The following is a 922,746-nucleotide window of genomic DNA, read 5'->3' on the forward strand; positions in this document are numbered from 1 at the left end:
CTTCCTGGATCAAAATTTCTTTTTGCTTGCTGCCCATCAGGTCAAAGTGGGGAAAGGGCTGCCGCCGATGAATGTATCGCCCGTCCAACCCATGATCGTTGCACCAACGTTCGAGACGTTCCAGATCTGCACAGCCCACTTTGGTGACACTGGTGATACCGGGAAATCGGTTGTCAATCCAGAAATGAGTGAGGTACGCAATCTCACCCCGAGCCACTTGTTCCTTCCACGCAGCAAGCTCTTGTCGTTTAATTCCAAATGCCATAGATGCAAGTTCCTTTCCAAACGGGTATTGTCCTGAGCATATTGTAACATCTTATATACAGAATCCATCAGAAATCTTTCATTCAGACTGGTCTGAGACGAGTTTAATGGGTATATGAATATGACAACATTTTTATAATAAAGGTTGGATTATGTTAAAATAAACCTATACAACAAAGGTTTCACCACTTCTATAGCGGAAAGGGATTGTCATCATGGAAATATTTATTGCCGTACTTGTGTTACTGGTACTGATTGGTTTATCCAATATTTTAAACCGGTTTGTACCCTTTATTCCCATTCCGCTCATTCAAATCGTGCTTGGTGTAGCTATAGCTTTGCTTCCCGCAGGTGTTCACCTGCCGTTGAATCCGGAATTGTTCTTTGTACTGTTCATCGCTCCTTTGTTATACAACGATGGTAAGCGAACGCCAAGGAATGAATTATGGAATCTGCGTGCACCGATACTTCTGCTTGCACTAGGGCTTGTATTCGTGACGGTGGTTGTGGCGGGATATGCCATTCACTGGCTGATTCCTTCGATTCCGTTACCTGCTGCTTTTGCTCTTGCAGCCATACTGTCCCCGACAGATGCTGTGGCCGTTGGCGCCATGGCGGGCCGGGTGCATTTGCCCAAAGGCATACATAGGCTTCTTGAGGGTGAAGCATTAATGAATGACGCATCCGGCCTGGTCGCCTTCAAATTCGCAATTGCAGCCACAGTTACAGGTGTATTTTCCCTAGCGCAGGCAACCTTCAGTTTTATTCTGATTGCGATTGGTGGACTTCTTGTCGGGGCATTGTTATCTTTTCTGTTAATCAGGCTAGGGGTATGGATCCGTAGATTGGGCATGGAAGATGTGACCATTCACATGCTTCTGCAAATCCTGACGCCATTTATCATCTATCTGGTGAGTGAAGAAATTGGGGTATCAGGTATTCTTGCGGTAGTGGCAGGCGGTATTATCCACGCCATTGAGCGTGACCGCGCTGAATCGGTTCAGTTGAAAATGCAGGTGGTATCTGCGAGCACATGGTCAGTCATTTTATTTATACTAAATGGTCTGGTGTTTGTTATTTTGGGTGTACAGGTACCGGATGTGTTGAGTACCATCTTTGAAAATGTTTCGTTTAATAATCTGCAGGTGTTGGGATATGTGGGCTTGATCTCGGTGCTACTGCTGGTTCTACGTTTTCTCTGGATCTATCTGTTCTGGCAAGGGAATGAATTGCTGCGTACCAAATCCTCTATTGGCAGGCCCAGATTCAAGGATATTACGATCATTTCTCTCTCTGGGGTGCGGGGGGCTGTAACATTGGCTGGTGCGTTCTCCATTCCTTATGTGCTTCAGGATGGATCACCTTTCCCTGAACGGGATCTGATTATTTTCCTCGCGGCAGGGGTTATCCTCTTCTCCCTGATTGCGGCGAGCGTGTTTCTTCCAGTTCTGGCCAAGGACGATGGGAAATCTACAGAAGAAACACCGCAGAAGTCAGAACGAAAAGCACATGACATTATGCTGAATGCGGCAATACGAGCTGTCAAATCCGAAATGAACGATGAGAACAAAGCTGCGGCACTCGCGGTTGTCTCCGACTTGTCCAAGTACATCAGACAGGCCGCAGGTCAGCTTACCGCCGATAAACGCAAAGATATTCAGAAACAAGAAACGGCGATTAACCTGATTGCCACCCGGGCGGAGCGTAAAGAAGTTGAAGTAATGTTAGACGAAAATGCAATTGCTTCTGATGCGGCCTTCAAATGTGACAGCTGGCTGGATCGCAAGGAAATGATGCTGGCGAATCGTGCAAACACTCAGTTCATGACATCGATCAGCGAGATCGGTCGTGTGTTAGGACATCTGTTCACCAACCGGTCCCAGAAGCCGAATCAACCATTTATGCTTGAAAATGCAGAACTGTTCCGTCAGGTGAAGCTGCGCACCTCTGAAGCGGCAATTAAGGCTATTCGTGCTCATATGAATGATGGGAATCGAGTCGTCGCACTGTCGGTCATTGCCAAGTATGAGCGTGTAATTGCCAAATTGCGCACCTGGAACCAGGGTAAAACGGAAGATCCGTTTAATCAGGAGAAATTGGAGTTGCAGATGGTAGCTATTCAGGAACAGCGCAATACGGTTCAGCAACTGTATGAAAACGGCGAAATCACCCGTGATGTGGCTGCGAAACTGCGCCGGTTTATTAACGACGTGGAAGCAACTGCGCTGAAAAACACCTAATCCGATAAATCCGATATTTTAAATATGCTAAATGGTTTGATATAATATGTAACAAGAAACATGCATCATAACAGAAATGTACTTATATCGATCAGTGAAGGAGAGATGAGACATGGCAGAACAACAAATTCGGTTGGGCAAGACGGATCTGATCGTGAATCCCATTGGACTGGGTGCGAATGCAGTAGGAGGACATAATATCTATCCGGACATGCTGAATGATGAGACGGGTAAGGAAGTGGTTCGGACAGCTTTGAAACAAGGTATTAACTTTGTGGATACGGCATACATCTATGGACCGGAGCATTCCGAACGACTGATTGGTGAAGTACTGAAGGAAACCGGTCAGCGGCAGAATACCATCATTGCAACCAAGGCAGCTCATAAATTAGTGGATGGCAAGATTGTCATGGATAACTCACCTGCTTTTCTGAAAACATCCGTGGATGAGGCGTTGAAACGTCTGCAAACCGATTACATTGATCTGTTCTACATCCACTTTCCGGATGAACATACGCCTAAGGATGAAGCGGTAGATACGTTAAAACAATTAAAAGACGCTGGTAAAATTCGTGCCATTGGCGTATCTAATTTCTCCATTGATCAGTTGCGTGAAGCCAACAAGGACGGGCATGTAGACGTACTGCAATCTGAATATAATCTGTTCAAAAGAGATGCGGAGAAAGAGCTGTTGCCGTATACGGCTGAGCATAACATTTCTTTTGTTCCTTACTTCCCTCTGGCAGCGGGACTGCTGGGCGGGAAATATAATCGTGATACAACCTTTCAGGATGGACGGGCAAAGAACCCGCTGTTTACAGGTGAAGCTTTCATTGAAAATCTCGATAAAGTTGAGCAACTGCGCAGCATAGCACAATCCAAAGATGTTGAGGTCGCGCATCTGGTTCTGGCCTGGTACCTGACTCAGCCTTCCATTGATGCATTGATTCCGGGTGCCAAGCGACCGGAGCAGGTCATTAACAATCTGCAAACATTAAATGTGGAATTAACTGCTGAGGAAATTGCAGTCGTGGATCAGATCTTTCGTTAATGAGTTCGGGTGAATCGGGAAATGCTAACAGGGAGTTTACGTATGAAGACAAAGTGAGGACACCACATGAACCTGAAGGCAGCCCGAGTCATCGGAATGTTCACGCTAATTATTTTGCTGGGTAGCAGTTCTGCCTATGCGAAGCCTGTACAGAAGAACCGTCAGTATTATGAGGAACGAGGAGAGATTGTGTGGGAAGTTCCCACACAGGATAAACTCATCGCCCTTACCTTTGATGATGGACCAGATCCGATTCAGACTCCGCAGATCCTGGCTTTGTTACAGCAGTATCATGCTAAAGGAACTTTTTTTGTACTTGGCAAATGGGCAGATAAATTTCCTAAACTGATTAAGCAGGAACAGCTCGAAGGGCATGAAATCGCCAACCATACGTATGCGCATACGTATGCAGTTCGATCCACTAGTGCGGACAAGTACATGAAGGATATGAACGAAGCGGAAAGTTCCATCATTAAAGCAGGTGCGGAGCGTCCCCTGTTGTTCAGGCCACCGGGCGGCTATTACAATGACATGGTCATCCAGGCTGCCAAACAAAAAGGGTATACCATTGTACTCTGGTCTTGGCATCAGGATACACGGGACTGGGCTTCTCCAGGTGTATCGGCTATCGTTAACAAAGTGTTGAAGAACGCACGTAATGGGGATATTGTACTTTTTCACGATAAGGTGGAAGGCAAGTCGCATACGGTAGCAGCACTCAAAACGATCCTGCCGAAGTTACAGCAACAGGGGTACCAATTCGTTACGGTGTCTGAGCTACTTGCTGTGAAAGCACGCGAAGCCGCGAAGGATGGAACTTCGCCTTCGTCTATTTTGAAGCATGTGAAGCCCTGAACATGGTAATCCAATTAGAAACCGTAGGTCTCAGATGAAGAGACCTGCGGTTTCTTTATCTTGGTCTTCATGTCAACCATGGAATCAGGCGTAGGAGGTTATTGCCGCGTCCCTTTTGTTTTGAAACCAAAACGTCTACAATAGATGGAGCTTTGTGTTTAAGGGTTATATAGTATGCAAGATATGAATTACGACATAGAGGAGAGTGAATATAATGAATGGACAACAACGTGTAAATATTAAGCCAGGTCTGGAAGTGGACATTGTGCTGAAGCAGGATCAAGCTACAGGTAAGCTGACACGTGGCATTGTAAAGGATCTGTTAACCAAGTCACCTACGCATCCACACGGAATCAAAGTACGACTGACTAGCGGTCAAGTGGGACGTGTGAAACAGGTCATTACAGGAGGCTCGAACTAACTGTGGCCCAAGGCGGGGAGATGAGTACTACCGCAGAAGTAATGGCACATCTGGCTTCGGGTAATGCACGTCAGCAGGACGCCTATCATGTGTTACAGAGCAGTGGATTGCTCGATATATTAGCTGACTATCACCCATATCCAGCAGGAACGGTACCGATTGATATTGATATACCGGGCAGTGATCTGGATCTGCTGTGTTATGCAGAGGATCTGGACGTGTTTGAAGCTGAGATACACAATCGAATCGGAGCCGTTGCTGAGTTTGAATGTGTACGTTGCGGGGATCTTCCAGACCAACGTCCTTATGTGACTTGTAATTTGCAAGTGGGACATTGGCCTGTGGAGATTTTTGCCCAATCCGTGCCAGTTTACAGGCAGAATGCATACCTACATATGATCGTAGAGTGGAGATTGTTGCAACTGTGGGGAGATGCGGGACACCGTGAGATCCGCAGACTGAAACAGGCAGGGTGGAAGACGGAGCCTGCTTTTGCTTCTGTACTTGGATTAGAGGGAGATCCATATGTGGACATGCTGCATCTGGCAGAGATGAAACGTGAAGATCTCTGGAACTGGGCGCGTTCACGCACGTCTTTTTAAAATGTCTATTTGAGATGAACTAATCATTTACACGATAACGGAGAGGACAGAAAAAACCTGAAAAAGCGAAGCGGTCGCCTAAAAGCTTTCTGAAAGAAAGCTGCATCGGAAGCATACGCTATTACCGGATTTTCCCTTGAGAAAGGGGATCAAAAAAATCTGGGAATAACAGCGATTGGAAGGTGCTTCTGTCATCGTAGTGTCAGTGTAAATAACCTTTGGTCAGATCAGAAAGATGGCTACAATTGTTGTTACCGTAAGTCCCAGCAGTACAGGCTTCAGGTTGCGTCTTGCAAGTTCAAAAGGATTGACTCCGCAGATAGCAGCAGCAGGAATCAATGCCCATGGAATCAAGGTTCCGCCACCTACCCATATGGCTGCAACCTGACCTAATGCTGTCAGTACAGGTGCGGAATCTGCCGATCCTGCAAACATGGACGCAATCGAGCCAACCAGGGATATCCCCGAGAACCCCGAACCATCCATTCCGGTAACTGCTCCGGTCACCGTCATTGTAATGGCGCCCACCGTATCATTCAGTGGCACCAGTCCAGCAAGTGCGACCCCGAGATCATTCACAATCCCGTGTGAACCTTCAGGCAGAGGGTTGATGAACAACTCCGTAATCGCAGCATCTCCCAGATAAAAAAATGCGGCTATGGGAATAACCGGTCCAAACACCTTGAAACCAAACTGAAATCCTTCTATTAAATAATTGGTCGTTTCCTCTGGTCCCGCATGTCGATGTGAGGCAAGGGTAACGGCGATCAGTATAACCACAGCGGTTCCGCCAATCAGAGCGGTTGCATCGCCGCCCTGCAACTTCAATACAAACATCAGAATCACATCAACTGCGAATAACAGAGGGATAAGCATAGCGAACGTCTTTTGCAAACGGGGCGACATGACTTGACGTTGAACAGGCTGATCAGTAGGTAGGGAGGTGGACACAGGCTCTGATGAGGAAGAAGGTTCCGTGCTCGCGGTACCTGATGTAACGTTTGGGGAATGAACAGGTGTACCTGATTTCATCTCTTTGCGCAGCATCCAGAAGGCTGTAAGTGTAGATACGGTTCCCATGACAATGACCAAAGGAATGCTGGCCGTCATGACGGAAGTAACGGGTAGACCTGCTGCATCGGCTGTAAGTTTGGGAGCCCCCTGAATAATGTAATCTCCCGACAATGCAATCCCATGTCCGAACAGGTTCATGGCAATAGCAGCTCCAATCGGAGGAAGACCTACACGCACGGCTACAGGAAGCAGTACTGCACCGACAAGTGCTACGGCTGGGGATGGCCAGAAAAATAGTGATACTACCATCATGATCAATCCGATACCCCAATACGCGACCTGAGGAGAACGGATAAACCGGGTGACGGGTGTTACCATGACCTCATTAATGCCGGTTCTGATCAGAACACGGCTCATCGCCACAATAATCGAGATGATGAAGATCGTACTCAACAATTCTTTTGTTGCATAGATAAAACTGCTGAAGATCCCGGCAACTGACCCGCTTAAGGTTTCGGTTGCCAGAAGTCCAATGGTCATAATACCTGCGACACAGATGATCGTGGTGTCCCTGCGCCGGATCATAACTGCGATGATCAAGACGATAAATGCCAGATAGACATAGTGTAACGCAGTGAGTTGAATATTCATCGAACAGGCCTCCCTACATCCTAGTGACTAACCCGAGGAGTGATATATCGTATGCATGTCAAGATCGGGCGTTCGTGGAGTCCGGGGCTTGCCGCAGCATTTATTTTTAGGGAGAAGCTTCTGAGTAATAATGAAGGATTTTTTTTACAACTGGAGAATTTATTACTACATGAAGCTTGTTACTCTTGAAATTGGAGTGGATGGAAGTCACCAGAATTGATATGTGAAGGTCACGGGACACCATAGACAATGGCAAGCAGGGGTGATTACAATAAACATGCCATCATAAGGAAGAAAATAGAAAAAACTATGTTGAAATAAAGTGTGTGTTCAAAAAGTCTGGTTTTCAGTACCGAGAAGATGGAATGAAGATAGAAATGGAGTAGCGGAGCGTAGGGAAACTACGTGAGCAACGGACATTTCGGCTGAATTTCATATTCGAAGCTGATGATGCCGCTAGGCATAATTCGTAATCAAAAGCGGACTTTTTTAACTACCTCTAAAAGGGCGGGAATCCATAATCCATGAATTTGATCCGTTCACTTCGTTTTAAATTTATAGTGGGTCTTACATTGATCATGCTGCCATTATTCATGCTGCTTTATTACAACAACGTCTACGCCATGAAAGTTGTACGTGACAAAGTATCCCTCACCAATATGAATCATCTCGCCAAGAGTGTGGAGCAGAATGAACGTGTATTACAGGAGACAAATCGGTATTTGTATAGTTTGGGCGAGCGGGACCCGGATATTATCTCTCTGTTTTTTCTGAAATACGGCAGTGGTGATTATATCATTGCAAAGCAACGGATTATGAACAAATTCATGACAGATATCGGTTTTTATAATCTAATCGATTCTTTTTTTCTATATGATGCCGTGAATGATGATCTGCTGCTCGCCACTTCGGGCAATTATGATGTCAAAAAGTCGGTTGTGCAGGAGAGTATGCCAGTCCAGATGCAGCAATTGGAAGGGGATATCCAGAAGCCGGAATGGAGCATCGTGCGAGGCGGGACGTGGAATGCGCTGGTGAAAACGGTGCGAATCAACCAGCAGTTCTATGCAGGTGCACTTGTTGATATGAATGCACTGAATCATACACAACAATTCACTGAATCCGGAGATCGGGGAGGCGCAGTCATTGTTGGAACAGACGGTGGGGCACTATCGGATTCCACATTAAATACTGCACAGATTCAGCTGGCTGCAGCGCATCTTCCCGGCCTGAAGGATCCGTATCAGGTTATCTCTGAAGTTGTGAACAAGGGAGAAGCACGTCAATATTTGATGTTGGGTATTGCATCGGCCATGTCCGAGATGAATTATATCGTGCTGCTGCCTGAGGAAGACATGATGCGTAACCTTCCGTTTTTCCAGCAGATCATTCGTCTGCTTCCCATTGGTGCGGCAGTAATTCTGGTTACTGCACTGATCTTTTTGCGGCATCTGTTATTCCGCCCGATGAATGCGTTGATTCGAGGCATGAGAAGGGTGAGTCGTGGAGATCTCGATGTGAAGCTGGACCCGCCATCTTCTTCGGAGCTTGAATTTATGACACGAAGTTTCAATCAAATGACCAGTGAGATCAGGCATCTGAAGATTGATGTGTATGAGGAACAGCTGCGGACGCGGGAGGCAGAGTTCAAACAACTACAGATGCAAATTAATCCTCATTTTTACCTGAATTCACTCAATATTATTCATAGTCTGGCTTCCTTGCAAAAACATGAGTTGGTACAGCAGATGGCTGGTCATCTGGCCGATTATTTTCGATTCAGTCTGCGTGCAGGCAAACGTGTTATTCGTCTGGATGAAGAGCTCGAGCACATTCGTCATTACTTGGAAATTCAAAAGCTGAGGTTTCCAAGCAGATTCGATTTTGAACTGGATGTTGAGTCGAATCTGGGACATTATGTGATTCCGCCATTAACCATTCAGCCTTTTGTGGAGAATGCCATTATTCATGGATTTCAGCGCCGGACACAAGCCTTTGTCATTCGGATCGTGGCGCGCCTCGGTGAGAAGTCGTCCGGTCAGGACGATGGGACGGTGCTTCAACTGATGATTGTGGACAATGGTGTCGGATTTGAAGAGGAATTGTTGGGGCGTCTGCAACATGGACAATACGCTGAAGACCCGAGTGGACAGCATATCGGTATATGGAATGTGGCTCATCGGCTTTTAGTGAAGTATGGTGATCAAGCCAGTTTGCAGTTTGGCAATGAGGTGGATCATGGCGCCAAAGTCATCATTGATTTACCCGCTCAGACCGAAGAGGAAGAAGGGGGAGCCTATGCGGAACCTGTTGATCGTGGATGATGAAGTGTATGCATTACAAGCAATGGTGGAAGGAGTCGATTGGCAAGCAGCAGGCATTGACCAGGTATACAGTGCTGGTGATGCCGAAGAGGCAAGAAAGATTTTAAAGGCTAATGCTATTGATATCATGATCTGTGATATCGAGATGCCTGGTGAAACAGGGCTTGACCTGCAAAGTTGGGTGTTAAAACATGATCCAGGCATACTGACCATTTTCCTGACAGGGCATGCTTTATTCGATTATGCTCAGACAGCCATTAAGCTAAGCAGCTTTGATTATGTGTTGAAGCCGGCTCCAGCGGATCAATTGATTAAGGTAGTAACTCAGGCAGTGGAGAAGATCAAGGATGGAGAGCAGCGTACCCGTACCAACGAAGTTTATGAGACCGTATACAAACGCTGGAAAACCCATAAACCGCTACTGACGGAACGCTTCTGGAAGGATGCCATCTCTCAGCGTATCACGTTAACCGAACAACGGTTGCAAGAGCTCGCAGAACTGTATGGTGCCGAGATTGATCCGCAGGCTCGTGTGTTACCCATTGTGATCTCGGTGGAGGAATGGGTGCGTGATTTTGATTTGCGTGACGAAGAGGTATTGGAATATGCCCTTCGTAATGCAGCCAAAGAGATGCTGCTAGGCGACAAGCCCGGTGAGGTGTTCCAGGATCAAAGTGGATTAAATATTGTGCTTGCTTACGAGCAAGATGGCATCATTCCGAGTGCGAGCGAAGTGGCACAACGTTGTCAGGGGTATATCCAGGAATGTGGTACGTATTTCTACTGTCGGTTGTCCTGTTATGTTGGTGCCCCGGTTGCTGTAACTGAGTTGCAAGGCATGTTAAATGAACTGATGGATATGGAACGGCGCAATATTAAGGAGCTTGAAGAAGTTTTTGTCTATGATGAGCGGGGAAGAGATCAGGAAGATCGCTTTTTGCCTATTCCATGGTTTTCGGAATTATCCATTCTTTTTGAGACGGGTAAAGTAGGGGATTTGCGAGAACGTGTGGATGAGATTTTTGAGTTGCTTGCTGCGCAGGAGGGTTTGTCTCCTGAAATGCTGCATCTCTACTATCATGCCATGCTGCATGTGGTCTACCCGTTGCTTCATCAGAAAAACGTGTCAATACGGAGTCTTTATCCGGGTGAACGGGAGCCAGAAGAGGGTATGGTGACAAGGTCGTTGCCGCAGTTGAAGCAGTGGACGTCGGATCTGATTGATCGTGTTATTCCGGTGTTGTACCCGGACGATCATAGCCCCATGACCATTGTGGATCAGTTGTGCGTTTATATTGAAACTCATATTGGTGAAGAACTTATGCGAGAGGAGCTTGCAGCTTTTGCCGGATTCAACCCCGCTTATCTATCACGTCTGTTTCGGAAAGAGAAGGGGATGTCCCTATCTGAGTTTATCCTGCAGGGCAGAGTAGCCAAAGCGAAGACATTGTTGTCCCAGTCCACCGTCAAAGTGACGGATATCGCTGGCAAGGTGGGGTACTACAATTACTCACATTTCACCAAAATGTTCAAAAAGTGCACGGGTATAACGCCACAGGAGTTTCGAAAACAGTCACGTACCGTATAGTTCAGGGCGCAGCATGCTGCGTCTTTTGTTTTTTTTGGATCTAGGACGTGTCTTAAAACTCGCTGAAGTGCATCTTTTACCGCCTTTTCGCCCCCTCCTGCGTCACTTTCCCTTGACGTGCCCCGGCACGCCTGCGGAAAACTTCCTTGCTTGGAACGAAAACTCGGAAAAATCTGCTTCCTTCGGAGTTTTGAGACACGTCCTAAAGTCATAATTTGATAAGTCAACAGGTCACCACAGCAGATAGAGGTCTTACTCGCCCCGCCGTATACTTGAACCACAGGAGCCGCAACGGAGCTTCATCCTGAGGAAGAATTCAAGAGGAGTGAGGGAGAACAAGTTATGAAGACACAACCCCAGGCGGGTAAGGGAGTACGGATATCGGAAATACCGGGAGAAACAGTCCGAAAGCGCAAGTCTGTGTGGCACAATCTTGGCAAATTCAAGGTGCTGTATCTCATGTTCTTGCCAGGCGTCTTGTTTCTGCTGGTGAACAACTATATGCCGATGTTCGGCGTTCTGATCGCATTCAAAAATGTAAACTATGCTGATGGTATTTGGGGTAGCCCATGGAGTGGGTGGGACAATTTCAAATATTTGTTTTCAACCAGTGATGCATGGGAAATTACCCGAAATACACTCGCGTATAATACCGTGTTTATTGCACTGAATCTCTTTGTAGGTGTCGGGCTTGCTATTCTGCTCAATGAAGTGAAGAACAAGGCAATGTCCAAGTTATATCAATCACTTATGTTATTACCGTATTTCCTGTCCATGATTGTGGTCAGTTATCTGGTACTGGCTTTCCTGGGCAAGGATTCAGGTTTCATGAACTCAACGATTCTACAGATGTTCGGCGGTCAGCCGATCGATTGGTATTCAGAGCCGAAGTATTGGCCGTATATTTTGCCACTGGTGAACACATGGAAGAATATTGGATATTATGCCGTCATTTATCTGGCAGCTGTCGTGGGTATCGATGAAGAATATTATGAAGCAGCTGTGCTTGATGGAGCAACAAAATGGCATCAGATACGTTTCATCACCATTCCGTTTCTCGTCCCATTAATCGTCATTATGACGTTATTGCAAATTGGCCGTATATTCTATGCAGACTTCAGTCTGTTCTATCAGGTTCCATTGGAATCGGGAGCGCTGTTCCCTGTAACGAATGTACTGGATACCTACGTATATCGTACGTTCCTTATCGGTGGAGATATCGGGATGTCATCAGCAGCCGGTCTATACCAAGCAATCGTTGGATTTGTGCTGGTTCTTGTATCCAATACCATCGTAAGGCGAATAGATAAAGATAATGCATTATTTTGAGAGGAGGCAAGTCAGCTGTGAAATCACGTGATCCACTAGCCGTATCGAAGCGTTCCGCATCCGTTATTCATGCGATGTTTCTATTCTATGCCATTGCCTGTATCGTGCCGATCCTGCTTGTCTTCGCCATCTCATTTTCGGACGAGACAACAGTCATTGCCAATGGATATAAGCTTATTCCAGAGAAGTTCAGCCTGACGGCTTATGAGTTTCTGTTCAGAGATATGGATCAGATCATTCACTCGTATGGTATATCCTTTATCGTTACCGTTGTAGGTACCATTACAAGTGTTGCGCTGACCGCATTGTATGCGTATCCGCTCTCACGGAGAGATCTGCCTTACCGGGGCTGGTTCGCCTTTTTCATCTTCTTCACGATGTTGTTCAACGGGGGTCTGGTACCTTGGTACCTGGTCTATGTCAACGTATTGGATCTGAAAAACTCCCTACTGGCACTCATTATGCCGCTACTGCTATCTCCATTCTTTGTACTGGTCATGCGTACATTCTTCGCGAACTCCATTCCGGTGTCTATTCTGGAATCGGCTCGGATTGATGGTGCGGGAGAATTGAGAACGTTTGCACGTATCGTGCTTCCGCTCTCTCTTCCCGTAATGGCAACCGTTGCGTTGTTCAGTACATTGAATTACTGGAATGACTGGTACCTTAGCATGATTTTTATATCAGATAACCGGACGATCAGCCTTCAGTACCTTATGTACCGGACGCTGCTCGATATTCAATATTTAACAACCAACTCCAACGTCTCTTCACAGATTTCGTCGCAGGGTGGATTGCTCAATCTGCCTAACAAAACTCTGCAAATGGCGATGGCTGTAGTCGGTATTGGTCCAATTGTACTGGCATATCCGTTCTTCCAGCGTTATTTCATCAAAGGTCTTACGGTTGGCGCTGTGAAGGGATAACTCTGAACCGGTTAGCGGAGTGGGCAAGGTAAATGAAGATGGACTGAAAGGGCATATACAGAAGTAGTTATCGGTTTATTTGTGAATTGGGGAATTCGGTTGAATGTTTCAACACATGACAGGAGGGGTTCAATTGGTTAGATCATTAAAGGTATGGTCACGCATGATGGCAACGGTTATGGCGCTGAGCCTGGTGCTGGCAGCTTGCTCATCAGACAAGGGTGGAACAACAACACCTGGCGCAGAAGGCGGAGGAGCAAGTGAAGGTGGGGGCAAACCCTATGAAGTGACACTGTTCTACCCAGGGACACCACAGAAGGATGTCGCTCTGGTGGAAGCCGAGATTAACAAAAAGATGGAACCAAAGATCGGGGCCACGCTTAAGATCAATGCGATTGACTGGGGACAGTGGGATAACAAGCTGAATCTCATGATTTCCTCAGGTGAAAAATCAGACATTATCTTCACAGCGGCTTGGCAGAACTACACGGTGAATGTAGCTAAAGGCGCATTCTTGCCCTTGAATGATCTGCTTGATGCACATGGTCAGGATATTAAGAAAAACCTGGACCCTGCCTTTCTGGAAGGTTCCCAGGTGGACGGCGTGAATTACGGCGTTCCTACGAATAAGGAACTCGCTGCCACACGTGGTGTGTTGGTACGTAAAGATCTGGCTGACAAGTATAAGCTGGACCTGACAGCTGTAAAAACTTGGGCTGATCTGGAGCCTCTGCTCAAAACAATCAAGGAAAACGAGCCAGCCATCACACCATTCTATATGTCCAATACCAACGGTAACGGGCTGTTAGAGAATCTGGATTGGGATTATCTCGGTGATGCTTCCGTACCTGGAGTCATCTCCAAAACAGCAGGCGGAACAACGGTGCTGAATGAAGTGGAGACCCCAGAATTCAAAGAAGCGGCTGAACTCGCTCGCAAGTGGTATCAAGCGGGATATATCAACAGTGATGCTGCTACTTCTAATGTGTTCCCGAAAGACCAGGCGAAGGCTGGAAAAGCGTTTCTCTGGACAGATGGCATGAAGCCAGGCAAGGATAAAGAAGAAGAAGGGTATGTGGGTTTCCCACTCACTCAGATTGAGATGACACAGCCAACAATCACGACGGGTGATGCATCTGGAGCGATGCTTGCAATCTCCCGTTCTTCCGAGCAACCGGAGAAAGCGATGCAGGTCATTAACCTGCTGCATTCCGACAAGGAAATTAACAACTTGCTAAACTTCGGAATTGAAGGTACACATTATGTGAAAAAAGACGGACAGGATAATATCATTGCTCTCCCTGATGGCGTAGATGCCAACAGTCGTACCTACAATCCAGGTGCACAATGGCAACTGGGTAACCAATTCCTGAACTTCCTCTGGGATAATGAAGATCCACAGAAATGGGAGAAGTTCAAAGAGTTTAACGCCAAAGGTGTGAAGTCGCCAGCACTGGGCTTTACGTTCAACAGCCAATCTGTCAAAAATGAAATTGCTGCGGTCAACAACGTGAACAAACAGTTCAAGCCGGGTATGACATCGGGCGCAGTTGATCCAAATGAGATGATTCCGAAATATCTGGAGAAATTGAAAGCAGCGGGAATTGATAAAATTATTGCAGCCAAACAGGAACAACTCGATGCATTCTTGTCTAAGCAATAAATGATCGTCAGCCATGACAGAGAGACTTGTGTTATTACAAGCTCTTGTCAGCGGTGAAAATGGAGGGCGTTTTCGGTGAACAACCGAAGACGTTCTTTTATTGTTGTTTTTTGATTTGGATTGTTAATCATAAATAGGAAAAATATGATATAATAAGGTGGTTGATTAGGGGGTGTTCGTGTGTCGAGAACCAGACTTGTGTTCTCAGGGGCTTTATTGCTATTTGCTATCATCTTTACATTTAACCATCATCTTGGTTTTTCTGTTGGAGATACCATGCTGTCAGCAATAGGTATATCACCGTATACTACATCTTACTTGAGTGGAGTTCATATCACACTTTTCCTCGGATTGGGGATATTCGCGTGTGGATTCTACCTTACTCGCAAAGAGATTGGGAAATCATTCCCCGGTCTTGCAAAAGGGTTATGGATCGTAGTTATCGCTATCGTTCTCAGTTATTCGTACATGACGGATAAATTCATGTATGTAGCCAAGTGGGGAGCTTCAGGCATTAATGCGGTATCCTATGTACAGAATGCAAGCTCTTGTACCTTTAATGTGCTGAAAACGGGTGAGACCCGAGCAACCTGTGACCTGACACTCAAAAATTACGGCAGAGATTCCGTATCCGCCGTGTTATTGCCTGATCTCGCGCGCAGTTATAAGTTTAAGGACGATCCACTATTGGAAGCCTTGCAGTCTGTCCAATTAAGGCCCGTACATGTTGAGATTGAACGCCGAGGAACGTTTACAGGTAAGTTGGAGTTTTACGGTAAAGCGGAATCCCCTCTGTTCGTCAATGGGAAACTTATGGATATTGTGCTGGATGTAGGCGTGGATGGAGCGAATACGGTATTTGATTATGATATTCCTTAGTTGATATTTTCATAGAAAAAAAGAATAATTACATAAACAAAAGTGGAATAAAGTTTGAGTTGAATAGAACGATTAAAGATATATACTGAAATTAGATAGAGAGCTGGCTAATCGCTGGCTCTTTTTGTGCGTGGAAGTTGCATTTAGTGCAGAAATATTGGTTTTATCTCCTTCCCCCTTGAATTGGTAACGCTTACGCTAGATAATGAATCGGTTTGTCTCAAAAAAAATAGTTTGTCTTTACCGCTTACATCATTACAATTAATGTCACGACAAATTAAGACAAGGTGAGATGAAAAGATGTCATATCGGACAAACCTGTTTTCCAAAATGGTCATTCTTATTCTGATTATGCTGATTCCTGTAGTGCTTTTGTACTGGTACTCCAATCACAAAACAACAGCTGTTCTCAGAGATGAGTTGAATCGATCGAATAGTAACCAGCTTGAATTTTTCCAAAATCAAGTGAACACACACATCGAACTGTTATCCTCATGGCCGAATCTGCTCATACATGATCCTGATATTGGCAGCTTCCGGCGAATCTATGCGGACAGTAACTACTTTGATCTGGATGCGATCAACCTGGTCAAACGTATTCAGAATAAGCTGAGTATTCAGGAGAGCTCATCCAATTGGGCCACGAAATTATATCTGTATTCTCCTTCGCTGGGCAGGGTGGTTTCCGAAAGGGACGCACGTTCTTACGATAAAGAAGCGCTAAGGGAAAATATCATTTCCGGCTGGGATGTACGCAAAATTCAGGATGGGGAAGATGATCGGTTCATGTTTAGCTGGATTACGGTATCTCCATACGGTATTAAAGACCCGGCTAATAATGCGGAAACGATTATTAAACTGGAGTTTGATAGTGATAACATTCGGGATATGCTCGACAAATTCAAGGACGATGGCAGGCATGATCCCTTCTATTTCCGAGAAGAGTCGGGGGTTATCTATAACCGGACTTCAGATCGTTCATTAACGAATCAGTTGATGGAAGAACTGTCCGTCCATAAACTTCAGGACGTTGATAATCGTACAGTAGTGATCGGGAACGAGCCTTACATGGTCAATACCGTGAAATCCAGTACAACAGGCTGGTATTTGGTGGACTACATGCCTCTGTCAGATATTCTGAAGCCCATTCATCAATCCAATATGCTGTTTTATTCTTCCATGATTTGTTTGTTGTTAATGAGTTTTGGTGTGGCGTATTTGTTCTATGTACAGGTGCAGGTACCAGTAAAACAACTCATTCGCGGATTCCAGCGGTTGAAGCAGGAAGATTATTCCGTGAGAATTAAGCCAAAGGGCCGCAATGAATTCAGTTTCCTGTCCGAACGTTTCAACTTGATGGTGGAGCAGATCCAGCAGTTATTTGAACACGTTTATCTGGAACAGATTCATGTGCGTGAAGCCCGGTTGAAGCAGCTGCAATCGCAGATTAACCCGCACTTTTTCTATAATTGTTTCTCCTTCATTACAAGTATGGCGAAGCTGAAGCGTATGGACGCGGTTGTAGCGATGTCGCATAACCTATCGCGATATTATCGGTATACGACAAGACAGGAGCGGGACGTGGTACCGTTGACAGAAGAGATTGAATTTGTCAGCTGTTATCTGGAGATCCAACGGATGCGTATGGATCGGATTCATTACAAGATTGATCTGTCTGATGAGATGTTAAGACAGGAGGTACCGCCACTTATCGTGCAACCACTAGTGGAGAATGCGGTGATTCATGGTATCGAAGCGGACGCGGAAGCCGGAGAAATAAGAGTATCCGGGGAAAAACAGGGCGGTGTCATGGTTCTTGTGGTTGAAGATGATGGGCAAGGCATGACACAGGAGGCACGTGAGATGCTTCTGAATAAGCTTAGGGGAACGATGGATCAGGAGATGGGCTGTGGCCTGTGGAATGTGAATCAGAGACTCCAGCTTCGATATGGGGAGCAGGCAGGGCTTGATATAACGGAATCGGAACTTGGTGGATTACGCGTTACGCTGTCGTGGCCTGCCGAGCAGCAGTTTCTTCTGGAGAATGAAGGATAAGCACTTGGAAAGTGTAGCGCATGATGAACGATGGAATCCATTTGCAGAATGAACGAAATAGGGAGTGAATCACTTGATTGATATATTACTGGTAGATGATGAGACATACGTAACAGAAAGTCTGGAACTTACAATCCCCTGGGGAGAGCTTGGAGTAACGACTGTGCTTCGTGCCGCTTCGGGTAAAGAAGCACTGGAAATTATGGAGGAAAATGCAGTGGATATCGTGGTGACCGATATTCGCATGCCTGGCATGTCCGGACTGGATCTGATTGCAGAGGTAAGCAAACGTTGGTCCCACATTCGCTGTATCTTGCTGACGGGTCACAGTGATTTTACTTATGCGAAGAAAGCGATTCAATTGCAGGCGGCGGATTATATCCTGAAACCTGTAAATGATGATGAATTTATGAGTTCCGTGTCGGCAGCTATCACATCTCTTCGCGATGAGTGGGATGAATTCGATAAATATCACCGGCTCTTGTACAGTCGGAAGTCTGATTATAAAATTTTACGGGAAAATCTTATGCATGATCTGCTGTTGGGGCGTGAGATCACGGCGCGGGCACTTCGGGAACAACTGCAACAATATGAGATTCATATTGACCCGGAACAATCGGCTGTGATGATGCTGATTCGCCTTACAGGACGCTTCTCATCAATGGACCAGCAGTCTCTGGATCTGATGGATTTTGCGGTAGGTAATATTGCAGAGGAAGTACTTGGAGAGCAATTTAACGTGTGGTTTGGTCGCGGACCCCATGAGTGTCTGGTAATGTTTTTGCAGAATCAAGAACAGATCGAAGCTCCGCAGATGAACTTGGAGACGTTGAGAATCTCAGCTGAAACTTTCCGTGAACATGTTATTCGATATTTGCAGGGAGACCTGTCCATGGTAGTTACACCGTCATTTCCCTTTAATGAATTGACAGTAGCTTATCGAAAAAGTCTGGGTTCGCTTGTCCTTTCAGGACCAGAAGAACACAAGATTATATATATGGACATGGATCAGGCACTCGGCAAAAGACCGGAGAATGATGCAACGCAGGCGCTCGAAGAGCTGTACAAACCACCTGTACTTCCACAATTGCTTGAGACCAAGCAATGGGAAGCGGCGGCGCGTAAGCTGAACACGGTTTTTGACGAGGCAGAACAGGTACGATTGTCCAGAGAACATGTGTATGAGATGTATCTGTCGGTAACTAATGCATTTATGTATATCGCACATAAACAGGGGCATCTGGTGCATGAGATTGATCATGCGGGATTCGATCTGCTCCTTGCGCATCAGTTGATTCAATCCCCCGAGAAGCTGCGGCGCTGGGCAACCGAGATGCTGGCGAAGCTTCAGGAAGAGTTGTCCGATCAGGAAGGTGTGCAGAGTCGCAGACATGTGATCAAACAGGTTCAGGAGCTGGTGACAAGAGATACAGGACAGGATCTGTCGGTGAAGATGATTGCGGACAAGGTATATCTACACCCCGTATATCTATCAAAAATTTACAAGGCAGAGACAGGGGAAGGTCTTGGGGACTACATGATTCGTATGCGCATGGAACGTGCTCTGTATCTGCTTAAGAATAGCAACAAAAAAATATACGAGATTACAAGTGAGCTTGGCTATCAAAATCCGCAATATTTCAGCAAAATGTTCAAAAAACATTATGGTATGACACCAAATGAATTTCGGGATCAGGCATAATTACAACAACATTCCAGAATATAGGTTGGCAAAGGTGCAGAAATCTTGATTTCGTATCATAGGCTCAAAGGCCTGGTCAGCCTATAATGAAAGGGTAACCAAAACGATTTAAGGGGGAACAACATGAGAGCGCAATCAACGAAAAAGAGATTCTTGTCGCTTCTCGCTACAACGCTGTGTCTGACTGTCGTTCTTGCAGGATGTTCAGGCGGCAGTGGAGGCGGAGATAATGCAGCTTCAAACACAACAGGAACTGAAAACGAATACAAAGAGAAATACGATCCGCCAGTTACGATTACAACAGCCTGGGGAATTGATCCAGAGCTAAAATTCAAAAATGGCGAATCCATGGAAAATAACGTGGCAACCAAGTGGGCCAAAGATCAATTCGGTATTGAAATCAAATCGTTGTGGTCAGTAACAGACACAAATGGAGCATTTGCAACCAAGCTTCGTCTTGCCATGTCATCAGGACAGGAAATGCCTGATATTGTAAACGTGGGTGATAATCTGCTTGCTCAGGATCTGATTGATTCTGGAATGTATCAAGAAGTAGGTCCACTGTTCGATAAGTATGCTTCGGACACATGGAAAAAAGCAATTGAACAAGATCCAAACGTATGGAACCAATATAGCCGTGATGGCAAAAGAATGGGTATCCCTGTTTTGGACTACGCATACAACAATGATTACTTGCTCTGGATTCGCCAGGACTGGCTGGACAAGTTGAATCTGAAAGCACCAAAAACAATCGATGAGCTGGAAACCGTTATGGAAGCATTCAAAAACAATAACCCTGACGGATTGGCTCCTGATAAAGTCACTCCGCTCAGCATTGGATTCAAAACTTCCATGAATACATGGATGGGAGACCCATCTTGGATCTTCGGAGCATATGGAACATTGCCGTTCCAATGGAATCTGGGGGAAGATGGCAAGCTGGAGTATGGCTCCATCAATCCGGGTATGAAGCAAGGTCTGACCAAATTGAGCGAATGGCTCAAAAAAGGATATATCCCGCAGGAAGCAGCTCTATGGGATGAGAACAAAACAGCAGAACCAGCAGTTGCAGGAACTGCCGGCATTATTCCAGGACCTTACTGGATGAGTGGATGGCCACTTCTGGATACAGTGAAAAATGTACCGAGTGCCGTATGGAAACCGATTGAAATTCCGTCTGGTCCTGAAGGCAAAGCGATGCGTCACGGAACTCAGTTCGTTAATGGTGTTACGTTGATCAAAAAAGATATGGCACACCCAGAAGCATTCTTTACGTACCAGAACTACCTGTTTGACAATTATGCAGACCCAGCACCAGGTAGCCCTTATGATAACGGTCTGTTTGCAGGTTATGACTATCAATTGGATGCAAATGGAAAACAAATGCCGATTGACGAAATCGAAGGCGGATACGTGAACGTTGTACGTTATTTGCTTGTTCGTGACGGTGCTCGTATTCCAGATGCACAGATGAAAGCTCTGATGAACTTGGCCAATGGTAAAGAGCCTGAAACCAAGCTTGAAAAAGATGTTGCTGTCAACTACGGTAAAGAGACTCCAGCAGCAGCGAAAGTGTTGCTAAGCCAAGAAGAAATTTCCTTCAAGAACATGTTCACAGGTCCGACAACAAAGACGATGAAATCCAAGTTGGACTATCTGAACAAAATCGAGAATCAAGCATTTAACGAAATTATCTATGGTAAAAATCCGGTTGATGCGTTTGATACGTTTGTACAAACGTGGAAATCGGGTGGCGGTGACCAAATCACACAAGAGGTTAACGAATGGTATGACAGTGTGAAAAAATAGTTTTAAACGGCGCACAGACGGTACTCGTCTGTGCGCTTTTTTTTATGTGTATTTAGGATGAAGGGAAGTGGTTGAATTTGTGCCATTTATATTGCTTTTATGTGCTGTTTGGACCCCGTAAAAGGTTGATATAATCGCATTATAAGCCACTCAGGGAGTACTTGAGTAGGAAGAAATACAGGGGGAGCAATCATGAGAACTTTGAAACGCACTTGGCCATTCCACGTTATGCTGTTGCCAGCCATTATCTTTCTGATTATCTTCAGTTATGTGCCTATGGGCGGAATCATTATGGCGTTCCAGAACTACAAGCCATGGCTTGGGATTAGCGGTTCTGAATGGGTTGGGCTGGACAACTTTAGATATCTGTTTGAACGTGAAGACAGCTTACAGGTCATCTGGAACACATTGATTATTGCTGTACTTAAACTGATTTTTAATTTATTTGTTCCATTTGTTTTTGCCATTCTTTTAAATGAGGTTCGCAAGATGGCTGTACAGCGAACGATTCAAACACTCGTATATTTACCTCACTTCTTGTCCTGGGTCATTCTGGGCGGGATTTTGATAGATCTGTTGTCAACAGGCGGCTTGGTTAACCGGGTTCTGGGAACCTTTGGACTCGGGCCATATTTCTTCCTGGGAGACAACAGTTGGTTCCGATCTACGGTCATTCTGACAGATGTATGGAAAGAATTTGGCTATAACATGATTGTTTTTCTGGCTGCCCTTGCCGGAATTAATCCAGCATTGTACGAAGCAGCAGAAATTGACGGAGCAGGACGCTGGAAACAGACGCTGCACATTACAATTCCTTCGCTTGTGCCGATGCTGATGGTTGTAGGAACACTGGCGCTTGGTAACGTACTGAATGCCGGATTTGACCAGATATTCAACTTGTATAACCCGCTCGTATATCAAACGGGTGACATCATTGATACATTTGTATATCGTTCCGCAATGCAGAATGGTGAGATGGGCTTTGCAACCGCGATCGGATTGTTCAAATCGGTTATTAGTATGATCTTGATTCTTGTATCGTACAGCTTAGCCAAAAAATACGCTGGATATCGCATATTCTAAACGAAAGAAGGGACCACGATGTATCATAAATCATTGCCTTATCGCGTGTTTAATATAGTCAATACCTGCTTTCTGATTTTGGTGGCCATTATGTGTATCGTACCAATGATTCATGTACTGGCAGTATCCTTTAGTACAAAGGCTGCTGCCGACGCCAATCTGGTCAATCTCTGGCCCGTAGGTTTTTCACTTGAGGCTTACAAAAAGACGATGAACAATCCAATTTTCTTGAACTCGCTCTGGATTTCACTTCTACGTACAGTAATTGGTACAGCTATTACCTTGCTGATTACGTTCCTGGCGGCGTATCCGTTGTCCAAAGAGAATAGTGAATTCAAAGGCAGAACGATCTACTCCTGGATTTTTGTATTCAGTATGATTTTCAACGGGGGACTGGTGCCATTCTACATGGTTATCCAGAAGATCGGGTTGATGGATTCCTTCTGGGTACTGGTACTCCCAGGAGCAGTTAACACATTCCTTGTCATTCTGATGCTGAACTTCTTCCGTGGTATTCCAAAAGAGCTGGAGGAAGCGGCGCTGATGGATGGAGCTAACCATTTCAGAACATTGTTCAGTATCTTCCTTCCCATTTCGATGCCGTCCATTGCAACAATTGCATTGTTCAGTATGGTGTTCCACTGGAATTCCTGGTTTGATGGATTGCTCTACATGAATAACGCCAAGGATTACCCGCTTGCTACATTTATGCAAACGGTCATTATTGGACGTGATATGAGTAGCATGAGCATGAATCCAAAAGAAATGGAAGCTCTCTCTCAAACCACGGTAAGGGCAGCTCAGATCTTCATCGGAAGTGCACCGATCTTGATTGTGTATCCTTTCCTGCAACGTTTCTTTGTTAAAGGTATGACATTGGGCTCAGTTAAAGGCTGAGCCTGTACCCCAAATTAATGGAGGTTGATACAGTGAGCAACTTGACGGAAAAGACATTCATTCTGGGAATGGATGTGTCCTTTATGGATGAAATCGAACAGCATGGCGGGAGTTATAGTGATGTGGATGGCAAGGAACAAGACTTGCTGTCCATCCTGAAGATTAATGACGCTAACGCGATACGACTTCGAATCTGGAATGATCCTGTTGGTGGATTCTGCAATCTGGAGCGGACGGTGGAGATAGCCAAACGGATCAAGGAACAGGGCTTGAAATTTTTGCTTGATTTCCATTATTCTGATCGCTGGGCTGATCCAGCCAATCAGTGGAAGCCGAAAGCATGGGAGCATCTGTCCTATGAAGAGCTTCAACGTGCGGTATGCATGTATACGGCTGACGTTCTGAGAACCTTGAAGGAACACGATGCGCTTCCGGACATGGTGCAGGTGGGCAACGAGATTACACCAGGCATGTTATGGAGTGAGGGACGTGTTGGTGGAGAAGAGCATGATACGGATGAACAGTGGGAGCGTTTTGCAGGCCTTGTGAAGTACGGAATTGCTGCGGTCAAATCCGTTGACGCGGATATTCAGATTATGATACATATTGATCGCGGTGGAGATAACGCCGAGAGCCGCAAGTTTTACGATCGCTTTGAAGCACTGGGTGTTGAGTTTGATGTCATTGGTCTCTCGTATTACCCTTGGTGGCATGGCACACTCGACGCGTTACGTGACAATCTTCATGATCTGGCTGAGCGTTATGGCAAACCGATCAATGTAGTTGAAACCGCTTATCCATGGACGCTGGAGCAGCCGGAAGGCATTGAATGGATTTTGAATCAGGAAGATATGTTGTTACCAGGATACCCTGCAAGTGTAGAGGGACAGACCAAATATCTGAAGGATCTATTGCAGATTATTCGCGAAGTTCCTGGTGGTTTGGGGCACGGATTCTATTATTGGGAACCTGCCTGGATACCAAGTAAAGAAGAATGGTCCGTCGGTCATCCGAATAACTGGGGCAACCTCACCATGTTTGATTTTAAAGGTCGCAAGTTGGAATCGTTTACAGCACTTGCTACTGTTGAAGAATCAGATGTCGTGACATACGTGTAATCTAGCGTAATACGTATCGTTCTGTAAAGTCGTTGTTATCGTATATAAACTAAAAAACAGTAATTAATTAATGCAAGGGAGTTGTCCTTATGACATACAAATTTCCACCTGTAAGTTCCAAAGCCCCGCACATGTTGCATGGTGCAGACTATAACCCGGAACAATGGCTCCGCTATCCTGAAGTTCTGGAAGAAGATATTCGCTTGATGAAGCTTGCCAAGTGTAACGTGATGTCCATCGGTATCTTCTCATGGGTATCCCTTGAGCCGGAAGAGGGCGTATACACGTTTGAATGGCTGGATCAGGTGTTGGATCGTTTTGCAGCAAACGGCATCTATGCATTCCTCGCTACACCAAGTGGTGCCAGACCTGCCTGGATGTCCGCGAAGTACCCGGAAGTGCTCCGCGTATCCGAGAAGCGTGTCCGCAATCTGCATGGTTTCCGTCACAACCATTGTTATACTTCCCCGGTATACCGTGAGAAGGTTACTGCGATCAACACAAAACTGGCAGAACGTTATTCGGATCATCCGGCTGTAATCGGCTGGCATATCTCGAACGAGTTCGGCGGAGACTGTCATTGTGATTATTGTCAGGAAGCGTTCCGTGGTTGGGTTCAGAAGAAGTATAAAACACTCGATGAATTGAATCATTCGTGGTGGACGACATTCTGGAGCCATACGGTTACAGACTGGAGTCAAGTGGAATCTCCGGCTCCACACGGTGAGACACAGGTACACGCGATGAATCTGGACTGGCGCCGTTTCGTTACGGATCAGACAGCTGATTTTATCGTGCATGAAACAAAACCGTTGAAAGCTAAGAATCCCGATCTGCCAGTCACAACAAACCTGATGGAATTCTATGGCGGTCTGAACTATTGGAAGTTCGCTGATATTCTGGATTTCCTCTCTTGGGACAGTTATCCGACTTGGCATGATGCAGATGACGACGCGAAACAGGCATCCCGGATCGCCATGATGCATGATATCGTTCGTTCTATCAAAGGCGGTCAGCCGTTCTTGCTGATGGAGAGTACTCCAAGTTCGACGAATTGGCAAGATGTCAGCAAGCTGAAAAAACCGGGCATGCATCTGCTCTCTTCTCTCCAGGCTGTGGCACACGGTTCCGATAGTGTTCAGTACTTCCAGTGGAGAAAAAGCCGGGGGTCCAGTGAGAAACTTCATGGTGCGGTGGTAGACCACGTAGGAACGGAACACACTCGAGTGTTCCAAGATGTCACCGACGTAGGAACGGCTCTTGAAGGCATGGAAGCTATTGTAGGAACAGCGGTTCCGGCAGAAGTTGCAATCATTTTTGATTGGGAAAACCGCTGGGCCGTTAATGATTCCCAGGGTCCGCGTAATATCGGTGTGAAGTATGAGCAGACCGTGGAAGAGCATTACGAAGCGTTTTGGAAAAAGGGAGTCGCTGTAGACGTTATTGATATGGATGCAGATCTGTCCAAGTATAAGTTGCTGATTGCGCCAATGCTCTATCTGGTACGTGAAGGTGTCGGGGAACGTATTGAGAAGTTTGTAGAACAAGGTGGTACGTTTGTAGCAACTTACTGGTCTGGTATTGTTAACGAAAACGATCTGTGTTTCCTGGGTGGATTCCCAGGCCCGCTGCGTAAGACACTTGGCATCTGGTCCGAGGAAATTGACGGATTGCATGATCGTGATCTGAACGGAATCATTCCGGAGAAGGGCAATGAGCTTCAGCTCAATACAGCGTATGATGCAATTGAACTGTGTGATCTGATTCATCTGGAAGGCGCGAAGTCCCTGGCTACGTACCGTTCTGACTTCTATGCCGGACGCCCTGCATTGACGGTTAACCAGTTGGGTTCAGGGAAAGCATATTATGTAGCGACACGTCTGAAAGCACCATTCTATGATGATTTCTATGCGAAACTAATCGCTGACCTGAACATTGAGCGTGGACTTGAAACCGAGTTGCCTGCCGGAACAACGGCACATACACGTACAGATGGTACAGCAGATTATGTGTTTGTACAGAACTACACGCCAGATGAGAAGCTGGTTGAACTAGATGGACAGTCCTATACCGATCTGCTCAGTGGTGATGCTGTGGAAGCAAGTCTCAGCTTGAAGCCATATGACATTTGTGTTCTGCGCAGACCGGCTGCTCGAAAATAATATAGGTTCATCCTTACTTTATAAACGGAGTTAGAATAGACAAAGAGTGCCCTGAACGCCTGCATTGGTGTTCAGGGCATCTTTTTTATTTTATGCATTTGGGCTGTTGAACCACTTTTTCTGGACAAGATAAAGGATAAACGTGTCCGCGTAGCGAAGACAAACACGTAACATGTAACTCAAGACTTTCAGTCTGGGAGGAATGGAAATGAATCAAAGGAATCTGGATGGTAACAGCATTATTATTCGACTGGAAATGACAACTAAGGATATCAAGTTTGGCGAAGTGGCTTCGGCCATCTCGGAAGCTGGGGGAGACATCATTGCCATCGACGTGATTTCCACCAATCAGGATGTAAGCGTGCGCGACTTGACGGTCGCAGTTACAGATGCACAAGATAACAGTAAAATTATAGAAGGGGTACGCCAACTTAAAGGTGTGTCCATTATTAATGTATCGGATCGGACGTTCCTGCTTCATCTGGGCGGTAAGATCGAAGTAACACCAAAGACCCCGATTCAAAACCGGGAGGATCTGTCACGTGTGTACACTCCGGATGTGGCTCGTGTGTGTTCAGCCATTTCAGAAGAACCCGGCAAAGCCTTCTCATTGACAATTAAACGGAATACAGTGGCCGTCGTATCTGATGGCAGTGCGGTACTTGGACTGGGCAACATTGGTCCCCGTGCAGCGATGCCTGTCATGGAAGGTAAAGCGATGTTATTCAAACAATTTGCAGGTGTGGATGCTTTCCCAATCTGCCTGGACACACAGGATACCGAGGAAATCATACGTACTGTGAAAGCGATATCACCTGGTTTTGGCGGCATTAATCTGGAGGATATCTCGTCACCGCGTTGTTTTGAAATTGAACGTCGTCTGAATGAGGAATTGGACATTCCTGTATTTCATGATGACCAGCATGGCACAGCCGTTGTGTTATATGCCGGTCTGATCAATGCGCTCAAACTGGTGGGCAAGTCCATTGAAGATGTGAAGATTGTGGTCTGTGGTATCGGTGCAGCAGGTGTAGCATGCAGCAATATATTATTGTCCGCGGGAGCCAGCCGGCTTATAGGTGTCGATCGTGAGGGTGCAATTGTGCGGACACAAACCTATGAGAATGAAGTCTGGAGTGATTATGCAGCTCGTACTAATCCCGAACTGGAGACTGGATCGCTGCGTGATGTCATTCGTGGAGCCGATGTATTCATTGGCCTGTCCCGCGGGAATCTGTTAACTCGCGAAGATGTTCAAACCATGGCAGAAGATCCAATCGTGTTTGCAATGGCAAACCCGGTACCTGAGATTATGCCTGCCTTGGTGGAAGATATTGTAGCGGTAATGGCAACAGGACGATCCGATTATCCGAATCAGATCAACAACGTTTTATGTTTCCCAGGCATCTTCAGGGCAGTTCTGGATTGCCGAGCCACCGAAATTAATGAAGAAATGAAGCTGGCAGCCGCTCAAGCGATTGCTTCGGCCATAACGGATGAAGAGCGTACACGTTATTACATTATTCCGAGTGTGTTCAATGATAAAGTGGTCAAATCGATGCGCAGTCGCGTGATTGAAGCAGCTATTAAGACGGGTGTAGCTCGGCGTATTCCGCGTGAACAGGCCCGTGAAGGCGGGGAATCGTAAGATGTCAGAGAACCCTCTTCAACCTGGTGGGAATCTGCAGGAATTAGGGCACATGCATAAAATAGATGGAATAACGGCAGGAGAGGCTATTCTGCGCGCCACCCGATCCTTTGTCCAAGGGGACTCATCCAAGCATAGTGATGGTCATGACTGGCCGCACATTGAACGGGTAACGGCACTTGCGGTTGAACTCGCTCACCGCATGGGTGCAGATCCATTTGTCTGCGAACTGGCCGCATTATTACATGATGTACCGGATGAGAAGCTGAATGAGAGCTTGGAAGCCGGGATGGCCAAACTGAATGACTGGCTGGATACCCAACCTCTTGACCCGGATATGCGTAATAAGGTCGTGGGTATTATTAGCACCATCTCATATGCGGGAGGCCAGCGTCCTGCGGTCAGTTCGCTTGAAGCACAGGTTGTTCAGGATGCGGATCGACTGGATGCACTGGGTGCGATTGGGATCGCGCGAACCTTTGCCTTTTCAGGCGCCAGAGGGCGCGAGATGTACGATCCGTCCCTTCCCCCACGGGAGCAGATGACCCGTGAGGAATATCGCAATGGGCGTAGCACAACGATAAATCACTTTTACGAGAAGTTGTTCAAGCTCAAGGATCTGATGAATACCTCCTATGGCAAGGAGCTGGCGGAGCTGCGTCATGATTATATGGTGCAGTTTGTGGACCAGTTCAAAAGGGAATGGGAGGGTACGGACCGTTAGGCAGGCATAATAAGCATGAGCATTCCACAGAAGTATCATAAGTAACAGAGGCGAATCTTTGAAGTGGCGAAAATCCATTTTGAAGATTTGCTTCTTTTTGGGTTAATAATGTGTATTAACATACATAAAGAAATCAATTTCATAATACCTCTGACTTATGACATGGCAACGGAAGACCTTACATGGTACAATAAATCGTTCTCCTGAATGAATTCAGGCAAAAAAAGAAATATGGGGTAATAATGAACATGATTATCAAATGTAAAATTTCAGGTTCGGTAAAGAGGAGGGGTCACCACCATGTCGTTTGGTGCACGTGTACTTAAGACGGGGATCGCGGTCACGCTTGCCTTGTACCTAAGCAGCCTGTTCTTGAACCCGCAATCTCCCGTGCCTGCCGCAATCGCGGCTATATTCGCCATGCAGCCTTCCATCTATCGTTCCTGGAAATACTTCCTGGATCAATTGCAAACGACCACGCTGGGAGCTATTGTGGCCTTGGTGGGAGGCATGGTGTTGTCTAATGAGCCAATCGCCGTTGGATTAATTATTGTACTTGTCATCATGATCTGTCTTAAATTGAATATGGGTGAGACGGTTGGCCTGACACTGGTCACGGTTGTATCCATTATGGAAGCCTCGGGTGACTGGCATTTTGCACTTAATCGTTTTCTGTTGACACTGGTTGGTATTGTATCGGCGTTTCTCATCAACATTACGGTATTTCCTCCGAAACCGAAGGTTCAGTTCGTGAAGCAGATCCATAGTGTATTCAGCGGTATGTCATTGCTTCTGCGAACTTCGATCTCGGATGAGATCAAGGAAGTTGTATTCCGGGAGGAGAAAAGCAACCTGGGCGGTTCCATTAAGTCTTTGTCCGACAAGTATAACTTGTTCGAAGAGGAACAGAAAAAGATGAAACGTTCGAAATTCAGCGAAACTCGGCAGATGGTGGTCTACAAACAAATGCTGCTGAGTCTGCAAAAAGGGTATGAGGTGCTGGATTCGGTGGAACGCCACTATTTCCAGGCACCGCGGACAACGGCCATGGATCAGTTTTTTGACTCACATCTTGAACTGGTTATCAAATTCCATGAGCATGCACTGCTCAAGTTCGAGGATAAGCTGAAACCTAATGGGGAAGAGGCCGCACAGTTTGTATTGGATAATGATCGTTTCATGGAGCAGGCGATCACCCAGTTTGATATCGACAAGGAAGGGATGTTACGATTGTCCATCGTGGCTGCTGCCATTTATGATTACGGATATCAACTGGAACGTTTGAATCGACTTGCCGAACATGTGCATAGCGCCAGTGAAGACAAAGAATCACAGGACAAAATTTTGAATTGGCTTAAGTGGCCTTAGGCATGATTCGTAATCAAAAGTAGACTTTTTGAACAACCTCTCTAAGTGCGAATTGCGCACCTGCTTGGCGATCATATACAATGTAGTTACAACATAGCCCGGACAATCGTGTCCGGGTTGTTTTGTCATACATATGGCTGAAGGGCATGAATGAATATTAACGAACTGAGGGATAGAGACATGATTATAGAGGAATTGGACGCTGAACTAATGGAATGGTTGAGTGGGACAAATCTGGAGCATAAACAGCATGAAGCCATGCAACTGCTGACCGTATCTGAGGATCAGTGGCCGCATCAGGCGATGATCAGTATGGGGGAAGTGATTGCGATAAATCCGCATAAGCTCAGACTTGCTTTATGGCAAGGAACACAGACCAGTATGAACATGAGCAAAACAGGCAAGGCTACCTTGATTGCGGTTCAAGGACATCGATTGTTGCATATCCGTATAGAAGTAGAACGGCTGCCTGAGATGAAGGGGGCTGTTCATCCGAGAGATCGTTTTGAAGCACAAGTGCTCCAGGTACGTGTAGATCACGCGCCATATGCGGAGATCACTTCAGGAATAACCTTTCAATTAAAAGATGAACTTGGAGCAATTACACGCTGGAAAGAGACGATTGAAGAATTACGAAAGTAGGCAGGAGTAGCCAGGTCAGTTGAGGACCCGGTGATTGGGTAATAATGAAGAAGAAAACAACAAAAAACGCCTCCGCTTGCATCGGGACGTTGTCACTGGTACAATAAAAAATGGTTTTCAGAAAATTAGAACTAATTAACATATAATTAAAATGTTTACTTTCTAATAATTATACCATTGCCTTTTCGGGCTTGTCAAATGGGATTTTGAGGACACAATCCGGGGAAAGAGGGGCTATTAACATATGAGTACAGATCAGCAATGGAATGAGGAACAACAACGGGTCAATACCGTGACCGATCAGATTGAACGCAAGATCACAACGCTGGAAGATGAAGTTGGTTCCTTCCGTGACGAAGTGGTTGGCATGAGAAAAGACTTCTGGGACGAAGTCACGATGAACTTTAGCGAAGCGGATGATGTCGGGGAGACTTCAACCAGCATGCGGCAGCAGTCACAGGTATTGTCCGATCGGGAGCGTAGCCATCTCAATACAGCGGCTGCGTTGGATAAAATGAAACGACTGCATCATTCACCGTATTTTGGACGCATTGATTTCAAAGAAGATGGGTATCCAAATGCAGAACGCATTTATCTCGGCATTGCATCGTTGCTGGATGAGAAGGAAGAATCTTTTCTGGTCTACGACTGGCGTGCGCCAATCTCCAACCTGTATTATGACGGAGCACCGGGTCCAATCACGTATCATACACCAAGCGGGGAGATCAGCGGTGATATAGAGATGAAGCGGCAGTTTGTCATTCGGGACGGTCGTATCCGGTTTATGTTTGACACAGGGGTTACGATTGGTGATGAGTTGTTGCAGGCCGTGCTCAGTCGAACTTCGGATGCACAGATGAAGAGTATTGTAGCGACCATTCAGAAGGAGCAGAACCGGATTATCCGTAATGACCGGACACGTATGCTCATTGTGCAAGGCGCAGCCGGCAGTGGCAAAACATCGGCGGCGCTCCAACGTGTGGCATATCTTCTTTATAAATACCGCGAGCATCTGCAAGCGGATCAGATGGTTCTTTTTTCACCAAATCCAATGTTCAACAGTTATGTCTCCACGGTACTGCCTGAGCTTGGGGAGGAAAACATGTTGCAAACGACCTTCCAGGAGTATCTGGAGCGCCGTTTGGGTCGTGAATATCAACTGGAAGATCCGTTTATTCAACTCGAATATGTACTTACGGGGACGGAAGATCCCGATTACGATGTTCGCATGTCCAGCATCCGCTTCAAGTCATCCGAAACTTTCCTCAAGGTTATTACACGTTATAAGAAAAGTATGTTGTCAGGTGGCATGAAATTCAAGCCGGTTCGCTTCCAGGGCCGAGCGATTGTCACGTCAGAGGCTATGGCTGAGAAGTTCTACAGCTTCGAGTCATCCGTTAAGCTGGTGAGCCGACTGGAGATGTTGCGGGACTGGATGCTGAAAGAACTGTCTGCCTTTGGTAAAGGTGAACTGGATGCGCCTTGGGTGGACCAGCAGCTTGATCTGATGGAGCCGGAGGATCTGCAACGTGCGTATCAACGGTTGAAGCGCAAGCAAAAAGGAAAGACCCATACGTTTAATGACTTTGAGCAGGAAAGAGAAATTCTGGCACGTATGGTGGTCAGTGACCGACTCAAACCATTGCGGAAATGGATCAAGTCCTTACGATTCGTTGATATAAGACAATTATATGCACATCTGTTCAACGATCAGGCTCAGATGGAGCGATTGCTGGGTGACGAAGCGCTGCCTGCTCAATGGGATGAAATCTGTAAGATGACTTTACGCAGATTGAAGCTTCAGGAGTTGGCATATGAAGATATTACGCCATACTTGTACTTGCGTGAGCTTATGCTTGGATTCCATATTAACTCCAATATTCGCCATGTCATTATTGATGAAGCCCAGGATTATTCTGCGTTTCAGTTGGCATTTATGAAGAGATTGTTCCCACGGGCGAAAATAACAGCACTTGGTGACTTTAATCAGGCCATCTATGCCCACTCTTCAGTACTTAGTGGAACAGGACCCTTGACTAACCTGTACGGACCAGACAACACGGAAGTCATTGAGCTGACCAGAAGTTATCGATCTACCCGGGAGATCGTGGAGTTTACACGTGGCATGGTGCCTGGTGGGGAAGAGATTATTCCATTTAACCGCAGCGGTGAGAAACCTAAAGTGATCGTTTCTTCTGATTCAGAGCGTCATATGAATGTCATCACGATAGACCTCAAGCACTTGATTAAGGAAGGGTACGAATCGGTTGCAGTTATCTGCAAAACCGCCGAAGAGAGCAGAGACGTCCATGCTGCATTGAGTAAGGCGCTGCCCACAGCACCGAAGTTAATCAAGAAAACAACGCTGGCTTTTGAGCAGGGTGTTCATGTGATCCCGGCGTATCTGGCCAAAGGTGTGGAATTCGATGCTGTCCTGATCTATGACGGCTCTGCGGAGCAGTATGCTCAGGAGCATGAACGCAAGTTGTTCTATACGGCTTGTACACGAGCAATGCATCTACTGCACGTTTACTGCGTGGGCACACCAAGTCCGTTCATTACCGCCCAGTCGGAAGAACAGTATGATCTTGGCAAGGTGTCTGCTGCGCAAGTGGACTGACATAACACTTCATATGCATGAAGAAGGCTTCCGTTCAATGGAACGGGAGTTTTTCTGTATATGATACATATATCGGGAAGAAGCTAGCTTAGCGAGGGAAGTGTACATGATGAGGTTACAGCCATATAGGTGATCGTATTAAATGAAAACGTATTGAATGATAATACCTAACGTGAATTCGTAAGGATTGGGTCCCGTGGATAAATATGACTTGATAATTTGTATTCAAGCACAATGGATGTGATTTTTCTTTACACATGAGGTCTGGACTCATATAATCGTAACAATATATTTTTTTTGGATCGTTTATTAAAGGAGGCAACCATATGAACAAATCATCTTTTGAACGGCCACTTATGGCCGATTGTGTACCGGATCTGGTCGCTACAGCACGGGGAGATTTGCCAGCGACTTTGGTCATTCGGGGAGGTACGCTGGTCAACGTGATATCGGGTGAGATTTTGCCAGAGATGTCCATAGCTGTACAGGGAGCTCGAATCGCTTATGTCGGTAAAGATGTAAGCCACACCATCGGAGAACATACCCGGATTATTGAAGCAAACGGTAAGTATATTGCTCCTGGTTTGCTGGATGGACATTGCCATATTGAAAGTACACAGATGAAAGTAACCGAGTTTGCGAGAGCGGTCTTGCCTTCAGGCACGACCGGAGGTTTCTTTGACCCGCATGAGATCTCTAACGTGCTTGGTCTCAAAGGTCTGAGACTGATGCTGGATGAAGCGCGGACCACACCGATGGCTGCTTATATGCAGGTGGCTTCCTGTGTGCCTTCCACCCATCCAGGACTGGAGACAACAGGTGCCTATATCGGGCCTGAAGAGGTGGCAGAGGCTCTTTCCTGGGGTCCGGACATGATTGGTCTTGGTGAAGTGATGAACTTCCCTGGGGTAGTCTATGGGGACGAGACGATGATCGGTGAGATACAGGCGACCCTCCGAGCAGGTAAAGTGGCAGATGGTCATTTCACCTGGGCAGCAGATGACTGGCGTCTGCCAGCGTATGCAGCGAGTGGGGTTACAGGGGATCATGAATGTGTAACCAAGGAAGATGTGGTCGAACGTCTGCGACTCGGGATGTACGCGAAGATGCGCCAAGGTTCGGCATGGCATGATGTGGCTGAGACAATCAAAGCTTGTACCGAGCTTGGACTGGATACACGCCGGATGATGCTGGTGACCGATGACCGAAGCTCTGAATCCCTTCTCAAAGAAGGACATATGGACTTTGTTGTTCGTCTCGCAATCTCCCAAGGTGTGAAGCCGGTTACGGCTTTCCAAATGGCGACCATTAACACAGCTGAGCGCTTCGGTGTTGCGCGTGACATTGGTGCAGTGATTCCGGGCAATATAGCAGATATTATTCTGCTGGACGGTCGTTTGGCGGATGTACGCGTGGGCATGACAATTGCTGCCGGGCAAGTTGTAGCCGAGAATGGGAAAATGACGGCGGTCTGGGACAGCTTCACGTATCCTGAGGAAGCACTGAACACGGTGAAGTTGGAAGCTAATATTCAGCCAAAGGATCTGGAGCTGGCTGCACCCATCACAGAGGGTACGATTGGTGCCAAAATCATTCATGTGACAGAGAACCATGTGGATACGAAGGAGAAACACCTGCCTGTTACCGTAGAGAACGGCAAGGTTGTGGTTTCAACTTCAGGGGAAGTATGCAAAATTGCGGTATTGGAGCGTCACAAACAAACCGGGAACCGAGCGGTAGCGCTTGTTGGAGGCATCGGCTTCACATCACCTGCGGCGATTGCGATGACAGTTGCTCATGATAGTCACAACCTGTTGATTATCGGTAATGATGATGCGCTAATGGCTGAAGCCGGTAATCGCGTCATTCGTATGCAGGGCGGGGTGGCCGTGGTAACGGCGGAAGGTGTAACCGAATTCCCGCTGCGGATTGCAGGTTTGATGTCAACCGAGCCATTCGAAGTCGTTGCAGCCCAATCGGCAGCAGTCAGTGAAGCTTTACAGTCCGCAGGATGTACGTTGAATAATGCGTTCATGACGCTTTCGTTGCTCGCGCTGGTTGTGATTCCAGAATTACGTTTGTCCGACAAGGGGCTTGTGCGGATCTCGGCAGAAGGTATTGAACTGGTGTCTCTTTTCGATGAAGTGGTTGACAATACACCGGTAGCTACATCGGGTAATGAATGAACGGAAATGTCGACTAAACATCATTAAATAGTGGTTCCATATAAAGCCGCCTTAGGGCGGTTTTTTGGTGTGTTTTGAGAGAAAACGCTTTCTAGGTCTTCTGGAGCTTGGTGTACATATGGCAATAATGACTGAAGTCATGCTGGAATAAGGATTGAATTTGAAAATAATGAATAATTGTGACTTTTGAACTATACATACAGAACTACGAATTCCCGAAATATAGTTATATGATTCTTTCGTCGTAAGTCTTAAAGATGATATTGCATATAAAAGCAATCCGAATTCGTCGTACCTAATAAGTATCCATTAAATGAATATGAAACGACACAATTTCATCCAGATTTGCACGTCAGAGCTGATAACTTCAGAGGGAGTGTACAAATATGAAAAGCAAAAGAGGTTACCGTTTTATTTTATTATTGAGTTGTTTGATCCTGTGTGCGAGTACAGCCTGTTCTTCCAAAGCCATAGCGGATGGTTCGGTCGACAGTTATGCAACGATTCATGGAAAACTTGATGTACCGGTGAGAGCGACTTGGGTGTGGGATACCACCCAGATCCGAAGTAATCCTCAAGACGTGTTAAATTACGCTACAGCGAACAAGATCAATACGATCTATCTGCAGATGAACCGGGATATAAAAATTCCTGAGTATAAAAGTTTTATCCGCCAGGCGAGAGCCAAGAACATTGCAGTTGACGTCATGGATGGAAGATCAGCCTGGGGATTGACGGAAAGTCGGGAGCAGATTGCATCTTTCCTGGACTGGATCGAGGCATATCAGGCACAGGCGTTGTCCAATGAGAAATTTGCTGGTATTCATCTGGATATTGAGCCACATGTGCACCCGCAGTGGAAAATCAATCAAGCCAGTGTGATTACCCAGTGGCAAGGAAATGTGGAGTACATTGTTGAGCGAGCATCACGGATGAAAATGCCGGTAGCGGCTGATCTGCCTTTTTGGCTGGATAACTACAAAATTCCGGGTTCAACAATGGCCGTAAGCAGTTGGATGATTCGCAAGTTTGATTCCATCACCATCATGGCTTACCGCGATACAGCTGCTGCAATCTATAGTGTAGCGAAGGATGAACTTGCAGAAGCAGCTCTGCTCGGCAAGACGATCTCGATCGCCGTGGAAACAAAGCAAAGTAAGGAAGGCGACTTCATTACTTTTTATGAAGAGGGATCTGCTTATATGGAAGCACAATTAAAATTGGTCGAAAAAATGGCTTCAGTACATGCGTCCTTTAACGGTTTCTCCGTACATGAGTACACTTCATGGAAGACACTGAAAAAGTGAGGCCAATGTTAAGCTTCAAAGCGTAAGGCTGATAGTAGCGAATGAGATGAGTTCTAACTGAGCCAATGTGGCTCAGATCAGATCGTTACCTCACTCGTTAGCAGGAAAGTTGATGAAGAAGATAAAGAAGGTGCTTGCAGCTGAATAGCTGTGAGCACCTTCTTCTTTTACACCTGAACTAGGGCAGACTCCATTCCTACGTTCTCATAGAACATTTTGCGATACTGTGAAGGTGTGGTGGCTTTATGCTTTTTAAATGTAGTGATAAAGTAGCTTAGATGCTCAAAACCCACATCCATGGCGATATCAACAATTTTGTGATCCGTATTCTCAAGCTGAACGCAGGCCTGCTGAACACGGTAATAGTTAATGTAATCAACAGGTGTTTTCTGCACCATTTGTTTGAAGAAACGACAGAAGTGCCCTTCACTCATATTGGCCTCATCGGCCAGTTCTTTCAGCTTCAATGGTTCAGGATACCGTTTGTGAATATAACCGAGCACGGATTTCAGGCGCTCTACCTTGTCATGACTCCCTGTAGCCACAGTGCCTTTGAGCGTAGCAGGTCTCATATGTTCGAACATTCGGGCAAATATGAGGTACAGGTAGGCTTTTGTTGACATTTCACACGTTTCGGTTCGGCTAGCATGGTCTGCAAATATACGTTTCAGGAGATCCAGAATTTCTTGTCCCCAATCTTCATCTGCCTTGATATGACTGGGGGGAATCACCGTTTTGCGTACCAGTGGACCGATGAATTTCTCTTGGACCGTATCAAAGGTACGGCTGCCAAGCAGCTCGGGATTAAATACAATGGAAGAGAATACGCAGGGCACATCGCCCTTCAGATACCCCGCATGAATCTCACCTCGATTGATGAAAATGGCTTCTCCAGCTTGAACTTCAACGGTGTTCATATCAATCTGAAAGACGGCGCAGCCCTGGGTCACCATGGTGAACTCCATCTCATCATGCCAGTGGCAATCGAGAATGCTATCCCCGTTCAGTTGTTGAATATCCGGGTACACACTGACGGGATACATGGCATTGCCGTGAATCCGGTCTTCCCGTAATCGTTCACGTTCCATATAAGATTCTCCTTTTGTATCATTATTAATGTAATCGTTTCCATAGATTGGTGATGATGTTCAAGAATCGGATGTTTATTATCAAAATAGTGATATATTTGGTCAAAATAAGAGAAGAAATTCGTTATTAATATCAATATTATTATAATATAACCAAAGGGGGAAAGAAAACATGAAATTTACTGATGGATTCTGGATGACTCGTGAAGGGTACCAGATTCAAAACCCAACTGACATTCGTGATATTGTGCAAAAAGAGAATTCTGTGACCGTATATGCGGCAACTAAATATATTCGTTCCAAAGGCGACACGTTGAACGGTACATTGTTGAAAGCAACGTACAGCTCACCAATGCCTAACGTTATTCGTGTGACCTTGAATCATCATAAAGGCGGCGTGAAAAAAGGGCCTGTATTTGAGCTTAACACACAAGAAGCCAACGTTGAGATCTCAAAAAATGAACAAGGTGCTGTTTTGAAAAGTGGTAATCTGGAAGTTCAAATCGACAAAACAAACGGTTGGGATATTAGCTTCCTGTATGGAGGAAAACGGATTACAGGTAGCGGTCAAAGAGCTGCTGGTTATATTACAGGTCCAAGCAAGGAAGCGTACTTCCGGGAGCAACTTGATCTCGGTATTGGTGAATACGTTTACGGACTCGGTGAGCGCTTCACACCGTTTGTTAAGAATGGTCAAATCGTAGATACCTGGAATGAGGACGGCGGTACAAGCAGTGAGCAGTCCTATAAAAACATTCCGTTCTATTTGTCCAATAAAGGATATGGCGTATTTGTAAATCATCCTGAACGCGTATCGTATGAGATTGCATCCGAGAATGTATCTAAAGTGCAGTTCAGCGTAGAAGGCGAGACGTTGGAGTACTTCATTATCGGCGGTGACAATCCAAAGGATGTACTTGATAATTATACGAAATTAACAGGTAAACCAGCGCTTCCACCGGCATGGACTTTTGGTCTGTGGCTGACAACTTCATTCACAACGGATTATGATGAAGCAACGGTTAACCATTTCGTAGATGGTATGGCTGAACGTGATCTGCCACTTTCTGTATTCCATTTTGACTGCTTCTGGATGAAGGAATACCAATGGTCTGATTTTGTATGGGATGAAGCGATGTTCCCAGATCCAGAAGGCATGCTTGCACGTCTGAAAGAAAAGGGTCTTAAAATCTGTGCTTGGATCAATCCATATATTGCAGAAAAATCCTACTTGTTCGATGAAGGTATGGAGAACGGTTATCTGGTGAAAACAGCCGATGGCAGCGTATGGCAATGGGATATGTGGCAAGCAGGTATGGCTCTGGTTGACTTCACGAATCCGGATGCTGTGAACTGGTATAAGAGTAAGCTCGAAGTCCTGCTGGATCAAGGTGTAGATTCCTTCAAGACCGACTTCGGCGAAAGAATTCCGACCGATGTTGTGTACTTCGATGGTTCTGATCCGGTTAAAATGCACAACTATTATACACAGCTCTATAACAAAGCTGTATTTGAATTGCTCGAAGAGAAAATTGGCAAAAACGAAGCTGCCCTGTTTGCACGCTCTGCAACAGCAGGTGGGCAACAATTCCCGGTTCACTGGGGCGGTGACTGCTCTTCCACGTATGAATCCATGGCTGAATCGCTTCGCGGTGGCCTCTCGCTCGGACTTTCCGGTTTCGGATTCTGGAGCCATGATATCAGTGGTTTTGAAAGCACAGCGAGCCCTGACGTATACAAACGCTGGGTACAATTCGGACTGTTATCTTCACACAGTCGCCTGCACGGAAGCACTTCGTATCGTGTGCCTTGGCTGTTTGACGAGGAGTCCGTGGACGTTGTTCGTGACTTTACCAAACTCAAAATCAGCCTGATGCCGTACCTGTACAATTCTGCGGTAGAGTCAACGGTAAAAGGTATTCCGATGATGCGCGCTATGCTGCTGGACTTCCCAGAGGACCCAACAACATATAGCCTGGATACGCAATACATGTTTGGTGACTCGATTCTGGTGGCTCCAATCTTCAACAAGGAGGGAGATGTTCGTTATTACCTGCCTGAAGGAACTTGGACGAACTATCTGACAGGAGCGAAAGTAGAAGGTGGACGCTGGATCAGTGAAAATCATGACTTCAAAACACTGCCAATGATGATTAAGCCAAACAGTCTGATCGCTGTGGGTGCTGTGGATAGCAAACCGGATTACGACTTTGCAAATGATGTGTCCTTGCACTTGTTCGAACTGGCTGATGGCCAAACGGCTCAAGCGGTCGTTGTGAACCAAGCGGCAGAGAAGGAGCTGACAGTTAACGTTACACGTAATGGATCAGTGCTGGATGTTCGTGCTGAAGGTGCAGGTAAACCTTGGAACATCGTGCTTCGCGGTATTGAAAGTGTATCCAGCGTTGAAGGTGGTTCCCAAGTGTCTGGTGCAAATGGTGTCGTTGTTACAGCAGCCACAGGCGCAAGCGCGCTTACAATCCAACTGTAAAATGATATAGTAAAAGAAAAGGACGGTGCCGAAAGGTGCCGTCTGTTTGTCTACGATGATAGGAGATTGAATGAAATGAGTACAATGAATTCCGGTTTGCATTGCACGATATCAGCAGAGAAGCTGCATCATCTGGTAGAAAATAATTTTGGAAGCGATACCAAAGTGAAGCAGTTTGGTCTCCTGCAAGGTGGACTTTTTAATACAACCTATCGGATTCAACTTGAACATACATCCTATACGGATGTGATTTTACGTTTGGCTCCAGAGCCGGGAGAGATGGCGACTGATTCTGCGAGTGATCCACTCTTTTCTTTTGAACGTACGATGATGGCGGCTGAACCGATTGTGTATGAATATTACCGTAAGGCCGGCATTCCTGCTCCCAACATTATCGCCTGTGATGACAGCGGATCCATCATTCCAAGAACGTACATGTTTATGGAGTTTATCCCGAGTAAGCAACTGGATCACGAATCGATTTCAGGTATAGACAAAGAGCGATTGTACGATCAGCTTGGCGCCTATACGGCCATCATGCATCAGATCGAGGGTGCATCGTTTGGTTGGCCGCAGGGGGACGGTTCAATTAAAGGCTCGGATCAATGGTCCGAGGTGCTGCACTCTTTTGCAGAAGAAACGGCACTTAAAGCGGCACAAGTCGGTTATATGTCAGGTGTGGGGGAAGAAATCGCTGCTATTTTCATCCAAAATAAAGACTTATTTGATCAAGTGACCCGTCCGGTACTCGTTCATAATGACCTGTGGGAAGCAAATGTACTTGTTCATCAGGAAAATGGTGAGCTGAACATTGCGGCCATCATTGACGGGGATCGTTCCATGTTTGCCGACAGGGAGTATGAAGCTATATTGTCGACAGAATCGGTGGCTTTTCAAGAAGGATATGATCGTCCACTGGACTCATCCGCTGAAGGACAGGCACGCAGGCTTGCCTATCGAATACTGTCTTCGTATTTTAATGCCTACGTTCATGAACATCAGGTCAATCAACCTGAAGATGGTCAGAAGTATCATCAGCGCACGCTGGATTTACTGGAGCAATGGAAGCAACTTGGACTTAACTAATTCGCAGGGGGAATGAAGGATGAAGGAGTATCGTCAATACCCGATGTGGGATGCGTCACTTTCACTTGAGGAAAGATTGGATGACCTGATTGCACGATTGACAACGGAAGAGAAGATCCGACTAATTCCTACACGCGAAGCAGCTATACCAAGACTGGGCATTCCAGCCTACAACGTTGGGGGCGAAGCTGCCCACGGGGTTGCATGGAAAGGGGAGGCAACGGTATTTCCGCAACCGCTCGGTCTATCAAGTACCTGGAATACAAGGCTCATGTGGGAGATTGGTTCCGTCATTGGCGATGAAGCGAGGGCATACCATCACCGTGATCCTGAGGTTCACGGGTTAACATTATGGGCACCAACGGTTGATCTGGAACGTGACCCACGCTGGGGCAGAACGGAAGAGGGGTATGGCGAGGACCCAGTCCTCACGGGAGAAATGTCGGCAGCTCTCGTCAAAGGTATGCAGGGAAATGATCCTTTTTATCTGAAAATGGTCGCGACCTTGAAACACTTTTTTGCCAATAATAATGAGAAAGATCGGCTGAATTGTTCATCCAGCATCGATCCGCGCAATCTGCGGGAATATTATTTAAAAGCATTTGAGACACCATTTGTGGAAGGTGGAGCCTTGTCCATGATGACAGCTTACAATTCCATCAATGGTACACCTGCCATTGAAAGTCCATATGTGAATGATGTGGTTAAGGGTGAGTGGGCGATGCCAGGTTTCATTGTATGTGATGGTGGAGACCTGTCACAGACGGTGGACTATCATGGTTATCATACCAGTCATGCCGAGTCAGCAGCAGGTGCATTGAAGGCAGGAGTGGATTGTCTTACAGATGAAGTTGATCTTGTCGTATCTGCTCTGGAGGGGGCTCTTGACCGGAATCTGTTGGAGGTCGCTGATTTGGACCGAGCAATCCGCAACATCTTTGGTGTGCGAATGCGACTTGGACAACTGGATCAGTCCGGGCTCAATCCATATGCGTCTATTCCCGAGTCGGTATTATGTGCACCGGAACATGCCAAACTTAGTTATCGTGCCGCTGCCGAATCGATTGTTTTGCTCCAAAATGATGGATTGCTTCCGTTGCAGCCAGAAGCGTTGCAGAAAATCAGTGTGATTGGACCACTTGCGGATGTTGTCTATACCGATTGGTACAGTGGCACACTGCCCTATCGTGTATCCGTCCTCGATGGACTGCGTAATCGACTACCTCAATCAGACATAACGTATGCAGATGGGAATGACCGTATTCAGCTGAAGACAACAGACGGTCAGGTTATAACCTTGGGTGCGGAAGGTACACTCGTCGCTGTGCCGGAAGCCAGTGCACCTACAGCCGCCGAATTTGTACATCAGGATTGGGGTTGGGGAAGTCATACGCTGAGAAGTGTGAACAATAATCGATACGTTAGCTTAACCGAGCAAGGCATCTATCAGGCAAACGCACCAGAGATTGGTGGCTGGTTTGTGAAGGAAGTTGTTAGCATAGATCCTCTAACGGATGGAAGTAACACCTTGCGGACGTGGAACGGTATTCCTGTTGGACTGAGCGAATATCAGGGACAGTCTGCTGTATCACCACCACGGCCACAAGGAGAACAAACTACAGCTACAGGTACAAATCCGAATGATGTTGGTGACTCTGGACACGCAATTCAGTCACCAGGCAATACACAGATACCTTCTGCATTCAATATTGATATTGTGACCAGCGGAATACAACAAGCCGTAGAAGCCGCACGTAGCAGTCAGGCATCTGTCGTTGTTGTTGGCAACAGCCCATATATCAACGGCAAAGAAGAAATTGACCGCCCAAGTCTGCTGCTTCCGCCGAGTCAGGTCGAGCTTGTCAAAGCCGTGTGTGAAGCCAATCCCAATACGGTGGTTGTCATTATGGGCAGTTATCCATTTGCCTTGCAGGAGTTAAAAGGCATTGCCCGCGCAATCGTTTATATGACACATGCAGGTCAGGAATTGGGGAACGCGCTTGCAGATGTGCTGTTAGGTTATTATGCCCCGGCAGGCAGATTAAATATGACATGGTATGAAGACGAATCACAGCTTCCTGACATGATGGATTATGACATCATTCAGAATGGCATGACTTATATGTATCATGAAGGACCAGTTCAATATGCATTTGGTCATGGTCTGACCTATTCGGAATTCGAATATGAAGCGATTCGTGTAAGTCGAAGTGCTTCGGCGGAAGCCACCAGCACAGATCAATTGAAGATTGAGGTGGAGGTACACAATAAGGGTGAACGTAACAGTGATGAAGTCGTTCAGATTTATGGATATTCACATACCTCGCGTGTGAAACGTGCTCAGAAGCAACTGCTTGCTTTCCGTCGTGTTCATGTCAAAGCAGGGACGCGTGTTACGATAAGTTTCGAAGTCCCTGTTCAGAAGTTGGCATTATGGGATGTTACCCGAGATCGATACTGCGTGGAGACAGCGACCTGGGCCATCCTGGCAGGGCGTTCTTCCACAGATATACGTCAATCGGCTGATATTAAAATTGAAGGTGAGACGATTCCGGATCGTCCGCTGCACTTGCTTACCTTTGCCGAGAATTACGATGCTTGTGCAGGTGTTCTACTGGATGAATGTCTGGAAGGGCGTTCGGCAGTTCGGGCAATCACTCCGGAGGAACCGTTATATCGAGAGGGTCAGTCGTCTTGGATCTCTTTCAACCATAATGCTGTTCAAGAAGTACAAGGATTTGAAGCCAGAGTGGCAGCTTTTGGAGAAGAGGGCAGACTGGAGATTCGTTCCGGAGGACTGGAAGGCGAACTGCTCGGTGTGTGTGAAGTTTCTGGACCTGGAGGCAGTGTGAATGGGAAAGATATCAAGTGGGCAACGGTCCAGTGTTCGCTTGAGGCGTCACATAAGGTGAATGAGCTATATATTATTTTCAAAGGTGGAGCAGCGTTACGGCACTTTAGATTGTTGTAGTTGTAGCTGTAGACATCATTGAACCAAAGAAGCTGTCTTGCACGAATACGTGCAGGCAGCTTTTGTATGTGAACAAGCGGTAACATCCAACATGTCCTGAATAATCAACCTCCGAAACAAGCACAATAATGCTGTTGTGTGTAGAATCTGTAAAGGTGGTTGTGGTATGAACGATAAAAAGTGGGACCTCGTCGCACTTGCTTCCATCCCTTTAATTATGACCTTGGGTAATTCCATGCTTATACCGATCCTGCCACAGATTGAACGTGAGTTAAAGGTATCTGCATTTAAGGTCAGTATGCTCATTACAGTCTACGCTGTAGTTGCCATCCTGCTTATTCCTCTTGCAGGGTACTTGTCGGATCGTTTTGGCAGAAAAGCAGTTATCATTCCCAGCCTCGTTATTGCAGCCGTCGGAGGTGCTGTCGCTGGTGTGGCAGCATGGATGCTGAACGGAAACTTAGCTTACTGGACCATTCTGGGTGGCAGGTTATTGCAGGGAATAGGTGCTGCCGGCGCATTTCCTATTGTTATCCCGTTGGTTGGGGACATGTTTAATGATGAGAATGAAGTAAGCAAAAGTCTGGGTATCATTGAGACCTCGAATACGTTTGGTAAAGTCATAAGTCCGATTCTGGGTGCAGCGCTGGCGGTCTGGTTGTGGTATGCGCCATTCATGGCTATTCCTATCCTTTGTGTGCTTTCGCTGGTTCTTGTTATTTTCCTGGTGAAGACTCCTCGGAAAAAAGAAAAGCCTCCCACCTTTCCTGAATTTGTGGCATCCATTCGTGACGTATTAAAACAAAAGGGACGCTGGTTGTATGCGTTGTTTGCAATTGGCGGTATTTGCATGTTTGTCATCTTTGGTGTGTTATATTATCTATCCGAGACGCTGGAGAGCGAATTTGCCCTGAAAGGTGTACTTAAAGGACTTGTCCTTGCGATTCCGCTGGCAGCGTTATGTCTGTCTTCTTTCCTGGCAGGGAAGTGGATTGGGAAGAACAAAACGCGAATGAAATGGCTTGGCTTTGCAGGACTTGCGCTTCTGACGGTTTCCCTTGGCGTTATAGGTTTATTCGATAATATCTATGTGGTAGTAGGTCTTTTCACATTGGGAAGTGCCGGAATAGGTGCAACGTTACCATGTCTGGATGCCTTGATTACAGAAGGCGTGGACAAAAAACAGCGGGGCACAATCACGGCTCTGTTCAGCAGCATGCGATTCATTGGGGTATCTCTCGGTCCACCTGTCGTTTCTTTGCTGATCGGTTCTCATCATTTCCTGCTTTTTGGTGTGCTCGCTGCGTCTGGCGCAGTGGGCGGATTGCTCACCTTATTCGCAGTTAAGCCGGATAAGGGAGATCAACCTACTTCAGGAAGCAAGCAGAAACAGGATGAAACATCTATGGATGTGATCGAGACGAGTAGAAGGTATACTCCCATAGGTCGCAAGAAAAGTCCATTTTAGATAGACGGTGTTGAATGCTACATTCATTTCCACGCTGTCTTAACTTTAACATTCAGATCTGTCCAATAAAAAACGCGTTTACGCCTAAGAAAGCGGATGAATTTGCTTTCTCGGTGTAAACGCGTTTCTCGTTTCTATGTTCAGAATGACCTTAACCAATCATTCGTGTTTACTTTTATTAGACTGGCTAGTTTCAGTGTTGCCTGCTCCAGATTCTGAATTCTTGGATTGAGCTTGAGGTGATTCCGTTGCAGTGATATGAGTATGAGCGAGCAGAGCATGAGGTTCAATGGAGAAGCTGCCGCTTCGTTTTCCCTGAATCAGATATATAAGCAAGAACAGAATCATAAACATCACGGAATATCGATACATATCGGTATAACTGGTTATGGCCGCAATGGCGCCAAGAAGAAGGGCACCGGTCGCAATCCCCAGATCCAGCGAGTTCAAAAACATACCATTAGCCATACCCCGTTGAGTAGGAGATACAACTTGAATCATCCAGGTCTGCAGAGACGACTGCATGGAACCATAACCGATTCCGTAGATAAAGGCAGCAATGAACAGGAGGGACATGGAGGTTGCATACGAGAGCAGAATGAGGCCGACAGCAACGAATATTGCCCCTGGAATGAGCAGTGCTTTTGGACCTTTATTGTCATAGATCCGTCCTGCAAATGGTCTAACCACTAACACGGCGAGTGCATTGAACAAAAAGAACAGCGCAGGATTGGCCAGATTGGCTTCCTTACCATACAAAACGATGAATCCGACAAGCCCACCATAGGTGATGGATAATAGGCAATTCAGCACACTGGGCAGAATCAGCTTGCGGTTGAAAGGTGTCTTCTGTTTCGGGTTGGACCCTGAAGCACTTGTTGTGGCTTGTGGCATGATGGTTGTACTGTTATCGGTTCTGACTGCTTTTTTGCGTGTCAGCGAATAACTCAGTGGATAGATCACAGCGAGAACACCCGCAGTACATAACATCAGGGTTACAAAACCTGCACCCTGGAGCAGAGTGACCCCAATGATTGGACCCATAGACATAGCCAGGCTAGTCGATAGACCAAAGTAACCCATACCTTCACCCATTCGTTTGACGGGCACAATGTCCGAGGCCATCGTTGGAAAAGCGGTACTGCTCATACCAAACCCGATACCAAACAACATTCTCAGCAACAAGAGCACAGCTATACCAGCAGCAAAATAATAGCCGAGTGTTGCCAGCAGGGCTACGGACAGGCCTATATAGATCATGGCGTTACGAAGACCCTTCTCCAGTGCTTTCGCGGAATAGAGACGGGCTGCAATGGCACTTAGTGCAAACAGACAGGTGAATAAACTTACTTCAAACGCATTGGCGTGAAATCGCTCCTGAACGTAGGACGGAAGCGGAGAGACAATCATGTGCAGCTGCAAGAACAACAAGAAGTTGCACAGCATCAGTAGTATAAAATCGGTAGTCCATAGTCTAACTTGTTGTGTAGATTGTTCTTTCATGATGATGTATTCCCCCTGAGTTGTGATTCATTACAAGTTGCGGTTAATGAGGGAAAGAGTATGTTTAAATGCTTCCATCTGGTCTTCGGATATACCTTCAGCAAGTTCTTTATTCATTTCTCTTTCAATCGGAACGAGGATATCAATTAACGCTTTGCCTTCCGTGGTGAGATATAACAGATAGGCTCTGCGATCCTGTTCGCTGGTCCGGCGTTCTACCCAGCCTTTTTTCTCAAGCAGATCAATAATCCGCGCAGTGGTGGGTTGGTCTTTGAAGACACGTGCAGCGAGCTCCTTCTGATTCACACCTTCACCGCGGTCAACATTAAAGAGAACAGAAAATTGCTCTGTCGTAATATCATAAGGTTTGAATCGCGTTGCAAGTAAAGCTACTGCTTTACGATGTGTGAAACCCAGCATGAATCCAACAGATTTTTCCAGTGTATAGTCCATGTGATTGCTAGACCTCGTTTCCATAATAAAATGTCCCAATTAATTAGTTGTTACAACAACTATATGTCAAACAAGTATTTTTGTCAAAATGAAATATTCTCATATCGAACGTACATGTGCGCTGTGCAATGATCCAAAAATACTGTTAGAATAGTGATGAAACCGCTTTTATATAATCCATGTCTAGCGTGCTTGAAGAATGGAGAAAACCAATTTGCTCTAACTGATGTTGGAGATGACCAAGGAGAGCTGTGTATGCTAAAGAATATACCCGCAATAATACCTCCAGAGTTACTCAAAATCATGTCCGAAATGGGCCATGGAGACGAGTTGGTTCTGGCGGATGGCAATTTCCCCGCAGCCAGTCATGCCAAGCGACTGGTACGCTGTGATGCACTGGGAGTCGTTGAACTGCTGGATGCCATCCTGCAATTATATCCACTGGATACCTATGCTGAGCGTCCCGCTGCTGTCATGCAGGTTGTGAAAGGGGATCAGGTGATCCCGATCATATGGGAAGACTATCGCCGGTTGATTGAAGAATACGAAGGCATTACGGATGCTTTTGATCATGAAGAGCGATTTGATTTTTATAAACGTGCTTCGAATGCCTATGTGATTGTTGCAACTGGTGAGCGAGCGCAATACGCCAATCTGATTTTGAAGAAAGGTGTCATTTTCCCCGATGCTGATCCTGGTCAGGAACAGCAGAATGCTGAATCGAACTGAATAATTACGGCGACGGAGCAGTGGATGCTTTGGTCGCCTTTTTATTTTTGCCAATACGAAGTAAATATAACAAAACGTACAGAATTGGTATGGACTAGATAAGCAAGATGCAATCTGGAAGCGCGCATGAACGAATGTCAGCTCACTGCTCAAGATACTACAAACTTTGATGCAGATGATGAATGGGGAAAAGGAAAGGACTGTTTTACAATTGAAGAAAAATATAAACGAAGGAGTTGAGTGAAATGCAGCACCGCATCAGACAAGCAGGTCTTCCTGATAGTAACGAAGTGGGACAATTGTTCAATGAGTACAGGATGTTCTACAACCAAAATGCTGACATTGAGGCAGCACGTCAGTATATTAGAGAACGAATGGAACGCCATGAATCGGTGATTTTGGTAGCAGAAAAGCCAATCTCGAATGGCTTAATTTGCACCGGATTCGTTCAGCTGTATCCCAGTTTCAGTTCAGTATCGATGGGGCCTGTCTGGGTGCTAAATGATCTATATGTGCATCCGGATTATCGTCAGCAAGGCATTGCCAGGAAGCTCTTGCAAGCAGCCAAGCAATTGGCATCTGAGCGAGGAGTTCTTCGTATATCACTCTCAACTGGGTTAAGTAACAAACAAGCGCAGTCTTTATATGAATCCGAAGGATATGCACAGGATACCAAATTCATGTATTATGAACTTAATGTATAAGAGGTTGCTCAAAAAGACGCACTATATGAATGAATGGCACACTCGTGTCGTCGGCAACAAGGGAGGGGAGTCGCAACATGATGCAGTGGATTGCCATGATCACGATGTTAATTGATCATATAGGGGCTGTCTTTTTTCCACATATTATAGAGTTGAGGATCATAGGTCGTATCGCCTTTCCAATCTATGCTTTTGCAGTGTATATCGGTTATAAACATACACGAGACGTACAAAAATACATATGGCGGCTGTTCTGGATCGCGATCATATCACAGGTGCCGTTCATGGCTGCGTTTAATCATTATTCTCTAAACGTGGTGTGGACATTGTGGTCAGCCCTGTTGGTATTATTCGTTATCGATAAATTGCCATCCAAACTACTGGGGATTCCGATTGTAATTGGAGCAGGTTGGTTCATGGAAATTAGCCAAATGGATTACGGGATGTACGGGTTGTTATTGGTTCTGTTATTCCGTTATTTCCAGGGTCCTGTGCTTGTCGTGGCACATGTCTTGTTAAATGCACTATATCTTCTGCTGCATAACAGCTCTGTGCAAATGTATAGTGTGCTCGCAACCGCCGGCATTGCTATTGCTCAGTATTACCAGGCGGGATTCCGTATGAAGGGGCCACGTTGGGTCTGGCGTTATTTCTATCCAGCTCATCTTGCCATCATTGCAATTATCCGATGGGTCTAAAAGAATGATCCAAAATGCGAAGTAAAGAAGCCATCTTATCGTCAGTGAATGACGATAGATGGCTTCTCTTTGTGTGACCTTATTTATTAATTAATTGTTAATGACAGAGTGAACTTTATTCCATTGCTGTAGAAGTGCCCTTATGGTCCCGAATTGCGGCGGGGAAGTACCCAATCTGAACAGCGTAGTCTAACATGGCGGAGATGAAGCGATCATCTGTTCTCGCACATGAGATACCGGCTGGTTCCACATAAGCCGTTGTGACAGGGCAAGCATAGACATATGCTGAATCCTTCGCACCGTCGCCTTCAAGCTGTGCAATAGCCAACTGAAGAGCCTCAGGCTCCTTGCTAATGCTTGCATCGAACAACCAACGTGTGTAATCCGCAAAAGGTAGCGTTTCGACTTCATAACCAGCCCGATTTACAGAACGGATCAGCTCATCATAGCGGATGGGCTCTGGATTACAGATGTGGAATACACGGCCAGCTGTATCCTGACGTAAGGCCAGATGAACGATAGCTTCACTCGCATAGTTAATCGGTGTAAAATCAACCATCCAGTCAGCCGCAGGAGCCTTGCCGAGCAATAACATCGCTTTGATCATACGATAAAAGGCGTTGCTATCAATATTGGACTGGAAGCGTCCAGTTTCGGAGTGGCAAGTGAGATTACCTGCACGATAGATGCTGACAGGTACACCTTCCTCTGCCGCAATCATGAGCACTTTCTCGGCTTCAAGCTTGCTGTCCGAATACAGGTTGTCCACATGCAAGTCAGCCGGGAACCGATCATATTGCAGGGAGGATTCCCATTGTCCGCTGAGTGCGAGGTCTTCCGGAATCCCCATCGTGGATACATGGTGGAAGGAGGCCCCAGGTTTGCTGCGAATCAAGTCTAGCAATGCGACCGTTCCTTCCACGTTTGTTTTGGCGAACTGATCGGCATCTCCGAAATGACGTACGTCTGCAGCGCAGTGGATGACACGGTCAATTCGTTCTTGGACATAAGCCCTTTGTTCAGCAGACAGACCGAGATTAGGTTGTTCGAGATCCCCTTCAATAATCTCCAGGCGAGTGGAGAGTTGGTCAGTCAGTTGTTTGCCGAAATAACCTTCAAGCACGTTAGTCAAACGTTCCATTGCAGTTATTCCATTGGATGGTCGACGAACAAGGGTGTAGATTCGTGTACTGGAATTCAGAATTAACTGTTGCAGCACATGAGAGCCCAGATAACCGGTTGCTCCAGTCAGCAACACATGCTCAGGTTCACGAATGAGCGGATACCCCAACTGGGATGTTAGCTCCACAGGGTGTTCGGATAATTGTGTAATCATACCTTCGGTCATCACTGAATCCGTAACTTCTGCAGCACTGAGAGACAATACTTCCACACGACGAGCGAGAGCACGGACTGTTTTCTCGGCAAAGAAGTCGGCAATTTTCAGTTGCGGATAATGTGGCTTCAGAATGACCAGTACATGAATGACCCGGAGTGAATCCCCACCGATATTGAAGAAGCTGTCTTCGACACCGAAGTCATCGTGCTGAAGGATTTCTTTCCATGCGTCCAGGATAATGGATTCCGTCTCCGTCTCAGGCATGACCCGGTCAGGACGATCTTCATGTCGTTCCACATGAGGCAGGGATACCATCGCTTTGCGATTGATTTTTCCAGTTGGCGCAATCGGCATTTCATCCAGCTGACAGATCCACTTTGGTACAAAATAAGAAGGAAGTTTCTCCGTCAGTTCTGCCTTGATGTCCGAAACAGAGAGGGTACTGCCATCTTTCGATGTAAAGTAACCAACCAGCATATTTTGTCCATCGGATTCTTTCTTCGGAATGACCGCAACGTTCTGAATCTGATCAAGCCGTGCAAAGTGATCTTCAATCTCCCCGATCTCAATCCGGTGACCACGAATTTTTAGCTGAGAGTCACTGCGACCAACATACTCCAGCAACCCGGTATCCAGCAATTTGGCAATATCGCCAGACTTGTAGATTTTCTCACCTATCGCAAACGGGTTCTCAATGAATGCTTGCTCAGTACGTTCTGGCTGATTCAGGTAACCTTTGGCCAGTGCAGGGGTAGCAATATATACCTCACCAGGTACACCTGCCGGACAGAGTTGTTGTTCTTCATTCACAATGTATACTTTGTAGTTATGAATCGGTTTACCGATAGGGATGTTCACCACATGTTCCGGAACCTGCTCACTGATGCGGTGAGTAGCTGTGGCTACTGTACATTCGGTAGGTCCGTACACATTAACAATATCAATCTGGTTTCCAAATTTGCGCTGGAAGGCACGAACCTGCTCTCCATATAACGCTTCTCCGGCTACAGTAATGATTCGGACTTTGGCCAGCTTGTGGAAACCTTCATCGGATAAGTAGGAAGCAAGCTGATTGAAGAAAATCGTAGGCAGTATCGTAATAATGTTTGTTCCTGTTCGTTCAATTGCACTTGCGAATTCTTCAACGGATACACGTTCTTCCGCAGACAACAGATATAATTCTGCTCCATAGAACAAGGCGCCAATGGTATCCCACACGGATGCATCAAAGCTGTATGTAGCAAACTGGGTTAATACATCACCTGGTTGAATGTCACAATCACGTTGAACCACACTGCCAAGATTGGTTACACCCCGATGGGCTATCAGTGCACCTTTGGGCTTACCGGTCGACCCTGATGTGTAAATAATATACGCAAGATCGTCTGGCTGAATATCCAGATTGGGGTTACTTGCTGCAAATCCGGCTAAACGACCATCCACAGCGAGAATCTGACGTACCGTAGCTATACTGGAGAACAAGCTGGAAGCTTGGGCATAAGAAGCTTCCGTTGTCAGCACGAATGAGGACGCCGTATCTTCCACGATATAACTGTTACGTTCTTGTGGATGCTCAGGATCGATCGGAACATATGCACCACCTGCCTTCAGAATACCAAGTAGGGAGATGATCGTCTCCAGACTTCGATCCATAAAGATACTGACGAATTCACCTTTCTGCAATCCATTGGATAACAGAACACGTGCAACCTGATTAGCTCGTTCATTCAATTCCCTGTACGTATAACTTTTGGATGGCGATGTTATCGCCGGTGAATCCGGATATGCCGCTGCCGTTGCTTCGAACCAGCCATGAACCGTCTGATTCTCTGGTTCGAGAACAGAAGTATCATTCATTTCACGGTAAAGCAATCGATCTGAGGCGGAAAGAATATCTACCGTACCGATTGCTTTCTCACCGTCACGCACAAGGGAGAGTAGAAGAGTCTGATAATATTCTGCATATCTCAGCACGGTAGACTCTTTTAACAGTGAACTATCATAGAACAGATCGAGGATGAGCATGTTCTGATCATCTCGAACGTTCCAATTTAATATTTGAGGAGCTTGAGGCAACTGTACACTATTCAGCATAAAAAACGATTCAGGGTATCCACCGTTTTGCAACGTGTATTCAATCTTGAGCTGCTCTGAAACCTGATGACATAGTTGGCTGAAGGTCAATTTCCCATGAATCTGTAATGAAAGGTAGGAAGCTGCCTGATCGGGGGAAAGTATACCTATGGCAAGTTCCTGTTCAGCTGACAATCGGAATAACAAGGCTGCATAAGCTGAGAGGAGTACCGGGTACACCATCTGTTCTCCATACTTCTGTTTAAGTTCACGGCTCAGAGAAGCATGTAATGTGATTTGAGCAGACTGATAAGAGAATGATTGTTGACGTCGCCCAAAATCCAGTGGAATCTGCAGAACTGGCAAGCTAGATTCCATGGAATGGGAAGAAGATGGTTGGTTTTCAATCACTTCAGTTATTCCTCCTTGGTTCAAACCGAATGTTTGTGGATTTGAATTATTGTTTGCTTACATTGAAATGAGAGATCAGTTCTTGGAGTTCCTCGGACATGCTGTTAAGGCGTGTAGAGGAGTCTACCAGTGTTATCAAAGATGCTTTTTGCTCATCAACAGATGAGGAAATTTGTTCACTGCTGTTTGCTGTCTTACTTACGCTTGAAGACAAGTCATCTGCTGTAGCGGTCATTTCCTCCGTACCCGCAGAGATTTCTTCCGTCGCGCTTGATACTTCCTGAATCTGATTAGATACTTTTTTCGCTGCTTCTAAAATATCTTCGAACAGTTGTCCTGTTTGATCGGCTACGCTGAGCCCTGTATCTACTTCTGACGTACCTTGTTCCATAGCACGTACAGCTTGTTTAATTCCAGCTTGAATCTCTTGGATCAATACGCCAACCTGGCTGGTTGCTTGTTCAGACTGCTCGGCAAGTTTGCGTACTTCACCTGCAACAACTGCAAATCCTCTTCCTTCTTCACCAACACGAGCTGCTTCAATGGATGCATTAAGAGCAAGCAAGTTAGTCTGGCTGGAGATTCCCGAGATGATATTGAGAATATCGCCGATTTCCTGTGAACGACTCTCCAGAACCTCAATGGCAGAAGCGGTATTCTTAACCGATTCCGTAATCAGATTCATCTGTTCAGATACCTGACGGACAACGCTGTTACCTTGTTGCGAACGACGTTCCATCTCATAGGCTTCATCCGCTACACTTGCCGAGCTGCTGGCAATCGTCTGGATTACGGTAGCCATCTCGGACATGGCACGTGCACTATCCCGGGTTGCCTGTTCCTGTGAACGAATGTTGGAAGTGATTTGAGTCACATTATTATTGATAGAATCTGCATTCTCACTGTTGCGCTCGGAAACTTCATATAGCTCTTTGGCAGACTGATTTACTTCTTGTGATGTGATTTGCACTTTAACGATAGTATCGTTGATTTTGCGAACCATGGTGTTGAACTTCTCGTTAACGAGTCCCAGATCGTCTTTGCCTGTCGGAATGTTGACATTCAAATTGCCCCGACTTACGTCATCAATTCCTTTGATCAAGTGACGGATAGGGGAAAGTGTGTTTTTAACTACAAGGTATTGGATAATCAGGAATAACAGCAAGAAGGCCACAAGGATGATAATTCCGTTTTTGAGCAAGGAGTTTAGTCCCGCGGGTACGGCTGATGCATCTGCATCAATGGCAAAATATGAGAAAATCTTTCCGTTGCTGTCTTTGATTGGATATGCAATGGTTGTCCATGTTCCGAAATCATCGGAATAAAATGTTGTGAATGTTGGGCGATCCGTATTAAGCATTTCTTTCAGTGCATTGGCTACAACGACCGGCTGCTCATACATGTCACCAATATTTACGTTCTCACTTTGAAAAGCCTCTCTTAGGTTGGTCGGCATCGCTACAAGGGAAGTTAATCTCTTGTTATCGCCACCGAGCTCAACACCGAAGATGTAGGCTTGTGCAATGTTAGGATAATATTCTTGCATCTCATCGAAATACGCTCGTAATTTCGTTTGTGTTGCTCCATCATAGCTACCTTCCGCAATAGCAGCTTGTACCTCGGTAGGATTGATATCTTCAGCCCACTTTTTGGTAATTTGTTCCACCTGTCCATGCAGCTGATCAACAAGAACTGTTTTTTGAAAGTAGTAACTGCTTGCGATAAGTGCTACCCCGATGATGATGATATTAGTAAATGAGAGTAACAAATTTTTGGAGAAAAACGACATGCTTTTCCAACTTAATGATTTCACTAAATTCCACTCCTGATCTTCTTTAAATTAAGAAACTTTAGGGTTGCTTTGGTACAGTGAACTAGATCATTCCGTGATCCCCTCCAAAGGAAATTTATGCGACCATGGTCTTGGTTTATCAGTCGCTTTCGTAGAGACTTATGTACCGTATGAACCATAGGTGTCTAATTATTAAAACACATCTATAATTAATATGTCGTATAAAATGTCGTTAAATTGAATAGTATCGTTAAATTTTTTTTAATATTTTACGTATTTATGGACATATCAGATGGTTTATAGGTATTTAGAACTGTTTATTTTAAAATTTCCCATTTTTTAGCTTCATTCTGTATTCTATAACATGGTGGGTAAAAATACATCCTTCAACAAAACAAAAATATGATGGAAAAGATGCAACAGAAGGCACGGATATACATCGGAAGCGGTTTTATCTATAATAACTACATATGCATTTCTCAAATTATGAGCAGCGGGGGTTTATAGATGAATCTTAAACAGATAGCAGCAGAGCGTGCGGCAGAATATGTTGAAGATGGAATGAAGGTTGGATTGGGTACAGGTTCAACAGCTTATTATGCCATCTGCCGAATCGGTGAGCGGGTACGTGATGGATTGAACATTCAAGCGGTTGCCACTTCAGAGGCTTCGGACAAGCTTGCCCGTGAATGGGGGATTCCCATCGTCCCATTTGACCAGATTGGACGTCTGGATCTGACCATTGATGGCGCTGATGAAGTAGATCCCGATTTTAACCTGATTAAAGGGGGGGGCGGGGCTCTTTTGCGTGAGAAAATCGTAGCAGCCAATAGTGACAAATTGATTATTGTAGCGGATGGCAGCAAAGCCGTGCAAAAGTTGGGAAAATTCCCGCTTCCAGTTGAGGTGGTTCCATTTGCTTCTGAGTGGACCTTCCAGGCGCTCGAAAAATTGGGGTGTCAACCGCAATGGCGGATGGATGGACAGCAACGTTATCTGACAGACAACGGAAACCTGATAGCAGATTGCCACTTGGAGGCGATTGATCACGCTGCGGATCTTAATGTTCGATTGAACATGTTACCAGGTGTTGTTGATAACGGACTATTTGTGGATATGGCTAGTACAGTCATTCTTGCCAATTCGGACGGAAGTATCGAAGAGCTTCATCGTTCTTAATATGGAAGAGGGTGCTTTGCATCGTATGAAAGAACTGCCAATCGTTGATGGTGAACTTGTACTCAGGTGTGTGGAGAAACAGGATCTGAAAGAACTCTATGAATTGATCTACAGTGATGACGTACCTGAATGGAAGCAATGGGATGCACCCTATTACCCACTTAAACACGAAAGTTATGAAAGTTTTGAACAAGGTATGCTCAAACGTATGAACGTTGATCCAGGCGATTCCAAACCCGTATCAATCCGTATTATTGAATCCGACAGACAAATTGTGGGTACAATCAGCTATTACATAGAAGATGAGTTATCCATGTGGCTGGAAATGGGGATTGTAATATACAGATCTGTCCAGTGGGGACGCGGGGTTGGCACACGCTCACTTGTCATGTGGTCAAGTCATTTGTTCGAACAGATGCCTTTGGTTCGGGTTGGATTGACTACTTGGTCTGGGAATGAACGTATGATGCGTGCGGCTGTGAAAGCAGGATTACAGGTGGAGGGGCGAATGCGGAAGTGTCGTATCGTTCGCGGGCAGTACTATGATTCAATTCGTATGGGGATGCTCCGTGAGGAGTGGGAGCAGAAGCTGGCCTCTCATACGAGCCGAAATGTAAACAACTGATGGAGGATTATTGAAATGCTGAACACGGAGGACAACCGGGAACTGTCTTTACAATTATTCGTGGTTCTTGTTCGGGCCTACAATTCTGTGACCTCACGTTCCAATCGGGACATCCAGAGTCACGGACTGAATACGACAGAATTTGGTGTGCTTGATTTGTTATATCATAAGGGACCGCAGGCATTGCAAAAGATTGGTGAAAAGGTGTTAATGTCCAGTGGAAATATTACGTATGTTGTAGATAAGTTGCAAAATAAAAATCTGCTGTTTCGTCGACCATCCAAGGAAGATCGGCGTGTCATTTACGCTGAGTTAACCGAGGAAGGAAGAGAATTATTCACACAGATATTTCCTCAACATCATCAGGTCATCATTGATGCTTTGGAAGGACTTGACCCTTCCGAGAAAGTGGATGCGATTAAGATGTTGAAGAAGCTGGGATTGGCGGCAGAAGGGAAAACTGACTTGCGTTCATAACGCAGGTCAGTTTTTTTTGTGGAACTCGAAAAGTACAGGCATATACTGGCTGACTGACTTGCAAGGCCCTCCATAATATAGGAAGATTGTTCTATACATTCATCGTGTGTAAAACATGATCATCGAAAGTTCATGTATAATGGAACAGAACGATTAAGAGCGGAATGGATGGATTGGATCAAGTAGAAGAACCTATCCCGATTGCAAGTTAGCTAACATCGATCTCATTCTGGATTAGTCACGAATGATGATGGAGATGTGATGCGGGTAGAGGAGAGGTGCATCTATGAGTCATCAAGAAGCAGGAGAACGTTTGCTCCAAGAATCTGCGAACTTAGCTGATAAAATAACGGAGAAACAGTATCTCAGACAGCCCGATTTACTTGAGCGATTTGGCGAGAATGGAAAAATGCGCACCAAACAGGATTCGGAGTATAGCTTGAACTATTTGGCAGAAAGTGCGCTCGTACAGAGTCCAGGTCTGTTTACTCAGTATATTGCCTGGCTGAAAGTTCTACTTGAGGGTTACAAGGTATCACCAGAAGACCTGGTGATTAATCTCAATCTGATCAAAGAGACATTGGAAGAAGAATTTGACCATCCGTCAAAGGCACTTCTGCTCGAGTATCTGGAGATGGGAATATATAGAACAACACATATGGAGTCACAGACGGGTTACATCAACGAATCCATGCCATATGGAGATGCCGCGCAATCGTACTTACAGTGTTTGCTTGAGAATAAACGGAAAGAAGCCTTCGAGATCATTGAAGCCGAGTTAGAAGCTGGGGTGACGATTCGTGATATTTATCGATATATCTTTCAGCCCACCCAATATGAAATTGGACGATTGTGGCAATGCCATCGTATCAGTGTGGGGCAAGAACACTTTTGTACGGCAGCGACCCAGTCATTCATATCACGTCTTTATTCTCGCTGGCTGATTCATACGGGTCAGGATAAAAAACTAGTGGCTACCTGTGTAGGCAGTGAGCAACATGAGATCGGACTGCGTATGCTCACAGATGTGTTCGAGATGGAAGGTTGGGATACGCACTATCTGGGAGCCAATGTTCCCAATGGAAGTGTAATAGAGGCTATAGAGCGGCATCAGGGCGATGTTGTTGCGATTTCAGTTACGATGACGTATCACCTTCATCTGGCCAAAGAGTTGATTCATCTGATCCGTCATCATCCGGCAACGGCACATGTGAAGATTATGGTTGGGGGATATCCCTTTAATATTGATCAGGAGTTGTGGAAAACGATAGGAGCTGACGGTTATGCTCCAGGAGCCGATGAAGCGGTAGCGGTTGCAGAACAATTACTGGCTCAGCCAGCTACATGTAATCAGCTTGATATGGTTAGGGATTAAGAGAGGGATGATGTGATGTCTAATGAGAGCGGAGAGATACAGAGGCTACGTAGAACGATTGAGCAGTTATCGGATCAGATGATTCGGAGTAAAGAGCAAGAGGAACGGACACTTTCAGAATTCTCGGATATGAATAATGAACTGGTGACACTCCAGCGTCTGCTTGCAAAGAACAATAACAGTCTTGAAGCTGCACGTCAGCAAGCAGTAGATGCAGGTGATTCAAAAATCGCATTTATTGCAGGTATCAGTCATGATTTTCGTACACCATTAAATGGCATATTGGGGATGGCTGAGATGCTTAAGTTGTCTCCCTTGTCTGAAGAACAGGAGAATTCAGTTTCCGTTATACAGGATGCTGCCAAACTGCTGCTTAAGCTGATTCAGGATCTTCTGGATCTGTCCAAACTTGAGGCGGGTCAGATGCGACTTGAACTGGGAGAAGTGGATCTGCAAGAGACGATAAACTATATTGTTCGTTTGCTCGAACCCCAAGTCAGAAAGAACGGAAATCAGTTATCGATAGACTGTGACTCCAGAATCTCTACTCTTCTTGAAGGGGATCCAACGAGGATTACACAGATACTGATCAATCTAATTCAGAATGCGAACAAATTCACATCAGAAGGTACGGTGCGGATACGAGTCGCCCTTATGAAAGATGATGAGATTACACAAATGATCCGATTTGAAGTTGAAGACACGGGCATTGGTATCTCGGAAGAAGATCAGAACCAGTTATTTCAACCCTACGTGCAGACTGAACGAGGACGCTCAAGTGAGTATGGAGGAACGGGCCTTGGATTATCGATCTGCAAGTCGCTCGTTACACTGATGGAAGGTCAGATTGGAGTAGACAGTCAGGAGGGTGAAGGATCAACATTCTGGTTCGAACTTACACTTGGTAAGAAAGACGGTAACCAGTCTGTTGCTTCCGCTCAAGAGCATCAAGAGCATCAAGAGCATCAGGGGCAGGATATGGATGATGAAGCTCCTTCTGTATCTGTATTGCTGGCCGATGATAACGTCATCAACCGGCAGCTTGTTATGTTGCAGCTCAAAAAACTGGGAATAACCCAAGTGGAAGCTGTAGTGAATGGGGAAGAGGCAATAGCTGCTTTTCTCAGCAAAAAATACAGTTTGATTCTCATGGATTATATGATGCCAGTGATGGACGGTTTGGAGGCAACACGCAAAATCCGATCGATAGAAATGGATGAAATGCGCCATACCACACCAATTATTGCAATGACAGGTAATGTCATGCAGGGAGAGAAAGACAAGTGTATGGAAGCCGGGATGAATGACTTTATTGGCAAACCCTTCACGCTGGAAATTCTGAGCAAGATGATCGAGAAGTGGCAGCAATCCTCCGAACCGACAGAGGTATTAAATATGAGCATCGTACATGAGATTGCGGAATTAAACACCGATGGCGATCGTACACTCCTTGGTATGTTGTTGGATATGTATCGTACCGAGACACCCGGCAAGATTGAGGTGCTGCGCAGACATATTGTGTCCGGCGACCATGTTGCTGCAACCGAGGTAGCCCATGATCTGAAATCAGGGAGTCTGAGTCTGGGGATTCGTTATTTATCAACTTTGTTTGCCCAGATAGAGCAGTTTGCGAAGGAAGGTCAATCACGGAAAGCAGAACCTTTGCTGGATGCTTTGTTACCCGCCTATCAAGCAGCATGTACATCACTGCAACGAGTAAGTAAAGATTGAATATATCTTAATAAGGAAAGAGGGTAGGGCTCGTTCATGTTATTCTACGTACTTGCAGCACTGGTACTGATCGTTCTTGCTCTTCTATGGGCAGGAGGGCTTTATTTTTTCAAAACGGCCATTCGCCGTACGCCAAAAACGTTTTTGGTAGATAATCCAAATCTGATGCCTGAACCGGACAATGAAATCATTAGCAGTGCTTCTGACCTGAAGTGGCTGGATACTCAGCCTACAGAAGAGATATCTCTTCAATCACATGATGGATTAAAACTGTATGGTACATGGCTCGGTTCCAATAAAGGGTCGGATCAGACGGTTATTCTGGCACATGGTTATTCGGGTAGAGGTAGAGAAATGGCTGGATTTGCCCGGTTTTATGCGGAAAAGCATGGTTATAACGTACTCATGCCAGATGATCGAGGTCATGGACAGAGTGAAGGGGATATCATCGGTTTTGGCTGGTTAGATCGGAAGGATTATGTCCAGTGGACCAACTGGGTGCTTGAAAAAATGGGTACACAAGGGGAAATCATTTTGCACGGCATATCCATGGGAGGAGCAACCGTACTGATGACAGGTGGTGAAGTCCTGCCGACTCAGGTTAAAGCGATTGTGTCTGATTGTGCGTATACATCCGTGGAAGAAGAACTGACGTTCCAGTTAAAGCAATTATACAAGCTACCTGCATTTCCGTTTATACCTGTCACAAGTCTGATCTCCCGCTGGAAAGCAGGGTATTCCTTTAGAGAGGCTTCGGCTCTCAAGCAGCTTGCCAAAGTTAACGTTCCCGTGTTATTCATCCACGGTGAGGCTGATACGTTTGTACCAACGAAAATGGTGTACAGGTTGTATGAAGCTTGCCCAACCGAAAAGGAATTGCTGACCGTCCCCCGTGCGGGTCATGGTACAGCGTTTCAAGTCGATCGCACCGGATATGAGGCGGCACTGGAATCCTTTATGAAAAAGAATCTGTCGCAACCAGAATCCGTAATCAATTGATTCTCGTATTGTATTATGGGTATTCATTGATAGGACAGATGTGGAAGGAGGCGTAAGTTGGCGCGCACACAAAGGAAATGTTCTTACTGCCATGAAGGAATGGCAGAAGATGAGTTTAAGTGCAAATCTTGCGGTAATCTGGTTGCCACCAAAACGGCATTGCCTGAACAACCTTATATGACCGAATATGAAGAATCGGTATTGGATCGTTATTCCATCATTTTGCTTGTACTGATTACACTTTTTCTCGCTCCGGTGGCTATTTCTATTGGTGGAGTTATGTTATTTAACGACAGTTCATACAAGAGGGATACGGGTAAATTGATTGTAACGGCTGGATTCGTCATCATGATCATTTTTTCAATTATTCTATTCGCCGGTACTGGGACATTGACGTTTAACTTCTAATTGATGGGGGTGCTTTGATGGGAAACGAACAATTTGAGGCTGCGCGAAAAGCAGAGGCAGGTTATCATTCCAATTTCTATCAGAATAATGAATTATTCGCCTCCGGCACCTGGATGTCGAGGCCCATGCCTATGGTGATGGATATGCTGGAACGTCTACTTGCTCACAAGGAGGAGTTGCGTGTCCTCGATCTGGGATGCGGAGTGGGAAGGCATACGATACCGATTGCACAGCGCCTTGCAAAAACGAACAGTGAAGTCATCGGTGTGGATTTACTGGATGAGGCCGTAGACGGACTTCGCAAGTATGCGAAAGAATATCAGGTTGAACATATCGTACAGGCAGTGAAAGCAGATGTTGAGCATTATGCTGTGGAGTCAAACTATTTTGACTATATTGCTGCATGTTCTTGTCTGGAACATGTCTCAAATAAACAAGCCTTCATGGAAGCGATAGACCGGTTACAGGCCGGAACTCGCACAGGGGGCATTCATTGTATTACGATGAGTACCAATGTGGAGGAAAAAGAAATCAATACAGGCAAGGAGATTAAACCATTAATTGAGCTGAACCTGCCCACAGCCGAGGCGATTGCTATACTGGAGGATGCCTACAAAGGCTGGAATATTCTGCTTCAGGAACATGTTACACAGACGATTGAAGAGGAAAAGTATGATGAACCGACACAATTTCGTTGTGAACTGCTTCGTTTCGCTGTGCAAAAGCAATAAACTCTCTGCCGGGACCTGACAATGGACCCGGCACTCTTAATGTGTGGTCTGAAGGGAGATGGTTAAGGATGAATACATATGTAATAGGGATGGATGGAGGAGGGAGCCACACGCGTGTGGCTGTCGCAGATCAGAACGGGAAGATTTTATCCTATGTGCAAAAGAATGGTTGCAACCGCTATCACGATACCCATGCTGAGCAAAATGTGCTGGAGGGTATCGCTGAAGCGATAACTCAAGCCGGGCTCAAGTCGAGTCAGATCGCCTCCATTCAGGCAGGAATGGCGGGTCTGAATCGGCCTGAAGATACAGTTTGGGCGGTGGCATTACTCGCTCGTACGGGGATTACAGGCAGGATCAGTGCGGTAAACGATACACACATCGCACATACAGCGGCCTTCGACGGTGAGCCAGGTATTGTTGCTATTGGAGGAACAGGATCTCTGATCCTTGGCAGAACCGAACAGGGAGCTTGGCTCCGCAACGATCAGTTCGGTCATTATGCGCCGACAGCAGCACGTTTTCTGGCTTACGACACGGTTCATTCCATCCTCGCGGGACGTTATGGGCCGCAGGACCAAGCATGGATTGAGCAGGTGTTGAAATATTGGAATGTTGCCTCAATTCGAGAGCTCGCTGCGCTGGGGATAGCCGGTTTTGCCGAAGATAAACAGATGACCAACCGGAAATTTGGTCAGATGGCGTCTATCGTGACTGAAGCTGCTGCCCGGAATATTCCCCTCGCAGTTAGGGTGTGCGAATCGGCTGCTGACACGGCCGTTGTGGGCATCCTGATGCTTGCATCCTGTTTCGATCAGCCCACAGTGTCCATGACGCTTACCGGAAGCTGTCTGAGTTCACCATATATGGTGGAGGCTGTTCAGAAAGGACTGGATGCTGCCAATAAGCGCGAAGGGAAAAAAATTCAATACATAACCAGTAACTTGCCAGCAGTTGGGGGCGCACTGCTGGAGGCCTATCATTTGGCGCAGATCAACGTATCGGATAAAGTCTCAACTGTGCTTCAATCGGAGCTGAATCGGCACACGACTTGAACTTTTAGAGGCTAACGACTACAATACGATAACGGAAACAAGCAAGGTATAGGAGGAATCAAGGTGTTAATTAATCTGAAATCACGCATACAGGAGCCGGAAGTACAGGAACTATTGTCCTACTCGGTCTTTCCTGATCCGGATCACTTGAACCGTGCGTTGCAACAATATGTAGAGAAAGACGAATTGCAAATGGGCGGTTACGAAGATGAGGGACAATTGATCGGTCTGATTGGATATGAGAAGACTGGAACAAGTGAGGTTACCATTCATCATATCTCGGTTTTGCCTGAAAACCGCTTTAAAAATTATGGACGTGGTATGATCTCACAACTGTTGGCAACATACAATCCTGATAGACTGATTGCTGAGACCGAGCTGGAAGCCGTCGAGTTTTATCGGAATACGGGGTTTGTGGTATATAGTCTGGGTGAATTATACCCAGGTGTGGAGCGATTCCGTTGTGTGCTTGAAAAAGAGGAAGATACGGACGAAGAGTAGCACAGAGACCTTTTATTACTTTAAGAAATATATGGATTATCATCAGTACAGGATGTTGGATTTGGCAATGAGCTGAGTCGGACGTCCTGTTTTTTTGTCGTTTTCATCAAAAAAGCAGGAAAAAAGTATTGCTTTGTAAGATTGTTTCATTATAGAATAGTTTCACAGAAGAATAGTTCGTTAAGTGAACTATGTAGATTTGGGAAAGGAGAATGAAGAATGAATACACCGGATGCAAAAAGTTTGGTGAACCGCTATTTGGATGCTTCCTTTATGGTCAATAAGCGGTTTGATACGCGGATACGCGAACAAGTGGGGCAGACCATAACGACCGATCAGTTCTGCGCACTTCGTCTGATTGAAGAGAAACCTTCCTGCACGCCCTCTGATCTGGCAGAGCTTCTGTGCATAGGCAAGAGCAGCATTACCGCTTTGGTCAACAAGCTGGTGGATCGCGATCTGGTTCATCGGGCCGGAGATGAACGTGACCGCCGCGTTGTATATCTGACACTGACGGATACCGGACGACAAGTATACAGGGAAACAGAACAGGAAATACAGCAGATTCTGGAGCCGTATCTGGTTCATTTTAAACCGGAAGAAGTCCGAATTTTCATTGAATCTTTTGAGAAGCTTGCAGCTTTGCTATCGCATGAAGGAGGACGGGAGAACGAATGAGAACGATACTAAAAGCAAGATGGTGGTTAATGGGGCTATGGGTTGTTGTAGCTGCCGTGTTGATGTTTACCGCCCCTAACATGAGTGAACTGATTCGGGAAAAGGGACAGTTTTCGGTTCCGGAAGGGTACTCTTCCACCCAGGCAGCAGCAATTTTGAATGAAGCTGCAGCACAAAAAGGAGAGCAGCAAGGCAGCCAGATCGCTCTTGTATTTTATAATCCGGATGGTCTGGGTACCACGGGAAAACAAGAGGCAGAGAAGGCTATTAAAAACTTGGAGGCCGACAAGGAGAAGTTGGGCATTCTGTCCATTCTGGAACCTTTCTCTCAGCCTGAATTGTCCGAGAAGATGATCTCAGCTGATGGCAAAACGATTCTAACATCGCTATCCATTGATCAGGGAGATCGTACGGTCAAGGAAATGCGGGAAGACCTGAATGAAGCATTGAAGTCCGTCAATGTGGAGCACTACATAACCGGTAAAGGTCTGATTGATGAAGACACCATTGAAAGTTCCCAAGAGGGGCTTAAGAAATCGGAATATATTACAGTTGTCTTTATTTTACTCATTCTGTTCCTGGTCTTCCGTTCGTTTGTAGCTCCGTTTGTCCCGCTGCTGACGGTGGGGATCAGTTACATTGTATCGCAACAGATTGTTGCATTCCTGGTGGATGGGCTGGACTTCCCGATATCCACATTTACACAGATCTTTATGGTCGCCGTCATGTTTGGGATTGGTACGGATTACTGCATCCTGCTGATCAGTCGGTTCAAGGAAGAACTGGCTCATCATGAGAATACGTGGGATGCCATCATTGCCACCTATCGTACTGCCGGTAAAACAGTACTCTTCTCAGCACTAGCTGTGCTGGTTGGATTCATTGCGATTGGCTTTGCCCAGTTTATGTTGTACCGTTCTGCGGTTGCCGTAGCTGTAGGTATTGCTGTGATGATGCTTGCCTTGGTGACCATCGTGCCATTCTTCATGGCGGTGTTAGGCAAGAAGTTATTCTGGCCGTCGAAGGGTTCACTTGAACATGCCGAGAGCAAGATCTATGGTGCAGCTGGTCGCTTTTCACTTAAACGTCCATGGGCTGCGCTGCTCATCGTTGCAGCTGTCTGTGTGCCTCTTCTGGCAACCTACGATGGCAAACTGTCGTTCAATAGTCTCGATGAGATTGGCGAGAAATATGATTCCGTAAAAGCATTCAACATTATCTCTGACAGCTTTGGTCCGGGTGAATCGCTGCCGGGTCAGATCGTCATCCAGAACGATGAAGCGATGGATAATGGGAAATATATGGCCGTTGCCGAGAAAATTAGCCGGGAAGTAGAGAAAGTAGCCGGAGTCTCTGGTGTCCGCAGTATGACACGACCTACGGGGGATGAGATTAAAGATTTTGAAGTTACACAGCAAGTCGGAACATTATCGGATGGACTGGGTGAAGGCAAGACGGGTCTGGACAAAATCCGTGATGGTCTGAGTGAAGCCAGCAGTCAGCTAAGTAAAAATGAACCACAATTAAAAGAAGCTGCTGATGGAGCAGGTGAACTTACCAAAGGAACCTCCCAGTTGCAATCGGGTATCACGCAACTCAGTGAGGGACTTGGGCAGATTGAAAAAGGCATTCGAGATGGTTCCGCAGGTGCGGGTGATCTGAAAGCCGGACTTCAGCAAGCCAAAACGAGTGCAGATCAACTTGCGCAGGCAAACAATCAGTTGCTTGAAGCCTATCGTCAGGCGGGAGCAGGGGTCGCTGCACTGGGGGATGGAACCCGCGAACTGGAACAACAGCTGAACGGGGTTTCAACAGCTCTAACCAGTCTGTCCGAATCCTTCACAGCACTTGAAGAGCGGTATCCTGAATTACAGCAAGATGCTGATTACCAACGTATCAAAGGTACGATTGGTGAAACAGGTTCTGGCACGGCGCAGCTTGCGCAAGGTTTGGGTCAAATTAAGACCAAACTTGGGGAAGCCGCTGCTGGAATTAATCAGGCCAATGAAGGGTTTGCCTCCGCAGCAGCCGGACAAAAGGCGCTTGCCGATGGCCTGGGCCAGATTGTAACGGGAATTGGTCAGTTGCAATCCGGTCTCAAACAGGCTGCGGATGGTCAGGGCAAAGTGATTAGTGAAATTCCTTCCATTCAGGATGGACTTGGCCAGCTTCAGGGTGGTCAGGAGAAAATCCAACAAGGCTTCTCGGATCTGAGTGGTCAGCTGACACAACTGACAGATGGACTGAATCAAAGTGTCGATGGTATTAAACAGGTATCCGGTGGACTGGATTCAGCGCAGGACTACCTGACGCAATTGCAAAATTCACCAGATTCCGATCTGGCAGGCTGGTACGTTCCTGATGAAGCACTGAACAGCAAAGACTTCACACAGGTATTTGATACGTATCTGTCTGAAGATCGGAAAACGATGACGATTGATGTTATTTTCGCCGAAAATCCATACGGAACAGAAGCCATTGATCGTGTTCCTGACATTGAGGCGGCAGTACATCGCGCGGTACAAGGCAGTACACTTGAAAAAGCAGATATCGCCATAGGTGGCGTTACCAGCACGTTTGCAGATTTGCAGGAGATCTCGAATAACGACTATACACGTACTGTAATGCTGATGCTGGCAGGCACATTTATTATTCTGGTAGTACTGCTTCGCTCGGTCATTATGCCATTGTATCTGATCGTTTCCTTATTACTGGCTTATTTCACATCGATGGCGTTAACCGAAGTGATCTTTGTTAATATCCTCGGATTTGCAGGCATTAGCTGGGTTACTCCGTTCTTCGGATTTGTTATGCTGATTGCACTTGGTGTGGATTATAGCATCTTCCTGATGGACCGTTTCAATGAGAACAAAGGCATGAAAGTACAGGATGCGATGTTGTACGCGATGAAGAACATGGGCACCGTTATTCTATCTGCCGCGGTCATTCTGAGCGGTACATTTGCTGCCATGTATCCATCCGGTGTTCTCTCGATGATGCAGATTGCCACAGTAGTCCTTAGCGGACTGATATTGTACTCTCTGCTGTTCCTGCCATTCTTCGTCCCAGTGATGGTGAAGATGTTTGGCCGGGCCAACTGGTGGCCGTTCCCGAACAAGGAACAATCAGATTCCGTTGATTCGGATCGGACCATAGGCATGTAATGCATTGCAATGGATTAGGCTCTGCCGCGTTATACGGCAGGGCTTTTTTCTTTTTTTACCTCTACAGAGAAGAAATATGGTTTTATGCAAAAGAAAGGTACATGCCTAAGGACACCATCCCGCGCCTTGTCTTGCCACTCATCATAAGATATAGAGCAGTTCATTATTGTTCAGAGAAATCACAGCAGAGAGGGGCGACGGGATGGTATATCGATATGTGGCTATAGGAGATTCATTAACGGTAGGTACAGGAGCGTTGCTGGGCACCGGCTTTGTTCCTTTATATCGGCGAATGGCGGAAATGAATGTTCGTACGTTTGTATCCATGGAGAATATGGGCGTGAATGGACTGACGTCGGGGGAAATGTTGCAGATGATCTCTTCGCATCCCCGAGTGCGGCAATCGCTCCGTGAAGCGGATATCATTACCATATCCATTGGCGGGAATGATCTGATTCGTACGTTCAAAGCAAGTAATGGCATTCCAAATGCCAGCAAAATGACACAGGTACTCGGAGAAACCCGCAGTAATGTATCCCAGATCATGCGGCACATTCGGCAGTTAAAGCGCAACAATGAGTATATGGTCCGATCCATCGGATTGTACAACCCGTATCCACAAGCGACGGAAGCTGCGTACTGGGTGCGCCAATATAATTCGTTTCTGAATGGAGCGGGATCGGGCAACTATGCGTGTGCTCAGGTATATGACAGGTTTGAAGGTCGTGAGCGTGAACTGTTGTTCTGGGACAGAGTACATCCCAATGCAAGAGGATATCGTGTCATTGCAGAGCAGCTTAATCGGACTGGATACTATCCATTCTCTTGATAGTTTCGGAACTGAACTAGACCGAGCGATGGACTTCCTTTAAGATAAATAAAAGACAGTTCCATTTTGTGAGATAAAGGGGTTAATTTTTGGTGCAAAACATCGATTCCGGTTCCCTCCATCCTTCAGAGCAGCAGCGTATATCCGAAGTGTTGGCCTTATATGGTTTCACATCGGACTGGAAAGGCGAGCGTGGAAAGGGTGGGATGAATAATTCTACTTACATGCTCCATGTAGACGGGACTAATTACGTCATGAGACAATATGAAACACATAATGATCCGATGAAAATCACCTTTGAACACGAGGTGCTGGAAGCCCTCCAACGTTCGAACTTTAAGCTTGATACACCTTCACCTGTAAGGCGGTTATCTGGTGAGAGAGGTACATTTCTTTCTGTAAAAGATACCCTGACAGGTCATACCAAAATCGTGACTCTGTTTCATTATAGGGAAGGCGTCAATCCCATCTGGCATACACCAGATCAATTGATAGGGCTCGGTAAAGCGGCGGGGGCCCTGTCTTCTGTTATGGCTACCCTGGATATACCACTTGAACCTGTGTATCCACCATATTATCGAATTCAGGATGCGTATCCGCTCTGTTCACCAGAACGATTATTACAGCTGTGCACATCGCCGCCAGAGCAACTGGCCGCATGTGCAAATGAGTTGAAGCAACTGAGAGATGAGCTGCCAGATCTGTTTGAAGCCCTGCGGGGTATGGAACATCTGCCGCATCAAATGGTTCATGGGGATGTGAATGCCTCGAATGTATTGGCAGATCAGCAGGATGGTGAAATCTGTGCCATTTTGGATTTTGAATTTGCGACATGGGATTTGCGGGTAATGGAGCTGGCTGTTCCGATGTCTGACCTCCTTACCATGGACAAGAGTGAAGATTGGATGTGGCAGGCACAGGAGGGATTGATCAGGGGATTTCGGGAACAGGTCAGCCTGAAACCGGAAGAGTTGCTGGCCATACCTCGATTGATTTTGCTGCGCAGTCTGGATGTGGTCATGCATTTCATCAGTCGGATGTTTGAGGGTACAGATGAGCCGGAAGTGGCTGTGGAGCAGATTGTGAAACTCAAACAGCGGATTGACTGGATGCGTCTTCATGAAGAACGACTGCGTGAGATATTGGTGTATTAAAATCGTTGTTAAGAATAAAGTGCACTGGTTCTGCTCATACGAGGGCAGAGATCAGTGCACTTTTATTGGTTAGAAAAGTGATATATGAAGATTACGGCGTATAGCGGATGACATTACAATCCACGTTTGCGGAACCAACTGCGGACAGCCCAGCGGCGCTCCTGACGTTTTTTGTATTTGGGCAACGAACGATACACGTTCAACGATTGCTCGTATGCCTGCTTCGCGTCTGCATTGCGTCCGAGGGAACGGTGAACCGAGCCGAGCAGATAATAAGCTTCACTGGAAGAGGAGTGAATCTCCTGAAACTGATGCACATAATCCAGCGCTTTGTCTTCATGCGTATCTTTGAAGGCTCCAGCAAGGGTTAGGTACGGGCGTCCGTACTTGACTCTGGGGTTGATCTCGAGGGCTTGCAAAATATGACGTTCGCCTTTTTCGATGTTGCCCAAATGAAGCTCAGTCGTCCCTAATGCCTCCCAGTACTCAGCCGATTGTTCGTATGGGCGCTCCAGTTCAAGCAATAAGGCATGTGCCTCACTGTAACGCTTGCGCTCAATTAACAGGCGAGCCAGTTCCAGCTTGGAAGAAACTTCATTGGGACTCATGGCAAGCTGTTGCCGAAGCCGGGAGATGTTACGCATACGCTTGAGAGGTTTCGTGAAGCTTGGGAACACCCCGACGTAACGACGATCCAGAAAATACAGTATAACGAGTAAAATGAGGATGGCAATGAACGGATTACCTACAATCCGCCATAAAAGGCCAAAGATAAGAAATTTAATAAGCACAGGTTCAACTCCATTTATGATGTAATCGCGTTTCGTACACTTAAAATATATTTCGACTGATCCAGCGGGTTAACTCCTCTGCGTTTGCGAGTATGATTCACATCCGCAGGACAATCTTGGTATCCGGCAAACGAAGTCGTAAGCACTCCGCGGCCGCTTGTCTCGGAACGCAGTTTCACCGGATAATCCATTGAGGTGGCAAGAGGCATAACTCCTTCAATAATACAACGTCCGCTACCAATGACGGGGGCTTCGAAGGTCGCCCGCATATGTACCAGATCGCTAAGGGCCTTACCGCCGTATTCTTCCGGGACCGTCAGCCGGAACTGAAGAAGGGGTTCCAGCAACGTGGTACCTGTTCTCGACAATCCATCCATGATTCCCATAGGCGTGGCTACAACAAAATCCAGCGGATGTGTATGCCAGACATGATGTTCCCCTTCCACCAGCGTGATGCGCAGATCGGTTACTTCCCAACCGAGCATACCTTGAGACAAGGCTTCCGGAATTCGTCGTTCAACTTCATTCTGATAACGTAACAGCAGATCATCTGTCCTTACGGTTGAGGCATAGATCAGACCGCTTCCGCGAGGCAAAGGTTCAATCTTGAAGCGGAGGATGGCCCAGCAGGGCTTAGGCATCGTATAGGCGATGTAACCTTCTCCGGCTGTGCGTGGTGTCTCCTTATAGATAACGGATGGCGGATCAAACACGACATCCAATCCATAACGACTCAGCAACAGGCTGGATAAAATCTCAAGCTGAATGGTTCCCATGACCTTGAGATGCAGTTCTCGTTCCTCCGGCAACCATTGCAGGTCGAGTAAGGGGTCTTCATCCGTCAACTCTTGCAATGCTGCGACAAGATCGGGGTAACGTGCCGGGTCCTTGCCATGTACTTGTACGGTCAGCAAAGGCACAGCCATCTGTGGCAGAGGAGGTACACCTTCAGGATTGCCGATAATGTCACCCACATGTGTGCCACTCAGTCCATACAGCGCAGCAATCTGCCCCGCGTGAACAGCACCGGTATCCGCCCATTTCCGTCCATCCATGCGGCGAATCTGCGTCACTTTCTCTTCAAGCTCCCGCGTCGAATTATGGATGGTATCCCGATTGTGTAAGCTGCCACCATACATACGGACGTAAGCCGTGCGTCCCATCGTACGGTCACGTTCAATTTTGAACACAACACCGGATACGGGAGAATCCACTGGTTGTTCAGGTGGGGGCAGGAATGCAAGGACTGCGTCCAGCAATGCCGTGACGCCAATTCCTTTGCCGGAAGCACCATAACACACAGGGAACATCTCACCCTGATGTACATACCGCAGGAATGCTTCATTCAGTTCCCTTTGCGATAACGGAGTCTCCTGGATGTAGGCTTCCATGACCTGTTCGTCTAGCTCAGCAAGTATCTCGACCAGACCTGGAATGGAAGGTGTGCCATCTGACAGAGAATCTTGATTCGGGTTCCATAGCGAGTCGATGCCATGAAATGAATCTTCGTGGAACTGATACGTTTGGATTTCGCATGCAAAAGGGGACAGGGTGGAACGAATCTGCTCCATTACCGCTGGGGCAGACGCGCCAATCCGATCCATTTTATTAATATAAATGATGGTTGGGATGCGAAGTGAACGAAGGGCATGCCAGATGGCTTCACTCTGGGACTGAATGCCTTCTACTGCCGACAGAATGAGAATAGCGCCATCCATTACCCGAAGTGTTCGCTCTACTTCGGAGCTAAAATCAATGTGACCAGGCGTATCAATGAGGTCAATGATGGTGTTCTTCCAGATCAGAGAGGTCATGGCTGCCTGAACGGATATGCCACGTTCTTTCTCAATGTCCAGGGAGTCTGTGGCTGTTGTTCCGTCATCTACACGTCCCGGACTGCGGACGACACCACTCTCAAATAACATATGCTCGGTGGTAGTTGTTTTCCCTGCATCCACATGGGCGAAGATGCCGATATTCCTGCGATTTAAATCGTTTAACATGGAATGTTAAGCTCCTCTGACAACGGAATGCAATGTTTCCGACAAGTAATAATCTAGATTATCATACCACATCTTCCATATGGAAGAATATGTGGATATATATGATTAGACTCAGGAACCTACGTCCAGTCTGGTTCTATTTTAACGTGAACTGTTCATGGTTCTGCGGTAAGCTGCGGGCGTTGTACCGGTTAATTTTTTGAATTGACGGTAAAAGTGGGGCAGGCTGTCGAACCCGCAAGCATCGGCCACGGCTGCCATCGTCTCATCACTTTGGACCAGATGCTCTTTCGCCATAATGACCCTTCGCGCTAATGCATAATCCGTTAGAGTCATACCCGTGTATCGTTTGAATGCACGACTGAAATGGGCAGGGGATACAGAGGCGTACTGTGCCAGTTCAGGGAGGGACAGGCCATTCCGAAGGTTATCGTCAATATGAGAGATCGTAGAAGAGAGCCAGGAGGGACCTGGAGCGGATTTACCCGGATTCGCAGGTCCAGCAGCTTCCAGACGTTCCAGAAAAATGAGCAACAGTTGCAGCCTTAACAGGGCCGCATGTGCGCTTAGATGATGACCGAGCTGGAATTCGGTCTGAATATCATCAATGAGGGCGGCCACCTGTGATTGCTCATCTGTGTTCAGATGCCTCTTATACACGCGTTGTTTACGACAACGTTCAAACAGGCTTAGCAAAGAAGAAGCAGCACCTCCGGCGGTGGATGCCAGCAAGCCCGGGCTGAAGAATAATGCGGAAGATGTGACAGGATTGCCTGCATCCGGCAAGGCTCGATGAACCGTGCTGCCCGGTATAATGAACAGATCTCCTTCCTGCATATTCTCAAGTCCCGTATCAATAAAGATGCTTCCCTGACCGCGATATACATAGATAATTTCATGCCAGTCGTGAAGGTGATCTGGCAACTCGTTCTGAGGGGATTTGGTATCGTTGTACACCAGGCGGAACGGAATACCGGATTCTGCTTGAATAGTCGTACGAACAGGTGAACGTTCCATAAAGACTCCTTTCCAGACGATCGTCTTCAACGAGATGTTATACCTGGTCATGAGAGAGTATATTTACCGCAATATAAGCAATTTAATTTCCTTTTATTGATGATACAATGAATTTAAAGCGTTTACAATAAAAGGGTGCAGAGCCTTCGAGCTGCATTCCGGCAGTACAAATAATCGATGAGGTGAGTGTCCATGTCGGCGAGCACGAAACGGCCAAGGTTGAAGCTGAATTTACTGGGGAGCGATGGTCAGCGCAAGTGCAAGGAGATTATGGAGCGTCCCGTGAAGGTTTTGCAGATTGGAGAAGGTAATTTCTTGCGAGGATTTGCAGACTGGATGCTTCATGAGAGTGCCAGACAAGGCAAATTCCATGGAAGTGTAGCTGTTACCCAACCACGACCGGGAGGCAAAGCCAAGCTGGAGCAGATTCGTGATCAGGACGGATTATATACGATGATTACGCGAGGGCTTTCTCAAGGGAAGCCAGTTGAGCGGACAGAGTTGATCTCCATTTTCTCACAGTGTATCAATCCGTATGAGGAATGGGATGCCTTTCTGAACTTGGCGGAACTGCCTTCACTTGAGTTCGTTATTTCCAATACAACCGAATCAGGATTGAAATATACGTATGCGGACTATATCGAGGGTGAACCCGTCCAATCATTTCCGGGGAAATTAACGGTTTTCCTGCATCAGCGATATTTGAAATTTGATGGTGATCCATCCAGAGGTTTGATTCATCTACCATGTGAGCTGCTTGAAGGCAATGGTGACGTGCTTCGCAGTTGTGTCCTCCGTCATAGTGAGGATTATGGGTATTCGGATGGCTTCCGTTCATGGATCGAGAACCATAATCACTTCTTGAACAATCTGGTAGACCGAATTGTCACAGGTGCGCCGACCCAGGAGGAAGCCGATTCCCTGACGAATCGCTGGGGTTATGAGGACCAGTTGATTAATACGGCAGAGCCATATCATTTCTGGGCCATTCAGGGTGATGAATCTTTGGACAAAAAACTTCCTCTCAAGCAGGCAGGTCTCAATGTACATTGGGTGAAAGATCTGAAGCCTTTTCAGGTACGCAAAGTTCGTATTTTGAATGGGGCACATACCTTAATGTCATCCCTCGGCATTCTGCAAGGCAAGCAGCATGTGAGAGAAACGATGGAAGATACACATTTTGGCTCATGGATCAGGGAAGCTGTGCATCAGGAGATCGTGCCTGCTCTGGATATGCCCGATCATCAGCTGGACCAGTATGCAGAAGAAGTGTTCGAACGGTTCCTTAACCCGTATATTGATCACAAATTGCAAGATATTGCTTTGAATACGATCGGAAAATTCAAGGTTCGTGTGCTGCCAACACTTTTGTCTTATGAGCAAAATCAGGGAAGTTGGCCAGAACGTTTAATTCAAGGGTTTGCTGGATTATTGTGTCTCTATCGTCCGGTAAATACGCCAGAAGGTTACAAGGTTCAACGACTGAATGGAGAGGACATTTTGCTGCGGGATGACCCGGATGTCCTGGCTGTTTTGGCTGCACACTGGGACGGTTATGACACGCTTAACAGGGATCAGAAACAATTGGATGACCGGGTAGCGGCTGTGTTGTCAGATACCCTGATCTGGGGCGAAAATCTGGATGCAAGAGAAGGGCTGCGTGCAGCACTTGTTCGTGAAATCGGATTGTTGGAAGGTGAAGGAAAATGAACACAACAAGTACAATCAATGACTGGATTGCCATTCAACCACAGGATGATGTCATTATAGCGCTTCGGGATTATGCCAAAGGAGAACGTATTACATTGCCAGACGGTGTTTCCTTTACATTGCTCGATGACGTGCCGAAGGGGCATAAGATTGCTGTGCATACGCTGGCACCAGGTGATGATGTAATGAAGTATGGTTTCTCCATCGGGATTGCCCAAGAGCAGATCGAGCAGGGAAGCTGGATTCATAGTCACAACCTGAAGACGGGGCTGCACGGATTGCTTGAATATGAGTACCAACCGGGAGCCCAGGTTCAGACAGACATGCCTCCGGAACATCTGCGCTCATTCGATGGATATTTGCGCCCCAATGGTGACGCAGGTATTCGTAATGAGATCTGGATTGTGAATACGGTTGGATGTATCAATAAAGTGTGTGAAGCATTGGCACGTATGGGGCAGTCCCAGTTTGGAAGCCGGGTAGATGGTGTATTTCACTTTCCACATCCATTCGGGTGTTCACAGCTTGGTGATGATCTGAAATATACACAACAGTTGCTGGCCTCCTTGGTGGAGCATCCGAATGCAGGAGGCGTGCTCGTCATCGGTCTGGGCTGTGAGAACAATCAGGTCGATGAATTCCGTGAGTGTATTGCTCCAGAATACCGCGGTAAAGTACGGTTTCTCAAAGCACAGGAAACGGATGACGAGCTTGAGGAAGGGCTTCGACTGATGGAAGAACTTGTGGAGATCGCTGAACATGAACAACGGCAGCCGCTTCCGCTCAGCAAACTCAAAATTGGTTTGAAGTGTGGCGGTTCCGATGGTTTATCTGGCATTACAGCCAATCCGCTGGTCGGTGCAGTTGCTGATATGCTGGTTGCTGCCGGGGGTACGGCTATTCTGACGGAAGTTCCGGAGATGTTTGGTGCGGAGACGATCTTAATGAACCGGGCTGCCAATGAGCAGGTATTTCACGATTTGGTGGACCTTGTGAACGGATTCAAGCAATATTTTGTGAACCATGGCCAGAACATCTATGAGAATCCTTCACCTGGGAATAAGGCTGGTGGCATCACAACGCTGGAGGAAAAGTCACTTGGATGTACGCAAAAGGGAGGACGTTCTTCCGTAGTCGACGTTCTGCGTTATGGCAAACGTGTAACTCAAACCGGTCTGAACATTGTAGAAGCACCGGGTAATGACCTGGTATCTGTAACGGCACTGTCTGCGGCGGGTGCACATATTGTGCTCTTCACAACAGGGCGGGGGACTCCCTTCGGAGGTCCGGTACCTACCGTCAAGATTGCGACCCAATCCGATCTGGCGAATCGCAAAAAACACTGGATTGACTTCAACGCAGGCCAGCTGTTGGAGGGGCAGACGATGGATGAGGTGAAAGTACAGCTGTTCAGCCAACTGATTGATATTGCTTCAGGACGGTCACACACACTCAGTGAGCAGCATGGATTCCGGGAGATTGCCATATTCAAGGATGGAGTAATTCTCTAAATCGTTCTGGATGGAGGCTGTTTATCGTCTGGGTTACATTATATGGTGAACCACAGCCAATTCCGGTTGAAATTTGCACTACAACCGGGATTGGCTTTATTTAGATTCCACGGATGCCAAGCGCTTTGGCGATGCTTGATAATGCGGCTGGTGAGGCATGTTGTTGCAGTTGTGCAACCAGCAGTTCACGCGCCTCTGCAACGCTACCTTCAAACGGCTTAATGCCGTGACGTTCCATCCAGTGACCAGCAGTCTCGTATGCGGAGCTGTTCCATGCAACTTTGCCTTCTGCTAGCCCTTCTTTTTCTTTGGTGCCACTGATCACAATGGCTGCACAGCCCTGAAGGTCCAGAAGTCCACGGTCAAATGTTTTTTTGTCCTCTTTTGCCCCGAAACCAGCTTGTGATCGCAAGGCACGTCCATCGATGCCTTCCTGTTCTGCAACTAACGCATGGAGTTTGAACGCTTCACGGGAGAGCAGACCCGCTTCATACTGTTCCTTGATGGTTTTGGAGTCGGCAAGCAGTCGGTGTACCCAAGGGAAGTACTCAGATGAGACAAGAAGCGCTTTCTTTTTGACGAACTTTCCATAAGCAGCAATGCCCTCTTCAGCCAGACGTGAACGCCATAACCAGGGATCCAATTCATCATCCTTGTGCCAATGTTCTTTGGGGGTTAGCGATGACAGTGAAGGGTATTCGGCAAATAGTGGTGCCAGAGGCAGCAGCCCTATAGACTGGATACGCTGTACTGCTTCTTCGTACGTTATAACGGCTTCATATGTCATGATATCAGTAGGCTCCTTTTTGTGTGTAGTCATGCTACGACTTGGTTGATGCAAGGTATCTCCGGCTCACTTCCTCGGCATGCTGACGAATCTCACTGCGAAGTTGGAGGGGTGCGATCACTTCGGCTTCACGTCCCAATCGGTAAAAGAATCGTACGGCCCAGTCCCATTCCTCTGGTGGACAAAGGAATGATAATTCCCAGAGATCCGGGGCAATTTCAATCATCTTTTCACCAATATGCTCGTCCTGTTCAGCTTCAATCATTCCCCGATAACTCAGTTGTGCCTTAACCAGGGTTGGCGGCTGTTCTGGAGGGATCGGCTTGCTCTGCTGTTGCTCCGCCTGTTCCTTAAGCACCTGTGCATCCTGTGTTTCGATCGCTTTGACTTCGATAATTCGGTCAACCCGGAACAGACGTTGTTCACCATGTTCGAGGGAATATGCTTCACAGTACCAGAAGCCAGAGGAAGCATATACCCGTGTGGGACAGATATGCAACCATCGCTGACGTGATGCGGAGCGATACAGCACACTAAGCCACCCGTGTTCGGGTATACATGCCAGCAGTTCGTCCAGATGAGGAAGAATGTAATTGCGGTCTGGAATATGATGATGCAGCTGTTTGAGCATGGGATCAATTCGAGACATAATATCATCCGGAATGATGGCCTTAACTTTGTTCATCAGGGTCCAGCGTTTCTCATGAAAGGGTGTGTCGGCGTAGCGACTTAGACCTTCAAGAGCGAATAGGAGCGTCGCTGCTTCTACCGGGTCCAGCTGTAATGGGGGTAATACGTAACCCTCCATAAGACTGAAACCGCCTCCCGGACCGGAAATGGCAATAATGGGCACATTCATCTCGGAGAGGGACTGAATATCCCGGAGAATCGTGCGACGGGAAACCTCAAATTTCTCTCCTAATGAGTGTGCCGTTTCGTGACCATGCTGTAATGCCATTACAATGGCAGCAAGCCGATTTGTTCTGTTCATGTCAGCCACTCCGTTTCGATCTGCGCCGCCGGAAAGTGATGTCGTAGTTATATTTCTATTGTAACAACGATTAAGTGACATCATGAGTGTCACCAATATTTCAACTGTTCATTATTTTATAATGGATCAGCATCAGGATTCACAAGCATGTTCCGGCAGGCTTTGTTAAAATGTGTTTCTCGTCCAATTCGCTTTACATACTGATATTTCCTTCTATCAAAAAGACCACAGATCATGCCAAAAACCCGTATCCGGTGTAGACGGATACGGGAAGTAGCAGCTTTTGGCTTACAGAAGACGATAAAGGTCTGAAATCTATACCAATATCCTCGCTGAAGACAATAACAAGTATAAAAGGAATGAATATGTGACACTTTGTATCACAGGTATTTCTATTACATTATATTATTCCGAATGATTCCAATTAAGCGAAATCGCTTATTTCATTTCGAGCAATTGCACTCCACGGGCTTCAATCTCAACACTTCCCGAAAGCTCACGATTGGTGAGCAGATCATGTGCCTTAGCTGTTCCCAGATCATAGGATTGTGTGGTTGCGTTATGGTTCATGACAAACAGGTAGGGTTTGCCGTCTTTGGTTCGTGCGCTTACTTCAACACCTTCTGGTGTCTCAAGCAAGGATTCTACGTTCTTGGCTGCTGCAAGCTGTCCCAGCAAACCATCCAGGAAGCGTTCATCCGGGTCGGATGCAACGTACCAGGCTTCACCTTGGCCAAAGGTATTACGTGTCACAACAGGCATGCCTTTATAAAAGTCATCTCCATACTCCGCGATGACTTCGGCTCCTTCACTGTGCAGCAGGTCACACAGCATGCCGCAGCCATACTCTCCTTGAAGATCACCGTAGGTTTCTTTGAGGACAATGCGGTTCTTTTGCTCAGGTAGCAGGGCATCAATCTCTTCCACCCAGATTCCGAGCAGTTTACGGAGTTCTCCCGGATATCCACCTGTAGTCACGAGGTCGTTCTCGTTGACAATGCCGCTGAAGAAGGTCGTCAGGAATGTTCCACCTGCTTCAACATACTTCTCCAGTTTGGTGGCAAACCCTGGTTTAACCATGTAAAGGACAGGGGCAAGGACAATGTCGTATTTGCTCATATCCGTATCCACACTGATGATATCCACTTGTATGTTGCGGCGGAAGAAGGCTGCGTAGTATTTATGGATCTGATCCACATAGTTCAGGGCAACCGTAGGTCCGCTTGATTTTTCAATGGCCCACCAGTTATCCCAGTCGAACACAATGGCTACTTTGGATTCAACAGATGCATCTAGCGTGGTATCTCCAAGGATCTGCAATTCCTTGCCCAGCTCAGCGACTTCGCGGAATACACGTGTATTCTCATGCCCAGCATGCTCAATAACTGCACCATGATACTTCTCACAAGCACCGATGGAGCGGCGAAGCTGGAAGAACATAATGGTATCGGCCCCGTGCGCAACAGATTGATAACTCCAAAGACGCATGACACCTGGACGTTTCAGGGAGTTATATGGCTGCCAGTTCTGCTGACTTGGTGTTTGCTCCATCAGCATAAACGGTTGACCATCCTTTAGTCCGCGCATAAGGTCATGAGCCATTGCCGTGAAGCTGACGGGTGTTGCGAGACCGGGATAGCTGTCCCAGGAGACAATATCCAAATATTTTGCCCATTTGAAATAGTCCAATTGCTTGAAGAATCCCATCAGATTGGTAGTCACAACGGAATCCGGAATATGTTTTTTGATCGCATCGTATTCCAACAGATAACAATCCAGCATGCTGTCGGAGTTGAAGCGAGAATAGTCCAGCGAGATTCCCTGGAAGGTTGAATTGTTGTTACCCCAATGCTCGCTCAGGTTGCTCGGTAATACAATCTCGTCCCAATCGTAGAAGGTATGCCCCCAGAAATTCGTGTTCCATGCTTTGTTGACCTGTTCCAGAGTCTGATAGCGTTCTTTCAGATACACGCGGAACGCTTTCTCACAGTTGTCACAGTAGCACTCACCGCCATATTCGTTGGAGATGTGCCATACGAGAACCGCGGGGTGATCCTTGTATCGTTCGGCCAGTTTATCCGCAATCTTCTCAGCGTATTTGCGATAGGTTGGGCTGTTGGGACAGGAATTATGGCGCCCACCGAATTTGCGTTTGTGTCCATCGGCATCTACACGAAGCACGTCTGGATATTTCTTTGCCATCCAAGCCGGATGGGCAGCAGTGCTTGTTGCAAGGCATATATAGACACCATTTTCATATAAACGATTAATGAGTTGGTCGAGTTCTTCAAAACGATAAGTAACTTCATCAGGCTGAATCAGTGCCCATGAAAATACGTTGATTGTGGCAATATCAATGCCTGCCAATTGGAACATGCGCAGGTCTTCAAGGTGGGTTTCGTGATCCCACTGTTCCGGGTTATAATCGCCCCCGTAGAACATTTTGGGCAGTTTGCTGCTAATCAATGTGTTCACCTCTTGTATAAGAATAATCCTATACTATATGATACATATGACTTTTAAAATATAATAAAAGTAATGACTCATATAGGAATACGGAAGTGTATTTCAACTTATATCCAAGGGGGCATCCCATGTTTATCTCACCACGACATCAACGATATTTCATGACATCACGTGATCAGCCGCTGCCCCTTTATATTGAGAGCCTAGGTTATAACGGCAATCAGGAGAAGGTGTCCAGACCTGTGGGGTATCCCTGTTACCATTGGCTTCAGACAGTAAAGGGAGCCGGAGAATTCAAGTTTGCCGGGTCCACCGTCATACTGGGGGAAGCATCCGGTATTTTGTTACCGCCGAATGAACCGCATGAATATGTGCGCGCCCAAGGAGAGTGGGAGACATTCTATATTACATTTGGCGGTTCCCAGTGTCCGGCAATCTTGGAGTCACTTAGTCTGGGTGAAGCAGCGTTGCATCAGTGGGAGCAGAGCAGTCCGTTCAATGATTACGGCCAGGAAGTGCTGGATTCGATCAGAAGTGATCAGGATTTGTCGGGACTCGAGGCGTCAGCGGATATATACCGATTTCTGATTTTGCTCAAAAAACATGGCATGACGGGCAATCGTTCTTCCATCTCACATGCCGTGGAGAGACTCGCTCCGCTCATTGCATTCATGGAACAGCATTATGCGAATCCCGAGATTGGTCTCGAACATATGGCTGTCGTAACGGGGATCTCATCCAGACATTTGAACACCTTGTTCAAGCAGTCCTTTGGCATGACGGCCTATAGTTATTTCATTCTGCTGCGTATTCGCAAAGCCAAGGAAATCATGACCGGGGATACCGCCCTGACGATTAGGGAAACTGCAGTTAGGGTAGGGTTTCGAGATGCAAGCCACTTTGTAGCAACTTTTCGTAGGATTGAGGGGGTGACTCCTGAACAGTTCCGTAATTTGTACTAACATGTACCCAAATGAACAAAAAGTGATGCCAGGAAGGTATTGATGCCTTAGGGGCATTACCGTTATGATGGTATCGATTCCTGAGATTCGAAAACGTTTAAACGGACCCATGGTTCCGTTCTACTTGGAGAGGATGAATGAAGATGACAACAACGATACCCTTATGGGATCATGCTGCACCTTATGCAGCCCAGGGCCATGAAGACGAAATGCCACATTTGATTCCATTTATTCAGCCCGGTTCCGAGAGCGCTGTCATTGTGTGTCCAGGAGGCGGCTATGGATTTTTGGCTGATCATGAAGGTGCTCCAATAGCCGAATTGTTGAACCGTGCAGGCATTAGTGCATTTGTCCTGAAATATCGGGTGGCGCCTCACCAGCATCCTGCACCGATAACAGATGGTCAGCGTGCCATACGTTATGTTCGTGCGCATGCTGAGCGGTATGGCATCAACCCTGCCAAGATTGCAGTACTTGGTTTCTCCGCAGGCGGACATCTTACTGCAACACTGGGAACGCTGTATGACGAGGGACAACCGGATCATGAGGATCCGATTGAACGTCAAAGTTCACGCCCGGACCGAGTCATTCTCTGTTATCCGGTCATTACGATGGAGTCCTATGGACATGCCGGTTCCCGTGAGAATTTGCTTGGGTCTGATGCGTCTGCCGAGCAGATCAAGGCTTTCAGTGCGGAGCAGCAGGTAAGAGCGGATGCTCCCGAAGCGTTCATCTGGCACACCAGCGCTGACCAGGCAGTGCCTGTAGAGAATAGCTTGCGTTACGCACTTGCATTGGGCGAGCATGGCATTCCCTATGATTTGCACGTTTTTGAGAAAGGTTCACATGGTCTTGGATTGGCTGAGGACAACCATGCGATTCGGGTATGGTCGGATCTGTGTCTCACATGGCTCAAGAATCAAGGCTGGTAATCACTGAATGATAACAAGTTAACGGTCCTGACTAATCAATTATTCTTATATTAGCGCCTTGGAGCGAAGGAGAAAATGAAGATGAAATTGCAGAAAAATGACAAGCTTCTGTTTATCGGGGATTCGATTACAGATTGTGGTCGGGAACATCCTGTAGGTGAAGGCAGTTCAGGTCTGGGCCATGGTTACGTAGCGCAAGTCTATGCGCTCTTGCGGTCCATCTATCCGGAATTGATGTTGCGTGTCCAGAATGTGGGTAATGGTGGAAATACGATTCGTGATCTGAAACAGCGCTGGGATCGTGATGTGCTTGACCTTAAACCGGACTGGCTGACGATCATGATTGGCATTAATGATGTATGGCGTCAGTTCGACAACCCATTGTCAACAGACTCACATGTGTTTCTTGAAGAATACGAATTCACATTGCGTGAACTGGTGGCTTCGGTTCGTCCCAACCTGAAAGGTCTGGTACTAATGACGCCTTATTATCTTGAGGCCAATCCGGAAGACCCGATGCGGGCAACGATGGATATCTACGGAGAAGCGGTACGCAGGGTAGCCAGTGAGTATGATGCAGTGTATGTGGATACACAGGCTGCATTTGCTCCATTTTGGGATCATTTCTATACGTCTGTGTTGACTTATGACCGGGTACATCCGGATGCAACGGGCCATATGGTACTGTCCAAAGCATTCTTGGATGCCATCGGATTCGAATGGTCAGGCGGCGTCAAATCTGAATAAGGACGTGATGGCATGAGCGACGTAACTGTAGCAGTACAAACCCCGGCATTACTGGGGGAAGGTCCAAGCTGGGATGCGGAGAACAATCGATTATTGTGGGTAGATATTGAAAGCTTCAAGGTGCATGTGTATGATCCGGCTACAGGGCAGGATCAGGCTTATGATGTCGGTGAACATGTCGGGGCGGTTGTTCCCTATCGTGGTGACGAAGTTTTGGTTGCTTTACGCAGTGGATTCCATACATATCACCTGCTTACGGGTGAGCTGCATGCCATTGAGGACCCTGAACAAGATAAGGATACCAATCGTTTTAATGATGGAAAATGTGATGCGAAGGGCCGCTTCTGGGCAGGCACGATGAGCATGAATAATGAAAGCAAAGCCGGATCGTTGTATTGTTTGGAGCAAGGGCAACCCGTTCGCACAATGGTACAAGGTGTGTCTACATCCAACGGCCTGGGCTGGAGTCCGGATCGCCAGACCATGTATTACATTGATACCCCGACACGTTCTGTTGACCGGTTTGATTTTGATCTGACGGCAGGTACGATACAAAATCGGACAAGTGTCATTCACATACCGGAGGAATTCGGTTTTCCGGATGGGATGACGGTTGATGGTGAAGGCATGCTGTGGGTTGCGCATTGGGGCGGAGGAAGAGTCACGCGTTGGAACCCGCATACATCAGAACTGTTGCAACAGATCGAGGTGCCGGCAGATCAGGTAACATCCTGCTGTTTTGGTGGACCGGATCTCGAAGAGTTATACATTACAACAGCACGTATAGGGATTAAGGAAGAACGTCTGAAAGAGACACCGGATGCGGGCTCACTTTTTGTCATCAGACCGGGAGTTAAAGGGCAGGAAACTCACGCTTATGGTAGCCAGCAATAAACAGGTGCCAATTATGTAGTGAACCTTAGTGAACCTCTGTCTGGTTTGTCAGGTAAGAAACGATTCCATTTTTTAATCTTATATAAACCGTCGAAAGGTGCTGTTCTAACAGCATCTTTTTTTGTTGCATAAACGAGTTTAAACACTGAAAATATTTTACAAAAATCGGAATTTCGACAGAGGGGTTTGGAGATTGCCAGCGAATGTTATTTATTGAAAGTATTATCCAGATAACCGCGAATCAAGAACAATTATGTAAGCGCTTAACAATATGACTGGAAGGGGGTGAGGCTTCTTGTATCAAAAGATGCATTGATTCGTCTGGCACGCCATCATCAGCACGATGAGACAGCGGGGATAGACCGAAATGCAGTAACGAAGTAGAAGAGGAGGATAAGTTGATATGAGAACGTTTATGGGGAAATTACGAATGATGAGCCTGACGGTTGCCGTAGTAACCGCCTCGCTGGGAGGACTTGCTGGAACGACAGCGGCGGCACCAAGTGAAGCCTATGAGTGGAAAAATGTGGTGACGGGTGCAGGAGGCGGGTTTGTACCGGGCATTATTTTCAACGAGTCGGAAAAGGATCTGATCTATGCCCGTACGGATATCGGGGGAGCCTATCGCTGGAATGCGGCTGACGAGAGGTGGATACCCTTAACGGATTTTGTCGGCTGGGATGACTGGAACAAGAATGGTGTGGACGCACTGGCTACGGACCCGGTTGACCCAGATCGGGTGTATATGGCAGTTGGGACGTATACGAATTCGTGGGACCAAAATAATGGCTCCATCTTGCGCTCTACGGACCGGGGAGATACATGGCAGACCACAACACTTCCGTTTAAAGTGGGCGGCAACATGCCGGGACGTTCAATGGGAGAACGTCTGACCGTGGACCCAAATGATAACAGTATTCTGTATTTCGGTGCACGAAGTGGTCATGGGTTATGGAAAAGTACCGATTACGGTGTGACCTGGAACGAAGTTACTAGCTTCCCGAATCCGGGAAATTATGTGCAAGATCCCTCGAATGAATATACCAGTGACATCGTAGGTCTGGCATGGATTACGTTTGACAAAACAACAGGTTCGGCAGGGCAAGCAACCCAGACAATCTATGTGGGTGTTGCGGATAAAGCTCAAAGCGTGTATCGCAGCACAAATGGCGGCCTGACCTGGTCAGCTGTTGCTGGTCAACCTACAGGTTATATCCCGCATCATGGTGTGTTTGATTCAGACGGAAGCCTCTATATTACGTACAGCGATGGTGTTGGACCCTATGATGGGGAAAAAGGTGACGTGTGGAAACTGAACACGTCGACAGGTGTCTGGACCAATATCAGCCCTGTTCCAAGCAGCAGCACGGATAATTATTTTGGATATGGTGGGTTAGCTGTTGATGCACAGAATCCAGGTACATTGATGGTTGCGACATTGAATTCCTGGTGGCCGGATGCGACCTTGTTTCGTAGTACAGATGGCGGAGCGACATGGACACGCATATGGGAATTTGAAGGATATCCGAACCGGAAGTTGCGTTATACACAGGATATTTCGGCAGCGCCATGGCTCACATTTGGCACCAATCCTGCCCCACCTGAAACAACCCCAAAATTGGGTTGGATGATCGGTGATCTGGAGATTGATCCGTTTGATTCGGATCGCATGATGTATGGAACGGGTGCTACGATCTATGGCACGAAGAACCTGACAGACTGGGATGATGATGAAAAAATCAATATTTCAGTGATGGCGAAGGGGGTTGAGGAGATTGCCGTACTGGATCTGATCAGCCCGCCAAGTGGTGCACATTTGATAAGCGGAGTGGGGGATGTCTCCGGATTCCGTCATAACAATCTGGACCAGGCTCCAGCTACCATATTTACGAGCCCGAACTATCCTTCCACAGAAAGTCTGGATTTTGCAGAGTTAAGTCCAAATACGATGGTTCGCGTAGGTAAAGCAGATTATGCTGCTGATCCAAATGCAAAATCCATTGGTTTGTCCAGTGACGGAGGCACTACGTGGTATAAGGCCAATGCAGAACCTGCCGGCACAACCGGAGGGGGGACCGTAGCGATCTCTGCGAATGGTAACCGACTCGTATGGAGCACATCAGATAAAGGCGTACATTATTCGACTGGCGGCAATTCATGGACGGCAAGTACGGGCATACCTGCACAGGCAAAAGTGATTTCGGATCGTGTCAATCCAAACAAATTTTATGGATTTGCAGCGGGTAAAGTCTATGTGAGTGTGAATGGTGGTGCTACCTTCACGGCATCATCTGCGACCGGACTTCCGATGGAAGGAAATGCCGATCTGGATGCCGTTCCAGGTGTTGAAGGCGAACTCTGGTTTGCAGGTGGTAGTGAGGAAGAAGGTCCTTACGGATTATGGCATTCCACAGATTCAGGAGCAACATTCACAAAGCTTGCCAATGTTGAGGAAGCAGACAGTATCGGATTTGGTAAAGCGGCCCCTGGGCAGAACGTTGTTGCGTTATACACGGTTGCACAGATCGATGGAACACGTGGATTCTTCCGCTCCGATGACGGTGGTGCCAATTGGGTTCGTATCAATGATGATCAGCATCAGTATGCTCGTGTAACCACAATTACGGGTGATCCGCGTTTGTATGGAAGAGTATATCTCGGAACAAATGGCCGCGGAATTTTGTATGCTGATCGTGTTGGAGGTAACAATGGCGGAGGAGACGGCGGGGGTACTCCAGTGACCAACTCTGCGATTACACCGGTTACAGCGGAATTTGATCGCAAAGCAGACAATCAGGTTAATATTCCAGTCACGTTAACACTTAACGGCAATACACTTGCATCCATTCGCAACGGGAATGCAGCGCTGGTTTCAGGTACAGATTACACGTTGACAGGCAATGAGGTCGTATTAAGTAAAAACTACCTGGCTTCACTGCCAAATGGCGCAGCGACGCTAACCTTTCAATTCAGCGCAGGCGCTCACGCGACCTTGAATCTGCTCATTAAAGACACGACAGCTGCACCTGTTGGAACCATACGCATTGAGATGTTTAACAGCAACACTTCAGCGACGGGCAGCTCGATTAGTCCCAAATTCAAACTGACAAATACGGGTACTACAGCCTTGAATCTGTCTGATGTGAAAATCAGATACTATTACACGATAAACGGTGAACAGCCTCAGAACTTCTTCGCTGACTGGGCGACTGCCGGCAGTGCGAATGTGACAGGCACGTTCAGTGCACTCAATCCGGTACGGACAGGTGCTGATCACGTGCTTGAGATTGGATTCACAGCTTCAGCTGGAACTCTGAATGCGGGACAAAGCACGGAAATCCATACGCGCATCTCCAAGAACAATTGGACCAACTATACGCAAACGGATGATTATTCTTTTGCAGGTAGTCAGACTTCCTATACGGACTGGTCCAAAGTCACTGGTTATATCGCGGGAAGTCTCCAATGGGGAATTGAACCATAAGTGAGTGATTTAACGAAATAAAGGATTGAAATAGGGGTCCTGATTCGCCAGATGATCAAATGGCGAATCGGGGCTTCTTATTTTGTCGAAATATAGTGTAAACTATAGATAGTTACCATTGCTTAAAGGATCGTTTTAGGATATAAAAAGATGTACAATTAATTTAGAATTAATGTAACCGCTAACACTGGAAAGTGTTTATAACCGATATATATAATAGTTGGTATAGCCTATACAGATATAGAGGAAAGATTAGACAAGGGGGTCGCGATCATGAACCGGTTGTGCAAGGTGCTGATTGTTGACGATGAGTTTCTGGTAAGACAGGGCATAAAGCACCATATGAACTGGGAATCGGAAGGATTTATCATTGTGGGTGAAGCTTCCAACGGTGAAGAAGGATTACAGCAGGTGAACCTGTTAAAACCGGATATTGTGATCACCGACATTGTCATGCCTGTCATGGATGGCGAAACGTTTGTCCGTACACTAAAAGCCAGTAATCCGCAGATTGAAGTTATTGTACTTAGCAGCTTCAGTGAATTCGAGTATGTACGTTCAACGCTTCAGCACGGGGCAGCCGATTATATACTGAAACCCAAGCTGGATACAAATGAATTATTGCAGGTCCTTCAACGCACAGCGGGTAAAATTCCGGAGCTACAGTTCGAGCCGTCGCACGATGGCTGGAGACTTGGGCAACTGATGGAGAAGATGCTGTCCGGATTTACATTGGATGAAGATAGCGAAATGTCGATCATCCGAGATACCTTTCCGTATGAATCCTTTCGCTTGCTTGTGTATAAACCCGTGGGTGCTGGAGGGAATCCACTGAAGCTGGATCAGGAACAGATTGAAACCAAGCTCCGCAGTGATCTGCCTGAAGTAGAATGTGCAATGCTTCCTGCAGAGGGTACATTACCTGTGATGCTTCTTAATGTTGATCCTGCGAGAGATGAATGGATGCTTGCACGGATCAGACAGTTGGCCAGTGAAAATGCAGCAGGAGAAGGCAGTCCTGGTTGGGTGCTTAGTGAAAGCTTTACTTCATTTGAACAGATGGGTGTTGTTTACCGGGAACATCTGATTAAGCTGATTGAATATCGCTTCTATTATAAGGATCGACCAATCCTGGTGTATGGTGAACTGCCTCCAATGCATCCCGCAGGTTACCAGTTTAATGTGAATATGTTTTTGCAGCATGTGAAGCGTAACCGGATCGAAGCGGCAAGGGAGTATTTACAGGATCATGCAAAAACACTTGGACGGGATTATATTGCCGATGTGTTTGAGATCAAATCATTTCTCGGTAACTTGATCTTCAACGTGACCATTACCCTCGCGGATATGGATGTCCAGTCTGCCGGGCTGGAAGAGAGCAAATATACGTATTTTAAAAATGTGGACGGGGCTTCAAGTCTGGACGAAGTCATGACTGTGCTTGATCAATTCATGACCGAAGTTCAGGAGTGCACCGTTGGTGCGGGTGGAAAACGAAGTGATCCCAACATGAAGATGCTGCTGGATTACATGCATGAGCACTTTGATCAGCCGCTCGGGCTTGCTGAAGTAGCCAAGCACTTTCATTTTAATCCATCGTATTTATCCAGTTATTTCTCATCTCACAAAAAAGAAGGATTTAATGAATACTTAAACAAAATTCGGATTGAAAAAGCCGAGGAACTGCTCCGATCCGATGATGTAACGATCTCTGAGATTAGCAGTATGGTAGGCTATTCCGATCATAGTTACTTTTGCAAAGTGTTCAAAAAATTCACCGGACTATCACCAAGCCGATACCGGCGCAAATTCTGGGCATAAAGTCAGAAGGATAAGATCATGAAGAAATGGATGAACCAATTATCTCGTCTCGGATTGTTTCCCAAGTTGTTTCTGGTTATGGTGGTCAGTATTGTCCTCGTTTCTGTACTCATCTTATGGACTACCATTCACATGTCAACCAATCTGTTTACTGAGACGTTCAGTATCACAAACTCCAAGGTGCTTAATCAGATCAAAACAAATTTTGAATCCTTTAATGAGGCCATTGCTGCCGTATCGAATAATGTGACGCAGAGTGGATCGATCCGAGGATTCCTGTCCGAAGGAGATGCCGATTCCCTCACGATGGCCAAATCCTTCTATAATATGAGGGAAACGATGGATCGAGTTCAATCCATCACAGAATCCTACGAAGTTGGGATAACAATTATCGGGATTAATGGACGGAGCTATTCCACGAATCGTGCTCACCTTCAGTTGTCCGTGGATGAATTGAAGCAGGAGCCAATTACGATGGAAGCCGCTGAGACGCCGAGTCGTCTTATCTTTGATGTTTATCAAAACGAGGCAACGCTCGGGAGTCAGCAGATGATCTCTGCGACGAAAGCATTGACGGACCGAACACGCAGCCGGATATACGGTACGCTCTATGTCACGATGAGAGAAGACATATTCCGGCAATTTTACAGCAGCTTTACAAGTCGTGGCAATGATGTGGTCATTATGAATGAAAAAGGTGAGATTGTATCATCGAATCGTGAAGACTGGATCGGAACAACTCAGCTGGATTTGCTATCGTATGCCCGGGATATGAACAACAACTCTCCGAGAAGTATTAATGCTCGTGTGATGGATCAGGATAGCGTTGTGCTATCCGAGTATTTACCGTTCTATCGGTTTTATATTGTCAATGTAGTGGATAAGGATCTGGCGATGGGGCAACTTATCGACATGAAGACGGTTGCCCTGATCTGTGCAGCTATCGTTGTGGGGGCACTCATCCTTGTGTTTCTCATCACCAGCCAGATTACCAAGTCACTGCGCAGACTTGTGAAGCAGATGTCCAACATTACAAAAAGTGATCTGGACAACTACATTCCGGTGAGCGGAAGCTACGAGAGCAGGCAGCTTGGTCATGCTTACAATTACATGCTTGATGAACTGCATGATTATGTGGATCAGTTAGTACAGACACAGCATGAACAACGGAACGCAGAGCTTGCGGCATTACAGAGTCAGATTAACCCTCACTTCTTGTACAATACACTTGCATCTGTCAAAGTTCTGGTGCAACAAGGCAACAAAGACAGGGCTGCGGAGACGATTAATGCATTAATTGGATTGTTGCAAAATACGATCAGTGATGTGAGCCAGACTGTTACAGTGGAACAAGAAGTCGAGAATTTGAAAAATTATGTCTTCATTAATCACGTCAGATATGGTGGCCGAATTAAAGCAGCTTTCTACGTGGCTCCGGATTGTACACACTATCATGTACCCAAACTGGTAATCCAGCCGTTTATCGAGAATGCATTTTTCCATGGATTTATCAAGAAAGAAACGGGTACGATTCATGTCATGGTTTCCAGAGCGGGAGAATCACTCATCTGTGAGATTATGGACAACGGGGATGGAATTGAAGGGCTTGTCATGGGAGAAACGTTGCCCAATCCAAAGAACAATCGTCAACTATTCAGTGGTATCGGTATTCGCAACGTACATGACCGTATTGAGTTATTATATGGTTCACCTTATGGTGTCACCATTATGAGTACGGTTGGGGAAGGAACGAGAGTCACCGTTACACTACCTTTAATCACGAGTTGAATCGAAACCCGATTCGATTAAATACACTTAAAATCGAGATCCCTCGCTTCTGTTTTCTACAGAGGCGGGGGATTTTCACGTGTCAGAGGTAAAGCGGGTGAAATCATTTTTGTACTATTTCAAGATCAAGAAATTACAAAATCAAAAGAAATTACAAAAAGCCAAATTTAATGCAAACGGTTTCTGTAAAGGTTTTCATTGTGGCAATAAGATGACAAATCCGTACAAAATTATTACTAACGAATGAAGATATGGGAATGATAAGATGAATACATCGAAAGCAACCGCTTTCAGAAAACGCAAACAAATTACACACAAAGAGGTCGAAGGGGAGTTGAATATTTTGAAAAAAATGTGGGTATTGATGCTCGTTACAGTACTGCTGTTGTCCGCATGTTCATCCGGTGGCGGAGGTAATTCCGCTAGTGGTGGTGACGAAAAAACAAACGAAATTACGGTCTGGGCTTGGGACAAAGCTTTTAACGTAGCTGCAATGGAAACAGCAAAAGAAGCATATCAAAAAGCAAATCCTGATGTGAAAATCAACATCATTGAATACGCTCAAGCTGATATCATTCAGAAACTGAACACAGGTCTTAACTCCGGAACTGCGAGCGGTCTTCCAAACGTAGTTCTGATTGAAGACTATCGTTCACAAAGCTTCCTGAATGCATATCCTGATGCGTTCAAAGATCTGTCTTCCAGTATCACGGCTTCCGATTTTGCAGATTACAAACTCGGACCAACAGCGTTTGATGGCAAACAATACGGAGTACCATTTGACTCCGGCGTTGCTGGTTTGTACTACAGAACAGATCTGCTGGAGCAAGCTGGCTACAAAGCAGCTGACCTGCAAGACATCACTTGGGATGACTACATCCAAATTGGTAAAGACGTAAAAGCTAAAACAGGTAAAGAGCTTCTTTCTCTTGACCCGAATGACCTTGGTTTGATTCGTATGATGATCCAAACTGCAGGTAAATGGTATTCCGCAGAAGATGGTAAAACACCTGACATTGCTAATAATGCTGCTCTGAAAGAAGCGTTTATTACTTACAAAGCAATGATGGATGCCAACATTGTTAAATTGCACTCTGACTGGAGTCAATTCGTTGCCAACGCCAATAACGGTAGCGTAGCAACAATTCCTACAGGTAACTGGTTCTCACCATCTGTACGTCAAGAAGCTTCCCAATCCGGTAAATGGGCTGTAGCTCCAATACCGAAAATGGCTGGTCAAGCAAACTCTGTTCACGCATCCAACTTGGGTGGTAGCTCTTGGTATGTTATGAACAACGTTCCTGGTGCAGATCAAGCAGCTGATTTTGTAGCAAAAACATTTGGTTCTGACAAACAATTGTATCAAGATCTGTTGAACAACATCGGCGCAATTGGTACGTACAAACCAGCAGTTGATGGTGACGCGTATGCCAAAGCAGACGAGTACTTCGGCGGACAAAAAATCTTCACAGACTTTGCAAATTGGACGAAAGAAATTCCAAGCGTAAACTATGGTATCAACACATATGCCATTGAAGATATTCTGGTTGTAGAAATGCAAGCATTCCTGAACGGTAAATCAATCGATGACGTTCTGGCTGATGCACAAAAACAAGCTGAAGCACAATTAAACTAAGATACCCAAGGTAACTTATAGAACCCTAGGAAACATCGGAGCCGTCTCCCATGTCCGGCGCAAGTCGAACCGGATATGGCGAGAGGCTCCGTGGGTTCTACCCATGTTCCATGGAGAGAGAGGAGCCATACTGTGAAAGCCATGAATACAGGAGACAGTCTCCAAAAGAAAAATAATTTGACTGGATGGGCTTTTGTTTTGCTGGCTGTTGTCGGGATTGTTGCATTTTACTTCTACCCGATGATCCAAGCGCTGCTCTTATCGTTCAAGTCTGGTGTAGGAGCCAATCTTGAATTTTCGGGCCTTTCTAACTACAAAAGATTGTTAGTTGATACAACGTTCCGTACAGCATTATCGAATACATTTATCTACTTGATTATTCAAGTGCCTGTAATGATCATTCTTGGTTTGTTTATTTCCGTATTGCTGAATGACAGCACACTACGCTTCCGGAGCTTCTTCCGTACAGCGATTTTCTTGCCTTGTGTAACTTCATTGGTAGCGTACTCTGTTGTATTCAAATATTTGTTTGCACCAGATGGAATGGTGAATCAATTCCTGATGGGCTTGCACATTATTGGCGATCCAATTCAATGGATCACAGACCCGTTCTGGGCTAAAATTACGATCATAATCGCCGTTACTTGGCGTTGGACCGGATATAACATGATTTTCTATCTGTCATCCCTGCAAAACATCGATCAATCGATCTATGAAGCTGCAAGAATTGACGGAGCGAATGCTTTTACACAATTCTTCAAAATCACTGTACCTTTGCTTAAACCGATTATCCTTTTCACGTCCATCACATCAACGATTGGTACATTGCAAATCTTCGATGAGATCATGAATATTACCAAAGGTGGTCCAGGTAATGCGACCATGTCGATTTCACAATACATCTACAACCTTTCGTTCAAATATTCACCGGACTTCGGTTATGCAGCAACAGTGTCGTATTCCATCGTAATCTTGATTATTGTATTGTCCATCATCCAGTTTAAAGTGGCAGGTGATAATAAAAATGGCTAAAGCTAAAGCAAAACGGATTTTCACGTATGTGTTCCTATCCATCGTCGCCTTTGTATCCATTTTCCCTTTCTTCTGGATGCTGGTCAGTTCAACAAATGCATCAGTCGATGTCACCAAGGGTAGACTGCTGCCCGGTTCAGCTTTTATTGATAACTTCAACAAACTGATTGATTCGACAAATCTGGTACAGGCTCTCGGAAACTCGGCGATTATCTCTGTGGTCTCGACTCTCTTGGCACTGTTTATTGGTTCCATGGCAGGTTATGGCTTCGAGGTATATCGCACGAAGTCTCGTGACATTGTGTTTAATATCCTGTTGTTATCCATGATGATCCCGTTTGCAGCGATCATGGTACCACTGTATCGTATGTTCGCAACAATCTCGGGAGTTGCACCGGTTATCGGAATCAACACGATGGCAGCAGTGATCCTGCCAACCATCGCAACAGCGTTCCTGATCTTTTTCTTCCGTCAGAACACCAAAATGTTCCCGAAAGACTTGCTGGAAGCTGGACGTATTGATGGTTTGAGTGAACTCGGCATCTTCTTGAAGATCTATATGCCAACCATGAAAACAACATATGCAGCGGCAGCAATCATTACATTCATGAGTAGCTGGAACAACTATCTGTGGCCACTCATTGTATTGCAAACACCTGACCAACAAACGATTCCACTGTTGATCTCAAATCTGGGTGCTGGTTATTCTCCGGATTACGGAGTAATCATGACAGCAATCGTGATTGCAACACTGCCTACAGCAATCGTTTTCTTCATCATGCAGAAACATTTTGTTGCAGGTATGGTAGGTTCCGTGAAGTAATGAAAACAGCATAATCCGTGCAAATGACGGGTGCAGGAGAGAAGAGAGGGCGCTGTTATGGCGTACCTCTGTCTTTTTTGTATATGTAAAGCAAAAGGAAATCCAGAGTAAACCTTGAATAAGTCAAACTATAACGTTTTAAAGGGAGAGAGAGCCGATGAAAGCAACAAAGGCAGATATCAACTGGTTGGGGGACGTAAGTGTATTTGAGGTGAACCGTCTGCATGCTTATTCCGATCACCGTTATTATCAAACGATGGATGAGGCTGTAGGTTCAGGCGCGATGTCCATGCGTTATGATCTGAATGGTACGTGGAAATTCAACTATGCGATTCGTCCAGACAGCCGTTCTGAGTTTTTCTATACATCCGATTTTTCCAGTGAAGGCTGGGATGATATTGAAGTTCCGGGGCACATCCAGCTACAAGGATACGGACAGATTCAATATGTAAATACACAATATCCTTGGGATGGCCTGAACGACATTCGTCCGCCGGCATTACCACAGGATAAAAATCCGGTTGGAAGTTACATTCGCACATTCCACCTGCCGACAGGTTGGGAGTCGAATCCGGTATATATTTCTTTCCAAGGTGTAGAGTCTGCATTCTATGTATGGCTTAACGGACAATTCGTAGGATACGGGGAAGACAGCTTTACGCCATCTGACTTTGACCTGACGCCATTCCTACAGGATGGAGAGAACAAACTCGCAGTTGAGGTGTATCAACGCAGCACAGGCAGCTGGCTGGAAGATCAGGATTTCTGGCGTTTCTCCGGTATTTTCAGAGATGTGTATCTGTATACCGTCCCAGCTGCACACGTACGTGATGTTCATGTGCGCACAGATCTGGACAAGTCCTATACGAACGGTACATTGCAACTAGATTTGAAACTGGAAGGAAAAGCGGTTGCTGGAGCACGTGTAGAGGCTGAACTTCGTGATCGTGAAGGTAATACCGTTAAAACGTTTGAATCCAAGGTTAACGATGGACAAGTAAGTCTTCGTGAAGATATTGGTACAGTGAATCTGTGGAGCGCAGAGATTCCATACTTGTACCGTCTCTATATTCGTGTATATGATGCTGCGGGTACACTGGTTGAGGTAGTTCCTCAAGCCGTTGGTTTCCGTACATTTGAAATGATTGATAAAGTGATGCACATCAACGGTAAACGTATCGTATTCAAAGGTGTGAATCGCCATGAGTTCAACCCGCGTCGTGGACGTGCAGTTACGAAGGAAGATATGCTGTGGGATGTTCGTACGATCAAACAGAATAATATGAATGCTGTACGTACGTCACACTATCCAAACCAAAGTCTGTGGTATGAGCTGTGTGATGAATATGGATTGTATGTTATTGATGAGATGAACCTGGAGACACACGGATCTTGGCAGAAACTTGGTGCCGTTGAGCCTTCATGGGTTATTCCAGGTGACAAACCGGAATGGCATGATATCGTTATGGACCGCGCTGTATCCATGGTGGAGCGTGACAAAAACCATCCGTCCATTCTGATCTGGTCTTGTGGTAATGAATCACATGGTGGTGAAGTCATCTACAAAGTATCCCAATACTTCAAATCGGCTGATCCAACACGTCTGGTACATTATGAAGGTGTATTCCATGATCGTCGTTTCGATGAGACAAGTGATATGGAGACCCGCATGTATGCCAAACCGGCGGACATTGAGGAATTCCTGAATGCAAACCCGACTAAACCTTATATTAGCTGTGAGTACATGCACGCTATGGGTAACTCTATTGGTGGTATGCACAAATATACGGAGTTGGAAGACAAATACCCGATGTATCAAGGTGGATTCATCTGGGATTACATCGACCAATCCATTTATAAAAAAGATCGTTACGGCAAAGAGTTCCTCGCTTACGGCGGAGATTTCGGTGATCGTCCATCAGACTATTCGTTCTGTGGCAACGGTATTGTCCATGCTGACCGTAAAGTAACTGCGAAAATGCAGGAGGTTAAATTCCTGTATCAGAACATCAAGCTGTTCCCAGATCGTGAAGGCGTTAAAATCGTGAACGGTAATCTGTTCGCAGATACATCTGCGCTGGAACTGGTATACAGCCTGGAGCGCGAGGGATATGAAGTGCTGCGTGGAACATTGGAAGTGAACGTGGATGCACAAAGCGAGACGGTAGTGAAACTTCCGCTGGGTGCAGAAGCTCTGGCTGGCGGCGAGTACGCTGTGAACACTGCATTTGTGTTAAAAGAAGCTACAATGTGGGCTGATAAAGGCGAAGAAGTGGCATTTGGACAGTTTATTTTCACACAGGATCAGGTAAATGATGCAGCCGAGACGGACCTGAACCTTGTAAGTGATGTACAAGTTATCGAAGGTGACGTTAACATTGGTGTTCGTGCAGGTAAGACACATGCGCTGTTCTCCAAACAGTTTGGGACACTGGTTTCCCTGAAGTTGTCCGGTCGTGAGACGATTGCTGTACCACCTGCACCGCTCTTCTGGCGTGCAATGACGGATAATGACAAAGGTATGGCGATGGGCTTCGAACTGGGCGCCTGGTATGCAGCGAGCTTGATGCCACGTTCTGTAGAGTGGAAAGCGGAACAGAAACCGGATCAATACCGGATCGAGTTCACGTACAAGCTCAACATTTCGGAGGATGTACAAGTGAAAGTGGTATATACCGTTCATGCAGATGGAAGCGTACGTGTTCATAATACCTACAAAGGTACAGCCGGATTGCCAAACCTGCCAATTCATGCATTGTCCTTCAGAACATCACCTGACTTCGAAAACGTGGAATGGCTCGCGATGGGACCCGAAGAAAACTATGCAGACCGCGCATTTGGCGCACGTCTCGGTATCCACGGCAGCAAGGTAGCTGATACCATGGCTCCATATCTGGTACCACAGGAATCAGGCAACCGTACGGGCGTACGTTGGGCCAAATTGACAGACAACGCGGGACGTGGCTTTAAAATTGAAGCATCCGGAACTCCGGTTGAGCTGAATGTCTCACCATATACAGCATTTGAGCTGGAGAACGCACAGCATGTGTACGAATTGCCTCCTGTGCACTATACGGTCGTGACTGTAGCGGGTAAACAAATGGGTGTTGGCGGTGATGACAGCTGGGGTGCTCCGGTTCATCCGGAATACCTGATCCCTTCGGACGGCGAACTGACATTTGAATTTGTCATTCGTGCACTGTAAGTAAAAGGATCGTACAGAATAAAGAATGTATTCAATAAAGAACAGAGGTCTTCGCTCATCGGAGGCCTCTGTTTTGTTCTGTCAACGAACAGCTTGAGAGGCATTGTGTGAAACCGTTCTCTCTCCAACCTCGTAATGTACGAGACAGGAAACATAAGAGGGGGGTTCAAGATGAGTAAAAAAGCAAAGACAGGCATATGGGTGACGGTGTTAGTCTTCTTGGGTATCATTGTTGGATGTTTCATATGGTATTTCAATACCGCTTCAGGTGAACGTGCACTCAAAACGATGAGGTCCAATAACTCGGGTGGCCTGGAGAGGGTTGTTAAAGTGTACAGTAATAATGGTGAATTGATTCAGACCTATGATGGCAAAATTGACGTGGAAGATACGGAATACGGCAATAAAGTATTATTCGATCTCAATGGGAAACGTGTCGTAATCTATAATGCAACGATTGTTGTTGAAGAGAAGTAAAGCGTAATTCGCCAGTCTTGAAGAAGTACTGGTTTGGAATTAGGAATGACACCCTATTGCTTATATGGTAAAATTAAGGAAATGATATAAGGGTCGGGTGAGATTTTTATGGTGGATATGTACCTCATAATCACTGTTGCAATTTTGGGGATGATCCTGTTCTATAGCTTGATCGCTTATTTCTTAATTCGTTTCATTTCGAGAAAAGCATTCAAGCTTACGTTAACCAAATATGAAATGATGGAGATTATAACCTGGCTCGCAGTGCTGTTTATTACCTTCATGATGATTAAGACGGGTTCGATAAATCTTCTTTTGCCGGTTGTTTTACTTATCATTCCATTGATCAATTTGCGACTTTCCAATCGGAAACATCGAGAGCTGAACTCGTAAGGTCTTGCTACGTTGGGGTAAGGCACAAGAAGGATGAACATAGGAAAGGTTGACGGAGATAACATCACTAGTCAACCTTTTTTAGTTTCATTACGAATGTTGAAAATGAACGGGAGGAGTTCAATAATGATCTTCGGAAAATCAACGGATACTTCAGGTTTAACGCAAGTTGCCAATCTTTCGGATGAGTTGCAGTCTGTTTTTGATCAAGCAGAAAGCAAATATGAGCTAGTTGATATTGAACTCTTCTTTGTTTTCAGGTGTCTTCCTGAAGAATATGAGAGGAATTCGACGGTCAGACATGTGAAGAAGGAGAATGTCATCTATTTTGATATGGTGGTCAGTGAGGATCGGTATGAGACATTAAGCAAAAGCAAACAACGGTATGCGTTAAGCCATGAGTTTTATGCTTTTTTGAGTGAAAAGATCCAAAAATACAAGATTGAACATCTAAACGCCAAGCAATTTATAGCAGATATGGGCATGTGGCTGAGGGAGATTGGATGGTTGCAGACCGAAGAGGAAGCCGAAATAAGTGAATTTGAAGAAAAGTATAACTAGCAAAATAAATTAAAACATAAACAACAAAAAGAAGCCCTCTTTCGAGAGCTTCTTTTTCATGGGAGAGGAGAAACCGGACGAAGAGCTTATGGGGAAACGTAAGTCTTCTCCGCGGTTGTCTACGACACTTGTGATGTCGATAATTATAGAATCGCCCGATTGTTTCCTTTTTATACATATGCGTCAACAATTCGTCAACAATTTTCCAAGGGAAATGAAGACCGCACATTTTTCAAACCGAACCCGAATGTGGTACGATAGTCGTATCAATAAACTTACATAGAGAAAAGGTGACTCGTCAAGTGAGAGTGGTATCTGGGAGTGCAAAAGGCAGGCCGCTGAAGGCTGTTCCTGGCACGGGTACGCGGCCGACCACCGACAAGGTGAAGGAAGCGTTATTTAGCATGGTTGGTCCTTATTTTGAGGGCGGTACAGCATTGGATCTGTTTGCAGGCAGTGGGGGTCTCGGTATTGAGGCGCTGAGCCGCGGCATGGACAAGGCTGTTTTTGTTGATTTGGAATCGAAAAGTATTGAAGTTATCCGCATGAATCTGAAGGCGACCAAGCTTGAAGACCAGGCGGCCGTATATCGTAATGATGCAGGTCGTGCGTTGAAGGCACTCGCCAAACGAGGCACAACGTTTGATCTGGTGTTTCTCGACCCGCCATATCGCATGAAGAACGGGCACGAGTTAATGCTGACCATGCACGAACTGGAACTTTTGGAACCGGAAGCAACCATCGTGCTTGAATATGAATCCAAACATGATTACCCTGAGCAATTCGGCCCGTTTGAACAAACGCGCAAGGCTTTGTATGGGGAGACGGCAGTATCCATCTATTATTATGCGTCTGAAGCAGTTGAAGATGGAGAATCCATTACACCGGAAGAGGAGGCTCCTCATGACTGAAATGATACATCGACAGGAACGGATCGCCGTATATCCTGGAAGTTTTGATCCCGTAACGATGGGACATCTGGATATTATCGCCAGAGCGTCAAAGCAATTTGATCGCGTCATTGTGGCTGTGTTGAACAATATGAGCAAAAATCCGCTGTTTACGGTGGAGGAACGCAAAGAACTGATTACGGAAGTAACCCGCCATCTACCCAATGTGGAGGTGGATAGTTTCCGCGATCTGACAGCCAATTATGTCCGGCAAAAGGAAGCTCAGGTCATCGTTCGTGGTATACGTTCGGTAACTGATTTTGAATACGAGTTGCAATTGGCATCGACCAACAGCAAGTTGAATCCGGATGCGGAAACGATATTTATGATGACAAATCCGAAGTATTCCTATTTAAGTTCCAGCATCGTCAAAGAAATCGCTCATTATCATGGAGATGTTACAGATCTTGTCTCACCTGAAGTGGAAGCTGCGCTCCGTCAGAAAATCAGCGAGAAAACCAGCGGTTAAACCAAAAGGTAAGACCCGATAGACTAACCATGACTGCAAGAAGTAACGCAAGACCCATGCATGCAGCAGGGAAGACACTCCAAATGGTGTTGATTGTGTATGTGTTACCTGGACTATGTATGAATAGCCAACCGAATGGTGTTGAGAGGTCCTGCTCTGCATTCGTCTGTAATGTGGTCCAGACTTCTGTGCTATAACGGCTGAACGGCATCCATAGGAACAGACTGATGAAAAAGGCGACTAATCCATGAGTCAGACGAACTCCCGCAAAGTACAACATCGATTTGGTGCTTGGACCAGTTGTTTTCAGCACAGCAGAGACTTGCAGATGGGAGCATAAACCACCCCATCCCAGAACGGCTGCAAGTAGAGATATGAGCAGCGCGGGTGTAAGTGAAGTCTGGCTCAAATGATAGGTGCCCAGATGAAGCTCAAAGAAGGCTGGCCACAGCGCAGCAGAGGACCCGGGAGTCAGATAAAGGGAGATCAGCCGGATAAACACGGCAAAACCGATCATGTATCCTCCAGTCATCATTAAGGTCTGCACAGCTTGAGATACGGTGTCACCTAACAGTTTGCCAAATCCTCTTCCATCACGACTATGGGCTTCCCTGGCTGCAATCATCATATCAGACCATATACTGCTTCGTTTGTTCGTAGCGTGGTGGGGGGCAGATGAGCGACTTGTGGAACTTGCAGGACTTGCAGGCTGAGAATCAAGAGAGCTGTTATCTGCTTGCACGGCTGTCGAGCCAACCCTGTCTTTCTGGTTACCCGGTGCCGGCAGGAGACGTGTGGCAAGAATGGCAGCAATCCAGCCGCTGATCCAGTGGACCACGAGCAGAAAATAACCGGCCGCTGGCTGGTGGAGAAAAGCCGCACCGACGACCAAAATGATCATCATTGGATTGGCAAAATGAGATGCCGCCGCAAGGACAACCGCCTGCTTGGCGGTAATTTGTCTATCCTGAAATAAACGGGATACCGCATCTGCTCCTGCGGGGAATCCGCCGCACATGCCAACGGCAATTGCCAGACCTGCGTTGCCTGGGAGTCTAAACCAGCGTTGCATTAACGGTCCGAGCAAGGCGCCGATCGCGTGGGTGAAGCCAAACGCAGTGAGCATTTGGGATAACATGAGGAACGGGAGCATGGCAGGGAAGATGATTTTCCACCATATATCCAGACCTTGAATAGAGGCGTCAAACGCTTCTTTGGGGGAAGCAACTACCGCAATGACCAACATTAAAGCGCCGGTACTTAGGATTATCGTTCGTAACGGGCCAGAATCTCTAACCTCGCTCTGTAATGTCATCGTTTCACCTCATATCAGATAACGCCGATTCGGCATCTGAATCGTTATGGACGGCCGAATGACGCCCGAAGGGCGGTTCGGCCTTGACCGGACAGGCTATTGTATACAGCGGCCTATCCGGCCTGTACCATTGTATGCACAAGGACCAGAGTGTTAGACTTGAAAAAAATGAATAAACAAGATGAGCTGAGTATCTGCATTACAAGGAGCGTGAATCTAACCGACGAATGGAAGTATTCACAAGGTGGAATTACGATCGCTGGTTAGTGTAGAGTTCAGCTTATATAGAGATACAAAGAACGGAGGCTCATGCGATGAATCGGATTCGGAAATCTGGCGGATTCAGAGCTTCGATCTTTGTGATCGTGGTGGCTCTGGTCGTCTATGTTGCCGTGTACATGCCAACGCCGTATATCATATATATGCCTGGCAGTGCAGATGAAGTAAAACCAATGGTAACCGTTAAGGGTGGAGACCAGGAAGAACGCGGTGTGTTCATGATGACGACCGTGTCGGCAACATATGCCAATGTGTTTTTGCTAGGAACCTCTCTGTTCAATAAAAATGCTCAAGTGGATAAAAAGGAAGACCGACTGCGCGGCAAAAGCGAAGCGGAATACTCTGCCGAACAGGTGTGGTTCATGAGTGACTCACAATCCTCCGCAATGGAGGCTGCATATGAGCAGGCTGGTGTGACTTACTCTATTGTACCTGAACATATCTTTGTATTTGGACTGTCCGAAGACCCAAAACCGGAAGGAGACATTGCTCCGGGAGATATCATTCTGGGAGTGAACGGAACAGCTACGCCGGATAACACGGTGCTTTCTGCCCAGTTAAAAGATAAAAAGGTCGGAGATACAGTCGAAATGCAATTGGAACGTGGTGGAGAGACCATTAGCCGGGACGTGAAACTGATCCAGGTAAAAGACAATAAAACAGGTGAAACCCGCCCGGGACTCGGAGTAATGATTGGTGCGGTTCAGAAGGTGAAAGCTGAAGATCCGGACAAACAGATCTCCTTCACCGATACTCAGGTTGGTGGTCCGTCTGCCGGCTTGATGTTTACGTTGGAGATCTATAACCAGTTAACACCTGGAGATCTGACCAAGGGGCATCGAATTGCGGGTACAGGTACCATTACCAAGGACGGTGTGGTGGGTGCAATTGGTGGTGTAGTGCACAAGATTGTAGCTGCTGATCGAAAAGAAGCGGAGATCTTCTTTGTACCCAAGGATAACTATAAGGAAGCAGCAGCCAAGGCTGAACAGATCGGCACCAAAATGAAACTTGTGCCTGTGAGCACGGTGGATGATGCGCTGGCTTATTTGAAAACCTTGTCCGTAAAATCATAGGATTTAAAACGAGCGGGAAGAGATCGAGCCAACGTTGAACCGGATAGATAAAGAACGGATAAAATCGGAATAATTGATTACAGTGGAATGAAGTGTGATCAAGAGATTTGAGAAGATCAACAGACTCACTAGACCCAAAGGGGTAGAGATACCCAAAAGATTTAAGAGAAAAAGAATTAAGAGAACAAGAGAAGTGAATAAGGAAATCCCCTTGTTGCGAGGTGCTTGAGAGGCGCGCAGCAAGGGGATTTTTTAATTGTATATTTGATTAACGAATAGTGGATATCAAATGATCAGTTTGATGATGGAATAAAAAGCTCTATAGAGATGAAGCCTTATGGTCAAAAGCGGATTACAGTCTGACAGGTGACTCATAGTAGTCACTGAACATCTTGCGTGTGTCCCTATGCTCGCAAGCGAGCCCATACGCAACCTGAGCTTGTATATCCAGTTCCAGCTGATTGTGTGTGAACGTCGACGGTTTCAGTACAACTGGAAGCGATGCGGTTTTCTTCATTTGTTTAAGCAGGCTCTGCCCTTGAGCATTAAATCCGAGGACTCGGAGATATCCAGGTCCGGCAGCCAATTGCTCTGGTGAACACTCGGCTTTGGTGTGATTCAGGAGCAGGTGGGCGAGCATACGCTGGAGTTTGGTGCGTGTGTATCGTTTGGTCTTCAGTGCATTCAGGAGTGTTTCGACTGAAGGCTCCGGGAGCTGAGCGAGTGCACGGCTCAGCCGGTGTTCCAGGCCTTCCGTGACTTCGGCGATGCGTTCCAGCTCGGAGGCACGGCGGGTGGCCGCAAGGTGAAACAGCGGCTGCGCAAAGCGCTCCCAGTGTATGGGAGCGCGCCCTTCCTGCCATTCGCGATGCAGAATGGCAAGGGTTGCCGCCGGCACGTATGGCGCGGCGGCGTTGGGTCCGTCCGCCATCAGCAGGCGGCGGACGGCTGTTGCACTGGCGATCGCCCCCGGCCCGGGCGTCGCCTCATGATACGCGGCACCGGTACGCGCCGCCGTAAAGGGCTGTATCGCGCTGCCAAGTCGTTGCAGCGCGATCAGGTAGTGCAGCCCAAGCGAATTGTTGGGCTGCTCCAGCAGTGCAGCGGCGTCGTGAGCATCGACGCCGCCGGGCGCCAGCGCTGCCGCCGCGCCTGCGTACGCGGCGGGGTAGCTGGCGCCTTCCCGCAGGCGGCGCGCGATGTCCTCGCGCATCCCTGCGGGCTCTACAGCCAGCACGCGCGCAATGCGCTGCAGGCTGTCCAGGTCGCCGGACTCGCTGCCAAAGCACAGCGAGTCCACAACGCCGGTGCGGTGCAGCAGTGATACCGCACCGAAGGCAAACCACTCTGCCGGTTGTACTGCGTACGCCACCGGCAGTTCCAGTACCAGATCGGCGCCTGCGTGCAGCGCCATCTCGGTGCGGGCCCTTTTACCGACGATGGCGGGTTCGCCACGCTGGAGAAAAGGGCCGCTCATAACGGCAACAACGGCGTCTGCGCCGCTTAGCCGCCGAGCTTCCTGCAAATGATAAACATGTCCATTATGCAAGGGATTATATTCAACAATGACGCCTACGGCTTTCATGATTAGACGTACTCCTTTCGATTGGATAACCGAGTATGTATAACATCCATTCCATCATAGGGGATGTCATGTATTAGATCAAATCATGCACCAATTCAGACAAGAAAAAGGCACAAATCCAACATCAACGGATGTCAGACTGTACCTGCAAATCTATTGTATATTACATATTTTCGATAATGGGAGAACGACCTCTTCAACTTAATAAATCAGAACGCTTAGACACTTTCCGGCGCGGGAGATAAACTTGCTTTGGGCCCAAAAAATTCATAATGAATGTTGTCCGCTGCAACACCAAGCGCCTGAAGTTCCGTATACACTGCCCGCATGAACGAAACCGGTCCGCACAGATAATAAGTGGAATCCAGTTCATCGATCACTTGACGAAGCCAGACCGCATCCATATAACCTGCCTTATGAAAATACTCATTTTCACGATCAGCATCCTCAGGTTGAGTATAACAATAATAAGCTTTAACGCCCTGATTACGTTTGGCCACACTGTTCACATGATCACGGAACGCGTGCGATTGACCATTGGGACTTGCATGCAAAAATGTAATTGTACGATTTTCATTCAAGTTAACGAGCGTATTTAACATGCTGATCATGGGCGTTAGACCCACACCACCACTCAGGAGAACAACAGGCCGTTTATCGTCTGCATTCAGCGTGAAGTCGCCAGCAGGAGCGGATAGTTCCACCAGACTACCTTCTTCAATGTGATCGTGGAGATACGTGGATATAACTCCGTCAGGACGCTCTAACACACCTCGCTCACGCTTAACGGAAATGCGATAGTAAGGTTTACCCGGGGTGTCTGAAAGGCTATACTGACGAATCTGGGTAAATGACTGTGCCTCTGGCTGGATTTTGATACTGATGTATTGTCCCGGTTCATAACTGGAAATGGGCTGACCATCGTTTGGAACGAGGTAAAAGGACGTGATGATTTCACTTTCCTGTACTTTCTTGGCAACCTTGAAGGTACGAAATCCTTCCCAGCCACCCGTCTGGTTTTCCGCTTCCGTATACATGTTCTGTTCGATCCCGATAAAGGCGTCTGCAATGACATTGTAGGCTTCGCCCCACGCCGTGATGATTTCATCCGTTGCCGCGTCTCCAAGCACATCTTTGATGGCTTGTAGCAGATAGGTACCGATAATCGCATATTGCTCGGGAACGATACCCAGGCTGCGATGTTTATGTGCAACTTGTCGAACGGCAGGCAGGATGGAGGACAGATTATCGATATGCAAGGCAGCGGTGTATACCATATTGGCGAGGGTGGCTTGCTGTCGTCCCTGTTTCTGATTTGCATGATTGAAAATATTCAGTAGTTCCGGATGAGCTGCGAACATCGTTTCATAGAAATGGCGTGTGATCGCTTCGCCGTGGACTTCAAGTACGGGTACTGTAGACTTAATGACTCTAATGGTGTGCTCGCTTAACATACATTTTCCCTCCCGATATAATATGAAATAGTTGGATAATAAATCGGTCATGGAGCTGATCGTGCTTTGGTTTATAGCAAGTATAGATAGGGAGCAAGCGGGTCTGTGTGACATAGATCACACCAAACGTTAACGAAATGTGACCGCTATTTGCAAGGAGCAACAACTAAAATGACGACTTGTGATTTATCTTAAAGTGAGTCTATAATAGACCAGATGGAGTAAACGGTTCTGGGCCATTGTTTTTAAAATAGGGTGTAAAGTTAAAAGTGTTGACAAACGTCTTGAAAAATCGGTATAATGATTTTTGTTTGTTAAGTCAATTTCATAATACTTTTAACGAAGATTCGTCAGAATACATACAGTCAGGATTTATTGCTTTACAAAAGCAGGCTTGACCTGTATAACTGTCGTGATACGTTTGATACGAATTATGAAATTGGTTTCGTTTGGAGTGATGGAAATGTTAATGCCATTTCGCAAAGTGGCTACCAGTGATGGTCCCCTGAAGTTTAACGAACAGTGGGAGATCAAGGAACTGGTTTCTAACCGACAAGATATCACAGCCGTTACCCCGCTGACTGCGGACTTATCTGCAGAATTCAGAGAAGGTGACGTTGTGGATGTTCATGGCAAGCTGACTGTAGGAGTGGACATGTTGTGCTCCCGTTGTCTCAAGCCAATCAATGAACATTTTCATATTGATTTTCATGAGCAATTCAAGCAGGGAAAACAGCCAGAGGGATTACACGAAGACGATGATACGCTCTATGTGGATGGAGATAGCGTTGATCTGAAGAGTTATGCCGAGGAAGCTTTTCTGCTGGATCTTCCGTTTATACCGCTATGTAGCGATACATGCAAAGGGTTATGCCCCAAGTGTGGCCATGAGCTGAACGAAGGTGACTGCGGTTGTGATAACGAGGTTATTGATCCGCGGCTTGCAGGGCTCAAGGATTTTTTTAAATGAGCATGATTGAAAATCGAACATTTTAAGACTACCTGCAAAGGTTGATTTTGATAAGGAGGTGGGAATAATGGCAGTACCTCAACGGAGAACGTCCAAGACGCGTCGCGACAAACGTCGCACTCACTTTAAATTGGCTGTACCGGGCATGGTGAAATGTGAACAATGTGGCGAACTTAAACTTAGTCACCACGTGTGCAAAGTGTGCGGAACGTACAAAGCAAGAGAGATCATCTCTCAATAATAGTTGGACATTAAGTAGCACTTCATTTCGATGAGGTGCTACTTTTTTTGGATTAGAGAGTGTAGGTAGAGTGAGCTAACAAGCATGAAATCCTTGCACCAGAAGGGTGAATTGTTTTTGTTAGGCCAGTCTTTCTTTTTGACACGGGATGAGATATACTATAGTTTAGTACCAGGTTCTAAGATTTGACGTTACATATAGATGAACCATAATCCGTTTGAGAACGACCCTGGTGACCAGGGATGCAACTATAGAAGCAACACGAAAGAATGGTTGAACTGGCCGGACGGGACGGTTCCGTAAACGATACAGCGGGGGGTGTCAGGCATCGAACGTGTACCGAAGAGACAGAGGCAACAGCAGTTAACCAAAATGATAGAAGAGAACCCGTTTGTGACGGATCAGGAACTTACACGCCAATTGAAGGTGAGTATTCAGACGATTCGTCTTGACAGGCTGGAACTTGGAATACCCGAACTTAGGGAGCGGATGAAACTGATGGCAGAGCTCTCGTATGATCAGGTACGCTCGTTGCCCTTGCATGAGATTATCGGTGATATTGTGGATCTGCAACTGGATAAGAGCGGGATTTCCCTGTTTGAGATTAAGGAAGAACACGTTTTTTCCAGAACAGGTATTGCACGCGGACACTATGTCTTTGCACAGGCTAACTCCTTGGCTGTAGCAATTATTAATGACGAGATCGCGTTGACTGCATCAGCAGACATTCGCTTTGTCCGTTCGGTTCATTTGGGAGAAAAATGTATTGCAAAGGCTTATGTGAGATCGATTCCGGGTCAAAAGGGCAAAGCCAAAGTGGAAGTATTCACTTATGTAGGTGAAGAAATGGTGTTTCAAGGCAACTTTGTAATCTACCATTCAGGTGGAGAAGACAGCGGAGAAGGAGGTCATTTGGAATGAAAATCGTCATTGATGCCATGGGAGGCGACAATGCACCTGCATCAACGGTAGAAGGTGCGATTGCCGCAGCCACGGAATGGGCGGATACACAGATCGTCCTGATCGGCGATGAAGCCAAGCTGGAGCCTCTTTTGAGTCAGTCAGGTGTTAGACCTGCCAATCTTACGGTCCGGCATGCTTCCGAAGTTATTGGTTCGGATGATGAACCCGTCAAAGCAGTGCGTCGCAAAAAGGATGCCTCCATGGTGGTCGCAGGCCGCATGCTGAAAGAGGGCGAAGCGGACGCGATGATCTCGGCGGGCAATACTGGAGCGCTCATGACAGCGGGTTTGCTTGTTGTAGGTCGCATGGAAGGCATTGAACGTCCGGCGCTTGCGCCTATGATTCCAACGATTGATGATGTAGGTGTGCTTGCGCTGGATCTAGGAGCGAATATGGATGCCAAACCGGAGCATCTTGCACAGTATGGTCTGATGGGCAGTTTGTATCGGCAAAAAGTACAGGGCATTGAGTCCCCACGAGTGGGCTTGCTCAATGTAGGAACAGAGCCAGGTAAGGGAAATGAGTTAACCAAACATGCATACCCTTTACTGGAACAACTCCCAATTCGTTTTGTCGGTAATGTTGAGGCACGTGATGTGCTGACTGGTGCTTGTGATGTGCTTGTATGTGACGGTTTTGCAGGGAATATCCTGCTGAAGTCGCTGGAAGGCACAGCAGGTGCCATTTTCGCCTTGCTTAAGGAACAATTTTCATCTTCTCTCAAAAGTAAACTGGCTGCAGCTGTACTAATGCCTGAGCTGCGTGGGTTGAAACGAAAGCTGGATTATACGGAGCATGGCGGAGCGCCACTCCTCGGTTTGAGCAGACTGGTTGTGAAAAGTCATGGATCTGCTGATGGCAATGCCATCAAAAATGCTGTGCGCCAAGCTCGGATTGCAGTGCAGAATCAGCTGGTAGAGAGCATATCTAAGGAAATTAGCGGGAAGTGAGTGACGATATGAATAATTTGCGCCCAGTAGGGATTATTGGTACAGGGAAATATGTGCCTGAGAAAATTTTGACAAATAGCGATCTGGAGAAAATGGTCGATACCAATGACGAGTGGATCGTCAGTCGTACAGGAATCAAAGAGCGTCACATCGCTGCACCCGATCAGGCAACTTCTGACCTGGCATATGAAGCGGCGATTAAAGCCCTTGAATCTGCAGGTATGACAGGCAGTGATCTTGATCTGATTATTGTTGCAACGATTACTCCGGATTCTTCGTTCCCATCGACAGCCTGCATCTTACAGGACAAATTGGGTGCAAAAGGTGCCGCGGCATTTGATCTGTCGGCTGCTTGTTCCGGATTTGTATACGGTTTGGCTAGTGCTACGAGCTTCATCCAAAGCGGTATGTACAACAATGCACTTGTGATTGGTGCGGACTGCTTGTCTCGTATTACGGATTATACAGACCGTAACACTTGTGTCCTCTTTGGTGATGGAGCAGGCGCGGTAGTCGTTGGTGAAGTTCCGGAAGGTCGCGGATTCAAAGCATTCGATCTCGGTGCCGAAGGTGCTGGCGGTAGTCTTCTTCAGATGGAAGGTGGCGGTTCCCGTCTGCCTGCTACTGCAGAGACCGTTGAAAATAAAAAGCATTACATCAACATGAACGGTCGTGAAGTGTTTAAGTTTGCGGTACGTGTCATGGGGACGGCTACCATTGAGGTATTACGCAAGGCTGGTATGGAGCGTACGGATGTGGATCTGTTTGTTCCTCACCAAGCGAATATTCGGATTATCCAATCTGCGATGCAACGACTTGAACTTCCTGAAGAAAAGGTTGTAGTCAACGTGGATAAGTATGCAAACACATCTGCTGCTTCCATACCGCTTGCTCTGGTAGAAGCAGCGGAGGAAGGTCGCATGAAAGCCGGAGATACCGTTCTGATGGTTGGATTCGGTGGCGGTTTGACATGGGGTGCATCGGTACTCGTTTGGTAAAATAGACATCTGGGAGATGAATGAGATGGGTAAAATAGCATTTGTATTTCCCGGACAGGGATCACAGGCTGTAGGCATGGCCAAGGACGCGTATGAGTCCGTGCCTGCGGCAACCGAAATTTTTCGCACAGCAGATGAAACATTGGGTTTCTCGCTGAGCAACCTTGTATTTGAAGGACCGGAGACCGAGTTGAAACAGACATCAAATACACAACCGGCTCTGTTGACAGCAAGTATTGCCTTGCTTGAAGCTTTCAAAGAAAAAGGAATTCAGCCTGACTATACGGCTGGACACAGTCTGGGAGAATACAGTGCACTGGTGGCAGCGGGCGTTCTTTCGTTTGCTGACGCAGTGAGCACTGTGCGGGCACGTGGTCAGTATATGGAACAGGCAGTACCGGGTGGACAAGGAGCGATGGCTGCTGTGTTGGGTGCGGATCGGGAAGCGCTGGGGGTGCTTTGCCGTGACGTATCTGAAAGTGGTCATGCGGTTGAACTTGCCAACATTAATTGTCCGGGACAAATCGTCATTTCTGGTGTGAAGGAAGGCGTAGCTGCTGTCGCGGAACGAGTGAAAGAAGCAGGCGGTAAACGCGCCATTGCATTGGAAGTAAGCGGTCCGTTCCACTCTTCATTGATGAAGGGTGCAGCTGAGAAGCTGGCAGAGAAACTGAAAACCGTTACGTTCTCACCGGCAGCGGTCCCTGTAGTTGCTAATGTGACTGCAAGACCTGCAGAGGATGGACAGGTTCAGGATTTGTTGACAGCTCAGGTCTATTCTCCTGTATTATGGGAAGACAGTGTGACATGGCTTATTGAGCAAGGCGTGGATACGTTCATCGAGATTGGATCTGGCAGTGTATTGACCGGTTTGATTAAAAAAACAGATAAAACCGTAAAACTGTACAATGTGAACAGTCTTGAAACGCTCGAAGCAACGGCAAGTGAATTAGAAGGAATTATATGAGTTAAACTAAACTTTTTACACGAGAACGGAGAGGACAGAAAAAACCTGAAGAAGCGGAGTGTTCGCCTTTATCACCGGATTTTCCCTTTAGAAAAGGGAATCAAAAAATCTGGGGATAACAGCGATCGGAAGGTTATTCTGTCATCGGAGTGGCAAGTGTAAACATTCTTTGGTTGAACTGATATAGATTTGGGGAAAGGAGGAATGATTATGTCTAAACCATTAGAAGGTAAAAATGCACTCGTTACCGGGGCATCCCGGGGCATCGGGCGCAGTATTGCACTGGCACTTGCAGAAGCTGGAGCGAACGTAGCCGTGAATTATGCGGGTAGCCAAGCGGCAGCTGAGGAAGTGGCGGAAGAGATTCGTGCCAAAGGAGTCAAGGCGATTACACTTCAAGCCAATGTTGGCCTGATGGATGAAGCTGAACAAATGGTCAAAGCTACACTCGAAGCATGGGGCAACGTTGATATTCTGGTGAACAATGCTGGAATTACCCGTGATAATCTGATCATGCGTATGAAAGAGGAAGAATTCGATCAGGTTATTGAAACCAATCTCAAAGGTGTGTTTAACTGCCTTAAGGCGGTTACACGTCCAATGATGAAACAACGGTCGGGAAGAATTATCAATATCTCCTCGGTTGTAGGTGTGCTCGGTAATGCTGGACAAGCGAACTATGTTGCTGCCAAAGCAGGAGTCATTGGCCTGACAAAGGCATCTGCTCGTGAACTGGCTTCTCGTGGAATCACAGTTAACTGTGTTGCACCAGGTTTCATTGAGACAGATATGACAAAAGAGTTGTCCCAGGAGCTGGTGGACGGTATGCTAAGTGGTATTCCGTTGTCCCGTTTGGGTCAGCCGGATGAAATCGCCGGTGTAGTCACGTTCCTGGCTTCACAGGCTTCATCTTATATGACAGGGCAGACACTGCATGTTGATGGTGGCATGTACATGTAATTCTTCCCGGACTTGAACAATAGTCGGGGAACAGGCGCTGGACGATCCGAAATGCCGGAAAAAGGCCGGGTTCCCCGGCCGGGAGCCGCATATGTCTTCTATGGCATTTTGCCTGCGATTCTCGTATAATACCAAAGAAGGAGGTGAACCGGATGTCCGATGTATTGGAGCGTGTAAAACGCATCGTCGTCGACCGCTTGGGCGCAGACGAAGCTGAAGTTACACTTGAAGCATCTTTCAAAGAAGATTTGGGTGCTGATTCTTTGGATGTAGTGGAATTGGTCATGGAATTGGAAGATGAATTTGATTTGGAAATCTCTGATGAAGATGCAGAAAAAATCACGACCGTAGGTGAAGTTGTAAACTACATACAATCTCATACCTAAAGTCATTTTTAGTCCCGCACATGTTTTCGAACAGGCGGGACTTCTCATCATTCATTGGTTTTTCTCATTCCGCAAGCAGCTATACTCAAACAGGCCTATCTTGGTTGAGTAGATGTCTGTTTGCGGATATTCCCACAAAATACTTGCGTAATGCAGTCGATATAGAGGTGACTCGGTTTGAAACAAAGAGTAGTAATTACCGGAATGGGCGTAATGACATCGCTCGGAAAAGATTTGGAAACGTTCTGGGGCAGTTTAATGGCAGGAAAGTCCGGAATTTCTCAGATTGAGGCGTTTGATGTTAGTGAATACACGACACAGATTGCAGCCGAGATCAAGGATTTCAACCCGGAAGAATATATGGATCGCAAGGATGCTCGCAAAATGGATCGTTTTGTACAGTTCGCTGTGGCAGCCGGCTTCAAAGCCGTTGAAGACAGTGGTTTGAAAATTAACGAGAATATTGATGCAGAGCGTTTCGGTGTATCCATCGGATCAGGTATTGGTGGATTGGGTACGTGGGAGGACCAACATAATGCATTGTTGCAAAAAGGTCCAAAACGGGTAAGCCCATTCTTTATTCCCATGATGATCTCCAACATGGCTTCAGGCCAAATGTCCATTTCCCTTGGCGCCAAAGGTCCTAACATTAACGTTGTTACTGCTTGTGCAACAGGTACACACTCCATCGGAGATTCCTTCAAGCTGATTGCCAATGGTGATGCAGATGCCATGATCTGTGGTGGTGCGGAAGCAACAATCAGACCAACGGGTCTTGCAGGGTTCTGTGCGATGCGCGCAATGTCTACACGTAATGATGATCCTGCGAAGTCAAGCCGTCCTTTTGATACAGAACGTGATGGTTTTGTTATGGGCGAAGGCGCTGGTGTTATGATTCTGGAATCCCTGGAGCATGCTCAAAAACGTGGTGCACGCATTTATGGTGAAGTGATCGGTTACGGTCTGACAGGCGATGCACATCATATGACAGAACCAGATCCGGACGGAGCAGCACGTTGCATGAAGATGGCACTTCGTAATGCGGGTATTGAGCCTGAAGAAGTGGACTACATTAATGCACACGGAACTTCGACGCCTGTAGGCGACAGATCTGAAACACTTGCGATCAAAAAGGCGTTTGGTGATCATGCGTACAAGCTCGCCGTGAGTTCCACTAAATCCATGACGGGCCACATGCTTGGCGCTGCTGGTGGTGTAGAAGCGGTTATCTGCGGATTGTCACTGACACATCAGACACTGGCTCCAACGATTAACCTGGAAAATCAGGACCCGGAATGTGATCTGGATTATGTACCAAATGTTCCACGTCAAACCAAAGTTAATATTGCCATGTCCAATTCATTTGGATTCGGCGGTCACAATGCCACCATTATTCTCAAAAAATTTGAAGCATAAGGGGCTAGTTCGTTTGAGTGAAGATCTGAAGCAGTTACAACATAAACTTCAAATCAAATTTGACAACAGGCAGCTTTTAAAACAAGCGTTTACCCATGCTTCTTATGTAAACGAACACCGGTTCAGTCAGCATCAGGACAACGAGCGTCTGGAATTTCTGGGCGATGCCGTGCTGGAACTGACTGTATCGGAGTACTTGTATCATTTGTATCCTAACCGTCCGGAAGGTGAATTAACTAAGCTGCGGGCATCCATTGTCTGTGAGCCTTCCCTCGTCAAATTTGCTGAAGCGTTGGGTTTTGGGCAGTATGTACTTCTTGGTAAAGGTGAGGAACTAACTGGAGGACGGACACGGCCGGCTCTGCTGGCAGATGTGTTTGAATCTTTCATTGGTGCATTATATCTGGATCAGGGGCTTGCGCCTGTTCGGACATTTCTCGACCAGCATGTCTTCCCATTAATCGTATTGGGCAGCAAGCTGCAAATGAGTGATTACAAAACGGAACTGCAGGAACTTACTCAGCATCACAATATGGGAGCTTTGGAATACCGTATCGTTGAGGAACGGGGACCTGCCCATGAACGTGAGTTTGTCTCGGAGGTCCATATGGGTCAAGAAAGGCTTGGCAGAGGTACAGGACGTTCCAAAAAGGAAGCGGAACAACAGGCTGCATCTGCAGCACTTGATCGACTGAAGCTTCCGGAAGCCGGAGCTTAACCGATAGCGCATAGACAAACGAAGAGCAAAGAGCAGCCCGCGGGTCCGCCCCGGCGGAAGTAATCGGCCGGACTGCTTTTTGCTCTTTTTTTTGTAAACAGGTTCAGGGGGAGTTAGCCTGATCGTTAACTAAATAAGTGAACCTTATTTTACACAAAACGAAGAGTGCAGAACCAATCTGAAGAAGCGAAGCTAAAAGCTTTCTGAAAGAAAGCTACATCGGAAGCATCTGCTCCGCATTTATCAACGGATTTTTTCCTTGGATAAGGGAATCAAGAAAATCTGGGGATAAGGGCGATCGGAGGATGGTACTGCAATCGAAGTAGTCATGTGTAATAGCAATGGTTCAATTTATTTAGGCGCTGGAATGCAATACTTGAAATTTGCAAGAGGAGGTGACGAGAAACCCTATGTTTTTAAAACGGATTGAATTGGGTGGATTCAAGTCATTCGCCGACAAAACGGAGATGGAGTTCGTTCGTGGCATTACGGCTGTTGTAGGTCCGAACGGAAGTGGAAAGAGTAATATATCGGACGGAATTCGCTGGGTTCTGGGTGAACAAAGTGCCAAGTCGCTGCGTGGTGGCAAGATGGAAGATATCATCTTTGCAGGCAGTGACGCACGGAAGGCCGTTAATTTCGGTGAGGTGTCGCTAACGCTTGATAACGAGGATCACGCACTTGCATTGGATTTCGGTGAGGTGACAGTGACTCGTCGTGTACATCGCAGCGGAGATAGTGAATATTTTATCAACAAACAATCTTGTCGTTTGAAGGATATCACGGAGTTGTTTATGGATACCGGCATCGGTAAGGAAGCCTACTCGATTATTGGACAGGGGCGGATCGAAGAGATTCTGAGTACCCGTTCAGAGGATCGCAGAGGTATCTTTGAAGAAGCTTCAGGTATCGTTAAATATAAATCCCGCAAGCGGGATGCGACGCGCAAACTGGATGAGACAGAGCAGAATTTGCTGCGTATTCATGATCTGGTAACCGAACTGGAAGATCAGATTGGTCCGCTGAAGGAACAATCGGAGAAAGCGATCCATTATAAGGAACTTCGTTCTCAGCTCAAATCGCAGGAAATTTCCATGTATGTGTACCAGATCGAACAGATTCATGCGTCCTGGAGTAAGGCGAACGAGCGCCTGCAATCGCTAAAACAGGAAGAGGTTGGACTGGCGGCGATTGTCTCTACGCATGATGCCAAGCTGGAAAATGATCGGAATGCGCTGCGTATCCTGGAAACAGAGACAGAGCAACTGCAAGCCGCTTTATTACAATTCAGTGAAGCGACAGAGAAAAGTGAAGGGCTTGGAGAATTGCTCAAGGAGCGCTCCCACCATCTGCAAACAAATCAGGAGCAGCTTAAAGTAACGCTTGCTGCCAGTGAAGAAAGACATCGCGAACGGGAAACCGAGCTGCTTGCACTGCGTGAGAAGTTTGGCAAACTTGAGCATGAACTGAATGATGTGAAAAATCAGTTGTCTCAGGAAGAAGCCAAACTCATCGGTGTTACAGGCGGCATTAGTCAACAGCAAGAGGAAAGTCTCAAAGGCAACTTGCTGGAACTGATGAATCAGATGGCTCAGACACGCAATGAAATTCGTTATGTGGATCAGCAGAAAGAAACGCTGGAGCGCAGAATGAATCGCGCTGCTGAGGAATCGGGCAAATGGGAAGATCAAAAAGAGACACTGGAAAGTCGTAAAGCGGACATTGAGAAAAAAGTTGTTCGTTTGGGCAAAGAAATCAGTGATCTACGTGGTGGATATATTACGGAAAGTGAACGACTCCAGTCGCTGCAGAAGCTGCTCGAAGAAAGTCGGGGTACGGTCCGTAAATGGGAACAGAAGCGTGAAGCTCAAGTTTCCCGCCGCGATACGATGAAAGAGATGCAGGATGATTTTGACGGATTCATGCTGGGTGTCAAGGAAGTCCTCAAGGCTTCACGTAAAGGTACGCTGAGCGGTGTTCATGGAGCTGTAGCTGAACTTGTCAAAGTTCCCGAGAAGATCGAACTTGCGGTAGAAACAGCAATGGGAGCATCCTTGCAGCATGTAGTCATGGAAAATGAATCAGTTTCCAGACAGGCAATTGCTTTTCTGAAGCAACGCCAGTTGGGGCGTGCAACGTTCCTGCCTTTGGATGTCATTCGTCCTCGTGCCATTGGAGCGGCTGAACGTTCCATGATCGAAGGTATGGAGGGTTTTGTGGGGATCGGTGCTGATCTTGTACAATTCGAATCCAAATATGCTTCAATCATTGGCAGCTTGCTCGGTAATGTTATTATTGCCGAAACGTTGGAGGTCGCCAATAAAATTGCGGCTCGCTGCCAGTATCGATTCCGGGTTGTGACCCTTGAAGGTGACGTCGTCAATGCGGGTGGTTCCATGACGGGTGGTAGCCAGCACAAGAAAAATGTGAGTCTGCTCAGTCGGAAACGGCAGCTGGACCAGCTCGACCAGGATATTTTGGATACCGAAAATCAGATCGTGAAACTGCATCGCAGTGTGGATGATGTAAAAGTTCAATTGGAGCAGTGTCAGGACAAACTGGATGAACTTCGTCAGTCCGGTGATGATACCCGAAATGCAGAACAGCAGGCTTCGATGGAAATGAAGCAGGTAGAGCATGAGCTTCGCCATGTGCTTGAACAGGTTGCCGTTGCCGGGCAGGAGAAGAGCGGCTTTACCGAAGAGATCAAAGAGCTGGATACGGCTCGCATCGTCGCTGTGAAGAAGCTGGAGCAGCTTGAAGAGGAAGAAAAAGCGACTCATCGTGCCATTCATGCAGCTGAGTTTGCTCGGAAAGCCAATGAATCCGCGAAGGAAGAATTGCAGAGCCAACTCACCGAATTGAAAGTGCGCGAAGGCAAGCTCGATCAGGAGCGATTCTCCAATGGGGAACAATTGCGACGTCTTGAGCGAGAAGTGGAGTCGTTGGTGAAAGATCTTCGTCAGAATCGCACGTTGCTGGCTTCGATGGAAGCAGATCTCAAGAAAACACAGACCGAGAGTGTCAAGCAGATTGAAGATCTGAACCAGTACAAGCTGAAAAAAGCGGAAGCTTCCCAAGAGCTGGACTTCAAACGTGCTGCACGAAGTGAGTTGTCTAAAAAGCTTGAGCTTGCAGAGAGCGAAACGAAGGAACAGCGCACGCAGTTAAAAGCTGTGGAAGAGCAGATGCGACAGACGGAAATTTCCGTGAACCGGCTGGATGTTGAGCTGGAAAATATACTGCGGAAACTGACGGATGAATACGAACTGGGCTATGAACTGGCCAAAGAGCGTTATCCTGTGCCGGAAGATGTGGAGCATACACAGGCAGAGGTACAGAAGCTGAAGCGCAGTATATCCGCCCTGGGTGATGTTAACCTAGGAGCGATTGAGGAGTTCCAGCGAGTCAATGAGCGATACGAGTTCCTGAGTGAACAGAAGAATGACCTGGTGGAAGCTAAAACGACGTTGTATCAGGTTATTCGGGAAATGGAAGACGAGATGGCGAAGCGATTCAAGATTACGTTTGATGCCATCCGCCGTGAGTTCGGTACCGTGTTTACCAAGCTGTTTGGCGGGGGACGTGCTGACCTTGTTCTCATGGACCCGGAGCGCTTGCTTGAAACGGGAATAGATATTGTGGCTCAGCCACCAGGCAAGAAACTGCAAAACCTGCAACTGTTATCCGGTGGGGAGCGGGCTTTGACGGCGATGGCTTTGTTATTTGCTATTCTGCATGTCAAACCGGTACCATTCTGCGTGCTGGATGAAGTAGAGGCAGCACTGGACGAAGCTAACGTGGTACGTTTTGCTCAGTACTTGCGTGAATTCTCCGAACAGACACAGTTTATCGTTGTTACCCATCGTAAAGGTACGATGGAAGAGGCTGATGTGCTGTACGGTGTTACAATGGAAGAGGGCGGAGTATCCAAGCTCGTTTCGGTTAAATTGGAAGATGAGGAAGCAGTAATTGCCTGATCTGATCCAAACCTGCGAGACAAATGAACTCATTGTAATCATTGAAAATCATTCAGATTGAGCATTTTTGCAAAAGCGCTTAGATTATGTACACGATGGAGGGGCTTTATGAGTTTTTTTAAAAAGCTGAGAGACAGCATTGCAAGCAAAACGGAGTCGGTCACCAAACAGTTCAAGGATGGATTGGAAAAGACACGTAAAGGGTTAGTGGAAAAAGTGTCGGATCTCGTAATCCGCCGCAAAAAAATCGATGAAGAGTTCTATGAAGAACTGGAAGAGATTTTGATCGGAGCAGACGTTGGCGTGAATACAGTCATGAATCTGATCGAAGACCTGCGCGTTGAGGTGAAAAAACGCAAAATTGAGGATGCGGCTGAGCTGCAGCCTGTATTGTCCGAGAAACTGACGGATCTTCTTCGCGGTGAACAGAACAATGAATTGAAAATGAATCCGGATGGCATTACCGTCATTTTGTTCGTTGGTGTTAACGGTGTGGGTAAAACAACAACGATTGGCAAGCTGGCACATCGATTTAAACAACAAGGTAAAAAAGTCATCATGGCAGCTGGAGATACGTTCCGTGCCGGAGCCATTGAACAGCTGGAAGTATGGGGGCAACGTGCCGGTGTTGATGTGATCAAACAGCAATCTGGTTCTGATCCAGCAGCGGTTATGTATGATGCGGTACAGGCAGCGAAACAACGGGGTGCGGATGTTCTGCTCTGTGATACAGCAGGTCGTCTGCAAAACAAATCTAACCTGATGGACGAGCTTAACAAGATCTATCGTGTCATTCAGCGTGAAATTCCGGATGCTCCGCATGAAGTACTGATGGTACTGGATGCAACAACAGGTCAAAATGCTTTGAACCAAGCCAAACTTTTCGGTGAGAAAAGCGGTGTAACTGGCCTCGTACTGACGAAACTGGATGGAACAGCCAAAGGGGGGATCGTTGTTGCGATCCGTCAGGAGCTGGACTTGCCTGTGAAGCTCGTAGGACTGGGTGAAAAAATTGATGATCTGCAGCCGTTTGATTCGGAGCAATTTGTGCATGCTTTGTTCGCCGGATTGATCCAGGAACAGCCAGCGGAAAGTGCTGAAGAAGAGGAAGCTAATTCCTAGAATCATTAATAATAGAATGAATTAATATAATGTTAACCGTATTGCCAGTGATATACGTGATAAGTGTCACGTGTAATGTCACTGGCAATACGTGTATAATGGAGGAATAAAGAAGGCAATGTTAAAGGGTTAGAAAGGACGGTTGAAAATGGCCAATACGTATACCTATTCTCGCCGTGAAGAAGTCGCCAATGCGGTGACACATGGAATCGGCGCTGCACTCAGTGTAGCTGCACTGGTGATATTGATTGTATTTTCAAGTATGAAAGGCACGGCTTGGCATGTGGTCAGTTTCACGATCTACGGAATCACCATGCTGCTGCTCTATACAAGTTCTACACTCGTGCATGCATGGAAAGATGGAAAAGTGAAAGATTTATTTGAGATTTTCGACCATTCTTCCATTTATTTGTTTATTGCGGGATCGTACACTCCGCTTTTGTTTATTGCTGTTCGCGGTACACTTGGATGGACCCTGTTTGGTATAATCTGGGGTATCGCATTATTCGGCGTGATCTTTAAGGCATTTTTTACGAAAAAGTTTCTATTCATGTCCACGATTTTTTATATTGCGATGGGCTGGCTGATCGTTATTGCCTGGCAACCGCTTATGGCTGCCATTCCTACAGGCGGTATTGTGCTGCTGGTTGCTGGAGGCCTGATGTATACACTGGGTACGCTCTTTTATGTATGGCGTGGATTTCCGTACCACCATGCGATTTGGCATCTCTTTGTGTTAGCAGGCAGTATTCTTCATTTCTTTATGGTACTGCTGTACCTGACACCACTTCGTTAGAACGCCATAAACGGATGCATCTCAACGGACTGAGACGCATTCGTTTTTTCTTCTACATAGAGGTGGATCGCAGAGATACAGACAGGATTTGCTGGTTGTAAAAAAGGGTATAAACCACCCGTTAAACATCGAAATAACATATCATCAGAGCTGTTTTTATTGTGACAAGTATTTTTGCTTGACAACCTGATTTGTTTTAGGTATTATTAGGAACGTTGCAAGAGTGTAAAGTGTTTTTCCTTGACGAAGGGAGTGCCCCGATGTGAGTCAAGAAAATCGGCTTGAGAAGACAAACCGGATTAACTTGCTGTTTGCTTTTTATGAATTGTTACTTACCGAGAAACAGCAGACTTTTCTAAAGTATTACTTTCATGACGATTTCTCACTTGGTGAAATTGCAGCCGAGTTTGAGATCAGCCGCCAGGCGGTATACGAGCATATCAAGCGTGCCGAACAAGTGCTGGAAAATTACGAAAGCAAGCTGGGCTTGCTGGAAAAGCATGAACGGCGTAATCGCAATCTTGAAGATTTGCAAAATGCATTGGAACGCGCAGGCGTCTCCATTGATAACAACAAACAAATACACGATATCGTTGCTCAGCTTAGTGAATGAAAATTGGCAGAGCGGAACGTATCGGTCTTGAAAACAGTATTAAAGCTTAAGGAGGTGGGATCATGGCATTTGAAGGATTAACGACCCGATTACAGAATGTGTTCAGCAAGCTGCGCGGCAAAGGCAAGGTGTCTGATGAAGATGTAGCCGAGGCTATGCGCGAGGTACGTCTGGCATTGCTCGAAGCGGATGTAAACTTCAAAGTGGTCAAGGAATTCATCGCCAAGGTGAAAGAGAAGGCTGTTGGCAAAGAAGTGATGGAGAGCTTCACGCCAGGAATGGTCATCATCGACATCGTTAACAAGGAACTAACGGATTTGATGGGTGGAAGCCAAGCGAAATTGGCTAAAGCGAACAAACCGCCTACGGTGCTGATGATGGTTGGTTTGCAGGGTGCTGGTAAAACAACCACATCGGGTAAACTGGCTAAAATGCTGCAAAAGCAAAACAGCAGACCATTGCTTGTTGCAGGCGATATTTATCGTCCGGCAGCGATCAAACAGTTGCAAGTACTTGGAGAGCAGATCAAAGCGCCGGTATTCACACTGGGAGATCAGACAAGCCCTGTTGAGATCGCACGTCAAGGTCTACAACATGCCAAAGATAATGGTAATGACTATGTTATTATCGATACAGCTGGACGTCTGCATGTTGATGAAGAACTGATGGAAGAACTTCGCCAGATTCACAGCGTAGTGAATCCGGATGAAGTACTACTTGTTGTAGACAGCATGACAGGTCAGGATGCGGTTAACGTAGCAGAACACTTTAACCAGCAGCTTAATCTGACCGGGGTTGTCCTGACCAAGCTGGATGGAGATACTCGTGGTGGTGCTGCGCTTTCCGTCAAAGCAGTTACGGGTTGTCCAATCAAGTTTGCTTCCCTTGGAGAGAAACTTGACGCGTTGGAGCCGTTCCACCCGGAACGTATGGCTTCACGGATCCTGGGTATGGGTGATATGTTATCTCTGATTGAGAAAGCACAATTAAACATTGATACCGATAAAGCCAAGGAAATGGAACGGAAGATGCGTAATGCAGAATTCACGTTTGAAGATTTCCTGGAGCAGATGGATCAAGTGAAAAAGCTGGGACCAATCGATCAGATCATGGATATGATCCCCGGCATGGGCAAGATGAAACAAGCCAAGGATCTGAAGGTTGATGATAAACAGATGGGCCGGATCGAAGCGATCGTTTACTCAATGACGACCGAAGAGAAACGTAACCCGGACATGATCAACCATAGCCGTCGGAAGCGTATTGCTACCGGAAGCGGAACATCTCTGGCTGAAGTAAATCGTCTGATCAAGCAATTTGATGAGATGCGCCGCATGATGAAACAGTTCTCGGATATGATGGGACCTAAAGGCGGCAAAAATAAAGCGATGAAGCAGCTTAAAGGTATGGGTAAAGGAATGAAGTTTCCTTTCCGTTGATTTAAGCGAAGCTGGATCATATACAGATTTCATTGAAGGAGGTGAATTTTCAAATGGCAGTTCGTATTCGTCTGAAACGTATGGGTGCTCACAAAGCTCCTTTCTACCGCGTAGTGGTATCGGATTCCCGTTCCCCACGTGACGGTCGTTTTATCGAGGAGATCGGTTACTACAACCCGGTTGAACAACCGGCTGTTGTTAAGATCGATGAAGATAAAGCATTGGCATGGCTTCAAAACGGTGCACAAGCATCTGACACTGTCCGCAACTTGCTTAGCAAAGCGGGCGTGATGAAGAAGTTCCACGAGTCTAAATTATCTAAATAAAGTGCTGATTCGGAGGGTCATCTATGGAAGAATTAGTAAGCATAATTGCTAAGGCTTTAGTCGATCATCCGGAAGATGTGACGGTTCGGACGGTTGAGAAAGACCGGCTTGTCGTTTATGAGTTAACCGTTCATCCTGACGATGTCGGGAAGGTAATTGGTAAACAGGGACGAATCGCGAAATCACTTCGTACGGTCGTCACATCAGCAGCAGTTAAGATGGATAAACGGGTTACCGTTGATATCATATCTTAAAGATATACGAAAGGGGGTTAGGATGCATGTCCTAGCCCCTTTTCGTGCATGCTGAAACTTAAATAATATGATTGAAATAGCTCGTTAAGTATGATTATTTGCGGAAGTAGTGAAGGGTACGGAATCGATTCTGAAGAAGCGTCAGCGCTCGCCTTTATCACCGGATTTTCACCTTTAAAAATAATTAAAAAAATTAGGGGATAACAGCGATCCGAAGAACGATCCGTAACCGGAACGGTCGCATGGAGATCATCAAATATGAGTACCATATGAATGGATTTTAGGAGGATTTATGGCAGAGTTTATGAATGTAGGTAAAATCGTTAATACGCATGGAATTCGCGGTGAGGTGAGAATCATGCCTATAACCGATTTCCCAGAAGTGCGTTTCGCGAAAAATGCAGAGTTGTTTTTCTTTACACCAGATAATCATCCAGTCATGGTTAACGTGGAATCTGCACGTTTGCATAAAAATATGTACATTCTTCGTCTGAAAGAGTATGGCAATATTAATGAAGTAGAGAAGTTTAAGGGCGGCATGGCCAAAGTGTTGAAAGAGAATCTGGCTGAATTGGAGGAAGGTGAATACTACTTCCATCAAATCGTTGGGTGTTCGGTTATCACCGAAGAGGGTGAAACGCTTGGAACCATCTCTGAAATTTTGACTCCGGGTGCCAATGATGTATGGGTTGTCAAAACGCCAGCAGGTAAAGAAGTGCTGATTCCCGTTATTGATGATGTAGTACTTGATGTGGACATCGAACAGCAGCAAGTGAAGATTCACCTGATGGAAGGGCTGCTGTAACATGAAAGTGGATGTATTAACACTATTCCCGGAGATGTTTGACGGTGTATTCGGAGCAAGCATTCTGGGTAAAGCCCAAACGAAGGGGCTGGTGTCCCTCGGTGCAACCAACTTCCGTAATTATGCGACCAATAAGCACAATACGGTCGATGATGCTCCTTACGGTGGGGGTGGAGGCATGGTGCTGAAACCAGATCCGATCTTTGCTGCTGTTGAAGATGTACTGGAGCAACGCGGAGAAGCCGCGGCAACCATGAAAGCTCCACGTATCATTTTAATGTGTCCGCAAGGTGAGACGTTTACACAGAAAAAAGCAGAAGAACTTGTACAGGAAGATCATCTGATTTTTATATGTGGACATTATGAAGGTTACGATGAGCGAATTCGCGAATTTCTCGTGACGGATGAACTATCCATTGGTGATTACGTACTCACGGGTGGGGAGTTACCTGCTATGGTTGCGATCGACAGTATCGTACGTCTTATACCTGGTGTGCTTGGCAATGAGACAAGCGCAGTAACCGATTCATTCAGCACTGGACTACTCGAATACCCACACTACACACGTCCACCCGAGTTTAGGGGCATGAAAGTACCGGATATGCTGTTGTCGGGACATCATCTGAACATTGAGGCGTGGCGTAGAGAACAGTCGTTGCTTCGTACGCTCGAGCGCAGACCGGAGATGTTGGAAACGGCTGATTTGACGGATAAAGAACGTATATGGTTGAAAAAGATACGCTCAAACCGTAAACATAACACAGAGTAAGTATATGTATCGTATATGTTTCGTATAAACACGGAAATATTATTTTCCAGAGTTCGAAAGGGCCTACCTTGATACTAAAGGTTGGCTTTTTTGTGTACATTGAAAAGAATACTGGATTTTCATTAGTATATTCTATAAAATAAAAAGTATGAATAATGAAACTAAGTTTCATTAAGTGAAACAAAAGGCGGTGTATGAATGACTTACAATATTATTGGTCTTGATCATATTCAGCTTGCAGCACCAGAAGGTTGTGAAGCGGAAGCACGTCATTTTTTCAATAAAGTACTGGGCTGGACGGAGATTCCCAAACCTGAAATTCTGAAAAAACGGGGTGGTGTATGGTTCGAGTGTGGCAGACACCAAGTGCATATTGGGGTACAAAAAGACTTTATTCCCGCCACAAAAGCTCATCCGGCATTTCATGTACAACAATTGGATCAGTTACGTGATCATCTCATTCATAACCAAATTCATATTGTCGATGACGAAGCAAGGACAGATGAAGGTGTAAGACGTTTCTATATAAATGATCCTTTTGGCAATCGCCTTGAGTTTTTAGAGTGGGCTTAAATCATTTGTTTAAATCGTTTAATTACGTAGGCACTTTTTTGCAGCTTTGAACATTTTTGCATGAGCACATAATAGGGTTGTAAAAAACAGGGGTTTTCTTTATGGTGAACTCAGCTGGAATTGAATAATAAAGATAGCTGAGGAGGAAGGTTATGAATCATCAGCCTTATGAAATCGCTAGAGTAGATATTAGCCAAGCTGGAGAACGCTGCAAAATGCTTTTGGGAGATCTAAACGGGGATGGCAGACTTGAAATGTTGCTGGTACAGGCAGATGGGGGTATAGACGATCGGTATGTCCCGCATCAGGTATGTTGTTTGACTGCGTTTGATCTGGAAGGAACATTACTATGGCAAATTGGAACTCCTGATCCCGATGCAGGTGGTCCGGGTTCAGACTATCCCGCTCAGATCGCAGATTGGGATGGAGATGGAAATAATGAAGTATTGTGTGTCATGGACAAACAATTTCTCGTGTTGGATGGCCGGACCGGAGAGATCAAAGAAACACGTGATCTGCCAGGTGATGAAGCACATGACTGCATTATTCTCGCCAACCTGACTGGTAACCAGCAGAGAATGGACATTATTCTGAAAGACCGCTATAAGACGTTATGGGCACTTGACCATGATTTTAATTTGTTATGGAAGCATGAAGGGAACCCAGGACATTTTCCATGGGTATATGATATCGATGGAGATGGGAAAGATGAAGTGATGGCCGGATATGACATGCTGGATCATGATGGGACGTTGTTATGGTCTTGTCATAATCTCGAGGATCATGCCGACTGTATATGGTTTGGCGACGTTGACGGTGATGGGCAAGTTGAGGTTGTTATCGGTGGCAGTGTCACGGTCATGATGGACCGCTATGGTAATGAGAAGTGGCGTTATGAAGATTCGATTGAATCACAGCATATTGCATTGGGTCATTTTTGTACTGGAATGGAAGGTTTACAGATTGCAGGCCTGGACCGGATTGTCCGAGGGGATGAGCGTGGTAAGGATGGAATGTTCATGCTGGATAGCGCTGGGAAGGAAATATGGAAAGAAAACCGCACGACTCGTGGCTGGTTAACCATTATAGAGCCTGTATGTAACTGGGATGAAGGTGGACTCGATTATATTCTGGCGTATCGCCGAGGTGGAGGCGTGTTGCCTTCTTTGGTAGATGGAAATATGAATACGGTTACTGAATTCCCAAAAGAGGGATATGCGGTGCATGCAGACCTGGTTCAGACGGGGAAAGAACAGATCATCATCTATGACGCAGAGGAAGCAGTGATTTATTCCAGCTCTCCGATGACATTATCACTTACCGATGCAAAAAGAGCCAAGCCACAGCTCAAAAGGCTGTATAGCTCGACTCTGTATCCAGGCGGTGAAGTTAAAATCTAGGTTTCACTGGTCATTCTCCGATGCAGATGATTCGTTCTGTGGACTGGATTCGGGTTGAAGCAAGGTCGCCAAATCAGTACCTGTCGTGACCGTCAAGCGAGGCAGCTTCATGGGGTGATCTCCTGGATGCACAAATCCAGACTTTATGGTAAAGGCCATGCGATATCCATGTTGCTGTAACTTGTAGATCATCTGTGTACTGGTATAACCAAAAGGATAGGCCAAATAAGGTGTGTCTATTCCGGTTTCCTTCATTTGCTGGATATCATCATCCAGAAGGCTGGTGTCCAGACCGACAGGTACGCTGTTCCCACAGCGCATAAATCCCTTATGATGCAGGTTATAGGTATGGCTGTTAAACTCAAATACGTCGTTTGCTGCCTGCATCTCTGGCTTGGAGATGAAACTGTTGATGGCGGGCTCAAATACCGAAGGTTGATCCTGAATCTTACTGCCTATGACAAACAGCGAGGCATGAAAATTATATTTCTGAAGCACAGGGTAAGCTAAAGTATAATTGTTCTGGTATCCATCATCAAAGGTAATTACAATGGACTTTTGCGGTAAAGATAACTTCCCGTTAACATATTGTTCAAGCTGATCCAGTGTAATCGTTTGGTAGCCTTCATCATGCAGGTATTTCATATTTTGCTCAAAATCCTCCAGATTAATGATGGATTTATTATCTGTCTCGTGATTATTCAGTTTGGGCTCTATGTAATGATACATCAGCACAGGAACTTCTGTAGCAGTACCTTGTTCGATCTTGAAGGTAGAACGATCCAGCGCAGATTGGTTAGAGAAGTCAGTGTGTGACAGCTCGAATGCTTTGCGTTTGACTATGTCCCAGGATGTACAGGCTTTGTGTGACATTGCATTCGTTGGATGAGTTACGGCATATGCATACAATGTAATGGAGCATATGAGCATGGCGAGTAGGGCAAGTGTGATCTTTTTCCAATATTTCATGAGTCTTGGGATTCTCCTTTTAAAGTGGTCAATAAGTTATATCATAGACGATATTACTACATCGGAAGTTACAGTATTTTTTCCTGTATCAGGTTGACTTGCAGATGAGAGCGTTGATTCACGGTCCATATGAGAGAATGTATTTTAGAATGAAGTCAACATGTGATGGATGAGTATCAGCGATGCTGATGATCAATAGGCATTTGTTTAATTTCTCTTGTGTTTTGATATGCTGCGTGATACAATAAGTCTGTTATGTGGAATACGGCGGTCCTCTATGGATAATGAAGGAGACAAGGTGATCTCTGGAAGAAGTATGAACGCCTGTACGGAAGGAGGGAGTCATAGATGAATATCGTTCAAGCGATTACACAAGAACAACTTCGTAAGGATATTCCGAGTTTTCGTCCTGGTGACACTTTGAAAGTGCACGTTAAGGTAATCGAGGGAACTCGTGAGCGTATCCAATTGTTCGAAGGTGTTGTGATTAAACGCCGTGGTGGTGGAATCAGTGAGACTTTTACAGTTCGTAAAATTTCTTACGGTGTAGGTGTGGAAAGAGCTTTCCCGCTTCATTCCCCTAAAATCGATAGAATCGAAGTGGCTCGCCGTGGTAAAGTTCGTCGTGCGAAGCTTTATTATCTTCGTGAACTACGCGGTAAAGCAGCGAGAATTAAAGAAATTCGTTAATATAACGGATACCGGGAAGGGCTTGGAGACAAGCCCTTTTCGTTTTTGTCCGGGAAAAGTTGAACCGGAGGTACACTTCCGAGTAAAATGGTATGGCAACACATGCGGTGAATAGTCCGGGAGGCTTGTAAAATCAGTTATTGAAGTGCGTGTTCAAAAGACCGGTTTCAGTACCGACTTTTTGAACAACCTCTTGAAGGCATTTGAATTGTGGATTAAATGTACTGTAATGCTTGGTGTAAGATTACATAACTGATGTGAATGTTTTGTATCCATCCATTGAGTTACTGGAACGATACAGAATGCTGGATGTGTGTACTGCTATAAACATGTACTGTGAAGAGAGGAAGATCTTGAATGGAACAAGAAGTTCAACATGACCGGGGCAATCCTGCCGAAGAGAAAGACAGTCGATCCAAAAAAGCCAAAAATGAAATTGTTGAATGGCTTAAAGCCATTGTTATCGCATTAGTTCTCGTCATTCTGATTCGGTGGTTGCTCTTCAAACCGTTTGTTGTGGACGGTCCGTCCATGCAGCCGAACTTTGAAACGGGTGAACGTGTGATCGTCAACGAGATCTTATATGATATCAGAGAACCGAAGCGCGGTGAAGTTATCGTCTTCCACGTACCATCCGAAGGTCGAGATTTCATTAAACGTGTTATTGCTGTAGAAGGTGATACAGTTGAGGTTCAGGACGATACCGTGATGGTTAACGGTAAAAAGGTTGATGAAACGTATATTCAAGGAGCCATTGATGCAGCTGAAGCAAATGGTGGAACCTATAACGTGAAGGATTTCCCGAATGAACAGTTCCCTGATGGCAAAGTGCCGGCAGGTCATGTGTTTGTAATGGGAGATAACCGTCCAAATAGTACAGACAGCCGTATGATCGGTTATGTTTCGTTAAAAGATATTATTGGTCGTGCAGATGTGATTTTCTGGCCGATCGGTGAGATTAAGTGGATCAACCACTGAAATTGAAGTAAATAATGAGGTGAAGACAAGTTGACGATACAATGGTTTCCAGGTCATATGACTCGAGCCAGACGCCAGATTCAGGATAAGTTAAAGCTCATCGACGTGGTCATCGAACTATTGGATGCCCGTCTGCCTGTCTCCAGCCGTAATCCAATGATTGACGAAATATTGCTGGATAAACCCCGGATGATTTTGTTGAACAAATCGGATTTGGCAGATGCAAAAGTGACGCAAGAATGGATTGAATATTTCAAAAAAGAAGGAATTACCGCTTTTCCTGTAGATGCTTCGACGGGAACCAATGTTAAAGATATTCCCGTGCAGGCCAAGCTTCTTCTTAAAGAAAAAATTGACCGTCAAATTGCTAAAGGGATTAATCCTCGTGCGGTTCGCGGGTTGATCGTAGGGATTCCCAATGTAGGTAAATCAACACTGATTAACCGACTTGCTGGACGGAGTATTGCGTTAACAGGAGATCGTCCTGGTGTGACGAAGGGGCAACAGTGGATCAAGGTAGGCAAAGAAATGGAGTTATTGGATACTCCGGGTATTCTTTGGCCTAAGTTCGAAGATCAAAACGTAGGTTATCGTCTTGCCGTAACAGGTGCAATCAAAGAGGAAATTCTGAATGCAGAGGATATCGCTTTTTTTGGAATCAGTTACCTGATGCGTTATTACTGGGACGCTTTGGAAGAGAGATACGGACTTCAGGAGTTCTCCAAGGATGCAGATGATTCAGACAGTGTTATTGCGATTATGGAGCAGGTCGGCCGTATACGTGGTTGCATTGTAAGCGGTGGACGCATTGATCTGGAAAAGGCATCACGAGCATTTCTGCGTGAACTGCGAGCGGGTAAAATGGGACGTTTCTCTATGGAAGCTCCCTATTAAAAATGTGGACTCTACACGATGGAGATCATTATCTTTATCTGTTCATTTCATATATATAAGTGCCGAAAGAAGCGGCCGTTACCGGATTACCGGGAGCGGTCGTTTTTTGTGTATACAAACGCGGAAGTAGAGCTGGAACATACGTCGAAAACGATAAAATGGAAGAGGTTTGAAGAACAGTACGCTTTATGGAATTGGCTGACCTATATATCAGGTGTATCTAAATCGTGCTATGATGAATGGTGGTGCAATTTAAATTAGACGAGGTCTGATATATTCAATTTAAACCATCAAATACCGATAAATGAAGACATCACTATCTTTATATTGTAAATCTCAAGGAAAAGTTTTGTTGAGAGTGACAGGTTGTACAGAACAAAAGACAGAGGATCTACGTCTATATTATAAAAAGGTTGTAAGTGATACGCATGCTGAAAAAGCGTGGGTAGAGGAGATGAGTATTATGTTTGAAAATAATGAAGAGATCGGGTTGAATCTACTGGATACCCCGATTGGACCAAAGAAGAAAAAAGAAGCCAGTGAACCTCGAGACCTGTTGCTCTACGAGCGGGAGTATTGGGACAGTGGATTTGAACGTATTGCTGGCATTGATGAGGTAGGACGGGGCTGTTTGTTTGGGGATGTTGTTGCAGCGGCGGTTATTTTACCGAAGGATCTCATCCTGGAAGGTGTGAATGACTCCAAGAAATTAACGGAGAAAAAACGAGATGCATTATATGACGTCATTATGGAAAAAGCGCTGGCCGTAGGTATCGGGTACGCGGATGCAGAGACAATTGATCGGCTTAACATCAAACAGGCTGCGAGACTTGCGATGAAACGTGCGGTTGAAGCATTGGGAGAAACTCCTGATTATATGCTGGTGGATGCCGAGAAGGTGGATGTGAATGTACCTCAACTGTCCATTATTAAAGGTGATGCTAATAGTCAATCGATCGCAGCGGCATCTATTATTGCCAAGGTAACGCGAGATCGGCTGTGTAAGGAAGAATGGGATACGTTATATCCGGAATATGGTTTGTCGATACATAAAGGATATGCAACAAAAGTTCATCGGGAGCAAATTATGGCATTGGGGGCAACCCCGATGCATCGGCGCAGTTTTCTGGGCAACCTGCTTGGAGAGCAGCAATCTTTGTTTTAACATAGGTTTGAAGAAAGGAGGGGGAGAGATTTGAATATTGGTTCCATGATAAAGGGGTTAATGGGAGACAGTAAGCCCGGCAATGCCAAACCGCTTGAATTAAAGGAAGGTCAGGTGGTTCGTGGCTCCGTCGTTAGTGTATCCGATGATGGGGGAGAAGCAGTTCTGCAGATTCAAGGTGTGCAAGTGCGCGCCAAGTTGGAGACTCCACTCCGTCCGGGTGAGACCACGTTGCTTCAAGTGCAGCCTCCAGGTGAAAATGGCATAACGGTAATGAAACCTATGACGGGTACACTTGCTGAGCTGCCACAAGCTTCGCTGAACAACCTGCTTAAGGATGTAGGACTGCCGGATACAAAAGGGAACCGGGAACTGTTACTTGCCATGCAGCGTAGCGGATTGCCGCTAACGAAGGATAATGTGGCTATGGTCCAAAATATGATGACTGCCAAACCCGCACAGGTACCTGTGGAAGAATGGGTGCAGGCGACAGGGATTGCTTTTCAGCGTGGCCTTCCGGTTACGGCGGAAACGGTAAAAGGATTACACCAGACGGTGTTTGGCCCCCCTCTGCACCAGTTGTTAAGTGGGTTGGCTGACCAGTTGGAAACGATGCTTACTCAAACAACAGGTAAACCGGTATTGCCTGGAGAACAATCTGCAACGTTGAAACCAGCAGTCATGGCTGGTGCACCTGTTGTACCGAATGCTTCACAGACGGAAGAAGGATTGGGTGCATCAGTCAATGGTCGTCAGGTTACTGGAACCGGAACACCTGCTCTGTCAACGCAACAAGGACAAGCGGCGTTGGCAGGATCTATATCCATGACGGATGGCGGGACAGAGGATGCAGGTACTGCGGTGAAAGGAAATGTGCAGACCGGCGGAGGCACAGGAAATGCTGAAGCCGGGGCCAAGGCAGTTGCCAGCAACGTTGAAACGGCTGGCAAAGGGGGCGCAGGTATTCCGTCTGGAACCGGAATACCTGGAGAGAGCCCGCGCGGGGCTGACGCGGGGCAAGCTGGAAGCCGCCCGGGTACACCGGGGGCGGCAGCTGAATCTGTGGCTGGCCGTGCAAGTGCAGGCCAGCCTGAAACAGGCGCGGCCGGGCGGACTGACGGCCGCGCTGAAACGCCTGCTGCTGCGGGGACGCCGTCCGCAGCAGGCCAGGCGGCGCCAGCAGCGCCTACGGCAGCGCAGCTGGCGCCCAAGCTGCTGGCGCTGCTGGACGCCCTGCGCAGCGCGTCCACTGCCGCACCGGCACAGCCTGGTGCGGCAGCACAGGCCGCCCCTGCATCGCAGGGCGGCCAGGCGGCTGCGGCTGCCGGAGGCGTGCCGCAGCCGTTGCCAGCCGGCGCTGATGCGCCGCCGGCTGGCGGTAGTGCCGCAGCACCTGCGGGAGCTGCGGCAGTGCACGCGCCTGTCACCCACGAGGGGGACCCGTGGGTGGGGCGCGTGCTGAAGCTGCTCGGTGCGGAGCACGAGCAGCAGGCCGTTCACGGCGCGGCAGCGCAGCCGCGCGTGGGGGATGCGGCGAGTCCGGCAAATGCGGACACGCTGAAGGGCTTGCTGCTGCAGCTTGCCAGCAGCGAAGGTGCACCGGCGGCGCTTAAGGATGCCGCCGGACAGGCCGTGCAATATCTGACAGGTCAGCAGTTATTGCTAACAACAGATCGCAGTGCTACCTTTGCACAGATGCACTGGTTTATTCCGATCACTGGACCGGACGGGGAAGAAACGGCGTCTGTTCAGATTCAATCACGTCGTGGACCTCGTGGAGAGCTGGATGCGTCCAACTGCCGTCTATGGTTCGATCTGGACATGAAAAGTCTTGGGCCTACTCTGGTAGATGTCCATGTGGTTAATAACATTGTCAGTCTGCGTGTATTAAATGATCGCGAAGGGATGGGGCCGCTTCTGGAGAGCGGACGAGAGGTAATCCATCAGGCATTGGACAAGTTGGGTTATCAATTGCTGACCTTCAAGGCGGAACCATGGCCTGCGGGCCAGGAGCCGGGCGCGGAACGAAAAACGAGGGCCTCGGACTATAGTCCTGAACGATACAAAGGGGTGGACTTGAAGGTATGAAAGACGAGTCGTCACAACCGGACCTGCTCTCCAAAAAGGCGGTTGCCCTAAAATATGTCCCTGGAGAGAGCGAAGCGCCTGTTGTTGTAGCCAAGGGGCGCGGCAAAGTGGCAGAAGCCATTTTGGATAAAGCCAGAGAAAACGGTGTGGCTGTTCAGGAGGATGCAGCACTTGTGGAGGTGCTCTCCAAGTTGGATCTGGATGAACAGATTCCAGCTGAACTGTATCAACTGGTCGCGGAGGTGCTAACGTATGTCTACCGTGCAGATCGAATGGCCTCAGGACGTGAGGAACATGAGTCATGGTAGAACGTAGATTGGGCCGGGGGCCGGATCTGAAGCTCACACGACAGCAGAAGGGTCGATTAGGTGAAGAGGCTGCCTGTCAATGGCTGCGAGAGCACAATTATCGAATCATTAGACAGAACTGGCGTTGCCGTAGCGGTGAGATTGACATCATTGCTTCCTACGAGGGCCTGATTGTCTTTGTAGAAGTAAGGAGCAGAAGTGGAGCCACTCAGTACGGTACACCTCAGGAATCGGTTGATATGCGTAAAATGCAGCAGGTGCGTTCAACCGCATCCGTGTATTTGCAAATGAAGGGAGAGACGGAACTTCAGATCCGTTTTGATGTAATTGCCGTAATGCTTGATCAAGCAGGAGAGACTGTCTCTGTGAATCATATTGTTAATGCTTTTTAAGAATTACACTAAAAAGTTATTGCTGTATTTATTGATACGAAATGTATCTTTTTAATGTGGGTTGGTCAGTTATTTCGAAGTACAAGTTTAATTATGTCTTATCTTTTCATTTGTTTTAGTTTTGAAATTAGTTAATATAATAAAGTCGTAGTTCCTCTTCATACAGGAGCTGCGGCTTTTTTTGTTTTAACTATGAAATCACCAAACAGAGGATAGAGCATTGATAATAAAATCAGTGTATTTCATAAATTTATAGATACAAAATGTATCATTTGTAATAAACTAAGAAAGTTGAAATTTAAAGAGAGGTTGGTGGGATGTATGAAAGAGCTTCAGAATACTTCGAACAACACAGTAAAACAAGTATGGGAGTGCCCTCGGATGGAAGTGCTGGATATCAGCGAGACCATGAACGGTGGACAGGGGATTTGGCAATATGTTTGGGACGGAGAATTCTGGAAGCTTGAACTTATGGTCAGTTAATTTAAGAGGTTAAAGAGGAATGTTTGATCAATAAAATAAATGGTGAGGTGTAGTGAGAAGATGCAGACAAGTATCAAATGGATAGTTCGACTAAGTACACTATCTTTATGTTTCATTTTGTTTGGAATTATGTATTCCGGAGTTTCTTATGCAGCCGATCCATCTAGCCAGGCAACTGTATCAGGTAAAGTTATTGATCGTCAGGGATTACCTGTCAAGGACGCTACTGTCAAGTATTGGCTTAATTATCGTGGGGATACGTCAGAGAAAAGCGTGAAGACGGATGGGAATGGGCGGTATCGTATTATAGAGTCCGTTGAAGACAATACGGAAATTACTTTTGTAGTTGAAGCAGAGGGTTATGTGACGTACAGACACTATGGCTCCTACGGATTGTCCGGTGGAGAACAAATACAGCTAGATTTTCGTATTTATGAACCTTCCACGATTGTGGGAACAGTCAAAGATCAGGCAGGCAGACCTGTTCCAGATGCTCGTATAAAAGTATCAAGTATCTTTGATCGTATAGTGAAATCTGATCAGCAAGGTCGATATGTGGTTACAGGAATTGATTACGCCTATAATCCAAACACTGCAATATGGGTAGATGCCGATGATTATATGTTATATGAACAGGATCGCTTGAGTGTCCGGGAGGGAGGAACTTTGAGAGTGGATGTTGTTTTGGCAGAGGCGGCACACGTGCGGGGAAAAGTTGTAGATGAGTCGGGCAATCCAGTAAGTGGGGCTAAAGTTAATGCTGGAGGTTCGGCAACAACAGATGCTCAAGGCAACTATTTAATAAAGCGCGTGCCAACAGGGGCTAGAACGATAACTGGAGAAGCAGCAGGATATCTAAAAACGAGCCTGAGCGTTACTCTTGTAAAAGGAGATCATAATACGTTTAATATCGTACTTAAGAAAGATGCAGATATTACACCTCCAGTAACCAAGTACAGATTAGTTCCTATTACAGATACTATGAACGGGAAAATATACATCAAAGGATTTACATTCAGACTTCAGGCAACAGACGAAGTCAAAGGTTCGGGCGTAAAAACAACGCAATATCGAATCAATGGGGGAGAATGGAAAAACTATGAAGGACCCGTCAAGTTTTATGCCCCTGATGTCAAGGTGGTAGAGTACTATAGTACAGATATTGCAGGTAACCAGGAGAAGTACAACAAAATGGATTTTGTTAATGGCACATTTGAAGGGAATGGCGCGTTTGAAGGGGCGAGTTACGACGATTGATTACTCGTTGATATGATATGTGAATGAATAAATTGAGAATAAAAGACGGTTCTGACTTGATGATCCCTCGTGGTGAATCAAGATTCAGAGTCGTCTTTTCTGTTCGTAATGACCTTAACGGTAAATGACCTCTGCCGCCCCTTTGAATCTCGTGATCAGATGGGTGTATAATCAAGAAGGTAAACTGGTATTTTTTTATGTCATAAAGAAATTATATTGAATGTACAAAGCCGCGAATCACTATTGCGGTTGCAAATGATTTTATAAACAGGAGGTACGGTCGATGAGTAAAACTACGAAAACAACAAATGAAGTCAGAAATGCGATTCAAAACCGTCGTACGGTGAAAAAATTTAAAAAAGAAGCTGTTCCAACACAGCAGATTATAGAATTGCTGGACACCGCAGTCTGGGCTCCTAACCATAAACTGCGTGAACCTTGGAGATTTTTGTTGTTTACCGGAAATGGACGGAAGAAACTGGCTGAGGCTATTGATGCAGAAATGGGAGAAGACAACAAATTCTCAGCCAATATTATGCAAGTTCCATCCGTTATGCTTGTTGTGCTGGAAGAAGATCCAAGACAGAATATCTGGGACGAAGACTTCGCTGCGGTCAGTGCATTGGTTCAGAACTTTATGCTTGCAGCCTGGAGTGAAGACATTGGAACGTTCTGGGTGACCAAGCCATTTTTGTACGCTCCCAAATTCCGCAAACCGCTTGGAATAGAGGCGGGAGAGAAGATTGTAGGTATGATTTATATGGGATACCCTGATGTTATTCCTTCTGCCAAAGAACGCACACCAGCCAAGGACAAACTCACTCTTTTTGAATAATATATTATTGTAGACCTTAGCTATATACGATCCCTTATGTTTCAGGGAGATCCACGTACAAGTACCTTTCTTCACAGAAGAGAAGGGCTTGTACGTTTTTTGTCATGTTGGCGTATCCGCATTGTAGAAACTGCATAAGAAATCCTTCTCGATCTTCCTCTGCTGTCTGCAGTTTCATGCCCATTTCACTGCCTTTGGGTAAATCGGCCTGTTCTTTCCTCCATATGCTTCTAAAATAGCTTCAAAATAAATTAAGATCCAATTGACGATACTGGATGGCTTCAGCCACATGAGCTGTCACAATTTCACCTTCATGGTCTAGATCGGCAATGGTCTGTGCCATCTTGATAATTCGATCATGTGCACGCATGCTCAGGTTTAACGTTTGCAGCGTTTGCTCTAACAGTTGCTCTGCCTCTTGGGGGAGATGGATCGTTCGTCGCAAAAGCGTGCCCGAAAGCTGGCTATTCCAACGAACCGAACTTTTGGCATAACGTGTAGCCTGAATTTGATGAGCGTGAATCACTTTTGCCTGCATTTCTTCAGAGGAAGGGGAAGCAGCAGACTTGCGCCACTCGCCTGGTGGAGGAACCTCAACCTGAAGATCAATGCGGTCCAGCAGTGGTCCTGAAATTTTGGCTCGGTACGCGGCAACACGGGCTGGACTACATATGCAGCGTTGCTCCTCCGAATGAGCGGACAAATATCCGCAGGGACAGGGATTCATGGAACATGCAAGCATGAACTGGGCCGGAAAGGTGAATGCAGCCCGTGCCCGACTAATTGTCACTGTGCGATCCTCTAACGGCTGCCTTAATACCTCCAGCACTTGACGCTGGAATTCAGGTAATTCATCCAGAAACAATATGCCACGGTGGGCAAGGCTCACTTCACCCGGTTTTGGGATACCACCGCCTCCAATCAGACCAGAGGTGGATATTGTATGGTGAGGCGAGCGAAAAGGTCTATCTGCAATCAGGCCTTGAGGCGCTTCTTTCAATTTGCCTGCGGCACTTAATACTTTGGTTACTTCTAACGCTTCATCTTCTGACAAAGGTGGAAGGATGGTAGGCAAACGTTTGATTAACATCGTTTTGCCCGTGCCTGGCGGTCCAACGAGCAGTATATTATGCATGCCAGCTGCAGCAATCATAAGCGCGCGTTTTACATGGTGCTGCCCCAGAACATCACTATAGTCATCTGCAAATAATAGTGTTTGTCTCGGCTTCCTATCCGCCATCTTATGAGTCTTATCGGTTATAGGAGCAGCGAGGTGAGCATAATTTTTCAACACGACTGGTCCTGCATTTGTATTATTTGGTATTCCCACTGAACTAGCGGGTTGATCTGGATTTTTCGGAGCAATATCCTGTAAATGACGAATGCCAAACACCTGGATACCTCGAATCAGTGACGCTTCCTCCACGTTATCCAAAGGCAGGAGCACGGAAGTAAAGCCTTGTCGTTTGGCCAGATCCACCATGGATAAAATGCCCGGCACGGACCTGATCGAACCGTCCAACGCCAGTTCGCCAACCACTAGTGTTCGTTCCCGGGGAGGAAGTACAAGCTGGCCGCTTGTCATAAGTAAACCAATAGCGATGGCTAGATCAAAGGAAGATCCTTCCTTGCGTAGATCAGCGGGGGCCAGATTGATTGTGATCCGCTGTAAAGGATACTGATATCCGCAGTTTTTAATCGCTGCACGGACACGTTCAACGGCCTCACGAATGGCTGAATCCGGTAAACCGATGATGGATGTCTGTGGCAGACCATTGGATAAATCGGTTTCCACCTCGATCAGAACACCATCGATTCCGTACAAACACGCACTGTGTAATTTTCCGTACATAACAAAGAAACACCTCACTCGATTCTTGACTCCGCATAATACGGGCCAGTCTACGAATTAAGGTGCTTCCTCAGCTTCTACTAGCATTTTATATAAAAGGAATCATGGAGTCAACCTGTCATTATCATTGCTGTAGTCATCTTTCCTGATCCCTGAATTTTATTTCTGGAAGGAAATCATTAAATAGCTTTGGCGAAAATGGTGCGTGAATCTGTTCGATGGACTTATCTATTATTGTTGTTAAATCATGGGGATGAACTGCTGATTATCTACCTGTATTTATATTTTACACAATCTAATTTATCATAATTAAATTGAATAGTAAAATCATTTGTGCTCAATTATTCTGTTTTTTTTCTATTTTGTGATAGTATAGATCTATAGTTCCTGTATTATTAGGAATAGATTGCACAATAGGCAGGTGAGAAAGACATATGCAGACTGACAGTTTGAAGCTGGATAACCAATTATGCTTTGCCATATATGCTTGTTCACGTGAGATTACGAAGATGTACCAGCCTTATCTGGAGGTACTTGGCGTAACGTATTCCCAGTATTTAGTGTTGATGGTGTTGTGGGAACGTGAAGAATGTACGGTTAAGGAGATCGGGGAGGCACTCTATCTCGATTCGGGAACGTTGACACCACTTCTCAAACGTTTGCAGTCAGCAGGACTTATTAATCGCGAACGCTCGGCTCAGGATGAACGAAAAGTATTAATTACATTAACCGACTCCGGCCGTGAGTTGCGGAACAAGGCATTATCCATACCTGAATCCATTCAGGGAGATGCGTGTTTGAACAGTACAGAGTTTGAAACATTGCTGGGTCAGTTCAAAGGATTACTGGAGAAAGTTCACGAAACCAACACTAACGCAGCCAAAAAATAAAATGTAGTTTTACATCAAGGAGACCTTAGCTTTTAGCTGAGGTTTTTTTCCATATATACCCAAGCATTCACAATATGGGATCATACTCATATCAAAATACTGTCTATTAAACATTAATTTTTTAAGGAAAGCGTTTTAAAAACGTGTTACAATGAATTGGGTTTAAGTGAAAATAGTCAACATTTGTCTTTTGTTAGTCTACCAACCCGCCTTGTTGCAGTCATGTTGATAGGAGGATTCGAGAATGAATATCCATGAATATCAAGGAAAAGAAGTACTGAAACAGTATGGAGTTACCGTTCCAAACGGAAAGGTTGCTTATACAGTCGATGAAGCGGTTGCGGCCGCAGAGGCACTGGGCAGTCCGGTGACTGTTGTTAAAGCGCAAATTCACGCAGGTGGCCGGGGTAAAGCCGGCGGCGTAAAAGTGGCAAAGAGTACGGATGAAGTTCGTGCCTATGCTTCCGAAATTCTGGGCAAAGTATTGGTAACACACCAGACTGGACCAGAAGGTAAAGAAGTGAAACGTCTTCTGATTGAAGAAGGATGCGATATCCGAAAAGAGTATTATGTGGGTGTTGTTGTGGACCGTGCCACAGGCCGTGTAGTTATGATGGCTTCCGAAGAAGGCGGTACTGAGATTGAAGAAGTAGCTGAAGCTACACCTGAGAAAATTTTCAAAGAAATCATTGACCCTGCCATTGGGTTGCAAGTGTTCCAGGCCCGTAAACTGGCTTACAGCATTAAGATTCCGAATGAACTGGTGAACAAAGCTGTTAAGTTCATGCTGGCGCTGTACACTGCATTTGTCGAAAAAGATTGCTCTATTGCCGAGATCAATCCTCTCGTTGTTACCGGAGATGGAAACGTTATCGCGCTAGATGCGAAATTAAACTTTGACTCCAACGCCCTGTTCCGTCATAAAGACATTTTGGAACTGCGTGACTTGGATGAAGAGGATGAAAAAGAAATCGAAGCTTCCAAATACGACCTCAGCTACATAGCACTTGATGGCAACATCGGCTGTATGGTCAATGGTGCGGGACTTGCGATGGCAACGATGGACATTATCAAATACTACGGTGGAGACCCGGCCAACTTCCTTGACGTTGGGGGCGGTGCGACAACGGAGAAGGTGACTGAAGCATTTAAGATCATCTTGTCCGATGCCAAAGTAGCTGGAATCTTTGTTAACATCTTCGGTGGCATCATGCGCTGTGATGTTATCGCCAATGGTGTTGTTGAAGCCGCGAAGCAGCTTGGCCTGACCAAACCGCTGGTTGTTCGTCTTGAAGGAACTAACGTGGAGCTTGGCAAACGTATTCTGGGTGAATCTGGCCTGAATATCGTTCCTGCTGATTCCATGGCCGATGGTGCACAGAAAATTGTTGCCCTCGTAAAATAAGTTCATTCCTTAGTACCGGAGCTGTCCGGGAATTGAAAAATAACCGTAAGGATGTGAAGCAACGTGAGTATTTTGATCGATAAAAATACAAAAGTCATTACGCAAGGCATTACGGGTTCAACGGGAATGTTCCACACGAAGGGCGCATTGGACTACGGAACCCAGATGGTAGGCGGAGTTACACCGGGTAAAGGCGGAACTAATGTGGATATCACGTTGGAAGACGGCACAGTAGCTAGTCTGCCGGTGTTCAACACTGTGCAGGAAGCGAAGGAAGCTACAGGCGCAACAGCGAGCGTCATTTACGTTCCTCCTGCATTTGCAGCAGATTCCATTATGGAAGCTGTTGATGCTGAGCTGGACCTCGTAATCTGTATTACAGAAGGTATTCCGGTTCTTGACATGATCAAAGTTGACCGCTTTATGGAAGGTAAAGATACTGTCCTGATCGGACCAAACTGTCCAGGTGTCATTACACCAGGAGAATGTAAAATCGGTATCATGCCTGGTTATATCCATATGGCAGGGCACGTAGGCGTTGTTTCCCGTAGTGGAACACTTACCTATGAAGCCGTTCATCAACTGACGACACGTGGCATTGGACAATCTTCTGCTGTAGGAATCGGGGGAGACCCTGTAAAAGGCTCCGAGTTCATTGATATCCTCAAACGGTTCAATGAAGATCCACAGACTCATGCGGTCATCATGATTGGTGAGATTGGTGGTACAGCTGAAGAGGATGCTGCAGATTGGGTACGTGAAAACATGACCAAACCGGTTGTTGGCTTTATCGGTGGCGTAACAGCGCCTCCAGGCAAACGGATGGGCCATGCTGGCGCTATTATCTCTGGCGGTAAAGGTACAGCCAAAGAGAAGATTGCGAAGCTGGAATCATGTGGAATCAAAGTAGCACCAACTCCTGCTGAGATGGGTTCGACTTTGGTGAGTGTACTTGAGGAACGCGGTATTTTGAATTTGTGCACGACACATTAATTCTTTTTCGTTATAATAGAAGAAACGGCTCGGAAATGATTTATTTCTGGTAGACCGACTATTATGGTTACGGAAAAGGTAAGCAACCTTTTGTCCTTAAACAGGGCGAAGGGTTGCTTTTTTGCGTTTTTTTTACGGGAAAAGGGGGAGGAATTGTCCCTCATCTGCGTAAACGCTTGCATTCCGTGGTCACTTAACACACAATATGAGGGAAGATCTCTTCCCGCTTTGGGAGGTTTATGGTATGGAAGAAAGATGGATCTTGTTTGGGTTACATGAGATGGAGGGTATTGGCAAGAAAACAATCTCGAAACTGATTCTGGGACAACATGAATTACCCGATCTATTGAATTATGGGGAAAGCGACTGGGTCGCAGCAGGCTTGCGCAAAGATCAAGCTGCACGTTTGACTAGCCAATTTACTATCGACTGGATTGAGAGTAAAAGAGAACACGTTTACAATCAGGGGATAGAGGTTATTACTTATCTGGATCAGAATTATCCCATATTAATGAAGGAAACCGTTCAGCCTCCCTGGGTAATGTATGCTCGAGGGGATGTTAGTTTGCTACACGATTCGTCTATTGCCATGGTGGGAACTCGTATGCCGACCGTGTATGGACGCAAAGTTGGAGAAAAGCTGGCAGAGCAATTATGCAATGCAGGACTGACGATTGTAAGCGGGCTTGCCCGCGGTATTGATAGCGTATGTCATGAGGCAGTACTACGTGCTAAAGGAAAAACGATTGCAGTATTCGGAACAGGGATTGATAATATATACCCACCCGAAAATACAAGCCTTGCTGAGCGAGTTGCGGAGACGGGGTTGCTTTTGTCGGAATATCCACCAGGTACGAGAGCGCGCCAAGGATTATTTCCGGAACGGAATCGAATCATTGCTGGCCTGACACTGGGAACATTGGTTGTTGAGGCTGACATTCGCAGTGGTTCACTCATTACAGCAGATGCTGCGCTTGAAGCAGGCAGGGATGTATTTGCAGTCCCTGGACCTATTACATCGCCGAAAAGTCGGGGAGCACACAATCTTATCCGTCAAGGAGCCAAATTGGTCACATGTGCAGCAGATGTATTGGAAGAGTATCGATTGGGCTTGCCAAATGCAGAACAACTTCCTTACAATAGAGGACGTTCGACCGAAACAACCGAGCCTTCCGAGCGAGGGATATTCGCTGAGGTTAAGCTCTCTCCAGATGAACAACGCGTAATTTATCTGTTGGAACAGGGAGAACAATCATTGGATCAACTGGTTGAGCTGCTTGGTTGGGATTTTGGACATTTGCATTCAGTTCTGTTATCTTTAATCATAAAAAAGCAGATTAGCCAATTACCAGGCACCAAATACGCGAGGGTATGACGAAGCTACAACCTACGTAGTGCGTGGAAATATATAATTAGCAGAAGTTATTAACTATGCATAAGCTTACAGAAACAGTTTCATGACAGTTTCATGACTGAGAGGAGGATGAACCTATGGCGGATGCACTCGTAATCGTGGAGTCGCCCTCAAAGGCGAAGACGATAGGCAAATATTTAGGCAGCAAGTTCATCGTAAAAGCTTCGATGGGGCATGTTCGCGATTTGCCAAAGAGTCAGATCGGCGTTGAGGTAGAGAATGATTTTAATCCGAAATATATTACGATCCGCGGCAAAGGTTCAATCTTGAAAGAACTGAAGGATGCACGGAAGAAAGTGAAAAAAGTGTATCTCGCAGCTGACCCGGATCGCGAAGGTGAAGCTATCGCATGGCATTTGGCCCATGCCCTTGAACTGGACGATACGGCAGATTGCCGGGTTGTATTTAATGAAATTACAAAACAGGCGGTCAAAGATGCGTTCAAAACGCCGCGGAAAATCAATATGGATTTGGTTAACGCGCAGCAGGCAAGACGTATTCTGGATCGACTCGTTGGATATAAAATTAGTCCGTTATTATGGAAGAAAGTGAAAAAAGGTTTGTCTGCAGGCCGGGTTCAGTCCGTGGCTGTTAAAATCATTTTAGATCGTGAAAATGAAATTGATGATTTTGAGCCGGAAGAATACTGGAGCATTACCGCCAAACTGACAGCAGACGGCAATCCGTTTGAAGCCAAGTTTCATAAACTGAACGGGGCCAAAACAGAGCTGGGCAGTGAAGCGGAAGTGCAAGCGATCCTGAAACAGATCGAAGGGGCAGACTTTACGATCAAGGAAGTTAAAGAGAAAGAACGGAGCCGTAACCCTTCCGCCCCGTTTACGACGAGTTCTCTGCAACAGGAAGCGGCGCGTAAATTGAATTTCAGAGCTTCCAAGACGATGTCGGTCGCCCAACAACTATATGAAGGTGTAGACCTTGGAAAAGAAGGCACAGTAGGTCTCATCACGTATATGCGTACGGACTCCACACGAATTGCAGCATCTGCACAAGAAGAAGCCAAAGAATATATCGTTGGTAAGTATGGTGAGCCATTTGCACCTGAGACTCCACGAAACTATTCCAAAAAAGCAGCTAATGCTCAGGATGCGCATGAAGCGATTCGTCCAACTTCAATTCTGCGTGATCCTGACTCAATCAAGTCGTTTATGAGTCGTGATCAGTTCCGGTTGTATAAACTGGTATGGGAACGTTTTGTAGCGAGCCAGATGTCTTCGGCTATCCTGGATACACTCTCTGTAGATATTGCTGCGGGGGACACCATTTTCCGTGCAGCAGGTTCGAAGGTACGGTTCCAAGGTTTCATGAAGGTATATGTTGAAGGGAACGACGATGGTACAACCGATGAAGATCGTCTGCTGCCTCCGTTGAAAAGTGGAGATGTGCTTGAGAAGCAGGAGATTGAGCCAAAACAGCATTTTACACAACCGCCACCACGATATACGGAGGCAAGGTTGGTTAAGACGCTTGAGGAATTGGGTATAGGGCGTCCGAGTACATATGCGCCAACACTGGAGACCATTCAGAAGCGCGGATATGTTGCAATTGAGGAAAAGAAATTCATGCCGACCGAGCTGGGTGAACTGGTCATCGAACAGATGGAAGAGTTTTTCCCGGAAATCCTGAATGTAGAGTTCACCGCAAACATGGAAGGTGATCTTGACCATGTGGAGGAAGGTTCCGAGGATTGGGTCAAAGTACTCGCAGAGTTCTATGAATCTTTTGAGAAACGGCTTGAATTTGCGGAAGAAGAAATGAAAGAAATCGAGATTGAAGACGAAGTATCGGATGAGATCTGTGAGAAGTGCGGCAAACCGCTGGTTTATAAACTCGGACGTTTTGGCAAGTTTCTTGCGTGCTCTGGCTTCCCTGATTGCCGGAATACCAAACCGATTATCAAGGATATCGGCGTGACTTGTCCGAAGTGTAAGGAAGGTCATGTTGTTGAGCGTCGCAGCAAAAAAGGACGTATTTTCTACGGTTGCGACAAATATCCTGAATGTGATTTTGTCTCATGGGACAGACCTTCAGCCAAACCATGTCCAAGTTGCGGATCGCTAATGATTGAAAAGCGGAACAAAAAGGGAGCACGGTTGCAGTGTACTTCATGTGATCATCAGGAGCCGGTGGATGAACCGGATGACGAATCAGCAGATTAATATATATGTGAATCAATTCAATTATAGTGAAATATGAAATTGCTTTATGGGGGTAAATGATTTTGACGAATGAACAACAAGTAACCGTTATTGGTGCCGGGCTGGCAGGAACAGAAGCGGCCTGGCAGATTGCAAGTCGCGGCGTACGCGTGAAATTATACGAGATGAGACCTGTTGTGAAAACGCCAGCTCATCATACGGATAAATTTGCAGAACTGGTATGTAGCAACTCGCTGCGTGCGAATGGATTGACCAATGCAGTGGGTGTGTTAAAAGAAGAAATGAGAATGCTCAATTCTCTCGTATTGTCAGCAGCAGACAAACATGCAGTTCCTGCAGGTGGGGCACTTGCTGTGGACCGGGATGGATTTTCAGGTGAGATTACATCCACGTTGCACCAGCATCCGCTCATCGAAGTGGTGAATGAGGAATTAACTTCTCTGCCGGAAGATGGCATCGTTGTTGTTGCAACGGGGCCGCTGACTTCACCAGCATTGTCTGAGCAAATTAAGGCACTAATGGGGGAAGAGTATTTCTACTTCTATGATGCAGCTGCACCGATCATCGAAAAAGATTCAATTGACATGAACAAAGTGTATCTGGCTTCACGTTATGATAAAGGCGAAGCGGCATATCTGAACTGTCCGATGACAGAAGAAGAGTTTGATGTCTTCTATGAAGCTCTCATTACTGCTGAAGTCGCTCAATTGAAAGAGTTCGAGAAAGAAATCTACTTTGAAGGCTGTATGCCAATCGAAGTGATGATGAAACGCGGAAAACAGACGGCTCTGTTTGGTCCAATGAAACCGGTAGGTCTGGTTAACCCTCATACAGGAGAGTTGCCACATGCGGTTGTTCAGCTTAGACAGGACAATGCAGCTGGAACCCTATATAACTTGGTGGGCTTCCAGACGCATCTGAAATGGGGAGAACAGAAACGTGTCTTTTCCCTTATTCCTGGACTTGAAAATGCAGAGTTCGTTCGTTATGGTGTAATGCACCGTAATACATTTATTAACTCTCCTAAACTACTGCTTCCGACGTATCAGTTTAAAGAGCGTCCAAACCTGTTCTTTGCAGGTCAGATGACGGGTGTAGAAGGATATGTGGAATCTGCTGCATCAGGGCTGATTGCCGGCATGAACGCAGCCAAAGCAGCACTTGGGCAGGAACTGGTAGTATTGCCGGTAGAAACAACACTTGGCAGTATGGCTCAATATATTACAACTGCTGACTTCAAGCACTTCCAACCAATGAACGCAAACTTTGGTTTGTTACCGAAGCTGGAAACAAAGATTCGTAACAAAAAGGAAAAAAATGAAGCTCTTGCACAGCGTGCCCTGGATGGCATCACCAGTTTTGCTGCGGCAGAAGGTCTAACTGTTCCAGAACGCGTATAAATTATTCGTGGGAGGATGCTGATATCATGGATATGTCATTTCATGCTACAACGATCTGTGCTGTTCGTCATAATGGTAAGGCTGCAATCGCAGGAGATGGTCAGGTGACCATGGGCCAAAGTGTTGTGATGAAGAATACAGCCAAGAAGGTAAGACGTTTGTACCGCGGACAGGTTGTTGCTGGCTTTGCTGGTTCTGTGGCGGATGCGATCACCCTGTTTGAGAAATTCGAAGGTAAGCTCGAGGAGCACCATGGTAACTTGCAACGTGCTGCTGTAGAGCTTGCCAAGGATTGGCGTCAGGATCGGATCTTGCGTAAGCTTGAGGCACTCTTGATTGTGATGGACAAATCAGGTATGCTGCTCATTTCAGGCGGCGGGGAGATAATTGAACCGGATGATGACGTTATTGCTATCGGATCAGGTGGAAACTTTGCCTTATCTGCTGCGCGTGCGTTGAAACGTCATGCAGTAAACCTGGAAGCGAAAGATATTGCCCGTGAATCACTTCAGATTGCCTCGGAGCTATGTGTATATACCAATAGTAATATTATTGTAGAAGAGTTATAAGCCAAAGAAATCTCCCGTAGTGGAGCATGATTCTGTAATCTGCTCCAGGACGTCTAGGGGATTCTTTGTCCTTGTTAGGAAAAAATAAATTCAACATACTGGTAGGAGGGAAGCAATATGAATACTCAAGCGTTAACACCGAGACAGATTGTTGCAGAGCTTGACAAGTATATTGTAGGTCAAAAGAAAGCTAAAAAATCGGTAGCGGTGGCTCTTCGTAATCGTTATCGGCGTAGCCTTTTGCCTGAGCACACTCAGGACGACATTGTGCCTAAAAATATCTTGATGATTGGACCTACCGGTGTGGGTAAAACGGAAATCGCTCGTCGCCTCGCTAAACTGGTAGGTGCGCCATTTGTGAAAGTGGAAGCTACCAAGTTCACTGAAGTAGGTTACGTTGGCCGTGACGTTGAATCGATGGTGCGTGATCTGATTGAGACATCACTGCGGATGGTGAAGCTGGAGCGGACTGAAAAAGTGAAGGACAAAGCTGAAGAAGCTGCCAATGAGCGAATTGTACATATTTTGGCTCCTTCACAGTCTAAGTCCAAGAGTCAGCGTAATCCCTTTGAGATGATCTTTGGTAATAATGGCAACAACGTTCAGGAACAGGATGAGCCAGAACCGGATACTGGGGTTGCTGAACGCCGCCGTAAGATCAAGTTTGATCTGTTGTCCGGCAAGTTGGAGGATGACATCATTGAGATTGATGTCGAAGACACTGCGCCTAACATGATGGACATGTTTGCTGGTCAAGGTAATGATCAGATGGGCATGAACATGCAGGAGATGTTTGGCAGCCTCTTACCTCGTCGTACGAAAAAGCGCAAGCTCGCCATCAAAGAAGCGCGCAAAGTGTTGACCCAGGAAGAAGCAGGCAAATTGATCGATATGGATGATGTTACCCAAGAATCCATTCGCCGGGCGGAGCAGACAGGTATCATTTTCATAGATGAAATTGACAAGGTCGCCAGTCAAGGGCGCGGTAGTGGTCCTGATGTATCCCGTGAGGGTGTGCAACGTGACATACTGCCTATCGTAGAGGGCTCTACAGTAATGACGAAATATGGCCCTGTCAAAACGGATTATATTCTGTTTATGGCAGCTGGCGCATTCCATGTCGCCAAACCCTCTGATTTGATTCCTGAGCTTCAGGGACGCTTCCCAATTCGTGTGGAACTAAGCAGTCTAACACTGGAGGAGTTTGTATCCATTCTGACTGAACCCCAAAATGCACTGACCAAGCAGTATGTTGATCTGTTACGCACAGAGAATATTGAGATTGAGTTCTCGGATGAGGCCATTCGCGAGATTGCCAAATTGGCTGAATCCGTCAATCAAAATACAGAAAATATAGGTGCTCGTCGATTGCATACGATTCTTGAAAAGCTTTTGGAGGATTTATCCTTTGAGGCACCTGAGCTTACACTGGAACGTATGGTGATTACTCCGGAGTATGTCCGGGAGAAATTAAATGATATTGCGCTTGATCGTGATTTGAGTCAGTATATCCTGTAAAATGCCGCTAGCCATGTAGTTGTTAAAATGATGTTATAAATGAACGGTATGCAAGAGAGTAGAGAACATTTGTGTGATCCACAAAGGGAAGCAATCCTTTAGCGAATCACAAACGCCCTCTACTTAACGCATATCGTTTATTTTTGTTTCTATCTAAAGGATTTTGATGTTACAACCGATAAAAGATGTGTGGTTGTTATACGGATCGACAAAACCTAGGACTTGTGCCGCATGTATACGGAGTTAAAACCTATCGGAGTGGTAGTTACTCTTCCATTCCATACCCAATGATTTCCATTAAAAGAATTTTCCTTATTCCAAGTCTGGTCATCGGTTTAGTCGATAGATTGGTAAATGTTGCGTAAATGCGCAAAATGATGAATTGTTGAAAAGTTTGAAGTCACTAATTGTTTTCTTAAAATTAAAATAAATAGACCCCACTTAATTGTTAAGAAAGTGTTGTGTGGGCAAGACGAGTTTTCTTCATTCTTGAAAGATAACTTGTCAATTGATTAATATACAGCTTTGTATGTATACCTACCATATTGTCCATAAACCCTTAGTATAACGGCAAAAAATTCTAACATTATCAACTATGAAATATTCGGAAATATACATAATTACGTGCGGTATAAGCTCATGTTGAGACTTGAAAGTTTTTTTTTATTTTAAGAATGTTTAAGAACAATAAGGAAGAGTATTAACATAATTTTGTTTTGGGCCCGAACATTTACGAAAAAATTCATAATTTGCAGAAAATACACAAAAAGCCCTGTCTTTCAGAAAAGATAGGGCTTTTTTCTTATTGTAATAAATCCCAAACTCGAAGAAACTTATGTTATACGACAACATCAGAGTTAATTCTACTTAAGTCCTAGAAAACCGTGTAAAGACGAATGTTTTTGTCGAAAAAAACATAAGAATTTTCAAGGGAAAAGATACAATATTTTTCCATAACTTCTAAAGAGAGGAGGGGGATTGTGAATCTTTTAAACGATATCAGCTTTAAAAGATTGCAAGGTGCACTCGATGCGTCCAATATCAGACAACGAACAATTGCTGACAACATCGCGAACGCCGATACCCCGTATTTCAAGCGCTCGGACGTTTCTTTTGAAGAAATGTTGCAAGGGCAAATGAATGGAGATATGCCTGTTCTTAAGGGTAAAGTAACTGATGCAAGGCATTTTGTCATAGGTCCTTCCTCTTCCGTACCCACGCCAGTAGTTAATATGGACCAGTCAACCTCCATGAATAACAACGAAAACAATGTCGATATAGACAGAGAAATGAGTCTTCTGGCGGAGAATCAGTTGCGTTATAACGCTTATATTCAGCAAGTGAATGAACAAATTAAAATCATGCGTGTTGGCGTGGAAGGGAGATAATCTAAATTGAACATTAGTAATAGTTTTAGTATCAGTAGCTCAGCTCTGACAGCCCAACGGTTGCGGATGGACGTTATATCTTCCAACATTGCCAACGCAGAGACGACGCGCGCGAGCGTATCCAATGGTGAAGCGGTCCCTTACAAACGTAAAATGGTTGTGCTTGAGCCGAATAAAACGTCATTTGGTACGATGCTGCAAAATCAGATGAGAGGTAGCGGTTCAGGAGATGGCGTAAGAGTAACGGAGATTCGCGAGGATCAGTCACCTTTGAAACCTGTGTATGACCCTTCTCATCCGGATGCAAACGCAGAAGGATATGTATTTATGCCTAATGTGGATATTGCGAAAGAAATGGTGGACATGATCTCTGCTTCGCGTTCATATGAAGCAAACGTAACAGCACTGAATTCAACCAAAGCGATGATCTCCAAAGCTTTGGAGATTGGAAGATAATCTGCTTAGAAATGAAAATAAGAAAAATACAAACCAGGGATGAAGGGGAGGGACATTAATGATTCAGAACAACATGTTTAGCACACAGGGGATACAACCGCTACAGATGAAGAGTGCAACCGAAAGTAAGCCTTCTACACCAGCCGAAACCATTCAGAGCTTCGGTACATACTTACAGAATGCATTAGGGTCCGTTGCAGCACAGGAGGCTCAATCGCATGAAATGTCGAATCAATTTTTGGTCGGCAAAGCGAATGTGGATCAGGTGATGATTGCTTCAGAACAGGCCTTGTTAAGCCTACAACTCACAACTCAAGTCCGAAACAAAGTGGTCGAAGCATACCAAGAAGTTATGCGAACGCAGTTATAAAATAACCTACTTGCGCTTCGATAATAGCGCTGATCATTACAACAAAGCAGCTGCGATGCTGCTCCTGATCGTCAACCTATGAAACGGCTAGGGTTGAGTAAGGACAGACTAAGCAAAGTTTCGGATGGGGTGACAGAGTGAATGAGAGAATCGCCCAGTACAGGGATAAGGCATCCCAGTATTGGAATAGTTTTAGCAAAAAGCAAAAAATATTATTTATATCCACCTTCCTGTTCCTGATTTTGGCTGCAGTTGTACTCACGATGCAATTGTCCAAGACAGAATATGAAGTTGCTTTTACAGATTTGAATGCAAGTGATTCAGCGGGCGTGATCAGTTATCTCGATTCATCTAGCATTCCGTACAAATTAAGTTCAGATGGTAAGACCATATCCGTACCGAGTACAAGTGTTGCAATTGCAAAGGTGAACGTTGGATCTCAAGGGATTATTCAGAATGGTTCATTAGGGTATAAGTCATTCGAGGAGTCATCATCCCCCATCGGGATGACGGATAAAGAGTTTGATGTAAAGTACAACAACGCTATAAACGGAGAAGTTGAACAGTTACTTCAGCGGATGCAAGGGATACAGGATGCTAAAGTACTCGTGAATATGCCGAAAGATAACATCTTTGCTGGTTTAGAAGAACAAGACAAAGCATCAGCGTCGGTAGCTCTCCAATTCAAACCGGGTTATCACCCAAATCAGGCAGCGGTTGATGGCTACTTTAACTTGGTCAAAACTGCAATTCCTAATCTGCCTGTTGAGAACATCACGATTACAAACACAGATGAAGCAGAATTGATTCCAACTGCCCGAGGTGGCAGTGGCGGGTTGTCTTCCGAAGTTCAAGAGAACATGGCACTACAGAAAAAGTTTGAGAACGATGTCCGTAATAACGTAAAGCAATTCCTTTCTCAGATTGTAGGCGAAGACAAAGTTAATGTTTTGGTAGCCTCCAAGCTTAATTTTGACAAAGAAACACGTAAGGAAAATCTGGTCACACCTGTTGATGTAGATAATATGAAAGGCATCGAGATCAGTGTGCAGGAGATTCAAAAGAGCTACACTGGCGCAAGCAATCCAACAGGTGGTGTTGCTGGCACAGGACAAGAGGAAGTTCCGGGTTACCCATCATCTGATGCAACCGGTAACTCTACCTCCGAAGAATCATCAAGCACTATAAACTACGATGTTAATCGAATCGCCAAGGATATTATTTCCAGTCCGTATACTGTAAAAGACTTAACCATTAACGTTGCGGTTGAACCACCGAATGGAGAAACAGAATTACAGGGACCGGTTCAGGACGCAATTGAGAATATTTTGGTTAACATTGTTCGTGCTTCACTGGCAGACTCAGGCACTGTAATAAGTGACGCCGATCTGACAAAGAAAGTTTCAGTCATGTCACAAGGCTTCCAGACTGCCTCTGCAGACAATACAGGTTTCCAACTTTCCTCAACGATGATGTGGGGTGGAGGCGCACTCATAGCGGCATTGATCGCAGCGGTAGTTATTTTGTTAGTACGCCGTCGCCGCAAACAAAACGAAGTCGAAGAAGAAGAGATTCCTCTTCCAATAGCAACAGAGTTCCCGTCCATTACGCTGGACAGTGTAACGAACGAAAGTCAGGTGCGCAAACAATTGGAGAGTTTGGCCAAGAAAAAGCCAGACGAATTCGTCAATCTGCTGCGTACATGGCTGGCTGACGAATAGAGGTGAGCGCATTGGCAAAGGCAAGCAGTCAAGGTTTGACTGGCAGACAAAAAGCAGCAATATTGTTGATTACATTAGGTCCGGAAGTATCGGCTCAGATTTTCAAACATCTGCGTGACGAAGAGATCGAGCAACTTACGTTGGAGATTGCCAACGTTCGCAAAGTTGATTCTTCCGAAAAGGATATGATCATGGCCGAGTTTCACCAGATCTGTCTGGCGCAGGAATATATCTCTCAGGGCGGTATCAATTACGCCAGAGAAATCTTGGAGAAAGCTCTGGGTTCATCAAAAGCACTTGAAGTCATTAATCGTTTGACAGCTACGCTGCAAGTCAGACCATTTGACTTTGCGCGCAAAGCAGATCCGAACCAAATTTTGAACTTTATTCAGAATGAAAGCCCGCAAACGATTGCCTTGGTTCTGTCTTACCTGCAATTCGAACAGGCAGCAGCGATTCTATCATCCTTGCCGCAAGAGAAACAGGCAGATGTCGCTCGCCGGGTGGCTGTTATGGATAGTACTTCGCCGGAAGTCATCTCTCAAGTGGAGCGGGTTCTGGAACAGAAGTTATCCTCTACCGTAACGCAGGATTACACCAATGCTGGTGGTATCGAATCGATCGTTCAGATTCTGAACGGAGTCGATCGGGGTACAGAGCGTACTATTTTGGACTCGCTTGAAATTCAGGATCCGGAGCTTGCAGAGGAAATCAAAAAACGCATGTTTGTATTCGAAGATATCGTCAATGTGGATGATCGTTCGATTCAGCGCATTATTCGGGATATCGACAACGCAGATTTGCAACTCGCACTCAAAGTGGCAAGCGAAGAAGTTCGGGATGCCGTGTTCCGGAATATGTCGAAACGGATGTCCGAAACATTCAAAGAAGAGATGGAATTCATGGGACCTGTGCGATTGCGTGATGTTGAGGAAGCTCAGACACGTATCGTAGGAACGATACGCAGATTGGAAGAAGCCGGTGAGATCATTATCGCACGCGGTGGAGGAGATGATATCATTGTCTAATTTGATTAAGTCTTTCCAGTATGTACCCGTTGATGACCGTAAAAAACTTGAAAATCATCATCATTATGGTGGTACTGAGGAGTCTGAAACGGAATTATACGGTGATAGTGCTGAAGGTTCTGAAGCAGAAACGCTTCAAGCACGCGTGGACGAAGAAACACAACGTCTCACCGCAGAGATGCTGGAAGATGCCAAGGAGTTTGCAGAAAAGCAAGTACGTGAAGCTTCAGAAGAAGCGGAGCGCATGCTTCAAGAAGCCCGTGAACAGATCGATAGCTGGTGGCAGGAACAACGACAACAGGATGAACATCTGACCGAAGCACTTCGTTCACAAGGTTTCCAACAGGGTTTTGAAGAAGGCAAAGTACAAGCTGAACTGGATCTCCAGGTGCAGATCGAAAAGATGATGAATGAAGCCCAGGAAGTGCTCAAGGAAGCTTATGTAGCTAAAGATCAGATCATTCAGGAAGCCGAACCGTTCCTCGTGGAACTCGCTTGCGGGATCGCTGAGAAAGTCATTGATAAGCAACTTACCATTGAACCCGATCATACATTGGAACTGATTCGTCAGAGTTTGTCACGTAAGCGGGAGCAGGGCTTGATCACACTTTGTGTGGCACCTGATCAGTTTACATTTGTACAGGCAGCTCGTGAAGAATTGTCTCTTTCCATTGACTCTCAGGCAGAATTGCAGATTTTGCCTGATTCAACGGTCAAAGATAAGGGATGTGTCATTCGTTCTTCGTTCGGAAGTGTAGATGCGAGAATTGATACACAGCTTGCTGAGATTAAAAAAGAACTGGTCCGCATAGCACTTGAGGATGAGGAGCGAAAAAATCAACATGAAGGTTCTTAGTTCACAGCGATATATGGAACATTTGCGCCAATTCGATCCTGTTCGTATTAACGGCAAAGTTACTCAGGTCATTGGTCTTATGGTGGAGTCAGAAGGGCCAGATGCAAGTATCGGTGACGTATGTTATATCTATCCTGGTAAATCAGCCAAGCCTCTTCAGGCCGAAGTTGTTGGGTTTCGAGATAACAAAGTGCTGCTTATGCCACTGGGTGAACTTCAATCCATCGGTCCTGGTTGCGATGTAGTAGGTACGGGTAAACCACTCGGCGTTCAGGTAGGCTCCGAATTGCTCGGTAAAGTATTGGACGGACTTGGACAACCGCTGGACGGTTCCCTCCTTCCATCCAGAATGCCGATGTACTCTACCTCCAATACACCGGTTAATCCAATGGATCGTCCGCGTGTACTTGAAACGATGGGTGTTGGTGTAAGAGCTATCGACGGATTGTTGACCGTAGGTAAGGGACAGCGTGTAGGTATTTTTGCCGGTTCTGGTGTTGGTAAGAGTACATTGATGGGCATGATCGCTCGTAATACAGCAGCAGATGTCAATGTCATCGCGCTTGTGGGTGAGCGTGGACGTGAGGTACGCGACTTTATTGAACGGGATCTGGGTCCGGAAGGACTGGAACGTTCAGTAGTCATTGTTGCAACATCAGATCAGCCTGCCCTGATTCGGATTAAGGGAGCAGTTATTGCGACCACTATTGCAGAGTATTTCCGAGATCGTGGAATGAACGTGATGCTCATGATGGATTCGGTAACCCGATATGCGATGGCACAAAGGGAAGTGGGTCTTGCCGTAGGTGAACCTCCGGCAATGAGAGGATATACGCCATCGGTTTTTGCAAGTTTGCCCAAACTGCTTGAACGGGCGGGTACAGGGCCTACCGGCTCGATTACAGCCTTTTACACCGTTCTGGTCGATGGGGATGACATGAATGAACCGATTGCGGATGCGGTAAGGGGTATTTTGGATGGACACATTGTGTTAAATCGATCCATTGCAAATAAAGGTCATTTTCCAGCGATTGATGTGTTAGCCAGCATAAGCCGTGTTATGAAGGATATTGCTCCAGAAGAGCAGTTGGAAGCCGTTAATAATATGAAACGTTTGATGGCTGTGTACAAAGAATCGGAAGATTTGATCAATATTGGAGCTTACCAGCGGGGATCAAATGCAGCCATAGATGAATCGATAGACCAGATTGATAGTATATGGAACTTTACCAAGCAGAAAGTCGACGAGAAAGTCACTTTAAGTGAAGTACAGGAACGTTTGATTCTTGAATTTGCAAGGAGATGAATGGGTAAACGATGAAATTTCGATATCATTTCCAGAAAGTTGTTGACCTGAAGAGTAATGAAAAAACACAGGCAGAGTGGATGTTATCCACAGCGATCGGTAAACTTCAGACGGAGGAAGAACATCTGATACAACTTCTTAATGATAGAAGTAATCTGATCGGCATTATACAATCTGCTACGGAAAATACAGCGTCTGTAAACAGTCTGCAGGAGATGCAGCGTTATGTACATCACCTTGACGAGTGCATTTCACGCAAAAACAGTGATGTTAAACATGCTCAGGTCAATGTGCAACGGAATCAGACGTTTTTGAACGGTAAGATGGTTGATGAAAAAGTATGGCTTGGAGCGAGAGACAAGGCAAAAATCAAATTTCAGCAGGAGATGCTCCTCCGGGAACAGAACGATCTGGACGAGATGGCTACTGTACGCTTCGCTGCCAAAGCCGGACGCGCGAATTGATGTGAGCCGGACGCGAAGTTGTCTCGTGAAGGAGGAATGAACGATGGCTGTTAAAGATGATAGCGACATGGAAAAAGAGTCGGGAGGCGGTTGGGAAAAGTTTCTCATGATTTCAATCCCGATTGTATTCACCGTAGTATTGCTAGGTGTACTACTTACGCTATTTAATGTAGATATTCGTAATAATTTGTTTGAATTCGCCAACAAGATACCGGTAGTCAAGGAATGGGTACCTGATCCTGTACTGGATCCGGAGAAGGAGAAGCTGGAGAAGAGTGAGCAGCAGGTTGAAAGTGCTGAAGCCACAATCGAAAAGCTGAAATCCCAAGTAACTGCCAAAGAAACAGAGCTCAAGGCAGCACAGGAAGCGACAACAACCGAAGCAAAGAAGGCCACGGACCTTCAGAAAAAGTTGGATGATGCGGAAAAAGCGGCTGAAACGGCTACAGCAGCAACGCCCGAAACGGAATCTGATTATCAGAAACAAATCAAAGATTTGGCTAAAATGTATGCTGACATGAGCCCAAGCAAAGCTGCACCGATTTTGCAAAATATGACGAATGAGGAAATGGTACTGTTGTTGAATGCCATGCAGTCATCTGCTCGGACCAAGGTACTTGAAAAGATGGACCCGAAAACAGCAGCCGATGTCACCATGATGATGAAGGATGCTAAACCGTCCGGAGATCTGGCACTGGATGCGCTGCAATCCAGATTGAAGAAAGAAACCGCAGCAACTTCAACTGCATCCACAACCACAAGCAAAAACCTAGATAAAAACCAGCTTAGTCAAACATTTGCTTCGATGTCTGCTTCAAGTGGTGCCAAGCTTTTATTGGAAACATACAAGTTAAGTCCTGACAAAACATTGACCATCCTGAATTCAGTAGATGATGCAACACGCTCTCAATTGCTTGAGAACATGTCTTCAGAGGATTCGGTTGAAACTGCAAAAATTTTGAACAGATTAATGGGTAACAAGTAGAGCTGATTACACTGTATAACCGAGAGGAGGTGAAAATAAATGTCGATTGTATATCAAATGGCATCCACAGCATCTGCAAAAGCAACGGGAACAGGTCAGACAACCGGAGCACAATCGAAAGGTTCAGCTGCAGGTGCTAGCGGTGAATTTCTCCAAACTCTTGCACAATCGCTATCTGGAGGAAACACAGAAGGTGATAGTTCAAGCGCTACCGGAAGTTTAACTGCCAATCCGTTGGTGTTTTCCTTTGCTACAAGTGAAGAAGGAGAAGCGGCATCAATCACGGCAGTACTGAATTCGTTGTTCACGGACTTGGATGTGCTTGACGAAGCTTTGGAAAATGACCCAGCTCTACTTGCAGGTTTGCAAACTCTGATTCAACAGATGTATACACAATTAAGTAATCCTTCAGGTACTAATGCAGAAGGTTCCGACGAGTCTTCGAACGGAGCGGAAAGCGTAAAAACAGTACCCGCAATTGAACTGTCGCAGCATCCAGCAGCAGTACGTTTTGTTCTACAAGATATGCTTACACAATTAGTAGCTGGAATGAATGATCCTGAGAGTAACGTTGCGAAGAACGCTCCTGAATTCAAACATTTGTTACAATCTCTGCAGAGTCAGCTTCAAGAGGCTGGAGTGGATACCACTAGTAACAAAGGATGGACTGAACTGAAATCCATACTGGATACATTGACTGCAGTTAAGGATCAGACTGCACAGGTCGCTCCAAGTACTTCGCTTCAAACATCCAAACAGGATTCGGTCGTACCACAAGTTCTTGTTGCGGCAGTGGCGAATTCTGGAACCCAGGTGAAAGCTGAGGCTGAGACAACATCTGCTTCAAATGCAGGTGGAGAAGTGGAACACTCAACCATCATTACTGCAGGAGAGTTGTCCTTGCGTTCATCAGGTACAACAGCAGGAAAACCGGCTGAACCTGTAATGCAAACATCACAGTTTGCCAAGGAAATGACACAGTTTGTTGTTAACAAGCTGGATATTGTCCAGCAAAAAGGATTTTCCGAGGCGACCATCTCACTTCGGCCTGAGCATCTTGGTAAATTGGATGTTCAAATTACCTTGCAGAACGGGCAGTTGGTTGCACGGTTTATGACTGAACATACGATGGCTAAAGACATGCTTGAACAACAAATGACGCAGCTGCGTTCTTCACTTCAAGCCCAGGGGATTCAGGTGGAACGACTTGAGGTTACTCAGAACAGTTCAATCGGATCACAGATGTATCAGGATGGAGGCCGTCAGCCGGGAAGTAACTCTCAGCAACAACGCCGTTCGCGTGAGCGTGAGGAACAATCGGATGATGCTATAGCTACAGCAGGGATTCAAGAAGAATTGCGTAACTGGCGTAGCGAGCAAGTCGAAGGAAACGAATTACAGAGAGATACGTTTAGTGCTGAGGCTTAAACAGAAATGAGGTGAGTAAATGGCTAATGAAAATGTTTCAATGAACAATACCTGGCCGAACTATTCGGCAGCCAATAAAGCAACCACAAGTGCTGCAACAAAAGAATTGGGTAAAGATCAGTTTCTAAAAATCCTGATTACCCAGCTGCAAAATCAAGACCCGATGCAGCCAATGGAGGATAAGGAATTTATCGCTCAAATGGCACAGTTCAGCTCAGTGGAACAACTGGTCAATATTTCTACGCAGCTTAAAACATTGAACCAGTCCCTTGGTGCTGTATCCGGTATGATTGGCATGGAGGTAAGTTGGCTTTCTTCTAGTAAAGATGATAACGGAACTCTTCGTCAGGGTATTGTAGATTCCATCATTGTAAGAGATAGCGTTCAATACGCAAAAGTGGGCAACGACGAGATTAAGCTGGATGAGATCATTCAGGTGAATTATCCAAAACAGGCAGAAGAGAGTCAAACTCCAGTACAGAACGTTCAGGATGTAACTCCTGAAACGAACGAGAGCCAGGAAGTTGAATCATCCGCTGAAACGGGTGATACGGAAGATAGCGGGAAAACGATATGAGTGATCGCATAACGGTTGGACAATTATACGCAGGCCCGATTACACCGAATATGCTTCAAAGACCCAAAACGGGAGAAGCATCGGCTACACCCGAAAAACCTTTTGCAAAGGTGCTGGAAGATAATCTTCTGAAATTGAGCAATCATGCTGCCAAACGATTGGAACAGCGTGGTATTGAACTCAAGACTGAGCAAATGGAACAGATTGGTTCTGCTTTGGACAAAGCTGCTGCCAAAGGAGCCAAAGAGTCATTGATTTTAATGCAGGATATGGCTTTTATCGTCAATGTCAAAAATCGTACTGTGGTTACAGCTATGGATAGTGAGAGCATGAAGGATAATGTGTTCACTCAGATTGATAGTGCCGTAATCATTTCTTGACCGGCTGGCCCTTCTCGGGAGCCGGAATGCCGCTGACCGACTGATGCGGTAACCAAATGAAGACTGGGAGGATTTTTAAAAATGTTGAAATCAATGTACTCAGGCGTTTCCGGGATGCGGGGTTTCCAAACAAAACTCGACGTAATTGGTAATAATATTGCGAACGTAAACACGGTTGGCTTCAAAGGCAGTCGGGTTATGTTCAAAGATATTATGAGCCAAACCACTTCAGGTGTGACTGCACCTGGTGATGCAACCGGTGGTGTGAATGCAAAACAAATTGGTCTAGGTGTATCTGTAGGCTCTATTGATACATTACATTTGGCGGGAAGTCCAATGACAACAAACAACCCAACAGATATGCGGATTAATGGAGATGGATTCTTCTTGGTACGTTTGAGTGAAGATCAGGAAGTACCTTACCTGACTCGTGCGGGGGATTTCCATGTGGATGCTGCACGTAACCTTTTGACATCTGATGGATTGTTTGTTCTGGATAACGGTGGTGGAAATATCACGATACCTGATGATGTTGTTTCCTTCACGATTGGTCAGGATGGTACGATCAATCAAACTATGGCGGATGGAACAGTTGAAGCGGGAGCACAACTTGGTATCGGAAAAGTGGTCAATCCGGAAGGTTTAGAGAAGATCGGCGGTAATCTATACCGTATGACAGCAAATGCTAATCCCGATGGTGAGCTTGAAATTTTGACAGCGAATGATGCCGAAAATGGAACTGGCTCTATTATCACAGGACAGCTCGAAATGTCTAATGTGGATCTGACAGGCGAGTTTACTGAGATGATCGTAGCTCAACGTGGATTCCAGGCAAACTCCCGGATCATTACAACGTCGGATGAAATACTTCAGGAAGTTGTTAACCTGAAACGTTAATAGCTGATTAATGAGTTTTTAAAACGTGGGGGAGCTTGCTCCTCCCACTCTGATTAAGGGGGCTTAGCATGATTTCGGTTACGCGGTTAAATGGTTCTCCCATGTGGTTAAATGCGCTGATGGTTGAAATTGTGGAAGAGACGCCGGATACGTATATTACTCTGGTAACTGGAAAGAGACTGATTGTGCTTGAAAAAGCCGCTGACGTTATTTCCAAGATTAAAGATTACAACCGTGAAATCGGGGTTCAGGCAGCCACTATTAAAGTGCAGCAAACGGAGGAATCCTGATGAAAAAAATGATGCCCTGGCTTGCAACAATGTTGCTGGCGATAACACTCATTGTGGTGGTTGTGTTTGTATTTATGCAAGGACAGAACGGGAATAAGGACGACACACATACGGCGGCAGCTGCTGAAGAAAAAAAAATGACTGCGGATGAAATTGTAGAAGTATCGTCAGAGCTTGCACAGATTAAAACGAATCTGGCCGATCCGGATCGTATTATTATGGTTAGTTTTTCTTTCAAGTTATCTGACAAAACAGCCAAAGAAGATTTTGAAAAAATCAAAAGCATTACGGTGAAGCCCATTATTATTCAGGCACTTGCAGACACCAAGGCTGAGGAACTGAGTTCGGCCAAGGGTATGAAACAATTCAATGAGAAACTGACAGGTCTAATTAATGAGGCATTGCCTGAGCCGAAATTGAAAAGCACTAGTTTTTCAGACATTGTTATAGCACCAATGTAAATGAACAGAACACGCTGTAGACCTGTAAGGGGGTGAGAACATGGTGGATGTATTATCACAAAATGAGATTGACGCCCTATTAGCAGCCCTTTCTTCTGGTGAAATGGACGCAGAAGAATTGAAGAAGGAAGAAACTCAGAAGAAAATCAGATCGTACGATTTTAAGCGGGCAGTGCGTTTTTCCAAAGACCATATCAGAAGCTTGACTCGTATTCACGAAAACTTTGCACGCTTTCTCACCACTTATTTTTCAGCCCAACTGCGGACGTTCGTTCAAATCAATGTCGTTCAGGTCGAACAGTTGCCTTATGATGAGTTTATCCGTTCTATTCCTAAGATGACGATATTGAACATTTTTGAAGCGGAGCCACTACAGGGACGAATGGTGATGGAAGTCCATCCAAACGTGGGATATGCGATGTTGGATCGCCTTCTTGGTGGAACCGGAACTGCTCCAACCAAGATCGCATCCATGACGGAGATTGAGACGACCATCATGGAGCGGATATTCAGCCGAGCATTTGAAAGTTTGCAGGAAGCATGGAAGACTGTGTTGGATATTTCCCCAAGGATGGAAGCGCTCGAGACCAATCCGCAATTTATGCAGATTGTATCTCCCAATGAGACCATTGCTCTGATCTCGCTCAGTACCAAAATTGGTGACACGACAGGCATGATCAATCTATGTATACCGCATGTCGTTCTTGAACCTATTATGTCACGGTTGTCAACTCATCAGTGGTTTGTTTCGGAGAAGAAAACGAGAGCTCCGGAGGAGTATGATGCTCTAAAAGAGCGTGTGAACAAAGCCAAGTTACCAATCGTTGCGGAATTGGGAGAATCGAGAATTTCAATTGCAGAATTTCTGGGTCTGTCCGTTGGTGATGTCATTACATTGAACAAACCAGTTGATGAGGGACTTTCCATTAAAGTGGGTGACAAACTGAAATACATGGGCAGTCCGGGGACAATCAAAGACCGTGTGGCTGTGCAAATAGACAAGATTGTCACCGAAGGAGTTGAAGAATTTGACGAGTAAGGATTATTTATCCCAAGAAGAAATCGATGCTTTGCTCAGGCAATCGGAATCGATAAACAGCTCGGAACCCGCTGAAAAGACGGTTGATGATTTTTTGACCGAGCTGGAGCAGGATGCCTTGGGGGAGATTGGTAACATTACATTTGGTAGCGCGGCAACAGCCTTGTCCACGCTATTAGGCCTCAAAGTAGATATTACAACACCTAAAGTTTCTATCATTAGTCGAACGCAGTTTGAAGAAGCTTTTCCTAAGCCGCATGTTGCCGTTCATGTGAACTACGTGGATGGATTCGAAGGCATTAACTCACTTGTTATCAAGAAGAGAGATGCTCAAGTCATCGCTGATTTGATGCTGGGTGGCGAAGGAAATCCGGTCGATGAAGAACTGAATGAAATCCATATTAGTGCAGTACAGGAAGCGATGAACCAGATGATGGGTTCCTCTGCAACCTCAATGTCCACGATTTTTAATCGTTTTGTGAATATTTCCCCTCCGGGAATCGATATTCTCAATCTGGAGAGTGGAGAGGGTGTAAGTAATCTTCCAGCAGATGAGACCCTTATCCAAGTTTCATTTCGTTTGTTAATCGGGGATCTGATCGATTCCAATCTGATGCAGTTGCTTCCAGTACATTTTGCCAAAAACATGGTAGATATGCTGATTGGAGGCGCTCAGGAGTCAACTGCCAGCGCACCAGTGGCATCAACACCTGAACCTGCGCCAGCAGCTGTACCAGCAACGCCACCACCGGTTGCGGAGCAGCCGCCCGTTCAGCACCAACAGGCTCCACAGGCTCCACAACAGCCTGCTCAGGACTATAACGGATATGGACAGGCCCCGATGGGTATGCCTCAAGGAATGCCGCCACAGCAGCCGTATGGCATGCCACCGCAGCAACCTTATGGTGCACCTCAACATTACGGTGGAATGCCAAATAGGAATGTTAACGTACAACCAGTTCAATTCGCCAATTTGCAAAATGGGGCGTATGGTCAGGTAGACGAAAACAATTTGAATTTATTGATGGACATTCCCCTTAAGGTCACCGTAGAATTAGGAAGGACCCAGAAGCAAATTAAAGATATTTTGGAACTGTCACAGGGTTCGATTGTCGAACTGGATAAGTTAGCCGGGGAACCTGTCGATATTTTGGTGAATAACAAACTGATCGCCAAGGGAGAAGTTGTCGTTATTGACGAAAACTTTGGTGTTCGTGTTATAGATATCGTTAGCCAATGGGACCGAATTCAGAAATTACAATAAGCACAATTTAGGGAGGACTTGAATCAAGATGGCAAACCGAATTTTAGTCGTAGACGACGCTGCATTTATGAGAATGATGATCCGGGACATTTTGTCCAAAAATGGATATGAGGTTGTTGGTGAGGCACAGGATGGCTCACAAGCAATTGAGAAATTTAAAGAGCTTCGTCCGGATCTGATCACAATGGATATCACGATGCCTGAGATGGACGGCATTGCAGCTTTGAAAGAAATCAAGAAGATTGATGCTAACGCTAAAGTAATTATGTGCTCCGCGATGGGTCAACAAGCGATGGTAATCGACGCTATCCAAGCAGGTGCCAAAGACTTTATCGTTAAACCGTTCCAATCTGACCGGGTTATCGAAGCGATCAGCAAGACACTGGGCGTTTAAGAGACATGATGATGGCTCAGGGTGATATTCCAGGAGGAGCTGGCGTGGGAAGTAATTATTATTTACAGCTTGTATGGGTGATTGTTGTCCTGGCCGTCATCCTGGCCCTTATTGTTTATCTGATCCGTTTTTTAAACAAACGGAATCAGCAAATGTTCCGGCACGGCACAATTCGTACCCTGGGCGGGGTTGGACTGGGGCAAAACAAGTCGTTGCAGATTATGGAAATTGGTGGATGTGTATATCTGCTTGGTGTAGGTGAAGACATCCAGTTGATAGATAAGGTTTCGGATCTGGAAGAGGCTCAAAGAATCATTGATTCCTTCGAACGAGATGCTGCTGCACAACAAGGAAATCTCTCACCTCTCATTGCCAAGCTCACAAAACGTTTCCGTAAAGAAGAACCGCCGCGGGAAATGGAACTAGAGGACACAACTTCTTTTCACGAAATGTTTGAATCCAAACTTCGGCAGATGCCTAACCGTAAAGAGAAGATGGAAAAGCTCCTGGATAAAGACAATACTACAGATCGGTCGAGGGATTCATGAAGAAAAAGATTTGGTTAGCGTGTTGTTTATTAGGACTTATCAGTCTGGCATCTGTAACGGTTGCCTTTGCCGAACCCATTCCGAATATTGATATTCAGATTGGAAACGGTGATGGAGGGACACCAAGCACGAGTTCACTGTCCATCATTCTGTTAATTACGGTGCTTAGTATTGCTCCAGCAATGCTTGTACTGATGACCAGTTTTACTCGGATTGTAATTGTGCTCGGTTTTATACGTACATCTTTGGGTACACAACAAATGCCACCCAATCAGGTGCTGGTCGGTTTGGCGCTATTTCTGACACTTTTCATTATGTCGCCGACGTTGTCTTCCATAAATCAGGTAGCGCTTCAGCCCTATCTTCAGGGAGAGCTTACGCAAACCGAGGCACTTGAAAAAGCAGCGGATCCCATGAAGAAATTTATGTTTAGTCACACCAGAGAAAAAGATCTTCTGCTGTTTATGAAGTACAATCAGACTGAACAACCAAAGACCTATCAGGATATCCCAATTACTGTTATGGTGCCGGCATATGTAATCAGTGAGTTGAAGACAGCATTCCAGATGGGGTTTATGATTTTTATTCCGTTTCTGGTTATAGACATTGTTGTCGCGAGTACACTCATGGCAATGGGGATGATGATGCTTCCGCCGGTCATGATCTCATTACCTTTCAAAATACTGCTCTTTGTCCTTGTGGACGGGTGGTATCTGGTTGTCAAGTCACTGTTACTGAGTTTTAACACTTGATCCGGAAAGTTAAAGGAGGACGGTCATGACTTCGGAATTTATTATCGGTCTGGCCGGGAAAGCGGTATACACGTCATTGCTGGCCAGCGCACCCATGCTTATACTAGCTCTGGTTGTAGGACTTGCAATCAGTATTTTTCAAGCGACAACTCAAATTCAGGAACAAACATTAGCTTTTGTGCCCAAGATTGTTGCCGTACTTCTGGCAGTACTTTTGTTTGGACCTTGGATCTTAAATATCTTGGTCGATTTCACGTTTAACATTCTCGATAATCTATACAGATACATAGGGTAGGCTTTAGCAGATGGAGACATTGTTGCAAAGTTTCCCTGTCGCTCTGCTTATGTTTTGTCGAATCACATCATTTTTTGTAACTGCGCCAGTTTTTTCGGCTCGAAATGTGCCGGCTTCAGTTAAAATAGGTATCTCTGCATTTGTCACATTATCTGTCTATCTGATTTACGGAATAGACCAGACCGTACCCACAGACCTGAGTTATGTCTTATTGATCATCAGAGAGATTCTAATTGGCCTCCTTTTAGGTTTTGTGGCTTATCTGTTGATGACGGCAGTTCAGACTGCCGGGACCTTTATCGATCTACAGATCGGTTTTGGTATGGCCAATGTATACGATCCAATGACAGGTGCTTCAGCTCCACTTACGGGTAACTTGAAGTATGCATTTGCTATGCTTCTGTTTCTGACGATGAATGGTCACCATTATTTGCTGGATGCGATAGTTTACAGTTACCGGTGGGTACCATTATCTAATGTGTTTTTCATACGGTTGGCAGATGGAAGTATTGCTGAATTTTTGATTCAGACCTTAGGTCAATCATTTATGCTGGCTTTTCAGATGTCGGCTCCGATTGTAGTTGCGTTGTTTTTGACGGATGTTGGATTGGGTTTTTTGGCCAAAACTGCTCCTCAATTTAATGTATTTGCAGTTGGGTTGCCGCTTAAGTTACTCGTTGGTCTTGCTATTTTGCTTTTGCTGGTTCCCAGTTTCTCCTTTGTATTTAGTCAATTGTTCGAAGCGATATTCAGATCGATGGAAAAATTGCTTGGAACCATTGGACAAAGGCCCGGCTGAGTGAAACGGAGGAAAAGACACGGATGAAACTTCAACTCGACCTCCAGTTGTTTTCAGGGGAGAAGACGGAGAAAGCTACCCCGAAAAAGAGACAGGATACACGAAAAAAAGGACAGGTTGTAAAAAGCGCTGAACTATCTGGCGCATCCATTCTCCTAATCGTATTTTTGATCATGATGGTATTCAGCAATTTCTATAAAGAACGTATAGTTCGTCTGTTTACAGATATCTTCATCAATCGATTGAGTATGGATATCACCGGAGAGAATGTGATGGCGCTTATGATGCGCTATGGCATTGAAGTTTTGTTATTGATCGCTCCCATTTTGCTGGGTGCGTTCCTGGTTGCTTTGATCGTTAACTACATGCAAGTTGGTTTTCTTCTTGTAGGGGAAGGATTGAAGCCAAAACTTGAGAAACTGGACCCCATTAAAGGTTTCAAAAATATATTCTCTCTCCGCTCATTAGTGGAATTTGCTAAATCAATTTTGAAAATGTCGATTATCGGTTATCTCGTTTACAGTACAATTAAAGGCTACCAGTCAGATATTGCTTCACTTTCTCATTTTTCATTGGATGCTATTTTACATTTTGCTGCGTCGATTACTTTAAGTCTTGGTATCAAGATTGCAGTGGCATTAATGATACTTGCGATATTTGATTACATGTATCAGAAGTATGACCATGAGAAGAAGATTCGTATGTCCAAGCAAGACATCAAAGACGAGTACAAGAAAATGGAAGGTGATCCGCTGATCAAAGGTAAAATCCGGGAACGCCAGCGTCGTATGGCTATGCAGCGTATGATGCAGGAAGTGCCAAATGCGGATGTAATCATCACGAACCCGACCCACTTTGCGGTTGCGCTAAAGTATGAAGGTTCCGAGATGGAGGCACCACAGATTATTGCCAAAGGTCAGGATTATGTCGCCTTGCGTATTAAGGAAATTGCCAAAGAAAACGGTGTTATTACGATGGAAAACAAGCCGCTGGCACGGGCATTGTTCCAGAGAGCCGAGATTGGTGACGCTATACCGGCCGATTTGTTCCAAGCGGTAGCTGAAGTGCTGGCTTATGTATATAAACTAAAGGGCAGAACGAAATAAAAGGGGATCGGAGGCCGTACATTCATTGAAGATTAAAGATATAGCTGTCCTTGCGGGTATCATTGGCATTGTGTTGATGATGATTCTTCCGATCCCGACCTGGCTGTTGGACTTGTTGCTGGTCGTCAATATTTCAATTGCACTGATGATACTCCTTGTTGCAATGAACAGCAAAGAAGCGTTGCAGTTTTCTATTTTTCCAGCTTTGCTGTTGATCACTACACTATTCCGACTGGCTCTGAACATTTCGACTACCAAGCTAATTCTTGGTGAAGGGGATGCTGGAGCTGTAGTTGCTACCTTTGGTAGCTGGATTGCTGGAGGACAAATTGCAATTGGATTTATCGTGTTTTTGATCCTCGTTGTCGTTCAGTTTATCGTTATTACAAAGGGGTCTGAGCGCGTAGCCGAAGTTGCTGCCCGATTCACCCTTGATGCGATGCCTGGTAAACAAATGAGTATTGATGCGGATCTGAATGCGGGTCTGATCAACGAGCAACAAGCTCGTGAGCGTCGTTCCAAAATTGAACGTGAAGCCGATTTCTATGGAGCGATGGATGGAGCAAGTAAATTCGTAAAAGGTGACGCAATTGCAAGTATTATCATCCTCCTGATTAATCTCATTGGTGGATTTATAATCGGTATGACTGTGCATGGGATGGCTTTTGCAGATGCAATGTCAACGTACTCTGTACTGACTATCGGAGATGGATTGGTAAGCCAAATCCCTGCTTTGCTTATTTCCACAGCAGCAGGACTTATCGTCACCAGAGCGTCATCAGAAGGAAACCTGGCAGATGATATTACGGGGCAACTGTTTACATATCCAATACTAATTTATATCGTAGCTTTCGTTATTGCCATGCTCGGTTTCTTCACACCAATTCATGTTATTACTACGCTTCCGTTGGCAGGTGTGTTGGCATATGCCGCGTGGCGTATGCAGAATAATCTGAATTTGAAACAAGTAGCGGAAGAACAGTTGGAAGAAGAACAGCAGATTGAAGAGGTTAGAAGTCCTGAAAGTGTAATTAACCTGCTTCAGGTGGACCCTATTGAGTTTGAATTTGGTTATGGTTTAATCCCGCTTGCTGATAATCAGCAGGGTGGGGACTTATTGGATCGGATCATTATGATTCGTAGGCAGTGTGCTCTTGAACTGGGGTTGGTCGTTCCGGTCATACGGATTCGAGATAATATCCAGCTCAGACCCAATGAGTATGTTATCAAAATCAAGGGTAATGTGGTAGGCGGCGGAGAACTGTTGTTGAATCATTACCTTGCCATGAGTCCTGGCTATGATGAGGAGTCTGTGACAGGTATTGAAACGACAGAACCTGCTTTTGGACTTCCGGCACTATGGATTGATGAAGTAACCAAAGACAGAGCCGAACTTGCAGGATATACGGTCGTTGATCCGCCTTCCGTAGTGGCTACACATCTGACGGAACTGATTAAGAAACATGCGCATGAGTTACTTGGAAGACAAGAGACAAAAGCACTTGTGGATAATCTCAGAGAGAACTATTCTGCCCTTGTGGATGAACTGATCCCTTCTCTGCTTTCCATTGGTGATGTACAGAAAGTGCTTGCCAAGTTATTGCGTGAGAAAATATCTATTCGGGATATGGTGACCATCTTCGAGACACTGGCTGACTATGGTACGTATACGAAAGATCCTGATGTGCTGACTGAATACGTCAGACAATCCCTCTCACGTCAGATTACTCAGCAGTTCTCACAGAAAGGTGAGACACTTCGAGTAATCACGGTTGGACCTGGTCTTGAGAAGAAAATTGCTGAAAGTGTGCAACAATCGGATCAAGGCAGTTATCTTGCGCTAGACCCTGTATCTACACAAAGTGTATATCAGAAGCTCAGTGAACAAGTGAACCGTTTGATTCAATCAGGTCAACAACCTGTTGTATTAACTTCTCCAACCATTCGGATGTATCTGCGTCAGGTTATTGAACGTACTATGCAGGACATTCCTGTGCTTTCCTACAGCGAGTTGGAGCCGAATGTTGAAATTCAAAGTATCGGGGTGGTGAACTTATGAGAGTAAAACAATACGTTGTTGAGACCATGCCCGAAGCTATGCTTCAAATTCGCAAAGACCTGGGAAGTGATGCCGTTATTCTGTCCACCAAAGAGATTAAGGTGGGCGGTGTAATGGGAATGTTTCGCAAAAAACGGATCGAAGTTGTAGCTGCAGTGGATAAGGAAGAAAACAAGCAAACAACAAAGCCAGTACAAAATCAATTCACACCTGTACCTCGTGCATTTGTACCTGAGGCTTATCGGCAAACAGCTCGTTCGTTTGTTGCGGCTTCTGATGAGTCGGTGACAACGAATACAGCTGATCAAAGTGTACAGGACCAATCTGCGGCTGCACCGTCTGTGTTTGAATCGCGTAATATCGGTTCAAACATAGACAGCGGCTCAGGTTCTTCAAGCACGGATCATAAACCGCGACCGCAAGGGGCGGATTTTTCGGGTTCAACAACTGGTCCGAAGCCAACAGGTTCAGACCTGCATCAGGATAAGTTGATGACTGAATTGCAGGATCTTAAACAGATGGTGACCAGGCTTTCAAAGCAAGGTACTTCTGCGGATCCTGTGCCAGAGGAACTGCATACGATCCGAGAACGTATGACAGAACAAGATGTTTGGCCTGAAGTATGGGAATCCTGGTTTGATTCAATTCAAGCAAAATGGTCTGAGGATGGATTGAAAGAACAGGATGTTGAGCAAATAGTGAAGCTTGAGGTCATGCACTTTTTGGAGCAACGTATTGAAGAAGGCATTCTTCCTACCACGCGAATCGTCTATGTAGCTGGACCAACCGGTGTAGGGAAAACTACGACAATTGCAAAATTGGCTGCTGAACAAATGTTCAAAAAACAGCGTAAAGTTGGATTCATTACATCAGATACGTATCGGATCTCGGCGGTAGAACAGCTTAGAACGTATGCATCTATACTGAATGTTCCACTTGAGGTGGTACAATCGCCCGGTGATACACAACGTGCCATTTCTCGATTAGAGAATTGTGATTTGATCTTTATGGATACAGCGGGTAGAAACTACAGAAATGAATTACTTGTTTCAGAACTGCAAAGTTTGCTTGCTCCTGTAGAGAATAGCGAAACCTTTCTGGTCATGAGCATGACTTCCAAAAGTGCTGATATGGTGCAGATCACGGAACATTTCAGTAAATATGGTCTGGATAAGGTGATTTTCACCAAAATGGATGAGACTGGGAGCTGCGGTCCGCTATTTAACTTGTTACACCGTTTTCCACTCAAGCTCGCATATGTGGCAAATGGACAAAATGTTCCGGACGATTTGTTGAAACCAGATGCAGATTCGTTGTCTAAACAGTTGCTGGGAGAATGGTCACAATGAAGGATCAGGCAGCTGCACTTCGAAGTATGGTCTCCGCGCCATTAGAATTGGAAGGCATTGAGCGAGATATTCGATCCTCGAAAATCATTACTGTGGCCAGTGGTAAGGGAGGTGTTGGCAAATCCAATTTCACACTGAACTTTGCCTTGGCATTGCAGGCTTTGGGGCAAAAGGTACTTGTATTTGATGCCGATATTGGAATGGCTAATATTGATGTTCTTATGGGTACGTCTTCTTCCTATAATCTTTACCACCTGTTGTACCGACAAAAATCCATAAGGGAAATCATACAACTGGGTGCCAGTGGCTTGCCTTACATTGCTGGAGGATCGGGCATGAAAGAGTTGTTCTCATTGTCTGATCGTGATCTGGAGTTTTTCGCCAGTAAAGTCGAGGATATTGCCCAGGAAATGGATTATGTCATCTTTGACACTGGGGCAGGACTCTCCAGAGAGAATATGAAGTTCATCGGTGCTGCTGATGAATGCCTGATTATAACTACACCTGAACCGACTTCAATAACCGATGCTTATGCTTTAGTCAAAGTTATGCACGGCCAGGAAAATGCTACGCCCTTTCGAATGATCGTTAACCGGGTGGAAGACGAACGAGAAGCGGAACGGGTGGCAGAAAAAATAGCTGGAGTGGCGAGGCGGTTTTTGCAGACGGATATTCCGCTGCTTGGGTATATTTCAGAAGACGCCCAGGTAGTCAAGGCGGTTAAAAGGCAAATGCCCTATAGTCTGGCTTATCCGAATGCCAAAGCCTCTAAAGATATAGAGAAACTTGCTCTTCGTTATCTGGCTGTACCTGCAACTCCGGGATCCGGAACCTTGACAGGAATCAGGGGATTTATGAATAAGTGGCTTAAACGGACAACATGATTTCTGAATAAAGGAAACAGGGGTGACACAACATGGCGGCGTATCAAGTATTGGTTGTCGATGATTCCGCTTTTATGCGTAAGATTGTTACGGATTTGATCCAAGCGGATCCGGAATTCAAGGTTACGGCAACGGCATCAAACGGTAGAGAAGCGATTCAAAAATCACTAGAATTGAAACCCGATATTATTACAATGGACGTTGAGATGCCCGAAATGAATGGGTTGGATGCATTAAAATCAATTATGAAGGAATCTTTCGTTCCTGTGATTATGCTCTCTGGTATCAATGAACAAGGCATGAAAGAAACCATTATGGCGCTTGAAGCCGGGGCATTTGACTTCATTCGCAAACCATCTATTTCACATGACCAGGATATTGCTCAAGTTGGTAAAGCCTTGGTTGAGCGCATGCGTGCTGCGATGAATGAGATCAAAAGAAAAGCTGATCGTGAGTTATCCATGAAAAATAGAGACATGTTGCGAGGAGCAGTTGCTCCCCCAACTCAGCCAGTGCAGAAAGAACTGCCGGCTAGGGATCGAGCGGAGCCTGTGATTAAAACGATCGAACCTGTCGAGACGATTCAACGCTCTCTTCGAGAGCGGACTGAAGCCTTTCAGGCCAAAGCAAAGAAACCAATGGAACCATTGTCACCTTCAAAACCAGGTCGCGTAGAGAATAAACCGGAGCCTTTGCCAAAGGCTGAGCGTAATTTGGGGACGAAGGCAGAAAAAGCAGTGAGGTCAGCTAATCCAGTACAGACTCCAAAGGAAGTTCGACTACCTAATGCAGCTAGAGTGGCAGCTGATCAAATAGCGGCAACTTCTGCCTCTGCAAAAGCCAAGGATGTAACCAAGCCTAATCCTGTTCCCAAAGGTGGAGGGGGGCTGGAAGGACCATTCAACAAACTTGTGGCAATAGGTTGTTCTACGGGTGGACCGAGAGCTCTCAAGACATTGCTCGAGCAGTTGCCTGCTGATTTGCCTGCACCGGTCATTATTGTGCAGCATATGCCGCCCAATTTCACACGTTCTCTGGCTCAACGATTGAATACATTCAGTCCACTGCATGTGGTTGAAGCTGAAGAGGGCATGGTTCTGAAAAAAGGAACCGCCTATATAGCACCCGGCGGATTCCATGTGAAAGTTAACAAAACAGCAGACGGGAAGTTTACCGTGAAGTTGACTGAAGATCAACCAGTGAATGGACATAGACCTTCAGTGGATACGATGTTTGAATCACTTCTGCCGTTTACATCTTTACAAAGGCATCTTGTTTTGCTAACGGGAATGGGAAGTGATGGAGCACGTATGATGAAGAGATTATACGAAGCTGGAGTTACATCAACCTTTGCCGAGAATGAAGAAACATGTGTTGTATATGGTATGCCGCGTTCTGCTGTAGAGCTGCAATGCGTTCGTCATCTTCTGCCATTGCAGGAGATTGCTTCTAAACTTGTTCAAGCAGTGAAATAACGGAGTGTAACTCACGGAGGAGGTGCCTCACAATGGACATGAACCAATATTTATCCATGTTTATTGATGAGTCTAATGATCATCTGCAATCGCTTAACGAAAACATGCTTCAACTTGAAGGCAATCCGGAAGACCTGGGCATAGTTCAGGTTATATTCCGCTCTGCTCATACCTTGAAGGGTATGGCAGCAACTATGGGCTTTGAAGATTTGGCATCACTGACACATAAAATGGAAAATGTGTTGGATCTGGTTCGTAATGAGAAGTTGAAAATGCAGGATTACATTTTTGATACCATGTTCAAGAGTTTGGACGCTTTGGAAACCATGGTTCAGGATATTACCGAAGGTGGACAAGGTAAAGCAGATGTGTCATCAATCGTAGCTTCACTTCAAGCCATTGAAAATGGTGAAATGACAAACGGAAATGGACCTGCTACAGAAACAAACAAGCCTGCTAACGCTTCAATCTCTTCGGCTGTGGAGCTGGATGAATTCCAATATTCAGTGCTGGATCAGTCGATCGCCGAAGGTCATCGTGTGTTTTACGTGGATGTGCTTGTTAGCGAGCATAGCCAGTTAAAAGGTGTACGGGCTTATATGGTCTTTGATATGCTGGAACGTTCAGGTGAAGTCGTTAAGGCTTACCCATCCGTTCAGGATATTGAGCAGGAAAAGTTTGAGCGCAGTTTCTCGTTGTATTACATAACAACTAAAGAGGCGCACGAACTGGAAGAAGGCATCATGAGTATCTCTGAAATTGAAAGTGCAAAGCTCATTCAACTGGATCAGGAGACTCTTCAGCAGATGGCCAATCAGGTAGCAGCTACAGTTGAAGCGCCACCCGCACCAATAGCTGTAGCTGAGGTTGCTTCGCCGGATAAAAATTCTGTACTCAAAGAAGAAACCACAACGGCACCAGCTAAAACAGCTGCACCGAAGCAAGCTGCTGCACCTTCACGTACCATTCGTGTGGATATTGAACGTCTCGACGTATTAATGAACCTGTTCAGTGAATTGTTGATTGACCGTTCACGTCTGGAGCAACTGGCCAGTGAAACAGGCAACAATGATTTATCCGATACAGTAGCTCATTTAAGTCGAGTTAGCACAGATTTGCAAAATATTGTACTGAAATTGCGGATGGTTCCGGTAGATACCGTATTTAATCGATTCCCGCGCATGATCCGTGATCTGGCTAAGACACTTGATAAAAAAATCGATCTGGTGATTACAGGTGCTGAGACGGAACTGGATCGTACGGTAATTGATGAGATTGGTGATCCGCTTGTTCATTTACTGCGTAACGCGGTTGACCATGGTGTGGAATCCATTGCAGAGCGTGTAGCTGCAGGTAAACCAGAGATGGGTACAGTAAACCTGCGTGCCTTCCACAGTGGAAATCACGTATTTATCGAGATTGAAGATGATGGTAAAGGCATCTATCGCGACAAGCTTTTGAAAACCGCGATCAAACGTGGTGTTGTAACCGAAGAGCAAGGTGCCAAGATGAGTGACGATGAAGTGAATCAACTGTTGTTCGCACCTGGTTTTAGTACTGCTGATATTATCTCGGATATCTCTGGCCGGGGCGTTGGCTTGGATGTAGTAAAATCGAAGATCACTTCTCTTGGCGGTAATGTAACGATTCATTCAACTCCAGGCAAAGGCACGAACTTCTCTGTTCAGCTTCCGTTGACACTATCCATTATTGCTGCAATGCTTGTACGACTTGGTTCAGAGAAATATGCTGTTCCGTTGTCCTCCATTGTAGAGACGGCCATTGTACAACGTGAGCAAGTTCGTAATATTCACGGCAATAAAATGATCACGTTCCGTGAGTCACTGATTCCGTACTTGTCTTTGAGCGAAGTTTTCTCGGTACCGGATTTCAATGACGCTGATGAGCAAGAAACAGAAATTGTCGTGATTCGCAAAGGCGACCGTCTTGCAGCCGTAGCTGTTGAAGAATTTATTGGACAAAGTGAGATTGTTCTCAAATCAATGGGAACCTATCTTCCTGCTATTGAAGGAATCTCTGGAGCAACCATTCTCGGAGATGGACAAGTAGCCCTGATTCTTGATCCTAATGCATTTATTAAATAAGCATAGAGCTAAGTCTTACATTTAATAGGGAGGTTTTTTACATGGAAGAAGAGTTGAAAGTCATCGTCTTTAAATTGGGTTCCGAAGAGTATGGTATTGAGGTAGACAAGGTTCAGACGATTGAGCGCATGATGCCAATTACCCGTGTTCCCAAGACACTTTCCTTTGTAAAAGGAGTTATTAATCTACGCGGTGTTGTAATTCCGGTCATTGATCTACGCGGTCGTTTCTCCCTTCCGGAAACGGAATACACGGATCAGACTCGTATTGTTATCGTAGGTGTAGACGACATGCAAGTTGGCTTTATCGTAGATTCTGCCAATGATGTTATTGATATCAAGAGCAGTGCGATCGATAGCCCACCAGAAGTGGTTGGCGGCGTCAAAGCGAGATACCTGCGAGGTGTTGCTAAATTGGAAGATTCACGCTTGTTGATCATGCTCAACCTAAACGAAGTATTAAATAAAAGCGAGATTGTACAGCTGGAAAGTGTTGAGGGCTAGTACCGTGGAGATGTTCAACCGATTTGAGGTATTCCAGATGGATGTGCTCAAAGAGGTCGGTAACATTGGAGCAGGCAACGCCGCAACGGCGTTGTCTCAACTCCTCAACAGACCGATTGACATGGGTGTACCTACAGTACAAATGCTCCCTTTTGAAGAAGTTGCCGAAAAAGTGGGCGGAGATGAACGCATCGTGGTTACCGTGTTTCTTCGTGTAGAAGGCGAAGCACCGGGAAATCTTTTCTTTATGATGACACCAGAGGCTGCTAAAATGTTGTTAAATAGACTTGCCGGATTTGATCTAAAAGAAGGACTCGATTTTACAGATATGGAACAATCAGCGCTTTCCGAGATTGGAAATATTTTGGCTGGATCCTATCTTTCTTCTCTGGCAGATTTCACGAAGTTGTCTATGTATCCAACTGTCCCTGGACTTGCCATCGACATGGCAGGTGCCATTCTAAGTTATGGCTTGCTGCAATTTGGCGAGATGGGTGACGCTGCATTGTTGATTGACACATCTTTCTTTGAAGGTGAAGATCAAGTTGAGGGTCAGTTTTTCCTCATTCCGGATCCACCATCCTTTGCAAAGATATTTGAATCGCTAGGGGTGCCACTGAGCCATGATTGAGGACAAAAGCGTCGTTAAAGTCGGTATGGCGGATTTAAACATCGCTCATCTTCCTGGTGTAATCCGTACGACTGGCTTGGGTTCGTGTGTGGGATTAACAATGTATGACCCACATTTGAAGCTGGCTGGAATGGCGCATGTCATGCTTCCTACTTCAGAGATTGCCCGTGAAGGGAAACTGAACACTGCGAAATATGCGGATACGGCGTTGCCTGAGCTTTTGGAAAAGATGATTAAACTAGGCGCTTCTCACTCACGTATTGTGTCTAAAATGGCCGGAGGCTCTCAGATGTTTGCCTTTGCTGGGGCTGGAGATACAATGCGTATTGGACCAAGGAATGCAGATTCTTGTCGAGAGTGGCTTCAAAAACTCAATATCCCTCTTCTAGCAGAAGATACGGGTGGGAATTATGGACGAACGATTGAGATGGATTGTGAAACTGGACTTTTGACTATTCGAAGCGTACAAATGGGTGTAAAGGAACTATAAGACTATGATAGGAAACTACCGCATTAATCTTGGAGCAGGCATCGTTGGGTTTATTCTTACTTTTTTTGTAGCATACAGCAGCAATGTGCTGATGACCAGTTTAATTCGCGGATTGATCGGATTCGTAGCCTGGTTTGTCCTTGCATATGGTTTACGCTGGGGATTGGGATTGCTGCTGAACCCTCAGATCGAGGGAAATGGGTATGGTTATGATTCACCAAGTGCTCAAGATCAAAGAGGTTCACAGGTGGACATTAAAATCGAAGACGATGGACAAGAGCTGAATGATTTGCTCAAGAGTGGACCGAACGCTTCATCTGGGGACGATCTTCCGCCATCTGAGACGAAAGCTCCAACGGGATTCGCCCCTTTGGATCCGCCTAAACTTGTCCGGACCAAGGATCCGGAGGAATTGGCGCAGGCCGTTCGTCACCTGACAGACAAATAAGGAGGGTGAAAGCAATTGAACGAGCGTAAAGCTTCACATTTGAACCATTCTGATCTGTGGGAAAAGTGGAAAGAACATGGAGATCTTGAAGCCAAGAAAACTTTGATTGAAAAGTATCTTCATATTGTAAATTATGTATCCGGTCGACTGGCTGTTGGTTTGCCCAAAAATGTTCCCAAGGATGACTTGGAAAGCAATGGCGTTATGGGTTTAATTGATGCATTGGAGAAGTTCGACTATGAACGTGGTCTGCAATTTGAAACTTATGCATCATGGAGGGTCCGCGGAGCCATTCTTGACGGTCTGCGTCAAGGTGATTGGGTTCCGCGTTCTGTGCGGGAGAAGGCCAAGCGAATTGAAGACGCCTACCAACAGCTGGAACAAAGTTATCTCAGGTCTGTTAGTGATGAGGAAATGAGTGAGTACTTGGACGTATCCACTAAAGATTTTCAACATATGCTTCAGGAAGTGGCAGTCATGTCACTTTGCTCGCTGGAGGACCCAATTCGTGAGGAAGAGTCTGAGACTCGTCTGTCTTTGATGGTGGATGAGAAAGCCAAAAATCCGGATTATAAAGTGAATGAGTTTTATTTGAAGGAAGCTTTGGTGCAAGGGCTTGACAAGTTGACGGTAAAAGAGAGAACGGTTGTTTCACTCTTGTATTACGAAGATCTTTCTCTTAGTGAAATTGCTGAGGTTATGTCTCTTTCTCCGTCTCGTATATCCCAGTTACATTCCAAGGCAATATTACGATTACGCGGCACGTTGGACAAACAGAAAGATTTGTTGATGCGTAAAGATTAATAGAGAGAAGTAATATCATTGGAGTTTGGGGAGTGGAAAGTCTAAAAGGGGGAAGAATTGCGGTGACACAGCGGACTGCTTTGGAACAATGTTTAAACATTGTTTTATCGGACGACAAATGCACAGCCTACCTTGAATTTTCCAAAGAGGAAGAAGGCTTTGCCTGCACGATCGATGAACTTGAACAATTTGTGGCAAACAAGGGCATCAAACAAGGTGTATCGCGAGAGGCATTATTACTTTTTGTGAACAACCCTGAAACCTATTTGAAAGATAAATACAAAATTGCAGAAGGTGTCGCTCCCATTCAAGGAACAGATGGCTTCATCAAGGTTCTAGTTGGAATGGACGATACGAATGAACGACGACCACTGGAATCGGAAGATGGAACTGTCGATTACAAAGAAGTGACCCGGTTAAACAATGTCCGTAGTGGTCAGATTATTGCAGAGCGGATCGCTCCTAGCGATGGCATACCAGGCAGGGCAGTAACGGGTGAGGAAATTCCTTATCGACCGGGAAAAGAAGCTCGGTTTAAAGTTGGGAAAAACGTTGTGATTAACCCGGATGGTTCTGCGATGTATGCTGCACTGGATGGGCTGGTTACCAAAACGGACGGTAACAAACTGAATGTGTTTCCGGTTTATGAAGTCAATGGTGACGTTGACTACAATAACGGTAATATCGACTTTGTAGGCACAGTTGTCATACGAGGCAATGTACTTACCGGATTTAAAGTAAAAGCAGCAGGTGACATTCGTGTCGTCGGAGGTGTCGAAGGAGCTGAACTGGAAGCAGGCGGCTCAATCGAAATTACCGGTGGTATTATTGGTTATAACAAAGGACTGGTACAAGCAGGCCATAATGTTAAATGTACTTTCATTCAAGAAGGCAACGTAGATGCCGGTGAAGATGTTCTGGTTTCCCAAAGTATTATGCATTCCAATATTCGTGCTGGCCATGGTGTCATCTGTGCGGGAACCAAGGGTCTTATCGTTGGTGGCTCGATCCAGGCTGGTCAGAACGTCTCAGCGCGTGTTGTGGGCAACAGCATGTCCACGGTCACTTCCATTGAAGTTGGTGTGCTGCCAAAGCTGCGTAACGAACTCAATGATTTGCGCAAGGAAGTCAGAGAGCAGATGGATTCCTTGGACAAAACGAAGAAAGCTTTGACATTGCTGGATCAATTAGCTGCCGCTGGACAACTAACTCCAGATAAGATGTCGATGCGAATCAAGCTGAATGCTACGCAGAAATCTGCTCTTCGTATAAGTGAAGAAACGAAAATGCGTATCTTTGAAATTGAAAAGGCACTTGAAGATACAAGTAAGGCTCGTGTTGATATTCTGAAGATGATTTATGGAGGCTCTAAAATAGTTATCGGCAGATACACGAAATTTATTAAAGATCCAGTGAGTCGAATTTCATTTTATTATCACGATGGTGATATTACGATGGTTCCATACGTTTAAGTACAGCATTCAGGCACAGGAAGAAATCCATTCGAAACCGTGAGGTGAGCGTATGAGTTTCAAAGCAGTGGAGTTGCAGATTGCGGTACCACGAACAAGTGAAGCGGGACGTTATCAAAGTGAAGCCCAGCAGCGACCGATTACGGATCAGAATCTTTTGGCAGAGCAAACGTCGAAAGAAGCAAATGAAGCAAGGCAACGAAGTGAAGCAATGGACGAAACTTCACAGACTTCGGTGCGTGATGGTCATACCCATGAGGGGGATCAGCAGAGTGGTTCCGATGGACAGGAGACTGCTCAGGCTCAAGAAACTGTTAAACCTGCAGAGCACCCGTACAAAGGAAAACACATAGATCTGTCTTTATAATAAATGGTTGTTATGGACATGCAGTCTTGCGCACCGATGGTTGAATCAGAAGGAGAGAACCCAATTTGTCACCATGGATCATTATTGTCATATTAGGGGCTTGCGCCATCGCCTACGCTTGTATCATGCCTCGTAAAAACAAGGCGCAAGAGCCTGGGCATCAACTGGTGCAGGAGATGGAATCTACGCTTGAACACTACATGACCGAGATCGAAAATGATAATGATGCTCTTATTCAACGTGTGGCTGAAATGAAGGGAGAAGCGACAGCAGCCGATCAACGTATGCAATTGCAACTTCAGGAATTACAGCAGCGGTTGGATCAGCTGGAGCAGAGCAAAAAGAATGAACCTGTCGCATCACCTGTTCCACACTCCGGTAATGTATCCGTACAATCTTCCGAAGGTTTGCAAGCACAAGCGCTCGTGAAAAGTGTACAAGCAGAGGCGGCCCAGCAGGCGTTAGAAGCAGACCAACAGACCAGTGAAGTCGAATCTTTGCCTGGGCGTGAATCGATTAAAGATCGATATGCAGAACTCTTTACTCTACATGCTGAAGGTAAGTCGATGGATGCCATATCCAAGCAGACAGGCATTCAGCGTGGTGAGGTACAGTTAATACTGCAACTGGCAGAACGGGAGGAAAGCTAAGTCATGGACAAGCGATCCTTATGGATTGGTCTGGGGAGCGGCATGATTATTGGTGCAGTTTTGCTTCAACTGGCCACAGTCGGACAAAATGCATTATCCGATAGTAATCTGGACCCCGAGCAGACTGCCAATATGACCAAAGAACAGCTTGAAACGGCCGCAAAAACCTTGGATATGAAGTTGGTCGGTTCTGAAGAGGAACTATACACAGAAGCAGAGTGGGTAGCAAAGAAAAAGCAGGAGAGCAGTGAGTTGCAGGGGAATACAGCAACGCCACCTGAGACAGTAACCTCTACGGAGACACCTGCAGAGCCTGAGAAGCCACAAGAGCCTGCTGCAAGTGAAGTTGAAGGGCAGAAAGAGATAACTGAGCCGAAGACAACAGAACCTGTAACGCCGAGCAATCCGAAAGGCGCAACAGTATCATTCAAAGTACGTTCAGGCAATAGTCTGGCGATCGTTGCAGCAAATCTAAAAACCGCGGGAATCGTAGATGATGCTCAAGCATTCATAAAGGCTGGCAAAGCTGAGCGAATCAATACCAAAATCCAAGTGGGTACTTATGCGCTTGAAAAAGGTGAAAGTTTCAAATCCATTATCACAAAAATTACGAAAGAACCGTCAAACTGAGCATGCTCGGACAGGGCGGTTTTTGCGTATTAAACGGTGCATTTTCAAAGCTTGATAATAATTAGTGTTGATTTACATATCAAGTTTAAAATGATTCGATACTAGCAAAAAGTAAAAAGTAGATTTTAGCTTCAAAGACTGTTGCATCAGACAATCAGTTGTGATATATTAGATAACGGTGTTAAAACACACGCATGTGCTAATTTTGTTGAGGGTGCTTTCCTTATGGAGAGTCTTGGCGAAAAATGATGCCGGCGGAGGACACAATAAAAACCATATTAGGAGGTGTGTGAAGATGGCAGTAATCTCCATGAAGCAGCTTCTCGAAGCTGGGGTACACTTCGGTCACCAAACTCGTCGTTGGAACCCAAAAATGGATCGTTATATCTTCACTGAAAGAAACGGAATTTATATCATCGACTTGCAAAAGACGGTGAAAAAAGTCGAAGAGGCTTACAACTTCGTTAAAGGAATCGCAGGAGAGAATGGTACAATTCTTTTCGTGGGTACTAAGAAACAAGCTCAAGATTCCGTTAAAGAAGAAGCTGAACGTGCTGGTCAATTTTACATTAACCAACGCTGGCTTGGCGGTACCCTGACTAACTTCCAAACTATTCAAAAACGTATTGATCGTTTGAAACAGTTGGAAGCTTGGGAAGAAGACGGTACATTCGCTGTATTGCCTAAAAAAGAAGTTATCTTGCTTCGCAAAGAAAAAGATCGTCTGGAGAAATTCTTGGGCGGTATTAAAAATATGAAAGGCCTGCCAAGCGCCCTGTTCATCATCGATCCACGCAAAGAGCGTATCGCTGTTGCGGAAGCTCGCAAATTGGGTATCCCAATTGTTGGTATCGTTGATACTAACTGCGATCCGGATGAGATCGATTATGTTATCCCAGGTAATGACGACGCGATCCGCGCTGTTAAATTGCTGACAGGTAAAATGGCTGATGCTGTAATCGAAGCTAACCAAGGCGAAGAAACTTCCGCTTAATAGATTCGAACATATGTTATAAACTAAATGAAAAGGGTGGTTGGCAGGTGGATAACCTCTCACTGCCCTTTTTTTAGAGTGTACGTACAATACTTAATGTTGGAGGGAATTTATAATGGCAGTTAATGCGAGTGCAGTAAAAGAACTTCGCGAAAGAACGGGCGCTGGTATGCTCGATTGCAAAAAAGCACTGGAAGAAGCAAACGGTGATGTAACAAAAGCAGCTGAATTGTTGCGTGAGAAAGGTCTTTCTGCAGCAGCAAGCAAAGCAGGCCGTGCAGCAACTGAAGGCGTTGTTGAATCTTACATCCACGCTGGTGGACGTATTGGTGTCTTGGTTGAAGTTAACTGTGAAACAGACTTCGTTGGTAAAACGGATCAATTTAAGGATTTCGTTAAAGATGTAGCTATGCAAATCGCTGCAGCTAATCCTAAATTCGTTACACGCGAAGAAGTTCCTGCAGATGAGCTGGAAAAAGAAAAAGAAATCCTGAAAGCTCAAGCTCTTAACGAAGGCAAACCAGAGAAAATCATTGAAAAAATGGTTGAAGGCCGTATCGGTAAATACTACGAAGAGTACTGCCTGCTGGAACAAACTTTTGTTAAAGATCCAGACAAAACGATCTCTCAATTGCTGAACGAAAAAATCAGCCAAATTGGTGAAAATATCTCCATCCGTCGTTTCGTTCGTTACGAACTGGGTGAAGGTCTTGAGAAAAAAGTAGATAACTTCGTAGAAGAAGTTATGTCCCAAGTAAACAAATAAGACGGTTTCTATAAACCGGCGAGCAGAATTGATTTTCGAAGATATAAGAATGATGAAACTTCGAAGCGTAAACTCCCTTATATCTCAGGAAAACAGTGCCTTACCGGTTAAACGTTTTTCCTAAAAGAGCGGAACACAACTGTGTTCCTTTCTTTTTAAGCAGGAGGCCATGCGCGAGAAGTTTTGTTGGTTGAACACCAAGCGTGTTCGATTCAAAGTGGAGGGTGAATAATTGGAACAGCCAGTATTTAAACGTGTTGTCTTAAAGGTCAGCGGAGAGTCTCTTTCCGGTCAAAACGGCTACGGTATTGATGCAGATACGATCTCGTCGATTGCCCAACAGGTAAAAGAGGTTGTTGCACTTGGTGTACAGGTTGCTATTGTATGTGGCGGCGGAAACATCTGGCGTGGAATTGCCGGTAGTGAAAACGGCATCGATCGTGCAACTGCCGATTATATGGGTATGCTGGCAACAGTAATGAACTCGCTGGCACTGCAGGATGCTTTGGAACAGATTGAAGTGCCTACGCGTGTACAGACATCTATTGCAATGCAACAGATTGCAGAGCCTTATATTCGTCGTAGAGCTATTCGCCATCTGGAGAAAGGCCGGGTCGTTATTTTTGCAGCAGGTACAGGTAACCCGTTCTTTTCCACGGATACAACAGCAGCACTGCGCGCAGCGGAGATTGAAGCAGAAGTTATCTTGATGGCCAAAAATAAAGTTGATGGTGTATACTCAGCAGATCCGTTTAAGGACAGTACAGCTGTGAAATTTGATCAGTTGACTTACATGGATATTCTTAACAAAGACCTTGGTGTAATGGATTCAACGGCATCCTCGCTTTGTAAGGACAACAACATCCCGTTGATCGTATTTGCCATTACGGAACAAGGTAACATCAAACGTGTTGTTCTGGGCGAACGTATCGGAACAATCGTTAAAGGGAGTGTAGATTAATGCCACAAGCGGTTAAACAACATGCCGAAGAGCGTATGGAAAAAGCAATTCAAGCATTGCGTCGTGACCTGGCTACTTTGCGTGCAGGCCGTGCAACTCCAGCTCTTCTGGACCGAATTCAGGTAGAGTATTATGGAGCAATGACGCCATTGAATCAACTCGCTAATATCAGTACTCCGGATTCCCGTACACTGATGATTCAGCCTTGGGACAAATCCTCCATGGGTGACATCGAGCGTGCCATCATGAAATCGGATCTGGGTCTTACTCCAGCCAATGATGGTAGCATGATCCGTTTGTCTATTCCGGCATTGACGGAAGAACGTAGAGCGGAACTTGTTAAGCTGACGAAGAAGTTCGGTGAAGAAGGTAAAGTAGCGATTCGTAACATTCGCCGTGATGCGAATGATGACATCAAAAAATTGGAAAAGTCAGATATTTCCGAGGATGAATCCCGGAGACATCAGGACGATATCCAAAAATCGACCGACAAGTTTATTGCTGAAGTCGATAAGGTACTCGCTGCCAAAGAAAAAGAAATCATGGAAGTGTAAGACAAGCGCAGCCCCTCCAATACGGTGGGGTTTTGTCTCTTTTTCCAAGCTTCAGATAAAGAAACTTCAGGGATTTTGGAGGAACAGGAATGATCAAACGGGTTCGGTCGTGGTGGAATGGGGCTGACAAGCAGGAAACGCTGACTATATCCGAGGACAATATCCCGCAGCACGTCGCCATCATCATGGACGGCAATGGACGATGGGCCAAACGTTTGGGACTCCCGCGTATAGCCGGGCACCAAAATGGCATGAAGGCGGTCAAACGTGCGACCATCGCGGCGGATGAACTGGGCATCAAATATCTGACGATGTACGCTTTTTCGACAGAAAACTGGACGCGTCCAAAAGAAGAAGTGGATTTTCTGATGCGACTTCCGCAAGAATTTCTAGCCATAGAGCTGGATGAACTTATAGAAAAAAATGTGCGCATTCGCATGATGGGTCAAGAGGAACATTTACCTTCTCATACCATTAATGCCTTGCGGGAAGCCATTCGTCTTACGGAACATAATACAGGTCTCGTTTTGAATTTTGCAATGAACTATGGAAGTCGTCGTGAAATGACGGACTGTGTTAAACAGATCGCTCTGCAGGTGAAATCGGGGGAACTATCGGCAGAGGATATAACACCTGAACTCATTGATAGACATATGCTGACGGTTGACATGCCTGATCCGGATCTGCTGATCCGGACGAGCGGAGAGTTGAGATTAAGCAACTTTATGCTTTGGCAGCTTGCATATAGTGAATTATGGTTTACGGATATATACTGGCCCGAATTTGGCAAAAAGCATTTGCTTGAAGCAGTAGCCGAATATCAGCGCAGAACAAGGCGTTACGGCGGTTTGAAATAGATGGAGGATGAAGCCGTTGAAACAGCGACTAACGACAGGAATCATAGCAGGTGTGTTGTTTTTAGGTTTTTGCATGCTGGGCGGACCCTGGTACCATGGTTTGGTATTGCTTATGGCTCTCATCGGTTATTATGAATTTGTTAAAATGACCGGGGTGATGCCTTTTTCAGGTGTGGCCCTGATTGGATATACTGGTGTGTTTGCCATTGTGTTTCCTTGGGAAATGCTTTGGGAGGCAAGACCGCTATCCTTATTTCAGGTCATCTGGATAGTAATGCTTGTACTGATGACAGCTTCGGTTGTCACCAAAAATAAGGTTCCCGTGAATACAGTAGCGATGCTTTTCCTTGGCGTATTGTATATAGGGATCGGTTTCTATTACATTGCAGAATCCAGACATCTGCTTCATGGGTTGTTCTGGACGTTCCTGTTGCTGGGCTCCATATGGGCCAGTGATGCAGGAGCTTATTTTGTAGGGAAACTCATTGGTAAAAACAAACTGTGGCCTTCCATCAGTCCAAACAAGACTATAGAGGGTGCACTGGGTGGCATCGTAATTGCAATTGTTACTTCTGTTATTTTTGCATTAGTATCAGATGGTTTGCTTTCCTGGCAGAGAGCGATTGTGATCGGAATTGCCTGTGCAGTTGTAGGTCAGATGGGTGACTTGATCCAGTCTGCATACAAACGTGTATATAATATCAAGGATTCAGGCAGTCTTCTCCCAGGGCATGGAGGCATTCTTGATCGGTGCGACAGCTGGATTGTTGTTTTTCCATTCGTACATATACTAATGCTACTGCCCTACTAAAGAAGAACATGAGTCTGAGATAACAGCATTGTTCGCCGTAGGCATTGGATAATTAAAGATGAGGTGCAGCATGAAAAAAATTGCGATTCTCGGGTCAACCGGTTCCATTGGAACCCAGACACTGGATGTAGTTGACATGCATCCAGAACTCTTTCAAGTGGAGGGACTGGCTGCCGGAGGCAATACAGACCTGCTGATTGAACAAACCAAACGTTACCGGCCGAAGAAAGTATCAGTGGGGTCCAAAGAACTGGCGGAGAAGATAGCTCCACATTTGCCAGCAGGAACGCAACTATTTTATGGCAACGAAGGACTCGTAGAAGTTGCGGCAGGAACCGATGCGCATACGGTTGTTACAGCGGTGGTGGGCAGTGTTGGATTGGAGTCAACGCTTGCTGCCATAGACGCAGGCAAACAGATCGGACTGGCCAACAAGGAGACATTGGTTACAGCGGGGCATATCGTCACGACAAGAGCGGCTGCCAAAGGAGTCTCTTTACTGCCCGTTGATAGTGAGCACTCTGCGATATTCCAATGTTTAAATGGTGAAAACAGAGAACGCCTGACAGGCATCACGCTCACCGCTTCAGGCGGATCATTCCGTGATCTTACCCGTGAACAGTTGAAGAGCGTGACTATAGAGGATGCACTTAAACATCCAAATTGGTCAATGGGCTCCAAAATCACGATAGACTCGGCAACGATGGTTAACAAGGGACTTGAGGTCATTGAAGCACATTGGTTATTTGGTCTTCGATATGATCAGATTAATGTATTGCTTCACCCAGAGAGTGTTATTCATTCCTATGTGGAATTTGATGACACAAGCATCATCGCACAACTGGGGAATCCTGATATGCGTGTGCCCATTCAATATGCACTGACTTACCCTGACCGCTTGCCATCACCGGCACAGCGCCTGTCTCTTGCTCAAGCTGGGAAATTACATTTCCGTGAGATGGATTTGGAACGGTTCCCGTGTTTAAGAATGGCATATGAGTGTGGTAAAATGGGAGGAACCGCAACAACGGCGTTTAATGCAGCCAATGAGGTTGCTGTAGCCCGTTTCTTGCGTAAAGAGATTTCATTCCTTAAAATAGAAGATATTATTGCTTCTGTGCTGGAAGCACACCACAATGTGGACGAGCCTGATCTGCAGGAGATCGCGCGTTGTGATCAGGAGAGCCGTAAGCTTGCGGCCAGTCTGTAATCTCTTTTTTCATTACAAATTGGAAGAAGTGATTCTCTTGTGCGGCATCAGAGAATAATGATAATCTAGAGGGACAGACTGCGGTATGTGCCGTGAAGGAGGATGGATAGGGATTGGAAACCATACAAGTGGTATTTCTAACGGTGCTCATGTTCTTTGTCATCGTGACGGTTCATGAATGGGGGCATTATTATTTTGCCAAACGCGCCGGTATTCTTGTACGGGAGTTTGCGATCGGTTTTGGTCCCAAATTGTTCTCATATAAAAGAAACGAGACCCAGTTTACATTGCGTTTGTTGCCTTTTGGTGGATATGCACGGATGGCAGGGGAAGATCCGGAACTGGTAGAGATCCAGGAAGGACAGACCATTGCGGTAAGATCAGCGGATGACCAGGTGAAGATGATCTATCTGGACCAGCTGGATAACCGTAAAAATGTAATACGTGGTGAAGTCATCTCCATTGATATGGAGAGAGCGCTGAAGCTTCAACTCGATGTAGATGGAGAGATTCAGGAGTATCGTATTCATCCTCAAGCAATGTTGGTAAGTCGTGGTAAACAAACGCAGATTGCACCGAAAGATCGTCAATTCGGCAGCAAAACTGTTGGACAGCGTGCATTGGCTATTTTTGCGGGCCCACTCATGAACTTTATCTTGGCCTTTGTGCTGTTTGCTGTATATGCGCAAATGGCAGGAGTTCCGGTGGAAAATCCAAAAAATCTTGTAATTGGTGAAGTGCTTGAAGGTGGAGCAGCCGATCAGGCGAACCTGCAAAAGGGCGATATTATCGAAACCATCAATGGTACTGCTATTGGTACAGATTCACAAAAAATGGTGTCGATGATTGCCGATTCCAAAGATAAGCCGATGGAATGGACGCTGCGCCGGGGTTCGGATACGTTTAATATAACGATTACTCCACGTGCTGTAGAAGGACAAGAGGGCGGTAAAGTGGGAATCGTACCTACGTTACCAACCCGATCTGTTGGATTTGTAGAGACATTTAAAGTCTCAGGCGTGGCCATGGTTGATACAACCAAAATAATATTTGAAGGTTTTAAACATCTGATCAATCAATTCAACATGGATGATATTGGTGGTCCAGTTCGTACATTTGAAGTGACAGGGCAAATTGCTAAACAAGGGATTGAGCAGTTAACGAGATGGGCAGCGATTTTGAGTCTATACCTTGGGATTTTCAACCTGCTACCAATACCTGCACTGGACGGCAGTCGTCTGGTATTTTTGGGAATTGAAGCGCTGCGCGGCAGACCTGTTGATCCCAATCGCGAAGGCATGGTGCATTTCATCGGATTTGCGATGTTGTTTGTGTTGATGCTGGCAGTAACTTACAATGATATATTACGTTTAATTAACGGATAATTACGGTTGGACTACGCTCTGGAAATTCAGAGATAGTCGTTATGGGAGGACGCTGGAGTCTTATGTCAAAGGAAAATGATAAACAGTTCGTGACTGAAATCACACCACAGGGTGAGGATTTCTCACGCTGGTACATTGATGTTATCAAAAAAGCTGATCTCATGGACTATGCACCCGTACGCGGTTGTATTGTGTTCAAACCAGACGGATTTGAAATCTGGGAACATATTAAGGATGAGTTGGATCGTCGTTTCCGGGAAACGGGTCATCGCAACGCATACTTCCCGATGTTCATTCCTGAGAGCTTCTTTCAAAAGGAAAAAGAGCACGTGGAAGGTTTTAACCCTGAATTACCATGGGTAACGGAAGCTGGCGGAGAGAAGCTGGAAGAACGTCTGGCAATCCGTCCTACATCCGAAACGATTATTGGTCACATGTATTCCAAGTGGATTCAGTCTTATCGTGATCTTCCGGTACTGATCAACCAGTGGGCTAACGTAGTTCGTTGGGAAAAAAGAACGTTGCCTTTCCTTCGCACAAGTGAGTTCCTGTGGCAGGAAGGTCATACAGCGCATGAGACGGAAGAAGAAGCACGTGAAGAAACGATGAAAATGCTGGAGATTTATCGTGAAGTGGTTGAGGAATACTTGGCTATTCCTGTAATTGTGGGTCAGAAAACCAAGTCCGAGAAGTTTGCGGGTGCGGTGGATACGTACTCGATTGAAGCCATGATGAAGGATGGACGTGCTGTACAAGCAGGTACATCTCACTATATGGGAACGAACTTTGCAAAAGCATTTGAAATCCAGTATCTTAGCCGGAATAATGTGCTCGAGCTAGCTTACACTACTTCATGGGGAGTAAGCACACGTTTGATCGGTGCATTAATTATGGTTCATGGAGATGACCGTGGTCTCGTACTTCCTCCTAAAGTAGCACCGACTCAAGTGGTCATGATTCCAATTGGACCTCCGAAAACGCGTGATGCTGTGGTTGGGCGTGCAGATGAATTGTTCACTGAGTTGAAAAAAGCTGGAGTCCGTGTGAAAATGGATGATCGCAGCGATGTTCGCCCGGGTTGGAAATTCAATGAATACGAGATGCGCGGTGTTCCGATTCGTCTGGAGATTGGTCCACGTGATATGGAAAATGGCGTTTGTGTACTCGTATCACGGATCACAGGTGAGAAGAAAGTGGTAGAACAAGCGAACCTGGTAGAAGAGATCCAGGCTATGCTGACACAGATCCAGGTAGATATGTTAGAGCGTGCTCGCACATTTATGTCGGATAACTTCTACTCCGTGGATACACTCGATGAGATGAAAGAACTGATGGAAAATAAACGCGGGTTTACACTGGCCGGATGGTGCGGTTCGGAAACTTGCGAAGATAAAGTAAGAGAAGTTACAGGTGCAACAAGCCGGAACATTCCGTTCCAGCCTGCGGAAGAAAAGCATACGTGCCTGGCTTGTGGTGAACAGGCAGAACACACGGTTGTGTTTGCAAGAGCATACTAAGTCAGGTTAACTTGACGAAAAGCACTTATTCACCGTTTAAGTAATGAATGGAGAGCTTCTGTCGGATAAAATGAGTCGGTGCGAGTTCGGATCGGTGACATTTTTGAATGCAGGGGCTTTTCATGCTTTAAGGGGGTACAAGGAGGAACACGATGAGCGGATTCGAGGAGAAGAGAAAACGGTTTGAGTTGTTGATGAAACAGGCAGAGCTTCCGGCTGGTCTGTTAGAGCCCTATTTTTTGGATGGATGGATTGAACAAGTAGAGACCAATCGAAGTAATCGGGAATGGAATATTCTGATTGCAAAGGATACGTTGGTACCCGCTCCAATCTATCGCACATTTTGCCTGCATATTCAAGAGAAGATGAATCATATCGCCAAAATTTCATTTGGCTTCAAATACACGGACCAAGTACAAAATGGTGATATCGTCAGTGAATATTGGAATCTGTTTCTGGAGTGGGTTACCCGTGAGATTCCATCTGTAAATGGTTGGATGAACCGGACAACCTTTGAATGTGAAGAGGATCTCCTACAACTGACAATGAGTGATGCAACGTCGATGGAATTGGCTCGTAAGAAACAGATTGATCAGGCTATTACAAAATTCTATGACAAATACTTTCATTTACCTCTTCGTATCAAGATGCAAGTGGGTGAAGTGGGCAGTAATAAAGAGGCCATGGAACAGTTCCAGGCCCAAAAACGTGTAGAGGAACTTGAGGTCATCGAGAAGATGATGAGTGAAGTGGACACAGAAATCCCGGTGGATGAGGAGCAGGGTGATCTGCGTTTGCAAATGGGTTATGACATCAAGGAGCCAGCAGTACCCATGCAGGAAATCCAGGATGAAGAGAAAAAGGTCACGCTTCAAGGTTCAGTGTTTGGACTGGATCGTAAAGAATTGCGAAACGGAAATACGTTGTTTACCTTCTACCTAACCGACTTCACGGACTCCATGCAAATGAAGATGTTTGCCAAAACAAAAGAGGATGTAAAAATTCTCAGTTTGCTGGCTAATGGTAAATGGGTGAAGGTGCGTGGTCGTGTAGAATATGACCGGTTTATGCAAATTCCTGAACTGGCCATGATTCCATCGGACCTGATTGAAGTGAAAGCACCGCCGTCTCGCAAAGATAATGCACCAGAGAAACGGGTGGAGTTCCATTTGCACTCTACGATGAGTACGATGGATGCTGTAACTTCAATCGACAAATACGTGAAAATGGCAGCGGAGTGGGGACATAAAGCGATTGCTGTCAGTGATCATGGTGGGGTGCAGGTATATCCCGAGGCTTCCAAGGCTGCTAAGAAAAACGGGATTAAAATGATCTACGGCCTTGAGGCCAATGTCGTGAATGACTCTGTTGCCGTTGTAATGGCTCCTCAGCCATTGGATCTCCAAACAGCAACATACATCGTATTTGATATCGAGACCACAGGTTTGTCGGTAACACAGAACAAAATCATTGAGATTGCAGCCGTGAAGATGCAAGATGGTAAAGAAATCGACCGGTTTGCAACGTTTGTGAATCCGCATGAACGCATTCCCTACAACATTCAGCAGTTGACCAATATTAATGATGACATGGTAAAAGACGCACCTGAGCTGGAGCCTGTTATTCGTGAGTTTGTGCAGTTTGCTGGTGATGGTGTGCTTGTTGCGCATAATGCACGTTTTGATATGGGCTTTATCCAGGCTTCCCTGAAGCAAATTGGATTGCCAGAGCTTCCTAACCCGGTCCTTGACACATTGGAACTGGCGAGATTGTTATTTCCAAAAAATAAGAACCACCGTCTGAATACGATGGCGGATAAATATAAGGTCGGACTCGAAAGTCATCACCGTGCCATTGATGATACGGTTGCACTCGCGGGTATACTGATCGGATTATTAAATGATGCTGCTCAGATGAAAGGGTTAACGAGGCTTGATCGCTTGAACGATTATGTAGGTGTCGACTTGTCGAATACAAGACCTTTCCATTGTGGAATCTATGCATTGAATGATGTCGGTAAGAAAAATCTATACAAGCTGGTATCTCTCTCTCATACGGAACATTTCAAGCGGGTACCGTGCATTCCCAAATCAAAACTGATTAATTTGCGTGAAGGCCTTGTTATTATATCGGGCTGTGAAAAAGGGGAGTTTTTCGAAGCGGTGCTTAACAAATCGCTCGAAGAAGCGGAAGAGATCGCTGAGTTCTATGACATACTGGAGATTCAACCACTTACCATGTATATGCATTTGGTGGATAAAGGGTTGGTGGCTACACCCGAAGAAATCAAAACAGCGATCCGTAAAGTCATTGATATAGGCGCAAAATTTAATAAACCAGTCATAGCCACAGGTAACGTGCACTATTTGGAACCGCGTGACAAGTTATATCGGGATATCACCATTCATGGAATTACAGGTTTTAGTCCGCTCAAAGATCAACGTAAACCGGATGCACATTTCAGAACGACAGAGGAAATGCTGGAAGAGTTCCAGTTCCTGGGCCAAGATAAAGCTTACGAAGTCGTTGTTACAAATACGGTGGAGTTGTCTGATCGATTTGAGGAAATTAAGTTATTCCCGGACAAACTGTTTACTCCAATTCTGGAAGGTGCGGACGAAGAAATCCGTAATACCTGCTATGACACTGCCAAGTCTATCTATGGCGAGGAATTACCAGAAGTAATCGTTGCACGACTAGAGAAAGAGCTCATTCCAATTATTAAATACGGTTTTTCTGCCAACTATCTGATCTCGGAACGCTTGGTTAAAAAATCGAATCAGGATGGTTATCTGGTAGGTTCGCGGGGATCGGTTGGCTCCTCTGTTGTTGCTACATTCCTGGGTATATCCGAGGTTAATCCACTACCTGCTCATTATATTTGTGTGAATTCAGAATGCAAACACAGCGAGTGGTTCCTGGACGGCAGTGTTCGAAGTGGATTTGACCTTCCAGAGAAAGAGTGTCCGGATTGTGGTGGCACACTTAAAGGAGAAGGCCAGGATATTCCGTTTGAGACCTTCCTTGGATTTAAAGGAGATAAAGTTCCCGATATTGACTTGAACTTCTCTGGTGATTATCAGCCTCACGCACATAACTACACGAAAGTGCTATTTAGTGAGAAAAGTGTTTTCCGTGCAGGGACCATTGGTACGGTGGCTGAGAAAACAGCATTTGGTTTTGCCAAGAAGTATGAGGAACAGCATCAGAAGAAATGGCGTGGAGCTGAATTGAATCGTTTGGCCTCTGGCTGTACTGGGGTGAAACGGAGTACTGGACAGCATCCCGGCGGTATTGTCGTAGTACCTGATTATATCGAGGTCGAAGACGTTACACCTGTTCAGTTTCCGGCTGACGACGTTAATGCGGAGTGGAAAACGACACACTTTGATTATCATGCTTTTGAAGAGAACTTGCTGAAACTTGATATTCTGGGGCACGATGACCCAACTATGATGCGGATGTTGCAGGATTTGACAGGTGTCGATCCAACGACCATTCCGATGAATGATCCGAAAGTCATGAGCATGTTTAACTCAACCGAAGCTCTGGGTGTTACACCGGAACAGATTAGGTCGCCAGTCGCAACGTTTGGCGTGCCAGAGATGGGAACGAAGTTTGTACGTCAGATGCTTGTTGAATCCCAGCCGACGTCTTTTGCCGATTTATTGCAGATTTCCGGATTGTCTCATGGTACAGGGGTATGGCTTGGAAACGCTCAGGATCTGATTAAGAACGGAACGTGTAACATTAAGACGGTAATTGGTTGTCGGGATGATATCATGTTATTCCTGATCTATAAAACGGGAATGGACGCAAGTTTGGCCTTTAAGATTACCGAGAGTGTTCGTAAGGGACGAGGTCTGCCACAGGAATGGATTGACGAGATGAAGAATTGTAAAGTGCCTCAATGGTACATTGATTCGTGCCTCAAAATCCAGTACATGTTCCCGAAGGCTCACGCGGCCGCTTATGTTATTTCCGCAGTACGTACGGCATTCTTCAAGCTATATCATCCGATTGAATATTACGCAACCTACTTTACGGTACGGGCGGATGAGATCGATATCGAACTGATGTGTCAGGGATATGACGCGATCTATCGCAAAATTACGGAAATTGAGCAATTAGGTTTCCAGGCACCTCCAAAAGAGAAAAACATGTTACCTGTCCTTGAAATGGGTCTGGAAATGGCAGCTCGCGGATTCTCGCTGAAACCTATTGACTTATATCGTTCGGAAGCGACGAAGTTCATCGTTGACGGAAAATCACTAATCCCTCCATTTTCAGCTTTGGCAGGAATCGGGGATAACGCTGCTCGCAATATCGCTGCGGCAAGAGATCATGGTGAATTCCTGTCGGTGGAAGACTTCCAGCAGAAGTCGAAAGCAAGTAAGACCATTGTTGAACTCCTGTCGAATATGGGATGTTTCCGTGGCTTGCCAGAGAGCAATCAGCTTTCCCTTTTCTAGGATTGAATTTGGATCTAACGATAGCGATTGTTGGGGGAACGTAATTTTTCCTTCATTAGTAAGTAAACTGCCTGAAGCATCGCTTACTTGTCACTATTACCAGACTATGTTATAATTTTTGAAGTGAACGAGATAGTACGAATTTCTAAAGAGTGGGGAAACCCACTCTTTAGTCTTTGGTATACAAGAATCTTGGGTATTGAATAATCTGCCAGTGCTTTTTTGCTGGTGTAACCTAAGTTGGAGGTTATTGGTTTTGAGCACAACGAACATTAAATCTACCGTGGAAGAAATGATCCAACCCTACTTGAACGAACAAGGCTTCGAGCTGGTTGACATCGAATACGTCAAAGAAGGCAGCAACTGGTTTTTACGGGTGTATGTCGACAAAGAGGGTGGCATCGACATCGACGATTGTGTCTTGATCAGCGAAAAGCTGAGCGCTAAGCTGGATGAGAACGATCCGATTCCAACCATCTATTTCCTTGAAGTGTCTTCTCCCGGTGCGGAGCGTCCACTGAAAAAACCTGAGGACGTTACCAAAGCTGTAGGCAAAAATGTTTTTGTTACAACCTACGAGCCGGTGAACGGATTGAAGGAATTTGAAGGCAAGCTGCTTTCCTTTGATAACGATGAACTCGTGATCGAAGCAGGCAAAAAACAGCATGCCATTTCTTATGATAAGGTTGCCAGTGCGCGCCTAGCTATTTTGTTTTAAGTGCCTTGTTCACTTTATTAATGAAAAAGACACATCTCACGATAACGGCAAGGTGCTCATGAGTTCAGAGCCTTTCGCCGTTTTACGTATGAGATGCCATGTTTGAAAGGGGGATCAACATTCATGAGTATGGATTTTATTGAAGCAATGAATGAATTGGAACGGGAAAAAGGGATCAGCAAGGATGTGCTGTTTGAAGCGATCGAGGCTGCACTAATTTCCAGCTACAAGCGGAATTTCAACACGGCCCAGAATGTGCGTGTTGACATGAACCGTAATACGGGAGTTATTCGGGTGTATGCCCGTAAATTGATCGTGGAAGAAGTCCTGGATTCACGTACCGAAATTTCATTGCCTGCTGCACGAGAAATCAACCCACACTTCCAGTTGGAAGATATTGCGGAGATTGAAGTTACGCCGCGTGATTTCGGACGTATCGCGGCACAAACTGCCAAACAGGTAGTGACCCAGCGGATTCGTGAAGCCGAACGCGGCCTGATCTACAACGCTTTCGTAGATAAGGAAGAAGATATCGTTACGGGAGTGGTGCAGCGTCAGGATTTGCGCAATATCTACATCGATCTGGGCAAAATCGAAGCGGCTTTACCGCTGACCGAATTGATGCCGAACGAGAAGTTTGTTCATGGTGACCGTATTAAGGCGTATATCACCAAGGTCGAGAATACGACAAAAGGGCCGCAAATCATTTTGTCCCGTACCCATCCGGGCCTCTTGAAACGTCTCTTTGAACTGGAAGTGCCTGAGATCTTTGACGGTGTAGTTGAAATTCGCTCCGTCGCTCGCGAAGCAGGGTTCCGCTCCAAGATTGCCGTTCACTCCCGCAACGAGGAAGTTGATCCAGTTGGATCTTGTGTAGGTCCTAGGGGAATGCGCGTGCAGACCATTGTGGGTGAGCTGCGCGGTGAAAAAATCGACATTGTTCGTTTCTCCGATCAGGTAGACGAATATGTTGCTAATGCACTGAGTCCTTCCAAAGTATTGGAAGTTCATGTATTTGAGGAAGAAAAGATGGCTCGGGTTATCGTTCCGGACTATCAACTGTCGCTCGCAATTGGTATCAAAGGCCAAAATGCCAGATTAGCAGCCAAATTAACCGGCTGGAAAATCGACATTAAGAGCGAGAGCCAGGCGGAACAGGAATTCGGCAGAGAAAAAGATTCTTCTTCTGAAATGCATCAGGATTCCGTCTCCGTCGACTAAAGTAAAGTACGGGGGGCGCTGACGTATGAAACCAAAAAAAGTGCCGCTGCGCAAATGTGTGGCATGCCAAGAAATGATGCCCAAAAAGCAGCTGATTCGCATTGTTAAAACGCCAGAGGATGAAGTGCTGATCGATTTGACTGGCAAAAAATCCGGACGTGGTGCCTATTTATGCGGCAAAGAGTCCTGTTTTAAGCTCGCACTCAAAAACCGGGCTTTGGATCGGGCGTTAAAAGGCAAAGTCTCACCTGAAATTTACGAGCAATTAGCAGCTGATTTCATCGCGGTTGAGGATGAATTCAAAGCAGCACAGGAGCGTGAACATGACTAATATTAAAACGCTGTCTTATTTGGGACTCTCTATGCGTGCAGGTAAACTTGTAACAGGTGAAGAAATTGTACTTAAAGCGATCCGTTCTTCCGAAGCTAAAATGGTTATTGTTGCGGGTGACGCCTCAGCCAATACACAAAAGAAATTTCGCGATAAATGCGGAACTTATAAGGTTCCTCTGTTGATCGGATTTGACCGGGATAGTTTGGGTTCAAGTATCGGTAAAGACACGCGTGTTGTTCTTGCAGTAACGGATCGAGGGTTTGCAAAAATGATCTCCAAGCAAGTCGGTATAATGTCGGAGGTGGAGTATATTGAGTAAACAGGAAAACAAGGATAAATTGCGAGTTTATGAATATGCGAAGTCCCTTAATATGAGTAGTAAAGAAATTATAACCATTCTTAAAAAGCTGGAAATTCCCGTAAACAATCATATGAGTGTCATGGAGAATGGTTCAGTCGGTAAGGTGGAACAATTTTTTAAAGATATAAAATCCACTGCTGCTTCGAAACAAGGCAACGATGCAAAACCAGTTGCTACTTCGGCAGTGCGCAGTGACAAACCAGTGGACAGCAACAAGCCGGCCGGCGGAGTGAACACGCCGAAGAGCAGTAACCCATCCGGTAGTCCCGTACAAACAAAAATACAACAGGAAAAGCAGGTAGGTATGAACAATAGACCAAATTCCAACAATAACAATGGCACCCAAAGACCCAGCGGCCAAGATAGCCGTAACAGAACGAACTCTTCCCAAGGCTCAAGCCAAGGAGGACAATCAACTAACCGTCCAAGACCAGCTCAAGGTGGACAAAGCAGTACTGCATCCCGTCCGCAAGGAACGGGTCAACGTCCGAATAACAGCGGTGGCGGTCAAGTAAGAACTTCAGGCCCTAACAGCGGTGGTAATACAGGTACTGCTGGCAACCGTAGTGGTGGCCAAGGTCAGAGCCAAGGACAAGGCCAACGTAGAAGCGGCCCAGGTGGTACTACTGGCAACAACAACAATAGTGGTAACCGTTCGAACAGCGGTGGCGGTGGACGTCGTTATGATGACAACCGTGGCGGCAACTTCCGTGGTAACCGTGGTGGCAAGAATAACCGCAACAGAAATCAACAACAGTACCAACAACGTGAGAAAATTGATAACACACCTAAGAAAATCATCGTTCGTGGTGATATGACCGTTGGTGAAACAGCGAAGTTGCTCCATAAGGATGCTTCCGAAGTTATCAAAAAGCTCATCGCTATGGGCGTTATGGCAACAATCAACCAAGAGCTTGATATCGAAACGATCCTTCTGCTTTCAGGTGAATTCGGTGTTGAGGTTGAAGTGAAGATTGTGCTTGAAGATGACCGTTTCGAAACACTGGAAGAGAATGATGATGCTGCTGACTTGCAGGCTCGTCCACCAGTAGTTACGATCATGGGTCACGTTGACCATGGTAAAACTACTTTGCTGGATGCGATTCGTTCCACGAATGTATCCGATGGCGAAGCAGGCGGAATCACGCAACATATCGGTGCATATCAAGTTGAAATTAACAACAAAAAGATCACGTTCCTGGATACTCCGGGTCACGAAGCGTTTACAGCGATGCGTGCACGTGGCGCACAAGTTACGGATATGACAATTATTGTCGTAGCTGCGGATGACGGTGTTATGCCACAGACCATTGAGGCGATTAACCATGCCAAAGCTGCTGGGCTACCAATCATCGTGGCTGTCAACAAAATTGACAAGCCGGGCGCTGATCCAGACAAAGTGAAACAAGAATTAACCAGCTATGAACTCGTTCCTGAAGAGTGGGGCGGAGATACCATCTTTGTTAACGTGTCAGCGAAACAAAGAATGGGTCTGGAAGGTCTGCTTGAAATGATTCTGCTGGTTGCAGAAGTGAACGAATACAAAGCGAACCCGGACAAACGTGCCCGTGGTACAGTGATTGAAGCCGAGTTGGATAAAGGACGTGGCCCAGTTGCACGTATCCTCGTACAGCACGGTACATTGAAAGTCGGCGATGCTTTCGTTGCAGGTAACTGCTTCGGTCGTGTTCGTGCGATGGTCAATGACAAAGGTCGCAAATTGAAAGAAGCTGGGCCTTCAACACCTGTAGAAATCACAGGTCTGACTGAAGTTCCAGGTGCGGGAGATCCATTCATGGTGTTTGAAGATGAGCGCAAAGCGCGTTCCATCGCTGACAAACGTTCGATCACGCAACGCGAATCCGATCTGGGTACGCATACTCGTGTGACGTTGGATGATCTGTTCCAGCACATCAAAGATGGAGAGATCAAAGATCTGAACGTAATCATCAAAGGTGATGTACAAGGTTCGGTTGAAGCATTGAAAGGTTCCCTTGCGAAGATCGAAGTTGAAGGTGTACGCGTGAAAATCATTCATAGCGGCGCTGGTGCAATCACAGAATCCGACATCATTTTAGCTGCAGCATCCAATGCTATCGTGATCGGTTTCAACGTTCGTCCTGATAACCAGGCGAAATCAACTGCAGATCAAGAGCAAGTAGACATTCGTCTGCATCGCGTGATCTACAGTGTTATCGAAGAAATTGAACAAGCGATGAAAGGTATGCTTGATCCGATCTACAAAGAAAAAGTTATCGGTCATGCTGAAGTTCGGAGCACGTTCTCCATCAGTAAAGTGGGTACCATCGCTGGTTGTATGGTTACCTCGGGTAAAATTACGCGTTCTGCGGAAGCACGCCTGATTCGTGATGGCATTGTCCTTTACGAAGGTAAGCTGGATTCCCTGAAACGTTATAAAGATGATGCCAAAGAAGTAGCACAAGGTTACGAGTGCGGTATCACACTTGATAAATATAATGATCTCAAAGAAGGCGACGTTATCGAAGCTTTCATTATGGAGACCGTACAACGATAAGCAAGGAAGCATGAGGTGAACAACAATGGCTAAGATTCGTACAGGTAGAGTGGGCGAGCAGATTAAGAAAGAAATAAGTCTGCTCATCCAGTCTGAACTGAAAGATCCACGTATCGGCTTTATTACGGTAACGGGAGTCGAAGTGACAGGAGACTTGTCGCAAGCCAAAGTTTATCTGAGTGTCTTCGGTGAACAGGAACAAAAAGATAACACGCTGAAAGCTCTGGCAAAAGCAAATGGATTTTTGCGTTCCGAGCTGGGCAAACGTATCCGGTTCCGGCATGTTCCCGAGTTGATATTTAAGATTGACGAATCCATCGCTTATGGCAGTCGAATTGAGAAGCTGCTTGGCGATATTGGTTCCGACAAGAACGAATCCCAGTAACAGAATAGAGGAGACGGCAATGCACACTTATGAACAGGCGCTCCAGGCCGGAAAGCAATTTCTGCTGGAGCATGATGATTACCTGGTCGTGTCGCATGTACAGCCGGACGGTGACGCAGTCAGCTCGACGGTAACGGTGGGCTGGCTGCTGTCATGTCTGGGTAAGACATTCACGATGATTAATGAAGGTGAAATCCCCGGGCGCATGCAATTTTTGTGGGAAGCAGGCAACATTGTGAACATGACCGAACAACCACCGCAGCGAAAATATAAAGCTGTTATCTGTGTGGATTGTGCAGACTTTGCCAGAGTAGGTTTGACACGTCATTATTTTGAAGATGATGCTGTTATCTTGAATATTGATCATCACCCTACAAATGACGGTTATGGTACAGTCAACATCATTAAGTCTGATGCTGCTGCAACGGCTGAAATCTTGTTCGATTTTCTTAACCTGTTCCAAGTAACATGGGATAAAGATGTTGCGACGGCAGTTTATACAGGATTGCTTACCGATACAGGTGGATTCCGCTATGCGAACACCAGCCCAAATGTAATGACAACGGCCTCCAGACTGCTTGAACATGGCGTGGATGGACCCTATCTCGCCCAGACCTTGTTGGAGCAGGTGACCCTTCCGCAAGTTCGGATTTTGAATCAGGCACTATCAAGCCTGCAGATGACAGATGATGGTAAGATAGCCTGGGTTGTTATCACACCAGATGATATGGTGGCTTGTGGAGCAGCTAATGAAGATCTTGAAGGGGTAGTGAACTATCCGCGCAACATTCAGGGCGTGGAAGTTGGTATCTTTTTCAAAGTCATCAACGAGAATGCAGTCAAGGTTTCTTTGCGTTCAGCTGGTAAGATTGATGTTGCTGCACTAGCACAGACCTTTGGCGGAGGCGGGCATGTGCTCGCAGCCGGATGTCGTCTGGAAGGCAGACTTGATGATATTGTCGCAAAAGTACTGAAGCAGGTGAATTCACAATGGTAAAGCCATTTGAAGGTGTACTTCCGGTATATAAACCGGCGGGATTTACTTCTCATGATGTTGTAGCCAAAATGCGTCGCATTCTCAAAATGAAACGCATTGGGCATACGGGCACACTTGACCCACAAGTTACAGGGGTTCTGCCGCTCTGTCTTGGACGGGCGACACGTGTGGTGGAGTACATGCAGGAGCTTCCGAAGGAATATCTGGCTACGCTGAGATTGGGACTGTCTACTGACACAGAGGATATGACAGGGGAAGTCATTGAGCGGGCTGAGACAACTGTGGAAGTAACACAGGAACAGGTTCAACAGGTGCTTGAGCAGTTTCTGGGCACGATCTCACAGGTACCACCCATGTATTCTGCGGTAAAGGTAGACGGCAAACGTCTTTATGAGCTTGCTCGTGAAGGTAAGACGGTAGAGCGTAAGAGCCGTGAGGTCACAATCTATGAGCTCGAACTTACTGGGATTGAGACTCAGGGTGAGACCACCGATATATCCTTCCGGGCCTTATGTTCAAAAGGAACTTATATTCGGACATTGTGTGTAGACATTGGTCGGCAACTCGGATATCCATCCACCATGGTTCAACTGGAGCGTACGATATCGGCAGGTATCTCTGCAGATCGTTGTCTGCGTATTGAAGAAGTGGAACAACTTATGGCTGACGGGACTTTGGCGGAGGCGCTGATTCCTGTTGACGAGGCTATTGCTTCAATTCCGGCCCATAAGGTTGGAGAAGAACAGACCAAAGGAGCACTTCAAGGTCAGAAACTGTCTGCGCGTCTTCTGGAACCGCCTGTAGAGCAACCTGGTCTATTGCGGTTGTATGCTCAGGATGGTACGTTTCTGGGGATATTTGAACGGGATGAACTAAAACCAACGGTGAGGGCAGTTAAAGTCTTTTTGCCGGAATAAAGAGGTTTCGGGCTTGAAGTTGTGGTGATGCTCAAGCTTGGCCTATCTAGTGAAATGCAGGTGAATGATTGTGAAAACCGTAATGCTAACCTATCCGCAGACGTTACATTCGACTGAGCTGAGCACACTGCCCCAAGTGCTTGCGATTGGTCAATTCGACGGACTGCATCTCGGACATGCAAGTGTCATTTTATCAGCTGTCCGCATTGCGCGGGAAACGGGCATGCAGGCAGCGGTCATGACCTTTCATCCACATCCGAAGGAAGTTATGCGCAAAGGGGATTACGAGGGTTATTTAACTCCCTTGAGAGATAAAGAAGACATCTTGGCAGGAATGGGCGTTGATGTACTCTATGTGGTGGAGTTCAATGAAGATTTCTCACGGTTGACGCCGCAACAATTCGTACACGACTTGTTGATTCCTCTTCAGACACGAACAGCGGTGGTTGGTTTTGACTTCCGTTTTGGTCACAAGGGTGCAGGGGATGAACAACTTCTTCGTACTTTGGGAGAAGGAGAGATGACGGTGGAAACCGTTCCTCCTTTCTTGTTAAATGGTGAAAAAGTGAGCAGTTCTCTCATTCGTGGCCTGTTGAAGCGTGGGGAGATGGATGAGGCCAGTCAGTGGCTTGGCCGACCTTACAGCATCAGAGGAACCGTCATTCACGGGGAGAAGCGTGGACGAACGATTGGATTTCCTACAGCCAACCTTGAACTCACGGATCATTACGTTACCCCGTCGAAGGGTGTTTACGCTGTTCGTGTGCAGTATGGCGAACAGGAACTGCATGGCGTAATGAATCTCGGTGTGAAACCTACGTTTCACGAAAGTGGGATGAAACCTACGTTTGAAGTGCACCTGCTTGATTTTGATGGACACTTGTATGACCAGGAACTAAAGGTTGAGCTCGTTCACTATATTCGTGCAGAACGAAAGTTTGACTCCATTGAGGCATTGATTAGCCAGATTCGTGAAGATGCATTAACTGCCGGCCGCCTGTTATCTTAAAGGTTCAGGATTAAATGCATGTTTACATTTACTTTAACTAGGCAATTATGATATACTGTACTACGTTGTCGATTGAGGCAACATTAACCTTGGCTTGGTTGCTTGCTCTCACCGGCGGTGACGAGGCTAATGGCGATTATATTGAAGGAGGTGAACAGGATGGCATTGACTCAAGAACGTAAACAACAACTGATCGACGAGCACAAAACTCACGAGTCCGATACAGGATCTCCAGAGGTGCAAGTTGCTATCCTTACGGAAAACATCACAAGTTTGACAAACCACTTGCGTACGCACAAGAAAGACCACCACTCACGTCGTGGACTTTTGAAAATGGTAGGTCAACGTCGTAAGCTTTTGGCTTATGTGAAAAACAAAGATGTTAAACGTTACAGCGCACTGATCGAAAAACTCGGATTGCGTCGTTAATTATCGTACATGTTTTCAAAATCAACCTGGCTGTTATCCGTCATTCTTTTGTCTAAAAGGACAAGCGGAACCTACAGCCGGGTTGTTTTGTAGATGAACATGTTGCCATATATTTGTAGATGGGGCTCCGTGAGGAGCTTTTGTTGTGCAGGTTAGCATGTTGAAAGATCCATACATAGCTAATGAATGCAGGACAAGCAGGAAATACTGTAAATATGCAGAATCCATTGAATTAGGAACGAATAAAAGGAGGGGTTTCATGGAACAGCGTGTTGAAATGCAGCTTGGTGGAAGAAAGCTTACGCTTGAGACCGGGCGTTTGGCCAAGCAGGCTAATGCTGCCGTTAAGGTAACATACGGGGATACCGTGGTATTGTGTACCGTGACAGCATCAAGTGAGCCGAAAGATCTGGACTTTTTCCCATTAACGGTGAACTATGAAGAAAGATTGTACGCCGTAGGTAAAATCCCGGGAGGATTTATTAAACGTGAAGGCAGACCGAGTGAGAAAGCCATTCTTTCAAGCCGTCTGACAGACCGTCCAATTCGTCCTTTGTTCCCGGAAGGCTTCCGGAATGATGTACAAGTTCTGAATATCGTTATGAGTGTGGATCAGGATTGCGAACCGCAAATCGCTGCAATGATTGGTACATCGGCAGCATTGAGCATTTCGGATGTTCCATTCAGCGGACCGATTGGTGGCGTGAAAGTTGGACGTATTGATGGCGAGTTCATCATTAACCCAACGATTGCACAGCTTGAAGTCAGTGATATTGAACTGGTCGTTGCAGGAACCAAAGATGCCATCATGATGGTTGAGGCCGAAGCAAACGAAGTGCCGGAAGAAGTGATGCTCGAAGCAATCATGTTTGGACATGATGAGATCCAAAATATTATTGCTGTAATCGAACAACTTGTGCAAGTTGCTGGAAAAGAAAAAATGGCTGTTAAGTTGCGTACCGTTAATGCTGAAGTTAACAGCAGTGTGCGTGAATTCGCCAGCGCTCGTCTGGTCGAAGCGGTTAAAATCGCCGAGAAGCATGCTCGTCAAGATGCAATCGATGTAGTGAATGACGAAACCGTTGCTCACTTTGAAGAGAAATATATTGAAAGTCCGGAATTGTTCAAAGACGTGAAGGAAGTTCTGCACGATATCGTCAAAGAAGAAGTGCGTCGTCTGATCACGCATGATAAAGTTCGTCCGGATGGACGTGGACTTGCTGAAATTCGCCCAATCGAATGTGATACATCTCTGCTGCCACGTGCACATGGTACAGGACTGTTTACGCGTGGTCAAACGCAAGCACTTAGCGTTTGTACACTTGGTGCACTGGGTGATGTTCAGATTTTGGACGGAATCAGTCTTGAAGAAACGAAACGATTCATGCATCACTATAATTTCCCACCATTCAGCGTAGGCGAAGCGCGTCCATTGCGTGCTCCAGGCCGTCGCGAAATCGGACATGGTGCTCTGGGTGAGCGCGCGCTTTCCAAAGTGATTCCTTCCGAAACGGATTTCCCATACACGATTCGTTTGGTATCTGAAGTTCTGGAATCCAACGGCTCATCATCTCAGGCAAGTATCTGTGCCAGCACTTTAGCTATGATGGATGCAGGTGTACCAATCAAAGCTCCAGTTGCGGGTGTAGCTATGGGTCTGATCAAAGATGGAGATCATGTATCCATTCTGAGTGATATTCAAGGTATGGAAGATCACCTCGGTGACATGGACTTTAAAGTAGCTGGAACACCTGAAGGTGTAACTGCAATCCAAATGGACATCAAAATTGCTGGTATTAATCGTCAAATTTTGTCTGATGCATTGGCGCAAGCCAAAGAAGGCCGTATGCACATTTTGGGCAAAATGAACGAAATTTTGAAAACTCCACGTGAGCAGTTATCACAATATGCACCTAAAATTACAACGATGCATATCAATCCGGACAAAATCCGTGATGTTATCGGTGCAGGTGGTAAAATTATCAATAAAATCATCGAAGAAACCGGTGTTAAAATTGATATTGAACAGGATGGACGTGTCTTTATCGCTTCTTCTAACCAAGAGATGAATGATAAAGCCAAAGCGATCATCGAAGGTATTGTGCGCGAAGTATTGGTCGGCGAGATTTATGTCGGCAAAGTAAAACGCGTAGAGAAATTCGGTGCATTTGTTGAAGTACTTCCGAACAAAGAAGGTCTGGTACACATCTCGCAACTGTCAACTGAACGTGTTGCCAAAGTGGAAGATGTTGTAGCTATCGGTGATTCCATTACGGTAAAAGTAACAGAAATTGACCCACAAGGTCGAATCAACTTGTCCCGTAAAGCAGTTTTGACTGCTGAAGCTCCGGCTCAATCCTAGGATACCGAAGCGACAGGTTATAAATGGATAGATTGAATGAAGAGACAGAATGTGAATTTCTGGCTCTTTTTTTAACGTTTAAATACGTAAAGCAAGGATGAAACCATGGCTCAGCATTCATATTTTTGCCCTTGTCCTCATATGATGGGGACAAAGACGGCGGGAGGATGGAGCTGTGGGAAACCAATCCAAAAAGCTGGCGGCTGTTCTGGCGGGTGTGACTGCGGTCATATTGATCGGACAAGTTGGCAGTGTACGTACATACATTACGGAGATCCGTGATGGGCCAGGTACGCAAAATGCTTTTGACATGTTTAAGGAGGCAACTGGAGAAGATGCGCTGTTGTCTGCGATTCGGGATAAAGCGGCTGAAACGAAAATTGCTCCGGTAAATGCCAGAGTGGATCGGGTATGGAAAGCGATTCCTGGTTATAATGGCATGGAGATTGATGTGGAAGCGACATACCGTAAGGCGCTGAGTGGAACATTGAATACCAAAATAGCGTATGTCTACCGTCAGATTGAGCCGGAGATTCAGCTTAAGGATTTGGGTGCACATCCGATCTATCGGGGGAATGCAAACAAACCGATGGTTTCTTTTATGATTAATGTGGCCTGGGGGAACGAATACATCAAACCGATGCTGGATACGCTCGATGCCGAGAAAGTGAAGGCTACTTTTTTTCTGGATGGAAGTTGGTTAAGCAAAAACGTTGAACTGGCCAAAGAAATACAGAAGCGTGGGCATGAGATGTCCAACCATGCATATTCTCACCCTAACATGAGTCGATTGAGCGCAGAACGGGCCAAGCTGGAAATTAGCAAAACCCAGGATCTGCTCCATAAAACACTGGGCGTAGAGAATCGTTGGTTTGCTCCGCCATCCGGTGACTTTAATCAGAAGACCGTTGACATTGCTTCATCCATGGGACTGCAAACCGTGTTATGGACAGTAGATACTGTGGATTGGCGTAAGCCAAGCCCGGATGCCGTTGTTGCCAAAATTGCTAAAAATACCGAGGCTGGAACGTTAATTCTAATGCACCCTACAGCTGCTTCTTCGGGAGCTTTAAAGGGCATGATTCAATCCATACGGGCCAAAGGTCTGGTGCTCGGAACAGTAAGTGAGACGCTGTCTTCGGAACGTGTAAACACCTCTGCGGTTGAGTGAACGTTGTTTTTTTGTTAATATCAAACAGTTGGAACCAAATGTCGATTTCAATTTCAAGGTTGAGATCAAGGCAATTATAGAGATGTAGGAGGGCCAACCATGAAAAAAATTCAGCTGGGCAATGGCCTCAGAGTTGTCATGGAACAGATACCGACCTGCCGTTCTGTGTCTTTCGGAATATGGGTCAAGACAGGTTCGCGCAATGAGCAACCTGCAAGTAACGGAGTATCACATTTTATTGAACACATGTTATTCAAGGGAACAGATCGTTATGATGCCAAGGCGATTGCGGAGCAGTTCGATGCGATTGGTGGTAACGTGAACGCGTTCACTTCCAAAGAATACACGTGTTATTATGCTAAAGTATTGGATGAACATTTGCCGATTGCGGTTGATGTATTGTCTGATATGTTTTTCCGCTCCAAAATGGATGATGGTGAATTGATCAAGGAGAAAAACGTCATTCTGGAAGAAATCTCGATGTATGAAGATACGCCTGATGATATGGTACATGATCTGATGGCCTTGGCCGCCTATGGTGAGCATCCACTCGCATACCCAATCCTGGGTACGGAAGAACGTCTCAAAGCGATGGATTCCAGCCATCTGCGTGCATATATGAAGGAGCACTACACGATTGAGAACACGGTCATTAGTATCGCGGGTAATATTGATGACAGTGTAATCGATCTGATGGAGAAGCATTTTGGTGCTTTTGATGTAAATGGAGTATCGGAAGCAGTCACGATGCCAGCCTTCCAAAGCGGACAGCTCTTTCACAAAAAGAAAACGGAACAGAATCATATCTGTATCTCGTTCCCGGGCTGTAAAATCGGAGATCCGCTGCAATTTGCTATGGTTGTTCTGAATAACGCCATAGGTGGAGGCATGAGCTCCAGGCTGTTCCAGGAAATTCGTGAGAAACGGGGTCTTGCGTACTCCGTGTATTCCTATCATAGCTCTCATGCGGACAGCGGACTTTTCACGATATACGCAGGTACAGCACCGAAACAGACCAAAGAAGTGCTCGATCTGACCAAAGAGGTTCTAAGAGACTTGGCTGTTAACGGCTTGTCCGAAGATGAACTTCGTAAAGGAAAAGAACAGCTGAAGGGCAGCTTGATTCTAAGCTTGGAAAGCACAGGCAGTCGCATGAATCGTCTGGGTAAAAACGAACTTATGCTGGGCAGACACCATACGCTGGATGAGATGATCACCAAAATTGAGCAAGTTACCATGGACGATATTAACGCGGTACTTGATCTGATGTTTGCTGAACCTTTTGCACTTGCTATGGTTGGCGCTTCAGATAAGACGATCGCTGGATTGAGAAGGGATGATTTTGTTGCATTACGTTCAAATACAGAAACTGCCGGGCAATGAAGATATTAAACTGCCTCAAAAAATGTCGGAGCTGGCATCCGGCTTTGATGTAGTAGCTGCACTTCAGGAAGATGTTGTACTGCAGCCGGGTCAGCGTACGCTGATTCCTACCGGACTTGCGATGGCAATGCCAGCTGGATTGGAAGCACAGATCCGTCCTCGGAGCGGACTGGCTTTCAAACATGGTATTACTTGCCTCAACACACCGGGGACCATTGATGCGGATTATCGCGGAGAAGTTAAAGTGCTGTTGATTAATCTGGGTCAGGAACCGTTCACGATTGTACGGGGAGAGCGCATCGCACAGATCGTCTTCCAGACCGTGCCTGCGGTTGAATTGACTGAAGTGAATGAACTTTCGGAAACGGTACGTGGCGAAGGTGGATTCGGTCATACCGGGAAATAAGCAGCGTAAATATACCTATTCTTTAGAGTCGTCCCTGACAGGGGCGGCTCTTTTTTACATTTGAGAAACGGATGGTGGAATGCAATTATTGTTTTCACCCCCCTGTGGGCCCCTGCATACGATAAGGCATACATGTGGTGAAAGGAGTGACGTCCCGATGCTGACCGGAGTCCGGATTGTAGTCCTGGGCGGAGATGCGCGGCAGCTTGAAGTCATTCAAAAGTGCGCTGAGCTGGATGCAACGGTAAGTGTGGTGGGTTTCGATAAAATAGAGCGTTCCATTCCAGGGATCGAGCACCAGGAACTGGAGGATGAAGTGTTTGCTTCCGCAGATGTACTGGTACTGCCTGTTGTCGGTTGCGATGACCAGGGAAAAGTAAGTACTTCATTCAGTGACACACCGATCTATTTGAAAAAGGAGCATATTGCAGCATTACCAGAGCATTGTATTGTGTTCACAGGTATGGCAAAGCCGTTCTTGCGCGAACTTTGTCTTGAAAATGGGCTGCGACTTGTTGAAGTACTTGATCGTGATGATATTGCACTTTATAACTCTATTCCAACAGCTGAGGGCGCCATCGCCATAGCTATTCGGGAGACGGACTTCACAATCCATGGTTCGGAATGCATTGTGCTTGGCATTGGTCGAACAGGATTCACAATGGCCAAAACATTGCAGGGACTTGGAGCAAATGTACGGGTGGGAATCAGGCGGGAAGAGGATGCTGCCCGCGCTACAATAATGGGCTGGAAGCCTTTCATGACAACGGATTTGGCCGCTCAGACCGGGGAAGTTGACTTGCTTTTTAATACGATACCGACTATGATAATCACAGCACAAATCCTGTCCAGAATGCCGCAAAAGGCTGTCATTATCGACCTCGCATCCGCTCCTGGCGGCTGTGATTTCAGGTATGCCGACAAACGCGGTATCAAAGCGCTACTTGCGCCTGGCCTCCCCGGCATTGTTGCTCCCAAAACGGCTGGCGGCATTATTGCCGACGCGTTGATCCGTTTGCTTTTGGAAGAACAGAACGCACGGGAGGTTAAATCATGAACTGGCAGGGAAAAACGGTAGGTTATGCAATTACGGGTTCTCATTGTACGTTTGAAGAGGTTATGCCGGTAATTAGCCGCTTCGTAACTGAAGGTGCCAACGTCATTCCGATTATTTCGAATTCGGTTCTGACGACGGATACACGCTTTGGTACGGCGCAAAATTGGCAAAAACAGTTGAAAGATATAACAGGTAATGATATCATTTCTACAATTGTTGAAGCGGAGCCATTAGGGCCTTCCAAGCTGCTTGATGTGCTGGTTATTGCTCCATGCACAGGGAATACAACAAGCAAGCTGGCTAATGCGATGACCGACAGTCCAGTGCTAATGGCAGCCAAAGCGCAGATGCGCAATCAGCGTCCGCTTGTGCTCGCGATTTCCACGAATGACGGTCTGGGCTTGAATGCTGCGAATATCGCCAAATTGCTTGTGGCTAAATACTTGTATTTTGTGCCATTTGGGCAAGACGATCCAGTGAAAAAACCAAACTCGTTAGTCGCCAAAATGGAATTGATTCCAGAGGCTTGCTGGAGTGCTCTTGAGGGCAAACAGTTGCAGCCGATGATTGTGGAGCGTTCTTCACAGGCTTGATGGAACAATGATTTGGTGACAACGTTTATGCGCTTGGAGAAATGAAGAAGGGTTCGAGAGACAAAGAAAATCATGGGGGACAATATGCTGGATTGAACAGCTACTATGTCCACGTTCCTGTCTATAAGGCATTCCTGCTTGCGGGCAGTACAGGTTAAGCAAGCGGGAGAGGTCTATTGTGAATGTATGCATCATGACCTCGATAACAACCGCGACCTTTGATTTGCGATTGTCCCAGACAATTACAAAAAAATAAGGAGCGGCATGGAATGCCGTATAAAATGCTGAAATTATCGCATCAGAACGCTCCCTAGAGTGATCCATTTGTTGATTTGACCCGTGTCCAGTCTTCTTGCGTACACAAATGGAGGAATAAAGATGCGTATCATGGTACAGAAATTCGGAGGCACGTCTCTCTCCACTGTTCAGGCGAGAGAGCATGTGCTCCGTCATGTTAAACGTGAACTTGAAGCAGGATTGAGTCTGGTCATCGTTGTGTCTGCGATGGGGCGCCGCGGCGAGCCATATGCGACCGATACGTTGCTGGACTGGGCTGCACAGAACGGAAACGCACTATCCGCACGCGAAAAGGATTTACTGCTGTGCTGTGGTGAAATCATATCGGCGACAACGTTGAGCAGTTTACTCGAACATGAAGGCATTCCAACTACAGTGCTGACCGGTGCACAAGCAGGTTTTGTGACGGACGACAATTTCGGGAATGCCCGGATATTGGATGTCCGTCCTGTTCGTGTGTTGGAGCAGCTTCAGCTTGGCCGTGTCGTTGTTGTAACCGGATTCCAGGGGCAGACAGAGAACGGAGACTTCACGACATTGGGTCGTGGGGGAAGCGATACGTCTGCTACAGCTCTCGGTGCAGCATTACGTGCTGAAATGGTGGATATCTACACAGATGTGAACGGGATACTCACCGCTGATCCGCGAATTGTTGAGGATGCACGTCCACTGACTGTTGTGAGTTATGCAGAGATCTGTAACATGGCCCACCACGGGGCCAAGGTAATCCATCCACGTGCGGTTGAGATTGCGATGCAATCCCAGATTCCAGTGCGGGTAAGATCTACTTTTGCAGACACGGAAGGAACGCTGGTTACGCATCCGGAAGGATTCCAGGATGTGCAGACAGGCATTGTTGACCGTTATGTAACAGGCATCGCCTACGTGAGCAATGTAACGCAAATTACGGTGGATGTGCCTGGTGGTGGTGCAGATCGATTGCAACTAAAAGTGTTCAAAACCATGGCTGAGAATTCAATCAGCGTTGATTTTATTAATGTTACCCCCTCGGGAGTTGTCTATACGGTTTTTGACAGTGAATCCGAGAAAGCCATACAGGTATTGCAGGAGATAGGTCTCAAGCCACAAAGTCTGTCCGGTTGTGCCAAAGTGTCCGTCATTGGCGGAGGCATTAATGGTGTACCTGGAATCATGGCTCGAATCGTGGAGTCCTTGACACTGGCAGACATTCAGATCCTGCAATCGGCAGATTCGAATACAACGATCTGGGTACTCGTAAAAAAAGAAGATATGGTTCAGGCCCTGAGGGCACTTCACGCCTCATTCGAACTTCATTTGTAAATAACTGAAGTTAGAGGAGCCAAACCTGTTTTGAAGGAGGAATCGAATTGGACTTTGGAAGATTGATTACAGCAATGGTCACTCCGTTCAATGAACAAGGAGAGATTCATTGGGAGGAAACGGCACGTCTAATCGACTATCTGATTGTAGATCAAAAGTCGGAGACGCTTGTGGTTTCTGGAACAACAGGGGAGTCTCCAACACTTAGTGATACTGAGAAAGTTCAATTATTCGAATTTGCAGTGAAACATGCGGCCGGTCGGTGCAAAATTATAGCCGGAACGGGAAGCAATAACACGGCACATTCCATCCATTTGACACAGGAAGCTGAACGTGCCGGAGTGGATGGCATTTTGTTGGTTGTTCCGTATTACAACAAACCTAGCCAAGAAGGTTTGTTCAAACATTTTGAAGCGATTGCAGGCTCCACCGAGCTGCCAATTATGCTCTACAACGTGCCTGGGCGTACAGTAACCAGCCTGTCAGCAGAGACAACGCTTCGTCTTGCACAGATTCCTAACATCGTCGCTACGAAGGAATGTGCGTCTATGGAGCAGGTTACGCTGATTGCAGCAAGTGCTCCAGAAAATTTCAGAGTTTATTCCGGTGATGATGCTTCAGGCTTACCAGCGATTGCGGTTGGAGCACATGGAATTGTCAGCGTGGCCAGTCATGTCGTAGGGGCAGAAATGAAGAAAATGATTGACGCCTTCTATGGCGGAGCACCTCTTCAGGCTGCTCAGATTCATCAGCAGTTGTTCCCAGTGTTCAAAGGCCTGTTTGAGTGTCCACAGCCTCTACCAAACCCCGTAGCGGTGAAATATGCGCTGACATTGCGTGGTCTAGACGTTGGTTCCGTACGGTTGCCCCTTATTCCGCCAACGGAAGAGGAGCAAGTTTATATCAAAGGTTTACTTAATTTGTAATCATTTTGGTTGTATATGGCACTATTTTATTAATCATGGGAATATCCTTCAGATCAGCAAAAGAACCGCTCCTCTTCGTAGAGGCTGCGGTTCTTTTTTTTACGAGTAATGTGAGGTTTCTTTTCCATTGCTAAGGGGAAACCTACAGGTTAACGAGAGAGTGACTTGTTTTTTTTGTTTTTAATCATGTATAATGATGTCAAGTGACTGGGTGCGGTATTTTTTTGAAATTGAAAGCGACATCGTTTTGTGGTGTAGCTTTGCGGTGAAAAAGGAAGGAACGGCTAAGAGGGAATTTCAAATCCAACTTGTTGGTCAAAGGGAATAACTTCGAAGAACTTCTTCCAAATATCGTGAATAAAGGTGTTCTTTTGCATTCATCCCGATAGGTGGGTATGTGATGTATGGACTACTTTTCTTAACTTACAATAAATAATAAGGTACGACGTCCAACTACCATAGGAGGTTTAGATTCATTTGTCTAAGAAAAATAATAACGATAAACTGATGATTTTTGCTTTGGGCGGCGTAGGCGAGATTGGTAAAAATATGTACGTCATCCAATACGCCAACGACATTGTAGTCGTAGATGCTGGTCTTAAATTCCCGGAAGAAGATATGCTTGGTATTGATATTGTCATCCCTGACATTTCTTACCTGACTGAGAACCGTGACAAAGTAAGAGGAATCATTCTTACTCACGGACATGAGGATCACATTGGTGGTCTGCCATATGTTCTCAAACATCTGAATGTTCCTGTATACGGAACAAGACTTACGCTTGGACTTGTAGAAAACAAGTTGAAAGAAGCGAATTTGCTGGGTGAAACAAAACGTATTCTGATTGATGCTGATTCTGAGATCCAACTTGGATCTGTTCTGAAAGCATCGTTCTTCGCTACTAACCATAGTATTCCGGATTCTGTTGGTGTATGTGTCGAAACACCGGAAGGTGCAGTTGTTCACACAGGTGACTTCAAATTCGATCATACTCCAGTCAATGGTCAATATGCAGATCTTCAGCGTATGGCACAGATCGGAACAAATGGCGTGTTAGCGCTTTTGTCCGATAGTACAAACGCTGAGAAACCTGGATTCACACCATCGGAGAAAAATGTGGGTATCGTTCTGGAAGATATCTTCCGTAAAGCTAGTCAACGTGTTGTTGTAGCGACATTTGCTTCTAACGTACACCGTATCCAACAGGTGATCAATGCAGCAGAAGTGACTGGACGTAAAGTTGCAGTTATCGGACGCAGCATGGTGAACGTGGTTGGTATTGCTTCAGAACTGGGTTATCTTGAGATTCCGGATGGCATGATCATTGAACCTGAAGAAGTAGGCAAGATGGCAGCTGATCGTGTCGTGATTCTCTGCACAGGAAGTCAAGGAGAGCCGATGTCAGCACTGACACGTATGGCTCGTTCCACACACCGTAAAGTGGACATCCTGCCAGGTGACACCGTCATTATCGCAGCAACACCGGTTCCAGGTAATGAAAAATATGTAGGCCGTACGATTGATGAACTGTTCCGTCTGGGTGCTAACGTGCATTACAGCGGTGCTAACAGTGGCGTCCACGTATCTGGTCACGGTAGCCAGGAAGAGCTGAAACTGATGCTCAACCTGATGAAACCGAAATTCTTCTTGCCAATTCACGGTGAATTCCGTATGCAGCGTCGCCACGCGGTTCTTGCTGAATCTGTAGGGGTAGAACCTGAGAACATTTTCATCACGGATATCGGTGAAGTGATTGAAATTCAAGGTGGAGCAGCACGTAGAGCAGGTAAAGTTACTGCAGGTAATGTGTTGATCGATGGCTTGGGTGTAGGCGATGTGGGTAACATTGTACTTCGTGACCGCAAATTGTTGTCACAAGATGGTATCCTTGTTGTTGTGGTAACACTGAGCAAACAGGATGGAAAAATTGTTTCCGGTCCTGACATCATCTCTCGCGGATTTGTGTATGTACGTGAATCGGAAGGACTACTGGATGAGGCCAACCGGATCGTTAGCAGCACATTGCAGAAGTTGATGAGTGAGAACGTTAACGAGTGGGCTTCACTCAAAACAAATGTTAAAGATGCACTGGGACGCTTCCTGTATGAGCAAACTCGTCGTAGACCGATGATTTTGCCAATCATTATGGAAGTTTAAAATAAGCTAAACAAAAACATATATTCAGGCACACAGTCGCCCCTTCTCTACGAGTAATATTGGACGGTTCCTCGTAGAGAAGGGGCTTTTTTTGCGTTTTCAGGAAGAACTGCAATAGCGTCAATATGTGAAGCAATTTGATGTAGCGGGTATAAGGCGGTTGGAAAAATCCCCATACTAAGGAAATACATTAAATGTTTATGGAGAAGGGGATTATTGAAATGAATGAACGTATGAATGGCAAGCAGGCGTCAAGATCCAATCAACCGGAAGTTGAAGCGCCGGAAATTCCGATTCAGGAGGAAAAGGCCATCTCTCCCGTGACAGAGACTATTCAGCAATTTGGGCAGACACAGTCTCCTGCAGGTGAGTCGAATATTTTCTGTATGACCATTATTGGACAGGTCGAAGGGCATTTGATTTTGCCGCCACAAAATAAAACAACAAAGTATGAGCATATCATTCCACAGCTGGTGGCCGCAGAACAAAATCAGCGTATTGAAGGTATTCTGATCATTTTGAACACGGTAGGTGGAGATGTAGAGGCGGGTCTGGCCATTGCAGAGATGATTGCTTCTCTAAGCAAACCTACGGTGACTGTGGTCATTGGAGGCGGGCATAGCATTGGAGTACCGATTGCTGTAGCTTCAACATATTCCCTGATTGCGGGAAGTGCAACGATGACGATCCATCCGATTCGGATGAACGGCCTTGTCATTGGTGTACCTCAAACGTTTGAGTATATGGAGAAAATGCAGGAGAGGGTTGTTCGATTTGTGACTTCGCATTCGAATATCTCTGAAGAGATGTTCAAAGAACTGATGTTTAAGACAGGTGAGTTGAATCGGGACATTGGTACAGCTGTAGGAAGCGCAGATGCAGTGAAACATGGATTAATGGATGCAGTGGGCGGGATTGGACAGGCTATTGCTCAGTTAAATCAGCTCATAGGAGACAAGAGACAGACTCTGCAGGCGGGAGGTTATACCCAATGACACTATATACCGTGATGCCTCCTGAACAACTCTGGTCGGGAATGTGGAAAGAGGGCGAAGATACGAGGGAGATCAAAATGAATGGTTTGTTAATGCAGGTGAGACCTGTTAATGACAATGAAGCCGTTATTGTACGTTTGCTGGATTGTCCACTTGAAGCCTATCTCAATCCTGCTAATATGCCCGGTTCGACCATTCCGCTTTCAGGTAACTTGGGATCAGCATAACGCGACGAATTCAGACAAATTGAGCAGAAAAAGAACATATGTACGGATTATATTTGTATGGTATAATATTCTTCTGGGGGTGACCTGATTTTGGCCAGAAGAAAAAAGAGGAAAAAAAAGGGCGCTGGTTTTAGTGGCGTTTTAAAATATGAAATTTACGGGATTGTGCTTATTACTCTTGCTGTCATAGCATTATCGGGTGAAGCCACCGTTGGACGTTCGCTTTCCAAGATGTTCGGACTGATGCTTGGTAAGTTTTATTTTGCGATTCCACTTGTTGGTATTTATTACGGTCTCATGGTGATGATTCATCGGAAATGGCCGAGTGGCTGGACCACACGCAAGACAGGACTGGTATTGCTGGTCTTTGCCTTAACCTTGATGAGTACTGTCTCTGCAATGCACCAGAAGCTCATTCCGGTTGGTGCGCTTGAGCCTGGTGCTGTGATTACGCAGGTACATAATGATATGCAAACCGAGTTGCTAACCCCTGCTGCGCCAGGTGAGAGGGACTCCATGCTTAACAAGGACATCAGCGGTGGTTATCTCGGAGCTGGGCAATTTGCTCTTTTCCTTTGGCTGTTCGGCAGCCTGGGGGCGAGACTCATCATGATTGTCATGTTTATCATCAGTTTTATGCTGATTACGAGTCTATCTTATGTGGATTTAATTCGAATATTCCGTACAAAGATTTGGGATGCCGGGAGTTCGATGTACAAGAAGCTGGAGTCGAGACCGTCTGCACGTTCTGCTTCAGCATCTGATGGAAGGAAGAAAGGTAACGCTCGTAAAGTGGTGCCTGTTCCTGTTGAAGATGACGAAGACGAGTATGAGGATGAATTAGAGGAACAGCATCTGCCAAAACGAAAAGCGCCCATATTCTTCCAACTTTTCGGAAAATGGGGAGCTAAACGAGAACAGGCGACATCAGGACGTGAAATGGATGAGGTCGATTCGGAAGAAACAGAACAAATTTTATACCGCGCCGAACAAGATCGCAATCCAGAGGCGTGGCAGGATGCAACCGAAGACGTAGCGAACAAATCAGCTTCATCACGTGTTCCTGTTCAGGCTAAACCTAATTCAGCGCCCATCATTCGAGACTTTTTCGAGCACGTCAGAACAGAAGAGGCAAGCATTGAAGATGATCTGGACGATGCTTATCCTTTCCCGGATAATCTGGCCGATCCAAACGTAGTACAACAGGGTGAGCATGCCATTAAAATAACGGATGAACTGGTAGAGACAGAGTGGTCTGCATCCGATGCGGGTACAAACGGGATGAATGCTGTGGATGAGATTCAGAGTGGAGAAGAAGTACCTAATGATGCAATGCAGGGAACAGATACTCCAACTCCTGAAGGGCAGGACACACAACCTGTGAAACCACCATCGCCACCTCCTAAGCCGTACAAGCTGCCATCATTCCGTCTCCTTGCCAAGCCAAACAATGGGGGCAAGGCGGGTGACCAGAAGGATTATATGCAGACAGCACGAAAGCTGGAAGCTACACTGGAGAGTTTCGGTGTTCGCGCCAAGGTGCTTGAAGTGGTCCGGGGCCCTGCCGTTACAAGGTATGAAATTCAGCCTGATATTGGTGTTAAGGTCAGCAGGATTGTCAGCCTAACTGATGATATCGCGTTGGCTTTGGCGGCAAAAGATATTCGGATGGAAGCACCGATTCCCGGAAAGTCTGCTATTGGTATCGAAGTACCTAATGGCGAGGTATCGGTTGTAACGATGCGTGAAGTAATGGAGACAGCAACGTTCCAGGATGCAGAATCCAAAGTGACCATTGCATTTGGCCGAGATATCTCGGGACAGACGATTATTGGTAACTTGGCTCGTATGCCCCATTTGCTGGTCGCGGGTGCTACAGGTTCCGGTAAGTCGGTGTGTATTAACGGAATTATTACCAGCATATTGTACAAAGCCAAGCCGGATGAAGTGAAGTTCCTGATGGTCGATCCCAAGATGGTTGAGTTGAACGTATATAACGGAATTCCACATCTGATGGCCCCAGTAGTAACTGATCCTAAACGAGCGTCTCTTGCTCTCAAAAAGATTGTGGTTGAGATGGAGAAACGATATGAACTGTTCTCCAAATCAGGCACGCGTAACGTCGAGGGTTACAATAACCTGATGAAAGATAATCCTGCAGCTGTTCTGCCTTATATCGTTGTCATTGTGGATGAGCTTGCAGATCTGATGATGGTTGCAGCCGGAGATGTAGAGGATGCCATTGCACGACTCGCTCAGATGGCTCGTGCAGCCGGAATCCATCTGATTATTGCCACACAACGTCCTTCTGTTGACGTTATTACCGGGGTAATCAAGGCTAACATTCCATCGCGGATTGCCTTCGGCGTATCCTCCCAAGTCGATTCCCGAACGATTCTGGATATGGGTGGTGCTGAGAAACTGTTGGGCCGTGGAGACATGCTGTTCATGCCAATGGGCGCATCAAAACCGGTTCGTGTACAAGGTGCATTTATGAGCGATGAAGAAGTCGAGAATATTGTAAACTATGTACGTGGTCAAGGTGAAGCGCAGTATGATGAATCCATTGTACCTGAAGTGGATGATTCCATTCAGGCAGCAGATGAAGTACAGGATGAGTTATATGAGCAAGCTGTACAGATTATTTTGGAGGCAAAACAAGCTTCAGTCTCCCTGTTGCAACGTCGTATGCGGGTTGGTTACACACGTGCAGCACGTTTAATTGACTCCATGGAAGCCCGGGGTGTAATCGGTCCTTACGAGGGCAGCAAACCAAGGGAAGTACTGGTTTCGCTTGAACAGTATCAGCAGAATAAAATAAGCTCGTAGTGTAACATGTAACATGGTTACAACGAATCGTTTAAGCCCTCAACCGTATTGGTTGAGGGCTTTTTGCTTGCTCAGCAGACTGAAGTTTTGCCATCTACTCCAAAGATCGGATGATTTGGTGCATAGGAAACAAGCAGGCTTGTCATAATAACCTTAGCGATTCTGTTAATCCCACAAGAGAAAGGTAGAGCACAGTCGATGCGAAAAATGAACCTATGGCTTTTCACTGCTATTTTGCTGATATCCGCATTGGGAATTCGTTATTTGCTTCCTGGGAATGCAGCAACTGAAAGTTCAGCCGAGCGTACACCGCAGGTAGAAGAAAAGGCCTTGCCTACGTTTAGCAGCAATACAGTGAAATATGGAAGTTACGGTCAGGATGTATATGAGCTTCAGGGGCGTCTGAAGTACCTGGGATTTTACAATGGTAAAATCGACAGTAATTTTGGCAGCAGCACACTGAAATCCGTTAAATGGTTTCAATCCGAGTTTGGCATGAAGGCAGATGGTGTGGTTGGAGCTGAGACCAAGCTCAAGCTGTACAATGCGTCAACCAAATGGTCGCCAACAGAGCCGCCGCTACACAAGGAATCCTCAGGTGGGGGTGGAGGCAGCAACAATACGGCAGATAAAGAGCAAGACAATATGGGATCTGCCAATGCCCTTGGTCTCTCAGAGAATGAACTCAAGATTATGGCTAACGCTGTATATGGTGAAGCCCGGGGTGAACCGTTTGAAGGTCAAGTCGCAGTAGCAGCAGTAATTTTGAATCGCGTAAATTCACCAAGTTTTCCAAGTACACCTTCTGGTGTAATTTTTCAGCCAGGTGCATTTACGGCTGTAGCGGACGGACAGATCTATCTGGAACCAAACGCACAAGCCAAAAAGGCAGTTGAGCAGGCCCTGAATGGATGGGATCCGTCCGGTGGATGTCTCTATTATTTTAACCCGAAGACAGCAACATCCAAATGGATCTGGACCCGCCCACAAGTGAAAACAATCGGACAGCATATCTTTTGTATGTGATGATGTTGGAAGCAACCAGAAGGCGTGACTTCGGTTGCTTCTTGCCTTTTGAATGGGTTAAAATGGTTGTTACGTTTAAGCTTAATATGATTGCATGATAAATGACGCCGTAAAGGGGTTTTAACATTTGAATACATCAGGATTCGAACGAGGTAGCAAGAGAGAGTTTCGTATACATGTGCTTCCGACTAAACGTTTTAAAACGTTTGCTATATCGTTATATGCAGGAGTTCCCTTACGGGAAGATACAGTAACCAAAGTAGCGCTGACACCTTTTGTTCTGCGACGCGGCACGGAGTCCTATCCGGAAACAACGCAATTTCGTGAACAACTGGAGCATCTGTATGGAGCAGGTTTTGGTTTTGACGTTTATAAACGCGGGGATTACCAGATTGTACAGTTCCGAATGGATACCATTAATGATTCCTTTGTTGGAGGGGATGAACAGCTACTGGATCGTTCATTTGCCTTCCTAGGAGAGGTTCTTACCCGACCTGCACAGGAGAATGGACATTTCAGGACGTCTTATGTACAAGCAGAGCGAGAGACTGTTCGTAAAAAGCTGGAGTCCATCGTGAATGATAAAATGCGCTATGCCGCTGAACGCAGTATTGAGGAAATGTGCAAGAATGAGCCGTACCGTCTTCATCCATTGGGTGAGCGAAAGGATCTGCCCGGGATTGAGCCCGACACACTGACTGCGTCTTATCAGGAGTGGCTGCAGCACTCGAGTATGGATCTGTACGTGGTAGGGGATACGACACTGGAGGAGGTCGAGAACCTTGTTCAGCGTCATTTCAATGTAGATCGAACGTCCTCCTCCGATTACCAGACACAGGCAGCGGTTCGAGGAGATAAGGAAGTGGAGACCGTTGTTGAGCGACTGAATGTGAGTCAGGGAAAACTCAATATGGGACTCCGTACATCTATCACTTATGGAGATCCTCAGTATGCCGCAGCACTAATGTACAACGGGATTCTCGGTGGTTATCCGCATTCCAAACTGTTTGTAAATGTTCGTGAAAAAGAAAGCCTGGCGTATTACGCGTCTTCGCGATATGACGGACATAAGGGAATTGCAACGATTCAATCCGGGATTGAAATCCCTAATTATGAGAAGGCTGTTACTATCATCAAGCAGCAGCTGGAAGAAATGAAAAGCGGTACAATCAGTGATCTGGAAATGTCCCAGACCAAAGCAATGATCCGTAACCTGCTTAAGGAAATGCAGGATTCTGCTTTTGAGATGATCGCTTATGACTTCAATGGACAGTTGTCTGGCAAAGAAAGAACGGCTGAAGAATTGTTGGCTCAAGTAGAACATATTAGCAAGGAAGATGTGCGTGAGGCGGCAGAACAATTCCGTCTGGATACGATTTATTTCTTGCGGGACGAGAAGGAGGAATAATCGGTGGAGAGCATTCGGTATGAGCATTTGCAGGAGACACTATATTACGAAGTAATGGATAACGGACTGCATGTCTATATTTTGCCTAAACCGGGGTTCCAGAAAACGTATGCTACGTTTGCAACCAAGTATGGATCGGTGGATAATCATTTTCAGGTTGAAGGACAGGAAGAAGTAAAGGTTCCGGATGGGATTGCTCATTTCCTGGAGCATAAAATGTTTGAAGAACCAACAGGCGATATTTTTGCAACATTTGCGTCTCACGGTGCCTCAGCTAATGCATTTACGAGCTTTGATCAGACGGTTTATTTGTTTTCAGCGACCGAACATGTGAATGAAAATATACAAACATTAGTCGACTTTGTGCAAAATCCTTACTTCACGGATCAAAATGTGGAAAAGGAAAAAGGCATTATCGGACAGGAAATTGACATGTATGCTGATAATCCGGATTGGCGTGTTTATTTTGGATTGATTGAAGCCATGTATCAGAAACATCCGGTGCATATCGATATAGCAGGAACGGTGGAATCCATCCGTACGATTACCAAAGAGATGTTATATGAGTGTTATAACACCTTCTATCACCCGAGTAATATGCTCTTGTTTGTGGTGGGTGGTGTAGATCCACAAGAAGTCATTGATATGGTTCGATCGAACCAGGAGCAGAAGGATTATAAGCCACAGGGGAGCATTCAACGTTTCTTCGAACCGGAGCCTGAGCAAGTAGGAGAAGCCAGACGGGAAGCGAAACTGGCTGTTTCACTGCCCAAATGTCTGTTTGGATTCAAGGAGACGGACCTTGGACTTACCGGAGAAAAATTGTTACGGCGAGATATGACAACGCAGCTGATGATGGACCTTTTGTTTGGTTCAAGCACACGATTATTTCAGAAGCTCTACGATGAAGATCTGATCTCGGACAGCTTTGGACATGAGTATAACAGTTCGCCGCAATATGCGTTTTCAGCCATTGGTGGTGATACAAAAGACCCGGATCAACTGCTTGCGCGTATACGTGAAGAAGTGGATGCCATTGTAGAAAAAGGGTTCGAATCCACAGATTTTGAACGTGCACGCAAAAAGAAAATAGGCGGATATTTGCGTATGCTCAATTCACCAGAAAACATTGCGCATGAATTTACACGTCAGCAATTCCGTGGCGGTGATTTTTTCAATATGCTCCCGCTCTATGAATCGATTACACTGGAAGATGTTAATCTCAGACTGAGAGAGCATATTCGCTGGGATCAACTGGCTGTATCGCTAGTCGTGAGTCCTTGATATGGAGAGGGGAACAGGACAATTGAAGGCAATCGGGGAAATGACTGTACTGGTAACTGGCGCAAGCGGTGGTATTGGAGCGGCTATCGCAGAACGCTTCGCCAGAGTGGGAATGAATGTTGTTATACACTATATGAAATCGCATGAAGCAGCGAATGAAGCCGCCAGGCGGTGCATGGAACAAGGCAGTGGAAAAATCATGACTGTGTCTGCGGATCTTCGCAGCCGGGAACAGATTGAGCGCATGCGTGAGAAGCTGGAGTCGCACAATCTCATGCCAGATATCCTTGTGAACAACGCAGGAATCTCGCACTATGGGATGTTGGCTGATGTTACAGAGGAGATCTGGGATGAAGTGATGGCGATTAACCTCAAAGGCACGTTTATGTGTACACAGGAAATGATGCCTCACATGATCTCCCAAAGGTATGGCCGAATCATTAATGTATCGTCAATCTGGGGACTGTCTGGTGCTTCTTGTGAGGTGCTGTATTCCACAACCAAGGGTGGGGTGAATGCATTTACCAAAGCGCTTGCGAAAGAACTCGCACCTTCCGGAGTAACCGTAAATGCCGTTGCTCCTGGCGCCGTTCAGACATCCATGCTGAACCATCTGGATCAGAGTGAACTGAAGATGCTGGAAGAGGAAATTCCGGCAGGAAGACTTGCTCAACCTGATGAAATCTCATCACTGGTTTATTTTCTGGCCCTCCCTGAATCGGGTTATATCAATGGGCAGATTATTAGTCCGAATGGCGGTTGGTTAACGTAAAACAGCAAGAAACTTGACTGGTTGTAGACGAAACAGGTGAAGATTGCCTGGAAGCAACCGTTTCTAGATTATTTTCAAATTGCTCGTATATAAAATGTCTCGAAAGCACATATTACAACTGTTGATTTTAAATCTCATGCGTCATCTAAGGAGGATTTATCATGTCAACAGAAAAAACAGTGCTCTCCAGCTTTGACACATGGAAGAAGTTCCTGGGTGACCGCGTACTGCAAGCAGAGAAGATGGGGATGAGTGAAGAAACCATCAACAAACTTGCGTATGAAATCGGCGACTTCCTTGATGAGAAAGTCGATCCGGCGAACCATTCCAACCGGGCATTGAAAGAGTTATGGGATGTCGGCGATGCAGATGAGCGTCGTACGATTGCGTGCCTGATGGTCAAATTGGCCAAACAAAACGCATAAGATTACAGATGAAGAGCTCCCGCAAGGGGGCTTTTCTCTAATGATTACAAACGGATTACAGAGCTGTTCTTGTAATTCATTTTCATTTTATATATCATTAACGTGACCCATTTTTAGAAGATGTCTCAGATTGTTGTCCAGTGGACACGTTCTGTTGCTGTCGAATAATGTGGAATAATGCATTACGGGGTGTTGAAATGGAATCTAAACAATGGTACATGGAATATAAAATACATAAGAACAGACCCGGTCTGTTAGGCGATATTGCCTCTATGCTGGGGATGCTTGAAGTGAATATATTGACCATTAACGGTGTTGAAGGCAAAACTCGAGGCATGCTGCTTGAATCGGATGATGATGAAAAAATCCGTTTGCTTGGTGAAATGCTTGGCAAAGTAAACAGCATCACCGTCTCGGCTTTGCGGCAACCTAAATTGGTGGATATTTTGGCCGTGCGTCATGGCAGATACATTGACCGTGACTCGGATGATCGCAAGACATTTCGTTTCACACGAGATGAACTTGGGTTACTTGTGGACTTTTTGGGTGAAGTATTTAAGAGGGAAGGTAATCAGGTCATCGGTTTGCGCGGAATGCCTCGTGTTGGCAAAACGGAATCCATTATTGCGGGCAGCGTATGTGCAATGAAGCGATGGACGTTTGTTTCCTCCACACTTCTTCGTCAGACGATAAGGAGTCAAATGTCCGAAGACGAATTGAACCCGAACAATGTCTTCATCATTGACGGAATTGTAAGTACGATTCGTTCCAGTGAGCGGCATTACAATTTGTTGCAGGATATTATGTCCATGCCTAGCACCAAAGTTATCGAACATCCGGATATTTTTGTACAGGAATCCGAATATGATTTTAATGATTTTGATATTATTATTGAACTTCGCAACAATCCGAATGAAGAAATTATTTATGATACGTTTACGGCTAGTTACACCGACGAATTGTAAGGAACCGTACGGAATCATGAAATAGATTAGCAACAACTCAAGAGATAAACATAAGGAGGAGATGGCATGTCTGAACTGGGTCAGCAGTTAAGGGAGGCCCGGCTGCAAAAAGGGATGAGTCTTGACGATGTACAGGAAATGACAAAAATTCGCAAGAGGTATCTGGAGGCCATAGAAGCAGGAGACTATAAAGTGCTGCCGGGCAGCTTCTATGTGCGAGCTTTCATCAAAACCTATGCGGAGACCGTGGGACTGAACCCTGATGAGCTGCTGGAGGGACACAAAAAAGACGTACCCGCAGAAGAGACGGAAGCAACGATGGAACCGGTTATTCAGAAGCGTTCCAGCCGTCCGGTTGAGCGTAGTAATCGGTGGATGTCTGTCGCGTTGATGTGGACATTCCCTGTTTTGATCGTAGTACTGTTGTATGTATATGTGGTGTATAACAATGGTGATGAATCAGATAATCCGGGGCTTGATTCAGTCAAAATTACAGACAGTCAACAACAGCCTGAGGATAAACCGGATCAACCTGCCGACAACGGACAGGCATCTAATCCGCCTGCGACAGATTCAGGTACTGACAGTACTGGTGAGGGCGACGCTGGTGGTAACGGTGGCGGTACAGACACGGAAGGACAGACGGACGGTCAAACGGATGGCCAAACTGATGGCCAAACTGATGGCCAAACGGACGGACAGACGGATGAAACTGAGGAAGAACCAACTGACAATTCCCCGTCTAATGTGACTGTTGCAGAAGATGGGAAATCAGGAAATATTACGAACTTTAAAGTTAACGGTAGTGCAGGGCAACCTGTAACGGTTACGATCAAAGCAACAGGCCATAGCTGGCTTGAAGTGTACAAAGGCGAAAACTCCAGTGGAGAGAAGTTGGAGTATGGTAACACAGCCGAAGGTGACAGCTATACCTTTGAGCTTGATAGTACAGGCATGTATATTAAGTCTGGTTACGCTGCAGCGACCACGATTGAGGTTGGCGGGCAAGTTGTAACGGATGGCAAGGCGACCAATCGGATCCGTCTAAAGCTTGGTGAAGACAGCAGTAACACTACTTCTTCCACAGGTGTTGAAAATGGATCAACGGACGTTACAGGCGGTACCACTGGTAGCGAATAACCGGGTCAACTGCAGGAGACAATAACCGTGTCTTAACTTGCAGTTAACTTTTGGTGAAGTGAGGTGGATGGCTGTGACAGTCAGCTGGATCGTAACAGGTTTAGGGATCATTGTCAGCCTCCTGGGTTATTACCTGACTCCAAGTGCTTGGGGTTACGGAATATTGGGTTTTGGACTTGCACATGTACTTTTGGGTGTGCTCGATATGTTCAGACAGCCCAACCGCAGCCGCTATTAGGTTGGAAGCTGGACCAGCAAGCATTTTTGGCAGCCACTTGAAGTGGAAGCCAAAAATGCTTTTTTCTTTGTGTAAAACAGCTTGAAATTAGACTTTTGCTTAAGGTATCCTCTATAATGTTACAGAACATACGATTAACTGAAAGGGTGACTGGTTTGAGCTCAGAAAATTCATTTGATATCGTGTCCAAAATGGACTTGCAAGAACTGACAAATGCCGTTACACAAACCGAGAAAGAAATTGGCACTCGTTATGACTTCAAGGGCAGCAAGAGCAGCCTGAAACTGGATAAGGATGCGTTAACGATCGTATCTGATGATGAGACCAAACTCAAGGCTGTCATTGACGTGCTGCAATCCAAAATGGCGAAGCGTGGTCTACCATTGAAAAACATTGATTACGCAAAGGTAGAGCCAGCGTCTTCTGGTACAGTCCGCCAGCGTTTGAATTTTAAACAGGGGATTGATCAGGACATCGCCAAGAAAATCAATATTCTGATTCGGGATTCCAAGATGAAGGTGAAGAGTCAGATTCAGGGAGATCAACTTCGGGTAACTGGTAAGAGTAAAAATGATTTGCAAGCTGTCATGCAGCTGCTAAATGGTGCTAACCTACCTTTGGATTTGCAATATACAAATTTCAAGTAATATGGCCTTTTTTAGCAAAAGTGTTTTTTGACACGGTATTGGGCGTATATTATACTAAGTGTGCATTGCTGGCAGTCAAGCATCAAGTCCAGTCCTCATCGTTTGCTGACTTTGTGAAAAGCAGTACATCTTCTGGAAGTCACCGGAACGTTTAAAGCGTTTTGCTTTTGAGCGGTTGACTTTATTTTTTGCGTTTCTACATAGTGGGATCATGTTAATATGGATTGACATTGAAACTGTACATTTCATGTTCCGGATGATGATAACGGGATTATGATGATTGTTTGGAGTAATGGAGGATATGAGGGAGGGCGTCTTGTGAATTTACCCAACCGGATTACGCTTGCACGAATTTGCTTAATCCCTTTTTTGATGGTGTTCCTGCTCGTGGATTTTCCATTTTATCCAGAGCCGTTGCAGCTTGGAAGCTTGTCGCTTCCGTATAATCAACTGATTGCTGCTGTTATTTTTATCATCGCCGCAAGCACAGATGGAATTGACGGATACCTTGCGCGGAAAAATAACATGGTTACCAATCTGGGGAAACTGCTCGATCCACTCGCAGACAAGCTGCTGGTTACTGCAGTTTTGATCTCGCTTGTGGAGATGGGCAAGCTGGATTCCTGGATTGCAGTTGTGATTATTAGTCGTGAATTTGCAGTTACCGGCTTGCGTCAAATTGCATTGCTGGATGGTTCGGTTGTTGCCGCCAGTGCTTGGGGCAAGCTGAAGACTGTAGTGCAGATTGTGGCGATTGTGCTGTTGCTGTTGAACAATTTCCCGTTTTCATACACGGGTATTCATGTCGATATTATCGCGGTATGGGCAGCAGCGCTTATTACCATCTGGTCGGGTATCGATTACTTTATCAAAAACAAAAACCTGCTTCATTTAACAAAAGCATAATGGTTTGTTCTTAAATGGGTAATCATGAAGGAAGCATTGGGTCAGGGGCAATAGGAAATTATCCTATTGCCCTTTGATCACTCACCACGTGTACAGGAGGATGCTCAATGAAGGCAGAAATCATTGCAGTTGGCACAGAGCTACTGCTTGGACAAATCGTCAATACCAATGCCAGATACCTATCCCGTGAATTGGCTGCGATGGGGATCGATGTATATTTCCAAACGGTGGTTGGGGATAACCTGAACCGACTTAGTGAAGCTATTCGCATTGCGCAGAGCCGTGCAGACGTTATTTTATTTTCCGGTGGCATCGGACCTACCCAAGATGATCTGACCAAGGATGCGCTCGCAGCTGTTCTTAACCGGAAACTGCATACAGATCGAATGGCAATGGACAAAATTGAGAGCTTTTTCAGAGATCGTAATGTGGATATGACAGAGAATAACCGACGTCAGGCGATCGTTATTGATGGCGGAACACCTCTGGCCAATGAAACGGGCCTTGCGGCAGGAAATGCGATTTCTGACAATGACAAATATTATGTTGTGATGCCTGGACCACCTAAAGAGTTGATTCCAATGTTTGAACAGGAAGTCAAACCTTGGCTGTTCCAGCATGTACTCACAGAAGAGATGCCGATCTATTCCCGAATGCTCAAATTCGCAGGTATTGGTGAATCTGCTCTGGAAGATCGACTTCTGGATCTGATTGACGCGCAAACAGACCCTACGATTGCTCCTTACGCGAGCGAAGGCGAAGTTACGGTACGTGTCTCCACAAAGGCTGCGAGTGAGGGAGAGGCGAAGCTGAAGCTGGATGCGATGGAGGTTCAGATTCGGGAGCGTTTGACAGAACATCTCTACGCGAACGAGGATGTGCCTATAGAGTACACGATTGTAACCATGATGTCTGACATGGGGCTGACGCTCAGCGCTGCTGAGAGCTGTACAGGAGGGCTTGTCATGCAAAGTCTGACCTCTGTACCCGGAAGTGCGTCAATGCTCAAAGGTGGAATTGTTTGTTACTCCAATGAAATTAAAGAAAAGCTGCTGAATGTGCCTCATGATTATCTGGAAGGTGAAGATGCACCTGGGGCGGTGAGTCCTGAGGTTGCAAAAGTGCTTGCTGAGCAGATCCGCATGATTGGCGATGCTGATTTTGGCTTGGCTGTTACCGGTGTAGCTGGACCGGGATATTCGGAACGTAAGCCACCCGGACTTGTCTTCATCGCTCTTGCTGAACGTGGAAAAGAGACGGAAATTCATGAGCTGCGTATTAATGGTAATCGCGAGACGGTTCGCATTCGTTCAGCCAAAGCGATTCTCTATCGCTTATGGCAAAAACTTGTGGCGATGGATTGATTAGTTAATAGCTTCGATTGCATTTACAGTTCCAAGCAAGTATAATTAAGGAAGACGGAAGAACCGTAGAATTAGGCTTTACAGCCTTGTTTACGGTTCTTTTTTCTGTTTAATGGAAAGTTTCCTTGAGGAAGAGGCGCCTCGGCCTTTACAAAAAAACGAATGTATGTTCGAAAAAAAGCTTGGCAAACGTGTTAAAACAAGGTATCATTATCTTATAAACAGTAAAGGGTGTGAGCTTATTGTCAGACCGTCGTGCCGCGCTTGATATGGCGCTCCGTCAAATAGAGAAGCAATTTGGTAAAGGATCCATCATGAAACTGGGTGAGTCCACTCATATGAATGTGGAAATTATTCCCAGTGGTTCCTTGGCTTTGGATATTGCATTAGGAACAGGCGGCTTGCCTAAAGGCCGTATTGTTGAAATATATGGACCTGAATCCTCTGGTAAAACAACCGTAGCATTGCATGCTATCGCTGAAGTACAAAGAGCGGGTGGACAAGCTGCATTTATCGATGCCGAGCATGCTCTTGACCCACAATACGCAAGCAAACTTGGTGTTAATATTGATGAATTGCTTCTGTCTCAGCCAGATACGGGTGAGCAAGGGCTGGAAATTGCAGAAGCTCTTGTGCGCAGTGGTGCAGTAGATATCGTCGTTATTGACTCTGTAGCCGCATTGGTTCCAAAAGCAGAGATTGAAGGCGAAATGGGTGATTCACACGTTGGTTTGCAAGCGCGTTTGATGTCTCAGGCGCTGCGTAAACTGTCTGGTGCAATCAGCAAATCCAAAACAATCGCAATCTTCATTAACCAGCTTCGTGAGAAAGTCGGCGTTATGTTTGGTAACCCGGAAACAACACCTGGTGGTCGTGCTCTGAAGTTTTATTCCACAGTACGTCTGGATGTGCGTCGTATTGAGAGTATCAAATCAGGCAATGACATGATTGGTAACCGTACTCGTATTAAAGTTGTGAAAAACAAAGTGGCACCTCCGTTTAAACAAGCGGAAGTGGATATCATGTATGGTGAGGGTATTTCGAGAGAAGGCAGTATCATTGACATTGGTACAGAGCTGGACATCGTTAATAAAAGTGGTGCATGGTACTCCTACGAAGGCGAGCGTTTAGGACAAGGCCGTGAGAACGCAAAGCAGTTCATGAAAGAGCATAAAGATATTGCTGACATCATTGAACAAAAAATTCGTGTAGCCAGTAACTTGGTTACTGCTGTTCCTGCGCCAACTAGTGAAGAGCAACAAAAAGAAGCAGAAGAAGAACAAGAATTGTTTGAAATCAACGAGTAATCTCTCAAAACCTCCCTTGTAGGGAGGACCCTGAGGGTGTTCCCCATTGGACTCCGTAAACTTATCTGATTGAGCTTGGATCAATCTGGATAATGGATTGTAGTGGGAGTACTCGTGCTGTCTAACAGCCCCTGTCCCAATGGACAGGGGCTGTTAGCACGCTAACTGTGAAGTAAAGGCCGGGCAGAGTTCCCGGTCTTTTGTATTATTAGTGTTCTTTGTCTTATGTGAAGGTGTGTTTGGCGTAGTCAGAATGAAAATGTTATGAAAGGGGAGACCAGAATGGATCAACATGACGAGGATTTATATGAAGAAGCAGAACAGGATGGCCTATCCCAATTTCCGGACAACGAAGAACTTATTATTACACGTGTAGAACGAACGAAGAGCAGGCAAGCTCGTTATCGAATCACTTTTGGCATCCACTCCATTACGGTTCTTGAAGATGTGATGATTAAATACAGGATGACTCAAGGTAATACGTTTATGAAGAAGGATCTGGAGGAAATCATTGTAGCTGACGAGCGACAGCGGACGTATGCACAGTCTCTGCGTTTTTTGGAGCATAAGCCACGTACGCGCCATGAATTAAGTCAGAAACTTCGTCAGAAGGAGTTTGCTGCACCTTTGATTGAAGAGGCGCTGGATCGGCTTGAGCGGGAGAACCTGGTGGATGACGATCTATTTGCGAAGGAATGGACAAGACAGCGTATGGAGGGCAAGCGGAAGGGAAAACTGTGGATAAGGCAAGAGCTGCGTCAAAAGGGCATTGCCAATGATCTCATTGTTGAGGCACTAGAAGGGATCAGTACAGATGCAGAATTTGAGACTGCCTTGAGTGCAGGACGCAAAAAATGGAATCAGGTCAAAGGGGACGTCAAAGAGAAGAAAAATAAAACGCTTCCCTTCCTAATGAGACGTGGTTTTTCAATGGATATGGTGCGCCGGGTCGTGAATTGTTTAATTGAAGAAGATGAGGCTGGGGACCCTGAAGATGACGAAGCGTTGTTATGGGATTAGCAGACTAGAGTCTCTATACTGCATTCTCTTGACAATTTCTTTCGTCAAATACTAAAATGGACATGAGTCTGTAAGAAATGGACAACCCTTTTTCCTTCCAAAAAAGCGGTTTCGGTTTCTTAAGATTTATACCATTCTTAATTATGGGTTCGCTGGAAACAGTGAATAGTACGTGGAAACATGTACATGTGAAATGAAAATCGGCGGGGGATCGCCGTGAGTATTCGTTATTCCCAAACATATGTAAGGTTTGAAAACTGCAAATTGACCCAAGGAATGCCTTGGAGGAACCAACGAGGAGGTGAACAGTATGAATCCTGCAATCACGATCGCTCTCGTTGTGGCCGCGCTAATCATTGGGTTCGGAGTAGGGTATTTTATTCGCAAATCTCTTGCAGAGGCTAAAATCTCTAGTGCGGAACAAGCTGCCGTACAAATCGTGGAGAACGCGAAGAAAGAGGCAGAGGCACTGAAGAAAGAAACGGTGCTGGAAGCGAAGGATGAAATCCATCGCATTCGTGCTGAAGCTGAAAAAGACACTCGTGAACGTCGGAATGAAATTCAACGACAAGAAAGACGATTGTTGCAAAAAGAAGAGTCGCTGGATAAAAAATTGGAATCACTCGAACGTAAAGAAGAGCAAGTGGCTAACAAAGAGAAACGAATTGATGAGACTCAGCAGCAGATCGAAATGATTTACAAAAACCAGGTGACAGAGTTGGAACGTATATCCAACCTCACCATGGAAGACGCACGCAGTATCATACTGTCCAACGTAGAACAGGAAGTCCGTCATGAGACGGCTCAAATGATCAAGGACATTGAACAACAAGCGAAGGAAGAAGCGGACAAGAAGTCCCGCGAGATTATTACACTCGCCATCCAACGTTGTGCGGCTGACCACGTAGCGGAAACAACGGTATCTGTTGTTACCCTGCCAAATGAAGAAATGAAAGGCCGGATTATCGGTCGTGAAGGACGTAACATCCGTGCGCTTGAAACCCTTACAGGGATTGACCTCATTATCGATGATACGCCAGAAGCTGTTATTCTGTCGGGCTTTGACCCGATTCGCCGTGAAATCGCCCGTACTGCCCTGGAGAAACTGGTGGCTGATGGACGTATTCACCCGGCACGGATTGAAGAGATGGTTGAGAAATCCCGCAAAGAAGTGGATGAGCGTATCCGTGAATACGGTGAGCAAGCTACCTTTGAAGTGGGCGTGCATGGTCTGCATCCGGATCTGATCAAAATTTTGGGCCGGTTGAAGTTCCGTACAAGTTACGGTCAGAACGTCTTGAAACATTCCATGGAAGTCGCTTATCTGGCTGGACTGATGGCTGGCGAACTAGGAGAAGACGTAACTCTGGCAAGACGTGCAGGTCTATTGCATGACATCGGTAAAGCGCTGGATCACGAAGTGGAAGGATCACACGTCGAAATTGGCGTGGAACTGGCGAAGAAATACAAAGAACATCCGGTTGTAATCAACAGTATCGCGTCCCATCACGGAGATTGCGAAGCGACTTCGGTCATTGCCATGTTGGTTGGCGCAGCAGATGCGCTCTCCGCAGCAAGACCAGGCGCACGCCGCGAAACGCTGGAAACGTATATCAAACGACTGGAGAAGCTGGAAGAAATCTCAGAGTCCTTCGAAGGTGTCGAGAAATCGTACGCCATTCAGGCCGGACGCGAAGTTCGCGTTATGGTACAGCCTGAGAAGATCGATGATGCTGAAGCCTTCCGCTTAGCCCGTGACATCACGAAGATGATTGAGAATGAACTCGACTATCCGGGTCACATCAAAGTCACCGTCATCCGGGAAACCCGTGCGGTTGAATACGCAAAATAGAGCATTACGGAAAAGTGGCCGCAGTAGTGGGCCACTTTTCCTGTTGATAGCCTGTTAAAAGGCAACTACACATCATGGAGCATGAGATAGAGTCCTGCAAAGGTTCAACATTTGAAGTAAGAGGACTTTGCAGGAATTGAGGAGGCAGTAATCAATGAAAGTTTTGTTTATTGGTGACATTGTAGGTAACGTGGGACGTAAGGCATTAAAAGAAAATTTACCGTACCTGAAATCGAAGTATAAGCCACATGTAGTGATTGTGAATGGTGAAAATGCGGCAGCAGGTCGTGGCATTACCGGTGCAATCGCAAATGAGTTTTTCAACTGGGGTGTACATGGTATTACACTTGGTAATCATACTTGGGACAATAAGGATATTTTTGATTTTATAGATGATGAGCCCCGCATGATTCGTCCAGCGAACTTTCCACCTGGCACACCAGGACGAGGATACACGGTTGTCAAAGGCGAAGGGAAAGAGCTAGCGATTGTCAATCTTCAAGGAAGAACGTTCCTGCCTGCTCTGGATTGTCCATTCCGTGTAGCTGATGAAATTGTAGATGAGCTGCGCCAAGACCATAAATGTATTTTGGTCGATATGCATGCTGAAGCAACGTCAGAAAAGATTGCCATGGGATGGCATCTGGATGGACGTGCGTCTCTCGTTGTAGGTACACATACGCATGTACAGAGTAATGATGATCGGATTTTGCCTGGAGGAACAGCTTACTTGACGGATGCAGGCATGGTAGGGCCTCGTGACGGCATATTGGGCATGGAGCGTGAGGCCGTGCTGCGTAAGTTCTACACTCAGCTACCTGTACGTTTTGTTGTGGATGATGGCAAATGGCACTTCCATGGTGTTTTTGTTGAAATTGATGAAGCCACAGGTGCGGCAACACGCATCGAAAAAATTCGTCTGATGGAGGACGAGTGGCGCATGGAATAGGGGTATTGTCCCAATTTGCAGGGAAACCCGTCTAAAAAGAAGGAATTTTTTTGCCTCCCGCGAATAACATCTAGTAAGTGGAAACAAACTTTCAACATTCCCAGGGAGGTACTTACCATGGATGTATTAAAAGTTTCAGCAAAGTCCAATCCTAATTCTGTAGCCGGCGCTCTTGCAGGGGTTCTTCGTGAACGTGGAAATGCTGAACTGCAGGCAATTGGAGCGGGAGCACTGAACCAAGCCATTAAAGCGGTAGCGATAGCCCGGGGATTTGTAGCACCAAGCGGAGTTGACCTGATTTGTATTCCAGCTTTTACAGACATTGTGATCGACGGCGAGGACCGAACGGCCATTAAGCTGATTGTGGAGCCCAGATAATACATGCAGTATGCATTGAACCTGTTTACGATGTAGACAGGTTTTTTTGCGTTTTTTTTGCAATCACATATTGAGGAGGGTTTAAGATGTCCATGTCTGATTGGCGTGTAGCTGATTTTCACTGTGATGCACTTAGCAAAATTTTGATGCAGCCTGCCCTTTCATTTGAAAATGCTCCACAACTGGATGTGAACTTGAAACGTTTGAAAGAGGGGAATGTAGGGTTGCAGGCGTTCGCCATCTATTTACCCGAAGTACTTGGCAGAGGCAAGTTTGAACATGTGATGGGGCAGTTGGAGATCTATCGTAGACGTGTGGAGAGAAGTCAGGAGCGGCCTGGCGGCACACAGACGTTGTTATGGCGTGAACAGGTGGCTCAGGTGGGGCAAACAGGGGGGCCGTGGGGATTAATCACACTGGAGGGTGTGGATGGCCTGGAGGGCAACCTGTTCTATCTGGAGTTATGTTATCAGATGGGCGTTCGAATTATTGGACTAACGTGGAATTATGCCAATTGGGCGGCTGACGGAGTCATGGAGAAGCGTGGAGCAGGTCTGACCGAGAAGGGGAAAGAACTGGTGCGCCAGTGTAATGAAATCGGAATGCTGCTCGACGTGTCACATCTGACGGAGAAAGGGTTTTGGGAACTGGCTGACTTGAGCAAACGTCCGTTTATCGCCTCCCACTCCAACAGCTATAGCGTATGTCCCCATGTGCGTAATCTGAAAGATGATCAGATTCAGGCCATCATTGCCCGGGAAGGGCGGATCGGACTGACGTTTGTACCCTGGTTTGTAAAGCAGGAGGGTGAGGTACGTATAGAGGACCTGCTGCCTCATATCGAGCAGATCTGTTCTCTCGGCGGGCAGAATCATCTGATGATGGGGTCTGATTTTGATGGAATTTCAACGTATATTCAGAGACTTGAACACTCAGGACACTATCCGAGAGTGACTGAAATCCTACTCAAGCATTATGATGAACAACTGGTACGGGGCTGGTTGTGGGGGAATGCGATGAGTTATCTGGGGGAACACTTGCCAGAGAGCAATCCGAAGATGCAGATGAAGGGGAATTCCATGAAATAGTGAACTGGTGTGTGCGTTGAATGGTTTGAATTGAAACTTGTTTTCCAAATAAAGGAGGCGAATGATGGTGAAATAAGTGTATTTCATGAATTTTCACCAGTTCGTTTTCATTTCACTCCAAAAAGGGGTATAATACCATTGGATTGTTAAGAGCCTGAGTACAGGCCATAGATAAACAAGGAGTGAATTTACAATGAGTAAAACAGTACCTGTGGGCGTATCTGCCCGTCACATTCATGTATCCCAAGAGCACGTTGAAATTTTGTTTGGCAAAGGTTATGAACTGACTGAATTTAAACCTCTGTCCCAGCCTGGCCAATACGCTGCTAACGAAACAGTAGCGGTAATTGGTTCGAAAGGACAGTTTGATAAAGTGCGTATCCTTGGACCTGTTCGCCCTGAAACGCAACTGGAGATCTCCATGACAGATTCATTTGCGATTGGTGTTAAAGCACCTGTACGTGAATCTGGAAGCATTGAAGGTACACCAGGAATCACAATTAAAGGCCCTGCTGGCGAAGTAACGATTGATAAAGGTGTTATCGTTGCTGCTCGTCACATTCACTTCCATACTTCTGATGCTGCTAAATGGGGTATCGAGGACAAACAAATGTTGAAAGTTCGTCTGGGTGGAGATCGCGGTCTTGTACTGGAAAATGTACTGGCTCGTGTATCCGATTCTTTCGCACTGGACATGCATATTGATACAGATGAAGCTAACGCTGCTGGCGCTCGTAATGGCGACACGGCTGAAATCATCGACTAATTACATGTAATAGCTTCAGCCCCCAATTATGGCGGTCTGAATAACATATAAACCTGAGCACAGCCAACAGGGGCCGGTTAATTCCAGCCCTGATGGCAAGGCTCAGGTTTTTGTGTTTTCTGAGTGTTCTTCTGAGCATGGCATGTTTCGGATTAGACGAAGGGATATGCGCTTTGGATGTGGAACTACAGCCCAATTCATGCTATAATTTGCTGTAATGCTCTTTTAATGTTCCAAGCAAGATTTTCATGTGGAACAGGGATGAATGAACGATTTTTTATTAATAGAGGCTGTAAGGAGTGACCGAAGGAAATGGCTAAAGACTCAAAAAAGGATTACTCCCAATATTTTGATTTCTCCGATGCCAAAGTAATTTCGCAAGATGAATTCAGCAAAAAGATAAGAATCCGGGGCCGTGAGATTAACATCAAATCGGAACCCAATCATCGTCAGGAGAAACAGCGGGGCAAGGAAGACGTCCAGGTGCTTTACGAAAATGCCGTTCCCGATGAACTGAAAAACATAGGGAAAGGCAAACACTATATTGTATATACGTATGGATGTCAGATGAACGAGCATGACTCGGAGACCATCAAAGGCCTGCTTGAGTCTATGGGATATCAGGCTACAGAGAATCGCAAAGAAGCTGATATTATTCTGCTCAATACGTGTGCCATACGGGAAAATGCGGAAGATAAAGTATTTGGTGAGCTGGGTCACCTGAAAACATTAAAACTCGAACGTCCGGGATTGTTACTTGGCGTATGCGGGTGTATGTCCCAAGAAGAAGGTGTCGTCAACCGAATCATGCAGAAACATGGATTTGTGGATATGATCTTTGGTACACATAACGTGCATCGACTGCCACATCTAATTAAGGAAGCATTGTTCAGCAAAGAAATGGTTGTTGAGGTGTGGTCCAAGGAAGGCGACATCATTGAGAACCTGCCGAAGAAACGTGAGGGTATGCGCGGCTGGGTGAATATTATGTATGGCTGCGACAAGTTCTGTACATATTGCATCGTTCCGTTTACACGGGGCAAAGAACGCAGCCGTCGTCCGGAAGATGTCATTGCCGAAGTTCGGGATTTGGCACGACAAGGCTTTAAGGAGATCACGTTGCTTGGTCAAAATGTGAATGCGTACGGCAAGGATTTCACCGACCTGAACTACAGCTTTGGTGACTTAATGGACGCCATTCGCCAAATTGATATTCCGCGAGTACGGTTTACAACCAGTCACCCACGTGACTTCGATGATCGCTTGATTGAAGTCCTGGCCAAGGGCGGAAATCTGGTGGAGCACATTCATCTTCCGGTGCAATCTGGCAGTTCGGAAGTACTCAAACGTATGAGCCGCAAGTATAACCGGGAACACTATCTGAAACTGGCTGACAAAATTAAAAAGGCCATCCCGGATGTTGTGTTGACAACGGATATTATTGTTGGTTTTCCAGGTGAAACGGAAGAACAGTTTGAAGATACACTTTCCCTTGTCCGTGAAGTAGGGTATGATTTTGCCTATACCTTTATTTATTCCCCGCGTGAAGGTACACCGGCTGCGGTGATGGAAGACAACGTACCGATGGAAGTGAAGAAGGAACGTTTGAAACGCTTGAACGAAACGATCAACGAATACAGCCACCGAAGCAATGAAGAGCAACGCGGCAAAATCGTTGAAGTACTCGTTGAAGGCGAGAGCAAGCGGAATTCTGAAGTTCTGGCAGGACGTACACGCAGCAACAAGCTGGTGCATTTTGAAGGATCCAAAGAGTTGATCGGTACTTTCGTACAAGTGGAAATCACCGATCCGATGACTTTTTATATTCGGGGCAACCTGCTCTCTGAGCCGGTAGCTGCCAATCAGTAATAGTAATACACACACCAATAAGATGAATGATTTTTTGCACTTAGCGGGGTTACGCCGAGCGTAGCGAAGGTGACGGAATCGATTCTGTAGAAGCGAAGCGTTCGCCTTTGTCTCCGAATTTTAACCTTGAACAATCTCAATCGAAAAAATTCGGAGACAACAGCGATCAAAAGAACGATCCGACACCGCAGCGGTCACTCAGCAGTCAACTGAGCTTAATGCAACATTGAGTATTCATCTTATATCATCTCATAGAATGGAGCGATTTCAGTGGCGCAGGAAGAAGTGCAGTACAACCATTATGGAATGCCAACCTACGATACGCGCAATCTGGTCATACGCGACGACATTATGGGAAAAGCCAAAGAATTGGCTGATATGCTCGGAACGAGTGAGGAAGTTAGACAGTTTCAACAGGCTGAAACCAAAATTCGGGATCATGAGCGCATCCAGCAGTTGATTGCAACGATCAAGAAAAAACAAAAAGAGATTGTTGCTTTTGAAAGCTTCAAAAATGTGGATATGGTCAGTAAAATTGAACAGGAAATTGAAGATCTGCAAAGCGAACTGGACAGTATTCCATTGGTTACGGAATTCCAGCAGAGCCAGAGCGACATCAACTACTTACTTCAACTAGTGATCTCTGTAATCCGGGATACGGTTTCTGAAAAAGTAAACGTGGAGGCTGGAACGGATTCACCTCCGACCAGTTGCGGTTAAATGACGGAAGGGTGCGGACGCTGTCCGCGCCTTTTTTGACATTACATAACCGTAAACGTGGAGTGGCTATCGCCAAGTACTCGGAATATAATTCCAAGCAAAGCTCCACGCTGTGGGGTTATTTTGTGTGGCGCAGCTGATTTTTAATGATAAAGGCACATGACATCAAGAGAGCTTGATACGTACAGTGAATAAAGGAGAAATGAATAATGAGTATTTTGGACAAAATGGTGGAAGACGGAGACGGACGATTCTGGGGATTTCTAGGCTGCCGTTATATTAAAGGAGACGGCAAAGAAGTACAGATCGCGTTGACAGCAGGCGAACATCATACCAACTCCATGGGGATTATTCATGGAGGTGTATTAACTTCACTGATGGACCAGGCGATGGGTATGGTTGCAACAGCAGCAATGGACGTAGACGGCTGTGTGACAACAAATCTGAACGTACATTTTCTCGCACCAATGAAACAAGGGGAGTTAACGGTGACAGCTACGGTACTGCATCAAGCAGGACGCAGTGTTACGACTCAATCGGAGGTTCGCGATGCATCGGGCACGTTGGGATGTATGGCTACGGCGACATTCCGCATAGCACGCCCGAGAACGTAACGCACGAATCCTGCGGTTGACAAAAGATATTATTATGTCATAATGAAATTATCAAAATGAAAATAGTCGGTGGTGCCCATGAGCGAAAACTACGAACACTTCAATGCAGAGAGCGACGAACAAGCAGCACGTGCTTATAGTTCCAAAAAATATCGTACCCCCGATGGTGTTCCTGCGGATATCGTTATGTTTACCTTGACCAAGCGGGAACGCAAGACAGTGACGAAGACACTTCCCATTCGGGAACTGAAAGTGATGCTGATCAAGCGCAAAGGCTGGCCTTTTGCAGGCAGATGGGCATTACCCGGTGGATTTTGTCAGGAGAATGAATCCATCTATGGTGCAGCTAAGCGTGAGCTGATGGAAGAGACAGGTGTAGATGGTGGACATCTGGAGTACTTGAATGTATACAGTCAGCCGGGTCGTGACCCGAGGGGCTGGATTATCTCCCACGCGTTTTTCGCGCTTGTGGAAGAATGGATGTTGGATCAACGCCAAGCAGCAGATGATGCTGAGGATGTTGGATTGTTCACCATTCAGGAGGCGCTGCAAGAACTGGAACTGGCCTTTGATCACAGAACAATCATCGAAGACGCTTATCGACGTATTCAACAGCAGATGCTGGAAACGACGATTGCTCGTCAGTTCCTGCCACGTGATTTTACATTAAGTGAATTATATCAGGTTATTCAAAGTGTTGTACCGGATTTTGAAGAACCAAACTTCATTCGCAAGATTACGTCTACCCGCAGCCGTAAAGGCATTGTGGAAGAAGTAAGAGATGAAGAGGGGAACCTGGTGAGTTCCAACCAGTACTCGCAGCGTCCGGCGCAGTTATATCGTTTTACAGAACTCGTACCACGCCTGTCCATCTATACGTAATAAGGTGTAGATGTGTCAATCTGATTGAATCAGGATCAACCATTTCTGGGCTGAGGGAGTGTTGACGATGAAAGCACTGATTGTCATTGATTTTACGAAGGATTTTGTGACAGGTTCTTTGCCTGTAGGTCAGCCGGCAGTAGAGATCGAAGAGACGATTGCAGCTGTAACCGAGGCCTATTGTAAGAACAAACATGAGGTAATCATGGCTGTGGATCTACACGAAGAAAATGATCCGTATCACCCGGAGACTGTACTTTTCCCACCTCATAACATCAGAAATACGGAGGGAAGACAGTTGTATGGTCGTCTTGCCCAAGTGATGGAAGAACGGAAAACAGATATACAGTGGATGGATAAGACGAGATATAGTGCATTCTGTGGGACCGATCTGGAACTCAGACTGCGTGCACGTGGTATTACGGATATTGCACTAATTGGGGTATGCACGGATATTTGCATATTGCATACCGCAGTGGACGCTTACAATAAAGGTTTTCATATTACGGTATATGAAGATGCCGTTGCCAGCTTCAATCCGGCAGGGCATGAGTGGGCACTCGGACATTTTCGTTCCAGCCTTGGTGCTTCGGTGGTTAAGGCGAGCGAGACAGTCTTGACTTAAATTTTCTCCATAGTCATGTTTGGTTAACTCCATGTTAGGAACCGGATGAATGTGGTGAATGGTGTATAGAGTTTTTTACAGGAGACTTGTTTGTTTAATACAGATGAACAGAATCATGAAGAATAAGTCTCCATATGTTAACCCGTGTTCACAGATGAAATCTGGGGGCATGAGCGGAAGTCAGAGAGGATGAGACAAATGCAGACAACTAGCCTGGCTTTACATACGGATAAATATCAGATCAACATGATGTACGCCCATTGGGTGAATGGTACTCACAAGCGGAAGGCGGTATTTGAAGCCTATTTCCGTAAGCTTCCTTTTGGCAACGGATATGCGGTATTTGCCGGATTGGAACGTATTGTGAACTATATCAGCCAGCTTCGGTTTACGATGGACGACATCAAATTTTTATCCAAACAAGAGGAAAATTACGATCCGGTCTTTCTGGAAGAGTTGCTCCAGTTTTCATTTCAGGGGACGATTCATTCCATGAAGGAGGGTGCAATTGTTTTCCCTGACGAACCGCTCATTCGGGTAGAAGGCTCCATTATGGAGACACAATTGGTGGAGACGGCGATACTTAACTTCATGAATTATCAGACGTTGATTGCAACCAAGGCTTCGCGGATCAAACAGGTAGCACAGCAGGATATTTTGCTCGAATTCGGCACACGGCGTGCACAGGAAGCGGATGCTGCTATCTGGGGCGCACGTGCCTCGTATGTAGCAGGTTTCCATGCAACGTCCAATATGCTTGCCGGAGAGCGCTTCGGAATCCCAACAGCAGGTACACATGCCCATTCCTGGGTACAGAGCTTTATGAGCGAACAGGAGGCGTTTGACGTGTATGCCAAAGTGTTGCCTGATCAGGTTACGCTGCTGGTTGATACCTTTGACACGTTAAACAGTGGGGTACCTCACGCCATCAAGACAGCCAAGAAGTTGGAGAGCCAAGGCAAAAAGATGAATGCGATTCGTCTGGACAGTGGTGACCTTGCGTACTTGTCGATTCAGGCACGTCAGATGCTGGATGAGGCTGGGCTGGATTATGTGAAAATTGTAGCATCCAATGATTTGGATGAAAATACGATTTTCAACCTGAAGGCTCAAGGAGCACGGATTGATACATGGGGTGTTGGTACACAGTTGATTACGGCTTCTGACCAGCCATCTTTGGGTGGAGTGTACAAATTGGTGGAGCGTGAAGTAGACGGTGCTATGCTGCCTACGATCAAAATATCTGCCAATCCTGAAAAGGTGTCCACGCCAGGTAAAAAGGAAGTGTTCCGGATCATTGATCCGAAACATGGCAAAGCGATTGCAGATTATATCTGCTATCCAGAGGAAGAGCAGCCGCTACAGGGCGGACCGCTCAAGCTGTTCAACCCGCTACACCCTTACCTGAAAAAGACGGTCACCCGCTACGAAGCGGTGAATATGCTGGAGCCAATCTTTGTGAATGGACGTAAAGTGTATGAACTGCCTAATCTGGATGAGATTCGGGCGTATCACCGGGAACAGATGAACCTCTTCTGGCCTGAATACCAACGGAAGCTCAACCCGGAGATCTACCGTGTGAATATCAGCCCTGCGGCATGGAATATGAAGCAGAAGCTCATTGCGGAACATGTGAAATCCACAGAGGAATGATCTACACATAAGAATTACAGAGAGGCATAACCAGTGAGGCATACTGGCTTATGCCTTTTTGATGCCTATAAAATGTATACGTTCTTAGCGGAGTTGAACGATTCGATGATCGCAAGCAAAATTTCCGCTATACGCGTTCTGTCTTCTGTGAAAGTACGCCGATAGTCTATAGACGTTATTCTTATATGATCCTTATGGGATGGACCAGTGATGTAAGAAATCTCATGGACAGACTGCCAAGGTAGCAGGCTATACTGGATAATAGTCATGCCCAATTCAAGAGGTTGTAGGGGAAAAGTAGTAATTATTTCTCGGGAAAGCGCAGGAGCCGCCAAATTCTGCATCATTCCAAATTTAAATTTGCTTAATTATATTAGAGCAGTTCCTTCAGTTCCAGTTAAGTATCCTAGCATTGTTTCAATCCTGCAGCTGTAGGGGATGAAAGTAAGAGGAGGTGCAGACATGAGATGGATATTAGGACTGGTCTGGATCGCTTTTATTGCCTATGCATTGTTGTTAGCACCGGGGCAGTCACCTGGAAGTGATCCGATATTCAAAGAACTGATTACAATGCAAAGCAAAGAACCTTGGTTACTTACGGTATTTTCGTGGTTAGGTATTTTCCCGGCAGTTTATGCCTGTATGCTGTTAAGAACATCTGTGAAAGAACGAGGCCGTGTACCGACTTGGCCTTTTGTTATACTTTCTTTCGGACTGGGTGCCTTTGCGCTGCTTCCTTATTATGCATGGTCGTCATCCGCGAATAGATCTTCGGGTTACGCAAGCTTACATTTTGGTCGTCAGCGGGAGTCGGGAATTGGACGGGTAGCAGCCCACAAGCTGACGCATGTAGTCCTTCTGCTGTTGACGCTGGGGACGGCATTCTATGCCGTGACGCAAGGTCATCCGGATGTATATATGGAAGCATTCAATCAATCTGCCTTTGTACATATCATGACGATTGATTTTGTACTGCTGACCTTACTTTCCATGATTGCGATATACGGGGATACTGAAGTGAGTCGACGTTCACCAGCTTGGGCCGCAGCGGGGATCATCCCTATTGTGGGTCCACTAATCTATCTGTTGACGCTCAGGAGAGACAGAGCTTGATCATTAACATGAGGAAGAATCCACAGGTAAAAGGAGCCGTTAAGCATGAATACGAACAATTCATGTGCTTAATGGAAAAATATACAAAATCCAAAAAAGGAGTGGCTATCGATGAAAAACCATTTTAACGCATATGTTGTCCGTAAAGAAGAACAGGGCGGAGTGAAAGCTGCTATAGAGCAACTGAAGAAGGAAGATCTGCCAAATGGAGATGTAACGGTACAGGTGCAGTATTCCAGTGTCAATTATAAAGACGGACTCGCTACCCTTGAGAAAGGCGGTGTCGTTCGTGAGTACCCGATGGTACCGGGGATTGATCTGGCCGGAACGGTAGAGGAGTCGGTCAGTGGACGTTTTGCACCAGGAGATCGGGTGATCAGTACAGGATTTGAACCTGGCGTATCCCATTACGGAGGGTACAGCGAGTATGCTCGTCTGCGCAGTGAATGGCTGGTGCCTCTGCCACCAGGTCTCAGTGAGAAAGAAGCCATGGCAATTGGAACCGCAGGATTTACGGCTGCACTTTCGGTAGATGCGCTGTTACAGGCTGGAGTGACACCGGAGATGGGCAAGGTTCTGGTTACGGGTGCAACGGGTGGTGTTGGCAGTATGGCAGTTGCCATTCTGGCGAAACTGGGCTTCGAAGTAACAGCCAGCACAGGAAAGAAGGATCAGGAGGAGTCATTGCTACGAAACTTGGGCGCCTCAGAGGTTATTACTCGTGAAGAAGCTGATGCTCCAGCTAAAGGAGCGATGGGGAAACAGCTATGGGCGGGAGTTGTTGATCCAACAGGAGGACCGGCTCTTGCGGAGCGATTGAAACAGATTCAATACGGAGGTGCGGTAGCGGTATCCGGGTTAACTGGAGGCACAGCTTTTGAATCCACGGTACTTCCGTTTATTTTGCGTGGCATCCAGCTTATTGGTATAGACTCTGTATATTGTCCGATGGAACGTCGGGAACGGGTATGGAAACTGCTGGGCGGAGAATGGAAACCGGAGCGTGCGTTGGAACTGGGAATCCGGGAAATTTCTTTAGACCAGTTGCCTCATACACTGGAGACGATACTCCAAGGTGGTGCAGTAGGTCGTACGGTGGTCAATACGATATCAGATCTGCCATCCGCATAAGATTCTAAGTCCTTAGACATGCTAATTCTACCTGATTGGGTCACAGTACACGTGGCTGGAAAGGAAGGATTGGCATGTGGTTTGGTAGAAAAGGGCGAAGTCTGGTTGGAAGAACAATGAAGTTGGTACTTGTAAGTGGCGTGTTGATTACGAGTGTCTGGTCCCTGGTGGCTTGTTCGGCATCATCCATTGAACAGGAGCGGAAGGTCTACACCCGCGAAGCGACAGATGAAGGAAATATGCGGGCACAGAGTCAAGGACACGGATTAAACGGTGAATTGGTGAGTGAGATCAGTAAGAGTTTTGAAGCAAAAGGCATTCAGCTGATGAATAACATGTCTGCCGATGACGGCCATGGTGGGATCTCTTATATGTATTTGTTGAATGGAAGTGGCAGACACATCGTGAAAGTCCATATTTTCAGTGATACGACAACCCGGGCTGCCAGCATGGAACAAATGTATAGTGAGAATCGTGATGAGGCTGTCTTGGAGAATGCGCTTGGCCGGACAACGATTCGCAGCAAAGGGTACGTCTCACTCGTTTATACAGCTTCTGGTGGGGAAAAGGACAAGTATGAACAGGATGTGTTGCAGGTGTTCCAACATGTATTGGAGCAATTAAGGTAGGAGAATATGGGAGCACAGAAAACTTTCAATCTTTACCTTACAGCTGAAAATAAACCCGAAAAACCCGTCTGATCTTTCAGACGGGTTTATATATTTCACGCATCACATGCCGCAGCTCGGGCAAAATGAGTTTTTCCATGGCCAATTTGACAGCTCCTTTGGAGCCCGGCATGGAGAATACCGCTGTGCGTCCAATTGTACCAGCGACGGCTCTGCTCAGGATGGCAGCGGAACCGATATCTTCGGTGTAACTGAGAAAACGGAAGATCTCACCAAAGCCCGGAAGTTCTTTGTCGAGTAGTGAAGACACCGCTTCGTAGGTTGTATCTCGGGGTGCAATCCCTGTTCCGCCGCTAAGTAACACGGCTTCGATATCATCACGAACAGCTGCATCTTGCAGGATGCTTCGAATGTTCTCCGTTTCATCTGGTGTGATGATGTATTCAACGATCTGATAACCTGCTTCATTCAGAAGCTGGTGCATGAGCTGGCCACTGGTGTCAGTGTCTTTAGTGCGTGTGTCCGATACTGTAACAATCATGCACGATACCGTGTCAGGGGCTTCCTGGCGATGTTGTTCCACTGAATTAGTCATGAAACTTCCTCCTTCAATCAACATGTCCTCATAGCATAGACTATCCGGTAGAATCAGGCAATGTACTGGGGAAGAGTTGAACGTTATTGCACAACGAATGCGGGATGGTGTACACTCGCTAGATATAGATAGATCAGGTTACAAGAAGGACAATCAGAGAGGTGTATACGCATGAATGAAACGATTTTAAAAGAACAATCCATACCTGTATATATACTGTCAGGTTTTTTGGGGAGTGGCAAAACAACACTGCTTGTTCAGTTGATCGAACATTGGCAACAGCAGGGTTTGCGTCCCGCAGTGGTTATGAATGAGTTAGGCGAAGTTAATCTGGATGGTCAGATTGTGGATTCCACCGTTCCGATGACAGAGATGTTAGGTGGCTGCATCTGTTGTACCGTACGTGGTGACTTGGGATTGCAACTTGCTGATCTCGTTCAAGAGGAATCACCGGATGTGATCATCATTGAAGCAACCGGTGCGGCGAATCCAATGGAGATTCTGGATGCGGTAACGGAGACCTCACTCTACATGCGACTGGAACTGAAAAGTCTCATTACTGTTGTGGATGCAGCACATCTGTCTGGTCTGTATCAGGAGCAGAAGGGGCAGACCTTCAAACTAATGCAGGAGCAGATTCGTTGTGCGTCTGTGCTTCTTTTGAATAAAACGGATCGGGTGAGTGCACAGGAACTGAAGGATCTGGAGCAGCTTTTGGCAAAATGGAATGGCTTCGCACCTGTAATTCCTACGGTGAAATGTGAGGTGGAGATGGATCTGTTGCTTCGCAGCGGGGCAGACGTACACGTGCGTGATTCAGCTTCTGAAGCAGGTAAGCCGGCTCACCAAGAGCATCATGTGCATACGGAAGCTTGTGGTACACATGGCTGCAATCATGGTCATGAACATACAGATCATACGGTCCAAGACGATGCTACAAATACTGACGCATCCCATAGCCATGTCCATGACCATGGTCACGAACATTCCGCGCCTCATGCATCACACGAACATGTTATGGTGTATACGCATTATTTCAGTCATCCGGTGAACAGCGAAGCATTTGAACAATTTGTATCTGCTTTGCCACGGGATGTATATCGAGCAAAAGGTATCTTATCGTTTAGTGACACGGCGAGCCGCTTCTGGTTCCAGTATGCCTACCGTGAATCGGATTACATGAAGATTACACCTCAGGGAGATGTCCCTAATGTTGCAGTATTTATAGGTGAACATTTTGACCAAACTGTCATTCGTGACCAATTACTGGAATTGGAAGCGATAAAGTAGGTTAGATGATTCAATATTCCTCCGAACTGGGTATTAAGATGCATAGCAAACTTTGCCTGGGAGGTAACTTTAAATGACACAACAACAATATCAACAATGTATCGATGCTTGCTTGGAGTGCATGAATGCATGCAACGTATGTTACATATCGAGTCTGAAAGAATATGATCTGGCGATGTTGCGTGATTGCATACGTTTGAATCGGGAATGTGCGGAGATCTGCAGTTTTGCTGCACAAGCCATGACACGTGGAAGTGATTTCATTGCTGAAATATGTGAATTGTGTGTGAAAGCTTGTGAAGCTTGCGCCGCTGAGTGTGGCAAACACCACCATGATCACTGCCAAGCATGTGCAGAGGCTTGCCGCAGATGTGCAGAAGCTTGCCGGTTGATGGCAGCAGTAGCGTAAATATTATTTCACTGGAATATATAATTAAAACCGATAATGACCGTTGTCCCCTAAGGGAAGGCAGTGAACACAAGCATCTGAGACGATGTGCCTATGTGTTGCCTTTCAGTAGGGGATTTTTAATGCAGGTTGCCAATTCTGATCGTGGTATGTATAATGATGGCAATGAATTGAAACGAAGAATATCAATGATCGGGAGAGTAGCCAGATCCATACATGACAGCGAGCCGGGAGAGGTGGAAGCCGGTATGACATGACCTGAGTGAACCGCACCTGTGAGATGGTTATCCGAAAAGATGTACGTATCCCGATTGGGATAGGCCATATCTGTCTGAGGGTAACCCGGCTTGCGACCGTTATACGCATCGAGCGGAACAGGTTCTACTGGTATACATGTTGATGCATATTAGGAGTAGCTGTTCACCTAGAGTGGTACCGCGGGAACTGTTAATTCAGCTCTCGTCTCTTATTTAGAGACGAGAGCTTTTTTGTGTTTATTTTCAGCCAATAATGAATGGATAAGGAGTGTTTGACATGTTGATGAAGCAGGCTGCGGCCGATATTACCCCTTTAACGGGTTTGAATGAAGAAGAGGTTCTGAGATTACTGGAAGTCCCACCACAGGCGGAGATGGGTGATGCAGCATTCCCTTGTTTTGTATTAGCGAAGTCATTAAAAAAAGCACCGGCAGTCATTGCGACCGAGCTCGCAACGGGATTGCAGGCATCTGGAATTGAAGCGACTCCCGCCGGGCCGTATGTAAATATCCGTTTCAATCGGGAGAAGCTCGCGCCGAATCTGCTGAAAGAACTGGGGAATGCGGCATTTGGTAAGCTTCAGCTTGGTCAAGGTTCACGTGTTGTGATTGATATGTCTTCCCCTAACATCGCAAAACCCTTCGGAATCGGGCATTTGCGTTCTACTGTAATCGGTGCAGCACTGTATCGGTTGTATAACGAAGCGGGTTATACCTCTGTAAGTGTGAATCACTTGGGAGACTGGGGAACCCAGTTTGGCAAGCAGATCGCAGCATACAAACGGTGGGGCAATGATGAAGCGTTGCAGGCAGACCCGATCCGTACGTCCCTGGAACTGTATGTGCGCTTCCACGATGAGGCGGAGAACGATCCTTCACTGGAGATTGAGGCACGCGAGTGGTTCCGCAAGCTGGAGCAAGGGGATGATGAAGCACAGCGGTTATGGGCGTTCTTTGTGGAAGTGAGCATGAAGGAATTCAACCGGATGTATGAACGCCTGAATGTACAGTTCGACCATACGTTGGGAGAAAGCTTTTACAATGACAAGATGGGCGCAGTGGTTGAAGAACTGAAGGCAAAAGGTTTACTTGAAGAGAGTGATGGTGCACTCGTGGTACGTCTGGAAGATGAGAACATGCCCCCATGCCTGATTATCAAAAAAGATGGAACAACAATCTATCCTACTCGGGATTTGGCTACGGCAGTCTATCGTCATGAGGTGATGAAGGCAGATCGGTTGTTATACGTGGTCGGAGGCGAGCAGAAGTTACATTTCCGTCAGGTATTTGCGGTCCTATCCCGGATGGGGCATGAATGGTCTGCGAAGTGTGAACATATCCCGTTTGGCTTAATGCGTTTTGAGGGAAGGAAAATGTCTACCCGCCGCGGTAAAGTCGTCTTTTTGCAGGAAGTGTTGGATGAGGCAGTTGCTCGTGCTTTGCAGATTATTCAGGAGAAAAACCCGAATCTGGAGAACCCTCAGAAGGTGGCTGAGGCTGTTGGTGTAGGTGCCATTGTCTTCGGTGATCTGCGTAATAGTCGGTTAAACGATGTGGACTTCTCATTGGAAGATGCGGTGAGTTTTGAAGGAGAGACCGGACCTTATGTGCAGTATACCCATGCCCGGATTCAAAGTGTGCTTGCCAAGGCAGAAGAAGCGATCCGTATTGAAAATGAAAACCCTTTGACTAAACCCAACCTTGCGGAAGGTGAGAATAACACAGTAACCACTCCATCCCTTATCGGAGATACCTCATGGGCATTGCTGAAACTGCTTGGTGAATATCCCGAGTATCTGGAAAAAGCAATTCATCGGAATGAGCCTTCGGTCATTGCCAAATACACAATAGATGTCGCTCAAGCATTCAACCGTTTCTATCACGCCGAACGGATTGCCGATGCGTCATCTGATGTAAGATCCTTCCGGGTGGCATTGGCCAAACGGACTGCCGAACGCCTCGCGTACAGTTTACATTTGCTAGGTGTGCAAGCTCCAGAGCGGATGTGATCCCAGGTGATAAGGAGTATACGTGGACTTTTCAAGAAAGCCGATCAAGATGTACCAGACTCATCAGGTCGAGGTATGTTGCTTCAACAAGTGAGCAAGCGATTAGGCAATGCTCAAGTACTTGATGAAATTAATCTGGAAGTGAAACAGGGAGAATGTGCTGTGCTTGTTGGCAGAAACGGCTCGGGCAAAAGCACGTTACTACGTATGTTGGCAGGTATTTTGTTACCCGATACAGGATCGATCCAGCGCACAATGAAGAGTTCTGATGGGTATGCAGTAGATGGCCTGCCACGTTTACCCTTTACCTCTGGAGAGTATTTGTGGGACATGGGACGGATTCGGGGCATTCGCCCCGAAATACTGCGTGAGCGGATTAGAGAACTTAGTGAACTTTTATATCTCGATACCGCGATCGATCAGAAGTTACCCTTATTATCGAAGGGCACACTGCAAAAAGTAAATTTGATTCAGGCCCTGTTACCTGGACCGGGTGGTCTTTTGCTGTTGGATGAACCGTTATCAGGCTTGGATATTCCAGCTCAAGAGGCCATTGTATCCTTATTGGGACAATGGAAGGATGAAGGGACATCCATCGTTACAGCTTGTCATGAACCGTTGCTTATTGAACGTTTGGCAGACCAGGTAATTGTGTTGAAGAAAGGCGGCGTGCTCCGCTACTGGAGTCGTGAAGATATACTTCAAGCTGGCGAACCCGTTGTACGTATTCAAAGTCTAACGGAAGCCGGAGAGGATCTGGCCAACGATCCATCCATGGTACAACAACAACCGGGAGTACTGTCTTTAGTTCGTAATACAAGCTCAGGGATATCCAATTCTTGGTTGTGGGATTGGAAAGTGGTTCAACAATCAACAGATGATGTCCTCAGAATAATTCTGGCATCCGGAGGTTCGGTTGTGTCTGTACAACAGGAAGAAAGTCAATTACATATGGAAAGTCTGCTGGAAGGACAACATCCAGCTGTACATGCGAGTCTTAGAGGTGTCACAGAATCTGTGGACTTAAGCTCTTCCATGGATGATGCGGGGGGAGAAGCACAATGATCTATCTGACCCGATATTTGTTAAGGCATCACATTCGCTCACAGAAATATTTTGCACCGGTTATCTTTTATATCATCGCCATGCTGCTGATCTATTCCTACAAACCCAACCCAATTGCGGACAGTTACAGTGTTACGGCTATGCTGTTATTTCTGGCAGCTGCTTGGCTCGGAGTAATGGTGATGAATACCGAACCTGCAAAGCAGTATCAATTACTCGTCCTTCATGCAGGAAGCAGGCGTAAGGTTGTAATAAGTCAACTCATCTGTGCCTGGATAATGCAATTCATGCTCACCGCAATCACTGTGCTGTATCCCGTGTTCGCGGGAATGTTCGAAAGACAACCCACAGGTGAGGAGTGGATGATGACTTGGTTAGGACATCTGGGGTTATCACTGCTGGGATTAGGCATCAGTGTATTTTTTCAAAAATCGTACATTCCCTTGCTTAGTCGAAGTATGCCTGCCCTCATTATTGTATTATTACTATCGTTTATCCAAGGTTCCTTAAGTGAACGTTTACCTGAATCGTTAGAATGGCTTGGCCGCATTCTTCCACCAGCCTTTTATCTGGTTCGTGAGATGATGTTATTTGATGAATCAAAGATGGACTCTTTTGTTTCGGTTATGCTGTGGACTGTGCTCTATGCATTAGGGTTACTAATCATCCATGTGTGGCTGTCCGGAAGAAGAGATCTGCGGAGTTAGAAGACGCGCTTCCCGATAACTTGAATGTTGCTCTTGGTTTGGTTAGGATAGAGGGACATGGAATGGTTAACATTGTACGGTTGAAGGGGGCGCTCGCATATGCAAAATACAGATATCCAGAATGGTGACATGCTGGACAGCGAACACTCCAGGGAATTGTTTGCCTATTACGGATTGGCAGTGTACTACGGGCAGGCGCTTGAACAGCAGCTGGTCAATCTGATTTTATTAATGAAAATGTCTCAGGGCAAAGCCGTGTCTGAAGAGGATCTGGAAGATCTGTACGAACGAAAAATGAGCAGTTCACTGGGGCAGCTCATTCACGAAGTGCGCCATCATTTTACATTCTCTGAGGAAGAGACTCGCCAGTTGAATGAATTATGGCAGCAACGTAACCGTATTGTACATCATTATTTCAAGGAACGAATTCATGAGACATTCAGTCCGGAAGGACGATCACGCATGATTAAGGAATTGGAGGATTTCAAAGACCGTGCACAGGAGTTGGAGATCCGTCTTCAGCAATATACGGGTGCCTGGATTGCAGAGCTTGGTCTGGATGCCGAATCCGCAGCAGCTCTGCAAACGCTGGAGCGTATGCATACCGAGAGTATGCAAGCAAGGGCTTTGGAAGAGGATGAATGACAAGCAAACGGATAACGAAACGCTGGATATTAATTACGGCTCTGGCTGTAGTATTGGTTGGAATCCTGTGGACTGTGGTTACCGCAATACGTATATCTGCATATACGGATGAGGATTCATCCAGGATATCGGACGCAGCAATCATTCTGGGCGCAGCCGTGGCGGGGGATAACCCTTCACCTGTATTTCGCGAACGTATTGAACACGGGATTGAATTATACCGTCAGGGTACCGTTCGTAATCTGCTTTTCACAGGTGGATCAAGTGGTGATGGAGCACATACGGAAGCTGAAGTGGGTCAGAAGTATGCCATCGCACATGGCGTAGATCCTGCGGACATTCGCATCGAGACCAAATCCAGAATTACCGAGGAGAATCTGGTCAATTCAATTCCGATTGGTGAACAGGCCGGTTATCAAACCTATACGATTGTGAGTGATCCATTACATATGAAACGGGCCATGAAGCTGGCTGCCGGACTGGGTATGGATGCCGTACCTTCTCCGACACGAACAACGGCGTATCGAACCTGGCGCAGCAAGTTTCCTTTTCTCGCAAGAGAGACCGTGATGTACATGGGATATACGATCAAAGGATGGATAGACAATCCGCAGCAGCCATGAGGTTGCACGCGGATTGTTTTTTTGTCTGGCCGAAATAAACAGTAACGGAACATGCCTCCAGATGAAAATACAAAAAAACCGATTTACACCGCAAACCCTGAGGTAGCTGTGTAGATCGGTTTTTGTTTTGCCGTCGAGTACATCATTTTGATTGGTTACTTAAAGAGCTATCTGTTTTACTCTGTTATGCATTGCCTCCGGCAAAGGAGGTTGAGGTTGGAATGATCTCACCCGACGGATTCTCGCTGGTTGCACTCGCTGCTGCTTGCGCACCTTGCTGGAGCTGATACATTTTATAATAGCGGCCTTTAAGCTCCATCAGTTCATCATGTGCACCTTGCTCAACGATACGCCCGCGATGCAGAACCAGAATCTGATCTGCCGAACGAATGGTGGAGAGACGGTGAGCAATGATGAAGGTGGTACGTCCTTTTTTGAGGACTTCGAGTGCATTCTGAATCAATGCTTCCGTTTCCGTATCAATATTGGCAGTCGCTTCATCCAGAATGAGGATGGCCGGATCAAACGCCAGTGCCCGAGCAAAGGAGATCAATTGACGCTGTCCAGCAGACAATGTGCTTCCTTTTTCGATGACAGGTTCGTCAAAGCCTTGAGGCAAATGAGCCAGGATACGTTCAGCGCCTACATCACGCAGCGCCTGTTCAATTCGTTCACGAGAGATCTTCTCATCGCCGAGACTGACGTTGGAAGCAATGGTGCCTGTGAACAGATACGGGTCCTGCAATACAATCCCCATATGCTCGCGAATCCACTGTTTAGGCAGATCTTTGACGTTCTGACCGTCAATCGTGATCTTGCCTTTTTGTGGATCATAGAACCGGAATAGCAGGTTGATGATTGAGCTTTTACCTGAACCGGTGTGACCGACCAGAGCGACCGTCTGACCTTGGGATGCTTTAAACGAGATATTGTTAAGCACGTAATCTTTTTTATAGGCAAAGGATACATCATCGAAGACAACATTCCCTTTGTATCTTGGCATAGAGCCATCGGTTACAGCTTCTCCCTTTTCATCCATCAGCTCAAAGACGCGACCAGCGGATACGAGGGAGGAGTCCAGGTTGGCGAGCTGATTCACCATGCCGGTAATCGGCTGGAACAAGCGGCCCAGGACATCAACGAAGGCATACAGAACACCCAGGGAGATAATACTTGTGCCATCCAACACACTGGAACCGAAGTACCACAGGACAACCGCAAAGGCGATATTCCGTAATACGTTAACCAGGTTGTGTGAGGTGAAGGCATTCAGGTTCAGCATTTTGTTCTGGTGTTTCATATAATCATCATTTAGATCTTCGAATTCCTGTTTGGTTTGTTTCTGATGACGGAATACGCGGATAATGGACATCCCCTGAATGGACTCGTTAATGATTGCATTGATCTCACTCAGTCGGGATCGAATGATCGTGTTGTAGCGAGTAGCGAATTTGCGATAGAGCACAATCCATGTAATGAGCATCGGCACAACGAATAATGAGATTAGACCAAGGCGGACATCAAGCAGGAAGAGTGCGACATACACACCTGTAATCGTGATGATTCCTGAGAAAAAGTTCGAAAGAACGGCAACGAACAGATCCTTGACGGCTTCTGTATCGTTTGTGACCCGAGATACAACTTTACCTGCGGGCAGGTTATCAAAAAAGTGCACCGGCAGTCGCTGAATATGGGCATACACATCGTTACGCAGTCTTTGAATGACTTTGTTGGCCGAGGATTGCAGCCAGAAAGTTTTACCAAACTCCATAATGACCGAGATCACGAGGAAGATCATGTAATACACAATTAATTGATAGATGCTGGGCATCTCCGGTTTGTAAAAAGCAAACAGTTCACCAGCGGACAGGGGTGTTGCCGCATATTGGCCTGTTACCTCACCTGCGCGTGTAACCGTGAGGGTTCCATCCGTATATGTGCGGTCCCCGTCAGGTGCGCTTACCGGTTCGTTTACAAAATAAAAACTTCTGCCGGCTTGTAATACCCGCACTTCGGAACCTTTGTTTTCATCCGGTTCGAACAAGCCTTCGCGTTTGTAGTTCTTACCGTTGTAGACTGCGGCTTCATCTGAAGCTGTCGTCTCATAGAAAGGCTGCTCAATCGCGAGCAAGTGATTGTCGATCATGGATTTGGCGATGAACGGCCCCGCAAGCTCGGCCGCAACCCCAATGGTAAGCATAATTAATGCAGCGATAAATGTTCCTTTGGCTTTCAAGGCGTAATCAAGCAGCCTTTTGCCTGTATTAGACTTCAATGAATTGACCTCCTACGTGGACAGATTGGACTCGACCTGTTGCCGTTCATACTGTTCACGGTACCAGCCGTTCATGGCTAACAATTCCTGGTGAGTGCCTTCTTCCGTAATTTTCCCGTGCTCCAGTACGATGATTCGGTCAGCATGTTCAATAGCAGACAGGCGATGAGTCGAGATCAGCGTAGTTTTGCCCGAGCGTTTGTTGCGTATATTTTCAATGATTTTGGCTTCAGTACGTGCATCGACAGCAGATAAGGCATCATCGAGGATCAGGATATCAGGATTAGCAATAAAGGCACGCGCCAGCGATACCCGCTGTTTCTGTCCACCAGACAGAGAGATTCCTTTTTCACCAACGAGTGTATCCAGTCCATCGGATAAGGTTCCCAGATCCCCGTCAAAAGCGGCGGTACGAATGGCTTCCATGATGACTTCATCACTGGCCCCAGGTTGACCAAATTGAATGTTTTGACGAACTGATTTGGAGAAAAGAACTTGTTCCTGTGGTACGTACCCAATCCAGCTGTGCAAGTCATCTTTGGCAATATCCTGAATCGGATGACCCGAGATGCTTAATGTGCCCGAACCGGCAGGGTATTCGTGAAGCAGTTGTTTGAGCAAAGTAGACTTACCGCTACCCGTACGACCCACAACACCCAATGTTTGACCCCGCCGCAGCGAAAAGCTGATATGACTGAGATTGTCGACAGTGGAACTTGGGTAACGGAATGTAACATCCTGCATCGCAATTTCTTCCGGATTCGTAACGTGGGCAGGTTGCTCCACATCTTGTACGGCAGGTTCTACGGATAAAGTCTCGTTGACCCGATCAAGCGAAGCGCTACCACGTTGCATCAGGTTAATTAATTCACCGATGGCAAACATGGGCCAGATCATCATCCCCAGGTACATGTTAAACGATACGAGATCCCCCAGGGTGATTTCATTATGGAATACAAGATATATGCCGTAGGCAAGTGCAATCACATAACTGAGTCCAACGAAGAGGCGGATGGTGGGTTCAAATAGGGCATCCATTCTGGCAACAGCCAGGTTTTTGCGATACACATCCTCGGTCACGTCGGCGAACCGTTTCTCGTCCAGACGTTCCTGCACATAGGCACGTACGACACGAATACCGGCGATGGATTCCAGCACCTGGTCATTCATATCTCCAAATGCATCCTGTGCCAGGGTGTAACGTTGATGTACAGCTTTACCATAGATCATCATGGCAATGGCGATAAAAGGTAAAGGCAGAATTGCCGCCAGGGTCAGTTTCCAACTAACCAGGAAACCCATGGCGAACAATACGGTGGCCAGAAAGGCTGTAGAGTCTGTTAAGGTCAGCATGCCGAAGCCTGCTGTAGTGGCAATGGAACGAAGATCATTGGTGGCCCGAGCCATCAGATCTCCTGTTCTGTTTTTCTCAAAAAAGGGAGGAGTCATCCGTAGCAAGTGGTCCATGAAGCGTGAACGAAGCAGCCGCTCCACCAGATTGGCACCACCAAACAGTTTGTGCATCCAAACGTATGTAACCAGATAGATAATGATGACCGTTCCTAGAATAAGCAAAATATAACGCGTAAGTGAGGTGCCGGTAATGGAACCGCGCACAATCTCGTCGATGGCATTACCAAGAAGACGAGGAGGCAGCAGTTCGGCAATGCCCACCAGAATAAGCAAGATGACACCGGTTAGGTATCGTTTGCGTTCCAGCCGGAAGAACCAGGCCAGGTTTTTAAGTACAGAGAACAAGAGTTATCCCTTCCTTTCGATGTCCGAGAAATGCAGATTCCGTTCATGTATGCCGAAATGTACCCACAAAAAAAGACATACCGCACGCAGGCGGTATGTCTTCATATAATCATACGGCAGCATGGCTCAGAGAACAGAGCCGCCACCATATATAAGTTCGATTGTGAGTAAACATCACAGAGGTTCTAATGAAAGATCGCCTGTCATGCCGACTTATGAACGGAATAATGATTTCGGGTGTGCTCCGGTATTTAGTTGTGTGTTGAATTGACCTATCATATGTTTGTTAAACACCGTAATCACCCTTTCTTTTTTTGGAAATAAATACAATGTAGACCTCGTATGTTTGCATCTTAACACCGGCTTTTACAATCTGTCAAACATTTTTCACAACTTATTTTGTCTTTATGTGGTCACTCGGGTTTGTATTCAAGTCCCTGTCGAGATATGATGGAACATATATATACAGAAGGAGCTGACACCAAATGAGTACCATACATGTATCCGATCAAGCTGCTCGCTGGTACAAGGAAGAGCTGAATTTGAACGAGGGAGACAGCATTCGTTTTTTTGCACGTTATAGCTCTGGCGGAGGTCTTCACCCTGGATTTTCGCTAGGTATTGCTGTGGAGAAACCAAGACATCCTGCGGATCAAACCGAAGTGTCGGGGATTCAATTCTTTATGGAAGATCACGATTATTGGTATCTGAAAGGGCACCAACTGCATGTGGATATCGTTGATGAAGGTCAGGATATCGAATACCGTTATACGGAAGTCTAATCCTTGAAGTATTCTGCTAAGCAATAGATGGATTACAGGTCGCCACCGGCTTCCGAGTAGGAGGAGGGGATAAGCAGTGAATCTGCCACCACGAGATTTGGCCCAGTATATCGCAAAACGCTCTCATATTGTTGTAAAAGCGGCGGTGCGGGCTGAGAACGAAAAAGGTGAATTACTGCTGATTCAGCATGCTGAACATGGTCACTGGCGGTTTCCAGCAGGTGAGATGCGCCCGGGTGAGGCTATTGAAGATGCTGCACATCGGGAGTTATGGGAAGAGACAGGTTGGACTGCTGATACCATGACACTGGAAGGTCTCTATTCGGGGCCTGACCTTCGGTATTTGCATTCAAGCGGAGATGAAGAGTATTATGTCATTGCCCTGTTCCGGACAGTGATCATTCAGGATGACCTTGTGGAGTCGCGTGTAAATAGTGATGCAGGTCTGAAGTTTTTTGCTTTGGAGTCGTTACCACCTCTTAATCAGATTAGCCGAGTCCTGTTAGCGCGGGATATTGCAGAATAAAATAAGTGTTGACGGAAAAATGACCTTGGCATGCACGATACAGTGGATGCCAAGGTCATTTTTTTTAAAAAATCCGATTTAAGTGCACAGAGCATGAATTACACCTGATCCAGTGGTTCATCATCCATCGCAAAATCAAAATCATCAATATCAAATACCTGTACAGGTGATTCAGACTCAATTATGCGTGCAATCAGTTCAACCTGATCGGTGAGAATCGGGATACTCAGGCGCTGAGATGTCAGCAGCAGTTCGGTCTCAATGGGATCGAAATACTCCCCGTACTGTGCCGTATCTATTGCATTGATAATGGCAATGGATACTTGGTCACCAAATAAAATGGAGGGGCTTTTAGCCCATGGAACAAGTAACGCACGCTCTATTTTTTTCTTATTCAGCGGTTCCTCGAAATAAGAAATCATTTCATTGATTTTGGATTTTACATGCTGATCATCTGCCGGGTTATCCATCATGGGATCAGGACTGGTCTGGAATTCATATAGCTCAAGGATGGTGGTATAAGGAACAATATATTCAACAGGCGCGGGCGGCGCTAGCAATTGACCGTAAATGGCCACCATCACGGCTTCTGTAATAAACTGACGTGACATGGTTCCTTAATCCTCCTGCGCCATTAATAGTTGCAAAGTGAATCTATACGTTTATGCAACAGCATAACCATAATAGTACGTGTTCAAATAGGACGGTTTTCAGTACCGAGAAGATGGGATGAAGCTAGAAATGGAGTAGCGGAGCGTAGGGAAAACTACGTGAGCAACCAAAATGTTTCCTTCGGAAACATACTTCGTAAGCCTCCCGCTTATTTCGGCTGAATTCCATATTCGATGCTGATGATGCCTCTGGGCATCCTTCGTAATCAAAAGCGGACTTTTTGAACAACCTCTAATGTGGATTATTCTGCTGTAGACTCGTGTACATGATTTGCATGAATAGAAGTATATCACACAACGGTGGGAAATACAGCCAATCTGCACAGCATGTCAGGTTACAACCTTCACAACTTGAATCAGGATTTGCCCAGTAGTAATGATAAAATTCCCGCCGCAATCAATGGACCCACAGGTACACCCTTGAATAGGGCAACCCCAAGTACCGTTCCGATTAACAGCCCGGCAACGACAGTTGGCTGTGTACCCATCAGCGTAGCGCCACGTCCTCCGAGATATGCCACCAGTAATCCTACGCCAATGGCGAGCAGGGACTTCCAGTGCAGGAAAGACTCACCGATCGTCTGCAAACTCATCTTGCCACTGGCAAGAGGTGCCATCACGCCAATGGTCAGAATGATAATGCCCAGTGTAAGTCCGTATTTTTCAAGCCATGGGAATGCCTGATTCAGGTTCAGGACTCGTAGCAACAACAGAAATACCATCGCTACGGTCACAGGTGTGTTGCTGCTGATAATCCCGAGAGCCGCAAATACGAGCAACAGCAGGGAAGTCATATCCATTGTTTTCATTTCCCTTCAGTCTGTCCACGTTGTTTGCTAACGATATGTTCCGCAATGTAACGTCCATGCCAGCGCCCGGATTCAATAAAGACTTCATTGGCATTACGACCCGAAGCGATGACTCCGCCCACATATACACCAGGTACGCTGCTTTCCATCGTTTGTGCATCATATAGAGGTTTATCCATATCATCAGACATCTCCACACCTACCGACGTGAGTAGTTGACGATCTGGACGGAAACCGGTCATTGCCAGTACGAAGTCATTATCCAGTTCCCGAGTGGAACCGTCCGTGTGTATCAGACGAATCGAATCATCGAGTATTTCATTCACGCGTGATTCCAGGTGGAGTGTGATATGACCTTTTGTCACCATGCTCTCGAATAGCGGACGTACCCATGGTTTAATATGCTGGGACAGACCACTGCCGCGATAAACCATATCAATATGTGCTCCGACCCGAACCAATTCCATGGCCGCATCCACGGCTGAGTTGCTTCCGCCAATAATGGCGACACGTGTACGGGTATACGGGTGGGCTTCCCGGAAGTAGTGGGTTACTTTATCTTTATCTTCTCCAGGGATGCCCAGATAGTTAGGATGGTCAAAATAACCGGTAGCTACAACTACATTGCGTCCAACATGTACGATGGCCTCCCCGCGGCGATTGAGCGTATGTACCTCAAACGTACCATCATCCTTGCGTTTAATTTCACGGGCTTCCTCATAGTTATGAACACGCAGACCAAAATGTTCGGCTACCCTGCGATAATAGGCAAGTGCTTCATAACGAAACGGTTTATCATTAGGTGTGCTGAACGGAACGTTTCCGATCTCAAGCAGCGGGGCTGTGCTGAAAAACTGCATATGGGTTGGATACAGATAAATAGATTGAACGATATTGTATTTCTCAACGATCACAGCGGACAGTCCCAGCCGCTCACATTCAATGGCAGCAGACAGACCGCATGGGCCTCCGCCGATAATAATGACATCTTCCATGTTCTTAATCCTCCTTATTTCAAGCAATATAATCCTACCGTAAATAACGAGCCAATGCCAGTTCAAGCGTGGAGTTTAATTAGACAAGCTTACTTGAAACCAAAGGAGTTGACGTGCAGAGAAGAAAAGACTAATATCAAATTAGATGTATATCTAATTGAAAGCGAGATGAACGATGATGCAGCTGGAGAAAATTGTGGCTTATCATAAAGCGTTGGCTGACCCGACCCGGCTTCGCATGCTGCTGTTGTTGGCACAGGGTGAACTGCACGGACAGGCACTTGCCGAGCGGCTGAATCTGTCACAGCCAACCGTGACACATCATGCATCCAAGCTGAGAGAGGCGGCGCTGATTAAGGAACGACGGGAGAAAAATACAGTGTATTTCACACTCAATCCTTCGTTTATCCGCGAGAATGCACAGGCTTCGGTTGATTTTATCTTTAATCGAGAGGAGGTCACGGATATGAGTGATGTGAACGAAGCATTGAAAGCGTCGGTCATGAGGAATTTTTTCTCCAAAGATGGACGACTGCGTCAGATTCCGGCTCAATACAAGAAAAAACTGATTGTACTTGGTCATCTGGTCGAGCAACTTGAATTTGGTCGGAAGTATACGGAAAAAGAAATCAATACATTTATAAAGCAATACCATGAAGACTTTGCCACGATTCGGCGGGAATTTATCATGCATCAGTTCATGTATCGGGAAGAGGATATCTATGAATTGAATCCAAAGGAAATGTGGACACGCTGGGATCAGGTCAAATAGAGTAGCTGGTGGTAAAAAAGTTTGGGCTTGACAACTGTAAAGCTCAGTGTGTAACATAATGGATAATTCTACAAGGGAGGCGATTGTTAATGACAAACTTAAATGCAGTATACGTTAATTTGAATATGAACAGCGTCTCCGGAACGGATCAAAGCATGTAATCTTGCGTTAGCTGGATAGCAGTATCCATTGTAACGTGAAGTATCGCATGCTCAGATGAAGCCACGGGTGACGCACCCGTGGCTTTTTTGTTTGCCGATAAAGGGTGTTCCTGAATTGTTTATATCGGAGTGTTAAGTATTTTATCCGGTAGATCTACAAGAAGGGATGATCTTTAATTCGGCTAACTCCTTATTGCCGCGGGTGTATTTCTACTCGTGGTTTTTTGTTTTGATCTGAACCGGAGATGATTGTTCACTCGGCTTGAACGAAGTAAACAAACTTATTTTGGGAGGAATTTTTATTTTAGATAACCATATTGAGAAGTACGGCTGGTCTGCAAAGTGGCAGGAACTGTGGCAAGAGACAGGGATGGAAGAGCAGGAGAAAAAGCCAGCCAGAATTATCGCAGACCATGGACATCTGCAACGTTTGATTACAGAAGAGGGCGAATGCTGGGGAAGAATTTCGGGCCGAATGCGTCATGATAGTCTGGAGACCAGCTTGGTACCAGCGGTTGGAGATTGGGTGGCCATTACAGGTCAGGCAGGTGAAGAAGCAATTATTCACAATCTGGTGCCCCGTCGGAGCAGGGTATCGAGACAGGCGGCAGGTCCAGTGACCAAGGAACAATTAATCGCCGCAAACGTAGATACACTGTTAATCGTGGCTGCACTTAATCATGATTTCAATCTTAGACGACTCGAAAGGTACGTGATGATGGCTTGGAATGGTGGCGTAAGGCCAGTCATCGTCTTGAGCAAAAGTGATCTGTGCAACAATGTGGAAGAACAGATCCGAAGTGTAGAAGGAATAGCCCCGGGCGTTGAAGTGCTTGCGATATCTGCAGTGGAGGGTCAAGGTAAATCCTTACTGGAACGATACTTGCAGCCAGGGCTGACTGTTGCGCTCACAGGATCTTCTGGCAGTGGCAAGTCTACGCTGGTGAACTGGATGATGGGTGAGGATGTGCAGCTTACGCAATCCGTCCGCGAGGGAGACAGCCGTGGGAGACATACGACAACACACCGGGAGATGTTTGTACTTCCACAGGGAGCCGTATTGATCGATACTCCAGGAATGCGCGAGCTTAATCTCTGGGATGAGGGCAATGATGGGCTGTCACATGCGTTTGGAGAAATTGAAGAACTTGCGGCCACGTGCAGATTTCTGGATTGCAGTCATACGCGGGAAGCTGGATGTGCAGTGAAAGAGGCCATACAGGATGGTTCATTGGATGAAAAAAGACTGAATAATTATCTGAAAATGCAGAAGGAATTGCAATATCAGCAACGCAAGGAAGAAGTGGCATCCAGAAGGCGTACTGCTTCCAGCAAACCGGCCAATAGTCGCAAACCCAAGCACTCCCGTAGTGTGAAAGAGTGGGAGGAAGCCTGAAATCAGGCGGGCATCATCCGGTATCTTGCATAAGATAGGTCAGGAGGGATGTCATTATGCCAGATTACAGGATTATTGTAGATCTTTCTGACCACATGTTATATCTTCTGGACGGCAATCAGGTGATTAAGGGCTATCCCGTAGGCACCGGCAAGATGCTCACGCAGACTCCAAACGGGGAGTTCACTATTATTAACAAACAATCGAATCCAGGTGGGCCATTTGGCGTATTCTGGATGGGACTGTCTGCTCCCCATTATGGGATACACGGAACCAATGAGCCTTGGTCTATTGGCAAATCCGTCTCCCATGGTTGTATACGCATGTACAACTCGGATGTACTGGATCTGTCTTCCAAGGTATCTGTAGGCACGAGGGTAACGATCCGGCCGTAGGGCCGGATTTTACTTTATAAGAGGTAGTTCAAAAAGTCTACTTTTGATTACGAATCATGCCTAGCGGCATCAGGACTGAAGTGGATGAATTTGGAATTATAGAAATAAGAACATATAATATGGTAAAACTACGGCAGTTACGAGAGAAAGCGAGTGATAGCTATGCTGATCAGGCGGGCGCGTGAAGGGGATGCGGAGGGGATAGCCCATGTACATACGGAGAGTTGGAAAACAACGTATCGGGGAATTGTGCCCGACGATTTTTTGGATCATTTGACTACAGAATCAAGATTGTCCCAGTGGGAAAAGAATATTCGCTCTGGCGAAAAGGATCAGATTCTGGTAGTAGCTGAACAGCCTGATGGGAACATTGTCGGATTTGCTTGTGGGGGTAAGGAGCGTGAAGGCAAATTAGCTTATGATGGAGAGCTGTACGCCATATATTTGCTGAAGGAAGTGCAACAAACGGGCATAGGTCAGAGACTGTCTACACATGTGGTTAATCATCTGCGAACCCTTAATATGAAACGTTTGATCATATGGGCTTTGGAGCGTAATTCAGCTTGTCGCTTCTATGAAAAGATGGGAGGCACTCCAGTCCAAACACAGTCCACCCGCATCGGTGGTCAAGATCTGATCGAAGTTGGCTACGGATGGGAAGACTTGAGCCTCTTTGGAGAGAAGAGCCTGCCCGACTGTTGAAAGACGTCCAGATGCTGACAGAATAGTGGGGGGTTGTATTGTTTCCCTTAAGCTTAAAGAATGGAAGAGCTAATTCAGGTCTTCACGTTTGCGTAATTCTGAACAAGGTTAATGATGTATTACACCGTTGTGCAGGTGTGACATTTAATCTTGATCAGGAGGCGTATTCACATGACTTTAATGGACACTGAACATACAACATGGACGAAACAATATATTAATGGCAGCTGGGTAGATGGCTCCGGTGAGAAAACAATGGAGAATATCAATCCTTATTCGGGAGAAGTTATTGCCACATGGCGCTCTTCCAATAAGAAAGACATAGATAAGGCTTATGAGTCAGCTCAGAAAAATTCGATTGAATGGGCGAAGTCATTACCTGCTGCGAAAGAAGAGGTATTGCGTAAAGTTTCATCCCTGATGGCGGAGCGAAAAGAGGAGATTATTCAGCTGCTGATCACGGAATCCGGGAGTACCCGAATCAAATCGGAGGCGGAGTTTGCAGCGGCTAAACGCATTGTGGACGAAGCATCATCTTTTCCTTATCGCATGAGGGGTGAGATCATCCCGTCCAATACCCCTGGCAAAGAGAACCGTGTGGTTCGTGAGCCGAAGGGAGTGATTGGTGTTATCGGGCCATGGAATTTCCCTTTGCATCTATGCCTGCGATCTGTAGCTCCAGCGATTGCTCTTGGTAATGGTGTAGTGATTAAACCAGCATCGGACACTCCAATTACGGCAGGTTGGCTTATTGCCGATTTGTTTGAACAGGCCGGTCTGCCTAAGGGCGTGCTGAATGTCGTTGCCGGAAGTGGCAGCGAGATCGGGGATTACTTTGTTGCTCATCCGGTTCCCAAAGTGATTTCATTCACGGGTTCCACAGAAGTTGGACAAGGGATCGGTAAACTGGCGGGTGAACATTTAAAAGAAACGGCACTGGAACTAGGTGGCAACAACGCGATGGTTGTGCTGGAAGATGCGGACATTGAACGTGCTGCCGAAGCGGCGGTCTTTGGTAAGTTTCTGCATCAGGGACAGATCTGCATGGCTCTGAATCGTATCATTGTGCATGCCGATATTTACGACCAATTCGTCGAATCATTTGTTGCCAAAACGAAGAATATCCAGGCAGGTGATCCGGCGGATGCTAACACACTCGTGGGTCCTCTCATTCGGGAAAAAGAGGTAGAACGATTGCTGGAGCTTGTGAACAAAACCAAGGCCGAAGGTGCACGGTTATTGCTCGGGGGGACCAGTAAAGGCAGCGTGCTGTCTCCTACTGTACTTGCCGATGTTAAACCTGAACAGGATATCGTGCAGCAGGAATTGTTTGGCCCAGTGGCAGTGATCATGAAGGCTCATGATGAGCAAGAAGCTGTACGTTTGGCGAATGATACTCCTTATGGACTTAGTGGTTCTGTATTCACCAAAGATCTGAATCGAGGATATCAGGTTGCCCAGCGCATTGAATCGGGTATGGTGCATGTAAATGATCAGTCTGTGAACGATGAAGCGCATGTGATGTTTGGCGGTGAAAAAGCTTCAGGGATTGGACGTTTCGGTGGGGATTGGGCCATTGAGAAGTTTACACGTACTCGTTGGATCAGCATTCAGCACCAATATCGGGAATATCCGGGAGTGAAATAAGTCGAAAAAGAGTGAACTAGCAGGGGCATTTATGAATGTTTAGAGTGGGTTATAAAAAGATCGACAAATCATGCGAAAGTCCGTCTCCAGCTTGGTGGGACGGGCTTTTTGCACAATATTACACCTTGGCAAAATACGGCTTAATATAAGAGTTGAAAAGCTGTTTGGGGCTGACGCTATCTGGTTATTTATGGATACACGGAAGAATCGATCCGTAAATCCAATGGCAAAGGGGCTTAAATTCATGTCCATTGACCGCTTTATTCTGAGGAAACTGAATACCTGTCAGGAAGAACATACACGTGCCAATTTGGTTCGGCTGTTTGTCATTCGTATTCGTAAAGCCGAGATTGCGGAAGAACATGATGCCGCCTATGTCCTGAGCAAACTGCACTGAGTGATGGCTGATATAAATTCGATCCGCTGTTAACGTGTATACAACTCAAAAAAGGAAGCTTGTCTATAACGACAGCTTCCTTTTTCATGTCTTGTAATGAAAGTAGCTTGAATGACTCCTTTTAATATAACGATAAAGCAAGGGAGTCATTTTCACTTCGACTGTGGAGAATGGCTTCTCCATTAACAATCTCAATACTAATTAAAGAATGCAGACATTTTTGAATGGCGCGTTTACCGTTGCTAATTTTATGCTCAAGAGCACTGCTAAGCAATCTTAATGTCTTCTGCATAGGTTGTTTGTTTTCTTGATTAAAATATACAGGGATTGATTTGTTTTGAAAGGTTATTAGGGTTCTCACTTGAAATCACCTCACGGTTGTTATTTCATACAGCTAATATTAAATTCCAATGCTTAAAATTACCTTAAAATCAGCTTATGAAAACATAAAGGTGGGTAATGTTTGAAAAGTGTTCACAATTCAATTGTGAGCGAAGGAATAAAAGTCCTGAAAAACGTAACTTAATTACCATTTAAATGGAACAAAAAACTAAAGTTTTCGTATCCTCGCAATAATTAATTGCATAACTGCCACGAAAGTTCTGAGTCGAATGTACGATATTTTAATATATACGTGGGTCATATGTAACAAAATTACAGGTGGTACATTGCAAACAGGGTGTTTATGTAAGAAAATAGGGTTGATATAACGATTCATTCTCTTTTTTTTGATTTAATCTGACATTAGGACAATTTACATATGAGACCATGGGAGGGATTCGGATGATTCTAACCGTGTATTCCGGCCGCGAGGAAGGAGAATGGTTCGACATTGATGTTCCGGACGAATGTACCATTGAACATTTGAAGACATTACTCGGCGTTCGCATTTTTGGACAGGCACCGGGAGACGGCATTCAGTACATCCTTGAAGCCAAGTTTCCGGAAGGTCTGTGGTTCTCTCCGCAGAACGCACAGCAGTTAATGGAAACAGGGCTGCGACAAGGCAGTTGCGTACGTGTCCAGCGGGCTTTTTCAACGACTTCGGAAGAAGCGCCTGTATATGGAAGACGTTCATTGTTTCAGCAGGACAGCAACGAATAGGGCTTTTGAACGTATACATTCATTATTGAACGAACTAAAGGAGGTCTTCTCTTCGTGAATGTGTTATATCAGCGTTCTCCAAGAATGACACCGGTTCTCAAGGAAGAGAGACTCGAAATACTCAGGCCTCCAACAGAACCGAGCAAACCCACGTTTTCCATGATATCCATTATTGTGCCGATCATGATGACTATGGTCAGCATTGGTTTCTACGTATATATCAATATGACCGGCAAAATGGGCAACAGCAATTATATGATGTTTCAGATGATGACGGTCATGATGATGCTTACTTCTTACACCATTCCATTCTTCGTGTATCTGAGCAACAAGAAAACATATCGCAAAAAATTGGAAGAACGTAAAACAATGTATCTTGCCCAACTGGACAAACACCGGGAAGAACTGAAGGAAGCTCAGGCGGAGCAAGTGAAAAGCCTGTATGAAATCCATGGTGATCCGGGTGTATGTCTTCAAGTGGTGAAGAACCGGAACAGTTCCTTGTGGGAGCGTTCACCAGAGGATGATGATTTCCTTCAGGTGCGTATTGGTACAGGAGAGATTCCATTCCGCATCAAACTTCAGGTTCCGCGGATTGATGGTTACGAGAAAGATGAACTGATTGAAGCGGCCCATGAACTTGCGGCTGAATTCCAGACGGTACCGGATGCTTCCATTACATTACCTTTGTTCCAATCGAAGGTTGTGGGACTTGTCGGTGATCGGGAGGAAGTGCTTGCTTCCCTGCGAGTCATCATCTCACAACTGACGGTACGCCATTCCCCGGATGAATTGAAGCTTGCTGCTTTCTATGAAGAAAAGGACAGCAAGGAATGGGACTGGCTTCGCTGGATGCCCCATATCTGGGATGAAGACCAAGGACAACGCTATATGGCCGACAGGCACAGCGGTGCGCATCAATTGGCGGACAGCTTGTTTTCCGTGTTGAACCGGCGTCGTAACAATAAGGAAGACCGCTACAAGAAAAGCGTACAAACACCATGTTACGTTGTAATTCTCTCCGATACGCAATTAATTGAAGAAGAACCGTTGCTTCCGCTGCTGCTGGAGTCGGCTCACGAGATTGATGTATGCACCATCATACTGGCAAATCGCAAAGAGTCTCTACCGATGCATTGTCAGTTGATTATGGATGCCTCCAAAGGCAAAGGGGTGTATATCAAAAAAACGGAAGATGCGGATGTTATTCAACAAACGTACAAGCCTGATGTGATCTCTAAGAAGATGGCAGAGGCTCTTTCCCGTTATATGTCACCGATCCGGTTAAAGCGGTCATCTGCTTCAGATATCCCGCAAGTTCTTCCGTTATTCGATATGCTGAGCACATCACGCGTGGAAGATCTGGATGTGGTGTCCAGGTGGGGACAGACGAGATATCCTGATACGCTGCCCGTACCAATGGGTGTACGCGCTGGTGGCAAAAAAATTGCGATAAACCTGCATGACAAAATTGAACGTCAGGGTCATGGTCCCCATGGTCTGATTGCAGGTACAACTGGTTCAGGTAAAAGTGAAGTCATCCAGTCCATCGTAGCTTCACTCGCTGCTGAATTCCATCCACATGATCTGGCCTTCATGCTGATTGACTATAAAGGTGGCGGTATGTCCAATACATTTGTTGATCTGCCTCATGTGGTAGGGACAATCACCAATCTGGATGGGAATCTGATCGAGCGGGCGAATATTTCACTTCGTGCCGAACTGGTCAGAAGGCAAAAAATATTAAATGATGCGGGAAACCTCCAGCATATTGATGAATATTACAAGATTCTGCGTTCCAGACATGAACAGCCACTTCCACATTTGGTTATTATCATTGACGAGTTTGCTCAATTGAAGAGGGACCAGCCGGAGTTCATGGATGAATTGATCAGTATCGCGGCCATTGGCCGGACACTTGGGGTTCATCTAATTCTGGCAACCCAAAAGCCAGCCGGTGTTGTGGACGATAAAATATGGAGTAATTCTCGTTTCCGGATCTGTCTTCGCGTACAGAGTGAGGGAGACAGCAGGGACATGATCAAGATTCCAAATGCTGCCTGGATCACAAAGCCTGGTCGCGGATATTTCCAGGTTGGTAGTGATGAAGTATTTGAAGAAATGCAATTCGCCTGGAGTGGTGCACCTTATAACCAGCAGGAGGATTCAACAACGGTATTGCCTGTTATGGAAGTGCGCCTTAACGGTAAGCGGGAGCCACTGTTAACTGGAGAGCGCAGAGCCGTTCTCAAAGGTGAAGATGTTCCGAAACAGCTTCAGGTATTTATTGATTATGTAGCGCAGTCTGCAGCGGATGCGGGTATCCGACGTTTGCCAGGACCATGGTTGCCACCTTTACCAGAGACACTGGAATGGGAAGGTCTTCAGGACTGGCAGGAAGAAGAGAATCGGGATCTGCTGCTTGATGGCGGAGCCAGTGGTCTGAAACCACTGGTTGGTTTGCTGGATGATCTCCCTAATCAGCGCCAACAACCGCTCGCGTTGCCTGTGGATCAAGGACATCTGGTCGTGTACGGCATGCCGGGTCTGGGAAAAACAACATTTGTTCAGACCTTGCTTATGTCCCTGGCCCGTTCCCATAGAACTGAGCCTTGGCATGGTTACATTATCGATATGGGCCGTATGATGAAAGACTTTGCAGCATTACCTCAGATCGGTGGCGTGATGATGGCTGAAGAGGAAGACCGGATCAAGCGGTTATTCCGCTATATTCTTAAGCTGTCAGCACAACGTAAAGATATCATCTCGGAGGCGGGGGTTAAAACGATTTCGGCCTACCGCCGGACAGCTCACGCGGCTGTCCCGCAGGTTGTGGTCGTTATTGATGGTTATCTTTCATTCCGCAATGCCTATCCGGAAGAGAATGAACTTCTGGAGACGATCTTGCGTGAAGGCGGAAGTCTGGGTATCACCTTTGTGCTCACCGCCAATCGGGTAACAGATGTATTTGAAAAATTCAGAAGCAATATTCCCAATGCGGTTTCATTTGAGTTATCCGATCCAAGCGATTATTATTATGCCGTGGGAAGACCTTCCAAGGCGCCAAGCCAACTTCCGCCAGGAAGAGGTCTGGTCAAAGGGCAAGTGCCTCCGTTAATGTTCCAGGCGGCATTACCTTCTTCCGGGGCAGATGAGGGCAAGCGTTCATCGGCACTGCGCCGTACGATTGCTGAGATTCGCCAAGGCTGGACAGGGGAAGAAGCGCCGCAGATTGCTCCACTTCCGGAAGAGATTAAACTGAAGGATCTGCTCATTCGGACAGGAACATATGGTCAGGCTTGGGATACATCGTCTGTAACTGTCCCTGTGGGACTGCTTACGGATGATCTGGAACCATTCGAGCTTAATCTGCGTGAAGGTCCGCATTTCATGGTAACGAGTCCGATGGAAGGCGGCAAAACGACATTTTTATTGACATGGATGTTATCACTGGCTTATCATGCTTCTCCGGAAGCTGTGCAAATATACACAGTAGATATGCGTTATGGCTCAGGTGGGCTGGGGGAAATCAGCAGTTTGCCCCATGTCCGTGGACATGTATCGCGAGAAGAACAGCTTGCACCTGTCATTCAACAGTTGTACGATGAAGTTCTGAAAAGAGGCGAGATTTCCGGTGGACCGGAACTTGTGCTCGTCATCGACGATGCGGACACTTTGTCCAAGCAGCTAAACGATTTTAATGTAAAAGATCAATTGGGAGCGATTGTTCGTCAAGGAAGGGATCGCGGTGTACACGTGATTCTATCCGGAGTTCCGGCAGACTTCCCAACCTTTGGTTCTGACTGGGTAACGGATGTGAAGGCTTCCCAGAGCGGAATGCTGTTCGGGACTTTAGACCCTAACGATCTCTCGTTCTTCCGTATACCTTATTCCGAATCTGGAGGTAGTTCAGGTGGGCTGAAGGTACTGCCTCCGGGTCAAGGTTATTATGTAAAACGTAAATATTCCAGGGTTAAAGGTGCAGTTCCATGTGATGACAGCTGGAAAATGACCGATTGGATTTCTGAAATTCGTGACCGATGGCATGTTGTAGTTTGAGGGGAGGTGGCTCATAATGTTGACGGTTCATGATTCTAAGCAAAAGGTAGTCACGTTGCAAACAAAGGAACTTTTTTTCCTGGCTGGTATTCTCGGTTCAGACCGACTGCTTGGTGTGGAAGATCCGTTTCGCGGCTATATGGCGGAAGATATCGCGATGGAGTGGGAGCGTGTCAAAACCTCCCTGCTTGACAAAGGATATCTGATTCGGGATCAGGATACCGATGAGCTGATCATGACACCGACCGTTTTCTCGAGGGTAGCCATTGCCGGATTGTCCGACAGAGCTTGTTGGATTCGCTACACGATCAACGGCAAGTCGTATGAGAGTTATATACATTGCACGGATGAGCGGGTCGTTGAAGTTTCCCGTGTTGACGACGTACCGGACTCGTTCCGGCTCAGCGATCTGGGAAGTGTTCGTGAAGCTATCGATGTTCTGATAGAGCGGATGAAATGGAGCGGCCATTCTCCTGCGGAGAAACCGGCCCTAATGTGCTCCAAGAAAAAATTTTATGATGTCATGAATGAGCTCGAAAACAGCGGAGTACAGACCGTAGCAGCGGAACTCGAACAGGAGACAAGTGATCCTGAGGGCTCACTTGCACTGGCACGCTGTCTGGTGGGTAAGGAGTCAGACGGGGAGCTTAGGTTGCTTGTATGGAATGAAGACGGGTGGAAGTCGCAGTCCGCAGCATTTGCTGCAAGTGCGGTATCCAACTGGTTGTTCCGGATGAGCACTGCGGCTTCAGATGATTGGCTAGTTGCAGCACTGACGACTAGAGAACAGTTTCACGAGATGCTGCTGGACTGGCTTAAACAGCCTGCAGGGGAAGAGGAAAGGTGATGGTAAATGCGCATTCGTGTGGAACCGGATGTGCTTCGGGCACTGAGCAAGCAGATTCAGTATGCAGCGGAGCAAATACAGCAAAAGATGACAGTGTTGGATCAGGCGATTCATTCGCTGGAGTGGGAGGTTGAATCCCGCGCAGCGGTGATGAATGAATGGAATCACAGTAAACGACTGGGCGAGGATGCGCTGCGTCGATTAATGGACTTAAGCGTACAGCTGGGACGCAAAGCGTTGTTATTCCAGCAGGCAGACATGGAGTATCGTTCCGTGCTGAGTCATGTGAACACAGCCTATGGTAATGCGGTCAATATGCTGAATGTTCTTCAGAACAATCGTACAGGAGAAATCATGCCTGCACATTCTGCAACTGTAGCTGTAGTATCCGATCCCCTTTCCGCAATGGCGGCCGTATATCGTGTACAGGATGCCGCTCCGCCTGATGGCTCCCCGGCTACATTAGTCCAGGCTATGCAGCCTGAGCCTGTAGCTTGGAGATTCACAGATCCTTCCTTTCGGGGAAGAAGAGGGACCGAGCCTGTGGTTTCCTGAACAGGGTGAATAAAAGTAACAGCAGAAAGTGAATCTTTTTTTGTAAATAGGCTGTTAGGAGAAGTTTCAAGTGCTGAAAATGGGGTAAATAGGATTAGGTCCTTCGGCTTTTGTCCGATCGATCCTGGTATAGTACAATTTGAACAAGTAAAAATTTAATTGCACAAACCAAGGAGGAATTTACCAATGGCAGGACGTATTTTAGTTACCCCAGAGCAGCTTGATCAGGTTTCCAACCAATTTAAACAAAGCGGTGAGCAAAGTCAGCAAATCGTATCTACATTGACTCAATCCATCACAAGCATGGAAGGACAATGGGAAGGTATGACAAAGCAACGCTTCTTCCAAGAGTTCCAAGAAGCTAGCAAACAAATGCAATCATTCGTTCAAACGCTGAACAGCATCAGCGCTGAACTTACAGCTATTGCTAACAAATTCCGTACAGCTGACCAAGCTCGTTAATCTGCTTTACATAGATCAGGCCGATGTGAAGAAGTCTGAATTCGTCCTGAATTATAGGTGGATAGCAAGCTGAAGATGTACAACTACAGCAAAAACCGGGCGTTGTCACAACACCCGGTTTTTGCTGCAACTATGACACTAGGACAGAGAGAGGGATAAGCATGTCTTTTCAACCAAATCCCGGGGATGAAGTGGTGATTAACGACATTGCCTATACGATTGGGCAACATCCGGCAGCGCCGGGTCTGGCTTATGCCCAAGCCGGAAGGCAGGGGATTGTTTATCAGTTGTTACCCCGAAATGGTTCCATTCATGGGGCCAAAGCACTAAAAGTCTTTTTTCCTAAATTCCGTATTCCGGCTATGGTATATCAGTCTGAGCATATGGAGTCTTATAGTGAACTGCCAGGTTTGCAGGTATGCAAGCGTGATGTGCTCACTCCGGAAAGAAACGGAGCGCTCATTGGAAAACATCCCGATCTGTTATATGCGGTGTTGATGCCATGGGTGCAAGGTCAGACCTGGTTCGATGTAATCAGTGATCAGAGACAGTTGACGGCTGAGGAGAGCCTGAAGCTGGCTAGAGCGCTTGCTGGAACAGGTTCGGCTATGGAACAACGTGGACTGGCTCATTGCGATATGTCCGCTCCCAATGTAATGATTCCGTTTTTTTCCGAAGTGGAGAACCTGGGGAAGACGTCTGCGGTAGAACTTGTGGATGTCGAGCAGATGTACGGTTCCAAAATGGATCGTCCGGATGCCCTGCTTGCCGGGTCACCCGGTTATGCAGCCCATCGAACAGTGCACAGCGGTTTGTGGAGTTCATATGCTGACCGATTTGCCGGAGCTGTTATCATTGCTGAAATGTTAAGCTGGTCGGACCCTGTGATTGTAGAGAAGGCGTGGGGCGAAAGTTATTTTGACCAGCATGAAATGCAAACAGTGAGTGAACGGTATTATGCGATGCGGGAGTCCCTTGAGAAGCGTTGGGGTTCCAAACTGTCCGATCTGTTTATTCGAGCTTGGGAAAGTCACGATCTGAGCAGCTGTCCGACGTTTGGTGAGTGGTATGTTGCATTGGCTGCGGTAGACGTGGATCAGGCCAATGCAGCGGCTGCTGTGACAGCGGAAGAAGAAGCTGCCAATTCGTCCGAAGCTGATGTGAATCTGAAAAAGAGCTCAGAACCAGTAAGTGAACCGGTGAATACGCAAGACGGGAACCGTCCTCAAACGCCGCACTCTCCCGATCAGGAAGCGGTTGTGAACCGTCTGTTCCTGCAAGCAAGAGCCCTGGAGGATGAAGATAAACCGGCTGCAGCACTGGAAGTGTACCGCTCGCTTTATCATTTTATTCCTCATAACAGCGCGATGCAGATGGAAGTCGAGGCTGCAATTAAGGAACTGGATGCAAAGCTTAATCCAAAAGAAGACACAGACAAACCTGTACCTGTGCCATTCTACAGATCCAAAAAGTTCATGATTTCCTCCGCTGTGCTTATTGTATTGCTGGCAGGTGGCGTGCCAACGGTCAAAATACTCGCCGATCAGGCAGAGGTGAAACAGAAAGAACAGCAGGAAGCCACACGACTGGCAGATATCAAAGCTGCGGAAGAGGCTGAAGCAGCAAAGGCAGCTGCGCTCAAACAGCAGGAAGAGCAAGAGAAACAAAAGGCCGCAGATGCTGCAAAACTGGACGCAGAGGAAAAGAAAAAACTTGCTGAAGCCAAGCAGAAGGCAGCTGAAGCAAAGAAAAAAGAAGAAGAACGTAAGGCGTTACAGGCCAAGTACGACAAACAGGCGAAATATGAGGCCTTTCTGGTGAAGCAGGAACAGCAGAAGAAAGAAGCGGCTAAGAGAGCGGAGCAGGAAAAATACGATAAACAGGCGAAATATGAAGCTTATCTGGTCTGGAAAAAAGAGAATGATGCCAAGCTTGCAAAACAGGAAGCGGAGCGTAAAGCGGCAGCTGAAGTTAAACGTCAACAGGAGATTGCTCAGAAAGCAGCTCTGAAGAAAAAACGTGCCCAGAATGTGGTCACGCTGATTGCTCATTACAATAAAACGTATAACGCGCAAAAAGGCAGAAAAATTGAAAATGCGGAAGCGTATGCCCGTGATTTTAAAAATCTCTACAATACAGATGCTTCCTATTTCAAAGGTGTCGGCAAAGTGGCCGCTCGAATGAGTGCCATTAACAAATTCCTGAGCAACAACAGTTATACGTTGCCCAACTTATAGTACGTGTTCAAAAAGGACGGTTTTCAGTACCGAGAAGATGGGATGAAGCTAGAAATGGAGTAGCGGAGCGTAGGGAGAACTACGTGAGCAACTAAAATGTTTCCGAAAGAAACATACTTCGTAAGCATAAGCTTATTCGGCTGAATTTCATATTCGATGCTGCGGATGCCTATAGGCATCCATCGTAATCAAAAGCGGACTTTTTGAACAACTTCTTATAAAATAACATGTGAACGATGGAGGTGACTCACCCTAGATGAACTACACGATTCAAGCATCACAGCGTACACCTGCACTTATTATATATCTAATTGATATTAGCGCCTCCATGAACATGGTTCTGGAAAATCGTCGACGGATTGACGTCGTCTATGATGCCTTATCTCTCGCGATCCGCCAAATGGTATTTCGGTCTACAAAGGGAAATCGTCTGACACCTCGCTATCGTATAGCCATATTGGCTTACAGCGATGATGTATATGACTTGTTGAACGGAATCAAAGGAATTGATGAGATCGCTGCCGTTGGTTCTTTGCCTGACCTGACTCCGAGACGGTTTTCAGATTCTGCGAAGGCTTTCCTGCAGGCGGAAAAGATTCTACAGGCCGAAATTCCGAATATGCAGGACTGTCCTGCGCCACTTGTATGCCACATGACCGATGGGGTAGCCACAGGTGAAGATCCCGAACCTATTGCCAAAAGAATCATGGGTATGAGTGTACCTGACGGCAATGTACTGGTGGAGAATATTTTTATATCGGATCATTTGCTTGAAGGACCAATTGCTGAACCTAGAAGATGGAAGGGAATCTCTTCGGAAACGAATCTACAGGATGAGCATGGAGAGAAGCTGCGGAATATGTCATCTGTCCTGCCCGAAAGTTATCGGGAAATGCTTGTTGAAGCTGATTATTTGCTTGCACCCGGTGCACTCATGATGCTGCCAGGTACATGTGCAGAATTGGTATCAATCGGTTTCCAGATGTCCGCTGCTACGCCTGTGAGATAGGAGGGGAATCATGAGAGCGATGCGTTTGGCAACATTGTCTGCTGGAGATAAGGGGGGCCATGCCGAGCAACGGCATGGCAACTTTCGCTATGTGAGTGTACAGACCGGGGAACAGCCGCTAACTCGCTATCAAGGCACATTTAAGTGCAGATATGGTTATGGCAGAGCGGCTGAGACGGTACATCAGGGAGATACCGGACAGGACTTTGCTGCGGTACGTATGAAAGGGAATATTTGCAATTTTGTTTTGTGTGATGGCGTAGGCATGAGTTACCTGGGCGATTTTGCAGCGCGTTTTCTAGGGAATGCTTTGCTTGATTGGTTGGAAACGACGCAACACACAACGGTAGAGGGTGTTGAGCGTCTTCTCCGTGATCTTACCCTTCCCGCATCGGAGCAATTGGAGAAATTACAGCCACTGGAAAGTTCCCCTTTGTTGCTGCGTGAAGTGTTGATGGATAAGCGAAGTCGGGGCAGTCAGGCCATGTATGTCTGTGGGCGGATTGAGCTCACGGGAGGCGGCCGCAAAAGTCGGGTGTGGCTTGCGTGGCAAGGAGATTCCCGTATTCGCCTGTGGCGTAATGGTCAGGAACAGTCTGAATTATTTCAGACTCACTGCAAGACAAATGAGCGTTGGTCTACCCTTGAAGGACCTGTTGGTGGTAAGCCGCACATCTGCGAGATGAAAGGGTCCGCAGGAGATTCACTGCGTCTTCAGTTATATACGGATGGACTGAACGACCTGGATGCCATTCAAGCCTATGTCCCGGATGAACACATTCAGGTATTGCTGGATGCGACACATACCGGCGGTCTTGAAGATGATGCCGCTTTCATTGAGCTGGAATGGTGAGTGCGGGATATCAAGATGTGGATTGATCCTGATGAAGCTGTGACAGCGGCGAAGATCAACTGTGAAAAAACTTGCTGGTGTTGATTTAAAAGACACTCTTTTTGGGTAATCTTGTGAAGAATTGACTTTAAGTACGACCTCTTTAACGATGAGCTTGAACGTACATTCTTACATAATTGCTAAAATGAAGGAGTGGGATGGATAATGACACAGCATAACGGCAAGTCACGGTTCCAAGGCAAGGTTGCGATTATTACCGGAGCAGGCTCCGGAATTGGGAAGGCCACTGCGGTCAAGCTGGCTAAAGAGGGTGCACATGTTGCATTGTTTGATCTGGTGAATGATCGGATCTCGGAAACGGAAGCAGAGATTAATGCGCTGCACCCCGGTGCGGCAAGAGCATTTGATGTAGACATTTCCGACCCGGCACGTGTGGAAAAGGCTGTACTGGAAACCGTTGAGTTATTCGGCGGTTTGGATATTGTTTTTGCCAATGCGGGCATTAACGGTGTATCGGCACCCATTGAGGAGATTCAGGTTGAAGATTGGCAGCAGATTATTACAACCAACCTGAATGGTACATTTTTCACCATTAAATATGCATTGCCTCACGTGAAAAAACGGGGTGGAGGCAGTATCATCATCACGAGTTCGATTAATGGCAATCAACGCTTCTCAAGCTTTGGCATGTCGGCGTACAGCACGTCCAAGGCAGGGCAGGTTGCTTTTGCGAAGATGGCTGCGCTTGAGCTGGCGAAGTTCAAAATACGTGTGAACGTGATCTGCCCAGGAGCAATTGCGACGAATATCGATCAAAGTACGGTCAAAACGGATGATCTGCAACAGATCATTATTCCGATGGAGTTCCCGGAAGGACAGCAGCCGCTGGCGGACGGGCCGGGTCAGCCGGAACATGTTGCCGATCTGGTGAGTTTCCTCGCATCTTCCGAATCCAGACATATTACCGGAGCAGAGATCGTCATTGATGGTGCCGAGTCATTGCTCAGCTAAGTGAGCATTCTGGATAGATTCCATTTTACTTAAGTCGTGTCTTAGGATATGTCTGCGATAGTCGTTCCTTTGGAACGGCTTTTTTTGTTATAATGCTAACATTCGAATAGAGATACTGAAGAGCAGTAGGGTACATTCATTAGGAGCGATCATATGCATATAGAGTTACCTATACAAGAGATTATTCCTGAGTTGAGACAGTTATTTCGGGATCAAGATACAGGTGTGTTAATTGCAGAGCCAGGAGCGGGAAAAACGACGGTTGTACCGCTGGCTTTGCTGGAGGAGCCGTGGGTTGCGGGACGGAAAATCATTATGCTGGAACCCCGAAGGCTGGCTGCGCGTTCGGCTGCATCGAGACTGGCGGCTACGCTAGGGGAAAAGGCGGGTCAGACTGTAGGATATCGTGTACGCATGGATACCCGGGTGAGTCAGGGGACACGCATTGAAGTTGTGACGGAAGGGGTATTGACCCGGATGTTACAGCAGGACCAGGGTCTTGAGGATACGGCGATGATTATATTTGATGAATTCCATGAGCGGCATCTACACGGGGATTTGGGCTTGGCCCTTGCATTGGAATCCCGAGCGATGTTACGTCCAGATCTGAAATTGCTGGTGATGTCGGCGACCCTTGATCCTGTTCCCGTCTGTGCATTGCTTGGTGAAGGCACAAAATCAATTCACTGTCCGGGTCGCACGTTTCCGGTGGAAACACGATATGTGCCAAGACCGGCAGCTATGCAGCTGGAACAATTCACGGCTCAGACGGTGAACAAGGCATTAGCTGAACAGGAGGGGGACGTGCTTGTTTTTCTTCCAGGAGCAAGAGAGATACACCGTACAGAGCGGGAGTTATCGAATGGGTCTCTTCCTGGACATGTGAAAGTTCATTCTTTGTATGGCAGTATGCCGGTGGAACAACAGGATGAGGCCATACGTCCGGCGGCTGAGGGCTCGCGCAAAGTGGTATTGTCCACCTCCATTGCGGAATCCAGCCTCACACTCGCTGGAGTTAAGATTGTGGTGGATGCAGGGCTGAGTCGTGCATCAGCATTCTCGCCTCGCACAGGTATGAGCCGACTTGTCACCCTGCCGGTGTCCAAGGCGTCAGCCGATCAACGGCGGGGTCGTGCAGGGCGAATTGCCCCGGGGGTGTGTTACCGGCTATGGAGCGAAGAGGTTCATGGGGGACTGCCTGAGGCAGCTCGCCCGGAGATCACCTCCGCGGATCTTGCGCCGCTGGCGCTGGAGCTTGCCGTCTGGGGTGTCCAGTCCCCAGCAGAGCTACAATGGCTGGACACCCCGCCTGACGCCGCCTACGGCCAGGCACAGGCGCTGCTGCGCCAGCTGGGCGGCCTGGACGACGCAGGCCGCATCACGCCCTTCGGGCGGCGGATGAACACGCTTGGCGTGCATCCGCGACTGGCCAGCATGTTGCTCCGCGCAGCGGAGCTTGGGCTGGCCAGCTACGCCAGCATGCTGGCGGCACTGCTGCAGGAGCCTGCCGGCCTCCGCAGCAGTGGCAGTGCAGGCGCGGGCACGGACCTCCGCCCGCGCGTAGAGGCGCTGCTGACCGCGGACAGCAGCGGCATGCCGCAAGCGGCAGCGGCTGTCGCAGACGGCGCGGCCGTGCGGCGCATGCTCCAGGAGAGCCGCCAGCTGCGCTCGGCGCTCGGCCCGGCGGCCGATCCGGTGCGGCCGGATGAGGACAGCTGCGGATTGCTGCTGTCCTTCGCCTATCCGGACCGGATCGGGCAACGCCGGGAGGACGGCCGCTATCTGCTGAGCAGCGGCCGCGGCGTACGGCTCGCAGCGACAGAATCGCTGAGCCGTTCAGCGTATCTGGTCGCAGCCGAGGCAGACGACCAGGGCGCAGATGCGCGCATCCTGCTGGCTGCGCCGCTGCAGGAGCAGACATTGGTGCAGGCAGGTCAGCACTTGCTGCACAATGAAGTGCAAGTGGCCTGGGATTCCAATACTCGCAGCGTGCGGGCACATAAGAGACTTCGGATTGGAGCCCTTGTGATTAAAGAGAGCAGTATTGCACAGCCGCCTGAAGATCAGGTGCTGGAAGCACTGTTAACCGGGATACGGATGGAAGGGCTGGATTGTCTGCCCTGGACAAAAACGTCCAAACAACTTGCGGACAGGTTGCGGTTCCTGCATCTCCATCTACCTGAGTGGCCCGACCTGATTGAAGATGATCTGACCGAAGAGCTGGCAGAACATCTTACCCCTTATCTGACAGGCATGCGATCGGCAGCCGACCTGAAGAGATTGTCGATGCAGGATGTATTACTTGGTGGATTGAGCTGGACGCAACGACAACAACTGGACGATGAAGCGCCGACGCATATACAGGTGCCCAGTGGTTCTCGTATTCCTGTGGACTACAGTCGTCCAGAGGACCCTGCGCTGGCGGTAAGATTACAGGAGATGTTTGGACAACAGGAGACACCGCGTATAGCGGGTGGGCGATTCCCGTTGACCATCCACTTGTTATCGCCAGCTCAGCGACCTGTACAGGTTACACGAGACTTGGCCAATTTCTGGCGAGAGACGTACTTTGACGTCAAAAAAGATCTGAAAGGTCGTTATCCGAAGCATTACTGGCCGGATAATCCACTTGAAGCGGTCGCCACAAATCGGGCTAAACCACGGGGCAAATAGATGAATTACTTCGTTTTTTCAGATATCAACGATTTGGCTCCCAAAGGGCGCTCTTCATCAGGGTTAGACTCTGCTGAACAACAGTCGGTTTTGTAGCTGATCTTAATCATTCTCTGCCTTAAAGAATCACCTTTAACTAGGACGTGTCTCAAAACTCGCTAACGTGCATCTTCTATTATCTTTTCGCTCCATGTTACGTCACTTTGCCTTTTCGTCCCATGCTGCGTCACTTTCCCTTGACGTGCCCCGGCACGCCTGCTGAAAACTTCCGGCATGGAACGAGAATTTGGAAAAATCTGCTTCTTTAGAGGTTGAAGGCACACCCCAGAGCGTATCTTCAAACCTGCCGAAGCCGAAGCGTAACTGGATGTGCCTGGGGCTGAACATGAAGCACAGAAACATGGAGCGGAACGCTAAAGAACCTGTGAGGTCTTATTCAACGATTTAAAGCGCCCGCAGTAATCTAAGGAATCTGAAACACGCTATATTTGAATAACCAGCCAATTACAAAGGTTTGTCAGGTGATTTTGGTAAATAACGTGTCTCATGTTCCTTACAAACTAAAATGAAGACCCGAAGGCTAAATAAGACGTCCTCGGTTCCTTAGAAAATCGTCTGGACAATTCGCCAGGATCAGCCAGGCTGTACTTCAAGATGTTTTGGACGCCCGCGTCCTTCAAAGTAGAGCATGCCTGACAACGTATCACATACCTGAGTTTGAAGGCACACCCTGATGAGGATTAAAAAGCAATGAACCTCAGTAATTTTTTACTATCAACACATAGTATATTGACTTGCAAACGTTTAAAAGAAACTTAGGCGGGTAATAACATAGCGAACCACTCAATAATATGAGGAGGGATTCACTATGCAGAAGAAAATCGTAGGTGTGTTTAATACAGAACGTGAAGCATCGCAGGCTATCGAGGGTCTGAAAGCACAAGGATTTACTTCAGACGAAATCTCCGTTGTTACACAGGATCGGGATGAACTGAAGGCAATTCGGGAAGAGACAGGTACCAAAGCCCCTGAAGGCGTGGCTGCTGGTGCAGCAACAGGTGGTGTACTTGGTGGCGTAGCCGGTCTGCTCGCAGGTATCGGTGCACTAGCCATACCCGGCATAGGACCCATTCTGGCCGCAGGCCCTATCGCAGCAGCATTTACCGGTGCAGCTGTGGGTGCAGGAGCTGGCGGATTGGTGGGTGGACTTGTGGGTCTTGGTATTCCGGAAGAGGACGCTAAACAGTATGAGGAGTATGTACAGAATGGTAAAATCCTGCTGCTCGTAGATTCTACGGATCGGGACTCCGATGTGTATGATGTGTTCAGTGGCAACAGCCAGCTTAACCGAGACAGAGCCGAAGCAGCTCATCGCGGGGATGTGCCAGCCGAACGTCCCGATCTAGATATGGAAGAACGCAGATTGGAAGCCCAAAACAAGGCAGCGCGATTCGGTAACAATACATTCCTGTAATCTTGCCGCGAATTTAATCGATATGAAATAAAACCCAATGACTTATTATCTGCAAAATGGAATGACATATATGATCCACCAGATGGTCATTAGCCGGTTTCCTTAAGGGAAGCCGGCTTTTGTCCCTGTGTTGCATATGGGTGGGTGTCAATAATGTCGGAAGGTGTTTTTACCCAGTCAAGCAGGGAATAACAATACATATAACAGTACAGCCAAAGCGAGTCCAATCACCAGTAGCATCATGGTAAGAAACCGGATTAATCCGGTCGATGCCTGAAACGTCTGTTCATTGATTTGTGTACGCTTCCGATGATACGCTGCTGCCGAATACACAATGATGGATATGCCGCCAATCAGAGAAGTGATACCCGTAATAATCGCCGCAATATGTGCAAGTTGATCATACGCCGACGAATTGAAACCAAATCCGGCAGCAAGAAAGCCGATGCCCGCCATGGCAATACCCGTGCGCACCCAGGCCAGAAAAGTTCGCTCGTTAGCCAGATGTTGTTGGACATACTTGGAATCGGTAGTAGTTACGTCTTTGTCTGTTAAAGAAATGTGAATCAACTCCGTTCATTAAATATACGGCTTCATTTTCATTATATCTCTTATCGTAAAACCCAGAAAGGATGGCTGAATGTATGCCTCGCAAAGAACGAATTACAGAAATAGAGAGCTTAAGGGGAATTGCCTTTGGAGCGGTAGTTCTCCAGCATTCCATCGCACATTACTCTCTGGTCCCGGAAACGAAACTAGAGGATGGCGTGTTACTGGCCATACTGCTGATGCTCTCCAAATTTGCAGTTCCTTTATTCATATTCATAACAGGGATGGTGCTGTTTTATAACACGGGAGACAAGCTGCATTACGGCAAGTTTATGAGAAAAAGAGTAAACGACGTGATCGTGCCTTACCTGATCTGGTCACTCATTTATTTTACACTTGCACCGCGGGGCTGGACCGGATTTGGATGGAATGACATCCCAGACCTAGGCCTGAAGTTGCTTACGGGCAAAACGACTTCACACTTTTGGTACATTATTATGCTGATCCAGTTTTATCTGTTATTTCCGCTCTTCTTGCGTGCAATTCGTTATGTATATAACCGATATGAGGCCAAGGGGCGTATGATTGCATTATTGATTTCTGGCGTGGTGTATCTGGTGCTTGCAGATCAATTAGGAAACATCGCCAAATTCATGGAACGGCTGAATATCCCGGTGCTGACAGAAGCTTTTACAACGTATGCAGACCGCAATTTCCTCTATTTCTTTATTTATTTTGTGCTAGGTGCAGCCGCGGGGTTATCCGTCCAGCATTGGAATGAATGGATTCATCGATTGCGCTGGATATACTGGACAGTGTTTATTGTTCTGGGTCTGCGGTTTACTTATTTATTAATGCTGGAGTTTCAGAAGCCGGAAGGAATCAAAATTACATTCTACACAGTCAGCTTGATCCGCCCTGATATGGCACTCTTTCTGATCGCTTCCATTATGGTCATGTACCAGCTGGCCGGGAAACTGCATAACCTCAGGGTTACACGATTGCTGGGATGGATTGGTGGTGTATCGTATGGCGGTTATCTGATGCATATGTTGATGCTGCGGTATAGCTACATTCCGGATGAGTTGTTTTACGTTGCTATGGGCTGGAACCCTGTCGTTCGAATGATCATCACCTGGTTGTTGGCTCTTACATTATCCTGTGTACTGACATGGCTTATCTCGCGTGTAAGCTGGGGCAAATGGATTGTGGGAACCGTACCGAAGTCTGTTCGCGATAAATGAATCCATCAACATATGAAAAATTCATAATAGATCACCACAGCCGCACAGAAGTGTACGGGAGTAAAGAACACAAGATACAGGAGCACAGGTAGTAAAGCTTTTACAGCTTGTGCACAGTCTTTCTTATTATTAAAATTCGATCTCACGACTCCCTGAGCCCTGAAATAAACAACTTTTGAATCAATTTCATAACTCACTAAAAATGGATTTCTGTAACTGGATATAGACAAATTGAACCGTTTCGATCTATATCCAACCTTGATTGAAGCAGCTAAAGGTATTATGAAATTGATTCTTTTGAATAAAAATTAAAATTTCATTACATGAAAAATTCACAACAGAAAACCTTTTTCCGTGCTTCCCCCAGGCTAACGCGTATTCAAACGATTTCTTGCTCGCCCTCCTTGAAGATGGATAAAAGGGAGGCAAAGCGGAGAAAGATGGCAGAACCCGAACATAAGTTTTATAATACTAGATATATAGGTTCTGACAGGAGGGGAATGAACGTGGCTTTTATGATTGCACAGCGGGCATTTATCAAGCTATATCTAATTACAATGGTTGAACAGCACAGGGGGTATGGTTACGAGATGCTGGAGGCGATGAAGCAGGAATTCAAAGACTACGGTTATGTACCACCCCAGAGCGAGGTATATCGGGCACTGCATGAATTGGTACAGCAAGGTGTTTTTTATCGCACAAAGAAGCTGAAGGGCAATGATCCAAAGGTCGATTTTCAGGAAATCGTTCTATATCATTTCACGGATGATGGTGCGGAGAAAGCTGAATTATACAAGAAACAGGTCAAAACGGATCTGGATCGTTGTCTCGGCATGTTACACAAGGCAGAAGAGGACAATTACGGTACGAAAGGAAGATGAGCATGAACAGACATTTACAGTGGGGAGTACTCGGTACGTCAACCATTGCCAAAAATGCAGTCATTCCGGCGATCCAGCAGTCCGAACGTGGTGAGGTGCTGGCGATTGCCAGCCGCAGCAAAGAAAAGGCGGAAACCCTTGCCGAAGAACTGGGCATTGCCAGATCGTATGGCAGTTATGAAGAGCTCATCGCTGATCCGGACATTGAAGCCGTCTATATTCCTTTGCCTAACCATATGCACAAAGAATGGACCATCAAAGCGGCACAGGCTGGCAAACACGTGTTGTGTGAGAAACCAGCTGCCCTGAATGCAGATGAATCGGCAGAAATGATCGAGGCGTGTGAGCAGCATGGCGTTCTTTTTGCAGAAGCAATTATGTATCGATATCATCCCAAGCACAGACGTGTGCAAGAGATTATAGCTAGTGGAGAGATTGGCATCGTCAGAGCCATCCATGGTAACTTTACCTGTAATACCGCTGATGACAAGGAAAATGTAAGGTTCAAAAGAGAGATGGGCGGCGGATCATTATTCGATCTTGGCGTGTATCCGATCTCGGCGGCCCGGATGTATCTGGGACAGGAACCGGAAGCGGTAACAGTTCACGCTCTATTCTCGGACGAGCATGATGGCGTGGATATGATGGCGTCGGGACTGGTAGAATTTCCGAATTCGGTAGCTTTAACTTTTGACTGTGGCATGTGGGCTTCAGGTCGAGCGGAGATGGAGATTCTCGGGACGGAAGGGCGGATTGAACTGCCAAAAGTGTTTGGCTGGGAGAACAGCGATATTCCACCTCAGATTATTGTGCACACCGATTCGGTCAGCCGTGAGGAACGTGTATCCGTGTCGAATTCCTATGTGCTTCAGGTGGAGACGTTTGCAACGGCTGTGCTCGAAGGAGAGGCCTTACCTTTCAGTCCGGAAAATACTATTCAAAACATGCGCGTGATTGATGCGTGCCTGGAATCGGCTCGAACTCGTCAACGTGTGCAACTGATCGATTAGGTAGGTCAGTTTAAACATACTAGAATAGTAGACTCCATCTTCAGGGATGAGAGTCTTTTTTTCTGTCTTAAAATGTTACAATTATAATATTTTACAATTTAAACGTCTGAATTTGATATTTCTACCAAATTGATGTGATATAAATAGTCATGAGATGACTTGTTTACTATAATCTAGCAGAACGCACAACTAGAAGATTACAGCTTGCAGGATGCATATCGTGACAACGTTCATCTACTTTGAGGGATCGGGAGGCCGGATTGATGAAAAAGTTGATATCCACCGCATTACTGGCATTGTTGTTAACGTTTGTTTTCCTCACAGGTTCACAGTTCACTCCAGTCGGACAGCAGAAGGCATCTGCTGCAACATGTACCATCATCAATACGTTTACAGGTGTAGCTAACTATTTGAGTGCAAACGGAACGTTGCCATGTAACTTTATTACCAAATCACAGGCAACAGGACTCGGCTGGGTAGCTTCACAAGGAAACTTGGCTGTAGTGGCTCCTGGGAAAAGCATCGGCGGAGACGTATTTGGCAATCGGGAGGGGCTTCTGCCTTCAGCAAGTGGACGTACATGGCGCGAAGCAGATATTAACTATACTTCCGGCTTCCGTAATTCGGATCGGATTGTGTACTCCAATGATGGACTCATCTACAAAACGACAGATCACTATGCATCATTTACACGCATGAAATAGAGGAAGGAGTAGCCATGAACACCGTGATTCTGGATGGAGAAGACTTTGCTAGTAGCGCTGAACTTCATCAGCAATTAAAGGATAAGTTGAAGCTGCCAGATTTTTATGGGGGTAATCTCGACGCTCTATGGGATTGCCTGACGGGTACAATTGAACTTCCACTAGAGCTAAAATGGACCAACTACCAAATCAGCGAAGAACGACTAGGGAATGAAGCCAGCCGGGTACGTGATTTGATGTTGGAGGTTCAGGCTAAACAGTCTGGATTTCAATTGCGTGTTGAGATGTAAGCAGCAAATAAAGGCAGTTTAAATACAATCCGTCTAGCCGAGCAGATCACATGTGGTCTGTTTTTTTTTGTGTTATAGGAGGTTGTCCAAAAAGGTTGTTCAAAAAGTCTTTGTGTTGATTACGAATTATCTGAAAGTAGAGCGAGATTTTACTTTGCTTACTTGTCGTTAAAATTATTTTCACGGAGGTATTGATTTCTTCATAACTTACGTTAAAATAAAATTAACATGAAAAATATTTTAACGTTGAGGAGTGAAAAGGGATGAGCGATAACACAGCAGTTGGCAAGCAAGGTATGGGTGAGTTAATACGAATCAGACCGTACATGCAATTTATGCTTAGTAAAGTTGTATCCAGATTTGGTGATTCGATTGACTCGATTGCCTACAGTTGGATGGTGTACATTCTGACCGGTTCGAAAGTGCTGATGGGTACGTTGCTGGCGGTGAATTTTTTGCCCAATATCCTTCTGGGTCTGTTCGCCGGGGCTTTGGTTGATCGCATGTCTCCCAAAAAAGTGATTGTGATTACGAATACCGGTCGCGGGTTGTTTGTGGGGATTACAGCTCTGCTGTTTGGATTGGGTCAACTTGAAGTCTGGCATCTGTTTGTCATTACAATTCTGAATTCTTTGCTGGAATGTTTCACTACTCCTGCGGAAGTGTCCAGTGTCCCCCGATTGCTTCCCACATCGATGCTGCTTTCGGGTAATGCCATGTCCTCTTCCGCAACCAGAGTAGCCGAACTCGCAGGACTTGCAGTGGCGGGTGCCCTTATTGCTACAATAGGCATTGCCTGGACGATCCTGATTGATGCCGGGTTGTTTGCGCTAAGTGCTTTAATTATGAGCCGAGTGGGCTATTCTGAAACCTTAACATCTGCTAACAATGATGATAGGACATCAACTGAAATAGATTCTCTTCCATCCGACAAAAGTAGTATATTCTCCGAAATGGCGGAAGCTTTTCATTTTCTCCGTAAACATGCCTTATTGTTAATTGTCTCCATCCTGTTTGCCTTCGTTAATTTCTGCCTGATGCCGTTTAATGTTCTCCGTACACCCTATGTCATTGAAACGCTGCATGCTGGCGCTGGGGGTTTAAGTCTGCTCAGTGGGCTGATGGTGGGAGGTATGTTGCTTAGCGGTGTATGGTTGACACAAAGGGGAGCGAATTATCGTAAAAGTGTGCTGGTCATCAGCGGTATTGTCTTGTTGGGTCTCAGTTATGCGATGACGGCACTACCCGCTTATATGACTTCCTTCCAACTGCCGGTTGCAGCGGCCTTTTGTCTACTGATGGGTATGGGGATTCCGCTGGCTACAACACCGCTTGGTACCTATCTTATGGAAGTTACCCCTTCGGAGATGCTGGGCAGAGTGTATGCCCTTCAGACTATGCTTGTCTTGAGTGTTGCACCACTTGGGAGTCTGGTTTCGGGAGCACTTGCAGATTGGCTGACCATGCCGGTTCTGTTTATCGTTTTTGGTATTATGCTTGCCATGTCAGCAGGTATGCTGTTACTTAGCAAAAGTTTTCGAAGTGCTCTGTGAAGATATTCAGAAGTGATCATTAGCCGATTTTCTGTATCAAGTTATTTCCGCCTCGTTTTGACCGAAGTCCTGACGCAGCGGTATAATAGAGACATCGATGGACAACAGGTACCCCGGAAATGAGGATACAGGGATGGCGCACAAGGTTCTTTCAACAATTGAAGAAATTAAAATCTACTCCGATCCGTATCGGATACAGATTATGAATATGTTTAACAAGCAGGGCAGACCATCCACGGTCAAAGAGATCGCCGACCAGATGGGTGAGGTGCCAGCCAAAGTTCACTATCATGTAAAAAAGCTGGAGAAAATTGGTCTGTTGACGATTGTTTCCACGCGTGAGATTAATGGGATTATCGCCAAATATTACGAACCATTCACCGGAGAGATCCATCTCCGTCACGAAGATGAAGACAAGGAAAACTCTCCATTGAAACAGGTGTTTCGGTCCGAGACGCTCAAATTATTAAATGAGATGTTCGAACAAAGTCGTCAGCGATTCATGCATCAGGCGGAAAACGAAGATCGGATGTTTCTCTCGGACATCACGCTGTATGCAACCCGTGAGGAAGTAGAGCAGTTGTATAAAAACATCATAAAACTCTGTGAACCCTATACAACGAAAGAGAATCGACAGGGCGAACATGAGGTCTTTCAGTTATTCTCTGCTCTCTCTAAACCTATAGTGAAAATACCTGCTTCTAAGACAAATGCAAAAGAGAAAAAGAAAGCTACGTCTGATAAGGGCAAATCAACTCCGAAAACGTCTCGATCTGTGTCTAAGCGGCAGGAATCTGCATCATCTGATAGTGAATCGAAAGAATAAATGGATGGAATCCATGGGTTCAGCGTTATCGCTGGAAGCAAGTAACGGCAAACGTGAGAGACTGCTTAGGAGAAAACTAGAAAAAGCCGCCCAATGGCGGCTTTTTAATGCGTGATAAGGAAGGCTAATGGTGGAGCAGCCTATGGAATCCAATTCAATTTTGTCGCTTACCGTTTCAGTTCATAACGAAGTTACATGTTCTCATCGTAGCCCTTTACATCACGTTTGGCTGCGGTTGCGGGGGAATTAGATGTGCCATATTCTTCAACCGCTTCCCAGGCATCTGCGTTGTCGAACTTGCCGGCCCGCTGCTGTCTTCCTTCTCCAGCACCACTCGGAGGCATAGTCATTACTTCTTCTTCAACAGGCCGATCGTTGCTGATCTCCCGATTAGGCGTGTCGTCAATACAGTAAGCGGTATAAGGGATAGCCTCAAGTCGTTCGAAGGGAATTTCTTCTCCGCACGTAACACAGGTTCCATATGTACCTTGCTCCATACGTTCCAATGCGTCGTTCACTTGATTGAATTCGTCTGTTAATGTATCGTCAATCGCCAGATCACGGCTACGTTCAAATGTTTCCGTACCAGCATCTGCCGGATGATTATCATAGGAGGACAGCTCACCGGTTGAATCTTTCAGCGACTCGACTGGAGCACCGTCTTCCATGCTGGATTCAAAATGACGCTGCAAGTTTTCACGTTGCTCCAAAAGGGCGTTTTTCAGTATTTGATGTTGATCTTTAGTTAATGTACTCATAAGGACATGCTCCTTTCCCGTTGTGGGGTGTAGTGAGTCTTTACCCGAATTGGATGAAAAGCAATCATTTTCGTGAGGAATAGGGCTGTATCGTTTTATATCTGACGGATTATGTGTTATAAAAAATAGAGAGAGAAAATGCCGTATGATCTTTACAGGAAATAGAACCACGGCTTGGCTTATAATGGAGGTTGTCAATATGGATGAACATATGAAACGAAGATTGGATAAACAGAGACAATTGTTTAAACAATTGGGAGTGCAGCTAGATGCGTTATCGATACATGAAAAACAATTTAATTATAAACTTCGTGGTTATGATCCGGATGAGGTAGATGCTTATCTTGATCTGGTCATCAAAGATTACGAACGTTTCTATGCCAATATTGCAGATCTGATGGACAAATGGCAAGAACAGCAGTTAACGATCCGTGATCTCAAGTCGTCCGCGAAACCGGTGGAAGATCCAACCAAGATTGATCGCAAACAACTGGATGATATTGTAAAACAACTAGAATACAGTGTGCGACAGCTCAAGATCAGAGCACGTCCCGAAAAGGATCTGTTCTCTGAATAAGGTCAGCATATCCTGGATTATATTAAATAAAGGTGGTTAATCATGAGTACTCATTTTTCGGTCAGTGTGCATTGTTTGTTGTTATTGTCACTCAGCGCGCCTGAACGAATCACGTCTGCACATATTGCAGGTAGCGTGAATACCAACCCTGTCGTCGTCAGACGTATTCTGGGCGGGCTGAAAAAGGCAGGATTAGTGAACTCCTCTCCTGGAACAAGAGGCTTTTACCTAGCAAAGCCATCCAATGAAATCACATTAGCCATGATCTATCAGGCTGCCAAGGACGAAGGCCCATTGTTCCCGATTCACGGCAATTGTAACCCGGATTGTGAAGTGGGCTTGCATATAGACAGCTTGCTGACCAATCTGTATCAGGTTGCCGAGGCGAAGGTGGAGCAGTTCTTTGCATCCATTACACTCGAAGATATGGAACGTTCCTGTACTCAGATGCAAGCTGTTCCATCACAGACAGAGTAGATTGCAATAAGACTTAAAGTGCATGTTCATAAAGGCTTAAAGGAAAGGTGGGTTGTTATATGAAAATTGTAGTAATCTCCGACACACATTGTTCACGTAAATCACGGAAGTTACCGGCTAGGCTCTTGGATGTATTGCCGAGTGCCGATCTCATTCTTCATGCCGGTGACTGGTCGGATTGGAGCGTATACCCATTGCTTAGTGAGTATGCACCAGTTGAAGGGGTAGCTGGTAATACGGACCCGTCCGAAATCGCTGAAAAACTGGGATATTCCCGTATTGTTGAAGTGGAAGGACTTCGTCTGGGTCTTGTGCACGGTCATCTGGGATCAAAGGGTACGGAGCAGAATGCAATTCATACCTTTGCAGGCCAGCATGTGGATGCTGTGATCTACGGACACTCACATATCCCGGTGATGCATACCGTCGATAACACGCTGGTATTTAATCCGGGGTCGCCTACGGATAAACGTTTTCAGAAGCAATACTCATTTGGCATCATGACAATAGATCAGGGGAAAATACAGGCTGAACACGTGTTCTTTGACCGGGATTAGAGAGATATTCGCTGTTTGCAAGTTGGACGAGTACAAGAGCCAGAACCAGCTACTGAAGTCGCGACTGGATAACTGATAGGGAACCTTTTCCTTAAATTTCATCTTATCTATATGATTATTGTACAAGGCATCTTTGAGCAGAATTCAAATCTGTTCCAGGGATGTCTTTTTTGATTTTTGATCACATCATTCTTTTGGAAGTTATCTCTGAATGGGGAATGTGCTCAGTTCGTTATCTGTCATTCATCTGTTGGCGTTTTCCCCTATGGTGACGTTCAGTGGAGTGATACAATGCCTTTACGACATGAAATGAATACGTTTACATAAGGAGATGGATCATGATGAAACTGTCTGTATTCACCGTGGCTACCCCTGATCTGAATGCAGAAGAATTGGCATCGGCTGCGGCTGCAGCGGGGATCGATGGAATTGAGTGGAGATTCCGTGGAATTCCTGAAGATGCTATGTCTGAAGAGCCGTCTTACTGGAGGAATAATCGATGTTCGGTAGATCCGAGTCGCTGGGAGGAACAGGTTCATGTTTTTCGTGAAGCAGCGTTAGGGCAAGGTAGAAAATCCATCGCACTTGTACCGTATCTGAACTGTGGAGATCTGCCTGCCACCGAACAGGCGTTTCAGGCTGCGGCTGGGTTAGGAGCTTCAATGATGCGTGTGGGTGTTCCTGGATATGATCGCAAGACCCGTTATCCTGAGTTGTATCGTAAAGCCGTGGATTACCTGAGTGAAGTACAAGATCTGGCAAAACAGTACAACATCAAGGCGATTGTAGAGACGCATCATCAGACGATAGCACCGACGGCATCACTGGCCTATCGGCTTGTGCAATCGCTCGACCCGCAGCATGTGGGTGTCTTGTACGATCCAGGCAATATGGTACATGAAGGATATGAGAATCATCGAATGGGACTTGAGTTGTTGGGTCCTTACCTGGCTCATGTACATGTAAAAAATGCCGGGTGGTTTGAAGCAGAAGGGAAAGAATCGCAAAAGGTTAATGTGACTGAGAAGAGCAGCGGAGTGACTCTGAATACAGCCTGGAAATGTCACTGGACGCCGCTGACTGAAGGCATGGTCGATTGGGTACAGATGGTGCGGGATCTTCGTGCCGTCGGGTATGACGGATACTACGGAATTGAGGACTTTAGTGGTGCCTTGGAATCCAAGGCGATGTTACAGCATTTTGCAGACGTTTTCGCCGAAATTGAGCGTTTTGTGGACGAGGAGGAGAAGTCATGAGTATCGTACGAGTAGCTGTGATTGGTATAGGAAACATGGGAGCAGCACATGCCAGAACGTTGGTGGCTGGAGAAGTACCCGGTGCAGAGCTGGTCGCCGTATGTGATGTAAGAAGAGAGATGGAAAGCTGGGTATCCAGCCATCTTCCGGCAACGGTAACCTATTGGCAGGATGCTGAGCAGATGATGGCTTCGGGTACGATTGATGCAGTCATTATTGCAACGCCGCACTATGACCATCCGGAACAGGCCATTCAGGCTTTCCAGCATGGCTTGCATGTCATGATCGAGAAGCCGGCCGGTGTGTATACGAAGCAGGTACGCAAGATGAATGAAGCGGCCGCAGCCAGCGGTAAAGTCTTTTCCATGATGTATAACCAGCGGACCAACCCACTCTACATTAAACTAAGAGACTTGATTGCGTCGGGGGAACTGGGAGAGGTACGTCGTACCAACTGGATTATTACGAACTGGTACCGATCCCAGAGTTACTATGATTCCGGCGGCTGGCGGGCAACTTGGGCAGGGGAAGGGGGCGGTGTACTGATTAACCAGGACCCGCATCAACTGGATCTGTGGCAGTGGACCATTGGTATGATGCCGGTACGAATGCGTGCTTTCTGTTCGTTTGGCAAGTATCGGAATATTGAAGTAGAAGATGATGTAACCGCTTATGTAGAGTATGAAAATGGAGCAACAGGTGTCTTTGTAACGACTACTGGTGAAGCACCAGGTACGAACCGATTTGAGGTCAACGGAGACCGAGGTAAAATCGTAATCGAAGATGGAAAGCTTACGTTCTGGCGACTTCGCGAATCAGAGCCTGAATTCAATCAGCGGTTTACCGGAGGTTTTGGACAGCCAGAATGTTGGAAGTGTGAAATCCCGATTACAGGTGTGGAAACGGGGCATCCGGGTCTGATTCGCAATTGGGTTGATGCGATTCGTACAGGCGCACCACTTATTGCTCCCGGTGAGGATGGTATACACGGATTAACATTGTCGAACGCTATGCTGCTGTCCACCTGGACGGATAACTGGGTGGATCTGCCGATCGATGAGGATCTGTTCTATGAGCATCTGCAGGAACGCATTGCTGGTTCCACGACGAAGAAAGACAAGGCATTCAGTGGCAGTCAACCTGCTGATCTGAGTCAGACGTTTAAATGAAGACGATTTGTTATAAAAGACGAGTTCATTGTAATCAACATTTTATAAAAAGGATGGGATGACATGGCTAAAGACGGGATGTTCTATGCACCAAAAAGTGTTACAAAAGAGGTCGTATGTGGTCCGGGTGAGTTCACTATTGCTGCTGTTGCGCTGGATCATGGACACATCTACGGCATGGTTGGGGGATTGTTGGAGGCTGGAGCTACTCTCAAGTGGGTGTATGATCCGGACCCGGCGAAGGTAGCGGCATTTCAGAAGCAGTTCCCACAGGCTCAAGTCGCTGGATCTGAAGCGGAGGTGCTTGCAGACGATGAGGTGTTATTGGTGGCAAGTGCAGCAATCACTTCAGATCGTGCACCGCTTGGTATGAGAGTTCTGGCCGCAGGCAAGGATTATTTTACAGACAAAGCCCCATTTACCACGCTGGAGCAATTAAAGCTTGCACGAGAAGAAGTGAAGCGAACAGGCAAGAAGTACATGGTGTATTACAGTGAACGACTGCATGTAGAAAGTGCGATCTATGCGGGGCAGCTCATTGAACAAGGGGCAATCGGCAAAGTAGTGCAAGTTATGGGTACAGGCCCGCATCGCCTGAATGCTGGAGGAAGACCCGACTGGTTCTTCAAGCATGAGCAGTATGGCGGCATTCTCTGTGATATCGGGAGTCACCAGATTGAACAATTTCTGACGTTTGCCTCATGTACGGACGCTGAGGTAGGGTTCAGTCGTGTGCATAACTTCAATCACCCGCAGTTCCCGGAACTGGAAGACTTCGGTGAAGCTTCTCTGATCGGGGACAATGGAGCTTCCGGTTACTTCCGAGTGGACTGGTTCACACCGGATGGTCTGGGCACATGGGGCGATGGGCGTACAGTTATTCTGGGAACGGACGGTTATATCGAGCTGCGGAAGTATATCGATGTTGCGAGAGAACCTGAAGGAGATCAGGTCTATCTGGTAAACCATGAAGGGGAGTACCGCTACAATGTAAAAGGCAAGGTCGGTTACCCGTTCTTCGGTCAACTCATTCGCGATTGTCTGGACCGCACCGAGACAGCGATGACACAGGAACATGCATTCAAAGCGGCAGAACTCTGTCTGATTGCACAGCATAAAGCGATGAGCGAGCGCGTGGTGTGGAGTGGCGGAGCGAAGTAAATGTTTTAGGTGAAGGGGAGCAAAGGTGGGGCACTAAAGATTATCCGTAATTCTTCTATTGTTGAGTGAAAAAGAGCAGCCCAAATGTTAAACTGCATCCAACAGGTTAGTCTTGTCTAACGAGTGGAGCAGTTCGCACTGGGGCTGCTTTTTTTGAGTATGTTCGTGACTTCGCATATGGATTAATATGGGTTATATTATATGTAGTTCGGATATTCGTTAAAAAGAAAGGTATTTACGAAGTTCTTAAATATGATGTTATCCGAAATACCTGAAATGGGGAATTGAAAATGGAGTACTTGAATACAAGAAGAAAAAGGTTTATGTTTGCATGTTTGCTCATCGTAGTAATTTATTTTTCTCTTTCTGGATGGATTAGCATGGAAGTGAAAAAAATAGTAAGAAGTGTATTGCTAACTGAAGATTTTATAAAGAATGAAAAAAATATAAAGAAAGAAGCATTTGATAACTTTTTGAGATTTAGCGGTAGGGAAGTTTATCCGTTATATAACAAAAATGATGTTGAGATAGATGTTGTTGTAAGTCAACCTATTTCAATTCATTATTTTGTTGGGGGATATGCATGGATGACTTATAGATATAGAGGAATTGACAAGAAGACTAATGAAATACTATTTGGTGCAAATGCTCCAATAAGAATAAAAGTAGATCTGGTTAAGGGTCGATGGAAAATCATTAAGAAATGGGAAAAACCGTGAATGAGAGTAATTCAATGAAGTCAGGTACATCGGATAACAATACATTCCTACTGTGGGCATTCGCCCTTGATCGCTTAGAAGGATTTTCAAGAAGATTATTCAGGCGATACATTCAACCAGCTAAGTCTGACGACCCGTTCCCTGCGGTCACTTAAGCTGCTTGAACGTCAGGAATGCCAAACGTTATAGGAAATCAGCGAAAATTCAAGTAAACAAAATATTTATTATTGAAGGAGCTTGTATATGATCTCTACCTACGTTCGACGCATTCAAGAAGTTTACCCAAATTTACATATTCAAGATGTTAAACAAAATGAGATCGGACAGAATAATAACGTATTTATTCTTAATGAATCTCTCGTTTTTAGGTTTCCTAAGTATAAGGAAGGATTAGAGAAATTAAAGCGAGAAACCGAGATGTTAGAAACTATTAGTAAGACTGTAACATTGCAGATTCCCTATCCAGCTTATAAATCCATTGATAAGATGGAGGTAGGTAAGGCTTTCATGGGCTATGAGCTGATTGAAGGTGCTCCTTTTTGGAAGGAAGAATTATTAACCATCAAAAGCCAAGACCTAATGGTTACAATTGCCTCACAACTTGTTACTTTTCTTATTGAACTCCATTCTATGGACATACCGAAAGCAGTTGTTATTCAAAAACAACATGAAAGTGTACATAGAATTATAGAAAATCTGTTTATTAGAATAAGAGAGAAACTCTTTCCATTTATGCGTGTAGATGCGCAAGAAAAAGTAGTAGATAACTTTAATACATTTTTAAATAATACTCATAATCAGAATTTAGAGAAAACCTATATTCATGGAGACTTTGGAGCAGGCAATATCATATGGAATCGAAAAGAAAACAGAATTGCAGGAGTTATTGACTTCGGAGGCTCAGGACTTGGGGATCCAGCATATGATTTCGCAGGAATTCTCTCCAGTTACGGAGAAGAGTTTTTTGAAATATGCACTAATCTGTATCCGGGTGGAAAACAAATTTCAGAACGAGTTCACTTTTATAGAAGCACCTTTGCTTTACAGGAAGCTTTACATGGGATAGATCATAATGACCAAGAAGCTTTTGAGAATGGAATTAAAGAATTTAAATAGTTCAAAGAGGGCTGACATCCTATAACATAATATCTACGCTGCGGGCCGTTCGGCCCTTGGTTCGCGAGAAGTGGAAAGCGGAGAAGTTGAATCAGCGAACAACCCTGAGAGGCTAAGTCCGTCAGACCCGGTCGCTGGTGCTCCCTTAAGCCTCTCGAGTTCGTAGATACAGGAACGTTATACGCAACCCCTTAAGAATGTTAAAACATGCAACCAATTAATAACAAATAATAAATATAGGTGAAAGAATACATTTACAACGTAGCAGTTGAAAACCAGGATGAACGGAATATTAGAAGGTGTACCATATAACAATAAATTTCCACATCGTTAGTTATGCTCCTTGGTCATCAAGAGGAATACCAGAGAAGCGGATACATAATAAAGTGCAAACTAAAGAATATTTCTATTATGCGAAAGAGAGGATCAAATGAATTATCATTTTGGTTTTTCATGGAAGGGTCTGATCATCTTTTTATTGCCAATGATACCAAATATATTTTATTTTTTAATCCCTGCGTCAGATATATCAGGAAACCATGCAAATAGCCATTTGATTTTAGATGTTTTGGAGCACGGAAGTCAGGCGATATTTTTCTTTCTTCTGATATTTGTTGTAAGAAAACAAGCATCTGAAATGCGATGTCCGTATATAATTGGTATGGCAATAATGTTGATTTTTTATTATGGGCTATGGATATTGTATTTTACAGGCAACGCAAACTCGATTATTTTTTTGGGGATGGCCGTTCTCCCGGTAGTATATTTTATATTAGCTGAGATTTGGCTTCAAAATTATCTGGCTATTATACCAACAGTACTTTTTGGTATTGTGCATGTCATTAATACATATTTGACTATTGCGAATTAAAGGGAGGACAACAATCCTCTTAAATTTTGATTGTGCGTTCAGCATCTATTCTATATCAAGGATTAAGTCCCGAATGGTGAGGGTAGAAGTAAGCCATAGCTTAAGGCAGGGGTGTCCAACGTGGGCAGGAATCTAAATGAAGCCATCGGCAAATCTCCGGTCCGAGGAACACGAGCCTCTTCTAAGGCTAGCGTTCATTGGATGAAGTTATTACACAAACCAAAGTTGATACTGCTGGAGGCGTACGAGAGTAAATGAGGGGATCTTTCCAATGCGGAAACGGATTTGATAGGAGCAAAAGATAGAACCAAAAGATAAAACACGTAAAGACATATTAAATACATAAAACACACAAGACATATAAGGATGTGGAATCGAAGAAGAAGGGGCAGCGTATAACAATGTATTTTTGCTTCGTCGCTGACGCTCCTCGGTCTTCAAGAGGGATTTCGGAGAAGTGGAATCAAACGACACATCCAGCCGGCTAAGTGGCAAAGCACCCGGACCTTCGGTCCTTAAGCCGTTTGGACGTCAGAAATGCGCAACGTTATAGGAAATCTGCTTAGAGCTTAAAACCCACAATATTAACAATAAAATGGAGGTGTTCTCATGGAGATGATCTATAAAGATTATTTAATTTCTGATGATAAATCTAAGCTTGACAAGCAAGTGATTTTAGATTTTTTAGTCCAAAGCTATTGGGCTAATAGGAGACCACAAGAACGTATATTAAGATCTATAGAAAATTCACATTGTTTTGGAGTTTATCATAATGACAAGCAAATTGCTTTTGCAAGAGTAGTTACAGATAATGCTACTGTCTATTATCTCTGTGATGTATTTGTATTGAAAGAATATCAAGGTCAGGGGATTGGAAAGAAATTGGTAGAACAAATTGTAAATTCTGATGAATATGAATGGATGAGTGGAATTCTTGGGACATTAGATGCACATAGTTTATATGAACAATATGGATTTGAAAGAGACTTAGAACGATCAATGAGAAGAATACCTCAGGGAAGAAAAACAATGTGAGCAATTAAAGAAGACACAGACTTCATATAACATTATATCCACTCTTCGGGCCTAAAAGCCCTTGGTCCGCTAGAAGCGATTGGCAGGGAAGCAGAATCAGCGGACACATCCGCACCGACTAACCGCTCGCGGCCGGCACCTGGCGGAGCCTTAAGTCGGTAGTACGTCGTGGATACAGGAACGTTATGCGTAAGATCTGGAAAATGAAAATTATATTAGAAAGAGAGATACTTAATGAATATATTTTCTATAGATATGCAGACAAGTAAATATGTCAATGTAGAACATCCTGTAATAACGATTGATGGAATTCCGTTTGATTTATATCTTCATAATTTGTATCCAGATAATTTATATTTAGGTTTAATTCCGACAATTACTGATTGGATTGGACTGAAGGAAGAAGCAGAGTTAGTACTAAGACGTTTTCTTTCAGAAGAAGAGATTGTTATTTTACCAATATTAATGTGTCTGGATGATTGCGATTTAACATGTACACTAATTGTTGCTGAAGTTTTAAAATTAAATGATCAAGTGATTTGGAGACGGATTGGAGTGGATTCTAGTAATCTAGGAATACCATATAATTATGAGTTAGTCGGGAAAGAAGTTACCTGGTTAGATTTAGTGCCCAAAATGAAATTTAGCAAGGATAAATATATTGAGAATCTTAAAACCATTTATAAACATAGTATCTCGTAGAAGTCAGGTACTACGCATAACATAATATTCACGCTTCCGGCCATTCGGCCCTCGGTCTGGCCGGAGTCAGAAGTGGATTCGATGGTGCTATTCGCAGTAGCGGGTAAGTGAATTCAGCCAGACACATCCGCACCGACTAACCGCATCGCGACCGATCCCGTTGGTCGCTTAAGTCGGTGGGACGTTGTGAATACAGGGAACGCTATGTGAAATTCCCTAAGGGCTTTAAAACATAATGACACTTTTTGGAGGTTAATTGATGGGAGCATGGGGAACTGGGATTTTTGAGAACGATGATGTATTAGATTGGAAGGCAGATTTACTTGATTCTGATGACATCGAATTAATTGAAGAGACGATTGAAGAAGTATTAGAAGAAGAATATATTGACTCAGATTTAGCTTCAAATGCTCTAGGCGCAATTGAGATCCTTGTAGCATTACAAGGTAATCCTGGAAAAGAAATATTGAATAATCAAAGTAATACAGAGGATCTATATGACTGGATCAATAGACATAAAGGTAAAGGAAAAAAACTCATTTCAAAAGCTAAACGAGCAGTTAAGAAAATTAAAAAAGATTCAGAACTAAAAGAGCTATGGGAAGAATCAGAAGAATATCCGATCTGGTTAAATACAATAAATGATTTAGAAAATCGATTGTAAAGAACTTGATAGCTTTTCGAGAAAAGGGAACTTCACATAACAAAATATTCAAGCAGCGGCTCCGATGAAGTCTTGGTCTGCGGGAAGGATTTCAAAGAGGCACTTCGGTAGACAACCCCTTGGGGGTTCGTGAATACAGGAACGTTATCCGAACTTAACAAAGAACTATTAAAAACAAAATATAATTGGAGTGAAATCTTTGATTGAAACGAATATTCAAATTCGAATAGCAGAGGCAAAAGATGCAAAATATCTCGCTAAACTTAATGTTGAATTTAATGGAGTAGGAATTTCTGAAGAAGAAATCATTGCAAGCTTATCTGATTCAAATGAGATTGTTGTAATAGCCTTAATCAATGATTTACCAGTTGGATTTGCATGTGCCCAGTATTTTAAATCAATCTGTTATTCAGAACCGTATGCAGAAGTAACCGAATTGTATATTATGGGTGACGCTAGAAGGAAGGGAATTGCTACAAAGGTATTAGACTTTGTTGAGAAAGAACTCATATTAAAAGGCGTTAGATCGGTGAAAGTGCTCACAGGTAAAAAGAATGAAACAGCGATAAAAACATATGAAAAATCAAATTATATAAAGAAAGAGGAGCAAATACTACAAAAGAAAATATAAATAAAATAGAACAATAAAGATGTATTGAACCTAAAGGTTATAAAGAATGTGAAAGTAAGTTCAAGAAGTCGTTAACATCGGATAACATAATATTCATGCTACGGCTCCGATGGAGCCTGGGTCTACGAGAAGGAATTCGGGGAAGTATTTCAGTAGACAAGCCCTTCGGGGGTCATGAATACAGGAACGTTGGGTGAAACTACTCAAAATTAATTGCATAATTATATGCAAATTAAGGAAGGGGATAGATTTAATGATTTTTAATTTTGAACTAGCGGATATTTTAGAAAAATCTGAAATTAATTATATGGTTGATCGAATGACTGCAATTAGAGAACGAGGAGGAAACCCTGAGGAGATTGAAATAAAACGATTCGGGGAGAGCACGGCGTTTTATAGCAAAACCATGCCCTGGGGTCTATTTAATAATGTAATGGGAAGAATTTCTGAAGATGTCATTGAAGATATCTTAGACTTTTATAATGAGCGGGAGAGGAATTTTGAGATTCAAGTCATCCCCGGTAAGATAGATCAAAAAGTAATGAAAACGCTCCATAATAAAGGCTTTTATCAATCAGGATTTCATACAACGCTTTTTTGTGAACCTGGAAATCTAAATTCGTTTGATCATCATAAACTGGAAATTCGTGAACTACTTGAAGATGAGTTTGATACATATGCAGAAATTCATTGCTTAGGTACAGGATTATCTCTTGATGGGAAAGAACACGTAGCTGCAAATAACCGAGTACTGTTTTCCCGTCCTGGATGGCACTATTATTTGGGGTTGGATCAGGGCTATCCAGTTGCAGTAGCTGTAATGTATATAGAGAACAATGTTGCTTCATTAACATTTGCGACAACACTACCTGAATATCGAAATAAAGGATTTCAAACAAATTTATTACTTAGACGAATTCATGATACCTACAACAATTGTAATCTCGTTGTTAGTCAGTGCTCATTTGGCTCGCAAAGCCATCGGAATATGGAAAGAGTGGGTATGAGAATTGGATATACCCGGGCAACATGGACAAGGAATTAACTGTGAGGGGAAATTTAGGCTGGCATCGCCTAACATAATATTCAAGCAGCGGCCCTTCGGAGCCTTGGTCTGCGAGGTGGATTTCGAAGAGGCATTTCAGCAGACAAGCCCGTTGGGGTTCATGAATACAGGAACGTTATCTGACATAAACCTATTACATTTAGGAGCAAATAATGAAGATCACTTTCTCGAAATGGGTTCAATATTATCGAAGAAATAATCAAAATCTCAAATATATTCATTGGGATGACAACTATAAATTAACAACTAATGAAAGAGAAATAATCATTAAGTCAATTCAACAGTTTCAATTAGGAGAAAACTCTGAAGGTAAATATCTAATTAAACGTGCACAAGAATATGTACATCAGACACAAGATCAGGATTACTATGAAGCGCTTATAGAGTTCATTAAAGAAGAACAAAGGCACGCTAGAGATCTGGGCAGATTTATGAAGGTACAGGGAATCCCACTCCTTCGTAGACATTGGGTGGACAATGTATTTAGAAGATTACGTCGATATGCGAGTCTAGAACAATCAGTCATTGTTCTATTAACTGCTGAGATCATTGCTAAGTTGTACTATAAAGCCTTGCAAAAATCTACAAAGTCAGAAGTATTAATAGATTTATGTAATCAGATTTTAAGTGATGAGGAGAAACATGTTCAGTTTCAAACCGAAACACTTCATAAATTTGCTCAAAATAGAAACGTTCTCTTTAACAGAATAGTTTATATCCTTCGTAGAATCCTTTTTGAAGGAACGCTAATTATAGTGTGGTATCAACATAAGCCTGTATTTAAAGCTGGGGGATATAAACTCAAAAGTTACTACTATGAATGCCGTCATGAGTTTAACGTAACAAAGAAGATTATAGCTAATTCACAGTAGAGGTTTACGTCAGATAACATCATATCCAAGCTATGGGTTCTGACGCTCCCAGGGTCAGCCCGGAGGGAATTGGCAGGGAAGTGGAATCTGGCTGACACATCCGCACCGACTAACCGCATCGCGGCCGTCTTTTGACGGAGCCTTAATTCGGTGGGACGTCGTGAATACAGAACTTTATAAATCAGCGTAAAAACAATATAACAATTCATTATTTTATTTTTGAATAGGAGTGAAATCATGCTGGAAGCGGTTATTTTCGATATGGATGGTACACTATTTCAAACAAACAAAATCTTAGAGTTATCGTTAGAAGAAACGTTTTCTGTCTTGAGGTCTCGTAATGAATGGTCGAGTGAAACTCCAACTCAAAAATATCGTGAAATTATGGGAGTTCCTCTTCCAGTAGTTTGGGAAACGTTACTACCGAACCATTCAAACGAAATCAGACGAATTGTGGACGAAATCTTCTTGGAGAAGTTAATTGCAAATATTAATTATGGCAACGGTGCACTTTATCCGCATGTCAAAGAAGTTTTTGATTTTTTAAAACAGGAAGGCTGCTTAATTTTTATTGCAAGTAATGGACTAATCGAATACCTCAATGCTATCGTTAACTGTTACAAGTTAAATAATTGGGTGACAGAAACCTTTAGCATCCAACAAATAGAGACTCAGAATAAAGATGAATTAGTTAGATATATCCTTATGAAATATCACATCAACAATGCTGCTGTAGTTGGCGACAGGATCTCTGATATCAATGCAGCAAAAAACAATGGATTGAAGGCTTTTGGTTGTCGATTTGACTTTGCCCAAGAATGGGAGCTTAAACAAGCGGATTATATTATTGATGATTTACTTGAACTAAAAAAATATATTTAGACATCAGGGAAAATAGAATGCTTTTGTAATTATATCGATGAAGGCGCTGAAATCCTATAACACCATATTTAAGCTGCGGTTACCTCTTGGTCATTATGATGTTTTTGGCAGGGGAGTTGATTCATGTGACAAATTGCTGCGCAAGTTGGTGAATACAAAAACGTTATAGGACATCAATAAAGGTAGTTAACAGATAAATAATTAAAAGCAGGTGAAAACAATGACTACAGATTTCATCATTCTACATGGCTCAGCAGGAAATGGGAAGACAACATTGTCTCGGAGACTACATGAACATTTAAGATCTCCATATTTTGAATTTGGATGGATACCAGAATTCCGTTCTCTATCTCCTTCAGTTCAAATCACGCAGAGGGAAGAAGAGCAATTGTCATTTGAGAATTTGATGTTAGTTGTTAAAAACTATAATCGACATGGATTTAAGAACATTATAATTACAGACTTGGATGACGCACGCATACGGGATATTCCTATTCAATTTGAAGGATTCAATTATATTATTTTTACACTCTATAGTGATGAGGACGAAGTAATTAGACTAAGAATTCAGAACAGAGATAATGGGAATAGCTATTCTGATTGGGAACAATCTATTAAATTGAATTCGCTCATTAGGGGGAGAAACAAACTGCCAAATGAATATCGTATTTTGAATTCAAGCAAGGATGTCGAAAGCACATTAAAAGAACTATTAAATCATTTGGAAGGCCATCTCCCATCACGAAATAATAAAATACAAGTAAGTAAAAATGATTTCTATAGTTATATAAAAGATTGAACAAACGCGTTTTACCTAATTCTAAGAAGACGCTGACATCCTACAACAAAATGTTCACGCATAGGGCATCCGCCCTCGGTCGCAGTAGCGACTTCGGAGAGTAGTTGCTGCGGACACACCCGCATTCGCCGAGCGTCGTGAATACAGGAACGTTAGCAGAAATCAGGGGATTGCTTAATTAAAGATTAGATAAACTATTAGTTAAGGACGGTGATTTCAATGAGTAGCTTGTTACTAACCTCTTGTGGTTTTTATACTGAAGATATTAAAAAGCAATTTCTGGATTTTATTGATGGAGATATTGCTCAATTAAAAGTCTCAATTATTACAACAGCATCCCCTTCAAAAGAAACAAATAGATATGCACAAAGAGCAATGCAAGAGTTTAAGGAAATGGGATTTCAGCATATCAATTTTGTAGATATAGAATTTGATGACCCGCAAATTCTCTTACATAGAAATGTTATATATATCAATGGTGGAAATCCATTTACATTATTGTATTACGCGAAGAAAAGTGGTGCTGATGAAATTATCAGAACACTGGCTGCACAGAATGTAATTATAGTTGGAGTAAGTGCAGGAACGTTATTACTGGGGCCGAATATTAACATTGTCCATTTCTTTACTCCACAGATGAACACAATGAATTTAAAGGATTTTAAGGCATTAGGTGTAACCGACAAGCTTATTTTTCCTCACTATGATCGAGAGGACATATTTAAAGATAGTACTAATAAAACAATTGAAGAGAGAATAGTAGAATTTGAATCCAATGAGAACTGTAAGGTGACAAGGCTTAAAGATGAAGAATATATCTCAATCTTAATGAACCAAGCACATTGAATGTCGTAAATTCATTGAAAGTTGCTCGAATCCGTTATACTAAATTTCAAAAAGTGCGGAGGAAAATATGAAAGAAGACAACCATTCAATCAGTGTTCAGAACTATAAAGATTTCATTGATGGATTAGTCGAAATTCGGCCTGGAGTATTATCAAGATGGGTATTGACTACTGGGTGGCCAAAGACAGAAGAGAATATAAAAGTTAATGAATTTATTGGTTCGCTGTCTGGAGAACAAAAACAATTACTTGCACAACTCATTCAACAATCACGAGATGGTGGTATACATGACGTTTTGGTTTACTTAAATGATGAAATAAACCTTAATGGAATGAAATTGATAAAAAAATGACATTGAAATAGCAAAGGAACCTTTTGATTCAGAGATGTATTTCGACTGGGTATGTAGAAGAGAAGGAGATCCGTGGCCGGATTCGGAGAAGTAGTGACGCTTCGCATAACATTATATTCACGCTTCGGACGCTGGCGCAGCCTTAAGTTGGTGAGACGTCGTGAATACAGTAACGTTATGTGAAAGAACCTTATATCGTAAGAAATGAGGGGGATAAATGAAAATTATAGATGAGAAGTTCAATCGATATGGTGACCAAGATTACGACAAAGAATATATCAAATGGGGTTTCGATGATCTTGAAATCCAGATCGTTATGGCTGAAAAATTGCAAAGGCTATTCCCCGAGAATTCTACCAAAATTCTGGACATTGCATGTGGAATATCTAGGTATCATCAAGTATGGTTGGAATCAGGTTATGAGGTTACAGGTATAGACATTTCAAATACTTTCATTGAATATTCAAGGGATTACAACAAAGCTTTTGAAAAGGGAAGTTATTTTGTTTGTGATTTTAATGAGTTAAGTTTTGACAACGAATTTGATGTAGCGATTTGGACTGATCCTGTTGGATTAACAGGGGTATCAACGAATCGAGTGTTCAACGCTTTAAAGCCAACCGGTATCTTTATCTATGAGATGTGGAATGAAAATTATTTTAAATACCATACTGATGAACGACACAATGACTGCCGCACTTGGACATATCACGATGGAATTTATCGCTTGGTACGACACGAATATAATAGAGCGACATGTGTTTCGGAACACGAAGAGATCATATTTGACATACCCAATGATACGATGATTCATAAGACAGGATTGGGTGCAAAGAGTGTAAACAGTTATTGTTATGTACAAATTATGGAGGCCGCAGGTTTTAAGAATGTGAGGTTTATAGACTATGAGGGGCAACCATTTAATACGGAAAACCAACAGATTAAACAGTTTTTTATGATTGGTGAGAAGTAAATACAACAACGTTAGCCGAAAGAAGTTCTTATTTTAGGAGGAGTCTATATGATATTAGAAAAAGTTATAAATAGAATTGCAATACAAAGTGAATATAAGGATTTGGTTGATAAGTACGTGGATCATATTCTTAACGAATTCAAAGATAAGATTCATAGCATTTATATGTGTGGCTCGATTCCCAAAGGAACAGCTCAACCTTTTAAGTCAGATGCAGACTTTACTATTGTATGTGCAAATCCCAGCGATATTGATTACGAAAGATTGTCAAATATCAAAGACAGGCTTTTGGAAGAATATCCATTCGTCACCAAGATGGATACGATCATTTGCTCGATTGATGATGTATTAAGTAGACCGAACGATTGGGGTTTTTGGGTTAAGATCATTTGTGTTTGCATACATGGGGAGGACATTGGTGAAAAAGTACCCCCGATCATAATTTCTCCAGAATTCATTTTAGACTTAAATACAGATACCAAGGAGGAAGTAGATCGTGTACATCGTTCACTTTCCAATGTTAGTGATCACTCAATGAAAACTAGATATATTAAAGGTTACTCTAAGAGATTAATTCGTGCATTATACTCTTTGGTTTTAGAAGATACAGGGGTATGGGAAGATGAAATCATTAAGATGAAAAATGCCATATTAAACTATTGTGAGATTAACTCCGCTTTAGTTGAGTATCTATATGCTTGTTACTTGGATAGTAGCAATGTACTTGTTGAAGAGTTTTTGAGAATTGCAGATGAAGTATATCGCTATTTTGAGAACGCTTTAAATACAATGGCTGCTTCCAGAAATTCATTTGGCTAACAGCATATTGACGCTACTGTTGACTCTTAGAAGCGAGTGACTACATCCAGCCCCTAAGCTCCGTGGGGGCATCGCCAATACAAAACGTTATCTGAAACTGGCAAGATTGAAAGGAGAAACTATGATACTTGGGTTGTATGAAGCACATTTACCAGTGAGTAACTTACATCAATCAATCGAATTTTATTCTAAATTAGGATTAGAGCTGGCCTGGAGAGATGAAGATACAGCGTTCTTCTGGATTGAAAAAGAAAAGAGTTGGGTCGGTCTATGGCAAGGCGAAGAGTATAAAACATCTTATCATCCATCATTAAAACATATAGCATTTCGAGTGAGTTATGAAGATCTTCGAGACAGTGTGAAATGGCTTCAAACCATTGAAATAGAGCCAGTCCCGTTCGGGAAGAGAGATTCAATAGATCCCTTTGTTAGGCCTAATCAAGGAAATGCTTCGGTTTATTTCAATGATCCAGATGGAAATAGTTTAGAATTAATGTGTTTTGTAAGTGTCCCTGAAAACTTGAAGAATATATCCAATAAATTATCAATCGAAGAATGGGAAGATCTTTTGAAAGATAAAAACTAAAGAATGTATGGGGTATTTAAAAGAAGTATCAGCATCAGATAACATAATATTTACGCTGCGGCTCCTACGGAGCCTTGGTCTTGTAGATGGAAGCGCTTCAGCAGACACATTGAACTACGTTGGACGATGAATATAGAAACGTTAAGCGAAATAATTGCTAGTGGAAGGAGATTTAAGTGCATATTAGAGGAATAATTCTTGAAGGATACTCCAATGCCGGGAAGACTTCAGTATTAAAAGCAATTAAACGTTATCAATCACAAGAAGAATCCTCAGAACGGAGCGTAGTTATCCTTGGAGAACATTATACTCAAATTTTGAATAATAAACATGGAGAATATGTGAGTCTAACGCGAGAAGAACACATGGAGTTACTTAAAGAGCGAGTTGAAATGCTCAAGAAACTTAACGATTGGGCAATTCAACTTGGTCCTGCATCTAGAGGATCTAGGGGACTATTTTATGTTCTGGAAAGGTTTCACTTAAATCAAAGAGCTGCATTTGTAGATTCGGATTTGGATGAGATAAATAAAATAGAAGAACAGCTTGAGTCTTTAGGTGCCAGGTGTATTCTGCTTACAATCTCGCCCGAAGTCGTAGAAGAAAGAATTAAAAGTAGACAACCAGAAGAATGGATCTATAAAACAGAAGAAGAAGTAAGATCGTCGGTAAGTGAATTATTAAAAATCCAAAATGTATTAAGACATCAAGCTCAAATCTCAAGAGTGCCAACAATAGAAATCAATACAGATGATAAGAATTGGGATGAGTATGTAAGGGTAATCATGGAGGGCAACGACATTGCCTAACAAGATGTTCAAGCATCGTCGCTAGTACTACTTGGTCGGGTAGAGACTATAAGCAGAAGAATGTATTTAACCAGACGTATCAGGCATTCCCCGGTCGTCGTGAACACAAAATGTTAGATGAAATCAGTTAAAATCAAAATTAATATGAGGTGCGTAATGGATCGTAAAATTATTCAAACCGCAAAAGAGATTGCAATAAAAATTATACGCGAAGCAGGTCTAATCTCTAAAGAGAAGTTTGATAACTTTGTTGAACTGAGATCTAAAGATGATTTTGGGGATGTGGTCACTGAAGTAGATCATATCTGTGAAGAAATCATTATCAAACAAATACAAGACGTATTTCCGAATCATCAGATACACAGTGAAGAGGCAGGGCTTATCGGAACTAAGCACGATTGGTTATGGTTAATTGATCCTTTAGATGGAACTAATAATTTTGCGATTGGTTTACCTGTTTTTGCGATATCAATTACCTTAATGTACAAAAGAGAGCCTGTGCTTGGAGTGGTCTATGAACCTCTAACAGAACGTTTATTTGTATCTGTTATTGGTGAAGGTACAAGCTGTAATAATCGACAAATACAAATTAAGAGTAACTCGAATATATTCAAAGGAAATATAGGTTGGATTCAAGGTCACAGAGTACAAAACGACTCACAAGCAGTAAAATTAAGACAATACATTGATATTAGATTTAAACGAATGTTAAGATTATGGGCTCCAACGCTTCAATGGTGTATGTTGGCCAAAGGAGATATTGATGGAATTGTTCTGTACAATTCTGAAGGTGATGACTTGTATTCAGGTATCTTAATGGTTAAGGAAGCAGGGGGACTTGTTATAGATTTTGATGGAAATAAGTTTAACGGAATGAAAGAAGAACCTTATTTAATTGCATGTCACCCAGACCACAAAGAAGAATTATTGCAAATTGTAAGAGAAGGATTGAGTTAACGCTAAAAGCAACTGACATCATCTAACATTATATCCACGCTCCGGAGCTTGACAGCTCCTCTGTCCACGAGAAGCGATAGGCAGGGAAGAGAATTCAGCGACACATCCGTACGACTAACCGCATCGTGGCCGCTCCCATTGGTCTCTTAAGTTGGTGGGAGGGTCGTGGATACAGGAACATTATGCGCCATTAAAGGAGATAATTTATGAAAGGTAAGATACTCTTATTAGTTTTTATTACAATAGTGTTTTCATCTTGCCAAAATAGTAGTCAATCGACTACCTTGAACAGCGAAACTAAATCAAAAATGAATTCTGAATTGCCTCCTGATGAAGTGAGTACAGGTAATGGAACAGAACCGAAAGAAATAACTGAAGGTCGATCAGATACTGCTAACAATAAAAAAATATTACCTATGAGCATTGGGAACCTTGATTTAAAAGGAGAATTTTATGATGAAATGCTTCGAAATCCTATAGATCATGATTATGAAGTGGAATTTAATGAGGCTCAAAATTCAAAAGAGATTATTACAACAATGGGATGGGGGGCGTTGGAAAGCAAATATATAGAGATTTGGGATAAAGAGTTGAATCAAATATATAAAAAGCTTCGTTTTAAGTTGGATAGAGAACCAAGAGAAGCACTAATTGAATCGCAGAAGGAATGGTTACAGTATCACTTAAAGGAAACAAAATTTGTAGAGAAGACATTTATTAATAATGGTTATCTTGGATCAAAAGGATCGGTAAGCCTAGGCACGGTTATACGGGAGAGAATTAGGGAAAGAACAATGCAATTATTTGAATATCGATATTTGTTAGATGGTGAAGTTGAGTTTTTATACCAAAGTAAAAAATAGAGTTGGAATCTGGATCAAAGGTTTTAGGTGATGCTTCGAAGCAGTAACGGCACATAACATTGTATTCAAGCTGCGGGGATACCACCCTTTGGTTGTAAGATGTATAATCATGGAAGAACATTCAGAAAACATGACTCAGCCTAAGATAAGAGCTATCTAAGGCTGGGTATTTTCGTGAACGTGCAGGACGTTATACAACAGAATCAAAAACAATAGAAAAAGAGGGTCATATAACCCTCTATATACTAGAATTCTGCAATTCACTAAATAGTTGTAGGGCATCTTTGAAACCTTTTATGTAGATACTTCTTTCTAGGATGGATTGGAGTGAAATTTGTGCGTCTTCGTAAAGAAAAACAGTGTGTTGAAGTTGATCGGGCAAAGCATCACGAAGTGTTTTAAAATATTCATTTGTCTCAGCAGAAAGCTGAGTGTACTCCCTATGACACTCCAGAAGCTTAGTATAGAGCAATTCTAAACGTATTCTTATCAGTGGTTTTGTTGATGATTGCTAATATGAAAGATAAGATAGAATTATGGAGGGGAAAAGATGAACATAATCAAGTGTAATATACGAGAACTCATGGCAGAACATCGAATAGATGATATAACAGAATTGATGGCAAAATCGGGCTTAAGCCGGAATTCGATCAATAAACTCTATAGGGAAACAAATATAGAAACAACAAAGCTGGAAACCTTATTCAAGCTATGCGATACATTTAATTGTAAATTATCTGATTTGATTGAATACGTACCAGGAGCAAAATAAATAGTGAAGGTCGATTTGAGAAACGATTCCGTCCTATAACATAATATTCATGCATTGCTACTTCGGAGCCTGGGACTGCGGATGGATTTCGAGAAGAGTTTCATCAAACATCCCCTTTGGGGTTCATGAATATAGAAACGTTGTCCAATACTCTTAATCAAAACAACAAGCATAGGAGCAATATTATGACAATCATTTTCAAAGAAATAAAAGACATTGATACACAGGCAATTCAAGAACTGTTTCATTCGGTGGACTGGAAATCAGGAGATTTCCCAGAAGATCTGAGACAAGCAATAAACAACTCGCATACGGTTATTACAGCATGGAATGATACTAAATTAGTTGGCTTAATAAATGCATTGTCTGACGGCGTGATGACAGTATATTTTCATTACATGTTAGTACACAAAGAATATCAATCATTAGGAATTGGAAAGAGAATGATGGAACAAATGCTTAGTCGATATTCTAATATCAAAACAAAAGTGCTTATATCTTATGATAGTGCAGAAAAATTCTATGGATTATTTGGATTTAAGCCAGAAGAAGGAACTAAAGCCATGTTTATTTCAGATATGGTATAGCGTTTTGTGAGCTTATCAAAGAAGGCGGTAGAATCAGATAAAACACGTTAATACGTAGGGGCATCGGCCCCTTGGTCCGAAGGAAGTTGTATGCTCCTTTAAGGTGGTGGGACGTCATAAACACATCAACGTTATGTAAAATCATATAAAACTTTATAGAATGGATGAATTTACATGGATAATTTAGCGCTAAAAGGCTGGATTGATACACACAAAATTATAGACCGAACCTTGAAAGGTTTTTGGGTAGCATTTAATAACTACATAAAAGAATCACCTGAAGAAATTGATTTGTTTTTTAATGAATTCAATATAAAAGATATTAAAGCTTCAATAGATACGATCGAGCATAAAACCATTTTTCATCCTGATTATCAGATTGTAGATAGTGTCTATTCTCAGCAAGTTATATCTACATTAGATATTTACTACATCAATGAAAGAATAGGCTATTATAGAATGTTCTTTCATACCAATGGGGAATGTTTTGACGATAGCCTAGTGACAGAATGGACAGGCTGGTACATCACTCTAAAACTTGAAGCACTAACTGAACTTCAAAAGGAAATTAAAACTGAACTAGTGAAGAATAGAGTTGAAGAAGATAAGATCGAAAAAATTTACGATTTAATAAGTAAACAAATTTCTAAAATCAAAGATCAAATCCATAAATAATTGCAGATAAAAATTACAAAGAAGAAGTAGCATCACATAACATAATATTCACGTTTCTATCCACCTAGCTCTCAATTGGATGATATATTTAATTCATTATGTAATTGAAGAGTATCCTTAACACCTGTAAATAGATTTCACGTTCTAATATTGTATGAACAAAAAGGTCTGCGTCATCATAAAGAAATAGAGTTCTACGCATGTCCTGAGGTAAAAGCTCATGTAACCTTTTGAAGTAAAGATTCCGATCAAATGAGAATTGATTATTGATGGAGTTGTTTTTGAGAAGGTCGCTATACAAAGCTTCAATTCGGAAATGAAGGGGTACCAGATGATAAGTTATAAACCATTTCAAAAATTATTAATTGACAGGGATATTAAGAAGCAGGATTTATTGAAAATGACGGGGATTTCATCGGCAACGATGGCAAAGCTTAATACGAATGAGTATGTATCGTTAGAAGTAATCGATAAATTATGTACGGCATTGGGATGTCAGCCTGGAAATCTATTGGAGCATATAGCAGATTCGAAACTCAGTTGAAGAAGTAAATACTATGTTAGTCAAATCAGAGAACCGATTCCGCCGTATAACATTATATTTATGCTGTGGCTCCTACGGAGCCATAGTCTGCTGGGAGTGTATTTTATGGGAGCGCTTCATCATACATATTTAAAAACGCTGAACGTCGTGAGTACGGAAACGTTTTGTGAGATTATCGTTAATGTTAAAAGCAGGGAGGAATAACAGTGGTTTGAAGACAGACTTTAGCTAGATTTAGAATCAATTCTTAGATGTTTTCCAAGAGATAATCTTAATGTTGGTCTCGAGTGGTGATTACAGAAACGTTATCGTAAAGCTTAGTGAAGGTGTATTTATAAATGATAAAAATCCGATAATTGGAGGTTAATTATGAGAGCATTCACTGTAGAAGCAGTTTTTATCGATCGTGATGGAACGATCGGTGGTTCAGATGAAGTCCTTTACCCGGGGGAATTTGAATTGTTTCCATACACTAAAAGATCTCTGGAAAAATTAAAAGCACTTGGAATTAAACTGTATGGATTTACGAACCAGCCCGGTATTTCAAGAGGTGAAGCTACAAAAGAAGCATTTGTAAGAGAAATGATAGAATTTGGCTTTGATAATGTTTTTATATGTCCGCATCAACATATGGAGAGATGTGAATGCCGCAAACCGAACCCAGGAATGTTACTTGACGCTGCTAAGAAAAACAATTTAGATTTAAGTAAATGTATTATAATTGGCGATCGATGGTCTGATATTTTAGCAGGTCATCATGCTGGATGCAAAAAGATATTAGTTTTGACTGGAGCAGGAAATGAAGCTTTAAATAAATACAGACATAAATGGTCAAACACAGAAGCGGATTTTATTGCAAGTGATTTCGAAGAAGCAGTTAATTATATTATTAGTCTGGAAGGAACGATTGAAGCGGACCTAAGATAGGAACTATCTAAGGTCTGCTTGTGTTGTGAATATGGGAACGTAATATCAGATAGATACTAACAGAAAAACTTGGAAAAGAGCCTATAAAAACTATGTTAGATGTAGAAATAAGACATTTAAGAATAGTAAATATTGGATTTTATTTGTATAATTATTAAAAAAATAATTTTATAGGAGGAATTAGAATGAAATTTATCGTTTCTGCTAGTGTAATCGTTCTAAATGAACATAATGAGATTTTACTTATGAAAGGTCGAAGAGGTTGGGAAATGCCTCAAGGTTGTGTTGAAGAAGGAGAGACTATTAGACAGGCAGCAGTTCGAGAAGTGAAAGAGGAAACAGGAATTGACATCGAATTAATTAAATTTTGTGGTTTGTATCAGAACATAACGCGTGGCGTATGCAACAATATATTTACTGGAAAACCGATTGGTGGAGCTTTAACTACCAGTGATGAAAGTGAAGAAGTGGGCTACTTTACTTTAGAAGAAGCTCGACAAATGATAACATGGGGAAATTTCTATGACAGAATTCATAATGCATTAGATGAGAAAAGCCATCCTTTTTTGATTGAATTTTCAGAATAAGGTCACTCATTAGATCACAATAAATTCATGTATCGGACATTCCTCCTTGGTCCGGCATTCTCCGGACACCTTGCGTAAGCTGGTTAGTGAAAACAGGAACGTTAGATGAAACACTCCGAAACTCACACTTGAATGAAATAACATTGAAGTAGAAAAGGAGAATCATTTTGGTTGGTAATGAAATACTTTCTCAAGCAGCTGATTCATTTGGATTTGATACTAATACGTTAAAGTTCGTAAGCAACTCGTGTAATGAAGTATACAGGTTTAATAAAGGGCATAAGGAATATTTTTTACGTTTATCTGAAAAACCAGTAGAATTTGAGCTTAATATTAAGGCAGAAGTCCATTGGGTACGGTATTTAGTTGAAAGAGGCATTCATGCATCTTTGCCAATCCAAACTATAGAAGGTGAATTAACTGCTGTGTGTAAGCACTATGAAAAGTGCTATATTGCAACTGCGTTCGAAGGAGCCTCTGGCATTTTTTTCGATAACGATCCGCAATTATGGGGACAGAGCTTGTTTAAAACATGGGGCGAAACAATGGGGTCAATGCATCGGTTGACAAAATCTTATGATCCTGGCGATTTGAAAAACAAAAGGATGGAATGGAATGTAGCGGAAATAAACAATCCACATTTACATTTTGGTAATTATCAAATACTCCTCAATAAACTCAGAACAATTGAAAAGGAAATGAAAAACCTGCCTAGAAGCAAAGAATCATACGGTCTGATCCATTATGACTTTCATCCTTACAATTTTCTTATCGATCAAGGCAAGATAACTGTTTTTGATTTTGATGATTCGTTGTACGGGTGGTTTGCACTTGATATTGGAATCGCAGCTACTCACGCTGTTTGGTGGGGTTCAGATTATAAGGCTTGGGGATCGAAACATGAATTTGCAAAGCATTTCTTAAATGAATTTCTAGAAGGTTATATCAAGCAGAACAGCATGGGGCAAGAATGGATCCAGAGGATCCCTTTGTTTATGGAATATAGAAATATTAGTTCCTTCTTTTGGTGGCTTAACAATTGGAATGGGAAGGAAGAGAATCTTACTGATTTTCAAAAGAATGCTATTATTGAAACGGTAAAACTGATTGAAAGTGACAAACCTCTCGATGGATGTGATATCAAATTATAGGATGTGAGGGCTGACGTAAAGGAATAATGAGGGTCGTCTAACACTACATTAGCGCATCGGACTTACTTCCTCGGCTCGAAGACGAGACCTCAATAAATTGGAGAGAAAACTGCTCCTTACAACACTCCTTAAAGCTCTGCATTATGATAGACTCGACCTTAAAGTCGCTCCTCTCTTGGTTAATGATGTTCTAGACAAACACCTTTCGACCCAAGATAGGGGCGATTTTTATATGCTTGTGCCCATAACTCAGGTTTAATTGCGCTAGTTTTCTAATCAAAATACAGATATGAGAGTAGTTTAATATAAGGAGCAGCCCGGGAACAAAGGTTGCTTCTTTTTTTGCTTTTACACTTCGCAAATGGAACATTGTGGGTTATATTGGATATGATTTGGTACTATAGTAGAGAAACGGAGAGGTGGACAACCTTGGATGAAAAAATACGCTTTCCGATAGGACACTTTGAGCCAAGTCTTAAATTCTCTAATGAGGACCGAATCCACATCATAGGTCAAATTTCCGGAATTACGAAGACCTTAAGAGAGATTACACAACATCTCAATGATGAACAACGTTGTACTCCTTATCGTAATGGCGGTTGGACAATCACACAGATTGTGCACCACCTGGCGGACAATGACATGAACGCTTATATCAGATTTAAGAGAGCCTTGACTGAAGATGAACCGATGGCAAGCTCATATCGAGAGGATTTATGGGCATCATTACATGATTACAGGAATACGCCAATTGAAGATTCAATTTTGTTGATGGAGATACTGCACAAGCGATTCCTCACGTTGCTGCAAGGGCTACATCCCGATCAGTTTAGACGAAAACTCCGAACAGAAGTGTTAGGTACAATTTCATTGGATATGGCGATTCAAAGATTTGTATGGCACGGGCAGCATCATATTGCTCAAATTAAATCTTGTATAACATCGCAGGGGTGGTAGGTCTTATACATCTCAAGTGTGGAGGTAACATATGGGGAATGGAAGGATTCTGGGCATAGCATATAATGTAATTCCAGTGAAAGATTTAGAAGTGTCAGCCGCCTGGTTTGTAAAACATTTTGGATTTAACATACGCCACCAACGCGAAGGATATTTGAGTTTATTTCGGGGTGATCGCCCAATTTTGGACTTGATCCAAAGCGATAATGAAACACGAGCGACATTTGAAGTTCATCAGAAAAAGAGATGGGTCATTACATTTTTCACTGATGACATTGGTTCTTTACATGACTACTTAACATCAGAGAATGTGAAAGTAGGGGCTATTAGTGATGAGGGACAGTATGGGAAGTTTTTTGTGTTAGAAGATCTGGACGGTAACTTATTTGATGTGTGGGAACACCCTGACTGTGAATTGAATTTCTAATGAGGAGCCTTAGTCTGCAGCTATCAATCACCTAGGATCTGTATGTAAACGGATTCAGAATTAGATTAGGGGGATGCAGATGTTGATTGAAGATGAGAACGTATACCCTGACTGTTCAGTTGAAATTAGAATAGTAGACGTTGGCGGTTTAACAAAACCACAGCTTATACAGAAACTGGACCAACACTCTATTTTATTGAATAAATATGGAGAACAGTTGTTATATGATGATAGATTTATAGTTTCCAGTACAAAGCGAAGCTTGCAAACGGTTGAGTTGACCGTCAGACAACTTGGATTTTCGGATGGTGCTACGACTTTTCAGCTCTTTCGAAGAGCAAATGATCTTGGGTTAGAATGTTGTCCGGTTGAGTTAGGACCTTATCTAAGAATGCAATATTTGGATCAGCCTGAGATATGTTCTACCAATATTTCAGAGGGTAACAAAGCTCCGTCCGGCTCCATTACGATAGCATCTGCAGCCCTTACGGAGGATAATGAATTTCTAAAAGGTTTTTATCTCAGACGAATAAACGACAAGTTATGGTTACGAGGATATCTTGCCGACGATTTGCATATTTGGAGTCCTCATGATCGTTTTATCTTCTGTAGGTCTCAGCTTTCTATAGCATGAAGATCAGAAAGGTATTTTTGAAAACAAAGGAGTGAAAGACCAATGGATATCAAAAACAAAAGCGGAGATGTGCTTGGAAAAATTCAAATTGAATCCTTACGCAATGATCATGCGATTGACCGGATAGTCATTGACTTAAAGCCTGGTGACGGGAAGGCGATTTACACCGCAGATGTTATAGAAAATCAATTCACGCAACAGACCAATTATGCAGCCATTCCATGGGAAGATGGTCTGGAGCTATTGCAACGGCATTACTCTCCATGGCAGCCGAAATTTCCGATTGATTCTGATATAGATGCCATTCATGTGTTTTATGGATTTGATAATTTAACTCCGCAAGAAATCGATGAAATGATTGAAGAAAGTAACAGGTCAGGCAGAAATGTAGTGATAAGAGACCTGAAGCCCAATAAGAAGGTTGTGGGCATCAGCATCACATATAAAGAATACGGTGGTTATAAACTTAATATTTTCGGGACAACAAAGAGCCGGATCGCATTGCCTGATCATGATGGTACTAAGGTTAAACAGGTAGCCATACGTGGCGTCGAAGCATTTTATATTTTCAATAACGAAACTTCCCAATTGATATGGATCGAAGAGGATGTGCATGGGAAGGCGCTACAATACGAGATCATTGGCGGAAACATGTCAGAAGATCTTGTGATGAAGATTGCGAAGTCAATGAACGGATAAATTTTATATTAAAACTGTTCTAAAAGGAGTTATTATGAATCGGACAATAATGATTAGCGATATCCATGGCTACATTGATCCATTTAATCAGTTATTGGATGATATCAATTACAATTCGAAATATGATCAACTAATTTTGCTCGGTGACTATGTGGATCGAGGTCCTAACAGTAAAGAAGTGGTCAAAGAGGTTATCAGATTAGTAAAAGAAAATCATGCGATCGCATTAAGAGTTAATCACGATCAACGATTTGTTGATTTTATAAATGAGGGAAGTTCATTAATTAAAGCCAAGTTTATTGAACATGGAGGTCTTCAAACGCTTCAGAGCTATTGTAATATTGAAGGCGAAATTTCTGATGAAATGCTGGACCAAGCGAGAGAGGCAATAAAAATAGATTACGGTCATCATATTGATTTTTTGAGTGAATTACTTCTATATCATGAGGATGAAGCTCATATTTACGTTCATGCCGGATTAAACCCTGATTACATAGAATGGTGGAAACAACCAGATCATGATTTTATGTATATCAAAGATAAATTTATTCATCATACGTTCACCAATCTACACAAAAAGATCGTCTTTGGACATACAATTACGATAGACATTCATGGATCTGCGGATGTTTGGTTTGGTGAAGACAAGATAGGCATTGATGGTGGATGTGCCTATGGAATGCAGCTGAATGGTTTGATTTACCAAAATGGTTCTTACGTAACTTTTGATTCAAAGTTTAATCTGAGTGAGGTGCAACGATGAGTTACAAAGCTATTCTCATAGACCAATTAAACGCCTGTTATCATGACAAGAGCTGGTTTATTCCGCTTCATGATATTTTGACAGACCTCAATGCGGCGGAGGCCGCTTATGTAAAGAATGAGGGGGAGCACTCCATTTGGGCGATCGTCAATCATCTTATTTTCTGGAATGAGAGGTGGCTTGCGAGATATGTTGCCGAAAAGGTCGACGGGCAGCATTCAGTGAATAATGAGGATACATTTGACATAGATCTGTCTAACTTGAATGATGTGGAGTGGGGCAAGACATTACATAGACTGAAAACCGTCTTTGGTGATTGGAACAGGGCACTAGAAGACAGCGAAGAACATAAATTGACCCGTGAGATCCCTTCCTATTTCAACGCGCCATGGTGGGGAGTTGTATCAAATCTATGTATTCATAATGCCTATCATATTGGCCAAATCATGCTGCTCAAAAAATCAATGAAACACACGTAGAACACGCTGTATTACATTTATAAAACTATACTTAAGCAAAGGAAGATGACTATCATGGAAAAAGGAAAAATTATATTTTTGAACGGTGTAACCAGCTCTGGTAAAACTTCAATTGTAGAGGCGATGCAATCATACGATGATCCGTTTTTCTATGTTGTGGCTAATGATTTATTTGAAAATACGATCGGTGATAAACATCTACAGACGGATTACTGGAAGTATCTGAGTGAAGCGATTGTAATGATGTATCATACGGCAAAAGTGTTTTCAGACCATGGCAAGCATGTTCTGATTGATGGCATTCTTGTGGAAAGACCGGAGCTCGCGCCGCATTATGAACAAGTCAAACAGATTTTTGAAGGGTATCCACTGGATATCGTTGAGTTATATTGCCCCCTCGACATCTGCCGTCAGCGGAACATCGAACGTGGGGATCGAAGAGAAGAGCAATCGGATGAGCAGCATCAAATCATGGCTTCCGACATTCAGTATAGCTACTCGGTGGATACGAGTCTGCATACACCTGAGGAATGTGCCGAGATGATTATCAATACGCTGTTTAAAAGTGAATAAAGGTTCACTGTATAAATTGAAGAGAATGTAAAAAGAAGCTGGGGCGTGGGGATGACATTGCTTTCTTCATATTGGAGGTACTTTTTATATGTAACTGAACATAAATTGAATGTTTTAATCGAGTGCTGGCATGAAGGTTTATATGTACAGGGGCTGCTTCATGATTTATCCAAGTTTTGTCCTCAAGAATTTATCCCTTATGCAATCAAGTTTTATGCGGGCCGTAAAGATGAAGATACAGAACTAAGATGGAAGAACGCATGGTTACATCACCAGAATCATAATAAACATCATTGGGAGTATTGGATTGTAAACAGAACTACAGAAGAAGCTTTGCCTATGCCAAAAAAATATTTTATAGAAATGGTATGTGACTGGAGATCTTTTTCAAGAAAATGGGGCCGCAGAGTCAAAGATTCCAATTTGGCAGAACGTATGATGAACTCGGAAGATGTTATTCTGCATCCAATGACGAGAGAAGCGCTTATGCAGTACTTATTAGAGAGGTGAATAATGATGATCCAAAATGATATGCGGTTTTTGGAATTGGCCATAGGAGAGCGGGCTGCCGTAAAACGAAAAATGCTGAAAGAATGGAATGTTAGACGGGGAATTATCAATACAGCATGGGATGAAAAGTTCATATGATAACAGCTGGAATTACAAAAAGTACGCTCATTAATGATTTAAGAGGCTTAGGTGTTAAGAAGGGCATGACGATAATCGTTCATTCCTCCTTCAAAGCAATAGGTAAGGTTATAGGTGGCCCGGTAAGTGTTATTTTAGCTCTGGAAGAAGCCGTTGGAACCAATGGAACCATTGTCATGCCCACTCAAACAGAACATCTTTGTGAACCTTCAGAGCATGACGCGAACCTGTCTTCAGAGGACATTGAGTTCATCAAAGACAATATGCCTATTTATTATCCTGATCTAACCCCAACCTCGTATATGGGCATCATTCCTGAGGTGTTTCGGAGGCAAGATGGTGTGTTTCGAAGCTCACATCCGCACATGTCTTTTGCTGCCTGGGGGAAAGACGCAAAACGGATAATGGAAGATCACAACTTGCATTATGCATTAAATGAGAAATCTCCGTTAGGAAAAATCTATGATTTGAGTGGATACATTCTGTTACTTGGTGCGCCTACAAATAGTAACACCTCCTTACACCTGGCAGAGTATAAACAGCAGAATACATTTGTTAAGCCAAAAGTCTGGGGAGTAAAAATGCTGGTGAATGGGATTGAACAATGGACTACATACGATGATATTAACAATGAATCGGATGATTTTGAATTGATTTTTAATGAGTTTAAGATCCAGACTAACGCTGTTACCGAAGGAATGGTAGGGAAAGCAGTGAGTTATTTGATACCCCAAAGAGAGATGGTTGATTATGCTTTGGGATGGATGAATCGGAACCGAAGAGAACATATAGAGCAGTGAATCATTTCAAAAAGAAAGAAGGGGGAAATGTAATCATGACCAAAGAGATTGAACATTTGCTTCAAACCTTTGAAGAATGGGCGTTGTTTGTCAAGACGATGACTCATCTCGAGGAGAGCATATGGAATTCAAGCATGGAAGCAGGGAAATGGACGATAAAATCCATCGTCAGTCATATCATGTTATGGGACCGATATTTTTACAAAGAAGCGATTGAGAAGATTGCTCTGAAGCAGCCAGTTACGTTGAAACATATGAATTTTGAAGAGTTTAATCGCAAAGCTATTGAGTATGGTAACCGAACAGAGACGTCCGAAATCGTAAATAAGGCTATCACGTACCGCCATAAAATTATGAATGACATTCGAGGGTTATCGGAGGAACAGCTTCATCAGACGTATTTGGACGCAGAGGGTAATGTATTTTCTATTCCCCAATACCTTAAAGATTTTATATGGCATGACCAGCATCATATGGAACCGTTGAAGAAATATCTTGCCAACCTTGAAGCGTAAAGGATTTAGCAGGCAGGGGGTGACACGGAACACAGCATGTTGCTTGCTTTGAATATAATATGTATCCCAAACCAGGGAGGGATTGTAGTGAGTAGTCATACGATTGAATTAACTCAGGAAAATCTGATTGGTTCATTTACCAATGAGGTAACTCCCATTTTGAGCGTGAAATCTGGTGATTCTATTCGTTTTCAGACGCTGGATGCGGGCTGGGGAACGGGTGTGAGTTATACGGAACGCATGAAACCTTTTGATCGACAAGGTGAAAAAGATGGAGGTCATGCCTTAATCGGTCCGATCTATATCGATGAGGCGAAGCGAAGACAGACGTTGGAGATTATTTTCAATGAGATCGTACCCGGGAGATACGGGTTTACTTCCGCTGGCGGATATCCGAACTGGCAGAACCAGAAGTTACATCTAACAGAGGTTGAAGAACTGTCGCTGAATTGGACACTTGATCGTCAAACGATGAATGGAACTTGTGAAATACACGGGAAATCCTTTACGGTGTCTCTCTCGCCGTTTATGGGTGTAGTGGGCATGCCGCCAGAGTCAGGTGGAATTCATACGACTTGGCCGCCTCGCTATTGTGGAGGAAACATCGACTGCAAGGAACTGGTGCAGGGAAGTAAATTATATTTACCTATCCCCGTAGACGGAGGTTATCTCGCGATTGGTGACGGTCATGCACGGCAGGGAGATGGTGAAGTCAGCTGTCAGGCCATTGAATGTGCAATGGAGCTTGTCGATATCACGATCAACGTGATTGATGATATGATTTTGACCAATCCTCGAGCACATACGCCGTCAGGCTGGCTTACCTTCGGTTTTCATGAAGATTTGAATGAGGCTACCGTTCAAGCATTAGACGGCATGTTAAATCTGATGGGTGAGTTGTACGGACTAGATCGAGTGGAAGCGATTGCACTTGGAAGCGCGGTAATTGACCTGCGTATCACCCAAATTGTGAATGGCGTGAAGGGTGTGCATGCTGTCCTTCCACATGATGCCTTTAAGTAACTTGAGGTCCATTACGTCGTATTAGATGAACTTGGGGGTCGATAAAATGAAAGGCAGACCACAGATCGTTTTAGATATCGCAGGTGTTTTGTTAAGTAATATGTCGTTGACGTGCTGGAAAGATATGATTCAGGAAACCAACCTATCCGCAGAATCTTTGAAAGTACATTTTGCAGGAATCAAACGAAAGCTCTGGACAGGAATGATGAGGGAAGAAGAGTTCTGGCAATCGTTGAAGGAGTTGTATCCCGAATTATCAATCAGCCGAGCGAAAGACATTTTGTACAATTCAATTATTCCCTTACCAGCCGCTCAATACCTTGAGCGATGGAGTGAGTTCGCAGATATCCATCTACTCAGCAATCATTGTAAGGAATGGATTGAGCCGAATCTTAGCCGTTTAAGCTCATTTACCAAAAGTGTAACCATCTCTAATCAAGTGGGTTTATGCAAACTGAGATTGAGATATACCAACGGGTAGAAACCTTCCTGGTAGCTGGGGAAGAGGTTCTATTTATAGATGATCAAGAGAAAAATTTACATTCTGCTAAGCTACTTGGCTGGGAGACTTTACTGGCTGACGAAGAAGGAGATTGGGTTAATGAAGTTGAGTCATTGCTAATTTAGACCGTGCATAACCGCTAAACTCCAAATTGCTTTAGATGATGATCTAAATGCTTGTATATGCCTTTACCCCATTGCTCGGCTGTTAATTTTCCGAAGAAGGGATGGGGGTGGCGGGAGAATTTTTCTGAAGCACCTTGTTGAAAAATCTTAATCTGCTGCTTAAGCTTTTCTTTTTCTGCCACAAACTGTCGTTGGTCATCAATAATGATTGTCGGGATCGTAGACATATTATGGGGCAAGGGCTTGTCATTATAAAACATTGGTTTTGCCAACCGTCCTATAAGTCTCCCAAGTAATCCTCTAGGTGGAAAAGCATTTCCTAAGGGGATATCATGAAATGCTGAACAGTGAGCCAGCATTTGAGAGACCTGCATCGTGCCCCATTTAGGGATGGAATTTTCACTTAGTTGATCCATGCGCTCTGTAATTTCAGCGGCATTCATCGTATCAAATATACTTTTCACAAGAACACCTCATTCCTCTAGGATATAAAATTTGAACTTAAACTATCATCATTCTCTTATTGAAAGGTTTATCCTCTTACTATCAAGAATAATAAGATATGGTAAGTTTAGTCAATGTACTATGGGAAAATCATAATTGAAATGGGGGCTGCTGAAATGGAAAATAAGGAAACGTTTAATCTCGTAACACATGAATATGAACGATATAGACCCGTCTATCCGAGTGAAATGTTTGATGATATTTTTACATACCTGAATCTTAATAACGAGGATTCCATTCTAGAGATTGGCTGCGGAACAGGGCAGGCCACTGGCGGATTGGTGAGCAAGGACTATACAAACATCACGTGTATTGAATTATGCAGCAACTTGGCTGGAGCGCATCAAACATTCCATTGATGCTACAGGTGGAACGATAGAGAAACAACATAAGGTTGCTCTTTTTCTAGGGAAGAAAAAGGTCTAAGAATATATGTTTTTATTAATCTACTGAAGAACAGGAGGGAATATATGAGTGATCCGCGTTCAACATACAGTATCCAAACGGCAGTGTTAAGTTTACAAGAGGAATTAGAGAGGTTAAAGATACAGGCGGTAATGGGGTGGTCCAAAGAATTCCGAAATCTAGAATGGTATGGTTTGAAAAATGGAATGCGTGTATTGGAGGTCGGAAGCGGACCGGGTTACATTACAGAGCAACTATTGAACAGTCTGCCGGACAGCGAGCTTACCTCGCTTGAGATTGATCGTTCACTGCAAGCACAAGCCAAAGAACGGCTGAAAGATATTCCTTCCACGCGATTACAATTTGTAGAGTCTTCCATCTACCAGATGGATCTGCCTGATGATTCTTTTGATTTTGTCGTGGCAAGACTGATCTTTCTTCACTTGAACAATCCAAACGAAGCTGCACAAGAGATATATCGTGTACTGAAGCCTGGCGGCCGTCTTGCCATTATTGATGTGGATGACGGCGTTTTTGGAGCAGTGAATCCTGATGTTCCTGCTTTGCATACGGTATTAATGAAAATTTCGGACTATGTAGCACAACACGGTGGTAATCGCTTAATTGGCAGAAGTCTGCCGCGTCTCCTTTCTGAGAGCGGATACATCGATGTTGACATTGATTCTGTCCTTCAACATAGTGATCTGTTAGGCATAGAAGGGTTTAAGCACCAGTTTAATCTTAATCGTTTTGTACATTTTGCTGAAAAAGGTGTGATCAGTTCGGAGGAATTTGCTCAGCTGCAACAAGCATCTGAAGCGATAAATCATTCGCCGGAAGCCTATGCGATGATGAATTTCATTACAGCTTGCGGCACGAAGCCATTGACATAGCTGTGTTGAAACTAATTAGGGACGGAGGATGGGGATGAATATCGTTCAATCTTTTCAGGAATTAGTAGTTCGAGGGGATCATCAGGGTATGATTGAGTTACTGAAAAACTTCGAACAATCCAGGAAATTGTCTGTCCATGAACAAGGCTGGGTCTACTGGAATATTTCAGATAGTTATGCCTTGTTAAGAGAGCCGAAACCGCTTTATGCCAATCACCGGGAATTCTTCAAATGGGGGAAAGAAAATCTCGCCCCGGAGCAGTTACACTGGATCGTTTCGGATTCGACACAAGCGTTGTCGTTATCTCTGGGGAACTACTTTGATCATTGGATGGACTGGTACCAATATGCTTGCGATAATGCTCCGAAGTTGGATACCAACCGAGGTGTTCGATTCGAGAGCCATCGGGCTTTGGGTGGTTCGCTTTGGGTTTTGGAGAGATACAGTGAAATGGACAGTGTGCTTGAAAATATGAACCAGCTTATACAAGAAGATGAGACATGGTCCAATATTCTTTTTGCCCGAATTACATACAACAAACAGCGTCTGGCCTATCTGTATCATGCCGGGGAGGTTAGAGAAGTAAATCTGCTTCTGGATGAAACGCTGAATTTGATAAACAAGATCGACTGGTCAGCATTAGATCAAATAAAAAATCAGGAAGTTGTAGGTAGCTGGAGACAATTGAATTCATCCAGTAACTCACAGAGAGATGTTCACATCGCGATGAACAATCTGGCATGTATTTTGACAGATATTGAAAAGGTAGAGGAAAGTGTGGGGTTATTCAGACGGCTACAGGACAGTGGATATGCTTTGAATGGGTATGCTTTTTCTAAATATGTCTGTTCGGTCTGGAAGTCAGAGGGGGTTGAAGCTGTTAGGGAAGTGTTAGGTGCCAATAAATCTTTTGAAATCGCTGAACTGATTAAACATAGCCCTGTGCTTTCAGAGATAGAAGATTTGGTTTGAGCTTGTATAAAAGGGACTGCACTTCAAGGACTAAGAAAGAAGGAATGCATGAAGTGAACCAAGACATCTTGTTAAACAGATTTCCGAATGTGAACATCGTTGAACTAACAGGTGGTTATACCAATACGACCCTTTTACTTGAGGGAACTGATCCGCAGATGATTGCTAAAATCTATCATGTAGAAAATACAGATGCAAGGACAGAAATAAGCGCGCTAAGGTTGTTAAATCATTCTGGCGTGACTCCGCGAGTGCATGATTGCTTTGAAAAAGAAAACTGGCTGTTTGTTATGATGGAATATGTTCCAGGAATAAACGCACAGAGGCTGCTGGATCAAGATGGACGTGACCAAGGCAGGAAAATTTATGAGCAACTTGGTATATATCTCGCCAGAGACGTGCACACAATCAAACGAGGTGACTGCGAAGCAGAGCTGCCAGTCATAATGAAGTCCGCTAATGATGTTGAGGAACTTGAGTTTGTACCCTCCGGAATCAAAAGCATGGTAAAAGAAGTGTTGGACATTTCCGATCATGGGGAGCAAACTCTGATTCACGGAGATTACGGACCACATAATGTCATGTTATCCAACGATTCAATGTTCATTTTGGACTGGGAGTGGGCAGGTTGGGGCAATCCGTTGTTTGATATCGCATGGGTGGTCTGGTTTGTGCATCTTCATTACCCTCACATGGCAAAGGATCTGTCAGAAGTCTTCTTAAATGCATATACAGAACGTACAAATATTGATGTAACAAATGATCTAATTCGGGCATATTCCACATCCAAAGTAATACAGATCATGAACCGAATCAAGAATGCTCATCCAGATGTACATAGGGAATGGCTCCGCAGATTAGAATGGACACTGCAAGCGAGCTTTAACAAGTCTTAATCGTGAAATTTCGTTGAAAAGCTGAAATATACGTGAGAGGAGTGATGTGATATGAGAAACAATACGAATCTGAAAAGTAGAAATGAAGTTACAAGAGGTGTTTTTGTCTAGCGCAGAGGACCCCTAAGGAAGGGTTCCGAGGGATTCCTCTGTGTAATTTTCACGAGGAGGAATTTCAATTTATGATTCATTTAAAACGTGTATCGGTGGATAATTGGTATGCATGTACTCAACTGAATGTAACGGAAGAACAGAAAAAAAGTTTTCCCGCTCCGGTTGTATATTGGATTGCTGAATCCAAAGTAGTGGAAGACTTTCAACCCATGACCATCTATTTTGATTCGGATCTGGTTGGTTTTGCTGTGTACTCAGATAAGGCGGATCATGAGGATAACTACTGGCTTCTTGCTCTAATGATAGATACAAAATATCAGGCTAGAGGTTATGGAAGAGAAGCGTTGAGGAAGTTAATTGATCTAATGAAAGAAGCACTGAATTGCAAACGCATCATGATTGGACACAGGCCGGAAAATGGTATCGCCGGAAATCTGTATGAATCACTTGGTTTTCAGAGAGTAAGTGAAGGGCTGATTGATGGCGAAGTCGTTCGGCTTCTAAGATGCAAGTAGTGCCAAAACACACGCGATTTGGATTGTAAAGGAGGTAGCTTTTCTTTGAAGCATGTATACATTATTTTCTCATTACTCTTTATCATGTTAGGAATTGTGATTATTACGATCTCGAAAATGATTGAAGAGGTGATTCCCAAGCTAGGCTATGCAGCATTCCAGTCAGCAGCAGCTGGCAGTTATACTCCGAGTGATTATCAAGTGAATTTTGCACTGAATTATTGGATAGGTGCGATATGTATTTTGGGTGGAGTTATCTGTTTAATTAGTACAATGAATGTTGTCAGAAACTACATTCATGAAATGAATATAAGAAACAAAGCGTTTGATGAAACTCATAATTATGACGACACAAGAGAACTGAAATAAGATATGATATGACATAAAAAAGAAGGGGTGGATATACATGATTACATTCCAATACTTTGAACCGGAAGATTTTGATCAACTGATCGAATGGAGTGGGGATGAAGCATTTCTGCTCCAGTGGGCTGGCCCGCAGTTCCATTATCCACTTTCCAAGGAACAGCTAGCGGATTATTTGCAAGGTGCGAATGATAAGAACACTTCGAATAAGTTCATTTATAAAGTGATGGATGAATCGACTCAGGAGATTGTAGGCCATATTGCTCTTGGTGGTATCGATCGATATAATCGTTCAGGGCGTATCGGTAAGGTACTTGTTGGTAAGTCATATCAGGGTAAAGGTTATGGGAAGCAAATGATCGATGAGGCACTTCGAATTGGATTTGAAGAGGAGAAGTTACACCGGATCAGTCTGGGCGTATTTGATTTTAATGTCTCAGCCATCCGATGTTATGAAAAAGCGGGCTTTGTACAAGAAGGACTTATTCGTGATGCGAGAAGGCATGAAGATACCTTCTGGAATCTTATCGAGATGAGCATATTAGAAAACGAATGGAAGAAATGACTTCTCAAAAGGAACATCATACTTGAGAGTCATCTTTCTTGAGAAACACTTCGATGAACGGATGTAATAACTACGTGTACGAAATTTAAATGGGGATGTTCACCTGTCATCTGAATGACAGGCGAACATCCCCTTAATTACTACCTTCCTGATTTATTTCAATGATCCCCGTATCAATAAATTCCTTCACAGGCACACCGTCGCTAGCGAGTAACAGGATCTCCATCATTTTTGCACCCCAGACTCCTTCATTCTGCGAAATAACGGCAGACAATTGACCGTTGAGCAACCCGTTTTCACTGGTCGGGCTATCACCGAACGCGATTAAATGCCGGTTAAGGCCTTTTGCTTTCCAGATCAGGGTAGAGGCAGAGACAGAAACAAAATCGAGCCCGATAATCGCATTGAAGTGAGGGTGAGCCTGAATCATGTTCTCCATATCGGACATGGCTTGATCTTCATTCCCTTGATGATAACGAACTTCCAAGATTTCGATGTCTGTTTCACTGCGGATGTAATCAATGAATCCATTAAGCCGCTGCTGCAAACCTTGCATCTCCTCCAAACCATTCTCGACAAGAATCATGCCTTGATTATGCAGAAGTCTTGTAGTCGTCATGGCGAACTGCTGGCCAGTACGGTAGTTATCGGCGCCCACATAAGCGATTCGATGACTGGATGGGACATCTGACTCAAATGTAATGACAGGAATACCCGCGGCTTGGGCTGCATCAATAACGGGTGTAAGTGCAGCAGCATCCACAGGAGATATAGCTATCCCGTCCACATGCTGTTTGATCATATTCTCCATGATACGGATCTGTTGTTCGGTATTGGCTTCATCAGGTGCGTTTACAATTAACGTGATATTGTGTTTCCCTGCATACTCCGTTGCATCCTTCGTGATCATCTCATAGGTTGGATACGTCATTGGATAGATAATACCAAAAGTTTTGCTCGCTGCAGATTTCTCTACAGGTGAAGTCGCAGGAAGTGCTGTAGCCATCTGTTGTGGGCGAATGTGTGCCGAACCGGATGAAATGATCATCGGGAACACAAGGATTAGTGTAAGTAAAAGTGCTAATCTGGCTTTATTCATACATTTGCTCTTTTCTCATATCTGCTGGTCTGGCCTGCGATTCCTCGGTCCCTTGAGTTCGGTATTCTCTTGGTGTAAAACCTGTTGTTTTCTTGAATATATTAGAAAAATAGTGAGAATCGTTGTAACCAACTTTGTAAGCAATCTCAAAGGTTTTGTTGTTGGTTGTTTTCAGCAGCTCCTTGGCTTTGCCGATTCGAATCTGGGTTAGATACTCCGTTATCGTTTGACCAGTTTCCTGACTAAAAATCTTGCTTAGATGACTTGGACTGATTCTGACGTGTGCAGAAATCATCTTCAACGAGACCTGTTCGTTATTGTATTCACGGGATACATAAGCTTTCACCTGATCAATGACATCACTGTATTTACCGGAGCAGGCTGCTCTTCTCTGCCATAACAAGTTAAGCAGGGAGCACAGATATTGGGTGCAATCCTCCCAGCACGTAATCTTCCGAATCGTCTGTTGTAGGGAAGTAATGTTCTCATCCGAATGGTCACTCATGCGGAACAACTGATTCGCGAGCCGAAACGACTCCAGCGTAAGATCATTCAACAGATAGAAGCCATACGAGGAGGACTTCCAGTCGAAGGACTGTAATGGAGCGGCAAACTCTTGCACAAAATGGTCACGCAGATTGGGGCTGCCGATTTTGAGAAATTCAAGAAACGAATTCCTGTCGAGAAAAAGAGTCGTTTGCTCATCCAGGTTAATGTCATGTAGAGAAGCTCTGTTCTGAAGGGTGAGTCGATTAATATATTTATCCTCCTCCGCTTCCAGATAAGAGACATGAATTCCTTGCAGACGCTCCTGCTGACTGCCAATGCCCAGAATAATATTACAATTGAACGTATGCTCAAGTTCCATACGAATCCGCCCGCGAAGCTGCTCCAGATATACGGATATGTTGTCATCGGAGTGGTACTTGAGCAGAAGCACCAACTCGGTCCGGCTTCGAATATAAGGAAGAAGTTCAACGTGGGGATCACGAGTTTCCTCCAGTATGGGAAGCAGCTTCTTCATCAGGGATTCCGGGTCCCGGGAATCATCTGTTAATCTAACGTCGATAATGACAATTGTATAATACCTGGCCGAGAGAGGAAGTGAGAGTTGTTTAGCTGATTCAATCGCATCAGTTGTACCGATGAGTCCTCCGCACAGATCGGCCAGCAGTTTTTCTTTGGTGATCGTCCGGTTTGTCATGCGTTGATGTTCTTCATCCATTTGTTTGCTGACCTTATGAAGCATTTGGATTAGCTCTACTGCGCTAATGGGCTTTAGACAGTACTCGGTCACACCAAGTCGGATGGCCTCCTGGGCATAGCTGAACTCATCATGACCGCTCATAATAATGATTTTGATATCAGGTTGTTGAGTGCGAACGATGGAGGTCAGTTCCAATCCGTTCATAAATGGCATTTTGATATCTGTAATCAAAATATCCGGAGCCCATTCATGAATTAAAGGTAACGCAAGTTCGCCGTCGGGTGCATCCCCGCAATAGTGAAAACCTTCCTTTTCCCAATCGATGCAGCTGCGTATATTCTCCCGAATTCCAATTTCGTCATCCACGATCATCACCTTTTTCAACGGTTAACCTCCTTGCTTTTGGGGATACGAATCATAAATGTGCTGCCTTCCATATACGTACTTTCCATTTCAACACCATAAGCTGGTCCAAAATAGAGTCGAATCCGGTGATGTACATTGAGCAGACCAAATCCGCCTTCCTGCTCGTCATCTTGGGGTGAACGGGAATCTGCCGGCTTCTCCAGCTCTTCACGTAATTGTGCCAATCGATCCGCAGACATGCCAATTCCGTTATCCTGTACGGTGAGAATGATGCTATTGTCCTCTACATACCCGTGTATGGATATCAGCCCTTGACCGCGTTTGTTCTTGATCCCATGATAGAGCGCGTTTTCAATCAGGGGCTGCAGCGTCATTTTCAAAATGGGATAATCCTGAAGTTCACGATCAACGCTGATCTCGTAGGTGAGAATATCGTGGTACCTCATCTGTTGAATAACCAAGTAACTCCGCGCATGTTCAAGCTCGGTTTGAATGGATACCCAGTCGAATCCTTTGTTCAGACTCAAACGAAAGAATTTCGAGAGGGCCTGCACAAGCTTGATTACATTTTCTTTTTTCTCTGCTTCAGCCATCCATAGAATGGATTCCAACGTGTTATACAGGAAATGAGGGTTGATCTGAGCTTGCAACGTGCGTAGTTCAGCTATTTTCACCTGTTCATTCTCTCGAATGCTCTTTTCAATTAGTGTTTTGAGCTTATCCAGCATCACATTGAAACTTTTGCCCAGATCAGCAATTTCGTCCGAGCCGTGTGGTGTGACTTTGGCTTCCAAGTAACCGTTTGCAGCTTTACGCATCTTGTTCATCAGAATCCGGATGGGAAGAATCAGTCGATTATTCAGGAAAAAATATAACGATATCGCAAAGAAAGCACTTAACAAAACCGTAATGATGATCAATTGGCGAATGCTATTGGCCTCTGCAATGATTTCCTGATAAGGAGCTACCCCGATCATTTTCCATCCGGTCTGTTTTGAGGTGCTGTATACAACAAACTGGGGCTTGGATCCTGTAGACAGGATAAAGCTGTCGTGCTGTAGATGTAAAGGGACCGATCGGATCTGATCCATCATGGTTATGGATGCCGGGGTGGCATCCGGCCTGAAGAGTGTATTTCCGTATTGATCACTAATATAGAAAAAACCGGAATCCTTAATAGGGGTATTCGTCAAAAAATCATCAATGAACGAATCATTCAAATCAATTACGATGAACCCGATGACCTCATGCGTAATTCGCTCTTTGACCGTGGTTATAATTGAAAGCGCATTCTGTTTAGGGTAAGCAAACCCATCCAGCCTGTTATATTCGGCATAGGCTGCAGAATGAGGGATGCGCAGAATGGCATCCGGATACTGTATAAGATACTTGAAGTACGGGTTACGCAGCGGATTTCGTTCCAGCTTGAACACGCCTTTTCGTTCACTTATGCCTTTTCCATAGAAATTCACGAACGAGATATTAAGGACCTTGTCATACTTGTAGGTTTCCCGATAAAGATTGTATGTCTGAAGGATGGCTTTGGCTTCCGGGTAGGACTCCGATTGAGAATACAGGTATTGAAGCACTTGCGGGTTCTTGCCCAGTTCGAGCAGCCGTTCCGTATCCTCAAACAAGATGTCAATGTTCCTGGCAAGCTGGTCGGCAACCAGCTGTGTCGAGGCCTTGTTATGATTGGATACGACCGTATAGGATTTGTGGTAAGAAATCAATCCAACCACGATCAGTGGTACTGAACTGAGGATGATAAACATGCTGAGTAATTTAAGCCTGAGGCTTGAAGCAATCCATTGAATGAGTTTCAACGTATTCCACTCCATCTGAAGGGATCAAAAATGTATCATTAGTATAACATGATTTTCTAATATGTAAGAGAATCGCTAAATACTACACAATTAAACAAAGAAATTACACTTTCTAAACTCCATTTTTTGAAATTACTAAATTATTACATAAATAAAGTATGAGACTCCATATAAGCTCGGAATGAAAGCGTTCTATAATGTGGTCACACCACAAGGTGAAACGAAAAAGGGAGGATCACAACATGCGAACCAAAAAAAAGTGGGGACTTGCCATAACATTGGCTATGGTAATGCTGGTCAGCACGGCATGTAGCAGTACCAATGGAGGAGCAGGCTCCGATAATGAAACTTCAACGAGTGGGAATGGCAGTACACCTGCCAGCGCCAAAACAATTACGCTTGGTTTTTCGCAGGTTGGTGCGGAGAGTGGCTGGCGTTCGGCGAATACCAAGTCGATTCAGGATTCAGCCAAAGAAGCGGGTTATGATTTGAAATTCTCCGATGCGCAGCAGAAGCAGGAAAATCAAATTAAAGCTTTGCGATCCTTCATACAACAGAAGGTGACGGTGATTGCTTTTTCCCCTGTTGTAGAATCCGGTTGGGATACCGTATTGAAGGAAGCGAAGGATGCAGGCATTCCCGTGATTTTGACGGACCGTGCTGTGGATTCGCCGGATAAAACCCTCTACAAAACCTTTATTGGCTCCGACTTTGTAGAAGAAGGACGCAAAGCAGGTCAGTGGCTTAGTGACCAATACAAGGACACACAAGACGAGATCAACATTGTTGAGCTGCAGGGTACAACAGGCTCCGCACCAGCGAATGACCGTCAAGAGGGCTTTATGGAATTGATTGCTTCCAATTCGAAGCTTAAAGTGATTGCATCACAATCAGGTGACTTTACACGTGCCAAAGGCAAAGAAGTCATGCAAGCTTTCCTCAAAGCACATAAAAAAATAGATGTTCTCTATGCACATAATGACGATATGGCACTTGGTGCAATTCAGGCCATTGAAGCGGCAGGACTGAAACCAGGCGTAGATATCACCATTATCTCTGTGGATGCCGTGAAGGATGGGATGCAGGCTGCAGCTGATGGCAAAATCAACTTTATCGTTGAATGTAATCCGCTGTTAGGACCTCAATTAATGGAAGCGGTTCAAGCGGTAGTGGACGGGAAAGACATTGAACCCCGAATCGTAACGGATGAGACAACTTTCACATCGGAGCAAGCCAAAGAAGCATTGCCAACACGCGAATATTAAAAGATAGATTCGTATAACACCGAAAAGTCATTTTTCGACCAGGCTGTCGCTAAATGACTTTTTTCCATAACAAAGGAGAGGGTTATATGGCCGAGCAAGCACCCATTTTGCAAATGACAGGCATCACCAAACAATTTCCCGGGGTTAAAGCGCTGTCCAGCGTCAGCTTTCGCTTGTTTCCGGGCGAGATTCATGCCTTGATGGGTGAGAACGGAGCGGGGAAGTCGACACTTATTAAAGTTCTGACCGGCGTTTATTCCATTGACGAAGGAACGGTAACGATGGATAACCGGGATCTTTCGATCTCCGGTCCGCTTGAAGCGCAAAAGGCGGGAATCAGTACCGTTTACCAAGAGGTCAATCTCTGTCCAAACTTAACGGTTGCTGAGAATATTTTCATCGGGCGGGAGCCGATGCGATTTGGCAAAATCAATTGGAAGCAAATGAACAAAGATGCGGAGAACCTTCTGCGAGACAGATTACATCTGTCCATCGATGTTAAGGCTCCTTTACAGACCTATTCGGTGGCGATTCAACAACTGATTGCAATTGCAAGAGCACTCAGCATCTCGGCAAAAGTGCTCATACTGGATGAACCCACATCCAGTCTGGACAAAAACGAGGTTCAGCAACTGTTTCGTATTATGCACAAATTAAAGAGTGAAGGTCTCGCGATTCTTTTTGTTACTCATTTTCTTGATCAGGTATACGAAATGTCGGATCGTCTCACGGTGCTCCGTAACGGGGAATTGGAAGGAGAGTACATAGCCGCAAAACTTCCACGCATGGAACTGGTGCTCAAGATGATCGGCAAGGAGCTTGAGGTGCTTGAGGAGCTTCCGAAGGAAGCGGATGCTGCCCAGGCGGAGTCGGGAGAACTGTTAATTACCGCTAAGGCACTTGGACGCAAAGGAGCAATTGAGCCGTTCGATCTGGACATTCGCAAGGGAGAAGTCGTGGGCTTGGCTGGGTTATTGGGGTCTGGTCGTACTGAGATCGCTCGCCTTTTCTTTGGTGCAGATCGTTCAGATGTAGGCAAGCTGCTCGTTGTAGATACAGGAAGTACGGTCAAGTCGCCGCGTCATGCAATTGATCAGAATATTGCTTTTTGCTCCGAGAACCGTAAAACCGAAGGCATAATCGATGATTTGACCATTCGGGAGAACATTATTCTGGCTTTACAAGCGACACGAGGCTGGTCCAAACCAATCTCACGCAAGAAACAGGATGAGATCGCCGAAAAGTACATCAACCTGTTAAATATCCATCCGAAAAACCCGGAGCATTTAATTAAAAATCTGAGCGGCGGTAATCAGCAAAAGGTGTTGCTTGCACGGTGGCTGCTGATGAACCCCGATCTGTTGATTCTCGATGAACCTACGCGTGGAATTGATATCGGTGCCAAGACTGAAATACAGAAGCTGGTGCTCTCTCTGTCGAAGCAGGGCATGGCCGTGCTGTTCATTTCGTCCGAGCTGGAAGAAGTGATTCGTGTCAGCCACCGGATTGCCGTAATCCGGGACCGCAAAAAAGTGCAAGAACTTAGCGGGGATCAGATCCATCAACAGCAAATCATGAAAGCAATGGCAGGAGGTTAAAGAGATGGCGGGCAAGATGCGTAAACATCATTTGTTTTGGCCGTTATGTATGCTTGGTTTACTTTTAATCTTTAATTTGCTGTACTCTCCGGATTTCTTCTCCCTCGTCATGCGTGAAGGGAATCTGTATGGCAGCTTGATTGATATTCTCAATTTTGGAGCGCCCTTAATTCTGGTATCGATCGGTATGACACTGGTGATTGCGACCGGAGGTATCGATTTGTCCGTGGGCTCCATTGTAGCGATCTCCGGTGCCGTGGCTTGTATGAGCATCAGCAGAGGAGTGGATCAGAATTCGCTCGGGCTTATGTTGGGCGCACTTGGATTATCTATAGGTCTCTCCCTGATCTTGGGCATATGGAATGGGGCGCTGGTTTCGGTTGCCCGAATCCAACCCATTATTGCAACGCTTATTCTGATGGTAGCTGGACGTGGGATTGCGCAATTGATTACGAGTGGACAGATTATTACTGTATCCAACGCAAACTATGCCTATATCGGGGCAGGTTCGCTTGCAGCATTGCCTTTTTCCATCTTCATCGTATTAACTGTGCTGCTTGTTGCCTCACTGTTGACGAGAAAAACGGCACTGGGACTGTTTATTGAATCGGTCGGAAGTAACGCAAACGCGAGCCGACTGGCAGGTATTCGTTCAAAAACGGTTATTCTCACGGTATATGTCTTCTGTGGTCTGTGTGCCGGCATTGCCGGGCTTATTCTCAGCTCGAATGTATCCAGTGCGGATGGAAACAACGCGGGTCTTTGGTATGAACTTGATGCCATTCTTGCTGTAGTCATCGGGGGTACTTCGCTCAATGGTGGTCGTTTCTATCTAATGGGTACCGTCGTTGGAGCACTCATTATCCAAACCTTAACAACGACGATCTATATGATTGGAGTCCCGCCAGAAGTTACGTTGGTTGTCAAAGCCTTCGTTGTACTGGCCGTTTGTTTAATTCAATCCGATTCATTCCGCAATTCCATGGTGATCCGTTGGAAAAAACGGAAGTTTCCAGCCGAACAGGGGGTTAACCGCCATGTTTCTTAATCGTAAGTATCTCCCGGTTTTTGTCACCTTCGGCTTGCTGGCCGTAATGTTTGCCATAGGCTCTTTCCGGTATACGGGGTTCTTCTCCACTCAGGTAGTGCTTAATCTTCTCATTGATAACGCCTTTCTAATTATCACAGCGATTGGCATGACTTTTGTGATTGTATCGGGAGGAATCGACCTGTCGGTAGGATCTGTCATTGCGCTGACGACCATCATTAGCGCAAGTCTGGTCGAGAAGCAAGGATGGTCGCCTGCGATCGTTATACCAATGGTGCTTGTCATGGGTGCGTTGTTTGGCACAGTCATGGGGGCGATCATCCACTATTTCAAAATCCAGCCTTTCATCGTGACACTGGCAGGCATGTTTTTGGCGCGGGGGCTGTGTTATGTCATCAGTCTAGACACCATTACCATTACGAATCCATTTTACACACAGGTTGCACAGGCGAAAATTTCCCTGCCAGGGGGCAGCTTTGTCTCCATTAATGTGATTATTGCACTGGTTATTGTACTGCTCGCGATCTACCTGGCACATTACACCCGGTTTGGGCGCAACGTTTACGCCATCGGCGGAAGCGAGCAATCCGCGCTGCTCATGGGACTGCCGGTTGCACGTACCAAAATCCTGGTGTACACGTTCAGCGGTTTGTGCTCCGCGCTTGCCGGTGTTGTCTTTACCTTCTATATGTTATCCGGTTATGGATTACACGCCATGGGTCTTGAACTTGATACCATCGCGGCTGTTGTAATAGGAGGCACCTTGTTAACAGGTGGTGTAGGGTATGTGGCAGGAACCTTTATTGGTGTATTGATCCAGGGGGCTATCCAAACTATAATTAGCTTCGAAGGTACGCTCAGCTCATGGTGGACCAAGATTGTAATTGGCCTGATGCTATTTGTTTTTATTTTGTTCCAGCGACTACTTAGCGGGCGGCGAGTATCCTCGAAATCACTGCATTAAGTTGATCGAATTAAAATGATATTGAATACGGATACCGAAACAATGATATAACAATATGCGCTCTGCATTGGTGAATGCTGAGCGTAACATGGAGATGGGGGATACGTGAGTGAGAAGACATGTGAACTGGTTGTGTTTGTTCATTCTACTGCTGCTTGTCGGCTGCACAACCCCTGAGTCTGGATCTGTTGCTCCTCCCATCTCGTCTAACAACTTCGAAACTCTTCCCTCCGTTGAGGAATGGATGGAATCAGCGGTAGCAAGGGATACCTCTACGAAACCGATTGTCTTGGGTTTTTCACAACTGGGCAGAGAGAGTGCCTGGCGTCTGGCAAACTCCACGTCTATTCGGAATGCTGCGGCTGAATCGGGAATATCCCTTGTGATAAAAAATGCAGAACAGTCTCAGACAAAACAGTTCGAGGCTGTTCGGTCGTTCATCAGGCAAAGGGTGGATGTCATTGCCATTGCACCGGTCGTGGAATCGGGCTGGGATGGTATTCTTCAGGAGGCCAGGGATGCAGGTATACCCGTGATTATCGTAGACCGGTCAGTTGATGTCAAAGACACTTCACTTTTTGTGACAACGATTGGATCGGACTTTTATGAGGAAGGTGTGAAGGCTGGGAAGTACGTTCAGGATCGGATGCGAAATCACCCGGGTTTGATACGGATTGCCGAACTGCAAGGCACGAGTGGTTCTACGCCTTCCATCCAGCGTGGCGAGGGATTTAGAAGCATTTTCGAAACCAGAGCAGATATCATCTTCTCACAAAGTGCTCCTGCCGATTTTACGGAGGACAATGGGAAACAAGTCATGAAAGAATTCCTTCAGGTCCCGGAAGACAAACGCCCGCAGGTTCTTTTTGCCCATAATGATGAAATGGCGTTTGGCGCCATACAAGCGATAGAAGAAGTTGGGCTGAAGCCGGGAGAGGACATTATCATTGTCTCAGTGGACGGCTCCCGCAAAGCACTTGAAATTCTGGCGAGTGGGAAAATCAACGCTGTGGTGGAATGTAACCCGCTGCTTGGTCCTCAGCTTATGCAGGCTACAAAAGAAATTATTGCAGGGCGTACACTCCCGAAGCGCATGGTGCCCCCGGAGGACATCTTTACACAGGAGAGTGCTAAACGGGAGATGTACAACAGGCGATTCTAGAATTCGTGAATAAATAGAACATTTTGGATAAAATTCAATTTACTTTAAATAAACTTTTCGTTTATACTGAACTCACCTTGAACTAAAAGCTCTTCTCTATGAGAAAGGACGTAGCGGATTACATACTTTTGAAAGCGCTCTTTTTCAAGGGGTGAAAGTTTGATAAAGAGAGGGAGTGTAGAAGGTATTATGCTGTGAATATAATATGAGGAGGTAATTTTATGTTCAAAGTTAAGCTGGCAAAGGCGGTAATATCTCTCGCACTTTTCGGTACCTTGTTTTCTATTCCGGCGGTGCCCGATGCTCGTGCTGCAGATGCAAGTTGTCCGAATGGTTATGTAGGTCTGACCTTTGATGATGGCCCATCTGGAAATACAACAAACATGCTTAACACGTTGAAGCAGGCTGGCTTACGGGCAACGATGTTCAATGTTGGACAAAATGCACAAAATAATAAATCTCTGGTTACTGCACAGGTGGCAGCTGGTATGTGGATTGGCAATCATTCCTATACACATCCAAACATGACTACATTAAACAGCTCTCAGATGTCGTCAGAGATTACTCGGACACAACAGACGATCCAGTCCATTACCGGAAGTTCACCTAAACTGTTCAGACCTCCTTACGGTGCGACAAATGCGACCTTGAAATCCGTTGTGAGCCAAAACGGTCTGAAGGAAGTACTGTGGAACGTAGATTCCCAGGACTGGAATGGTGCCAGCGCAGCCCAGATTGTGGCAGCTGTGAACACGATGAAAAGTGGTGACGTCATTCTAATGCATGATCAGTACCAGACGACACTTCAGGCCATTCCGCAGATTGCACAAAATCTGAAGAATCGTGGCCTTTGCTCCGGGATGATCTCATCAACTACCGGTCGGGCAGTCGCACCCGATGGTAGCACTACGAATCCCCCGAGTAACGGAACCAAAGTGGAAGCTGAGAACATGACCAAAGGTGGACAATACACCGGCAATATCAGTTCTCCTTTCAATGGTGTGGTCCTTTATGCCAACAATGATTTGGTTAAATACACTCAGAATTTTGCAACGAGCACTCATAATTTCTCGCTTCGTGGAGCTTCAAACAATGCCAACATGGCTAGAGTTGATTTGAAGATTGGCGGACAGACAAAGGGAACCTTTTACTTTGGCGGAAGCGCTCCAGCGGTTTATACCCTGAATAATATCAGTCATGGGACGGGAAATCAGGTCATTGAGTTGGTTGTAACAGCCGATGACGGGACATGGGATATATATATCGATTACTTGGAAATACATTAACAAGCTTAGGTTGATTGAAAAATAATGCACTATAATGAAATCCCGTTGGGTTGACCCAATGGGATTTCATTATGTTTTTTGCCATTTTGTAACACAAAAGTGGAAGGAAAACATTTATAATGGATGAAATTGTATATGAGAAGAATTTGGTTTCTATTGAAAAATTTCATTGAATGGGAGTGAAAGGATCAAATGATCATCATGATTAACGGAGCGTTTGGTTCGGGAAAAACTTCTGCAGCAGAAGCACTTCGGCCCTTAATTGCCAACAGCATGATCTACGATCCTGAAGAAATAGGTTATATGCTCAGAAAACTTCTTCCGGAGAATTGTAGAGAGGAAAGGGAACGTACGGATGATTTTCAAGATATCGATCTTTGGAAAATTCTAACCGTAAAGACGGCAAAAGAAGTAAAGCAGAAATACAACAGACACTTAATTATCCCCATGACCATCTATAAAGAGGAAAACTTTAATTATATCTATAACGGGTTGAAAGAGATCGATCAGGACATTCATCATTTTTGCCTTACGGCTACAGAAGAGACAATTTATCATCGTTTGGCTAAACGCGGAGATGAATATGGAGGCTGGCAGTATCAACAAGCACCAAAGTGTGTTGAAGCTTTCAAGGATGAACAATTTCAAACTCGCATTATTACCGATCATCTGGAGACTAGTGAAGTCATAGAACTCATATTGAAAAAGGTCCTATCCAAATAATTATCATTTTTTAATAGGAGGGTTTTAGGATGATGATTGTACATGTGCTCTTAAGAACAGAATGGGAAGACGCGTTGATCAATGGGGTATACAGAGCAGCATCTTTAGAAAAGGAAGGTTTCATTCATTGCTCACCTGTGGATAAGATTGTAGCTGTGGCTAATTATAATTACCACGGGACAAAGGGCTTAGTATTACTTTGCTTGGATGCATCTAAAATAAAGTCAGAAGTTATATGGGAAGATCTGTATAATGAAGGCAGGGAATATCCTCATATTTACGGTGAATTAAATCTAGACGCGGTATTTCATACATATGATTTTGAGCCTGATACAGAAGGGGGATTTTCGCTACCTCCTGATTTAGAGAACATACGGTGATGTCGGATTTCTTGGATAGACACTGGTATCATTGAAGAAAATGAATTGAAGAGGATGGAACCTAATTGACGACTGTGACTTTTGAAGAGGTAACCGAACAGCACCTCCCTGAAATTAGAGAGATTTATAACTATTATGTAATGAATACAACGATTTCGTTTCATACGGAGGAATTAGATCTTGATCAGATTAAATCCTCTGTCATGAACAAAGATACACGGTATAAAACTTATGTAATGCTTGAAACCAATCAAATGATGGGTTATGTTCTGATCACCCAATATAAGAGTAAACAGGCATATGATATTTGTGGTGAAGTCACCATATATTTAAAGCCCGATATTTTGGGGAAAGGCTTGGGGAAACAAGCACTTTATTTTATAGAGAAGATTGCAAAAGAACAAGGATTCCATACCTTAATTGCGACGATTTGCATGGAGAATACAAGAAGTAAATCATTATTTGAGAGAAATGGTTATGAACAATGTGCTCTGTTTAAAGAGATCGGATATAAATTCGATAGAAAGCTGGATATCGGAAGTTTCCAAAAGATATTGTAAGGAGAATAGAGAATGAGTAGAAACCTATATATTATATCTGGCCCCCCTGGAGTAGGGAAATCTACAACTTCCAAGCTGCTGGTTCAGACTTTAGATAAAAGTGCTTACATTTCTGGAGATGCGGTTAGTCACTTTCCGGTTAAAGGGCGAGGTAAACCCTGGCTTGATAAGGATACACACAACTTAACTTGGAAAAATATATCTAGTCTGGTGAAAAACTTATTGGATTATAAATACGATGTAGTGCTGGACTATGTGGCCTTTCCGGAAGACGTTGATGGATTAATGACAGAATTGGCAGACTATCATGTTCGCATAATCTATGTTGTACTGATGGTTGATCGTCAAACCATTATTCGTAGAGACCGTCTAAGAGCAGAAGAATATCAAATGAAAGAAAGAAGTATAATTCTGCTGGATGACTTTGAAAATCATCTGGATTTGAGAAGTGATAACAAGCTGTATACGAATCATTTTACAGAAGAACAATTACCTGAAATAGTAAGTGAAATTATAAATAATGAGAAATATCGAGTGAAATAACTGTACTGTTATTATGCTTCGAATTGTAAAAATGCACGAGCGTTAAATAACTAATACAAGGTAGAAATAAGCATTAGATTTTATTAAGTAGGTTGCAAAAGAAAAAAATCGTTGGGGGGATTATCGATGTCTCGTATTTATGGAGAAAGGATTGTGTTAAGAGAATACCAGGATTCTGATTTGGATTACATCAAACAATGGGTGAACGATCCGGAAATCACAGGGACATTATCAGATAATTTTTTGTATCCTCATTCGAGTTATGAGACGGAAGTCTTTTTCAAGACAATGGTTGAAGGCAAGTCTTCAAATAAAAGTTTTGTTATCGGGTTAAAGGATTCGCTAGATTATGTAGGTCAGATCGATCTGTACAAAATTGATTACAAAAACCGCTTTGCATGTTTAGCAATTGTAATAGGGAGAAAAGAATTTTTTGGTAAGGGTTATGGGAGTGAAGCAATCCGTGTACTACAAAAGTTTGTCTTCGATGAGCTGAATTTAAACAGATTAGAACTTGAAGTGTACGAGTATAATGAAATTGCTTACAAATGTTATTTAAAATGTGGCTTTAAAGAAGAAGGAAGATACAGAAAGAAGATATATAAAAAGGGGAAATACTGGGATAGTGTTTGCATGAGTATCTTGAAAAATGAATATGAGCAGTCATAGTCTCCGGAGGAATAAATTGGAAAGTGAATCTCAATAGCTTTGTTCAGTTGTATTCCTTATTAATTTCGATTACGTTTTCCAAAAATCAAAAGATAATGTACTAATATATATGAATAAAAAGGGTGAGCAGATGAACAGAGGAATACGTTTTGAAATACCAAATGCCTATGGTCGTTTTCTTGGGGAGATTTTAAAACCAATGGAAGTATCTAATTTTGATTGGTTTATTGGTGAGGAGGAGTCCTATTTCGTTGTTGATGATACGTTAGGGGATGATCTTTTTCCGGATATGATTATGGGTATGAATGGAGAAGAATTACAGAAGATTATTGATAACAACGAGTATTATTTAATATTTGCGAATTTAAAAGCATTTCCAAAAGGCGCACAAATAACAGATGTTATCACCTATGAAGATTATATGTTGAGTGACTGTCAGATGGTTCTTCTTGTGATCGATAGTACCTACGTCACGGTTTATTGTAAAGATTTAGAGAAAGTCGAGGAATTATATAATCATATAAATAGGCAGGGATTTGAATCTCTCGCATATATAACAGATGTGAATGATACGAGGACAAAACTATCGGTCTGGTGATAAAGGAGCTTGGGATTAACTGTTAAGGTTTGATAGAGATCCCATGCTTTCGTTGATATGCGTTAACATAGCGTTGAGTTTAGTGTTAGGGGTTAGTGCTAACGAACCTGACACGTCTTATTCGGGAATTTGAAACGCCCTCCGAAATCTAAGGAATCTGAGACACGTTATATCAGAAAAAATAGCCTTTTGTAGCGTTTTTGTCAGATGATTTTGAGAAATAAGATGTCTCATGTTCCTTACAATTTTAAAAGAGGACTTGAGGGCCGAATAAGATGTCCTGTGTTCCTTAGAAAATCGCCTGGTCATTCGCCAGCATCAGTCACCCTGAACTTCAGCAATTTTCGGACGGTAAGCTGGCACCCATCATCGTTTACTTGCCTGAGTTTGAAGACACACTCTAGTCCGTTTCCCCATGATATTTGAATTTTTATGAATACGATTACATCTTATGAATGAAGAAGGAGTTGAGAGGAAGATGGAGACAGAACGACTTATATTTCGGAAATATACTAAAAATGATTTCGATTTACTTTTTGAGATGACACGTGAGCCAAATATGATGAAATTTATAAGACATGGAGGACCCTGGACGAAGGAAGAAACCATGCAAAGCCTGGAAAAGTTCATCAACTGGAATAAAGACGATAAAGGGCTGTTCCTCGCATTTAATAAAGAGGATAACAAGTTAATTGGAACCTCTGGACTGATTCCTCAAATCATTGAAGGCAATGATGAGCTTGAAGTTGGTTACTGGGTCATAGAGCAATACTGGGGAATGGGTTACGGATATGAACAAGCAAAAGCGTGGAAAGAATATGGCATGGATCACATGAAGCAGAAAAGATTAATATCTTTAATTCAACATGGCAATGTGGGTTCTATGAAAGTCGCGCAAAAGAATGGCATGAAACACGAGAAGGACGTAGACATAATAGGGAAAAATGTAGCAGTGTACTCGATTGAGGTGAATTGAATATGACTCTATTTCCTGAACTAGAAACCAAAAGATTGCTGTTAAGAGAGATTAAACAGAGTGATACTCAAGACATACTTCATATTTTTTCTTCAGATGAAGTTACAAGGTTCTACGATGTAGAAAGTTTCACGAATACAAAACAAGCAGAAGAACTCATACAAAGATGGACTGAACGATTCGAAAATGGTCAGGTCATCCGCTGGGGAATTGCTTTGAAATCGGACAACAGAATTATTGGAACATGCGGGTTTCATGGTTGGATGAAACAACATCATAAAGCTGTGATGGGATATGAGTTAACACCGGAGTTTTGGCGGCAGGGTTACATGACCGAGGTAACTCAGAAAATCGTTGAATATGGATTCAAGAACCTTGAATTAAACAGAATTGAAGCATTTGTCGAGCCAGAGAACGCGGGATCAAGGAAGTTGCTTGAGAAAATTGGGTTCAGTGAAGAAGGCATATTGAAAGAACATTTTATTTGGAAAAATCGATTTGTAGATAATGTCATCTATGCATTTTTGAAGAAAGAATATGTATGAGAATACGAATTATTGGATCTTGCGGTAGTGGGAAATCAACATTAGCCAAGGAATTGTCGGATAAATACGGTATTCCTTCCTATGAATTAGACAATCTCATATGGGACAGAAGCGCCGACGATCTGAGATATCCTGAAAGTGTTAGGGATGAATCCATTCAATCTATTGTCTGTTCAGAGGCTTGGATCATAGAAGGAGTGCAGTGCAAAGATTGGACAATTAAGTCCATCCAGGAAGCGGATTTGATTTTTGTATTAGATCCAAATGTTTTCATTAGAGATTATCGGATTATAAAAAGGTTTGTCTTGTCCAGAATGGGCTTGCAACCGTGGAATTACAAGCAGTCATTCAAGAACTTATGCAAGATGATTGTGAAATGGAACCATCAATATAATATAGAAGAAGTTATATGTACAATTAACCAAAACAGTAAGACTGCAACAATCACGAAGAATAAAAAACAAGTTATTCAGTTGATTGAACATCATTGGGAAGTGGTTGTAAGTGAGAGTGAAAAGAACTTTAGAGGTAATCAAAGATTATCGAAAGAGGAGATACAGTGGTGAATATAAAAATACAACCAGTCACACGAGAAAATTGGGAAGAAGCACTGAAGATCTCTTTGTATGAACACCAAGCGTCATTAGTTCCATCCGTTGTTGAGGGGATCGCTTACGCCTATATAAAACCGTGGGATGAAGCATTTGATCCTTACGTACTTGAGATTGATGGGAAGGTATTTGGTTTCTTTTATCTAAGTTATACGCCAGATAGTACAGATAATTACTGGATTGGTGGTTTTCAAATCGATCAATCCTATCAAGGTAAAGGAATGGGAAAGAGCGCTTTAAGAGTCATTCTAGATTACATTACGAAACAGCATCCGGTATGCAAGGTTATTTCATTAACGGTTGAACGGGATAACGAAATAGCACAGAATTTGTATAAGAGCATGTCCTTCTTTAGTGAGAACAGAACCAATTCAGATGATGAAGTGATCTACAGGTTGGAAATAAAATGATAGACTCAGCATTTCAGAGGGCAATATATCTTTGTTAACCAAAAGCGAGGATTGGTTGCGGTATTCACAACGATTATATCCGATGATAGCTTGTTACCACTTCAATGGTTTGACAATTATATATTGAAAGAATAGTTGTTTATGGGAGAGATAACATGAGCCACTGGTTTGATCTAGATGAATTTGATCCAGAGTTAATCAAATTTGCAGTTATGATCGCGAAATACAATAATAAATTCATCATTATAAAAAATAGGAAAAGAGGAGGTTGGGAGATTCCAGGAGGCAACAAAGAAATAGGGGAAACACTTTTACACACGGCAAGTCGAGAACTCTATGAAGAGACAGGGGCAGTACGCTTCGAATTGTTACCATATGGTGTATATGAATGGAATGGGAGCTTTGGTATGGTTTCTTATGCTGAGGTTAATTTGCTAGAGAGCTTACCGGAGTCTGAAATCGATGAAATAAAGCTTGTGGATGTATTACCTGAAGGGATGAACTTCGGAGATATGTTTTATCGTTTCTCAGACAGATGGGATGGACTTGAGAACCATAAGCTTAAGAAATACACTATCGAAATAAATCATTTGAATGAGTTACCAGTAATTAAAATAAGCTAGTTTTAGATGGAGGAACTCTTTTTGAAGCTAAAGGAGATGAAAAGAACTAGTGAATAAGAATAAGGGACTCATCATGTCACTATTACTTTTATTGCTTTTAATTTTGTTATGGGATTCCTTTCGAACTTCAATTTTTGAAGCAGTTACTGTTCAAAAGATTAGTGAAAATGAAATGACTGTAATTAATTTTAATAATCTTGAAAGAACAATATCCGTTCCAATGGATATGTCAAAACTAATTGAAAAGAACAAGGAATACACTATTTTGTACGATAAAAGGGTCTTTGATAAATACAGACTTCGATCAATAAAGCCATAGGATCTTAGAAATAACATGGGGAAGGAGAGATGGCAACGATCATGATAACGTATAGAACGTTGACACTTGATGATGTGAACCAGCTGCAGGAAATAGATCGCTCGGAACATATTGATCTCATTTATGAAATGAGAGAGAACCGATTGGTTGATCTTGAACAAAATCATGAGTGCTCAAACTGGGATGAGATGCTTTTGAAGGAGATTCAAAATCGATATGTGTACGAATTAGAACAAGGTGGCACGGCATATGGCGCGTTTGCTGACGATCAATTAATCGGATTTGGTGTGCTGGCACATCAATATAGAGGAAAAGAACGAAATCAATTACAAGTTGACTTGATGTATGTCTCACGCGGGTACAGAAGACAAGGTATTGGAAAACGTATTCTAAACGAGTTAGGTGAAGAGGCTAAGAAACGTGGTGCACAGTATCTGTATATCTCCTCCACAGAGACGAAATCAGCGGTATCCTTTTATAAAAGTCAGGGCAGTCAGATTGCAAGCGAGATTGATCAAGAACTTTATGACAAAGAGCCGAAAGATATACATATGATAAAGGAGCTGGGCACATGACAACGGTTGGGATACTCGGCCCATTCATATGTATCGTTGGAGCCGATCATAATTACATCTTCCAAGAAGAGCTGATGATAGAACCCGTTGAATTGTTGTATCCGTTACGATAAAGGAACCGTTGGTAGAATTAAAAATGAAACTTATTATTTAAGGAGCATTACATGCGCAAAAAAATACGTAAAACACTCAAATACAGCATACTTAGTATTATTTTAATAATTATAGTAGCTCTGATATTTCCCACATGGACACCCAAAATTAAAGGTGAAAACAGCATCAGCATGTTAGAGCAGGTCGAAATTAACGGTACAGGACATGAAGTCATGATCAGGGGTGTTGATCGGACTAACCCTATCCTGATTTTTGTGCATGGCGGGCCGGGATGTTCGGAGATTCCGTACGTAAGGAAGTATCAGAAAGAGCTTGAGCAACACTTCACGGTGGTGCATTACGATCAACGTGGGAGTGGCAAGTCCTATCACTTTTTTGAGGATTACTCGAATCTGACAACAGATTTATTAGTAGATGATTTGTTAGCGTTAAGGAATTATGTATCTAAGGAGTTAGGTCAAGAGAAGGTTATATTAATTGGTCATTCATTTGGTACATACATCGGGATGAAAGCTGCGGCTAAAGCACCCACTCAGTTTCACGCTTATATAGGCATTGGACAGATGGCTAATACACTTCAGAGCGAACTGGAAAGTTTGGAGTACACGTACGAGCAAGCGAAACAAGCCGGTAATGCAGAGGACGTTAAAAAACTGGAGCTAATTCGCAGCTCGATCGAGCAAGGAAAGGAACTTACGCCTAGAATTTTGTTGCAAAAATACGGTGGTGCAGCCAGACTCATCAACGAGAATAGAGATTATATTTCAGGATTCCTTTTTAATCCCGAATATAATGGGCTGGATATGATTCGCTTTTATACAGGGATGTTCAGTTCACAAGACATCTTACTGAAGGAAGCATTTGATCAAAATTTACCTGATATTGTTGATCATCTGGAGATTCCTACCTATTTTGTAACGGGTAAATATGATTATATGACCACTGCGAATGCAGCACGTGATTATTTTGACGTATTGGATGCACCGATCAAAGACTTCATTGTATTCAACGAGTCGGCGCATTACCCACAGTTTGAAGAGAAAGAAAAATTCGTAAAGTGGTTAAATGAGCTATTTTAATATGGATTGAGAGGAGTAAGATCATATTGTTAAGTGAATTCATTGAGCTTGAAGAAGAGAGTGATGATAGTTACCGGTGTTACACTCTGCAAAATACAGTACAAATATTTAAACATCGCATACAGGATGAGGATTTAAATGACGTCCGAATATATGTGTCCACTAATACACCGTTAGATTCAATTGTTCATAAAATAGAAGACTACATTAAGTGGTTTTCAACTTGTGAGACTGTCTTTCGAGAATATTATGAGAATGAACTTCATGAAAAGGTACATCAGAATTGGTTTAATGAGATTGAAGTCTATCGTGTGGATATCGCATTTAAAAGTATAACCGACTACGGCGCAACAATATCTTGCGGGGATAATATCCTGCACGATCACATCATGATGATTGATTTTGATAGAGAACAAATTCAAGCAATACACTTAAACGGATAGTTGGATTATTTTGTAGTAAATCGTCAAAAAAGAGCAATAAAGATATCGCTTTATTTTCCATATATGTGTTATTATGTTGGTGCGAGACGGAATTTTCATTTGTTTGATCGACAGGAAAGGAGGCGCGAATTCTCGAATCATTCAATCTGTATCAATAGATTAACTGCACTGCTTGTTAAAAATAATAGAATAAGCGGAGGTATGGTTATGTTCAAAAAATGGAAAAAATTCAGCATCAGCAGCTTGGCACTGGTATTAGTGGCTGCGGTAGCCTTTACTGGATGGAGCCCCAAAGCATCAGCAGCAGACGCTTCGCAAGTGGTGGCTGAGATGGGTGCAGGATGGAATCTCGGCAATCAGCTGGAAGCAGCGGTGAACGGTACACCGAGTGAGACAGCTTGGGGCAATCCTACGGTGACTCCGGCGCTGATCCAAAAAGTGAAAGTAGCGGGCTTCAAGTCTATTCGTATTCCTATCTCCTATTTGAATAACATTGGAAGCGCTCCCAATTATACGATTAATGCGGCATGGCTGAATCGAATTCAGCAAGTTGTGGACTATGCGTACAATGAAGGTATGTATGTGATCATCAATATTCATGGCGATGGGTACAATTCCGTTCAAGGTGGATGGCTGCTCGTAAATGGTGGCAATCAGACTGCCATTAAGGAAAAATATAAGAAGGTGTGGCAGCAGATTGCGACCAAGTTTAGCAACTACAATGATCGTCTTATTTTCGAATCCATGAACGAAGTGTTCGATGGCAACTATGGCAATCCGAACTCGGCTTATTACGCCAACCTGAATGCCTACAATCAGATCTTTGTGGATACGGTTCGTCAAACTGGAGGCAACAACAATGCCAGATGGTTGCTGATTCCAGGTTGGAATACCAATATTGACTACACTGTTGGTAATTATGGCTTTGCTCTTCCGACAGATAATTACAGATCCTCAGCAATTCCTAGTTCGCAAAAGAGAATCATGATCTCGGCACACTATTACTCTCCTTGGGATTTTGCAGGTGAGGAAAACGGTAATATCACACAGTGGGGTGCAACTTCTACGAACCCTGCCAAGAAGTCTACTTGGGGCCAAGAGGATTATCTTGAATCGCAGTTTAAGTCCATGTACGACAAATTTGTAACTCAGGGCTATCCTGTAGTGATTGGTGAGTTCGGTTCCATTGATAAAACGTCCTACGATTCCAGCAACAATGTCTATCGTGCTGCATACGCCAAAGCAGTTACCGCAAAAGCTAAAAAATACAAAATGGTTCCTGTTTATTGGGATAACGGGCATAACGGTCAACATGGATTTGCATTGTTTAACCGTTTGAACAATACCGTGACTCAGCAAAATATCATTAATGCAATCATGCAAGGTATGCAATAGTTTATTGTCTATCTGTATACGCGCAAACGGCGTGTTCCTTCAAAAGGGACATGCCGTTTTTTGTGCTACCCGGAGATAAAGTTGAACAACATTTACCAATGCATTTTACATAAGCCACATACAGAATTCATTAAATCCCACAATAGCTTTTATATACTTAATTTGCTTGATATAGCGAACTAAAAGGACTAGGTGGTAGACAGAATGTTAAAAAAACGTGATTTGCAGGAATGCCATTCACTGTACAGCTTAATGATGGACCCCGCAGTTTCTCCTTACGTTCGTTATGCATGCCAATCGTATGAGGAATATCTATTCCTGACCAAACAATTGATGGCTGAAGAAGAACAAGAAACGGTGATTTCCCGAACGATTTTGAATGAAACAGGGCAGCCTATTGGAACTATTGATCTATATCATATCGAGCATCAAACCGGTTTTTTAGCCACATGGATTGGTTCACCGTTTTTTGGAAATGGGTATAGCCAAAGAGCCAAATCAGCCTTCTTTGTTGAATTATTTCTGGAACATGGGATTGAAACGGTATTTATGAAGATACGCAAGCAGAATATAAGATCCAGAAAAGCAGTACAAAAGCTGCCTTATGTGAAGTTAGCCAATGGTGTGTATCCAGATGTATATCAACGGATTAATATGAATGAACAGATGTATGATCTGTATTGTGTTGAACGGTCAGCCTTTTTCGAAAATAGTATGGATCTGCACCAAGTGGTAGCTACGTAACTTATTCAGAGAGCATCAACAGCGGCGTCAGTGATGACGCCGCTATTTGATATGATGATATAGGAACAGACCGTGAATATAACATGCAGGAATATAGACTAGAGAATCGAAAGACATTAAGTAGATAACCTCATAAAAAGTGGACGGTTAATCAAGGAGGCATGAAATGAATAATATTAACAAGATTTTGGGTGTAGTCCTCATGCTTGGCAGTGTGTTTATCTCAACGATGGAGAGAAATTCAATCCGAGTCTCTGTCGCTATAGTAGAAGCAGGATACGCGTCAGGAGGGACGAACGTATCCCAGTTCGCTCAGATGAACGAGCATTCAACAGGTTTACTCGTATACTTCATGTTTTTTGTTGGATTCATACTATTGGTCGCGGGATTCCCGGGGAGTTATAAGAAAAATCGTAATCATGGGCATAGCAAGGAAGTTTAGCTTGAGGAGGGATGAAAGTGGCCCAACAGGAGGAAGTGTTATCGGGAGGTAATGTGAACCAGGTCGTCAGAATAGGTGAGACGGTTCGCCGGCATGCCAAACCAAATCCATATGTGGTTGAACTGCTTTTACATCTCGAAAAAGTTGGTTATGATCATGCCCCTCGATTTCTGGGAATAGATGAACAGGGGCGAGAAATACTTTCTTACCTCGAAGGCATCGTTCCAGGCAATGACTACCCTGATCTAGAAGAGTACATGTGGTCAGACGAATCTTTGATTGAAGTCGCAAAACTGTTGAGAAGTTACCATGATGCGACCGTTGGATTTACAACAACGTCAGTATCAACGAACACATATCCAGGCATAACAGAAGATGAAGTTGTATGTCATAACGATTTTGCGCCGTATAATGTGGTGTACAAGGATGGCCGTCCTCAAGGCATCATTGATTTTGATATGGCGGGTCCGGGTCCGCGAATGTGGGATATCGCCTATGTCTTGTATACATCCGTTCCACTCGCAGATTTCTCACCAGAGATGGACGGAAAGAGTGTAATGCCATACGCCAGCCAGGCGCACGGAACTGTTCGAAAAGAACGGATTGCCTTATTCATGGCAACGTACGGGCTGAGTGTTCCAGCAGATTTGAAGGATTGGGTCATATCCCGTATCCGTTTCATGTGTAAAACACTGACTGATCGTGCGGCTGATGGAGATGTCGCTTTTATGAAGATGGTCGAAGAGGGGCACCTGGCCCACTATGAGAAAGAAGTCATTTTTCTTGAAAACCATTGGGATGAATGGGTTTGAAAGGTAATGCTAATGGACCGCGTGATAGCCTACGGGCTGGACAGCGGTTTTTTTGTTTCCATCTTCGAATCCCTATGAATTCCATTCTAAACATTTTCAACAATTGTGATCAACAATACAGCAATATAGTTCAGATTAGATCGAAATAACTGTGATACAATTCATTGTAAAGCGCTATCATTGTAAATTATTAAACTATATTGCTTTTTATATTCTGGGAAGGGAGATCTTACTGATGCTAACCATACACATCCCGACGAATATTGCTTTGCAGGAAAATGAAGTTTATGTGCGATCAGAAGCAGATAATTTTCAGGATGAATGGCCTGTTCATACGCATAATGGGTATGAGATACATTATTTTATTCAAGGAGATGCAACCTTTTTAATCGGTGACCGAATATATAAGCCGCTACCTGGAGATATGTTTATATTCAGAGGCGGTGTGCCCCACCGAATCAATCCTTCAAGAGAAATCGTGTACAAGCGAAGTTTTGTCAATTTCACGGAATTATTGCTTTTGGACATGCTTGCTGTAAGTCAGTTGGAGAATCTGATGTCCATATTCCGTCATCCCAATGGGTTATTGGTGCATTGGCCTCCGGAGGAGCGTGAGCATATCACAGCTATATTTAAAGGAATCAAGGAGGAGATGGGGGCAGGGAATACAGGGTACAAAACAATGGTCAAATTAAGTCTTACCCAATTGCTACTGCGGATTTACCGGAAAACAACCAGTGAGCAATCCGCCAATCCTATCTTATGTTCTTCCCAGAAGCAAACAAGCGTAAGCCGGGTTCTTCATTATTTAAACCAGAACTACACGGAGAATGTTTCATTGGATGAACTGTCCAAAACACTCCATTTGAATAAATACTACATTTGTCATTCTTTCAAAGAGACGACGGGATATACCATAAGCAACTATGTTATACGGAAAAGAGTTGCAGAGGCCAAAAAATTGTTGCTGTCTACGGATGCACCGATTTTGTCCATATCTGAGACGCTAGGTTTTAACACACCTGTATATTTTAGCAGGGCCTTTAAACAATATGTGGGTGTATCACCACAGTTATTCCGTAAAAGTGAATTGCTCAACGAAGCCAAAATTCATTAGAACCTTCCAAGGAGATGTTGATATGACAAGAAGAACAACGTTTAAGCTCATCACTAGCATGGTATTGGTCATGTTACTCATCGTATTGACTGCTTGCGGAAATTCAGGTACCAATGCTAATCCAAAACAAACAACCCTGGATTTCCTGTGGTTCTCTGACGGAAAAGAAGGAGAAGTCATCAAGGAAATCATTAAAGATTATGAGCAGACCAATACCAAGGTTAAAATCAACCTGATTGAAGTTGGCTTCAAGGATATCCAAACCAAATTAAAAACAATGTTATCCGGTGGAAAGCCACCTGCCCTGAGCCGGGTCACGGATACCGGATCATTTGCTAATCAGGCGGTTGATCTGACACCTTACGTGGACAATGCGGACCAATTCGAGGATCAATTTATTGACTCACTTAAACCTTATTATGTTATTAATGACAAGCTGGTAGCGGCGCCTATGGATGTTACAGCGAATGGGCTTATTTATAACAAAACCTTATTTGATAAAGCGGGCGTCAAAGTACCAACCTCTCCTGACCAGGTATGGACGTGGGATGAATACACAGCTGCGTTAAAAGAGGTTATGGACAAAGGTGGAGCACGTTATGGCATGGTATGGGATGTCACACCGCATAGATGGTCCACTCTTTTGTATCAAAATGGCGGAAGCATCTTAACAAATGATGGCACTGCGGCAGCGATTAACAATGAAGCCGGAATCCGTAGCATGGAGCAGTTCAAGCAGCTTCATCAAGAAGGGATCATGCCCGAATCCGTATGGCTCGGAGGGGAAAATCCGAACAACCTGTTCCGTTCCGGGACGGTGGCTACCCACTGGGCTGGCAACTGGATGATCAGCAATTACAAGGATATCACTGATTTTGAATGGGGAGTCACCTATATGCCAAAAGGAACACAACGTTCTTCAGTACCAGGCGGGAAGTTTCTGATGGCATTCAAAGGCAGCGGATATGAGCAGGAGTCAGCAGAATTTATTGAATACTTAACGTCAAAAGAAGTGAATTCAAAATATAACCAGGAATCATTGTTTATGAGTCCGCGGAAGGACAGCTCTGTATTAAATTATGAATTCGGCAAGGAGATGTTTGAAATTTTCGCGGATGAACTGAAGAACAGTTCGCCTCTTGCAGCTAATGACTGGTCCAGACAGACCATTATATCCAAAATTTCAACGGACCTGAAAAATAATATTGTTGAGGTTTTATCCGATAAGGCAACTCCGCAGGAGGCATTGGATCGAACAGCCAAACTGATTAACGAGGCTATTGGCAGTCAATAAACGTAAAGCGCTTTGGTTAATTCGTATACGGGGGCTTACCGATTCCTGTGAAGCCTCCCTTTCGAATAACGCATAAGGAAGGGGCAAGCAGATGAGTGAAGGACAACGATTAAACAGGAATACGCTGGCAAAACAGAACAGGAAGCTCGTTATTGCTCCTTATCTGTTTATACTTCCCAACCTCCTGATCTTTGGAACTTTTATCGTATTTCCCTCTTTATTGGGCCTCTATTATTCCTTCCATGTCTATGATGGATTGAACCCGATGAAGTTCAACGGGCTGGATAATTATATCAAAATTATAGGGGATCGGGAATTTTGGTCGACCATCGGACGAACGGGGATTTATGCAGCAATTGTTGTCCCGCTAATATATGCAGCAGCGTTAGGTATTGCTTTGCTGCTTGCGCGCGAGATTAGAATGCGCGGGTTCTTCAGGGCCGTATTTTACTGGCCGACCATGATTTCTTACATTATCGTAGGATTGACCTGGAAGTGGATTTTCGGAGATTCATTTGGCATTTTGAATCATCTGTTAACCGTGGTTGGTGTGGAACCTGTTGGTTTTTTAACTTCTTCCTTTTGGGCAAATACGGCTGTAATCATCGCGACGGTATGGTCACGTGCAGGTTTTTTCATGGTCATTTTTATCGCGGGATTGCAGGCTATACCTACGGATTATTATGAGGCTGCCCGCTTGGACGGGGCAACGGGAATGAAGGTGTTTCGCTATATCACGCTTCCGTTGTTGAAGCCCACAAGCTTGCTTGTTGTTATGCTGACTCTGATTGACGCGTTCAAAGCATTCCCACTTATGTTTGCGCTTACAGGTGGTGGTCCGGGCAAAGATACTACCTATATTGTTCAATATATTTATGAGATTGGCTTTAACAGACAGGAGCTCGGTCTGGCCAGTGCCATGTCGGTGATACTGTTTATCCTTATTGGTGGATTCTCGGCTCTGCAATTCCGTCTATCGAAAGGAGGGGCTACGTAATGGTCATGAAGCCTATGGTCAAAATCTTCATCTACAGTCTGTTAAGTGTTGCCGCAGTGGTGTGGCTCCTGCCTGTCCTGTGGGTCGTGATTTCTTCTCTGAAAACGAATAGCGATCTGTACAGCTTCCCTCCCAAGCTATGGCCGCAGCCAATCACCTTCGAGCATTTCAAGGAGGCATTCAGTAAAGGCAATTTTGGCTTGTATTTTATGAATAGTACGATCGTAACTGTAAGCTCAACGCTGCTACTGTTATTGATTAACTCCATGGCAGGTTTTGCACTCGCGAAATATCGCTTCCGCGGAAGCGCGATCATATTAATCGCTTTTGTCTCAACACTCATGATTCCGATTGAGGTAATTATGATCCCCATATTCAAGGTGCTGAGCGCACTGGGGCTGTATAATAGCCTACTCGCGATTATTATCCCGCCAGCAGCAACCCCGACAGGTGTGTTCCTTATGCGGCAGTATTTGTTGTCCGTACCGGACGAGCTGTTGGAAGCTGCCCGGATGGATGGAGCGGGCGAGTGGAAAATTTACTGGAGCATTATTCTTCCGATAGCGAAGCCGATTCTTGCGGTGCTCGCAATCTTCTCCTTCATGTGGAGATGGGATGATTTTGTATGGCCGTTAATTGCGATTAGTGATCCATCGAAATATACGATTCAGCTTGCACTCTCTAATTTTATTGGTGAATACAACGTGGATTGGGGAAGTTTGCTTGCGATGTCCGTCATCACGATGCTTCCGGTACTCATTGTTTTTATGGTTTTCCAGCGGTATTTTGTCAGCGGTATGATTACTTCAGGAATGAAAGGATGAGTTGAATGTCAGATACCACCCGGAGTGGGATGGATACCTTGAATTATAAACCTATGAAATTAGGTCACAATCAGGTCATTAATCATTGGATGATCAGCGGCATATATACAAAGCCTGTTGCCTTTGTTCCAACAACGATGGAGGGAGATATTAATGATTGGCTTATCGATGGTTTTGCCATTCATGAGAATCCATGCAGAAAGGAATTTGTAGAACATAGGAGAACGCGGCCTCTGAACCGATTTTTTGATCAATGGAGCGAGTTTCCTAGCCCGGGAGACGACTTCGTTGGAGAAGAGAACGGAATGCCTTGGGCACTGTATTCTCCTTGGAATAATCCACGGGTGGAGCAATCAGGATTTTGGTTTGTACCGACACATCTCCGCAGTTACGCGGCGACAAGACTCATTTCTCCGACTGCTCATACCGCTTCTTTGCGGATTAAGACCTATGGCAGTCTGACGTTGTGGGTGAATGGGGAAATGGTAACGGATTTTGCGCCACTCATGCGTAACAAGGAGCAGGAAATCGTAATTAAAGCTGAACTTGTAGCTGGAATCAATGAGATCTATGCCTGCTGGGAGGATCTGGCTGAGCGGGATACCATGTATGCTTTTGCGGTGGAATACCTGGGAGACGAGGAATTGGTGATTTCCCTGCCTATTGCTCCTCATTTGGCGGAGTCTGTAAAATCCGCAGAGAAAGCCCTCGAACAGGCTTATTTTCCTTCGGATCTCTTCAGAGGTGAGCAGATTAAGCTCAAGCTGCCGCTTCCCTTGCCGGACATCGTTAGAGAGGTTGATATTCAGTATGGCAATTTTTTTGACGGTACCGAAAATAAGACGATACACATCGCCGAAAAGGAAACGGACCTGGTCCTGGCACATACGAATCAACTCGGTCATCATTACGTATATTTCACGCTGGCTATTTCAGTTTCAAATGTTGTACTAACCAAGAAGTTTGGCTGCCAATCCTATGATACGAGCTATGATGAGGCTGCTCAGCAAGCTGCGGATATTGAAGCTCGCAAATCCCTGGCTCTGCGATGCATTGCCGAGAAGGGCAGTCCCAATATTCATAAGGCCATCGCCATGCTCAAAACAGGAGGCAATCTGCAAGAAGCGGAGAACATTTTGCTTGAGGGTGTGGAAGGGATTGAGCAACGGAAGGATTGCAGTGACTTCTATCTGGTGGGGCTGTTCCGTCTTTGGAGAGATGAGCGAAATAGCGGTCTGTTCAGTGAATCGTTCTGGGATCGGGTGAAAGCAAGCATTCTGGGCTATCGGTATTGGATAGATGAACCTGGCGATGATGTAATGTGGTTCTTCAGTGAGAATCATGCCTTGTTGTTCCATACCAATGAACTGTTAGCCGGACAGCTGTTTGGGGATGAAATGTTCAGCAACAGTGGTGAATCCGGTGAAGTACACCGTCAAAAAGCAGAGCAGAGGCTTGCATTATGGTTTGAGCGCTTTTTGGATGAAGGATTGGCAGAATGGAATTCAAGTGCATACATTCCGATTGATGCGGTTGGGTTGTTGCATATCTATGAATTTGCCCATAATGAACAGCTCAGACAGCAAGCCAAAAAGGCAATGGACCTGTTATTCTATTATATTACCGTTCAGATGCATCAAGGCGTCTTGTCCACAACGTTTGGGCGCAGCTATGAGAAGGAACTGCTGGGTGGTTATGCAGCGGGAACCACTTCAATGTGCTGGATCGCTTATGGCGTTGGCAATGTAAACAATTATTCAATAAGCAATGTTGCCTTGAGTTTATCGGATTACAGTCCTCCAGCAGCATATCAGGAGCATCTGTTGCTTGGGGAGAAGCAGCAGTTAGTGTTCGCCAATCAGCAGGGCAAGGGAGGTTACGCCAAGCTCTATCACTGTCGGACCAGGGAATACTCCTTATCCTCCATCATTCGCTTCCGTCCAGGCAAGCCAGGTTATCAGGAGCATGTCCAGCATTTATCTCTGTCACCTGAGGCGCTGATCTGGGTGAATCATCCGGCAGAAATATACAAGCATGGGGATGGTCGACCTTGCTTCTGGGCTGGGAATGGGATATTGCCCGATGTTGTTCAGCATGAGGGGATCGCTTTGATGATGTTTGATATTCCTGCGGATAACAACTCTGACTGGACACATGCTTATTTTCCTACTCACTCCTTCACGGAATGGGTAAGGCATGAGAACTGGCACTTTGCCCGTTTGGATGAGGGTTATGCAGCTATATATGCGGCCAACGGGACGAGTATGGAGAGCAGCGGGGTGACAAGAGAACGTGAGCTTATTTCACCTGGCTTGCGTAACGCCTGGATTATAAGAGCAGGAAGCGAGCAGCAATTCGGGTCATTTGACGCTTTTATCAACCAAGTTCGTTCTGCAAGTCCGCAATTCGATAATCAAGCTTTAACTCTCACTCTAACAGACCCGGTATATGGTCCAATTCAATGGGGAATGAACAAGCCTTTTCTTATTAAAGAAGAGGAAATTATACACGAAGGTTATGGAGTGAAGGGACAACTGAAGTTACTGGACATGGAGCGCTGAATCGTGTGCAAGAAACCAAGGGAGTGATAACCAACATGCCGAATCAAATGTTGTTACAGGAGAGAATAAGCAAGGTATCCCAAGCGATGGAGTCTATGAAAAACACAAGCATCAATGAACAGTTTCCCATCGGACTAATCGACATACATCTATGGGAATGGCCGCAAGGTGTTGGTCTGTATGGCTTGCTTCAGCTCCATGAGGCAACGAAAGATCCTAAAGTGCTGGAATTTCTCGAATCATGGTACAATGCAAGGCTGATGGAAGGATTACCGGAAAAAAATGTGAACACCTGTGCTCCGCTCCTTACTTTGATCTCACTATGCGAGCTGACCGCAAACAAGGAGTACGAACAGGTCTGTGAGGAGTGGAGCAGTTGGATCATGGATGGACTGCTGCGAACCGGAGATGGTGCGTTTCAGCATATGATCACGGGAGACGCCAATGATGGTCAAATTCTGATTGATACCCTGTTTATGACGGTGCTATTTTTGGCCAAGGCAGGGGTATACTTCAAGAAACTCGACATGGTGGAAGAAGCCAAACGACAGTTCCTTGTGCATATCAAATATCTATATAACAAGAAAACCGGATTGTTCTATCATGGCTGGGATTTCAACGAAAATCATAATTATGGTGCTGTTCATTGGGGAAGAGGCAATGCATGGTATACGGCGGGAGTTATGGATTTCCTGAATATCATTCCGATCGAAGACGGGCTAAAGGCCTATCTATTGGATACAGCAACCGCTCAAGTCAGAGCACTGAGCAAGCTTCAGGGTGAGGATGGCATGTGGCACACTGTGCTGGATGATCCAACCTCTTACAAAGAAACCTCGGCAACAGCAGCGATTGGATACGGCATTCTTAAGGGAATCCGGTATGGATACCTGGATGAATCCTATCGCCAGAATGGCTTGAGTGCGCTTGAAGCGGTGTTGAAACATATTGATGATCACGGAGTTGTACAGCAGGTGTCCTATGGTACACCTGTGGGGCAGGATGCTCAGTTTTATAAAGATATAGCGATCAGTCCGATGGGTTATGGACAAGCACTTACGCTGTTTATCCTGATTGAGGGCTTGCGGGTTCCAACCGCCGAATAGAAGAAGGCGTACTTGTACGGAGGATAGGGGATACAGTTTCCTGTATCCTCCTTTTTGTTTTAGTAAGCTCGAATCTCGATTAATTCGGCATATCTACTGCCATTTGTGGCATCAATTATGATTCTCAGAGCCTGAGCTGACACAGGGACATCCAGGGAATGAATAACTTTTCTTTTGTGATTTTCTTGAACACTTGCGACTTGTGTCCATTCGCCAGCAGGAGACAGTACATCCACGTGATAATCACGCACCAGCTCAGGCATCACACGGAATGTTGTGTGATGGTGATGTAAATTAACCAGATCCTCGTTCACATCATCATTAAACGTCAAGTGCAATTCAGCCAAGGTTTGTGGCTCTTCCCATGTCAGTTGTACCCATTCTGGCTTCCCAGACTGCATCGGCTGCGACATCCACTGCTGCGGCCCACCGTAAGGGCGATGATAACCGTTGATTGTGTTGTCCGATGAATAGGCCGAAGTCTCAGAGAGGGTACGACAGCAGAATGGCTGACGCGCCAACCCCTGCATGGACCATAATACGACAGGCTGATCCGTGGCATGATCCTCCAGATTTTTGGACACGTGGTTTTCTTCTGTTTTGAAGAAGATTAGCACCCCGCTGTATGCTTCTGTCGAATGGTAGAGTGAGACGGTTTTATTGGAGCGGATGATAATAAAAGCATTCTGTGGTTCTTCCGGTCGCCATTCGAGCGGAAACTTCACCCACTGGGCAGTTCCTGTTGTAACGTTAACAGTCGCCGTAACTTGTAACGAATGCGGGACGTAGTTCTCCTTACGCCCCGTATCCCACAGCTCTACCGTCAGCGCGGTATCGCTGGATGCATCCAGCAGCAGCTCCAGGTCGCTGAGCACTGGATGCACAGGCAGCAGCAGGGCAACATCTGTACCCAGCGGGTACGTCTCGCCAGGCTGCTCAAGGGCGATGCCCGTCAGCGTGCTGGAGGCTGTAGCCGTGGCACGCCGGGCCAGATCCAGCTCATCGTGGCTGCGCACCCCAATGATGGAAGCGTCCTGCCGCAGCAACGTCTGCTGCAGTACCGCCAGATGCCTCGCGTGCAGCTCGCGCGGCGACACCCCCATGGACGCGCAGAGCGCCGCGCCCGTACCCGCGGCTTCGCCGATGACCGCGCATGTTGCCATGACGCGCGTTGTGCCGAAGGCGACATGTGATGCACTGATGTCGCGCCCGGCCATGAGCATATTCCGCACATTTGCGGAATACAGCGAGCGGAACGGCACGTGATATACGCCATCGGCATGCATATGCTTCGAGCCGCTCGCTTCGGCGTACATGCCCTGCGGAGGATGCAGGTCAATGGACCAGCCGCCAAAGGCAACGGCATCCGGGAATTCCCGCTGGCTAATAATATCGTTCTGGGTGAGCACATAGTCACCCGTGAAGCGGCGGTACTCCCTTTTGCCAGGCAGCGAACCAATCCACTCCAGCGTCATATGATCTGCATCAAACTTGCCGGAGTTCTTGATATAGTCCCAGATCCCGTAGATCACGGACCACAGTTCATCACGGATCAGCTCATTGTCATGAACGGTGTCATGTTCACCGCCCCATTCAATCCACCAATAATGACAACCGGAATCCCCGCTGCGAATGACCCGGCGAATTGGAATGCTGGTCTGTGTAATATCCTTGGCAAAAGAAGGCGGGATATAACGGACAGGCGCACCAGCATCCTTGGTATAAAAGAGAAGTGTACTGCCCAGCGTGATCTGATCAGCCACCTCTGGTGCCCATTCTTCACCATATTCGCTACGGGCTTCCCGGCCGAGTGCAAACTTGGCTCCAGCCAGAAAGCCGACCAATCCATCGCCCGTACAGTCCAGATAGATCTGACTTTCGAATCGGATTTTGCGCTCAGAACCCATCATCCATCCGGTAACGGAGGTGATCATGCGTTCATCTCCATCCCCAGTGGCCTCGACTTCATGTACATCCGTGTTCAGGTACAGGCTGATGTTGGATTCAGCTCGAACGGCTTCCAGAATGATCAAATCCCAGAGATAAGGATTGCCCTCTGGATTACGATACTGATTCTCTACAAATAGTTCCCCCATAATACCCGTTTCCCGGGCATAACGGTTAATCCCGTGGGCGGTGGCACCGCACACCCAGACCCGAACCTCGCTGCTGGAATTGCCGCCAAGCACGGGGCGGTTCTGCACCAGCGCCACCTGCTGCCCCATGCGGGCAGCGGCTATCGCGGCGCATACACCAGCAAGTCCTCCGCCGATGACGGTGATGTCGTATTGTACATGCTCTTGTTTCATATCTGTGACCTCCTTAACTGAAGTTAGATCCACCTTGACTCCAACTACATATCTATAATTTCATCTTAGATTTATATATTCACTTTTTAAATGCACTATACTATCATCAAACATATACTTTATTTCACAGAAAGGGTGGTCAAGTCATGGAGCTGCTTAACCACATCTACTGGAAGCAAAAAGGGGAATTTGCTCTTACGGAAGATATCTATACGACTTGGGTGGCTTTTGCCGTCGAAGAGGGAATATTCCATTATGAGATTGGGGGTCAGATCGGAGAAGCGAGTTTTGGCGATCTGGTGCTGTGCCCCCCGGCGGTTCCTTTTCGGCGGACAGTCATTACCCCGCTGACATTTCACTATTTACAGTTTAGCAGTAGCCTGGAGGAGGAGGAGCTTCTGCCACCAGCCGGAAAATCGCTGATTAATGACACGAAGCGGTTAGCCTCGACGTACGCTTATTTACGCCAGGACAGTGAGGAGAATAAGGGGGAAGTTGCCCGTTGGAAGACACATTTTATGATGGATTTGTGGCAGTTGTATCAGGTGGAACGCAGACAGAATCGCTTAAAGGAGCGGAGATTTACCGAAGACGCACGAATGGCTGAAGCGGCAGCGCTGCTGGAGGAGCGGGCGGAAGAGGAGATCAGCCTTCAGGAATTGGCACAGCGACTGGCCTTGAGTCCGGTGCAGTTGACAAGGCGTTTCCGGGAAGCTTTTCAGGAGACGCCATCAGGCTATCTCAAACGGGTCCGTCTGAAAAAAGCGCAGAACCTCTTGGCTGACAGCAACCTGACCCTTAACCAAATTGCCGAGCGATGCGGATATGAGAACGGTTTTTATCTGAGTAGAGTGTTCTCCAAAACGTTGGGCATAAGTCCATCTGAGTATCGCAGGAGACACAGGGTGTAAGCTGAAAGAAGTGAGCAGAAAGCTTTGAAGACAACTTTAAAGACAACTTTAAAGACAACTTATGAAGCCAGCGGAGCACCAGGTATACACCTTCGTTACGGGTTGCCCAGATTATGGAGGAGCTGGTGTGAATGAGTGCAGAAGCAACGGATACTGCATTTCTAACCGAAATTAGAGGGGAAGTACATTTCAGTTGTAGATCATGGACAATTTATACTATAATTTACCATATGTAGTCCTTATCCGAACGTATGCCCCCGTATCCGTTTGAATGAGGACTTTGATTTTATAATTAAAACCAAGGAGGTGGATATGGCCTTAGCCTTTGGAATAAGGAATTCATCCTAATATTCGATAAAGGAGAATGGAAGCGATGAGAAAAATGATATTTTTGAAAACGCTTAAATTTGTTTTGATGATAACTTTGTTAGTTCCTTTGTATTGGGTAGCTCCATCTGTTCATGCGGCAGAAGAGGAGAATACCTTGATTCTGAGTCATGATTTTGAAGATGGCACGGTCCAGAACTGGAGCGGACGCGGTGAAGTAGAAACGCTTCGTGCAAGCGCCGTTGCAGCGCGTACCGGAGATTATGGACTGGAGGTGAGTGGGCGTGCTATGACATGGCATGGGCCAGCGCTGGATGTGACAGAACTTTTGGAGGTGGGACAGACGTATGTGTTCACTGGCTGGGTGAAGCTTCCGGCGGGAGCGTCCAGCACAAACCTCAATATGTCTTTACAGCGTACCCTGCCAGATACAACACATTATGAAAATTTAACATTCGGTACCGCATCCGCAGGCGGATGGACCAAGCTTACTGCACAGTTTAAAATGCTGGAACCAGCGAATCAGTTATCGGTTTATTTTGAAGTGCCAGACCGTGCCACAGCTTCTTTTTATGTGGATGATTTCCGATTGGAGAAGCTGCCAGATCTCGGACCCATTGTGATCGAAGAAGACATTCCTTCCCTACAGGATGCTTTTGCGGGCAAGTTTCAAATTGGGACGGCCTTCACGAACAATGAACTGCTGACTGAACCGGACAAGCAGCTGCTTACGAAGCATTTTGATAGTCTGACACCAGGCAATGTTCTGAAATGGGACAGTACCGAGCCGCAAGAGGGTATGTATAATTTCAGCGGGTCGGATGCCGCAGTCGCTTTTGCAGCAGCGAACGGACAAGAGATACGCGGGCATACCCTCGTTTGGCATACACAAACTCCGGATTGGGTATTCCACGATGCCAACGGCAATCTGGTGAGCAAAACGGTGCTGTATGAACGGATGCAGCAGCATATTGAGACGGTAATGGAGCGTTATCAAGGCCAGATCTACGCTTGGGACGTTGTGAATGAAGTCATTGATGCCTCCGAGCCGGATGGCCTGCGGCGCAGTCTGTGGTACCAGATTGCCGGGGAAGAATATATTGAGAAAGCATTTGAATTCGCCCATGCAGCCGACCCGGATGCCAAGTTGTTTATTAATGACTACAATACCCATGAGCCGGCCAAAAGCCAGGCCCTCTACAATCTGATCACTCGCCTTCAAGCCAAGGGTGTGCCTATTGACGGAGTCGGCCATCAAACACACATCAGCCTCTTCTATCCAAACCTTTCGGAAATTGAGAGTTCCATTGTCAAATTTAAGGCGCTGGGCCTCGAAACACATATTACCGAGCTTGATGTAAGTGTATATTCCAATGATTCGCAATCTTATGATATCTTCCCGGAAGAACTGAAGACACAGCAGGCGGCGCTGTACAAGTCCCTGTTCCAGATCTTCCTGAGGCATACGGACACAGTCAAAAATGTTACCTTGTGGGGCAAGGATGATGCCAATACCTGGCTACGAACCTTCCCGGTCGCCCGAAACAACTGGCCGCTGCTTTTCGACGAGCGACTCCAGTCCAAGCCAGCCTATTGGTCCGTATTAGAGACAGTCCAGGTCGAGGCAGTACCAGCCGCTCCGCAGAATCTGACCGCCACTGCGGTTAGCGACAACAGCATCAATCTAAGCTGGAGTGCATCTGCAAGTGCGACCTCCTATACGGTAAACAGGTCGCTGACAGCAGCCGGACCGTATACATCTGTGGCCGCTGTATCGGGAACAAGCTATAAGGATATGGCGGTATCTGCTGGAACCACCTACTACTATGTGGTGAATGCGGTTAACAGCGTTGGGAAGAGTGTGAACTCCGTTCAAGCTTCCGCAAAGGTCCAGGGTGGAGGGCCGCCAGAGCCTGCTGGCAATCTGACTCTAGCCTATCGTGCAGGGGATACAAATCTGCTCGATAACCAAATGAAACCGCAGTTTGTCATTCACAACAACGGTACCTCCACAGTTAGCCTGAATGAACTGACAATTCGTTACTGGTATACAGTGGACGGGGAGAAACAACAATCCTTTTTCTGTGATTATGCACAGCTTGGAGGCAGTCAGATCAGCGGCAGCATAGTGAAACTGCCTGCACCTGTTCCTGGAGCGGACCATTATCTGGAACTGAAGTTCGGTACCGGAGCAGGCGTGATCCCGGTCGGAGGAACCTCTGGGGAGATACATACCCGGTTGCACAAAGCAGACTGGTCCAATTACAGCGAAGGGGATGATTATTCCTTTAACCTGCTGCAGACCTTTTTTGCCGATTGGACCAAGGTAACTCTTTACCGGAACGGCGAGCTTGTCTGGGGAGTGGAGCCTATATCCTAATTTGCTAAGTTGTTATATCTAGCCTAGCCGGAGATCCCAGATCTCCGGTTTTTTTAATGCAATAGAACAAATCTGTGTATCCCTATCCCGTCCCTGGCAACTGGTATCACATATCCATGCGAATGAGCCCGGCCCCGGCCGAAGCGGGGGAACTGATGGTATAATGATCTCAATAATTGCAGGGGGAGCGCTGAGGGGATGACAAAGCCCGACTGGAAGACCTTTTTGCCGCATAAGCTCAGGTATCGGCTGTTTGGTGCGTTTGTGGTGTTGATTCTGCTGCCATTCAGCGTACTTAATGTCTACAACTATGGACAGATCGAATCTCTGGTTGAGCAAAAAATCAGCGAACAGAGCCACGAGCAACTGGTGCAGATGTATGGTTCTCTGGAGGACCAGATGAGTATTGCATTCAAAACCCTGATTTTTCTGGAACAGGATTCAGCCGTAAGAAACGTCCTGACTTCTCCAGACAATCGTTCTCCGCTTGAGAATAAGTCGTTGGTGGAAGAGAAGTTCAAGATGATCAACAACAGCTTTTTTCTATATAATCCTTCCGTGTACTTCACACTGTTAGATTTTCATGATAACGTTTACACTTCGTATTTGCCCAAAAAAGCTCTGGCCTATGGTCCTTATCGGGAACAATTTCGCAAGCATCTTGGAGAAATGACCTTCATCAAGGGCAACACTGATTCAAACTCGTTTCCATCAGAAGAGTTGCTCTACCGCTGGGATGCCCGGGATACCAACCATGTCCTGCGGGAGCTATCCTCCAGCCCGTATCTGTTGTCCCTCTATGCGTATATGAAGGACAGTGGCGGCAAAAGGTACGGAATGGCACGGATCAGCATCGATTATTCGTACTGGTTTCAGTCTATGCTGAAGGATTCGCAGAGCAATCAGGAGTATTTCCTGATTACTGGCAATGGGGAAACGATTGCCCGCTCGTCCGAAAAAGCGGTACTTTCCCCAGACGTGACCCGGGAAATTGCACTTCATCCGGAAGAGGCCTATCTGACGGATAATGATTCAGATACGCTGATTAACTACGTATACATCGAGTCACTGGACTGGTACATGGTAAATCGTATTCCACTAGCTGTGTTGTTTACGGAGATATCGGGGCTTAAGCAGCGCTATTTTTTAACGTTTTTTGGCTTCACAGCAGCATTTGTGCTCATGGCCTTTATGATCTCGGCGACATTCACTCGGCCTTTATCACATCTGCAGAACCAGATGAAGGAGGTTGTACGCAAAAACCTCAAGGTCCGTATCCCTGAAGGCCGCAGCCGCGGAGAAGTACTGGAACTGACCCGTACGTTCAATACGATGCTGGATGATGCCAATCAGATGATCAACAGACTCAAGGCGGAAGAACGCCAGAAGGAAGCGGTACATTTTCATATGCTCCTCGCCCAGATGAATCCGCACTTTCTCCTGAATACATTGAATACAATGAAATGGAGTGCGATCCGCAGCGGGAATGAAGAAATCTCCGAGATGTGTGTTTCCTTGGGCAAATTACTGGAGGTCAGCCTGAATTCACAGGTCGAATTGGTATACCTGAAGGACGAGATTGAGTTGGTTCAAGCCTACCTTCATATCCAGCGGATTCGTTACCGTGATAGCTTTGAGGTGACTTGTGAATTTGACGAAAAACTTGAGTATGCGCTCGTGCCCAAGCTGAGCTTGCAGCCACTGGTGGAGAATGCCATTCACCACGGTGTCGGGCCACTGGAGCAGCTTGGTCAGATCCGCATCGGAATCTACAGGCAAGACACAGGAAAGCTGATGCTGGAGGTGGCAGACAACGGAATTGGAATGGAGGAATCCCGGCGTCAGCAGATGACCCGCACACGTCCAGGGATTGGTCTGTCCAACCTTAAGGAACGATTGCGATTATTGTTCAAAGGCCAAAGTGAACTTGAAGTGATTGATAATCAACCAGGGACATTAGTGAGGTTCAGTATTCCTTTTTTATTGTCGACGCCTTACTTACAGAAGCGGTCAGACTAGAGGACTGGAGAGGGGAATCTGGAATGTGGAAGGTATTACTTGTGGAAGATGAAGTATTTGTACGTGAGTCGGTACGAGAGATTATTTCCTGGGAAGAGCTGGGTTTCACGGTCATCGGAGAATCCGGTAACGGGACCGAAGCGCTGGCGATGATTATACAGGATACACCGGATCTGGTACTGACCGATATTGTCATGCCAGGTATGGATGGTCTGGAATTACTCAAACAGACCCGTCAGGCCGGGTTAAAAACCAAGTTTGTCATGCTCACCTGTATGGGGGAGTTCGAATATGTACGCCGTGCAATGGAATACGGGGCTTCCAATTATATTCTGAAGCTGTCGATGAGTGTGAATTCACTGCGTGATACACTCCGTAAAGTAAGTGCAGAACTGGGAGCTTTAACTGAAGCCCGGACAGAGACAGATCATCATGAAGTGCCACCTTCCACACCGGTTCTCACATCAACGCCTGATTTGCCTAATTCTCTCACGGTCTCTTCTGCGCCCCCGTCTTATACGGATCTTCCATTTACACCTGTTCGTGAGCCGATTGTGAAGCATCCGGAGATTAGCAAAATAATTCAGTATATCGGGCAGCATTACGACCAGGACATCACCGTCAAATCCATGTCACGATATGTGATGATGGGCGAGAATTATGTGAGTGCTTTGTTCAAAAAGAAAACCGGCCATACCCTGATTCATTACTTGCATGGGGTACGGATGGAGAAAGCGGCTGAATACTTGCGCGAGACGGACCTTCCTGTACAGGAGATTGGTTACCGGGTAGGGTTCGGAAGTGATAATTATTTCATTAAAATATTCAAGCGTTGGACCGGTTGCACGCCCAGCCAGTATCGCCATCGTTCGTGACTCACAGGATGAGTAGAAGGAATATGTGTACCGAGTGCTCAGGCAAGCACAAGTAAATCCGTATTTTTGTTCAATCCGAATCATGGATATGTATCTTATGAACCCAGCAAGGTCCCTGCTACGATGTAACGGAAGGTACACTTCAATTCAGGGAGGTCATGTGACCAGATGAGAATCAAAAAAGGATTAACCGGGTTAATCGTAGGTGCGCTGATGCTGGGCTTGCTTGCCGGCTGTGTTGGTAAAAATGAAACGAACGGTGGAGATAACGGAGGTGGAGCGGCAGGGGGAAAAGTGAAGCTCACCATGTGGGGCGCGGTGCCGCCCGAGAATGGTCCACAGGAAGTGGTGGATACCTGGAATGCGGAGCATCCTGATATTCAGGTGGAATATGTGCGGTTTGTGAATGACGATGATGGCAACCTGAAGCTGGATACGGCGCTGTCCACCGGGCAGAACGTTGACCTGTACGTCAACTATACGCTTACAAATCTGGATAAACGCATCAAGGGCGGTACAGCACTGGATCTGGGCGAGTTCACCGACTACAACATTGATGAGAAAATGGGTGAAGATGCGGCTTCTTGGAAAGTGGACGGCAAATATTACGGGATGCCAACTAAGAAAAACGCTGCCTTCTTCGCTTTAAATATGAAAGCGCTTGATCAGGCCGGACTGAGTGTACCGAAAGCCTGGACATGGGAAGAAGCCCGTGAATATGCACTCAAACTGAAGACAGCTGGCTTCAAGTACGGATTGGTGCAGCATACCGCTTCCTATGTAGACCCGCTCGATTCCGTTCTGGTGAAGAACGGGTATGTTAAGGCAGACGGTACTTCCAACCTCGATGATCCACTCGTTACCAAATGGCTGGAGACGTTGAACGGAATGATGAAAGAGGATGCAACCACGCCACCACTTGGCGAACAGCTGACTTCCAAAATGCCGGTGGAAAACATGTTCCTTGGCGGTGAGTCTGCCATGATTAATATCGGCGAATGGCTGATCCGCACATCAAACAATATGACCGAGTTCCCGCGGGATTGGAAAATTGCCTTTGCCCCTGTACCGAGACTGGCTGCACAAGAAGCAGATATGGTGAAGAGTGGAGGACTTGGTGACTTTATTGCGATCAATTCCAAGTCGAAAAATAAAGAAGCCGCATGGGAGTTCCTGAAATGGTACGCCGATGGAGGAATGATGCCGATGGCTGCGGGTGGACGTTTGCCTTCCTCCAATGCGGTTGATCAACAGACTGCGATCGATCATCTGCTGGGCGATTATGCCGATTCTTATGATAAAGAGTCTCTGGAATTTGTGTTGTACGGTGACGAGACACCTACGTTTGTCCGCAGCATTGCGCAGGAAGTCGTCGATCTGCGTGCACAGGAGTATGAAAAGTTCTTCCTCGGTAACCAGACTGCCGAAGTTACGGTACAGAACATGGTCAAACGCCATAATGACTGGCTGAAGCAGAATCAATAGATTGCAAAAGCAATGAGTCCAAAATCCGTCCCAATGGGGCGGTTTTTTCTATATAAGCAATAGAACAATTCCATGTTATTTCTCTCCCGAAAGTCACTGCCGAAATACATATATCTGTGATATCAGGTACAGGGTTATGTTCCTTAAATGTTAGAGGACATCTTGTTATGCTTAATTCCAGAACAGATGTTAAGGAGTGGGGGAGCATATGCATAAATCCTGGATGAAACGGCAGAGCAGGCTCGGGTATCTGTTTATTGGGCCCAATATGATTGGCGTGCTGTTGTTTTTTATTATACCGGCTGTCTATTCGTTCTATCTCATGTTCACTGATTACAAATTCATGAGCCCGGAGACGAATTTCGTCGGGCTGGACAATATCCGCCGGATGTTGAATGATGATCTGTTTGGCGTGGCGCTGCGAAATACATTTGTATTTCTGTTAGCGGTTCCGGTATCAATGGGGTTGGCATTTATCGTGGCGGTGGCGCTGAATAAGTCGGTTTACTGGCAAAAAACGCTGCGTGCCCTCTATTTTATGCCCTATATCACCAGCGGCGTTGCCATCGCTTTTGTCTGGATGCTGCTGTTCCAGCCAACATCGGGGCCCATTAATGGCTTCTTGCGGGGAATCGGTATTACGAACCCTCCCGGATGGTTATCGACAACGGAATGGTCCATGTATGCGATTGATATCATCTGGATCTGGTTCATGCTGGGTTACAACATGATTATTTATCTGGCCGCATTGCAGGAAATTCCGGAGGAATTGGTTGAGGCTGCACGGATTGATGGAGCCCGGCCTTGGCAGACCATACGCCAAGTGATCTGGCCGCTTGTGAGCCCAACTACCTTTTTATTGCTAATTACGGGGCTGATTATGACCATCAAAAACTTTGGTATCATTCAAGCGATTACCCAGGGCGGGCCAGGGAACAGCACAACCGTGCTGTCGCTCTTTATTTATCAAAATGCCTTCCGCTACTACGAGATGGGCTATGCTGCTGCCATTAGCTGGGCGCTCTTTGCCATCATTATGGTCTTCACTGTATTGCAGTGGCTTGGTCAGAAACGTTGGGTTCACTACTAGGAGAGGAGGGATCGTTATGGAGAAACAAATTGCCGCGAATGCGAAGTCCACAACTCCACAGTCACCTAAAGTTAAAGTCCGCATGGAGTCCTTGACGCAGATTCGAAAAATCATACTGACACTTCTGATGTCCGGGTTTGCTTTGCTGATGATTATGCCGTTCATCTGGATGATCAGCACGTCGTTTAAATCTCCTGCGGACGTATTTACCTACCCCATCCAGTGGATACCCTCCAGCCTGAACTGGGAGCATCATATCAAGGTCTGGAGTGGGGCGGACACCTTTGCCACGTATTATCTGAACTCGTTGAAAATATCGCTAATTAGCACGGTCGGAGCTGTTTTTCTCTCGGCTTTTGCTGCCTATGGCTTCGCACGGATTCAATTCAAAGGTCGGGAGACATTGTTCCTGATCTATCTCTCGATGATGATGGTGCCACCGCAGGTGCTCTTTGTACCAAAGTTTCTGATGTTTGAGTGGGTTGGCATATATAATACGCATTGGGCCTTGATCCTGCCTGGAATGTTCACGATTTTTGGGGTGTTTATGTTGCGGCAATTCTTCCTATCAGTGCCTTCAGAGATCTCGGAAGCCGCGTTCATCGATGGTGCCGGTCATCTGCGCATATTCTTCAGACTGATTCTGCCTTTGGCGAAGCCAGCGCTGGCTACCCTGGCGATCATCGATTTCTCATGGCATTGGAATGACTATGAAAATGCGCTAGTGTTCCTGATCGACAAAGACCTGTACACCGTGCCACTCGGACTGCAGAACTTTATTCTGGAGAACAATGTGGATTACAACGGCATGATGGCCGCTGCCACGGCAGGTATTATTCCGATGATCATCGTTTTCCTCGTGGGACAGCATTATATTATCCAGGGCGTGGCCGGAAGTGCCGTGAAGGGCTGAAGCTGCTGTCACTGTGATCCCATATAATAACCCTTTTGCTGAACGAAGAGATTTTCGCGGCAGAAGGGTTTTCTGTTGAAAGGGAGAATTAATCTTCCCCGATACAATAGTTCAAACTTCGTATATAATTAACAATGACATATGATGCTGTATGACTACATAACTATCGCGAGGTGCACTAGACTTATGCCAACCATCTACGACTTTACCGTAACCAGAACCAGTGGAGAGCGTTTCCCGCTCTATCAATATGAAGGAAAACCTGTGCTCATCGTAAACACGGCAAGTAAATGTAAATATACACACCAGTTTGATGACATGCAGAAGCTGTATGATCAGTACAAGGATCAAGGGCTTCAGATTATTGGTTTCCCGTGTAACCAGTTTGCAGAGCAAGAGCCTGGAAGCAGTTCGGAAGCGGAATCGTTTTGCCAGATTAACTATGGTGTGAAATTTCCGATGTTCTCCAAACTGGATGTGAATGGAGAAGCGGCGCACCCGCTCTACGATTTTTTGAAAAGATCAGGGCCTTTTGCTGGCTTTGATGAAACAGATATACAGGCCAAATTATTGAAATTAATGGTGGCTGAGAAGGCACCGGAATGGTTACATGGAGATGCAATCAAATGGAATTTCACTAAATTCCTGATTGATGCAGAGGGTCGTGTGGTCAGACGCTTCGAACCTATCGACTCCATCGACGAGATTCAAGAGAGTATTAAACAGCTTCTATAATTTCACTTTCATATATCCTACAGGGGCATGACACAAATCGTTTCCCTCTTCCGAACAGGAGGTGCATGAATGTGCCGAGCATGATGCAATTTAGTGCTTCACTGGAGTATAGTTACCGATCCACCAGCACCTTTAACCCAGGCAAGTCAGATGGATTCCATTCACATCCACATTATGAGATTTATTATTTTCATGATGGAGAATGTACCTATATCATAGGAGACCGGGTATATAACCTGGAGCCGGGTGATCTGGTGTTAATGCATGGCTTGACCCTTCATCGACCACATCCGAAGCCAGGCAGTGCTTACGAGCGAAGTACACTGCATTTTGATCCGTCTGCAATCCGCAGCAGCCTGCATCCGGACCGTATGGCTGAGGTCCTGAGACCATTTGAAGAACTTAGAAATTGCCGGGTCAATCTGAAGGGAGATAACCGCTCTGAATTCGAAGCTCTATTGCATGATCTTCATCGTCTGTCTCAAAGTCAGAGCAATTTCAGGCAAGAGCGAATGAATGTCAGACTGTGTGATCTGTTGTATTTTGTAGCAGAGATCTGCCAGGGTGATGTCCAGGAACAACTTCCCTCATCGGAGAGGGAACGGCATGTCCAACACATTATTCGTTATGTGGATACCCATTATATGAAGGACATTGGTCTGGATGATCTGGCACTGGAATTACATCTGTCCAAGCCATATCTGGCAGGTATGTTCAAGGAAATGACAGGTTTGACGATATTTAAATACCTGTATGACCGTCGCATCAATCAGGCGAAGCTTTTGTTTCAGTTTCAGCCTGAGATCACCGTGACAGAAGCAAGTCGATTGTCCGGTTTCAAACGCCTTTCGCATTTTAGTCGGATGTTCAAACAAAGTGTGGGATGTTCGCCTGATCTGTACCGTACCCAATTGCATCGCCAATCATAGAAGCCTTCTGTGAGCTGACCAGCTTGTCTGGTTGGCTTTTTTTGTTGATTTTCGTTTGTGGAATACATCCCACTGTGTTTAGAGGACACGCAGAACAGGTAAAGAAAGGTAATGAACCCAGAGGAGGCGAATATGAATGAAACAGCGCACACCGGATCAGAATAACAACGATACCCATCAGGAACAATCCCGTGACAATCCTGAACAATATAAGACAGAGCACGAAAGTCTGCTTGACCGACATGAAGAAGAACAGACTGTAGATCCAATTCCGATGGAAGATCTGAATATGGAAGCTCAGGAAGAGAAGAATAAAGATCAGACAAAAAGTAACTCGTCTACTGAAGAGAAATACCGGGCGGATTATCGCAAAAAGACGGGCGAAGGATAATTTCAATTGCTGTATTGGGCAAACTTGTTGAATTGTTTTCGGTGAATGTATATTTAGTGAAAATAAATTAGTTTGTTGACTAATGTAGGTTACTATATTATAGTTACTATGTTGGCAATTGAAAAAAAATTTGGGAGGCGAATAAGAATGACAACTTTTTTTGATGCGTTGAAAAACAGAAGATCTTATTATGGAATCAGCAAGGAATCTACAATTTCGGATGCTAAAATCCAGGAAATCGTAGAAGAAGCGGTGAAATATACACCAACTTCCTTTAACTCACAAACTTCCCGTGCCGTTGTATTGCTCGGTGAACAACATGATAAATTGTGGAATCACACAGAAGAAATTTTGCGTGAAGTAGTAGGCAATGAAGAAGCCTTCAAATCCACAGCAGAAAAAATGACTGGATTCCGCAGCGGATATGGTACGGTTCTCTTCTTCGAAGATAACAATGCGATCGCACAGCTTCAACAAAACTTTGCAGCTTATGCAGATAACTTCCCAATCTGGGCTAACCAATCCAACGGTATGTTGCAACTGGTAATCTGGACTGCTCTGGAGCAAGAAGGTCTGGGTGCATCTTTGCAGCACTACAACCCGTTGATTGACGAGAAAGTGAAGCAAGAATGGAACATTCCTGAGAACTGGAGACTGATCGCTCAGATGCCATTTGGTAAACCAACGGCAGCACCGGGTGAGAAAGAATTCCAACCCATTGAAGAGCGCGTAAAAGTACACAAGTAAGCTTCGCATTTCCCAACATTTAACCACATACGGCCTCGCTTCAATTTGATACGATGATAGTTGATCGTAATCCAATGAAGCGAGGCTTTTTGATGTGAATAATAGATTAAAAGACATAACGAACCAACGGATATGGAAAATGGCTTTATGCGGGTTATTAACACTTGGATCAGTGGCTGGATACAGCTCTACCGTTCAGGCCGCGACCGTGCAGCAACAGTTTCAGGATACGCGTACCAGTTATGCCAAGGATGCCATTACACATCTGGTGGATAAAGGTATTGCTGCCGGTACGTCAGAGACTACGTTTGAACCAAAGAAAGCCGTTACTCGTGCAGAATTTGCGACGTTTGCGGTGAGATTACTAGGTTTGAAGCCCGTTAAAAATAATATTAATCCCTATCAGGATATAAGCATGAATGCTTGGTATTACGGCAACGTTGCCGCCATGACGAATCTTTTTATTCTGGAGGGAAAGGGTCAGGGAACGTTCCAGCCTAATGCTTCCATTACGCGTGAAGAAGCGGCTGCCCTTCTTGTTCGAATGTTGAAACAACAACCCTTAGAGACATCACTCTTATCTTCAACCTATTTTGACGCAGATGATATCTCAGGCTGGGCACGCCCTTATGTGCAGACGGTATATCAGCTTGGACTGATGAAGGGAAGCGGAGGCGTGTTCCGACCACATGACCAGGTAACGCGAGAAGAAGCAGCCGTAATGCTCGATGCCATTTTACAAAAGAAAACATGGTCTGAGCAGTTACAACGTGGGGATGAACTTGGCGTTCAGTTGGGCTGGCAATACAACTCCACTACAGCTGAATTCAAGAAGCAAGTGGAACAGTCTGAAGTGAATACGCTTGTCCCACGCTGGTTTTTCCTGAACAGCAGTATGAAAGTAACAGATCACGCGGACCCTGCATTGATCTCTTGGGCATCCGCCACCGGCAGGCAGCTATGGCCATTGCTCGGTAATCGTTCGGATTCGGCACTTACCCATCAGATGTTATCCAGTTCGGCCAACCGAACGGCAGTGATCTCACAGGTAGCCGCTTATGTCAAAACCTATAAACTGGACGGTATTAATGTGGACTTCGAGAATGTTGATCCTGCGGATCGTGAAGGGCTGACGGCATTTGTGACCTCTTTGACGGCTACGTTGCACGCACTCGGTGCTGTAGTGTCCGTGGACGTTTCGCCCGACCTGGGTACTGATTGGACGGATGCATTTGATTATGCCAAACTGGGCGCTGTATCCGATTATATGGTGCTGATGGGATACGAGGAACACTGGAACGGTGATCCGAAAGCTGGATCAGTGGCGTCTCTTCCATGGGTGGAAAAGGCTTTGGATACCATGCTCTCCGAGGTGGTACGTGCCAAAACCATTTTGGCCCTTCCGCTGTATACACGGGACTGGTCTTCCGTGAATCCGGCAACCAGTTCTTGGGACATTACATTGGCAGACCAGGGAATGCGTGCGCATGCTACGGGATCTGTAAGACGATGGGATGCAAGTCTGGTTCAATATATTATCGGGTACAACAGTAATGGTAAGCCAAGATATATATGGGCAGAGGACAGTCGTTCTTTATCGGCCAAAGTGTTAATGAGTGAGCAACGGCAAATCGCTGGACTGGCTTACTGGTATATGGGCGGCGAAACAGCGGATGTATGGAACGCCATCTCGAATGCATCGCGATTTGAATCGTATAACTTCTAAATATTCATGAATCTGATAGACTCAAGCGAACCGGGATGCTGCCGGATGGTTTGGGTCTGTTTGTTTTGGTATAAGATAAGCAATATGAGGAATCGTTTAAGCTTGGCTGAACGGTTTAATGTATATAAGGACAAAATATATATAGATTGAGCTAAACATTTACACAAAACGGAGAGGACAAGAAAGAGCCTGAAGAAGCGAAGTGTTCGCCTAAAAGCTTTCTGAACGAAAGCTGCATCGAAAGCATACGCTTATCCCCGGATTTACCCTTTGTAAAAGGTATTAAAAAAATCTGGGGATAACAGCGATCGGAAGGTTGTTCTGTCATCGGAGTGACCAGTGTAAATATTGTTAGTTCAATATATAGTTCAGGAGGAGAAGGAGCATGCGAGAGGTTGATTGCATAATTGTAGGTGGAGGGCTCGCAGGGCTTCAGGCAGCCATTCAGCTTGGACGTTATTCAGCTCATCAGGTGTTGGTAATCGACGCGGGAGAAGGCAGATCGACGTTGTGCCGGACTTATCATAATATCCTCGGTTTCCCCGATGGGGTATCCGGTGAGGAGCTTAGAGAACGAGGCAGGATGCAGGCAGAGCGGACTGGTGTATCTTTTGAGAAAGACCGTATCATTAAAGCGGAACGTAAGGGAGAACATATTCAATTATTCGGTACTTCCGGATCTGAATATGGGAGCAAAACCGTGTTATTGGCAACGGGGCTCACGGATAGAGTTCCAGATATTCCGGGTCTAACCCCTACGCTGGGCCGAACGGTGTATGTCTGCCCTGATTGCGATGGTTATGAGATTCAGGATCAACGTACGGTACTATTGGGATCTGGCGAACCAGGTGCCAATATGGCGATGATTTTAATTCAGCGTACGAATGATCTGTTATATATTAATCATGAGCATGCTCCCATATCTGCAGAGCTTCATCGCAGCATGAAAGAGGCGGGAGTTCGTTATCTGGAAGCGGCTGTTCAGGAAGTACAACAGATTGAGGATGGCCATATCACCGGTGTTCTGACCGAAGATGGACAGATTTTTGAGTCTGAGCGTGGGTTTATCGCATTTGGAGGCAATCGAGTGCACTATGAATTGGCGGAGCAGCTTGGAGCTGTAATCGCAGATAATAAACATGTAGAAGCTGATTCACGGACCTTACAGGCAGCGACGAATGTGTGGATAGCCGGGGATCTGGGACTCCACGCAGAACAAGCAACCGTTGCGATGGGTGAAGGTTCCATTGCCGCGATCTGGATTCATAAAGCATTACAGCAGATGACAAAAGATTCACGTTGAATTGCACCTCCAGATATGAGGTTGATTGTTCCATTATTCATTACCAAAAAGTCCTCCCAAGCCATGCATGTGGCAGGAGGACTTTTTGAGTTATCTTTTGCTAGGGAGAAAAAAGATTACTCTTATTTGTCTGATGAATCCGTTGACTTGGAAGAAGACGTCTTGTCCTTCGAGTTATGGGAGAAGTCTTTGCGAATGTTGTCCACGATATCGCCAACCACGCCTTCGATCATATCGGTTGGTCCGGGATTATTCTTGTCTGGATGGATAACGGTATTCACTCCTGGTTCAAGTTCATCGTTTGTCTTCTCATGTTTGGTTTTATCACGCATGGAAATCCCTCCTGGTTCGATATTGTATAAGGTGTTCATTAACATATCCAAACACCGTTACGTATATGTAAACGATTAACCGCTGTAGTTCTTTTGAAACGTGTACTTGCTCATATATAGAAGATATATACAGAATTAAACGTACTGATTAAACTTCAGCAATACGTTTATATTATAGATAACCAATGAGTATTAAGTTTAAAGTTTGAAACCAATAAACAACTATTATGCAGGAGGTTATTCAAATGAATGAAGAAAATCATGTAATCCATAAAGATGGCCAAGTTTCAACTGATAAGGTGGATAATGCAATCCAGAAGATTGCGCCGGAAGAAAGAGAACAGATTCTACAGAACTTTGATGCATTCAAAGAATACCTGGGTAAGCGAATTGCCATGGGAGAATCGATTGGACTAAGTGAGGAGCAGATGGCTAAAATTGCCGAGAAAGTAGCGGATTATCTGGCAGCTCGGGAGGAACCCCGTAATCGTGAAGAAAAACTGCTTCAGGAGCTGTGGAATGTCGGCAAGGAAGATGAACGCCACAAGTTGGCTCATATGCTCGTTCGTTTGGCGCAAAGCTCCACACCCAATCATTAAGATTAGCATGTATGCGTAAGCATAAATACTTTTGGCTGGTCTTCAAACCTGCCAAAAGCTGAAGCGTAACTCTGAACGTGTCTGGAGCAGGGCATAGAGCGGGGAGCGCTAACGAACCTGTGACGTCTTATTCAGGGGTTTGAAAGCCCCGCAGCAATCTAAGGAATCTGACACACGCTATATTGGTATAAACAGCCGTTGCTAGCGTGTTTTCAGGGAATTCTGGAAAATAACGTGTCTCATGGTCCTTACAAAATAAAAGAAGCGCCAGAAGGCCAAATAAGACGTCCTCGGTTCCTTAGTTGTCTGGACCATTCGTCAGGACTAGGCAGCTTGGACTTCAAGATGTTTGGGACACAGACATCCTTCAACGTATCACTTGCCTGAGTTTAAAAGACACACCCTAGTAAATAACCACTGAATGGCGATGCCTTCAGTGGTTATTGCCGTTTACGGAGACTACAGACAGGAGTGATGACGCACATTGTAACTATTTTTAATCTGGCTGATACTTTTATAATCCCTGTTCGAAGTATGATAGGAAAAGAAAGAACGTTGGAATCGATAGTTCACATGAGCGTTTGAGAAGCAAGACTTCCGGTTAAGGAATAGTAACGTTCATATTAAGGAGAGATGTTACCTATGAAGAACGCGACAAAACAATGGAAACTAGGAATGATCGGTGCAGTTGTTGCTTTACTTGGCATGATTGTGCTGACTACATATTTACTTACCCCTGCTAATGCTCAAGGTAGTACGGACGCTCAACAAACTTCTGCGAAAGAAGCTCAAGTTGCAAACTCCGAGATGTTTACAGCCTATGTTGAAGGTATGCATATACAAGACGGCAAATTGTTTATGACAGTGGACAAGATTGGCTGGTATCAGGGTGAAGAAGCCGATGCGATTTTTGCACAGCGCAATCCGGAAGCCGGTATAGACGGTGCTCCAGATGGTTACTATATTGTCAACGATAGCAAAGAGCAGGAACAAGTTGAAGTTAGTGCCAATGCTGAAGTGTTGATGCAGTTGTATGATCGGGATGGTACGATGCAGGGCGCAGACATTCAGTGGAATGAACCCGTGACATTATCGAAGTTCGAATCGTTGTATGAGAATACCCGTATTCTTGATCTGTCCGTATTCCCGTATCATCTGACGGTGCAGGACGGAAAAGTTACTAAAATTGTGCAACAATACATCCCATAAAATAAGATGAAATTCATCATCAAGCATTCCTCCTGTTCATTGGAACGGTGAGGGATGCTTTTTGGTTATGACAAATTCATGAAAGCGATTGTAATTAATGGTAGGTACATGTATCATTATTGGAATGGCGTTTTTACATAGTTCAGGAGGAGCCTCATGCTTAAAGACATGATTGCATTAACTAAGCCCGGACTTCTAAGGTTAAATGTGTTTGCGGTGGCGGTAGGATTCTGGGTAGCTTCAAAATGGGATATCAACTGGTTATCTCTGCTCATGGTCGTGATTGGATCAACCTTGGTTATTGCTTCAGCTTGTGTAATCAACAATTATTGGGATCGTGAATTGGACCAAAAGATGGAGCGCACCAAAAAAAGGATGGATTACATTAACCATCTGAAGCCAGGGTTTGTCCTTGGCTATGGCATTATCCTTGGTGTTGTGGGACTAGCAGTACTGTATCTCCTAGTGAATCCGTTATCAGGCTGGATGGCACTGCTTGGGTGGTTCGCTTACATCGTGATTTACACGATGTGGTTGAAACGAAGTTCAACGTGGAGCACGTCGCTGGGTGGAATTGCAGGAGCGATGCCGCCTGTCATCGGTTATACGGCTGTAACGAATGAAATTGATGCAGGTGCCTGGTTGCTATTTGCACTATTATTCTTATGGCAACCACCACACTTCTGGTCATTGGGTATTCGCCGGGTAGAGGAGTATCGTGCTGCCGGTTTTCCGTTGTTGCCAGTGGTTAAAGGGGTGAAACGCACCAAGTTTCAGATGATTCCTTACGTTTTTCTGCTGCTTCCTGCTGTATTTCTGTTGTATTATTACGACTACGTAGGTCTGGTATTTCTGATTGTATCTCTGGTCGGTGGACTGATCTGGTTCGTGCATACACTTAGCGGACTGAAGACACAGGATGATGAGAAATGGGCAAAAGTGAACTTTCTGATCTCGGTGAACTATCTCATGATAGTATTTATTGTCATGGTAGCGAATACGGTATGGTCTTAATTAAGTGATGAACAGATCATTTTCAGAGAGATTTCAGCTTAAGCTATATAAATTGAACTAAACATTTACACAAAACGGAGAGGACAGAAAGAACCTGAAGAAGCGAAAGCGTTCGCCTAAAAACTTTCTGAAAGAAAGCTACATCGAAAGCATACGCTTATCCCCGGATTTTCACCTTTGTTAAAATGATTCGAAAAATCCGGGGATAACAGCGATCGGAAGGTTGTTCTGTCATCGAAGTGTCCAGTGGAAATATGCTTTAGTCCATTTTTTATAACAAGCTGCATCGAATGAAAAAGCACACGATGGAATAGCGTTTGGACAACCTTGAGTTGTTACAACATATTCTCTGGTGTGCTTTTTTGGTATAATAAAACAATTGAATCATATATGTGGAAATTATAATGCAAGATGGGAAGTGACAGCATGAGTAATTTGGAACAGGCCGTGCGATGGAGACAAGAAGGCAAGGTGAAGGAAGCGATTGAACTACTGCAAGAGATTACAGTCCAGGAACCCGAAAATGCGAATGTCTGGTATCAGCTGGCTTGGGCACATGATTCGCTTGGATTGGAGCGGGAAGCTGTCCCGCATTATGAGAAGGCACTGAGTCTTGGTCTTTCTGGTGAGGACAGAGCAGGGGCGATACTCGGGCTGGGCAGCACATATCGAACGCTTGGACAGTATGAGCAGGCAAAGGTTTGGTTTGAAACGGGCATGAAAGAATTCCCGGTGTACCGGGAATTTGAGGTTTTCTATGCCATGGTGCTCTACAATCTGGGTGAACATGCAGAAGCGATGCAAAGACTGCTCGTGCAACTTGCGGACACATCAAGTGACAAGAGAATCAATGACTATAACAGAGCAATCCGTTACTACGCAGATCAGCTCGATCGGGTGTGGGAATAGATAGAATACGCAGAAAAAGGGAGATGGATGAATGAACTCCAATCAAGATCTGAAACAGGTAAATGAAAGGTTGGATCAAATTGAGCGAAAATTGGATAACCTGGGAGGCAGCCATCAGAACAAACGCTCACCTGGCGTGCGCTTCCTGATTGGTTTTGGCATCACGATTGGGATTATATCTGTACTGATATTGACCCTCGGCGTTATCCAATTTGTGAGTAACGGATAGGAGAAATCGATCTTAACGACAGAGGTAGTGAGTTCTCCAAATTTACATTACCTGGCCGAGCCACTGTTGTACCTCTTCAATGAAACGCCGCGTAGCTGGCGATAGATTGCCCAAAGACGGGCAGGCCATGCCAATCGTGCGATAAGGATCTCCAGTGAGTGGTACAAGCGCGAGCGTATCAGTGTGATTTTGAAGTACCATTTCCGGCAGCAAACTGATTCCGAGACCATTACGGACCATCGCCATAATGGCTTGATCCTCGGCTACTTCATAGACGACATTGAGCTTGGCCGCATACTGCCGGATCAGTCGTTCAATCTCGTTATCTCCACCCCACTTGGGCAGAATAAAGGGTTGCTCCAGTAGAACATCAAACGAAACAGATTCCTCTGAGGCGAGAGGATGATCCAAAGGCAGGATACACATCATCCTGTCTTTTTGTAATGGGATCGTCTCAAATGGTGATGAGTCGCCGAGGGACAGAAATCCGAGATCGATGGCACCTCCAGCCAGCCAGCCCTCAATCTCAGCATAATCGCCTTCCCACAGCTTGATCTCAATTCCTGGATGACGCAGGCGAAATTGTTTCAGGATACCCGGCAACCATTGTGTGGAGACACTTGCGAAGGTACCAATACGCACCGTACCAATCTCCGCGCCGCGAATGAGGGAAATTTCCTGGTTCATGAGTTCAGTCCAGCGCAGAATCTCACGTGTGTATCCTAGAATACGTTCACCTTCAGCGGTAACCCGCACACCGGAGCGGCTGCGATGGAGCAGGGAAAAACCATATTCTGTCTCAAGACTGGCGATGGCATGGCTGACTGCGGATTGGGTGATGTTCAACGCTTCTGCCGCTTTGGTGAGACTGCCATATTCCACAACGGTATTCAATATTTCGTATTTGATCAGTGACATGAATGATCCCATTCCTTCCCATTTTCAATGCATTAATTTATTTCATATAATCCATTATAAATATTCATTTTTATAATGCAAAGAGATCGTTTATACTTGCCAAGGCGAGTTAGTTTGACGCACGATCACACAGCTCAGAATACATAGAATGAAGGTTGAAGCAAGATGAATGGTGTACATGTTAATCAAGGTCAGGCAACAAGAAGAGCGGACTTACAGATGCTGCTCGCAACGGTTATATGGGGATCATCCTATCTGTTTATGAAATCAGGTCTGGAGTCCATGCAAGAATTGAATCTGGTCGCATTTCGTTTTGGAATTGCCTTTATTGCGGCAGGACTTCTTTTTCATCGGCGGTTGTTTAACATGGATCGCAGAACACTTGTGGCAGGCGCTATTATGGGGACAGCTTTATTCGCTGCATTTGTATTCATCACCTATGGTGTGCAACGAACCACGACATCCCAAGCGGGATTCCTAATAAGTTTGGCCGTTATTTTTGTACCGATCCTGACGACGATCCAGCATCGTCGTATGCCGGATAAACGATTGACACTCAGTATCCTGGTTGCCGTTACCGGGCTTGGCTTGCTGACGCTTCAGCATCAGCTTAGTCTGCACACGGGAGATATTCTCTGCATACTAGCAGCACTTGTGTATGCCGTCTATATAATGATTGCTGGCAAGTTCACACCTAAGCATGATCCGTTAACATTGGGGACAGTTCAATTGGGTGTTGCAGCGATGTGGGGAATTGCAGCTACATTTATGCTGGAAACGCCACGTATGCCCGATACGGCTGAATCCTGGGCAGCCATTCTTGGCTTAGGTGTTTTGTGTAGCGGCTTGGGGTATATTCTGCAGACACTCGCACAGCGCCATGCTTCTCCCACGAGAACAAGTCTGATCTTCTCACTCGAACCACTGTTTGCAGCGGCCTTTGCATTTACCTTTCAAGGGGAATCACTAACGTTACAAGGATATGCAGGAGCAACGCTGATGTTGGTCGGTGTTCTCATCACAGAGATCAAACTTCCACAGCCAATCTTCTGGCGTAGAAAACGCCCGGTTTTACAGTCGGAACTCGGCGATCAGCGAGCACCAGGCGTATAATTGGCGGACAAAGGGTCCTTTCGTCATCTTCTATGGAAGGTGGGGAGGGGGCTTTTTTTGGTTATGTCGCAAACCTTGTGAAACAGATAAACAACTACCTAACAAAAACAGAATAACATAACCTTGTTTTGTTGATTTTTGTTTTTTATGCTACACTGAATGGAAAATTAGGAAAAACGGGTGAGTAGGATGGCCAAAAGAGTAACGATGCAGCAAATTGCGGATGCTGCGGGGGTGTCCAAATTCGCAGTCTCCCGTGCGCTGACAGGCAAGCCTGGTGTGAGTGAGCATACACGCGAGATGATTGTCAGAACGGCGGGGCAGCTTGGGTATTTCAGAACTGAGCCTAAGCGTTATCCGGGGGAGAAAGAGATATTAGTGGAGATGAAGCCAGAAGCGGAGCGACAAGGCACGATATTGATTTTGTTTCCTAACGTTCGTTCTCAGAATCGATCTTCCTTATACTGGGGGCCAGTATTTGATGGCATTTCTGAGAGGTTGAATGAGAAGGGAATGGATATTTTAACGCTGACAGAACCCTCTTCAGATCGGATGTTCTCGGTCCTTAATCCCGAAGCAATCAGCGGAGTCATTACCGTGGGCACCATCTCGACATCGGTATTGCTGGAGATTTACAGACTGCGTATTCCGCTTGTCATGGTGGATCATGAAGACCCTGCCATATACGCAGACTCGGTTTTTACGGACAATATGAAATGTATGAAAGAACTGGTTCTCATGCTCGTTGGAAAAGGGTATAGAAGATTCCAGTTTGCCGGGCAACTGCCCGATGCGGCAAGTTTTAGAGAACGCTGGCTTGGATATCGTACGGTGCTGGAAGAGAAACAGTTGGAGGGGAAACAGCAAGAAGGCTTGCTGGGACCAGAGTATGATCAGATCCGGAAATCCATTGCTGAAATGGAGCTGGAGGATATCCCTGAAGTTATTGTGTGCGCAAATGATCATACAGCTGTCATTGTCATTCAGGCACTCGAAAGTCGAGGCATTAAGGTGCCTGAACGCTGTGCCGTAACCGGATTTGACAATACGCAGACGGATGAACCCATTCTTGCTTCGGTACATATTAACAAAGAGAATCTGGGAACGAGAGCAGTAGATCAGCTATTGTGGCGGATGAAACATCTGGATGAACCTTATGAACGCAAGCTGATCTATTCGGAATTAATTATTCGTGATGAATATAACGCCAGTATACAGTAATGGGATATGAACTTAAGGGTCATTTTAACAATGATCATACGGGTAAATGAAATCAGGTGAAAGACATGGAGAGGTTAGAGCTTCATGTCTTTTTGGTATGCAGAAACCATTTAACAAATTAAATTACAAAACAGATTGACTATAAGAAGCATATCGTGTTAATTTTGTTTTGTAAGTTATTTGTTTTTATAATAACAAAACCTAACAAAATATTATTTACCAACTCTAACAACAATGGAGGCTGTCATGAGCACAATACAATCACATGTTTTTCAGAATTGGACGTTCAAGGCTTGCGAAGATCAAGAGTGGATGCCGGCTCAGGTGCCCGGCTGTGTGCATACAGATTTGCTGAAGCTGGGCAAGATTCCAGATCCTTTTTATGGAACAAACGAGAAGGAAGTACAATGGATTGATAAGATAGATTGGGAATATCAGACGAAATTTGACGTTGCCGAAGGGTTGTTCTCGCAGGAACATCTGGAACTGGTGTTTGATGGTCTGGATACATATGCGGATGTGTATGTGAATGATGTGCATGTGTTATCAGCAGATAATATGTTCCGGGTATGGAAGGCGGATGTGAAGGCCATATTAAAAGGGAAAGGCAACATTCTTCGAATACGTTTTCGGTCACCAATTCAGGAAGATCTGCCGAAGCTGGAGAAGCTCGGATATGCATTACCGGCATCGAATGATCAGTCCGATGTTGGCGGACTTGGAGACAAAAGAGTAAGTATTTTTGCCCGTAAAGCCCCGTATCACTATGGTTGGGACTGGGGTCCGCGTTTTGTAACCAGTGGGATCTGGCGTGAAGCACGTCTTGAAGGTTGGACACAGGTACGAATCAATGATGTGTATATCCAGCAAAATGAAGTAAGCGCTATCTCAGCTTCATTAACTGCTGTTGTGGAAGTCGAGACATCACAAGCGGTAGATACGATTATTCGTATCGGCGCAGATGGACAGAGATGGGAAAGATCCGTATCACTACAACCCGGAACTCAGACTGTGGAAATTCCAATCTCTATTGATGAACCAAAACTGTGGTGGAGCCGTGGGCTTGGTAATCCGCATATGTACACCTTCCTTACCGAAGTGCTTCAAGGTGAACGAGCTGTGGCTGAATCTACAGTGAAGACTGGGCTTCGTTCCATTCGCTTGGTACGTGACAAAGATAAAGCGGGAGCATCCTTTTATTTTGAATTAAACGGGGTTGCGGTCTTTGCCAAAGGGGCCAATCACATTCCGAATGATAGCTTCATCACCGAAATTACCCGTGAACGTTATCGTCATGAGATCGTATCCGCAGCCGAGTCTAATATGAATATGCTACGCGTGTGGGGTGGCGGAATCTATGAGCAGGATGTGTTCTACGAACTGTGTGATGAATACGGAATCCTGGTATGGCAAGACTTCATGTTTGCTTGCAGCATGTATCCAGGAGATGAAGCGTTCCTGAACAGTGTGAGACATGAGGCGATTGATAATGTGAAACGTCTGCGCAACCATCCAAGTATTGCACTCTGGTGTGGGAACAACGAGATTGATTCGGCTTGGGCTCACTATGTTGAGAATGGTGGCTGGGGTTGGAAAAAGGAATTTACTGCCGAGCAGCGTGAAAGCATCTGGGCCGATTACGAAGCCATCTTCCATGATCTGCTGCCAGAAGTTGTTGAAGCGTATGCGCCAGGTGTGGATTACTGGCCTTCCTCACCACTGGTATCACTGACAGGGGATGAGACGCAACATGCGCACCCATCCACAGCTGAAGGGGATATCCACTACTGGGGCGTGTGGCACAATGTAGAACCGTTCGAGAACTACAACGTGCATGTGGGTCGTTTCATGAGTGAATACGGATTCCAGTCTTTCCCGGAGTACAAGTCAGTACGCACTTACGCGGAAGAAGAAGATCTGGCTCTGGAGTCGGAAGTCATGCTGGCTCATCAAAAGAATGGGGCAGGCAATCGTCTGATCAAACAGTACATGGATATGTACATGCATGAATCGAAGGACTTCCCATCGTTCCTGTATATGAGCCAGGTGCTTCAAGCGGAAGCGATGAAGACAGCCATTGAAGCGCACCGTCGCCGCAAACCATTCTGCATGGGCACACTTTACTGGCAAATGAATGACTGCTGGCCGGTGGCTTCATGGGCAGGTATGGACTACCTTGGTCGTTGGAAAGCATTGCAATATTATGCGAAACGCAGCTTCAGCGATGTGTTGGTATCGGTAGATGGAACAAAAGAAGATACAACAGATATATATATCATCTCGGATCAATTACAACCTGTAAAAGGGCAGTTACAGATTCGTTTGCTCGGGTTCGATGGAACGGTACATCGTGATGAAACACATGACGTGACTTTGGCACCTAATACAGGTGATCGAGTGCTGTCATTACGTAACGCGGAATGGCTTGAAGGTCATGATACAGCTAACACGCTGCTGCGCCTGGATCTGAAACAGGAAGGTGCGGCGAATATCGTACAGGAACACTATTTTGTACCGTCCAAAGACCTTGCTCTGCAGCCTGCAAACATCAATGTAAGCGGAGGAGCGGATGAGAACGGCGTTCATCTGGTACTGGAAAGTGACGTGCTTGCTAAACAGGTATGGCTATCTTCGGATGTGGAGGGTGTCTTCTCAGATAACTTCTTCGACTTGATTCCTGGCATTCCGGTGAAGGTGCAGTTCACTTCCAGAGAGGGATTGCAGTCTAATGATGTGATATCAAATCCGGGACCGATCGAGGTTCGATCCATGATTGATTTTATTCGTTTGACCTAGAAGAAACGGTTGGAGTCTCTCGTAAGAGAGATTTCAACCGTTTTTTTATTGAAACCGGACCCCATTTATATTTCGTAATGGTTTCGTAATACTTCGCTTAGAGAATCGTAAGCTGTCTTGCTTATTGTAATCCATGTAAGTAATAAACGAATGGAGAGTGATAAGAATGATGAAAACGAATAAGAGCAAAAAAGTGATGGTAGCAGCGGTATTGATAATGTCTATGGCCTTTTCTGGATTGGCAAGTGCTGCAGATATGAAAACGATTAAAAAGGATGGCATGGAACTTGTTCAATTGAGACAGGCAGCGAAAATGTATGATTACAGCATTATGTGGGACAGCAAGGATAGATCTGTAACTTTGATGTATATGGGCAAAATGGACGACAAGATGATGAAAGACGACAACATGATGGAAGACGATATGAAGATGAAAGACGACAACATGATGGAAGAAACGATGATGCCTGCGGGGAAAACGATTAAATTGTGGATTGGATCGAAAAAAATCACGGTAGACGGTATGCAAGTTAACTTGAAATCGATGCCTGTCATCCATGAAGGGAATTCGTATGCGGCTGAGTCTGTAATTGAACAATACATGATGCCACCCATGGGAATGAAGTAATTTAAGGGCTAAGCATCGCCATCACCATATGATATGATTGGCTCAAATGTATTTTCTGGAATATGGGGTGGGTTCGTTTGAATGAATGTGTACTTGTTGCGGATGATGATACAAATATTACGGACGTTTGTCGCAGGTATCTGGAACGGGAAGGTTATCTTGTCGTGACGGCTAAGGACGGTTTGGAGGCTATTGAGCTGTGGCACAGCCAAACGCCAAGCTTGATTGTGCTCGACCTGATGATGCCACATAAGAATGGTTGGGAAGTTTGTAACGAGATTCGGCAAACCGAGGATGTGCCCATTGTAATGCTGACGGCCCGGGGTGAGGAACAGGACCGTCTGATGGGACTGACGATGGGGGCGGATGATTATCTGACCAAACCATTCAGTCCGAGAGAACTTGTGCTGCGTGTGAAGGCAATCCTGCGGAGAATGCGAATTGCGCAGGCATCACCTGTTACAACATCTGAATATACGATCAATTATGAAGGGCTTACCATTGATTTTACCAAGCGTGAAGTGCACATCAGTGGGCAGGCCATTGAATTGACCGTTACAGAGTTTGACATGTTGTATTTGCTGGCAAGTCACCCGGGCCAGGTGTTCTCCCGTAACCAGATGTTAAGCAAGATTTGGGATTTTAGCTATGAGGGAGATACAACAACGGTGACTGTACATGTTCGGAGATTACGAGAGAAGATCGAACAGAATCCTTCTGATCCAAAATATATTAAAACAGTTTGGGGTATAGGCTACAAGTTTGCGGGTGGCAGTTCATGAAACTTCGCACATACTTGGTGTTGTCCAGTCTCACAGGCATTGGCGTATTATTAATTTGTTTGTTCATCAGTTATTCCAAAATGCTGCTTACGATCGAACAATTGTATTGGTTATCGGCTATAACAGCAGGGGTAGGCTTACTTTCGTTTATTCTTCAATATTTGCTGACTAAACCATTAGAAAAATCAATTGCGCGAATTACACAGCAGACAATACGCATTGCCGAAGGGGATTTCCATACGGAAGTCCCTCTCATCGGTACGCAGGAATTTAAGCTCCTAGCACAGCAATTTAATGAAATGAGTTCTAAGCTGAAGGAAAGCTTTGATCATCTGCATCACTCAGAAACTGCGAGACGAGAGTTGATCGCTAATGTTTCCCATGATTTACGAACTCCCTTGGCATCCATTCAGTCATTCGTCGAAGCGTTGGAGGATGATGTCATTCAGGATAAAGAAACCTTTCAACGTTACCTGAACACGATACGACTTGAAACGAAGCGTTTGGGAGGGCTTATTCAAGATTTGTTCGAATTATCCAGCCTGAAAGCGCAAGGGGAGGTATTTGACCCTCAGCCTTGTCACGTCGATGAGTTGCTGCTCAGTACGTTGGAGAGTTTTTCGTTTCATCTCGCTGAGAAAACGCTGAACGTTGAAATCGATTTGCCCGATAAATTACCAGCCGCGGTCATGATGCCTGCACAAATGAAGCGGGTCCTTTCCAATTTGCTGCAAAATGCCATTCAATACTCTCCTGTTGAAGGAAAAATCATTCTGGCTGCCGAAGAAAAGGGGCCGTTTATACGAATTTCAGTTACGGATGAAGGGGAAGGCATTGAAGCGGAGGAAACTTTGCGGATATTTGAACGTTTTTATCGAATTGACAAATCACGTAGCAAGAGCAATGGGGGGGCTGGGCTTGGCCTTGCCATCGCTCAATCGATTGTGGAACTCCATGGTGGCGAGATCGGGGTTCAGAGTACAAAAGGAGAAGGAAGCTGCTTCTGGTTCACGCTTCCGATCTACGTCAGTCGTTAACCTTGGTTAATCAAACGCAGTATTTATTCAGGTGGTGAATGACTTGACCAGTGATTTAGTATTTCTTTTCGGCGTTTTTGGTGCAGGATTGTTATCGTTTTTTGCGCCATGTATTCTGCCACTGATCCCGGTATACGTGTCTTATCTATCCGGAAGCATGGTCAACGGTACGAATCAGCAGCAGCCTGACACCAATTCGGTTCGGTTGCGGTCCACACTTGTTTTGCGGACTTTATTATTTGTTCTTGGGCTGTCCCTGGTATTTGTATTACTCGGTTTTGGTTCAGGCATCGTTGGTAATTTGATCTCAAGTCCTGTGTTTCTTGCGATCTGCGGAGCCATTGTGGTGATATTTGGAATTTATCAAACCGGGTTGATCCGACTATCCTGGCTGGAACGGGAGAGAAAGCTGTCAAACAATCATGCCAGGCGAGGAGGATATGTCGGAGCGTTCCTGCTGGGTCTGACGTTTAGTTTTGGCTGGACGCCTTGTATCGGGCCTGTGCTGGCGGCCATTCTTGGTATCGCCGCAGGAGAAGGCTCTCCACTGTATGGCGGGTTTCTCATGTTCCTGTACACCCTTGGGTTGGCGATTCCTTTCCTGATTATGTCCGTTTTTTCGGAATATGTTATGAAGCGGATACGTCGTTTATACAGGTACATGGGCGTCATCAAAATAACTTCCGGCTGTATTCTTATTGTCATGGGACTATTGTTAATGACAGACCGGCTAAACAGCTTGGTGACCTGGTTTCAATAATCATTGGAGGAATTTGGTATGAAGACGGCACGGAAATGGATGGTATCTGTAATCGTATTCGCTGGAGCCCTGTTGATCTTGAGCGCATGTGGATCACAGCAAACAGATACAAAACAAACGGGGTCATCATCAACCCCAGCATCAACATCCGATATGAGTTCGTCAACCATGATGAACAAGGGCGAGACGGCTCCTGAATTTTCATTGCGTGATCTGAAAGGAAACACGGTTGGACTTTCTGATGTTCAAGGCAAGAAAGTGTATGTGAAATACTGGGCTTCCTGGTGTTCCATCTGTCTTGCCGGTTTGGAAGACCTGAACAATCTGGCTGGTCAAAACAATGATTTTCAAGTCATTACGATTGTGACGCCAGACTACAAAGGAGAGAAATCCTCCCAAGCGTTTACTAAATGGTTTGACCAACAGCCATATGATAACATAACTGTTCTTTTGGATGAGGAAGGTGTATGGGCCAAGGAATTTGGTGTAAGAGCGTATCCTAGTTCCTTTTATATTGGCTCTGATGGTATTTTAGCGAAATCGCAGCCAGGGCATGCATCCAATGAACAGATCATGGAATCATTACAAGAGATTTTGTGAGAAGGGAGGAAGTGTCATGAAAAGGACGCTGCTGGGCCTGTGCCTCCTTGTTATAGCGATAGTTGTGTCTGCTTGTGGAAACAGGGCTGAGAGCCATTCAGCTGCATCTTCATCTTCATCTTCGTTATCCACTCAACCTGTCAAGGCATCGAGTGTCTCCGAGGAAAAACTGAGTAACCTGTACTTGGCAGGAGGCTGTTTCTGGGGTGTGGAGGCATATATGGCTCGTATTCCGGGGGTTCAGGATGTGACTTCCGGTTATGCCAACGGGGAAGGAGAGAATCCAACCTATGAGGATGTTATTCGCGGGGACCAGGGGTTTGCGGAGACTGTTCATGTAAAATATGATCCGCAGCAAGTATCTTTGCAGAAATTGCTTGAATCTTATTTTCGAGTTATTGATCCTACCAGCTTGAATAAGCAGGGCAATGATCGTGGCATTCAGTATCGGACAGGAATCTATTATACGTTGGCTGAAGATGCCAAAATTATTGAACAGGCTGTAGAGGCAGAGCAAGAAAAATATGACCAACCCATCGTAACGGAGGTAATGCCTCTGCAGAATTATTATTTGGCGGAGGAGTACCATCAGGATTATTTGGAAAAAAATCCGAACGGATATTGTCACATTGATATGACTGTCCTGGATGACCTGGAGATTGGAATTGATCCCGCTCAATATCCACGTCCAACAGATGAACAATTAAAGGAACGTTTAACAGATGAACAGTATGCGGTTACGGTAAACAATGATACGGAGCATGCATTCAGTAACGAATACTGGGATAATGAGGAGCCAGGTCTGTACGTGGATATTGCCACGGGAGAGCCGTTATTCACAAGCCGGGATAAGTATGATTCTGGTTGCGGGTGGCCGAGTTTTACAAAACCGATTGTACCTGAGGTTGTTACCTATACAAATGACATGAGCTTTGGTATGGATCGCACGGAGGTACGAAGCCGGGCAGGAGACATCCACCTTGGGCATGTGTTCGATGATGGTCCCGAAGATCGCGGCGGCAAACGTTACTGTATTAACAGTGCATCGATCCGGTTTATTCCGTTAGACAAGATGGAGGAAGAACGATACGGATATTTATTGTCTTTTGTCGAGTAGAGAAGGGCAGCTGACTTTATTAAAAGATAATAAGGCCATAATTTAGAACGGTTGAGATCTCTCTATGAGGGATTTCGACCGTTTTTTATTTTGCGGCATCTAACAAAAAACAGAGGTAGTCTTCAAAGATGGTTGCATCATTGTTATAATTGATAATCATTATCATTTATAGGTAGGTTTTTAGTCACAATGCCAAGGTATTGTGTGTGTTTGATCGCTTAGGAGAGGGAGTTTATATGGGAATTCAGAATGACATCAAGCTGTGGGATCAGGTTCAGGTTCGCGTGCTTGATGTGCGTCTTATATCACTCGCAACACACGAGTTCATACGCAATTATGTGTTACCAACCAGTGCATTTGTGTATGTTCAAGGCAGGGGTCAGGTCTGGCTCGATGAAGAGGTATGGACTACAAACCAGTTCTTGCTGCTGCATGGGGGAAAAGGAAGACGTCTGACACTTGAAACGACAGGGGTTATGGAGGTACATCTGATTTTGTACAAATCAACCTTGCCCTCTAACGTGCTTGTGGAGTACCGAATGATGCTTAACCAGCGTAATCCGTTTGAAGAGTCCTGGGCGACAGTGCCGGATCATACACTTGAACTACGTGAGCTTGTGCGGAATATACATGAATGCTGGTCAGGGCAGGAGCGAGTGGGCAAAATTCAGGTCAAAGTGTATTTCTTTCAACTGGTACAGCTTGTCTTGTTACAGCGGAGTCGCATGTTTAACGAAGTTCAGCAGCCTTCCCTTACCGATCAGGTTTTGCGATATATCAAAGCTCATTACCGGGAATCGATCTCACTTGATTCGCTTGCCCAGTCCTTGAGTTACAGTCCGCAATATTTATCACGCAAATTCAAGGAGCAGACGGGATGTACACCGACAGAATATGTGATTCGGTTACGAATGGCTGAGGCAAGGAGTCTGCTTGCGTCCACAGAAGCTTCATTACAGGAGATTGCTGCGTATGTGGGTTATATGGACCCGTTTTATTTCAATCGTATATTCAAAAAAGAGACCGGTATCACACCAGGGCAATATCGGTTGAAGCAGCAGGAAAACTCGAAATCAGTTTCAAAAAGTACATTAAATGCAACAAATGAATCCATTGTAACAGGAGGGGATCAACGTTATCCTTTAATTGATGATGATAATCATTATCAATATAAGGGAGATGAGGAAATCAACATGTTTAACCATTTTAAATCAGCGATCATGTCGCTTGCGCTTGTACTCACATTGAGTGCTTGTGGAACAGCCCAGCAGGGGGCAGAAACATCCGAAGTTGCGGCTGAACCCGAACAACCGGCAGTCGTGGAAACCCAAGTGGTAAATACGACCTTTGGTGAGGTAGAAATTCCTGCACATCCTGAGCGAGTTGCTGCCATAGATTATCTGGGAACGGTGCTTGCTCTTGGTGTCAAACCGATTGGTGGAGGCCAATTTCTAATGAACAGTCCTTATCTGGAAGGTCACATGGATGGTCTTGAAACGATAGGGGATTCCGTTGAACAATTGATGGAGCTGGAACCTGATCTCATTATTACATTGAATCCGGACAAGGCCGCTTATGAGAAATACAGCAAGATTGCTCCGACCGTTTCGATCGCATCCATCACTTTTCCGACACTCAAGGACGAAGTAAACTATTTCGGTAAAGTCCTTGGCAAAGAAGCGGAAGCAGAGAAGTGGCTGGCTGATTTTGATGAGGAGATTGCCAAAATCAAGCAGGATGTGCAGAGTGTTGTTCCAGCTGAAGCTACATTCTCTGTTATGCAGGAATATGATCGCCAAGTCTTCATTTTTGGTAATCAGTCGGGCCGGGGAGGACGTAACATCTATGAATTGCTTGGTTTGCAAGCACCAAAGAACATTCCATCCGAGTTGATGCAGGGCGCCTATCATGAATTCTCTATAGAACTGCTCTCCAAATATGCGGGAGATTACATTGTGCTGACCAGCAAGTCTCAGTTGAAAGATCTTCAGGCAGATCCGATCTGGGGTTCATTGCCTGCTATCAAAAATGGAAAAGTGTACATATGGACGGAAGAACAATCCTGGTTCCGTGACCCTATCGCCTTGTTGAAACAGACACAGGATCTGGCTGAATGGATTATTGGACTTAATACACCGTCTAAATAAGGAACTTCAAAAAACCGTGCCGCCCAGTTTGCTGAGCAGCACGGTTTTCATATTCTTATGTAGGACTGAACAGTAGAGGGGATTAGCTGCCTGTACGGAGATGAAATAACAGTGTGATTACCTAAGAGTTTATTCGCTCTTTTGTTCGTTCTGAATTTCTTGCAGATCCTCCAGTTGCAGTGTGAGGTCATTCTCGGGATTTGCACTCACAATGACTTCTGACGGTGATTGTTGCTGACCCGGCTGGTTCGACTTGGCGGCAGGTTTGATCACGTAGAGACTCTGAACGGAGTTGAGCAGGCTGGCAGGGGTGTCTTCATACGTTTCCAGGAAGAGTACATAGTCTTTGGTAGGAATCAGCTTGAGGTTGTCATCATTAATAATCTCGGTGTTGCCTAGTTGTCCGCCAAGTTGCTTCACTTCAAGTTTTTCCCCGGCAGTGTAACCGCCTTTATAGGATTCAGCGACCTGAATCGTGTGGATCGTATAAATTTTGTCAAAAGAAGATGGCTCTCCGCCCGGATCGGACGCGGGGTTTAACTCGTTTTCATTGGCAGCATCGGTAACTTGTACGATATCGTTTAAAGCTTCCACACGAGTCTCAACAACACTGCCTTTCACAATCGTATTTGCTCTCTCGGACAGGTCGCCAATGCTGGCATAACTCGGGTAATCTTCAGAAGCAATAATGGTCATGGGTGCATCGGATGGGGACGCGGTAGGTGTAACAGAAGAACATCCAACAGCAGATAAAATGAAAATGGAAGAGAGAAGCAGCGTTAATACTCGATTTTTGTTCATGGACAGGAATCCTCCTTGGATTTTTGGGATAAGTTCGTAGCGGATTAGTACTTGGATTTTACGTTATTGATATCAAAAGTTTGGGGTTGGGTCATGGAATTGCGGTTACGGGAGTAAGACATAATGGAAGGACTGCTTGTTGTCGGGTTGTCACCGAGCCAGATGGAGTGTCCGAGTTCGTGGACAAATACGCTTTGAATGAAGTTGGATAAGTTGGTCGCGTCAGGGGTGATTGTGGATGCATTGAGTTCGATGCGGAAGCTTACGACTTGACTGCCGGATACGGAGGCGTAGTTGACACCATATGCTGTATTATTGAAGTTTCCTGCGGTGATGGTGTTTGGGGAGTTACTTGTTTTGGTGAATTTAACTTTGGCACCTGCATTGTTCCAGTTGGTAAGGGAAGCGTCCATGGGAGTCTGCCATGCGGCGGCGTAATTATACGTACGAATGGGGATGGTGGTACTGGGATAACCGTAGGTTAGAAAGGTTGCCGCATAGATGGTACTGCCAAACATCGCAATCGCTGAGAACAACATGATGCTCATCAAAAACTTCCTTTTCATACTTAAAACCTCCAATAAATGTATTTTATTCTCTATTATAGTAACAAGTAATATTGGAGTTGAAATGAGTCCGAGGTCGTTGTTTTTGTCGTGAAAAACCTAAAATATATCTTGATCCGACCCTAATGGTGTCAAAATAAGTCATTTTCTGTTCGATGTGCATGCATAATTTCCCTAAAGTTACAAACAATACATCCAACTTACACAGGGAAAGGTAGTGCTTGAGCATGTGCAACCGTTTTTCATTGGCAGCCGATCTGGACGAGGTCAGAGATCATTTCAAGATTCAGCGGGTGATGTATTATTATAAAAACCGATACAATATCAGCCCAACCCAGCATACGCCAATTATTTTGCATCAGGATGGTGAGCGTGTATTGGATGAATTTCGGTGGGGGTTCATTCCATTCTGGGGTCGTGATGCCGTTAACGCGAACCTCATGACGGTACATGAGAATCCTTCCTATTACAAACTGGTAGAAACCAAGCGCTGCGTCATTCCCTGCAATGGATTATATTACTGGCGGCAAGAGGGCAAAAAAAGTTATGCGGTTCGTGTGGTCATGCCGGATCGTGGTCTATTCGGCATTGCTGGGTTATACGAGGTGTGGAGAGATACACGGAAAGAGCCGCTTCGTACCTGCACGATGCTTATGACAGGCGCAAATATGGTTACACGTGAGTTTGGTAGCAAAATGCCAGCCATTCTCTCCGAAGAAGAGATCAACACCTGGCTTGACCCGGCTAATACACGGGTGACTCAGTTGTTACCGCTATTGAAATCGTATAACAGTACAGAGATGAATCTGTATCCAGTCACCCCAATGGTCGCTAACGATGAACACGATTGTTACGAATGCGTAGAAGAGATGGATCAGAAGCTGGCTTACGTTCGGAGTTTCTGAGTATCTTTTGGATGATGTGAAGAAAATGAAGAGGGCTGAGAGTCTGGAGACACTCTGCTCTTTTTTTCCTTTCAGAAAATGAAAAGTTGCAATTGCAGTGAAACGTAACTATAATCATTACAGTAAGCGAACGCATATATTCATATATCTATTAAAAGAGATATTTATAATCAGGAGGGAACCACGAATGAATCCAAAGTTTAACCAGATGTTTGAACAAGTTTCACTACCGACTGGCATTACACTGAAAAACCGTATCGTGCTCGCTCCCATGACTCATATGTCCTCGAATACTGATGGTACGATATCCGAAGCTGAACTTGCTTATTATGCACGTCGCACCGGTGGTGCTGGCATGTCAATTACGGCTGTAGGGCATGTAACAGAGACGGGCATTGGTTTCCCGGCTCAATTTGGTGTTTATGATGACCGCTTCATTCCTGGTCTGAAAAAACTGGCTGAGACCATTAAACAACAGGGCTCCGTAGCCGTATTGCAAATTTTCCATGCGGGCCGTCTGACGCCTGAACAAGCTGTACCTGCGGGTCAAGTAGTAGCTCCTAGTGCAGTTGCAAGTGAGCGTCCAGGATCACCTGAACCCAGAGAGTTGACGGATGCCGAGATTACTTCGATTATCAAAGACTTTAGTGAAGCGACACGTCGTGCAATTGAAGCTGGCTTTGATGGTGTTGAGATTCACGGTGCTAATGGTTATCTGATCCAGCAATTCTTCTCCCCGCATTCCAACCGACGTGAAGATCGTTGGGGCGGAAGTGTAGAGAAACGTCTTTCTTTCCCACTTGCTGTTGTGGATGAGATTCAGAAAGTGGTTGCCGAACATACCAAACTGCCGTTCATCATTGGTTACCGTTTCTCCCCGGAAGAACCGGAAACACCGGGACTCACAATGGAAGATACGTATGCATTGGTGGATGCGCTGAAAGATAAAAACCTGGATTACCTGCACGTTTCCCTGAACGAATTCTGGTCCAAGCCAAGACGTGGCGAAGCAGATACGCGTTCAAGAATGGAATTCATCCTGGATCGTGTGAACGGTAAATTGCCTGTGATCGGCGTAGGTTCAATTCATACGGCAGATCAGGCCGCTGAGGCACTCCAAACGGGAGTACCATTGCTTGCCATTGGACGTGAGTTGATTATTGAACCGGATTGGGTTGAGAAAATCGAGAGCGGACGGGAAGAAGATATTGAGACGATTCTGACCAAATCGGATCAGGAACGTCTGGTTATCCCTGACGGATTGTGGAATGCAATCATCCACACTCCCGGCTGGTTCCCTATGGCAGAAGATAAATAAGATACACTTCAGGACTGGATTAGAGGGGGCGAAAGCTCCCTCTTTTTGCACATGGTCCAAATTCTCCTTGTCATCGCTCTGTGGTATGATGGATGAACAGGATTAACTGGATAATCAACGGTTTGGAGTGAAGGAATATGCTCGTAGCTGAACGGTATGAGAAAATAGTGGAATGGGTGGATACGCAAGGCAGCATGCGTGTGACCGAACTTAGTGAGCGCTGCGGGGTGACAGAAGAGACGATTCGTCGTGATCTGGACAAGCTCGAACAGGCGGGCAGGCTCAGACGGTCCCATGGCGGGGCGGTCAGCGTAAAATACAAGGATGAGTTACAGTCGGAGATTCCGTATCCGGAACGGGCTGTAGCCCATGCAGAAGAGAAGCGCAGAATTGCAAGCGAAGCGGTGAAAATGGTGGAATCCGGCGACCGGATCGCCCTGGATGCAAGTTCAACGGCGTGGTATATGGCGGCAGGATTGCCAAACATTCCCCTGACGGTATTAACCAACTCGATTAAGGTCGCCGCTGAGCTGAGTAACAAGGAGCAGATTCGTGTGATTGCCACAGGTGGGCAATTGGCTTCGAAGTCACTGTCTTTTGTAGGACCGCTGGCCGAACGTTCGCTTGATGCCTATCATGTGGATAAAGTATTTCTCTCTTGCAAAGGAGTACACCTGACCAAAGGCATCAGTGAATCCAATGAATTACAGGCCTTGGTGAAGCAGAAAATGATCCATATTGCGGATGAGGTCATTTTACTTGCAGATTCCAGTAAATTTAACATACAGGCGTTTACCAGAGTTGCTGAGATGAGCAGTGTGGGCAAAGTGATTACAGATCAGGGTGTAGATGAAGATCACGTTAGCGCATTGATTGAGCAGAATATTACGTGTATACGTGTGTAAACAAGAAAGGAATGAATGTCATGAAACATCCTTTTCATCTGAAAGCGATATGGAATGGTGGGCGTAACAGTGAGGGAACTATCGATGCAGGTGGATTAAAAACGGTCATATCGATTCCGCAGGAGATGGGCGGACCTGGTACGGGAACTAACCCGGACGAGATGCTGCTGGGTGCAGCCTCCACCTGTTACCTGATCACGTTGGCAGCGATGCTGGAGCGTTCGGATATTACGCCGGATGAATTGACGCTTGAATCGGAAGCAACGGTAGATGTTACGAATAACGTATTTACGTACGAACGGATCGTACATAGACCCCGGATTGTACTCAGCCAAGATGCTTCAGAAGCGGATCTGACCAAGGCTGAGCGCTTGGCGCATAAGGCTGAATCTTCCTGTATGATCTCCCGAGCGGTGGCAGGTAATGTCAAGATGGAGACACAACCGGTCATTGTTACTACAGGAGCTAACGCGGTGTGATATACTGAAGAATAGACGATTCAAGTTGTCATTTGTGTAAAATAAGGAGTAATTCGGTATGAACACACAGAAGCGCAAGACTAACCGCTGGGTACGTTTAACACGTGCTATGAAGCTGAATTTTCTCAAATTGTTACGTGCTCCCGGAGGTGCCCATAAAGTATCTACCGGATTTGCTATAGGGTTCGGACTGGAACTGATCGTGATCTCGACCGCTTCCCTGATTTATCTCGTATTTTATCCGATTGTGCGACTGTCTGGGGGTTCGGTGCCAGCAGCGATTGTTGGCAATGTGATCGGGAAACTTACGTTTTTACCTATTATTCTGATGCCACTTGCCAAACAAATTGGCTCATGGATTTTGCCTGCTCACAGCATGGGACAGGGACCGGTACATGAGAGTGCATTCATGGAGCTGTTTCGCGGGAACTGGTCGGCCGTGAGTGAATTGTTGCTTGGTGGACTGGATATTCTGGCAGGCATGTCCGTGTTTGGTGTCATTCTGGGTGTGATTTCGTACTTTGTCGTGAAATTCTTCTACGTCAGAGCGCTCAACCGGCGTTATGAACGCCGGTTGGAGAAACGCCGACAAGCGGATATCGCTTCGGTATCACCTCCGGTATTAATCAGGAAGCCATCACAATCATAATGGGCAGCATCAACATGGATGCAGCGGTGGTCCACAGAATACAGCGGGATACAAACTGCGGAGAAGCATTGAACTGTTCAGCCAAAATAACGGCGTTCACTGCGGTCGGCATCGATGCGAGGATCAGCAGCACACTGAACAACGTACCTTCGACCTGAAGAGCGGTCAGAATCAGCCAGGACAGGATCGGCGCAGCTGCGAGACGGACTACAAGTCCGGTCCAGAAAGCTCGGCGTACATTGGGCAACCAAGGCACCGTTGCACCTTTTGGTCTGAGCATCTGTGCTCCCAGAATAGCGAGAACGACAGGAGAGTAGCCCGCAGCCAGCATGGAGATCCCTCCATCCAGTGCTTCAGGCAGGCTCAGATTGGACGCACGCAGCACAATGGCGATGCCAGCAGCATAAATGGATGGCATGCGGAAAACGGAAAGGATCGCATCTTTCACCGTGAATTCGGATCTCGCGGCAAAAAAGATACCTACCGTATTAACAATGATCATCTGTCCAATGACGTAGACGGAAGCCTTGTCCAGTCCAAGCTGACCAAAGGCAAGCAGTACAAGCGGGAGCCCGTAATTCACGCAGTTTGTAAACGTGGAGACGAGGGTAAGACCCGCTTTTTCGCTTGCACCCAGACGGAAAATCCGGCTTAACAGCTCGGCGAGTGCCCACAGAGCAATCAGATTAATAATAGAAAACCAGAACGTGCTGGTGACATCCGTCCAGGTAATCTCTGCATGCAGCAATGTATTGAAGATGAGCGCAGGGCTCAAAATATAAAGGGAAAAGGTCGAGAGCGACCGGGTATCCCAATTCTTGAAGCGTTTTAACAGAATACCTCCGATCACGGGAAGTGATATCGGCAAGAACACATGGTATAACGTGAGTAAAAATGAGTGAAGCAATGCAATTCAGTCCCTTCTGGTTGAAAAACCTATCTTATCATAGCAGAAGATGCATCTCATATGAATGGATTTCAGTATGATGATGTGTAGTAATCGCCTTGCTTAACTAAGGATTTTCCTGATGGGCAGCGACAGCGGATTGCTATTTTGATATGGCAGATTTATTATAGAAGAGGTGCAACAAGATTACATACACATAGAGGAGGAAACTGTAATGAGTGAATCAAAACGCTTGCTCGTACTTGCCGGCTCTTACGCCGAAGCGGAAAATGAGGGCATTTATGCATATGAATTGAATGAGGATACAGGCAGCTTGTCCAAGCTTGACGGCATCGCTGGTGTGAAAAACCCAACGTTTGTCAACGTGGATGCTGAAGGTAACAAACTGTATGCGATTGGTGAAACAGCGTCAGCTGAAGGCAACAAAATGTCTGAAGCTGTAGCTCTGAGCATTGATCCTTCTACAGGAAAATTAACGTTGCTGAACCGGAATGACTCCATTTCAGCTCCACCATGTCATATCCAGCGTGATCCTTCCGGCAAATACTTGATCCTGTCCAGCTACCACGGTGGCCTGGTAGGTCTGCAAGCCTTGACGGATAACGGTGAAGTTGGAGCGCTTCTGGACGAGAAGAAACATGAAGGACAAGGTGCGCATCCTGAACGTCAGGACAAGCCACATGTGCACTCCGCATTCTTCAGCCCGGATGGTAAATACATGATGGTACAGGATCTGGGCGCAGATAACATCGCGATCTATTCCATTGATGCAGACAAAAATGAACTTGTGCTGCACAGTGAAACCAAAACACATCCGGGAGCTGGCCCACGTCACTTGGCGTTCCACCCGAATGGTCAGTTCGCATATGTCATCAATGAAGTGGATTCTTCCATTACTTCGTTCAAATATGATGCAGCAGCGGGTACGTTGACTGAATTGTCTACAGTATCCACACTGCCTGATGGATATGATGGCAAAGAGAATACAACAGCCGAAATCACTGTTTCCAATGATGGACGTTATGTATATGGTTCTAACCGTGGACATGACAGCATCGTTGTATTTGCAGTAGATGCAGACAAAGGTCACCTGTCACTGGTTGAACATGTATCTGCAGAAGGTGAGCACCCGCGTCACTTTGCTCTGACACCTAACGGCAAATTGCTGATCGCAGCTAACCGTGATACGAACAACCTCGTGACATTCACGGTAGACCAGGAGAGCGGACGTCTGAAATACACAGGTCACAGCACAGGTGTATCCAAGCCGGTATGCGTGAAACCTGTATATCTGTAAAATGATAAATTTCTAAACCAGCTTTGGCTGGATTGAAAATGAAACGATAAAGATAAAGACCTTGCCATGTGGCGGGGTCTTTTATATTGAATACATAATTGGATGATTAGGCTGCTGTTCTGCTGTAAGCGTGTGGATTGGGATAGAGGATTAATTCTATATTTGATTCACCTAACAACGAAAAATTATCAATAGTATCGCCCAAGTAACTACCCCACTTCAAAGTGCGTACTTCCTGAATGGATAGTCAGGGTCTACAATGAGTGAGTAGCCAAAACAAACACTGCATGCATCTGAACAGACAAATTGGTGCAGGCTAAATATCGGATTATTATTTTTACAGGAACGAATCATACTTGAACAACAAAGGAGAAATAAATGATGAAATTGCAATTGGCACTCGACTTGGTAAACATCCCTGAAGGTATCGCACTGGTTAAAGAGGTTGAACAATATATTGATATCGTTGAGATTGGTACTCCAATCGTTATTAATGAAGGTTTGCACGCGGTAAAAGCGATGAAAGAAGCATTCCCTAATCTGCAAGTTCTTGCAGACCTTAAAATCATGGACGCTGGTGGTTATGAAATCATGAAAGCAGCTGAAGCTGGTGCGGATCTGATCACTGTACTTGGGGCAACCAATGACAGCACGATCAAAGGTGCAGTAGCAGAAGCGAAGAAACAAAACAAACAAGTTCTTGTGGACATGATCAACGTGCCTAACCTTGAACAACGTGCTCGTGAAATTGATGCGCTTGGCGTAGATTACATCTGTGTACACACAGGTTATGATTTGCAAGCTGAAGGACAAAGCCCGTTCGAAGATCTGCAAACGATCAAAGCAGCTGTGAAAAACGCTAAAACGGCTGTCGCTGGTGGAATCAAGCTGGAAACATTACCAGAAGTAATCAAAGCACAACCGGATCTGGTTATTGTAGGCGGCGGTATCACAGGACAAGCAGACAAAGCGGCAGTTGCAGCTGAAATGCAACGTCTCGTTAAACAAGGGTAAGCAGATGAGCAAAACACAGTACGCAGCTGACATCTTGAAGGAGCTGGAACGTACGTTAAGCCAGATCGACGATGCAGAGATGCAAGCGATGGCTGAGCACATTCTGGCTGCGGAACAGATTTTTGTAGCAGGAGCAGGCCGGTCAGGACTTATGGGGAAGGCTTTTGCCATGAGACTGATGCAGATGGGGCTTCGTGTATATGTGGTGGGCGAGACCGTAACACCTGGAATCAGCTCGAAGGATTTCCTCTTGCTGTGCTCTGGCTCAGGAGAGACAGGCAGTCTGGTAGCCATGGCTCAAAAGGCTAGTCAAGCTGGTGCGCCTGTAGGTCTCATTACGATTAAGCCAGAGTCCACGATTGGGAAATTGGCAACTACGGTAGTGCGCCTTCCGGCTTCAGCCAAAGAGGACACAGCAACTTCCGGAGCGGCAGTAACCATTCAGCCGATGGGCTCGTTGTTCGAACAAGGACTGTTAATCGGCATGGATGCTCTCATCCTTACGATGATGGAAATGAAGGGTATGACCGGAGCGGATATGTTTGGCCGCCACGCGAACCTGGAATAGTGAATAGATGAAAGACCGGAATCCTTTGATTACGAAGGGTTCTGGTCTTTTCTGCGATACATAGTCATTCATGTGTATAGGTTTTATCCGTGATTTACAGTTAAACTTTGCATCCCGACCAGGCTGTAGTAGAATTAATAGATAGCTGTATCGAATGAATGTACTTATTACATCATGCATGGAGCGGAAAGCTTACCTCGTGTGAAGTGTCCCCGTGATATGTGTAATATACCCGATATAAGATTGAAGATGAGGGGGCTCGGAGCCATGGCGTCCGAAGTGAAGGAACGGATTAATCTGAAGGAAATCAACTGTGAGAAGGAATTGACCCTTGCGGTGATCGGTGGCAAATGGAAACTGATTATTTTGTGGCATTTGGGTCTGGAAGGTACCAAACGTTTCAGTGAGCTGAAACGCCTAATCCCTCATATTACACAGAAGATGCTGACTAACCAGCTTCGTGAGCTGGAGGAAGACAAACTGATTGAGCGCAAGGTGTACGCAGAAGTGCCTCCACGGGTGGAGTATACATTGACAGATCACGGTCAGAGCCTGATGCCCGTCCTGCATGCGATGTATAACTGGGGTAAAAATTACGGTGAAAATGTAATCTGGAAAGAAAGCTAAATAAGTAAGCTCTATAATGAACCGCCGGGTAAATGGATTCTTCCATTACCTGGCGGTTTTTTTATTTACTTTCAGACCATGGTCACATGAACAAAAGTTTATACGAAACGTAGAGGACAGAAATAGACTTAAGAAGCGGAGCTAAAAGCTTTCTGAAAGAAAGCTACATCGGAAGCATATACTGGCCTTTATCCTAGATACCCCTTTTATATAGATGGAACTAAACATTCACACGAGAACGTAGAGGACAGAAAGAACCTGAAGAAGCGGAAGCGTGCGCCTTTATCACCGGATTTTCACCTTTGAAAAAGGGAATCAAAAAATCTGGGGATAACAGCGATCGGAAGGTTGTTCTGTCATCGGAGTGGGAAGTGTGAATAATCTTTAGTCCAATCTATACTTCCCTGAACCATTTTAGTAGATGTCATGTATAGATGCGCGGAATATGATACGATGAGAGATATTGGAAAATGCAAGGAGGATGACAACTAAAGATGGAAAAAATACGTACACGTGCTGAGGTAAATCAGGAAACAACTTGGGATCTGAAAGACTTGTTTGTAACCGATGTAGAGTGGGAGCAGGAGCTTCGATCACTTCCTCAGGCTGCTGCCCAGATCGAAACGTTCAAAGGGCGTCTAGGCGAAGGCGCTGAACAATTGCTGGCTTGTCTGGATGCGCGTGAAGCTTTGCAAGAGCGGATCGGCAAGACGGCTTCTTATGCCCGTCTGAAGCAGTCAGAGGACAGCACCAATCCGGTTAATATTGAGAATTCAGCTAAAGCAGGAGATATCCTATCAAATCTGTCATCGTCCTTGTCTTTTGTCAATTCGGAGATCGTTGATCTGCCGGATGGAACTGTAGAGCGTTATATTCAAGAACTTCCGGGATTGGAGCCGTATGCCCGCAGTTTGGAGCGTTTGATTCGAGAAAAAGCACATCGGCTCACGCCTGAGACCGAGAAGGTACTTGCTTCACTTGGAGAGGTGCTGGATTCGCCATACCGTATCTATCTGCGCGGTAAACTGGCAGACATGACGTTTGACGATGCTCTTGATGGAGAGGACAATAATCGTCCACTGTCCTGGTCATTCTATGAAAATAATTATGAGATGTCGTCTGATACCAAGCTGCGCCGTTCTGCTTATGCTGCATTCAGCTCGACATTAAATGATTACAAAAATACGTTCGCAGAAGGTTATGCAACCGAAGTGAAAAAACAGGTTGTTTTATCCAGGTTGCGTGGTTACGACGATGTTACAGATATGCTTCTCAGCCCACAGCAAGTGAGCAAAGAGATGTACAATAATATTCTGGATATTATCCAGCAGGAACTCGCACCTCATATGCGCAGACTGGCGGCTCTCAAGAAACGTGAGCTGGGTCTGGACAAACTGATGTTTTGTGATCTGAAGGCGCCGCTTGATCCTGAATTTAGCCCTGCCATTACATATGATGAGGCGTGCATACTCATTCGAGAAGCACTTGATGTGCTTGGGCCGGAGTATGGCGAGATCGTAGAGCGCGCATTCAGTGATCGTTGGGTGGATTACGCAGATAATGCAGGCAAATCCACAGGGGCATTTTGCTCCTCTATATATGGTTCACACTCCTATATCTTAATTTCATGGGCAAACAATATGCGCGGAGCATTTACGCTTGCCCATGAAGTGGGGCATGCGGGCCACTTCATGCTTGCGGGACGTTACCAACGGCTCACGAACACACGGCCATCTCTTTATTTCATTGAGGCACCATCGACGATGAATGAAATGCTGCTGGCAGATCATCTATTGAAGCGTTCCGATAATCCGAGAATGCGTCGCTGGGTCATTTTGCAACTGTTGAACACGTATTACCATAACTTCGTTACACATCTGCTGGAAGGTGAATTGCAGCGCAGGGTCTATGCACGCGCAACCAATGATGAGCCCATTACGGCGAAGACGTTAAGTCAGCTCAAAGGAGACATCCTTTCCGAATTCTGGGGACCTGATCTGGTAATTGATGAAGGGGCCAAGCTGACGTGGATGAGACAGCCTCATTATTATATGGGACTATATCCGTATACCTATGCGGCAGGTTTGACGGCTTCTACAGCGGCTGCACAGCAGATTCGGGAAGAAGGACAGCCTGCGGTAGATCGCTGGCTTGAAGCACTCAAAGCGGGTGGAAGTCTCACGCCGCAGGAGTTAATGAAGCTCGCGGGTGTGGATATGTCCGGACCTGAGCCGATTCGTTCTGCAGTTGCTTATGTCGGCAGTCTGGTCGACGAACTTGAACGTCTGTATTCCTGATCTGGTTCATATAGTATACGGACAAGGCAGAACGGGTTGTCTGCATGCACCGCCTTCCTTGCGTGGGGGGCGGTGCATCTTATTTTTGCAAGGGGAAAGGAACGATGAAGAATGGCGTTAACGAGCGTGTCCTCATCGCTGGGCCGATTAAGCGTAGACGGCTTTGGTGTGTTTGACGACATGAATGGGGTACCAGGTTTTGAAGGCAATCAGGGTGGTTTTTTTTCGGGATTTAATGAGTTTGCTACAATGAATGCATTTGCTTCGATTTTCATTGGCGCCATATTTCTCATCATTGCGGGAGTCATTGTTTTTGTTATTTTTTCAGGCATACGCTCAGGGATGTCAAATAACGCAGCAGCCTTGTTAACCCTGCACTCAACGGTGGTGGCCAAACGAACGGAAGTCTCAGGTGGCAGCGGCGATAGCAGTGCGACTACCCGGTATTATGTTACATTTGAATTCGACAATGGGGAGCGCACTGAACTGATCGTTGGCGGAAACCATTATGGCATGATGGTGGAAAATGATCGAGGGATGCTGACGTATCAGGGGACACGATTCAAGCATTTTGAGAGAGATGTACAGCCCCAGTCGGGGGTAAGCAAAGGTCAATTTTATACGTAAAAAAGAAATGCGGCTCCTCCCAGGTGGGAGAGAGTCGTTTTTGGTATACCCAAAAGAAAGAAAAACCGCAGGGTATTCAAACGCTTACAATGGTGATATACTCGTAAAATAAAGTTAAACAGTATTAAACAAAAACAAACAAACAACAAATACAGAATAAAGTACAGGGTTACGGACTGAATCAAGTGATACCGTTTGGAAAATAGGATTGGTTCGAAAGGTTGGTGAAGCGCGGTGAGTGTGCTGGCTTATGATTTGGGCGCTGGGAGCGGGAGAGCGTTACTGGGACATCTGAATGATCGAGGGATCGAAACAAGCGAAATTCACCGGTTCAAGAATGAACCGGTGAAGGTTGGCGAGCGGATGCACTGGGATATTCTGCGATTGCATCATGAATTGTTGCAAGGGCTTACGCTTGTGAAACAGCAGGGAGAAACTCCAGAGAGCCTGGGGATCGATTCCTGGGGCGTTGATTTTGGTCTGCTTGGCAGTAAGGGTGAGTTGCTTGGTAACCCGTATCATTACCGTGATACACAGTTTAACGGCATGATGGATCAGGTACGCCAAGAACTGAGCTCCCAGCGAATCTTCGAACGTACAGGGATTCAGTTTCTTAGCTTTAATACCTTGTATCAATTGGCGACGCTTCAACGCAGCGGTTCCCCGTTACTTCATGAAGCAGAGCGTTTTCTCATGATTCCGGATTTGCTACGTTATTTCCTGACAGGGGAAGCGGTGAATGAGTTCACCAATGCAACCACAACACAATTATACAATCCATCAGCGGGGCAGTGGGATAGTGAGTTGCTGGCGCATATTCGTATTTCGGAGAAACTGTTTGGTGAAGCCGTGCTGCCAGGTACCCGTGTTGGACAATTGCGAAGCAGTATCTGTAACGATCTGGGATTGTCCCCGATCCCCGTGATCGCTGTTGCGGAGCATGATACGGGTTCAGCCGTTGTGGCTGTTCCTGCAACGGAGCGTTCATTTGCTTATCTGAGCTGTGGAACCTGGTCCCTGATGGGTACGGAGATAGATCATCCTGCGATAAGTAGCCAGAGTCTGGCTTTGAACTTCACGAACGAAGGCGGGGCGGGCGGAACCTTCCGTCTGCTGAAGAACATTATGGGCTTATGGATTTTGCAGGAAAGTATGCGGGAGTGGGATCGTCAGGGGCAGGGAATTAGCTACGATGCGTTGTTGGCGCAGGCGGAACAGGCAGCTCCATTTGCCAGTTTGTTTGATCCGGATGATGAACTGTTCATGCCAGCAGGAGATATGACGACCCGTATACGCCAGTATTGTCGTGATACAGGGCAAGTGGTGCCAGAGGATCAGGGCGCTATTGCCCGGGCAATTCTGGAGAGTCTGGCATTGAAGTATAGAAGAGTTCTGGAATGGACGGAGCAATTGTCGGGTCAGACGTTCAACGGATTGCATATGGTCGGTGGAGGCATCCAGAACCGCCTGTTATGTCAGTGGACTGCAAATTCCATTGGCAAACCGGTATGGGCGGGACCGGCAGAGGGAAGTGCCATCGGGAATATGGCTGTGCAATGGATGGCGAGCGGAGATTTTAAAGATATCTGGGAGGCCCGTAAGGCCATTCGAGATTCATTTCCGGTAACTGCGTATGAGCCGCAGGACAGGTCAATCTGGGAAGATGCTTACGGCAGATTTCTGCGTGTGATGGCTTCATCTAATTCACAAGCGGGGAGTGAGGTGTAACATGCTGGCAGCCGAGCGGTATGACCGAATTGTGGAGATGGTGAACGTAAAGGGCAGTATGCGTGTATCCGAGCTTAGTGAGCGCTGCCGGGTGACGGAGGAAACCATCCGGCGTGACCTGGATCGCCTGGAACAGGCAGGACGACTACGCCGATCTCACGGTGGTGCAGTGAGTGTAAAGGAAGATCAACCGGAGATCCCTTACCGGATCAGGGAGACAACCCATGCGGAAGAAAAAAAGCGGATTGCACAAGCGGCTCTGGCGATGATTAATCCGGGTGATCGCATTCTGTTGGATGCGAGCACAACGGCAGGTTATATGGCAGCGAATATGCCGGATTTCCCGCTGACGGTCTTAACCAACTCGATTCAAATTGCCACTGAACTCAGCAGCCGTGACAAGGTTGAGGTCATCTCAACAGGGGGCCAGCTGGCATCGCGCTCGTTGTCTTTTGTTGGGCCGCTCGCGGAGCGTTCTCTGGAAACGTATCACGTGGATAAAATGTTCATGTCGTGCAAAGGTGTACATCTCGAAGGTGGCGGAATCAGTGAGTCCAATGAACTTCAAGCAAGGCTGAAGCAGAAGATGGTTGGCATATCTGATCAGGTCATTTTACTTGCAGATGCCAGTAAATTTGGTGTACGTGCTTTCGCCAGAGTATCCGGGTTAAATGCAGTCCATACGATCGTTACCGATCAGCCATTGGAGGCTGAACAGACAGACCGTTTGAGCGGATACGATATTGGTATCATCACGGTTTAAGCTTTGAATTTTTTAATATAAATTGAACTAAACATTTACACGAAACGGAGTGTTTAGTGCAAATATTCTTTAGTCAATTCATCTACTAATCAGTTAATAGGAGCGTGTAATTATGAAGGTCTCCTTATTCATTACCTGCCTCAGCGATGCCATCTATCCCCAAGTGGGGGAGGCCATGGTCAGATTGCTCGCCGCTCATGGCGTTCGGCTGGATTTTCCGCCGGTGCAGACCTGCTGCGGTCAGCCTTCCTACAATAGCGGGTACTGGGATGAGACTCGGGTAGCGGCCAAGACAATTCTTGAAGCATTTGACGACAGTGATTTTGTGGTATGTCCTTCGGGATCGTGTACGTATATGATTCATCATTATCCCGAGCTGTTCGCGGATGAACCAGTATGGTTGGAGAAGGCAAAACGATTGGAAGCCAAGGCTTATGAGTTTACTCAATTCCTCGTACAAGTACTTGGGATAACCGATCTGGGCGCACATTTTCCGCACAAAGTAACCTATCATCCATCCTGCCACGGCAGCCGTCTGCTTGGTGTGAAGGATGAACCGATGGCGCTGCTCTCTCAAGTAAAAGGTCTGGAATTGGTTCCGCTTCCTTTCGCGGAGGATTGCTGCGGGTTCGGGGGTACGTTTGCCATTAAAATGTCCGATATTTCAGGAGCGATGGTGACGGAGAAGGTCGATCATGTCAAAGAGACACAAGCTGAAGTGCTGGTGGGGCTGGACATGGCCTGTTTGATGAATATCGCAGGTAATCTGCGTTATCGGAATGAACCGGTGCGTGTAATGCATCTGGCGGAACTACTGTATGAGGGGGTGCGAACAGGATGAGCCAACCGGGAGCCATGGATACTACGGTCAAAGAACGTGCCGGACTGGCCTTGAATGATGATTTTCTGCGAAAAGCAGTCAAATTCACGACAGAACGTTTGCGTAACGGGAAGAAATCTGCCTCAGAAGAACATGGAAACTGGGATGAATGGCGGGAGCGTGGCCGTCAGATTCGTCTGCATACGATTGCGTATCTGGATTATTACCTGAATGAATTTGTGAATAACGCCCGTGCGAACGGGGTTCATATTCATTTTGCAGATACATCGGTGGAAGCAGCGGCGATTGCGCTGGATATTGCGGCGCACAAGCAGGCTTCTACGGTAGTGAAGTCCAAATCGATGGTGTCGGAGGAAGTGCACCTGAATCATGTGCTGGAGTCGGCGGGCATTGAAGCTATCGAGACTGACCTGGGTGAATATATCATTCAGCTGGCAGGCGAAGCGCCTTCTCATATTGTCATTCCAGCTATCCATAAGAACCGCTATCAGATCGCAGAGTTGTTATCGAAGGAAGCCGGCGAAATTTTGGAACCGGATACAACGGTACTTGCCGGATTTGTACGCAAAAAGCTGCGTGAGAAATTCCTGGAAGCGGATATCGGCATGACCGGCTGCAATTTTGCGATTGCAGAGACAGGTTCCATGGTTTTGTTCGAAAATGAGGGTAATGCCCGTATGGTATCCACTGTTCCAAAAACGCAGATTACACTGATGGGCATGGAGCGGATCATCCCGTCGTGGACGGATCTGGAGGTCATGGCAACTTTATTGCCGCGTTCTGCAACAGGTCAGAAACTGACGATGTACATGTCAGGCATCACAGGTCCTCGCCGTACAGCGGATGCGGATGGGCCGGATGAAATGCACATTATTATCGTGGACAACGGTCGATCCTTACAGCTCGGTGATCCTGAATTCCAGGAGTTGCTGAATTGTATTCGCTGTGGTGCTTGTCTGAATGCTTGCCCGGTATATCGCCATATTGGAGGTCATGCCTACGGTGGAACATACAGTGGTCCGATTGGCGCAGTACTGACTCCTGCACTCAATGGCAACATTGATGAATGGAACGATATTGCGGGTGCTTCGAGTCTGTGCGGAGCCTGTTATGAAGCATGTCCAGTTAAAATTCCATTGCATGATATGCTCGTTTATCTACGCAGGCGTAAAGTGGAAGACGGCCTTGGAAACAAAATGGAAAGCATGGGCATGAAGGGATTTGCCGCTGTTGTATCCAATTCCAAACGTTTCAGTGCGGCCATACGTCTCGGACAGATCGGGCAGAAGGCAGTTGTACGCAACAACGGCATTTCTCTCAAGCTGGGTCCTCTCAAAGGCTGGAACAATTATCGGGTTGCCCCAAGTCTCGCCAAGAAATCTTTCCGGCAGCAATGGAACAAGCTGGATCAGGAACTGAACCAGGAGCAATCGGCTATGGATTCTTCCGTTCGCAGCCGTATGGAGCAGATTATTCGTGAACGAGAGGAAGGGGAGGGTACTAAGCATGGTCACTGAACATCAGCAATGGCTTGCACAATTGGAGAAGAAGTCCATTGATAAACAGGAGCAGTTCATGAATGACATTGCTTCGAAATTGAGGAGACCAAGGCAACGCCATGCGCCGACCCAACCTTTTCGAGGAGCACCCGACTTTTGGACTGAGGTGGAATGGGATGAAGAGAAGCGTATTCAAGCATTTACAGATAACTTTGTGAGTGTAGGCGCCCACATTGCCCGGGTTCAGAACATGGAAGAAGTGTCTCAATTCATTGCCAACAAATCGCATGAGCTGAGTGCGAAATATATCATTCGTCAGAATGAACAGGCGTTAAATGATCTCGGATTGGAAGGGCAGTTACCGGATGTGCAGATCTCAGTCTGGAATAGTCAAGCGGATGAGAACTGGAGGGCACGTGCAGCTGAGGCTGATATCGGTGTGGTCATGGCGGATTATGCAACAGCATACACAGGTTCGGTCACTGTACTTTCTTCACCGGAAAAAGGTCGGTCAGTGAGTCTGTTGCCTACGGTACTCATCATCATTATTCCAGTGGATCGACTGTACACCAGACTGGGTGAGACGCTGAATCGATTTGACGAAGCGGGAAGAGAGAATCTTCCGGCAGGCATCCACTTTATTTCCGGGCCAAGCCGCTCTTCCGATATTGAAAATGATTTAACCATTGGCGTACATGGACCAGGCATTGTATATGGTTTGATTATGGGTTAACGGTGTGTTGATCGTGATAGCGCATCATGATTTTGATAACTGTCCTAGATGCAGTATTTGACTGCAGAGGGCAGTTTTTTATTTATTTACTATAGTTAAAAGCTATTAAAATTATATTAATTATATATTTCACCTATTAATAATGGAGGTGTATAATCCATTTCAAGAGAAAATTCATATGAGATACAAAAGAGAAAGAGGAGGAGAAGCACAGATGAGTATATTTTCTTACCAAGTTCCGTTTATGGATGGACACGAGAGTGATTTTTCTGCTTTTAAAGCGAAAGTTCTGCTTATTGTGAATACAGCAAGTCGGTGTAGCTACTCCCGCCAGTTCAGTGAACTTCAGCAGATGTATGAGAAGTATGGTGAACAGGGGCTGGAGATTCTGGCTTTTCCTTGCAACCAGTTTAACGAGAAAGAACCTGGCAGTAGCGTTGAGATTGCCGAGTATTGCAGGAGTCAGTTTCAGATATCCTTTCCGATCCTCGAGAAGGTTGAGGTCGTTGGGCAATCGATGCATCCGTTGTTCCGTTATCTGATTGAAGAAGCGCCATTTCAAGGTTATGATCTGGACACGAACGAAGGAGAGTGGATGGACACCTTTGTGAAGGAGAAGCATCCAGAATTGTATCAAGGAGACGGGATCAAATGGAATTTCACCAAATTCCTGATTGATCGTAATGGGGACGTCCATGGCCGTTATGAAACGACAGTAGCTCCATTAGAGATGGAGTCGGTTATTCAGAATCTGTTGAAGAAATCATAGGTATATCGTAATCCCTGTCCTGAGGTCCTATGACTTTGGGACTGTTGAAGATTAGAACTGGAAATGTTAGGGTAAAAGAAGATAACGAGGTCCTCCATTTTTTTTAATCAAAACTGACCAATATACCATTTCGGTCAGTTAGTTCTTTGATGGTTTTATCGTTATCTGGATGAAATATGAAAATGTGCAAAAAATAACTTGAATCTGTTGATCTGAAGAGTAAGTGTAATCGCGTCTGTAAATCAAGTCATTATTTTTAGTTGTATAACTCTTAACTTGGAAAGAAGGAGTGAGCGTCATGCCACCAATTTCAGTGCCTCAACCGAAAACATTTGGCCCACTGGGCAATTTGCCGCAATTGAACTTTGAAGAACCGGTGCAATCCCTGGTGAAACTGGCTGAAGAATATGGACCGATCTTTCGTATGGAGTACCCTGGGCGAAGTGAATTGTATATTTCCGGTCACGAGCTGGTCGCTGAGGTAACGGATGAATCCAAATTCGACAAACGGGTGTGGGCACCCCTTGCGAAGGTTCGTGCTTTTGCAGGAGATGGACTGTTTACGAGTTGGACCGAAGAACCGAATTGGAAAAAAGCCCATAACGTGTTGCTGCCAAGTTTCAGTCAACGTGCGATGCAGGGATATCACAACAAAATGATTGATCTGGCTGTGCAGCTGGTTCAGAAATGGTCACGGTTGAACCCGGATGAGACGGTTAACGTTCCGGATGATATGACACGTCTTACGCTTGACACAATTGGCTTGTGTGGGTTCAACTATCGGTTTAACAGCTTCTACCGGGAGGAACCACATCCATTCATTACGAGCATGGTTCGGGCGTTGGATGAATCCATGAGTTCATTGCAGCGACTGCGTCTGCAAGACAAGTTGATGATCACCAAAAAGAAACAGTTTGAACAGGATATCCGTTCCATGTTCTCGTTGGTAGATCACATTATTGCCGAGCGTAAAGAGAAACCGCAGGAAGGGGCAGACGATCTGTTGTCCCACATGCTCAGCGGCAAGGACCCGGAAACGGGAGAAACACTGGATGATGAGAACATCCGTTATCAGATTATTACATTCCTGATTGCTGGACATGAGACCACAAGTGGACTGTTATCCTTCGCCGTTTATTATCTGATGAAGAATCCGGATACGCTGGCTAAGGCCCAAGCAGAAGTGGATCAGATTCTGAAAGATCCGGTTCCCACGTACAACCAGGTTCGCAATCTGAAGTACGTTCGTATGGTTTTGAATGAAGCATTGCGGTTATGGCCGACGGCCCCGGCATTTTCTCTGTATGCAAAAGAGGACACCGTACTTGCGGGTCAATATCCTTTGCAAAAAGGAGACAGCGTCAGTGTACTTATTCCCAAGTTGCATCGCGACCGCGAAGCCTGGGGAGACGATGTAGAGGAATTCCGCCCGGAACGGTTCGAAGATCCGAGCAAAGTGCCGCATGATGCCTATAAACCTTTTGGTAACGGTCAACGGGCCTGCATTGGTCAGCAGTTTGCACTTCAGGAAGCAACGCTGGTACTGGGCATGGTGTTGAAGCATTTTGACTTCATAGATCATTCTGATTATCAGTTAAAAGTGAAAGAAACGCTGACGCTTAAACCGGATAACTTCACAATTCGTGTACGTGCGCGTGGCGGGCAACCAGTCATGGCCGTTCCGGGTGTAGCGGTCGAAGAACCAAAGCCGGTTGCCAAAAGAACAGAGCCGGATGCAGCAAATGCCCACCACACACCGATGCTTGTTCTGTACGGTTCCAATCTGGGCACCGCTGAAGGCATTGCACGTGAAATTGCGGATACCGCCAGATATCAGGGTTTTCGGAGTGAGGTCGCTGCGCTGGATGATCGTGTTGGCAAACTGCCAAAGGAGGGTGCCGTCATTATTGTCAGTGCATCCTATAACGGTCAGCCGCCAAGTAATGCCAAGATGTTTGTCGAGTGGATTGAACACGCGGATGCCAATGAATTCAAAGGTGTGCGTTTCGCCGTTCTTGGATGTGGTGACCACAACTGGGCCAGCACCTATCAGCGTATTCCGCGTTTAATAGATGAACAATTGTCTTCTAGGGGAGCAGAGCGCTTATCGCCGCTGGGTGAGTCCGATGCCAGTGGAGATTTCGAGAAACAGGTGGGGGATTGGACGGAGCAATTATGGCCGGATCTCGCACGAACGATGGGATTGAAGCTAAACACAAGCTCCAATAGCGAACGCAGCTCCCTATCTGTACAGTTTGTCAGCGGGCTCGCTGTAACACCGCTTGCGGATACGTATGATGCTCATGTGGCAGAAGTACTTGAGAACAGGGAGCTTCACGACGCGGGCAGTGAACGCAGCACACGTCACCTGGAGATCAAATTGCCTGAAGGCATAACCTACAAGGAAGGGGATCACCTGGGCATTCTGCCGCAGAACCCACCGGAGCTGGTGGAACGTGTATTGCGTCGTTATGGCTTCACCGGAACGGAGCATCTCGTTCTGGATGTATCCGGTCGCAGTGCCGCGCATCTGCCGCTGCATCAACCGGTGAACCTGTATGATCTGCTCAGTCATAGCGTTGAGCTTCAGGAGGCGGCAACTCGTGCCCAGTTGAGAGAAATGGCAGCATACACAGTATGTCCACCGCATAAGAAAGAACTTGAAGCTCTGCTTGATGAATCTGTGTATATGGATGAAGTGCGGAACAAACGGATCTCCATGCTGGATTATCTGGTGAAATATGAGGCATGTGAACTGCCGTTTGAGCGTTTCCTTGAATTATTGCCTTCATTAAAAGCCAGATATTATTCTATCTCCAGTTCACCGCGTGTTCAGCCCGATCAAGCGAGTATTACGGTTAGTGTTGTGCGTGCCCCTGCATGGAGTGGGCAGGGAGAATACAAAGGTATTGCGTCCAACTATCTGGCTAACCTGAAGTCGGGTGACGAGATCGTCATGTTCACGCGGACACCGGAATCCGGGTTCCAACTGCCGGAGGATGCACAGGTTCCCGTTATCATGGTAGGGCCGGGTACCGGTGTTGCTCCATTCCGAGGTTTCTTGCAAGCAAGGCATGTATTGAAGGAACAAGGTCAAGAGGTTGGCGAAGCCCACCTGTACTTTGGATGCCGGAATCCCGAGCATGATTATCTGTACAAAAATGAATTGGAAGCAGCCCAGCAAGAAGGGCTTGTGAAGCTTCATACTGCCTTCTCCCGTGTAGACGGGGAGGAGAAATGTTATGTACAGCATCTGATGAGAGACGATGCCCGTCACCTGATTCCTTTGTTTGAAGAGGGTGCGCATCTGTATATCTGCGGTGATGGCAGCAAGATGGCACCTGATGTGGAAGCTACACTCCAGCAGGCATACGCTGATATTCATGGCAAGTCCGCGAAGGAAGCAGAAGATTGGCTTAATAAGCTTCAGCAGGAAGGTCGTTATGCCAAGGATGTATGGACAGGCATCTGATATACACATGTGAAGGGTCAGCTTGATCCGTAACTGGCTGAGCGGTGAGATACAGAAGCAGTTCTGTTCTCACCGCTTTTTGACATAAAATGATTCTTCAGCAGATAAGTGGTTGCATGGGTTATAATTATATATTGGAAGGGAGCACCCGTATGCAGACATTCGGGAACCATTATATGGCTTGCGAAAAGAACCAGCTTTACTTCCGCCTACAAGGCCGTTTCAGGTTTTTTCTTCCGGTGGTTGGCCGATAGATTGACTCGACGCTGGAGAGAGGAAATAATATACGGGAAGGGACTCTGCCTTTTCCCTGGAGTTCAAGATAATCCAGTCCCACGCCCACAAGTCTGATATTGTTAAATGCATTCCTGGAAGGGAAAGTCGTGCGGATTCCCACTCTGACGCCTCGCCGTGTTCGAGGAATATCAAATACCCGAATGGAATTCAGACTGAGTGGAATGAATAACTGCCGGTTTACTTTGATAAACTGCTTTGGATAGACACGACGAATACGTCCCGGTTCCAACCCGGAGAGTGGAGTATTCAGTTCTGCAAGGTGCCCCTGGAGTTCTGCCAGGCGCTGCTGAAGTGTTTTTCCAGTATGGAGATGCTGCCAGCTCATAAGTATTCCTCCGTTCGCCATTTGTACCTAGTATATGAAGGAACGGGGTAGGAAGGTGTACGTTTGATAGCCCATGTTCGTTACGGCTAACGGGGTTTCTTTTATAATAGAGGAGTGATTCACATGATCGTAGAGATGTATAAAGACCTCATTAAGGATGAGCGTGGCAATTATTATATGGCAGTGCAGATCGAGGGCAATGAGCTTACGCTCGTTAATGCTTTCGTCGAAGCGGCATTCACGCCTGAACTGATCTACAATGAAGAGTTTCGTACCAAGCATAAGGAGATGGAAGGCGGGTTTGTAGGCAAAATTGCGATGGACCTGCTAAGGCATGATGTGGTCATGGGGATGAAGCAAATCGACCGCAAACTGTTGAACTTGTCGGATGTGGAACAGCAGTTCACGGTAAATTATATTGATACGATTGAATTTTATCGTCACCCGGCGTGGAACCGGAAGGTGTAAGGTGAAAGTCATCTCCTCTGTAACCAGAGAGAGAATGATTTCCGAAGTGGTCGTCAATTTCTATCTTGTGTCCTTATGAATAAGAAATAAAGAAATGTAAACACGCATAAGTGAAAAGCGCAAGTGCAGGGGCAGTGAGCCTCCGCAACTTGCGCTTTTTGCATACAAACAATTAACGATACGTAGGATAGATGATGCCAATATCGCGCTCGGTTCTGAAACTTCCATCAGTGTAACGCTGCATTTCATTTCCTTTGATCCGAATCGGGATGTGCTCTCCTTGATAGAAAAGTTCTCCCTCGACGGTGCGAACGGTCATTCCGATGACTGCCTCCAGATGTCCACTATGATCCGTCACCAGTCGGATCCCTGACGGGCCGTCCAGATGAACCTTGCCTTCCAGATATACCGTCATGCGATCTGGCGTGTTGACCAATTCATATTCTACTCCTTTGACTTTTCGGCTATAAGCCGTGTTGCCAGATACGATCTCGCCATGATCCATATCGATGGGGAGCAGTCCGGTAAACCAGAGCTGATTCGATCCAACAGGCATAATTCCGCATAGTCGCTCCACATAATCAAGGAGACAGAGGATGGAGGGTGAGTAAGTCTCGGTAAAACCTTGTTCTCCGGTCCACGGGCTTAGTACCTGACCAAATCGCTTATCTTTGGATAGAGCGGACAAGATTGGCTGCATTACCCAGGTCAACTCCACATATCGATGATGATACTCAAATGCGTGTGGTGCCCGGATCAGACTCAGGAAATTGGAAGCCCCTCCCCAGCTGTTATAGGAGGAAAAGGGATCAAATCTGGGATCATCCATTGAAATCGATGTAAAGGGATATTTAGCGAAAAACTTGCTTGTATTCAACAGGTAGCGACGCAGCAGGTTATCGAATAATTCACGATCGCCGACTTCGCAGGCCATCACGCGTAGCAGCACATCGGATTGGACTCTGACGAATTCGTCATTGCGATCCCGATCATAGAAGAACATATCCTGTTCGTTGTAACAATAACGGAAGAGACTTTCCAGGCTGGACTGGGCTTTTGCTTTCCAATCCGTTCCTGATTCCCCCAGCTCCTCAGCCATGCGGGACAGATACAAGCGCTGACAATAGATATTGGCAGTCAGATCTGGTGCCAGAAAAGGCAGAATCGGAGAATCCGGGTGATAGGCAGAAGCATCATTCATGTAAGGTGTATCCGGAACATGCCAGAAACGGGGGGATAAGTCATGTCCGGTATCAAACGTACTGAAGGCTTCTACACAGCCGGTTCTTCGGGTATTACGGTTGCGTGCAATCCACTCATCGTAACGAACCATAGCCTTATACATCGTATTCAGGAAAGGCGAGTGCTTACCATGATTGTCATGAAGCTGATAGTGGTTCCATACACTGCGTGCCAGCGGAGTTACCAACTGGATTTGCCGGAAAGAGGGTCCGTTTGCCGTGAGTTTATACGGAAGCAATCCATCATCTCTTTGCTGCTTGGCAAATGCGAGGTACGTTGTTTCGGATACGGAAGGCAGCAGGCGAGACAGCAGCTCCGCATTGATGGTACCTGTACTCTCTAACCAACATCCCAGATAGATGCCACCTTCTTGTAAAATAGGATCGTTGTCTCCCATGGGCAGGATACAAGCAAGCAATTTCTCCACAGCTGCAACATACGTAGCTTCCAGTTGTCCGCCCGATGCCGCAAACCGGATACCCGAGGCATGCCATTCCTGTAATAACTGCTGATCTTCCGGTTTAACTGGCTGAACTTGATCCATAATCGAAATGTTGCGCAGCCGATTTAATATCTCTTCTGTCATATGTTCCTCCTCACAGTGTCTGGTTTCTAGTTATTGATTCGATTCAAAAATACGAACGGTCCCGTTATAGAAGTCGGAGACAGCTTGCTCCACACTTTTTCGTCCAAATCCGATCTCCTGATTCGTTGTCTGAGCTAACTTGGAGAACTCTGCAAACCCAGGTGGGTTGTAACTCACGTCAAAAGGTTCAGTCTTCGTAGCTTCAGAGACAAGGTTTGTATAGTTATAGACAATCTCCTCCACAGGGCCTGCACCCTCCTGAAGAAGATTTCGATTGGCTTCTGTAACGGGCACGCCACGGTCATTACCAAGGATTTTGGCTGCTTCAGGATCATGAATCCAGAAATCCATTAACGTTGCCACTTCCTTCGGATGTTTGGTATTGGCATAACCTGATAATCCCTGACTGGATTCAAATACAACACCCGTTCCCTTAGGGCCTCGTGGTACAGGGAGTAACACCAGAGGATCTTCCGTCAAACTCTGGAATGCAGCAAGTTGGTTGGATGGTAGTAGAGTCATGGCTGCTTTGCCTGTGATTAACAGGGACTTACTGGTGTCATCATGCGGGTTGGATACCTGCAATTCCGGTGTAACTACACCGCCGGATGCCGAAGTCTTTTCCCAATACTGGAACCATTCCAGAATATCTTCTTTGGCGAATCCGAGTGTGCCGTTTTTCATGTCATATAGTTGTTTACCCCGTTGTTTTAGAAAAATATCCATTCCGTCGACGGTAAAATTGTACGTTCCATAGAAGCCGTCTCCGAGCTTGTCGGACAACTCCTTGCTAATGGCGGCATAGTCCGCCCAGTCCCAATCTGAAGCTGGCAAAGGCACGCCGGCTTTCTCAAAGAGTGCCTTGTTAACAACAATTCCTCGTGCGTTCGCACCGGCAGAAATATGTTGCAGCTTCCCGTCGAGACGTCCGTATTCGATCATGGTTTCATCCATACCATCCAGATTCAGTTCGTTGCCTACATACGGGTCCAGATTAAGCAGGACATCTTTTTTGGCATAGTCTACGACATTTCCACCGAGAAAAAAGATATCTGGTGCTGTGCCTGATGCCAATTGGGTATTCAGCTTGTCGAAATATCCGGAGGAAGGTGCAAATTCTCCTACAATTTTAATATCCGGATGTTTCGCCTGAAAGATCTTCAGGGCTTCATTCGTAATATCTGCCCGTTTCTGGTCACCCCACCACATGATGCGAAGTTCGACCTGTCCGCCCTCGGTAGTTCCATTATCATTACCATTGCCTGCATTATCATAAGCCCCTGTATGGTCTGTTCCAGAGCAAGCTGTTACGAATAACAAAAGTGAATTGATCATACCGATCATGAAACGTTTGAACATGGTAAATCCCCCTGTCTATGGATAATGAGAAACGTATTGTTACTTCAGACCTGTCGTTGCAATGCCCTCAAGGAAATATCGTTGAAACAATAAAAAGATGATGGTCACGGGAAGCAGTGACAGGGTGGACATGGCGAGTAATGCGCCCCAATCGGATTGTCCTGATGGATCAAAGAGAGATCGAATGCCCAACTGCACGGTGAACAGATCAATTTTGCTCAGATAGATCATCTGGCTGAAAAAGTCATCCCAGCTCCACAGGAAGGTGAAGATCGCGGTTGTAATCAGTGCTGGAACGAGCAGAGGCACTACGATTCGGAAAAAGATCTGTGATTGCCCGCAGCCGTCAATGGTTGCACTCTCGTCCAGCTCTCGCGGTATACCGCGTATGAATTGAACCATAAGCAAGATGAAGAAGGAATCCTGCGCAAGCCACTTGGGCAGAATCAGCGGGAAATACGTATTAATCCATTGAAGCTCATTATAGAGAATGTACTGGGGCACCAGAGTAACATGGTAAGGCAACATAATTGTGACCAACATCATGCTGAACCACAGGCCTTTGAATCTAAACTTCAATCTGGAGAAGGCGAAGGCTGCAAGGGAACAGGAGATCACATTGCCCAGCACACTCATGACCGAGATCAGCACGGAGTTGCTGAAGAAACGGCCGAAGGAGATGCCCTGCAGACCTTTCCAGCCATTAATATAGTGCTCCAGCGTGAAGCTGGTTGGGAAAAGACTGCCACTGGTGAAGATGAGATGATTCGGTTTAAACGAACTGAGAATCAACCATAGTACTGGATATAACATCAGTAGACCGAGGAGTATAATGGCGGCATGCCTCCCGGCCTGAACCAGTTGTCGTTTGATTGGCATATGCATTACCTCCCCTCCTGATTATCCCCGTAGAACACCCAAAATCGGGATGTGACAAAGACGATTGCGGTAAATACTCCGATAATGACCAACATGATCCAAGCCAAAGCCGAAGCATAACCCATATCAAAGAACGAGAAACCTTTCAGATACAGATACAAGGTATAGAACATCGTTGCGTCGAGTGGACCCCCGCGGCCATCCCCGATCACATAAGCTGGTGTAAACGCCTGGAAGGAATTGATCATGCTCATGATCAGGTTAAAAAAGATAACGGGGGAGAGCATGGGCAGGGTAATTCCGAAAAATTGACGTATCTTTCCCGCCCCATCGACATCGGAAGCTTCATATAAGTCTGTCGGGATCTGTTTCAAACCAGCAAGAAAGATGACCATGGCAGACCCGAATTGCCACACGGATAGTGTGATGATGGTATAGACCACATAATCCGGATGCGCAATCCAGGATGGACCTGAGATACCAAACCAGCTTAAAAACTGGTTAACCAGTCCGTTCCCCTCAAAAAGTTGCCGCCAGACGATTGCAATCGCGACGCTGCCGCCCAAGAGGGAAGGGATGTAATATACAGTCCGGTAGATGCCAAGGGCTCGAATACCTTTGTTCAGCGCCATCGCCACCAGTAAAGCAAAGGCGAGCCTTAGTGGAACGGATAGAAAGACATAATAAAACGTCAGCCCGAGGGACCTGCGAAAGGTATCGTCCTCGGTAAAGATGTGAACATAGTTGCTAAGTCCGGTCCAAGTCGGTGATGACAGCAGGTTGAATTTGGTCATGGATAAGTATAGGGACGCAACCATTGGTCCTAGTGTCAGACAGAAGAGTCCGATCAGCCAGGGTAGAAGAAACAAGTAGGCTGTGGTATTGTGCTGACCGTATAAGGGCTTGGTCTGTTTTCTCATCATGTGCCTCCCTTCTGAATGGGTAAGAATAATGGTTACCAATTATGAATCCGCTTACAACATACGGCTTTCTCTTGGTAACCACATCATACCGGGGAAGGGGAGCAGCTTGAATCTCATTTCTTCGGATCATGGCTATCGATTTTTTCGGAATGCTGCAAGCGATAGTCTGAAGGACTCATGTTGAACATTCTTTTGAATTTCGAGCTGAAATAACTTGGCGAACTGAAACCGGTCAGTTCTGTAATATCCCACACGGTTAATTGGGTTTCCTTCAGCAGTTGCAAGGCGTGTTTCATCCGAACGCCCGTCACATACTGAATAAAAGAGGTACCTGCACCTTCCTTAAACAATTCGGAGAAATAGGTAGGATAATAGTTAAATCGTTCAGCGAGTAACGTTAACGTTAGCTCCTGCATGTAGTTCTCCTCGATATATCGCTTGGCTAAATCTATAACCGTCCCATCCCCATCTTCTGAAGGAAGTTGTCGACTCAGGAAGTCTTGAGCCCATTGCATTAATAAGCGTTCTGCTTGATCTGGCGTCTTAAGCCACAGTATCCATTCCGGGGCCATAGGAAAATTCATCAACAGTGACATTTGAAAAATGCTTCGTGTCATTCGGGAGGGAGAAAGCTGGAATGCCTCGTGAAGTTCCTTGCGGATGATGCTGCGGAAGGAGTCCAGTTCCCCTCGAATGAGGCAACGATGCAGCAGGCGTGTCGTTTCTTCAGGAAGTAATGGACTATAATCTGTTCCTGCCTGAGGGTTTGGCCCGCTGCCAGCCCGTTCAGCTGAATTCCATGCCAGAAGGGAATGTATATAACCTTCTTTCCAGTGCTCAAGTCCAGAACCAGAAAGCCCCACCCCAATCTTGAGTTCCATGGAAAAAACAGATGCCGTATGTCCCGTGAGCTGTTGGATGAATTCATGCTGCATACCGTCTTGTACCATGAAATGCATGATCCCTGCGTGTGCCGAATCATGAAAAACCTGGACATTGTCTGAATCAGACTGGGCGATTTCATAACATACCATCTCGAAAGGAAGATGCATCTGCTCGTGTAAGCGATCTTTTCGAATATCCTGCTTGTCCGATTGACTTATACTCGCGGTGATGAAACAGATCTTCTGATCCTGCCATGATTCGAGATGAAATAATCTGAGCCGTTCTGGCATGGAGGAAGGCGGTAGGCGATTGCCTTTGACGAGATCAAGAAGGAAACGTTCCTTCATTTCCCTGTAATACTGAGAGAGTCGCCATTGCATCAATTCGGAATCGCCTCGTATTTTACGTTGTACATCCAGATTTTCTTTGATTTTGCCTAATGTCGCTTTCAGTTCATCACGAGTTACAGGCTTCAGTAAATAATCCATCACCTGGCTGCGGACCCCCGCTCTGGCATATTGAAAATCTTCATAACCCGTGATAATGACAATCTGGATAGAAGGATTATAACTGCGGCAGACATCCAGTAATCGGACACCGTCCATGACAGGCATGTTCATATCGGTAATCAGCAGGTCAAAATGTTCAGATTTCAAAAGTTCATCCGCTTCGATCCCGTTAGAGGCTTCTCCTGTTATGACAAAACCCATGCCATGCCAATCGACTTTCAATTTCAAGCCTTCGCGAACTTCGATCTCGTCATCTGCGATTAATACGTTGTACATCATATTCCTCCTGTACGGGTAGAGTCAGTTCAATACATGCGCCTCCGTTTTCATCGTTTTCCATGTGGACCGTGAACAAGCCACCATAATGCAGACGGCAACGAGCAATGACATTGCCCAGTCCAATATGCCAGCCTTCATTATGCAATATGGATTCCAATGAGGAGGGAGCAACCGGATGTTGCAACTTATTGATTATTTCTGCTGGAATACCTGGTCCGTTGTCTGAAACGCTAATGTGCAGACGATCATACATCCGGTTGATCCGTATCTGTACCTGAGCTGTTGTCTGATGCTGGAAGCTGTATTTCACTGCATTTTCAATAAGTGGTTGAAGAATAAACTTGATGATGACCACGGAGTTCAGTGTGCCTTCTAACATTACCGAAATGTCGAGCTTATGACCGAAACGAGTCTGCAAAATGGAGATATAACGCTGCACATAATCCAGCTCTTCGGTTAGGGGAACACGGTCGTCAGTGGTATTGATAGAAAAGCGCATCATTTTACCCAAATCCTCAATGACCTGAACCGTATCATCCGTTCTACGCTGAATGGCAAGACTGCTCACCAGCTCCAGAGTATTAAACATAAAATGTGGATTAATCTGTATGAGAAGTGCTTTGTACTCTGCTTGCTGGCGAAGAAGTTTCAGTTCAAATTCATTCTGGATATGCTGCCGCAGCTGACTGATCATATAACGGAAGGTGAAGATTACATAACTGATTTCGCTCTTTACATTTTTATCCGGAGGAAGAAGTGAATCCGCTTGGTCAAAAGCACCTCGTTGAACCTGTCTCATCGCCAGTACCAGTCTGGTCAAAGGTTTGGTTACGCCATGAGATAACCATGCAGCAGCCAAGAGGGAGATCAGAATCAGGGCAATCGTCACCACCACAATCGTGCTTTGGAGCTTATGGAGAGAGAGGTACATTTCCTTTTCCGGTGCCAGCCCCGCCAACATCCAGCCCGTACGTCCCAGTTTCTTGAATACAAGAATGTCTCGCTGTCCTTCCTGGTTTGTGAGATATGTGACGCCGGATTTGAGCGGGCTGTTTCGAATACGATCGATCTCTGCGGTAGCTACAGCACCCAACGTGTCTACCTGCTGTGAGAGAATAGGATTTCCTTGCTCGCCCAGCAGAAAAATAGTGCTACTCTCCGCAAGATGTATGCGACGGAGCGGCTCCAGAAAATAGGATTCACTGACATTTACCTTCATGACACTCTGCGCTGTAGCATGATGAAAGGTGCCTATGGGCATCAGCAGACTGACCACCGGATTGCCATGATCTCTCACACGTTCATGTTGGTCGGTGTGTGCAGGTAACCAGCGTTCCCCCAACGTGTAGAAATTCGTATACCATGATTCTTGTTGAAAGGCAGGATCATACGCTACCTGATTCTCACTGCCAATTCGCAGTCCATTCCGTCGATAGATGGATACATCCGAGATACTGGTGTAACTGTTAGTTGCCTGAGTGAGAAAACGGCTCATCGCGAGGTTGGCCAGCATCTTTTCTCCTTCCGAAAGATTCGGATCTCCGATCGCATTATCCCAGTTTTTGCCCATATCACTATTGAAAACAAGAGAGGCGACATCATAGATCTGCATCTGTACCATGTCTACATATGAACCGTACTCCTCCATTTTCTCAAGAGCAGAGGATTCGATGTAAGAGCGAATGACCGTGCGTGATTCCTTGAAGAGTAGGTAGGAGAGTGTGCCAAAAGCGAGGACAAACAGGACAACGATAAAGGCAATCAGGCGGTTTTTTAAAGAGAAGAACATGGATTTCCTCCTTCTACCGAGTCGACGTGCAGATTAATTATAAAAATATAAAAAAAGACTGCGTGATATGCGCAGCCTTTAAATGAAATTAATAATGTAGTGCAGACCTGGGAGACTTAGAAACGAACCAGATTATTGACATTGACAGGCAAACCCGTGGCGATGGCGCGATTGGCAGCAATCCCAGTCAGAATGGATCTGGCACCGTCCACGTGGTTAGCAGCGCGATGGAACGGATCTTCTATAGGCTCTCCAAACAGATCATTCAGCAGAACCGGGTCACCTCCGCCATGTCCACCTGCTTTCTCTTCCACTTCAACCTCATATGGCGCATCAAACATTGGAAGAACGCGCAACGTTTTACCGATTAATGCACCTTCTTTACTTTTGTCACCCAATGAATTGACATAGGATTGCTCCACAATGTTCATCTCAATCCGGCCTTTGGTGCCATTAATGGCAATGCGGTAACCTTCCCATGGCTGGTAGGCAACGAGGGAGTAGGTCAGAATGGCTTTGTTCCGATACTTCACAAGAACACCCATCGTATCCTCAATGTTGATGCCATCCCCAAATACACTCTGATCGCGCTGGTAACCATCTTCTGATTCGGCATCCAGATACATGGACTTCATATGTGCGTCTGAATCCAAATGCAGTGCAAAAGGATCATCCTTTGCGATCGGGTTGCCGGTTGCCCGGTTGTAGAACTGCGTTACACCGCGTTCTTCTGCGTTTTCTCTGCCGTAATACATCAGATCACCAAATGCAAACACGGTATCTGGTTGCGAGCCGATCCAGAAATTCACCAAGTCGAAGTGATGGGTGGATTTGTGAACGAGCAGTCCGCCGCTATTACGCTTGTCCCGATGCCAACGGCGGAAATAATCTGCCCCGTGGCGGGTATTCAGCAGCCATTCGAAGTGAACGGAAGTGACTTTCCCGATGGTATCATTCAGAATAAGTTCCCGAATCTTAGTATGGTGCGGTGCATAACGGTAGTTAAAGGTGACTCTTACGTTCTGGCCAGTCCGCTTGACAGCATCCAGAATCTCCTGACATTTCTCCTCATCAATGGTCATCGGTTTTTCGGTGACAACGTCACAACCCAGTTCCATCGCGCGAATGATGTACTTGTGATGAGTACGGTCAACGCTCGTTACGATGACATAGTCAGGTTTCTCGTTCTCAATCATCTGATCAAACTGATCTGCAGGATAAGTGGGTACCTCAGGATACTCGTACTTTTCCTTTAATAGTTGATTCGCGTAGTTCATGCGGACTTGATTTATATCACAAAAGCCGACAAGCTCGGATGTATCCCTGTAATCCCGGGTCAAAGCACCATAAAAAAATTCGGCGCGGCCGCCAGTTCCGACTAATACATAACGTTTCTTGTTACTCATGTCTATCGCCTCCTTGAATATAGCTCTAGACTATAACAAGGGAGTACTTCTTTCGCCGCATTTTATGCGTAATCGCTTTCAAATGCCGCATATTTTGCTATAATTTATGAAAAGGAGAGAGGGCGATATGACAGAACCTTTCAGTGCAGATTTTCATGATCCCACGGATTTGCTGCACATCGAATATGATCGTCGCATTGGATATTTCTCGATGACGGATGACCATCTGCATGATCATTATGAGTTATATTATCTTTTGTCTGGTGAGCGTATCTATTTCATTAAGGACCGGACCTACCGGGTAAAGGCCGGTGATCTGGTGTTTGTTGACCGTAATACGGTTCATAAAACATTGGAGAGTGGCATGCCTGACCATGAACGGATGGTGCTGTATTTGAAGCCTGAGCTTTTTGCAGCCATAGCTATTTCCGCAGAGTTAGTTGAAGGCTTGAAGGAACCCTTCTGTTGGGAGATTCCTATTGTAAGGTTTCCATCTCAAGTCACTGAGGTTCTAGAACGGATGGTTAGCGAAATGGTGGATGAAATGCTTTGTCCTCAACCTGGAAGCAACCTGTTGCTCCGTCACCGGGCTGTTGAATTGTTGCTCCATGCCTATCGGAATCAGCATCTGGGCAGATTATGCTCCGATGATCGTGAGCCTGTTCTTCATCCCAAGACACAGGCCGTCGTGCGTTACCTGAATGAAAATTATCAGAAACCACTGACATTACCGGAGGTGGCGGGTATGTTTCGCATTAGTCCGCATTATCTGAGTCGATTGTTCAAACAAACGACGGGGTTTACCTTCAGTGATTATCTGAATCTGTTACGGGTGAAGGAAGCACAGCGTTTGCTGCGGGAAAGTGAGGAATCCGTTACGGATATCGCCTGGCTTGCGGGATTCAGTAACTTCTCTCATTTTGGCAAGATGTTCAAACGTACCGTTCAGGTATCACCAAGAGTCTACCGACAGGAATACAAGGAATCGGGTTCCCTGAGGACCGTAAAAGAGGGAGAGAATATACGATGATTGAAGCAAGATTAAATGAACTGGGGATCATTTTGCCACAGGCGAGTGCCCCCGCAGCGAAATACGCCAATGCCGTTATTGTGAATGGAATCATGTATGTATCCGGAAAAGGACCTGATACCTCCGAACGCGGCAAACTGGGATCAGACTTCACAACAGAACAGGGATATGAATTTGCCCGGAATGCTGGACTGGAGGTGCTTGCTGTTGTTCGAGATGTGCTGGGTTCATTGGATCGGGTGAAGAGAGTGGTTAAAGTGCAGGGCTTTATCAATGCGTCCGCTTCATATCAGGAGCATCATAAGGTGCTGAATGGTTTCTCGGATCTGATGATGGAGGTGTTCGGGGAACAGGGGGTACACGCTCGTTCAGTATTCGGTGCAGTGTCCGTGAGAGATAATTTGCCGCTGATCATTGATTCTATTTTTCAGGTGGAGGAGTAGGTATAACGTTGACAGAATCGTCTTCATTTAATCCGATTATGCTAACGATACCCGAGAGCTTCCATACGGAACGCCTCACAATTCGAGCATCTTATATAAAATGGATTCTCCACTCAATGTAGTCCAGAATGAAGACAACATTGCCTGATTAACAGCAGATCTGTCATGGCGATTTTCACCCTGATAATGTTATGCTCAGTAAGGCTATGATCCATACTGGGGGTCAACGATTGGATGACTGGTATGTCGGGGTGATCCTGCGGGTGATGTGGCTCGAAGCTGGGTAATATTAATGAGCGGCACATTGCCGGAAGATACAGAGCCAGTTATACAATAGTTTAACTTCAATAAATGAATCTAATCATTTTATATAAGGGTAGAGAAAGAGGGGACTTATTCATGCTGCATTCATTAAAGGCCATACAATCATACAAGTCAGGAAACACGCCGGAAGTCCAGCAGCTATGGTTGCAACTGCTGGCAGCTGCAGAGAAGCCCCATATTAACCTCGAACGTATTCATTCCATTGCCGAACTTGAGGGAACAAATCCGGTGCTGGATTACACAGAGCGTACACTTCACGTGCTGGAGGAGCTTCAGGTTTCTTTTTGGGTGCGAGAAATTCTGGAGGAAGTATTAATCTGGTCAGAGACAGCGAAGGCCGGATCACGGGAGCAACGGCGGGTATGGCAAAAGCAGGGCGTTAACTTGTTTGTACACAATGTGGGGTCCGCTCAGTTATATGACTTATACGCAGTGGCAGAGCACCTGGATAATGACATCGGTAAGACCAAGGAGACGAGTATATATCAACTTGGTTCTCCGGGCGATGCCTTAAGTAAGAATGCGGATATAAGCGAGCATGATGCGCTGAATACACACACTCCAAGGCATGAGATTATACGTACTCTAATTGCTACGCATGGACTTATTGGTCAATACATACGTGGAGAGATTCCATTTGCTGAGAATGCTTCGCTCCACGCCTTGATCGTCAAAGGATGGCTTACTACAGATGAATTGCACACTATACTGATGGCATTAAATGAATGCATTATTGCAGGCGTTGATCCAGCGTTATGGAATCAGGTTCAGGTTGAGGTACAGCGCATTGTAGGCTGGATTATCGCTGGACCAGATCATGAGGACTGGAGCGTGAAGGAACGGTTATCCCGCTTAAGAAGTTTATCCATTCGGCAGGGAGAAGCTATGGATAAGGCTTACGCCAAGCTCCAAACGGAACTGGATGTAGAACAGGCGCTGGCTCCGCTGGCTCATCGTACGCTGTGGTATGTGGAGTCTGCCCTGCAGGATTTTTCGTTGCAGGAGATGGTAAAAGTGTTCCTGTTGACGCTTCGCAGCGAGAGCATGCATCCAACATCCATGGAGAGTCGATCTGAAATCGTTCGCCATATCAGCTTCGAACCATTGATGAATACGATGTATTACGACTACAAAGGCGTCAAGAAGCTCAATATTTACAAGAAACGAATGATTGAAAAATATTTGGAACAGTATACATGGGAACAGATTACGGCAGGGGAGCAGATCGTCTATCCCCATCTAACCCATCGCATTGAACGTCATACGGATCTGCCCGATACACTGTTTGTGACCTTTGAATTTTCCCCAGCGGCTGAGAAGCTGATTGCATTCTGTATTGAAGCGGAAAAGTCACCATTATACGAGAAGGCTGTACTGCTGTTATTTGACCTGTTCGGATTGCGCCGGGATGCCTATGACCGTTTCCACAACGAAGAGACGTATTTGTCCGATATGAACAGCTCCGGTGATTATAAAAAAGTACTGCTTGACTATATCGTTGGTAAACGGGTACTGGATATTGGTCCAGGTGGAGGAATTCTGCTGGATCTGATTGAGCAGGAAAAACCGGAAGTGGAGCCTATTGGTATCGATATCTCAGCCAATGTCATTGAAGCGTTGGAACGCAAAAAACAACGTGAGGGACATCGCTGGCAAGTGTTGAAGGGCGATGCCCTGCAACTGGAGCAATATGTGCAGCCGGGCACCGTGGATACGGTTATTTTTTCATCCATTCTGCATGAACTATATTCCTATATTGAACTGGACGGTCGAAGATTTAATTCCGATACGGTTGTGGCCGCGCTGAGAAGTTCATTCCGTGTGCTGTCACCTGGAGGAAGAATTCTGATTCGGGATGGCATCATGAGTGAACCGGAGGCACAGAAGCGCCGGATTCGTTTTCTGGAACCGGATGGAATGCGCTGGCTGGAGCGGTATGCAGAGGATTTTCAAGGACGTGCAATTCAATATGAGCGGGTCTCAGACAATGAGGTTGTATTGCCGATCAACGATGCGATGGAATTTCTCTATACCTATACGTGGGGGGAAGAGGCATACGTGCATGAAATTCAGGAGCAGTTCGGTATATTCACGCCGACAGCCTATGAGAACTGTATTCGAGCAGCGCTGGGTGAACAAGCCGAGATTATTACGCTCCGACATTTCCTTCAGGAGGGGTACACGGAGGCACTTGGTGAACGAATGATCTTCATGGAGGAAAATGGTGAGCCTGCGCCTTTGCCAGACAGTACCTGCCTGATTGTCATTGAGAAGAAAAAAGGGTTGGCGGATGGATGATGAGCGAAGCCAGTACGTTTTTGTATTTTGTCAGACATGCGGAGTCTCGATATGATGAAGGACAGGAACGCGAGCGTGGACTGACAGAGCAAGGTCATCAAGATGCGGGAACGGTTGCCAATCTGCTCCATGGGGAGCGGATTCAACTGTTCTATTCTAGCCCTTACAGGCGAGCGGTAGATACGATTCAAATACTGGCAGATCGGTCAGGTGGAATTGTGGTGACAGAGGAAGATTTGCGGGAACGCCAGTTGTCGAGTTCAGATGTGAAGCATGATAATTTTCGTGAAGCCAAACAGCGGTTGTACCGTGATCTTACGTATGCGTATCCAGGTGGGGAGTCTGATGAACAGGCTCACTCAAGGGCAGTAGCGGTGATTGAGAAAATTTTGGATAAACATGTGGGTCACAAGGTAGTCATCGGAACCCATGGAGATGTCATGACACTTATTTTACAACATTATGATTCTTCCTACGGTTACGATTTCTGGGAGAAGACTACGATGCCGGATATTTATAAGTTGCAGTTTGATGGAACGCGCAAGTTGGTCCAGGTCACCCGATTGTGGGAGTAACAGAGTTCTATATAAGAAATGCATCAGCCAGAATGATAGTGGAGAGGAGTGAGTTGGACGGATGAAAATTACGCTGTTGCCTGATACATACTTTATTGAAAATCTAAGCGTATCTTCATTACAGGATAGAATGTACTGCATATTTGATCTCGAAGGTACGGGCATTAACCCTGTGGTGGAGAGTGTGACTCAATTTGGTGCGATGCATTACCAAAGAGGTCAACAATGCAATACAACATTTTCTTCACTTACACGTGCGAACAAACCTATACCGGAACCTGTGGCCAAGTTAACAGGCATTTCGAATGAGGATATGTTGGAAGCTCCTTCGTTTGTAGAAGCATTTCAGACCTTTCAGGAATTCATTGGGGATAACGTTCTGGTGACACAAGCCGGATATGAGTATGACCTGCCCATCTTGAAGCGGCATTGTGATGAGTATGGTCTCCCGATGTTGACTAACCCGGTGCTGGATACAAAAGCGATGTTCACCTACATTCATCCTGAGATTACCGAGGTCGTCTCTACGGATTTTCTGATTCGGTATTACGATCTGAATACAGATGGAATTCACAGGCACAATGCTTTGGCAGATTGTGGTGTGATTGCTCGTATCTTTGAAAGTATCCTTAGCGAATATGAGGAACTTCAATTGGATCATTTTACAGCCGATTCTAATCGAATGATGAAGCGTTTTGTTATACCTGAGATGTATCTGACATGATGATGAACTGGAGGGGAGATCAATGAGCAAAACGGATGTGGAGAAGCTACTGTTTGATCTTAACAAGGGACGGATTCTGACCCAGCAGACATTCGAAGGATTGGATGTGGAAATTTACTTGGATGAAAGGGATGCTTCTGCATTTGCTGACGAGTGGATGCAAGCTTTTGAACGATGGGCTCAAGATACCGCGGTAGCTGAAGAAGAGGTGCTGCGCGCATGCAGGGAACAGGCGTTTAAACAGACCTTGGCTCTCACCGGCGAACCTGAGTTAGCGGGATATGTGAGTGATGATATAGGTTTAATTGGCGCTGCACTGTTACAGGATGTGATGCAAGATTCCTTTGTGAATCAGCTATTGGAGAGTTATCGTCAAGGTCGGTTGCCCCTGCGATAAGCGGGGAGCGATCAATATGGTTGTTTTCGTTTGTATAAAAAAATAGCATCAAATGTACATTGTGAGTCGGCTGAAGCATGAGTTACAATTCACCTAGGCAATAGATGAGAATGATAATCATTATATGTATAACATTCTCACGGTTACATCAACAGATCACATAGGGGTGAAGGGTAACATGGTAGGTTTTATTAAAGGTTTCAAAGGGTGGGCGATCACATTATTGCTCATGGGTCTAGTTATTTCAGGATGTAGTACAAATACCGCTACGAATGCGGAACAGACTCCTGCAACTGAAAGTGCAGCTTCTGGAGAAAATACTACTGAAACCGAGACAGAGCCTGCTACACGGGTTGTACAGGATGAATTTGGAGATGTGACGATTCCGGTTCAACCAGAGCGGATTGCTGGAATATATGTGGAGGATTATCTGAAGGCGCTAGATATTACACCTGTAGTGCAGTGGTATCATCCGTTGTGGGGTGTACAGGATTATTTAGGACTGGATGTTCCGCAATTTGACACCACAGGGAGCATTGAAGCTTTGTTGGCATATGATCCGGATCTCATCATTGTAGATGGTGGAGTGGATATGGAGAAATATGAGATGTATTCCAAGGTGGCACCAACCTATCGCTTGCCTGAGAGCGTATTGCAGGATTCGAATCAAATTTTGAAAACCATTGCCGATGTTGTGGGTAAACCGGAAAAGGGTGAAGAAGTTGCTACGGCATTCGGAGCTAAGGTTGCAGATGCTAAGGCGAAGTTGCAGGAAGCGGTTGGAGACGAGACCGTCGCAGTTGTCCGGCTGAATGTTAACGATGATACACTGGCGTTATTCGGTGTGAAGAATCGATTTACCGGATTTATTTATTCTGAGCTTGGTCTAACACCTCATCCTCTGGTTAGCAAGATGGAAGAATATCAGGAAATCTTGTCTGAGGAGGCCATCCCGCAACTTGATGCGGATCATCTTATTATTTTCCCTTCCAATGGTGAATGGTCTTCCCCCGAGAACAAGGAAGCTTTGAAGGTACTTGACAGCAAGTTGTGGCAGTCTCTTCCGGCGGTTAAGAACAATCAGGTGTATATCATGGAAAGAGCACATTGGCAATCAGGTGCGATTACAGCGAATTCCATGAAAATTGATGATCTGTTGGAAAAAATGACTCCATAAGTGAATCAATTTCATAAGACCTTAATCCATTTTTAGTGAGTCATGAAATTGATTCGAGCATGATCCCATAAGAAAGTTCTTCAGCCAGGGTTGAAGAGCTTTCTTTTTTCGTATACACTATTTTAAATGATAACAATTCTCAGTTAAGGAAGATGAACATGTGCCCCACGATAATACAATGGGTTCCCAAGCCCTGGCTATGCACGCTTCAACATATGGAATACGTAGATCACAACACATCACATATTAATAAACGTTTGCTATACAGAATATCGTCTTCCCACTCTCTATTCGTTGTAACGTCTGGGAAGGGTTCGATGCTTTGCTCAGATCGGGAAGTTCATTTGGAAAAAGGAATGATTATGTTTGTTCCCGCTGAAACATCCATTAAAATAGAAGGTTCTACTTCGATAGAAAGTGATTTGCAATACTATAAGCTTGATCTGATGGTGGCTGAGTTAAGCGAAGAGACTTCGAACGCTTTGTCTATAAGAAACACGGAGGAGCAGCAGGAACTTTCCCAAAGTCCAGATTCTCCGACATTATTACCTCTTATGCAACTCAGTTACAGTCCGTGGAGTTCCTGTCTGGAAGCCTTGGAACAAATACTGCGTCAACATGTCACTGATGATTGGCTGGAGCAATGGGAGGTACAGCTTCGTTTTCAGGAGTGGTTCCGTGCCTTGCTTCGCCAGAGTGCCCCCGAAACAGAAGTACCTGATGATCGTGCCCGTCTTCAAAGTTCAATTCGTTATATTGGCGACCATTATGATCAGAGCATAACCGTGGATGAGCTCGCAGCAGATATTGGTCTAACAAGAGCCAGCTACACTCGGCAATTTAAAAGGATTACAGGCAAGCTTCCGCTTGATTATGTAAATGCGGTTCGTCTGGAGCGCTCGAAACAACTATTGCAGCTGACGGATGATCGCATCCATGAAATTGCACAGAATGTGGGCTTTAGCAGCGAGTATTATTTTGGCCGCCGATTTAAGCAATACGCTGGTATTTCACCTGGGTTATATCGCCGTCATTACCGTCAAGAGGTTCGTGTCTTTGCTCCGTATCTGGAGGACTTTGTGTTGGCTCTTGGCGTAAAACCCGTATTGCAATGTTCGCATCATTCCTGGGGCAGACAGCATTATTTGGGATTGGATGATGTACCCGAATTCGATGTGAGCCAGCAGGATGCGCGGTTTAATCTGGGCAATGTACCTGACTTTATTATGCTGGACAAGGGATATGATCGATGGAATCTGGACCGGTTCGAACAGGTAGCACCTACGTTTTACGTAGAACATCTGGGAGAGGATTGGCGCTCCATTTTGAGATCGACAGCCGATGTGTTAGGGAAGGTGAATCGGGTTCAAGATGTAATTGGTGCGTATGAGGATAAGGCATTGGAAGCTAAGAGTCGGTTAGCACGTTATATGCGTGGTCAGACGGTAGCTTTTTTACGCATATCTGCTTCGGATATTACTCTCTATGGGGATCAGCAGGGTTACGTTGGCCCTGTAATTTATCAGGATCTTGGACTGACTCCGCACTCCCGTGTGCAGCAATGGACAAGACACGAGCGGAGGATTTTCATTGGATTGGACCAGTTAAGTCAGCTTAATGCGGATCATTTGTTAATTACATTTGACACTGGAAATTCTGCTAAACCAGGAGATGAGCGCGAACTGCTCGACAGGGACGAATGGAGGCGCCTGCCTGCGGTGAAGAGTGGCAATGTGTACGAAGTGGATTTCATGAGTTGGATGAACTACGGTGTGATCTCTCATGGGAAGAAGATTGAGGATGTACTGAGGTTTATGGCTTGATAATGAATGGTCTGTGAGATGTTTTTCGAAAAAATCAAGAAAACCATATAACTTTCAAAGCTATCAAAATTTTGTGATGTAATTCACAGGCACTCTATGAATCTGTTTAATAGACTAAATAAAGGAATTTCAATTAGATTGAGGAATATCTTATAACAGATAGGATATAACCTAAAGGAGCAGATTAATGATCAAGGATAAAATTCCAATTTGGTTCTGGTGTACCTCGGTAGTATTTGTCATTATGCTAGTATATAACTTGTTTCAAGTAGATTCTCGTATTAACATGCTTGCACTAGGCATTCTAAATATTGCTAATGCCATTCGGATGTGGAAGAAATATCGAGGCTCAGCAATTATATTTTTGATAATAGGTGTTCTTTGTGCAGTTTTATTTTTCAAGTATCTATTTCAATAATCAGAAGCCTGGCCGTCATATATCTGGCGGTCTTTTTCGTTTTTAAAAATTAAAACAGTGGAGGAATTACAATGAGCGACAAACTACAAAATAACAAACACGCTGGATTCAACATCAGAGAAAATATTATAACATTCCATTTTAATGTATAATATAGGAAAAATAGAATTGGAGAAAGGAACTTCCTATGCGGAAAAAAATCTTGGCCGTACTTTTAGTAGTAGCTGTTATTGGGATGATTCCTGTTACAGTAATATCGTCGACTACGGTTGCCGAATCGCATGAAATTTCGGGTGAAGATCTTCCTGAAAGCTTACGATATGATTCTAACCATCCAGATATAATTTATGTGAAGGATTGTGGGGTCTTCGAGAAAGTGGATTCGAGTTTAGTAGATTACGGCGAAGAAGAAGTTGTGTTCGATGATATACAAAAGGTAACAGATAAAACGAATGTAATTGTTGCTTATGATGCAACTTACATCAAAAAAGGTGAATGGGAATAGCTAATTCATTAGATTTACAATCTGGAAGCGCAAGGAGAGATTTATTCTTCTTGCGCTTTTTTATATCCAATAAAAAAATAAAATTTCAAGAATTCGACCTAAGCATGAAAGAAGTAAATGATTTCATCGGTTGGTATGAAGCCAAGCAAGCTGGAAGCGGAAAAGCATCGTATGCGATCGATAAACACGACAACAACAAAGGACCTTTTAAGAGTCGGAAGGATTATATCCTGTTTGATCGGGTGCTGACGTTTGAGGTAAGTGAATACTAAAAAATGTGAAGTTCCTTCAGCTTAGGCTAAAGGGGCTTCTTTTTGCTTCACAGTGATGAATGAGCCAATGCAACTGCTCGAAAGGCTGGTTTCATCTTATTTTAGTGTAGCGTTTACAAAAAAACAGGATAACGAGCACAAAATGCAAAAGCGGATGTCCTTGACTGAACGATTGTGACATACCATTAGAGTGAAGGCTGATCTGTAACGCAGGGATTGAAGTCTTCAAGCATAGCCATGAATGGCGGATGGGAGAGCTGTAATGACAAAACGGGTAATTCTGTTGGAAGAAGGTACGGCAGAGATGAAAGGGCTAATGGGCAGTAAAGGGGCTGATCTTGCAGAACTTATCCATGCAGGGTGGTCTGTCCCAGCCGGATTTGTGGTCACAACGGAATGCTGTCGCGAGTTCTGTACCCGTCTTGGACATCTTTCCGGTGAAGGAGAGGAAGAGATTATTAACGCGATCCGGCATCTGGAACAGCAAACCGGGAAGTTCTTCGGACATTCGGAGAATCCGCTACTACTCGCGGTACGTACGGACCAGGATCGAGCCTCAGCAACTGCGACACGATCACTGCTCAATGTTGGTCTGAATGATATTACTGTGGAAGGACTCGCACGTCAAACCGGTGATCGGTTGTATGCACTCCAATGTTATCTAGATTACTTAAAGGAATATGGACAGCTGGTATATGCAATTCCGTCTGAATTTTTCACAGAAATATCGAGTCACGTCAAGGGTCGGGATGAAACGGAACTTGAATTAACCATTACCGAATTTAAATATTTAATTGAAGGGGAGGGGCGTAACCCTTTTCCTCAAGATGTTCAAATTCAATTCAAAGAAGCAGTACGTACGGTATATCATTCACAGTGTGTTAAAGCATCCAGATCTCAGAACGAGATCATGCGTAAATCATATTACATCTCTTCGGAGCAAAGTGCTCCTGTTCTTATACAGACGATGATGCATGGAAAATGTGGAGAATCAAGCGGGACCGGAACAATATATACGTGTAACCCACTTACAGGAGAAAAGGGAATTACAGGACAATACGTCCCAACCGGGAACGCGAGCCAAACAGATCACAGCCTGGAGCGTTTACGGAATGACGAACCTGAGCTGTACACAAGTTTGCTGGAGATAGGTAGCCAGCTGGAGACGCATAAAGGAGAAGTGCAGGAAATCACCTTTGTGATTGAATCCGGCGCGTTGTATGTTGTGCAGACCCAGCCCGCACGATTATCCTCCACAGCCACACTGAGGAGTACTGTGGATTTTGTCCGTGAAGAACTCATCACCAAGGAGGATGCACTTCTTCGCATCCAACCTGCGCATATCACGGAAGTACAGAAGCTTTACACAAATCCTAGTTCTAACAGCGAAGCGAGCAATGGACATCTGCCCAGACAGATCCAGCCAGTAACTATTGATGAATGTCCAACTTATAACAACTCAGATTCACCTTATTCATCAGATCTGCAACTACTGCTCAATTGGGCTGATGAAGTGAGAGAGCTGAAGGTACTGGCCAATGCTGATCGACCACAGGATGCCATGACATCACGGCTACTAGGGGCTGAGGGAATAGGTCTGTGCAGGACGGAGAACATGCTGTTATCACCTGCGCGGTTACCTTTTGTACAAAAAATGATCTTGGCAGACAGCGAATCCGAACGCAGGCGTGGTTTGGAGCGTCTGTTACCGATGCAACAGTCTGATTTTGAACAGATATTTGAAGCGATGGATGGATACCCGGTAACGATACGTTTGCTCGATTCGCCGTTGCATGAACTGCTACCGGATCTGGGAATGTTGGAAAAACGACGTGAGTGGTTACAAGCAGAGGAGTGGCAGGAGCAAAAAGACCATCAGATTGAACTGGAGGAGCTGGAGCGTGTCATTCGCAGAGTCAGTGAATTGCATGAACATAATCCGACATTGGGGCAACAGGCTTGTCGGCTGAGTACGGTGTTCCCGGAGATCGTTGATATGCAGCTTGAAGCGATATTCCGCGCAGCGGTGAAAGGTATCCGGCAAGGCTGGTGGGTACGTCCCGAGATTATGATCCCGCAGATCGGTCATGTGCATGAACTTCAGGTGATAAGAGATCTGGTGGATCATGTGGCTGACCAGGTGCTGGGTGAGGAGAAGCGGCATTGTCTCTATAGAGTGGGGGCGATGATCGAAGCTCCGAGAGCGGCGCTGACGGCGACTCACATTGCTCGCCAGGCTGACTTTTTCTCGTTTGGCACGGATGAGCTGACAGAGATGACGTTTGGATATAGTCGTCATGAAGCTGAGAAGCGGCTCCTTCTCCTTCAACGTGATACGGACTCTCGTACGGTAACGAATAATCCATTTCATGTGCTGGACATTGAGGGAGTTGGACAACTGATTGAGATGGCGGTAGTCCAAGGTCGAATTCGAAAACCTCATCTGAAGACAGGGATCTGTGGAGAAAATGTGGTGGATCTGGAATCGATTTCGTTCTGCCACCGTATTGGTCTGGATTACGTAAGCTGTTTGCCTGAACAGATCCCTTATGCACGAATTGCTGCTGCACAAGCAGCCATTAAGGCACAGAGAGAGGGAGCGGACACGCAGAACACGGATATCTCTACAATTGCGTAAAGCTCACCCTGCCCTACACGGAACTTCCATGGAATAGCAACCAGAAAACTGTTATACTGAAATATGCGTTTTGTAAAATGAACGTAAAATTTCAGGGTAAGGGTTGAAAGCGACCATGTATAATTCCAAAAATGAACGAACTTCATCACGGACCTTATTTGCCGTGTTATTCATTCTTATGCTGCTGAAGTTATCACTGCTGCGGTATTTCTTTTTCCAGGGTCTGTCCGGCATCGGTCTGTTAACTGACGCATTAGGCGCACTAACTGTGGTATGCCTGCTGGATCTGATCGTGCCCAAAGGCTGGAAGCGAGCAGTATACGGAGGATTCAATATTCTGTTTTCTCTGGTGCTGTTCGCGGCTACGCTGTATAACGTTCATTTCAGTTCGGTACCCACCTATACCGCGCTTAGTGAACTAGGGCAAGTTGCCCAAGTACGGGGAAGTATCGGACCACTGGTACGACCGGAGCACTTTCTGTTTTTTGCAGACATCGTACTGACATTGCCAATATGGTTGATTATGCGCAGACGTGCTGGAGGGCGTAACCACACCAGTTACCGCGATAGCGGTTTGACGTTTGGCAGAATTCGCAGACGTTACTGGGGCAAGCTCGGCGTTGCGCTTACCGCTGCATTCTGCATCGTGCTGTCTGGCAGTTTTATTGTCAAAGGTGAAACGATTGATAACGAGTTGGTGCGAGCCGAGAATCTCGGTTTCCTGAACTATCAGGTATCGTCCGCCATTCTGACGAGCAAAGAAAATGAGGCCATTGCGAATGGCAACATTAACGAAACGATCGCCAAGATCAATGAGCTGGTTAGCAAGTACCCGTATCAGGATAAATCAAGTAACGGCTCAGCCGTGAAAGCCAAATATTTTGGTCAGGCCAAAGGTAGTAACCTGATTGTACTGCAACTGGAGTCCTTTCAGAATTTCCCGATTAATGCATCATTGGATGGTCAGGAGTTAACACCGGTACTGAATGATCTGGCCAAAGAAAGCTATTATTTCTCTCATTTTTTCCAACAGATTGGACAGGGAAACACATCAGACGCGGAGTTCATGTCGAACACGTCTATCTATCCAACCGGAGTTGTTCCCATGTCAGCAGGGTACAGTGACCGCGAACTGCCGAGTCTTCCCAAGTTATTGGGAAAAGAGGGATATGAGTCCGAGACGTACCACGTCAATGACGTCACCTTCTGGAACCGGAATAAAATGTATCCGGCACTCGGATTCACTCGTTACTTCGACAAACCCAGCTTCGAGAATGACAGATTCAATGACTTTGGACCATCGGATGAAGAGCTGTACCGTGTAGGTGTGGAAAAAATGACTGCGCATCAGGCTGCGAATCAGCCGTTCTATGCTCAGTTCATTACGGCATCGAGCCACTCGCCGTTTACGGTTCCCGCTGATCGTGCACGAATCACGATTCCTGCGACTATTACGAACAAACTGCTTTACGATTATCTGCAAGCGATCAATTATACGGACTATGCCATCGGTCAACTCATTAATGAGTTGAAGGCAAACGGATTATGGGATAACACAACGTTAGTGCTCTACGGAGACCACTTTGGTCTGCCTGCTGACGAAGAGATTACACAGCAGATTCAGGCCAATCTGGGCGTCCCTTATGACGGTAAAGTAAGTCGATTCAACATCCCGTTAATGATTCATACGCCGAAACAGACCAAAGGACAAGTGATTGAGCAGCCAGGCGGTCAGTTGGATATGTTGCCAACGATCATGAACCTGATGGGAGTTTCGCTCCAGGATGAGAAATTCACTGCCTTCGGACATGATCTGCTCAACATGGACCATAATGCCTTCGGTATCCGGTATTACTTGCCAACGGGTTCATTTGTCAACAATGACATCATGTTTATACCGGGTGCGGGCTTTGACGATGGAACAGCCTATTCGCTGAAGACATATGAACCGGTAACGGATTTGGAACCATATCGTGCCGACTATGAACATGTGCTCAGCCTGATGAAACTGTCTGACGAGTATGTGAAATTGTTACCGAAACGTGCGCCATAAATCAAATTTCTCTTCAATTAGGTTAGATCAGAACGTCACCAGTTCAAAAGCTGGTGGCGTTTTTTTGCATGTTTCTTGTGCAAGTGTGGTAATAAAGAGAATAACTAAAGTTTGAAACTGTAATAATTAATGTTACAATGTAATGAGCAAGAATGAAGTGAGCAAGAGCGCGTAATATTCGCAGAACTCATATTCACAGTACTTATGAATCTAACAGACGAGAGGATTGAATATATATGAAACTGAGTGTACTCGAACATGGACATATCAATGAAGGACGAAGTGTACAGGATACGTTGCAGGAAACGGTGAAACTCGCACAACATGCGGATCAATTGGGGTACTCCCGTTTCTGGATGTCGGAGCATCACGGTAGTGGTGCGCTGTCTTTCTCCAGTCCTGAAGTTATGATTGCACATGTGGCTGCACATACGGATCGGATTCGCGTAGGTTCCGGTGGCGTTATGCTGCCTCATTATAGTGCCTATAAGGTTGCAGAGAATTTCCGTCTGCTGGAAGCTTTGCATCCGGGGCGGATTGACCTGGGGATTGGCAGAGCACCAGGCGGCATGCCGATTGCCAGCAGAGCTCTGAATGAAGGGAAATCATCGAATGTACAATTCTTTCCGCAACAGATCGCGGATCTGGGCGGATATTTCCACGAGCAGTTGCCCGAGGATCATCGGTTTGCATCTCTGGTAGCCGGACCATCGGTTCCCACGGTACCCGAAGTGTGGTTGCTGGGTTCCAGCTCCGAAGGTGCGAGAATTGCTGCAGCGCAAGGGACATCGTATGCGTTTGCCCAATTCTTCGGAACACCAGGCGGCGAAGAAGCGATGAAACATTACCGCAGACATTTCAAGCCGTCCATCCTGAATGACAAACCACATTCAATGATTGCTGTCTCGGCATTCTGCGCGGAGACAGAGGAGGAAGCCACTGAACTGGCGCGCAGCAATGAACTTTTCTTCCTGCGCCTCGGACGAGGTCTTGAACAAAGTTCCTTCCCATCCCTGGAGACGGTGAACAACTATCCATTCACAGCGATGGAGATGGAACAGATCCGTCAACGTCGTTCTTACTCCATTGTGGGTACACCAGATCAGGTGAAAGATAAAATTACTGCAATGGCTGAACGCCATGAAGCAGATGAAGTCATTATCGCGTCAGCGGTCCATTCGTTTGAAGCACGTCTGCGCTCATTCGGCTTGATTGCAGAAGCCTTTGGACTCAAGCAGGACTAATGGTGAGCAAGCGGGAATAACTACTCTGAACAGACTGGAATCTTGCGCTTGCAAGGTTCCGGTTATACTCTTGCGTGATCAGGGAGAGGAGGGATTCACATGCGCAGATGTGTCATTAGTGATATTCATGGCTGTTACGATGAATTTAATGCACTGCTTAAGCTTGCAGATTATAATCCGCAGCAGGATGAATTGATTTTACTCGGTGATTATGTGGATCGCGGTCCAAGCAGCAAACAGGTCATCGAACAGATTATGCAGCTTCAGCAACAGCACCATATTATGGTGATTAAAGGCAATCATGATGCCATGATGGTCAAGGCGTTAACCCAGGATGTTGAGCAATATGATCAACACTGGATCCGTAATGGTGGTTTACAGACGATGGCAAGTTATCTGGATCTGGAGCTTACTTATGATGAGCAACAGATAGATTGGGAAGCTTATGCTGAAGCCAAAAAGTGGATACGTACCCACTATGAACACCATCTTCGTTTTCTGGAACAGCTTCCGCTGGTGTACGAGATTCCGGGTTATATTTTTGTGCATGCCGGGATCAACCCTGACATTGAGGATTGGAGAAGCCAGTCCGAGCGGGACTTCATTTGGATTCGTGAATCATTCTATTCCAGACCAACGACGATTAGAGAGACGGTCGTATTTGGCCACACCCCCGTGAAGCATTTGCATGATGAGACAGGCATTTGGTTTGACCCGAGCGGAGACAAAATTGGCATTGACGGTGGTTGTGCCTACGGAGCGCAATTGAACCTGCTGGAGATTAGCGAAGACGGCAGTCTACAGACCTTTTTTGTACGACAAGGGCAGAGCGCGGAAGAGCCTGAGATTTAATGTTTTCGTTGCGTATCAGGGTTTCGTATGCTAATTTTATAAGGTTGTACGTTGAATAAATACGATACATATCATATCGACTTGAGGGTAATGAACCAAGTTTGGCTATTTTCCAAAATGACTTACCTGAGAATGATTTGCAATCAATTCGCTGTAAAAGGATTGGAATTAAGCCTTATTAGCGCTATAATCAGTAGGGTATGATTAAAATATGACATGTATTATTCTAAATGAGAATTGACGGAGGGCTATAAATATGGAGAAAGCGTTAATCTTCGGTCACAAAAATCCCGACACGGATACGATCTGTTCGGCAATCGCCTATGCGGATCTCAAAACAAAATTGGGTCAGGACGTTGAAGCTGTGCGTCTCGGCGAAGTCAATGGTGAAACCCAGTTTGCACTGGATCAATTCAAAATTGCAGCACCACGTCTGATTAAAACAGCTGCAAATGAAGTAAACAAAGTTATTCTGGTTGACCACAACGAGCGTCAGCAAAGTGTAAGCGATATTGAGGAAGTGACTGTCGTTGAAGTTATCGACCATCACCGTATTGCTAACTTTGAGACAAGCGGACCTCTGTATTTCCGTGCAGAGCCTGTAGGTTGTACAGCAACCATTTTGAATAAAATGTACAAAGAAAATGGTATCGAAGTGAGTGCGCCGATTGCTGGCCTGATGTTGTCTGCGATTATCTCCGATTCCCTGTTGTTCAAATCCCCGACTTGCACAGAGCAGGACGTAGCTGCTGCGCGTGAACTGGCTGCCATTGCTGGTGTAGATGCAGACAGCTATGGTCTGGACATGCTGAAAGCCGGCGCGGATCTGAGCCAAAAAACAATTGCTGAACTAATTTCCCTGGATGCAAAAGAATTCGTAATGGGTCAATCCAAAGTGGAAATTGCACAGGTTAATGCTGTTGACGTGAATGATGTTCTCGTGAAGCAACCTGAGCTTGAAGCAGCTATTGATGCGATCATTTCCAGCAAAGGTCTCGACTTGTTCGTATTTGTCGTAACTGACATTCTGAACAACGATTCCGTAGCTCTGGCATATGGTACATCCACTAAAGCCGTGGAGAAAGCCTACAATGTGACGCTGTCTGATAGCAGAGCTATCTTGAAAGGCGTAGTATCACGCAAATCACAAATTGTACCGGTTCTGACGGAAGCATTCAACACGCTGTAAATCAAGCCGATTGGCGTATTTGTACGCTGATATGTATTACAAATAAGTAGCAACACCATCCTAGCCTGCTCTGATCCGTAAATGGTCAGGACAGGCTTTTGATGTAGAGGAGGAAGAATCATGATCAAAAATGAAAAGATCAAAGCAGCCGAAGTGCAGCTTACGGGTCTGAATGGTGAAGATCTGGGTGTGATGTCCACGCAGGAAGCACTTCAACTTGCGAAGCAGCATAAAGTAGATCTGGTGTGCTTGTCCTTGATGACGAGTCCACCGCCTTGCAAGCTGATTGCAGCTGGAGCGGCCAAAGCAGAAGCGCAGCAGGCGAAGAAAAAAGCGAGTAAATCCCCCGATAAACGTAAAGTAAAGGAAATTCGATTAAACCTTGCGATGGAGGATCATGACCGGGATACGAAGCAGTCTCAGGCGGAGCGCATTCTGAAGAAGGGTGATTCGGTAAAACTCGTCATCCAGGTGCATGGAGCCAAAGAAGGAGTTGCAGGCAAGGAGTGGGCTGAGCAACTGAGCAAATCGCTGGCTGAATTCGGTAGCAAAACGACAGGTGTTCAGGTAAGTGGTAAACAGGTTGTCGTGCAACTGGACCCGAATGCGTAAACTGCCTGGAGCGATCCTCGATGCAGCACAAAGGTAAGGCGAATTTCGATATAGTAATGATCTTTTGGATGTAAAGAAAGCCCAATGAGGTGGCAGGCTAACTGCTGCTGTATTGGGCTTGTTTGTCATCACTTGGGTTGAGGTATTGTGCGCAATTTAATGCAAAAGCCGTTTCCGTTTCAGTAGTTCAACTGCGTAAATAACGGCTGCCACCAAGTCGTACATATAACTGTCCGGGTAATACAGGCGTAGAACCAGCGGCCATATTATTCTGGCTGTTTTTGGCGAATCGGGATAAATAAAAGAAGTCCGGATAGATCACCATATCCATTAAGTAGGCGGAGACCCGGCTACCTGGAACCCGGAACTGATTCAGGGTACGTATAATCTCTTCGCCGCTTGCAATACCAATGCCATGACCATAATACCAGTTCTCACGAAGCATGAACGTATTCTCTCCCTGCCACTCGGGGGTTTCCGGAGAAACATCCGGATTTTTGAAATACAGCACATCTCCTGGAAGGGCGGTTTCGCTACCGTTTTTTTCGGTTAATCGCAGGTCACTGTCATAATGCCAGTCAAAGAGTAACAGATTTCGAAACAGGGAATTAAAGGCGTCTTCTCGAATGCTTCCCAGCACGCCACCATACAGCACAATAACGGTAGCTGTTGCACATTCAAAGGCATATAAGTGTCCATTCCTCCAGATATCCCGGATACCGTCGGCGGGGGTCACGTTTGATCTTAGCTCAAACCCACCTTCCGCATTACGATTCCAGTAGGCGGGATTACATCTGGATTTTTCAAAGGATGCAAAACTCACACCGCTTCGATCCAGTCCTTCCGCGGCTTCCACGAGAGAGCCCCTCAAGTCCCATTCAAATCGAAGATGATCCATGGATTGGTACACATACCTCGTTGGACGATTCTGGAGTTGCTGTAACCAATACCATTCAAAATCAGACCATTCCGAGCGGTTCAGCTGGACGGGTTGATTAGCAACAATGATCATGATCCATAACCTCCGTTCCTATTCGAATATTCAACATTGTATAATCGGGAGAGCACGGGTATTGTGTAGTATATGACGTGATGTGTTCGAATTGGTATGTACACAATGAAAGTTGTCAGCATTCAAAATTAAAAATGTCGATTCATACAGGGATTTTGTCCGATCTCGTTTATCAATCATGGCATTTGGGGTAGTACTCTATAGATGAAGTTATGTTCAGGTCGATCTATTCATACGGAATACATTCAGATTCTCATAAAGGAGGACATGTAATGTCGAAATCCATTACAGAGAGCCGATCTCTGTTCGAACAATTGTATACGCACGCACCAATCGGCATTGCTGTCGCATCGCATGTAAATGGACGGTGGTTGCAGCTTAATCCTGCATTTTGCGAGATGCTTGCATACAGTGAAGATGAACTGATCGATACTTCGGTCATACATATGATCTACGAAGAAGATCTGCATATGGAGGAATTCCGCAGCAAGTTCTGGGAAATGACTCATGAAACAAGTCCGATGTACGAGACGGAGGTTCGTCTGAAACGAAAGGACGGTTCGTTATTATGGGCAACCATTAGAGCTTGCATTGTTAGGGATGAAACGAATGGTGAGCCCTTGTATTTGCTGGTACAAGCTGCTGATATTACGAAACAAAAAGATGCAGAGGAAATCCTCATTGTGCAACGTAAGCAATTGGAAGAGAGCAGTCGCATCTCTCGCCTGCTGGCGGAGTCTTCACTAGACCTGATTGCAATACATGATGCCGATTCAAGTCGTACATTTAAATATGTATCAAATGCATGTAAAAGCATGTTGGGCTATGAGTTGGAAGAAGTTATAGGTAAGCCGGGAACATTTGTGATCTATCCGGAGGATGTGCCTTTGGTTGAAGCGTACGTAGAAGAGCAGAGAAAGGGTCTGGCTCCCAAACGGCTCAATTATCGCCTGTTACATAAGGATGGATCTACGGTATGGGCAGATACGATTACGCACTATGTATATGACGATTCAGGTGAATTAATAGAGATGGTCGCCGTAACCCGGGATATCACAGCCAGCCAGCAACAACAGTTAAGCATGCAGGAGTACAGATCGTTATTTGACTGTAATCCCCTAGGTGTGGCTTCTCTTGATCTGGAAGGCAATCTGCTGAAAGCCAATATGGGTCAGGAACAGTTGACAGGACACACCAAGGAGGAGCTGCTGAGTCGTCCTTTTGATCACCTCATTGATCCTGTGGATCTGGAGAAGACTCGATATCATTTTGAGGAAACGGTGAAGGGCAATGCACAGAGCTACGAGATAGGCCTAATTCACAAAAATGGGCAGCGAATTGAAACAAATGTGATTAATGTTCCTATTATACTTGAGGACAAAGTTGTTGGGGTCTACGGGATTACCAGTGACATTACAGAGTCCAAACGTTACGTCGAGGAAATCGAGAATCTTAGTTATGAACGGGCATTGATTCTGAATGGCATGTCTGAAGGTGTTATTGGACTGGACCTGGAAGGGAATCTGAACTTTGCCAATCCGGCCGCTGCGGAGATCATGAACTTCTGTCCAAGTGAATTGAATGGCAAACCATTAGAGCAGATGATGATCCAAATGCAGAGCGAAGGCATCCCCTACCCATCCAAGGATACACCAATTCTACAGGCCGTTCGTGAGGGACGAGGTCTGCCGCGTACCGAATCCGTATTCTGGAGACCGGATGGATCCAGTTTCTTGGCGGAGTTCCAATTGAAGCCGATTATGGATCAGGGTAGAACCCGCGGAGCAGTGTTGGTTTTCCGTGATATGACATCTGTTAAGGACATCATACGTGCCAAGGAAGCAGCAGAGCATGCAGACCGGGCAAAGTCCGAGTTTCTCGCCATCATGAGTCATGAGCTTCGTACGCCATTAAACGGCATCATGGGCATGGCCCATCTGTTAATGGAAACCGAACTGGATGATGAACAGAAAGGTTTTGCGGAAATCATGATTGATAGCGGCGAATCCCTTTTGTACATTTTGAACGAAATTTTGGATTTCAGCAAAATCGAAGCAGGCAAAATGGATCTTGAGCGTGCACCTGTAGATATTAAGGCGATGCTGGGTGGGGTGATCGAGCTGTTTGCACTGAAGGCATCAGAGAAAAATATTGAACTCTATTGTGAAATGTCGGATCACATTCCTGAACGCATTCGAGGGGATGAGACACGAATCCGGCAGATTTTGATTAATCTGGTGGGTAATGCTGTTAAATTCACAGAGCAGGGCTGCATTATGGTGAGTGTAGGTGCTGATTTCTCAGATGAGCATGGTCAGGATAAGCTGATGTTGACCTTTAAGGTGAGAGATACGGGGATTGGCATTCCAATAGAAAAGCAGCATCAGTTGTTCCAATCCTTCTCACAGCTTGATCCGGCCATCAATCGCAAGTTTGGCGGGACAGGTCTGGGCCTTGCGATCAGCAAGAAACTGGTGGAGTTAATGGGCGGAGCGATTGGCGTACAGAGTGAGCTCGGTGAGGGGGCAGAATTCCAGTTCACCCTCGTAGTGGAGCGGTGGTTAGAGGAAAGTAATGACCCGATTGAAATCACTGCGAATGATGAACTGCAATTGGATCGAGCTAGTCTTGCCCATGACATCAAAATTTTGATTGCTGAGGATCAAGCGGTCAACAGTCATCTGTTGGAGGAGATGCTGCGCAAGTTTGGCGGAGTATGTGATATCGTTGAGAATGGTGCACAGGCCGTCGATTCATTGAACAAGATTCAATATGATCTGGTGTTTATGGATATTCAAATGCCAGTTATGGATGGGATTGAAGCGACCTGCCACATCAGACAGACCCACCCAGAAATACCGGTTATTGCAGCGATTACAGCTTTTGCAGGCGCCGGTGACCGTGAGGAGTGTCTGAAATGTGGGATGCAGGATTTTATCAGCAAACCGTTTCATTCCACGGAGATTAGCCGCGTACTGAATACATGGGTTCCATATATCCGCTCTCAAAGGGTAACGTAACGAAAAAATAACCTGCACCTTGATATTCAAGGTACAGGTTATTCTGTCATTTACGACCAGCCTCCGATTAACCCGGAGAGAGTCACACATTCGTCATCTTCCAAATCTGCAATCAGAGTGAGTTCTTCGTTGTCTTGTGGATCAACGGAGAATAATTCACGGCGTCCGTCCTCATGCACAATAATGACTAACTGATGGCCGCCCTTTGTATCAAACTGGTACTTAACTCCAATACCAGGTAGTGGGCATTCGCGGATATTCATGAAACCTGTCACCTCTTTAGCTTTGCTTAATAAAAAATTAACCGTTCACACAGTACGGATGTATTCTACTATCCATAACACCGTTTGGCAAGTCACAAATAAAATTGGTGTTAAGAATTAATTTTTTCCGCGATGTGATCTTGCACTATGACGCTGTCTGGCCCGTCTGCGACGAACAAAAAACCAAATGAGCAGAGCAGCGATTAATAATAGACCAATGACTGCGATTATGATGATATTCCGGATATTGGGAACCTGTACAGTCAGATCCAGTTTATTCATCTGGAGGGGTGAAACGTGCCAAATGAGTGTTTTTCCGCCATCCTCTACTTGATCCGCATTGGAATCGGCTGCCTTGATGGGCAAGGACAACTTGAAGTCAAAGTTAACATCTTTTAACAAGAGGTTTTTAAGAAAGCTAGGCACCTTGTTAATCTGATTTTTAATCTCACCATCTGGCATGGACTCCATGAGGTCGGCTTCTGCTGTAATGTGCATCTTGGAAGTGAAGAAGCCGGGTGAAGTTGATTGTTCAACCTTGATCCCTTGTGGTAACTCGGATGTATCAAAGCTGGTCGTATTGTTTTTTTCAAAATGAGTGGTCGCTGTGAGTTGCTTCAGATCGCCCTGTTCCGAAACCTCTGCCTGGAAGTTATTTCGATTCAATGCATCTGCGATCAGAGGCATGAGATTGTCTTGTCCAATCTTTCCAAGAGCGGAGTTCTTTACGTTGAGATTGAGATCCAGATCCGTTGATCCGTCCATATTCACCGTTAGATGGGCTTCTCCATCCGCACAGGCGGTTAAAACAGATAACATAAGGGCTAGTAAAATAGTAAGAAATAGCTGACGTAAGGGGATGCGAGTTGACATGTCTTTCAACCTTTCTGCGTAAAAATCCAAATTCCATTTCATAGAAGTATAGTATACACCGTAAACATGGCGGATGAAACTTCGCACCGTGCAGCCAGGTACGTATGATTTAGTGTGTTCGGGGAAATAATCCATTTATTAAAATTAAAGATTTCGTATTTTTGTCAATGTTCGGTCAATTCAAACGGCGCTTCACCGTGTACACTAGTAGTAGTGTGATGAATATACGGAAGCAGGGAGGTTACATTCATGACATATATCATTATTATGGCCGTTATTATGGTCGTGGGCATGGTCGGAATGGGCTGGTTCTATCAGATTATGGATAAAGACCAAAGCTAGTATTTTTTAAATGTGAAAAGAAGAGAGACAACCTATAAGCTGGCTTCGCTAACGCGAGGCGGGCTTATTTGTGTGGGGAATATTTTTGAGGCACTGACCTTACATAAGTACGTAATATATGTAACCATTCATGTTGTACAATTTGACCGATGGACAAATATTTTTCGTAATTATGGGATTTTTTAGCTGCTCTTTTGTATAATAGGGGGTAGTTTAACTCGGGATACTCCCGAAATTCTGCCAAACAGGAAAGGGTGTACATAAATGAAATTTAGTGAGTATACGTATACACGTCCGAATCTGGAACACATCAAGACATCTTTCCGTAAGCTGTTGAGCGGTTTTGAAGCTGCGGCAACGGTTGAAGAACAGAGTGGGTTCATGGATCAGATTAACGCGCTACGCAGTGATTTTGAGACACAAGCCCAATTGGTCTACATCCGTCATTCCATTGATACCAATGATGAGTTTTACAAGGCGGAGAACGAATTTTTGGATGAGAATGCACCAATTGTACAGGAATACATCACGGATTTTTACCGTGCATTGGTTAACTCCAAATTCCGCAACGAGTTGGAACAAAAATGGGGTTCACAGCTGTTCCAACTGGCGGATCTTTCACTGAAAACATTCAGCCCAGAAATTATTGAAGAACTCCAGAAGGAGAACAAACTTTCCACAGAATACAATCAATTGATCGCATCCGCTAAAATTCCTTTCGAAGGTGAAGAGCGTACGTTGCCACAGCTTCATCCATTTGAACTGTCCACGGATCGCTCCATGCGGGAGCGTGCTTCGGAAGCCAGATACACTTTCATGGCTGAACATGAAGCTGAATTCGATCGCATTTACGATGAACTGGTTAAAGTGCGTACACAAATCGCGAAGAAACTGGGTTATCCAAGCTATGTAGAACTCGGCTATGATCGCATGAACCGCACGGATTACAACGCAGAGATGGTTGCTAACTTCCGGGCACAAGTTCGTGATTATATTGTACCTGTGGCGACCAAGCTCAGAGAGCGCCAGCGTAATCGGATTGATGTGGATACGCTGTATTATTACGATCAGGGATTCAGCTTCAAGACGGGTAACCCGACACCTAAAGGTGACGCGGACTGGATTATCGATAATGGTAAAAAAATGTACGCTGAATTATCACCAGAGACAGATGCATTTTTCCAAATGATGACCGAAAACGAGCTTATGGATCTGGTAAGCAAAAAAGGTAAACAGGGTGGCGGATATTGTACGTTCCTGAACGATTACAAAGTGCCGTTTATCTTCTCCAACTTCAACGGTACATCCGGTGATATTGATGTATTGACACATGAAGCAGGTCATGCTTTCCAGGTGTATGAGAGCCGTGATTTTGCAGTGCCTGAATACAACTGGCCGACATATGAATCGGCTGAGATTCATTCCATGAGTATGGAGTTCTTCACATGGCCGTGGATGCAGTTGTTTTTCAAGGAAGATACGGACAAGTACAAGTTTGATCATCTGTCTTCCGGTCTGTTGTTCATTCCGTATGGTGTAGCTGTGGATGAATTCCAGCATTTTGTGTATGCGAACCCGGATGCAACTCCAACGGAGCGTAAGCAGGCTTGGCGCAACATTGAGAAGACCTATCTGCCACACATCAATTATAAAGATAATGCGTATTTGGAACAAGGTGGCTTCTGGCATAAGCAGGGTCACATTTTCTCATCGCCATTCTATTACATTGACTATACGTTGGCACAAATCTGTGCATTCCAGTTCTGGAAACGCAGCAATGAGGACATGAAGTCCGCATGGGCCGACTATCTGACATTGTGCAAAGCGGGAGGAAGCCTGTCCTTCACCGGATTGGTTGAACTGGCTGGATTGAACTCTCCTTTCGAGGATGGCTGTGTATCCTCCGTAATTGGTGAGATTGAGGCATGGCTTGACGGCGTGAACGATAAGGCGCTGTAAGCCTTCGTAAGGATGCTTTTAGTGTAAGTACCTGCGGTAAGGTATAAGTAGTGGATAAAGCTTTAAGATAGATAAGTAAGACGGCTTGGAGACCTTCGGGTGTCTGGGTCGTCTTTTTCATTACGGGGAAAAATCAACCTCAAGTGTAACATTTATCGGACTCATTGTGATTTATTTCACTATATCTGAAAACGGATTCAGTTACAATGGAGATAGTAAATCAGGGGTTACAGGAGGCTGGTTCAAATGGCAACACATGCATATTATGTTCCGCCCGTGAACTTGATGGGTAGAGGATGTTTACAAGAAGCAGGTCGGATGATTGAACAGATGGGTATCCGCAAGGCGCTGGTTGTAAGTGATCGTCAATTGATTACTTCAGGCGTTGCTGAACAGGTACTGTCTATATTAAGAAAATCAGGGTTAGATTATGTAGTATATGATGAGGTTCAGCCTAATCCAACATGTCAGAATGTACATGATGGACTTCAAGTATTCCAGGATCATGGCTGTGACGCCATTATATCGATAGGCGGAGGTTCACCGCAGGATGCTGCCAAAGGCATTGGTATTGTAGCTACGAACGGTGGGCATATCCGCGAATATGAAGGATTTCATCAATCGAAACATAAGTCCGTGCCACTTGTGGCTGTTAACACAACGGCTGGCACATCAAGCGAGGTGACAATAAACTACGTGATTACAGATGAGGAACGTAAAGTGAAGATGGTGATGGTGGACCGCAATAGTCTGGTCTCCCTGTCGGTTAATGATCCGGAGCTGATGCTCAGCAAACCTGCAAGTCTCACAGCGGCCACAGGAATGGATGCGTTGACACATGCCGTAGAAGCGATGGTTACACCGGGTGGATTTACAGTGACAAGCGCGACAGCTGCAGCAGCTGTTGAACTGATCTTTGAATACTTGCCAAGAGCCGTGAGAGACGGCAGTGATCTGGAAGCGCGGGAACATATGACGTATGCGTGTTTCCTTGGCGGGATTGCTTTTAATAATGCAGGATTAGGTTATGTCCATGCGATGGCGCATCAACTGGGTGGCGTATATGATCTGCCGCATGGTGTGTGCAACGCAATGTTACTCCCCTATGTAGAGGAGCTGAATGCCAAGCATGTACCGGGCAAATTTCGTCATATTGCCAAAGCGATTGGTATGGATGTGAAGGGTAGAAGTGATGAGGAGTGCTCCGATTACGTCATTGAGGCCATACGTCAGCTATCGAAGGAAGTCGGCATTCCTGAGAAACTGTCTGAACTGGGTGTAAAAGATCCCGATGTGGAACTGCTTGCCGATAACGCGATGAAAGATGCCTGTGCACCAGGCAATCCCTATCAACCGTCCAAGGATGAAGTGATGGAGTTGTTCCGCAAAATTATATAGACTGTTTCAGAAACGGATACACCAAAGTACGATCCTGTTGAAGTTAGAGGATCATGGACCAAGCATGGTCAGAAAATAACAGACAAAATGAGCCGGGATCGAAAGTCGGCTTTTTTGTCATGTGAACTCACGCTTTTTACTTATTTTTCCACTTAATGATTGCACAAAAACTAAAGGATTTTGCTTCTCTATTATCGAATACAATATAAATAACAGCGGCACGAGAAAGGGTAATCTTACCTGCAACTTGATGTCGATGTTTTCCAGTCAGATTCCCCAGTCCGTTTCGTGTTTAATGTTAAATAGGAGTAGTCTATTTCATTTGCACGAGCTACACCTTAAGTTCTGCATCTAACATTCACCTCTGTAAGACAGTCAAGCAATTCTACACCAGCATCATCTCTATTTCAGGCTTTACAATCCAAGAAGTTCAACTGCAACAAAGATTCACCGGTTACACATCTGTACAGCAAGCTCCTAATCAAGACAACAGTGTCCACACAACAGAATATCGATTATGGGCTCTGAAATGAATCAGAACGAATGCACGTGGAGGAGGCTGTAATGATGGCGAAAAAAGAAGTTGTAGCGATGCTACTTGCCGGAGGGCAAGGTAAGAGGTTAAAAGGATTGACCAAATCACTGGCTAAGCCGGCTGTGTATTTTGGCGGCACGTACCGAATTATTGATTTTCCGCTGAGTAACTGCTCTAATTCTGGTATTGATACAGTGGGTGTATTGACCCAATATGAACCACTTGTCTTACATTCCTATATTGGCATTGGCAGTGACTGGGATCTGGATCGGAAAAACGGCGGGGTATATGTACTTCCTCCACATGAACGTGAAGACGGTAGCAACTGGTACCGGGGTACAGCGGATGCGATCTTCCGCAATCTGAACTTTATTGAACAATTCGATCCTGAGCATGTGCTCATTCTGTCAGGGGATCATATCTATAAGATGGACTACGAAAAAATGCTCCAGTATCACAAAGATAAAGATGCGGATTGCACCATATCGGTCATTGATGTTTCATTGGAAGAAGCCAGCCGATTCGGGGTGTTGAACACCAATGATGACTATAGCATCTATGAATTTGAAGAAAAACCTCCTGAGCCCAAGAGCACACTCGCTTCCATGGGTATCTATCTCTTCAAGTGGGATGTACTGAAACGTTTCCTGATCCAGGATGAACAACAGGCATCCACCTCCTATGATTTTGGTAAAGATATTATTCCTTTATTGCTTGAAAATGAAAAATCCTTATATGCGTATCCATTTGAAGGTTATTGGAAAGACGTTGGTACCATTCGCAGTCTGTGGGAATCCAATATGGACCTGTTGGACGAAGACACACCGTTTAATCTGAATGATCCGGACTGGCGTATTTTCACACGTAATCCGAACCAACCTGCACAATACATCTCACCTTCGGGTAAGGTACGGAATTGTATTATTAGTGAAGGTACTGTAGTTCATGGTGAGGTCAATCATTCTGTTCTGTTCTACGGAATTGAAGTTGGTGAGAACAGTGCTGTCATCGATTCGGTGATCATGCCAAGAGTGAAAATCGGGCAAAATGTGCGCATTTACCGAGCTATTATCGCAGAAGGATTAGTTATTCCTGATGGAACACAGATTTCGCCTGCACCGGGAGATGAGAGTGATATATTGCTCGTGGATCAGGAAGAACTGGAACGTCAGCTTCGCCAAGGAATAACCAGCAAGGCCTAATTGAAGTTAAAAGGACGGTGCATGCGATGAAACAATTGATCGGAGTTATTAACCTTGACCATGAACTTGAGGAATTGAAGGAATTGACGTATTTTCGCTGCGGAGCCGCGGTGCCTTATGCCGGGCGTTACCGTCTGATCGATTTTGTTCTATCCAATATGATGAATGCAGGCATTGAGAGTATTGGTGTATTTGTACGGCGAAAATATCGCTCGTTGATGGACCATCTTGGTGACGGTAAACCTTGGGATTTGGATCGCAAGCATGGGGGTATGTTTATTTTGCCACCAGACTGGAACGATCCAACAGATACATCACAAGGGGACTTGCAGCATTTCCATAACAATTTAGACTTTTTCCACAGAGGGGCAGGACAATATGTTGTGCATGCGGGCAGTCGCCATGTGACCAAAGCAGACCTCCAGGATGTCTACAGATATCACATCAGTAAGGGAGCGGACGTTACACTGGTCTGCAAAAAAGTAGATCAACTGCTGCCTGAGCATGACGCCTGTGTCAAAGTTGAACATGACGGGGACGGTAACGTGGTGGACATTCACCAAAGCGCTAATCACCCGAATATATATACAGAAATTTTCATCATGGAAAAAGAATTGTTCCTGCGCCAGGTGCAACGCTGCATTGATCATGGCGAGAGCCATTTCTTCCGGGATGTGATTCAAAAAAATCCGGATGGATTGAATATCGCTGCGTATGCATATGATGGCTATCACGCAGTCATCAATTCCATTGACAGTTATTATCGCAACAGTATGGATCTGCTGAACACAGGGCAATATGAACAACTGTTCAAGGAAGATCCGATCCAGACCAAAATTAAATATGAAGCCCCTGCCAAATACCTGGATACCGCCGATGTTAAACATTCACTTCTCGCGAATGGCTGTATCGTAGGTGGAGAGGTGGAGGACAGCATTCTGTTCCGTGGTGTGCAGGTGGCCAAGGGTGCCAAAATAAAAGGTTCCATCATCATGCAGAAATGTTACATTGGTGAGGGGACGGTCCTTGAGAATGTCATTCTCGATAAAGACGTGAGGCTGACCGGAGGACAGACGCTGATCGGCGACCCGTCGAATCCATACATTTTAGCGAAAAGTACTATTATCTAATGCCCACACGTAACCGATATCTTCTATAAATATATATAAAATAAAAATCCTGTAGGATGGATTTAAGGTTCATGGACGAAAGTTGTTTGATAAAGAGCTAGGCAGTAAGTGAAGGGGACGAAATCGATTCTGAAGAAGCATAGCGGTCGCCTTTATCACTGTATTTTCACATCTAAATAATAAAATCAAAAAATACAGGGATAACAGCGATCAAAAGAACGATTCGTAACCGTAACGGGCGCATGCTCAAACCAAAATGTTGAGTGTATGAACCGCCACCATCCTACAGGATTTCCCCGGGAGGAACCTACTTTTGTTTGACAACAAGGAAACGTTCAAGAGTATCTTTACACGGAATCTGGTCAGCAAATTGGGCAAACCGATTGAAGAAGCAACACAGGAAGACGTGTACCATGTACTGGGAAGCATGATCCGTGAATATGCAGGCCAGGATTGGGCAGCGTCGAATCAGGGGTTCAAGCAGCGCCAGGATAAACAGGTCTATTACTTCTCGCTGGAATTCCTGATTGGACGTCTGCTCGGCAACAATCTGTTGAATGTGAATGAATTGGAATTGGTGCGTGACAGTTTAGCTGAGCTGGGCTTCTCCTTGGAAGAGATAGAAGAACAGGAGGCGGATGCAGGACTCGGTAACGGAGGTCTGGGACGACTCGCTGCCTGTTTCCTGGATTCACTCGCATCACTACGATATGCAGGACATGGTTGCGGGATTCGATATAAATACGGGTTGTTCGAGCAAAAAATCATCAATGGTAATCAGGTAGAGTTACCCGACAATTGGCTGGATAAGGGCAATGAATGGGAAGTCCGCCGTCCAGACAAAAAGGTGGAAGTACAGTTCTGGGGCCGGGTAGAAGCTCATGAGCAGGATGGAGAATATCAGTTTGTTACAAAAGATGCCGAATCGGTTGTCGCCATTCCCTATGACGTGCCTGTCATCGGTTATGGTCAAACCCATGTGAACACATTGCGTCTATGGAGTGCCGAGCCAAAGCGCGAGACTTCACTCGACACCCCTTCGAACTACTATGGTTATCTGGATTATAGTCGTTCGGTTGAATCGATCTCGGAGTTTCTATATCCGGACGACTCCCAGTATGAAGGAAAGTTGCTGCGATTGAAGCAGCAGTACTTCATGTGTTCAGCAGGTGTACAGAGCGCTTTGCGTACGTTCAACAAGCTGGAGCTACCATATGATCGTTTGCCTGATAAAGTGGCCTTCCACATTAATGACACACATCCAACCTTGGTTATTCCAGAACTGATGCGCATCCTTATTGATGTGAAGGGTTACGGCTGGGATGAAGCATGGGATATCACAACCCGCACTGTATCGTATACCAATCATACAACGCTTAGTGAGGCTCTTGAGAAATGGCCTGTATCCATGATCAGCAGGCTGCTGCCACGAATCTACATGATCATTGAAGAGATCAACAAACGTTTCTGTGGCATGCTGCTGGACCGGTATCAGGGAGATCAGGATCGCATAGGGCATTTGGCTATTGTTGCAAACGATCAGGTACGGATGGCACATCTGGCGATTGTAGGCAGTCATAGCGTGAATGGTGTTGCTGCTTTGCACACCGAGATTTTGAAAGAGCGCGAGATGGCTCCGTTCTATGAACTGTATCCAGAGCGTTTCAATAACAAAACGAATGGTATCACCCATCGCCGCTGGTTGATGCATGCCAATCCGAAACTGTCGGATCTCATCACGGATACAATCGGTAACGAATGGATAACAGAGCCGGGCAAGCTGGACCAGTTGGCTGGTTTTGCGGATAATACATCATTTCAGGAGCAGTTCCGTTTGATTAAGCGGGATAACAAAGAGCGGCTTGCTGCGTATATTCTGGATCATACCGGGACAGCAGTGAATCCGGATTCCATCTTTGATGTACAGGTGAAGAGACTACACGGGTACAAACGTCAACTGTTGAACATTCTGCATGTTATGCATCTGTATAACCGGCTTAAGAATGATGCTTCGTTTGATATGGTGCCACGTACGTTCATCTTTGGTGCCAAGGCAGCGCCGAGTTATTATTTTGCCAAGAAAATTATCAAACTGATCAACAACGTGGCTGACACAGTAAATCGGGATACAGCGGTGAATGACCGCTTGAAGGTATTTTTCCTCGAAAATTATTCCGTCTCTCTTGCAGAGAAGATCATTCCCGCTGCGGATGTTAGTGAACAGATCTCAACCGCAGGTAAGGAAGCTTCCGGTACGGGCAACATGAAATTTATGATGAACGGTGCTTTAACGATTGGCACGATGGATGGAGCCAACGTGGAGATGGCGGAGCAGGTTGGGGAAGAAAATATGTTCATCTATGGTCTGCGTGCAGACGAAGTACTTGAGTATTATCGTTCCGGTAGCTATCGTCCGAATGAGATTGTGCAGCACGATGAACGCATTCGCGAGGTCGTAGAGCAACTGGTACATCCAGGCGCATTCTGTTATCGTGACGGAGAATTCTGGGATATCTATGACTCGTTGCTGGCTCACGGTGACGAATACTTTGTATTGCGTGATTTTGCTGCTTATGCTGACGCGCATGCTGCCATTGACCAGGCGTATCGGGATATTCCCGGCTGGACTCGGAAAGCGATATTAAACACGGCACATTCCGGCATATTCTCCAGTGATCGTACCATTAGTGAGTATGCGACAGATATCTGGGGTATTCATCCCGTGTCCGGGAACTGGAAAGGTTAAGAATAGATTGTTAAACAAACAAGTCCCCTTGTTCACAAGAGCTATCTCTGCTGGTAAATCAACCAGCGTAGAGAGCATCTCCTTGTAGAACAAGGGGATTTTGGCATAGAGTGTATCATAGTGTCATTCAACATGATGAGAAGTGCAACTCACATATTTCCATCATACAAGTTCGCACACAAAATCAAAAAAAAGATCTGGATCTCAGTCATACTACATAAGAAATCGTTTGATATTTTGAATTAGATAGGGGAGCTGTCACTATGGATCATTACACACGAATTCAGCTTGCTATTGAGTATTTGGAGCAGCATTTGCAAGATGATTTTAATATCAGAGAGACGTCCGCTGCTGCGAGCTTTTCGGCGTTTCATTTTCAGCGTTTATTCCAGGCAATCACGGGATTCACGGTACTGGAATACGTGCGCAGACGCAGATTAACGGAGGCTGCTGGGATGCTTCGGGGCACATCGGAAGGCATATTGGACATTGCGATGAGCTTTGGCTATCAATCTCAAGAGGCATTTACCCGTGCATTTTCAGCCTACTTTGGAATGACACCCGCGAAGCTGCGCAAGCTGGAAGCGGATCAGTTGTCTTTTTTGAAGATGCAACAGAGCATTGATTTTAATGATTATCGAACTTCGCTTGGTGGAACATTCCACATGAACACACCCCGTCTAGTCACATTGGAAACGAACTGGATTGTCGGCTATGAATATAAGACCAACCTGAATGACAATCAGCATTATGCTGAAATACCCGGATTTTATCACGATTTTGGCATGGAACAGAAATTCATGGCGATCCCGGAGAGGACACGCCCTGATATGGCTTACGGTGTGGCCTGTCATTTTGAAGAGGATGGAGCATTTTCTTTTATTGTGGGTGAAGAAAGCAGTGGAGCATCACAGGTACTTGAACCCGGTTTTACTTCGATTGAAATTCCGGGCGGCTTCTATGCAGAGTTCACCGTGGAAGGCTCCGGGCAGGATATTCGGAAAATGATCTATGGCAGCTGGCTGCCGCAGTCTAACTATGAACGGAGGGAAGGGCCTGACTTTGAAGTGACGGATGTCTGGAAATCGACCCCTGAACAACTGGACATGAAGATCTATATCCCGTTAAAATAGACCTTACCGCTTCGCGGAATTCAAGGTCGGAGGACGGATGAATGAGCGAAAAGTCATGGCTTCACTCCAAGTGGATGCTGACCATTGTTGCTTGCATGGCAGCGCTCTACATACTGATTATGGGCATTTTACTGTTTGTCAGTGGACGAACACCAGGCATGTATTATCAATATAATCTCGTACCCTTCGAGACGATTCGTCCACTTCTTATGGAGAGGGAGAGGTACAATACAGATACCTGGGTCAAAAACCTGTTTGGCAATATCGTATTGTTCATTCCGCTGGGCATCTGGATTCCATGGTTGTTTCGGAGGTGTCGTACGTTCCTGACCTTTACATCTACAGTTGTTTTGCTTCTGCTGGGTGTTGAGGTCACACAATTGATTACACGTGTAGGTTCGTTTGATGTGGATGACATTATTCTGAACACGATCGGTGCCTGGATAGGTTACGCCGGATATAAGTTAATTTTATGTTCACGAAGAAGGACTCGGAAATGAGCCGCAGAGCGCGGCCATGACCGGGTCTTTTTGCATAAGATACCTTTCAAATGTTTACAAGGGAATCTTTTCGGATAAAACATATTAACGGCTTAATACAGTGAGCAGAGATTATATATATAAATTGAACTAAACATTTACACGAAACGGAGAGGACAGAAATAACCTGAGGAAGCGAAAGCGTTCGCCTTTATCCCCGGATTTTCCCCTTATAAGGGGAATTCATAAAATCTGGGGATAACAGCGATCGGAAGGTTGTTCTGTCATCGGAGTGTCCAGTGTAAATATTCTTAGTTCAAATTATATAGTGGACAAAGATGAGAGCGAGGTGGGCGATATCGTTTGGTGGAAAGAGAGTGTGGTATACCAGATTTACCCGAGCAGCTTTAAGGATTCGGACGGGGATGGATATGGCGACTTGCAGGGAATCTATGAGAAACTCGATTATTTGGAGAATTTGGGCGTAGATGTGATCTGGCTCTGTCCCATCTACGATTCACCAGGACATGATAACGGATATGATATCCGGGACTACTACGGCATTTTACGCAAGTATGGCACGATGGAGGATTTTGATCGATTATTGGCAGAGGCACACAAGCGTGGCCTCAAGATCATGATGGACCTGGTGCTGAATCATACGTCAGATGAACATGCTTGGTTTGCTGAATCGCGTTCATCAAAGATGAATCCGAAGCGGGATTATTATATTTGGCGTTCAGGCAAAAATGGGCAGGTGCCAAATAATTGGGAGTCCTATTTTGGAGGTTCGGTGTGGAAGCATGATCCCGAGACGAATGAATATTATCTGCATCTGTATTCCGAACAGCAACCGGATCTTAACTGGAACAATGAACAGATGGCAGAAGAGATGTATGAGATGGTGCATTGGTGGCTGGAAAAAGGGGTAGACGGATTCCGTTTTGATGCAGTAGCGCATATCGCCAAGGCAGAGGGTCTGCCAAGTGCCCACAATCCGGATAATCTGCCGGTAGTTCCAGCGTATCAGCTCTTTTCCAACCTGGAACAGGTACACTCCATCCTGAAGAGACTGAATAACATGATTTTGAAACCTTATGGACCCATGACGGTTGGCGAGACTTCGGGACTTGGGCCTGAGCAGGCGCTGGCTTATGTGGGAACGGATCGTGACGAGCTTAATATGGTATTCCAGTTTGAGCATATGTTCGTCGATGCCAAATCTTCCGGCATTGGTAAATGGAACTATAAGGAATGGAAATTGACAGATCTCAAAGAAATCATGAGCCGGTGGCAAACGGTTTTGCATGGTAGAGGCTGGAACGCCAATTATATGGGGAACCATGATCAGCCACGTCCGGTTTCCCGTTTTGGTGATGATGGTAAATATCGGGTGCGTTCCGCTCAGATGCTGGCGACATGGATGCTTACACTCGAAGGGACCCCCTACATCTACCAAGGAGAAGAGATCGGCATGACCAATGTCGCTTTCCCGAATATCGAACAATACCGGGATATCGAGACCAAAAATTATTTCAATCATTACATTGGTCAAGGTAAGTCGAAGCATGAAGTCATGCAGGCAATCTGGCTGAAGAGTCGCGATAATGCCCGCACGCCGATGCAATGGGATGAGACGGAACACGCAGGTTTTACCCAGGGTCAGCCGTGGATTCAGGTGAATGATAATTATCCTGAGATTAATGTGGCTGATGCCGAAAGTGATCCGCAATCCATTTTGCATTATTACCGTAAGTTAATTACGCTTCGCAAACAACATAAAGTGCTTATCTATGGTGCGTATGAATTGCTGTTGCCGGATGATCCGGATATCTATGCCTATACACGAACGCTGGATGATGAGCAGATGCTGGTCATTCTGAATTTCCGTGGGCAAGAACCTGAGATGCACTGGCCGGAAGGCTGGGATTCTGAGCATGCCAAGCTGATCATCAGCAATGTAAGCAGACGTTATTCTACCGATGAAGGTGCCATTCAGCTTCAGCCGTATGAAGCAAGGGTATATCGTAAGCAGCGGTGACACGGAGGCTAGCGTAATTTTGCGTTGGTGAAGAGCTATGATTTATAATAAATAGTGGTTTCAAAATAATCAAATCATATGTCGGGAGGAATCCAAGTTGTTGAATATTACGTTCCACGGTCACTCCAGTGTACAGCTGGGCACAGAAGAAAAGTCTCTGATCATTGATCCCTTCATGCGTGGCAACGAACTTGCCGTCACGAAGCCTGAAGATATTAAGACAGATGTTGTGTTGCTGACACATGCACATATGGATCACATCCTCGATGCTGAACCTATTGCCAAAGCGAATAACGCCAAAGTTGTGGCTATTGTGGAATTGGCTACATATATGTCTTGGAAAGGTCTGGATACACTCGGCATGAACATGGGCGGAACGGTAGATCTTGATTTTGCTCAAGCTAAAATGATTCAGGCGTTCCACACTTCCGGGATTGTGCTCGAAGAAGAACAACGGATCATGTATGCAGGTTTGCCTGCTGGATATATCATTACTATTGGTGGTAAAACGATTTTGCATGCCGGAGACACAAGTCTCTTCGGGGATATGAAAATGATCGGTGATCGTCATGATATTGATGTAGCTTTCTTGCCGATTGGTGGATATTTCACCATGGGACCTGAGGATGCGTTGCAAGCGGCCGAATGGTTTAATGCCAAACTGACGATTCCGGTTCATTATGATACATTCCCGGTGATTCGTCAGGATGCAGAACACTTCGTGCAACAACTGGCTGCAAAAGGGTTGGAAGGCCGTGTGCTGGCCCCGGGAGAATCTATTACCCTGTGATGCACATTTAACCCCTGTTCAATAATAAATGGATTTATGGATAAAGACGAATATCACGTCAAGATAACTGACGCGATATTCGTCTTTTTTCGGTTTCAGGTTCAATTTTCGCCGATAGAGTTGGTACAAATGACAAAAACATTGAAATTCCATTGTTGAACTCCTGTTTAGAATGATATAAAAAGTTACACGGAAACCAAACGGAAATCCGAATTGACCGCAAACAGGGGGAGCGTTCATGTCATTTATGAAATCATTATTTTTTCAAATTATTGTAGCGGTAATCATCGGGATTGGCGTAGGCATTCTGTGGCCGGATCTGGGTAGCCTGCTGCAACCGCTCGGAACAGGTTTCATCAAATTGATCAAGATGATCATCGCACCACTGATTTTCATGGTGATTGTGACAGGTATTGCCAAGATCGGTGATCTGAAGTCGGTAGGTCGCATCGGACTGAAAGCCATCGTGTGGTTCGAGATTGCAACTACAGTTGCGCTGGTACTTGGATTGGGAACAGCTAATCTGCTTCGCCCCGGTGCCGGAATGAACGTGGACCCTTCAACCATAGACGCAAGTGGCATTGAAGCGAAAACCAATGGTTCCGAGTTACCGCATACGGTAGACTTTATCATGAATATTATTCCGACAAGTGTTGTAGATGCCTTTGCACAAAATGCACTTCTGCAAGTATTGCTCGTGGCATGCCTATTCGGGGTTGCGCTGGCAGCAACGGAGAGTAAGGCAAAAGAGAATGTACTGACGCTGATTGAGAACTTGCTCGGCATTGTGTTCCGCATCATCGGTTATATCATGAAACTCGCGCCGATTGGTGCATTTGGAGCCATGGCCTACACGGTAGGTGCCTATGGGGCATCCACATTGTCGTCCTTTGGTCTGCTGATTCTGGCATGTTACGGCGCAGCGCTGCTGTTTCTGGTCATGCTGGCATTGGCTGCCTGGTGGATTACCGGGCTGAATTTCCTGCAATTTGTGAAATATACCCGTTCTGAAGTGATGCTGGCGATTGGAACCGGATCATCAGAAGTGGTGATGCCACGCATGATGGACAAGCTAACCAAGGCGGGATGTGATCGTGCGGTTGTGGGGCTTGTAGTGCCGACGGGGTACTCGTTTAATCTGGATGGCGCTTCAATCTATTTATCGTTGGCCACGGTTTTTGTTGCTCAGGCCGTAGGGATTGAACTGACATTGATGCAGCAAATTACGATTTTGCTGGTGTTGATGTTAAGTTCCAAAGGCATGGCAGGAGTACCTGGCTCCGCATTCTTGGCCCTGTCCGCAACGGCAGTAGCTGTTAATGCTTTTCCGGTAGCAGCGGTTGCTCTGCTGCTTGGTGCAGATCGTTTCATGGATACAATGCGTGTCTTCACAAACTTGATGGGCAACTGTGTCGCAGCATTTGTGGTGGCAAAATGGGAAGGTCTGCTGGATCAAAAGCGAATGCGTGCCGTACTCTCTGGTGAGATCAGTGCTGCTGAACTGGAAAGGGAAGAACAAGCTGCACTATCTCTATTGAAGTTGAATATGCAGGAAAAACAAGGGAAAGCCGTTGTTTCACCGGAGATGTCGTAAGAGGCGTTTTTGAAAATTTCAACCAAGTTCAACCCAATTAGACCGTCTGTTGCCCGCACCAATGGTGGGAAGAACAGACGGTTTCTTGTTGTCCCAATACAGATATCATTGGGTTCACGAACGCAGGCTCCAAAATAAATGTTACAGAGGAAAGATTTATGGGGAATGTGTAGAAGAGGCGAAGAATATACATATTATAGTTTCAACTTGTATATACATGTTTACTTATGTAATATAGATATGAAGTTAACCGAGAACATCACATGAGAGCATTACAATTTATTGGAGGCGTTAACATGAGTTCTAATAACACAACTCCGTCATCTTGGTGGAAGACATCAACGGTGTATCAGGTATATCCGAAGAGTTTTAATGATACAACCGGATCGGGTACGGGAGATATTCGTGGATTAACCGGGAAGCTTGATTATTTGCAGCATCTGGGTATCGATATTGTGTGGTTGCAGCCGGTATATGTATCCCCGCAGCATGATAATGGGTATGACGTAGCGGACTATTATCGGATTAATCCGGATTATGGGACGATGGAGGATTTTGACGAACTGCTGAAAGGTCTGAAGGCTCGTGATATGAAACTGATGATTGATATCGTGGTGAATCACTCCTCGACCGATCATGAGTGGTTCCAGCAATCCCGTTCTTCCAAGGATAATCCGTATCGGGATTATTATATTTGGAAAGATCCTGCCCCGGATGGCGGTGTGCCGAACAACTGGCAATCCAAGTTCGGCGGACCTGCTTGGCAGTATGATGAACAGACGGGACAATATTTCCTGACTTTATTTGATAAAACGCAGGCAGATCTGAATTGGGAGAATGAAGAAGTACGCAAAGCTGTGCGGGATATGATCAAGTTCTGGGCGGATAAGGGTGTGGATGGTTTCCGTATGGACGTGATCAACCTGATCTCCAAAGACCAGCGTTTCCCTGATGATGATGGCAGCGTGTCACCGGGTGATGGACGCAAATATTACACGGATGGACCACGTGTGCATGAGTACATCACCGAGATGTATGATGAAGTATTCGGGCCTCACAACATGGTGACTGTAGGGGAAATGTCCTCCACAACACTGGAACATTGTATCCAATATTCGAACCCGGCTTCCCGGGAGTTTTCGATGACGTTTAACTTCCATCACCTGAAAGTGGATTATCCGAATGGTCAGAAGTGGGAACTGATGCCGTATGATTTCGAAGCGATGAAGCAGCTCTTCAGTGAGTGGCAAACTGGCATGCAGGCCGGTGGAGGTTGGAATGCGCTGTTCCTTAATAACCATGATCAGCCGCGGGCACTATCCCGATTCGCCGACGATGGTGATTATCGTGCCGAAAGTGCGAAGATGCTTGCAACAACGATACACGGCATGCAAGGTACACCTTATGTCTACCAGGGTGAAGAGATCGGCATGCCGAATCCGGTCTGGAATGACGTTAGCGAGTTCCGCGATATCGAATCAACGAACATGTACCGCCTGCTTCAGGAAGAACGAGGTAAATCCGCTGAAGAAGCTTTCAACATTGTAAAAGAGCGTTCCCGGGACAACTCCCGCACACCGATGCAGTGGAATGGAAGTAAAAACGCCGGATTTACTACCGGAACACCTTGGCTGAAGGTGGATGAGCGGTATCCTTCCATTCACGTGGAACAGCAGCTGGCTGATCCAGATTCGATCTACTACCACTACCGCAAATTAATTGCCCTGCGTAAACAGGTTAACGTGCTGACCGACGGTCTGTATGAACGATTGGACGATGCACACCCGAATGTATTCGCGTACGCACGGACCAATGGAAGTGAAACTCTGATTGTTGTATCCAACTTCAGTAAACGAGACGTCACGTTCTCGCTTCCGGAAGCGGTCTGGAATGATCACATTGCAGGCAAATCAGCAGAGTTACTCATAGGAAATACGGAGGCAGCCCCTGCGCTGACGCAGGAAATCTCTCTCAGTCCGTATGCATCCTATATGTGGCTTGTGCCACAACAGGACTAATCACATTTTATAAATAGGAAGTGACACTATGGCAATCGATAAAAAACAGGTTGAGGAGATCGTCCGGGCTGTCGGTGGCAAAGAGAATATTGAAGCTGCTACACACTGTGTTACACGACTCCGGTTTGCCTTGTACGATGAGAGTAAAGTGGATACTGAAAGTCTGGATCAGAATGATCTGGTCAAAGGACAGTTCTCTTCCCAAGGACAATTCCAGGTCGTTATTGGGCCTGGTCTGGTGGATAAAGTCTATGATGAGATGATTCAGATTACCGGGGGAGATCGTTCTTCCAAGGATGATGTGAAGGCGGTTGCTGGTAAAAAGCAAAATCCAATCCAGCGAGCGATTAAAACACTCTCGGATATTTTCATTCCGATCTTGCCTGCAATCATTACGGCAGGTCTTTTGCTCGGGATTAACAATATTCTGACAGGTCCAGGCATTTTCTTTGATGGAAAATCACTGGTGGATGTTTATCCAGCCTGGAAGGATCTTGCGTCCATTATTAATACGATTGCAAGTACAGCCTTCACGTTCCTGCCGGCGCTAATTGGTTGGGCAGCTGTAAAAAGGTTCGGCGGCAGTCCGCTGCTCGGGATCGTGCTGGGTCTCATTCTGGTACATCCCGATCTGCTGAGTGCATATGGTTACGCTGATGCTGTGAATAATGGCACGGTGCCAACATGGAATCTGTTCGGTTGGGAGATTGAGAAGATCGGTTATCAAGGGCAGGTTCTACCGGTACTGGTATCGGCGTATCTGCTTGCAAAGATGGAGATTTTCCTGAACAAAAGGGTACATGATTCAATTAAACTGCTGGTCGTTGCACCGGTCACGTTGCTGATTACCGGATTCCTGGCCTTCACGATCATTGGACCAGTTACATTCGCCATTGCGAATGCAATTACTTCCGGCTTGATCTATGTTTACGATTCATACGCGGCGCTAGGTGGTCTGATCTACGGTGGTCTATACGCTTTGCTTGTTATCACCGGTATGCATCACACGTTCCTTGCGGTAGATGTTCAGCTCATCGGTAGTCAGGGCGGAACGTTCCTGTGGCCGATGCTGGCATTGTCCAATATCGCACAGGGTTCAGCGGCACTTGCGATGATGCTTGTCCTGCGTGAAAAGAAAATGAGAGGACTTGCGGCAACGTCCTCCGTGTCGGCCTTCCTCGGGGTAACCGAGCCGGCGATCTTTGGTGTTAACATTCGTTACCGTTATCCGTTTATCTTTGGTATGATCGGTTCCGCGATTGGTGGTGTGCTGCTGACGATGAATAATGTTCAGGCAACCTCCATCGGTGTAGGTGGCGTGCCGGGATTCCTGTCGATTTTCCCTAACAAATGGGGTGTCTTCTTCATCGGCATGGCGATTGTCCTGGTTGTACCATTTGTACTGACGGTCCTTTTTGGCAGAGCCAAACTGAGAAAAGAAGATCGTAGTGCAAGCAATGAAACCGTTAATGAGCCTAAAGCGGCTACATCGCAGTCTGCTTCAGGTGTTACCTCTTCGACTGGCAAAACAGATCCAAACCAGCGCACACGTAGTGCAGCTCAAGTAGGGGACGAAGCAGTAAATACACTTGAAATCATGGCGCCATTAACAGGCCAGGCCGTGTCACTGGAGCAAGTACCTGATCCGGCTTTTGCCGAGAAACAGATGGGTGAGGGTGTAGCCATTGAGCCTTCGGGCAACCTGGTTGTAGCTCCGTTCGATGCTCAGGTCGCTCATGTGATCAAGAGTAAACATGCGGTGATTCTTGAACACGCGAGTGGACTACAAGTTCTGATCCATGTCGGGATTAATACGGTATCCCTCAAGGGTGAAGGTTTCAATATGCATGTCGAAGCTGGCGAGCATGTAAAAGCTGGGCAAAAGCTGTTGGAGTTTGATCGTAAGGTCATTGAAGATGCGGGATACCCGCTGATTACACCGATTATCATTCCAGATGGTCAGGATATGGTTGAACGGGTGGAAGTCACGACAGGTGATGTTACATCTAATCAAAATGGTGTGCTGAAGGTTCATCTGAAAGGTTAATTGAATACAAAAACAAGAAGGGGCTGCGTGATGTGCAGCTCCTTTTTGTTGTATGATCGTTATTTTCATGACGATCATGGTAAACTGTATATAAAATGGAAGAATCACATTTTTAAAATAATGGTGGTTGGAAAGGTTTTTCTGACAAAGCAAGCTTCAGGCATGTTCGAGTCGTGGCGTTCATATGGTGGAGGAAGAGTTCCTAGATCGATGAGGAGGAGAGCCATGACACGTATTGCGGTGATGGTCATTCATGGGCTGGGTATGCGGAAGGATGGGTACGCGGACAAGCTGATTGCTTGTTTGCATAAGGAATTGGACAAGGTAATGGTCTTGCCTGGAGCCTCCAAACAGATGCTGGATATCGAACCTGTATATTGGGCGGATGTATTTGAGGAGCGGGAAGAGGCGCTCTTTCAACAGCTCGTCAGCTCTCCGGGATTGAACTTTCAGGCGTTGCGCCGATTTGTCATCCACTACCTGGCTGATGCGGTTGCTTATCAACCGGTGGAAAATCAAGGCCATAACTACGATGCCGTACATCGAACGTTGAATCAGGCGATGCATACCCTTGCACAGCGTAATGGACCGGAAGCTCCGCTCTGTGTGGTTGCCCATAGTTTGGGTGCCGTAATCGCGAGTAACTTCTTCTACGATCTGCAATATCCGTCCAGTCGTGTTCCTGAGATTGTGGATGTGAACTCCGCTCTGGAGCGGGGGGACACGTTGACCAATTTTTACTCGTTTGGTACAACCCTGCCCTTATGGAGCTTGCGTTACCATGACTTTAGTTGCCCAATTCAGGTGCCCTCTTCCCATGTGAATCAGTATTATGCCGGACTGGAAGGGGAATGGGTGAACTTCTACGATCGGGATGATATTCTGGGTTATCCATTACGCCCCATTGATCCTGCTTATGAGAAAGCGGTCAAAGAAGATATTGAAGTGAACTCTGGCGGCGTGGCAATGAGTTGGAACCCGCTAAGTCATGGGGGGTATTTTTCCAATCGAAGCATGAATCGGAGAATGGCTCAGGGGCTTGCTCGAACCTGGACCTGGATAAATCGCTCATAATATCAGAGGTAGTTCAAAAAGTCCGCTTTTGATTACGAAGGATGCCTAATGGCATCATCAGCATCGAATATGGAATTCAGCCGAATAAGCAGATGCTTACGAAGTATGTTTCCTTCGGGAACATTGTAGTTGCTCACGTAGCTTTCCCTACGCTCCGCTACTCCATTTCTAGCTTCATTCCATCTTCTTGGTACTGAAAACCGGTCTTTTTGAACACGTATTGTAAGTACTATAAGTATTAAAACTAGGAGGGAATAAGTATGGAATGCAGGACAGGCTGTGCCGCATGTTGTATCGCGATTTCCATATCATCACCGATACCAGGCATGGCTCATGGCAAGCCGGCAGGTGTACGTTGTGTGCAGCTTACGGATGATAATCGCTGCGGAATTTTTGGCCATAAAGATCGTCCTGCGGTATGCAGTGGATTGCAAGCTGAGGAAGAGATGTGTGGTAGCACCGATCAGGAAGCATTTGTTATTCTAACCTGGTTGGAGCAAGAAACTGCACCAAAGGTAATATGAGTAGGTTGTTTTAATGAATTGGGATAATTATACTTAATAGGGAAGAAGGTTGATTAGAGAGAGGAGACGCGAATACAATGGGGCTTGTTAAACGTTTTGTATTGGTTGTTGTGAATATGATCGGAGAGTTATGGATGGGGTTTTACCGACGTAACTCGGATTATTATGACCATCAGACTTCGGAGTCCAAAAGTAAGATTGGCTATTATGCATTTATTATTGGGGCAACAGTGGTTACGGTGGGCATTGTGGGCTGGATGTACAACCGAATATATTCATAATTAGTCATCATGCTTAAAATTGAATGAGGCAAAATGCTGAAGTAGAGTCTGTACAAATAAAAGAGAGTATCCGCAGGATGTGACATCAAATGGATACTCTCTTTGTCATGGAATCGGGGCGAAATATGATCATTGAAGTGAGGGCTCTGCTTTCTTTTCTTTTAACATATGTACAAGAATCATCTTCAGTACGGAAGAGACGATGAAAAAAATAAATAGAATTCGAAACAATTGGTACCCGGATACAACCGAAAGATCGGCATTCACTTCATGTGCCATGATACTCATCTGATCCATCCCGCCAGGGGCCATACTGAGTAGTGAGGTTGCCGCGGAGAGGGAGAACACATTCATTAACAGATAACTTAATCCAAGCGCACCAACAATGAGCAGTACACTACTCATCACCGCTAGCGTGACTGTCTGTGTCTTGCGTTGCAACTGTTCCGGCTTGAGCATCAGTCCAACGTGACTGCCGATCATCAATTGCGATACGTTTAGGAGGGAGGTTGGCAGACTGGGCGTGTGCATCGTTGTACTTAATTGAACGACACACATGACAATCATGGGACCTAGCATAAAGGCCGTCGGAAATCGGAGTTTGCGTGCAACCCATGCACCCGCTACACAGAGCGGAGCATAGACAAGAATCTCGGGGAAAAGGGAACCCCACGTCGCTACGTCAATGAACGGATGATCCAAACCGCCACCTGCGATACCTCCAATCCACGGACTGAACAGCAGGAACGGAACACAGAAGACAATCATGATCAGCCGCGTCACCTGCAAAAACGTAACCAGCGTCAGATTGATGGATTTCATCTCTTCTGCGAGGGACACCATCTGGGATAGTCCTCCTGGAATGCTGCCCACCAGTAGGGAGGGGAAATCAAAATCGGTTACCTTTGAAGCGATGTAGGCCGTAATTACACACAATCCGATTAACAGCAAGGTCATCAGAAGCATCATGGGAAGTTGTAGCAAAATGCCGTGCAGTGCCTCTTTAGTTAAGGTGAGTCCAATCGAATAACCAACAATCAAAATGCCATAGTCCCGAATGGAGGCAGGCCACATGAGCGGCCATTTGGCGACTTGGGAGCCAAGCAGCATAAATACCATTGGCCCGAGCAACCACGGGATCGGTGTATGAATGACTGTGAATAGCAATCCGCCAAGAACAGAGACACCCAGACTAAGAAAAAACCGAAAGACAACGTGGGAACCAAGCTTGCGCATCAGTTCCATCCGTTTAGCCTACCGGTTGAATGAGGTGGTATGAGATTCAGGTATGCATTCAGGTTTAATGAAGGATTCATGTTCATGTGTGATCACTCCTGATGATGAGATACGTTGCGTTATCTGCGGAACAACCAGACTGCTAGTGTTCAACTCATTAAGATCCTGCGAGAGCCGTAGCGGAAGGTTTGGGTTCTCTGAACATTACAAAGTACATCAGTGATGAAATAACGTATAGACAGCCTGTGATGCTGAAAGTGATCGCATAACCCCAATACGTTCCGTACGTGGTGACCAGATAGGATTGGACAGGTCCCATGGTAGCCCAACCGATCATGAACGAGGTCTGCATCAGTGAATTGGCAATGCCGCGGCGTTTGTCCGAGATCCGATCCACCAGTATGGCTGAATGAATGGGATTGGCTGCGTTCATCAATGCTTGTCTGAATAAGAAACTGAGCGAAGCAATGAACAACAGATTGGTGAAGCCTGTTAATAGAAGGAAGGGCAGCGACATGACCTGGAAAATGACAACGGCTCTTACGCTTCCGACCTTTGCCGCCAGGGTAGGACCAATCAGCATGGATACAATCGTCATAATCTGACCAAGTGCAATCAGTAAGCTCATGCCGCTCAGAGAAACCGAGAACCGATTGGTGAAATACAGATTCAGATACGGTACAACCAGTCCAGAACCTAATCCAATTAACAACTGAGTCACTATAAACTGACCAATCAGTCGGGAATCTTTTTTCTTCGTGATGGAGTCGTCCGTGCTTGGGGTATTGGTTGAACTTTCTTTTAGCTCCGCATTGGGTTGAAGAACGGGTTGCACCGGAATCGAGGTCTGCGGAGCAGCCTTGCCTTCGGTTACAAATAACAGTGGAATAAACGCAGCCAGTGTTGCTGCACCACCGACAAATAAAACCGTCTGCAATCCGGTCACTTTGGCGAGTCCTGCCGTATGTAACAAATCTGCGAATACACCGCCACCCAGGCTACCAAGCACCTGGGAAGCGAGCACAAGAGATGAATAATAACTGAACATCTTCAGCCGCTGGCTTTTCTTGACGTTTTCCGCCAGATAAGGAATGGCCAGTACTTGGAATACCCCAGCGAAAAGGCCAGAGAATACCGCGAACCAGATCAGTCCTGTAGCCGAATAATCGAAGGAGCGTCCGATCAGAAAGATTCCGCTGAATAACGCCCCGGTAATGAGTAATCGCTTGCGGCTGAACAGATCACCGCATAGACCGATAGGAACAAACATAATGGCTGTTGCGAGTGATTGAATACTTACAATCTGGCCGTTCATTGTATCATTATAGCCCAGACCCTGAATGTACAGATTGTACAAGACAGAGAACATGCCATTTCCGATCTGATACAGAATGCTAGCCAGGAAAAACAGTTGAATATTGCGGGACCAGCCGCGAATTTCATCATTAATATGTTGTAAAACTCTCAAGTGGTTCCCCCCAGTCTACCTGTGCAGTGATTCCAGTTTAACAGGAAAGGGGAATTTGCGGAAGAATTGACCACTGTTTATTTTGGTTCAGGGGCATCAATCACACGAGCAATGACGAATCCATCGTAACCTTTGCTACCGACCGTTTGCAGTGCTGTAGCTTCAAGTCGAGGGTGATCCGCGATCAACTGCAGGAATGATCGAACGCCCTGAACTCTGGGGTCTGTGCTGTCTGTGCGGATCACTTCACCGTTTCTGACGATATTATCACCAATAATAAGACTCCCCGGCCGAGTCAGTCGCAGGGCCCATCTCAGATAATCGGGATTACTCGGTTTGTCAGCATCGATGAAGATCATATCAAACGGTTCCCTGTATTCTTCCTGAACATCGGGAAGGGTGGTAAGGGCAGGACCAACTCTCAGGTCAACCTTGTGCATCAGTCCTGCTCGTGTGAGATTGGCTCGGGCCAAGTCTGCATGGTGTGATTCCGATTCCAGTGAGACGATGCGTCCGTGTTCAGGCAGCGCTCTTGCCATCCAGATGGTACTGTATCCACCCAATGTGCCGATTTCAAATACACGGGATGCACCTTGGATTTGCAGCAGGAGCTGAAGTAACTTTCCTTGATTCGGTGTTACGTCATGAGCAGGGAGTCCAGCTTCGGCATTGCTTTGCAGTGTATGTTCCAGCAGGGAATCTGATGGAATCATCAGATTATTCATGTAGTCGTCGACTTGAGTCCAGGTATGCTGTAGGTTGGTCGTATTTATATTTTTCATGTTCACATGTTCCTTCCTTGTTTCTTGTATTGGATTTCATATTTCAACTATAAATGGAGTAGATATATAAATAAAGTATATATTATGTATGATAATATAACTTTAGATTATGTATTTGACGTGGAAGAGGTGTAAACATGAATCTGCATGGATTACGATTATTTCATGCCATTGTGAGATATGGCGGGGTCACTCGTGCCGCAGAGGAACTAAATATTAGTCAGCCAGCGGTATCTTCTCAGGTGAAGAAGTTTGAACGTGAATTGGGAATCCAGCTTTTTGTTTCGGAGGGAAGAAGACTGGTGCTTACGGATGCGGGGATACAGTTAACAGGTTATGCGGAACGTCTGTTCATGCTGGAGCAGGATGTCGAGAATTTTGTGCAGGATTTTCGGGAGGGCAAGAAAGGACTGATCCGTCTTACGGCAACCTACTTGCCTTCAAATTTTCTGTTGCCGGGCTGGATTGCGCGGTTTAAGCAAATGCACGAGGATGTGGAGATTGTTGTGAGCACAACCAACACCCGGATGGCTTTTGACCAATTACTTCGTTATGAGGCAGAGATTGCAGTGTATGGTGGAAGTGGCATTACACATGCAGGTGTCCAATGGGATGAATTGTTTGACGATGAGATGTGGTTTGTTGTGCACCCTGACCATCCGTATGCGGGAAAAGAAATCGAGCTGCATGAGATGATGGCAGAACCGTTCATCATGCGAGAAGAAGGCAGTGCTACACGTGAGCGACTCGTTTCCCTTTGCACAACAAATAACCTGTCCGCTCCCCGCATTGCGCTTCAGTTCAACGGGCTGAACGAAACGATCAGTGCGGTGAAGGCAGGTTATGGGGCCAACTTTATATCTTCTTTGGTTGTGAACGAAGATGTGCAGCAAGGCAGGCTGGCACGTGTGTTTGTTCGAGGTGTACAGCTGAGAAATACGGTTGCCGTATGTACACGAGCCGGGGAGGTATTATCACCTGCTGCACAGCATCTGGTCAAGCTTATCCGCCAAGAAGCTGCTTTGATGAAATAAATAGCGTGATTGTACTTAAAATAACTTAAAATACGTGTTCAAAAAGACCAGTTTCCAGTGCCCTATAACGGAATTTTGAACAGCCTCTTGAAAATGAATAGGTTGCTTCTTCAACTATTAACTTTTGCTTTGTTGTGAAGTTCCCCATGCATGTAATCGGGCGTATAGGGTTACGCCGCCAATGATCAGGACAGGAATCCAAACTGCAATCATGGGCACACGGTGGAATAACAATGCGGCTGCAATGACGCCGATCAAATAGATGACAACAGCACCTGCACGAAGGTAGGCGTCTGTGGACAAGGCTTTGGTTAACGATCGGATATTGGCATGTCGCAGCTTTTTAAGGATGTTTACGGTATCCTCAACCACAGCGGCCAAATTATTGGTGAGCACGGTTGTTGAGATGCCAGCAATGCCAATGCGGCGTGCCGCAGTTGTTTGCATCCCCATTGCAACGGCTAGGATGACAATTAACAGATAAGACAGTTGTTCTGAAAATGGACTAATCATGGCGATAGCAAACAGCAGGAGCAAAATGCTTTCAACAGTAAATACGGCTGTGATCTTGGAAGACCAGCCATTTTTGGTATGCACAGGTCCAACCATATGTGCTGCAATGGCATTGCCGGCAATAAAACCGATGAGAGCAAGCAATGACCGCAGCACGACAAATTCCTGAGCACGGGCAATGGCAATACCCAACAAAACAATATTTCCCGTCATATTGGCTGTGAGCACATGCCCCAGTCCCAGATATCCGATCAGGTCCACCATTCCGGCAGACATGCAGAGAAGCAACATGGCGTATTTTTGGAGGGTGCTTTGATTCATCCTATCCGTCCTTTCAAAAAAACGTAGCCCCTCCAGTATACAGCCATAACCCACGCTTCTTCAAAGTGAAATTCATAGCGCAAGGCTAAGGTTCAGCAAGCCAATCAAACATATTGTTAACCGCTGACTCATGTATTTTCTCGTGAAAATGATGATCCTGCCCGCCATAAGCGTGAAATGTGACATCCGCACCTCGGCGCTTAAGCCAGTGATACATTCGGGTTCCGTGGCTATAATTCACCTGTGTATCTGATGTACCATGCATGATTAGCACGGGACAAGATAGTTTGTTCGCTTTCGACAAGGGAGAACGGGCGAGATAAGCTTCCGGAACTGCGCGTGGGGAACCACCCAGCACCCGTTTCAATGTGCGCCTCAGGTCGGTTCGCTCATGGTAAGTGCGTTCCACATCGGAGACACCGCTCCAAAGAACTAACTTATGTACTCTGTCCGGTCCCTCATTATAGGCAGTTGCGGTATGTACAGCATTAATGGCTCCACGGGAGAACCCCATTAACGATATCCGAGTCGAGTCGACAAAGGGTAAACGCTGTATCAACCGGTAAGCGGCATGCACATCTTCGGCATCTTTCCCGCCATACTCGTCACGACCTTCACCGCCTTCGTTGCCACGATAGGATGGGGCGAACACGATATAACCTTTATGTACAAATTGCTCAAGCCAAACGGTATTTACCCCGCCGTAGCTGCCTAGTCCGCCGCGACAATAGATCAGCACAGGCCATTGTTCCTGTGTGTGTGCGATATCATGCATTCTGGCAGAAGGGTAGTGGCTGGCGAGTGGTTGCAAATGTAGAGATGTATGTAAGGAAGCGAATTCCGGAAAGGCAGAGGAGACAGAGCCGGGATGAGAAGGTTCATATGTCGTGATATCAGGTAATGAACAACCTTGTGGCAGGTATAAATAAGCTTTAACCCGAAGTGTATCGGATGAATACGTCACTTGATAGAGCAGGAAATTTCACCTCTTTTATTAATAATTGCGGGCCAAATGACAGGGATGTTTCTATAGGATGCGCGTAAAATAAGTTCCCATACCTTCCAGGCTGAATCGCCAGCCCAAATGTGAGAAATTCGTTTATTGGCTCCATATGATTTATAATGGTTCAGGAGACATGTGGATTGACCGCTTGTTCTCATATTCATAAAACTAATTTTAGTGTGCAGAAAGAAAGGGAGAAAGCCATGATGAACGCTCCACATCCAATCGATCAATTCAAGAAATTCAAATATGAAATTACCAGATTTATGATGATCTATAAATTTGCTCTGGATCAAATGGAGACCAAGATTGAAGTCCTGAAGGAAGAATTCCAGTCTCTGCATGATTACAGTCCAATTGAGCATACAAAGTCCAGACTGAAATCACCTGAGAGCATTATGAACAAGATGTTCCGCAAAAATCATGAGTTAACGTTTGAGAGCATCAAGCAAAATATCAAGGATATCGCTGGGGTACGGATTACATGTTCCTTTATCTCGGATATCTATCGCATTAAGGATATGCTGTGCAATCAGAGTGATCTGCGTGTACTGGAGGTCAAAGACTACATCGAGAATCCAAAGCCAAACGGCTACCAAAGCCTTCACCTTCTGGTGGAAGTGCCTGTATACATGTCCAATGGTGAGGAACGAGCATGTGTGGAGATCCAGATCCGTACAATCGCGATGGATTTTTGGGCGAGTCTGGAGCATAAGATTTTTTATAAATACAATAAGGATGTTCCCGAGCATTTGACGAGAGAGTTAAAGAGTGCGGCAGATTCGGCAAATGCGCTGGATCAACAGATGGAGCGACTTCACCGGGAAATTCAGGAGATTAAGGACGCCGATAACGAGCGGGATGAAGAAGAACTGCGCCGTATTATTATTAACAATCAACAGTTCACACTGCCATCCAACTTGCTCAAGCTGTTGGGTAGCGGGGAGTAGTATTTGATGAAAAGTACAACAACTTCATTGAACACAAACTCCACATCTCGTGTACGGATGGCCTTAATTCTGGGGACATTGTCGGCCTTCGGGCCGTTGTCCCTGGATATGTATTTACCCGCATTGCCCACGCTGGCTGATGAGTTTGGTTCATCTACTTCGTATGCTCAACTCAGTCTGACGGCGTGTATGATTGGACTTGCGGTTGGACAGTTGCTTGCCGGACCTCTAAGTGATGTACGTGGTCGGCGAACACCGCTCATTGCAGGGCTTGTGCTCTATACTATCGCCTCTATACTTTGCCTGGTCAGCCCGACGATGGGCTCTTTTGTTGTGCTGCGATTCATTCAGGGTGTAGCTGGAGCGGCAGGGATTGTCATCTCGCGCGCAATCGTCAGAGACGTATATTCGGGTCCGGAACTGACACGGTTCTTCTCTCTGTTAATGCTGATTAACGGTGTAGCCCCGATTGCTGCACCAATCATTGGTGGACAATTGTTGACGTATACATCTTGGCGCGGCGTATTTATTTTGCTCAGCCTTATCGGAATACTGACGCTGTTGGCTGTCATTTTGGGTCTTGGAGAGACATTGCCTTCCAACCGCAGATCAAGCGGGGGATTGAAACAGACATTAATTACGTTTCGCCAAATCGCAGGGGATCGTCAGTTTATGGGTTATGCGTTAACCCAAGGGTTTGTAGCTGCTGGCATGTTTGCGTACATATCCGGTTCGCCGTTTGTGCTTCAGAAGATATACGGGGTATCCCCGCAAATGTTTAGTGTCTGCTTCGCCATAAACGGGCTGGGAATTATTCTGGCCAGTCAGATTGCCGGCAGACTTGCAGGTAAGGTATCTGAAACCCGGCTGTTAATTGCGGGGCTGCTAACCGCGGCGCTCGGAGGAACTTCACTGCTCATCGCCATTCTGGCTGGAGGTAATCTAATCTCTGTACTGATTCCGCTTTTTTTGGTGGTATCCAGTGTTGGGTTGGTCAATACCGCGTCCTTTGCCTTGGCGATGGCCAATCAGGAGAAATCGGCAGGCAGTGCGTCTGCGCTAATTGGTGTGATGACGTTCCTGTTCGGCGGTATTGTCGCTCCCCTCGTAGGTCTCGGGGGAGAAGGAACAGCTGTGCCAATGGGAATCGTTATTGCGTGTGCTGATCTCGGTGCCTTGGTGATTTATTTCCTAATGGTCAGTAGGGGCAGGAAGCGCCAGAATGATTAAGTGTTGAGTTAAAGGTACTGATTCTGTACACCTTGCGTTTATGGAGTCTTAGTAATGTAAAGGTACATCTGGATAAAAGAACGAACAAGAGCCTCACTTGGGGGAATTATGCTTCCAAGTGGGGCTCTTGCTGTAGGTAAGGACAGGTTTAGCAGAGCGCAAACAAAATCTGTGTATTGGACAGTATACCTGGCGTGAGGAATGGATAGAAGTAACCCACCACAAAACCAAACAGATTAATCGCAGGCCACATCAGGTAGACATCATTGTATTTGAAGACAAGGGACCATCGGTTGTAACAAAAGTTGGGCAGCGCACGTTCTTCGTTATCTCGTGGTGCCGCTGCACCAGTCTGTGCAAATTGCACCGCTTGAGTGAGGCTTTGCGGCTGTTGCTGGAGGAAGAGCGGGAGCAGACCCGGGCTGCTTTTGATCAGGTTATACAGAAAAAGCATTTCTGCCGGAGGCTGACCTACCGGACGAGGATAGGCACTAAGCAGGGTGGGCAGATTGCCTTGAGTCAGTTGAGCAGGTACGCCCGGTGCTGTACCCGGGATTGTACCTGGAATGCCTCCGGGGATATATGGACCGGGCCCTCCGCCTGGAATGTAGGGAGGATAGGAGCCTTGACCGCCAGGTATACCAGGAAACGTCGGACCACCCGGTGTGCCGCCACCGCCACCTCCTGGGAACAGTGGAGGCAATTGAAATGAACGGTCTTCTCCATAACTTAGATAAGGGTTATATTCGTAATACATGTACAGAACATCCTTCCTGTCGTCGTATTCTGCATTCAGCATATGGCGGCATCCGCCTATATGTGAGTACCGCCAAGAAGATTTTATATGTTCTATATAGTTGAACTAATCATTTACACAAAACGGAGAGGATAGAAAAAACCTGAAAAAGCGAAGCGCTCGCATTTATCACCGGATTTTCCCTTAGAGAAAGGGGAATCTATAAAATCTGGGGATAACAGCGATTGGAAGGTTGTTCTATCATCGTAGTGTCAGTGTAAACAATCTGTAATTCAACTTATAGCGCAGAGCATAATCGAATTGACAAGTGAACTGATAACAATTATCATTGTCAATGGAATCGGACAAATGTACATACGGATATTATATGTATCAATAATAGTGTCAATATTTTTGAACGTTGATATCTGTCACAATAGCGCCGAATAAGGTTTTCATAATGAATTGAAAGGGGATATATCAAGTGTTTAAGAGAAATAAAAAGATGATCATGATTCTAATTACGGTGATGGTTATGTCCATCTGGTTGGCCGCGTGTGGAGCGAAGCCTGCTGAGAACGGAGCAGCAGGAGAGAACGGTACAACAACCGAGACAGAGACGCAAACAGAATCCGCTACAGAGCGCACATTAACAGATGCTATGGGACACAAAGTAACCATCCCGGCTAATCCGGAGCGTGTCATCGCGTCTTATCTGGAAGACAATTTGGTAACACTAGGTGTTAAGCCAGTTGCCCAGTGGTCGGTAGCCAACGGAATCCAGGAATATCTGCAAAAAGATCTGAATGGTATCCCAACGATTGCTTTTGATCTGCCTTTTGAAGTGGTAACAAGCTTCAACCCGGATCTGATTATTATTGGTTCTGAAAGTGTGGTTGAAGGAGAAAAATACGAACAGTACAGTAAAATTGCACCTACTTATGTACTTGGCGATGAGATCAATAGCGACTGGCGTAAAACGTTGTTGAAAATCGGTGAGATTTTGAATAAGAGTGATGAAGCGCAAAAAGCGCTGGATGATTACGAAGTTAAAGCTACAGAAATCAAGGAAAAGATCAACAACGTTACAGGTGGAACAAAATCAGCAGCGGCCATTTGGTTGGTTAGCGGCAAGTTCTTTATTGTAAGTGATAACGTATCAAGTGGAGAAGTAATGTACAAAGAGCTTGGACTTCTAGAGCCTGAAGTTGTAAAAGAAATCTCTGCCAATGCAACAGGTAACTGGTCTTCCATCTCTATGGAGAAGCTGGCGGAAATGGATGTAGACTACTTGTTCTTTGTTAATAGTGATGCAGGTACTGGAGCGGAAGCATTGAAAGATCCAGTGTGGCAAAGTATCCCGGCTGTGAAAAATGGCAATTTGTTTGAATTCACCCGATCCAGCAGCTGGTTGTACAGTGGAGTTCAAGCGAACCTTCAAATTATGGAAGACATTCAGAACAGCATTGTTAAATAAAAAATAGTCGATATGAAAAAGCATGTTCCTACTTCCTGGTGCAATAGGCACCAGGGAGTTTTTTTGTTAATTCAGCATTTTACGTTATATAATAAATATGAGTGTGTTATCGTGTTTTGAAGTGAAATGGACACTTATTACACGAGCAGGGAAGGGGATATTTACATATGTATACATTGGATCCACGTGAAATAACGGGAAGAGACAACTATAAACTGATGAGTGGTTCGGTGGTGCCACGTCCAATAGCTTTTGTGACGACACGTTCAGATGAGCATGGTGTGATCAATGCAGCGCCTTTTAGTTTCTTTAATGTGGTTAGTTCGGACCCACCGCTGTTATCCATATCCATTGCACGTAAAGACGGTATCATGAAAGATACCGCACGTAATGTGCTTGCTCATAATGAACTGGTCGTGCATATATGTGATGAAGCAATCATAACAGAAGTGAATGAGACAGCAGCCATACTGGAACCCCACGAAAGTGAGCTTGAGCGGACGAAACTGACTACAGTGCCAAGTACAAAGGTCACCGTCCCAGGAATAAAAGAAGCACTTATTCGAATGGAGTGTGAGCTGTATCAGCACATTCCCATCACGAATGATGAGGGCAAACCCGCGAGCGACTTACTGCTTGTGCGCATTGTACAGTATCATTTCAGCGAACAAGTCTACAATCCGGACAAGGGCTATATCCTGATGGATCATTTGAAACCAGTCAGCCGACTGGCGGGTAATGATTATGCCAAACTTGGGGAGAGATTTACTATAATTCGGCCTGAGTAGTTCTGACAGATCGAATATGTAATATAGGAACGGGTTTAATCCGGTAGCAAAGGCGGACAGCACGTGCGAAACTCGCATATGTTGTTCGCCTTTGCTTGTTAATATGAACATAAACAGGACAGGTAGTGAATAGACTTGTACTATATCCTGCACACATGTCATATGAACCTATTTTATATATAGGTTGTTTAAAAAGCCTACATTTGAACACGTACGATATAGGAGGTTAAGCCGATGAACCAGCTTGAGGCAACTACTGGGGCAAGTATTATGGGAATAGGAACGGCGTGGCCTGCCCACCGTATTGAGCAAAAGGATGTATCTGCCCGTCTCGCGCAAGCGCTGGAACATGAGCCAGATGCGAGAAGGTGGGCCAAACGAATCTTTAATCAGTGCGGTGTGGAGACTCGGTATACGTGTGAACCGAATCTGCTTGAGCCTGTTGATTCTTGCCGATATTTACCCTTTACCAATGCGGAGGAGGTTCCGACTACTTCCGAGCGTATGGGCAAATACAAAGCTGCTGCTGTTCAACTTGGTCTCGCGGCGGCCGGACAGGCCCTTCAGGATGCAGAAGTAACCTCCTCGGAAATTACACATCTCATTACGGTGAGTTGCACGGGGCAGTTCTTGCCGGGGCTTGATGTTCGGCTGATCCAGCAGCTTGAACTGTCACCGCAGATCAACCGGATTCCACTGGTGTTTCAAGGATGTGCGGCTGGTCTGAAGGCGATCCAACTGGCGAATTCCATTGTAACGACAGATCAGAAGGCTACAGTTCTCATCGTGTGTGTGGAACTATGCACACTTCACTTTCAGCCATCTGCCAAACGGGACGACCTGTATGCCGCATCGTTCTTCGGAGACGGTGCCTCTGCCTGCGTCATAGGTGCGTCCGGAACAGGCCGTAATGAATGTTTTCGACTGGGTCGTGGGCACTCGACGCTGCTCCCGGATTGTGCAGAAGAGATGATCTGGGAAGTGGGCAATACAGGCTTCGATCTCTACCTGTCACCTCAGATTCCGAAGCTGCTTGGTTTGCATCTCGGTCCAGAGGTAGAACGGTTGCTGGAGGGGAGCGCTTTACCGGAAATATGGGCAATCCATCCGGGAGGCAGAGGCATCGTGGATGCCGTGCAGAAGCTGTATCAGTTGACAGATGAGCAGGTCTCCTACAGCCGAAACATCCTGCGGGATTATGGCAACCTGTCGTCCGTGACGATTCTTTTTGTTCTTCAAGCCATCCGTGAGGATTACAGACAGAAGGAAGAACATTCCAATGGGATTGCGCTGGCCTTTGGCCCGGGACTGACGGCAGAGTTACTTCCTTTTACATACATCCCTGCCCCCATAGCGAATAGAACACCTGTGAATCATGGCATTCAATAGTTCACGAACCCGAGTGAGGTAGATATACACCGCAAGTGTATGAATGTGCTTATGATCTTACCGATGAACATAATCGAATGACTAATCTGATCACAGAGGAGCTTAGGTATGGGTTATCGCAGACTTGCTGCCTTCATCAGCCGATATCCGCGGTTCATTATTCTCTGCTGGGTATTTATCATCGGGATGTCAGCGGTCTGGGCATGGAAGTTACCTGACATTGTTCAAGATCACGGATTAAAACGGGTTCACGGGGATGCACAAGCGGTTGAACTTGTTCTGGAGGACGAATTCGGTTCTCCTGCTGATCCGGTTATTCTGGTTTTTGAGAAAAAGGAAAATACCTCGCCGTTACAGTTCCGGCAGTGGATCAAGGATCGTTTGACACAGGTTCAAGTGTTGCCTGCGGTAACCTCTATCACATCCCCTCTGGATGCTAGCGAAAGGGTGACGCTGCAAGACCAAAGGGCATATGCCCTTGTGAAAATGGATGTGCCCGCGCATCAGATGGGTCCCCCACTGGAGCAGTTGCGCGCTGTGCTGGCAACAGACGGTCCAGGTACGGTGCAATTGACGGGAAAGGCAGTCGTGCAGCAGGATGTCAATCATCTGAGCTTCCGTGATCTGGAACGGGCAGAGATGGTGGGCCTACCGATTGCCCTGATCGTTTTGTGTTTTGCATTCAGGGGGCTATATGCCGCGTTGATTGCTGTCATGATGGGGATCAGTGCTGTGATTACCGCGATGGGAGTCACGTCACTCCTTGGTTATCATCTGGAATTGTCCAACTTTATTATTAATATGATTCCCATGGTGGGTATGGCACTGAGTATAGACTTTGCCCTGATCATCCTGAGCAGGTACAGGGAAGAAGTTCAGCGGGCCTATGAAGATGAAGGCAAAGCTAACGTTCTGGGCATAAGCCTGAATATGCAGAGCGAGGTTTTGCGGAGCGAGATTCTTCAGCGAACATTGCGTACAGCAGGCAGAGCAGTGTTGTTCTCGGCAGCCTGCGTGCTCCTCGGGCTACTGGGTCTGCTCTGGATCAGACTGCCGATGTTTCTGAGTGTCTCCTTGGGGGCTATTATTGTTCTGCTCCTGTCGCTACTGTTAAATGTTACGCTGCTTCCAGCTCTGCTATCACTTTGTGCGGATCGGGTCTTCAGGCGAAAGTTAGCCCATTCGTTACCCAGACACTCCGTCTGGTATAGATGGTCAGCAATGGTCATGAAACGCCCAGTCAGTATGGCCATTGGAGGTACGGTTGTGCTGCTCCTGTGTGTTTATCCAGTGACCCGGCTGGAACTGTCCGTCCCGGATGCCTCTTCACTGCCAGAGAGAATGGAGTCCCGCCAGGCAGCAGAGCAGTTGCAACATGATTTGGGGCAAAAGAATACCTCCGCCATCGAGATCGTGATTGGCGGACAACAGGAACTGTTGACTGCCTCTCACTGGCAGTTGGCCCACAACAAAGCCAGTCAACTACTGCAGGACTCAGACGTATTGAGCATTGTTTCACCATGGGGCCTATTACAGCCGAATCAAAATGACTCGCAGAGCCTTTTTCAAATTCCACCGTCGGCGCTCACTCCTTCCATAGAAGGCAAGAAGTCAACAAGGACGGCATGGCTGCGTTCAACGGTCTCTGACCATTCCATACGATTGATAGCCACCGTGCACGGGGAGCCTGGGTCGGAACAGGTTGCAGACTGGCTTGAACGAATAAGGAATAGCGATCATGCACCAGGTTTCAACAACGTAAAACTACGTTATGGTGGGGAAGCTGCCAAGCAGTATGAAATAATGCAGGAAGTCACAAGTCAACTGCCCAAAGTGCTGGTATTTGTAGTGGTCACCAATTATCTTGTGTTACTGGCGGCATTCCGATCGATGCTCATTCCAATCAAGGCAATTCTAATGAATCTGCTCAGCTTAGCCGCTTCATTTGGCATATTGGTGTGGGTGTTCAATGAAGGACATCTGGGTATGGAGCCGTCAGCCATTGCCATTATGATTCCTGTATTCATTGCAGGATTGGTGTTTGGCATATCCATGGACTATGGTGTGTTTATGCTGAGCCGTATTCAGGAAGTGTATAGACGAACCGGAGACAGTGATATGGCTGTCCAACAGGGATTGGCTTCTACAGGCCGTCTGGTTACCTCCGCAGCGGCAATTCTGCTTGCTGTGACCGTGCCGTTTGCCTTTGCTGAAGTCGCAGGTGTGAGGCAGTTAGGGATCGGAATCACGGCAGCGGTGTTGATTGACGTAACATTAATCCGTCTAATACTGGTACCTGCATTGATGAAATTAATGGGCAGGTGGAACTGGTGGCTGCCAGGTCAGCTGAAATGAAGGGTATTTCCGTAACCTGTCTTCAGGTTGGAGATATCCTTTTTTTGGCTAGAAATCGTAGGATTCCATTCAAAACAGGCAAACATGTTCAATTCATGGGTGACATCGATGTTCTATAATGGATGGGATTAATTCCATATGACAGTCTTATATCTACGTTATTCTACGAAAAACAGGAGGGACACAGGCCCATGTCTGATATTGAAGCCTATCTACAACAACAAACGAATCTTCGTGGTCGTTCCGCGTATCATGCAGATCAACCCCTGGAGTTATGGCGCAGTCAGTTACGTACTCGCGTGAAAGAACGGCTGGGCGGTTTCCCCACGATGGCGGCCGCACTGAATCCAATCTTACTGGAGCGCATTACATGTGACGGATATATTCGGGAGCGGATTGAAATTACGACCTATGCAGGACTTCGCATGCCTGTATATTTATTAATTCCTGGTGATGGAAGCGTTACTGATACAAAGAGACCTGCTATCGTTGCTTGTCATGGGCATGGCTACGGTAGCCGAGAGATATCGGGTATGGAACCGGATGGGTCACTACGGACAGGAGAGCCCGGATTACACAAGGACTTTGCAGTAGCACTTGTGAAGCGTGGATATGTGGTTGCGGCTCCAGAGTTGCTCGGATTTGGTGATCGAAGATTGGAAGAGGACCGCGATGCGCCACCAGGGGTAAGTTCCTGTACGAAGATTGCTGCGCATCTGCTCATGGTGGGGAAGACCCTTGCCGGTCATAGGGTGTATGAAACAACACGTGTATTGGATTATGTATCGACTCGGCCAGAAGTGGATTCGGAGCGAATTGGAAGCATGGGTATCTCGGGCGGTGGGCTGGTGACCGCATTTACAGCCGCGTTGGATGAACGGTTCAGGGCAACTGTGGTAAGCGGTTATGCAAATACATTCCAGGGCAGCATATTGGATCGGAATCATTGTCTGGACAACTATGTGCCAGGTATCCTACGTGAAGCGGAGTTGCCGGATCTCATCGGACTGATTGTGCCTAGGCCACTTTTTATAGAAGCTGGAAGTGATGATCAGGTGTTCCCCATCCATGCAGCGAGAGAGGCGCATGCCCGTTTGACACACATATATGAGCAGGCGGGAGCATTAGAATCACTGGATGCGGATTTCTTTACAGGTGGACATGAGATTAGCGGTGCGAAGGCTTATGTCTGGCTTGACCAAGTTCTGTAAAACTGAGGCTTTATTACCATCTATATAAGTTGAACTAATCATTTACACGATAACGGAGAAGAGAAAAAACCTGAAAAAGCGAAGCTACATCGGAAGCATACGCTATCACCGGATTTTCCCTTGAGAAAAGGGAATCGAAAAATCTGGGGACAACAGCGATTGGAAGGTTATTCTGTCTTCGTAGTGTCTGTGTAAATAATTTTCAGTTCAACTAGAGCGTGTCTTCAAACTGAACATGTCTGGAGCAGGGCACGGAGCGGGAGCGCTAACGACCCTGTGACGTCTTATTCAGCGATTTGAAGCGCCCGCAGCAATCTAAGGAATCTGAAACACGCTATATTGGAATAAGCAGTCGTTTACAGCGTGTTTGTTAGGTGAATTTGGTTAATAACGTGTCTCAGGTTCCTTACAAAATAAAAGGAGGACTCGAAGACTAAATAAGACGTCCTCGGTTCCTTAGAAAATCTTCTGGACAATTCGCCAGGATCAGCAATCCTTGACTTCAAGCTGTTGGACCCTGACATCCTTCAACGTATTGCATGCCTAAGTTTGAAGACACACCCTAATATAATTCTGATTCGAGAGGAGAATTCAGTGATGAAATGGTCAACATCGGTAAAGTTTCTGCTCTGTCTTGTTCTGTTTGCAAGTACGATGGGCATTGGTTTGGGAAGCAGTGGAGGGCAAGTCGCCGAAGCGGCAACGGACAATTACAGATTTGATTTTGGTTCGGGTGCTGTTGAGAGCGGTTACACAGGCGTGTCAGCAGGAGATGCCTATACGCCAACGAAAGGTTATGGCTTCAACACACCTGCACAGATGAGGAATGTGTCTGCCTCAGGAAGCGGGGTTAAGAGTGACGCTGTGCAGTTTCTGACTTACGGCACCAAGAGTACCAATACCTTCAATGTGAATCTGTCCAATGGCCTATATGAAGTTAAAGTAGTCCTGGGCAATACTGCCAGAGCCAGCGTGGCTGCAGAAGGTGTCTACCAGATCATTAATATGACAGGCAACGGGGCAACGGACCAATTTCAAATTCCGGTGACTGACGGGCAATTAAACCTGCTGGTTACAGAAGGAAAGACAGGTACCGCCTTCACACTTAGTGCACTCGAAATCCGGAAGTTATCCAATCAGACCGTTACCAACCGCACAATCTACATTGGTGGGGATTCAACAGTCTGCAATTACTATCCGCTGGGTAGCAGTGTACAAGGAGGTTGGGGACAGCTGTTTCCGTCCTATGTGAACAATTCCACCTTCCAGGTTCGAAATATGGCGTCAAGTGGTCAATTTGCGAGAGGTTTCCGCGATGATGGTCAGATGGAAGCGATTCTGAAGTATATCAAGCCGGGAGATTATTTTATTTTGCAATTCGGAATTAACGATACCAATGCCAAGAATAATACAACGGAGGCGCAGTTCAAAGAGATTATGCGGGATATGGTACGTAAGGCGAAGAACAAAGGAGCAACGGTTATCCTCTCCACGCCTCAGGGCCGGGCAACAGACTTTAATACAGCCAATGTACATCAAGCGGAGAACCGCTGGTACAATCAATCCACACGTGCACTCGCTCAGGAAGAGGGGGTTACCCTTGTTGAACTGAACAAGCTGAGTTCTGCCTATTTCACGTCTATTGGTCCTGCGGCAACACTTGCTCTGTATATGACAGGGGATAGTCTGCATCCGAATCGTCAAGGGGCTGCGGAGCTTGCACGTATTGTGGCTGCGGATCTGAGAAGACAGGGACTTAGTGGATTCTGACTATGCTATGCTACTTAATCTGTCTGTATAATCAGTGTTGATCCGTGTATGAAAAATAAAAAAATACCCCCGGGAACATGCCGCGAAACGGGCGGCTGATCCTCGGGGGTATTTGTTATGCCTAGGCTGGGGATTACTCCATCATATCCTTGGCTTCATGGTTCACTTTTTTCCCTTTTAACAAGGGTTCCAATTCATCTTGCACGCTCTGCTCCCACAGTGGTACATCTGTGCGATAGGCGGCCCGTCCGTTCAGATGTCCGGCCACCGGAGCCGTGATGAATACAAACAGGATACCTAACAACAAGCGGGCGCTGATATAGTTATCGAAATACCAGAAGTAGAAAAATGTAGCGCTTAATACACAGAACACACCAAGTGTCATACTTTTGGTTGCGGCATGGGCACGTAGATATACATCAGGCAGACGAATAAGTCCGAATGCACTGAGTGCACTGAGTAGTGCACCGAGCAGTACGAGTAGACCTATAGCGGTTTCAGTGGTCACTTTAACGATCTCCATCATTTTTGAATACCGCCCCCCGTTCAATATAACGTGCAAATGCCACTGTACTTAGAAAAGCCAAAATGCCAATCAGCAAGATAATATCCAGATAGGCCTGGGTTTGCAGCATCATCGACAGAACGGCAACGATGGCAATCACATTGATACCGATGGTATCCAGTGCCGTGATCCGGTCAGCCATGGATGGTCCCCGAAGCACCCTGTACAAGCAACCCAGAATGGCTAAGGAGAGAATGAGCAATGAGATGAACAACAGTGAGGATAACATTAACGCGTCACCTCCATAATTGCTTTTTCAAATGTATTTTGGATATCATCTCTCATTTTCTGTTCATCTTTGATATCCAGTGCGTGAATAAACAGTTTACGTTGATTACCCGAGATCTCAAGCGGCAGAGAACCTGGTGTCAATGAGATGAGTAAGCAGAGCAGAGTAACTTCCCAATCCGAGGACAATTGAGTTTTATACGTAAAAATACCGGGCCTTATATCTAACTTGGGCTTGATAATCTGGCGTATAACCTCAATGCTGGCTCGCACCAGTTCCTTGAACAGCAGTGTAATCAGTTTGAAAATGGCCCAGACTCGCACAATATAGAAGCGCTGGGGGAAGAATCTGCGCATCCCCCCGATGAGAAGCAGTCCGAGCAGGTAACCTATGAGAAAACCAACACCATTCCAGGCGTTGTTCAGAAACATCCATACAAAGGCAATGATAAGATTCAGTACAATCTGAAAGGCCATAGACATCTACTCCTTCAATACGGCATCAATATAAATATTGGGATGCAGTAGAATATCACCTGCGCGGGAGGTTAATTGGAACATGCCTTCAGCCCCCACACCCATTACGATGATGAATACAAACAGAATTCCGGCAGGAATCAGCAGGCCGTTCACCGCGTAAGGGCGTCTTGTAACCCCGGCAGGCGGTTCGCCCCAGAACGCTTGTATGAAGATGCGTAGTACCGAATATAACATCAACAAGCTCGAAAGCACCGCAATGCCGGTAAGACCATATAAGCCTGCCTGCAAGCCTCCTTCAAAGAGAAGCAACTTCCCTGGAAATCCACTAAATGGCGGCAAACCTGCCAAGGCAAGTGCGCTAATGAAGAACATCCAGCCGAGCAGCGGATAGCGATGGATCAGCCCACCCATGTTATCGAGTTTTGATGTTCCGGCAACAGCGATCAAGGCACCGCCGAGCAGGAAGAGCAATGTTTTGATCAACATATCATGCAGCATATAGAAGAGCAGCCCCTCCAGTGCAGGACGACTGGCCGAAGCCATACCAAAAGCGACAAAACCTACACCTGCGACCACGTTGTAAATGAGAATTTTGTTCACATCGCGGTATGAGATCGCACCGATGACACCAAGGACCATCGTTGCACCAGCCATCCATCCGATCAGTGTATGGAAGAAATCAGGATCATGATAGAAGATCAGTGTGAATGTTCGCACAATTGCGTACAAGCCAACTTTGGTGAGCAATCCTGCGAACAATGCAGTGACGACAGCAGGTGGTGCCGCATAAGAGCCCGACAACCAGAAGAACAGGAACAGTCCGGCCTTGATACTAAATACGATCAGAAAGAGAACAGCAATTAAGGTAATGACTCCGCTCTGTCCCACTTCAGCAATTTTGACGGACAAATCTGCCATGTTCAGTGTGCCAGTTATGGAGTAGAGGAAGCCGATGGAAGCGACAAACAGTGCTGAAGAAACGATGTTAATCAAGACATATTTGATCGTTTCACGCAATTGTCTTTCCGTACCTCCCAATACGATCAGTGCATAGGAAGAGATGAGCATCAGTTCAAAGCTGACAAACAAATTGAACAAATCTCCGGTTAGAAATGATCCATTAACTCCCGCAATCAGGAAATGAAAGAACGGATAGAAGTGGTGCTCTTCCCTCTCCTTGTTTACACTGCGAAACGCATACAGTAGACACGCCAGTGCAATGATGGAAGCGGCTACGACAAGTAGCGCCGACACCATGTCCGCAACAAGCACAATACCATAGGGAGGTGCCCATCCACCCATATTAAGCGTTAGAACTCCAGTCTGAGCTACCCGCGTAATGAGTATCGTTGAGACCGCTGCTGTAAACAAAAGTCCGATGACACTAATGATCCGCTGGATATTTGTTTTCCGGAAAAAGAGCAGAGCCAGAACACCTGTAATCAAAGGCAACAGAATCGGCAGAACGACGAGATTATTCATATGGGCGCCCCCTTACTTCTTCCATATCGTCTGTTTTTAACTTCAGATAAGAACGATAGGAGAGAACAAAGAAGAACGCAGTGAGGCCAAAATTAATAACAATCGAAGTTAGTATCAAAGCCTGAGGAAGTGGATCGACATAACGTTCAGCCATCTCCCCAAGCAGTGGTGGTGCCCCGGTTTTGAGACGTGACATGGTGATCAAAAGCAGATGCACGCCATGGGTTAGTATGGACATACCAAGTACGATACGGAGCAGGCTCCGCGACAAGATTAAAAAGACGGCAACCGCAAACAGAATGCCAACGGCTACACACATCAATATTTCCATATCAGCGATCCTCCCCGATCTGTAGAATGATGGTCATGGTGACACCCAGGACAGCGAGATACACGCCAAGATCAAACAGCATGGCCGTGGCGAGTTCTGTCTCTCCCAGCAAAGGAAGTTCGAAATAACCGAAGGTTTGACTGAGGAACGGGACTGCAAATATAAATGAACCCGCACCCGTAAGTAACGCTATACCCAATCCGATCCCTGTGAGAACACGGAAGTCAACGGGTAACGCTTTGCGTATTGTATCAGTACTGAATGCCAGGGCAATCAATACGAGCGCTGCCGCTGTGACCAAGCCGCCGATGAAACCTCCGCCCGGATTGTGGTGACCTGCAAAGAAGAGATGCATGGCAAACGTCAGAATGATGAACACAACAACCTTGGTGGTCGTTTGCAGCAATACATCATTACTCTGCAAGGGGACAGTATCCCACGAGGATGAGCTGCGTTCCCGGTTACCATACTTTTTCGTATTGTCTGTTTCATCATCCAGATCGGGCTCGGAATCCTTAGTTTCGTCTTTCTTACGGAACTTCAAGCGGGCTCCAAGATCTTTTGCTTCAAGGTTCAGATTAATCATGGAGTAGATGGATAACGAAGCAACGCCAAGCACCATAATCTCCAATAACGTATCGAAACCACGGAAATCTACCAGCAACACGTTCACGACATTTTTACCACCAGCCGAGTCATACGCTTCCTGAAGGAAGAAGGTAGAAATGCTATCCAGTGAGGCTGTTCCGCTTGCGGCCAATGCAACAAAAGTCATCACGATTCCGACTGCAATCGCTACGATCATATTTACCGTGAGATAACTGCGGCTTGATTTGCCACGTTGAAGCTCAGGCAGATGGTAGAAGCAGAGCAGGAACAGTGCAACCGATACCGTCTCAACAATCATCTGCGTCAACGCCAGATCCGGCGCCCGGAAGAGTACAAACAGCAGAGTTACGAGGTAACCAACCGCTCCGGTCATAATGACTGCCGACAATCTGTTCTTGGCAAAAGGAATCGAAACTGCAGCGCCGATGAGCGTGACTAGCAGTACCACCTCATAGAATGAGTAAGGTGCATTGCCCTGCAGATTCCAGGTAATATTTTCTCCTGAACGGAAGAAGGCATAGACCAGCAACGCGACCGTGAATGAGAAAATGTAAACGAGATAATTACGAACCGAGCCATTCATATAGACTTCCGTCCATTTGCGTGCATAATGCTGAAGATTATCCAGCACGACATGGTACATATTGTTAATTGTTAATCCTTGTGGATAATGCTCATAAATATTCCTCCATCGTGGCAACAGCTTATAGAGAGTGATTCCTAGAATCACAACTCCGATCGTCATAATCAGTTCCGGAGTCCATCCATGCCACAGAGAGAAATGTACATCGAAGCGCTCATTCCCATTCAAGAGGGATGGAAGCACAGCGGCCATTGCCGGTTCAATGAGTGATCCGGCCAGCAGATTCGGGAAGAGTCCGAATACAACGACAAGAACACCTAGAACAACAGGCGGAATGAGCATGCCAGCGGGCGCTTCGTGCAGCTTCTCGGCAGGGATCTCGCTTTGGCTACGACCGAGGAATGTTTTGAACACGATAATAAGCGCATAGATCAGGGTAAACACACTTGCAAGCCAAGCGAATACCGGCAATAGAACACTCCAGGACCCAAGTCCAAAGATTCGCAGATGCGTGACTTCCACCATCGCCTGGAAGAATAACTCCTTGCTGAGGAATCCGTTGAACGGCGGAATACCCGCCATGGCAAGTGAACCAATCAATGCCACGGTGAATGTAATTGGCATGAATGAAGCAAGTCCACCGAGCTTCCGAATGTCACGTGTACCCGTTTCATGATCGACAATGCCTACGACCATGAACAGAGCGGCCTTGAAGGTCGCATGATTAAACAGGTGAAGCAGCGCAGCGGTTATTGCCACGGTATACATCGCAGAGGATTCGCCATATCCGAAGTAGAGAGCAGCAGATCCAACCCCTAACAGGGACATGATCAGACCAAGTTGAGAGATGGTCGAATAGGCGAGAATCGCTTTGAGATCGTTTTTTTTCACCGCCAGGAATGATCCATAACACAAAGTCAGAAGACCAACGCCAGTAACCAGCCAGAACCAGAGTCCCTCTCCACCGAAGATTGGTGTGAATCGGGCCACAACGTACAGTCCGGCCTTGACCATGGTGGCTGAGTGAAGATAGGCACTAACAGGTGTGGGAGCTTCCATGGCATCCGGCAACCAGATGTGGAACGGGAATTGAGCTGACTTGGTGAAAGCTCCAATCAGGATCAAGATAAGTGCGGGTAGAAATAGTGCGCTTTCCTGAAACTGACCCAATCCTGCAATGGTTGCACGAATACTGAATGTTCCGGTAATGAGATACATCATCATGAATCCGGTAAGCATGGCGAAACCGCCAAATACCGTAATCAGGAATGATTTTTGTGCACCTGAAGTCGAGGCTTTACGTTTGTAATGAAATGCAATCAACAGGAATGACGTAATACTGGTCAATTCCCAGAATCCGTAGAGCACGATCATATTATCAGACAGCACTACGCCCAACATGGCTCCCATGAACATCAACAGATACAGGTAGAAACGGTTCAGCGCTTCTTTCATATCCATGTAGAAGATGGAGTAGAGAACAACGAGGACACCGATTCCGGTGATTAGCAGTGTCAGCATGAGGCTCAGACCGTCCAGATACAGGTTAAATCCAATGTCCAGTGAAGGAATCCATGGGATATTTCCAGATACGGTATTGCGCTGTGACACAGCGGGTATGAGACTCGCAAAGTATACAAATAATAGTGCCGGAACAAGGAGAACCGGCCATCCCAAATGTAATTTACGGAAGAAATGATGCAGCGTGGCAAGAAGAATGCCAGCGGCAAAAGGCAGAATAACAGCAACATGAAGCAGGCTCAACATTACACCCCCAATGTTTAGTAGTTCGATTACTCTCTCTGTGACATACAGGCGCATGATCCTTTGAAGGATATGCTTGCTCTCTATATTCATAACCCAAGTATGTATATACAGAATCGTGTCTATTCTTTGAATGGAAGAAACACGGTGAAAATTTCAGTATAATATTGTATGGGCATGTATAATAAATAAACACACAATTTCCGATAAATATGAAAACGATTAGGGCGTGTCTGAAACTCCGAAGAAGCAGATTTTGCCGAATTTTCGTTCCAAGCCAGGAAGTTTTCCGCAGGCGTGCCGGGGCACGTCAAGGGAAAGTGACGCAGCAGGGGGCGAAAAGGCGGTAAAAGATGCACTTCAGCGAGATTTGAGACACGTCCGAGGTGACATTCCGTGTACTCTTTACAGCATAGTTATGTTGAAAAGCAAGATGGTTTCACCGTGTAATGGAGGAAGTAATGTCATTCAAAATTAGAACTGTGCTTACAGTCATCTTCGCTGTGTTATCCCTGCTGGTTACTTTGACGATTGGGTCTATTTTTAGCCAAAAGTCATTTGTTGCTGTAGAGACTGAGATTGGTCACTCGCTTACAGGCACGGCCTCACAGGCTTCGGACAAGCTGGATCGATTCATGTCCGCTCGCGCGGGTGAACTGGACCTGCTGGGCCGGATGGTTTCATTGGAAGATGGATTCCAACCTGATGAGATTCAGATGCTGCTGGATCAGTTACAAGATAGCTTTCCCTCATTCTCATGGGTTGGATTCATGAACCCAAAAGGAAAAGTGTTAGCTGCCACGGATGGTATCTTGCTTGGGGAAAATTTATCGGAGCGACCTGTGTATCAGGAGGGAATCAAGGGTAAATTCATTGGAGATGTGCATAATGCAGTACTTCTTGCCAAGCTGCTTCCGAATCCAACGGGAGAGCCGTTGCAATTTGTTGATATCAGTTTTCCGCTGAAGGATAGCAAAGGACATATTCAAGGTGTGCTCGCTGCACATTTAAGCTGGGAATGGGCGAAGGAAGTCGAGGAATCCGTTCTTGCCCCATTAAAAAGGGAAGAAAAAGACATTGAGTTCTTTATCGTGAGCAAAAAGGAACATACAGTACTGCTGGGGCCGAAGGAATGGGTTGGTAAACCGTTGGTATTGCCCGGCATCGAAGAGGCCCAGCGCAACAAAAGCAGTTGGTCCATTGAAAAGTGGCCTGACGGTAATGAATATGTGACAGGGTTTGCCTACAGCCAGGGTCATCTGGATTACCCCGGATTAGGCTGGACCGTAGTCATTCGTCAAGTCAAGTCTTCTGCCTTTGCTTCTGTGTTTGACCTGATGTGGTTTAATGTGTGGTCTGGACTCGCCGTTACCGTGCTGTTTGCACTGATTGGCTGGGTTGTCTCACGTCTGATCTCTGCCCCAATTGTGCGTCTTACCAGAGTAGCCAATCGACTGCGTGCAGGGGAAGAGCTTGAGATTCCTGCGATTAAGGGGATTAAGGAGATTGAAGTGTTGTCCCGTTCGCTTCGGGATATGCTGACCTCTCTTATGAATAAAAACTCAGAGCTGGTCGTGATGCAGAATCTGGCGCATTTTGATCAGTTGACTAGACTGCCAAATCGCACTGCCCTTGAAGTGTATCTGGAGGAGTCTCTGGAGACCGAAAGTGAAAATCACACGCTGACTTTTCTCTATCTGGATCTCGATGGATTCAAACGGGTCAACGATACACTTGGACATCAGACTGGAGATGTGTTGTTACAGAAAGTGGCCCAGCGACTGTCTGCTCTTGGTCAGGTGAAGGGTATAACAGTCCGATTGGGCGGAGATGAATTCCTGATTGTACTTCAGTCTGTTGGAAGTCATCCGAGGCAAGAAGCCATGGCTTATGCAGAAGCCATCATTCAAAGCCTGAACAAGCCGTTTATTATTGAATACGAGCGAATTCGAATTGGATGTAGCATCGGAGGTGCTGAATATCCAACCAACAGCGACAACCCAAGTGAGATTATTCGGATGGCGGACGAAGCTTTGTATGAGTCCAAACGTACAGGCAAGAACAGAATGACATTTTATTCCGAGTTGAAGCAGGATCGTTAGCGTATAATAACATTAGCTGGGTTATCCCAATCACCTTTGTGCGAATGTGCGTATAAACAAGGAGGGGTGAAATGTCTGGAAAATATACATCTGTATCTTATGGTTATGAGCCACCTGCGGCCAGCCGCAAAGGCACACTGACTTTTTATGACTCGTTTGAACATGTGACCGATGAGCAACTTGAACGCGCCGCTGCAACGGCGGACATCCGTTCATTCGTACAGCTCGTGCTGTATCCTTTACACGAGAGCACGTTTAAACGAATGAGCAAAGGTACAATACAAGCCTATTACAAAAGAGAAGATCGCCTGCATGATTGGCGGCGGGAACATCCAACCTCCCGTATACGCGTGGAAGGACTGGAGGGCAAGAGAAAAAAATATACGCCTGTGGATAGCGCGCTGCGTCATATCACTGCGGAATATCCAGCCCCTCACTTTCTGTATTTGACGATAGAGATGGCGAATATGTTTGCTTCATTTGATTCCTTCAAGGATTGGATCAAAGAGCTGCGTCTCATCATTGACGGATCGTCCGAATACCTGCATCCGATGCTGGAGCAAAATCGCCATCGCTGGGAATGGGCGGAATGAAAACATAGATGTATGAAAAAGATCGACGTGCTGATCATATTCAGACCCAAAAAAAGTTGTGTTGTACAAACCGGAATTCCGGTGTACAGCACAACTTTTTTTATTTATATTTTCTCTGCCAAGGACGAAGTCAGATCAAGTGATGTTACGGTTTTATTTTTACCTGTTCGTTTGGCGGCATACAGACAGGCATCCACTTCCTCGAACAATTTGTCTTTGGTTAGATTAGGGCTGTAGCTTTTGAGACCGATACTCACGGTGATGGAAGCTCCTTCAAGTTCCAGATGGCCCATCAGGGCAATCTTCTGGCGAATCTGTTCCACCAAGGCATAAGCCTGCTTGAAAGATTGCTCAAACATCAATAAGGCGAACTCTTCGCCCCCGTACCGTGCTGCAATATCACTTGAGGTAATGGTTTCCTGAATGATCAGGGACACTTTCTCCAGAATGATGTCTCCAACCCGATGACCATACGTATCATTAATGGATTTGAAGTCATCAATATCGATCAAGGCCAGATGCAGACTCATGCCACTGTTGGCATACTCAAATGCTTTTTCATAATAATCCTTGAAGGAGCTTTGATTATAAAGGTTGGTTAAACCGTCTGTTTTGGACTGTTTGGTCATAATGGCATTTCGCACAATAAGGTCCTGCTTGGCAAGCATGCTGGCCTGAAGGTCATTGAGCACCTCAACGCCGCTGGTTACGATAACCTGTGCTACATATGTACCTAGGATTAGAAAAGCAGGAATGGATACCATGTCAAATGAAGACAGGTACAACCGGTAGGCCGGATCGAACAAAACCAGAAAGTAACCAGTCATCTGCATCAGAAAGACAATCCAGACTCTCTTTTTACTGAAGAACAGCACCGAAGCAAAGATGGGCAACAGACAGATTGCTAATATAATCCGAATGTCATAATTGACATGAATAATCGTCCAGGCGATAACCGTGCTGGCTATAGACATGGTGTAAAAGGAATATGAACTGAAGCGCCGATCAACCCAACTTGCGAACAAAATGCATGAACTGCTGACGGCCGTAGGCCAGAAGAGGACATTCATCACGAAATCTGTAGGTGTGCGATCATACTCCAGAAACAGGAAACAGCCAATCTGAATGGCGAAATGTGCAATGATAACAACCCAGTAGGCATGGAGCATTTTTTGAATCCATTTGGAATGTTTGAACTCGTACTCTGTTGGAATGTGGCTATTGTGCGTATGGAGACCTTTCATATATCACCGCTGACTGCATCATAATGGTACGACAGAATTACTCTCGTATATGATAATTATAAATCACAATGAACAAAACGCAAATGTATTTAACTGTTATGTGAGAACAAGACTCACATAAGTTTCGAGTTGTCACAAACTTTTTATGGAGGACAAACAAAACTCAACAATACACTCATAGACTATATACATGGCTCCGTTCCATATGTAGGAAATCATTGATGAAGGGGAGGTGATCTTCATTCCTCTTGTCGTTCGTTCAACCGTTAATGCTACGGGAGCAATTACATTTACAGGAAATACGCTTGGACTGAGTCGTTCGGAAACAGCGGGAGTACCCGGAACACAGGACAGTATTGGAGGTTTTATCACAACCAACACCAGCCTCCAGTACGGCACCTATCCACTGGGAACGACAAGCCTGTATCAGAGCAACAGTTCAGCAGCCATTCTTACACTACCTGCTGGAAGTACCGTTCTGTATGCAGAATTGATCTGGGGCGGCAGTTACATTAATGGTACAGTCAATCTGAGTGCTGCCATCAACAATCCGGTTACGTTTATTACACCCGCAGGGACTTCCAGTGTGACTCCTGATCCACTTACCTACAATCAATTCGATCTGGGGGGCGGTGCTGCTGGCTATGTACGTTCCGCCAACGTGACCACACTTGTACAAAATGGGGGAGCAGGTACATATATCACTGGAGCAGTGGTAGGGACTATTGTTATTCCAAGTGATTCCACGGCCAATCATGCGGGATGGACACTTGGGGTCATTTATCAGAATCCCAATCTGCCTTTTCGCAACATGTCTTTGCGTGCAGGCGGCGTACTTGTTCAATCCACTTCACCACCTGTTGTTACCACACTGACTGGATTTGCAACGCCCCTTTCCGGTGTATTGGGAGGAAGAATACTGTTCAGTGCGCAGGAGGGCGACGCGAACCGGACCGGTGACCAGGCATTATTCGGGCCAACCTCAGCTACATCGGTTGCTTTGTCCGGGCCCAATAATCTAGCTGCGAACTTTTTTGCTTCTCAGATTAACGGAGATACCGGAGCGCTTAATACAACAGGAACGTTTGGGACACGAAATCAGATCAACGGGGCTCCAGGTACGAATATTATCGGTGGACGTCAAGGCTGGGATATTACCAATGTGGATGTTTCAGCAAGACTGATCAATAACCAGTCATCTGCGGTGTTGACATTAACGACCTCGGGGGATGCCTACATTGTCAACGCCAATGCAATTCAAGTTGATATCAATGCACCCAAGATCACATTGGCTAAGGCAACGGTGGCCGCCGGTGCAGTTGCCGGGGATAGTATTCTATATTCGGTTACCGTTACCAATGCAGGCACTGCGAGTGCGGCCAGTGTTGTTTTATCCGATTCACTTCCTGCAGGTCTTACTTTTATTCCAGGCAGTGTCACGGTTGCAGGTGTATCCCGTCCAACACTTGATGTTACGGCAGGCATTCCGCTGGGTTCGTTAACTTTATCCAGTAGTGTTGTTGTAACCTATCGAGCACTCATCGGTCAGGATGCAAGCATCCTGCAACTGGTGAATTCGGCCAATGCAGCCTTTACATTTCAAAGTGTAGCAGGGGGGCCGGTCATTACCGGAGTTATTCCGTCCAATAACTCCACCCTTACTGTTTATTCGCCAAACCTGTCCATTGTGAAATCGGCGAGTACCACCAATGCCACGGTGGGTGACCTGGTAACCTACACACTTCAAGTGAACAACGGAGGGAATGTTGCTGCTAACGTTACATTGAGGGATAACATTCCAAGTGGTAGCTCATATGTAGCAGGCAGCTTTCGTCTGAATGGAAATGTGATTGCTGGCGCCAATCCGGTTACCGGCGTTAATCTGGGGAGCCTCGCGGCAGGAAGTGCCAATACCGTGACTTTTCAGGTACTTGTAACAAGCTTGCCGACACCGCCGACTCTTGTGGATCAGGCGACAGCTTCTTATTCCTTCAATTCACCTGATGGTCGTACGATCACGGGAAACATCGCCTCGAATACCTTAACAATCCCGGTAACATTGCCCAATGTGACCACGGTAAAGTCAGCATCCGTTACCGATGTTGCTGTCGGGGAGACCTTCACGTACACCGTAGTTACTACCAACAGCGGTATTCAGGTGATTAACAATGTGGTACTTACAGATGCGCTCCCTGCTGGAACAACTTTTGTTCCCGGCAGTGCAACCGTAAGGGGAACTGTCGTACCGTCTGCGAATCCGAGCAGTGGTATCTCTATTGGGACATTGGCGGCCGGAAGTTCTGCGACGGTGACGTTTCAGGTGAATGTGCAGTCTTTGCCTGCTTCAGGTTCGTTAATCAATCGAGCGGTAGTGTCCTATAGCTCTGGTTCGTTCACGGGCATTTCAAACTCCAATTCCATTACAACCCCTGTATACCAAGCTGTTGTTGGTATCAACAAGTCGGCAAGCCAAACTAATGCGACACTGGGGGATCAGATTGCATACACACTTGTGGTCACGAACAGTGGAAATATAGCGACTCAAGTGAATGTGACCGATACGATTCCAGCGGGGCTGACGTTTGTCCCGAATTCGGTAACTGTGAATGGTACTGCACGGCCTGGAACAAGCCCATTAACCGGAATAACACTGGGCAGCCTCCTGCCGGGAGTTACGGCTACGGTGGTGTTTCGCGCTACACTCACCACACTTCCGACTCCCCCGACACTGGAGAATCAAGGGACAGCAAGTTATACGTACCAGCTTCCAAGTGGAAGGAATCTCTCAGGCAGCAGCTTATCCAATATCGTTCGTATATCTGCATCGGCTCCCAATATTTCTCTTAGTAAAACAGTAAATACACCGGATGCGACAGTTGGAGATGTGCTTACGTATACCGTTGTTGCAACAAACGCAGGGATTAGTGCAGTACAAAATCTGGTGATTTCGGATACACCATCCGGCTCTGAATTTGTCCCGGGTAGTGTCACGATTAATGGATCTGCTGTTACCAGCGCAAGCCCCGTTGCGGGAATCGCAGTGGGTACATTGAATAGCTCAAGCAGTGTAACTGTGACCTATCAGACCCGAGTGAATTCCGTTCCATCTACGGGTTTGGTTAGTAACCAGGCCAATGCAGCATTTACATCAGGCAGTTTTAATGGTGTTTCTTCTTCTATATCAGTAAATACCCCCATATTTCTGCCAGTGATCCAAGTGGTGAAGTCAGCAAGTACAACAAGTTTGACGGTAGGAGATACGTTTAATTACACCATCCAAATTAACAATACAGGTAACATAGCTGCAACGGTTACCTTGACAGATCCCATTCCAGCAGGAGCAGTATTCAGCACAAATAGTGTCATTATTAATGGCGTACCTACCCCTGGGGTCAGCCCGGAGTCGGGTATCAGTCTAGGAGAGATTGCTGCGGGCTCAGGTGCAACGGTCACCTTTGTTGCGACGGTTACCAGTTTGCCAGATGCAAGGCAGTTAATTAATCAGGCGGTTGCCTCTTTTGCCTACACACTCCCAAGTGGGAGAACAATTGCCGGTCTCTCGTCATCAAACACCATCACTATTCCAGTGTCTCTGCCCAATGTTACCATTGTCAACAGTGACAATGTAGAGTACGGCGTAGTCGGAGATGTCATTCGATACACATCTGTTATTCGTAATAACGGCACAGTAGCCGTTAATAATGTGGTATATGTCAATCCTCTTCCTTCGAATACCCCATTTGTACCCGGAAGTGTCATTGTGAACGGGACTTCGTTCCCGCTCTCCAATCCGACCGCCGGCATTCCAATCGGTACGTTGGCTCCAGGAGCCGAGGTTACCGTAACTTTTGAGGTGACGATTACCATGCCGATTCCTTCGCAGATTAACAATCAGTCGACGGTCAGCTTCACATCCGGTTCATTTTCAGGGTCATCATCGTCCAATACCACACAGACTCCGGTTATACAACCGCAGATTTCACTTGTCAAAACGGCAAATACCGTAAATGCGACCGTAGGTGATACGGTTGTATACACGGTAACGGTCAGCAATACAGGCAATCTGGAGGCAAATGTTACCGTGACAGATACCATTCCTGCTGCGACTACTTTAGTACCCAACAGTGTGGTTGTATCCGGTGTGCCACAGCCAGGAGCGACGCCAGCAGCAGGCATTCCGGTAGGCATTGTAGCAGCGGGGGCGACGGCTGTTGTCACGTTCGCCGTTGTTGTGGATTCACTTCCATCTCCGCAGCAGCTTAGCAATTTTGCTACATCATCCTTTACATTTACACCTCCAGATGGGCGGACGTTGACTGGCTCAGCCACTTCGAATACGCTCACGTTTCCAGTCTCGTCACCAAACGTTGCTGTTGTCAAAAGCACAACTTCCACTGCGGCTACTGTAGGCGATACGGTGACCTATTCCATTCTGGTGACCAACAGCGGAATTGCACCGGTGAACAATATTCAGTTCTCGGACCCGATTCCAGCCGGAGCCTCCTTTGTTACAGGTAGTGTCACAGTGAATGGGGTTGCGCAACCTGGAGCCAATCCGGCAGGTGGGGTATCCCTTGGTACATTGGGGCCCGGAACGTCCGCAACGGTCACGTTCAGTATCCGTGTCGACGCGATCCCGCCAAGCAATCAGTTGAGCAATCGCTCTACGGTCAGTTTTACCTCAGGTACATTCTCAAGCACAACCTTCTCCAATACCGTGGTCACTCCGGTGTACCAGCCTATTCTTTCAGCACAAAAAACAGCCAGTACACAAAACGCTACCGTTGGGGATACGGTCAGCTACACGATAACCGTGAGCAATCAGGGAAACTATGGAGCCCAGATTAACCTGACAGATAACCTTCCAGCCGGAACCATTCTTGTTCCAAATAGCGTTATTGTGAACGGTCAACCGCTGCCAGCAGGAAGTCCGGCAACCGGCATCCCCGCAGGCAATGTGGCTCCCGGAGCTACGACCACCATTACCTTTTCAGTGGTTGTTGATACGCTGCCAAGTCCGCAACAACTGGTGAATCAAGCTACGGTAGCTCTATCATATACATTGCCGGATGGGCGGAACATCACGGAGTCTGTTCTATCTAATGTGCTGACCATTACCGTATCGGCACCGGATGTCGATGTCGTCAAATCCACAACTTCGACGGCGGTATCTGTTGGTGATGTCGTAACGTATAGCATCGCTGTAACCAATAACGGAATTGCAACGGTCAACAATGTGGTTTTCACGGATGCAGTGCCAACAAGTACCGTTCTTGCGCCAACCGGCGTGTTTGTCGATGGTGTTCTGCGACCTGGTGCCAATCCTTCTACGGGAATAACACTTGGTTCCATCGCATCTGGTGTTACGGTAACCGTTGTATTTAGTGTGCAGGTTACGGCACTCCCGGCAAGTGCAGTGTTAAACAATCAGTCCACTGTCAGCTTTACATCAGGTGTTTTCTCAGCGACCACATTCTCCAATACGGTTACAACTCCGGTCTATCAACCTATTCTGTCGGCAGTGAAAACGGGAGATCAGACGATAGCAACGGTAGGGGATACCGTTGTGTACAGCATCGCCATTTCCAATACCGGGAACTATGGGGCATCCGTCACGTTGACCGATACCATTCCGGCAGGAACAGAGCTTGTTCCAAATAGCGTTATTATTAACGGGGCTTCTGCACCAGGTGCAGATCCGGCTTCGGGTATTCCGCTTGGTGTCGTTTCCACAACAACACTAGTTACCTTCTCCGTTGTGATTGTGACGTTACCTTTGAGCCAGTCGATTACCAATCAGGCTTCTGCGACATTTTCGTATACATTACCTGATGGAAGAACACTTGGAGGCACGATTACGTCCAACGTACTCAACATTCAAGTATCTGCTCCGAACGTGAGTGTAGTTAAGACGGCTTCGGTAGTTGATGCCGTGGTAGGCGACACGATTGTGTATGAAATGGTTGTGACCAATGAAGGAATTGACCCGGTAAACAACATTGTGATCACCGATCCGATTAACCCAGCCACCACATTTGTTACAGGCAGTGTTCTGGTGGACGGCGTCCCACGTGCCTTGGCCAACCCTGCGCTGGGCATAGCTCTTGGTAGTTTGGCGCCTGGAGCATCGATAGCGGTATCGTATGCAGTGCGGGTCAATACGCTTCCAACACCACCACAAGTGAGCAGTCAGTCTTCCGTAAGTTTCACATCGGGTGTTTTCTCGGGAGCAGCGTATTCCAATACGGTTGTAACACCAATCTATCAGCCGATTATTGCCGTAACCAAAACAGGGAGCACCTCCAATGCAACCATTGGTGACACCATCACGTATTCTTTTGCAATTATCAATAGTGGGAATCTTGCTGCTAATTTAACATTAATCGACAGTATACCAAACGGAGCGGTACTGCTTCCTAACAGTGTTCTGATTGATGGTGTTCCACAGCCAGGTGCCAATCCGGAGACGGGTATCGTTGTGGGTACCATACCGTCCGGAGGTACGGTTACTGTAACGGTTACCCTCGAAGTAACTGTAGATACGTTGCCGCAGGATCAGCAACTGGTTAACCAGGCGGTGGCCAACTATACATTTAGTCCACCCGATGGCCGTCTGTTGACGGGGACCGTATCTTCGAATGTTCTGGTTATCCCGGTATCTGCACCCAATGTTGTTGTTGCCAAAAGCACAAGTGCCATTGATGCTGTTGTTGGTGATGTAATCACCTATACGGTTGTAGTAACCAATAGCGGTATTGAAGTGGTGAATAATGTGGTCATGGTTGACCCGGTACCTGTTGGTACAGTATTTGTGCCAGGAAGTGTTACGGTGGATGGTGTGCCAAGACCAACAGGGAATCCGAATACAGGCATCACGCTTGGTTCGATTGCTGCGGGTGCTTCCGTTACGGTTACATTCAGAGTAGAGGTTGTGGTGATATGAGCCAATCTTCCGGTCCGTTGTCCCACTGGCTAAAGAATCAGTCCCTGGTTCGATTCAGCTCGGGTGCGACTGAACTGGAACAGGTATCCTATTCGAATACGGTTGTAACACCGTGGATCGGCCCCAGGCTTGAAGTCAGAAAAGTGTGCAATGTCACAGAGGCTGCCTTGGGGCAGTCTCTTATCTACCATGTTGAAATTGTTAACACCGGAAATCTTCCGGCCTTAGTGCACCTATTGGATCAGCTATCTGCAGAGACGGCACTGCTTCCCAATAGTGTACTGCGTGATGGTATTCCGTTACCGGGAGCATCACCAGAGAGAGGATTGCCTCCAGCCGAAATCGAGCCCGGAGCCACGTTGCGATACCACTTCCAAGTTGTAATCTTGCGTTTACCTGAGACACTGAAGCTGCTGAACCAGGCACAGGTTAACTATGAGTTTTTGACACCGGAAGGCAGAACGGTTACAGGTATGGAACAATCCAATATCGTGGAGGTCAATCTGGTCTCATCCCGGCTGGAGATCTCCTTGCAGGCGGATCACATCTATACCTTCTCAGGGGATATTGTCATGTACACCGTCATCGTGAGCAATCCGGGTTTTATTGCAGCCACGAATGCCAAAGTAACGATTTCTTTGCCACAAGGTATTGTTTTTATACCTGCGAGTGTCATAGTAGATGAAATGTTTGCGCCACAAGTAACGCCTGATACGGGCATACAACTTGGAGAGATTTTGCCCGGAAGCTCAATTAGGGTACAATATCGGGTTCAGGTTATGGGGGGAAGCGATGCAAACGGAATATCAAGTGTAGCTGTACTGTCATATATCTCGGTAGGACAGCAGGAGACGGTCTACTCCAATCAGGTTACCCTGGAAGTGATACAGCCCCAGGTCTCTGTGCTGAAAAGTGTGCTCCCGGTGACGGCCACATTGGGTGATGCCGTCCAATATAATATTACCGTCTCCAATGCAAGCAGTTATGCGGTGGATGGAACTCTCCTGGATGTACTGCCAACAGGTATGACATTTGTCGAAGGCAGTTTGGGCTGGAATGGGGTTAAACGTCCCGGAACCAATCTGGTTAAAGGGCTTAATCTGGGGACGTTGACAGCCCGGTCGATACTGAATATTCAGTTCGAAGCGAAACTTCCAGATCGAGATGAATCGATGCCTGATGACTACAGGTATGTGAATCATGCTAGCCTGATGTATACATTTAGATTGCCAGATTCACGGTCAGTGCAGCGGATGATTACATCCAATGAAGCTGTGGTCGAATTGAAAGCGCCGATAATTTGCGCTTACGTTCAAGTGACACCCACATTGGTCGAGCAGGGAGGTACCGTCACTTTTCAGGTACGCGTGGGGAATACGGGCAATTTGCCGGCACGTGTACAACTTGGGAGCATTTTACCTGAGGGTGCCAGATGGCTTGGGCAAGCTACGGGTGAGCTCCAATTAAGCATATCAGAGTATTCCACACCACGGGTCCTGCATGTGGGCGTGATTGAGCCTGGAACGGAAAAGAACATCTCGTATGTAGCGAAGTTAGCTTCTGAGAAGGCGGGGACGCTGCAAGGAGACTTGATTGCTCGGTACACGTATGAATGGAATGGACAAAAACGGGCTGGCGAAACCCGATCGAATGAGTACAGCATCATTGTGGAGTATAGAGAAGAATAGGAGGTATCACGGTTAACGGTAACTTGCCTGAGTAATTTGTTCATTCTGGATGCCATGAGATTACACGAACGTAAATGAATGGTATACTAATTGAATATGAACTCGGCAATCAACCCGTGGAATCGGGACGTCGGAGTAGAGGAGGCAGCCACATTGGCAAAAGCAAAAGTAGCAAAAAGACCTACACGGGATGAGTTTGAACTTGAAGAGTTGGGAAACCAGCTGGTTGAAGCCTTTCGGGAACGTTCGGAAGTACTGTTGACGGTATGGGGCAAAGAAGATCAGGTGCAAGGAGTCATCGTCAAAATGGACTCCCGTACACGACTCGTGCATGTAGAGTATACCGAAGAAGAGTTCACAGCGAAGGTGCCTTTTCTGGATATCATGCGTGTGCAATCTCCCCGGTACTGAACGAAAAAAACAGCAATCTGAATAATTAGGGCATCCGCCCTGTCAAAGTCGTTCTTCCTGCATAAGATAACCCATACCTGTTGCAGAGGAGGTACGGTCAATGAGCGAAGTATTAGGTGGAGAAACAAGAGGCTACGGATACGGAGGTTTCACTTCTGTAGGTGCCATTCTGGTTCTGTTCATCCTGTTGGTTATCATCTCCAAAGCGTTCTTGGTATAATTGCATATCTCTAAAGAATGAAAGAAGCTCTGCCATCGCGGCAGAGCTTTTTTGTTCGTTCAGTCCTTGGCGAATTTTGTAGAAAATCGGTGTAAGTCCTGCTTACGTTATGTTAGAATATAACCATCCCTAGAGAAAGAAAGAGGTGTTTTGATTATGAGCCAAACGTTAACAGAATCTTTAAATGAACAGATGAACTTTGAGTTTTATTCCGCTCATGTATATCTGGCTATGGCAGCCTATTGTTCCAGCAAAAGTCTGGATGGATTTGCGAACTTCTTCATCGTGCAAGCGGAAGAAGAGCGATTCCATGGCATGAAAATATACAAATTCCTGAATGATCGTGGACAACGTGCCACACTTGCGGCTTTGCCAGAACCGAAGAATGAATATGCTTCGATGCTGGATGTATTTGAGCATGGTTATGCTCATGAACAGCAAAACACGAAAAAATTCTACAATCTGGCTGACATTGCTCTGAATGAACGTGAACATGCAACGATGTATTTCCTGAAATGGTTCATTGATGAGCAGGTTGAAGAGGAAGCTTTGTTTGACAATATTGTTCAGAAGCTGCGCCGCATTGAAAAAGACAGCAATGCCTTCTACATGCTGGATGCCGAGTTTGGCAAACGTTCGTTCACTGCTCCAACTGAATAAATTGCACTTAGGGAGTCGAGAAGATTCCAGCGTCAAAGCACCATGTACATACAGCATGAGGTAATGATCCTGAAAGCAATGGGGGCAATCCCCTTGCAAGGGATGATGGTTTGATGCCATATGCTGATTGAAGACAAAGAAGCCTGCACTTGTGCAGGTTTTTTTGCATGCAACGATATTTAATGATTGTATAGATTTGCTTGAATTGGAGTGAAGGTCTATCAAAATTCTGAATATGGGTAATAGAGGATATGTCACAATTGATCTATCCTGGCGGGATCTTATTTTGCGCAAATCTATCAAATTCGTATTAAATTTTAGGTTTATCTGACAAAAGTGTAACTCTACCGTAGTCTTTGGAGCGAGAACAGGAGCCACTATCTTTGATAGTATTAGGATTAATCGCCAAGGGATGAAGGTAGAACAACATGGACACCCGGGGAAATATAACACAAAAGGGAGACTTTTAATTATGCTACATATTCGTAAATCTATCATGGTCACACTTGCTATTTTACTAATCATTCCACTATTATTGCCGCAGTCGGTATCTGCCAAATCTGCTGCATCCAAGGATGGTGCAAGCAAAGCAAATTCCAAAATCATATACCTGACGTTTGATGATGGGCCAACCGCTCATACGGGTCAGTTACTGGATATTCTGGATCAGTATCATGCGAAGGCAACGTTTTTCATGCTGGGTCCTCAGATGGAAAAATTTCAGAAGGCTACCAAACGAATCGTAGCTGACGGGCATGGATTGGGTCTGCATGGTGTGACTCACGTTCCAGGCAAATTCTATAAATCTGCATATAGCGGATTGAAAGAGATGCAACAGGCCAATGTAAGTCTGAATAAGGTTGCCGGAGTTAAAACAAGTCTCGTTCGGACGCCATATGGTAGTAAACCATATCTCAAACCGGCATTCCGTAATGTACTGCTGGGCCAGGGTGGATTCCATCTATGGGATTGGAATGTGGATTCGGAAGACTGGAAATACCAGAAAGATCACCAGAAAGTCTATAACAGTGTAATGAAGCAAATCCACAATGTGCAAAAGAGTGGAACAACACCTGTTGTGCTTATGCACGACCAGGAAGCAACGCTGAAAGTATTACCGCAAGTGTTGAAAACTTTGAAGGCAGAAGGGTATCGTTTTGAAGTATTAAGCAAAAAAGTGCAGCCAGTTAACTTCTGGAACGACAAGCGTTAATCTTTTGAATTTTTAGATTGGCTACAACGAAGGAGGTACACATCATGAAGAAACAGCCATTATGGATCACGATTCCAGTAACGACAGCCGTTTTACTTGCTCTGGCAGGATGTGGCGGACCGGATTCAAATGCAGCAACATCAGAGAATAGTTCTTCACCAACGACAACAGTGGGGGAGCAGACCGAGACCGGAAGTGGTGGTGCTGATTTCTCTAATGAAAATGAAACAGGAACCAAAGAGAATACGGGCACAACAGATAATGAACACACATCAGGATCGAAGGCAAATGACAACCAAGTTGCCATTGGTCAATCAGGTGTGAATGATGTGATCAAACAAGTTCGCGACCAGTTGAAGATGAAGGATGCAGCGTTACCCACTTCATTTTCATTGGACAAGGGTACATCTTTGGGGGCGGCAATACTGTCCAATACTGCTGATGCATTTAAGGTAAACTTCTACGCTACTACTCAGTCTGTTGCCATTAATGATCAATCTTTAACTGCATCCGACAGTAAGATACCTGTACTGGCTTCCTATGAAGTGAAGACCTATAAAGACCCGAATCAGCCAGAAATATTCCCTGAGACGGACCTGAAAGATATTCCAGCAGATATGGCTGTGGATCTGGGACATGGCATCAAAGGTATGAGTGAAGGTGCCGCAGGCAGTCAATATCTGACTTGGCAAGAAGGTAGATGGACGCTGGAAATTCGTTCGGTTTCCGAAGATGAAATGAATAATCCGGGAATAGCGAAGAAAATGGTGGAGTACCTGGAGTCACATACGTTGCCTGTACCCAAAGATAAAGGGTATATCAAGGTTGAATATCCAAGTGGTGGACAGTCTGTTCATGTAACGATCTCATGGCAGGACGGTAACCCAATTCATCATCTTAAGACCGATCAAGTGCCATTAGAAGCTCTTGGCATGGTTGTATCTGTGAAATAAATCTTGAATGTTTTACGGATATTCTGCAGTGTAGAAGAGATGAGTGTTGGATTGTTACGATACACATAAAAAAGCTTGGCCCAGGAAGAAATTGCTGGGCCAAGCTTTTTATTTTGAGCATGTTATCGCAGCTTATGCAGCCGGGGTACATGCTTATTTTTGTTTCAATGGGTTAAAGCGGTGCTTTCATTTGAACCACCCTTTTTCCTTGGAGCGAGTGATGGCCTCAATCCGGTTACTGGCATTTAACTTGTTGAGAATAATGGAGATGTAGTTACGCACCGTGCCCGTTGTGATGAACAGATGCCCGGCGATTTCCTTGGTGTTTTTCCCATCTGCCATAAGGCCTAGTACGGCATTCTCCCGTTCTGTCAGGGGATTTTCTTCTACATAAGCTTCATCTACCAAGTCGGGAGCGAAGATGCGTCTGCCATTCATAACTTGGCGGATCGACTCGGCAAGTTCTTCAATTGGACTGTCTTTGAGCAGGTAACCACGGACACCGCCCTTTAGGGCACGTTCGAAATATCCGGTCCGGGCAAAAGTGGTCAGGATAATGACCTTACAGCTCATTCCTTTGAGTTCTTCTGCGGCTTCAAGGCCGCTTTTTACGGGCATTTCTATATCCATCAGACAGATGTCTGGTGCAAGCTCCTGAACAAGGGCAAGGGCTTCCTGGCCGTTGCTGGCACGTCCGACGACTTCCATATCTTCCTCCAGATTGAGGAGGGAGGACAAGGCGCCGAGCATCATGCGCTGATCTTCCGCGATTACAATTCTAATCATGATTCTGCCTCCTTTATCGGTTTGCGAACGAGTTTCGGAACATGAATAATGATCGCTGTACCCGGGATGTCTGTCGCAGAGCGAATATCCAGACAACCGTTCACAAATTCAAGTCGTTCCTTCATGCCCAAAATTCCTGTTCCGCGCCGATCCTGTTTGCGAGTTCGTTCTATTCCAACACCGTTATCTTGAACGGTTAATACATTATCCGATAGTGTTTCTTTAATGATGATAGTACAGGTTGTTGCCTGACTGTGTTTGACGACATTGGTGACAGCTTCTTTCAAGCACATACCGAGGACATTTTCATTCAATTGTGACGTATCCTGTAACTTCGGATTACCTTCCAGCACAAATTCAATCGAAGCGGCCTTCAGAATCTGCTCCGCCCGGAACAGTTCATCGACCAATTGTGTACCACGCATGGTAGTGACCATTTCCCGGACTTCCTTCAGAGCTGTACTTGCCGTTTGTCTGAGGTCGTTCAATTCAATCTCGGCCTGATCGGGATTATTGCGGAGCAGCCGTCTCGCCAGATCGGTTTTCAGACCGATCAGAGAGAGCTTCTGTCCAAGTGTATCGTGCAGGTCACGAGCGATACGCTGGCGTTCTTCCATTTTTACGAGATCATCAAGTCGCTTGTTCGCATTCTCCAATTGGCCTTCCAATTGTTCAGTTTTGTTTTTGTTATACGTACTGATTGGGAGCAGGATGGAGGCCATTAAGCTGATGAATACAAACGGGAGTTGGCTCACCAACAGAGAACTCTGATTAATGAAACCGTAATTAATGGTTACGAAACTGGCTGCCAGGTTCACCGAGTAGAGGGTGAAGAAACCGGCTTTATTTTTAATATTCCCAATAAAGAAAGCAAGAAACAATGAGAAATACGCATAATCATAGGCGATCGTCATTGTAATGGATATGGCAATAAGCATTCCAATCCACATGTACACCTGCCAGCCCTTGGTGATGAAGGCGAGCAGGTAACAGACGAAGAAGACGAGGATAATGATGATGCCGGTTACCATCGTCCATAATTTAGAATATTGCGATATAAAATAGAAGGGCAGGATGAAAAAGGCGAGCCATACATAAAGGTTCAACCCTGTTTTTTTATAAAAATTTTGCATCCACTTTTGAATGGAATTCTCCTCCTTGCACTTGTACTCAACTTTAGCATGACTGTAGCATGACTATGGCTTGAACACAAGAAAACGAATCCGACAGAGTTAAGGCTTCTCTGTCAGACCCGCTGGATTGGTTACTCGGATAGGCGGTTGAACATACGGCTTGCGGGATAGCTTTTTGAGCTGTCTGAAGCTAATAAACTGTTTAGAATCTTCATCCCACAGACGGAAGCGCAGGGCAACCAGACTGGAACGTAGTGTAATAGTCGTTGCTTTTTGCAAAGGTGGTGTTGCGTTATGTGCTTCTTCCAAGAAATAGTTAGGTACACGTGGGCTCAAGTGATGCACATGGTGAAACCCGATATTACCACTGATCCATTGCAATAATTTTGGCAATTTGTAATAAGAACTGCCTTCAACAGCTGCTTTTACATAACTCCACTCATCTTCATGTTCAAAATACGTCTCTTCGAACTGATGTTGGACGTAGAACAACCAGATACCAAAGAAACCGGAGAAGAAGAAGATAGGTGCCTGCACCATTACAAAAGCCTGCCATCCGACTAACCAGGACATGAATGCATAGAGCACTACGATCAATACGGTAGTCAGATGTGTGTTGATGCGTTCTTTACGTCTTGCACCTTTGCGGTTAAAACGGTAAGCCAACAGAAACACGTAAATGGGTCCGATACAAAACAATACAAACGGGTTACGATAAATCCGATAGAAGAGACGTCCCCAAGGAGAAGCTGCTTTGTATTCGTCAACCGTCATAACCCAGATATCACCTACACCACGTTTGTCAAGATTACTGCTTGTTGCGTGATGGATAGAATGCTCGTTTTTCCACTGCTGATAAGGTGTTACTGTTAACACACCCGTAATGGTACCGAGAATATCATTGGCGCGTTTGCTCTTGAAGAATGAACCATGACAGCAGTCATGGAAAATAATAAAGGTCCGAAGTACAAATCCGGATGCCACCAAGGCAATCGGGAAGGTCAGCCAGTAGGAAACCGATAAGCTAAAGTAAGCTGCAGCCCATAACAAGAAGAGCGGGAGCAATGTATTGATTAACTGGCGGATACTTAGTCTGAGATCATTTTTTTCGTAAGGGGTAACTTCTTTTTTTAAGGCCATTTCTTTTGATCTGTTCATAAAATTGTGTCCTCCTTCAATCGTTATAACTGTAATCAGCTACAACTTGGCGTTTCCCGCTAGACTTTCCTGTAGGAAGCGTTTTTATCATTGTAAAACAATCCGAACATGACAGTAAGTCATAAACGTCAGCCTTCTGTAATGATGAATATCAATGATGGACCATGACATTTGTCATGGGTGTATGATACTCAACAGCTCTGCAGAAGACAGAAGAGCAGGTTTTACAAATTCCTTTGCACAAATCACGCAACAATTTGTATTATGTATACAAATTTTGTTGAGAGCATGGTAAAATCTATCCTTGAGTGGTTATGACAACTTATGAGACGGGTCGATTAGGTTGATTTCTGATGGATTGGATGGAATGCATAATGAAGAAACGAATTACGGATATCCTATTTATTATGGCAGGTGCATTTCTGTTTGCACTGGCGGTGAACCTGTTTGTCATCCCGAACGATTTGGCTGAAGGCGGCGTCACGGGTATCACGATTATTTTGTATTACCTGTTTGAATGGTCCCCTGGACTGATGAACTTGATCCTGAACGGTATTTTGTTAATTGTGGGATATCGGTTTCTTGATAAAACGACTACGGTATATACGATTATTGCAGTGGTATTCAACTCGTTGTTCCTGCATCTGACGGAGAGTTGGACGATTGCATCAGATGAACTCTGGATCAATACCATTTTTGCCGGATTATTTGCCGGTCTTGGTATTGGCTTAATTGTTAGAGTGGGAGGCACAACGGCGGGAACAGTGATCCTGGCCCGACTTGCCAACAAATATCTGGATTGGAATATCAGTTACGGACTTCTGTTCTTCGATCTGATTGTGGCTTTCTCCTCATACTTCATCATTGGACCGCAAGGATTAATGTGTACAATTGTCTTGCTGTTTGTTGGAACCAAAACAATGGAGTTCATTATTGAAGGACTCAATCCGAAAAAAGCAGTCATGATTATCTCTTCCAAACAGGATGAAATCGCGAAGCAAGTCATTGAGAAGATGGATCGCGGAGTAACCGTCCTGTCTGGTCATGGCTATTACACGAAAAATAAGAAAGAAATTCTATACATTGTGATTAGTAAGCAGGAAGTTTCTATGCTGAAGAAGATTGTACGAGCAGAAGATGAGATTGCTTTTATCACCATTCATGACGTGCGTGATGTATTCGGTGAAGGATTTATTGAACTCTCCAAAACTTAATGAATATGTATATAAGGAAGAAAGGAGTTGCGGTGAAATATCACCGCAACTTTTTTGATAGGTTAATTGTATCCCGTATTAATCTAGTTCAAAAAGAAAGAACCCTTCTCTATAGAGAAGGGCAAAAGAATATTAATAATGTTTTCTTTTTTTGACTGGACAATATTCAACAGTGACACAACAATGTTTTTTACACTTTGTAGGGACATATTTAATTTTGGTAACACAAGTTTTCGTAATTTTTTTGTAAAAACACTTTGGTCTTGGATGATGACATTTATGATGTTTTCTATACATATTAAAACCTCCCTGATCGTGATAAGGTATTCTATGACCGCGTCACTGTTTCGGTAATGTATAAACGTCTATTATTGTATAATAATTCCTTTATTAGGCTTTTGTGTTACAGGTGAAGATGTGGTTCTTTCTAGTAAAAGAGTGCAATGACAAAAAGCTGTACACCGACCAAGCACGATGATATATTGAATTTAATCAATTTGTTAATAAACCTAACTAACTATTAGAGGAGGCGATAACATGGCTGGCACACCGCAGTATATCCGCAATCTGAATGAAAATCTCATTATGGATGCCCTGATAACTCAGGGAACGATGTCGAGAGCGGATATCAGCCGTCAGACCGGACTTAGTAAACCAACGGTGTCTTTGGCGATCGAACATCTGATTGACCGTAATCTGGTGAGGGAAATGGGGAGAGCTGACAACGCTCAGGGTCGCAAAGCAACCCTCATTCGTTTCAATGAAACGGCTTATTATGTCTGTGGTATAGATATCGGCGCAACACGTATTCGGATTGCATTATCCGATCTGAATGGAGAGATCATTGCCTATCGAACATATCCTATGGTTGTTCAAAAAGCTCATGAGCCAGCAGAAGCGACGATGTTGGAGCTTCTTCGAAGCCATATGAACGAATTGCTTGATAAGAATCATCTAAACTGGGATCAGATTCAATGCATCGGGTTTGGTATACCAGGCGTAGTGCTGCCTGATTCAGGGCGTATCCATCGTATTGTGGACCCGTTAGCGGGTCTGCAAGAAGCTTTCTCTCTAGAGTCGTTGTCAGGAGCTTTTCCCTGTGAAGTAATTCTGGAAAATGATGTGAATCTTGCGGCGCTTGGGGAGTATCGGAGTGGTGCAGCAGCAGGGTATCCCTTGTTTGTTTTTTTCTCGATTGGTACAGGGACGGGTGCTGGCATCATGGTGCATGGTCAACTGCTTCGAGGTCTTGGTGGGTTAACCGGAGAGATCGCGGAGATGCTGGTGGACGATGGCCGACGTCTGGAGGAAGTGCTGTCCGCTGATGGTCTGATGCAACTGGCGCAAGATTATCTAGATCAGCATGATGAACTATTATTGGAGGCTGCTGATTCGGGTGCAGATGTGGATATGGATGTAAAAGTAGATGTAATTACAGATGATCTTCACAGACACCTGACTCCCGAGAAGTTATTTGAAGCTGCGCGCAGTGGAGAAGTAGAGGCGTTAGACATTCTACAACAATACAGCCAGAAGATTGCTTCCGCTCTGCGTCAGATTAGCGTTGTGCTTGCTCCGGATCTCATTGTGCTTGGCGGAGGCGTAGGAGGGAACGGTGATGTGTTATTGCCTTTACTGAGGCAGATCATCTCTGAGCAATTCCCGGTGCAACCACAGTTAATCTGTTCCAAGCTTGGTGAGCAGGCTGTTGTCACTGGCGCGGTACAGGTGGCCATACAACAAACGATGCTGAACCTTCAGCAGGAAGCCATGGAATAAGAGATTGGATATACAACATGTGAGGAGGGGAAAGGGATGACAGAATCCGTGAAAAACGTAAGTAATAATTATCAGACCAATCAGAATGGTACGGTTGGAGGTGATCCATCCGGCTGGATTGCAGGTATTGACATTGGAGGCACCAAAACATTAATGCTCTTGTCATCACAACAGGCTGGAAATGAAGTTCATGAACGTATCTTGCCTACGCTTGCCAGTGATCAGCCGGATGAGTTCTTGCGATGGTTATTCGCTGAATTGGAAACATTCTGCCGCGAAGTTGGATGCAGTCTGGATCAACTTAACGGTGTAGGCTTGGGATTCCCTGGTGTGGTTCTGCAGGAGGAGGGAATACTGCGAAATGCTCCGGCTTTTCAGTGGCCTGAGCTAGATATTCGCCCTGTTATTGCGAAGTATTACAGCGGGAATATCATGTTGGATAATGATGTGAATATGGCCGCAATGGGAGAATATGATCAAGGGGCAGCACAGGGACATCAACACTGTGTAATGGTCACGGTTGGAACAGGCATTGGATCTGCTCTTATCCTGAATGGACAACTCTATAGCGGTCAGAATGGAGCAGCAGGTGAGATTGGGCATTTCATTGCAGGAGACGAAGGGCTTCATACCGGTTACGTTGCGGATGCGGATTCCTTTGGCGTATTTGAGCAAGTGACTTCAGGTACGGGAATTACCGAACAGGCGAGGCGTTATTTTGCTGCTGGAAAGGGAAGTTCCTTATCCCTGATCATGAGTCTGGCAGGAGGGGAAGCGGAACAGCTTGAAGCCAGGCATGTATTCAAAGCAGCGGAGTCGGGTGATCTTGCTGCCCTGGAGATTCTGGAACTACCCATGCGTTATATGGCGAGAGGTCTGGCGAATATTACGGCTTTACTCAATCCTTCCATTATAGTGATCGGTGGTGGCGTGGCTGCATCCAACCCATCCTATTATCTAAATGAAGTGCGCACACGCCTCCAACGTTACACTGTTCTGCCTACACTTTTAGCTGTAGCTGAACTTGGGAACAAAGCAGGAGCAATCGGGGCATTGGCTGCAATCAAATCGAGTCTGACACGCACATAAAAATAGAGAATAGGCGAAGCAACTACAGAAATAAAGGATGGAGATCCGGATGAGAAGTAGACATATGAAGGCTTACACAGAGAAAACAAAAGCCGATTCCAATGATGCAAAACGTGTTTTACTCAAATTACAGGGCCTATATCTGTTTATGGGGCTTGCCGGGGGGATGTTTAACCCGTACATTAATCCCATATTGGTAGCACAAGGGTTTTCCAGTAAAGAAACCGGATTTATTATGGCGTTTGGCACACTTGTATCCATTATTCTTCAACCTATATGGGGAATTCTGGTAGATAAGTTTAAAAAGACACGGTTCGTCCTGGTGATAAGCCTGCTTGTTCCTGCATCGTTAGCGTATTTCTACAATATTCAAGTGTACTTTATATTAATATTGATTTATACTTTATGCACTATATTCCAAGTGACTCAAATACCCGTGGCTGACTCCTATGCGGTTACAGCTGCGAGAGCCGCGAATACCTCATATGGCATGATCCGACTCTTCGGCAGCATAGGAACGGGAGTTGGGGGATTTGCCGCAGGGATGTATCTCTCCCAGTTTTCCATTCACATGTTATGGCTGCCATTTCTCCTGTTTAACATTCTGAGCGCTATACTGGCAAGTACACTTCCCCGGCAGACGAGCATATCCTCGTCCTCGGTAACCTTCTCCGTAGGTTTGGCAAGATTGCTCCGAAACCGGACATTCCTTCTATTTCTAACAGGTTGTTTCCTGGTTAACCAAACGCTCACTGCGTTTAACTCCTTTTTTGTTATTTCATTTCAGATGGCTGGCGGTTCTGTGACCATGACGGGTACAGCACTGTTGCTGGCGTCAATTACTAATGTTCCATCCATGTTGGCAGCGGCATTCATACTCCGAAAATGGGGGCATGAACGGACGATGCTGCTTGCAGCAGGGGCGTATATGTTACGTTGGGGGATACAATGGCTATGGCCAACACCTGAGGTCATGATTGGCGTTCAGGTGCTGCATGGGTTATCCTTCGGATTCTTCTATATCGCAGCAGTGGAATATGTGGCTTCCGTTACGGGACGTGAGATGCAGGCCACAGGACAAAGTTTATTTAACATGGTGTTTGCTGGCCTGGGCGGAATTGTTGGTAATATGCTTAACGGATATTTACTCGATTCCGGCGGTCCATCACTGATGTATCTGGCTTGCACGATCAGTGCGGCACTAGGATCGGTGATTCTGTATATCGTCAGCAGGCAGGCCAAAGAACAGAGAAGAGCATACTCATTAGAATAGAAATGGAAGGAGTTGGAGCCTATGAAAGTAAATCTGAAGCGGAATTGGCACACCAAGTTGATGTATTCGTATTTTCCTATTTTTCTGCTTACGATTTCCATTCTGATCTTTCTCTCCTTCCTGATTGTCAACGAACTCTCACGTAACGAAACACAAAAAGCCGACATGATCTCCACCCGCTATATCGTGGATACATTGGAGCGCTCGTTAAGTGACATTGAACTTCGGTTGCTTGAAGACATTGGTGCAAACAAAACATATAGTCGCTTTCTGGAAGCTGGACAGGGACAATTATCGAGTCAGTTCATCTATGATGCGGCAAGTGGGCTGGGACGTATGCTGGATCAGCAGGATATGATTCAATCCATTTATCTCTATCGTATGTCCGATTCCCAGATTCTTACGCCCAGAGGCATGATGCGTTTGGAAGATTTCGAAGATCGTGCCTATATTGAGCAAGCCTTGAAAGATCGGGAGAACCTCGGTTGGAACCTGCCACGTGATTATAAGGAACGTTCCTTCGACGTACCTTCACAGGTGATTAGCATGAATAAGTGGCTTCCGTTACCGTGGGGCGGGGAAGGACTGCTCGTCATTACCATCCGCATGTATGCAGTGGAACGGCAGATTGATAACATGACCAATGAAAAGTTATCTGTTCTTCAGGTTCGGGATAAGAGCGACAATCTGATCTATACCGCGCATCAAATGGACCCTTCAGCAGGTGAAATCCTTAATCGTGTGACTGCGGACAAACTTGGTCTGGTCTTTGAGAGTGGTATTCAATCCGGACAACTGTATTCATGGGTATCCCTTGTTTCTTATGTGTGGATCGGTATTGGTTTATTAACGATTGTTGGTGCGGTGGCGGGACTAATCTACATTACTCGGAGAAATACACGCCCCATTCAGCTGATCATGAATCGAATTCAGGCGTTACAGCCACGTGCCGAGGAGGATGAAGCAGCACCATCCGTCAAGGATGAACTGGCACTCATCGACCGTGCGCTGGAACATCTGATTGCTCAAACGGTTGACTATGAGAAACAACATCATGAAAACTTGCTGATTCACCGCAGACAGTTGCTTGTTGATCTTATGGAAGGAGAGCGAATGGATTCGTTCCGTCAACGACTTCGCCATCTGCTACCGCTAGAGGAACGATTCATGGAACCGAAGAGTGTTGCCGTGCTCATTGCGGAGATGAATGGTGACGATCTCTCGACCAATCAGAATATTCTGAAGATTGCGCTCATGAACGTAGTGGAAGAACTTGTGCAGAACGAGACCCAGTTCGGCGGTTGGGCTGAATGGTTTGGGAACCGCAGGCTTATTGTGGTGATTGCGTCGGATGAGCAGGAAGGACTGGACCGCGAATTGCTTATGGATCTGGCTAAGCAGATGCATATGTGGATTGCGGAAAACTTCCGCCTCCGGTTTACGTTCGGGATTGGACGAACCGTATCGGGCTGGGAGGAGATTACTCGTTCCTATGCGAGTGCAGATGCGGGTTTGCAACATAGACTTACCCTGGGTAAAGATGCGATCGTTCTCAGTGAGCAACTGCCGGATCGTATTGAGCTGCAATCGTACAAGTATTTGCAGATGCTCGCAGACTTTGTCCGTGAATTCAGGCTTACGGGTGATGGTTGGCGGACTCAACTGGACCAGATGTTTGTTGCGTTCAGCGAAGATCAGATTACAGATAACGATATTCGCATGTTGCTGCAGGCATTAATCCAGATGTTGTCCCGTGAATTCGGGGAGCTGTCTGAGCGGTTGCAAAGCCAATTTGCCGAGGAAATCCTGACTCGTCTTCGCAGTGATATCCAGCAGGTGGAGACACTGGAGGGGATTCAAGATATTTTGCAGGAGTGGCTTAAAGAGGTTTATCGCAATTATGTATCTGTAAATGAAACGAAAAGTCATCGTGCGATGATCAATGAGCTGCGGATTTATATTGAAGAGCATTTTGATGATCCGGATCTGTCGCTGAAACATCTGAGTGATCGGTTCCAAATCTCGGGCAAATATGCGAGTTATCTGTTCAAGGAAGAGTTTGAGATGAAGTTTGTTGATTTTCTGGTGAAACTGAGGGTCGAAAAGGCCTGTCGTCTGTTGTCTGCATCCGATATGGCTGTTCAGGATATTGCTCTGCAAGTGGGTTATGCCAATGCCATCTCCTTTGGCAGAGTATTTAAACGGATTATGGGCGTGACACCAGGAGACTACCGCAAGCAGAGTGGAAAACAAGGAGATCAATAACGGAATTGCACGTGTTAGAACATCCGAGTATCGGGTGAAATCCAATAATCTTAGAGATATCAATGAAATCTCCTGAATGAGGCAATAAGGTTTCGTCCCTTATCGTCCTTTGCAGGAGATTTTTTGATTTTTAATACAACATCTTATGCCCATTAAGCTGGTGCGTTATGGAATTTTACGAATGTCCTATACTAGCATTATGACAATTCATAGATTAATAGGGCAGGAGTGAAGATGATGTACAAATACGGACAGCAAGTATGGGGATCGGTAGATATCAGTAAACAGGTTACCATCACAGCAAGCAACAACACATTTACATTTCATGTAGATGACTCGTCATATACGATAACTATACCTGTTGGTACCTACATGACAAGTCAGCAAAGGCATGAATCCGAACTTATTCAAGCCATTTCGAAGGCAGGGGCGGCTCAGGACATTCCTGTACGATTTATTTTGGGCGGAATGCACTATGATGAGAAGTATAATGTATTGATTTTGGAACATACGGACACAAGCAACGAACATGTTATCGATCAATTTGCGGGAAATGCCATCGATACGTTGTTTGGTCAAATGAAGTTTAATCTTCCGCCGAGGAATTAGTACGTTGAATCGTTCTACACGTGTTGCTAAACAAGGAGATCACATAAGATGTGGTCTCTTTTTTCTTTTTTTGAAGAGAAATTCTATGGAAAAAGGATTATTGCAAGATGGGTGATGCCAGATTGGGTATGAGAAGTCGGCCTTAAACAACATATTATGTTAGTATATCTAACATTAGTGTCGTGAAAATTGTATATTGTCAGGAAATATGTTTATATATTGCGGTATTTAACTTAAAAAACGTGAATTTTACATTTTGAAAATAGTTTATTGTCTAAATATCAGATCGTGTGTAATGATTAGTGACATTCACAGGTGCAACAAAATGGGATGAACAAAGTGGAGTGGCAATCATGTGAATTCATTCAGAGAGTGTGCGAAAGGGGAAAGGTCAAATGAGATTATTTCAAAGACGTAAGGCAGGCAAGGCAAGTTCAATCCTCGCAGTGGTAACAGCATTCACTCTATTATTATCTGCATGTTCGTCAGGAAGCGAATCAACATCTTCATCAGGAGAGTCGGGTTCGGGGGAAAAAACAACTTTGAAAGTAGAAATCTTCGATCGGGGAAACACTCCGGCGGGCTACACCATTTCGGACAGTTATCTGACTCGCTTCATTCAAGAGAAGTTTGGTGATCCAAACAACATCGATGTTCAGTTTGTTCCGGTACCACGCTCGGAGGAAGTACAGAAACTTAACGTTCTGATGGCGAGTGGCTCTGAAGTACCTGATATCGTATTTACCTACGATTCAGGAACATTCAACCGGTATGCAGAGCAAGGAGGTCTGACCGAACTTACGGATCTGATCAATCAAAGCGGTCCTAATCTGAAGAAGTTCCTGGGAGATGAAACGCTGGCCTACGGTCAATATGATGGTCAACAGTTTGCGGTTCCAGGTAAACGTCTTGTACTTGGCAAGTACGCATCCTATGTTCGTCAGGACTGGCTGGATGCACTCGGATTGCCGTCACCTGAGACAGCTGAGGAGCTGCATACAACACTGAAGGCCTTTAAGGAAAAAGATCCAGGTAAGGTGGGCACAGGACTTATCCCAATGGGGATGTCTATTGCCTCGGCTCAATATGAACCACTCATCTGGTCATTCATTGAACCACTGACGGAAGAACAAAAATATACGTTAACGCAGCAACTGGGTTCCAATGACTATCCAACGTTGTTGCCTGGTTTCAAGGACGCTCTGAAATATATGAACACACTTTATAATGAAGGATTAATGAGTAAGGACTTTGGACTCGACAAAGACAAGAAAAAGCTGTGGGAAGATGTATCTAACGGCAAAGTTGGATTCTACACCGAGGATGCGGGGGAGATTTACATCTCCGGTACGTACAAAAACCTGCAAACCAATCAACCGGATGCAGTGATGACACCGATTGATGCATTCAAAAACTCCGAAGGCAAATTTGCCAAACCGGCATATGCACCCAATGCAATGTATGTCATGATTCCGAAATCGAGTAAAAATGCGGAAGCAGCGATGAAGTATCTGGATTGGATGGCTTCGGGCAACAACCTGTTCGACCTGCAATTTGGTGTTGAAAATGAGAACTATGAACTTGTGGATGGGGTACCACTGATCAAAGATGATGCTTCTCCTGAAATTGCAGGCCGTATCTATAATTCCGGTGACATTGCCATTATCGTGAACGGTAAATACGTTGGGGATGACAAGAAAAATGAAGAGGCCTATGTCGTACAGGTAGAGTCGAAGTATCGGGATGACATGCGCAAGTCGGTAGCGATCTCTAACACGGACACCATTCAACCGGTACGTTTCTCCAAACCGATTGATGCAGAAGCACGTTACGGTAACGGTTTGAAAGACAAATTTATGGAGTTTTTCGTGAAAACAACCATTTCCAAACCCGCTGATTTTGAAGCGACGTATGACAGCATGATGAAGGATTACATGGCGAGCGGTGGCCAAGCAATCCTGGATGAACGTACAGAAGCTTACAAAGCGATGAAATAAGTAGAGTAGAGATCACATCTAATGCGTATGACAACAAAGAACAGGGATTTCATTAGGGCGATGGCAACATCGCCTTAATGAAAAATCCTGAATGACATGGGGGGAAGGTTTATGAAAACAAGCATCTATTTCCGCAGAAACTGGCAACTATATGCGTTGCTCCTACTGCCCATGATCTACTTCATTATTTTCAAGTATGGGCCAATGTATGGCGTGCAGATTGCGTTCAAGGATTTTAACTTCTTTCAAGGCATCTCCGGTAGTGAGTGGATTGGCTTGGATGCATTCAGAGAAGTGTTTCAAAATCAGGGATTCTACACTGCATTACGTAACACGTTAGTGCTTAATATGCTGGATCTACTGGTTTCCTTCCCGGCACCACTTATATTGGCCATCTTATTGTTCGAGCTGAAGAAGGCTTGGTTCAAAAAGTTGGCACAGACCTTACTGTACATTCCTCACTTTATTTCGTGGGTTATTATTGGAGGGATCGTGCTTCAGGTATTCGGTACACAATCCGGTTTCATTAACAATATCTTAATGAGCATGGGATTTGATCCATTACCTTTCCTTTCAGACAAAAACTATTGGCTCTTCACGTATCTTGCGGTAGGCGTGTGGCAGAGTGCAGGCTGGGGAACGATTCTGTATCTGGCATCCCTGACAGGCATTAACCGGGAACTGTATGAAGCGGCAGAAGTGGATGGAGCAAGTCGGCTACGCAGAATCTGGCACATCTCCTTGCCCGGCATCAAAACGACGATTGTTACCTTATTGATCATTAATGTCGGCAACATGATCTCCATCGGCTTCGACCGACCATTTATTATCGGAAACGTGGCTGTACGTGAATACTCGGATGTGCTTAGCACATTTGTCTATCGTGTCGGTTTACAATCTGGTCAGGTTACGCTCGCAACAGCTGTAGGTTTGTTCCAGGCATTAGTTGGACTTGTCTTCATACTCGGAGCGAACTATACGTCCAAGAAATTAACCGATGAGAGCATTATGTAGTGGATTGAATCACATATGATCTGTAAGGAGTGAGTGGGATGTCTGAAAACACGGCGAATCGAATATTCAACACGGTAAACGTCATTCTTATTGTCATTACGATGGTGCTGTGTCTTGCACCATTCATTCATATTATTGCGATCTCGCTCAGCTCAAACCGAGCGATCGGTTCAGGAGAAGTTTCCTTTTTCCCCAAAGAGTTATCCTTTGAGGCGTATACCAAGGTATTTGCAGATGGATCGATGATTCGTTCCCTCATCTATACCATTTGGCTGACCGTCCTGAGTACGGTGCTAAGCATGGTGATGACCATTGCAGCAGCTTATCCACTGGCGAAGAGTAATCTAAAAGGGCGCAAGTGGTTCATGCTTGTCATTGTGGTGACGATGTTCTTCAGTGGCGGCATTATCCCCGAGTACATTCTGATCAAAAATCTACATCTACTCGATAGCACATGGGGACTTATTCTGCCTGGATTGATTAGTCCGTTTTATATGATCATCCTCATTACCTTCTTCCGAGGGATTCCCGAAAGTCTTGAAGAAGCGGCGGGCATTGATGGAAGCAGCCACTTTGGAACACTTATGCGCATTATCTTGCCACTATCCCTTCCGGTTATGGCGACACTGAGTTTGTTCTACGCGGTAGGACGGTGGAATGGTTTCCAAGATGCACTGATGTATATCACCAAGCCTGAGCTGTACCCTTTGCAATTGAAATTGTATCAGATGATTCAGCAAAATCAGATTACAGAATTGATGCAGAACGAAGGCATTGGTGCCGTTCAAGTCCTGCCTGAGAGTCTGAAAGCAGCCAGCGTTATTTTCTCCACGTTACCGATCCTGCTTGTGTATCCGTGGTTGCAGCGGTACTTTATCAGTGGCGTAATGGTAGGTGCTGTAAAAGGTTAATAGAGGTTGTTCAAAAAGTTCACTTTTGATAACGAATGATGCCTAGTGGCATCATCAGCATCGAATATGAAATTTAGCCGAAATAAGCGGGGGCTTACGAAGGTTGTTTCCTTCGGAAACATTGTAGTTGCTCACGTAGTTGTCCTACGCTCCGCTACTCCATTTCTAGCTTAATTCCATCTTCTTGGTACTGAAAACTGATCTTTTTGAACACGCACCTATAGTCTCGGGAGGTTGCATGAAATGACACAACGAATGGTAGAAAAGATGTCGAAAGAGCAGCAGTATCTTGTAAATCAGTCCATGACGATGATGGATAGCTTCTATGATAAGGAAATGGATTTGCTTCGTAGTTTCGAAGAAGAGGATTCATCGCAGCACAGTACACGAGCTAGTGCACATTATGCACTTGGGTTGTTGATTCGAAATGAGCCTGGTGATGTGGAACGCGCGATACAGGTGTTCCACAAGGTGTTCGATGTTCAATATGACGCTCCAGATGAGATCTATCACGGAACCTTCGCGACCCGACCAACTGATGTGCACCCACCAGCGGGTCACTATGCTTGGAAATCTTTTGCGCCAGGCACGGCCTATTTCCTGGAACGCACCTTTGAGAAGGTGTCTGCGCAGTTTATCCATAAACTACAGGAAAATGGCTCTCTGCTCACAGAGGCCGCAGATCCCAAACAACTGAAACACCTTTTTTATTCGGCAGTGAATCAGGTTCTGCCACCAGTCTGGATCAGTTATGATCCCAACTGGCGCGAGTTTATCGCTTGTGTCTGTGTGGTCGTAACTGCCGAATTCGCCGAACTTATGCCGGAGACACTCATGAAACGGATGGATTATGCGATGGAACTGGCAGTTCAAGGGTCAATAGAACGCAGGTTATCCGACGTAATCCCCATGAACACCAATATTGAGTTAATGCATATTTTTATCACCCACTACTACGGTCATCGCTTGAACCGAACAGAATGGGTTCAGCATTCGGATGAACAGGCAGAGGGGTTCATGAAGGAGTTTGAACAATACAACGGTACATTCGCCGAGTTTAATACGACAACCTATTATGGAGTGGATCTGTCCGTGCTTGGCATGTATCGAAAGTATGGACTCACGGAACGTTTGATCGAAATTGGACACCGGATTGAACATGGGCTGTGGAATAACATTGCGCTATATTACAATGCCAACTTGGAGAATCTCTCCGGCCCATTCTCCCGGGCGTACGACATGGAGATGCGAGAGCATAGTTCGATCGGTGTATTTATCTATCTCTTGCTTGGAGAAGGGTATGAATATCTGGCAGGAATCAACTGTGAGTCAGGTCATGATCCACTGATTGCGCTCCTTGGGGTGGATGTGCCTGCGAAGGCCGTGCCGTATTTCAAGGCTCATCAAGAAGATCGTCTTGTACAGAAACAGTTCATGGAACTGTGTGAGCGCAATGATCCAACGTCGAATCGTAATCTGTGTACAGCCAAAGCCTGGATTGGTGAGGATCGGATGATTGGGGCCATGTCCGGAAGTGTAAATACCAACGGCCAGATGCATCCCGCCACGATCCACTGGCAGACAGAGACGGGGGAGCGCTATTATCTTCGCTTGATCCGCCGTGAGGTAGGCGAGGGGTGGAATAGTCATCTGCGCGGAGTAACGTTCGATGCGGATCTCACGCCAGATTCGTTAACCATTGATGTGGAGCTGGATACGGCGGAAGAGATCGACGTTTATTTTGAAATCAGAGGGCCATCCCTCCGTCAGCAGGACATTACACCAGCGTTATGGCAGTTCCCTGGACTTACGTGTACCGTGAAGGCTGAAGCGCCTGAACCATTCGTGTTAATGTACGTGAATCATGTGGAGATCATCTATCGTTATGTGCCTAGGAAGACTGCAAACAAGATGAGATTTGAATTGACTCTCCGTGAAGACAACGGTTTGAGGAATAAATAGGTATATAAGATGAACTGAACATTTACACGAGAACGAAGAGTGCAGAACGGATCTGAAGAAGCGGAGCGTTCGCCTGAAAGCTTTCTGCAAGAAAGCTGCATCGGAAGCATAAGCTATCACCGGATTTTTCCCTTTGGAGAAGGGGATCAAAAAAATCTGGTAATAACAGCGATCGGAAGATGGTACTGCAATTGGAGTGATCTAGTGTAAAGTTTATTGGTTCAACTTATATAGATAGAGATAAATGGAATATGAATGGGCGATAGATTGAGAGACAGGAGGAACCAATGATGTATACGGACAAACAGGAATATTCGTTCTCAACATGTTGGAATATCAAACGTCATACGACCGGACAAGGCATGATCGAAGAGATCAAGTCTCTTGGATTCAAACAAGTTGAACTGAATTATAACGTTACGGAAGAGATGTTGCAGACGATAGAACCGATGATTGAACGTGGCGAGATCGGTGTATCCAGTGTGCATAATACATTTCCGCATGTGGCTGATCCGGATTACGGGACGGATTCCGTCCTGCTTGGGTTCAATGATGAACCGCGCCGCAAACGGGCGATTGAGCTGTTACTTCGCTCAGCCGAGTACGCACATCGTTATGGGGCCAAGGCTGTCGTTGTACATCCCGGTGAGGTTCCCTTTGAATACAATATAGATGAAGCGTTGAAAAAGATATACCACGATCAAGGACCTGATTCACCGGCATATCAATCTTTATGGCAAGAGATGCTGGAGAAGCGGGAAGATGGCAGCGCACATTACCTGAGCCGGATTCAGGAGAGTCTGGAAAAGGTATGTGACTTGTCTGAGCAGCGAGGATACGGGGTGAATTTCGGTATTGAGACCCGTTCACGCTGTTATCAGATGCCGACTTTGCACGAAGCAGGAACGATTATTGGACAAATGAAGGGCGCGCCGCTTGGTCTTTGGTACGATATTGGTCATGGTATGATGATGGATCGAATGGGGCTGTACGATAATGTACGTGAGGCTAACGCGTTGATTGATCACGTGGTTGGCGTGCATATTCATGAAACCGTAGGGTTGGCAGATCATTGGTGTCCATACATCCATAGTAAAGACATGACATTTTTTGATTCGTTTTTGGATATTATCGACCGTTCTCCGGTGAAAGTATATGAATTAAAAGCCGCGTGTACACCGGACGAAATCAATGAGAGTCATGGAATAATCACGGCTCGTATTGCTGAACGTCATGCGGCGCGTCAGCGCGGATAGGGAGCACACGCATCAAGCATGAATGCACCTTATAGGAAAGTAAACCAACAGATAGAGCGGTCCAGAACAAACCTCAGGTTGCATTACAGGGTGTTCTGCCGCTCTTTTGTTGTTCTCGTAAAATGTTTCATGCTTTAACGTTTCTCAGGGAGTGTTACGTCACCGAGAATCCCTGCCTGATAGCCTTTGACTACAGCACCAATTCTGGACTTTACACCAAATTTCTGCGTAATAGAAGTTATATGATACTCCACTGTACGTTGACTGATCGCCAGATCCTGTGCAATCTCCTTGTTGGTCATCTCCAGTGCAATGCGGTTAAGCACTTCCCGTTCAGTTGCTGTGAGGGATTCCTCCAAATTAGGGGATAACATAGTCTCTGGAATAAGAACATGTCCCAACATACTTTGGTGAATGGCGTTGATAATCTGTCCATACGTTGCTTGTTTCGACAAGTAGGCATGGACGCCCAGATCATAAGCTTTTAACTGGAATTCGTGATAGTTGTATCCGGATAACAATATAATTTTGACGGATAACCCGTATTGATCTTTCAATCTTCTCGCTACCTCGAACCCGTCAAGCTGGGGCATGCGGATATCCATCACAACAACATCTGGTCGCAACGCCTCTACTTCGGATAAAAAAAGCAATGGATCGCTGAATGTTTTCAGTACCTGTATGCCGGGTTCGCGGTTTAAGCGGTTGTTGAGACCTTCCATGACCAGGGGGTGATCATCAAGCAGTATGACTGTAATGGGTTCGCTCATTTTTCAGTTGCTCCTTTGGTTAAAGGCAAACGGATGTTGATTGAGGTTCCTTTGCCAAGGCTGGAATGTATGGTGAATTCTCCACCGAGATGCTGAATGCTGCTTTGTATGGATATCAAACCGAAGTGCCCTGTTGCAGTATCAAATGTGGTATGAACATTAAACCCCAAACCGTCATCCTCTACTTGGAGAATCAAGTCATTATCCCTTCTATGTACCTGAATGGAGCAAAACGTAGCTTCGGCGTGTTTCATTACATTCATAATGAGTTCACGGATCGTCCGAAAGACGGTGGACTTCAGAGGTTCGTGCTTTAACTCTTCAGAGATGACGTTGTAGTGTAGTTCCATTCTGATGCCACTTTGCATTTGAAGTGTACGGATGAGCCATTGCAACGCTTCTTCAAGATCACTTCGATCCATAATATGAGGGTAGAGATCATCACACAATTGACGTATATCTCTCTGGGAAGCATACAGGCACTCCAGCCAAACAGCCGTTTGATCCTTATTCGTCTCTCCGGTATCGTGTAATTCCTCCAAATCACGAGACAGGAAAATCAGGTTTTGTAGCAGTTGATCATGAAGGAAATAAGAGGTTTTCATACGCTCTGCCTGTTGGGCTTCCATCATAATATCATTGAACTGCCGATGACGGCATATCTGGTGTTCATGAAGATCTGTCTGGTCTACACGGTATTCATATCGCTTCTGCAGATCGGATAAGAGTCTGCCATTGACGAGCATTCGAATCGCTTCCAGCCTGCCTTTATCAATGATATCCTGCTCTTCTGCTGAAAAAAGGGTGTGATTTTCTTTGTGACCAATGCCCAGAAATCCTATCGTCTCCGTAGTGGGTTCACCTGACAGCTCCCAAACCTGTGCCAAATCATATTTCTGTCGTACAACTTCAATATCCAACGCCTGATTATCGATATTCTGAATGGAAGCAAAAATCCCTGTGCCTTCCTGAGAATATCTGTGCTTATCATCAATCCATATGACAATTACACCTTCAATATCCAGCATCTTGTGGAACATCTCGGCAAACACGTGAATCATGTCCCGCATGTTTTGCTGCTCAGCCATTCGCACAGTCAACCGCAGTTGTTGGTGTTCCAACCAGTCTTTGTTAAGTTTGTTTTTCTTGCGTGAGCGGGTGAGCATGTACTGATACACCCAAGTGATCATTAAAAACGAGACAAACAGCAAGCTGATATGAATTAACGAATGCAGGTGTGAAGCAGCCAGAAACAGTAAAAATACGATCAAAGCATATAGTCCATGAATCATTAATCTTGGCATAACCAGTTTGAGGTCAAGCATACTCCGTTGTACAAGTACATAAGTGAACATCCATGATAAAGGCAGAAATCCAATTAATGTGTACTCTACAGGCAATAATGGTTCACCTTGAAGCAGGGTTGGAATGGCAAAACAGATGATGAATGGAATCAGGCTAACAAGTATTCCTGTTAACATGAGCAATAGCTGGTTCTGCTCCTTGCGGCTGTAGCTTTTACGATTAACCCATGTCATCCAGATTAAGGTCAGAAGGGTTGTGCAAAGTATAAAGTTAAGTAGATTGGTTGGACCAGACGGCGCAATAGGAGTACTGACGGTAGTAATGCCTTGATTGAACTGAACATCGGTCATCATCCACTGCTTGATGTACAAAAATACTAGGCCTGCAGAATAAGCAACTGCAATACCTCTGCTGATAAATAGTAACCACCGGAAACGATGCAGGCGGGTACGGAATACAAAAGACACATAAAAAGCAGTTAGACAATAAGGTAACCATGCCGCACAAAAGGCTAGAATATAATTGGATAAAGGCAACTGGGATGTGTATATCGTCAGTATACATATGGCCATGGACAGGTTAAGGAGGTAGAACAGACGCATCACTCGTGAACCGGGTTGGCTAAACAAGGCATAGGTTCCGGTCAACAATAGCAATAATTCTACTATGGATGAGAAGCCGATGTTGAACCATTCACGTGGTCCAGGCTTCATTGTATGTTGGGATGCCTGACCGCGAGAAGTCTCAACGCCGATGGTGTAGGCTTCAGTCACTAAGAATACACTTTTTTGATGGAGTAACTGGACTTCTCTTTTGGGTTCCAGCGAGATAATGGTGTCACCGGATCTTATTCCGGATGTATAAGCTAACCCTTGCGGATCTACATCATGTACTGCCCAAGAATTGGAGGCATTTGGCGTTAACGAAAGTCCGATATAAGGATTCATAAATGAAGAGATATGGATATACGTGGCAGTCAGTATAAAGCACAACATCGTTACAAACCACACGAAATTAAATTTAGTTTTCATGAATCTATGTAATGAGAGTTTCAGTCGCATGGTAAAATCATCCGTTCTTATAAAATGCATCATTGGTAAAATGAAGTGGAAAAACAAGCCATGTAGCAATGACATGGCTTGCCGAGCATCACTCTATGTTAATGTAGCAGAGTGCCTAACATTTTGTACATCAAAACTGATGATTCCTGCCTGAGCATAGGTTGCTTCGATCGATAATCCACAGCACCGGTGCTGGATACAGATACTTCAGGACCGTAGAGACCTAGAGCAACCACAAACTGGACACCTTCTTCAGCCCAACGATCCTGTGAACCGATGAGATCGGCAGTTACGGCAGGTGCGCCAAGGAGTTGTTGTGCCGTTCTTGATATGATCACCGCGGCTTCTTGCCTTGTTATGGCTTGCTCGGGATGGAACAATCCACGGGTATTACCTTGCACAATACCCAGTTCAAGAGCGGTTTGAATGTAGGCGGCATAGGGACTTGATTGGGTATCTTTAAATTTTGGTAATTGAGCTGAAATGGACATTCCGCTTATGCCCACAACCTGTGCTACAAACTCCCCACGACTAACAGACTTCTCTGGTTCAAATAGGGATTGATCCTGTGGATACAGGCCAATCTGTGTTAAGCGATAGATGTACGGAGCATAGGGATGGTCTTCTGGCACATCTTCATAAGGTCTGGTTTCTGGCAATTTCTCGGACCAGCTATCTGACTTGTTGTAATAGAAATACGTGATTTCACCTAACTGATTTTTTTTGAAACCAGCAAGCTTGCCGTCCTCATCCATGAACAACATGTCCTTAACGGGGGTTAAGGTGTGAGTGCCATAAGCATCTATAACCTGAAGACCTGTCTCTGTTGCTGAAATATCATACAACCATGCGGGCAAACGGATATCCCGATATAGTCCCTCATAGGTACGGAGTGAAGACTTGGGTACGCTATAATCACTATAATGCGTCTCGTTGTTTGGATAAAAATGATCCATAAATGCTTGAAAAAGCGCTTCTCGCACATCTGGGCCATCACTGTTGGAGACGATAAATAGTCCAGTCTTCTCGTTAGGTAACAGCCACAGATTCGAGTGGAATCCGTCAAGATCGCCTGCTTTACTCACGACTTTCCGTCCATGATTATACTGCGAATAGGTGGATTCGAATCCGTAACCTGTGCCAGGTATATCCGGGTGTATGGAGACATCCAACGTTTGCATCGCTTGGACGGATGACGGTTCTAGTATACGTGCACCCTGGTACGAACCTTGATTGAGCTGAGCAAGCATAAAGTGAGCCATATCCCGTCCAGTCGTAATTAATCCGCCCTCAGGGGAGCTGTCCGGTACATTGGGATATTGCGGAAGTTCCTGTCCTTCAGCGCCATAAGGAGTTGCGAGTTTACTCAGCGTGTCTTTGCTTAGTGTGAAATGGCTATCCGACATATCAAGAGGGTTGAATATATGCTGTTGTACATAAGTCTCAAACGGAAGTTTGGACTGTTTCTGAACGATGTAGCCCAAGAGTGCATAGCCGTAGTTGTCGTAACGGAAAACTTCTCCTGGATTGCGAACAACGGACGGTTTGTTGTCTTGGATGAATTGCTCAAGCGGATAAGAACTTTCCAGTTCTCTGTCTGAAGCTGCTGCATCTGTGAAATCAAACCCGCTGGTGTGGGTCATCAGATGTTCCAATGTTAACGCTGTTCCGGTATGGTTGGTCAGATGCAAAGCGTCTGTGTATGCGCTGATATCCTGATCAAGCTTTACGTTACCTTGCTCTGCCAATTGCATAATGGCAGTTGCTGTCAGCGTTTTGGAGATGGAGGCCACACGGAATAGAGTGGAGTCGGCGTCGACTGGGAGTTGTTTTGCCACATTGGCATAACCATATCCTTTATTCAACACAATCTGTTGATCGTGAACAACGGTGACTACCGCACCTTTCAGAGCAGACTTCACTTCAGGTTGGGCAAAGAATTGATTGATGAACGATTCAGTTTCCTGAGGGCTTACCTGAGGAAGAGGGAGACTGCTCTCTGCCGATACACTGGTTATTGTGGTGAAACTCAGAGATGCAACCAAGAGGATGTTAGCTACGGCACGTTTCCAATTAGGATTTGATTTGTAGCTGTGTTGTTGTTGAGTTGGACATGTTGCTACGTGAGATTTCATGAAATTCTCCTTTGAGTTGAGAGATGTTGGCTCTCTTACATTTAAGTACATCTATAATCTATCAGTTCGAATGTAATGGCGATTCCGTAGTACGCACTTATTACGGCAGGACTACCGCAAACCTTTTTGCGTGATTCCGCAATTGTTGAGGATGAAGAGTAAGTTTTGAATGATCTTGAATATATGAAAAGAGGTATTTGTCATGATGGACCCAACGGGGATCTCGACAAATACCTCTTTTTGTTTCGTCTTTTTATTTTCCATGCCAAGCGACATCGTGCAAAGGAATTGGGAAGTAGATTTTATAAAACTACTCGTACATCCGTCGTTCAAGTTCAGCATAGGCAATCGCAGGATCATCACTGGAATTATCAATATAAGCGATGGATGCAGAAGGGAGCGGCCAAGCTATTTCTTTTCGGACGAGAGAAGCTCTGAAGGCATCCCAGTTCGCTAACTTCCATTCATCTAATGGGGATTGTCTTGCTGAGATCCGTTTGTGATACAACGCTTCATTCTCAAGATAAATATAGGCAACCCGCACATCCGTATCTTTCAGAGAACGTCCAATCCGTGCGAGTTCCTGCTCGATCCAGTCAGGGGTACCGATTTCCTTGGTAAATGGCCCCACAACGATACTATCGATACCCAACTGAACGTTATCCAGAGCAGCATCCATCGTAATGCGGTACCCAAGATCACGGCACAACTTTTTGTATTCAGGCGAATCTCGGTCGGATGGATCAAGTCCCTGAAGGGTCATGATCGCCTCAGCCGCAGGACGAAGCAATATATCCATATCAAAGAAAGCCGCTTTATGTTTACGGGAAAGGGCTTTAGCAAGGGTGGTCTTGCCACTTCCGGCCCCGCCGAGAAAGAAAATTAGTTTGCTCATGAATGTAATGTCTCCTTTAATTAGATTCAAAAAATAGGATATGTAATTGAAAAATACACGAGTATATAGATTCATCATTAGAGTTCGTGAATGAAAGGACTTGTTTATTTTAACATAAATAAAGAAGCTTGTTGGCTAGACAGAAAAGGAAGGATAAGGTAATATCATACCTAGTTGTTCTATGCATAGGTTTCCGATGTATATGAAAAGAAGAGCTTTAAAAGTGTATTTTTCGAAATCTAAAACTCTTGCTAAATGAATTGAAAAGGAAGGAGTGAGCGCGTTGCAGGTTAACAAACAAATGATTAAAGGCAGTACCGAAACATTGATTCTGAACTTGCTTCAGGAACGACCGTTGTATGGTTATGAATTAATTAAGGAACTACATCGTCAATCCGAGGGTGTGTTTAATCTGAAAGAGGGCACGTTATACCCTATTTTGCATGCCATGGAGATTGAAGGATGGGTAGAGTCGTACTGGATGGAGGTTGAAGGCCGTAAACGGAAATATTATTCAATTCGTGACAAGGGCATGGAGGCCTTACAAAGTAAAAAAGCAGAGTGGAATTTGTTCCGTCGAGCTGTGGATCGGGTGCTTGGGGAAGGAGGCCTGACATGACGAATCGAGATGAGCGGATTCAGCATTATCTGGATCACATGTGTGTTCAGGTTAAAGCTCGCGAAGTACATAACGACTTGCGTGATGAGTTGGGAAACCACATGGAAGAGATGATTTTGGATAAAGAACAAGAAGGTTATACAGAGGAAGAAGCAATTGCATATGCCATTGAACAGATGGGTGATCCAGCTGTCGTAGGCAAGAGTATGCACCGATTGCATCGGCATCGAATGCATTGGGGTCTGTTAACGGGACTTGCCAGTTTGCTAATAATAAGCCTGCTGCTGATGTGGATTTATACGACAAATATTTCAGATAAAAACTATCAGTTGATATATATAAGTCATTTGATGTATACCATTTTTGGTTTAATACTGATGGTGTTTTTGATGTATTTTGATTATCAAAAATGGAAAAAAGCTGCCTGGTGGATCTATATTTTGTTAAGTGGTATGTTGTGGATTAATCCGCTGGTATCACCGTTTGATTACGGTGTACAACGGTTCTGGAGCATATTCGGTTTTACAATTGATCTTACAACGACATCGATGTGGGTATTGCCTCTCACCATAGGTGCAATTATGCTGGATAAGTTGAGCACCAAGTGTGATGTACAATCCGTCTCAACATATATGCTTCTTGTGGCTTTGCCGTCTTATAGCCTATTTCAAGCTTCAGATTGGGTGCGATTGTTTCTGTTCGGAACGGCAACGCTGATCATGCTTGCCTGGATTACACGAAAATGGCTCTATACTTTCATCGGAGCTACAATAACCGGAAGTGTTATTATGTTGCAGTTGTTTTTGACAGGTGAATACAAGCGCTTTGAGAGACTCTCTGTCGTTTTGAATCTTCAGAATGATCTGCTGGGGAACTTCGAGTATAACCGTTCAATTATAAGTATCCTTCAGTCCGCCGGATGGTGGGGCAACGGTTTTGACATAACCTTTGGAATTTCCCAAAGGTTTTATATGGACTATCCCGGTGTGATGCTTATTGATGTGTTTGGCTGGTCAGCAGGCATTTTGCTATTGCTTGGAATCGTATGGTTTATTGCCAGTATGTTAAAGACGTTGCCTTGTATTAGGGATGGTTTTGGTCGAATGATTATTTTCAGTATTACAATCACGTTCGCTTTGCAAATGTTATATTCTCTTGCGATGACTACCGGGAAGGTTCCAATTGTCAGTGTCAACTTTCCTTTTATCGGGCGCGGCATTCATATAATATTAGAATACGCCATGATGGGTTTACTGCTTGGAGTATATCGTCGTAAAGATACCACTTTATTGAGAAGCAAACAGAGACATCCGATCACGATATTGTCAAAATAAAAAAGACACGTGATCGGATGGTATAAGTAAATATAATACGATGTCTAATCAAACTGACTTGCTCGTACGTCAGAAGGAAACCAGATATGACGCAGGTTCACCCAGCCCTGGCTGTTGAAAGATAGACCACGCACGGAAGGCAGATAAGCGGTTTCTACCGGTTTCACGGATAAATGGAATAGTAAGTTCTGGCTAACCAAAAGTTGCTCAATTCGATCTAATTCAGAAGTTCGATCTGCTGCGATGGGAGAGGCGACGATGGTTTGCAAGATCTCATGGATCGTTATACGAGCAGAATCTTCCAGATGCTCAGACAGCGTGGAGTAGAGATCGTATCTTCTTAGTTCTTCGTCCCTGTCCCGAATGAGCGAGAAGAGAATCAGATCAGATTCCAACCGCAGATCTCCTTTGAACTGCTCCATCGTAGCGGTACGGACGGTACAGGAGAAACCACTACGCTCCAGTATGGACGCCAGATGTTGGGTATCCCTGCGATATTGTGGAATGGTTGCAATGTGCAGGGAAATGGGACTGGTGGAAGTGGATCGTATAGATATATCGCTAAATCCCTCCGAGTGAACCTGAACCATCTTGGTATTCACCGTACTAAAAGCAGTCTCCACGACCTCAGAGTTATTTGCATGTCCGTCATCTCTATACATTCCAGCAAGGCATAACTGAAGGTGTGCTCTTACTTCCGGATCGTTTAACGGTCCGGTTTTTTGCGTATTACACGTGAGTAATTTATGAACCATCACACCTGCACTAATCTGTGTCCAGTCTGCACCGGCAGACGAAGACGGATTATGAACAAGATGAAAGAACGGAGTTTCGATATCTTGGCTATCATCCATTTTGGCCGAGGCACTCCACGGAATCTGCAGAATATCCACCCGGTCCATATGTGCTCTACCCTGAAAATACGATGAGAATGCTTCAAGTCTGCATAAGTGATCATCCCATACGGTGACCTTGAAAGGGCCAGTCCCAACAGGTTTCTGCATCCCGTGTATATCATCTGTATGCTTTATGTTCTGTTCGTTTTTTCCTGGTGAAGGTACAATCGCTGCACGACTTGTTGTCAGGAAGGACAAAAACAATTCATGAGGATCTTTAAGCTGGAAACACACGGTTAAGGAATCGACCGCTTCAATAGATAGAATCTGTTTACTTACATCACGGTACAGTGTCCGGCGATCTGTAGATTGCAGCCGTTCAAACGTATGCACAATATCATGGGCCGTCAACAACTGACCATCGTGAAAAGTAATACCTTTCCGCAAATAAAAGATCCATGTCTTTCGGTCTGCACTGACATCCCAAGTATGAGCGAGACATGGGAGAATCTCTCCCTGTTCACCCCGCTGAACCAACCCGTCAAAGACATGGCTAGTAACAAAGGATTCAGCTAATAGATTAATGTACAGCGGATCAAGCGCATGAAGCTGTTGGCGCAGGGGCAACCGAAGCGTATCAATCTTCTCATTATTGGTACCGGCTTCCGTATGATGTCCTGAATACCCTAGCAACCACTGGTTTAGATGATCCTGCATGATTGTTGAACTGGAGAAAGCGCTCACCTGCTCGGCAGCTTCCTGTAACTCCCGGCGATTCATGGCCTGCATCATATATTCTGCGGCGATTTGATCAGCCGGAACAAGCAAAGTCAGTGAAGAACGCCGACCCCGGCCACGCTGGGAAACCCAACGAATCCAATCATGGGCAACCATCTTTTTAACAATCGTTAACGTATTGCGGTGTGTACAATTTAGCAACTCAGCGAGATCAGCGAGTGTAAGTTCATGTTCTGTGTGGTGGCCGTAATGACGATGCAACAGCAGATATTGCTGATGTAATTTCAAGTGTTGATTCCCTCCTGGAGGTGAACTCTGACGTGTTCCTCTAAAATAAGAAGTTTTGTCAATTTTAATTTCTATTTATATTCCTATTTTATCATCTAGAATATAGCATAGAAAGGTTAATGGAGGTTTTTCCCATGATTGATAAAATAATGGCTTCACCGCAACGCGCTCTAATCACGCTACTGTCTGCATGGATGCTGGCGGTCATTCACCAGTATTTATTCTATGGTAATGAGATTGGCGTATCGTATCCTATCTTTGCAATTCTCTTTTATGTGTTCATGTATCTGTTTGCACGGGACCGCATGAGGTCTTTCAAGTTCATTGATGCTTTTGTGGCGGCTGTAGTGCTATTGTTGTCGCTAACGTTCCTGTTATACGACAATGAACTGCTGTATGTTCTTAATTTTCTGGTTGTACCCGGCGTAGTTATCTTACATATGACGTATCTGATGGGCAGAAAACAGAAGCAGTGGTGGGAGATTGGTTTGATTGGTACGGCTATTGACCACTTGCTGCCTCAAGCCATACGTCATTGGGGGACGGTTGCTGCCATTGCTGTGAGAGCAGGAGGGCGTGGCATCGGCAAATCACAGAAAACAGTTGTTTTCAAAGTGCTCATTGGTCTTGTGGCGTCCTTGCCTATCCTCATTGTAGTCGTTGCATTACTGTCCTCCGCTGACGGGGTCTTTGATCAGTATTTAGCCGGTTTTCCGGAGTGGCTGAATCAATTGGCTTTTACTCCAGGGATACCGAGAATCATCTGGATTGTCATCGCAGGTGTATTGCTGTTCGGTTATGTATGGGGATTTGTACAGCCAATGCAATATGAGGCAGAGAAGAGAGAGAACGCACATTGGAAAAATGGAGTAGCATCCACGGTTGATAAGCGTGATCAGACCTATATATTCTCTCCTGTGGACCCGGCCACTGAAGTTCAGGTTACCAATAAGATTATACCCGAGCCCGAACGCACTCCGGTTCATCGGGAACCATTCAGATTGGACCCCATCATTGTGGGGACGATGCTGATTGTCATTAACTGTGTGTACGTTTTGTTTGTACTTGTACAGTTTTCGTATCTGTTTGGTGCAGGAGAGGGGCATCTTCCAGTAGATCTGTCTTACGCAGACTATGCGAGAAGTGGATTCGCAGAGTTAATTCTCGTCACAGGTATTAACTTCTTTATTCTTATTGTTGCTTTGCAGTATACCCGTTCGAGTGGCAAAGCGGGTTCCATCGTGCATCAGGTACTTCTCCTGATTCTGGTCAGTTGTTCAGCAATTATGTTGTATTCCGCGTTTATGCGCCTAAATCTGTATGAGCAGGCATATGGATATACGTACATCCGCTTCCTGGTACACGCATTCATGATCTTCCTCGCACTCCTCTTGCTGATTGCTGGCCTTCGTATACGGTACACCTCAATACCGCTGATCCGCTGGTATATTGTGCTGGCGCTAACTGCTTATGTTGCTGTAAATTATGTGGGCATGGATAAACGGATTGCCGAGCTGAATATTGAACGTTATCATCAGACTGGGAATATTGATGCAACCTATCTGGCAAGTCTGTCGGCAGATGCAGTTCCGTTACTTCGTGAGTTTGCTCTGGAGGAGTATCCGGATCTCAAGAGGGAAATGCTGGAACGTCAAGCCAACTTGGACGAGGATTCATCAGATCGTTCATGGCCTTCTTATAACGTGGCGAGACACCGAGCTGAGCTAGAAATGTCCAAATTGAGAACGGAATAGCTGAATAGTAGTTGTTTTCACGTACGGATTTATGCAAAAACAATATGTAAGTGTTATAATATAAAAACTAACCTATAAAGGGGGTGAATCCCTTGTTTGAACTGCAGGAGTTATTACCATATTTATTCTCGATTGGACTCATCTTCACCGTCAGTTATGCCTATATTGCCCATCTTCATTGTGGCATGACAGAGTACTGGATGGAAGGTGGCGCCGGTGGTGGACTTGAACCTGTACTTCCCGCCCTGTGTTTGGACAGACAGCACAGACAGGAAGACTGGAGCCGCATGATTAGACGAAGAGAAGCGCCCGATGAAGATGAACCAGATTGTCATTCCTCGTTGAACGATTGGTCAACAAATCAACGAGGAGGATATATATGGAACATAAGACCAACAAGGGATTCACTTTTACTTCGGGCAAGGGACGGATCTATGGCCTGATTGCCATTTTGTTTGCAGTCACGCTGCTTGCCGGATGCAGTAACAACGTGTCGGAGATTACTTCATCGACACCGGGATTTTTTAATCACTATATTGTATTTCCACTGTCGTATCTGATTCAGCATATTGCCACGATATTTAATGGAAGCTATGGGGTCGCGATTATCGTGATTACGCTGGTCATTCGTCTGGCACTGTTGCCCTTGATGATGCGTCAAGCCAAGTCCCAGCAGGGAACACGAGTCATCATGAACGCCATGAAACCCGAAATGGATGCGCTCAAGAAAAAATATGAAGGCAAAAATGATCCTGCTGATAAGCAAAAGCTGTCTCAGGAAACGATGGAGCTATACAAGAAACATAAGTTCAATCCGCTGAACATTGGTTGCTTGCCGATGCTCATTCAGTTGCCTATCCTGTCAGGTATCTACACGGCTATCCGACTTACACCGGAACTGTCTTCTCATTCGTTCCTGTGGTTCAAACTGGGAGCGCCGGACTACGTACTCGCTGTGGTGGTTGCGGTCATATATCTGATTCAAGCCAAGGTATCACAAGCCAATATGGCGCCTGAGCAGCGAAAACAGTTCGCCATTATGGGTTATCTCTCCCCATTGATGATGGCATTCTTTTCTCTTACAGCTCCGGCAGCGATGCCGCTCTACTGGACAGTTGGGGGTTCATTCCTGGTACTACAGACATTATTGTTCCGCAAAATGTACCCGGTGGAACACCCACAGGAGCCTGTGGTTGTGGAAGTTAGTCAGAAAAAGAATAAAAAATCTAGTTCATCCAAATCTTCTCGGAAACCTGCAAAGTCTTAATAAAGTTGGTCGCAGGTGACAAGGGAAACAAGGTGATTACTGAAATTTGTTGAACACGAAAAACATATTGAAGAAGCCTGATCCATATGGATCAGGCTTCTTTTTTGTACTCTTAGGTGTTCCTTTTTAGTTTTTTACGAAAGCGGATGAAAAGCATAACGTCCACTGCCTGTTCCCCAATATCACTTAATGATATATACTTACCTGATCAAATATGATATTGATAATCAATATCAATTATTGAGTGATGTATACATTGGAAAAAGTGAAACGAGGAGTGCGGGTAGATGCAAGAGGAAGAAGCAAGACAGGGGTTTACACCAGAGATGATTGATATGATGGCCAGTATCTGGACACGTTCGACCATTACATTAATAGATGTACGCTTTCAGAATGTAGCGTCACAATACCCGTTGGAGCAATATAAAATGCCTAGTAGCATGTTTATCTACGCATATGGGGGAGAAGCGCAAATCCAACTGAATGAAACCACATTTGCAATGGAACGCTTCGGTTTAGTTCACGGCGGGAAGGGAAGCCTGCTCAGTATTACACCTAAAGAGGAGATGGTGAAGACCTTTATGGTGTTTTATAGAGCAGAATCACCTCTCTTTTTCAAGAAACATTTGCAACAATTACTGGAGCAAGTAAATCCATTTGTTCAACAGTTTGGTTATACGCCAAGTAATCCCATCTTGCTACGCGATTGGTTCCAACGGATGATGAATGGCTGGAAACGTGGCAAGGCGATGGATCAGCTAGAGGCCAAAAGTTTTCTATATCAATTGATTCATGAGGTGTACAAGGATTTGGAGGGTGGTGAGATTCGGTATCTTCAGCCAGATCCAGCCTGTTCTGCCAAGATATATCTCGATAAACATTACAGGGAGCCCATTATGTTTCAACAAATTGCCGATATGTTTGGGATCAGTGGTGGACAATTGACGCGGTTGTTCAAAAAAAGGGAAGGGATGAACTTACAGGAGTATCTCATTCAGAGAAGGATTGAAGCAGCCTGTCATGACTTGAAACATACAGAAGCGACGGTTAAAGAAATCGCAACTGGAGCTGGTTTCGCAGATGAGAAAAACCTGTTCCGCATGTTTAAGAAGCATTACAAGATGACGCCAAGTGATTATCGGAAAATAAACGCACTATCCATGCAGGTTGATGGTATTGATAATGATTCTCATCTCCCTTACGATGAGAGGGAACTAGCGAGTCTAGTCAAGTCTTATAGAGATGGGGAATCAACGATGTTTGGAACATTAAGAAGTAAAGAAATGATTTTGGCGGCGGCGATAAGCATGATGCTCTTATTGACGGCATGTACGTCGGGGACGCCAGCGAATAATGGGGGAACGGCAAATACAACACCTGCGCAGACACAGCAGGCGACACAACAAGAAGGGTCGGAGACAAAAGCTTCAGAAGCAGTCTCGCAGACCAGAACGATATCCACAGTTAAGGGTGATGTTGAGGTACCTAACAACCCTCAGCGAGTTGTAGTCGATTATTTGGTTGGTGATGTGGTAGCCCTAGGTGTAACTCCTTTAGGTGTGGCTAGAGCTGCACGGGGAGAGACAGAGCCTGTATATGCTAACCAGATTACAGACTCCGTAAAAGTAGCCATGGAGCCGGAAGATATCATGATGCTTGAGCCTGATCTTATCATTTTGGCATGGAGCGATGAGTCGTATGATGATTTATCCAAAATTGCCCCGACCATTTATGTTCCCTATGGTGATATGACTACAGAAGAGCGGATACAATTTATTAGCGATGTTTTGAACAAACAGGAAGAGGCTAAGGATGTTTTGAATGCTTATACCGGAAAAATCGAAGAAGCAAAGCTAGCCTTTCAGAATGCGGGCCTATCCGATGTGACGATTACGGTTGGAGAATTCAGTGATAAAAGTAACTACATAGCTGGAGCCAAGCATGCCGTTGGCGAGCTTGTTTACGATGAACTTCAATTGCAGGCACCTTCAAAAGTCCAAATGGATATTATCGACGCAGATAAATATTGGGGTGATGTCTCCATGGAAGTATTACCCGCTTACTCTGGGGATTATATGATCTTCTTAGGAGATGGAAACGTTGCTGCTGATAATGCAGTGTGGAATGCCATACCTGCTGTGCAACATGATCGGATCGTAAAGGTGGATTCTTCGCTATCTTGGTCCACCGACGTAATGACTTCCAGTGCATTGATTGATTATATTGTTAGTCAATTGCTGGCATTAGCTAAATAAGAGTTAGAACGAAATTTTAATTGAGAACGCCAAATTTTCAAACATGACCAGTCGAATTTATGGACGTTAATATCCATATTCATTTGGATTGTAAATAGGTGATGAAAGGGAAACGAGATGAAAAGCAAGCCTGAACAAAAACGCCGTGGGGCGATGAACTTCACCATGTACATGGTAGTAGGGCTTGGATTAACGGTTCTCATGTCGGCGGCATCGATTATGTTTGGTGCTGCTGATATGAGGTTAGCAACGGTATGGGAGGCTATTTTCCGATTTGATCCAATGCTCACTGAACATCAAATTATTCAAACCATGCGTCTTCCGCGTACCGTAGCCGATCTGATCGTTGGGTGCAGCCTTGCGGTATGTGGCGCTATCATGCAGGGGACAACGCGCAATCCGCTGGCCGACTCCGGGCTCATGGGGATTAGCTCTGGCGCAGCATTTGCAATTGCACTATGCCTGGCCTTTCTGCCGGGTTATTCGTATTGGCAGATGATGTTGTTCGCTTGTCTGGGAGCAGCGATCGCCACCGGTATGACTTACTTTACCGCGTCACTGGGCAATCGCGGAATGACGCCTCAGCGGCTTGTACTCGCAGGTCTGTCTATTTCAATGTTGTTTGGCGCACTCAGTCAGTACTTGGCGATCAATTATAACCTGGGCCGAGCATTAACATTCTGGACGGCGGGTAGTACAGCGGGGGTCAAATGGGGAGAATTGCTGATTATCTCACCGCTCTTTGTTGGTGGTATACTGCTGGCACTGGCGCTGTCCCCTTCCGTTACATTGCTCAGTTTGGGAGATGATGTGGCAAGTGGACTCGGCATTCGTAGCGGACTGGTCAAGATTTTGTCGACAATTATTGTACTTGTGCTGACTGGATTGGCTGTTGTTGTGGTTGGCCCGGTTGGTTTTGTAGGTCTGATCACCCCGCATATTGTGCGATATATGGTAGGTGTCGACTATCGATACATTATTCCGGCAGCGGCGTTATATGGTGCGTTGCTGACCGTATCGGCCGATTTGGCTGGACGTTTGATCAATAAACCGTTCGAAACGCCGATTGCCATTATATTTTCTATCATTGGTGTGCCGTATTTTCTCTTCTTGGCTCGAAGACAAAGGAGGGAATATGAATGATCAAGCGGCGTTATACGATGAAACGAGGCATTATCATCAATGTAGTGCTTATGGTGCTCATCCTTGTGTTTGCGATCATTAGCATGAATTCTGGCAAAATGAATCTTTCACCGCTAGAAGTGCTGAACGTTCTCATAGGAAACGGTACCGATAAGCAAAATCTGATTGTGTTTGATTTTCGTTTGCCACGAATTGTACTTTCGATCTTGGTAGGTCTGGGAATGGGAGCGGCGGGGGTCGTGATGCAGAGTTTGCTGCGTAATGACATGGCTAGTCCGGGAACACTGGGAATTAGTTCGGGATCGGGTTTGTTTGTCCTGTTCTTTGTTGTATTCATTGCACCAACAGGGAAGAGTTCCTTCATTGCTCTGCCTCTGTTGGCTTTTGTTGGCGGACTATTGGCGGCGGGTTTGATCTTTTTATTATCGTATCGCCGCGGGCGAGACATCTCGCCAATCGGTTTGATCTTGACCGGGGTCGCGCTAGGAAGCGGATATGGGGCGCTGACGACATTCTTGACACTCAAGCTGGATGATTCGCAGATGAACTTCATGCTGTATTGGCTCGCGGGGAGCCTATGGGGCGATGATTGGGGCTATATTTCCATACTGACACCATGGGTCTTGATCTTACTCGGTTATATTTTTTACAAGGCTCGCATACTGAATGCCCTCCATTTGGGCAATCAGACAGCACAGGGGCTTGGTGTTTCCGTGAAGCGACAGTTCTTGGGGTTGTCAATCGCTGCTGTTGCTTTATCCTCTGGCAGTGTAGCCGTGGGGGGAAGCTTCTTTTTCGTTGGCTTGATCGCTCCGCATATGGCCAGAAAACTGGTAGGTCCCGATCACAAATTGCTCATCCCGGCTGCTAGCTTGGCCGGGGGACTAGTCGTGGTGTTGGCTGATACGATTACGCGCACGGTTAGCCTGGTAGGAGATGTGCCGACAGGAATCGTTATTACAGTTATTAGTGTTCCGTATTTTCTTTATTTACTAGCAAAAGCCAAATAACACAATCAATGATATAGTCTGAATTTTTTGTGGAAAACGGCTTGGCAGAACTGCGCGTTGCATTTTAAAGCAGAATGCACGATATCAAAAGTTCAAACATCGAAGTTACCCTGTATTACCGCTATGCTTCTTAATCAATAGTATATAGAAAAAGATGCCATTACGAGGATATCGTATTGGCATCTTTTGATTTTTACTCATTATTTGATAGTCATGTTGATTACTGGGAAATTTCATCAGGATTTATATTGCAGGTTCATCCGACAGCTGGAAACGGGAAACGAAATACCAGATGAGCTCGCGACGTGAGGATACCTTGGTTTTGGCGAAAATGGATTTTAAATGATCCTGAACCGTGTATACAGAAATATGCATCGCGGCAGCAATCTCTTTGGAAGAATAGCTGCGCAGCACATATCCGAGCAGTTCCCGCTCTCGACTGGATAATCCGTGGCTTTCGGCGAGCAAGGGCAGCAAATCCTGTGGCATCGCCTGCTCCAAACGGATAGCAATCTGATCCGGTCCCGTAAGCTGTTGCATGAGACTGGCATGAAGTATGAGGTAACGCCCATCCGGAAGTTGAATGCAAACTTTGGAGGGTGAGTCGGGTGCAATCTGAGTACTCACGACCAATTCTGCCCGATTCTTGCGCTGCAAGTGTGAACTCACTGCACGTACCGGACGGGGGAGAACATCAGGCCCTACATGTTCCAGCATGCGCAATTGTGACAGCCAATATTGAGCGGAGGCGTTCAGGGATAAGAGCTGGAACGTGTCTGAGGTGATCAAAATTCCGGGTTCCTCGGGACTTTCACTCGTAATCTCATCGATCAGTGTCAAGCTCGTGGACCGCAGCATTGATGCAATAGAAGCAGTCCAGGACTGAATCATCCACCGCTCCTCCTCTGTAAAGACAGCACTTTCTGTCTTACGATATAGGGTCAGATATCCCCAGCAAGCGTCTCCACTGACCAATACAGCACGTAGTTCATCTCCAAACCCCGCTGGCTGAAGAATGTTGATATAACGTTGGCTTTGTTCAAGCTGTAAGTTCATGGACGTATGAAGTGTAGCTGTATGCTCACCGCTGCGAATTAATTCAGCGTATTTATGTATATCTTCTTCCATGTATTCATTGATGAATAACCGATCATGAATGGCCTCAATGCCATCTTCTGTCACGGCTCCTGTGGAGAGAAGAGTCAGAGGATCAACGGTAGTGAAACAGTATGCATCGTAAGGTATAACCGTATGGATCTGCTTGAGAACAGCTTCCCGATAGGTACGTGAGGTCCAGGTTCCTTTTTCAAGAGAAGTGATAAGTCTGTGGTTCCGATCAATACGTGATGTCAACAAGATTACTCCTCTCTCTGTGCGCATATCCCAATGTTCTGGGATTGTAGGCTCGCCGTATCCTTCTATAATGAAATTAGACGAACAACGAGTCAAGTCTAACTTCAATTCAAGAGGAGTGCGGTGTCCATGAATCACAATCCATCACCGATGAGCTGGGAAACAGCAGATGTTCATCGTTACGAACAATCGATAGCCCTGAAAATTCCGGGTTATTCTCATATGCATGATCTAATGGAACGGCTGCTTTCAGCATCTTTTGCGAATAACAACGATATTCATATCCTTGTTGCCGGAGCGGGAGGGGGAAAAGAGATTGCTCTGCTCGGATCACGTCATGCCGGTTGGACATTGACTGGAGTAGATCCATCACAGCCCATGCTGCAACTTGCTGAGAAACGAGTCGCGGAAGCAGGCATCGGTTCCAGAGTGAAGCTGCAACCTGTCACGGTTGAAGAATTGCCGGAGGATATTGTATATGATGGGGCGACAAGCATGCTCATGTTACATTTCCTTCAGGGGATGGAGGCCAAGAGAACGTTTCTTACCAGCCTCGCAACGAGACTTAAACCGGGTGCACCACTGATCATTGCGTCTGTAAATGCCCATCTTCGTTCACCTGCACATCCAACTATGATGCAAGCTTGGAAGGATCACATGTTGAGTGTGGGCGTCCTTCCTGAAGAGTGGGAGCGGTTTGCTGCTTCCCTGGGCCGTGAATCTGATCCAATATGCTCTGAAGACATGACTCAGCTACTGACCGAATGCGGTTTCTCACATATTACACGTTACTTCGGGGCGTTCTGGGTGGAGGGGTATTATGCAATTCGAAACTAACGTAAAGCCTATAAAAGATCAGATCTGGGTGGTTGGCGGTTATGGTCAAGTGGGGCAGATGATATGTACTCAACTGGGGAAATTGTTCCCGGGTAAAGTATGGGCTGCGGGTACACGCATGAATCGTGCGGAAGAATTCAGCAGGTCTACAGGTGGTGCTGTGCTACCACTTCAACTGGATGTAACACGACCTGTAGAGCCATCCATGTTAAGGCCTGTGAAGCTGGTCATTATGTGTGTGGATCAGAGCGATACCCGGTTCGTTGAAGCCTGCGCACAAGCCGGAACCGACTATATTGATATTTCTGCAAAATATGATTTTCTCGCTCAGGTTGAACAGCTGCACACCAAAATGCAACGTTCCCAATCAACCGCGATCCTCAGCGTTGGATTATCACCTGGAGTGACTAATTTGCTTGTGCGCGAAGCGACCATGCATATGGATCAGGTAGAGGAAGCAGACATTACCGTAATGCTGGGACTTGGAGAGAAGCACGGAAAAGCTGCCGTGGAGTGGACCGTTGATCAGATGAATGCCACTTACCAAGTGATGCAAAAGGGCAAACCTGCTGAGGTACAAAGTTTCGGAGATGGCAAAAGGATTGATTTTGGAGCAAAACTAGGGCAGCGGAAGGCCTATCGATTTAACTTTTCGGATCAGCATGTGGTTGCTCGGACGTTACGTATTCCAACCGTATCTACCAGACTCTGTCTGGACTCCCGCTGGATCACAAGATCCATGGCAATCTCCAAACGTGCAGGGTTGTTTTCGTTGTTGCGTATCCCGTCTATTCGGAGTGGAACGGTTAAGGCATTTGGCCTTATTCCTGGGGGAGAGCCGATGTATGCGGTCAAGGTCGATGCCATAGGATGGGAAAATGGTGAGCAAATCGGCGTCGAACAACTACTGGTCGGCGCAAAGGAAGCAGATGCAACAGCAGCGGTAGCTGCAGCCGTGGCAGAACGTGTGTATAAAACAGAATTGCCACATGGTGTATTTCATATTGAACAGTGTCTGTCTTTGCAGGACATTCAGGATGCACTTCATACGCCACTAAAGGTGACGACCAAGATCACCTAGTTTTATGTTCTTTTGCTGAGAACCTCCGATCTGCTATGATGGAACAATAATCAAGGCATGAATGGAGGGAGATCATGAACTGCGTTGCTGTATTACCTTATTACAAAGTACAGAGAGAAGTGACGGGTCTCGCCCAAGAGATTGAGATGAATGCCCGCTCCATGATTCTGTATTCAGATAAAATCGTGACCAAATACCGCGAGTTCAACATCACGGAAGTGTTTGACATGTCATTTCGCCGTATGGGTGATGAAGGTGGATTTTTCTATCTGCACACAAGCACAGGAGTATATCCATATATGGTCGAAATCGACCCCAAACCTTTTATACAAACTTTCAGAAAGATGACGATACAAAAATTAAAATGACTTGACCTTGTCGTTACGTGAAGGCTTACCCTCGGATATGGAAGGAACCATAACCAACCCAGAGGAGCCGTGAATGTAATGAGTATATTGATTCAGCAAGCGACCATCTTAACGATGAAAAATGCCGATGCCCCCTTCACGGGGGATATTCGTGTTGAGGGAGATCGTATTACGCAGATTGCTGATCACATTCTGCCTCAACCGCAAGATGAGATTATCGATGGTCGCAATAAGGTTGCCATGCCAGGACTGATTAATGCCCACCAACATACACCAATGAGCCTGCTCCGGGGATTCTCGGATGATCTGAAGCTGATGGAGTGGCTCGAACGCAAAATGTTGCCTGCCGAAGCGAGGATGAACCCGGAAGACATCTATTGGGGTGCCAAGTTATCCATCGCAGAGATGATCCGTTCGGGTACCACTGCTTTTGCGGATATGTATATCCATATGAATGAGATTGCAGAAGCGGTTAAGCAAACGGGTATGCGGGCATCGCTTACACGTGGGATGGTATTCATGGAGGATGATGGGGGACGCAGGTTGCAGGAGGCGATCGATCTTGTGCAACGCTGGTCTGGAGCGGCCGATGGGCGGATTACAACCATGTATGGACCCCACTCACCCTATACATGTCCTGTAGAGCCGCTACGTGAAGTCATTGCTCTGGCTGTCACTGAGGATATTCCTCTGCATATTCATCTGGCTGAGACAAAGGAAGAAGTTGTAAAGATTCGTGAGCGCTATGGCATGACACCGACAGAGTATTTGGAAGAGGCGGGGATGTTCGAACAGGCACATGTACTGCTTGCGCATGGTGTACATCTGAATCGAAGGGACATCGGCAGATTGAAGGGCATGCGCGGCGGTGTAGCACACAATCCAGTCAGCAATCTGAAGCTGGGGTGTGGAATTGCTCCGATTACCGAGATGTTGGCCCAAGGAATTAACGTGGGAATCGGAACGGATGGAGCGGGAAGTGCCACAACCGTCGATATGTTCGAGGAGATCAAAGCCGCGACCTGGCTGCAAAAGCTGGACTATGGTGACCCAACTCGCTTGCCAGCCAAGGACGTACTAAGCATGGCTACACGTGGAAGTGCTAGTCTGCTTGGCCTTCAGGATGAAGTGGGGATGCTTGAGGTGGGGTGCAAAGCTGATCTGATCCTGATCGATCTGGCGAAACCACATCTTCAACCGGTACATGAGGTAGAATCATTACTGGCTTACAGCGTAAATGGGGCGGACGTGGATACCACGATCGTGAATGGTCAGATCCTCATGAGAGGCAGAAAGCTGCTCACGATTGATGAGGATGAACTTTACCGTGAGGTGAAGGTTAGAGCCAAAAGGATTGTTGAAGGAATTTAATTTTAGATGATTTTGATCCAAACTGGAAAATGATTTGTGTTCAAAACGCTATGGAGGCTTACTCCATGGCGTTTTTTGTCGAGTCACAACTGGAAATAGTTCCATAGTCCTGTTCAGAATCGGTTCAGAATGACTCGTTATACTGAGCATGTAGTTGTTCAAATTTGAAATGTAAACGAGGAGGAACATGAATTGAAGGGGAAACAAAACAAAAAACGGCTTAAGCCGATATTGAAAAAAAGCATGTTGACTGCGCTCGGGCTGGGCATTGCATTGCCTATAGGTGGAACGCTTCCTCAAGCTAATGCGGGAGAAATTGGTCCAGAGATCAAGATTTCGCGACCTGTGCTCAACGATGGCATCCATTGGTTAAATTATTCATCGGAACAAAACGATCCTTCTTTTGTGTCCGGTATACCCATCGAGGTAACGAACAGAACAGTTACGATTGATTTAAGTACCCATTTTCATCCGGATGAGTTTAATATCATCAGCGCCACTTCAGGTGATTATAGTGTAGCAAGCGTATATATAGAAGGTGGAAATAAATTAGTTGTTGTTCCTTATAGAAGTGGCAAGATCAATATTGAATTGAAAGCTAAATATACTGTATCTGATGTACCGGAAACGGTTACGGATAACTTTGAACTTTACATTAGTAAAAAAGGTGATGTAAATGCAGACGGAAAAGTGAATTCTGCGGATGCAGCAGAACTTTTGACTTATCTTCGTAATATGGTCAGTCGCCGCGGTTATTCTTATGTAGAGATGAACCGAATGGACGTGGATCGTAATGCAGAACCCACTTTGGGGGATATGAATGCGTTGTTAAACGGATATGCCAATAAAACACTTGGCGCGAAAAACAATGACTATGTGTTGACCTTTCAACAAGTGGACGATGCGCCGTATGTGCTGAATGGTCAATTGAAGAATTACATGGAGAACGCAATTGCCACAGATTATTATTTAATGGATGTTGATGGTGATGATATTGATTACATTAATACTCCTTCTTATCAGTGGTACCGCGCAACAGACCCTTCAGGAGAAGATAGAGTGCTGATAGAAGGAGAAACAGCAGAACAGCATACCCTTACATTTGAGGACGAGGATTATTATCTTGTGCTCGAAGTGACTGCTCATTCCACTTCGGACGCGAATACGGAGCCTAGACGAGTATACATTGTTGGAAAAGAAAAAATACAACGCCCTGATTAAGTCATATTTTTTAATTTAGATAACGAATAACAATTTTTTTCTATCGTTACCATACATTATACCAATTGATACAGACATGGAGGCTAATACATGTTTCAACCGAAAAAGAAACGTCCAAGAATCAGAAGAACAATGTCAGGTCTCATCGCACTGACGCTACTCTCGTCTCTCGTATTCCCGAGTATAGCTGGGGCAGAGCCGGTAGAACCATCACAGGTGCAATTTGCAAATGTTAGTGTACAGGCGGGGCAGACGGTTCATGTCCCTGTTACATTAAAGCAGTCCTATTCTCAGGTTAGCGCTTATAATATGCAGATTGATTATGATACATCTGCCCTGGAAGTTGTCCGTATCACGCCTAAATCTGTCAGCATCATTAGCACATCCCCAGAAGAAACCGGTACAGGAGACTTCCAGTACGTAATTAATAACGAAGAAGGCTGGGTACGGATCATCTGGGTTGATTTCAATGCAGGTGAACGTCTGATTTCAGACGAACAGCAATTATTTGATATTGAGGTCAAAGCCAAAAATAATGCGACTCCTGGAAAAAAACAGCTCACAGTGGTGCAAGGCGATTCAGAACATTGGCATTTTACAAATGTAGAACACAATAGTGGTGCTCAGTTGTCAGGTGGTGAAATTACCATTACGAATGGCAACTCATCAGGTGGCGACAATTCTGGCTCGACACCTACACCGAATCCTGGTAACTCTTCAGGTGGAGGTGGAGGAGGAGGAGGAAGTGTATCACCAACTTCACCAGTCGTTACCCCAGTTCCATCGACTCCGGCGGTAACTAAAGGTGTAGACATCTATGTGAACGGTCAGAAACAGGAACAATCTGCAACGGCCACCACATCAACGGTAAACAATCAGGTTACCACCACGGTTCATGTGGATAATGACAAAGTCATCAATCAGATTGGTAGTGGATTAAGAACGCTTCTGCTGCCTATTACAGGTACTGGTAAAGGCGCAGTCGTTGGTGAACTGAACGGCAAGCTGGTCAAAACGATGGAAGGAAGTAATGCCGAAGTTGTCATTCAGACTGATAGCGGTACGTACACACTTCCAGCTAATCAGATTCGGCTAGATCAGATTCTCAATCAATTCGGAAACACGATTCTATTGGAAGATATCACTATTCAAATCGCTATTGTGCCTAGTGCTACATCCAAGCAAACAGCAATTCAGGCCGCAGCGGACAAGCTGGAGAACACTACGGTGGTTGCAACTCCGGTTGATTTTGAAGTAAAAGCGATCTGGAATGGGCAGCAAGTTAATGTAGATCGTTTCAACTCTTATGTAGAGCGCTCCATTACTTTGCCAGAGGGTGTCGATGGTTCAAAGATCACGACAGGAGTTGTGCTTCAGCCAGATGGCAGCCTTCTGCATGTACCGACCAAGGTTATCAAAGGTAACGTGCAAGATTCTGCTATTATTAACAGCTTGACGAACAGCACTTACGCTCTGATCTATCATCCGGCAACATTCAGCGATGTAACAAGTCACTGGAGTCGGGATGACGTACAGGATCTGGCATCCCGTCTGATCGTACAAGGTACTGGTGAGAACGTGTTTGCGCCAGACCGGAGTATTACACGGGCAGAGTTTACGGCTGTTCTGTTAAGAGGTTTGGGGCTGCACGCACCGCGCAGTACAGAAGAGGCATCATTCACGGATGTGAAGACAGGCAGCTGGTATGAGGATGAGGTTCAGACGGCTGTGTCCTACGGTCTGATCTCAGGATATGCTGATGACAGCTTCCGTCCGAACAGCGAAATTTCTCGTGCTGAAGCGTTGACCATTGTGTCACGTGCGATGAAACTGGTCGGTCTGGCACAGGCCGATGCTTCAGAGACAACAAGTCTGCTGAGCACATACAGCGATAGCGCTAAAGTACAAGCATGGGCAGCAGAGCCGGTTGCATCGGCAATTAAACAAGAGCTGGTACAAGGTGCTGATGGCAAACTGATGTCCGATGCAGACATTAGTCGTGCGCAGTCGGCGGCGATTGTCAAAAGGCTGCTGGCAAAAGCGGGATTAATCTAAACTTTATAAGTTGAACTAAAGATTATTTACACTGACACTACGACGATAGAATAACCTTCCAATCGCTGTTATCCCCAGATTTTTTTGAATCCCTTTTCCAAAGGTGAAAATCCGGGGATAGCTTATGCTTCCGATGTAGCTTTCTTCCAGAAAGCTTTTAGGCGAACGCTTCGCTTTTTCAGGTTTTTTCTGTCTTCTCCGTTATCGTGTAAATGATTAGTTTAACTTATATTATCAAATGCAATAACGAAATAAGACAACCCGAGTCCTTATATCTAAGGATTCGGTTTTTTTTGCATATAGTTCTTTTGAACAACCTCTTATAGGTGCAATGGTCCAGTTCATTATCAGTTCATACTGATTTGTTACGATATGAACACCAAATAGATAGATATTGTGCATGATCAGGAGAGGAAGAGATCCATATGAAAATACTAGAAGTTAAAAATGTGAAGAAATCATACACCTTATATGGAAAAGAAAGAGTACCGGTACTCCACGGTTTGAACCTGAGTTTTGAGACAGGGGAATTTGTCTCCATCCTTGGCGAATCTGGCTGCGGTAAGTCGACACTGATGAATATCATTGGTGGCATGGACTCCGACTATGAAGGGGATGTCGTTGTTCGTGGCAAGAACTTAAGTGCCATGACCGAGAAAGAAATGGATGATTATCGGAAGAATAATATCGGCTTTGTCTTTCAAAATTTCAATCTGATCCCACATCTGTCTGTCCTCGAAAATGTGACGATTGCGATGCAAATGACGGATACCAATGAGAAGGAGCGCAACCAACGTGCTGTTGATATTTTGACAGAGGTTGGGCTGAAGGATCATCTGAACAAACGTCCTAACCAGTTATCTGGCGGTCAGAAGCAACGGGTTTCCATCGCACGGGCGTTATCCAACAATCCGGATATTATTCTTGCAGATGAACCGACGGGTGCTCTGGATAGGGAAAACGGAGATCAAATCCTCGCTTTGCTGGACAGTATAGCCAAAAAGGGAATGCTGGTGATTGCCGTAACTCACTCGCAGAAAGTCGCTGACTCCGGTACACGTATTGTGAAGGTTGAAGAGGGGCGCATTAGTGACGATATTCACCTGAAAGATCCTTCTACGGCTGTTTACGAGAGTGGTCAGGATTCTTCCCGGAGCTTGAGCTTGCTTGCTTCATTCAAGATGGCACTTAAAAATATGAAACTCAACGGCAAGCGTAATGTACTGGTAGCATTGGGTGGATCTATAGGCATATTAAGTGTACTCCTGATGCTCTCCTTGGGGAATGGTATAACGACGTATATGAATGACGAAATCAATTCGAGTATGGACCCTTTGCTCGTGGATATAACCAAGCCGAGTGAAGAAGCCAAGGACATGCAAGGTCCCGAGGCCTTGATGGCACCAGGTGAACCGTTCACCGAAGCTGATGTTGAGACGATTCGCAATTTTCCTAATGTGGATCATGTAGAGACAATTACAACTATTACAGGCAAATCCACTATGGTGAATGAAAAACAAAGTGTAGGACTCACACAGTTAACAACGTTAACGGATGCTTTTGATCCAGCACTGATGACAACTGGTGTTCTGCCGGTAGAAAATCAGATGCTGTTACCCCTCGATACGGCGAAACAATTAAGCGGAAATGATCAAGCTGAAACCATGATCGGCAAGTCCGTGTTTCTATATATTAATGAGATGGATGGCAATAATAAACCAGTAACTTTGGAGAAAGAAGTAACGATCTCAGGGATCTATGAAGCCGCAGATCAACGATCTCCAATGCAACAATCGCCGGGATACATTTCATCAGAGACGCTGGAGCAAATGTATACAGACAAAGGAATAACAATCGGGCCGATTCAAGTTAACGCCTATGCAACCGATATGAAATATGTAAATGATATCAATGAAGCTGCTGTGGATGCTGGCTTCGCAGGCTCTCAAATGGCCAAGGTCATGGAGAATATCACGACATATGTAAGTATGGCTTCCATTGTACTTGCGGGTATTGCAGGTATTTCGTTGATCGTATCCGGTATTATGATACTGGTAGTACTCTATATTAGTGTCGTGGAACGGACGAAAGAGATCGGAATTCTTCGGGCGATTGGAGCAAGAAAGAAAGATATCAAGCGAATATTCTTCTCCGAATCTGCCTTATTAGGCGTATTTAGTGGTATTATTGCGGTAATCTTTGCAGTGATCATTAGTTATGTATTAAATATTCTCCTGGACAATGCGTTTGGAGCAAAACTCATTAATCTCTCGGGATATTATATCTTGTTTGGTATCGTAGTAAGTACAGCGATTAGTATTGTGGCCGGTTTGATGCCATCATCAAAAGCGGCGAAGCTGGACCCGATGGAATCCTTACGATACGAATAAAACTAATTGCGGAAAGGATAATGGCTGCATGAACACAATTCTGGTGGTGGACGATGATTCCCATATCCGCAAATTAATCCGAATCTATCTTGAAAAGAATCAATTCTCTGTGCTGGAAGCAGCAGACGGTCAAGAGGCGTTAGATATCCTCTCGCATACGAAAGTTGATCTGGCGATTGTGGATGTGATGATGCCGCGAATAGACGGTATTGAACTGACGGAAGATATCCGGTCTTATCTGGATATTCCCATCCTGATGGTGACTGCCAAGGGAGAATCCAAGGACAAAGTCAGAGGATTTAATGCCGGGTCAGACGATTACCTGGTTAAACCGTTTGATCCTGTGGAGTTAATCCTGCGTGTAAAATCGTTACTGAAACGATATAACAAAAGTTCATCAAACATGATTCAGATCAGCGGTGTTACGATTGATTTGGGCAACCTGATGGTTGTTGCGGATGGACAAACTATCGAATTGAAAAAGAAGGAATGTGAATTGTTATTTTCTCTGGCGAGTTCGCCAGGGAAAATATTCACACGTACACAGCTTATAGATGACATATGGGGCATCGATTACGAAGGAGATGAGCGTACAGTTGATGTACATATCAAACGGTTAAGGGAACGTCTTGAACATGTTCCTGAGTTAGTGATCTCAACGATAAGAGGACTCGGTTATCGGCTGGAGCGGGCATGAAAATGTTTAGAAAAAGCCTGCGACTTCGCATCGTAGCTACGTTTATCGGGATTGTTCTGGTGAGTTTAATTCTCTCCTTTATGATAAATAACGGGTCTCAGGAAAAGACACCGAATCGTTTTATGGTTACCTTTGCTCAAGATCTGGCTACACTGATTAACCTGATCGATGATCCGGAAAAAGTACAATCAAGCTTAGGTATCTTTGCTCGCTACGGCTTAAATATCACTCCAGTGAATGAACAAAGTGAAGTGTTATCTTCCTTGCCAGAGGACAAAGTTCATTCGTTATTTGATTCGGGTACAACGGATGCCATTTTTCTGTCCAGTAAAGATGGAATCGCGACCATAGGTGTTCCTGGAACAAACGAGGGGATCGGCACATTTCTGATTCAAAGTGATTTCTCATCTCTTTTTCATACACTGCGAAACACGCTCTTAACCTCACTGTTAACGGTTCTGGTGATTGGCAGCTTATTAATCTTGTTCATGTCCGGGTATATTGTGAAACCGATTAAGAGATTAACGGTTGCAGCGAAGGAGATGTCATCAGGTGACCTGTCGGTTCGCTTGAAACATAATAATCAGGATGAGTTTGGCGAACTGATGGAGAGCTTTAATCATATGGCCAGTGAGTTGCAGAAAATCGATTCGGTTCGTGATGACTTTGTCAGCAACGTCTCTCATGAAATGCAGTCTCCGCTCACATCTATCAGAGGATTTACCAGAGCGCTACAGGATGGTGTTATTCCATTAGAAGAGCAGAAAGAGCATTTGGATATTATCTATGAGGAAACGCTGCGCTTATCGAGGCTCAGTGATAATCTGCTTCGGCTAGCCTCGCTGGATTCAGAGCATCATCCGGTTCATTTCACCACGTTCCAGTTGGATGAACAATTAAGAAGGGCGATCTTACTGGCGGAGCCGCAGTGGGCGCAGAAGGATATCCAGATCGAGTTGGACTTGTTGCCCTGCGAAATCACAGTGGACAAAGACTTGTTTGATCAGGTCTGGCAAAATTTAATAAACAATGCGATCAAATACACCGGTCCACAAGGTGCCATTCATGTCGAAATTGAGACGTCATCTTCACATGTAAAGGTATTGATTAGAGATTCAGGACAAGGTATACCTGAGGAAGCACTCCCGTATATCTTTGATCGATTCTACATGGTGGACAAAGCTCGGAGCAGCTCGCTTCGAGGAAATGGATTGGGTTTGTCCATTGTGATTAAAATTTTGAAATTGCATCAATGTACAATTAATGTAGAGAGCGAAGTAGGAAAAGGTACACAGTTTATTGTCACGATCCCCAGATCGACTATTACACCTACATCTTAAGGAAAGCCAGAAAATAGAGAGCAGCAATATGGTAACAATCGGTTCCTGTGTGTTCAGGATTCAGATTGCTGCCATATTGCTTTTTTGATATCTGTATTTGCGACAAAATTTCACATATAGTTTTGTTTAGCAGTGGATCATTTGATAAAATAGAAGAGACGTTATGTGAATCTATGAACTTAATTAATTTAATCATACAGAGAATGGAGCCATCCAATGAAATATCGCAATATGGAAGATTGTATTAACGATCTGGAGCAGCATGGTCATTTGATTCGGGTCAAAGAAGAGGTTGATCCTCATCTGGAGATGGCAGCGATCCACATGAAAGTACACGAGGCTAAAGGCCCGGCGTTGTTATTCGAAAATGTAAAAGGCTCAAAGTTCCAGGCCGTATCGAATCTGTTCGGCACGGTGGAACGAAGCAAGTTTATGTTCCGCGGTACGCTGGAAGGCGTACAACGGGTCATGGCAGTTCGTGACGATCCCATGAAGGCGCTTAAGACGCCATTTCAGCATGTCCGTACAGGTCTTGCTGCATGGCAGGCGCTGCCAAAACAGAAATCTATAAGCCTACCCGTGTCGGCGCAAGAGATTCAAATCTCGGACTTACCACTCATCAAACATTGGCCTATGGACGGTGGGGCATTTGTGACGCTGCCACAGGTTTATTCGGAAGATCCGGACAAACCAGGAATCATGAATTCAAACTTGGGGATGTACCGGGTTCAACTGGATGGCAATGATTTTGAAATGAACAAGGAAATTGGGTTACACTATCAGATTCATCGCGGAATTGGTATACATCAAGCCAAAGCGGTCAAAAAGGGAGAACCACTGAAAGTGAGTATTTTCATTGGTGGTCCACCTGCACATACACTTTCAGCGGTTATGCCTTTGCCTGAAGGACTAAGTGAAATGACATTTGCCGGCCTGCTCGCCGGACGTCGTTTCCGGTACAGTTACAAGGACGGGTATTGCATTAGCAATGATGCCGATTTTGTCATCACGGGTGATATCTACCCAGGCGAGACAAAGCCCGAAGGTCCGTTCGGGGATCATCTGGGCTACTACAGTCTGACGCATGAATTCCCGCTAATGCGTGTGCATAAAGTCTATGCCAAACCTAATGCTATCTGGCCGTTTACGGTTGTTGGTCGTCCACCGCAAGAGGATACGGCTTTTGGGGATTTGATTCATGAGATTACTGGAGACGCGATCAAACAGGAGATTCCAGGTGTCAAAGAAGTACATGCGGTCGATGCAGCAGGGGTCCATCCATTACTGTTTGCAATCGGCAGTGAACGTTACACGCCGTATCAGGCGGTAAAGCAGCCGACAGAGTTGCTTACGATTGCCAACCGTATTTTGGGTACGGGTCAGCTCAGTCTGGCGAAGTACCTGTTTATTACTGCTGAGGATCAGCAACCTCTGGACACCCATAAGGAAGTTGAATTCCTGACCTATATCTTGGAGCGGATGGATATGCAGCGGGATATTCATTTCCATACCCATACAACCATTGATACACTCGATTATTCGGGTACAGGACTGAACAGCGGCAGCAAGGTCGTTTTTGCAGCGTATGGCGACAAGGTTCGAGAGTTGTGCACGGAAGTGCCGGAGTCTTTGAAAAACATTCGTGGTTATGAGAATCCGCAGCTCATCATGCCGGGCATTGTTTCGATCCAGACATCTGCCTTCACGAGTTATGCAGATACAGCACAGGAAATGCAAGCATTCACGTCTCTATTGAAAGAACAGGGAGGTCTGGACGCTTGTCCGATGATCATTCTATGTGACGACAGTTCGTTCCTGAGTGCTAACCTCAGCAACTTCTTATGGGCAACCTTTACTCGAAGCAATCCTTCACATGATATGTATGGAGTTAATAGCGGATATGACCACAAGCATTGGGGCTGTGATCAGGTGATTATTGATGCGCGTGTAAAACCTCACCAAGCACCGCCGCTGATTCCCGATGCTTCGGTCGAGAAGAGCATTGAACGATTTTTTGTTAAAGGTGCTAGTCTGGGTTCGATCAAAATCTAATTTGAGATGTTTTGAAGAAGTTCAAACGGAGCGTTTGAACTTCTTTGGCTTACTCTGATACGGCGATGAGGCACAAAAGTGTGTAAAAGTTTAAAACCGGGACTAATTTGGATATTGGAGTGAGGATAAAGTCTTAGGCGTTCGTATTTACCATTGTGATTAAGGTCGTTTGAACTATGTATGAATTGAAGAATTATAACGATATAAAGAAGTATAGGTATTTTTGTGGCCCCGTTCCGTTGGGTGCTGTTACTATAATGAATTGTTCAGGGGGAATACCGATTTGAGAATCCATATTATGAACCTGCAAGACGGAGACCGTCTAACTGCGGATACATTCAGCGATGCAGGATTACACGTTCTCGGGAAGGGAACTGTGATCAAAGGTGAGGATATCACCTTGCTTATGCAGCACCGTGTAGATTATGTAGATATTGAATCACGCGAAGAGGAAATCACTGAAGCAGAATTTTTTGCAGCAGCCGCAAAGCATGCTTCGGGGATAACTACGAAGGAAGAACCGCCTGAAGAAGAGCTGAAGTCCCAATTTATTCAGACTGTACATAATTATCAAAATGCTTTTCTCGAAGCTCTGACCGTTGGCAAGTTCAACGCCACCATGGTGGATGATGCACTGCAACCGATGGTTGAGGGACTGGATGAGCAGAAAGATGTCGTTCATCTCCTGATGATGCTGGAGCGGGATGACGTCAATAACTATACACATTCAATCCAGGTAGGATTGTTGTCCTTCTACCTTGCGAATTGGCTTGGATATTCTCAGAAGGAGAGTTATCAGATTAGTCGCGGTGGTTATCTGCATGACATTGGAAAGTGCAAAGTATCCCACCGGATTCGGAACAAAACAGAACCGTTGACAGCGGACGAGCAGCTTGAAATGCAGCGTCACACCATATATGGTCATGAAATCATCAAAAATTCGATGACGGATGAAGCGACAGCACTGGTTGCTCTGCAGCATCATGAGCGGGAAGATGGGTCTGGTTATCCGATGCAGCTTGAGAAAAGTGAAATTCATCCCTATACCCAGATTGTATCTGTAGCGGATATCTATATAGGCATGAGATCAGGGAATCACGGAGGAAGCAATCCAAATCTGATCAACAACCTTAGAGATATCTATGGAATGGGATTTGGTAAATTGAATGAAAAACCGGTTCAGGCATTGATGCAACATTTGCTTCCTAATTTCATCGGGAAACAGGTACTGCTCAGCAATGGAGAAAAAGGTGTTATTGTCATGAACAATACGTCTGATATTTTCAAACCACTCATCAAAGTGGAGTCTGAAGAATATCGCGATCTCTCAAAAGAGCGTACGCTTGCCATTGATGAATTGCTTATTTAATCTAAATATGATCTGTATTCCTTACTTATATTGAGGACGGGCCTCCTGTACGAAGACAGGGGACCCGTTTTTTGTTATATCATCCTAAATATGTTGTTCGACCAAGGAAGCAAGCGTATACTTTGCAAAGACCTTATTTTCCTGCCAAGGAGCGATCGCCATGATTGAAGTGACAACCGAGATTACAATACATGCCTCGATTGAACGATGCTTTGACTATGCCCGGGATATTGATGTACATACTCAGACCGTCTGGCAACATACAAGAGAGCGAGCAGTTGCAGGAGTAACCACAGGAAGAATTGGAGCAGGGGATACCGTTACATTTCAGGCTACTCATTTTGGGGTCAGACAGAAGTTGAAGTCCCGAATTGTGCAGTTCGAACGACCTTTCCTCTTTGTGGATCAGATGGAGAAAGGGGCTTTCAAGAGCATGCGACATGAACACCATTTCAGCGTAATTGGGGATCAGATGACTTGCATGAGAGACACACTTCGATTCGAAGCTCCACTTGGATTGCTGGGATGGGCAACCGAACGACTTGTGCTGAAGAGATACATACAGGCATTTCTGGAGGATCGTAATCGTAAGCTCAAAGATATGCTTGAGCAGTAGCCAGAATTAAATGGATAGAGGAGAGAAGACATTTGATGGATAATGAATATTTTGTAGGTTGGGGCACACTTGCCTTGATTAATGCCGGACTGGCTCAGGGAAAAAACAGAAGTGGTCGGAACTGGTTTCTGATTTCCCTGTTATTTGGTCCGTTGGCAACTCTTTTTATTGTGGTGTGGAATAAACTGGACTAATTCAACGATCGAGATTCCGATGCATATAACGATCGATCATCCAGAACACAAGGGCTGCTGCACTAACGCCAGCACCTAACCAGGAAACAGCTGTCCAGCCCGCCCATGCATATACTTGGGTAGAAACGATGGAGCCAATCGCACTGCCGATGGAATAAAAGATCATATAAGCTGCCGTCAGGCGGCTCGTTGCTTCGGGGCGAACTTCGTAGATCAGGCTCTGGTTGGTAACATGAACGGCCTGCACGGCGAGATCGAGCAGGATAACGCCCAGGATCAGAAACCAGAGAGAATGATGGACATAACCGATGGGCAGCCAGGACAAGAGCAGAATGACAAGGGCGACACCGGTTGTTTTCTGCCCAAGGCCCCGGTCGGCGAGTTTACCTGCACGGGCAGCGGCCAGTGCTCCAGCCGCTCCTGCGAGACCGAATGCACCTATGACTGTATGAGACAGGGACAGTGGAGGGCTACTTAGTGGCAGTACCATAGAAGTCCACAAGATGCTAAAGGCTGTAAAAATCAGCATGGCCAGCACACCTCGTACTCGTAACACACGCAACTCACGGTACAGTTGCAAGACGGAACCGAGTAATTGGATATAGCTTTGTTTTACCTGTGGGGATTGTTGCCTTGGGAGAACAAAAAATAAGGCGACAATTCCGAGTAATGTAAGGCTGGCGGAGAAGAGATATACCGATCTCCACCCGAACCAATCGTTCAGCGTACCTGCAACCGTTCGTGCAAGTAAAATACCAATGACGATTCCGCTGGTTACCTGCCCGACAATGCGACCACGTTCGGAAGGGGCTGCCAAGTGTGCAGCAAAGGCAACGAGCGTTTGCGTAATGACCGCGAGTAGACCTACGACAGCCATGCCCGTGAATAAAAGTGAGCTGGATTGTGCGGTTCCTACGAGAACCAGTGCAAGCACGGATAAGAGCATTTGAATGATGATCAGCTTGCGGCGATTTAAGAGGTCACCAAGCGGAACAAGAAGGAACAGCCCCAAGGCATAACATATTTGAGTCACTGTGATGACAATCCCTATGGATGATGGAGAGAGGCTGAATTCTTGAGCGATGGAGTCCAGCAAAGGCTGAGCATAATAGATATTGGCGACCGCAAGTCCGCTGCACACGGCAAAAAGAAGAGCAACTAACCGTGACATGGCAGGACGATCCTTATTGGATAATTGTGCATCTGGAGAAGAAGTTTGCATAAATGGATGTCACCTTTCTATTATGTACCGATCGGTATGTTATGTTTCGGGATAACCATACTTTATTTGCGTGAATTCTGTCAACAGAGAATTGGGTGAGATTTTCAATTTGGTTAAAAAGGCTTTATGGAGGAGGTTACTTAATTATAATAATTTTAAATGAGTGATCTTTGACTTATCCATTGTTATGAGGTTAAAATATATAAACATACTGATCGATACATAAAGAGGTGAGTTGTATGGTTAGACAACGGGAATTTGATACGGATAAAGCACTTGATGCAGCGATGCATACGTTTTGGGACAAAGGGTTCGAAGCGGCATCTTTAAATGACTTGACGACCGCAATGGGCATACAACGTCCCAGTCTGTACGCGGCTTTTGGCGATAAAAAGGAATTATTCGAAACAGCACTTCGCAGGTATACCACTCAGCATGCGGCCCAAGTCAGAGCCAGACTTCAACAGGGCTCCTCCGTGCGGGAAGCCTTTCGTGGATTGTTTGAACATATTGGAGCAGAGGGGAGTGTGACCGAGCCTAGTCACGGCTGTTTTTGCATTAATACGATGGTTGAGCTGGCTCCACATGATCCCAAATTCGCTGTTCTTACACGGGAGCATCAGATGTACCTGGGTGTTCTTTTCAAAGAAACGATAGAACGAGGGCAACAGAGCGGGGAGTTGTCTACTGACATGAACGCGAGTGCGGTCGCACAGTCTCTGGTTGTATCCATGATTGGACTGACCGTACTGATGAAATCAGGACCGGACCGCTTGTTTGTAGAGCAGAGCATCCAGGTTACGCTGTCTTTGCTGCAGTAATAGGTATTTATTCTGTTTAAAGTGATGCGGAGTTGCTACAATATGTTTAAGAATTGAGCAGGTATAGGAGGAGATCAGACATGAATACGAAGTTGCGCTGTGCTGTTTTGGATGACTATCAGAACGTTGCGCTGACGTCGGCGGACTGGGGTCCGTTGATGGATCAGGTGGAGATTCAGACATTCAACAACTATATGGGCTCGGAAGAAAAAGTCATTCAGGAATTGCAGGATTTTGATATTGTGGTCCTGATGCGGGAACGTACACCGTTTCCAGAGAAGGTCATTTCGCAGCTCCCTAGGCTAAAACTTCTGATTACAAGTGGTATGCGCAACGCATCGATAGATCTCAAGGCTGCAGAGAAGAACGGCATCATTGTGTGTGGAACCGAGGGAAGCTCTAATCCGCCGACGGAGCTTACATGGGCACTGATTCTGGGGCTGTCCAGACAACTGGTTACGGAAAATAATGCACTTCGCTCCAATCGAAACTGGCAGAGCACTGTAGGGTTGGATTTGCATGGGAGAACACTTGGATTGCTTGGTTTGGGCAAAATAGGTACTCGTATGGCTGAGATCGCACAAGCATTCGGTATGGATGTGATGGCCTGGAGCGAGAATCTGACACAAGAGAAAGCCGAAAAACATGGTGTGATCTGGTGCGAGACCAAGGAGCAACTGCTTGCACAGAGCGACATCGTATCCATTCATCTAGTATTAAGTGATCGTACGCGGAATCTGATCGGACAAGCCGAATTTCAACTAATGAAATCGAGTGCGCTATTAATAAATACGTCGCGAGCGGGCATTGTAGATCAGGAAGCTATGGTGGAGGCATTGCAGCGTGGTGTGATTGCTGGTGCAGGTCTGGATGTATATGAGCAGGAACCGCTACCAGTTAACCATGTAATGCGAACATTGCCCAACGTTCTGGCCACACCGCATCTGGGTTATGTGACTCGTGGCAATTATGAGATCTATTATAATCATACCGTAGAGAATATAGCGATGTTCCTGAAGGGAACACCGATCAGGCAACTGCTTTCTTAGAATGAACGTATGCGGAGTATGACTCTGCTATAGTTATATATAATCAACGACAAATAAGGTGCTGCCAGGAAAGAGTTAGACCTGAGCAACACCTTTTTAGTATATCTGTGTAGAAAACAAATGAAGGGACGGATGTAAAATACATCCTATCCTGGTGACCCATCCCCCTCACCAAATTTAACTGCGTGGCCCTCGCTGGGAAGAATGAATCATGGCTACGCTTGATTCACGAACGATTAAGCGTGGTTCAAATTGGATGTGTTCGTAATCGGTCGTGCTCATCTCCCGAATTCGTTTTAACAATAGCTCAGTAGCAAGTCTGGCGACTTCTTCGCCCATTATGGACACGGAACTAATCTGAGGAGACGTGACGGTTGTCCATTGATTGTTATCGACACCCACAACTGCCACATCTTCAGGTACACGAACCCCTAACTCCTTGAACCGATTAACCAATCCGATGGCAACCATATCATTAATGGCATAGACAGCATCTGGCATATGCGTAAGTCCATAGAAATAATCTGCAGCATTGGCACCTGTATTCAATGAAAAGTCCTCACCAAAGTATACGAGAGAAATGTCTACGTGACCTACGGCTTGCTCATACGCACGAAAGCGTTCTTCAATAATGTCCTTTGGTGCTCCTGCATAAGCGATTCGAGTCCGGCCAATTTTGAACAGATGTTCCATCACCAGTTTGCCTTCAGGCTGAGACAGAGAGACGATATCTGCCTTCATGCCCGGTTCCAGTTTTTTGCCGTAATTAATCATGGAGATAGGGAGCGGCGCTTTATCAATCAGTCCGGGTAACGTTTTGGGGTACGCCAGAGGCATGAAGATCAGTCCGTCTACATGCAATTTTTTGACATTACGAATGGTTTCAAGCTCCGTTCTGGCATTGCCTGCCGTATTGATCTGCACGACATGGTACCCATGCTGCTTCGCCGTTTGCTCTACAGACCAGGAGATTTCCGGAATGATGGCGTTACGTATGTCGGGTACTACAAGCGCGATCTGGTGCGTTTGCCGGATTTTCAGACTCTGTGCCGAGGTGTTGGGTACAAACCCCAGTTCTTCAATGGCCTGCATAACTTTATCCCGTGTTTTACTGCTGATGCCTTCTGAATTGTTGATGGCCCGGGATACGGTAGCGATGCCGACGCCGGCACGCTCTGCAACGTCCTTGATCGTAAGTTTCTGTTCTTTCCTCAATGTACGCTTACCTCACTTTATCGGAAACGATTCCGAATTATTAGGAATATGTATGAACTTCACGATAGTTATATAACTTGATTATAACATTTGAACAATGAAGTATCCCGTGAAAGGACCAGATTTATGGCGAGGCCTGATTTAATTTCAATGGAACTACAATAATATTTGCCATAATATATGTTAATAACAAGGATTACATCGTTTGTAATACCGCTAAGATCACTTGAATTAAAGTATAAGCATTCTAAAGTGAACTCGATATGATCATGAAATAGACATATTAATGGAGAAATATGTTTGACAGCGTATCTAAAATGTGACATATTTAATTTACGGAAACGTTTCCGATTATATCACAAATTATGATCTGGGAGATGAAATGAATGAAAGCATTACGTTGGCATGGAGTCAAAGATTTACGTCTCGAAAATATTAATGAACCTCACCCTGAAGAAGGAAAGGTCAAAATAAAAGTGGAATGGTGCGGTATCTGCGGCAGTGATTTGCACGAGTACACAGCAGGACCAATCTTCATTCCCGCTCAAGCACCGCATCCGCTAACAGGGGAACAAGCGCCTATAGTTATGGGGCATGAATTCTCAGGACAGGTGGTTGAAGTAGGGGAAGGTGTTACACGTTTCAAGGCAGGCGATCGTGTTGTGGTAGAACCCATCTATGCATGTGGACACTGCGAAGCTTGTAAACAGGGCAGATACAATCTGTGCGATCAGATGGGCTTCCTTGGACTCGCTGGAGGCGGAGGGGGATTCTCCGAGTATGTAACTGCTGCAGAAAACATGGTACATGCCATTCCGGATTCAATCTCGTATGAGCAAGGTGCGTTGGTTGAACCTTCAGCTGTAGCACTTCACGCTGTGCGCCAGAGCAAACTGAAAGTGGGAGATACGGCAGCTGTGTTTGGCGCAGGCCCAATCGGACTACTGGTCATCGAAGCGCTTAAAGCTTCGGGAGCGTCGGATATTTATGTGGTGGAGTTATCGGATGAACGGAAAGCAAAAGCCGAAGAGCTCGGTGCCATTGTGATTGATCCAATGCAGTTTAATGTCGTGGAAGAGATCCATCAGCGCACACAAGGTGGCGTTAACGTAGCCTATGAAGTAACCGGTGTTCCACGTGTTCTGCAACAAGCCATCGATTCAACACGTATTGGTGGAGAGTTGATGATCGTCAGCATTTTTGAACAGGAAGCGCCGATTCACCCGAACTCAATTGTCATGAAAGAACGTACAGTTAATGGCATTATTGGTTATCGCGATGTGTTCCCGGCGGTTATCAGTCTGATGGATAAAGGTTTCTTCCCGGCTGACAAGCTGGTGACCAAACGAATTTCGTTGGATGAAGTGGTAGAGCATGGATTTGAAGCACTGTTGAAAGAGAAAAATCAGGTTAAGATTTTGGTAAAAGCTGAATAGAAATCACAGACAATAAGAACAAGTAGACAGCACATCAACAGATGTGGTTGTCTACTTTTTTTGTATAAATAGGGCGGAATTTGTTGCATGAACGGGTGGTTTTACATAGTATAAAAAGATACAAATTGTATCATCTTGGTGTGAAGGTAATAATGATGAAAAAATGAAGGAGGAAGCGGACATGCAGAGACATACAAAATGGACAGCCGTAATTTTGACCATTGTCGCAGGAATGAGCTGGATGCTTATGGGGAACTCCAAGCCGAAAAACACCACGTCAACGAGTCAACCCCCTGCGACGGAACGTGGGCTTGCCAAGGTGTCGAATGCACCGATCAGTTCAGCCGATGTAACATCGAAGATCGAACTGCTAGGCAGACCTTTTACCAAAACACCATATGCTAATAACGTCTGGGACATGCAACTGTACAACGGCAAGATATATTTGGGCCACGGAAATAGCAGCAATCTGGGCGTAGCTCCAAATTCAGGTCCTATTCCAGTCATTTATTATGATACAGCGAATGCAAAATTCAAGACCCAGTCGGTGACTAACAGCAATCCGAGCATTTTGCCATCAACGAAGATGTATGTGGATGAGGAACAGATTGATATCTACCGAGTACTAAACGACAAGTTATATATTCCTGGCAATGATTCCGATAGTGAACAGTGGGAGCTGGGTAACTTCTATCGTCTGGATGGAGAGGTGTGGACCAAATATCGCAATCTGCCGCTGGGTGTACACGTATACGATTTGGCATCTTATCAAGGCAAGATGTTTGCCGCGCTGGGTACAGAGTCCAAACCAACCATTCTAATCTCTCATAATGAAGGTGAAACTTGGCAAAAATATGCGACCATTAATACGTTTGGTTTCCGGGCTTATACCATGTTCCATCTTAATGGCAAGTTATATGCATCTGGCATGATGTATCCTGCCAATAAAATATGGAATGACAAAACTAATATTTTGGAGATTAATGAAAAGCTTGAGAAACGGGATGTTGTCATCTATGGTAACAAAATGCTGCCTGGACTAACCTATCAAACGGGCACGATTCCTTATAATAAAATAGGCAAGAATGTTAACTTCAATAACAAGTTGCTCTATATAGCAGGTGGCGTGTTTAATGATGGGCAGCTGCTGCCCAAATCTTTGAATGTCATGACCGACATCAATCAGGCAAGGCGAGTTAATCTCCCGGATGCCAAGGCGCTCCCAACCGATGTGCTGTTGCGTGATGGCAAGGTGTATGTGCTTACGTACACTCGCCAAAGTGCCAATCTGTATATCAATCGGGTCTACCAATCCACGGATCTGACCACATGGAATGAGATTTTACGTTTTAACCAGGACACCTATGCCAAGTCTTTCGAAGAGAACGAGGGTGACTTCTACTTTGGTCTGGGTACCGATCCGGATGTGTTATCAACTTCATCAGGGAAATTGCTTCGAGTGAACCGCAGTGATATCCCCGTGAATGCTAATTAAATTGGAAGGAAGATTATGGATTATATACTATGCTACATCCACATTATTGGTGACCGGGAAAATACTTTAAGATGTAGTAGAGTGCATGTCAGACTGCTTCGGTAGTGTGATCCAACAGAGGCTGCCGTAAGGTAGCTTTCTTTTTTTTCTATAAGAGTAGTTTGAACGCCCAACTTCGAAAATTTGAAAATAAAATTAAGAAACTATAAAATGGATAGAGAAATAATCCTAAACCAGTCAACTGGATTACACGTGTTACAATATACGAAAGCATGTCGCATTTCATGTGGATGCGGAGTTCCACACTTCCAATTGCAAAGGAGCAATGTACTATGAACGTACCTTCAGCATTATTCAAACCGTTCACCTCGGACAAGCTAACATTGTCTAATCGAATCGTTATGGCACCCATGACTCGCGGATTCTCACCAGAGGGCGTACCTGGACCAGAAGTTGCTGAATACTATCGTCGCAGAGCAGCAGGTGGAGTGGGGCTCATCATAACGGAAGGTACAGGCATTAATCATCCATCTTCGGTTAGTGGAGCGAGTATTCCATTATTCCATGGTGAAGATTCGTTGCAAGGATGGGCTAATGTAGTGAAAGCAGTACATGAAGCGGGTGGCAAAATCATGCCACAATTGTGGCATGTGGGTACAGCACGTCGTTCCGGTGACTTGCCTAACGCAGAAGCTGAACCTGTAAGTCCGTCAGGGGTAAGCATGGCAGGTGAACCATCACGTGAACCATTAACGGAAGAGGAGATTCAAGGTCTTGTACAGGCATTTGCCCAAGCGGCAGCGGATGCACAGCGAATCGGGTTTGACGGCATTGAACTGCACGGAGCCCATGGATACCTGATTGACCAATTCTTCTGGGAGCAGACGAATCGACGGACCGACAATTATGGTGGTGATTTGGTACGGCGAACCCAATTTGCGGTTGAAGTGATTGAAGCTTGTCGTGCGGCGGTTGGTCCTGATTTCCCAATTGTGCTCCGGTTCTCCCAATGGAAGATGGGGAATTATGAGGCACGTCTGGTGGAGACGCCAGAACAATTGGAGCAATTCCTGGCACCACTCAGTGCTGCAGGCGTGGATATATTCCATTGCTCTACACGCCGGTTCTGGTTGCCTGAATTTGAAGGTTCCGAGCTAAATCTTGCGGGTTGGACTAAAAAAATAACAGGCAAACCAGCTATTTCAGTTGGATCGGTAGGTCTTGAAGCTGAATTTGTAGACAGAGCAACCGAGAACCAGGGAACAGGGGATGCCCATCTGGACTTATTAAATGAGAAGTTGGAGAACAATGAATTTGACTTGATCGCCTTGGGTCGTGTTCTGCTTAGTGATCCCGAATGGCCTGCCAAAGTTCGTGAAGGTCACATATCCGAAATCATTCCATTTACAACGGAAGTGTTGCAAACACTCCATTAATAAAAGCCTAAGAACGTTTGGTGAAAGGTGAACGAACGCTGAACGGCAAAGATTTACAACGAAAAGTAAAACAAAAACGAACAAATAGGCCGCCTTTGGGCGGCTTTTTGATCTGCCTATACTAATAATTTCAACATATGAAAAATTCACAATAGAAAATCATTTCCTGCACCGTTGCTCCTTTTTACTCTCCACATACATCGCACACGCGCCTAGTCACAACACCATTAAGTTCCACATCTCAGGTTCCAGTGCAACCACTTTTTTTGCCGTTTAAGTGTCTGAACAACGATTCAATCTTCAGTACGACTTATTTTGAAAATCCACCACCTTATGATAAGGTTAGGCCTGAACCCAAGGGTTGCCAAGATGACATTACATAAGGAGGATGAATATCCTTGCACAACTATAGGTACAACTCGAACAATAAATGGAGAAAACCACTGCAGATGCTGTGTCTTCTGCTGGGAGTAGTCCTGCTTTTATCCGCATGTGGCCAAGCACAGAAACCTTCCTCCGCAACGGACTCGAATACCGGATCGAACGCTGGCTCCAACTCAGGGCAATCTTCCTCATCGTCGGAGCAGAATACCGCTCCACCGCAGGAAGAAGTACCAGAGGTACCGCAAGAAGAAGTCGATCCGGTGCAGGAGCAACTCAGTTCATTAACGTTAGAAGAGAAGATTGGACAGATGATACTGGCCGGTGTTCAAGGGACAATGTTGGATGATCAAGCCAAACAGATGATTACGGATCAAAAGGTAGGGGGCATTATTTTCTATGCCAACAATGTATCGACACTCGACGGAACAGCCAAGTTTGTGCAATCCATCAAGGAAGCGAATCAGTCCAACCCGGTACCGATCTTCATGAGTGTGGATCAGGAGGGCGGCAAAGTCAGTCGTATGCCGGAGACGGTGGAATCCATTCCTTCCAGTAGAAAAGTAGGCGAGACAAAAGATAGCGCGCTTGCTGAAACGATGGGTGAATTGCTGGCCAGACAAGTTCAGCTTGCGGGTTTTAATGTGGACTTTGCTCCTGTGTTGGATGTGAACAGTAACCCGAAGAACCCGGTGATTGGAGATCGTTCATTCGGCAGCTCGGCAGAACTGGTGTCACGTATGGGGATTGCAGAGATGAAGGGACTACGTAGTGAAGGCATTATTCCGGTAGTGAAACATTTTCCGGGTCATGGTGATACGTCCGTGGACTCCCATCTCGATCTGCCTGTTGTGAATAAAACGGAAAAACAATTGGCCGAGCTGGAATGGATTCCATTCCAGGCCGCAGTGAAGGAACAGGTAGAGGCGGTCATGGTTGCACACATTTTGTTCCCGAAGCTGGACCCGGATCATCCGGCTTCTTTATCTGATGTCATTATAGGTGAACATTTGCGCGGGAAGTTCAAGTATGATGGTGTGGTCATCACAGATGACCTGAGTATGGGTGCAATCGCGAATAACTACAAGTTGGACCAGGCAGCCCTGGCAACGGTTAAAGCAGGAAGTGACATTCTGTTGGTAGCTCACAGTTATGAGAGTGCCAAGACGATTTTTGATACGCTAATAAGTGCAGTGAAGTCAGGCAAAATCACCGAGTCCCGAATTGATGAAAGTGTATATCGTATCCTGGCATTGAAGCAACAATACAAGTTATCGGATGATCAGAAAGCTTCCGGAGACCTGAAGCAATTGAATGCAGATATTGTGGATTGGCGTAAGCAAATCGATGCTAGATAATAAATCCTGTGTTATGATTTTGCCAGAGGTGAGATCCAATAATGTATACCATTATGATAATAGAGGACGATCCCAAGATTGCGGGATTATTGAAATCACATATTGAACGCTACGGGGACCGGGCCGTTCTGGTCGAGGATTTTGAGATGATTGTACAACAGTTTGAGCAGGTACAGCCACATGTGGTCCTTCTGGATATCAACTTGCCCAGTTACGATGGTTTCTATTGGTGCCGCCAGATTCGTACGCTGTCCACATGCCCCATTTTGTTTATCTCCGCGCGAAGTGGGAAGATGGATCAGGTCATGGCACTGGAGAACGGGGCGGATGATTATATCACGAAGCCATTTGAGCATGAGATTGTGATAGCGAAAATTCGAAGTCAGCTGCGCCGGGTATATGGGGACTATGCTGCACGTGACGAAGAACGCAAGGTGGAACTGGACGGTTTGGTCGTGTACTTGGAAAGACTGGAGATTCAGCTTGGTGATCGCAAAGTACAGCTGACGAAGAAGGAAACGATTCTGCTGGAAACGTTACTCCGCCGCAGTCCCAAGCTGGTGAGCAGAGAGACAATCTTGGAAAAGCTGTGGGATGACTCTTTTGTGGATGACAATACACTCAGCGTAAACGTTACTCGGGTGCGTAAACGATTAGCCGAACTTGGTATTACGGACGCACTGGAAACGGTCAGAGGTTCGGGTTACCGATTGAACAATACCTGGAAGGCCTCTTCACCATCATGAGATTGTTTATACGAGAACATCTTGCTTTAACGTGCTGGGTTGTTGCCATCTTGTTCACCGTTGTTGCGGTGTTCTGGTATGACGGTTACAACGATTGGGTCACGGCTGCTTATGCCGTAGCGCTGGGATTGTTTTTATACATCGGATATTTGGTGTATCGTTATTATTCACATCGCTCCTTTTATACCCGGATGTCACGATCGATGGATTCGCTGAAGGAATTTGTACCATTGAACGAAACAAGTCCTTTATCACTGGCGCTGGAAAAGCTGCTGGATTCACAATACGGACAGTACCATGCTCATCTTCATCGGCTGGAACAACGGCAGCAAGAATATCTGACATTCATGAACCAGTGGGTCCATCAGATGAAGACACCGTTATCCGTCATTGAGTTGACCGTGGAAGGCCAGGAAGATGACGATCCTCGGTTCATAAGCATTCGAGAGGAAGCGGACCAGATGAGGCGAGGTTTGGAGACTGTGCTGTATGTAGCCCGGTTGGATACCTTCGAGCAGGATTTCAGTGTGGAACCTGTGATACTGAAGACCGCTGGGGAAGAAGCGATCCATGAGCTCAAGCGATTCTTTATTCGCAATCACGTTTATCCAGAGATACATATAGATCCTGCGCTGGTTGTGCAATCCGATGCCAAGTGGGTTCGGTTTGTCCTGGTACAGTTACTGTCGAACGCAATCAAATACTCCGCGGGCAGCGGGCAAAAGATCTATGTGCGTGCGTATGAAGCCGAACGCTCCATCATACTGGAAGTGCAGGATCAGGGCATCGGAATTCCGAAGTCTGATCTAAACCGGGTATTCCAGCCTTTCTTCACCGGGGAGAACGGGCGGCATTTCAAAGAGTCCACAGGCATGGGGCTGTATATTGCCAAAGAAGTGTTAACACGGATGAATCATCGGATTGATCTTGAATCCGTGTACAGCGAAGGAACGACTGTACGAATCACATTCAACTCCTGAAGTGACAGATTGAGGTAAGATTGGGCCGTGAGGTGTGTATTTTTGTTGAAGAAGTGTGAGTGTATGTATAGACGTCTATTGCCTGATCGGGGCGAAGGCGTCTTTTTGATTTTCATGATGCAACCTTACAACATTGTCATGTTGATGAAAGGTTAAACCATAGGAGAATGGCCGAAACTTCGATAGACTGTAGTCATAAGAGTACAGGAAAGGCCACGCACAATACACATGCACATAGCATGAATGTAACTTGATTTTGAATTCATATATCACTAAGGAGTTGTAACCATGGAGATTTGTTCTGTGAAACAGATCAGTAAAATCTACAAAGGCATCGTATCTTATGAAGCGTTATCAGGTATTGACCTCAGTATTCAGGAAGGTGAGTTTGTTGGCATCATGGGACCATCGGGTAGTGGCAAAACAACGCTGCTGAACATGATCTCAACCATTGATCACCCAACATCAGGCGAACTGCGGATTGCAGGAAAGAATCCGTTTGAATTGAATCAGGACGAACTCGCGCTGTTCCGGCGCAAAGAGCTTGGATTTGTTTTTCAATCGTTCAATCTGTTAAATACACTGACAGTCAAGGAAAACATTGTGCTGCCACTGACTCTTGACGGTGTTTCGCTAGCAGAGATGAACACACGTGTCGAACAGCTGGCAAGCAAGTTGGGGATCGAGGGTATTCTGAACAAACGGACATATGAGATATCAGGAGGACAGGCACAGCGTACGGCTATTGCCAGAGCGCTTATCCATTCCCCGAAGCTGATTCTGGCCGATGAGCCAACAGGCAACCTGGATTCGAAGGCGGCAAGAGATGTCATGGAGATTCTCGAAACGCGCAATCAGGAGGATCAGGCTACGATGCTGCTGGTCACTCATGATGCAGTAGCTGCAAGTTATTGCAGTCGGGTTGTCTTTATCAAGGATGGCAAACTGTATAATGAAATTCACTACGGCGATAATCGCGCAGCCTTTTACCAGAAGATTATTAATGTATTATCCCTAATGGGAGGTTCAGGACATGAATTTTCGCCAGTTCGCCATTAATAACGTTGTTCGTAACAAACGAATTTATCTGGCTCATTTTCTGAGCAGTACATTTTCCGTTATGATCTTTTTTACTTACGCATTGCTCCTGTTCCATCCTGATTTGAAAGCGGGCTTAAAGGGATCAAGTGGGACGGTTACGTTGCTTGCGAATCAGGGGTTTGTGATTGCAGAGATCATTATATTCATCTTTTCATTCCTGTTCCTGCTCTACTCCGTTGGTTCATTTCTGAAGACGCGCAAGAAGGAATTTGGTATTTTCCTGATCATAGGCATGACACGTAAACAGATGAACAGACTTCTGTTTATGGAGAACATGTGTATCGGATTAGCTTCCATCATTACCGGGATTGGACTTGGAATTATTTTCGGCAAATTGATCCTGCTGATCTGTGGCTCCATGCTGGCTGTTGAGAACAGTCTTCGATTCTATTTTCCACTGAAAGGCATTGCCCTGACGGCTGGCGCATTTCTGCTGCTGTTTATTATCATTGCGATGTCGTCATCCCTGCTCATACGGAAAGGTTCGCTCATTGACCTTGTGAAATCAGAGGAAAAACCGAAACCGGAACCCAAAGCCTCACGTCTGCTCGCCTTGTTATCCGTATTGTTGATTGGTGGGGGTTATGCAGGAGTATTCACTTTTGTATGGATAAGCTTCTCCTTTCCGTTATTACTCGCAAGTGTCGTGGTTGTTATTGCAGGTACGTACTTTCTGTTCACGCAGCTCAGTGTATACATCATTCGGGCACTGAAAAGAAATCCAAGGTTGTTTTTCCGTAAAACCAATCTGCTCTTCCTATCTGAACTTACCTATCGAATGAAAGATAACGCCATCATGTTTTTCATGGTAAGTATCATTTCAGCTTCTTCATTTACGGGAATTGGCACCATGCTTGCTATTGCTGACCCGGGGTTGTCGTCCATGTCGAATCCGTACGCATTCAGTTATATGAATATATGGGATACTCCCAACTCCGAGCGACATATTCGGCAGATTGAAGAAACGTTGATTGATCATCAAGTTCCCTACGTAAAGGGCAGTTATGTTCATATATCTGAAAATAATAATGGAAGGATTATCAAACTGAGTGATTATAACCGTCTGGCGAAGGCACTTGGGTACGAAGAACGTACGTTGAAACAGGTCGATGAGTCATTTATGACACCAAGTAATTTGGCGGTTCGTAAGAAGTACCGTGAACAGGCCGAACAAAGATTCTCAGGGGCGGAGGTCAAGCTGGAGATTGATAATCGGTCGGAACAGATTCGGCTAGTGACACCTGGTACCGATATTGTGATTCCTTATCAAAATGAAATTAATCTCTACGTTGTAACCAACGAATTGTTTGAGAAGTTGAGACCGGCGTATAACGAGGAAGTGGGGATGCCTGAAGATTTCTATTCCATGCGAACGACGCAATTTGTCGTAAAAGATTGGATGAGTACACGCAGCTTCGCTCCGGAGTTAATCGAATCCATTCAAAATGATAGATCCGATCGCGGTTATTTCGAGACCAGCTCGCTTGTGGTGGACTGGCTTAATTCCAAACAAACAAACGGGATCATTCTGATCTTGAGCGGTCTGATTGGCATTGTTTTCTTCACCTTTGCAGCAAGTTTCACGTATTTCAGACTTTACGCAGATCTAGAACGGGATGAAGCGCAGTATCGCATGATTGGCAAAATGGGACTGAGTCGTCCCGAACTCCGTAAGATCGTAACAAGGCAGCTATTGCTTATGTTCTTCCTGCCGATTCTGGTGGCGGTCATCCACAGTTCGGTTGCCTTTGTGGCGTTGCAGCAACTGGTTGATTTCTCGGTCTTTGGATACAGCCTGCGCATCTTCTTGGTGTTTGCTTCCATGCAGATCTTGTATTTTGCACTCGTGCGCTGGCGGTATCTGCGTCACATGTATTCCAAATTAGTCTAAAATAGCATGGCCCAACAGACACCGGACTCATCGCTCGGTGTCTGTTGACTTTTCTAGCTCAGGCACAGTACTATTTCATTAGATACAGAATGTATCATTACATAGTTTCTCAAGCAGTTAGAAGGATGGAGTTACAGAAATGTCAGGCCGGTGCCTGAGAGGGAGGACATATCATGAGTATCACGATGTCTCGTGGACAAGCTTACATTAAACGTTTGAATGATGAGCGGAATGTATGGCTGGACGGAGAGCGTATCCAGGTAACTGGGCATCAGGCCTTTCAGGGAACACTTCAAACCATAGAAGGATTGTTCAATCTGGTGGATGACCCGGAGACAAGGGAAACCGTGGCCTACTGGGACGAACAGACAGGAAGTTACGTGCATCGCTCCTTTCTAGTGCCTCGTTCACTTCCTGATGTAAACAGCAGGGCGGATGCTTTTCGACTATGGGCCGATCGGACGTATGGGGTTATGAGCCGTTTGTCTGATTATGCCCGATCCAGGCTGACAGGTTGGTACGCAACACGACATGAGATGACAGCGCATGACCCGGTATTTGCAGGTAAAATATCCGCATATTTTGAACAAGCCAAGCGAAAAGATGCATTCCTGACAATTGTCCAGCGTGACCCGCAGATTAATCGTTCCTTGCCTGTTGGAGAAGATGAGGATGCCATGCTGCGAATTGTCAAAAGTAATACGGAAGGCGTAGCGATCCGCGGGGCCAAAATGGTGGCAACAGCAGCGCCTTATGCCGATGATATCATTGCTTATCCCGTTCAACGAATTCCAGGCCACCTGCCAGAGCTGGCCCATATGGTAATTGTAGCCGCGGACAGTCCGGGCTTGCACATGATGTGTCGTGAATCTTTTGCCACAAAAGATACAGATAAATCACATCCACTCAGTGCGCAGTATGATGAGATGGATGCGGTATTATTTTTTGACGATGTATTTGTGCCCTGGGAACGTGTATTACTGCACAATAACCCTGAAGCCGTATGGCAGATTCGCTGCAATACAGCTTCGGCCAGTCTGGCCTACCATCAGAGTGTCATTCGATTACACTCGAAACTGGAGTTCATTACAGCCGTGACCTCATCCATTGCCAAGGAGATCGGGGTGGACTCTTTCCTGAATGTGCAGGAACAACTTGGAGAGCTGATCAGTCAGATGCAAACCATCGAGGGACTGATTATTGCTGCTGAAGCACAGTCCAAGCCGGACGCATTTGGCAACTGGCTGCCGGAATTTAAATATATTGAAACCGCACGTAATCTGGGCAATCGCTATTATCCCCGCGCGGTGGAGATTTTGAAGACCATTGCTGCGGGTGGTCTGATTCAGATTCCTTCGGGTACGTTTGAAATGAATGAAATGATGGGTTCTATGGTAGGCAAATATCTTGGTGGAGTAACGATGCAAGCCGCGGAGAAGATTCGTCTCTTTCAACTCGCATGGGAGCTGACCGGAAGTCCACTCGGCGCAAGGCATGATTTATATGAACGTTTTTACGCGGGTGATCCCGTGCGCAATCGGGCGAACCAATATGTGCAGTATGATAAGGAGCGTTTATTGGGGAAAGTTGAGCCGTGGCTACGTTCGCTTAAGGACTGATCTGATAATCTAATACAAATGGTCCGAATGAGGATTGGAAAGCCTGAATGAAGAACGAAAAGCTTGAATGTAGGCTGAAAACAGCCCTTTTTAGTTAATGCCTTGGCCTGAGCCAGGGCTCTATTTCTATTTATTTAGATTATCTTTAGAAATGATTTAGGTTGAATTAAGAGACGTAGTATATAGTAATAATGTAGAGATAGGCATAGAGTATAGGAAATGAGAGGAATAACATGAGATACACCGTATTAATTGCAGATGACGAACCAGAGATTGTTGAACTACTTCAACTATATCTGGAGAAGGACTATACCATTAAAACTGCGGTGAATGGAGCCGAGGCATTACAATGCATACGTTCAACACAGATCGATCTGGTCATACTGGACATCATGATGCCTGTAATGGATGGATTGCAGTTGATCAAACAGATCAGAGCCACATATCACATGCCTGTACTGTTCCTATCCGCTAAAAGTCAGGATCACGATAAAATCCTTGGACTGGGACTTGGGGCAGACGATTATATTGCGAAGCCGTTCAACCCGCTTGAGATTGTCGCCAGAGTAGAGGCGTTGCTCAGAAGAGTAAATCAATTTGATGCAGCGGAGATCCCCGCAGCGAAAGAACAGAATCTGGTATTAGGTGATCTGACGCTGGATCGATCCCAATGTATCCTTTTTCGTTCAGGAAGTCCTGTAACATTGACCTCTACAGAGTATAAAATTATGGAATTGTTGCTTGATCAACCTGGCCGAGTGTTCACCCGTAAAAAAATATACGAAGCGGTCTGGGGCGACTATTATGCGCACGAGGACAGCACGATTATGGTACATATCAGCAACATTCGGGAGAAGATCGAGCGTGACTCCAGACAACCGGAATATCTCAAAACGATAAGGGGACTTGGATACAAAATTGAAGCGCCCATGGAAAGCTAGAGAAAAGCGACTGTTGCAGACATCCCTGACTTTGGACTTCTTGCTGTTCAACTTCTTTTTGCTGTTACTGGTATTGATTGTGTACCTTATGGTTTCACTTGATGTCGTGGATTTTCGCATTTCGGATCAGGTGGTAGACCCGAATCTGAATGTTGAAGCCCACGTGTATGTGGAGGAGCTGGAGAACGAATTTTATTCCGGTGGAGGTTCGGTGTCGAAAGGCAAAGACACAGAGATTCAACGTCTCAAGGATAGCGGTGGCTGGATTGAGATTCTGGATGCGAATCGCAATGTCATTCGTCATGTGGGAGACAAGCAAGATGCGTTCACGCAATACAGTGAAGCCGATCTGTATGATGGACTGGAAAATCGGAGTGACCAGGAATACTATTATTCGATCACTCCTCTCTCGACAGAAGGAGCGGCAGCATATTTATTGCTCAAAATCCCGCGTGATCTGGTCAGCGTGCGGATTAATGATAATCAGTTGATTACCAATCTGAAACATCCATTATCCTTTTACATTATGATTGGCATTGGTTTGGTTTTATTATTGATCTTTGTCTATAGCTATTGGGTCGCACGGAGAATCAAAAAACCACTCAGCATCCTCTCCTCGGGTCTTACGCAGATGATACAAGGAAATTATAGTACACGGATGTCGATCTCAGCCGAGAGGGAATTTGTCCAGATAGGTGAGACCTTCAACTACATGGCGGACGTCATTGAGAACACCTCTGCGGAGAAACGTTACGCCGAAGAGAGTAAACAGCGACTGATTGTAGATTTATCACATGATCTGAAGACACCGATAACATCTATACAGGGGTATGCACAGGCGTTGGTGGAAGGACGTGGGGAGGACAAGGACAGGCAGCAAAGATACCTGGGATACATCTATAACAAGTCTGTTCAAGTTGCACGCATGATACAGAATATGCTGGAGCTGCTCAAGGTGGATTCGCCCGATTTTCGCATGCATATTCAGAGAAGAGAGATTGGAGAATTCCTGCGCGAGATTATGGCAGATACCTATGGGGAGATTGAACAGAAACAGTTTGTCCTTCATGTACTTGTTCCTGATGAGGTGATCTACGCGAGGTACGATCCGGAGCTGTTATCCAGAGTCATCCAGAATCTGATTACCAATGCTCTGTCTTATAATCCAATCGGGACCGAACTGCGCGTCGAACTCATTCCGCTTCATACCCATGTGGTGATAGAGGTGGCAGATAACGGAGTGGGCATACCACAAGAACTGTGGTCAACCATCTTTGACCCATTTGTACGAGGGGATGAGGCGCGGACAGCGACCGGAGGCACCGGACTTGGTTTGTCCATCGCACGACGTAATACGGAGAAAATGGGCGGACGGCTAATCCTTTCCCGGCGTGGGCGAGAGACCACCGTGTTTACCATTGAGATTCCAAATTAAATAAGAGAAGAAATGTCCATGTGGAGGGAAATATTTTGTTCAAAGTAAATACGTTTGTCCGGTTCAGTATTGCACTGGCGCTGATATTGGTTAATATCTATTTATTATCACGTGTGAGCTTCATCTTTCAGCCGCTCGTCACCATGATCACGGTCATTACCGTGCCGATGATGTTGTCGGTGTTCTTTTATTATCTGCTAAGGCCGCTTGTGAATTATATGGAGAAAAAGAAAATAAATCGCACGCTAAGTATTTTGCTAATCTATCTGGTTATTGCTATTCTGGGAGTGTTCTTCATTATTGGTTTATGGCCATCGTTACGTGAGCAACTGATCAATCTGGTTGATAACGCACCAAGTCTAATCAATTCATTAAGTGAACAGCTGAGAGAGCTGGAGCAAAATGGTGCCATTCAGGCCTTGTTCCCTGAGGGCTCGACACCTTTCTCCCAGATCACGGAGTATATCAACAAAGGATTTAACTTTGTAACTAACTATGTAAGTGGATTTTTCTCACTTGTTTCCAGTTTTGCGATCATCTTGTTTACACTACCGATCCTTTTGTTCTATATGCTTTTACAAGGCGAGAAATTTGGTCGTAAACTGGCACATATCGCTCCAAAACGTTTCCAAAAGGACAGCCGTGAAGTCGTAATTGAGATTGATCAGGCGTTGAGTGGTTTTATTGTGGGAAGAGTTTTGGTGAATCTGGCACTCGGTGTACTGATGTATATCGGTTTCTTGATCATTGGACTGCCGTACGCATTACTGCTCACGGTAATTGCGGTCATCATGAACTTTGTTCCGTTTATCGGAGCGATTGTGTCGTCCGTACCTATTGTGATCATGGGTCTCGTGGTATCACCATCGGTTGCCATCTGGTCTCTGATTATTATTCTTGTCGCTCAGCAGATTCAGGACAACCTGGTTGCACCGTACGTATTCGGCAAAAAGCTGGATATTCACCCGCTCACGACCATCATTCTGGTGTTGGGTGCAGGCGACCTGGGTGGAATTATTGCCATCCTGATTATTATCCCGGTTTATATGATCGTTAAAATTCTTTTGGTTCGAATCTATAACATGTTCTTTAAGGACAAATGGCAGAATGCATAGAATTTAATTATTCGAAGGAGTGGAGCACATGTCTGAAATTATCGAAAAACAATACAATGAACCTGAATATATCGCACCTCAATCTGTTCAAATGGGTACCATTCACATCTCGAACGATGTGTTATCCAAGATCGTGGGGATGGCCGCTCAATCAACAGCTGGTGTATCCTCCATGTCCGTTGGACTGACTGAAGGGATTGCCAAGAGTATCAGCGGCAAGAGTCTGCAAAAAGGGATTGACGTACACGTCAAAGACGATCAGGCAACCATCCAGCTGCGCATCAACATTCAATATGGCAACAAGATGCACGAGGTCTGCCGTGAGCTTCAACATAATGTTCAACAGGCTGTAGAACAATTAGCCGGCGTTATGGTCGATGAAATCAAAGTGCAAGTTGTTGGCATATCCATGCCGGAGACGGTATAAACCAATGAAAAGAATGTAAGGAATAACAATTGTAAAGATAAACGATTGGCAAAAACAGCACCTTCCCGATTAACAACTTAACTGGGAGGGTGCTGTTTTATGTTTGCGGTAGTAGGTGGGAGCTTCACCCATCACTTTTTTGAACATTTTGGAGAAAAGCAATTGATCGGTGTAGCCCACAGAACGGGCTATATCACCAATGGTCAAACCGGGATCAAGCGTCAATTCGGCTGCCCTTCGCATTCGGTAATGGACCAGATACGATTGGATGCTGCTTCCCATCTGATCCTTGAAGAGAGAGCACAGATAACTGCGCTGCAAACCGACATGGGCCGCGATGGATTGAACGGTAATGGCATTGGCGTAGTTCATTTCAATAAAGTCCATCACCTGCGTTACGTACGTTTCCTTCGAATAATCCTGTATGGGTTGAAGATGATCTGAATTGGCCTGATCAATCAAAATGGAGAAGAATTGATATAGCAACCCAGTCATGCTGATCTCCCAGCCTTTATGGGTATGCCGCGAATTAATCATTCGATGCAGACAGGATCGCATCTCGTCATCCTCATTGCCCAGCTCAAAAATCGGATGATGCTCGGACAGACAGGCCTGCTGTAAAAAGGAAGAACTATTGCTGCCTTGAAAAGCAACCCAGCTGTATTCCCAGGGGTCATCTTGATCTGCTTCGTAATGCACGACGGAATGCGGAACGATCAGAAATCCTTGCCCTTTGTGCAGGGAATACGTTTTGCCACCAACTTCGAAGGTGCCTTTGCCATTCAAAATATAATGAATTTTATAATAGTCTCGCATGGCAGGGCCAAAGTGGTGACCTGGTGTACAGGCTTCCGTGCCATAATGAAGGAGCTGAAGCTCCTGAAAATGATTGTTTTTGAACATATACGTAATCAAGGGTATTCACTCCTGTACGATTTCGTCTCATCTTGCATTTTAACATACTAAATAGCTGAAAAGATTAATTATTTAACATTAGTATATATAGATAACAATCATTATTCCATATGTTCAAAGTGAAATGCCATATCGTTTATCCAGGAAAATGTCTAAGATGAAAAGGAATTCAACAAATCTTACAGGAAAGTGAGAATAAGATGCCCTATACTGCGAGTGAACAACGATATGATGAGATGAAATATGTACGTTCCGGTAAATCGGGAATCAGACTGCCGCAAATTGCGCTGGGTTTATGGCAGAACTTTGGTGGCAACCGTACATTGGATATTCAGGAAGAGATGATTTTACGTGCCTTTGACCTCGGAATTAACCACTTCGATCTGGCGAATAACTATGGCCCACCTCCAGGATCAGCAGAAGAGAACTTTGGCGTGATTTACAAAAAACATCTGCGTCCTTACCGGGATGAACTGCTTATCTCGTCGAAGGCAGGCTACCATATGTGGAGTGGACCATATGGCGAGTGGGGTTCCCGCAAAAACCTGATTGCCAGTCTGGATCAAAGTCTTGGTCGGATGGGGCTGGATTATGTGGACATTTTCTATCATCACCGTCCAGATCCGGATACACCATTGGAAGAGACCATGACAGCGCTGGATCATATCGTGCGGCAAGGTAAGGCACTGTATGTGGGCTTGTCCAATTATAATGCAGAACAGACACAAGAAGCGGTAACCATTCTGCGTCGTCTGGGTACGCCGTGTCTGGTTCATCAGCCAAACTACTCGATGCTGAATCGCTGGATTGAAGACGGTTTGCAAGACGTACTGGATGAGCAGGGAGTAGGTTCCATTGCGTTCTGTCCACTCGGCCGCGGTCAGTTAACGAATAAATATGTTGACAAGATAAAGGAAGAACGAGCCAATCCAACAGGCAATTTGAAAAAAGAAGCTTACACGGACGAACGGATTGCCAAGTTCGATGCACTTCAGGCGGTTGCGGAGCGAAGAGGACAGACGATCTCTCAACTGGCTCTGAACTGGATTTTGCGTGGTAACCGTGTAACCTCTGCATTGATTGGTGCAAGCCGTGTGTCCCAGATTGAAGAAAACGTGGCTGCCCTCCAGGCACCGGATCTGACAACGGAAGAGTTGAATGAGATCGAAAGCATTTTGGACGGAATGGGTAATTATCCGTGGTAACATACACAGTATAGCAGTGTGAAAATTATAGTTAGGTAAAACTAATGTAATATAAATGAAGAATGAAATGGCGCCTATCTGATCAATCAGGAAGGCGCCATTTTGTATATGTCATTTTCTTTATAGGATAAGATCTATTATAATAGTTCATTAATTGACCTATGTTTATTTTTTCAGAATGAACCTAGTTCATAGCACCTGGTCCTAGGATTTAGGGTATAATATATAGAAGCTTTACAATTGAACTACGAAGGAGAGGCTCCATTTGAACTTTGAACAGTGGATTTCGCCTGAAAGCTATAACCTGACATCCGAGATGGAGAATCATCCATCAGACCGGATTGCACTTAGATGGCTCAGCGATCAACGAGAATTGGAAGAGATCACGTATGGTGATTTATTCAAGCAGGCGAATCGTCTTGCTGGAGGTCTGCGTGAACTTGGACTAGAGAAGGGTGATCGGGTGTTGGTCATGGTACCACGCCGTATTATTGCCTATGTCATTTACATTGCTTGTCTGAAATTGGGGATTGCCGTTATTCCTTCCTCCGAGATGTTACGGGCAAAAGATCTGGAATATCGTCTGCGTCACTCTGAGGCGCGGGCTGTTATTGTATGGTCCGAGACGACCTCAGAAGTAGAAAAGATGGACGCGGATCTGCCATCACTGGCACATCGCATCGTGGCATCACCGAACGGTGAAGTTGGCGTACCTGCTGAAGGCTGGGTCAATGTGCATGAGTTAATGAAAAATCAACCCGATGAGATGGCTGCGGTGGAAACACACCGTGATGATACAGCTATTCTTGCTTATACTTCGGGCACAACTGGTAATCCCAAAGGAGTTGTACATAGCCACGGTTGGGGATATGCCCACCTGCGGATCGCTTCTTCGTTATGGTTGGATATTCAACCATCGGATACGGTATGGGCAACGGCTGCACCCGGATGGCAAAAATGGATCTGGAGTCCATTCCTGTCGGTACTCGGAAGAGGTGCGACCGGACTGGTCTACAATGGATCATTCCAGCCCAAGCGTTATCTGGAACTGATGCAGGAACATCAAATTAATGTCCTTTGCTGTACACCAACGGAATATCGGTTGATGGCCAAAGCCGATGATCTTGGACATTATGACCTGTCTCATCTGCGCAGTGCTGTTTCAGCGGGTGAACCGCTCAATCAGGAAGTCATTGAAATCTTCCGGCGTCACTTTGACCTGACTATTCGAGACGGATATGGACAGACCGAGAGCACGTTGTTAATCGGCAGTCTCAAAGATGCGCCTGTACGTATTGGCTCCATGGGTCAGTCGATTACACCTGGATTGATTGAAATTATTGACGAAGAGGGACAACCTGTTCCTCCGGGTGAAGTAGGAGATATCGCGGTGCACAAAGAGATGCCAGCTTTGTTCCGGTCCTATTATCAGGATGAGGGACGGAAGGAAGCGAGTCAGCGTGGTCATTATTTTGTAACAGGGGACCGTGCACGCAAAGACGAAGAAGGTTACTTCTGGTTTGAAGGCCGCAGTGACGATATCATCATCAGTTCGGGTTACACGATTGGACCATTTGAAGTGGAAGAAGCACTTATGAAACACGCCAGTGTGAAGGAATGCGCGGTGGTTGCGAGTCCGGATGAGATCCGTGGCAATATTGTCAAAGCATTTGTCGTGCTGCGAGATGATTCACTGGCTTCACCAGAACTAATGCGTGAATTGCAGCACCACGTCAAAGAAATCACAGCACCTTATAAATATCCACGCAAGATCGAATTTGTTACGGATCTGCCGAAAACAAACTCCGGTAAAATCCGCCGGATCGAACTGCGCGAACAAGAAAAACGGAATAGTTAGATGAAATTTTGGGAATTGAACCTGCGTAGTGAAAGGGAAGGAATCGATTCTGAAGAAGCGATAGCGTTCGTATTTGTCTCCGAATTTTAACCTTTGAAAAATACGATGAAGAAAATTTGGAGACAACGACGATCTAAAGAACGATCCTTCGCTGTAACGGCCACTCAGCAGATTCCAAGTCACTTGCAAACCATGTCATAATATATGAAACAGGAGTGAACACAACCATGAGTCAATTTGAACAAACCTTTGAAAAGTCATTGGAACAATACGCAGAACTAGTTGTTAAAGTAGGCGTGAATATTCAAAAAGGACAGGATCTGCTCGTCACTGCTCCCATCGAAACGCTTGAATTCACACGTCTCATTGTGCAAAAAGCCTATGCGGCTGGTGCAAACTATGTACAAGTGGACTTCGATGACGACAATATTACCCGCAGTCGTTTTGAACATGGTTCCAATGACAGCTTCGATTACTATCCAGCGTGGAAAGCGGATATGATGGAGAAGTTTGCGGAAGCAGGCGGCGCTACCCTGACGATCAAAGTTCCAGATCCTGAACTGTATAACGGAATTGACTCCGACAGTGTTTCACGTGCTACCAAGGCAGCTGCACACGCACGTCGCGGATATGCCAAATACACACGCAACCATGAAATTAGCTGGTGTCTGATCAAGGCCCCGACCAAGGCTTGGGCGAACAAAGTATTTGCCGACATCCCGGAAGAAGACCGAATCAACGTGATGTGGGAAACCATCTTCAAAATGAACCGTGTGGATGGCGGAGACGCTGTACAAAATTGGAGAGAGCATCTGGAAACCCTGAATACCATGAGTGATCTCCTGAATAAAAAGAACTATAAGAGCCTGCATTACCGTGCGCCAGGTACAGACCTGAAAATTGAGCTGGTCCATAACCATATCTGGGGCGGTGGCGGCGGAGAAAATAAACAAGGGGTATACACGGTAGCCAATATGCCGACTGAAGAAGTATTCACCATGCCTAAGCGCAGCGGAGTGAATGGATATGTCAGCAGCACCATGCCTTTGAACTTGAACGGGCAACTGGTAGACCAGATGAGAATTACATTCAAGGATGGACAGGTTGTAGCGTTTACGGCAGCATCCGGTGAAGAGCATTTGAAGAACCTGTTTGCCACCGATGAAGGTGCACGTTATCTGGGTGAAGTGGCACTCGTACCACATGACTCCCCGATTTCCAACCTGAATCGCATTTTCTACAATACGGGTATTGACGAAAATGCATCTTGCCACTTGGCTGTGGGAAGTGCGTATCCATTCAACATGAAAGATGGCACAACGATGTCGAATGAAGAGTTACTGAAGCATGAGTGCAATGTGAGCTTGACTCACGTTGATTTCATGATCGGTTCCGCTGAGTTGGATATCGATGGTGAGTTACAAGACGGTACAATCGAGCCGGTATTCCGTAAAGGCAACTGGGCATTTTAATTTCTAATCTAGTTATATAAGTTGAACTAAAGATTGTTTACACTGACACTACGATGACAGAATAACCTTCCAATCGCTGTTATCCCCAGATTTTTTTGATTCCATTTTCCGAAGGGGGAAATCCGGGGATAGCGTATGCTTCCGATGCAGCTTTCTTTCAGAAAGCTTTTAGGCGAACGCTTCGCTTTTTCAGGTTTTTTCTGTCCTCTCCGTTATCGTGTAAATGATTAGTTCAAGTTAAATAGTTGCAGTAATATTACTGAACGAGAAAGTGACTTCAATTTGAAGTCACTTTTTTTTCCTCGTAAAGTAGATTACACAGGTCTTACAGGCACACATATTTCGCAATAATGCTGATTGAGCAGTTCCCAACGATATCGTTCTATAACCGGCTTGTTGTCCATCTGATAACCGCTTGTTTGTAAATGAGGGATGATCACATTCCATGCCTGCTGAATAGCTTCTGCCGTATGCCTCACCTTACAGATGAGATAATCTCCGCCTGATAACTCGTCAATCTCAACAAACTCATCTTCCAGACGTTCAGATTCAGTGATGACAATACAGGCATCATATCTACATTTCTCGGGCGGTGTGGTAGTTGGGTCATCTTGGGGTATGCCCAGTAATGTTGCTGATTCATGAAGCAATTGCTGTTTGTCTGCCCATTGTTTCAGCGTATTCATCGCTTGAGCATTGGCTGGACCGTAAGGACCGACTTGTCGAACATAGGCGATACGATATGACGGGAGGTTTTCGATATACATTTCCATGAAAATCTTCCTCTCTGTACGATTTCTCTTACATGTTGGATGCTAACATGGTATAAAAAAATTTGCTTAGGTAATTGTTGAATCCCGGCGACGAAACTCATAGAATAGTGATAATATGTTGGAAGACTGTTCCAATAGAGCAAAACGAGAGGGGGAGGCGTTAGACATGGATATTACTTATGCCTTCACGGATGAACATTTCAGGCAAGTTGTGTTGGATCGTTTTTGTGATCAGCGGGATTTCATTCAGGAAAGTGACGTTCATGAGGTTGAGATATTGCAACTTTCCAATCACAATATTAGCAATCTTGATGGAATCGAGTATTTCAGGGGTCTTCAAGAGCTGGATTGTGCCTATAATCAATTGACCGGTTTGGATCTAGCTCAGAATCACAAGCTGAGGATATTACGTTGCAGAGAGAATCAGCTTCTTACACTGGACCTCAGTTCCAATTTGGAATTGCAAGTGCTGGATTGCAGTTTTAATCGACTTCGCAAATTGGATCTTTCTCATAATCCCAGGCTTGTAATGGTGGAGTGTCATTGGAATATGTTATCGGAGCTGGCTTCGGAGCCCCTTGAGCAGTTGGAGGAACTTAGTTGCAGTTATAACGCTCTTTTCTCACTTGAACTTGAACACAATAAGCAACTGCGACGACTTGATTGCGCCAACAATTACATGTTGGAACTTGATGTAACCGGTTGTCCAAACTTGATTGAACTTCGTTGTAACCACAACAATATTAAACAGTTGGATCTTCGTTCGAATTTGGTTTTGGAGAGTGTCCGGTGTTTTAACAACCATATTAGCAAGCTGGATATTCGCCATAACGTACAACTGAAAGAGTTGTACTGTTCCGAGAACAAATTAACCGAGTTGGATTATAGCGCTAATCTCAAACTGGAGAGACTGCAATATGCAGACAATTTGATTTTTGAATCCAATCATGAAGTTCAGGGGATGGGTGTGTTTCAGTATGACGTCTCGATGTCCAACTATCAGATGCGCTTGCTGGTTCAGGGTAATGAGCTTGTAGTCACTGCACAGGTTTCAACCAAGACAGAGATGGAAACATTGTCCCCATATATGGAAGAGACGTGGAAACGGTGGGACATGCTTGGTGAACAGGCGCTCAGAACCATTGCCGAGGCTCATCTGGATGAAAATATCAATACATTGATTTTGGCTGATGCAGAATTTCAGGGAGATCAATATTTCCGATTGGGTTATGATGCGGGGGATACACCTGCTGGTCGACTGTACATATATGCGGAGTTTGACGATGAATTTCACATGTTGGATACGTTGATCTATGAAACGTATTAAAGCCACGAGATCGTGGCTTTTTTGCTTTGTCTTTTAACTACTTATATGTTATTCAGCGTGCATTTTGTTGAAGCTAACATATTCGTTAATCGGTTTACGGTAACCGCGTGGGCGCTGTTTGGCTTCCGACTTTTTGCCGATGGTGATCAGCATAACCGGTACGTAATGGTTAGGGATTTCCAGACTCCGTTGCAGTTCTTCCGAGTCAAAGCCAATCATTGGACAAGTGTCCCAACCGCGATCCTGAGCGATCAGCATCAATTGCATGGCAGACAGGCTGGCATTGCGAATCGCATCCTCACGTTGGAAGAATCTGCCGCGAGATTCGTAAAATTCGGTGACACTTTGGGATTCCTGCTCGTATTGGAACGGAGTAAGAGCGCCCAGGTTCAGCAGGCCTTCGTTAATAGTGCGGATATGATGATGCGCGTTGACGTCGCCCAATACCACGATGACTGCAGAAGCTGTTTTTACCTTATATTGCTGGGAAGCCTCATAGACTTTCTCTTTCTGTTCCTCGTCTTTAATCACAAGATAGTGCGTGTGTTGCAGGTTAAAGGCAGATGGTGCGAATTTGTTCAGGGCAAACATTTCTTGTAGTTCCGAATCCGAAATTTTAATTCCTTCTTCAAAAATAACGGCCGATCTACGGTTTTTGACCAGATTCTCTAACTCACTCATGATGGTTTCCCTCGCTTATGTATGATTTATAAACTGACTATAACACACTTAGTTACTTTATGTAAGTATTATTTTAGAATAAGACAAGGATCGTCTGCCATACGCTAAAATAAAACACTAGAGGTGATTCATGAAAGCATTGATCGCAAGGTATATGGGAGGACATGACCCTCATGAATTTCGGGTATATGTAATCCAATCTTCGACGTTAAAACGTTTTGTAGTAGTGGAGATTATTCTAGGCCCTATCGTGTACAATGTCGCACTTTATTTGTGCCATAATGCAATACTTGCTGGAGTAGGCTCTTGGGCTGGAACAGAAGGTCTTAAGAGACTGCCACTGGTCTTTAGAAAAATCGTTGGGACATGATGAAGTGTGTAAATGAAAAATTGAAGCAGAAGAGGGCCAGTTGCGGCCCCATCTTCTCCTTCAGTCATGTTATCTATAGTCACGCTTCTTTTATCTAATCAGATAACTATAACTGTCTAAGCTTTGGGTTAACCTGCCTTATTTGGCACGTTCCAAATACTGCTCCAGCGTAAGTTTCTGGTTGGTAATCTCACCAGCAATATATACCCCTACATAACGTACATGCCATGGCTCATAGGAGTAACCAGTCAATTTCTCCTGATCTTTGCCATAACGGATGATGAAGCCGTATTTGTGGGCATTGGCTTTCAGCCATTTGCCTTCTTTGGTGTTGCCAAAGCTTTGCTGAAGATCGTAACCTGCCGAAGCGCTGGAGATATCCATAGCTAGACCGGTCTGATGTTCGCTTTGTCCTGGCCGAGCACTTGTTTTATTGGCAACAGCTTCACCTTTGATGCTGGCATTACGGTCAAAGATCGATTTCTGGGTCGCATAAGAGCGATAGCCAGACACCGCTTTGATATCGATGCCGTCTTTTTTGGCAGCCGCAAATAATTTTTCAATCGCGGTTGCAGCCACTTTACGCATTTGTTTCTTCGGACTGGAACCTGAGAAGCTAAAAGGAATATTTGGTACAACCAAATCTTGTGGTGCATAAGTTGAAGGCAGATTTCTCTTTTTATTGACAAGTACAACTGTACTAGACACATTGGTTACGGTTGCCACATTTTTAATCGTTTTGATCGTACGACCAGGTGCATTATCATGCAGAAATTGAGTGAAGCTGGAGCTTGCCGCAGACGCGACGGGATTCAGGTTTGAAGTGATGGGAAACGTAGTAAATGCAGAACCTGCTACAACAGAGCCTACGAGAATTGTAGATATGATGGATTTACGAGTAAAAGGTTTCATGATGTGTGTTCCTCCTCGGAATATATGAATCTATATACCGAGTATACTAGAGGATTATATCCATAGGTTCTCCAATTGTTTCCGAGTTGTAAACAAAGTTTGCTATATACGTTGAACCAAAGATATTTACACTGGACACTACGATGACAGAACAACCTTCCGATCGCTGTTATCCCCAGATTTTACGAATTTCCCTTATAGGGGAAAATCCGGGGATAGCGTATGCTTCCGATGCAGCTTTCTTTCAGAAAGCTTTTAGGCGAACACTTCGTTCCTTCAGGTTTTTTCTGTCCTCTCCGTTTCGTGTAAATGTTTAGTTCATCTTTTATAGAGTCTTTTTTGAAACTCTGATAGAGGCATATAAGGAAAAGAATGTTAAAAAATCCGTTGCATTAGATGCAACGGCTTTTGATGTGAAGAGAGATAATGCTAGATTACTTCAAGTATGCTAGAGACTGTATTACAACATGCAGGCGTCAGATGCACCGGAGCTTCCTACAGTTACGGCGCGGGTGTCACGTACACGAACGTTACCGCTAAGGACACCGGAATCACTGCTTAATTTGAATGAAGGATAATTTTCTTCCGTATCCAGCTTCATGTGTTGTTCAAGGTTCAGCTGCTGCTTCGGATCAACGTAGAACGGAACCAGGTTGGTTTCAATCTGCGCGTCGAGAGCTGCAAGTTCATCTACAATGATAATCGCGATAACTCCGTTACATCCGCAACCTTCCAAGTCATAGATCACTTTGAAATATCCGGGTTGGTCATTCAGGCTTTCCGTTAATCGTTTTGCAGCCAAATCTGTAATTTGAATATACATATAGGTACACTCCTTTGTATGTGGTCATGGTTGTAAGTGGTAAAAGAATTCATTCAGCTTCTATTCACATTATACCACTTTGTCAAAAATCAAAGCATTTATTTTCTTGACTGATCAGTCTAGAAAAGGTATTCTTTATTTAATCAATAGGGAGGTGAGGTCTGAAATTGGGAAGAGCCAAGGAGTTTGACACGGAGACCGTTCTAAGAAAAGCAACGTCTGTATTTGGCGCGTACGGTTATGAAGGTACATCTTTGAGCTTACTGTTGAGTGAACTTGGCATTGCGAGGCAAAGCTTGTATGACACCTACGGAACTAAGCATGATTTATTTGTCTCTGCTCTTAAATTCTATATTCAGCAGAAGACAGAGGCGGGGATCAGACTATTAAACGAATGCACAAGTGTGAGGCAAGGCGTGACAGAGTTGTTCAACGAAGCGGTTAATGTGTTGACAGACAACGAACGTCGTAATGAATGTTTCATCATTAATAGCGCGGTTGAACAGGCACCACAAAATCACGAAATCGCGGCCTTTATTCAAACCACTAACCAACAAATGGAAGATGTTTTTCATACTGCGCTGTTACGAGGCCAGAGGAATGGCGAACTGAGGCACGCAGAGGAAGAATTGCCCGGGCTTGCCCGTTTTCTGAATTATTCCCGACTCTCATTGACCTTTACGACGAAAAGTGGTGCAAGCGCAGAAGCGTTGCGAGATTTTGTACAGATGACCCTAAGGGCTATGGATTAACGTTTTACATGATTGGAGCAAGAATTCTTAATGGGTTTTTGAAAATGAACGCTTAGGGCGTTTATTTTTTGACTATTATAGACCGATTGGTCTGGAAAAAGAACGCGAAACAAACTGAAGGAGGAAATAAGCATGATCAATGATAAACCGTTGACCCTTATTACAGGAGCTAATGGAAAGACAGGAAGACGTATTGCGGAGATGCTTCAAGGTCAACAATATCCAGTACGTTTGGCAGGAAGAACTAAACCATCTCATTCTGGTTCTGCTGATAATTATGTCTATTTTGATTGGTATGATTCCGAGACCTATGCTCCGGCGCTGAAAAATGTGAATCAGGTGTACCTTGTGGTGCCAGTCATGGATATGACCCCGGAAGACGTCGTGATTCCGTTCATCAAGAAAGCGTTATGGGGAGGTGTTAAGCGATTCGTTTTACTAGGCAGTGCTTCGATCGATGAGAATGGTCCTATATTTGGCAAAGTACATCAGTATTTAAAAGCCCATGCTCCTGAGTGGGCCGTATTACAGCCTTCCTATTTTATGGAGAACTTTACGGAGGGACCGCATCGGGAGACAGTGAAGCAACTCGGGAAAATGTACAGTGCTACGGGTGACGGGAAAATTGGATTTGTTAGTGCAGATGATATCGCAGCGGTGGCCTTCCATGCTCTGACAGATGTAGTTCCTCATAATACGGAGCATATCATTACAGGGCCGGAGTCGATGTCCTATGGACAGGTTGCAGACGTCTTGAGCCGTGTACTGGGTCAGTCCATCCAGCATGAATCTTTGTCCGACGATGAATTGAGGAACAGCATGATTCGCGCAGGAATGTCAGAAGATTACGCTGCTGCCCTCGCAGGACTGGATGTGCCTATCCGGGAGGAGGGGAGAGAAGATCAAACGACAGATACGGTGACAAAAATAACGGGGAATAACCCGATTTCATTCGAGCAATTTATTCAAAATCATATAGAGGTATGGAAATAATGGAAGAAATATTTTCATATCATGAGAAGACGGTGCCTAGTGCCCGTCTTTTTGCATATTTACCAGCATGTTAACATCGTTAATTCAAATATGGATCTCTCCCTAACCAGCGACACCACGGAACAGCAGTGATTATACGAACACACTTTTGGGGAAATAGATGAAGATGAATGTTAGGGCGTGTCTGAAACACGCCCTAGATAAAGGGGCGAAGAGAGCGAATGATTCAGTTCGAAAATGTATCGAAACAATATCCTGATGGAACAACGGCTTTGCGTCAGGTTAACCTCAACATTAACAAGGGAGAATTGTTTGTCATGATTGGTCCGAGTGGATGTGGCAAAACCACCATGCTCAAAATGATCAATCGCCTGATTGAACGAACAGATGGAACAGTGCGCATTAATGAACGCCCAATCGATGAATACAACATTCACGAATTGCGCTGGAATATAGGATATGTGCTGCAACAGATTGCACTATTCCCGCATATGACAATTGCCGAAAATATTGCAGTTGTTCCTGAACTCCGAAAATGGAAGTCAGATCAAATTAAGGAGCGTGTACATACGTTACTGGACATGGTGGGTTTGCACGGAGATACGTACAGTGAGCGTAAACCGTCCGAGTTATCCGGAGGACAACAGCAGAGAATTGGTGTGTTGCGTGCACTCGCTGCCGATCCCGAGATAGTTTTGATGGATGAACCGTTCAGTGCACTCGATCCAATGAGTCGGGAGAAATTGCAGGACGATATTCTGGATATCCAGCGTCAGATGAAAAAAACAATTGTGTTTGTCACCCATGATATTCAGGAAGCGATGAAGCTGGGGGATCGCATCTGCATCATGAAGGATGGACAGGTTTTGCAGGTAGGCACCCCGGAAGAACTGATCCGACAGCCAGCTAATGATTTCGTACGTGAATTTGTTGGAAGTCCTAACGCCGATACGATTTCACAATCTGATTTTGATCTCGAATCCATCATGTCACCACTCTCACCGGGTCATGTGCCAAAATCAGCCAAAACCGCCGTCCCCGCATCCATTACGTTAACGGAGTTAGTTGATATCATGGCTTCCCATGACCATCTGCTGGTTGAACGTAACCGCCAGATTATTGGCGAGATCAGTCGAGTTGATCTGATGAAATACTGGTCTGGTCAGTTACAGGAACGAGGTGAAGGACATGAGTAGATTCACGGAGGTGTTCAGTGAGCGCAAAGGTCAATTGTTGTCTGCTCTGCTGGAACATATTCAGATCTCATTTATCGCATTGTTCTTTGCTGTCCTCATCGCTATTCCGCTTGGTATATACCTTACACGCAAACCAAGAGTGGCTGAACCCATTATCGGGGTTACGGCTGTGTTGCAGACGATACCGTCCTTGGCGCTTCTCGGATTGCTCATCCCGTTATTCGGCATAGGCACACTTCCTGCAATTATTGCATTGGTGGTGTATGCGTTGCTTCCTGTACTCCGCAACACGTACACGGGCATATCCGAAGTTGACCCTTCCATGGTCGAAGCGGCGAATGCGATGGGCATGAATAGTTGGCAACGTCTAATCAAAGTGGAACTGCCACTGGCGATGCCTGTCATTATGGCTGGAATTCGGACCGCGATGGTCCTGATTGTAGGAACAGCCACACTTGCTGCCTTGATCGGCGCAGGAGGTTTGGGGGCATTAATCTTGCTGGGCATTGATCGCAACGATACGGCACTGATCATCCTTGGAGCCATTCCGGCAGCATTGCTGGCTATTTTGTTTGATGTACTATTGCGTCAATTCCAGCGGTTATCCTTCAAGAAAACATTGGTTACCTTGGGTTCGCTGGCTCTGATCGCGATACTTGTGATCACCATTCCCTTCTTGGCACGTGGAGGGCAGAAGGATCTCGTGATTTCCGGGAAATTGGGGGCGGAACCCGAAATTCTCATTAATATGTACAAATTGCTAATCGAAAAAGATACAGACCTGACCGTTGAACTAAAACCCGGATTAGGCAAAACGCCATTCCTTTTTAATGCACTCAAGTCGGGTGATATTGATATCTATCCTGAATTCACTGGGACAGCCATCTCCGAATTCATGAAGGAAACGGCAGTGAGTACCGATCGGACAGAGGTGTACGAACAGGCAAGAGATGGAATGCTGAGCCAGTTCAACATGGTGCTGCTGAACCCTATGGATTACAACAATACGTATACGTTGGCCGTTCCAAAGAACATCGCAGATCAATACAATCTCAAGACCATTTCGGATCTCAAACCGGTGGAACAGCAGATAAAGGCAGGATTCACGCTGGAATTCTCGGATCGGGAAGACGGATACCTTGGCATACAGAAGAAGTGTGGGATTGAATTCCCGAACGTTGCAACAATGGAACCCAAGCTTCGCTATGGTGCTCTTCAGCGCGGAGATATCAACCTCGTAGATGCCTACTCCACAGATAGTGAGTTGAGACAATATGAACTCGTTGTGCTGGAGGATGATCAGGAGTTATTCCCACCGTATCAAGGCGCGCCGATGCTTCGTCAAGAAACGGCAGATCAATATCCACAACTGGTTGAGGTGCTGAATCAGCTTGCTGGCAAAATTACGGATGACGAGATGCGTCAGATGAACTATGACGTGAACGTAGAGGGAGCGAATCCTGAACAGGTTGCAGCAGAGTACCTTAAACAGGCTGGATTGTTGTAACTTCAGGCATCCCTGCAATAGATGTACCAAAAGGATGAGGAGGAACCATGATGACACAAAAAACGTATGACTTGATTGCGATTGGAACAGGAAGCGCGGCAAGCTCTGTTATCACCCGTTGCGCTGAAGCAGGCTGGAAAATCGCTGTAATTGATGAACGTGAGTTCGGCGGAACGTGTGCACTGCGTGGCTGTGATCCCAAGAAAGTGCTGGCCGGAGCCGCGGAGCTGATTGACTGGAATGAACGGATGCAAGGGAAAGGAATTCAGGGACAGGCGACCATCAACTGGTCTGAACTTATGGCCTTTAAACGCACCTTTACCGAGAGCATACCTAGAGCAAGTGAAGATCAATTCAAACAGGCCGGAATGGATACGTTCCATGGTAAAGCTTCATTTGTCGATGAAGACCATATTCAAGTTGGAGAAGAAGTGCTCCATGGCAAACACATCCTGATTGCTACTGGTGCAAGACCTGCGCCACTTGAGATTGAGGGCTCAGAGCATCTTATATATAGTGATGACTTTCTGGATCTGGAACAGCTGCCGGATCGTTTAGTTCTGGTAGGCGGTGGATACATTGCATTTGAGTTTGCGCATATTGCGGCCAGAGCCGGGACGGAAGTCCACATCCTGCATCGGAGTGAGCAGCCTCTGAAGTCGTTTGATGCGGAGCTGGTAGAATGTTTGTTACAAAAATCGAAAGAGATTGGCATTCATGTTCACTTGAACGCGGAGGTAAAGTCCATACGGCAAGAGGGAAATGCGTATGTCATTCATGGCACACGCAATGGTGCAGATCACCAGTGGCAGTGCGGACTTGTCGTTCATGGAGCCGGGCGTGTTCCTAATGTGGATGGGCTGGAATTGGAGAAAGCCAACGTCAGCTACAGCAAAAAGGGGATTACGGTGAACGAGTACTTGCAAAGCGAAAGTAATCCGAGAGTGTATGCTGCTGGCGATGTAACGGATACAAAAGGGTTGCCCTTGACCCCGTTAGCAGGTCAGGAATCTCGGGCTGTATCGTTCAATTTGTTGGAGGGGAATCAACACAAACCTAATTATAAAGTGATGCCTTCCATTGTGTTTACTGTCCCTGCCCTTGGAGCTGTAGGTATGAGCACGGAACAAGCCAAGAAAGAGGGCTACGAGGTGCAGGTAAATGATATGTCGAAATGGTATACTTACAAGCGAACTCATGAAAAATTTGCCATGGCCAAAGTGGTGATCAACAAATCAACCGGACGTATTCTGGGTGCGCATGTGCTCGGGAGCAAAACAGAAGAGTTGATCAACCTTTTTGCAATGGCGATTCAGTTCAATCTGACTATCGATCAGTTAAACACCATGAATTTTGCATATCCTACTGCTGCATCGGACCTGGGTTCTTTAATTTAGAAGTGATGATGAACTCCCCTTTGGGACGGAAGGAAGGATGAAAACAACGATGTCATCGGATTTTATTGGGCTTCATGAAGGCAAGTGGACGAAGGAACCCGTTGCTGCACGGATGGATGGGGATCGTTTCGTTGTGGAAGCTCGGGAAGGCAGTGACTTCTGGGAGAACACATTCTACGGGTTCTGTCATCGGGATGGACATGCCATGCTTGCTCCATGGGACGGAACGGAAGCGATTGAGGTATCGTTTGATCTAAGCTCATTCACCGAATTATATGATCAGGCGGGACTAATGTTATGGTACGGAGAAGACCAATGGATCAAGGCCGGAGTTGAGGTCAATGATGGCGTGGCACATGTTGGAGCCGTCGTGACGGATACGTATTCGGATTGGTCACTCTCTCCTGTGCCAGAGTGGGGTGGACGAATCGTAACAATCAGAGCCTCCTACAGTAATGAGGCTGTTGTCATTCGTGCTCGCACAGATGAGCATCCTTGGCGTACGATTCGGGTTGCACGGTTTGCCTATCCGACGAACAAACACGCAGGTCCATTTCTGTGTTCACCGAAGCGTGCAGGGTTCGAGGTAGCCTTTACCAAGTGGAGATCCACGACACCCGATCAAGACTTGCATACAGATCCGCCGATTACGGATTAAAACAAGTTAAGAGGCACGATAAACAATGAAACATGAACAGGTGTATCTGGCTTAGAAAGCAAGACAACACGAATAAGCAAATCTTCCATTAACGGAGGACTTGCTTATTTTTGTGTTTAAACTTGGACTCTGAAGAGTCTCCAGTTACTCATTTCATCATTCAACGGGGTCAGTGAATTCTTTTCGCACATACAATAGAGTGCTTGCGAACTTTACTTGAGTTTAACGTTTATTTACTCGTGTCCGTATCCAGGGACTGGGGTTCGGTCTCTTTTTCATCCTCACCATCATTGGACTTATTGAACTCAAGCATACGCTCCTCGTAATCATCCAGGAACCATAACGGGTCCATACTGTCTTCCTCACCGTTGTAATTGATTACGATTTCGTCGCCAGCCTTGATGTCTGTATAAGCGTAGAAGTCAAAGGTGTGGTTATCAAAATTGATATCGTAAGTAGCGTTAGGTTCATAGGAGTGGTTGATCAGACTGCCGTAACCGAGCAGAATGGCGGTATGATTCGCCCCATATTCGAACACGTAATCTTCCAAAATCGTTTTTTCGACATGCTCATGATCTTCATTTGGGTAAGGCACAACGGGTGCCTGATGGATAAGGGTTCCTTTGGCAATATCAACGGTAGCAAATACCCCGCGGTTAAACTCACTACCATCACCCAACTTGGATTGTTTCACTTCAATCATATTGTTCACCTGATGCTCTTCGAAGAGCTCCGTTCTATATAGTAGTAATTCGTTAAGGCAAAATTTTAACCCATACTTTCATATAAGGCAAATTTCAGACAAAAAGGTGTAATATTTTTTAATATGGCGTTGAGTTGTGCAGGATATAACGCTTATAATATACAAAGAATTAAGTCTATATAGAAAAGGTGTCATGAATGAGCATATTAAATGTAGAAAAATTAAGTCACGGTTTTGGTGACCGTGCTATCTTTAACGACGTTTCATTCCGCCTCTTGAAGGGCGAACATATTGGTCTGATCGGGGCCAATGGTGAAGGTAAATCCACCTTCATGAACATTATTACAGGAAAACTTCAGCCGGACGAAGGCAAGGTGGAGTGGTCCAAACGGATGCGTGTTGGTTATCTGGACCAGCATGCTGTATTGAATAAAGGCCAATCGATCCGTGACGTACTTCGCGGCGCGTTCCAGTACTTGTTTGATATGGAACAGGAAATGAATGATATGTATGGCAAAATGGGCGATGTTACCCCGGAGGAGCTTGAACAACTGCTTGAAGACGTGGGTACGATTCAGGATACGCTGACAAACCAGGATTTCTACATGATCGATGCCAAAGTGGATGAAACCGCACGTGGTCTGGGTCTGACGGATATCGGTCTGGATAAAGACGTCAATGACCTGAGTGGTGGACAGCGTACCAAAGTACTGCTTGCCAAGTTGCTGCTGGAAAAACCCGATATTTTGCTCCTCGATGAGCCTACGAACTATTTGGATGAATTGCATATCGAATGGTTGAAACGTTATTTGCAGGAATATGAGAATGCATTTATCCTCATTTCTCACGATATTCCGTTCCTGAACAGTGTAATCAACTTGATCTATCACATGGAGAACCAGAATTTAACTCGTTATGTGGGCGATTATGATCATTTCCAGGAAGTGCATGAGATGAGAAAACAGCAGCTGGAGTCGGCGTACAAGCGCCAACAACAAGAGATTGCTGACCTCAAGGATTTTGTAGCGCGTAACAAAGCAAGTGTAGCTACACGTAATATGGCGATGTCCAGACAGAAGAAACTCGACAAGATGGATGTCATCGAGATCGCCAAGGAGAAACCGAAACCGCAGTTCAACTTCCGTGATGCAAGAACATCCGGCAAGCTCATTTTCGAAACCAAAGGTCTTGTAATTGGATATAACGAACCGTTGTCCAGACCACTGGATCTGCGTATGGAGCGTGGGCAGAAGATCGCCCTTGTTGGTGCGAACGGAATCGGTAAAACAACCCTGATGCGCAGTATTCTGGGTGAAATTCAGGCTCTGGAAGGAACCGTTCAACGCGGTGAACATCTAGAGATTGGTTACTTCCAGCAAGAGATGAAGGATGCCAACTACAATACATGTATTGAAGAGATCTGGCAGGAGTTCCCTTCCTATACCCAATTCGAGGTGCGTGCTGCACTTGCAAAATGTGGTTTGACTACAAAACACATTGAGAGCAAGGTAGCTGTACTAAGTGGTGGCGAGAAAGCTAAAGTGCGTCTCTGTAAGCTGATCAATAACGAAACCAACCTGCTTGTACTCGATGAGCCGACGAACCATCTGGACGTTGATGCCAAGGAAGAGTTGAAACGTGCGCTCAAGGCTTACAAAGGCAGTATTCTTCTGATTTCCCACGAACCGGAATTCTATCGTGATGTCGTTACGGAGACGTGGAACTGTGAGTCGTGGACAACAAAAGTATTCTAAATAGAGGTTGTTCAAAAAGTCCGCTTTTGATTACGAATCATGTGCGAGCTTGCGAACAAGCTCGAAGCGTGAGAAAAGGCGCGAATTTTGCTTGCAAAACAGGCAGAACTCGCGTCTTTTTTGCGTGGTTTTAACGAAAAATGTTTGAGCCCAATTCACAGTTGACAGCTTGAATAAGGCAATAATATAATTCAGGAAAGCGATTACATTTATATATTAAAAACCTGTTTCACTGCATAGGGGCAAAAAAAACACGGTATTCCGTATGGGTATCATTGCACTTAGAAGGGAAGACGGGTCTTTTTTTTGCACTCCAATGAAACCGGTTTCATTAAAATAAGGAGGTGGACAAAAGCTCGTTACTGACCACTGGTTGCTGAGGATAGGCTGAACAACAACACCGCGCATACATGAACCATGCTTTCATCTTTCATGCCAAAGGAGAGAATGAACATTGGATAAACTCAGGAAACCCATGATATTTATGTTATCAGCAACACTTGCGCTGTCTTCGGGACCGTTGATGCTGCCGAGTAAGGCGTATGCCGATCTGAGCAGTATACCCGCCACGTTGTTGCAGGACGATTTTTCGGATGGGAATTTCACGGAATCACCCGCGTGGAACGTAAGCTCAGGCAACTGGGAAGTGTTCGCTGACCCGACAGATGCGTCCAACTTTACGCTTTTCCAGAGCGATACCAATGAAGGCATCATCTCTACTGGAGACTCCATGTCGGACATGACCGTGTCCATGCGCTTTTACACGGGAGCCGGTCAGGGGTATCCGGGAATATTGCCGCGGTTTCAGGATAAGAGCAACTTTTACTATTTTCAAATGCAGGTTCCCAATAATAAACTCGTTTTCTCCAAACGGGTGAACGGATCAGACACAACTTTGAAAACGGTGGACTATGCTTTTGCCAAAGATACATGGTACACGCTCAAAGTGGTGTTATCAGGTACCACCATTCGCGGGTATATCGCGGAAAACGGCTCCGATCGGTTGGTATTTGATCTGGTCGATACTACATACGGGTCGGGTACTGTGGGCATTCGGAATAAGTGGCAGTCGGTACATACAGATGACGTGATCATTGCCGAGCAACCGCCGGGGAACGATATTCAGCTCTCTATTGCTGAGCAGACGGCGTCTTCGGTTTCACTGCAATGGTCTGAAATCGCGGGAGCATCAGCCTATCGCTTGTACCGTTCCTCTACGCCTGAAGGCGGTTATTCTCTGGTAACCAGTACCGGAACTTTGGAACACATGGATGAAGGATTGAGTGGGGATACGGTGTATTATTACAGGCTCGCTTATGAATACGGAGGCCTAACCGAATCATTATGGACTGCTCCGCTGGAAGTTCGGACGACTGCGTCGGCACCACAGGCTCCTGGCGAATTAAAGGCCGAGGCACTCAATGCCACAAGCGTGAAGCTATCTTGGTCCGCTGTGGACAAGTCAACTGGTTATCGCGTGGTTCGGGCCGAAGCTAGCAGTGAGCAATATGAGCAGATCTATGAAGGGAAAGGGCTCACATTCACAGATAATGCACTCGAGCCTGGCAATAGCTACAGCTATCGTGTGACGGCCTATAACGTAGCTGGGGAGTCAGCGGCTACTGTTGCAGAAGCCACGACATACTCTATTGACTCTCCAGCAGAGTTCGTTGCCACAGCTGTGACGGACACATCAATCTCTCTGGGGTGGAATGTCTTGCCTGGATCTGATGTAACGTATATCGTGTCCCGTTCAACCAGTGCTACGGGTACGTATCAGCAGGTCTATAGTGGCAATGAAAACACGTTTAACGATAGCGGTCTGACGATGGGCACAGGATATTTTTACATCATTCAGGCGACCGTGGACGGCGTAACTTCTCCAGCATCCGCACCGCTGGGTGTTGCCACAGTTCGCACAAGCATTACACCAGGGCAATTGTGGCCAGATCTGGACGGTAAGCCGATTGATGCGCATGGGGCAGGCTTTTTCTATGATGAACAGACGGAGATGTATTACTGGTATGGCGAATATCATAAGGGCGGCTGGCCAGCTGTTGGTGTGCGTGTGTATTCATCCAAGGATCTGATGAACTGGACCGACGGAGGCATGGCTCTGACGACGCTTCAATCCATGGACGATTTTGACAATGACCCGTTGATTTCCGAATTGTATGCGGGGCGTGAGGACCGCGTGGATATCTGGGCAGATATCCGCAAAGGACGGATTATTGAACGACCAAAGGTCATCTACAATGACAAAACGAAGAAATACGTTATGTGGGCCCACATGGACGGCGACAAGGACCCCTACAACGATAATGCGAATTATGGTAAGGCGCGGGCCGGTTATGCGATCAGCGACTCTCCAACAGGGCCTTTTGTGTATCAGAAGAGTTACCGGATGGACAGAGCTCCCGAAGGGGAGAAAGATTTCTTCCCAAGCGACCGGGGTATGGCACGTGATATGACGTTGTTCAAGGACGATGACGGTACCGGTTATCTAATCTACTCCAGCGAAGAAAACCTGACACTCTATATCTCCAAACTGAATGAAGACTACAGTGACGTAACAGGGTGGCATAAGGAAGGACGAACGGATGACAAAGGCAATCCGGTACGAGATTCCACCTATCAGGCGGAATACGGCGTCGATTACGTGCGTGTGTTCCCGGGAGGGCAACGCGAAGCACCAGCGATGTTCAAGTATCAGGGGAAATATTATATTTTGACTTCCGGAGCTTCTGGCTGGGCCCCTAACGAAAACAAAGTGACGGTGGCGGATAACATTTTTGGCCCGTGGTCAACGCAGACCAATCCGTTCGTGCGTACGTTGCCGAGTGATCCCGATCCAGGCAAAGCATTTGGCACACAGACCACTTCCGTCATTCCGGTCGACCCGGAAAAAGGCAAATTCATTTACGTGGGGGATACGTGGAATGGTGGCAATTTCTCGAATGATGCTGCAAAATACGTGTTCTTGCCAATTGAGTTTGGAATAGGCTCCGACATCGCGATCAAGTGGTATAACAGCTGGACACCTGATCTGCTGAATTCGATGGGCAAGGTTGATATTGCTGATCCGTTGCCAGAAGCCGTGGCGCTAGGCAAAGTCCCATCCCTGCCAACAACATTGAATGTGCGCGAGGGTGGAGCACTGGTATCAACGCCAGCAGTATGGACGATTGATAACCGGGCCATGACGGCAGAAGATTTTGCTAAGCCAGGACCGCTCACATTACAGGTAACCACACCGGAATATAACAACAAAAAGCAGGCAGTTCACGTAAACGTCATTCCGGAGAATACACTATATTTTGTGAACAGCGGAGGTTACGAAACGGCTGATTACAGCCTCATGGGTGCTTATATGAAAGGAACGCTTGCCAACCCGGGAACGGCCGATCAGATGTACGCTCCGGCTGAGGGACGTAATTGGGGTTATGTCAGCGCAGATGCACTGGCATCCGGTTCGAATGGCGGGGATATATTCTCGACCGTACGTTATCTGAACGGTGGAAATGTCAGCAATTCACCTAAAGGCACGGACTTAACCTACAGATTCGATGTGCCAAACGGGACATACGACGTATACGCCGGATTCAACGATCCGTGGACCAATGCATCGCGCAGAGCGAATTTCATCATCAATGGCACCAATACCGGTGCAGTTTCTTTTACACCTGCCAGCGTTAGAGCCCACAAAGACATCAGCGTGTCGGACAACAAGCTGGAGTTGACCGTGCGCAATACGGCATCGCAGGACCCGATGATTAGCTGGATTATGATCGTTAAACCTGACGCCGCGCCACCTGCAAATGATAGTGCTGGCCTTAATGCTGATGCGTTAGATTCAACGAGCGCAACGCTTCGCTGGGATGCTCATCTTGGTGCAGCAAGCTACAAGCTCTACCGCTCAGATCGTGAGCAAGGAGAGTATAAGGTGGTCTACAGCGGCAATGGACGGGAGTACACGGACAGTGAACTAAACCCCGGCACGGAATATTATTACAAAGTAGAGGCTTTGGATGCCACGGGGAAATCCTTGAGAGGTGTATCTTCCGCTTATCAGGTGCACACGGCTCAGCAGAGCGCTGCTGATGTAGCCACAAGCATTACAGCGTTGGAACAGCCTTCCGCAGGTGCAAAAAAACTGAAGTTCCCTTCCGTGCCGCAAGGTTTCACGGTGAAGATCGCTTCCAGTTCGGTATCGTCGGTCATTCAAACTGATGGAACGATTGTCCCACCATCTAAGGAAACAACAGTAACCCTGGAGTTGGAAATTACTCGAACTTCTGACGACAGTAAAGCCTTGACTGCACCGTTGACGGTGAAGGTGCTGCCATCTGTGCCTTCCCCCGGAGGCAACCCTGGTTCGGGCGGTAGCCCAGGCGGCAATGCCGGTGAAAATCCAGGTAATGGTTCTGGTTCATCCAGCAATGGTGGACAATCAGGAAATGGTAACCCAAGTGCAGAGAATACGGTACCACAACCTAAACCGGAGAAGGACCGTTCTGTTCTGGAGTTGCAGGGACAGTCTGACCAGAAGGGTGTAGTGCAGTCCAACGTGGATGCTTCAACGATTAAAGAGGCTTTTCAAGTTGCCCCTTCAACGGATGCGGGTCAGCGCTTGGTCGAACTTCGGCTGAAGCCGGTTTCGGGAGCAACGTTATATGAAGTATCTCTGCCTGCCTCTGCGTTAATAGATCAGGGAGAGTCACATGTGTTCAACATTGTTACAGAGCTGGGAACGTTGGAGCTTCCTGCGACACTGTTAACAAAGGATATAGTTGGTGATGGGATTGCATCAATCCGATTGGTCAGAACGGAGTTACCAAAAACAGTCGCAGATCAGCTTGGCACGCAATATGGAGTCCAGCTTGAACTTCAACTGGATGGTCAACCATGGCCATCGGAAAGCCAGTTAATACTTCGTCTGCCATTCCAATCATCACAAAATGCTCAGCAGGATCGGATTGTAGCATTTGCCATTGGCGCGAACGGTGTGGCAACCCCGTTGCCGCAAAGTTACTACGATCCAAACAGCGGGCAGCTTGTATTTTCCGTCACATCACTCACAGGAAATTATGCTGTTGTGCCTGTGGAGCAGACATTCGCAGATCTTGCAGAAGTGCAGTGGGCCAAGAAAGCAATGGAGGCTTTGGCTGCCCGAGGTGTAATTGATGCTGAGGCAAGCGGTGATTCCACCCAGTTACATCCAAAACAGGAGATGACCCGCGGCCAATACATGCAATGGTTGATGACTGCGCTGGGTTTGAATGCTTCTTTCGGGAATGCGTTCTCTGATGTAAACGAAAAGGCTCCGTACTACGAAGCAGTTACAGCTGCACGTTCGCTAGGTATCACCAGTGGTACCGGTGACGGGCGCTTCTTGCCAGAGTCCACGATCACTCGTCAGGAGATGATGACATTAACAGTTCGCGCACTTGCAACGGCTGGACTGGTTGACTCCGAGAAGGCTGGAACAGATAACCTTACTCGTTTCCGTGACGTTTCCGAGATTCGCTCTTATGCCCGGGATAGTGTGGCATTACTTGTGGATCTGGGCATCGCCCACGGGTACAACGGTGAGGTGAAACCACTTGCCGAAGCAACCCGAGCCGAATCGGCTACGTTGTTATATGCGATGATGAGCAAACTGGTATGGAAGAAATGATGATACACCAGAATCGTAGCGCGTGAAAAAGAAGGCTTACTTTGACCTGGAGCCCAGGTTGGAGTAAGCCTTCTTAATTATAAGCCAGCCATGGGCGAAAAGTAATTTACTCAACGAACATGTAGCTTCATGTCGTTTTACAGTTGTTATCCGTAATGTCTACGAATGTTATCTGTAATGTCTGCAAATTGTTAATTGTAATGTTTGCCGATTTGGTATGCTTGCTCCAGCAAGCTTTCAATATGTTCTTTGGATTCTGAAATGGTTTCATAGAGGAATTCGACTCGTGATTCCTGCATTCTTGCATAACCCGCGATCCCGTTATTCAGATAATTGGAAATCATGTTGTAATAGTCGTATTTATGGAATGAAGCCTCCGTTCCTCCAGCTAGTGCAATCCACAGTGCCTTTTTGGAGTTTGCCTTGTTCAGCAGGCCCATGTTCCATACCTTGTCCAGATAAGCTTTGAGCATGGAGGGAACGTTGTACCACCAGATCGGGAAAACAAATACAATGGCATCAGCCGCAAGCACACGATCCAGCTCTTTGCGAATCACAGGAGCATGCTGTTTGTCGGGATTTTGCCAGTCTCGCTCATCTTCAACACCATATAGTGGATCGAATCCGTCATGATATAGATCGAGGATATCGATTTCATGGGAATTCTCCTGCATACCTTCTATAAAACGATTCATCACAGCAAATGTTAGGGAATCCTGTCTTGGGTGAGTAACGACCAGTTTAACTTTCATGTAGGAGTAACCATCCTTTTTTCTTTTTATTTTGGTTAAACATTCTGACCAATGTTATTATAAGTTTCATGACATCTTCTTGAGAAGTACGCACCTGAGAGTGCTGTAGATACTTTGGGGTTCTTCGGTTACTTTTAATAACGGATATACATATATGTGAATTATGGGGGAGTACAAGTGGAACAAGAAATGAAAAAATATGAGAGTGGTGTGCAGGCGATGCTGGAACTGGTCGGTGGAAAATGGAGGATTCTTATTCTGCATCAGCTGATATCAGGTAAAAAACGAACAAGCGAACTTCGCAGAGCCATTCCTGGCATTACCCAGAAGGTCTTAACCCAGCAGCTGCGTGAACTGGAAAAGAATGAAATCATCCATCGGATCATTCATCCCCAGATTCCGCCCAAGGTAGAGTATGAGATGACAGAGTACGGCTTGACACTACAGGACATCATTGACCGCATATGTCTATGGGGAGAGAATCACTTGGACAGAGTATACGGAGATAAAAGCAGAGTGCTTGGAGATCATTTTAGTGACTATATTCCACTTTCAACTTCAACTTAAGCTGGCCGAAAACTTAAGAATAAAACAAAACCGTCCTTGATTTAAAAAGGAGGGTTTTTGTTGTTTTTTGTCCTTTATCAGCGAAACTGATAAATGCTATAAAATCATTGAAATTGACCCTCAACACCCGGTGTGTTAGGTTTTAGAGAGAAGAAATTAAATTAATGTGATGATTTTAGTCGGAATTAAAATCGAAGCAATGCGCGAGGTGGCAAACAGTGGAACTTCAAGTGACAAACAGCCCTTTTAATCAAGAACAAGTTGAACTGCTTAATCGTCTTATTCCTACATTGACCGATGGACAACGTACTTGGTTGAGCGGATATATTGCAGCAATTCAGGCAAGCGCGACAATAGCGGCTCCAGCTAACCTGGTACAGGCTGCACCAGCTACAGGTATTGCACCTGTCAGTGCTCCGCCAGTATCCCGGGAAGTTACCGTGCTTTTTGGTTCACAAACCGGGAATTCCAGTGGCCTATCGAAAAAGCTGGCTAAGAAACTTGAAGAGCAAGGTCTTCAGGTAACCTTGTCATCGATGGGAGATTTCAAACCGAACGGACTCAAGAAAATTGAAAATCTCCTCATCATCGTCAGTACGCATGGCGAAGGCGAACCACCAGATAATGCGATTCCGTTGCATGAATTCCTGAACAGCAAACGGGCTCCAAAGCTTGAAGGACTTCGTTACTCGGTGTTGGCTCTCGGAGATACCTCCTATGAGTTCTTTTGTCAGACAGGTAAGGACTTCGATAATCGGTTGCAGGAGTTGGGTGGTACAGCTCTTGTACCGCGTGTGGACTGTGATGTTGATTTTGATGAAGCAGCTGCGGAGTGGATGAATGAAGTACTGGCTTCATTAAGCAGCACATCTGGTGCTGCGGGCACAGTAACCACGGAGGCTGTTACAGCTGCGGTGAGCGGCGGGGAATCCGAATATGATCGCACGAATCCATTCAAGGCTGAAGTGTTGGAGAATCTCAATCTGAATGGCAGAGGATCGGACCGTGAAACACGCCACATTGAGTTGTCTTTGGAAGGTTCCAGCCTGGATTACGAGCCAGGTGACAGCCTTGGGGTATTCCCTGAGAATCATCCGCGCCTTGTAGATGAATTGATTGCAGCCATGGGATGGAATGCCGATGAACGCGTGACCGTGAATAAAAACGGCGATCAGGCATCTGTGCAAGAAGCGTTGCTGCGTTATTTTGAAATTACAGCTGTGACGAAACCGGTCGTGGAACAACTTGCGAAACTGAATCCTGGGAGTGGCCTGACAGCGTTACTCGCAGATGATTCCGAATTCCGCACGGTCATGAATAGCTGTGATCTGCTGGATCTGGTTCAGGATTATAATCTGAAAGGGATTCCTGCCGGAGAGTTCGTAGCTGCTCTTCGTAAAATTCCGGCACGTCTGTACTCCATAGCGAGTAGTTCGAAGTCTTTCCCGGATGAAGTTCATCTAACCGTTCGCTCGGTACGTTATGAAGCACGTGGCAGAGAACGTTACGGTGTATGCTCGGTACATCTGGCTGAACGAATCGAAGCTGGCGACACCCTGCCTGTATATATACAGCATAACCCGAATTTCAAGCTGCCTGAGAACCCGGATACACCGATCATCATGGTTGGCCCAGGTACAGGTGTAGCGCCGTTCAGATCTTTCCTTGGTGAGCGTGAAGAAACAGGAGCAGAGGGCAAGACATGGTTGTTCTACGGAGATCAGCATTTCGCCACGGACTTCTTGTACCAGACGGACTGGCAGCGTTGGCTCAAAGATGGTGTGCTCACTAAGATGGATGTAGCCTTCTCACGGGATACGGAACAGAAAGTGTATGTACAACATCGCATGTTGGAACACAGCAAAGAACTGTACCAGTGGCTTCAGGAAGGTGCAAGCGTATATATCTGTGGTGACGAGAAAAAAATGGCACATGATGTGCATGCTGCGCTCACCACGATTCTTGAACAAGAAGGCGGCTTATCGCCTGAGCAGGCATCGGAATATCTGACACGGTTACAGCAGGAGAAACGTTATCAGCGGGACGTCTATTAATTACCGGCCTAGCCGGATTGCACCATCCCGCAGAGACGAGAGGAGAAAGCAGCATGGTTTATAATAACTTACTTAACCCACAGCGCACGAATAGTGATGTTGAAGATATAAAGATCAAAAGTGATTACTTGCGCGGAAGTCTGACCGAAACGTTGGCTGACCGCATCACGGGTGCCATTCCAGAGGACGACAACCGTCTAATGAAACACCACGGCAGTTATATGCAGGATGACCGTGACCTGCGTAATGAGCGTCACAAATCCAAGCTGGAGCCTGCATACCAATTCATGTTGCGTGTGCGTGCTTCCGGTGGGATTGTAACCCCGGAGCAGTGGTTGATGATGGACAGAGTGGCACATAAATATGCAAATGAGACGATTCGTCTGACCACACGTCAGTCTTTCCAACTGCATGGTGTACTGAAGTGGGATCTTAAGAACACCATTCGCGAAGTGAACGATTCGTTGCTAAGCACACTGGCTGCATGTGGTGACGTAAACCGTAACGTGATGTGTAACCCGAATCCGAATCAATCTGATGTGCATGCTGAAGTGTATGAGTGGGCATGTCAGGTGAGCAATCATCTGGACCCTCGTACGCGGGCTTATCATGAGCTATGGCTGGACGGCGAGAAAGTGATTGATTCTCAGGACTCCGACGAAGAAGTTGAACCAATCTATGGCAAAGTGTATTTGCCACGGAAGTTCAAAATCGGTATTGCTGTACCACCATCCAATGATGTGGATGTCTATTCACAGGATCTTGGCTTTATTGCTATTGTGGAGAACGGTAAGCTGCAAGGCTTCAACGTTTCCGTTGGCGGCGGCATGGGGATGTCTCATGGTGACGCCAAAACCTATCCTCAGGTGTCCAAAGTCATTGGTTTCTGTACTCCGGAGCAAATGATTGATGTGGCAGAGAAAACAGTTATGATTCAACGTGATTATGGGGATCGTGCAGTTCGTAAACATGCTCGTTTCAAATATACGCTGGATGATCGTGGTGTGGAGTGGTTTGTCGAAGAGCTGACCACCCGTCTGGGATGGAAACTGGATGCGGCACGTCCGTATCATTTTGAGACTAACGGAGATCGATATGGTTGGGTAAAAGGTAATAATGGCAGATGGCACTACACGCTGTTCATTCAGAATGGTCGTGTAAAGGATGTTGATGGATATCCGCTCATGACGGGTTTACGTGAAATTGCCAAAGTGCATACGGGTGATTTCCGTCTGACTGCCAACCAAAATCTGATCATCGGTAATATTAGCAGCCAGAAAAAGAAAAAGATTGAAGCACTGATTCAGCAATACAATCTGACCGATGGTGCACATTACTCTGCGCTGCGCAGAAGTTCGATGGCTTGTGTTGCGCTTCCGACTTGCGGTCTTGCGATGGCTGAGTCCGAACGTTACTTGCCGTCCCTGATCGACAAACTGGAGCCTGTACTGGACGAAGCCGGGCTGAGAGACGAAGAAATTGTCATTCGGATGACGGGTTGCCCGAACGGATGTGCAAGACCAATGCTGGCGGAGATTTCATTTATCGGTAAGGCACCAGGTAAATACAATATGTATCTTGGTGGCAGCTTCACCGGACATCGTCTGAATAAGCTGTACAAAGAAAACATTGGGGAAGCCGAGATTCTGGACACGTTGACTCCAATGGTGAACCAATATGCCAAAGAGCGCTATGAAGGTGAACATTTCGGAGACTTTGTCATCCGTGCGGGCTATGTTCCTGAAGTGTTGGATGGTCGACAATTCCACGCTTAATTGACCGGGTAAGATGAACGAAGTTAGGACAGATTTAGGGACGGAAGCATTCCTTATGGGGTGCTTCTTGTCTGTTATATATGGAGTGAATAGAGGTAACGTTAGTCGCTGCTGAGAGATTTATAAGAGGATAAACTGAGGCTAATCTTCAAATGGAGATGGATAATCACCGCAGTTATTCCCATTATTTCGTGTGTATTAACTTGTTGAAGTACGCTCAACAAGATATAATGGCATAGTAGAAAGCAGATTACATGTTGAAAGTGAGCGGAAACGATATGGGTCGTAAGTGGAATAATATCAAGGAAAAGAAAGCTTCAAAAGATGCAAACACGAGCCGGGTCTACGCTAAATTCGGCGTTGAGATCTATGTAGCTGCCAAGAAGGGCGAACCGGACCCGGAAGCGAACCGTGCACTGAAAGTCGTGCTGGAACGTGCCAAAACGTATAATGTACCCAAGGCCATTATTGATCGTGCGATGGAAAAAGCAAAAGGCAGCGGGGATGAGAACTATGAAGAGCTGCGTTATGAAGGCTTCGGACCGAATGGTGCGATGGTCATCGTTGATGCACTCACCAACAATGTGAATCGTACAGCGCCGGAAGTGCGCTCTGCGTTTAACAAAAACGCTGGCAACATGGGTGTCAGTGGTTCTGTTGCTTACATGTTTGATCCAACAGCGGTTATCGGTATAGAAGGCAAAAACTCCGAGGAAGTACTGGAACTTCTGCTTGAAGCAGATGTGGATGTACGTGATATCGTGGACGAAGACGATGCTGTAATTGTATATGCAGAACCGGATCAATTCCACGCTGTACAAGAAGCATTCAAAGCTGCTGGCATTACTGAGTTCACAGTAGCCGAGCTGACCATGCTTGCGCAAAACCATATTGAACTTCCAGAGGATGCACAAGCTCAGTTCGAGAAACTGATCGATGCGCTTGAGGACCTTGAAGATGTTCAGCAGGTCTACCATAACGTAGAGTTCGTGTAAGAGAACGAGGCGATACGTGGTTTGATTGCATAAAAAGAGTGTCTGACCAATCTGCGGGATTGGACGGACACTCTTTTTTTTGTTCGTTTACGAGTCTGACTGCAACGTTCCAGGGGACTGCTCTGATTTTTCCGATTTACTTCCACCGAACTTGAACAACACAATTCCACCAACAATGACAAGTACACCGATCAGCTGATTCCACGAAAAAGGAATCTGCTCCAGGCCTAGCCATCCCATGGAATCAAATAGGAGCGCAAAACTCAGTTGGGATGTCAGCACGATCGAGATGGCATACGTGGGACCAAGTAACTTCATGCCTTGCACGAGACAGAAGACTACACCAACGCCGATGGCTCCACTGAGCCAATACCAAGGTTGCATATGCTGAAAGCTGAATGTATTTTTGCCCTCCACTAGCAGAGAGATGAGGAACGAAGCAATAAACCCGGTGAAAAGCACCATCGTTGTTGTGGACCATGAACCGGTGCGTTCATTGACTTTGCTATTAAAAATCGTTTGTAGACTGACAAGTGCACCTGCCAGTAGTGCAAGCGAAATACCTGTGATTAACATGGTTGTCGAACTCCTTATTCATAAATGTTGTGACCTGCTATTTCACGTAGACCCGCTCGGTCCTTGATCATAATCAATCCCTGATGTCGTTCAATTAACCCGTCTGCACAGAGCTTCTGGATGACCCGGTTCAGGTGTCGGTAACTAGTGCCGATCAGATTTGCGATGTCGGTCAGATTGAACGCGTCCAGCTCTTCATGAACGACGTTGCCCGCTTCTTCTGTTGAGATGGAGAGCAGGTAGCTGACTAGACGAACCTCAACGGGATACATCAGGTTGAAATTGGAAAAGTTCGAGTCAATGTAGAATTTGTGAGAGATGATTTTAAGCAAAAATTTAAGTAAAGGTGCATAATCGCTGGCAAGCTCAGCGAGCCATTGATAATGAATGCGAAGCATCACCACAGGTGACACGGCCTGAACCGTATTAACAATATCGCTTTCACGGACATACTCTATGTCACCGACAACTTCAAGCGGTGTTTTGAAACAAAGCACCAGCGTTTTGTCCTGTGCGGAGGTGGTGAAAATCTTGATTTTACCTTCGACTAGTACGTACAAATATTCGGAAGTTTCCCCTTCACGACAGATCAGTTCACACTTCTCAAAGTGGCATAACGTCATATGTGTACGCAGGGGCTCGTGAAATACAGTTTCGAGTTGATATTGCTTCAGATATTGTATTAATTGTTGCTCGTTATGGATCTCTTGCACGCTGTTATTCACCCCCGACGATATGTTTCAATCCTTCTCCAAAAACTATAGTTTCATAATAATGACACCAGTCACCATTAAGGCAATGCCCAGAAATTGCGGCAGTTTCATCTTTTGTTTCACCACGCCGAACCATCCGTTACTATCCACCAGAAAAGTCAGGAACAGCTGAGCAATGAGCAGAGCCGAGATCGTGAATGTAACCCCAATTTGCTGAATGGCCGTTACTTCGCTGAAAATAATGACGGCGCCAAAAGCACCTCCAGCCAAGTACATAGGTTTTACTTGTTTGAGTCCTTGAAGGTTGGTGTCTCTAACAAACATTAGGATCAGCGCCGCTAAGATGAATCCCGTCAGTTGTGTAATCGTAGCGGCCTGCCATGTGCCCATGTCGGTGCTAATCCGAGTATTGGCAACCCCTTGGAGCGTGATACACGCGCCGCCCAGTAATGCAAAAATAATTCCTCTCATATGTACGCTCCTTATTCAATCACTTCGACTTCTATTATTAAATGATAAATTGACTCTGAACGCCAAGGACAAATGTCCTGAGCTTTGAAGTCACAGCATTTAGAGTACAATAAAGAACTCGGGAAATCCAGATGGGGCATGAAGAGAGGCGTGACATATGTGCTCAGTACTCATTTTTCATCATAATCAAACGAACCAGTGACACCTTATTGTACTAATTCGATTGAATTGAGAAATCTAACGAATCTCAGCGACGTTAAATGGGTTATGTCGGGTAGAAATGGGCGGTAAAACAGGGGGACATGGAGGAATAGGGTGTCTACGATTCGTTACTTTTGAAAATCGGCAAATATTCGCTTAATAGAGTGTGTCAGGTTCGTTAGCTATCCAAGAAATGAAACGAGAGTCTGCCCAGCGTACCCCGGAGCATAGAAAGTATCCAAAGCTCCAGGGTAGGACAGGCAATGAGATTAGAAGCAATTAGCTAGAAGATCCTCTCCGTACACATCAAATCCATATCATTAGATCACAGTGTACACAGACTTCTCGCCTACAAAACGAACAGACAATTCGGGAAAACGTTCTGCCAACCTGTCTGCTAATAGCTTCATTCCCGAAGCCTCGCTCTCTGCATGCCCCATCATGATTAGTGCCTTGGACTTGCCTTGTTGCATGGCATCACGGATATATTCAGGTGTCTCCCACTCGAATCCTTCTCCAGCAATGATGAGGTCCACTTGCTCGTTCTGAATCAAGGGAATCGTCACATGTCCATTACCACGAAAACCTACCAGTACCGCTGCGCGTCTACAGACTATTTCCGCATGGCCTGCAACGCGTACATAATCGATGCCTAGGGAACTTTTCACATGGTGAGCAATAGCTTGGGCGGTGCTTCCTTCCGGAAAAGAAAGGATGTCTGCTTCTGGTATTCGTTGCTCCACATAAGAGGACCACCCCAAGGCCTGAATCAGTCCTTCGGTAATGCCATCCGGTTGGAAGCGGTGGATGATATCATGACATCGATAGATGGAAATGCCTGCTTCGTCGATCAACTTTCTTTTGTCCACATAAACCGAATCATTTGCAAGCCAATCCGTATCACTGTGATGGTTATAAAACGGAGATTCATGCGCAATGATCAAGTTCGCACCTTGCTGTATGGCTTGTTCAATAACATAATGTGTGGGCATAAAAGCAATGATAATACCTGTGACCTTACGATTAAGGGAGCCCGTAATGAGCTGATCTACCGTGTTTTCCGGCAATTCAATGTTATCTGTGAGATGAAGTACAACGTCTTGAGCTGTAAGATCCATAGAATGCATTCCTCCAATGACAGGATATAACGTTAGTGTACCATGTTGACATCTGAAATCTACTGCCTTCCAGATTATAGGGTCGTTTTTATTGTTTTCGGTTAATACTAGAACATACAGATTACAGTCAGTTAAGATAACAACGGAGGAATGCATTGGCTGTACATTGATGTTGGATTCATATAGTTTTCTCAAACAAGAATAAGTATACTTACATAGAGTCTTTGCTTGTCTTAAATGGAGCTGAGTGCAAGAAAAGCAGTTTCTATTTCAATATACTGAGAATCAGTTGAGGATCAGCATTCATTTGCATCAATAGAACAGATTGTGAAAGGGGATAACTACGATGACAGCAACAACTATTATGGAACGTCTGAAGAGCGAGACCGCTCATTATCACAGACAAGTAGAACAGAACCCTTATGCTAAAGCCATTATGAATCAAACTGTGACTATAGAAGAATATAGAACATATTTAGAGAAATTTTATGGATTCCTGAAACCGCTGGAAGATCAGGCTGTACAGCAGCCTTTCTGGGGAAGCACGGGATTGGATATCGAGATTAGAGGCAAGGCTGGACTGTTGGAAAAAGATTTACGAAATCTGGGTGCAAGTGAAGAGGAAATCAGCCAAATTCCGCTCTGTGAAGAACTGCCGGATATTTCAACACCTGCGCGTTTGTTCGGATATCTGTACGTCATTGAGGGGTCCACGAACGGTGGACAGATTATAACCAAACGTTTGTCGCAGTTCCTGCCGATTGATGCTGATCGTGGTTTGGAATATTTCAATGCTTACGGCTCAGAAACAAGAACAAGATGGAGCGAGTTTACAGGTTTGCTACAGCAGTCCATCAGTACTCCAGAAGATCATGACAACATGGTACACAGTGCATCAGAGACATTCCGACTACTGGAGCAGTGGATTAATACGGACAAGTAACATCCCTTTTCATCAACCTGAACGCCTGTAGGGCGGACTTTTTTCATATTTTAGAAGGTATCTATATAAGTTGAACTAATACATTTACACCTAACGGAGAGGACAGAAAAAAGCTGGAAAAGCGCAGCGTTCGCCCAAAGCTTTCTGCAAGAAAGCTGCATCGTAAGCATACGCGTATAACCGGATTTTTCCCTTTAGAAAAGGGAATCGATAAAATCTGGGGATAACAGCGATTGGAAGGTTATTCTGTCATCGAGTGCAATGTAAATAATCATTAGTTCAACTTATATAACATCATGAGAGGGGATTTTCCTGGCCATGGCCGAACCAAAGTCCAAAAAAGAACAAAATTTGTTAAACCGCACACTGCTTCATCAGGGGACTTACACGAATGATCCTATAGATCTGAATAACTGTGATAAAGAACCCATTCATATCCCTGGCTTTATCCAACCTCATGGTGTTCTTTTGGCCATCAATACCAGTCATACGCCAACCATTGTTCAGTGTAGCCAAAATACGGAGGACCATCTGGGTATTGCCTATGAAGACGTTTTGGGCATGCCTTTGGAAAATCTGATTGGCAAGGAAGATGTATGCAAACTGTTGGCTAGCAGCTTCAATGCAGATGTAACCTCTGATTTGCATTACATGGACCTGACCATTAAGGTATCCGGTGAAGACCGGATCTTTTCTTCTGTTCTTCATGAAAGTGAAGGTCTGCTTATTCTGGAAATTGAGCCTTTTTATGAAAAAGAGGACATGGAGACTACCGACTTTGAATGGATATCCCGTTTCTTTGGTCGGATCAAAAGTACAGATAGTCGTGTGGAAGCAAGTCAGATTGCGGCTGAACAGGTGAAGGAAATGCTCGGTTATGACCGAGTCATGATCTATGAGTTTGACGAGCAATGGAACGGTAAAGTTATTGCTGAAGCACGTGAACAAGAACTCGAACCATTCTTGGGACATCACTATCCGGCTTCGGATATTCCCAAGCAGGCTTGGGAATTGTATCTTCGCAATTGGCTACGAACCATTGTGAATGTCGATTATAAACCCGTCGAGATTGTGCCTATGCTCCAACCGCTCACAGGCAAACCGCTGAATTTGAGTCTTTCGGTCCTGCGCAGCGTATCTCCTCTTCATATCGAATATTTGCATAATATGGGTGTAGGTGCGACCGTTACGATCTCGCTCATTCATAACAATCAGCTGTGGGGACTCATTACATGCCATCATTATTCGGCTAGATATGTGCCCCATCGCGTACGGAATCTGTGCAATTTCCTGGGCGCGTTCTTCTCGAATGAATTGTTTCAGCGTCAGCAACTCGATGATTATCAATCGGAGATTCAATCACGTGAAGCCGCTTCACGAATTGCCAACATTTTTATAGGTAACACAAGTCCTGCCCGAGTACTTGAGGAATTACAGGGAGAAGAAGAGACGGTGCTGAATCTGATGGGTGCTGCCGGAGCAGCAATCTGTTACCAGGACAAGTTGTTGTTGTATGGTGAAACGCCAAACAGTGGACAGATTCGTGAACTGGCAGGTTGGCTTGCAGGAAAGTCCGAGGATTATAGTTATCATACGTCGAAGCTGAGTGCAGAGTATGAAACATCCAAAGCTTATCAGGATAAGGCTTCCGGGGTTATTTATGTTGCCATTTCGCCTGGACAGCATAACTACATGCTCTGGTTCCGACCTGAGGTTGTCCAGGTTGTCGATTGGGCGGGTGACCCAGCCAAAGCGGTGCTCAAGACGGATGACGGCATGCGTCTGTCGCCTCGTAAATCATTCGAGAAATGGCGTGAGGTTGTAAAGTCAACTTCGTATCCATGGACATCCAAAGAGCTAAGCGTGTTACCTTTACTCAAAACCATTGTACGTCGGCAAACAGAGAACCAGTTGGTTCAGGCCGAAGAACAGGCGCTGCAGAATGCTCGTATTTTGCGACAAAATGAACAGCGTTATTTGCAGTTAATGGATTACTCGCCCGTGGCATTTTTTACTTTGACTGACGGTCAGATTATCTACTGTAATACGAAGGCTGCCGAGTTGCTCGGGTTCGAGAGTTCCAAAAACCTGATGGGCAAGGACTTCGGGGCGTTTGTACCTGAGCAAACGAGAGTGACGTTACAACAGAATTTTGAGGAATTAGAGCACAATAACACAAGTTTGATTACCAGCCAGTCGTATTTCACCACAGCTGCAGGTACCTCATTGTTGCTTGAAAGTACACTTGCTTCTGTTACGCACGCGGGTAAGCCTTCCGTAATGGTACTTCTGCACAGTGGATCGTCCCACCATGAACAGGACAATTACACTGAAACGACGAGCCAGCTGCAGAGTTATCTGACGACAGATCCGTTAACGGATATGCCGATTCAGACGGTGTTCAAGTCACAGCTTCAAGCTGACTGGGATGACTGTTTACAGGAAAAATGCAGTCTGGGACTCTCATTATAGATATTGATGATTTCCGTTCGTATAATGCAGCATACGGCCTTCAAGGAGGCGACCTGTGTCTGCAATGGATCGGTGAGGTGCTTACCGTGGTTAGCGAACAGCACAATGCTCTGATCTCTCGCCTTCGCGGAGGTACATTTATGTTGAAATTGAAGAACACAACGTCACAATATTCAGCTAAACTTGCGGAAGAGATCAGACAACATGTGCTGGCTCTACAGATTCAAAGGGAATCATCCGGTCCGAGCGGAGTTGTCACTGTTAGTGTCGGTGGTGCAGTACAGGTACCAGATGAGAATTCCAATGCATCCGAATTGATCGAAAAAGCGAGTCGAGCGCTGGCTCAAGCCAAAAGTGAAGGCAAAAATCGCGCAATTGTCGTGTGATTACGCCTGTGCAACGTTCGATTTGAAACGATACAAACATTATTTGAAAAAAGTTAAAAATACATGATGAAAAGAGGGCAGAAATGCCTTCTTTTTTGTGTCCAGGAATGTCTAAATTTCGTCACCGCAGACACAGGACAAGTGATATAATGATCCCTATGGATACACTTGTTCGTATTCTGTCTTGGAGGAGGGTGAGATAACGTTCTATGAAAGACAACTCAAGACAATTGGAATTTATGGAGATAGATCTGAGCGAAGAACCTGAAACAGCTGCGGTCCCGGTTCCTGATCGCTCAACCATTGTGCAGTCTGCACATGATACGATGCAGCATCGTGGAGGCATATTGTCCTCAGAGAAACGTTTTGTAGAGGAAGCAAAGCAGTGGGCAGAGATGGAGGGGGATGTATCCCCGTGGGTTCCCTTTATGAGTTACTGGCCAACGTATGGCGTGATGAACGAAGCCCAGCGCAAGTGGTATATGTTTTGGAGGAAGGAAGTACGTCAGGGGAGATACCCGGATACCGATCTGTCCTATCTATTTGTTCATATCTACGAGTTAATTAACGGCATTGGCTGGCAGAATCCTCAGGATGGTTATGATCAATTGAAGCAGCTATGGGTGAACTACCGTGAACGGCTGCCCCAATTAAATATATATATGCAAGAGTGGATGGTCGATTATGTGCTGGTCCATCAGATGGAGATGTCCTTATCCGAGGTTATGGGCCTTTCAGGCGGATACCTGCCAGCAGAGATGCTGGATAGGGAGCTGCAACGTATTTTACAGGATAATGTATCGGATATCTCGCTGAATATGCTGCAAAGATATTATGATTACGATATTACACTCAGTAAATTCTATAGAGATGGCGGCAAAGAAGTGATGGAGCAGTACATCCCGCGGGTCATAGCCTTGGTTGATTCGTACCTGGAACGTACGCAACAAGTTGGACTGTTGCCTGAGTGTGATCCCAACGATGAACGCACGATGGAGCGCATTCTGTTTCGCAAAGCAGTCTATGATGATTCGATCTATGGAAGATCGGTAGCGTTCAGATATATGCCCATAGGTGAACAGGCTGAATTTGTGCAGATGGTTACGCGGATCTATCGATGTACTGAAAATAAACTTCGTGAACTGCTCGGATTCAGAGGCCGATTGCGAGGACAGACTCTTGAACCCGAACTTGCAAATCTGATTGAGCGTTACCTGGACAAAACATATGCGACCCAGCAGGCGGAGTCTGTGGAACAACCGGTGATTCGTATTGATTCAGAAAAACTGGCATCGTTACAGCAGGAAAGTGAGTACGTACGTCTGGCACTTACAATTGAGGATGATCACGCTTCTGAAGTGAAGGATGAAGAAGTTAACAACGCAAATGTTACAAGTAATCCATTCGATGCACTGGAAGCAAGGGGTGAGATCACTTCAACTGAAGATTCCATGGAGCCAGCAGCTCTATCTGAAGTAGAGATTGCAGCAGGAGCGTCAGCAGAATCTATTAGGTTGCAGTGGGACGAGTCTGCTGAGGCTGATCTGGATGAAGAATGGCTGCTCTTTGCCAAGGAACTCTCCCCTCAGCAAGTGCAAACGATTCATGTTCTACTTGGCGAAAGCCCGGATATGGAACTGATGCGTCTGGCTGAGCAATATGGAACGATGCCTACACTTCTGCTGGATGAAATTAATGATGTGGCTATGGAAACGATCGGTGATCTTCTGATTGATGGTGATCGGATTGTTCCTGATTATATAGATGTGTTCGAACATGTGAAGAGGTGATACGCAGTGACAGAACTTAAAATACCGAAGCGGCTGACCACCGCACTTGTAAATTCATTGACAGCGGGTGTTGTCCCGCGCATAGGACTGGAGCAGATTGCTGTTGGTCGGAAACCGGAAGTGGAAGCCATTTTGCGGGATATGGACAATATCGCGGAGGGCGGCGCAGCGTTTAAACTTATTACGGGCCGTTATGGCAGCGGTAAAAGCTTTCTTTTGCAGATGATTCGTAATTATGCGATGGACCGTGATTTCGTTGTGGCAGATGCGGATCTTTCACCAGAGCGTCGATTGGTGGGAACCAAAGGGCAGGGACTTGCGACATATCGCGAACTGATGACTCGTCTGTCTACACGTACACGTCCGGATGGGGGAGCGCTGGAGCCGATTTTGCAAAAATGGATCGCAGGGTTGCAACAATCCACGATGCAGAGTCAGAACCTGCGCCCGGATGATCCCGCTCTGCCACTGGAAGTAGAGAAGCAGATCTATGCGGTGACGGGGGAGATGCAGAATCTGGTTCACGGCTTTGATTTTGCCAAGGTACTGGCGTCATACTGGAACGGGTACAAGCTGGCTGATGATGATCGCAAACAGGCGGCCCTTCGCTGGCTTCGAGGAGAATTTGCAACCAAAACGGAAGCGAAAAAAGAACTGGCTGTTGGCGTTATCATTGACGATGACAACTGGTATGACTACTTCAAATTGTGGTCTGAATTCACAGCGCGTATTGGTTACAAAGGATTGCTGTTGTTCATTGATGAAGCGGTGAATCTGTACAAAATTACAAACAGTGTCTCTCGTCAAAGCAACTATGAGAAATTGCTGACCATGTTCAATGATACGATGCAAGGCAAGGCGGAGCACCTGGGCATATTTGTAGGTGGTACGCCGCAATTTGTGGAGGATGAACGACGCGGACTATACAGCTATGAAGCGCTTCGCTCCAGGCTTATTGATGGACGTTATGCGACCAAAGCGTACGCGAATTATACAGGCCCGATTCTGAAGCTTGCGATGTTATCGCATGAAGAGATTCTGATACTGCTCCAGAAGCTGCGGCAGATTCATGCCCTGCATTTTGGATACAGTGCAAGTCTGACGGATGAACAATTGGTTGATTTTATGCAAACGGCGGTGAACCGGCTGGGTGCGGATGAATTGCTGACCACGCGTGAAGTGGTACGTGACTTTATGGATGTACTGCATACGCTCCACCAAAATCCTGAAGTGACTTATACTCAATTACTTGGCGAGCGGGTTGCCAAACCTCAGGAAACGGGTAAAGGGGCAGATGCTTCCGCGAATACGGATGATTTGGACGATTTCCTGGCGGAGTTTGAATTATGAGTGATAATCCGTTCTATCGGCTGGCGCCGTTTGTTCAGGAATTTATATATAAAAAAAGATGGGAATCGCTTCGTCCTGCCCAGATTGAGGCCTGCAATATCTGTTTTCATACCCCGCATCATATGCTGATTGCGGCGGGAACAGCCTCCGGCAAGACGGAGGCGGCTTTTTTTCCTGCATTGACCGAGCTGTATGAGCGGCCTTCCAAGTCGGTTGGCATTTTGTACATTGGACCTCTGAAAGCCCTGATTAATGATCAATTCGAACGTCTTAAGGATCTGTTATCCGAAGGAAATATTCCGGTTTGGCATTGGCACGGGGACGTACCTCAGGCGGAGAAAACAAAACTGATGAAAAATCCGTCCGGTGTGCTCCAGATAACGCCAGAATCGTTGGAAGGTCTGCTCATGAATCGACCGAATGCGATCCCGGCGCTGTTTCATGACTTGCGATATGTCATCATCGATGAGGTGCATGCTTTCATGGGAGCGGATCGGGGGATTCAAGTGCTCAGCGAACTTGCCAGAATTGAGCGTATGGCTGGCTGTACACCGCGAAGAGTGGGCTTGTCCGCTACACTTAGTGACTATGATACGGCTACATCTTGGCTTGCTGCCGGAACGCAGCAGGGGGTGGATGTGGTCTCTTCACCGGGCGGCCGCAAGCTGCGACTGCGGGTGGAACATTTCTCTTTTCCAGATGTGCAGGACGAGGAGCAGGCGGAGCAGCTTCATAACGCACGTAAAGCGTACTACGACTTCATTTATGAGAGCACACATCGTAAAAAAGCGCTGATCTTCACCAACAGCCGTACAGATGCTGAAGTCACCATTCTTGAGATGCGGCGGGTCGCGGCTCGCAGGCAGGAACGTGATGTGTTCCATGTGCATCATGGAAGTATCTCGGCCATGCTGAGGGAAGAGACGGAAGCTGCCCTACGCACTGGATCGGGGCCCGCGGTTGCTGCGGCAACGGTCACGCTTGAACTGGGCATCGATCTGGGCGAGCTGGAACGTGTGGTTCAGCTCGGTGCACCATATAGTGCGTCCAGCTTTGTACAGCGTCTGGGACGTTCGGGGAGACGAGAGGACATGGCATCAGAGATGCTTTTTGTATGTCCGGAGGAAGAGGACGAGGAAGCGCAATTGCCAGCACGTATGCCGTGGACGTTGATGCGCGCGATTGCTGTTATCGAACTGTATGTAAAAACGAAGTGGGTCGAGCCGCTTGAAGCCCGCAAAATGCCCATAGGTGTGCTCTATCATCAGACGATGAGCATGTTGAAAAGTATGGGGGAGGCGGAGCCGAGAGATCTTGCAGAAGCCATCCTTTCGCTGGCTCCATTTGCGTTGATTAGACCTGATCAATATCAGGTTTTCCTGAATTACCTCATCGATACAGATCATCTGCAATGGACAGAGGATCGAACATTGATCATCGGTCTGACCGGTGAGAAAATTGTGAATAATTATCGCTTCTATGCAGTGTTCAAGGACGATGAGGAACATAAAGTACTAAACGGCTCGGAAGAGATTGGTTCGATTACAACCGTACCCCCACCTGGCTATTGCTTCTCGCTCGCAGGCAAACTGTGGAAAGTGGAAGAAGTCGATCACAAGCACAAGGCTGTGTATGTGAAGTCTGCAAAAGGTAAGGTAGATACGTTATGGCTTGGAGCGGGAGGAGATATTCATACGTCGGTAGTACAGAAAATGCGTGAAGTGTTGTCCGACTCGACCATCTATCCCTATCTGTCACCACAAGCCGTCAATCGACTTGAACGGGCACGCCGCTTAGCTCGTGAAAGCGGACTGTTGAAGCAGGTTGTCATTCCGGCAGGGGGAGATTCGATGTATGTTCTTCCTTGGGTGGGAAGTAAATCATTCCGTACATTGGAGCGCCTGATGAAGCATAATCTGTCCAAGAAACTTGCCTTGCGTTCGGTTGTGCCCATGGAGCCATATTATTTTGTAGTATCCGGCAAGGTCGACGAACGAACATTGTTAGCCGAGATCATGAGTGAGTGTCGAACGGCTGAAGACGCATCTGCGTTACTGGCTGAAGATGAAGCACCTTATCTGGGCAAGTATGATGAATTTGTCGCGCCGCCTTTGATCCGTGAGGCTTTTGCTGTGGATGGGCTGGATCTGGATGGATTGAAGGCAGGTTTACAGCAAACATTGGAGTGGGACTCCTCAGGTTCCAATCGGACATGACGTTTTTACGTAATTAGAGTACTCGAAGAATGGTACGGCGATCGAAGCGACTCGGTGTAATAATTTAGTTCAACTTTTTATACGGAATAGGGTTGACACCATCTCACCTCCCATGTAATATATGAAAAGTCGTCACACACGAATTACATCAAATTGCATATATCATTTCGTATAACCTCGCAGGCCGAAAGTGTACACAGGGCGAGGGTCTCTACGGGAAGCCTATACTTCCTAACTACGATGCCAAGGAATCAATGTATTCCTTGCTCGTAGTTAGGATTTTTTGCATTTAGATGGTGTCTGTGACCTTGGCATGAACCAACATGCGGGCGTATTTTTCTTATCATCAGGAGGTTTATTCACAATGAAATATTATCTGTCCGTTCTCGCGGGAGCGATGAGCTATGGCATATTATCCACGATTGTGGTTCTGGCGTACGGCGAAGGATATAAACTTGGAGAGGTTGTGGGAGCACAGCTGATCACGGGTTTTCTTCTATCCTGGATGCTGGCGCTATACACAAAATTTAGAACAAAACGTAAGTCACAGGCAAATGGCAAAGCATCAGGAGCCGTGGCACAGGTATTCAAGCGGTTGACGTGGAAACAACGTCTGATATTGATGGCTGCTGGAACACCAACGGTAATTACAGGTCTCGTGTATTATCAGTCTTTACGTTATATCCCGGCTTCACTTGCCATTATCCTGTTGTTCCAGTTCACTTGGATTAGCGTATTGATTCAGGCGATAAGCAAACGTCAACGTCCTGACAAAGTCACGTTCCTGACCTTGATCATTCTGTTTGGTGGAACCTTGCTGGCAGCGGGTTTCCTGGAACAAGGATTGGGTGAGTTCAACGGTCTGGGTATTGCTCTTGGACTAATGGCAGCCGTAAGTTATTCCCTGTTTGTCTTGTTCAGCGGCAAAGCGGTTCCTTCAGCGCATCCAGCCTTCCGTAGTGCGTGGATGGTTACAGGCGGATTGATCCTTCTGTGCATTTTGTTCCCGCCGACATTCCTCTTTAACGGATTGATCTGGAGCCAGTTGCTTGTATTTGGATTGCTGCTTGGATTCTTCGGGGCATTCATTCCACCAGTACTGTTCGCTATCGGCGTTCCGCATATTGGTGGTGACATGGCCGGAATCCTGGGTGCAGTGGAGCTTCCAATTGCAGTATTGTTATCCTCAATCGTGCTCCATGAGCATGTCAGCGGATTGCAATGGTTCGGAGTTATCATTGTGCTCATTGGTGTAGCCCTGCCAGAGTTGTATAAATTACGTATGAGACGAAGTCGGAATACACCGATATATTCCTGAGTTATACCAAAAGGGATATTGCGAAGCATGAACGGGAATACCCGTAGATAAGCCTGAGAAATCAGGCTTTTTTTAATGAAATATTTTTGCTCAAACACAATAGCCCAGAGGGGTCATTTTCATTGTCATGCGAATCAGGTATGCTTAAAGAATACATCCGTCTGTTGATTGAATATTGATGGGACATCGAATGAGGAGTGTTTATATGAAAAGCTGGTTTGGAAAAACATGGCCTTGGTTAACGCTGGGCCTGACCGTTGTTGTACTGCTTGGATCATTTTTGGTTTATTTTATGGGCAAAGACGTATCCCCGGGATCAGGAAGTGCTGTAACTGCACAAGCCGAGACAGCGGAGGATTTGAAGGGATATGAAGTCATTGATGTGGACGTAAGTAACGATGGTTTTGGACCAGACGTTATCGAGGTGAAGGCTGGCGTACCGACGAAAATCAACTTTATTCTGACCCGGTCGGTGACACATGTGAAATCAGTGGGATCACAAAAGCTTGGCATGGATCTATACATGCAAAAGGGGCCCAATTATTATACGGTCGACAAAGATCTGCCTAAGGGAGAATATGAGATCCATTGCGGCATGTACATGATATATGCAACGATTAAAGTCGTATAAACAGAAGGAGCAAGGTTTCGGGTGACCGAGCTTTGCTCCTTTTTTTGGTGCGTGATATCATGGAAAAGTGGGTAAAATCGATCAGGAGGTGGCGAAATGAAAGCGCTATTTATTGGAGGGACAGGCACCATCAGTACGGCCATTACGGAGATGCTTGCACAGCAAGGCTGTGAACTGTATTTAATTAATCGCGGCAATCATAACGATGACTTACCTAGTGAGGTCAACGTACTTCAAGCGGACATTAATGACGAGACACGTGTAGCGGAACTGATAGCTGATCTGGAATTTGATGTTGTGGCAGACTTTATCGCTTTTGTACCGTCTCAATTGGAGCGAGATTACCGTTTGTTCAAGGATAAAACAAAGCAGTTTATATTTATCAGTTCAGCATCAGCGTATCAGACTCCCCTGGCTGATTACCGGATCACGGAAGGGACGCCCTTATCGAATCCATATTGGGAGTATTCACGCAACAAAATTGCCTGTGAAGACTATCTGATGAAACAATACCGCGAGCACGGATTCCCTGTGACCATCGTGCGTCCGAGCCATACGTATGGCGACAAATCGATACCTCTCGGTGTTCATGGTGCTCAAGGCAGCTGGCAGGTTCTCAAGCGTATCCGTGAAGGCAAACCCGTTATCATCCATGGAGATGGCACCTCACTGTGGACCATTACGCACAATACTGATTTTGCCAAAGGATTTATCGGGCTTATGGGAAATATCCATGCCATTGGTGAATCGGTACATATCACCTCGGACGAATCCGTCACCTGGAATCAGATTCATGAGATTATAGCTGGCGTGTTGGGAGTTAAGCTTCATGCGGTACATGTACCTTCTGAGTTCTTGGCAGCATGCAGTGATCAGGATCTTCGCGGCGGATTGCTGGGTGACAAAGCCAATACCGTTGTGTTTGACAACAGCAAGCTGAAGCGGCTTGTTCCGGAATTTGTAGCAACGACAAGAGCCGATCAGGGCATTCGACGTACGATTGAGCACATCCTGGGGCATCCTGAATTACAGACCGAAGATCCGGAATTTGATGTATGGTGTGACAAGGTCGTTGGGGCACTGGACGAAGCGTTATTAAAGATCAGAGATGAGAAATGAGAAGTAAGGCGTTCATGATCAAGTGTTTACATTCATGCGCTTAATCGTTATAATCAAGAAAAAATGACACTTGTTAGGGGAGGCACCCCAACTTAGGACATCGTTCCTTTGTTGGGGTGCCTCCCTTTTTTGTGTGCCAAAAAGGAGAGTAGACGTTGAAGAAATCAGGAAAACGTGTGAAGAAACAAGCGGAACAGCTAACCAAAGTGGTGCTGGCATTTGCGTTATTATCACCTCAAGCCCTGTTGCTTGATTGGGGTGCAGCCACGGTAATGGCTGAAACAGTTGAAACGATCGGGATTGTATCCGATACGTCCAGCATGAAAGCTGTACAGTCATCCAAGGTGAAAGTGGAGATGAACAGTGATGGTAAATACAGAATTGTATTACTACCAAACACAAATGTATTTTACGGTGGTGATACAGGGAATGTATCCACCATTATCGACCATAACGGATCTCCCGTGAACTTCAAAACATTGCCGCTGAATTATTACCGAATTAACAATAATGTGATTGAAATGTCCCGGCAAAAGGACAATGTGGAATATATTTTGCGTGTATCTATCGTTAATGCTACCTCACAAGGTGGGTACATGAAGGTTGAACTGGAAGCTATCAACCGTAGCGGAACGGCACTGAATTTGGGTGGAACATTTTATTGGGATACGATGGTGAATGGCAATGATGCATCTCCGTTTGAAGTCATCGAGAATGGATGGCGCAATTACAGCGGCGGTGTTCAGGTCACGGCTTTTTATGCCAATACGTACAATGTTGTGAATGCAGATCGCATATATATGGGCCAGTACAGCAGTCCAGACAGCGCCCAACTCACAGGAGGGTCTTCACCTTCAGCGTTCACTCCAGGCCAGACCGTTACGGCGAGTGATACAGCTGCACAATTTTGGTGGGACGCCAAGACAACAGCGAATCTGGCTTCACGTAAATTTTCAACCATTGTGGGGATTGGTCCCAAAAATGCTCCACCTTCATTTACCTTAACAGCACCCTCTTCGGGTCAAACCTATTACAAAGGCGAGCAACTTCAGATCTCTGGTACAACGCGAGATACGGATGTAGGCGACCTATTGACCGTAAAATGGTCCATTGATGGTGGGTCCGAGAATATTCTGACCCAGATGACCGCAACGGGTTCTAATCAGTCTTTTAACACCAATTACACATTGCCTGACACCCTGCCAGATGGCACACACACGTTGCAAGTATGGGTCATGGATGACAAAGGTGGGGTGTCCTCAGCAGGAACCGTTAACTTCACGGTAAGGAGTTTTGTTGTGCCTGGAACGCCGACATACACATTGGTTAATTCTAATAACTTGACGGTCAACTGGGCTAAGAAGGCCAATGATGCATCCGTTACGTATGAACTGAAGAATATGACCACGAATCAGATCGTGGATACAGGTATATCAAACAGTCGGCAGGTGACTGGACTCACTCCGAATACCAGTTATTCTTTTGCCGTAAGGGCCAAAAATTCAAGTGGTTCCTATACGGGCTACTCCAGTCCAGCTTCCAAGTACACACTGGCCAATCCTCCCGCGGCTGCGGCTGTGACACAATCAGGCAACACCGTTACAGCGAGTTGGAGTAATAATAGTAATCCTGCAGGCACCCATTACAAAACGGAAATACGTAGTCCAGGTGGGCAAGTCCTCGCAACGGGAACAACAACTTCCACACGTACAGAATTCGCCCTGACCGGACTCGCGGATGGAAAATATGAAGTATTTGTGGCGGCACTGAATGGTGAAGGGATACAGACCCCGTTTATATCCGTTGGAGAGATGATTAAAGATACAACGGGCCCAACTGCTCCTTCCGTTACAGTGACTCCATCCACATGGACCAAGGAAGATGTTCTGGTCACGGTTGAAGAAGGAAAGGATGCCTTGAGCGGAACTCAAAAGACTGAAGTGAAAGTTGGTCCGGCAGGAGAATGGCGTGAATACAGCGCTCCGTTTACCGTAAGCAGTGAAGGAAACACAACTGTTATGGCACGCAGTATTGATGCGTTTGGTAATACAGGACAGGAAACGGCTGTGACAGCCAGGGTAGATCGGACGGCACCAACGCCACCTGTCATCTCGTTGAATCCGCCCGATTGGACAAAAGCGGCGGTAATCGTGACATTAACGGAGGGTACGGACGAAGCAAGTGGCATTGGTCTGACACAGTACAAGCTAGGAAGTGAGGGAGAATGGATCGACTACAAGGCTCCTCTTACACTCAGTGAAGAAGGAATAACCGAGATTTACGCACGAAGTGTTGATCGGGCCGCCAATGTCAGTGCTTCCACTTCGGCAACAGCCAGAATCGACAAGACTGGGCCTGAGCAACCAACGATTACGTTAAGTGAAGAGCATTGGACGAATCAGGATGTAACTTTTGCGATAAACAGTGGTGAAGATACGGGCAGTGGGCTTGCCAAGAGTCAATATCGACTTAACAAAGAAGGTCCTTGGATCGATTACACGGGTGAAGTGACGGTTACTGATGAGGGAGAAACGATCGTATATGCACGCTCAATTGACCGTGTAGGCAATATAAGCACGTCCGCTCAGGCTACAGTTCGAATCGACACGACAGCTCCAACCGAGCCGGTAATTCGTTTAAGTTCTTCTGGATGGAGTAAAGAACATGTGCAATTCACGATCGCTGGTAGTGTGGATGAACGAGCGATATCCTATGAATACAGCATGAATGATGCTCCTTATACAACAGGAAATACCGGTACAGTAAGTACGAACGGGGCTACCACCATTCGGGCGAGAGCAAGGGATGCCGTTGGCAATGTGAGCAAGGAAGTCAGTCAAATCGCCTATGTGGATCAGATCGCGCCCACGATTACAGTTGCTCCGAACGGACAAGGCTGGACGGACATGGACATATCCACTACCATTCACTATGCCGACGCCCACTCAGGTATTCAAGAACTGGAACGATTCTATCAAGTTACGAACAGTGCAGAATCACCGGATCATTGGCTTGAAGCTCGCTTTGACGAGCATAGAATATCCATCGAATCGGAAGGCATATGGTACATCCATGCGAAAACCATGGACAGAGCAGGGAATACATATGAGACAACATCATCACCTTACCATATTCAACGCAAGCCCCAGCAACCGAGCCATGTGAGAATGACACAGATCGCTGAGACATCAGCTGAACTTACAGTGGACTTGCCAACTGGGGAAAGGTATACCGATGAATATCAGTATGAGATAACGAATAAAACAACAGGACAGTCATGGATACTCGATTATCCTAACCACAGTATAATCGATCACTCCCTAAGTGGTGGTCAGGTCTATGAATATGAAGTTAGAGTGAGAAACCATACCGGAGTAAGTGATGCAGTAAGCGTTCAAGTATTAACTACCCCGGCAACTCCCGGAACGTTGCACGTTCGTAAAGTAGATTCACAGCCCAATTTAGCCGAAATTCAATTTGATTCAGTACGAGGAGCAGATGCTTACCGCATCATTGCGACTACTTCGGACGGTGCCACCGTATTTGATCAGACGGTATCTGATCCTGGTAGCCTTCCCTATGTCAGCAACCTCGTTCCAGGAACCATTCATAACATCTCGGTAACCGCAATGAATGAAAGTGGCGCAGGTGGTAGCAGTAGGACCGGATTTCTTACACTGCCGGCAATGCCCGGTGAGTTTATGGCCGTTCAAATTCAGGAGCATGATATTTCATTAAAATGGGAGACAGTGACTTCTGCAACGTATTATGGTCTTTCACGCGATGGAACAGCCATATATGAAGGAGAGCAGACGGAGTATCTGGACTCGGGTCTGGATAGCGGAACGGAGTACAGCTATACGTTAATTGCCGGAAATGAGACAGGACCAGGACCGTTGGCAGGATTACCTTTGCTCAAGACTTTACCTGGGCAGGTGTCCGGCTTACAGGTATCAGATGCTTCAACAGCGAGCCTTCGTCTGAATTGGGAAGCAGTACGAGGAGCCGATCGTTATGAGTTATGGTTGAATGGAGAGAAGTCCGGAACGGTTCCTGCTGGAACCCAAGAATGGAGCTTTGCAGGACTGAGTTCAGGAACATCTTATCAACTGGATGTACAAGCAGTGAACGGAAGTGGACAGGGGATGCGCAGTTCCGTATCAGGAACAACCCTACCGGAGAGCCCCTCGGGACTTCACGTTGTTCAAGTAACTGAACAGGGAGCAATCTTGAGATGGGAATCTGTAGTTGGGGCAACGAAATATCGGGTGGTCATCGATGGACAGAGCCATGAGATATCAGATACACAACTCGCAGTTCCCCACCTGTCAAGCAGTCGTGAGTATACCTATGAAGTACAGGCGGGCAATGCTGCCGGGTACGGTGCATCCACCAGTAGTACAATTCTTACTTTACCTAGCAGGCCGGAAGGACTGAATGTCACATCGACTGATGAGACAAGTATGGGACTTGCATGGCAAGCTGTAGATACGGCAAATCTCTATATTGTGAAAATCAATGGAACAGAAGTGGGCAGAACATCAGAACTGGCCTACACGGTTGAGGGATTATTGCCAGGTACAGAGTACGCTTTGGAAGTTCAGGCTACGAATGCTTCTGGTCCAGGTGAGACAGCGCAGCTCATCCGATTGTCCAAACCTGTGTTGCCTGCCGAAGTACTTGTTGATTCAGGAGTACATCATGCAAAAGTTTCTTGGTCTGTCGTGGAAGGTGCCGCTGAATACGTGATTGAGCAGAATGGCAAGGAGATCTATAGAGGAATGGAGAATGGAGCGACGATTACAGGTCTCCAGGGTGGAACGTGGCATCGCTATCAACTATGGGCAGTCAATAGACAAGGGACTCGTTCTAAAGCGACGGATGTATCTCTACTGACTTTGCCTGAGAAACCCGTTAAGGTTGCAGTATATGATGTGGCAAAAAACAGCCTAAGTCTGGATTTCAGTAACACTGGTGTCCAAGGGGCAGATCATTATGTCATTGAACGGGATGGAAGAGAGATCGCTCAGATGGATTCAAGTGAAACCCAATTTGTAGACAAGCATCTTTCGCCGGGAACGAAATACACTTATGTGATTCGGGCAGTCAATACGAGTGGAACGAGTGGGCCGCTTAATTTCAGTGTAATGACTCAAACGTTGCCATTGATTGCAGAAAGTATCACAGTGAAAGCCGGAACACATGCAGTGGATCTGGCTTGGGATGTTGTTCAGGGAGCGGCTGCATATGAGATTCGTAATCGGGTAACGGGAGATGTACAGAGCGTGTCTGAACCGTCTGTACATCTCAATAGCATGCTGGATGGCACAGCGTATGAATTCGAACTTGTTGCGATTAATGAAGATGGTCATCGGTCAGAACCTATTCAGATTCAAGTTTTAACGAAACCCATCTCACCTCAGACGGCAGGCATAACACACATCACAGATCAGACTGCGGTATTGGACCTGACTGGAAGCTCAACACGGGGAGCAGAGCAATTCATTATTATGCGGGATGGTGTTGAAGTCGCTAAGGTTCCAGCAGATCAAGCTTCATTTGAAGATGATGGACTGACACCAGGAGAGCATTACACGTATACCATCAAAACATCCAATGCAACGGGAGAGAGTGATTCCGGTTTCGAAGTTCACTTGCGAACGTTGCCTGCGACCATTCATGAACCTTTACATGCAAGCAAGATTGGGGAAAAGGAGGGATTAATCTCTTGGCCAAAGGTACAAGGTGCGGAGGGATATATCATACGTATCGGAGATCAGATGTTCACCACGATTGATGAAGGGGATATCACAGAGGTGATATTAACTCATCTGGAGAGTGCAACCCGATATGATCAGGTACAGATTATTCCTTATAATGCGGCTGGTTCAGGAAGCCCAATGATCGTGACTCCTTTTTACACCTTGCCTCATGTGGATTCACTGGAAATGAAGATATACCCCGAGACAGATCATGCCAAACTGGAATGGGACTTCCCATTTGGGAACGAAACTTTCGTTGTATTACTGGATGGTACAGAAATATACCGAGGCAAACAAAAAGAGTTTATCGTTGATCGACTGGATGCAGGCACGCAGTACCCGATTGAAATCTACACAGAGAATGATCTGGGAGATGCATCGGAAAAGCTGGCGTATTCTGTCCTGACCAAGCCAGCAGCTCCGGTCAAAGTGGAGTATCATTCGGCGAAGGACCACATTCGTCTTTTATTAGAACAGAGCCGGGTCGAAGGTGCCGAGCAGTTTATCATTGAGCGTGACGGTGTAGAGATTACTCGTGTTCCTGCAGACGAACTGTTCTATGACGACAAGGAACTCGAACCGGGCGTGAACTATATCTATACAGTGAAGACCATGAATGCCTCAGGCAGTAGTGATGGTGGTTATTACCTTCATGCCATGACTTTGCCCGGTAGTGCTGCTTCATCTCCTGTAGTAGAGGGACGTTCCGTGTATGGTGCAGACATTGTATGGGAACTGATTCCTGGTGCTGCGGGTTATCGAGTTTATCGAAATGAAGAGCTTGTGGGAACGACCATGGAGACATCCATACATGTGTCTGAATTAAACAGTGCAGAGCGTTATACTGACTTTGCAATCGTTCCATTTAACGAGGCAGGGGAGGGTGAGGCGCTCCAGGTTCCTGAATTCGAGACGTTGCCTTCCGAGGAACTGACAGTAGCAGCCATAGCGCAAGGTACTAACACGATTAAGCTAACTTGGGAACTGGAAGCAATAAATGAAGTGATTGTGATTACCCATAAAGATCGTGAGATCTATCGTGGCACACAGCGCAGTTATGTATGGGCAGGACTGAATGCCGAGCAGCATTATGAGGTGGAAGTATGGACGGAGAATTCAACAGGTGAAAAAAGTGAAAGCAAACGGGCCGCAGCCACGACTTTTCCGTATCCACCATCCGCCTGGAGCGGTGGCAGTGCAACCCCGAGTCCCAACGTTACTTCGGAACAAGCCGATGAGATGAGTTCACAACCAGAACCGTCTGAGCAACCTGATATACCTGCGAAAAAAAATATCAAATTTATTGATATCAGCCAAACATTCAATAAAGATCAGATTACCTGGCTGGCGGAACAAAATATCATTCAAGGTGTAAGTGAAACTCGCTTCGAGCCACGCCGTCCGATCACCCGTGCGGAGTTCACTGCATTAATCGTGCGTCTGATGGGTGTGGACACAACGGTTAATGAACAGCATGGATTTCAGGATGTGAACGATGAGGATTGGTTTGCTCCTGAGATTAAGGCAGCCGTTCACCATGAGATGGTTCAAGGCATGGGGAACGGCAAATTCGCTCCACATGCGCTGGTGACACGGGAACAGGCATCCAAGATTATAGCTAATGTTGTCCGTAAAATCAGACCGGAACCGCTGACTTCCCCAAGAGCGTTTACCGACCAGACTGATGTATCTGATTGGGCCAAAGAAGAAGTGCAGGAACTTGCAGGTTTGTACATGATTACCGGATATGAAGATGGCAGCTTCCGTCCCATGCAGCACTTAAGCAGATCCGAAGCTGCAGCGCTGATCTTCCGTTTAAATAAGCTGATTCAAGTTATGGATGAGAAGCGTACAGGTCAAGTGGAGAAAGCGTCAGGATTCGATCGTCATATCTAGATTGAATTGATTGTTACATGTGATACTGCAATCATCGGCAGTAATGACATTACCGCTTGATTGGTTTTTAATGCTATAATGGTTGCCAATATGATAAAAAAAGGGTAATGAACAATGGTGATGAATAATGAATAATAAATTTATCCGGATATATGAAGATATTGCAAATCGTATTCGGACCGGAGAGATTGAGGCAGGGACGCTGCTTCAATCGGAACTGGATCTATCGGAAAGTTATCAAACGTCTCGAGAGACTATTCGCAAAGCATTGAAAATGTTGTACGAAGAAGGTTATATTCAGAAGATTCAAGGCAAGGGTTCGATTGTACTGGACATACGCAAGATCGATTTTCCCATCTCAGGTCTGGTTAGCTTCAAGGAATTGGCCAAAAAAATGGGACATCGCGCTCAAACGTATGTGAAGGTTTTCGAGGAGAAACAGGTCGATCAAGCGTTGCACAAAAAAATTAACTTTGGTCTGAATGAACAGGTCTGGGAGATCAGACGTGTGCGCAAAGTGGATGGAGAGCATGTCATACTGGACAAAGATTACATCAGCCAGCGGCTTGTTCCTGGGCTCAGCAAAGAGATCTGTAATGATTCCATCTATCAGTACATTGAGCAAGAGCTGGGGCTTTCCATTTCGTTTGCCAAAAAAGAGATTTTGGTGGAAGAACCCACCGCTGAGGACAGGGAACTACTTGACCTTGAAGGGTTCCATAATGTGGTTGTGGTGAGGAGCCAGGTGTACCTGGAGGATGCCAGTCAATTTCAGTATACGGAGTCGAGGCATCGACCGGACAAGTTCAGATTTGTGGATTTTGCACGTCGCAGATAAGTTAATCAAGATCAATCAGAGAGTACCTTTCACTGCATTATTCAGTGGAGCGGTACTCTCTTTGGTTATGGGGGAATCCGAAGATCGTCCATCAAGAACCGCTTAATGTCAATGTTCTTCCTGCATGTCGGAGCGTATGATCACAATATATACGAGGCCGAGGAGTGAGGGAATTGAATCACGTGACAGCGACATCAAATGTTCGCATATGGGAAGAAACCAGAGATATCCCAACCTATGGTACAGGTAAACCGGACAAAAATCCGATGTTTCTTGAAAAGAGAATCTACCAGGGAAGCTCGGGTAAGGTGTATCCGTATCCTGTGATCGACAGCATTGAAGATGAGGCCCAAATGAAGTCTTATCGATTAATTATTCTTGAAAATGAATATGTACGTATCGAGATGCTGCCCGAACTGGGTGGACGGATCTATCGTGCGCTGGATCGGACCAACAACTACGATTTTGTATATTATAACCGGGTGATTAAACCTGCGCTCGTGGGTCTGGCAGGGCCATGGATTTCCGGTGGAATTGAATTCAACTGGCCACAGCATCACCGGCCCAACACATTTGGTCCAGTCGACTATACATTTAGCAGTAATGAAGATGGAAGCGCTACCGTGTGGGTGGGTGAGATTGATCGCATGTATGGCACCAAAATGACCGCTGGCTTCACATTACATCCCGGCAAAGCCTATCTTGAAATCCATGCCGAGGTATACAATCGCACCAGCGCACCTCAAACTTTTCTATGGTGGGCCAACCCGGCTGTAGCCGTCAACGATCATACGCAATCCGTGTTTCCGCCTGATGTAACGGCTGTGCTGGACCACGGAAAACGGGACGTATCCCGCTTTCCCATCGCAACCGGCACCTATTACAAAATGGACTATTCCGAAGGTGTGGATATCTCGCGCTACAAAAACATACCGGTTCCAACATCCTATATGGCTTATAAGTCGGATTATAATTTTGTAGGGGGTTATGACCACGGGGTTCAGGCAGGTTTGTTGCATGTAGCCAATCATCATACTTCTCCGGGCAAGAAGCAATGGACCTGGGGGAACGGGGAATTTGGGCAAGCTTGGGATCGCCAGTTAACGGACGAGGATGGACCTTATATTGAATTAATGACCGGGATCTATACCGATAATCAGCCTGATTTTACATGGTTACAGCCTTATGAAGCGAAATCATTTTCACAGTATTTTATGCCGTATAAAGGAATTGGTATGGTCAAAAATGCATCGATTGATGCAGCGGTTAATCTGGAAAAGGATGAAACGACCGGAATGGTAACCGTGAGGGTATATGCGACGTCGGTTTTTGAACAAGTGACCGTTGAAGTGATAGGTCCAACCACGGTATATCTCCATGAGAGATGTAATATCTCACCTACGGAACTATATAAATCTTCATTTCCGTGGAGCGGACAAGATGAATGGCATCAGTTGAAGTTAAGTGTTCGAAGTGCGGAAGGAAGAGTACTCGTGGCCTATCAGCCTGAACGTTCTGAGATTCAGGAAGTTCCAGATCCGGCCACACCACTCCCGCTACCATCCGAGATTCGTACGAATGAACAACTATATCTGGCTGGTCTTCATTTGGAGCAATATCGGCATGCCACGTATGAACCGGAACCTTATTATCTGGAAGGGTTGAAGCGTGATGCAACGGATATTCGTCTAAACATAGCGTATGGCACATTGCTGCTGCGTAGAGGGTTGTTCCAAGATGCAGAGAAGCATTTCAGACAGGCCGTTCAATCGCTGACGTGGAAAAATACGAATCCGTATGATAGTGAAGCATTTTACCAACTCGGTCTGAGTTTGAAATTACAGGGGAAACAGGAAGAAGCCTACGCAGCACTGTATAAAGCCGTATGGTCTGCACAGTATCAGGATACGGGTTATTACATGCTTGCTCAGATCGATACGGGGCAACATCGCTACATCGAAGCTTTGGATCACATCGAACGTTCGCTGATTCGTAACACCAGAAATTATAAGGCTCGACATCTGAAAGTGGCTTTGCTGCGTAGATTGGGTCAAGATAAGCAGGCAATTCAATATGCGCGTGAGACATTGGCACTGGACCCGGTTGAATTTGGAGCTGCGCATGAATTAGTCCTGATCTACAGCGGAGCAACTGCACCTTCAGAGAGAGAACAAGCGGGGCAAACACGTGAGCATTTCCATCGTCTGATGCGAGGAGATGTTTATAATTATCTGAATCTAGCCGCAGACTACGCGGATTGTGGGTTGTGGGAAGAAGCACTGACGGTACTCTCTTATGTTGAATCCGAAATTGCACAGCCTTATCCTATGGTTGGTTATGCTCAGGCTTACTTGTATCGTCAGCTGGAGGATGTGGAGCAGGCCCGGGAATGTCAAAAGCAGGGGAAAGTTGCTCCAACGGATTATTGTTTTCCTAATACGTTATTTGAATTCATGGTGCTTCAGGATGCATTGGCAGTGGATTCGAATGATGCGCGTGCTCACTATTACCTGGGAAATTGGTTATATGATCATAAACGCTACGAGGAAGCAATCACCCATTGGGAAACTTCACGCGAGGTGAATGCTGCATATTCGACTGTACATCGGAATCTGGGACTGGCTTATTATAACAAGCTGAATCGCCCCGATCTTGCACTGGCTTCATTAGAGGACGCTTTCCGGTTGGATTCACAGGATGCGCGAATCTTCTACGAGTTGGATCAATTGCACAAGAAGATAGGGTATTCTTGCGAGCGTCGAATCAAATTACTGGAACAACATATGGAGTTGGTTCACCACCGTGATGATCTGTATATCGAGTGGTTGACTTTATTGAATATGCAAGGTAGTCATCAAGAAGCATGGAATGCCCTTCAGACCCGGCGGTTTCATCCATGGGAGGGTGGAGAAGGCAAGGTGACAGGACAATATGTTACGGCACTGACGGAACTGGCAAAGCAAAACCTGGAGAAACAACAACCTGAACTAGCATTGGAGCTGTTGCAGAAGGCATTAGTTTACCCGGAGAACTTAGGTGAAGGTAAGCTGGAGGGAGCCGGAGACAATCCAGTTTACTTTTATCTTGGCTGTGCCTACCAGCAACTTAAGAATGATCAGGCGGCAGAGGAGAGTTTCCACAGAGCATCCATCGGTTTGAATGAACCGGCAAGCGCGATGTTTTATAATGATCAACCGCCGGAATCCATCTATTATCAGGGTCTGGCCTGGCAGAAGCTTGGCAATGTGAAGGAAGCAAACAGGCGGTTCAACAAACTCATTGACTATGCGGAAAGACATATGCATGATCACATCCGAATGGATTATTTTGCGGTCTCTCTGCCCGATTTTCTAGTATTCGACGATGATCTCGATCAGCGAAATGAAGAACATTGCTGGTATATGCGTGCATTGGGTCTTCTGGGGCTGGGGCGGATAAGTGAAGCCGGACTTGAGTTGGACCGGGTATTGGAGAAAAACCCGAATCATCAAGGGGCAATCATCCATCGATAATTGATAATCGTTTCAACACATCCCATTTATATCGAAGGAGTTATATAATCCATGAATGATAGTATAGCAGGTAGCCAGATTCGTTTCATATTGGATGCGGAAGATAAAGAGATTCGTGCGGGTCGCATGACTGGCAGTGGCGGCAAAAGTCCACGAGGGGAATCGTATGATTTTACAAACTATTATATGACTCGTAATGCTAAACCCCATATTCCCGTGGTAGGTGAGTTTCATTTCTCCAGATTCGCTTACTTGCAGTGGGAAGAAGAATTACTGAAGATGAAGGCAGGCGGGGTGAGCATTGTCGCTTCCTATGTTTTCTGGAATTTTCACGAGGAGCAGGAAGGGGAATTTAATTGGTCAGGAAATCTGAATTTACGGCACTTTGTGGATCTGTGTGGCAAACATGAACTGCCTCTGATCGTACGAATTGGTCCATTCTGTCATGGGGAAGTGCGTAATGGTGGAATGCCGGATTGGTTATTCAGTTATCCATTCGAAGTCAGGTCGAACGATGAAGGATATCTGTATTACGCTAAGCGATTATATCGGGAGATTGCCCGTCAGCTCAACGGCTGCTTTTATCAGGAGGGTGGCCCTGTTATCGGGATACAGTTGGAAAATGAGTATATGCACGCTGGCGCACCCATGGATGCCTGGGGGTATACCCGCGAAAAATACATTACCTCCGGTCGGGATGGACGAGAACATCTGAAGATGCTTCGCTATATTGCCGAAGAAGTCGGTATGAAGCCGATGTTCTATACTGCCACGGCCTGGGGCAATGCTGCGGTGCCTGAAGAAGGAACATTGCCTATGCTAGCGGGGTATGCGTACACACCATGGATTCCCAATCAGCCTCCAAGCCGGGAGTATTTATTCCGGGATCTGCATATGAATCCTGTGGAAGAAGTGGATTATGACAGTCTGGAGTACCCTGCTGCGTATTGCGAGCTTGCTGGAGGCATGCAGGTCAGTTATCACGCTCGTCCGGTTGTTGATGCGGACAGTGTCGAGGCGATGACCATTGTGAAACTTGCGAACGGCAGCAATCTGGTTGGATATTATATGTATCACGGGGGGACCAATCCAATAGGCAAAAATTCATATATGAACGAGCAGGCATTGCCTAAAATGACGTATGATTACCAATCGCCACTCGGGGAATTTGGACGTGTTGGTGAATCGTATGACCGCATTCGTACCTTGTCCATGTTCCTGGAAGCATACGGTGAGTTACTTGCCCCAATGGGCTGTGTTGTACCGGATGAACAGCATTCGATAACATCGGAGAACACGATGGATCTGCGTTGGTCTGTTCGCCAACAAGATGGCTCCGGATTCCTGTTCATGAATAATTATCAGGATCATGTGGCGATGCCTGATCGTGATATACAATTGGAATTGCATACCAGCAAAGGGACTGCTTTTTATCCAAGAGAAGGAACGATGCAGCTGAAATCCGGCATGGCGGCCATTCTGCCTTTCCATATGAATCTGAGTGGAATGAAGATCATTAGTGCTACTGTTCAGCCACTGACCCGATTTATGGTAAATCAGGAGCTTACGGCTGTCTTTTATGCTCATGAAGGTATGACGCCTGAGTATGTTATGGATGCATCATCCGTTACAAATGTGGATATGCCCGAAGGCACTGTTTCAGAGCAGGGGAATGAAGTTGTAATACATCCGATTGCCGGCAAGGACCATCATCTGCGAATCACAACATCGGACGGTATGGTCATACGAATCATTACATTGACCCGTGAAGAGGCCTTACAAGCCTACCGTTTCCGTGTGGGCGGAGAAGAAAGGCTTGTAATTAGCAGCAGTCATCTGTATGTACAGAATGAGATGATCATATGTACATCCGTGGAGCAACCAGAGATGGAGGTATCCTTTTATCCGGCTCCAGAGCATGTTTCAGCTTCTAAATATGCTGTGTTATCACAGTCGAAGCAGGGAATATTCGGTACGTTTACATTTCAAGTTTCGCCTTACGATCCTGCTGTAGAGGTTGATTATCCCAAAGAGTATGCAGCAACACTGAGATTGGACACAGCGTGGCCGGAACAAGTAGATGACGTGTGGATTGAGATTGATTATGAAGGAGACGTTGCAACAGCACATATTCATCATCAGATGTTAACGGATCATATTCACTATGGGCACAGCTGGATGCTTGGTTTGAAGCAATCCCGTCATTTACTGGCCGATCACGCGCTTCGTCTGTCCATAACGCCAATTCGAAAAGGGACGACTGAGAGTTATGTGAATCAGGCTTATGTGGAGCGATTTGAGGGTGTGGAGATCGGGAAGTTTAATGAGATTTGGGTGAGACCACAGTACCGGGTTGGGGTGGTATTGGCGGGAGTTAGGGAAGACACTTAGACTAAATCAGGAGTTAAACAACAGATAAACAAGACTTAAACAAGAGTTAACTTTCGTTAATAATACAGAGGGTTCTTTCTCCGAACGATTGTGAGGGGAGAGAACCTTTTTTTGCTGTGTTATGTAAAAACAAATGATTCCTAATCATGGTAAAAAGATCTTGACTGGTAAGCGTTTTCAATTTATTATAACTTCATAACCTTAACGATAAAGTTTATTTAAACTAAATAAAGTAACTTCGATAAAGTTAATTTTTATTTATTTAATAACCAAAAAACTTCTATTACCAACGATTTTAGTTAACTTCTTGCCTGGAGCAGGGTTAATTGAAATAAAAAAACAAATACAGGAGGTTCCAAACGAATGGTTAATCTGAAAAAGTGTACAATCTTCACGGTTATTGCTGCTCTCATGTTCATGGCATTGGGGAGTGCAGCACCCAAAGCATCTGCTGCTACAGGTTTTTATGTAAGCGGTAACAAGTTGTACGATTCCACAGGCAAGGCTTTTGTCATGAGAGGTGTTAATCACGGACATTCCTGGTTCAAGAATGATTTGAATACCGCTATCCCTGCCATCGCCAAAACAGGTGCCAATACGGTACGCATTGTTCTTTCGAATGGTAGCCTGTACACCAAAGATGATCTGAACGCTGTTAAAAATATTATTAATGTGGTTAACCAAAATAAAATGATAGCTGTACTCGAGGTGCATGACGCCACAGGGAAAGATGACTATAATTCGTTGGATGCGGCGGTGAACTACTGGATTAGTATTAAGGAAGCTTTGATTGGCAAAGAAGATCGGGTAATTGTCAACATCGCCAATGAATGGTATGGAACGTGGAATGGAAGTGCGTGGGCTGATGGTTACAAAAAAGCCATTCCAAAACTCCGAAATGCGGGAATTAAAAATACGCTCATTGTGGATGCAGCCGGATGGGGACAGTTCCCTCAATCCATCGTGGATTATGGACAAAGTGTATTTGCAGCCGATTCTCAGAAAAATACTGTGTTCTCCATTCATATGTATGAGTATGCTGGCAAAGATGCTGCAACGGTCAAAGCCAATATGGAGAATGTGCTGAACAAAGGATTGGCTCTGATCATTGGTGAATTCGGGGGATATCACACAAACGGTGATGTGGACGAGTATGCCATCATGAGATATGGTCAGGAAAAAGGGGTAGGTTGGCTTGCCTGGTCTTGGTACGGAAACAGCTCCGGTCTGAACTATCTGGACATGGCCACAGGTCCGAATGGAAGCTTAACGAGTTTTGGCAACACTGTTGTTAATGATACCTATGGTATTAAAAATACTTCCCAAAAAGCGGGGATTTTCTAATCCGCCGATGAAATAGGAACACTCTGACGTTCACGTCAGGGTGTTTTTTTAATAAAATAGTTCAATCTATAATGACTTTTGAATATTTCCGTTTGGTTTTAAAATATTTTGTTTTCAAAATAAAACAAAGATGTTAAACTCGGATTAGGAATAAAACAAACATTATCGGAGGGAAACAAATGGTACAGAGTTTATGGAATGCATCGCAGGCATCTGAGAAAACAACAGGACTTGAGCAGTTGGTTTACCGATCCAATCTGATTGGAACTGATCGCAGTGTATGTAACATCTACGGTGGCAATACGTCTACCAAAACGACAGTGAAGGATTTTCGTGGTCGTGATGTAGAAGTAATGTATGTGAAGGGAAGCGGCTCTGATCTGGGTTCCATGGAAGCGAAACATTTTACCGGACTTGGGCTCGAAGACATTCGACCATTAATTGAACGTGAATCCATGTCGGATGAAGAGATGGTTGAATATCTGGGACATTGCATGATTGATGCCAAGCACCCGCGCGCCTCTATCGAGACTCTTCTGCATGCGTTCCTTCCATATAAACATGTTGATCATACACACCCGGATGCGATTATCAGCTTGTGCTGTGCACATAACGGCAAGGAATTGGCGAGAGAGATCTACGGTGATCGTTTTGTATGGGTACCTTATGTTCGCCCAGGGTTTACGTTATCTAAAATGATTGCTGAAAGCGTATTCTCGAATCCCAATGCCGAACTCGTACTGATGGAAAAACACGGACTTGTGACGTGGGGAGAAACATCCGAGGAATGCTACGCCCAAACGATCAAGATTATCAATGAAGCAGAAGCATTCATCGAAGCACGGGTGGACGAAGGAAGTTTGTTTGGTGGTGTGAAACACCCGGCACTGGCCGCTGATGTTCGTCGTCAGATCGTATCACGTGTGATGCCAACCATTCGTGGAGCGGTATCGGATAGCAAAAAAATGATTTTGTCCTTTGATGATCAAGAGGACGTACTTGCTTTTGTGGGCGGAGCAGATTCCCCGGAATTGTCTCAGGTGGGTGCAGCTTGCCCGGATCATCTGGTACATACCAAAGTGGTACCTCTGTTCATTGATTGGACACCGGATGCGGAAGATATCGAAGGCTTAAAAGCCAAGCTGGTAGAAGGTGTCGCGGCCTACAAAGAGCAATATCAACAGTATTTTGAGAGCAACAAAAACGAAGGTGATGTCATGTTCGAAGCGGCACCACGCGTTATCCTCATTCCAGGTGTGGGCATGATCAATACAGGCAAGAGCTGGGCGCTTTCCCAAGTAAGCGGAGCGTTGTATCACAGAGCCATCGCCGTTATGCGTGGAGCTACTAGCCTAGGTCAATTCGTATCACTCAGTGCAAATGAATCTTACAATGTGGAGTACTGGCCGCTGGAATTGTACAAATTGTCTTTGGCTCCAGCAGAAACCGAGTTCTCCCGTAAAGTGGCGTTTATTACAGGCGGCGCAGGCGGGATCGGAAGTGAAACAGCACGCAGATTGGTATCTGAAGGCGCACATGTGGTGCTTGCTGACCTCAACCTGGAGGGCGCACAGAAAGTAGCACAGGAAATCAATGATCAGTACGGCGCGAATCGTGCTTATGCGCTGAAAATGGACGTCACCGATGAGGAAGCCGTTCAATCTGCTTATGCTGATGTTGCGGTGCAGTATGGCGGAGTGGATATCATCGTGAACAATGCCGGATTGGCGACATCCAGCCCATTTGACGAAACATCCCTGAAAGAATGGAACCTGAATATGAATGTTCTGGGCACAGGATATTTCCTCGTGGCTCGTGAAGCGTTCAAGCTGATGAAACAGCAGGGTATTGGGGGAAGCATGGTATTTATCGGGTCCAAGAACTCGGTGTATGCAGGTAAAAGTGCCTCGGCTTACAGCTCAGCGAAAGCGCTGGAAGCACATCTGGCACGTTGTATTGCAGCAGAAGGTGGAGAGTACGGCATTCGTGTCAACACGATTCTTCCAGATGCCATTCTACAGGGTTCAGCGATCTGGAACGGTTCCTGGAGAAATGAACGAGCAGCGGCATATGGAATTGAACCGGACCAATTGGAAGAGTATTATCGCAAACGGACGACATTGCTCGTGAATATCTATCCAAGAGATATTGCGGAAGGAATTGCGTTCTTTGCTTCTTCGAAATCCGAAAAAACAACCGGTTGCATGATGACCATTGATGGCGGTGTACCGGCAGCATTTACACGTTAAATTAGGAGGGTTCTTGCGGATGGATAACCAAGTCAAGCAAGCGTATGAAGCAGCCAAGGCATTGTATGCTCAGCACGGAATTGATACGGACGAGGTATTGAACAAACTCGCGGAGATCAAAGTATCCGTACACTGCTGGCAAGGCGACGATGTCAAAGGTTTTCTGAATAAAGATGGGGAGTTAACAGGTGGTATTTCCGTTACAGGTCAATATCCGGGGGCTGCGACCACACCTGTAGAGCTTCGTAACGATCTGGAGCAAGCTTTTGCTCTGATTCCCGGCAAACATAAGGTCAATCTGCACGCGATTTACACGGATACCGACGAGCAGGTTGAACTGGATCAGATTGAGCCAAAGCATTATGAGAACTGGGTAAAATGGGCCAAAGAACAAGGACTCGGTCTGGACTTCAACCCAACATGTTTTTCCCATGAAAAATCAAGTGACGGATTCACGCTCAGTCATCCAGACCCTGAAATTCGCAAGTTCTGGATTGATCACTGCAAGGCGTCCCGCCGGATTGGTGCTTATTTCGGGGAACAGCTTGGTCAGACTTGTGTAACCAATGTATGGGTACCGGACGGATTCAAGGATAATCCGGTGGATCGGTTGACACCACGCAAACGTCTCAAAGAATCGCTGGATGAAGTATTCGGCGAACCACTTAACCCGGAGCACAACCTGGACGCGGTAGAGAGTAAGTTGTTTGGTCTGGGTTCGGAAGCATATGTGGTGGGTTCTCATGAATTTTATATGGGTTACGGTTTGCAAAATGATACGTTAATCTGCCTGGATGCGGGTCACTTCCATCCAACAGAGGTTATTTCCAATAAACTGTCGTCCTTGTCTTTGTTTACAAGTGGCATTCTGCTTCACGTAAGCCGCCCGATGCGTTGGGATAGTGACCATGTGGTAATTATGGACGATGAGTTGCTGGAAATTGCCCGTGAACTGGTTCGACATGATTTGCTTGCGACCACACATATTGGACTGGATTTCTTTGATGCAAGTATTAACCGTGTAGCCGCATGGGTTGTGGGGACTCGCAACACGATCAAAGCCCTTCTCCGAGCGATGCTCGAACCAGTGGATGCCTTGAAACAAGCCGAATTGGAAGGGGATTACACGTTGCGTCTTGCTTTAACGGAAGAGTTCAAATCCTATCCGTTTGGCGCGATCTGGGACTACTATTGTGCTCAGCAAGGCGTTCCAGTTCGTGAAAAGTGGATCACCGACATCAAAACCTATGAACAAGACGTATTATTACAGCGTGATAAATCATTGGTGTAACTGTATTTAAGTTTCGTATAAACCACTATGGAATGACTATTCCATGGTGGTTTTTTTGGCATAATCACACTGAAATGCATAACTGAGGCGATTGCTTCCATACTAGGAATATAGATCCGTATCGTATACGATTGCCACGCAGAGGAGGAATAACAGAGTTGAATCTAGCCCACAACAAACTGTATATCGCTGCACTTGGCGGCGTGAATGAAATAGGGAAGAATATGTATTTCATCCAGTACAATCAGGACATCATCGTGATTGACTGTGGTTCGAAGTTTCCTGATGAGACATTGCCTGGTATTGATCTGATCATTCCGGATGTAACGTATCTGCTGGAGAACCTGGATAAAGTAAGGGGTCTTGTAGTTACCCATGGACATGAAGATCACATCGGTGGCATTCCCTATTTATTAAAACAAATGAACATCCCGGTGTATGCATCCAGGCTCACTCGTGGGCTGATCGAACTTAAACTGAAAGAGCATGGGCTGCTGCGCAAGGCCGACTTGCATACGATCGATGCTCATTCCAGCATTACGCTGGGAGGGATCGAGGTTTCTTTTTTCGCAACCAGTCATAGTATACCGGATTGTCTTGGTATCTTTTTTCAGACTCCAGCAGGCAATGTCGTGCATACCGGAGATTTCAAATTTGATATGTCGCCTGTACATGGACCTTTCCCTGATCTGCACCGCATGGCCGAAATTGGCAAACAGGGTGTCCATATTTTGCTCTCCGAGAGTACGAATGCAGAAAGACCCGGATTTACACCTTCCGAGCGTGTTGTGGGAGATCACATTCTGGATGCCTTTATCCGTGCCAAACAGAAAGTATTTATCTCCACCTTTGCGTCAAATGTCAGCAGGGTACAGCAGATTGTGAATGCAGCATTTGAGACGGGGCGCAAACTGGCACTGTTGGGCAGAAGTATGGTGAATGTGGTATCGGTGGCCAGTGAATTGGGGTATTTACAAGTTCCTGACGGATTGCTGATTGAAGCTATCGATTCGGATCAGTTTCCACCTGAACAAGTTGTTGTATTATGCACCGGTAGCCAGGGAGAAGCAATGGCAGCATTGTCACGTTTGGCATCCGGTAAACATCCTCACGTAAGAATTAACGCCGGGGACACGGTAATTATTGCTGCCGGAGCCATTCCGGGCAATGAACGAAATCTTGCACATGTAATTGATAACCTGTATGTTCTTGGAGCACGTGTGATATATGGTTCAAGTGGTGCAGCTGGGATGCATGTATCGGGACACGGCAGTCAGGAAGAACTCAAACTGATGTTAACCCTGATGAAACCGGATTATCTGATTCCGATCCACGGTGAGTTTCGTATGTTGTATCAACACAGACTGCTTGCTGAATCCGTAGGTATAGAGCGTGATCATGTGTTTATCGTGAATAATGGGGATATGGTCCAGTACAAAGACGGCATTGCTTCGCTGGGCCCCAAAATTGCGTCGGGAAATAGTCTCGTAGACGGTCTGATCATGGGTGATGTCGGCAATATTGTACTTCGTGACCGCAGGCAACTGTCCTCCGATGGCATGCTGGTGATTGTGACTACACTGAGCAAAACGGAGAAACAGATGGTCACGTCACCCGAAATTATCTCCAGAGGGTTTGTATTTGTTAAGGATTCGGAAGAATTCATGCATGAGATTCATGAGCTGGTTCTAAACCGGATGGGTGAGTTAACCGGGGCTGGGGTAAATCAGTGGAATGTGATCAAAAGAAAGCTGAAAGATGAGATTGGTCACTATATTTACGCTCAAACGAAGAGAAGACCAATGATCTTGCCTATTATTATTGAGGTTTGAGTCTGTACGGAATAGGGAGCGTTCTTGTGCTATTGGCCTGTGCAAACGTGTAAATGGAAGCTTAACTGCCTGATGAATGTCGGATCATACTTCTGTATGAACGTCACATTACCATCGGGCTTTTGCTGTTTATTCGGAGTTGTACAACGTGATGTGTATTAATTGAGTATGAATCAAATTCGCCATGGGTTCGCGATTCGAAGTATAATAAAAGGTAAACTAGCTAATAGAAATAAGAGGAGTCTTTATGAATAAAACGATTTCTGATATCGCTCAGATGGCAGGTGTGGCAAAAAGCACGGTCTCTCGCTTCCTGAATGGCGGATCGGTTAGTGAAGATACACGCCAGAAGATTGAGCGTATTATCAAACAATACAACTACGTTCCCAATACATTTGCACAGAGTCTGAAGGCAAAGAAGACCAGTATTATCGGTACGGTTGTGCCACGTCTTGATTCTTTTGCAACATCACAGACATTGATCGGAATTGATGAAGAACTGCGGAGTAATCAGTATCAGATGCTGATCGCAAATACGAGTCAGGACATGCAGCGCGAGATTGATGCCATCTATGATTTTGCACGACAGAAGGTATCGGGTATTATTCTGCTGGCTGCTGAAGTGACTGAAGCACATCTGAAGGCCGTTGAGGATATACGGATTCCGGTGTTATTGGTAGGGCAGCAGCATGAGCAACTGCACAGTCTGGTTCACAATGATGATCAGGCAGGTTATGAGATGGGCAGATATGTCGTCGAACAAGGTCACCGCAAGATCGTGTATATGGGAGTTAGCGAGAAGGATCGGGCGGTAGGGATCTATCGTAAACAAGGATTTCAGCGAGCAATCGCCGAGTGTGGTGAATGTGAAGTGAAGTATTATGAGACAAGCTTTAAGATGTCTGAAGCCATCGTTACCGCTGAAGCCATCCTAAAAGAGATCACACCAACAATCATCGTAGGGGCCACGGATAATATTGCACTGGGTGTGATGAAGATTGCGTTCTCCAATAAAATTCGCATACCGCAAGATTTGTCTGTTACCGGATTTGGCGGATATGATATTACGGAGATGATTCATCCCACGCTGACTACTGTGAAATATCATTATTTGCAGGCGGGCAAAGTAGCGGCAAATCACATTATTCGTCTGGTCAAAGGCGAGTCGGTGGAGGAACGAACAACACTGGACGTAGAACTGATTCCTCGAGAAAGCGTTGACAAATTATAAAAACATCCTTTATGATAATTCCATCGAACCGGTTCCACTGTGAATATCCAATACGGATATGCGAACACGGGCAGGCAGTAATGCCATATGGAATTATTTTTTTGCGCCCGATGGAACCGGTTCCTATATTTTGAATGGAGAACAGCTATGAAAATGACTAGAGAGCAACGCTACAGACGAATTGAGCAAGCGGAGCCTGGAGAGATTGCGAAGCTTGAAGCACAGATATCCGTGTGTCCTTGGCGACAAAGTTATCACATTCAGCCGATAACAGGTCTGCTTAATGATCCTAACGGCTTTGCATATTATCAAGGCTATTATCATCTGTTCTATCAGTGGTTTCCACTTGGGACAGAACATGGCATGAAATACTGGTATCATACCCGCTCGAAGAATCTGGTGAACTGGGAAAATGTCGGGATTGGAATTGAACCGGGTGGCAGGTATGACTCACACGGAGCTTATTCCGGCAGTGCGATTGAAAAAGACGGCAAGCTACACTTGCTGTACACAGGCAATACCAGAGATGAGGATTGGGTCAGACATCCGTATCAATGCCTGGCAGTCATGGATGAAAGCGGTTCAGTAACCAAACTGAATCATCCCGTGATCTCGTCTGTGCCAGCCGGATACACGGAACACTTTAGAGATCCCAAGGTGTGGCAACAAGGAGACACGTATTATTGTGTAATTGGTGCGCAGAGAACAGACGAGACGGGATGTACAGTGCTGTATCGCTCCATTGATCTGAAAAACTGGGAGTTTCTTGGTGAAATTCGTACGCAATTAACCTCCTTTGGTTACATGTGGGAGTGCCCGGATTATATGGAGATGGACGGGAAAGGTGTACTTGTCTTTTCCCCGCAAGGCTTAGATGCAGCGGGAGATCATTATCAGAATATTTTTCAATCCGGTTATCTGATCGGTGAGCCGCTCAATCTCCAGACGAGAGAGTTCAATCATGATGAATTTCAGGAGTTGGATCGTGGATTCGACTTCTATGCGCCGCAGACGATGCAGGGCCCGGACGGAAGACGTATTCTGGTTGGATGGATGGGACTTCCCGATCTGGAATATCCAACAGACGATAGTGGCTGGGCTCATTGCCTGACCATTCCTCGGCAATTGTCATTCCGTGACGGCAAGTTAATTCAACAACCGGTTGAAGAGATGGTCCAATTACGTCAGCAGGAGGAAGGGACACATATTCGCGCAACAATTGATAATGAGAGTCGATCTTTCACTGGTTTTAATGGGATTACCTATGAGCTGATATGTGAGATAAGCCATGTAGAAGCAGAGAGTGTAGGCATCGAATTCCGGGCAAGTGAAACTGAGAAAACGGTTCTTCTGTATGATCGGATTCAGCAGAAAGTTATTCTGGATCGGACGATGTCTGGGACCGAGCTGGCAGAACAAAATGGGTCCATACGGCGGTGCACGCTTACTGCGGATGTGATTAAGTTCCAACTGTTCGTGGATTCATCTTCGGTAGAGATCTTTGTGAACGATGGGGAAGAGGTCTTTACCAGCCGCATTTTCCCAAGTCAGGACAGCGTGGATATTTGTTTCTTTGCACACGGCGGCAAGGCAGATTTTGAAGCAACAAAATGGGATTATTAAGTATTACGTGAGAGGAATGAGATAACATGTCGGAGAATCAACGGATTGCCCAGGAAGTCATTCATGCCATCGGGGGCAAAGAGAATATCGCATCATTTGCACATTGTGCAACACGTCTTCGCATCATGGTGAAAGATAAAGAAAAAATTGATCAAAAAACGGTCGAGAACATCGAGAAGGTGAAAGGCGCTTTTTTCAACTCAGGTCAATATCAGATTATCTTTGGTACGGGAACAGTGAATCGAATCTTTGAAGAGGTTGAGAAGCTGGGAATCGAAGGAACATCCAAGGATGATGTGAAGAGCCAGGGGAAAAAAGAAGGAAATGCTTTTCAACGGGCTATCCGCACGTTTGGTGACGTATTTGTACCCATCATTCCCGTTCTGGTAGCTACAGGACTGTTCATGGGATTGCGCGGATTACTTACCCAGAGTGAAATTCTGGCGTTATTCGGTGCAACACCGGATGATATCTCGGCCAATTTCCTGTTGTTCACTCAAATCCTGACGGATACGGCATTTGCATTTCTACCTGCACTTGTAGCGTGGTCCGCATTTCGCGTATTTGGCGGAAGTCCGGTACTTGGTATCGTACTGGGGCTAATGCTGGTCAATCCCGCATTACCCAATGCCTACGCGGTGGCAGATGGATCAGCACAGCCGCTGCATATGTTCGGTTTTATACCTGTCGTGGGTTATCAGGGATCGGTTCTGCCTGCGTTCTTTGTAGGTTTGATTGGAGCCAAGTTTGAAAAGGTATTAAGAAGACGGGTACCCGAGGCGCTGGATTTAATTCTGACTCCTTTTATTACGTTAACGGTTATGATTACGCTCGGACTTTTCGCCATTGGTCCTGTATTCCATTCCCTGGAAGAGTGGGTGCTGCATGGAACAACTGCCGTATTGGATCTTCCGTTTGGCATCGCAGGTATTATCATTGGATTCTTCCATCAGATTATAGTTGTTACCGGTGTGCATCACATCTTTAATTTCCTGGAGATTCAACTACTGGAGAAAACGGGATTTAATCCGTTCAACGCCATCATTACCTGCGCCATGGCAGCACAAGGAGCCGCTTGTCTTGCCGTAGGTCTGAAGACCAAAAATATGAAACTCAAAGCACTCGCATTACCATCGTCCTTGTCCGCATTTCTGGGCATTACCGAGCCAGCCATCTTCGGAGTTAACTTGCGTTATATGAAACCATTTATTATGGGACTGGTTGGTGGTGGTGTAGGTGGTTTTATCGCTTCCTTGTTCCATCTGCAAGGTACAGGCATGGCTGTAACGGTTATTCCCGGTACATTGCTCTATCTGAACAGCCAACTGCCGTTGTACATCTTGTCCAACGTGGTTGCCATGGCCATTGCTTTTGCACTTACTTGGTTCTTCGGATATAAGGATCAACCGGTCGCAGAAGAGGCGGTGAGCCATGAGAACAGTGGAGTAACATCAACTGAAGTTATAGCAGAGGACTCTAATCCGCGTATTAATTCAGTTACCGATACCGTTACAAGCAATCGTCCTAAGGTAGATTTTCTCGAAATCGCTTCTCCAATGAACGGTACCGTCGTTGCTCTGGAGCAGGTTCCTGACCCGGCGTTCTCGGAAAAACACATGGGTGAGGGCATTGCCATCGAGCCATCAGAAGGAAAAGTGTACGCACCGTTTGATGGTGTCATTGCACATGTCATGAACAAGAGTAAACATGCGGTGATTCTGGAGCATGAGACAGGTGTACAGATGTTGGTTCATATCGGAATTAATACGGTTGGACTAAAAGGAAACGGTTTTACCGCGCATGTGAATAGCGGAGATCGTGTAACTGCAGGACAGTTGTTGATTGAATTTGACATGGATGTCATTCAGGCTGCGGGTCTGCCTTTGATTACACCTGTGTTGATCCCAAGTGGAAACGAAACGATAGCAACTGTTACAGCAGCCTCAACCGGTCGTGTGCAAGCCAATGGGGAAGCAGTACTGATAGTGAAATTTACTGAGCCACAATAGAGGCGTGTAAAGTGGGAAGCGGGTAGAGATTCATCTCACCCGTTTCCCTTTTTTGTGCATACTGGTTATGAAATCAAAGAAAAAGATCATCAATAATCTAATTAAACAAAGAGTTCTAGCACACAAGGTAGCACTAGTTTCCGATTATCCAATCGACGCCCTATGAAAAACAAACGTTAATCGTGATCCTACAGGCCAGCGTGACGTTTCAGTCGCTCTGCAATCTGCATCAGATCTTCCGCGGATATCCCTGGCGCAAATTCTTCCGGCAGATCAGGCAGCTCAGGCACTGGCCCTCCATACCCCGGCAAGCCTGCAAAAGCCTCCAGTTTACCACCATCGGTTGGGTGTGTTCCTTTCCAAATCTGAGCAATGCCCTGATAATCCTTGTCACTAAATGTGTACAGTCTGCGGTGCTCGCCCATGGCTTCCCATTTTCGTGTCGTTTCAAAAGCTTTGTTATCCAGTCGTGGAATAGGAAACATCTTCGTTACATCTACACCTGTTGCAATTTCCAGTGCCTTGGCATACGCAAGAACGTGCACACCTCCACGTACAAGCAGATAACCAGTCATTTCTCGGGCTGTTTTGTTGTCTGTCATTTCGTAGACTCTCATTTTGTGAGTTCTGGCTCCGCATTCAAGAAAGAAATTATGCAACAGATCAAAGATCAGATTGCCACTGCTCACGACATACGAACCATTCCAGGGTCTTCCCATGGAGTCATACGGGAGCGCTGTCTGAGCAGATTCGATAAAGTGTGACGTCATCCGTGCGTCTTTACCAACACGCAGTGGTGTGGAGTCTGGGTCACCTGGTGATGTTGAACCTTCAAGCATCAGGTTAATCGTATTGGCGACAAGTTCGACATGGCCGAATTCCTCCGCGGTAATACTTGCAACAATGTCATAAAAGGGACGCAGCTTGGATCTACCTCTGAAATTGAATGACTGAAACATATAGTTATTTAATGTTGACATTTCCCCGAACTTTCCACCAAGCAACTCCTGAACTGCACTAGCTCCATTAGGGTCAGGATTATTGGATATGGGTAGTTCGATGGCAAGACGGTCTACACGTTTAAACATGACATTTCCCCCTCAATCCTAGTTAGTGTATAGGTATGAAGGGCCACTTGTACGTTATTCAATCAATTGTGAAACAAAAACAAAACGTTCTGCCAGAGCTTTAGGCTCTGAGCAGAACGTTAGATGAGTTCTTATTTGGAAGTTATGCCAACAACGCTGGTTCCATTTTTCGTGATTTTGTACTTCAGCACATCTCCGTTCCAGAAATGGAACTTAAGCGTGACTTCTCCATCATTGGTTTCATTGAAGAAGTTAGGTTTCAGTTCAATCACATTACGTTCGTAATCTGGGCTAAATGTGTAGGAGAATTCTTTGAACGAAGTCCAGTTCTGTGGACCGGCGTTCTCTCCGTTTGCATACGTTGCTTCCATCGTGGCCAGTTGATTGCCGTTAAACGTAGTCGGAATGGCAAATGCACTGGTTGTACCAGTTGCATCGTTCAACTTAGGTGTGTCATATTTAATGATATGGAAGTTCCAGTCAGCACCTTCATTGAATCCAGCCGTGAGTGTGGCATTTACGCCCAAATCACCAGAGGCTGTCAATTTGGTTAACAGATTGGATTTTAACGTAAGTACATCTTTTTTGATCGTATAGTCTTTACCTCTTACAAGAGGGGTGGTACCATTTTTCAACGAATTGAATTTGTTTCCATTCAGATTGAGTTTTACCTTCTTATCTTGAATGGCTTCATTTTGTTTAAGATATACGAGATCCGTTTCGGCTGTGGATGAGCGACCTGTCCAGCTGGCTTTCATGGTATCAAATAATTCCTGATCAGACCAAGTAAAGCTTGTGCGTCCGAAGTGTTGTCCGTTATCCCACAACATCGTTGTCATCTGTTTTTGACGCAGATATTGTCCAACAAATTCGAAGAATTTCAGTTTTTCGCCTTGCTCAATGACACCTGTGTGCTGGTCAAAACCAAGCAAGCCATACTCACCGACGATAACCGGAATGCCTTTCGCTGTGAAAGCATTGTATACCCGATCGAATGTGTCGGTAACGTCCTTCTGTACTTCCTCGTTATACTTGGTGTAACCTGCGATGTTCACACTGAACGGCCAGAACCCGTAGTAGTGAACGGTTGCAATAATATTACTGTCATTCAATTTTTGAATGGTCTTATTTAGTTCATCCAGATCAGGTTGAGCGGAAGAGGTATGCATCGTTGGAAGCACAAGTGGACGTGTCTCGTTGTTTCCACCCGAAGTTCTTACGATCTTGTGAAAAGAAGTATTCAATTCGTCCAGCATGCGATATCCAATCGCTGCATCCGTTGTGCCGCCTTCGGAGAAGCGTGGTTCGTTAACACTTTCAAACATGAGTTTATCGGATGCATCTTTGAATTTGTCCGCAATCTGAGTCCAAGCAGCGTTATAACGTGCAAGCACGTTGTCATGGTCTTTCTCCATGTAACTGATCCAGCGCCAGGAATCATGGTGAAGATTGATCATGACGTAGAGATCCGCATCAAGGGCCCAGTTTACCACCTCTTGAACCCGATTCATGTAAGCGGAATCAATTGTGTAGTCAGGTGCGTCACCGATGTGGGCTTCCCAGGTCACAGGGATACGGATACTGTTGTAGCCCTCATCTGCAATCGACTGAATTAGTTCCTTCGTAATGCGTGGGTTGCCCCAGGCAGTTTCATCTTCACCAACGGCGTCCAGAGAGTTACCCAGATTCCAGCCAGGCTCCATGGCGTTTACATAGGTCTGCATTTTGCTTGGAGCGGGTGAGGTATTGGCCTGTTCGCTGTTGTCAGTTGCAGCTGAAGCCATAGCCGAGGAGAATAGAGATAGAATCATGGCAGTCACTAGCGTAAGAGATAGGACTGATTTGCGGTTTCTTTTCATTAATATAGTCTCCTTCGAATAGAGAATGGTTGAACGTGAATAGCGGTTAAGCAGGGTGAAAATAGAGCTCAACACAAACAAAAATTCACTTGTTTAATACTGGAATCACCACCGATTTATGCTCTGAAAGCGTTTTCGTAATTTACTATATCATGATTTAATATACGACAATACCTGCACAATTGGAATAAAAATCATGTGAAAATCAGTGATTGCTTTTTAATGATAATTAGATTTAAATACCCTGGGAGGGATCTAATATGAAGCTGGATGCACATCAACATTTCTGGGAATACAATGTCGCCGAGTACGGATGGATTGGCGAAGAGATGAAAACCATTCGTCAATCTTTTCTTCCGGAAGATCTTGAACCTTTATTGGTCCAATCCGGACTGGATGGATGTATTGCGGTACAAGCCAGACAATCAATGACAGAAACCGAGTGGCTTCTGCAGTTGGCAAATCGGCATGAATGTATCAAAGGTGTTGTCGGATGGGTGGACCTTTGTTCGGATGAAGTTCGGAATCAGCTTGAATTGTTCGCGTCCAATCCGTATCTGAAGGGCGTGCGTCATGTCATACAGGATGAACCTGATCTGAAGTATGTATTGAGAGAAGACTTTCAGCGCGGAATTTCATTGCTAAAAGAGTATGATTTGGCCTATGATCTGTTGGTATCCAAGGAGCAACTGCCTTATGCGGTGGAACTGGTTAAGTCGTTTCCTGAACAGCGATTTGTACTTGATCATCTAGCCAAACCCGACATAAAATCAGGTATAATTTCACCCTGGAAAGAAGCACTTGAGTCATTGGCCGCACAACCAAATGCGTACTGTAAACTTTCAGGGATGGTGACGGAAGCAGACTGGGTAAATTGGAATCCAAAGGATTTTACAGCCTATCTGAATATCGCCATTGAAGCTTTTGGTGCGGAACGGTTAATGTTTGGATCCGACTGGCCTGTGAGCAACGTTTCAGCTACGTATTCTGAAGTATATGGTCTTATTAATTCTCACATTAATGCCTTACCTATACTAGATCAACAGATGATTCTTGGCGGCACATGTGCTACGTTCTATCAAATATCGTAGTGGGCAATCCGAAGCTAAACCGGTTTCAAGAAGTTGACAACTGTTCTGATTCTTGCTAAAGTTTTATCCAATCCGCATAATCATGATCTGGGAATGTTACCGATATGGGCATAACCTGAGCTGGCTTGTTTACACAATTTTGTGTACCCAGGCTGGTTCGGGTTTTTTCTATTTAAGTTGAACAAACGATTTTACACGGGGCGACTGCGCGGCCAGAACAATCTTCCAATCGCTGTTATCCCCAGATTTTTCGAATCCCTTTTTAAAGGGGAAATCCGGTGATAAAGGCGAACGCTTCGCTTCTCCAGATTTTTTCTGTCCTCTTAGTTTATGTGTAATTGTGTGGTTCAACTTAAATATTTTGTCTCTATAATTTTCTCGTGATTTGAGCGGATAACTGAACTACATACTTGGAAGGAGAATGATGATGACGAATTATAAATTTCCTAAAGATTTTCTATGGGGTGGAGCGATTGCTGCCAATCAGGCGGAGGGCGCGTATCTGGAAGATGGCAAAGGGCTGAGTATCGTTGACTTGCTGCCAACAGGAGAGAATCGCAGAAGCATTATGAAAGGCAATGTTCCAGCTTTTACGCCGCTCGCTACCGAGTTCTTTCCTTCGCATGAAGCGATCGATTTTTATCACCGTTACCCTGAAGACATTGCTCTTTTTGCCGAAATGGGATTCAAAGCACTGCGTGTCTCCATTGCCTGGGCACGGATTTTCCCGACAGGAGAAGATGCACAGCCAAATGAAGCCGGATTACAATTTTACGATAACCTGTTTGATGAATTGTTGAAAAACGGCATTGAACCTGTGGTTACATTGGCTCACTTCGATGTGCCTGTGCATCTGATCGAGAAGTATGGCAGCTGGAGAAGTCGTGAACTGGTAAATCTTTTCGAAACGTACGCTACAACGGTATTCACTCGGTACAAAGACAAGGTGAAATACTGGATGACATTTAATGAGATCAACATGCTGTTACATCTTCCGTTCCTTGGGGCGGGGCTGGCGTTTAATGAAGGGGATAACATCAAGGAAATTCAATATCAGGCTGCTCACCATCAACTGGTTGCAAGTGCATTGGCAGTCAAGGCATGTCATGAGATTATTCCTGGTGCCATGATTGGGTGTATGCTCGCCGCAGGAAGCTTCTATCCGTATACTTGTAATCCGGAAGATGTGTTCCAGGGCATGGAAAAAGATAGAGAGTCCTATTTCTTCATCGATGTGCAGTCACGTGGGGAATATCCGGGTTACGCCAAACGTTTCTTCAAGGATCACGAATTGAACATTGTTATGCAGTCGGGTGATGCGGAAATCTTGAAGAATCATACCGTAGATTATATCGGGTTCAGTTATTATTCAAGTCGTACAACCAGTACCGATCCGGAAGTCATTAAAAATATGACCAGCGGTAATGTATTTGGCTCGGTAGCCAATCCATATCTGGCGAAGTCCGAGTGGGGCTGGACGATTGATCCCAAAGGATTCCGTATTACTGCCAATCAACTACATGATCGTTATCAGAAGCCGCTGTTTGTTGTTGAGAATGGATTTGGTGCCAATGACGTGGTTACACCGGAAGGTGAAGTGGATGATGCGTACCGGATTGACTACTTGAAACGACATGTAGCTGAAATGGGTGAGGCCATTCAGGATGGGGTTAACATCATCGGTTACACCAGCTGGGGACCTATTGATATTGTAAGTGCATCCTCAGGTGAGATGAGAAAACGTTATGGCTACATTTACGTGGATCGTAATAATGAAGGTCATGGAGAGCTGACACGACTGAAGAAGAAAAGTTTTGAGTGGTACAAAAATGTGATCGAATCCAACGGAACGAACCTGGGCGACGAGTAGTTTATATTTTTCTGAATTAAAATGGTCTTATACCGCAATAAAACATCGGAAGTTTCATCTATATAAATTGAACTAAACATTTACACAAAACGGAGAGGACAGAAAAAAGCTGGAGATAACACCGATCGGAAGGTTGTTCTGTCATCGGAGTAGCTAGTGTAACTATTCTCTAGTTCAATTTATATAACCATGGGACTTCCGATTGTACTCACATTGAAAGCGTTGACATATAGTCAGGTTCGCGCTATACTTGACGCAATTATATCGTTTCTGGGATTGTTACTACACGACGTAGGCAAAACCTAAGCACCAAAAAAAGCAGACCACCATGTCTTGTTTATTTTGTGATGCTTCAGGTTTTTTTTGTATGCCCAAAAGACGATGTATAACTGCCAAGAGAGTGGAACGTGACGGGGGGATTGAAGTGAAAATAGCAAAGGTTATCAACAATAACGTCATTAGCATCTATCAGGTGGATGGAGCAGAGCTTGTGGTGATGGGACGTGGGATTGCCTTTAAGAAAAAGCCGGGGGATAAAGTAGACGAGACCCGCATTCAGAAAGTATTTGCATTGAAAAACAAACAAACATCCGATAATTTCAAAATGCTGCTGCGTGAAGTTCCGATGGAACTGATTGAAATTGTGGAAGAGATCATCACGTATGCGCGTGAGAATCTGGGTCGAAAGCTTAATGAGAACATCTATGTATCTCTTACAGATCACATTAACTTCGCCATCGAACGTTATCGGGAAGGCGTGGAGATCAAGAACGCATTAATGTGGGAGATCAAACAGTTGTACAAGTCCGAATTCGAACTGGGCTTGAGGACGCTGGAACAGATCAACACTCGAATGAATATTGAGCTTCCAACCGATGAAGCGGCTTATATTGCTCTTCACATTGTCAATGCAGAGATGAATGAAGAAGTCATTACGACGATGAATATTACGAAGTTTATCCAGCAAATTATTAATATAGCGAAATATCATTTCAAAATGGAATTTGACGAGGATTCCCTCAGTTATTTTCGCTTCATCACACATCTGAAGTTCTTCTCTCAGCGTGTGCTCAGTGGTACGCATTACGACAACAACTATGATCATTTCTATGACATGATTAAGGAGAAACATCCGGATGCCGCAGCGTGTACGGAGAAAATTGAGTTGTTTGTCAAAAAGGAATACAACCATGAACTGACCAATGAAGAAAAATTGTATTTGACAGTTCATATCGAACGAGTAGTTAATCGATAATATTTAAATGTTGACAAAACTGGTTTAATTATAATAATATGTGATTAACAGGAATTGAATACGATTTAACTGGGATTGTTACTGGTTATGCAGGCAAAACCTAAGTCATGAGAAGGTCAGGACCATTGTGTCCCCTCACTCAAGGCTTAGGTTTTTTGCGTGCAAAAAAATTGGTAAGAGGCCTGTTTGAGAAAAATTGGGGGTGCAGATCATGAGTCAAGAGAAACTGGCCAAAGAGATTGTAGAACTGGTCGGCGGTGAGAGAAATGTGGAATCACTGGTGCATTGTGCAACACGATTGCGGTTTGTATTGAAAGACGATGCCAAGGCAGACAAAGCCAAACTGGAGAAAACAGAAGGCATCATCGCAGTCAAAGAAAATGGAGGACAGTTCCAGGTGGTTGTTGGTAACAAGGTGCCTGAAGTCTATAGTGCCATTGGAGAGATCAGCAACATTCTGGACGATTCGTCAGATAAAGAAAAACCTCGCAAAGCAGCCAAAGGGCTCGGGGGTATTATCGATATCATATCCAGCATCTTTGCACCACTTCTGGGTGTTATGGCGGGAGCCGGTATTCTAAAAGGGTTATTGTTGATTGCAAGCAATATCGGATGGCTGGAAACGACAGAAACAACATATACAATCCTGTATGCAGCAGCAGATAGTCTCTTTTATTTCCTGCCTCTGTTGTTAGCGGTTACAACAGCACGTAAATTCCAGGGAAATATGTTTGTCGCGATGACGATTGCAGGAGCACTGATCTATCCGTCCATCGTCGCGTTGAAATCAGAGGGAACACCAACGGATTTCTTCGGTATCCCTGTCATTTTGATGAATTATTCATCTACAGTTATTCCTATCATTTTAGCTGTCATTGTCATGAGCAAGTTGGAGAAGTTCTTTAATAAGACTCTTCACGATAGTGTGAAAAACTTTGTTACACCATTATTTTTGCTAGTGATTATGGTACCACTGACACTGTTGGTATTTGGACCATTTGGTGTCTACGTTGGTAATGCAATTGCAGCCGGACTCGTTGCCGCATTTGGATTCAGTCCATTGCTCGCTGGAGCCGTTATGGGTGCAAGCTGGCAGCTGCTCGTTATATTCGGAATACACTGGGGTCTGATTCCGGTATTTATCAACAACGTTGCAGTGTATGGACAGGATGGGGTTAAACCGGCTGCGACAGCTTCTATCTTTGCCCAAACGGGTGCTGCTTTTGGGGTTATGTTGAAAACCAAGAATAAAAAACTGAAAACATTGGCGGGATCATCCACGTTGACTGCTCTGTTCGGTATTACGGAACCGGCCATCTATGGGGTAACATTACCACTGAAACGTCCATTCATTGCAGGGGTAATCGGTGGTGCAGTTGGTGGAGCTATCATTGGTCAAGCGGGTACATTGGCATTTGCATCCGGCGCACCGGGACTACTGACCTTGCCAATCTTCTACGGACCAGGTGGACAAGGCTTCCCAGGATTGATTCTGGGTATCGTAGTATCCTTTGTTGTCTCGGCTGTACTGACGTACATCATGGGCTTTAAAGATCCGGTCGAAGAAGAAACAAAAACCGAACCTGCTGCATCTACCGAGCAACCTGTTCGTGCAACGAATGCTTCGGACGAAAATGTATTTAGCCCAATCGAAGGAACGATTGTTGAATTGTCGGAAGTTCCAGATCCGGCCTTTGCATCGGGAGCAATGGGTAAAGGGATTGCAATTGAGCCAACTGTGGGTAGAGTTGTAGCGCCTTTTGATGGTACAGTTACCGTTGCATTCAAGAAAAAACATGCCTTGGCTGTAGTATCAGACACCGGTGCTGAGATATTGGTTCACGTGGGAGTTGATACCGTTAAATTGGATGGGCAACATTTTGTTTCCCATATCAAAGAAGGCGATCGGGTCCAAGCGGGAGATCTGTTGCTTGAATTCGATATTGCACAGATTAAGGCTGCTGGTTATCACACGGTAACGCCGATTATCGTAACGAATTCCGCCAACTACGAAGAAGTGATTCCGCAGGCTACAGGTCAGATTAGTAGCCAAGAGCTTCTATTAAAATTAAGTAGCGGTAATGGTCAAAAGTAGATTGATGTACTATTCCGATGGTGTCGTGTTTTCAAGGTTCCGTTGACATGGTGGAATTGGAAAATTATAATTAGAATTGTACATCTATACATGATAATGAAAGGTGGATTATTGAACATGACACATGCGATGAGACTGCGCTTCCTTCCTTTGAATCGGTAATTGAATACGTTCAAAGGCTCTGACTATTGGTTCAGAGTAAACGGGATCAGTCTGTCATTTTCAATCATCCTGACCTTAAAATAAGTGTTATACTTGCTTTCCCGTTTACGTTGAATCACAGGCCGTGGCCTGTGATTCTTTTTTTTTCTTCTGATTATCTTAATCAGGTAAATAATTATGTAAAGGCGCTCAATACAGACTACTGGAGGTAACCGCTATGATGACGTTACTGTTCTATTGATACGAGCTGGCACGATCAGCTCGTATCGATAGAAGTGTGCTTCGCTATCGATACGAAATAAATCTTATTTCGGAGGTAGCGAATATGGAAAAGATATGTTTTGAATTAGAACAGGTTGAGATGACCTATATGGATAAAGTAATACTGAACATTGAGCGACTGGCTGTGCATCAACTGGATCGCATTGGTGTAGTAGGTGGTAATGGTCAGGGTAAAAGTACATTGTTGAAACTCATTGCGGGGCAGATCCAGCCGACAGCCGGAAAGGTAAAACGTTTTGCAGAGTTTGGTTATTTGGAACAAGTGGAACCACCCCAGTCTAACGAAAGTATCGAAGTTGACGGGGCTCTACTCAGTAAATTAGCCATACCTCAACACGACCAAGTATGGAGTGGCGGTGAACAAACCCGTTTGAAACTGGCTCAAATGTTCACTCATTATCATGAAGTACTGTTACTTGATGAACCAACAACACACCTGGATCAAGAGGGCATTACATTTTTGCTGGATGAATTGCGTTATTACTATGGGGCGCTTGTGCTGATCAGTCATGATCGTGCAGTTCTGGATGAACTGGTGACGACGATCTGGGAAATCCATCAAGGTGAGGTTCGCGTATATTCCGGCAACTATAGTGATTATCAGACACAGAAGAAGCTGGAGCGTGAACAACAAAACCAGGCCCATGAACAGTTTTCCAAGGAGAAAAGACGATTGGAGCTGGCCGCCCGGGAAAAGATGAAGAAAGCCGAGAAAATAACGCAGGCCGGAAGCATGTCCAAAAAAGAATCCAAGGCAAAAACAAACCGTATGGTTGAAACCAAATCCAAAGGCACCAGTCAAAAAGCGGTGCACCGCGCAGCCAAAGCGATTGAACAGCGTATGCAACAACTTCATGAGGTAAAAGCGGTACAAGAGGATCGGCCGATTATCTTCCGTCAACCGAAGACATTGGAGTTGCATAACCGCTTTCCGATTATGGCAGATCGCCTTACGCTTGAGGTGGAAGGTAACGTATTGCTGGAGGATGCAAGTTTTCAGGTTCCATTAAAACAAAAATTAGCGATAACCGGAGCCAATGGCAGTGGGAAAAGTACATTGCTTAACCATGTTTTCCATGCTGGAGATCAGATCACGATGTCTCCAAAAGCAAAGCTCGGTTATTTTCAGCAAATGAGCTATCGTTTCACGACAAAAGAGACCGTATTACAATTCCTGAAGAATCGTTCGGAATATGAGGAATCAGAGCTGAGAAGTGCGTTGCATGCGATGCAGTTTACAGGTAATGACTTGCTGAAGAATGTTGGGACATTAAGTGGAGGGGAAGCGATTCGTCTTCAATTATGTCACTTGTTTCTTGGACAATATAACATTCTATTGTTGGATGAGCCGACGAATTTTCTTGATATGCATGCATTGGAAGCGTTGGAGCGTTTTATCAAGGCCTATGAAGGGACGATTCTGTATGTATCTCATGATCAGAGGTTTGTTGAAAATACAGCGGATCAACAATTTCAGATTACAGAGCGTCAATTAATTCAGGTGACTATATAAGTTGAACTAAAGAATATTTACACGGATCACTCCGATGACAGAACAATCTTAGAGAAAGAGAAGTAACAAAAACAGCCAAAGTGATTTTGGCTGTTTTTTTTAGAATATGGAGGCTCGTGATCTAATAGGATATGTAGCTTCTATTATGAATCCGCTTTTATAACCGTTGAATGCATGTTACCTGTGAGACGTTGTGGTGGGAAAACCATGCGCACGGGCGCAATGATGATGGCAGCAAATACAGCCTTGATCAGATCACCAATAATGTAAGGATAAAACCCTTGAATCATGGCCTCAGGTAGGTCCATTTTGTAAGCATAAGCAAGCCAAGGCACACCAGATACATACACGAGCAGTGAACCAAATAGTTCAAATACGACAAAAGCGAGAATGAATCCTGTGACACCTTTGATGTTGATTCGTGCAAGCAACAGTCCAATCAATAATGCGGAGAACGGCCACATCATCACATATCCTCCGGTAGGTCCAAGCAGTACTGCAAGTCCTCCGGTCCCGTGTAGCAAGGGGAATCCAAGAGCGGTGAGCAGAACAACCATCGTGACACTTAGAAAACCATAGAGTGGACCAAGTAATCCTCCGGCCAGCATGACAGCCAAAGTTTGTAATGTTATCGGTACTGGGGAGAAGCCAATGGGAATGCTTATGTAACCAAAAAGTACTAAAATTGCGGCCATAAGTGCGCTGAATACAATACCTCGCAAAGATAATTTCATGTTTGAACAATCCTCTCCATTTTGGTAATATGATTGTTAACCAATTATTTAAATGTGGTTAACGATTAGGATCGTACCACATAACAATAGAAAGGGAAAGGACTAATTTACAATGCAAGGCAAACTGCCAATAATGATATTAGAAGATGTTCGGGTGCATTATGCTTCCGAAGGTAGTCAGGTGAGGAAAGCACTGGATGGGGTCTCACTTAAGCTGCACCAAGGAGAATGGATTAGTATTGTAGGAGCGAATGGCAGTGGAAAAAGCACACTCGCTGGACTACTGATCGGTTTCATTCCGCTATCGGGAGGGGTACGGGATATCTCGGATGAACTTACCGTTCGAGGTGTATTGCAGCAACCGGATGCACAGGTACTAGGCGATACGATTGAAGAGGAGTTTCATTTTGCGCTGTCACCATTGATGGATTCTGTAGAAGAGCAATTGGAGCGCAGGCAGGATGCATTACATACCGTAGGACTTCAATATCCCCCGGAGAAGGCTGTCTCACAATTATCCGGTGGACAGAAACAACTGCTTAATATTGCTGTAGCGCTCGCAGCCAAACCGGATATATTGATTCTGGATGAGCCAACAGCCATGCTTGATCCGGGAGCAAGAGACCGTATCGAGGCCATCGTTCAGAAGATTACCCAGCGGGGGACAACGGTGATCTGGATTACACACCATCTGGAGGAAGCAACCCTGTGTGATCGAATCATTGCTATGGAGAGGGGACGTTGTGTGTACAACGGGGAGCCCGAGTCCTTTTTCTATGAAACAGAGCTGAATGAGAAGGCTACTCGGGAAAATGAGCAGCTATCCCCCTGTGAACGGTTAGGATTGGACCCCCCTTTTACTGTAAAAACTGCGTTATTGCTCAAGCAAAAAGGTATGATGCCAGAAGCCATGCCACTGCGACCTGAGCAACTGGCTAAGGAGGTCGCACGTTGGAGATCGAACTAACCAATATACGTATAGAAGCATCGGAATCGAGCAAACGTGCACTGCTTGAAGATGTGAGTGTACAGTTGAACAGTGGGGAAATCACCTTGCTGCTGGGCTGTACGGGTTCAGGAAAAACGACTTTACTACAGACGTTGGCTGGTCTGAGACCGCCCGATGCAGGAAGTATCACATTGGATGGCACACCTTTATGGAAAGAAGGAAAAGTGCCGCAGTCGATTTTATTGCAAATGGGACTATTGTTTCAATTTCCGGAACAACAACTGTTTGCCCGAAGTATTCAGCGTGAATTCACATATTCTCTGCGTCCCTATCGACTTTCAGAGAAACAGCAACAAGAGCAGATCACAAAAGCACTGAACCAATGGGACCCGCCAGTATCCTCGGAGTTGGACCGACGTTTTCATCTGGACAGGTCGCCATTTGCTCTAAGTGGGGGAGAGAAACGCAGGTTAGGTCTTGCTCTCGGAAGTGTGACCAATCCACACTGGCTTCTGCTGGATGAGCCGAGCGCAGGGTTGGAAGCGCAAAGTGTCGGGCTTTTGCTGGATGTATTGGAGCAACATCGTCTGGCAGGTGGTGGGGTTGTGGTAGCAACCCATGATCTGGATACATTTTTGCCTTGTGCGGATCGAGTATTGTTGTTGCAGGAAGGCCGTCTAATCGCCGATCTTACGCCGAGAGAACTTCACAAAAGACCTGAACTGCTGGAGCAGACAGGGATCGGATTGCCACCATCGATGAGATTGGCACAGCAGTTTAGAGCAGTGGGTCTTGAGCTGCCATTGACCACAATGACGCCAGAGGAGATGGCTGAATGTATTGTTCAGTCCAAGTCAGTTGAAGTACAGATTCAAAACGAATCGAAAGAAACATCAGGGACGGTAACGATGGAAGTCAAGAGCGATGTAATGAAGTATGAAAAAGAAGCACTGATGCGGTCGTCCTTTGAAGCGGAAGATGATCCAAAGCTTCTTCCGAACACATTGACTCATTCAGGCGGATTATATGGCGTTATGGACCCGCGTCTGAAATGGATTTTGTATATTTTGCTGGTCACCGCAACTATGCTTCAACAGCGCTGGCTGGGATTGACTTTAACACTGGTGCCGGTAGTAGCAGCACTTGCCGTGCTCCCGCGTCAGACTTTGGCTGGGTGTATGAAGTTAATGAAGCCGTTATTATTCTTTTTCATCATATCAACGGCGTTATCTGGGACAACTCTTTCAACAGAAGGAGGAGGTCTGCACTTTGGTTTTTCCCTGATGCAGGCGGAGGGCACTTTGCTGAACGTGTATCGTTTGTTTATCGTCACATTGGCAAGCCTTTGGTTTTCGTTGACGACACCTTATGGGCGAATGGTAGAAGGGCTGAACTGGGTACTCGGTATCGGTAAAAAAATCAGGCTGCCCGTAGCTTCGTTTGCACTTGCTGTATCGTTAATCTTTCGGTTTATCCCGATGATCTGGAGTGAGTGGCAGCGATTCTCACTGATTGTACGGGCACGTGGAAAGGCAGCATTAAGACCAAATACCGTGCGAATTCGTGACCTGGGTCCCATGGTGATTCCCTTATTGATGGCACTGTTCCAACGTGCAGAGGATATGACCATTGCGATGGAAATGCGTAAAGTTAGAGAGCACTCTACGCTCGGAGGACGTTCATCGTTATTGGTATGGTCTAAACGAGATACCTGGATTAGCATGGCCGGCCTCATTGTTTTTGTACTATTAGTATGGATTCGCTAACTGTGATAGTGATGATTAACGTGATTAATCCGGTGATGAATAAGTTGATGGATTAGAACCATAAACGCAGTCTTTTCCAATAATGATGCATAATTTCGTGAGTCCTCGCTCACAATAAGTGTGCGTTGATCATCTGGCAGCGGATCAGGAGGGATAAACGATGAAAGATAAGTTTTTGCGTGAAGAACGGCAAGAATATACCGATGTGTCTACGGTGGAGTCGCAACGAAACGATATCACACTCGAAGAATTCCCGGAGGGCCCTTACGGTTCATCTTTACTATCCGAGTCTCTTGGCAAAAGTTCTCCGTGGCGGGCAGATCAGCGGTCTGCACATCGTTTTGATTATGAAAATCATGAGCTTCACGAGGGAGAAGTACGGGAGTATCCGGGTCAGGATGTTTTTGACGAAACGGTTCCGGATAACGTGTCCAAGCCTCAATATACGGAAGAATCGTAATGAGATTTTGATATAAAATAGAGCGTAGCCTCCGACAGGTTTTATCCTGTTCGGGGGTTATTTTCGTTGTGTTTAATGAAAATAAAATCTCCTCCAATTCCACATTATGGGTTATTATATGTGTAGCTCGAAGTAAAAATATGGTTGAATATGCGGGGGGACTTGGAATGAGAGAGATCGATTATAGTCAATATTTCTGGCAGGATGATAAGATCAGACTCCGTGCGTTGCGTGAGGAAGATTGGGAAGACCATTATTATAACCGCTTTGATACACCTGCCCGTCGGTTATTGGAGTGTGCAGTTGAGTTGCCGCCAACCCATGTTGAAGCGAAGAGTTTCACGGAAAACTTCTCTGATTTTTCTTTAGCCAAAGGACGGATCATGTTTACAATTGTAAATATGGATGGTGAAAATGTCGGAGGTGTGAATCTGAACAGCATTGATGAAAGGAACGGTACCTTTAGCATTGGCATTCAAATTGACAGGGATCATCGAGGAAAAGGATACGGAACCAGAGCCGTTCGAATCTTGCTGAAGTATGCCTTCTTCGAGCGCAGGCTCAACAAATTTAATGATTATGTACTCGAGGGAAATGAACCTTCCGCAGCGATGATGAGAAAACTTGGATGTGTTCAGGAAGGTGTGCGTCGCCAGGTGATCTACACGGATGGAAAATACCAGGATCTGATCCTCTTTGGATTAACCAAAGATGAGTTTATGGAAAAAGAGGGCCTTGTTTGAAGTAAAGGCTAATAAGCTGAAATTAAGTGTGTAGTAGGAGGAACTATGAACCAACCCATACTAACCGATGAATTAATCATCGATTCCAAGGATATTTATTTGCGTGAGTATCGAATTGAAGATTTAGAGAAACTGCAAGAAATTACGTGGCAACCTGAGGTGTATGAATTCTTACCGGGATGGAACGCTACGATTGAAGATAGGAGCCTGTGGCTCACCGAATATGAAATTCCTGAGAATCAGCGTTTTAAACAAGCTGTGGTGGCGGGAGGAGACATCGGAGATTTATACTTACGTATGGCTATCGTACTCAAAGAAAATGATGAGTTTATAGGATGGTGTTGCTCAGGGATTAAGGACGAACTGCCAGCACCCAATCGGGAGATTATGTACGGTATTTCGAAACACTTCAGAAATCGTGGTTACACCACGCAGGCGCTCAAAGGAATGACGGAGTACTTGTTTGAACATACAAACGTGGAAGTGTTAAATGCCATCGCTTTGACTACCAATCCAGCATCCAATAAGGTGATACAGAAATGTAATTTTGAACGGGTCAGCTCGATCGAGATCGAGGATGAAAAGTATAACCATTACCACCTGCGTAAGCAACAAGGCCAATTTTAATAGAACGTAGTCCATAGTGAAGGGCTATAAAATGAAAGTTTCGGATCAGGTTGGACAGTTATTGCTCTGGCTGTCTGATCTTTTTTGTATTTATTTTAAGAAGCTACTGAGGAAACCTTGTTAGGATACGTGCTCCCTTACATAAATGCAAAAGGTTAATCTATCGCATAAGGCTTATATTAATAATTTTCTCCTCGATAATAGCGCTCCAGTTTGTTATCCAAATGAACAAGCTGCGCTTTTTTCTCCTCGATATCATTCAGCAACTTTTGCTTTTGATCCTCAATCAGTTTTGTTCTTTCCTTCAGCGTGGAGGTTCCTTCATTGACCTGATCATAATACTTTTTGATGTCTTCCACACTCATCCCGGTTTCACGAAGGCATTTGATAAAAACCAGCCAGTTCAGATCCTCCTCCAAATAAAGACGGTTATTCTGCTCATTTCGTGCAGCAGGTTTCAGCAGTCCCTTTCTTTCATAAAAGCGGATCGCTCCAATGGAAATCTCAACTTTTTTCGCTACTTCTCCAATCGTTAACATGTGAATCTCCCTTTTATAAAAATAATTTGACCTACACTAAGTGTAGCATAGTAACTTATACATTGTTAAATAAAAATCAAATTAGGGAAAGAAGGATTCGCATGAAAAATACTGTTTTTGTAACCGGAGCAAATAAAGGGATTGGATATGAAATCGTAAAGCAGTTGGGTGAAGCAGGTTGGAAAGTTATCCTCGGCGCACGCAGTGTCGAACGAGGGGAAGCAGCTGTTTCAGAGTTAACTTCCAGGGGGTTAGATGTAGAATTTGTACAGATCGACATGATCGACTTGAAGAGCATTGAGCAGGCAGCCGATACGATTCATAAGACTTATCCCGCAATAAACCTTCTAATCAATAACGCGGGTATGCCTGGTGCGTTCTCTCATTCCTTCACGGATACAAAAGAGGAAGATCTGCGGAACGCCTTCGAAGTGAACTTTTTCGGCACGTTCCGTTTGAATCAGCGCTTGTTCCCGTTAATCAAAGATAATGAAGGTACAATCATTAATGTATCGACCGACATGGCTTCCCTGGACCATATGCAAAATGCGGAATTTACTTTAAACGCTTTCGACTATAACTCATCCAAAACGGCTAACAGTGCCATGACACTTTCAATGGCTTATGAAGTGAAAAACAGCAGGGCTCAAGTCTTTGCAGTAACGCCTGGATTCACATCAACAGATCTTAACGGCAATGCCGAAGGTGGTAAATCAAAAGAAGCCGGCGCTGCGATTATTGTGCGCTATGCGACAGATGGCAAACGCCATAACGGAGAATTCCTAGATGAGAATGGCGTGTACCCTTGGTAATCCACCGTTGCCAAAAGTAACAATAGATCGAGATGCATTTTAGAGCGTGTCTTCAAGCTCAAACTCAAATTCAAACTTAGGCAAGCTATTCGATGATTGATACCATTGTCTCAAAAGTCTTGAGGTCCAAGATAGCTGATCCTGGCTAATTTTAGTGAATGCCTAGACGATTTTCTAACGAACTCAGAACGTCTTATTCAGCCTCTAGGTACGCTTCTTAAATTGTAAGGAACATCAGACACGCTATTTTCCGAAATCCCCTGAGAAAAACGCAGTAAACGGTTGTTTATTCTAATATAACGTGGCTCAGGTTCATTAGATCTCTGTGGACGCTCCAAATGCTTGAATAAGACGTCTCAGATTCGTTAGCCTGAAAGTGCGAAAGCCTGAGACCAATTGAGCTACTACTTACTCTGCACTCTATCAATCGGATAAAAAAGAATCCCCCTTTCATTTCTAAACCGAAATGAGTGGGGGATTTGTCATGCAATGAAAAGCCAAAATTAAAATGGAAGAAAAGCAGAGTTTGGAGAGCTTGACTAGAGCTCACGTAATGATCAAGTAGATCTTACGTAGAGCTGCTTATAGTCAACTTATAGCCTATTTGCAGCCGACGCTCAGCTTAGACATCAGTCTTATGCAGCGGCATCAAAATCATAAATTCAGTTCCCAAGCCTACCTGACTTTGTACGGTAATTTTCCCACCATGCGACTCTACAATCGAGCGGGTAATGGCTAGACCGAGACCTGCGCCTCCTTGTTTTCGCGAACGAGAAGTGCTTGTGCGGTAAAATCGCTCAAAAATATGCGGCAGATGTTCAGGTTCAATGCCTGTACCGTTATCCTTCACTGACAATTCAGCCTTATGGTGCGTGGCATATAATGTTATGGAGATGGCTCCATGCTCAGAATCGGTGTGCTGCACCGCATTATGGAACAGATTCAGCACAACCTGTTTCAGCTTGTAAGGGTCAGCCAGTACATACACTTCAGCCGTCAGGTCAAGGTGAATGGATCTTTGCTGAGCCATCATGGCGAGTTGTGGTTGCATTTCGAGCAGCAGACTGTCTAGTTGAATGACCTCCCGCTCCTGCTTTGGAGCCTGATCCAGTTTGGTTAGTAACAGCAAATCTTCAACCAGCTTGTTAATGCGTACGGATTCGCCGTGCATACTGTCCAGTGCTTTATACAATTGATCTTGATTGGTCGCTGCACCCCGCTGTAGAACTTCAATGAAGCCGTGAATGGAGGTGAGCGGGGTACGAAGCTCATGGGAAGCATCAGACAAGAAACGCTGCATCTGCTCTTTCGATTCCCGCTCCGCTTCAAACGAGTTCTCCAGTCTTTCAAGCATACCATTGAATGAAACTGCGAGCTGATCCACTTCCTCTTGTCCCTGAACGACGGGAAGGCGTTCTGCGAGGCTGCCTGCGTCGATCTGCTGTACTTTATTCACCATATTGGACAGGGGAACCAGCGTCCGGCGTAATACCTTAGTGTATAGAACAAGACCGGCTACCATGGCCAACAGCGATAACATGAGGAAAATCAGAAGCTGTTTAATAATCAAGTCTCTAAGTGGCTTCGTAGCCGTTCCCATCTGGACCATCGGTAAACCGCGATTGCGTGGACCGGGTGAAGCGAATACAATCAATTGCTCATTCCCTTGGCTATCCGTGACAATCCGGTAGGGAATGTGTTTTTGTTCTTTCAACTCATCTGTTATGTCCTGATATTCAGCGGTTGATAGTTGAGGGGCTTTCAGACCATCTTCCCCAAAAACATCCTCGAACGTACCCTGGTTATCAAACAGAGCCAATGAACGGTCAGGAATAAACAGCACCCGATTACCAGACCCGTTTCCTGCCTGTCCACCGAAAGGATTGTTAGAAGAGCCGCTACGTGACTGGATTCCGAGCCAAACCGGGGGCATGGACATGAGCTGTTCTTCCATGGTTTTTGCCTGGTTCCGGTAGAGAAAACTTTCCATGATCCAGAATTGCAGGATACCGATTAACAATAACAGCCCAGCAAGCACGAACAGGGAACGTGAGAGCAATTGAGAACGCAGTGAATGAGGCCAGATCCATTGGTGAAGACGTCTTAAATGAAGTTTATTTTTCTTAGGCAGCGAGTTCATCAGAGATCCACCCTGTACCCGACACCCCGAAGCGTGCGAATGAGTTTATGCTCTTTATCCCCGAGTTTGTCGCGCAAGGAGCGAACGTATACCTCCACAATATTTTCTTCCCCACCAAAATCATACCCCCACACCCTGCTCAGAATGGTCGCTTTGCTAAGAACGATCCCATGATTAAGCACAATGAATTTTAGCAATTCGTATTCGGTAGGAGATAACTCCAGGACCTGATTCTGATAGGTGATTTCTTTGCGCTGATCATCAATTCGGAAAGGACCGTGGGTGACGGCTCCTATTAATAAAGGAAATTGATTACGCAGTCTGGCCTGAATCCGGGCGAGCAGTTCGTCAAAGGCAAAGGGTTTGATCATGTAATCGTCAGCACCTAACCAAAGGCCCTTAACCCGATTCTCGACTTCATCCTTCGCTGTCAGCATAATTACGCCAACCTCGGCACCGGTCTTACGCAGACGCTCGACCACTTCGAAACCATCCATCTCTGGCATCATGACATCCAGAATAGCCATATGTGGCCTGAATTCAAGCGCCAACTCAAGCGCAGCCGCTCCATCTGGTGCGGTGCGCACATCAAAGCCCTCATTGCTTAATCCAAGCTCTAGAAATTGTAAAATATGCGGTTCATCATCAGCCAATAGTATTTTAATTCCGCTGCTAAGCTTCATAATGTGCCTTCTCTCCTTGCCTGATCCATCTAGATTTCTCCCTCACTTCGGAGGGACTGTATGTTGTATTATCGCTTGCCAAACTGAAATTTAGCTGAAAGGATTGTGAATTATCCTCAGACAACATTCAGCGGGCACTCATCCCAGTTTTATTTTGGCATGTCACAATACTAGACATGAAGAACTTTGAAGGAGTGATTAACTTTGAATAACACCAAAAGAAGGATGGATTTTGTCCTTCTGCCGATTGTATTACTGGCGGCATTTCTAAATGGGTACGGTATCTGGAACGATCAATATGCCAATTCCTATTATACGACTGCCGTTGGGAGTATGCTCAGCAACTTCCATAACTTTTTCTATGCTTCACTAGACTCGGCAGGCTCGGTCACTGTAGATAAACCACCTGTTGTCTTCTGGATCCAGACGGCCTTTGCCTATGTCTTTGGATTGCACGGATGGAGTGTTATTTTGCCGCAGGTATTAGCGGGAATCGGTTCGGTGCTCCTGATCTATTTCATGGTGAAACCTACATATGGTCTTGCAGCAGCACGAATCTCGGCACTTGCGATGGCAACTGTGCCTGTTGTGGCGGCAGTCAGCCGGACCAACAATATTGACAGCATGCTGGTGTTTACACTACTGCTGGGTTCATGGTTTTTGTTCAAAGGCAGCAAACAAGGCAGTACTTGGCGCATTCTGGTTGCCTTTGGGTTAATAGGCGTAGCCTTTAATATGAAAATGCTTCAAGCCTACATGATTCTCCCGGCTTTTTACTTGTTCTATCTGCTTGCATTTCAGGCGAAATGGAGAAGGAAGATCATCCTGCTGATCGGCAGCACAGCGGTTCTGGCGGTCGTTTCCTTATCCTGGGCGGTCACTGTGGATTCTATCCCCGAAGACGAGCGGCCTTATATCGGCAGCAGTGAGACAAACTCGGTCATGGAACTCGCCTTTGGATACAATGGACTGGCTCGCCTAACGGGTCAGCAGAATACTGCAGGTAACGCAGGTATGCCAAATGGTATGGGACAGGGAAATAATCGGGGCAATCGAGGAGACTTGTCTTCAGGCCCTAATCAGACAGATAGTGGTGTTCCTGGTGCTGGGCAAGATGTCAATGCACCGGATAACGATAAAATGAATGGTTCGAACGGCTTGAACGCCATGGGCGGCATGAATGGGCCGAATGGCAATTTCCCGAACGGACAGATGCCGAATGATATGGAAATGCCAAATGGAAGAAATTTCGGCGGAGGCATGGGAGGAATGTTTGGTACGGGGGAAAAAGGTCCTCTGCGTCTGTTCCAGACTGAACTGTCAGGTCAAGCTAGCTGGCTGTTGCCAGTTGTGCTGCTTGGAAGCATTGCCCTATTTGCAGGATTAAGACGAAGAAATATAACCAACAAACACAAGGAGGCCTTGTTCTGGCTGGCCTGGCTGCTTCCCGTTGCTGCCTTTTTCAGTGTGGCAGGTTTCTTCCATCAATATTATCTGATTATGCTTGCACCTCCAATTGCGGCGCTGTCTGGCGCAGGATTTGTAGCGATGTGGAAGTCATATCGTGATCGCAATGGCTGGCTGGCCTGGTTGCTTCCGGTGTCCGTGCTGCTGACGACTCTGTTCGGCTGGTATATCATGCAGGCGTATAACGATACGATTGGTGCAGGCTGGTCCATTAGTGAATTGATCGCAGGCATTCTGGTCACGGTCATCCTTGTTGGTATGCTTCATCGCACACATCAATGGAAACAGGGCTTCATTATCGCGGGATTCATAGTGATGCTGATCGGTCCAATCTACTGGGCATTCACCCCAATCACTTACGGTGGCAACAGCATGATTCCGGCAGCAGGACCTACTGGTTCCAATGGTATGTTTGGTGGAGCAGGAATGGGCATGCCGATGGGTAACGGTGCAGGAGACACGGAAATGCCTACAATGGGTGGCCGTGGCGGAATGGGGAACCGTAACGAAGAAGTGGATACAGCCACACTGAATTATCTGAAAGAGCACAATACAGGCGAAACGTATCTCTTCGCCACTACGGACTATAATCAGGCAGCACCTTATATTATCGACGAAAAAGCATCGGTAATTACGCTTGGAGGTTTCTCCGGGTCAGACCCGGTGTACACAACAGAGGAACTTGAGCAACTCGTCAAGAGCGGGCAAGTGAAATACTTCATGGTTGGTGGCATGGGTGGCCGCGGAGGGAACTCGGATATTAGCGATTGGATCAAAGAGCACGGAACCGAGATTCCAGCCTCAGAATGGCAGACAGGCACCGACAGCGGATCTATGGATAACGGAGACACGGAGAATGAAGCTGGATTTGGATTCGGATTTGGTGGACAGACCACCTTGTACGAAGTGAAATTATAAACTGAAATGAAAATCTCGAACGAAATCCATTGGAAAAGGGAGGGGACAAACATGGCTCAAGCGTACCGATACAGCATTATTATTCCCATGTATAACGAGGAAGCGGTGATCGAGGAGACTTATCGGCGTCTGAAGAAGGTCATGGGCAGCACGGGAGAGAGCTATGAACTGTTGTTTGTCAATGATGGAAGCGTGGATCGAAGTGCACAGATGATCCGTGATTACGCCCGTTGGGACGAGAGTGTGAAGCTGATCGATTTTGCCCGTAACTTTGGACATCAGATTGCGATAACAGCGGGTATGGATTATGCAGTGGGGGATGCGGTGGTTATTATTGATGCGGATCTGCAGGACCCTCCCGAACTGATACTGGATATGATCGCCAAATGGAAAGAGGGCTATGAAGTCGTATATGCACGTCGCACCAGACGTAGCGGGGAAACTCGCTTCAAGAAATGGTCGGCAAGTTTGTTCTATCGTGTCCTTCGTGCCTCAACGGATACGGATATCCCGGTAGACACCGGAGATTTTCGCCTGATTGACCGCAAGGTATGTGATGAGATGAAACGTCTTCCGGAGAAAAACCGGTTTGTGCGCGGGTTGGTCAGTTGGGTCGGATTTCGTCAGACTGCGATTGAATATGAACGCGATGAACGTCTGGCAGGCGAAACAAAATATCCGTTGAAACGCATGTTGAAGCTAAGCCTGGATGGCATTACGTCATTTTCGCATAAACCACTCAAGCTTGCAGGTTATGTAGGTGCGATCCTGTCGGTAGGCGGATTCATCTATATGTTAACGGTTATTGTCTCGGCCATATTTACGGATTCAACGATTAAGGGATGGCCATCTATTGTGAGTATCATGCTGATGTTTAACGGATTCATCCTGATCATGCTGGGCATTCTGGGCGAGTACGTTGGCCGAATCTATGATGAGACCAAGGCGCGTCCGCTATACATTGTGAGAGATGTAGTTCAGGCCGAGGGCCAGCAAGCGCAATCCCGATTGACAGCCCGAGTTGCTCATCATGACTAAGCGTCTGGTGACACTCTTCAAGTTCGGTATTGTGGGTGTTACGAATACGGCAGTCGATGCGGTGGTGTTTGCTTTACTCGCAGTGGTCGGTGTGCCGGTTCTGATTGCTCAAGTAATCTCGTACAGCTGCGGTGTTGCGAACAGTTATTGGCTGAATGGCAGGTGGACTTTTCGTGATACAGCACAAGGGGGCGGCGATAGAGCGAAACTTATTCGTTTTCTAATCACCAATCTCGTTGTTCTCGCGTTATCCGCGCTGATTCTGATGACTTTGCACGACATGCTGGGTTGGAGTCTCGTGATAAGCAAGATCCTGGCTACCTTAATGGGAATGGTTCTGAACTATATGGCCAGCAGATATTGGGTGTTTCGTATCGCTACTTAACTGCCCACAGCGTGCAATATTGGTTATAAGAAGCAAATGAAAGGAGTGTATGATGATATGCGAATTAAAAAAGCAGTTATTCCGGCAGCGGGTCTCGGAACCCGTTTCCTGCCAGCGACCAAAGCTCAGCCTAAAGAGATGTTACCGATTGTAGACAAACCGGCCATCCAATACATTGTTGAAGAAGCAGTGCAATCAGGCATTGAGAATATCCTCATTGTGACTGGACGCAACAAAAAATCCATAGAAGACCATTTTGATAAATCGGTTGAACTTGAACACTCTTTGTATGCCAAGGGCAAACAGTCTTTACTGGAAGAGGTGCAGGCGATCAGCGAGATGGCAAATATTCATTTTATTCGTCAAAAAGAACCGCTAGGTCTGGGACATGCCATTGGGTGTGCACGGCAATTTGTAGGGGATGATGCCTTCGCTGTACTGCTGGGAGATGACATTATGGTGTCTGATCCGCCTGCACTTGCACAGATGGTCCATCTTTATGAAAAGACAGGCAATCAGATCATCGGTGTCCGTCAAGTAGACGCGGCAAATGTGAGCAAATATGGCATCATTGATTCGAGTGGTGCAGAGGACCGGGTTCACCGAGTCACCAATCTGGTCGAAAAACCATCCCTTGCAGAAGCACCATCCCGAACAGCTGTAATGGGACGATACATTCTGAAACCTTCCATCTTTCCTATTCTGGATCAGATCGAGAGAGGGGCTGGAGGGGAATATCAGTTAACGGATGCCTTGAAAGAAGTGAGTCAGGTGGAGGAACTGTTGGCCCTTGAACTGGAGGGGCGTCGCTACGATATAGGCGATCAATTCGGATATATTCAGGCGATCTTGGAGATTGGACTGTTGCGCAAGGAATTACAGCCCATGCTGACACCCTATCTTCAGAAGCTTGCAACCCAGTGGGCATAGGGAATGATATGTAGCAGAGGTTTAGATCTACTGTAGGACGGGTTCTCCTCCGTGCCGTGGTTCTGTCATAGACTCTAGTGTTGTACAATTATTCCAGTAACGCTACAATTAGCAAGAAATTCAAGTTGCTCTTTGAGGAGTGAGGAAACATGAATGAATCTATCATCAGGGACCTTATTAAGTATATGGACGTGGAGGACAACGCCGCTATTCAGTACATTCAGACCGAGCATCGGATGAAACTGGGACTCTTTTGGGGAATACAGGAAGGTAGCCGTGTTCTGGAAATCGGATGTGGTCAGGGAGATACAACGGCCGTGCTTGCACATCTGGTAGGGGAGAATGGATACGTTCATGGTGTAGATATTGCACCAGAGGATTATGGTGCACCGCTGACCGTAGGGGAAGCGGCAGCCAAGCTACGGAGATCTCCGTTGGGTGATCGAATTCGAATGGATTATGATTTTGACATACTAAGTGATCAGGCTCACTTCGCCGAGAATGAGTTTGATGTGATCGTACTTTCCCACTGTTCTTGGTACTTGAAATCGTTTGACGAACTCGCCCAGATTCTTAGCAAGGTTAGGAAATGGGGACATCAGTTATGTTTTGCAGAATGGGATGCGCGAGTTACAGATGTGAGCCAGCTCTCACACTGGTTATCCGTTCTGATTCAGTCTCAGGTCGAATGTTACAAGGAGAACAGCTTCTCCAATGTGCGCACGCTTTTTACACCGGAGGACATCCAAGAGCTTGTCTCTGCGGCAGGCTGGACGATTAAGGAAGAGACTTCGATCCATTCTCCTGAGCTGCAGGACGGTCGCTGGGAAACCGAAATGACACTGGCAGAAGCGTCTGTGGAACTGAAACTGCTTCCGATCCCGGACAAAGTAAAGACACTTCTTCTTTCCGAACTGAAATTACTTAAGACACATCATGCCTCGGGGCCTGGGAGCCCACTGGGAACGTATGCGATGGTTGCCAAAAAGCAGTAAAGAAATAGCTATTTGCAGTATATTATAAGAAAAAAGTCCATCACGTACTTTATACAAAAGACAGACCGTTTAGCTGAAGTTTTTCTTGTGATAATTGAATGGTTCAGCTCCGCTGGAAACATATAAATTCCATGATCTAAAAAAATGTGTTTACTTCATCACAGTAATTTTGATATTATAATCGCAATATCAAATGCGACGAAGAGACGAGTAGATAAAATTCATTCTTTCAAAGAGAGCTCCGGTAGCTGAAAAGGAGTAAAGAACTTTTTATTGAATAAAGACTCAGAGCAGCACATCGGAACTTAGCATTTAAGGGATGGTGTGACAGGAGCTCCTGTTACAGAGCTAGAGTATTAACGGTCTACAGCTTTCAACATGGTTGTAAACCTTTACTTGAAGAGGCGGATATGGTGACATATTGGCGAATCTGGGTGGTACCACGAGAGTTCAATCTCGTCCCTGAGACTATTGTCTTGGGGATGGGATTTTTTGGTTTTTCCGGGGTGTGACTACACGCTTTGGAATTGCCTGAATAGTGTTAATTAGGAAGTCAATTTCATAATACGTTTTTAGTGAGTTATGAAATTGATTTGAAGAGAAGAATCACTTAAACCGAAAGGAAATGATGATTGAATGTCAGCAAAATTGAAAGTTGGTATCGTCGGTGGAACGGGAATGGTAGGTCAGCGTTTTGTAGACCTGCTCGATCAACATCCATGGTTTGAAGTAACAGCTATTTCTGCAAGCGCCAATTCGGCAGGTAAAACATATGAAGAATCCGTACAAGGCAGATGGAAACTCGCAGTTCCTATTCCGGAAGCTGTGAAGAAAATCGTTGTTCAGGATGCTTCCCAGGTTGAGGCTTTTGCCAGCCAGGTTGATTTTATTTTCTGTGCGGTTGATATGAAAAAGAATGAAATTCAAGCACTCGAAGAAGCTTACGCTAGAACAGGCACACCTGTCGTGTCCAATAACTCGGCTCACCGCTGGACAGCAGATGTACCAATGGTGATCCCTGAGATTAACCCGGGACATCTGGATGTTATTGAAGCTCAACGCAAACGTCTGGGCACAAAAACCGGATTCATTGCTGTAAAACCAAACTGCTCGATTCAGAGTTATGTGCCTGCACTGCACGCCTTGCGTGAGTTCAACCCGACTCAGGTTGTTGCTTCCACGTATCAAGCAATCTCGGGAGCAGGTAAGAACTTTACGGACTGGCCTGATATGCTCGATAATGTCATTCCATACATCGGTGGCGAAGAAGAGAAGAGTGAGCAGGAGCCACTGCGGATCTGGGGTAGCATCGAAAACAATCAGATCGTCAAAGCATCGGCTCCATTAATTACAACCCAATGTATTCGTGTTCCTGTAACGGATGGGCATCTGGCTACCGTGTTTGTAAACTTCGAGAAAAAACCAAGCAAAGACGAAATTCTGGAGCGTTGGTTGCAGTTTAAAGGTCGCCCACAGGAGCTGGCTCTGCCAAGTGCACCAAAACAATTCATTACGTACTTTGAAGAAGAGAACAGACCGCAGACAAAACTGGATCGTGATATTGAACGCGGAATGGGTGTCTCCACAGGTAGACTGCGCGAAGACTCACTCTATGACTACAAATTCGTTGGATTGTCCCACAACACGCTCCGCGGAGCAGCAGGTGGTGCGGTTCTGATCGCAGAACTACTCAAAGCTGAAGGATATATTCAACCGAAATAAGTGCAAAGGCATCATGAGCAGCAGATTTCTGAACAGGATATTTCATGAAAAACCATCACTTGTTGATGGTTTTTTTGTATTGTGAACAGGGACCAGAAAATGGGCAGGAATAGATTAAAGAGATTCCAGCAGAGGGTTGTAGTGGCGAAAAACGCCGACAATGTTGTCGGCGTTTTTACTTAGGCTCATTTAGATATACATAATGTAAGAAATAGCCTATATGTTTAGAACATACGTGAGCTATACCATGTGAAGTTTAAGATACTATGCTAGTTTGCTGCTTCATAGCAGCTGCTGGGCACTGAGCCGAAACCTCAGATTCAGGAAGACTGCGACTTTTTAAACGGGATGCAGGACAACTCCCTTCTTCGTCACGCTTGGTTTCCCAATTGACCGGGTTGGTCATATCCGGGATGCGCTGCTCCAAAATGGCCTCATATTGACGTGCTTTCTCTTCCAAATGGGTTACGCGGCTCTTGGCCTCTTCAAGCTGAATCAGCGCCGCTTCCTTATACTCCATCATAAGTGCGAATCGCTGCGAAACGGTTGAATCACCTTCGAGGCAGAGATCGACGTATGTTTTAATATTTTCAATCGGTAAACCTGTCTGCTTGAGGCATTTGACGCCATGTAGCCAATTGATGGATTCTTCATCAAACACCCGAATATTATTTTTATTGCGTTGAATGCTCGGAACCAAGCCTTTATCCGTGTAAAAGCGAACAGCGTGCTCTGTGAGTCCCGTAAGCTGGGCAGCATCCTGGACAGTATACATATGTACTCCTCCTTCTAAAAAAATATTGGAGACCGCTTGACTTCGTGTAAGACGAAGGAGCTAGGGTTATTGTAACGCAAGTCGGCCGGAAGTGGAATCCTCGCTTCGTTGCTGAATTTCAGGAATACGTGACCACTTGCGATTCACAATTGAACCATAGGAGGAATTGAATATGCAAACTGTAACCTTGAACAATGGAGTGAAAATGCCGATTATTGGCTTTGGTGTCTACCAGGTTCCCGATGCTGATGAATGTGAGAATACGGTATATGAGGCGCTGAAGGCCGGTTACCGCCTAATTGATACCGCGGCAGGTTACCTAAACGAAGAAGCGGTTGGACGTGCAATTAAACGCAGTGGCATAGCGCGGGAAGAACTTTTCATCACGACCAAGCTTTGGATTCAGGATGCAGGATACGAAAGTGCCAAGCGGGCGTTTGCCAAATCGTTAAGTAAGCTTCAGCTCGATTATCTGGATATGTACCTCATTCACATGCCGTTTGGTGATTACTACGGCGCATGGCGTGCGATGGAAGAACTATACCGTGAGGGCAAGATCAGGGCTATCGGTGTCAGTAACTTCCTACCTGACCGCCTGATGGACCTCATCGTCCACAACGAAGTTGTGCCTGTCATCAATCAGATCGAAACGCATCCGTTTCAACAGCAGGTCGACAGCGCTGTTTTTATGAAAGAACAGGGGATACAGCACCAGTCATGGTCCCCGTTCGCCGAAGGTCGCAACAATTTGTTCAGCAACGAAGTCTTGGTTTCCATTGCCGAGAAACATAACAAATCCGTCGCCCAGGTTGTACTGCGCTGGCTTGTGCAGCGGGACGTTGTTGTTATTCCCAAATCGGTACGCAAAGAGCGGCTTGTCGAGAACTTTGATATTTTCGATTTTGTACTGAGTCCGGAAGAGATCGCAACCATTTCTACACTGGATACCAAGGAAAGTCTATTCATGAAGATTGACGACCCTGAAGTTGCCAAGATGCTGGGCAATATGAAAGTGGATTTGTAAGCCAGGAACCGATTACTAGGTTTACGAAACGTAGCAGTATCATAGCAAAATAGTAACAATAACAACTCAATGCAAAACGCCGACAATTTTGTCGGCGTTTCTTAACATTCCAATATTTTGTTAGGCCGCGGATGTCTTATCCGACTTTTGCAGAAGCTGAGATCGACGACCGAGCAGATAACCTGTCAGGGAAGCGAGCATCTGTTGGAATACCATGCCAAGCACAACCGGGACAGCAACTGGTGGCGGAAAATACGAAACAGCGAGTACTGCACCTGCGCTGATATTACGCATACCTCCATTGAACACCAGAGCGACCTGATCGGCCTCGTTCCAGCCCAGCAATCGGGCGATGAAGTAACTTAATGCATAACCGAATGATGCCAGGAAAATAATGATGACCGCTAGACCAGCCAACTTCCAGTTGAAATCGGCCAAGTAGGGTGCAACGACAGATCCGTTAATTGCAACGACTGATGCCATGAACAATTTGGACAACGGATTTAACCTTGGTCCCCAGACCTGGACAATGGCGCCTTTGGTCCACTCATTCAAAAGCATACCGAGCAGGGATGGTACAACAATCATCCAAAACAGACTGCTCATCATGGCTGCTGTGTCCAGTGTAACACTGGTGCCGATTAACAGGGATAACACCCCGGGCACTACGAAAGGAGCAAGCATGGTATCAATCAGGATGATGGAAAGCGTAAGTGCGATATTGCCCCGATAGATACTGACCCAGATGAAGCTGCTTATTCCTGTCGGAATCACGGCTGCCAGAACAAGGCCCGTTATGGTGTACGCATCTGTAGGGAAAACCAGATGACCCATACCGAGAGCAATTAAAGGCATCGCCAAATGTAAAATAAACAGACATACAAACAGGGGGAACGGCTTCTTCAGCACGTTCACAAAATCCCGTATCCCAAGACTGATACTTCCAGCGAACGTCATGAACGCAAAAAGCCAAGGGGATAAAAAGGTATAAGAAGAAAGAAAACTCCCGCATAACACGCCAATAATAATGCTGATTGGGGTAATCAGTGGCATGATGCGGTTCAAGCGTTGGTTCAAGGCTTGAAGCATAATCATGACATCCCTTTACCGTGTGATTTTACTATTATACATCTTAATAACGTTGGTTGCAGACCCATTTGCAATGAAGCAGTCTGAACAGGTATCATGGACTTGGAACAAAGATTCAGATTAGGAGAAAGGGAGATGATCATGTTTATAAGAAAAAGAAAGCACACATTAATGATGACAGGCCTTATTGCATCAAGTATTCTGCTGATTTCAGCCTGTTCTGTCGTGGAACAAGCTAATCAAAGTTTAAATTATGTGAGTGGGGCTACTGATTATATAGAACAGGTTTCAACCGCCGGGGCTGATCTGCAAGAGCTTGCATCGGGTGCGGTAAACAATCCGGAGATTACAACGCAGATTCAGGAGAAAATCGATCTGATCCAAGCAGAAGCAAGTGAATTTTCTCAACTGACCGCTCCTGCAATAGGAGAGAGCATTCATGAGAATCTGGTTAGTTACAATACTCAATTAACAGAAGTTGTGGGCAATTTCGAGAATACAATTGCAGAGCAGGGTTTTACGGCAGAAAATTGGGAGAAGACAGGCATTCCTGAACTGATTACCAACATCAATAATTTGAAAGATCCGCTTAGCGGACTTCAGGGTGAATAAATCGAATTGTTCTTAGCACATTAAGACAATCCAGTTTGGAATCGAATACTTGAGAAGGGCGAGATATCGGAATGATTGAATTACCGTTATGCTCGCTTTTTTTATTTTCCGAAAACGGATGCATATTTAATACCACAGGAGCTAGACTATATCATGTAAATATAAGATCTATATGACATTTATCTCATATTTATGTGAAGATGATCTATGGTTTGACAAGGTTGGGACAGAGGCGTATGATATGTATATAAGTTAATAAAATATAGTTACTTACTATAAGTTATGAAATACACCTAAATATATTTTGCCAAAGGAGAACTGAATCATGACCCAACATAATGGAAAAGTAATCATTATTACAGGTGGAGCCAGTGGTATTGGTAAAGAAACAGCACTTCAACTTTCGGATCAAGGTGCGACTATTGTTGTCGCTGACTATAATGAAGACGGAGCGAAGAAGCTTGCGGCAGAGATTGAAGCAGCAGGCGGAACAGCGGGCGCGTACAAAGTGGATGTATCCAAAGGGGACGAGATCAAAGCCCTGATCGACTGGACCGTAGAGCAATATGGTACGTTAAGCGGTATTTTCAATAACGCAGGCATTGGACTTGTGAAGCCATTTCTGGAGATGGACCCGGAATCCTATCACAGAGTCATTGATGTAGATCAGCACAGTGTATACTACGGTATGTATTATGGCGCGAAAAAAATGGTTGAATTGAACGTACAGGGTACCATTGTAAATACAGCTTCGATCTATGGAAGTGTTGCTGCAGTAGGTAGCTTCAACTACAACGCAGCCAAGGCTGCTGTTGTTATGATGTCCAAATCCGGTGCATTGGAACTTGCTGAGCATGGAATTCGTGTAGTTGGTGTAGCACCTGGCTTTATCGAAACACCGATTCTGGGTGATGACCAAGCCATGAAGGATGCGCTTGCTACTCAACATATGCGTGGAGAGCTTATTCAACCTGAGAAAGTAGCCAGTGTGGTTACATTCCTGTTCAGTGATGCAGCCAGTGCAGTTAATGGTACAACCGTAGCCGTAGATGATGGATTCCTCAGCTTCAAAACTAAATAAGTACCCTTTTATAATTAAGGCAACTCATCTCAAAAAACAGAAAAAAACGGTGCAGAACGATTTATTCGTTTTGCACCGTTTTTGTATTTTCATTATAAAGTAATCGTAGCATGTGAGATGGAAATAAGTTTGTCGAATCATCCCGAAAATTCAGAGATCGTGATACAATTAGCAAGGTTGTATCTTTTTATCATTTTGTGGTGTGTCATAGACAATTCGAACGCCGAGAGAGCCATAACTCTCTTCTTTGTAATGACATTGAGAACAGGTTTTGGTCGAGCACAACGCATCGTTATGAACTTGTAATTTTTCGTTGCACTGTGGACATTTATTTTCAAAAAGAGTCTTCAACACGTTAAACATGCTTAATCACTCATTTCGGATTAATTTACTTGGTTTTCATTATAACGGATTATATTCACCTTGTATAGCACTTTTGAGTGGTATTGAGATGAGATTTATATTGCACGAAAGGAAGCGCATAACCGATGGATCTTCTGCTTTTTATCATCATGTTTATACTGGGTCTGGTCGGTTCATTCTTCTCCGGTTTGTTGGGTATTGGTGGGGCCATTATCAATTATCCGCTGCTGTTATATGTTCCATCCTGGATGGGACTGGAGCCCTTCTCAGCACATCAGGTATCTTCGATTAGTATGTTTCAAGTGTTTTTCGCTTCACTTGCCGGTGTGATTGCATTCCGCAGAAAAGTAAAAACGGGTAGAAGTGGTGGGGCGATCGTTCACCGCGGTTTGGTGCTGTACATGGGCTCCAGCATTCTTGCTGGCAGTCTGATTGGTGGGTTCATATCCGGTCATCTGGACGGAAGGGTTATTAATCTGATCTATGGCATTCTGGCAATTATAGCGATTGTGCTTATGCTGATTTCCGGAAAGGGAAAGCTAGATACCTCAGATCCACTGGTGTTTAACCGATGGATTGCCGCAGGTACTGCTTTTGCAGTAGGAGTTGTGTCTGGAATTGTTGGTGCGGGTGGTGCCTTTATCCTTATTCCCATCATGCTGACGATTCTCAATATCCCCGTACGAACAACGATTGCTTCTTCACTGGCGATTGTATTTATCTCCGCAATCGGCGGCGTTATAGGGAAAATTACGGGTGGAGACATTCCGATGGAACCCATCATCTATACGGTGATCGGCAGTCTGCTGGGGGCATCCCTTGGTTCACGGGTTAGTTCGATGATCAATGTGAGGGTACTTCGATATGCATTAATCGTACTTATCGCCATCACAGCGGTCAAAGTCTGGTCTTCCATTCTGTAAAATCACGTATATGGAAATGAACAATGACGATTTCGTAACCAAACGGTTGGATCGCCGTATAAAGGTTATGAACATGAGCTGAAGCGTTGGATACACGATCAAATGAGTTCAGTTTTCGTCCATGGAGCACCTCATCTCCTTTCATGGATACATGTTTAACATTAATAGAAGTTGAGGTATCCACCCTATGAATAACGTACTTACAGAACAGGCTGATGCAGGATATCGGCTAGCTGAACAGAAAGCGTCTCAGTATTTCACTTCTCTTAGGCAGCAACTTATGGATAATACGTATACAACAGCACTTACCCAAGATATTCATGTATGGCAAAAAAAACATATTCATCGTTTTAACTGGCTTTCTCTTTTATCACCTAGCAAAAGAAAACCGGATCCCCGGGATGTTCATAGATATATCCACTGGCTGAATACTACAGGAAAGCTGGATGATTACCTGGATCGGAGTATCTCCTATATTTATATGCGGGATCTGGGGCAAGCCCTTGATTCACCGGGTACGCAGGCCCGAATTCAGAACGTTGTCCAGAATACCAAAAAATACTTTATGGGCTCTGCTACTGGGCGCAAAGGACAGCCTGATTATATCAGTCTGGCTGCGTTGTACCGGTGGGGACAGAAGGAGCACATTGAAACGGCTGTCATCTGGGTGATGAACAAATTAAAGAATGTAGCATCCAACATCCCGAAGGAGCTGGATGCAGAGCAGGCACAGCGGAAGCTCATCAAGATCATTCTCGGCGTGGTCCTTCATGTGGACGATGAGATGAATGAGCAGACGCCACCTGAAGAACGTGCCCGGAGATTTGATGCGGCGATTCGACTTGGTTATTCGTACGGTTTGACATATCCATTTGTGGATGACTTGCTGGATTCACAGGCTTTGACTGTTCAAGAAAAAGAACAATATTCCCTGATGATACGCGATGCACTTCTTACCGGGGTCGTACCTGATCTGGGGGAGTGGAAAGGCAGCAACCTTGAAGTGATTGAATATGTACATTCCGAGCTTCGGGAAGCATTTGAGTACATCAAGAACTACCAGCATCCAGAGAAACAGCGCACGTTTTTAGAGCAATCCTATGTGTTCTTTCAGTCTCAGGAGATCGATCGCAACAAGAAATTAGCCAATGCGAATTATACCAATGAAGAATTGTACATTCCGATTATTATCAAATCTTCTTCTTCCCGATTAATCGTCCGGTCTGTTCTCAGTGCGCCGGAGGATGAAGGATTTGATCTACGGACGTTCTATTACGGGATATATAATCAGTTGGCAGATGATTTTGCCGATATGTTTGACGATATGGAAGAAGGGGCAGTAACTCCGTATACGTATTATTTGAAGTATCGAGATTTGCGCCCTGATCTGATTAATCCATATGAATTGTATTGGGCAGTCATCTCTCATCTAATCCATGATGTTTACAACTCGGATGCCAAGACCCGTGAGGTCATACTGGATCGCGCGATCAACGGGCTGAAGCGTTGTAAAGAACGGTTGGGGCAGCAGAAATATGATGAAGTGATGACGATCATTGCCTCTGGGCAGCCTGAATTCAATCAACTGGTTCAACAGATGGTGCGAAAAGCGGATGACGTTGATTTCCTTGATAAATTGTTACGGGATCAGGTTGTGCTTCAATTGAAAAATGACAAGCAGGAGAAAGAGGAGTTCAAGCAGACCATTCGAACGGTTCGCGAACAGATTAATGTGGAGTTGCAGATTGCAAAGCCCGGTGGACTGCATGAGATGAAAGAAACGCTAATCGATGCAGCCAATTATAGTTTGCAGGGAGACGGAAAGAGGCTACGCCCCATATTAACTTGGGTTATGGGTGTGCGCGAGTATGGTCTACCTGAATCATCCATTGTTCCGCTGTTAAGATCATTGGAGTACATGCATACCGCTTCCCTGATCTTTGATGATCTGCCTACGCAGGATAATGCTTCGACAAGGCGTGGACGTTCCACGCTGCACCATGTGCACAATAGTGCCACAGCAGAGCTTACCGGTCTATTTCTTATCCAGAAGGCGATTGGAGAGCAATCCTCATTGGATCGTTTTGATGCGGCGACCGTGCTCAAACTCATTCAGTATTCGGCTGAAAAAGCAGAGGATATGTGTATGGGGCAGGCGATGGATCTGAACTCCAAAGGCAAGGCATTGACGCAGGAGCAGTTGAACATGATCTGTTTTTACAAAACAGGCATTGCCTTCGAAGCTGCTCTGGTTATGCCAGCGATACTTGCCCAAGTGAAGGAACCGGAGATGGCTACGCTGAAAAAGTTCGCTTATCATGCGGGGATCGCCTTCCAGATCAAGGACGACTTGCTGGATTTCGAGGGAAATCACCTCATTCTTGGGAAACCTGCAGGTCAGGATGAGCGGAACAACAATTCAACCTTTGTGTCTATTCTTGGTGATGAAGGCGCGAAAAAAGAGATGTGGGAGCATTATTGTCTTGCTACAGATGCATTGAACGAGATGCCGAAACCTATTCCCTTCTTAAGACATTTATTGGATTATCTCGTAGGGCGGGAGCGCTGAACCATTTTCTCGCAATTCCTTGCAACATATGACTTATAATGATATATAATGACAAAGTTCGGGATTCCATGTGGATGGATTCCGGGCCTTGTTTGGTTTTAAAGACACAAATCTCTTAAAAAGATTTGTTTCAACGGCTAAATTTCTGGGTATTAAGCAGGTATTGTGTTTTAAAACGGATTAATTGTTATGAAGTAAATTAAATTAGGCCAAATTTATATTTCGACAATCTTTATCTAAAGTATATATACCAAAAGGAGAGCTTACAATGCAGGTTCAAAAGGTCGATCATCATGAATTGTTCGAGCAGATCTATAACCAAGCACCTATTGGAATTGCACTCGTTGCTCCAACAGGACAATGGATGAAAGTGAACCCTGCTTTTTGCTGCATGCTAGGTTATACAAGTGATGAATTAATGGATCTCAGTTACCAGGATATTACGCATCCGGAGGATTCACCACAAGATGTGATCTGTAGTTACGAGCTACTTGAAGGGAACTCAAAAGAAAATCAATACGAAAAGCGTTACATCAATAAAAATGGTGACATCTTATGGACCTCATTGAATGTTTCATTAGTTCGTAGCGAAATTACGGATGAACCTATTTACTTTATTTGCCACATTGTTGATATTACTGACCGTAAAATGTCTGAACAAAAGCTTCTGCATACTGAAGAGATGTTCAAACTTATTACGGATCATGCTCAGGAGATCATCTATATTGCCGATCAGGAGGGTGTTTGTCGATTCTGCTCACCCTCAGTTCAAGGTTTACTGGGTTATTCGCCAGAAGAAGTAATTGGTCAAAATAATGATGCATATTTCCACCCACAAGATCTGGAACGGATTTCACAGATGGACTGGACCAAAGGTAATCTGTTGAATACTAGGGTCCGTCATAAAGATGGGCATTATCTGTGGTTTGAAACCACATACAAGGTCTTTGGTGATGCTGAGCATGGACAGCAGATTCTTTCAATTGGACGAGATGTATCAGAGCGAAAAAAACAAAAGGATATCAGTGCTGAGGCTGAACGTATTGCCTTAATTGGTAGTTGGGAATGGGATATGGTCAAAGACCACATTACATTTTCAGATCAGATCTTTGAGATTTTTGAACTTGAACGCACCAGCAAACCATATCGTATAAGTGATGTTTTTGATATTATGGATGCTGAAGAAATAACCTCTTTACAAAAACATATTACAAGGGTAAAACAGGGTGAACCGCTTGATTTTGAATACAAACACATCAGCTCTGATGGAAATGAGAAGTATCTTCACCTGCGTGGATTGATTACGCTTGATGAGCATCGTCAGCCAGTCCAGCTAAACGGAACGCTACAGGATATCACGGAACGCAAACGCATCGAATTTAAATTACAGGAATCTGTGGAGCGATACACTTCGCTTAAGAAATACAATCATGACGCCATTATCTCATTTAACATGGATGGTAACATTATGAATGCGAATCCAGTAGCGGTGAAAATGACGGGCTGTCCCGTGGCTGAAATGATCGGCACAAGCATTAGCAGATTTATCGGAGCCGGTAATCTGGGTCTGATTCTGGGCAGTAATTATGAGATGGCTGAAAAGGAGATCAACGCTGTTCGGCACACAGATGGATTTGAGACAGAAGTCTTGGCTACGCTTGCTCCAATCATTATTAATAAATCCAATGTCGGGTTTTACCTGATTGCGAAGGATATTACGGAGCAGAAAAAACTGCTTGTAGCCAAAGAGACAGCTGAGAGAATGAACAAGGCCAAAAGTGAATTTTTGGCGATGATGAGCCATGAAATTCGCACACCTATGAACGGTGTCATTGGAATGACGGATTTGCTTCTGGATACTCCTGGACTTAGCGGGGAACAAAAGGAATATATCGAAATTATCCAGAAGAGTGGAGACTCCTTGTTGGCCATCATTAATGATATTCTTGATTTTTCCAAAATCGAGTCAGGCAAAACCGATCTGGTAGAAGATCCTTTTGATCTCGTAGAAATCGTGACCGAGACGGTGCAAATCGTAAAACCACTGGCTCGTGAAAAAAAGCTGGATGTTCGCATGTGCGTAGAAGATGCTATTCCAACTCCGGTGTATGGTGATGCTTATCGTCTTAAACAGGTACTTACCAATATCATCGGCAACGCAGTCAAATTCACTTCAGAAGGTGGCGTGGAAGTTAAAGTGGGAGTTAAGGAGCAGTGCGGCAATAACGTGCAGCTTTATTTTCAGGTAAAAGATTCGGGTATTGGCATTCCGGCTGAGAGGAAACAACAATTATTTGAACCTTTCTACCAACTGGACAATTTTATGACCCGCAAACCTCAAGGTACCGGTCTTGGCCTTGCCATTAGCAAGAAATTGGTGGAGCTTATGCACGGAAAGATCTGGATCGAGGAATCGGATGAACCAGGTACAATATTTATATTTACCGCCCAATTTATATTAAATAACGGTGAAGAGAGCAACAGGTTAGATCAACAGCAGAAGAAGAGCAGAACATCAGCTTTACGAATATTAATCGCAGAAGACAATGAAGTGAATCAGCTCGTCCTTAGCAGAATCGTTGAGAAAAAAGGGCACTTCGTGGATCATGTGGCGGACGGTGTTGAGGCAGTCGAGGCGGTCAAACATAATTCATATGATATTGTTTTCATGGATGTGCATATGCCAAGGCTTAATGGATTCGAAGCGACAAAAGCGATTAAAAATGCTTTGCACCCCGAGAGTTGTCCATTCATTATTGCAGTAACTGCAAATGCGGTAAGAGGAGACATGGAAAACTGCTTGAAGGCAGGCATGGATGCGTATGTCAGCAAACCGATAAAAATCGAGTCCATTATGCAAGCATTGGAGAGCTATTACATCAAAAATAATCTCTAAATATTAATCTCTGATTGCACTAAAAATGGATCGGCAATAGAGCCGCTAGCTTATCGTCAATAGGCTACCGGCTTTTTTGCTGTTCCATGATTTGGTCCACTCCTGTATGCCGCAGATGCGACTGTGCACAAATCCCTAAGGATTTTTGATCCATAATTTCGAGATGTCCATATATCCGAATTCCGCTGTCTGCATACCGAAGATGCTCTGATCCAGTTCAGCCTGCTTGTTCATGTGACAGCCATGCAAGATCCAGCAGTGATCACGTAGCAAGGCTTCAGCTTCATCCAGGAGCGCAGTACGTTCTGCCCGATGAAGCTTAGCGAAATGATCCAGTTTGTCATCCAGTAGAGACTGGAATGCAGGAGACATACACATATGAAAGTGGTTGGACAGGTTTTTGAAAAAATGAATCATGCCGTATTGCCAATCTTCCTCCAGTATCTCTTCAGCGAGGATCAATTGTGCGTTCGTGGTTTCCTCTGAGTTGAAATAATCCACAACGGCCTGCATGCTGATGTTCAGACCGATGGACGTTGCCCGACACTGGAACCACTCCGCAACGTCTGCATCCTTATTATGCTTATACGATAATGTTACCGTCTCACCCTGGTACCCACAGTTATGCAGTAATTCACGAGCATGTTCAAGAGAGGTAGCGGTCCAGTCTTGGGCTGCACTTCTCCAAGGCAGAAAGCTGCTGGCCGGTGTGATCCGATTCCCACCGAGATCTCGGACAAGTGCGACCGAATCATAGACGATACGCAGGGCTTGTCGAAATAGGGGATGATGATGGATGCCTTCCTTGTGAAAATTGAACAGCATATACTGACAACCCAGCGCCGGATAATTGATACTGTTGGTCTGATCACAGCCTGTTGTGAGACTCAATCGATCTGTACCCGGTAGCTCATAATAGCGATCATTCGGACTCAGGTCAGGCACAAACCAGAAGTGGACTTGATCCAGATGTGGCCGGATGCCGTAGTACGCATCAAAAGCGGTAAGCTCCAGCACATCTTCATTCAGCTCAGAGATCTGAAAAGGACCGGTACCAATTAAGGTATTGGCTACATTGTAATCGTAGGGCAGGATCGTCATCCGAATACAACTGAACAGATGCAAGAAGAACCGATTAGGACGATGTAGAAAAAACTTGATGCAGTAATCGCCAGCTACTTCAGCACGTTCGATATCCCGATATAACCAGATGGACGGACTATGCACATCAATCAATCGTTGCAACGTCGCTTGCACATCCCGGGACGTCATGATACGTCCGTTGTGGAAACGTACACCTTTCCGGAGATAGAAGGTCCATAAGCGATGGTCCTCGCTGCATTCCCACATGTGCGCCAGTGCTGGCAGGAATGATTCTGTCTTGGCATCATAAGTGATCAATGTATTACAGACCTGGCTTAATAGGTAGGTTTCAAATGCAGTATAAACAAAGGCTGGGTCCAAACCACCTAACTGGCGTGACCTCATGATGCGCAGGATATCCTGACCAGAGGCAGTTTCATCGTGGCCGTGAAATCCCATCTGTTGATGAAGGGAGAGCATGAGCTGTTCTCGCAATGTATCATCCATCTGGACGGTTCCGATGAGTTCAATGGCGTCTTTCATTTTGCCTTTACCTAAAAGTTCGGTAAAACTCGCTTCCAACGCTTCATTCATGCTACGTAGCATCGTTAGCTTCGAATGATGTCCACGACCACGTCCCGGTTGCCAATGGATGAAGCCCAGTTCTTCCAATTTTCTGAGAATGAATTTCACATTACGAGGGGTGCAGCACAGGGCAGCGGACAGGCTATCGATGGTTACCGCTACAGGTTCATGGAGCTTGAATGAAAGCTGTTCGGCCCCGGCGAGCCTTATAAAGTGTGTATGCAGAGTATCCATGGTCATGACTCCTCTATTAAAGGTGAAAAGTGTGATCATATGTTTACACTTTTACTTCCCCCTTTTATCCTTACAATTATACATTAGAAGAGGTAGTTCAAAAAGTCCGCTTTTGATTATGAAAGATGCCTAAAAGGCATCATCAGCATCGAATATGAAATTCAGCCGAAATGTCCGTTGCTCACGTAGTTTTCCCTACGCTCCGCTACTCCATTTCTAGCTTCATCCCATCTTCTCGGTACTGAAAACCGGACTTTTTGAACACTCATTAGAAGAGGCTGTTAAATCATCCCGCATTGAAGCACTTAGAAAGAATAGGAGAAGTTCGCATGAAGCAATATTTAAGGCAAATTCACCCCTTGGCATGGACGATTATTATCGGAACCATGTTTGGACGTCTTGTGACGTCAATGAGTATCCCGTTTCTATCCATCTATCTGACACGTGTGTTAGATGCTACACCGACCGAGACCGGTATTACTGTGGCCGTTAGCTCGCTGGCAGGTGTTATGGTCAGCTTTTATGGAGGTTATATTTCGGACCGGATCGGTCGCAAAATCGTGATGTTAATCTCGGTATTTAGCTGGGCAGGTGTGTTTTTCATCTTTTCAGCAGCAGAGCATCTATGGGTGTTCTTTGTTGCCAATACGTTAAACGGATTATGCCGCGCAGTATTTGAACCCACTTCCAGAGCGCTGTTATCGGATATTACTTCTCCGGAGAACAAATTGCTGGTGTTCAACCTTAGATATGCTGCGATTAATCTCGGTGTGGTATTTGGGCCAATTATCGGATTTCAGCTGGGATCATCTGAATCGACGTTTCCGTTTGTGATTTCCGGCTTGGTATACATAGCCTATGGACTTGTATTATTTCTGCAATTCAAGCTACAGCATGCCAATCTGCCAGAGCGTCATCAGGCAACCGCACCACGTTTGCGTGAAGCACTCATGACCACTGGTCGCGACCGGGTATTTCTGCCGGTATTAATCGGTACCACATTCTGTGTTCTGGGTTACGGGCACTTTAGTTCTACGTTGGCACAGTACTTGGCGAGAAGCCCGATCTTTGAGAATGGAAGTCAGATGTTCTCGTACATGCTGTCCCTGAATGCCGTGACGGTACTGATTATTCAGTATCCTCTTGTGAGAACCTTCCGAAGCTTTCCACCGCTTGTTCCTCTGATTGTGGGTAACCTGCTGGTTGCAACCAGTCTGATGATGGTTGGAATCGCTGAAGGTGTACTCATGATGATGATGAGTGTCATACTATTTACCATTGGGGAAGTGTTGTTGTTCACCATGATGGATATGCTCATTGACCGGATTGCAAAGCCGGAATGGAAAGGGACGTATTTCGGGACCATCGGCTTCAATAATATCGGTAGTGTCATTGCTCCTGTCATGGGAGGGGTGTTGTTAAGTCAATTTGGAGCGGAGAATGGGCTAGCTGTTTTTGTGCCGATTGCACTGACGACTGCCCTGGGAGTACCTTTTCTTCTGATCGCACATCGACGTCTTGTAGTTAGAGAGAAGCAAACAAAGCCTACATCATTAAGTATGTAGCGAGAATTGAAAAGTTTAATGGCATGAATTAAATAACAATTCAGTTAAAATTATCTTGACGGATGTTGATCCAACGAATACAATAAACAACAAATATGTGAAACGGGTGGGATGATGATTATGTTTATGCCTATACAGATTTCGAATCGATAACTGAATACGCATGAGCATAGTGACATTAATCCTATTTTTCTGCAATGATCGCGTTGGGACAGTCATGTTTGTGCACTCCTGTCGTGGACGCTCATCATTATTGCGATGCAGAGGAGATACGGGAAATGCTTTGCATTTCATTCGATCTCTTTTGGCTACAAGCTGTAGATGAACATTAGTTCATCTATGGCTTTTTTGCATGCATTCCACCCAATTTGTTCACATGGAAAGGAGTGTTTGGAGCGTTATTTTATAAAAAACTAACTTGTTAAAAAGGAGAATGTACAATGGTCAACTTATGTTCTACATATCAATTATGGGCGGGAAATCCCGATTTTAATGTCATTATGTATGACTCATCCTAGTGATCGCAAATTTGCTGTCGTTAAGATCATCAACAAATATGAATAGGCAAGAACAATTAAATAAACCGATAAAGAGGTGGGACCTGTGCCCAAAACAGAGAAACGCTCCATGTCATGGCTGCTGCGTTATCTGAAACCCGTTAAAGGACGACTGGCCTTACTTTTAATCATGTTGCTCACATCAACGGGGCTTCAGCTTTTGAATCCACAGATTATCAAACGATTTATTGATACAGCAGCGAGTGGGGGAGTCCTCACCAATCTTGTTCAGCTTGCAGGAATATTTCTGGTTGTCGCCGTGTCTAATCAACTCATCACGGTAGCGGTCAGTTATTTGGGGAATGATGTGGCCTGGCGGGCCACGAATCAACTGCGCGGAGATCTGCTGAAGCACTGTCTGCGTCTCGATATGCGTTTTCATAATGAGAAAACACCTGGTGAGATGATTGAACGTGTGGATGGTGACGTAACGAGCATTTCCAATTTTTTCGCGATGTTCATTGTGCAAGTGATTGGGAGTTTTGTGCTCCTGGCCGGAATTCTCGGATTCATGTTCAGTGTTAATGTACCCATTGCTTTGGTCATGACCGTGTTCACATTATTATCGATCCTGTTCATGGTCTTCATCCGAAATCTGGGCGTGGACTCTTCCAAAAATGAACGGGCGGCAAGTGCCTCTCTGTTCGGATTAATTGAAGAACGCATTGCCGGGATTGAAGATGTGCAAGCAAATGGTCATGTGCCCTATGTGATGAACCGCTTTTACCGCACGATGCGCACGGTATTCCGTAAGGGGAGAAAAGCCTGGCTGCTACGGGTTATTCCGTGGAATACCACAGTAGTTCTGTTCGCTCTGGCGGTCACTGCGGTGCTTTTGCTGGGTGTGCATTATTATATGGAAGGTCTAATTAGTATCGGAACATTATTTCTGATCTACCAATATACGCAGATGCTGAATGATCCAATTGAAATGCTGGGAGATCAGGTGCAGGAGTTCCAAAAAGCAAAATCAGGCATGCTGCGCTCCAGAGAGCTGTTGTCCATGCAAAGTGTGATTGAAGAGGGCACAGAGGAGCAATTGCCGGAAGGACCTCTTGGTCTGGAATTCAGTCAGGTGCATTTCAGTTATAACCAGGATAAACCGGTATTGCAGGACATTACTTTTGCCATTAAACCTGGTGAACGTCTGGGGATCATTGGTCGCACAGGTAGCGGTAAATCAAGTCTTAGTCGTGTTCTTCTCCGGCTTTACAATCTGGATCGGGGCACGATCCGTGTAGGTGGAACGGATATCACAAAGCTTTCATTACAAGCGCTCTATCGCCGGGTGGGAATGGTGACACAGGATGTGCAGTTGTTTGATGGCACGCTGCGTGACAATCTGACCCTGTTCAATGGGGATGTATCCGATCAGATGATCAAGGAGACGACGGATCGCCTTGGACTTAGCCAATGGATTAATTCACAACCAGAAGGACTTGATACGTATCTGGCTGCAGGTGGAGCTTCATTGTCGGCAGGGGAAGCACAGTTGTTTGCCTTAACTCGCGTATTCCTGACCGAACCGAGTCTGGTTATTCTGGATGAGCCGTCGTCACGTCTGGATGCTGCGACCGAAGGTATGCTGCAATCAGCAATTGACCAGTTAATGAAACAATCCACAGGAGTCATCATTGCTCACCGACTGGCTACGCTGGAGAAAGTGGACCGGATTATGGTGCTCGGTGATGGGAAGGTACTGGAATTTGGAGCGAGAGAAGAACTTGCCAGTAACCCTGCATCTCACTATGCCAGACTGCTGATTACAGGCCGAGAGGAGGAATTGGCATGACTGTAGCAGGATTTATAGGCCGTTTGTTTCGATTCAGGCCTTTGCTATTTATAATCAACGGATTGTTATGGTGTATATTTCACTCCTTACCGCTAGCCATTGGTATTGGAATGCAATGGTTTTTTGATCGCACAACAGCAGGTTCAAACGACTACATGTGGCTTGCTGTGCCGCTAATCTTTATTGCTTTGGTCCGAATGGCACGGGTGGGCACATTTTTTGTAGCCTTCTATGCATGGGTTACGTATCTGTATCATGTTCAGGCGATTTTGCGAACCAACATGCTCGCAGCAATCATGCGCTGGCCTGGGCGTAATCTTCCGGCTTCACCAGGGGAGGCGATGAGTCGCTTTCGGGATGATGTCGATGAAGTCGTCGAGTATGTAGAATCATGGGTGGACTTCTGGGGACGACTTGTATTTGCTGTTGTGTCCATCGTCATTATGGCGAACATTAATTGGCAGATCACGTTGGTTGCGGTGCTGCCATTGGTAGTTGTGACCTTACTTAACAATCTGTCCGGAAATCGGGCTCGGAAATATGCACAGGTTAATCGCGAATCGACTGGGCGAATTACCAGTTTTATTGCGGAAACGTTTGGAGCAGTGCAAGCTCTGAAACTGGGTCAGGCTGAAGAGAATGTCTCTTCACGTTTCAACCAGTTGAATGAAGATCGTCGCCAGGCTGCACTTCGAGACAATCTGTTCAAGCAGTGGATGAGATCGATGAATCAGCATGTGCTAAGTATCTGTACCGGATTGATTCTACTGATGTGTGCAGCTGAGATGAAAGCAGGGAATTTTACCGTAGGTGATTTTGCCTTATTCACCAGTTATCTCGCCAATATCGGATTTAGCATTTCACTGTTTGGTTATATGGTGTTTCAGCACAAAAGGCTCAAGGTATCCTATGATCGTATGCGTAAGCTATTCCGCCCAGGGGAAGAAGACCAGATCATGGATTCGAGGGAAATCTATCTGTATGAAGATCCGCCGGAGCTTGTAAGTGAACAGAGGGACCCTAAGGAGAAGTTGCAATCTCTTGAGGTGAATAAGCTGACTTATCAATATCCGAATTCTTCAAATGGCATAGAAGAGATCAGTTTCCGTCTGAAACGTGGACAATTTCTTGTGATTACGGGACGGATCGGATCAGGTAAATCAACACTTGTACGAACACTTCTTGGACTGTTACCCAAACAAAAAGGGGACATTCACTGGAATGGAGCGGCTGTTGATCCAGCCACATTCCTGATGCCGCCTAGAGCCGCGTATACCCCTCAAGTGCCAAGATTGTTCAGTGATACGTTGAAAGAAAATATCGTCCAGGGCAAACAGGGTAACACCGAGCAAGTCCTTGAAAAAGCCATTCGTCTGGCTGTGATGGAGAAGGATATCAAACATCTGGATCAGGGGCTTGAGACCCCGGTTGGTCCAAGAGGGGTGATGCTGTCAGGCGGGCAGATTCAGCGCGCGGCCACAGGACGCATGTTAATGACGGAGGCGGACCTGTTTATCTTTGATGACCTGTCCAGTGCACTGGATGTGGAGACAGAACAACAAGTATGGGAAGGGCTGTTCCAAGAGCCGGATGTCACCTGCATCGCAGTTTCTCACCGCAGGGCTGCACTTTCCAAAGCAGATCACATTATCGTGATGAAAGATGGACGCATTGAAGCCGAGGGAAGTTTGGCCGAATTGCTTGCCACCAATGAAGAGATGCAGTTGCTGTGGCAAGGGGAACAAACCCCCGCCAAAGTCGGATAGCTTTTAAAATTTAGAAAAGATAATAAAAAAGCCTTACAGACGACTCCTTGAAAGAGTACAATCTGTAAGGCTTTTTATCGTATAATGAGTGGAAAGATGGAATATTTTTATCTCATCATCTGAGCAATCAAGGAATACGCAATGATGACCAGGAAGATAATAGTGATATGGTTAATGGAGAAGATAAACATCCGTTTGGACCATTTCTCTGTTTCTTTCTTATCAAAGGTAGCCACACTAAGAATGAGCCAGGCCAAGCTAACCAGGAATGCCACTATAGCGACAAATGGACTCATCGGCCAGAATAAAAAGCTGGAGATCAGTAACAGTACCAGGTACACATTTGTCTGAATGTATGTCCGTCTGATGCCTTTAACAACGGGTAGCATGGGAACACCAGCAGCTTTGTATTCGTCAAAACGACGAATCGCAATCCCGTAGAAGTGAGGCATTTGCCATAAGAGCATCGTAACGACCAATGCCCAGATCTCGAAATGACCCAGTTCCGGTGAAATGGCTGCCCAACCGATGAGTGGAGGCACAGCACCCGAAAGACTTCCCACTTCCGTGTTGTAGATCGTTGTACGTTTGGTCCACATCGTGTAAGGGAACACGTAAAGCAACAGACCCAAAATACCAAATACAGCAGCGGATGGGGAAGCGATGTACAACATGATGCCCCCGATGATGGTGATTGCAATACCGAGAATTAGACCCGACTTGGTATCTACGCGTCCCGTAACGGTAGGACGTTTCTTCGTACGTTCCATGATCGCATCAATATCACGATCATACAAGTTGTTAAACACCCCTGCAGCTCCAATAATGAGAGAAGACCCAATAAAGGACAGGATGATTGGTACAATATTAGCTAAGATTGAAGCATCAAATACATATAAAGCCAAACTTAAACCCGCAAACATGGCGATCAGGTTGGACTTGATGATTCCGATTTTGATCGTATCGAAGAATACTTTCGGAATCGAGCTATACTCCAGGCTGATATTGGTCTGTGAACCATTATTCAATGTTTTCAAGAACTCACTTCCTATATCTATACTTATATATTATGTCGCTATTATACCATTCAATACACTATGTGATTTAATTAACGTTTTAGTATTTAAAATAATGTCATTTGATTGTGAACAATTTAAAAACAAGGTTGTTTTTAATTGTTAAATAATTATTTCTGTGTTACAGGAGAGAAATCAATAATCCGGGTATAACAGTGATTTAAAGTTTGTTCTGTCATTGTAGTGTAAGTGTAAATAATTTTTTATTCAACTCACACAGGCTGGATTGAAGAAAGTGGTTAAAGATATATGTTGCAAAATGGTTAGGTTTTGTTTATTGTAGACATAAGATATCTTTAATAGTCTTGTTTAAAATGTGTTCCTGTAATTCTCCGATATTACTTTCTTAAGAGAAAGCGGAGGTTATTTTTAAAGTTTAATTAGAGATATTAAATGTCTGGAAAAGGTGTATAATGTGAGTAATATGAATCAACTTTTGGATGTACTTATTATTGGTGGAGGACCAGCGGGGCTTAATGCAGCCCTAGTACTTGGCAGGGCCCGCAAGAACGTTGTGGTCATTGATGATGAGACACCGCGTAACTGGGTTACAAGGGAGACACATGGGTTTGTGACAAGAGATGGGGCAAGTCCACGTGAATTCCGGAAAGCTGCCAAAGAACAGATTGCAGCGTATCCCTCAGTTCAATTTGCATCCGATACGGCAACTGCGATAACAGGTAGCGATGGTGATTTTGTAGTTAAGACTACTCAGGGGGCAAGTTATCGCACGAAAAAGATTTTGTTTGCGGTAGGCAAGAAAGACCTTCCCTTGGATATTAACGGATTAACAGAAGTTTACGGTAAAAGTGCGTTTGTGTGTCCATATTGTGATGGATGGGAGTTAAGAGACCAAGCGCTAGTCATCATCGTTAGTGGAGATAAGGCATTACATATGGCAAAAGTCATATCCGGCTGGACAGAACGTTATACGATCTGTACGAATGGATCAGATTCCTTAACCGATGAGCAGCGTGAAGAACTGAAGCAGCATCATGTTACTGTATTCGATGCACCGATTCAATCCATTAACTCTGAAGAAGGGATGGTACAGCAAGTTGTATTAAATGACGGTACAGCGATTCCATGCACAGGAGTTTTCTTCCAACCGAAACTGTTTACCGGATCAGAACTGCCAAAGGCCATCGGTTGTGAAATTACAGAGTCGGGGACGGTTATCGTTGATGCTTCCGGCAAAACATCTGTAGCGGGTGTATACAGTGCTGGTGATGCAGCATCCGAGATGTATCAGGCAATCACGGCTGCGTCTCTGGGGGCATTGTCTGCTGTAAGCATTAATAATGAATTGAATTTCGAGAAGTGGGATGAGCCAAGTCACCGTTAGAATACATTAAAAAACGTCATAGACTCATAACGTCATTGGTTCATACAGTAGGGGATTGCATATGCAATCCTCTATTTGTTGTTATTTCAACTTAAACGTTGAACGGTTCAATTGAAAGTAATTCAGCCGGAAGAAAATTTGATATTAAATCAATTATGGTTTATTGTATTATCAAATGATACATATTACTATCATTTATATAATCATTAAAGGAGAGATCACTTATGAATGAAAGCAGAACGGCTATCATATGGCTAACGAATACCTTGCTCCACGGCGTACAGTTAAGAGGTGATCATCATGAGTGATGCAACTTCCATTCCACAGCCCAAAATGTATGGACCACTTGGCAATCTGCCTTTGATTGATAAAGATAAACCAACGTTGTCGCTAGGTGTTCTGGCTGAACAGCATGGACCAATATATCGCCTTACGGTTCCCGGTTATTCCGGTTTAATCGTATCTGGGCCAGATCTTGTCGCGGAGTTATGCGATGTCTCCCGTTTTGATAAGTTTGTATATAATGAACTCGAAAACGTACGTGCCTTTGGAGGCGATGGTTTATTCACAAGCAGAACATCGGAGCCCAATTGGAAAAAGGCCCATAACATTCTGCTTCCCACCTTCAGCAAGCAGGCCATGAAAGGTTATCATCCCATGATGATTGATATTGCCGATCAATTGATTAACAAGTGGGCACGCCTCAATTCCAATGATACGATCGATGTTGCGGACGATATGACACGCCTTACGTTGGATACCATTGGACTATGTGGATTCAATTATCGGTTTAACAGTTTTTATAGACAGGACCACAGTCCTTTTATTGAAAGCATGGTTCGGGCATTAAATGAAGCAATGCAAAAGAGCTCACGTTTGAAAATTCAGAATCTGCTTATGGTGAAAACCAAACGACAGTTCCAGGAGGATATACAGACGATGTTCTCTCTGGTAGATCAGATTATAGAGGAACGTAAAGCGAGTTCAGCACCCGAAGAGGTCGACTTGCTCGCACGTATGCTGAATGGTAAAGATCCGGAGACTGGAGAAATGCTGGATGATGAGAACATTCGTTATCAGATTATTACGTTTCTCATTGCCGGACATGAAACGACGAGTGGTTTGTTATCTTTTGCTCTTTACTTTCTACTCAAAAATCCGGAATCGCTTCAAAAGGCGTATGACGAGGTGGATCAGATATTGGTCAGTGACTCACCACAGTACGAAGAAATTCTTCAGCTTTCTTATATTCGCATGATTCTTAGTGAATCGCTTCGTCTCTGGCCAACAGCCCCGGGATTTGATGTATATGCCAAAGAAGATACCGTCATAGGTGGCAAATATCCCTTGAAGAAAGGGGAAAGTTGCAGTATTCTTTTGCCCCAGCTTCACCGTGACAGAGAGGCATGGGGAGAGGATGCGGAACTTTTCCGTCCAGAGCGATTTGAAGATACGGCGAAAGTGCCTCATCATGCGTATAAACCTTTTGGTAATGGGGAGAGAGCGTGTATCGGCATGCAGTTTGCTTTATATGAAGCAACACTTGTGCTTGGCATGGTCCTCAAACATTTTGACCTGATTGATTACAGCAACTATGAGTTGGATGTTAAACAGACGCTAACGTTGAAGCCGGGAGACTTCCAAATCCAGGTGAAACCGCGCGCTGCTTCGCAAACGAGGAATAAGGCTACTGTATATGCAGAAGAGAAACCTGCTCCTGTTGTTCATAAGAATGTAGCAAGTGACAGCCAGACGGGAGAAAATATGGTCGTTGAAGCAAATGGTCGTCCATCGCTCCTGGTGTTATATGGTTCCAATCTGGGAACGGCAGAAGGCATTGCCCGAGAGCTTGTGGAGAAAGGGCGTTCGTATGGAATCCCAAGTGAAGCAGCCACTCTGAATGAGTGGGTTGGCCGATTACCCCGTCAGGGTGTCGTTCTCATCGTCACTGCTTCGTATAATGGTAAACCTCCGCAAAATGCCACGGCATTTGTAGACTGGTTGAATGGTGCGGGGTCAGAGGAAGCAAGGGATGTGAACTATGCCGTTCTGGGCTGTGGAGATCGGAGTTGGTCCGGGACGTACCAGAGCATTCCTCGATTAATAGATGAGAGGCTTGAAGAATTGGAAGGTAAAAGACTGTTATCCCGCGGTGAAGCCGATGCCGGAGGTGATATGGAAAAACAAGTCGAGGCGTGGCAGCATATGTTGTGGCCTCAGGTGTTGAGTGCCTTGGGGATTAGCGAGGAAGCAATCAAATCCTCCAAGCCAAGCACAAGCAGACTTCAAATGGAGTTTGTCCGTGAGAAAACAGATATGCCACTTGCACGAACTTATGATGCCAGCTATGCCACGGTTGTAGTTAATAAAGAGCTTCAGGATCTGGGAAGTGGAAGAAGCACGCGTCACATCGAAGCGTTACTGCCTGAAGGCATGAGTTATAGAGAAGGCGACCATCTCGGCGTGTTGCCTAGCAATCAGAAGCAGAATGTGGATCGGATACTCAGCCGGTTCGGACTACGTGGGGATTCTTCGATCCAATTAACTTCGGACGTCAGCCATCTTACACACCTTCCACTGAACAGACCCGTCAAGATTCATGAGTTGCTCGCTTATTGTGTGGAATTGCAGATACCAGTCTCCAGAACACAGTTGCAGGAGTTAGCTAATCATACGGTATGTCCACCTCATAAGCGTGAACTGGAAGGCATGTTGGATGAAAACAGCTACAAGGATTATATTCTTGCCAATCGAATCACGATGTTGGACCTGCTAGAAAAGTATGAGGCGTGTGAACTGCCTTTCGAAAGGTTCCTTGAATTATTGCCTCCGCTTAAGCCCAGATATTATTCAATATCCAGCTCGCCAAGCCTGAATTCCGAGCAAGCGAGCATAACTGTATCGGTAGTAAGAGAGCCCGCATGGAGTGGCAAAGGCGAATATCAGGGTGTTGCTTCAACGTACCTGGCCGGTTGTCCAACGGGCGAACGAATTCTGATGTTTATACGTACGCCGGAATCCGAATTTTATCTGCCGGAAGAGGCTGACGTACCCATGATAATGGTGGGACCAGGGACGGGTGTTGCGCCGTTCAGAGGTTTCCTCCAGGCGAGAGCGGTCATGAAACAGAGAGGTTTGCCACTGAGTGATGCGCATTTGTTCTTTGGGTGCAGGAATGAATCAGATTTCATATATCGTCATGAGCTTGAGCAATTCGAACGGGAAGGGATCGTTAAGCTACACACTGCTTTTTCTCGTGCAGAAGGCAAGCCCAAAACGTACGTACAACATCTGATGAAGGAGGATTCTGAACAGTTAATTCACATGCTGATGAACAAAGGAAAACTCTACGTATGCGGGGATGGAAGCCAGATGGCTCCTGCGGTAGAAGAGACTTTGCAGCAAGCATATCAGGAAGTGCAGGGAGCAACGATGCAGCAAGCGAAGGGCTGGCTCATTCAGCTTCAGGCCGAAGGACGCTACGTGCAAGACGTGTGGGCAGGTAATAAACGAACAGCTGAAACTCCTAAAGCTGTGCATGAGGAGGTACATTGAGACGGAGATGACTCCAATATCTACTAATATACAATTCTTAATATACACATGCTAACAAACAGCCGCTTAATCTGGAGCTTTGTCTCCAAATTAGCGGCTGTTATGATGATCTGACCATGAGCCGTCGCTCGGTTCATTTTCTCACTCCTGAACTGTTAGCGTTTACATTAAAATTTGAAATAAAAATGATTGACAGTCCTTATCTGAACGAGTTTAATTATATAGACCGATTGTTATAATTATTTGAAGGAAGTGGCTTTCGTTGAGTGAAAAGTCTAATGCTAGAGAGTCTATTGTCAGCACAGCAGCGAGACTGTTTTTTTCACAAGGATATCATGCGACCGGTCTGAATCAGATCATCAAAGAGAGTAGTACGCCGAAAGGGTCGTTGTATCATTATTTCCCGCATGGCAAGGAAGAGCTCGCGCACGAGTGTATTCAAAAAGCCAATGAACATATCTTGCAGACATTTGAGAAAACATTTGCAGCCCACGACAATACGGGGGATGCCATTCAGAGATTTATTCATGATTTGGCGCATGAAACAGAAGCAGCCGGGTTTACCGGATTTCTGCCATTCAGCTTCTGGGCAGCTGTGGAGACATCGTGTATTAGTCAGCAGTTGCGTATTGCATGTCAGGGTGTATTTGCAGATTGGCAGGATGTCATTAAGAAACATCTGATTTTGGATGGCGTTGGTGAAGAGAAGGCGCGGGAGACGGCACTTCTGATCATTTCTTTGATGGAGGGAGCACTGATTATCAGCCTGACGAATCAGGATAAACAGCCTCTGCTGACGGCTGCTGAGTATTTGTCGGTTGTGACGAAGAACGCCAAACAGATTCAATAATTTATACCAAGAGACAGAGAAAAAGAAAGTTCGATACGTTTGAGGAGGATGGGATCGTGGAGGTTTCCATGAAGGCTGATTCTGCACAGAATCAACAAGAAACAAAGCAATACAAGGTATTTCCGATTTTGTTCGCGATGCTGCTGAGCGGCTTTATTGGTCTGTTTGGAGAGACGGCATTAAACGTGGCATTGACGCCACTTATGGCTCTACTGGAAGTAGGTCCTACAACGATTCAATGGTTAACTACAGGTTACTTGCTTGTGTTGGGAATCCTGGTACCGGTATCCGGTATGCTGCTGCAGTGGTTTACCACAAGACAGTTGTTTACAACATCTTTGATTTTCTCGATTGCAGGAACATTTGTTGCTGCACTTGCACCTAGCTTCGAAATTCTGTTGGTGGCACGGGTACTACAGGCGATAGGTACAGCGCTATTGTTGCCACTGATGTTTAACACCATATTGGTTATTTTCCCGATTGAAAAACGTGGTGCTGCCATGGGATTGATCGGTTTGGTTATCATGTTTGCACCAGCAAGCGGTCCGAGTATCTCCGGTCTGATTCTGGCTAATCTGAGCTGGCATTGGATCTTCTGGATCTCCTTGCCGTTCTTCCTGATCTCACTGGTATGCGGCTTGTTGTTCTTGCCGAATATTTCGAAATTGACCAAGCCCAAAATTGACGTACTGTCCATTATCCTTTCTACCCTTGGTTTTGGTGGTATCGTATACGGCTTCAGTAGTGCAGGGGGACACGGGGAAACTGGCGGAGGCTGGACTAGTCCGGTCGTTGTTGCCACTCTCGTTATTGGTGTGTTGTCCTTGCTGTTATTCAGCATCCGTCAGCTGAGAATGAAACAGCCAATGATGGATTTGCGAGCGTTCAAATATCCGATGTTTACGATTGGCTTGATCCTGATATTCATCTGTATGATGATGATGCTGTCATCCATGCTGATCCTGCCAATGTATCTGCAACAAGGTATGGCCGTTACAGCGTTAACTGCCGGACTGGTTCTATTGCCGGGTAGTTTGCTGAATGGTTTACTGTCTCCGGTCATGGGCCGACTGTTTGATAAGTTCGGTCCGAAGTGGCTTGTGATTATTGGTCTGGCTGTCGTAACGGTTGTACTCTTCATGTACACTGGAATTACACCTACAACAACACTGGCCAAAATCATTACGCTGCATGTGTTCATGATGGTCGGAATCTCGATGATTATGATGCCTGCACAAACGAATGGTCTGAACCAATTGCCACGTGAGTATTATCCTCACGGTACTGCCATCATGAATACGTTGCAACAGGTATCCGGGGCGATCGGTACGGCTGTTGCGGTAAGTATACTGAGCGCAGGACAATCCCGCTTTTTGAGCGGAGTAGCGAACCCGGAAAGTCCAGAAAATCAACTGGCAGGTTTCACGTCAGGTGTACAGAATGCGTTTGTATTCGCATTAGTTCTGTCGATTATTGGGCTGATTACTTCACTCTTCGTGAAACGGGTCAAAGTAGGATCAACGCCGGGACAACAAGGTCCTATGCATTAATCCATTAACTAACAATAATAATTTGATATTGTATAAGAGCGATGTGTTCCTTAACTTTAAGGACGCATCGCTTTTTTTTGTATTTATTCTATCTTTTTTGGTGTTGACGTGAAACGGGTTACAGCCTTTAGACTAAAAATGTAGCCGAAATACGGCGGTTTAAAGAATGAATTTCAGAGCAAATACTTCATGTTCCGGCAAAATTGTATATGTTCATACTAATATAAAAGGGTAATATAGAATGTAATAGTACAATTTTTAACCAATTCGAAAACGGTTTATATTTTATTTTTACTCAAGGAGACTTCATTATGATCATCATCAATCCCATTGGCAATAACATTGAAAAGATGCTGTTGCACTACGAAAAAAACGGCCATCTCACTTTACAGGCTTCGCTTATTAGTAATAGCTCGGTTGTATATAGATTGCAAGATTATTGTCTCAAGGTATATGCTTCACGTGCAAGATTGGATGGGGAGATAGAAAGTGAAGCACTTAGGGCATTGGAGAGTAATTCTTATGCACCTAAATTGTATGCGTATTCACCAGGTGAGTACACCCTGACAGAGTGGATTGAAGCATTCAAACTGAAAGAGTACCGTGTAACCTATGGACACATTCCTCCCAACTTGATATACGATATGTTCACGACGGAACTTCAGCAGATTCATGCTGGATATTGGGACTGGGATGTCATCCGATATGAGAATTTGCTCTGGACCAAGACAGGTGATGTGAAAAGAACGAACTTTTGGTTGTGTGAGCCTGTAAACTCCAGACGTGAGAACTTATATAACCACGTCATTCGAAGAATTGATAACATCTACAATGGCGATCGAACCGAAATGGAGGCGATGAAACAGTACTTTTATCGTCACCAGTTGACTTCATTAGAGATCGAACAAGCTTTCAGCGATTTCAGGTCCCAACGGCCAAGACTGGCGATAGCACAATAAATCTCATACTTAAAACCCCAAAGATATTAGAGAATCTTTGGGGTTTTAAGTATGATATAACATAGCCTTACTTTAGCAGGGTGTAGGTTACTTTTTCACCAGGGCCAATATCTCTTCCGCAACAAGGTCAGGGCGATATTGATGGATGTAATGATCGGTATCTTTAATGGTTACCTGTTTAGAATCAGCTGACCAAGATTTGAATTCTACTTGGGATTTATCCCATTCGGGTTCACTTGCACCAAGGTAATCAGCCGTCAGTATGGTGAGTGGAAACGGTAAGGATTGCTTGTGATCTACGACCACTTTGGCATTGGCAGCTATTTCACGTAATTCATCCAACGTGTTCACATTACCATAGTTGTGCAACAGCGCTGTTGTATCCAATTTTTTCAGATCATCGGGTACAAGTTTCAGTTCATTACGATTGGCATTGGAAGTTTCGACAACCATGTCAGATTGCATGGAGAGGCGAAATAGTCCGGTTTGGATACGGAATTTATTCGCAAAACCACCAATTGTGTCTGCCAAAGAGTCATCGTCATTCGAATAATATTCGGGGCTTCCGCCATCAATCATGACGATACCCTTAACGAGATCAGGGTATTTTTGTGCGAAACGGATGGTCTCCAGCGAGCCGAGTGAATGTCCAACCAATACATAAGGTGGCTTCTGTCCAGATACCTGCAACAACTCGTGTAATTCTTCAGCTACGGTATCGACATCACGTTTCTTATCGGTCTGATCGCTATATCCATAGCCAAATCGGTCATATACAGCGAATTTTGTGTTGGGAGCAAGCTTTTCATATAATGGATAATAATCCACATAGGGATTAGCGGTCCCCCAGCCAGAGGCGAGTACGACTGTTACATCGCCTTCTCCACCAGTATATAGATGCATATTGTCTCCATGGACTTCGTACAGTTTACCAGGGGGGACGAGTGTTTTGGCATCCTGCCTTAAACCCACTTGTTGGTAGATCACGCCAGTACCCAGAAGCAACAGAACTATCGCCAGGTCAAATATCAAAAACTTAACTAATCTTTTACGCCATTTCTTCATGTTCTCTCACATACTCTCCATGTATTTTCTCTATCATATATGCCCAATCTTATAGGAGAGAAAACAGAGTCTTAATTCTATCTTAATTGAGTTTATTTCCGATCATGGGGAATGGGTGTGTTCTAGTGAAAATTGAATATCAACGGCCAATGAATTAATATATAGCTACGATATAAGTTGATATTATCCAAAAGTTGAACCATAGATTGATTATATAGAACAGAAGGTATGTATAATGACAAAATACGAAAATCAGCTCCCGACATCGGCAGGCATGAACTTCAAGTCCCTGATCAGTATATTGAGAGATTCCATGCGTGGAAATGTAGAGCGGAGGCCAACTGGCACGATGCCTATGGAGATATGTGAACCTGCTGAATCATTCAGTGCGTCGGATAATCCACAAGTTACATGGTTCGGACATTCAGCTTTTTTGCTCGAAATTGAAGGGCACCGGTTGCTCTTTGATCCGATGCTGGGCAATCGTCCATCCCCCGTATCTTGGGTGGGTACCAAACGTTACAGTACCAACTTACCAATTCAACCGGAGGATTTCCCAACGCTGGATGCAATCATTATATCGCATGACCATTATGACCATCTGGATTATGACTCCATCCGCAGATTGAAGGATAAAACAAAGCGATTTATCGTGCCGCTTGGGGTTCGTCGACGGCTAATTCAACTGGGTGTGCCTTCGGAACAGATTACCGAGCATAACTGGTGGGATGAGTTATCGTTCAAAGGTCTAACATTGGCTTGCACGCCAGCAAGACATTTTTCGGGCAGGGGATTATTCGACCGTAATTCTACCTTATGGTGTTCGTGGGTTATCGCTGGACAACATACGAAAGTATTCTTTAGTGGTGACAGCGGATACGGTCCTCATTTCAAGGAAATTGGCAGTAAATACGGTCCATTTGACCTCACCTTGATGGAATGTGGGCAATATGACGAGCGTTGGTCCAACATTCACATGATGCCGGAAGAGACGGTGCAAGCACACTTGGATGTAGGGGGTAAGTTGCTCATCCCGATTCATTGGGCCGCATTTACACTGGCCTACCATGCTTGGAATGAACCCGTTGAACGGATTACGAAGGCTGCACATGCTTTGAACGTTAAGATTGCAACTCCCAAAATCGGCGAGAAGGTTGTGCTTCATACGGAGGATTATCCTACACATCCATGGTGGAGACCGGAATTAGGATAAAAATATAAAAGCGTTCAGCTCATTGAATGAGTGGACGCTTTTTCTATTACATTTTACATCAGGATCGATAGTGCACTGTAAATTAACAACATACCCATTACGATATTAACAGGACGCTCGTATTTTAATAAAAAGCTCTGGAATAACATGCCACCGAACGCCCAGGTCATATTGGCACTAATCCCGATGAAGGTGAGCAGTAAGGAAAATACAATTAAATGAACATGGGACTGCCCAAGAGGCAGAACAAACACGGATATGGCAGTAAGCCCATACAGAATGACTTTGGGATTGATGAATTGCAGGGTGAACCCAAATAAAAATGAATAATGATTGACCTTGTTTTCTTGCGCATCTGCAGGTTTACTTCGCATAATTTTGAGCGCCAGATAGAGCATATACACACATCCTAACACGTTCAATACGGGTGCGATCCTAGGAATATATTGATGAAGAATAAGGTTGAAATAACTGGACAGAAACATAATTAGCAGGCAGCCGGCTGCAACTCCACTGATAAACGGAAGGGTCTTGCGGAACCCCTGATTTCTGGCATGCGTCATGGAAATGATATTGTTGGGTCCGGGTGTAAATGAAGCAATAATTGCATAGGTCACTAAAGGTATAATGTTCATGGTTCCTCCAATAGTTGTGTGATATAATGACCTGGAATGTACGTTATAGCGTACGGTCTTTATTATTGTACAATATGTACGTTATATAGCACAATATAATTATAAAATGAGGAGGATGGATTTTTGAAAAATATTAATAGTATTCTTGCTCAGAACCTGAAGCAGCTTAGGGAACAAAGAAAACTCAGTCTGGACAAGGTCGCCGAAATGTCTGGTATTAGCAAGACCATGCTTGGTCAGATTGAACGTGGTGAATCCAATCCATCCATTGCAACCGTATGGAAGATTGCTAATGGCCTGAAAACCTCCTTCACTGCTTTGATTCACGAGCCGAAGTCAGATACAACCGTTGTAACGGGCGATGATATTCAAGTGTTGATGGAGGATGAGGGAAGGGTTCGGATTTATCCGCATTTTCCTTTTGAAGAAGGACGCCGCTTTGAAATGTACATGATGGAGATGGATGTGGAATCTTCTTTAAGTGCTGAATCACACATCGAAGGAACTGAAGAATTTATTACTGTTTTTGCGGGTGAAGTTACGATTCGGGTGGGGACGGAAGAATATACGGTGAGTTCAGGAGAGTCGATCCGTTTCCGAGCAGACAAGCCCCATGCCTATATTAATCCCGGAGCTTCGGCTATCAAGTTAAGCATGGTTATTCATTATTCGAAGTGAAGTGACAATAAAGCAGCCTGATGTAATGAACTGCAACTCCCTTGTTAGTCGTGTTAAACAAAGGGTTCAGTTCAAAACATTGGCTGCTTTATTGATGTGTGCACTATGGGGCCCCAACCTCTAGCGAAGGGGACTCTGAATTATGGCTTTTCTTTGGCCTGACGCTGGATTTCCTTGGCTGTTAATGCTTTATCATACACTCTTACGTTATCCAGACTGCCTTTGTAGAACGGATCAGCCGTATAACGACTCTTGCCCACATAAGCTTCCGTTACCTGCAGATCTTTCGGGTTAAAAGTAATCTCAGAGCTGCTTGCAACCGATGTACCATTCACATACAGAGTGCCTACATCACCCTGAAGGGTTACAGCGACATGAACCCACTCTTTGGAAGGCAGTGGATTTGCTGCAATCAGGCTCTGATCCCGTCCCTCATTATGAATGGTGAATTGTAGCGCTCCATTATTTTGGGAGGGAGTAAGGAACATATGCCTCGTCAAGCCATTTCCAAAGTCGAAAATACGTTGCCAGGACCCGCCGCCGTCCCAATTGACCCAAGCACTAAATGTGAAATCCGTTGTATCTGTAATGAGTCCAGGTAACTGAATGTAACTGTCTGTCCCATTGAATATAGCAGCCTGATTTTTGCCTCTAGCAGCAGAACTGACCACGTTAAAAGCTTGTCCGTGATATTCGTTTGTGCTGTAATCCTGTGCTACTTTGCCAAGTTTTTTGTGTTCAAAAGTATACTCCCCGAGCAATGGGCTTATCGCTTGCTGTGGAATGATAACGTTAAACGTTTTGGAGCTTACCGCAGTTCCTTTACGAATCGTGGCGGTTAATTTCACTTTGGCATCGCCCTTACCAGCGCGTGGTCGCTGCACTACACCTGTAGCGGATAGAGCTGACGTGTTGGAGCTTTTCCACGTAATCTCTGCATCACTTGTTCCCTGGGTAGGCAGAGATAGGTTGAAGAACACATGATTCGTATTGCTAATGCTCAGATCCTTTTTCACCGCATCTACAATGTCCTGATCACTCCGTTCAACACCTTGACTTCCCCAGATGGCTATCCCGGTGGAGGAGAGGGCGCTAAAGGTCAGAACCGTACTTTGAGATTCCGAGTTCCATTCATGTGTGAAAACGCCTTTGTACACAACGTTATTCGAAGTGATCTGAACCTTGTTGTCTGCGCCAAGACTCCATGTTCCTGTCACGGCACCATGAATCTGTCCATCTGCCGTGAACTGAACGGTCTGGGATGGCTTGATGTCCGCCGTGATGTCCTTACCATGATTCACCCATTGGTACTGACCAGCGATATCCTGAGTTGTCAGTTGCGTGGTATCTTCTCCCAAAGCCGCATAGCGATATGGAGAAACAACAGGCCAACCATCTGCATTCATATGCATCTCATGTACGCGAACTTCATGCTCTTCGCCACGCCCTGGAAAGCGGGTATGGAATATGAGAAATTGTTTGCCATTCTCCGGATCAACATAAGCAGAGTTATGCCCTGGCGATACATAGCCGCTACCTAGGCCTGTGCCCGGATCACCGATCTGTCTCTCGAACAGAAAGTTACCCATCAATTTGACTCCAAAAGGCTCAATAGAACGATCATCAAACAACGGTTTATCCTTGTCCGCTTTAACGTTGATTATATCGTTTCCTTCCGCATCGAGGAAAGGTCCATCCGGTGTTTGGGAGCGAGCAACACGAATGTTGTATCCTCCGTCAGCACCTAGTCCACCGTAAGACAGGTATAGATAATAATAATCGGTTTCGGAACTGTAGAGCATATAAGGTGCTTCAATACGACTATGATTGCCTCCGGTCAGCTTCTTGCCATAACCTTGATTTGGCAGTGGTTTACCTGTCGTTGCATCCATCTCCAGAATGAAAATCCCTCCGGAATACGAGCCATACACCATCCATAACTTGCCGTTTTTATCATAAAAGACATCCGGATCAACCACATTGGGATGAATCGTTGCATCGTAAATGGTACCATCCTCACTGATCTGATCCCACATGCCAGATTTCAACAGAATGCCTTGATCCTTATAAGGGCCTTCGATATTGTCTGCGACAGCAATGCCGAGCGCTGATCGCGGAGAGTCCCCTTTACAAGCATTGTAGTACATATAAAATTTGCCATCCGCCAATTGAATGACATCTGCTGCCCATAACGTATCCGTCTGCGCCCACTCCAATGCTTCAGCGAATTCCTTGGTTACATTGGGGACAACAGGATTGTTATCTGTAACGCCGGAGGCAACCAGATCCCAGTTCAAAAAGTCTTTGGACTTAGCTACTTGCAGGTGTGAACCAAAAATATAAAACGTATCATCCACCTTAATGACAGAAGGGTCATGAACGGAAACATTTTTAAATGTTGGAGCAGGATTAGCGATAGGTGTGGTGGAACTCTGCGAGTTACCCACGGTTTCCCCTGAACCATTTGCGAACACCGAGACCGGTGCCAAAGTTGTTGCAGTAAGTAAAGTGGTGCTTAGTACAGAAATGTTAAGTACGCGAACCCAATAACGTTTCATACGTTTCCCCTTTCCTATTTCCCGGAATGAAAAATCAACCGATACTTGGCAACACACGATAAAAGGTTCGGCAGACCTCCTTTGAGTATTTCATTATATCAAGCGCTTTCATTTGTTATATTATCAATTGATTTATATGTTTGTAAACCATAAATGTAATGTTTATAAGACTAAAATGAATAAATGAAGAGAGCCGTGAAGAGCTGATAAGGCTCATTACATTCAAACAAAACAGGTATTATTCTCAAATTTAGGATTGAAATTAGGTTATGTGATGGGATATTATTACGTTTAGATTAGGTATTTAACTATTTATAAATCATTTTATATTTATACGAATTAAAGGCGAGTATTCTGTAACGACAATTCCAAACTACATAGGAGGTAAAAACATGAGCACATATCAAAATCAATTAATTGCACAATACACGTTTGAAGATAACGTTCAGATCGGGAAGGACAGCTCCGGTAAGGGACATGATGGTATAGCCAAAGGCGAGATCCCACCTGTGATATCCGAGTTGAAAGGCAGAACGGCGGTGACTTTCAACGGGGGAGCCAATGGAACTTCTTATCTGCAATTACCCTCGAATCTGCTTCGTGATGTAAGCGATAACACGGGAATCACGATTGCCACTTGGGTGTTTCTGGGCAAGGGGTCTAATGTGTGGGAACGCATTTTTGACTTTGGCAAAGGGGAGAAGGGGCCGTATTTGTTTCTGACACGTCAGCTCCTGGGAACGTTATATGCCGGCGATAATCTGGTTGTCCACCCAAGTCGAGGAGTTGCAAGCGGAGAATGGTTGCATATCGCACTCTCCGTAGCAGGCAGCCAAGGGGGAACGTTGAGCAGTGCGGGTCCGATTGTATATGTAAATGGGGAGAAGGCCGCAGACGGCTCGATCAGTCAGACATCCAGTGGCAATTATGCCAAACTGCGCGAATGGTTTGATTCTTTCACCGATCCTGAGAATTATAGCCAGAATTATATTGGACGTTCCCAGTATGCAGCGGATGTGGATTTTGCAGGTTCGTTATCCGACTTTCGGATCTATGGGTCAGCGCTCACCATGGATGAAGTTATTGAAGTGATGTGTGAGTCACTGACAGATGAAGCGATTGTGAAGCTTGCGGCGGACAAGTACTTGTCCTTCCCCAACCGAATCATCACCAAGAATGTATCATTACCAGCAGACTTGCTGGGTGGTAAAGTGTCTGTTGAATGGAGTTCCAGTAATCCGGAAATCCTGTCCGAGAACGGAGAGGTTCAGACAATCACATCAGCACAAGAGGTTATGCTCCATGCGCTTATGAGCAGAGGTGATAGTGAGCAGAGTCAACGCTTTGACGTGTCTGTTGTGCCGGCCGATATTCCGCCTTATACGGTCACTATCCATGGAGATCAGAAAGTGGCTGACATCAGTGAAGTCATGTATGGGCTTTTCTATGAGGATATTAACAACGCGGCAGATGGTGGAATCTATGCAGAGCTTGTTCAGAATCGATCATTTGAGTCTTTTGCATTTGATACATACTCGCATGACTCTGGAGAATGTGGTTGTTCGACAGGTCGAAATCGTGAACCTTTGTTTGCCTGGTCAGGCGACACCGAGAAAATGCTCGTGCAGTATACGGATGGACTGAACGTTCACTTTAATGTGGAAGACCCTGAAGTAAATGCTTATTATGTCACGGTTCAGGATGGAGCAACGATTCGAAATCGTGGATTCTCAGACTCCAACCAGCATTGTGCCATGTCCATCAAGCAGGGGGAATCATATGACTTTACCGTATGGGCAAAAGCAGAATTGACAGGAACGATCACTATTCAATTACAGGATGGAAGTGACACTTCCATCAGTGATTCGGTAACGCTACATGTTGAAGGCGGGAACACATGGAAGAAATACGGTTTGCCTCTGACCGGAACGGAGACTGTACTTGGTCAACTTGCACTTACGTTTGCGGGTGATATCTCCATCGATATGGTGTCCTTGGTCCCTCAGAATGTATGGGGAGCTGATCCGACAGAAGAAGGAATATCGGCTACAGCACATGCCAACTATACAGGTAATCCGAACTATCGTTTGAGAAAAGATCTAATCCAAGCACTCGCAGATCTGCATCCGAAGTTCTTGCGTTTTCCGGGAGGATGTATCTCGGAGGGGTCTTTTATCTGGGATAACGTATATGACTGGAAGGATTCTGTGGGTCCGGTTGAGCTCCGCAAAGAGAATTATAATGTCTGGGGTTACATGATGACGATGGGCCTCGGTTATATGGAGTACTTCCAACTGGCGGAAGATCTGAATGCCGCTCCAGTTCCAGTCATGGCTTGCGGTGTGTTGTGTCAGGCACGCTCGGATTATGCTCACCCTGCGGGTGGCGCTTTAAGGGATTATTATATCCGCAACTTTACAGATCTGATCGACTTCGCGCTCAGTACAGACTTTGAACACAACGAATGGGCGGCGGTACGAAGCCAGATGGGACATCCTGAACCGTTTGATCTTCGTTATCTGGGCGTAGGCAATGAGAACTGGGGCACTGAATTTTTTGCCAACTTTGAAGTATTCAAACGTTCAATAGATGACTACATGAAACAGAACTATCCTGATCATGAGCTGCACATTATCTCGACGGTTGGTGCTCAGGCAGATGATGATGCGTACCAGGAAGGATGGAAATTCCTTAGTGGGAACCTCACCGGGTCAGCTCAGGTTGCTTTTGCAGATGGTGCTGAGGTGATTAAGGAGACCGTAACTTGGTATGAGAATCAGGACAATTACATGGACACCATTGCAGATGAGCACTACTATCGCTCCAATGAATATTTGCTGAATAACGCGGATCGGTACAACTACTATGACCGAGCCTATCTTGAAGATGGAAGTATCGATTGGAAAGAAACATCCAAAGTATTTGTGGGAGAATATGCTTCCACGGATAAAAACACGCTGGCAGGAGCGGTCGCAGAAGCAGCGATCATGACTGGGTTTGAAAATAATGGGGACGTTGTTCGTTTGGCTGCCTATGCGCCATTGTTCAACAAAGTACTAACGGACGGTACCTACCGCTGGACGCCAGACTGCATCTGGTTTGATGATGAAACGGTGTGGTATACACCGAATTATTATGTACAGCAGCTTTTTGCAAAATATGTAGGGGATCAGGTGCTTGAAACTTCATTCTCCACCTATAGCAAAGGCAAACCGCTGAATCTTATTCCTCGTGGCGGCATCGAGATTGCAACAGGTCATGCAGACATCGTAGTGAAACGAGTTACAGTGAAGTCCAATGTGGATGGCACCATACTGTTAGATGAAGATTTCAGGGAACGTACAGAACCTAGTGAGGCATGGAGCCAGATTCCCGGATCGGAAGGATACACGTTATCCGCAGGGAAAGGGCTCATTTTGAAGGCACAATCAAGTGGCTTGAATGGATTGTACCTGCTGAATGACGAATGGACCAACTACCAAGTTCACGTTGAGGCTGAAAGAATTTCAGGTGAGGATGGTTTTTACATCGGTGTGGGACTGACGGATATCTCGCCCGAGAACAAGGATGTCATTGAGTACGCAATTAGTTACGGAGGAAATGCCACGGGAGTGAAGGTGTACAAACAAGGGATCGAAGGTTACACATTAGGAGATTATTCATCCAGTTCGGCAGCAGGTAACCTGAGAGCGGCCAATTATGAACCACTGGAGAATGGGACCGATTATACAATCACGGTTAACTATGGTGGGGATACAGGAAAGAATCTGATCTGCTCCTATACAGACGGACGTAATACCAGCAAGGTTCTGGATTACAAGCTGGAAGCTTACAACCGGGAAGTATTCCACTCTGTTACGAAAGACGCACGGCATGTGTATGTGAAACTGGTGAATGCAGATGGTGTGGATAAATCAACCCGGATTTGTCTTCAGGATCTGAAGGTGGATGCTTCAGCCAGACTGATCACACTTACTGGAGAAGATCATTTGGTGCATATTCCGAATGTGAATCAGAAGAATGATGAGAAAGTGGTTCCCCAAGAACAGGAGATTACACTGTCCGATACATCGGTGGTGGTTAACCTAACTGCTCATTCAGTGAATGTATTAGTTATGGAAATCTTGAATTAAATCAACATCGTGAACAAGAGACCGCGGATATCGCGGTTTTTTGGCGTTCCAGGGGAGAGAGTCAACAAAAGATACCCAAAGTAAATAGCCCACACTATTGCGGTGATCTGGCTGCTCCTATAATAAATGTTGAAGGAGGAGTCAGCATATGCGTTCCAACTACAAACAATTTATCCGAAACGTTCCGCTTCATCTCATGATTCTGCCTGGACTGCTCATTATTATTGTATTCGGTTACATTCCGATGGCGGGGCTCTCTATTGCCTTTCAGAATTTCTCTCCCATTGCCGGATTCAAAAATATGAATTGGGTGGGTTTGGACAATTTCAGGTACCTGTTCGATCTACCGGGGTTCTCGCAGGTTGTATGGAATACGGTATTTATATCAACGATGAAAATTGTTTCCGGCTTGGTGATTCCGGTACTTGTAGCCTTATTGCTCAATGAGGTTCGCAAGACAGGCTTTAAACGAACGATTCAGACCGTAATCTATATGCCTCACTTTTTCTCATGGGTTATTCTGGCGGGAATCATCGTGGATGTGTTATCTCCAAGCACGGGGATCGTTAATATGTTGTTGAAAGCCGTGGGGATTGACCCGATTCAATTTCTGGCCAGTAATGAGTGGTTCCCTTACATACTTGTCATCACAGACCAATGGAAAGAATTTGGATTTGGGACCATTATCTATCTGGCTGCCCTCACGAATATTGATAAATCTCTGTATGAGGCCTCTGTTATGGATGGTGCGGGAAGATGGAAACAGACATGGCATATCACACTGCCAGGTATTCGCCCGATCGTGATTTTGATGGTAACGCTTAGTCTGGGAAATGTACTTAATGGTGGCTTTGACCAAGTGTTCAACCTCTATAATCCATTGGTATATGAATCAGGAGATATTCTGGATACGATGATCTACCGGATCGGATTGCAGGATGCACAGTATTCCGTATCGACAGCGTTGGGCCTGATCAAATCTGTCGTGTCTTTCATTTTTATCGGACTTGGTTATTTCTTGGCCTATCGGTTCGCGAATTATCGGATATTCTAGAAAGGAGGCAGAGTCATGCACCACGCTTCAAGAGCCTATCAGTGGTTTCTAGGGTTTAACTACGTCATCCTGACGATTCTTGCCTTGTTATGCCTGTTCCCGATTGTGAATATATTAGCGATTTCATTTAGTTCGAGTGATGCGGTCAAAGCGGGCAGCGTCACATTCTGGCCTGTGGATTTCACATTGTCCTCCTATCAATACATTCTGGAAAATCAGCAATTTCTGAACTCATTCGGCACGAGCCTTCTTCGTGTAGTTCTGGGGGTTACGACCAATCTGATCTTCACCATTCTCGTAGCTTATCCGCTCTCCAAAGAGGCTGCCAAATTCCGTTCAAGAACGTTCTATGCCTGGATCTTTGTATTCACCATGTTATTCAGTGGAGGATTGATCCCGGGTTACCTGGTGGTTAAGGAAGCGGGGCTGCTGGATTCCATCTGGGCTTTGATTTTGCCGGGTGCCGTTCCGATCTTCAATGTACTTTTAATGCTTAATTTCTTCCGGGGATTACCGAAGGAGCTTGAAGAAGCTTCCTGGATGGATGGGGCAGGACATTTTCGCACACTATGGAGCATTTATCTTCCAATCTCTCTGCCAAGTATCGCGACCATTACGTTGTTCGCCATGGTGGGACACTGGAATGCCTGGTTCGATGGCATGATCTATATGAAGAGTCCGGAAGGTTATCCGCTTGCTACCTATCTTCAGTCCATGTTGCAGCAGGTGACGATGATTCAGAGTGAGATGATGACGTTGGAGGATGCAACGCTCTTAAGTCAGGTATCGGACAGAACCACCCAAGCTTCCCAGATCTTTTTGTCCGTTATTCCGATCCTACTCGTGTATCCGTTCCTGCAGAGGTATTTCGTTCATGGGCTTGTTGTCGGAAGTGTAAAGGGATAAGATCGATAGGAGGAAAAACCAGTGGAAAGAAGGAGCCGATTTCCGGCTCCTTTTTTGCTATTGATGAGAGTGAGGAAAGGAGGAGGGAAACATTGCGATTCATCCGGGGGAGATGGAGAGAGTCATCCATTGTCGTCAAATTGATGATTGCTTTTGTACTGGTCATTCTGCCCTTGTACGGGATAAGCATTATGATTACGCAAGTCAGCTCCAAACAAATGCAGACGGAGGTGGAGAAGGCGCATGAATCCAAATTGTACTTCTACCATAATCATCTGCAATTCGAATTGGAGCGAATGAGTGCGCTGGTTACCGAATTTTCATTTGATGAAACCATGTCCACTCTAAGTACACGAGCCGCGATTATGAGCAGGTATGAAGTCACGTCCAGTCTGAACAATATCCACAATAAGCTGGGTCAGATCATGGTGACAAGTCCCTACATCAGTGATGTGGTGTACTATGTTCCTGCTCTACATAAACGGGTCAGTGCCGTGGACGGGATTCGAGACGTAGAGGATAACGAGTGGCAGAATCTACTCGCCACGATGGGGAATCTGAATGGCGAATTATCACATTCCAATAACGATCTCTATTTCCTGAAAAGTAATCCATATAACATGAACCATGAGGAACCACCCAATTTCATATTAGGGATACGCTTGTCTGCTGAAGAACTGAAACATCGTTTGCAGCAGCTATCGGAAACGGGCGAAAGTGAGATTACACTGAGTTTTGGTGAACAGCAACATGTAGTGATCTCTTCTTCCGAGCAGCCAGCACCTGTTAAACCGCTTCGAACTGTTTCGCCTGAACCGTCCGAGTCCATGCAAGTTACGAAGTTTCAATCTGATCCATATCTCTATTATTCATTACATGATAAGGATCACTCGTTCACGCTGACAGCCACTATTCCGCAGGATGTGTTGAGCGCACCACTGGAACAATACAACGTATGGTTATGGATGGTGACCTTCATGTCGGTTGTGATTATTATTGTCTTCTCGTTTTCGATCTACAGATCGATTCACCAACCGTTAGCGGTACTCATTCGAGGATTCAGGATGGCAGAGCAGGGCCAGACAAGCGTACATATTCCTTCATCCAGAAGGGATGAATTCGGCTATTTGTACTCTCGGTTCAACCATATGATAGAGCGCTTACATATTTTGATCGATGAGAATTATGTTGCACGGATTCGAACAAGTGAAGCGGAGCTCAAACATCTGCAATCCCAGATTCAACCTCACTTTTTATATAACAGTCTGTTCAGCATCAAGCAGATGGCTGAGGTGGAAAATGTGGAGCTTATTCAGGAATTCACCGACTATCTGGGTCAATATTTCAGGTACATGTCTCGGGATTCTCATACGGAGGTATCGTTGGGGGCTGAGATTGACCATGCGCTGGTCTATGCATCCATTCAGAAAATCCGATTTGGTTCAAGAATTCAATTGGAATTGGAGGATCTGGATGCGAGGTACAAAATGATTTCGATTCCCAGAGTTATTATCCAGCCGATCGTGGAAAATGTGTTTGAGCATGCACTAGCCAAACGTAGCCAGGGAGGAATTCTACAACTTTCGTACCAACAGGATCAGGACAATTTGTCCATTCGCATTGAGGATGATGGGGATCAGTTAACCGACGAAACATTGAATTACCTGCAATCTGCCTTTGAGGAAATAGAGCGGAAACATGGAAACGAAGAAATAACTGGGCTCTTGAATGTGAATCAGCGATTAAGAATCAAATTCGGGGCTGCCTATGGTCTTACAGCGCAGCGAAGTGAGCTCGGTGGGTTGTGCATTATAGTGAAGATTCCATGGAAAGGGGAGTAGCGTTATGCAACGGATGCTTATTGTAGATGATGAACCCGTTATTTTGGATGGACTGTATGCTTTCTTTCAAAAGGCGAACTTTCAGGATATGGAGATTATTAAAGCATACTCTGCCTTTGAAGCCATCGATTGGCTGAACTCGGTCAAGATTGATATTGTACTCAGCGATATCTGTATGCCTGGTATGGATGGCATGCAATTGATCGAGCAGATTATGGATCGGTGGCCACGATGCAAAGTTCTCTTGCTGACCGGTCATAACGAATTCGATTATGCACACCAAGCCATTCGAAATCCGTGTGTTGTTGATTACCTGTTAAAGACAGAGGGAATGAATCATATTCGGGCTGCGGTAGAACGGGCATTAACACAGATCTCAGAAGAAAATGATTTTCGCTATCAAGCTGCCTGGTTTCACAGCAAATTGCCACGAGCACTGCCTCAGTTACAACGTCAGTTACTGCTGGATGTGCTTAAGCGAACGGATAGACATGATATCGCTTCGCTTCAGGAAGAACTGGATGCTGTGCAGCTACCATTCGAATCCGATCAACTCGTTATTCCTGTGATTATACGGGTAGAGGAGTGGAACAACTATCAATCTCAGCCGGATCGCAGTCTCATCCGCTATGCCGTTGCCAATGTTGCGGAGGAGCTGCTGCAAGACAAGGCTAAGGTGAAGGCGATCGATCTGGACACTCAGGTCATCGCGTGTTTTATTCAATCGCAAGAGACGTATCCGTCACACATATCTGAAACTCAAGGGGGACGAGGGAGTCAGCTGGATAACTGGGTACAGACCCTTCGTTTTGTCTATGGCACATTGGAGTCTGTGCAGCAATCCTGTGCGGACTGTCTGAACCTGTCTGTATCCATCATGGTCAGCGAGCAGGCGGTAGAGTGGAGCAGGGTTAATCAGGCAATCGGGCAGTTACGCCTGTCGATTCATGAGAGCCCCGGGCTTGGGATGGAGAAGCTGCTGCGTGTAAATATCCAGGATGAATTGCCCTATACCCCTAGCATTATGAATCAACAGGGTGTTGTAGCGCTACATCTGGATCAGATCAAACAGAGAATAATCGCCGGGGATCGGGAATGGATAGAGTCCTTCCACAAATGGACCGAGGCGGCGAAGGAGGGACTTCCAGATCCGTTCTTTCGCATGAAAACGTATACGGGTGCAGCGAGTGTACTCATTGAAGTTCTGCACGAACTGGGGTTATATGAGTCGGCAATGGAAGAAATATTGCTGTCTCGAATGTTACATTTTGATATTCATACCGCATGGACCGATCTGGTCATCTTTTATCAATCGGCATACGAATGGATGATCTCCAAACGAAGTGATGCCCGCCTGAACGACCAATCACAGATTCTGATCACGATCCATCATTATATCAAGCACCATCTGGAGGATGACCTTTCACTCACACGCATCGCACAGGAAGTCTCTCTTAACCCTTCTTATTTGTCGCGTTGGTACAAACGGATTACCGGCAAAGGCATATCCGACTACATCCATGAACGCAGAGTGGAGCGAAGTAAAGAGTTGCTTCTGGGTTCTTCCTGCAAGATGCATGAAATATCCGCGAAAGTTGGATTTAGTGATCAGCATTATTTTTATCGTTTCTTCAAAAAAGCGACAGGCTGCACCCCTCAAGAGTATCGGGATCAGAAAAGTTAGATGATATCTCAAATGGTAAATCAAAGATACCAGATGTCAACGGGATACACTCGAAGTGATAGCGCTTTCTTTATAAAATGAAATTATACCTCACGGGAGGAGAAAAAAGGGGGATTCGCATGAATATATCATTCAAGAAGTTCTCATTGTTAACATTAACCATGGTACTGGCAACCACGCTTGCTGCCTGTTCGTCTGGTGCGGGAAGTGCCGAAAATGAAGCTGAGTCGAACACACAGCAGGATGCGGGAGGACCACTTACGAAATATGACCCACCCATTAAATTGACTTCCACCATGAATGAAACGGGGAAAGAATCGCTTGCCCAAGGAGATACACACGCCAATAACATTTGGACCAGAGGGTACAAGGATGAACTCGGTATTGATGTCACGTACGAATGGATTGTTCCGGATGCCAATTATAACGATAAGATGAATGTCACGCTGGCGAGTGGTGATCTGCCGGATGTACTGAAAGTGAGTGCTGTTCAATTCGAACAACTGCATGAAGCGGGAATGTTGGAGGATCTGACCGAAGTATATGACAAGTATGCATCCGAACTGGTGAAGGAGTTCATGTCTGCTGAAGATGGAGCAGGTCTGAAACCGGTAACGAAGGATGGCAAAATATACGCCATGGTGAGTTTTCCAGGCTCGCTGGATTCCTCGGATATGATCTGGATTCGTCAGGATTGGCTGAAAAAGGTTGGTCTTGAAGCACCCAAATCCATGCAGGATGTTATCCAGATTGCAGAAGCCTTTACCTTCGAAGATCCAGACGGAAATGGCAAAGATGATACGTACGGCATTGCCTTGAACAAAGATTTGCCTATAAACGCGTTCTTGCTTGGTTATCATGGTTATCTCGAAACCTGGATTAAGGATGCTTCAGGTCAAGTCGTGAATGGAACAATCCAACCCGAAGTGAAAGAAGGACTGCGTGAGCTTCAGACTCTGTATCAGAAGGGTGTGCTTGATCCCGAATTTGGCGTGAAGGATTTTGCTAAAATGATGGAGGATGTGAATGCAGGCAAGTCAGGCATGTTCTTCCTGCCACAATGGGCACCTTTTCAGGTTAGCAGCATGATTAAAAAAGACAAGAACATCGACTGGATGGCTTACCCGGTTCAATCGATTGATGATCAACCAGCCAAAACACAGAATCATCTTAGTCTGGGCGGTATATTTGCCGTTCGCAAAGGGTACGAGCATCCGGAAGCGTTGATTAAACTGCTTAATTTCCAGGCTGAAAAAATGTTCGGTGAGTCTGCCAAGGAAGAACGGGCTGCTTATTTGAATGGACTGACAGGTCTTGGTTTTCATAATGCAACGGTCTCCAACCTGCCAGCCAACAAAAATGTGAAGGCACAGGATGAAGTAGAACAGGCGCTCAAAACAGGAGATACGTCCGGATTGGAACTCGAAGCAAAGCTGTTCTATGACGATATTATGGATTATCGGAATGGGAATCTCGACAAGTGGCATATGGAGCGTATCTTTGGCCCAGAGAGTTCACAAGGTGTGATTAAATATTATCGGGATAATGACCTCATTGTCATGAATGAATTCATCTATGCACCGACGAGAACAATGAATACGAAACAGGCAACACTGGATAAACTGAGAGCCGAGACGTTTCTGAAAATCATCTATGGTAACTTGTCAATTGACGAGTTTGATAACTTTGTAGCCAATTGGAAGAAACTTGGCGGGGATCAGATCACACAAGAAGTGAACGATACCATCGCAGCTAACCAATAGAAGGATTAATGGATATAATCCAAGAATGAAAAATCAAAAAATGGTGCGCTCTCTAGGGAGGCACCATTTTTTGATTTTGATCATTTGCGTTTCAATAACAGAACTCCGCTGATTTCTGACGTTTTGTAGCGGTAGACCACTTTGAATCCAATATCATTGTCCAGCAAGCAGTTCAGTGCATTGATCAGCCGTGCACCGGGAACCAGTGTGAATGTACATGGAGACGTATTACCAATCACACGTACACTTTGGATTCTGCGGGCAGAACCGGGAATGAGCGGATTTCTAGACCAATAGATTAATACCAGATCTGGTTGTGGAACAGCATTGACACGAGCCATAGTAATCATCTCTTTTCTATTAAAGGTTCTTAATAGTAGATGAAAAGTAGAGGAAAGGGTGTTAGACGGAAGACATGATGTTTAATAAATAGACTGGTCCGTTGGGACATACTGGACATGGGAAGTTCATGCGTCTAAACTAGATAGACCAGACACACTAAGAAGGGATGCGTAGATCCAAACCATGTTGCAGAAATTCGGGTTTACACAATATGAAAGTCAGGTATACGAGGCTATATTCGCGCAGGATGAACCGCTTGATGCCACATCGATTGTAAATTACTCCAACGTTCCCAAAGCCAAAATCTATGAAGTACTTAACCGTCTGATCGACAAGGGAACGGTGCTGACAACGATGGATGGGAAGAAAAAACTATATATGGCTGTGGATCTTCAGTCTATTATTCATAAGATTAAGGCTGATTTTGAGAAAGATATTGAGGAATTGAAGAGTTACAAAATCAAACGTACATTCACCGATGAACATATCTGGACGTTAAAAGATGAGTCGTCCATCGCATCAAATATCGAACAGCTGATCGAGGAAGCAGATTCATCGATTCTTTTTCTGGCCTGGAATGAGCGAATGGAGAAATATCGTGAACTGCTGGAGCAGAAGGAAAAGCAGGGCGTGTACGTTGAAGTGCTTGCCGTTGGGGGAATGGAGACATCCTTAAACCGGATATACTCGTTGATTCCATTGCTTGATGCGCCAGAACCTTCACAGCTGCTTATTGTGGATCATGCGTATTTGCTGTTTGCCGGTGTAGAGCACGATTCATGGCGAGCGATCAAAACGATGTCCAAACCGATTGTCAAAGCGATGACTGATTATTTCTACCATGATGTTGCGCTTACTCAAATTACCAAAAAATACGGTGACCAACTGTTACAGGATGCTGAAATCGAGAAACTGCTCACCAGATTGATCTATTAAAACTATTCTCTTGGAGGATAGTTTTTTTGTTATATCTTTGTTTGAAAACAATCATGAAAATAACTATTGAAACTTTCATTCTTATGGGTTACTATCGTAGTTGTAACTTTTCGAGGAGGATTCAAAAATGAATAAGAAAGTATATGTGCTTGCTATCGCAGCATTTGTGGTCGGAACCGTTGAACTGATCTTGGGCGGAATTCTGGACCTGATTGCTACGGATCTTCATCTTTCCCTGGCGAAAGCCGGGTATTTAATCTCTATTTTCTCACTTGTCTATGCGTTGTCTGCACCGATTTTATTAAATATGACGGCCAGATTCGAGCGTAAAAAGGTATATATGTGTACGCTGTTTGTATTCCTGATCAGTAATCTGATCTCTGCATTTAGTTCCAGCTTTTATATGCTGATGGCGGGCAGAGCACTCGGAGCCGCCACGGGCTCACTTATTTTTGTGCTCTCCCTGACCCTTGCAGCGCGCATTGTGAAACCAAAGTATAAAGGACGCGCCGTGGGGACCATTACGATGGGAGGCAGTGCCTCACTCATCTTGGGTGTGCCTCTTGGCATTTTTGTAGGTAATTTGGCAGGCTGGCGTGAAGTATTTATGTTGATCGCCATTCTGACCGCAGTGGTCATGATAGCCATCTGGATTGCAATGGACCGCGTCCAGCCGATACCTGCTGTATCCCTGAAGAAACAGCTTTCTGCTCTGTGGAATCCAAAAATGTTGGCAATCCATGCTACAACTTTGCTTGTGCTTGCGGGTCACTTGACTTTATATGCGTATTTCACACCATTTCTGCAAGAAACGCTGGGTGCCAGCGCAACGATGGTTACCTTTATCTATATGATGTTTGGGATCGCCGCTGTTGCAGGTGGAGGCATAGGTGGCATGTTATCCGATCGTCTGCATCCTGCTAAAGCCATTATCATTGTGCTGATTCCTTTTATCGTAAGTATGGCCGTCATTCCGTTCAGTGTGGGATTGCCTTTGATCGCCTTCTTGTTGTTGTTAAGCATCTGGAGTGCACTGAGCTGGACCGTTACGCCTGTACAGAATAGTCTCATTATCAAAACTTCGCCGGAAACAGCCGAAACGCTAATCAGCACTAACTCAGGTATTGCACATGCAGGTATTGCACTGGGTACCTATATCGGCGGCATGGTGATTGATCACTCATCGATTCTGAATACTGGATGGGTTGGTTCTGTGCTGATTCTGCTTGGTTTGGTGTCTGCCATCTATGCCATTAGCGTTAAGGAAAAAACCGTTCAGGCAGTTGCTTAGAATAAAAAAATTAGACAAAAGCTTGAACCTCTGCATTCCCATAGACTAATGGGTGTAGAGGTTTTTTTATTGTTGTTACGCTAGAGTACGCGTAGTAAATAAACCATTTTTATATAGAGCAAAACTTGCTTTATTCATCGTAATCTATATAATTAAAAGAGTTTTAAAAAGTATTGTAAGAGAGATTGAGCTTTAATTTATTTTAGATAGAAGATGGGAAGTGCTTACGAAATGATGACTGAAAAAGAAAAATCTCAATTAGGGCTCTTGTATAACGCCAATTATGATCAAGAGTTAATTGAAGAGCGTTTACATGCCAAAGGGCTTTGTTACGATTATAACCAGCTTCATCCAGCCAAGATCAATGAAAGAGAAGCGTTAATTAAAAAACTGCTGGGGAAAACGACGGATCGTTTCCTGATTGAACAGCCATTTGTATGTGATTACGGCTATAATATTGAAATTGGTGAGAACTTCTATAGCAATCATAATATTGTCATGCTGGATGGAGGCAAAATCAGTTTTGGAGATAACGTTTTTGTTGCTCCTAATTGCGGATTTTATACAGCAGGCCACCCTTATGATGTTGAGCAGCGCAATGAAGGTCTGGAGATTGTTGGACCCATCACGGTAGGCAATAATGTGTGGATCGGTGGCGGTGTGACAGTTCTTGCCGGTGTGACGATTGGAGATAATACGATCATCGGCGCAGGGAGCGTAGTGACCAAGAGTATACCGTCTGGTGTGATTGCTGCGGGTAATCCTTGCAGGGTCATTCGCAAGATAACAGAAGAAGACAAAACCAAGTACAGCAGGGATGTAGTGAAGAACATATAGTGAAGAATAAATGTGAACAACGTGATAGTCGCTAATGAGAATGCCCGATGTGTATCATCGGGTGTTTCTTTTTGAAAATAAAAATAAAATCCCCCAGACAGAAAACATGCTAGGTATCGTATGACCGACACTTTTTCATGTGACATGTCTGAGGGATAGAAGAATGTATCTGTTACATTTGCTTAAAGATCCTTAACGCTGCAAACTTTTCCCGTTACTGCTGATCACTTCTTTGTACCAATGGAAGGATTTCTTGCGATAACGTTCGAGTGTTCCTGATCCATCGTCATGACGATCCACATAGATATAACCATAACGTTTTTTCAACTGGGCAGAAGACGCACTGACCACATCAATGCAACCCCATGATGTATAACCCATAATTTCAACGCCATCTTCAATGGCTTCGCCAACCTGAACCAGATGATCATTCAGATACTGGATTCGGTAGTCATCTTCAACTGTTTTCTCGCCGTCCGCACCCGTGATCAATTCATCAACAGCACCAAGACCATTCTCTACAATAAACAGTGGTTTTTGATAACGGTCATAGAACATGTTAAGCACATAACGCAATCCTTGCGGGTCAATCTGCCATCCCCATTCACTTGCTGGCAGATAAGGGTTAGGTACACCCCCAAGCAGATTACCTTCACCTGCGATTTGTTTCTCCGGGTCTGCTGTCTGACAGATACTCATGTAATAACTGAAAGAGATAAAGTCTACCGTATTCAGCAACATTTCCTCGTCGCCAGCTTCCATCTGAATCTCGATTCCATTTTCACGGAAGTAACGTTTCATATAACCAGGGTAGCGACCTCTTACGTGTACATCACCGAAGAAATAGTTGCTATGTTCGAATTCCATGACTTTGATCATATCGTCTGGATTTGGTGTCAGCGGGTAGGTCGGCATACTGAGCATCATACAACCAATCTGTGCTGTAGGAATAATCTCATGACAGAGCTTAACAGCGGAAGCACTAGCTACAAACTCATGATGGATCGCTTGATACAGATCTTGCTTGCTAAGCTTCTCCTTAGGTGTGTAGATACCACCACTCATGAATGGCGCTTCGAGAATGGAGTTGATTTCGTTAAAAGTAAGCCAGTATTTTACTTTGTTTTTATAACGTTTAAATACGGCAGTTACATAACGCTCGTAGAATCCAACCATTTTCCGATTAACCCAGCCGTCGTATTCTTTGGACAAGTGAAGAGGTGTCTCATAGTGGGATAGCGTAACCAGTGGTTCGATCCCGTATTTGTGACACTCGTCAAACAGATCGTCGTAGAATTGCAGACCTTCTTCATTTGGTTCCAGCTCGTCCCCTTTTGGGAAAATCCGGGACCAGGCGATGGAAGTACGGAATACCTTGAATCCCATCTCGGCAAACAGTTTCACATCTTCCTTGTAGCGATGATACAGATCGATACCGATCAGTTTCATGTTATCTTCGGTTGGTTCTTCCGTGATTGGACCCATGATGCCTTTGGGAGCTACATCCTGTGTAGATAATCCTTTGCCGCCTTGATTGTATGCACCTTCAGCCTGATTGGCTGCAATTGCGCCACCCCACAGGAAATTTTCAGGGAATTGATAGGTTTGATTACTCATGTGTATCGCTCCATTCATCAAATTGATTTTAAGATGATTCATATATGACATAAAAAAAGCTTAAACGTTGTAACGGGTTACACGTCAAGTTTTACTTTTGACCCCAATCTAAGGCATACTATTATTCTAAATAAGTTCAACTAAAATTTACACGAAAACGGAGAGGACAGAAATAACCAGAAGAAGCGAAGCGGTCGCCTGAAAGCTTTCTGAAAGAAAGCTACATCGGAAGCATACGCTATCCCCGGATTTTCCCGTTTAGATATGAGAATCAAAAAATCTGGGGATAACAGCGATCGGAAGGTTGTTCTGTCATCGAAGTGCCAGTGTAAATAATCTTAGTTGAACTTATATAGTTCGTTAGCAAGAAGGGAGTCTCCGATGTCCAAGTTTGATGAAATTATGAAGCGGTCCGGTTACTCAAAAGCGACAGTGTCACGCGTGATTAATCATTCTCCGCATGTTAGTGATGAAGCAAGACAGATCATAACGGATATTATGAAACAGTTGAATTATATTCCCAACCGGAATGCGGTATCGTTATCTACAGGACAGACAAAGCAGATTGGAATTGTGACCTCTACCACAGGTGAGATCATTCTTACATTCATGAATCAATTCATTGATACAGCGATGGATTTTGGGTTTCAGACGATTATCTATACATCCCGTGGAGATCCGGAGATTGAATTGCAGGCATTCGAAGATCTGCGCAGCAAACGAGTCGATGGGCTAGTTATTATTGCTTGTGTTAATGATCCTCGGAAATTAAAAGCTTATATGGAGTATGGGCCCATTGTCTCCTGGCAGCGAATGGGGAATGACGAGATTCCGTCTGTTGCTATGGATCAGGCAGAGGGGTATAAGTTAGCTCTGGAGCATCTGGTTTCGAGAGGATACACCCGAATTGCAAATGCATTTGGAAGGGCTGAAAGTTTGAATACCCAGAGCCGCCGTGAAGCCTATGAATCTTTCATGAAGAGCAGAGGGTTGCATGTGTGGACTGAAGCATATCAATATTCCGTATTTAGCTCCTCCGATGGCGAAGAAGCGATGCGAAGAATGGCTGAGGGGCCAGAACTTCCACAGGCCGTATTATGTTCCAATGATTATGCAGCCATCGGCATTCTGAGTGAAGCACGCAGACGGAATATTCAGGTACCGGAACAACTCGCCATTGTGGGGTTTGATGATATCGAGCTTTCCCGTGTTCTTGGAATCACGACCATACACAATCCGATTGCGGAGCAAGCCACCCAGGCTTTCCATCAATTGTGGGCCGTATTGGGTAAAATGGAGTTGCAGACCGAACAGCTGACATACCAGCTGATTGAGCGTGAGACGACTTGAATCCGTAAGACCTGATGTTGGAATCTGGTTTGGTTTTATGGATTCAATAATTATTCAAATTTGAAGCATCTTCGAATCGGAGTCATACGTTATACTGAATATGAGCTTCAGAGCGACACATCTGTACGGAGATGTGGCGTGAAGTTTTCGTAGCATGTTACAAGTTACATATTTCACAAACGATCTGCGGGAAAGGTGAGAATGAACTTTATGAAGACAGTGACAGGCCGATTCAGAATTGCGGGCATATGGGAGGGCGTATCCTTACTTCTGTTGATTTTTATTGCTATGCCTCTGAAATATTTTGCAGATATCTCTTCCGCTGTAGCCGTAATGGGCATGATTCATGGTATTTTGTTTCCTTTGTACCTAATTGCGCTAGTTCACTTGGCTTTGGTCAAGAAGTGGAAGATAACGCGCTGGCTGATGGGTGGACTGGCCGGTCTACTGCCGTTTGGAACTTTTGTATTTGAATCTTATCTTCGGAAGAGAGATTGGAAATAAAAATCAATAAGAATAAATGAAAGCAGGCGACTAATTCAGATGTTATCCGAATTGTCGCCTGTTACTTTCTGTACAAGTACTACTTTACAGTACCTTGCTGACGATCGGACAGCAGGCTTACTCCAATATCGCCAGAGGCATTCGAAACAGGTGTATACGCCGAGAAGGAAGTAACAACAACCAGGGCAGTGAACAGAAATAAGAATGATTTTTTCATACCATAACCTCTTTCATATGGGGATATATTCCATTTGATTCTAACGCATATAGGCTATACTTGAAAAGAAAAAGTTTAAATGAGCAAGCTATTGAATGACTGAAAGGGTTGAGCTTCCATGAAAGGTATTCATGAGTTAACATCCATAGAAATGGTTGAAGAAGTTATTCAACAACATGAATTGGTTTTTTTGTATGTATCTCGGCCAGAGTGCAGTGTATGTCACGCTTTACTCCCCAAGATCAGGGCGTTGCTTGAACCTTATCCATCAATATACCTGGGTCACATTAATGCTAATGAAGTGGAAGAGGTTGCGTCCAAGTTTCTTATTTTTACCGTTCCAACAATGATCATGCTTGTGGAGCAGAAGGAATATATTCGAGCCGATCGTTTTGTTCGCTTGGAACGTCTGGAAGAGCAGCTGCAACAGATTCACTCCATGTATATCCAGGATGAGGAATAGAAAGCAAAGTTACAGGAACAGCGGCTCATACATGAGCCGTTTTTTTTTGCGCCCGCAGTGGCATATAGCTATGAATAAAGTACATGATGCCTGAACTCGCAAATTAAAGTGTTGCCATGAAAACGGTTTTATGATAATTTAAACATTATAAAAACGTTTTTATAGTAAAGGAACAAAACTTATGGCAAAGATAACGATTAAAGATGTAGCAAGGGAAGCGGGCGTATCCATATCTACGGTCTCCAACGCCTTGAATGGTGTGGATGTCTTGAACCCGGAGACAAAATCACATGTTCTTAAGGTGGCAGAGCGTTTAAATTATGTGCCCAATCTGAATGGCAAGCTGTTGAAGTCCGGTCAAACCAAAATGCTCGGTTTTTTCACTACAAGTGTATCGGGTCCGTATTTCTATAAGCTGGTTGAGTCAATGTCTCGTGAATGTGATCGTCTTGGGTACGGGCTGAATGTATTTGTGACCAAGGATAAACACGTTATTATGAGTAATATTCTGGGTCGGCGGGTGGATGGTGTCATTATCTACGAAGAGCTTCGGATCGATGAGCAAGATATTATCGCCATGGAGAAAGACAAGATCAAGGCGGTTTTTCTGGATCGGGTCTATCAGAGTGATACGATGGGAAGTGTCATTTTTGACTCTTATGTGGCGGCTTATGAAGCTACCAAGTATTTAATTGGGCTGGGGCACAAGAAAATTGCTTATATTTCTGGCGTGGACACAATGTTTGACAGTGTGCAGCGTAGAGATGGCTATTTGGCTGCCTTGCGTGAATACCAGCTTCCAATTGATGAAGATTACATTATACAAGGGTACTTTGAGGAGGAGAGCACGTATAGTGCGATAAAATCTTTTCTTCATTTACACCCCGGCAAGCGGCCTGATGCATTTCTTGCAGGGAATGACTTGAGTGCAATTGGCTGTGTGCATGCGTTGAAGTCTGAGGGTTTTGAAGTGCCTCAAGATGTTAGTGTCGTGGGTTTTGACGATATTGACATCGCACAGTATTTTTCTCCACCGCTCACAACGGTAAGAAATCAAATTGCAAGACAGGGTATCCTGGCAATCAATCAATTGGTGGGTATGATCAAGGAGAAAGAACAAGGGGCTGCACAGAAATTGGCGGGTGAACTGGTGGTGAGAGGTTCAAGTCATGTGAAGATCGACCGGAAAGACTATCGTACATAAGTTGATTCAGCTTCTTCTCCGGTCTTTTTTTACATAAATATAAACAAAGGGGGTTTTTATGTCGAAAAATAAAAACGTTTTTATAAATATGCATGCAAGGTGGAGGGGAGTAAAAAAACGTGGATAAATTAGCCGTAGAGACATCAACCGGTAAAAATGCGATCAGTCCCAATGGAAAGAAACCCATCGGACAACGGATTAAAGAATTCATAGTCGATTATCGGAGACAGTGGGAGATTCAATCGATGATTATCCCTGGCATTATTTTTATGATTATTTTCTGTTATATCCCGATTTACGGTTTGACGATTGCCTTCAAGAATTACACGGTCATTGATACGCTGGCCACCGCTCCTTGGGTAGGGCTGGATAATTTCAGAATCATTTTGTCAGATAAATACTTCTGGGATGCAGTCGTGAATACGCTAGGGATCAGTTTTTTGAAATTAGGTATCGGGTTCGTCATTCCGATCATTCTCGCGATCATGATCTACGAGTTAAACAGCGGACGATTCAAGAAGTTTGTGCAAACGGTTTCATATTTACCTCACTTTTTGTCCTGGATTGTACTTGGGGGAATGCTGATTACCTGGTTTTCGACAACGGGGTTATTTAATCAGTTGTTACTTAGCCTGGGAGTGATCTCGCAACCGCAGAACATCTTACTGGATGCAGGCAAGTATTGGTGGATTGCTACGTTATCGGATATTTGGAAAGAAGCAGGTTGGGGAACGATTCTGTATCTGGCGATCATGGCGAAGATTGATCCTACGTATTATGAAGCTGCCAAAATCGATGGTGCAAGCCGTCTCAGACAGATCTGGAATATCACATTGCCTAACATGAAATCAATTATCAGCTTAAATCTGATTCTAACTGTAAGCGGTTTATTGGGATCGAATCTGGATCAAACGCTGGTTCTCATGAACTCCCAGAACCGTGACAAAGCGGAAGTCATTAATTCGTACGTGTACCGTATGGGGATGTCTCAGGGTGACTTTTCATATGCAACGGCCGTTGGCTTGGGTGTCTCAATCATCTCTGTCATTCTACTCGTCACGGCAAACAAAATCACAAGCAAATTAAACGATAATCAATCTGTGTTGTAGAAGGAGGCATCCCGCGTGAATGGAAAGGTGGCAAAAGAAGATCTCGATAGTCGGATCTTTGATACGTTAAATATGATTTTGCTAATCATCTGTACGATCGTTATTCTGGTTCCGCTCTGGAATGTCATCATCTCTTCCTTTAGTTCAGGCAAGGCACTGGCGGAAGGTGGATTCATCTTCTGGTCACCGGAATTCTCGCTGGAGAATTACAGAGCTGTATTCAATGATCAGGGCATCTGGCAGGCCTTCTTCATATCGGTTTCCAAAACAACGATTGGCGTTGTTACACATGTGTTCTTCTGCGCCATGGTTGGTTACGGTCTGAGCAAAAAGTACATAAGAGGCCGTAAATTATACGTTGCCATGGGTGTTATTACAATGTTCTTCTCGGGCGGCATGATCCCGACATACCTGTTAATCAAATCACTTGGATTGCTTAACAGCTTCTGGGTGTACATTATCCCGGCGTTGTTCAGCTTCTATGATGTCGTGATTCTGATGAATTTCTTCCGAAATGTCCCGGATTCTCTGGAAGAATCGGCCAAGATTGACGGTGCAGGGGATTGGCATATTTTCCTGAAAATATTCATTCCACTCTCCATGCCTGCCATGGCTACAATTGCGCTATTTAATGGGGTGGGGCAATGGAACGACTTCATGACAACCAAGTTATACATTACCGATCAGTCACTGTATCCACTTCAGATGATGTTGTACGAGATTATCGTTCAGTCACAGACACAATCCATGCAAAATGTCGGAGGTTCAGCTGTCATTGAAACAACGACCAAAGGCGTGCAGTTGGCCACCATTGTCATTACAACACTCCCTATCGTGCTGATCTATCCCATTGTTCAGAGATACTTTATCTCGGGAATGATGCTCGGAGCAGTCAAGGAATAGGAGCAACAACTATCCCATTTTGAGGAGGAACAAAAACATGTTGAAGTTGAACAAGGCATCAGGAAAAAAAGGGGTTAAATTGCTCGCAACACTACTCACAACCGTACTTATGATTACAGGTTGCAGTGGTGGATCTGGGGGCTCCAGTGAAGGAAACTGGGTTTCCATTGAAGATCGGTATACGGTTGACCCGGAAAAGCCGGCTTGGCAGTTGGATAAAAAGGAAGAGGCTACCGACCTGACGTGGTACGTCAATGCTGACTGGTGGAACACTGATTTTGGCAAGGACATTGTTACCAAGAAAATCAAAGAGGATCTGAACATCAATATTAAATTCATCACGGGTGATGATACCAAGTTAAACACCTTTTTCGCGGGTGGAGATATGCCTGACTTGCTGACCGTATTTGACTCCAATTCTCCAGTGGTGCAAAAAGCTGCAACCTGGGCTATGCCGCTGAATGATCTGGCGGAAAAATATGATCCTTACTTCAATAAAGTTGCGGCTGCCGATACATTGAACTGGTTCCAATTGGCGGATGGTAAAACGTATGGTTACCCGAACTATTCCAATACGCAAGAGGATTATGATAGCGGTAACATTCCTGCCAAGACGGCATTTATCATTCGTAAAGATGTGTACGAAGCATTGGGCAGCCCTGTTATTGGAACACCAGAAGAATTCCAGAGTGTGATGAAACGAATTAAGCAAGAGTTCCCTGCGCTGATTCCGTTTGGATTCAACTCCATTGGTGAAGGAACAGGTTCACTCGGGGATACGTTGCAAGATTTCATCGGTGTTCCGTTGGAGACCGAATCAGGAGAATTCTATGATCGCAATCTGGATGAAGATTACCTCACGTGGTTGAAAACATTGAACACCGTGTATAGAGACGGCAATATCAGTGATGACAGTTTTGCCGATGATGGAACCGCTTTTGAGGAAAAAGTGAAGTCCGGTAAATATGCGACCATGCTGCTTGACGGTACACCTCAACAAGGAGGAAACCTGCAAATCTACATGAGTGCCAATCCAGGCAAAGAATATGTTGCTATCGATGGACCACAGAGCACCAAAGGCAATGCACCAACATTGAATCAATCCGGAATAACCGGGTGGATGATCAATTTCATCTCCAAGGATTGTAAAGATCCGGCCAAGGCCATTCAGATTTTCACATACTTATTAAGTGAAGAAGGCCAGACACTCATGAATTACGGGATCGAGGGGGAAACCTACCAAACCAAAGCCGACGGTAGTGTAGAATTGCTGCCAGCGGTGAAAGACCTGCAACTCAATAACGCGGATCAATTCAAAAAGGATTATCGGATGGGTGAATTTATGTTCTTCGGTCATGACCGCCACAAAGCACTCAGTGCAGATGCTTTTCCGGAAGCGATTAAACAGATGCAAGAGTGGGGCAAAGGCAAGCTGAAACCACACTTCATTCTGGAGAATATTAGCCCGGATCAAGGTACACCTGAAGCTCGTGCGTTGTCAGCAATCAATACGAAGTGGAATACAACGCTGGTCAGTATGGTACGGTCCAAGGATGATGCCTCGTATGACAATGCACTGGCTTCTTACAAGTCATTTTTAGGTGAGAACCGTTGGGAAGAGATTGTGAAGGTACGCAGTGAAAAGATGAAATTGAACAAAGAGAAACTAGGCATTCAATAATAGAAATAAAGGAGAATCCTATGACTACATTCAAAATGTACAAATCCACGGGTGAAGAAGAGTTATTCGTATCTCTATCCCAGGAGCAATTGAAACCACTGGATACTGATAAGGAGACAACGACGATACATCTGGATGATCAGCTAATGTATCAGGAGATGGACGGATTTGGTGCTTCTTTTACCGATTCATCTGCCTATTTGATCAACCAAATCTTGAGTGAGGAGCAGCGTGATGAGGTCATGACCCGGCTTTTCCATCCGGAGAAAGGGATTGGGCTGTCGGTCATCCGTAATCCGATGGGCGCTTCGGACTATGCGAGAACGATATACAGTTATAACGATATGCCAGAACAGCAGACAGACCGGGAATTAACCCAATTTAGCATTGCACATGATGAAGGAGACGTTATTCCTTTAACGCAAAAGGCGTTGGTATTGAATCCTGAACTGAAGCTGTTTGCTTCACCATGGAGTGCACCGGGATGGATGAAAACGAGCGGCTCAATGATTACCGGACAATTGAAGGCTGAATGGTATCCCGTATATGCTGAATATTTTGTGAAATACATTCAAGCTTATACAGAGCATGGATTACCGATCCATGCCATCACACCACAGAATGAGGCGCTCTATGAACCCGGGCACTATCCGGGTATGTTGATGCCAGCCGAGGCCCAAGCAGATTTTATCAAAAACCATCTTAAACCAGCCTTTGTGCAAAACGATATTCAAACCAAAATTCTCTGTTACGATCACAACTGGGACCAACCGGACTATCCCTTGACCGTACTGGAACAAGCGGGAGAGGAAGTTGACGGAGTGGCCTGGCACTGGTATGGGGGCGATGCATCTGCTCAAACGAAGGTATATGAAGCCTTTGCAGGTAAAGAAGTGCATTTCACTGAAGGTTCGGGTGGAGAGTGGATTCCGCCATTTGAGCAAGCTTTCTCGAATGTGATACGAACAGGAATTCAGATTCTTCGTAATTACAGCAAGTCTTTTGTACTTTGGAATATGGCGCTTGATGAGAACAACGGGCCGACCGTTCCTGGATTTGGCCGCAGTACGTGTCGTGGGATCGTACAGGTGAATCAGCAAACAAAGGAACTTACGTATACACTTGATTATTATGCTCTGGCTCATTTCAGTGCTGTGATCCGTCCGAAGGCTGTTCGGATCGAATCAACATCCAGTGATGATGGAATTTGTTCTGTGGCTTTTAAGAATGTCGATGGTTCCGTAGCATTAGTCCTCTTCAATGATGGGGAGGAGACGGGCAACGTACAGGTTAAGCTACGGGACGATGTATTGATGCAGTTCCAGCTGGAAAGCAAGAGTGTCTTGTCCGTATTAATCACAGTTTTATAAATGGATGAGTTATAACCAGGCTTCATTAGAAAAGAAACCAAAAGAGGCGATATCCAGAGTGTACACGGATATCGCTTCTTTTGGTGAAATTCATCTGATTCATGGCTATATTATACGGGCTGAATGGCGAGATGGGGTGTCCCGCTACTCTCATCAACGAACAGGATATATTGGTTGCCAGCAGTCCCTGTTAAGACCAGACCGGGTTGACCTGCAACACCAGGATTGTAGTATCTGAATTGTTGCAAAACGGGTAGAGAGAGTGGAAGAGTAGGTTGATTAAGTGCCATTAATTGTGTAGCGGCCTTGACGCTATCTCCTGCTTGAATAACCCCGCCTACACCCAAATGGTTGACAATCGAGGAACTGGCGTTGATTTGAAGGCTGCCTGCTATGGTCTGACTACCATTGACTTGTAGATCGACACCAACGGTTTGATTACCGTTAACTTGCAGATTTTGATTTATCGTCTGATTGCCGGTGACAAGGATACTATCAAATGTTGGCAATGACATCATCTCCTATATAGTATTCTTATATTCTATGAGGACAAGATTTGAACCGACACGGGTGACCACACATTGTATATCTGGGATAAAGCCCCTTTTGCAATGAAGAGCGAGTGAAGTGGTAAACAGAAGAAACCTTGCCACTATTTCGTGCATATTGTAGGCAGAGAATGTTTTCGTATGGAACGGGAGGGTTTGCTATCCAAAAGAAGTCAAAAATGCAGGTTAAGTCCACGAAAAAGAAACGTTCAGTTCATGATGCGAACCGGTTATTCCTGAGACAGATGAATGTGGTTCTGAACAGGAAACTCAAATCCATGCGTAAACATATGGAAGTACAGCAATTGGAACTGAATCAGCAATGGCTGAACATGATGCAGGTGGGAAGCATACCTACCCGAGAAGTGCCAAAAGTGATCTATAAGGAGTTAAATGTGCTTCTTATTACTCCTTGTAATGACCGAGAAATGTCATCACATTGCGTCCTGATTGAACAGAGTCTGAAACATCTTGTGAGAAATGTGAATGAGATTAAATATATCGAATCCGTGTCAGCCTGTTTGTCTTCCTATGAAGTTGACCTGATTATGGTCATCGGAAGCGAAGAAAACTTGCCGGATGAGAATATCACAGCATTAAGGTCAACAACCGTGAAGAAGGCCATCTGGTTGTCTGTCGATCAACATGGGAATCAAAGCGAAACTATTCTACCGATTTTTGATCACGTGTTTACACAACATTCAACCCAAATAAGCGATGATCAGCATCATATGGGAAGCACTGTTAGTCATGAACTGTTCATGCCGCCTGATCCACATCTATTCTGTCCGCAAGCTGTTCCTCCGGAGTACGAATCGGATGTTTATATCATCGGGGATGCAGAACCGGATGGCATCGTCAGCGCTATTGTCAAATTGGGTCTTTTGGATAACAAAAAGGTTCGGGTGGATGGAGAGGGTTGGGCACAAATCGGGGATTTTTATCCTGTTCATACGAATGAAGCTCGTCAGATGTTATATAACGGAAGCAAACTGGTAATTCATAGTGGCGAATCAATCAAAAACGTGATGGAAATTGCCGCATGTGGGACGTTTCAACTCATAGGACCATCTGTGAATCAGAGCAACGGGATTGACCTTAGTAACTTTCAACAATACAACTCTTGTGAAGAACTCACTCAGAAGTTTGAACATTACTGGCAGAGTGTTGATGCAAGGAGACTGGCCGCTAGCCATGCTCTGGCATACATGAAATATAATCAATCCCATCTACAAAAAACATTGCGACTGCTGGATATCATTTTCATATAAATCATCCCAAAAATCACAGGAGCGTAGGCTGCATCAAGTTGCTGCATTGGAGGAGTTTTGATTGAAGGTAATTGCTCTGCATCTGCCCCAATTTCACCGGATTGAGGAGAACGACCGATGGTGGGGGGACGGTTTTACCGAATGGACCAATGTAAGAAAAGCCACGCCTTTATATTCGGGTCATCATCAGCCTAAGCAGCCGTTTCAGGGGAAATATTATGATCTTTCCGATCCAGATGTACGAAAATGGCAAGCGGAAACGGCTAAACAGCATGGCATTTATGGATTTTGTTATTATCATTATTGGTTCAAAGGCAAGCGTTTGCTGGAAAAACCGGTGAATGAAATTTTGGATAGTGGGGAGCCTGATTTTCCTTTTTGCTTGTCCTGGGCCAATGAGACATGGACGAGAAAATGGGATGGGCAAGAATCCGATATTCTCATGGCCCAGAACTATGGGGATCGAGAGGATTGGGAAGAACATTTTAATTATCTGGTAAAAGTATTTAAGGACAAACGATATATTCGAGTGGAAGGTAAGCCATTATTTCTGATCTATCGACCAGCCAGTATTCCTCAATGTGAAGATATGATTCAGTTTTGGCGTGAATTGGCTTTGAAACATGGCCTGAAAGGGATTCATTTTGTGCAGACCATTGGTGGATTCCCTACATTTAATGGTCAGATCTTTGATGCGAGTATGGAATTTGAACCGCATTATACGTTTGCACATGGACATATGAATGGAATCTGGATCGAAATGAACATCAAGGGACAGCAACATATTGCTGTGAATTACGACAAGGTATGGTCCTCCATTCTCGAACGAACACCACACCGTAACGGAGAAATTGTTTATCCAGGTGCTTTTGTCAATTGGGATAATACACCGCGAAGAGGTGTTGACGGACAGAGTACGCTCGGGGCCACCCCAGAGAAGTTTGGGCTGTATCTATCCAGACAGATGGAACGAGCGAGGACGCTGTACAAAAGTGAATATCTTTTTGTTAATGCCTGGAATGAGTGGGCGGAAGGGGCATATCTTGAACCGGATCAAAACTATGGTTACGCTTATTTGAGAGAAATCAAGAAAGTAACTCAGCACGAACTATCGACCAGAAACAAATCTGTAGGAGGGAGTTCCGAATGAGGGAACTCTCTCTGATTTGAGCTTATTTACAGACTAGGTTTCGTTGTCAGTACTGTTTTTTGTTTGCGGTATTCCGTTGGCGTTAACCCTGTATGCTTTTTGAACTGTCTGGAGAAATAGTACAAATCACTAAAACCGAGATGCTCGGCGATGGCAGTTATTGTGTTCGGGGTGCAGGTCAGCAGTTCCTTGGCCTTATCGATTTTTTTTCCAGTAATATAGAGGATCGGAGGAACTCCGATCTGCTGCTTGAAGAATCGAATGAAATAATTTGGATGCATGTAGGCGATCTGAGCCAGATCCTGAACCGAAATATTCTCTTCGATGTTGGAATCAATATAAGCCAGAATGGTGGACAGTTTCTCCATGACAGGCACGTTAATAAAAGAGATCTGATACAGATCCAGATTCATTATATAGTGGGACAGTAGTTCGGTTAGTTTGCTCTTGGCCATCATATGGCCATAGACTTCATCGGATTTTGCATATGTAAGGATACTGCTGAAGATTGCTTGAATCAACTCAGGTTGATCTATCGTACAGATGTGTGGGAATTTCAGAATTTGGAACAAATTGATTCCCCCCACCTTTGCGCTAAAGTGACACCAATATTTGAGAAAAGGACGGTCATTAATGGCAGAGTAAGACTGTTTGATCCCCTCTGGCATTAAAATAAGCTGATTAGGCGCAGGATAATACTCCTCCTCCCCAATCTTGAGCCAACCTTCACCTTCGCATATGAAATAAAACTTGCTGTAATCGGGCGTGTAATCCAGATCCCGCCAATCCGTATCACACCGATTGTAATTGACCATGAATAATTCGACTTGGAGATTGGACAGGTAGTTCGTAAGCAAAGTTTGGTGATTCATACTTTTCATCTCCATACAAGGTTATTATTGTCCATCTAAAAGTTAGTGTTCTGCATGTCTATCTTTCGGCCGTAGCACTACAATACAACTACAGACAATAACAGAAGGGATGAGAACATCTCATGGACAAAAACGAATATTTGCAACAGATTGAAGCAACGATTGAGAACGGTAAATTCAAGGACAACTGGAGTTCGCTTAGCGCCTTTCAAGTTCCCGAATGGTACCCAAAAGCGAAATTCGGCATATTCATTCACTGGGGGCTATATTCTGTACCGGCCTATGATAGCGAGTGGTATTCGCGAAATATGTACATACAAGGCACCAAAGCTTATGAACATCACCTTGAGGTGTATGGACCTCATAAGGACTTTGGATATAAAGACTTCATTCCGATGTTTCGAGCAGAGAAGTTTGATGCAGACGAATGGGCAACGTTATTCAAACAGGCTGGAGCCAGATATGTTATGCCTGTGGCTGAGCACCATGATGGTTTTCAGATGTACAAAAGCTCTATCTCTCACTATAACACATATGAAATGGGCCCCAAACGGGATCTTCTGGGTGAGATGAAGGTTGCATACGAGAAGCAGGGGCTGACATTATGCGTGTCGTCTCACCGCGCCGAGCACTGGTTCTTCATGTCTCACGGGAAGGAGTTTGATTCAGATATTAAGGAACCCCTGGAGCGTGGGGATTTCTATTGGCCTGCCATGCCTGAACCCAAGGATCACTTCGACTTGTATGACTCACCTCCAACCGAGGAGTATCTGGAGGACTGGTTGATTCGCTGCTGTGAACTGGTGGATCAATATCAGCCAAAGGTCTTTTATTTTGATTGGTGGATTCAAACGGTTGCATTCAAGCCCTATCTTAAAAAATTTGCTGCCTATTATTATAATAAAGGCGAAGAATGGGGTGTGCCTGTAGCTATCAATTATAAACATGAGGCCTACATGTTTGGTAGTGCCGTTCCGGATGTGGAGCGGGGACAGTTTGCTGAGCTCAAGCCCTATTTTTGGCAAACGGATACGGCTGTCGCTAAAAACTCATGGTGTTATACGGAAAATAATAACTATAAAACGGCTGAGGAGATCATTCGGGATCTCGTCGATATTGTAAGCAAAAACGGAAATTTACTGCTAAACATTGGGCCCAAAGCAGACGGCAGCATACCAGAAGAAGATCGTAAGATTTTACTGAGCATTGGCAAGTGGCTGGAAGTGAATGGGGAAGCGATCTATGACACGTCATTCTGGCGTACGTTTGGCGAGGGTCCGACAGAGGTGAAGGAAGGGCAATTCACGGATGGGGATACGAAGATATTTACGAGTGAAGATATACGGTTTACGTTAAAAGAAAACAGCCTATATGCCACGGTTCTTGCCTATCCAGATAACGGGATGGTGCAGATTAAATCCCTGAAGGAAAATTCTCATCATTTTCAAGGGGTCATTCAAGATATTCAGGTACTTGGCTATGAAGAACAACCGCAATGGGAGAGAACAGCGGACGCACTGATGATCACAACGACAACTGTGAAAAGTAATGCGCCTATTGTTTTCAAAATTAAATTGGACTAATCAACAAAGATAAATTAAATACTGTAAGTATAAAAGGGCGCATCCAGGAGTATTGTACTCATCGGATAGCGCTCTTTTGGTTGGTTTTACATAAGGCTGACTTCCATGCAGAAACCTCTCCATGTTAATGGGGGTTCCTCCAAGCTGAAAACTGTAATTCGGAAATTTACTTATATAATAATCACGAAATTCTTTCTTGCTAATATACTGATATCATCAAACCAGTGATGTTCGCCTGTAATGGAATGATTGAGACTCACTAAGGAGGATCTGCAAAAAAGATGAAACCAAAGAAACGCATCAGATATGGTTGGAGCGGATTTAAGAAAAAAAAAACTGAGGACTGTGACCATCCCCAAGAGCAGCACAAAGAACACCACCACGAGCACCATCATAACCACCACAATCATCACCACAATACCCACCATCAAAAGTGTTTTGACAAAGAAGCCGAATTGCTTCTCAGATTAATTGGTGAGTTGAAGGGAGCAATTGTACAGGTTTTTGCGAATCCCTCGCCTCACAATGTTTCACTGCTGATTGAGGTACTGCGTAAATTACTGGCTCTGGTTCATCATTCGGATTTGAAAAAGGGAACCAAGGCAGATCTCGAAGCGATTTTGGAGCTTACCATTGTATCTGCAGAGGCCGTTCCATTTTCTCCGATCAGTGTGGGAACCAATTTGCAGCAATTGCTGGATGTGCTCCTATCTGTCATTTTACAAGGGAATATCGATTCGGCTGAGAAAGATCAACTGGTCATTTTGATCCGTGCGACCGAATTGGCTATCACAACAGGGCTTAGAAACATAGGGAGTCAAGGTCCGGCAGGACCTGCAGGACCAGCGGGTCCTCAGGGCGTACCTGGTCCACAAGGCCCGGCTGGCGCTGCTGGTTCTCAGGGTGGTGTAGGTCCAGCTGGTACACCGGGAGCTGCTGGTGCCCAGGGACCAGCAGGTGCGACAGGTGTTACCGGCGCAACGGGTGCGGCAGGCCCAGCAGGTGGCGCAACAGGAGCGACAGGTGCAACGGGGAGTACAGGAGCTGTTGGGGTAGCGGGCGTTACAGGAGCAACAGGTGATCCTGGCGTAGCAGGAGCCACCGGAGTCACAGGGGCTACCGGGGCAGCTGGACTTGCGGGAGTCACCGGGGCAACGGGTGTGACAGGAGATACGGGTGCAGCCGGAACTGCAGGGGTAACCGGGGCTACCGGCGCAACTGGGATTGCGGGAGTAACTGGCAGCACCGGTGTTACAGGAGCTACGGGTTCTGGAGCCATCATACCGTTTGCTTCTGGCGGACCTGCCATATTAACAACGGTTCTTGGTGGACTGGTCGGAACGACAAGCCTTATCGGTTTCGGCAGCTCGGCAACAGGAGTCAGCATTCTGGGTGGCACGATTGATTTAACGGGAACGATTGTCGGACCACTCATTAACTTTGCGTTCTCTGTCCCACGGGATGGCGTTATAACTTCGATTGCTGCCTATTTCAGTACCACAGCAGCCTTGGCCTTAGTGGGTTCAACAGTGACCATCACTGCGCAATTATTCAGTTCACCTACTCCTGATAATGCATTTACTGCGGTTCCGGGGGCGGTCGTTACACTGGCACCTCCACTCACCGGTATTATTGCATTGGGTAGTATCTCCAATGGCATAACAACCGGATTGACTATACCTGTGACTGCACAGACACGTCTGCTACTGGTGTTCTCGGCAACGGCAGCCGGACTTTCTCTTGTGAATACCGTTGTTGGTTATGCAAGTGGCGGCGTGAACATTACATGATGAGATATAAATTTTGAGATGAACGACATGAGGGTTCTCATGTCGTTCTTTTTCTTGATTTGGAATTTTGAGTATCAGGTCTTAGTTATATAGAACTGCTAAAAACTATTATTCATCAAAACATGCATGAATACGAAAAATAAGCTGGAATATGTAAGCGACATGAGACACACAAAAGCATTAAATAGACTTATTTTCTATATTTTTCAATAAAGTGCTTGTATATATCGAATAATGATTTTATACTATACCAATAAAATCCAATTAAATTCCTAATCGACTATTATATGTAATTAAAATGTTTAACTACTCACTCGAATCACGATCGAAAGTCATATTGACCACTCCTTAGCAAGCGTTCTGCTAACGCTCCAGATTACCCTTCCACATGAATGCTTATAGACATTCACTCTCATTGCATTATTCAAACACCCAAACTATTCACTCACATGGTTTAATCCGATTCATTCAATCTCCTAAACTTCCAAGTAAAAAATCATAGATTGATCTGTTATCTCTTCTGACTCATATTGTTCCCTAACCAGACCTGTAAAGGAGGTGAGGCTTTATGTGAAATCCAGGGTATCTGTTTCGTACGCAATAAAGGTTATTTTACCGTTTTATTCTGCAGAGAAGGGCATATGTACCAGACTAAATTAAAAAACCGGGTAAAAGGAGTGGAAAAGTTTGATAAAGATTAATCGGTTACGCAAGCCCATCTCCATGGGGCTCTCGCTTCTCCTTGCATTTTCGATCATTCATCCGGTTTCAGCTGAAAACTCCACATCATCCAAATTGGATATGAAATCTGGACTTGCCAAAGTTTCGGAGTCCAAAGTAAATGCCAAGTTGACCAAAGAATTCGAAGGTAGTGAATATGTTACCTATCTGGTGAAAATGAAGGAACAGGTGGATACAGCAGCAGTCTCCAAACAGGCCCTTGAAAAGGCGACCATCGCCAAACAAACGGCTTCAGCCACAAAGCTGTCCGTTCGTAATTCGGTCGTCAGCTCTCTGCGGGAAACGGCCTCACGTACACAATATCCATTGGAAACTTATCTGGAAAAGGAAGTTGACCTGGGTAAGGTCAAAGAATATAAAAGCTATTTTATCGTCAATTCACTGGCAGTAACGAGTACCAAAGAAGTCATGGAACAGATTGCGCTGCTGCCTGAGGTGGAGAAGATTCTACCGAATGAGACGAGATACTTACAGAAAGCCGAAGTGAGTAAAGAACCGGCGAATGCGGCATCAGGCAAAGATGCTGTCCAAACGCCAGCTAAAGACTCTTCAATCGGAGTCAAAGACAAAGAGCCTGCTGCAAAGGACAAGCTTGCAACAGAGAACGTGGAATGGAACCTGGATTACATCAATGCGCCAGCCGTGTGGGATCGGGGCATCGATGGAACAGGGATTGTTGTTGCCAATCTGGACAGCGGTGTGGATTATACCCACCCGGCGCTTCGCAGCAAATGGCGGGGACTGGATGCTTCGGGCAATATCGTTGATCCCGAACTGAGCTGGTATGATCCGCACAGTAATGCTTCCCTCCCTGCGGACGGAGACGGGCATGGTACACACACGATGGGTACGATGGTTGGCTCCGAAGCAGATGGTACCAACCAGATCGGGGTTGCTCCCGGTGCGAAGTGGATTGGTGTACGGATATTCAATCCGGAAACAACGGATGCCATTATCCTGGATGGCGGACAGTGGTTGATCGCTCCGGTAGATGCGGAAGGTAATCTGCATCCTGAACTTGCACCAGATGTCGTTAACAACTCGTGGGGCGGAGGTGCCGGACTGGATGAATGGTTCCGACCGATGGTGCAAGCCTGGCGTGATGCTCAGATTTTCCCGGAATTTTCCGCAGGAAATGTGAGACTGGGTAACCCGGGCGGACCTGGTTCTGTTGCTAACCCGGCCAACTATCCTGAAAGTTTTGCTACAGGAGCAACCGATATCAACGGAAATCTGGCTTCGTTCTCCCTGCTAGGCCCATCCCCGTATGGTGAGATCAAACCGGAAGTATCTGCCCCTGGTGTGAATATCCGTTCATCAGTTCCGGGCGGTGTATATGAGGGAGGCTGGAACGGAACGTCCATGGCAGGCCCGCATACAACTGCGCTTGCTGCACTGCTGCTTCAGGCCAATCATTCCCTTACAGTGGATCAGCTGGAGCAGATCATTACAGATACAGCCACGCCGAGAACGGATAGTCAGTATCCGACATCTCCTAATAACGGCTACGGTCACGGCATCATTAATGCCCTGGATGCTGTGGGTTCTGTACTCGAAGGAATTGGCACAGTATCCGGCAGAGTGGTTACAGCCGGAGATGATCTGGAAGAGCCGGTACTGGCACATACCCCTGTTAATTCTGCCTTTACAGGCATCGATATACCATTAACCGCGCATGTGACAGATAACGTCGCGGTAGTCTCTGTCGAGGCTTTTGCCAAAACGACTGGCACCAACCAGTACGTTTATCTACCGATGAACCGGATTGCTGGAGATAACAAAGATGGGACGTATACAGCGACAATCCCTGCTTTTCTTATTGAACCGCAAGGTGTAGAGTATTATATCCGTGTGAACGACTACGGCAACAACGGATTTGAAAGTCAGGTATATAAAGTGGCTGTCTCCAATGGTGTTCAGCCAGGATATCTTCAGGATTTTGAAGAAGATCAGCTGGGCTTCATGACTGGCGGAACAGGAAGTACTTGGGTATGGGGAGCACCAAGCAGTGGTCCTGGAAGTGCATACTCCGGTGACAAGGTGATTGCGACCAATCTGCAAGGAACTTATGTGGCGAATAGCAATGCATATCTGCTTGCGCCGCCAATTGATCTCACCGAGAGTCCGGAAGGGGCATTGTTATCCTTCAAGCACTGGTATGACTTGGAGAATAACATCGACTTTGGCAAGGTATATATCGCTTCCGAGGACAGCGACTATGTGTTCGAAGAGTTGTTAAACTTCACGGGTACAGGTGGGAACTGGAAGAAACAATATGTGGACCTTCGCGAATACGCGGGACAGCAGGTATTTATCAAATTCAATCTGACCAGTGATAACTCGGTGCAAAAGGCTGGTTGGTACATTGATGATTTCGCTGTAGAAGAACTGGATGAGATTGCTCCGGGCGCTCCTGCCGGATTGTCTGCGACGGCCGATATTCTTGGTAATGTAGCCTTGAGCTGGACTGGTCCGAGCGATGAGGATCTCGAATCCTATGTAGTATATCGTTCCACAACCGCAGGTGCAGGTTATGAATCCATTGGAACTGCAACAGGAACAACGTTTACAGATACGGCTACGGTGACAGATTCGACGTATTACTATACCGTTGCCGCACTTGATTATAGTGGCAATGAAAGTGACAAGTCGAATGAGGTTTCCATTACAGTAGAGGTGCCTCAGGATATCTACATTGATCATTTCGATGGCAGTGATGATAATGGCTGGACTCATTCAGGAACCAAGGATGAGTGGGAACGCGGCATTCCGGTAACGGGACCTGCCAGCGCGGTTTCTCCACCGAATGTCTGGGCGACCGATCTAGACAACACGTACGAGAATGGCTCCAACTATTCACTCGTATCTCCGGTCATTGATTTGACGGATGTATCCGAAGGAACACTCACGTTTAATCATTGGTACGAGATTGAGAGCGGATACGACTATGGGTATGTGGAAGTCACCAAGGATGGTGGAACCACATGGTCAGAACTGGGCAAATTCTCACATAGTACAAACGGTAAACAATGGACACCCGTATTTTATGATCTGGATGCACTTACCGGTAATGAAGTTCAATTCCGGTTCCGTCTGACCTCAGACAGCAGTGTTGTGAAGACAGGCTGGTTCATTGATGATTTCCGTGTACTGGGTGTTGCTGCGGAGACGGTAACGGAGGACAGTGCGGTTGTACTAAACAGTGACAAACCGAAACCGTCCTATGATAATCCATGGTACAAAATTTCGCGGACAGACAAAGCGGAATTCAACAAAACGAAACAGCAACAACCGGAAGTTGAAAAACCAGGAACAGGTTCGGTTAATCCACAAAGCCTGCCTGCAAGTGCAACGGTTACCGTACTGGAAACCGGACGTTCGGTGAAGACAGATTCAGCTACAGGCAAATATAGCTTCACACACGTAGCAGGTGATTACACGTTAAAAGCTGAGGCGTATGGCTATTATCCTCGAACTCAGCAGGTAACGATAACCGATGGCAGTGGAGCCAAAGCCAACTTTAATCTGGAGGCAATCCCGCATGGACAGATAGAAGGTGTAGTAACGGATGAGCGGACAGGACAACCACTGGCTGATGCTTCCGTTCTCGTGGTCGAAGATGCCAATGTAGGTGAAGTTCGCACAGGTTCAGATGGCAGCTTCGTTATTCAGGTATTAGAAGGAAGCTACACTCTATCCATCCGGGCGGCTGATTATTACAGTAAAACCGTCACTGTGACTGTACCTGGTAATGGTACGGCAGAGGCGAATGTTGCCTTGAAGCCGTTCATCGGATTCCCTGGAGAAATTGCTTATGATGATGGAACAGCAGAGAACGCACGAGCTTTTAATGCTGCGGATAACGCTTGGGCAGTTCGAATGACACCAGAGCTGGAGACCGCTCAACTGACAGGTGCATCGTTCCGATTCTGGAACACCGAATGGCCTGTACCTGGAGGCACAGCGTTCCAATATGCCGTATATGATGCATCGGGTGCGGGCGGAGCTCCGGGGCGACAACTGGCTGGACCATTTGACGGTACTGCACTTCGTAACGATCAATGGACAACTGTTGAATTCCCGGAACCGGTCATTGTAACGGGTGATTTCTATATCGTGTATGTACAGAGTTTAGCTGGAACTAGCGCTCCGGGACTCGCTACCGATGAGGATGGTCCAAATGCAGGTCGAAGCTGGCAGCGAGTAGGTGGAGCGTGGAGCACTTCACCTGATGAAGAAGGTAACTACATGATTCGTGCAGTTGTGAGATATCCGGTAAATGCACCTGTGCTCACAGCACCTGCGAACACGTATACGAATCAATCAACCTTCACCGTGTCGGGAACGTCTCCGGCATCCGGCGCTCAGATCAAGTTTTACAACGGCAAAGATCTCGCTGGCACTACAACGGTGGCAAATGGGAAGTTCTCATACGGTGTGAAACTCCGTTCTGGGATTAATGCGATTACTGCCGAGGCAGTGGTGGACGGGAAAACGACCGACCGCTCACTCCCCGTCGTCATTATTCTGGATCAGACCAAACCGCAGTTGACCATTGTTACGCCAACTCAAGGAGATCGCATCAATGCGGAAGTTGTTCACGTAACGGGTAATGTAGTGGAACAATTCCTCGATAAGTTGACTGTTAACGGACAAACCGTACAAGTGGGCAAAGACAGAAGCTTCAGTCATCGCGTATTGGTTAACGAAGGCGAGAACACGATTACCATTACAGCAACCGATCTCGCTGGCAACAAAACAACGGTAACCCGCACCGTATACGTGGAAACGGCGTTGCCAGAACTTACGAATATTACGCCAGCTGAAGATGTTCGAATCACATCAGGAGAAAGTGTCACCGTATCTTTTGACAGTAAACCTGGCCTGCAAGCATCTTTCCGGATTCAGTTACCGCTGAATCTGAATGCCCAGGGGGCAGGAGAGGTTCCATTGGTGGAGACTGAACCTGGTCGTTATACGGGTACGTACACAACACCTTCATCGCTTGTTCTGGATGGTGGAGTCATTGTGATTCGAGCTCAGGATGCAGCAGGCAACAAAGTAGAGGCGGAAGCAGCTGGACGATTGTTCGTCAGCGCAGCACAAGAACAATCCGTTCCAGAACCAGATTCGAGCCCTGAAGAGACTGAAACGGAAGTGGGTCCACCGTCCGCTGAGGGTCTGCAACCTTAATTATGCAAAGTATGATATGGATGATTACTACGTTTTGACCATCTAAGCAAGAAGCCGATAAGCCGAGGTATCAGGGCTTGTCGGCTTTTTGTTGTATCTCGATTCACATCTGACGCCTAAGATTACTGAAGCATCCATTGGGGTACTCTTTCTTTTGCTCTCATATGACAGCAGGTGAGTTGTCTCCTTTCTTCACATTAATGATATAACATGATATATTAGGATGTAGAACATGAGAAGTATGGGTATTTATGGAGGTGCTTGTATTGGGGAAAGACTCGGCATCCAAGCCGATGTATGAACAGATCTTTGAATCCTTGCGCGAACGGATACAGCTTCATCAATATCAAGTGGGTGAGCGTGTTCCTTCGGAGAAGGAATTATGTGATGAATTCGGAGTTAGCCGAATTACCACTAAAAAAGCACTTGAGATGCTGGCGAGTGAACAATTAATTGTTCGTCAGCCGGGACGGGGTTCTTTTGTAGCTGACACAGCAGATATGTTACAAGAAAGACCTAACAGACCTGCTCCGCGTGCTGCGATCAAAGATCCAGAGAAGAAACTTCTCATTGGCCTGGTCATTACTAACTTCAGTGATATGTATGGTACAGAACTGTTATATGGCATGGAAGAAGCTTCGCGAGAGCATGATTGTTTTCTCGTACTTAGACGCTCCTTCGGGATTCCGGAGCAGGAGGAACAGAGTATTCAGGAACTGCTGGAACTGGGTGTGGATGGATTGATTATTTTCCCGGCACAGGGTGAATACTTCAGCGATGAGATTCTTAAACTGGTTGTTAACAAATTCCCGTTTGTCCTGATTGACCGGTACCTGAAAGGCATTCCGGCTTCATCAGTCAGTACGGATAATGTAGGCGCGGCGCGAGAAGGGATGAATTATTTGTTCGATCTCGGTCACCGACACATCGCTTTTCTGACACAGCCTCCGGCGAACACTACACCGATCGAAGAACGAATTGAAGGCATTATTGAGGCTCACAATGATCAAGGAGTTCTGGTCAACAGGGAACTGTGGTTAGAATCTTTTCTTTCGACACTGCCAAGTGTGTTTGATCCTCAAGTCGAGGTCCGTGATGTGGAGACATTGGTGGAACATTTACAGAAATACCCCCAGATTACTGCACTCTTTGCAGCGGAGTATCATATTGCTTTACTTGCAGAACAGGCAGCGGATCGGCTTGGTCTGAGAATTCCAGAAGATATGTCCATCATTTGCTTTGACAGTCCAAATGCTGCCGAAGGAAGCCGTGTAACCCATATGAGACAAAGCCAGTTTGATATGGGAAAACAGGCATTCGAGATGGTGCTTCAAAGTATGCAGAACAACGAAATGACAGTGAACAGAGTTGTTTTACCTGCCCGATTGGTGAAGGGTAAGTCAACGAGTGTGGTGAAACAAAAGGGTTAATTATAACAACTTAATATTCATTGTGTTCAATCAGGGGCTTCGTGTAAACGAGGCCTCTTTTTGGTGCGGATAAAATGGGGAGAATTACTTTAAATGGTATATTATTTGGTGTCTTCAAATTAAAATAACATGCTAATATACAAATAAATATATTGACATAACATTATATTCGTTTTAGGATGATGAAAGCGGTTAACAAACTGGATTACATAAGGAGGACAACATGCTGACACCCAGAGATGATCAAGACATTTCCCCCTCGATATACGACATGATTGATCAGGTTAATCAACGTATGCCGGACCATCCGGAACTTAATCAAATGTTTAAAAATTGTTTTACCAATACGATGGCAACCACAATTCAGCGCAAAGAAGATGGAACAACTTTTGTGATTACGGGAGATATCCCTGCTATGTGGTTACGTGATTCTGCCGCTCAGGTCAGACCTTATCTGGTTCTCGCTTCAGAGGATGAAGATATCGCCGACATGATCGCTGGGCTGGTTGAACGTCAACTGAATTATATTCTCCTGGACCCTTATGCAAACGCTTTTAATGAGACGGAGAGTGGAAAAGGACATCAGGAAGACCTCACGCAGATGAATGATTGGATCTGGGAACGGAAGTATGAGATCGACTCACTGGCTTATCCAATTCAGCTCAGTTATCTCTTGTGGAAGAATACGGGAAGAACAACTCAATTCAATGATACGTTCCGTAAAGCAGCCCAGATCATCATGCAGTTATGGCAAGTGGAACAGCATCATGAGACGAAATCACCCTACACGTTCCAACGTCTGGATGCTCCCGAGACCGATACGCTTACCCGAGAGGGACGAGGTACTGAAACGGTATACACAGGCATGACTTGGTCGGGATTCCGTCCCAGCGACGATCGCTGTGAATATGGTTATCTGATTCCATCCAATATGTTCGCCGTGGTGGCGCTTCGATATCTACAGGAAATTGCTGAAGCGGTGTTCGAGGATGAAACGCTGGCAGCGATTGCTCAGCAGTTGGAGGAACAGATCAACAAAGGTATTCAGGATTATGGCACCGTTGAACATCCGGAATATGGAACCATATATGCATACGAAACAGATGGGAAAGGCAATCACAATCTGATGGATGATGCCAATGTGCCAAGTCTGCTGTCTTTACCTTATCTCGGATATGTGGAGGAGTACGACGAGGTGTATCAGAATACACGCCGTTTCATTTTATCCACGCACAACCCGTATTTTTATGAGGGAACAGCAGCAGCGGGAATCGGTAGTCCGCATACACCAGAAGGGTACATCTGGCATATCGCTTTATCGATGCAGGGGCTGACTACAGAGGATCGCAATGAAAAACTACGATTGCTTCAGCTTATCCATAAGACGGATGCGGATACCGGACTGACCCATGAAGGCTTTTCGGCCAACAATCCACATGAATATACACGTCCATGGTTTTCATGGTCCAACATGCTCTTTAGTGAACTGATGATGGATTATTGCGGATTTCGCGTACAGAAATAGGATAGGAAAGCAAGAGATAACCTGCGAGTACATCATAACGTTCGGAGTTCGTTGAATTCCGACAAGAGGAGAGCGAATCATGAGAAAAATATCATTGAAAATGCCGGTAGCAGCAGTTATGACATCCTTGCTCATTCTTACTACAGCCTGTTCGGGCGGAAGCTCGAGCACAGGCACAACCAGTGATGGCAAGAAGGAAGTAACTGTATCGTTCCGTTCTTCAGGATCTGAAGATACACTTACGAAATTCTTCCAATCAGGTTTGGTGGATCAATTTGAGAAAGAAAATCCGGATATCAAAATCAACATTGCGCCTGTACTGGCAAGTGAGGGTGATTATACGTCCAAAATGGTTCTGCAAATGAAATCCCCGGATACGGCGCCAGATGTCATTGCTGAAGATACGTCCATCATCAAATCCGATGCTGCTGCGGGATATCTGGAGCCGCTGGATACACAGGTTCAGGGATGGTCCGATTGGGAAGAACACATCATCGACAACCTGAAGGCAGGGGTTACAGGTGAAGACGGCAAGGTGTACGGCGTTCCGGCTACTTCGGATACACGCGGAATCTGGTACAACAAGGAACTGTTTCAACAGGCGGGACTTGAAGTTCCATTCAAACCTGCAAGCTGGGCAGAAGTACTCGAAGCAGCACGTACCATCAAGCAAAAGCTGCCGGGTGTGACACCACTTAATATGATCGTGGGCAAAGCAAACGGTGAAGGTGTCACCATGCAAACGCTAGAAATGCTGCTCTATGGTACGGCGGATACGTTGTATAACGACACCAGCAAGAAATGGGTTGTGAACAGCCCGGGGCTGCTGGATTCCTTCAAATTCATAGATCAAGTGTTTAACACGGATAAAACAGGTCCAACCATGCAGGTTGCCTTGAATGGACAAGCTGGCAGTATTGCATTCCAGCAACAGTTCCCGCAAGACAAACTGGCGATGGCTGTAGATGGTAGCTGGGCAGGTTCGACATGGGCCGAGAACGGTGCTGCTCCAATCGCCAACGTTGAAGAGAAAATAGGCTTTGCACCATTCCCAACACAAAATGGGGAAGAACCTGGAGCAACGACGATGTCTGGAGGATGGGCTTGGTCTGTTCCTGCACAGGCGAAGAACAAGGAAGCAGCTTGGAAATTTATCGAGTTTCTGATGAATAAGGAAAATGCGACTGCACGCGTAGTGGCGGAAGGCAGCCTCAGCCCACGTAATGATTCCACGGAAGTTGAAGGTTATACGGATCGTCCATACACCAAAGAAGCACAGGAACTCTTGAATGTGGCCCACTTCCGTCCAGCGAACGATCAATATGCAGCGGTATCCGCACAATTGCAAAGCATTGTTGAGAGTATTGCCTCTGGTAAGCTGACGCCGGAACAGGGAATTACGCAATTGAAGGACAACGTATCCCGTTCCCTTGGCGCTGACAGCATCGAAGAGAAATAAGGATATCGATATATTCGGAGGGGGAGGCACAATCTCCCCTTTTTCCGGTTCGAATGGAGAGTGACTTATGAAAAGGAAAGCACCAGGTTCATTTCTGTTTCTCATGCCTTCCGTATTGTTATTACTTGTGTTTTTCATTGTTCCCATCATTCTGACGATTTGCTTTGCCTTTACGAATATGGCTCTGACCGGGGCGGCAGCCAAGAGTTTGGAGTTTGTCGGATTCCAGAATTTCATTAATATGTTCCATGATCCGGACTTCCGGATTAGTGTCTGGCGCACGTTAGTCTTTCTCATCTTCTCCGCAGTGATTGGTCAGGTATTGCTTGGGTTCATTCTGGCCCTTCTAATGAAAGAGAAAAATGTGACGTTCCGCCGGGTCATTGGCATCATCGTCATTGCCGGTTGGGTGACACCCGAGATTGTCGTGGCATTCTGTATGGTCGCCTTTTTCAGTGACAATGGTTCATTGAATCAGATCCTCGGCTGGTTTGGGGCGAATCCAGTCTCCTGGTTGTTCAGTTTCCCTATGGTGAGTGTCATTATCGCGAATATCTGGCACGGCACAGCCTTTTCGATGATGGTCTATCAGTCGGCACTGGATGATATCCCGAAGGAAGTTGAAGAAGCTGCGATTATTGATAGTGCCACCGGGTTCCAGATAGTCAGACATATTACGATTCCAATGGTAAAAGGGTCCATCGTAACCAACATGATGTTGGTCACCCTACAGACACTGGGTGTGTTCACGCTGATCTATACGATGACCGGCGGTGGCCCGGGTACTTCAACACAAACCTTGCCGATCTTCATGTACAACCAGGCCTTTGTGAACTATCAATTTGGATACGGCACAGCCATATCTCTGGTTCTGCTGTTCATCGGTATTGTCGCCAGCCTGTTCTACATGCGATCCATGAAAGTGAAAGTGTAACCATGAAGGAGGTTCGATCCCTATGGTCAAACATGGGCTTCAACGCAAAATCCAGTACGGGATTCTAGTTTTTCTGGGGCTCTGTTTTTTATTGCCGCTGCTCTGGATCATTCTGGCTTCATTTGACCCGAACGCTCAACAGGGTATCAAAATGCCCAGTACCTGGACCATTCAAAATTTCAAGGATGTACTCGGGGATTCGAGCAATCTTCGTTCATTCGGTGTGGGCCTGATTCTGTCGGGAGGGCAAGCGATATTGGTTGTTCTGGTATCGGTCCTTGCTGCTTATCCTTTATCCCGTTATGAAATGAGATTTAAAAAAAGCTTCTTGTTATCGATTCTGTTCATGACAGCTCTTCCGATTACTGCCGTGATGGTTCCGGTATTTCAAATGTTTCTGTTCTTCAAAATGCAAAATAGCATCATTGCCACGATGCTGTTCCTGACTGCATCCTCACTTCCTTACGGCATCTGGATGATGAAAAATTTCATGGATTCGGTGCCAATCGATTTGGAAGAATCGGCATGGATTGACGGTGCATCCGTGTGGAATGGTTTGAGACGAATCGTAGCACCATTGATGTTGCCTGGTATTGCAACGATAGCGATATTTACTTTTTCGGGAAGTTGGGGCAACTTCTTCGTGCCATACATCCTGCTCCAGACACCGGAGAAACTTCCGGCATCGGTCACGATATATCAATTCTTCGGCAGCCACGGTATGGTTGAATACGGCAGATTGGCTGCATTTTCACTACTTTATACAATGCCTTCAGTTGTGCTATATATCTTCTCCCAGCGTTACATGTCCAAAGGCTTCAGCATGGGTGGGGCAACCAAAGGTTAATGACAGGAGGTACGCAATATGACAACCAAAAAGACGGCACATCTCATCTCGCATACCCATTGGGACCGCGAATGGTATATGCCTTATGAACACCATCACGTACTGCTCATTGAGCTGATGGATAAACTGTTGGATACGCTTGATCAGGACCCGGAATATCGTTATTTCCATCTGGATGGGCAGACGATTATTCGTGAAGATTATTTGCAGGTTCGGCCCGAACAACAGGAGAGGCTCGACCGTTATATTCGTGAAGGACGCATCCATTTTGGTCCATGGTATGTGTTACAGGATGAGTTTCTGACCAGCAGCGAGGCCAACTTGCGTAATCTGCTCATCGGTCATCGTGATGCTCGACCTTTGGGTGTGATATCCAAGACGGGATACTTCCCAGACTCGTTTGGAAATATGGGACAGGCACCGCAGATTCTGCAACAGGCGGACATTCATAACGCGATCTTTGGGCGCGGGGTAAAGCCTACGGGATTCAATAATGCGGTGGTTGATGCAGACAGTTACGAATCTCCCTATTCCGAGATGATCTGGCGTTCGCCGGATGGTTCGGAAGTGCTCGGCATTTTGTTCGCGAACTGGTACTGCAATGGGATGGAAGTCCCGGTTGATCCGGAGAAAGCCCAATCATACTGGGATAAAAATCTGGAGGATGCCGAGAAGTTCGCCTCGACCCCACATCTGTTGTTCATGAATGGTTGTGATCATCAGCCGATCCAGACGGATCTGCCCGAGGCTTTACGTACAGCAGCGGCCTTGTATCCTGATGTGGAATTTATCCACTCCAACTTTGACGATTACATTGAGGCGGTTACGAAGGATGTGCCTGAGCATCTGGCGACCATCGAAGGGGAACTTCGCAGTCAGCACACGGATGGTTGGGGAACACTGGTGAATACGGCATCCGCAAGGGTTTATCTGAAACAGATGAATCAGCAGGGACAGACGTTGCTTGAAAAAGTAGCCGAACCACTGGCAGCAATGGCCCACATAGCCGGGGTAAAAGATTATCCGCATCATCTGTTGACACATGCCTGGAAGATGCTGATGCAGAACCACCCACATGATAGCATCTGCGGGTGCAGCGTCGATGAGGTTCACCGTGAGATGGTGACCCGCTTCGCCAAGAGCAGACAACTTGCAGAGAAATTGGTTTCCCAGAGCGGACAGGCGATTGCTGAGTCCATTCATGTGCAACCTGCTGAGGCTTGGGGAGAGGAAGCGGTAGCGTTCACTGTGTTCAACACGAGTGGATGGAATCGAAATGGAATCATTGAGATGGATCTGATTGTGGACAAAGCATTTTTCCCGGAAGGTCCTCATCCTCAAGCCCTTGCGCAGAAAGTGGAAAAAGATGTACTGCCAGTGTATCAGCTGGTCGATTCGGAAGGACACGTGTATTCGGCAGAAATCAAGGATCTGGGTGCGCATTTCGGCTATGAGCTTCCAAAGGATCGTTTCCGACAGCCCTATATGGCTCGTAAAGTAAGAGTGACTTTCCAGGCGGTGGATTTACCTTCGCTGGGGTATAAGACGTATGCTCTTATTCCAGCAGAGAAGCAAGCAGAGATAGCTGAGATTGCTGAAGTGCCCGATACGAGCGAACTCATCCTGGTTCAGGGAATGATGATGGAGAACGGTCATTTGCGGGTGACAGTTGAAGAGAATGGTACGGCAACGATTGAGAATAAGGTCTCTGGTGCTGTATACAGGGGATTAAATTCCTATGAGAATACTGGTGATATCGGCAATGAATATGTCTACCGTCAGCCTGATGGAGAGACAACGCTGACCACGGAGCATCTGAAGGCAGACCTGCGGATTGTGGAGCAGTCTCCGTATCGGGCAGTTATGGAGAGTGTATTACGCTGGGATATTCCTGCTGGAGCAGACGAACTGTTCGAGCTGGAGAAGCGCCAAATGGTTCCTTTTACAGAACGGAAGGCACAGCGAGTCAAGAACACTGTTCCGCTTGTGATTACGACAACGTATACGTTGGAAGCGGGCAGTAATATGGTCAAGGTAAAATCAGACTTTAACAATCAGGCCAAGGATCATCGACTGCGTGCACTCTTTCCATCAGGACTGGTGACAGAGGATCATTATGCGGATTCCATCTTTGAAATCGCCAAACGCTCCAATACACCGGCCAAAGAATGGGTGAATCCGAGTAATTCGCAGCATCAGCAGGCATTTGTACATGTGACCGATGGTGATCATGGCTTGATGATTGCAAACAAAGGGCTGAATGAATACGAGATTTTAAAGCATGAAGAGGGCAGTACGATTGCGGTTACGCTACTGCGCGCCTCTTCGGAACTGGGAGATTGGGGTGTGTTTGAAACACCGGAAGCCCAATGTCTAGGACCTCAGAGCGTGGAATATGCGATTATTCCATTTGCGGGCGATGCTGCCCAGTCAGGTGCATGTGCAACTGCCTATACGTATCCGATTTCGTGGACGACTGTGCAGCTAGGGGCACTAGCACGTACATTTGAGCGGGAAGGTCATGCCGGAGCTGATGGGCAGAATGTTGAACTTCCTGCATCGAAACAATGGCTTGCGTGGAATGCACAAGGTTCGTCACTAGCCTTCTCCACATTGAAGATTGCAGAGGAAACCGGAGATGTGATTGCTCGTTGGTATAATCTGAACTCCGAACCTAGTGAATTGAACGTGCAAACTGGATTCGAATGTGCTTCCGTGTATGAGAGTGATGTGCTGGAACGGGTTAAGAATACGTTGGAGGGGCAAAGCCAGACGGTACCTGGGTACAAGATTGTTACACAAGGGTACGCGTTACGCTGAGTTGATTTTTGAACAGCAAAACTATAAGTAACCTCCTGTTCGCAGCGCCGCGGACAGGAGGTTTTTGTTAGTCAAGAAATTTATCAAGTAAAAGTCGCTAATATAGCGGCTTTTTTACTTGATATAGGTTATTTTGTACAATCAACTAATTAATATTTTATTTATTGACTTAATTTGTAAAATAATATATTCTATTCTATATAAATGCTTATTTCCCATAATAGAGAGTTTTGAATAGCTGGCCAGCTTTCAAATATATTTAATAATTGAGAGGGAGATATAAAAATGAAAAAAGTGGTATCAGCTTTATTAGTTACAGCATCCTTATTTGTTGGTAGTGTCGCTTCTTTCGCATATGCAGAAGAATCAGTTAGTATAATTCCTACCAGAATGCAGGCGGGAACAATATTAGAGTATGACGGATCCAATCAGATGGTTATTTTGGAAAAGGGTGAACCAGTAAATATCCCTTCCGTCTATCAAGGTCAAACAACAAAGAGTGTCACACAAAAAGTAGATCTTGATAAATTAAAAATTGAAGAAGAATTCATTGAAAAAATAAAAGCAGAAGCAAAAAACTTGCCTGTATATAAAGTTGAGAACCCTCTTCCACAGCCAGGTTTGAAAGTTATATACGATGGCGAGGGTTACATAAAGGAGTTTGTTTTCCCTCAAGGGAACGACTTCGCATTAGCTGCTTATAAAGCCCTGCCAAGGGGCACTAGAAAAGCAGCGGGAACCTATACTTATGGAGATAACAATAATAAAATTACAATTACAACGAGCACTGTTCTTGGTGAGGGACGATTCACTAATTTTACTGATACAACTGGCGAAAACAGTAACACTCTGAAAAAAGGTGATGCAGCAACAAGAGGGGATATAGATAATCCTAAATATGAGCAAGTTTTGGATGCGCGGAATTTGGATAATAATGTATTTGCGAATGTAACTAAGAGAGATAATGGAGCACTTCCAGACGCGACATTAGATATTTGGAAAACTGGAGTTGAACTTTTTGACCTAAAATGGTCTTCCTCCCTATCGTTTAAAGGAAGATACTTCTATACATTTTAATTTATAAGATTATTATAAAGGGGGCGATATATTCGCCTCCTTATCCTATCTTCTTAATGAAAAGGATGATGAATCATGAAAAAAAATTTTTCAATCACAAAATATATTCCAGTCATAATTACCCTAATTCTCTTCATTGGGGGATGTAGTTCCGAAAAACCAACAATTGAAAAAGTGAACCCCACTGATATGCAAACCATAGGTCCACAAACTCATGAATATCTTTCAATTACAAACACCGAGTATGTTAATGGAAAAGATACCAATGATGGAATGGTAATGAGAGTATACACATATGATATCCTCACTAAGAATCTAACTAAATTAGCTGATTTACCCTATAACTCTCAATATCCCTTAACAGTGGCTTCCTTAGCAGAAGACACCATCTACTACTCGGGATCTGGAAAAGATAAGGGTGACGAATTGTTTTCCTATGATATAAAAACACAGATCACCCAGCAATTAAGCTCCGACTTATTTGCAATCAATTCGATAATTCCGGATACAGTTGATCATACATTGGTAATGGCTGCTGTTAAGAACGGAGAACGGCCTGTCAAAGTTATGTTCTTTGATAAAGAAACTCAAGAAATGACCATATTGAATGACAATGATTCGGATACAACAACATGGGATATTTCTTATGATCCAGAAACAAGAAAATCCTATGCCATCCAATATTCAGAAGAGGATCAATATAATCATATGGAGGAGTCCAATAAAACGCAAACACCGATGGTTCCTCCAAACCATACGATTATTGAGATAGATCCAATCTCTAAACAGACACGCAAGGTTATTGAACTAACGGAGGAACAAATTTTAACCTTATCAACAAGGGGAGACCAAATTCTAATTGCCACTGCAAAGCATATCAACAAGTATCCAATTAAATATAGTATGGTTAATATTAAAACAGGAGAAAGAAACGAAATTGATCTTCCCATTAAGGCCAGCAGTGAATTGTTTTTGTCCAAAGACGGGCAGGGTTTCTATTTCCTCGGAGAAAATATACAAGCAAAAGAAAATCAGGAACGAGGGATTTATTTCTATGATTTGAAAACGCAACAAGTTGAAGCCATATTTCTTCAAAAAGAGGGCTTCATTAATAATTTTATGCTGTTAACGAATCCAATAAAAAAATAAATTAAATTCTCCTTAAACACTATATTATAAGCCATTAATCCTTAGAGCTAAACGTCACTTCACCGATTGTGGCGTTTTTTAGTTTTCGTTAAAACACGTTCTTTAAAATTTGGATATCTATTTCGTTTTATCTCCAATATAGAAAAATATGGTATTATTGTGCTAGTTTGTTGTAATGGAGGTAGACCTAATGATCTATTTTTTATTTGTATTCATCGTTGTAGTGATTATTGTACTTAGCCTTTGGGTTCTGAGTTTAGCACGTAAACAAAAGAAATTAGTGGTGCTTTTTGAGGAGAATTACGACTTAAAAGCCATTACTATCGCAGATATAGACAGGATGGAGGATGGCTCTGGCTTCGAGATGTACTTGTACAGATTGTTAATTGAGTTGGGCTATTCAGGGGTCTATAAAACGTTAGGAAGTCGCGATTTTGGTGCTGACGTAGTTTTCACTGATCGGGAAGGTGTTAGAAATGTGATCCAAGCAAAGCGATACTCAATAGAGTATCCAGTGGGCATCAGCGCTGTGCAAGAGGTGTTTTCTTGCATGAGATACTACAAGGCTAAAAAAGCAATCGTAATTACTTCATCCCATTTCACAGAATCGTGTGAGACATTAGCCGGTATTAACTTTGTAAAGTTGATTGATCGAACTGATTTAATTCATGTCATTGAGGCTTTTAGAGACGGTGATATGATTTAGGCGCGTGACATCATTGAAGGGGAACCGAGGATGATACTTGAATCTTGGTCGGAAGCAAATAGCAACACGCTACATGAGGTTCGAAAAGATTACAAGGGAGAAAAGTATGTGAAAAAAGTGATGAGTAAGTGAACTTACATATTATTTGGTAGCAAAATGACTGATTCGGTTAACTGTTCATACATAATCTAGGTGGGAAGAGGGGGTTCATTTTAGTGAGGAAATTAAGCTGGGTTACTTTATTTTTAGTGCTTTTGTTGTACTTTATTTCGATGTATTCACTATATTCTCATATGAATAATAAATGGCTAGTTAGTCCTCCTAACTATGTAATTCTAATTCTTTCTATTTTAGGACTGGCTCTAGCCATACTTGGTTTTAAAGATACATCGAACAAGTCTACGAAGGTAAGAAGTTGGATCTCAACGGTTCTATCCTTAGCATTGATCTTCATCCTTTTGGGTGCTTTGTCATTTACATCGATATTTTCTGGGTACAAACAATTACTTACAACTACACATTCACCAGATAAGTACTATACAATAAGTTTCTATAAAACTGACGCTGGAGCCATGGGATCGTTTGGCGTTATGGGGGAATTAAAAGGCCCACTTTGGTTTAAAAGAGAATTTTATTATGAGGGAAAGACGGATCAGGTAGACTTGGAATGGGTTGATAACCATACAATTTCAATTAATGATCAAAAAGTTAATTTATTAAACGGTGAAACTGTACGCCGTAGCCCTTAATTTTTTTAAGATTTTTTTCTTAACTGATAGCTAAAGTGAAATTCCTTTACGGAGTTTCGCTTTTTTTGCGTTTCGAGAAAAAGATGGATAGAAGAGAAGTGATCGTCATCAAGAATCTTTTGAAGTTTTTTTATTAATGAATAGAAGAAGTTTAACATGTCGCAATTTTATACATTTATTGTCGTGAGTTTCTATTAAAAATAGATTAAGTCTGTGATAACTTATATATAAATGTCAGAATATTATATAGTATGGAGGTAAGACAACAGTGACCATTCGAATTGGAAAAATTAGCTTGTGGCATGTTCATGCATGGGATTACATCAAGCAGGCACAGGAACATGAGGATACAGTCATCGCCGCTGTGTGGGATGACGATGCCAAGCGGGGGCAGGAAGCGGCTGAACGCTTAAACGTACCATTCTATGCTTCACTCGAAGATATGCTGGCCAAGGATGACATCGATGCCGTTATTGTAGATGCGCCAACCCGCATTCATGAAGAGGTGATCACCGCTGCTGCAAAAGCAGGTAAACACATCTTCACGGAGAAGGTTATAGCATCGACACAGTTGGAATCCAACAGAATCCTTAATGAGATAAAGGCAAACAAAGTCAAAATGACAGTCTCCTTACCACGTCTGAATGCAGGATACACGCTAACGATTCAGGATGTACTTGACCAAGGATTACTTGGCAAAGTGACTTATGTTAGAGCGCGTTTATCCCATGATGGAGCGATTTCCAACTGGTTGCCGGAACACTTTTATGATCTGAAGGATTGCCAGGGTGGTGCGCTGATTGATCTGGGCTGCCATCCAATGTATCTCGCCAAACTGTTTCTGGGTCAGGAAGTAACAGCGGTTAATGCGAACTTTGGATATATTACAGGCAAAGAAGTGGAAGATAATGCAATTGCAACCTTGTTTACGGATTCCGGAGCAGTTGGCGTTGTTGAAGCTGGTTTTGTGAACAGCCATTCTCCATTTACGATTGAGGTTCATGGTACGGAAGGTACGCTTCTGTACGGAACACCCGAAGAAAAGCTATTGATTCGCACGAAAGCAGCACAGGGACAGTATCAAGAGTGGACTGAACTTCCTTTGGCAGATCAAAGAGAAAGCGCATTCAATCAATGGGTTGCACATATACAGAATGATACGGATGCAACTGAAAACGTGCAGATCGCTATGGAGCTGACCCGTTTGATGGAAGCAGCGAATCTCTCTGCCAAAGAAGGGCGCAGAATCACTCTGAATGAGTTGAAGGGTTAGGTTTTATTAAGGAGGTGTGCAATCTTGAGCCTGTATCCTTATGAGAAAATGCTTGAACGGCAGGATCTCCTAGAAAGACTGGATATTCTAATGGTTTGGGGACATTATGAGATTCGCGTGATGCGATTTCATCTGACTTCTTTTCCAGCGGGCCGAGTTGTGGATTTCCATAATCATGCGGAGTTTGAGTTTCATTTTATCCCGAGAGGTAAGGGGAAAGTTATTCTGGATGATCAGACACATGCACTCTCGGAAGGTATGCTGTATTTGACTGGACCGGGTGTCGTTCATTACCAGGAGGCTGATGCCAAAGAGGACATGGATGAACTATGTCTTCATGTGGATATCGTTCACAAGCCAAGAGAGCATGTCGATCCCTGGGAAGCAGCTGAATCCGAGGAAACGATGGAAAAGCTGAGAACGCTTCCGCTTACTCCGGTGAATGATTATCATCGGGCAATGCATTGTTTTTTGGAAGCCTATGAGGCATGTGATCAGAAATTGTTAGGTTATTATACGTCGATCAAGCAACTGGTCATCAGCATATTACTCAAAACCGTGCGAGCATACGACACTGGGGGGAATCGACCGGAAGCCCCTGTGCGGGATATGTCGGTGTATCGCTATGAGTATGCAGTGCAATATATGGAGGCGAATCACCCTACAGTGGTGACGCTGGAGCATGTAGCTGAGAAACTTCATATTAGCAGCAGACAATTGCAGCGAATCTTCTACCAAGTACAGCCGGAGATGCCGTTCAGCCGCGTACTGGAGGATATTCGTCTGCGCGCCGTGTGCCGCAATCTGGAGGAAAGCAACGTATCCATTGAACAGATCGCTCTCGCTTCAGGTTTCAATAATGCCAACTATTTGCATGCTGTATTTCGCAAACGTCTGGGGATGACCCCGTCGGCTTTTCGTAAAATGAAACAACCAATACTTAAGTGAGGGTGAATATATATGAGTAAAGTATATCGTATCGGAATTATTGGCTGTGGTGGAATCGCGAATGGTAAACATCTGCCGAGTCTGAGTAAATTGGATAATGTTGAACTGGTGGCTTTCTGTGATATCGTTCAGGAACGTGCGGATGAAGCCAAACAGAAATATGGTACTACTGAAGCCGAAGTCTACACGGATTATCAGGAATTGCTTAAGGATGAGTCTTTGGACATTGTGCATGTACTTACACCGAATATTTCTCATGCCGAGATTTCTATTGCTGCTCTGGAGGCAGGCAAACACGTGATGTGTGAGAAGCCAATGGCGAAGACATCTGCGGAAGCACAGCTCATGCTGGAAGCGGCAGAACGTACCGGCAAAAAACTGACCATCGGATACAACAACCGTTTCAGAGAAGACAGTCAGTATTTGAAGAAGGTGTGCGAAGCAGGTGACCTGGGTAATATTTATTTTGCCAAAGCGCATGCGATTAGACGTAGAGCAGTACCAACATGGGGTGTTTTCCTGGATGAGGAGAAACAAGGTGGCGGTCCATTGATTGACATTGGTACGCACGCACTTGATCTGACGCTCTGGATGATGGATAACTATCAACCAAAAGTTGTGCTGGGTACGACTTATCATGAGCTTTCGCAACGTGAAAATGCGGCCAATGCCTGGGGCCCGTGGGACCCGAAACAATTTTCCGTAGAAGACTCAGCCTTTGGCATGATTGTGATGGAGAATGGGGCAACGATCATGCTGGAATCCAGTTGGGCATTGAACTCACTGGATGTGGATGAGGCGAAATGTAGCTTGAGCGGTAGCGAAGCGGGTGCGGATATGAAGAACGGACTGCGCATCAATGGTGAGAAATTCAGCCGTTTATACACCAATGAGATTGAACTGAGTGCAGGCGGGGTAGCTTTCTACGATGGTAAGAGTGAGAGCGCACCGGATGTTGAGATGAGAAAGTGGATTGAAGCGATCGAGAACGATCAGGAGCCGGTGGTCACACCGAAACAAGCGCTGGTTGTATCTCAAATCCTGGAAGCGCTCTATGAATCTGCTCGCACAGGCAAGGCTGTGTACTTGAATAACGGTAACGAAGCATAGAACAGACATAAACAATAGATTATAGAACCCTTTGTCCCGTTATTGAGGACAGAGGGTTTTTGGTGTTTTGGATACTAGCTATTGGTCCATACCAGACTCTATTTCGGCACATATGATGAGAGAAAAATGAGCTGAAAAGAGGGTATGTCTTGACTAAACACAAAACGGGTCATGGTGTTTCCATTGTTGTATGTACCAATCGGCCACAATTTTTTGATAACATCCTGCAAAATTACAGTCGGCAGCGTTATAAAAGCAAAGAACTGATCATTGTCTTGAATCATGACAGTATGAATCTGGCATTATACCAAAACCGGGTTCGGAATCTTGCCAATGTTCATGTATATCAAGTTCCGGAGAGCATTTCCCTAGGACAAAGCCTGAACGCTGGCATGACAAGGGCACGCTTTTCGCTGATTGCCAAATTTGATGATGATGACTACTATTCGCCGTATTATTTAACAGAGCAGGTGAGAGAACTTAGACGGACCAAAAGTGATATTGTGGGCAAACATTCGTGCTTGGTCTACTTGGGGGCGTCCAAGACACTGTTGGTCAGATCTCCGGCTGAAAAAAATAAACCTGTTGAATTTGTACAAGGGGGCACTATTTTATTCAAAAGAGAGATCTTGAAAAAAGTCCGCTTCACGGACCGTTCAATAGGGGAAGATGTGACCTTCCTGAGACAATGCAGGAAAAGAGGATTCAAAGCGTACGCGACCTCTCCTTATAATTATGTCTATCACCGCAGACAGAACAAAAAGAGTCATACCTGGAGAGCGGATGACAGCTTTTACCTGAGGGGAAGCAAAAAACTTGCGGTTACAGAGGATTTCAGATCCTTTGCCAATAAGAAGTTATAGAGGAGAATAACGAAAGCGAAGATGCATCTGCTGAATGTAGATGCGTCTTTTTTGTGCCAAAATGCTTCAATTTGGAGGTGGTTAGAAAAAAATATGAATTTACTTGAAAAAAAAGTATTGCATATAAGTTTAGTCGGAATTATATTAATGGTATAAGGTCTAGACCATATACAGATCGGAGTGTTTAGATGTCCAGTACGTTTTCATTTCGTTTTGAGAAAGTATCTACCAAAAAGGTTAGTGAATTCATTAGAGAACAACTGGAAGAAGCCATTATACTGAAAGAATTAATGAGTGAAGAACAGCTTCCAGCCGAGCGAGATCTGGCAGAAATTTTTAACGTAAGCCGCATTACCGTTCGTGAGGCACTCTCTTCACTAGAAGAGAAAGGCTTGATAGAGAAAAGGGTGGGTGCCAAAGGCGGAACATTTGTACTGCCTCTGACAGCCAATTCGCATAAACGGACCAGAGAAGAAATTAAACGGGATTGGTCACAGATGCTGAAGGTGTTTGAATATCGAACCATCATCGAGCCGGAGGGAGCTTTTCTCGCTGCTGAGCGGATCACCGCAGGCGAACTGGAGCTGCTTGAGGGCTATATGGAACAAAGTATAGAGCCAGACTGTACAAGGGAATGGTTCAGGGCGCTGGATGTGAAATTTCATCTGACCATCGCCAAGGCTTCGGGGAATCCATACTGTGAGAGAGCCGTCAGACAGATCCGAACGAAAATTAATCCGGCGCTCGACCTGATGCCTTATGATGACCGGATCCGTACCGTCAATCACGGTGTACATATGGAGATTCTTGAAGCATTGAAAGCCCATGATAGCATCAAGTCTAAGGAGACGATGAAAAGGCATATCGAATTCTCGGCGGATGCAATCTATGCCCGTTTGGTTTCTGAATCGGACAAAAATGAAGGGAATGACAGCGAATGAATCGTTCAGAACTAATACAGCTGGCTCAGCCACTACAAGCCCAGTTAAGCGCTTGGCGCAGAGATTTACATCAGCATCCGGAGATCGGTTATGAGGAGCATCGCACATCCGCTATCGTAGCTGAGCATCTGGAAAGCCTGGGGTTGGAAGTTACACGCAATGTCGGACAGACCGGGGTTACAGGCCTGCTTCGCGGAGAGAGTGATGGACCAACCTTCGCCTTGCGCGCAGACATGGATGCTCTGCCAATCCAGGATCAAAAAGCGGTGGAATACCGCTCGCAAGTGGAAGGCAAAGCGCATCTGTGTGGACATGACGCTCACACCTCCATCCTGATGGGAGCCGCTCAATTGCTTACTGGCCTTGGAAGACCGAAATCAGGTAACATCAAATTCATTTTCCAACCAGCAGAAGAGGGACTTGCAGGTGCAAGAGCCATGATCCAGGACGGTGTTCTGGAGAATCCGAAGGTTGATGCCATCGCAGGATTACACATGACACCTGGACAGGACACGGGAACCTTGGGTGTAAGTCAGGGCGTTGCTTTTGCGTCAGCTGATCCCTTGATTATCAAGGTGTTTGGCAAGGGTGGCCACGCAGCTCGTCCGCATGAGGGTATTGATGCGATCGCGGTATCTGCTCAGGTCATCACCGCATTGCAAAATATCGTCAGTCGGATGGTTGATCCACTTGAACCGGCAGTAGTCACGATTGGCAAAATCACGGGAGGTTATATGGGAACAGCCATCGCCCCCGAAGTGGAGATGATCGGTACGGTTCGTACACTCTCACCTGCCATTCGTGAGCGGATGCCAGCTTTGATCGAGCAGGTTGTTAAAGGGGTCTGTGATTCTTTTGGAGCAGGATGCGAAGTCGTGTACGGCGATGGATACCCTGTTGTCGTGAATGATCTCGGCATGGTTGACCTGCTAACAGAGACTTGTGATCAGGTTAATGCGGAGAAGGGATGGACTTATATTAAACCTTCTACAGGGGGCGAGGATTTCGCGTTTTATTGTGAACAGATTCCGGGTGTGTTTTTCAGACTAGGATCTGGGAATGATGAGGAACGTACTCGTTATCCACTCCACCATCCCATGTTTGATCTCGATGAGACAGCGATGCCTTATGGTGTGGGCATGTTGTCTGCAGTAGCACTTGAATTTTTGGCACGGAATACAACTTCTGAGGGGGAGCAATCACAATGAAAAAAAGACAATGGACAGGCTTGTGGATCACGTTACTGGCAGTCGTAATGGCACTCAGCGCTTGCGGAGGAAAATCGACAAGCACAAATGATAGTTCCGCAACAGAAGGAACGGGCAGTGGAAGCGCAAGTACAACCCTGACCGTTGCTGCGGCAACCGATATTGAGAGTTTCGATCCGCACAACAACAACAACACCTCCAGTGAGGCGGTTCTGGTCAACGTTTTTGATTATCTGATCAAAAATGACAGTGAACAGAAAAAAGTTGCGGGACTTGCGACATCATGGGATCAGGTCGATGATACAACGTGGAGATTCAAGCTGCGTGAAGGTGTAACCTTCCACAACGGCGATCCATTCACTTCAGCAGATGTAAAATACACGCTGGAGCGCGTAGCCAAGGACGAGACACTGAAACAAAACAGTTATTTCAAAAATATTGTAGAAGTTAAAGTGGTGGATGACTATACCGTAGATATTATCACGGATGGTCCAGATCCGTTGCTCCTGAATCGTCTGTCCAAAATGGGAGCAGGCATACTGCCAGCAAAATATATTGCGGATAAAGGATTCGATGCTTTCCTGAAACAACCGGTAGGTACAGGCCCTTATAAGTTCAGTAAATGGACCAAAGATGATCGTGTGGAACTGGTGAAAAACGAAAGCTACTTTGACGGTGAACCAAAATGGAATGAAGTGGTATTCCGCGTTATTCCTGAAGCCTCCACACGTGTATCCGAATTGCTTGCTGGTGGTGTAGATGTGGCGTCTTCCATTCCGTCCACTGACATTGCCCGGATCGAAGGCGAAGCAGATAAAAAGATTGTCAAAGCGCCAATCCAACGTGTGCTTCAGTTGATCTTCCGTCAGACGGAAGGCAGCATCACGGCTGATCCGAAAGTACGTGAAGCCATTGACCTGGCTATCGACAAACAAGGAATCGTGGACAGCATTGCCGGCGGAGCAGGTATCGTAACCCGCACATCCGTAACACCAGGCAACTTCGGTGCTGATCCTTCATTGTACAAAACGTCACTTTATGATCAAGCAAAAGCCAAACAGTTGTTGCAAGAAGCTGGCTATGCGGAAGGTGAAGCCGAGATGACTATCTCCGTTTCCGCACAATACAAAGAACAGGCTGAAGTTGTTGCAGCGATGCTGGAACAAGCCGGATTCAAAATCAACCTGGATGTCCTGGAAGCAAGTGCATTCAGTGAACGTTATAGCTCCAAATCATTCAAAGAAATCTTCATGATTGGTATTGGTAACTCCTTGTTCGACGCTTCGAATAACTACAATCGTTATATGTTGGAAGAAGCAAAAGGCGAGTCGGATTACAACAATCCTGAAGTAGAGAAACTGCTTCAATCGGCATTGGTGAACATGGACCCTGCGTCTCGTGAGAAAGAGTATCAGCAAGTACAACAGATTTTCTCTGAAGAACGCCCAGCCGTATATCTGTACCAAATGGAAGGTGTCTACGGAACAAATGCTAAAGTGAACTTCGAGCCGCGCAGTGACGAGATGTTCTATGCTGACGAGATTACACCTGTTGCACAGTAACATCGGGTATAACAACCGGTCATTGAAAAGATAGGCCGTGAACGGCAGGGACTGGATAACCATGTTCCTGCCGTTCTTTTTTAAGATGATAGAATTTATACGTTTTCAGCGGAGCTGAAGGATTCGATCATCGCAAGAAAAACTTCAACTAACTGCGGTCTGTCTTCTGTGAAAGTACGTCGATAAGTGTTTTTCTTTACAAGGGGGGTGAACAAGGAATGGGCAAATACGTACTTAAGTCATTACTACAGATCATTCCGGTGCTGTTCATTGTTTCATTAATTGTGTTCATTTTGGTTCGAGTCACCGGTGATCCGGTTGCGCTAATGTTGCCTGAAACGGCTACCGCTGAAGATCGTGCTGTCTTGACGCAGGCACTTGGTTTGGACCAGCCTTTATATACGCAATACGTGAAGTTTCTGGGCAGTGCGATACAGGGAGACTTTGGTCAGTCTTTTCGCTACAATCAGCCTGCGCTAGAGCTTGTGCTGGAGAGATTGCCTGCCAGCTTTGAACTGGCTGTAGCCGCCATGTTTTTTGCTGTACTTATGGCTGTGCCACTTGGAGTCATTTCGGCTGTCAAACGCAATACGTTTACCGATCTCATTATTTCAGGAATATCCGTCATTGGTAAGGCAATGCCAAACTTCTGGATGGGGATTATGCTTATCCTCTTGTTCTCCGTCATGCTGGGCGTATTGCCGGTATCCGGTCGCGGAGGATTGTCACATCTGATCTTGCCTGCATTCACGCTTGGCGTTGGACTGGCTGCGCAGATGACCCGACTGATTCGCTCCAGCATGCTGGAGATTCTCAACCAGGACTATATTCGAACAGCTCGTAGCAAGGGGCTTGGCCGGATGGTTGTCATTGTGAAACATGCGTTTCGAAATGGACTGATTCCGGTCGTAACGATTATGAGTTTGCAGTTTACAAGTCTGATCGGGGGCACTTTGATTACGGAAACGGTATTCTCCTGGCCTGGACTGGGTCAGTTGCTGGTCGTTGCAGTCAACACACATGATATGGCGATTGTACAGGCAGCGGTGTTTGTCATTGCCTTTATCGTTGTAGTAATCAACATCTTGACGGATGTAGCTTACAGGCTACTTGATCCGCGCATCAAATACGACTAGAAGGAGGTGCAATATATGACAGGCAGCAATGAAATGCCAATTCCGGGTACGGAACAGGAACAAGATAATGGGCGTGCACCAACGGGATTTCGTTATATCTGGCAACAACTGATCATCAGCAAGACCGGAATGTTTGGTGCTGTGCTTGTATTGTTGGTTGTGTTAATTGCCATAGGTGCACCTCTATTGACGAGTCATGATCCGGCAGCGGTGAATCCGCTGGGCCGACTTAAACCACCGGCATGGCTTGAGGGTGGAACGGCCGAATACTGGCTGGGTACCGATAATCTGGGTAGAGACATGTGGAGCCGAATTGTATATGGTGCCCGGGTTTCCTTAATCGTGGGTATGGGTGCGGTGATTGTATCAGGAATCATTGGCGCGATTCTGGGGCTGGTATCCGGATTCTACGGGAAATGGCTGGATGCAGTCATCATGCGTGTAGGTGATGCATTCATGGCGATTCCAACCATTCTGTTCATGCTCGTTGTGATGGCGATTGTTGGCCCGGGTATTACAACGTTGATTTTTGTCATCGGGGTGACGAACTGGGTTCCATTCACCCGTGTGGTAAGAAGTGAGGTTCTCAGTATCAAAGAGCGTGATTTTGTTCATGCGGCCAGATCGATTGGCGCGAAGAATGGAAGATTGATTCTGAAACACATTCTGCCGAATATCCTTTCATCCTTTATCGTCATCTGTGGTATGAATGTCGGCACAACGATTATTATGGAAGCTTCACTCAGTTTCCTGGGTCTAGGTATCAAACCACCTGATGTATCCTGGGGAGGGATGCTCAGTGATGGCAGACAATACGTTGCAACAAGCTGGTGGGTCGCTACATTCCCGGGACTAGCCATTACATTTACCGTACTCGGTGTTATTTTCCTTGGAGATTGGCTGCGTGATGTGCTTGATCCACGTACGGAGACAACCCATAAATAAACGGAGAAGGGAGCCATCATTATGAATCAAAGACCAATTATGCCGGAGGATCTGAGTCACTATCGTTGGATCAGTCAGCCAGTAATCAGTCTGAACGGACAAGTGGCTTATGTGGAACAGACCATAGATCAGGATAAAAACGAATATAACACGCAAATTCGAGGGATTTCCCTCGATGGTGATGAAGATATTGCACTTTCTGATGGAACAAAAGATTCCTCACCTGCTTGGTCGCCGGATGGCACACAGCTCACATTCATTCGCTCAGTGGATGGGGGCAAAGGATTATGGACGCTCCATTCAGATCAAAAAGAGCCTGTCATGTTGATATCACCCGCACGTAAAATATTGAGTTATATATGGTCGCCGAACGGGCAGTACATTGCGTTTACCAGCAAAGTACAACCGGAGGACCAACAGAAGAAAGCAGACGTCCAACAGGAGTCTGCACCTGTACTGCGAGGTAAAGTCTTTGAGCGTACAACGCCGAAGGCGGAAGGGGCTGGCTGGTGGGACGGTCAATACAGCCAGTTGTTTGTATATGAGATCAAAAGCGGGGAGATCACGCAGGTGACTTCCGGGCTATGGAATATCAGTGCTCCAGCATGGTCGCCAGATAGCAAGCAGCTTTCTTTCATTTCGAAGCAAGTAGAGGACGAGGAGCTTGATGCAGATCTGCTGTACTTTACGGATATATACAGCGTTCAATTGGGAGAAAGTGATCTCTTCAAAGTGACAGATTCCAGTCTGGCGATAAGTCAGTTCTCCTATTCATCTGATGGGCAGCAGCTGATCCTGATTGCCAGTGATCGTGAGTATGGAAGTGGGAGCCACAACAGCTTATACGCTGTCCCCGTTCAGCGGGGTGTACCCAGGATAATTGCACCTCAATTAGATATGCAGATTGGTAACGCAGCACTGGGGGATATGAAGTCAGCAGGTGCGTCTCCTTCTCCAATCTCGGATATCCATCATCCGGAACGCGGTGTATATGTACTCGGAACGCATAACGGGAATGTGGACGTGTACCGCATTCGAGAAGATGGGGCTTGTCAATCGGTGACGGGCGCTGGTGAAAAGGATGTGTATCAGTATACCTTAACACCAGATGGTACCTCGCTGGTTATCGCTGCATTAACAGATGGACATCCTGGAGAGTTATATCGCGTGGATATCGACAGTGGTGAAATGTTCAGACTCACCCGTCGAAATGATGAATTCATGGCTGAATTAGCTGTTAATGTGCCTGTACGTGTAGAGTTTAAGTCTTCCGATGGATGGCCGCTTCAAGGTTGGTTAGCCACACCGGCAATACGTGACACCAATGGGAGACTGCCACTAATTTTGCAGATTCATGGTGGACCCCACGCAATGTATACGGGAACATATAGTCATGAGATGCAGACACTCGTTGCGCAAGGGTATACAGTGTTGTGGATCAATCCTCGCGGAAGTATGGGATACGGGCAAGAATTTGCCAGAGCTTGCCGTGGCGACTTTGCCGGAGGTGATTACCGGGATCTGATGGAAGCTGTTGATTATGCCCTGGCTACATATGATTTCCTTGATGCTTCACGTCTGGGTGTAGCGGGTGGCAGTTATGGCGGAGTGATGACCAACTGGATTGTAGCGCATACCCACCGTTTCAAGGCGGCTGTAACCCAGCGATGCATCTCCAACTGGTTGTCCATGTATGGAACGAGTGATATCGGAATTTCCTATGTTGAGGGAGTCATTGGTGGTAATCCGGCGGAAAACGCTGAATTCCTGTGGTCTCGCTCACCTCTTGCCCATGCACATCACATTGAGACGCCACTTCTGATCATGCACGGAGAGCAGGACTATCGGACACCGATTGCGCAAGCGGAGGAATTATATACAACGCTAAAACGATACGGCAAAAAGACCAGACTGATTCGTTACCCGGGTTCCAACCACAGTTTACTCAAAAGCGGTAAACCTTCATTACGTATCGATAGCTTCGAACAGGTGAATGCCTGGTTCAATCAGTACCTCGGGAATGAGGAGGGCGAGCAATGAGTCGAACTCAGCTGTCCATTCCTGTAGGGCTTCTTGTAGAAAATGTACTGACAAGTGGAGAATCAAAAGAAGTGATTATCGAATGTTTACAACGTCGAGACTATTCCCGTTTGTTGCCTCTGGTTAAGGAATCCGCGATGGATTTTGATGAAAGACTACAGACAGCAGCTGATATCGGAGACGATTGGGAAAAGGCGATACGTCAAGGTTATGAGTTCAAGTTTTTGCATATTAACGGGTTGAAGCGATTGCTCGATTTCCGGTTTGACCGTAAGGTGGATCGGGACTATGTTCAAGATGAACTTTCACTGAAGCATATTCAACTGACCGCAGAAGAGATTGAATTGCTGCAAACGTTAATCGGCAGGCAGTGGATCGTACAAGCAGAAGAAGGCAGAACAGATAGTGAGTTATCTTCCTGCATTCCTGTCCATATTCAATTGAAGTTCCCATAGGATGACCAGAAGAAGCCGCGATGATCGCGGTTTTTTTGCTATGTACAGGTAGAAATGAGGATGACTGAATTCAAAAGTTGAAATTGGAATTCGTATGATTTATATTTATATTAAATGATATTATTATCTATCAAAAATGCAGGTATAAAAAGGAGGACATGGGATGTCCATTCAAAATGTTTTGGGAAAAATTCAAATATCGGATGATGTGATCTCCAAAATTGTCGGCAAGATCGCGAATACTACCAGTGAGATTTCCTCCATGTCGACAGGACTTATAGAAGGGGTCACCAAAAAGTGGGGCGGCAAAAGTCTGCAAAATGGCATAAATATCCGCAAGGTAGAATCAAGACTGGAGATAAACTTAAAGGTTGTCGTTTGTTATGGAACAAAAGTGCATGAAGTCTGCAGGGAATTGCAAAACAATGTGAGATTACATGTGGAACAGCTGACCGGATTAACCATTGATACGGTGAATGTGATCGTTGAGGGGTTATCATTTAACCAACCTGCTGCCAAGCTTTAATCCAATTTTAGCTACCTAGAGGAGTGACAGCGATGAATAAGATTTCCATAACAAAAGCCAGTCCACAGTCCTTAGTCGGCGGGCAACTAAATCAGATGGCACTTGAATATATGGCCTATTCGCTTGCAGGTACCAAGGATAAAGGCATTATAGAGAAAACATTTAACAAGTTATGGCGTTCGAATCAGAATCGATTCAGTCACCAGTACGCTTATGAAGCTAAAATGGGTAACCAAACGCTGGGCATGATCATGTGTTATCCGACCACTATAATGAACAAACTTGCTTTGCCAACGTTCTCCAAACTGTTTGAACTTCGTAAATGGAGCCTGATTAAGTATAATCTCCAACACTGGAAAGAGTTCTACTCCATGGTGACATTAAAAGAAGCGGAGAACGACGAGTACCACATCGGAACATTGGCTACCTTTCCTGAAAGCAGAGGTCTTGGTGTAGGGACACAGCTCATTCATTTTGCTGAGGAGCAAGCTATAACACAAGGTCTGTCCAAATCTTCACTTACGGTTAAAAAGGAAAATCTGCTAGCTATTAAACTCTACGAGCGTTTGGGATACCAGAGAGTAGGGGAAATCAATAAACCTTCGTTATCCCTGTACAGGATGTCCAAAAAACTGGTGTAATGTTTTCTGATAGGAATAGAACAAACAGCTAACTGGAGAGTTTCATATATATAAGCCCACATTGGAACAGTTAAAAGTGTGAGCTGGAGGGGCGCTTTATGCGTCTCTTTTTTAGTTTTCAGATTTTTCTCATAAAAAAAGTAACTTGACTTTTGCGGGTGTTTAAGCAGGTACTTGACAGGGGTGTGGTATAGTATAAAAAGTTCTTTTAATGAAGAAAGACGGAGAAATATACAATGTGGGGTGTAACCAGTGTATCAATATAAGGATCAGGAATATGAAGCAGTACATTTTGAGGGACGTGATCTACGCTATGGAGAACTCATAAGTTGTGTTTTCAAGCAGTGTACATTTATGAACGCTTCTATGGAAGAAATCGAAACGAGTAACTGTCGTTTTATCGAGTGTGACTTCAAAGGGGCTTCCATGAATGGTTCGATTCATACGGAATCAGCTTTTGAAAACTGCACCTTCGGTGGTGCGAATCTCTTTGCTTCCAAATTCAGCTCCTGCAAGATGACAGGCTCAGACTTCTCTGGTGCGCAAATGGATGGCATTACCCTAAGTCACGGCGATTGGTCTTACACGAATCTGAGACATACGCGTTTGGGTAAACAGGATCTTCGAGGAATTCGTTTCTTTGAGGCTGACTTTACGGACACGGATTTCACCAAAGCGGATTTGAGAGACTGTGATCTTACCCGAGTTGTATTAAGCAGAGCCAAGCTGCAAGGGGCCGATCTTAGAGGGGCTAACCTGGAAGGAATCGATCTGAAATCACTGGATATCAAAGGTGTACGTTTGGATCGCGAACAAGCCGTTCTGTTTGTACGCTCGTATGGTGCGAAAGTAGATTGAGTTGAACATACACAGCAGGAAGCCGCCTTTAAGGCGGCTTTTTTGACTTTAAAGCTTTCCCATTCAAGCAAATTGGCAGGAATAAGAGATCTAAACAAGAAGTAGTTAACATAAGTTTCAACTAAAAGGAGGTTATCATGTCCGTCACATTAATTATTTTTGTTGCTATTATTGTCTTTGGGCTTATAACAGGCACGATCACTACGATTATGGCATTTAAACTGTTACGTAACAATGAAGAGAAACATCACCTTCGCAAGAGCATTCTGATGGACGGAATTCCAACAGAAGCAATAATTCATGATATTGTACAGACATCATCCAGTAGGGATGGAAGGCCTGGCGTGCGATTGGATTTGACTGTAACCCAAGTTGACGGACGCACCTTCCCAACAATTGTAGAGACTTATATTCCAATCACACATATTCCCCATTTTCAGAAAGGAAATGTCATTAACGTAAGATACATTGCGATGGGGAATGAACGAAAAGTTGAGGTAGAGGATGCCTACCTTCCGTGAGGTGCCGCATGGCGGTAAGCTTCGGTTATCAGGCATATCAAAAACCATTACCTGAAACAACACAGGTAGTGGTTTTTGATGTTAATTTCAATTGAGTTAATCCTCTTCTTTTGACAAATTTCTAACGATCAGAAAAATAGCAAATATACCTAATAAAATAACAATTCCATTGGTTATCGGAAACCACATAATCGTATATACCTCGCTTTGTTTCATGAAGTGAATTTCATTACGTTTTAACGCTGTGCTTATGGGCTCGTTTTAACCGCACAGCAACCCAGCTCATGATCAGAGCAGCAATGAGCAGAAATACGGTCACACCTGCAATGACAACAAAGAAGGATTGGTCAAAAGCAGCAAAGGCGGCATTTTTGAGCGATTCAGCAGACGCAGCAGGCAAGCTTTCGGCAGCGATAAGCGCTTCATCCAGACTGTCTTTCGCATTGGCTGGCACACTAATTCCCACAGGGATCTTCATAGCGAGTGTGTAGAAAAGGGTCGACATGCTGCCGATGATCGCAATACCGGATGCTCCGCCTAGCTCATAACCTACTTCCTCAATGGAAGCGGCCATACCCGCTTTGTGTGCTGGGGCATAACTCATAATGGAATGTGATGCAGCGGTCATACCTGATCCAAGACCTGCACCAAGTAGTGCCAAACCGAGAATCTGCCCGGTAAACTCTGCATTGAAATACATCAGATACGTCCCCATGCCAAGGGCAGCGATGAAGAGAGTGAAGCTTTTGATATACACAACATCCACACGGTGCATAATGGCCCCCGTAACAGGTCCGGCAATGAGTGCTGCAACAGGTATGGATACGGTGAATAGTCCAGCCTGAAGAGGTGACATGCCTTCCACCAGCTGAAGACGCTGAGTGACCATATATTGCACACCCATTTGTGCAAATAAGCCAACCAGTGCGGTAATAAAACCGGTGCTGAATCTTGGGATTTTGAATAAGGACAGATCCAGCAGTGGGTTGGTACTGTTATTCTGACGGCGAATAAAGATGATCAGGGACAGAACACCGATCACAGCAGCAATGATAGCGAGTGTGAGAGATCCTTCGCGTCTTGTGAATTCCTTAATGGAATAGATAATTGCGACCATGGCAATCATGATCTGAATGGAACTGGTGAAGTCCCACTTTTTCGATGCATCCCCTTGATGTTTAGGGATCATTTTCAAGGCGAATATAAACGCGATAATGGCTATAGGCAGGTTAATCAGAAATACAGAACCCCACCAGAAGTGTTGAAGAAGCAGTCCGCCAACAATCGGTCCCAGTCCTGCACCACCGGATGCAATGGAACCCCAGATGCCGATCGCGAGTGCGAGTTCTCGTTCATTCGTAAACGTAACTCTGATAATCGACAATGTTGCTGGCATCATCATGGATGCACCTACGGCTAGAAGAATTCTGCTCATGACCAGCACAGCGGGTACTGGAGAAAAGGCAGCAGCAAGAGAAGCAGCAGAAAAGACGACCAAGCCCAGCGTAAATATTTTTTTATGACCAAGACGGTCCCCGAGTGTTCCCATTGCAGGAAGAAGACCCGCCATGACAAGGGAGTAACCGTTCAGAATCCATAATTTCTCCGAAGCTGATGCACCGAGATCATGGGTCAAGCTGGGTAAAGCGGTGTACAGGATGGTCATATCCATCACAATGAGTAATAGTGCACTTGAGACAATAACTAGAATCATCCAACGTTTGAATTTTGACATGTTTCCCTCCGGCGATATGAATAACTTACAATTCAAAGACTAAACTATCGGGTAACCCTATAGTCAAACTTTTCTTTACAGACTATAATGCATGTATATTGATAAAACTTAGACTACATATGTACATGGAGGGTCCAAAGATGGCTGGACATCACGCACAACATTTTACCACCAGTGAATTTGCCAAAATCTGCGGAGTGACCAAACATACCTTGTTTCATTATGACGAGATTGGGCTGTTAAAGCCTGAATATACCAATGCCAAGGGCTACCGCTATTATGGTATGCAACAAACGTATGTGCTGGATGTCATACATGTGCTGAAGAAGGCAGGAAGCTCACTCCAAGAGATTAAGTCGTTCATTCAAAATCAGAATACACCATTGTTAATTGAGCTGTTTGAACAGAAATTAAAGGCACTTGAGTTGGAGCAACAACGAATCAAACGTATGCAAAAGCTGCTAAGTGGTGCCATTGAAATGACGAAACAAGCCACGGATGCTTCTCCTGAAGGGCTACATATTGAACAATGTGAGCTGGAGTATTTTATTGCTGTACAACTGGAACAAGGGGATGGAGATAAGGAATTCTTCCGTAAGTTCATTGAATACAGGACCCATTGTGATGAACAGATGATCGACTATGAATTTCCGGTATGGACGATCTTACGTCAGGAGCACTATGAGGCAGGCGAATACTATCCGGATTACTTTGGCAACAAAATAAAAGCTCCCATTCCAGGGGAAACGATATGGATTAAGCCAAAAGGGATGTATGCCATCATGAATCATCGGGGTTCATACGAAAGCATGCCAGAGACGTATTCCATCATGAAAGAGGAGATAGAAAAAGAGGGACTGCAAGTCTGTGGACATGTGTATGCACTGGACCTGCTCACTTATTTTGCAGAAAGTAATCCCGATGAGTACATCATCAAAATTTACGTAGAGGTGTGTAAGCCAGAAAACACAAGCAAAAAACAGAATGGCTTGATTTAGGAGGATATTTTTTGGAATTAATTAAAACATATGATGTGGATCTAAATGAAGAATGGTCAACTCTTCTTCAAGAATTACTTGTTGCCAGTTTTCCAGAGGTTTATCCAAAAGACAGATTGTTTTTTAAGCAAATACCACATGGGAGAGTATTGGCATTTACCCCTGATAACCAATTAGTTGGGCATGTAGGACTAGATTACAGGATGATGAATCTAAATGGAAAACCCATAAGAGTATTGGGGATAATCGATTTGTGTGTTTCTCCTGCTATTCGCTCTCAAGGAATCGCGTCATTGTTAATTTCCGAAGTGGAAAGGATGGCCAAAGGGCGTGTTGATTTTGTCCTTTTATTTACGGATCATGAGGGATTGTATAGCAAAAATGGATTTAAAACGGTAAGCAACACATGTACGTGGTTGAAAATTAATCATGAAACCTTAACCACAGTTGGAGTTGGGACTCAAAAGGTGGAGGGGTTAATGATTAAAGAAGTGGGAAGCATGCCATGGGGTGAAGGAGAGCTCGATTTTTTAGGATATTTATATTAATCCCTACGCGCCAATATGGGAGAAGGGTGCCTTGACCCATGTTGTATTCCATGTTAAGTTTTCTGTAATAAATTGTGAGTTTTCAAAGGGGGTATGGAGTCATGACGGAATTAGAGGTTGTGGATGTTTATGTGGGCCTGTCAACGAACATGAAGAGTGGCATGGTTCACAATATGACTAATCAGAATCCGGCACTTTGTCCTACTATGCATAGATCTACTTGGCGCTGAGTGGTTTATCGCCAGGTTTCTTTATTGTATAAGCGAATCTAAATTCTGATTATGTTCAAATATTAAAGTGAGGGAATCCATGCCATGTTCTATGGTGAAATCCCGTCAGTTTACTTTTATATTTCACATAAAAAGGATGATATGCATGTCTTTAATCAACGTTACCAACCTGACCTTTGCTTATGAAGGCAGTTACGATAATATATTTGAAAATGTTAGTTTTCAGTTGGACTCCGATTGGAAATTGGGTTTTACCGGAAGGAACGGTAGAGGCAAAACGACATTCCTCAATCTGTTGCTTGGCAAATATGAATACAGCGGACATATCTCTGCGAATGTTAGCTTTGAATACTTTCCGTACCAGGTAGAGAATAAGGGAGCCATGACCGTTGATGTCATCGGCGAGATTCACCCTGAATATCTGCACTGGCAAGTTGTGCGCGAGTTTAACCTGTTAAAAGTGTCAGAAGATGTGTTGTACCGGCCTTTTGATACGTTATCCAACGGAGAACAAACAAAGGTGATGCTGGCTGCTTTGTTCCTGAAGGATAATCGGTTTCTGCTCATTGATGAACCTACCAATCATCTTGATCTTCATGCAAGACAAATCGTAGGTGATTATCTCCGCAGCAAGAGTGGATTTATTTTGGTGTCTCACGATCGGGCGTTTCTGGATCACAGTGTGGACCATATCCTTTCCATCAATAAGAGTAACATCGAGATTCAGAAAGGCAATTTCTCCGCTTGGTGGGAAAATAAAAGAAGGCAAGATCAGTTTGAACTAGCGAGTAATGAGAAATTAATGAAGGATATCAAGCGTTTATCCGATTCTGCCAAACGGACTGGTGGATGGTCGCATGAAGTTGAAAAAACCAAAAATGGTACGAGAAATTCCGGCTCCAAGGTGGATAAAGGATATATTGGGCACAAGGCTGCCAAAATGATGAAACGTTCCAAAAATATCGAACAAAGGCAGCAATCTGCGATTCAAGAGAAGTCCAAACTTCTCAAAAATATCGAGAGTGCAGAACGTCTACAGATTCATCAGCTGGATTTTCACAAGCATGAACTTGTCGAATTGGAGCATGTGTCGATATCTTACGGCTCCAATACTGTGTGTAAGGATGTCAGTATTACGATTGAAAAAGGGGATCGTATTTCCCTATACGGTAAAAATGGATCTGGCAAATCAAGCATTCTTAAACTGATCTGTGGTGAAGATATTGCTTATACAGGTTTTTTCCGTAAGGATCATCAGCTTAAAATCTCGTATGTGTCGCAGGACACGTCCGATCTCGGAGGACATTTATCTGAGTATGCGGCCACACAGGGGATTGATGAAAGCCTGTTTAAATCGATACTTCGAAAGTTGGATTTTTCCAGACTGCAATTGGAGAAAGATATCTCAACATTTAGCGCAGGTCAAAAAAAGAAAGTGCTCATTGCCAAAAGTCTTAGTGAAAAAGCTCATCTGCATATTTGGGATGAACCACTCAACTTTGTAGATGTCATTTCACGTATGCAGATCGAAGACTTATTGCTGGAATACTCGCCAACCCTGCTTTTTGTAGAGCATGATCGTGAATTTTGTGCAAATATCGCAACGAGAATCATCGAACTGTAAGTAACGGACGAGATAAAAGATAACCATGCTAAGAGCCGCCAAATGGCGGCTTTTAAGCTTTATATTTACAGTACATATATAAGAGGGGACTTGTTACGTTCAAAATGCGATATCGTGAGAATATATGCTATAATTTTATAATCTCATCCAATCATATGATGGATGATCAGATCAATTGTTGAACTATACTCGCCAAGAGGTGCAATACAATGAAAAAAGAAATGACAACAATCAAACAAACCAGGCTACATTCCATTCTGGACGAGGCCACCAAATTGCTGATTGAAAAACCGAATGCTTCCATGAATGAAATTGCAGAATCTGCAAAAATCGGGATCGCTACGTTGCATCGATACGTGGAAAGCCGCGAACAGCTCATGGTTTATCTGGGATTACGCGCAATTGAGGTGGTCAGTGAGACCATGAAGGAAATCCAACTGGATGAGGAGCACTGTGAAAAGTACATACCCGAACTGATTGAAGCGCTGATTCCATTAGGCGACAAAATTTATTTTTTGGCTCATGACACCACTATTAACTATAATCCCGAGATTGAGGGAGCCGATCTGAAACTGAGAGAACCTGTATTGCATGCAGTCGGTCTGTTACAACAGAAAGGTTATTTCCGCTCCGATCTCGATAAAACCTGGATTGTCGATGTGCTGTATTCCATCATGTTCCTGACGTGGCAGCAGGTTGTAAGTGGTCATATCGCGAGAAAAGCAGCCCCTGCGCTTGTGGTGGATACGTTTTATCATGGATTTAAGCAGAGGTGAAAATAGGGGTGAGACTAACTCAGCAGCATCAGCTCGTTACTCAATGACCAAATGATTTCATAAAGTCGCTAATTTAGCGGCTTTTTTTGCTTGTTTACATGTATATAGACCTGTTCAAACAGCGATATTGAACTAATCTATTCTAGGTATCCGAGAATTTAGCAAAACCAACTATAAACAAAATGAACGATTACATAACATTATTTGTCTTATTAATGAAAACACGGCAAAGGGGGGGATAGAATGACTGACAGAGAAATTTTTGAATTGTACAAAGAGCAAGTTTATTACTTCTGTTATTATCTGATGAAGAATCAAGCAGATGCCGAGGACATTTGCCAAGAAGTATTTGTCAAAGTTATTTTGGCTGACAGAACTAAGGTAAGGAATATGAAATCATGGATATTGCGAATTGCTTCAAATGAGTGTCATAACGTTATGAGAAGACGGAAATCTGGATGGTTGAAAGAAATGCGGCATTATTTGTTGTCCAAATCCCAGAGTTATAACCCTGTGGAAGAGGGTGTGTACCATAGGGAAACAAAAGAAGAGCTACGAGGATTATATAGTGGGCTTCCTGACAAGATTAGGATGGTTGTTGTCCTTCGATTTATCAATGATTTGACTGTACCTGAGATATCTAAAGTTATGAACATACCTGAAGGGACTGCAAAATCCAGATTAAACAAAGGGTTGAAACTTCTCAATAAAATGGTTGAACCACAACTAAAGGAGCTGAGTAATAATGAATCAGTATTCTAATAAGGAAAAAAACATATCTCCTCCGGATTATGACTTGATGTGGACAACCATTGAAAAAGAAGCACATAAACGACGAGTCAATCTGAATTCTTCACAAAAGCCTGCTGGATATCGAGCTAAAGCAATTCCTATAAGCATCATTTTTACTTTTTTCTTACTTGTTGCTATTCCTGTATTCGCCAGTATGACGATTGATTGGGATCGAATCGGAGGCCGGGGCGTTGCAAGCGCAATAAATAATGGTATCGGTCAGCAATATGATCTTCAGTCCGCTAGTTCAGGTGTGACAATGAATTTAAGCGGTGTTGTAACAGATGGAGAAAAAATGAAAATGCTCATATCTTTGGACACATCAATCGATCTTTCAAAGTATACGGGGTTTGCTACGGAGAAAAATATCTTAAAAGATGAGTCCGATTCGAATGCGAAAGTGTATGGTTACTTAGGATACGATCCTGAGAGTCAAAAACTCATTGGGGTTTATGAAACACCTGATACTTTAAAGGATGGTACGAAAGAATTTACATTCGAAGCACAAAATCTTATTTTTTACCGGGATAGGGATGTTTCCTTAAAATCTAATCAACATACTGGGGAACCAATGCTTACTGGCGTTTCACAGTTTCCGGCGATTCATATTGAATCGGTTAGACATGCAGATAATCAAACGGTCATCCGTTATAAAGTCGAGGTAGCATCATCAGATTTGGAAAGCGTCAATCCTCACTTGAGAGTTCATACCGGGGCCCAGGTTGTAGATGCTATTCCGACCATCTTGCCTAACGAAGAAAAAGGATTGTTGATTGAACAGGTATTTGATATATCGGAAGCGGATTGGGCGAATGCGAACCTTCATTTCAATTATGTTGAAGCAGCAAAACGATTGACAGGTACTTGGAAATTCGATTTTGTCGCAAATGGGAAAAAAGCAAGTGAGGCGATATATACGAAAAAACTGTATACCAATCCTGAATTCCAAGCAAAAACCGGTGTTACTTTAGATCAACTTGTGATTACTCCATTGAATCTTCAGATTTTAATTGATGAAGAAGGTTCATATACAGAAGGTATTGTTCAATATAAATCGATTCAGATGATTATAGATGATAAAACAATCACAGGGGTGCAAACCACGAAAGGGGGGCGTTCTGAAAATAATCAGCAATTGTTTGATTTTGAATCTCCTGAGTGGTATCAAAACTGGTCTGATGTTCCAATGAAACTCATCTTAAAAGATGCCATTGTTCAGAAACGAGATACCACTAAAAACTGGATTCATTTAAATGAACCCAAGAAACAAAAGCAATACACCAAACTCACTGTCGATGGACTTGAAATACAATTCTCTTATTATAGGGATGGGGAGAATTTAATTGTAGAGTCATATTCCAAAACGCCTAGTTCCAGAGGTATTAACCAAACAATGCTTCGGATCAATGGCAAAGAAGTCGTTCCTGAAATGAACCCCCAAGGGATGACACCTGCAAAAATTCATATAGACACCTACAAAGATATTCCATTTGATGGACATATTGAACTGAATCCGGGCATCTATAAATACAGCGATCCGGACAAAAATGTAGAGATTCAACTGTAGATAAAGTAATTCATAATTTGAGCTTGATGAACAATTTAACACCTTCAGAGAGAATCCGTTACATGAGGAACGGAGACACTTTGAGGGTGTTTTTTTGCGTTCACAACAGCGTTTCTCAGTGCGCAAGCTGCAAAGACTTGATTTTCTCACATATTCAAATATTAATAGAGTTCAGAATTTAAGATTTCCAGTTTACAAAAAATGATATAAATTTCTAGTAGATTCAAATCATTACCAAATAAAGACAAAATATTCAAACGAGGAGGCCGGACAGAAATACCTGCAATTGTGCAGTTCGAATCAGCTTATGTACTCATTCCATCAACCCAAATCAGGAGGGATTCCATGCTTTACACCATTATTGTGCCAGTCAACCAGGACTATAACATTTTGAACTTGTTCACAGATTCGTTGCTCCGGACGGTAAGTCCATCCACTCAGATTATTTTCATCAACGATGGTTCCGGCTCAGCAGTCTTTCAACATCTGGATAAACTGAAGCAAGAAGTAAGAGAAGGTGTGACCATCGAGATTCTTCAGCATGATTTTCCACTCGGTTGCGCCGTGTCGATTAATAGCGCACTGAGTCTAGCCAAGGGAGAGTACATTTTCTTCCTGGATTCTGACACCATTCTTCAACCGAACTGGCAACCGATGATGAAAGAGACACTGGATAGCGATATTACAATCGGCATGATTGGAGGCGTTCTGTTGTATCCGCAAACCGGAGGCGTGCAGCATTGCGGTATTGCTTTTGCGGACACCATCGGCCGACACCTGTTCCTGAACGCATCCCCTGATGATATACCGAAAGAAACCTTTTCTGTTCAACTGGTGGTGTTCGCCATGTTTGGCATGAAGCGGGAGGTGTATGAGACCATCGGCAACCTCGATGAGAAGTTCTTTAATGGGTACGAGGACTTTGATTATCAGATGCGGGCACGAGCTGCGGGATACGATACGGTCATTAACCCGAATATTCAGGCGTATCACTGGGAACGCAGCAGCGGCATTCACCGCAACTTTAACCGCAAGAACAATCTGGCACGCTTCTGGAAAAAGTGGGGCGGTCAAATCGAGGCTGATGTGTGGCCATTCGTTTTCAGTCATCTGAAAGCACAGCTGGAAAGCCAAGGGGAATACCAGCATCTGCCGATTGTTGGGATTGACCTTGCCGAGGTTCGAAGTGATGCCGATACATTCTGGACTAAGCTGGAGGAAGCCGAATTTGCAAATGTAGCCGAAGTACGTGACTATTCAAACCGCTTCAATTCCAATGGAGCCATCTGGCTGCCACAGGTACTGGGCAAGGAACTGATTCATAGTGAGAACCGGTTACTGTTTTTGGTAGACAATTTTGCCCGTTTGCTGGAGAACCGCTACTGGATTGAGATGAGACATGCTCATCGAGCCAAGGATCTGATCATTGATCTGTATGGCAATGTGATCACAATGGATCGCATATACGATGGATGCTGGCCTGGAACCAAAGTTCGGTAATTCACTCACAACGAAAATAAACAGGGAGGTACTTAAGGTGAAAGAAAAAGAGAGCACGCTCGATCGTGCCGTACGGTTTACCCGTAATCTGGAGTGGTTGGAACAAGTCGAAAAGGTAATTCCGAGCGGATGCAGCACTTTAGCCAAAGCACCTGAACGTTTATTTCCGGGCCATACACCCGTATGTTGTGCAGAGGCTTATAATTCCCGATTTACAGATATCGACGGGAATGAATGGCTCGATTGCGAGATGGCCATGGGTACGGCGCCATGGGGCCATGCGAGACATGAAGTCCAATTAACTGTCATTCACCAGTTGAAAAAAGGGACAAGCTTTTCTTTGCCTGCCGACATCGAGCTTGAATGCGCGGAGTTGATTCTGGAGCGGTTCGAGGGTCGTTATCCATCGCTGCGCTTCACCAAGAGTGGTGCCGATGCAGTAAGTGGGGCCGTGCGTCTGGCCCGTGCCGCTAGTGGCAAAAGCAAGGTTATTGCGACAGCTTATCATGGGTGGCACGACTGGTCTGCCTACGGTTATTATGGTGGCCAGACGAAAGAACGTGGCATCCCGGTGGATATCGAGCGTTCAACGATCTGGGTTAACAAGCCTACTACGGAGCGAATTGAGGCCCAGATTACCTCATCTCCCGAGGATATTGCATGTATTGTTCTATGCCCCAACGAGTGGAAAAAGGACGCGCTGGAGCAAGCCGTAAACCTATGTCGGTCTCTGGACATCATTATCATATTCGATGAGGTAACTTCCGGTATTCGAATGGGCAAGCAGGCTACAGCAGGAGAATATGACATCTGGCCTGATCTGCTCTGTATCTCTAAAGGTATGGCCAACGGTTTACCGCTCGCAGCGGTTATGGGGCCTGAGCACTTGATGTCTTTGTCAGGACAGGTCAGATTCAGTAATGCCCATTCCAGTGAAACGACAGCGCTCGCGGCAGCCATTGCCTGTGAACGATTAATGAAAAATGCGAAAGTATGGCCGACTTGGCGTGATCCGGCAACCCGGATCATGGATCGTCTGGAATCTGAACTTGTGTTACTCGGATTGACGGATCAATTGGAAGTGAGAGGGACGTATGCAAGCTTCTGCATTCAATCCCTGGCTGAAGATAACTTCCAGACAGACCCTTTCCGCGAGTTCATGGTGAAGAGAATGGCTCACTTCGGCATTTTCACCAAGGGTTACTTTATTTTCTCTGATGCCCATACACGGGAAGAATTACTGTGGGTCGAGGAAGCGCTGTTGCAGATCCTGTCAGACTGGAAAGAGATTCAGAAGCAGGAACATCTTCATGCGATGCAACTTTCGAAAACGTTTGAAGCTTAATCCATAGATTATAATTGACAATCGACTAGGAGGAATTATTCAATGAAAGCACTCGTATATCAGGATCTCAAACAGGTGACTTATCAGGAGATTGAGGAGCCAACCATTCAAAAGCCAAACCAGGTAAAAATTAAAATCTATGGTTCCGGCATCTGCGGGACAGATCTGAATATTGTCAAAGGCAAAGTGCCTGCAAATAAAGGAACGATCATTGGTCATGAAGGCGTAGGCACAGTGGTTGAGGTGGGCGACGAAGTTCGTGGTTTCAAGATCGGTGATCGGGTATTGGTTGATCCCACGCAATCATGCGGGACCTGCTCATACTGCCGCGAAGGTCTGTTCATCTACTGCGAGAATTTTGATGACTATCAAGTAGGGATGACGACACACGGAACCTTTGCTGAATATTTTGTCGGGGACGAAAAGTATATCTATGCCATCCCGGATTCCATGAGTTGGGAAACGGCCATGATGATCGAACCACTGGGATGTGTACTTCAGACGTTCATGAAAGCAGGGACTAAGCCAAGTGACTCCGTACTGGTCCTCGGTTCTGGTGCAATCGGTTCCCTGTGTCAGCTAGTTAGCAAACGATTGGCAAGACTTACGGTAGGTACGGAAGTTGATCCATACCGCAAAGAGTTCGCTTCAGGGATCGCGGATCATGTGTTCTATCCTCAGGACCTGACACTGGATAAAGTATACGAGATCAATAATAACAAAAAGTTTGATATTGTAGTGGACGCGGTTGGTAACCAGCTTCATGTAGGGTTTGAGCTGATTGCCAAAGGCGGAAAAATTATTCCTATGGGATATGACGACAGCTATGAGGTGACGTTCAAATCAACAGCGGTGATTAATGATGGCATTAGTATCATCGGTGCAGTTGCTAATCACTCGATGATCAGTACGGCACTGAAATTTGCCCAAAGCATCCCGGAACTGGAACAGATGGTGACAGCCAAGGAACTGCTGAGTGATTATGAACAGGCCTTTAATGGAACGATTGGTTATGATCTGCGTACCGGAGAGAAGCTGCCGATGAATTCAGTCAAAACAGCTCTTATCCTATAAGCATGTAGACATTAGCGGGTTTGCCGCTGCGAGAAGTTGGAATTCGCAGCGGTGAAAACCGCAGAAGGAAGGGATATCGATTGAAATTGCTTCAAGATTTGCCGAAGAATCCACGCTACTCCATTTTACTCGAACCGGTATGGGCCATTCCGGGCACGATCGTTCTCTTCTACGCTCCTTTATATATGAAGGAAGCCGGACTTTCGGACATTGAAATCGGTTTAATCAATTCGGTGAATCTTTATTTTGCCTTTATCTTTCAATTGTTTGCGGGTTCCATTACGAATAAGTTGGGGCGCAAACGAACAACGCTTATCTTTGATCTGCTTGCCTGGAGTGTTCCCATGTTCATCTGGGCCTTCTCTCAGAACTTCTGGCTGTTCCTGATCGCCTACTTACTGAACGCAACATCCAAGTTTGTAACGGTCGCCTTTAACTGTCTGATCATAGAGGATGTGGAGGAACACAAACGATCCAAGGTATTTGCCATTCTCAACATGATTATTACAGGGGCTGGTGTACTCACGCCTATTGCCGGGGTGGTCATTGCTGATTATGGTATTGTGCCAACACTCGCCAGCATTTACTTTGTCGGGGGCATCCTCATGACTGCCATGTTCTTCATTCGTAACCGATACACGGATGAGACCGAGGTCGGCAAGGAACTTATGGGCTTGCATAGTAAAACCCGCGTGCTTCAGAGTTTGGGTTCAAGTCTGCGCCTGTTCGGTAAGTCATTTTACAAACGGAGACTGTTCCCGATCATTCTGATTACCGTGTTGTCCAATCTGATTTTACAGCTGAATTTCTTCCAGGTCATTTTCTTCAAGGAACAGTTGAAGTTTGATGACCGTGTCATTTCGTTTATTCCGGTCGTGACCGCAGTGACCGTCATGTTGCTCTATCTGGTCATCATTCCGCGATTGAAACGGCGTTCGGAGGAAAAGTATGTTGGTTTTTCCATCGTGCTTAGTACGGCCGGGGCCATCCTGTTTCTATTGATTCCTGTGGGGAATATAGGGATGTTGTTTCTCACGCTAATCGTGCTCGCTGCGGGGAACTTCATTTTGCAGACGTACCGGGATTCCCTGTTGATGAACCGATTGGGTACGCATGAGAAAGCCGATATGTTCTCGGCCGTGCAGACCGTCATGACGCTTACAGCCATTCCATCCGGTTACCTGACGGGCCTGCTCTACCATCACAATCCAACGCTGTTGTTCAGTGTCATTCTTGGTCTATATATCGTACTCATGGTCATCATGTTCTTCCTGCCAGATCCGCAAAAGCACTCCCAAGTGCTGGAACCTTACAAAAATATGTAGAAAAAGGGGTTTACTGTATCTTGAGCGAATATGTAGTACAGAAAAAAACTAGAACTACCTCTAGAACATATTTTAACTTGGGAGGCTGCTAACAAATGACTAACGTAATGACAACAGAAGCACGGAAGCAATGGAGCTGGATGAACGAGCCCGAAAGCTGGTCCTATACGGATCAGGGAGGTGTGCTGGTGGAAGCAAAGGCGGACACCGACTTTTTCCAGGACCCTGCAGGGAAGCACATTCGTGCAACAGCACCTTTCTTGTCCATGCCTGTGCCTGGCGATTTTGAAATCACAACCCAATTAACCGTTGATATGAAAAATCAATATGATTCCGGATGTCTGATGGTGATGGCGGATGATCGTAACTGGTGCAAAATTTGTTTTGAATATGATGGAAAAGTGCCTACCATCGTGTCGGTGGTCACACGTGATGGTTCATCCGATGATTGTAATTCGGTTGAAGTCTCCGTACCTAATCCCTATCTGCGTATACGCAAAGTAGAGGGCTGCATATCATTCTTTTATTCACCCGATGGGGAAGAGTGGAAACTAATTCGTTATTTCGGCATGCCGATACAAGGGGAACTTCGAGCTGGATTAGTTGTTCAGTCGCCGACTGGAACGGGCTGTAAGTGTCACTTTTTATCCGTGAACGTTACTCATCCGGACTTGACCGCACGCTTCTAATCCGCTCCCCCGGCCGATCATTGGAGGGAGAACAGGTTCATGGTAAAAGCATTTATATTTGATTTTGATGGACTCATTGTTGATACAGAGACACCTTGGTATTATGCGTTTCGCGATATTTATGAAGAGCACGGAGTGGAACTTGGTCTGGAGCTATGGTCGAAAAATGTGGGGACATCCTTTGAGGAGTTTCATCCATTTCTATATCTGGAGCAGGCGCTCCAAAAAAAGATAGATCATGATCATATCAAACTGCTCTCTGAACAGAAATACGAAGTCTATTTGGGGCAGGCCGCTATTCTTCCAGGGGTGCATGAATTGCTTCAGTCTGCGAGGGAGAAGGGGATTCAGCTTGCAGTTGCTTCCAGCTCCACACGGGACTGGGTGCAGGGTTACTTGCAGAAATTAGGCATTTTTGATTATTTCACAGTCGTTCATACATCCGAGGATGTGAAGCGAGTGAAACCGGACCCTGAACTGTACCTTCTTGCTCTCCAGAGTCTTGGGATCGAGGCTTCCGAAGCGATTGTGTTCGAAGACTCACCTAATGGTTTGAAGGCAGCCAATGCCGCAGGTATTCGTTGTATCATCGTACCTAACGAGGTAACGCGTGGTCTGGAATTCGCCATGCATGAACTGCGGTTATCCTCGCTGGCCGAGATCGATATGGAGGCGCTTTAATCCAGATACTGCTTGCGTAGCTCGATAGGGGAGATCCCTTCGTATTTTTTGAACACTGATCCAAAGTAACTGGCACTGTTGAAACCAACAGCTTTGGCTATTTCATGAGCGGTCGTAGCGTTATTTTCGATGAGCATTTCCTTGGCTTTCAACAGCCGATATCGCATCAGATACTCCAGTGGAGTCATTTGAAATTCTTTTTTGAATATCCGATTTAGGTGCTGTTCGGTTACGTCCATCTGCTCAGCCAACATGGGGAGAGAGATATCCTGATGATAATTTTGTTTGATAAAAGTAATGAGTTCATCCAATCTTAATCGGGCATCAGAACGTTCGTAAGCACTATAGCGTTCACCTTCAATGGTTAATCTGACCAAAAGCATGTACAGTAATGCGGATACGTGCCAGATCTGATCCTTGTGCCGGGACTGCAGCGCCAACGTAATTTCACGCAACAGGATATGAAGCATTCCATCCGGCTTGAAGGCGCGCAGCTCCCCGATCTGCAAGGTATGCAAGAACCGTGGCAATAAATAGCCATTGAAAGACAGACAATCAAATCGTAATGAATCACTCAGATTGTGGTAACGGTAGGTTACCTCCGGGAACAAAATGAGAGCGGTCCCTTTTTTGATCGAAAATTCATGATTCTTTGCTGCGATTCGCCCTGTTCCTCCGATGCACTGTACAATGCTGTAATCCCGTGAATGGTCGCTCCAATTCATCAATTCATCAACGGTCAACTGGTTTTGCCCTGTAATCATGAGCGGCATATCGGTATCCAGCGGATTCCCCATGCTAGGTTTCGGCATCGTCGTGTTATTCCTCTTTTCGTTAAAGGATCATGTGCGTAAGTGGCGTGGTTACAGAGTTAAAAGAAACCTAGAAAGAATTATATTACATAAATGGGATAATTTTAATTGAATGGCGGGCAATATATAAAACGTTTTCATATAAATGCTTCAACAATTATTTATTGGATGAATGAGTATGAACTGTGGTCTGATCAGCCTCTATTTATGGATCTAAAAGTACGCCTGCCTTGCCAACAGAATGCGAAACGGTATACGCTATAACGAATGAGTGATTAAAGAAAGGAATGCAAACATGAAGAAAGTCATCGTAGTCGGATCGGGTATTCTGGGAGCATCAACAGCCTATCAATTAGCCAAACATGGCGCAGAGGTAATCATCATAGACCGAAAAGATATAGGACAGGCAACGGATGCAGCTGCTGGTATCATCTGTCCATGGCTGTCACAGCGACGTAATCAGGACTGGTATCAGCTCGCCAAGGCTGGTGCGCGGTTCTATCCTGGCATCATAGCGGAGCTTGAGGGTGAAGGAGAAACGGAAACCGGATATGCTCAAGTGGGTGCGCTCAGTATTCATACGGATGTGGACAAAATAAACAAGATGGAAGAGCGGGCCCATCTTCGCAAAGCAGATGCACCGGAGATTGGCGACATTACACCTCTGGATGTAAAAGAAACCCATGAACGTTTTCCATTGCTGGATGAACGTTATCAGTCGGTACATATCAGCGGTGCTGCACGTATAGATGGAAGGGCGCTGCGCGATGCCTTAATCCGGTCTGCACAGCGAAATGGAGCGGAAGTGATTCATGGAGACGCCACGCTTCAATTCGAAGCAAATCGGGTCGTTGGTGTGAGTGTTAATGATCAGAGTTTCCTGGCAGATGAAGTCGTTGTCTGTGCAGGTGCATGGGCCAACGAACTGCTGAAGCCGCTCGGGATACACTTTAAAGTGCATTATCAAAAGGCACAAATTATGCATCTACATGTCACGGATGGGGAGGATACAGGCCGCTGGCCTGTGATCATGCCACCTTCTGACCAATATCTGCTGGCCTTTGATCAACAGAAGATTGTGATTGGTGCCACTCATGAAAATGATGTGGAGGGTTATGATACAAAAGTAACTGCAGGGGGCATGCAGGAAGTTTTGAATAAAGGTCTGGAACTGGCGCCGGGGCTAGCCAATAGCACATTCCAGGAAGTAAGAGTTGGGTTCCGTCCGTTCACACCTGGCTTTCTGCCAGTAATGGGGGCTGTCCCAGGCTGGCAAGGTCTAATTACCGCGAATGGACTTGGAGCCTCTGGATTGACCATGGGTCCTTTTATCGGGAGTCAACTGGCGAAACTAGCTCTCGGCATGGAACTGGATATCGATATTGAGCCCTACACTGTTGGCAAAGCAATGGATGAAATTGAAAGAGGTGACTCATGACATATTCACAACGTTTATCCGATGGAGCGAACTCGTCCGACATCATATATCTGGAGCATCAGATCGGTACGACGAAAGAAGAACTGCGAATAGCTTTGGAGAAACAAGAAACGTACAAACGCGAATTGTCGGAATTGAAGTCATCACCAATTGGTAAAGCATCGAAAGAGGGTTCGGACGATCAAGTCTTAATGGAGAAGGCAAGCCAAACGAAGAACTTGATTGAAACCCTGTCTGCACAACTGGAGCAACTACAGGAAACATTGGCGAAACTAGGCGATTGATCGGTTCGTATAGCTTATCTCTCTGAGACATCGACAGAAATAATATACGATACGTATAAAACGAAAACCCCTTATGTTAAGGGGTTTTTCTGATTTAGTTCAAATGGTTTATATCAATAAATGAACGTATGGTATAAAATGGATTCAGGTGCTGAACTGTCAATTCAGGTACCCATGCAACCAATCACGAAACTATGCTGAGAGGTGGATTCCAAATGTATAAAGAAGTGATACGTGTTGAGGACATCACGGGGTTTCAGTCCAGATCTGAAGAGTTTTTCCCACTTCACTGGTTTCGAAAAATGCTGTCCGAGCATCCAGTGTACTATCACGAAGATACAGACACCTGGAATGTGTTCAGATACGATGATGTGAAGCAGGTCCTCAGTAACCATGAGTATTTTTCGGCCGAAGGAACCCGGACGACCATTGCCGTTGGAGCAAAGAACAATGAAGGCACACCTCCGGACAAATTAAACATATCAAGTATCGATCCTCCCCGTCATCAAAAAAGTCGTTCGTTGTTATCGGCTGCTTTTACACCGCGTAGTCTGAAGAACTGGGAGCCACGAATTCGCAACATTGCAGAGCAACTGGTAGCCGATATTGAGCCAAATACGACCATTGATATTGTTCAAGCGTTGGCTGCTCCGCTGCCTTCGATGGTTATGGCTGATCTGCTCGGCATCCCTCTCACAGACAGCCATCGCTTCAAGAACTGGGTAGATATTCTGTTTCAACCTACCAATCCGAAGACTGCTGAAGAGAGTGAACTGAAAAAGCAAACTGCAGCGCAAGAGTATTATCAATTCCTGTATCCTATTGTGGTTCATAAACGGTCCCATCCTGGTCAGGATATCATTACGGATTTGTTGAACGTTGATGTGGAGGGGGAGAAGTTCACGGAGGATGAGGTTGTTCGCACGACCATGCTTCTGCTCGGAGCTGGTATTGAGACAACAAGCCATATGGTTTCAAATACGTTCTATTCCTTCCTGTACGATGACCCGAGTCTGTATGGCCAACTAAGACAGAATCCCGAGTTGGTTCCGCTCGCAGTGGAAGAAATGCTTCGTTATCGGTTCCACAATGCCAAGCGACATCGGACAGTGAAGCAGGATAACCAACTGCTCGGAGTGGATTTGAAAAAAGGAGACGTTGTCATCTCCTGGATGAGTGCAGCCAATATGGACGAGCAGATGTTTGAAGACCCGTTTGAGCTAAACATTCATCGTCGGAATAACAAAAAACATCTTACCTTTGGTAATGGCCCACACTTTTGTCTGGGTGCCCCGCTGGCAAGAATGGAACTCAGCATTGCCTTGACTGCATTTGTGGAGAAGATTGCTCGGATTGAACCGGCGGAGTCCTTTGATCTGGAGAATAATCTGGCCACTTCAGCTCCGGGACAGTCGTTGACCCATCTGCCAGTGAAGATCGTTGCGGAGTGAGAAGAAATCATACGGGATACAACCTAAAAAGCGGCAGATCAGACGTAAACGTCTTGATCTGCCGCTTTGTTATGCAAGCAATTATGAGGCTGGACACCTTAATTTGAATTCATGGAAACTTTTTGTCTTACCACCTGTTTGATTTCTTCCTCTTTGGCTTGTTTGGTACGTTTGATAAAGAAGGAAAGGACCAATCCCACAACAGCGATACCGATGATAACAACATAAGCATCATTGATACCCTGGATCATGGATTCTGTAGCAAGCTGTTTTTGACTGAGACCATTGGCTGCTCCAGTCGCCATCATATCCTGTACGTGTGCCGTTGTACGGGAGGTCATGACACTCACGAGCAATGAAGTACCTACAGCGCCAGCCACTTGTCTGACGGTGTTGGAGATAGCTGTACCGTGTGCACCAAGTCTTGGTGGCAGTTGGTTAAGCCCCGCAGTCTGAATCGGCATCATGAGCAAAGCCATACCAATTCGGCGTCCGGTTGACATTAATACCAGGTAACCATAACTGGTTGAGTCCGTTAAGTCGATGAAACCAATTGTGGTCACGATGGTGATCACCATTCCGATAACAGCGAGCCATTTCGCTCCAAATCGGTCAAACAATTTTCCAGCTACAGGCATCAAGAAGCCCATAACAAGTGCACCTGGCAGAAGCAATAATCCGGACTCCAGTGCAGTGTAACCACGTGCGTTCTGGAGATACAAGGGAAGCAACATCATGTCAGCATACATGATCATTGTAATCGCGATACTAATGACCGTGGTCAGGGAGAACATGTTGTACTTGAAAGCCCGCAGATCAAGCAGCGGAGTTTCAGAAACGAGCTGACGCCATGTAAACAGGGCAAGAGAAACAATTCCAGCCGCAATGCAGATAAGAACTTCTGCACTTGACCATCCCAGACTTCCTGCTCTGCTGAAACCATAGAGCAATGCGCCAAATCCGATCGTGGACAGAACCACACTGATTGTGTCGAACTTAGTGTTGACCCGTTCGGATACATTCTTCAGGTATACAAACGCAAAGGCAATGACAATAAGAGTTAATGGAATCATGCCGTAGAACATCGTTTGCCAAGAGTAGTTCTCGAGGATATAACCGGCAAGGGTAGGCCCGATTGCAGGGGCGAAAATGATCGCAAAACCAACCATACCCATCGCTGATCCTCGTTTTTCAGGAGCAAACAAGGTCAAAATAACGTGCATCAAGAGTGGCATGATAATGCCGGCACCCGCTGCTTGAATCATACGTCCTGTCAGCAATGTGCCAAAGTTATTTGCAAGAGCAGATACGATGGTACCAATCAGGAAAATAAACATGGAAGCTTGGAATAATTGCTTGGTTGAAAAGCGTTGCATGAAGTAGGCCGTAATGGGGATAAGCACCCCGTTCACCAGCATGTAACCTGTCGTTAACCATTGTGCTGTTGCGGCGGAGATGTTAAAATCACCCATCAGTTCCGGTGTAGCGACACTCATGATCGTTTGATTCAACGTTGCAAGGAAGGCTCCCAAAATCATGATAAACAGGATGGGGCCTTTCTTTACGGATAATTCTTCTTGTACTCTAGCCTGACTCAATCCTTTTCATCCTTTCAATCCACACGTGACTAAATTTACAACGTGTTGTATAGTTTACATTGTATTTATTGAATTATATACATATTCGGACAGATTACAATTTACGTTATGACGTGTTTTCGTCGTTTATTTTACAAAAAAAATGAATTTGTTGTGTAAATCAAAAATAAACGACTGATTGTTTAAAATTGTAATGTTTAAAATTTGATAGGAGGGATACACGTGAAAGACGAGAAGAAATCAGCCGTGGACCCAAGAATAGTGCGAACACGTCAGTTAATTCGAGGTGCATTTGTTGAATTACTGCAGGAAATGGATATTGAGAAGTTGTCAGTGAACAAAATTGCCGAAAGAGCGACGATCAATCGGGTAACCTTCTACCTGCACTATCGTGATATTACGGATATGATGGAGAAGATGGCCGACGAGATGATTGAGAATATTGAACGGATCGTGGATGAATATGCTCCTCATTTTGAGAAACAAAGAACGGAAGAGGCTTGGCCTGTTCTGGTCAAGTTACTGGAGCATTTTGCAGAGAACGCCTCGTTCTATCAGGTGGTACTTGCTACAAAGCGCACACCGATTTTTACTGAACGACTGCTCAAATTGTTAAGTACGCTGGTCAAAGCCAAAATTGATCGAGTAGAAATGGAAGATGAACTCGAAGAATCCGGCATTCACAAAGAAATCGCAATATGGTACGGTTCTTCGGCTCTGATTGGAACCATTGTCGCCTGGCTGCGCAACGATATGCCCTATTCACCTCATTTCCTGGCTAAACAATTCTCGTTGATTCGCTCGTACTCTTATAATGACCTGATATAATCATGCTACAATTGCACCTAACGTTAATAGAGGAGGGATAATGTGATGAAATATAGTGCAGAACGTATCTATGTGAGATTTTGGAATGTGGATGATGCCTCATTGCTTCTGGATCTACAGGTTCGCAATCGTGCGGAAATCGAGAACATATCAGCAAGTGATCGGGAGGAGTCTTTCTACAGCTTGGAAGGGCAAAGGTCACTCATTGAGAGTTGGAACAAGAAGAAAGAAGAAGGAAATCGCTATTCTTTTGGTATTTTTCTACATACAACGGATGAACTCGTCGGTGAAATTTCTTTGTTCGAGATCATACTGGATTCAACCCCAAAATGGATCGTTGGTTATGTGACGGATACTCTGCATCAAGGAAAAGGATATATGAGCGAAGCCCTGCAATGCGTACTGGAATTTGCCAAACATGAAACTGAAATTACTCGAATCGAAGCTGGCGCTGTACCTGATAATACAGGCTCCATTCGTGTCCTTCAAAAAGCAGGATTCAAGGAGAATGGGTCACAGCCTGTGCCAATCCAGGGAATGTTGAAAGAACATATAATGTTTACTGTGGACTTACTATAGGCACGATGTTTTACTATTTACTATACAAGTTGAACTATATATTTAAACGTAACTGAGAGGACAGAAAAAAACTATGGCTACTATACTCGTTGCAGACGACGATGCGAACATTCGCGAACTTGTTTGTTTATTTCTAAAAAACGATGGATTCACAACGGTGGAAGCTGCCGACGGTAAGGAAGCTCTCACCGTGTACAGCGAAACTCCAGTGGATCTGGTTGTGCTTGATATTATGATGCCTGTCATGGACGGCTGGGCACTGTGTAAGGAACTCCGAAGAGCCAATCCCGACCTCCCGTTACTCATGCTGACGGCGAGAGGAGAGACTTGGGAGAAGGTGAAAGGATTCGAACTGGGTACGGATGATTATTTGACGAAACCGTTTGATCCATTAGAACTGACCGCTCGTGTCCGAGCATTGCTGAAACGATACAAAATTGGGTCCACACACACAATCCAGTTTGGCAACGTCATCTTGGACCGTCAGACGTATAAGGTGATGAGAGGCACGGAGTCGCTTACGTTACCACTTAAGGAGTTCGAATTGCTGTATAAGCTTGCTGGAACACCAGGACAAGTCTATACACGTGAGCAATTAATCGATCAGATATGGGGTATTGATTACGCCGGAGATGATCGAACGATAGATGTACATATTAAGCGCCTGCGCGAACGATTCGCAACTACACCTGATTTTCGAATTGAAACGGTGCGTGGGCTAGGATACAGACTTGAGGTCCACGAATGATCCGATCCATATATATTCGTGTGGTCCTGACCTTTCTGGGGTCTGTCATCGCTGGTACGGTCATTTCATTTTTTGTGTCTACCTGGATATTTGAGGACAAATTGAACCAAAACGCTCAAATTAACTTGCGTAATTTTGGCCAAGACGTTGTGCAGATCTATAAGACCCTCCCAGTACGTGAAGCGGACTTGTACGTAAGTGGAATGAAGCAGCTCAATTCCTATCATATCCGAATTTACGAAGCTTCCGGTCAGTTCGAGTCTTACGGAAAACTTAACGGACATAAGTCTGCTGCTGTGACGAGTGAGCAACTAAAGAAAGTATTAGCTGGGGGCGTTGTTCAAGATACGAGGGATGGGATCGCTACGGTGATTTTAGGGTTGCCGTTGAAAACGGAGATGGGAACGAAAGCGATGTTTTTGGAAACACTCTCACCGCCATCAGCCACTTTTGTGGTCAAATGGGGCTTAATCTTTGCAACCTGCTCGTTGATGACAGGAAGTTTGTTAATTCTGGTTGCTTCTGTATATCTGGTGAGACCAATCAAGAAATTAACCAAAGCAACCAAACGGATTGCAGCTGGAGATTTCAACGTCAAGTTGAACATCAAGCAAACGACTGAGATTGGTACGTTGGCCCGCAGTTTTGAAGAAATGATGCATGATCTGAAGCAGTTGGAGCAGATGCGCAGGGAATTCGTTACAAATGTTTCGCATGAGGTTCAGTCTCCGCTCACCTCGATATCCGGTTACGCTTCGGCACTGAAGCAAGTAAACCTCTCAGAACAAGAACGGAACCGTTATCTGGATATTATCATCTCTGAAGCGAAACGAATGTCCAAAATGAGCGATAGCCTGCTCAAGCTGAGTTTGCTTGAATCGCAGTCACAGCAACTACGGCTCACCACGTTAAGCCTTGATGAACAGATCCGGCGGGTCATCGTGGCACTTCAGCCGCAATGGTCTGCGCGCAACATTCATTTCGAGCTTGATTTGGAGAACGTGAAGGTAACGGCTGATCACGATCAGTTAAATCAGGTATGGACAAACATCATCGGAAATAGCATCAAGTTTTCCAAGGATGGCGGTATGATTAAAGTGAGTCTCGAAGAGGATTTCAAAAATGTGACTGTTCGAATATCCGACACGGGCATTGGAATTCCCCTGGAAGACCAGAAGCGTATATTCGACCGCTTTTTCAAGGCAGATCGTTCCCACAGTCGTAAATATGACGGGAGTGGTATGGGACTTGCTATCGTTAAACAGATCGTGTCCCTTCATCAGGGTGACATTCGAGTGGAAAGCGAACCTGGTCAAGGCACGACCTTTATGATCACGTTGCCCATCCATCCACCAACGGATAGTTAGGCTCACAGGATAGGTGAATGAATAGAATATCCATCGGAGTATCTAAACCGAATGATCATGTCATGTGTAACATGCAAGCTTCCTTGTATGTTACGCATGGCATTTTTTTTGCTTGTTCATATTCCGTTCATATTATGGTCATAGGGAGTACATCTTTGTTAGTTAGGCTTGCATTATCGGCCTGTTAGGCCAATAAACACAGATAGGATAGGAGCAGATGAATGTGAATCAACAAGCAGACAGAGAAGTCCAGAGTAAAAGCAAAACCAAGAAAGTGTTAGGCATTTTGTTTAAAGTACTATGCGCAATCATTATAACAATCTTACTTTTTGTGGCTATCGTATATACCGTCAACAAAATCAGCAGTTATTCAGAGCAAAAAAGAATGGAGCCGTACGGACAACATGTATCCGTGGATGGGAAAAATATGAATGTGTTCATTCAAGGCGAAGGCGAGGAAACGATTGTACTTTTGCCGGGTTTTGGAACAGCGTCACCTGCACTTGATTTTAAGCCGCTCATTTCTGAATTATCTCCCGATTATAAAGTCGTCGTGGTTGAACCTTTTGGTTATGGATTGAGTGATCAGACCGAAAAGGAACGCAGTACAGCGAATATCGTCAGTGAAATTCATGAAGCGTTACAGAGTCTACATATTGATCGTTATATCTTGATGGGTCATTCCATCTCGGGGATCTATAGTCTGGATTATGTGAACAAATATGCAGATGAAATAAGTGCATATGTTGGGTTGGATACCAGTGTTCCAGCGATTAGTGAACAGAAAGTTGAAGCATCAGAAATCGTACCGATTCAATGGTACCGTAACTTGGGTTTCCCACGTTTGCAATTGAAAATGAGTGATGATCCATATGCTGGGCTACCGTATGATGAACAAACCAAAGAACAATTGAACATTTTGATACAAAAGAACATGTTTAATCCAACTCAATTGAACGAGATTGTAAGCATGTACTCCAATTTTAAAGCAGCTGAACAGTTAACGTTCCCAGTCGATCTCCCGGTTCTTTTCTTTGTTCAAAAGAATCATCCTGCAGTGGACAATTGGGTTCCCGAGCACGAGAAGTTAATAGAGGACTCTACACGTGGTGAACTGGTGCTGCTGGAAGCAAATCATTATTTATACCGTTCCCATGCCAAAGAAATCGCTGAAAAATTCAGGGGGTTTATGGGAGGAATTCAATAACTCCACTATCCATTAGAATAAGCGCCTGTTTCGTAACGTCATAACATTTCTTTACTTGTTCATATTCAGTTCATATTGACGTCACGGGCAGTACATTTTCATTGGATAAGATTTCATTAGCAGCAAAGAAGAATACCCAACTAACAGTTCAGGACAGGAGAAGATGAGCGTGACACAACCAGAGGAAAAGAAAACAAAGAATAGATCCAGGGCCAAAAAAGTGAGAAACATGATACTTAAAATAGTAGGAGCCATCTTAATCGCCATTATTCTATTTCTGGGTATTGTTTACATCACCAATGTGATCAGTAGTAATTCAGAAGCGAAGAAGATAGAGTCCTACGGTCAGCATGTATCTGTAGACGGTAAAAATATGAATGTGCTCATTCAAGGTGAAGGCAAGGAAACCATTGTGCTTCTTCCGGGATATGGAACAGCAGCACCAGCGCTTGATTTTAAGCTACTCATTGACGAACTATCACCATATTACAAAGTTGTGGCGGTTGAGCCATTCGGTTATGGATTAAGTGATGCTACTGAAAAAGAACGAACCACAGAGAATATCGTAAGTGAAGTTCATGAAGCTCTGCAGCAACTCGATATTCATCAGTACATGCTCATGGGCCACTCCATTGCAGGCATTTATGGCATTGATTATGTGAACAAATATCCGGATGAGGTCACGGCATTTGTCGGAATTGATAGCAGTGTTTCAACACAACCGGGTATGGATGCCAAATTACCTACCAAAATGTTCGCATTTCTTAAAAAATCAGGTCTCCAAAGATTAGTGGTCAAATTTGGTGAAGACCCTTATACGGGACTCCCATTTGATCAACATACCGTGGAGCAGATGAAAATGCTGTCGAGTAAAAACTCAAATAGTTCCACGATGTTAAATGAGATGGACCATATTTCTTCCAATTTTAAAGATGCTCAAGGTTTAACTTTCCCTAAAGACCTTCCACTTCTTCTCTTTGTACAAGCCAATAATGAAGGTGTTGAAGGATGGATTCCGCTGCATGAAGGGCAGATCAAAGATTCAGTACATGGGAAAGTAATCACAATGGATGGCGAACATTATTTGCACCATACGTTATTCAAAGAAATAGCTGAAGATGTTAGAACATTCATGAACGAAGCGAAGTAAAAATTCTGTAAAAGTACACACTCGTGACTTAACAGAGGTGCATTACCGAATATGAAAAACCGTCTTGCTGGGTGATTTTTCCATAATAAATCCAATTTGGCCGTTGCCGTGATGAGAGAGAGGAATTCAATTGAGATTATTTGAGATACTGTTAGTTCTATCCTGTTTCGCGTTACTCATAGACCTACTATTTATTAAAAGAAGTGCAAAGAAAATAGGCTTGGGTTTGGGTATAGGAAGTAGCGTTATATTATTAGTTCAATTGTTTGTTGAGGGATACAGATGGCAGTTGCTTTTGGTATATATCATGACGGCTCTATTCATAATTATTGTTTTACTCAGACATTCCGAAAAGATGATGAATCTTAAAATAGGGAAGTTCTTGAAATATAGTTTATCTTCCCTGATTGTCATTCTGCTGGTTGGTTCTACTGCCTTGTCTGTATACTTACCTGTCTTTAATTTGCCGAAGCCGGATGGTCCTGAGAAAGTGGGTACTCAAACATTTCATTTAACAGATCAGAACAGAGACGAAATCTTCACTGAAGATCAAAGCGATAAGAGAGAACTAATGGTTCAATTTTGGTACCCAACTGAAAACAGCAATAATAACAAGCGTGACACGCTGTTTCCAAACAATAAAGAAATGTTCAAAAAGTATATTCAGAGCTTCTCTACTTCTTTAAAACTGCCCGAATTTGTGCTCGACTACTTGAAGTATAGTCAAACCAACTCTTATGAAAATGTAGAAATATTACCTTCCACAAGTCCTTATCCCGTGGTACTGCTATCTCATGGTATGGGAACCAGTAGAGTTCTACAAGCATCACAGGCCGAGAATCTGGCCAGTCATGGGTTTATCGTGGTCACCATCGATCATACGTATAGCACCTTTGCTACCCTTTTTCCAGATGGCCGTGTAACGGATTATAAAAAAAGTACAACTACACTAGATGAACGTACAAAAACAGGGAATATATGGACGAAAGACGTGGAGTTTGTAATCGATCAAATCGAAAAGCTGAATTCAGGTGCAATCGAAAGTCAATTTAAAGGGAAGATCGATTTAAATAACATAGGCGCGATGGGTCATTCTTTTGGGGGTGCAACCGCGTTTAATGCAACGTATTTAGATCAGAGAATCAAGGCTGGGGTTAATATGGATGGCTCATTGAATGAAGTAGAAAATAGAGATGATATAAACAAACCGTTTATGTTCATCCGATCGGGAAATTTTGAAGACTGGTTAGCCAATTTTGAAGTGGATAGAAATTCGGATGATGAAGTAACTAAATTTCTTTCAGATGAGCTGCACATTATGAAAAATGTTATCAATCATGGGGGAAATGTGATTTATGTAGAAGGAACCCAGCACTTCAATTTCACGGACCTTCAATTCTATTCGGAGCTGGTTAAACTGTCTGGGATCACAGGAGACATCAATGGTAAAAGAGGATCAAATATTATAAATCAATATGTACTCGATTTCTTTAACAAGCAGCTGAAAGAAACGGGTGGAAATCTGATTCAGGGACCAAACGACTTGTATCCGGAGGTGAAATTTGTAGACCCAGAAGAACTCTAATTACCAAAACACTTAAAATTCAGGAGATGATGTGAATGGGACGACAAAAGGGAAAACGAACTTCAATCACCGCCTTAACTCTGGTGTTAACGATGTTGGCTCCAATGTCAGTCATGGCCGCACCAACTGCCGGTAACAGCAGCGACCTGAAGTATGAACCAACAGAGAAAATAGTAGCGGATAAAGCCAAGTTACTCACCGAGAAACATGGAATCACAAGTCTGCAATATGCCCTTATCGATGGTGGCGAGATTGTGGTGTCCGGTCAGACGGGTAAAAACGATAAAAACAACAAGGTGCCTCTTACGTCGGATACGATCTATGGAATAGGATCAACGAGTAAAATGTTCCTCACAGCTTCTGTTATGAAGTTAGTTGACGAAGGCAAGGTGGATTTGGATCTGCCTGTTGTGAACTATATACCTGATTTTCAGATGAAAGATCATCGCTACAAACAAATCACACCACGCATGCTGTTGAATCATTCTTCCGGTCTGTTGGGTAGCACGGGCAGCAATGCCACATTGTACGGGGATAATGATACGTACTCACATGATACGTTTCTGGACCAATTGGCGAGTCAAAACCTGAAGGCAGATCCCGGCGCGTTCTCGGTGTATAGTAACGATGGGTTTACGTTATCCGAGATTATGGTTGAACGTGTTAGCGGCATGAGTTTTACAGCTTTTATACACCGATATTTTACGGAACCTTTGGACATGAAACATACCAAAACACCACAGGATGTGGTTGACACGGCAGCAATGGCGGGAATCTATTCTCCTATGTATGAGGGTCAGCTTCCACAAGAGAATTATAATGTTATCGCTACTGGCGGCATATATTCCACGGCTGAAGATCTTGCGAAGTTTTCACAAATCTTCACGGGAGAGGTCCAAGGCATTCTTACTGATAAGTCTGTAGAAGCCATGGTGCAAGAAGAATACAAAAGAGGCATGTGGCCAGAGGATGGCGATACGTCTATATCTTACGGTTTAGGGTGGGATAGTGTAAATCTTTACCCATTCAGTGAATACGGTATCAAGGCAGTAACAAAAGGTGGAGATACCATATCGTATCACTCATCATTAGTCGTACTGCCGGAATATAATCTGGCTGCAGCCGTTACCTCATCAGGTGGGACAAGTGCCAAAGATCAGTTCATTGCGAGTGAATTATTACTCAGCGTACTTGAGGAAAAGGGCATTATTACAGAACGGAAGCCGGAAAAATCATTTGGTGTGCCTGTGAAGGCAGATATACCTAAAGAAATAGCCACGAATGCAGGTATATATGGCGGCAATAATTCAGTTAAGAAGATCGAAATGAATACTGCTGGACAAATGACTGTATCCACACCCGCAGCTCCAAGTGATCCGGATCAAAAATACACCTATACAGCAGATGGTACATTTGTTAACGATGAAGGCACGGAAAAGTTGAAATTTGTTAAGGAGAAGAATGGAAGGACTTATCTGTGGTATCGATCTTATATATCCTTACCAGGACTTGGACAATTGGCATTCTCCGAATATAAAATGGAGAAGCTGGAAGCCAATGAATTATCCCAGGATATTACGGCCTCATGGGAGCAGCGTGAAGGTAAAAAATATTACCTGCTGAATGACAAATATACATCAACGGTTTATCTCAATTCGGCACCAATTCTCCCTATTCATTTGGACAAAGAGACCCCAGGGTATGTAGCCAATAATAAGATTATTGGAGCAAACGAAGCAGTCACGGAGCTGCAAATCACTGGCCTGGCTGGACGTGATACAAAGGAGATTTATTTTGCTAAAAAGAACGGAGTAGAGTACATTACAGCCGTTGGTAGCATATACGCCAGTGAGGAAATGGTACAACCACTCTATTCGGGTAAACAATCTCTAGCAACGATTCAAGCAGACGGATATGCCAGATGGTTTTCGATACCAGCAACGGTGAAAGGAAAAGTCATGACGGTTAAAATGCCTGCAACTGGCGCCTTTGCCGTATATGATCAAAAGGGTATTTGTATTAATCACACCGTAGTCAGCGGTAAGAATGAGGTTGTTTTACCTGAAAACGGCCGCATTGTATTTGCAGGTGACGTTGATTCCACATTTGAAATTTCATTGAAAAAGTAACAATCGATTTGGTGCAGTGAAAGATGATGATTTTCGGAGGAGTAAAAATAGTGAAAAACAAAAGAAGTCGCGAAATCGCGGCTTTTTTCTGTTCAAGAGATGACGAACATACAAGCGCAGTTACTTTAATGGAAAATTTAGGTTGACACTTCTATTTGTCGCGTATACAATCGTATACATGAAATGTTGTATACATATGTATACATGTTATGGAGGTGGCACAAATGAGAGATCGTCCTATCGAAGAGATGGATGGAAGTGTACGTCAAGGTGAGCGTCCGAGACGTGATATGAGTGACAATGAGCAACGTGGTGAACGTTCCAGACGTGGCAGAGGGCATGGTGAACATGAGGGAAAACGGGGCCGAGGTGCGCAGACATTCCGTCGCGGCCGAATTCTTGTATTTCTGGAACAAATGCAGAATCGGAGAACAACGCTTGTCCGACAACTTGGACAGGAGGAGTACGAACATATTCGCCCAATGATCAGTGGGGAGTTAAAAGCCATTGATCAGGTCATCGACGAGTATATCCATCTGTTCGAGCTGCAAAATGAAGATGTAAACCCCAATAAGGATCTGGAGAGTGAGAGTGAATAAGTATGATTCGTCGCTTTTTTTCGTATTATCGTCCCTATAAAAAACTGTTTTTGATTGATTTTGGTTGCGCTGTACTCGCAGGTCTTCTGGAGTTGGCTTTCCCCCTTGCCGTCAGCAAATTCATTAATGAATTGTTGCCAGGTCAGGATTGGCCTCTCATTATGCTTGCCTGTGTTGTGTTGTTATCCATCTATGCACTTAATACCGTATTGAACTATGTAGTTACATACTGGGGACATATGCTTGGCATTAACATTGAGACCAACATGCGTGAGAAGATGTTCGCTCACTTGCAGAAGCTGTCCTTCCGTTTCTTCGATAATCGTAAAACAGGCCACTTAATTGGTCATCTTACGAATGATCTGAATGACATTGGCGAGGTTGCTCACCATGGACCTGAAGATGTATTCATCGCAGTAATGACATTAATCGGATCGTTCTGGCTGATGGCTAACATTAATCTGGAGCTTGCGTTGCTTACCTTTATCATTATCCCAATTATGGCTTGGGTCATTATCGTATTTGGTGGCCGGATGACAAAGACGTATCGGCGACTTTTCGGAGACGTCGGCAATTTCAATGCACGCATTGAAGATAACGTCGGTGGCATGCGTGTTGTGCAATCGTTCGCCAACGAAGAACATGAGAAAGAACTTTTTGCGGTGGACAATCAGAATTTCCGTAAAACCAAACTGCTTGCCTACAAAACCATGGCGAAAAGTATCTCGGTGAGTTATATGATGATGCGACTGGTTACGGTGTTTGTCATGATCAGCGGGGCTTGGTTTTATATTGACGGCAGAATTAATATGGGTGATTTTATGGCCTTCCTGCTGCTGTCGAATATCTTCTTCCGCCCGATTGAGAAAATCAATGCCGTCATAGAAAGTTATCCAAAGGGCATCGCTGGTTTCAAGCGTTATCTGGAGATCATTGATACAGAACCTGAAATTGCGGATAGCAAAAACGCCGTTGAATTCGAAAGTGTAAAAGGTGATATTCGCTTCGAGAACGTCTCGTTCGGATATGAATCCAGTCGGCGTATTCTGAATGATATCAGTCTGTCCGTTCGACCAGGCGAAACGGTTGCTTTTGTTGGACCTTCGGGTGCAGGCAAGACGACGATCTGCAGCCTGTTGCCCCGATTCTATGAGGTAGAAGAGGGACGTATCACCGTAGATGGCGTCGACATTCGTAACGTTAAGCTTCAATCCTTGCGCAAGCATATCGGAATCGTTCAACAGGATGTATTTTTGTTCTCGGGTACCATTAAGGAGAATATTGCTTATGGTGATCTCAGCGCAACGGATGAACAAATCTGGGATGCCGCCCGTCGTGCCTCATTGGAGGAACTGATCCTCACGTTGCCTGATGGCATGGATACCATTATTGGTGAACGTGGTGTTAAACTCTCGGGAGGACAAAAACAGCGTTTGTCCATCGCACGTATGTTTTTGAAAAACCCGCCCATTCTTATTCTGGATGAGGCAACCTCTGCGCTGGATACGGAAACGGAAGCACTGATCCAGCAATCACTTGCTGAATTGTCGGTGGGCAGAACAACACTTGTGATTGCACACAGACTGACAACTATCAAGAATGCAGATCGAATTATCGTAGTAAACACAGATGGCATCGCTGAACAGGGTAACCACGAGGAATTGGTCGCCGCTGGAGGGATCTACAGCCGTCTTCATCAGGTGCAATATAGTCACTCTTAATCCATATAAATTGAACAAAAAAATAATTACACTCGTCACTCCGATGACAGAACAACCTTGCCGCGCATCTGCGCGGCTTTTTGCATGGTGTCAAAAAAAGAGGTTATACAATGTTAAGGAAAAGATAATGTTGACAACGTCCACTAACGTGATTATTATAATGTTGACAATGTCCACTAAAAAGGAGGGTTTGACATCGACTCTCAGTACATAAATCCAGATATACTGGCTGACATGCGACGTTTTAACCGTTTTTATACCAACATACTTGGTGTACTCGACAAGCATATTCTCGGAACAGGGTATTCCTTTGCTGAAGTACGGGTCATTATTGAGATTGGGATTCGGGGAGAGAGCATTGCGAACAATCTGGTAGATACTCTGACCATTGATCGCAGTTACATGAGCCGAATTGTGAACAAGCTGTCCAAGGAAGGACTGCTGGTGAAAGTGGAGTCTGCTGCCGACAGCCGGGTCAGTCTGATTCGTCTGACAGCCAAGGGTGAGGAACTGTATGCCCAATTGAATGATCGATCCGATCAACAGATCCTGAAGCTGATGCAAGAATTGAATGAAGAAGAGATTCAAGAGGTATACACCTCCATGATGAACATACAAGAGAAGTTGAACAAGAAGGCAGGAGAGACAACACGATGATACGATTTGAATGTGATTATAACGAAGGTGCGCATGAACGAATTTTACAAAGACTGATGGAAACCAATATGGAACAGACGAGCGGGTATGGCACGGATGAGCATTGCGAACGGGCAAGAATGCTTATTCGTCAGGCCTGTGAGAATGAGCAAGCTGATGTTCATTTCCTGGTTGGTGGTACACAGACGAATACAACGGTGATTGCGTCTATTTTGCGTCCATATCAAGGTGTGATTGCTGCGACCTCGGGACACATTGCGGTTCATGAAACTGGAGCTATTGAAGCTACGGGACATAAGGTACTCACGGTTCCAAGCGAGGACGGAAAGATCACACCTGAGCAGGTTAGAGCAGTCTATGATGCGCACATGAATGAGTCGTCACCGGAACATTGTGTGCAGCCAGGCATGGTCTACATATCTCAGCCAACCGAGAACGGAACGATGTACAGCAAGGCAGAATTGCAAGCATTGCATACAGTGAGCAGAGCATGTGGTCTTCCGTTTTTCGTGGATGGAGCACGTCTTGGATATGCACTCGCTTCACGTGATTGCGATATGACACTTGCTGACCTTGCGCGCTTGTGTGATGTGTTTTACATCGGGGGAACCAAGATTGGCGCATTGATGGGAGAGGCGGTTGTTATCCTGAATGATGCGCTGAAACCGGATTTTCGTTATATGATCAAACAAAAAGGTGGCCTGCTTGCCAAAGGCAGATTGCTGGGTATCCAATTCGAAACGTTGTTCGAAGATGGTCTGTACCTCGATATTTCCCGTCATGCGGTAGATACGGCCTTGAGAATTCACGACTCACTTGAACAGCACGGGGTACGTTTCCTGTACGACTCACCAACCAACCAGCAGTTTCCGATTCTGCCTGATCGTTTGCTTGAGAAATTACGCAGCGGTTATACCTTCTCCTTCTGGGAAAAGGTTGACGCTACACACAGTGCGGTGCGATTCTGTACCAGCTGGGCAACTCGTCAGGAGAATGTGGATGCATTGACTCGTGACATTGCTCAATTATTGCACGAAGAGATCCACGTGCCAGAACGGGTCGAAGCATTGGTCTGATCTTGTTCAAAAATGAAGGAGAACAGCCCGATTTCCTTCTCATAAACACGAGTATTTTGAATAAATCCAAAAGCAATTACGCAGAATTCTGATACTGAAAAAAGGACAACTCATTGTGGTTGTCCTTTTTTGGTTTGCCTTTTGTGTGATAGTTGTGAGATAGAGAGGTGCATACTCGGTTACTCACTCAAGGCCATGTCATATTTCTCTTTCAACCGTCGGATATCGGCTCTGGGCGGCGCACCGAACATGCGTGCATATTCGCGGCTAAATTGAGAAGCACTCTCGTAACCAACCCGGAACGCTACATCTGCCGCATCGGCAGATTCGGCCATCAGAAGTCGCCGGGCTTCCTGTAATCTTAATTGTTTCTGGAATTGTAATGGGCTCATAGCTGTGATCTCTTTGAAGTGACGATGGAATGAAGAGACGCTCATGCTGGCGGTCTCAGCCAGATCTTCAATGCGAAATGGCTGTTCCCAATGATGAACAATGTACTCAATCGCTTCTCTGATCCGATAAGTGCTGCTTCCCTCAACCGCAATCTGCGCCAGTTCTCCTCCGTAAGGTCCTTGAAGGAGACGGAACAGGATTTCTTTAACGTACAACGGAGCCAGAAACGGAATCTCTCCCGGCGTATCCAGCAATCGAACAAGTCGGAGTACAGCGTCCTGAATGGACGATTCCATCTGACCTACAAACATGGCTCGTCTGGCGTTTTCGTTGAATGTTACCTTGATATTACATTCGTTAAGTACTTCGAGAATTTGGTTCGGTGTGAATTCGAGCTTGAGACTTAAGTAGGGTGCATCAGTGGATGCCTTGATAATCTGCCCGATGACCGGGAGATTCATGGAAGCAATCAGGTAATTGGAAGGTCCATATTCATAACGCTCCTGTGCGAGCAATACTTCTTTCAACCCTTGAACAATTACACAAAATGAAGGTTTATATACTCTGTATGCCGGTTCACTAATCTTGGAATGGTGATAGACAAACAGGGAAGGGATCGCCGTTTCCATTGCACCGTTATGATTGGAATGGCGTTCGATCAGGTCACTCAATTCCTGTTTTTGTTGAAATAATTCTTCGGTCATACGTATCCTCCTCACGGATTTAACCTACTTAGATTATAAAGCTTACCGTATAGAACCAAAAGGGGGCCTGAGAGGATCAGGCAATCAATTAAGACGATTGATATACCGCTTGCAGTCCATGACTCGGCATACTAAGAGTATGTTAACAGAGCCAAGCGATTAAAGTTTATTCGAAAAGTTGGTGAGTAAGGTGATGAAGTGGTTATCAAAACATGTGAGGCAAATTTTGATTGACAGGCTCGAATCACAGATCAAGTTCGAAGAAAATTCCGTACATCGAGAGATATACTTCACATGCTGGTTAGAGCTAGTTACCGAAGAGGTCGAGACAACATCAGTATACAGAACAAATTCAAGGAGAGTGTGAAATTCTTAATATTAAAGTCGCCATTCGGCGGCTTTTTTATAGTGATCTGATGAGTGAATTGACAGTTCTCTTATATTAAAGTTATTATAGATACATTAGATCCTTAATTGAAAAGGAGAATATAATCTATGAGTAACGGACATTCATCCGGTCAATCGAACGAATCATGGAGTGGTCATTCCACTCCTTTTGCTACGTTACAGGAAACACCTATCTTATCCTTGCTCCAGCCATCCCAAGGTGAACGTATTCTTGATGTGGGTTGTGGCAATGGGGATCTGACAGCCAAAATTGCAGCCGCAGGAGCGCTGCCAACAGGAATAGATTTTTCAGAAGAGACGATTAGGCAAGCTAAACAGAATTACCCTGATATGAATATTCAAGTAGCAAATGCTTGTCATTATCTGACAGAAGAACCGTTTGATGCGGTCTTCTCTCATGCCGTTCTGCATTGGATAAAGGATGCTCCAGCTGTAGTGCAATCAATACAGTTAGCGCTCAAGACGGGCGGGCGATTCGTGGCTGAGTTTGCTGCAAATGGCAACACGGCTATATTAATTACAGCGGTACGAGAAGAACTGAATGCCCGTGGATACAAATGGGAAGGACGGAATCCGTGGTATCACCCGACCATTGGCGAATATGCTAATCTACTGGAGCAACACGGATTTCGAGTTAGTCTGGCTCAGCACGTGGATCAATTTACCCCGTTCAAGCCAGGTGCCAGAAAGTGGTTGACCAGCTTCGCGGAGTATTTATTCAGTGGTATCACACCTGCGGAACAGGATGTTATTATGGAAGCTGTTGAGAAAAAAGTACAGTCACAACTGATGCGGGATGGACAGTGGTATCTGGACAGAAGCCAACTGCGAGTTGTAGCTATTAAAGAATAGGGGAAATATGGGATGAAAATGGACAAACCCAAGATTCAGGAGCAGTTGCTCGAACCGGAAACGATTGCATTCCTGGAATCCAAAGTGGAGTACAAACACAAACTGATCGAGAACATTACATTGGATCAACAGGAAGCTAGTAAGGTTTCCTTTGAAAATGTTGTATTTAGACATGTGACAATCTCGGAGTCTACCTTGGAACAATTTGAATTCACCGATGTCCGGTTCGAACACTGCGACTTCTCCAATGTCAATCTCTCTGGTGCCTTCATGCACCGGATCGAATGGCATAACTGCAAGTTTGTCGGAACTGATTTTTCTAATAGTCGATTGCAAAATGTCAGTTTCCTTCATGGTCTAGGCGACTACAGCAATTTCCGTTTTGCCCATCTGAAACAGGTCTCCTTCTCGGAATGTACCTTGATTGGTGCGGACTTTGCCTTTCTGGCACTGCAAAAAATGGAGTTCAGTCAATGTAACATCGACCAAGCATCCTTAACGGGGACCAAAATGAAGGATTTGGATCTTAGCGATTGTGAATTTGACTCCTTGGTGTTGACCATGGAAGATCTCAACGGTTGTGTGATTTCACCACATCAAGCCGCCACATTTGTAGGATTAATGGGTTTGATAATCAAATAAAGGGCATGATCACATTTACGGGGTTGCCAAGATAGTGGAAGTGTGTATAATTGGAGTCACATTAGAATAAAAACAGGTTTTCTAGGGTTCCGCGATGTATATGTCGGTCTGGTCCGAGAGAAAACCCGCAACCTGTTGGTTGTGCCACGGAGGGATAAAAGCCTGGGAGATGAACTGCTACATGCAGTTTGTTTCCCGGGCTTTTTTTGTTTTTACGCTAATGAATCTTACGGGTTGTACAAAAAATGTAATAGAGAAGGAGTGTTATAAGAATGAATAAAACGTGGATGTCGGTTGTGATTGCTGCTTTGTTTGAAGTAGGTTGGGTCATTGGATTGAAACATGCCAGTGGTCTGCTGGAATGGGGGTTTACGTTGATTGCAATTATCATTAGTTTCTCCTTGATGATTGCAGCTTCGCGGACACTGCCTGTGGGAACCGTATATGCAGTATTTGTTGGCCTGGGTACCGCTGGTACGGTGCTTGCAGAGATTGTTCTGTTTAATGCGACTGTTCAAACCGGAAAAATGGTACTCATTGGTGTACTTTTACTCGGCGTAATTGGTCTTAAAATGCTGAGCAAAGAGAAGAATAAGGAGGTGCAGCTATAATGAACTGGGTATTTCTTATCTTGGCAGGTATATTTGAGATGATCGGAGTGCTGATGATAAACAAGTTGCACAAAGACCGTAATTTCATTTCACTGGTTCTATTGGTAGGCGGGTTTGGTTTAAGCTTCATGTTCCTGTCCATTGCAATGGAAACTCTTCCGATGGGGACAGCATATGCCGTATGGACGGGAATTGGAGCCTCCGGTGGTGCCATTCTGGGCATGGTGTTTTATGGAGAACCTCGAAATGCCCTAAGAATTCTGTTTATCGCTATGGTGCTCGGATCGGCAGTTGGTCTTAAATTGGTCAGTTAAACAAAGTGATTTTAAAAAGATAATGTACAAATTGCGTTTTTAATGGTATCCTTATACGTTACGTGTGAAATAAAAGATGCGTCTTATTGATAGATGTGCGTAAATGAAGGAGACAACATGACATTTAAGGACTTAAATATTATCCCCTCTATTATGGAAGGGTTAAGCAAAGCAAACTATACTAATCCTACCCCTATACAGGAACAGGCCATACCAGCTGTATTAGCTGGCAGAGATCTGCTGGGATGTGCACAGACAGGAACAGGCAAGACAGCAGCATTCTCGGTGCCGATCATTCAATTATTAAGCGAAAGATCCAAAGGGCAAGGATCGAAGTCCGCACGACATATTCGCTCATTAATTTTGACACCAACACGAGAACTGGCTATTCAGATCGCGGATAACATCAAGGTATATAGCCGGTATACGGACATTCGTTGTACGGCAATCGTTGGCGGCGTTTCGCAAAAAGTACAAGAGCGTGCGTTGAATCAAGGTGCAGATATTATTATCGCGACGCCTGGCAGATTGAACGATCTGATTAACCAGAAACGTATTGATCTGAAGATGGTTGAGATTCTCGTTTTGGATGAAGCAGACCGGATGTTGGACATGGGCTTCATTCATGATGTGAAAAGAATCATTGCCAAAATGCCGAACAAAAAGCAGACGTTGTTCTTCTCAGCTACGATGCCTCCTGAAATCACCAAAATGGTTAAAACCCTGCTGGTTGATCCAGTCAAAGTTGAAATCACACCGGTATCTTCAACGGTAGACCGCATTGAGCAGTCTATTTATTTGCTGGAGAACGGCAAGAAGCAACATATGTTGAACCAAATTTTGGAGGATAAATCCATCGTCACGGCATTGGTGTTCACACGCACGAAGCGCGGCGCTGACCGGGTTACACGTGATTTGGCTAAAGTGAATGTTACGGCACAGGCTATTCACGGCAACAAGTCTCAAAACGAGAGACAACGTGCACTGAACAACTTCAAGAGTGGTGCAACACGTGTATTAGTTGCGACGGATATCGCGGCAAGAGGAATTGACGTGGAGGAACTGTCACATGTCATTAACTTTAACCTGCCTAACATTCCGGAAACGTATGTTCACCGTATTGGCCGTACAGGTCGAGCAGGCAAAAGCGGGATGGCCATCTCGTTCTGTGAGAAAGATGAACTTCCATTCCTGAAGGATATCGAGAAAGTAATCAAAAAGACGATTCCTGAAGTGAAAGGTCATCCGTATCCAATGACAGGTGTACCTGTGTTTGATAAAACCAGCAAAGCATCAGGCAGTAAACCTTCGTTCAACAAATCGGCTGCAGGCAAACCGGCGAAGTCCAAAGCTAACCCGGCACGCAAGCCCAAATCCGAATGGTTTGCCAAGAGTGGTAAATCAAACAGTAGTCGTTCAAACGACGGTAGACCCAATAGCAGTAGATCAAACAGCAGTAGCAGTAAATCAAACCATGGCTCATTCAGCCGCAGCAGCAAAACAAGGAATGATAGAGCTAATTAAGAGTTAAATAAATCCATATAAAACCTTCTCCATTCATTTGGAGGAGGTTTTATTATGTGCTTTTATGTACAACGAGCTTATTTACATACGAACTTACATTCGGTATCATTATATCGTCCACTGGTGAAAGGGAGGTACTGACTTGAAGGATACGATGATTGAATACAGTTTGAAGAAGAAAGGTGCGACCAAGGATTATCCATTTGGGCCTGATCCAGTCGCGATTAAGGTCGGAGGGAAAATATTCGCATTACTTTTCGAAGACAAAGAAGAAAATGGTCTATTGAACTTGAAATGTGATCCCATTATTGCAGAGAACCTGAGAGAGCAGCATGAAGCAGTTCGACCAGGATATCATATGAACAAAAAACACTGGAATACCATTACACTGGATGGTTCATTGTCCGATGAAGATGTCTATGTCATGATCGATCACTCTTATGATATGGTTGTCAAATCCCTTCCGAAAAGCTCTCGGGAATCTCTGGCCGAATAGTGAAGCATTTCTATTTGATTTAACACACATTAACTCATGCTACTCGTCATTCATCAGGTCAGTGACCTGGAGTTTCTCATATGTCTCGGCTGATGTCTGTCTATTCGTCGCGTAGTCGATTTTATAGATACAAGAGTAGATGACGTTTAACACATAGTCAAAGGCAATCTGAGAAGAAAAAGATCCAATCTTGGCAAGCTTCACTTCATCATCGGGCACTCGGATACAGATCGTGCTGAGCTTTGCCAGTTCGCTCTGACTGGTTGCCGTAATGGTGATAAAAGGGATGTGTTCACGCTTAAAATGATGGGCCGCTGTAATATAACTCTGAGATTTTCCGTGATAGGTGAGGAAAATAGCACAGTCTCTTGTCGTCAGATTGACGGTATGGTGCGCCCATTCAGACAGCTCGGTGGCAATGACTACATATTTGTTGATTTTGAACAGTTTATTTTGAAAACTTTTCGCCCGGATCTGTGAATCGCCCAATGCATAGATGAATATTCGATCAGCCTGATCCAGTAATTGCGCTGTATGTGACAGCAAGTCATCGTCCATATAGGCTACATTCTTTTCGATGGTCTCCTTCATTAATTCGGCAATTTCTTTTGCCACTTGAAGCGAAGACTCACCCAGACGGAACGGATAATTAGGGTCCACATTGGATATGTTCTGGGCGGAGTCCTGTTCAAATTCCTGGGCAAGTCGAATCATGAATTCTTTGAAGCCCGAGAGTTCAAGTTTGTGGATGAGTCGGTTAATTGCCGAATGAGAGGTATAGGTGACTTTTGCAAGTTCTTGCACATTGAAGTGTAGAATACGGTCCTTATGTGTCAATATATAAGAAGCGATGCTTTTTTCATTCGGTGTAAAGTTATACATGTCGGATAATTGAGTTAGTATTTTCAATAAATTCACCCCAAATAAGTTGAATAACGTCGATTAACGGGCGTTCATTAAACATTTTGTTTATAGACAGACCGTTAAGGATACATAAATATGGTCGATTGTACCGTTATGGCGGCAAAGCCTTTATTCAGTGCTGTCTTCTTTTATAATAAATGAAAAAGAGCTTTGGGGGGAATGATTATGTTAACCATCGGATACATTGGTAATGGCAAAAGCACGAATCGATACCATCTTCCGTTTTCATTGAATCGGGATCATCTGAACGTAAAGACCATATACGCACGCAATATGGATAAAACCGAGTGGGATCGTATACCTGACGTAAACTACACGGATGATGTCTCCACGTTGATGAATGATGAGGACATTCAATTGGTGGTGGTCTGCACACATACAGAGTCCCATTATTCGTACGCGAAAATGGCACTTGATCACGGAAAACATGTGCTTGTGGAGAAACCGTTCATGTTAACCCAGGCCGAGGCCATATCCATCTTCCAATACGCCAAAGAGAAAAATCTGGTGATCCAATGTTATCAGAACAGACGTTATGATTCGGACTTCCTTACAACGAAGAAAGTAATTGAATCTGGCAAGTTGGGGGATCTGTTGGAAGTAGAGATGCACTACGATTACTATCGCCCGGAAATTCCGAACAACACCTCCCATTTTTCCAAATATAACAGCTATCTATACGGGCATGGGGTGCATACCATCGACCAGGTGTTGTCCTACTTTGGCAAGCCGGATACCATCCATTCCGATGTGCGTCAACTGCTTGGTGAGGGAAGAATGAACGATTACTTTGACCTGGACTTTTATTATTCCACCCTCAAGGTATCCGTCAAATCAAGCTTTTTCCGCTTGAAGCCCCGTCCAAGCTTTGTGGTATATGGCAAGAAGGGGATGTTTGTGAAACAAACGGAGGATCGTCAGGAGGAACATCTGAAATTGTTTTATCTGCCAAAGGGACATGCTGATTTTGGCGTGGATCTCCCACAGCACTATGGCGTCTTGACCTATCTGGATGATGAAGGAATCTATCATGAGGAAAAAGTGGTTTCAGAGATTGGCGACTACGCCCGAGTGTATGACGATATCTATCAAGCCATTGTACATGGCAAGGATAAGGTCATCAAAGATGAAGAAACGATTATCGCGATGGGGATTCTGGAACAAGGTATAGCAGCGTGCAAGTAAACAAATAAGCATTTGAGCTTACGAATATAGATCAGTTTCGAAGAAAAGGTAAGTAAAGATGAGTGACAAAAAGCCACCTTCTGGTGGCTTTTGTCATTCAACTTCAATTTATTTCATTTTCAGTTTTGGATATACCTGATTATAGAACCAACGGAGAACAGATCGAATGCATCTGGACTTCTGAAGTATTAAGTTAAATCCACAACCACTTTAACCGTTCCTTTGGCCTGAATGGCTGTATTAAAGGCTTCCTGGATATCATCCAGTTTGTATACCTGTGTTACAAGAGTTGATAATTCATGATGGAAGTGGGTCAGATGTTCCACAACCTTACTGAAATCCTCGTGCGTGTATCCACTGGAACCTTTTACTTGCACTTCTTTGGACATCACCTGTTGCAGGCTGATAGGCACCTCGGTTTTGTACACGGCAATAATGGAAATTCTGGCCTGCGGTTTGACAATCTTCATGATCTTCTCGAACAACACCGGAGCACCAGCCGCATCGATAAATACATCGACATTAGGCACCTCAACGCCGTATACATTAACGGTGCCGTAGTGTGCAGCCAGTCCCTCTTCAAGTGTAGTAGCCGAGGTATTCACGGTCAGAGCACCGAGTCCTGCAGCTTTGGTGAGACGCCATTCGTCGATATCGACAACACATACCTGTTTCATACCCTCAGCAATCAGACTTGCAGCAGCCAGCAGGCCAATCGGACCCGCACCCATGACGACAATCCGATCTTCAGGCTTCGGATCTGCACTGAAAGCCCCATGTCGTCCTACACTCATGGGTTCAATCAATGAGGCTACTTCTGCCGGAACACTTGGATCTATTACATATAAGTTATAATCAAGCTGGGCTTCTTCTACCAGAACGTACTGGGAGAATCCGGAGCATTCCAGCGATTTGCGTCGTCCGACTTTTTTGGCGGTAATGGGATTAATACCTACACGCATTCCGATGTGGATCTCCGAAGCAACGTCAGAGCCGATCTCAACAACTTCACCAACCATCTCATGTCCAAATTCAGAGCCCAGGCTGATGCCCATATCCCCTTGACCCACTTTAATAATATTAATATCGGTTCCGCAGATTCCACCGCGCAGATTTCGAACCAGAACATCGGTTGGACCAACAACCGGCATTGGTTTTTCTTCCACACGAATATCATTTTTACCATAATAAATAGCTGCTTTCATCTTGATTCACTCCTTATGACTGATTATCATTCACTGCTTGAGCGACTGAGTACGTTTATCATGATGCAGCGATGTTTCCGTGTTGTTTGAATATTGTTTATGAGATATTAATTTAAGAGATGGATAGATAGACGGTTTAAACAATTTTTTAACATCTGGACATTATAATGAGGACATGCAGCACGAGAGGATGATTAGATGATCAAAATACTTGTGGTAGAGGACGATATTAAACTGAATCGTATTATCTGTACATATCTAACCAATAACGGTTATCACGCTATCGGATGTTTTAATCCGCGAGAGGCGTATGATTTGATGTATAACGACATGTACGATCTTCTGATTTCCGATGTCATGATGCCAGAGATCGACGGATTTGAGTTTGCCGAGACGGTGAGACAGATTAATAAAACTATTCCCATTCTTTTTGTTACAGCACGTGACGATATTTCCTCGAAACAAAAGGGGTATCAGGCTGGGATCGATGATTATATGGTCAAACCCGTGGATCTGGACGAGCTTGTCCTGCGTGTAGGTGCGCTGTTGCGGCGGGCCAATATTGCCCATGAGAAGAAGCTGAGTGTAGGAAGTCTGTTGATGGATGCAAATGATATGACAACAACGGTGAATGGAGAAGAAATTTCCGTAACGGTGCGAGAATTCAATATCCTTTACAAACTGCTTTCCTATCCCAAACATACCTTTTCCCGTGCACAGCTGATGGACGAGTTCTGGGGCATAGACAGTCAGACCAGCCTGCGTGCAGTGGACGTCTACATTGTGAAACTTCGGGACAAGTTCTCCGTGTGTGAAGATTTTAAAATCGTAACGGTTCATGGACTTGGCTACAAGGCCGTATTGCAATGAGCAAGACACAGATCACGGACGTGCGAATTAAAAAGCCACTACTATCATGGAAAGAGTTTCTCGGTACGTATCTCTTGTTATCTACATTGACCGCAGGACAAGCTCTCATCTATAACGCCTATCTACCTGTGGACTATGTCCCTTGGCCCTATATTTTCGGTATCTCGGGATACTGGGTCATCGTCAGTCTTATTTTTTGCCTGGTGACGGCAAGGCAGAAGTATAATGCCTTCGATAAGCCGATGCGCAAGCTCAGTGAGGCTGCGAAGCAGGTAGCAGAAGGTGATTTTTCCGTGTATCTGGAACCGATTCACCGAGCGGATAAGCAGAACTACGTGGATGTGATGTTCGAGGATTTTAATAAAATGGTAGAAGAACTGAACAGTATTGAAACGTTGAAAAATGATTTCATCTCCAATGTATCTCACGAGATTAAGACCCCGTTATCGGTCATCCACGGGTATGCCATGGCGTTGCAACAGGATGATATACGTCCAGAGCTCCGAAAAGAGTACACAGAAACCATAATCTCTTCCACGAACAAACTCGCGACCCTCGTCGTTAATATCCTGAAGCTGAACAAATTGGAGAATCAGGAGATTATCCCTGTTGCCGAGCCTTATGATCTGTGCAGGCAGCTTGCTGAATGTGCTCTTTATTTTGAACAGACCTGGGAAGAAAAAGATATTGAATTCATGGTGGATATCGAAGATCGTGCGATCATTCATGCGGAAGAGAGTATGCTGGAGATCGTATGGCATAACCTCTTCTCCAATGCGCTCAAATTCACATCTCCCGGAGGAAAGATCACCCTCAAGCAGACGTCGGATGAAGACACCATTACAGTCATGGTATCGGACACAGGCTGTGGCATGAATGAAGAAACGATGAAACATATCTTCGATAAATTCTTTCAAGGGGACCCCTCCCATCACGGAGAGGGAAATGGCCTTGGCCTCGCTCTTTCCTTGCGTGTCATCGAGTTGGTAGGGGGTGTTATTTCAGTGGAGAGCGAACCGCAGAAGGGCACAACCTTCACCGTTAAGCTAAAAGTGGGAGAGTGACATATATCCTAGTTACGTGAGCTTAAATAGCTAAGCCTGAATTCGAAACCATCGAATTCAGGCTTTTATTCATATTTCGTAAACATTTCATAAGCAACTTATAAACATTTGGTCGGTACGATAGGAACATCCAATGAGGGATATCAGGAAAACAATTGAGGAGTGATGCCAAACATGAATGAGATGATCAGAACTGAACATAGCTTCGTCGGCTATGAATATAAAGACGTTATTGTGAAGCAAGATGTTGAATCATTGTATACGGACGGATATGCGCACTTCGGATGGATTCTGGAAGCTACTTCAACACCATTTCAAAACGTGGGTTCTGTCACGATGAAGTTTAAACGGGATCGCAAGATTCGCAACAAAGCGGAGTTGACCCGCCTGCAAAGACAGTTCGAATCCTGTGTTACCGAGATAGCAACATTGGAACGATCCAAGATCATGGGAGCTTCTGCCGTTGCTTATATTATCGGAATTGTCGGCACAGCATGTATGGCTGGCTCGGTGTTTGCATATCAGGCTAACATGCTGCCTCTTACCATTACTCTGGCGATCCCTGGTTTCGCAGGCTGGATTATTCCGTATTTCAGCTATAGCGGGCTTCGCAAGAAAAAGTCCGACAAGGTCACGCCGTACATTGACAAGAAATATGACGAAATATACGAGGTATGTGAAAAGGCGAATGGTCTGCTCGCCAAGTAGTATGAATATCTTATGAAAATGAAGACATACTTGAAGTCCATGTGGGTCCGTTATCTTGGAAATAAGCAAGACCGGACGGCCATGATTAACGCTGCATCCCTTGTTATCAATGCTTTGATCGGAATAGGTAAGTTAATTCTGGGAATATATCTCCTTTCCGGATGGTTCGTCACGAATGCTGTATATTATCTGATTCTGTGTGTAGCCAAAGGGCAGGTGCTTCAACAATATAAAGTTGCCAAAAGGAGGGAGTCTCCCCAAGAAAGATATGCATTGGAGTTTACGGTCTATAAGCGCGGAGGTCTTTTCCTTTGCTTTCTGGGTGTATCCTATTTGATAGTCTGCCTGCGAATGTATCTGATCGGCGATGCCTTTATCTATAGCGGCATCATTGTGTATATCGTAGCTACAGTCGCTTTTACCAAGCTGGCTTTTGCTGTGTACGGTACTTGGGCTAACCGTCATCTCCATAATCCGATCATATCTACATTGAAAATGATTAACTTTACCGATGCCATGGTGTCCATCGTTGTGACACAAGCGACACTGCTTACCATGCAATCCTCACCGCTTGCATTAAAAACCAGCAGCTTGTTTGGCATGGGGTGCAGCGCTTTATTTTGTCTGATGGGAGTCTGGATGATGTTCCACAAGAAAAAGGAGTCCAATATGGAGCAGGGGAGTGCAACACACGAACAGTGAGATGAAAGAGGGGGGGATTAGCATTGAATGGTGTTATGTACTCCTGCTCAATATCATTTTGATTATGACCAAAATCATCGCTGAGCAGTTCACAAGTCGTTGAGGGGGAATTACCATGCAAGTCATGGACAATAGCTTTTTTAGAAACAACACCGCCAAAGTTAATAAAATTATCGCCACGGTTCTATGGCTAACGCTGCTCGCTTTCTGCTTTTTCATCCGTAGTAAGCAGGTTGAACTTGCAGTTGTATTCTCGCTGTTTGTTGAGCTTTCCATTGCATCATTTTTGATGTATCGTAAGAAAAAAACGGTCATGATCATGGTTGTGCTGATGATCGCGATTCTGACTGCAACCACTCAATATATCCAATCTCCGGGAGCAGGCATGCTCATCGTGGTTGTGCTCTGCGTTATCTCACTTTATCTGAACCGTGTTCTCTTGTATGGATTCGGTGCAATGTATAATATTGCTTATATCGTGATTTATTACGCGGACCATCAGCAATACGATACGACCTTTTACATGACCATTGGGTTCATTGAACTGACCATTGTTGCTCTGTATTTTGTATGTAAACGAGGAAGGGACTTGATTCAGGTCGCCCTCGACAAAGAAGCAGAAGCCAGAGATCTTGTGAAGGCACTCAATAATATGGTGAAGGTGATTCGGGAGAACACATCTACGTTAAATACCGATATTGCCAGTTGTAATGATGATATCCGTAATCTGAAGCAGATGAGCGACACCGTAACATCGAACATTCAGGAAGTGACCGAGGGCATTCGTGATCAATCGGGCAGTATTACACATATCAGCGAAATGGTGAACACGGCAGATGCACAGATGGTGGAGATCAATCAGATGTCACATCGCCTTGCCCAAATCTCGTCCGATAACGGACAAGTTGTTCGTCAAAGTTCGGATCGAATTGTGCAAATGGGCAAGCAGATGAACATGATTAACGGAGCGGTAACCGATTCGATGACGACAGTCCAGGAATTGAACCAAAGTATGGATGATGTGAATACCTTCCTGTCAGCCATTAACCAGATCGCCGATCAGACCCACCTCCTGGCATTGAATGCCAACATCGAAGCATCAAGAGCAGGGGAAGCTGGAGTTGGCTTTGCCGTCGTAGCTCATGAAGTCAAGAAGCTTGCACAGGAAAGCTCCGATACGGTCAAACAAATTAATGAGATCATTCACAATATCAAAAGAAAGACACAGCTCGTGGTGGAGAAGGCCGCCATAGGCAATGCTGCCGTAAAGGAAGGAGAAGCGATCACTGAACAGATACTTGAGAGTTTCGACCACATCAGGTCCACATTCGAACATGTTGATCAATACATAGCTAAGGAATTGGGCATGACGGATCAGATGAGCCTGATCTTTACTCAAGTACGAACGCAAGTGGATCATATTTCCGATATTTCGCAAGAACATGCAGTCGCAACGGAAGGTGTAGTGGCAACGACGCAAGAGCAGGAAAATAACATTGATGTTATCTACGAATTTATTAGCAGAATTAATCATTCAAGTCTGCGGTTGCAGGAACTCATTGGTAATCATAATAAGGAGTGATATCTATGGATCAACAACAACAACTGGCAATGGTACAACGTATGCGTCAAAATGTCGTCGGCACAGATGCTGCTCTTCAACCCAGTTCCACGTATGCTGTCACAGTAAAAGAAGTCATGATTCCTACGACGAAAGGTGATACACGTGTACTTGTGTATACACCGGATAGGGATCATTCCGTACCTCTGCCGGTCTTCTTTAATATGCACGGGGGTGGTTTCATCTTGGGACAAGCAGAGATGGATGATCCATGGTGTCGTCTGATCGCTGATCGATCTGATTGTGTGGTCGTTAATATCGATTACAGTCTTGCACCAGAGCACAAGTTCCCAACGGCGGTCCATGAATGTTACGACGTTGTACAGTGGGTCCATGCTAACCCGCAATCCTTCTCGGTTAACCCGTCTGTATTCGCTATTGGGGGGCATAGTGCTGGTGGTAATCTTGCTGCAGCAGTATGTTTGTTAAACCAGCAACGTGGAAGCGAGCTGCCTATTGTTCTGCAAGTTATGGATTATGCCGTGTTGGATGTGGCTACAGATCCGGCCGAGAAACCGAGTTTTGAAGAAGCCATTCCAGCCGATATCGCCAGAACGTTCAATGCCATGTACCTTGATACGCCAGAAGATGCGCAAGACCCGTTGGCTTCACCTGTGCTCGCAACATCAGTAGAGGGTCTTCCAGAAGCATTGATTATTACCGCGGAGAAAGATTCACTGGCCCAAGAAGCAAGAACATATGCAGCAAACCTGGAAGCAAGCGGTGTGAAGGTGACACTTAAGGAGTACGAGGGAGCCGCTCATGGATTTACGCATTTTGGTGATCTCCAGATGGCTGAGGATGCCTGGTACCTGATGAGTGACAAGATCAGAGAAGCATTCTCCAAATAACGTGTATCAGAATGACGCTTAGAAGGAATATGGTTACCTTGAAGTCGCCTAATGGCGGCTTTTTTTCGTTCATTGGTGTAATTGCTTCAATGGCATGTTGAAACCAAGCTTCTGAGCTTGCGGATGTGTTAATAAACTGGATTAGGAGCCTTATTGAGATTATAACGATATCGTTAAGGGTAAGAGTTGTTAAATTAGAGGAAATAATGACCAATACCAGGAGGTTTATTATGAACCAATATAACAGTCCATCCGATATCGCGATTCTTGGCATGGGAACGGCTCTACCTGCTCACCCCGTAGCACAGTCAGATATTGCAGAACTAATCGCTTCTTCTCTTCAGGATCGGCCAGATTTGGCCCGTTTTGCCAGACGAATATTCAAGTCCTGTGGTGTTGAAACACGATATACCGTGGAACCTAGCTATCTGGGTTCACTGGAAGAATGCCGTTATCTGCCCTCTGGTGAGCGATCAGACGTCCCGACAACCGAAGAACGAATGAGTACATACAAGCGAGAGGCGCTTCCACTCGGGATTGAGGCGGCAGAGAAAGCCCTGGAGGATTCAGGCGTATCTCCAAAGAGCATCACGCATATCATCACGGTCAGCTGCACCGGTCAATATCTGCCGGGTCTTGATGTTATGCTCATCCGTCATTTGGGTTTGTCTGCCCGAGTTAATCGACTGCCGCTGATCTTTCAGGGTTGTGCCGCAGGGTTGAAAGCCATTCAGATGGCACGAGATGTCGTGCAGGGAGCTCCCGGATCACAGGTCCTTGTGGTCTGTGTAGAGTTGTGCACCATTCATTTTCAGCCTGTACAAGATCGGGAAGCGCTGTTTGCAGCTTCATTCTTCGGAGACGCTGCTTCTTCTTGTGTGGTGGGCACACCAGAACCTCAGCACAAGAATTATTTGAGTCTGGGAACGGGTTATTCTGTGCTTCTTCCGGATTCGACTGAAGATATGACCTGGGAGGTGGGGAATCTGGGGTATGACCTGTATCTATCCCCACGTATTCCGAAGCTGTTAGGTGTTCATCTGGAAGAGGAACTGCGTCTCTTATTGCAAAGTGAACAGCTGCCTGAACTGTGGGCCATTCATCCGGGAGGACGTGGGATTGTGGACTCTGTGCAGAATGTAATGAAGCTGCGAGACGAGCAAACAAAGTATAGCAGGGATGTCCTCAGAACGTATGGTAACTTATCTTCCAATACCATTTTGTTTGTACTGAACGCGATGCGTGAGGATATGAAGGCACAGGTTCAATCATCTACAGATGGTGTAGCCATGGCATTTGGACCGGGACTCACCGCAGAGTTGATGAAATTCACTTATGTCCCCTCATTATCTTCAGTGATGGAGGAGCACGATCATGTCCTTTTTTAGAACATTATCCATTCGAGCCAAGGAAGATGAACTGATGGATGACTTCTCTCTGGGAGGGGAGGAGCTGCGTGAAGCGCTTAGACATCTGAGACGTCTTAACAAAATATTTGCAGCACCTGGCCCAACTCTGGCTGGTGTAGAGAAGTTGTGGAACTCAGTCGGTAAGCCGAATAAGCTGACTCTGCTGGATGTGGGCGCAGGTTCAGGGGATGTGAACCAAAAACTATTGCAATGGGCAGATCGTCAGGGTGTTCAGCTGGAAATTACGCTGGTTGATCTGACGGAAGAAGCGTGTGAGGAAGCGAGACAACTATTCCGTGACGAACCCCGAGTCCGGGTACAACGTGCTGATCTTACACAACTGCCGGATGCTTCAGCAGATATCGTGACAGGTTCCCAGTTTGTACATCATTTTGACGGAGATCAGCTGGTTGATATGGTTTCTCATATGCTGCGAGCATCCAGATACGGTGTCGTCATTAATGATATTCACCGCCACCCCGTATCCTATAAGGCGGTCTGGATTACTACACGGATGATCTCGCGCAATCGTTATATTCGTCATGATGGGCCTCTTTCCGTAGCCAAAGGTTTTACAGGGAGGGATTGGAAGGAACTTAAACAACGGCTAAATCATGATACGATGACCTATGAATGGAAGCCCTTATTCCGCTACTCTGTTGTTATTCCCACGAAAGGCAGGTGATCTTACGTGTCGAAATCGATAGATGTGATTGTCATCGGAGCCGGAATTGCCGGTAGTACATGTGCAATGCAACTGGCAGGGAAAGGCCATCGGACGCTTTTGCTGGATCGCCAGGAATTCCCGCGGCACAAAACCTGCGGTGAGTTCATGTCACCCGAAACCAAGGAGATGTTAGAAGTTCTGGATATTCACCTTCTGGACCAGTCGAAGAAACCCAGCACCATGGATCATGCCAAAATCGTTATGCCACAAGGCGGAGTGATTGAAGCACCGCTGCCGGGATTTGCATATGGCATAAGTCGATATGAGCTGGACCAGATTTTGCATCAGAAGGCGCTGGAGGCCGGAGCCCAGATTGTGACCAAAGCGACCATAACGAGCATCGAGCAGCTTGAGGATGCCAGTTATGAGGTTCAGGTGAAACAGGGAGATGAGCGGATCAGTTACAGAGCCAAAGCCGTTATCGGGGCACATGGGACCAAAAAGCCGCGGGGGATGGCTTCCGCACCTGATCTGCGGGACCAAACCGTATACGTTGGCGTTAAGTCCCACTTCAGCGGGATAGAGATTCCCGCACGGGTAGAGTTATATTTTTGCGAGGGTGGTTACGTGGGCATTTCCCCGATTGAGGATGGCATTGTGAATGTCGCCGCATTGTTGACACTGGATACCGTCCAGGGAAGTGGCAAGTCTGTAAACGATATTTTACAGGCGGCATCCCTGACAAACGTGAGTTTGGCGGCCCGTTTAGCCGAAGGAAAGCCTGTAGATGGAACGCAAGTGTCGATTGCGCCGCTACATCTGTCCAACGTTCCTGAGCCGTGGTCTCAATATCCGCATATTGGGGATGCCATGCTTATGATACCGCCCTTATGTGGAGATGGAATGTCCATTGCCCTTCGCTCCTCACTCCTGTGTGCAAGGTGGACTGACAAGTACCTGCAAGGCGATATTGAACATGCCGATTGGCAAAGTAATTACACGCTGGAAGCAAGCCGTGAATTCACCCAATTGCTCAGACGCGCAAGAAGAATTCAAAAGCTGGCTTTTGCCAAAACCAATAAATTCTATCCTGGTCTGGCCCGGATGATCCCCGGTCTAGCCGCTTATGTTGTGAGAGCCACACGGTTATCCGAGATGAACGCAGCGCGCTAATAGGCTGAAATTTTGCTCAATACTTATGCGAAAGAGGTTGCTGACGGCGGCCTCTTTTTTGGCGTACAAACATTAATTTGGTGGAGACAGTTTGGAAATTCGGGAAATGCTCGTATAATAGAATCTAATGTAATGATAGAGAGTTAATTCAGATGAAATGTCGGGAGGCACTATTTAAGATGAACTATTCATTTTCCAATCGTATCGCAGCACTGCAACCATCCATTATTCGTGAGATTCTGAAGGCTTCTTCGGGACAAAATGTGATTCCATTCTCCGCGGGAAATCCTGCTCCGGAAACTTTTCCTATTGAGGCGATTCGCACATTCACTCAATCCATTCTGGAGCATGATCCGGTCACAGCTCTGCAATATGGAATAACGGAAGGATATGTTCCCCTCAGGGAAGCATTGACTCAACATTTGAAGACAGGTTTTGATACAGGTAAACCATCCGATCAATTGTTTATCGTATCTGGAGCACAGCAGGGGATTGAACTGGCCTGTAAAGTGTTCTGTAATGAAGGAGATACAATCATCTGTGAGAGTCCGAGCTTTATTGGTTCTCTGAACTCCTTCCGGGCATCCGGTGCGAAGCTTGCCGGTGTTCCGATGGAGATGGACGGTATGGATATTGAGAAGCTGGAACAGGCGCTGCAAACGGAGCCTAATGTAAAAATGATCTACGTGATCCCGAGTTTTCAGAATCCGACTGGTGTAACGACGAGTCTTGCGAAACGTAAAGCCATATATGAGCTGGCTAAGAAGTATGGCGTTATGATTTTGGAAGATAACCCGTACGGAGAGCTTCGATTCAATGGAGATGATGTGCCAACCATTAAGTCTATGGATGACGAGGGTCTGGTCATCTATGTTGGATCATTCTCCAAAATTCTGTCGGCGGGACTGCGCGTTGGTTTTGTACAAGCGCCTCATGAAGTCGTGGAGAAGATGGTTGTTGCCAAACAGGGAGAAGACGTACATACAGCCATGCTTCCACAGATTCTGGCACACAAGTTCATGACAGAGTATGACTACGCGGGGCACATTAACAGCATTCGTGAGGTATATCGGAGAAAAGCAACATTGATGATGGACAAGCTGCAAGAGCATATGGGTGAGTCCATTACCTATACCCAACCGGATGGTGGGCTGTTCCTCTGGTGTGATCTGCCAGCGCATGTACCAATGCTTGATTATGCGAAGACAGCGGCAGCTCAAGGGGTTGCGGTTGTACCGGGAAATGCATTCCTGGTGAACGAGCAAGACCCTTGTAATGCCATCAGACTTAATTTCTCAACCCCGTCGGACGAACAGATTGTCAAGGGTGTAGAGATTTTGGGGCAGGTATTGAAAGGTTATAACGCTTAAAAATGCTTCAATGTGATATATTTACGAAAAGCCGCCAATTGGCGGCTTTTTTGGGCTTTTTCTCAGCCTAATTATCGATTAAAGCACTTAATTCTGCCTGAAATACCTTTTGATTCTTCTGATTGAATGTACTCAGCAGCACGGTAACAATCCCATTCCCTTTTCGTCTGGGAGTCAGTCCAATGACTTCTGCAATGACATGAAGTTCATCATCCGGAAAGACAGGTTTCAGGAATTGAATGTTATTCATTCCGGTGCCCGCCACGACATGCTCTCCATAGACCCCAACCTCAATCCATAATTTAAAGGAGATATTCATCGTTTGCATGCCAGAAGCAATTAAACTGTCGAATCGGCCTTGCTTGGCCTTTTCCTCATCCAAATGCATGTACTGTGGATCATAGATTGTGGCAAACTCAATAATATCACTCTTGGATAATGCCAAGGATGTGGTTTTGTAGCGCTGACCTATTACATATTCACTAAATCTCATGAAGGCACCTCGGTTTCTTTAATATGTTTTTTCGTAGTTGATATTTTGGAAAGAGACATGACTGGACTGACGTGTTAAAATGCTAGTGAACTATCCCATGTGTATTGCTGTGTTACTGCCATAATGGACTAAACAGATGAAACTGTCTTTGAGGAGTATATATGATGACAACGATTAAAGATGTAGCCAAGATGGCTGGTGTAGCCAGTTCGACCGTATCTTGCGTACTCAACGATAAAGGAAATGTAAGTGAGCCGACAAGACTTCGAGTACTTGAGGCAGCGAGTCAACTCAATTACGTTAGGCATGGTCCTGCATCGGAATTAAAACGAAATAGTACACAAACCATTGGTATTATTGTCCATGACATGTCCAGCCCGTATTTCTCGGATTTGGTGAACGGAATAGAAACCGTCGTCATGAGTCATGGATACGATATGATCGTATGTAGTTCGTTGGGTGGAGAGAAGTCTACGGCCCATCGTTACATTCGTGAACGAAGAATTGACGGAGCTATTGTTATCGCTCAGAATATTCAAGATCAGTTGCTGATTGAAGCATCTGAAGCAGGGTTTCCGATTGTTGTCATGGATCGGGATCTGGATGCTCAACATATTGTAAAGGTTTTGATGAGTGATACGCAAGGTGGTTACTTGGCTACCCGTTATCTGATCGATAAAGGGCATCGGACAATAGCTTATATTAGTGGGCCGTCACAATCGGAATGTAATCTCCATCGTTATCAAGGTTATTTGAAAGCCTTGAAGGAGGCAGGCATCGAAGAGAACCCCGAATGGAAAATTGGCGGACAATACTTGAAGCAAGATGGGTACAATGCAGCCAAGAAACTGCTTGAAGGAGAGTTGCCATCCGCTGTATTTTTTGCAAATGATGAAATGGCCATCGGCGGCTTGGAAGCCTTCAGGGAGCATGAAATCTCAATACCTGAGCAGTTATCCGTAATTGGTTTTGACAATATACCTGCATCTCAGTACATGAATCCACCTCTAACCACATTTCGTCAGCCGAAGAGGGATGCAGGCCAGCTTGCAGGTCATGTTCTCTTCCAACTGCTGAACGGAGAGATCGTAGAGACGTTATATACACTGGACATCCAATGCGTGGAACGTGATTCTGTTCGGCTCCTCAACCTGAGTTGAGGAGTTTTTTTGCATTCTATAGAATTTTAAATTCTTAAAAAGAAAGGAGAGTAGCCATTTATGCATAATATAAAGACGAGGAGTATTTTGCGTTGGAAATAAATGGAGGTTGATACGATGGGCGTACCCACTTTTTTGGAGACAGGCCATATGCAAGAAGGTTTTCCCATTCGGGTAATTCATACAGGCAATCAGTTCAATTATGCTGCACACTGGCATGATGAGGTTGAACTGGTTCTCGTCAATGGTAAGAGCGCCAGAATTGGTGTGAACGACCACGTGTGTGAGTTGGAAAAAGGGGATGTGCTGGTGATCAAACCAGGGGATGTGCACTGCTTTTTGCCGGGGACCGAACATTTGACCATTATCTTGTTCCGACTCGAATTGTTAACTGGGAGTTTCACGACCGTAGCCGAAATTCAGGATCTCGGACAACTTTTCAACAAAACAACAGTTATTCCCTCGAATACGGGAAGTCAGAGCAATCTGACTCAATATATAGATGACATCATTATCGAGAAGAAAAATCAGAAGCCGGGATACCGATGGTTAATGGTATCCAGATTGTATGATCTGATCATACTTTTATTACGTACAAAAGTACCGGTTACCACCGATGAATCTTCATCTTCAGGATGGGCATGTACTTCCTCCAAAAAATTTGGATTCCTTGAATCGGTCTGTGAATACCTGGAGGAGCACTATGCTGAGCCCATTAAGCTGGAACAGGTGGCGGAACATATTAAATTCAGCAAGTTCCATGTCTGCAAACTGTTCAAAGAGATCAAGGGAGTAACACTGATGGAATACTTGAATCATTTTCGAATTATCAAATCCGAGTGGGCCTTATTGTTCCGTCAGGATACGATTCTGGAGATTGCGATCGGACACGGATTTAACAATGTTAACTCCTATAATCGTCTTTTCAAAAAATATAATGACTGCACACCCTCCGAATTTCGTAAGAAACATCGTACGAATATCACAAAATATGGAGGGTAATGCACAATATTTGTGGAGAAAGCCCTCTCCAAAATCAATATACTCTAATAAATTGTAAGCGTTTCCTTTTTGAAGGAGGGGGCCTATGAAGAAGTGGTTTAAGCCAACTATTGTATTTGTATGTGCAGCGATGTTGGTAGCTGGTTGTCAGTTCAGTCCATCGAATCAAACCAAGCAACAAGAGATTACCGTGTGGAGTTTTACGGATGAAGCAGGGTACGCCATCGAGAAATTCGAACAGAAATATCCTGACATTAAAGTGAACTTTGTCAACATCCCCGGTAATTTCTATATCACCAAGCTGAAATCTGCGCTACAGACAACCTCGAAGGCTCCAGATGTATTTATGATTGAAAATGCGAATATTCGAGAGCTGATTGACGTTCCATATCTGGAGAATCTATCCGCTTCGCCGTATAACGCCAATGAACTTATCCAGGAACAATATGCTTTTGTTCAGGCCAATGAACAGGACAGTGAAGGAAATGTCAGAGCGATAGGTTATCAGGGAACACCAGGGGGCATCTACTATCGTCGGGATCTGGCGAAGAAATATCTTGGCACCGATGATCCTGAGCAGGTGGGTTCACAGATCGATACATGGGAGAAGATCTTCGAGATTGGAGAGAAGGTACAGCAACTTAGCGGGAATAAAGTACATGCATTGGCGAATTGGAATGCTATATCGAATTCATATGATGGTATACCTTGGGTGAAGGACGGCAAACTCGTCATCGATCCAACCTATTTGGAAGTGCTCGATCTTGTACGTGAAGCACGTGAGCGGAATGTACTTGCCGAGTATGAAGATGGAAGTGCAGGTTACGCTGCATCCATGCAAAAAGGAGAGGTCATGTTTTATCCCGGGGCAACCTGGGCACTGCAATATACGTTCAAGGCAAACGCCCCGGATACCGAAGGCATGTGGGGCTTGGCTCAGGGACCGTCAGCGTTTAGTGCAGGCGGAACTTATATAGCGATGTATAGTAAAAGTGACAAAAAAGATCTCGCCTGGAAGTTTATCGAGTTCTATAACTTTAACCACGACTTTCTGTCGGAGTTAGCGAAAGAGCAGGATTATTTCACTAGCAACATGGTTGTGAATGATGAACTTGCCCCGTCTCTCTCATCGTCCTATTTGGGAGGACAGAAGCATTTTGAGTTTTTCTCGGAGGCTGCAAAACGGGTACCTGTATACGAACGCACCAAATATGATGCCACGATTAACAATGATATCTACAAGATTGTACTCCAGTTATATCTCAATAAGGACATACAGACCAAGGAAGAAGTCGTAAAGCGAATCAAACGTGATGTCACCTTGAGATTTCCGGAGCTGGAAGTGGATTAGCTTATAAGCGAGCGAATGAATATACACATCCGATGATAACTGGGGGGATAGAACATGTTTGCCAAAACGATTCGCAAGGACCATTACGGCTACTACTTCATTGCTCCGTTTTTTATTATTTTCACCATTTTTGGGCTTTATCCCATTTTATATTCGCTCTATATCAGTTTCACCAACTTTGATGGAATCACGACACCTGATTTTGTAGGGATCGGTAACTACGTTGCCGTACTACAAGACCCGTTGTTCTACAAAACTTTGTTTAATACGTTATTCATCTGGGGCGTATCTGTAGTTCCACAGCTCACAATCTCACTTGTGTTGGCTTTTATCTTGAATGATAAGCTGCTCAAAGGACGGGACTTTTTCAGAGCCGTATACTTTTTTCCCAACATCGTTACGGCTGCATCACTTGGATTGCTTGTCAGCTTGATTTTTGACTGGCAGTCTGGCGGACTGAATCATTTTTTGGTGCAGACCGGCATAATACAAGATCCAATTAACTGGAAAAATGATCCCTGGTTCATGCGTCTAATTGTATCATCCATTCTGTTTTTCCAATACTTTGGCTATTCCATGGTCATCTACTTAGCTGGTCTTCAGGGTATTGACCCTTCTCTGCTGGAGGCTGCCCAGATGGATGGAGCGAAAAAGAAACATATTTTCATTCATATCATCGTGCCGATGCTCCGTCCAATTATTCTGTTTCAGATGATCACATCCATAATTGGGGGCATTCAAATTTTCGATCAGCCATTTACATTAACCAATGGCAACGGTGGTCCTGACCGGGCAGCCATGACAAGCATTATGTATCTCTATAATGTCGCATTTCAGAGCACTCGTTTTGGTTATGGAGCTGCAATTGCATTTTGTCTGTTTATTATCATCATACTGTTGTCCGTTGCATCCTTCATCATGACCAAGCGGAAGAGCCGTTCATAGGGAGGGGAGTTCTCATGCAAACTGCAAAATCAGTTGAACAACCAAATGCAGCGATTCAGCAATATGCCACCACTAGGCGACTGACGGCAGGCAAGATCATCATTTATCTGTTGCTGATTGGTCTAGCGGTACTCTGTATTATTCCATTCTATCTGATGCTCATCTATTCCACACATAATAATGCAACGATTGCTTCGACGTTTACATTTCTCCCCGGATCATTCTTGATTGATAACTATATGAACATGGTATCCAAAATCAACATATGGCGTGGGTTTGCCAACAGCATATTTATTGCCGGAACCTCGACCGTATTATCTCTGTATATTGGGGCCTTAACTGCGTATGGATTTGCCAAATTTAAATTCAAAGGACGAAACGGGTTGTTCCTGTTTCTGTTAGCAACCATGATGGTACCGGGTCAACTGGCTCTAATTGGCGTATATCGACTATTCAGCATGATGGGACTTCTGGATAGTTATGCCGCAATTATTTTGCCTGCTGCGGCTAACGCGTTTAATGTATTTTTTATCAAACAGTTCATGGAGAGCAGCATCCCGGATGAGATTATTGAATCTGCGCGGGTGGACAGTGCCGGTGAGTTCCGGACGTTCAATCAGATTGTACTGCCTATTCTGGGGCCGGCGATCGCCGCCCTTGGCATATTCACGTTTATCGGATCATGGAATAATTTCCTGACACCGCTGGTGCTATTTTTCTCCCTGGATAAATATCCGCTTCCGGTATTGGTTGCGCTAGTGCAGGGGTACTATGGAATGGATTATGGGCTTTTGTATTTGGGTGTAGCGATCTCAATCCTGCCTATTATTATTGTATTCTCTATATTTTCCAAACAGATTATTGGGAGTGTTGCTCTGGGTGCCGTGAAAGGATAGCGATAAATAGAAAATAGGGAATTGCAAAGAGTAAGATCAACGGATTCATAGGAATGAATAGTGTTCTATATCATCAGAGTCGCTCATGAGGGCGGCTTTTTTGGCATTCTATATTTTGCGTATATATCCCATCTGATAAGTAAAGGATACCTTTAACTGAGAATATCTGGACGGAGTGTTTACGGAAAGGGGAGGCGTCATGGACACATCAGCGATAACACAACAGGACCTGCCATTAACCGGACAACTTGTTATTGATCAAGAAATGTTACGCTCCGTTTTTGCGGGTTGCTCGGACGTTGTATTTCATACATTCCAAACCGCGTGTCTTACTTCAGCATTATGCGTATATTGTGTTGGTGTATGCGATACGGAGCGGCTGGAGAGACAGGTACTAACCCCCATTCAGGAAATGGGGATCAAAGCTGCGCAAGTTCCGCTAGCTTCTGTTAAGCAAGTTGAAACGACTACTCAGGCAGTGCAGGCCATATTTGAAGGAGAAGCTCTTTTACTGCTGGACGGTTCAATAGGCGGAACTACATACCCTCTATACCAAGCTGCAAATCGTTCAACGGAAGAACCGTTAGCTGAATCGACCGTGCGTGGTGCACGGGATGGGTTCACAGAATCATTGACCATGAATATGTCTTTACTGCGCAAACGTCTCAAGACACCTGCACTGAAGATTCATACACGTAACATGGGAGATCGTACAAACACCAGTATTTCACTTGTATACATGGAGGGGATTATTGACCCCAAACTTGTTAAGGAAGTGGAGACACGACTTGCCGATTTAAAGCTCCGAGACGTACTGGAGAGTCAGTACATTGAAGAAGGCATTGTTGACCAGCGATATTCACCATTTCCACAGATGATTGCGACGGAACGCCCGGATGTCGTTGTTTCCAACTTGTTGGAAGGTCGGTTTGCTATTCTCGTTGACGGAACGCCGTTTACCCTTATCGCACCAGTAACCATTTTTTCCATGTTACAATCCCCCGAAGATTATTATCAAAATGTGTTCATGAGTGTTTTTGTACGCTGGCTGCGATATATTTTTTTTGTTTTATCCATGTTGCTTCCATCGGCTTATGTAGCAATTACGACGTTTCATCAAGAGATGATTCCTACCGTATTACTTCTCAGCATTGCTCGGGCGAGAGAAGAGATCCCTTTTCCTGCCCTGGTGGAAGCGCTCATTATGGAAATTGCCTTTGAAGCATTGCGTGAGGCTGGTGTCCGATTGCCCAAGCAGGTCGGATCAGCGGTCAGTATCGTGGGCGCCTTAATTATTGGGCAAGCGGCGACGAGTGCCGGAATTGTCTCAGCCCCCATGATTATCATTGTCGCGATTACCGGTATCGCTTCTTTCATGATACCCCGCTATGCTGCCAGCATCGCGACTCGTCTACTACGTTTTCCCATGATGTTTCTGGCAGGAACGTTGGGACTCACGGGTGTCATGTTGGGAGTCATCTTGGTTGTCATTCATCTAAGCAGTCTTCGTTCATTTGGAACACCTTATCTCTCACCGGTAGCACCTACGATGGCTAAGGAACTTAAGGATGTATGGTGGCGTCCATCCCCAAGGAACAAACCACACTAGAACAATCTACATTTCGAGCAAACAAGGGAGCGGGATTACATATGTTGACTGACAAAGGGAAAATATCGGTGACTCAATTGGCATTTATGGTCTTTCCCGCCATTCTCGCGACGGCTATCTTGTCTGTGCCTGGAATTACAATGCACTATGCAGGACATGACATGTGGATGACCCCAATTATAGGTTCGATCGTTGGGTTGGCTGCCATTGGTATTTCCGTTGGACTTGATCGTCTGTACCCTGGAAAAACACTCATTCAATCCAGTGTATTGATTATTGGTCGGATTCCGGGCAAGTTATTTGGCCTGATATATATCGCTTTTTTGCCACACTTGACGGGCTTGATTATTCGGGAATACGGTGAATTCATTGTCAATAATGCACTTCCGCGTACACCTTTGTTTGTTGTGATGGGTACGATGGTTGTTGTATGTGCGATTAATGTCAGACTCGGGATCGAAGTTGTCGGACGAACCGCTCAGGTGTTTGTTACCCTGCTGATCGTACTGCTGGCTTTGATCTTTATATTATTGATTGGTGAACTGAATCCTGCCGAGCTGTTTCCTTTTATGGAGAAGGGTCCAATTCCCATTATTACGGGGGCTGCTGCACCTGCTGCATGGTTTAGTGAATATATCGTGTTGGCTTTTCTACTACCTTATGTGAATGAAAAAAAACGAATAACCCGGGTCATGCTGGGTTCCCTTGTGTTTACAACAACTGCAATGACAGTTACCAATCTGTTTTGCCTGTTTTTAATTGGTGATTTGACGGATACATTTGTATTTCCGGTCATGATCGCAGCAAGATACATAACCATTGCGGACTTTTTGCAGCATATCGAATCCCTTATTATTGCTATCTGGATTTTTGGTATTTTCGTTAAAATTTCCGTTTTTCTATATATCTTTGCTACATCAACCGCGGAATGGTTTGGTTTGCGAGACTACAAACCTGTGGTTGGTCCACTTTCGTTCCTGTGCATGGTATTTGCTTACTGGGTTGTGTCCGGTGGATCCGGTGTTTCCAGTTTGGTTAGCGCTTCAGCCAACTTGTATACGATCAGCATTTTATTAATCCTTCCGGCTATGATCTACGGTGTCGCATGGCTGAAGAAAGGGTGGGCACATTTTCGGAAGAATCGAGCGAACACCTGATTGATGGGGGAGGAGCACTTGCGAATATATAGAGTACTACTAATGCCAATATTGTGTTGTGTGCTTTTAAGTGGATGCTGGGATCGTATCGAGATTAACGATTTGGCTATCGTGCTGGCTACAGGGATAGATTATGAAGATGGCAAAGTACAATTGACTTCACAGATTTTTATTCCGCGAAAGGCGAGTGCAGGAGATAGCAGTGGGAGTGGAGGCAGTCCAAGCGGGGTAACAATGATTCGAACGGCGGAAGGACGTACAATTGCCGAGGCATTGAATCGGTTACAACGTAAAGTTCCCCGGAATATGTTCTGGGGCCACTGTGAAGTCATAATCATTAGTGAGCAAGCCGGCAAACGCGGTATCCGTGAGTATATCGATTTCTTCCTGCGGTACCCTCAGTTCAGGGAGCATGCATATGTCTTTTCCAGCGAAAAGGCTGCGAAAGATATCCTTGCGTTACTTGATCCACTGGAGCGAAGTTCTGCTGAATCGTTGCGTGAGATGGCCAATCTGAAGTTAGGTACACGTGTTACTGCGCTTGAACTGGCTAAATCTATTGAAGGTCCGAGCAGTTCCGCCATTTTGTCTCGCATGTTAATCTTACCCCCGGAGCCCGATCAGGATAAACTGACGACTACGCCATATGTGAAAGGTCTGAGTATGTACAAGAAGGATCGTTATGTCAAGACGGTCAAAGAACCACTAAGCGTAGGTGTATTACTACTTGCAAAAGAACTGAACAACATTATCATGCCTGTTGAGTTTGAGCCGTCAAAGGGTTCTTTTTCGATAAGACTCATTGAAAATAAAACCTCCTTGAAGCCGCGAATTGTAAACCAACAGTGGAGTATGAAGGTCGACATCCAAATCAGGGGAGAAGTAGTGTTAAATACAACAGATTCCAATCTGACTGATCCTGCTGTATTAACTAAACTGGAAAAGGAATGGTCGGCTAAGCTCACATCTTTGGCTCATGATGCTTTAGACATGTCGCAGAAGGAGCTACGCTCCGATTTCTTCAAATTCGCAGTTGAATTCCGCAGATATTATCCGCATCAATGGAAGGCGCAGGAGAAGAACTGGGAAACCATCTATCCTGAATTGGACGTTGAAGTCAAAGTAGATGCACACGTAGAACGTACCGGAAAATCAACAGGACCACAGGGGATACCTGATGAGGACGAAAGTTGAACAGAATCGGCTACTGTACAAACCTGAGAAGAGAGGTGATTGCATGAAACTAGGCTCAATCCTTGGGATTTTGATACTGGCGACTGTGATAGTTTATGCAGAGTGGAAGAGTAGCAAAGAGAAGCGAGCCAGAATAGTGAGCGCGGGAATTACTGCAGTGGCGGCAGTAATTGGGATCATTCTTCTCTTTCAGCCCCGTTTGCCTGGTCCTACCCAGTTTGTGAAGCTTATCTTTGGAAGTGTGGATAAATTTATGAAGTGAGATGATGGGAAAAAGAAGGACCAAGTCTCTGCGTACCAGAGGTGTGGTCCTTCTTTTATTTAAGTGAGCTGCATCCAGTCAGAAAGTTTACTCTTTGATCACAGAAACATTCACGGCATCTTCCATCTTTGTATTGTAGGAACGGAACAGACCCAGACGCCAGAAGGCAGCTCCTTTGAGGTCATAACGTTTGGTGAGACCCAGCTTATCATCAACAGAGGAGGGCGTTTCACTGCTTAAACTGATACCAAGCAGAAGCTTACTCTTTGGGACACCGGCCTGTATGGCTAATTGAATCGCCTGATCCACAAGACTATTTGGCTCAGGTACCTGAGATTTGGTGCCAACCGGATTATACTGATAGGCCATAATGATAAGATCATCTGCAATAGAGGCAAGTGTCTTGTAATCATAACCTTTATAAGCACTATTTAGCGGCGGTACCGCCAGAGATAAAGCTGTGTCCTGAGGTAAGGAACTCTTTAATTGTTTCACGTAAGCATTGAGCAACTTCTGTTGTTCTACCGCATCCAGTTTAAAGCCCAGTCCTTCAAAATCCAGAACAACTCCGCCAAAACCATGCTCTGCGACAGCAGCAGTTATACCTTCAATCGATTTCTGCCGCAGGCTGCTGTCGCTCAGAACTTTGGTCAGTTCGCCGTTTCCGTCCAATGCATACACCATGAGCTGTGGTTGGATCTTCTGATCTGCTGCGTCAGCAACGATGGACTGCGGTGTAATATCACCCGCAGCAGCAGGGAGACGGTATTCATCCCCTTGGAGCGTGAACTGACCTTCACGATCAATGCGGCTCCAGCCAAAGGCTACGGAATTCATGGAAGTAATAAGGTCCTTTTCTTGAAAGGATTGCAACGCATAGAAGGCTCTCAAGTGCATCTCGCGTTGTGGGGAGACAAGGGAGACCGTCTTGGTTGCCTGATTCCAGCTTACTTGTACACCGAATTGGTTACTGAACGAACTTAGTGGGATAAGTACGCGGCCCTCCCGCTGAACGGGTGCTGCTGCGAGTGTAACTTTTTTTCCATTTACGGTCGCTGTGGTGTTGCCAACTTGTAATAGTACCTCGGTAGTTTGTCCTTTCACAGTGTTCGTCGCTTCTACAGTCTGTGATTTGCTGTTCCAGATAATATCAATACCTAGGGCTTCCCCGACTGTCCGAAACGGAACGTAAGTGACACCTCTATCAATACGTGGAGCTGCATCAAATTTCAGGGGAACATCATCCAATTGAACTGAAATGGCTGGGGCAGCATAGACTCCACCGATATTGGGGGTACTTCCAAGAATAGAGAGAGCAATTACAGTAACCGCAGCGATTTTTCCTGCTCTTTTAATAAGCATCGTTTGTGTCCTCCAACTCCGTACATAATAGTAAATTATATTTTATAACCATATCTAGTAATCTAGCATATGTATCATAACAAAATTTTCATATCGTTCCAATATAAGAGTCTGGAATATAGTCGTATATACCATATCGCTCTTTAATAGATTCTTCCGACCATAGTAAAATTAAATTAAACTCTGTTGAGCTAATGGTAAGAAGTCCAAACATAATAGTACGCTACGAATATACTATCCTATCCCAACATTAGGAGGTAGATTGATGAGCACATTTCTGGATGCAAGAACATCTCAAAATGCCAGTTTGGCCAACTCAATAGCTATTCCAATATTAGTCCTGAACACTCCACAGCTCTTTGGCCAAATCGGTTTGCAAACTGCCGGAGCAGGAGCAAATCCCAGAGTTCAATTTAAAGGGACGGTTTCTGTACAATTACCTTTAGCTCTTGCGGGCATAACGATTACCGTTGTAAGAGGTACTTTAGCAACGGACCCGGTTATTTACTCCGCAACGTCCACATTTGGTTTGAGTGTATTGGCACCACAAGTCATTACATTCTCTGGAAATGATTTTAATCCACCGATTTTACCACAATTAACTTACACTGCTTTTGTAAGCTCCAACGTGCTGGGAACAATCCGTGTTGGTCCCGAGAATTTTGATGGATTTGTGGTCTCTGATTAATAGCTCTCTCTAAAAATAGTGATGTTAATCGTAAAAACGACCCCATATCTCTAATCTACGGGAAACCGATTAGAGGTATGGGGTTATACGTGTTTTATCAATCTGAAACGACAAATCCGTCGAAACTCTCGGGGCCCACCCGAGTAGTACCGAGCAGGTTTGTGCTGATAAATGCGGTATAGGTTAATTGGGGCATGAGCGGTGGGTTATAGTCAGTGGCAGTGAAGACAATCACTTCAGGGTTAAGCAGACCATTCAGACCATATGTGTGGTTTCCCGAGTATACTATTGGGTCGGTCGCGATTGTTCCTCTTACCACAGTAATACTCACTATAAAAAGTGCACGCGGCAATTGCACCGTGATGGTCCCTTTTAATGAAACTCTTAGATTGTTTCCGGCTCCAGCAGTTATGAGACCAATCTGGCCGAATAATTGGGGGGTTAAAATCACTGGAATCGGTATGGAGATGGAATTAAACAAGGCGGCATTTTGGGATGTCCGTGCATCTAGAAATTGCGTCAATGTATATACCTCCTATCTTTCTAAGATAGAATAATATATTCATTATTCAGATATTCGCATGGACGGTGGGTGCAGTGCTGGAAATATTAAAGACAAACTGACTACCCAAATCACTGGAATCTTTAAGCCATACAACGCCACCCATTAATTCTGCGAGTTGTTTACAGATGGACAGGCCCAGCCCCGCTCCGCCATACTTTCCTGAATTACCATGAATCTGGGAGTAGGATTTGAACAACAGATCCTGACGATCCTGCGGGATGCCGATGCCCGTATCCTGTATTTCGTAGGATGCATGGAGATTACCTTCTGTATCAGCAGATACCTCAGTAGAGATGCATACTTCCCCTTTCTCCGTAAACTTAAGCGCATTTCCAACGAGATTGATTAAAATCTGACGAACTTTGTGCTGATCGCCCATAAGCATCAGATGATCATTAATATTATATTCTGCGTACAACCTAATTCCTTTTTTCTGCGCTTCAGAAGAGAATAATTGTAATACATGTTCAACTGTTTCAGTGACACTATAGGGTTTGATCTCCAGAGAGATCGCACCAGCTTCTGCTTTGGAGTAATCCAGGATCTGATCCATCATCGACAGAAGGCTGGCGCCACTTGACTCAATGACATTAACATATAACGATTGATCCTCACTTAGCCTGGTCGATTGCAATAGATTGGCCATTGCAAGAACACCATTCATTGGCGTCCTGATTTCGTGGCTGAGAACGGCCAGCAAATTTTTCTTTTCTTCAAGCACTTTTGCAGCGGTCTCTTCCGCCTGTTTTAACTGTTGCAGAGTTGTTTCCATCTCAAGAAGACTCGTGAAAAAGGAAGACAAGGAGAGAAGCAGATCCACGTCCTTTTGTTGATAGGAATAGAAATCCTGATCAAATGAGCAAAGGGAGCCGTAAATTTCTCCGTTCTCATTATGTATGGGCACACCGACAAATGAACATCCACCTACGAATTCGGTTGCGTCCATATGTCTGGTTAATGGATGTGTTAGATTATTATTGATTACTAACGGGCCTTCGGAATGTTCAGTCACAAGTGCACAGTATGACTCGGCGTTATCAACGACCAGCCCCTCACCCAGAATTAGTTTGTCACGATTATATACGTTCAGAACCTTGGTGGATAGATGATCCAACTGGGCAATACAAAACGTATTTGCAGGAATTAACCTGCTTGCCGTGTCCATGACATTAGCAGCCGAATCATATAATTTATGTGAGACAATGGATAGTACATCAATGAATTCTGTTTTTAACATATTGATTTGACTCCTCCTGATTGTAGAAATTCGTTGTGCACTGTATTCAGTATATATGAATTCGAAGAATCGATCATGTATGGTTTTGACAGTGGAAGACGGAAATGAGAAAATATAATGCTGTGTAACATGTATATATTAATAAAGTTTTGGAGGCAAATCAATGAATCAGCGTTTTCGAATTACCCGATCCATGCAAGATAGTAATGCCGAGCAATCCATCTCGCTGGAAGAGTGCAAACTCTACTTCGAATCCCAACCCGATTTTACCTATTCACCGATTCTTAACATTGTAGGAGCTGAGAGCACCATGACCATCGAGGGGGACTTTTTTATGTGGGACCTTGAGGGTGCACAGATTGCTTTTCGTTTGTACATGGGGGATCTGTATGTAGCTATTTCGAACGAAGCTATTGTACCCAAAATGATTGAGATTGCAACGGATCTACGTGCAGATATCGTTGAAGGATAAAAAGTAGAGCACTAGAGTTTGATAAAAATGTAAGGATGTTAGTTGTAGTTTACTCTAGACATTCCTGTAAAAATGAGACTAAAGATTCATTTATATTCCATATGTTAGATTGTAATATATGGAATATAAAACATTTTACAGGAGGGTAATGAAGTGAAAAAGACCAAATTAATACTTGTTGTATTCATGAGTATGATCCTTGCCTTATCGGTAACTGGCATAGGATCGAGTTCAAAGGCTTCTGCAGCTACGGCACGTACACCCATTGTATTGGTACATGGATTGACCGGTTCAGATAGCAATTTTACAGCAATTGAGAGTTATTTGCGTAGCCAAGGGTGGACAAGAGACGAATTATTCGCGATTGACCTTCCTAGCAAACAAGGAAACCAGCTGTTGAATTCCGCAGCAATTAGTCGATTCGTAGATGATGTTCTGCGCCAAACGGGTCATACAAAAGTCAATATTATAGCTCATAGCATGGGTGGAGCTAATAGTCTCTATTACATAATTAACCGTGGAGGCGATTCCAAAGTGGATAAGTTGATTACCCTTGGCGGGGCTAATCGATTGACCACAACGACAGCTCCAAGTGGAATAAAGGTGACTTCGATCTATTCCACCAGTGACACGATTGTGTCTCCGGTACTTTCCCGGTTGAACGGGGCAAACAACGTTTCGGTTTCCCTCGTATCCCATATCGGTCTGCTGTTTAACTCACGAGTGAATGCCCTGATCAAAACTGCGTTGAACGAGTAGCTGAACATACAAAATGTGCATTCTTCATAATGTACTGAATGATTGACTTGAACACGACTGGCCATTTTTGGGCAGTCGTGTTTTCGTATTACCCGGAAATGGCTCGCTGAGGTAAGATTTATAATTAGCTACATCCGTTCTATAATTAGAAATCAGAATAAAAATGGAACAAGTTAAGGAGTCTGTATACATGCAACCTCAACCGAATGATCGGATTAAAGTTCATCCAGGCTTTTGGGCTGGATTACATCAATTAGGGATTGGTGCTGATGACATCGCTCGCACAGCACAACTATCTCTTGAGACAATAAATAAACCAGTAGTGACCCAATCTCAATACTTTGCAATCTGGCAGGCGTACTCTGATCTCATTGGGGACACCGCCGAGGGCATCATTAAACTTGCAACCGGATATGAGATATCGAAGTATCCTCCGCCTGTACTGGCAATGTATCATGCTCGTGATTATCGTGATGCGTTGAATCGCATGGTGCGTTACAAGCAAATGTGTCCTCCCGAGAGTTTGCAGATTACTGAAGCAGGGGAGGAATGGTTCATTGAACTCGAATGGTTACATAAGGGGCAACAAGGTCCGCCATTACTGGTCGGTATTACGCTGGCATTTCTAATCGAACTTGGACGAAGGGGCACAGGACAGCCTTTGACTGCAAAAAGGGTTGAGTTCTCCCAACCGATGGGTGACGTAGCCACCCTTGAGGCCTACTTCGGCTGCCGAGTCGATACGAATTCCAACTATAATCGGCTGACGCTAGAACGGAAAGATCTGAGACTTCCATTTCTATCGTATAACGAAGAGTTACTGGAGATTCTGACCCCGGCTCTGGATCGGTCGCTGGACGAACAAGAGAGCAATCGTTCCGTTACTGAAGTGGTCAAATGGATTATGAAACGCAGCCTCACAGGAAAGCGCCCTGACATCCAGACGGTCGCCAAAGAGCTTCGCATGAGTGATCGTACTTTGCAGCGGCGACTGACGGAGGAGAACACAAACTTCAAGCAATTATTAACAGAGGCTAGACGTGAGCAGGCCCGAGAGTACCTTGCAGATCCTTCACTCGATATCAAAGAAGTGGCATTTCTGGTTGGATATGAAGATCAGAATTCATTCTATCGTGCTTTCAAGACCTGGGAAGGGGATACACCTTCAAATTGGCGTGTGAGGCAATAATTCTGGCGCAAAGTGCTAGTTACTAGGCCCTTCAGACTGCGTAATATTATATCTATCCGGTGCATGAAGCTGTTGGCAATGTTCAAGAAGCACCTGCCGGATAGTTGTAATCAAGAAGGAGAAATGCAGGATGGATATGGGGCTAAAAGAGAAAATAGCATTAGTTACAGGATCAACAAAAGGAATCGGTAAAGCAATTGCCATGGAGCTCGCCAGAGAAGGTGTTCATGTTCTGATTAATGGACGCAATGATGAAGAGGTGGAACGAACCGTTCGCGAAATCAAGTCTACTTTTCCGGAGACCTCTCCGCAAAAGGCCACGGCTGATCTTGTGGATCTGGAGCAAAGACAAGCTTTATTTGAGAAGTTCCCTGAGGTTGATATTTTAGTGAATAGCATGGGCATATATGAGATCATGAGTTATGAAGACGTGAACGATGAAGTGTGGGAGAAATATTTCCGTACCAATGTGATGGCTGCCAATGGCTTGTCTCAATTTTATTTACCTAAAATGGTGAAGAATAATGACGGACGTATTATATTTATCGCGAGTGAAGAAGCTCTTATGCCCTCAGGCCAGATGCCCCAATATTGCATGACCAAATCAATGTTGCTGTCATTATCCAAAAGTTTGTCCAAACTGACAGCAGGAACTGAAGTTACGATCAATACGATCCTGCCAGGTCCAACACTGTCCGAGAATGTGCGTGATATCATTGAGAGCATATACCCTGATGAGTCGCTGACTTTCGAGGAAAAAGAGAAAGATTTTATGAAGAGCAATCTGCCTCAGTCTGAATTGCAGCTATTCATCAAGCCAAGTGAAATCGGCAGACTCGCAGCTTTTGTATGCAGTCCGTATGCTTCAGCTTTTAGAGGCTCTCCCATCCGTATGGACGGAGGCATGGTTCCCACCATATTTTAAATTTGTTCAGGATACAGCATATGTAACCATAAGAAGTCGCCAGTATTGGCGACTTTTTTATTTGTAAATGATCTATGCGAGGGGCGTCAATCGAGTTTATAATACAGGTATGATTTTCGAAAACGGTTTCTGTTACTTGGAAGCGATTACTTGTATCGATTATATGAATCTAAAAGGGGACACTATCATGATAGCTGCAATAAATCTGGAAGGCATATGGAAACTCCAACTCGATGAACATAAGGTGGAACGTGGTCTGAATTTCTCAGACGTTATTACATTGCCAAATACTACATCTCATGCGGCCAAGGGGAAGAAAAACGAGAATGTGTTAATCGGTGCGCTGACGGATGAGTACTTATTTGAGGGTTATGCCTGGTTTTCACGAGAGATTGAAATTCCCGAACACTTGGCTGGCAAACGTTGCTTCTTGCATTTGGAACGAACACGAGTAACCACAGTTTGGATCGATGGGGTGGAATGCGGAACACAAAACAGTCTAAACACACCTCACCGTTACGAGATTGAGGCAGGGCTATCCGCTGGGACTCATACAATTACCATTCGAGTGGACAATACCAATTATCCAACCAAAGGTGGTCACCTTACATCCGAAGACACGCAGACGAATTGGAACGGCATCACCGGGAAATTGGAACTTCAATTTTTCGAGCGTGTTTTCCTGGATAATGTTCAGGTCTATCCCGATCTTGCGACTCGATCTTTCGAGATCAAGGCAGCACTTGTTGGTGACCTGCAAGAAGTACGAATCGTGGTTTCGGCTGTTGCAGTCAGTGCAGATCCGGTGTATACGACCGAGGAACAGATTTTCGCCCCGGATTCGCAGGAAATCCAGCTGACGTACAAGATTGGCGAAGATGCGATGTTATGGAGTGATGATGAACCTAACCTGTACCAACTTCATATTCAGCTGCAAGATCAGGACGGCGAAGTGCTGGATTCCACCGAAGTATGGACGGGATTACGGGAATTCCGGGCTGCTGGAGACAAATTCACCATTAATGGTCGCAAAACGTTTCTTCGAGGCAAACATGACGGGCTGATCTTTCCGCTCACGGGATACGCGCCAACCGATGTGAATGAATGGGTTCGCATTCTCGCTATCTCCAAGTCCTACGGTATCAATCACTACCGTTTCCATACCTGTTGTCCTCCGGAGGCTGCTTTTATTGCAGCGGATCTGCTCGGCATCTACATGGAACCTGAGCTTCCGTTCTGGGGAACCATTACGGATGAATCTTCGGATGGGCATAATCAAGCCGAGCAGGATTACTTGATTAGCGAAGGATTTGCGATGCTGCGTGCTTTTGGTAATCATCCTTCGTTTGTCATGATGTCCATGGGGAATGAACTATGGGGAAGCAAGGACAGATTGAATTCGATCCTGAAGGCATACAAAGCATATGATCCTCGTCATCTATACACCGAAGGTTCGAATAACTTTCAGTTTGTGCCGGACATTCTGGAGGAAAGTGAATTTTTCTGCGGGGTTCGTTTCTCCAAAGAGCGTCTGTTCAGAGGTTCATATGCGATGTGTGATGCTCCGCTCGGTCACGTGCAGACCGACTTGCCAAATACGTTGAAAGATTACGATTCGAACATTGTGCCGACGCAAGGCAGCGATGCTGATCCTTCTGGGCAAACGGCAAACAAAGAGATTCAGATTCAATATGGGACAGGTTCCAAAACAGTGCAGGCCGAAGCCGGAAGTGAGCAACTTGTCTCACACGTACCGATCATCTCGCATGAAATTGGACAGTACGCCACGTTTCCTAATTTCGAGGAGATCAACAAGTATACGGGTTCTCTCAAAGCGAAAAACTTCGAAGTGTTTCAAGAGCGTCTGGAAGCCAAAGGCTTGGGACATCTGGCGGAAGCATACTTCAGAGCTTCTGGTAAACTCGCGGTCGCATGTTACAAGGAAGAACTGGAAGCTGCTTTTCGTTCGCAGCACCTAGCCGGGTTCCAGCTGCTGGATCTTCAGGATTTCAGCGGTCAGGGAACAGCGCTGGTGGGTGTACTGGACGCATTCATGAATTCCAAAGGCATGATTACACCTGAGGAGTGGAGAACGTTTTGTTCCGACGCTGTGTTGTTGGCGAGATTCCCCAAATATAATTATCAAGCGGGTGAATTGTTCGAAGCACGCATTGAACTAAGTTACTTCCGGAGACAAGCGTTGGATGGACTTCAATTGAAGTGGGAACTTCAAAGCGAGCAGATCGGAGGCAGCATCCTTTTGGAAGGGAAAGCAGACCTGCCAGCGACCCATGGAGAACATTATGTGAATATCGCGGATCTCAGCATTCGCATTCCTGAAGTCTCCAATATGACCAAAGTGGAGCTTAGACTGTCCATTCCGGGCACGGATATCCGTAAGTCTTACGACCTGTGGATCTACCCGAGTCAGGAGGAAGTGGACCTGAGCGGTTTGAATCTATTTACCGAACTCTCGGAACAGGCGTTGGCGCTGCTTGAGCAGGGCGAGGATATTTTACTTTTCCCAAATCCCAATCAGCTTCAACATGCGATGCAAGGTTTCTATAGCACCGATTTCTGGTCTTATCCTATGTTTCGTTCCATCTCGGAGAATATGAAAAGAGAAGTTCCTGTGGGCACAATGGGCTTGTTAATTCAACAGGAACATCCGGCCTTCGAACATTTTGTCACAGAGGAGCACTCAACTTATCCGTGGTGGAGCATCGTGTCCGAGTCGTCATCGATCATCTTGGATGAGTTGGATAAAGACTTGAATCCGATCGTGCAGACCATTGACAATTTTGAGCGAAACCACAAGCTCGGCCTGTTGATGGAGTGTCGGGTCCGGAAGGGGAGAGTGCTGATGGGAGCGCTGAATCTGGAGCGTCTGATGACTACATTGGAGGGCAGACAGTTGTTATACAGCTTCCAGCGTTATGTACAAAGTTCCGCTTACCAGCCAGTTGCACGTCTGGAAGTAGAGGAACTTTGCAAGTTGTTTAACTAAGATATAGGGAGAAGAAGTGTCAGGTTTCCCTTAATTATGCCAATGAGCCCCTTCCGCGAATGGAAGGGGCTGTATGACACGCAGATTGAATCGGTTTATTCTCCCATTAAGCGTTAAATGAACCTGCACTTTTTAGGATTACATTCCAATCTTCTTCTTCAAAAAGTATGTTTTCTTTATCCTCTGTTACCCCGATCCGGACCTCAAGGATCACCATCCTGGTTTCAGCCAGAATAGAAAAGAGACTCTCCTTGGTAATCGCGAACTGATTGCCCATACTCACTTGCATGACCTTTCCGTTGACGAGCACTTGCCCACTGCCTGCAAGCACGGTCCAAGCTCTACACCCACTTCTATGCCAGTTCAACCCGATATGTTTGCCCGGTAGAACTGTTATGTTTAATGTGGTTACTGTTCTATTCTCACCTTCTAACGAACTCTCAATGACACGATAACTGCCCCAGGTTGCTTCACCATACATCGGTTTTAATGGCAAGTTACCCAATTGCGCTTTAATTTCATTTGCATTATTTTTGTTGGCAATGAGAATGCCATCCGGACTTGCGGCAGCGATAATACCTGGCACACCAATGACTTGGATGGGGTAGGGAAGCTCGTTAATAATATAGGAATCGGAGGAAGAACCCGAGATTCCACCGTGTCCGATTACATGGGTATCTAACTGTGCGCACAGCGTATCCCAGCTTCCGATATCCTGCCATACTCCCGTATAGGGTAGTACTGCGGCCCGCTGAGCCTTTTCTGCAACATGTTTGTCAAAACTGCGTTCAGGCAACTGCTCATAGAGGGCTAACAGTTGTTCATAATTCACCGGAAGCCCCATTTGTTCAATATGTGACATCATAAACTCGACGGTGAATGCGTACACACCGCAGTTCCATAGTGCCCCACGTTGTAGCAGAGTTTCAGCAATGGTGGCTTTGGGTTTTTCTATAAATTGTGTTATGGGCGCATAAGCATTACGTTCTTCTCCACCCGGCAGGATGTATCCATACTGTTCTGAAGCATGTGTAGGCCTTGTCCCAATTAAAGCGATCTCGGCTTGAGAATGTTTCAATATGTCCGGCAGTAATTGGAAATTGCTGAAAAAATCTTCACCTGCGAACACATCAGCTGGCGCGATACAGATCACATCGTCATCTTTGGCCATTCGGAAGGATTGCAGATATAACGTCGCTAAGGCCGCCGCAGTAAAAGTGCCTCGTTTATAAGGTTCCCCGATGACTGGTATTTTGCCTTGAGTATGTCGTGCCGTAATATTAGCCTGATCCTGATGTGAAATAATGAGTGTTGAATCCGTTAGGGATGAACTGTCAAGCTGGCGGCATACTCTGCTGATCATGGATTCCCTACCTCCAGCGGGTGATGGAAGTATATCTATGAACAGCTTGGAGCGAAGCTCATTGGATAACGGCCAGAGCCTTTTGCCAGAGCCGCCGCACAGCAGTACGATATGCATGGGCTTCCTCCTTAAGCTCAGGGAGCTTTACTATAGATTTTCCGTTTATGAAAGGAAAGAGAACGATATTTAAGAGCCAGATTGCGGATTTGTTGCTCTTTTAACGAAGAAGCGTTCACATTCAGACTTTTATTCTTGGAACTTCTAAGGACCATGCTGCCTGGGTTTTTCGTATACATAAAATTGGCATACGTTTCATACTCGGAGAAACCAAACTGTTTCTTCTTATTGATATTGGAGATGATCGCTTTGTACCATGGCAGCTTATGAACCGCTTCAATTTTCTGTTTTAAGGCAGCGAGTTTCGATTTGTCGAACAGCATATAATGGGTGACAAAAGAGCGGGGACGCGGAGCTTTCATGCCTAACAACTTGCGGTAGGTATTGAAATATTCCGGTTGGCTCCAGTCACGGCAGTAAAAGACTGTTTTTCCTTCTACAAGAAATGAATGAGGTTTAATCAGTACGGTATCTGCATCCATGACTAGAAAGTACTTTGCCTTCACAATGGAATCTCCGTTCATTTTGAGCAGCTGTTGATATAACCAGCCTGACCGATTCCATCGGGAGGACTGGTAATGTATGTCGTTTTTGGTTATAGGCAGGACGGATCGCTCATTAACAAAAATGCAGTTTTTAAGGGAACAGAGTTTTTTGATCTTGGTGCTGACCGGAGAAACAATATATATGCTTCCAATGGGATGTTTTACATAACGGCGAATGTTATCGATGACGAGGGGAAGGGTAGCCAAATCTTTCTCGATCGCTGGTATAAGAACATCAATCTTAGGCGCATTATTCAACCGGATTCCAGGCTGGACAGACATCTTCTCAACTCCTTGCACAAATCGTGATGACTCATTATATGGTATGTGTGCAAAAGTGTTTTGGTCAGGGCATGTGCAAATATACATTTTTACGAATAGGGGCTTTTGTTGAGGGTTCCTTTATCGGTATTACATATAATGCTTGCAGGATCTTGATCAAACAGCAGGCTTTGATGCGGTTGCTGAAGGGAGAGTTTACGACATGGGAGTTGATAAGTTGCAGCCGTTAAGAAGCAAGTGGTTAAAAACAAAATTGATCATTAATAATGAATTAATTAAACCGTTTATCCCCGACACACAGAAATATAACAAAACGAATCTCAAATCCATGATCAGCAAATATGGGATGGTCTATGTCAAACCCGAGAGAGGTACTTTCGGGATGGGGGTTATTAAGGCCGAGATGGAAAGTCAGCAACATTTTGTCTATCAGATCGAGCAAAAACGCCTGACGTTTGACAGCTTTGAATCGTTTTATAACAGTCTGACTCGCTTGGTGAATAAAAGAAGTTATCTGATTCAGAGAGGAATCCATCTTCTTAAGCACAATAACAGACGTTTTGACATCCGAGTTATGATACAGCTAAGCCCGACCAAACATTGGGAAGCTACCGGAATCATCGGCCGACTGGGTCATCCAAAGAAAATCGTAACCAATTATCATAGTGGTGGTACACCGATGGATATTCACAAGCTGCTACAATCACATGCATCCACCAAACGCAGGAATGAACTGGTTCAAGAGATGAATGAGCTTAGCCTGCGCATAGCTCGTCATATGAAAAAAAAGTACCCGCATCTTAAGCAAATTGGTGTGGATATCGGCCTTGACCACAGTCTGAAACCCTGGATTATTGAAGTGAATGTCAAACCTGACCCATATATATTCAATCAATTAAAGGACAAGACGATGTATCGCAAGGTAATACGATATTACCGCCATGCTTTCCCAAAAAAAACAAAATAACAGACCGGTTTTTTCATAGGAATGGATGGAGAAGGTTTCAAGCTCAAGAGTCGTCAATGTGGCGACTTTTTTTGTTGATCTGCGTTTTAGGGTCGGAATAATGCATTTCATCCCAATTCCACTCCGAAACCTATGCTAAAATAGTATATTCGAGAGTGAAATTCAGAGTCGATGTCGATGAAAGGCGGGATGTTCCCCCATGTTCAATATTGCAATCTGTGATGATGAGGAGCAGCAGCGAGAACATGTGAAATCGATGCTGGTCTCCTTATCTCTAAAAACCAATTTTGATTTTCAAATTAGCCTATTCACATCTGGTGAACAGCTGCTCTCGCATTACAGAGAGGTTGGGGATACATTTCATATTCTCATTTTGGATGTGGAGATGGGCGGAATGAACGGGATTCAGACCGCTAAAGAGATCAGGGACATGAAGTTTCTGGATGTACAGATTATGTTCTTGACCAGTTACCCGGAATACATGGTGGAGAGCTTTGATGTCATCACCTTCCAATATCTGATCAAGCCAATTCAGCCGCAAGTTTTCGAGGAAAAGATGATTAAGCTGTGTCAATATTTTCAGGCATTGGACAAAAAGTATGTATTAATCAAATCAGACTATGATGAACTGCTGCTGAAATATGATGATATTCTCTGGATTGAGGTCGTCAAAAGTTTAACGATCAAGAACAAGTTGAATTTTGTGACACAGGAAAATGTACATGAGACCAAAGGCATTTTATCCAGCTACGCTACCGGTTTGAAAGACCATGGTTTCTTGCAGATTCATCGCTCGATTATCATTAACCTGATGCATGTTCAGAAGTTTTCCGGTACCCAAGTCGTCATGTTGAATGGAACGGAATTGCCCATAGGCAGATCCAAGGTCAAAGAAATCAAGGATGCCTACACCAAATATATGATCATGAGGATTCAGTGATATGGATACCTATATGATCTTTTCCATCATCTTTGTGACCTTACTTATGGCATTTCAGGCAAATTTTTATTTTGATTCTGTGCTGGGCAAGTCCAAGCGGAAGCCTCAGAGAGCGCTCTATTTCGTAGTATTTGTTATGCTGGGTTATTTTTATTTGGCATCTTCCTTCTCCGATCTTGTTTCGACTGCTGTTGCCCTGGTATTAATCTTTAGTCTGGCACAGTCCTATGGAGTGGAGTTCAAAATCAAGCTTGTTTTTACCATCCTGTATGCGGTCCTGATTACTATGGCAAATACGATAGCTGTATATATTCTCGGAGTTTTGGAATCAGATTTCATTTCATGGGAACAGTTCAACGGAGAAAACCACTGGATTCTCTCCAAGGTGATGCTGCTTGGTTGCAGCATCATGTTCATTGTTATTCAAGTTGTCCGTCTAGTCGCCAAACGTAGAAGTTTTGCCGTTCATTATCGTTATTATTTGCTGTTTCTTATCGTACCCATTATTACAATCTATCAGATCAATGTGGCCTCCATATATAGTGAAAAAAACATATTCTACGTCTTTTCTGTATTAGGCTCTCTATTTCTCAACGTGTTCATTGTTTATGTATTCGATAATATGGTGGAAAAGGTACAGCTCGTGCATGAAAATGCCGACTTGCAACGTCAGATGGACTACCAGGATGCCAACTATGAGAAGACCGTTCACAGTTTCAAAAACATTAAATCCATCATCCATGATATCAATCAGCAATTTCTGTATATTGATGAATGTATCCAACGTAACGAACTGGCGGCAGCAGGTGACCATATCAAGTCTACGTTAAATACGATTGAAGGTGCATACCAGCGGGTGAACTCCGGCAATCTGGTCATTGATGCTCTCGTTACGAATACCCTGGCTATGGGGCAGGCAAACGGGATCAAAATCGACACCAAAATCCAGCTCCACTCGCAACATGTCCAGATTGATCGGTACGATCTGTGTGTGGTGCTGGGTAACATGCTCGATAATGCAATTGAGGCCTCCAAGAAGGTTAGACAGGCCGAGGATCGATACATCCTGATTGCCATTCACTCCACATCATCTGCACTTGTCATCCAGATTATGAATCATGTGGAGCAACCGATTGTTGACTTGAAAAGTGACAAGCCCAATCCGGAGTACCATGGGATCGGTCTAACCAATATATCGAGAATGTGCGAGAAATATGGTGGACATATGAGTATTGAGCATCAGCATCGGAAGTTTAACAACATGGTTGTGCTTCCGTTTCACACCGACAATCCCTGAACATACCGTTCGGGGATTGTTTTTTTCCATTCAGGGTCCGTTTGCGTTCGATCTGCCTCTTACCGGATATGATGAATTCATTCATAAGAACATTTGAGGGAGGACATGGGATGAAGAAACTAATTAGTCTTTTATGTACAGCGGTGCTTGTAATTACACCGCTGGCAGATGTCAGCGCAGAGGCGAATAACAGCGGTACGATTGAGGCACGGGCGGAGCAGATCGCCAAGGAGATGGTGCAAAACTACGGTGTCACCAGTGTGCAATATGCGATCATGGATGAAGGAGAATACATTTTATCAGATAGTGTCGGGCTGCACGATAAGGCATCACAGAAGCCAGTAGACAAGGATAGCATGTATGGTATAGGCTCGGTTAGCAAAATGGTTGTTACGGCAGCCGCCATGAAGCTGGTTGATTCCGGTAAAATAGATCTGGATGAGCCGCTTACTTCGTATATCAAGGACTTTAAAATGGCAGATGCGCGCTATACTCAAATCACACCGCGCATGTTGATGAATCATTCATCCGGTCTTTACGGTACACATTATGGAAACAGCATGTTGTTTGAAGATAATGACACCCGCAATCATGATGAGTTATTGCTCAAACTTCAGTCCGAAAAACTGAAATCCAAACCTGGCGAATACTCCGTCTACGCCAATGACGGTTTTCAATTGCTTGAAATCCTGGTTGAACGGGTGAGTGGATTAAGCTACAGCGAATATCTTGCCAAGTACATCAGTGAGCCGCTGAAGTTGGAATCAACGAAGACACCACTAGATTCCTTTGACAGAGCGCAATTATCCGAAACCTATTGGCCTACACTTGAGATGAAGATGCCTACCGAAAATGCAAACATTATCGGCACAGGCGGAGTGTACTCTACCGCAGAAGAATTGAGTCAATTCGGAGAGGTTTTAATGGGGAACAGACCGGATATTCTGTCCGAATCTGCTGTGAAGGCTATGCAATCTCATGAATATCGTAATGGCATATGGGTATCTGATGAGCAAAATACGATCAATTATGGCTTGGGATGGGATTCGGTTGACCTTGCACCTTTCAGCGATTATGGGGTTACCGCGCTTGCCAAAGGCGGGGATACCATGTTGTACCATGCCGTGTTAATCACTATACCTGAACATGATATTTCAATGGCGGTTCTATCATCTGGCGGATCTTCCATCTACAATCAGATGTTTGCCAGCAAAGTGCTGCTGGAAGTTCTGGCGGATCAAGGCATCATTGACAAGGTTAAACCCGATCAGACCTTCTCGTCACCTGACAAAGTGAAGATGCCAACAGAATTAAGCGCGTACTCCGGTCTCTATGGTACGGTAGGAGAGACATTGGATATAACGATTAAGGATGGTGAGATGCAACTGCCTGCTTTGCTGGGTGGAATTATTCCAGAGCAGAAATATGTGTACACAGGCGACGAACATTTTACAAGTGCGGATGGCAGTGTAAAAGCTAGCTTTGTGAAGGAACGTAATGACAAGGTGTATGTAAAAGTTCAAGGCATGATAACGTTACCCGGCATAGGTCAAACGGTAATGAACACGTATGATTATCAAAAACTGGATCATAATGCGCTTGACGCAGCAACGAAAGAGAAATGGACAGCTCGTGACGGCTCGAAATATTACGCGTTGGATGAAAAAATAACATCGATCTTTTATCTGCTTCCATCGATGCTGATCAAGAACCTGTCTGTTGATGCCAAAAATGGCTATGCTAATGGCACGCAAATCATGGATGCAAACAACGCAGAGAATATCGCCGAGATTCCTGTAATGAACGGAAGAGACGCGTTTGATCTGCAATTTTACACGAAGAATGGCGCCGAGATTTTGCTCCAGGATGGGCAGGAATACATTGCCGAGGATGCCATTACTCCAATCTTTGGTGGAAAAAAAGGAATTACGACTATTCCGGCAAACGGTCAAGCCCGGTGGTATGCGATCGACGCCCGATCGGGTAACAAATCCATCACGGTGGATTCTCCCAAGACCGGAGGTTATGCAGTGTATAATGATAAAGGGGAAATGGTTGACTTCTCTGTAGCAACCAATCCGGAATCGACGAAGCTCCCGAAAAGTGGTTTTATCGTTTTTGGTGGGGATGCCGGTGATGTCTTCCAGATCCAACTAAAGTAAAGCAGAAACTTCATTAATGAGTCAGGTTCGCAACTTATCACCGAAAAAATACAGTTATCAAGAAGTCGCCTGGTGGCGGCTTTTTTTGATATTTCCTTTGAATAATTTAACAATCCGGTAACTATTTGGACTTATCACACGTTATGTTTATGTAGTTATATCTCAGGATTTTAATAACAGGAGGATTTACCATGGTCAATATACATAAACGTCAAATGAATAAGGAATGGAAAAGAAGAGCAGGAAGACCCATCATTGCAGGCATTACTGCCGGAATGCTGATGGTTTACGGCGTTATCGGCGTGTTGCCATCGCAGGCACATGCTGAAGCATCGGATGTATCCATCCGTAACTGGTATTCGTATCAACGAATCACTGTACCTGAACTGAAACCTTCTTGGACAGCGAAAGTAGATAACTATCTGAATATGAACGAGACGTATGTTGGAGTTAATGCCATCGCAGAAGAAGGAAAAGTATTCACGTTTGCTGGATCGAAGCTGATTGCACTTGATGCGACAACAGGTAAACGGCTGTGGACTTACGGCAAAGATCTGACTCCTTATATTACCTATCGAAGCGGGATTCTCTACGGACTGACCATTGATCACAAGCCATATTCCTTAAATGCGAAGACAGGCAAAGCAAAATGGCAGTCAGGCACATCCACCTGGATTGATACGTATAACCGTACGGAAGCTCTGATTCCAACGGTGGATACCCTCTACGTGATTAAGGGGAGCACAACGTTTGCACTGGATATCCAGTCAGGCAAACTGCGCTGGGAAGCAGATGAACCATTAGGTGAAGGTAATGGTACTGAGTATCTGAGAGAATCTAATGGTGTGGTGCTGAGAACCTTTTTTGTCCAAGGGGCACTTACATCCTTACAGCTTAATGCATATGACAAGAAAACGGGCAAGAAGCTATGGGGTCATTTTGGTCAGGGGGAAGCTATTCAGATCAAAGACGGTCTTGTATACTCAGCGGACTACTATTCTTCGATGTTGGAAAATGACGAGTCTTCACCAGAACGCAAATGGAAAGTTAATGTGTACAACTTGAAGACCGGTGTGTTGAAAGGAAGTCAGGAGTATAAGTGGACCATGCCGGGGAATCCACCGTATGTGAACGGGTATGGAGGGATATTTTCCAATAAAGACAAACTATACATTTTACAAGGGGATAAGATAGCGGAGTATTCGTTGACCTCAAACAAGCCGGGTCCCGCGCCACTTCGAACTTTTCAGCGCCCTTACGGAGAAAATATGTTGTGGCTTGGCATTACACAGGAAAGGTTGATCTTCAAAAACGGAAACACGGGAGAACTTACAGGCATCAAGCTGGCTAATGGTCAAGAGGTCCAGTGGCATGGTGATGCCCCCGTTTCTCAGATTGATGTTTACGGCAAAGGGATGTATCGAGCACAACGTAACGGCACACTGCTTGTCCTCAACATGATGTCAGGTCAGTCGGTCTTCCGCGTCCCCACCGGTGGAGATCTGCACAACACGACGTTGAAGACAAACGGAATGATCATCATCCAAGCCGAAGGCAAACTTCTCGGCGTTAAGCTGCCAGCGTCGCTGAATTAAGTGATTTACCTGCATCTGCCGCTGAACGAAAATCATGTGAGAAGACCGGATCATGGCATAGCTGCCCATAATCCGGTCTTTTTTTATTTTTGCGCATAAAACACTGCAAAGTCCAAGTATTTGTACATGCAGTCTGCCACGCCAAACCCAGCTTCCTCCAACCACTCCAATTGATCCTCCAGCGTGGCATTGATATCCACCTTGCGTCTTTCTATTGAAGCCGAGATGGCTTCCTCAGACAAACCACTTTGATGAATCGCTTCTAACCAGCGCTGGCGGTAATAGGTGTCCGTATCGGGGGTTCTTCCCTGAACTTGATCTGCGTTGATGAAGCATCCACCTGGTTCTAACAACTTGTGAACAGAGTCAAACACCTTTTTCTTGTCAGCGTGGGTCAGATGGTGAATAGACAGGGAGGAGATAATCATATCGTAGGAACTGGTGAAATCGTACTTGGAGTAATCCCCGACCACATACTGCACTTGTGTAGCATCAGCAAACCTTCGACGTGCCCCTTCGAGCATTTGATCACTAATATCGATCAGGGTTAATCGCGCGTTGGGATACTTTTGCAGGACCAATCCGGAGAGCAGTCCCGTTCCTGCACCCAGATCAAGAATACGTGGAGAATCGAGCGGGCTTTCCATTAGATCCAGAGCCATTCCATAAAAATCATCAAAACAAGGGATAAGCTGCTTTCGCTGCACATCATAATCTTGGGCTACCTTATCAAACAGCTGCTTTACTGAGAATTCCATGTGCTCATCACTCCTTGAGGTTTTCTCCATATTTTACAAACTGAAAGGCATCAAGGGAAATACTGATTATGGATAAACTCATAGGTTGGACCTATGGATTCCGAGTCTCAGCCATGGGTAATAACATGTAAGCACAGAATATAGACAGGGGGAATGAACCTGATGTTTCAACCACGTTCTGTTATGATGAGTATCTCATTAATCATTATGGTTCTAACACTTGCAGCTTGCTCTGGTAGTAATGAACCTTCGGCTATCCCTGAACCATCAATGCCAGTAGGTGAACCTGCTCCAGCACCTTCAACAGAAAATGAACAACTATCTGAAACAGATGGAACAGAAGAAGCAAATGAAACGGAGCGTCCACAGACCGCAAGTTTTGAAATGTTGACCGCAGATGGCAATCAATCACTAGAAGCGACCTTGCAACAAGGAGAAGCGTTTTCCTTGTACGTATTCGAGAAATTCACATTTGATGCTGCTCAAGGCCGTCTGTCACTGACTAGTAGCGCTGACTATTATGTGGATATTGAACCACTGCCTTCGGATTATAATCTGGCAGAACTGGAGACAGCGGGTAAAGAAGAATTAGAAAAAGCCGGTAAGGTATCCGATTATAGTGGAGAACTGGTAGAACACCCGCTTGGTTATGCCGAGCTCTATCTTCAGGCCTCTGGTGAAGAAGGTATTAGCGATTATATGGTCTGGAAATCAGAAGAAGGGGACGCATTTCTATTCCGTCTTCATAATCCAAAAGGAGAAAAGGCCTCTGATTTCGCCAGTCCGGTCCTTGTTTCGTTATCCACCGTTCAGGGTGATTAAAGTCGCCAACTGGCGGCTTTTTTACTTTTGCAGATTGCACGGAGAAGTTGCGAGGTGATGTATTCACTTCCATTTGACTTAGAGTACGCTCTAGGGTGTAGACTTTGAAGAAGAAGAGAAATATTGCCAAGGAGATGAACAGAATGACACAGGAAAATAATATTAGAACTTTACAACATAAAATGGACTCTGGCTTCAATCATAATAGTACAGCGGAGGATGTATTGAGAGATCTGGACTTGTCCGGACAGCTTGCTATTGTAACGGGTGGATATTCCGGCCTGGGGTTGGAGACAACACGTGCGCTTGTTAATGCGGGAGCCCGTGTAGTGGTCACTGCACGTCGTCCAGCGGTTGCGAAGGAAGCACTTTCGGGTCTGGAAGGTGTTGAAATAGATGCATTGGACCTCGCTGATTTATCCAGCGTTCGTGCTTTTGCCGAGCGGTTTCTGGCGAGTGATCGGAACATTGATATGCTGATTCTTAATGCAGGCATCATGGCTTGCCCGGAGACGCGGGTTGGTCCTTGCTGGGAAGCTCAATTTGCAACAAATCATCTGGGCCACTTTGCCCTGACTAATCTGTTATGGCCAGCACTCGCTAGTCAGGGGGGGGCACGTGTTGTTTCCTTGGCATCAGCGGGACATCATTTCTCACCGATTCGTTGGGATGACATTCAATTTGAACAAGGTTATGAGAAATTCCCTGCCTATGGACAGTCCAAAACAGCAACGATTTTATTCAGCGTTGAGCTGGATCGTCGAGGTGCAGAGCACGGAGTACGGGCTTTCTCAGTTCATCCAGGCGGAATTATGACACCACTACAGCGTCATATGCCAAAAGAGGAAATGATTGCTCTGGGCTGGATTGATGAATCTGGACAAGTGGCCAACCCTGCGTTCAAAACACCTGAGCAGGGGGCAGCGACGCAGGTCTGGGCAGCAACTTCACCTCAGCTTGAGGGAAAAGGCGGTGTCTACTGCGAGGATTGTGACATCAGTGAATTGGCTCCAGAGGATGGAGGTTTCTATGGGGTCAAGAAGTATGCTATCGACCCCGAACAAGCTATTCGTTTATGGGAGCTATCGACCAAGCTGACTCAAACAGACATAGAACTCTCATAATCATGTAGTTGCGGCAACAGAGCAACAGCTTGCTTCCATGCAGGAACTCACGGAAAAGTTCAAAATCTAAAGAGAATGTGATTAATTATAATGAAAACAACATAATTTCAAACAAAATCTCCTATTTAGCATATAATAAAGAAGGAGCATCTCATTTTCGCGATGGTGCAATCATTTCTTTATGAATTCAGGGAGAGAAAATCATGAATATTTTTGAGCATCAGATACCTTTGGAAAAAGTGAAATTCAATGAACCACTAAAAAATCACACGTTTATTAAAATAGGTGGCAACGCAGATATTCTCATCCATCCAACAACGATAGACGAAATCACTAAAATCGTGGAAATTGCCAACTTACATCAGTTACCTCTGACGGTCATTGGAAAAGGCTCAAACGTCATTATTAAAGACGGGGGCATCCGGGGAGTGACGATTTCTCTTAGCCACTTTGATCAAATTAAAGTGAATGAGGACAGCATGATTGCGCAAAGCGGCGTTGATATCATTGATGTATCCAGACTTGCTTTGGAGCATAGCTTGACCGGATTGGAGTTTGCTTGCGGTATTCCCGGTAGCACGGGGGGCGCACTTTACATGAATGCGGGTGCTTATGGCGGTCAGATCGCCGATGTTGTTGAACGTGCGACTGTGATCACCAAAGACGGCGCAGTGTTGGAGATCCCGCGAGAAGAGATGAAGTTTGGTTATCGAAATAGTCTCTTCAAGATGGATCACTATATCATACTGGAGGCCGAATTCGGGCTCAAAAAAGGAAACAAGGAAGATATTGCAAGCAAAATGAAGGAATTAACGTTCCTGAGAGAATCCAAGCAGCCGCTTGAATTCCCCTCTTGTGGAAGTGTATTTAAACGACCCGAAGGACATTTTGCCGGTAAACTGATTCAGGATTGTAACTTGCAGGGCACTCGCATCGGAGGTGCTGAAATCTCCATGAAGCATGCAGGTTTTATCGTAAATGTGGATCACGCTACTGCCCAGGATTATATGGATCTGATCCAATTTATTCAGAAGAAAGTATATGATACGTTCCAAGTTGAATTGGAAACGGAAGTAATCTTTCTGGGAGAATAGCTTTGATGAATGACTTGAAAGGTCGCCAATGGCGGCCTTTTTTGATTGTACGAATCATACTCAAACAAGAACTAATATGCTAATTATGGTAATATCAGAGTGATTGTATTTAATATTTCATCGTTATCATAAGGAGTGTACATGGAGATAATCAAGCGTAACAGGAGAATTTTGCTAATCACTGCAATAGTAATTTTACTATCGCCCCTGTCAATCTTGGCATATATGTATATGAATGAACGAGCTGGCGGGCTAGCCGATCAACGGATATCCAAAGTTTGGGGATTGAATGAACCTATACGTATTCCTATAGCGAACAGTCCTCAAGGGGCCGTTCAAGAATTTAGAGGTGAGTTTTATACCTCTCAATTCATTCATCAGGAGGCTGTAGACGGTGGCATGATTTTGTTCACACAAAAAAAGGATCGGGAAAACAACAGTAATCTTCAGATGGAGTATACCTGCAAGAACATTTTCGGATGGAAATGGGTATGGGGTGCAGGATATTCCATTAATGAATCAGTTGAATCCAAGTCTGCGTTGCATTATATGAGCATACCGAAACTGGAAAAAGTCTCGGCCCCGTTTCCCATGCTGTTTGGTGACATCATAGACTCCACTATCAAACGTGTAACTGTTGAAATCAAAGAAACTGGTAAACCCGACACATTCGATGTGAAAGCTGGTTGAGGCAGGTGAGAACCAACGAATCTGGTACGTATTCCTGCCTTCATCAGCTACTCTTCCTTATACCATCAAAGCATACGATGAAAAGGAGAACCTCTTAATCAACAAAGACATTGAAGAGGCAGACGGCTTTGGCTCATTATTTGTTGAATAATCTCATCTCAAATAGAACAACTATGCATTCTATAGTCACAACTTATTCATGACTTGGAATACTTTCAAGCCCCATGCCTCGTGTCTGCTTAAACACTTTTCGCTTAAATAAGGAGACGACCAACTGATATTGAAGCAAAATCAGTATGAGGATCAGGATTAGAATCCACCAATGGATCTGGAACGGGATATAATCCCCGGTTTCTAATGAGATCATGCGCAAGATTGCACGTGCTACCAGGATCGCAAAAGGTACAGCAATCAGATACAGCAGGACAAATAGCGGTTTGTATACATCGACGAGCGTACGGTTAATGTCTCGATGGCTATATCCAAGCAATCGAAGGATATGCATATCCTTATGGCTATCCTGAACGTTAAGCAAAATGACTAGATATATCAGCAGGAAACCAACAAGAATCCCTGCCACTTGATTAATGACAGCACTGGATTGGCTCGATACTGCATCGCTACGCAGAGCAGCTAACTTGTTCTCGGCAGTAACCACTCGTGCATTTGAGTCCTGAGCACTGTGGTTACTGTATTCCCCGTTATGCATGAAGGGGCTAACGTTCAACCACCTCGCTAATTGTGTTTTGGATGTATAGATCGTATCTGCTTCACCATTTCGGCTAATCTCCCGAACAGAGACGTTATGCGGTTGATGATTAATGATCAGTTGAACGGTATCTCCGGATAGGATGTCATACAACGAACTGGTCGCCTCGCTCACCACAATACCATCTAGCTCAGCAGGCAGAATGGGGGTGTTGTCATGATCCATGAGTTGAACCTGTGTTCCCTGGTCGTCCATGCCGACCAACTCTACTAAGAATTTTTGCCCCTCAACTCCCATAAGCTGGACGGGCTGCCTGAGGTAGTACATGCTGGAGCTATGCGAGGTTACTTCATCTTCCCTCAGATCCGGATAACGGATATCGTACATGTAGTGCATGCCTGTCGTCTGCGATTCCAGGGCGGCACCACTTGATTGATACAACGAAGAACTCATGATAAATAACAAGGTCATCAGAAAAATTGCTGCTGCACTTAAGAAAATGGCGTTCCATTTGCGAAGCACGACGCGCAGAGGAAGCCTTAATCGTTCCGGCAAAAGGCTAATTACGGATTGAAGAGCTGTGGTTAATCTTCCATTCGGAAGAGGCTTAATCGCGTTATGCATGACATGAAAGGTCTCTTGGCGCAAAAAAGGAACGATAGACATCCAGGTAACCAGCACCGTTCCGATGATAGGAATCAAAAGCCCAAACAAGATAGAACGGAGTTGAAGGCCTCTTTCCCAGAAGGGGAAGGAGTACATTTGAGAATACATATGGATTAGGACAGAGGAACCGAAGAAACCCAAAACCATCCCGACGAGTCCTCCTGCTGTCGATAGGATCAGTGAATAAACAAGTGGTGCGTGGCTGATCTGTCTTGCCGTATATCCCATTGCCTTGAAGCAACCGAAATCTTGACGGTGAAGGCGGACGAAACGGGTGTAGAACATGTAGAAGATAAACAAAGTAATGAGTGTGAACAAGAAGAGAAAGCTCTGGGCCAGGCTTTGATTGGAATCGATTGCGGTCAGTGGTTCGGTGCTGCTCTCAAGTCCAGAATCGAAAGCCAAATATGAGAAGGCGGGGTCACTACTTAAGCGCACTTCAGCTGAGCCGGAGTCCACATCTAGTTTGAACTGTGCTGCATAATAGCGCTCTTCCTGTCCGTTAATCTTATGGTACACATCTGGGGTAACGACACCGAATGTCGCTTGATTGTAATCTTGCTTCAGGTCATTGAAAGGAATAAATGATTGGTAGTCTGGCAAAAACATGGAGCCAACGATGGTGAGATTCTGATTTCCCATGGTAATCGAGTCTCCTACAGTCAGGGCATGCTTATCCATATACTGCGGCATTAGGGCAACTTCCGTAGAAGCTGCCGGCAGTCGACCTTCCAATAGGTAAGGTACATTTAGCATCTGGGGTGGAGCGAGCAGATAATAATTTGTACTGTCTTGTGTAACTTTTTTGAATCTTTTTTCCTCGATAATAGCATCTGTATGTATCTCCTCTAACACACGTAAACGATCTGCATCTTCTTGCAATTGGAAGCGGAAATCCTCCAACTGTTGTGTCTCTGCGTATTCTTGAATACGAACCTGATTACGATCCACTGAGAATTCCACAAAAAAATACATAAATGAAGTAAGCACCACCATGAGAAACAGCAGGATGGAGTATCCCCGGTTTTGCTTCAATAAACGGTACACCTGCTTGTTAAGATAGCGCATTAGTCTTCCGCCTTCCCATTGTGAGTAGATCTATGCCCAATGCATCTGTGCAGCAGTAATTGGGTGCTCGTTCAATCGATCCTGATAGATGGAGCCGTTCTTGATTGTAATTACGCGCTGAGCAGTCTTGGCAATTTCAGGATTATGGGTGATGAACACAATGGTCACTCCGTATTGCTGCCGGGCAAGATGAAGAAGCGCGATCACATTTTTGCTGTTCATCTCATCCAACGCACCCGTGGCTTCATCGCAGAACAAGATACGAGGCCTCTTAATTAATGCACGTGCAATGGCTACCCGCTGCTGTTGCCCACCAGACAGTTGACCGGGAAACTGATTCAGTATGTCCTTAATCCCCAGAAGAGCAGCTAGCTCCTCAACCGTGTGGCGTTCACTTGTTCCAGAGAGACCAATGTATATATTTTCACGAACCGTAAGATGAGAGAGCAGATGGTACTGTTGGAAAATGTACCCCAGATGCAGTCTGCGAAAGTCGGCAAGTGCATCCTCGTTCAGTTCAGCAATGTCCTGGTTATTGATGAAGACGTGACCATTCGAGGGTCTGAGCAGTCCTGACATCAGGTTGAGAAGCGTGGATTTTCCGGAGCCACTTGGGCCAATGATGGCTGTAAACTCACCTTCAGCGAGATCCAGACTGATATCGCCTAGTATCATTTCATTTTTCTTAAAATGTTTCGTTACGTTCTGAACGGAGATGGCGATGTTCATCTTACACACTTCTTTCATAAAGATGAATTTGGATGAAATCAAGCTGTTCGCGAATAAAATCTTCAGTTAGATCGGTAGACAGGGCAAGCACTCGTATTCCCTCCAGGAAAATAACAATATGAGCAGCAGCCGTGTGGCTTGCCTCAACCTGTATTTCACCACGTTGGACCCCATAGTCGATCAGTCGACTGAGCTCCGTGATGCTATGATCCTGTTGGCGGTGAAGCAACTCACGATCCTCTGCATTGCGGTGTGACAAGAAAAACTCATACGCCGCGGTCATAATACTGTCATTGATCTCAGTTAGATCGATCCGTTGACTTGTCCAGAATGCATCCATGATCTGCTGAAATGGTATAGCTGCTTCCATCTGGGCTGTAAAAGTTTCATGCGTCTGTTTGCTACTTTCCATCAATAAGGATCTGAAAATCTCCTCTGTTGAGTTGAAATATCGGTAAAGACCGCCGCGGCTAATTCCGCATTGCTCCACAATATCTGTCATCGTGACAGCATGGAATCCTTTTCGAACAAATACCTGATGTGCACCTGCAAGGATCATCATTTTTTTGGACAACGATTTCTGAGTCATAGCTTCCTCCTGATGTAATAGAATCGAAAAAAGTGACATCAATGTCGCTTTCTTGATCATTTTATGACACCAGTGTCGTTTTTGTCAAATGAAAGTGTTACCGATCAGGTGGGGGACATAAGTATATCTCCAGTTGCATTGGCACAGTAAAAAAACAGCGGCATTCGAAGACTTTATGTACGAGTCTAAGATTGCTGCTGTTTTACGGTTAGAGAATAAATAGTTAACTGGACTTTGGATCATCTGCGGTTCGATTGGCTTTCACATATTTGAGCTGCGCAACGATGATGACACTGATTATGACCAGCAGGAACCACGAACTGATCTTACTAAAGCTAACCAGTTGCCATGCATCATGCTGATCAGGATATTTCCAGGCATTGAAGAATGTAGCGATGTTCTCAGCAGTCCAAATGAAGAAACCAACAATGATAAAAGCAAGCGATAAGGGCATTCGATAGGTCGTTGCTCGTACCCGGTAAATAATCCAGGTTTTCCAGAAGACAACGAATACAAGCACCGTCAGCCACCAGCGAAAATCCGGCATAAAATGATGAGTGAAAAAGTTAATATAGATGGCTGCTCCGAGCAGCATCGAAGGTGCAAAACCAGGCCATCCAGTCATGTCCATTCGCAGTCTTCGCCACACCTGACACATAAAACTGGCTACACTTGCATACATGAATCCGCTATAAAGAGGGACACCAAGGATTTTGCTGTATGCTTGCTCAGGGTATGACCATGATCCCATCCATACTTTATAGATTTCTAGCACCAGGCCAATAATGTGAAATACACAGATGACCTTGATCTCATCCTTGGTTTCCAAGCCGCTTCGATACATCAGGTACTGCACAGCAAGCAATACGAGCAGAATGGCATCATATCGATGAAGGAAAGGAATAGGAATTACGCTGGACAGGGCCAGTGTTCCAAAGATCGCTACGGGAAATATGCAGCTCATGGCCTGATGATAGCCAAAATGAAGTAGTTGTATTAGAGATTTCAAGTCGAGTTAAACTCCTTTCCAAACATGTTGGAGCAAGATTCATTTAAGATTTAAGGTTCTTCATCACGGGCGTTTTTGCCTACACTTCATAATATAGATATGGTCCATGAATAAAAAGAGAAAAAAACGCGCAAATCTGTTCTTGTTTTCAAACTGGAATCATCATGAGAACGCTCTATAAGAGGCGATAGGGTCACTCCATGTATATTCTCTTCTGGTTATGTTAAAATGAAGTTCGTACAATTACATTAGACAAGGAGGCCGCTATGCAACCGATTAAACCTCAAGATATTCAGCTCCGGATCAATAATCTTGCTGATCAGGACTTATACGTACATCTAGAACTTACGTCAGGTGCTTACGCACAACACATGGACAGTACAAAACATCCAGCATCGGCATTCATTACTAATGCGGCCATACGATATACGCAGGGGTCCATTTCAGGTACAGGTCCATACCGTGTTGGTCTGAAAACAACGCAGGGATGGCTTTACGCCGAAGGACTTACACATATTGATGAGCAGGAACAAGAAAGACTGATTCTCGCCGGTCACGACAGCCAAGGTAAACTAGTTGTGGCGTTACAATTAAGCCGAGAGATGTTCTGATGAAAGCGGAGGATTGAATAAACATGAATACTACACAAAACGAGCATGAGCGCATCTTGGTGGTATATCCACATCCAGATGATGAAGCTTTCTCTGTATCGGGAACGTTAGCCAAATACATAGATGGCGGTGCCCATGTAACCTATGCTTGTCTAACACTTGGCGAGATGGGGCGCAATATGGGGATTCCTCCATTTGCCAACCGAGTGACGTTGCCTGGCATCCGTAAACAGGAACTCATCGAAGCTTCTGAAGCGATTGGTATTCAGGACCTGAGAATGCTGGGTTTCCACGATAAAATGCTGGAGTTCGAAGACCCACAGTTACTGGAAGACACCGTCATGTCGCTACTTAAAGAATTAAACCCCACGCTGGTCATTACGTTCTATCCGGGGTACAGTGTTCATCCCGATCATGATGCAACGGGAGCCGCTGTTATACGTACAATCGCTAAACTTCCTGTAGATGAACGTCCGATTGTTCACTGCGTTGCGTTCGCAAATAATCAGGAACAGTATATTGGCAAACCGGATGTATTCGTTGACGTATCCGAATTTTTGGATCGAAAAATGGCGTCCATTCGTGCCCATCGTTCACAATTCCAGGCAGCAGAACTTGTAGGAAATCGTGAGCTGAATAATGAAGAAATCAAGAAACGTTTTGGCAGAGAAACATTTTGGACCTATCCATTTGAATAATATATCACTTAGAAGTCGCCTATATGGCGGCTTTTTTTGATTTACATCACAATATCGACACAAAAATGGAGCGTCTATAGCCTAATTGAGCTATATGGAATAAATACCATTTTAAGTACACTATGATCAGGATTGTGATAACGCTTCATTTTTAGCTTAGCTTTAATGAATTAGAGTCATGAATAGTTGATTTTAAGTGGAATGGAGGGATGGTGTGTACAACCAACGTATATTTTGGATTAACGTAAGACCCGTTGAATACATTGCCACAGCATTAAGCAACTGTAACAAGAAGCCGGAATTGCGCGGTTTGAATCATGAGTAATCCTTGGGCAGGCTTGGGTGCATCCAACAGTTGTAAGAAGAGTCGGGTTACAGATTTAATTTTTCTAATCGGAATGATGTTGCTCCTACTATCCCTTCCGCACGGTGCAGTCATGGCCTCTTCCGGACATCGTGATCTCATTCCCCTTCAGCCTATGATTGACCGTTCTGCACCTGGAGAAGTCATTGAACTTGCATCAGGTCGTTATTCTGGACCCGTGACTATTGACAAGAACATCACCATTCAGGGTGATCCTACGGTCATAGTTGTTAATGCGGAAGCGACCTCTACGATAATGATTCGCTCGGATGGGGTGAAACTGAGCGGTTTCACAATTGAACATGATACGAATGAACAGACTGCAGCGATTCAGGTTGAAGGGAAAAACAGTGAAATCACGGATCTGAATATTCAGACCCAGGGGTACGGGATGATCATCCGGAATTCGAGTCAGGCAACGATTCAGCGGAACAACATTACGTGGGCGGGGGCTGATTCTGCTTCCAGTGGCCAGAAGGGCAATGGCATTGATCTGTACAACTCCCATGATAGCTTCATTGAAGCCAATGAGATCACCGGCATGAGGGATGGAATCTATCTGGAGAACAGTCGCAAGTCTACCGTGCAAAATAACAGGCTGTTACATACAAGGTACGGCATCCACTGTATGTACATTGACGGCTCTTCTGTCATGGACAATACCGGAGAGGAGAACATGACAGGTGCCATGATCATGGGCGTCAAGAATACGGTCATATCGGGCAATTCTTTTCGCAAACAAAGTACCAATGTTCATTCCCAAGGGATTCTGTTGTATGACGTACATCAATCCTCTGTTCACAACAATGTAGTGGAAGGTAATCGTGTCGGCATGAATATTGCAGAATCCTCAGGCAATAAGATACATGACAATGCGGTGCTTCGGAATTTTGTTGGCATCCAGCTTGTTCTGGCAGAAGCTAATGAGTTTACACGTAACCAATTGGTATCCAATGTTATTGAAGCTTCAGCGCTGGATAGCCCGAATAATGTCCTGATGGAGAATTACTGGGACTCCTTTCAGGGGCTCGATCTGAATCGGGATGGGATCAGTGAAATCTCCTATGCCATCAATCCTTTTTATGAGCAACTGGTCAGTCGAAATTCTGCGTATCAGCTCTTTTTCCAATCACCGGGTATGGTCTTTCTGAGTGACTTGTTTACAGAAGGCAGAGAACAATGGACTACCGATAAATCGCCACGAATGAGCATGGATACGGGATCTGATCTGAACATGTCAGTGGAAAGGGTAGCAGGTTTCAATGTGGTGTGGATGCTCGGGTTAGTTCTGTTGGGTATGGCAACGCTTATAATCATCTATATGGGGGTATTACGAAAATGAACAAAAGCTTGAACAGAAGATGGTCCATGGTTATGGTACTTATGTTTGGCATGGTATTGTTAACCGCTTGTGGAACAAAATACGCGGCATTGCCGATCAATGAAGACGTGGATATCTGTGCGATCTGTAAAATGCAGGTGAAGGACGATGCATATGCAACACAGCTCACTACGAAAGACGGCCAAAATTACAAGTTCGATGATATCGGCTGCATGAACCAGTGGAAAACAGAAAATGGCACAGATAACATCGGCATGGACTATGTACGTGATTACAATGACAAGGAATGGATTGAATACAGCAAAGCCACGTATGTATACGACGCTTCATTGCGTACGCCTATGGCCTATGGAATTCTTAATTTTAAGGACAAGCCCTCGGCTGAAGCTTTCATTGCAGAGCAAGGTGTTGGAACCATTATGACCGCTGAGGATCTTGCCTCTCATGACTGGAAACAGAACACAGAGAATATGGACATGATGGGTGAACATGGGCATGATGAGCACGGACATGGTGAAGAAGGAGATGGTAATGAGATGCATCAGGAAGGTGAGATGAAAGAAGAGTCAGGCCACTAAGTATGACAATAGAAAATGGTGATCAATGATGTCAGATATGATACAGATTGCAAGACGAGAAGTGAAAATGGGATTTCGCAATCCTTGGGCGTATTCGTTTCTGATCCTTTTTTGCACATTTAGCTTAAGCTTGTTACTTCTGAATTCGCAGAATCTGGTTGAAGGATATTCGGGCACAACAGGTTCGATGTTAAATCTCATTCTTTACCTCTTACCATTAATGACGCTGTTTCTCGGATCCTTCTCACTAACATCCGAAAAGGAAGACGGTAGCTGGCAGCTGCTGTCCACGTATCCCATCGGCACGATGTCTTTTATTGTGGGCAAGTATCTTGGGCTGTCGATTGTTTTAATTACCATTGTTGCATTTGGATACGGCCTGATGGGGGTCATTAGCGGAGTGATTGGGAATCCACTGGATGTCATGACATATCTTCTTTTTCTGGCATTCTCGTGTGGACTGGTGTTGTTATTCCTGACGCTGGCGCTATTTATCGGTTCGTTGTCGCGCAATCGGTGGCAGGCGTTAACCATATCCGTGACCGTATGGTTTTTCGCAGTCATTGGATGGCCGACCTTATTGCTCTCAGTGCTGGGACTGATGCCTTATCTTTGGGTGAAACCACTGCTGATTATACTAACGCTCATCAATCCGGCCGAGCTGGTGCGATTGTTTGTAGTCATCAAACTGGGAGGCGGCTCCATTCTTGGACCAGAATATTATCGATGGGTGGAGTGGGTGCAGCAACCAAGTGGCAGTTGGTTCTTCATCGGGATATGCCTGTTCTGGATAACCTGCTCTGTCCTGGCGGTATATGCGATCTGGGAGAGGGGGCGTTCTCATGGATAAGGTGGGACTCGAAGTGATGGGATTGTGCAAATCCATTAAAAAGCAACCAATTGTTGAGGATATCTCCTTTCGCATTACTTCAGGCCAAGTGCTTGCGCTCTGTGGAGGGAATGGTGCAGGAAAGAGCACGGTGCTGCGTATGATCGCAGGAATTCTTCGGCCTACCTCCGGTGAGGTTGCGGTGAACGATGTGCGATGGTCGAAGGACCGAAAGCGTTATTCAGAGCAAATTGGATACATGCCGGACGATTATCAATTTAATCAAGGACTAAGTGCGGAGGAAATGCTTCTGTTCTGGGCTTCTCTGAGGAAAGTTCCCAAGGAGAGAGTACAGGAAGTACTGACCATGGTAGGTTTGGAGGATCAAAAGAAAAACCGGGTTACGACCTTCTCCAAAGGCATGCGCCAACGTGTGTTATTCGCCCAGGCTGTGCTGTCGAAACCTCCACTGCTCATCATGGATGAGCCAACAAATGGATTGGACCCATTCTGGATGCAGGAATTAACTCAGCTGCTCAAGGGCATCAAACAGGAAGGCCAGATGGTCGTGTTCTCGACCCATCAGCTGGAGATCGCAGACGACATTGCGGATCAGGTGATATTCATGAACCATGGACGTAATGTTGGAGAGGGCTCCACTCACGACTTTTGTGATCAATTCGGTTCGCTCCATGCAGCATTTCATCAAAGTCTTGGCTTAAAGTGAAGGTGAGTTTATTGCAGAAAAAAAGTTTTAAAAGCAGACGTACACTTACAATTTTGATTGGTGTGATCGCATTGTTAGCAGGTACATGGGCCATTTTCGAAAATGTATCGACACCCGAGTCTGAGCGAGGTAACGCCATTGAAGCTGGTGCCGTGGCTCCTGAGTTCACAGCGGTTAATTCAGCAGGCGAACAAGTCAAGCTGTCGGATTATCGTGGCAAAGCCGTCATGATTAACTTTTGGGCTTCATGGTGCACACCTTGTGTAAGGGAGATGCCGCTCGTTCACCAGATCGCTCAGGACTATCAGAATGACGTGGAAACCCTGTTTGTTAACGTGGGGGAATCGAAGGGTACGATTCGTGAGTTTATGGATAAGCAGGCGTTTGATTTTCCGGTGATCATTGATGTGACGGGCAACATATCAGGTATGTATCGTATTACGGGTTTGCCCGCAACGATGGTAATTGATAAGGAAGGGGAGTTCCGTCATATATTGCTTGGCGAACTGACCGAGGATATCCCATTGCAGCAATGGCTGGAAGAGAGTATCTAGTTGTAAGCGTTGGATGGTGGTGAGAAGAGGGGCAGGAACGCCAGAGATCGCCATGTTACAAGTGAAATGAATGTACGTTAAAAATAACTACAATAATAAAAGCATAAAAAGCCGGACACCCATTTAACGAAGGGGTGTCCGGCTTTACTTTTGAAGTTATGCTGCTTCGTAGCCGATTACAATACAGCAGCTGAAGCGTGATTGTTACGAGCGATTCTGGTTGCGTCAACCATGTTACGCAGGGAAGCTACCGTTTCTTCCTGTCCACGGGTTTTTAATCCGCAATCCGGGTTAATCCAGAACAGCTTCGGATCAAGAACACGCAGGGCACGTTCAATCATGCTGCTCATTTCATCCACACTCGGAACTCGTGGGCTATGGATATCATATACGCCAAGACCGATACCGAGCTCATACGTATTTTCTTCAAAACTATGAATCAGTTCACCGTGACTACGGGATGTCTCAATGGAGATAACATCCGCATCCATAGCTTCAATGGAATCAATCATGTCATGGAACTCGCAATAGCACATATGCGTATGAATTTGAGTCGTTTCATGCACCGTGCACGTGGAGATACGGAACGCTTTGACTGCCCAAGCCAGGTAATCCGCTTGTTCATTTTCTTTCAAAGGAAGTCCTTCACGAACAGCCGGCTCGTCAACCTGGATCATACCAATGCCTGCCTGTTCAAGTGCTTCGACTTCCTGTCTCAACGCATACGCCAATTGATAGGCAATCTGCTCACGAGCAATGTCTTCGCGTACGAATGACCAGTTCATGATGGTAATCGGGCCAGTCAACATGCCTTTGACAGGACGCTCTGTCTGCGATTGGGCATATTTTGTTTCTTCAACCGTCATTTCACCCGTAAATGCAACATCACCGAAGATAATAGGTGGCTTCACGCAACGTGAACCATATGATTGTACCCATCCAAACTGTGTAAAGGCAAAACCGGCAAGTTTCTCGCCAAAGAATTCAACCATGTCGGTACGCTCAAACTCACCATGCACCAGTACGTCAATTCCGATCTCTTCCTGAATCTTAATCCAGATATCAATCTGCTCCCGGATGAAGGCAGCATACTGCTCGTTGTTCAATTCGCCTTTACGCCACAACTGACGTGCTTTTCTGACTTCAGCAGATTGTGGGAAACTACCAATCGTTGTTGTCGGGAAGAGTGGCAATTGCCACTTGGCCTGCTGGGCTTCATGACGCTCTGCAAAAGGACGTGAGCGCACTGGCTGTTGAACACTGATGGAAGCAACGGCTTTCTGTACAGCGGTACGGTTCCGATCTTCGGATTGCTGAAGCGCCAGAAGAGGAAGCTCTGCTTCGTCTATTTTGGCAGTAATCTCTGCACTTGGTGAAGATAAGGCTGTAGTCAAAAGAACAATCTCATCCAGCTTTTCATCTGCAAATGCAAGAGCATTTTTCAGTTCAGATGTAAGTTTTGCCTCACGGTCTGTGGTTACTGGTACATGCAGCAGGCTGCAAGATGATTGCACGATGATACGTTCAGGTGTCACGAACTCAGTCAATTCATTCAGCAAATTCAGTTTTGATTGAAGGGAAGCTTTCCAGATCCCACGTCCATCAATAATACCTGCTCCGAGAACTTTGTCTGCCGGGAAACCGGATGTCCGAATGGATTGTGTGTTACCAGAGAATCCGTGTACAAAATCAAGTCCTACACCTTGAACTGGCAGTGCAACAATATCGTTGTAGTTTTCGACAGATTCAAAGTACGTTTGCAACATAATATTCAGGCCTGGAACGGCTGCGGCAAATGTTTTATATATTTTATTCAGACGCTGTACGTCTTCATCGCTTAATTTGGTTACCAAAATAGGTTCGTCGACCTGTACCCACTGAACGCCTTCGCTTGCAAGTTCCTGAAGCAATTGAGTGTAAAGTGGAAGCAAGCGGTCCAACCAAGCGTCTGTCTCGGATTTATCATAGCCTTTGGAGAGCTTCAGGAAGGTTAACGGTCCAACGATAACCGGTTTTCCTTCAATGCCGAGTTTTTCTTTTGCTTCACGATAAGCGACAAGTGGTTTGTTCTCCGTCAGAGTTGGGGAAGCCCCGTCCAGTTCAGGTACAATGTAGTGATAGTTCGTGTTGAACCATTTTGTCATTTCGCTTGCTGCAGCATCTTTCGTTCCCCGTGCAATTCCATAATATACGGACAACGGAACGGAACCACCATCATAAGCAAATCGTTTAGGAATAATGCCAAACATCACGGCCGTATCCAGGATATGATCATAATAGCTAAAGTCATTAACCGGAATGATGTCGATGCCTTTTGCTTGTTGCTTGCGCAAATGATCGATACGGATCTCCTGCAAACGTGCGTGAAATTCTGATTCCTCCAGCTTACCTGCCCAGAACGCTTCCAACGCTTTCTTCCATTCCCGATCAGCACCAATACGCGGATATCCCAATACACTACTTTTTGTCATTGTTTAAAACCCCTCTGCTTTTATGTTACACAAAATTTATCACAGATCCGGAGTTATAATGTAATTCCATTAAATTATACCTAGTTATAGCCTAGGGCTATATCCAAAGGTGCACGCTATATAAGTTGAACTAACGAGTATGTACACTTGCCACTCCGATGACAGAATAACCTTCCAACTCAGCTAAGGATAAATAATAGATCATAATCATATTTTGTATGCTTTTGCATTCGCTCGGGATAATAGAAAGTAAAAGGTGGATGAGTATGGTAATTCAAAAACAAATTTTTCTCTTTATATTTGCAGCAACATTAATGATAAATAGTGTTTCCCTATACACAGATGTTACATATGCAGATCCTGAGAGCGTACAGGAAGAAAACTATAAGCCATTAGCACTTACGATGCTCAACCCATACATTTACCGTGAGATTACCAACTATTATCAGGCAAATCATATGCTGGTCCCTAGCTACGGTCTATATGATATTCATGTATTGGAACTTAAAAGGCGCACACAAGGTGGTTATAACTTTCGAACCGTTCTGGAAGTCAGAACGTTCTACGGTCCACATAACCCGCCATATGGGAAAGAGATCATTACGTTTGAAATAGACACCGCTAATGTTACAATGGTTAACTATGTTCATACGAATGATTGAAAGGAAGGCGGTACGCATGAACCTGTATCATATCAAGTCCACCGTGCATGGAATCAACAGAGTAACATCATTTCTGGAAGACAATTATATTGGTATTGCTTGGTCAGGTACAGGGGATCTGGAGCAAACGCCCCCGGAGCTATGGAAGGAACAGCTGGTTCAACACTATCCTTTGGATGAAGCAGAATTGGCGAGCACACTCGCGACATTACATATGTTTGCTAACCTCATGCAGGATGGAGATTATGTATTAATTAGCGATGATGAATGGACGTATGTTGGGGATATCGGGGATTATTATTACGACGATTCCGCTGGCACAGAAAACGACTTGATCTGTCACCGTCGCGGAGTTACATGGTTGGGTCGTATTCCTCTCACTGAGCTGAATGACAAAGTGCAGGCACTGCAAAATGATTCAGCCATCCTTGCGAAGTTTGAGTATCCCATATCACAAGCACAGCTGGATCGAGGTCTTGCAGTCAGCATAACAGCCGAAGCAACGAACTCTCTCACAACAGGGGTAGATGAAGCCACAATTCAGACAGCTCTCCAGGTGCTGATAGAAGCGTTACACAGTGAAGAAGAAGAGCTGCGAATTCGTGCGGCTACAGCCATTTTGCAGTATGCCAAACCATAAACCCTTAACTATATAAATTGAACTAAACATTTACACAAAACGGAGAGGACGGAAAGAACCTGAAGAAGCAGAGCGTTCGCCTACAAGCTTTCTGCAAGAAAGCTACATCGGAAGCATATGCTATCCCCGGATTTACCCTTTATAAAAAGAATTAAAAAAATCTTGGGATAACAGCGATCGGAAGGTTGTTCTGTCATCGGAGTGTCCAGTGTAAATATTCGTTAGCTCATTTTAACTAGCCCTGAGATCTGTTGATTTACATTCCCCTGACTTAGTCCACCGTGGTAACAAATCACAGATGTAATGTCCAGTTCGATATACTTTTTCAAAGAGAACCGAGCTGTCTCTGTATCCAGTGTAGTTGGTTCATGAATGCCTCCAAGCATGCCGTCTACACTGTACATTGAATCTCCGGCGATGAGCGTCTTGCTGTCCATCAAATATAGACTGATATGACCTGGCGTATGACCAGGTGTATGAATAACGCGAATGCCACCGCAAAACGGCAGTTCCTGACCATCAGTCACCGTTTCATCTATTTTGCCTTTTGGAGGATGCTCAAGGTGACCATCTTTGAGAAGAGGGAGCTGTCCCTCAATATATGGCTTATCCAGCTCATGCGCATATATCTTGACATGTGAGCCACACTCCTGCAAAATCTCGGGAAGACAGCCGATATGGTCAACATCCTGATGCGTCAAAATCACTGCTTTAAGTCGGCTGATCGGCACACCAATCTTTTCGAGTGCAATACACAAATCGTGATATTGTCCAGGGAATCCGGTATCAATTAACACAACCATTTCTTCATCCCATATCAAAACAGGGTGAATTATATTCCCCTCAAAATCAAGCTGAAGCATTGCTATTCCCTTTGAAATTTCCATAATATCAGACCTCCAAGAATTTAAATTCATATACATCATTGCTCGTTATATTTCTTATGTAAACGAATAAAGACGGCAATAAGATACGTTCGGGTATTTATAGGGTGCACTTATAGAAATATTCAATGAATGGGGGAATTGACGCTTGCTGTTGGGAATGATAATTTAGATATATCATTTAAACCAATAAGTCCAATAAGATAAAGGGGGTATGTGGGATGACACATATCGTGCATGCAGCAGCTGAAGATATTCGGAGCGAGGATTCGCTACTATTGATCAAGGAATTGAGTGAAGAACTCGGTTTGTTATATGGCGGTGATGGAACTGCGGGATTTCAACTGTCAGACGTTGAGGTGCCCCGTGCGGCTTTTATCGTTGCCAGGATCGACGGGTATCCGGTTGGTTGCGGAGCACTTAGACCCCTTGATGAAACATCTGTAGAAGTTAAACGCATGTATACACGCAGTGGTTACCGCCGTAAGGGGATTGCCCAGGCTATATTGGCCGAGGCAGAGCGTCTTGCGAACGAACTTGGTTATACCAATCTGAAACTGCAAACAGGTCCCTTGCAACCAGAAGCAGCAGCGCTGTATGAGCGTGTAGGGTATTATCGAATTCCTGTTTTCAGTGGCAATTGGGACAGAGTGTTGGCCTACCAGAAAGATCTGGTACACGAAAAAGTATAATTCTACGAATCACAGCTTTTATTTGCTGAACGGACAGAGGAACACAAGATAGAAGTAAAAAAGTCGCCGATTGGCGACTTTTTGCATTTTAACATACTCCATTTACTCCAATTATCTCATCTGAGAATATAGACAAAAGCGTTCAATCCGTTGCGCTATTATTGATCAATAAAGGTTCTTGATGTTGAACACCCCATTCGCATAGTCCTTCCAAAACGGGCAATAACGTTTCAGCTTTCGCTGTCAGACGGTACTCGACTTTAGGAGGGACTTGGGGATACTCTTTCCGTTCGACCATACCATCTGCTTCCAATTCTTTGAGCTGTGAACTCAGCGTTTTATACGTGATAGCGCCGATCTGTCTTTTAAGTTCATTGAAGCGGACAGGCTGGTTATCAGCCAGAAGATACATAATCACCATTTTCCATTTGCCACCAATGACAGACAACGTATATCCAAAAGGGGTATCTTGAATGTTTTTAACTTTACCGTGGTATTCAGCCATACTCATCATTTACACTATCCTTCCGGGTAGTACCTATCATAAAAGACCGTACTATTTATTTGTTTGGGCTCAGTTTATACTAACCTTACTTTGAAGTAAAGGAGATTTACGATGACTCAAAAAACAATACGTCTGCTTATGCCACAATGGCAAGGTGGAGATAATCCAAACTACTCTTTTGGAGCGGAGCTGCTTGCATGGCTTGCACCTGACAATGATCAACCTCTCATTCATGTTCCTGTTGAGGCTTATGATGGAACATCTCTGGTAAGCGAGAACGGGATAAAAGGCAGAACACAGCTACTTCAGCAATTGCAGGCTGCCCAGCATATTATTCAAGCTCACCAGCCCGAGCGCATTGTCATGTTTGGCGGTGACTGTTTGGTTGAACAAGCCCCGTTTGCTTATTTAAATGAACGATATGGCGGAGAACTTGGTTTGATATGGATTGATGCACATGGTGATTTGGTTAGATACGAGGGCTATGACAACGGTCATACTTTACCGCTCGGGAACCTTCTTGGGGAAGGCGATCCGGAGTTTGCCAAACATGTGAGTGTCCCCTTGAAGTCTGAACATGTCTTCATGGCCGGGTTGTCAACCCCCACGGAACAGGAAACCGAAATGATTCAAAGATTGGGTATCCGAACGGCTGGAACTGAAGAATTAACCCATGGCATGGATTCGATTAAGAAGTGGATTAAAGAGACTGGTATCAAACATCTGGCATTTCACCTTGATCTGGATGTGCTTGATCCCAACATGTTCCGTTCATTGTTATTCGCCAAACCAGGGGAACCTTATGTGTTTTCACCAGCGGGAACCATGCAAATACCTCACTTGCTTCATCTGATCAAAGAACTGTCTGAAGAAACAGATGTAGTTGGATTAGGAATAACTGAGCATATGCCGTGGGATGCCATCAACTTGAAGAATTTGCTTGGAGAAATACCTATCCTGAACCAGTGATATAGGTTATAAGTCGCCAGAGTATATCAGAATACTGATATAAGGAGTCAAAATATAGGAAGATTACAGATAGAAATATCAATATTATTATATGGGTGGTTCAACGAGAATCAGAAATTAAACAAACTGAGGAGAGACACCCAGATGGTCACGTTATTGTTAATCATTATTTATCTCGCATTTATAGGGCTGGGATTACCTGATGCTTTACTTGGTAGTGCCTGGTCCGTTATGAAAAACGATATACATGCGACAACAGAAATGGCTGGTTACATATCGCTAATCATTTCATTTAGTACAGTAGTGTCCAGTCTGTCCGCCAGCCGATTGTTATACCGGTTCGGAACGGGTAAAGTCACATTATTCAGTATCCTCTCAACAACGATCGCGCTGTTGGGATTCTCATTTTCTGAGAATTTTGTGTTTTTACTGATTCTGGCCTTCCCTCTCGGCTTAGGTGCAGGTTCGGTGGATGCGGCACTAAGTAATTATGTTGCATTGCATTTCAAGGCCAAGCATATGAACTGGTTGCATTGTTTCTGGGGAATTGGCGCAGTGACAGGCCCACTCGTTATGGCATTTTGGCTGAATCAAGCAAACAACTGGCGTGCAGGATACGTTACTGTGGGGTTGATTTTGCTTGGGATCGTGGTGGTCTTATTATCAACTTTGTCTCTATGGAAGATTTTTGAGAAGGGAAGAGTAGAGGGTTCAGGCGATGAGAAGAAACGCGTAAGCAACCGTGAGGCCATACGTATCCCCGGCGTCAAAATGTCGATGCTTGCGATGCTCTGTTACAATGGTTCCGAAACTGCTGCCGGTCTGTGGATGGCATCTTTCTTCATTGTTAACAAGGGAGTTTCTCCAGGCACTGCCGCAGCACTATCCTCTCTATTTTTCATTGGCATTATCTTGGGACGTGTAATCTCAGGTTTTCTTTCGACTCATGTATCCAGCAAAAATCTCATCCGATATGGTGGAATTGTTGGATGCTTCGGATTGGTTATCCTGGTTATGCCGATTCCTTACTGGATTGCCGCAGGGGCTTTATTTATCGTGGGATTGGGCGGAGCACCGATCTATCCAAGTATCGTTCATGCGACACCGGAACGCTTCGGAGAGAAAGCATCCCCAAGTGTAATTGGACTTGAAATGGCCAGTGCCTATACAGGTTCGACGCTCATCCCGTTAGGTATGGGGCTTATGGCCAGCCAATGGGGAATGTCCATGGTACCCCTGATCCTGCTGATTCTGTTCAGTGTCATGTTCGCGGCTACAGAGCTGGTTAACAGGAGCAACAAGGCTACGCGTCTGACCGTCTAGCTCTTGATATGGGTCATTAAAGCTCTGCCACTATACAACAAAGGAACAACCATCGCTGGTTGTTCCTTTTGGTGTGTGGACTTTTTTATAAGAAAATCAGCAATAATGTACCTGCGGCAAAACAGTAATACGAAAAGTATTTCAGGTTGCCTTTGGCCATAATGCCCATAAACCATCGCATGGAGAAATAGGTGACGAAGAGCGTCGTGATGAATGCGATCAGATAAGGGATAGCCAGCTGTGATCGATTCGGATCATTGGCAATGTCGGACACCCCCATGATGAGTCCGCCAATACTGATGGGAATGTACAGCATAAAGGAGAACTTCAAAGCTGTCTCCTGTTTCATACCGACAGCGATGGAGGCAATTACAGTCGCCCCAGAGCGGCTAATCCCCGGAATAAGAGCGACCGCCTGAGCCAGACCTACCAACAATGCATCTTTCGTAGACAGATCTCCGTCTTGCTTGCGACCACGAAGATTACGAATCAGCCATAAGGCAACCCCGGTGATCAATAGCGCGATGGAAACAGTATATACGGACGAGAAGATTTCTTCAATCCGATCTTTGAACAGGACCGCAACGACAGCAGCAGGGATCGTACCAATAATTATGTATAAGCAAAACATGAAGTCTGCTCGATATTCTTCTTTACGAGTACGCAGGTAACCTAATGCACCAATAATCAACTTTTTGATATCTTCCCGGAAAATAAAAATAATAGCGATAAGTGATGCTGTGTTAGTTAAAATCTCAAATGACAATCCATTCTGCTTGATGCCCATTAGTTTCTGGGCGATGATCAGATGACCGCTTGAGGAGACGGGGATTGGCTCCGTCGCACCTTGAACAATACCTAAAAACAAATACTTTAACCACAATATAATCTCTTCCATGTTTTCCTCCTTGAATACGTTTCATTGGCTTTTTAATACTCTCTTTTTTAGAAAAAGTGAATGGTTTACTCTATTGATGATAGCTGTTTGACTTGGTGACTTGCAAGTTAGAGTTCATAGAGGGAGTAAAATAAACATTGCTTGTCAAATCCTGCATAGCATGATATCGTTGATAACGATTATCAATATCAACGAAGAGGTGGGTTTATTTTGCGTAAACAGCGAAAACCAATATGGATCATGATGGCACTGATATTGCTGCTTGTACTTAGTGCATGTGGTCAGGCTGCCACGACGAATAGTACAACCGGAGACAACACGAATGCAGCTGCTGAGACAGGAACCAAGACGAACTCGGATTCAGCTTCTTCCGCTGATGAAGTGGCAACTGGCGAAGAGGAACTTGTTACATATCAATCGGATGCAGGCGAAGTACAGGTGCCCAAAAATCCAAAACGTATTATTGATTTGACATCATTCTCGACAGGGTACTTTGTTGCCTTGGATGCACCGGTAGTCGGCGCTTTATCGGGTGCGATGAACAACAAGTATATCAAGGACCAACTTGCAGCAGCAGGCACCAGCGATCTGGGTGAAGAGCCTACCCCAGAAAAGTTAATCAGCTTAAAACCTGACCTCTTTATCGTGTACACTGGCACAGAGGGCATCGATAAGCTGGAACAGATTGCACCTGTCGTACAGATTACATTTGGTAAGCGCGATTTCAAAGATTTGATGCTCGAAATGGGTAAGCTCACCAATAGAGAAGACGCAGCGAAAGCTTGGAATGCGAAATGGGAAGCGAAGATCAACGAACTGAAGCCTAAAGTTCAGGAAGCTGTAGGCGATCGCACGGTTTCCATCCTGAATCCGTACGCTAAAGGATTATTTGTATTTGGTCATAACTATGGTCGAGGCGGTGAAATTATTTACGGGGAGTTTGATCTCAAGGCACCGGCCAAGGCCCAAGCTGAAGCGATTGACAGCGGAACTGGATGGGCTTCGATCTCCATGGAACTATTACCGGAGTATGCGGGGGATATCATCTTCACCAGCCCGTGGTCGGGAGATAAAACCGATCCCAAGATCGTATATGACAATACATTATGGAAGAACTTGCCTGCGGTGAAGGCAAATCATGTGTTCCAGCTTGATCCGACTTCAGACTCGTACAACGATCCGTTAACGTTGGAAGGTCAGCTGCAATTTATTTCCGATAGCCTGCTTACCGCGAAGTAAGATTAGACTGCATAAATGGTAATACTGGAGCATTTCCAAACGTCGTTACAAGACGGGGAAATGCTCTTCTTATGAGCTTAGAATGTTATATACGTCGATCTTGGATGGATTTTGACCAATGTAATTAAGCTTGATACAATAGGATAACAGCTGATGAACATTAAATATCAAGTGGGGTGATCTAAATTGCAGCAAAAGAGTGAACGTTTGAATGTTTGGTTGGCTTTCTCTAACATTCATACCCATCTGAACGAGAAGCTGGAACAAGCTCTGCTTCAACAATATGACTTATCTTTGAAGGAATTTTATGTGTTAAACTTCATATATAATGCGGAGGGTAAGGAATTACGCCTACAGCAACTTCAAGAACTAGTAGGGTTGAGCCAAAGTGCTACTTCAAGGCTCGTCGTTAGGATGGAAGCCAAAGACTGTGGGGCTCTGGAAAGACATGCATGTGAAGATGACCGGCGTGGCATTTACACTCGTATTACGGAGCTTGGAGAGAATAAATACAAGAAAGCACTTCAAACGTTTAATCAGGTCTTGCAAACTGAATTGGAACAGGATGGATTTGAGACTCGATTAGAGAACCTCACTAAAGAATTGTTCTAAGGCTAGGGTGAATATAGGGTAATGTAGTCATTTACCCTATAAGAAGACTTGACACTCATTAGTATATCCGTTAAATTAAATGCATGCGCATGAATTTAATATGGATGCGGTGATTTTGTATAAAGGAGGTATTGAACATGAAGGTATTCGTTGTAGGATCAAATGGACAGATTGGTCAACATCTTATTCATCTTTTGAAGAATAGTGAAGAACACACCGTTCTTGCCATGGTACGAAAACAAGAACAGGTAGATTCATTTGCAGCACAGGGTGTGGAAACGGTGCTTGCCGACTTGGAAGGCACGGTTGACTCACTTGTAGCTGCTGTAACGGGTTGTGATGCCATTGTATTTGCAGCTGGTTCTGGCGGTACAACGGGATATGATAAAACACTCCTGATTGATCTGGATGGTGCCGGGAAAACCATTGAAGCGGCTCAAAGAACGGGTATTGATCGATTTATCATGGTGAGTGCGATCCATGCCAATAGTCGTGAGAACTGGCATGATAACATCCTTCCATATTATGCAGCGAAACACTATGCTGATAAATTGTTAGAGATCAGTGGATTAACTTATACCATTATACGTCCAGGGATTCTGATGAATGAACCAGGAACAGGTAAAGTTTCTGCTGCTGAGAATATCACATCCGGTAATATTGCTCGTGAAGATGTAGCTCATGTGATTTTGGCCAGTTTGAGTGAGAAGAATACCTACAAGCGTTCATTTGATCTAATCGCTGGTGAGGATACAATATCTGAGGTATTGAGTGGGCTCTGATCCAAAACAAAATTTTCAACGATATCAGATGAGTTAAGAGAGGGCTATACAATGATTATGTTGATGCTTTTGACCTTCATATTAGGTATCTTCATCGTTGTACGTCAAATTTGGCCAGTGCGCAATCTTGAATATATAGATTATCAAGTATTTCTCAGACAAGAGCGTGATTTTCGGCAGTATAAAGTGATCGATATTCGAGATGCGACGGATTATATGGCTAATCCTACTCCGGATACGATTAACATCTCACTGGGACGCCTTGCTTTCACATGGGAAAAATACCTTCTTCGAGAAGATAACGTAATTATAATGTCACCTGGTATGCTTCAATCCAAAAAGGCTGTCCGTATTCTGCGAAAGCATGGATTTGAATGTCTTTATGTGATGAAGTAAAAGATATATGTGAGTTCTAAATCATACGGAGTTATTAATTGTAGGCATTTATTTGATGCTTGCGCATGCATTTTTATTATTCATGATTCATGAAAAGGGGAGTTTTATTTTGATGACAGATTTGTTTAGTCCATATTCTTTTAAAAGCCTAGAGCTTAAAAACCGTGTCGTAATGGCTCCAATGTGCCAATATTCAGTTGAGCAAAAAGATGGTATTGCAACAGATTGGCATTATATGCACTACGTTAGTCGTGCCGTGGGAGGAACAGGTCTCATTATCATTGAAATGACAGATGTGGAACCGGATGGCCGGATCTCAGATTATGATCTTGGGTTATGGTCAGATGAACAGATCCCAGCTCTGAAGCGGATCGTCGATGCGTGTCACAGTTATGGGGCCAAGGTTGGTATTCAGATTGCTCATGCGGGCCGCAAAGCAGAAGATGCCGAAGTTCCAGTTGCTCCATCCGCGATCGCCTTTGATGAGAATTCCAAGCAACCTCGAGCGCTTACAACGGATGAGGTAAAGGGAATGGTTGAGAAATTCCGGAGTGCAGTAGCGCGTGCTGTAAAAGCTGGTTTTGATGCAATTGAGCTTCATGGCGCACATGGATATCTGATTCATCAGTTCCATTCTCCACTAACAAACAAGCGTGAAGATGAATACGGTCAAGATTTAACGTTATTTGGCCGGGAAATTATTCAGGCTGCTAAGGCAGAGATGCCCGAGGATATGCCTTTGATGATGCGTATTTCAGCCAAAGAATATGTAGAAGGTGGCTATGGCATTAATGAAAGTTCCGAGTTTGCCAAGGCATATAAAGAGGCAGGCGTTGACGTATTTGACATCTCATCTGGTGGCGAGGGACCTATTGCTGCATGGGGCAGACCAGGAACTCACGCGGCGTATCAAGTGCCTCTCGCTAAAGCAATCAAAGAGGCTCTTGATGTGCCTGTGATTGCTGTTGGAAGACTCGATGATCCTACGTTGGCGAATGCAGTCATCGGCAATGAAGAAGCTGATCTCGTTGCAGTTGGCAGAGGTCTGTTAAGAAATCCTTACTGGGCCTTGGAAGCAGCTTCTGCTTTGCGCAAGACAACGGACGTTCCAAAACAGTATACGACTGGTTTTTAATGTATTAAAGACTTCATATTAACGATTAATGATCTTCATTAATCCTTGCATAAGGAAAGGACTCCGACTGGCAAAACAGAAGGAGTCCTTTTTGAGGTTAAAATAGATGAGGTAAAGTGACGATATTAACCAGTAACCAGTTAAGAGATGGTAGTCGTTTCATCGGCTCTGCCTCTCAAGCGTTTAATATCTTCTCTGGGCGGATATCCGAACATGCGAGAATATTCACGACTGAATTGGGAAGGGCTCTCATAACCTACCTGAAATGCTACATCTGCTGCATCGGTGGACTTGGATAATAACAAGCGGCGCGCTTCTTGCAGCCTCAGTTGTTTTTGAAACTGAATCGGACTCATGGCAGTCACTTCTTTAAAGTGTCTGTGCAGCGAGGCAGTGCTCATATTTGCCAAATCCGCCAATTCCTCAACCCGAAAATTTTGCTCAGAGTGATTCATAATATATTCAATAACGTCTCTGATTCGATAGGTATGGCTGCCCTCCATGGTAGCTTGTTCCAGGGCAATCCCATGTGGGCCTTTCAGAACTTTATAGAGAATTTCTTTTTTGAACAAAGGAGCGAGCAGCGGGATATCTTCCGAATGATCTTCCAACAAACGGGCTAACCTGACGGCTGCATCCAGCAGAGACGGCTCAGCTTGGCTGACAAACATCGCGCGTCTCGTTGTTTTCCGCGGTCTTGCTGGGAAATCGGAATGGTTCAATACCTCCAGAATCTCACTGGATGTGAATTCAAGTTTCAGGGCCAGATAGGGAGTCTCAGACGAGGCTTGAATCACTTGTCCACTAACCGGCAAGTCAACGGTTGCCACGATATAACTTCCTGGACCATACCGGAAACGATCCTGTCCCAGTAGGACCTCTTTCTCACCCTGTACGATAATGCAGAAGGAAGGTTCATTCACTCTAAATATAGGTTCAGTAACGACCGATTCGCGGATTAAAAATAATGAGGGGATAGCCGTAGGGTGCACCCCGTCCTTGTCAGACAAACGGTCAATGAGTGTGGCTAATTCGTTTTGTTGTTCATGTATTTGATTAGACATGCAAAGTTCTCCTTTTTTCCTCACAACATAATAATCACATTCTATCGTATATTGACCGAAGGCGGTAGAAAACGGATAGGAATAGGCAAACATTTGATGTGAATGGATAAGACATTCTGATTGCTGGTTACATAATCACAAGTACACAGGTCATGATATACAACAAGTACAGAAGATATACACTTACGGTTCAGCTAATACATGATAAGATGAGAATGAAAAGGGCAACTGCATCTTTTATTTACTGATCGTTCCCGATGTGTTAGATTGATTTTGGGAGGGAAGTCGAATGGCTAGAAGTAAAGAGTTTGAAGTGAATGAAGTATTGGATAAAGCAATGAAGATCTTCTGGGAACAAGGTTACGAGAAAACGTCGATGAGTGACCTGGTTGAGCATATGGGAATTCATCGCAGAAGTATATATGATACATTTGACGACAAACATTCGCTGTTTTTGCAGGCAATGGATCGTTACAGAGGTAAGGTCAGCACCACATTACTTGCAGAAATCAAGGCATCCAAGACGGCAGTGGAAGCACTGCATAAAATTTTCGATATTATGATCAGTGAAGCAGAAGAGACACCATCCGGTTGTTTGATCGTGAACTCGGCTGTGGAGCTAGGCACACGTGATCAGGAAGTGGACAACCGATCTCTTGAATCGTTTAACGAAGCTGAGCGAATGTTCGAGCAGATTATTCAATGGGGGCAGCGGGAGGGAGAATTCTCTTCTGATCATGATGCGAAGGAAATGGCAGAGTACCTGCACAATATTTCTGTCGGTATCAGAGCCATGGCAAGAACCTCGACGGATAAGGAAAAACTAAACCGTATTATCAATGTAACGATGAAACTTTTGGAAAAATAATGAGTGGAGACATATCCAAAAAAGTAGCTTGAAATCCGTTAGAGGACTTCAAGCTACTTTTTGTGTTCGCAAAATTTTTAGAATAGAAAGCATGAACCATCAATTGGTGATGGCATTTTCAATCGGTTTAATTTTGTGAATCTCTTCGGTCCCAGCCTTCAAAGCTTTTTCGTAGTAGGAGCGTTTGTGCTCGATGACTTCCATGGTTCTTCTTAGTTCCTCCATTTGTGCTTCCACAATAGCTTTTCGCTCCGTAAACATGTCATATCTTTGCTTCAGCGAGGAGTCCCCCTCAGAGCACCATTCAATAAAATCCTTAATGTCTTTAATAGGCATGCCGGTCAGCTTTAGACATTGGATGATCTTTAGAAAGTCAATGTCGGAGTCTTTGAACAAACGTGTTCCGCTCGTGGTACGTTCCACAAAAGGCATGAGTCCTTCCTTGTCGTAGTAACGCAATGTATATACCGTAAGGTCTAATTTTTTGGCAACTTCACCGATTGAATAGGTCATTTAGAATGAATTCCTTTCTACTAGGGGTAGACTTCGAGTTAACTCTAGGATTGATCCGAGTGAATTCTAACATGTTGGATTACTGGATGTCAAAGTACGTTGGAGATAAAAAAATAAGATAAACATTTGACCTAGAGTTAACTCGAGGGGGTAAGATTATTTTGAACTTTAAATTACGAGGAGGTTATACCATTGATTATAGCTAAAGCCAGAGCCGTTGACGGACCAGACCAACAATTCAGAAGTGCTGAAATTAAACGACGTGATCTGGATACCAATGATGTATTAATCGAGATTAAATATGCAGGTATTTGCCATTCTGACATCCATACTGCCCACGGTGAATGGGGACCTGTGAATTATCCACTCGTTCCTGGACACGAAATTGCCGGGATTGTAACGGATGTAGGAACCGGAGTATCCAAATACAAGGTCGGTGACCGAGTAGGGGTCGGATGTATGGTGGACTCTTGTGGTGAATGTGTTAACTGTCGCAAAGGTGAAGAGCAATACTGTCTCAAAGGAAATATTCAAACTTACGCTGGAGTAGACAAATACGGTGAGCCTACGCAAGGTGGATATTCAACTCATATTGTTGTTGTAGAGGATTTCGTCGTTCGCATCCCTGATAACATTGCACTTGATGCTGCTGCACCTTTGCTGTGTGCCGGTATTACGACGTATTCACCACTTCATCACTGGGGAGCTGGCCCAGGTAAGAAAGTTGCCGTTGTAGGTATGGGTGGTCTTGGTCATATGGCTGTCAAAATTGCACATGCGATGGGTGCCGAAGTAACGGTTCTCTCCCAATCCTTAAGCAAAAAAGAAGATGGACTGCAATTTGGTGCAGATCACTACTTTGCCACAAGCGAACCGGAAACATTCGAGAAACTTGCAGGCACCTTCGATCTGATGATTAACACAGTAAGTGCTAATATTGATATTAACGCTTATTTCTCACTGCTCACGCTGGATGGTACACTTGTGAACGTAGGTGCTCCTGCAGAACCTTTAGCTGTTAACGTATTCTCTCTTATCGGTCATCGCCGTTCATTCGCTGGTTCCATGATTGGTGGCATTCGTGAGACGCAGGAAATGCTCGATTTTTGTGCAGAACATGATATTGTACCTAATATTGAGGTCATCTCCGCCGATCAGATTGACGAAGCATACAAACGTGTATTGGCTTCCGACGTGAAATATCGCTTTGTTATTGATAACAGCACAATCTAAGTGTGAAGTGTGTAATATTGATAGTTAAAGATAGAAGAAAGCAGCTACCGCCAAGGTCAGCTGCTTTTTGCTTATCAGTTTGTTAATTGCTGATCGTTCTATAACCCGCGCTCTTATCGCAACGAACAGAAGGTAACAGCGTCTAATAACTAGTGAAGTAAACATGAAAGGAGTGGTATGAGAAAGATGACAGTATCATTTTCACATCAGCCGGAAGGTTACGAATGTCCATTTTGTCGTATTTGGGGTATCGAGCGATCTGATCAGGGAACAAAACAAAGGGATATCATCTATCAGAATGAAAAGGTAACGGCATTTATAGCGGGCAAATGGTGGCCAAACAATAAAGGACATGTTCTTATTGTTCCGAATGAACATTTCGAGAACATCTTTGAACTCCCCGCGGAGTACGCTGTTGAAATTCATCGCGCGGCTCAGCTTACAGCATTTGCAATGAAAAGTACATATGGATGTGATGGGATTTCGACACGGCAACATAATGAACCTGCTGGCAATCAAGACGTGTGGCATTATCATCTCCATGTTTACCCTAGATACGTGAATGATCAACTTTATCTGTCAAATGGTTCGCAGTCCGATCCAGATGAACGCGCTTTCTATGCGGATAAGTTGCGTTCTTGGATAAAGGAAAACATTTAAGGTCTAGAAGGAGATGAATCTGAGACCCTATGTTATATTTGATCAGAAGTAAGCTACATTAGGATATTCTTTGTAACGAAAAAATCATAAGATAAGAGAAGGGCTGTGCCAGTATTGAAAGGTAAGATATCTAAAAGATTGCTAGCAATTTTCGTAGTTTTAACTTTGTATGTAGGTAGCACAAATCAGATGTATGCAGAATTCACCGAATTAAGCTTAGAGGAGCACGGAGGGCTACAGCAGGAATGGGTACATACTCTTCCTAAAGAATTTAATTATCTGAGCTTTGATCTAGGTTACAATCCTCAAGACAATATTAACCGTGCTGCTCAGCTTGTCATGCTAAACCCGGGCACTTTGTCTGGTAATAACTTTGGCCTATACACGATAAATAATAAGACAGGGAAAATTGCCTGGGCGTACGACATTAAAAATAAAGTGAAGAATTTTTACCCTTTGAATCACGCTTGGTTCTACAACGAGAGCGGCAGTATATTCTATCAGTATTCTACGAATCACGGGAAAACATTTAACATTCTTAGTTTGGATTCGAAAGGAAAGCGTTTATTCGAGAAGAAGGATTTAAGTTTCTCAAATATCTATCCTTATAAAAACGGAATTGTTCTACAACAAACAGATTATCTTAAAAATCAGTCTCGTTTTATCACATTAAATTCCAAAGGAATAACGACAAGCGAAACTGTGTTAGGTTATAAAACTGAAGTACTGACTTCTGGTTATGTACTCCATTTTGTAGGTGAGAATAAAATCGAGGTTTTCAAAGATGTAACCTCTTTGAAAAAGCCATTATTTACATTTAACTCCAAAAAGTTTGGTGGATTTTACGTTGCGGGTTATCATCAATTAAGTGGCGGTACATTAATTGTAGAATATGCAAGATCCAATTCATATGGTGGACAGAAATTAATGGCTTATGGAGTTAATGGTAAACTCAAATGGGAAACCGTGCTTGATAGAAACATGAACATTTCTATGCATTCAACCGGAAGTAAACTATTAATCGATAACCAATCTGAACACAGTATCACTTTATATGATCATAACTTCAAAAAGCTGTTTTCTCGTGCGTATGAAGGAGAGCTTAATTTTAATGGTTTTATGAGCTCCTACCGAAACGATAGCTATATTGAGTATACAAGCTTTGGAACCATTGATGACAAATGGGGAGAGAGGTATACCTTAATGAAAGATAATGGAGACATAATACTTAGTAAATACTTTGTTTTAGATGATGTGCATAAGAGTAACTTTGCTTATGACTCGTCCGAAAATGTGGTCTATCGCACCATGGTTAGCGACTACCGATATAATCTGATTAAATACAAGGTAACTAAATAGTAGTTGTAGTACCGTTGATAATAACAATCAACGGTTTTTTTTATATTCAATGAAGGTTCAATATTTATTTGGATGAAGGTTTGCGATTCAATCCTGTTTTAATCATTGTAAAAAACTATTAAGGGTCATTGTTATCATATATTCTTTTTGCATTGAAACAACCGACAGGTGTTTATGAATTTGATATTCATGATAGAATAAGATTGAATTGGACAATATAAGTAGTAGATTTCTTGTTATAGGGGGAAACTAATGGAGACCTTTGCAGAATTTATAGCACGCATCGATAACCCGGAACACCAGGCACGAACGGAAGAAGTTTTGAACTGGATTACTGAAAAATTCCCGAATTTAAAGCAAAAAATAGCCTGGAATCAACCGATGTTTACCGACCATGAGACATTTATTATTGGTTTTAGTGTATCCAAACAACACTTGGCTGTTGCTCCCGAGAAGGCAGGAATTAATCGTTTTTCGGAAGAGATCACACAGGCGGGTTATGATCACACCAAAGAGTTGGTGCGGATGAAGTGGAAACAGGAGATTGATTTTTCGTTACTTGAGAGAATGATTGAGTTCAATATAGCGGATAAGGCAGAATGTTCAACATTCTGGCGTAAATAAATCGCGATATCAAAAGAAGACCCCCAACTTCCGGATACGGAAAGAGGAGGTCTTCTATATTTTAAGCAAAAGCGATTATTGAGCACCTACTACAGGGTGAGGTACATAGGGTTCTTCAAGGAATGAGACGTCTTCTGAGGTCAACTTAACAGAAAGAGCACCTACCGCATCTTCCAGATGCGATATTTTGGTGGCACCGATAATTGGTGCCGCTACAGTGTCTTTTTGTAGCAACCACGCAAGTGCAATGTGTGTGCGAGGGACACCGTATTTTTCTGCAATGGATGCAACTCGTTCAACAACAAGCCGATCCGCATCACTTGTTGCATTGTACTTGGATTTCTGAATTTTGTCTGTCTCGGATCGAAGTGTTGATACGGACCAATCACGGGTTAACCTGCCTGAAGCGAGAGGACTGTAGGGAGTCACACCAATCTTTTCTTCCTTGCATAAAGGCAACATTTCTCGTTCCTCTTCACGGTAGATGAGATTCAGGTGGTTTTGCATGGAGACAAACTTGGTCCAACCATTTTTCTCTGCTACATGTAATGCTTTTTGGAACTGCCATGCAAACATGGCTGAAGCGCCAATATATCTCACTTTACCGGACTTCACCACATCATGTAAGGCTTCCATGGTTTCTTCAATAGGCGTATTGTAGTCCCAACGATGAATGATATACAGATCCACATAATCCGTTTCCAATCGTTTCAGGCTTTTATCAATCTCACTCAGGATGGCTTTTCTGGAAAGCCCGGAACCGTTGGGTCCTTTATGCATTTGTCCGTGTACTTTGGTAGCAATGACAACCTCATCCCGATTGGCATAATCCTTTAATGCCCGACCAAGGTATTCCTCGCTTGTACCCAGAGAGTATACATTAGCTGTATCGAAGAAATTAATGCCTAGATCCAGTGCTTTTTTGATCACGGGGCGAGAATTTTCTTCATTCAGTACCCATTCATGAACCCATTTACTGGCGTCCCCGAATCCCATACATCCCAGGCAAAATCGAGATACGTCCAAGCCTGTATTACCAAGTTTCGTATATTCCATGTTATGTTCAAATCCTTTCTAATGTTTATTATTACCACCTGTATGGTGATCTATTTACACATTATTATGTCATAACAAATGTAACAACCTGTACCACATTTCTATCAAACTTTTGCCTATTCCTATCATAATCTCTGAATCTGAATCAGTTGAGACTATTAAAGTTCTCATATAAAAAGAACAAGCCACTCGTTTCTCCGGTGGAGATTCAAAGGGCTTGTTCATAAAATATTATTTATTCATTGTTTGATGAATCCAATCGCTTATTTTGGTTAATTTAAGATTGGCTTTAATGTTATCATCCAACTCTTGATACCGTGGAAGAAGATCTGTATGCCCATCAATCCATTGGTACAATCCTTTAAGACCTGCTGCTGTCTCACTTCCCAACAAAGGCTGAATCGCTGCTTCAAAATGATCAAAAGGTAGAGACATGAAGCTGATCTTTTCACCTAATACAGCACTGAATTGTTCAGCTAATTGTGTACCTGTCAGGGCTGCTAATCCGGGTGCTGGGATAATGCTTCCTGCCAATTCAGAATGAGTCAAGGCATAATAGTGGAATTGAGCTGCATCGTTTAAGCTAATCCAGGAGATCGGCTTGTTTGCTGGTACCGGGTAGGCCAAAACGCCATTGTTCAGTATTCCGGGAATCAGGAAGTTTTCCAAGTATACAATGGGTTCAACAATGATATATGGAAGACCACTTTGCTGCAATTCATGGATAACTTCACGTTTCAATTCAATTCCTTTGGAATGGGTGATAGGGTCAGGAACATAGGTACCCGTGTTAACTACAATCAATTTAACGTTTGCCTGTATAGCAGCATCAATTGCATTTTTGGTATATTGTCTGATCTTATCCGGATTGAACTCCACCGGCAGGTTCAGGAATACTTTACTTACACCTTCATGCGCCGTATGGAGCTGTTCCACATCTGATAGATCCCCGATGAAAGCTTCAATGTTTTGTTCCTTTAGTGTTTTGGCTGTTGCCTCATTTCGAGTAATCGTGCGAACCTCACAACCGTGTTGAACGAGTAATTGAGCGACAGCTCCGCCTTGGGAGCCCGATGCCCCATATACTAAAAATCGATCATTCTGTGTCATAGTGGTCAATAACTTCCTTTCAATATGTGATTGGAATGAATGAGTTAACACTCAGCAATGACCTCAGCATAACGGATTTAGAATAGGATCGTAAGTACGCACATTAATGATATAGAGTATCCCTTAGGATACTATGGGAAGGCGTTTTACATATGTTTCGATCCCCAATCACCTAGCTGAAACAAGATCGAAGTCAGGCTTTGTCCTTTTTCTGTAAGGGAATATTCGACTTTAGGCGGAACTACAGGGTGGGTAACACGGTTTATCAAACCAGCTTCTTCAAGTTCTCGTAATTGCCTGGTTAACGTGCGATGCGTAATGGGGTCAAGCATTTTCTGTAATTCATTGAATCGAATTGTTGAATGGCGGATGAGCCGATTTATAATTAATAGTTTCCATTTCCCACCAATCATATTGACTGCAAACTCAACAGGACAACGGTCCTCCACAGGCTCTATATTCATATTTATGTATCCCTCCCAAAAGCATCAACTCATGTATCATGTTTCGTTCATTTTATCGAATTTATAAAGGGGTGTATAGCTTACAGCGCATTCAGGGTATGAACCATGCCCAGAACACAAAAAAAGATGCCCCCAGTGTAGCTCGAGAGACACCTAATATAATATAAATTATTGTTCAACTCAGACAGAACAGAAAAAAAGCATTGAACGTGAAAAAAAGCCATGATATAATCTATAGCGCAATTGACATTTCTATTGAATATAAAGGGTGAATCATTATTTCTCCTAATTTAATTTTACATCCGACATTCCGATTTGTCAATGCTCTTTTTTTGGTCCTAATAAATGGAAAAGGGAGTGGACTCATTCATGGATAAAACAAACGATTGGAAGTTGGAAGAGGAAAGATTAGTACAGGTGAGGAACAAGCTTCAGGCACGACTCGACGAACTGGAGCCGAAGGTTGCAGGACTACATGAACAGGCTGCCGAAATTCGTAAACGGTTCTGGGAAGAAGTGACGATCAATACGGGTTCGTACACGGATTTTGAAGATGCATTCTATACCATTAATCAGCAGTCCAGAGTGTTGGCCGAGAGGGAGCGCGGGCACAAGTTGTTAACACAACAATGGAAAAATACTAAGAGACTGCTTCCGACGCCGTACTTTGGTCGCTTCGACTATAAGGAAAAAGGCATGACTTTTACTGAACAGATCTACATTGGCGTATCATCTTTCATGGATGAAGATGGATTGAACTTTCTAATCTATGACTGGAGAACACCAATTGCGAGTTTATACTATGATCACTCTCCCGGGCCAGCAAGTTATGACACACCTTCAGGACGAATCGACGGAAAGATGGAGCTCAAGCGTCAATTCCAGATTCAACATGGGCAGCTTCATAGCATGTTTGATTCAACTGAGACGATTGGTGACGAATTGTTGCAGCAAGTGCTCGCCAAGGGTGCAGACTCACAAATGAAGAGCATTGTAGCAACAATCCAGAAGGAACAAAACGCCATTATTCGTGATGACCGAAGCCGAATGCTTATCGTTCAAGGGGCAGCTGGCAGTGGCAAGACGTCCGCTGCGTTACAGCGAGTGGCCTACTTACTATACAAACACCGCCAGACCGTCAAAGCAGATCAGATTGTACTTTTCTCCCCGAATCCGATGTTTACCAGTTATACTTCCACCGTGCTCCCGGAACTTGGCGAAGAAAATATGCAGCAGACGACTTTCCAGGAATATCTGAATTATTGGCTGGATTCCTCCTTACGACCAGAGGATGCCTTTGATCAGATTGAATATGTGCTGACAGCTCAGAATGATCCGGGATATGAAGCTCGTCTGGAGGCGATTAAGTACAAAGCTTCCGAGACATTCTTGCAAGTGCTCCAAAACTACGGTAAGTGGCTAGGGCGGGAGGGCATGCGGTTCAACGGCATTCAATTTCGGGGACGTGAATTCATCACTGCGGACCGAATCAAAACCCAATTTTACAGTTTGGATCAAAATCTTACCTTGTCCAACCGTATTCTTCTTTTGCAGGAATGGTTGCTGAGAGAACTTGTTTCGCTGGAACGTCTGGAGCGGGAAGCAGACTGGGTTCAGGAGGAGTTGAATTATTTGGACACGGATGAGTATGTGGAAGCTTTCCGCATGTTGCACAAAGAAAAGCCCGTGTTTGATGTGGCGGAAAAATATGCAGCCCGCGAGAACGGAGATAACAAGGCAGTGCAAGATGAGGGTGCCTTTAACTTTGCAGTGCGGGAAGAGGAGCTGCTTCGTCAGAAACTGGTGAAAGACATGTTTAAACCTTTAAGAAAGAGTGTGCGGAAATTCCAGTTCGTGGATGTGAAAGGGATATACGAACAACTATTTGTAGATGAGACCGCTTATCGGGAACAAACGAATGGGGCAATTCCCCCACAGCACTGGCCTGAGATTTGTAAACAGACCAAGGCAATGATCCTTCAGAACAAGCTATTCCATGAGGATGCTACTCCGTATTTATATGTAAAAGAGATGATCGAAGGCGTACGGACGAACACAGAGATTCGTTATGTCTTTGTCGATGAAGGCCAGGATTATTCGGCGTTTCAATATGAATATCTTAAAAAGCTGTTTCCTCGTGCCCGCATGACGGTGCTGGGGGATTTCGGGCAAGCGATCTTTATGCAGGCTACGGATTTGGCAGCATCCAACTCGCCACTGGTTCACCTTTACGGAGAAGGCGAAACTACATTGATACGCCTTGTACGCAGTTATCGTTCAACCAAAGAGATTGTTGAATTCACGAGACAGATGTTACCAGGGGGAGAAGAGATAAGACCGTTTGAAAGGGGAGATCAGAAGCCTCTTTTAACAAAATTGAAGGACAAAAATCTGCGTGGTACACAGATTCTCGCAGACATCGCCGCGCTTAAGGCGGAGGGGTTTGATTCCATCGCTGTGATTACGAAAACCGCGGCTGAAAGTCGTGATGCCTATGAAAGGTTGCAAAGTCAAGGCGGCGAAGGGATACAACTCATAACAAAGGATACACAGATTTTTGAAAAAGGAATCATGGTTATTCCTGTGTATCTCGCCAAAGGCGTTGAGTTCGATGCTGTCCTGATCTATGATGCTTCACCCGTCGCTTACAGCCAGGAATATGATCGCAAGCTTCTGTATACGGCATGCACACGGGCCATGCACCGACTTCATCTATATACAGTGAGTGACTGGTCACCATTTGTGCAGGCGTTACCTGCGAATCTGTATGACATCAAATCATAATCCATATGTAAATCCGTTCTCAATGAAGGACCAAAGAAAGATGCTCAGAGCCTTTTTTAAAAGGTTATCGGGCATCTTCTTTTTATAAAGACATGAATTATAAAAGTTATTCTTTACTGATCGTTCCCGATGTGATAGATTGTTATTGGGAGTTATGAGAATGATCATTCCCATAACAGCTCGGATGAATAAATTCTCAATGAGAGGGAGTAATAATAAATGAATATTTCCAAACAAGTTGCTATTGTAAGTGGGGCTAATCGAGGGTTGGGCAAGGAACTTGCTCTTGAACTGCTGGCGAGGGGAACCAAAGTGTATGCTGGCGCACGAAACCCTGAATCCATTGATCTGCCGGGGGCTATTCCACTGCAACTCGATATTACGGATCCACAATCTGTCATGGCTGCAGCAGAGGTAGCTAGTGATGTAACCCTTCTAATCAATAATGCTGGTTCCGCTACGGGTGCTTCTCTGCTCACGGGTGATCTGAGCGATATTCACTTGGAATTCAATACACATGTATTCGGTACGCTTTCAATGATTCGTGCGTTTGCACCGGTGATAGAGAAGAATGGGGGCGGTTCGATACTGAATATCCTGTCTGTTCTATCTTGGCTTAGCCTTGGTAACTCAGGTGCATATTCAGCTGCAAAATCCGCTCAGTGGGGGATTACGAATGCATTACGTGTGGAATTAGCCCCTAAGAACGTTAGCGTTGCCGGATTGCACGTAGCGTTCATGGATACGGATATGACGGCAGGTATCGACGCACCAAAAACGAGCCCAACGGATATTGCCAAAATTGCAATAGATTCCATCGAAGCGGATCTCTACGAGATTATTGCTGATGATACCAGTCGGAATGTACAACAGGGTCTTGCTGGTGGTGTTGCTGCCCTTTACCCGCAATTGTTTCAAAAATAAAGAGGCGTAGATTCATTTTCTCGTTATAAATAAAACAACCCCCACCAGATATGGTGGGGGTTAAGTCCGTCATGAATTTTCCAATTCCATTCCTTCAAGAACGGTGAGAATATAAGGTTTAACCTTTAACTGCACCGGCAGTAAGGCCGCTGACGATATATTTTTGCCCGAATAGATACAGGATGAATACAGGCAGTGAAGTAAGCACAAGATTGGCGAAGATCAGGTTCCAGTCCCGGCTATATTTGCCGTAGAAATTGTAGATCGACAGTGGCATCGTCCAGGTGGAACTGTCTGTCAGGAAGTATACCGGAATCGTGATGTCATTCCAGACGGACATGAACACCATGATGGCTACCGTTGCGTTAACGGGCAGGATGAGCGGTGTGACGATGCGGAAGAATACGCCGAACACACTTGCTCCTTCCAAAAATGCCACTTCGTCCAGCGCTCGTGGAATGGTTTTGATGAATCCACTATACAAGAATACACTGAAGGCCGTATTTAACGCGGCGTAGATCAGGATGACACTTGTGATGCTGCCGTAGAATCCTAATCCCTGTACAACCCGTATGGTCGTAATAATCGACATTGGCGCAATCAGTCCCATGAAGAAATACATATAGATCGTGCCGGATAATTTGGTTTCCCGACGTGCCAGAATGAATGCTGCTGCCGAAGAAGCAACGATATTAATGATGGAAGATACACCAGTAATCAAAATGCTGTTGAAGAACGCTCGCGACAGACCACCTTCCTGGAAGACACGAACATAGTTCGAGAACTGCCATGTTTCCGGAAAACTCAGGGAGAAGCTAAGCACTTCGGCGCTGGTTTTGAATGAACCAAAGATCAGAATGACAAGCGGCAACAGAACGATAAGAGAGGCCAGAATCAGGAAACCTTCCACGATATAGTTGCGGATGGCGAGTTTGCGTGTATAGCCCATGTTATTCCGTAACCTCCTTACGCCGCATGAAGATCAATAGCGGTATAGCGATAATGGTAACGACCACGAACAGAAGGGTGTTGACCGCGGTACCAAGTCCCCAGTTGCCTTCACCGAAAGATCGCAGAATGATCGTACCTACGACCTGGGAAGCGTTACCCGGACCACCACCGGTCATGACATATACTTCGGAGAATACTTTGAGTCCACCGATCAATGTCAACATCAGGTTAATGTTAATCGCGGGCAGCAAGAGTGGTAGTGTGATTTTGAAAAAACTTCTCCACGAACTTGCGCCATCAATCTTGGCTGCTTCGTAATACTCTTGAGAAATGGACTGCAGGCCCGCCAGATAGATGGCCATCTGGAACCCGGCACTCTGCCAGATCGAGACGATGGCAATCGTCCAGATCACAATCGAGGGGTTGGTCAGCCAAGCTTGGCTTAACGAATGTAATCCTACAGATTCCAACAAATTGTTGATTGTACCTTCGGTACGCAACATGGGAGTGAACAGAATGCTGATCACAAGGATGCTGAGAATGGAAGGGGAGTAGAAGATCGCGCGCAGCAGGTTCTTTGTTCTTAATCGCATGTTAAGTCCTACGGCCAGCAATAGGCCGATGACATTTTTGCCAACAACGGTGACGATTGCAAATATCGCCGTGTTTTTCAGCGCCAGAATCAGCGTTTTGTCCGAGAAAATTTTCTCGAAATTATCCCACCCGATGAACTTCAGCTCCAGCCGATCCAGCCGCCAATCCGTGAATGAGTAATAGAAAGCGGCGAGAGCAGGCACAACGAAAAAGATGGAGTAGATAATCAGTGCGGGAAATATCATGTAATACGAATACAAATTTTTAGTCCTTTTCATGTCTCACACTCCGTTATAGCCAGGCAGCATAACGATCGTCCATGTTATGCTGCCCTGTATTTCACTCTTTAGAAACCTTCTACACCTTTATCCTGCATCAGCTGACTGAACTTCTCATCCCAGGATTTCAGTACTTCTTCCGGTGACAATCCACCTGCAAATTGATCCTGTAACAATCGGTACAGTTCGCTGCGATCAACCAGCATGTATGCATCCGTTGTCAGCACGGTTTTCTTCGGCGTAATATAATTGTCTACAATATCCTGTTTGTAAGCTGGCAGTTCTGGTGTAGTAACGTCACTGAAATTGGATACGTATCCTTTGGAATCCACGATCTGTTGTGCGACATCCTTGGAAGCGATATAGTCCAGGAACTGTTTGGCTTCATCCAGATGTTTGGATTTCTTCGGAATGAACAGTTGTCCGCCGAGTGGACTTGCACCCAGACTGGCATTATCCAACGATGGAATCGGGAATACGCCCAGTTCCATATTGGGATCTTGCTCGGCCACGCCTTCAATTAACCAATCGCCCATAAACATCATGGCAACTTCCTTGTTCAGGAATTTACCTACGGCCATGTCATAGCTGTCGCTAAGCACATCCGTGTTGGTGTAACCTTTGGTGTAAATTTCATATTGTTGTTCCAGGAATGTTTTGAATTCCGGGATATCAGACCATTTTTTCTTATTGCTGTTCAGCTCATCAAAAAAAGTTGGTTCATTTTTGGCTACAAAATCAGCAAATGCTGCAGCAGGCCAGATGTTGGCAGCCCAGGCATCTTTGTAAGGCATGAATACAGGCGTAATGCCACTTACTTTGATTTTTTCACAGATCGCCAGGAATTCTTCGTAGTTGGTTGGAATCGACAACCCGAGTTCTTCAAAGATTTGTTTGTTATAAACGACCCCTTGCATCCCCGTATCTTGGCTGACATGGAAGCTGTAGAGATGGCCGCCAGAAGAGAGGACGTCTTTGTTCACAATTCTGCTCGCCCAAGGCTCGTTATCCAGAATCTCGAAGTTACGTTCAAGGTTTAGGTCCGTGACTGCGCTCGCCAGATTGTATTGAATAATATCAGGCGTTTCATCTACAGCCAGTTTGGTTTGCAGTACAGTTGTTGTTTGTTCCGCTGGAATCAGCTGCAAATTGACGCGAATGTTCGTTTGTTTTTCGAATGCATCAAGAATGTCCTGCTGGATGAAAGCAGAGTCCTGGGAACTTTTAGAGATCGCCAGCTCCAATGTGACTTTACCACTCTTGCTGTCCCCACCAGCAGCTGTGCTGGAATCCGTACCTCCTGATCCACAAGCCGTTAACGAGACCGATAATAAACTGGCCAGAATAATGGAAATCGCCTTTTTTCTTTTTATTGTTTTCAATGCAAATCCCCCTCTAAAACGTTTGGTGAATCCGTTTACATGTCCGATTATAGATTCTTTTCCCTCGCCGGTACATGTCTGTGCTTGAACGTTGATGTGTAAAATCCTGAACTTGAAATCGCTATCATTTCATGAAATACCATGATAGAGTAGACATGAATATAAGGGATTTCACATCATGTCAGAACAGGAGGGCATCTCTGAGAATGGCAAAGCTCATACATAAAGCAACTCAATTCAGTTTGCAGACAAAGGTGTTTCTGACATTTCTGGCTCTGCTTTTGTTTGTGCTGGGCTGTTTTATCGTTTATGTGAATGTGATCGTTGTCCGCCCGCTCAAACTGAAAACGGAGCAGGATACGCTCGTTACAGCTACGAAGGTAAGAGAGCAAGTTGATCTATACGTAGAACAACAGAACCAGATGTCGCAGCGAATATTATCCAGCAAAAATATATTTGCAGCCATGGACAAGAGCTCCTCAGCGCATAGTAATTATGAAAGGCTGAAGCAAGTTCGGATCATCAAAGACATTATGTTTCAGGCCATTGGGCCGAGTATGAATATCAAGGATATGTCCATCTACGACAATCACGGGGTTCTCCTGACATCATATCTGGGTTCGGGCAATCCTCCCGCAATCCTGAACACCATGATGGAGAGTAGTCAGGTTGGACGAGACTGGACAGAAAGTGGTTTTGTTCTGCTGCGTCAAGACGATACGATCTCCTTTGTGCGCACGATCAATGATCAGAACGGCAAGGTGTACGGTTATCTTAGCATCCAGATGGAACAGGCCTATATACAGAACCTAACGGAGGGAATTACTGCTGGCGATGTCTATATTCTGAATGAACAAGGGGAGCAGATGACGGGCTCGGAAGCGGGTGTGACATTTACCAAGTGGACAAAGCCTTCAGCAGACGAGGGACTGGATGTGGACAAAAACGATAATTATATCACGCATTCCACTTCACCCAGTACAGGCTGGATCACGTATATCATAACGCCCAAAAAATCTGTTCTAGGCTCGATCCATTCGGTTCAGACGATGTCCATTCTGCTGATTACAGCACTGATGCTCGTTTCGTTTGTGTATATCTTCTTGTCTACACGTAACCTGCTGCTG

At 45.3% G+C, this 922,746-nt stretch carries 797 protein-coding genes, 1 pseudogene, 2 riboswitches and 1 other annotated feature (2 of these 801 only partly in view); of the genes and pseudogenes, 667 read left to right on the plus strand and 131 right to left on the minus strand.

The genetic code is table 11. From position 1 onward, the window contains the following. Nucleotides 1–265: the 5' portion of a hypothetical protein gene (locus tag MKY44_RS09065; RefSeq protein WP_341006831.1), read on the minus strand. Its footprint begins 35 nt before the window's first position; 265 of the gene's 300 nt are visible here — the first part of the coding sequence; its start codon is at nucleotides 263–265; the stop codon falls past the left edge of the window. A gap of 214 nt (nucleotides 266–479) precedes the next feature. Here MKY44_RS09065 and MKY44_RS09070 point away from each other — a divergent pair, with 214 nt between their 5' ends. The 5 genes from MKY44_RS09070 (at nucleotide 480) to MKY44_RS09090 (ending at nucleotide 5,433) form a co-directional block, all read left to right on the plus strand. Next, nucleotides 480–2,504 (plus strand): Na+/H+ antiporter, encoded by a 2,025-nt coding sequence (locus tag MKY44_RS09070; protein WP_341006832.1) that lies wholly within the window; start codon nucleotides 480–482, stop codon nucleotides 2,502–2,504. A 112-nt stretch (nucleotides 2,505–2,616) separates the two neighbouring features. Then, on the plus strand, nucleotides 2,617–3,555 hold the full coding sequence (locus MKY44_RS09075; RefSeq protein WP_341006833.1) for an aldo/keto reductase: 939 nt from the start codon (nucleotides 2,617–2,619) through the stop codon (nucleotides 3,553–3,555). A 66-nt stretch (nucleotides 3,556–3,621) separates the two neighbouring features. Continuing rightward, nucleotides 3,622–4,410: a polysaccharide deacetylase family protein gene (locus MKY44_RS09080; RefSeq protein WP_341006834.1), complete on the plus strand. Its 789-nt coding sequence runs from the start codon at nucleotides 3,622–3,624 to the stop codon at nucleotides 4,408–4,410. A 214-nt stretch (nucleotides 4,411–4,624) separates the two neighbouring features. Further along, the gene (locus tag MKY44_RS09085; protein ID WP_026081155.1) at nucleotides 4,625–4,831 is read left to right on the plus strand and encodes a YwbE family protein; all 207 of its coding nucleotides are present in this window, start codon (nucleotides 4,625–4,627) and stop codon (nucleotides 4,829–4,831) included. Nucleotides 4,832–4,851: 20 nt separating this feature from the next. After that, nucleotides 4,852–5,433 (plus strand): DUF4269 domain-containing protein, encoded by a 582-nt coding sequence (locus MKY44_RS09090; RefSeq protein ID WP_341006836.1) that lies wholly within the window; start codon nucleotides 4,852–4,854, stop codon nucleotides 5,431–5,433. 222 nt (nucleotides 5,434–5,655) lie between these two features. Here the strand turns inward: MKY44_RS09090 and MKY44_RS09095 are convergent, their stop codons facing one another. Beyond that, complete coding sequence (locus tag MKY44_RS09095; RefSeq protein ID WP_341006838.1) at nucleotides 5,656–7,098, minus strand: hypothetical protein; 1,443 nt, start codon at nucleotides 7,096–7,098, stop codon at nucleotides 5,656–5,658. Nucleotides 7,099–7,622: 524 nt separating this feature from the next. On the opposite strand from MKY44_RS09095, the gene MKY44_RS09100 reads away from it, so the two are divergent. The 20 genes from MKY44_RS09100 to MKY44_RS09195 all read left to right on the plus strand — a co-directional run bounded on the left by MKY44_RS09100 (nucleotide 7,623) and on the right by MKY44_RS09195 (nucleotide 37,128). Next, nucleotides 7,623–9,422: a sensor histidine kinase gene (locus tag MKY44_RS09100; protein ID WP_341006839.1), complete on the plus strand. Its 1,800-nt coding sequence runs from the start codon at nucleotides 7,623–7,625 to the stop codon at nucleotides 9,420–9,422. Then, a complete protein-coding gene (locus MKY44_RS09105) occupies nucleotides 9,397–11,010 on the plus strand; it encodes a response regulator transcription factor (protein WP_338593710.1) in 1,614 nt (537 codons plus the stop codon). The genes MKY44_RS09100 and MKY44_RS09105 overlap by 26 nt, the downstream gene beginning before the upstream one ends. Before the next feature lie 342 nt (nucleotides 11,011–11,352). After that, nucleotides 11,353–12,339 carry an ABC transporter permease gene (locus MKY44_RS09110; protein ID WP_076208980.1) on the plus strand — a complete coding sequence of 329 codons (987 nt, stop codon included), beginning with the start codon at nucleotides 11,353–11,355 and terminating at the stop codon, nucleotides 12,337–12,339. A gap of 17 nt (nucleotides 12,340–12,356) precedes the next feature. Further along, nucleotides 12,357–13,265 carry a carbohydrate ABC transporter permease gene (locus MKY44_RS09115; protein WP_017689303.1) on the plus strand — a complete coding sequence of 303 codons (909 nt, stop codon included), beginning with the start codon at nucleotides 12,357–12,359 and terminating at the stop codon, nucleotides 13,263–13,265. A gap of 133 nt (nucleotides 13,266–13,398) precedes the next feature. Beyond that, a complete protein-coding gene (locus MKY44_RS09120; RefSeq protein ID WP_036609560.1) occupies nucleotides 13,399–14,928 on the plus strand; it encodes an ABC transporter substrate-binding protein in 1,530 nt (509 codons plus the stop codon). Nucleotides 14,929–15,108: 180 nt separating this feature from the next. Beyond that, a complete protein-coding gene (locus MKY44_RS09125; RefSeq protein ID WP_341006841.1) occupies nucleotides 15,109–15,807 on the plus strand; it encodes a hypothetical protein in 699 nt (232 codons plus the stop codon). Between the two features lie 300 nt (nucleotides 15,808–16,107). Beyond that, complete coding sequence (locus tag MKY44_RS09130; protein WP_341006842.1) at nucleotides 16,108–17,862, plus strand: sensor histidine kinase; 1,755 nt, start codon at nucleotides 16,108–16,110, stop codon at nucleotides 17,860–17,862. 73 nt (nucleotides 17,863–17,935) lie between these two features. Next, nucleotides 17,936–19,564 carry a response regulator gene (locus tag MKY44_RS09135; protein ID WP_340908314.1) on the plus strand — a complete coding sequence of 543 codons (1,629 nt, stop codon included), beginning with the start codon at nucleotides 17,936–17,938 and terminating at the stop codon, nucleotides 19,562–19,564. 123 nt (nucleotides 19,565–19,687) lie between these two features. Next, entirely contained in the window at nucleotides 19,688–21,373 is a 1,686-nt protein-coding gene (locus MKY44_RS09140) for a sugar ABC transporter (RefSeq protein WP_338593718.1), read from the plus strand. Between the two features lie 192 nt (nucleotides 21,374–21,565). Continuing rightward, complete coding sequence (locus MKY44_RS09145) at nucleotides 21,566–22,456, plus strand: ABC transporter permease (RefSeq protein WP_017689297.1); 891 nt, start codon at nucleotides 21,566–21,568, stop codon at nucleotides 22,454–22,456. A gap of 18 nt (nucleotides 22,457–22,474) precedes the next feature. Further along, complete coding sequence (locus MKY44_RS09150) at nucleotides 22,475–23,353, plus strand: carbohydrate ABC transporter permease (protein WP_076326910.1); 879 nt, start codon at nucleotides 22,475–22,477, stop codon at nucleotides 23,351–23,353. Nucleotides 23,354–23,385: 32 nt separating this feature from the next. Continuing rightward, nucleotides 23,386–24,471: a glycoside hydrolase family 53 protein gene (locus MKY44_RS09155; RefSeq protein WP_341006845.1), complete on the plus strand. Its 1,086-nt coding sequence runs from the start codon at nucleotides 23,386–23,388 to the stop codon at nucleotides 24,469–24,471. 89 nt (nucleotides 24,472–24,560) lie between these two features. Continuing rightward, nucleotides 24,561–26,633 (plus strand): beta-galactosidase, encoded by a 2,073-nt coding sequence (locus MKY44_RS09160; RefSeq protein ID WP_338593722.1) that lies wholly within the window; start codon nucleotides 24,561–24,563, stop codon nucleotides 26,631–26,633. Between the two features lie 208 nt (nucleotides 26,634–26,841). Beyond that, nucleotides 26,842–28,281: an NAD-dependent malic enzyme gene (locus tag MKY44_RS09165; RefSeq protein WP_074094504.1), complete on the plus strand. Its 1,440-nt coding sequence runs from the start codon at nucleotides 26,842–26,844 to the stop codon at nucleotides 28,279–28,281. A gap of 52 nt (nucleotides 28,282–28,333) precedes the next feature. Further along, nucleotides 28,334–29,005 (plus strand): HD domain-containing protein, encoded by a 672-nt coding sequence (locus MKY44_RS09170; protein ID WP_341009812.1) that lies wholly within the window; start codon nucleotides 28,334–28,336, stop codon nucleotides 29,003–29,005. A 300-nt stretch (nucleotides 29,006–29,305) separates the two neighbouring features. Beyond that, nucleotides 29,306–30,373, plus strand: coding sequence for an FUSC family protein (locus tag MKY44_RS09175; protein ID WP_017689291.1), 1,068 nt, complete (start codon nucleotides 29,306–29,308; stop codon nucleotides 30,371–30,373). Nucleotides 30,374–30,523: 150 nt separating this feature from the next. Then, nucleotides 30,524–31,015 carry a pyridoxamine 5'-phosphate oxidase family protein gene (locus tag MKY44_RS09180; protein WP_341006847.1) on the plus strand — a complete coding sequence of 164 codons (492 nt, stop codon included), beginning with the start codon at nucleotides 30,524–30,526 and terminating at the stop codon, nucleotides 31,013–31,015. A gap of 244 nt (nucleotides 31,016–31,259) precedes the next feature. Then, nucleotides 31,260–33,635, plus strand: coding sequence for an RNA polymerase recycling motor HelD (gene helD / locus MKY44_RS09185; protein ID WP_341006848.1), 2,376 nt, complete (start codon nucleotides 31,260–31,262; stop codon nucleotides 33,633–33,635). Nucleotides 33,636–33,961: 326 nt separating this feature from the next. Then, nucleotides 33,962–35,821 (plus strand): adenine deaminase, encoded by a 1,860-nt coding sequence (locus MKY44_RS09190; protein WP_341006849.1) that lies wholly within the window; start codon nucleotides 33,962–33,964, stop codon nucleotides 35,819–35,821. A 386-nt stretch (nucleotides 35,822–36,207) separates the two neighbouring features. Then, nucleotides 36,208–37,128, plus strand: a complete 921-nt coding sequence (locus MKY44_RS09195) for a hypothetical protein (RefSeq protein ID WP_341006851.1) — start codon at nucleotides 36,208–36,210, stop codon at nucleotides 37,126–37,128. A 167-nt stretch (nucleotides 37,129–37,295) separates the two neighbouring features. On the opposite strand, the gene MKY44_RS09200 is transcribed toward MKY44_RS09195, so the two are convergent. Further along, on the minus strand, nucleotides 37,296–38,216 hold the full coding sequence (locus MKY44_RS09200; RefSeq protein ID WP_341006852.1) for an AraC family transcriptional regulator: 921 nt from the start codon (nucleotides 38,214–38,216) through the stop codon (nucleotides 37,296–37,298). Nucleotides 38,217–38,388: 172 nt separating this feature from the next. Between MKY44_RS09200 and yicI the strand changes: the two genes are divergently transcribed. From yicI to MKY44_RS09220, 4 genes are all read left to right on the plus strand, one after another. Next, nucleotides 38,389–40,707 carry an alpha-xylosidase gene (yicI, locus tag MKY44_RS09205; protein ID WP_341006853.1) on the plus strand — a complete coding sequence of 773 codons (2,319 nt, stop codon included), beginning with the start codon at nucleotides 38,389–38,391 and terminating at the stop codon, nucleotides 40,705–40,707. 75 nt (nucleotides 40,708–40,782) lie between these two features. Next, entirely contained in the window at nucleotides 40,783–41,793 is a 1,011-nt protein-coding gene (locus tag MKY44_RS09210) for a phosphotransferase family protein (RefSeq protein ID WP_341006854.1), read from the plus strand. 19 nt (nucleotides 41,794–41,812) lie between these two features. After that, complete coding sequence (locus tag MKY44_RS09215) at nucleotides 41,813–44,764, plus strand: glycoside hydrolase family 3 C-terminal domain-containing protein (RefSeq protein WP_341006855.1); 2,952 nt, start codon at nucleotides 41,813–41,815, stop codon at nucleotides 44,762–44,764. 166 nt (nucleotides 44,765–44,930) lie between these two features. Beyond that, complete coding sequence (locus MKY44_RS09220) at nucleotides 44,931–46,232, plus strand: MFS transporter (protein ID WP_341006856.1); 1,302 nt, start codon at nucleotides 44,931–44,933, stop codon at nucleotides 46,230–46,232. A 159-nt stretch (nucleotides 46,233–46,391) separates the two neighbouring features. Here the strand turns inward: MKY44_RS09220 and MKY44_RS09225 are convergent, their stop codons facing one another. Continuing rightward, entirely contained in the window at nucleotides 46,392–47,735 is a 1,344-nt protein-coding gene (locus MKY44_RS09225; protein ID WP_341006857.1) for an MFS transporter, read from the minus strand. A gap of 30 nt (nucleotides 47,736–47,765) precedes the next feature. Next, nucleotides 47,766–48,188, minus strand: coding sequence for a MarR family winged helix-turn-helix transcriptional regulator (locus MKY44_RS09230; RefSeq protein WP_341006858.1), 423 nt, complete (start codon nucleotides 48,186–48,188; stop codon nucleotides 47,766–47,768). A gap of 255 nt (nucleotides 48,189–48,443) precedes the next feature. On the opposite strand from MKY44_RS09230, the gene MKY44_RS09235 reads away from it, so the two are divergent. The 3 genes from MKY44_RS09235 (at nucleotide 48,444) to MKY44_RS09245 (ending at nucleotide 50,319) form a co-directional block, all read left to right on the plus strand. After that, nucleotides 48,444–48,917, plus strand: coding sequence for an RbsD/FucU family protein (locus tag MKY44_RS09235; RefSeq protein WP_036609525.1), 474 nt, complete (start codon nucleotides 48,444–48,446; stop codon nucleotides 48,915–48,917). Nucleotides 48,918–49,162: 245 nt separating this feature from the next. Continuing rightward, on the plus strand, nucleotides 49,163–49,621 hold the full coding sequence (locus MKY44_RS09240) for a GNAT family N-acetyltransferase (protein WP_341006859.1): 459 nt from the start codon (nucleotides 49,163–49,165) through the stop codon (nucleotides 49,619–49,621). A gap of 77 nt (nucleotides 49,622–49,698) precedes the next feature. Further along, on the plus strand, nucleotides 49,699–50,319 hold the full coding sequence (locus MKY44_RS09245; protein ID WP_237176010.1) for a TraX family protein: 621 nt from the start codon (nucleotides 49,699–49,701) through the stop codon (nucleotides 50,317–50,319). A 115-nt stretch (nucleotides 50,320–50,434) separates the two neighbouring features. Here the strand turns inward: MKY44_RS09245 and MKY44_RS09250 are convergent, their stop codons facing one another. Beyond that, nucleotides 50,435–54,109, minus strand: coding sequence for a non-ribosomal peptide synthetase family protein (locus tag MKY44_RS09250; RefSeq protein WP_445670681.1), 3,675 nt, complete (start codon nucleotides 54,107–54,109; stop codon nucleotides 50,435–50,437). A gap of 79 nt (nucleotides 54,110–54,188) precedes the next feature. Beyond that, nucleotides 54,189–55,931 carry a methyl-accepting chemotaxis protein gene (locus MKY44_RS09255; RefSeq protein ID WP_264930698.1) on the minus strand — a complete coding sequence of 581 codons (1,743 nt, stop codon included), beginning with the start codon at nucleotides 55,929–55,931 and terminating at the stop codon, nucleotides 54,189–54,191. Between the two features lie 510 nt (nucleotides 55,932–56,441). Between MKY44_RS09255 and rpiA the strand changes: the two genes are divergently transcribed. From rpiA to MKY44_RS09325, 14 genes are all read left to right on the plus strand, one after another. Next, complete coding sequence (gene rpiA / locus MKY44_RS09260) at nucleotides 56,442–57,113, plus strand: ribose-5-phosphate isomerase RpiA (protein ID WP_341006861.1); 672 nt, start codon at nucleotides 56,442–56,444, stop codon at nucleotides 57,111–57,113. 25 nt (nucleotides 57,114–57,138) lie between these two features. Further along, nucleotides 57,139–57,738, plus strand: coding sequence for a GNAT family N-acetyltransferase (locus MKY44_RS09265; RefSeq protein ID WP_341006862.1), 600 nt, complete (start codon nucleotides 57,139–57,141; stop codon nucleotides 57,736–57,738). 15 nt (nucleotides 57,739–57,753) lie between these two features. After that, the gene (locus MKY44_RS09270; RefSeq protein WP_017689273.1) at nucleotides 57,754–58,215 is read left to right on the plus strand and encodes a MarR family winged helix-turn-helix transcriptional regulator; all 462 of its coding nucleotides are present in this window, start codon (nucleotides 57,754–57,756) and stop codon (nucleotides 58,213–58,215) included. Nucleotides 58,216–58,501: 286 nt separating this feature from the next. After that, entirely contained in the window at nucleotides 58,502–59,590 is a 1,089-nt protein-coding gene (locus MKY44_RS09275; RefSeq protein WP_341006863.1) for a cobalamin B12-binding domain-containing protein, read from the plus strand. A 15-nt stretch (nucleotides 59,591–59,605) separates the two neighbouring features. Then, the gene (locus tag MKY44_RS09280) at nucleotides 59,606–61,321 is read left to right on the plus strand and encodes an ATP-binding protein (RefSeq protein WP_341006864.1); all 1,716 of its coding nucleotides are present in this window, start codon (nucleotides 59,606–59,608) and stop codon (nucleotides 61,319–61,321) included. Nucleotides 61,322–61,357: 36 nt separating this feature from the next. Continuing rightward, entirely contained in the window at nucleotides 61,358–62,320 is a 963-nt protein-coding gene (locus tag MKY44_RS09285) for an alpha/beta hydrolase (RefSeq protein ID WP_341006865.1), read from the plus strand. A 57-nt stretch (nucleotides 62,321–62,377) separates the two neighbouring features. Further along, on the plus strand, nucleotides 62,378–62,728 hold the full coding sequence (locus MKY44_RS09290) for a hypothetical protein (RefSeq protein WP_341006866.1): 351 nt from the start codon (nucleotides 62,378–62,380) through the stop codon (nucleotides 62,726–62,728). Nucleotides 62,729–62,745: 17 nt separating this feature from the next. After that, nucleotides 62,746–63,459, plus strand: coding sequence for a class I SAM-dependent methyltransferase (locus MKY44_RS09295; RefSeq protein ID WP_341006867.1), 714 nt, complete (start codon nucleotides 62,746–62,748; stop codon nucleotides 63,457–63,459). A 68-nt stretch (nucleotides 63,460–63,527) separates the two neighbouring features. Beyond that, complete coding sequence (locus tag MKY44_RS09300; RefSeq protein WP_341006868.1) at nucleotides 63,528–64,514, plus strand: BadF/BadG/BcrA/BcrD ATPase family protein; 987 nt, start codon at nucleotides 63,528–63,530, stop codon at nucleotides 64,512–64,514. A gap of 63 nt (nucleotides 64,515–64,577) precedes the next feature. After that, a complete protein-coding gene (locus MKY44_RS09305; protein WP_036609514.1) occupies nucleotides 64,578–65,015 on the plus strand; it encodes a GNAT family N-acetyltransferase in 438 nt (145 codons plus the stop codon). Between the two features lie 219 nt (nucleotides 65,016–65,234). Then, on the plus strand, nucleotides 65,235–65,693 hold the full coding sequence (locus tag MKY44_RS09310; RefSeq protein WP_307413774.1) for a MarR family winged helix-turn-helix transcriptional regulator: 459 nt from the start codon (nucleotides 65,235–65,237) through the stop codon (nucleotides 65,691–65,693). Then, nucleotides 65,690–68,857, plus strand: a complete 3,168-nt coding sequence (locus MKY44_RS09315; RefSeq protein WP_341006869.1) for an MMPL/RND family transporter — start codon at nucleotides 65,690–65,692, stop codon at nucleotides 68,855–68,857. The genes MKY44_RS09310 and MKY44_RS09315 overlap by 4 nt, the downstream gene beginning before the upstream one ends. A gap of 202 nt (nucleotides 68,858–69,059) precedes the next feature. Continuing rightward, entirely contained in the window at nucleotides 69,060–69,686 is a 627-nt protein-coding gene (locus tag MKY44_RS09320) for an SGNH/GDSL hydrolase family protein (RefSeq protein WP_091032011.1), read from the plus strand. A 92-nt stretch (nucleotides 69,687–69,778) separates the two neighbouring features. Next, nucleotides 69,779–70,840 carry a phosphotransferase gene (locus MKY44_RS09325; protein WP_341006870.1) on the plus strand — a complete coding sequence of 354 codons (1,062 nt, stop codon included), beginning with the start codon at nucleotides 69,779–69,781 and terminating at the stop codon, nucleotides 70,838–70,840. Between the two features lie 113 nt (nucleotides 70,841–70,953). Here MKY44_RS09325 and MKY44_RS09330 read toward each other — a convergent pair whose 3' ends face one another. From MKY44_RS09330 to MKY44_RS09340, 3 genes are all read right to left on the minus strand, one after another. Then, a complete protein-coding gene (locus tag MKY44_RS09330; RefSeq protein ID WP_026081149.1) occupies nucleotides 70,954–71,631 on the minus strand; it encodes a tetratricopeptide repeat protein in 678 nt (225 codons plus the stop codon). Nucleotides 71,632–71,645: 14 nt separating this feature from the next. Beyond that, nucleotides 71,646–73,634 (minus strand): translation factor GTPase family protein, encoded by a 1,989-nt coding sequence (locus MKY44_RS09335; RefSeq protein WP_341006871.1) that lies wholly within the window; start codon nucleotides 73,632–73,634, stop codon nucleotides 71,646–71,648. 141 nt (nucleotides 73,635–73,775) lie between these two features. After that, complete coding sequence (locus MKY44_RS09340; protein ID WP_341006872.1) at nucleotides 73,776–74,651, minus strand: AraC family transcriptional regulator; 876 nt, start codon at nucleotides 74,649–74,651, stop codon at nucleotides 73,776–73,778. Between the two features lie 192 nt (nucleotides 74,652–74,843). On the opposite strand from MKY44_RS09340, the gene MKY44_RS09345 reads away from it, so the two are divergent. Beyond that, nucleotides 74,844–76,361, plus strand: a complete 1,518-nt coding sequence (locus MKY44_RS09345; protein ID WP_341006874.1) for a tagaturonate reductase — start codon at nucleotides 74,844–74,846, stop codon at nucleotides 76,359–76,361. Beyond that, nucleotides 76,358–77,872 carry a UxaA family hydrolase gene (locus MKY44_RS09350; RefSeq protein WP_340936308.1) on the plus strand — a complete coding sequence of 505 codons (1,515 nt, stop codon included), beginning with the start codon at nucleotides 76,358–76,360 and terminating at the stop codon, nucleotides 77,870–77,872. The genes MKY44_RS09345 and MKY44_RS09350 overlap by 4 nt, the downstream gene beginning before the upstream one ends. A gap of 100 nt (nucleotides 77,873–77,972) precedes the next feature. Here MKY44_RS09350 and MKY44_RS09355 read toward each other — a convergent pair whose 3' ends face one another. The 3 genes from MKY44_RS09355 to MKY44_RS09365 form a co-directional block, all read right to left on the minus strand. After that, nucleotides 77,973–78,659: an AlkZ-related protein gene (locus MKY44_RS09355; RefSeq protein WP_341006875.1), complete on the minus strand. Its 687-nt coding sequence runs from the start codon at nucleotides 78,657–78,659 to the stop codon at nucleotides 77,973–77,975. A gap of 34 nt (nucleotides 78,660–78,693) precedes the next feature. Further along, nucleotides 78,694–79,650, minus strand: a complete 957-nt coding sequence (locus tag MKY44_RS09360; RefSeq protein ID WP_341006876.1) for a helix-turn-helix transcriptional regulator — start codon at nucleotides 79,648–79,650, stop codon at nucleotides 78,694–78,696. 438 nt (nucleotides 79,651–80,088) lie between these two features. Beyond that, complete coding sequence (locus tag MKY44_RS09365) at nucleotides 80,089–82,116, minus strand: beta-galactosidase (protein ID WP_341006877.1); 2,028 nt, start codon at nucleotides 82,114–82,116, stop codon at nucleotides 80,089–80,091. Nucleotides 82,117–82,244: 128 nt separating this feature from the next. Between MKY44_RS09365 and MKY44_RS09370 the strand changes: the two genes are divergently transcribed. The 15 genes from MKY44_RS09370 (at nucleotide 82,245) to coaD (ending at nucleotide 102,290) form a co-directional block, all read left to right on the plus strand. Then, nucleotides 82,245–83,078 (plus strand): AraC family transcriptional regulator, encoded by an 834-nt coding sequence (locus MKY44_RS09370; RefSeq protein WP_341006878.1) that lies wholly within the window; start codon nucleotides 82,245–82,247, stop codon nucleotides 83,076–83,078. 143 nt (nucleotides 83,079–83,221) lie between these two features. Then, entirely contained in the window at nucleotides 83,222–84,010 is a 789-nt protein-coding gene (locus tag MKY44_RS09375) for an alpha/beta hydrolase (RefSeq protein ID WP_341006881.1), read from the plus strand. Between the two features lie 81 nt (nucleotides 84,011–84,091). After that, complete coding sequence (locus tag MKY44_RS09380; protein ID WP_341006882.1) at nucleotides 84,092–84,757, plus strand: SGNH/GDSL hydrolase family protein; 666 nt, start codon at nucleotides 84,092–84,094, stop codon at nucleotides 84,755–84,757. Between the two features lie 12 nt (nucleotides 84,758–84,769). Continuing rightward, complete coding sequence (locus MKY44_RS09385) at nucleotides 84,770–85,651, plus strand: SMP-30/gluconolactonase/LRE family protein (RefSeq protein ID WP_341006883.1); 882 nt, start codon at nucleotides 84,770–84,772, stop codon at nucleotides 85,649–85,651. 403 nt (nucleotides 85,652–86,054) lie between these two features. Further along, entirely contained in the window at nucleotides 86,055–89,135 is a 3,081-nt protein-coding gene (locus MKY44_RS09390) for a X2-like carbohydrate binding domain-containing protein (protein ID WP_445670646.1), read from the plus strand. A 273-nt stretch (nucleotides 89,136–89,408) separates the two neighbouring features. After that, a complete protein-coding gene (locus MKY44_RS09395) occupies nucleotides 89,409–90,956 on the plus strand; it encodes a response regulator transcription factor (protein ID WP_341006884.1) in 1,548 nt (515 codons plus the stop codon). An 18-nt stretch (nucleotides 90,957–90,974) separates the two neighbouring features. Beyond that, on the plus strand, nucleotides 90,975–92,744 hold the full coding sequence (locus MKY44_RS09400) for a cache domain-containing sensor histidine kinase (protein WP_341006885.1): 1,770 nt from the start codon (nucleotides 90,975–90,977) through the stop codon (nucleotides 92,742–92,744). A gap of 352 nt (nucleotides 92,745–93,096) precedes the next feature. Then, a complete protein-coding gene (locus MKY44_RS09405; protein WP_347400007.1) occupies nucleotides 93,097–94,380 on the plus strand; it encodes an extracellular solute-binding protein in 1,284 nt (427 codons plus the stop codon). Between the two features lie 141 nt (nucleotides 94,381–94,521). Further along, nucleotides 94,522–95,412 carry a carbohydrate ABC transporter permease gene (locus MKY44_RS09410; protein WP_036610887.1) on the plus strand — a complete coding sequence of 297 codons (891 nt, stop codon included), beginning with the start codon at nucleotides 94,522–94,524 and terminating at the stop codon, nucleotides 95,410–95,412. After that, nucleotides 95,405–96,235 (plus strand): carbohydrate ABC transporter permease, encoded by an 831-nt coding sequence (locus MKY44_RS09415; protein ID WP_036609483.1) that lies wholly within the window; start codon nucleotides 95,405–95,407, stop codon nucleotides 96,233–96,235. Before MKY44_RS09410 ends, MKY44_RS09415 begins: the two co-directional genes overlap by 8 nt. A gap of 157 nt (nucleotides 96,236–96,392) precedes the next feature. Beyond that, nucleotides 96,393–99,440, plus strand: a complete 3,048-nt coding sequence (locus tag MKY44_RS09420; protein ID WP_341006887.1) for a glycoside hydrolase family 2 TIM barrel-domain containing protein — start codon at nucleotides 96,393–96,395, stop codon at nucleotides 99,438–99,440. A gap of 171 nt (nucleotides 99,441–99,611) precedes the next feature. Beyond that, on the plus strand, nucleotides 99,612–99,917 hold the full coding sequence (locus MKY44_RS09425) for a hypothetical protein (protein WP_017689244.1): 306 nt from the start codon (nucleotides 99,612–99,614) through the stop codon (nucleotides 99,915–99,917). 519 nt (nucleotides 99,918–100,436) lie between these two features. After that, nucleotides 100,437–100,871, plus strand: a complete 435-nt coding sequence (locus tag MKY44_RS09430; RefSeq protein WP_341006888.1) for a hypothetical protein — start codon at nucleotides 100,437–100,439, stop codon at nucleotides 100,869–100,871. A 302-nt stretch (nucleotides 100,872–101,173) separates the two neighbouring features. Further along, nucleotides 101,174–101,782, plus strand: coding sequence for a 16S rRNA (guanine(966)-N(2))-methyltransferase RsmD (gene rsmD / locus MKY44_RS09435; RefSeq protein ID WP_237175987.1), 609 nt, complete (start codon nucleotides 101,174–101,176; stop codon nucleotides 101,780–101,782). Between the two features lies 1 nt (nucleotide 101,783). After that, nucleotides 101,784–102,290, plus strand: a complete 507-nt coding sequence (coaD, locus tag MKY44_RS09440; protein WP_341009814.1) for a pantetheine-phosphate adenylyltransferase — start codon at nucleotides 101,784–101,786, stop codon at nucleotides 102,288–102,290. On the opposite strand, the gene MKY44_RS09445 is transcribed toward coaD, so the two are convergent. Further along, nucleotides 102,268–103,605 carry a nucleoside recognition domain-containing protein gene (locus tag MKY44_RS09445; RefSeq protein WP_341006889.1) on the minus strand — a complete coding sequence of 446 codons (1,338 nt, stop codon included), beginning with the start codon at nucleotides 103,603–103,605 and terminating at the stop codon, nucleotides 102,268–102,270. The two genes, coaD and MKY44_RS09445, sit on opposite strands and share 23 nt — an antisense overlap. Before the next feature lie 314 nt (nucleotides 103,606–103,919). On the opposite strand from MKY44_RS09445, the gene MKY44_RS09450 reads away from it, so the two are divergent. Continuing rightward, nucleotides 103,920–104,960, plus strand: coding sequence for a SepM family pheromone-processing serine protease (locus MKY44_RS09450; RefSeq protein WP_341006890.1), 1,041 nt, complete (start codon nucleotides 103,920–103,922; stop codon nucleotides 104,958–104,960). 352 nt (nucleotides 104,961–105,312) lie between these two features. Here MKY44_RS09450 and MKY44_RS09455 read toward each other — a convergent pair whose 3' ends face one another. Both MKY44_RS09455 and hmpA read right to left on the minus strand, forming a co-directional pair. Continuing rightward, entirely contained in the window at nucleotides 105,313–106,545 is a 1,233-nt protein-coding gene (locus MKY44_RS09455; protein ID WP_341006891.1) for a nucleotidyltransferase, read from the minus strand. A 218-nt stretch (nucleotides 106,546–106,763) separates the two neighbouring features. Continuing rightward, nucleotides 106,764–107,999 carry an NO-inducible flavohemoprotein gene (gene hmpA, locus MKY44_RS09460; RefSeq protein WP_341006892.1) on the minus strand — a complete coding sequence of 412 codons (1,236 nt, stop codon included), beginning with the start codon at nucleotides 107,997–107,999 and terminating at the stop codon, nucleotides 106,764–106,766. A gap of 463 nt (nucleotides 108,000–108,462) precedes the next feature. Between hmpA and MKY44_RS09465 the strand changes: the two genes are divergently transcribed. The 21 genes from MKY44_RS09465 (at nucleotide 108,463) to MKY44_RS09565 (ending at nucleotide 128,645) form a co-directional block, all read left to right on the plus strand. Then, nucleotides 108,463–108,969, plus strand: coding sequence for a YceD family protein (locus MKY44_RS09465; RefSeq protein WP_341006893.1), 507 nt, complete (start codon nucleotides 108,463–108,465; stop codon nucleotides 108,967–108,969). A 67-nt stretch (nucleotides 108,970–109,036) separates the two neighbouring features. Next, the gene (rpmF, locus tag MKY44_RS09470; RefSeq protein WP_017689233.1) at nucleotides 109,037–109,210 is read left to right on the plus strand and encodes a 50S ribosomal protein L32; all 174 of its coding nucleotides are present in this window, start codon (nucleotides 109,037–109,039) and stop codon (nucleotides 109,208–109,210) included. A 372-nt stretch (nucleotides 109,211–109,582) separates the two neighbouring features. Further along, nucleotides 109,583–110,131 (plus strand): transcription factor FapR, encoded by a 549-nt coding sequence (gene fapR / locus MKY44_RS09475; RefSeq protein WP_047842457.1) that lies wholly within the window; start codon nucleotides 109,583–109,585, stop codon nucleotides 110,129–110,131. Next, a complete protein-coding gene (gene plsX / locus MKY44_RS09480) occupies nucleotides 110,128–111,123 on the plus strand; it encodes a phosphate acyltransferase PlsX (protein ID WP_017689231.1) in 996 nt (331 codons plus the stop codon). Before fapR ends, plsX begins: the two co-directional genes overlap by 4 nt. Nucleotides 111,124–111,131: 8 nt before the next feature. Then, the gene (locus tag MKY44_RS09485) at nucleotides 111,132–112,121 is read left to right on the plus strand and encodes a beta-ketoacyl-ACP synthase III (RefSeq protein WP_036610885.1); all 990 of its coding nucleotides are present in this window, start codon (nucleotides 111,132–111,134) and stop codon (nucleotides 112,119–112,121) included. A 25-nt stretch (nucleotides 112,122–112,146) separates the two neighbouring features. After that, nucleotides 112,147–113,088, plus strand: a complete 942-nt coding sequence (gene fabD, locus MKY44_RS09490) for an ACP S-malonyltransferase (protein WP_076249833.1) — start codon at nucleotides 112,147–112,149, stop codon at nucleotides 113,086–113,088. Between the two features lie 210 nt (nucleotides 113,089–113,298). Next, nucleotides 113,299–114,048, plus strand: coding sequence for a 3-oxoacyl-[acyl-carrier-protein] reductase (gene fabG / locus MKY44_RS09495; protein WP_341006894.1), 750 nt, complete (start codon nucleotides 113,299–113,301; stop codon nucleotides 114,046–114,048). A 152-nt stretch (nucleotides 114,049–114,200) separates the two neighbouring features. Further along, on the plus strand, nucleotides 114,201–114,434 hold the full coding sequence (acpP, locus tag MKY44_RS09500) for an acyl carrier protein (RefSeq protein ID WP_024630176.1): 234 nt from the start codon (nucleotides 114,201–114,203) through the stop codon (nucleotides 114,432–114,434). Nucleotides 114,435–114,611: 177 nt separating this feature from the next. Beyond that, entirely contained in the window at nucleotides 114,612–115,850 is a 1,239-nt protein-coding gene (gene fabF / locus MKY44_RS09505) for a beta-ketoacyl-ACP synthase II (protein WP_036609459.1), read from the plus strand. 13 nt (nucleotides 115,851–115,863) lie between these two features. Further along, the gene (gene rnc / locus MKY44_RS09510; protein ID WP_036670338.1) at nucleotides 115,864–116,568 is read left to right on the plus strand and encodes a ribonuclease III; all 705 of its coding nucleotides are present in this window, start codon (nucleotides 115,864–115,866) and stop codon (nucleotides 116,566–116,568) included. A 410-nt stretch (nucleotides 116,569–116,978) separates the two neighbouring features. Beyond that, nucleotides 116,979–120,548, plus strand: coding sequence for a chromosome segregation protein SMC (gene smc, locus MKY44_RS09515; protein WP_341006895.1), 3,570 nt, complete (start codon nucleotides 116,979–116,981; stop codon nucleotides 120,546–120,548). 108 nt (nucleotides 120,549–120,656) lie between these two features. Continuing rightward, the gene (gene ftsY / locus MKY44_RS09520) at nucleotides 120,657–121,670 is read left to right on the plus strand and encodes a signal recognition particle-docking protein FtsY (protein WP_091031943.1); all 1,014 of its coding nucleotides are present in this window, start codon (nucleotides 120,657–120,659) and stop codon (nucleotides 121,668–121,670) included. Between the two features lie 148 nt (nucleotides 121,671–121,818). Beyond that, on the plus strand, nucleotides 121,819–122,466 hold the full coding sequence (gene trhA, locus MKY44_RS09525) for a PAQR family membrane homeostasis protein TrhA (protein ID WP_017689222.1): 648 nt from the start codon (nucleotides 121,819–121,821) through the stop codon (nucleotides 122,464–122,466). A gap of 262 nt (nucleotides 122,467–122,728) precedes the next feature. Then, nucleotides 122,729–123,079, plus strand: coding sequence for a YlxM family DNA-binding protein (gene ylxM / locus MKY44_RS09530; protein WP_017689221.1), 351 nt, complete (start codon nucleotides 122,729–122,731; stop codon nucleotides 123,077–123,079). 62 nt (nucleotides 123,080–123,141) lie between these two features. Beyond that, nucleotides 123,142–124,518 carry a signal recognition particle protein gene (gene ffh, locus MKY44_RS09535; protein WP_062833767.1) on the plus strand — a complete coding sequence of 459 codons (1,377 nt, stop codon included), beginning with the start codon at nucleotides 123,142–123,144 and terminating at the stop codon, nucleotides 124,516–124,518. Nucleotides 124,519–124,571: 53 nt separating this feature from the next. Further along, complete coding sequence (gene rpsP, locus MKY44_RS09540; protein WP_017689219.1) at nucleotides 124,572–124,844, plus strand: 30S ribosomal protein S16; 273 nt, start codon at nucleotides 124,572–124,574, stop codon at nucleotides 124,842–124,844. Between the two features lie 23 nt (nucleotides 124,845–124,867). Beyond that, nucleotides 124,868–125,098 carry a KH domain-containing protein gene (locus MKY44_RS09545; protein WP_017689218.1) on the plus strand — a complete coding sequence of 77 codons (231 nt, stop codon included), beginning with the start codon at nucleotides 124,868–124,870 and terminating at the stop codon, nucleotides 125,096–125,098. Nucleotides 125,099–125,390: 292 nt separating this feature from the next. Continuing rightward, entirely contained in the window at nucleotides 125,391–125,903 is a 513-nt protein-coding gene (gene rimM, locus MKY44_RS09550; protein ID WP_036609454.1) for a ribosome maturation factor RimM, read from the plus strand. 1 nt (nucleotide 125,904) lies between these two features. Then, nucleotides 125,905–126,672, plus strand: a complete 768-nt coding sequence (gene trmD, locus MKY44_RS09555; RefSeq protein WP_036609453.1) for a tRNA (guanosine(37)-N1)-methyltransferase TrmD — start codon at nucleotides 125,905–125,907, stop codon at nucleotides 126,670–126,672. A 198-nt stretch (nucleotides 126,673–126,870) separates the two neighbouring features. Continuing rightward, nucleotides 126,871–127,245, plus strand: a complete 375-nt coding sequence (locus tag MKY44_RS09560) for a VOC family protein (protein WP_341006896.1) — start codon at nucleotides 126,871–126,873, stop codon at nucleotides 127,243–127,245. Nucleotides 127,246–127,397: 152 nt separating this feature from the next. After that, the gene (locus MKY44_RS09565) at nucleotides 127,398–128,645 is read left to right on the plus strand and encodes a hypothetical protein (protein WP_341006897.1); all 1,248 of its coding nucleotides are present in this window, start codon (nucleotides 127,398–127,400) and stop codon (nucleotides 128,643–128,645) included. Between the two features lie 3 nt (nucleotides 128,646–128,648). On the opposite strand, the gene MKY44_RS09570 is transcribed toward MKY44_RS09565, so the two are convergent. Beyond that, nucleotides 128,649–129,614, minus strand: a complete 966-nt coding sequence (locus MKY44_RS09570; protein WP_341006898.1) for a polysaccharide deacetylase family protein — start codon at nucleotides 129,612–129,614, stop codon at nucleotides 128,649–128,651. 348 nt (nucleotides 129,615–129,962) lie between these two features. On the opposite strand from MKY44_RS09570, the gene rplS reads away from it, so the two are divergent. The 10 genes from rplS (at nucleotide 129,963) to MKY44_RS09620 (ending at nucleotide 138,704) form a co-directional block, all read left to right on the plus strand. Then, nucleotides 129,963–130,304, plus strand: a complete 342-nt coding sequence (gene rplS, locus MKY44_RS09575; protein WP_024630190.1) for a 50S ribosomal protein L19 — start codon at nucleotides 129,963–129,965, stop codon at nucleotides 130,302–130,304. Between the two features lie 357 nt (nucleotides 130,305–130,661). Beyond that, nucleotides 130,662–131,282 (plus strand): signal peptidase I, encoded by a 621-nt coding sequence (lepB, locus tag MKY44_RS09580; RefSeq protein ID WP_036609449.1) that lies wholly within the window; start codon nucleotides 130,662–130,664, stop codon nucleotides 131,280–131,282. Nucleotides 131,283–131,312: 30 nt separating this feature from the next. Beyond that, on the plus strand, nucleotides 131,313–132,176 hold the full coding sequence (ylqF, locus tag MKY44_RS09585) for a ribosome biogenesis GTPase YlqF (RefSeq protein ID WP_017689210.1): 864 nt from the start codon (nucleotides 131,313–131,315) through the stop codon (nucleotides 132,174–132,176). Between the two features lie 463 nt (nucleotides 132,177–132,639). Beyond that, nucleotides 132,640–133,341, plus strand: coding sequence for a ribonuclease HII (locus MKY44_RS09590; RefSeq protein ID WP_341006899.1), 702 nt, complete (start codon nucleotides 132,640–132,642; stop codon nucleotides 133,339–133,341). 30 nt (nucleotides 133,342–133,371) lie between these two features. Further along, nucleotides 133,372–135,429: a DNA ligase gene (locus tag MKY44_RS09595; protein WP_341006900.1), complete on the plus strand. Its 2,058-nt coding sequence runs from the start codon at nucleotides 133,372–133,374 to the stop codon at nucleotides 135,427–135,429. Continuing rightward, nucleotides 135,426–135,737: an EscU/YscU/HrcU family type III secretion system export apparatus switch protein gene (locus MKY44_RS09600; RefSeq protein WP_315936340.1), complete on the plus strand. Its 312-nt coding sequence runs from the start codon at nucleotides 135,426–135,428 to the stop codon at nucleotides 135,735–135,737. The genes MKY44_RS09595 and MKY44_RS09600 overlap by 4 nt, the downstream gene beginning before the upstream one ends. Beyond that, a complete protein-coding gene (locus MKY44_RS09605; RefSeq protein ID WP_341006901.1) occupies nucleotides 135,731–136,129 on the plus strand; it encodes a YraN family protein in 399 nt (132 codons plus the stop codon). The genes MKY44_RS09600 and MKY44_RS09605 overlap by 7 nt, the downstream gene beginning before the upstream one ends. 321 nt (nucleotides 136,130–136,450) lie before the next feature. Next, nucleotides 136,451–136,612 (plus strand): paeninodin family lasso peptide, encoded by a 162-nt coding sequence (locus MKY44_RS09610; RefSeq protein ID WP_139331839.1) that lies wholly within the window; start codon nucleotides 136,451–136,453, stop codon nucleotides 136,610–136,612. A 60-nt stretch (nucleotides 136,613–136,672) separates the two neighbouring features. Continuing rightward, nucleotides 136,673–137,869: a carboxypeptidase-like regulatory domain-containing protein gene (locus MKY44_RS09615; protein WP_341006902.1), complete on the plus strand. Its 1,197-nt coding sequence runs from the start codon at nucleotides 136,673–136,675 to the stop codon at nucleotides 137,867–137,869. Nucleotides 137,870–138,152: 283 nt separating this feature from the next. Next, nucleotides 138,153–138,704, plus strand: a complete 552-nt coding sequence (locus tag MKY44_RS09620) for a nitroreductase family protein (protein WP_341006903.1) — start codon at nucleotides 138,153–138,155, stop codon at nucleotides 138,702–138,704. Nucleotides 138,705–138,945: 241 nt separating this feature from the next. Here MKY44_RS09620 and MKY44_RS09625 read toward each other — a convergent pair whose 3' ends face one another. Next, a complete protein-coding gene (locus MKY44_RS09625) occupies nucleotides 138,946–140,556 on the minus strand; it encodes a YifB family Mg chelatase-like AAA ATPase (protein WP_341006904.1) in 1,611 nt (536 codons plus the stop codon). 434 nt (nucleotides 140,557–140,990) lie between these two features. On the opposite strand from MKY44_RS09625, the gene MKY44_RS09630 reads away from it, so the two are divergent. The 104 genes from MKY44_RS09630 to MKY44_RS10145 all read left to right on the plus strand — a co-directional run bounded on the left by MKY44_RS09630 (nucleotide 140,991) and on the right by MKY44_RS10145 (nucleotide 248,503). Beyond that, entirely contained in the window at nucleotides 140,991–141,446 is a 456-nt protein-coding gene (locus MKY44_RS09630) for a MarR family winged helix-turn-helix transcriptional regulator (RefSeq protein WP_036609387.1), read from the plus strand. 244 nt (nucleotides 141,447–141,690) lie between these two features. After that, complete coding sequence (sucC, locus tag MKY44_RS09635) at nucleotides 141,691–142,851, plus strand: ADP-forming succinate--CoA ligase subunit beta (protein ID WP_036609384.1); 1,161 nt, start codon at nucleotides 141,691–141,693, stop codon at nucleotides 142,849–142,851. A gap of 63 nt (nucleotides 142,852–142,914) precedes the next feature. Further along, nucleotides 142,915–143,844, plus strand: coding sequence for a succinate--CoA ligase subunit alpha (sucD, locus tag MKY44_RS09640; RefSeq protein ID WP_074094556.1), 930 nt, complete (start codon nucleotides 142,915–142,917; stop codon nucleotides 143,842–143,844). Between the two features lie 244 nt (nucleotides 143,845–144,088). Beyond that, nucleotides 144,089–145,219, plus strand: coding sequence for a DNA-processing protein DprA (gene dprA, locus MKY44_RS09645; protein WP_341006905.1), 1,131 nt, complete (start codon nucleotides 144,089–144,091; stop codon nucleotides 145,217–145,219). Nucleotides 145,220–145,335: 116 nt separating this feature from the next. Beyond that, entirely contained in the window at nucleotides 145,336–147,435 is a 2,100-nt protein-coding gene (gene topA / locus MKY44_RS09650; RefSeq protein WP_124114065.1) for a type I DNA topoisomerase, read from the plus strand. 56 nt (nucleotides 147,436–147,491) lie between these two features. Continuing rightward, nucleotides 147,492–148,835 (plus strand): FADH(2)-oxidizing methylenetetrahydrofolate--tRNA-(uracil(54)-C(5))-methyltransferase TrmFO, encoded by a 1,344-nt coding sequence (trmFO, locus tag MKY44_RS09655; protein ID WP_370511405.1) that lies wholly within the window; start codon nucleotides 147,492–147,494, stop codon nucleotides 148,833–148,835. A 26-nt stretch (nucleotides 148,836–148,861) separates the two neighbouring features. Next, on the plus strand, nucleotides 148,862–149,404 hold the full coding sequence (hslV, locus tag MKY44_RS09660) for an ATP-dependent protease subunit HslV (RefSeq protein ID WP_076208907.1): 543 nt from the start codon (nucleotides 148,862–148,864) through the stop codon (nucleotides 149,402–149,404). A 117-nt stretch (nucleotides 149,405–149,521) separates the two neighbouring features. After that, complete coding sequence (gene hslU, locus MKY44_RS09665; protein ID WP_036609375.1) at nucleotides 149,522–150,922, plus strand: ATP-dependent protease ATPase subunit HslU; 1,401 nt, start codon at nucleotides 149,522–149,524, stop codon at nucleotides 150,920–150,922. Nucleotides 150,923–151,902: 980 nt separating this feature from the next. Continuing rightward, nucleotides 151,903–152,310 carry a flagellar basal body rod protein FlgB gene (flgB, locus tag MKY44_RS09670; RefSeq protein WP_036670359.1) on the plus strand — a complete coding sequence of 136 codons (408 nt, stop codon included), beginning with the start codon at nucleotides 151,903–151,905 and terminating at the stop codon, nucleotides 152,308–152,310. Nucleotides 152,311–152,316: 6 nt separating this feature from the next. Continuing rightward, on the plus strand, nucleotides 152,317–152,766 hold the full coding sequence (gene flgC / locus MKY44_RS09675; protein ID WP_017689191.1) for a flagellar basal body rod protein FlgC: 450 nt from the start codon (nucleotides 152,317–152,319) through the stop codon (nucleotides 152,764–152,766). 58 nt (nucleotides 152,767–152,824) lie between these two features. Then, on the plus strand, nucleotides 152,825–153,136 hold the full coding sequence (gene fliE / locus MKY44_RS09680) for a flagellar hook-basal body complex protein FliE (protein WP_017689190.1): 312 nt from the start codon (nucleotides 152,825–152,827) through the stop codon (nucleotides 153,134–153,136). Nucleotides 153,137–153,273: 137 nt separating this feature from the next. Further along, the gene (gene fliF, locus MKY44_RS09685) at nucleotides 153,274–154,857 is read left to right on the plus strand and encodes a flagellar basal-body MS-ring/collar protein FliF (RefSeq protein ID WP_074094559.1); all 1,584 of its coding nucleotides are present in this window, start codon (nucleotides 153,274–153,276) and stop codon (nucleotides 154,855–154,857) included. Nucleotides 154,858–154,868: 11 nt separating this feature from the next. Continuing rightward, a complete protein-coding gene (gene fliG, locus MKY44_RS09690) occupies nucleotides 154,869–155,885 on the plus strand; it encodes a flagellar motor switch protein FliG (RefSeq protein WP_047842476.1) in 1,017 nt (338 codons plus the stop codon). Further along, complete coding sequence (locus MKY44_RS09695; protein ID WP_340020007.1) at nucleotides 155,878–156,741, plus strand: FliH/SctL family protein; 864 nt, start codon at nucleotides 155,878–155,880, stop codon at nucleotides 156,739–156,741. Before fliG ends, MKY44_RS09695 begins: the two co-directional genes overlap by 8 nt. Then, complete coding sequence (gene fliI, locus MKY44_RS09700; RefSeq protein ID WP_036609365.1) at nucleotides 156,728–158,047, plus strand: flagellar protein export ATPase FliI; 1,320 nt, start codon at nucleotides 156,728–156,730, stop codon at nucleotides 158,045–158,047. The genes MKY44_RS09695 and fliI overlap by 14 nt, the downstream gene beginning before the upstream one ends. A gap of 11 nt (nucleotides 158,048–158,058) precedes the next feature. Continuing rightward, nucleotides 158,059–158,511: a flagellar export protein FliJ gene (gene fliJ, locus MKY44_RS09705; RefSeq protein ID WP_036670362.1), complete on the plus strand. Its 453-nt coding sequence runs from the start codon at nucleotides 158,059–158,061 to the stop codon at nucleotides 158,509–158,511. Nucleotides 158,512–158,554: 43 nt separating this feature from the next. Continuing rightward, nucleotides 158,555–159,496, plus strand: coding sequence for a MotE family protein (locus MKY44_RS09710; RefSeq protein WP_091017300.1), 942 nt, complete (start codon nucleotides 158,555–158,557; stop codon nucleotides 159,494–159,496). Between the two features lie 39 nt (nucleotides 159,497–159,535). Further along, nucleotides 159,536–160,924 (plus strand): flagellar hook-length control protein FliK, encoded by a 1,389-nt coding sequence (locus MKY44_RS09715; protein ID WP_341006906.1) that lies wholly within the window; start codon nucleotides 159,536–159,538, stop codon nucleotides 160,922–160,924. Nucleotides 160,925–160,943: 19 nt separating this feature from the next. Then, on the plus strand, nucleotides 160,944–161,501 hold the full coding sequence (locus MKY44_RS09720; protein WP_341006907.1) for a flagellar hook capping FlgD N-terminal domain-containing protein: 558 nt from the start codon (nucleotides 160,944–160,946) through the stop codon (nucleotides 161,499–161,501). 50 nt (nucleotides 161,502–161,551) lie between these two features. Continuing rightward, on the plus strand, nucleotides 161,552–161,881 hold the full coding sequence (locus MKY44_RS09725) for a TIGR02530 family flagellar biosynthesis protein (protein ID WP_397387027.1): 330 nt from the start codon (nucleotides 161,552–161,554) through the stop codon (nucleotides 161,879–161,881). 81 nt (nucleotides 161,882–161,962) lie between these two features. After that, a complete protein-coding gene (gene flgG, locus MKY44_RS09730) occupies nucleotides 161,963–162,778 on the plus strand; it encodes a flagellar basal body rod protein FlgG (protein ID WP_074094563.1) in 816 nt (271 codons plus the stop codon). Between the two features lie 68 nt (nucleotides 162,779–162,846). Then, entirely contained in the window at nucleotides 162,847–163,068 is a 222-nt protein-coding gene (locus MKY44_RS09735) for a flagellar FlbD family protein (protein WP_017689179.1), read from the plus strand. Continuing rightward, nucleotides 163,068–163,529, plus strand: coding sequence for a flagellar basal body-associated FliL family protein (locus MKY44_RS09740; RefSeq protein ID WP_133384320.1), 462 nt, complete (start codon nucleotides 163,068–163,070; stop codon nucleotides 163,527–163,529). Before MKY44_RS09735 ends, MKY44_RS09740 begins: the two co-directional genes overlap by 1 nt. Nucleotides 163,530–163,569: 40 nt before the next feature. Beyond that, nucleotides 163,570–164,568 carry a flagellar motor switch protein FliM gene (gene fliM, locus MKY44_RS09745; RefSeq protein ID WP_074094566.1) on the plus strand — a complete coding sequence of 333 codons (999 nt, stop codon included), beginning with the start codon at nucleotides 163,570–163,572 and terminating at the stop codon, nucleotides 164,566–164,568. Further along, nucleotides 164,558–165,832 (plus strand): flagellar motor switch phosphatase FliY, encoded by a 1,275-nt coding sequence (fliY, locus tag MKY44_RS09750; RefSeq protein ID WP_150367668.1) that lies wholly within the window; start codon nucleotides 164,558–164,560, stop codon nucleotides 165,830–165,832. Before fliM ends, fliY begins: the two co-directional genes overlap by 11 nt. 28 nt (nucleotides 165,833–165,860) lie before the next feature. Further along, nucleotides 165,861–166,226, plus strand: a complete 366-nt coding sequence (locus tag MKY44_RS09755) for a response regulator (RefSeq protein ID WP_017689175.1) — start codon at nucleotides 165,861–165,863, stop codon at nucleotides 166,224–166,226. Between the two features lie 11 nt (nucleotides 166,227–166,237). After that, entirely contained in the window at nucleotides 166,238–166,774 is a 537-nt protein-coding gene (locus tag MKY44_RS09760) for a flagellar biosynthetic protein FliO (RefSeq protein ID WP_100529395.1), read from the plus strand. Further along, a complete protein-coding gene (gene fliP / locus MKY44_RS09765; RefSeq protein ID WP_036609355.1) occupies nucleotides 166,771–167,526 on the plus strand; it encodes a flagellar type III secretion system pore protein FliP in 756 nt (251 codons plus the stop codon). The genes MKY44_RS09760 and fliP overlap by 4 nt, the downstream gene beginning before the upstream one ends. 25 nt (nucleotides 167,527–167,551) lie before the next feature. Beyond that, a complete protein-coding gene (gene fliQ / locus MKY44_RS09770) occupies nucleotides 167,552–167,821 on the plus strand; it encodes a flagellar biosynthesis protein FliQ (protein ID WP_047842485.1) in 270 nt (89 codons plus the stop codon). Between the two features lie 10 nt (nucleotides 167,822–167,831). Then, nucleotides 167,832–168,620 carry a flagellar biosynthetic protein FliR gene (gene fliR / locus MKY44_RS09775; protein ID WP_100529396.1) on the plus strand — a complete coding sequence of 263 codons (789 nt, stop codon included), beginning with the start codon at nucleotides 167,832–167,834 and terminating at the stop codon, nucleotides 168,618–168,620. Between the two features lie 23 nt (nucleotides 168,621–168,643). Further along, on the plus strand, nucleotides 168,644–169,726 hold the full coding sequence (gene flhB, locus MKY44_RS09780) for a flagellar biosynthesis protein FlhB (RefSeq protein ID WP_181155343.1): 1,083 nt from the start codon (nucleotides 168,644–168,646) through the stop codon (nucleotides 169,724–169,726). 25 nt (nucleotides 169,727–169,751) lie between these two features. Then, the gene (flhA, locus tag MKY44_RS09785; RefSeq protein WP_036670372.1) at nucleotides 169,752–171,785 is read left to right on the plus strand and encodes a flagellar biosynthesis protein FlhA; all 2,034 of its coding nucleotides are present in this window, start codon (nucleotides 169,752–169,754) and stop codon (nucleotides 171,783–171,785) included. Further along, complete coding sequence (gene flhF / locus MKY44_RS09790) at nucleotides 171,782–173,134, plus strand: flagellar biosynthesis protein FlhF (RefSeq protein ID WP_341006908.1); 1,353 nt, start codon at nucleotides 171,782–171,784, stop codon at nucleotides 173,132–173,134. Before flhA ends, flhF begins: the two co-directional genes overlap by 4 nt. Continuing rightward, a complete protein-coding gene (locus tag MKY44_RS09795; protein WP_341006909.1) occupies nucleotides 173,131–174,018 on the plus strand; it encodes a MinD/ParA family protein in 888 nt (295 codons plus the stop codon). Before flhF ends, MKY44_RS09795 begins: the two co-directional genes overlap by 4 nt. A gap of 32 nt (nucleotides 174,019–174,050) precedes the next feature. Continuing rightward, a complete protein-coding gene (locus MKY44_RS09800; RefSeq protein WP_341006910.1) occupies nucleotides 174,051–175,493 on the plus strand; it encodes a protein-glutamate methylesterase/protein-glutamine glutaminase in 1,443 nt (480 codons plus the stop codon). A gap of 32 nt (nucleotides 175,494–175,525) precedes the next feature. Further along, a complete protein-coding gene (locus MKY44_RS09805; RefSeq protein ID WP_341006911.1) occupies nucleotides 175,526–177,598 on the plus strand; it encodes a chemotaxis protein CheA in 2,073 nt (690 codons plus the stop codon). Between the two features lie 41 nt (nucleotides 177,599–177,639). Next, nucleotides 177,640–178,101, plus strand: coding sequence for a chemotaxis protein CheW (locus MKY44_RS09810; RefSeq protein WP_036609340.1), 462 nt, complete (start codon nucleotides 177,640–177,642; stop codon nucleotides 178,099–178,101). Nucleotides 178,102–178,111: 10 nt separating this feature from the next. Further along, nucleotides 178,112–178,732 (plus strand): chemotaxis protein CheC, encoded by a 621-nt coding sequence (locus MKY44_RS09815; protein ID WP_091017763.1) that lies wholly within the window; start codon nucleotides 178,112–178,114, stop codon nucleotides 178,730–178,732. Further along, the gene (locus MKY44_RS09820) at nucleotides 178,725–179,222 is read left to right on the plus strand and encodes a chemotaxis protein CheD (protein WP_017689162.1); all 498 of its coding nucleotides are present in this window, start codon (nucleotides 178,725–178,727) and stop codon (nucleotides 179,220–179,222) included. The genes MKY44_RS09815 and MKY44_RS09820 overlap by 8 nt, the downstream gene beginning before the upstream one ends. A 4-nt stretch (nucleotides 179,223–179,226) precedes the next feature. Beyond that, complete coding sequence (locus MKY44_RS09825; RefSeq protein ID WP_341006912.1) at nucleotides 179,227–179,670, plus strand: hypothetical protein; 444 nt, start codon at nucleotides 179,227–179,229, stop codon at nucleotides 179,668–179,670. A gap of 15 nt (nucleotides 179,671–179,685) precedes the next feature. Then, nucleotides 179,686–180,474: a FliA/WhiG family RNA polymerase sigma factor gene (locus tag MKY44_RS09830; RefSeq protein WP_017689160.1), complete on the plus strand. Its 789-nt coding sequence runs from the start codon at nucleotides 179,686–179,688 to the stop codon at nucleotides 180,472–180,474. Between the two features lie 62 nt (nucleotides 180,475–180,536). Beyond that, nucleotides 180,537–181,946, plus strand: a complete 1,410-nt coding sequence (locus tag MKY44_RS09835; protein ID WP_307543222.1) for a DUF342 domain-containing protein — start codon at nucleotides 180,537–180,539, stop codon at nucleotides 181,944–181,946. A 52-nt stretch (nucleotides 181,947–181,998) separates the two neighbouring features. Then, nucleotides 181,999–182,313 (plus strand): hypothetical protein, encoded by a 315-nt coding sequence (locus MKY44_RS09840; protein WP_341006913.1) that lies wholly within the window; start codon nucleotides 181,999–182,001, stop codon nucleotides 182,311–182,313. Between the two features lie 65 nt (nucleotides 182,314–182,378). After that, on the plus strand, nucleotides 182,379–182,963 hold the full coding sequence (locus tag MKY44_RS09845) for a hypothetical protein (RefSeq protein ID WP_341006914.1): 585 nt from the start codon (nucleotides 182,379–182,381) through the stop codon (nucleotides 182,961–182,963). A 3-nt stretch (nucleotides 182,964–182,966) separates the two neighbouring features. Further along, nucleotides 182,967–183,593, plus strand: coding sequence for a hypothetical protein (locus MKY44_RS09850; RefSeq protein WP_341006915.1), 627 nt, complete (start codon nucleotides 182,967–182,969; stop codon nucleotides 183,591–183,593). A 295-nt stretch (nucleotides 183,594–183,888) separates the two neighbouring features. Next, nucleotides 183,889–184,587: a 30S ribosomal protein S2 gene (rpsB, locus tag MKY44_RS09855; RefSeq protein WP_047842496.1), complete on the plus strand. Its 699-nt coding sequence runs from the start codon at nucleotides 183,889–183,891 to the stop codon at nucleotides 184,585–184,587. Nucleotides 184,588–184,702: 115 nt separating this feature from the next. Continuing rightward, nucleotides 184,703–185,353, plus strand: a complete 651-nt coding sequence (gene tsf, locus MKY44_RS09860) for a translation elongation factor Ts (RefSeq protein ID WP_036609326.1) — start codon at nucleotides 184,703–184,705, stop codon at nucleotides 185,351–185,353. 232 nt (nucleotides 185,354–185,585) lie between these two features. After that, complete coding sequence (pyrH, locus tag MKY44_RS09865) at nucleotides 185,586–186,314, plus strand: UMP kinase (protein WP_017689153.1); 729 nt, start codon at nucleotides 185,586–185,588, stop codon at nucleotides 186,312–186,314. After that, a complete protein-coding gene (frr, locus tag MKY44_RS09870; protein WP_341006916.1) occupies nucleotides 186,314–186,868 on the plus strand; it encodes a ribosome recycling factor in 555 nt (184 codons plus the stop codon). The genes pyrH and frr overlap by 1 nt, the downstream gene beginning before the upstream one ends. An 89-nt stretch (nucleotides 186,869–186,957) precedes the next feature. Further along, nucleotides 186,958–187,725: an isoprenyl transferase gene (locus tag MKY44_RS09875; protein ID WP_017689151.1), complete on the plus strand. Its 768-nt coding sequence runs from the start codon at nucleotides 186,958–186,960 to the stop codon at nucleotides 187,723–187,725. A 16-nt stretch (nucleotides 187,726–187,741) separates the two neighbouring features. Continuing rightward, complete coding sequence (locus MKY44_RS09880; protein WP_341006917.1) at nucleotides 187,742–188,536, plus strand: phosphatidate cytidylyltransferase; 795 nt, start codon at nucleotides 187,742–187,744, stop codon at nucleotides 188,534–188,536. A gap of 70 nt (nucleotides 188,537–188,606) precedes the next feature. Next, nucleotides 188,607–189,746 (plus strand): 1-deoxy-D-xylulose-5-phosphate reductoisomerase, encoded by a 1,140-nt coding sequence (locus MKY44_RS09885; RefSeq protein ID WP_341006918.1) that lies wholly within the window; start codon nucleotides 188,607–188,609, stop codon nucleotides 189,744–189,746. Nucleotides 189,747–189,859: 113 nt separating this feature from the next. Continuing rightward, the gene (gene rseP, locus MKY44_RS09890) at nucleotides 189,860–191,131 is read left to right on the plus strand and encodes an RIP metalloprotease RseP (protein ID WP_341006919.1); all 1,272 of its coding nucleotides are present in this window, start codon (nucleotides 189,860–189,862) and stop codon (nucleotides 191,129–191,131) included. Between the two features lie 62 nt (nucleotides 191,132–191,193). Then, a complete protein-coding gene (gene proS, locus MKY44_RS09895; RefSeq protein WP_074094579.1) occupies nucleotides 191,194–192,648 on the plus strand; it encodes a proline--tRNA ligase in 1,455 nt (484 codons plus the stop codon). Between the two features lie 152 nt (nucleotides 192,649–192,800). Beyond that, nucleotides 192,801–197,120, plus strand: coding sequence for a PolC-type DNA polymerase III (locus tag MKY44_RS09900; protein WP_341006920.1), 4,320 nt, complete (start codon nucleotides 192,801–192,803; stop codon nucleotides 197,118–197,120). Between the two features lie 256 nt (nucleotides 197,121–197,376). Further along, nucleotides 197,377–197,838, plus strand: a complete 462-nt coding sequence (gene rimP, locus MKY44_RS09905) for a ribosome maturation factor RimP (protein ID WP_341006921.1) — start codon at nucleotides 197,377–197,379, stop codon at nucleotides 197,836–197,838. A 123-nt stretch (nucleotides 197,839–197,961) separates the two neighbouring features. After that, a complete protein-coding gene (gene nusA, locus MKY44_RS09910) occupies nucleotides 197,962–199,059 on the plus strand; it encodes a transcription termination factor NusA (protein WP_047842500.1) in 1,098 nt (365 codons plus the stop codon). 25 nt (nucleotides 199,060–199,084) lie between these two features. After that, on the plus strand, nucleotides 199,085–199,390 hold the full coding sequence (rnpM, locus tag MKY44_RS09915; protein WP_017689143.1) for an RNase P modulator RnpM: 306 nt from the start codon (nucleotides 199,085–199,087) through the stop codon (nucleotides 199,388–199,390). Further along, nucleotides 199,383–199,712 (plus strand): L7Ae/L30e/S12e/Gadd45 family ribosomal protein, encoded by a 330-nt coding sequence (locus tag MKY44_RS09920; RefSeq protein WP_017689142.1) that lies wholly within the window; start codon nucleotides 199,383–199,385, stop codon nucleotides 199,710–199,712. The genes rnpM and MKY44_RS09920 overlap by 8 nt, the downstream gene beginning before the upstream one ends. Beyond that, a complete protein-coding gene (gene infB / locus MKY44_RS09925) occupies nucleotides 199,705–202,290 on the plus strand; it encodes a translation initiation factor IF-2 (RefSeq protein WP_341006922.1) in 2,586 nt (861 codons plus the stop codon). Before MKY44_RS09920 ends, infB begins: the two co-directional genes overlap by 8 nt. Nucleotides 202,291–202,315: 25 nt before the next feature. Beyond that, nucleotides 202,316–202,675 (plus strand): 30S ribosome-binding factor RbfA, encoded by a 360-nt coding sequence (gene rbfA, locus MKY44_RS09930; protein WP_017689140.1) that lies wholly within the window; start codon nucleotides 202,316–202,318, stop codon nucleotides 202,673–202,675. 19 nt (nucleotides 202,676–202,694) lie between these two features. After that, complete coding sequence (locus MKY44_RS09935) at nucleotides 202,695–203,672, plus strand: DHH family phosphoesterase (protein ID WP_074094582.1); 978 nt, start codon at nucleotides 202,695–202,697, stop codon at nucleotides 203,670–203,672. After that, on the plus strand, nucleotides 203,666–204,589 hold the full coding sequence (gene truB, locus MKY44_RS09940; protein ID WP_036670396.1) for a tRNA pseudouridine(55) synthase TruB: 924 nt from the start codon (nucleotides 203,666–203,668) through the stop codon (nucleotides 204,587–204,589). The genes MKY44_RS09935 and truB overlap by 7 nt, the downstream gene beginning before the upstream one ends. A gap of 70 nt (nucleotides 204,590–204,659) precedes the next feature. Continuing rightward, entirely contained in the window at nucleotides 204,660–205,598 is a 939-nt protein-coding gene (locus MKY44_RS09945) for a bifunctional riboflavin kinase/FAD synthetase (RefSeq protein ID WP_036671020.1), read from the plus strand. A 159-nt stretch (nucleotides 205,599–205,757) separates the two neighbouring features. Beyond that, nucleotides 205,758–206,027: a 30S ribosomal protein S15 gene (rpsO, locus tag MKY44_RS09950; RefSeq protein WP_036609297.1), complete on the plus strand. Its 270-nt coding sequence runs from the start codon at nucleotides 205,758–205,760 to the stop codon at nucleotides 206,025–206,027. A gap of 259 nt (nucleotides 206,028–206,286) precedes the next feature. Beyond that, nucleotides 206,287–208,389, plus strand: coding sequence for a polyribonucleotide nucleotidyltransferase (pnp, locus tag MKY44_RS09955; RefSeq protein WP_036670397.1), 2,103 nt, complete (start codon nucleotides 206,287–206,289; stop codon nucleotides 208,387–208,389). 175 nt (nucleotides 208,390–208,564) lie between these two features. Further along, nucleotides 208,565–209,560, plus strand: coding sequence for a polysaccharide deacetylase family protein (locus tag MKY44_RS09960; protein WP_047842504.1), 996 nt, complete (start codon nucleotides 208,565–208,567; stop codon nucleotides 209,558–209,560). A 99-nt stretch (nucleotides 209,561–209,659) separates the two neighbouring features. Further along, nucleotides 209,660–210,943: a M16 family metallopeptidase gene (locus tag MKY44_RS09965; protein WP_076318531.1), complete on the plus strand. Its 1,284-nt coding sequence runs from the start codon at nucleotides 209,660–209,662 to the stop codon at nucleotides 210,941–210,943. Further along, nucleotides 210,903–211,349 (plus strand): dUTP diphosphatase, encoded by a 447-nt coding sequence (gene dut / locus MKY44_RS09970; RefSeq protein WP_017689132.1) that lies wholly within the window; start codon nucleotides 210,903–210,905, stop codon nucleotides 211,347–211,349. Before MKY44_RS09965 ends, dut begins: the two co-directional genes overlap by 41 nt. Before the next feature lie 157 nt (nucleotides 211,350–211,506). Continuing rightward, nucleotides 211,507–212,406, plus strand: coding sequence for a dipicolinate synthase subunit DpsA (dpsA, locus tag MKY44_RS09975; protein WP_076208873.1), 900 nt, complete (start codon nucleotides 211,507–211,509; stop codon nucleotides 212,404–212,406). Next, on the plus strand, nucleotides 212,403–212,999 hold the full coding sequence (locus tag MKY44_RS09980; protein WP_341006923.1) for a dipicolinate synthase subunit B: 597 nt from the start codon (nucleotides 212,403–212,405) through the stop codon (nucleotides 212,997–212,999). Before dpsA ends, MKY44_RS09980 begins: the two co-directional genes overlap by 4 nt. 378 nt (nucleotides 213,000–213,377) lie before the next feature. Further along, nucleotides 213,378–214,598: an aspartate kinase gene (gene dapG, locus MKY44_RS09985; protein ID WP_341006924.1), complete on the plus strand. Its 1,221-nt coding sequence runs from the start codon at nucleotides 213,378–213,380 to the stop codon at nucleotides 214,596–214,598. 47 nt (nucleotides 214,599–214,645) lie between these two features. Continuing rightward, entirely contained in the window at nucleotides 214,646–215,524 is an 879-nt protein-coding gene (gene dapA / locus MKY44_RS09990) for a 4-hydroxy-tetrahydrodipicolinate synthase (RefSeq protein ID WP_341006925.1), read from the plus strand. A gap of 477 nt (nucleotides 215,525–216,001) precedes the next feature. After that, nucleotides 216,002–217,681: a ribonuclease J gene (locus tag MKY44_RS09995; RefSeq protein ID WP_076208870.1), complete on the plus strand. Its 1,680-nt coding sequence runs from the start codon at nucleotides 216,002–216,004 to the stop codon at nucleotides 217,679–217,681. Nucleotides 217,682–217,902: 221 nt separating this feature from the next. Continuing rightward, on the plus strand, nucleotides 217,903–218,676 hold the full coding sequence (locus MKY44_RS10000) for a ClpP family protease (protein WP_282321899.1): 774 nt from the start codon (nucleotides 217,903–217,905) through the stop codon (nucleotides 218,674–218,676). Beyond that, entirely contained in the window at nucleotides 218,673–218,903 is a 231-nt protein-coding gene (locus MKY44_RS10005; RefSeq protein WP_036609282.1) for a YlzJ-like family protein, read from the plus strand. The genes MKY44_RS10000 and MKY44_RS10005 overlap by 4 nt, the downstream gene beginning before the upstream one ends. Before the next feature lie 90 nt (nucleotides 218,904–218,993). Then, entirely contained in the window at nucleotides 218,994–221,732 is a 2,739-nt protein-coding gene (locus MKY44_RS10010) for an FtsK/SpoIIIE family DNA translocase (protein ID WP_341006926.1), read from the plus strand. A 198-nt stretch (nucleotides 221,733–221,930) separates the two neighbouring features. Continuing rightward, complete coding sequence (gene sleB, locus MKY44_RS10015) at nucleotides 221,931–222,758, plus strand: spore cortex-lytic enzyme (RefSeq protein ID WP_341006927.1); 828 nt, start codon at nucleotides 221,931–221,933, stop codon at nucleotides 222,756–222,758. Between the two features lie 127 nt (nucleotides 222,759–222,885). After that, a complete protein-coding gene (gene yfmF / locus MKY44_RS10020) occupies nucleotides 222,886–224,166 on the plus strand; it encodes an EF-P 5-aminopentanol modification-associated protein YfmF (RefSeq protein WP_341006928.1) in 1,281 nt (426 codons plus the stop codon). A gap of 3 nt (nucleotides 224,167–224,169) precedes the next feature. After that, nucleotides 224,170–225,450, plus strand: a complete 1,281-nt coding sequence (gene yfmH / locus MKY44_RS10025; RefSeq protein WP_341006929.1) for an EF-P 5-aminopentanol modification-associated protein YfmH — start codon at nucleotides 224,170–224,172, stop codon at nucleotides 225,448–225,450. Between the two features lies 1 nt (nucleotide 225,451). Beyond that, nucleotides 225,452–226,222, plus strand: coding sequence for an elongation factor P 5-aminopentanone reductase (gene ymfI / locus MKY44_RS10030; RefSeq protein ID WP_076326809.1), 771 nt, complete (start codon nucleotides 225,452–225,454; stop codon nucleotides 226,220–226,222). A 161-nt stretch (nucleotides 226,223–226,383) separates the two neighbouring features. Next, nucleotides 226,384–226,647, plus strand: a complete 264-nt coding sequence (locus MKY44_RS10035; protein ID WP_017689119.1) for a DUF3243 domain-containing protein — start codon at nucleotides 226,384–226,386, stop codon at nucleotides 226,645–226,647. A 197-nt stretch (nucleotides 226,648–226,844) separates the two neighbouring features. Beyond that, nucleotides 226,845–227,612 carry a DUF3388 domain-containing protein gene (locus tag MKY44_RS10040; protein WP_047842510.1) on the plus strand — a complete coding sequence of 256 codons (768 nt, stop codon included), beginning with the start codon at nucleotides 226,845–226,847 and terminating at the stop codon, nucleotides 227,610–227,612. 66 nt (nucleotides 227,613–227,678) lie between these two features. Next, complete coding sequence (locus MKY44_RS10045; protein ID WP_341006930.1) at nucleotides 227,679–228,752, plus strand: RodZ domain-containing protein; 1,074 nt, start codon at nucleotides 227,679–227,681, stop codon at nucleotides 228,750–228,752. 73 nt (nucleotides 228,753–228,825) lie between these two features. Continuing rightward, nucleotides 228,826–228,990 carry a hypothetical protein gene (locus MKY44_RS10050; RefSeq protein ID WP_167350848.1) on the plus strand — a complete coding sequence of 55 codons (165 nt, stop codon included), beginning with the start codon at nucleotides 228,826–228,828 and terminating at the stop codon, nucleotides 228,988–228,990. A gap of 155 nt (nucleotides 228,991–229,145) precedes the next feature. Continuing rightward, entirely contained in the window at nucleotides 229,146–229,637 is a 492-nt protein-coding gene (locus MKY44_RS10055; protein WP_017689115.1) for a YajQ family cyclic di-GMP-binding protein, read from the plus strand. 318 nt (nucleotides 229,638–229,955) lie between these two features. Further along, complete coding sequence (gene pgsA / locus MKY44_RS10060; RefSeq protein WP_017689114.1) at nucleotides 229,956–230,543, plus strand: CDP-diacylglycerol--glycerol-3-phosphate 3-phosphatidyltransferase; 588 nt, start codon at nucleotides 229,956–229,958, stop codon at nucleotides 230,541–230,543. 107 nt (nucleotides 230,544–230,650) lie between these two features. After that, complete coding sequence (locus MKY44_RS10065) at nucleotides 230,651–231,907, plus strand: competence/damage-inducible protein A (protein WP_036670416.1); 1,257 nt, start codon at nucleotides 230,651–230,653, stop codon at nucleotides 231,905–231,907. 242 nt (nucleotides 231,908–232,149) lie between these two features. Beyond that, on the plus strand, nucleotides 232,150–233,214 hold the full coding sequence (gene recA / locus MKY44_RS10070) for a recombinase RecA (protein ID WP_307413638.1): 1,065 nt from the start codon (nucleotides 232,150–232,152) through the stop codon (nucleotides 233,212–233,214). Between the two features lie 282 nt (nucleotides 233,215–233,496). Continuing rightward, nucleotides 233,497–234,234, plus strand: coding sequence for a regulatory protein RecX (locus MKY44_RS10075; RefSeq protein WP_076208863.1), 738 nt, complete (start codon nucleotides 233,497–233,499; stop codon nucleotides 234,232–234,234). Nucleotides 234,235–234,544: 310 nt separating this feature from the next. Next, a complete protein-coding gene (gene rny, locus MKY44_RS10080) occupies nucleotides 234,545–236,086 on the plus strand; it encodes a ribonuclease Y (RefSeq protein ID WP_036609258.1) in 1,542 nt (513 codons plus the stop codon). 154 nt (nucleotides 236,087–236,240) lie between these two features. Then, nucleotides 236,241–237,035 carry a TIGR00282 family metallophosphoesterase gene (locus MKY44_RS10085; RefSeq protein ID WP_017689109.1) on the plus strand — a complete coding sequence of 265 codons (795 nt, stop codon included), beginning with the start codon at nucleotides 236,241–236,243 and terminating at the stop codon, nucleotides 237,033–237,035. A 117-nt stretch (nucleotides 237,036–237,152) separates the two neighbouring features. Then, the gene (locus MKY44_RS10090; RefSeq protein WP_007430104.1) at nucleotides 237,153–237,413 is read left to right on the plus strand and encodes a stage V sporulation protein S; all 261 of its coding nucleotides are present in this window, start codon (nucleotides 237,153–237,155) and stop codon (nucleotides 237,411–237,413) included. Nucleotides 237,414–237,499: 86 nt separating this feature from the next. After that, entirely contained in the window at nucleotides 237,500–238,501 is a 1,002-nt protein-coding gene (locus tag MKY44_RS10095; protein ID WP_445670647.1) for a dipeptidase, read from the plus strand. A gap of 193 nt (nucleotides 238,502–238,694) precedes the next feature. Further along, a complete protein-coding gene (gene pduL, locus MKY44_RS10100) occupies nucleotides 238,695–239,267 on the plus strand; it encodes a phosphate propanoyltransferase (protein ID WP_017689107.1) in 573 nt (190 codons plus the stop codon). A 312-nt stretch (nucleotides 239,268–239,579) separates the two neighbouring features. Next, on the plus strand, nucleotides 239,580–241,136 hold the full coding sequence (gene miaB, locus MKY44_RS10105) for a tRNA (N6-isopentenyl adenosine(37)-C2)-methylthiotransferase MiaB (RefSeq protein ID WP_341006931.1): 1,557 nt from the start codon (nucleotides 239,580–239,582) through the stop codon (nucleotides 241,134–241,136). A gap of 306 nt (nucleotides 241,137–241,442) precedes the next feature. Next, nucleotides 241,443–241,856 (plus strand): RicAFT regulatory complex protein RicA family protein, encoded by a 414-nt coding sequence (locus MKY44_RS10110; RefSeq protein WP_445670682.1) that lies wholly within the window; start codon nucleotides 241,443–241,445, stop codon nucleotides 241,854–241,856. Nucleotides 241,857–242,065: 209 nt separating this feature from the next. After that, complete coding sequence (locus tag MKY44_RS10115) at nucleotides 242,066–242,470, plus strand: PaaI family thioesterase (RefSeq protein WP_341006933.1); 405 nt, start codon at nucleotides 242,066–242,068, stop codon at nucleotides 242,468–242,470. Between the two features lie 78 nt (nucleotides 242,471–242,548). After that, complete coding sequence (locus tag MKY44_RS10120; RefSeq protein WP_062833857.1) at nucleotides 242,549–243,352, plus strand: NUDIX hydrolase; 804 nt, start codon at nucleotides 242,549–242,551, stop codon at nucleotides 243,350–243,352. A gap of 67 nt (nucleotides 243,353–243,419) precedes the next feature. Next, nucleotides 243,420–243,977, plus strand: a complete 558-nt coding sequence (locus MKY44_RS10125; protein ID WP_341006934.1) for a cysteine hydrolase family protein — start codon at nucleotides 243,420–243,422, stop codon at nucleotides 243,975–243,977. A 198-nt stretch (nucleotides 243,978–244,175) separates the two neighbouring features. Beyond that, nucleotides 244,176–245,630 carry a nicotinate phosphoribosyltransferase gene (locus tag MKY44_RS10130; RefSeq protein ID WP_074094596.1) on the plus strand — a complete coding sequence of 485 codons (1,455 nt, stop codon included), beginning with the start codon at nucleotides 244,176–244,178 and terminating at the stop codon, nucleotides 245,628–245,630. 462 nt (nucleotides 245,631–246,092) lie between these two features. Further along, the gene (locus MKY44_RS10135) at nucleotides 246,093–246,743 is read left to right on the plus strand and encodes a hypothetical protein (RefSeq protein WP_341006935.1); all 651 of its coding nucleotides are present in this window, start codon (nucleotides 246,093–246,095) and stop codon (nucleotides 246,741–246,743) included. A gap of 111 nt (nucleotides 246,744–246,854) precedes the next feature. After that, the gene (locus tag MKY44_RS10140) at nucleotides 246,855–247,874 is read left to right on the plus strand and encodes an oxidoreductase (RefSeq protein WP_341006936.1); all 1,020 of its coding nucleotides are present in this window, start codon (nucleotides 246,855–246,857) and stop codon (nucleotides 247,872–247,874) included. Nucleotides 247,875–247,948: 74 nt separating this feature from the next. Then, the gene (locus MKY44_RS10145) at nucleotides 247,949–248,503 is read left to right on the plus strand and encodes a hypothetical protein (RefSeq protein ID WP_341006937.1); all 555 of its coding nucleotides are present in this window, start codon (nucleotides 247,949–247,951) and stop codon (nucleotides 248,501–248,503) included. Nucleotides 248,504–248,579: 76 nt separating this feature from the next. Here MKY44_RS10145 and MKY44_RS10150 read toward each other — a convergent pair whose 3' ends face one another. Next, on the minus strand, nucleotides 248,580–249,098 hold the full coding sequence (locus tag MKY44_RS10150; RefSeq protein ID WP_036609234.1) for a MogA/MoaB family molybdenum cofactor biosynthesis protein: 519 nt from the start codon (nucleotides 249,096–249,098) through the stop codon (nucleotides 248,580–248,582). A gap of 171 nt (nucleotides 249,099–249,269) precedes the next feature. Here MKY44_RS10150 and MKY44_RS10155 point away from each other — a divergent pair, with 171 nt between their 5' ends. The 8 genes from MKY44_RS10155 to MKY44_RS10190 all read left to right on the plus strand — a co-directional run bounded on the left by MKY44_RS10155 (nucleotide 249,270) and on the right by MKY44_RS10190 (nucleotide 256,102). Further along, nucleotides 249,270–250,388, plus strand: coding sequence for a CobW family GTP-binding protein (locus MKY44_RS10155; RefSeq protein ID WP_341006938.1), 1,119 nt, complete (start codon nucleotides 249,270–249,272; stop codon nucleotides 250,386–250,388). 73 nt (nucleotides 250,389–250,461) lie between these two features. Beyond that, the gene (locus MKY44_RS10160; protein WP_036609230.1) at nucleotides 250,462–250,797 is read left to right on the plus strand and encodes a four-helix bundle copper-binding protein; all 336 of its coding nucleotides are present in this window, start codon (nucleotides 250,462–250,464) and stop codon (nucleotides 250,795–250,797) included. Nucleotides 250,798–250,919: 122 nt separating this feature from the next. Continuing rightward, on the plus strand, nucleotides 250,920–251,054 hold the full coding sequence (locus MKY44_RS10165) for a hypothetical protein (RefSeq protein WP_280523088.1): 135 nt from the start codon (nucleotides 250,920–250,922) through the stop codon (nucleotides 251,052–251,054). A gap of 277 nt (nucleotides 251,055–251,331) precedes the next feature. Then, nucleotides 251,332–253,062, plus strand: a complete 1,731-nt coding sequence (argS, locus tag MKY44_RS10170) for an arginine--tRNA ligase (RefSeq protein WP_341006939.1) — start codon at nucleotides 251,332–251,334, stop codon at nucleotides 253,060–253,062. Between the two features lie 6 nt (nucleotides 253,063–253,068). Further along, entirely contained in the window at nucleotides 253,069–254,127 is a 1,059-nt protein-coding gene (locus MKY44_RS10175) for an ABC transporter ATP-binding protein (RefSeq protein ID WP_341006940.1), read from the plus strand. Beyond that, a complete protein-coding gene (locus MKY44_RS10180; RefSeq protein ID WP_341006941.1) occupies nucleotides 254,124–254,834 on the plus strand; it encodes a hypothetical protein in 711 nt (236 codons plus the stop codon). The genes MKY44_RS10175 and MKY44_RS10180 overlap by 4 nt, the downstream gene beginning before the upstream one ends. Nucleotides 254,835–254,933: 99 nt before the next feature. Continuing rightward, nucleotides 254,934–255,479 (plus strand): hypothetical protein, encoded by a 546-nt coding sequence (locus MKY44_RS10185; RefSeq protein WP_053061520.1) that lies wholly within the window; start codon nucleotides 254,934–254,936, stop codon nucleotides 255,477–255,479. Continuing rightward, nucleotides 255,476–256,102, plus strand: a complete 627-nt coding sequence (locus MKY44_RS10190) for a YdcF family protein (RefSeq protein WP_341006942.1) — start codon at nucleotides 255,476–255,478, stop codon at nucleotides 256,100–256,102. The genes MKY44_RS10185 and MKY44_RS10190 overlap by 4 nt, the downstream gene beginning before the upstream one ends. Before the next feature lie 184 nt (nucleotides 256,103–256,286). Here MKY44_RS10190 and MKY44_RS10195 read toward each other — a convergent pair whose 3' ends face one another. Beyond that, a complete protein-coding gene (locus MKY44_RS10195; RefSeq protein ID WP_341006943.1) occupies nucleotides 256,287–258,377 on the minus strand; it encodes an ABC transporter ATP-binding protein in 2,091 nt (696 codons plus the stop codon). A 12-nt stretch (nucleotides 258,378–258,389) separates the two neighbouring features. Next, entirely contained in the window at nucleotides 258,390–260,135 is a 1,746-nt protein-coding gene (locus MKY44_RS10200) for an ABC transporter ATP-binding protein (protein WP_036609220.1), read from the minus strand. 485 nt (nucleotides 260,136–260,620) lie between these two features. Here MKY44_RS10200 and MKY44_RS10205 point away from each other — a divergent pair, with 485 nt between their 5' ends. Further along, the gene (locus MKY44_RS10205) at nucleotides 260,621–260,917 is read left to right on the plus strand and encodes a HesB/YadR/YfhF family protein (protein ID WP_036609218.1); all 297 of its coding nucleotides are present in this window, start codon (nucleotides 260,621–260,623) and stop codon (nucleotides 260,915–260,917) included. A gap of 76 nt (nucleotides 260,918–260,993) precedes the next feature. Next, the gene (locus MKY44_RS10210) at nucleotides 260,994–261,443 is read left to right on the plus strand and encodes an NUDIX domain-containing protein (RefSeq protein ID WP_341006944.1); all 450 of its coding nucleotides are present in this window, start codon (nucleotides 260,994–260,996) and stop codon (nucleotides 261,441–261,443) included. A gap of 98 nt (nucleotides 261,444–261,541) precedes the next feature. Here MKY44_RS10210 and MKY44_RS10215 read toward each other — a convergent pair whose 3' ends face one another. The 3 genes from MKY44_RS10215 to MKY44_RS10225 form a co-directional block, all read right to left on the minus strand. Then, the gene (locus MKY44_RS10215) at nucleotides 261,542–262,054 is read right to left on the minus strand and encodes a hypothetical protein (protein WP_036609214.1); all 513 of its coding nucleotides are present in this window, start codon (nucleotides 262,052–262,054) and stop codon (nucleotides 261,542–261,544) included. A gap of 416 nt (nucleotides 262,055–262,470) precedes the next feature. After that, complete coding sequence (locus MKY44_RS10220) at nucleotides 262,471–262,914, minus strand: DUF441 domain-containing protein (protein ID WP_036609212.1); 444 nt, start codon at nucleotides 262,912–262,914, stop codon at nucleotides 262,471–262,473. Between the two features lie 5 nt (nucleotides 262,915–262,919). Continuing rightward, nucleotides 262,920–263,918 (minus strand): YpdA family putative bacillithiol disulfide reductase, encoded by a 999-nt coding sequence (locus tag MKY44_RS10225; RefSeq protein WP_076249782.1) that lies wholly within the window; start codon nucleotides 263,916–263,918, stop codon nucleotides 262,920–262,922. A 178-nt stretch (nucleotides 263,919–264,096) separates the two neighbouring features. Here MKY44_RS10225 and MKY44_RS10230 point away from each other — a divergent pair, with 178 nt between their 5' ends. From MKY44_RS10230 to MKY44_RS10255, 6 genes are all read left to right on the plus strand, one after another. Further along, nucleotides 264,097–264,690, plus strand: coding sequence for a DUF2087 domain-containing protein (locus tag MKY44_RS10230; RefSeq protein ID WP_341009816.1), 594 nt, complete (start codon nucleotides 264,097–264,099; stop codon nucleotides 264,688–264,690). 531 nt (nucleotides 264,691–265,221) lie between these two features. Beyond that, entirely contained in the window at nucleotides 265,222–266,247 is a 1,026-nt protein-coding gene (rsgA, locus tag MKY44_RS10235) for a ribosome small subunit-dependent GTPase A (RefSeq protein ID WP_405172971.1), read from the plus strand. A 56-nt stretch (nucleotides 266,248–266,303) separates the two neighbouring features. Then, on the plus strand, nucleotides 266,304–266,642 hold the full coding sequence (locus MKY44_RS10240) for a L,D-transpeptidase (RefSeq protein WP_036609207.1): 339 nt from the start codon (nucleotides 266,304–266,306) through the stop codon (nucleotides 266,640–266,642). A gap of 162 nt (nucleotides 266,643–266,804) precedes the next feature. After that, on the plus strand, nucleotides 266,805–267,344 hold the full coding sequence (locus MKY44_RS10245) for a GNAT family N-acetyltransferase (RefSeq protein WP_341006946.1): 540 nt from the start codon (nucleotides 266,805–266,807) through the stop codon (nucleotides 267,342–267,344). Between the two features lie 171 nt (nucleotides 267,345–267,515). Further along, nucleotides 267,516–268,991, plus strand: coding sequence for an aldehyde dehydrogenase family protein (locus MKY44_RS10250; RefSeq protein ID WP_341006947.1), 1,476 nt, complete (start codon nucleotides 267,516–267,518; stop codon nucleotides 268,989–268,991). Nucleotides 268,992–269,235: 244 nt separating this feature from the next. Beyond that, the gene (locus MKY44_RS10255) at nucleotides 269,236–269,388 is read left to right on the plus strand and encodes a hypothetical protein (RefSeq protein ID WP_164783094.1); all 153 of its coding nucleotides are present in this window, start codon (nucleotides 269,236–269,238) and stop codon (nucleotides 269,386–269,388) included. A 121-nt stretch (nucleotides 269,389–269,509) separates the two neighbouring features. On the opposite strand, the gene MKY44_RS10260 is transcribed toward MKY44_RS10255, so the two are convergent. After that, a complete protein-coding gene (locus MKY44_RS10260; protein WP_074094612.1) occupies nucleotides 269,510–269,749 on the minus strand; it encodes a hypothetical protein in 240 nt (79 codons plus the stop codon). Nucleotides 269,750–270,171: 422 nt separating this feature from the next. Between MKY44_RS10260 and MKY44_RS10265 the strand changes: the two genes are divergently transcribed. From MKY44_RS10265 to MKY44_RS10315, 11 genes are all read left to right on the plus strand, one after another. Continuing rightward, on the plus strand, nucleotides 270,172–270,492 hold the full coding sequence (locus MKY44_RS10265; RefSeq protein WP_074094613.1) for a hypothetical protein: 321 nt from the start codon (nucleotides 270,172–270,174) through the stop codon (nucleotides 270,490–270,492). Nucleotides 270,493–270,546: 54 nt separating this feature from the next. After that, nucleotides 270,547–274,551, plus strand: coding sequence for a type VII secretion protein EssC (gene essC / locus MKY44_RS10270; RefSeq protein ID WP_341006948.1), 4,005 nt, complete (start codon nucleotides 270,547–270,549; stop codon nucleotides 274,549–274,551). A gap of 16 nt (nucleotides 274,552–274,567) precedes the next feature. After that, complete coding sequence (locus MKY44_RS10275; protein WP_047842537.1) at nucleotides 274,568–275,398, plus strand: hypothetical protein; 831 nt, start codon at nucleotides 274,568–274,570, stop codon at nucleotides 275,396–275,398. 6 nt (nucleotides 275,399–275,404) lie between these two features. Next, nucleotides 275,405–275,953, plus strand: a complete 549-nt coding sequence (locus tag MKY44_RS10280) for a WXG100 family type VII secretion target (protein ID WP_017689072.1) — start codon at nucleotides 275,405–275,407, stop codon at nucleotides 275,951–275,953. A 186-nt stretch (nucleotides 275,954–276,139) separates the two neighbouring features. Beyond that, the gene (locus MKY44_RS10285) at nucleotides 276,140–276,415 is read left to right on the plus strand and encodes a WXG100 family type VII secretion target (protein WP_017689071.1); all 276 of its coding nucleotides are present in this window, start codon (nucleotides 276,140–276,142) and stop codon (nucleotides 276,413–276,415) included. A gap of 161 nt (nucleotides 276,416–276,576) precedes the next feature. After that, nucleotides 276,577–278,652 carry a hypothetical protein gene (locus MKY44_RS10290; RefSeq protein ID WP_341006949.1) on the plus strand — a complete coding sequence of 692 codons (2,076 nt, stop codon included), beginning with the start codon at nucleotides 276,577–276,579 and terminating at the stop codon, nucleotides 278,650–278,652. 256 nt (nucleotides 278,653–278,908) lie between these two features. Next, the gene (locus tag MKY44_RS10295; RefSeq protein WP_017689069.1) at nucleotides 278,909–279,661 is read left to right on the plus strand and encodes a vWA domain-containing protein; all 753 of its coding nucleotides are present in this window, start codon (nucleotides 278,909–278,911) and stop codon (nucleotides 279,659–279,661) included. Between the two features lie 10 nt (nucleotides 279,662–279,671). After that, nucleotides 279,672–280,514 carry a protein phosphatase 2C domain-containing protein gene (locus MKY44_RS10300; protein ID WP_341006950.1) on the plus strand — a complete coding sequence of 281 codons (843 nt, stop codon included), beginning with the start codon at nucleotides 279,672–279,674 and terminating at the stop codon, nucleotides 280,512–280,514. Nucleotides 280,515–280,718: 204 nt separating this feature from the next. Then, nucleotides 280,719–281,525: an SDR family oxidoreductase gene (locus MKY44_RS10305; RefSeq protein WP_017689067.1), complete on the plus strand. Its 807-nt coding sequence runs from the start codon at nucleotides 280,719–280,721 to the stop codon at nucleotides 281,523–281,525. A 153-nt stretch (nucleotides 281,526–281,678) separates the two neighbouring features. Next, a complete protein-coding gene (gene hrpB, locus MKY44_RS10310; protein ID WP_341006951.1) occupies nucleotides 281,679–284,198 on the plus strand; it encodes an ATP-dependent helicase HrpB in 2,520 nt (839 codons plus the stop codon). Between the two features lie 868 nt (nucleotides 284,199–285,066). Continuing rightward, on the plus strand, nucleotides 285,067–285,672 hold the full coding sequence (locus MKY44_RS10315; protein WP_017689064.1) for a general stress protein: 606 nt from the start codon (nucleotides 285,067–285,069) through the stop codon (nucleotides 285,670–285,672). A 177-nt stretch (nucleotides 285,673–285,849) separates the two neighbouring features. Here the strand turns inward: MKY44_RS10315 and MKY44_RS10320 are convergent, their stop codons facing one another. After that, nucleotides 285,850–286,242 carry a YidH family protein gene (locus MKY44_RS10320; RefSeq protein ID WP_243391412.1) on the minus strand — a complete coding sequence of 131 codons (393 nt, stop codon included), beginning with the start codon at nucleotides 286,240–286,242 and terminating at the stop codon, nucleotides 285,850–285,852. Nucleotides 286,243–286,316: 74 nt separating this feature from the next. Here MKY44_RS10320 and MKY44_RS10325 point away from each other — a divergent pair, with 74 nt between their 5' ends. From MKY44_RS10325 to MKY44_RS10355, 7 genes are all read left to right on the plus strand, one after another. Next, nucleotides 286,317–287,465 carry an acyltransferase gene (locus MKY44_RS10325; RefSeq protein ID WP_341006952.1) on the plus strand — a complete coding sequence of 383 codons (1,149 nt, stop codon included), beginning with the start codon at nucleotides 286,317–286,319 and terminating at the stop codon, nucleotides 287,463–287,465. 506 nt (nucleotides 287,466–287,971) lie between these two features. Continuing rightward, nucleotides 287,972–288,346 carry a helix-turn-helix transcriptional regulator gene (locus tag MKY44_RS10330; RefSeq protein WP_036609188.1) on the plus strand — a complete coding sequence of 125 codons (375 nt, stop codon included), beginning with the start codon at nucleotides 287,972–287,974 and terminating at the stop codon, nucleotides 288,344–288,346. 2 nt (nucleotides 288,347–288,348) lie between these two features. Beyond that, nucleotides 288,349–289,356, plus strand: a complete 1,008-nt coding sequence (locus MKY44_RS10335; RefSeq protein WP_341006953.1) for a Gfo/Idh/MocA family protein — start codon at nucleotides 288,349–288,351, stop codon at nucleotides 289,354–289,356. Nucleotides 289,357–289,619: 263 nt separating this feature from the next. Then, nucleotides 289,620–290,060, plus strand: a complete 441-nt coding sequence (locus MKY44_RS10340) for a ribonuclease (RefSeq protein WP_091031755.1) — start codon at nucleotides 289,620–289,622, stop codon at nucleotides 290,058–290,060. Nucleotides 290,061–290,074: 14 nt separating this feature from the next. Beyond that, entirely contained in the window at nucleotides 290,075–290,350 is a 276-nt protein-coding gene (locus tag MKY44_RS10345) for a barstar family protein (RefSeq protein WP_341006954.1), read from the plus strand. A 263-nt stretch (nucleotides 290,351–290,613) separates the two neighbouring features. Next, nucleotides 290,614–291,903, plus strand: a complete 1,290-nt coding sequence (locus tag MKY44_RS10350; protein WP_341006955.1) for an MFS transporter — start codon at nucleotides 290,614–290,616, stop codon at nucleotides 291,901–291,903. A gap of 133 nt (nucleotides 291,904–292,036) precedes the next feature. Continuing rightward, a complete protein-coding gene (locus MKY44_RS10355) occupies nucleotides 292,037–292,729 on the plus strand; it encodes an ArsR/SmtB family transcription factor (protein WP_341006956.1) in 693 nt (230 codons plus the stop codon). Between the two features lie 191 nt (nucleotides 292,730–292,920). Here MKY44_RS10355 and MKY44_RS10360 read toward each other — a convergent pair whose 3' ends face one another. Then, nucleotides 292,921–293,487 carry a TraR/DksA C4-type zinc finger protein gene (locus MKY44_RS10360; protein ID WP_341006957.1) on the minus strand — a complete coding sequence of 189 codons (567 nt, stop codon included), beginning with the start codon at nucleotides 293,485–293,487 and terminating at the stop codon, nucleotides 292,921–292,923. 199 nt (nucleotides 293,488–293,686) lie between these two features. Here MKY44_RS10360 and MKY44_RS10365 point away from each other — a divergent pair, with 199 nt between their 5' ends. The 26 genes from MKY44_RS10365 to MKY44_RS10490 all read left to right on the plus strand — a co-directional run bounded on the left by MKY44_RS10365 (nucleotide 293,687) and on the right by MKY44_RS10490 (nucleotide 314,246). Continuing rightward, nucleotides 293,687–294,064: a DivIVA domain-containing protein gene (locus MKY44_RS10365; protein WP_017689054.1), complete on the plus strand. Its 378-nt coding sequence runs from the start codon at nucleotides 293,687–293,689 to the stop codon at nucleotides 294,062–294,064. Between the two features lie 42 nt (nucleotides 294,065–294,106). After that, on the plus strand, nucleotides 294,107–294,541 hold the full coding sequence (locus MKY44_RS10370) for an Rrf2 family transcriptional regulator (RefSeq protein ID WP_237175906.1): 435 nt from the start codon (nucleotides 294,107–294,109) through the stop codon (nucleotides 294,539–294,541). 59 nt (nucleotides 294,542–294,600) lie between these two features. Then, the gene (locus MKY44_RS10375; RefSeq protein ID WP_339300780.1) at nucleotides 294,601–295,098 is read left to right on the plus strand and encodes a metallophosphoesterase family protein; all 498 of its coding nucleotides are present in this window, start codon (nucleotides 294,601–294,603) and stop codon (nucleotides 295,096–295,098) included. A 341-nt stretch (nucleotides 295,099–295,439) separates the two neighbouring features. After that, a complete protein-coding gene (locus MKY44_RS10380) occupies nucleotides 295,440–296,354 on the plus strand; it encodes a sugar phosphate isomerase/epimerase family protein (RefSeq protein WP_341009817.1) in 915 nt (304 codons plus the stop codon). Continuing rightward, entirely contained in the window at nucleotides 296,351–297,523 is a 1,173-nt protein-coding gene (locus MKY44_RS10385) for a Gfo/Idh/MocA family protein (RefSeq protein ID WP_076330735.1), read from the plus strand. The genes MKY44_RS10380 and MKY44_RS10385 overlap by 4 nt, the downstream gene beginning before the upstream one ends. A gap of 63 nt (nucleotides 297,524–297,586) precedes the next feature. Continuing rightward, nucleotides 297,587–298,684 carry a Gfo/Idh/MocA family protein gene (locus MKY44_RS10390; RefSeq protein ID WP_341006958.1) on the plus strand — a complete coding sequence of 366 codons (1,098 nt, stop codon included), beginning with the start codon at nucleotides 297,587–297,589 and terminating at the stop codon, nucleotides 298,682–298,684. Nucleotides 298,685–299,064: 380 nt separating this feature from the next. Next, nucleotides 299,065–299,403 carry a hypothetical protein gene (locus MKY44_RS10395; protein ID WP_341006959.1) on the plus strand — a complete coding sequence of 113 codons (339 nt, stop codon included), beginning with the start codon at nucleotides 299,065–299,067 and terminating at the stop codon, nucleotides 299,401–299,403. A gap of 243 nt (nucleotides 299,404–299,646) precedes the next feature. Beyond that, a complete protein-coding gene (locus MKY44_RS10400) occupies nucleotides 299,647–300,519 on the plus strand; it encodes a phosphotransferase family protein (RefSeq protein ID WP_090953265.1) in 873 nt (290 codons plus the stop codon). 430 nt (nucleotides 300,520–300,949) lie between these two features. Next, nucleotides 300,950–301,390, plus strand: coding sequence for a hypothetical protein (locus MKY44_RS10405; protein WP_341006960.1), 441 nt, complete (start codon nucleotides 300,950–300,952; stop codon nucleotides 301,388–301,390). Nucleotides 301,391–301,999: 609 nt separating this feature from the next. Beyond that, a complete protein-coding gene (locus tag MKY44_RS10410; RefSeq protein WP_211085347.1) occupies nucleotides 302,000–302,425 on the plus strand; it encodes a GNAT family N-acetyltransferase in 426 nt (141 codons plus the stop codon). A gap of 234 nt (nucleotides 302,426–302,659) precedes the next feature. Continuing rightward, complete coding sequence (locus tag MKY44_RS10415; protein WP_341006961.1) at nucleotides 302,660–303,127, plus strand: hypothetical protein; 468 nt, start codon at nucleotides 302,660–302,662, stop codon at nucleotides 303,125–303,127. Nucleotides 303,128–303,386: 259 nt separating this feature from the next. Further along, entirely contained in the window at nucleotides 303,387–303,791 is a 405-nt protein-coding gene (locus MKY44_RS10420) for a DUF4259 domain-containing protein (protein ID WP_341006962.1), read from the plus strand. Between the two features lie 199 nt (nucleotides 303,792–303,990). Next, entirely contained in the window at nucleotides 303,991–304,422 is a 432-nt protein-coding gene (locus tag MKY44_RS10425; protein WP_282321795.1) for a GNAT family N-acetyltransferase, read from the plus strand. Nucleotides 304,423–304,675: 253 nt separating this feature from the next. Further along, complete coding sequence (locus MKY44_RS10430; RefSeq protein ID WP_341006964.1) at nucleotides 304,676–305,467, plus strand: GNAT family N-acetyltransferase; 792 nt, start codon at nucleotides 304,676–304,678, stop codon at nucleotides 305,465–305,467. Between the two features lie 173 nt (nucleotides 305,468–305,640). Next, entirely contained in the window at nucleotides 305,641–306,360 is a 720-nt protein-coding gene (locus tag MKY44_RS10435) for a ferritin-like domain-containing protein (RefSeq protein ID WP_341006965.1), read from the plus strand. Between the two features lie 237 nt (nucleotides 306,361–306,597). Beyond that, on the plus strand, nucleotides 306,598–307,242 hold the full coding sequence (locus tag MKY44_RS10440; RefSeq protein WP_341006966.1) for an HAD hydrolase-like protein: 645 nt from the start codon (nucleotides 306,598–306,600) through the stop codon (nucleotides 307,240–307,242). A 220-nt stretch (nucleotides 307,243–307,462) separates the two neighbouring features. Then, the gene (locus MKY44_RS10445; protein ID WP_341006967.1) at nucleotides 307,463–308,041 is read left to right on the plus strand and encodes a hypothetical protein; all 579 of its coding nucleotides are present in this window, start codon (nucleotides 307,463–307,465) and stop codon (nucleotides 308,039–308,041) included. A gap of 219 nt (nucleotides 308,042–308,260) precedes the next feature. Further along, a complete protein-coding gene (locus tag MKY44_RS10450; protein ID WP_341006968.1) occupies nucleotides 308,261–308,887 on the plus strand; it encodes a Type 1 glutamine amidotransferase-like domain-containing protein in 627 nt (208 codons plus the stop codon). A 67-nt stretch (nucleotides 308,888–308,954) separates the two neighbouring features. After that, nucleotides 308,955–309,239: a DUF6547 family protein gene (locus tag MKY44_RS10455; protein WP_341006969.1), complete on the plus strand. Its 285-nt coding sequence runs from the start codon at nucleotides 308,955–308,957 to the stop codon at nucleotides 309,237–309,239. 34 nt (nucleotides 309,240–309,273) lie between these two features. Continuing rightward, nucleotides 309,274–309,333 (plus strand): hypothetical protein, encoded by a 60-nt coding sequence (locus MKY44_RS10460; protein ID WP_341009819.1) that lies wholly within the window; start codon nucleotides 309,274–309,276, stop codon nucleotides 309,331–309,333. Nucleotides 309,334–309,456: 123 nt separating this feature from the next. Beyond that, on the plus strand, nucleotides 309,457–310,212 hold the full coding sequence (locus MKY44_RS10465) for a class I SAM-dependent methyltransferase (RefSeq protein ID WP_341006970.1): 756 nt from the start codon (nucleotides 309,457–309,459) through the stop codon (nucleotides 310,210–310,212). 48 nt (nucleotides 310,213–310,260) lie between these two features. After that, nucleotides 310,261–311,031 (plus strand): nucleotidyltransferase domain-containing protein, encoded by a 771-nt coding sequence (locus MKY44_RS10470; RefSeq protein ID WP_341006971.1) that lies wholly within the window; start codon nucleotides 310,261–310,263, stop codon nucleotides 311,029–311,031. Nucleotides 311,032–311,152: 121 nt separating this feature from the next. Beyond that, nucleotides 311,153–311,617 carry a VOC family protein gene (locus MKY44_RS10475; RefSeq protein WP_341006972.1) on the plus strand — a complete coding sequence of 155 codons (465 nt, stop codon included), beginning with the start codon at nucleotides 311,153–311,155 and terminating at the stop codon, nucleotides 311,615–311,617. A gap of 176 nt (nucleotides 311,618–311,793) precedes the next feature. Beyond that, a complete protein-coding gene (locus tag MKY44_RS10480; RefSeq protein WP_341006973.1) occupies nucleotides 311,794–312,426 on the plus strand; it encodes a hypothetical protein in 633 nt (210 codons plus the stop codon). A 156-nt stretch (nucleotides 312,427–312,582) separates the two neighbouring features. Beyond that, nucleotides 312,583–313,383 carry an inositol monophosphatase family protein gene (locus tag MKY44_RS10485; RefSeq protein WP_341006974.1) on the plus strand — a complete coding sequence of 267 codons (801 nt, stop codon included), beginning with the start codon at nucleotides 312,583–312,585 and terminating at the stop codon, nucleotides 313,381–313,383. Between the two features lie 206 nt (nucleotides 313,384–313,589). Next, a complete protein-coding gene (locus tag MKY44_RS10490; protein WP_341006975.1) occupies nucleotides 313,590–314,246 on the plus strand; it encodes a lysozyme inhibitor LprI family protein in 657 nt (218 codons plus the stop codon). 238 nt (nucleotides 314,247–314,484) lie between these two features. On the opposite strand, the gene MKY44_RS10495 is transcribed toward MKY44_RS10490, so the two are convergent. Further along, on the minus strand, nucleotides 314,485–314,739 hold the full coding sequence (locus tag MKY44_RS10495; RefSeq protein WP_341009821.1) for a DUF6809 family protein: 255 nt from the start codon (nucleotides 314,737–314,739) through the stop codon (nucleotides 314,485–314,487). Between the two features lie 57 nt (nucleotides 314,740–314,796). Here MKY44_RS10495 and MKY44_RS10500 point away from each other — a divergent pair, with 57 nt between their 5' ends. The 19 genes from MKY44_RS10500 (at nucleotide 314,797) to MKY44_RS10590 (ending at nucleotide 327,488) form a co-directional block, all read left to right on the plus strand. Next, nucleotides 314,797–315,018: a helix-turn-helix domain-containing protein gene (locus tag MKY44_RS10500; protein WP_174806439.1), complete on the plus strand. Its 222-nt coding sequence runs from the start codon at nucleotides 314,797–314,799 to the stop codon at nucleotides 315,016–315,018. Between the two features lie 185 nt (nucleotides 315,019–315,203). After that, the gene (locus MKY44_RS10505; RefSeq protein WP_341006976.1) at nucleotides 315,204–315,605 is read left to right on the plus strand and encodes a GNAT family N-acetyltransferase; all 402 of its coding nucleotides are present in this window, start codon (nucleotides 315,204–315,206) and stop codon (nucleotides 315,603–315,605) included. Nucleotides 315,606–315,779: 174 nt separating this feature from the next. Beyond that, complete coding sequence (locus MKY44_RS10510) at nucleotides 315,780–316,280, plus strand: hypothetical protein (RefSeq protein WP_341006977.1); 501 nt, start codon at nucleotides 315,780–315,782, stop codon at nucleotides 316,278–316,280. A 331-nt stretch (nucleotides 316,281–316,611) separates the two neighbouring features. Beyond that, entirely contained in the window at nucleotides 316,612–316,824 is a 213-nt protein-coding gene (locus MKY44_RS10515) for a helix-turn-helix domain-containing protein (RefSeq protein ID WP_341006978.1), read from the plus strand. Nucleotides 316,825–317,193: 369 nt separating this feature from the next. Then, nucleotides 317,194–317,751, plus strand: a complete 558-nt coding sequence (locus MKY44_RS10520; protein ID WP_341006979.1) for an HAD-IIIA family hydrolase — start codon at nucleotides 317,194–317,196, stop codon at nucleotides 317,749–317,751. A gap of 185 nt (nucleotides 317,752–317,936) precedes the next feature. Beyond that, entirely contained in the window at nucleotides 317,937–318,338 is a 402-nt protein-coding gene (locus tag MKY44_RS10525; RefSeq protein ID WP_036609128.1) for an NUDIX hydrolase, read from the plus strand. 167 nt (nucleotides 318,339–318,505) lie between these two features. After that, nucleotides 318,506–319,489 (plus strand): phosphotransferase enzyme family protein, encoded by a 984-nt coding sequence (locus MKY44_RS10530; RefSeq protein ID WP_341006980.1) that lies wholly within the window; start codon nucleotides 318,506–318,508, stop codon nucleotides 319,487–319,489. Between the two features lie 429 nt (nucleotides 319,490–319,918). After that, on the plus strand, nucleotides 319,919–320,446 hold the full coding sequence (locus MKY44_RS10535; protein WP_341006981.1) for a YfiT family bacillithiol transferase: 528 nt from the start codon (nucleotides 319,919–319,921) through the stop codon (nucleotides 320,444–320,446). Nucleotides 320,447–320,477: 31 nt separating this feature from the next. Next, nucleotides 320,478–320,873 carry a VOC family protein gene (locus MKY44_RS10540; protein ID WP_341006982.1) on the plus strand — a complete coding sequence of 132 codons (396 nt, stop codon included), beginning with the start codon at nucleotides 320,478–320,480 and terminating at the stop codon, nucleotides 320,871–320,873. A 79-nt stretch (nucleotides 320,874–320,952) separates the two neighbouring features. After that, a complete protein-coding gene (locus MKY44_RS10545) occupies nucleotides 320,953–321,507 on the plus strand; it encodes a helicase (RefSeq protein ID WP_341006983.1) in 555 nt (184 codons plus the stop codon). 42 nt (nucleotides 321,508–321,549) lie between these two features. Then, a complete protein-coding gene (locus MKY44_RS10550; RefSeq protein WP_100528748.1) occupies nucleotides 321,550–322,206 on the plus strand; it encodes a DUF4367 domain-containing protein in 657 nt (218 codons plus the stop codon). Nucleotides 322,207–322,240: 34 nt separating this feature from the next. Beyond that, a complete protein-coding gene (locus MKY44_RS10555; RefSeq protein WP_341006985.1) occupies nucleotides 322,241–322,969 on the plus strand; it encodes a metallophosphoesterase in 729 nt (242 codons plus the stop codon). Beyond that, nucleotides 322,966–323,448 (plus strand): DinB family protein, encoded by a 483-nt coding sequence (locus MKY44_RS10560; RefSeq protein ID WP_341006986.1) that lies wholly within the window; start codon nucleotides 322,966–322,968, stop codon nucleotides 323,446–323,448. Before MKY44_RS10555 ends, MKY44_RS10560 begins: the two co-directional genes overlap by 4 nt. A gap of 54 nt (nucleotides 323,449–323,502) precedes the next feature. Then, nucleotides 323,503–324,021 carry a phosphotransferase-like protein gene (locus MKY44_RS10565; RefSeq protein WP_127546045.1) on the plus strand — a complete coding sequence of 173 codons (519 nt, stop codon included), beginning with the start codon at nucleotides 323,503–323,505 and terminating at the stop codon, nucleotides 324,019–324,021. Between the two features lie 51 nt (nucleotides 324,022–324,072). Continuing rightward, entirely contained in the window at nucleotides 324,073–324,531 is a 459-nt protein-coding gene (locus MKY44_RS10570; protein WP_341006987.1) for a DUF5662 family protein, read from the plus strand. Between the two features lie 134 nt (nucleotides 324,532–324,665). Further along, nucleotides 324,666–325,469 (plus strand): aminoglycoside N(3)-acetyltransferase, encoded by an 804-nt coding sequence (locus tag MKY44_RS10575; protein WP_341006988.1) that lies wholly within the window; start codon nucleotides 324,666–324,668, stop codon nucleotides 325,467–325,469. 35 nt (nucleotides 325,470–325,504) lie between these two features. Beyond that, nucleotides 325,505–325,984 carry a DinB family protein gene (locus MKY44_RS10580; RefSeq protein ID WP_341006989.1) on the plus strand — a complete coding sequence of 160 codons (480 nt, stop codon included), beginning with the start codon at nucleotides 325,505–325,507 and terminating at the stop codon, nucleotides 325,982–325,984. Nucleotides 325,985–326,071: 87 nt separating this feature from the next. Further along, nucleotides 326,072–327,007, plus strand: a complete 936-nt coding sequence (locus tag MKY44_RS10585) for an acetamidase/formamidase family protein (protein WP_341006990.1) — start codon at nucleotides 326,072–326,074, stop codon at nucleotides 327,005–327,007. A 46-nt stretch (nucleotides 327,008–327,053) separates the two neighbouring features. Next, nucleotides 327,054–327,488, plus strand: coding sequence for a hypothetical protein (locus MKY44_RS10590; RefSeq protein ID WP_341006991.1), 435 nt, complete (start codon nucleotides 327,054–327,056; stop codon nucleotides 327,486–327,488). A 160-nt stretch (nucleotides 327,489–327,648) separates the two neighbouring features. Here the strand turns inward: MKY44_RS10590 and MKY44_RS10595 are convergent, their stop codons facing one another. Next, entirely contained in the window at nucleotides 327,649–328,098 is a 450-nt protein-coding gene (locus tag MKY44_RS10595; RefSeq protein ID WP_341006992.1) for a DUF1569 domain-containing protein, read from the minus strand. Between the two features lie 156 nt (nucleotides 328,099–328,254). Between MKY44_RS10595 and MKY44_RS10600 the strand changes: the two genes are divergently transcribed. The 7 genes from MKY44_RS10600 (at nucleotide 328,255) to MKY44_RS10630 (ending at nucleotide 332,865) form a co-directional block, all read left to right on the plus strand. Further along, nucleotides 328,255–328,497 (plus strand): hypothetical protein, encoded by a 243-nt coding sequence (locus MKY44_RS10600; protein WP_341006993.1) that lies wholly within the window; start codon nucleotides 328,255–328,257, stop codon nucleotides 328,495–328,497. Between the two features lie 111 nt (nucleotides 328,498–328,608). Beyond that, nucleotides 328,609–329,436, plus strand: a complete 828-nt coding sequence (locus MKY44_RS10605) for a methyltransferase domain-containing protein (RefSeq protein WP_341006994.1) — start codon at nucleotides 328,609–328,611, stop codon at nucleotides 329,434–329,436. 34 nt (nucleotides 329,437–329,470) lie between these two features. Next, nucleotides 329,471–330,409, plus strand: coding sequence for a hypothetical protein (locus tag MKY44_RS10610; RefSeq protein WP_341006996.1), 939 nt, complete (start codon nucleotides 329,471–329,473; stop codon nucleotides 330,407–330,409). Between the two features lie 53 nt (nucleotides 330,410–330,462). Continuing rightward, nucleotides 330,463–331,305, plus strand: a complete 843-nt coding sequence (locus tag MKY44_RS10615) for a phosphotransferase family protein (RefSeq protein WP_341006997.1) — start codon at nucleotides 330,463–330,465, stop codon at nucleotides 331,303–331,305. Nucleotides 331,306–331,487: 182 nt separating this feature from the next. Further along, nucleotides 331,488–331,934, plus strand: coding sequence for a GNAT family N-acetyltransferase (locus MKY44_RS10620; protein ID WP_341006998.1), 447 nt, complete (start codon nucleotides 331,488–331,490; stop codon nucleotides 331,932–331,934). A 45-nt stretch (nucleotides 331,935–331,979) separates the two neighbouring features. After that, complete coding sequence (locus tag MKY44_RS10625; RefSeq protein ID WP_341006999.1) at nucleotides 331,980–332,303, plus strand: hypothetical protein; 324 nt, start codon at nucleotides 331,980–331,982, stop codon at nucleotides 332,301–332,303. Between the two features lie 37 nt (nucleotides 332,304–332,340). Next, entirely contained in the window at nucleotides 332,341–332,865 is a 525-nt protein-coding gene (locus tag MKY44_RS10630; protein WP_341007000.1) for a GNAT family N-acetyltransferase, read from the plus strand. Nucleotides 332,866–332,998: 133 nt separating this feature from the next. Here MKY44_RS10630 and MKY44_RS10635 read toward each other — a convergent pair whose 3' ends face one another. From MKY44_RS10635 to MKY44_RS10645, 3 genes are read right to left on the minus strand one after another with little or no spacing between them, the layout of a single operon-like run. Then, entirely contained in the window at nucleotides 332,999–333,964 is a 966-nt protein-coding gene (locus MKY44_RS10635) for a sugar ABC transporter substrate-binding protein (RefSeq protein WP_341007001.1), read from the minus strand. Continuing rightward, a complete protein-coding gene (locus MKY44_RS10640) occupies nucleotides 333,957–335,546 on the minus strand; it encodes a response regulator (protein ID WP_341009822.1) in 1,590 nt (529 codons plus the stop codon). The genes MKY44_RS10635 and MKY44_RS10640 overlap by 8 nt, the downstream gene beginning before the upstream one ends. A gap of 5 nt (nucleotides 335,547–335,551) precedes the next feature. Beyond that, a complete protein-coding gene (locus tag MKY44_RS10645) occupies nucleotides 335,552–337,363 on the minus strand; it encodes a cache domain-containing sensor histidine kinase (RefSeq protein ID WP_341007002.1) in 1,812 nt (603 codons plus the stop codon). A gap of 242 nt (nucleotides 337,364–337,605) precedes the next feature. Between MKY44_RS10645 and MKY44_RS10650 the strand changes: the two genes are divergently transcribed. From MKY44_RS10650 to bglB, 30 genes are all read left to right on the plus strand, one after another. Next, nucleotides 337,606–338,628, plus strand: coding sequence for an ABC transporter substrate-binding protein (locus MKY44_RS10650; protein ID WP_076216274.1), 1,023 nt, complete (start codon nucleotides 337,606–337,608; stop codon nucleotides 338,626–338,628). 86 nt (nucleotides 338,629–338,714) lie between these two features. Then, nucleotides 338,715–340,226, plus strand: coding sequence for a sugar ABC transporter ATP-binding protein (locus tag MKY44_RS10655; RefSeq protein WP_341007003.1), 1,512 nt, complete (start codon nucleotides 338,715–338,717; stop codon nucleotides 340,224–340,226). 4 nt (nucleotides 340,227–340,230) lie between these two features. Then, nucleotides 340,231–341,274, plus strand: coding sequence for an ABC transporter permease (locus tag MKY44_RS10660; RefSeq protein WP_315936202.1), 1,044 nt, complete (start codon nucleotides 340,231–340,233; stop codon nucleotides 341,272–341,274). Then, complete coding sequence (yjfF, locus tag MKY44_RS10665; RefSeq protein ID WP_341007004.1) at nucleotides 341,264–342,238, plus strand: galactofuranose ABC transporter, permease protein YjfF; 975 nt, start codon at nucleotides 341,264–341,266, stop codon at nucleotides 342,236–342,238. Before MKY44_RS10660 ends, yjfF begins: the two co-directional genes overlap by 11 nt. A gap of 109 nt (nucleotides 342,239–342,347) precedes the next feature. Next, nucleotides 342,348–343,400: an ABC transporter substrate-binding protein gene (locus tag MKY44_RS10670; RefSeq protein ID WP_341007005.1), complete on the plus strand. Its 1,053-nt coding sequence runs from the start codon at nucleotides 342,348–342,350 to the stop codon at nucleotides 343,398–343,400. A gap of 221 nt (nucleotides 343,401–343,621) precedes the next feature. After that, the gene (locus tag MKY44_RS10675; protein WP_341007006.1) at nucleotides 343,622–344,686 is read left to right on the plus strand and encodes a polysaccharide deacetylase family protein; all 1,065 of its coding nucleotides are present in this window, start codon (nucleotides 343,622–343,624) and stop codon (nucleotides 344,684–344,686) included. Nucleotides 344,687–344,878: 192 nt separating this feature from the next. Beyond that, the gene (locus MKY44_RS10680) at nucleotides 344,879–345,409 is read left to right on the plus strand and encodes an AAA family ATPase (protein WP_341007007.1); all 531 of its coding nucleotides are present in this window, start codon (nucleotides 344,879–344,881) and stop codon (nucleotides 345,407–345,409) included. Between the two features lie 29 nt (nucleotides 345,410–345,438). After that, entirely contained in the window at nucleotides 345,439–345,789 is a 351-nt protein-coding gene (locus MKY44_RS10685) for a DUF952 domain-containing protein (protein WP_341007008.1), read from the plus strand. Between the two features lie 74 nt (nucleotides 345,790–345,863). Then, entirely contained in the window at nucleotides 345,864–346,349 is a 486-nt protein-coding gene (locus MKY44_RS10690) for a GNAT family N-acetyltransferase (RefSeq protein ID WP_341009824.1), read from the plus strand. 12 nt (nucleotides 346,350–346,361) lie between these two features. After that, nucleotides 346,362–346,892, plus strand: coding sequence for an AAA family ATPase (locus MKY44_RS10695; RefSeq protein ID WP_341007009.1), 531 nt, complete (start codon nucleotides 346,362–346,364; stop codon nucleotides 346,890–346,892). 126 nt (nucleotides 346,893–347,018) lie between these two features. Beyond that, nucleotides 347,019–347,561: a GNAT family N-acetyltransferase gene (locus MKY44_RS10700; protein ID WP_341007010.1), complete on the plus strand. Its 543-nt coding sequence runs from the start codon at nucleotides 347,019–347,021 to the stop codon at nucleotides 347,559–347,561. Nucleotides 347,562–347,691: 130 nt separating this feature from the next. After that, nucleotides 347,692–348,159: a DUF2691 family protein gene (locus MKY44_RS10705; RefSeq protein ID WP_341007012.1), complete on the plus strand. Its 468-nt coding sequence runs from the start codon at nucleotides 347,692–347,694 to the stop codon at nucleotides 348,157–348,159. 478 nt (nucleotides 348,160–348,637) lie between these two features. After that, nucleotides 348,638–349,135: a GNAT family N-acetyltransferase gene (locus MKY44_RS10710; RefSeq protein ID WP_341007013.1), complete on the plus strand. Its 498-nt coding sequence runs from the start codon at nucleotides 348,638–348,640 to the stop codon at nucleotides 349,133–349,135. A 2-nt stretch (nucleotides 349,136–349,137) separates the two neighbouring features. After that, nucleotides 349,138–349,680 (plus strand): GNAT family N-acetyltransferase, encoded by a 543-nt coding sequence (locus MKY44_RS10715; protein WP_341007014.1) that lies wholly within the window; start codon nucleotides 349,138–349,140, stop codon nucleotides 349,678–349,680. Further along, the gene (locus MKY44_RS10720) at nucleotides 349,677–350,246 is read left to right on the plus strand and encodes a hypothetical protein (protein WP_341007015.1); all 570 of its coding nucleotides are present in this window, start codon (nucleotides 349,677–349,679) and stop codon (nucleotides 350,244–350,246) included. Before MKY44_RS10715 ends, MKY44_RS10720 begins: the two co-directional genes overlap by 4 nt. Beyond that, entirely contained in the window at nucleotides 350,243–350,701 is a 459-nt protein-coding gene (locus tag MKY44_RS10725; RefSeq protein WP_341007016.1) for a GNAT family N-acetyltransferase, read from the plus strand. The genes MKY44_RS10720 and MKY44_RS10725 overlap by 4 nt, the downstream gene beginning before the upstream one ends. 155 nt (nucleotides 350,702–350,856) lie before the next feature. Then, a complete protein-coding gene (locus MKY44_RS10730) occupies nucleotides 350,857–351,324 on the plus strand; it encodes an NUDIX domain-containing protein (protein ID WP_341007017.1) in 468 nt (155 codons plus the stop codon). A 348-nt stretch (nucleotides 351,325–351,672) separates the two neighbouring features. Continuing rightward, complete coding sequence (locus tag MKY44_RS10735) at nucleotides 351,673–352,218, plus strand: GNAT family N-acetyltransferase (protein WP_341007018.1); 546 nt, start codon at nucleotides 351,673–351,675, stop codon at nucleotides 352,216–352,218. A gap of 164 nt (nucleotides 352,219–352,382) precedes the next feature. Continuing rightward, complete coding sequence (locus MKY44_RS10740; protein WP_341007020.1) at nucleotides 352,383–353,411, plus strand: alpha/beta fold hydrolase; 1,029 nt, start codon at nucleotides 352,383–352,385, stop codon at nucleotides 353,409–353,411. A 26-nt stretch (nucleotides 353,412–353,437) separates the two neighbouring features. Beyond that, nucleotides 353,438–353,854 carry a hypothetical protein gene (locus MKY44_RS10745; protein WP_341007021.1) on the plus strand — a complete coding sequence of 139 codons (417 nt, stop codon included), beginning with the start codon at nucleotides 353,438–353,440 and terminating at the stop codon, nucleotides 353,852–353,854. A 207-nt stretch (nucleotides 353,855–354,061) separates the two neighbouring features. Then, nucleotides 354,062–355,249, plus strand: a complete 1,188-nt coding sequence (locus tag MKY44_RS10750) for a glycoside hydrolase family 5 protein (RefSeq protein ID WP_341007022.1) — start codon at nucleotides 354,062–354,064, stop codon at nucleotides 355,247–355,249. A 204-nt stretch (nucleotides 355,250–355,453) separates the two neighbouring features. Then, the gene (locus tag MKY44_RS10755; RefSeq protein WP_341007024.1) at nucleotides 355,454–355,993 is read left to right on the plus strand and encodes a GNAT family N-acetyltransferase; all 540 of its coding nucleotides are present in this window, start codon (nucleotides 355,454–355,456) and stop codon (nucleotides 355,991–355,993) included. Between the two features lie 166 nt (nucleotides 355,994–356,159). Beyond that, on the plus strand, nucleotides 356,160–356,435 hold the full coding sequence (locus MKY44_RS10760; RefSeq protein ID WP_341007025.1) for a hypothetical protein: 276 nt from the start codon (nucleotides 356,160–356,162) through the stop codon (nucleotides 356,433–356,435). An 11-nt stretch (nucleotides 356,436–356,446) separates the two neighbouring features. Then, entirely contained in the window at nucleotides 356,447–357,247 is an 801-nt protein-coding gene (locus MKY44_RS10765) for a phosphotransferase (RefSeq protein ID WP_341007026.1), read from the plus strand. Nucleotides 357,248–357,482: 235 nt separating this feature from the next. Further along, nucleotides 357,483–358,364: an AraC family transcriptional regulator gene (locus MKY44_RS10770; protein WP_341007027.1), complete on the plus strand. Its 882-nt coding sequence runs from the start codon at nucleotides 357,483–357,485 to the stop codon at nucleotides 358,362–358,364. A 22-nt stretch (nucleotides 358,365–358,386) separates the two neighbouring features. Next, entirely contained in the window at nucleotides 358,387–359,658 is a 1,272-nt protein-coding gene (locus tag MKY44_RS10775) for an ABC transporter substrate-binding protein (RefSeq protein ID WP_341007028.1), read from the plus strand. 91 nt (nucleotides 359,659–359,749) lie between these two features. Next, on the plus strand, nucleotides 359,750–360,655 hold the full coding sequence (locus tag MKY44_RS10780) for a carbohydrate ABC transporter permease (protein ID WP_339300849.1): 906 nt from the start codon (nucleotides 359,750–359,752) through the stop codon (nucleotides 360,653–360,655). A gap of 5 nt (nucleotides 360,656–360,660) precedes the next feature. Next, on the plus strand, nucleotides 360,661–361,479 hold the full coding sequence (locus tag MKY44_RS10785; protein ID WP_445670683.1) for a carbohydrate ABC transporter permease: 819 nt from the start codon (nucleotides 360,661–360,663) through the stop codon (nucleotides 361,477–361,479). A 5-nt stretch (nucleotides 361,480–361,484) separates the two neighbouring features. Beyond that, the gene (locus MKY44_RS10790) at nucleotides 361,485–364,040 is read left to right on the plus strand and encodes a hypothetical protein (RefSeq protein WP_341007030.1); all 2,556 of its coding nucleotides are present in this window, start codon (nucleotides 361,485–361,487) and stop codon (nucleotides 364,038–364,040) included. A 35-nt stretch (nucleotides 364,041–364,075) separates the two neighbouring features. After that, the gene (bglB, locus tag MKY44_RS10795) at nucleotides 364,076–365,146 is read left to right on the plus strand and encodes a beta-galactosidase BglB (RefSeq protein WP_341007031.1); all 1,071 of its coding nucleotides are present in this window, start codon (nucleotides 364,076–364,078) and stop codon (nucleotides 365,144–365,146) included. A gap of 59 nt (nucleotides 365,147–365,205) precedes the next feature. Here bglB and MKY44_RS10800 read toward each other — a convergent pair whose 3' ends face one another. Beyond that, nucleotides 365,206–367,455, minus strand: a complete 2,250-nt coding sequence (locus MKY44_RS10800; RefSeq protein ID WP_341007032.1) for an FAD-dependent oxidoreductase — start codon at nucleotides 367,453–367,455, stop codon at nucleotides 365,206–365,208. Nucleotides 367,456–367,601: 146 nt separating this feature from the next. On the opposite strand from MKY44_RS10800, the gene MKY44_RS10805 reads away from it, so the two are divergent. The 13 genes from MKY44_RS10805 (at nucleotide 367,602) to MKY44_RS10865 (ending at nucleotide 383,286) form a co-directional block, all read left to right on the plus strand. Continuing rightward, nucleotides 367,602–368,366, plus strand: coding sequence for an AraC family transcriptional regulator (locus MKY44_RS10805; RefSeq protein WP_341007033.1), 765 nt, complete (start codon nucleotides 367,602–367,604; stop codon nucleotides 368,364–368,366). A gap of 373 nt (nucleotides 368,367–368,739) precedes the next feature. After that, nucleotides 368,740–371,073, plus strand: a complete 2,334-nt coding sequence (locus MKY44_RS10810) for an endo-1,4-beta-xylanase (RefSeq protein WP_341007034.1) — start codon at nucleotides 368,740–368,742, stop codon at nucleotides 371,071–371,073. Between the two features lie 198 nt (nucleotides 371,074–371,271). Further along, nucleotides 371,272–373,092 (plus strand): cache domain-containing sensor histidine kinase, encoded by a 1,821-nt coding sequence (locus MKY44_RS10815; RefSeq protein ID WP_341007036.1) that lies wholly within the window; start codon nucleotides 371,272–371,274, stop codon nucleotides 373,090–373,092. Between the two features lie 23 nt (nucleotides 373,093–373,115). Continuing rightward, nucleotides 373,116–373,967, plus strand: a complete 852-nt coding sequence (locus MKY44_RS10820; RefSeq protein ID WP_341007037.1) for a response regulator transcription factor — start codon at nucleotides 373,116–373,118, stop codon at nucleotides 373,965–373,967. A gap of 168 nt (nucleotides 373,968–374,135) precedes the next feature. After that, nucleotides 374,136–375,452, plus strand: a complete 1,317-nt coding sequence (locus tag MKY44_RS10825; RefSeq protein ID WP_341007038.1) for an ABC transporter substrate-binding protein — start codon at nucleotides 374,136–374,138, stop codon at nucleotides 375,450–375,452. A 208-nt stretch (nucleotides 375,453–375,660) separates the two neighbouring features. Then, nucleotides 375,661–376,542 carry a carbohydrate ABC transporter permease gene (locus MKY44_RS10830; protein ID WP_074094700.1) on the plus strand — a complete coding sequence of 294 codons (882 nt, stop codon included), beginning with the start codon at nucleotides 375,661–375,663 and terminating at the stop codon, nucleotides 376,540–376,542. 16 nt (nucleotides 376,543–376,558) lie between these two features. Beyond that, a complete protein-coding gene (locus MKY44_RS10835) occupies nucleotides 376,559–377,455 on the plus strand; it encodes a carbohydrate ABC transporter permease (RefSeq protein ID WP_445670648.1) in 897 nt (298 codons plus the stop codon). A 186-nt stretch (nucleotides 377,456–377,641) separates the two neighbouring features. After that, nucleotides 377,642–378,190 carry a glutathione peroxidase gene (locus tag MKY44_RS10840; RefSeq protein WP_076216217.1) on the plus strand — a complete coding sequence of 183 codons (549 nt, stop codon included), beginning with the start codon at nucleotides 377,642–377,644 and terminating at the stop codon, nucleotides 378,188–378,190. Nucleotides 378,191–378,255: 65 nt separating this feature from the next. Then, a complete protein-coding gene (locus tag MKY44_RS10845; protein WP_036609035.1) occupies nucleotides 378,256–379,119 on the plus strand; it encodes an AraC family transcriptional regulator in 864 nt (287 codons plus the stop codon). A 136-nt stretch (nucleotides 379,120–379,255) separates the two neighbouring features. After that, complete coding sequence (locus MKY44_RS10850) at nucleotides 379,256–379,510, plus strand: hypothetical protein (protein ID WP_341007039.1); 255 nt, start codon at nucleotides 379,256–379,258, stop codon at nucleotides 379,508–379,510. 147 nt (nucleotides 379,511–379,657) lie between these two features. Then, a complete protein-coding gene (locus MKY44_RS10855) occupies nucleotides 379,658–380,257 on the plus strand; it encodes a nitroreductase family protein (RefSeq protein ID WP_036670536.1) in 600 nt (199 codons plus the stop codon). A 94-nt stretch (nucleotides 380,258–380,351) separates the two neighbouring features. Then, nucleotides 380,352–381,983, plus strand: coding sequence for an S-layer homology domain-containing protein (locus MKY44_RS10860; protein WP_341007040.1), 1,632 nt, complete (start codon nucleotides 380,352–380,354; stop codon nucleotides 381,981–381,983). Nucleotides 381,984–382,368: 385 nt separating this feature from the next. Continuing rightward, the gene (locus MKY44_RS10865; RefSeq protein WP_341007041.1) at nucleotides 382,369–383,286 is read left to right on the plus strand and encodes an NAD(P)/FAD-dependent oxidoreductase; all 918 of its coding nucleotides are present in this window, start codon (nucleotides 382,369–382,371) and stop codon (nucleotides 383,284–383,286) included. Between the two features lie 122 nt (nucleotides 383,287–383,408). Here the strand turns inward: MKY44_RS10865 and MKY44_RS10870 are convergent, their stop codons facing one another. Continuing rightward, nucleotides 383,409–383,618 (minus strand): hypothetical protein, encoded by a 210-nt coding sequence (locus tag MKY44_RS10870; protein ID WP_341007042.1) that lies wholly within the window; start codon nucleotides 383,616–383,618, stop codon nucleotides 383,409–383,411. A 245-nt stretch (nucleotides 383,619–383,863) separates the two neighbouring features. Here MKY44_RS10870 and MKY44_RS10875 point away from each other — a divergent pair, with 245 nt between their 5' ends. From MKY44_RS10875 to MKY44_RS10895, 5 genes are all read left to right on the plus strand, one after another. After that, nucleotides 383,864–384,217 carry a DUF3243 domain-containing protein gene (locus MKY44_RS10875; RefSeq protein WP_341007043.1) on the plus strand — a complete coding sequence of 118 codons (354 nt, stop codon included), beginning with the start codon at nucleotides 383,864–383,866 and terminating at the stop codon, nucleotides 384,215–384,217. Between the two features lie 642 nt (nucleotides 384,218–384,859). Next, nucleotides 384,860–385,426, plus strand: a complete 567-nt coding sequence (locus MKY44_RS10880) for a hypothetical protein (protein WP_341007044.1) — start codon at nucleotides 384,860–384,862, stop codon at nucleotides 385,424–385,426. A gap of 156 nt (nucleotides 385,427–385,582) precedes the next feature. Beyond that, the gene (gene cyoE, locus MKY44_RS10885; RefSeq protein WP_341007045.1) at nucleotides 385,583–386,440 is read left to right on the plus strand and encodes a heme o synthase; all 858 of its coding nucleotides are present in this window, start codon (nucleotides 385,583–385,585) and stop codon (nucleotides 386,438–386,440) included. 426 nt (nucleotides 386,441–386,866) lie between these two features. Next, complete coding sequence (locus tag MKY44_RS10890) at nucleotides 386,867–387,349, plus strand: tetratricopeptide repeat protein (protein WP_341007046.1); 483 nt, start codon at nucleotides 386,867–386,869, stop codon at nucleotides 387,347–387,349. A gap of 31 nt (nucleotides 387,350–387,380) precedes the next feature. Further along, complete coding sequence (locus MKY44_RS10895; protein ID WP_036670545.1) at nucleotides 387,381–387,578, plus strand: hypothetical protein; 198 nt, start codon at nucleotides 387,381–387,383, stop codon at nucleotides 387,576–387,578. 42 nt (nucleotides 387,579–387,620) lie between these two features. On the opposite strand, the gene MKY44_RS10900 is transcribed toward MKY44_RS10895, so the two are convergent. Then, nucleotides 387,621–388,496, minus strand: coding sequence for a LysR family transcriptional regulator (locus MKY44_RS10900; RefSeq protein ID WP_341007047.1), 876 nt, complete (start codon nucleotides 388,494–388,496; stop codon nucleotides 387,621–387,623). Between the two features lie 165 nt (nucleotides 388,497–388,661). Here MKY44_RS10900 and MKY44_RS10905 point away from each other — a divergent pair, with 165 nt between their 5' ends. The 10 genes from MKY44_RS10905 (at nucleotide 388,662) to MKY44_RS10950 (ending at nucleotide 400,697) form a co-directional block, all read left to right on the plus strand. Continuing rightward, nucleotides 388,662–389,609 carry a DMT family transporter gene (locus MKY44_RS10905; RefSeq protein ID WP_341007048.1) on the plus strand — a complete coding sequence of 316 codons (948 nt, stop codon included), beginning with the start codon at nucleotides 388,662–388,664 and terminating at the stop codon, nucleotides 389,607–389,609. 189 nt (nucleotides 389,610–389,798) lie between these two features. Then, nucleotides 389,799–390,830, plus strand: a complete 1,032-nt coding sequence (locus tag MKY44_RS10910; RefSeq protein ID WP_341007049.1) for a LacI family DNA-binding transcriptional regulator — start codon at nucleotides 389,799–389,801, stop codon at nucleotides 390,828–390,830. Nucleotides 390,831–391,076: 246 nt separating this feature from the next. Then, nucleotides 391,077–393,626 carry a beta-mannosidase gene (locus MKY44_RS10915; RefSeq protein WP_341007050.1) on the plus strand — a complete coding sequence of 850 codons (2,550 nt, stop codon included), beginning with the start codon at nucleotides 391,077–391,079 and terminating at the stop codon, nucleotides 393,624–393,626. A 166-nt stretch (nucleotides 393,627–393,792) separates the two neighbouring features. Further along, on the plus strand, nucleotides 393,793–394,254 hold the full coding sequence (locus MKY44_RS10920; protein WP_341007051.1) for a stalk domain-containing protein: 462 nt from the start codon (nucleotides 393,793–393,795) through the stop codon (nucleotides 394,252–394,254). 77 nt (nucleotides 394,255–394,331) lie between these two features. Then, nucleotides 394,332–395,036 carry a response regulator transcription factor gene (locus MKY44_RS10925; RefSeq protein ID WP_341007052.1) on the plus strand — a complete coding sequence of 235 codons (705 nt, stop codon included), beginning with the start codon at nucleotides 394,332–394,334 and terminating at the stop codon, nucleotides 395,034–395,036. Beyond that, nucleotides 395,033–396,073, plus strand: a complete 1,041-nt coding sequence (locus tag MKY44_RS10930) for a sensor histidine kinase (protein WP_341007053.1) — start codon at nucleotides 395,033–395,035, stop codon at nucleotides 396,071–396,073. The genes MKY44_RS10925 and MKY44_RS10930 overlap by 4 nt, the downstream gene beginning before the upstream one ends. A 34-nt stretch (nucleotides 396,074–396,107) precedes the next feature. Then, nucleotides 396,108–396,833: a cytochrome c biogenesis CcdA family protein gene (locus MKY44_RS10935; protein WP_341009825.1), complete on the plus strand. Its 726-nt coding sequence runs from the start codon at nucleotides 396,108–396,110 to the stop codon at nucleotides 396,831–396,833. Between the two features lie 18 nt (nucleotides 396,834–396,851). Beyond that, the gene (locus MKY44_RS10940; RefSeq protein WP_341007054.1) at nucleotides 396,852–397,433 is read left to right on the plus strand and encodes a redoxin family protein; all 582 of its coding nucleotides are present in this window, start codon (nucleotides 396,852–396,854) and stop codon (nucleotides 397,431–397,433) included. Nucleotides 397,434–397,449: 16 nt separating this feature from the next. Continuing rightward, a complete protein-coding gene (gene msrB, locus MKY44_RS10945) occupies nucleotides 397,450–398,550 on the plus strand; it encodes a peptide-methionine (R)-S-oxide reductase MsrB (protein WP_341007055.1) in 1,101 nt (366 codons plus the stop codon). A 236-nt stretch (nucleotides 398,551–398,786) separates the two neighbouring features. Further along, a complete protein-coding gene (locus tag MKY44_RS10950) occupies nucleotides 398,787–400,697 on the plus strand; it encodes an AraC family transcriptional regulator (RefSeq protein WP_341007056.1) in 1,911 nt (636 codons plus the stop codon). 129 nt (nucleotides 400,698–400,826) lie between these two features. Here the strand turns inward: MKY44_RS10950 and MKY44_RS10955 are convergent, their stop codons facing one another. Together MKY44_RS10955 and MKY44_RS10960 are read right to left on the minus strand one after the other, a co-directional pair. Then, nucleotides 400,827–401,498, minus strand: a complete 672-nt coding sequence (locus MKY44_RS10955) for a hypothetical protein (RefSeq protein ID WP_341007057.1) — start codon at nucleotides 401,496–401,498, stop codon at nucleotides 400,827–400,829. A 44-nt stretch (nucleotides 401,499–401,542) separates the two neighbouring features. Continuing rightward, nucleotides 401,543–402,064 (minus strand): hypothetical protein, encoded by a 522-nt coding sequence (locus tag MKY44_RS10960; protein WP_315372625.1) that lies wholly within the window; start codon nucleotides 402,062–402,064, stop codon nucleotides 401,543–401,545. 227 nt (nucleotides 402,065–402,291) lie between these two features. Between MKY44_RS10960 and MKY44_RS10965 the strand changes: the two genes are divergently transcribed. From MKY44_RS10965 to MKY44_RS10985, 5 genes are all read left to right on the plus strand, one after another. Further along, the gene (locus tag MKY44_RS10965) at nucleotides 402,292–402,969 is read left to right on the plus strand and encodes an SOS response-associated peptidase (protein WP_091016984.1); all 678 of its coding nucleotides are present in this window, start codon (nucleotides 402,292–402,294) and stop codon (nucleotides 402,967–402,969) included. A 187-nt stretch (nucleotides 402,970–403,156) separates the two neighbouring features. Beyond that, entirely contained in the window at nucleotides 403,157–404,287 is a 1,131-nt protein-coding gene (locus MKY44_RS10970) for an NADH-dependent flavin oxidoreductase (RefSeq protein ID WP_341007058.1), read from the plus strand. Nucleotides 404,288–404,424: 137 nt separating this feature from the next. Next, on the plus strand, nucleotides 404,425–405,192 hold the full coding sequence (locus MKY44_RS10975) for a DeoR/GlpR family DNA-binding transcription regulator (RefSeq protein ID WP_341007059.1): 768 nt from the start codon (nucleotides 404,425–404,427) through the stop codon (nucleotides 405,190–405,192). Nucleotides 405,193–405,212: 20 nt separating this feature from the next. Further along, entirely contained in the window at nucleotides 405,213–405,671 is a 459-nt protein-coding gene (locus MKY44_RS10980; RefSeq protein WP_341007060.1) for an OsmC family protein, read from the plus strand. A 58-nt stretch (nucleotides 405,672–405,729) separates the two neighbouring features. Further along, nucleotides 405,730–406,320, plus strand: a complete 591-nt coding sequence (locus tag MKY44_RS10985; RefSeq protein WP_036670565.1) for a DUF2062 domain-containing protein — start codon at nucleotides 405,730–405,732, stop codon at nucleotides 406,318–406,320. Here the strand turns inward: MKY44_RS10985 and MKY44_RS10990 are convergent. Continuing rightward, nucleotides 406,298–407,227: an AEC family transporter gene (locus tag MKY44_RS10990; RefSeq protein WP_341007061.1), complete on the minus strand. Its 930-nt coding sequence runs from the start codon at nucleotides 407,225–407,227 to the stop codon at nucleotides 406,298–406,300. The two genes, MKY44_RS10985 and MKY44_RS10990, sit on opposite strands and share 23 nt — an antisense overlap. A 214-nt stretch (nucleotides 407,228–407,441) precedes the next feature. On the opposite strand from MKY44_RS10990, the gene MKY44_RS10995 reads away from it, so the two are divergent. From MKY44_RS10995 to MKY44_RS11055, 13 genes are all read left to right on the plus strand, one after another. Further along, the gene (locus MKY44_RS10995) at nucleotides 407,442–408,524 is read left to right on the plus strand and encodes a lactonase family protein (protein WP_341007062.1); all 1,083 of its coding nucleotides are present in this window, start codon (nucleotides 407,442–407,444) and stop codon (nucleotides 408,522–408,524) included. Between the two features lie 381 nt (nucleotides 408,525–408,905). Next, nucleotides 408,906–409,538: a 3-hexulose-6-phosphate synthase gene (hxlA, locus tag MKY44_RS11000; protein WP_036670570.1), complete on the plus strand. Its 633-nt coding sequence runs from the start codon at nucleotides 408,906–408,908 to the stop codon at nucleotides 409,536–409,538. 4 nt (nucleotides 409,539–409,542) lie between these two features. Continuing rightward, entirely contained in the window at nucleotides 409,543–410,106 is a 564-nt protein-coding gene (gene hxlB, locus MKY44_RS11005; RefSeq protein WP_047842632.1) for a 6-phospho-3-hexuloisomerase, read from the plus strand. 267 nt (nucleotides 410,107–410,373) lie between these two features. Then, nucleotides 410,374–410,733 carry a winged helix-turn-helix transcriptional regulator gene (locus MKY44_RS11010; RefSeq protein WP_036608849.1) on the plus strand — a complete coding sequence of 120 codons (360 nt, stop codon included), beginning with the start codon at nucleotides 410,374–410,376 and terminating at the stop codon, nucleotides 410,731–410,733. A gap of 494 nt (nucleotides 410,734–411,227) precedes the next feature. Beyond that, a complete protein-coding gene (gene pepF, locus MKY44_RS11015; protein WP_341007063.1) occupies nucleotides 411,228–413,030 on the plus strand; it encodes an oligoendopeptidase F in 1,803 nt (600 codons plus the stop codon). 111 nt (nucleotides 413,031–413,141) lie between these two features. Continuing rightward, nucleotides 413,142–413,657 (plus strand): DUF2500 domain-containing protein, encoded by a 516-nt coding sequence (locus MKY44_RS11020; RefSeq protein ID WP_341007064.1) that lies wholly within the window; start codon nucleotides 413,142–413,144, stop codon nucleotides 413,655–413,657. A 234-nt stretch (nucleotides 413,658–413,891) separates the two neighbouring features. Next, a complete protein-coding gene (locus MKY44_RS11025) occupies nucleotides 413,892–415,385 on the plus strand; it encodes a rhamnulokinase (RefSeq protein ID WP_341007065.1) in 1,494 nt (497 codons plus the stop codon). Between the two features lies 1 nt (nucleotide 415,386). Then, nucleotides 415,387–416,148 (plus strand): DeoR/GlpR family DNA-binding transcription regulator, encoded by a 762-nt coding sequence (locus MKY44_RS11030; RefSeq protein ID WP_091016970.1) that lies wholly within the window; start codon nucleotides 415,387–415,389, stop codon nucleotides 416,146–416,148. A gap of 112 nt (nucleotides 416,149–416,260) precedes the next feature. After that, entirely contained in the window at nucleotides 416,261–416,989 is a 729-nt protein-coding gene (locus tag MKY44_RS11035; RefSeq protein WP_341007066.1) for a (Fe-S)-binding protein, read from the plus strand. Continuing rightward, the gene (locus tag MKY44_RS11040; protein WP_341007067.1) at nucleotides 416,986–418,506 is read left to right on the plus strand and encodes a LutB/LldF family L-lactate oxidation iron-sulfur protein; all 1,521 of its coding nucleotides are present in this window, start codon (nucleotides 416,986–416,988) and stop codon (nucleotides 418,504–418,506) included. Before MKY44_RS11035 ends, MKY44_RS11040 begins: the two co-directional genes overlap by 4 nt. Continuing rightward, on the plus strand, nucleotides 418,496–419,221 hold the full coding sequence (locus MKY44_RS11045) for a LutC/YkgG family protein (protein WP_341007068.1): 726 nt from the start codon (nucleotides 418,496–418,498) through the stop codon (nucleotides 419,219–419,221). Before MKY44_RS11040 ends, MKY44_RS11045 begins: the two co-directional genes overlap by 11 nt. A gap of 214 nt (nucleotides 419,222–419,435) precedes the next feature. Continuing rightward, entirely contained in the window at nucleotides 419,436–419,990 is a 555-nt protein-coding gene (locus MKY44_RS11050) for a glutathione peroxidase (protein ID WP_341007069.1), read from the plus strand. Between the two features lie 298 nt (nucleotides 419,991–420,288). Beyond that, complete coding sequence (locus MKY44_RS11055; protein WP_341007070.1) at nucleotides 420,289–423,462, plus strand: bifunctional cytochrome P450/NADPH--P450 reductase; 3,174 nt, start codon at nucleotides 420,289–420,291, stop codon at nucleotides 423,460–423,462. 199 nt (nucleotides 423,463–423,661) lie between these two features. Here MKY44_RS11055 and MKY44_RS11060 read toward each other — a convergent pair whose 3' ends face one another. Then, nucleotides 423,662–424,084 carry a hypothetical protein gene (locus tag MKY44_RS11060; protein WP_341007071.1) on the minus strand — a complete coding sequence of 141 codons (423 nt, stop codon included), beginning with the start codon at nucleotides 424,082–424,084 and terminating at the stop codon, nucleotides 423,662–423,664. Between the two features lie 123 nt (nucleotides 424,085–424,207). Between MKY44_RS11060 and MKY44_RS11065 the strand changes: the two genes are divergently transcribed. Then, on the plus strand, nucleotides 424,208–424,552 hold the full coding sequence (locus tag MKY44_RS11065; protein WP_076318676.1) for a hypothetical protein: 345 nt from the start codon (nucleotides 424,208–424,210) through the stop codon (nucleotides 424,550–424,552). A gap of 172 nt (nucleotides 424,553–424,724) precedes the next feature. Here MKY44_RS11065 and MKY44_RS11070 read toward each other — a convergent pair whose 3' ends face one another. The 7 genes from MKY44_RS11070 to MKY44_RS11100 all read right to left on the minus strand — a co-directional run bounded on the left by MKY44_RS11070 (nucleotide 424,725) and on the right by MKY44_RS11100 (nucleotide 434,409). Further along, on the minus strand, nucleotides 424,725–426,380 hold the full coding sequence (locus tag MKY44_RS11070; protein WP_341007072.1) for an MGH1-like glycoside hydrolase domain-containing protein: 1,656 nt from the start codon (nucleotides 426,378–426,380) through the stop codon (nucleotides 424,725–424,727). A gap of 30 nt (nucleotides 426,381–426,410) precedes the next feature. Further along, nucleotides 426,411–427,739 (minus strand): ABC transporter substrate-binding protein, encoded by a 1,329-nt coding sequence (locus MKY44_RS11075; RefSeq protein ID WP_341007073.1) that lies wholly within the window; start codon nucleotides 427,737–427,739, stop codon nucleotides 426,411–426,413. Nucleotides 427,740–427,778: 39 nt separating this feature from the next. Next, the gene (locus MKY44_RS11080) at nucleotides 427,779–428,618 is read right to left on the minus strand and encodes a carbohydrate ABC transporter permease (protein WP_264929101.1); all 840 of its coding nucleotides are present in this window, start codon (nucleotides 428,616–428,618) and stop codon (nucleotides 427,779–427,781) included. A gap of 5 nt (nucleotides 428,619–428,623) precedes the next feature. Beyond that, nucleotides 428,624–429,538 carry a carbohydrate ABC transporter permease gene (locus tag MKY44_RS11085; protein ID WP_341009827.1) on the minus strand — a complete coding sequence of 305 codons (915 nt, stop codon included), beginning with the start codon at nucleotides 429,536–429,538 and terminating at the stop codon, nucleotides 428,624–428,626. Nucleotides 429,539–429,654: 116 nt separating this feature from the next. Next, on the minus strand, nucleotides 429,655–431,211 hold the full coding sequence (locus MKY44_RS11090; RefSeq protein WP_341007074.1) for a response regulator: 1,557 nt from the start codon (nucleotides 431,209–431,211) through the stop codon (nucleotides 429,655–429,657). Continuing rightward, complete coding sequence (locus MKY44_RS11095; protein WP_341007075.1) at nucleotides 431,186–433,003, minus strand: sensor histidine kinase; 1,818 nt, start codon at nucleotides 433,001–433,003, stop codon at nucleotides 431,186–431,188. Before MKY44_RS11095 ends, MKY44_RS11090 begins: the two co-directional genes overlap by 26 nt. Before the next feature lie 116 nt (nucleotides 433,004–433,119). Further along, nucleotides 433,120–434,409 (minus strand): Gfo/Idh/MocA family oxidoreductase, encoded by a 1,290-nt coding sequence (locus tag MKY44_RS11100; RefSeq protein WP_341007076.1) that lies wholly within the window; start codon nucleotides 434,407–434,409, stop codon nucleotides 433,120–433,122. A 127-nt stretch (nucleotides 434,410–434,536) separates the two neighbouring features. Between MKY44_RS11100 and MKY44_RS11105 the strand changes: the two genes are divergently transcribed. The 16 genes and pseudogenes from MKY44_RS11105 to infC all read left to right on the plus strand — a co-directional run bounded on the left by MKY44_RS11105 (nucleotide 434,537) and on the right by infC (nucleotide 452,983). Next, nucleotides 434,537–435,439, plus strand: a complete 903-nt coding sequence (locus tag MKY44_RS11105; RefSeq protein WP_341007077.1) for an AraC family transcriptional regulator — start codon at nucleotides 434,537–434,539, stop codon at nucleotides 435,437–435,439. Then, the gene (locus tag MKY44_RS11110; RefSeq protein WP_341007078.1) at nucleotides 435,436–435,882 is read left to right on the plus strand and encodes a RidA family protein; all 447 of its coding nucleotides are present in this window, start codon (nucleotides 435,436–435,438) and stop codon (nucleotides 435,880–435,882) included. The genes MKY44_RS11105 and MKY44_RS11110 overlap by 4 nt, the downstream gene beginning before the upstream one ends. A gap of 399 nt (nucleotides 435,883–436,281) precedes the next feature. After that, a complete protein-coding gene (locus MKY44_RS11115) occupies nucleotides 436,282–438,504 on the plus strand; it encodes a class I SAM-dependent methyltransferase (RefSeq protein ID WP_341007079.1) in 2,223 nt (740 codons plus the stop codon). Beyond that, entirely contained in the window at nucleotides 438,501–439,079 is a 579-nt protein-coding gene (locus MKY44_RS11120; RefSeq protein ID WP_341007080.1) for a histidine phosphatase family protein, read from the plus strand. The genes MKY44_RS11115 and MKY44_RS11120 overlap by 4 nt, the downstream gene beginning before the upstream one ends. A gap of 61 nt (nucleotides 439,080–439,140) precedes the next feature. Beyond that, on the plus strand, nucleotides 439,141–439,803 hold the full coding sequence (locus MKY44_RS11125; RefSeq protein ID WP_341007081.1) for a 3'-5' exonuclease: 663 nt from the start codon (nucleotides 439,141–439,143) through the stop codon (nucleotides 439,801–439,803). Nucleotides 439,804–439,825: 22 nt separating this feature from the next. Then, nucleotides 439,826–440,200 (plus strand): hypothetical protein, encoded by a 375-nt coding sequence (locus MKY44_RS11130; RefSeq protein WP_341007082.1) that lies wholly within the window; start codon nucleotides 439,826–439,828, stop codon nucleotides 440,198–440,200. A 178-nt stretch (nucleotides 440,201–440,378) separates the two neighbouring features. After that, nucleotides 440,379–441,377: an ABC transporter substrate-binding protein gene (locus MKY44_RS11135; RefSeq protein ID WP_341007083.1), complete on the plus strand. Its 999-nt coding sequence runs from the start codon at nucleotides 440,379–440,381 to the stop codon at nucleotides 441,375–441,377. A gap of 344 nt (nucleotides 441,378–441,721) precedes the next feature. Next, the gene (locus tag MKY44_RS11140; protein ID WP_341007084.1) at nucleotides 441,722–443,200 is read left to right on the plus strand and encodes an AraC family transcriptional regulator; all 1,479 of its coding nucleotides are present in this window, start codon (nucleotides 441,722–441,724) and stop codon (nucleotides 443,198–443,200) included. Between the two features lie 605 nt (nucleotides 443,201–443,805). Then, complete coding sequence (locus MKY44_RS11145; RefSeq protein WP_341007085.1) at nucleotides 443,806–444,123, plus strand: hypothetical protein; 318 nt, start codon at nucleotides 443,806–443,808, stop codon at nucleotides 444,121–444,123. Between the two features lie 86 nt (nucleotides 444,124–444,209). Next, nucleotides 444,210–444,395, plus strand: a pseudogene (locus tag MKY44_RS11150) (fibronectin type III domain-containing protein); the annotation flags it as partial. A gap of 262 nt (nucleotides 444,396–444,657) precedes the next feature. Continuing rightward, nucleotides 444,658–447,033: a putative PEP-binding protein gene (locus MKY44_RS11155; protein ID WP_341007086.1), complete on the plus strand. Its 2,376-nt coding sequence runs from the start codon at nucleotides 444,658–444,660 to the stop codon at nucleotides 447,031–447,033. Nucleotides 447,034–447,148: 115 nt separating this feature from the next. After that, nucleotides 447,149–449,086: an LTA synthase family protein gene (locus tag MKY44_RS11160; RefSeq protein ID WP_341007087.1), complete on the plus strand. Its 1,938-nt coding sequence runs from the start codon at nucleotides 447,149–447,151 to the stop codon at nucleotides 449,084–449,086. 236 nt (nucleotides 449,087–449,322) lie between these two features. Further along, complete coding sequence (locus MKY44_RS11165) at nucleotides 449,323–450,330, plus strand: LLM class flavin-dependent oxidoreductase (protein WP_341007089.1); 1,008 nt, start codon at nucleotides 449,323–449,325, stop codon at nucleotides 450,328–450,330. 99 nt (nucleotides 450,331–450,429) lie between these two features. Beyond that, nucleotides 450,430–451,182: a metallophosphoesterase family protein gene (locus MKY44_RS11170; protein ID WP_100528824.1), complete on the plus strand. Its 753-nt coding sequence runs from the start codon at nucleotides 450,430–450,432 to the stop codon at nucleotides 451,180–451,182. A 256-nt stretch (nucleotides 451,183–451,438) separates the two neighbouring features. Continuing rightward, nucleotides 451,439–452,371, plus strand: a complete 933-nt coding sequence (locus tag MKY44_RS11175; RefSeq protein ID WP_017688903.1) for a manganese-dependent inorganic pyrophosphatase — start codon at nucleotides 451,439–451,441, stop codon at nucleotides 452,369–452,371. Between the two features lie 120 nt (nucleotides 452,372–452,491). Then, nucleotides 452,492–452,983, plus strand: a complete 492-nt coding sequence (gene infC / locus MKY44_RS11180) for a translation initiation factor IF-3 (RefSeq protein WP_341007090.1) — start codon at nucleotides 452,492–452,494, stop codon at nucleotides 452,981–452,983. 187 nt (nucleotides 452,984–453,170) lie between these two features. Here infC and MKY44_RS11185 read toward each other — a convergent pair whose 3' ends face one another. Further along, nucleotides 453,171–453,995, minus strand: a complete 825-nt coding sequence (locus MKY44_RS11185; protein ID WP_341007091.1) for a protein-glutamine gamma-glutamyltransferase — start codon at nucleotides 453,993–453,995, stop codon at nucleotides 453,171–453,173. A gap of 272 nt (nucleotides 453,996–454,267) precedes the next feature. On the opposite strand from MKY44_RS11185, the gene MKY44_RS11190 reads away from it, so the two are divergent. Then, nucleotides 454,268–457,015 carry a PAS domain-containing hybrid sensor histidine kinase/response regulator gene (locus tag MKY44_RS11190; protein ID WP_341007092.1) on the plus strand — a complete coding sequence of 916 codons (2,748 nt, stop codon included), beginning with the start codon at nucleotides 454,268–454,270 and terminating at the stop codon, nucleotides 457,013–457,015. A gap of 50 nt (nucleotides 457,016–457,065) precedes the next feature. On the opposite strand, the gene MKY44_RS11195 is transcribed toward MKY44_RS11190, so the two are convergent. Both MKY44_RS11195 and MKY44_RS11200 read right to left on the minus strand, forming a co-directional pair. After that, on the minus strand, nucleotides 457,066–457,278 hold the full coding sequence (locus tag MKY44_RS11195) for a hypothetical protein (protein ID WP_017688899.1): 213 nt from the start codon (nucleotides 457,276–457,278) through the stop codon (nucleotides 457,066–457,068). Nucleotides 457,279–457,395: 117 nt separating this feature from the next. Further along, complete coding sequence (locus MKY44_RS11200; protein WP_341007093.1) at nucleotides 457,396–458,151, minus strand: hypothetical protein; 756 nt, start codon at nucleotides 458,149–458,151, stop codon at nucleotides 457,396–457,398. Between the two features lie 606 nt (nucleotides 458,152–458,757). Here MKY44_RS11200 and MKY44_RS11205 point away from each other — a divergent pair. From MKY44_RS11205 to MKY44_RS11275, 15 genes are all read left to right on the plus strand, one after another. Next, nucleotides 458,758–460,452: a M3 family oligoendopeptidase gene (locus MKY44_RS11205; RefSeq protein WP_341007094.1), complete on the plus strand. Its 1,695-nt coding sequence runs from the start codon at nucleotides 458,758–458,760 to the stop codon at nucleotides 460,450–460,452. A gap of 246 nt (nucleotides 460,453–460,698) precedes the next feature. Further along, the gene (locus MKY44_RS11210; RefSeq protein ID WP_341007095.1) at nucleotides 460,699–461,850 is read left to right on the plus strand and encodes an iron-containing alcohol dehydrogenase; all 1,152 of its coding nucleotides are present in this window, start codon (nucleotides 460,699–460,701) and stop codon (nucleotides 461,848–461,850) included. 567 nt (nucleotides 461,851–462,417) lie between these two features. After that, nucleotides 462,418–463,587, plus strand: a complete 1,170-nt coding sequence (locus MKY44_RS11215; RefSeq protein WP_341009828.1) for a glucose-1-phosphate adenylyltransferase — start codon at nucleotides 462,418–462,420, stop codon at nucleotides 463,585–463,587. A gap of 26 nt (nucleotides 463,588–463,613) precedes the next feature. Then, nucleotides 463,614–464,717 (plus strand): glucose-1-phosphate adenylyltransferase subunit GlgD, encoded by a 1,104-nt coding sequence (gene glgD, locus MKY44_RS11220; protein ID WP_341007096.1) that lies wholly within the window; start codon nucleotides 463,614–463,616, stop codon nucleotides 464,715–464,717. Between the two features lie 313 nt (nucleotides 464,718–465,030). After that, on the plus strand, nucleotides 465,031–467,463 hold the full coding sequence (locus MKY44_RS11225) for a glycogen/starch/alpha-glucan phosphorylase (RefSeq protein WP_341007097.1): 2,433 nt from the start codon (nucleotides 465,031–465,033) through the stop codon (nucleotides 467,461–467,463). Between the two features lie 263 nt (nucleotides 467,464–467,726). Then, nucleotides 467,727–468,596 (plus strand): effector binding domain-containing protein, encoded by an 870-nt coding sequence (locus MKY44_RS11230; RefSeq protein ID WP_341007098.1) that lies wholly within the window; start codon nucleotides 467,727–467,729, stop codon nucleotides 468,594–468,596. 41 nt (nucleotides 468,597–468,637) lie between these two features. Continuing rightward, complete coding sequence (locus MKY44_RS11235; RefSeq protein WP_341007099.1) at nucleotides 468,638–469,096, plus strand: VanZ family protein; 459 nt, start codon at nucleotides 468,638–468,640, stop codon at nucleotides 469,094–469,096. Nucleotides 469,097–469,424: 328 nt separating this feature from the next. After that, complete coding sequence (locus MKY44_RS11240; protein ID WP_341007100.1) at nucleotides 469,425–471,116, plus strand: glycoside hydrolase family 13 protein; 1,692 nt, start codon at nucleotides 469,425–469,427, stop codon at nucleotides 471,114–471,116. A 97-nt stretch (nucleotides 471,117–471,213) separates the two neighbouring features. Then, the gene (locus MKY44_RS11245; protein ID WP_341007101.1) at nucleotides 471,214–471,906 is read left to right on the plus strand and encodes a metal-dependent hydrolase; all 693 of its coding nucleotides are present in this window, start codon (nucleotides 471,214–471,216) and stop codon (nucleotides 471,904–471,906) included. 238 nt (nucleotides 471,907–472,144) lie between these two features. Beyond that, entirely contained in the window at nucleotides 472,145–473,500 is a 1,356-nt protein-coding gene (gene dctA, locus MKY44_RS11250; RefSeq protein WP_036670619.1) for a C4-dicarboxylate transporter DctA, read from the plus strand. Between the two features lie 296 nt (nucleotides 473,501–473,796). Continuing rightward, nucleotides 473,797–475,518 carry an alpha,alpha-phosphotrehalase gene (gene treC / locus MKY44_RS11255; protein WP_341007102.1) on the plus strand — a complete coding sequence of 574 codons (1,722 nt, stop codon included), beginning with the start codon at nucleotides 473,797–473,799 and terminating at the stop codon, nucleotides 475,516–475,518. A 28-nt stretch (nucleotides 475,519–475,546) separates the two neighbouring features. Further along, complete coding sequence (treP, locus tag MKY44_RS11260; protein WP_341007103.1) at nucleotides 475,547–477,565, plus strand: PTS system trehalose-specific EIIBC component; 2,019 nt, start codon at nucleotides 475,547–475,549, stop codon at nucleotides 477,563–477,565. 225 nt (nucleotides 477,566–477,790) lie between these two features. Then, nucleotides 477,791–478,639: a chemotaxis protein gene (locus MKY44_RS11265; RefSeq protein WP_341007104.1), complete on the plus strand. Its 849-nt coding sequence runs from the start codon at nucleotides 477,791–477,793 to the stop codon at nucleotides 478,637–478,639. Between the two features lie 260 nt (nucleotides 478,640–478,899). Continuing rightward, nucleotides 478,900–479,163 (plus strand): YkgJ family cysteine cluster protein, encoded by a 264-nt coding sequence (locus MKY44_RS11270; RefSeq protein WP_341007105.1) that lies wholly within the window; start codon nucleotides 478,900–478,902, stop codon nucleotides 479,161–479,163. Between the two features lie 77 nt (nucleotides 479,164–479,240). Next, nucleotides 479,241–479,444, plus strand: a complete 204-nt coding sequence (locus MKY44_RS11275; RefSeq protein WP_017688872.1) for a hypothetical protein — start codon at nucleotides 479,241–479,243, stop codon at nucleotides 479,442–479,444. Nucleotides 479,445–479,573: 129 nt separating this feature from the next. Here MKY44_RS11275 and MKY44_RS11280 read toward each other — a convergent pair whose 3' ends face one another. From MKY44_RS11280 to MKY44_RS11290, 3 genes are all read right to left on the minus strand, one after another. Continuing rightward, nucleotides 479,574–480,689 carry an AbrB family transcriptional regulator gene (locus MKY44_RS11280; protein ID WP_341007106.1) on the minus strand — a complete coding sequence of 372 codons (1,116 nt, stop codon included), beginning with the start codon at nucleotides 480,687–480,689 and terminating at the stop codon, nucleotides 479,574–479,576. Between the two features lie 148 nt (nucleotides 480,690–480,837). Then, complete coding sequence (locus tag MKY44_RS11285; protein WP_341007107.1) at nucleotides 480,838–482,148, minus strand: MFS transporter; 1,311 nt, start codon at nucleotides 482,146–482,148, stop codon at nucleotides 480,838–480,840. A 77-nt stretch (nucleotides 482,149–482,225) separates the two neighbouring features. Continuing rightward, a complete protein-coding gene (locus tag MKY44_RS11290) occupies nucleotides 482,226–482,930 on the minus strand; it encodes an O-methyltransferase (RefSeq protein WP_341007108.1) in 705 nt (234 codons plus the stop codon). A gap of 137 nt (nucleotides 482,931–483,067) precedes the next feature. On the opposite strand from MKY44_RS11290, the gene MKY44_RS11295 reads away from it, so the two are divergent. Next, nucleotides 483,068–483,964: a LysR family transcriptional regulator gene (locus MKY44_RS11295; protein WP_341007109.1), complete on the plus strand. Its 897-nt coding sequence runs from the start codon at nucleotides 483,068–483,070 to the stop codon at nucleotides 483,962–483,964. Between the two features lie 117 nt (nucleotides 483,965–484,081). On the opposite strand, the gene MKY44_RS11300 is transcribed toward MKY44_RS11295, so the two are convergent. Together MKY44_RS11300 and MKY44_RS11305 are read right to left on the minus strand one after the other, a co-directional pair. After that, nucleotides 484,082–484,798 (minus strand): YoaK family protein, encoded by a 717-nt coding sequence (locus tag MKY44_RS11300; protein WP_341007110.1) that lies wholly within the window; start codon nucleotides 484,796–484,798, stop codon nucleotides 484,082–484,084. A gap of 85 nt (nucleotides 484,799–484,883) precedes the next feature. Continuing rightward, nucleotides 484,884–485,762 (minus strand): alpha/beta hydrolase family protein, encoded by an 879-nt coding sequence (locus MKY44_RS11305; protein WP_341007112.1) that lies wholly within the window; start codon nucleotides 485,760–485,762, stop codon nucleotides 484,884–484,886. Nucleotides 485,763–486,007: 245 nt separating this feature from the next. On the opposite strand from MKY44_RS11305, the gene MKY44_RS11310 reads away from it, so the two are divergent. Together MKY44_RS11310 and MKY44_RS11315 are read left to right on the plus strand one after the other, a co-directional pair. Then, nucleotides 486,008–486,751, plus strand: coding sequence for a GTP pyrophosphokinase (locus MKY44_RS11310; protein WP_036608962.1), 744 nt, complete (start codon nucleotides 486,008–486,010; stop codon nucleotides 486,749–486,751). Between the two features lie 6 nt (nucleotides 486,752–486,757). Further along, nucleotides 486,758–487,981 (plus strand): multidrug effflux MFS transporter, encoded by a 1,224-nt coding sequence (locus MKY44_RS11315; protein WP_341007113.1) that lies wholly within the window; start codon nucleotides 486,758–486,760, stop codon nucleotides 487,979–487,981. Nucleotides 487,982–488,129: 148 nt separating this feature from the next. Here the strand turns inward: MKY44_RS11315 and MKY44_RS11320 are convergent, their stop codons facing one another. Continuing rightward, on the minus strand, nucleotides 488,130–488,780 hold the full coding sequence (locus tag MKY44_RS11320; protein WP_341007114.1) for a hypothetical protein: 651 nt from the start codon (nucleotides 488,778–488,780) through the stop codon (nucleotides 488,130–488,132). A 421-nt stretch (nucleotides 488,781–489,201) separates the two neighbouring features. Here MKY44_RS11320 and MKY44_RS11325 point away from each other — a divergent pair, with 421 nt between their 5' ends. The 6 genes from MKY44_RS11325 (at nucleotide 489,202) to MKY44_RS11350 (ending at nucleotide 497,707) form a co-directional block, all read left to right on the plus strand. After that, nucleotides 489,202–490,194: an iron-hydroxamate ABC transporter substrate-binding protein gene (locus MKY44_RS11325; RefSeq protein ID WP_341007115.1), complete on the plus strand. Its 993-nt coding sequence runs from the start codon at nucleotides 489,202–489,204 to the stop codon at nucleotides 490,192–490,194. A gap of 167 nt (nucleotides 490,195–490,361) precedes the next feature. Next, nucleotides 490,362–490,982: a flavin reductase family protein gene (locus MKY44_RS11330; protein WP_341007116.1), complete on the plus strand. Its 621-nt coding sequence runs from the start codon at nucleotides 490,362–490,364 to the stop codon at nucleotides 490,980–490,982. 234 nt (nucleotides 490,983–491,216) lie between these two features. Further along, entirely contained in the window at nucleotides 491,217–492,371 is a 1,155-nt protein-coding gene (locus tag MKY44_RS11335; RefSeq protein ID WP_341007118.1) for a type III polyketide synthase, read from the plus strand. A 108-nt stretch (nucleotides 492,372–492,479) separates the two neighbouring features. Next, nucleotides 492,480–494,726 carry an MMPL family transporter gene (locus tag MKY44_RS11340; RefSeq protein ID WP_341007119.1) on the plus strand — a complete coding sequence of 749 codons (2,247 nt, stop codon included), beginning with the start codon at nucleotides 492,480–492,482 and terminating at the stop codon, nucleotides 494,724–494,726. 191 nt (nucleotides 494,727–494,917) lie between these two features. Further along, nucleotides 494,918–495,937, plus strand: coding sequence for a dienelactone hydrolase family protein (locus MKY44_RS11345; protein ID WP_341007120.1), 1,020 nt, complete (start codon nucleotides 494,918–494,920; stop codon nucleotides 495,935–495,937). 654 nt (nucleotides 495,938–496,591) lie between these two features. Continuing rightward, nucleotides 496,592–497,707: a rhamnogalacturonan acetylesterase gene (locus tag MKY44_RS11350; protein WP_341009832.1), complete on the plus strand. Its 1,116-nt coding sequence runs from the start codon at nucleotides 496,592–496,594 to the stop codon at nucleotides 497,705–497,707. A gap of 133 nt (nucleotides 497,708–497,840) precedes the next feature. On the opposite strand, the gene mnhG is transcribed toward MKY44_RS11350, so the two are convergent. From mnhG to MKY44_RS11380, 6 genes are read right to left on the minus strand one after another with little or no spacing between them, the layout of a single operon-like run. Further along, nucleotides 497,841–498,233 (minus strand): monovalent cation/H(+) antiporter subunit G, encoded by a 393-nt coding sequence (gene mnhG, locus MKY44_RS11355; protein ID WP_074094788.1) that lies wholly within the window; start codon nucleotides 498,231–498,233, stop codon nucleotides 497,841–497,843. Continuing rightward, complete coding sequence (locus MKY44_RS11360; RefSeq protein ID WP_017688855.1) at nucleotides 498,217–498,501, minus strand: Na(+)/H(+) antiporter subunit F1; 285 nt, start codon at nucleotides 498,499–498,501, stop codon at nucleotides 498,217–498,219. Before MKY44_RS11360 ends, mnhG begins: the two co-directional genes overlap by 17 nt. After that, entirely contained in the window at nucleotides 498,501–498,977 is a 477-nt protein-coding gene (locus tag MKY44_RS11365) for a Na+/H+ antiporter subunit E (RefSeq protein ID WP_036608718.1), read from the minus strand. The genes MKY44_RS11360 and MKY44_RS11365 overlap by 1 nt, the downstream gene beginning before the upstream one ends. Before the next feature lie 6 nt (nucleotides 498,978–498,983). Next, complete coding sequence (locus MKY44_RS11370) at nucleotides 498,984–500,462, minus strand: Na+/H+ antiporter subunit D (RefSeq protein ID WP_074094789.1); 1,479 nt, start codon at nucleotides 500,460–500,462, stop codon at nucleotides 498,984–498,986. Next, complete coding sequence (locus MKY44_RS11375; RefSeq protein ID WP_036670645.1) at nucleotides 500,455–500,793, minus strand: Na(+)/H(+) antiporter subunit C; 339 nt, start codon at nucleotides 500,791–500,793, stop codon at nucleotides 500,455–500,457. Before MKY44_RS11375 ends, MKY44_RS11370 begins: the two co-directional genes overlap by 8 nt. Before the next feature lies 1 nt (nucleotide 500,794). Further along, a complete protein-coding gene (locus MKY44_RS11380) occupies nucleotides 500,795–503,749 on the minus strand; it encodes a Na+/H+ antiporter subunit A (RefSeq protein WP_341009834.1) in 2,955 nt (984 codons plus the stop codon). 461 nt (nucleotides 503,750–504,210) lie between these two features. On the opposite strand from MKY44_RS11380, the gene MKY44_RS11385 reads away from it, so the two are divergent. Both MKY44_RS11385 and MKY44_RS11390 read left to right on the plus strand, forming a co-directional pair. Further along, nucleotides 504,211–505,851 carry a sensor domain-containing diguanylate cyclase gene (locus tag MKY44_RS11385; RefSeq protein WP_341007121.1) on the plus strand — a complete coding sequence of 547 codons (1,641 nt, stop codon included), beginning with the start codon at nucleotides 504,211–504,213 and terminating at the stop codon, nucleotides 505,849–505,851. 71 nt (nucleotides 505,852–505,922) lie between these two features. Continuing rightward, complete coding sequence (locus MKY44_RS11390; RefSeq protein WP_341007122.1) at nucleotides 505,923–506,444, plus strand: hypothetical protein; 522 nt, start codon at nucleotides 505,923–505,925, stop codon at nucleotides 506,442–506,444. 104 nt (nucleotides 506,445–506,548) lie between these two features. On the opposite strand, the gene MKY44_RS11395 is transcribed toward MKY44_RS11390, so the two are convergent. Then, complete coding sequence (locus MKY44_RS11395) at nucleotides 506,549–507,688, minus strand: GGDEF domain-containing protein (RefSeq protein WP_341007123.1); 1,140 nt, start codon at nucleotides 507,686–507,688, stop codon at nucleotides 506,549–506,551. A 232-nt stretch (nucleotides 507,689–507,920) separates the two neighbouring features. Between MKY44_RS11395 and MKY44_RS11400 the strand changes: the two genes are divergently transcribed. The 7 genes from MKY44_RS11400 to MKY44_RS11430 all read left to right on the plus strand — a co-directional run bounded on the left by MKY44_RS11400 (nucleotide 507,921) and on the right by MKY44_RS11430 (nucleotide 519,776). After that, nucleotides 507,921–514,631: a DUF7507 domain-containing protein gene (locus MKY44_RS11400; protein WP_341007124.1), complete on the plus strand. Its 6,711-nt coding sequence runs from the start codon at nucleotides 507,921–507,923 to the stop codon at nucleotides 514,629–514,631. Next, nucleotides 514,628–516,319: a DUF11 domain-containing protein gene (locus MKY44_RS11405; protein ID WP_341007125.1), complete on the plus strand. Its 1,692-nt coding sequence runs from the start codon at nucleotides 514,628–514,630 to the stop codon at nucleotides 516,317–516,319. Before MKY44_RS11400 ends, MKY44_RS11405 begins: the two co-directional genes overlap by 4 nt. A gap of 153 nt (nucleotides 516,320–516,472) precedes the next feature. Then, the gene (locus MKY44_RS11410) at nucleotides 516,473–516,730 is read left to right on the plus strand and encodes a YolD-like family protein (RefSeq protein WP_036608707.1); all 258 of its coding nucleotides are present in this window, start codon (nucleotides 516,473–516,475) and stop codon (nucleotides 516,728–516,730) included. Between the two features lie 100 nt (nucleotides 516,731–516,830). Next, on the plus strand, nucleotides 516,831–516,950 hold the full coding sequence (locus MKY44_RS11415; protein WP_017688846.1) for a hypothetical protein: 120 nt from the start codon (nucleotides 516,831–516,833) through the stop codon (nucleotides 516,948–516,950). 156 nt (nucleotides 516,951–517,106) lie between these two features. Continuing rightward, a complete protein-coding gene (locus MKY44_RS11420; protein WP_341007126.1) occupies nucleotides 517,107–517,610 on the plus strand; it encodes a ferritin in 504 nt (167 codons plus the stop codon). Between the two features lie 472 nt (nucleotides 517,611–518,082). Continuing rightward, complete coding sequence (locus MKY44_RS11425; protein ID WP_124114291.1) at nucleotides 518,083–518,823, plus strand: polysaccharide deacetylase family protein; 741 nt, start codon at nucleotides 518,083–518,085, stop codon at nucleotides 518,821–518,823. Nucleotides 518,824–518,867: 44 nt separating this feature from the next. Then, nucleotides 518,868–519,776, plus strand: coding sequence for a hypothetical protein (locus MKY44_RS11430; protein WP_341007128.1), 909 nt, complete (start codon nucleotides 518,868–518,870; stop codon nucleotides 519,774–519,776). Between the two features lie 186 nt (nucleotides 519,777–519,962). Here the strand turns inward: MKY44_RS11430 and MKY44_RS11435 are convergent, their stop codons facing one another. From MKY44_RS11435 to MKY44_RS11445, 3 genes are all read right to left on the minus strand, one after another. After that, nucleotides 519,963–520,562: a response regulator transcription factor gene (locus tag MKY44_RS11435; RefSeq protein WP_036608692.1), complete on the minus strand. Its 600-nt coding sequence runs from the start codon at nucleotides 520,560–520,562 to the stop codon at nucleotides 519,963–519,965. Further along, nucleotides 520,559–521,707 carry a sensor histidine kinase gene (locus tag MKY44_RS11440; protein WP_445670684.1) on the minus strand — a complete coding sequence of 383 codons (1,149 nt, stop codon included), beginning with the start codon at nucleotides 521,705–521,707 and terminating at the stop codon, nucleotides 520,559–520,561. Before MKY44_RS11440 ends, MKY44_RS11435 begins: the two co-directional genes overlap by 4 nt. Before the next feature lie 87 nt (nucleotides 521,708–521,794). Next, nucleotides 521,795–522,853 carry a fatty acid desaturase gene (locus MKY44_RS11445; protein WP_076249560.1) on the minus strand — a complete coding sequence of 353 codons (1,059 nt, stop codon included), beginning with the start codon at nucleotides 522,851–522,853 and terminating at the stop codon, nucleotides 521,795–521,797. A 374-nt stretch (nucleotides 522,854–523,227) separates the two neighbouring features. On the opposite strand from MKY44_RS11445, the gene MKY44_RS11450 reads away from it, so the two are divergent. From MKY44_RS11450 to MKY44_RS11500, 11 genes are all read left to right on the plus strand, one after another. Then, complete coding sequence (locus MKY44_RS11450) at nucleotides 523,228–524,067, plus strand: YitT family protein (RefSeq protein WP_017688839.1); 840 nt, start codon at nucleotides 523,228–523,230, stop codon at nucleotides 524,065–524,067. A gap of 537 nt (nucleotides 524,068–524,604) precedes the next feature. Next, nucleotides 524,605–525,846, plus strand: coding sequence for an ROK family transcriptional regulator (locus tag MKY44_RS11455; protein WP_341007130.1), 1,242 nt, complete (start codon nucleotides 524,605–524,607; stop codon nucleotides 525,844–525,846). Nucleotides 525,847–525,882: 36 nt separating this feature from the next. Continuing rightward, a complete protein-coding gene (locus MKY44_RS11460; protein ID WP_341007131.1) occupies nucleotides 525,883–526,935 on the plus strand; it encodes an ROK family protein in 1,053 nt (350 codons plus the stop codon). A 49-nt stretch (nucleotides 526,936–526,984) separates the two neighbouring features. Continuing rightward, nucleotides 526,985–528,208, plus strand: coding sequence for an MFS transporter (locus MKY44_RS11465; protein ID WP_341007133.1), 1,224 nt, complete (start codon nucleotides 526,985–526,987; stop codon nucleotides 528,206–528,208). Nucleotides 528,209–528,229: 21 nt separating this feature from the next. Continuing rightward, a complete protein-coding gene (locus tag MKY44_RS11470) occupies nucleotides 528,230–530,473 on the plus strand; it encodes a helix-turn-helix domain-containing protein (protein WP_341007134.1) in 2,244 nt (747 codons plus the stop codon). Between the two features lie 234 nt (nucleotides 530,474–530,707). After that, complete coding sequence (locus MKY44_RS11475; protein ID WP_341007135.1) at nucleotides 530,708–531,082, plus strand: hypothetical protein; 375 nt, start codon at nucleotides 530,708–530,710, stop codon at nucleotides 531,080–531,082. Between the two features lie 395 nt (nucleotides 531,083–531,477). Continuing rightward, nucleotides 531,478–533,079 carry an extracellular solute-binding protein gene (locus MKY44_RS11480; protein WP_339784173.1) on the plus strand — a complete coding sequence of 534 codons (1,602 nt, stop codon included), beginning with the start codon at nucleotides 531,478–531,480 and terminating at the stop codon, nucleotides 533,077–533,079. A gap of 111 nt (nucleotides 533,080–533,190) precedes the next feature. After that, nucleotides 533,191–534,093 carry an ABC transporter permease gene (locus MKY44_RS11485; protein WP_062834078.1) on the plus strand — a complete coding sequence of 301 codons (903 nt, stop codon included), beginning with the start codon at nucleotides 533,191–533,193 and terminating at the stop codon, nucleotides 534,091–534,093. Nucleotides 534,094–534,131: 38 nt separating this feature from the next. Then, nucleotides 534,132–535,004 (plus strand): carbohydrate ABC transporter permease, encoded by an 873-nt coding sequence (locus tag MKY44_RS11490; RefSeq protein WP_047842693.1) that lies wholly within the window; start codon nucleotides 534,132–534,134, stop codon nucleotides 535,002–535,004. Between the two features lie 243 nt (nucleotides 535,005–535,247). Continuing rightward, nucleotides 535,248–536,966 (plus strand): hypothetical protein, encoded by a 1,719-nt coding sequence (locus MKY44_RS11495; RefSeq protein WP_341007136.1) that lies wholly within the window; start codon nucleotides 535,248–535,250, stop codon nucleotides 536,964–536,966. Nucleotides 536,967–537,256: 290 nt separating this feature from the next. Further along, nucleotides 537,257–538,222, plus strand: coding sequence for a sugar phosphate isomerase/epimerase family protein (locus MKY44_RS11500; protein WP_341009835.1), 966 nt, complete (start codon nucleotides 537,257–537,259; stop codon nucleotides 538,220–538,222). A 134-nt stretch (nucleotides 538,223–538,356) separates the two neighbouring features. On the opposite strand, the gene MKY44_RS11505 is transcribed toward MKY44_RS11500, so the two are convergent. The 4 genes from MKY44_RS11505 to MKY44_RS11520 form a co-directional block, all read right to left on the minus strand. Further along, nucleotides 538,357–538,992: a response regulator transcription factor gene (locus MKY44_RS11505; RefSeq protein ID WP_341007137.1), complete on the minus strand. Its 636-nt coding sequence runs from the start codon at nucleotides 538,990–538,992 to the stop codon at nucleotides 538,357–538,359. Next, on the minus strand, nucleotides 538,989–541,292 hold the full coding sequence (locus MKY44_RS11510) for a sensor histidine kinase (protein ID WP_341007138.1): 2,304 nt from the start codon (nucleotides 541,290–541,292) through the stop codon (nucleotides 538,989–538,991). Before MKY44_RS11510 ends, MKY44_RS11505 begins: the two co-directional genes overlap by 4 nt. A gap of 164 nt (nucleotides 541,293–541,456) precedes the next feature. After that, entirely contained in the window at nucleotides 541,457–543,493 is a 2,037-nt protein-coding gene (locus tag MKY44_RS11515) for a serine hydrolase (protein ID WP_341007139.1), read from the minus strand. Nucleotides 543,494–543,803: 310 nt separating this feature from the next. Beyond that, nucleotides 543,804–544,388, minus strand: coding sequence for an AAA family ATPase (locus MKY44_RS11520; protein ID WP_341007140.1), 585 nt, complete (start codon nucleotides 544,386–544,388; stop codon nucleotides 543,804–543,806). A gap of 283 nt (nucleotides 544,389–544,671) precedes the next feature. Between MKY44_RS11520 and MKY44_RS11525 the strand changes: the two genes are divergently transcribed. Together MKY44_RS11525 and MKY44_RS11530 are read left to right on the plus strand one after the other, a co-directional pair. Next, nucleotides 544,672–545,007 carry a PadR family transcriptional regulator gene (locus tag MKY44_RS11525; RefSeq protein WP_253507921.1) on the plus strand — a complete coding sequence of 112 codons (336 nt, stop codon included), beginning with the start codon at nucleotides 544,672–544,674 and terminating at the stop codon, nucleotides 545,005–545,007. Further along, nucleotides 545,004–546,341, plus strand: coding sequence for an FtsW/RodA/SpoVE family cell cycle protein (locus tag MKY44_RS11530; protein WP_341007141.1), 1,338 nt, complete (start codon nucleotides 545,004–545,006; stop codon nucleotides 546,339–546,341). The genes MKY44_RS11525 and MKY44_RS11530 overlap by 4 nt, the downstream gene beginning before the upstream one ends. A gap of 44 nt (nucleotides 546,342–546,385) precedes the next feature. Here the strand turns inward: MKY44_RS11530 and MKY44_RS11535 are convergent, their stop codons facing one another. Further along, entirely contained in the window at nucleotides 546,386–548,203 is a 1,818-nt protein-coding gene (locus tag MKY44_RS11535) for an ABC transporter substrate-binding protein (RefSeq protein ID WP_341007142.1), read from the minus strand. Between the two features lie 134 nt (nucleotides 548,204–548,337). Here MKY44_RS11535 and MKY44_RS11540 point away from each other — a divergent pair, with 134 nt between their 5' ends. From MKY44_RS11540 to MKY44_RS11565, 6 genes are all read left to right on the plus strand, one after another. After that, entirely contained in the window at nucleotides 548,338–549,957 is a 1,620-nt protein-coding gene (locus MKY44_RS11540; protein ID WP_341007143.1) for a DUF4153 domain-containing protein, read from the plus strand. A 92-nt stretch (nucleotides 549,958–550,049) separates the two neighbouring features. Next, complete coding sequence (locus MKY44_RS11545; RefSeq protein WP_235193801.1) at nucleotides 550,050–550,400, plus strand: hypothetical protein; 351 nt, start codon at nucleotides 550,050–550,052, stop codon at nucleotides 550,398–550,400. After that, nucleotides 550,337–551,224, plus strand: a complete 888-nt coding sequence (gene yidC, locus MKY44_RS11550) for a membrane protein insertase YidC (RefSeq protein ID WP_341007144.1) — start codon at nucleotides 550,337–550,339, stop codon at nucleotides 551,222–551,224. Before MKY44_RS11545 ends, yidC begins: the two co-directional genes overlap by 64 nt. 287 nt (nucleotides 551,225–551,511) lie before the next feature. Then, nucleotides 551,512–553,479 (plus strand): AraC family transcriptional regulator, encoded by a 1,968-nt coding sequence (locus MKY44_RS11555; protein ID WP_341007145.1) that lies wholly within the window; start codon nucleotides 551,512–551,514, stop codon nucleotides 553,477–553,479. A 117-nt stretch (nucleotides 553,480–553,596) separates the two neighbouring features. Further along, entirely contained in the window at nucleotides 553,597–554,622 is a 1,026-nt protein-coding gene (locus MKY44_RS11560; RefSeq protein WP_074094813.1) for a FecCD family ABC transporter permease, read from the plus strand. Beyond that, nucleotides 554,619–555,632: a FecCD family ABC transporter permease gene (locus MKY44_RS11565; RefSeq protein ID WP_341007146.1), complete on the plus strand. Its 1,014-nt coding sequence runs from the start codon at nucleotides 554,619–554,621 to the stop codon at nucleotides 555,630–555,632. The genes MKY44_RS11560 and MKY44_RS11565 overlap by 4 nt, the downstream gene beginning before the upstream one ends. A gap of 243 nt (nucleotides 555,633–555,875) precedes the next feature. Here MKY44_RS11565 and MKY44_RS11570 read toward each other — a convergent pair whose 3' ends face one another. Continuing rightward, a complete protein-coding gene (locus MKY44_RS11570) occupies nucleotides 555,876–556,985 on the minus strand; it encodes a helix-turn-helix transcriptional regulator (RefSeq protein ID WP_341007147.1) in 1,110 nt (369 codons plus the stop codon). A 129-nt stretch (nucleotides 556,986–557,114) separates the two neighbouring features. Between MKY44_RS11570 and MKY44_RS11575 the strand changes: the two genes are divergently transcribed. From MKY44_RS11575 to MKY44_RS11635, 13 genes are all read left to right on the plus strand, one after another. Continuing rightward, nucleotides 557,115–557,822: a class I SAM-dependent methyltransferase gene (locus MKY44_RS11575; protein ID WP_341007148.1), complete on the plus strand. Its 708-nt coding sequence runs from the start codon at nucleotides 557,115–557,117 to the stop codon at nucleotides 557,820–557,822. Continuing rightward, complete coding sequence (locus tag MKY44_RS11580) at nucleotides 557,806–558,903, plus strand: saccharopine dehydrogenase family protein (RefSeq protein ID WP_341007149.1); 1,098 nt, start codon at nucleotides 557,806–557,808, stop codon at nucleotides 558,901–558,903. Before MKY44_RS11575 ends, MKY44_RS11580 begins: the two co-directional genes overlap by 17 nt. 74 nt (nucleotides 558,904–558,977) lie before the next feature. Then, a complete protein-coding gene (locus MKY44_RS11585; protein ID WP_074094818.1) occupies nucleotides 558,978–559,271 on the plus strand; it encodes a hypothetical protein in 294 nt (97 codons plus the stop codon). 78 nt (nucleotides 559,272–559,349) lie between these two features. Further along, nucleotides 559,350–560,642 (plus strand): amidohydrolase, encoded by a 1,293-nt coding sequence (locus MKY44_RS11590; RefSeq protein ID WP_341007150.1) that lies wholly within the window; start codon nucleotides 559,350–559,352, stop codon nucleotides 560,640–560,642. Nucleotides 560,643–560,834: 192 nt separating this feature from the next. Continuing rightward, entirely contained in the window at nucleotides 560,835–561,863 is a 1,029-nt protein-coding gene (locus MKY44_RS11595) for a dockerin type I domain-containing protein (protein ID WP_341007151.1), read from the plus strand. 90 nt (nucleotides 561,864–561,953) lie between these two features. Then, nucleotides 561,954–563,918 carry an S-layer homology domain-containing protein gene (locus tag MKY44_RS11600; RefSeq protein WP_341007152.1) on the plus strand — a complete coding sequence of 655 codons (1,965 nt, stop codon included), beginning with the start codon at nucleotides 561,954–561,956 and terminating at the stop codon, nucleotides 563,916–563,918. A gap of 425 nt (nucleotides 563,919–564,343) precedes the next feature. Beyond that, complete coding sequence (locus MKY44_RS11605) at nucleotides 564,344–566,308, plus strand: ABC transporter ATP-binding protein/permease (protein WP_341007153.1); 1,965 nt, start codon at nucleotides 564,344–564,346, stop codon at nucleotides 566,306–566,308. 28 nt (nucleotides 566,309–566,336) lie between these two features. Next, nucleotides 566,337–567,005: a response regulator transcription factor gene (locus tag MKY44_RS11610; protein ID WP_341007154.1), complete on the plus strand. Its 669-nt coding sequence runs from the start codon at nucleotides 566,337–566,339 to the stop codon at nucleotides 567,003–567,005. A 2-nt stretch (nucleotides 567,006–567,007) separates the two neighbouring features. Next, entirely contained in the window at nucleotides 567,008–568,345 is a 1,338-nt protein-coding gene (locus MKY44_RS11615) for a sensor histidine kinase (protein WP_341007155.1), read from the plus strand. A 216-nt stretch (nucleotides 568,346–568,561) separates the two neighbouring features. Continuing rightward, nucleotides 568,562–570,397: a UbiD family decarboxylase gene (locus MKY44_RS11620; protein WP_341007156.1), complete on the plus strand. Its 1,836-nt coding sequence runs from the start codon at nucleotides 568,562–568,564 to the stop codon at nucleotides 570,395–570,397. Between the two features lie 283 nt (nucleotides 570,398–570,680). Next, nucleotides 570,681–571,766, plus strand: a complete 1,086-nt coding sequence (locus MKY44_RS11625; RefSeq protein ID WP_047842713.1) for an HD-GYP domain-containing protein — start codon at nucleotides 570,681–570,683, stop codon at nucleotides 571,764–571,766. Nucleotides 571,767–571,926: 160 nt separating this feature from the next. Next, the gene (locus MKY44_RS11630; RefSeq protein WP_341007157.1) at nucleotides 571,927–572,382 is read left to right on the plus strand and encodes an SRPBCC family protein; all 456 of its coding nucleotides are present in this window, start codon (nucleotides 571,927–571,929) and stop codon (nucleotides 572,380–572,382) included. Between the two features lie 32 nt (nucleotides 572,383–572,414). After that, nucleotides 572,415–572,576, plus strand: a complete 162-nt coding sequence (locus tag MKY44_RS11635; RefSeq protein WP_155985038.1) for a hypothetical protein — start codon at nucleotides 572,415–572,417, stop codon at nucleotides 572,574–572,576. A 1-nt stretch (nucleotide 572,577) separates the two neighbouring features. On the opposite strand, the gene MKY44_RS11640 is transcribed toward MKY44_RS11635, so the two are convergent. After that, entirely contained in the window at nucleotides 572,578–573,798 is a 1,221-nt protein-coding gene (locus tag MKY44_RS11640; protein ID WP_341007158.1) for an MFS transporter, read from the minus strand. A gap of 239 nt (nucleotides 573,799–574,037) precedes the next feature. Between MKY44_RS11640 and MKY44_RS11645 the strand changes: the two genes are divergently transcribed. Both MKY44_RS11645 and MKY44_RS11650 read left to right on the plus strand, forming a co-directional pair. After that, nucleotides 574,038–574,619: a TetR/AcrR family transcriptional regulator gene (locus MKY44_RS11645; protein WP_017688803.1), complete on the plus strand. Its 582-nt coding sequence runs from the start codon at nucleotides 574,038–574,040 to the stop codon at nucleotides 574,617–574,619. Between the two features lie 80 nt (nucleotides 574,620–574,699). Next, the gene (locus MKY44_RS11650) at nucleotides 574,700–575,668 is read left to right on the plus strand and encodes a D-2-hydroxyacid dehydrogenase family protein (protein WP_341007159.1); all 969 of its coding nucleotides are present in this window, start codon (nucleotides 574,700–574,702) and stop codon (nucleotides 575,666–575,668) included. Between the two features lie 177 nt (nucleotides 575,669–575,845). Here the strand turns inward: MKY44_RS11650 and MKY44_RS11655 are convergent, their stop codons facing one another. Further along, nucleotides 575,846–576,883 carry a LacI family DNA-binding transcriptional regulator gene (locus tag MKY44_RS11655; protein WP_076327868.1) on the minus strand — a complete coding sequence of 346 codons (1,038 nt, stop codon included), beginning with the start codon at nucleotides 576,881–576,883 and terminating at the stop codon, nucleotides 575,846–575,848. 386 nt (nucleotides 576,884–577,269) lie between these two features. On the opposite strand from MKY44_RS11655, the gene MKY44_RS11660 reads away from it, so the two are divergent. The 13 genes from MKY44_RS11660 to MKY44_RS11720 all read left to right on the plus strand — a co-directional run bounded on the left by MKY44_RS11660 (nucleotide 577,270) and on the right by MKY44_RS11720 (nucleotide 593,244). Further along, nucleotides 577,270–578,319 (plus strand): 2,3-butanediol dehydrogenase, encoded by a 1,050-nt coding sequence (locus MKY44_RS11660; protein WP_076249528.1) that lies wholly within the window; start codon nucleotides 577,270–577,272, stop codon nucleotides 578,317–578,319. A 181-nt stretch (nucleotides 578,320–578,500) separates the two neighbouring features. Beyond that, entirely contained in the window at nucleotides 578,501–579,814 is a 1,314-nt protein-coding gene (locus MKY44_RS11665) for a hypothetical protein (protein WP_339286614.1), read from the plus strand. A 332-nt stretch (nucleotides 579,815–580,146) separates the two neighbouring features. Then, nucleotides 580,147–581,250, plus strand: coding sequence for an NADH:flavin oxidoreductase (locus tag MKY44_RS11670; RefSeq protein ID WP_341007160.1), 1,104 nt, complete (start codon nucleotides 580,147–580,149; stop codon nucleotides 581,248–581,250). A 398-nt stretch (nucleotides 581,251–581,648) separates the two neighbouring features. Then, on the plus strand, nucleotides 581,649–582,989 hold the full coding sequence (nagZ, locus tag MKY44_RS11675) for a beta-N-acetylhexosaminidase (protein ID WP_341007161.1): 1,341 nt from the start codon (nucleotides 581,649–581,651) through the stop codon (nucleotides 582,987–582,989). A gap of 41 nt (nucleotides 582,990–583,030) precedes the next feature. Next, complete coding sequence (locus MKY44_RS11680; RefSeq protein ID WP_047842720.1) at nucleotides 583,031–583,735, plus strand: response regulator transcription factor; 705 nt, start codon at nucleotides 583,031–583,033, stop codon at nucleotides 583,733–583,735. Then, nucleotides 583,732–584,715 (plus strand): sensor histidine kinase, encoded by a 984-nt coding sequence (locus MKY44_RS11685; RefSeq protein WP_341007162.1) that lies wholly within the window; start codon nucleotides 583,732–583,734, stop codon nucleotides 584,713–584,715. Before MKY44_RS11680 ends, MKY44_RS11685 begins: the two co-directional genes overlap by 4 nt. Nucleotides 584,716–585,003: 288 nt before the next feature. Continuing rightward, on the plus strand, nucleotides 585,004–585,774 hold the full coding sequence (locus MKY44_RS11690) for an ABC transporter ATP-binding protein (protein WP_036608600.1): 771 nt from the start codon (nucleotides 585,004–585,006) through the stop codon (nucleotides 585,772–585,774). After that, nucleotides 585,749–587,707, plus strand: a complete 1,959-nt coding sequence (locus MKY44_RS11695) for an ABC transporter permease (protein ID WP_341007163.1) — start codon at nucleotides 585,749–585,751, stop codon at nucleotides 587,705–587,707. Before MKY44_RS11690 ends, MKY44_RS11695 begins: the two co-directional genes overlap by 26 nt. Before the next feature lie 173 nt (nucleotides 587,708–587,880). Then, a complete protein-coding gene (locus MKY44_RS11700; RefSeq protein WP_341007164.1) occupies nucleotides 587,881–589,326 on the plus strand; it encodes a 4-hydroxyphenylacetate 3-hydroxylase family protein in 1,446 nt (481 codons plus the stop codon). A 233-nt stretch (nucleotides 589,327–589,559) separates the two neighbouring features. Further along, on the plus strand, nucleotides 589,560–590,267 hold the full coding sequence (locus tag MKY44_RS11705; protein WP_253508005.1) for a response regulator transcription factor: 708 nt from the start codon (nucleotides 589,560–589,562) through the stop codon (nucleotides 590,265–590,267). Next, nucleotides 590,245–591,702 carry a sensor histidine kinase gene (locus MKY44_RS11710; protein ID WP_341007165.1) on the plus strand — a complete coding sequence of 486 codons (1,458 nt, stop codon included), beginning with the start codon at nucleotides 590,245–590,247 and terminating at the stop codon, nucleotides 591,700–591,702. Before MKY44_RS11705 ends, MKY44_RS11710 begins: the two co-directional genes overlap by 23 nt. 35 nt (nucleotides 591,703–591,737) lie before the next feature. Further along, entirely contained in the window at nucleotides 591,738–592,817 is a 1,080-nt protein-coding gene (locus MKY44_RS11715) for an AI-2E family transporter (RefSeq protein ID WP_127546990.1), read from the plus strand. A gap of 28 nt (nucleotides 592,818–592,845) precedes the next feature. Further along, complete coding sequence (locus MKY44_RS11720; RefSeq protein WP_047842725.1) at nucleotides 592,846–593,244, plus strand: Asp23/Gls24 family envelope stress response protein; 399 nt, start codon at nucleotides 592,846–592,848, stop codon at nucleotides 593,242–593,244. 69 nt (nucleotides 593,245–593,313) lie between these two features. On the opposite strand, the gene MKY44_RS11725 is transcribed toward MKY44_RS11720, so the two are convergent. Next, complete coding sequence (locus tag MKY44_RS11725; RefSeq protein WP_341007166.1) at nucleotides 593,314–594,159, minus strand: AraC family transcriptional regulator; 846 nt, start codon at nucleotides 594,157–594,159, stop codon at nucleotides 593,314–593,316. Nucleotides 594,160–594,359: 200 nt separating this feature from the next. Here MKY44_RS11725 and MKY44_RS11730 point away from each other — a divergent pair, with 200 nt between their 5' ends. The 3 genes from MKY44_RS11730 (at nucleotide 594,360) to MKY44_RS11740 (ending at nucleotide 598,694) form a co-directional block, all read left to right on the plus strand. Beyond that, nucleotides 594,360–595,364: an aldo/keto reductase gene (locus MKY44_RS11730; RefSeq protein ID WP_091016774.1), complete on the plus strand. Its 1,005-nt coding sequence runs from the start codon at nucleotides 594,360–594,362 to the stop codon at nucleotides 595,362–595,364. 265 nt (nucleotides 595,365–595,629) lie between these two features. Beyond that, the gene (gene mbcS, locus MKY44_RS11735) at nucleotides 595,630–597,222 is read left to right on the plus strand and encodes an acyl-CoA synthetase MbcS (protein ID WP_341007167.1); all 1,593 of its coding nucleotides are present in this window, start codon (nucleotides 595,630–595,632) and stop codon (nucleotides 597,220–597,222) included. A 227-nt stretch (nucleotides 597,223–597,449) separates the two neighbouring features. Next, entirely contained in the window at nucleotides 597,450–598,694 is a 1,245-nt protein-coding gene (locus MKY44_RS11740) for an aminopeptidase (RefSeq protein WP_341007168.1), read from the plus strand. Between the two features lie 314 nt (nucleotides 598,695–599,008). Here the strand turns inward: MKY44_RS11740 and MKY44_RS11745 are convergent, their stop codons facing one another. Further along, complete coding sequence (locus tag MKY44_RS11745) at nucleotides 599,009–599,467, minus strand: AraC family transcriptional regulator (RefSeq protein ID WP_341007169.1); 459 nt, start codon at nucleotides 599,465–599,467, stop codon at nucleotides 599,009–599,011. A 166-nt stretch (nucleotides 599,468–599,633) separates the two neighbouring features. Here MKY44_RS11745 and MKY44_RS11750 point away from each other — a divergent pair, with 166 nt between their 5' ends. Further along, complete coding sequence (locus tag MKY44_RS11750; protein WP_341007170.1) at nucleotides 599,634–600,794, plus strand: leucine-rich repeat domain-containing protein; 1,161 nt, start codon at nucleotides 599,634–599,636, stop codon at nucleotides 600,792–600,794. A 48-nt stretch (nucleotides 600,795–600,842) separates the two neighbouring features. On the opposite strand, the gene MKY44_RS11755 is transcribed toward MKY44_RS11750, so the two are convergent. From MKY44_RS11755 to MKY44_RS11765, 3 genes are all read right to left on the minus strand, one after another. Beyond that, nucleotides 600,843–601,475 carry a nitroreductase family protein gene (locus MKY44_RS11755; protein WP_341007171.1) on the minus strand — a complete coding sequence of 211 codons (633 nt, stop codon included), beginning with the start codon at nucleotides 601,473–601,475 and terminating at the stop codon, nucleotides 600,843–600,845. Nucleotides 601,476–601,983: 508 nt separating this feature from the next. After that, nucleotides 601,984–602,757, minus strand: coding sequence for a M15 family metallopeptidase (locus MKY44_RS11760; protein WP_341007172.1), 774 nt, complete (start codon nucleotides 602,755–602,757; stop codon nucleotides 601,984–601,986). A gap of 460 nt (nucleotides 602,758–603,217) precedes the next feature. Further along, the gene (locus MKY44_RS11765; RefSeq protein ID WP_341007173.1) at nucleotides 603,218–603,580 is read right to left on the minus strand and encodes an iron-sulfur cluster biosynthesis family protein; all 363 of its coding nucleotides are present in this window, start codon (nucleotides 603,578–603,580) and stop codon (nucleotides 603,218–603,220) included. A gap of 167 nt (nucleotides 603,581–603,747) precedes the next feature. Here MKY44_RS11765 and MKY44_RS11770 point away from each other — a divergent pair, with 167 nt between their 5' ends. From MKY44_RS11770 to MKY44_RS11795, 6 genes are all read left to right on the plus strand, one after another. After that, a complete protein-coding gene (locus tag MKY44_RS11770; protein WP_341007174.1) occupies nucleotides 603,748–604,332 on the plus strand; it encodes a TetR/AcrR family transcriptional regulator in 585 nt (194 codons plus the stop codon). Between the two features lie 132 nt (nucleotides 604,333–604,464). Beyond that, nucleotides 604,465–605,325, plus strand: coding sequence for an ergot alkaloid biosynthesis protein (locus MKY44_RS11775; RefSeq protein ID WP_341007175.1), 861 nt, complete (start codon nucleotides 604,465–604,467; stop codon nucleotides 605,323–605,325). Between the two features lie 221 nt (nucleotides 605,326–605,546). Next, nucleotides 605,547–606,521, plus strand: coding sequence for an ABC transporter ATP-binding protein (locus MKY44_RS11780; RefSeq protein WP_341007176.1), 975 nt, complete (start codon nucleotides 605,547–605,549; stop codon nucleotides 606,519–606,521). Continuing rightward, entirely contained in the window at nucleotides 606,514–608,028 is a 1,515-nt protein-coding gene (gene opuFB / locus MKY44_RS11785; protein WP_341007177.1) for an osmoprotectant update ABC transporter permease/substrate-binding subunit OpuFB, read from the plus strand. Before MKY44_RS11780 ends, opuFB begins: the two co-directional genes overlap by 8 nt. A 50-nt stretch (nucleotides 608,029–608,078) precedes the next feature. After that, a complete protein-coding gene (locus tag MKY44_RS11790) occupies nucleotides 608,079–609,425 on the plus strand; it encodes a dihydrolipoyl dehydrogenase family protein (RefSeq protein WP_341009836.1) in 1,347 nt (448 codons plus the stop codon). Nucleotides 609,426–609,462: 37 nt separating this feature from the next. Beyond that, nucleotides 609,463–610,083 (plus strand): DUF1349 domain-containing protein, encoded by a 621-nt coding sequence (locus tag MKY44_RS11795; protein WP_235200736.1) that lies wholly within the window; start codon nucleotides 609,463–609,465, stop codon nucleotides 610,081–610,083. 229 nt (nucleotides 610,084–610,312) lie between these two features. Here MKY44_RS11795 and MKY44_RS11800 read toward each other — a convergent pair whose 3' ends face one another. After that, nucleotides 610,313–610,786 (minus strand): SET domain-containing protein, encoded by a 474-nt coding sequence (locus tag MKY44_RS11800; protein ID WP_341007178.1) that lies wholly within the window; start codon nucleotides 610,784–610,786, stop codon nucleotides 610,313–610,315. Nucleotides 610,787–610,983: 197 nt separating this feature from the next. Between MKY44_RS11800 and MKY44_RS11805 the strand changes: the two genes are divergently transcribed. Both MKY44_RS11805 and MKY44_RS11810 read left to right on the plus strand, forming a co-directional pair. Beyond that, nucleotides 610,984–612,540, plus strand: coding sequence for an ABC-F family ATP-binding cassette domain-containing protein (locus MKY44_RS11805; RefSeq protein ID WP_017688769.1), 1,557 nt, complete (start codon nucleotides 610,984–610,986; stop codon nucleotides 612,538–612,540). Between the two features lie 454 nt (nucleotides 612,541–612,994). Next, the gene (locus MKY44_RS11810) at nucleotides 612,995–618,217 is read left to right on the plus strand and encodes an S-layer homology domain-containing protein (protein ID WP_341007179.1); all 5,223 of its coding nucleotides are present in this window, start codon (nucleotides 612,995–612,997) and stop codon (nucleotides 618,215–618,217) included. Between the two features lie 191 nt (nucleotides 618,218–618,408). Here the strand turns inward: MKY44_RS11810 and MKY44_RS11815 are convergent, their stop codons facing one another. Beyond that, on the minus strand, nucleotides 618,409–618,969 hold the full coding sequence (locus MKY44_RS11815; RefSeq protein ID WP_341007180.1) for an NAD(P)H oxidoreductase: 561 nt from the start codon (nucleotides 618,967–618,969) through the stop codon (nucleotides 618,409–618,411). 177 nt (nucleotides 618,970–619,146) lie between these two features. Here MKY44_RS11815 and MKY44_RS11820 point away from each other — a divergent pair, with 177 nt between their 5' ends. The 4 genes from MKY44_RS11820 to MKY44_RS11835 all read left to right on the plus strand — a co-directional run bounded on the left by MKY44_RS11820 (nucleotide 619,147) and on the right by MKY44_RS11835 (nucleotide 624,360). After that, nucleotides 619,147–619,536 carry a winged helix-turn-helix transcriptional regulator gene (locus tag MKY44_RS11820; RefSeq protein WP_339187782.1) on the plus strand — a complete coding sequence of 130 codons (390 nt, stop codon included), beginning with the start codon at nucleotides 619,147–619,149 and terminating at the stop codon, nucleotides 619,534–619,536. A gap of 218 nt (nucleotides 619,537–619,754) precedes the next feature. Next, entirely contained in the window at nucleotides 619,755–621,590 is a 1,836-nt protein-coding gene (locus MKY44_RS11825; RefSeq protein ID WP_341007181.1) for an assimilatory sulfite reductase (NADPH) flavoprotein subunit, read from the plus strand. A gap of 53 nt (nucleotides 621,591–621,643) precedes the next feature. Beyond that, on the plus strand, nucleotides 621,644–623,365 hold the full coding sequence (cysI, locus tag MKY44_RS11830; protein WP_338594332.1) for an assimilatory sulfite reductase (NADPH) hemoprotein subunit: 1,722 nt from the start codon (nucleotides 621,644–621,646) through the stop codon (nucleotides 623,363–623,365). Nucleotides 623,366–623,643: 278 nt separating this feature from the next. Beyond that, entirely contained in the window at nucleotides 623,644–624,360 is a 717-nt protein-coding gene (locus MKY44_RS11835; protein ID WP_036608916.1) for a YebC/PmpR family DNA-binding transcriptional regulator, read from the plus strand. 87 nt (nucleotides 624,361–624,447) lie between these two features. On the opposite strand, the gene MKY44_RS11840 is transcribed toward MKY44_RS11835, so the two are convergent. The 4 genes from MKY44_RS11840 to MKY44_RS11855 form a co-directional block, all read right to left on the minus strand. After that, complete coding sequence (locus MKY44_RS11840) at nucleotides 624,448–624,936, minus strand: DMT family transporter (protein ID WP_341007182.1); 489 nt, start codon at nucleotides 624,934–624,936, stop codon at nucleotides 624,448–624,450. A 14-nt stretch (nucleotides 624,937–624,950) separates the two neighbouring features. Further along, nucleotides 624,951–625,649 carry a Crp/Fnr family transcriptional regulator gene (locus tag MKY44_RS11845; protein WP_047842749.1) on the minus strand — a complete coding sequence of 233 codons (699 nt, stop codon included), beginning with the start codon at nucleotides 625,647–625,649 and terminating at the stop codon, nucleotides 624,951–624,953. Nucleotides 625,650–625,694: 45 nt separating this feature from the next. Next, nucleotides 625,695–626,120 (minus strand): DMT family transporter, encoded by a 426-nt coding sequence (locus MKY44_RS11850; protein ID WP_036608521.1) that lies wholly within the window; start codon nucleotides 626,118–626,120, stop codon nucleotides 625,695–625,697. A 521-nt stretch (nucleotides 626,121–626,641) separates the two neighbouring features. Beyond that, complete coding sequence (locus tag MKY44_RS11855; RefSeq protein WP_341007184.1) at nucleotides 626,642–627,439, minus strand: Nif3-like dinuclear metal center hexameric protein; 798 nt, start codon at nucleotides 627,437–627,439, stop codon at nucleotides 626,642–626,644. 346 nt (nucleotides 627,440–627,785) lie between these two features. On the opposite strand from MKY44_RS11855, the gene MKY44_RS11860 reads away from it, so the two are divergent. The 20 genes from MKY44_RS11860 (at nucleotide 627,786) to MKY44_RS11955 (ending at nucleotide 665,642) form a co-directional block, all read left to right on the plus strand. Further along, nucleotides 627,786–628,382: a biliverdin-producing heme oxygenase gene (locus MKY44_RS11860; RefSeq protein ID WP_341007185.1), complete on the plus strand. Its 597-nt coding sequence runs from the start codon at nucleotides 627,786–627,788 to the stop codon at nucleotides 628,380–628,382. 318 nt (nucleotides 628,383–628,700) lie between these two features. Continuing rightward, nucleotides 628,701–630,854: a PAS domain-containing protein gene (locus tag MKY44_RS11865; RefSeq protein ID WP_341007186.1), complete on the plus strand. Its 2,154-nt coding sequence runs from the start codon at nucleotides 628,701–628,703 to the stop codon at nucleotides 630,852–630,854. Beyond that, entirely contained in the window at nucleotides 630,830–631,240 is a 411-nt protein-coding gene (locus tag MKY44_RS11870; RefSeq protein ID WP_341007187.1) for a diguanylate cyclase domain-containing protein, read from the plus strand. The genes MKY44_RS11865 and MKY44_RS11870 overlap by 25 nt, the downstream gene beginning before the upstream one ends. 209 nt (nucleotides 631,241–631,449) lie before the next feature. After that, complete coding sequence (locus tag MKY44_RS11875) at nucleotides 631,450–633,030, plus strand: TerB N-terminal domain-containing protein (protein ID WP_341007188.1); 1,581 nt, start codon at nucleotides 631,450–631,452, stop codon at nucleotides 633,028–633,030. Nucleotides 633,031–633,036: 6 nt separating this feature from the next. Beyond that, nucleotides 633,037–634,380: an ATP-binding protein gene (locus MKY44_RS11880; protein WP_076330930.1), complete on the plus strand. Its 1,344-nt coding sequence runs from the start codon at nucleotides 633,037–633,039 to the stop codon at nucleotides 634,378–634,380. Continuing rightward, nucleotides 634,377–636,596 (plus strand): DEAD/DEAH box helicase, encoded by a 2,220-nt coding sequence (locus MKY44_RS11885; protein WP_341007189.1) that lies wholly within the window; start codon nucleotides 634,377–634,379, stop codon nucleotides 636,594–636,596. Before MKY44_RS11880 ends, MKY44_RS11885 begins: the two co-directional genes overlap by 4 nt. Nucleotides 636,597–636,743: 147 nt before the next feature. Continuing rightward, nucleotides 636,744–636,854: riboswitch (purine riboswitch) on the plus strand. Between the two features lie 106 nt (nucleotides 636,855–636,960). Next, nucleotides 636,961–637,914 (plus strand): EamA family transporter, encoded by a 954-nt coding sequence (locus tag MKY44_RS11890; protein WP_017688752.1) that lies wholly within the window; start codon nucleotides 636,961–636,963, stop codon nucleotides 637,912–637,914. Between the two features lie 205 nt (nucleotides 637,915–638,119). Next, a complete protein-coding gene (locus MKY44_RS11895; RefSeq protein WP_074094860.1) occupies nucleotides 638,120–638,545 on the plus strand; it encodes a cupredoxin domain-containing protein in 426 nt (141 codons plus the stop codon). Between the two features lie 96 nt (nucleotides 638,546–638,641). After that, nucleotides 638,642–639,664, plus strand: coding sequence for an SDR family oxidoreductase (locus tag MKY44_RS11900; protein WP_341007190.1), 1,023 nt, complete (start codon nucleotides 638,642–638,644; stop codon nucleotides 639,662–639,664). Between the two features lie 155 nt (nucleotides 639,665–639,819). Continuing rightward, nucleotides 639,820–647,322, plus strand: coding sequence for a fibronectin type III domain-containing protein (locus MKY44_RS11905; protein ID WP_341007191.1), 7,503 nt, complete (start codon nucleotides 639,820–639,822; stop codon nucleotides 647,320–647,322). Between the two features lie 127 nt (nucleotides 647,323–647,449). After that, nucleotides 647,450–648,160, plus strand: a complete 711-nt coding sequence (gene treR, locus MKY44_RS11910; protein WP_341007193.1) for a trehalose operon repressor — start codon at nucleotides 647,450–647,452, stop codon at nucleotides 648,158–648,160. A 173-nt stretch (nucleotides 648,161–648,333) separates the two neighbouring features. Further along, nucleotides 648,334–651,672: a DUF5107 domain-containing protein gene (locus MKY44_RS11915; protein ID WP_341007194.1), complete on the plus strand. Its 3,339-nt coding sequence runs from the start codon at nucleotides 648,334–648,336 to the stop codon at nucleotides 651,670–651,672. Nucleotides 651,673–651,723: 51 nt separating this feature from the next. Further along, nucleotides 651,724–654,063 (plus strand): beta-galactosidase, encoded by a 2,340-nt coding sequence (locus MKY44_RS11920; protein WP_341007195.1) that lies wholly within the window; start codon nucleotides 651,724–651,726, stop codon nucleotides 654,061–654,063. Nucleotides 654,064–654,474: 411 nt separating this feature from the next. Next, nucleotides 654,475–655,407 (plus strand): glycoside hydrolase family 5 protein, encoded by a 933-nt coding sequence (locus MKY44_RS11925; protein WP_445670685.1) that lies wholly within the window; start codon nucleotides 654,475–654,477, stop codon nucleotides 655,405–655,407. A 179-nt stretch (nucleotides 655,408–655,586) separates the two neighbouring features. Further along, the gene (locus tag MKY44_RS11930) at nucleotides 655,587–657,656 is read left to right on the plus strand and encodes a bifunctional aldolase/short-chain dehydrogenase (RefSeq protein ID WP_341007197.1); all 2,070 of its coding nucleotides are present in this window, start codon (nucleotides 655,587–655,589) and stop codon (nucleotides 657,654–657,656) included. Nucleotides 657,657–657,675: 19 nt separating this feature from the next. Further along, the gene (gene rhaA, locus MKY44_RS11935) at nucleotides 657,676–658,947 is read left to right on the plus strand and encodes an L-rhamnose isomerase (protein WP_074094867.1); all 1,272 of its coding nucleotides are present in this window, start codon (nucleotides 657,676–657,678) and stop codon (nucleotides 658,945–658,947) included. Between the two features lie 158 nt (nucleotides 658,948–659,105). Beyond that, the gene (locus MKY44_RS11940; RefSeq protein WP_339784107.1) at nucleotides 659,106–660,779 is read left to right on the plus strand and encodes a ribonuclease J; all 1,674 of its coding nucleotides are present in this window, start codon (nucleotides 659,106–659,108) and stop codon (nucleotides 660,777–660,779) included. A gap of 247 nt (nucleotides 660,780–661,026) precedes the next feature. Continuing rightward, nucleotides 661,027–662,010 carry a LacI family DNA-binding transcriptional regulator gene (locus MKY44_RS11945; RefSeq protein ID WP_341007198.1) on the plus strand — a complete coding sequence of 328 codons (984 nt, stop codon included), beginning with the start codon at nucleotides 661,027–661,029 and terminating at the stop codon, nucleotides 662,008–662,010. A gap of 147 nt (nucleotides 662,011–662,157) precedes the next feature. Beyond that, nucleotides 662,158–663,633 (plus strand): glycoside hydrolase family 32 protein, encoded by a 1,476-nt coding sequence (locus MKY44_RS11950; RefSeq protein ID WP_341007199.1) that lies wholly within the window; start codon nucleotides 662,158–662,160, stop codon nucleotides 663,631–663,633. 26 nt (nucleotides 663,634–663,659) lie between these two features. Further along, nucleotides 663,660–665,642, plus strand: coding sequence for a sucrose-specific PTS transporter subunit IIBC (locus tag MKY44_RS11955; RefSeq protein WP_341007200.1), 1,983 nt, complete (start codon nucleotides 663,660–663,662; stop codon nucleotides 665,640–665,642). Between the two features lie 188 nt (nucleotides 665,643–665,830). Here MKY44_RS11955 and MKY44_RS11960 read toward each other — a convergent pair whose 3' ends face one another. Then, nucleotides 665,831–666,730 (minus strand): manganese catalase family protein, encoded by a 900-nt coding sequence (locus tag MKY44_RS11960; protein WP_091031094.1) that lies wholly within the window; start codon nucleotides 666,728–666,730, stop codon nucleotides 665,831–665,833. Between the two features lie 131 nt (nucleotides 666,731–666,861). Beyond that, nucleotides 666,862–668,589, minus strand: a complete 1,728-nt coding sequence (locus MKY44_RS11965) for a cellulase family glycosylhydrolase (protein WP_341007203.1) — start codon at nucleotides 668,587–668,589, stop codon at nucleotides 666,862–666,864. 260 nt (nucleotides 668,590–668,849) lie between these two features. Between MKY44_RS11965 and MKY44_RS11970 the strand changes: the two genes are divergently transcribed. The 5 genes from MKY44_RS11970 to MKY44_RS11990 all read left to right on the plus strand — a co-directional run bounded on the left by MKY44_RS11970 (nucleotide 668,850) and on the right by MKY44_RS11990 (nucleotide 676,857). Then, nucleotides 668,850–669,680 carry an amidohydrolase family protein gene (locus MKY44_RS11970; RefSeq protein ID WP_341007204.1) on the plus strand — a complete coding sequence of 277 codons (831 nt, stop codon included), beginning with the start codon at nucleotides 668,850–668,852 and terminating at the stop codon, nucleotides 669,678–669,680. 427 nt (nucleotides 669,681–670,107) lie between these two features. Further along, entirely contained in the window at nucleotides 670,108–671,550 is a 1,443-nt protein-coding gene (locus MKY44_RS11975) for a 6-phospho-beta-glucosidase (RefSeq protein ID WP_341007205.1), read from the plus strand. 424 nt (nucleotides 671,551–671,974) lie between these two features. Next, the gene (licT, locus tag MKY44_RS11980; protein WP_341007206.1) at nucleotides 671,975–672,805 is read left to right on the plus strand and encodes a BglG family transcription antiterminator LicT; all 831 of its coding nucleotides are present in this window, start codon (nucleotides 671,975–671,977) and stop codon (nucleotides 672,803–672,805) included. 211 nt (nucleotides 672,806–673,016) lie between these two features. Continuing rightward, nucleotides 673,017–674,900: a beta-glucoside-specific PTS transporter subunit IIABC gene (locus MKY44_RS11985; protein WP_341007207.1), complete on the plus strand. Its 1,884-nt coding sequence runs from the start codon at nucleotides 673,017–673,019 to the stop codon at nucleotides 674,898–674,900. A 487-nt stretch (nucleotides 674,901–675,387) separates the two neighbouring features. After that, nucleotides 675,388–676,857, plus strand: coding sequence for an Msr family ABC-F type ribosomal protection protein (locus MKY44_RS11990; RefSeq protein WP_341007208.1), 1,470 nt, complete (start codon nucleotides 675,388–675,390; stop codon nucleotides 676,855–676,857). A 143-nt stretch (nucleotides 676,858–677,000) separates the two neighbouring features. Here MKY44_RS11990 and MKY44_RS11995 read toward each other — a convergent pair whose 3' ends face one another. Then, nucleotides 677,001–677,591, minus strand: a complete 591-nt coding sequence (locus MKY44_RS11995) for a biotin transporter BioY (protein ID WP_215075083.1) — start codon at nucleotides 677,589–677,591, stop codon at nucleotides 677,001–677,003. Nucleotides 677,592–677,703: 112 nt separating this feature from the next. Between MKY44_RS11995 and MKY44_RS12000 the strand changes: the two genes are divergently transcribed. The 5 genes from MKY44_RS12000 to MKY44_RS12020 all read left to right on the plus strand — a co-directional run bounded on the left by MKY44_RS12000 (nucleotide 677,704) and on the right by MKY44_RS12020 (nucleotide 682,136). Next, entirely contained in the window at nucleotides 677,704–678,558 is an 855-nt protein-coding gene (locus MKY44_RS12000; RefSeq protein ID WP_341007209.1) for an ATP-binding cassette domain-containing protein, read from the plus strand. Next, nucleotides 678,543–680,306 carry an ATP-binding cassette domain-containing protein gene (locus MKY44_RS12005; protein WP_341007210.1) on the plus strand — a complete coding sequence of 588 codons (1,764 nt, stop codon included), beginning with the start codon at nucleotides 678,543–678,545 and terminating at the stop codon, nucleotides 680,304–680,306. Before MKY44_RS12000 ends, MKY44_RS12005 begins: the two co-directional genes overlap by 16 nt. A gap of 160 nt (nucleotides 680,307–680,466) precedes the next feature. Further along, nucleotides 680,467–680,766 carry a hypothetical protein gene (locus tag MKY44_RS12010; RefSeq protein ID WP_341007211.1) on the plus strand — a complete coding sequence of 100 codons (300 nt, stop codon included), beginning with the start codon at nucleotides 680,467–680,469 and terminating at the stop codon, nucleotides 680,764–680,766. 167 nt (nucleotides 680,767–680,933) lie between these two features. Continuing rightward, a complete protein-coding gene (locus tag MKY44_RS12015; protein ID WP_237175580.1) occupies nucleotides 680,934–681,509 on the plus strand; it encodes a GNAT family N-acetyltransferase in 576 nt (191 codons plus the stop codon). 45 nt (nucleotides 681,510–681,554) lie between these two features. Continuing rightward, nucleotides 681,555–682,136 carry a GNAT family N-acetyltransferase gene (locus tag MKY44_RS12020; RefSeq protein WP_341007212.1) on the plus strand — a complete coding sequence of 194 codons (582 nt, stop codon included), beginning with the start codon at nucleotides 681,555–681,557 and terminating at the stop codon, nucleotides 682,134–682,136. Between the two features lie 179 nt (nucleotides 682,137–682,315). On the opposite strand, the gene MKY44_RS12025 is transcribed toward MKY44_RS12020, so the two are convergent. Next, on the minus strand, nucleotides 682,316–682,675 hold the full coding sequence (locus MKY44_RS12025; protein WP_091031062.1) for a MerR family transcriptional regulator: 360 nt from the start codon (nucleotides 682,673–682,675) through the stop codon (nucleotides 682,316–682,318). Nucleotides 682,676–682,776: 101 nt separating this feature from the next. On the opposite strand from MKY44_RS12025, the gene MKY44_RS12030 reads away from it, so the two are divergent. Then, the gene (locus MKY44_RS12030; RefSeq protein ID WP_341007213.1) at nucleotides 682,777–683,487 is read left to right on the plus strand and encodes an SDR family NAD(P)-dependent oxidoreductase; all 711 of its coding nucleotides are present in this window, start codon (nucleotides 682,777–682,779) and stop codon (nucleotides 683,485–683,487) included. A gap of 622 nt (nucleotides 683,488–684,109) precedes the next feature. Here the strand turns inward: MKY44_RS12030 and MKY44_RS12035 are convergent. After that, nucleotides 684,110–685,627, minus strand: a complete 1,518-nt coding sequence (locus tag MKY44_RS12035) for a sensor histidine kinase (protein WP_341007214.1) — start codon at nucleotides 685,625–685,627, stop codon at nucleotides 684,110–684,112. After that, nucleotides 685,627–686,310 (minus strand): response regulator transcription factor, encoded by a 684-nt coding sequence (locus MKY44_RS12040; RefSeq protein ID WP_105598555.1) that lies wholly within the window; start codon nucleotides 686,308–686,310, stop codon nucleotides 685,627–685,629. Before MKY44_RS12040 ends, MKY44_RS12035 begins: the two co-directional genes overlap by 1 nt. A 225-nt stretch (nucleotides 686,311–686,535) precedes the next feature. Between MKY44_RS12040 and MKY44_RS12045 the strand changes: the two genes are divergently transcribed. The 6 genes from MKY44_RS12045 to asd all read left to right on the plus strand — a co-directional run bounded on the left by MKY44_RS12045 (nucleotide 686,536) and on the right by asd (nucleotide 693,765). Next, the gene (locus MKY44_RS12045) at nucleotides 686,536–688,695 is read left to right on the plus strand and encodes a glycosyltransferase family 39 protein (protein ID WP_341009837.1); all 2,160 of its coding nucleotides are present in this window, start codon (nucleotides 686,536–686,538) and stop codon (nucleotides 688,693–688,695) included. 51 nt (nucleotides 688,696–688,746) lie between these two features. Continuing rightward, nucleotides 688,747–689,733 carry a glycosyltransferase family 2 protein gene (locus tag MKY44_RS12050; protein ID WP_341007216.1) on the plus strand — a complete coding sequence of 329 codons (987 nt, stop codon included), beginning with the start codon at nucleotides 688,747–688,749 and terminating at the stop codon, nucleotides 689,731–689,733. Further along, the gene (locus MKY44_RS12055; RefSeq protein ID WP_341007217.1) at nucleotides 689,726–690,118 is read left to right on the plus strand and encodes a GtrA family protein; all 393 of its coding nucleotides are present in this window, start codon (nucleotides 689,726–689,728) and stop codon (nucleotides 690,116–690,118) included. Before MKY44_RS12050 ends, MKY44_RS12055 begins: the two co-directional genes overlap by 8 nt. Before the next feature lie 57 nt (nucleotides 690,119–690,175). Next, nucleotides 690,176–691,048 (plus strand): UTP--glucose-1-phosphate uridylyltransferase GalU, encoded by an 873-nt coding sequence (galU, locus tag MKY44_RS12060; protein WP_341007219.1) that lies wholly within the window; start codon nucleotides 690,176–690,178, stop codon nucleotides 691,046–691,048. A 149-nt stretch (nucleotides 691,049–691,197) separates the two neighbouring features. Beyond that, complete coding sequence (locus MKY44_RS12065) at nucleotides 691,198–692,043, plus strand: class I SAM-dependent methyltransferase (RefSeq protein ID WP_341007220.1); 846 nt, start codon at nucleotides 691,198–691,200, stop codon at nucleotides 692,041–692,043. A gap of 189 nt (nucleotides 692,044–692,232) precedes the next feature. Next, nucleotides 692,233–692,510: a binding site (T-box leader), on the plus strand. Nucleotides 692,511–692,679: 169 nt separating this feature from the next. After that, entirely contained in the window at nucleotides 692,680–693,765 is a 1,086-nt protein-coding gene (gene asd / locus MKY44_RS12070; RefSeq protein ID WP_100528950.1) for an aspartate-semialdehyde dehydrogenase, read from the plus strand. 256 nt (nucleotides 693,766–694,021) lie between these two features. On the opposite strand, the gene MKY44_RS12075 is transcribed toward asd, so the two are convergent. Then, nucleotides 694,022–694,540, minus strand: a complete 519-nt coding sequence (locus MKY44_RS12075) for a MerR family transcriptional regulator (protein ID WP_341007221.1) — start codon at nucleotides 694,538–694,540, stop codon at nucleotides 694,022–694,024. Nucleotides 694,541–694,712: 172 nt separating this feature from the next. Between MKY44_RS12075 and MKY44_RS12080 the strand changes: the two genes are divergently transcribed. Then, the gene (locus MKY44_RS12080) at nucleotides 694,713–695,564 is read left to right on the plus strand and encodes an aldo/keto reductase (RefSeq protein ID WP_341007222.1); all 852 of its coding nucleotides are present in this window, start codon (nucleotides 694,713–694,715) and stop codon (nucleotides 695,562–695,564) included. 120 nt (nucleotides 695,565–695,684) lie between these two features. Here MKY44_RS12080 and MKY44_RS12085 read toward each other — a convergent pair whose 3' ends face one another. Then, nucleotides 695,685–696,653, minus strand: coding sequence for a bile acid:sodium symporter family protein (locus MKY44_RS12085; RefSeq protein WP_341007224.1), 969 nt, complete (start codon nucleotides 696,651–696,653; stop codon nucleotides 695,685–695,687). A gap of 135 nt (nucleotides 696,654–696,788) precedes the next feature. On the opposite strand from MKY44_RS12085, the gene MKY44_RS12090 reads away from it, so the two are divergent. The 5 genes from MKY44_RS12090 (at nucleotide 696,789) to MKY44_RS12110 (ending at nucleotide 705,097) form a co-directional block, all read left to right on the plus strand. Further along, nucleotides 696,789–697,265: a DUF6376 family protein gene (locus MKY44_RS12090; RefSeq protein WP_341007226.1), complete on the plus strand. Its 477-nt coding sequence runs from the start codon at nucleotides 696,789–696,791 to the stop codon at nucleotides 697,263–697,265. 325 nt (nucleotides 697,266–697,590) lie between these two features. After that, a complete protein-coding gene (locus MKY44_RS12095) occupies nucleotides 697,591–698,346 on the plus strand; it encodes an SDR family NAD(P)-dependent oxidoreductase (RefSeq protein WP_047842788.1) in 756 nt (251 codons plus the stop codon). 488 nt (nucleotides 698,347–698,834) lie between these two features. Continuing rightward, nucleotides 698,835–699,632 carry a sulfite exporter TauE/SafE family protein gene (locus MKY44_RS12100; RefSeq protein ID WP_341007227.1) on the plus strand — a complete coding sequence of 266 codons (798 nt, stop codon included), beginning with the start codon at nucleotides 698,835–698,837 and terminating at the stop codon, nucleotides 699,630–699,632. 187 nt (nucleotides 699,633–699,819) lie between these two features. Continuing rightward, the gene (locus MKY44_RS12105; protein ID WP_341007228.1) at nucleotides 699,820–702,201 is read left to right on the plus strand and encodes a polyprenyl synthetase family protein; all 2,382 of its coding nucleotides are present in this window, start codon (nucleotides 699,820–699,822) and stop codon (nucleotides 702,199–702,201) included. A 268-nt stretch (nucleotides 702,202–702,469) separates the two neighbouring features. Then, nucleotides 702,470–705,097: a PAS domain S-box protein gene (locus tag MKY44_RS12110; protein ID WP_341007230.1), complete on the plus strand. Its 2,628-nt coding sequence runs from the start codon at nucleotides 702,470–702,472 to the stop codon at nucleotides 705,095–705,097. Nucleotides 705,098–705,232: 135 nt separating this feature from the next. Here the strand turns inward: MKY44_RS12110 and MKY44_RS12115 are convergent, their stop codons facing one another. Beyond that, on the minus strand, nucleotides 705,233–706,999 hold the full coding sequence (locus tag MKY44_RS12115; RefSeq protein WP_341007232.1) for an ABC transporter substrate-binding protein: 1,767 nt from the start codon (nucleotides 706,997–706,999) through the stop codon (nucleotides 705,233–705,235). A 329-nt stretch (nucleotides 707,000–707,328) separates the two neighbouring features. Between MKY44_RS12115 and MKY44_RS12120 the strand changes: the two genes are divergently transcribed. The 3 genes from MKY44_RS12120 to MKY44_RS12130 all read left to right on the plus strand — a co-directional run bounded on the left by MKY44_RS12120 (nucleotide 707,329) and on the right by MKY44_RS12130 (nucleotide 712,679). Further along, nucleotides 707,329–708,564: an MDR family MFS transporter gene (locus MKY44_RS12120; RefSeq protein ID WP_341007234.1), complete on the plus strand. Its 1,236-nt coding sequence runs from the start codon at nucleotides 707,329–707,331 to the stop codon at nucleotides 708,562–708,564. Between the two features lie 603 nt (nucleotides 708,565–709,167). After that, the gene (locus MKY44_RS12125) at nucleotides 709,168–710,913 is read left to right on the plus strand and encodes an ABC transporter ATP-binding protein (protein WP_341007236.1); all 1,746 of its coding nucleotides are present in this window, start codon (nucleotides 709,168–709,170) and stop codon (nucleotides 710,911–710,913) included. Further along, nucleotides 710,910–712,679 carry an ABC transporter ATP-binding protein gene (locus MKY44_RS12130; RefSeq protein ID WP_341007238.1) on the plus strand — a complete coding sequence of 590 codons (1,770 nt, stop codon included), beginning with the start codon at nucleotides 710,910–710,912 and terminating at the stop codon, nucleotides 712,677–712,679. Before MKY44_RS12125 ends, MKY44_RS12130 begins: the two co-directional genes overlap by 4 nt. 107 nt (nucleotides 712,680–712,786) lie before the next feature. Here MKY44_RS12130 and cyoE (MKY44_RS12135) read toward each other — a convergent pair whose 3' ends face one another. Then, nucleotides 712,787–713,716 (minus strand): heme o synthase, encoded by a 930-nt coding sequence (gene cyoE, locus MKY44_RS12135; RefSeq protein WP_036608378.1) that lies wholly within the window; start codon nucleotides 713,714–713,716, stop codon nucleotides 712,787–712,789. A gap of 463 nt (nucleotides 713,717–714,179) precedes the next feature. On the opposite strand from cyoE (MKY44_RS12135), the gene MKY44_RS12140 reads away from it, so the two are divergent. The 5 genes from MKY44_RS12140 (at nucleotide 714,180) to MKY44_RS12160 (ending at nucleotide 722,014) form a co-directional block, all read left to right on the plus strand. Beyond that, nucleotides 714,180–715,100 carry an NAD(P)/FAD-dependent oxidoreductase gene (locus MKY44_RS12140; RefSeq protein ID WP_341009838.1) on the plus strand — a complete coding sequence of 307 codons (921 nt, stop codon included), beginning with the start codon at nucleotides 714,180–714,182 and terminating at the stop codon, nucleotides 715,098–715,100. Between the two features lie 300 nt (nucleotides 715,101–715,400). Further along, nucleotides 715,401–718,655, plus strand: coding sequence for a bifunctional cytochrome P450/NADPH--P450 reductase (locus tag MKY44_RS12145; RefSeq protein WP_341007240.1), 3,255 nt, complete (start codon nucleotides 715,401–715,403; stop codon nucleotides 718,653–718,655). A gap of 262 nt (nucleotides 718,656–718,917) precedes the next feature. Further along, complete coding sequence (locus MKY44_RS12150; protein WP_036608373.1) at nucleotides 718,918–719,505, plus strand: TetR/AcrR family transcriptional regulator; 588 nt, start codon at nucleotides 718,918–718,920, stop codon at nucleotides 719,503–719,505. A gap of 68 nt (nucleotides 719,506–719,573) precedes the next feature. Then, the gene (locus MKY44_RS12155) at nucleotides 719,574–721,055 is read left to right on the plus strand and encodes a DHA2 family efflux MFS transporter permease subunit (protein WP_076318170.1); all 1,482 of its coding nucleotides are present in this window, start codon (nucleotides 719,574–719,576) and stop codon (nucleotides 721,053–721,055) included. A gap of 311 nt (nucleotides 721,056–721,366) precedes the next feature. Next, complete coding sequence (locus tag MKY44_RS12160; RefSeq protein WP_341007242.1) at nucleotides 721,367–722,014, plus strand: hypothetical protein; 648 nt, start codon at nucleotides 721,367–721,369, stop codon at nucleotides 722,012–722,014. 87 nt (nucleotides 722,015–722,101) lie between these two features. On the opposite strand, the gene MKY44_RS12165 is transcribed toward MKY44_RS12160, so the two are convergent. Further along, entirely contained in the window at nucleotides 722,102–723,079 is a 978-nt protein-coding gene (locus MKY44_RS12165) for an alpha/beta fold hydrolase (protein WP_341007244.1), read from the minus strand. A 235-nt stretch (nucleotides 723,080–723,314) separates the two neighbouring features. Here MKY44_RS12165 and MKY44_RS12170 point away from each other — a divergent pair, with 235 nt between their 5' ends. Then, nucleotides 723,315–724,292 (plus strand): MBL fold metallo-hydrolase, encoded by a 978-nt coding sequence (locus MKY44_RS12170; protein WP_341007246.1) that lies wholly within the window; start codon nucleotides 723,315–723,317, stop codon nucleotides 724,290–724,292. Between the two features lie 53 nt (nucleotides 724,293–724,345). Here MKY44_RS12170 and MKY44_RS12175 read toward each other — a convergent pair whose 3' ends face one another. Next, complete coding sequence (locus tag MKY44_RS12175) at nucleotides 724,346–724,927, minus strand: LysE family transporter (RefSeq protein ID WP_341007249.1); 582 nt, start codon at nucleotides 724,925–724,927, stop codon at nucleotides 724,346–724,348. Between the two features lie 123 nt (nucleotides 724,928–725,050). On the opposite strand from MKY44_RS12175, the gene MKY44_RS12180 reads away from it, so the two are divergent. Beyond that, nucleotides 725,051–725,605 carry a helix-turn-helix domain-containing protein gene (locus tag MKY44_RS12180; RefSeq protein ID WP_341007251.1) on the plus strand — a complete coding sequence of 185 codons (555 nt, stop codon included), beginning with the start codon at nucleotides 725,051–725,053 and terminating at the stop codon, nucleotides 725,603–725,605. Between the two features lie 140 nt (nucleotides 725,606–725,745). Here MKY44_RS12180 and MKY44_RS12185 read toward each other — a convergent pair whose 3' ends face one another. Further along, complete coding sequence (locus tag MKY44_RS12185) at nucleotides 725,746–728,163, minus strand: family 43 glycosylhydrolase (protein ID WP_341007252.1); 2,418 nt, start codon at nucleotides 728,161–728,163, stop codon at nucleotides 725,746–725,748. A gap of 392 nt (nucleotides 728,164–728,555) precedes the next feature. On the opposite strand from MKY44_RS12185, the gene MKY44_RS12190 reads away from it, so the two are divergent. From MKY44_RS12190 to MKY44_RS12215, 6 genes are all read left to right on the plus strand, one after another. Beyond that, a complete protein-coding gene (locus MKY44_RS12190; RefSeq protein WP_341007254.1) occupies nucleotides 728,556–732,296 on the plus strand; it encodes an alpha-L-arabinofuranosidase C-terminal domain-containing protein in 3,741 nt (1,246 codons plus the stop codon). Nucleotides 732,297–732,444: 148 nt separating this feature from the next. Next, nucleotides 732,445–733,350 carry an ABC transporter permease gene (locus MKY44_RS12195; protein ID WP_047842804.1) on the plus strand — a complete coding sequence of 302 codons (906 nt, stop codon included), beginning with the start codon at nucleotides 732,445–732,447 and terminating at the stop codon, nucleotides 733,348–733,350. A 15-nt stretch (nucleotides 733,351–733,365) separates the two neighbouring features. Further along, complete coding sequence (locus tag MKY44_RS12200) at nucleotides 733,366–734,256, plus strand: carbohydrate ABC transporter permease (RefSeq protein ID WP_341007256.1); 891 nt, start codon at nucleotides 733,366–733,368, stop codon at nucleotides 734,254–734,256. Between the two features lie 92 nt (nucleotides 734,257–734,348). Continuing rightward, the gene (locus MKY44_RS12205) at nucleotides 734,349–736,097 is read left to right on the plus strand and encodes a sensor histidine kinase (RefSeq protein WP_341007258.1); all 1,749 of its coding nucleotides are present in this window, start codon (nucleotides 734,349–734,351) and stop codon (nucleotides 736,095–736,097) included. Nucleotides 736,098–736,101: 4 nt separating this feature from the next. Continuing rightward, nucleotides 736,102–737,781 (plus strand): response regulator, encoded by a 1,680-nt coding sequence (locus MKY44_RS12210; protein ID WP_341007260.1) that lies wholly within the window; start codon nucleotides 736,102–736,104, stop codon nucleotides 737,779–737,781. 119 nt (nucleotides 737,782–737,900) lie between these two features. Beyond that, nucleotides 737,901–739,544, plus strand: coding sequence for an extracellular solute-binding protein (locus MKY44_RS12215; protein ID WP_307413100.1), 1,644 nt, complete (start codon nucleotides 737,901–737,903; stop codon nucleotides 739,542–739,544). A gap of 80 nt (nucleotides 739,545–739,624) precedes the next feature. Here the strand turns inward: MKY44_RS12215 and MKY44_RS12220 are convergent, their stop codons facing one another. Then, on the minus strand, nucleotides 739,625–739,885 hold the full coding sequence (locus tag MKY44_RS12220; protein ID WP_047842808.1) for a hypothetical protein: 261 nt from the start codon (nucleotides 739,883–739,885) through the stop codon (nucleotides 739,625–739,627). A gap of 184 nt (nucleotides 739,886–740,069) precedes the next feature. Here MKY44_RS12220 and MKY44_RS12225 point away from each other — a divergent pair, with 184 nt between their 5' ends. The 3 genes from MKY44_RS12225 to MKY44_RS12235 all read left to right on the plus strand — a co-directional run bounded on the left by MKY44_RS12225 (nucleotide 740,070) and on the right by MKY44_RS12235 (nucleotide 742,950). Further along, on the plus strand, nucleotides 740,070–740,822 hold the full coding sequence (locus MKY44_RS12225; protein ID WP_036670754.1) for a TrmB family transcriptional regulator: 753 nt from the start codon (nucleotides 740,070–740,072) through the stop codon (nucleotides 740,820–740,822). A gap of 127 nt (nucleotides 740,823–740,949) precedes the next feature. After that, nucleotides 740,950–742,113: an MFS transporter gene (locus tag MKY44_RS12230; RefSeq protein ID WP_341007264.1), complete on the plus strand. Its 1,164-nt coding sequence runs from the start codon at nucleotides 740,950–740,952 to the stop codon at nucleotides 742,111–742,113. Between the two features lie 234 nt (nucleotides 742,114–742,347). Continuing rightward, nucleotides 742,348–742,950, plus strand: a complete 603-nt coding sequence (locus MKY44_RS12235) for a sugar O-acetyltransferase (RefSeq protein ID WP_157116311.1) — start codon at nucleotides 742,348–742,350, stop codon at nucleotides 742,948–742,950. A 192-nt stretch (nucleotides 742,951–743,142) separates the two neighbouring features. Here the strand turns inward: MKY44_RS12235 and MKY44_RS12240 are convergent, their stop codons facing one another. Then, nucleotides 743,143–744,567 carry a glycoside hydrolase family 1 protein gene (locus tag MKY44_RS12240; RefSeq protein ID WP_036670759.1) on the minus strand — a complete coding sequence of 475 codons (1,425 nt, stop codon included), beginning with the start codon at nucleotides 744,565–744,567 and terminating at the stop codon, nucleotides 743,143–743,145. Nucleotides 744,568–744,948: 381 nt separating this feature from the next. Between MKY44_RS12240 and MKY44_RS12245 the strand changes: the two genes are divergently transcribed. Then, on the plus strand, nucleotides 744,949–745,917 hold the full coding sequence (locus MKY44_RS12245) for a LacI family DNA-binding transcriptional regulator (protein WP_315370757.1): 969 nt from the start codon (nucleotides 744,949–744,951) through the stop codon (nucleotides 745,915–745,917). Between the two features lie 210 nt (nucleotides 745,918–746,127). Next, entirely contained in the window at nucleotides 746,128–746,421 is a 294-nt protein-coding gene (locus tag MKY44_RS12250; RefSeq protein ID WP_036608336.1) for a DUF3817 domain-containing protein, read from the plus strand. A gap of 79 nt (nucleotides 746,422–746,500) precedes the next feature. On the opposite strand, the gene MKY44_RS12255 is transcribed toward MKY44_RS12250, so the two are convergent. Further along, nucleotides 746,501–746,638 (minus strand): hypothetical protein, encoded by a 138-nt coding sequence (locus MKY44_RS12255; protein WP_017688678.1) that lies wholly within the window; start codon nucleotides 746,636–746,638, stop codon nucleotides 746,501–746,503. A 118-nt stretch (nucleotides 746,639–746,756) separates the two neighbouring features. On the opposite strand from MKY44_RS12255, the gene MKY44_RS12260 reads away from it, so the two are divergent. The 6 genes from MKY44_RS12260 to MKY44_RS12285 all read left to right on the plus strand — a co-directional run bounded on the left by MKY44_RS12260 (nucleotide 746,757) and on the right by MKY44_RS12285 (nucleotide 753,368). Further along, on the plus strand, nucleotides 746,757–747,101 hold the full coding sequence (locus tag MKY44_RS12260; protein ID WP_341007266.1) for a thioredoxin family protein: 345 nt from the start codon (nucleotides 746,757–746,759) through the stop codon (nucleotides 747,099–747,101). Between the two features lie 181 nt (nucleotides 747,102–747,282). Beyond that, nucleotides 747,283–748,305, plus strand: coding sequence for a LacI family DNA-binding transcriptional regulator (locus tag MKY44_RS12265; protein WP_341007268.1), 1,023 nt, complete (start codon nucleotides 747,283–747,285; stop codon nucleotides 748,303–748,305). 119 nt (nucleotides 748,306–748,424) lie between these two features. Further along, on the plus strand, nucleotides 748,425–749,414 hold the full coding sequence (locus MKY44_RS12270; protein WP_200868492.1) for an ABC transporter permease: 990 nt from the start codon (nucleotides 748,425–748,427) through the stop codon (nucleotides 749,412–749,414). Between the two features lie 15 nt (nucleotides 749,415–749,429). Beyond that, nucleotides 749,430–750,317, plus strand: a complete 888-nt coding sequence (locus MKY44_RS12275) for a carbohydrate ABC transporter permease (protein ID WP_017688674.1) — start codon at nucleotides 749,430–749,432, stop codon at nucleotides 750,315–750,317. Between the two features lie 37 nt (nucleotides 750,318–750,354). Next, on the plus strand, nucleotides 750,355–751,998 hold the full coding sequence (locus MKY44_RS12280) for a sugar ABC transporter substrate-binding protein (protein WP_341007272.1): 1,644 nt from the start codon (nucleotides 750,355–750,357) through the stop codon (nucleotides 751,996–751,998). 20 nt (nucleotides 751,999–752,018) lie between these two features. Then, on the plus strand, nucleotides 752,019–753,368 hold the full coding sequence (locus MKY44_RS12285; RefSeq protein WP_341007273.1) for a glycoside hydrolase family 30 protein: 1,350 nt from the start codon (nucleotides 752,019–752,021) through the stop codon (nucleotides 753,366–753,368). 110 nt (nucleotides 753,369–753,478) lie between these two features. On the opposite strand, the gene MKY44_RS12290 is transcribed toward MKY44_RS12285, so the two are convergent. Beyond that, a complete protein-coding gene (locus MKY44_RS12290) occupies nucleotides 753,479–753,883 on the minus strand; it encodes a hypothetical protein (RefSeq protein ID WP_341009842.1) in 405 nt (134 codons plus the stop codon). Nucleotides 753,884–754,194: 311 nt separating this feature from the next. Between MKY44_RS12290 and MKY44_RS12295 the strand changes: the two genes are divergently transcribed. Together MKY44_RS12295 and MKY44_RS12300 are read left to right on the plus strand one after the other, a co-directional pair. Further along, nucleotides 754,195–755,187 carry a hypothetical protein gene (locus tag MKY44_RS12295; RefSeq protein ID WP_341007274.1) on the plus strand — a complete coding sequence of 331 codons (993 nt, stop codon included), beginning with the start codon at nucleotides 754,195–754,197 and terminating at the stop codon, nucleotides 755,185–755,187. Nucleotides 755,188–755,248: 61 nt separating this feature from the next. Then, on the plus strand, nucleotides 755,249–756,337 hold the full coding sequence (locus tag MKY44_RS12300) for a glycosyltransferase WbsX family protein (protein WP_341007275.1): 1,089 nt from the start codon (nucleotides 755,249–755,251) through the stop codon (nucleotides 756,335–756,337). Nucleotides 756,338–756,363: 26 nt separating this feature from the next. Here MKY44_RS12300 and MKY44_RS12305 read toward each other — a convergent pair whose 3' ends face one another. Then, nucleotides 756,364–757,209: an AraC family transcriptional regulator gene (locus tag MKY44_RS12305; RefSeq protein ID WP_341007276.1), complete on the minus strand. Its 846-nt coding sequence runs from the start codon at nucleotides 757,207–757,209 to the stop codon at nucleotides 756,364–756,366. A gap of 122 nt (nucleotides 757,210–757,331) precedes the next feature. On the opposite strand from MKY44_RS12305, the gene MKY44_RS12310 reads away from it, so the two are divergent. From MKY44_RS12310 to MKY44_RS12445, 28 genes are all read left to right on the plus strand, one after another. After that, on the plus strand, nucleotides 757,332–758,792 hold the full coding sequence (locus tag MKY44_RS12310; protein ID WP_341007277.1) for an alpha-L-fucosidase: 1,461 nt from the start codon (nucleotides 757,332–757,334) through the stop codon (nucleotides 758,790–758,792). Nucleotides 758,793–759,073: 281 nt separating this feature from the next. Then, on the plus strand, nucleotides 759,074–760,582 hold the full coding sequence (locus MKY44_RS12315; protein WP_341007278.1) for an exosporium glycoprotein BclB-related protein: 1,509 nt from the start codon (nucleotides 759,074–759,076) through the stop codon (nucleotides 760,580–760,582). Between the two features lie 687 nt (nucleotides 760,583–761,269). Next, nucleotides 761,270–766,516, plus strand: a complete 5,247-nt coding sequence (locus MKY44_RS12320; RefSeq protein ID WP_341007279.1) for a S8 family serine peptidase — start codon at nucleotides 761,270–761,272, stop codon at nucleotides 766,514–766,516. 257 nt (nucleotides 766,517–766,773) lie between these two features. Then, complete coding sequence (locus MKY44_RS12325) at nucleotides 766,774–767,946, plus strand: GntR family transcriptional regulator (RefSeq protein WP_341009843.1); 1,173 nt, start codon at nucleotides 766,774–766,776, stop codon at nucleotides 767,944–767,946. Nucleotides 767,947–768,169: 223 nt separating this feature from the next. Beyond that, nucleotides 768,170–769,471 (plus strand): glycoside hydrolase family 125 protein, encoded by a 1,302-nt coding sequence (locus tag MKY44_RS12330; RefSeq protein WP_341007280.1) that lies wholly within the window; start codon nucleotides 768,170–768,172, stop codon nucleotides 769,469–769,471. Nucleotides 769,472–769,550: 79 nt separating this feature from the next. Beyond that, on the plus strand, nucleotides 769,551–770,930 hold the full coding sequence (locus MKY44_RS12335; protein ID WP_341007281.1) for an extracellular solute-binding protein: 1,380 nt from the start codon (nucleotides 769,551–769,553) through the stop codon (nucleotides 770,928–770,930). Nucleotides 770,931–770,997: 67 nt separating this feature from the next. Beyond that, the gene (locus tag MKY44_RS12340) at nucleotides 770,998–771,864 is read left to right on the plus strand and encodes a carbohydrate ABC transporter permease (protein ID WP_101314027.1); all 867 of its coding nucleotides are present in this window, start codon (nucleotides 770,998–771,000) and stop codon (nucleotides 771,862–771,864) included. A 22-nt stretch (nucleotides 771,865–771,886) separates the two neighbouring features. Beyond that, nucleotides 771,887–772,711, plus strand: coding sequence for a carbohydrate ABC transporter permease (locus tag MKY44_RS12345; RefSeq protein WP_076211825.1), 825 nt, complete (start codon nucleotides 771,887–771,889; stop codon nucleotides 772,709–772,711). Nucleotides 772,712–772,729: 18 nt separating this feature from the next. Then, nucleotides 772,730–775,531 carry an alpha-mannosidase gene (locus MKY44_RS12350; protein ID WP_341007282.1) on the plus strand — a complete coding sequence of 934 codons (2,802 nt, stop codon included), beginning with the start codon at nucleotides 772,730–772,732 and terminating at the stop codon, nucleotides 775,529–775,531. A 285-nt stretch (nucleotides 775,532–775,816) separates the two neighbouring features. Next, entirely contained in the window at nucleotides 775,817–776,608 is a 792-nt protein-coding gene (locus MKY44_RS12355) for a hypothetical protein (RefSeq protein WP_339784055.1), read from the plus strand. Between the two features lie 75 nt (nucleotides 776,609–776,683). After that, nucleotides 776,684–777,757 carry a hypothetical protein gene (locus tag MKY44_RS12360; RefSeq protein WP_341007283.1) on the plus strand — a complete coding sequence of 358 codons (1,074 nt, stop codon included), beginning with the start codon at nucleotides 776,684–776,686 and terminating at the stop codon, nucleotides 777,755–777,757. 190 nt (nucleotides 777,758–777,947) lie between these two features. Continuing rightward, a complete protein-coding gene (locus tag MKY44_RS12365) occupies nucleotides 777,948–778,463 on the plus strand; it encodes a restriction endonuclease (protein ID WP_341007284.1) in 516 nt (171 codons plus the stop codon). 215 nt (nucleotides 778,464–778,678) lie between these two features. Beyond that, nucleotides 778,679–779,212, plus strand: a complete 534-nt coding sequence (locus tag MKY44_RS12370; RefSeq protein ID WP_341007285.1) for a DUF5412 family protein — start codon at nucleotides 778,679–778,681, stop codon at nucleotides 779,210–779,212. Nucleotides 779,213–779,480: 268 nt separating this feature from the next. After that, nucleotides 779,481–780,485, plus strand: a complete 1,005-nt coding sequence (locus MKY44_RS12375) for a Gfo/Idh/MocA family protein (protein ID WP_341007286.1) — start codon at nucleotides 779,481–779,483, stop codon at nucleotides 780,483–780,485. Nucleotides 780,486–780,509: 24 nt separating this feature from the next. Then, nucleotides 780,510–781,433, plus strand: a complete 924-nt coding sequence (locus MKY44_RS12380) for a helix-turn-helix domain-containing protein (protein ID WP_245838080.1) — start codon at nucleotides 780,510–780,512, stop codon at nucleotides 781,431–781,433. A 12-nt stretch (nucleotides 781,434–781,445) separates the two neighbouring features. Continuing rightward, nucleotides 781,446–782,543: a Gfo/Idh/MocA family protein gene (locus MKY44_RS12385; protein ID WP_036670781.1), complete on the plus strand. Its 1,098-nt coding sequence runs from the start codon at nucleotides 781,446–781,448 to the stop codon at nucleotides 782,541–782,543. Nucleotides 782,544–782,692: 149 nt separating this feature from the next. Further along, nucleotides 782,693–783,406 carry a glycosyltransferase gene (locus tag MKY44_RS12390; protein WP_341007287.1) on the plus strand — a complete coding sequence of 238 codons (714 nt, stop codon included), beginning with the start codon at nucleotides 782,693–782,695 and terminating at the stop codon, nucleotides 783,404–783,406. Between the two features lie 188 nt (nucleotides 783,407–783,594). Further along, on the plus strand, nucleotides 783,595–784,347 hold the full coding sequence (locus MKY44_RS12395) for a FadR/GntR family transcriptional regulator (protein ID WP_036670784.1): 753 nt from the start codon (nucleotides 783,595–783,597) through the stop codon (nucleotides 784,345–784,347). Then, on the plus strand, nucleotides 784,344–785,555 hold the full coding sequence (locus MKY44_RS12400; protein ID WP_341007288.1) for a M20 metallopeptidase family protein: 1,212 nt from the start codon (nucleotides 784,344–784,346) through the stop codon (nucleotides 785,553–785,555). The genes MKY44_RS12395 and MKY44_RS12400 overlap by 4 nt, the downstream gene beginning before the upstream one ends. Beyond that, on the plus strand, nucleotides 785,552–787,117 hold the full coding sequence (locus tag MKY44_RS12405) for an ABC transporter substrate-binding protein (RefSeq protein WP_341007289.1): 1,566 nt from the start codon (nucleotides 785,552–785,554) through the stop codon (nucleotides 787,115–787,117). Before MKY44_RS12400 ends, MKY44_RS12405 begins: the two co-directional genes overlap by 4 nt. Before the next feature lie 218 nt (nucleotides 787,118–787,335). Beyond that, on the plus strand, nucleotides 787,336–788,253 hold the full coding sequence (locus MKY44_RS12410; RefSeq protein ID WP_017688654.1) for an ABC transporter permease: 918 nt from the start codon (nucleotides 787,336–787,338) through the stop codon (nucleotides 788,251–788,253). 15 nt (nucleotides 788,254–788,268) lie between these two features. Further along, complete coding sequence (locus MKY44_RS12415) at nucleotides 788,269–789,198, plus strand: ABC transporter permease (protein WP_036670788.1); 930 nt, start codon at nucleotides 788,269–788,271, stop codon at nucleotides 789,196–789,198. A 21-nt stretch (nucleotides 789,199–789,219) separates the two neighbouring features. After that, nucleotides 789,220–791,238 carry a S9 family peptidase gene (locus MKY44_RS12420; RefSeq protein ID WP_341007290.1) on the plus strand — a complete coding sequence of 673 codons (2,019 nt, stop codon included), beginning with the start codon at nucleotides 789,220–789,222 and terminating at the stop codon, nucleotides 791,236–791,238. Continuing rightward, complete coding sequence (locus MKY44_RS12425; protein ID WP_341007291.1) at nucleotides 791,235–791,693, plus strand: hypothetical protein; 459 nt, start codon at nucleotides 791,235–791,237, stop codon at nucleotides 791,691–791,693. Before MKY44_RS12420 ends, MKY44_RS12425 begins: the two co-directional genes overlap by 4 nt. Before the next feature lie 163 nt (nucleotides 791,694–791,856). Further along, on the plus strand, nucleotides 791,857–792,219 hold the full coding sequence (locus MKY44_RS12430; protein ID WP_341007292.1) for an Asp23/Gls24 family envelope stress response protein: 363 nt from the start codon (nucleotides 791,857–791,859) through the stop codon (nucleotides 792,217–792,219). A 32-nt stretch (nucleotides 792,220–792,251) separates the two neighbouring features. Further along, entirely contained in the window at nucleotides 792,252–792,860 is a 609-nt protein-coding gene (locus MKY44_RS12435; RefSeq protein ID WP_341007293.1) for a GNAT family N-acetyltransferase, read from the plus strand. A gap of 252 nt (nucleotides 792,861–793,112) precedes the next feature. Further along, nucleotides 793,113–793,718, plus strand: coding sequence for a pentapeptide repeat-containing protein (locus MKY44_RS12440; RefSeq protein WP_036608249.1), 606 nt, complete (start codon nucleotides 793,113–793,115; stop codon nucleotides 793,716–793,718). 137 nt (nucleotides 793,719–793,855) lie between these two features. Beyond that, nucleotides 793,856–794,239, plus strand: coding sequence for a hypothetical protein (locus MKY44_RS12445; RefSeq protein ID WP_341007294.1), 384 nt, complete (start codon nucleotides 793,856–793,858; stop codon nucleotides 794,237–794,239). 229 nt (nucleotides 794,240–794,468) lie between these two features. On the opposite strand, the gene MKY44_RS12450 is transcribed toward MKY44_RS12445, so the two are convergent. Continuing rightward, nucleotides 794,469–795,974 (minus strand): MFS transporter, encoded by a 1,506-nt coding sequence (locus tag MKY44_RS12450; RefSeq protein ID WP_341007295.1) that lies wholly within the window; start codon nucleotides 795,972–795,974, stop codon nucleotides 794,469–794,471. A 140-nt stretch (nucleotides 795,975–796,114) separates the two neighbouring features. On the opposite strand from MKY44_RS12450, the gene MKY44_RS12455 reads away from it, so the two are divergent. The 12 genes from MKY44_RS12455 (at nucleotide 796,115) to MKY44_RS12510 (ending at nucleotide 809,123) form a co-directional block, all read left to right on the plus strand. Continuing rightward, nucleotides 796,115–796,972, plus strand: a complete 858-nt coding sequence (locus tag MKY44_RS12455) for a MerR family transcriptional regulator (RefSeq protein WP_341007296.1) — start codon at nucleotides 796,115–796,117, stop codon at nucleotides 796,970–796,972. An 11-nt stretch (nucleotides 796,973–796,983) separates the two neighbouring features. Continuing rightward, nucleotides 796,984–797,520 (plus strand): GNAT family N-acetyltransferase, encoded by a 537-nt coding sequence (locus MKY44_RS12460; protein WP_341007297.1) that lies wholly within the window; start codon nucleotides 796,984–796,986, stop codon nucleotides 797,518–797,520. Nucleotides 797,521–797,895: 375 nt separating this feature from the next. Beyond that, nucleotides 797,896–799,374, plus strand: a complete 1,479-nt coding sequence (locus MKY44_RS12465) for an Lsa family ABC-F type ribosomal protection protein (protein ID WP_341007298.1) — start codon at nucleotides 797,896–797,898, stop codon at nucleotides 799,372–799,374. 209 nt (nucleotides 799,375–799,583) lie between these two features. Continuing rightward, the gene (locus tag MKY44_RS12470) at nucleotides 799,584–800,150 is read left to right on the plus strand and encodes a TetR/AcrR family transcriptional regulator (RefSeq protein WP_036608234.1); all 567 of its coding nucleotides are present in this window, start codon (nucleotides 799,584–799,586) and stop codon (nucleotides 800,148–800,150) included. Between the two features lie 243 nt (nucleotides 800,151–800,393). Further along, a complete protein-coding gene (locus MKY44_RS12475) occupies nucleotides 800,394–800,912 on the plus strand; it encodes an RNA polymerase sigma factor (protein ID WP_036670797.1) in 519 nt (172 codons plus the stop codon). Further along, a complete protein-coding gene (locus MKY44_RS12480; RefSeq protein ID WP_341007299.1) occupies nucleotides 800,896–802,509 on the plus strand; it encodes a DUF4179 domain-containing protein in 1,614 nt (537 codons plus the stop codon). Before MKY44_RS12475 ends, MKY44_RS12480 begins: the two co-directional genes overlap by 17 nt. Before the next feature lie 345 nt (nucleotides 802,510–802,854). Beyond that, entirely contained in the window at nucleotides 802,855–804,009 is a 1,155-nt protein-coding gene (locus MKY44_RS12485) for a glycosyltransferase family 2 protein (protein ID WP_150367354.1), read from the plus strand. A 37-nt stretch (nucleotides 804,010–804,046) separates the two neighbouring features. Further along, nucleotides 804,047–805,354, plus strand: coding sequence for an aminotransferase class III-fold pyridoxal phosphate-dependent enzyme (locus MKY44_RS12490; protein WP_341007300.1), 1,308 nt, complete (start codon nucleotides 804,047–804,049; stop codon nucleotides 805,352–805,354). A gap of 42 nt (nucleotides 805,355–805,396) precedes the next feature. Then, the gene (locus tag MKY44_RS12495) at nucleotides 805,397–806,428 is read left to right on the plus strand and encodes a zinc-dependent alcohol dehydrogenase (RefSeq protein ID WP_341007301.1); all 1,032 of its coding nucleotides are present in this window, start codon (nucleotides 805,397–805,399) and stop codon (nucleotides 806,426–806,428) included. A gap of 80 nt (nucleotides 806,429–806,508) precedes the next feature. After that, complete coding sequence (locus MKY44_RS12500) at nucleotides 806,509–807,753, plus strand: MFS transporter (protein ID WP_341007302.1); 1,245 nt, start codon at nucleotides 806,509–806,511, stop codon at nucleotides 807,751–807,753. A gap of 95 nt (nucleotides 807,754–807,848) precedes the next feature. Beyond that, nucleotides 807,849–808,442: a DUF1349 domain-containing protein gene (locus MKY44_RS12505; RefSeq protein WP_341007303.1), complete on the plus strand. Its 594-nt coding sequence runs from the start codon at nucleotides 807,849–807,851 to the stop codon at nucleotides 808,440–808,442. 39 nt (nucleotides 808,443–808,481) lie between these two features. After that, a complete protein-coding gene (locus MKY44_RS12510; RefSeq protein ID WP_341007304.1) occupies nucleotides 808,482–809,123 on the plus strand; it encodes an HAD family hydrolase in 642 nt (213 codons plus the stop codon). Here MKY44_RS12510 and MKY44_RS12515 read toward each other — a convergent pair. Next, complete coding sequence (locus MKY44_RS12515) at nucleotides 809,120–809,935, minus strand: AraC family transcriptional regulator (RefSeq protein ID WP_076249418.1); 816 nt, start codon at nucleotides 809,933–809,935, stop codon at nucleotides 809,120–809,122. The genes MKY44_RS12510 and MKY44_RS12515 overlap by 4 nt on opposite strands. A 295-nt stretch (nucleotides 809,936–810,230) precedes the next feature. On the opposite strand from MKY44_RS12515, the gene MKY44_RS12520 reads away from it, so the two are divergent. From MKY44_RS12520 to MKY44_RS12530, 3 genes are all read left to right on the plus strand, one after another. Further along, nucleotides 810,231–811,373, plus strand: a complete 1,143-nt coding sequence (locus tag MKY44_RS12520; RefSeq protein ID WP_341007305.1) for an NAD(P)/FAD-dependent oxidoreductase — start codon at nucleotides 810,231–810,233, stop codon at nucleotides 811,371–811,373. Further along, nucleotides 811,370–811,657, plus strand: a complete 288-nt coding sequence (locus MKY44_RS12525) for a hypothetical protein (RefSeq protein ID WP_341007306.1) — start codon at nucleotides 811,370–811,372, stop codon at nucleotides 811,655–811,657. Before MKY44_RS12520 ends, MKY44_RS12525 begins: the two co-directional genes overlap by 4 nt. A gap of 215 nt (nucleotides 811,658–811,872) precedes the next feature. Further along, nucleotides 811,873–813,108, plus strand: coding sequence for a cytochrome P450 (locus MKY44_RS12530; protein WP_341007307.1), 1,236 nt, complete (start codon nucleotides 811,873–811,875; stop codon nucleotides 813,106–813,108). 98 nt (nucleotides 813,109–813,206) lie between these two features. On the opposite strand, the gene MKY44_RS12535 is transcribed toward MKY44_RS12530, so the two are convergent. Continuing rightward, nucleotides 813,207–814,646, minus strand: coding sequence for a DHA2 family efflux MFS transporter permease subunit (locus MKY44_RS12535; protein WP_091017698.1), 1,440 nt, complete (start codon nucleotides 814,644–814,646; stop codon nucleotides 813,207–813,209). A gap of 282 nt (nucleotides 814,647–814,928) precedes the next feature. On the opposite strand from MKY44_RS12535, the gene MKY44_RS12540 reads away from it, so the two are divergent. The 12 genes from MKY44_RS12540 (at nucleotide 814,929) to MKY44_RS12595 (ending at nucleotide 828,352) form a co-directional block, all read left to right on the plus strand. Next, on the plus strand, nucleotides 814,929–815,534 hold the full coding sequence (locus MKY44_RS12540; protein WP_339301292.1) for a TetR/AcrR family transcriptional regulator: 606 nt from the start codon (nucleotides 814,929–814,931) through the stop codon (nucleotides 815,532–815,534). Between the two features lie 45 nt (nucleotides 815,535–815,579). After that, on the plus strand, nucleotides 815,580–816,113 hold the full coding sequence (locus MKY44_RS12545; protein ID WP_341007308.1) for a GNAT family N-acetyltransferase: 534 nt from the start codon (nucleotides 815,580–815,582) through the stop codon (nucleotides 816,111–816,113). A gap of 73 nt (nucleotides 816,114–816,186) precedes the next feature. Next, nucleotides 816,187–816,861: a response regulator transcription factor gene (locus tag MKY44_RS12550; RefSeq protein WP_341007309.1), complete on the plus strand. Its 675-nt coding sequence runs from the start codon at nucleotides 816,187–816,189 to the stop codon at nucleotides 816,859–816,861. Then, nucleotides 816,858–818,228 carry a sensor histidine kinase gene (locus tag MKY44_RS12555; RefSeq protein WP_341007310.1) on the plus strand — a complete coding sequence of 457 codons (1,371 nt, stop codon included), beginning with the start codon at nucleotides 816,858–816,860 and terminating at the stop codon, nucleotides 818,226–818,228. The genes MKY44_RS12550 and MKY44_RS12555 overlap by 4 nt, the downstream gene beginning before the upstream one ends. Before the next feature lie 217 nt (nucleotides 818,229–818,445). Continuing rightward, complete coding sequence (locus tag MKY44_RS12560; RefSeq protein ID WP_341007311.1) at nucleotides 818,446–819,435, plus strand: alpha/beta hydrolase; 990 nt, start codon at nucleotides 818,446–818,448, stop codon at nucleotides 819,433–819,435. Nucleotides 819,436–819,604: 169 nt separating this feature from the next. Then, nucleotides 819,605–820,585 (plus strand): alpha/beta fold hydrolase, encoded by a 981-nt coding sequence (locus MKY44_RS12565; RefSeq protein ID WP_341007312.1) that lies wholly within the window; start codon nucleotides 819,605–819,607, stop codon nucleotides 820,583–820,585. 130 nt (nucleotides 820,586–820,715) lie between these two features. Further along, nucleotides 820,716–822,170, plus strand: coding sequence for an alpha/beta hydrolase family protein (locus tag MKY44_RS12570; protein WP_341007313.1), 1,455 nt, complete (start codon nucleotides 820,716–820,718; stop codon nucleotides 822,168–822,170). Nucleotides 822,171–822,205: 35 nt separating this feature from the next. Beyond that, a complete protein-coding gene (locus MKY44_RS12575) occupies nucleotides 822,206–824,299 on the plus strand; it encodes a serine hydrolase domain-containing protein (RefSeq protein ID WP_341007314.1) in 2,094 nt (697 codons plus the stop codon). Nucleotides 824,300–824,523: 224 nt separating this feature from the next. Continuing rightward, nucleotides 824,524–824,898 carry a hypothetical protein gene (locus MKY44_RS12580; protein ID WP_341007315.1) on the plus strand — a complete coding sequence of 125 codons (375 nt, stop codon included), beginning with the start codon at nucleotides 824,524–824,526 and terminating at the stop codon, nucleotides 824,896–824,898. Between the two features lie 2 nt (nucleotides 824,899–824,900). Beyond that, nucleotides 824,901–826,619 carry an ABC transporter ATP-binding protein gene (locus MKY44_RS12585; RefSeq protein WP_341007316.1) on the plus strand — a complete coding sequence of 573 codons (1,719 nt, stop codon included), beginning with the start codon at nucleotides 824,901–824,903 and terminating at the stop codon, nucleotides 826,617–826,619. Nucleotides 826,620–826,853: 234 nt separating this feature from the next. Further along, nucleotides 826,854–827,276: a MarR family winged helix-turn-helix transcriptional regulator gene (locus MKY44_RS12590; RefSeq protein WP_341007317.1), complete on the plus strand. Its 423-nt coding sequence runs from the start codon at nucleotides 826,854–826,856 to the stop codon at nucleotides 827,274–827,276. After that, nucleotides 827,273–828,352 carry a threonine aldolase family protein gene (locus MKY44_RS12595; protein WP_341007318.1) on the plus strand — a complete coding sequence of 360 codons (1,080 nt, stop codon included), beginning with the start codon at nucleotides 827,273–827,275 and terminating at the stop codon, nucleotides 828,350–828,352. The genes MKY44_RS12590 and MKY44_RS12595 overlap by 4 nt, the downstream gene beginning before the upstream one ends. Before the next feature lie 179 nt (nucleotides 828,353–828,531). On the opposite strand, the gene MKY44_RS12600 is transcribed toward MKY44_RS12595, so the two are convergent. Continuing rightward, nucleotides 828,532–829,449, minus strand: coding sequence for an AraC family transcriptional regulator (locus MKY44_RS12600; RefSeq protein WP_341007319.1), 918 nt, complete (start codon nucleotides 829,447–829,449; stop codon nucleotides 828,532–828,534). Between the two features lie 495 nt (nucleotides 829,450–829,944). On the opposite strand from MKY44_RS12600, the gene MKY44_RS12605 reads away from it, so the two are divergent. The 6 genes from MKY44_RS12605 to MKY44_RS12630 all read left to right on the plus strand — a co-directional run bounded on the left by MKY44_RS12605 (nucleotide 829,945) and on the right by MKY44_RS12630 (nucleotide 834,296). After that, nucleotides 829,945–830,709 (plus strand): class I SAM-dependent methyltransferase, encoded by a 765-nt coding sequence (locus MKY44_RS12605; protein ID WP_341007320.1) that lies wholly within the window; start codon nucleotides 829,945–829,947, stop codon nucleotides 830,707–830,709. A 12-nt stretch (nucleotides 830,710–830,721) separates the two neighbouring features. Further along, nucleotides 830,722–831,351 (plus strand): pentapeptide repeat-containing protein, encoded by a 630-nt coding sequence (locus MKY44_RS12610; protein WP_341007321.1) that lies wholly within the window; start codon nucleotides 830,722–830,724, stop codon nucleotides 831,349–831,351. Nucleotides 831,352–831,421: 70 nt separating this feature from the next. Further along, nucleotides 831,422–831,522: riboswitch (guanidine-I (ykkC/yxkD leader) on the plus strand. A 101-nt stretch (nucleotides 831,523–831,623) separates the two neighbouring features. Further along, on the plus strand, nucleotides 831,624–831,962 hold the full coding sequence (locus MKY44_RS12615; RefSeq protein ID WP_341007322.1) for a DMT family transporter: 339 nt from the start codon (nucleotides 831,624–831,626) through the stop codon (nucleotides 831,960–831,962). Continuing rightward, on the plus strand, nucleotides 831,962–832,276 hold the full coding sequence (locus MKY44_RS12620; RefSeq protein ID WP_341007323.1) for a DMT family transporter: 315 nt from the start codon (nucleotides 831,962–831,964) through the stop codon (nucleotides 832,274–832,276). The genes MKY44_RS12615 and MKY44_RS12620 overlap by 1 nt, the downstream gene beginning before the upstream one ends. Nucleotides 832,277–832,393: 117 nt before the next feature. After that, nucleotides 832,394–833,800: a DEAD/DEAH box helicase gene (locus tag MKY44_RS12625; protein WP_341007324.1), complete on the plus strand. Its 1,407-nt coding sequence runs from the start codon at nucleotides 832,394–832,396 to the stop codon at nucleotides 833,798–833,800. Nucleotides 833,801–833,942: 142 nt separating this feature from the next. Next, nucleotides 833,943–834,296, plus strand: coding sequence for an MmcQ/YjbR family DNA-binding protein (locus tag MKY44_RS12630; protein ID WP_341007325.1), 354 nt, complete (start codon nucleotides 833,943–833,945; stop codon nucleotides 834,294–834,296). Nucleotides 834,297–834,335: 39 nt separating this feature from the next. On the opposite strand, the gene MKY44_RS12635 is transcribed toward MKY44_RS12630, so the two are convergent. Then, the gene (locus MKY44_RS12635; protein ID WP_341007326.1) at nucleotides 834,336–835,205 is read right to left on the minus strand and encodes a MurR/RpiR family transcriptional regulator; all 870 of its coding nucleotides are present in this window, start codon (nucleotides 835,203–835,205) and stop codon (nucleotides 834,336–834,338) included. 180 nt (nucleotides 835,206–835,385) lie between these two features. On the opposite strand from MKY44_RS12635, the gene MKY44_RS12640 reads away from it, so the two are divergent. Continuing rightward, nucleotides 835,386–836,405, plus strand: a complete 1,020-nt coding sequence (locus MKY44_RS12640; protein ID WP_341007327.1) for a Gfo/Idh/MocA family oxidoreductase — start codon at nucleotides 835,386–835,388, stop codon at nucleotides 836,403–836,405. Between the two features lie 188 nt (nucleotides 836,406–836,593). Here the strand turns inward: MKY44_RS12640 and MKY44_RS12645 are convergent, their stop codons facing one another. Then, nucleotides 836,594–837,610, minus strand: coding sequence for a zinc-dependent alcohol dehydrogenase (locus tag MKY44_RS12645; RefSeq protein WP_341007328.1), 1,017 nt, complete (start codon nucleotides 837,608–837,610; stop codon nucleotides 836,594–836,596). Between the two features lie 198 nt (nucleotides 837,611–837,808). On the opposite strand from MKY44_RS12645, the gene MKY44_RS12650 reads away from it, so the two are divergent. From MKY44_RS12650 to MKY44_RS12695, 10 genes are all read left to right on the plus strand, one after another. Continuing rightward, complete coding sequence (locus tag MKY44_RS12650; protein WP_338594556.1) at nucleotides 837,809–838,480, plus strand: response regulator transcription factor; 672 nt, start codon at nucleotides 837,809–837,811, stop codon at nucleotides 838,478–838,480. Beyond that, nucleotides 838,477–839,544: a HAMP domain-containing sensor histidine kinase gene (locus MKY44_RS12655; protein ID WP_341007329.1), complete on the plus strand. Its 1,068-nt coding sequence runs from the start codon at nucleotides 838,477–838,479 to the stop codon at nucleotides 839,542–839,544. The genes MKY44_RS12650 and MKY44_RS12655 overlap by 4 nt, the downstream gene beginning before the upstream one ends. 174 nt (nucleotides 839,545–839,718) lie before the next feature. After that, entirely contained in the window at nucleotides 839,719–840,252 is a 534-nt protein-coding gene (locus MKY44_RS12660; RefSeq protein ID WP_341007330.1) for a hypothetical protein, read from the plus strand. 12 nt (nucleotides 840,253–840,264) lie between these two features. Then, a complete protein-coding gene (locus MKY44_RS12665) occupies nucleotides 840,265–840,954 on the plus strand; it encodes a hypothetical protein (protein ID WP_341007331.1) in 690 nt (229 codons plus the stop codon). Between the two features lie 115 nt (nucleotides 840,955–841,069). Continuing rightward, nucleotides 841,070–842,536, plus strand: a complete 1,467-nt coding sequence (locus MKY44_RS12670) for a methyl-accepting chemotaxis protein (protein ID WP_341007332.1) — start codon at nucleotides 841,070–841,072, stop codon at nucleotides 842,534–842,536. Between the two features lie 5 nt (nucleotides 842,537–842,541). Next, the gene (locus tag MKY44_RS12675; protein WP_341007333.1) at nucleotides 842,542–843,426 is read left to right on the plus strand and encodes an alpha/beta hydrolase; all 885 of its coding nucleotides are present in this window, start codon (nucleotides 842,542–842,544) and stop codon (nucleotides 843,424–843,426) included. A gap of 230 nt (nucleotides 843,427–843,656) precedes the next feature. Then, the gene (locus MKY44_RS12680) at nucleotides 843,657–844,814 is read left to right on the plus strand and encodes a type III polyketide synthase (protein ID WP_341007334.1); all 1,158 of its coding nucleotides are present in this window, start codon (nucleotides 843,657–843,659) and stop codon (nucleotides 844,812–844,814) included. Next, a complete protein-coding gene (locus MKY44_RS12685) occupies nucleotides 844,801–845,520 on the plus strand; it encodes a methyltransferase domain-containing protein (RefSeq protein WP_076211919.1) in 720 nt (239 codons plus the stop codon). Before MKY44_RS12680 ends, MKY44_RS12685 begins: the two co-directional genes overlap by 14 nt. 6 nt (nucleotides 845,521–845,526) lie before the next feature. Further along, the gene (locus MKY44_RS12690; protein ID WP_341007335.1) at nucleotides 845,527–846,675 is read left to right on the plus strand and encodes an NAD(P)/FAD-dependent oxidoreductase; all 1,149 of its coding nucleotides are present in this window, start codon (nucleotides 845,527–845,529) and stop codon (nucleotides 846,673–846,675) included. Nucleotides 846,676–846,854: 179 nt separating this feature from the next. Beyond that, nucleotides 846,855–848,045, plus strand: coding sequence for an aminotransferase-like domain-containing protein (locus MKY44_RS12695; protein WP_341007336.1), 1,191 nt, complete (start codon nucleotides 846,855–846,857; stop codon nucleotides 848,043–848,045). 67 nt (nucleotides 848,046–848,112) lie between these two features. Here the strand turns inward: MKY44_RS12695 and MKY44_RS12700 are convergent, their stop codons facing one another. Next, complete coding sequence (locus MKY44_RS12700; protein WP_341007337.1) at nucleotides 848,113–848,538, minus strand: MaoC family dehydratase; 426 nt, start codon at nucleotides 848,536–848,538, stop codon at nucleotides 848,113–848,115. Between the two features lie 161 nt (nucleotides 848,539–848,699). Between MKY44_RS12700 and MKY44_RS12705 the strand changes: the two genes are divergently transcribed. The 8 genes from MKY44_RS12705 (at nucleotide 848,700) to MKY44_RS12740 (ending at nucleotide 857,852) form a co-directional block, all read left to right on the plus strand. After that, on the plus strand, nucleotides 848,700–849,698 hold the full coding sequence (locus tag MKY44_RS12705; protein WP_341007338.1) for a LacI family DNA-binding transcriptional regulator: 999 nt from the start codon (nucleotides 848,700–848,702) through the stop codon (nucleotides 849,696–849,698). Between the two features lie 117 nt (nucleotides 849,699–849,815). Beyond that, nucleotides 849,816–850,700 (plus strand): AraC family transcriptional regulator, encoded by an 885-nt coding sequence (locus tag MKY44_RS12710; RefSeq protein WP_341007339.1) that lies wholly within the window; start codon nucleotides 849,816–849,818, stop codon nucleotides 850,698–850,700. 85 nt (nucleotides 850,701–850,785) lie between these two features. After that, entirely contained in the window at nucleotides 850,786–852,051 is a 1,266-nt protein-coding gene (locus MKY44_RS12715; protein ID WP_341007340.1) for an ABC transporter substrate-binding protein, read from the plus strand. A gap of 54 nt (nucleotides 852,052–852,105) precedes the next feature. Next, nucleotides 852,106–852,996, plus strand: a complete 891-nt coding sequence (locus MKY44_RS12720; RefSeq protein ID WP_091016465.1) for a carbohydrate ABC transporter permease — start codon at nucleotides 852,106–852,108, stop codon at nucleotides 852,994–852,996. Nucleotides 852,997–853,010: 14 nt separating this feature from the next. Then, nucleotides 853,011–853,892: a carbohydrate ABC transporter permease gene (locus MKY44_RS12725; protein ID WP_341007341.1), complete on the plus strand. Its 882-nt coding sequence runs from the start codon at nucleotides 853,011–853,013 to the stop codon at nucleotides 853,890–853,892. Nucleotides 853,893–854,091: 199 nt separating this feature from the next. Next, a complete protein-coding gene (locus MKY44_RS12730) occupies nucleotides 854,092–855,501 on the plus strand; it encodes a spore germination protein (RefSeq protein ID WP_341007342.1) in 1,410 nt (469 codons plus the stop codon). Nucleotides 855,502–855,542: 41 nt separating this feature from the next. Beyond that, entirely contained in the window at nucleotides 855,543–856,658 is a 1,116-nt protein-coding gene (locus MKY44_RS12735; RefSeq protein ID WP_341007343.1) for a GerAB/ArcD/ProY family transporter, read from the plus strand. An 18-nt stretch (nucleotides 856,659–856,676) separates the two neighbouring features. Beyond that, nucleotides 856,677–857,852 carry a Ger(x)C family spore germination protein gene (locus MKY44_RS12740; RefSeq protein WP_341007344.1) on the plus strand — a complete coding sequence of 392 codons (1,176 nt, stop codon included), beginning with the start codon at nucleotides 856,677–856,679 and terminating at the stop codon, nucleotides 857,850–857,852. A gap of 349 nt (nucleotides 857,853–858,201) precedes the next feature. Here MKY44_RS12740 and MKY44_RS12745 read toward each other — a convergent pair whose 3' ends face one another. Further along, nucleotides 858,202–859,476, minus strand: coding sequence for a stalk domain-containing protein (locus MKY44_RS12745; RefSeq protein WP_341007345.1), 1,275 nt, complete (start codon nucleotides 859,474–859,476; stop codon nucleotides 858,202–858,204). Nucleotides 859,477–859,741: 265 nt separating this feature from the next. Between MKY44_RS12745 and MKY44_RS12750 the strand changes: the two genes are divergently transcribed. Beyond that, nucleotides 859,742–860,164 carry a hypothetical protein gene (locus MKY44_RS12750; protein ID WP_341007346.1) on the plus strand — a complete coding sequence of 141 codons (423 nt, stop codon included), beginning with the start codon at nucleotides 859,742–859,744 and terminating at the stop codon, nucleotides 860,162–860,164. Between the two features lie 97 nt (nucleotides 860,165–860,261). Here the strand turns inward: MKY44_RS12750 and MKY44_RS12755 are convergent, their stop codons facing one another. Next, entirely contained in the window at nucleotides 860,262–860,687 is a 426-nt protein-coding gene (locus MKY44_RS12755; RefSeq protein WP_341007347.1) for a hypothetical protein, read from the minus strand. A 46-nt stretch (nucleotides 860,688–860,733) separates the two neighbouring features. Further along, nucleotides 860,734–861,966 (minus strand): GAF domain-containing sensor histidine kinase, encoded by a 1,233-nt coding sequence (locus MKY44_RS12760; RefSeq protein ID WP_341007348.1) that lies wholly within the window; start codon nucleotides 861,964–861,966, stop codon nucleotides 860,734–860,736. Between the two features lie 163 nt (nucleotides 861,967–862,129). Here MKY44_RS12760 and MKY44_RS12765 point away from each other — a divergent pair, with 163 nt between their 5' ends. The 5 genes from MKY44_RS12765 (at nucleotide 862,130) to MKY44_RS12785 (ending at nucleotide 868,318) form a co-directional block, all read left to right on the plus strand. Continuing rightward, on the plus strand, nucleotides 862,130–862,438 hold the full coding sequence (locus MKY44_RS12765; RefSeq protein ID WP_341007349.1) for a hypothetical protein: 309 nt from the start codon (nucleotides 862,130–862,132) through the stop codon (nucleotides 862,436–862,438). A 186-nt stretch (nucleotides 862,439–862,624) separates the two neighbouring features. After that, a complete protein-coding gene (locus MKY44_RS12770) occupies nucleotides 862,625–863,197 on the plus strand; it encodes an esterase/lipase family protein (protein ID WP_341009846.1) in 573 nt (190 codons plus the stop codon). A gap of 190 nt (nucleotides 863,198–863,387) precedes the next feature. Continuing rightward, nucleotides 863,388–864,386 (plus strand): helix-turn-helix domain-containing protein, encoded by a 999-nt coding sequence (locus MKY44_RS12775; protein ID WP_341007350.1) that lies wholly within the window; start codon nucleotides 863,388–863,390, stop codon nucleotides 864,384–864,386. Between the two features lie 130 nt (nucleotides 864,387–864,516). Beyond that, nucleotides 864,517–865,311: an SDR family NAD(P)-dependent oxidoreductase gene (locus tag MKY44_RS12780; protein WP_341007351.1), complete on the plus strand. Its 795-nt coding sequence runs from the start codon at nucleotides 864,517–864,519 to the stop codon at nucleotides 865,309–865,311. 187 nt (nucleotides 865,312–865,498) lie between these two features. Continuing rightward, nucleotides 865,499–868,318, plus strand: coding sequence for a glycoside hydrolase family 2 TIM barrel-domain containing protein (locus MKY44_RS12785; RefSeq protein ID WP_341007352.1), 2,820 nt, complete (start codon nucleotides 865,499–865,501; stop codon nucleotides 868,316–868,318). Nucleotides 868,319–868,424: 106 nt separating this feature from the next. Here the strand turns inward: MKY44_RS12785 and MKY44_RS12790 are convergent, their stop codons facing one another. Both MKY44_RS12790 and MKY44_RS12795 read right to left on the minus strand, forming a co-directional pair. Continuing rightward, nucleotides 868,425–869,798 (minus strand): sugar phosphate nucleotidyltransferase, encoded by a 1,374-nt coding sequence (locus MKY44_RS12790; protein ID WP_341007353.1) that lies wholly within the window; start codon nucleotides 869,796–869,798, stop codon nucleotides 868,425–868,427. Between the two features lie 17 nt (nucleotides 869,799–869,815). Then, nucleotides 869,816–870,625: a DUF6492 family protein gene (locus MKY44_RS12795; RefSeq protein WP_341007354.1), complete on the minus strand. Its 810-nt coding sequence runs from the start codon at nucleotides 870,623–870,625 to the stop codon at nucleotides 869,816–869,818. A 202-nt stretch (nucleotides 870,626–870,827) separates the two neighbouring features. Between MKY44_RS12795 and MKY44_RS12800 the strand changes: the two genes are divergently transcribed. The 5 genes from MKY44_RS12800 (at nucleotide 870,828) to MKY44_RS12820 (ending at nucleotide 877,586) form a co-directional block, all read left to right on the plus strand. Beyond that, nucleotides 870,828–871,592 (plus strand): YheC/YheD family protein, encoded by a 765-nt coding sequence (locus tag MKY44_RS12800; RefSeq protein ID WP_341007355.1) that lies wholly within the window; start codon nucleotides 870,828–870,830, stop codon nucleotides 871,590–871,592. A 199-nt stretch (nucleotides 871,593–871,791) separates the two neighbouring features. Beyond that, nucleotides 871,792–872,532, plus strand: a complete 741-nt coding sequence (locus MKY44_RS12805) for a LytR/AlgR family response regulator transcription factor (RefSeq protein ID WP_341007356.1) — start codon at nucleotides 871,792–871,794, stop codon at nucleotides 872,530–872,532. Nucleotide 872,533: 1 nt separating this feature from the next. After that, a complete protein-coding gene (locus tag MKY44_RS12810) occupies nucleotides 872,534–873,829 on the plus strand; it encodes a GHKL domain-containing protein (protein WP_341007357.1) in 1,296 nt (431 codons plus the stop codon). A gap of 110 nt (nucleotides 873,830–873,939) precedes the next feature. Next, nucleotides 873,940–875,991: a serine hydrolase domain-containing protein gene (locus MKY44_RS12815; RefSeq protein ID WP_341007358.1), complete on the plus strand. Its 2,052-nt coding sequence runs from the start codon at nucleotides 873,940–873,942 to the stop codon at nucleotides 875,989–875,991. Nucleotides 875,992–876,182: 191 nt separating this feature from the next. After that, entirely contained in the window at nucleotides 876,183–877,586 is a 1,404-nt protein-coding gene (locus MKY44_RS12820) for an outer membrane protein assembly factor BamB family protein (RefSeq protein WP_341007359.1), read from the plus strand. Nucleotides 877,587–877,669: 83 nt separating this feature from the next. On the opposite strand, the gene MKY44_RS12825 is transcribed toward MKY44_RS12820, so the two are convergent. Then, on the minus strand, nucleotides 877,670–878,344 hold the full coding sequence (locus tag MKY44_RS12825; protein WP_341007360.1) for a class I SAM-dependent methyltransferase: 675 nt from the start codon (nucleotides 878,342–878,344) through the stop codon (nucleotides 877,670–877,672). A gap of 162 nt (nucleotides 878,345–878,506) precedes the next feature. On the opposite strand from MKY44_RS12825, the gene MKY44_RS12830 reads away from it, so the two are divergent. The 4 genes from MKY44_RS12830 (at nucleotide 878,507) to MKY44_RS12845 (ending at nucleotide 882,074) form a co-directional block, all read left to right on the plus strand. Then, complete coding sequence (locus MKY44_RS12830; RefSeq protein WP_341007361.1) at nucleotides 878,507–879,166, plus strand: hypothetical protein; 660 nt, start codon at nucleotides 878,507–878,509, stop codon at nucleotides 879,164–879,166. Between the two features lie 143 nt (nucleotides 879,167–879,309). Continuing rightward, a complete protein-coding gene (locus tag MKY44_RS12835) occupies nucleotides 879,310–880,290 on the plus strand; it encodes an SDR family NAD(P)-dependent oxidoreductase (protein WP_341007362.1) in 981 nt (326 codons plus the stop codon). 185 nt (nucleotides 880,291–880,475) lie between these two features. Further along, the gene (murB, locus tag MKY44_RS12840) at nucleotides 880,476–881,384 is read left to right on the plus strand and encodes a UDP-N-acetylmuramate dehydrogenase (RefSeq protein ID WP_370511408.1); all 909 of its coding nucleotides are present in this window, start codon (nucleotides 880,476–880,478) and stop codon (nucleotides 881,382–881,384) included. A 231-nt stretch (nucleotides 881,385–881,615) separates the two neighbouring features. After that, nucleotides 881,616–882,074: a hypothetical protein gene (locus tag MKY44_RS12845; protein WP_341007363.1), complete on the plus strand. Its 459-nt coding sequence runs from the start codon at nucleotides 881,616–881,618 to the stop codon at nucleotides 882,072–882,074. Between the two features lie 193 nt (nucleotides 882,075–882,267). Here MKY44_RS12845 and MKY44_RS12850 read toward each other — a convergent pair whose 3' ends face one another. The 4 genes from MKY44_RS12850 to MKY44_RS12865 form a co-directional block, all read right to left on the minus strand. Continuing rightward, entirely contained in the window at nucleotides 882,268–884,517 is a 2,250-nt protein-coding gene (locus MKY44_RS12850; protein WP_341007364.1) for an ABC transporter permease, read from the minus strand. A 30-nt stretch (nucleotides 884,518–884,547) separates the two neighbouring features. Beyond that, nucleotides 884,548–885,246 (minus strand): ABC transporter ATP-binding protein, encoded by a 699-nt coding sequence (locus MKY44_RS12855; protein ID WP_341007365.1) that lies wholly within the window; start codon nucleotides 885,244–885,246, stop codon nucleotides 884,548–884,550. A gap of 1 nt (nucleotide 885,247) precedes the next feature. Next, on the minus strand, nucleotides 885,248–885,835 hold the full coding sequence (locus MKY44_RS12860) for a TetR/AcrR family transcriptional regulator (RefSeq protein ID WP_341007367.1): 588 nt from the start codon (nucleotides 885,833–885,835) through the stop codon (nucleotides 885,248–885,250). A 223-nt stretch (nucleotides 885,836–886,058) separates the two neighbouring features. After that, a complete protein-coding gene (locus tag MKY44_RS12865; RefSeq protein WP_341007368.1) occupies nucleotides 886,059–886,844 on the minus strand; it encodes a DUF817 domain-containing protein in 786 nt (261 codons plus the stop codon). A gap of 266 nt (nucleotides 886,845–887,110) precedes the next feature. Here MKY44_RS12865 and MKY44_RS12870 point away from each other — a divergent pair, with 266 nt between their 5' ends. The 7 genes from MKY44_RS12870 (at nucleotide 887,111) to MKY44_RS12900 (ending at nucleotide 892,547) form a co-directional block, all read left to right on the plus strand. Further along, the gene (locus tag MKY44_RS12870) at nucleotides 887,111–887,455 is read left to right on the plus strand and encodes a YojF family protein (protein WP_017688572.1); all 345 of its coding nucleotides are present in this window, start codon (nucleotides 887,111–887,113) and stop codon (nucleotides 887,453–887,455) included. A 23-nt stretch (nucleotides 887,456–887,478) separates the two neighbouring features. Then, on the plus strand, nucleotides 887,479–888,153 hold the full coding sequence (gene bshB2 / locus MKY44_RS12875; RefSeq protein ID WP_341007369.1) for a bacillithiol biosynthesis deacetylase BshB2: 675 nt from the start codon (nucleotides 887,479–887,481) through the stop codon (nucleotides 888,151–888,153). A 317-nt stretch (nucleotides 888,154–888,470) separates the two neighbouring features. Then, on the plus strand, nucleotides 888,471–889,859 hold the full coding sequence (locus MKY44_RS12880) for a right-handed parallel beta-helix repeat-containing protein (protein WP_341007371.1): 1,389 nt from the start codon (nucleotides 888,471–888,473) through the stop codon (nucleotides 889,857–889,859). Then, nucleotides 889,856–890,437 (plus strand): nitrous oxide reductase accessory protein NosL, encoded by a 582-nt coding sequence (locus MKY44_RS12885; protein ID WP_051449728.1) that lies wholly within the window; start codon nucleotides 889,856–889,858, stop codon nucleotides 890,435–890,437. Before MKY44_RS12880 ends, MKY44_RS12885 begins: the two co-directional genes overlap by 4 nt. Before the next feature lie 28 nt (nucleotides 890,438–890,465). Then, nucleotides 890,466–891,287 carry an ABC transporter permease gene (locus MKY44_RS12890; RefSeq protein WP_341007373.1) on the plus strand — a complete coding sequence of 274 codons (822 nt, stop codon included), beginning with the start codon at nucleotides 890,466–890,468 and terminating at the stop codon, nucleotides 891,285–891,287. Then, nucleotides 891,280–891,993 (plus strand): heme ABC exporter ATP-binding protein CcmA, encoded by a 714-nt coding sequence (gene ccmA / locus MKY44_RS12895; RefSeq protein ID WP_341007374.1) that lies wholly within the window; start codon nucleotides 891,280–891,282, stop codon nucleotides 891,991–891,993. The genes MKY44_RS12890 and ccmA overlap by 8 nt, the downstream gene beginning before the upstream one ends. Nucleotides 891,994–891,995: 2 nt before the next feature. Continuing rightward, on the plus strand, nucleotides 891,996–892,547 hold the full coding sequence (locus tag MKY44_RS12900) for a TlpA family protein disulfide reductase (RefSeq protein ID WP_341007375.1): 552 nt from the start codon (nucleotides 891,996–891,998) through the stop codon (nucleotides 892,545–892,547). Between the two features lie 176 nt (nucleotides 892,548–892,723). On the opposite strand, the gene metE is transcribed toward MKY44_RS12900, so the two are convergent. After that, on the minus strand, nucleotides 892,724–895,018 hold the full coding sequence (gene metE / locus MKY44_RS12905; RefSeq protein ID WP_341007376.1) for a 5-methyltetrahydropteroyltriglutamate--homocysteine S-methyltransferase: 2,295 nt from the start codon (nucleotides 895,016–895,018) through the stop codon (nucleotides 892,724–892,726). A gap of 266 nt (nucleotides 895,019–895,284) precedes the next feature. On the opposite strand from metE, the gene MKY44_RS12910 reads away from it, so the two are divergent. Both MKY44_RS12910 and MKY44_RS12915 read left to right on the plus strand, forming a co-directional pair. Then, nucleotides 895,285–895,680 carry a DUF3888 domain-containing protein gene (locus MKY44_RS12910; RefSeq protein WP_341007377.1) on the plus strand — a complete coding sequence of 132 codons (396 nt, stop codon included), beginning with the start codon at nucleotides 895,285–895,287 and terminating at the stop codon, nucleotides 895,678–895,680. Between the two features lie 16 nt (nucleotides 895,681–895,696). After that, the gene (locus MKY44_RS12915; protein ID WP_341007378.1) at nucleotides 895,697–896,320 is read left to right on the plus strand and encodes a hypothetical protein; all 624 of its coding nucleotides are present in this window, start codon (nucleotides 895,697–895,699) and stop codon (nucleotides 896,318–896,320) included. Nucleotides 896,321–896,541: 221 nt separating this feature from the next. Here MKY44_RS12915 and MKY44_RS12920 read toward each other — a convergent pair whose 3' ends face one another. Next, nucleotides 896,542–897,207, minus strand: a complete 666-nt coding sequence (locus MKY44_RS12920) for an MBL fold metallo-hydrolase (RefSeq protein ID WP_341007379.1) — start codon at nucleotides 897,205–897,207, stop codon at nucleotides 896,542–896,544. Between the two features lie 218 nt (nucleotides 897,208–897,425). Between MKY44_RS12920 and MKY44_RS12925 the strand changes: the two genes are divergently transcribed. After that, the gene (locus tag MKY44_RS12925; protein ID WP_091016394.1) at nucleotides 897,426–897,896 is read left to right on the plus strand and encodes a GNAT family N-acetyltransferase; all 471 of its coding nucleotides are present in this window, start codon (nucleotides 897,426–897,428) and stop codon (nucleotides 897,894–897,896) included. A gap of 142 nt (nucleotides 897,897–898,038) precedes the next feature. Here MKY44_RS12925 and MKY44_RS12930 read toward each other — a convergent pair whose 3' ends face one another. After that, nucleotides 898,039–898,407 (minus strand): winged helix-turn-helix transcriptional regulator, encoded by a 369-nt coding sequence (locus MKY44_RS12930; protein WP_076212005.1) that lies wholly within the window; start codon nucleotides 898,405–898,407, stop codon nucleotides 898,039–898,041. A 105-nt stretch (nucleotides 898,408–898,512) separates the two neighbouring features. On the opposite strand from MKY44_RS12930, the gene MKY44_RS12935 reads away from it, so the two are divergent. Together MKY44_RS12935 and MKY44_RS12940 are read left to right on the plus strand one after the other, a co-directional pair. Further along, a complete protein-coding gene (locus tag MKY44_RS12935) occupies nucleotides 898,513–899,370 on the plus strand; it encodes an arginase family protein (RefSeq protein ID WP_341007380.1) in 858 nt (285 codons plus the stop codon). A 144-nt stretch (nucleotides 899,371–899,514) separates the two neighbouring features. After that, nucleotides 899,515–900,693, plus strand: a complete 1,179-nt coding sequence (locus MKY44_RS12940) for an MFS transporter (RefSeq protein WP_341007381.1) — start codon at nucleotides 899,515–899,517, stop codon at nucleotides 900,691–900,693. 85 nt (nucleotides 900,694–900,778) lie between these two features. Here the strand turns inward: MKY44_RS12940 and MKY44_RS12945 are convergent, their stop codons facing one another. Beyond that, the gene (locus MKY44_RS12945; protein ID WP_036608062.1) at nucleotides 900,779–901,591 is read right to left on the minus strand and encodes an undecaprenyl-diphosphate phosphatase; all 813 of its coding nucleotides are present in this window, start codon (nucleotides 901,589–901,591) and stop codon (nucleotides 900,779–900,781) included. A 210-nt stretch (nucleotides 901,592–901,801) separates the two neighbouring features. Here MKY44_RS12945 and MKY44_RS12950 point away from each other — a divergent pair, with 210 nt between their 5' ends. The 5 genes from MKY44_RS12950 to MKY44_RS12970 all read left to right on the plus strand — a co-directional run bounded on the left by MKY44_RS12950 (nucleotide 901,802) and on the right by MKY44_RS12970 (nucleotide 905,755). Then, nucleotides 901,802–902,830, plus strand: a complete 1,029-nt coding sequence (locus MKY44_RS12950) for an ABC transporter substrate-binding protein (RefSeq protein WP_341007382.1) — start codon at nucleotides 901,802–901,804, stop codon at nucleotides 902,828–902,830. A gap of 186 nt (nucleotides 902,831–903,016) precedes the next feature. Continuing rightward, nucleotides 903,017–903,442 carry a MarR family winged helix-turn-helix transcriptional regulator gene (locus MKY44_RS12955; protein ID WP_017688556.1) on the plus strand — a complete coding sequence of 142 codons (426 nt, stop codon included), beginning with the start codon at nucleotides 903,017–903,019 and terminating at the stop codon, nucleotides 903,440–903,442. 137 nt (nucleotides 903,443–903,579) lie between these two features. After that, entirely contained in the window at nucleotides 903,580–904,224 is a 645-nt protein-coding gene (locus MKY44_RS12960) for an SDR family oxidoreductase (protein ID WP_341007383.1), read from the plus strand. A 51-nt stretch (nucleotides 904,225–904,275) separates the two neighbouring features. Beyond that, nucleotides 904,276–904,620, plus strand: coding sequence for a rhodanese-like domain-containing protein (locus tag MKY44_RS12965; protein ID WP_341007384.1), 345 nt, complete (start codon nucleotides 904,276–904,278; stop codon nucleotides 904,618–904,620). Nucleotides 904,621–904,732: 112 nt separating this feature from the next. Continuing rightward, nucleotides 904,733–905,755, plus strand: coding sequence for an NADH:flavin oxidoreductase/NADH oxidase (locus MKY44_RS12970; RefSeq protein ID WP_341007385.1), 1,023 nt, complete (start codon nucleotides 904,733–904,735; stop codon nucleotides 905,753–905,755). 140 nt (nucleotides 905,756–905,895) lie between these two features. Here the strand turns inward: MKY44_RS12970 and MKY44_RS12975 are convergent, their stop codons facing one another. Further along, nucleotides 905,896–906,819 carry an AraC family transcriptional regulator gene (locus tag MKY44_RS12975; RefSeq protein ID WP_341007386.1) on the minus strand — a complete coding sequence of 308 codons (924 nt, stop codon included), beginning with the start codon at nucleotides 906,817–906,819 and terminating at the stop codon, nucleotides 905,896–905,898. Nucleotides 906,820–907,108: 289 nt separating this feature from the next. On the opposite strand from MKY44_RS12975, the gene MKY44_RS12980 reads away from it, so the two are divergent. Further along, nucleotides 907,109–907,687, plus strand: coding sequence for a TetR/AcrR family transcriptional regulator (locus MKY44_RS12980; protein ID WP_341007387.1), 579 nt, complete (start codon nucleotides 907,109–907,111; stop codon nucleotides 907,685–907,687). A gap of 99 nt (nucleotides 907,688–907,786) precedes the next feature. Here the strand turns inward: MKY44_RS12980 and MKY44_RS12985 are convergent, their stop codons facing one another. Then, entirely contained in the window at nucleotides 907,787–908,200 is a 414-nt protein-coding gene (locus tag MKY44_RS12985; protein ID WP_341007388.1) for a MerR family transcriptional regulator, read from the minus strand. A 192-nt stretch (nucleotides 908,201–908,392) separates the two neighbouring features. Between MKY44_RS12985 and MKY44_RS12990 the strand changes: the two genes are divergently transcribed. The 4 genes from MKY44_RS12990 to MKY44_RS13005 all read left to right on the plus strand — a co-directional run bounded on the left by MKY44_RS12990 (nucleotide 908,393) and on the right by MKY44_RS13005 (nucleotide 912,076). Beyond that, entirely contained in the window at nucleotides 908,393–909,433 is a 1,041-nt protein-coding gene (locus tag MKY44_RS12990; protein WP_253508327.1) for an NAD(P)-dependent alcohol dehydrogenase, read from the plus strand. A 186-nt stretch (nucleotides 909,434–909,619) separates the two neighbouring features. Next, complete coding sequence (locus MKY44_RS12995) at nucleotides 909,620–910,093, plus strand: HIT family protein (protein WP_341007389.1); 474 nt, start codon at nucleotides 909,620–909,622, stop codon at nucleotides 910,091–910,093. Nucleotides 910,094–910,198: 105 nt separating this feature from the next. Further along, nucleotides 910,199–911,452, plus strand: a complete 1,254-nt coding sequence (locus MKY44_RS13000; RefSeq protein WP_341007390.1) for a hypothetical protein — start codon at nucleotides 910,199–910,201, stop codon at nucleotides 911,450–911,452. Nucleotides 911,453–911,704: 252 nt separating this feature from the next. Further along, on the plus strand, nucleotides 911,705–912,076 hold the full coding sequence (locus tag MKY44_RS13005) for an iron chaperone (RefSeq protein ID WP_062834357.1): 372 nt from the start codon (nucleotides 911,705–911,707) through the stop codon (nucleotides 912,074–912,076). Between the two features lie 75 nt (nucleotides 912,077–912,151). Here the strand turns inward: MKY44_RS13005 and MKY44_RS13010 are convergent, their stop codons facing one another. The 3 genes from MKY44_RS13010 to MKY44_RS13020 form a co-directional block, all read right to left on the minus strand. Next, nucleotides 912,152–913,132, minus strand: a complete 981-nt coding sequence (locus MKY44_RS13010) for an aldo/keto reductase (RefSeq protein ID WP_341007391.1) — start codon at nucleotides 913,130–913,132, stop codon at nucleotides 912,152–912,154. Nucleotides 913,133–913,363: 231 nt separating this feature from the next. After that, nucleotides 913,364–914,242 (minus strand): SDR family oxidoreductase, encoded by an 879-nt coding sequence (locus MKY44_RS13015; RefSeq protein ID WP_341007392.1) that lies wholly within the window; start codon nucleotides 914,240–914,242, stop codon nucleotides 913,364–913,366. Nucleotides 914,243–914,388: 146 nt separating this feature from the next. Continuing rightward, nucleotides 914,389–914,706: a winged helix-turn-helix transcriptional regulator gene (locus MKY44_RS13020; protein ID WP_017688544.1), complete on the minus strand. Its 318-nt coding sequence runs from the start codon at nucleotides 914,704–914,706 to the stop codon at nucleotides 914,389–914,391. A 369-nt stretch (nucleotides 914,707–915,075) separates the two neighbouring features. Between MKY44_RS13020 and helD (MKY44_RS13025) the strand changes: the two genes are divergently transcribed. Together helD (MKY44_RS13025) and MKY44_RS13030 are read left to right on the plus strand one after the other, a co-directional pair. After that, a complete protein-coding gene (gene helD, locus MKY44_RS13025; protein ID WP_341007393.1) occupies nucleotides 915,076–917,490 on the plus strand; it encodes an RNA polymerase recycling motor HelD in 2,415 nt (804 codons plus the stop codon). Nucleotides 917,491–917,709: 219 nt separating this feature from the next. After that, nucleotides 917,710–918,414, plus strand: a complete 705-nt coding sequence (locus tag MKY44_RS13030; RefSeq protein WP_341007394.1) for an SDR family oxidoreductase — start codon at nucleotides 917,710–917,712, stop codon at nucleotides 918,412–918,414. Nucleotides 918,415–918,532: 118 nt separating this feature from the next. Here MKY44_RS13030 and MKY44_RS13035 read toward each other — a convergent pair whose 3' ends face one another. From MKY44_RS13035 to MKY44_RS13045, 3 genes are all read right to left on the minus strand, one after another. Further along, entirely contained in the window at nucleotides 918,533–919,363 is an 831-nt protein-coding gene (locus MKY44_RS13035; protein WP_017688542.1) for a carbohydrate ABC transporter permease, read from the minus strand. Nucleotide 919,364: 1 nt separating this feature from the next. Next, nucleotides 919,365–920,237, minus strand: a complete 873-nt coding sequence (locus MKY44_RS13040) for a carbohydrate ABC transporter permease (protein WP_062834362.1) — start codon at nucleotides 920,235–920,237, stop codon at nucleotides 919,365–919,367. A gap of 68 nt (nucleotides 920,238–920,305) precedes the next feature. Continuing rightward, nucleotides 920,306–921,619 carry an ABC transporter substrate-binding protein gene (locus MKY44_RS13045; RefSeq protein WP_341007395.1) on the minus strand — a complete coding sequence of 438 codons (1,314 nt, stop codon included), beginning with the start codon at nucleotides 921,617–921,619 and terminating at the stop codon, nucleotides 920,306–920,308. A 206-nt stretch (nucleotides 921,620–921,825) separates the two neighbouring features. On the opposite strand from MKY44_RS13045, the gene MKY44_RS13050 reads away from it, so the two are divergent. Further along, nucleotides 921,826–922,746: the 5' portion of a sensor histidine kinase gene (locus MKY44_RS13050; RefSeq protein ID WP_341007396.1), read on the plus strand. Its footprint extends 843 nt past the window's final position; only the first 921 of its 1,764 coding nucleotides appear in the window; its start codon is at nucleotides 921,826–921,828; its stop codon lies beyond the right edge, outside the window.

It is taken from the genome of Paenibacillus sp. FSL R7-0026 (assembly GCF_038004485.1).
GTDB classification, from domain to species: Bacteria; Bacillota; Bacilli; order Paenibacillales; family Paenibacillaceae; genus Paenibacillus; species Paenibacillus xylanexedens_A.

What these genes read in the sequence shown, in the direction of transcription:
- MKY44_RS11555 (WP_341007145.1), top strand. Translation starts at nt 551,512, where the DNA reads ATGCAAGAGGAAGAAGCAAGACAGGGGTTTACACCAGAGATGATTGAT.
- MKY44_RS11945 (WP_341007198.1), top strand. Translation starts at nt 661,027, where the DNA reads ATGAATAAAACGATTTCTGATATCGCTCAGATGGCAGGTGTGGCAAAA.
- MKY44_RS09100 (WP_341006839.1), top strand. Translation starts at nt 7,623, where the DNA reads ATGAATTTGATCCGTTCACTTCGTTTTAAATTTATAGTGGGTCTTACA.
- MKY44_RS09300 (WP_341006868.1), top strand. Translation starts at nt 63,528, where the DNA reads ATGAATACATATGTAATAGGGATGGATGGAGGAGGGAGCCACACGCGT.
- MKY44_RS09170 (WP_341009812.1), top strand. Translation starts at nt 28,334, where the DNA reads ATGCATAAAATAGATGGAATAACGGCAGGAGAGGCTATTCTGCGCGCC.
- MKY44_RS09455 (WP_341006891.1), bottom strand. Translation starts at nt 106,545, where the DNA reads ATGAAAGCCGTAGGCGTCATTGTTGAATATAATCCCTTGCATAATGGA.
- MKY44_RS12515 (WP_076249418.1), bottom strand. Translation starts at nt 809,935, where the DNA reads ATGCCGAAACCTAGCATGGGGAATCCGCTGGATACCGATATGCCGCTC.
- rimM (WP_036609454.1), top strand. Translation starts at nt 125,391, where the DNA reads ATGGCAGAGTTTATGAATGTAGGTAAAATCGTTAATACGCATGGAATT.
- MKY44_RS11455 (WP_341007130.1), top strand. Translation starts at nt 524,605, where the DNA reads ATGGCTGGCACACCGCAGTATATCCGCAATCTGAATGAAAATCTCATT.
- MKY44_RS09315 (WP_341006869.1), top strand. Translation starts at nt 65,690, where the DNA reads ATGAGAACGATACTAAAAGCAAGATGGTGGTTAATGGGGCTATGGGTT.
- MKY44_RS12010 (WP_341007211.1), top strand. Translation starts at nt 680,467, where the DNA reads ATGAAAGATAAGTTTTTGCGTGAAGAACGGCAAGAATATACCGATGTG.
- metE (WP_341007376.1), bottom strand. Translation starts at nt 895,018, where the DNA reads ATGACAAAAAGTAGTGTATTGGGATATCCGCGTATTGGTGCTGATCGG.
- MKY44_RS12285 (WP_341007273.1), top strand. Translation starts at nt 752,019, where the DNA reads ATGACTACATTCAAAATGTACAAATCCACGGGTGAAGAAGAGTTATTC.
- MKY44_RS10285 (WP_017689071.1), top strand. Translation starts at nt 276,140, where the DNA reads ATGGCAGGACGTATTTTAGTTACCCCAGAGCAGCTTGATCAGGTTTCC.
- MKY44_RS10580 (WP_341006989.1), top strand. Translation starts at nt 325,505, where the DNA reads ATGACCAAAGAGATTGAACATTTGCTTCAAACCTTTGAAGAATGGGCG.
- MKY44_RS12140 (WP_341009838.1), top strand. Translation starts at nt 714,180, where the DNA reads ATGAATCAACTTTTGGATGTACTTATTATTGGTGGAGGACCAGCGGGG.
- flhF (WP_341006908.1), top strand. Translation starts at nt 171,782, where the DNA reads ATGAGAGTAAAACAATACGTTGTTGAGACCATGCCCGAAGCTATGCTT.
- MKY44_RS10180 (WP_341006941.1), top strand. Translation starts at nt 254,124, where the DNA reads ATGATCTATCTGACCCGATATTTGTTAAGGCATCACATTCGCTCACAG.
- MKY44_RS09610 (WP_139331839.1), top strand. Translation starts at nt 136,451, where the DNA reads ATGAAAGAGCTTCAGAATACTTCGAACAACACAGTAAAACAAGTATGG.
- MKY44_RS11200 (WP_341007093.1), bottom strand. Translation starts at nt 458,151, where the DNA reads ATGTCAACTCGCATCCCCTTACGTCAGCTATTTCTTACTATTTTACTA.
- MKY44_RS09450 (WP_341006890.1), top strand. Translation starts at nt 103,920, where the DNA reads ATGAATCGGATTCGGAAATCTGGCGGATTCAGAGCTTCGATCTTTGTG.
- MKY44_RS11600 (WP_341007152.1), top strand. Translation starts at nt 561,954, where the DNA reads ATGTTTCAACCGAAAAAGAAACGTCCAAGAATCAGAAGAACAATGTCA.
- MKY44_RS09430 (WP_341006888.1), top strand. Translation starts at nt 100,437, where the DNA reads ATGATCTTCGGAAAATCAACGGATACTTCAGGTTTAACGCAAGTTGCC.
- MKY44_RS09375 (WP_341006881.1), top strand. Translation starts at nt 83,222, where the DNA reads ATGACAACAACGATACCCTTATGGGATCATGCTGCACCTTATGCAGCC.
- MKY44_RS12915 (WP_341007378.1), top strand. Translation starts at nt 895,697, where the DNA reads ATGAACCTGTATCATATCAAGTCCACCGTGCATGGAATCAACAGAGTA.
- MKY44_RS10680 (WP_341007007.1), top strand. Translation starts at nt 344,879, where the DNA reads ATGATCATCATGATTAACGGAGCGTTTGGTTCGGGAAAAACTTCTGCA.
- MKY44_RS11270 (WP_341007105.1), top strand. Translation starts at nt 478,900, where the DNA reads ATGGAATGCAGGACAGGCTGTGCCGCATGTTGTATCGCGATTTCCATA.
- MKY44_RS11360 (WP_017688855.1), bottom strand. Translation starts at nt 498,501, where the DNA reads ATGTTATCCTCACTGTTGTTCATCTCATTGCTCATTCTCTCCTTAGCC.
- MKY44_RS10295 (WP_017689069.1), top strand. Translation starts at nt 278,909, where the DNA reads ATGAACTACACGATTCAAGCATCACAGCGTACACCTGCACTTATTATA.
- MKY44_RS11110 (WP_341007078.1), top strand. Translation starts at nt 435,436, where the DNA reads ATGATTGAAGCAAGATTAAATGAACTGGGGATCATTTTGCCACAGGCG.
- MKY44_RS12250 (WP_036608336.1), top strand. Translation starts at nt 746,128, where the DNA reads ATGAAGACAGTGACAGGCCGATTCAGAATTGCGGGCATATGGGAGGGC.
- MKY44_RS10855 (WP_036670536.1), top strand. Translation starts at nt 379,658, where the DNA reads ATGACAACTTTTTTTGATGCGTTGAAAAACAGAAGATCTTATTATGGA.
- MKY44_RS12985 (WP_341007388.1), bottom strand. Translation starts at nt 908,200, where the DNA reads ATGACCTATTCAATCGGTGAAGTTGCCAAAAAATTAGACCTTACGGTA.
- MKY44_RS12700 (WP_341007337.1), bottom strand. Translation starts at nt 848,538, where the DNA reads ATGAGATTTAGTGAATATGTAATAGGTCAGCGCTACAAAACCACATCC.
- MKY44_RS12020 (WP_341007212.1), top strand. Translation starts at nt 681,555, where the DNA reads ATGAACCAACCCATACTAACCGATGAATTAATCATCGATTCCAAGGAT.
- MKY44_RS10455 (WP_341006969.1), top strand. Translation starts at nt 308,955, where the DNA reads ATGAAAGAAGACAACCATTCAATCAGTGTTCAGAACTATAAAGATTTC.
- acpP (WP_024630176.1), top strand. Translation starts at nt 114,201, where the DNA reads ATGTCCGATGTATTGGAGCGTGTAAAACGCATCGTCGTCGACCGCTTG.
- MKY44_RS12885 (WP_051449728.1), top strand. Translation starts at nt 889,856, where the DNA reads ATGAACAAAAGCTTGAACAGAAGATGGTCCATGGTTATGGTACTTATG.
- MKY44_RS10145 (WP_341006937.1), top strand. Translation starts at nt 247,949, where the DNA reads ATGTGGTTTGGTAGAAAAGGGCGAAGTCTGGTTGGAAGAACAATGAAG.
- MKY44_RS09820 (WP_017689162.1), top strand. Translation starts at nt 178,725, where the DNA reads ATGATTGAGGACAAAAGCGTCGTTAAAGTCGGTATGGCGGATTTAAAC.
- MKY44_RS10520 (WP_341006979.1), top strand. Translation starts at nt 317,194, where the DNA reads ATGAGAGCATTCACTGTAGAAGCAGTTTTTATCGATCGTGATGGAACG.
- MKY44_RS11160 (WP_341007087.1), top strand. Translation starts at nt 447,149, where the DNA reads ATGTATAATTCCAAAAATGAACGAACTTCATCACGGACCTTATTTGCC.
- MKY44_RS10705 (WP_341007012.1), top strand. Translation starts at nt 347,692, where the DNA reads ATGAACAGAGGAATACGTTTTGAAATACCAAATGCCTATGGTCGTTTT.
- MKY44_RS12365 (WP_341007284.1), top strand. Translation starts at nt 777,948, where the DNA reads ATGATCTATTTTTTATTTGTATTCATCGTTGTAGTGATTATTGTACTT.
- pduL (WP_017689107.1), top strand. Translation starts at nt 238,695, where the DNA reads ATGAGTAAAACAGTACCTGTGGGCGTATCTGCCCGTCACATTCATGTA.
- MKY44_RS09140 (WP_338593718.1), top strand. Translation starts at nt 19,688, where the DNA reads ATGAGAGCGCAATCAACGAAAAAGAGATTCTTGTCGCTTCTCGCTACA.
- MKY44_RS11650 (WP_341007159.1), top strand. Translation starts at nt 574,700, where the DNA reads ATGAATACGAAGTTGCGCTGTGCTGTTTTGGATGACTATCAGAACGTT.
- MKY44_RS09070 (WP_341006832.1), top strand. Translation starts at nt 480, where the DNA reads ATGGAAATATTTATTGCCGTACTTGTGTTACTGGTACTGATTGGTTTA.
- rpsO (WP_036609297.1), top strand. Translation starts at nt 205,758, where the DNA reads ATGGCATTGACTCAAGAACGTAAACAACAACTGATCGACGAGCACAAA.
- hslU (WP_036609375.1), top strand. Translation starts at nt 149,522, where the DNA reads ATGAATACTCAAGCGTTAACACCGAGACAGATTGTTGCAGAGCTTGAC.
- MKY44_RS13040 (WP_062834362.1), bottom strand. Translation starts at nt 920,237, where the DNA reads ATGAAAAGGACTAAAAATTTGTATTCGTATTACATGATATTTCCCGCA.
- MKY44_RS12030 (WP_341007213.1), top strand. Translation starts at nt 682,777, where the DNA reads ATGAAAAATACTGTTTTTGTAACCGGAGCAAATAAAGGGATTGGATAT.
- MKY44_RS10215 (WP_036609214.1), bottom strand. Translation starts at nt 262,054, where the DNA reads ATGTCACGTCAGTTTATTACAGAAGCCGTGATGGTGGCCATTTACGGT.
- MKY44_RS10375 (WP_339300780.1), top strand. Translation starts at nt 294,601, where the DNA reads ATGAAAATTGTAGTAATCTCCGACACACATTGTTCACGTAAATCACGG.
- MKY44_RS12830 (WP_341007361.1), top strand. Translation starts at nt 878,507, where the DNA reads ATGTTTCAACCACGTTCTGTTATGATGAGTATCTCATTAATCATTATG.
- MKY44_RS10315 (WP_017689064.1), top strand. Translation starts at nt 285,067, where the DNA reads ATGCAGAAGAAAATCGTAGGTGTGTTTAATACAGAACGTGAAGCATCG.
- MKY44_RS09265 (WP_341006862.1), top strand. Translation starts at nt 57,139, where the DNA reads ATGAAAGAACTGCCAATCGTTGATGGTGAACTTGTACTCAGGTGTGTG.
- helD (WP_341006848.1), top strand. Translation starts at nt 31,260, where the DNA reads ATGAGTACAGATCAGCAATGGAATGAGGAACAACAACGGGTCAATACC.
- MKY44_RS11215 (WP_341009828.1), top strand. Translation starts at nt 462,418, where the DNA reads ATGGCGAAAAAAGAAGTTGTAGCGATGCTACTTGCCGGAGGGCAAGGT.
- MKY44_RS10735 (WP_341007018.1), top strand. Translation starts at nt 351,673, where the DNA reads ATGGCAACGATCATGATAACGTATAGAACGTTGACACTTGATGATGTG.
- MKY44_RS11345 (WP_341007120.1), top strand. Translation starts at nt 494,918, where the DNA reads ATGTCTGATATTGAAGCCTATCTACAACAACAAACGAATCTTCGTGGT.
- MKY44_RS09825 (WP_341006912.1), top strand. Translation starts at nt 179,227, where the DNA reads ATGATAGGAAACTACCGCATTAATCTTGGAGCAGGCATCGTTGGGTTT.
- MKY44_RS10760 (WP_341007025.1), top strand. Translation starts at nt 356,160, where the DNA reads ATGAATAATATTAACAAGATTTTGGGTGTAGTCCTCATGCTTGGCAGT.
- pnp (WP_036670397.1), top strand. Translation starts at nt 206,287, where the DNA reads ATGGAACAGCGTGTTGAAATGCAGCTTGGTGGAAGAAAGCTTACGCTT.
- MKY44_RS12210 (WP_341007260.1), top strand. Translation starts at nt 736,102, where the DNA reads ATGCAACGGATGCTTATTGTAGATGATGAACCCGTTATTTTGGATGGA.
- fliQ (WP_047842485.1), top strand. Translation starts at nt 167,552, where the DNA reads ATGACTTCGGAATTTATTATCGGTCTGGCCGGGAAAGCGGTATACACG.
- MKY44_RS09225 (WP_341006857.1), bottom strand. Translation starts at nt 47,735, where the DNA reads ATGAAAGAACAATCTACACAACAAGTTAGACTATGGACTACCGATTTT.
- MKY44_RS10810 (WP_341007034.1), top strand. Translation starts at nt 368,740, where the DNA reads ATGAGAAAAATGATATTTTTGAAAACGCTTAAATTTGTTTTGATGATA.
- MKY44_RS10415 (WP_341006961.1), top strand. Translation starts at nt 302,660, where the DNA reads ATGAATATATTTTCTATAGATATGCAGACAAGTAAATATGTCAATGTA.
- MKY44_RS11090 (WP_341007074.1), bottom strand. Translation starts at nt 431,211, where the DNA reads ATGTACAACGTATTAATCGCAGATGACGAGATCGAAGTTCGCGAAGGC.
- bglB (WP_341007031.1), top strand. Translation starts at nt 364,076, where the DNA reads ATGCCGAATCAAATGTTGTTACAGGAGAGAATAAGCAAGGTATCCCAA.
- MKY44_RS09360 (WP_341006876.1), bottom strand. Translation starts at nt 79,650, where the DNA reads ATGAACAGAACAAATCGGCTTGCTGCCATTGTAATGGCATTACAGCAT.
- dapG (WP_341006924.1), top strand. Translation starts at nt 213,378, where the DNA reads ATGCGTATCATGGTACAGAAATTCGGAGGCACGTCTCTCTCCACTGTT.
- MKY44_RS12495 (WP_341007301.1), top strand. Translation starts at nt 805,397, where the DNA reads ATGAAAGCACTCGTATATCAGGATCTCAAACAGGTGACTTATCAGGAG.
- MKY44_RS10485 (WP_341006974.1), top strand. Translation starts at nt 312,583, where the DNA reads ATGGATCGTAAAATTATTCAAACCGCAAAAGAGATTGCAATAAAAATT.
- MKY44_RS12530 (WP_341007307.1), top strand. Translation starts at nt 811,873, where the DNA reads ATGTATAAAGAAGTGATACGTGTTGAGGACATCACGGGGTTTCAGTCC.
- MKY44_RS11115 (WP_341007079.1), top strand. Translation starts at nt 436,282, where the DNA reads ATGCTGCATTCATTAAAGGCCATACAATCATACAAGTCAGGAAACACG.
- MKY44_RS09740 (WP_133384320.1), top strand. Translation starts at nt 163,068, where the DNA reads ATGAAAAAAATGATGCCCTGGCTTGCAACAATGTTGCTGGCGATAACA.
- MKY44_RS11385 (WP_341007121.1), top strand. Translation starts at nt 504,211, where the DNA reads ATGTCATTCAAAATTAGAACTGTGCTTACAGTCATCTTCGCTGTGTTA.
- MKY44_RS09200 (WP_341006852.1), bottom strand. Translation starts at nt 38,216, where the DNA reads ATGGAACGTGAACGATTACGGGAAGACCGGATTCACGGCAATGCCATG.
- MKY44_RS12595 (WP_341007318.1), top strand. Translation starts at nt 827,273, where the DNA reads ATGATACGATTTGAATGTGATTATAACGAAGGTGCGCATGAACGAATT.
- tsf (WP_036609326.1), top strand. Translation starts at nt 184,703, where the DNA reads ATGGCAGTTAATGCGAGTGCAGTAAAAGAACTTCGCGAAAGAACGGGC.
- MKY44_RS09095 (WP_341006838.1), bottom strand. Translation starts at nt 7,098, where the DNA reads ATGAATATTCAACTCACTGCGTTACACTATGTCTATCTGGCATTTATC.
- MKY44_RS10890 (WP_341007046.1), top strand. Translation starts at nt 386,867, where the DNA reads ATGAGTAATTTGGAACAGGCCGTGCGATGGAGACAAGAAGGCAAGGTG.
- rsgA (WP_405172971.1), top strand. Translation starts at nt 265,222, where the DNA reads ATGGAAGAGCAGGAGAAAAAGCCAGCCAGAATTATCGCAGACCATGGA.
- MKY44_RS12145 (WP_341007240.1), top strand. Translation starts at nt 715,401, where the DNA reads ATGAGTGATGCAACTTCCATTCCACAGCCCAAAATGTATGGACCACTT.
- MKY44_RS10500 (WP_174806439.1), top strand. Translation starts at nt 314,797, where the DNA reads ATGAACATAATCAAGTGTAATATACGAGAACTCATGGCAGAACATCGA.
- MKY44_RS09210 (WP_341006854.1), top strand. Translation starts at nt 40,783, where the DNA reads ATGAGTACAATGAATTCCGGTTTGCATTGCACGATATCAGCAGAGAAG.
- MKY44_RS09370 (WP_341006878.1), top strand. Translation starts at nt 82,245, where the DNA reads ATGTTTATCTCACCACGACATCAACGATATTTCATGACATCACGTGAT.
- yidC (WP_341007144.1), top strand. Translation starts at nt 550,337, where the DNA reads ATGGAACATAAGACCAACAAGGGATTCACTTTTACTTCGGGCAAGGGA.
- MKY44_RS11605 (WP_341007153.1), top strand. Translation starts at nt 564,344, where the DNA reads ATGAAAATACTAGAAGTTAAAAATGTGAAGAAATCATACACCTTATAT.
- MKY44_RS09150 (WP_076326910.1), top strand. Translation starts at nt 22,475, where the DNA reads ATGTATCATAAATCATTGCCTTATCGCGTGTTTAATATAGTCAATACC.
- MKY44_RS10360 (WP_341006957.1), bottom strand. Translation starts at nt 293,487, where the DNA reads ATGAGTACATTAACTAAAGATCAACATCAAATACTGAAAAACGCCCTT.
- MKY44_RS10660 (WP_315936202.1), top strand. Translation starts at nt 340,231, where the DNA reads ATGGCGGGCAAGATGCGTAAACATCATTTGTTTTGGCCGTTATGTATG.
- MKY44_RS12095 (WP_047842788.1), top strand. Translation starts at nt 697,591, where the DNA reads ATGACCCAACATAATGGAAAAGTAATCATTATTACAGGTGGAGCCAGT.
- MKY44_RS11300 (WP_341007110.1), bottom strand. Translation starts at nt 484,798, where the DNA reads ATGAATCAAAGCACCCTCCAAAAATACGCCATGTTGCTTCTCTGCATG.
- MKY44_RS10730 (WP_341007017.1), top strand. Translation starts at nt 350,857, where the DNA reads ATGAGCCACTGGTTTGATCTAGATGAATTTGATCCAGAGTTAATCAAA.
- treC (WP_341007102.1), top strand. Translation starts at nt 473,797, where the DNA reads ATGAGTTCTAATAACACAACTCCGTCATCTTGGTGGAAGACATCAACG.
- MKY44_RS11205 (WP_341007094.1), top strand. Translation starts at nt 458,758, where the DNA reads ATGAAATTTAGTGAGTATACGTATACACGTCCGAATCTGGAACACATC.
- fliE (WP_017689190.1), top strand. Translation starts at nt 152,825, where the DNA reads ATGATTCAGAACAACATGTTTAGCACACAGGGGATACAACCGCTACAG.
- MKY44_RS12675 (WP_341007333.1), top strand. Translation starts at nt 842,542, where the DNA reads ATGGATCAACAACAACAACTGGCAATGGTACAACGTATGCGTCAAAAT.
- MKY44_RS10765 (WP_341007026.1), top strand. Translation starts at nt 356,447, where the DNA reads ATGAAAGTGGCCCAACAGGAGGAAGTGTTATCGGGAGGTAATGTGAAC.
- fliI (WP_036609365.1), top strand. Translation starts at nt 156,728, where the DNA reads ATGAAGGTTCTTAGTTCACAGCGATATATGGAACATTTGCGCCAATTC.
- MKY44_RS11165 (WP_341007089.1), top strand. Translation starts at nt 449,323, where the DNA reads ATGAAACTGAGTGTACTCGAACATGGACATATCAATGAAGGACGAAGT.
- MKY44_RS10635 (WP_341007001.1), bottom strand. Translation starts at nt 333,964, where the DNA reads ATGAATAAAGCCAGATTAGCACTTTTACTTACACTAATCCTTGTGTTC.
- MKY44_RS11895 (WP_074094860.1), top strand. Translation starts at nt 638,120, where the DNA reads ATGAAAAGCTGGTTTGGAAAAACATGGCCTTGGTTAACGCTGGGCCTG.
- MKY44_RS12055 (WP_341007217.1), top strand. Translation starts at nt 689,726, where the DNA reads ATGACTAAGCGTCTGGTGACACTCTTCAAGTTCGGTATTGTGGGTGTT.
- MKY44_RS12710 (WP_341007339.1), top strand. Translation starts at nt 849,816, where the DNA reads ATGGGCGTACCCACTTTTTTGGAGACAGGCCATATGCAAGAAGGTTTT.
- MKY44_RS09560 (WP_341006896.1), top strand. Translation starts at nt 126,871, where the DNA reads ATGACTTACAATATTATTGGTCTTGATCATATTCAGCTTGCAGCACCA.
- MKY44_RS09760 (WP_100529395.1), top strand. Translation starts at nt 166,238, where the DNA reads ATGGCTCAGGGTGATATTCCAGGAGGAGCTGGCGTGGGAAGTAATTAT.
- MKY44_RS09335 (WP_341006871.1), bottom strand. Translation starts at nt 73,634, where the DNA reads ATGTTAAACGATTTAAATCGCAGGAATATCGGCATCTTCGCCCATGTG.
- MKY44_RS10040 (WP_047842510.1), top strand. Translation starts at nt 226,845, where the DNA reads ATGGAATCTAAACAATGGTACATGGAATATAAAATACATAAGAACAGA.
- MKY44_RS10335 (WP_341006953.1), top strand. Translation starts at nt 288,349, where the DNA reads ATGAACAGACATTTACAGTGGGGAGTACTCGGTACGTCAACCATTGCC.
- MKY44_RS10230 (WP_341009816.1), top strand. Translation starts at nt 264,097, where the DNA reads ATGCAGCTGGAGAAAATTGTGGCTTATCATAAAGCGTTGGCTGACCCG.
- fliP (WP_036609355.1), top strand. Translation starts at nt 166,771, where the DNA reads ATGAAGAAAAAGATTTGGTTAGCGTGTTGTTTATTAGGACTTATCAGT.
- MKY44_RS09445 (WP_341006889.1), bottom strand. Translation starts at nt 103,605, where the DNA reads ATGACATTACAGAGCGAGGTTAGAGATTCTGGCCCGTTACGAACGATA.
- MKY44_RS09615 (WP_341006902.1), top strand. Translation starts at nt 136,673, where the DNA reads ATGCAGACAAGTATCAAATGGATAGTTCGACTAAGTACACTATCTTTA.
- MKY44_RS11580 (WP_341007149.1), top strand. Translation starts at nt 557,806, where the DNA reads ATGCAATTCGAAACTAACGTAAAGCCTATAAAAGATCAGATCTGGGTG.
- MKY44_RS09235 (WP_036609525.1), top strand. Translation starts at nt 48,444, where the DNA reads ATGCTAAAGAATATACCCGCAATAATACCTCCAGAGTTACTCAAAATC.
- MKY44_RS12735 (WP_341007343.1), top strand. Translation starts at nt 855,543, where the DNA reads ATGTTGACTGACAAAGGGAAAATATCGGTGACTCAATTGGCATTTATG.
- MKY44_RS11210 (WP_341007095.1), top strand. Translation starts at nt 460,699, where the DNA reads ATGGCAACACATGCATATTATGTTCCGCCCGTGAACTTGATGGGTAGA.
- MKY44_RS12190 (WP_341007254.1), top strand. Translation starts at nt 728,556, where the DNA reads ATGAGCACATATCAAAATCAATTAATTGCACAATACACGTTTGAAGAT.
- MKY44_RS10610 (WP_341006996.1), top strand. Translation starts at nt 329,471, where the DNA reads ATGAATATCGTTCAATCTTTTCAGGAATTAGTAGTTCGAGGGGATCAT.
- MKY44_RS11320 (WP_341007114.1), bottom strand. Translation starts at nt 488,780, where the DNA reads ATGCTGAATGCAGAATACGACGACAGGAAGGATGTTCTGTACATGTAT.
- MKY44_RS10390 (WP_341006958.1), top strand. Translation starts at nt 297,587, where the DNA reads ATGGCTAAAGACGGGATGTTCTATGCACCAAAAAGTGTTACAAAAGAG.
- MKY44_RS09355 (WP_341006875.1), bottom strand. Translation starts at nt 78,659, where the DNA reads ATGACATATGAAGCCGTTATAACGTACGAAGAAGCAGTACAGCGTATC.
- ffh (WP_062833767.1), top strand. Translation starts at nt 123,142, where the DNA reads ATGGCATTTGAAGGATTAACGACCCGATTACAGAATGTGTTCAGCAAG.
- MKY44_RS09710 (WP_091017300.1), top strand. Translation starts at nt 158,555, where the DNA reads ATGGCTGTTAAAGATGATAGCGACATGGAAAAAGAGTCGGGAGGCGGT.
- MKY44_RS12080 (WP_341007222.1), top strand. Translation starts at nt 694,713, where the DNA reads ATGCAAACTGTAACCTTGAACAATGGAGTGAAAATGCCGATTATTGGC.
- MKY44_RS12935 (WP_341007380.1), top strand. Translation starts at nt 898,513, where the DNA reads ATGACTCAAAAAACAATACGTCTGCTTATGCCACAATGGCAAGGTGGA.
- MKY44_RS11045 (WP_341007068.1), top strand. Translation starts at nt 418,496, where the DNA reads ATGGTCACTGAACATCAGCAATGGCTTGCACAATTGGAGAAGAAGTCC.
- MKY44_RS12965 (WP_341007384.1), top strand. Translation starts at nt 904,276, where the DNA reads ATGATTATGTTGATGCTTTTGACCTTCATATTAGGTATCTTCATCGTT.
- MKY44_RS10955 (WP_341007057.1), bottom strand. Translation starts at nt 401,498, where the DNA reads ATGAACAAAAATCGAGTATTAACGCTGCTTCTCTCTTCCATTTTCATT.
- MKY44_RS10345 (WP_341006954.1), top strand. Translation starts at nt 290,075, where the DNA reads ATGAACACCGTGATTCTGGATGGAGAAGACTTTGCTAGTAGCGCTGAA.
- MKY44_RS12290 (WP_341009842.1), bottom strand. Translation starts at nt 753,883, where the DNA reads ATGTCATTGCCAACATTTGATAGTATCCTTGTCACCGGCAATCAGACG.
- MKY44_RS09805 (WP_341006911.1), top strand. Translation starts at nt 175,526, where the DNA reads ATGGACATGAACCAATATTTATCCATGTTTATTGATGAGTCTAATGAT.
- treP (WP_341007103.1), top strand. Translation starts at nt 475,547, where the DNA reads ATGGCAATCGATAAAAAACAGGTTGAGGAGATCGTCCGGGCTGTCGGT.
- MKY44_RS11855 (WP_341007184.1), bottom strand. Translation starts at nt 627,439, where the DNA reads ATGGATCTTACAGCTCAAGACGTTGTACTTCATCTCACAGATAACATT.
- MKY44_RS11585 (WP_074094818.1), top strand. Translation starts at nt 558,978, where the DNA reads ATGAACTGCGTTGCTGTATTACCTTATTACAAAGTACAGAGAGAAGTG.
- MKY44_RS09295 (WP_341006867.1), top strand. Translation starts at nt 62,746, where the DNA reads ATGGGAAACGAACAATTTGAGGCTGCGCGAAAAGCAGAGGCAGGTTAT.
- MKY44_RS11235 (WP_341007099.1), top strand. Translation starts at nt 468,638, where the DNA reads ATGAGCGAAAAGTCATGGCTTCACTCCAAGTGGATGCTGACCATTGTT.
- MKY44_RS09485 (WP_036610885.1), top strand. Translation starts at nt 111,132, where the DNA reads ATGAATAATTTGCGCCCAGTAGGGATTATTGGTACAGGGAAATATGTG.
- MKY44_RS10805 (WP_341007033.1), top strand. Translation starts at nt 367,602, where the DNA reads ATGGAGCTGCTTAACCACATCTACTGGAAGCAAAAAGGGGAATTTGCT.
- MKY44_RS11660 (WP_076249528.1), top strand. Translation starts at nt 577,270, where the DNA reads ATGAAAGCATTACGTTGGCATGGAGTCAAAGATTTACGTCTCGAAAAT.
- MKY44_RS09885 (WP_341006918.1), top strand. Translation starts at nt 188,607, where the DNA reads ATGAAAAAAATTGCGATTCTCGGGTCAACCGGTTCCATTGGAACCCAG.
- MKY44_RS11135 (WP_341007083.1), top strand. Translation starts at nt 440,379, where the DNA reads ATGGTAGGTTTTATTAAAGGTTTCAAAGGGTGGGCGATCACATTATTG.
- MKY44_RS11985 (WP_341007207.1), top strand. Translation starts at nt 673,017, where the DNA reads ATGAGTCAAGAGAAACTGGCCAAAGAGATTGTAGAACTGGTCGGCGGT.
- pepF (WP_341007063.1), top strand. Translation starts at nt 411,228, where the DNA reads ATGGAAAAAATACGTACACGTGCTGAGGTAAATCAGGAAACAACTTGG.
- topA (WP_124114065.1), top strand. Translation starts at nt 145,336, where the DNA reads ATGGCGGATGCACTCGTAATCGTGGAGTCGCCCTCAAAGGCGAAGACG.
- MKY44_RS11965 (WP_341007203.1), bottom strand. Translation starts at nt 668,589, where the DNA reads ATGAAAAGAAACCGCAAATCAGTCCTATCTCTTACGCTAGTGACTGCC.
- MKY44_RS11530 (WP_341007141.1), top strand. Translation starts at nt 545,004, where the DNA reads ATGACGAATCGAGATGAGCGGATTCAGCATTATCTGGATCACATGTGT.
- MKY44_RS10695 (WP_341007009.1), top strand. Translation starts at nt 346,362, where the DNA reads ATGAGTAGAAACCTATATATTATATCTGGCCCCCCTGGAGTAGGGAAA.
- MKY44_RS10960 (WP_315372625.1), bottom strand. Translation starts at nt 402,064, where the DNA reads ATGAAAAGGAAGTTTTTGATGAGCATCATGTTGTTCTCAGCGATTGCG.
- MKY44_RS10540 (WP_341006982.1), top strand. Translation starts at nt 320,478, where the DNA reads ATGGGGAATGGAAGGATTCTGGGCATAGCATATAATGTAATTCCAGTG.
- MKY44_RS09145 (WP_017689297.1), top strand. Translation starts at nt 21,566, where the DNA reads ATGAGAACTTTGAAACGCACTTGGCCATTCCACGTTATGCTGTTGCCA.
- MKY44_RS09250 (WP_445670681.1), bottom strand. Translation starts at nt 54,109, where the DNA reads ATGGAATCTAGCTTGCCAGTTCTGCAGATTCCACTGGATTTTGGGCGA.
- sucC (WP_036609384.1), top strand. Translation starts at nt 141,691, where the DNA reads ATGAATATCCATGAATATCAAGGAAAAGAAGTACTGAAACAGTATGGA.
- MKY44_RS10385 (WP_076330735.1), top strand. Translation starts at nt 296,351, where the DNA reads ATGAGTATCGTACGAGTAGCTGTGATTGGTATAGGAAACATGGGAGCA.
- rpsB (WP_047842496.1), top strand. Translation starts at nt 183,889, where the DNA reads ATGGCAGTAATCTCCATGAAGCAGCTTCTCGAAGCTGGGGTACACTTC.
- MKY44_RS12445 (WP_341007294.1), top strand. Translation starts at nt 793,856, where the DNA reads ATGTCCGTCACATTAATTATTTTTGTTGCTATTATTGTCTTTGGGCTT.
- MKY44_RS09815 (WP_091017763.1), top strand. Translation starts at nt 178,112, where the DNA reads ATGTTCAACCGATTTGAGGTATTCCAGATGGATGTGCTCAAAGAGGTC.
- fabG (WP_341006894.1), top strand. Translation starts at nt 113,299, where the DNA reads ATGTCTAAACCATTAGAAGGTAAAAATGCACTCGTTACCGGGGCATCC.
- MKY44_RS12115 (WP_341007232.1), bottom strand. Translation starts at nt 706,999, where the DNA reads ATGGATACTCTGCATACACACTTTATAAGGCTCGCCGGGGCCGAACAG.
- MKY44_RS09275 (WP_341006863.1), top strand. Translation starts at nt 58,502, where the DNA reads ATGAGTCATCAAGAAGCAGGAGAACGTTTGCTCCAAGAATCTGCGAAC.
- MKY44_RS10435 (WP_341006965.1), top strand. Translation starts at nt 305,641, where the DNA reads ATGAAGATCACTTTCTCGAAATGGGTTCAATATTATCGAAGAAATAAT.
- MKY44_RS12720 (WP_091016465.1), top strand. Translation starts at nt 852,106, where the DNA reads ATGTTTGCCAAAACGATTCGCAAGGACCATTACGGCTACTACTTCATT.
- MKY44_RS12510 (WP_341007304.1), top strand. Translation starts at nt 808,482, where the DNA reads ATGGTAAAAGCATTTATATTTGATTTTGATGGACTCATTGTTGATACA.
- MKY44_RS09075 (WP_341006833.1), top strand. Translation starts at nt 2,617, where the DNA reads ATGGCAGAACAACAAATTCGGTTGGGCAAGACGGATCTGATCGTGAAT.
- MKY44_RS09110 (WP_076208980.1), top strand. Translation starts at nt 11,353, where the DNA reads ATGAAGACACAACCCCAGGCGGGTAAGGGAGTACGGATATCGGAAATA.
- MKY44_RS12410 (WP_017688654.1), top strand. Translation starts at nt 787,336, where the DNA reads ATGGGCAAATACGTACTTAAGTCATTACTACAGATCATTCCGGTGCTG.
- MKY44_RS12105 (WP_341007228.1), top strand. Translation starts at nt 699,820, where the DNA reads ATGAATAACGTACTTACAGAACAGGCTGATGCAGGATATCGGCTAGCT.
- flgG (WP_074094563.1), top strand. Translation starts at nt 161,963, where the DNA reads ATGTTGAAATCAATGTACTCAGGCGTTTCCGGGATGCGGGGTTTCCAA.
- MKY44_RS12305 (WP_341007276.1), bottom strand. Translation starts at nt 757,209, where the DNA reads ATGAATCACCAAACTTTGCTTACGAACTACCTGTCCAATCTCCAAGTC.
- MKY44_RS11290 (WP_341007108.1), bottom strand. Translation starts at nt 482,930, where the DNA reads ATGAAAAATATAAATACGACCAACCTACAGCATACCTGGACTCAAGTC.
- MKY44_RS10205 (WP_036609218.1), top strand. Translation starts at nt 260,621, where the DNA reads ATGAGTACCATACATGTATCCGATCAAGCTGCTCGCTGGTACAAGGAA.
- MKY44_RS10815 (WP_341007036.1), top strand. Translation starts at nt 371,272, where the DNA reads ATGACAAAGCCCGACTGGAAGACCTTTTTGCCGCATAAGCTCAGGTAT.
- MKY44_RS09935 (WP_074094582.1), top strand. Translation starts at nt 202,695, where the DNA reads ATGCACACTTATGAACAGGCGCTCCAGGCCGGAAAGCAATTTCTGCTG.
- MKY44_RS10135 (WP_341006935.1), top strand. Translation starts at nt 246,093, where the DNA reads ATGAGATGGATATTAGGACTGGTCTGGATCGCTTTTATTGCCTATGCA.
- MKY44_RS09590 (WP_341006899.1), top strand. Translation starts at nt 132,640, where the DNA reads ATGTTTGAAAATAATGAAGAGATCGGGTTGAATCTACTGGATACCCCG.
- trmD (WP_036609453.1), top strand. Translation starts at nt 125,905, where the DNA reads ATGAAAGTGGATGTATTAACACTATTCCCGGAGATGTTTGACGGTGTA.
- MKY44_RS10555 (WP_341006985.1), top strand. Translation starts at nt 322,241, where the DNA reads ATGAATCGGACAATAATGATTAGCGATATCCATGGCTACATTGATCCA.
- MKY44_RS12075 (WP_341007221.1), bottom strand. Translation starts at nt 694,540, where the DNA reads ATGTATACTGTCCAGGATGCTGCCCAGCTTACGGGACTCACAGAGCAC.
- flhB (WP_181155343.1), top strand. Translation starts at nt 168,644, where the DNA reads ATGAAACTTCAACTCGACCTCCAGTTGTTTTCAGGGGAGAAGACGGAG.
- fapR (WP_047842457.1), top strand. Translation starts at nt 109,583, where the DNA reads ATGATAGAAGAGAACCCGTTTGTGACGGATCAGGAACTTACACGCCAA.
- MKY44_RS09310 (WP_307413774.1), top strand. Translation starts at nt 65,235, where the DNA reads ATGAATACACCGGATGCAAAAAGTTTGGTGAACCGCTATTTGGATGCT.
- MKY44_RS12845 (WP_341007363.1), top strand. Translation starts at nt 881,616, where the DNA reads ATGAATGAACGAGCTGGCGGGCTAGCCGATCAACGGATATCCAAAGTT.
- MKY44_RS11665 (WP_339286614.1), top strand. Translation starts at nt 578,501, where the DNA reads ATGCAGAGACATACAAAATGGACAGCCGTAATTTTGACCATTGTCGCA.
- MKY44_RS11465 (WP_341007133.1), top strand. Translation starts at nt 526,985, where the DNA reads ATGAGAAGTAGACATATGAAGGCTTACACAGAGAAAACAAAAGCCGAT.
- MKY44_RS12610 (WP_341007321.1), top strand. Translation starts at nt 830,722, where the DNA reads ATGAAAATGGACAAACCCAAGATTCAGGAGCAGTTGCTCGAACCGGAA.
- MKY44_RS09160 (WP_338593722.1), top strand. Translation starts at nt 24,561, where the DNA reads ATGACATACAAATTTCCACCTGTAAGTTCCAAAGCCCCGCACATGTTG.
- frr (WP_341006916.1), top strand. Translation starts at nt 186,314, where the DNA reads ATGCCACAAGCGGTTAAACAACATGCCGAAGAGCGTATGGAAAAAGCA.
- fliR (WP_100529396.1), top strand. Translation starts at nt 167,832, where the DNA reads ATGGAGACATTGTTGCAAAGTTTCCCTGTCGCTCTGCTTATGTTTTGT.
- MKY44_RS10220 (WP_036609212.1), bottom strand. Translation starts at nt 262,914, where the DNA reads ATGGATATGACTTCCCTGCTGTTGCTCGTATTTGCGGCTCTCGGGATT.
- MKY44_RS10355 (WP_341006956.1), top strand. Translation starts at nt 292,037, where the DNA reads ATGGCGCACAAGGTTCTTTCAACAATTGAAGAAATTAAAATCTACTCC.
- MKY44_RS12175 (WP_341007249.1), bottom strand. Translation starts at nt 724,927, where the DNA reads ATGAACATTATACCTTTAGTGACCTATGCAATTATTGCTTCATTTACA.
- MKY44_RS12485 (WP_150367354.1), top strand. Translation starts at nt 802,855, where the DNA reads ATGCTTTACACCATTATTGTGCCAGTCAACCAGGACTATAACATTTTG.
- MKY44_RS12550 (WP_341007309.1), top strand. Translation starts at nt 816,187, where the DNA reads ATGGCTACTATACTCGTTGCAGACGACGATGCGAACATTCGCGAACTT.
- MKY44_RS11275 (WP_017688872.1), top strand. Translation starts at nt 479,241, where the DNA reads ATGGGGCTTGTTAAACGTTTTGTATTGGTTGTTGTGAATATGATCGGA.
- MKY44_RS12835 (WP_341007362.1), top strand. Translation starts at nt 879,310, where the DNA reads ATGACACAGGAAAATAATATTAGAACTTTACAACATAAAATGGACTCT.
- MKY44_RS10905 (WP_341007048.1), top strand. Translation starts at nt 388,662, where the DNA reads ATGAATGGTGTACATGTTAATCAAGGTCAGGCAACAAGAAGAGCGGAC.
- MKY44_RS11080 (WP_264929101.1), bottom strand. Translation starts at nt 428,618, where the DNA reads ATGCCAATCAAACGACAACTGGTTCAGGCCGGGAGGCATGCCGCCATT.
- MKY44_RS10000 (WP_282321899.1), top strand. Translation starts at nt 217,903, where the DNA reads ATGAATGAACGTATGAATGGCAAGCAGGCGTCAAGATCCAATCAACCG.
- MKY44_RS10110 (WP_445670682.1), top strand. Translation starts at nt 241,443, where the DNA reads ATGCCAACCTACGATACGCGCAATCTGGTCATACGCGACGACATTATG.
- MKY44_RS10840 (WP_076216217.1), top strand. Translation starts at nt 377,642, where the DNA reads ATGCCAACCATCTACGACTTTACCGTAACCAGAACCAGTGGAGAGCGT.
- MKY44_RS09755 (WP_017689175.1), top strand. Translation starts at nt 165,861, where the DNA reads ATGGCAAACCGAATTTTAGTCGTAGACGACGCTGCATTTATGAGAATG.
- MKY44_RS13015 (WP_341007392.1), bottom strand. Translation starts at nt 914,242, where the DNA reads ATGACACAGAATGATCGATTTTTAGTATATGGGGCATCGGGCTCCCAA.
- MKY44_RS11865 (WP_341007186.1), top strand. Translation starts at nt 628,701, where the DNA reads ATGGCCGAACCAAAGTCCAAAAAAGAACAAAATTTGTTAAACCGCACA.
- MKY44_RS11840 (WP_341007182.1), bottom strand. Translation starts at nt 624,936, where the DNA reads ATGTTAATCACAGGTATTTCGCTTGCACTACTGGCAGGTGCACTTGTC.
- MKY44_RS11055 (WP_341007070.1), top strand. Translation starts at nt 420,289, where the DNA reads ATGCCACCAATTTCAGTGCCTCAACCGAAAACATTTGGCCCACTGGGC.
- MKY44_RS11705 (WP_253508005.1), top strand. Translation starts at nt 589,560, where the DNA reads ATGAGATACACCGTATTAATTGCAGATGACGAACCAGAGATTGTTGAA.
- MKY44_RS12455 (WP_341007296.1), top strand. Translation starts at nt 796,115, where the DNA reads ATGGCTGGACATCACGCACAACATTTTACCACCAGTGAATTTGCCAAA.
- MKY44_RS10250 (WP_341006947.1), top strand. Translation starts at nt 267,516, where the DNA reads ATGACTTTAATGGACACTGAACATACAACATGGACGAAACAATATATT.
- MKY44_RS09545 (WP_017689218.1), top strand. Translation starts at nt 124,868, where the DNA reads ATGGAAGAATTAGTAAGCATAATTGCTAAGGCTTTAGTCGATCATCCG.
- MKY44_RS11395 (WP_341007123.1), bottom strand. Translation starts at nt 507,688, where the DNA reads ATGAAAGGTCTCCATACGCACAATAGCCACATTCCAACAGAGTACGAG.
- MKY44_RS10750 (WP_341007022.1), top strand. Translation starts at nt 354,062, where the DNA reads ATGTTCAAAAAATGGAAAAAATTCAGCATCAGCAGCTTGGCACTGGTA.
- MKY44_RS11265 (WP_341007104.1), top strand. Translation starts at nt 477,791, where the DNA reads ATGACACGTATTGCGGTGATGGTCATTCATGGGCTGGGTATGCGGAAG.
- MKY44_RS12920 (WP_341007379.1), bottom strand. Translation starts at nt 897,207, where the DNA reads ATGGAAATTTCAAAGGGAATAGCAATGCTTCAGCTTGATTTTGAGGGG.
- MKY44_RS10685 (WP_341007008.1), top strand. Translation starts at nt 345,439, where the DNA reads ATGATGATTGTACATGTGCTCTTAAGAACAGAATGGGAAGACGCGTTG.
- MKY44_RS11350 (WP_341009832.1), top strand. Translation starts at nt 496,592, where the DNA reads ATGGGCATTGGTTTGGGAAGCAGTGGAGGGCAAGTCGCCGAAGCGGCA.
- MKY44_RS11960 (WP_091031094.1), bottom strand. Translation starts at nt 666,730, where the DNA reads ATGTTTAAACGTGTAGACCGTCTTGCCATCGAACTACCCATATCCAAT.
- MKY44_RS10405 (WP_341006960.1), top strand. Translation starts at nt 300,950, where the DNA reads ATGAATTATCATTTTGGTTTTTCATGGAAGGGTCTGATCATCTTTTTA.
- MKY44_RS09255 (WP_264930698.1), bottom strand. Translation starts at nt 55,931, where the DNA reads ATGTCGTTTTTCTCCAAAAATTTGTTACTCTCATTTACTAATATCATC.
- MKY44_RS12535 (WP_091017698.1), bottom strand. Translation starts at nt 814,646, where the DNA reads ATGATTTTGGGAGCCTTCCTTGCAACGTTGAATCAAACGATCATGAGT.
- MKY44_RS12255 (WP_017688678.1), bottom strand. Translation starts at nt 746,638, where the DNA reads ATGAAAAAATCATTCTTATTTCTGTTCACTGCCCTGGTTGTTGTTACT.
- MKY44_RS10400 (WP_090953265.1), top strand. Translation starts at nt 299,647, where the DNA reads ATGATCTCTACCTACGTTCGACGCATTCAAGAAGTTTACCCAAATTTA.
- MKY44_RS09380 (WP_341006882.1), top strand. Translation starts at nt 84,092, where the DNA reads ATGAAATTGCAGAAAAATGACAAGCTTCTGTTTATCGGGGATTCGATT.
- MKY44_RS10365 (WP_017689054.1), top strand. Translation starts at nt 293,687, where the DNA reads ATGGATGAACATATGAAACGAAGATTGGATAAACAGAGACAATTGTTT.
- MKY44_RS10620 (WP_341006998.1), top strand. Translation starts at nt 331,488, where the DNA reads ATGATTCATTTAAAACGTGTATCGGTGGATAATTGGTATGCATGTACT.
- MKY44_RS10970 (WP_341007058.1), top strand. Translation starts at nt 403,157, where the DNA reads ATGAATCCAAAGTTTAACCAGATGTTTGAACAAGTTTCACTACCGACT.
- MKY44_RS10130 (WP_074094596.1), top strand. Translation starts at nt 244,176, where the DNA reads ATGCAGACAACTAGCCTGGCTTTACATACGGATAAATATCAGATCAAC.
- MKY44_RS09340 (WP_341006872.1), bottom strand. Translation starts at nt 74,651, where the DNA reads ATGGAACGTTCACCTGTTCGTACGACTATTCAAGCAGAATCCGGTATT.
- MKY44_RS12110 (WP_341007230.1), top strand. Translation starts at nt 702,470, where the DNA reads ATGCAGGTTCAAAAGGTCGATCATCATGAATTGTTCGAGCAGATCTAT.
- galU (WP_341007219.1), top strand. Translation starts at nt 690,176, where the DNA reads ATGCGAATTAAAAAAGCAGTTATTCCGGCAGCGGGTCTCGGAACCCGT.
- MKY44_RS12315 (WP_341007278.1), top strand. Translation starts at nt 759,074, where the DNA reads ATGAAACCAAAGAAACGCATCAGATATGGTTGGAGCGGATTTAAGAAA.
- MKY44_RS12015 (WP_237175580.1), top strand. Translation starts at nt 680,934, where the DNA reads ATGAGAGAGATCGATTATAGTCAATATTTCTGGCAGGATGATAAGATC.
- MKY44_RS11495 (WP_341007136.1), top strand. Translation starts at nt 535,248, where the DNA reads ATGACACAACGAATGGTAGAAAAGATGTCGAAAGAGCAGCAGTATCTT.
- MKY44_RS09400 (WP_341006885.1), top strand. Translation starts at nt 90,975, where the DNA reads ATGAAGAAATGGATGAACCAATTATCTCGTCTCGGATTGTTTCCCAAG.
- MKY44_RS10465 (WP_341006970.1), top strand. Translation starts at nt 309,457, where the DNA reads ATGAAAATTATAGATGAGAAGTTCAATCGATATGGTGACCAAGATTAC.
- MKY44_RS12200 (WP_341007256.1), top strand. Translation starts at nt 733,366, where the DNA reads ATGCACCACGCTTCAAGAGCCTATCAGTGGTTTCTAGGGTTTAACTAC.
- truB (WP_036670396.1), top strand. Translation starts at nt 203,666, where the DNA reads ATGGTAAAGCCATTTGAAGGTGTACTTCCGGTATATAAACCGGCGGGA.
- MKY44_RS11670 (WP_341007160.1), top strand. Translation starts at nt 580,147, where the DNA reads ATGAACGTACCTTCAGCATTATTCAAACCGTTCACCTCGGACAAGCTA.
- MKY44_RS12800 (WP_341007355.1), top strand. Translation starts at nt 870,828, where the DNA reads ATGGGAGTTGATAAGTTGCAGCCGTTAAGAAGCAAGTGGTTAAAAACA.
- MKY44_RS09270 (WP_017689273.1), top strand. Translation starts at nt 57,754, where the DNA reads ATGCTGAACACGGAGGACAACCGGGAACTGTCTTTACAATTATTCGTG.
- MKY44_RS10160 (WP_036609230.1), top strand. Translation starts at nt 250,462, where the DNA reads ATGACACAACAACAATATCAACAATGTATCGATGCTTGCTTGGAGTGC.
- MKY44_RS12385 (WP_036670781.1), top strand. Translation starts at nt 781,446, where the DNA reads ATGAGTAAAGTATATCGTATCGGAATTATTGGCTGTGGTGGAATCGCG.
- MKY44_RS11730 (WP_091016774.1), top strand. Translation starts at nt 594,360, where the DNA reads ATGCCCTATACTGCGAGTGAACAACGATATGATGAGATGAAATATGTA.
- MKY44_RS11885 (WP_341007189.1), top strand. Translation starts at nt 634,377, where the DNA reads ATGAGTGATAATCCGTTCTATCGGCTGGCGCCGTTTGTTCAGGAATTT.
- MKY44_RS09180 (WP_341006847.1), top strand. Translation starts at nt 30,524, where the DNA reads ATGAATATTAACGAACTGAGGGATAGAGACATGATTATAGAGGAATTG.
- MKY44_RS12765 (WP_341007349.1), top strand. Translation starts at nt 862,130, where the DNA reads ATGAATCAGCGTTTTCGAATTACCCGATCCATGCAAGATAGTAATGCC.
- MKY44_RS09875 (WP_017689151.1), top strand. Translation starts at nt 186,958, where the DNA reads ATGATCAAACGGGTTCGGTCGTGGTGGAATGGGGCTGACAAGCAGGAA.
- MKY44_RS12680 (WP_341007334.1), top strand. Translation starts at nt 843,657, where the DNA reads ATGAACCAATATAACAGTCCATCCGATATCGCGATTCTTGGCATGGGA.
- MKY44_RS09390 (WP_445670646.1), top strand. Translation starts at nt 86,055, where the DNA reads ATGAGAACGTTTATGGGGAAATTACGAATGATGAGCCTGACGGTTGCC.
- MKY44_RS12090 (WP_341007226.1), top strand. Translation starts at nt 696,789, where the DNA reads ATGATCATGTTTATAAGAAAAAGAAAGCACACATTAATGATGACAGGC.
- MKY44_RS11615 (WP_341007155.1), top strand. Translation starts at nt 567,008, where the DNA reads ATGTTTAGAAAAAGCCTGCGACTTCGCATCGTAGCTACGTTTATCGGG.
- MKY44_RS09850 (WP_341006915.1), top strand. Translation starts at nt 182,967, where the DNA reads ATGGACAAGCGATCCTTATGGATTGGTCTGGGGAGCGGCATGATTATT.
- fabD (WP_076249833.1), top strand. Translation starts at nt 112,147, where the DNA reads ATGGGTAAAATAGCATTTGTATTTCCCGGACAGGGATCACAGGCTGTA.
- MKY44_RS10570 (WP_341006987.1), top strand. Translation starts at nt 324,073, where the DNA reads ATGACATTGCTTTCTTCATATTGGAGGTACTTTTTATATGTAACTGAA.
- MKY44_RS11185 (WP_341007091.1), bottom strand. Translation starts at nt 453,995, where the DNA reads ATGATCATTGTTGCTAATCAACCCGTCCAGCTGAACCGCTCGGAATGG.
- MKY44_RS12165 (WP_341007244.1), bottom strand. Translation starts at nt 723,079, where the DNA reads ATGAAGAAATGGCGTAAAAGATTAGTTAAGTTTTTGATATTTGACCTG.
- MKY44_RS11030 (WP_091016970.1), top strand. Translation starts at nt 415,387, where the DNA reads ATGCTGGCAGCCGAGCGGTATGACCGAATTGTGGAGATGGTGAACGTA.
- MKY44_RS12155 (WP_076318170.1), top strand. Translation starts at nt 719,574, where the DNA reads ATGAAGGCTGATTCTGCACAGAATCAACAAGAAACAAAGCAATACAAG.
- MKY44_RS11995 (WP_215075083.1), bottom strand. Translation starts at nt 677,591, where the DNA reads ATGAAATTATCTTTGCGAGGTATTGTATTCAGCGCACTTATGGCCGCA.
- MKY44_RS09720 (WP_341006907.1), top strand. Translation starts at nt 160,944, where the DNA reads ATGGCTAATGAAAATGTTTCAATGAACAATACCTGGCCGAACTATTCG.
- rbfA (WP_017689140.1), top strand. Translation starts at nt 202,316, where the DNA reads ATGGCTAAGATTCGTACAGGTAGAGTGGGCGAGCAGATTAAGAAAGAA.
- MKY44_RS09240 (WP_341006859.1), top strand. Translation starts at nt 49,163, where the DNA reads ATGCAGCACCGCATCAGACAAGCAGGTCTTCCTGATAGTAACGAAGTG.
- MKY44_RS12335 (WP_341007281.1), top strand. Translation starts at nt 769,551, where the DNA reads ATGAGAAAAATATCATTGAAAATGCCGGTAGCAGCAGTTATGACATCC.
- MKY44_RS11120 (WP_341007080.1), top strand. Translation starts at nt 438,501, where the DNA reads ATGATGAGCGAAGCCAGTACGTTTTTGTATTTTGTCAGACATGCGGAG.
- MKY44_RS11930 (WP_341007197.1), top strand. Translation starts at nt 655,587, where the DNA reads ATGGTACAGAGTTTATGGAATGCATCGCAGGCATCTGAGAAAACAACA.
- MKY44_RS12615 (WP_341007322.1), top strand. Translation starts at nt 831,624, where the DNA reads ATGAATAAAACGTGGATGTCGGTTGTGATTGCTGCTTTGTTTGAAGTA.
- MKY44_RS10300 (WP_341006950.1), top strand. Translation starts at nt 279,672, where the DNA reads ATGAGAGCGATGCGTTTGGCAACATTGTCTGCTGGAGATAAGGGGGGC.
- MKY44_RS10525 (WP_036609128.1), top strand. Translation starts at nt 317,937, where the DNA reads ATGAAATTTATCGTTTCTGCTAGTGTAATCGTTCTAAATGAACATAAT.
- MKY44_RS09725 (WP_397387027.1), top strand. Translation starts at nt 161,552, where the DNA reads ATGCTTCAAAGACCCAAAACGGGAGAAGCATCGGCTACACCCGAAAAA.
- MKY44_RS10035 (WP_017689119.1), top strand. Translation starts at nt 226,384, where the DNA reads ATGTCAACAGAAAAAACAGTGCTCTCCAGCTTTGACACATGGAAGAAG.
- MKY44_RS12855 (WP_341007365.1), bottom strand. Translation starts at nt 885,246, where the DNA reads ATGAACATCGCCATCTCCGTTCAGAACGTAACGAAACATTTTAAGAAA.
- MKY44_RS11105 (WP_341007077.1), top strand. Translation starts at nt 434,537, where the DNA reads ATGACAGAACCTTTCAGTGCAGATTTTCATGATCCCACGGATTTGCTG.
- MKY44_RS12910 (WP_341007377.1), top strand. Translation starts at nt 895,285, where the DNA reads ATGGTAATTCAAAAACAAATTTTTCTCTTTATATTTGCAGCAACATTA.
- MKY44_RS11280 (WP_341007106.1), bottom strand. Translation starts at nt 480,689, where the DNA reads ATGGAACTGATGCGCAAGCTTGGTTCCCACGTTGTCTTTCGGTTTTTT.
- MKY44_RS10140 (WP_341006936.1), top strand. Translation starts at nt 246,855, where the DNA reads ATGAAAAACCATTTTAACGCATATGTTGTCCGTAAAGAAGAACAGGGC.
- MKY44_RS12170 (WP_341007246.1), top strand. Translation starts at nt 723,315, where the DNA reads ATGACAAAATACGAAAATCAGCTCCCGACATCGGCAGGCATGAACTTC.
- MKY44_RS12770 (WP_341009846.1), top strand. Translation starts at nt 862,625, where the DNA reads ATGAGTATGATCCTTGCCTTATCGGTAACTGGCATAGGATCGAGTTCA.
- MKY44_RS12480 (WP_341007299.1), top strand. Translation starts at nt 800,896, where the DNA reads ATGAATCAGTATTCTAATAAGGAAAAAAACATATCTCCTCCGGATTAT.
- MKY44_RS12790 (WP_341007353.1), bottom strand. Translation starts at nt 869,798, where the DNA reads ATGCATATCGTACTGCTGTGCGGCGGCTCTGGCAAAAGGCTCTGGCCG.
- MKY44_RS12065 (WP_341007220.1), top strand. Translation starts at nt 691,198, where the DNA reads ATGAATGAATCTATCATCAGGGACCTTATTAAGTATATGGACGTGGAG.
- MKY44_RS09600 (WP_315936340.1), top strand. Translation starts at nt 135,426, where the DNA reads ATGAAAGACGAGTCGTCACAACCGGACCTGCTCTCCAAAAAGGCGGTT.
- MKY44_RS12465 (WP_341007298.1), top strand. Translation starts at nt 797,896, where the DNA reads ATGTCTTTAATCAACGTTACCAACCTGACCTTTGCTTATGAAGGCAGT.
- MKY44_RS12820 (WP_341007359.1), top strand. Translation starts at nt 876,183, where the DNA reads ATGGTCAATATACATAAACGTCAAATGAATAAGGAATGGAAAAGAAGA.
- MKY44_RS12100 (WP_341007227.1), top strand. Translation starts at nt 698,835, where the DNA reads ATGGATCTTCTGCTTTTTATCATCATGTTTATACTGGGTCTGGTCGGT.
- MKY44_RS12600 (WP_341007319.1), bottom strand. Translation starts at nt 829,449, where the DNA reads ATGACCGAAGAATTATTTCAACAAAAACAGGAATTGAGTGACCTGATC.
- lepB (WP_036609449.1), top strand. Translation starts at nt 130,662, where the DNA reads ATGGAACAAGAAGTTCAACATGACCGGGGCAATCCTGCCGAAGAGAAA.
- sleB (WP_341006927.1), top strand. Translation starts at nt 221,931, where the DNA reads ATGCGAAAAATGAACCTATGGCTTTTCACTGCTATTTTGCTGATATCC.
- MKY44_RS12815 (WP_341007358.1), top strand. Translation starts at nt 873,940, where the DNA reads ATGAAGAAACTAATTAGTCTTTTATGTACAGCGGTGCTTGTAATTACA.
- MKY44_RS10605 (WP_341006994.1), top strand. Translation starts at nt 328,609, where the DNA reads ATGAGTGATCCGCGTTCAACATACAGTATCCAAACGGCAGTGTTAAGT.
- MKY44_RS12045 (WP_341009837.1), top strand. Translation starts at nt 686,536, where the DNA reads ATGGATTTTGTCCTTCTGCCGATTGTATTACTGGCGGCATTTCTAAAT.
- MKY44_RS11500 (WP_341009835.1), top strand. Translation starts at nt 537,257, where the DNA reads ATGTATACGGACAAACAGGAATATTCGTTCTCAACATGTTGGAATATC.
- MKY44_RS10920 (WP_341007051.1), top strand. Translation starts at nt 393,793, where the DNA reads ATGATGAAAACGAATAAGAGCAAAAAAGTGATGGTAGCAGCGGTATTG.
- MKY44_RS10875 (WP_341007043.1), top strand. Translation starts at nt 383,864, where the DNA reads ATGAATGAAGAAAATCATGTAATCCATAAAGATGGCCAAGTTTCAACT.
- MKY44_RS09190 (WP_341006849.1), top strand. Translation starts at nt 33,962, where the DNA reads ATGAACAAATCATCTTTTGAACGGCCACTTATGGCCGATTGTGTACCG.
- MKY44_RS09245 (WP_237176010.1), top strand. Translation starts at nt 49,699, where the DNA reads ATGATGCAGTGGATTGCCATGATCACGATGTTAATTGATCATATAGGG.
- MKY44_RS10245 (WP_341006946.1), top strand. Translation starts at nt 266,805, where the DNA reads ATGCTGATCAGGCGGGCGCGTGAAGGGGATGCGGAGGGGATAGCCCAT.
- MKY44_RS13030 (WP_341007394.1), top strand. Translation starts at nt 917,710, where the DNA reads ATGAATATTTCCAAACAAGTTGCTATTGTAAGTGGGGCTAATCGAGGG.
- MKY44_RS11795 (WP_235200736.1), top strand. Translation starts at nt 609,463, where the DNA reads ATGAAAACAACGATGTCATCGGATTTTATTGGGCTTCATGAAGGCAAG.
- MKY44_RS12685 (WP_076211919.1), top strand. Translation starts at nt 844,801, where the DNA reads ATGTCCTTTTTTAGAACATTATCCATTCGAGCCAAGGAAGATGAACTG.
- MKY44_RS10755 (WP_341007024.1), top strand. Translation starts at nt 355,454, where the DNA reads ATGTTAAAAAAACGTGATTTGCAGGAATGCCATTCACTGTACAGCTTA.
- MKY44_RS12430 (WP_341007292.1), top strand. Translation starts at nt 791,857, where the DNA reads ATGTCCATTCAAAATGTTTTGGGAAAAATTCAAATATCGGATGATGTG.
- MKY44_RS11315 (WP_341007113.1), top strand. Translation starts at nt 486,758, where the DNA reads ATGAAAAGTACAACAACTTCATTGAACACAAACTCCACATCTCGTGTA.
- MKY44_RS10850 (WP_341007039.1), top strand. Translation starts at nt 379,256, where the DNA reads ATGAAACAGCGCACACCGGATCAGAATAACAACGATACCCATCAGGAA.
- MKY44_RS11065 (WP_076318676.1), top strand. Translation starts at nt 424,208, where the DNA reads ATGATCGTAGAGATGTATAAAGACCTCATTAAGGATGAGCGTGGCAAT.
- MKY44_RS11875 (WP_341007188.1), top strand. Translation starts at nt 631,450, where the DNA reads ATGAAAGACAACTCAAGACAATTGGAATTTATGGAGATAGATCTGAGC.
- MKY44_RS09900 (WP_341006920.1), top strand. Translation starts at nt 192,801, where the DNA reads ATGAGCGGATTCGAGGAGAAGAGAAAACGGTTTGAGTTGTTGATGAAA.
- MKY44_RS12775 (WP_341007350.1), top strand. Translation starts at nt 863,388, where the DNA reads ATGCAACCTCAACCGAATGATCGGATTAAAGTTCATCCAGGCTTTTGG.
- MKY44_RS10450 (WP_341006968.1), top strand. Translation starts at nt 308,261, where the DNA reads ATGAGTAGCTTGTTACTAACCTCTTGTGGTTTTTATACTGAAGATATT.
- MKY44_RS11510 (WP_341007138.1), bottom strand. Translation starts at nt 541,292, where the DNA reads ATGTTGTGCTTTATACTGACTGCCACGTATATCCATATCTCTTCATTT.
- MKY44_RS11170 (WP_100528824.1), top strand. Translation starts at nt 450,430, where the DNA reads ATGCGCAGATGTGTCATTAGTGATATTCATGGCTGTTACGATGAATTT.
- MKY44_RS11370 (WP_074094789.1), bottom strand. Translation starts at nt 500,462, where the DNA reads ATGAATAATCTCGTCGTTCTGCCGATTCTGTTGCCTTTGATTACAGGT.
- MKY44_RS09810 (WP_036609340.1), top strand. Translation starts at nt 177,640, where the DNA reads ATGGAAGAAGAGTTGAAAGTCATCGTCTTTAAATTGGGTTCCGAAGAG.
- MKY44_RS09345 (WP_341006874.1), top strand. Translation starts at nt 74,844, where the DNA reads ATGTCGGCGAGCACGAAACGGCCAAGGTTGAAGCTGAATTTACTGGGG.
- MKY44_RS11790 (WP_341009836.1), top strand. Translation starts at nt 608,079, where the DNA reads ATGACACAAAAAACGTATGACTTGATTGCGATTGGAACAGGAAGCGCG.
- MKY44_RS09215 (WP_341006855.1), top strand. Translation starts at nt 41,813, where the DNA reads ATGAAGGAGTATCGTCAATACCCGATGTGGGATGCGTCACTTTCACTT.
- MKY44_RS11640 (WP_341007158.1), bottom strand. Translation starts at nt 573,798, where the DNA reads ATGCAAACTTCTTCTCCAGATGCACAATTATCCAATAAGGATCGTCCT.
- MKY44_RS12160 (WP_341007242.1), top strand. Translation starts at nt 721,367, where the DNA reads ATGATCATCATCAATCCCATTGGCAATAACATTGAAAAGATGCTGTTG.
- MKY44_RS12870 (WP_017688572.1), top strand. Translation starts at nt 887,111, where the DNA reads ATGCAACCGATTAAACCTCAAGATATTCAGCTCCGGATCAATAATCTT.
- MKY44_RS12525 (WP_341007306.1), top strand. Translation starts at nt 811,370, where the DNA reads ATGACATATTCACAACGTTTATCCGATGGAGCGAACTCGTCCGACATC.
- MKY44_RS11955 (WP_341007200.1), top strand. Translation starts at nt 663,660, where the DNA reads ATGTCGGAGAATCAACGGATTGCCCAGGAAGTCATTCATGCCATCGGG.
- MKY44_RS12195 (WP_047842804.1), top strand. Translation starts at nt 732,445, where the DNA reads ATGCGTTCCAACTACAAACAATTTATCCGAAACGTTCCGCTTCATCTC.
- MKY44_RS12655 (WP_341007329.1), top strand. Translation starts at nt 838,477, where the DNA reads ATGAGCAAGACACAGATCACGGACGTGCGAATTAAAAAGCCACTACTA.
- MKY44_RS10830 (WP_074094700.1), top strand. Translation starts at nt 375,661, where the DNA reads ATGCATAAATCCTGGATGAAACGGCAGAGCAGGCTCGGGTATCTGTTT.
- MKY44_RS12930 (WP_076212005.1), bottom strand. Translation starts at nt 898,407, where the DNA reads ATGAGTATGGCTGAATACCACGGTAAAGTTAAAAACATTCAAGATACC.
- MKY44_RS09630 (WP_036609387.1), top strand. Translation starts at nt 140,991, where the DNA reads ATGCAGACTGACAGTTTGAAGCTGGATAACCAATTATGCTTTGCCATA.
- MKY44_RS12850 (WP_341007364.1), bottom strand. Translation starts at nt 884,517, where the DNA reads ATGCGCTATCTTAACAAGCAGGTGTACCGTTTATTGAAGCAAAACCGG.
- MKY44_RS11470 (WP_341007134.1), top strand. Translation starts at nt 528,230, where the DNA reads ATGAAAGTAAATCTGAAGCGGAATTGGCACACCAAGTTGATGTATTCG.
- MKY44_RS10590 (WP_341006991.1), top strand. Translation starts at nt 327,054, where the DNA reads ATGAAAGGCAGACCACAGATCGTTTTAGATATCGCAGGTGTTTTGTTA.
- MKY44_RS12295 (WP_341007274.1), top strand. Translation starts at nt 754,195, where the DNA reads ATGCGTAAACATATGGAAGTACAGCAATTGGAACTGAATCAGCAATGG.
- MKY44_RS12970 (WP_341007385.1), top strand. Translation starts at nt 904,733, where the DNA reads ATGACAGATTTGTTTAGTCCATATTCTTTTAAAAGCCTAGAGCTTAAA.
- MKY44_RS09105 (WP_338593710.1), top strand. Translation starts at nt 9,397, where the DNA reads ATGCGGAACCTGTTGATCGTGGATGATGAAGTGTATGCATTACAAGCA.
- dprA (WP_341006905.1), top strand. Translation starts at nt 144,089, where the DNA reads ATGGAAGAAAGATGGATCTTGTTTGGGTTACATGAGATGGAGGGTATT.
- MKY44_RS10190 (WP_341006942.1), top strand. Translation starts at nt 255,476, where the DNA reads ATGACAAGCAAACGGATAACGAAACGCTGGATATTAATTACGGCTCTG.
- MKY44_RS10475 (WP_341006972.1), top strand. Translation starts at nt 311,153, where the DNA reads ATGATACTTGGGTTGTATGAAGCACATTTACCAGTGAGTAACTTACAT.
- MKY44_RS10545 (WP_341006983.1), top strand. Translation starts at nt 320,953, where the DNA reads ATGTTGATTGAAGATGAGAACGTATACCCTGACTGTTCAGTTGAAATT.
- MKY44_RS11890 (WP_017688752.1), top strand. Translation starts at nt 636,961, where the DNA reads ATGAAATATTATCTGTCCGTTCTCGCGGGAGCGATGAGCTATGGCATA.
- MKY44_RS12860 (WP_341007367.1), bottom strand. Translation starts at nt 885,835, where the DNA reads ATGACTCAGAAATCGTTGTCCAAAAAAATGATGATCCTTGCAGGTGCA.
- MKY44_RS10290 (WP_341006949.1), top strand. Translation starts at nt 276,577, where the DNA reads ATGTCTTTTCAACCAAATCCCGGGGATGAAGTGGTGATTAACGACATT.
- MKY44_RS12230 (WP_341007264.1), top strand. Translation starts at nt 740,950, where the DNA reads ATGAATAAGAAAGTATATGTGCTTGCTATCGCAGCATTTGTGGTCGGA.
- MKY44_RS12185 (WP_341007252.1), bottom strand. Translation starts at nt 728,163, where the DNA reads ATGAAACGTTATTGGGTTCGCGTACTTAACATTTCTGTACTAAGCACC.
- MKY44_RS12975 (WP_341007386.1), bottom strand. Translation starts at nt 906,819, where the DNA reads ATGTCTAATCAAATACATGAACAACAAAACGAATTAGCCACACTCATT.
- MKY44_RS10915 (WP_341007050.1), top strand. Translation starts at nt 391,077, where the DNA reads ATGAGCACAATACAATCACATGTTTTTCAGAATTGGACGTTCAAGGCT.
- MKY44_RS10985 (WP_036670565.1), top strand. Translation starts at nt 405,730, where the DNA reads ATGAACACACAGAAGCGCAAGACTAACCGCTGGGTACGTTTAACACGT.
- MKY44_RS10340 (WP_091031755.1), top strand. Translation starts at nt 289,620, where the DNA reads ATGAAAAAGTTGATATCCACCGCATTACTGGCATTGTTGTTAACGTTT.
- MKY44_RS11295 (WP_341007109.1), top strand. Translation starts at nt 483,068, where the DNA reads ATGAATCTGCATGGATTACGATTATTTCATGCCATTGTGAGATATGGC.
- MKY44_RS12620 (WP_341007323.1), top strand. Translation starts at nt 831,962, where the DNA reads ATGAACTGGGTATTTCTTATCTTGGCAGGTATATTTGAGATGATCGGA.
- MKY44_RS11560 (WP_074094813.1), top strand. Translation starts at nt 553,597, where the DNA reads ATGAAAAGCAAGCCTGAACAAAAACGCCGTGGGGCGATGAACTTCACC.
- MKY44_RS09285 (WP_341006865.1), top strand. Translation starts at nt 61,358, where the DNA reads ATGTTATTCTACGTACTTGCAGCACTGGTACTGATCGTTCTTGCTCTT.
- MKY44_RS10410 (WP_211085347.1), top strand. Translation starts at nt 302,000, where the DNA reads ATGGAGATGATCTATAAAGATTATTTAATTTCTGATGATAAATCTAAG.
- yjfF (WP_341007004.1), top strand. Translation starts at nt 341,264, where the DNA reads ATGTTTCTTAATCGTAAGTATCTCCCGGTTTTTGTCACCTTCGGCTTG.
- MKY44_RS12130 (WP_341007238.1), top strand. Translation starts at nt 710,910, where the DNA reads ATGACTGTAGCAGGATTTATAGGCCGTTTGTTTCGATTCAGGCCTTTG.
- MKY44_RS10185 (WP_053061520.1), top strand. Translation starts at nt 254,934, where the DNA reads ATGCAAAATACAGATATCCAGAATGGTGACATGCTGGACAGCGAACAC.
- MKY44_RS10420 (WP_341006962.1), top strand. Translation starts at nt 303,387, where the DNA reads ATGGGAGCATGGGGAACTGGGATTTTTGAGAACGATGATGTATTAGAT.
- MKY44_RS09350 (WP_340936308.1), top strand. Translation starts at nt 76,358, where the DNA reads ATGAACACAACAAGTACAATCAATGACTGGATTGCCATTCAACCACAG.
- MKY44_RS09625 (WP_341006904.1), bottom strand. Translation starts at nt 140,556, where the DNA reads ATGTACGGAAAATTACACAGTGCGTGTTTGTACGGAATCGATGGTGTT.
- ftsY (WP_091031943.1), top strand. Translation starts at nt 120,657, where the DNA reads ATGAGTTTTTTTAAAAAGCTGAGAGACAGCATTGCAAGCAAAACGGAG.
- MKY44_RS11460 (WP_341007131.1), top strand. Translation starts at nt 525,883, where the DNA reads ATGACAGAATCCGTGAAAAACGTAAGTAATAATTATCAGACCAATCAG.
- MKY44_RS09385 (WP_341006883.1), top strand. Translation starts at nt 84,770, where the DNA reads ATGAGCGACGTAACTGTAGCAGTACAAACCCCGGCATTACTGGGGGAA.
- MKY44_RS12310 (WP_341007277.1), top strand. Translation starts at nt 757,332, where the DNA reads ATGGACAAAAACGAATATTTGCAACAGATTGAAGCAACGATTGAGAAC.
- trmFO (WP_370511405.1), top strand. Translation starts at nt 147,492, where the DNA reads ATGATTTTGACGAATGAACAACAAGTAACCGTTATTGGTGCCGGGCTG.
- MKY44_RS09165 (WP_074094504.1), top strand. Translation starts at nt 26,842, where the DNA reads ATGAATCAAAGGAATCTGGATGGTAACAGCATTATTATTCGACTGGAA.
- MKY44_RS10940 (WP_341007054.1), top strand. Translation starts at nt 396,852, where the DNA reads ATGAAGACGGCACGGAAATGGATGGTATCTGTAATCGTATTCGCTGGA.
- MKY44_RS10650 (WP_076216274.1), top strand. Translation starts at nt 337,606, where the DNA reads ATGCGAACCAAAAAAAAGTGGGGACTTGCCATAACATTGGCTATGGTA.
- cyoE (WP_341007045.1), top strand. Translation starts at nt 385,583, where the DNA reads ATGCTTAAAGACATGATTGCATTAACTAAGCCCGGACTTCTAAGGTTA.
- MKY44_RS10240 (WP_036609207.1), top strand. Translation starts at nt 266,304, where the DNA reads ATGCCAGATTACAGGATTATTGTAGATCTTTCTGACCACATGTTATAT.
- MKY44_RS11695 (WP_341007163.1), top strand. Translation starts at nt 585,749, where the DNA reads ATGAATTTTCGCCAGTTCGCCATTAATAACGTTGTTCGTAACAAACGA.
- MKY44_RS10600 (WP_341006993.1), top strand. Translation starts at nt 328,255, where the DNA reads ATGGAAAATAAGGAAACGTTTAATCTCGTAACACATGAATATGAACGA.
- MKY44_RS09130 (WP_341006842.1), top strand. Translation starts at nt 16,108, where the DNA reads ATGTCATATCGGACAAACCTGTTTTCCAAAATGGTCATTCTTATTCTG.
- MKY44_RS10470 (WP_341006971.1), top strand. Translation starts at nt 310,261, where the DNA reads ATGATATTAGAAAAAGTTATAAATAGAATTGCAATACAAAGTGAATAT.
- MKY44_RS12995 (WP_341007389.1), top strand. Translation starts at nt 909,620, where the DNA reads ATGACAGTATCATTTTCACATCAGCCGGAAGGTTACGAATGTCCATTT.
- MKY44_RS10930 (WP_341007053.1), top strand. Translation starts at nt 395,033, where the DNA reads ATGAAACTTCGCACATACTTGGTGTTGTCCAGTCTCACAGGCATTGGC.
- MKY44_RS12330 (WP_341007280.1), top strand. Translation starts at nt 768,170, where the DNA reads ATGCTGACACCCAGAGATGATCAAGACATTTCCCCCTCGATATACGAC.
- MKY44_RS11175 (WP_017688903.1), top strand. Translation starts at nt 451,439, where the DNA reads ATGGAGAAAGCGTTAATCTTCGGTCACAAAAATCCCGACACGGATACG.
- MKY44_RS10275 (WP_047842537.1), top strand. Translation starts at nt 274,568, where the DNA reads ATGTTGACGGTTCATGATTCTAAGCAAAAGGTAGTCACGTTGCAAACA.
- MKY44_RS11760 (WP_341007172.1), bottom strand. Translation starts at nt 602,757, where the DNA reads ATGAAACCTTTTACTCGTAAATCCATCATATCTACAATTCTCGTAGGC.
- MKY44_RS11540 (WP_341007143.1), top strand. Translation starts at nt 548,338, where the DNA reads ATGATTGATAAAATAATGGCTTCACCGCAACGCGCTCTAATCACGCTA.
- MKY44_RS10740 (WP_341007020.1), top strand. Translation starts at nt 352,383, where the DNA reads ATGCGCAAAAAAATACGTAAAACACTCAAATACAGCATACTTAGTATT.
- MKY44_RS09605 (WP_341006901.1), top strand. Translation starts at nt 135,731, where the DNA reads ATGGTAGAACGTAGATTGGGCCGGGGGCCGGATCTGAAGCTCACACGA.
- MKY44_RS09420 (WP_341006887.1), top strand. Translation starts at nt 96,393, where the DNA reads ATGAAAGCAACAAAGGCAGATATCAACTGGTTGGGGGACGTAAGTGTA.
- MKY44_RS11900 (WP_341007190.1), top strand. Translation starts at nt 638,642, where the DNA reads ATGAAAGCGCTATTTATTGGAGGGACAGGCACCATCAGTACGGCCATT.
- MKY44_RS10445 (WP_341006967.1), top strand. Translation starts at nt 307,463, where the DNA reads ATGACTACAGATTTCATCATTCTACATGGCTCAGCAGGAAATGGGAAG.
- MKY44_RS11860 (WP_341007185.1), top strand. Translation starts at nt 627,786, where the DNA reads ATGACAGCAACAACTATTATGGAACGTCTGAAGAGCGAGACCGCTCAT.
- MKY44_RS11450 (WP_017688839.1), top strand. Translation starts at nt 523,228, where the DNA reads ATGAAGAAACGAATTACGGATATCCTATTTATTATGGCAGGTGCATTT.
- rpmF (WP_017689233.1), top strand. Translation starts at nt 109,037, where the DNA reads ATGGCAGTACCTCAACGGAGAACGTCCAAGACGCGTCGCGACAAACGT.
- MKY44_RS10880 (WP_341007044.1), top strand. Translation starts at nt 384,860, where the DNA reads ATGAAGAACGCGACAAAACAATGGAAACTAGGAATGATCGGTGCAGTT.
- MKY44_RS11145 (WP_341007085.1), top strand. Translation starts at nt 443,806, where the DNA reads ATGCGGAAAAAAATCTTGGCCGTACTTTTAGTAGTAGCTGTTATTGGG.
- MKY44_RS12340 (WP_101314027.1), top strand. Translation starts at nt 770,998, where the DNA reads ATGAAAAGGAAAGCACCAGGTTCATTTCTGTTTCTCATGCCTTCCGTA.
- MKY44_RS09085 (WP_026081155.1), top strand. Translation starts at nt 4,625, where the DNA reads ATGAATGGACAACAACGTGTAAATATTAAGCCAGGTCTGGAAGTGGAC.
- MKY44_RS13010 (WP_341007391.1), bottom strand. Translation starts at nt 913,132, where the DNA reads ATGGAATATACGAAACTTGGTAATACAGGCTTGGACGTATCTCGATTT.
- MKY44_RS11365 (WP_036608718.1), bottom strand. Translation starts at nt 498,977, where the DNA reads ATGGCCTTTCAGATTGTACTGAATCTTATCATTGCCTTTGTATGGATG.
- MKY44_RS11155 (WP_341007086.1), top strand. Translation starts at nt 444,658, where the DNA reads ATGACAAAACGGGTAATTCTGTTGGAAGAAGGTACGGCAGAGATGAAA.
- MKY44_RS12050 (WP_341007216.1), top strand. Translation starts at nt 688,747, where the DNA reads ATGGCTCAAGCGTACCGATACAGCATTATTATTCCCATGTATAACGAG.
- MKY44_RS10975 (WP_341007059.1), top strand. Translation starts at nt 404,425, where the DNA reads ATGCTCGTAGCTGAACGGTATGAGAAAATAGTGGAATGGGTGGATACG.
- helD (WP_341007393.1), top strand. Translation starts at nt 915,076, where the DNA reads ATGGATAAAACAAACGATTGGAAGTTGGAAGAGGAAAGATTAGTACAG.
- rplS (WP_024630190.1), top strand. Translation starts at nt 129,963, where the DNA reads ATGAATATCGTTCAAGCGATTACACAAGAACAACTTCGTAAGGATATT.
- MKY44_RS10700 (WP_341007010.1), top strand. Translation starts at nt 347,019, where the DNA reads ATGTCTCGTATTTATGGAGAAAGGATTGTGTTAAGAGAATACCAGGAT.
- MKY44_RS10630 (WP_341007000.1), top strand. Translation starts at nt 332,341, where the DNA reads ATGATTACATTCCAATACTTTGAACCGGAAGATTTTGATCAACTGATC.
- MKY44_RS12355 (WP_339784055.1), top strand. Translation starts at nt 775,817, where the DNA reads ATGAAAAAAGTGGTATCAGCTTTATTAGTTACAGCATCCTTATTTGTT.
- MKY44_RS12345 (WP_076211825.1), top strand. Translation starts at nt 771,887, where the DNA reads ATGGTCAAACATGGGCTTCAACGCAAAATCCAGTACGGGATTCTAGTT.
- MKY44_RS12605 (WP_341007320.1), top strand. Translation starts at nt 829,945, where the DNA reads ATGAGTAACGGACATTCATCCGGTCAATCGAACGAATCATGGAGTGGT.
- MKY44_RS09425 (WP_017689244.1), top strand. Translation starts at nt 99,612, where the DNA reads ATGAGTAAAAAAGCAAAGACAGGCATATGGGTGACGGTGTTAGTCTTC.
- MKY44_RS12120 (WP_341007234.1), top strand. Translation starts at nt 707,329, where the DNA reads ATGAAGCAATATTTAAGGCAAATTCACCCCTTGGCATGGACGATTATT.
- msrB (WP_341007055.1), top strand. Translation starts at nt 397,450, where the DNA reads ATGAAAAGGACGCTGCTGGGCCTGTGCCTCCTTGTTATAGCGATAGTT.
- MKY44_RS11230 (WP_341007098.1), top strand. Translation starts at nt 467,727, where the DNA reads ATGGATCATTACACACGAATTCAGCTTGCTATTGAGTATTTGGAGCAG.
- proS (WP_074094579.1), top strand. Translation starts at nt 191,194, where the DNA reads ATGTCAAAGGAAAATGATAAACAGTTCGTGACTGAAATCACACCACAG.
- MKY44_RS11800 (WP_341007178.1), bottom strand. Translation starts at nt 610,786, where the DNA reads ATGATTGAAGTGAAACAATCCAAGTTGGGTGATGGTAGTGAGTTTAAC.
- MKY44_RS12085 (WP_341007224.1), bottom strand. Translation starts at nt 696,653, where the DNA reads ATGCTTCAAGCCTTGAACCAACGCTTGAACCGCATCATGCCACTGATT.
- MKY44_RS11775 (WP_341007175.1), top strand. Translation starts at nt 604,465, where the DNA reads ATGATCAATGATAAACCGTTGACCCTTATTACAGGAGCTAATGGAAAG.
- MKY44_RS10565 (WP_127546045.1), top strand. Translation starts at nt 323,503, where the DNA reads ATGGAAAAAGGAAAAATTATATTTTTGAACGGTGTAACCAGCTCTGGT.
- MKY44_RS11645 (WP_017688803.1), top strand. Translation starts at nt 574,038, where the DNA reads ATGGTTAGACAACGGGAATTTGATACGGATAAAGCACTTGATGCAGCG.
- cysI (WP_338594332.1), top strand. Translation starts at nt 621,644, where the DNA reads ATGGTTTATAATAACTTACTTAACCCACAGCGCACGAATAGTGATGTT.
- MKY44_RS11100 (WP_341007076.1), bottom strand. Translation starts at nt 434,409, where the DNA reads ATGAGTAACAAGAAACGTTATGTATTAGTCGGAACTGGCGGCCGCGCC.
- MKY44_RS12650 (WP_338594556.1), top strand. Translation starts at nt 837,809, where the DNA reads ATGATCAAAATACTTGTGGTAGAGGACGATATTAAACTGAATCGTATT.
- MKY44_RS12705 (WP_341007338.1), top strand. Translation starts at nt 848,700, where the DNA reads ATGATGACAACGATTAAAGATGTAGCCAAGATGGCTGGTGTAGCCAGT.
- MKY44_RS12575 (WP_341007314.1), top strand. Translation starts at nt 822,206, where the DNA reads ATGGGACGACAAAAGGGAAAACGAACTTCAATCACCGCCTTAACTCTG.
- MKY44_RS10835 (WP_445670648.1), top strand. Translation starts at nt 376,559, where the DNA reads ATGGAGAAACAAATTGCCGCGAATGCGAAGTCCACAACTCCACAGTCA.
- MKY44_RS12795 (WP_341007354.1), bottom strand. Translation starts at nt 870,625, where the DNA reads ATGTCTGTCCAGCCTGGAATCCGGTTGAATAATGCGCCTAAGATTGAT.
- MKY44_RS10115 (WP_341006933.1), top strand. Translation starts at nt 242,066, where the DNA reads ATGAGTATTTTGGACAAAATGGTGGAAGACGGAGACGGACGATTCTGG.
- MKY44_RS12825 (WP_341007360.1), bottom strand. Translation starts at nt 878,344, where the DNA reads ATGGAATTCTCAGTAAAGCAGCTGTTTGATAAGGTAGCCCAAGATTAT.
- MKY44_RS11740 (WP_341007168.1), top strand. Translation starts at nt 597,450, where the DNA reads ATGAGTCAATTTGAACAAACCTTTGAAAAGTCATTGGAACAATACGCA.
- MKY44_RS11010 (WP_036608849.1), top strand. Translation starts at nt 410,374, where the DNA reads ATGGCGTCCGAAGTGAAGGAACGGATTAATCTGAAGGAAATCAACTGT.
- MKY44_RS11720 (WP_047842725.1), top strand. Translation starts at nt 592,846, where the DNA reads ATGTCTGAAATTATCGAAAAACAATACAATGAACCTGAATATATCGCA.
- MKY44_RS11195 (WP_017688899.1), bottom strand. Translation starts at nt 457,278, where the DNA reads ATGAATATCCGCGAATGCCCACTACCTGGTATTGGAGTTAAGTACCAG.
- bshB2 (WP_341007369.1), top strand. Translation starts at nt 887,479, where the DNA reads ATGAATACTACACAAAACGAGCATGAGCGCATCTTGGTGGTATATCCA.
- MKY44_RS12260 (WP_341007266.1), top strand. Translation starts at nt 746,757, where the DNA reads ATGAAAGGTATTCATGAGTTAACATCCATAGAAATGGTTGAAGAAGTT.
- MKY44_RS12000 (WP_341007209.1), top strand. Translation starts at nt 677,704, where the DNA reads ATGCAAGGCAAACTGCCAATAATGATATTAGAAGATGTTCGGGTGCAT.
- MKY44_RS10710 (WP_341007013.1), top strand. Translation starts at nt 348,638, where the DNA reads ATGGAGACAGAACGACTTATATTTCGGAAATATACTAAAAATGATTTC.
- MKY44_RS12225 (WP_036670754.1), top strand. Translation starts at nt 740,070, where the DNA reads ATGTTGCAGAAATTCGGGTTTACACAATATGAAAGTCAGGTATACGAG.
- MKY44_RS10430 (WP_341006964.1), top strand. Translation starts at nt 304,676, where the DNA reads ATGATTTTTAATTTTGAACTAGCGGATATTTTAGAAAAATCTGAAATT.
- MKY44_RS11780 (WP_341007176.1), top strand. Translation starts at nt 605,547, where the DNA reads ATGATTCAGTTCGAAAATGTATCGAAACAATATCCTGATGGAACAACG.
- MKY44_RS10305 (WP_017689067.1), top strand. Translation starts at nt 280,719, where the DNA reads ATGACACAGCATAACGGCAAGTCACGGTTCCAAGGCAAGGTTGCGATT.
- MKY44_RS12235 (WP_157116311.1), top strand. Translation starts at nt 742,348, where the DNA reads ATGACTGAAAAAGAAAAATCTCAATTAGGGCTCTTGTATAACGCCAAT.
- miaB (WP_341006931.1), top strand. Translation starts at nt 239,580, where the DNA reads ATGGCTAAAGACTCAAAAAAGGATTACTCCCAATATTTTGATTTCTCC.
- MKY44_RS11420 (WP_341007126.1), top strand. Translation starts at nt 517,107, where the DNA reads ATGAGCCAAACGTTAACAGAATCTTTAAATGAACAGATGAACTTTGAG.
- plsX (WP_017689231.1), top strand. Translation starts at nt 110,128, where the DNA reads ATGAAAATCGTCATTGATGCCATGGGAGGCGACAATGCACCTGCATCA.
- MKY44_RS12725 (WP_341007341.1), top strand. Translation starts at nt 853,011, where the DNA reads ATGCAAACTGCAAAATCAGTTGAACAACCAAATGCAGCGATTCAGCAA.
- smc (WP_341006895.1), top strand. Translation starts at nt 116,979, where the DNA reads ATGTTTTTAAAACGGATTGAATTGGGTGGATTCAAGTCATTCGCCGAC.
- MKY44_RS12805 (WP_341007356.1), top strand. Translation starts at nt 871,792, where the DNA reads ATGTTCAATATTGCAATCTGTGATGATGAGGAGCAGCAGCGAGAACAT.
- MKY44_RS09320 (WP_091032011.1), top strand. Translation starts at nt 69,060, where the DNA reads ATGGTATATCGATATGTGGCTATAGGAGATTCATTAACGGTAGGTACA.
- hmpA (WP_341006892.1), bottom strand. Translation starts at nt 107,999, where the DNA reads ATGTTAAGCGAGCACACCATTAGAGTCATTAAGTCTACAGTACCCGTA.
- MKY44_RS11425 (WP_124114291.1), top strand. Translation starts at nt 518,083, where the DNA reads ATGCTACATATTCGTAAATCTATCATGGTCACACTTGCTATTTTACTA.
- MKY44_RS11125 (WP_341007081.1), top strand. Translation starts at nt 439,141, where the DNA reads ATGAAAATTACGCTGTTGCCTGATACATACTTTATTGAAAATCTAAGC.
- MKY44_RS12560 (WP_341007311.1), top strand. Translation starts at nt 818,446, where the DNA reads ATGAATGTGAATCAACAAGCAGACAGAGAAGTCCAGAGTAAAAGCAAA.
- MKY44_RS10370 (WP_237175906.1), top strand. Translation starts at nt 294,107, where the DNA reads ATGAGTACTCATTTTTCGGTCAGTGTGCATTGTTTGTTGTTATTGTCA.
- MKY44_RS12760 (WP_341007348.1), bottom strand. Translation starts at nt 861,966, where the DNA reads ATGTTAAAAACAGAATTCATTGATGTACTATCCATTGTCTCACATAAA.
- MKY44_RS11610 (WP_341007154.1), top strand. Translation starts at nt 566,337, where the DNA reads ATGAACACAATTCTGGTGGTGGACGATGATTCCCATATCCGCAAATTA.
- MKY44_RS12585 (WP_341007316.1), top strand. Translation starts at nt 824,901, where the DNA reads ATGATTCGTCGCTTTTTTTCGTATTATCGTCCCTATAAAAAACTGTTT.
- rnpM (WP_017689143.1), top strand. Translation starts at nt 199,085, where the DNA reads ATGAAACCAAAAAAAGTGCCGCTGCGCAAATGTGTGGCATGCCAAGAA.
- asd (WP_100528950.1), top strand. Translation starts at nt 692,680, where the DNA reads ATGTCAGCAAAATTGAAAGTTGGTATCGTCGGTGGAACGGGAATGGTA.
- MKY44_RS11755 (WP_341007171.1), bottom strand. Translation starts at nt 601,475, where the DNA reads ATGAGTGAGTTAGAGAATCTGGTCAAAAACCGTAGATCGGCCGTTATT.
- MKY44_RS09465 (WP_341006893.1), top strand. Translation starts at nt 108,463, where the DNA reads ATGTTAATGCCATTTCGCAAAGTGGCTACCAGTGATGGTCCCCTGAAG.
- MKY44_RS12670 (WP_341007332.1), top strand. Translation starts at nt 841,070, where the DNA reads ATGCAAGTCATGGACAATAGCTTTTTTAGAAACAACACCGCCAAAGTT.
- MKY44_RS10440 (WP_341006966.1), top strand. Translation starts at nt 306,598, where the DNA reads ATGCTGGAAGCGGTTATTTTCGATATGGATGGTACACTATTTCAAACA.
- rpiA (WP_341006861.1), top strand. Translation starts at nt 56,442, where the DNA reads ATGAATCTTAAACAGATAGCAGCAGAGCGTGCGGCAGAATATGTTGAA.
- MKY44_RS11815 (WP_341007180.1), bottom strand. Translation starts at nt 618,969, where the DNA reads ATGAAAGTTAAACTGGTCGTTACTCACCCAAGACAGGATTCCCTAACA.
- MKY44_RS11490 (WP_047842693.1), top strand. Translation starts at nt 534,132, where the DNA reads ATGTCTGAAAACACGGCGAATCGAATATTCAACACGGTAAACGTCATT.
- MKY44_RS11390 (WP_341007122.1), top strand. Translation starts at nt 505,923, where the DNA reads ATGTCTGGAAAATATACATCTGTATCTTATGGTTATGAGCCACCTGCG.
- MKY44_RS11340 (WP_341007119.1), top strand. Translation starts at nt 492,480, where the DNA reads ATGGGTTATCGCAGACTTGCTGCCTTCATCAGCCGATATCCGCGGTTC.
- MKY44_RS10560 (WP_341006986.1), top strand. Translation starts at nt 322,966, where the DNA reads ATGAGTTACAAAGCTATTCTCATAGACCAATTAAACGCCTGTTATCAT.
- hrpB (WP_341006951.1), top strand. Translation starts at nt 281,679, where the DNA reads ATGCATATAGAGTTACCTATACAAGAGATTATTCCTGAGTTGAGACAG.
- MKY44_RS09395 (WP_341006884.1), top strand. Translation starts at nt 89,409, where the DNA reads ATGAACCGGTTGTGCAAGGTGCTGATTGTTGACGATGAGTTTCTGGTA.
- MKY44_RS10820 (WP_341007037.1), top strand. Translation starts at nt 373,116, where the DNA reads ATGTGGAAGGTATTACTTGTGGAAGATGAAGTATTTGTACGTGAGTCG.
- MKY44_RS10825 (WP_341007038.1), top strand. Translation starts at nt 374,136, where the DNA reads ATGAGAATCAAAAAAGGATTAACCGGGTTAATCGTAGGTGCGCTGATG.
- MKY44_RS10350 (WP_341006955.1), top strand. Translation starts at nt 290,614, where the DNA reads ATGAGCGATAACACAGCAGTTGGCAAGCAAGGTATGGGTGAGTTAATA.
- ymfI (WP_076326809.1), top strand. Translation starts at nt 225,452, where the DNA reads ATGGAGAGGGGAACAGGACAATTGAAGGCAATCGGGGAAATGACTGTA.
- MKY44_RS10045 (WP_341006930.1), top strand. Translation starts at nt 227,679, where the DNA reads ATGTCTGAACTGGGTCAGCAGTTAAGGGAGGCCCGGCTGCAAAAAGGG.
- MKY44_RS10800 (WP_341007032.1), bottom strand. Translation starts at nt 367,455, where the DNA reads ATGAAACAAGAGCATGTACAATACGACATCACCGTCATCGGCGGAGGA.
- MKY44_RS10980 (WP_341007060.1), top strand. Translation starts at nt 405,213, where the DNA reads ATGAAACATCCTTTTCATCTGAAAGCGATATGGAATGGTGGGCGTAAC.
- MKY44_RS12960 (WP_341007383.1), top strand. Translation starts at nt 903,580, where the DNA reads ATGAAGGTATTCGTTGTAGGATCAAATGGACAGATTGGTCAACATCTT.
- MKY44_RS10675 (WP_341007006.1), top strand. Translation starts at nt 343,622, where the DNA reads ATGTTCAAAGTTAAGCTGGCAAAGGCGGTAATATCTCTCGCACTTTTC.
- MKY44_RS10120 (WP_062833857.1), top strand. Translation starts at nt 242,549, where the DNA reads ATGAGCGAAAACTACGAACACTTCAATGCAGAGAGCGACGAACAAGCA.
- ccmA (WP_341007374.1), top strand. Translation starts at nt 891,280, where the DNA reads ATGGATAAGGTGGGACTCGAAGTGATGGGATTGTGCAAATCCATTAAA.
- MKY44_RS11435 (WP_036608692.1), bottom strand. Translation starts at nt 520,562, where the DNA reads ATGATTAGAATTGTAATCGCGGAAGATCAGCGCATGATGCTCGGCGCC.
- MKY44_RS12450 (WP_341007295.1), bottom strand. Translation starts at nt 795,974, where the DNA reads ATGTCAAAATTCAAACGTTGGATGATTCTAGTTATTGTCTCAAGTGCA.
- MKY44_RS12395 (WP_036670784.1), top strand. Translation starts at nt 783,595, where the DNA reads ATGTCCAGTACGTTTTCATTTCGTTTTGAGAAAGTATCTACCAAAAAG.
- MKY44_RS10490 (WP_341006975.1), top strand. Translation starts at nt 313,590, where the DNA reads ATGAAAGGTAAGATACTCTTATTAGTTTTTATTACAATAGTGTTTTCA.
- MKY44_RS12785 (WP_341007352.1), top strand. Translation starts at nt 865,499, where the DNA reads ATGATAGCTGCAATAAATCTGGAAGGCATATGGAAACTCCAACTCGAT.
- MKY44_RS10715 (WP_341007014.1), top strand. Translation starts at nt 349,138, where the DNA reads ATGACTCTATTTCCTGAACTAGAAACCAAAAGATTGCTGTTAAGAGAG.
- MKY44_RS10095 (WP_445670647.1), top strand. Translation starts at nt 237,500, where the DNA reads ATGTCCATGTCTGATTGGCGTGTAGCTGATTTTCACTGTGATGCACTT.
- treR (WP_341007193.1), top strand. Translation starts at nt 647,450, where the DNA reads ATGAATAATAAATTTATCCGGATATATGAAGATATTGCAAATCGTATT.
- MKY44_RS10515 (WP_341006978.1), top strand. Translation starts at nt 316,612, where the DNA reads ATGATAAGTTATAAACCATTTCAAAAATTATTAATTGACAGGGATATT.
- hxlA (WP_036670570.1), top strand. Translation starts at nt 408,906, where the DNA reads ATGAAATTGCAATTGGCACTCGACTTGGTAAACATCCCTGAAGGTATC.
- yicI (WP_341006853.1), top strand. Translation starts at nt 38,389, where the DNA reads ATGAAATTTACTGATGGATTCTGGATGACTCGTGAAGGGTACCAGATT.
- MKY44_RS10505 (WP_341006976.1), top strand. Translation starts at nt 315,204, where the DNA reads ATGACAATCATTTTCAAAGAAATAAAAGACATTGATACACAGGCAATT.
- MKY44_RS11850 (WP_036608521.1), bottom strand. Translation starts at nt 626,120, where the DNA reads ATGAGAGGAATTATTTTTGCATTACTGGGCGGCGCGTGTATCACGCTC.
- MKY44_RS12025 (WP_091031062.1), bottom strand. Translation starts at nt 682,675, where the DNA reads ATGTTAACGATTGGAGAAGTAGCGAAAAAAGTTGAGATTTCCATTGGA.
- MKY44_RS09080 (WP_341006834.1), top strand. Translation starts at nt 3,622, where the DNA reads ATGAACCTGAAGGCAGCCCGAGTCATCGGAATGTTCACGCTAATTATT.
- MKY44_RS11335 (WP_341007118.1), top strand. Translation starts at nt 491,217, where the DNA reads ATGAACCAGCTTGAGGCAACTACTGGGGCAAGTATTATGGGAATAGGA.
- MKY44_RS12645 (WP_341007328.1), bottom strand. Translation starts at nt 837,610, where the DNA reads ATGAAAGCAGCTATTTATTATGGTAAAAATGATATTCGTGTGGAAGAA.
- MKY44_RS10910 (WP_341007049.1), top strand. Translation starts at nt 389,799, where the DNA reads ATGGCCAAAAGAGTAACGATGCAGCAAATTGCGGATGCTGCGGGGGTG.
- MKY44_RS10065 (WP_036670416.1), top strand. Translation starts at nt 230,651, where the DNA reads ATGAAGGCAGAAATCATTGCAGTTGGCACAGAGCTACTGCTTGGACAA.
- MKY44_RS10770 (WP_341007027.1), top strand. Translation starts at nt 357,483, where the DNA reads ATGCTAACCATACACATCCCGACGAATATTGCTTTGCAGGAAAATGAA.
- MKY44_RS12420 (WP_341007290.1), top strand. Translation starts at nt 789,220, where the DNA reads ATGAATCAAAGACCAATTATGCCGGAGGATCTGAGTCACTATCGTTGG.
- MKY44_RS12810 (WP_341007357.1), top strand. Translation starts at nt 872,534, where the DNA reads ATGGATACCTATATGATCTTTTCCATCATCTTTGTGACCTTACTTATG.
- MKY44_RS09570 (WP_341006898.1), bottom strand. Translation starts at nt 129,614, where the DNA reads ATGAAATATTGGAAAAAGATCACACTTGCCCTACTCGCCATGCTCATA.
- MKY44_RS10785 (WP_445670683.1), top strand. Translation starts at nt 360,661, where the DNA reads ATGAAGCCTATGGTCAAAATCTTCATCTACAGTCTGTTAAGTGTTGCC.
- MKY44_RS10255 (WP_164783094.1), top strand. Translation starts at nt 269,236, where the DNA reads ATGTCCATTGACCGCTTTATTCTGAGGAAACTGAATACCTGTCAGGAA.
- MKY44_RS11575 (WP_341007148.1), top strand. Translation starts at nt 557,115, where the DNA reads ATGAATCACAATCCATCACCGATGAGCTGGGAAACAGCAGATGTTCAT.
- MKY44_RS12880 (WP_341007371.1), top strand. Translation starts at nt 888,471, where the DNA reads ATGAGTAATCCTTGGGCAGGCTTGGGTGCATCCAACAGTTGTAAGAAG.
- MKY44_RS12945 (WP_036608062.1), bottom strand. Translation starts at nt 901,591, where the DNA reads ATGGAAGAGATTATATTGTGGTTAAAGTATTTGTTTTTAGGTATTGTT.
- MKY44_RS10775 (WP_341007028.1), top strand. Translation starts at nt 358,387, where the DNA reads ATGACAAGAAGAACAACGTTTAAGCTCATCACTAGCATGGTATTGGTC.
- MKY44_RS10965 (WP_091016984.1), top strand. Translation starts at nt 402,292, where the DNA reads ATGTGCAACCGTTTTTCATTGGCAGCCGATCTGGACGAGGTCAGAGAT.
- MKY44_RS11975 (WP_341007205.1), top strand. Translation starts at nt 670,108, where the DNA reads ATGACGAATTATAAATTTCCTAAAGATTTTCTATGGGGTGGAGCGATT.
- MKY44_RS09195 (WP_341006851.1), top strand. Translation starts at nt 36,208, where the DNA reads ATGAAAAGCAAAAGAGGTTACCGTTTTATTTTATTATTGAGTTGTTTG.
- MKY44_RS12505 (WP_341007303.1), top strand. Translation starts at nt 807,849, where the DNA reads ATGACTAACGTAATGACAACAGAAGCACGGAAGCAATGGAGCTGGATG.
- MKY44_RS09980 (WP_341006923.1), top strand. Translation starts at nt 212,403, where the DNA reads ATGAACTGGCAGGGAAAAACGGTAGGTTATGCAATTACGGGTTCTCAT.
- MKY44_RS10225 (WP_076249782.1), bottom strand. Translation starts at nt 263,918, where the DNA reads ATGGAAGATGTCATTATTATCGGCGGAGGCCCATGCGGTCTGTCTGCT.
- MKY44_RS11475 (WP_341007135.1), top strand. Translation starts at nt 530,708, where the DNA reads ATGATGTACAAATACGGACAGCAAGTATGGGGATCGGTAGATATCAGT.
- MKY44_RS13005 (WP_062834357.1), top strand. Translation starts at nt 911,705, where the DNA reads ATGGAGACCTTTGCAGAATTTATAGCACGCATCGATAACCCGGAACAC.
- MKY44_RS11805 (WP_017688769.1), top strand. Translation starts at nt 610,984, where the DNA reads ATGAGCATATTAAATGTAGAAAAATTAAGTCACGGTTTTGGTGACCGT.
- MKY44_RS10150 (WP_036609234.1), bottom strand. Translation starts at nt 249,098, where the DNA reads ATGACTAATTCAGTGGAACAACATCGCCAGGAAGCCCCTGACACGGTA.
- fliJ (WP_036670362.1), top strand. Translation starts at nt 158,059, where the DNA reads ATGAAATTTCGATATCATTTCCAGAAAGTTGTTGACCTGAAGAGTAAT.
- MKY44_RS10575 (WP_341006988.1), top strand. Translation starts at nt 324,666, where the DNA reads ATGATAACAGCTGGAATTACAAAAAGTACGCTCATTAATGATTTAAGA.
- MKY44_RS12625 (WP_341007324.1), top strand. Translation starts at nt 832,394, where the DNA reads ATGACATTTAAGGACTTAAATATTATCCCCTCTATTATGGAAGGGTTA.
- MKY44_RS10720 (WP_341007015.1), top strand. Translation starts at nt 349,677, where the DNA reads ATGAGAATACGAATTATTGGATCTTGCGGTAGTGGGAAATCAACATTA.
- MKY44_RS10510 (WP_341006977.1), top strand. Translation starts at nt 315,780, where the DNA reads ATGGATAATTTAGCGCTAAAAGGCTGGATTGATACACACAAAATTATA.
- MKY44_RS11130 (WP_341007082.1), top strand. Translation starts at nt 439,826, where the DNA reads ATGAGCAAAACGGATGTGGAGAAGCTACTGTTTGATCTTAACAAGGGA.
- fliM (WP_074094566.1), top strand. Translation starts at nt 163,570, where the DNA reads ATGGTGGATGTATTATCACAAAATGAGATTGACGCCCTATTAGCAGCC.
- MKY44_RS11620 (WP_341007156.1), top strand. Translation starts at nt 568,562, where the DNA reads ATGAAATATCGCAATATGGAAGATTGTATTAACGATCTGGAGCAGCAT.
- MKY44_RS09415 (WP_036609483.1), top strand. Translation starts at nt 95,405, where the DNA reads ATGGCTAAAGCTAAAGCAAAACGGATTTTCACGTATGTGTTCCTATCC.
- MKY44_RS10790 (WP_341007030.1), top strand. Translation starts at nt 361,485, where the DNA reads ATGTCAGATACCACCCGGAGTGGGATGGATACCTTGAATTATAAACCT.
- nusA (WP_047842500.1), top strand. Translation starts at nt 197,962, where the DNA reads ATGAGTATGGATTTTATTGAAGCAATGAATGAATTGGAACGGGAAAAA.
- MKY44_RS11925 (WP_445670685.1), top strand. Translation starts at nt 654,475, where the DNA reads ATGTTCATGGCATTGGGGAGTGCAGCACCCAAAGCATCTGCTGCTACA.
- MKY44_RS10075 (WP_076208863.1), top strand. Translation starts at nt 233,497, where the DNA reads ATGGATCAACATGACGAGGATTTATATGAAGAAGCAGAACAGGATGGC.
- MKY44_RS11480 (WP_339784173.1), top strand. Translation starts at nt 531,478, where the DNA reads ATGAGATTATTTCAAAGACGTAAGGCAGGCAAGGCAAGTTCAATCCTC.
- rny (WP_036609258.1), top strand. Translation starts at nt 234,545, where the DNA reads ATGAATCCTGCAATCACGATCGCTCTCGTTGTGGCCGCGCTAATCATT.
- dctA (WP_036670619.1), top strand. Translation starts at nt 472,145, where the DNA reads ATGTCATTTATGAAATCATTATTTTTTCAAATTATTGTAGCGGTAATC.
- MKY44_RS12280 (WP_341007272.1), top strand. Translation starts at nt 750,355, where the DNA reads ATGTTGAAGTTGAACAAGGCATCAGGAAAAAAAGGGGTTAAATTGCTC.
- MKY44_RS09405 (WP_347400007.1), top strand. Translation starts at nt 93,097, where the DNA reads ATGTGGGTATTGATGCTCGTTACAGTACTGCTGTTGTCCGCATGTTCA.
- MKY44_RS09175 (WP_017689291.1), top strand. Translation starts at nt 29,306, where the DNA reads ATGTCGTTTGGTGCACGTGTACTTAAGACGGGGATCGCGGTCACGCTT.
- glgD (WP_341007096.1), top strand. Translation starts at nt 463,614, where the DNA reads ATGAAACAATTGATCGGAGTTATTAACCTTGACCATGAACTTGAGGAA.
- MKY44_RS11700 (WP_341007164.1), top strand. Translation starts at nt 587,881, where the DNA reads ATGAGTATCACGATGTCTCGTGGACAAGCTTACATTAAACGTTTGAAT.
- MKY44_RS12265 (WP_341007268.1), top strand. Translation starts at nt 747,283, where the DNA reads ATGGCAAAGATAACGATTAAAGATGTAGCAAGGGAAGCGGGCGTATCC.
- MKY44_RS10845 (WP_036609035.1), top strand. Translation starts at nt 378,256, where the DNA reads ATGAATGTGCCGAGCATGATGCAATTTAGTGCTTCACTGGAGTATAGT.
- dpsA (WP_076208873.1), top strand. Translation starts at nt 211,507, where the DNA reads ATGCTGACCGGAGTCCGGATTGTAGTCCTGGGCGGAGATGCGCGGCAG.
- MKY44_RS10155 (WP_341006938.1), top strand. Translation starts at nt 249,270, where the DNA reads ATGAATGAAACGATTTTAAAAGAACAATCCATACCTGTATATATACTG.
- MKY44_RS12555 (WP_341007310.1), top strand. Translation starts at nt 816,858, where the DNA reads ATGATCCGATCCATATATATTCGTGTGGTCCTGACCTTTCTGGGGTCT.
- MKY44_RS10995 (WP_341007062.1), top strand. Translation starts at nt 407,442, where the DNA reads ATGAGTGAATCAAAACGCTTGCTCGTACTTGCCGGCTCTTACGCCGAA.
- MKY44_RS12695 (WP_341007336.1), top strand. Translation starts at nt 846,855, where the DNA reads ATGAACTATTCATTTTCCAATCGTATCGCAGCACTGCAACCATCCATT.
- MKY44_RS09735 (WP_017689179.1), top strand. Translation starts at nt 162,847, where the DNA reads ATGATTTCGGTTACGCGGTTAAATGGTTCTCCCATGTGGTTAAATGCG.
- MKY44_RS09280 (WP_341006864.1), top strand. Translation starts at nt 59,606, where the DNA reads ATGTCTAATGAGAGCGGAGAGATACAGAGGCTACGTAGAACGATTGAG.
- MKY44_RS12350 (WP_341007282.1), top strand. Translation starts at nt 772,730, where the DNA reads ATGACAACCAAAAAGACGGCACATCTCATCTCGCATACCCATTGGGAC.
- MKY44_RS10280 (WP_017689072.1), top strand. Translation starts at nt 275,405, where the DNA reads ATGCGCATTCGTGTGGAACCGGATGTGCTTCGGGCACTGAGCAAGCAG.
- MKY44_RS11190 (WP_341007092.1), top strand. Translation starts at nt 454,268, where the DNA reads ATGTCGAAATCCATTACAGAGAGCCGATCTCTGTTCGAACAATTGTAT.
- MKY44_RS12750 (WP_341007346.1), top strand. Translation starts at nt 859,742, where the DNA reads ATGAGCACATTTCTGGATGCAAGAACATCTCAAAATGCCAGTTTGGCC.
- MKY44_RS12580 (WP_341007315.1), top strand. Translation starts at nt 824,524, where the DNA reads ATGAGAGATCGTCCTATCGAAGAGATGGATGGAAGTGTACGTCAAGGT.
- MKY44_RS10900 (WP_341007047.1), bottom strand. Translation starts at nt 388,496, where the DNA reads ATGTCACTGATCAAATACGAAATATTGAATACCGTTGTGGAATATGGC.
- mnhG (WP_074094788.1), bottom strand. Translation starts at nt 498,233, where the DNA reads ATGATGGAGATCGTTAAAGTGACCACTGAAACCGCTATAGGTCTACTC.
- MKY44_RS11330 (WP_341007116.1), top strand. Translation starts at nt 490,362, where the DNA reads ATGTATACATTGGATCCACGTGAAATAACGGGAAGAGACAACTATAAA.
- MKY44_RS12435 (WP_341007293.1), top strand. Translation starts at nt 792,252, where the DNA reads ATGAATAAGATTTCCATAACAAAAGCCAGTCCACAGTCCTTAGTCGGC.
- MKY44_RS09620 (WP_341006903.1), top strand. Translation starts at nt 138,153, where the DNA reads ATGAGTAAAACTACGAAAACAACAAATGAAGTCAGAAATGCGATTCAA.
- MKY44_RS11765 (WP_341007173.1), bottom strand. Translation starts at nt 603,580, where the DNA reads ATGTATATTCAAATTACAGATTTGGCTGCAAAACGATTAACGGAAAGC.
- MKY44_RS10165 (WP_280523088.1), top strand. Translation starts at nt 250,920, where the DNA reads ATGCAGGTTGCCAATTCTGATCGTGGTATGTATAATGATGGCAATGAA.
- MKY44_RS11920 (WP_341007195.1), top strand. Translation starts at nt 651,724, where the DNA reads ATGAATGATAGTATAGCAGGTAGCCAGATTCGTTTCATATTGGATGCG.
- rpsP (WP_017689219.1), top strand. Translation starts at nt 124,572, where the DNA reads ATGGCAGTTCGTATTCGTCTGAAACGTATGGGTGCTCACAAAGCTCCT.
- MKY44_RS11565 (WP_341007146.1), top strand. Translation starts at nt 554,619, where the DNA reads ATGATCAAGCGGCGTTATACGATGAAACGAGGCATTATCATCAATGTA.
- MKY44_RS11485 (WP_062834078.1), top strand. Translation starts at nt 533,191, where the DNA reads ATGAAAACAAGCATCTATTTCCGCAGAAACTGGCAACTATATGCGTTG.
- MKY44_RS10780 (WP_339300849.1), top strand. Translation starts at nt 359,750, where the DNA reads ATGAGTGAAGGACAACGATTAAACAGGAATACGCTGGCAAAACAGAAC.
- MKY44_RS13035 (WP_017688542.1), bottom strand. Translation starts at nt 919,363, where the DNA reads ATGGGCTATACACGCAAACTCGCCATCCGCAACTATATCGTGGAAGGT.
- MKY44_RS10550 (WP_100528748.1), top strand. Translation starts at nt 321,550, where the DNA reads ATGGATATCAAAAACAAAAGCGGAGATGTGCTTGGAAAAATTCAAATT.
- MKY44_RS11310 (WP_036608962.1), top strand. Translation starts at nt 486,008, where the DNA reads ATGAACGCTCCACATCCAATCGATCAATTCAAGAAATTCAAATATGAA.
- MKY44_RS12220 (WP_047842808.1), bottom strand. Translation starts at nt 739,885, where the DNA reads ATGGCTCGTGTCAATGCTGTTCCACAACCAGATCTGGTATTAATCTAT.
- MKY44_RS12745 (WP_341007345.1), bottom strand. Translation starts at nt 859,476, where the DNA reads ATGCTTATTAAAAGAGCAGGAAAAATCGCTGCGGTTACTGTAATTGCT.
- MKY44_RS12780 (WP_341007351.1), top strand. Translation starts at nt 864,517, where the DNA reads ATGGATATGGGGCTAAAAGAGAAAATAGCATTAGTTACAGGATCAACA.
- MKY44_RS11050 (WP_341007069.1), top strand. Translation starts at nt 419,436, where the DNA reads ATGAGTATATTTTCTTACCAAGTTCCGTTTATGGATGGACACGAGAGT.
- MKY44_RS12215 (WP_307413100.1), top strand. Translation starts at nt 737,901, where the DNA reads ATGAATATATCATTCAAGAAGTTCTCATTGTTAACATTAACCATGGTA.
- MKY44_RS12425 (WP_341007291.1), top strand. Translation starts at nt 791,235, where the DNA reads ATGAGTCGAACTCAGCTGTCCATTCCTGTAGGGCTTCTTGTAGAAAAT.
- MKY44_RS12360 (WP_341007283.1), top strand. Translation starts at nt 776,684, where the DNA reads ATGAAAAAAAATTTTTCAATCACAAAATATATTCCAGTCATAATTACC.
- MKY44_RS11750 (WP_341007170.1), top strand. Translation starts at nt 599,634, where the DNA reads ATGGATATTACTTATGCCTTCACGGATGAACATTTCAGGCAAGTTGTG.
- MKY44_RS11515 (WP_341007139.1), bottom strand. Translation starts at nt 543,493, where the DNA reads ATGAAATCTCACGTAGCAACATGTCCAACTCAACAACAACACAGCTAC.
- MKY44_RS10265 (WP_074094613.1), top strand. Translation starts at nt 270,172, where the DNA reads ATGATTCTAACCGTGTATTCCGGCCGCGAGGAAGGAGAATGGTTCGAC.
- MKY44_RS12715 (WP_341007340.1), top strand. Translation starts at nt 850,786, where the DNA reads ATGAAGAAGTGGTTTAAGCCAACTATTGTATTTGTATGTGCAGCGATG.
- MKY44_RS11085 (WP_341009827.1), bottom strand. Translation starts at nt 429,538, where the DNA reads ATGAGAAAACAGACCAAGCCCTTATACGGTCAGCACAATACCACAGCC.
- MKY44_RS12415 (WP_036670788.1), top strand. Translation starts at nt 788,269, where the DNA reads ATGACAGGCAGCAATGAAATGCCAATTCCGGGTACGGAACAGGAACAA.
- argS (WP_341006939.1), top strand. Translation starts at nt 251,332, where the DNA reads ATGTTGATGAAGCAGGCTGCGGCCGATATTACCCCTTTAACGGGTTTG.
- opuFB (WP_341007177.1), top strand. Translation starts at nt 606,514, where the DNA reads ATGAGTAGATTCACGGAGGTGTTCAGTGAGCGCAAAGGTCAATTGTTG.
- MKY44_RS09795 (WP_341006909.1), top strand. Translation starts at nt 173,131, where the DNA reads ATGAAGGATCAGGCAGCTGCACTTCGAAGTATGGTCTCCGCGCCATTA.
- MKY44_RS10005 (WP_036609282.1), top strand. Translation starts at nt 218,673, where the DNA reads ATGACACTATATACCGTGATGCCTCCTGAACAACTCTGGTCGGGAATG.
- MKY44_RS12245 (WP_315370757.1), top strand. Translation starts at nt 744,949, where the DNA reads ATGTCCAAGTTTGATGAAATTATGAAGCGGTCCGGTTACTCAAAAGCG.
- MKY44_RS11590 (WP_341007150.1), top strand. Translation starts at nt 559,350, where the DNA reads ATGAGTATATTGATTCAGCAAGCGACCATCTTAACGATGAAAAATGCC.
- MKY44_RS10085 (WP_017689109.1), top strand. Translation starts at nt 236,241, where the DNA reads ATGAAAGTTTTGTTTATTGGTGACATTGTAGGTAACGTGGGACGTAAG.
- MKY44_RS11950 (WP_341007199.1), top strand. Translation starts at nt 662,158, where the DNA reads ATGAAAATGACTAGAGAGCAACGCTACAGACGAATTGAGCAAGCGGAG.
- MKY44_RS11035 (WP_341007066.1), top strand. Translation starts at nt 416,261, where the DNA reads ATGAAGGTCTCCTTATTCATTACCTGCCTCAGCGATGCCATCTATCCC.
- MKY44_RS12400 (WP_341007288.1), top strand. Translation starts at nt 784,344, where the DNA reads ATGAATCGTTCAGAACTAATACAGCTGGCTCAGCCACTACAAGCCCAG.
- MKY44_RS10395 (WP_341006959.1), top strand. Translation starts at nt 299,065, where the DNA reads ATGGAAGTGAAAAAAATAGTAAGAAGTGTATTGCTAACTGAAGATTTT.
- MKY44_RS11070 (WP_341007072.1), bottom strand. Translation starts at nt 426,380, where the DNA reads ATGACAGAAGAGATATTAAATCGGCTGCGCAACATTTCGATTATGGAT.
- MKY44_RS12940 (WP_341007381.1), top strand. Translation starts at nt 899,515, where the DNA reads ATGGTCACGTTATTGTTAATCATTATTTATCTCGCATTTATAGGGCTG.
- MKY44_RS12240 (WP_036670759.1), bottom strand. Translation starts at nt 744,567, where the DNA reads ATGAGTAATCAAACCTATCAATTCCCTGAAAATTTCCTGTGGGGTGGC.
- MKY44_RS12040 (WP_105598555.1), bottom strand. Translation starts at nt 686,310, where the DNA reads ATGAAGCTTAGCAGCGGAATTAAAATACTATTGGCTGATGATGAACCG.
- MKY44_RS12035 (WP_341007214.1), bottom strand. Translation starts at nt 685,627, where the DNA reads ATGAACTCGCTGCCTAAGAAAAATAAACTTCATTTAAGACGTCTTCAC.
- MKY44_RS11505 (WP_341007137.1), bottom strand. Translation starts at nt 538,992, where the DNA reads ATGAGCGAACCCATTACAGTCATACTGCTTGATGATCACCCCCTGGTC.
- MKY44_RS12660 (WP_341007330.1), top strand. Translation starts at nt 839,719, where the DNA reads ATGAATGAGATGATCAGAACTGAACATAGCTTCGTCGGCTATGAATAT.
- MKY44_RS11520 (WP_341007140.1), bottom strand. Translation starts at nt 544,388, where the DNA reads ATGAGCAAACTAATTTTCTTTCTCGGCGGGGCCGGAAGTGGCAAGACC.
- MKY44_RS11075 (WP_341007073.1), bottom strand. Translation starts at nt 427,739, where the DNA reads ATGTTCAAACGTTTCATGATCGGTATGATCAATTCACTTTTGTTATTC.
- MKY44_RS11690 (WP_036608600.1), top strand. Translation starts at nt 585,004, where the DNA reads ATGGAGATTTGTTCTGTGAAACAGATCAGTAAAATCTACAAAGGCATC.
- MKY44_RS12470 (WP_036608234.1), top strand. Translation starts at nt 799,584, where the DNA reads ATGAAAAAAGAAATGACAACAATCAAACAAACCAGGCTACATTCCATT.
- trhA (WP_017689222.1), top strand. Translation starts at nt 121,819, where the DNA reads ATGGCCAATACGTATACCTATTCTCGCCGTGAAGAAGTCGCCAATGCG.
- MKY44_RS10865 (WP_341007041.1), top strand. Translation starts at nt 382,369, where the DNA reads ATGCGAGAGGTTGATTGCATAATTGTAGGTGGAGGGCTCGCAGGGCTT.
- MKY44_RS11970 (WP_341007204.1), top strand. Translation starts at nt 668,850, where the DNA reads ATGAAGCTGGATGCACATCAACATTTCTGGGAATACAATGTCGCCGAG.
- MKY44_RS09800 (WP_341006910.1), top strand. Translation starts at nt 174,051, where the DNA reads ATGGCGGCGTATCAAGTATTGGTTGTCGATGATTCCGCTTTTATGCGT.
- MKY44_RS11040 (WP_341007067.1), top strand. Translation starts at nt 416,986, where the DNA reads ATGAGCCAACCGGGAGCCATGGATACTACGGTCAAAGAACGTGCCGGA.
- MKY44_RS10380 (WP_341009817.1), top strand. Translation starts at nt 295,440, where the DNA reads ATGAAACTGTCTGTATTCACCGTGGCTACCCCTGATCTGAATGCAGAA.
- MKY44_RS10325 (WP_341006952.1), top strand. Translation starts at nt 286,317, where the DNA reads ATGCCTCGCAAAGAACGAATTACAGAAATAGAGAGCTTAAGGGGAATT.
- MKY44_RS12640 (WP_341007327.1), top strand. Translation starts at nt 835,386, where the DNA reads ATGTTAACCATCGGATACATTGGTAATGGCAAAAGCACGAATCGATAC.
- MKY44_RS09965 (WP_076318531.1), top strand. Translation starts at nt 209,660, where the DNA reads ATGAAAAAAATTCAGCTGGGCAATGGCCTCAGAGTTGTCATGGAACAG.
- MKY44_RS11445 (WP_076249560.1), bottom strand. Translation starts at nt 522,853, where the DNA reads ATGAACAGATCAAAAGAAATGGCCTTAAAAAAAGAAGTTACCCCTTAC.
- MKY44_RS10125 (WP_341006934.1), top strand. Translation starts at nt 243,420, where the DNA reads ATGAAAGCACTGATTGTCATTGATTTTACGAAGGATTTTGTGACAGGT.
- MKY44_RS09565 (WP_341006897.1), top strand. Translation starts at nt 127,398, where the DNA reads ATGAATCATCAGCCTTATGAAATCGCTAGAGTAGATATTAGCCAAGCT.
- MKY44_RS12890 (WP_341007373.1), top strand. Translation starts at nt 890,466, where the DNA reads ATGTCAGATATGATACAGATTGCAAGACGAGAAGTGAAAATGGGATTT.
- MKY44_RS10950 (WP_341007056.1), top strand. Translation starts at nt 398,787, where the DNA reads ATGGGAATTCAGAATGACATCAAGCTGTGGGATCAGGTTCAGGTTCGC.
- MKY44_RS09090 (WP_341006836.1), top strand. Translation starts at nt 4,852, where the DNA reads ATGAGTACTACCGCAGAAGTAATGGCACATCTGGCTTCGGGTAATGCA.
- MKY44_RS11870 (WP_341007187.1), top strand. Translation starts at nt 630,830, where the DNA reads ATGCAGTCTGGGACTCTCATTATAGATATTGATGATTTCCGTTCGTAT.
- MKY44_RS12545 (WP_341007308.1), top strand. Translation starts at nt 815,580, where the DNA reads ATGAAATATAGTGCAGAACGTATCTATGTGAGATTTTGGAATGTGGAT.
- MKY44_RS11685 (WP_341007162.1), top strand. Translation starts at nt 583,732, where the DNA reads ATGAGATTGTTTATACGAGAACATCTTGCTTTAACGTGCTGGGTTGTT.
- MKY44_RS11095 (WP_341007075.1), bottom strand. Translation starts at nt 433,003, where the DNA reads ATGTTCTTCTCTTTAAAAAACCGCCTGATTGCCTTTATCGTTGTCCTG.
- MKY44_RS11405 (WP_341007125.1), top strand. Translation starts at nt 514,628, where the DNA reads ATGAGCCAATCTTCCGGTCCGTTGTCCCACTGGCTAAAGAATCAGTCC.
- MKY44_RS09230 (WP_341006858.1), bottom strand. Translation starts at nt 48,188, where the DNA reads ATGGACTATACACTGGAAAAATCTGTTGGATTCATGCTGGGTTTCACA.
- MKY44_RS10870 (WP_341007042.1), bottom strand. Translation starts at nt 383,618, where the DNA reads ATGCGTGATAAAACCAAACATGAGAAGACAAACGATGAACTTGAACCA.
- MKY44_RS12475 (WP_036670797.1), top strand. Translation starts at nt 800,394, where the DNA reads ATGACTGACAGAGAAATTTTTGAATTGTACAAAGAGCAAGTTTATTAC.
- rhaA (WP_074094867.1), top strand. Translation starts at nt 657,676, where the DNA reads ATGGATAACCAAGTCAAGCAAGCGTATGAAGCAGCCAAGGCATTGTAT.
- MKY44_RS12590 (WP_341007317.1), top strand. Translation starts at nt 826,854, where the DNA reads ATGCGACGTTTTAACCGTTTTTATACCAACATACTTGGTGTACTCGAC.
- MKY44_RS13020 (WP_017688544.1), bottom strand. Translation starts at nt 914,706, where the DNA reads ATGAATATAGAGCCTGTGGAGGACCGTTGTCCTGTTGAGTTTGCAGTC.
- MKY44_RS09920 (WP_017689142.1), top strand. Translation starts at nt 199,383, where the DNA reads ATGACTAATATTAAAACGCTGTCTTATTTGGGACTCTCTATGCGTGCA.
- MKY44_RS09410 (WP_036610887.1), top strand. Translation starts at nt 94,522, where the DNA reads ATGAATACAGGAGACAGTCTCCAAAAGAAAAATAATTTGACTGGATGG.
- infC (WP_341007090.1), top strand. Translation starts at nt 452,492, where the DNA reads ATGATCAAAAATGAAAAGATCAAAGCAGCCGAAGTGCAGCTTACGGGT.
- MKY44_RS11060 (WP_341007071.1), bottom strand. Translation starts at nt 424,084, where the DNA reads ATGAGCTGGCAGCATCTCCATACTGGAAAAACACTTCAGCAGCGCCTG.
- MKY44_RS12730 (WP_341007342.1), top strand. Translation starts at nt 854,092, where the DNA reads ATGGACACATCAGCGATAACACAACAGGACCTGCCATTAACCGGACAA.
- MKY44_RS12980 (WP_341007387.1), top strand. Translation starts at nt 907,109, where the DNA reads ATGGCTAGAAGTAAAGAGTTTGAAGTGAATGAAGTATTGGATAAAGCA.
- MKY44_RS11020 (WP_341007064.1), top strand. Translation starts at nt 413,142, where the DNA reads ATGGCGTTAACGAGCGTGTCCTCATCGCTGGGCCGATTAAGCGTAGAC.
- MKY44_RS12925 (WP_091016394.1), top strand. Translation starts at nt 897,426, where the DNA reads ATGACACATATCGTGCATGCAGCAGCTGAAGATATTCGGAGCGAGGAT.
- MKY44_RS10655 (WP_341007003.1), top strand. Translation starts at nt 338,715, where the DNA reads ATGGCCGAGCAAGCACCCATTTTGCAAATGACAGGCATCACCAAACAA.
- MKY44_RS11375 (WP_036670645.1), bottom strand. Translation starts at nt 500,793, where the DNA reads ATGGAAATATTGATGTGTGTAGCCGTTGGCATTCTGTTTGCGGTTGCC.
- MKY44_RS12405 (WP_341007289.1), top strand. Translation starts at nt 785,552, where the DNA reads ATGAAAAAAAGACAATGGACAGGCTTGTGGATCACGTTACTGGCAGTC.
- MKY44_RS11680 (WP_047842720.1), top strand. Translation starts at nt 583,031, where the DNA reads ATGTATACCATTATGATAATAGAGGACGATCCCAAGATTGCGGGATTA.
- MKY44_RS11835 (WP_036608916.1), top strand. Translation starts at nt 623,644, where the DNA reads ATGGGTCGTAAGTGGAATAATATCAAGGAAAAGAAAGCTTCAAAAGAT.
- MKY44_RS12665 (WP_341007331.1), top strand. Translation starts at nt 840,265, where the DNA reads ATGAAAATGAAGACATACTTGAAGTCCATGTGGGTCCGTTATCTTGGA.
- MKY44_RS12520 (WP_341007305.1), top strand. Translation starts at nt 810,231, where the DNA reads ATGAAGAAAGTCATCGTAGTCGGATCGGGTATTCTGGGAGCATCAACA.
- MKY44_RS11430 (WP_341007128.1), top strand. Translation starts at nt 518,868, where the DNA reads ATGAAGAAACAGCCATTATGGATCACGATTCCAGTAACGACAGCCGTT.
- MKY44_RS10895 (WP_036670545.1), top strand. Translation starts at nt 387,381, where the DNA reads ATGAACTCCAATCAAGATCTGAAACAGGTAAATGAAAGGTTGGATCAA.
- hslV (WP_076208907.1), top strand. Translation starts at nt 148,862, where the DNA reads ATGGATATGTCATTTCATGCTACAACGATCTGTGCTGTTCGTCATAAT.
- coaD (WP_341009814.1), top strand. Translation starts at nt 101,784, where the DNA reads ATGATACATCGACAGGAACGGATCGCCGTATATCCTGGAAGTTTTGAT.
- MKY44_RS11990 (WP_341007208.1), top strand. Translation starts at nt 675,388, where the DNA reads ATGGAAAAGATATGTTTTGAATTAGAACAGGTTGAGATGACCTATATG.
- MKY44_RS10090 (WP_007430104.1), top strand. Translation starts at nt 237,153, where the DNA reads ATGGATGTATTAAAAGTTTCAGCAAAGTCCAATCCTAATTCTGTAGCC.
- MKY44_RS11630 (WP_341007157.1), top strand. Translation starts at nt 571,927, where the DNA reads ATGATTGAAGTGACAACCGAGATTACAATACATGCCTCGATTGAACGA.
- MKY44_RS09220 (WP_341006856.1), top strand. Translation starts at nt 44,931, where the DNA reads ATGAACGATAAAAAGTGGGACCTCGTCGCACTTGCTTCCATCCCTTTA.
- MKY44_RS11415 (WP_017688846.1), top strand. Translation starts at nt 516,831, where the DNA reads ATGAGCGAAGTATTAGGTGGAGAAACAAGAGGCTACGGATACGGAGGT.
- MKY44_RS09715 (WP_341006906.1), top strand. Translation starts at nt 159,536, where the DNA reads ATGTCGATTGTATATCAAATGGCATCCACAGCATCTGCAAAAGCAACG.
- MKY44_RS09840 (WP_341006913.1), top strand. Translation starts at nt 181,999, where the DNA reads ATGAGTTTCAAAGCAGTGGAGTTGCAGATTGCGGTACCACGAACAAGT.
- MKY44_RS11745 (WP_341007169.1), bottom strand. Translation starts at nt 599,467, where the DNA reads ATGGAAATGTATATCGAAAACCTCCCGTCATATCGTATCGCCTATGTT.
- hxlB (WP_047842632.1), top strand. Translation starts at nt 409,543, where the DNA reads ATGAGCAAAACACAGTACGCAGCTGACATCTTGAAGGAGCTGGAACGT.